Raw genomic sequence first — 922746 nt, forward strand, 5'->3', positions numbered from 1 at the left:
GGTTGGCAGCCGCGAATGCTTGCCAAGTGCCATGAATTATCATTTACATTTTTTTGACATTTGCATAGCCTTGCGCCGCTTCCGCATTCAACGCGGTTTCGCACACAAGTTTGCGCGGCTTCCTACAGCCTGCATTCGAGTCTTCGCCCGGGGGGGGCAGACCGCCTTGTGTGGGTTCCTGAGGTCATGCCATGAATCATTTTCCGTTGCGCAGTGTTGCGCTGTGCATCTCTTTGTCCATTGCCGGCCTGGCGCAGGCTGCTCCGATTGCGCTGAATCTGCCCGCGCAGCCCTTGGGCGAAGCGCTGAACCAGTTGGGTCAGGCCAGCGGCCTGCAAGTGGTGTTCGAACCAGCGGCGATTGCCGGCAAGACGGCACCTTCGGTCACCGGCCGGATGGAACCCGCATTGGCACTGCAACGCCTGCTGGCCGGCAGCGGCCTGGTCGGTACGGTGCAGGGCGACGTGGTCAGCGTCACCGCGCCCGCTACAGCGTCCACTGGCGGCGCGGTGGAACTGGGCGCGACGGCCGTCTCGGCCGCCAGCAGTTCCATAGCCGGCACGGCCACTACCGAACACTCCGGCTCCTACACCACCGGCAGCATGAGCACCTCGACCGGGCTGCCGCTGTCGATCCGCGAAACCCCGCAGTCGGTCAGCGTCATCACGCGCCAGCGCATGGACGACCAGGGCATGAACGACCTCAACGATGTGGTCAAGTACGCGCCCGGCATCACCTTGCGCAAGTTTGGCGGCGACCGCCAGGCGTTCCAGGCGCGCGGGTTCAACATCGACAACATCATGTACGACGGCCTGCCGACCAGCATCGGCCAGTTCACCCTGGACACCATCGCCGGTGCCGACCTGGCTTTGTACGACAGGGTTGAAGTGGTGCGCGGCGCCACCGGCTTGATGACCGGTGCCGGCAGCCCGTCGGCAACCCTGAACCTGGTGCGCAAGCGTCCTACCGCTACCCCTCAGGTCAGCATCACCACCAGCGCCGGTACCTGGGACCGCTACCGCACGCAAGTGGATGCGTCGAACCGGCTCAACGAATCCGGCACCCTGCGTGGCCGGGTGGTGGCCGCCTACGAAGATGACAACAGCTACATCGACGAGCGTGAAAAGCAGCGCCAGACCTTCTACGGCGTATTCGAAGCGGACCTGAGCGAGGCGACTACCCTGACCCTCGGGGCTTCCAAGCAGCGCGATGATGCCACCTCTGACTGGGGCAGCCTGCCGTCAGGCCCGAATGGCGAAGACCTGCATCTGTCGCGCTCCACCTTCCTGAGCAATGACTGGGCCTACTGGGATCGGGACAACGTCAGCGTGTTCACCGACGTCACCCACCGCTTCGACAACGGCTGGACCGCCAAGGCTGCGGCCGCGAAGATATGGGCCGAGTCCAACACCTTTTCCAGCTATCTGACGGCGCCCCGCAATGGTGTGTACGGGCAGGCCACAGGCGCCTACGACACCACCGACGTGCAGACCAACGTGGATGCCTCGCTCGCTGGCCCGTTCCAGTTGTTCGGGCGCGAGCATCAGTTGACCCTCGGCGCGAGCCGTCGCCAGGAAAAGTTCGACCAGACCGGTGGCTACTGGAACGACTCCACGCCCATCGATATCTACAACTTCGATCCGGGTGTCATTGCCAAGCCTTCGCGCACTCGCAGCGACTATCGGCTCTACGAGAGCAAGAACACGGCAACCGAAAAGGGTGTCTACGCCGCCGCGCGTTTCAACCCGCTGGACCCGCTGCATATCATCGTCGGCAGCCGGGTCAGCTGGTATGACTACGACAACCGCTCGGGCACGGGTGATTACAAAGTGACCCAGGAAGTCACGCCCTACGCCGGCATCATCTATGACCTGAACGATACCTACTCGGTCTACGCCAGCTACACCGAAATCTTCAAGCCGCAGACGCAGCAGGATGTCGGCGGCACGGTGCTGGACCCGATGACCGGTGAAAGCTATGAGATCGGCATCAAGGGCGAGTACTTCGATGGCGGACTGAATGCGTCCGTGGCCATGTTCGACATGACCCAGCAAAACCGCGCCTACGCCATTCCTGATCAACCGGCCAGCTGCCGGGCCACCAACCGCACCTGCTACGAGGCTGCGGGCGAGGTACGCAGCCGTGGCCTGGATACCGAAATCAGTGGCGCCTTCACGCCCAACTGGCAGTTCTCGGCCGCCTATACCCTGGTGCTCAGCCAGTACGTGAAAGACCGTACCTACGAGAAAGGCAATCTGTTCGCGCCCAACCAGCCCAAGCATCTGTTCAAGGCCGCAACTACTTACCAATTCGAAGGTGCCTTGGACAGGTTGCGTATCGGTGCCGACGTGCTGGCGCAGAGCGCAACCTACGGCCGTGTCGGAACCGGTCATGCGGAGCAGGATTCCTACGCGGTACTGGGCTTGATGGCCGGCTATCGCTTCGACGAACACTGGGACGCCCGCGTCAACTTCAACAACGTGCTGGACGAGAAGTACTGGCAGGGTATTCCTACCGCGACCGGCAGTGGCACCTACGGCGACCCGCGCAACCTGATGTTCTCGCTGAAATGGTCGCTGTGATCCAGTGACCGAGAGGGCGGGCGTGCAATGCGCCCGCCCGTCGATCATCACAGGCATTCGTAGCAGATGCCCATACGTGTCAAGGCCGAAAGGGCGTGTACAGCTGGAATTGTGCCAATTCGCGCAACCCTGTATTCACCTTGAAACGGACGCTGTAAGGTCTGGCATGGGCCAGCTGTGAAGAGAGGCCCCTATCGGCACTGCCATAGGCGCGTTGTGGTGAACTGTCCACGGAGCACTTTTGAAAACACTCCTCATCATCGGCATCGGCGCTGGTCATCCCGAGCACGTCACGGTGCAGGCGGCGCGTGCCTTGGCACGGGTCGATGTGTTCTTCCTGATGGACAAGGGCGATCACAAGGGCAAGCTCAATGCCCTGCGCAAAGAGATCCTCGAGCGTCATGCAACGCCTGGGGCGTATCGGGTGGTCGAGGTGCGGCAGCCCGAGCGTCCGGCCGGGCCGGACTATCGGACGTCGGTGGATACCCTGAATGCGCGCAAGCAGGCGGCCTTCGAGCGGCTGCTCGATGATCAAGTGGCGGACGGGGAGTGCGCGGGCGTTCTGGTGTGGGGCGATCCGTCGCTGTACGACAGCACGCTGCGCATTGTCGAGGCGATCGCTGCCAACGGCGCGCGAGCGGTGCACTATGAGGTGTTTCCCGGGGTGACCAGTATTCAGGCACTGACCGCAGCGCACCGCATTACCCTGAACAGCATCGCGGGTGCCGTGCAGATCACGACCGGTCGACGCCTGGCGGCGGGGATGCCCGAGGGCGTCGACACGGTGGTGGTCATGCTCGATGCACAGGACAGCTTCAAGGCGCTGGTCGGCCAGGATCTGGATATCTATTGGGGAGCTTACGTCGGTACGGCCGATGAAGTGCTGCTGTCGGGAAGGCTGGACGACGTGGCGCAGACCATTGCCGATGCGCGGCAGCAGGCGCGTAGCCAGCATGGCTGGATCATGGACAGTTATCTGCTCAGGCGGCGTGTCTGAAGTTGCGCAGGGTTGCCGGACGCGGCTTGCGCCGCTGCTACAGGGGCTGTCTGGTGTTTTGCGGAGCTGCCGGACGCGGCTCGCGCCGCTGCTACAGGGGCTGTCTGGTGTTTTGCGGGGTTGCCAACGCGGCTTGTCGGTCTTGCGCGCGCGGATTTCGCGTTGCGCAGGCTTGTATTACGTAAACGCCAACGTCACCATCAGGGCACCCTGCGTTCCGCTGTGAGCCGATATGCCGACCCAGCCTCCCGAACATTTTCGCGCCCCCTCCGTACCTGAGGAGACACCCGCCCAAGATGCCGCCGAGCGCCTGCAGCTGGCTCTGGATACCGGGGCCATCGTCGGTACCTGGGTATGGGATGTTGCGGCCGACCACTTCAGTGCCGACGAACGCTTCGCCCGCACCTTCGGTCTGTCCGGCAAGGTCTGTGCCCAGGGCCTGCCGCTGGAGCAAGCGATGGCCAGCGTCCATCCGCAGGATCGCCCGCGGGTCGAAGCGGCCGTGTTCGAGACCCTCGGCAACGGCGGTCACTACCGTTGCGAGTATCGCGTGCTGCAGAGCGACGGCAGCTATCGCTGGATCGAAGCCAACGGCCACGTCGAATTCGACGAGGCGGGGCGTCCGCACCGTTTTCCCGGCGTGCTGCTGGACATCCAGCAACGCCGCAGCGCCGAGGCCGAGCGCGATCGCATGACCCACCTGCTGCGCACCTTCACCGCCGCGGTGCCCGGTGTGGTGTACGCCAAGGATCGCCAGGGCCGGATGCTGGTTGCCAATCGCGGCACCACCGAACTCATCGGCAAACCGCCCGAGCAATACATCGGCCGCACCGATATGGAGTTCCTGGAAGACAAGGTCCAGGCACGGGTGATCATGGAAACCGACCGGCGCATCATGGAAGGTCGGCACACCCAGGAGGTGGAAGAGGAGGTACGCCAGGCCGACGGCACCGCCGCGACCTGGCTGTCGCTGAAGACGCCTCTGCTCGACGAGGACGGCGAAGTCATTGGCCTGATCGGCTCCTCCATCGACGTCACCGCGCGCAAGAAGGCCGAGGCTGCGGTGCGCGAGCTCAATCAGACCCTGGAAGAGCGCGTGCGCATCGCCATTGCCGAGCGGGAAAAAGCCGAGGCAGCGTTGCACCAGGCGCAGAAGATGGAAGCCGTGGGCCAGCTTACCGGGGGTATCGCCCACGACTTCAACAACCTGCTGGCGGGCCTGTCCGGCAGCCTCGAATTGATGCACATGCGCTTGAAACAGGGCCGTACCGCTGACCTCGAACGCTACCTGGACGTAGCGCAGGGGGCGGTCAAGCGCGCCGCGTCACTGACTCATCGCCTGCTGGCGTTCTCCCGTCGGCAGACCCTGGCTCCGGTGCCCACCGACGTCAACGCGCTGATCCACGGCCTGGAAGAACTGGTGCGACGTTCGGTCGGACCCTCCATCGAACTGAGTGTGCGCCATACCCAGGGTCTGTGGACGGCGCTGATCGACCCGACCCAGCTGGAAAACGCCTTGCTCAACCTGTGTATCAATGCCCGCGATGCCATGCCCGGTGGTGGGCGGATCACCATCGAAACCGCCAATCAGTGGCTGCCTCACAGCGATGCATTCAATCACGAGGTACAGGCCGGCGAGTACCTGGTGGTTCACGTGACCGATAACGGTTCGGGGATGAGCGAGGAGGTCATGGCCAAGGTGTTCGAGCCGTTCTTCACCACCAAACCGGTGGGCGAGGGCACCGGCCTGGGTCTGTCGATGATCTACGGGTTTGCCAGGCAGTCCGGCGGACTGGTGAAGATCCAGTCACGGCCGGGGCTTGGCACGACGGTCAGCCTGTACCTGCCCAGGCATTGTGCCGGTATCGAGACAGAAGCGGTGGTGCCCAGTCAGGCGCCCATCGACCTGGGTGGCAGCGGGGAAACCGTGCTGGTGGTGGACGACGAAGCCTCGGTGCGCGGTTCCGTAGCCGAGCTGCTGGAAAGCCTGGGCTATGTGGTCCTGCAGGCCGGCGACAGCGCCCAGGGTCGAGACCTGCTGCAATCGGCTGCGCGCATCGACCTGCTGGTCACGGACGTAGGCTTGCCCGGCGGGCTCAATGGCCGGCAGATGGCCGAGCTGGGGCGCTCGGCCCGGCCAGGCTTGCCGGTGCTGTACATTACCGGCTACGCGCAGAACCTGGCGTTGGATCAGTGTCATCTGCAGCCCTGCACCGAGGTGCTGACCAAGCCGTTCGCCCTGGAGGCGCTGAGCGAGCGCGTGTGCATGCTTATCACGCAACGGCAGCCATGAAACCTGTTCTGCGGCCATGAAAAAGCCCCGCCATGGCGGGGCTGCTCACAACCAGCGGGCTCATCGAGTCAACCTGGCGTTCAGGATCGCGTCGCGCACCAGCGGCCGGCAGGCTTCGACGAAGGCGATCAACTGGCTGGCCGGGATTGTGCCCAATGCACTGACAGGGGTATGGCGGATGGTGTTATATTCCTGCGCTGACATGGCGGATACCTCTCAAGGGTTTCATTCGATGTGTCACCCGAGCCGCCGGGACTCTCACCTCCCGGTGGCTCTCCTTTACTTGGTTCGCCGGGCACGTGAAATTGTTCAATCTTTAAGATGGCCAGTCGCCGTACGGTATGTTAGGCCCTTCCCCTGCTCTATTCGGTAATCACTCCCTCGCGAACACCATGGCCTTGAGGCCGCTGGCTGGATCTATGTCGGCAAACTCAGGTGGGTTGTCCAGGCGCCGCTGCAGGCGCAGCTGCGGTGCTTCGCGGCGCAGCTCGTCGACGAGAAATTCAGGGCCCAGCGCCGGGTCGTTCATGCACGCCAGCACCACGCCCGATTCGCTGAGCAGTTCCGGCAGGCGGCGCAGTACCCGCTGGTAATCCTTGGTCAGCAGGAAGCTGCCTTTCTGGAACGACGGCGGGTCGATGATCACCATGTCGTAAGGGCCGTCCTTGCCGACCCGGCCCCAGGACTTGAACAGATCGTGGCCCAGAAAGCTGACCTTGCCCAGGTCGTGGCCATTGAGGTGGTGGTTCTCGCGTCCCCGGGTGAGGGCGGCGCGAGACATGTCGAGGTTGACCACATGGGCTGCGCCGCCAGCGATGGCGGCCACCGAGAAACCGCAGGTGTAGGCGAACAGGTTGAGCACACGTCGACCCTGGGCGTTTTCGCGTACCCAGTCGCGACCGTGGCGCATGTCGAGAAACAAGCCGTTGTTCTGTTTACGCCCCAGGTCGATGCGGTACTGCAGGCCGTTCTCGACCAGGATCACCTGCTCTTGCGCTTCTCCGATCAGCCAGTGCACGTCGCTGCCGGGCAGGTAGCGATGCTGCAGGGCCAGACCGCGCGCACCGCTGGCGGCCCACGCCGGTTGCTGCGCCAGTCGGGCAAGCAGCTGTTGCAAGCCTGCCAGCTGTTCGGCAAGCGGCTCCTTGAACAGCGACACCAGCACGATGCCCTGCAGCCAGTCCACGGTCAGTTGCTCCAGCCCCGGCCAGCGCCGACCGCGGCCGTGAAGCAACCGGCGAGTTTCCAGCGGCGGCTGGGCGAGGGCTTGCAGCAGGTGTTGGTGCAAGGTGGCGAGGGCGTCGGCGTTCATGGCAAGGATCACGGCTTCGAAGGGCCGGCATTCTACGTCAGCTCAGGTATTTTTCGAACCAGCCCAGCGTGCGCTCCCAGGCCAGGTCGGCGGCGGCCTTGTCATAGCGTGGGGTCGAATCGTTGTGGAAGCCATGGTTGGCGCCGGGATAGATGTACGCCTCGTAGGTTTTGCCTGCCGCCTTGAGCGCTGCCTCGTACGCGGGCCATCCTTCGTTGATGCGCGTGTCCAGTTCGCCGAAATGCAGCAGCAGCGGCGCCTTTATCTTCGCTACATCCTTGGAATCGGCCTGACGGCCATAGAACGGCACCGCGCACGCCAGCTCGGGATAGGCCACCGCCGCCGCATTGGACACACCGCCGCCATAGCAGAAACCGGTCATGCCGACCTTGCCCGTGGCACCCTCGTGCGCCATCAGCCAGGGGATCGCAGCGAAGAAATCATTCATCAGTTTGGTCGGGTCGACCTTCTCCTGCAGCGCCCGACCCTTGTCGTCGTTGCCCGGATAGCCGCCGACCGAGGTCAGGCCATCCGGGGCCAGGGCCATGTAGCCGGCCTTGGCGACCCGCCGTGCGACGTCTTCGATATAAGGGTTGAGTCCGCGGTTCTCATGCACCACCACCACGCCTGGCACCTTGCCGGTGGCCTGGGCCGGCCGCACCAGGTAGCCACGCACCTGGCCATGGCCATTGGGCGAGGGGTAGGTGACGTATTCGGCCACGATCTGTGGATCGGTGAATTCCACCTGCTGGGCCAATGCATAGTTCGGGCTCAGGCTGGCCAGCAATGCGCCTGCCGTCAGCCCCCCAAAGGTGAACAGCGCCGCGCGGTCGAGGAACTCGCGGCGGTTGATCTTGCCATGGGCATAGAAGTCGTACAGTTCCAGCAACTCGGGGGAAAAATCCTTGGCACTGAGGCGATCCATCGGGCACTCCTATCGGAAGACACCAAGCGGTGAGGGTTGCACTCATTAAAGCAGCGTTTCGCACCCTGGCCAGCGCTTCGCGCGTCAGCGGCGATGCAGCAGGTTCCAGTGGTCCGCGACCTGGCCCATGGTCTTGGCTTCGCCACTTTTGAGCCAGGCCATGAAGGGGCGGTCGAAATGAAAGTTCGGGCCGCATGCCTCGGTCAGGAAACGCCGCACGTTCTGAGTGTTGCGATAGCCTCTGTCCAGGGGGGTGTAACGGGTGATGGGAGCACTGTGCCAGTCGAAGTTCATGAATCGCTATCCTTCGCGAAAAGATCATTGAGTATAGGGGAGGGGGCGAGCCGCGCCTGCACGCTGACGTCGTGCACGCCATCATGCACAGGGCACTTTTCCTGTGCCGCGTTTTGCCTCAGAGTCTGTGAATCGCCAATAGTGCCAAACGTCGACGGAAGGATGATGAGCGAAGATCAGTGGAGCCAACGCATGCAAGACAACGGCTGGCTGTGGAACCCTGCCCAGACTGGCGCGCAGGCGCCGTGCCTGATCCTTGCGCACGGTGCCGGCGCGCCGATGGACAGTGCCTTCATGAACAGCATGGCCGAGCGGCTGGCCGCTGGCGGGGTCAGCGTGGTGCGCTTCGAGTTTCCCTACATGGCCCAGCGCCGCAGCGGCGGCAGCAAGCGTCCACCCAGTCCGCAGGCAAGCCTGCTGGAAAGCTGGCGACAGGCCTATGCCCTGGTGCGACCGCTGGTGACGGGAACCCTGGCCGTGGGGGGCAAATCGATGGGCGGACGGATGGCCAGCCTGCTGGCGGACGAACTGGGTGCCGATGCACTGGTGTGCCTGGGGTATCCCTTCTACGCGGCCGGCAAGCCGGAAAAGCCGCGAGTCGAACACCTGGCCGACCTGCGCACGCCAACCCTGATCATCCAGGGCGAGCGCGATGCGTTGGGCAACTGCGAGACAGTGGCAGGCTATGAGTTGTCGGAGCAAGTCGAGCTGTACTGGCTCAGCGCCGCCGATCATGACCTCAAACCCTTGAAGTCATCCGGGTTCAGCCACGACCAGCATCTGCAGACCGCGGCTGACCGGATCGTGGCCTTCCTGTCCTGACACGCCTGGCCGACAGGCAGCCAGCCACGCAGGCTTGGCCGCCACGGCGAGGGTCGCTCAGCGGTTGAAGCGCTCCACCAGCGAGTACTGGCTGTTGGCGGTCTTGGTCAACTCTTCACTGAGCAGTGCCGAGTTCTGCGCCTGTTCGCTGGTTTCATCGGCCAGGTGCGAGATGGTGGTGATGTTGCGGCTGATCTCCTCGGCCACTGCACTTTGCTCTTCAGTGGCTGCGGCGATCTGGGTGGTCATGTCGGTGATGTTGGCGACCGCCTCGCTGATGCCGATCAACGCTTTGTCGGCTTCCAGCACGCGGGCCACGCCTTCCTCGGCCTGACGGTGGCCGGCATCCATGGTCTGCACGGCATTGTTGGCGGTCTGCTGCAGCTTGGCGATGAGCCCATGGATCTGCCCGGTCGACTCGCTGGTGCGTTGTGCCAGCTGACGCACCTCGTCGGCGACCACGGCGAAGCCGCGGCCCATTTCGCCGGCGCGTGCCGCTTCGATGGCTGCGTTGAGCGCCAGCAGGTTGGTCTGGTCGGCGATGCCTTTGATCACATCCACCACGCCGCCGATCTCGTCGCTGTCCTTGGCCAGCTGAGTCACGGTCTGCCCGGTTTCCCCGACGACCACCGACAAGCGCTGGATCGCCTCGCGGGTTTCGCCGGCGATGTCGCGCCCGCGGCTGGTCAGGCGGTTGGCCTCCTGGGTGGCGTCGGCAGTGCGCTGCACATGGCTGGCCACTTCCTGGGTAGTGGCCGCCATCTGGTTCACCGCAGCGGCTACCTGCTCGGTTTCCAGGCGCTGACGGTCCAGGCCCTGGGAGCTCTGGTGTGCAAGGGCGTCGGATTGCCGGGCTTGACCGGTCAGGTGCTCGGCGGTGTCCTGCAAACGGGTCAGGCAGGTCTTCAAGCGCGCTTCCTGGCTCAGAATGGCCATTTCCAGGCGCGCCTGGGCGCCCCGGCTGTCGGTGTACATCTGCGCGATGAGGGGGTCCGAGGTGGTCTGGTCCGCCAGATCGAGCAGGCGCTTCATCCCACGCTGCTGCCAGCTCAGGCCCATCAGGCCCAGCGGCAGCGACAGCCCGGCAGCCAGGGCGAACCCCCACGAGGTATCCAGCCAGGTGCCGATCATGAAACCAACCTGGCTGACCAGAATGAACGGTACCCAGTTCTGCAGCACCGGCATCCAGCGATCGCGGCCGGGTACCGCCGACCTGCCGTTGTTCAAGCGTTCGTAGAGCGACTGGGCACGGCGGATCTGCTCGGCCGTCGGCTTGATCCTGACCGATTCGTAACCCACCACCTGCTTGTTTTCCAGCACTGGGGTGACGTAGGCGTTGACCCAGTAGTAGTCGCCGTTCTCGCAACGGTTCTTGATGATGCCCATCCATGGCAGGCCCTGGCGCAGCGTCGCCCACATGTGCTCGAACACCGCCGAAGGCACGTCCGGGTGGCGCACGGTGTTGTGCGGCGCGCGAATCAGCTGCTCGCGGGTGAACCCGCTGATCTCCACGAAAGCATCATTGCAGTAGGTGATCATTCCTTGGGTGTCGGTCGTAGAAATCAGGCGCTGCTGGGCAGGAAAAGTCCGTTCGCGCTGAGTGATAGGCTGATTGTTACGCATGAGTGTCCATTCATTCCGTGGGGCTTTGACAGGTTCTCGGCCAGGTCGGGAAAAGATTGAATCGGATATCGGCGAAGGGAGGGGGAGGGGCTTGGAAAGTGATTGCTGAGCAGGCCCGGAAACCGCAGCCTGCTTACGGCAGGGAAGGGTCAAAGGGCCTGGATGACGGCGCTCATGTGAGCCTGCAGGTCGGCGATCGGGTCGTCGCTTTCCTCGGCCAGCACCAGCAGCTTGCTGCCTGCGGCAGTGATCACCGCCTTGACCGCTTCGGGCGGTTGGCGATGGTCGATGACCAGGGCTACGTCGTTGTCCTTGAGCGTCATGCTCAGGCTTTCCAGCTGCGCGGTGTCCCATTGTTCGTCGTTGAGCACCTGGGTGGCCACCGTGTCCAGATTGAGACCGGCTGCAAGGTAGGCGAAGCGATCACTGAGGCTGACCACGCTGACATTGTCCGCCTTTGCCAGGCGCGCCTCGCTGTCGGCGCTGAGCTTGAGCAGTTGCTGTTTGAGCGCGGCCAGGTTGGCGTCGATCCGTGGTTTGGCGGTGGGGGCCAGGCGTACCAGGTCGGCAGCCATGACATCGGCCATGCGCCCCATGTTGTTGCTCGACAGCCACGGCTGACTGTTCAGTCCGCCCACGCCCGGCTGTACCGCGATACCAGGCAGCACCCCGTCGACCGGGCGCGCCGCGTCGATCTCGACGATGCGAATGTTGCTGCGGCGCGCCAGCGGGTACAGGGAATCGTCCGGCCATAGCGAACGCAGCCCGATCACCGCATCGGCGGAGCCGGCCAGTCCGGCCAGGGCTTGTGCGCCGCGGCCGGTGAAATAGGCATTCTGCCGGGAGCCGGGCAGGTTGGCAGCGGCCGCGCGTTGCAGTTGCACGCCGCTGTCCTTGAGCAGCAGTTGGCCCAGGCCGTAGGTGATCGGCAGGCTGGCGAGGACTTTCACCGGCTCCGCCGCCTGGATCGCAGGTGCGAGCGCCGCACACAGGGCCAGGGCCGCTGTCAGTTTGCGCAGAGTAGGCATTTATCCGATGTTCCCTTTGAGGCTGGGCAAGGTGCCGCGGGCGATGGCGGCGAGAGCGAAGGCGATGCCTGCAACCAGGATGATGGCGGCCCCGGAAGGCACCGGCAGATCGAAGAGGATCGGCAACAGGATTCCGCACAGGGTGCTCACCGTGGCAATGATCACCGAGATCCAGAAGAAGCCCTTGAGCGACTGGCTCAGCAGCCGTGCCGCCGCTGCCGGAATCACCAGCAGCGCACCGACCAGGATCGCGCCGATGACCTTCACCGCTGCCACGGTGATCAGCGTCACCAGAATCACGAACAGGTAGTCCAGTGCTTTCACCGCCACCCCGCGCACTGCGGCCAGCTGCGGATTGAAGCTGGCCAGCATGATGCGGTTGTACAGCGGCAGGCTCAGGCTCAGGACCAGGGTACCGACCACTGCCAGTACCAGCAGATCGTTGCCGTTCACGGTCAGCACGGAGCCGAACAGCACGTTCTCGAGGATGTGCACGTTGATCTTGCCGGCCAGGGTCAACAGCAGGCTGGCACCCAGGGCCAGCGAGACCGACAGAAACACGCCGATCAGCGTGTCCGGCGCCAGGCCGGTGCGATTGCGCAGGTAATTGAGCACGATGCCGAACAACAGGCAGTAGCCGAACAGGCTGCCATAGGGCCCGGTATAGGGTTCGCCGAGCAAAATGCCGATGGCCACGCCGGTCAGCGCGGCATGCCCCACCGCTTCGGAAAAGAACGCAAAGCGCTTGACCACCACCAGCGTTCCCAGCCCACCCAGTACCGGACCGATCAGCAGCCCGGCGATCAAGGCGTTGACCACGAAACCGTAGGCCAGTGCAGCAGGCAGATAGCCGTCCGAGGCAAGGCCCTGGATGGCCAGGCGGAACTGTTCGTAGTCCATCAGGCGAGGCCTCCGGCGCGTGGATGGGTGGAGAACAGCGTCAACAGCCGGTCTGGCGTCAGTGCATCGGCTGGCTTGGCGTCGAACAGCACGCGTCGATTGAGCCCGGTGACGTGGTCGGCCAGACGCTTGACCGCTTCCAGGTCGTGCTCGATCCACATGACGGTAATGCCAGCCTGCTGCCAGTCCAGCAACAGCCGCTCGAACACCTGGATGCCGGCTTCGTCCAGCGCCGACATGGGCTCGTCGAGGATCAGCAGCTGCGGCGCCGGGATCAACCCCTGCGCCAGCAGCACGCGCTGGCGTTCACCGCCCGACAACGCGCCCATGCGGCGCTTGCGCTTGTCCTGCATGCCGACGCGCTCCAGCGCATCGCCAATGGCCCCGGCATAGCGTTTCGACAGGCCGAGAAAGGCGGGCCGACGCTGGCACATGGCAGCCATGAAATCGTCGACCGTCATCGGCAGGCCACGGTCGAATTCCAGTGCCTGCGGAACATAGCCAATCACTCCGGGGCTGCCTGGCCACTGCAAGCTCAACTGGCCACGATGGGGCATCTGCCCCAGCAGGGTCTTGATCAACGAGCTCTTGCCACCGCCATTGGGTCCGACCAGCGCGTGCACGCTGCCGCTGGCCACGCGAAAGGAGACCTGGTCGAGAATCAGCGTGCGGCCCAGCACCAGGCCCACTTCGGCGAACTCGATGGCGGGGCCGCTGCGGGCGAGGGCGAGGGGTTCGGCGGCCGTCATGCGCCAGCCTCCTGGATGGCCCGGACCACGGTGTCGAGGTTGCCGCCCATTTCCTTCTCGTACTTGTCGGCGCTGTACTCGCCATAGGAGATGTGCGAGAGGGGGTACATCTTCACTCCCGACTCTCGCTGGATGGTTTCGACATAGGTCGAAGGGAAATCCATTTCCGAGAAGATCACCTTGACGTCCAGTTCACGCAGCTGGTCGATGGTCTTCTTCAGCTGGCTGGGGCTGGGCTCGATGCCGTGCGCCGGCTCGACCACGGCGGTCACTTCCAGGCCGAACTCGCGCAGCAGGTAGTCGTAGGCCGCGTGTACCGTGGCCACCCGCAGCTCGGCGTTGGGCGCCTGGGTCAGCTTGGCCAGGGCGTCGGCGCGCAGGGTGCGCAGGCGCTTGCCGTAGGCCCGGGCATTGGCGGTGTAGAACTTGGCGTTGTCCGGGTCGAGCTTGCCCAGTTCGCGGGCGATGTTGTTGACCTGGGCGATAGAGGCACTGATGGACAGGAACGTGTGCGGATTGACCACTTTGCCGGCGCCACGCGCCATCGTCCCGGTGGCCGCCAGCAGGGGCACGTCGGCATTGGCCTCGATCACGTGGATATCGGGTTTCTCGCTGGCTTCGATCATGCGGTCGGCAAAATCGTCATGGCCGACGCCATTGAGCACGATCACGTCCAGGCTGCCGATGCGCTTGATGTCGTCGGCGCGTGGCTCGTAGGCATGGGGGTTGAACCCGGCCGGGATCAACGGCACCACTTCGGCCTTGTCGCCGACGATGTTCGCTACATAGCTGTAGTAGGGGTGCAGTGTGATGCCGATACGCAGCGGCTTGCCGTCGGCGGCCCAGGCGGTGCTGGCGAACAGGGTGCCCAGCACGGCAACGGACAGGAGTCGCAGCAACGGACGGCGGGCGATAGATCTGGGCATGAAGAATCCTGGTGAAGAGGGCGTATTCAATGGCGATGCTGGCGGGTGACACCGGTGTCGAACTGGGCGATGACCTGCTGCCAGCCGGTGTCGGCAAGCGACGTGTCGTCCAGCAGCGCCGGTGCACTGGCGGAGGGTGCGCGGTTGAGCCAGACATCGGCGTCCGCGCCGTTCATGCGCAGCAGGAACGAGCCCGCCACCTCTGGCGCCTGGCTCAGGCCCACGTAGGCACCCTGGACCATCTGCCAGGCGTGGCTGCCGCGGCTGACCGAGCTGGCGTCCTGGGCGAAGGGTGGGAAGCCCTCGCGGGCCAGTTGCTCGGGCGTGACCGGATCGGACTGTTCCTCGGCCAGCAGGCGGACCTCGTCGAGGGTCACTCGCAGGTCGGCGTAGATGCCCTGTTCGGCGGCGCTCAGGTCGCGTCGGGCGTCGAGCTGGTGGGACGGTACCGCGACGGCTTCGTGGCTGACCCCGTGCCAGGACACGACGCCGGCCGCCGCCAGCAGGATGAACAGGCACAGCAGGCCGACGTACAGGGTTTCATGGCCCGCACCGGCCGGGCGCACGATGTGCGTGACGGGCGTGCTCATGGTGCCTCGATGTCGGCTTGGTCGATTTCGACGACGTGGCCGGGGCCGGCATCGAACAGCACATAGAACTCGGCATCCGGACGCTTGAAGGTCACGGTCGAATCGCTGCCCAGCTTGCCGGGTACCAGGATGCTTTCGTCATAGCCGACCACGTCTAGGGTCACCCCCGGCGCGCCGCTGCCATCGGAAAATCCGCCGGTGCAGCGGATCTGCTGGTCGTCGATCTGCTTGCATTCGCACATCGGGTTGTGCGCCAGGGCCACGCCGCTGCAGGCGGCAGCGAGCAGCCCCAGTGCCAGGGCGGGCCAGCGGATGAATGAAACGCGGGTCATGGTCGGGTTCCTTGACGGTTCAGCCAGGCCACCGTCGCGGGTGATGCCTGGCTCAATGGAATGGAGGTCTGGTGCATCGAGCCGTCCCAGCCTTCCATGGTGATCCACAGCTGAGCATCGGCCTGGGTTTTGGCCGGCACTGGCAACCCGGCGAACATGCGGTAGCCACTGCCGAAGAAGATCACGCCTGCAGCCCTCAGGCTGCGTGGCTTGCCGATGCGCAGGTAGGTGGCCTTGACCTGGTCGATGCAGGTCTTGCACAGGGCCGCGTTGAAGTACTTGATGTCCTGGCCGCTTTCGGCGGTCGGGCCTTCGATGCGGCGTTCGGCCAAGGTCAGGCTCCACGGCCCGACGGCGATGTCGCCTACTGTCCGCTCGCCCAGGCCGCTGTCGCCGCGATCCATGGCGTTCTCGGCGAAATAGTGCGGCATGAAGCTCAGCGGGATGAACACCAGCAGCACGTTGATATGGAACCGCCACTTGCGCCAGAAACGCGACAGGGGCGAAGGCGTGGGGGCACTGAGGACTCGGCTCACAGGCTGCGCTCCGCGGTCTTGTGGGCAATCGGGTGCAGGCTGCCGACGGGCGTCTGCGCAGTTTCGTGGCGGGCGCCGCGCTTGAACGCCTGGGCAGTGGCCAAGGCGGTGCGCTTGCTCCAGATCATCAGGCCGCTGAGCACCATCATGCTCAGCAGCAGACCGAAGAAGGCCCAGATCAGCTTGATCCACAGCCCGCCGAAGTCACCGGTGTGCAGCGGCCGCATGGACTCGGTTACGAATTCCAGTGCATTGCGGTCGCCCAGCAGGTGCGAGCTGATCAACTGCCCGGTGTAGGGGTTGATACTGGCGGTCTGGAACATCAGCGGGTACCAACTGCGGCCACCCACTTCCATCGGGCTGTAGGCGTTGAGCGGCAGCGACACGTAGCTGGCATCAAGGCCCGGCACTTGCTGCTTGACCACGGCAATGGCCTGCTCGACCGGGATCATCGGTGCCGGCGTGCCGTCGGCCACCAGCGGCACGTCGGCTCGGGCAATCACCGAGGTGACCGGCGAGTAGCTGGAGATGCTGATCTGGTTGTCGTAGAGGATGGCGCGAATCAGGAACCACACGCCGGTAATGGCGATGACCGCGATGAACCAGATCGACCAGATACCGCTGAGGCGGTGGAAGTCACCCCAGAACACCCGTGCGCCCTGGTTCAGGCGCAGGGTGGGCTTGAGAAAGCCCTTCCAGAACTTCTTGTAGACCACCAGGCCGGTGATCAGGGACACCAGCAGCGGCAGGCCGAGGAACGACACCAGGTACCAGCCCCAGGAGAAGCCGTTGGTGAAGGGCACCAGCCACCAGCCGTGCAGGGCGCGGGTGAAGGCCGGGAAGTCGAACGCCGGACTGACGCCTTGCAGCACGCCGGTATAGGGGTTCACATAGACCGTTGGCGAGCGGCCGTCCGGGTAGGTGACACTGGCGTTGACGGCGAAGTAGTCGCCGTCGGGGTGAACGAGATTGCTGACTCGCAGCTCGGGATGATCGCGCTCGATGGAGGCCATCAGTTGGTCGTAGTTCAACGGCTGGGCGTCGTCGGACGGTTTGTTGGCACGCATTTCCGGATTGATCAGCCACATGATTTCGGTGCTCACCACGGCCAGGGTGCCGGTCACACATACGATCAGCACGAAAAACCAGATCGGCAGGGCCAACCAGCTGTGCACCAGGAACCAGATTTTCGAGCGGGATTTCTTGGACATGGGAAAACGTTCTCGATTCACGAAGCCGGTCGCCTGACGAGCAGGTCGCGGATCCAGTGAACAGGTGGCCACAGATTTGGAAGGCCGCTATTGCACTGGATAAACAAGAATGAGAACAAGAACCAAATGAATTACGGGTGCAATCATTTGAAACCTAATGTTTCAGAAAGCGCTGCAGGCCCCGTTGTGGTTGATACCCGCCGGTCAACGGGAGCAATCCCTTCGATCCCCCGTAGGAGCGGTCCGCGGCCGCGAACCAGACACCGCGGCATGTCAGATCATCCGCGGTGTTCTTTTCGCGGCCGCTGACCGCTCCTACAGATGCTTTACACCACCGGGTTCCCAATCAACTGGCGCAAGACGTAGTGCAGGATACCGCCGGAACGGAAATACTCCACTTCGTTGAGGGTGTCGATCCGGCACAGCAGTTCGACGGTTTCCTGCTGGCCGTTCTCACGGCGGATTCGCAGGTCCAGACGCATGTGCGGCTGCAGCCGGGCACCACTCAAACCGACGATGTCCAGGGTCTCGCGGCCGGTCAGGGCGAGGCTCTTGCGGCTCTGCCCGTCGGTGAACTGCAAGGGGAGCACGCCCATGCCCACCAGGTTGGAACGGTGGATACGCTCGAAACTCTCCGCCACCACGGCCTTGACGCCCAGTAGATTGGTCCCCTTGGCAGCCCAGTCGCGGCTCGAACCGGTGCCATACTCCTGGCCGGCAATGATCACCAGCGGTGTGCCGGCCTGCTGGTAGCGCATGGCCGCATCGTAGATCGGCAGCTTCTCGCCCGTAGGAATGAACAAGGTGTTGCCGCCTTCTTCACCCCCGAGCATTTCGTTGCGGATACGGATGTTGGCAAAGGTCCCGCGCATCATCACTTCGTGGTTGCCCCGGCGCGACCCGTAGGAGTTGAAATCACGCGGTTCCACGCCCTTGTCGCGCAGATAACGGCCCGCCGGACTGTCAGCCTTGATGTTGCCCGCAGGGGAGATGTGGTCAGTGGTGACCGAATCCCCCAGCAAGGCCAGAATGCTTGCGCCCTGCACGTCGGCGATCACGGGTGCGGGACCGGCGATATCCTCGAAAAACGGTGGATGCTGGATGTAGGTCGAATCGGCCTGCCAGACGTAGGTAGGCGCCTGCGACACTTCGATTGCCTGCCATTGCGCATCGCCGGCGAACACCTCGGCGTACTCCTTGTGGAACATCGCGGTGTCGACCTTGGCCACTGCGTCGGCAATCTCCTGCTGGGTGGGCCAGATGTCGCGCAGGTAGACCGGCTGGCCGTCACTGCCGGTGCCCAAGGGTTCACTGCTGATGTCGGTACGCACACTGCCGGCCAGGGCGTAGGCGACTACCAGTGGTGGTGAGGCCAACCAGTTGGTCTTCACCAGCGGGTGCACCCGGCCCTCGAAGTTGCGGTTGCCCGAGAGCACCGAAGCCACGGTCAGGTCCGCGCTCTGGATGGCTTGCTCGATAGGCTCGTCCAGCGGCCCCGAGTTGCCGATGCAGGTGGTGCAGCCATAACCGACCAGGGCGAAGCCCAGCGTGTCCAGATACTGGGTCAGGCCCGCAGCCCGATAGTAGTCGGTGACCACTTTGGAGCCGGGGGCCAGGGAAGTCTTGACCCACGGCTTGGTGGTCAGGCCTTTTTCGACCGCCTTCTTCGCCACCAGCCCGGCGGCCATCATCACGCTGGGGTTGGAGGTATTGGTGCACGAGGTGATGGCCGCAATGACCACTGCGCCGTGCTGCAGACTGTGCGTCTGGCCGCGCCAGGTATACGGCGTGCCCTCTGTCTGGTCGGCGTTGCCCACCGCCACGCCACCGCCGCCCTCGCTTTCCAGGCGGCCTTCTTCCTTGCTGGTCGGCTTGAGCTGCAGGCCGATGAAATCGTCGAACGCCGCGCTGACCTTGGGCAGTGCCACGCGATCCTGCGGGCGCTTCGGCCCGGCCAGGCTGGCCTCGACCTCACCCATGTCCAGCCCCAGGGTATCGCTGAATACCGGTTCCTGGCCGGGCAGGCGCCACATGCCCTGCGCCTTGCAATAGGCTTCGACCAATTGCACGGTGGCTTCCGGGCGTCCGGACAGGCGCAGGTAACCCAGGGTCACCTCATCCACCGGGAAGAAACCGCAGGTGGCACCGTACTCCGGCGCCATGTTGGCAATGGTCGCGCGGTCGGCCAGGGGCAGATCGGCCAGGCCATCACCGTAGAATTCGACGAACTTGCCCACGACGCCTTTCTTGCGCAGCATCTGCGTCACGGTCAGTACCAGGTCGGTGGCCGTGATGCCTTCCTTGAGCTTGCCGGTAAGCTTGAAGCCAATGACCTCGGGAATCAGCATCGACACCGGCTGGCCGAGCATGGCGGCTTCCGCTTCGATACCGCCGACGCCCCAGCCCAGTACCCCCAGGCCGTTGATCATGGTGGTGTGGGAGTCGGTACCCACCAGGGTGTCGGGAAAGGCGTAGGTGCGGCCGTCTTCTTCCTTGGTCCAGACGGTGCGGCCAAGGTATTCGAGGTTGACCTGGTGGCAGATGCCGGTGCCCGGCGGGACCACGCTGAAGTTGTCGAACGCGCTCTGACCCCAGCGCAGGAACGCATAGCGCTCGCCATTGCGCTCCATCTCGATGTCGACGTTTTCCTCGAATGCCTGCCCGGTGGCATAACGGTCGACCATCACCGAATGGTCGATCACCAGGTCCACCGGCGACAACGGATTGATTCGCTGCGGGTCACCGCCGGCCTTGGCCACGGCCGCGCGCATGGCGGCGAGGTCGACCACCGCCGGTACCCCGGTGAAATCCTGCATCAGCACCCGTGCCGGGCGGTATTGAATCTCGCGATCGGAGCGGCGCTCCTGCAGCCAATCGGCCAGGGCCTGGAGGTCGGCACCGGTCACGGTCTTGCCGTCTTCCCAGCGCAGCAGGTTCTCCAGCAGGACCTTGAGCGACATCGGCAGTTTCTGCAGGTCACCCAGGCTGTTGGCAGCATCGGGCAGGCTGAAGTAGTGATAGGACGTGCCCGCGACGTCGAGCGTCTTCAGGCTTTTCAGGCTATCGAGGGAGGACATGGATCAGCTCCTTTTCACGCCCGCACGGCACGGGCTGGATAAACAGGTTGTTTCAGTCAGGGACTTCCAGTGCATGCTCAGGGTTCCGATTTCCTTTATCATGCGCCGATTTGAGCCCCCCGGCGGTGAAAGTCCCTTTATGAATACGCTGTTTATGCATTGCCGCCCCGGCTTCGAAGGCGAGGTCTGCTCGGAGATCGCCGAACACGCCGCACGGCTGGGGGTTGCCGGGTATGCCAAGGCGAAGCCGCTGACCGCCTGCGCCGAATTCATCTGCCATGAACCGGCCGGTCCGGCGCGGTTGATGCGCGAGTTGCGTTTTAGTGACTTGATATTTCCACGGCAGTGGGCAAGGGGCGATTTCGTGCAGTTGCCCGAAACCGACCGCATCAGCGTGCTGCTCGACCACCTGGCGGCCTATCCAGTGTGCGGCAGCCTGTGGCTGGAAGTGCTCGACACCAACGATGGCAAGGAGCTGTCGAATTTCTGCAAGAAGTTCGAGGCGCCGCTGCGCAAGGCCTTGCTCGGTGCTGGCAGGCTAGTGGACGATCCTGCCTTGCCGCGCCTGTTGCTGACGTTCAAGAGTGGTCGCGAAGTCTTCCTGGGTGTGGCCGACGCGGGTAATTTCGCCATGTGGCCCATGGGCATTCCGCGGCTCAAGTTCCCCCGCGAAGCGCCCAGCCGCTCGACCCTGAAACTCGAAGAGGCATGGCATCACTTCATTCCCCGCGAGCAATGGGACGAACGCCTGCACGGCGACATGACCGGTGTCGACCTGGGCGCCGCACCTGGTGGCTGGACCTACCAGCTGGTACGCCGCGGCATGCTGGTTACCGCTATCGACAACGGGCCGATGGCGCAGAGCCTGATGGACACCGGATTGGTGACCCATCTGATGGCCGACGGCTTCACCTATCGGCCCAAGCAGACGGTGGACTGGATGGTCTGCGACATCGTCGAGAAGCCGGCGCGCAACGCCGCCTTGCTGGAAACCTGGCTGGGCGAGAACCTCTGCCGCGAAGCGGTGGTCAATCTGAAGCTGCCGATGAAGCAGCGCTATGCCGAAGTCCGGCGCTTGCTCGAGCGCATCGAAGAGGGTTTCAAGGCGCGCGGCATCAAGGTCCAGATCGGCTGCAAGCAGCTGTACCATGACCGCGAGGAAGTCACCTGCCACCTGCGTCGACTCGACGGCGGCCGGCGCTGATCGATCCGAGCGCTGCGGCCTGACGTCGCACGCTGCACTCGGACCGCGCGCTGGCGCTACACTGTTGGTTTCGAACGTGCGCCTGAATGCCCGCTTGACCTGGAGCTTTTCATGACCCAAACCTTGCCTGCCGACCGTACCCTGGATGCCACCGGCCTGAGCTGTCCGGAACCGGTGATGATGCTGCACCAGCATGTGCGCGACCTGCCTGCGGGCGGTCTGCTGAAAGTCATCGCCACTGACCCCTCGACCCGTCGCGACATTCCCAAGTTCTGTGTATTCCTGGGCCATGAGCTGGTTCAGCAGGACGAGGAGGGCGGTACCTACCTCTACTGGATCCGCAAGAAAAGCGACTGATCGCCTCACAGCGCCGGTCGTTCGGCGCACATACCCAGTTGCAGGCGAGCTGGGTATAATCGCCCCCTTTTTTCCAGGTGCCTGGCCATGTTGTCTGAAATTCATGCCTTTCTCGGCTGCCCTACGCCCGATGCCTGGGTCCAGGCCGCGCTGGCCGACCAGCACACCCTGCTGATCGACCACAAGAACTGCGAATTCAAGGCAGCCTCCACGGCCCTGAGCCTGATCGCCAAGTACTGCACCCACGCCGATCTGATCAACATGATGTCGCGCCTGGCCCGCGAGGAGTTGGTGCACCACGAGCAGGTCCTGCGCCTGATGAAGCGCCGCAAGATCGAACTGCAACCCCTGTCGGCGAGCCGTTATGCCTCGTCGCTGCGCAAGCAGGTGCGCAACCACGAGCCCGTCAAGCTGGTCGACACCCTGGTGGTTGGCGCTTTCATCGAAGCGCGCAGCTGCGAGCGTTTCGCGGCCCTGGTGCCGCATCTGGACGAAGAGCTGGGCACCTTCTACAACGGCCTGCTCATGAGCGAAGCGCGGCATTACCAGGGCTATCTTAAACTGGCGCATCAATACGGCGATGCCGCCGATATCGCCCAGACCGTCGACAGGGTTCGCGTGGCCGAAGCCGAACTGATCGAAACGCCCGACCCCGAATTTCGCTTCCACAGCGGTGTGCCGGCCTTCGCCTGACCGCTGCCGATGACGCGCTCCCAGGATCGCGTCCCGAGACTTCCCGCCCCTCGATAGCACAGCGGCGTGTATTGACAGGCCTTTCGCTGACGTTTACGTTAACGTAAAGCACCAGGAAGTCGATCGACGTGAGCGCGACCTACAGCATTTCCGACATAGCCCAGTTGTTGGACGTAACGCCCAGGACCCTGCGTTTCTATGAAGAGCAGGGCATGGTCACGCCGACGCGCCGTGGCCAGGAGCGGATCTATGCGCCGCGCGACCTGGTGGCGATGAAACTGATCCTGCGCGGCAAGCGCATCGGCTTCTCCCTGGCCGAATGCAAAGAGCTCATAGACATGTACGACCCGTCGGGCAACCGCAAGCAACTCGACCGTTTTCTGGAGAAGATCACCGAGCGCCGGGCGCAGTTGCAGCAGCAGATGCTGGACATCGAACAGATGCAGGTGGAGCTCGACACCGCTGAAGAACGCTGCCGCGCCGCGCTGCAGACTTGACCGGAGCGCGCCCGCGCGCGGTGCCCCCTGTAACGTTTCCTGCAAGATGATTGTGCTCAACAGCTTTCTCCCCAAAAAAAACAACAAGTGGGTGGCGAACATGATTTCAGTACCGGGACTGGATTTCTTCCTTGGCGAAGACATCGACATGCTGCGCGATTCCGTGGCCGCCTTCGTGGCGCGCGAGATCACCCCGCGTGCCGCCGAGGCCGATCGCAGCGACCAGTTTCCTGCCGACCTGTGGCGCAAGTTCGGTGACATGGGCCTGCTGGGCCTGACCGTGGCCGAAGAGTGGGGCGGGACGGGCATGGGCTACCTGGCGCACATGGTCGCCATGGAGGAAATCTCCCGCGGCTCCGGAGCCATCGGTTTGTCCTACGCCGCCCATTCCAACCTCTGCGTCAACCAGATCAACCGCAACGGCACTGCCGAACAGAAGGCCCGCTACCTGCCGAAGCTGATCAGCGGCGAACACATCGGTGCACTCGCCATGAGCGAGCCCAACGCTGGTTCCGACGTGGTTTCCATGCGCTTGCGCGCCGACCTCAAGGGCGACCGCTACGTGCTCAACGGCACCAAGATGTGGATCACCAACGGCCCGGACTGCGATGTGCTGGTGGTCTACGCCAAGACCGACATGGCGGCCGGCGCCAAGGGCATCACTGCGTTCATCCTGGAGAAAGGCGCGCCTGGCTTCAGCGTCGCGCAGAAACTCGACAAGCTGGGCATGCGCGGCTCGCACACCGGCGAGCTGGTGTTCCAGGACGTCGAAGTGCCGCTGCAGAACGTGCTGGGCCAGACGGGGCAGGGCGTCGGTGTGCTGATGAGTGGCCTGGACTACGAGCGCGCCGTGCTCAGCGGTGGCCCCCTGGGGTTGATGCAGGCGGCCATGGACCTGGTGTTGCCGTACGTCCACGATCGCCAGCAGTTCGGCCAGAGCATCGGCGAGTTCCAGCTCATCCAGGGCAAGCTGGCCGACATGTACACCACCCAGCAGGCATGCCGGGCTTACCTCTACGCCGTGGGCCGGCACCTCGATGCACTGGGCCAGGCACCCGTGCGCCAGGTGCGCAAGGACTGCGCCGGGGTCATTCTGTATGCCGCCGAAAAAGCCACCTGGCTGGCCGGTGAAGCCATCCAGATCCTGGGCGGCAATGGCTACATCAACGAATTTCCCGCCGGGCGGCTATGGCGTGACGCCAAGCTGTACGAGATCGGCGCAGGCACCAGCGAGATCCGTCGCATGCTGATCGGCCGCGAGCTGTTCGAGCAGACCCGCTGAGCCCGCAACCGCTGACGCGTCCCTCTGGTGCCGTATTCGCACAGGAAATGCCCATGGCCATTCTGCACACCCAGATCAACACCCGTTCCGCCGACTTCGCCGCCAATCGCGAAGCGATGCTGCGGCAGCTCGAAACGCTGCAGCAGTGCGCGGCGCAGATTCACCAGGGCGGTGGTGAAGCGGCGCAGGCGCGGCATGTCGCGCGCGGCAAGCTGCTGCCGCGGCAGCGTATCGACGTGCTGCTCGACCCAGGCTCGGCCTTCCTCGAAGTGGGCCTGCTGGCCGCCCATGAGGTGTATCCCGAACAGGTCGCCGCTGCCGGTTTGATCACCGGTATCGGACGGGTGTCCGGCGTCGAGTGCATGATCATCGCCAACGATGCCACGGTCAAAGGCGGCAGCTATTATCCGCTGACCGTGAAGAAGCATTTGCGCGCCCAGGAAATCGCCCAGCATAACCGCCTGCCCTGTTTGTACCTGGTCGACTCCGGGGGCGCCAACCTGCCGCGTCAGGACGAAGTGTTTCCAGACCGCGAGCACTTCGGGCGGATCTTCTTCAACCAGGCCAACATGAGCGCCCAGGGCATCGCCCAGATCGCCGTGGTGCTGGGCTCGTGCACGGCCGGGGGCGCCTATGTGCCGGCCATGAGTGACGAGACCATCATGGTTCGCGATCAGGCGACCATCTTTCTGGCCGGCCCGCCCCTGGTCAAGGCCGCCACCGGCGAGGTGGTCAGCGCGCAGGCCCTCGGCGGTGCCGACCTGCATTGCCGGCAGTCGGGGGTGGCGGATCACTACGCCGAAAACGACCAGCACGCACTGGCCATCGCCCGACGCTGCGTCGCCCATCTGAACGGACGCAAGCAGGGCTGGCTGGCCTGTGTCGAACCGCGGCCGCCACGCCATGCCGCAGACGAGATCTACGGCTTGGTCCCCACTGACCCCAAGCAGCCACTGCCGATCCACGAAATCATCGCGCGCATCGTCGACGACTCCGCCTTCGACGAGTTCAAGGCGCTGTTCGGGCCGACCCTGATCTGTGGTTTCGCGCATATCCATGGCTACCCGGTGGCCCTCCTGGCAAACAACGGCGTGCTGTTCGCCGAAGCCGCGCAGAAGGGCGCGCACTTCATCGAGCTGGCGTGCCAGCGTGGAATACCCCTGGTGTTCCTGCAGAACATCACCGGCTTCATGGTCGGCCAGAAATACGAGGCCGGCGGTATCGCCAAGCACGGCGCCAAGCTGGTCACGGCGGTGGCCTGCGCCAAGGTGCCCAAGTTCACCGTGATCATCGGTGCCAGCTACGGCGCGGGCAATTACGGGATGTGCGGGCGCGCCTACGATCCGCGCTTCCTGTGGATGTGGCCGAACGCCAAGATCGGCGTGATGGGCGCCCAGCAAGCGGCCGGCGTGCTGGTCCAGGTCAAGCAGGAGCAGGCCCAGCGCCAGGGTCAGGCGTTCAGCGACGAACAGGCCCGGCAACTGGCCGAGCCCATGGTGGCGCAGTACGAACAACAGGCCCACGCGTTCTATTCCTCGGCACGTCTGTGGGACGACGGCGTGATCGATCCTGCGCAAACCCGAACCGTACTGGCGCTGGGTTTATCGGCGGCGTTGAACGCGCCGCTGGTCGAAACCCGCTTCGGCGTCTTCCGCATGTAGCCCATGCACTTATCAGGAATCGGGGATCAGGGTATGCACGAATTCTCCACGATACAGCTGCACATCAGCGCCGAACACGTGGCCAGCGTCTGGCTCGATCGACCGGACAAGAACAACGCACTCAATGCGCTCATGCTGGAGGAGCTGCGCCAGGCCTTCGACCACATCAGCCAGCGGCCAGGGTTGCGCTTCATGTTCCTGCGTGGCCATGGGCAACACTTCAGCGCCGGTGCCGATCTGGCCTGGATGCAAGCCAGTGCCCGGCTGAGCTACGCGGAAAACCTCGCCGAGGCCACGCGTCTGAGCGAGCTGATGGAGCAGCTGCAGCGCCTGCCGCTGCCCACCGTCGCGGTGGTGCAGGGCGCCGCGTTCGCCGGGGCAATGGGCCTGGTCAGTTGCTGTGACATGGCCATCGGCGCCGACGACGCGCTGTTCAGTCTCAGTGAAGTGCGCCTGGGCCTGGCGCCGGCGGTGATCAGTCCCTACGTGGTCCAGGCCATCGGCTCGCGCGCCGCGCGCCGCTATGCGCTAAGCGCCGAGCGTTTCGATGCCGCGCGGGCCCGCGAACTGGGACTGCTCGACGAAGTGTATCCGCGCGCCGAGCTGGAACGGGCGGTACAGGCGTGGCAACGGCGTCTGCTGGGTAACGGTCCCGAAGCGATGCGCGCCTGCAAGGCGCTGCTGCTGGCTATCGGCGATGGCCAGGTCACGGCGCCACGCCAGGCCCAGGCGCAGGCCCTGATCGCCCGGCTGCGCACCGGCCCTGAGGGCCAGGAAGGCATGCAGGCTTTCTTCGACAAACGCGCGCCCGCCTGGGCAGAGGTAACCCCATGAAGCCACTCCCGCAGACCGTGGCAACGCTGCTGATTGCCAACCGTGGCGAGATCGCCTGCCGCATCATCCGCACCGCCAGGGCCATGGGCATCCGCAGCGTGGCCATCTACAGCGACGCCGACGCCGATGCCCGCCATGTGCACGAGGCCGATCTGGCCATCCCCCTGGGTGGCAGCAAACCCGCCGACAGCTACCTGCAGATCGACAAGGTGGTTGCCGCTGCCTTGGCCTGTGGCGCCGACGCGGTCCATCCCGGCTACGGCTTTCTTTCGGAAAACGCCGCCTTCGCCCGGCGCCTGACGCTCGAGGGCATCCTGTTCATCGGCCCGCCCGCCGAGGCCATCGAAGCCATGGGCAGCAAGTCGGCGGCCAAGGCCCTGATGGAACGCGCCGGAGTGCCGCTGGTGCCGGGATACCACGGCCAGGCCCAGGACCTGTCGACCTTCGCCGATGCGGCGCAGCGCATCGGCTACCCGGTGCTGCTCAAGGCCGCTGCCGGCGGTGGCGGCAAGGGTATGAAGGTGGCCGAGTCCGCCGCCGAACTGGCACCTGCCCTGGACTCGGCGCGGCGAGAGGCCGTGGCAGCCTTCGGGGACGGTCATATGCTGGTCGAGAAATACCTGGTGGCACCCCGGCACGTGGAGATCCAGGTCTTTGCCGACGCACAGGGGCATTGCCTCTATCTTCACGAGCGGGATTGCTCCATCCAGCGACGGCATCAGAAAGTACTGGAGGAAGCACCGGCACCGGGGCTCGATGCCTCCCTGCGCCAGGCCATGGGCGAAGCCGCGGTGCGCGCAGCCCAGGCGATTGGCTATGTGGGCGCAGGTACGGTGGAGTTCCTGCTGGATGGGGAAGGGCGTTTCTACTTCATGGAGATGAATACCCGCCTGCAGGTCGAGCATCCGGTGACCGAAGCGATCACCGGGCTGGACCTGGTGGCCTGGCAGATTCGCGTGGCGCGTGGTGAAACCCTGCCGCTGAGCCAGGCGCAGGTTCCCCTGTTCGGGCACGCCATCGAGGTGCGCCTGTATGCCGAAGATCCAGCAGGCGGGTTCCTGCCGGCCAGTGGGCAATTGGCACTGTATCGGGAACCGGCAGCCGGACCCGGGCGGCGAGTGGACAGCGCGGTGCGCGAAGGCGACGTGATTTCGCCATTCTATGATCCGATGATCGCCAAGCTCATTGCCTGGGGTGAAAATCGCGAAGAGGCCCGGCTGCGCCTGCTGGCGATGCTCGCCGAAACGGCGGTCGGCGGGATCAAGAGCAACCTGGCCCTGCTGCAGCGCATCCTTGCCACGCCTGCGTTCGCCGCGTCCCGAATCGACACCGGCTTCATCGAACGCCACGCCGACGCGCTGTTGCCTGCGCCACCGGCGCTGACCGAAGCGTTCTGGCACAGCGCCGCGCGTGCCTTCCTGCGTTCGGCCCCGCTTGTTGCCTGTGAACAAGACCCGCATTCACCTTGGAGCGCTGCCACTGGTTGGCGTCAACTCATGCCTGCGCAAGCCACGCTCGACCTGCGCTGTGGCGCCCAGAGCCGATTGTGCACGGTGGCTTTGAGCAACGCTTGCGCCGGCCCGGATGAAGCACGGCTGATCGGCCGCCGCGGCGACGTCGTCTACCTCCAGTGGCAAGGCGACCCCTACGAGGTCGCGCTGGTTGACTCCCTGGCGGCGGACAGCGGTGTCCATGCGTCCGACGGTTCGCTCGCTGCGCCCATGAACGGCAGCATCGTCCGTCTGTTGGTCAGTCCGGGCCAGCAGGTGGCGTTGGGCGATGGCTTGGTGGTGCTGGAGGCCATGAAGATGGAGCACACCGTGCGTGCCAACCGCGCCGGCGTGGTTCAGGCGCTGTGCTGCGAAGAGGGCGAGATGGTCAGCGAAGGCAGGGTGTTGATCGAGTTGCAGGAGGCCGAACATGCTGCCTGAACGGGTGCGGATCGTCGAGGTCGGGCCCCGTGACGGGTTGCAGAACGAGCAGGGCCGTGTACGCGTCGAAGACAAGGTAGCGCTGGTCGACGCGCTGGTCGCGGCGGGCTTGCAGCATGTCGAGGTCGGCAGTTTCGTCTCGCCGCGCTGGGTGCCGCAGATGGCCGACAGCGCGGCGGTCTTTTCCGCCATCCAGCGTTCGCCGGGGGTGACCTACGCGGCACTGACGCCGAACCTGCAAGGCTTCGAGGCCGCCATTCAAGCTGGTGCATCGGAGGTGGCGGTGTTCGCCGCGGCGTCTGAATCCTTCTCCCAGCGCAACATCAACTGCTCCATCGCACAGAGTCTGCAGCGCTTCGAACCGGTTCTGGCGGCCGCCGCCCAGCACGGTATCAAGGTGCGTGGCTACGTGTCATGCGTGCTCGGGTGTCCGTACGAAGGCCAGATCGCTGCGATGCAGGTGCGCGACGTGGCCAGCGCCATGCTGCAGATGGGCTGCTACGAGATTTCCCTGGGCGACACCCTCGGCGTCGGTACGCCTGGGGCTGCGCGACAACTGATCGAAGTGGTCGCACAGCGCGTGCCGCGGGCGCATCTGGCCGGACACTTTCACGATACGTATGGCCAGGCCGTGGCGAACATCTACGCCTGCCTGCTGGAAGGCCTGCAGGTGTTCGACAGCTCGGTGGCGGGGCTGGGCGGTTGCCCCTACGCGCCGGGCGCCAGCGGCAACGTCGCGACCGAGGACGTCCTCTACCTGCTGCACGGGCTGGGCATCGCTACCGGCGTGGATCTGGCGCAAGTCGTGCAGGCAGGGCAGTCGATCATGCTCGCGCTGGGCAGGCAGAGCGCATCGCGCGTAGCGCGCGCCCACGCCGGCGCAGCGGTACCCCGTTAGCGAATCGCGCCCACAAAAAAGGCCATCCGAAGATGGCCTTTTTCAGTGGTACATCAAGCTGCCGAATTGATCGGCTTCTCTGGGTACCAGGCGTCCAGCAACGGGCTGACTTCGACGCGGGTCAGTTCGCTGCGACCCTTGAGCCAGGCTTCGACGATAGCGCGGTGCTCTTCGGTGACGGAACCACGCTTGGCCAGGCAAACCAGACCGAAGTCGTCGCCGCCAACGTAGTCGAGGCCGTTGGCGTCCATTGCTTCGGTCAGGAACGCATCGAGGAATGCGTCGATCTGCTCGTCAGCCAAATCCTCCTTGAAGTCCAGGTTCAATTCGAAACCCGATTCCTGGAATTCGTCGACGCACAGTTTTTTGCGCAGACGACGGGAGCGGTTAGTGGCCATGAAACAATCCTCTTAGGTAATATCGCGGCGCAGTCTACCAGTTAAGCCAGGCGCCTGCCTGATTCAGTGACAAATGACTTGCCCTGCACCTACTCGCCCAGCCCGGCCAGTGCCAGGCGCAACTGCGTCTGCAATTCCAGCAACGCCAGGTGCAAGGCCTCACGTCCCGGACGCAGATCGTCCCATGGGTGGCTTGCTTCCAGCGCCAGGCACGCTTCATAGACCGCGTGCGCCTGGACGATGCGAGCGGCGCCATTGATCTTGTGAGCAATCTCCACCACGCCCTGGTGGTCGTCGTCGGCAATGGCAAGCAGTCGCTGGCTATCCTCCGTGCAACTGCGCAGTACTTCCTCGAGCAGTCGCCGCGTGAGCACGCTGTTGCCGCCGGTCAAGACGTTGAGTGGGTCGATGATGTTCATGTGTGCAATCACACCAGCGCGTTGCGCTTGGCCATTTCGATAAGTTCAACCAATGAGTTCGCCTGAAGTTTCTGCATCAGGCGTTTCTTGTAGGTACTGACTGTCTTGTTGCTGAGAAACATGCCTGTGGCAATTTCCTTGTTGCTGCGGCCCTGCGCAAACAACTGCAAGACCATCAACTCGCGGTCGTTGATGGTCTTGAACAGTTCGAGTTCCTGAAGTTGGCCTTCATCTTCTCGTGACGGAATCAACGCTTGGCTGGGAAAGTAGTTGTAACCAGAGAACACTGCGCGGACGGCACTGATCAACTCGCTCAGGGCCTCCTGCTTGCAGACGAAACCGGCGGCGCCCGACTGCATGCAGCGTATGGCGAACAGGGCCGGGGCCTGAGCGGTCAGTACCAGGATCTTGTAGGGGACGTTCATGCCATGGAAGCGGGTCAGTACTTCGAGCCCGTCGAGCTTGGGAATGCTGATGTCGAGAATCAGCAAGTCAGGCTGGCACTCGCGCACCATCTGCATGGCATCCACCCCGTTGTCGCTTTCGCCTACGACGCAGTAGCCTTCGTTTTCCAGAAGCATTCTGACGGCGAGCCGAATGACAGGGTGATCATCGATGATGAATACATTACGCATGCAGCCTCTCCTGAACGATCCAGTAAAAGCGCGCACCTTAGCCCAGTTGCTTCGAAGGGCATACGAATGGACTCGGGAAAGAGTGATTCTAGGAAACTTCCTACAGATATAAACGTAACGGAATACAAAGATAGTTTGATTCCAAAGAGTCAACTATCGTTTGTATTCGTTTATTTCCACGCTACAGACTAGAACGAGTTCGAGCGTCCGGTCATTTCGCCGGCCATTTCTGCGGCATAACTGTCGGTCATGCCTGCGATGAAATCGATCATGCGCAGGAACGACTTGTGCAGCGGCCAGTCCGGCTGCGGCGCGTTGTGCCCCAGCAGATCGAGAATGCGCTGGTGCTTGAACGACAACCTGCCTGTGGTGTGCTGCTCCAGCGCCGCCCCGCAGAACGCATTGAGCAGCACTTCGAGGGTGGTGTAGGCGCCGATCTCGTGCAGGGTCTTGCGCTTGTCCTGGAAAATCTTCTTGCGCGCCATGTCCTTGGCGTCGAGCACGCAGCGCTTGGCCGGACCGTGCATGTGCTCGACCAGATCGCCGCTCAGCTGGCCGGCCAGCAGCGCCTGCTGCTGTTCGACGAACGCGCGCGCGGCAGCGTTGGTCAGGTGCTCGATGGCCTTGCCGCGCAGGATCGCCAGCTTGCGCCGCCGCGAGTCCAGTGGGCCGAGCTGGCGATAGGTGTCCGGGATGTCATCGCCTACCAGGTCGAGCAACAGTGCCTCGACTTCGGCGTAGTCGAGCAGCTCCATTTCCAGGCCGTCTTCCAGGTCGATCAGGCCATAGCAGATGTCGTCTGCGGCCTCCATCAGGTACACCAGCGGATGCCGGGCCCAACGCTGCTCTTCGAGCAATGGCAGACCCAGCTTGCCGGCGATCTGTTCGAGCAGCGGCAGTTCGCTCTGGTAGCAGCCGAACTTGTGCTTCTTGTAGCCCAATGCATCGGCGTGGCGCGCCGTCCACGGGTATTTGAGGTAAGTGCCCAGAGTTGCGTAGGTCAGCCGGGTGCCCCCGTCGAACTGGTGATACTCGAGCTGGGTGAGCACCCTGAAGCCTTGGGCATTGCCTTCGAAATTGAGGAAGTCGTCACGCTCCACTTCGCTCATTGCGTCGAGCCAGCCACGCCCGGCTGCCTGGCGGAACCAGTGGCGAATGGCGTCTTCACCGGAATGCCCGAAGGGCGGATTGCCGATGTCGTGCGCCAGGCAGGCCGACTGCACGACCATGCCCAGGTCGCTGGGCTCGCACCATTGCGGCAGCTGGTCGCGCAGGGTTTCGCCCACGCGCATGCCCAGGGAGCGGCCCACGCAACTGACTTCCAGCGAATGGGTCAGGCGCGTATGGATGTGGTCGTTGCTCGACACCGGGTGAACCTGGGTCTTGCGCCCCAGCCGGCGGAAGGCGCCGGAAAAGATGATGCGGTCGTGATCCTTGTGGAACGGGCTGCGGCCCAGTTCTTCCGGGCTGTGCAGGGGCTTGCCCAAGCGTTCGCGTGTAAGCAGTGTGTGCCAATCCAAGGCGATTCCTCCGGGACCCGATCGAGCCTGCAGTGTCGGCCTGCGTGGGCTGGCTGGCAAGGCTGGCATCGGGCCTTGAACGTATTGAGCAGGTAGGTGAAGCAGGAATGTCGGGCAAAAAAAAGCAACCCGGATACGTTTACGACCGCACCCGGGTTGCTCTTTCAGCCAAGCCTAGCGTCTGCGCGAAGAGCCCTGCATGGCCAGCTTGATCACCGGCAACAGCAACGTGCCGACCTTGGCCAGCCGCGAAAGACGGCCCGGACCACGCACCGGCGCGACTACCGGCGCACGAGCGCTGTTACCAGCCCCGCGTCCGGTCAGGAAACCCATCAGGGTGACGCCTGCTATGCCCCACAGCGAGGCATGCTTGATACCCATGCCGGTCTGCACCGATTGACCCAACCCGCGCAGGCGGGTGAGCGGATTGACCAATTGCCGCGACTCGTGCCGCAACTCCTGGCGATGCATTTCCATGCGCAGGCGAATCAACGACTTGCGCATGTCGCGCCGTGACTGGGCGCTGGTAGGTTCGTTTCGGCTCATGGCAGCAGGCGCTCCCGGTCATTGGCCAGTTCTTCCAGTGTCCCACTGAATGGCGAGGATTCATCGAACACAGCCGCCTTGAGGCGGAATGCGCAGAAAATACCTGCCAGTACGTAGAACACCGCCAGGCCGACCATGCCGGCCATGCGGTAGTTGTCCCACAGCAGAATCAGAATGAGCCCGGACAACGCCACCAGTGCCAGCAAGGCGAAGACCAGGGCCAGGCCTGCGAACAGCAACAGGCTGACGGTTCGAGATTTCTGCTCCTGCAACTCGATGCCGAACAGTTCGACATGACTGCGAAGCAGGCCGAGCATGGCAGCACCCAGGCGCCGAGAGGTGGAGCCGGTGCTGTTATCTGTGGTATCCGAGTCGAGGAGGGACATATCAGTGCCTTGTGGCCAGCAGGCCCAGAAGGAAGCCTACGCCTGCGGCGATGCCGACGGACTGCCATGGGTTTTCCTGAACGTAGCCTTCGGCTGCGACTACGGCCTCCTGGCTGCGCTCGGCTGCGGTTTCTTTGGTCTGCTGCAGCGATTCGCGAGCCTTCAGCAGGCTCTCGTTGATCTGCGCGCGCAGTTCTTCGGCCTGGGTGCCGGCGATGCTGGCGGTGTGTTCGAGAAGTTTCTCGGTGTCACGGACCAGGGTCTGAAAATCGGCTTTGAGAACTTCTTGGGCTGCTTTGGTGCTCGGGGTGGCCATGTTGATCTCCATATGGGTGGCGTCTGGATATTTCGAGTGAGGGTGATCCCGAAGGTTCAGTGCCATTGCGCGGCATAATCCTTTGTATAGCCCATTATCGACATGTCGGGGCAATTGACGGGTCTCGGACGGCTGCCTTATGCTGTATAAAGATACAGTATATGGATAATCACTCGCCCATGCTCAACGTCGAACAACTCAAGTACAGCGTCAACCGCATGGCCCCGGACGTGGTTCGCGAAGCCGTGCTGGAACTGCGTCTCGACGGCCTGGTTACCGAAGGCAAGACCCCGTTTAGCAAGCTGCACTTCAACACCTGCTTTGCCGAGGTCGAGGCGCTGTTCCAGCGTGCCGGCTATCACCGACCGCTGGATGTGGTCGGCTACAAGGGCCTGCTGTACGCCTTGTACGACCCAACTCGCTGGGAAGCGGTCGAGGTGCTGCGTTGGCTCAAGGAATTCACCGAGGCAGCCGAGGCTGTCCACGCGCGATGACAGCCGTAACGCCGTGGGCGATACTCGCGGCCTGAAACCATCGTGGATCTAGGCATGTCTGCACCCAAATTCGACCCTGCTGCGCATCAGGCCAGCACCCTGTGCCTGCCACCCGGCAAATGGGCAACCGTGCTGGATTGCCTGTGCGAACATTTTCCGGCCATCGATCGCGCTCAGTGGCTGAGCCGCATGGCCAGGGACCGGGTGCTGGACGCCGACGGCGTACCCATCGGACCTGCCCATGCCTACCGCCAGGGCCTGCGCATCCACTACTTTCGCGAAGTGCCGAACGAACGGCCGATCGCTGCACAGGAGCAGGTGTTGCACGTCGACGAGCATCTGGTGGTGGCCGACAAGCCACACTTCCTGCCGGTGACACCGACCGGCGAGTACGTCGAACACACCTTGCTGCGGCGGCTCATCCGCCGTCTCGACAACCCGCACCTGGTGCCGCTGCACCGCATTGACCGGCATACGGCAGGTCTGGTGCTGTTCTCGGCCAATCCGCAGACGCGCAGTGCCTATCAGCAGCTGTTTCCCACTCGACAGATCGAAAAGCGCTACGAGGCCATCGCGCCCGCACTGCCCGACCTGGCTTTTCCGTGGGTGCACCGCAGCCGCCTGGAGCATGGCGAGCCGTTTTTTCGCATGCGCGAAGTGCCGGGGCCGAGCAACAGTGAAACTCGCCTGGAGGTCGCCGAAAAAGGCGAACACGTGTGGCGCTACGTGCTCAACCCGGTCACCGGCAAGACTCATCAGCTGCGCGTCCACATGACCGCGCTGGGGGCCAGCATCTGCAACGATCCGTTCTACCCGCAGCTGAGCAATACCGAGGTGGACGACTATGCCCGGCCGTTGAAGCTGCTGGCACGCTCGCTGCAGTTCCACGACCCGCTCGACGGTCGCCTGCGCAATTTCGAGACACAACTGAAGCTGACGTTCTAGAACGACAAAGCCCGCCAGAGGGCGGGCTTTGTCTTGCAACACTTAAACTCTGTTTGATCAGAGTTCCTTGACGGTACGTACCTGGTCTTTATTGACACGGGTAGTCTTGCCGTCCAGCTGCTCGAACTCGTAGAAGCCAGCGTCTTCGTCGTAGGAGGGCGTGTCCACCGCCTGGATTTCACGACCGTCGTTCAGGGTGATCACGGTAGGCGATGCGCAACCGGCAAGCGATGCCAGGCCCAGCGCGAGCATGAAAGCGGGAAGGATCCGGTGAGTCATTGTGTTTCTCCACAAAACAAAAAAGGGTGCTGGCGTATACGGGAATAAGACGCTGCTTGCGCCAGCAAAGTTCCGTTGGTCCGACCGGTGCAGTCTAGCGTTTGCCGACCTGCTCAGCGACCCAGCAGTTGAGGCGTATTGAAATTGGCCAGGCGCGGATCGTTCTCGGCACATTGCAGCGGCTGGGCGTTGAGTGCCAGCAAGACCTTGCGCGGGCTCCGTTCGCCGGCATCCCAGGCTTGTCGCACGAGCGGTTGATGCACCTTGCCAACGATGCACAGCAACGGTTCCCAGAACTCACCCTGACGCACCATCAGCGGCTGGGTTGGATGAGTTTGCTGCGCATGGCGCATGGCGTCGAGCAGGGCCTCGTCCACGCCCGGCACATCGCAGGGCAATACCAGCAGCAGCGGGTGTCGAGCGGCGGCCAGGCCGGCCAGAATGCCCGCCAGCGGTCCGGGAAAGTCGCTGCTGTCGTCGTGCACCAAGCGGTCAGCGAAGGCTGCGTATCGCGGATAATTGCGGTTGCACGAAATGATCAGGTCATCGGTCACGGGTCGCACGCGTTGCTGCAGGTGCTCGATCAAGGGCCGGCCATGCCAGTCGATCAGGCCCTTGTCGCGGCCGCCCATGCGTTGTCCGCGGCCGCCTGCCAGCAGCAGGACAGAGCAGGGGGGCAAGGTGTCGGCAGGGTTCATTCGGGGCCTCGGACAGTGGCTGTGGGGCTGTGATATAACACCGTCCATCCCGCCAAACAACCGGACCCAGCCAATGAAAGCCAAGGCAGATGTACCCTTTGTGCCGCTCAATATTGCAGTGTTGACTGTCAGCGACACCCGCAGCGTGGAAACCGATACCTCTGGCCAATTGTTCGTCGATCGCCTGAGCGCGGCGGGCCACGGCCTTTATGCCCGCGTGCTGCTCAAGGACGACCTGTACAAGATCCGTGCACAGGTTGCGCAGTGGATCGCCGATGACCAATGCCAAGTGGTGCTGATTACCGGCGGCACCGGCTTCACCGGCCGTGACAGTACGCCGGAAGCCGTGGCCTGCCTGCTGGACAAGCAAGTCGATGGCTTCGGCGAGCTGTTCCGGCAGATCTCCGTCGCCGACATCGGCACCTCGACCGTGCAGTCGCGTGCGCTCGCCGGGCTCGCCAACGGCACCCTGGTGTGCTGCCTGCCCGGTTCGACCAACGCCTGCCGTACCGGCTGGGACGGCATTCTCGCCGAGCAGTTGGACGTGCGTCACCGGCCGTGCAATTTCGTCGTGCACCTCAAGCAGGCCGAGCCCTGCGTCAGCCGTGGCTGAGTTGCCGGCGGCGCAGCCGCTGCTTCCGGTAGAACAGGCACTGGCGCAACTGCTGGCCATGGCCGATGGCACGCCGGTGCGCGAGCGCGAAAGGGTCGCCCTGGCCCAAGGCGTCGGTCGCGTGCTGGCCACTGACCTGATCGCCACGCTCGACCTGCCGCCCTGGCCCAACAGTGCCATGGACGGCTACGCGCTGCGCCGCGAAGACTGGCAGGGCGAGCCGTTGCGGGTCAGCCAGCGCGTGTTCGCGGGCGCCGTGCCCGCGCCCCTGGAACCCGGCACGTGCGCACGCATCTTTACCGGCGCGCCGCTGCCCGAAGGCGCCGACTGCGTGGAAATGCAGGAGAACGTGCAAATCGTGGACGACCAGCGGGTGAGCTTCGGCCAGCCCTTGAGGGTCGGCCAGAATATCCGTCCCCAGGGCCAGGAAACCCGCATCGGCGAACGCCTGCTCGAAGCTGGCAGCCGCTTGGGTGCGATCGAACTGGGCCTGTTGGCCTCCATGGGGCATGCGCACATCGACGTGGTCCGTCGGCCACGGGTGGCGGTGCTGTCCACGGGAGATGAATTGGTCGAGCCAGGTCAGCCGCTGGGGCCAGGGCAGATCTACAACAGCAATCGTCAGGTGCTGTGCAGTGCCTTGAGTGGTTTGGGCTGTGAGGTGGTGGATGCCGGGATTCTGCCCGACGATCTGCAGCAGACACGCCAGCGCCTGGCGGCTCTGGGTGATGTGGACCTGATTCTGTCCACGGGGGGTGTCTCGGTGGGTGAAGCCGATTTTCTCGGCATCGCCTTGCGTGAGGAAGGGCAGTTGGCCCTCTGGAAACTGGCGATCAAACCCGGCAAGCCACTGACGTTCGGCCACTTCCGTGGCGTACCGGTCATCGGCCTGCCGGGCAATCCGGCATCGACACTGGTCACTTTCACCCTGCTGGCACGGCCTTACCTGCTGCGTCGGCTGGGTGTTCGCGACGTTGCGCCGCTGAGCTTCCAGGTGCCAGCCGGGTTTGCCTGGCCGCGCGCCGGTACCCGTCGCGAGTACCTGCGCGGGCGTATCGAGCAGGGCCGGGCTGTGATCTACCCCAACCAGAGCTCCGGCGTGCTGCTCAGCGCGGCCTGGGCCCATGGGTTGGTGGAAATACGCGAAGGCTGCACATTGAATGAAGGCGAACTGGTCGCCTTCATTCCGTTCAGCGAGCTTTTTTAAGCGTTGCTCTTGGTCGCTTCGACGGCCGCCGGTGCGCGGCCGTAGATGTCGGTGAAGCGCACGATATCGTCTTCGCCCAGGTATTCACCGCTCTGCACTTCGATCATGACCAGGTCGATCACCCCGGAGTTGACCAAGCGGTGCACGTGGCCCTGCTTGATGAAGGTCGACTCGTTGGTGTCGAGCAAAAACTCGTTGTCACCGTTGGTGACTCGGGCCATGCCGCTGACCACGATCCAATGCTCGCTGCGGTGGTGGTGCATCTGCAGCGACAGGGTGCCGCCGGGCTTGACCACGATGCGCTTGATCTTGAAGCGCTTGCCTTCCTCGAGGATGGTGTACGTGCCCCATGGCCGAGTGACCGTGCGGTGCAGGCGGAAGGCATCGTGGCCCTGGCGCTTGAGCTGCTGGGCGAGGAACTTGACGTCCTGGGTGCGGCTGCCGTCGGCGATCAGCAGTGCGTCGGGCGTATCGATCACCACCAGGTTGTCGAGGCCGACGGCGCCGACCAGGCGGCGTGGCGAGTCGATGTAGCAGTTGCTCACGTCATGCAGCACGGTTTCGCCGTTGCACTGGTTGCCCTGTGCGTCGGCTGGAGTCAGCTCGCGCACCGCCTGCCACGAACCGATGTCGCTCCACCCCATCTGGCAGGGAATGACCGCCACCTTGTCGGAGCGTTCGAGCAGCGCGTAGTCGATGGAAATGTCCGGCGCCAGGGCGAAGGTGCTGCTGTCCAGCTCGACCTGCAGCTCGCGGTTGCCCTGCTTGCTGTGGCTGACCTGCAGGCAGGTGGTGGCCGCCAGCAGCACGTCCGGTGCGTGCTTTTCCAGTTCGCGCAGAAGCACGTCCACGCGCATGCAGAACATGCCGGCGTTCCACAGGTAGTCGCCGCTGTCCAGGTAGGCTTGGGCGGTGGCCTGGTCCGGCTTTTCCCGGAAGTGCGCGACTTGATAGCTGCCATCGCCCAGGTCGGCGCCGCGCTCGATGTAGCCGAAACCGGTTTCCGCCGTTTGCGGCACCAGGCCGAACGTCACCAGCCAACCCTCGTCGGCTTTCTTGCGTGCTGCACTGACCGCGGCCTGGAAGGCGTCGATGTCGCGGATGAGGTGATCGGCCGGCAGTACCAGCAATTGCGCCGACGCGCCGTAGTGTTTGGCGGCATGCAAGGCGGCGCTGGCGATGGCTGGCGCAGTGTTGCGGCCCGCAGGTTCGAGAATGAAGTCGAGCAGGGCATCGCGGTCGTTCAATTGGCGGTAGTCGTCCAGCGTGCGGAAGAACACCTCACGGTTGGTCACCGTCAGCACCCGCTCCACGCCTGGCAATTGCGAGGCACGGGTGAAGGTTTTCTGCAGCAGGCTTTCGCCGTCCGGCAGGCGCATGAACGGCTTGGGCATGGCTTCGCGCGATACGGGCCACAGGCGGGTGCCGGAGCCGCCGGCGATGATGCAGGGAATCAGAGTCGTCATAGGTCGAGCCTCGAGTTGAAGGTGGCGGACGGCACCTGCGAAGGCAAGCGCACACGTCCAGCCGGGCTGGATGCATGAAAAGGTCGATGAAGAAGGGCAGGGCGCAGGATTCGGCGATTCGACAATGCTACCGCCCGCCTGGAGACGGGCTGGACGTGCAGGAATCGGGAGGTAACGGCGACTTCGATAGTGGCCAGTTGCTTCGCAGTAAAGCCTAAACGAGAACGGTTGGCGAGTGGTAAATGTACGAATGGTTAAAAACTTTTCGTCGGGGCTTTTTTTCCTGCGGCTGTGGTCACATCAGGCACAGTTCCACTTACTGGCCACCGGAGACATGCAGCATGAGCGAGCGCAAGGCAATTCTGATATTGCACGGCAAACAAGCTTCCAACGAAGACGTCCGCAGCGCGGTGGAGCATCACCGGGAGCAAGGCAACGCGCTGGACGTGCGTCTGACCTGGGAAGGCGGCGACGCCCAGCGTCTGGTCGATGAGGCACTGCGAGCCGGCTACACCCAGATCATCGCCGGCGGTGGCGACGGCACCCTGCGCGATGTGGCCGAAGCGATGGCGCTGGCCAAGACCGACGCCAGCCTGGCGTTGATGCCCCTGGGCACAGCCAACGATTTCGCGCGTGCCGCCGGCGTTCCCCTCGAACCCGAACACGCATTGGCGCTGCTTGCCCGCGAGCCTCAGGCCATCGATCTGGGTGAAGTGGGCGGGCAGGTGTTTCTCAATATGGCAACCGGTGGTTTCGGCAGTCAGGTCACGGCCAATACCTCCGAAGACTTGAAGAAGGTGCTCGGTGGCGCCGCCTACCTGTTCACCGGGCTGTCGCGGTTCAGCGAATTGCGCGCTGCCTCCGCTTCGCTCAGCGGCCCGGACTTCCATTGGGAAGGCGATCTGCTGGCGCTGGGCATCGGCAATGGACGCCAAGCCGGCGGTGGCCACGAATTGTGCCCCGAAGCCGTGGTCGACGACGGACTGCTGGAGATCAGCATTCTGCCGGCACCGACCGAAGTGGTCGGCACCTTGAAAAGCCTGCTCGGCGGCGGCGGACTGGAAACACTGTTCGTGCGTGCGCGGCTGCCGTGGGTTGAAATCAACAGCAAGGAAAACCTCGACATCAACCTCGATGGCGAGCCATTGCGGGGTGAAAACCTGCGCTTCAGCACCATGCCCAAGGCATTGAAAGTTCATTTGCCCGCGGGGTCGCCGCTGCTGAGCCATGGACAACTGACTTAACAGCGCCGACGGCAGTCAAGATATTCGCGCCAGCGCCGATAGCCCGGTACCTCTTCTTTCACTTGGGCTTTGGAGTTTTACATGGCCGGCATTCTTGACTCGGTTGACCAACGTACGCAGCTGGTGGGTGAAAACCGTCTGGAGCTGCTCATGTTTCGCCTGGCCGGCAGGCAACTGTTCGCGATCAACGTGTTCAAGGTCCAGGAAGTCCTGCAGTTGCCCAAGCTGACGCTGATGCCGCAGCGCCATCCGTATGTCTGCGGTGTGATCAACCTGCGCGGGCAGACCCTGCCAGTGATCGACCTGTCCCAGGCCATCGGCATGCGCCCGCTGGTGCCGGGGCCGAGCAGTACCATCATCGTCACCGAATACAACCGCTCGATCCAGGCCTTCCTGGTCGGTGGTGTCGACCGCATCGTCAACATGAACTGGGAAGCCATCCTGCCGCCTCCGGCCAGTGCCGGGCGCCAGCACTATCTGACCGCAATCAGCCGGGTCGACGAGCAACTGGTCGAGATCATCGACGTGGAAAAGGTGCTCGCCGAAATCGTCCCCTACAACGCCCGCGTTTCCCGCGACAAGCTCGACGACCCCTTGCTGGCGCGCGCTCGTGGCCGGGAAGTGCTGCTGGTGGATGACTCGACGGTGGCACTGGCTCAGCTGCGCGATACCTTGTCGCAGCTGGACATCAAGATGCACGTGGCCAGCGATGGCCTCAAGGCGTTGAACAAGCTCAAGGCGTGGGCCGACACCGGCGAGCGCATGACCGACAAACTGCTGATGGTCTTCACCGACGCCGAGATGCCGGAAATGGACGGCTACCGGCTTACCACCGAGATCCGCAACGATCCGCGACTGCGCGACCTCTACGTGGTGCTGCACACCTCGTTGTCGGGCAGCTTCAACGAGTCGATGGTGAAAAAGGTCGGCTGTGACAACTTCCTGTCCAAGTTCCAGCCCGACAAACTGGTCGACGTGGTTCGCCAGCGCCTGGAGCTGGATCAACGCTGACAGGCCCTCGTTATTCTCCTGCCGGTTCCGCTAGACTGGGTTTTTCTCTGTCCTGAGGAGCCGGGCCATGTCGAGCCTTGCCGCGCTGTACCGTTACCCGCTCAAATCGGCCATTGGCCAGTCGCTGCAGCAGTCGCCTGTGGATGGCCTGGGGCTGCTCGGCGATCGGCGCTGGATGCTGGTCGACGCCCAGAGCGGTCGGTTCCTCAGCCAGCGCGCAGACCCTCGCCTGGGGCAGTTGGGTACGCAAGTCGGTGAAGACGCAGGCCTGCGCCTGAGCGCAAGCGGATACCCCGAGCTGAACGTCGCGGTCCCGGAGTCAGGCGAACTGCGCGGAGTCACGCTGTGGAACGACAGCTTCCGCGTGCCCGACGCCGGCGAGGAAGCAGCGCGCTGGGTCAGTGATTTCGTCGGTAAGCCGACTCGGCTGGTGTACGTGCCCGCCGAGCGCGCCCGTACCGTCAGCGCCGGTTACGGCGAGGGCGGCGACAAGGTGGCTTTTGCCGATGGCTTTCCACTGTTGTTGATCGGTCAGGGCTCGCTGGACGACCTGTCCGCACGGGTCGGACGGACGCTGGAGATGGCGCGGTTTCGGCCCAATCTGGTCATCCAGGACAGCGCCGCCTTCGCCGAGGATGGCTGGAAGCGCATTCGCATCGGTGGCCTGGACTTTCGTGTGCTCAAGCCCTGCGCGCGCTGCATTCTGACCACGCTCGACCCGCACACCGGCGAGCGCAGCGCCGATCGCGAGCCCCTGGCAACCCTCAAGCGCTACCGCCAGCAGGACGGCCACGCCATGTTCGGCCAGAATCTGGTATGCGATGGCGCCGGCGTGCTGGAAGTGGGCATGCCGATCACCGTGCTCGAGTGACAGGCCGGCAGCCGGCGGGCTGCCAGGCTCGGCTCACTGGTCGTCGAAGAAGCGTTCGTGCCAGTCCACCACCGGCTGCGGCGCGTTGAGCTTCTCGCCATAGATGACCGCGTAGGACAGCACGTTCTGCACGTACTGGCGGGTTTCATCGAATGGAATGGACTCCACCCAGACATCGAAGCTCAGGTGATTCGCGCCTCTGAGCCACTGCCGTACGCGCCCGGGGCCCGCGTTGTAGGCGGCCGAGGCCAGTACCCGGTTACCGTTGAACTGGCTGTGTACCTGGCTCAGGTATGCAGCACCGAGCTGGATGTTGGTGTCGGGATCGAGTACCTGCTGGGGCGACGACAGCGGGATGCTGAACTTGCGCGAGGTTTCCTTGGCGGTGCCCGGCATCAACTGCATCAATCCCATGGCGCCGGCGCCGGAACGGGCGTCGTCCATGAAGGCGCTTTCCTGACGGGTGATGGCGAACACCCAGCTGGTGTGCAGGCCTCGCACATTGGCTTCGCGAATCAGGGTGTCGCGGTGGGCCATCGGGAAGCGGATGTCCAGGTCGTCCCAGTACTGCGCCTGGCTGATCGTGCGAATGGCCGGAAAGTACCAGCGCATGTCGTAGGCCAGCTTGGCCTGGGCGACCATCTCGTCGCGGTCGAAATGGCGGCTGACGTGATACCACTCGCGTCGCGCATCGACGATCTGGCCACGTGCGTAGAGCTCGAGCGAACGACGTACACCGGCGGTGTTGCGCACCTTGTTGACCAGCGCCTGGCTCATCACCAGCGGCTTGTTGTTGAGCGAGTAGGGCGCCTGGATGCGGTCGGCCGCCAGAAAGCCGTAGAAGTCGCGCTCCTTGGCCACCGCCTTGTACAGCGAAGGCACCTTGGCACTCTGCGGCTGGGCCAGCTCCAGGCTGCGCGCCTGCCAGTACTGCCAGCGGTTGGTCTTGGCCAGGTCCTTGGGCAGGCGGGTGGTCAGGTCGTAGGCGTCCTGCCAGCGGCCCAGGCGCAGCAGCAGGCGCAGGCGCCATTCGGTCACGGTGTCGTCGCGCAGCTCCGGATCGTAGCGAGTCATCAGCTCCAGCGCCCGCGGATCGTAGCGCCGCGCCAGGGTCAGGCCGATCTCGCGGGCGATGGCAACCTTCTCCTCGGCCGAGAAACGCATGTTGCTGGCATAGCTGTCGAGCATGCGCATGGCTTTTTCCGGGTCCTGACGGGCCAGGCGGCGCAGCCCCAGCCCGACCACGTCGGACATGGCTTCGTCGACCGGCATGAAACGCGCCGGTTGGTCGAGCAGTTCGGGTTTCTGCGCGACATCCAGCAGCAGTCGACCCTGGCTCGACAGGCTGGTCAGGCTTTGCACCAGGCTGGTGGCCAACGGGTAGTTGCGCTCCTGGGCCGCCAGCTTGGCGCGCTGCCAGCGCTTGTTCTCGGTCAGCTGGCCTTCGCTGGCCCAGCGCTGGAACAGCCCGTCGCAGGCCGTGGGCAGCGATTTGCCGGTGAGCCACAGTTTGTCGGCATTGGCATAGCCTTCGGCGCGCAGCTGGCTGTTGCTCAGCTGGTACTGGCCGTACAGGCAGTCGAGCTCCTTGAAGTTGAGCTTGGGGTCGTAGTATTTGACGAACGGCGCCCACTCGCCGCGCTCGGCCAGCTGTCGCAGCCAGCGCAGTTTCATCCAGTTGGCCTGGGGCAGGTCGCCGTGCTTGGCGAGAAAGCCTTCGATCTCGGCGTTGCTGGCGCTGCGCAGGCGCGGGGTGAGCTCGTCGTAGGCCAGGTAGGCCTCCAGCGGGTAGTCCTGAAGCTCGGCGGCGTAGCGCATGTACGGGCCGCTGTCGCCCTTGGCCAGGGCGCGCTTGGCCTCGTCGTAGTATTGACGCTGCGTGGCCAGGTCGGCGGCCTGGACGTTGGCGACACTGGATGCGGAGAGGATGAGGCAGGACAACAAGCTGAACAGGCGACTGCGCATGAGACTTCCAGGCAGAAAAGACGTGACAAGTGTCGGCAGTGCCAGCACTAAAGAAGTGAGCCTAGCTTAGCCTCTAGGGCAGGCGCGATGAAAGCGTTCAGGATCATTCATTTTATTGCCGCCTTCGGTCTGCCAGGGCAAAAGTCGGTTAGAATGCGCGCCCGGTTTTTGGAGAAGCTCATGACCCTGCTCAAATTCAGCGATGTGTCCCTTGCATTCGGCGCGATGCCGTTGTTGGACAAGGTGTCCTGGCAGATCGCCCGTGGTGAGCGGGTGTGCATCATCGGCCGCAACGGCACTGGCAAATCCAGCATGCTGAAGCTGGTCAAGGGCGTGCAGAAACCCGACGACGGCGCCGTCTGGCGTGCGCCGGGGCTGAAGATCGGCGAGCTGCCGCAGGAACTGCCGGTGGCCGACGACCGGACTGTGTTCGACGTGGTTGCCGAGGGCCTGGACGGGGTCGGCGCGCTGCTGGCCGAGTACCATCACCTGAGCCAGAACATCGTCACCGACGAAGACCTGAACAAGCTCATGCACGTCCAGCAGGATCTCGAAGCCCGTGACGGCTGGCGCTTGCAGCAACTGGTCGACAGCACCCTGAGCCGCCTGCAGCTGCCTGCCGACAAGACCTTGAAGCAGTTGTCCGGTGGCTGGCGCCGCCGCGTCCTGCTGGCCCAGGCGCTGGTGTCCGAACCTGACCTGCTGCTGCTCGACGAACCGACCAACCACCTGGACATCGGCGCGATCGCCTGGCTCGAAGAAGCCCTCAAGGATTTCCAGGGGGCGGTGCTGTTCATTACCCACGACCGTTCATTCCTGCAGAATCTGGCCACGCGCATTCTCGAGCTCGATCGCGGCGGCCTGATCGACTGGAACGGCGACTACGCCAGCTTCCTGGTGCACAAGGAGGCCATGCTGTCGGCCGAGGAAACCGCCAACGCGCTGTTCGACAAGCGCCTGGCCCAGGAAGAAGTGTGGATCCGCCAGGGCATCAAGGCCCGACGCACCCGCAACGAAGGCCGCGTGCGTGCGCTCAAGGCATTGCGTGTGGAGCGTGGCGAACGCCGCGAGCGCACCGGCAAGGCCAACATCCAGCTCGATACCGCCGACAAGTCCGGCAAGCAGGTGATGGTCCTTGACAACGTCAGCTTCGCCCATCCGGGTGGGCCGATGCTGATCAAGGATTTCTCCATGGTCCTACAACGCGAGGACCGTATCGGCCTGCTGGGGGCGAACGGTACCGGCAAGACCACGCTGCTCAAGCTGATGCTCGACAACCTGCAGCCCACCAACGGTTCGGTCGACGTCGGCACGCGCCTCGACGTCGCCTACTTCGACCAGTTGCGCCACCAGCTCGACCTGGAAAAGACCGTCATCGACAACGTTGCCGAGGGCCGCGATTTCATCGACATCGACGGTCAGAGCCGCCACGTGCTGAGCTACCTGGGCGACTTCCTGTTCAGCCCCCAGCGTGCACGCACGCCGGTCAAGGCCCTGTCGGGCGGTGAGCGTGCGCGCCTGTTGCTGGCCAAGCTGTTCAGCAAGCCGGCCAACCTGCTGGTGCTGGACGAACCGACCAACGACCTCGACGTCGAGACCCTCGAACTGCTCGAAGAAGTGCTGTCCGCTTTCAAGGGTACCGTGTTGATGGTCAGCCACGACCGGGCCTTCCTCGACAACGTGGTCACCAGCACGCTGGTGTTCGAAGGCGAGGGCAAGGTTCGCGAATACGTCGGAGGCTACCAGGACTGGATCCGCCAGGGCGGCTCGCCCAAGCTGCTCGGCGTGACCGAGAACAAGTCAGGCAAGGCCGAGCTCAACAGCGCCGTGGTCAAGACCGCAGAGCCTGCACCTGTGGAAGCACCGGCGCCCGCCAAGAAGAAGCTCAGCTACAAGCTGCAGCGCGAGCTGGAAGCCCTGCCGGGCCAGATCGAAGCCAAGGAGCAGGAAATCGCTGCGCTGGAAGCCGAGATGGCCGATGCCGGGTTCTATCAGCGGCCTGCCGCGCAGACGGCGGAAGTGATGGCCAAGCTGGAAGCCTCGCAGGCCGAGCTGGAAGTCATGGTCGAGCGCTGGGCCGAACTCGACGCCTGAACCTCGAGCTGACCACTCACCCCGAACCGGCATGAATGCCTGGTCCGGGGTGACGCACGTCACTCGGCGCGCTTGACCAGGCGCACCGCCAAAACGTCGCACGGCGCTCCGTGCAACACGTCGTTGGCCGTCGAACCAAGCAGCAATGCCAGGCCATGACGGCCATGACTGCCGACCACCACCAGGTCGCATTCCGATTTCTTCGCCAGGTTGTGAATCTCCTGACGCGGCTGGCCGTAGGTCAGGTGGCAATCGCCGACGACCAGGTCCGGGTACTTGACCTTCAGCGTTTCCAGGCGCTCCTTGGCCTGATCGAACTGCTGCTGCTGCAACTGCGAGAGGTCCATCGGCACGTCCCCGCCGAAAGCCATGGCCATGGGTTCGACGATGTGCACCAGCGAGAGCTTGGCGCCGTTGCTGACCGCCAGCTCCCGGGCCCGCTTGATGACCGGGTCACACTCCTCGGTGAGGTCGACGGCGACCAGAATGTGTTGGTAGGGCATAAGAAGCACTCCTGACGATTGCGATAGCTTGAGTATGGACTGTTTGGGCGGGGCGCGACATGAACAACCCTCGCCGATCTATTTGAAACGCTTAGCGGGTGTACTCTTTATGACGGTGTGGATAGTCGTGTCAATCCTTGCGCTGATTCTCAGCCCCATGGTATGGCTGCGGCCGTCGCGCAGCCAGAGCGGCCGCATGGCCGTGCGCCTGCAGGCGCGGCGGATGGGCCTGGCCATGCAGCTGGCTCCCCAGCAGTGGCCGCACTGGCTCAGCGTCGAGCCACCCGACCCCTGTGCGCAATACCATCGGCCACGCCGCAAGGGCAGGGTCGACAGCTGGAGCTACTGGCAGACCGAGCCGGGGGTCTGGTGCAACCAGTGGCGCGAAGCCTGTATCGATCCGCTGCTGCTGCCTCACCTGGCCACGTTGCCCGCCGACGTCTACAAGCTCGAAGCCGGGCCGCAGATGCTCGCCCTGTACTGGGGCGAGAAGGGTAACGAAAAGGTGCTTCAGGATATTGCAAAGGTCCTGCAAGCACTGGCTTGATCGTTGTCTCGAGCTATCGTCATATGCCTGCGGCAGGCTGTCGCAGGTGCGCGTTTCTGCGCATTCCAGAAATGACCGCAAAGTCGCGTTTTCTCGCGGCTGGCGCGGCATTTGACAATCGCCCGCAATTCCGTGAATGTACACGCAGCCCAATCAAACGGGCGTATGAATCGAGCGTTTTTCAGTCACGCTCCAGCACTATCCCGACTACCGCGCTGACGGGTATGCCTGGCTACAGAGAGCGGCGGCCATGTATCGCCCCCTTTTATCCAGCGTCAGGCGTGTACTGTTCAGCTTCCATATCGTGGAGATCAGTGGATGATTTACGAAGGTAAAGCCATCACGGTGAAGGCTCTTGAAAGCGGCATCGTCGAACTGCGGTTCGACCTCAAGGGCGAGTCCGTCAACAAATTCAACCGGCTCACGCTCGAAGAGCTGCGCGAAGCGATCGCGGCAATCAAGGCCGACGCTTCGGTCAAGGGCGTGATCGTCGCCAGTGGCAAGGACGTCTTCATCGTCGGTGCGGACATCACCGAATTCGTCGAGAATTTCAAGTTGCCCGAAGCCGAGCTGGTCGCGGGCAACCTGCAGGCCAATCGCATCTTCAGCGACTTCGAGGACCTCGAAGTGCCGACGGTCGCCGCCATCAACGGCATCGCCCTGGGCGGCGGCCTGGAAATGTGCCTGGCTGCCGACTACCGGGTCATGTCCAGCGAAGCGAAGATCGGCCTGCCCGAGGTCAAGCTGGGCATCTACCCAGGTTTCGGCGGCACGGTGCGCCTGCCGCGCATCATCGGCGCCGACAATGCCATCGAGTGGATTGCGTCGGGCAAGGAAAACGGCGCCGACGATGCGCTCAAGGTGGGTGCGGTCGATGCCGTCGTGGCGCCGGACAAGCTCGAAGCTGCTGCTTTAGACCTGGTCAAGCGCGCCATCAGCGGCGAATTCGACTACAAGGCCAAGCGCCAGCCCAAGTTGGTCAAGCTCAGGCTCAACGCCATCGAACAGATGATGGCGTTCGAAACCGCCAAGGGCTTCGTCGCCGGCCAGGCCGGGCCCAACTATCCGGCGCCGGTCGAGGCCATCAAGACCATCCAGAAAGCAGCCAGTTTCGGTCGCGAGAAAGCCCTCGAAATCGAAGCCGCCGGCTTCGCCAAGATGGCCAAGACCTCGGCCGCGCAAAGCCTCATCGGCCTGTTCCTCAACGATCAGGAACTCAAGCGCAAGGCCCGTGGCTACGACAAGGTGGCCCGCGATGTGAGTCAGGCGGCCGTGCTGGGCGCTGGCATCATGGGCGGTGGCATCGCCTATCAGTCGGCGCTCAAGGGCACGCCGATCCTGATGAAGGACATCAACGAGAAGGGCATCGAACAGGGCCTGGCCGAGGCGTCCAAGCTGCTCGGCGCGCGCGTCGAAAAAGGTCGCCTGACCCCGGCGAAGATGGCCGAAGCGCTCAACGACATTCGTCCGACGCTGTCTTACGGCGATTTCGGCCATGTCGACATCGTCGTCGAAGCGGTAGTGGAAAACCCCAAGGTCAAGCAGGCAGTGCTGGCCGAGGTCGAGGCGCAGGTCAAGGACGACACCATCCTGGCGTCCAACACCTCGACCATTTCCATCAACCTGCTGGCGCAGGCACTCAAGCGTCCGGAAAACTTCGTCGGCATGCACTTCTTCAACCCGGTGCACATGATGCCGCTGGTCGAAGTGATCCGTGGCGAGAAGTCCAGTGAGGTTGCCGTGGCGACCACCGTTGCCTATGCCCGCAAGATGGGCAAGAACCCCATCGTGGTCAACGATTGCCCCGGCTTTTTGGTGAACCGCGTGCTGTTCCCGTACTTCGGCGGTTTCGCCCGGCTGGTCAGCGCCGGTGTCGATTTCGTGCGCATCGACAAGGTCATGGAGAAATTCGGCTGGCCCATGGGCCCGGCCTACCTGATGGACGTGGTCGGCATCGACACCGGCCATCATGGCCGTGATGTGATGGCCGAAGGCTTCCCGGATCGCATGAAAGACGAGCGTCGCTCCGCCATCGACGCGCTGTACGAGGCCAACCGCCTGGGGCAGAAGAACGGCAAGGGCTTTTATGCCTACGAAACCGACAAGCGCGGCAAGCCGAAGAAGGTGGCCGATCCTGCGGCGCTGGACGTGCTCAAGCCGGTGATCTACGAACAGCGCGAGGTCTCCGACGAAGACATCGTCAACTGGATGATGATCCCGCTGTGCCTGGAAACCGTACGCTGCCTGGAAGACGGCATCGTCGAAACCGCAGCCGAGGCCGACATGGGCCTGGTCTATGGCATCGGTTTCCCCCCGTTCCGCGGCGGTGCGCTGCGCTACATCGATTCGCTGGGCGTGGCCGAATTCGTCGAGCTGGCCGACCGCTACGCCGAACTGGGTCCGCTGTACCAGCCTACGCAGAAGCTTCGTGAAATGGCGCGTGCTGGCCAGACCTTCTTCGGGCAAGCGGCCAACGTACAGAACAAGGGTGAATGACTGATGAGCTTGAATCCTAGAGACGTGGTGATCGTCGACTTCGGTCGCACCCCCATGGGCCGCTCCAAAGGCGGCATGCACCGCAACACGCGCGCCGAGGACATGTCGGCGCACCTGATCAGCAAGCTGCTGGAGCGCAATGCCAAGGTCGATCCGGCCGAAGTCGAGGACGTGATCTGGGGCTGCGTCAACCAGACCCTGGAACAGGGCTGGAACATCGCCCGCATGGCTTCGCTGATGACGCAGATCCCGCACACTGCGGCCGGCCAGACCGTCAGCCGGTTGTGCGGCTCGTCCATGAGCGCGCTGCACACGGCCGCCCAGGCGATCATGACCGGCAACGGCGACGTGTTCGTGGTCGGCGGCGTCGAGCACATGGGCCATGTCGGCATGATGCACGGCGTGGATCCGAACCCGCACATGTCGCTGTACGCCGCGAAAGCCTCGGGCATGATGGGGCTTACCGCCGAGATGCTCGGTAAAATGCACGGCATCACTCGCGAACAGCAGGATGCCTTCGGCGTGCGCTCGCACCAGTTGGCTCACCAGGCCACGGTCCAGGGCAAGTTCAAGGACGAGATCATCCCGATGCAGGGTTGCGACGAAAATGGCTTCATCAAGGTCTTCGACTACGATGAAACCATTCGTCCCGACACCACCCTGGAAAGCCTCGCCGCGCTCAAGCCTGCCTTCAACCCCAAGGGCGGCACGGTCACGGCCGGTACCTCGTCGCAGATCACCGACGGTGCCTCGTGCATGATCGTGATGTCGGCGCAGCGCGCCCAGGACCTGGGCATCACGCCATTGGCGGTAATCCGCTCCATGGCAGTGGCCGGCGTCGACCCCGCGATCATGGGCTACGGGCCGGTTCCGGCCACTCAGAAAGCGCTCAAGCGCGCAGGTCTGGGCATTGCCGACATCGACTTCATCGAACTCAACGAAGCCTTCGCCGCACAGGCCCTGCCTGTGCTGAAGGATCTGAAAGTGCTCGACAAGATGAACGAGAAGGTTAACCTGCATGGCGGCGCGATCGCCTTGGGGCATCCTTTTGGCTGTTCAGGCGCACGAATTTCCGGCACCTTGCTCAATGTCATGAAGCAGAATGGCGGCACTTTCGGCCTGTCCACCATGTGTGTAGGCCTGGGGCAGGGCATCACCACGGTCTTCGAGCGCGTCTAGTCCTGACGAGCGAGTCGAACGAACCGGGGCCCAGTGTCCCGGTTTTGTTTTTTCCCGGTTCATTCGAAAAAGTATTTCAAGCGAGGCGCAACATGCATATACAACCAGGGCTCTATCGTCATTACAAAGGCCCCGAGTATCGTGTCTACGGCGTCGCGCGCAGTTCCGAGGACGAACAGGAAGTGGTGTTCTACCAGGCGCTGTACGGTGAATTCGGCCTCTGGGTGCGCCCGCTGAGCATGTTCCTGGAGTCGGTCGAGGTTGACGGCGAGAGCGTCCCGCGCTTTGCTTTGGTGAAGGCCGAACCCAGCCTGTTTTCCGTTCAGCAGGCGCCGACCGCTTGAACCTCGGCGCTTGACCTCACGTTCTCACCACTATATATAGCGGGGCCTCGCAAGGCGCCGCATGCCTTTCATTTCAAGTATTCAGGAATTTTCCGATCCATGGGCAAATCGCTGGTCATTGTGGAATCCCCGGCTAAGGCCAAGACCATCAACAAGTATCTGGGTGACCAGTACGTGGTGAAGTCGAGTATCGGCCATATCCGAGACTTGCCCACCAGCGGTTCGGCGAGCGCCAGCAAGGAGCCGGCCGCCAAGCGCGGCAAGGCTGCGGCTGCCGACGCGCCGGCCCTGTCGCCCAAGGAAAAGGCCCGCAAGCAGTTGGTGGCACGCATGGGTGTGGATCCGGACCAGGGCTGGAAGGCCAAGTACGAGATCCTTCCCGGCAAGGAAAAGGTCATCGAGGAACTGCGCCGGCTGGCCAAGGACGCCGACACCATCTATCTGGCGACGGACTTGGACCGCGAGGGGGAAGCCATTGCCTGGCACCTGCGCGAAGCCATCGGTGGCGATGACAGCCGCTACAAGCGTGTGGTGTTCAACGAGATCACCAAGAAGGCCATCCAGGAAGCTTTCTCTCGCCCCGGCGAGCTGGACATCGACCGTGTCAACGCCCAGCAGGCGCGGCGTTTCCTCGACCGCGTGGTTGGCTACATGGTGTCGCCGCTGCTCTGGCAGAAGATCGCCCGCGGGTTGTCCGCTGGTCGCGTGCAGTCTGTCGCGGTGAAGCTGGTGGTCGAGCGTGAGCGTGAAATCCGCGCGTTCAATCCCGAGGAATACTGGGAAGTGCACGCCGACCTGGCGTCGGCCAAGGCCGCCAAGGTGCGTTTCGAAGTGGCTCGCGAGAACGGCGAAGCCTTCAAGCCCCTGAACGAAGCCCAGGCCATGGCCGCGCTGGCCAAGCTCAAGGATGCCAGCTACAGCATCGTCAAGCGCGAAGACAAGCCGACCAGCAGCAAGCCGTCGGCCCCGTTCATTACTTCCACGCTGCAGCAGGCCGCGAGCAACCGCCTGGGCTACGGCGTGAAGAAGACCATGATGATGGCGCAGCGTTTGTACGAGGCCGGCTACATTACCTATATGCGTACCGACTCGACCAATCTGTCGGTCGACGCCGTGGAGATGGCCCGCGCCTATATCGAGAACGAGTTCGGCAAGAAGTACCTGCCGGAAGCACCGATGGTGTACGGCAGCAAGCAGGGCGCCCAGGAAGCGCACGAAGCCATTCGCCCATCGGACGTGAACACTCATCCGAGCAAGCTGAACGGCATGGAACGCGATGCCGAGCGCCTCTACGAATTGATCTGGCGCCAGTTCCTCGCCTGCCAGATGCCGCCTGCCCAGTACCTGTCGACCACCGTCACGGTGGCAGCGGGTGATTTCGAGCTGCGCGCCAAGGGTCGTATCCTCAAGTTCGACGGCTACACTCGCGTGCTGCCGCAGATGAGCAAGCCGGGCGACGACGACGTGCTGCCGGAAATGAACCAGGGTGAGCAGCTCAAGTTGCTGCAGCTGGACCCTACCCAGCACTTCACCAAGCCGCCTGCGCGCTATTCCGAAGCGAGCCTGGTCAAGGAGATGGAAAAACGCGGCATCGGTCGTCCGTCGACCTACGCGGCGATCATCTCGACCATCCAGGACCGTGGCTACGTGGCGCTGCACAACCGTCGCTTCTACTCGGAAAAGATGGGCGACATCGTCACCGAGCGGCTGTCCGAAAGCTTCTCCAACCTCATGGACTACGGCTTTACCGCCGGCATGGAAGAGAACCTCGATGACGTGGCGCACGGCGAGCGCGACTGGAAGAACGTTCTTGACGAGTTCTACGGTGATTTCAAGGGCAAGCTGGACGTTGCGGGTGCGGCCGACAGCGGCATGCGCGCCAACCTGCCGACCCTGACCAACATCGCCTGCCGCGAATGCGGTCGGCCGATGATGATCCGCACCGCATCCACCGGGGTGTTCCTGGGCTGTTCGGGCTATGCGCTGCCACCCAAGGAGCGCTGCAAGGCCACCATCAACCTGATTCCAGGTGATGAGATAGCGGCCGACGACGAGGGCGAGTCCGAGTCGCAGATTCTGCGCGGCAAGCATCGCTGCCCGGTCTGTGCGACCGCCATGGACGCGTATCTGCTGGATGAGAAGCGCAAGCTGCACATCTGCGGGAACAACCCCGACTGCCCGGGCTACGAGATCGAAGAGGGCAACTACCGCATCAAGGGCTACGAAGGGCCGAGCCTGGAGTGCGACAAGTGCGGCAGCGAGATGCAGTTGAAAACCGGCCGTTTCGGCAAGTTCTTCGGCTGCACCAATCCGGAGTGCAAGAACACCCGCAAGCTGCTCAAGAGTGGCGAGGCGGCGCCGCCCAAGATGGACGCGGTGAAGATGCCCGAGCTCAAGTGCGAGAAGGTCAACGACACCTACGTGCTGCGCGATGGCGCATCGGGTCTGTTCCTGGCAGCCAGCCAGTTTCCGAAGAACCGCGAAACCCGTGCCCCGCTGGTGCTGGAGATCATCCCGCACAAGGATGAGATCGATCCCAAGTACAGCTTCCTGTTCGACGCGCCGATCAAGGACCCGGACGGCCGTCCGACCGTGATCCGCTACAGCCGCAAGACCAAGGAGCAGTACGTGCAGAGCGAGGTCGAGGGCAAGCCGACCGGTTGGAAGGCTTTCTACGACGGCAAGACGTGGAAGGTCGAAGACAAGCGCTGAAGCGCCGGCAGCACCAAGGCCGCACCGTCCCCAGGACAGTGCGGCCTTTTCATTTGTGGCTTGCACTGGCTGGGCAGGTTCCCGACACTGTTGCAGTCGAGTGTTCACTGCGGAGATCGCCAGCATGGCCTATGAGCTCTATACCCGTACCAACCAGAAAATCTATTTCGCCGGGCTGGCGCTGGAAGCCATGGGCAAGGCCGAACTGGGCCAGGCCATCAATGCGCAGGCTCAGCTGCAGGCGCAGCGCGAATCCGCGCTGTTCCACCTCTACGGTGCATTGTTGGGGCTGTGTCACGAGATCGCTGGTTATTACCGCCTGCCTCAGGCCGGCACTGCCCGTGCGGAAAACCTGCTGACCCCGCAAGCGCTCGACGGCACGTCCATTCCCGAGCTGGCGGAGTTGGTGGAGCTGGCCCAGCATTCGCATACCTGGCTGGCGCAACTGCTTGCGGCGCACAGCGCGCTGTTCGTGCCGCCCAAGGCGCCCAAAAAGCCCAAAGGCGATGTGACTCAGCCACTCATCCAGGCAGTCAATCTGGATGAAGTCGAAGAGCAGGAACTCAGCCGCGAGGTGCTCGAAAGCTGGCGTCAGCAGCTCAAGGGCCTGACCGTTCGTTTCCGCGAAGGGCTGAGTGAGTGCTGATTTGCACTGGCACTGCTACAATGCCCGCCTTTCGTGGAGAACATGTCCTTATGCCAACGTCCTTTCTTGAGATTGTCGAGCTGCCTGACGGCCGCATCGAGTTGCGTCGTGCCGAGGACGAAGGTTCGCTGGTGACGCTGAATTTTTCCGAAGATGCCAAGGCATTCCTGCAGGGCCAGCACGTGGAAGTGGCCAAGGCCATGCTCAGTGTCGGTGTGCAGATGGCCGGCAAGCTGGTGGAAGGCGAAATCGACAAGGACGACGGGCCGCACGTCCTGCACTGATCCTGCCACGCAGCGAGCGCCTTGCGCTGGCCTTGGCGGGCAGTATCGTTTGACCGCAGGTATCACCCCAAACGGATGTTCAGGCTCTGTGCGCTGCCCTGGCGCGCCGCTGCCATCAATTGCTGCCTCGCCACGGAGGGCAGTGGGTTGAGCCAGCTCACCACGGTATGGCTGCGCCCCAGGCGCAGCGCTTCGCACGCCAACTGCTGGGCGCTTTGCATACCGCGCGGCTGCAGCAGCAATATGCGTTCGCGATTGAGCCCTGCATCGCGCAGCCAGGCCTGCGTCAGGCTTGCCGGCGGAGCGATCAGCGTCAACCAGCGCGCGTCCTGCTCTTCGCTCAATTCCCGCAGCATGGGTGCCAGCAGGTTCAGGCAGTTCCCCGCGGCACCACGCAGAGACATCTCGCTGAATACATCCGGATCGGCGACAGTCCAGGGCGATTCTACGGCCTCCTTGAACAGCGGCGTTACCGGTGCAGCCATGAATGCTTCGAACAGCGACATTTGTGCTTGTTGGGGTGACAGGGGAAACTGCATGATGCCTCCTTATCGACGAATGACGCCGACGCTCAGACCTTCAATGACCAGATCCTGATCCTTGAGGTCGACTTCAATGGGTGCGAAGTCGGGGTTTTCCGCAACCAGGAAAACCTTGTTGCCTTCGCGCTGGAACCGTTTCACGGTGACTTCGTCGCCGATGCGCGCCACCACGATCTGCCCGTTGCGGACTTCGCGGCAGGTGTGCACGGCCAGCAGGTCACCGTCGAGAATGCCGACGTCACGCATGCTCATGCCCTGTACGCGCAGGAGGTAGTCGGCGCGAGGATGGAAGAAGCCCGGGTTGATCTTGCAGGACTCTTCGATGTGTTCCTGCGCCAGAATCGGCGCACCTGCAGCAACGCGCCCGACGACTGGCAGGCTGGCGTCGTCGTTGCGGGCTTCGGAGCCGGGGATGCGGATGCCGCGCGAGGCGCCCGGGGTCATTTCGATGGCGCCTTTTCGCGCCAGTGCCTTGAGGTGTTCCTCGGCCGCGTTGGGTGACTTGAACCCCAGTTCCTGAGCAATTTCCGCACGGGTAGGTGGAAAGCCATTGTCGTCAAGGCAGCGCTTGATGAAGGCCAGAATTTCAGCTTGGCGTGGCGTCAATTTCAACATGTCGATGGCTCTGTCTTTTTGTACAGTGACTGGGATTATATACAGTAGATGGCCCTTGGCAATACCGTTTTCCGGGCGCGTCGCCTGCCGAAGTTCGCATGCTGCGCTAAGGCGATGAATTTGTATGCTTTAATACGTGACCCACGGCCACAAAAAGGCCGTATGGACTTGACAGTTACGCACTTTGAAACGTATGTTTCAAACAAGTGTTTGTCAGGCGGAGTTGCCATGGCCCAGTCGGAAACCGTTGAACGCATCCTCGATGCCGCAGAACAGCTTTTTGCGGAAAAAGGCTTCGCGGAAACCTCGCTGCGCCTGATCACCAGCAAAGCCGGGGTCAACCTGGCGGCAGTGAACTACCACTTCGGTTCGAAGAAAGCGCTCATCCAGGCGGTATTCTCCAGATTTCTCGGACCCTTCTGCGCCAGCCTCGACCGTGAGCTGGAGCGGCGGCAAGCCAGCGCGATGCCCAAGGCCAGCCTGGAAGAGCTGCTGGAAATTCTGGTAGAGCAGGCACTCGTCGTTCAACCGCGCAGCGGTAACGACCTTTCCATCTTCATGCGCCTGCTCGGCCTGGCCTTCAGCCAGAGCCAGGGCCACTTGCGCCGTTACCTGGAAGACATGTACGGCAAGGTCTTTCGCCGGTACATGCTGCTGGTCAACGAAGCCGCACCACGCATTCCCCCTCTGGAACTGTTCTGGCGCGTGCATTTCATGCTGGGTGCTGCGGCGTTCAGCATGTCCGGGATCAAGGCGCTGCGTGCCATTGCGGAAACCGACTTCGGCGTCGATACCTCGATCGAGCAGGTGATGCGCTTGATGGTGCCGTTTCTTGCCGCAGGCATGCGCGCGCAGAGCGCGGTAACCGACCAGGCCATGGCCGCCGCTCAACTGCGGCCACGCAGCAAGAGCACCCCGGCTGCTGCCAAGGCCTGACGTGTGCCGGGTCGCCCTCCAGCTCCCTCTCTACAAGGAAAATCCATGAGCGCTCGTCTGCAAGGCTCCCTGATGGTCGACGTCGCCGGTACCTGGCTCAGCGCAGAGGACCGCCATCTGCTGCGCCAGCCCGAAGTGGCCGGGTTGATCATTTTCGCGCGCAACATCGAGCATCCGCGTCAGGTACGCGAGTTGACCGCCGCCATCCGCGCGGTGCGGCCCGACCTGATCCTGGCGGTGGACCAGGAGGGTGGACGCGTGCAACGGCTACGCCAGGGCTTCGTGCGTCTGCCGGCCATGCGCGAGCTGGCCTACCACGCGGATGCGGCCGTCCTGGCCGAGCACTGCGGCTGGTTGATGGCCGCCGAAGTACTGGCGGCTGGGCTGGACCTCAGTTTTGCGCCGGTGCTGGACCTGGATCACGGGCACAGCGCCGTGGTCGGCACCCGCGCGTTCGAAGGCGATCCCGAGCGGGCCACGCTGCTGGCGGGCGCGTTCATCCGTGGCATGAATGCGGCAGGCATGGCGGCATGCGGCAAGCATTTTCCCGGTCACGGCTGGGCGGAGGCCGATTCTCATGTAGCAATTCCCACCGACGAGCGCAGCCTCGAGCAGATTCGCGCCTGCGATCTGGTGCCATTCGCGCGGCTGGCGGGCAAGCTGGCGGCGGTCATGCCGGCCCATGTCATCTACCCCCAGGTAGACAGCAACCCAGCCGGCTTTTCGCGCCGTTGGCTGCAGGACATATTGCGCGGCGAGCTGGGCTTCGAAGGGGTGATCTTCAGCGACGACTTGTCGATGGCCGGCGCCCATGTGGTCGGCGACGCCGCCAGCCGTATCGAGGCGGCCCTTGGCGCTGGTTGCGACATGGGCCTGGTGTGCAACGACCGCGCGGCGGCCGAGCTGGCCTTGAGCGCGGCGCAGCGCATGGGCGTGCAGCCCTCGCCACGCATCGCCGCCATGCGCGGGCGGAGCCACGCCGACGTCGAGTACCGCCGGCATCCGCGTTGGCAGCAGGCGACAGCGGCATTGCGCAGCGCCGGCCTGATCGACTGAGGCCTGATCGACTGAGGGTTGCGGTCAGCGGGTCAGCAGGCGCACTGGCTGGCCCGAATGCCAGGCCAGTATGTCTTCGATCATCTGGCTGAAGAACAGCCGATAGTTGTTGCCGCTGACATAGCCGATGTGCGGCGTTGCCAGCACATTGGGCAGGGTCCGGAACGGATGGTCCAGCGCCAGGGGCTCCTGATCGAACACGTCCAGCCCCGCGCCGCCCAGGTGGCCATCACGCAGGGACTGAATCAACGCTGCTTCGTCGACGATCGGGCCGCGCGACGTGTTGACCAACCGCGCGCCCGGCTTCATCCACCCCAGCGCCTGGGCATCGACCAGCCCCCGGCTGCGTTCGCTCAGCACCAGGTGCACGCTGAGCACATCGGCCTGCTCGAACAGTTGCTGCTTGCTCACGTATTCGACGCCCACCTGCGCGGCACGCTCGGGTGTCAGGTTCTGACTCCAGGCAATCACGCGCATGCCGAACGCCTGACCGAAGCGCGCCACCTTTTCACCGATACTGCCCAGGCCCAGCAGGCCCAATGTGCTGCCGTGCAGATCGCCACCCAGGCCAATCTGCCAACCGCCAGCGCGCAGCGAGTTGGCTTCGCCGAGCAGATCACGGGTCAGTGCCATCAGCAGCGCCCACGTCAGTTCCGGCGCAGCATGCTTGTAGCTGTCCGTGCCGGCCACCTGAATGCCCAGGCGGTCTGCGGCCTGCAGGTCGATGGCTGCGTTGCGCATGCCCCCGGTCACCAGTAGCTTGAGCTGCGGCAGTCGTTCCAGCAGGCCGGCGTCGAACAGCGTGCGTTCACGCATCACGCAGATGATGGCGTAGGGCGCAAGGCGCTCGGCCAGCACTGCGCTTTCGCCGGGGTAATCGTGGATGAAATCGAGCTCGCCTACGGCTTGCAGCGGGGTCCAGTCGACCACGCTTTCAGCCACCGATTGCCAGTCGTCGATGACGGCTATTCGCATGGGGGTTGCCTCTTGTCACAGCGGTTTCTGGGGAGTGTCCAGCCAATCGAGCAGGGCCTTGTGGAAGCGCGCCGGCTCCTCCATTTGCGGTGCATGGCCAAGCCCGGCAAATTCCACCAGGGTGCTGTGAGGAATCAGCTGGTTGGCCTGCTTGCCCAGCACGGTGTATTTGCCCAGCGTGGCCTTGACCTGGGGTGGCGCGATGTCGCTGCCGATCGCCGTGGTGTCGGCGTCGCCGATCAGCAGCAGGGTCGGCACCTGCAGGTCCTTGAACTCGTAGACCACCGGCTGGGTGAAGATCATGTCGTAGATCAACGCCGAATTCCATGCCACCAAGGTATGCCCCGGGCCCTTGTTCAACCCCGCGAGCATGTCTACCCAACGGTCGTATTCGGGCTTCCAGCGACCGCCGTAATAGGTGCTGCGCTCGTAGTTGCGGATGCCTTCGGCGGTGACCTTGGTCTCGCGTTCGAACCACTGGTCGACGCTGCGATAGGGCACGCCCATGGCTTTCCAGTCTTCCAGGCCGATGGGATTGACCATGGCCAGGCGCTCGGTGTCTTCGGGGAACATCAGGGCGTAGCGAGTTGCGAGCATGCCGCCGGTGGAATGACCCATGATCACCGCTTCCTTGACCCCGATGCGGGTCAGCAGGTCATGGGTATTGTTCGCCAACTGCTGGAAGCTGTATTGATAGTGCTCAGGCTTGCTCGAGGTGCAGAAGCCGATCTGGTCGGGCGCCACCACGCGGTACCCGGCATCGCTGAGCGCCTTGATCGAGCTTTCCCAGGTGGCACCGCAGAAATTCTTGCCATGCATCAGGACCACGGTGCGGCCGTTGGCCTTGCCGTTGGCAGCGACGTCCATATAACCCATCTGCAGGCTTTTGCCCTGGGACTCGAAGGCGTAATGTTGCAGCGTGTACGGATAATCGAAGCCCTGCAGTTCGGGACCATAGGTGGGCGATGAATCGGCGGCCAGCAGTGGCTGGGCAAAGATGCCGGCGAGCGCCAGCGTGGACAGGCGAAGCATGGGGGACCTCCTGGAGTGGGCTGTGAAGTGACGTGGACACGCCGGCACAGGGTGTCGCAGGTCTGTACCGTAGCATCCATTGGAGGTTTGCACGCCCAGGTGGTGCCGAGCTGCAGCGAAAGAATGTCCGCTATCAGGTTTCAGAATGCTACAAACACGACGCGATCCTGGGCAGTTCGCCGCCCAGAGATCGATACAACAATAATCAGCGGGGCAGAAAATGCCTCTATCTGGAGACAATGCCATGGCTTTTGAAACCATCCTCTTGGAAACACGCGGCCGCGTAGGCTTGATCACGCTCAATCGACCGCAGGCGTTGAATGCCCTCAACGCGCAGTTGATCGACGAATTGAACCAGGCCCTCGATCGCTTGGAAAGCGATCGCGAGATCGGCTGCATCGTCCTTACCGGATCTGCCAAGGCGTTTGCCGCCGGCGCCGACATCAAGGAAATGGCGGAGCTGCGCTACCCGCAGATCTACCTCGACGATCTGTTCCACGAGAGCGACCGGGTCGCCAATCGGCGCAAGCCGATGATCGCTGCCGTGGCCGGCTTTGCCCTGGGCGGGGGTTGCGAGCTGGCGTTGATGTGCGATTTCATCCTTGCCGCCGACAATGCCAAGTTCGGTCAGCCGGAGATCAAGCTCGGCGTGCTGCCGGGCATGGGCGGCACCCAGCGTCTGACCCATGCGGTGGGCAAGGCCAAGGCCATGGAGCTGTGCCTGACCGGCCGCTTGATGGGCGCCGAGGAAGCGGAGCGGGCAGGGCTGGTTGCCCGTATCGTGGCCGCCGACCGACTGCTCGACGAGGCGCTGGAAGTTGCGCAGCAGATCGCAGCCAAGTCGCTACCGATCGCCATGATGGTCAAGGAGAGCGTCAACCGCGCTTTCGAAGTGAGCCTGTCCGAAGGCGTGCGCTTCGAGCGGCGGGTGTTCCACGCGGCGTTTGCCAGTGAAGATCAGAAAGAAGGCATGGCGGCGTTCATCGCCAAGCGCGAGCCGCAGTTCAAGGGTCATTGAGCAAAAAGGGGGACTGGTCGTCGACCAGCCCCCCTCGATGGCAGGTGTTGCATGCGGCACTACAACAGATAGTTGCGCAGCTCGCGCGCGATCAACATGCGCTGGATTTCGCTCGAGCCTTCGTAGATCTGGGTGATGCGTGCATCGCGGTAATACTTTTCCACGGGGTAATCTTCGAGATAACCGTAGCCCCCGTGCACCTGTACGGCGCTGGAGCAGACCCGTTCGGCCATTTCCGAGGCGAACAGCTTTGCCTGCGAAGCTTCGGACAGGCAGGGCAGACCGGCACTGCGCAGGCGTGCGGCGTGCAGCACCAGCAGGCGTGCAGCGTTGACCTGCACCTGCATGTCGGCCAGCAGGTTGGCCACGCTCTGGTGTTCGATGATCGGCTTGCCGAACTGCACGCGTTCACGGGCGTAACCCAGCGCCGCTTCGAAGGCGGCCCGTGCGATCCCAAGCGCCTGGGCAGCGATGCCGATGCGGCCGCCTTCGAGGTTGGACAGGGCGATGTTCAAGCCCTTGCCGCGTTCGCCGAGCAGATTGGCGGCCGGCACGCGACACTGGCTCAAGGTGATTGCGCAGGTGTCGGAGGCACGGATGCCGAGCTTGTGCTCGCTGCGGTCGACGCTGAAACCTGGGGTGTCGGTGGGCACCAGGAAGGCCGACAGGCCTTTCTTGCCCAGCTCCGGGTCGGTGACCGCAAACACGATGGCCAGCTTGGCCCGTCGCCCATTGGTGACGAACTGCTTGGCGCCGTCGATCACCCAATGTTCGCCGTCGAGCACGGCGCGGGTGCGCAGGTTGTTGGCTTCGGAACCGGCCTGGGGCTCGGTGAGGCAGAAACAGCCAATGACCTCGCCGCTGGCCAGCCCGGCCAGCCAGGTGTCCTGCTGCGCCGGGCTGCCGTAGTTGAGCAGCGGGCCGCAGCCTACGGAGTTGTGCACGCTCATCAATGCACCCAGCGCGCCGTCGGCAGCGGAGATCTCTTCGACGGCCAGGGCGTAGGCGACATAATCGGTGTAGCTGCCACCCCATTGTTCGGGCACCACCATGCCCAACAGGCCAAGGGCACCCATCTGCGCCACGAGGGTATCGTCGATCCAGCCTGCCTGTTCCCAGGCACGGGCATGGGGCGCCACTTCGGCGCGGGCAAAGTCGCGCGCCATGTCGCGGATCATGATCTGTTCTTCGCTCAGTTCCAGGTCTTGCATGGCAGACTCCGGCCTCAGAGGCCTTGGAAGAATGGCTCGACGCGTGCGCGGGTAAGCCGGTCTAGCGTCGGTGGGTTCCAACGCGGGTTCTTGTCTTTGTCGATCAGTAAAGCACGCACGCCCTCGATCAGGTCACCCTGTTCGAACCACTGGCGGTTGAGATGCAGCTCCAGGGCAAAGCATTCCTCGAGGGAGCAGTGGCGACCGCGGCGCAGCAGCTCCAGGGTGACCGCCATGGCCAGCGGTGAGCGGGTGCGCATCAGCCGCGCGGTGTTCTGTGCCCACGCCTGGCTGTCGGCGACGTTCACGTGTTCCAGCTGTTCGACCAGGCTGGTCAGGTCGTCCTGGCCGAAAAAGTGGTCGATGGCCGGCCGCAAGCGGTGCAGCGGGGCATCCGCGAGCGTTTGCACACCAAGGCGGGCAAGCACACCCTGCAGGTCCTTGAGGGCGTTGTCGCTCCATTGCAGTCTGTCCAGGCGCTCGTCCAGCAGGCCCAGGCGGTCGCTTTCCAGGTACCAGTCGGCCAAGCCGCAGTAGAGTGCATCGGCCGCCTCGATCTGGATGCCGGTAACCCCCAGGTAAGTGCCGATTTCGCCGGGGATACGGCTCAGGAAGTAGCTGGCGCCGACATCGGGAAAATAGCCGATGGCCACTTCGGGCATGCCCAGTTTGCTGCGTTCGGTGACTACCCGCAGCTCGGCTGCCTGCGCCAGGCCCATGCCACCGCCCAGGGTATAGCCGTCCAGCAGCGCCATGACTGGCTTGCGGTACAGATGCAGGCATTGGTCCAGCGCATATTCTTCATTGAAGAACACTTCGCGCAGGGCGTCCTGGTTGAGATGGCTGTGGTAAAGGCTGCGGATGTCGCCACCGGCGCAGAAGCCACGGTCGCCCGCGCCGCGCATTACAACGGCATGGATGTGCGGGTCCAGCGCCCAGGCATCCAGGTAGCCGCGCAGGGTACGGATCATGTCGAGGGTGAGTGCATTCAGACCGGCTGGCCGGTTGAGGGTCAAGTGACCGATATGGTTGCGGACTTCGCCGAGTACCTGATCGTCGAGCCCCAGGGAAGAGCGCTGGGGCGGGGGAAAGACCTGAGCTGTCATCGCTGAATCCCTGCTTGTTATTGATTTCCTGAGATAAATAAGCGGACCAGGCGATCGTGACAGGCAAGTTTGCAGCTTTCAATGCAGATTAATGCAGGCGTTGCCTGCAAATTTGCACGGGTTGTACGCGCTGGTCGGCATTCAGTAGACCGACCCGCAGTGGTGGGGTTCGTTGTTGTTTCGGTGCCAGATGCGTTGAGGCCGGACGCGGCTTGCGCCGCTGCTACAAGGGGTCGTGGTATTCCTGTAGCAGCGGCGCGAGCCGCGTCGGCGATCAATGCGGTGGATCAGGCCACCGCTTCGATGACTTTGCCTTGCTTCTCGTAGAGGAAGCTGAGCACCGCCAGGCGGTACTGGTTGTACCTCGGGTCGTCGGCCAGGGCCAGTCGGCTGCGCGGGCGCGGCAGGTCGATGGTGAGGATTTCGCCGATGGTCGCCGCCGGGCCGTTGGTCATCATCACGATGCGATCGGAGAGCAGCACTGCCTCGTCGACATCGTGGGTGATCATCATCACGGTATTGTGCAGCTCGCTCTGGATGCGCATCACCTCGTCCTGCAAATGGGCGCGGGTCAACGCGTCCAGCGCGCCGAACGGCTCGTCGAGCAACAGCACCTTGGGCTGCATCGCCAGCGCGCGGGCGATGCCGACGCGCTGCTTCATGCCGCCGGATATCTCGCTCGGACGCTTGTGCAGGGCGTGGGTCATGTTGACCATTTCCAGGTTGTGCAGGGTCCAGGCGTGGCGTTCGCTTTTGCTCTTGCTGCGTTTGAAGACCTTGTCCACCCCCAGCGCGACGTTTTCATAGACGGTCAGCCAGGGCAGCAGCGAGTGGTTCTGGAACACCAGGCTGCGATCGGGCCCCGGCTGGCGCACTTCCTTGCCGTCGAGGATCACCGCGCCATTGCTCGACTCGATGAGCCCGGCGACGATGTTCAGCACCGTCGACTTGCCGCAGCCTGAATGGCCGATGATGGAGATGTACTCACCGCGCGCGACGTTGAGGTTGATGCCGCGCAGCACCTGGCTGGTAACGCCATCGCGCTCGAAGTGCTTGTCGACGTTTTCGATACTCAAGTAATGGCTCATGTTGCCTCCTCAGCTTTGCGAAGTGCCGCGGGTGACCAGGCGTCCGACCATCGCCACCAGGCGGTCGAGGCAGAAGCCGACCACCCCCACGTAGGCCAGGGCGAGGATGATGTCGCTGATGCGCGAAGCGTTCCAGGCGTCCCAGATGAAGAAGCCGATGCCGACGCCGCCGATCAGCATCTCGGCAGCGATGATCGCCAGCCACGACAGGCCGACGCCAATGCGCAGGCCGGAAAAGATGTAGGGCGCGGCCGCCGGCAGCATGATCTTGCTGAAGTATTCCGCGCCATTGAGGCGCAGCACCTTGGCCACGTTGCGGTAGTCCTCGGGGATGTTGCGCACGCCGACCGAGGTGTTGATGATGATCGGCCAGATGGCGGTGATGAAGATCACGAAGATCGCCGAAGGGTAGCTGTCCTTGAAACCGGCCAGCGACAGCGGCAGCCAGGCCAGGGGTGGCACGGTGCGCAGGATCTGGAACAGCGGATCGAGCCCGCGCATCGCCCAGGTCGACTGCCCCACCAGCACGCCCAGGCTGATCCCCACCACCACGGCCAGGGCGTAGCCATAGGCGACCCGCGACAGGCTCGCCAGCAACTGCCAGGCCATGCCCTTGTCATTGCCGCCGTTGTCGTAGAACGGATCGACGATCAGTTCCCAGGTGTCGGTGATCACCTGGGTAGGCGGCGGCAGCGCAGCGCCCTTGCCACTGCAGACCAATTGCCAGACCAGCAACAGCAGGGCACCGATCACCACCGGCGGCAGACACTGCTGAAGCACGAAGCGACGGGTGTTCTTCAGCAAGCCCGCCAGTACCGGCGGCTTGACCTGAGCCTTGGCAACCGCTTGCGCGGCGCTGTGCAGCTTCTTCACTTCAGCATTCATGATGACCTCCGGTACGTGCGGGAAACATCAGGCCAGGGCCTTGATGGACAGGCTGTCGAGATAGGCCTGCGGGTTCTGTGGATCGAAGGTCTTGCCGTCGAAGAAGGTTTCGATGCCGCGCGAGTCGGAATCGGGAATCTGCGCCGCTGGCACGTTCAGTTCCGCAGCGGCCAGGCGCCACAGGTCGGAGCGATTGACCTTGGCGACCAAGGCCTGGCTGTCGAAGTCCTTGGGCAGGTAGCCCCAGCGCTTGTTCTCGGTGAGGAACCACAGGTCGTGGCTCTTGAATGGGTAGGAGGCGAAGTCGTCCCAGTAGCGCATGATGTGTGGACTGTCGTTGACCACCTTGCCGTTGCCGTAATCGAAGTTGCCTTTCATGCGCTCGGTGATGTCGGCGACAGGCGCGTTGATCCAGCGCCGCTTGGCGCAGATCTGCGCGACTTCTTCCTTGTTCTGTGGCTGCTCGCAGAACATCTGCGCCTCCATCACCGCCTTGAGCAGTGCTTTGGTCGCGTTGGGGTTCTTGTCGACGTAGTCGGCGCGCAGGGCCAGGGCTTTCTCCGGGTGCTTGTTCCAGATCTCGCCGGTGGTGTTGGCGGTGTAGCCGATCTTCTGGTTGATGAGCTGGGCGTTCCACGGCTCGCAGACACAGAAGCTGTCCATGCTGCCGACCTTCATGTTGGCAACCATCTGCGGCGGCGGCACGACGATGGTCGACAGGTCCTTGTTCGGGTCGATCCCGCCTGCGGCCAGCCAGTAGCGCAACCACAGGTCGTGGGTGCCGCCGGGGAAGGTCATCGCCGCGTTGACGGCCTTGCCGCTGGCACGCTTGCTGGCCAGCGCGGCCTTGAACGGCGCGGAATCCAGGCCCAGTGCCAGGTCTGCGTGTTCGTTGCCCACCGAGATGCACTGGCCGGCCAGGTTCAGCCGCGCGACGATGTACATCGGCACCGGCTGGTTGTTGGGGGTGACCTTGCCGGCCGCGATCAGGTAGGGCATGGGGGTGAGAATGTGTGCGCCGTCGATGCCATTGGCGGCCGCGCCCAGCACCAGGTTGTCCCGCGTGGTACCCCAGGAGGACTGCTTGAGCACTTCCACTCCGGTCATGCCATGCTTGGCGAAAAAGCCTTTCTCGTCGGCGACGAACAGCGGCGCGGCGTCGGTCAGGGCGATGAAGCCCAGCTTGGCCGTGGTGGTTTCCAGGCCGTCGCTGCCCGCCGCCCACACCGCCGAAGACAGCCCCGGTGGCAGCAGGCCGAGGGCGGCGCCGGCACCGGCGACGGTCAACGACTGCTTGAGAAAGTGCCGACGCTTGGCGTCGTGTGCGCTTTCCGGGTGTCCTTTGAAAGGCTTGTCATCCATCGCTGATTCCCCTGCTGGTGGCGGCCAAAAAAATGCAAAAAAAACGGTGTTCACCCGTTCCTGGCAGTGCTGCCGGGAACGCGTGGACACCGTTGTCCAGGATTCGAAATGTCGACCGCAGGTGGCTGCGGTCCTGCAGGTCTCAAAGCAGATTGCGTGCCAAGGCGGCTGCAGCCACGTGCTGTGGCTGTTTGTCAGCGATCGGCCGCGCCGCCGTGCACGGATGCGGAGCATGCCGCCCTTGGGATGTGCAAATAGGGCGCAAGGTCGGCCTCAACCCTTGCCGGCCACGGCCAGTACGTTCTGCGCCATGTCGACCATGCGCAGCCCGCGCGACATCGCCGATTGCCGCAGTCGGGTGTAGGCCTCGCTCTCGCTCAACGCGTATTCGTTCATCAGCAACTGCTTGGCGCGCTCCACCAACTTGCGTTCGTTGAGCGCCTGGCGTGCTTCGTCCAGCTGCAGGTTGGCGTCCTGCAGGCGGTGGGTCTGGGCCTGCAGCAGATCCAGCAACGAGCGGCCCATCTGCGGGCCGTGGCCGTCGGGCGCCGGGCTGTCGAGATCGCTGGCCTGCACGCTGAACAGGCGGGCATCGCCACAGCCCATGGTTTCCAGGCTGGCCAGGCGTTGCAGCAGCACGCGGTGGTTGTCCAGGTCGGCATTGGCCAGCTTGATGCTGCTCTGGCAGCTGGCGAGCAGTTGTTCGGCCAGGTGTGTCTCTACCTCGTGCATCTGGTCGATGCGCTGGCTGTGCAGCTCGAACCACAGCTGCGACAGGCCGGGGTCCACGGGGTGTTGTGCCGAGGTGCGCATACCCACTTCGCGCAGGCGTAGCAATTGTGCGGTGATCTCGCTGTGCTGCAGGTCGGCCCAGCGCTGCCCGGCCACTGGGTCGGCGAACTCGCCGAAGGTCTGGAAGCAGCGCTGCTGGCTTTGCGTCAGGTGCAGGATGCGCTCCTGCACACCGGCATCGAAGAAGCCTGCCGAGAAGCCCGCCACGCCGGTGGCGCGTTCCTGGCCGGCCAGCTCCTTGCCCTGCATGAAATTGAACAGCGCCACCAGCACTCGGGTGATACTCGGATCAATGGCGGTGTCGGCCGCTTCGAACACCACGGCCATGAGCCCACCCACCAGGCGGGTCAGGGCCGCCGTGGCGACGCTGGGGCTCAGCAGACGTTCGCGGATGCGACGGCGCAGGCCGGGCAGTTCGTCGAAGCCGTGCAGCACGTAGGCCACACGATTGAACAGGCGGGCACGGTCGGCAGCGCTGGCCGCGTTCAGGTCCATGGCCTGCAACCGCTGCAGCACGTCCTGTTCAAGTGCCCGCGCCTGTTCCGTATGCAGGTCGAGTTGGCTGCGGTAGGTTTCGACCTGGCTGCCCAGGTAGACATTGGTGTAGCCCCGCTCGCGCTGCAGCGCGTGGACCAGGCGGCTGATCAAGGTCACCAGTTCGCAGGTGTCGGCAAGTCCGCGCAGACCTTCCAGCTCGCTGCGGCGGGCGGCCAGCATGAAGCGCAGGGCAGGGGGCATGGGGCGGTCTGGCAGGGCGCGGTCGGGCATGGCGGGCTCGCAACTTCGATGATGGACAGCCCGACTGCATGCAAGTCCCGGTCCGATCCCCGTTGGCCGCTTGTACGCCGCTGCGTATGCCGGCAGCCGCGTAACTGCTATAACGCCCCAGCCAAACAATAAAAAAGGAGTTCACGATGTCCCCCATTCGTCTCGGCGTGGTCGGCTACGGCAAGATCGCCCAGGATCAGCATGTGCCCGCCCTGCGCGACAACCCGGCCTTCGAGCTGGCCGCAGTGGCCACGCTGGGGGCACCTTGCCCCGGTGTCGCGCACTTCGGCAGCCTGCGCGAGCTGCTCGATAACGGCCCGGACATCCAGGCGCTGGCCTTCTGCACGCCGCCCCAGGGCCGTTATGCACAAGTGCGTGAAGCCCTGCAGGCCGGCAAGCATGTGCTGGTGGAAAAACCACCCTGCGCCAGCCTCGGTGAGGCCATGGCATTGGTCGAACTGGCCGCCGAGAAGGGCGTGACGTGCCTGTTCGCCTGGCACTCACGCTTCGCCGCAGGCGTCGAGGCCGCGCGGGCCTGGCTGGTGGGCAAGCAGCTGCAGGCGGTCACGGTCCAGTGGAAGGAAGACGTGCGCAAGTGGCACCCGGGCCAGCAGTGGATCTGGCAGGCCGGGGGGCTGGGTGTGTTCGATCCGGGTATCAACGCCCTGTCGATCATCAGCCACGTGTTGCCCGAACCGCTGTTCGTCACCCACGCCAGCCTGCGCTTTCCCGGCAACCGGCAGGCGCCGATTGCGGCCGACCTGACCATGAGTGACGCCACCGGCCTGACGGTCAGCGCCGCGTTCGACTGGGACCACGGCCACGACGAACTCTGGCAGATCGAGGTGCGCTGCGCCGAAGGCTGCCTGCGCCTGACCCATGGCGGTGCACACCTGCTGATCGACGACGTGCCACAGACGCTCGCCACGACAGGCGAATACCCATTGCTCTACCACTACTTCGCGCAGTTGATCGAGGCCGGTCGAAGCGATACCGACTTGCAGCCTCTGCGCCTGGTGGCCGATGGGTTCCTGCTGGGGCAGCGCGAAACGGTCGCCGATTTCCTCGACTGAACCTGCATTCAGCGGCGCTGGGAGGGAGGGCTGGGCAGCGGTGCGAGCAGGGCGTCGATATCGTCGCCCTGCAGGCGCCAGTCGCTGCCTTCGCGGGCATCGAGAACGCCCGCCGCCAGGGCCGACTTTTCCTGCTGCAGGCGCTGGATCTTTTCCTCTACCGTGCCACGGGTGATCAGCTTGTAGACGAACACCGGTTTCTCCTGGCCGATACGGTAGGCGCGGTCGGTGGCCTGGTGCTCGGCTGCGGGGTTCCACCACGGGTCATAGTGAATGACCGTGTCCGCCGCCGTCAGATTCAGGCCCACCCCGCCGGCCTTGAGGCTGATCAGGAAGATCTGCAGCTTGCCGTCCTGGAAGTCCTTGACCGGGGCCCGGCGGTCGCGGGTGGTGCCGGTGAGCAGCGCATAGGGCACGCCGCGCTTGTGCAGCTCCTGTTCGATCAGGCCCAGCATCGAGGTGAACTGGGAAAACAGCAGAATGCGTCGACCGTTGCCCAGCAGTTCGTCGAGCAGTTGCAGCAGACTGGTCAGCTTGCCCGAGCTGTGCCCTGGTGCAGGCGGGGCAACACTGTTGACCAGACGCAGGTCGCAGCAGACCTGGCGCAGCTTGAGCAACGCTTCGAGAATGATGATCTGGCTGCGTGCCAGGCCCTTGCGGTCGATCTCGGCCCGGACCTTCTTGTCCATGGCCAGGCGTACCGTCTCGTACACGTCGCGCTGTGCGTCATTGAGTTCGACCCAGTGGACGATCTCGCTTTTGGCCGGCAGCTCGGTGGCCACCTGCTCCTTGGTCCGACGCAACAGAAACGGCTTGATGCGCGCGTTCAGATGCTGCAAGCGTGCCTCGTCGCCCTGCCTTTCGATCGGCACGCGGTAGTTGCGGCTGAACTGTTTGCTGTCGCCGAGCCAGCCGGGCATGAGGAAATGGAACAGCGACCACAGTTCGCCCAGATGGTTTTCCAGGGGCGTGCCGCTCAGGCACAGGCGTTGCCGCGCGTTGAGCTGGCGCGCCGTCTGCGCGGCCTTGCTGCCAGGGGTCTTGATGTACTGGGCTTCGTCGAGGACCAATACGTGCAGCGGCACCCGCTCGAGCACCTCGATGTCCTTGGGCAGCAGGGCATAGGTGGTCAGCAATACGTCGTAGTCGGCCAGATGGGCGAAGTGTTTCTTGCGCGCGGCACCGTGCAGCGCGAGGACCTTGAGGGTCGGCGCGAAGCGGGCAGCCTCGTCCTGCCAGTTGGGCACCAGGCTGGTGGGCATCACCACCATGGCCGGGCGATCCAGGCGCCCCGCCTGTTTCTCGATCAGCAGGTGGGCGAGGGTCTGCAGGGTCTTGCCCAGGCCCATGTCGTCGGCCAGGATGCCGCCCACTTCCAGCTGCCGCAAGGCCTGCATCCAACTCACGCCCTCCAGCTGGTAGGGGCGCAAGGTTGCATTCAGGCCCTCGGGCGCTGCCACCGGGCAATGGCGAATGTCACGCAGCCGTTCGGCGAAATGGCGTACCTGCTCGCCGCCTTGCCAGTCCAGGGACAATGCCTGCAGCCCTTCCAGGCGCGTGGCATCGGCTGTAGCCAGGCGGATCGAGGTTTCCCCAGGCTCGCGCAGGTAGAAGTCGCCCAGGGTGGCCAGCACCGGCTTCAGCCGCCCATAGGGCAGGGCGACCTGCAGGGTTCGCTGGAAGCCGAGGTGGGAGGTGTGGATGGGCACCAGAATCTGCTCGTCGTCGCGCCGTCGCGCCAGGTGCGCCGAGTTGAGCAACTCAGGGTGGCTGCGCAGCAGGTTGAGCAGGATCGGCAGCAGGCTCAACGGCTCGCCGTCGACCACGATGCCCAGCTCCAGATCGAACCAGTCGCGTTCCGGCCCTTCTTCGATTGCGGCGTACCAGCGCTCTACCGGCGTCAGGTCGAACGCGAAATCCTCGGCGTATTCGATTTCCCAGCCTTGCTCGCGCAACCCCGGCAGTTCGTTGAGGATGAAACGCAGCCAGGCGGCATCGCTGGGCAGCTCGAAGATTTCGCCGGCGCTTTCGGGCAGAGCCTTGCTCTGACGGGTGGCGAGTTTGAAACCGATGCCCTGCAGCTGCTCGCGCAAGGCCCGCTCGGCGGCCGGCTGGCGCTGGATCCGAGCGCTCTGGTTGTTCCACTGGCGTGCCACGGCAGTAGGCCGCGGGCCGCTGACATACTCGCCCGCGTAGCCGTAGGCCAGCGCTGCGCGGTGCTGCACGTAGCGCTGCATCTTGCCGTTGCGCGGTTCGAAAGCGCTGAACTCGACACTGCCCAGCCACAACCGAGGGCGCGGTTGCAGGGTATCGATCAAGCGCTCATCGGGCATATCAACCGGCTTTCGGCGTGAGGCGTTCGAACAGCGCCTCGATGACGTTGAAACGCTCCTCGGCGCGCTCCATCGGCACCATGAACTTGAACAGCGTGGCGCCTTCGAACTTGTAGCGCTTGGGCTGGCTCTGGATCAGCTTGATCAGGGTCAGCGGATCGACCGGCGTGCTGGCGCCGAACTCGATACGTCCACCCTGCGGGCCGCCATCGACCTTGGTGATGCCCAGTTGCTCGGCCTGAAGCTTGAGCAGGGTCAGGCGCACCAGGTTCTTGGTCGGCTCCGGCAGCAGGCCGAAGCGGTCGATCATCTCCACCTGCAGGTCCTTGAGGCCGTCCTCGTCCACCGCCGAGGCGATGCGCTTGTAGAGAATCAGGCGGGCGTGCACGTCGGGCAGGTAGTCCGCGGGAATCAGTGCCGGCAGACGCAGGTTGATTTCCGGCCCGCCACCCAGCGGCTGGTCGAGGTTGGGCTGCTCGCCCTTGCGGATCGACTTCACCGCGCGTTCGAGCATTTCCATGTACAGGGTAAAGCCGACTGCCTGGATCTGCCCGCTCTGGCCTTCGCCGAGGAGCTCGCCCGCACCGCGGATCTCCAGGTCGTTGGTAGCCAGAACGAAACCCGCCCCCAGGTCCTGGGTATTGGCGATGGCTTCCAGGCGCTTTTCGGCGTCCGGGGTGATCTGCTGGCGCGGCGGAGTCAGCAGGTAGGCGTAGGCCTGGTGGTGACTGCGCCCCACACGGCCGCGCAGCTGGTGCAGCTGGGCCAGGCCGAACTTGTCGGCACGCTCGATGATGATGGTGTTGGCGCTGGGCACGTCGATGCCGGTCTCGATGATGGTCGAGGCAATCAGTACGTTGAAGCGCTTGTGGTAGAAGTCGCTCATCACCTGTTCGAGCTCGCGCTCGCGCATCTGTCCGTGGCCGATGCCGATGCGTGCCTCGGGCACCAGTTCGGCGAGGTCGGCGGCGCATTTCTCGATGGTCTTCACATCGTTGTGCAGGTAGTACACCTGGCCACCGCGCAACAGCTCGCGCAGCAGTGCTTCCTTCACGGTGCTCTTGTTCTGCTCCATGACGAAGGTGCGCACCGACAGCCGCCGTGCCGGCGGCGTGGCGATGATCGACAGGTCACGCATGCCGGCCACGGCCATGTTCAGGGTGCGCGGGATCGGCGTGGCAGTCAGGGTCAGGATGTCGACTTCGCTGCGCAGCGCCTTGAGCGCTTCTTTCTGGCGCACCCCGAAGCGGTGCTCCTCGTCGATGATCACCAGGCCCAGGTTCTTGATCTTGACGTCGTCCTGGAGCAGCTTGTGGGTACCGATGACGATGTCGATCTTGCCCTCGGCCAGTTGCGCCACCGCGCTGTTGACCTCTTTGGTCGACTTGAAGCGGCTCATCACCTCGACGCTGACCGGCCAGTCGGCGAAGCGGTCACGGAAGCTGTTGTAGTGCTGCTGGGCGAGCAGCGTGGTCGGCACCAGAATGGCCACCTGGCGACCACCGTGCACGGCGATGAACGCGGCGCGCATGGCCACTTCGGTCTTGCCGAAGCCGACGTCGCCGCACACCAGGCGGTCCATCGGCTTGGGCGCCAGCATGTCGTGGCGCACCGCGTCGATGGCCGATTGCTGGTCCGGGGTTTCCTCGAAGGCGAAGCCGGCACTGAACGTGGCGTAGTCCAGCGCCGGGTCGGCGAAGGCATAGCCTTTGCGGGCAGCACGGCGCGCATAGATGTCGAGCAACTCGGCGGCCACGTCGCGGACCTGCTCGGCCGCCTTGCGCTTGGCCTTCTGCCAGGTTTCCGAACCGAGCCGGTGCAGCGGCGCCAGTGCATCGTCGCTACCGGTGTAGCGGGCGATCAGGTGCAGGTTGGCCACCGGCACGTACAGCTTGGCGTTCTCGGCGTAGGCCAGGGTCAGGAACTCGGCAACCTGATTGTCGATCTCCAGCGTCGCCAGGCCCAGGTAGCGGCCCACGCCGTGGTCGATGTGCACCACCGGCGCGCCTTCACGCAATTCGGTGAGGTTCTTGATGACGTTGTCGTTGGCGGCGTCGGCACGCTTGTCGCGGCGCCGCCGCTGCATGACACGCTGGCCGAACAGCGGGCTTTCGGCGATCAGGGCCAGGGCCGGGTCGAGAATCTGCAGGCCCTCGTCCAGTGGCGCGATGGTGATCGCCAGGCGCTCATTGCCCTGGGCGAACTCTTCCCAGCCGTCCACGGTCCTCGGGCGGACCTTGAGCCGCTCGAGCAACTCCAGGAGCACTTCGCGGCGGCCAGCCGATTCGGCGGTGAACAGTACCCGCCCGGGGAACTGGTCGAGGAATCCGGCCAGCGCGGCGAGGGGCTGGCTGGCCTTGGCCTCGATGGCCAGGTCCGGCAGTTTGGCTGCAGCAAAGCGCTCGCGGCCCGGCCCCGGTTCCAGATCGTCCTGGCTGACGATCACCCGCGGCCAGGTCTTCAGTTGCGCAAAGCAGTCTTCCACCGGCATGAACAGCTCTGCGGGCGGCAGCAGGGGCCGCGCGGGATCGACCCGGCGCTCTTCATAGCGGTTGCGCACATCGCTCCAGAAATGCTCGGCGGCCTGTTCGATGCCGGGCAGCGAAAACACCTGGGTGTCCTGGGGCAGGTAGTCGAACAGGGTCGAGGTTTCTTCGAAGAACAGCGGCAGGTAGTACTCGATGCCAGCAGGCGTGATGCCGCTGCTCAGGTCCTGGAAGATCGGGCAGCGCCGGAAGTCGACGTCGAAGCGTTCGCGAAAGCGCGCCTTGAAGCGGGTTACCGCCTCCTTCTGCAAGGGGAACTCACGTGCCGGCAGCAGGCGGATCGATTCGACCTTGTCGATGGAACGCTGGGTCTCCGGATCGAAGGTGCGCAGGGTCTCGATCTCGTCGTCGAACAGGTCGATCCGGTAGGGCAGTTTGCTGCCCATGGGGAACAGGTCGATCAGGGCGCCGCGCACGGCGAACTCGCCGTGTTCATAGACGGTGTCGACATAGCGATAGCCGCTGGCTTCCAGGCGCGTGCGCATCTGCTCCACATCCAGACGCTGGCCAACATCCAGCACCAGGCTGCTGCCGAGCAGAAACTGGGTCGGTGCCAGCCTGTGTAGGGCAGTGGTGATGGGCACTACCAAAACCCCGTGTGCCAGCTCGGGCAGGCGGTAGAGGGCGGCGATGCGCTGGGAGATGATGTCCTGGTGCGGCGAGAACAGGTCGTAGGGCAGGGTTTCCCAGTCGGGGAAGTGCAGCACCGGCAACTGCGGGGCGAAAAAGCGCAGTTCCTGTTCCAGCCGATCGGCGCTCTGGCTGTCGGCGGTCAGCAGCAGGGTGAAGCGCTTGGCAGCGTTGGCCGCTTCGGCGATCGCCAGGCTCAGGGCGGCCCCGGGCAGGTTGCCCCAGGCATGTTTGCCTGCCGAGGCAGGGAGTTGCGGAAGGCGCAGAACAGGCACGGGAGGTTGAGCTCCAAGCGTTGCGGCGGAAAACCGGGATTGTACCGGGGCGGCGGGGGGCTGTCAGGTGCTGTGATGGGGTTGTGCCATTGTGCGGCTTCTACAAGCAGACCCTGGAGGATCCGGGCATTGATTTTCTTGTTCGAACGCGGAGGAATCGGCCCGCCGAGGGCGCGCCATGGTCCCTCGCCATAAAACCGCCGGGTGTCACCTACCTCATTGGTACACCTCGGTTTTTTTGACGGCCCGATTCGCCAAACTTCACGACGCCGATAAGCGCGGATTGCTCCGGCCGCGCGGCGAAGTCATAATGTAGCCCGTTTTCTCAGCCCCTACATGTGGAAGGTTACCGTGACTCAGAAGCCCGACCAGTGTCTTGGTGAATGGATCGATCGTGAAGCACTCGCCGAAGCGATGATTCCGTTGATCGGCCAGCTCTACCGCAATAACAACGTAGTCACCTCCATCTACGGCCGCAGTCTGATCAACCGTTCGGTGATCGAACTGCTCAAGGCGCATCGCTTCGCTCGCCACCGCCAGTCCGATTCCTCGGAGCTGTCGGTGCACGAGACGTTCCCGCTGATCAAGGCGATGAGCGAACTCAAGCTGGGCGCCGCCTCCGTCGATCTGGGCAAACTCGCGGTCAAGTTCAAGGAAAGCGGGAGCGGGCGCACTGCCGAACAGTTCGTGCGTGAAGAACTGGCAGACGTGGTCGGCAAGCAGAACGAAGGCGAGCGTACCGGTACCGACGTGGTGCTGTACGGTTTTGGCCGCATCGGTCGCCTCCTGGCGCGCATCCTGGTGGAGAAGGCAGGTGCCGGCGATGGCCTGCGTCTGCGGGCGATCGTCGTGCGCAAGGGCGCCGACAACGATCTGGTCAAGCGCGCCAGCCTGCTGCGTCGCGACTCGGTGCACGGTTCGTTCGACGGCATCATCCATGTCGACGAAGCCAACAGCACCCTGACGGTCAACGGCAACCTGATCCAGGTCATCTACGCCAAGAACCCCAGCGAAGTCGACTACACCCAGTACGGCATCAAGAATGCTCTGCTGGTCGACAACACCGGCGTCTGGCGCGATGCCGACGGCCTCGGCCAGCACCTGGCCTGCCCCGGCATCGACCGAGTGGTGCTGACCGCACCGGGCAAGGGCAAGCTGAAGAACATCGTGCACGGCATCAACCACGGCCAGATCACCGCAGACGACAAGATCGTTTCGGCGGCGTCCTGCACCACCAATGCCATCGTGCCGGTGCTCAAGGCGGTCAACGACAAGTTCGGCATCATCAACGGCCACGTCGAAACCGTTCACTCGTACACCAACGACCAGAACCTCATCGACAACTTCCACAAGGGCGACCGTCGCGGCCGTTCCGCGGCGTTGAACATGGTCATCACCGAGACCGGCGCCGCCACCGCTGCCGCCAAGGCACTGCCTGAACTGGCTGGCAAGCTGACCGGCAACGCGATCCGCGTGCCGACGCCGAACGTCTCCATGGCCATCCTCAACCTGAACCTGGAAAAGGCCAGTACTCGCGAAGAAATGAACGAGTACCTGCGTTACATGGCGCTGCATTCGGACCTGTCCCGGCAGATCGACTTCGTCAACTCGCAGGAAGTGGTATCGACCGACTTCGTCGGCTCGCGCTACGCCGGTGTGGTCGATGCCGAAGCCACCATCTGCAACGACAACCGCGTCGTGTTGTACGTCTGGTACGACAACGAGTTCGGCTACAGCTGCCAGGTCGTGCGCGTGATGGAAGACATGGCGGGCGTCAACCCTCCAGCTTTCCCTCACTGAGCCTGACCGCTGAATGAAAACGCCCCGACTGGTTCGGGGCGTTTTTGTGTGTGGGTGTCAGTCAGGACCCCGTCACGGGCAGAGCCCGCGTACTTTTGTGGGAGCGGGTCTCTGCCCGCGAAGGCCGCGCCACCGTTTCACGCCTGCGCTGCCAACGCAGTACGCTGCGCATGGCGGTCGCCACGAAACAGCACCAAAGTCGCCACCAACCCCAACACCGCCGCGCCACTGAGCCAGATGCCTGGTGCCGCCTTGTTGTCCAGGGCATGAATCAGGTAGGTGCAGGCGACCGGGGTGAACCCGCCAAACGTCGCCGTGGCCAGGCTGTAGGCCAGAGAAAACCCGGTGGTGCGCACGTCCAGCGGCATGATCTCGGTCAACGCCACAACCATGGCACCGTTGTACGAGCCATACAGGAACGACAGCCACAACTCGACCGTCAGCAGACGCGCGAAGCTGGGGTCAGCCACCAGCCATGACAAGGTCGGATAGGCCGTCAGAATCGCCAGCACCGTGGCCGCAAGCAGCAACGGTTTGCGCCCGATCCGGTCCGACAGCGCGCCCATGATCGGCAACCAGATGAAGTTGGAAATGCCCACCGCCATGGTCACCAGCAACGCATCCATGTCCGACAGGTGCAGCTCGTTCTTGCCGAACGTCGGCGTGTAGGCAGTAATCAGGTAGAACGACACGGTGGTCATCACGACCAGCGCCATGCCCGCCAGCACCAGACGGAAATTCTGCGCCACCGAGTGCACCACCTGCTTGAGGGTTGGGCGGTGGGTGCGAGCCTCGAACTCCGGCGTCTCCTCCAGCGAACGGCGGATGAAAAAGATCACGGGTACGATCATGCAACCCACCAGGAACGGCACCCGCCAGCCCCATTCGCCCATCTGTCGTGCATCCAGGAAGTGGTTGAGCAATACCCCCAGCAGGCCGGCGAAGACCACGGCGACCTGCTGACTGGCAGACTGCCAACTGACGAAAAAGCCCTTGCGCCCTGGTGTGGCGATTTCCGCCAGATACACCGACACCCCGCCCAGTTCGACGCCTGCGGAAAAGCCCTGCAGCAGCCGGCCGAGCAACACCAGTAAAGGCGCCGCAACGCCCAGGGTCGCATAGCCCGGCACGCAGGCAATCAACACCGTGCCCATGGCCATCAACGCCAGGGTCACGATCAGCCCTTTGCGGCGCCCGTGCCGATCGATGTAGGCACCCAGAAAGATTGCCCCTAGCGGGCGCATGAGAAACCCGGCACCGAAGGTGGCCAGCGATAGCATCAGTGAAGCGAAGGCGCTGTCGGTCGGAAAGAAAGTCTTGGCGATTGCCGTGGCATAGAAGCCATAGACCATGAAATCGAACATTTCGAGAAAATTGCCGCTGACAACGCGAAAGATCGCCTTGCCTTTACCCACCTCAGACGTCATGGCCGTGCTCACTCTACTTGATCTTGTTGATGACCCCTGGGTTCGAACACCTGGCCGATCGGGCACAGCTGTCCAACTCCGGGAACATATCTTGTAACAATATGTTCCAGATCAACCTCAGGTAAAGTGAATTCGTTCGCTAGCTAAGTTTTTCCAGCCACATTGCCGCGTGAGTAATCCGAGCGCCGAGCCTGCTCAGGCAGGGCGCCAGCTCACCGCGTGAATGCCGAATTTCTCGGCCGAGGGCTGGCTGGTCTTGGTCACATGCTCGCGGCCGAATCGACCGATGCGGCCAACGCCAGCATCGCAGCTCGCCCAATGCCAGGCTTCGCTGTTGTCCATTTTCTCGGCTCTGATGACGAAGGATTTGGGATCGCCGTGAAGGGTATAGTCGATGACGAACAGTTTCGCGTTGTTCATGGGGCCGAGGTTCTTCCTTGTGATGAGCGGCGTGATGTGCGTCGGAGTATGGCCCGCCAGAAAAATTCCGTTGGATTGGCGCGCCCGCGCCAATCCGCAGATTGCCTGGTAGCTCGCTCAGCTCAGCTCAGCCCAGGCCGGCCTGGCGGGCCAGCGCGGTTGCCAGGCTCGGAGCCAGCGGCAAGGTCGGCAACAAAGTTGCCTGGTAGGCATGGTAGAGATCAGGCTTGCCCGGCCAGATGGTCCCTGCCGGTCGATTGCGAGCGTCGAGTTCGTGATGCCAGCTGCCGTGCTCGCGGTCGATCAGGTAGAGGTCGATGTAGTCCCAGAACTCTCGATACCAGCGCTCGTAAGCGGCATCCGCGGTGCGCTGGTGCAACGCCGCGGCGGCGGCCACTGCCTCGGCCAGCGTCCAATGCAGGCGCTGCGCGACCACTGGACGGTGCTGCCAGTCGATGGTGTAGACGATTCCCGGCTGCCCGTCCACAGCCCAGCCCAGGTCGCAGGCTGCGGCGAACAGACGCTGGGCGTCGTCGGCCAGCCAGCTCGGGTTGGTCAGGCCGATGCGGTGCCTGGCGGCCTCCAGGTGCAGGAGCAATCGCGCCCACTCGAATGCGTGCCCTGGGGTTTGCCCGTATGGGCGAAATTCGTCGGCGGGGCGCTCGTGGTTGTAGTCCGCCAGGGGTTGCCAGCAGGCGTCGAAATGTTCGACCGGCAGGTAGCTGGCCGCAGCCGCGTGGTGGTGAATCAGCCGTTCACTGATTGCCAGCGCGCGATCCAGCCATTTGTCGTCGTTGCAGACGTCGGCCAGCGCCAGGCACGCTTCCACGCCGTGCATGTTGCTGTTGCCACCGCGGTAGCTTTCCGGATCGCTCCAGTCCTGGGCGAAGGACTCCAGGAATGCCTGCTCCTCCTCGCACCAGAAGCGTCGTTCCAGCACATCGACCGCATCCGCCAGCAACGCTGTCGCGCCGGGCCGTCCGGCGGCAACCGCCGAGCTCGCCGCCAGGGCAACGAAGGCATGCAGGTAGGCTTGCTTGCGCTCTGCAGCCACGGGTTTCTCGCTGGCATGCCAGCCGCCATTTCGTGCATCACGCAGTGGGCCCTGCAGCGTGCGAATGCCGTGGTCGACCATGGCTGCGCTGCCCGGGATCCCCTGGAGGCAGGCGAGGGCGAAGCTGTGGGTCATGCGCGCGGTCTGAATGGTCAATGCGCCGCTGGACAGCAGCGGTCGGCCACGGTGGTCGAGGTCGGCGAAACCGTTCTCGATCCGCGCGGCCTTGGCAAATTCCAGCAATCGCTGCCCCTGCAGGGCCAGCCAGTGCCGGTGGGCGGGAAGGGTCAACCAGCTGTTTGCAGCGGGAGTAAGGGGCTCCATCTGTACCAATGCCTCGCTAGGGGATGCAGGAGGCATCCAGCATAGCGGCCAGTGTTCCGTCGCGGGGAGCACTGACCCGTACAGTCATGCTTGTGGCCGATTCGACCTATTCATAGGCGTCATCTTGATCATCTTCGTCGTCAAGCGGCACGGGGGCATTGCTCGTGCCCGATCCGGGGTCTTCGTTGCCTGGATCGTTGATGAAAGGCACGCCGTTCGGGCCTTTCTCTTCAGTACCTTCGGTTTCCGGTGTCATGGTCATTCTCCTGTAGAAGAAATACGTCGCGACCTGCACGGGTCGCCTCAGACGTTGGACGCTCGGGCACGCACGACGTTCATGCTGACCATGGCCACCACCGCAACCAAGGCAACCAGCACGCTGAAAAACTCCGCCGAATGATGCAGGCCGAACTGTGGAATGCTCACGCCGACCGCAATCACCGGCACCGACATGGACAGGTAGTAGACGATGAACAGCGCCGAGGTCACCCCGGCTTTCTGGCCGGCCGGCGCGGCGTTGGCCACCGCGCCCATGCCGGCGCGGAAGGTCAGGCCCTGGCCGATGCCGCTCAAGGCGCCGCCCAGTACCAATAGCCACAGCTGCGCGCTGGCGATACTCATGCCCAAACAGGCCACGCCCACGATCAGCACGCTGCAACCGATGCTCATCTGTGCACTGTCGCGGATCCGCCGAACCCAGGCCTGGCCGACGACCGAGCCCGCGAACAGCACGAAGATCACCGCGCCGATCACGACCCCGCCGTCGTGACCCATGACCTGACGCATGATCGACGGTACCAGCGAGGTGAACAGCCCCGTCACGCTGAAACCGGCGAGGCCGGCAATGGCCGCAGGAATGAACGGCCCGCGCACCGCCGCTGGCAGGCTGGGACGCTGGAAGGCAAGCCGCGGCTTGGCCGGGCGTTGGACGGTTTCACCGACAGACAGAATGGCTGCGGTAGCCGCCAACAGCAGCACCAGGTGGACGACGAACGCCAGGTGTACCGGCCACGGCAGGAATTGCGAAGTCAGCCCGGCCAGCAATGGCCCGAGGCCCAGGCCCAGCATGTTGGCCGCGGTGGCGACCAGGGTGGCATTGCCCTGCCAGCGCTTGGGCGCCGCCTCGATCACCGCCACCGTGCCGGTACCGGTCATGATGCCGGCCGAGAACCCCGAGATCAGCCGACCGACCAGCAGCCCGCCGATGGAGTCGGTGCAGAGGAAGATCAGCGCACTGAGCGCGCCCATGGCCAGGCCGGCCAGCAGCATCGGTCGCCGGCCCAGTTGATCGGACCAGCTGCCGACCGCCAGCAACGCAAAGATCACGCCGGCGGCATAGATGGCGAAAATCAAGGTCACCCAGGTTGGACCGAAACCCAGGTGTTGTTGATACAAGGCATACAGCGGCGTTGGCAGAGTGGTGCCGATCATGGTGATCAGAAACGCCAGGGCGATCAGCCAGAAGCGAGTCCGGGCACGCCGGTCGTTGCAGGTGTCGTCGGTGACGCCAGGGTCTTGCGCAGGTGTTCGAGTCATCGGTTTCAGCCAGATCGGAGAAGGCAGTCGGAGTACCCGTCGGTTGCATTTGGCCGGACGCCCGTCAGCAGCGGCGGTCGGCCATGCATCACGGGTGCTTGAAGTGCGCGCCACGGCGCAGCCGGATCGGCCCTTCGGCTTCAGTGTCCGGGTCGAGCCGCACATCGCCTTGAGTCACGTCGATGATGCGAGCGGCGGCCAGGGCCCTGGCCACCCGGCGAACCTCGGGCATCAGCGCGCGCCACTGCGGTTCATCCTGCTCCAGCGAGCGAGCCACTTCGGAGGGGCAGATCGAAGCGCCGGGAGCGCGCTGTTCCAGCAGTTGCAGGACGCGGCTGGCGATGACGTCGTCGGGATGGGTCATGGAGGGCGTTCGTCCTTGCAGGCAACATGGCGAATATGAAAACAACTTCAGCCATGTTACCTGCAACGTCTCGCACTGGACATATCGACCCGTTGCCGGCTCAGGCGCTGGCGGCCTCGTCCGGAGTGAATTCCTTCTCCATGTGCCGTTCGATCTGCTCCAGCGACTTGCCCCGGGTTTCCGGCACGCAAGTCATCACGAAGATCAGCGACATGACGTTGATCACCGCGAACAACATGAAGGTATAAGGGCCGAAGCCGGCCAGGGCGATCGGGAACATGAACGCCACCGACGCATTGCACAGCCACTGGAAGCACACCGCCGTGCCGGTCATCAGGCCACGCAGGTGCGAGGGAAACAGCTCGGACATCAGCAGCCAGTAGACCGGAGCGATGAAGGTCTGCATGAACAGCAGGAACATCAGGATGCAGGCCAGTGCCAGGTAGCTCTGCAACAGCGAGGCGGGCAGCATGGTCAGCACGCAGCAGAGCAGCACCTGCGCGAGGATCACGAAGAACAGGCCGGTCATCAGCATCGGCCGACGGCCGTGACGCCCGACCAGCCAGATGCCGATCAGGGTGGCGATCACCGAAGCCACGCCGTTGCCGATGGTGGCGGTGAGTGCCGCGTTGGTACCCAGCCCGGTGGACTTGAGGATGACCGGCGTGAAATACATGAACGCATTCACCCCCGTCAGCTGAGCCACGAAGCCCAGCCCCATGCCCACCAGCAGCAGGCGGCGCAGCCAGGGCTCGGCCCAGATCGAGGACCAACTGACATCGGCGCGCTGCTCTTCGTTCTGGGCAATGATTTCCTTCATTTCCTTGTCGACCTGCTTCTTGCTCGAACGCAGCCTTTCCAGCACTTCGCGTGCCTCGTCCATGCGGCCCTTGCTGGCGAGCCAGCGCGGTGAGGTGGGCACGAAGTGCATGCCGATCCACAGCAGGGCAGCCGGAATCACCGCGATGGCGAGCATCCAGCGCCATACATCGGGGGTGTGGGCAAAATGCGCGAGCAGGGCGTTGGAGACATAGGCCACCAACTGCCCGGTGACGATCATCAACTCATTCTGGCTGACCAGCCGCGCCCGCTTGTTGGGGCCGGCGATTTCGGCAATGAACATCGGCACGATCGCCGATGCCCCACCGACTGCCAACCCCAGCACGAAGCGAGTGGCGATCATGATCGCCACCGTCGGCGCGAGGGCGGAACCCAGGGCGCCGATCATGAACAGGATGGCCAGGCCTTTGAGCGCCGTCAGGCGTCCGTATTTGTCAGCCAGATGGCCGGCGAACAATGAGCCGAAGGCGGCACCCAGAATCAGCGAGGAAGCCACCAGGCCCTCGGTGAACGGAGTGAGGCCCAGGCCACCTTGGTCCGGCCCCTGGGTCATGAAGGGCAGGGCGCCGGAAATCACCCCCGTGTCGTAGCCGAAGGCCAGCGCGCCCATGGTGGCGATGATCGCCACACGCACCACTATCTGGCCGGGAGAGGTGCGTGTGGCGTCATTTTCCTCGCCTGCAGGTGAAGTGTCGGGTGTTGTGGTGTTGGAACTGGACAAGGCTCATTCCTTTCATTGCGCGCAGGCAATGCGTCGTGATGCGCCACGCAGGATCGCGCACGAAAGGGGCAAGGCAGGTATCAGCGTTCGGTGTTGCGGTGCCGGCCCGGGAAGGGAACACTCCCTAAGGCCGTCGGCTCCAGCGGATATTATGATTATGTCGAACTGCTTGAATGTTGAAGTCTTCGGGCCGCATTCGATCATGCTGCCGAAGACACTGCCTGTGCGCTTTTCGCGACCATCTGCCGGTATGGCGCTGGGCTGTGAGTCTTATGAACGAAGTGGTTACAAAAAGTTTTGTATCGTTTGAAATTAAATGATGTCGGCGTGCGCCGCCCAGGCACGGCAGCGGCGCTCTGCTAGCATAGAGGCTTGAATCCCAGGAGAAACCCGTGAGCCGCAAGAATCTGAACCGCACCCCCGAGCAAGTTGCCTTGGCCCGCCGCGCAGGGGCGCTTGCCGCTGACGTACTGCGGATGATTGCACCGCACGTACAGGCCGGCGTCACCACCCAGTACCTGGACGAGTTGTGCAATGCCTACATCGTGAACGAATTGAAAGTAATCCCGGCCAACGTTGGCTATCACGGGTTTACCAAGACGGTGTGCATTTCGGTGAACGAAGTGGTTTGCCACGGTGTGCCCAGCAACGAAGTGGTGCTGGCCGACGGCGACATCGTCAACATCGATGTGGCCGTCATAAAAGACGGCTGGTTCGGCGACACCAGCCGCATGTACTACGTCGGTGAGCCGAGCGCGCTGGCAAAGCGACTGGTGGACACCACCCACGAGGCGATGCTGGCCGGTATCGAAGTGGTCAAGCCGGGAGCGACGTTGGGCGATATCGGCCACGCCATCCAGAGCGTGGCGCACCGCGAAGGGTTCAGCGTTGTACGCGAATACTGCGGGCATGGCATCGGGCAGATCTACCACGACGATCCGCAAGTGTTGCACTACGGCCGCAAGGGCGAGGGGATGCGTTTGAGCCAGGGCATGATTTTCACCATCGAGCCGATGATCAACGCCGGCAAGGCTGGAACCCGCCAGTTGGCCGATGGCTGGACCGTGGTGACCCGCGATCGGTCGTTGTCCGCGCAATGGGAGCATATGGTGGCAGTGACTGCCGATGGCTACGAAATCCTCACGCTGTAACGCGCGAGCGGCGGCTTTTGCGCCTAGGCCGGATCCAGCGGCACCAATTCGCGCACGCGTGCTACCACTTCGTTGATGTCGAAGGGCTTGTCGTATACGGCGTTGAAAAGTTCGGGCGTTGCCCGGCCGACATTGCCTTGGGCGCCACTCATCAAAAGAATGGGCACAGACTCGAACGAAGCGTGACTACGGATCTTCTGCGCCAGTTCGAGGCCGTTCATCCCAGGCATCATGAAGTCGGTAATGACCAATGCCGGACGCTCGCGATCGAGGATCTCAAGCGCACGCTTGCCATTACCGGCCTTGACGGCCATATAGCCTTCGTCTTCCAACGCGTAACCAAGAATGTCGGCGATGAGATACTCATCGTCGACGATCAGGATAGTGGGCATGTCAGTTCGACCCCGGCAACATCACGGATTCGAAATCGTGGAGGCACTACCCGATAACACTGCCTCTGCATTTGTGAACGCCTTTCTCAGGTCGATTCCATGACCATGGATGACCAGCTCCAATAGCGACGGATCATAATAACTGTCTCTGATTTTAAGAATGGAAAGCAGGCGTTTTAGTTCAGACTCATGTTCGACGAATCGCGTCAGCAGGATGTTGTCGACGATGCTGGAGAGGTCTGGCGCCGGCGAGGTGATCTCCGGACCGAACAGGCCGCGAACCTCCCACGTGGCGAACACCGTGACGCCACGGGCGCGCAGCTCGCTCATCAGGGTACTGAAGAACTCGGTCAGGCGTACGGTGCTGGTCGCCGTGCGGGCCATGCCGCCCAGGCTGTCGATGAGCAGTCGCTTGATGCCATGGACCTCGACATGGCGCAGCAGCCTTGCCCCCAGACCGTCGAGCAGCCCTTCGGTGGTTGGCTGCCAACACACGTGCAAAGCGCCGCTGGCTTGCAGCGCCTCGAAATCATGGCCAAGCGATCGCGCCTTGACCTGCAGGCGGCGCTCGGACTCGTACATGCCAAACAGCATGCCCGGCTGTTCGGGCGTGGACGCCGACAGGAAGCTGATTCCCATGCTGGTCTTGCCGATGCCCGACGGGCCCATTACCAGCGTCACCGAGGAACGCGGCAGACCGCCGCCAATCAGGTTGTCAAGCGCCGGAATGCCGCTGGGTATGCGGGTAAGATCGGTGGGGTCAGGGCACGAGGGGTGGCTGTACAGGCTTTCCAGGCGCGGGTACACCACCAGCCCATCGTCGGTGATCTCGCATTCGTGCAACCCTGACAGCGCGCCGCTGCCACGGGTCTTGCGCAGTTGGATGCGGCGCACCGAACGGGTGTTGAACAGCTCCTCGCCCAGTTCGATCACGCCATCGACCATGGTGTGCTCTGGGCTGCCGTCGTCCAGTCGCGAGCTGGTCAGGAACAGCACCGTACACCCGGCGAACGCCGCATGGCCCTGCAGCTCGGAGATGAATTTCTTGGTGTCGATCTGCGAGTCGGCCTTGGAGCGGGCATTGAGCACGCCATCAACGATCAATACCGTCGCTTTCTGCCGACTGATCTCGCGGCGCAGCAGCTTGACCACTTCGTCCAGGCCTTCGTTTTCCAGGGTGTCGAATGCGCTGACGAACTGGATCTCGTTGCCGATTTTCGAGGCATCGAAAAAGCTCAGCGTGGACAGGTACTGGAACAGCCGCTCATGGGATTCCGCAAGCAGGGTGGCGACCAGTACGCGGCCACCCTGGCTCACGTGATTGAAGCCCAACTGGTTGGCCAGGATGGTCTTGCCCGAACCCGGACGGCCCTGCACGATGTATGACGCACCGGCCACCAGCCCACCCTTGAGCAACAAATCGAGCCCTTCAATCCCGCTTGCGAGGCGCTTTAGCTGTTCCAATATCCGATCTGCCTGTATGGGTTGTACGCGATCGGCCATGTCTGCACGACGGTGACCGATCCATCAAATGCTGGGGATTCTATACCTTTTTGACCGAGCCAGTGCATCCAAACCCATGCCCCTGTAGCAGCGGCTTGCGCCAACGGTATGGCAGGTGTTCGCACTCCCTGTAGCAGCGGCGCAAGCCGCGTCCAGCAGCACCGCGGAGCCCCTGATCCACCTCAACCACCGCTAGACGGATTTCCGCCGACGTTCGTAATGTTCCAGCAACGGCTGGGTGCTGATGCCATGCACCAGAATGCTCAAGGCCACCACCGACAACGTCAGGCTGATACACACCTGCTCGACCGACTCCGGCAGTTCGTGGGCCAGTGCGTAGCACAGGTAGTAGATGGAGCCGATCCCGCGGATGCCGAACCAGCCCAGCAATGCTCGCTGATGGCCATCGAGCAGGCGGCGGCTGACCAGCAGCCATACGCTCAGCGGGCGAATCACGCAGAACAGTGCCGCCGCCAGGCCGACCGCACGCCAGTCCCAGTAGGCAGAAAGCGTTGCCCCCAGAATGGTGATCAGCAGCACTTCCATGGACCGTTCCACCAGATTGCCGAACACCAGGATGTCACCCATCATCACCCCAGCGGCCAATTGCCCGTCCTCCAGATCCTTGGGATGGGTGACGGTACCTTCCTCGGGCGCCAGGTCGCGGTGCCCCACGACCGGCTTGGCCAGATGCTCCGAAGGAACCTCGGATCTCGACGTACGCACTTCTGCCTGACGCAGGCCCAGGCCGGCCGCGAACACTGCGAGAAATCCGAAAGCGCCCAGGGATGCGGCGCCAAAGTACGACAGGGCAATCAGCGCCAACGCCAGAAAGTCGTTGGGCGAGTTGGTACTGTCGGCATTGCGCACACGCAGGTAGATCATCAGGTGACCGATGGCCCGGCCCATCCCGTAACCGACCAAGAGCCCGACCGGCACGCCCCACAGCAGATTCTCCAAGGCCCACTGGCCCAGCCAGTGGCTGTCCAGGCTGCCATGGTGCAGCATCAGCAGGCTGAGGATCACGAAGGGAAAGGCCGTACCGTCGTTGAGCCCGGCCTCACCCGACAGCCCGAAGCGCACACGGTCGAAGTCCTGCGCGCTATTCACCTGGACCATGGATGCCAGCACCGGATCGGTCGGCGCCAGCATGGCCCCCAGCAAGGTACTCACGCCCCAGGATAAGCCCAGGCCGTAGTGCGCCACCAGGCACACGCCCAGAATCGACACCAGCATGACCGGACCCGACAGCATATAGGCCGCTCGCCACGCGCTGCGCCCCAGGCCAAGTCGCAGCTTGATCCCGGTGCTGAACAGCGAGAACAGCACGGCAGCCTCCGCCAGGCGCTCGAGCCACGAGGCGGTGTCCTTGAAATCGGTGGTGAACAGACCCAGCCCCATGGGACCGATGGCCACGCCGAATGCCAGGCACACCGCAGAGGTCGTCACCGGCAGCCAGCGCAAGTAGGACGCCGTCAGCGCCAGCATCAACAGCAGGACGCCAAGAACGGCCATCCACAAAATAAAGCTCATCAGGCCTCGCCGGGCTTGCGCCCCTGAAATGGCTACAAAATGTAACCGCTTCAGATGTGACTGCCTGGCAGAGCGTTAGTTGAGTGGCAAAACGTCGCGGCCAGTGGCTACTGGCACAGGCGGCGAGCTGGCGTTATGGATTGCCCGAGATACCATAGCTCTGCTTGACGCGGTCCATGATCCCCGAGCGATTCGACGCATTGACTGTCTTCATCTGCCCCATGAGGTTTTCACCGGTCTTGCTCGCAAGCAGATCCTCATGAGTCTTGGCAATCTCTCCAAGCTCCTCCGCGCCATGCACCACACCGGTCACGGTCCACGCCGTCGACAACACCTTGAGTCCGAACTTCGCTACTGGATGCGGCACCACCGCAGCAGCGCCGTCCAGGCCTGCCTTGACCGTAGCGCCGAACGACAGGCCGGTGATCAGCTTGTCTTGCGTCAGCTCCTGCAGGTCGTGCAGTGACGCTTGCAGTTCCTCGGCCTTGGTTTCGGACAAGGTTGCCAGCTCGGCGGTGCCTTGCACGGCTTTCTGGGTATTCTTGATAGTGGCCTTGATGCTGTGCGCAACGCCGTTCACCGCATCCGTGGCAATAGCCCCCGCCAGAGGTGCCTTGTTGATCTGCGAGAGGTCGCCGGTCTGGCTGAACTCGACCACGGTGCCAACGCTTTCAGCGCCCTTGAGCACTGCACCGACGCCCGGCACTTGCCCATGCGCGAGGTGATCTGCCGTCTGCGCACGGCCCTTGGCGCTGTTCAGAATCTGCTGCCCCGGGCTGAATTGGTCCTTCATGCGCTGAACCTTGCCCATGGCGTTGTCCGCACGCTGGTCGCCCATCGAGGTGCTTGGCGGAGCAGCAGCTGGCTGTGCTGGCGCTTGCGACTGACGTTCGTGGTACTTGTACGCCTCGTAGCCGATACCCGCTGCGCCGACGCCGCCTTTGAACAAGGCACGCATCATCCGGCCATCGTCATCCACTGCAGACGACGGTGAGTTGCGCACCATGGCATACAGATTGAGCCCATCCACCGTCCCCGCCGGATCGGCGCTCAGCCAGCGTCCGGCCCAGGGCTGATAGTAGCGGTAGCCATAGTAGTAGAGCCCGGTGTCGTCGCGTTCCTTGCCCGAGTAACGGACGGTCTTGTAGCTCGCTTCGACTTGGTGGCGGCAGGCCCAGACCGAGGTGGCGCCGAACGGAAAGAATTCCTCGCGGCTGATGACTTGACCGTCGCCGTCGAGTTCCAGGCCATGACTGCCCAGCAGGTCGGTGTAGCTGTAGCGCAACTGATCGTTGGCCAGGCCCTCGGGACTGCCGTCTGGCCAGTGCAACAGGCGAATATGTTCGGCTACCTTGAGGCAATGCAGGGTCTGGCCGTCATGCTGGCGCAATTCCAGCCCCGGCAGGTAGCAAGTGCTTCCCTGCGCGTGGGTCTTGCGCAGTCGCTGGTGCTGCTGGCCGTAGAGGTAGTGCTCGGTGCCGGCCCCGGCGCGCGTCACGCTGGCCAGCTGCATGCGACTATTCCAGGCGACAGATTGGGAGCCGTCCAGCCCGCGTTGTTGCCCGGCGGCATCGAACTGGCGGTCGACCAGTGCCGGGTCATCGCACACGCTGCTCAACACGGCCCGGTTGGTGCACGCCGAGGTCGTCAGTCTGACCGTGTAGCCGGAATCGGTGGCTGGCACGGTGTGCCGAATGCTCTGCAGGTTGCCGGCCTCGTCGTACGCGTAGCGACGCTGGTACAGCGCATGGGCGTGGGTATCGATAGGGAGTGCAGATGGCAGGCTGCTGCTCATCTGGCCGAGTGCAGCCATCTGCCGGCCGCTGGCCAGGATCAACTGCGACAGCGAGTCGTAACAGTAGTCTTGCTGCGGATCGATTTTCTGATTGCGCCAGAAGCGTGTCTGCTCCGCTTGGTTGCGCACCTGAGTCACCCGACCGGTCGGGTCATAGCGGTAGCGCAGGTCCTGCAAGGTCTGGCGGTCGCTGGCGCGCTGGGTACGCATGCCGACCAGGCGTTGGGTGTCGGCTGCATAGGAATGGGTGATGACGACACCGTTGGCGTGCCGCTCGACTTCTTTCTGCCCCCCGGCTGTGTAGGTCACGTCCAGCACCACCGGCGTCTCCAAGCCGCCATTGCGAGTGACCCAACTGGCCCGGTACTGCCCGCAACGGTCATGGCCATGGCGTTGCCGATGGCCCCTGGCATCCTCGCTGGCGATGATTGCGCCGCAGGCATCGAAGCTCACCGTACTGGTCAGGCCTTGCGGTTCCAGGCACCGCGCCTCGCCTTGGGCATCGTCCTGCGCCCAGTCGCATTCGGTGTGGCCAGCTAGCAGTTGCAGGGTCTCGCCGGCAATTGCGCCGAGTAGGCTGCGCGCTTGCACGACGTGTCTGCCAGCGCTGTCGAAACGCGTCTGGCAGTGCCCGGCCAGGTTGAACGCTTTGGCCTCTGCGTCAACGCCCGCCCATTGCCAGCGCTCGGCGGTGCGAAAGGCGCCTTGGGCAGAGCGCTCCCGGATCGACAGCAGCCGGCCCGGCAGTGCCGCAGGTTCGTAGCAGCGCGTCTGCTCGACACCGTTCGCCAGCCATGTCATCGCCTCGCGGCCACACGCGTCGTACAGCGTTTGCGTGTTGCCGGCATCGACACTGCGGGTGTACAGGCATCGACCGCTCAAGCTGCGCACCTGTACCAGGTTGGCGGCCACTTCGGGACGCTTGGCCTGGGCCGCGTGAAGGCGCGGATCGATACTGCTGATCAATTGCCCGCTGGCGTCATGGCCGTAGCGGGTGATGCGGGCCTGCGCAGGACCCGCTTGGTCGCGGTGGTAGGCAATCTCGCGCAGCACCCGCGCCCGGCCGTCGAAGCAGCGCAGGGCAGGGGTTGCAGCATGGATGGTGTGAGCAGCACGTCAGTCATGGCAGTACCGATAAACAGGAATCAGGGATAGGCTTCCCGTTGTTGTAACCTGCCGTGTTTCGGCCCGCCTCGAGTGGGCGCTGTGATGACCCGTGCTACAGCCCTCGGCACCGATTGACAATTCTCCGATCCCTGACCATAGTTCCTGTCACGCAAACGTTTGCGGGTTTCCGCAAGCTGCGCTCGATAACAATCATAAGATCGGAGTAAACCCATGAAGCTGCCCTTCGCCGGACGCCTGCTCGCTGTCTCCCTGATGGCTGCCATCGGCGCCATCGCCCCGTTGCAATCCTCTTTCGCCGATACCCAGAAGCCCAAGGTCGCGCTGGTCATGAAGTCCCTGGCCAACGAATTCTTCCTGACCATGGAAGACGGCGCCAAAAGCTACCAGAAAGAGCACGCTGCCGATTTCGACCTGGTGTCCAACGGCATCAAGGACGAGTCCGACACTGCCAATCAGATCCGTATCGTCGAGCAGATGATCGTCGCCAAGGTCGACGCGCTGGTCATTGCCCCGGCGGACTCCAAGGCACTGGTACCCATCATCAAGAAAGCCATGGATGCAGGCATCAAGGTCGTCAATATCGACAACCAGCTCGATGCCGGGGTGCTTAAGAGCAAAGGCATCCAGGTGCCGTTCGTGGGCCCCGACAACCGCAAGGGCGCCAAGCTGGTGGGTGACTACCTGGCTACGCGCCTGAGCGCCGGCGACCAGGTCGGCATCATCGAAGGCGTACCGACCACCACCAACGCGCAGATGCGCACCGCCGGTTTCAAGGACGCCATGCAAGCGGCGCAGATGAACATCGTCTCGGTGCAGTCGGGTAACTGGGAAATCGACAAGGGCAATGCCGTCGCTTCGGCCATGCTCAACGAGTACCCGGACCTCAAGGCGCTGCTGGCCGGCAACGACAGCATGGCGCTGGGTGCAGTGTCTGCAGTGCGCGCCGCCGGCAAGGCGGGCAAGGTCCAGGTGGTCGGCTACGACAACATCAATGCCATCAAGCCGATGCTGAAAGACGGCCGCATACTGGCCACGGCCGACCAGTTCGCCGCCCGCCAGGCAGTGTTCGGCATCCAGAACGCCTTGGCCCTGGTCAAGGGCGACAAGCTCGACGTCGACGCCAACGGTGTCATCCAGACCCCGGTCGAGCTCGTCACCAAGCCTTGATGCAGTGCACCTCGCGGCAGGTCTGGCCAGTGCCGGCCTGTCGCCTGCAGGTGTGCCTGGAGAAACCTATGACATCCAACGTTGTGCTGTCGGTAAGTGGCATCGGCAAGACCTATGCCCAGCCGGTGCTGTGGGACATCGACCTTGAGTTGCACCGCGGCGAAGTGCTGGCCTTGACCGGCGAGAACGGCGCGGGCAAAAGCACGCTGTCGAAGATAATCGGTGGCCTGGAAGCACCCACCACCGGCCAGATGCAGTTCCAGGGCCAGCCATGGCTGCCGGGCAGTCGCACTGCAGCCGAGCGCGGCGGGGTGCGCATGGTCATGCAGGAACTCAACCTGTTGCCTACCCTGACCGTCGCGGAAAACCTGTTCCTCCATGATCTGCCCAGCCGTGCTGGCTGGATCGACCGTCGCCGCCTGCGCGAACAGGCCCGCCAGGCCATGGCGCAGGTGGGCCTGGATGCCATCGACCCGGACACCCTGGTCAGCGACCTTGGCATCGGCCATCAGCAGATGGTCGAAATCGCCCGCAACCTGATCGGCGACTGTCAGGTGCTGGTGCTCGACGAACCTACCGCCATGCTCACCGCACGCGAGGTCGACATGCTGTTCGCGCAGATCCTGCGGCTGCGCGAACGCGGGGTGTCGATCATCTACATTTCCCACCGGCTGGAAGAACTGGCGCAGGTCGCGCAACGCATCGCCGTGCTGCGCGACGGACGCCTGGTGTGCGTCGAACCGATGGCGCGCTACGACAGCGAACAGCTGGTGAACCTCATGGTCGGGCGCGAACTGGGCGAGCGTATCGACCTGGGCGAGCGACGCATCGGCGCGCCGATGTTCAAGGTGCAGGGCATGACCCGTGGCGACAAGGTCAAGGACGTGTCCTTCGAGGTGCGCCAGGGTGAAATTTTCGGTATTTCCGGATTGATCGGGGCTGGGCGTACCGAGCTGCTGCGGCTGATCTTCGGCGCCGATGCCAGCGATGCCGGTACCGTCGCGATCGGTCAACCACCCAAACCGGTGAGCATTCGCAGCCCGGCCGACGCCGTTGCTCATGGTATCGCCCTGATCACCGAAGACCGCAAGGGCGAAGGCCTGCTGCTGTCGCAGTCGATCAGCGCCAATATCGCCCTGGGCAACATGCCGGCCATTTCCGCGGCCGGTATCGTCGACAACAAGGCCGAGCGAGGCCTGGCCCAGCGCCAGATCGAGGCCATGCGCATCCGCAGTTCCAGCCCGGCGCAGACGGTGGCCGAGCTTTCCGGCGGCAATCAGCAGAAGGTGGTGATCGGCCGCTGGCTGGAGCGTGACTGCAACGTGCTGCTGTTCGACGAGCCCACCCGTGGCATCGACGTGGGCGCCAAATTCGACATCTATGCCCTGCTGGGCGAGCTCACCCGTCAGGGCAAGGCACTGGTGGTGGTGTCCAGCGACCTGCGCGAGCTGATGCTGATCTGCGATCGTATCGCGGTGCTCTCGGCCGGCCGCCTGATCGACACCTTCGAGCGCGAACACTGGAGCCAGGATGAACTGCTGGCAGCCGCGTTCGCCGGTTATCAAAAACGCGATGCGCTGCTGGCCGAGCCTGCAGCAAGGACCCCTGCATGAAAACTTCGACACTGCCCAAAGACACTCCCGGCGCAAAAACCGGCGGCACTTACCTGGGCCTCGGCACCTATCTGGGTCTGGCTGGCGCATTGCTGGCCATGATCGTCCTGTTCTCCCTGCTCAGCAGCCATTTCCTTTCGTACAGCACGTTCAGCACCATCGCCAACCAGATCCCCGACCTCATGGTGCTGGCCGTCGGCATGACCTTCGTGCTGATCATCGGCGGCATCGACCTGTCGGTGGGTTCGGTGCTGGCGCTGGCGGCCTCGGCGGTCAGTGTGGCGATCCTCGGCTGGGGCTGGAGCGTATTGCCCGCAGCCCTGCTCGGCATGGGTTGCGCAGCGCTCGCCGGCACCATCACCGGCTCGATCACCGTGGCCTGGCGGATTCCTTCGTTCATCGTCTCCCTGGGTGTGCTGGAAATGGCCCGCGGGGTTGCCTACCAGATGACCGATTCGCGCACCGCCTATATCGGCGATGCTTTCGCCTGGCTGTCCGACCCGGTAGCGTTCGGCATAGCGCCCTCGTTCCTGATCGCCCTCGGCGTCATCGCCATTGCCCACCTGACCCTGACTCGCACCGTGTTTGGCCGCTACCTGATCGGCATCGGTACCAACGAAGAAGCCGTGCGCCTGGCCGGCATCAACCCCAAGCCCTACAAGGTGCTGGTGTTCTCCCTCATGGGCCTGCTGGCAGGCGTGGCCGCGTTGTTCCAGATATCCCGGCTGGAGGCGGCCGACCCGAATGCCGGTGCTGGCCTGGAACTGCAGGTGATCGCCGCCGTGGTGATCGGCGGCACCAGCCTGATGGGCGGGCGCGGCTCGGTCATCAGCACCTTCTTTGGCGTGCTGATCATTTCCGTGCTGGCGGCCGGCCTGGCGCAGATCGGCGCAACCGAGCCGACCAAGCGCATCATCACCGGCGCGGTGATCGTCATCGCCGTGGTGCTCGACACCTATCGCAGCCAACGCGCACGCAAGCGGGGCTAGCATGGCGACCATCAAGGACGTGGCGGCGCGAGCCGGTATCTCCTACACCACCGTCTCGCACGTCGTGAACAACAGCCGGCCGGTCAGCGCGCACGTGCGGCGCAAGGTCGAGTCGGCGATCGCCGAGCTCAACTACGTTCCCAGTGCGGTGGCGCGCTCCTTGAAAGCGCGCAGCACAGCGACCATCGGCTTGTTGGTGCCCAACAGCGTCAACCCGTATTTCGCCGAGCTGGCGCGTGGTATCGAAGACTGCTGCGAGCGCAACGGCTACTGCGTGATCCTCTGCAACTGCGACGACGACCCGCAGAAGCAGCGCAACTACCTGCGCGTGCTGCTGGAGAAGCGCGTCGACGGTATTGTATTCGCCTCGGTGGGTGGCGATGCCGCGCTGACCGACATGCTCGCGGCGGTGCGCACGCCCATGGTCATCGTCGACCGCGGCCTGCAGCAGGTGGCAGCCGACCTGGTGTGCATCGATCACGAACAGGGTGGCTACCTGGCCACCCGGCATCTGCTCGAACTGGGCCATCACGCCATCGCCTGCATCAGTGGCCCGCAACATACCCATGTGGCGCAGCTGCGCCTGGACGGCTATCGTCGTGCGCTCGCCGAGTACGCCGTGCAACCCGCGCCCGAGCATGTCCTGCACAGCGATTTCACCAGTCCGGGTGGCTACCGTGCAGCGGTCGAGCTGCTCGCGGGGCCGGTGCCCACGGCGATCTTTGCGGCCAACGACATGATCGGCCTGGGCGTGCTGCGCGCGGCCGCCGAGCGTGGCGTCCGGGTACCCGAACAGCTGTCGGTCATCGGGTTCGACGATATCCAGCTCAGTCGCTATGTGTACCCGGCCCTGACCACCGTCGGCCAGCGCATCGGCGAATTGGGTGAAGTGGCTGCCGAGCGGCTTCTGGCGCGCATCGCCGGAGCGGCCGGTGCGGCTGCGACGCAACACGTCATCGCGCCACAGATCGTGGTGCGCGAGTCCACGGCGCGATACGCCGGTCTTTCCCATGAATTGCGCTGAGAGTGGTAGATGATGCAAGCAAACGTATTGGTAATAGGCAGTCTGAACATGGACCTGGTGGCGCAGGCCGAGCGTTTGCCGCAGGCGGGAGAAACCCTGCTGGGCCAGTCCTTCGCGACCGTGCCGGGCGGCAAGGGCGCCAACCAGGCGGTCGCTGCCGCGCGGCTGGGCGGGCAGGTGGCGATGATCGGCTGCGTCGGCGCCGACGCCTATGGCCAGGCGCTGCGCCAGGCGTTGGCCGATGAAGGCATCGACTGCCAGGGCGTACGGGTGGCTGAAGCGGTAGCGACCGGGATCGCGATGATCGTGGTCGATGCCAACAGCCAGAATGCGATCGTCATCGTGGCGGGCGGCAATGGCCAGCTCGAATGCGCCGACATCGAGCGTTTCGACCGCCTGCTGCTGGCCGCCGATGTGGTGGTGTGCCAGCTGGAAATTCCTCATGCGGTGGTGGCTTTCGCCTTGCAGCGCGCTCACCAGGCTGGCAAGACGGTCATTCTCAACCCGGCGCCGGTCAGCGGGCCGTTACCGCAGCAATGGCTGGGCTGGGTCGATTATTTGATCCCCAACGAAACCGAAACTCAGGCGCTCACCGGCCTGAGCGTCAGCTCGGTGGCCGAGGCCGAGCAGGCGGCCAGTGTTCTGCGCCAGGCCGGCGCCGGCAAGGTGCTCATCACCCTGGGTGAGCAGGGCCTGCTGTTTGCCGACGGCGCGCAGCCCCGGCATTATCCTGGACGCAAGGTGCAGGCGGTGGATACCACGGCGGCTGGCGATACGTTCGTCGGTGGCTTTGCCGCGGCGCTGGCCAGAGGCCTGGACGAGTCACAGGCCATTGCGTTCGGCCAGGCCGCCGCTGCACTGTCGGTCACCCGCGCCGGCGCCCAGCCTTCCATCCCGACCCTGGCGCAAGTGGAGCAGGTTGCATCGTGAAAAAGACCGCCTTGTTGAACATATCGCTTTCGCAACTGGTTGCGTCCCTGGGCCATGGCGATATCGTCGTGATCGGCGATGCCGGTTTGCCGGTACCACCGGGCGTGCCCTTGATCGATCTGGCCTTGACGCCAGGCATTCCCAGCTTCATCAGCACGCTGGACGTGCTGCTCAGCGAAATGCAGGTGGAAAGCCACGTGATCGCCGAGGAGATGCTGCAGGTGCTGCCGCCGGCGTTGGCGCGAATCCAGCAGTTGCACGAGCAGGGCGCCCTCGGTGTGCGCCAGTCGGTCAGCCATGCGCGGTTCAAGGAGCTGTCGCGGAACGCTCGCGCCATCGTGCGCACTGGCGAATGCCAGCCCTACAGCAATATCGCCCTGTTGGCGGGCGTCACTTTCTAGACTTACCACTGAGCACAAGGAGTGCAACATGCAACGTTCCCTGCTGACCCTGCTTCGAGGATTTTCATTGATGGCCCTGCTGACCAGCGCTGCCGCCACGGCGGCCGACAAGATCGATCTGATCATCGACACCGACCCCGGCGCCGACGATGTCGTCGCCTTGCTGCTGGCCCTGGCTTCGCCCGAGGAGATCAACGTCCGCGCCCTCACGACCGTGGCCGGCAACGTGCGCCTCGACAAGACCTCGCGAAACGCACGCCTGGCCCGTGAGTGGGCGGGTCGCGAAGATGTGCCGGTCTATGCCGGTGCCCCCAAGCCGCTGGTCCGCGAGCCGATCTATGCCGCCAACGTGCATGGCGAGGAGGGCGTGCCTGGTATCGCCGTGCATGAGCCGAGCAAAGGGCTGGCCCAGGGCAACGCGGTGCAGTATTTGATCGACACCCTGAGCAATGCCGAACCCCACAGCATCACCCTGGCAATGTTGGGGCCACAGACCAACCTGGCGCTGGCACTGATCCAGGCGCCCGGCATCACCCAGGGCATCAAGGAAGTGATCGTCATGGGGGGCGCGCACTTCAATGGCGGCAATATCACCCCGGTGGCCGAGTTCAACCTGTTCGCAGACCCTCACGCCGCCCAGGTGGTACTGGCCAGCGGCGTCAAGCTCACCTACGTGCCACTGGATGTCACCCACAAGGTTCTGACCAGCCCGGCGCGCCTGCAGCAGTTGGCTACCTTGCAAAACAAAGCCGGGCCGCGGGTGGTGGATATTCTGCAGGCGTACGTCAAGGCCGACATGGAGCACTACGGGCTGCCCGGCGGCCCGGTTCACGATGCCAGCGTGATTGCCTATCTGCTGGCGCCAGAGCTGTTCAGCGGGCGCAAGGTCAACCTGACCATCGACAGCCGGGAAGGCCCGAGCTTCGGCCAGACCGTGGCCGACTGGTACGGTACGCTCGAGCAGCCGGCCAACGTGTTCTGGGTGAACGAGGGAAATGCACAGGGCTTTTTCGATCTGCTGACCCAACGCCTGCAGCGTCTGCCCTGACCGGCCGAAGCGCCGGTGCATCACGGGCTATGGCGTGGGCACGTTCTTCAAGGGATGCGCCACGGTATTGCCCGTCGCTGCCACGTGTTCGTGGGCGTAACGCTCGAACACCTGCATGACGAAGCTGCGCGCCGCATCGGTGCCCAATGCCTTGACCAGCACGTCGACGCCGATGATCGCCAGCTCCTCGGGCGTACCGGGGCTGAAGGAGCTCTGGCCCTGAGGCCACTGGACCTTGATGTCCGCCTTGATTGATACGTTTGCCATGTTGCTCTCGCCAACGGTCACGAGCGAACGACGTTCGCTCCACGTGGCCAAGTAAAGCATTTTCGCCAGCGCTTTACACCGGCCCTTGGGCAGATGGCAGGGCGCGTGTCAAACTTTGGTCAAATCTTCGCCATGGAGGCTCATGTGCACATCGATCTCAAGCAAAACGATTCACTCACCCTGGATGCGGTCCGTGCGCTGATCGCCTCGGGCAATCCGGCCATCCACACCCAGCTGCGCGTGACCCGCGAAGGCATCGCCTTCCTCTCCACCGAGGCGGTCGGCGGCACGGATATCCAGGGCCTGTGCTTCCGTCTGGAAACCTGGGCCGCCGGATCCGGTTACGTTGGCGCTGCTGCGGCATCCGACGCTACCTGGGTGAAGCAGATCCACACGGCCCTGCAGACACACTGGCCCATGCCCCTATCCGACTACATTGACTTGTACTGATCCGCAGACACACATCCAGTGACGATTTCTCTGACACCGCGTAACGATGCGCTCGGGCAGACTAGGCCAATGTGCAACCAAATCGGCCAGAGGCGGTCGCACAACCTTACCTACCAGAAAAACCCACTGAAAAGAGGAGGCTGCATGCCTTTCCCGCGCAAGACCTTGTTGATCCTGATGGCAGCCCTGGCTGTAGCTGGCTGTTCTACATCCGGAACCTCGACCGGACAGTCTGCCGCTGCCGCCCCTGCATTCGATGGGCGCTGCAACGCCGACGGCGCACGCTACACCGTTGGCAAGCCGGTTTCCGCAGACCTGCTCGAGCAGGCGAGGGTCAAGGCAGGCGCACAGGTCGCCCGCGTCCTGCGCCCGCACGACATGGTGACCCTGGAATACCGTTCCGACCGTCTCAACCTCAACGCCGATGACAGCGGCCAGATCACCCGTGTCAACTGTGGCTGAGTAATCGTCGCACTCGACACGAATCGCAGGCGAAAAAAAACCCGTCACATGGACGGGTTTTTTTCAGTTGCCGAGATTACTCTGGGCGAACTTGAGCAGCTTGCATGCCCTTTTGGCCTTTCTCAGCCACGAACGAAACGGTCTGGCCTTCTTTCAGGCTTTTGAAACCGTCGGATTCGATAGCTTTGAAGTGTACGAACAGGTCGTCACCGCCACCTGAAGGAGTGATGAAGCCGAAGCCTTTCTCATCGTTGAACCATTTTACGGTGCCGGTCTGGCGATTAGACATGGTGAATCTCCAAGAAACATAATATTCAGTAGTGCTGTGCTGCTCAGGCCAACTGGGCACACGGGGCCTATCATAGTCCAAAACCTGGACTGTGAACCCCCTTTGATTGGCGCAAGAACCAAAGTTGTCGCAAATTGGCCTGTCCAAAACTGCTAAGCCCCTTATTTCATTGAGGTTTGCAGCTGAAAAATGTTTTAAAAAAAAACCGCATCAAGTCGCACTTGATTCGATTGACCGCAGCCGTCGACCCCCAGTAGCGCCATTGGCGTCTCTCGGGGCCGTCCTGCGATGCTGCTGAAAGCGCTACTGGTTATTGCAAACCAGCACTTCCTTCATCAGCTTCTGGCGCAGCGCCATTGGCGGTTCGACCTGCTTGTTGGTGAGCTGGTCGATCTCGGCCTTGCTGAATTTCTCCTCGATCACTTTCGCGCCACAGCTGCAGTGTGCCTGCGCCTTGGCGGCGTCCACGCCTTGCTGCACGGCTGCGGCCTGGCACTGCGCGGTATATTCGGCCTTGGCATCGGCGGACAGCGCGGCAGCCTGGGCCGCGAATGGAAGCACCAGGGCCAGGCAGGCACTCAGGGGAAGAAGTCGTTTGAGACCCATAATGAATAGCTCCTTGTTCTCAGGCGGTTTTGACTCATGTCATCTGAGGGGTGAAGAGGGCAGCAAGTTCAGCGACGGGCCCAGTTGCCGTATCGTGCATATGACGCAGCAAGTCGACGCATCTTCTGTGCTAGGATGTTCGGCCCTGCGTTCGGCGCTGCCTTGAGTAGGCGCCGAGGCGCGGGATTCACCTTTTTCGATTGCTCCAGTCACTCTGGTTCGTGCTCCGGTCGGCCGCAAGGCTCCTGCCAATGTAAGGCGGGCATACCGGGCGAATCGCGTACTGGCTCATCCCAACCCATGTGACCTTTGGTAGGGGTCACCACTAGGAGAGGAGGCGCCATGCCCACCATTACTCTTCCCGACGGCAGTCAGCGTTCGTTCGATCACCCGGTTTCCGTCGCCGAGGTCGCCGCGTCCATCGGCGCCGGTCTGGCCAAGGCCACCGTTGCCGGCAAGGTCAACGGCCAGCTGGTCGATGCCTGTGACCTGATCACCGCCGACGCCACCTTGCAGATCATCACGCCAAAGGACGAAGAGGGGCTGGAGATCATCCGTCACTCCTGCGCCCACCTCGTCGGCCATGCGGTCAAGCAGCTGTACCCCACTGCGCGCATGGTGATCGGTCCGGTCATCGAAGAAGGCTTCTACTACGACATCGCCTACGAGCGGCCTTTCACGCCAGACGACATGGCGGCGATCGAGCAGCGCATGCAGCAGCTGATCGACACCGAATACGACGTGGTCAAGAAGGTCACGCCGCGTGCCGAAGTCATCGACGTGTTCACCGCTCGCGGTGAGGACTACAAGCTGCGTCTGGTCGAAGACATGCCGGATGAGCAGGCCATGGGCCTGTACTATCACGAAGAATACGTCGACATGTGCCGTGGTCCGCACGTGCCGAACACGCGTTTCCTGAAATCCTTCAAGCTCACCAAGCTGTCGGGCGCCTACTGGCGCGGCGATGCCAAGAACGAGCAGCTGCAGCGCGTCTACGGCACCGCGTGGGCCGACAAGAAGCAGCTGGCGGCCTACGTCAAGCGCATCGAGGAAGCCGAGAAGCGCGATCACCGCAAGATCGGCAAGCGCCTGGGCCTGTTCCATCTCCAGGAAGAAGCTCCGGGCATGGTCTTCTGGCACCCCAACGGCTGGACCGTGTACCAGGTGCTCGAGCAGTACATGCGCAAGATCCAGCAGCAGAACGGCTACCTGGAAATCAAGACGCCCCAGGTGGTCGACCGCAGCCTCTGGGAGAAATCAGGGCACTGGGCCAACTACGCCGAGAACATGTTCACCACGGAGTCGGAAAACCGCGACTACGCGATCAAGCCGATGAACTGCCCGTGCCATGTGCAGGTGTTCAACCAGGGTTTGAAAAGCTACCGCGAGTTGCCGCTGCGCCTGGCCGAGTTCGGTGCCTGCCACCGCAACGAGCCTTCGGGCGCGCTGCACGGCATCATGCGCGTGCGAGGCTTCGTGCAGGACGATGCGCACATCTTCTGCACCGAAGAGCAGATGCAGTCCGAATCCGCAGCCTTCATCAAGCTGACCATGGACGTCTACGCCGACTTCGGCTTCAAGGACATCCAGCTCAAGCTGTCGACGCGCCCTGAAAAGCGTGTCGGTTCCGACGAGCTGTGGGATCGCGCCGAGTCAGCCCTGGCTGCGGCACTCGACGCGGCCGGGCTTCCCTACGACCTGCAGCCGGGCGAGGGCGCCTTCTACGGCCCCAAGATCGAATTCTCGTTGAAGGATTGTCTGGGTCGCGTTTGGCAATGCGGTACACTGCAGCTCGATTTCAACCTGCCGATCCGCCTGGGCGCCGAATACGTCACCGAAGACAACGGTCGCAAGCATCCCGTGATGCTGCACCGGGCGATCCTGGGTTCGTTCGAGCGATTCGTCGGGATCCTGATCGAGCACTACGAGGGCGCATTCCCGGCCTGGCTGGCGCCGACACAGGCAGTGGTGATGAATATCACTGATAAACAAGCCGATTTTGTACAGCTTGTCGAAAAAAATCTGACGGAAAGCGGGTTTCGTGCCAAGTCCGACTTGAGAAATGAAAAGATCGGCTTTAAAATCCGTGAGCATACTTTGCTCAAGGTTCCTTATCTCCTGGTCATCGGGGACAAGGAAGTTGAAACGCAAACTGTCGCTGTGCGTACCCGTGAAGGCGCTGACCTGGGCTCCATGCCCATCGCGCAATTTACCGAGTACCTTGCACAAGCGGTTTCCCGGCGTGGTCGCCCAGATTCGGAGTAATTATTATTAAGCGTGAAATGAGACAAGATAAACGAGCTGCACCGAAAGCCCCGATCAACGAGAATATCTCGGCACGCGAGGTTCGGTTAATTGGCGCTGACGGCGAGCAGATTGGCATCGTCTCTATCGATGAAGCGCTTCGTATCGCTGAAGAATCGAAGCTGGATCTGGTGGAAATCTCCGCTGACGCCATCCCGCCCGTATGCCGGGTGATGGACTACGGCAAATCGATCTTCGAGAAGAAGAAGCAGGTTGCCGCAGCGAAGAAGAACCAGAAACAGATTCAGGTTAAAGAAATCAAGTTTCGTCCAGGGACGGAAGAAGGGGATTACCAGGTAAAACTCCGCAACCTGGTACGTTTCCTGAGTGATGGGGACAGGGCCAAGGTATCCTTGCGATTCCGCGGCCGTGAGATGGCGCATCAGGAGCTGGGTATGGAGCTGTTGAAGCGGGTCGAAGGTGACCTGCTCGAATACGGTTCCGTCGAACAGCATCCGAAGATGGAAGGACGCCAGCTGATCATGGTCATCGCCCCCAAGAAAAAGAAGTAACCACCAGGGCACGGCAGGCCTTGCGGTTATGTTTATCAATTGAATGTGGAGTACCCGAACATGCCAAAGATGAAAACCAAAAGTGGTGCAGCTAAGCGGTTCTTGAAAACCGCTAACGGCATCAAGCACAAGCACGCTTTCAAGAGCCACATCCTGACCAAAATGTCGACCAAGCGTAAGCGTCAACTGCGCGGTAGCAGCTTGCTGCATCCGTCTGACGTGGCAAAAGTCGAGCGCATGCTGCGCCTTCGTTAATTTCGGTCAAAGATAGAGGACTAACTCATGGCTCGTGTTAAGCGTGGCGTCATTGCCCGTAAGCGTCACAAGAAAATTCTGAAACTGGCTAAAGGCTACTACGGCGCTCGTTCGCGCGTATTCCGTGTTGCCAAGCAAGCGGTAATCAAGGCAGGCCAATACGCCTACCGTGACCGTCGTCAGAAAAAACGTCAGTTCCGCGCCCTGTGGATCGCTCGTATCAACGCCGGTGCTCGTGTAAACGGTCTGTCCTACAGCCGTTTCATCGCTGGCCTGAAGAAAGCGTCCATCGAGATCGACCGTAAGGTTCTGGCTGATCTGGCAGTGAACGAAAAAGCGGCGTTTGCTGCGATTGTCGAGAAAGCTAAAGCCTCGCTGGCCTAAGTACCCCGACAATCACTCCAGCCTGCCGTCGGCGGGCTTGGGTGTTAAACGTCATGAATAGGGGAAGAGCCTTCAAGCTCTTCCCCTATTTCGTATCTGGAGTCTGTACATGGAAAACCTGGATGCGCTGGTCTCTCAAGCTTTGGAGGCCGTGCAACACGCTGAAGACATCAATGCCCTGGAGCAGATCCGGGTTCAATTCCTTGGCAAGAAAGGCGAACTGACCCAGGTGATGAAGACCTTGGGCAACATGCCTGCAGATGAGCGGCCCAAGGTGGGCGCGCTGATCAACGAAGCCAAGGAACGTGTCACAGATGTCCTCAATGCGCGCAAGACGGCATTCGAAGAAGCCGAACTGAGCGCCAAGCTCGCCGCCGAGCAGATCGACGTCACCTTGCCTGGCCGTGGCCAGACCACTGGCGGCCTGCATCCGGTTACCCGGACGCTGGAGCGTATCGAGCAGTTTTTCACCCACATAGGCTACGGCATCGCCGAAGGCCCCGAGGTGGAAGACGACTACCACAACTTCGAAGCGCTCAACATCCCAGGCCATCACCCGGCCCGTGCGATGCATGACACCTTCTATTTCAATGCCAACATGTTGCTGCGTACCCACACCTCACCGGTGCAGGCGCGGACCATGGAGTCGCAAAAGCCGCCGATTCGGGTCGTCTGCCCGGGACGGGTCTATCGCTGCGACTCGGATATCACCCACTCGCCGATGTTTCATCAGGTCGAGGGGTTGCTGATCGACCGCGACATCAATTTCGCGGACCTGAAAGGCACCATCGAGGAATTCCTGCGGGTGTTCTTCGAAAAAGAGCTGGCAGTACGCTTCCGGCCCTCGTTCTTCCCCTTCACCGAGCCTTCGGCTGAAGTCGATATCCAATGCGTGATGTGCAGCGGCAAGGGCTGCCGGGTCTGCAAGCAGACCGGCTGGCTGGAAGTGCTGGGCTGCGGCATGGTGCACCCGAACGTGCTGCGCATGTCGGGTATCGACCCCGAAGAGTTCCAGGGTTTTGCTTTCGGCATGGGCGCAGAACGTCTGGCCATGCTGCGTTACGGCGTCAACGACTTGCGCCTGTTCTTCGACAACGACTTGCGGTTCCTCGCGCAATTTCGCTAGCCGTAACGAATCTTTCAGGAGAGCAGGATGAAATTCAGTGAACAATGGCTGCGCGGCTGGGTAAGCCCGCAGGCCTCGCGAGACGAGCTGGTTGCACGTCTGTCGATGGCAGGTCTGGAAGTGGACAGTGTGACCCTGGCCGCAGGTGAGTTCAGCGGCGTGGTGGTGGGTGAAGTGCTTGCCACGGAGCAACACCCGGACGCCGACAAACTGCGTGTGTGTCAGGTCAGCGATGGCAGCGAAACCTTTCAGGTGGTTTGCGGTGCGCCAAACGTGCGCCCCGGCCTGAAGATTCCGTTCGCCAAGATCGGCGCCCAGTTGCCGGGCGATTTCAAGATCAAGAAAGCCAAGCTGCGCGGCGTCGAGTCCAACGGCATGCTCTGCTCGCAGTCCGAGCTGCAGGTCGGCGAGGGCAACGACGGCCTGATGGAGCTGCCGGCCGATGCCCCTGCGGGTGAGGATTTCCGGGTTTACCTGGGCTTGGACGATGCCAGCATCGAGGTCGACCTGACGCCCAACCGCGGCGACTGCCTGTCGCTGGCGGGCCTGGCGCGGGAAGTGGGCGCGCTGTATGCAGCCCCAGTGACCCGTCCGGTCATCGCTGCGGTAGCCCCGGTCAGCGAAGACGTGCTGCCAGTGGAGGTGTTGGCGCCTGCCGCCTGTCCGCGCTTCCTCGGCCGAGTGGTGCGCAACGTCGACCTGTCCAGGGCCACTCCGTTATGGATGGTCGAGCGTCTGCGTCGCAGCGAAGTGCGCAGCATCGATGCCGCGGTAGACATCACCAACTACGTGATGATCGAGCTGGGCCAGCCGATGCATGCCTACGACCTTGCCGAAATCGACGGCGGCATCCGCGTGCGCATGGCCGAGGAGGGCGAGAAGATCACCCTGCTCGACGGTCAGGAAGTAGCACTGCGCGGCGACACGCTGGTCATTGCCGACCACGCGCGCCTGCTGGGTATCGCTGGCGTGATGGGTGGCGAGAACAGCGGCGTGACCGCCAAGACCCGCGACGTGTTCCTCGAGGCGGCGTTTTTCGAACCGATCTCGGTGGCCGGCAAGGCCCGCTCGTACGGGCTGCATACCGATGCGTCGCACCGTTTCGAGCGCGGCGTCGATTCGAATCTGGCTCGTGAAGCCATGGAGCGTGCGACCGCACTGTTGCTGGAAATCGCCGGCGGCGAACCGGGTCCGATCGTCGAACAGGTCAGCCAGGAGCATCTTCCGCAGATTGCGCCGATCACCTTGCGAGCCGATCGGGTCAGCCAGATGCTGGGCCTGGAAATGGGCGCCAGCGAAATTGAAGGGTTGCTGACCGGCTTGGGCCTGGGTGTCACGGCCGGCGGGGAAGGGCAGTGGTCCGTGGAGGTGCCGAGCCATCGCTTCGATATCAGCCTGGAAGTCGATCTGATCGAAGAGCTGGCACGGCTCTATGGCTACAACCGCCTGCCCGTGCGCTACCCGCAAGCGCGGCTGGCGCCACAGGCCGCCCCGGAGGCACGTTCCGACTTGCCGGCCCTGCGCCGCCTGTTGGTTGCACGTGGTTACCAGGAGGCTATCACCTACAGCTTCATCGATCCCAAGCTGTTCGAACTGTTCAGCCCCGGCGTCGAGCCGCTGCTGCTGGCCAACCCGATCTCGGCCGACATGGCAGCCATGCGCTCGTCGCTGTGGCCGGGTCTGGTCAAGGCCCTGCAGCACAACCTCAATCGCCAACAGGATCGCGTGCGCCTGTTCGAGAGCGGCCTGCGTTTCGTCGGTCAGCTCGAGGGCTTGAAGCAGGAGCCCATGCTGGCGGGCGTGGTGTGCGGTAGCCGCTTGCCCGAAGGCTGGGCGCAGGGTCGCGAGACGGTGGACTTTTTCGACGTCAAGGCCGACGTGGAAGCTGTGCTCGGCTTCGCCGGTGCGCTGGATGCCTTCACCTTCGTCCCGGGCCAGCATCCCGCCTTGCATCCTGGCCAGACCGCCCGGATCGACCGCGATGGTCAGTTGGTGGGTTATCTGGGCGCATTGCACCCGGAACTGGTGAAGTCGTTGGGTCTGGACCGCGCCGTCTTCGTCTTCGAGCTGGTGCTTGCAGAAGTGTCCGAAGGTCGTCTGCCGAAATTCCAGGAGCTGTCGCGCTTCCCCGAAGTGCGCCGCGACCTGGCGCTGCTGGCGGACCGGGACGTTGCCGCCAGCGCAGTGCTCGCGGTCATTCGCGAGAATGCAGGGGAATGGCTCACGGACCTCAGGCTGTTTGACGTCTACCAGGGTAAAGGCATTGATCCTCATAGAAAAAGCCTGGCTGTTGGCTTGACCTGGCAGCATCCATCGCGCACTCTTAATGACGATGAGGTGAATGCCACGACTCAAACAATCCTCACCTCGCTCGAACAAAGGTTGAACGCCACGTTAAGGAAGTAGCGCATGGGGGCTTTGACGAAAGCTGAAATGGCGGAACGTCTTTATGAAGAGTTGGGCCTGAACAAACGAGAGGCCAAGGAATTGGTCGAGCTTTTCTTCGAAGAAATCAGGCACGCTCTTGAAGACAACGAGCAGGTCAAATTGTCCGGTTTCGGCAATTTCGACCTTCGGGACAAACGCCAGCGGCCTGGCCGCAATCCGAAAACCGGTGAAGAAATCCCGATCACGGCTCGCCGCGTGGTCACCTTTCGTCCAGGGCAGAAGTTGAAAGCCCGAGTTGAGGCCTATGCTGGAACCAAGTCATAACGACGAACTCCCGCCCATTCCCGGCAAGCGCTACTTCACCATTGGTGAAGTCAGCGACTTGTGTGCCGTCAAGCCACATGTGCTGCGGTATTGGGAGCAGGAGTTTCCTCAGCTCAACCCCGTGAAGCGTCGCGGAAACCGTCGGTATTACCAGCGCCAGGATGTGCTGATGATTCGCCAGATCCGCGCGCTGCTGTATGACCAGGGCTTCACCATCGGCGGCGCGCGTCTGCGCCTGTCCGGCGACGAGGCCAAGGATGACACTACGCAGTACAAGCAACTGATCCGCCAGACGATTTCCGAGCTCGAAGATGTGCTGAGTGTCCTCAAGAAGTGAATTTCTGGAAAAGAATACTTCCATAATTCAAATGCTTAAGGTATATTCCTCGACGTTCTCAGAGGTTCTGGAACAGCTTTACGCTCGGTCGGGGCGTAGCGCAGCCCGGTAGCGCACTTGCATGGGGTGCAAGGGGTCGAGTGTTCGAATCACTCCGTCCCGACCATTTATTCCTGAGTAAAATCAGACAAGAAAGCCACTTCTCGAAAGTGGCTTTTTTTTGTCTGCATTTTCACACGAGCCGTTATATCGAGGGCAGCCCCAACGGCAGGGCTGCTGGTTGTGCTTGATTCATATAACGCGCATGAGCTTGCGGATGTCGGTTGGTCCGGTGATCAGGAAATCAGATGCCGCCACGAACGACAGGAAGTGCGGCGAAGCCATGTGCTCGTCCAGTGCAGCTTGGCTTGCCCACCCTTCATAGAAAACGAAAACGCCTGGAAGGTCTGGGTCGATATGCAGCGCATATTGCAGGCAACCCGACTCTTCTACCGAAGCACGGACCAGTTGCGTCAATGCTTCGAGCAACTCGGCTTCCTTACCGGGTTCAGCATTCACGGTCGCGATGATGTGGATGGGCGCGACTAAGGGTTCGGGGTGGTTCATGGTTTGGCTCTCAATCGTGAACTGGGCATGGATTCAGGTGGGTTATGTATTTTAGCGTTCGATGATGACTTTGCCGATTGCTTCGCCCGACTCCAGCCGCGCATGTGCGGCGCTGGCCCCGGCAACCGAGAATTCATGACGCTCGTCGATAAGCGTTTTTACCAAGCCTCTATCGACCAGGATCGCCAGTCTTTCGAGGATATTGCCATGGTGCTTGCGGCCTTCGTTGTGGATGATCGAGATGGCCATGAAGACGAAATCGAGCCGCAATGCCTTGAAGTGCATCTCGCTCAGGTCATACGTGTCGTAACCGATGAGCGATACAACGTGGCCTTTGCGTTTGGCGGCGATGAAGGAATGTTGCAGAACATCGCCTCCCAATGTGTCGAACACCGTGTCGAAGCCGTCGCCTTGGGTGATGCGCTGGACATAGTCCTGCGTGGATTCATTACGGTAGAAAATGATGCTGTCGGCGCCAAGACCCCGTGCAATCACTGCTTTGGCTTCTGTTGAAATGGTTGTTGCAACCTGGGCACCCATGACTTTGGCGAGCTGAATGCCAATATGTCCGACGCCGCCGGTCCCGCCGTGCACCAGCACGTGGTCCCCGGGCTTTATCGACGCTCTGTCGATCAACGCTTCCCAGGCTGTTATGCCTATCAACGGCAGGCTCGCTGCATCACCGAACGACAGCGAGCGAGGTTTGATCGCAAGCATGTCGGCGTCAGCTTCCAACTGATCTGCCAGCGCACCTGGAATGCCAACGATGCCGCCGAACGCGCCGTAGACTTCGTCTCCAGGTTTGAAGCGAGTCACTCCGTCACCAACAGAGCTCACGACGCCCGCAACGTCGATATGCAGAACCGCGGGAAAGGTCAGCCCTTGAGTGCCTTCGCTACCACGACGAATCTTTGTGTCCACGGGGTTCACGCTGGTTGCGCGTACATCTATGACCACATGGCCTGGCCGCGCGAAGGGCGCTGGCACGTTGATCTCCATGAACGAATTGCAGTCACCGTGGTGACTGATGGCAATCGCTTTCACTGTAATGCCTCCACATCTTATGTTCAGTCGTAAGTGAGGCGTGTCGGCCGCTCACTCATGCACGCGAGTTCAACCATCGCCTTCCGAGGAGAGGTGCGTTTGCCTGGCTGCAGGATTAAATATTCTGGGCTTTATGCGAGCGCAGTGTTTGCAGGGTTCGGCCGACATTTTGCCTAAATCAATCGACTTATCCTGTTATTCACTGCGGTTGTCACCGGCGGCCATGGCCGTAAGGATGAGCAATTGGATTGGGCAAAAAACGGCGCTGAAAAGGCAAACCAAAACACCAAGGGCCGCAGATACTCTTGCTCATGATACTGCCGGTCAGTGAGCTCGGCAGCCCTGGGTCATCCTGGAGAGCACGCATGGCAGACCGACTGAACCTTCATCTTTCCTTCAACGGTGGACGCATCGAGCTTGATCTCGACCCCCGAACCACGTTGCTCGATGCGCTGCGTGAGCACACGCTGCTGACAGGCACCAAAAAAGGGTGTGACCAGGGGCAATGCGGTGCCTGCACCGTGCATGTCGATGGGCTGCGCGTGTTGAGTTGCCTGACGTTGGCAGCCCAGGTCGAGAGCCGCGAGGTGACCACCATTGAAGGGTTGACTCAGCCAGACGGAACGTTGCACGCCGTGCAGGCCGCCTTTGTCGAGTTCGATGCGTTCCAGTGCGGCTATTGCACGCCAGGGCAGATCATGTCAGCGGTGGCGTGCATACGCGAGGGTCACACGGGCAGCGATGAGGATATTCGCGAGTATATGAGCGGCAATCTCTGCCGCTGTGGCGCTTACCCACACATCGTTACCGCCGTGCGCACTGCGGCGGCGCGTCTGCAGGGGAGCAAGGTATGAAGGCATTCGACTACGTTCGCGCCACCGATGTGGCGCATGCTCGCCAGCAAGCAGGTCAGCCTGATACCCGGTTCCTGGCCGGCGGTACCACCTTGCTGGACCTGATGAAGTGCTCTGTGGAACGTCCGTCGCGGCTGGTTGATGTCACCCACTTGCAAGGCTTGAGTGAAATCGACGTGGCCTCCGGGCAGATCGATATCGGCGCCCTGGCGAAGATGAGCCAAGTCGCCGCCGACGTCCGTATCCAGCAGCACGCACCTGTGATCAGCGAGGCGCTCTGGCGAGCGGCGTCGCCGCAGCTGCGTAATATGGCATCGATTGGCGGCAACCTCATGCAGCGCACCCGCTGCACCTATTTCCGCGACCCCACCGCTTATCCCCAGTGCAACAAGCGGGCACCGGGCTCAGGTTGCGCGGCACTGGAAGGTATCAATCGCAACCATGCGGTGCTGGGCACCAGCCCCGACTGCATTGCTATTTATCCCGGTGATTTGGCGATCGCGCTGGTCGCGTTCGACGCCACTATTCTCATCGCTGGGGCTACGCAACGTCAGGTGCTGGCCGATGACTTCTATCGACTGCCCGGCACGCGCCCGGATATCGAGCACGATCTCGCACCGGGTGAAATGATCGTGGGGATACAGATTCCGCAATCGGCATCGCTCGAGCGGTCGCACTATCTCAAGGTACGTGACCGAGCCTCTTACGAATTTGCCGCTGCCAGCGCTGCGGTGGGTATCGAACTCGAAAAAGATGGTCGTACGCTCAAGGCTGTTCGCATCGCAATGGGCGGAGTGGGCACCAAGCCGTGGCGTGCGCGTGCGGTGGAGCAGGCGCTGGTCGGGAAGGTATTCGACGAAGACGTCATTCGCAAGGCCTCGACGCTGGCCGTCGAAGGTGCCCAGGCACGCGAACACAACGGCTTCAAAATCACGCTTGCCCCTCGGGTAGTGGCGCGAGCATTGATGACCGTCGGAGGTCTGGCATGAACGATGTTTTCAATCCCAAACTGCAGCGGCGTACGTTATTGAAAACCGCTGCCGCTGGCTCCGCAGTAGCCTACGCGGGTCTGGCATTCAACCCGTTGACCGGTGAGGCCGCGCCTTTGGTTGCAAAGGACCTCAATGGCTCCGTCGGCGAGCGAGCGGTGCGCCAGGATGGCGGGCTGAAAGTCAGCGGTCAGGCGCGTTACGCGATAGAACACGCAATCGAGGGGATGCTCTACGGTGTTGCCGTGCAGTCAACAATACCCGCTGGCCGCATCACAGCCATTGATACGCAAGCCGCCAGTAATGCGCCGGGCGTGGTTGCCATCTACACGCATCTGAATCCGCTGGCGATCAACCCGGCAACGCCGTTCATCAAAGGTGGCGCTGCCACCGAAAACTTCACGCCCTTGCAGGATGACGTCGTGCGCTGGAACGGCCAGCACATCGCGTTGGTAGTCGCGCAGACTTTCGAGCAGGCCACCGAAGCGGCCAATCTGGTGAAAGTCAGTTACGCCGCGACCCCGGCCATCATCGATCCCGATGACAGCCGCGCTAAAGCACAACCTATCGACGATCTCCAGGCGAGATGGGGCGATGCACCGGCGGCCCTGGCCTCGGCGGCGGTCAGGGTCGAGGGTGTCTATACCACGCCGCGTGAATACAACGTCCCCATGGAGCCCCATGCGTGTATTGCCCACTGGCAGAACGAGAAGCTGACTGTGTACGAATCCAGCCAATGGGTGGGTGGCGCGCGCAACGTGATCGCCCAGTGGATGGGACTGGAGATGGGCAGCGTGCGAGTCGTCTCGCCCTTCGTCGGCGGCGGTTTCGGCTGCAAGGTCGCTCCCCATCCCCATGTCGCCATGGCGTGCTCGGCCGCCAGGTTGCTCGGCCGGCCACTGAAGGTTGCACTGACTCGGGCGCAGACGTTCACCAGCTACGGCGGGCGCCCGCGCACTGGGCAGCGACTAGCGCTGGGGGCAACTCGAGAAGGTATGTTGTTGTCGGTCGTGCATGACGGCTGGAATGAGACGGCCATCGATGACACTCATCTGGAGCCTTCCACCTCGGTGACCGCGTTGATGTATGCAACGCCCAACATGCTCGCCCGCCACAGCATTATCCCGGTCAACACCGTTAATCCTGGCTGGATGCGCGCTCCGGGCGAGAACATCAGTACCTATGCGCTTGAAACCGCCATGGATGAGCTGGCGGTCAAGCTCGATCTGGATCCCATTGAGCTCCGGCTCCGCAACTGGGCAGCGCAGGACCCAAAGGCTAATATTCCCTGGACCAGCCGACGGCTGCGCGAAGCCTACGCCGCAGGGGCCAACGCATTCGGTTGGAGTGAGCGCAATCCCAAGCCTCGCTCGATGCGCCAAGGCCGTGAACTGATTGGTTGGGGTATGGCGGCAGGCACCTATCCAGTATGGCGGACGCCTGGAGAAGCCAAGATCGTCATCCATCGAGACGGGCGTATCGAAGTGCTCAGCGCGGGCACCGATCTGGGCACGGGCACCTACACCATCCTCGCACAGACCGCTGCCGAGGTACTCGACGTGCCTACACGCTCGGTCAAGGTCAGCCTGGGTGATACCGACTTGCCACGTGCGCCGATCGCGGGGGGCTCGCAACTTGCCAATAACCTCACCGGTGCTGTCTACGCAGCGGCGAAACTGGCCCGCAGCGAGCTGATCAGGGTAGCGACCAGGGATCCGAAATCGCCGCTGCATGGCATGGTCGCCGCGAACCTGGTTTTCAAGAATGGGCGTATCAAACCTTCACAGAGACCGGGGGAGGGCATCAGCTTCGGCGATTTGCTGGCAGCGTTGGGCAAGGAGCGCTTCGAAATTTCCGCTGATACATTCAAGGCGGGTGCCACGGAGGCAGACCGCCACGCGGCAGCCCATGGCTTCAGCCAGATGCAGTTGCCCACTACCGGGGGGGTATCGGCGCACAGCTGGGGCGCACACTTCGTTGAGGTGCGGGTCGACGAGGACTTCGGCACGATCAGGGTCAAGCGCATGGTGGCGGCGTTCGACAGCGGGCGAGTCTATAACCCCAAACTCGCGGAAAGCCAATGGATGGGCGGCATGATCATGGGTATTGGCCAGGCGCTTTTCGAGGAGGGCCATATCGATCGCCGTGACGGTCGTGTCGTCAATGCCAGTTTTGCCGATTACGTTGTACCGGTAAACGCTGACGTGCCTGAGATCATCACCATCGATGTCGGCTTGCCCGACCTGCAAGCCAGCGCACTGGGCGGCAAAGCGGTCGGCGAGCTCGGGATTGTGGGGGTGGCCGCAGCCATTGGTAATTCGGTTTATCACGCGACGGGAAAACGCATACGCGATCTACCGTTCACCCTGGACAAGCTGTTGGCCTGACGTTCGCCCGAGGCCGAGTTGTAACCAGTAGGCATTGCCTTGGAACAGGCAACTTTATGACTGGAAACGGCAAATCCAAACGCATGTGCCCCGACATAATTCTTCCTTTTTCTCACCCTGCGATGCGGCTGCCGAGCCCATCAAGAGGGGGAAGAGGGGAGGGTTAACGTGGCGACAGATAAGGTGCATTTTGCGTGCAATGGCTGCGGTGCCTGCTGCAAGCAAAGATTGATCCCCCTGACGCTGGAGGAGGCTCGACAGTGGCTTGAGCGTGGCGGCCACGTGGCGGTCATGCTCGAAGCGTTTGCGGCTGAAGAACATCCAGTGAATCCGGCTCAGTACGCTCACAATGTTGTTCGTGGTGCGCAGGTTGATTGCGGTTCGAGCACGGTATACGTGATCGCCATTTTCGCTGGTAACGCGCTGACACAGTGCCCGAATCTGAAGCCAGATAATCTTTGCGGTATCTACGAACAGCGACCTTTGGTTTGCCGGATCTATCCTGCGGAAATTTCTCCGTTCATCAAGATGAATCCTGCGGACAAGATCTGCCCCCCAGAGGTGTGGGGGATCGGTGAGCTTATTCATTCCGATGGCGGTCCGACGGGTGTTCTGCCAAGGCTGATCGAGCAATCTCGGACGGCAGATCGGCACGATGCTGACGTCAAGATTGCTATTTGTGAATTCATGGGCATGATCACGGCGGCTTGGAAAGACAATGCCTTGGCGATCTATCTGCCTGATCGCGAACAGTTGCTGACCGCGATGCGCGAAGCCGCCGCTGACGCCGCATTACCTGGCGCGAGTAAATGGACCCTGCGAGTCGATGATCCTTCACTGCGTCGGGTAATTGCCGACCAAGGCTTTGCTTTTGATTCCGGCGGCGACAGGGGCTTCATTTTCTATCCGCTTTAATTACGTTGATCGCTGAATCAGGCAGCAGGATAGACCGAAATATTCAGTAATACATGGCTACATGGGTTTTCCGTTAGCTCCAAATCGTCAGATCATGCAAGTAGTCGCTCTGATCAGGCACTTCTGGGTTAGGGGAGATCTGCATACTGGTCTCACTCCCATCTGCGTCAGTGGCCCCCCTATGAGCTCCCTGAGTGATTTGGCTGCATCGGCTCCATTCGTGCAATCAGTAGACTTTATCGTTCCGTCGGACTGTTTGTCGGGGCTGGTTGGCGCGCTCGCTGAGCGCATAGAGCTTCATAGCCGCGCTTATCCAGGTTTTCTGGCGGGGTGTCTGCATTTCAGCGGTCAAGCGGGGCACCAGGTCGGGGAGGTGCAGATGCAGCTCAAGTGGAACTCCACTGCTGACGCCCAGTTGGCGCTGCAGTCGCCACGTGCAAATGAGCCGGATCTATTTCAGATCGCGCTCAAGCACCGCACCAGGAGCATCGTCTTCAGAACGTATCAGCTGGCAGCAGAGGTGAGGTTTCCGGCCACGCGCTAACGCACCACCGCTCGCGCGATGCCCATGTCGGTATCCGGAGCTCGCAAGCGTCCATCATGTTTAGTTAACAGGAGTTTGATCATGAACAAGTCGCTAGCCAAAACAAGCGTCGCAGTCGTTTTTCTGGCTGTGCTTGGATGTGCACCCAATGCGTTTGCGGCGGAGCCCGTCACGCGCTTGCAGCAGGCGGCCGGTCAACCTGCGCCGGGTGTTCAGCATCCGGCCTGGAAGGCGGACGAGTTGCAACGGATCATCAAGGCAGACGACCTCAAGGTATCACCGTTTCGGGAGGATGGCGTAACGTACGGGACCCCCACCTGGATCTGGTGCGTAGAAGTCGACGGCAAACTCTATGTGCGTGCCTATTCCGGAACATCATCGTCTTGGTACAACGCGGCGGTGAGGGAAAAAGCAGGGCGCATCATTGCCGTAGGCATGACGCGTGAGGTGACGTTTGCCCCAGAGCAAGGCTCTGTCAATCAGAGAATCGATGAGGCCTACTCGCAGAAATACAGTAGCAGCCCTTATCTGCAAGGCATCATCGGTGAGCAGGCACGGAGCGCAACCGTGGTGATTACGCCCAAGGCACAATGAAATGGCGTCCGGTTCATTGCCGCCGTTGAACAAAAAAGCCCTGATACCCGCGGTATCAGGGCTTTTCGTTGGCATTCAGGCCGACCAGTTCTGCAGCCAGAAAGCATAGGGCGTGGGCAGCACCGCTTCGGGCTTGTCTATCCCCAGTTCCTGAGCGGCGTGGAACACCCAGTGGGGATTGGCCAATAGCGTACGGGCAAAGAACACCAAGTCCAGTTTGTCCTCACGGACGAAAGCGTCGGCCTCTTTCGGGTCTGTAATCATCCAGCTCGTCGCAACCGGCAGCCCTGTTTCCAGTCGCACGCGTTCAGCGAACGGGACCATGAAGTTAGGGCCCCAAGGTACTGGGTCATTGGCGCTGGTGAGGGCCAGGCCTACGTCGACCAGGTCCAGCCCGGCTTCTTTTGCCCACTTCAATAGCTGCAGGGATTCGGAGAAAGACCGGTTGGTGTTTTCGCCGAACTCGGTCACGCCCAGGCGCATGGTCAGTGGCAGATGCTCCGGCCATACTTCCCGCACTGCCTCCAGGGTCTCCAGAAGGAACCGGGCACGGTTTTCCAATGAACCGCCGTATTGATCTTCGCGGACGTTAGATTGTGGCGACAAAAATGTTTGCCCGAGAAATCCGTGCGCGAAATGAAGCTCAAGCCACTCGAAGCCAGCTTGTAGAGCACGGCTGGCGGCGTCAACGAAGTCCTGTTGGGTTATCAGAATTTGCTCTGCGGTCATTTCGACCGGCACATAGTCCGATCCAGGCACATAGGGCAAAGGGCTTGGGCCAACAGGTGTCCAGGCGCGTGGGTCGGACCGTTCCAGAGGCGCACCGCCTTCCCATGGCGGCGTGCAGCCTGCTTTGCGACCAGCATGCCCGATCTGTATGCCAGGGACGCTGCCGGCGGCCTTGATGGACGCGGCCACGGCTGCGAAACCTGCCACGTGCTCGCTGCTCCACAAACCCGCATCGCCCGGCGTGATTCGACCTTCGGGGGCGACGGCGGTGGCTTCGACGATTACCAGCCCGGCACCCCCGCGTGCCAGCATGGTGTAGTGGGCTTGGTGCCATTCATTGAGTATTCCATCCTGCGCCTGGTACTGGCACATGGGCGAGGCGACGATACGGTTACGCAGCGTGATGCCTTTGACGGCGAGAGGATCAAAAAGAGAGGCCATGACTGAGGCTCCAGAAAAGTGGTAGCCCACGTTAAAAGCAAACGTGGAACCAGGGTTGCCCTATCCATGGTCATGATTGCCTAAAATGATTTTTTACCGCCTCAGGGATGCTCTGCGCGTGCTGTTCCCTTCAAGCAATGCAGTACGAGTCATCAGTATGGGCAATCATCGGCTTTGATCCGGCAACCCTCGCCAGCGCTGCGAGTGGACACTGAGGGTGGGATCTGACGCCGTCAGCGCGATTGCTCGCGGCTACTTCAGGTTGTCCTCGAAAACCGGCGCCCCCTCGTCGCATGAATAGCGATGGCGGCGGCCTCAATGGAGCAGGATCACATGAACTATCGAACGCTGGGTCATTCCGGACTGTCCGTATCCAGCCTCATTCTGGGCACCATGGGTTTTGGTACAGAAACAAATGAGAAAGAGGCATTTGCCATACTGGATGCGTATCTCGATGCCGGTGGCAATACCCTGGATACGTCCGACGTCTATGGTAAAGGTGCTTCCGAAGAGCTGATCGGTCGATGGAGAAAGAGCCGGACCGGCGATATTGCCGACCGCACGATCATTGCCACCAAGGTTCGCTTCGGCAACGGGCCGGATGCCAACGATGTTGGATTGTCACGCCGCCACCTGCAGCGTTCACTCGACAAATCACTCGCCCGACTGGGTACGCAAAGCATCGATCTGTACCAGCTGCATGGCTGGGATCCACTTACACCTGTCGAGGAAACCTTGTCTTTTCTGGATGCAGCCCTCCGCGCAGGCAAGATCCATTACGTGGGCGTATCCAACTTCACCGGTTGGCAACTACAGCTTTTCATCTCCACCGCCAAAGCCATGGGCGTGCCCGTACCTGTGACGATGCAGCAGCAGTACAGCCTGGCCTACCGTGAACTCGAATACGAGATCATTCCGGCCGCCATCCACAACGACGTGGGCCTGCTTCCTTGGTCGCCATTGGCCGCAGGATTCTTGACGGGCAAATACGTACGCCATAGTGAATCCGGGGCTGGCGGCCGGCTGACTTCCGATAACCCCATGAATCAGCATATAGCCAGGCATCTGCATGTGAGCGAGCAGAAGTGGGCGACTCTCGAAGTGGTCAAGGACATCGCCCGACAACTCGGCGCTACACCCAGCCAGGTGGCGCTCAGCTGGCTGGGCTATCAGCCTTCGGTGACCGCCCCCGTCATCGGTGCACGCACGATCGAGCAGTTGCAGGACAACCTCGGGGCAGTGGATGTCGTGCTCGATGCCGCAGCACTGCAATGCCTCGGCGACGCCAGCGCTCCAACCCCCGATGATTACCCGTATGGGCGTTTTGGCATGCTGCAGCGTGAGCGCTATGTCGACTCAAGCGAGCAGGCGTTGCGCGAACTGTAAGGCCGCAGGAGTAGCAGAAGTCCGTGCCGGAGAAGATAAGCCGGCGCGGACATGGCGGGCTTACTGCACCCGCATGCGCTTGATATCGCGCTGCGGCGGATGACCGAACAGGCGGCTGTATTCGCGGCTGAACTGTGAAGAGCTTTCATAACCTACCAAACCACCGGCACTGCTGGCGTCGATGTTCTCGCTGTACATCAAGTGGCGCGCAGCCTGCAGACGTAACTGCTTCTGATACTGCAACGGGCTCATTCCCGTGACGGTGCGAAAGTGCTGACGAAACGTGGACGGGCTCATGTGGGCTGTTGCAGCCAAGTCATCCATGCGCAGTGCCTGGGTGTAATGAAGCTTGAGCCAGGCCACTGCCTTGGCGATATTCTGGCTCGGCGACCCAGCGCTGACAACATGCAGAATGTGCGGACCATGGGCACCATTCATCAGTCTGATGATGATTTCTTCCTTGATCAGCGGGGCCAGGGACTTGAGCAGCTCGGGTTGATCGAACAGTGCTATCAAACGCTCTAGTGCCTCCAGAACACCACTGTCCAGTTCATTCACGGACAAGGGCTTGAACGCCTCGTCCTTGAGCCGCTGTGACAACTGAAGCCGCTCGGCAATTTCCACGACCAAAGCGTTCTCGAAAGTCAACATCATGCCCAGAAAAGGCTGTGCAACGCTTGCCTGGATGACATTGGAAATCACCGGCATATCGATGCTGGTGACCATCGACTGCCCGGGCGAATAAGTCATCAGTTCATCACCGACGATCACCTGCTTGCGCCCTTGCACGGTCAGGCCGATGCCAAGGCCGTAGATGCAGTGCAATGGCATGGTCAGTTTGTGACGGCGGTGCAGTGTCAGGCCGGCTACGGGCGTTTCGTGATCACCGTCGCTGCGTGCCCATCGGCTCAAGGCCTGGGCCAGCCTGCGGGTATCGTTGGCCACGAGCGGGGCGGCATTGCCGGAAGAACTGTTGCGCGGGTTGACCGCATCGCTACTGTGTTCAAGGCGAGCCACAAGCTCTTCCTCCATGCTTCGTCTGGAAAGATGCGCAAGAAAGCGCCAGGGCGCCCCAGCCAGTGTAGGTGTTTCAAAAGCGTCTTGGGGATCAGGCCAGAGGTGCGCTTGCAGGCTGTGCACGCTGCTCGATCGGCTTTCACCGAAGGTCAGTATCGCAGACGCAATCGGCGGGTAAATTGCCTGAATAAACGACTTTGTTGCCTATTCCAAGGGTAGGTAGAAAGAGCAAAGCCATAGGTAGCAAGGTGTTACGAAGCTCAAACCGTGCGCCGGTAGGTAGCATGCGCGGCCTTGCAGCTCGACACTCTAAGCATCTGTGAGTGCACAGTAGCTATTGAGCGGTGAAACCATCGTCCTCTGAAAGACCAGTACCAACGACAAAGCTGGATGCAGGGCTGCACAGCCGCAATACAGTAGCCGCCAATTCTTCGGATTGACCCTGCGGAGATGATGGGCGCGCATGTTTAGAAAGCTGTGATTACCTTTCAGGATCGCCGCCAAAGCGCATGGGTGAGCTGATTCAACGCTGGCCAAAACCGTCTCGATAGAGCGATGGCGCAAGCCCGACTGCCTTGCGAAAGGCCACCCTGAAGCTTTCCACCGAGGCGAATCCGCATCGCTCGGCGATTTGCTCGGTATTGAGAACTGTGCTCTCAAGCAGCGAGCGAGCCTGAGTCATGCGTGCATGTTGCAGCCAGCCTTTGGGTGTCATGCCCGTTGCCTCACTGAAGCGACGCAGGAACGTTCGGTCGCTCATCAATGCTTTGGCGGCCATCTCGGGAATTGTCAGCGATTCGCTCAGATGCTCGCGCGCCCAGTCCAGAACCGGGGCCAGATCATGCCTGGATGCCCTGGCGACCGGAGCGGGAATGAACTGAGCCTGGCCTCCGGAACGCAGCGGCGCCATGACCAGGCGTCTGGCTACCGTATTCGAGGTATGGGCGCCGAAGTCCCGCTCGACCAGATGCAGGCAAGCGTCAATACCGGCAGCACTGCCTGCTGAGGTGATGACCTGCCCGCTGTCGACGTAGAGTACGGCTGAATCCACTTCTATGGCCGGGAAACGGGTTGCAAGCTCGTCGCAGTAGCGCCAATGAGTCGTCGCGCGCTTCCCGTCAAGGAGCCCGGCAGCTGCCAGCACGAAAACGCCGGAGCAGATAGACAACAGCCGCGCTCCGAGTGCATGCGCCTTGCAAAGTGCATCCAGCAACGCGTGGGGTGGAGGTTCATCGCGATTTCGCCATCCGGGGATGATGATAGTGCCCGCCTCGCCAAGCGCTTCATGGCCCGCGTCTGCGGTAACTGCAATGCCGCCCAGCGCGCGCATTGGGCCTTGGTCTACCGCGACTACGCAGTGTCGATACCAGGCGAAGTCGAACTCCGGCCGTGGGAGCGCGAAGATCTCGATGGCAATGCCGAATTCAAACGTACAAAGCCCGTCGTAAGCCAAAATGGCTACCAAACCAGGAAACTCATTCATTTGGCGGAAAATTCCCACTGGCTGTCGAGTTGGCCACTGTAGCGCACTCATCGAAGCGCCTAAAGTGACCAAACTCAATTCTGCGAGGAACGACGATGACCAGCTTGATCAGCCAAATCCCACCCGCCAGTGCCGACGAAGTCGTTGCCCATTTCAGTAACCGCTTGCGCTTTGAAACCGACTGTTCCGACGTCCACTACAGCCAGCAGAACGGCCAGGTCGACTACGTATTGGTTGATGTGCGCGGTACCGCTGCCTTCGCCAATGGCCACGTTCCAGGCGCCGTCAATCTACCTACAAAAACCATCACCACCGAGCGCCTGGCCGAGTTTCCTGCCGATAGCCTGTTTGTCGTCTACTGTGCCGGCCCTCACTGTAACGGTGTGCACCGGGCAGCTGCACGAATAGCTCAGCTCGGTTATGCGGTGAAGGAAATGATCGGTGGTGTCACCGGCTGGCTCGATGAAGGCCTTAGCCTCTCGAATACCGACATTGTGCAGAGCACCTCCACTTCGATCTCTTGCGCGTGCTGACCTCAGGCTCGGCAGTTCGCGCAGCCGCTGCGACCGATGTCCCTGTACTGATCGAACTGATGCGCGCTTTGGCAGCATTCGAAGACTACCTGGATGATTTCAGAGTGGATGAGCAAAGCCTGCTGGCGCGCGCCTTTGGGCGCGAGGTGGTCGGCGAACTTCGCCACTATCACCGGATGAGTGTGTCATCCATCCTCATCTGATCGCCAGGTCAGTACCTTCCGGGTTCGCGGCAATGATTGCCCGGTTCGACGAGCTCGCAGCATCGCGCTTGGTTTAGCCTCGAGGTCGCAAGAAATAGGCAATAACCCGCGCGGATCGGGCAACTTTGGAAAGTCGCTCCAACACATACTGAATCGGGTATTCGCAGCCCACCTCATCGCTCGGGTTTCTGCAAACACAGTGGACCGTAAGCCCCATGAACAACCTTGACCTCCAAGTAGTCCAGCAAGGGCAGCAGTGGCTTGAACAGGGGCAGTGCGTGTGGCTTTGCACTGTTCTTTCTACGTTTGGCTCTGCGCCACGGGGGCCAGGGGCAATGCTGGTTGCGCTGGCCAGTGGAAGTTTTTGCGGGTCCCTTTCAGGCGGTTGTGTCGAGGACGACTTCCTCGAGCGTCTTGCGCGTGACGAGTTCGGGCCCGACAACCAAATCGTTCGATATGGCGAAGGAGGTCTGGCGCCTTCAATGGAGCTGCCGTGTGGAGGCGTCCTTGACGTACTCGTTGAGCAGTTCGGCCCCGGCTGTCAGTCACTCGAGCACTTTTCCTCGATGTTGCACGCGCTGCAAGGCCAGCAACGGATCATCCGTAACGTTTCTCTGGTCAGCGACGACCGTGCACTCGACACCTCTTCTGCGCAGGGTCAAACCGTCGAAGTATTCGACCAGCAGGTCGCCATTCGCATTGGCGCAGCGCGGCGGCTATTGATAGCGGGGCTGTCGCCTGTGGCAGAATTTTGCGCAAGTTTCGCCGTGTCATTGGGCTATGAAGTCATTGTCTGTGATCCGCGCACCGAGCTGCTCCACAGGTTTCACGTGGAAGGGGTGAAAGTCATCGAGCAACTACCCGCGGTCTTCATCGCCAAGGGTGGCTGCCACGCGGGCACCGCCGTTGTCGCGCTCACCCACGACCCACGCCTGGATGATCTGACGTTACTTGAAGCGGTGCGAACGCCCGCGTTCTACATCGGCGCCATGGGCTCACGACGTACCAGCGAAAAGCGCCTTGAACGCGTTCGCCGCATCGGCGCTCTGGACGATCGGGCAATTAGCCGTATCAGCGCACCGGTAGGCTTGAGCCTGGGAAGCAAGACACCGGCGGAGATTGCCCTGGCTGTAATGGCTGACATCGTTCGTGTGAGTAATGGCATCTCCCGGGACTCGCTCTGAGCCATTATCCCTGCCGTGCAGCGACTGGTGATCCCCAAGCTTTTGCAGGCGAGTGGGTCAGGAATTTTCAGCGGCGCAACAGGAGCGCCATGGAAGGTCATAATGGAGCGCTTGAGCCTGCGCGTGTCTGAAGCCCGCCCTTGGCGGGCATCTGGATTCATTTCAAGCAACCAGGCGCTGTACCGCTGCAATCGCATCTCCATGCTCCAGCTCTGCCTTGCGTAACTCGTACGCTGTTTGCAGGTTGAGCCAGAACTCTGCAGTGGTATCCAGGCAGACGGCCAAGCGCAAGGCCATGTCAGCCGATACGCCACCACGCTCAAGCAGAATGTTATTCACGGTCGGCGTAGATACGCCTAAAGCACGGGCCAGAGCAGCGGCACTGAAGCCCATTTCGTGCTGGAAATCCTCGCGAAGAATCTCGCCGGGATGTATGGGACGCATGCCATTCTTGAACATGATGCACCTCAGTGATAGTCGACAATCTCAACGTGTTCAGGGCCGTTCTGGGTCCATATGAAGCATACCCGCCACTGCATGTTATGCTGGCCGGCTCTGTCACCTTCCAAGGTGTGAAGCCGGTTTCCGGGCGGTGAGCGCAAGTCTCGAAGCTCTTTCGCAGCATGCAGTGCGGCCAGTTTACGCTCCGCGACTGACTTGATGTCTGCCCAGCGCCTTGTCCTGCCGGTGGTGAAAAGTGCTTCCGTATCGGCGCATGCAAAGCTTCGAATCATGGATTGAACGCTTAACGTTATTCGTTAAGAGCGAGCATACGCCTTTCAACGCCGTATTCAACTCATTGTTGAACAGGGTGTCCGGCAATCATTCGAGCAACTATTTCGAGATGGGTTTCGGCGATACTTTCTAGCGAGGTGGCGATGAAACAGCTCCGCTCATGCTCACTGAGGCCATTACCTAACCACGACAAACGCTCTCAAAACCTGTTCAAAGGAATCTTCAGGCTGCACAACCCACTTTCATCGGCAGGGGGCAGATTGCCGGCGCGGATATTCACTTGGATCGCCGGCAGCAACAGCGCCGGGACCGACAGGCTGACATCGCGGGCTGTGCGCATGCGTACGAACGATTCAAGATCGGACGCGTCACCGACATGAATGTTGTTCGCGCGCTGCTCGGCAACGGTGGTGATCCAGGACGCTTCCCTGTCGGCAGGAGGATAGTCGTGGCACATGAACAGTGTGGTCTGGGGGGGTAGGCTCAGCAGCCGTTTGATCGAGCCATACATCTGTACGGCGTCCCCGCCGGGGAAATCGCATCGGGCAGTGCCGACATCCGGCATGAACAGCGTATCGCCGACGAAGACCTGTGTATCCCCAACTCGATAGGCGACGTCCGCAGGCGTATGGCCAGGCACGTGCAGAACCTGCACCGGTATGTTGCCGACGTGGAAGATCTCATCCGCTTCGAACAGCGTGTCGAACTGAGAGCCATCCAGCAGGAAGTCGGGTTCGAGGTTGTAGATATCCCGAAACGCGCCCTGCACGACGGTGATCTGCGCACCGATGCCGATCTTGCCGCCTCGCTTGGCTTTGAGGTAAGCGCTGGCCGAGAGGTGATCGGCATGAGCGTGTGTTTCCAGTAGCCACTGCACCTGCAACCCATGGCTGTCCACGAAGGCGACGATGCGGTCCGCGCTATCGGTGCGGATCCGCCCGGCTTTGGCATCGTAATCCAGCACCGGATCCACGATTGCACATGCCCCCCCTGACGCTTCGAAAATGACATAGCTCACCGTCGAGGTGGCGGTGTCGTAGAAACCTTCTATCTGAGCCGTCATCGGGCAACCTCTTCGATTCACGTCATTACACTATATTGAAACATATACTATTCAATCGTAGACTGTCGACCGGTCAACCATCGGGGCTTTCCATGACTGCTCAATTGTCCACCGAAGAAATCGGTCTGTTGCGCGATTCCGCGTCCAAGGCGTGTGCCTTGCTCAAGGCCTTGGCGAACGAAGACCGTCTGTTGCTGCTGTGCCAATTGACCCAGGGCGAGCGAAACGTAGGGGAATTGGAGGCACTGTCCGGGATCAGGCAGCCGACGCTGTCGCAGCAGTTGGGTGTGCTGCGCGACGAAGGAATGGTCAACACCCGCAGAATGGGCAAGTACATCTACTACTCGTTGGCCAGCTTCGAGGTGGTTTCGCTGATGCAGACCTTGTCGGGACTTTACTGTGGCCAGGCGCTGAAGAAGTAAGCCTCTGCATGACCCGTTGCTCGTCGCTGCGCCATCGCACCTCGCGTGGCTCGGCCGGGGCGCGTTGTTGGAACTCTCACACGGTGGCTATGCCCGGGGTTTGTAATGGAGCAAGTGATAAAGCGAATAGACGCATCGTTCTCGGTGGCGGGCCAACTCGATCCGCAGGATGTGCCTGAGGTGCGAGCTCAAGGGTTCGCCAGCCTGATCTGCAATCGCCCTGACGATGAAGGTGGGGCTGAGCAACCCAGCCACCAGGCCATGCAACGAGCGGCTGTCGCGTCGGGGCTGGAGTTCCGATATCTACCCGTAGCGAGCTCCGGTGCTACGCCAGCACAGGCTCAAGCGCTGAACGCGCTTCTGGAGCAGTTGCCCAAGCCGGTGCTTGCCTACTGCCGCACCGGCAATCGGTCCGCCAAGCTGTACGAGGCGGCAACCAAAGGCAGCCCCCCGACCCAGCAGTACGATGTAGTGGTCATGGGCGCAGGCTCTGCCGGTATCACCGTTGCGGCCGGTCTGCTCAAGCGAGATTCGTCTTTACGCGTTGCGATCGTCGAACCTGGCACCGAACATTACTATCAGCCCGCCTGGACGCTCGTGGGCGGGGGCGCTTACCCCATCGATGCCACCGTCCGCCCCATGCAAAGCGTCATTCCTCAAGGCGCATGCTGGATCAAGGCGTCGGTGTCGGCCTTCGCCCCAGACCGCAAGCTGGTGTTGCTCAGCGACGGCAGCGAGCTGGCCTACCAGCAACTCATCGTCTGCCCGGGTCTGCAACTGGCCTGGGAAGAAATCCAAGGGCTTGAAGACACCCTCGGCAAGCATGGCGTGACGTCGAACTACCGCCACGACCTGGCCCCCTATACCTGGGAACTGGTGCGCTCGCTGCGCAGCGGGAAGGTCTTGTTCAGCCAGCCTCCCATGCCGATCAAATGCGCGGGCGCGCCGCAGAAGGCGATGTACCTGTCCTGTGATCACTGGCGCAAGGAGGGCGTGCTGCAGTCGATTTCGGTCGAGTTCAACCTGGCAGCTCCCGTGCTGTTCGGGGTTGCCACGTTCGTCGCCCCGCTGATGAAGTATGTCGAAGCCTACGGCGCGAAACTCGCCTTCCAGTCCAATCTGGTCAGGGTCGATGGCCCGAGCAAGACCGCATGGTTCGATGTGACAGACGCGGCCGGAAACGTGACGCGCGTGGAAAAACGCTTCGATGTACTGCACGTCGTGCCACCGCAGCAAGCGCCGGATGTGATCCGCCGCAGCGAGCTCGCCGACAAGGCTGGATGGTTGGCGGTCGATCCAGCCACGTTGCAGCACCCGCGCTACCCTGAAATATTTGCCCTGGGGGATGTCTGCGGCACTAGTAACGCCAAAACCGCAGCGGCTGCGCGCAAGCAGGCGGTGGTGGTCGCAGACAACCTCATCGCACTGCGCAAAGGCCTGGAACCGCCTCGCCGTTATGACGGTTACGGTTCGTGTCCGCTCACGGTCGAAAACGGCAAGGTCATATTGGCCGAGTTCGGCTATGGCGGAAAATTGCTGCCAACGTTCCCAATGGACCCGACCATCGCGCGTAGGTCGGCGTGGTTCCTAAAGGCACGATTGCTACCGTGGTTCTATTGGAATGGCATGCTCAAAGGGCGTGAGTGGCTCACCGACTGCTCTTCGAAGTGATCGGATGCTGACATTCATATTGGGGGCCTGTGTCGGTCTGGTGTTGGGGCTCACCGGAGCAGGTGGTGGCATTCTGGCGATTCCGGCGCTGACCCTGGGTCTGGGTTGGTCGGTGACGCAGGCCACGCCCGTCGCGTTGCTCGCGGTTGGCAGTGCTGCCTTGATCGGCGCGATGCAGGGGTTGCGCCAGGGCCTGGTACGCTACAAGGCAGCAGCCACCATGGCTGCCGCCGGATGGATGGCAGCTCCTCTGGGGATTCACGTGGCCGCGCGCGTACCCGGTACAGCATTGACGACAGTGTTTGCGCTGGTCATGTTGGTTGTAGCGTGTCGAATGTACCTGCAGTCCAGACGCGACGACGAGGCCCAGGGCGCGCTGCAGCGCAACTGTATGCTCGACCCTGCAACGGGCAAACTCGATTGGAATGCCCGCTGCCTGGCGACGCTGGCTTCGATTGGCGCGGGTTCGGGGTTCCTGACCGGCTTGCTGGGGGTTGGAGGAGGTTTTTTCATCGTTCCCGCCTTTCGAAGGTTTAGCGACGTGCGTATGCATGGCGTGGTGGCTACATCGTTGATGGTCGTCGCATTGGTCTCGCTGGGTACCCTTGGCCATATGTTCAGCCAGGGGGTTACGTTGTCTTCGACGGGCACCTTGTTCACCGTTTCGGCGCTTGCCGGGATGGTCGCTGGTCGGGTCGCGGTCCCAAACTTGCCCGCGCGCCTTTTGCAGCAGATGTTCTGCGTGCTGTGCGTTGCCGTGAGCCTGATCATGCTTGGCAAAGTTTTCAGCAGTGTGGGTTGATGGGCGGCCGTCCACTGCGGTACGCGCATCGGCACCAGCGCTGCGCGTTCTATTAAGCAGGCAAGAGGGATGGCAGCCCGGCCAGTCTGCTTTGCTTGCTGCTTTCACTCCCGTACCAGGCTCAACGCCGCCCGTGCAAATTCAGCCGGCGCCTCCTGCGGCACGTTATGCCCCACCCCTTCCAGGATCGAGCGACGAACCGGCCCGGTGAATCGACGTAGAGCCTGCCGCTCTTCTTGAACAGGTGTAACTCCATCGCTGGCTCCAGCCAGTATGACCGTGGGCACGGATATGCAGGGCTGATCCGCCAGCTTGCGCTGGATAGCCGCATACTGCGGATCGCCATCGACCAGTCCAAAGCGGTGCCGATACGAATGTGTAACCACGTCGACGAAGTCCGGGTTCTGGAACGATTGCGCCGTTGCTGCAAACGTCTGGTCGGTGAATTCCCAGGCTGGCGACCAGAGTTTCCATAACAGCTTGCAGAACGCGTCACGATTGGCTTGCAGCCCTGCGTAACCACGGGCGCCATGCAGGTAGTACTGGTACCACAAGCGTTGCTCTGCCTCCGGTTCGGTGGGGTTTGCCGAATGGGCGATGTCCTGAATGTTGTAGCCAGGCTCGCAGCTGATCAATCCAGAGACGCGCCCAGGCCACAGGGCTGATACCACGCAGGCTGCACGGCCCCCCCAGTCGTAGCCAGCGAGCACGGCTTGAGGAATGTTCAACGCATCCATCAGCGCCAGCAGGTCGGCGCCGAGCGCGGCCTGCTCTCCGGAGCGGGGGGTGTCGGCGGAGATGAACCGGGTCCCGCCGTAGCCACGCAGGTAGGGAATGATGCAGCGACACCCGGCGGCCGTGATCAGATCGGCCACGCTGTCGTAGGTATGGATGTCATAGGGGAATCCGTGCAGCAGCACGACTGTCGGACCGTCGGCCGGGCCAATGTCCCGATACGCGACGTTGAGCACGCCTGCTTGAATCTGTTTCACGGTCGCATTCTCTTGCGGGTAATGGGGGTATGACAACAATGGCAACTGCACGTCACCGCCGACGGTGATTACCACAGCGCCTTCTGGGTAAGTACTTGCCGAGTGTCATCCCGATAGCCGAGCAATACGTTGTAATCGTCCAGCACTGTGTCCTGCACCGTCTCGATGCCCAACACTGCAGCGACCTCGGGCAGGTTGGCCAGAGCGGCGTTCATGGCTGTTCTGATCAGTGCGGGCTCTGGCCCGTGGAGGCTGGTGACATACGGCAATGTCGGCGCATTGGCCGTACGTTCCACGACCCGCACGCCGGCGACTTCATTCGGGGCATGGCGAGCCAGATAGGCAAAGGTCACGCTGTCGATGGCCGCCAGGTCGGCGATGCCTGTGGCGACGTGGGCAATGCTCTGGCGATGACTGCCAGTCGCTTGAACGCTTTTGAAGAACCGACCCTCCCGCACATGGGGGATCAGCGCATGGCGTAGCAGGTTCATGCCACTGTTGGAGTCGAGGCTGTTGTAGGCGCCCCGGCAATCGAAGAATTCGGCGAGGGTCTGCCGTGGGTCATCGAGGCGAGCGATCAGCAGGCTGCAATGTTGTCCGGCCTGTGCCTCGGGTAGCGCGAAATGAGGTCGGCCGACGATACGGACCCGATGCTTGAGTTCGGTGATCAAAGGCAAGCCGCAGGTCTGCGCCAGCAACAGTCGTGGATGCAGCCACAGCTCCGCGAGTGAACCCGGCCAGGGCTTGGGGCGGTCGGTGCCCAGCAACTGCAGGGTTTCCTCCAGCCAGCGCTGGTACGCCTCACCGATTACGGCGGGCGTGGGATACATGGGCAGTGCAGCGATTACATCGGCGCTCATGGCTGGGTGCCTCGACCTAGAGGATGCAGAGGACTGTCGACGGGGGACACGGCATAACGCCGAAACAGCTCGCTGTAGCCATTGACCAAAAAATGTCCGCTGCGTTGCAGCCAGTCCGCGCGGCGCTCGCGGTACACGCGGGGCAGGTAGTACCAAGGCAGCCCCGGCAGGTCGTGGTGCACCAGGTGCAGGTTGAGGTTGAGGAACAGCCAGCGCCACGGCCAGCCCGCCTCGTTGAGCACCGAGCGCTGCTCGGGTGCCTCGGCAGGGCGATGTTCGTAGTAGGAACGAACCATGGACAGCGCCAGCGCCAGAATGCTCGCCAGCAGGTAATCGAAGACAGCCACGCCTTGGGCGCTGATGAACCCGAACAGCGTCAGCACGCAGAGCAGATGAGCACCCCACATCAGCCACGCTTGCGCCTCGCCGCGGACCAGGCGGCCGCACTGCTCGTGAATCAAACCGGCAAGCGCCAGGGCCGGGCCTACGCAGAGACGGCCCAGCAGGGTCTTGTTCAGCCAGTGCAGCGTCCGGCCGGGCCCCGCGCTGCCTGACCAGGCCCGGGCATCGAGGTATCGGCTTTCCGGGTCGTGGCGCGGCAGCGTGATCGTCTCGTCGCGGTGATGGGCCAGATGGCTGTCGCGGTACAGCGTGTAGGGGTACCAGATGGCCAGCGGGGCATAGCCCAGGACCTTGTTGACGCTGCGCCAGCGGGTAGGGTGGCCATGCAGAAGCTCATGCTGCAGCGACATCCACAAGGTAAGCAGCGGCACCAGCAGCAATACGGTGAGCGGTCGCCCGATGGCCGAACCGAATTCGATCAGCGCCCACCAGGCGCCATAGGTGCAGAGCAGCAGCAGCCAGGTTGGCCAGTCGCTGCGCGCGGTCCAGGTATTCTGCAGTTTCAGGATCGATTGGCGGTGACGGGAATCGAGATAATTGGGCATAAGGACGACACGAATGCTGATCGGTATGTCGTCGACACTAGCATTGGTGCTTATGCCTGGATAATCACTAAACGGTTTCAGTAAATTCCTGAATGGAATAAGAGGCTTGTATACTGGACTTTGTGGGATACGAGGCTTTTCGAGCTACGCCGCCTTGGCCATCCTGGACGCGGCCCCTTTTAGATCTTGAATGGACAAGGCCAGAGCGCCCGCCTGGTTTTCAACGAGCAAGACATCATCTATGAGATGGTCGATGTTTCTGCTGCGCAGAAACAGGGCGTGGCCGCGGAGCATTTGGTAGATCATTTCCAACTGACGTGCCGCGTCATGGACGTCTTCCTGCATTTCCGTAATGTGGGTGGTGGGCATGCGGTGCTCCGAGGGCTCTATCTTGGTGTAGGCGTCCTGGCCACGGGATGAGCGTTGTTTCATTTGAGTGTGATCAGTCTATCGGCCATGGCCCGCGTAGCTTAAATAGTCTTTTCCGATAGAGGCTATAGGCCATCATGTTGCTGGATGGGATCGGATACGCCAGCATCGAAGAACAGGGCCTTGCATGGCCGGCTGTTTTGCTAAAAGAGGACTTTCCGATGAGCGACGTCAGATACCGCCGCCTGGGCCGCCATGGCCTGCAGGTTTCCGAAATCACCCTGGGTACGATGATGTTCGGCGGCCAGACCGACGACGCCACCGCCAAGCGTATCGTCGACGATGCCTTGGAGCAGGGCATCAATGCCATCGACACGGCGAACAACTACAACGACGGCGCTTCGGAAATCGCGGTGGGCAAGCTGATCGCCGGCCAGCGCTCGCGCTGGGTGCTGTCGAGCAAGTTCGTCAACCCCAACCCCGGTGTGCAAGGGCCGAATGGGCGCGGGGCTTCGCGCCACAGCGTGATCGAGTCGGTGGAAGGCAGTCTGCGCCGCTTGCAGACCGATTACCTCGACCTGTACTACGTGCACCGTGAAGACCCTTTCACGCCGGTGGAAGAGACCGTGCGCGCCTTGGCCGATCTGATTCGCGCCGGCAAGATCCGCGGCTACGGGCTGTCGAACCACAGCAGTTGGAAGCTTGCCGAATTCTGCCGGGTGGCAGACCTGCTGGGGGTCGAGCGGCCGACCGTGAGCCAGCCACTGTACAACCTGGCCAATCGGCAGATCGAAGCCGAGCATCTGCCGGCAGCCGAGCATTATGGCATCGGCGTGGTGTCCTACAGCCCGCTGGCGCGAGGCGTGCTGACCGCCAAATACGACCCCGGTGCCGAACCGGGTGTCGACACGCGGGCGGGGCGCAGCGACCCGCGCCTGCAGCAGACCGAGTGGCGCCCAGAGTCGCTGAACCTGGCGCAACGCATCAAGGATCACGCCCAGGCCCGCGGCATCACCTCGGGGCAGTTCGCGCTGGCCTGGGTGCTCAACAACCAATTGATCAGCTCGGCCATCGCCGGGCCTCGCACCGAACAGCAATGGCGCGACTATGTGCCGGCGTTGCAGTACCGGTTCACCGCAGAGGACGAGGCGTTCATCGACGCCCTGGTGGTGGCGGGCCATAGCTCGACGCCTGGCTACACCGACCCGAGCTACCCGGTGACCGGGCGTCGGGTTCAGTTCTGAGCTGCGGCGCAGACCGTCAACGGGGCATGGACGGCGGCGGCGATGGTGCTCCCTGCCTGTGGGCGGCCATATAGATAGCCCTGGGCATAGTGGCAACCATTTTCCGCCAGCCATTTCGGCAGGTAGGGCAGGTGGAAGTCCTCGATGCCTTCGGCCGTGACCTTCATTTTCAGGCTGCGTGCCATCCCCAGGATGGCTTCCACCATGGGCAGGTGGTCAATGCTGCCGGCCTCGAAGAAGGACCGGTCTATCTTGATCTTGTCGATGGACAGCCGCGTCAGATGGTACAGGCCCGAATAGCCGATGCCGAAGTCGTCCAGCGCCACGCTGATGCCGTAGGCGTGCAGCTTGCTCAGGTTCCGCTGGGCGGCGTCGAGGTTGCCCACCAGCGCTTCTTCCGTGATCTCCACTTCGAAGCGCTCGTAGGGGAAGCGTTCATGCCTGAGTTGCTCGGCCAGGCGATCGGGGAACAGCTCGTCGGTGATCATGGTGGCGCTGACATTGAGCGACAGGTGCAGTGTGTCGTCCCAGAAGCTGGCCGCCCTGCAGGCCTGCTTGACCAGTGAGCGGGTCATGGCCGGAATCAGGCCAAGGCGCTCCAGTATCGGGATGAAGTCGGTAGGCATGCCGGTGCTGCCGTCGGGCCGGGCCCAGCGTGCGAGCACCTCGAAGCCTACGATCGTCTGCGACGGAAGGGTGACGATGGGTTGGAAGAACGGCACGATTTCCTCGCGCTCCACCGCGTGCCTGAGGGCTTGGTCGAGGTCGGCTTGGGCCCGCAGCTGCCGCTCGTATTCATTGTCGTAGAAATTGAACATGGAGCGGCCAGCGTTCTTTCCCCGGTACATCGCCGTATCGGCGCAGTGCAGCAGTGCGGACGCCTCGGTGGCATCGATCCAGGAACGCGATATGCCAATGGTCGCGCCCAGCCGCACGGGGGTGGAGGGTTCGACAAAGGCCTCGCTGACCCGCTGGATGGTGGTTGCGGCAATGTCGCTCAACTCGCGCGCATCCCTGTAGTCCAGAAACAGCAGGCAGAATTCATCCCCACCCAGTCGGGCGGCGGTGCCACCGTGCAAGCGTGCGATGTGCTTGAGCCGGTCGGCCACCTCGACCAGCACGCTGTCTCCGCCAGAGTGGCCATGCTGGTCGTTTATGGCTTTGAAGTGGTCCAGGTCGATCAGCATGATCGATACGCAACGGTGCTGTGCAAGCCGTTCGCACAGCAGGTCCATGAAGCCGCGACGGTTGATCAAGGCGCTGAGGGAGTCGTACTTGGCCAGGGTTTCGGTTTGAAACTGGATCCGCTGCAGACGCCGGTAGCTGAGTTGAGTACTGGTGACCATGCGCTTGAGCACGATGGTCGGCACGATCAGCGAAATCATCGAGAACCCCGAAGATGTCAGCACGAAACGCCAGCGTTCGGCATCTTCGAAGTCACCGTCGTAGGGCAGGTTCAGCCAGTGCATCACATAGGCTTCGAGGTGGAACTCCCACAGGATGGAGAGCCCCACGATCGTGAGCAGCGTCAGCGATAGAAGCATCGGCAAGCGGCATGGATTACGGCGGTTGAGGTCGTTCATGGGTGGCATCGCAAGGTCTTGCGGATAGAGTGATGTCAGACAGCCATCATCTCATAAGCGTTCATACCGCTGATCGTATGGCAGGTGCATTTGGTCGCCACGACAGAAGGTAGGCCCAAGTGGCCACACGGCCTGCGAACACTATTCAAGCTTCCTGCGGCGATGCCGATAGCGGGTTCATACCGCCCACGACGCTAAGGAAAGTGCCGAACCCGGGGCTTTTTTTGGTGGACCTGACAGGATACCTGTATGACGTGGCTTCGCGATGCAAAGTTATCTTCCAAACTGATTGCGGCCTTCGGGTTGTGTGCGTTCATTACCCTCGGCGTCGGCATGCTGGGTAGCCGCGGCGTCAGTCAGCTGTCGGACAGCCTCAAAGGGGTGTTCTCGAACAACCTGGTGTCGGTTGCCAAGACGGCCGAAGCCAAGAGCAAGGCCATCGCCCAGCTCAAGGACCTGTACGCCCTGATAGCCGCCCATGCGGAAAACGATTCGCAGGCCGTCAAGGACTCGATTCGCCAGAGCATGAACACCAACCTGGCTGACAGCGAGAAGGCTTTTGCGGCGTACCGCAAGACGCCACTGGCCGACGACGAGCGTGCCGCCGGCGACAAGATGGAGCGTGACTGGCCGCTGTATCAGGCGCAGCTGCAGAAAGTGCTGTCGGTGCTGGACGCCGGTGACGTTTCGGCTGCGCGCTCGCTCATGTCGGGCGAGATCCAGCCGGCCTATCGCACCGTCATGGACGAGCTGACCGTGATGGTCGAGTCGAACAACCGGCAGATCCAGGAAGGCGCGCGTGATGCCGACGAGCAGGAGCGGGCGGCGATCACCGTGCTCTACATCGGCATCGCGCTGGCCTTTCTGGCAGCACTGGCACTGGGGCTGTTCATGAGCCGCCTGATCAGCAGGCCCATCGCTACCGCGGTGGCCAGCGCGAAATTGATTGCCAAGGGTGATCTGACCCACAGCATCGGCAGCTCGGCCCGTGACGAAACCGGACAGCTGCTCGCCGCACTCGGCGAAATGCAGGAAGGTCTGAAGGCGACCATTCACCAGATTGCCGACGCCTCGAACCAGCTCGCGTCGGCAGCCGAAGAGTTGAACGCGGTCACTGAAGACGGCAGCCGTGGGCTACTGCGTCAGAACGACGAGATTCAACAGGCGGCCACGGCCGTCACCGAGATGACGTCGGCCGTGGAAGAGGTCGCGCGCAACGCCATTTCCACCTCGGAAGCCTCGAAGACCGCCAGCAGCCAGGCCACCGATGGCCTGACGCAGGCGCGCAATGCTGTAGAAGCGGTGAACAATGCCACCGTCGAAATCCAGTCCTCGACCACCATCGTGGAAGACCTGGCGGTTCAGGTGCGCGATATCGGCAAGGTGCTTGACGTGATTCGCGGTATCGCCGAACAGACCAATCTGTTGGCCCTCAACGCGGCCATCGAAGCGGCCCGCGCCGGCGAACAGGGGCGTGGGTTCGCGGTGGTTGCCGATGAGGTCAGGGCACTGGCGGCACGTACCCAGTCGTCCACGGGCGAGATCGAAAGCATGATCGGTGCAGTGCGTTCGCGGGCAGACCAGGCAGTCGCTGCCATGGGCAAGAGCCAGGGGCTGGTGGGGGACACTCAGGTATTGGCCAAGGCCACCGGCGATGCGCTGCAATCCATCGCCACCGGGATCGCACAGATCAACGACCGCAACCTGGTCATCGCCAGCGCCTGTGAAGAGCAGGCCCACGTGGCCCGTGAGGTCGACCGGAATCTGATCAACATCCAGGATCTATCGACGCAGACGGCCGCAGGCGCTCACCAGACCAGCGCATCGACCCAAGATCTGTCGCGCCTGGCCATCTCGTTCAACGATCTGGTGGGTCGCTTCCGTCTCTGAATTCGTCTGCGAAGTAGTAAAAAATCGTACAACCGATTCAGCAAACGCTCACGATAGTCCGTACAATTGAGATGGGACGCATTCGCGTCTTCTATCCAGTACGGAGTTACACGCGTGGTCAAGTCGTTGAATCGGGCCCATTCCTGGGTGCTGTTGTGCTCAGTCCTGCCTTGCCTGGCCATGGCGGCCACCGAGCTGCCATCCAGTGTCATCCAGGCTACCGGCGAAGGTGAGGGCGATGACGGCTACGCCCGCGTGCGCGGCGAAACCGCCAGCAAGAGCGCCACGCAGAACCGTGATGAAGCGCAGACCATCAATTCGGTGACGGCACGCACGCTGGACGACTACCAGGTCAAGGATTTGAACGACGCGATGCGCTTCGTCAGCGGTGTCACCCAGACCAACACCCTGGGCGGCACCAAGGATGCGCTGATCAAGCGCGGCTTTGGCAGCAACGACGACAACTCGATCCTGCGCGACGGCATCCGCTCGGCCATCGGTCGCAACCTGGGGGCGACCACCGATCATGTTGAAGTGCTCAAAGGGCCGGCCTCGCTGATGTATGGCGCGCTCGAACCGGGCGGGGTCATCAACGTTGTCAGCAAGCAGCCGCAGTTCACCCGCAGCACCACCCTTGGCGCATCCGGCTTCAGCGAGGGTGGCGGTTCGCTGTCGCTGGACACCACCGGCCCGCTGGGCGATACCGATCTGGCCTACCGGCTGGTGGCCGAGCGCAGCCACGAGGATTACTGGCGCAACTATGGGACCGACGAGCACACCCTGATCGCTCCGTCGATTGCCTGGGTCGGTGAGCGGGCCAGTGCTTCGCTGGCCTATACCTACAACGACTACGCCAGCCCGTTCGACCGTGGCACCGTGTTCGTCGCTGGGCGACCCGCCGACATCAGCTACCGCGACCGCCTCGACGAGCGCTGGGCCAAGACCGTGGGCATCAGCCAGAGCACCACAGCGAAGTTCGAATACCAGCTGGGGGACGCCTGGCGCAGTCGCCTGACCTACGGTTGGACCCAGGATCGCTACAGCCTGGCCATCGCTCAACCCAACACGCTCACCGGCAACACGCTTCGGCGCATCGCCAATGGCGGTCACTACGATTACGAAAGCCGCTACACCGCGCTGGACCTGATCGGCGACCAGCAGCTGTTCGGCCAGCGGCATGAAATCGTGGTGGGCCTGGACAACGAGTCGCTGGACAAATACCGCGGCAAGACCTACCGCAACGCCAATACCGCCGCCGGCAATATCGACATCCGCAACCCGGTCTATGGCCGTCTGGCCGAGCCGGTCACGGTCAGCGCGGCGCAGAGCAATGCCGAGAACAACCTGGTCACCACATCCCTGTACTTCAAGGATAACTGGCACCTGAACGATCGCTGGATCCTGGTGTTCGGTGGGCGGCAGGCGCATTGGGACCAATACAGCGATCAGGGCCTGGGCCGCTCGTATGCGCCCGGTGCCGATTCCAACGGCGACGAGTTCATTCCGTTCGGCGGGATCGTCTACCAGCCCAGCGAAACGGTGGCGCTGTATGCCAACTACAGCCGCTCGTTCGTGCCCAACGATGCCGACGATGCGGGCAACAGCTTCAAGCCCACCGAGGGTCGCAGCTACGAAGCCGGGGTCAAGTACACGCCAACCGCTGCGCTGAACGTGAACCTGGCGGTGTATGACATCGAGAAGAAGAACCTGGTCAACAGCGTGCTGCAGAGCAATGGCGACAGCCTCGACGAGGCGGTCGGCAAGGCGCGCTCGCGCGGTGTCGAGCTGGATGTCACCGGTCGGATAGCCGAGAACTGGAGTGTGATCGGCACTTATGCCTACAGCCACACCGAAGTGCTGAAGAACGCCGAAGCGCCCGAGCAGGAGGGCAATCGGCTGCCCAACGCGCCGATGCACACGGCCAGCCTGTACCTGACCCATCACCTGGCCATGCCCGCGCAGACCGGTCAGTGGCATTTGGGCGCCGGCGCGCGCTACGTGGGCGAGCGGCCGGGCGACAGCGCCAACAGCTTCTGGATGGACAGCTACACCCTGGCCGACGCTTTCGTGCGCTGGGACCTGCCCACCCAGGGTTACGAAACGCGCCTGCAGCTGAACATCGACAACCTGTTCAACAAGCAGTATTACCCAGCCACCACCGGCAGCAGCACACTGCAGGTGGAAGAGGGCGCGTTGCGCACGGCGCGTCTGACGGCAACCGTGAAGTTCTGAGACGCGAATGCGCCTGCGGCCTCAAAGCAGCCACAGGGCGGCGATCAGGGCCGGCGGCATGACCACGGCGCCAAGCTTGAGGAACGTCCAGGCGCTGATTTCGACCCCTTCGCGGCGCACCGCGATCAACCACAGCAAGGTCGCCAGGGAGCCGGTGACCGAGAGGTTGGGGCCCAGGTCGACGCCGACCACCAGCGCGCCGGTGACAGTGGGCGGCAGGTGCGCCAGCTCGTTGATGGATCCGCTGAGCAGGCCCACCGGCAGGTTGTTGCCGATGTTGCAGGCCAGCGCCACCAGGCCTCCTGCCCACCAGTGCGCCTGGGCCGGCGCGTGCCTGGCGGCCTGTTCCAGCCAGTTGGCAAGCTGACCGGTCACGCCGGTCTGGCCAATGCCTTCCACCAGCACGAACAGCCCCGCTACCAGCGGCAGCACGCCCCAGGCCACGCCTTTGCACACCGGCCAGGGATTGCTTCTCTGGTACAGGTGGACGACGGCGAGGGTGATGACAGAGGCGAGGAACGTCGGCAGGCCCAGCGCTTCGTCCAGGGCCGATACGGTCAACAGCAGCACGGCCGTGACAGCCAGCCCGCAGGCGGTCAGCCGAGCACCTGCGCTCAGGTGGGGCAGTTGTTCGACAAGTTCCAGACGCTGCTGCAGATGGCGACGCTGGGTCAGGCGCAAAACCAGATAGGTCATGGCGATGGCCGCCAGGGACGGCAGGCTGAACATGGCCAGCCAATCGAGCAGCGGCGGCATGTGCTTGCCGAATATCACCAGATTGGCCGGGTTGGAAATCGGCAGGACGAAACTGGCAGCGTTGGCAATGAACGCGCAGACGAACAGATACGGCAACGGGTTGACGCGTGCTGCCCGGGTGGCCGCGTACACGGCCGGGGTCAGCACCACGGCCGTGGCATCGTTGGACAGGAAAACAGTCACCACGGTGCCGACCACGAACACCAGATCGAACAGCCGTTGCGCACTGCCGCGGGCCTGGCGGGCAGCGACGGTCGCCAGCCAATCGAACAACCCTTCACGGCGGGCCAGTTCGGCCAGCAGCATCATGCCCACCAGAAACAGGTAGACATCGATACCTTTAAGTACCGCTGCCAGTGCCGAAGACCAGGCGATCAAACCGCCAGCGACCAGACCGATCGCTGCCGCCAGCGCCCAGAAGTATTCGGGGATGCGCAATGGCCTGGTGATGATGCCCAACGTCGCGAGGAGGCTGACGCCCCAGATGATCAAGCTGGCGTGGGGCAAGGCGTGGCTTCCTGTTCAGTGGTGCGGCGCAGGGTTTCCGGCATGGCAGTGAGCAGCAGGACGAAGGCCACCGCGGCGACCCCGGCCAGGGTCAGGAAGGCTGCGCTGTAGCCGGCCTCCTGCACGACCAGGCCGGCCAGGCCATTGCTCAGCGCAGCGCCCAGGCCGAACGCCGTGGTCAGGGCGCCCAGGCTGACGTTGAAACGCCCGGTACCGTGGGTGAGGTCTTTGACCACCAGCGGAAACAGTGCACCGAACAGGCCGGCGCCGATGCCGTCGAGCAGTTGCACGCCCACCAGCCAGTACGGATCGTTGGAAAACGTATAGAGCACGCCGCGAATCGGCAGGATCAGGAAGCCGGCCAGCAGCAGGGGCTTGCGCCCCCATTGATCGGCGCGCGCACCCACCAGCAGGGCCGCAGGCACCATCACCAGTTGCGCGGCGACGATACAGGCCGAGGTCAATGGGGTGGCCATGCTCAGGTCGATCTGCGAAAGCTTCTGGCTCACCAGCGGCAGCATCGCCGCGTTGGCCAGGTGGAACAACGCACAACACACCGCGAACACCAGCAGCGCACGGTTGCCCAGCAGCACCTTGAAGCCGGAGGGCTGTTCGTGACCGTCCTTGTGGTGTGCCTCCAGCCCGCGGGCGACGTCGTGGTCGATGGCATCGGCCTTCACGCAGCTCACTGCCAGTACGCTGGCCAAGGCCATGGCGGCCATCAGGTAGAACACCGCGACCGGTCCGAACAGGTAGGCAAACCCGCCCGCCAGCAGGGCGGCGAAGGCGTTGCCGGCATGATTGTAGGTTTCGTTGCGACCGGTACGCCGGGTGAAGGCCTTGGGCCCGGTGATGCCCAGGGAGATGGCGGCGATGGCCGGAGCGAACACCGAGCCGGCGATGGCGCCAAGCGCCTGGGTAGCGGCCACCAGGCCGAACGAAGTAATGAAAGGCAGTACCACGCAACTGGCGGTGACCAGCAGGGCGGCAACCACCACCACCGCACGTTTGTGCCGGGTCTTGTCGATCAGGGCGCCGGCGGGTGTCTGCGTGAGCAGCGCGGCCAGCCCGGCAAGGGTCATCACCAGGCCGATACTGCCGGGGTCCCATTTGTGCACCGCCAGCAGGTAGATTGCCAGATAGGGTCCGAGCCCGTCACGGACATCGGCCAGGAAGAAATTCAGGCCGTCGAGAGACAGCGCGTTACGCCGCGAAGTGGCAGATGTGGCCAAGGCAGTGGTCTCGAATGAGGGCAGGCAGGTACAGAACTGAGTCGGCGGATCGAGCGTAAGTTCCGGGCTCTGCCGCGCAATCGAATGAAGATTTTGCTAGCGGGTTTTGGGCCTGAGAAATATCGCCAGAAAGGCAGGCAGGGCAAAGGCGAAAAGGGCACCGGTGACACCCATGGCGCCCATGGCTGCACCGAACAACGGCGCGCCGGCCGTCTGCCCGAGTGCCAGACACAGGAACGGAAAACCCAGGCCCAGGTCGGGTCGATCCGGCAGCAGTGCAGTACCCTGGATCAGGTACGCACCCGAGGACATGATGTAGGCCGCGCCGAACAGGCCCATGGCGACGAAGCCATAGGCGATGCTGAACTCGCTAGCGGCCAGGGTCAGGATCGCTGTGACGATGGCCAACAGCGAGCCGCCATGGATGACGGCCGTACCGAAGCGGTCGATCAGCACGCCGGTGGCAGCGCCGCTGACCCCGGCTGCCCCCAGCACGATCCAGGCCCAGGCAATGCCGCTGTCGCTGACCCCGAACGCGCCGCGCAATATGTCGGCGCCGAAGGTCCAGATGGCGGTGCTCGACAGGCCCATGGCGAAAGCACTCAGGCAGAGCAGGGCCAGCCCCGGTCGGCCAAGCAGTTTCAGGGACATGCCAGCGCCGGTTTCACTGCCACCACCCTGCGGCAGGGCCCGCCACAGCCAGACGGTGATCGCTGCGCCGATCAGGGCGAACACGGCATACAGCTCACGCCAGGCGTTCACAGTCATGGCCGCAGCGGCACCTGAGAAGACGATGCCGGCAGCCGTGCCGGCGTTGATCGCCGCATTCGCCTTCGCGCGGCCGGCAGCGTTGAACCGAGCGGCGACTGCACTCGCCAACGGTGGCGAGGTCAGTCCGGTGCTCAGCCCGGCAAGCGCCACTCCGGCGCCCAGCATCCACCCCGATGAAGCGGTCACTATGCAGGTCATTCCAGCCGTGGCGGCCAGACCCGCGAGTACGGCAAGGGTGCGAGGAGTGAGCGTGCCGTTGCATACGAACGTCAGGACGATGCCGGCGCAGTAGGCCGCGAACGCGCCGCTGCCGATCCAGCCTGCCGCCGTGGCGTCCAGCGACAGCTCCACGCGCATCTGCGGCAACAGCAGGCCATAGGCGAAACGCGCCAACCCGTACGACAGCGCGGTGAGGGCAAATGCGGCGGCGACCAGGTTGCGACCGGAGTTCATGATGCCCGGACCTTTTTTGCGTGAATCGCGAGGGTCAGCGCCGCCTGCCTGACCTTATAGATGGCAGCCACGCCAGCCACACTGGCGGCAGCCATGGCACCGTCGAACAACCGCTGGAATTTCTGAGTTCTTGTCCATCAGGCGACTGTAAAGCGATGGTGTTGAGTGTCAACTCAATGATACAACTCACAGCGGAATTAGTTTGATAGCGTTTAGCTATCATTGCTTCGCGAAATGCCAATTGGCTTCCTTGCCAGCAGCGCCGTAACGTCCGCCGCTTCGGCGCGACTCGACCTCCGGTTCGCGCGTCTTTTCCGTCCTCATCGGGCGAACTTTCGAGCCTGCCATGAAAAAACCTCTGTCTCTGGCCACGCGCATAGCCCTGAGCTTCGCGGCCATTCTCGCCTTGTTGGTGATGATCACCGCCATCGGCATCCAGCGCGTTGCCTTCATCGATTCCACGTTGAGTGACGTGAGCGAGAACGCGGCAAAGATCCAGCGTTACGCCATCAATTTTCGTGGCAGTGTGCACAACCGTGCCATCGCCATCCGTGACGCAGTGTTGGTGGACAATGATCGCGACCTGGAGAAACACCTGGCGCAGGTGGCCTCGCTGGAAAAAGACTATGTCGATTCGGCGGCGCCGATGGAGCAGCTGTTCCAGAGCGCTGGCGTAACAGGCGAGGAGCGTCAGTTGCTGGCGGCCATCAAGGGCATCGAGCGGCAGACCCTGGAGTCCACCCGCACGCTCATCGAGCTGCGTCGGGGCGGTGATGTCCAAGGTGCCCAGGCTTTGCTGCTGCGCCAGACTTCGGCTGACTACAACGAATGGCTCAAGCGTATCAACGCGCTGATCGACTACGAGGAGGCCGCGATCAAGGCCAAGCTGGGTGATGTGCAGGCCACTGCCAGCCAGTTCAGCACGCTGATGCTGGTGGCCACCGGTATCGCGCTGCTGCTGAGCATCGTGCTGTCGATCGTGATCATTCGCTTCGTCAAGTCGACGCTGGGCGCCGAGCCGGCCGACGTGGCCCTGGCAATCGAGCAACTTGCCGCGGGCAACCTGAACCAGACCATCGTGACCGATTACCCCGGTAGCGTGATGGGGGTATTGCAAACCGCCTTGGGCCATTTGCGCGAGACCATCGAGCAGGTGCGTACGGCGGCGCGGGAAGTCACTCACTCTTCGGCGCAGCTGTCGGCGACCTCCACCGCCAACGACGCGCATATTCGCCTGCAGACCCGTGAGGCCGAACAGGTAACCACCGCCATCACGCAGATGGCGGCGACCGTGGGCGAAGTCTCCGGGTACGCTGCCCAGGCTGCGGATGCGTCGCGCCTGGCGGATATCGAAGTGGAAAGCGGCAATCGGCTGGTGGCCAGCACCACGCAGGCTATCGAGCAGTTGGCGCTCACCTTGGAGCAGACCACGGACACCGTCGACCAGGTGTCGCGCCACAGCGAAAAGATCGAATCGGTCATCGACGTGATCAACTCGATTGCCGCGCAGACCAACCTGCTGGCGCTCAATGCCGCCATAGAGGCCGCCCGCGCCGGCGAGCACGGCCGTGGCTTTGCCGTGGTCGCCGACGAAGTGCGCTCGCTGGCCAATCGCACCCAGCAGTCGACCGAAGAAATCCGCGAGATGATCAGCACCTTGCAATCGGGCACCGAGGCGGCCGCGCAGACTATGCGCAACAGCTGCGAACTGGTGGGGCAGACCGTCACCCAGACGCGCAGTGCGCAGGAGGCCCTGGCCAAGATCAGCGAGCAGGTGGGTGCGATCAACCTGATGAACGCGCAGATCGCCAGCGCGTCCGTGCAGCAGAGCGCAGTTGCCGACGACGTCTCGCAGAACATCACGCGCATCCATGGCTCGACGGTGCAGTCAGCGACCGGCTCGCAGCAGGTCGCGACCGCCAGCACCGAGCTGGCTCGCCTGGCGGACCGGCTTTCGCAGAAGGTGGCCTTCTTCGGCGCTGTCTAGGGAGACGAAGGGCAGTGGTGCTCTTGGGGCAAAGCTGTATACAGTTCCCGGAAAGGCTGCCGATACAGGGATGCAGCCTTGTCTTGAGTGCCTCCCTTTGCGACTGACCATCGGGCAATGAATACCGTGATGACCCACTTCGCTCCACCTTTCCCGGACAACGAGCGCGAGCGCGTTCGCCGCGTAGCCGAGCTCTGCTACCGCGACGCGGTCGACGACGAGGTGCTGGATCGGATCGTGGCGCTGGCCGCTGAAGTCTTCGGCACGCCGATAGCGCTCATTTCCATTCTCGAAGAACAGCAACAGTGGTTTCGGGCGAAGGTCGGCATCACCGTTTCATCCACGCCGCGGGATGTGTCCTTCTGCGGTCACACCATTCTGGTCGAAGACTTCTTCGAAGTGCCGGACACCCACCGCGACCCCCGCTTTCGACACAACGTGCTGGTCACCGGACCGCCGGGCATACGCTACTACGCCGGGGTACCGCTGCTGACCGATGACGGTCACGCCCTGGGCAGTCTGTGCGTCATCGACAAGCAACCGCGTGCGCCGATGTCAGCCGGCCAGCGGGAAAGCCTGCGGCACCTGGCGCAGTTGGTGGTGCACCGGCTGCACGACCTGCGCGCCGACTCGTTCATCGACCGGCCCACCCGCCTGATGAACCGTATTCGTCTGGAAGACGACATCCATCGGCATCTGAGCGCTAGGGAAGAGCCGTTGCTGGTCGCGGTCGATTTCCTCTCGCCCAGTTTCGTCAACGATATCGTCAAGGCGCTGGGCTATTCGTTTTCCCAACGTCTGGTCAGCGAAATCAGCCGTCGGGTGGCGGGCTTGATCGGCCACGACTGCGTGCTGTACCGGATCGGTCTCACCCGTTTCGCATTCATCAAGCCGCGTGACGAATGCCTGGCGACCTTGTACGCGAGGTTTTCCACGGCCTTCTCCACGCCGGTCGAGCATGACGGGATTCCCATTCGCACGCAGATCGGCATGGGTGCGCTGGAGCTGGACTGCCATACGATCAACGACCGTGACTGGGTGCGTCTGGTGGTCAGTGCCGCCGATTACGCGCGTGACCGCGGCATCGGCTGGGCCAGGTACCAGGCGGAACTGGACATCGCCCAGCAGCGTGCCTTCGTGCTGCTCAGTTCATTGTCGTACGCCCTGGAGGAGTCCGAGCAACTGGGCCTGGTGTTCCAGCCGCGCATCGACTTCGCCAGCGGACGCTGCTGCGCGGTCGAGGCGCTGTTGCGTTGGACCCACCCGACCCTGGGGCCGATAGGACCGGACGAATTCATCCCGCTGGCGGAGAAGACCGACCTGATCCGGCTGTTGAGCGTGTGGGTGGTCGAGGCGGCCATCAAGCAGACGAGGCACTGGCGCGATGCGGGCTACGACTTCAAGGTCGCGATCAATATCAGCCCCTGCGATCTCGAGGGGCCGGCCTTCACCGACCGGCTGATCCAGACCCTGGAACGCTATGGCGTCGAGGCTGCGACCCTGGAGATCGAGTTCACCGAAGGCGCGTTGATCAAGAACCCCGCCGAATGCCGGAACCAGCTGACACGCCTGCGTGCGCTGGGCATCGAGATATCCATTGACGACTTCGGTACCGGCTACAGTAACTGGACCTACCTGCGCGAACTGCCTGCCACGTCGGTAAAGCTCGACCGTTCGCTGCTCAAGGACATCGAGAGCCAGGAAAAGGATCGTCGCCTGGTCACCACCCTCATTGATCTGGCGCAGCGTCTGGGCTACAAGGTGGTTGCCGAAGGCATCGAGAACCAGGCCAGTTTCGACGCGGTGAAAGGCTGGGGTTGCAACGAGGGGCAGGGTTACTTCATTGCTCCGCCGATGGCCAGCGAACGACTGATCGAGTGGATCGAGCGCGAAGGCGGTGCCGCTGCCGTCGCACAGCCCCCACGCGAAGTGTCTTGCTGAGGCCTGAGATCATACCCAGCCGAGGAACCTGAATGCCTTTCCCGAGTGCAAGCCAAGCGTTCATCCAGGGCATCCGTGCACTGCTGCCGTTGACCCCTGGGGTGATTCCGTTCGGCCTGGTCACTGGGGTGATGGCGGTCGAGCTGGGTCTGTCGCCAGGCACCAGTATCGGCATGACGTTGCTCTTCTACTCGGGTTCAGCGCAGATGGTCGCCTTGCAGCTGCTGCACGTCGGTGTCCTGCCCGTGGCGATCGTCGCTACGGCATTGATCATCAACCTGCGCTTCATCATGTACAGCGCGTCTCTGGCGCCGCATTTTCACGGCCTGCCGCGGCGCTGGACCTGGCCGCTGTGCTACCTGCTGTCGGACCAGGCCTACGCGCTGTGCACGCTGAAGTTCGACAGCGGCGAACTGGGCCACCATGCTCACCATTACTACGCTGGCACCGCAGTGGGCATGTGGCTGGCGTGGCAAGTGTCGGTACTGGCAGGCGTGTACCTGGGGGCGAGCATCCCGCAGAGCTGGTCATTGAGCTTCGCCATACCCTTGTCCTTCCTGGCGCTGCTGGTGCCTGGCATCCGCAGTCCGGCGACCTTGGGCGCGGCCGTGGTAGGCGGGGTGCTCGCCGTGCTGGCGGTGAACCTGCCTTACAACCTTGGACTGGTGATCGCTGCGGTGGGTGGCATCGCTGCGGGCCTCGCCATCGAAACCTGGCGCGACCGGGTGGCCTCGCGCGCTGGCGCCGACCCCGAGGAGCGAGCCTCGTGAGCGACCTGGGCCTGTGGGCGCTGTTCGTTGCCGTAGGCGTGGGAACCTTCGCCATGCGTCTGTGCTTCGTCGAGCTGCACGGCCGCTGGCGCATGCCCGAGCTGCTCAGTCGCGCCTTGCGCTACGTGCCAGCCAGCGTCCTCGCCGCGCTGGTACTGCCGGCGGTGATCTACCCGAGCGGACAGGGTGCACCGGTGCTGGACAATCCGCAGATTCCGGCGGCGATCGCCGCCGCGGTGGTGGCCTGGAAGTTCAAGAGCACGGTGCTGACCCTGGCCGTCGGAATGGCCGTGCTCTGGGGATTGAAGGCCCTGGCGAGCTAGTGGATTGCACGCCGCGCGCGCTTGCCGAATGCACCGTTCTTCGCAAAGGCGCCCATCGCGACCCACGAGTGCGCCATTAAGTGGCAGAATCTGCGCCACTTGATTCCGATGGAGACCCCCATGCTTCGTGCATTCGAACGAAGGCTCGACCCTTTCCCACCCGATGAAGTACCGCCGCCACCCGATGGCCTGGCCCGTTTTCTCTGGGCCTGCACGCGCGGTGCGCGCGGCTATATCCTGGCATTTGCGGTGCTCAGCGCTGCGGTGTCGGTCTATGAAGCCTGGCTGTTTTCCTTTCTTGGCCAGGTCGTCGACCTGCTCACCACCTGGCAGCAGGGCGGCGATGCCGCTGCCCAGGAAAGCCGCGTGTTGTGGGGCATGGGCCTGGTCATGGTGGGCAGCATTGCCCTGGTCGCCTTGCGCACCATGGTCCAGCACCAGATTCTGGCGATCAACCTGCCGCTCAGGCTGCGTTGGGACTTCCACCGGCTGATGCTGCGGCAAAGCCTGTCGTTCTTCTCCGACGAGTTTTCCGGCCGGGTCACCACCAAGGTGATGCAGACCGCCCTGGCCGTGCGCGACGTGCTGTTCACGCTGATCGAGATCCTGCCGGGCATCGGCGTGTATTTCATCGCCATCATCGCTCTGGCCGGTGGTTTCGCACCCAAGCTGATGCTGCCGTTCGTGGCCTGGCTGGTGCTGTTCGGCCTGGCGATGCTGTATTTCGTGCCGCGCCTGGGCAAGGTCGGGCAAGAGCAGGCCCACGCGCGTTCGTCGATGACCGGACGCATCTCCGATGCCTATACCAACATCGCCACGGTCAAGCTGTTCTCCCACTCCAACCGCGAGGCGCACTTCGCCCGCGCGGCCATGGAAGACTTCAAGAACACCGGCTTCCGCCAGATGCGTCTGGTCAGCCAGTTCGAGATCGTCAACCAGGCACTGGTGGTCGGCCTGCTGATGGCGGCCGGTGGCTACGCGCTGTGGCTGTGGCACCTGGGCGAGATCGGGACCGGCGCCGTCGCGGCGATCACTGCCATGGCGCTGCGTATCAACGGCATGTCGCACTGGATCATGTGGCAGATGACCTCGTTGTTCGAGAACATCGGCACGCTGCAGGATGGCATGGGCACGCTGACCCGCGGGGCGAAGGTGCAGGACGCGCCCGACGCAGGTGCCCTGACTACTTCCGGCGGGGCGGTGACGTTCGACAACGTGAGCTTCAACTACAACGGCGAACGCCAGGTGCTCGACGGTTTGAGCCTGGACATCCGTCCGGGCGAGAAGATCGGCCTGGTCGGGCGCTCGGGTGCGGGCAAGTCGACGCTGATCAACCTGCTGCTGCGCTTCTACGACGTCGACAGCGGCGAGATCCGCATCGATGGGCAGAACATCGCCCATGTGACACAGGACAGTCTGCGCAGCGCGATCGGCATGGTGACCCAGGACACCTCGCTGTTGCACCGCTCCATTCGCGACAACATCGCCTATGGGCGTCCCGATGCCACCGATGAACAGGTGCGCAGTGCGGCCGCCAGCGCCCAGGCCGATGAGTTCATCAGCCAGCTGAGCGACCGCCAGGGCCACAGTGGCTACGACACCCTGGTGGGCGAGCGGGGCATCAAGCTGTCCGGCGGCCAGCGCCAACGCGTGGCGATTGCGCGGGTGATGCTCAAGAACGCGCCGATCCTGTTGCTCGACGAGGCCACCAGCGCGCTGGACTCGGAAGTCGAAGTGGCCATCCAGGAAAGCCTCGATCACATGATGCAGGGCAAGACCGTGATCGCCATTGCCCACCGCCTGTCGACCATCGCCGCCATGGACCGGCTCATCGTCATGGACCAGGGGCGCATTCTCGAACAGGGCACCCATGCCCAGCTGCTGGCGAAAAACGGTATCTATGCACGCCTCTGGCAGCACCAGAGCGGCGGTTTCCTCGGCGAGGACCAGCAACTGACCGAGGGCGTCAATCAGGACTGAGTGGCGCGCCATGTCTCCTGCGCCGCGTCGCAGATCATCCTTTTTTCAATAGATATCGAGGCTGCCCCATGACTGCTCTTAGCGGAATCCGTGTCATCGAGATCGGAACCCTCATCGCTGCGCCGTTCGCTGCGCGCATGATGGGCGAGTTCGGTGCCGAGGTGATCAAGATCGAAACCCTGGGGCAGGGCGACCCCCTTCGCAAGTGGCGAAAACTCCACGAAGGCACTTCGTTGTGGTGGTACCTGCAATCGCGCAACAAGAAATCCCTGGCGCTGAACCTCAAGTCCGCCGAAGGCATCGAGATCGTCAAGCAACTGGCCGAAAGCGCCGACGTACTGATCGAGAACCTGCGTCCCGGCGCCTTGGAGAAACTCGGCCTGGGCTGGGACGTCTTGCATGCGCTGAACCCGAAGCTGACGCTGGTGCGCATCTCCGGCTATGGCCAGTCCGGCCCTTACCGCGACCGGCCAGGTTTCGGCGCGATCGGCGAGGCCATGGGCGGCATTCGCTACACCACCGGCCACCCGGACTCACCGCCGGCACGGGTGGGGGTCAGCCTGGGTGATTCGCTGGCGTCCATGCATGCGGTGATGGGCGCGCTGATGTCGTTGCTGCGGGTCAAGACCGGTCAGGGTGACGGTCAGGTGGTCGATGTCTCCCTGGCCGAAAGCGTCTTCAACGTGATGGAAAGCCTGGTGCCCGAGTATGCCATGCTCGGTCATGTGCGCGAGCGCAGCGGCGGCGCTTTGCCCGGTATCGCCCCATCCAATACCTATCCCACTGCCGATGGCGGTTATGTGGTGATCGCGGGCAACAGCGATCCCATTTTCAAGCGCCTGATGAACGCCATCGGTCGAGCCGATCTGGGCGACGACCCGGCGTTCGCTCACAACGACGGCCGAGCTGCGCAGAGCGACCTGCTCGATGGCGCCATCAGTGCCTGGAGCGCCCAGCGCCCTATTGAGGATGTGTTGCAGGCACTGGAAAGCGCCGAGGTGCCTGCCGGGCGCATCTACTCGGTTGCCGATATCGTCGCCGACCCGCACTACCAGGCCCGCGGCATGATTCTCGATGCGCAGCTGCCCGGTGGCGTGGCAACGAAAATGCCCGGCATCGTGCCCAAGCTCTCCGCCACGCCGGGTGTGGTCAATTGGCAGGGGCCGAGCCTGGGACAGCACACCCAGGCCGTGCTGACCGAGCTGGGCCTGAGCGAGAGCGCTATCCAGCGCCTGAAGGATGAGGGGATCGTGCAGTGATCAACGACTACTCGCAACGTCTCATCGTTCAGGAAGTGGCGCCCCGTGATGGTCTGCAGATCGAGCCGATCTGGGTTGCCACCGCAGACAAGATTGCCTTGATCGACCAGCTTTCGCTGGCAGGCTTCAGCCGCATCGAGGCCGGTTCCTTCGTTTCGCCCAAGGCCATTCCAGCCCTGCGCGATGGCGAACAGGTGTTCCATGGCATCGCCCGCCAGCCGGGTGTGACCTACGTGGCGCTGATTCCCAATCTCAAGGGGGCGCAGCGCGCGCTCGTCGCCAAGGCGGATGAACTCAACCTGGTGTTGTCGGCCAGCCAGAGCCACAACCGCGCCAACATGCGCATGACCCGTGAACAATCCCTGGCAGGCTTCACCGAAGTGCTCGAGCTGGCCCGCAGTACGTCGGTCAGCCTCAATGGCACCATCGCCACGACCTTCGGCTGCCCGTTCGAAGGCGCCATCGATGAACGCGTGGTGATGGACCTGATCGATGCCTATCAGCGGCTCGGCATGCAGGGCGTGACCCTGGCCGACACCACGGGCATGGCCAACCCGCGCCAGGTCTACGCATTGGTCCGGCGGGTGCTGGAACAGTTGCCCGCCGAAGCGCTGACCCTGCATTTCCACAATACCCGCGGGCTGGGATTAAGCAACGTCCTGGCTGCCTACGAAGCCGGTGCGCGGCGCTTCGATGCGTCGCTCGGGGGGTTGGGCGGATGCCCGTTCGCGCCGGGCGCCTCGGGCAACATCTGCACCGAAGACCTGGTCAACCTGTGTGAGGAGATGGGCATTCCCACCGGCATCGATCTGCCCCGTCTGCTCGACCTTTCCCGCACCTTGCCAGCGCTGCTGGGGCATGAAATGCCGGGGCAGGTGGCGAAGGCGGGGCGCAACGCAGACCTTCATCCGCTGCCGCCGGGACTTGGCTGAGCAGCACCGCAGCATCGTCGTTCGTTACCCAGACAACAACAAAAGAGCACCCCGCTCAGGGACCGCGATCGAATGTGGGAGCGGTCCGTGGCCGCGAAAGGCGCACCGCGTTGCATCAGGCATACCGAGGCGCGCTCTTCGCGGCCGATGACCGCTCCTACAAGGGAAACGCGATCGTGAACAACCGCGGTTTCGACGTGGCCCTGGTGATCATCTTCGGTCTGCTGGGGTATCTGTTTCGCAAGGCCAAGTGCGAGCCCGGGCCGCTGTTGCTCGGCTTCGTACTGGGGCCGTTGCTGGAGACCAACCTGCGCCGCGCGCTGTTGATCTCTCAGGGTGACCCTGTCGTGTTGATCGAGCGCCCCATCAGTGCCGTGCTCTTCGCCGCGTCCGCCATTCTGCTGGTGATGATGGTGCTGCCAGCGTTTCGCAAGAAGCGCGAAGAGGCCTTTCAGGACGAAGAGGTCTGAAGCGCTGAGGGGCCGCCGAGCGTCGACCGAGCACGCTTCAGCCGTTGAGATGGCGGCAGATGTGCTTAACGACGCAGGCCTCGACAGCGCCTTCGCTGGTGTCCTGGGCGAACGCTGCATAACTGGCGCAGACGTCACCCAGGCAGCCTCGGTACACCGCGACGACGCTGCCGGGCCCGCAGCCGGTATGCCCTGCCAACACCACACCGCCGTCCACCGGACCGCGCATCAGCCCCAATGCATAGCCCGGTGCCCTCCAGGGTCTGCCGGCAATCGGGCCGCCCAGGGTGTGCGTTTCCTGCATCGCCTGCAGCAAGTCGCCAGGCAGCAGGTGTTCGCTGAACAGACGGTCAAGCAACAGCACGGCCTGTGACAGCGGGCCGATCAGCAAGCCGTGATACACCCAGCCTGGGTCGTAGGTGGCGAGGCCGGTGCAGGCTTGCTGCAGATCGGCTCGAGCGGTGGCGAAACGCACGTTGGCGATGCCCAATGGCAACAGCACGCGCGCGTGCACTGCATCGGCCAGCGGCAGGTCGGTAGTGCGTTCGATCAGCCTGGCCACCATCAGGTAGCCGACGTTGGAATAACGCCAGCCCGCGCCAGGGCTGTAGCGAAGCCGATCGGCCTGCAAGCGCTGCAGCATCTCTTGTGCCGACCAGGCCGGCTCATGGTTGGCGACGGCGGTATGGTATTCGGCCAGCTCGGCATAGTCTGCCAATCCCGCCTCATGGCGCAGCAGCTGGCGCAACGTGTAGTCGTTGCCCGTCAACGGCTCGTCCAGGTCCAGCCTCCCGTCACGGACCAGGGTCAGCGCGGTGGCGGCAAGCACCGTTTTGGTGAAGCTCCACCACGGCAGCATCGGCTCGGGGTGCTCTGCCAGCAGCAAGGGCTGGCCGTTGAGGACTGCGGAAATCAGCATGCTGGGCTCTTGGGCGAATGAGTGGGCGGATGCAGGCTTCGCGACTGGCGCATTGCCTGCGCCCGTCCTATGGTAGACCAGACCCGACCGCACTGTGCCTACCCATTTTCGATGTCATGCGGCCCTGCAGATCGCCAGCAAGCTCCGTCTGCTGATCGGCTGCAACGGAACAATGAATGCATGCACGGGAGATTCAGCATTGAAAAAATACTGGACGCGCTATCTGGATCTGCTCGACAACGACTTGAACACCCGAATTTTCGACAGCTTCAAGAACATGGTGCTGTGCGCGCTGTTGTTCGCAGCAGGCACGAACGCGGTGCAGACTGACCACCGCGTCTTCTTGAGTCTCACTGCGTTGAATCTGGCAGGGTGGGGGATCATTGCAGTGTCTGCCGCACTGATGGTCCTGAACATGAGCGACGGTATCCGGCGGCTGGGCAAGCTGCGCTATCACCTCGTCCTGCAGATCCTGATCGTCGTGATCTATCTGGTCATCTCCGAACGTGTTGTGGAAATCGTGTGGAGTTTTCGAGCGACTTAGCTTTGCGGCGGCAGCTTCGCTATCACCTTGATCTCGAAATCGAACCCATACAACCAGGTAACGCCCACGCAGGTGATGTTGGGGAAGGGGTCTTGTCCCCAGTATTCGGGCACCACTTCCCAGATGGTCTCGAACCTGGACTGCGGATCGACGATGAAGACCGTGACGTCCACCACGTCATCGAACGTGCAGTCGGCCGCCTGCAGTACCGCATTGAGGTTCTGGAATGCCAGGCGCACCTGGTCGCGCAGGTCGGGCTCGGGCGAGCCGTCCTCGCGGCTGCCGACCTGGCCAGACACGAACAGCAGGCCATTGCTGCGAACGGCGGGGGAGTAGCGGTTGCGCTCATAAAGCGCCTGGCGGCCGGCTGGAAAAACGACGTCACGCTGGGTCATGGGATTGCCTCCTGGGGCGGGCCGGGTGACCCGTCATCTATCGTGCAGCCACAGTAGAGGCTTGCCAGGGCTGCATAAACGGGCAAGTCTGACCAGGACTGTTTGGGTTTTCCAAACAATGACCAGTCAAAACGAGGTTCCAATGGACCGTTTCGATGCCATGCAGGCCTTCGCGCGAGTGGTGGAGACGGGTAGCTTCACCCGCGCGGCGCAGACCTTGCACATGAGCAAGACCACCGTGACCCAGTTGGTGCAGCAGCTCGAAGCGCGCCTGAGGGTGAAGCTGCTGAACCGCACCACGCGCAGGGTCAACGTCACCGCCGACGGTGCCGTATACTATGAGCGAGCGATACGCCTGCTGGCCGATCTGGACGATGCCGAAACCGGCCTTTCCAGTGCCGCGATCGCGCCGCGCGGCAGGCTGCGGGTAGACGTACCGAGCCCGTTCGCCAGCCATGTGCTGATGCCGGCCATGCCCGACTTTCATCGGCGCTATCCGGATATCCAGATCGACATGGGCGTCAGCGACCGCATGGTCGATATCATCGGCGAGAATGTCGACTGCGTTGTGCGTGGCGGTGAACTGACCGATCAATCGCTGATGGCGCGTCGCTTGGGCGACCTGCAGTTGGGGGTCTATGCCTCACCCGGCTACCTGCAGCGACTCGGCACGCCGCAACATCCCAGCGAGCTCGACGCCACGCAGCACCGCGTGATCGGCTTCCTCTGGGCGCGCACGGGCCGGGCGTTGGCCTACACGCTGCGCCGCGACAATCAAGGCGTCACCGTACGTGGCCAGCCGGTGCTTTCGGTCGACGACGGCAACGCCTACCTGGCAGCCGGTCTGGCTGGCATGGGTGTGCTGTGGCTACCCGAATACATGGCCAGGGCGCCGCTGGCCCGCGGCGAGCTCGTGCCTCTGTTTCAGGAGTGGCAGCTGGACACCATGCCCATGTACATCGCCTATCCACCCAACCGGCACATCAGTTTGAAGTTGCGGGTATTCATCGATTGGGTGGTGGAGTTGTTGCCATTCGAGGGGCCTGCACAGGGGCGCTGACCTGGCGCGCTCAGCCGATGATCACCGTACCCAACGCGATCACCGTACACGCCAGCACCTTGCGCACGGTCAGGCTCTCACCGAGGAAAAAATAACCGATCAAGGCTGCAAACAGCACGCTGGTTTCACGCAGCGCCGAGACCATGCCCATCGGAGCGTCGGTCATGGCATAAATGACGATACCGTAGGCCAGCAGCGAGACCAGCCCACCGGCGGCTGCAGTTGCCATTCCAGAGCGCCAGGCGAACAGGCTGCGCGCGCCACGACGTGCGATGTACACCGCTGGCATCAGCACACCCCACAATGCACACATCCAGACGGTATAGGCCATGGGCGCGCCGGACAGGCGTGCGCCGATGCCATCGGTGACGCTGTAGGCCGCGATGAAGGCGCCTGTGCCCAAGGCGTAGGGCAGGCTAGGCACAGCGAGTTTGCCCTTGCTGAACGCCAGCAGGATGATCCCGCCCGAGACCAGAAAAATGCCCAACAGGGCACTGGCCTGGATCTGTTCCCCGGCGAACAGTGCTGCGCCGACGGTGATCAGAATCGGCGATGAGCCGCGTGCTACCGGATAGGTCTGGCCAAGATCGCCCACCCGGTAGCTGCGCACCAGGAACAGGTTGTAGCCAACGTGCAGCACGCCCGACAGCACCGCATACGGCCAACTCGCCTGGGCTGGCGCGACCATGAACAAAGCCAGGGTGATGCAGGTGACCGCCACGGCCAGGCACATGACGGTCATGGACCACAGGCGGTCTTGGCCGCCGCGCAACAGCGCGTTCCAGCCGGCATGCAGCAGGGCGGCGAACAGTACGAGGGAGATGATGGAGATAGGCATGCGCCATGTTAGGCCGCCCATCAGTGGATGTAACAGAGAAGTCTGCTCATTGCGTCATGAGCAAAACCTCATGGGGTATCACGATCGTAGGCCAGTTGTGCTTGCGTTGACTGCTAGCTCAACCATTGCCGGAATGAAACCACGTGGGGTTGGGTTTCGATACCTTTCGGGCAGACGAAGTAGTACGCCACCGGCGAGGGGAATGGCACCTCGAAGAGCCTGACGAGGCTGCCATCGGCGATCTGTGACTCGACGTGGCCGCTGCGAACCAGAGCAATGCCTTGTCCCAGCAGGGCAGCGTCAACGGTCATGTTGGTGTCTGCGAACCGGACATTTTCCTTGAGCATGGAAATGCTCAGGCCGACGTGCTGGAACCACACTTCCCACCGTGGTACCAGATCGTTTCCGTCACGGGTCAGCAGCGGGTAGCGCAGCAGCTCGCCAGGGTGCTGCGGCAGCCCGAAGCGCGCGAGCAAGGCAGGGCTGGCGACGGGGAAGATATGTTCGCGGAACAGAAACTCGGAGTAAAGGCCGGGGTAGTTACCGGTGCCTAGGCGGATCGCAACGTCAGGGTCGGTGCCGGAGAACTTGATTGCCGTATCGGTGGTGTCCAGCGTCACCAATATGTCCGGGTGCTGCTGGGCCAGACTCGGCAATCGCGGCAGCAGCCACTTCAGTGCGTAGGAGTAGGTGGTGCTGACCTTGAGCCGCACTCTTCCCTTATGCTCCCTCAGTTCGGCGAGCATCGCCTCCAGGTCCGCGAAAAAACCACGGACGATGGGCGCCAGAGCCGCTCCGGCGGGTGTCAGGGTGAGCGACTTGCCCCGTTCGAACAGCTTCAACCCCCACAGATCCTCCAAGTGCCTGAGCTGATGGCTGACGGCGCTTTGGGTTACATGCAGTTCTTCGGAGGCCGAGGTGAAGGTGGCATGCCGCGTTGCCACTTCGAAGGCGCGCAGGCTGGCGGTTGGTGGCAGGTCTTTCATGGCAGGCTCATGACTGATGCACAGGTGGGCAATATGAGTGAATGCTCATGATAGGCGTCTGGCGGAAACGCATCAATGCACGTCAGAGTGAGCTGGGCAGAAAAGTTGCAAGCGAGGCTGTCAGTAAAATATTCAGCCCGTGACGTACAGGCGAACATCCATGGTTAAAGTATGAACCCACTCTTTCTCCATAATGACGACAAAACACATCTTCTGGTTGTTGGGGCAGCCTTCAGTCCATGTATTGATATTTTTGAGCTTCCAGCCGTCCTTGCTGTACTTATTTAGGTATCCCATTAATTCAGACAGCGGTAATAGATAAGTTGAGTACTCTATCCCTGCTGCTAGAGAAGTGTTCAACAGCAGCCAAGCGCCAATGAGCCAGGTTTTACGCCACGCCAATGATTTCACTTGATTGATCCTTTTGGTCCGGGCTTCCGGATAGCGGCCACTTAATTGGGGGTTCGACTAGTCCGTGTCAACCCTCAAGAGAGACAGGGCATTATCGAAGTCGTAGGGTGTTGACCGTCTCGTACGAAGCCTCTTGTGCTCAATAGACCAACGGCAACTTCTTGCAGGCATCGGAAAGCCAGAGTTCCAGCGGTGGGCTGGTGAGCGTTGATTTCGCGAGCTCGGCGCTAAGTTTGATGGGGCATCCTTTCGATATAAAGAATGCTTCGGTGGAAGCCACCAACGATAAAGCAGCTTGTTCATCCTCGGGCTTGAAATACTTCACCAGAGATCTGTAGTTGCCTTCAAGTCGCTCGGCGCCGGGGGCCGAGTAGTGTTGTGCAGCCAACGCTGTCCGCAAGTCGTTGATCACTGACCTGCTCAAGTCACCTTGGAATTGGATATAGACCAGATGACGTTTCAGCAGGGCCGGGTTTGCTGCTTTAACCTGCGTAGTCAGTACCGCCAAGCTGTCTCTGAGCTCGGTGGCGGCCTTGCTGGCATCGGCTTCTTCCTTTCTAGCCTTGTCTCGCAGTTGGATTGCGGTGGCGACTTCTTTCGTTGCTGCCGCTATGGAAGCTTCGGCGATCTCGGCTTGCTTGGTGGCCTGGGCGGATTTGATTTCGGAAAGCTCCACCTGGTTTTGCGCCACAAGCAAACTGCCAACCGCCGTGATGACTCCCCCAACGCCCAAAACGATCACCCCGCACATCTTGGCCGCTTCAGACCAATAGGCACCTTTGTTCCTCCTTGGAGCGGCTGCGGTTTCGTCTTCGAGCTTTTTTCTTTCAGCCTTGAACTTGTCTGTCTCGGCGCGCAATCTTTCGATCTGGGCAACTTTCAAGTCGGAGTCTTCGCGTTCAGGCGGGGCTGTCATGATGGTCTCCTCACGTGGTCGATAGCCCTTGTAACCGGCGGGGCTATGGTCGTGTAGGGCTGCACGAACACCGCTGTAGAACCAGTGGTTTTTCAACCGGTGCCGACTGTTGTCAAACTCCGCTATCCGGATAGGGAAACGCGGCAGGTTTGCTCAACTCGGGATCGAAGTGAGTGCGCAGCGCAGCGTCGGTCACTGCATAACCCCAGTTGATCAAGCGCTCCTGGAGTTCGTCGTCCATGCGTTTCAAGCGCGTCGCTGTGGTGGCCAGCTCCTGAGTTCTATGCAGCGGGCAGCTGAGGTTGAGCGCGCGATGGGTATAGGAGGCGTAGTCAGTACCGATCCCCCAATAAGCGCCTGAGCGCTTGCCAGCGTCATCGGGTTTTGCCTGGTAACTCGCTATCAGCGTGCGTTTGCGCAGGCTGCGTACCTGATTGTCGACCAGGTCGAGCACCCGGTAGGCATGGCGTGGCCAATCACGTTTGGGTTCTTCTTCGGGTTTGATCTTGGCGCCGGCATCGCTGACAAGCACCGTCCGATACCGTTTCCACACGGTCTCGAGCGCCAGGTTGTCGTATATGCCACCGTCCGCCAATGCAACGACCGAAGTAAACGGAGGCCGTTGCAGGTCCTCGCCCGAGTCGATTTTGAAGGAGGCTGGATGCAGTTCGATCGACATGGGCGAAAGGATGGGGGGGAATGCAGAAGACGCCGCCACCGCGCGCGCGACTGAAAAATCGGGGTTTTCGATACGGCCCACGCGGTAGTCTCCCATATAGGGTTTGGAAAACCGCCACAGCGCACCGGACTGCAGGTTGGTGGCATTGAAAATGAAGCGCGGCGCGTTCGGCAAATCGCGCAGCTTGGCACCTTTGAACAGGTGCTCGTCGTACGCGTCGGCCACGCGATCCGCGATGCTTCCGGGAAGCAGAATGCCCCCTATGAGGGCCTCGGCATCGAGTGTTCGCCGCGCCAACGCACGTATCGGGGTGACGACGAGCGTGTCAAACGGCTCAGTTGCGCCATTGAAGGGTAGATGTTTCCATGCAAGCGCCAGCACCGCATTCGTGATCGACCCTCCCGAGACACTCGAGATACGCTCGACCGAGAAGAGCAATCCGGCTTCATACAGCCGCCATAGACTGCCGACGTGAAACAGCATGGCGCGGTAGCCGCCGCCGGACAGGCACAGGCCCATGCCTGGCAGGAGTGGGCGAGACACAGACTCAGGTTGCCCAGTCATCTCGACGCTCAGAGGCTCGACATGGGTGGCCGCTGCCTCGCCCACATCGGCGTGATCGGTGATGATGTCGAAGGTCGCATCGCCGTCGACTGCCATTGGCTGGTTTTCCAGCTCGAGAACGGCAGGGTGTTGGGCATTGGTCAATTTGCCAGCGCTGTCGAACGTTGCAGCCATCAGGTAGTTGACTTCCAACCTGGTATAGGCCGGGTCCCAATGGGTATTTTCTGGGACGTGACAATGCCCGAAATGCCCACCCTCGGCCCAGTTCATGGTACTGCGCAAATGGCCGCCCGGGTCTTTGCCATCCCGCGAAGGCTTGGGCGGCCCGGCTGGCCAGACTAATGGCACAGCGTGGATCTGCTCAAGCCAGCGGCACAGGCGAGCAAGGTTTTTCAGCGCGGCTTTGTTTTTGGCCTTGCCGGCGAATCCAACCAACTCGATCTGCAGAGCTCGGTCGCGATTGGTCTGAGCCCCGCCGAGAGCATTGCGCAGCGAGCGGGCCGCGGTGTCGGTATCGATATGCTGGTAGACCTTGCTGGCGTCCACCGTGAAGTGCGGATCGGAACGATTGTTCTTGAAGGCCGCGAAAGCGCCGTCCGCGCTACCACCTTCCGTGGTGTGATGGACGATCTTGAAGACCCCGCCCGTGTAACTTCCGCTCGAACCGCTGATCGGGTGTTGTTCCGCAAATGGACATATGGCCATGATTCATCTCCCGTCAGACAGCGTCCAGTTCAACACCGGCGATGTATTTTTCGCGATAGGCATTCATCTTTGCAGCGAGTGGAGGCTGCAATGCCTTCAAGGCGTTGCCGTCGATGGAGAGGACGCCCTCGCTGCGCCGTAGCGACATCTCTCCGCTTTGTAGTTTGAAGAACAGAATTTGAGTCAGCTGGGTGTCGGTCTCGAGTACAAAGGCCATGGCCCGGGCCATGAGGCCTTGTTCTTCGTCCGCATAGACATAGGTGAACTGGAAGCGACTCACACTTTCATGGTGGCGCTGACTGTTGAAAAGGGTGATGAACGGGGTATCTGCCGACATCTTCTGCAACCCCTTGAGCACTGCGAGGACCGCCACGGCTGCGCCGGTAATCGGGCTCAGGAAGGAGGTGATCACCCCGATCATCGCTTCGTGAACATCCAGGGCGTCTGCCGTGTAAGAGAGCTCAGCCGTTTCCTTTTGCCGTATCAGCCAACCTATTTTCACCAGCGTGCCAAAATAGGCATCGAAAAACGCGAGTGGATTGGGATCGTTACCGATTGATTTGGCAGCAGCGAGTTGGGCGAAGAGAGACGAATCCGTGAGCGCCTGGCGTGCACCGGCATCTACGCCTGTTTTGAACGACATGATGTTGGAACCCACAACCAGTGACTGCGCCTTGGCTGTTTCGAGCGCCGGTACACCCATCCCGGCGGTGACACTGAACATCTCGGGCTTGGCGGGCAAGCCGGTCGTAGTGATGAATTGCTTGGCCTGCTGAAGATCGAAAACCATTGGGCTCACCTGTCGGATCAGAGGACGGTGTATTCGATATAGAGGTTGGTGGCGTTCAAGGCGGTGTTGAGCTGTGCGGAACGGGCGCTCAGAACGTCGTCGTTGCGAAACGTCCGGCCCTTGGTCGCGGCTACGAGGGCGTCAAGTGTTTTGCGGGCCGGCATGCGCCAACCGTTGATTCCCTGTTGGCTGGCAAAGGCCTCATCTGTTGATATGAACGCAATCAAATCTGGATGCGTCATGAGGTCCACGCCTCGTTCCTTCAGCGAGGCATTGTGACTGCCGTGGTGCGCAACTTTAAGGAAACGCACCTGACCGAGAATCTTCGTGGCTGTCAACTTCCGTTCGCCGTCTATGTAGGTTTGATCGTGCCATGACAACCAGTTACCAACCTGTGCATCGCCCGGAAACAGCATGAAGGTCTGGTCGGGAAGTTCGAACGCCAGCACCAGGCTCGTGTTGTTGGTATCTGAATCCAGCTTCATGGCCAGTGGACCGGCCGCGCCAAGCCAATCGGCGTCGATGCTGCGTCGAGATTGATCGCGACCATCACTGGCTGTGTCGGTGTAATAGCGCTCGTCCAGCCAGCGCAGCACTTCCTCATCTGCACTGACCTCGCCGCCCGCTGCGGTCTTGGACGCGCCGCGCACGTTATCTGGCTTGATGCGTTGGAATTGGCTGCTGAATGGCAGGTCATCGTCGGTGTCGAGGGCTTCACCCTCGACCAGTCGAAACAGCAGATCTTCCAGTGCCGTGTTGTCCAGATAGGTTTCCTTGCCCAGACCCGATGAAGGTTTGTCTTGTTTGAGCCGATCCAGCCTGCGCGGTGGGCCGAGCACAAAAGCCTTCAATAGTCCTGGCGCTTCGATTACCTGACCGGGTGAAAGGAATGCAGTCTGCAGCGCACAGGCCTTGAGTTCCTGCATGATGTCTTGGCTTTTGAGCCGTTTGCGCTTGCCTGAAGCAACCGCGAAAGGCGCCTGGGTAGCTGGCGCAGAGACGGATGCAAGTGGACCCAGGAACGCGTCAAGGCCTGCCAGCGCAACCTGCCTGTCGGCGGCGAACGGGGAAAGCGCAGGGGTGTCAGGTGCGTTTTGCATGAGTTCGGACAGCGCTGCAAGCGACACGCTGCGTCTGTCGCGATCAAGGCGCAGTTGCCTGGCGGTCGCATCGTCGTCGTCCTCGGTCCAGGCCATCCAGAGCTTATGGATGACAAGACCGTCAGAGATAATGTCCCTTGCCTGCGAAAAACCCGAGATGTGATCCCAGTGTTCATGGGTAATCACCAGCAAATCCAGCATTCCTTTCTTAGTTACCTTGCCGTGTTCGTCGATCACGCCACCGGTAGTTTCGACGATATCGCGAGCGATCTGGCGCATACGGATGTCAGCCTGCGCACTGCCGGTGAGGATGCCGAAGTCGATCAGAATGTGTGCGGGCGGATGATCGGCATCGAGCACGCGGATGAGAAAGCAGTCACCCAGGTACCCGCTGTAAGGGCTACCTGGTACGCCCAGAGCTCGGTACATACGGACGATGATCTGAAGTTTGGCTGTCTCCAAACCGGTGTTTTTCACGACATTCATTCCAGGCTCCTGTGCAGCAAGGCAAAGGGTTCGGGAGTTTCACTCACCCGGAAGCCCATTGCCTGCCCTGATGTTTTGCCGATGCGAAAATCACGTTGAGCGGCCAGGCGGCGGTTGTCGCAGACATCTTTTCTGATGATGCGAATCAGCTTGCCGTCGCGCAGGTCGATATGAAGGGTCGCGCCTCCGCGGAACCAGAAGTCAGGTTCACGGGACAACACACTCGAATCGCCGTGATCTGCTTTGTCTTGATCTGCAGGATCGTCGTAGCCGCGCCGCTTTTGGGTCATCTGGATGATGAGTTGATGCGTTTCCTGCCCATCCGGGCCTGCTCGCCGGGCAATACGCGCGGAGTGCACCTCCAGCCTGGGCACCTTTGGAAGCTCGCCCGCCGCATTGGGTTTGCCGGTCCACAGCGTAGGGATATCGACTACCGGAACCTTGCGAAGTGGATCATCGAAGGCAAGCAGACGCATGCCCACCAGCTTTTCCCAACCCTCGTCATACGGGCTGTCTTTTTTGAACCATTCGTAGATGCGTGCCTGGTTGCGTTGGATGACACCGACCGCGGTTTCCCGCAGGTTACGCCGGCCGCCTCCGGAGGTTCCGTGTACATGGTTGGAGCCCCAAGGCTGAAGCGAGACGGAAAGCTCGAGGGAAGCCAGCAGATGGGAAAAGACATTGCTGAGCCCGTCTTCGGCATCCGCAGCCGTCTTACCGAACTCAGGTGTTTCAGCAAGATCGGGGGCATCCCACAACAGGCTGTCAGGCGCCATAGAGATGCACCCGGGCACTGTAATCCCGCGCTTTCTGAAGGCTTCTACAAAAGCAATGCGATAGCGCATCGGATCGTTGCCGACCAGATCCGTGTCGGCCGTGATGATGGCTCGCAGGTACTCACCAAAGTGCAGATCGACTGGCGGGGTGTAGTCCAGTCCTCGGACACACATGCGAAGCACTTGATCCGCAGCTTTTCCGGCTTCGCGGGCCAGGCGGTCAACCAGTTCCCCAGAGAAATAGTCTTGATTGGAGACCGCGCTGGCTCGCGCCAGACGGAAGAGGTCGGCTGTTCGACGCTCGTAGATTGTGACGAAGGCATCGAAGATCGCCGCAACCAGAAAGCCTCCACGCGCATGAGCCTCGGACGTGTTGGATAGCGTCTTGGGCAAAGATTCTTCGCTGCCGCGTTCGCCGTCGGTCGTTGCGTTGGCCGTCGCTGGAACGGGCGGTTCCAGATACTGCAGCGCATAGCGCAATGCGCCCCGACGGCCGGTGGCATGTCCGAACTGCAAAGCGAGGCCGTTCAACAAACCAGGCTCGCGCAACGAGCCCCTGCTCTGCATCAGCTGATGACGGACCACATTGGTCAGGCTGAAGTGCTGCAGCAATGCAACGATATCGGCGAACGCCTCATGAAACGCGAGTGAATCGAAGTTGGACGCTTCGATGGAGCGTTGCTGCATCCCGTGAAGAATCGCATGAGTCGTTTCATGGGCAACGATGTCCTGCGAGAGGCAGGTGAAGACCCAGCTACTGAAAGCGGTTTTGCCTTCGACATGCTTGAAATAGCCGAACAATAGCGCGCGTTTGGTGGGGCTATAGTAAGCATTCCGTTCCCGCAGGGCATGGGGATAAATCCGTAGTCGCCTTGTGAAGTTTCGATCAAGCGAGAACTTGGGGGCGTCTCGGTCTCCGGCCCAAAGTACCACCCGCCCCAGAGCTCGCTCGAAGTTACGCACAGTACGCATGGCCACTGCGAACACCATCTGCTGATGGAATTGGGGGTTCCCCTCGGAGGGCGAAAATCCATCCTGAGCCAAAAGAGACGGGGCGTTCAGATCGACCGGCGCATAAAATAGATCCGAACTTGGATCGTAATCGATCACTTCGAGATAGTCGTTGGTCGGGCCAGGTTCCAACTTGTCTTCCCAACGCGTCTCCCAAGGAAGTTCGATGACGGTATCGTTGATAATGGCAGTGTCGAGTTCGACTGAAGATTGTGGATCGAAAGCGTACACTCGCAGTCGACGCACGGAGGGTTGGGGAATGATATGAGTGAGCCGCCGCATACCCGTCATTGTTTTTATCCTTGAGCACTGTAACGACCCGAGCGTGTTCGAACCCAAACTGCAGGCGTCGACGTTTCTTGTATCGCGTGTGATAAGAGTGATTCGCGAGCATGCCTAGTGGATCCCGCTCCCCAGTGCTTAGCCACTGGGTACGGCACGACGGCCAATAGACAAGGATCCCGCCGCCGACCTTCGTTCAAGGGAGGCACAGCGATGCAGGAAAGATTATTTGGAAGGAATGCTGCGTAATGATGCCGACTGAGCGGCTAAAGCTCGCACCCAACAAGTTCCCACCTCGATGGGACAAGTTTCGCGTGGAGTCGCAGACTGCTTGAGCGTTTCATGCGAAGTCTGAATCTGAGTACTAGTCATAGTTGAGATGTGCGCCATCGTCCAGCGCCATCTGCCACTCGACGACAGAAGGTCTTCATCAAGCGCGGTGCCAAACACCTCAATAAGGGCGTAACCTGCCAGCTAGCCCCAGCTTGTGTGAAAGCGAGGTTGGCCATCATCCCCAACCCGAACCGTCCAACGAGATCGCTCCCATGCCGCCAAGACGCTTCGCCGCTCACGACATGGACTTCGATCTTGGCCCCGATGCCGCAGCCAATTGGTCTGACGTCATGCTCGAGCACCACGGCCTGTACTGCCGGTTCGACGACTCACGCGTGCAGGCTTCCACATCGAAAAGTTGGACATTGGGTCACATAGGCCTGACCCAGGCCGACCTGGCGTGCGTCGTGCTGGCGCCGGTGGGTGAGGAGCAATCCTCGTGGCAGGGCGATTGGCTGTACTTGAAGCTGATGACGCAAGGGCATGTCGACATCGAGGAAGCCGGGCAGCAGCACCGATTCGATGCCGGGAGCATGTTTTTCATCGATCCCGAACGGTCTTTTCAAGAGTCTTTCACTGAACGCGCCCAGATGACGGTGCTGCGTATTCCCAAGAGCAATCTGCGCGAACGCGGGCTCAGGCATTCCCTGCCCAGGCCGGTGATTACCGATTCGAGCTCGGCCGACACGCGCGCCGCCCGCGCCCTCATTCACTGCATCGCACAGCAACAAGTAGCGCCCAGTCCTGTGATTCGCGATCTGATGGGTCGACAACTGCTGGAGTTGATCGACGCGTTATTGGGTGCTCCGGGGGACAAGGCTACTTCGCGCAGTGCGGAAGTCGTACTGCTGCGGGCCCGCCGCTACATCCACACAAGCCTGGCGCACACCGGGCTGGACACTTCGGCGATCGCCGCCGCCGCGCACGTATCGGTCAAGCACCTGCAACACGTGTTCAGAAGCCAGGGCACTACCGTCATGGGCCATGTCTGGCACGTTCGGCTGCAACAAGCGCAGCGCCTGCTGAGCGCCAGTCAGACGCTCACCCCCAGCGCTCAGGAAGTCGCCTGGCAATGCGGATTCGCGACCGCCGCCCATTTCAGCCGGGCCTATCGCGCCGAATTCGGCATTTGCCCCTCGCAGGTCCGAGCCAATACTCGCTGAACGCTTTTACCTTCGGCCTGCACTCTTCAAACGCATTGAAAAGCGCCTTCCGGACAAGCAGCAAGCGCCTCTCGGGTAACGGGTCGGGGTTCTTCGCGCCCTAGAATCGGTCGTGTCTTCGTAGACGGATTGTTTCCCCGGCGGCTGTGCCAGCGCCCTTGGTCGTACACCTGCACCTCCTTGCAATGGCTGGCAATGTCGTTCGTTGTCACCCGCCTGAGGTGGTGTTCAAAGGCACCTACATGAACAGCTATACAAGCGCTATGCACAACGCAGATTTCTCGCGTCGTGTCGAACACAATCAACGTCAACTAAAGGCCCGGCTGGCCGACGCTTATGACTACATCGTCTGTGGCTCGGGTACGTCCGGATCTGTGGTTGCCCGCCGCCTGGCCGAGAACCTCGACGTCAGAGTGTTGCTGATCGAGGCCGGCGGCACGGACGAGGTGCCCAGTGTCATCGATGCCAGCCAGTGGTTCGTCAACCTGGGCGGTGAGCGCGACTGGCAGTTTCAGGCACAACCTAACCCCCATCTCCACGACCGTGCCATTCCACTGTCCATGGGCAAGGTGCTCGGCGGGGGCGCGTCGATCAACGTCATGGTCTGGTCGCGCGGTCACAGCAGCGACTGGGACTATTTTGCCAGGGAGGCTGACGATCCAGCCTGGAACTACGCTTCAGCCTTGGCAACCTTTCGACGTATCGAAGACTGGCAAGGCGCACCGGATCCGCTGCGGCGCGGCACGGGAGGGCCGGTTTTCGTCCAGCCTGCGCCAGACCCCAATCCGGTTGCACCGGCCATGCTGCGCGCCGCCGCATCGCTTGGCCTGCCGGTCTACGACGATCAGAACGGCGCAATGATGGAAGGACCTGGAGGCGCCGCGTTGGCCAACCTGTGCCTTGAAGACGGCCGCCGTCGTTCGATCTTTCGCAGCTATGTGTACCCCTTGATGGCCCAGCCCAACCTGACCGTGCTGACGCATACTCATGTGCTGCGGGTGTTGCTGGACGGCAAGCGGGCGGTGGGGGTGGAGGTGCTTCACGAGGGCAAAGTCATCAGGTTGGGGGCTCGACACGAGGTCGTGCTGTCTCTGGGCGCCATCAATACGCCCAAGGTCCTGATGCTCTCCGGAATCGGCGACACGCGGCAGTTGAACGCGCAGGGTATCGATGTGGTTCAGGACCTTCCAGGTGTCGGTCAGAACTATCAGGACCACATCATGGTTTCCGGGTGCATCTGGGAGTATGAGCGACCCCAGCCACCGCGCAACAACGCCGGCGAGTCGACGTTCTTCTGGAAAAGCGATCCATCCCTGGATGTCCCCGACATCCAGACCTTTCTCGCGCAAATCCCCATAGCCACGCCCGAGGCTCAGGCCATGTTCCAGCCACCTGCTGCTGCGTGGTCGCTGCTACCGGGCCTGGTGCGGCCCAAAAGCCGGGGCTCGATCACCCTGGCGAGTCCCAATCCAATGGATGCCCCGCTCATCGACAGTGGCGCGCTGTCGGATCCTGAAGACTTGCAGGCCCTTGTGCGGGCAGTCGAGTTTTGTCGCGAGCTCGGCAACAGTTCGGCAATGGCACCGTTTGTACGGCGCGAAGTCATGCCGGGGGCCATGAGCCGCAAGGCGCTGGAGTCATTCGTGCGCAATACGGCCTCGACCGTCTGGCACCAGTCGTGTACGGCCAAGATGGGCAGGGATGCCATGTCCGTAGTGGATTCACAGTTGCGGGTCTACGGCATCAGCGGCCTGAGGGTGGCAGACGCCTCGATCATGCCGCGGGTGACCACGGGAAACACCATGGCGCCTTGCGTGATCATCGGAGAACGCTTGGGCAGTTTGCTGACCCAGACCGTGGAAGCTGAGGGTGAAACGGCAAACGTTCGACCCACAGGTCGAGCGTTTGCCGTTCAGAGGGAGAGAGCCGTCGATTGACGACCGTCTGTATCCCGCCGAGGCAGCACTTCAGTCCGGTGAGTGATTCAGACGGTGACGTGCAGGCGAACCTCGACATTGCCGCGCGTGGCGTTGGAGTACGGGCACACCTGGTGGGCGGCTTCGACCAGCGCCTGGGCATCGGCCTGTTCGAGACCCGGCAGGTTGATGTTCAGGTCGATGTCCAGGCCGAAACCGCCGGGAATCTGGCCGATGCCCACCTGGGCAGTGATCGAGGTGTCGGCTGGGATGCTGCGTTTGTTCTGGCCGGCGACGAATTTCAGAGCACCGATGAAGCAGGCCGAGTAGCCGGCAGCGAACAGTTGCTCGGGGTTGGTGGCTTCACCGCCGGCGCCGCCCAGTTCTTTCGGCGTGGCCAGCGCCACGTCGAGAATCTTGTCGCTGGAAACGGCACGGCCATCACGGCCGCCGGTGGCAGTTGCAGTAGCGGTGTAGAGAACGTTCATGGCTTTTTTCCGTTGATGGCTGGAGGAGGTGCCGTCAGCCATGTATTCGCACGCTGACTGGCTGGGTTTAATCTATCGCGCTAATATTTAGTGCGCAAGATATATTTCGTGATGATGTAGTTTGCGTTGTGACGCTGGCTTCCAGGTGCCATGCCCGAAACTTGGCATGTCGCCGTTCAGTCGGATTTCCGTTCGCCAGGCTCGTCAGCGATAACGCCGCACTCACGGCCAATGCTCGCATTCAGGCTATCCCACAGCGCCATTATCTGATCGACCGCGGTGTCCAGCCTGGCAGCCGGCACACCGTCGCGCGCCAGGGTCGACAAGCCAAGCATGAAACTGTCGAACGTGGTGGCGAGCACCTCGGGGACCACCGTCTTCGTTAGTTCGCCAGTGCTGACGGCTCGCTCGACACACGCCACCAGACCGGCCCGGTTCACGTTTCTCGTACGCGCCAATGGCTCGGATATCGCCTTGCTTTCCTCGGAACATGCGCTCATGAGGCCCAACGCGACCAGGCACCCTCTGGGATGACCGGGCTCGCATTGCATTTTCGCCGAGCGGCGCAGGGTGAGCTCGATCGCCTTGCGCGGCGGAAGGGTCGTATCGAACAGGCTTTCGGTGACTCGACCATGGGTGTCGAGATAACGCTCGATCACCTCATGGAACAGCGCCTGCTTGGAGCCAAAAGCGGCGTAGAAACTGGGCGCACTGATGCCGCCCCCGATTCTGGCCTTGAGCTGGCTCAGCGAGGTGGCGTCGTAGCCATGCTCCCAGAACAGATGCATCGCTTGGGTGATTGCGACATCACGGTCGAACGTACGCGGGCGTCCCATCTGTGCCATGTCGAGTCTCCTTCTGCAAGACTTGAATACTAACCGATACATAAGTCGTTGACCACTTGACGCTATCGCCTTACATTTATACCGATCAGTATATAAATCGAAGGGGACAGGCATGACTACACATGAGCGACACAGCGAAAAGCTTCCGCTTGGCGCATTGCTGGCTTTGGCGATGACCGGTTTCATCTGCATCGTCACCGAGACATTGCCGGCCGGATTGCTGCCGCAGATCAGCAGCGGCCTGGACGTCTCGCCATCACTGGCAGGGCAGATGGTCACCGTCTATGCATTGGGTTCGCTGCTGGCGGCCATTCCGCTGACCATCGCCACCCAAAGCTGGCGACGCAGAACGGTGCTGTTGATGACGATCGTAGGGTTTCTGTTGTTCAACTCCATCACTGCATGGTCTTCCAACTATGAGCTGACCCTGGTGGCCAGATTTTTCGCGGGCGTCTCCGCGGGGCTGGCCTGGAGTTTGATCGCTGGCTACGCTCGACGCATGGTGGTACCGCGACTGCAGGGCCGTGCGCTGGCGGTGGCGATGATCGGAACGCCGATTGCCTTGTCGCTGGGCGTGCCACTGGGGACCTGGCTGGGCGGTTTCATGGGTTGGCGTATGGCCTTCGGATTGATGTCTGGAATGACCTTGGTATTGATCGTCTGGGTGCTGATAAAAGTGCCCGACTACCCGGGGCATTCGTCCTCGCAGCGGATGGCGTTGCGCGAGGTCTTTTCCACACCGGGCGTGCGACCGGTGCTGGGCGTGGTGTTCACCTGGATGCTGGCGCACAACATTCTCTATACCTATGTCGCACCTTTCGTTTCCAAGGCCGGGCTGGCGAATGACGTGGATCTGGTCCTGCTGGCCTTTGGTGTGGCAGCGCTGGTGGGCATCTGGGTCACGGGACGGCTGGTCGAAGATCATCTACGAAGAACAGTCCTGGTCAGTTTGGCCACCTTTGCGGCGGTCGCGGTCTTTCTCGGCGTGTTCTCGGCGTCGGCGTTGGCCATCTATGTCGGCGTTGCGATCTGGGGCCTGACCTTCGGTGGTGCCGCGACGCTGTTGCAAACAGCGCTGGCCGACTCGGCAGGCAGAGGCGCAGACGTCGCGCTGTCGATGAATGTCGTGGTGTGGAACAGTGCGATAGCGGGCGGCGGGTTACTGGGTGGCGTGTTGCTGGGCCACTGGGGCGTGAGTTGCTTTCCCTGGGTGTTGCTGGTGCTGGTATTGATCAGTCTGGGCATCGCCGCGCAGGCTCGGGTGCATGGCTTCGTTGGAGGAACCAGGGCGTCTGGCCAGATGGTCAGTGGTCACTGATGCACGGGCTGGGCGAGCAGGGGGCGCCGCGCCTGGAACGCCCCCGTGACTCGGCCCTTCGAGCTCAGGGCTTCAAGGCAGCGCTGACGGACTGTGCAATCGGTGTCGTGGGGCGTCCCAACAGTTGGCTCAACTGCCGGCTGCCGTCGTACAGATCGCCCTTGGCTGCTGCTGCATCCGAGTTAGCCAGCATTACCGCCAATTCATCGGGTAATCCAATGCTGACGAGGGCCTCTTTGTACTGCGCCTGCGGCAAGTCGTTATAGGCAACCGCCTTACCCGATTGCTGCGCCACTTCTGCGGCCAACTCAGTCAAGGTGTAGCTGTCGTCGCCGGCCAGTTCGTAGATCTTGCCGGCCTGGCCGTCTTGGGTCAGCACACTCGCGGCGGCCTCGGCGTAGTCCGCCCGAGCCGCCGAGGAGATTCGACCTTGCTTTGCGCTGCCCAGGATCGCGCCATGCTCGACAGCCGATGCGACGCTGGCGGTGTAGTTCTCGTTGTACCAGCCATTTCGCAAAAGCACATGGCTCAAACCGGATTCGGCCAGTGCCTGTTCAGTATCGCGATGCTCCGCTGCCAATCCCAATGTCGATGTGTCTGCGTGCAGCAAGCTGGTGTAGGCCAACAATGCCACGCCTTCTGCCTGCGCGGCGGCGATAACGGCGCGGTGTTGTGCACGGCGCTGTCCCACCTCGCTGGAGGAGATCAGCAACAGGCGGTCAACACCTTTCAACGCGCTGGCCAGGGTTTCAGGCTTGTTGTAATCCGCCGCTCGGATCTCGATGCCTTTGGCGCGCAGATCGGCTGCCTTTGCCGGGTCGCGTACCAGCGCGATCAGCTCGGCAGGATCGATGGTTTTCAGCAGCGCGTCGAGAACCAGACGGCCCAGTTGGCCATTTGCACCGGTGATAGCAATCATGAAAGCACCTTCGTCCGAGTTTGAGAACGTCCGATGCTAGAATATAAGCTTACGAAAAGTAAGTACGTACATAAAGGTAAGTGCAATGGTTGATCTCGAATCCGCTTCCCATACGTTCTCCGAGAAAGTCCGCCGCGGTGAAGTGCTGCAAGCCGACTGCCCGTCTCGGGAAATCCTCCAGCACATGACCAGTCGATGGGGCGTTCTGGTGATGGTGGTCTTGCTGGAAGGTACGCATCGATTCAGCGAACTGCGGCGCAAGATCGGCGGCGTCAGCGAAAAGATGCTCGCCCATACGCTGCAACGGCTGGAAGGGGATGGACTGGTGCTGCGCGTGGCCCGGCCAGTGGTGCCACCGTATGTCGAGTACAGCCTGACACCACTGGGGGCGGCGGCGGCTGCGAAACTGGAGATCGTCGTTGATTGGATCGAGGACAACCTGTCTGCAATCCTGGCATTCAGAAGGGCGCACGAACCGGGTGATGAAGGCCAGGCATGACTTCGGGCAGGCCCTATGAGCCCTGGGTGTCGACCTCAAGCTCGGTCAGCAAGCCTGACATCGCCTCTCTGAGTCGTTCCTCATTGCGCCGGTAGTAGGTCCACTTGCCAACCTTGCTGGCCTCGACGAACCCTTGGTCGAGCAAGGCCTTGAGGCAGATCGAGGTGGCCGGCTGCGAGAGGCCGGCTTTGTCCTGGATCAGGCTGGCACAGACGCCATGCACGCTGAAATCGTACAGCTGGCTGTAGCCTTCGAACGAGCGATGCGGGTCCTTGAGCCAGGTCAGAACGGCCCGTCGCGTGGGGCTGGATAGAACCTTGAGTGCCTCGTTCAATGCCGTCATTTCGCTGCCTGACCCTTTTGACCGGCGGGATTTATCCCACCGAGGAGTGGCTATTTTAGGGCGTCGCGAAGGGATAGTCGACGTAACCTGTCTCACCGCCGCCGTAAAGAGTGGCGTAGTCGACGGGATTGAGCGGCAGGCCCCGTTCGAATCGCTTCGGCAGATCGGGGTTGGCGATGAACGTGCGGCCGAAACCGAACAGGTCGCCATGGCCGTTGGCAAGCACGCGCTCGGCCTTTTCCTGGGTGTAGCAACCCGAGTACATGATCGGCCGGGTGAACGTCTCGCGCAGCGCCTTGCGAAACGACTCGGGCAGTTCCGGGGCGTTGTCCCAGTCGGCCTCGGCAATGGACAGGTAACCGATACCCAGCTCATTCAACATGGCCGCTGCCTGGATGTAGGTAGCCTGCGGGTCGCTTTCTACCAGGCCCAGGTAGACGCGTTCCTCAGCGGTTGTCTCGAACAGCGGCGCAAAACGTACGCCGACACGCTCGCTGCCGAACACCGAGATCACCGCTTCGGTCACCTCGCGCAAGAAGCGCAGGCGATTGTCCAGCGAACCTCCGTATTCGTCGGTGCGAAGGTTGGTGTGTTCCGAGATGAACTGATTGAGCAGATAGCCATTGGCTGAATGCAGTTCGACGCCGTCGAACCCCGCTTCCCTGGCGTTGACTGCCGCGACGCGATACAACTCGACCAGCGCCTGGACCTCCGCAGTTTCCAGGGCCCTGGGCATGCTCGGATCGGCCAGCGCACCGGCGTCAGGACCGGTTTCGATGAAGACCTTCACGGCCGTTGCGCGAATGGCGGAGGGGGCGACGGGGGGCTGGTTGTCAGGTTGCAGGCTGTCATGAGACACGCGCCCGACATGCCAGAGCTGACAGAAAATCACTCCGCCTTGTTCATGGACGGCGCGGGTGACCTGCTGCCAGCCAGCGATCTGTTCCTGGCTGTAGATGCCTGGCGTCCAGGCATAGCCCTGGCCACGCGGCTCTATCTGGGTGCCCTCGGTGATCATGAACCCGGCGCTGGCGCGTTGCCGGTAATAGTCGCTCATCAAGGCATTGGGCACGTCCCCGGGCTGGGTACTTCTGGACCGCGTGAGCGGGGGCAGGGCAATCCGGTTCTTGAGGGTCAGGCCACCGAGTGTGAGGGAGGTGAACAGGCTGGAGTCGATCATTTCAGTTCCGTAGGACAACGAGAGTAACTTCACATTAACACATTCGAATGCGTTTATGTGATGCGTATCGATATCCATGAGAAGCACGCGCTAGCTCGCCTTGGATGCAACCCCAGGCACCTGCGCGCGCGTGACCAGCGCGATACCGACACACACCAGCACCAGGGCTGCCAGGTTCTTCCATTCGAAAATGCTCTCGCCGAGGAACATCGCCGACAGCCCGGCCCCGAACACCGGCACCAGGAATGCGAACACACTGACCCTGCCGACGGGGTTGTATTTGAGGAGCAGGCTCCACAGCGTGAACGCCACCGCTGACAGCAGGGCCAGGTAGATGAGTAGCAGGGTCGACGTGGCTGTCATGTGACCCAGGGTTCCGCCGGTCGCGTACCCGCCCACAAGCAATGCCAGGCCACCAACGGCCAGCTGCCAACCCGTCATCACCATGGCATCCATACGGTGGGAGACATATTTGCCATAGATGGACGCCGCCGACAGCACGAAAGCGGCGATCACGATGAAGCCCTCCCCGTGCACGGACGGCAAGGCATCGAGCGGACCCGCGCCGGCGTTCACCGTCAATACACCGGCAAATCCGAGCAGGCAGCCCACGCTCTTGCGCGTGGACAGTTTGTCGTTGTGGTAGACGAAGTGCGCCAGCAGCACGCTGAAGAAGGTGGTGGTGGCATTCAGAATCGACGCGCGGACGCCCGTCGTGTAGGCCAGGCCAATGTAGAAGAACACGTATTGCAGCCCCGTTTGCACCAGACCCAGCAGGGCCACCTGGCCAAATGTGCGTGGGCTCAGGCGCAAGACAGGCTTGCCCATCATGACCGCCAGCAGCAACAGGCACAGGCCGGCCAGGAGGAAACGATAACCTGCGAAAATCAGCTTGGATGGCACGTCGTTCGGGGCAATCTGCAGCAACTCGTAGCCGTTCTTGATCGCCGGGTAAGAGCTGCCCCAAAGGGCACAACACAGGGTAGCCAAAAGCAATACGGTTCTGGGGTCGGAAAGAAACTGCGACACGGGACGCGTGGCGGATGCGTTCATGGGTGGCTCGTCAAAGGATAGAAGGAAGGGCGTCGCCGCACATGCCTGTCTGTGCGGCTGGGGAGGGTTTGGCTACTGGGGAGCCTGTAGCGAGACCAGCCCGATTGCTACGAGGTGAACGTCGTCCCACGCGTGTTCACGAACAGCGAGTAGATCGAATGACTGCTGGCCATGAACAGTCGGTTGCCTTCCCGTCCGCCAAAGCACAGGTTTGCGCAGCGTTCTGGCAGCGAAATGTGTCCGATCGCCTTGCCTTGGGGGTTGAACACGCGCACGCCGTCCAGTTTTTCCAGGTCGGCCTTGGGATCGCCATTGCCGCCCCAGCCGCACCACAGGTTGCCTTCTTCATCACATTCGATTCCGTCGATGGCGGCGTAGTCGAGCCCCTCGATATGCTTGCGGCGCTCGCCAAGGGTGCCGTCGTCCTTGACCGCAATGGCCCAGACCAGGCGGTTGGGTTTGGCCCGGCCTTCGACGACGTACAGGGTTTTTTCATCGGGGGAGAAGCACAGGCCGTTGGGGCCATCGAGGTTGTCGATGACCCGAGTGACCTTGCCACTGTCGCCGTCGATGCGGTAAACGCCATGGGGTTGAACCGGCGTGACCTTGTGGCCTTCGTAGTTGTTGTGGGTCTGAAAGGGCGGGTCGGTGAACCAGATCGAGCCGTCGCTTCTACAGACGATATCGTTGGGCGAGTTGAAGGGCTTGCCATCGTAGCTGTCGGCCAGCACGGTGAGCGTTCCGTTGTATTCGGTGCGCGTGACCCGGCGACCCTCGGCAGTGGTGGTCGACCCTTCGCAGACCAGCAAACGCCCTTGGCGATCGCGACACATGCCATTGGAAAAGTTGGCGTGCTCGCGGTACACCGAGAAGCCCTCGGTGACTTCGTCCCAGCGCATGATGCGATTATTGGGAATGTCACTGACCAGCAAGTAGCGGCCATCGCCCACCCAGACCGGGCCTTCTGCCCACCGCATACCGGTGGCGAGCTTTTCCACGCTGGCGTTGAACACACGCAACGCCATGAAGCTATCGTCGAGGGCGTGAACCAACGGGTCGGGGTAGCGCGAGCTCAGTGGTTCGGCGGCATCCGACAGTTGGGGCAGGGCGGCGGCGCCCATTGTCGCCAGCGAGGCAGAGACGGCGAGGGACTTATGCAGGAAGCTGCGGCGGGTGTTGCCTTGAGCAGGGCGTTCAGGCAAGGCGGACAAGGTTGAGTCCATGTAGCGATCTCCGTGATCTTGTTTTTTTTGGAGATGCAGTAATACCGCGTGATAAGACATCGTACAAGTACGGATGGACTATGCCGGTAGTGCGCCGGTGCAGCCTCGCCTCATATCCGATGTTGAGCGAGCGAGAAATCCACGAATACCCGCACCCTGCAGCATCAATCCACCCGATACCGCAACGCCTCGACCAGCAACGCAAACGCCGGCGACGCTTGCCTGCGGCTTGGGTAATACAAGTGGTACCCCGGGTGCCAGGGGCACCAGTCTTCGAGTACGACCTGCAGTTGCCCGCTGGCAATGTAGGGCGCAGCCATGTCGTCTGGAACGAAGCTCAAGCCGAACCCGTCCAGGGCGGCGTCGAGCAGTTGGTACGCGCCGTTGTAGATGACCTGTCCAGACACCCGCACGTTGAGGGTTTCATCGTCCTTTTCGAACTCCCACGCATACAGTCCGCCGTGAGTGGGCAGGCGCAGGTTGTTGCACAGATGGTTGGGCAGGCAGCGCGGTGTGACCGGGCGCTCGCGTCCGGCGAAGTAGGCCGGTGAACCCACCACGAGCATGCGCATGTCGGGACCGATGCGCGTGGCGATCATGCCATCGGCGACAGCCTCGCCCAGTCTCACGCCGGCGTCGAAGCCCTGGGCCGCGATGTCGACGAAGTTGTAGTCGCAACAGACTTCGATGGAGATGTCGGGGTACTTGGGCAGAAAGGTTTTCAGCACTGGGCGCAGAACCAGCTCCAGGGCATGGTCCACGGCATTGATGCGGATGTTGCCGGCGGGACGGTCGCGCAGTTCGCTGAGTGCCGCCAGCGCAACTTCGATATCGGCGAAACTGGGGCCAACCGTGCTGATCAATCGCTGGCCAGCCTCGGTGGGGGATACGCTGCGGGTCGTGCGCGTCAGCAGTCGCAAGCCCAGGCGCGCTTCCAGGGCTCGCACTGTGTGGCTGAGCGCAGACTGCGAAACGCCAAGCTTGCCGGCGGCCTTGGTAAAGCTGCGCTCCTTGGCAACCGCGAGGAAGGCAAGAAGATCGTTGGCATTGTCGCGAAGCATTCATGAGTCCAGTTCATTTATCCATGCTGATTATAGTGGCTAATCAGACGGACATCTAACGGGTAGATTGGAGTTCTTCGGCAAAGCACAGGAAGATTCTTGGTGAAATCACTCGCAGCCGCCGCGCTCTCATTGTCCTTGTTAACGTTTGAAAGCAAAGGAGCCCAGCCCATGAATGGCACTCACTCCCTCAATGTCACCGTAACGCCCGCAGGCTCGCAGCCGTCCGCGGTCGGGCCCGCCGAGTACTTTACCGGCAAGGTTCGGGTCGATGCCCCATTCAAAGGCACCGACGGCGCTCGCATCGGCGGCGCCACGGTCACTTTCGAGCCCGGCGCGCGTACCGCCTGGCACACCCATCCGCTGGGCCAGACGCTGATCGTCACCGCAGGCGCCGGCTACGTGCAGCAGGAGGGCCAGGCCCGCCTGCTGATTCGCCCCGGTGATACCGTGTGGATTCCTCCCCAGGTCAAACACTGGCACGGCGCGCGGCCCGATACTGGCATGAGCCATATCGCCATTGCCGAGGCACTGGACGGCAAGGTGGTGGATTGGCTGGAGCAGGTCAGCGATGCGGAGTACGGCCAGGCGCAGTGAGGCCAATGTCCAGCGTGCATTGGCAACAATCGCCCGTGCACCGAACGGCTGCTGACTGCAAACCCGACTTGCTATAAAATCGATGCCAAAGTGCCATGCCGTTCGACGCTCAGTCGACCACCGGACAGCGGCACGTCTTTGCTCTGACAGGGCACATCGATAGCAAAGGCGGGGAGCCTTGGTATGCCGCTCAGTCGCCAGGAGTTGGGGAGAAGTTTCGCGCGCCGTATCTACGGGCCGCGCTCGATAGGGTGCCTGCTCAGTGCGCTCTTCATCGGTGCAGTGTTGCTGGATCAGCCCGGCACGCCCACGTGGGTATGGGCAGCGATGTTGGCCAACCTCGTGGCCTGGCCAACCGGTGCGTACCTGCTCGCACGCAATGCCTCGGATCCCTTCGCTGCCGAACAGCGCAACCTCATGCTGGACGCCCTGTTCGCCGGCGGCTGGGCAGGGCTGATGGCGTTCAACCTGCTGCCGTCGGTGCTGCTGCTTGCCATGGTCGCCATGAACGCGATGGCCGCAGGCGGTTGGCGCCTGTTACGGGCCAGCGTTGCGCTGCAGGTTGTGGGTGTGCTTATGGCGCTGAGCCTGAATAGGTTCGAGTTGTCGATGGCGACCACGGCGCTGCAGCAACTGGCCTGTCTGCCGATGCTGATCATCTACCCGCTGATCGTGGCCCGCGCCAGCTACGGCGTTTCGGTGCAACTGGCAGTGCACAAGAAGGCCTTCAAGCTCATCAGTAAACTGGACGGCATGACCCGCCTGCTCCATCACGCTTCGTGGAGGGAAAAGCTGGACGAAATCTTTCCTCGCTGCAGGAGGGGCGAGGTGACGGCGATGCTGGCCTTGATAGACATCGATAACTTCAAGCGCATCAACGATGAGCACGGTCATCTGGTGGGCGATGCCATCATCGGCCGCCTGGCCAACCTGCTGCGTTCAGGGCTGGGGACCTCTGCAGTACCGGGACGCTACGGCGGCGACGAGTTCTGTTTGCTGCTGTTCGATGTCAGCGTCGCGGAAGCGACCCGGCAGTTGGACGATATTCGCCAACGATTCGCCGACTGGGCTGACCTGACCGTGCCCGTAGAAGTGACCCTGAGCATTGGCCTGGTGCCTTACTCCCATGAATATGCCAGCGAACGTGATTGGATAAAGGCCACGGACGAAGCACTGTACCGGGCCAAGCGCAGTGGCAAGAATCGGCTTTGTGTGCAGCCGTGGCCGGCCAGCGTTGAGGGCTGATGGCTGCTGCGGGGTCGTACCTACTCGGCCCCCACCGCAAACTCGGGAAGCACATACTCCTGCAGCTCCGCGATCACTTCCAGCGCCGGGCGACGTGTTGGCTTGAGGTTCAAGGCAACATGGTTGACGCCGGCATCGCGTTGGCGCGCGAAGAAGGCCTTGAGGGCATGACGGCCGCCGCGCAGCACTCGACCGGTCTGCAACGGTGCGTTGGCATCGGTATCCAGGTCGAACATCGCGCCATAGCCGAACGGTACGAAACCACGCGACGCGGTCACTTCACGCCAGTGCGGCACCACCTCCGACATACGCTGGGCATCGCCATGCCAGATCCAGGCGTCGACGTGTTCGCCCAGCCACTCCAGGCTCTGGCCGGCACGGCCAATGGCGATGATGGGGATGCGTGACGCCGCAGGCTTGGGCACCAGGTCGATGTCGCCGCGCAGATGGCCGAAGTGTTCGGTTTTCAAACGCGGGAAGGATACCGAGGTCAGGGTCTTGATCAAGGCCACCGCTTCGCGATAGCGCTCCACGCGCGTGGCGAAGTCGACCCCGAAGGCGGGGTACTCGGTGGGCCGGTCACCGGACGCCATGCCGGCCAGAAAACGGCCGCCCAACAGTTGGTCGGCGGTGGTGATCTGCTTGGCGGTGATGACCGGCTCGCGCAGGGGCGTGACGAACCCGGCCGTGCCGATTGCGATCCGTTGAGTGAGCGCGGCCAGCCAGCCGGCGTACACCAGCGGGTCCAGCACCTGGCCGGTGTCGCCGAACGACGGGTCGTAGAAGGGTACATCGCGCAGCCACAAGGCTGCAGCGTCACTGCGATCCAGGCTTTGCACGATCTCGGCCTGGTCCGACAGGCCTGGAAAGGGGCTGTCGGGGTAGCCACTGGCCGGGGAAATGAAACCAATGGTCAATTGACCCTGTTGGAAGGTGCGGCTGAACGCGTCGTGGCCAGCCAGATCGTGTAGAGGTTTTTCCGGATTCATAGTGCCTGCCCAAGATCCAAGAGATATCACCAGTTTAACGCCAGGGTGGATGCCTTTTTCGGACCTTTCGGATGGACTGTGATGAATTACTTTCCCCAATCTAGGGTGGAAATCGACCCAGGATGCAATGATGCCAGAAAGACATTACCCAGCCTAAAAAGTTCAAAACCTTTACATAAATAAAAATATGTACAACTTTTTGTAAAGTTATTGGGGTTTCTACCGATAGGGACGTTTGACCGCAGAATGATTGCGATCAGCCTCATGGGCCACGCAGAGCTCAGGCGTCCGAGAAATGGACCGTTCTCACCCCAAGACCCATTACGAACCTTCCCATTTCGGGCTGTGAGAACCTCATGAACATCCTTGCTCCTGCCGTAGCACTGGCCAACCGATTACGCTTTCCGACGAAGTTTGCGGTACTGGCAATCATCGTTCTGATCCCCCTGGCGCTGCTGGGCACCCGTTTCATCGTTCAAATCAACGAAAGCCTTGCGGTCATCCGTTCGGAGCAGGCAGGCCAGCGTTACCTGCTGGACGTCACGCCCATCCTGCGCTTGTCCATGATGCAGCGCGCCCTGAGCAATCGCCTGCTCAGCGGTGATTCGACTGCGCAAGCCGATGTACTGGCCAACCAGGCGAAGCTGGAGGATGCATTTTCGAAACTGGCCGCCACTGACCGCCAGTTCAACGAGCCGCTGGAAACCGGTGACCGCGTCCAGGATCTGCACGCAGCAGCCACGCGGTTGATGGCGCAGGCCAAGCCGGGCGCCGACCAGAGCGGCGTGTTCGACGCGTGGAACGACCAACTCACCGAGACGTTGAATTTTGTCTACTACGTGTCGGCCACGTCGGGGATGGTGCTGGATGAGGATTACGCATCGCTGTTCATGATCGACCAGAGCACCTTGCGCCTGCCCCGCCAGATCAACATCGTCGGGCAACTGCGTGGGCTCGCCAGCGGCCTGCGTGAAGGGCAGGTGTTGAGCCCGGCTACGCGCGGCGTGATCAAGTCGATGCTCAAGAACGAACTGCTGATCCACAAGGAACTGCAGCAAAGCCTGGCCTTGCTGCGTCGCCGTGAGCCTGCGCTCGCCGATCGGATCCAGGCACCCATCAGCAGCGCTTTCGCAAGCCTTGAGGGCTTCCGTGCGGACCTCGAGGCAGTGACGTCCTCTACCAGCGATACACTGGGCAACGTGCAGAACGTACCCGCCAAGGGCAATGCAGTGGTGGCTGAGTTGTACAAGGCCCAGGACACTTTGCAGGAGGAGTTGCTGAACCGGCTGGAGCATCGTGTCGAGGAAAAGAATGCTCAGCGCCAGTTCATCATTGGCATGTTCGCGCTCGTCGGCCTGCTGCTGGTCTACGTGTTCTGCGGCATCTACAGCGCCATGCGCCGTACCATTCAGGATGTCCTGTTGGCCACCCAGCTCATTGCCCAGGGCGACCTGAGCACGCGCGTCCAGGTCCGCGGCAAGGATGAAATGGCCGACGTGGGCAACAGCCTGAACCATATGGTGCAGGCCTTCAGTGGCTCGCTGGCTCAGGTCGAGCGCAGCTCGCAGTCGGTGTCCGATGCCGCCACGCGCATGGGTGTATCCATCGACCGCGCCAAACGCTCGATGAATACCCAGCAAAGCGAAACCGAGCAGGTGGCCACGGCCATCAACGAAATGACCACCAGCGTTGCCGACGTCGCGCAGAACACCGAAGGTGCCGCCCACGCCGCCGAACAGGCCAGCCAGTCGTCCCATGCCGGGCTGGCGCAGATGCACGAAACCAAGGTCACCATCGAGGCCCTGGCCGACGAAGTGGAGCGCAGCGCGCAGAAGGTCTCGGCGCTTGCCCAGCACAGCCAGCAGATCGGCGGGGTCATCGAAGTGATCCGCAACATTGCCGACCAGACCAACCTGCTGGCCTTGAACGCGGCCATCGAAGCCGCCCGCGCGGGTGAGCAGGGCCGCGGCTTCGCGGTGGTCGCCGACGAAGTGAGGACCCTGGCATCGCGTACGCAAAACTCCACCGAAGAGATCCGCCGGATCATTCAGGAACTGCAATTGGCTACCGCTGCTGCCGTCGAGCAGATGAAGGCTGGAAAGCAGCGCGCCCAGGAATGCCTGCAGTCCGCCGATGCGGCCTCGACCAGCCTGGATGCCATCAGCGATGGCGTCGAGCAGATCGTCGGCATGAACACCCAGATCGCCAGCGCGGCCGTTCAGCAGCACGCCGTGTCGGAGGACATCAACCGCAACGTGACCGAGATTCGCAATGGCAGCCTGGCGTTGATGGAAGGTATCGAAGACAACGCCGTGACTGCAGAAGAGCTATCACTGCTTGCAACCGAGCTGCGCACCGTGGTGGCGCGGTTCAAGCTATAGGAAGGCGCGCCGGGGAGCGCCGATCAGTGCCCAGGGGCAGATCGGCGCGCTGTGGTCTATCGGCGCTGACGGTCGCAGCGCTACAGGGATGCAGCCAGCTTGGTGGCCGCATCCAGAGCGGCATTAAAGCTGGCCTCGGCCGTTGCGGCATCGCCCAGCGTCGCTTCCGACTCCACCGTGTCGATGGCTGGAATGCCCACCATCCGTGCCCAGGTCCTGAGGAATGCAACCTGATGGTCGTAATCCTCGGTGGGATAGTCCTCGCCCAGCACCACCCCGCGGGTGGCTAGCACCACCACCTTCTTGCCCTTGAGCAGGCCGCACATGCCCTGTTCATCGAAATCGAACAGCACGCCGCGCTGTGACACCGAGTCGATCAGGTGCTTGAGACGGTAGGGCACACCGAAATTCCACATCGGCACACTGAAGACAATCACATCGGCGCGATGGAAGCGCTCGCCCAACGCGTGGATCTGTTTCCACACGGCTGCCTGTTCGGGAGTCATTTCCACGCCTTCGAGGTCGGCGTACTTGGCATTCAACGCAGGACCGTCGAAAGGCAGCAGATCGGTGGTCCACACATCCAGCACGTCGACGGTGGCGTCAGGCTGATGCGAAGCGACGGTTTCGAGGTAGCGTGCGGCCAGTTTCAGCGAGGCGGAACGCTCGCCACGCGGAGAGCTGGCAATGTGAAGAATATGCATACAGGGGTTTCCTATGTGGCGCAGCTGCGCGGGGTTTCGATTTAGTCCTGTGCGCGAGCGCCGATGTTCAATTCTGCAAAGCGTACCTTCGGCAGTGCTCCAGGTACCCTTGCTCATGACTGCCCACCAGATGAACCACGCTGGACCACAGCCAGGACGGCGCGTCCAGCGTGTTCGAGCGATTGGTCTGTAGCTCGCGCATCCAGTCAGCCCTGGTCGAAAGGTCCATCTGCCGTGCGTGAGCAGCACCCACGACCCTGGCCAGGTAACTCGCCGCGCGCATGGCTTCGGTTTCGCTCAACTGGTCGAGCTCAAGCTTCATGTCCTGGGGCAGCAGTTCACGAATGAAGAAGCCATGGTCGAGCATCCGCGTGGCCAGCATCCGATTGCCTAGGCCCGGAGACAGATGCCGGGCGCCTTCGACCACGCGCCGGCCGTTATCGCGCGGCATGCCTACGCGAACCGTGCGCGGTGCTGCGGCAGCGACCGCTTCCTTGACGTCCAGGAGACACAGTTCCTGGTCATCGTCGTCGCCCACGCCGAGCAGCACGGCATAGCGCTTGAGGCCCAGGGAGCTGCAACCCTTGACCCAATAAGCCGAATCCAGCAACTCGACACTGTCACTCCCCGAGCGGCCCTTGAGGGACGTGACCAGGGCATGGATCTCGTCGGTGGCGCACAAGGTCTTGATGGCGCTGCGCTCGGTTTTGGAGAGCGCCCAGAAATGCTTGCCCAACGGAATCGTCGGACGCATGTCTTCGATGCGTTCCTGCGCCAGATGCTTCCACGTACGCTGCACAGCGCTGCGCATGCCAGCCTTGACCTGCGCGGGACGCTGCGGCTGTTCTTCCTGGTTGTTCTCGAAGGCTTGCTCGTAGCCCACCATCATCTCTTCGAGCATGCGCGCGGTGGCCACGCCGGGCAGGTCCGAGCCGCGAGCGGCGGTCGCCAGCGACAAGCCGAGCCGGACCAGGTCGTGGACAGGGTTGCCGATCACCGTCTGGTCCAGGTCGCGGATATGGATGTCGATGCGACCCTTCAAATCGCCGGTCGGCCCGAGGTTGCCGGCGTGACAGTCGCCACAGATCCACACCGGCGGCCCACTGGGCAAGCGCCGACCGGACTGGGACTGCAGCCATTCATAGAATTGCACGGTGCTGCCGCGCACATAGGCATGCGCGGATCGGGCCATCTTCAAATTGCGCAGTTGCTCGAGGGGTTCCAGGCGTGCGGCAGGACGGGGCGTTTTCATGGAATAGTCTTTGGGGGAAAGACTATGGAGTGGTTATCCGAGGTGCATGTTTCAAAATGTTTCTAGTTTTTTATCCGGGCAAAAACACGACGAGAAGTGCATATGGCTTTGGCAGGCGCTGAACTGTTCGATGCCGGCAGGTAGCGGGCCACCGGCGCAGATGGGTGCAGGGTTCATCCAATACACGTGGGCTTGGGTTCCTCGATGAATACATCTGGCTTGGTATGGAAGCGCTGTGCTAGCGCATAGGCCATCTTGTGGCTGATGGGGCGCGTCCCGGCCAGCACCTTGGACACCACATGCTTATCGCCAATTTCGGGCAAATCCGAACCGGTAAGCCCCAGCATCTCCATGAAGTCACGCAACAGCTGCACGGCAGTGCTGGTGGGTTTCAAATGGGCGTTGATGGCCTCGAACTGCTGCGAATCACGCTCGTAATTAAGAAGCGCATCCTCGAGCTCGACCAGTACCTGCTCTTCATACTTGTTCAGGGTATGGCCATCAGTCAGCTCGTCGAGCAGCGCAGACGCACGCGCGTATTCGGCGGGGCTATGGATGCCGCCAACGAACGACTCACGTAGCTGCTCAACCAATACTTGAAGGCTTTCCAAGGCAGCACGGATGCTTTGAGGATCTTGAAGTACGGTGGTCATGGTTTCGCCCCTTGGTTGTTTCTGGCATACCAGTTATTTGCAGCGTCATATTCAGCATGGGTATAGATGTGTTTGACGTACAGCTTTTGCCGCTTGTAATTGACGCCTGCGATCAATCTCAATTTGTTGCCGCCGATATCGATCACAACCCACCCCACCTGTGCCCGGGGCTTGAGTAGATCCAACCGGCTCCCAAACAGGTCTGCCAGATCGTTGTAACAGCTGGGTTCCAATGCACACAGAATTCGATAGCAGGCTTTGAGGGCAGTGGCGCAGGTAGGGTGCCTACGGCATGCGTCGTCAAATCGATCCTTCTTCAGAACATCCATATGTCTTCCTGGCGTTTATCATCATGATACGCCAGTTGTCATTTTTGGCAACTTCAAGCTGGCCGTAGCAGTGATGTGCGAGCTAGGGCCCCAAGCATTTGCATGTCAGCCATCAATTCTATGACGAGCCAAGTCGGAACTGCTCTCAACGCGGCCCGGACCGTGGCCGCTTTTGCCCAGCACTGTTCGCTTCGGGAACTGCACAACTGCCGTTCCTGCAGCGAGCACTGCCGTCCGGGTGGGGCAGCCAGGCCAGATGCGGACGCCAGCGGCAGAACAGCCGATAGCCAACGTTGAACAGCGGCCTGGCCCACCGCCAGGACAACGGCGCGGCCCAGAGGCCAAGGCCTGCGGCGCGCCAGCTCCAGAGTGTCGCGTCCAGGCCGGTGACCCATGTTCCATCGCTGAACCGGGCATGAAGCAACGATTCCATGTGCGCCCGGGTGAAGCCCAAGGATTGAGCGTCGAACGCCGGATCGCTGATATCGGTGAAATGCAGGCGTTCGGGCAAGGCACGCGCCCTCAGAACCTTGATTTCGTGGGCGCAGAGGGGGCAGTCACCGTCGAAGTAGAGGGTCAGCGGCCACTTTATGCTGTCGTGCATCGATGAGTGTCCTGGGTGGGTGTGCGAATGAAATGTCTGAAATCGAGCGAGGTGTGCTTGATTGGAATAGACACCCGGTTCTCCCTTTCACTCGTTTTTTTTCGTTAGCGCGCAGATTGTTTCGCGCAAAAGCGCGTTCGATCAGCGCCCAAGCGCCTTGCCCCACCCCTGATCCCTGGCATGCCGCCAATCGCGGTCTTCCTTGCTGTCGATGCCGACATGCCGTTGGAAGTCGGCGACGGCGCTGGCTTGGCATTGCCGGAAGCCGTCGTCCCAGCCGGTGGCGTATTGACGATCCGAAAGGTAGACAGGCACGTTCTTGCGAAATTCGCCCAAGGCTTGCGCGGCGTGCCGACCACTGCCGCAGCCGTCCTCGAAGCCGCTGGCGAAGGGGGCAGGGTAGCCCTCGGCCAATAGCCGCTCCCGGGTCGTTTGGCAGGCGCTCAACACTACTGCCGATAAGGCTAGGCTCAGCAGCACCCCAGTTCGTCTACCAGGTCTCCACAGGGCGTTCATCGCCGGTACCCGTCGGGCACCAGGGCCGCAGTCGACACAGGTGAAGGCTGTGTCGAGGGGCGGTAGAGAATCCAGCGATAACACAGCACGCAAATGACCCAATCGATCAGCAGCGTCCAGATGTTGTGCGAAAGGAAGTGCGCACCTTGCGCCATTCGCCCCAGCGAAAAGACCGATCCCAGCATCAGCGCCACCGCCAGTGCGATTCGCGCAGTGCGTGGGCGACGATCGCGGCAGAAAAAGAACAGGGCGAGCAACGAGAAGCCGCTCGACGCATGGCCGCCGGGCCAGCACAGACCAGGCTTTTCCGTTGCGGCGCGGGGGCTGAGCAACGGTGTATAGGTTTCCTGGCCGCCGAACTCTTTCAGGCTCCAGGGGCAATGCACGGCTGTCAGCACTTTGAGCGGCGTCACCACCGACGTAGTCAGCGCCATCGCCAGCACCACATACCCCAGTGGTCGACGCCATTGGCGCAGGCGCGTGGCCCACAGACTCGCCACGAAACCTGCAAGTGCAAGTACGGCAAAGGCGATCACCGCCTGCTTGGCGCGATCATGCAGAATGTTTTCCAGCCAGTAGCTCTGGCGTCCGATGAAGCCAACCCCCGGCACGTAGAAGATCTGCGCCAGGGCGAAGTCGAAGGCGGGTGGATACAGCCACAGCATCGTTGCCATCAGCACGAGCGGAATGCCCAGCGCCAATCGAAAGTCAAAATGCCGGGACGCAGCGACAGGTAATGCGATAGCCATGACAGGCTCCGATCCAATGATGAAGAACAGGTGAAAGTTACGTGGGGAAGTAACGACGGCGGCCTGTCATCAATGATCCATCGGCCGCTTGCGTTACGAGCGACGATAAGTTTGCGCCGTTCAGAACGAAGTGAACGAACTGTGAAAAATACGTGGAAAGTAGTGCTCGCCTCGGCTGCAGGAAGCGATCGCATTGCTGTGTTCCAGCGCATGCCTTGAAACGGACTCGCGACGAGCTTTTCCTCGCGAATCTTTCACGAAAATTTGAATTATCCGCGTCTAGAGTCCGCGCCATCGACAACCGTAGCACGGCGCACGGCTCGCTTCTTTGCCCGACGGCAGACTCCCATGTTCAAACTCAAACCTGTACGCCCGGAAACCGCGACGGTGCTTGCCAGTGTCTTTCTGCTGGTGGTATTCAATGTGCCCCTCTGGCAGCATCTGGCTGCAATTACCGGGGAGGGGGGCGCTGGAACACAACTTGCCCTTGCTTTTGCCATCATGCTGTTGGGCGTGTTCAATATCGTCCTGACGATAGTGGCGTTTCCAATCATATTCAAACCGGTATTGACGGTGCTGTTTCTTACCAGTGCTAGTGTCACCTACTTCATGAGTCACTACGGTGTGCTCATGGACGTTGGCATGCTTCGCAATCTGGTGGAAACCAATATCACCGAAGTACAAGGCTTGTTGTCTCCGATGCTCTGGGTCTATGTTTTGCTGTTGGGCGTATTGCCGTCGGTGCTGTTGTGGAAAACGCCCATCGCCTACCGCAAAGTGCATCGCCAGTTGGTCAGCAAGGCACTGGTCGGCGCGGGCTCTGCGGCGGTCATTGCCGTGGTCGCGCTGGTGGACTATCAGGGGCTGTCGTCACTGTTGCGCAATCATCACGAGTTGCGCCTGATGGTGGTGCCGAGCAATTACATTGGTGCCTCGATCGCCTATGTACGCGAACAAGTGTCCACGGCACGACAGCCATTCCGGGCCATCGGCGAAGACGCCGTGCGAGCCGTCAACGTGGCCAGCAATGCGCCCAAGTCACTGACGGTACTGGTGGTAGGGGAAAGTGCGCGCGCCGAGAACTTCGGCATCCTGGGTTACGAGCGCGAGACCACGCCGCAACTTGCTCAGGAACAAGGGCTGGTGGCCTTTACCGACATGCACTCCTGCGGCACCGAAACGGCTGTCTCTGTGCCATGCATGTTCTCCAACATGGGCCGCAAGCAGTACAAGGCGGACATTGCGAAAAACCAGGAAGGCTTGCTGGACGTGCTCAAACGCGCGGGGCTGGATGTGGTGTGGTGGGACAACCAGTCTGGCTGCAAGGGGACGTGCGACCGGGTCACTTTTCTGGACGTCAGCCATGACAGAGATCCCGCATTGTGCGCGGACAACGAGTGCGGGGACGAAATTCTGCTGCAAGGTCTGCAGGCCTTCATTGACCATTTGAGCAAAGATACCGTTCTGGTATTGCACCAGATGGGCAGCCACGGGCCCGAATATTTCAAGCGTTACCCCAAGGCGTTCGAGAAATTCACGCCGGTGTGCAAGAGCAATGCGCTGGATGCGTGCAGCAGAGAGAGTATCGTCAACGGCTATGACAACACCTTGCTGTACACCGATCACGTGCTGGCTCGGCTCATCGATGTACTGCGCAGCAACCAGGATCATCTGGCCACCGCAATGATCTATCTGTCGGATCATGGCGAGTCGCTGGGCGAGTACAACCTGTTCCTGCATGGCACGCCTTACATGCTTGCCCCCGATCAGCAGAAACACGTGCCGCTGCTGGTATGGCTTTCCGAAAGTTATCAGCGCGCGCTCACGGTCGACAGCCGCTGTCTGCAGCAGACGCGTCATGAACCGCTGAGCCAGGACAATCTGTTTCACTCGGTGCTAGGCTTGCTGCATGTGCAGACCCGTGTCTACGACACCGGGTTGGATATGTTCGCCAGTTGCAGGGGGATCAACGGGCATGCGGCTGACGCGGCGAAACAACTGGCGGCCGGCCGCTGAGCGGGTGACCTTTTCCGTTGTTCCGCCTGACATCACAAAGAGGGTTCCATGCGCATACTGGTTATCGAAGATCACGCCGATATCCTCGCCAACATCTCCGAGTATTTCACGCTCAAGGGCTGTGAAGTTACCGGGGCGCTGGATGGCGTCACTGGGCTGCACCTGGCGATGACCGGCAACTTCGACGCCATCATTCTGGATGTGATGCTGCCCGGCATGGACGGCAATCGGGTCTGCCACAAGCTGCGCTCGGTCTCCAGGCAGAACACGCCCATCCTGATGCTCACTGCACGTGACGAATTGGAAGACCGCTTGACCGGCTTCAGCGTCGGTGCCGACGACTACATCATCAAGCCCTTCGCGTTGTCCGAACTGTTTGCTCGCGTGGAGACGGTGAGTCGACGATCGACAGGCGTTCGGAAGAACGTGCTCCAGGTCTATGACCTGACCTTCGACCTGGATTCGCTTGAGGTGAAGCGGGCGGGCAGGCTGCTCAAACTCAACCCCACCACCCTCGTGCTGCTGGAGCTGCTGATGCGCAAAAGCCCCGCGATAGTGAAGCGTCGCGAGTTCGAACTGGCACTGTGGGGCCAGGAAACGCACGACTCCGACAGCCTGCGAACGGGCATCTACATGTTGCGCAGAACCATCGACAAAACCTTCGATGTACCCCTGCTGCACACCGTGCACAGCATGGGCTACAAGCTTCAGGCGCCGATCGAACGGCACTGACCCCGGCCTAGGCCTCGCGGCTCCAGGCTCAGGCGAGTTCTAGCGCCTTCAGCATCTGCACCAGGCGCTCTTTGGACTGCCGGTCGAGCCCCTTTAGGGGAAGAGGCAGGCAATTGGCTGCTGCCTGGCCCATGATCTCGGCTGCGGCAGCGATGACCCGGACACTGCCATATTCACGGAACATTGCCCACAGCGGTTCAAGCCCTGCCGACAGTTCGACGGCGCGGCCCGAGTGTGCACCCTCCGTTGCCTCGATGAGCGCCAGCGCAGTTCGCGGAAACAGTCCGCCCAGCACGGAGTACCACAGCTCGCACCCTGCATTGAGGCCGGTCACTGCAAAGGCATCGCCACTGATGCCTATACTGACGTGGGCAGGGATGCTCGCCCGCAGGCGCGCCACCCGGGCCGAGGCTTGCGCTGGATCCAGGTTCATGCCGGGGATCTTGATCGAGGCGACATTCGGCAGAGCTGCAATGCGCCCGTGCAGCTCGTCCGTGAACTCGAAGTGCGTGGTGCCGGGGTTGTCGTAGACCACCAACGGCACCGAAACGTGGTGGGCGAGGGTTTCGTAGAACTCGAATACTTCATCGGCACCAAGCTTCTGGTAACTCACCGGTGGCAGCAACAGCGCGCAGGCCCCAGCGGCCTGCGCATCATCCGCCAGCAGCAGCACATCTCGCGTGGCGACCGAGCCGATCCCGACGATAACGGGCACCTCACCGGCCACGCTGACGGCAAGCCGCGTCGCGAGGCGTCGTTCTTCCCGGTTCAGGTACGCGTAGCTTCCCGTCGAGCCCAGAACGCCGATGGAATCGACCTTTGCCGACGACAGGTTTTCAATCAACCCGGCGAAGGCCGTTTCGTCGACGACACCGTCACGCAGCGGGGTCAAAGGGAATGCGCTCAAACCTGTGAACATGAAAGAACTCCTCATTTTCGGACGGAATACGTGGGTTTGCATCGGCGACCGGCGTTGCTATAGGGTACCTGAGTACATTGCCAGCGACGCAACAGAGTGGGGCCCCTTCATGTCGTTCGATATTCACCATCTGCTTCTGGTGTTCGTCACCTACATTGTCGGCGCAGCCAGCCCGGGGCCCAGCAACATGCGAATCATGAGCGTCGCGATGCACCAAGGCAGACGCCCCGCGTTGGTGCTGGCCGCAGGCGTCATCAGTGGTTCGTTCTTCTGGGGTTCAATGGCTGCTACGGGTGTCTCGGCAGTGCTCGTGCAATACGCCGGCGCGCTGTTCATTCTGAAGATGGCAGGCGGCGCCTATCTGCTTTTTCTGGCCAGCAAGGCCTGCCGTTCCGCGCTGACGTCCAATCAACGCTTTGCCGATGAGTTGGCATCTTCACCGAAGGCATCCTGGCCAAGTCTGTATCGTCGGGGCTTGCTGATGCACCTTACCAATCCGAAAGCCCTGCTGAGCTGGATCGCTACGATGACCCTGGGCTTGGGCCCAGGCGCGACGAGCTCGACCGTGGCGATCATCCTGGCGGGTTGCGCCATACTTAGCGTGACCATTTTTGGCGGTTATGCACTGGTCTTCTCTACGGCCCCAATGGTGCGTGCCTATGGAAAGGCGCGCCGTTGGATCGAGGGCACCTTGGCGATGGTCTTTGCCGCAGCCGGCTTGAAACTCCTGTTCGCCAGGCCGTGATCCGCTGCAGGCCCTGATCGCGCTCGTTTCGCTATCGTCGTGAGCCATATCCGATAGCTGCCGACCTGCCCCATGCTCAAGATTCCTGCCGGCGGGCCGATGATGGTTGTCATCAACCCCCGATCGCAATGGAATCCTGCATGATCATCCGACGCCTCAATCTCGCCCCTCGGGCGATCGCTTTCTTCTCGGCCGTAGTCGCGGTCGTGATCCTTCTGGGCAGTATCTCCATCGTTCAGATGAACAAGCTCTACCAGGCCGAGCAGGACGTGGAAACCAACTGGATGCTCGGCATTCGCGATGCGGGTCAGATGAACAGCGGACTGCTCAGGTTGCGGCTCGAAAGCATGCGCGGTGCCACCACCACCGATGCCGCGCTTCGTGAACAGACGATTGCTGCGTTTCCGGGCTATCGCCGTACTTTTCAGGAAACCATCAAGCACTACGAGAGCACCGTTGCGAGCGACGATGACCGTAAACTTTACGAATCCATACGCTCAGATGCGGCAACGTATGACCAAGTGCTGGGTCAGCTGGAACCTATGCTGCGTGCTGCCGACACCACTGCGGCAACTGCCTTGATCAACACGGCCATTCGTCCGTTGACCAATGCCCTCGAAGGCAAGGTCAACCAGCTCATGGCGCTGAACGACCGCGGTGCCACGGATGCCGGCGATGCGGCGCTGGCGACGTTCGAGTCGGGACGCAACTGGGTCATCGGGCTGATGGCTGCGGCCGTGCTGGCTACCATCCTGCTCGCTGCGCTATTGATCCGCAGCATCACCCAGCCGATCAAGGAGGCCGTGCAGATTGCCCAGCGCATCGCGCGCAAGGACCTGACCGAAACGATCGTCGTGGTCGGGCAGGACGAGGCCGCCAGCATGCTCACCGCGTTGGCCCAGATGCAGGCCAACCTGCGCCAGACCATCGCGCACATTTCCGACAGTTCCAGCCAGTTGGCTGCCGCCTCGGAAGAGATGAGCGCCGTGACCGAGGAATCCAGCCGCGGTCTGACGCGCCAGAACGACGAGGTCAATCAGGCTGCCAGCGCCGTCACCCAGATGAGCTCGGCCGTCGATGAGGTGGCACGCAATGCGGCAGAGGCCGCCGACGCGTCGGCAACCACCCAGTCCCTGGCCAGGGATGGGCTGGGCAAGGTCGAGCAGACCCTCACCGCCATTCAGGCACTGGCCACCAACGTGGGCAGCACCAGCACCCAGGTCAAGCAGCTGTCGTCACGGGCGCGGGAGATCAATACGGTGGTCGAGGTGATTCGCGCCATCGCCGAACAGACCAACCTGCTGGCATTGAACGCGGCCATCGAAGCGGCCCGCGCCGGAGAGCAGGGTCGAGGCTTTGCCGTGGTGGCGGATGAAGTGCGCGCCCTGGCTCACCGCACGCAGCAGTCGACCCAGGAAATCGAAAAGATGATCGGCTCCATGCAGACCGATTCGGTGCAGGCTGTGCAAGCCATGGAGCAGAGTCAGCAGATGGCCAGCGATTCGTCGGCCGTGGCGCAGCACGCCAGCGCATCGCTCAGTCAGATATCGGCATCGATCAACCTCATCAGCGAACGCAATACCGTAATCGCCACCGCAGCCGAGGAGCAGGCACAGGTGGCACGGGAAATCGATCGCAACATCACCAGCATCCGCGACCTTTCGATCCAGAGCGCAGCCGGCGCCACGCAAACGGCCACCGCCAGCGGAGAAGTGTCGAGGCTGGCGGTCGGGCTGACCGCATTGGTCGGGGCGTTCGCGATCTGACCGTGGCCGAGTGGGAGCGGCGAAACCGTAGCGTCAGCGATTGTTGCGCAGAATCGAGAAGTTCAGCGCCGCGGCCACGCAGAGCCAGGCCAGGTAGGGGAACAGGATCAGCCCGGTGATGACGTCCAGGCGCATTGCCAGGGCAACCATGGCGGCGGTCACCAGCCACAAGATCACGATGATCACCATCCCGGCGAGCAGGCGATGGGCGCCGAAGAATACCGGCGTCCACAGGGTATTCAGGGCGATCTGCGCGGCCCACAGCGCCAGTACCGTCTCGCTGCCCGGCAGTTGGGTCAGCCGATAGCCCGCCCACGCCAGCAGCAGGTAGATGACCGTCCAGGCCACGGGAAACGCCCAGTTGGGCGGGGTGAAACGCGGCTTGACCAGCGAGGCGTACCATTCGCCGGGCTTGAAGATGACACCGGTGCTGGCTGCGGCGGCGCAGGCCAGCAGAAAGATGAAGAAAACCATGATGAGTCCTTGTGCAGGGGCAGGGGGGCGCTGCAATAGCGAGATGTGCTATCAAGCTGACGCCTGAACCACGGAAAAGTTTGCGCGAGCGTGCAGCGCGTTCAGCCTTCCTCCCGCTGTCCTGCCTGGCCAACCGCAGCGCTCAGGTGACCAATGGGACGTAGCGGCACCAATCGAATCCCAGCTGAAATTGTGCAAGGCAGCCCTGATCATTGTGGTAGGTTTCGATGATTCCCTGCTGCCAAGCTGTTCAATCGACCCTGCGCTTCAGTCCGGAGAATCACCATGTCCCAGAGCAACGTTTCCAAGGCACCACGACAGACCCTGACCGAACAAGTCCTGCAGGCCAAGGCCACGCACAATCTGACCTGGGCGGCGCTGTCCGAAGGGACCGGCCTGAGTACGGTGTATGTGACGGCCGCACTGCTGGGCCAACACCCGCTGCCGCAGGCGGTTGCCGAAGTGGTGGCCGAGCGTCTGGGCCTCGACGCGCAAGCGGTCGTTCAGTTGCAGACCATACCGTTGCGCGGCAACGCCGAAGACGTGTCCAACGACCCGACCATCTATCGCTTTCACGAAATGGTCCAGGTCTACGGCACTACCTTGAAGGCTCTGGTGCATGAGCAATTCGGCGACGGCATCATCAGTGCGATCAACTTCAAACTCGACATCAAGAAAGTCGAAGATCCCGAAGGCGGATCGCGTGCTGTGATCACCCTGGACGGCAAGTTCCTGCCCTACAAGCCTTTCTAGGATCCTCGCCATGAACCAGGAAAACCGCCCACCGTTGCCACCTTTCACCGTCGAAACCGCCATTCGGAAAGTGCGTGGTGCCGAAGATGGCTGGAACACCCGGGACGCCGCCAAAGTGGCGCTGGCCTATACCCACGACACCTACTGGCGCAACCGCAGCGAGTTCATCGAAGGTCGAGCCCAGGCCCAGGCGTTTCTCGAGCGCAAGTGGCGCAAGGAGTTGGACTACCGCCTGATCAAGGAGCTGTGGGCCTTCGCCGACAACCGCATTGCCGTGCGTTACGCCTACGAGTGGCATGACGATTCGGGCAACTGGTTTCGCTCCTACGGCAACGAGAACTGGGAGTTCGCCGCCAACGGACTCATGCACCGGCGCTTCGCCTGCATCAACGACCTGCCGATTGCCGAGTCCGAACGCAAGTACCACTGGCCCTTGGGGCGGCGCCCCGACGATCACCCAGGGTTGAGTGATCTGGGGCTTTGAGGGCGCGCTGACGGCCATCGTCAGCGCAAGTGCTCAGGCCAGTTTGCCGCGCGACACGCCCGTTTGTTCCGAGGCCGCCACGCGGGCGGCGGCTTCGGCATCGACCGTGCGCAACGACTTGCCACGGGTTTCACGGGTCAGGCTGACGGCGACGATGGAGATTACCGCAGCCCCGACCAGGTACCAGGCGATGGGCGTGGAGCTGTTGTATTTGTTCAGCAGAGTGATGGCGATCAGCGGCGCCAGCGAGCCGGCGAAGATCGGCGCCACCTGATAACACAGCGACAGCGCTGTGTAGCGCACATGGGTCGGGAACATCTCGGCCATGAGTGCCGAGTAGGGCGCATAGGTCATGGATTCGATGGCCAGGCCCAGAGTGATGGCCGCCATGATCAGCCAGTTGTTGCCGGTGTCCATCATCGGGAAGCCGACGAAACCCCAGAACGCCGTCAGTACCGCGCCGGTCAGGTACACCGGTTTGCGGCCGACCAGGTCGGAGAGGTAGCCCATCAGCGGAATCATGAAGAAGTGCAGGAAGTGCGCGCCGAACATCAGCAGCAGAATCTGCGAGGTGTCCTTGTGAACCACCAGCTTGAGGTAGGTGATGGAAAAGGTCACCACCGTGTAATACAGAATGTTCTCGGCAAACCGCGCGCCGATTCCCACCAACACTGAACGCCAGTGATGGCGAAGTACTTCGACCACACCTAGCTGTTCGGATTGAATCGATGCCTGGCGCGCCTGGGCTTCCTTGAAGATAGGCGCATCGTCGACGCTGCTGCGGATCCAGTAGCCGATCAGCACCACAATGGCCGACAGCCAGAACGCCACGCGCCAGCCCCAGGCCAGGAACTGCTCCTCGGAAAGCCCGGTGGACAGCCCCAGCAAGGCGACGGTAGCGATCAGGTTGCCCGCCGGCACGCCCGCTTGTGGCCAGCTGGCCCAGAAGCCGCGACGGTTGTCTGGGCAGTGCTCGGACACCAGCAGGATGGCACCGCCCCATTCGCCGCCGAACGCGAAGCCCTGGATCAGCCGCAACAGCACCAGCAGCACGGGCGCAGCGTAGCCGATGGTGGCGAAACCTGGCAGGCAGCCCATCAGGAAGGTGGTGATGCCCACCACTATCAGGCTCAGTTGCAGCAGGCGCTTGCGGCCGAACTTGTCGCCGTAGTGGCCGAACACCAACCCGCCCAGTGGTCGGGCCAGAAAGCCCACTGCGTAGAGCGCGAAGGCAGCAATGATGCCGTCGATGGGGCTATCGGTCTGGCGAAAGAACAGCTGGCCGAACACCAGCGCTGAGGCCGTTCCGTACAGGAAGAATTCGTACCATTCGGCGACGGTTCCGGCCATGGCGGCCGCCACGACGCGTTTGAGTCCCGCTGGGGTGGTCGCGTTGGAAGAAGTGGACATGATCAGGCTTCCTGGAGTGGCAATGACAGTTACCCGGGCCTGGCGGATGCGCCTGGCCCGGTCGTGATTCAAAGACCGACGTCGGGCAGGATGGGGCGGTTGGCCAGGGCCTTGGCCATGATGCGTTCGACGAACAGACGGTCTTCATCCGGCAGGGCCAGGCGCGGTGGGCGAGTGAGGGCGCTGCCGCGGCCCATGATCGCTTCGCACAGCTTGATGCACTGCACCAGGTCCGCACGGGCGTCCAGGTGGAGGATCGGCATCAGCCACCGGTAGATTTCCATGGCTTCGGCAAAGCGTCCGGCCTTGGCCAGGCGGAAGATGGTTTCGCCTTCCTGTGGGAAAACGTTGGACATGCCCGACACCCAGCCTTCGGCGCCCACTGCGATGCTTTCCAGGACGACGTCGTCGAGGCCGGCGAACAGCACGAAGCGGTCGCCCACTTCGTTGCGCACGTCGATGAAACGCCGGGTATCGCCGGAGGAGTCCTTGAAACACACCACGTTGTCGCAGTCGGCCAGGGAGATGAGGATCTCGGCGGTGACATCGTTCTTGTAGATGGGCGGGTTGTTGTAGACCATCAACGGCACGTCGGCGTGCTTGGCCACGTAACGGAAGTGCTCGGCGGTCTCGAAAGGCTTGGAACCGTAGACCAGTGCCGGCATCAGCATGACGCCGTCCACCCCGGCCTTGCGTACGGCATTGGCGGTTTTCGCGGCAGCGACACTGGTGAATTCCGCCACGCCGCAGATGACCGGTACGCGCCCACCGGAGGCGTCGACGGCCACTTCGGTGACAGCGATCTTCTCTTCTGCGGTCAACGAGGTGTTTTCACCTACCGAGCCGCAGACCACCAGGCCTGACACGCCGTCGCGAATCACATTGGAAATCACCTGATGAGTCTTTTCCAGGTTGATGGAAAAGTCATCGTTGAATTGAGTGGTAACAGCCGGGAATACGCCACTCCAGTTGATGCGCTTGCTCATTCGATTTGCTCCGCTGATTAATGGTATTTCGTATACGCTTTGATTCGTACGTTGTTTGCAAAGGGTGATGCGGTTCCAGCCATGTTGTCGCGAGTAGGCGATGTGCCCGCTCGTGTATCGGTAGCGCCTATTTGACCGACTTCAGGAACGCGGCCGTTTCCGGCTGCAAGGGGTTGCCGATGACCTGGTCCGGGCTGCCGATCTCATGCACCAGGCCGTTGCGGAAAAACGCCACGCGATCGGACACATCGCGGGCGAAACGAATCTCGTGGGTCACCAGCACCATGGTCATGCCGTCTTCGGCGAGCATGCGCATGGTGTCGAGCACTTCGCCCACCAGTTGCGGATCGAGCGCCGAGGTGGCTTCGTCGAACAGCATGTAGTCCGGTGACATGGCCAGCGCTCGGGCAATCGCCATGCGCTGCTGCTGGCCGCCCGAGAGCTTGCCGGGAAAGGTATTGAATTTGTCGCTCAGGCCGACATGGGTCAACTGCTGCACGGCCAGCGCCTCGGCCTGCTCCTTGCTCTTGCCCAGTACCTTGCGTGGCGCCAGCATGACGTTTTCCAGCACGGTGAGGTGGGGAAAGGCATTCCATTGCTGGAACACGATGCCGATTCGCTGGCGCAGCTGGTTGAGGTTGGTGCTGCTGCCGTGGACCTCGACCCCGTCGACTCGAATACTGCCTTTCTGGATCGGCTCCAGGCCGTTGATGCACATCAGCAAGGTGGATTTTCCCGAACCCGAGCCGCCGATGATCGACACCACCTCGCCCTTGCTCACCGTCAGGCTGACGCCCTTGATGACCTCCAGTTCGCCGAAGGATTTGTGTACGTTGTCGATCTCAATCATTTTCCTGCCACCTTCTTTCCAGACGAGCGCCCAGGCGAGCGACCACCAGGCTCATGACGTAGTAGATGAGCCCGGCGATGCACAGCACCAGCAGCGGCTCCTGTATGCGCGTGACGATGGTCTGCGACGCGCGCAGCAGTTCGACGATACCGATCCACATCACCAGCGCGGTGTCCTTCATGACGCCAAGCACCAGGTTGAGCCAGCCGGGGAAGGCGATCCGGGTGGCCATCGGCAGGACGATGTAGCGCAGGTCTTGCCAATAGCTCAGGCCGAGCGAGCGGCTGGCCCGGCGCACCGAAGGCGACACGGCAAGCACCCCGCTGCGGACGATCTCGGTGAAGTACGCCGCGGCGTAGACGCCCAGCACGATGCAGCCGACGCTGAACGCGCTGATATTCAATCCGACGATGCTCTTGAGCGAATTGAGCAGCACGAACTGGATCAGCAACGGCACGCTGCGGAACACGTCCAGCACCCACGCGAGTGGCAGGCTGGCGCGCGGCGCGAGGGCCCGCAGCAGGCCGCACAGCAAACCGCCGAAGGAGCCCGCCAGGATTGCCCAGAATGTCAGTTGCAGGGTGACCCAGGCGCCATTGAGCATGTACAGGAGGTCTGTCGCGGTGAGGCTGGTGGAAAACATGCGCCGCTCCTCAGTAGCGAAACAGACGCCAGCTCAACAGCCGGGCGAGGCCGACGATCAGCTTGGCGATCAGGTAATAGAGCACCGCGGCCATCGCGAAATATTCGAAGGTGCGGAAGGTCTTCACGTTGTAGTCCTGGGTGACCCCGGTCAGGTCGTCGTTGAGCCCGACTACCACGCCCAGGGACGTCATCAGCACCGCCCACACCATCTGGTTGCTCAGCGGGTAGAACACCACGCGCAACAGTTGCGGAACGATGATCATGCGGTAGGCCTGGAAGGCACTCATGCCCAGCGAGCGCGCGGCGCGCATCTGCGTGTCCGGCACCGCTTTGAGACCGCCGCGGAAATTTTCCGCCAGGTAGCCGGCGTTGTTGAAGGTGATGCCGGCCAGCAGTGCCAGCCATGAGCTGACGTGCAGGCCCAGCGAGCCGAGGCCGAAGTACAGGATGTAGATCTGGAACAGCGACGGGGTATTGCGCGCAATCGACACCCAGCCGTCGCCGACGCCGCGCAGCGCCCGGCCGCGGAACGTCCGTTCGGAGCCTGCACGCATCACGGTCAGAAGCAGGGCGATGAGCACACCGAAAATCATCGACAGCGCCGCGGTTTCGAACGTCACCCACGCGCCTTGCAGCATGTCGGGCAGGGCGCGCCACGCAGCCCGCCATTGGAAGGTGTAGTCAAACATGCTCCGCGCCCTCCGCTGCACAGGTGGCCAGCCAGGCGGGCGGTCGAGCGCTGGTGGCGCCGCTGCACGCGCTGTCGACACAGGTGCCGAGGCTGGCGAAATGAACGCTGCGCCCGACCAGGCCGGGCGCGTAGTGGGCGTACTTGCCCGAGTTGGTCATCAGGCTGCGCACACCCACGGGAATGACCGGTTCGCCCAGCATGCACCAGCAGGTATCGGTGACCAGCGTGGCGCCGAAGGCTTCGAGCACGGCCACATGACCCGCTGCCCGTGCCTGTTCCAGCACCGCTCTACCGCAGGTGATGGCCAGTACCACGTCCGGGTGTCGGCGCAGGCCGCAGCAGAGCTCGGCCAGGCGGGCGAATTCGGTCAGGGAGAAGTGCGGGTTGCCCAGGGATACCATCCTGACCTGGTTGTCCCGCGCGCTGTTGAGCTCCATCCAGCTGGCGTACAGGTCTTGCAGGGAAATCGAGACGCGCGGCAGCGTATCCGGTGAGTCACTCGAGTGGGCCGGGTTCAGGGCTTCCGGAGTGACGCCGGCGATATGAAACATCGGTGCAGCGCTGGTGGTGGCGAACGCGGCGCCGAATGCCTTGAGCTCGTCCAGGCTGGGGCTGAGGTGCTGCAGACCGCTGATCAATGGAATGCGGCTGCCGCACAGGGTCCCGACGTGATAGCCGAGCAGCGGGTAGAAGCTGTCATCCAGTTCTTTCAACACCGGTACGTCGATCAGCAGTTGGGCCCGACGTTGCTCCTGGAGATGACAGCCGATCAGCGGCGCACGGCCAGTCAATGCAATGCAGATGTCCAGGTAGTCCGGGTACTTCAGCGTGCGCGCGCCGAGCACGCTGTTGGCGTAGACCACAGCGTTGGACTCGGCCCACACCACCTGCTCGCCAAGGGCTGGTGCGCTGTCGAGCAGATAGGGCGCGCAGGTGAAACTTGTGCGCGCACCCATGGCCATGTACGCATCGCCCAACGCGCTGGCAGGCTCGCCGAGCGCCGGATCGATACCCAGTTCCCGCCAGCGGCGCTGGTCCACCGAGATGGCGTTCAGGGTAGTGGGCACCCGCACCCGTGCGCCCCATTGCACCAGTTGTTCGGCGAAACGCAGGCTGGCGGGGCCGGTGTAGATGCAGCCGTCGATGTGCGCCTGAGTGATATCGACCAGTTCCCGCGCGCCCTGTAGACGGGCCATGCGCAGGACGATCTGCATCGCCACCTGCGCCGCCTTGCCGTGGCTGCCTGCGAGCAACTCATGGTCACGGCTGTCGAGTGCAAAGCCGTCATCGAACGGCTCCGGCTGGCCGACGCCTGGCTGCGGCTGCCAGTCGTCCGCCGGCACCTGGCTGTATAGACCGAGCGTTGCCCCATCCAACCGAGCCCATGCCACGCCGCGCAGCGTATCGAAGGCTTCCTGGCCGATGCACAGCACCGGCAGCGAGCGGGCGAAGAAGTGCTGTGCCACCAGCACGCCCAAGCTGAGGATTTCATCGGCTTCGGCCAGTACCAGCGCTGCCGGCGCGTGGCCGTTGCTGATCAGTTCCATCATGACGCTGCTGCCCGTGCAGGACCCGCGACTGCCGGGAATCGCCAGGACCCGGCCCGCCACCCGCTGACCACTGAGCGGATGATGGCGGTCGATCACCTCGCCACTGCTGGGGTCGACCCCGCCCCAGAAACTCAGGCCGGTGTCGGCAAACAACAGGGCGCCTTGTGCGCTGCCGTCTATCAGGCTGCGTCCACCGACGCTGCGTGGCATGGTCGTCACCTCAGTAGTAGACGTTGGGTACGGTGAGGTTGGCGGGCGCAATGTCGGTGCCGACCCATTTGACGAACAACTCGTTGTAGCGACCGCTGCGCACCTGCTGGTTGACGAACAGGTTGAGGTAGTTGAGCAGACCGTATTCGGTGCGCTTGGCGCCCAGGGAAACGTAGTCGATCACGTAGGGCGCATTGCCGGCGACCTTGAGGTTCTTGTATTTGCCGGATTTCAGAGTGGCGGCGGCCACGGTATTGGTGACCACGGTGGCCTGGATATGGCCTTGGGCGACGGCCAGAATAGTGTCGTTCTGCGACTGATACGCGCGGAAGCTGCCGCTGCCCCAGCCCTTCACGTCCTTTTCCAGCGCGATGGCCTCGTAGGTGCCGCTGGTGTTGCCCACTGCCTTGCCCTTGAGGTCGTCGAAGCTGTTGACGCCGGTGTCGTCGCGGGTCAGCACGACCATCTGGAAGGCGAAGTAGGGCACGCTGAGGCCGACGGTCTTGGCCCGTTCCAGGGTGTCGGAGGTGGAGGCCACGATTACGTCGGCACGGCCCGAGATGAGTGCCGGAATCCGGTCTGGAAACGGCGTCTCGATGACTTCGGCATCGACGCCCAACACCTTCGCCAGGTCGTTGCAGTAGTCGACGTCGAACCCCGCAGGCTTGTTGGCGCTGTCGCGCATGCCCATGGGCGGGAAGTCCAGGGTCACCGCACAGCGCAGCTTGCCGGAACCAATGATGTCGTCCAGCTTGTCGGCCTGGGCGGTCGCCATGAAAGTAGTACTGAGCACAGCGGTTAGGGCTACGGCGAAGGCGGGAGTTTTCATGGAGGCCTCGGAGTTGGGTGAGCACTGGAACTGCCATTGAGAATTTCGTATACGATATTTCAAATGCAACAGGCGTGCCTGTTTTCGTTCGTGCTCGCGCTGTCGTCGTAAGCCCCTGAATCAGGGCGTATTCATCATGGATCGGCGAGGGTGGAAGAGTCGGGTATGACGCCGTGGGGTGTTACATAAGGGAGCACCGCCCCAATGATTGCCCGCTAACGGAACATCAGCGATGGCTTTCGCGGTACAGGCTTGGCGAAAGGTGCGTCAGCGCGCGGAACTGCCGGCTGAACGCACTGTGGTCGGTGTAGCCACAGCGCAGGGCGACATCGGTGATGGGCAGGTCTTCGTCGCGCAGCAGACGTGAGGCCTCCTCGAGGCGGGCCTTGTGAATCAGCTGGCGCGGGGTCAGGTGGAAGATCCGCTTGCAGTGACGCTCCAGTTGCGCAACCGACAGCCCGGCAATGGCGGTCAGCTCCGCGAGGCTGATCGGACGATGAAAATGGGTGCGGATGTGCGCGTCGACCGCCGCCAGTTTCGCGAAGGCCGGGTGGCTCGACTGAGGCAACTGCAGGTCGCGGGAAATGCCGGCCAGGCCGATGATCCGACCCTGTTCATCGTGCAAGGCGATCTTGTGGGTCAGGCACCACACGGGCTGGTTGCCATAATAGAGGTGCAGCTCCAGCTGATTGGCCAATTCGCGGCCGCTGCCAAGGACCTTGCGGTCCTGTTCGGTGTACAGCGTGCCAAAGCGTGCCGGGAACACTTGCTCGGCGGTCAAGCCCAGCAGTTGCTGACTGGTCTTGAAGCCGCAACGCTTGGCCAGGGTGGCATTGACGAAGGCATAGCGGGCGGCGTCGTCCTTGATGAAAAACACCACGTCGGCCAAGGCGTCGAGCAAGGGGGCCAGGGGTTGCAGGCTGCCCAGCAGGTTCGGTAGTTGGCACGGGCTGGCGCTGAGGAATGCGGCGAGCATGGGGTCGAGGTCCGGAAGTGACTCCTGCAGGATAGTGCTGCCGGGCTGCTGCGCAAAGCCCGGACACTGTGTTTAGCAGGGCGGGGTTCAGGAGGGCGGGTGGCCGTCGAGGCGCAGCAGGGTCTCGATCCGTGCCGGGCTGAAGGGCGGTCGGGGTGCCGAGGGTTGCCAGCCGAACAGGTGCGCGGTGGCGGCGCCGCATACCCGCCCCTGGCAAGCGCCCATGCCGCAGCGGGTGGCGAGTTTGGCCTCGCGCCAATCGCAATGGGCGGCAAGCGCTGCAAACGGCACGTCTTCGCAGCGGCAGACCAGGGTGTCCGGCGCGCACAGGGCAGCGAGCGCAGGATCGAGGGCAAATGCCCGGTTCAGCACGGCGGCGAAGCCTTGCCAACGGGCCCGCTGCGGCCAAAGCCGCTGCGCCGCCGCCTGGTCGCCAGCGGCGGCGTGTCCGGCGATGCTGCCTTCCACCGAGGCCAGCTCGCTGCCGCCGAAGCCGGTGCATTCGCCTGCGGCAAAATGGTCCGCCAGGCTGCTCGCCTGCCAGGCATCGACGGCGATGGCCCGGTCCTGCAGCGCACAGCCCAAGGCCTCGCCCAGCTGCGTGTTGGGCACCAGGCCGAAGCCGCAGGCCAGCCGGTCACAGGGCAGTTCCCTGATTCGGCCCTGCTGCATCAGTCGTACGCCTTCCAGGCGGTCGTCACCCAGAGCGGCCAGCACATGGCTGCTGGTGCGATAGGCGGGCGAAAACAGTTGCAACGACTGCAGCCATTTATGTGGCCAGCGTGGCAGCTGCGTGGCAAATCCTGCCACGGCGCGGGTGCTGGCCTGCTCGGCGATGCGCAGGATCCGTGCGCCGTTCTTCGTTGCACTGTGCGCGCTGGCCAGCAGCAGCGGGCCGCTGCCGGCAACCACCACGCGTTCGCCCGCAACGGGCAGGCCGCCCTTGATCAACGCTTGCAGGCCACCGGCACCGGTCACGCCAGGCAGCGTCCAGCCGGGGAAGGGCAGCAGCAACTCGCGGGCACCGGTGCACAGAATCAGCTTTGCATAGCCGATGATCCAGCCGCGCTGGTCGTTCTCCACCAGTAACTGATGGGGCGCAGGCCGGGCGATCACTCGAGTGGAACCTTGGATCTGCACGTTGGCACACGCCTGCAGGCGCTCGCGCAGCCGTGTGGCCTGGGTGGGCAGCGAGGCCTGCGGGCCATCGCGCCAGATCTGCCCGCCGGGCAACGGATTGTCGTCCAGCAACACGATGCGCAGGCCGCTGGGTGCCGCTGCCAGCGCCGCATGGATGCCTGCCGGCCCGGCACCGATGATGAGAATATCGACGTGCTCGATCATGGCAGGCTCCGTACCTGCATGCCGTCGCGGCAGGATGTCTGGCACGCCAGGCGCCGCGCGCCGTCGATGGTCACACGGCATTCCTGGCAGATACCCATGCCGCACAGCGGCGCGCGCCGTTGGCCGCTGACCGAGGTGCGCGTGCAGCCATCACCGGCCATCGCGAGTGCCGCAGCGACGCTGGTGCCGACCGCCACCTGCAGCGTGCGTCCATCGACCGTCAACTCAAGCATGGCTGGACCCTCCAAGAAAACGTTGCGGCAGGTAGGGCGTTGCCGCCAGCGGCAGTGATTCGTCGAACAGTTGCGCCACCAGCAAATCGGCGGTCGCCGGCGCAGTGGTCACCCCCAGGCCTTCATGACCCACCGCCAGCCACAGGCCCGGACGCTGGGGATGCTCGCCCACCAGGGGCAAGCCATCCGGGCTGGCGGCGCGAAAACCGGTCCAGGCACGAATCACATTCAGCGTGTTCAGCGCAGGCACGTACTCTGCCGCGCGCCGGAGCATCTTGGCGAGCATCCAGCCTTCGACGTCGGGATCCGTGGTGTTGAATTGCCGCGAGGCGCCGATGAACAGTTGTCCGGTCGGGCGCGGCTGGATGTTGCAGGCCGTGGACGGCCCACTGGCGTTGTGGGCGCTGGTGACATAGCCCAGTTCCACCAGCGTGTGAGTGATCTGCGCGGGGTAGCGGTCGGTGATCGCCAGATGGCCTTTCTTGGCCTGGATCGGCAGCTCGGGGCACAGCTCGGTGGCCTGGATGCCGTTGGCTAACAGCACCATGCCAGCACTGAGCCATTGGCCGTCGGCCAGACGCACACGGTTGCCGTCTACCTCGGTGACCGTGGCGCGTTGCTGGCGGATCAACGGATGATCAAGCATCCACTGTGCAGCCGCCGGCGCATACACAATGCCGTCCCCCTTGATCAACAGACCACCCTCCAGCCCTTCGCGAAGCAACGGTTCGCGCTCGCGCAGGGCGTTGCCAGCGAGGATTTCGCAGGCCTCGCCATGCTCGCGCAACACCGCGAACTTGTGCTCGGCAACGGCCATTTCCTCATCGTTGGCGGCCAGCCACAGGGTGCCGTTGCTGCGGTAGGCGCAACCGTTGGGCAACGACCCGGCGATGTCGCGCCAGCGCTGCAGCGAATATTGACTCAAGGCCAGTTCGGCCGCGTTGTCGTCGAGCACCAGCAGGTGGCCCATGCCGGCGGCCGTGGCACCGGGCGTGCCGGCGTCCAGCACCCGTACGCTCAGCCCGCGCTTGGCCAGGGCCTGGGCGCAGGCAGCGCCGACGATGCCTGCGCCGATGACGATGGCGTCGGCCACGGCCGTGGGGTTCACAAGCGGATACCCCAGGCGAAGGGGTCGTCGGCCTGCAGGATCAGTGTGGCTTCGGCGCTGATGTAGGCCCGGCCGCGAATGGTCGGCACAACGGGCCCGTCGCTGCCGTGTTCCATGGCTTCATATGAACCCTCGAACTCGCTGCCGATGACGCTGGCTTGACGCCAGATCTGCCCGGGCTGCAGTTTGCCGTCGGCGGCCAGGCACGCCAGCTTGGCGCTGGTCCCGGTTCCGCAAGGCGAGCGATCGTAGGCTTTGCCGGGGCACAGCACGAAGTTGCGGCTGTCGGCCCGTTGGTCTTCGGCGAACAACTCGATGTGGTCGATCAGCCCGCCGTCCTCGCCGCGTATGCCTTGGTCCTCCAGCGCGTGCTGCACGGCGACGGTGTAGGCCGTCAGGGCGTCGAGGTTGTCACCGCTGACCGCCAGGCCATGCTCGGCGACCAGGAAAAACCAGTTGCCGCCCCAGGCGATGTCGCCGGTGACCGAACCGATGCCCGGCACCTGCACGGCGACGTCCTTGCGGTAACGATAGGCCGGCACATTGCGCACGCTCACCGAACCGTCCTCGTGCAGCGTGGCCTGGACGGTGCCGACCGGCGTCTCGACGGCGTGCACGCCCGGCCCGATTCGGCCCAGGTGGGCCAGCGAGGCGATCAAGCCGATGGTGCCGTGGCCGCACATGCCCAGGTAGCCGGTGTTATTGAAGAAGATCACTCCGGCGCAGGCGTTCGGGTCTACCGGCGTGCACAGCAGTGCGCCTACCAGCACATCGCTGCCCCGCGGCTCCAGTACACAGGCGGCGCGCCAGGCATCATGCCGCTCGGCGAGCAATTGCTTGCGCTCGGCCATGCTGCCGGTGCCCAGCTCGGGAAAACCGTCGATCACCAGGCGGGTGGGTTCACCACCGGTGTGCGAGTCGATCACTTGGATGCGGGTCATGGGGCCACTCGTCGGGTCGGTTAAGTGACCCTTAGAATGGCGCAGATAGCCCACTGCGGCTTGAGCTATTTAGCCCGTGACAATGACGAATTCGGCACAGTGCCAGGGTTCAGCGGGCGCTTGGCAGATGCTCGAACAGGGTCTGGCAGACGCCGGCGATGTGTTCGTCGAGCAGGCGCACGGCCAGCTCCACGTTGCGCTCGCGGCAGGCCTGGAGAATCTCCCGGTGTTCGTGGTCGGCGCGATCCTTGCCGGCCGACAGGCTCATCTGCATGCGCAGGTAACGCTCCAGCTTGTCGTTGACCGAACGAATCATCCCCACCAGGAACGGCCGTTGCGCGGGCTCGTAGAGGCAGGCGTGCAGCGCCCAGTTCAACTCGGCCCAGCGGCCCACGTCGGTTTCACCGATGAACTCGCGGCAGATGCTCTCGGCGCGGGTAAAAGTGGCCTCGGTCATGTTCGGAATGGCCAGGCGCAGCACCTTGTCTTCGAGCAGCATGCGCACTTCGAACATCTGCGCCAGCTCCGACTCCGACAGGCGCGTGACCATCGCCCCGCGATTGCGCTGGAACATGACCAGACCCTCGGCTTCGAGGCGCTTGAGCGCTTCGCGAACGGGGATCTTGCTGACATTGAACTGGCGGGCGATGTCGTCCTGACGGATCGGTTCGTCCTCGGCAAAATGCCCGGCAACGATCGCGTCGCGCAGGTGCCGGGTGATGATCTCCGAGGTCGAGGGAGAATTGCCGAGGTCCGGCGCGTTGAGTTTGGTCTGGGCCACGGTGCTGGGTCATTCGAGGGATTGAGTGCATATGGTATACAGTTTTGTGGCGGCCGGAACCGGCTTTGATCCGGCTAAGGCATCCGGCGTTGCCGCTGATGACGCCGTCGCAGCTTCATCAGCACCCCTGTCAGCAGCGCGCCGCAACCCAGCGCTACCGCTTCCACGCTTGCGCGCTGCCAGTCGCCGGCGGCAGCGTAGCGCCACAGGTTCTGCCCCGTGGTCCAGTGATTGAGCAGCGGCAGGCACAGGCACAGCAGCGCCCCCAAGCCGAGCTGTTCGGCCCATGCGAGGTTGCGCGGCCGACACAATGCGTGCAGCAGGGTCGCCAGCCAGATCAGCAGGAAACAGCGTATTTCCCAGTTGGCCCGATCCTGCAGCTGCAGTGGCAGCAGCCGGTTGGCATAGAAGTAGGCACAGCACGCCAGGCCAATGCCCGCACTGCACGCCACGTTGAGCGCTTCGACACAGTGATAGAAGCGTTGGGTGGCAGCACCGAATTCGTGCTGCCCCTTGATCCGCCGCTTGATCGAGAACAGCAGCGTGCCGGCGACCATCATCAGCGTGCCCAGCAGGCCGCTGGCGAAGTACACCCACCTCAATGCCCAACTGCCGAAATCGGCAAAATGCAGGGAACGCATCACGCCTTCGATGCGTGCGCCCATGGACACGCTGTCCGGGTCAGGCAGCCTGACTTGCAGCACGTCGCCACTGGCCGCGTCGAACAGCACGCTGGCCTGGGGCGTGAACAGATGGGACGACGGCTGACCGGGGTCGGCACGACCGATGACGCGTACGCTGGCGCTCGCGCTACCGGGCTTGTCCACCAACAGCATCTGCGCTGGCTGCCCGGTCAGTCCGCGGGCCTGTTCAAGCAGTTGCTCCCACGCAGGAGCCCGGGTGTCGAGCGGCGCAGTGTTGCGCACAGCCGGAGCCTGTGGCGCCAGGTCGGCGCTGAAGCGTGCATGGGCACCGTCATTCGAGCCGTACACGGCGTGCACCGGCCACGGCATGTAGCTGCTGGCGAAGATGCACAGGCCTGTGTAGGCGATCATCAACTGGAACGGCAAGGTCAGCACGGCCGCGGCGTTGTGTGCATCGAGCCAGGCACGCGGCCCGCGGCCTGGTCGGAAGGTGAAGAAGTCGGCGAAGATGCGTCGGTGAATCACGACCCCCGATACCAGTGCAACCAGAAAACCGACGGTCAGCGCGCCGACGATCCAGAAGCCCAGCACCGGCAGTTGCAGCATGTAGTGGAACGACATGAAATGCCGGCCGCCTTCGGTCTTGCGCAGTGCTTGCGACATCACCGGTGTACCACTCGTAGGGTCGAGAGCGATCTGCCGGGTGCCGCTTGCGTCGCGCCACAGCAGGTGCACGGCCTCGCCCGCATAGGTCGGCAGCTGCACCCGCCACAGCCGCGCACCGGCGCCGTGTGTAGCCAGGTAGCGCTGCGCTTGCCAGGCAGCAGAACTTTGATCCAGCGGCTCCCCGGCGTCGAGCGGGGCGATCGGCTGCGCCTCCATCCAGCGGGTGATGGGTTCGCGGAACACGCTCAACGAGCCGGTCAGGAAGATCACGCACAGCAGCCAGCCGCAGACCAGGCCGCACCAGGTGTGCAGCCAGCCCAGGGAGCGGCGCAGGGAGCCGTTCAGCGCACTGATCCCGAGGTCGACGCGATCAGAAATCGCCTCGCAGGGTCAGCATGTAGCTGCGTGGCTCGCCGAACACGTTCGAACGGTCGACCGCTACCGCAGTGGTGTAGTAACGCTTGTCGAACAGGTTCTCGGCGTTGAGCTGCACCTTCCAGTGCTCGTCCAGCTTCCAGGCCACGCGCGCATCCCAGATCGCATACCCCTGACTGCCAAAGTCCAGCCCGGTGGTCGACGAGGCCTTGTAGTAGGACTGCGCCGACACGCCACCCCCGACGGTCAGCCGGTCCCAGGCACCGGGCGGGTTGTAGCTGGTCTGCAGGCGCAGCATGTGCTTGGGCGTCTCGTAGGCCACCTCGACGTCTTCGGTATTGTTGCGCAGCAGGTTGAAGGTGTAGCCACCGAACACCTGCCAGCCTGGCAGGATCTCGCCGCTGGCTTCCAGGTCGACGCCCTTGCTGCGCTTGATGGTGCCGTTGACGTAGCAGGTGCCCTCGGAGTCGTTGCTGGTGCAGTTGGTATTGGCCAGGTCGACCAGAGCGACGTTGGTCTGCTTGATGTAGAACAGCGCCATCGACAGGTTCAGGCGGTCATCGAACAGCGCGCCCTTGATGCCGGTTTCGTAGTTGTCGCCTTCGGAGGGTGAAAGCGGCGTACCGCTGGTATCGACGTAGTTGCCTTGGGCGTTGAAGATTTCCGCATAGCTGGCATACCACGCCCAGTCGTCGCTGATGTCGTAGATCACACCAGCGTAGGGGGTGACCTTGCGTGTCACCTTGGACTCGTAGGGCAGGGCGGCGCCGCGCTTGATGTCGTAGGTGTAGTCGTACCAGCTGGTGCGACCACCCAGTACCAGGCTCAGCGGTTCGCTCAGGCGCAGCCGTGAGTTGGCGTACAGGCCCGCGCGCTCCTCGGTCATGTCGATATCGGTGCTCCATGCCGGCCTGGCAGGCTTGGCGATGGCATGGTGGTCGACATTGAAGATGTTCAGTGGCCGATTGCCCAGGCTGGCGGTGGCCTGCTGAGTGTTGGCTTCCTGGCGCGACCAGGTGCCGCCCACGGTGACGTCATGGGTCAGGCCGAAGGCATCGAAATTGCCGCTGACATGGCTGTCCACCCCGGTGCTGGTGACCTTGTCCTGGCGAAACAGTGCGGCCTGAAACACCGAACCGGTATTGGTCACCGGGCTGATGGTGCGTCGCGCATAGGCAATCTGTTGATCGAAGCTGCCTTCGGAAACGGTCACCGAGGTGGTGCTCGACCAGCGTTCGTTGAAGCGGTGCTCGATTTCCGCGAACGCTTCGCTCATCTCGCTCTGGTGACGGTTCCAATCCTGCACCAGCGAAGTGGAGCGGGAGATGTCCAGAGCGTTGCCGTTGCTGTAGCGCGGCAGGCCGTATATCGAATAGCCGTTAATGACGTTTTCCTGGTGGCGCAGGCTCAGGCTCACGGTGGTGTCCGGGTCGATATCGGCTTCGACGATGCCATACACCAGCGGCGTGCGGGTGTTGCGTTCATCGAGGTAGGAACCGTTGTCTTCGTAGGCCGTGACCAGTCGGCCGCGCACGCTGCCGGTTTCGTTGAGCTTGCCGCTGGCGTCCAGGTCCATGCGGTAGCGGTCCCAGGAACCGGCGCTGGCCTGTACCGTCAGTCGCGGTTCGGCGGTCGGCCGCTTGCGCACCAGGTTCACCGCGCCGCCGGGCTCGCCTGCGCCCACCAGCAGGCCCGCCGCGCCGCGCAGCACTTCGACCCGGTCGTAGATGGCAGTGTCGGGCTTCATCCACCCGGTGATCTGATAGCCCTGGCCAGGCACACCGTCCACCAGAAAGCTTTCCGCCAGCAGCGAGAAACCGCGGGAGGTGTACACATGCCCGCCGAAGTTTCGGTACTGGAACGTGATGCCCGGGGTTTGTTCCAGCACCTTGTCCAGACTGGTGAGCTTCTTGTCGTCCATCAGCTGCCGGGTCACCACGCTGACGGTCTGCGGGGTGTCCTTGAGGCTCAGGTTGAGTTTCGCGGCGGTGCTGCTGCTACCAGTCGTATACGAGCCCGTGCCGTCGGTGCTGCTGCCCAGCTCGTTCATGGCATTGACGGTGGTGGCGCCCAGAGCTATGGCGGGATCGTCGCGCGCGGGCAGCTTCTGCAGCACCAGGGTGCGTGCATCGAGCATCTGCCAGCCGAAGCCGCTGCCGCGCAGCAGCGTCTGCAGGGCCTGGTCGAGGGTGTATCGGCCTTTCAGGGCCGGTGCGCGCAGGTTGGCCACATCCGAGGAGTTGAAGATCAGGCGCACGTTGGCCTGGTCTGCCAGTTGGGTCAGCGCCTGATCCAGCGACTGCTCTGCCGATTGCAGGTTCAGGACGGTGGTCGGTTCTGCCCCCTGTGCCGAAGGCGCAAGCAGTGGCAGGCCCGCCGTCATGGCCAGCATCAATGCCAGGCTCAGGGTGCGACCGGTAGCGGGAGTGAACGAAGGAAAACGTGCCTGCATCTGAAAACGTCCGTAAGCCAATGGAGGCGGAATGCCCGAGAATCTTGCTTCTCACTCCAACGACGAACGAGGTGACCCGACCTTGCCATCCAGATTGAAAATATTTTCATTATCATCTGCCAATCTGATGATAACCGTTCTCAAGTGGGATAGGATGCGCGCCTCGATCGCCTGGGCCGTGCGCATGTCCGTGTCACCCAACTCCAACCCTTTGCTGATGGTCTTTCAGGAGCACTATGCCGACCTGTTGGCCTTTCTGGCGCGGCGCTTGGGGAATGTGGAAAAGGCTGCCGACGTGGCGCAGGACACCTACGTGCGCCTGGCTGGCCTGGCCGACACGGCGCAGATCCTCGAACCCCGCGCTTTCGTCTTCCGCGTGGCCGGCAACCTGGCCATCGACCGCCTGCGCCAGGAACGGCGCTATTGCGCGCTGCAGGTCGATGAGCCCGACGAGGAACCCTGTGATCCCATGGCCTCGCCGGAACGCTCCTTTCTTGCCGCCGAAGCCATCGAGCAACTCGACAAGGCCCTGCAGCGCTTGCCCAGCAATGCCCGTCTGGCGTTGCTGCTCAGTCGCCTCGAAGGCCTTACCCACGCAGAGATCGCCACACGCCTCGGGGTGTCGGAAAGCTCGGTGGGCAAGTACATGGTGCACGCCATGCGTCATTGTCGCGATTGGCTTCGTCAGTCGGAGTGCCCTTAGAATGCACGGTACTGACGTCTATGCGGCAACGACCGCGAGCCCATTATCATGACCGAGCCCACCCATCCGAGTGCTTCTGCCGTCGACCTGGAGGACCAGGCCATCGAGCAGTGGGTGCACCTGACATCGGGCCGAGCCAGCGAGGCGGATCGCAGCGCCTTTGCCCGCTGGCGCGGACAGAGCGCGGACCACGAGGCAGCGGCACGCCTGGCCGAGCGGATCTGGCAGGCACTTCCCCAGACTTGCGCCGCGCAGCGCTTCGTTGTGCCCGCCAAGGTCACGCGCAGGCCGCTGCGCTGGGCGGCGCTGGCAGCCGGGGTGGGCGCCCTGGCCCTGACCGGGTTGAGCGAGCCGGCCAGGGTGTATTTCGCCGACTATGCCACGGCGGTCGGCGAGCGACGGGCGCTGACCCTCGAAGATGGCAGCCAGGTGTGGTTGAACAGCGGCTCGGCTTTATCGGTTCGCTATTCCTCGTCGCGGCGCGAGATCAGCCTGATCAAGGGCGAAGCGCTGTTCCAGGTGAGCAAGGACGCCTCGCGTCCTTTCGTGGTGCAGGCGTCGGGCGGCAGCGTACAGGCCGTGGGCACCCGCTTCGATGTCGATCGGCAGGGTGAACAGGTTCGTGTCGGGGTGACGGAGGGTGAGGTGAAGGTTTCGTCTGGCGGGGCGGTGGTTCCCCTGAGGGCCGCCCAGCGTCTTGAATACGTTGCGGGAACGGCGCCGTCGCCGACCGGCGCTCTGGACCTGGGCAGCGCGTCGGCCTGGCAACGCGGCAAGTTGATCTTCAACCGCCAGCCGTTGGCCGAGGTGTTCGCGGACATTGAACGCTATCTGCCTGGCTCGCTGGTGATCGCGGGCAGCCTGCCGACCACGGCAGTGAGTGGCGTATTCAACCTCGATGACATTCCCGGCATGCTCGACATGCTCGCCCGCACCCAGCCGGTGAGGATCTATCGAATGCCCTGGTTGACCGTAGTGGTGGTGAATCAGACGCGCGCATGAGCCTGGCATAAAGCCTTGGCCGTCGAGGCAAGTGAGGTTTGGCGGGGGAACAGGGCTATCGAGGGGTGGGACGCTAGGGCGCAAGGCCCTAGCAGACAACGGATATCACTTTTTCTTCTTCGCAGGCTTTTCTGCTTTTTCGACCTTGTCAGACTTCTTGGCCTTTTCAGGCTTGCTGTCGGCTTTCTTGGCAGTTTTCTTCGGCTCGGCGTCTTTCTTCTTGTCTTTCTTGTCCTTGTCGGAGGACTTCGAAAGCGCTGAGGCTGCGGCGGATTTCTTTTCCGGTGACGACTTTTTGTCCTTCATTTCCTTGCTGGCTTTCGAAGCATCGCTTTTGGTTTTCTTCTCGTCTTTAGCCACGTTGACCACCTCTGGGGAAAGTGCCGATATTGACACAGTGCCTGTGGGAATATTCACAAGCTGATCATTAGGCGAACGGCTGGAAAAGCAGTTCAACTTTTTTTGCGAAGCGCGCTGCTGCGCCGACGACCTGCCGGCAGCGGTCGGCGCAGTCGGGCTCAGGCGGGTTGAGCCACCACGTTGTTGCTGACATTGCGGCCCAACACCAACACCGTGGCGAACCCTGCGCCAACCAGTGCCGTGGCCAGGCTCAACAGCACCGAGCTGCCCAACCGATCGACGATCTGCCCGCCGAAGAACGACCCCAGGGCAATGATCACCTGAAACAGCGCAACGAACAGGGGCATGCCGCGCTCCACATCCTTGGGCGCGACCACGAACATCCAGATGCTGGCGCAGGCCGGGAAAGCCCCGAAAGCGAAGCCCCACAGGGCTATCAGCATGGCGGCCCCGGTGATACCAGTGGCGAAATGGGGGAACAGGGCGGTGCTGGTGCCGATCATCAGGGCCACCAGCAACAGCGTATTGCGCACGCTGCGATTGGCGGCGAAGCCGGCGAATACATTGCCCAGCACGCCGGCCATGCCGTAGAGCAGCAACAGCGAGCCGATGGTGGACCCATCGAAGCCGGCGCTCTGCTTGAAGAACGGTGCCACGTAGGTGTACGCGGCGAAGTGCGCCAGGCCGATCAGCAATACGGCGATCAAGCCGACCCGCGCCTGTGCATTGGTGAACAGGGCAGGCAGGTCCCTGACCCGAATGGCCCGGTCCGGGTACAGCGGCGGCAGCAGGAAGATCTGCGCCAGCAGTACCGGCACGCCCACCAGCGCGGTGACCAGGAAGGTCATGCGCCAGCCCATCAGGCCACTGAGCCAGGTGCCTACGGGCACGCCCAGTACCGTGGCCAGGGTCACGCCCATCATGATGATCGACGTTGCCTTGGCCACGCCGACGCCCTTGGGCGCCAGTCGACCGCTCAAGGCGATGGCCGTGGCCCAGAAGCCGCCGATGCTGACGCCCAGCAACACGCGGCCGATCAGCAGGACGTTGAAATCGCTGGCGAAGGCCACGATGGTGTTGGCGATGATCATTATCAGCGTCAGGCCGGTCAGCAGGTAGCGACGGTCCATCGCACCGATGCCCACCGACAGCAAGGGCGCAGCAAGCGCAGCCATGATCCCTGGCAGGGTGACCATCAGGCCGGCGCGACCGGCACTGATGCCCAGGTCGCTGGCAACATCGTTGAGCACACCCACGGGCAGAAATTCGCTGGTCACCAGGGCGAAGGCGCCGACGGCGACCGAGAGGATCGCCAGCCACTGTTGCTTGACGCTTTGCGGGGTACGTTCGGAAAGGCCGGGGGCGGCCGAGTGAGGGGTGGGCATGGGCATCGGTTCCAAAGGGGCGTGGCGCCTGCGGGCAGGCGTGAAGAGCGGGGGAATTGGCGGCGATTATAGGGGAGGGTTGCCGCAGCCTGGGAGGCGCGGCGCTTGATAGTGATCATCAGTGAGATCAATGCGCCGCTCCCCCTTGTGGGAGCGGGTCTCTGCCCGCGAAGGGCGCGCCGCGGTCGGCCAGATGCACCGCAGCGCCTTTTCGCGGCCACGGACCGCTCCTACGATGGGTTGGTGTATTTCTTCCCCTGTAGGAGCGGTCATCGACCGCGAAGGGCGCACTGCGGTCTGCCTGATTCACCGCAGCGTCCTTTTCGCGGCCACGGACCGCTCCTACGATGGGTTGGCGTATTTCTCCCCCGTAGGAGCGGTCATCGGCCGCGAAGGGTGCACTGCGGTCTGCCTGATTCACCGCAGCGTCCTTTTCGCGGGCAGAGCCCGCTCAGGGGATTGGGTGGGCAGACGGCTAGCGGCCCTCCCAGCGCCGGAACAATGCACTGGCGTTGACGCCGCCGAAGCCGAAGCCGTTGGACAGGGCGTAGGTTATCGCTGTCTTGCGTGCAGTCGGACCGACCAGATCGAGCCCGGCTGCCGCCTCGTCCGGCGTATGCAGGTTCAGCGTCGGCGGTGCAATTTGATCGCGCAAGGCCAACACGGTAAAGATGGCCTCGATCCCACCAGCGGCGCCCAGCAGGTGGCCGGTGGCCGACTTGGTCGAGGTGATGGCAAGGCCGGCCCGAGTGCCGAACAAGGCGCGAATGGCCGCCAGTTCCCCCTTGTCGCCGACTGGCGTGGACGTCGCGTGGGCATTGATGTGCTGCACATCCTGGGCGTCGATGCCGCCCTGGCGCAGGGCCTGTTCCATGGCTCGGCGGGCTCCGCTGCCATCTTCCGGGCCGGCCGTCAGGTGGTAGGCGTCGGCACTGGTGCCATACCCAACCAGTTCCGCCAGCGGCGTTGCGCCTCGGGCCAATGCGTGTTCGAGCGATTCGACCACCAGCAGGCCCGCACCCTCGGACATCACGAACCCGTCGCGATCCTGGTCGAACGGCCGCGATGCCTCGCTCGGCCGGTCGTTGAAACCCGTGGACAGCGCACGCGCGGCCGCGAAACAGCCCAGGGTGACGCGGTCGATGGCCGCCTCGGTTCCGCCACAGATGGCAATGTCGGCTTCACCGCTGCGGATCAGCCGTGCGGCATCGCCGATCGCCTGCACGCCCGCGGCGCACGCGGTGACCGGAGCACCCAGGGGGCCTTTGAATCCATTGCTGATGGACACGTGCCCGGCCGCCATGTTGGCCAGGAACGATGGCGCCGTGAACGGTGACAACCGTCGAGGTCCGCGCTCGTCGGTCGTGCGCACGGCCCCGGCGAGCGCGCCGAAGCCGCCGACGCCCGAGCCGATGACGGTTGCCGTGCGCTGCTGCTGGGCTTCGCTGGTGGGGTGCCATCTGGCCTGGGACAGCGCCTCATGCGCGGCGACCAGGGCGAACTCGATGAAGCGGTCCATCTTCTTGCGCTCCTTGGCCGGTATCAGCGCCTGCGCATCGTAGCCTGCCACCGGGTCGGCCTCCAGCGTGGGAACCTGTCCGGCCACGGCGACCCCGGTACCTTCACCGATGTGCGCAGGCAAAGGGCTGATGCCCGAAGCGCCCGCCAACAGCCGCCGCCAGACCTCGTAGACGCCGCATCCCAGCGGCGTCACCAGCCCGGTACCGGTGACGACGATACGTTTCTGACCCTGTCGATTGTTCATGGGTGTTTCTCCAAGCCTGTCATTGAATGACGTGTTGAACGGGTATCCGGACGAATGCGGAACCAGATGGAATACATCGCGGGGAGGAATATCAGGGTCATGACCGTCCCGCCGAACGTGCCCCCTATGAGGGTGTAGGCCAAGGTGCCCCAGAACACCGAATGGGTCAGTGGAATGAACGCCAGGATCGCCGCCAGCGCCGTCAGCAGCACCGGCCGGGCGCGCTGCACGGTGGCTTCGACCACGGCGTGGAAGGGCTCCAGGCCGTTCTTCTCATTGAGGTCGATCTGCCCGATCAGAATCAGCGTGTTGCGCATCAGAATGCCAGACAGCGCGATCAGCCCGACCAGGGCATTGATGCCGAACGGCTGGTTGAACAGCAGCAGTGTAGGCACCACGCCGATCAGCCCCAAGGGGGCGGTGAGGAACACCATGGTCATGGCTGACATCGAGCGGGTCTGCAGGATGATGATCAGCAGGGTGATGGCGATCATGATCGGAAACAGCGGCGCCAGTGCCGCGGTGGCCTTGGCCGATTCTTCGATGGAGCCTGCCTGTTCGATGCGGTAGCCGTCGGGAAGCGTGGCGATGATCGGTTGCAGGGCTTTCGTCAGTTGGCTGGAGACATCCGGGGGCTGCAGGTGTTCGGCAATGTCGCCGCGTACGGTCAGGGTAGGCACCCGATCGCGGCGGCGCAGAAGCGGATCTTCCATGCGGACCTCGACAGCACCTATCTGTGACAGCGGGATGCGCTGGCCATTGCCGCCGACGAGAGTGAAGCCGCCGATTTTCGCCGGGTCGAGGCGGATCTCCCCAGCAGCCCGGCCCACCATCTGCACCGAACGAATGTCCTCGCGCACGGCGGTGATCGGTACCCCGGACAACAGGAACTGCAGCTGCTCGGCAACCATAGCGGAACTCAGGCCCATAGCCTGCAGGCGATCCTGATCGAGGACGAAATGCAACGTCGGCACCCGCGGCCCCCAGTCGAGGTTGACGGTGCGCATCATCGTGCTGCCCTGCATGACCGTCTGCACCCTGCCGGCGATTTCACGCAGCACTTGCGGATCCGGCCCCATGACGCGGTAGGCCACCGGGTAGGGCGAGTAGGGCCCGAACACCAGTTGGGTCACCCGCACCCGCGCTTCGGGGGCCAGGCCCCGAGCCACGGCCTCGCGGATCTTCAGCTTGAGGGCCTCGCGCGCCGCCTGGCTGTCGGCCAGCACGACGATCTTGGCGAACGAAGGGTCCGGCAGTTCGGGCGCCATCGCCAGATAGAACCGCGGCGGGCCCTGGCCGATGTAGGCAGTCACGACCTTTGCCGCGTCCTGCTGGCGCAGCCAGGCCTCGATCTTGGCGGTGGCTGCGCTGGTCTGCTCGATGGCCGTGCCATAGGGCATCTGCACTTCGATCAGCACTTCCGGCCGATCCGAGGTGGGGAAGAACTGCTTCTTGACCTGTGCCATACCCACGATCGCCAGGGCGAAAGACAGGAGCACCAAGCCTGCCACCGGCCATTTCCAGCGAATGACCTGGCTTAGGAACCGGCGAAAACGGTTGTAGTGAGGGGTGTCGTAGATCGCTGCATGACCGCCTTCGACGGCCTTGATCGCCGGCAGCAGCTTCACCCCCAGATAGGGGGTGAACACCACTGCCACTACCCAGGATGCGATCAGCGCGATGCCGACGATCCAGAACATGTTGCTGGTGTACTCGCCGGCCGTGGACTGGGCGAAGCCGTTGGGCATGAAGCCGACGGCGGTCACCAGGGTGCCGGCCAGCATGGGCGCCGCGGTGTGGCTCCAGGCATAGGCCGACGCCTCGATGCGGTCGTAGCCTTCCTCCATTTTCACCACCATCATCTCGATGGCGATGATTGCGTCGTCCACCAGCAGCCCCAGTGCCAGGATCAGCGAGCCCAGGGTGATGCGGTCGAAATGCTTGCCGGTGGCTTCCATGACCACGAACACGATCGCCAGGGTCAGCGGCACCGCCGCCGCAACCACCACGCCGACGCGCCAGCCCATGCTCACGAAGCACACCACCATGACCACCAGCAGGGCGACGAAGAACTTGATCATGAACTCGTTCACTGCCGAACCGATGTTCACCGACTGATCGGTGACCTGCGCGAAGGTCATGCCCAAGGGCATCCCGGAGCTGATCCGCGCCGTCTCGCCGGCCAGCGCCTTGCCCAGCTCCAGACCGTTCCAGCCATCACGCATGACCACGCCAAGAAGCAGCGCCGGTTCACCCTGATGGCGCACCATGAACGTGGCCGGGTCTTCGTAGCCGCGCGCAACCGTGGCCACATCGCCCAGCTTGAGCGTGCGCCCGCTGGCGATCACCGGTGTGTCGCGAATGGCATCCAGGCTGTCGAAGGCACCGTCGAGTCGCACCACCACCTGGGGGCCTTGGGTTTCCATGGCGCCTGCGGCGGTCAGCCTGTTCTGTCCGTTCAGGCTGGCGAAGATGTCCTGCGGCGAAACGCCCAGTGTCGCCAGGCGCTCATGGGAAAAGGACACGAAGATCCGCTCGGACTGCTCGCCAATGATATTGACCTTCTTCACCCCGGGTACGTGCAGCAGGCGCTGACGCAGTGATTCGGCTTCACGCACCAGCAGGCGTTGCGGCTCGCCTTGCGCCTTGAGCGCGAACAGGGCGAAGGTGACGTCGGCGAACTCATCGTTGACCATGGGGCCGACCACCCCGGCCGGCAGGCTACTGGCCGCATCGCTGAGTTTTTTGCGTGCCTGGTAGAACTCGTCCTCGACCTGAGCAGGCGGGGTCTTGTCCTGCAGAAACAGGAGGGTGAAGGCCAGGCCCGGTCGGGTGTAGGTTTCGCTGCGCTCGTACCATTTCAACTCCTGCAGACGCTTCTCCAGAGGCTCGGCCACCAGGTCCTGCATCTGCTGCGCGGTCGCGCCGGGCCAGGCCGTGACCACGGTCATCTGCTTTACCGTGAACGGCGGATCCTCGGCGCGGCCCAGCTTGAAGAACGACAGGGTGCCGACGATGGCGATCAGGAAAATCAGGAACAGCGTCACCGACCGCTCGCGCACGGCGAGGGCGGACAGGTTGAAGCGACTGCCGCTCATGGCTGAGACCCGGCCTGGACGCGCAGATCCTGCGGCGCCAGCAGCACTTCCTCGCCCTCATGAAGCAGGTGCGGGCCCAGGGCAACCAACCGCTCACCTGGAAGCACGCCGCGCACCGTGGCTGTGTCATCTCCCAGGCCGACGACCTGGATTGCCCGCCATGCGATCACCGCCGGCGTGCCCGCGACGATCCACACACCTGGCCCGTTGCCTGGGTCGTGAATGGCGGCCATGGGCACGCCCAGGGCGTCGGCTAGCGAAGGCGTCGGGGCAATGGCAAGGGTCACGGTCGAGCCCAGCGGCGCATTGGCCTGTTCGCCGGTCAGCACATAGCGCGCTTCGAAGGTGCGGGTGAGCGGGTCGGCAGCGTCGGCCAGCTGTCGCAGCGTGGCGCTGACGCTGTTGCCGGAACTGCCGAACAGCCTGGCCTGGGCGGTGCTGCCCGGCGCCGGCCGCAGGGTTTCGGGCAGTTGCACGACCGCTTCGCGCAGGCCTGCCTTGGCCAGCTTCACCACAGGTTGTCCGGCGCTCACGACCTGGCCTGGTTCGGCCAGGGTGGCCACGACCACACCGTCGGAATCCGCGGTCAGGGTAGCGTAGCTCGCTTCGTTGCGGCCCACGGCTGCCTGCGCCTGCAGTGCTACCAGATCGGCTCGGGCAGTGTCGGCCGCTGACTTGAAGCGGTCGTAGTTGGCAGCGGAAATGGCGCCGCTGGCAACCAGTTGGCGATTGCGCCGCTCATCGTTCGCAGTCTGCGTGGCCAGCGCCTGGGCGGCGGCCACGGCTTGCTCGCGGGCGTTGGACTGCAGTGCCAGGTCGGCGGGGTCGAGTCGCATCAACCGCTGTCCGCGGCTGACCGACTGGCCAGCATCGACGAAACGCTCCACGACCTTGCCCCCCACTCGAAAGCCCAGGTCGCTTTGCACGCGCGCTGCCACCACCCCGGTAAACGCGCGGTCGACATCCGTTGCATGGCCGGCCTCGATCACCCTTACCAAAGGTGGCTGTGTGCGCGGGTCGACAGTGCTGGGCTGGCCGTCGCAGGCGGTCAGAAACACAGGCAGCAGGCAAATGCCGAGCACTGGAGCGCTAAGCCGAGACATGGGATTCCTTACGCAAGCGGGTTGAAGGAATCCGATTCTGATACTAGTGACCAAATCAGTCAATGGTCACATATCAGGGTGCCAGGCTCCTCAGTATCAAGGCGGGCAGTTGCGCGGCGGCGAGCGAGGCGCTCTCGAGGTTGTATTGCAGCTGCACTGGACTGATGTAGGGCCGCATCACCAGAAAGATCCCATGGCTCGCTTCGTCCAAAGGTGTCTGATGTTCGAACTCGCCGGTTTCTCTGCCTTCGCGCAGGATCTGCTCGATCAGCCCATGCAGGCGTTGGCCGTGTGCCGCCGCCGAGGGCCAGTTGTCCCGCGCCGCGACAGCGGCGATGTCGTAGAGCTTGCGATCATGGAAAAACAGCTCGCTGCCGGCTTCCACCACGGCCTTGAACAGACGCGTCAGCTTGTCGGACGGGCTGCTGGCTGCGCCCATGGCCTGGTCGACCACGGCCATGATCATGGCCAGCCGGCTGGCGCAGATCATTTCGCCGATGGCCTGCTTGGATTCGAAGAACTTGTAGATGTAGGCCTTGGAAAAGCCGATGGCCTTGGCAAGGTCCGATACCGTGGTCTTGTCATAGCCGTAATGGCCGAAGTGGGCCATGGCGGCCTCGACGATCTGATCGCGAACGCTGTGATCGGTTGGGCCCCGGGAGGGGAAAGCGAGGGGCTGGCGGGTCATGGCGGTTGTAGGGCTCGGTAGACTGGGATCTACAGAGAGTGACTGTAACCGCGTCTGGTCACAAGTTCATTTGCGACGCGTCGAGCCTGCGAACGGCCGCTCCCACCCAACGAGCAGCGCCCTCGTAGGCGCGGCCGGTGGCCGCGAAAAGGCCCTGGGCCGGCACGTTGACCTGCGCCCAGGGAAGCGACTGCCGACGGGCCGGCCTGGTTCTAGAAGTCTACGCTGGCCGACAGCTCATAAGTGCGCGGAGCGCCCAGCCCCAGGCTCTGAGTGAGCGGCATCCCCCAGTAATCCTTGTCGGTCAGGTTGCGCACGTTGGCACGCAACGTCACGGGTTTGTTGGAGACGTGCGTGGTGTAACGCGCACCGGCATCGAAGAGGGTGTAGCCGGGGACGGACAGGCTGTTGTCGGCGTTGATGTATTGCTCGGAAACCGCCGTGGCATTGGCGGTCAGCGTCAGGCCTTCAAGCAGGGGGGTGTCCCATTCCATGCCGAGCTTGCCCTGCAGTTTGGGATAACCGGTGGCCTTCTTGCCGTCCGTGGCGCCACCGGCGCTCTTGGTCACTTCCGGGTCGACGTAGGCGACACCGCCCATCAGCCGCACATCCATCATCGGCGAGCCGAAGAAACCCCACTCCACGCCGCGGTTGCGCTGTTCACCGCCGAACGAATAGATATTGGTGGCCGGGTCGGTGTAGGCATTCGGGCGCTTGATCTCGAACACCGCCAGGGTGTGGGTGAAGGTGCCCAGGTCGAGCTTGAGGCCGACTTCCTTCTGCTTGGACTTGAACGGCGCGAACACATCACCGGCGTTGGCGGCGCTCGCAGGCGCCGAGGCACCCTTGCTCAGGCCCTCGATGTAGTTGGCATACAGCGACAGGTTGTCGGTGAGCTTGAACAGGATGGCGCCTGCAGGGGAGGTGGCATGGGTATCGTAATTGGGTCGGTTGCGCGCGCCGGTGACGACGCTGAACGTATCGGTGACCACTTCCTGACGGCGTACACCCGCAGTGACCTGCAGACGATTGTCGAACATCGACAGGGTGTCGGCTATGCCGTAGCTCTTCAGGTCGTTTTCGGTGTGCGAAACCGGCGGCCAGGACTCGGGCGATTTTGCTCCCCAGACAGGGTGGTAGATGTTGGTGGTCACGATTGAATTGGGGACCGCACGAAGACCGAAGTTTTTTTCCTTGTCACTGTATTGGGTAGCGTTCACCGACCACTGGTGATTGATGCCGAACGTATCGAAATGACCACGCAGGCCGACCTCGGCCGAGGTTTTCTCGATTTCGGTTTTCAGCAGCCCCATGGTCGTTCTGAAATCACCCGCCGCATTGATCACGGCCGAGGATATGGCTCCGCTGTACTGGTAATGGGTTTTGCTGGTGCCCACCGCACCGTAGGCCATCACGGCGTCGCTGAGGTCGTACTCGCCGCGCAGGATGACGCCTTTGTCCTTGGTTTCGACGTAGGCCCAGTCAGGGTTGAGCAGCGTTCCCGCTTTCGGCGGCTTGGGAATGCCGACGCCGGCAGCCAGGCCAATGCCGCGGTTCTGACCGTTGACACGATCGTCGGCGTCGAAGAGGTCGACGGACAGCCGGGCGTGCTCGCCGCGCCAGTCCAGCGCCAGCGACGACAGCACGTTGCGCGACGACTGGTCATCGGTGGCGGTGTCGCCGTCACGGTAGACACCGTTGAAGCGCACACCGAATTGGTTGCCCTCGCCGAAGCGTCGACCGATGTCCAGATGCCCACCGAACTGTGCATCCGATTGGTAGGTGCCGGTCAGACGCGTCAGCGGGGTATCGCCAGCGCGTTTTGGAATCAAGTTGACGATGCCGCCCACCGAGCCGCCGGGTGGCATGCCATTGAGCAGCGCCGAGGGGCCCTTGAGCACTTCGATACGCTCGTACATTTCCGGCGATGCCCGGTAGAAAGGCGCCATGCCGTAGAGGCCGTCGACGGTCATGTCGCTGACGCTCACGCCGAAACCGCGGATCGAATAGTTCTCGCCGTAGGTGCCCTTGATACCATTGTTGAACACCGACGGGTCGGTGGCGGCGATCACGTCGGTGATGTCCTTGGCCTGCCTGTCCCGAATGTATTTGTCGGTGTAGCTGATGGTGCTGAAGGGCGTCTCCATGATGTCTTTGTTGCCGAGCAGGCCGACCCGCCCACCGGTTGCCACTTGTCCGCCGGCGTACTCGGGCATCAGGGTGCCAAGCGTGTCCTGGGTGCCTTCGATTGTGGTCTCGGACAGCACCAGGCTGCCTTTGTCGGGCGCTGTGCGAGCTTTCTCAGCCTGCTCCTGCGTCTCGGCGAGGGCGCCCATCGCAACGCCGCTCAGGCCAAACAGCAAAGCCATGTGCACGGCGGTGCAGGTACGGCTCAGGGCGAATGTCGGTGCTGTCGAGACTGGATTCGCGGGTCGCGGGTGACGGTGTGGCAACATGCTGGATTCCTTTCGGTTCGGTAATGAGTGAAGGCTCACTAGGGTTCCGAAACAAAACGAAATGTCCTCAATGGAAAATATTAGCATTCGATAATAATTCTCGTCGCCGTGAGCGACCGTTGCCAAGCAGCCACATTTGCCGCTTCGGATCAGTGTGCGTAGCCCTCCATCACCTCATCAGCCATGCGTGAAAGACACGTCACGCTGGCGGTGCACAGGTACCAGGTGCGGGCGTCGACGAAGATCACCCGGCCCTGGGTCCAAGCCTTGGTCTTGCGCAGCAGGGGGTTGTCCAGGCTGTCCAGGTTCAGCGCCGGGCGTCGTTCCATGACGGCGGTGCGGTCGATGACATAGAGGATGTCCGGGTCGGCCTGCTGAATGAACTCGTTGGAGATCGGCTGGCCGTGCAGCCCGGCTTCGATGTCGCTGCTGGCGGGCTTCACGCCCAAAGTGTCGAAAATGAAGCCGTAGCGCGATTTCACGCCGTATGAGGTGAAGGCGCCATTGTTGTGCAGCACGATCAGCGCTTTCTCGGGACGCCCCTCGGTGACCTTGCGCGTCTGCTCGACCTTGGCATCCATCAGCGCGACCTTTTCCTCGGCCAATGCCGGTTTGTTCAGGATGCGGCCAAGCAGGGTCAGGTGACGCTTTGCGGTTTCGATGAAATTGCCCTGTTTGTTGGTCAGGTCGATGTCGTCGTAGACCGTCGGTGCGATCTGGCTGAGCTCGTCATAGCTGCGCGCCTGCAACGGCGAGATCAGGATCAGGTCGGGCTTGAGCGCGTGCAGGCGCTCGAGGTTGGGTTCGATGGTGGTACCGACATCGGCGATGTTCGGGTCGTCGCGGTACTTGAGCAGAAAGTCGGCGACATAGTCCTTGGCGATGCCCACCACCGGCGCGCCGAGTTGGTCGAGGCTGTCCAGTTCGCTCATGTCGAAGGCCACGACACGTTGCGGCAGCTTGTCGATAGTGGTCGTACCCAGGGCATGCTTCACGGTGATCGGCGTGTAGGCGGTGGTGGCAGGCGCGGCTTGCACGGCAGCGGGTGGGGTGACCCCGGCCGTGGGTTGGTCGCAGCCGTAGAGCGTGCTGATGGCCAATGCCAGCAGGCCACCGGCGACCTTGTGGTGTGGGGTGTTCATATCGGTTGCCTTGATGTCGAGGGGGTTGAAATAGTTGCAGACGAACCCGCGTTCGCTGCGCAGGATTTCGAAATCCAGTTCGTAGAGATCGCGCAGGCATGCTTTGTTGACCACCTGCGCGACCGGGCCCTGGCTGTGCACGGTGCCGTTCTTCATGGCAACGATGTGGTCGGAATAATTGGCGGCAAAATTGATGTCGTGCACGACCAGGATTACCGTGCGCCCCTGTTCGTCGCACAGCCTGCGCAGGGCGCCCATGATCATCACGGCGTGTTTCATGTCGAGGTTGTTGAGCGGCTCGTCCAGCAGCAGATAGTCGGTCTGCTGGGCGATGGTCATGGCCAGGAACGCCAGCTGCCGTTGACCACCGCTCAGTTCGTCGATGTAGCAGCTGCGCAGTGCCTGCAGGGACAGAAAACCGATGGCCTGGTCGATTGCCGCGTGGTCGGCGTCGGTGAGGTTGCCCTGGCTGTAGGGGAAGCGACCGAAGGCGACCAGTTCTTCGACCGTCAGGCGCAGGCTGAATGATTGGGTCTGGCGCAGGGTAGCGACTTGCCTTGCGTAATCGCGCACGGCAATGCGGGCGCTGTCGCGGCCGTTCAGGGTCAAGGTGCCCTGCGACGGCTTCTGCAGGCGGGCAATGAGCATCAGCAGGGTGGTCTTGCCAGCGCCGTTGGGACCTATCAACGAGGTCACCTTGCCGGACGGAAACCGCACGCTGACGTCGTTCAGCACCGGGGTGCTGCCGTAGGATTTGTGCACGTGGCTGAGGGCGATCATGGGCTGCCTCGGGTGCGGATCATCAGCGTGAGGAAGTACACGCCACACACCAGGTTGATGAGAATGCTGACGGAGGTGTTGTAGTTGAACAGCTGCTCGACCAGGTACTGGGCAACGATGAACACGCCGATGGCGACACCGCAGGCGGTCGGCAGGGTGGCGTGGTGGCGCGCGGTGCGGGCCAGGGCGTAGCTGATGTTGGCGACGATCACCCCCATGAAGGCGGTGGGGCCTACCAGGCTGGTGGACACGGCCACCAGCACGGCGATCAGTGCCAGTTGCAGGCGCACGCTGGGTGCGTAGTCGACGCCCAGCGAGACGGCCTGGTCGCGGCCCAGCGCCAGTACATCGAGTACCGGCAAGGTACGGTGCACCAGCAGGCATGCGCCGACGACCAGCACGCCGCCGTAGATCACCTGGTCCAGCCGAGCCCAGTTGAACGAGGCATAGCTGAAGCCCTGCAGGATCGAGAACTCGCCTGGACTGATCTTCAACTGGATGAACTGGGTGAAGGTAGCCATCACCATGCTCAACACCAGCCCCAGCAGCAACAGCAGGTAGACGTTGCTGCGCCCATCGCGGAACAGCCAATGGTGGATCAGCCACGAATAGCCGAGCATCAGCACGATCGACAGCAGCGCGTTGCCGCCCCGGCCGAGCAGTACCAGGCTGTGCGTGCCCAGGCAGAGGATCAACAGGGCCTGGAACAGCAGGTAGATGGACTCGTAACCCATGACCGCCGGAGTCAGGATGCGGTTGCCGACGATCGTCTGGAACATCACCGAGGAGTAGCCGATGCAGACACCGGCGATGACCATGGCGGCCAGACGAATCAGGCGTCGCGGGATCACGTAGGCGAAATCCATTCCCGAGCCCAGCAGCACGAAAGCCACAGCCAATGCCAGTACCGAGAGCCAGAGTCCGTAGCGGGTCGTGTTCGGGCTCATGTGTACTTTCTCAGGAGCACGATCAGGAACACCACGCCGCCGATGCTGCCTGCGGTCAAGCCGATCGGCACCTCGAAGGGGTAGATCAGCAGGCGCCCGATGATGTCGCAGACCAGCAGCAGCGCCGCCCCGCACAGCGCCACGATAGGCAGCGTGCGCTGCAGGTTTTCGCCGCGGTAGAGCGCCACCAGGTTGGGCACCACCAGGCCCACGAAAGGTATCGCCCCCACGGTGATCACCGTCGCCGATACGCACACGGCCACCAGCATCAGGCCCACGGCGGCGTTGGCGGCGTAATTCACCCCCAGGCTGCTGGCCATGCCTTCGCCCATGCCCAGAATGGTGAAGCGCTGGGCGAACAGGTAGGTGAGCAGCACGATCGGCAGAATCAGATAGATGATTTCGTAGTTGCCCTGCACGATCTTGGAAAAGTCGCCGAGCATCCAGCCCTGCATGCTCTGCAGAAGGTTGTGGCGATAGGCGTGGAATTCGGCGAGTGCGCTGAGCACGCTGCCGTACATCAGGCCGACCACGGGTACCAGCACCACGCTCTTGAACTGGATGCGGCGAATGATCGCCACGAAGAGCACGCTGGCAAGAAAGCAGAAGCCCAGGGCGAACAGCATTCTGACCGTGCTGCTCGAGGCCGGAGCAACGGTCAGCGCGACCAGGATTCCCAGCTTGGCTGCATCGAGGCCGCCGCAGGTGGCCGGCTCGACGAAGCGGTTGCGCACGATCTGCTGCAGGATCACCCCGCACATGGCCAGCCCGGCACCGGTCAACACCAGTGCCGCGAGGCGCGGCAGACGGCTGGCGGTGAGGGTCAGCCAGGCATCGCCGGAGAAATTCCACAGCTCGCTCCAGGACACCTCCTTGACCCCCAGCGTCAAGGACAGCCCGCACAGCAGCAGGAATGCAACCGGCCAGCTCGCCGCCCTCACGTAGCCTCCTCGTCCGCCGCTGCCGCGGCCAGCCGCCAACCCTTGGCGGCGCGCCGCTGTGCCAGGAAGCGCGCGTAGGGTCCGGCCTGGCGGCTGAGCTGGGCATGGCTGCCCCGTTCGGCGATGCGCCCACTCTCCAGCACCACGATCTGGTCGGCCATTTCCACCGTCGACAGCTGGTGCGCGATCACCACCAGCGTGCGCTTGCCGCGCAACCGGGCCAGGGTTTGCGCGATGGCTGCCTGGTTTTCGGCATCGAGGGCCGAGGTGGCTTCGTCGATCAGCAGGATCGGCGCATCCTTGAGCAGTGCCCGGGCAATCGCGATGCGCTGGCGCTCGCCGCCGGAAAGCCGTGCGCCGCCTTCGCCGACCTGGGTGTCGAGCCCGTGCGGCAAACGTGCGACGATCTCCAGCACGCCGGCCTGCTCGGCAGCCTGCAGGATCTGCTCGCGACTGGCATCGGCCCTGCCGACGCCGATATTGGCGGCGATGCTGCTCTGGAACAGGTAGGCGTCCTGGAATATCTGACTGGTCTGCGCCGCCAGCCAGGCGCTGGACAGCTGCCGAACGTCCACACCGCCGATCTGTACGCTGCCCTGGCCAACGTCGAAGAAGCGCGCGATCAATCGCACCAGAGTGGTCTTGCCCGATCCTGAGGCGCCGACCACGGCGGTCATGCTTCCCGCCGCGATGTGCAGGTTGATCCCCTGCAGGATCGGCGCCTGGTCGGCGGCGTAGCCGAAGCTCACGTCGTCGAACGCCACGCTGTTGTCGGCAGGCTCCGCCGCTGTCTGCGGCATCGGCAGCGGCTGCACGGCGAACAGCTCATCGACCACGGCCAGTTGTCCGCGCGCGCCGCGCAATACTTCGCTGTAGCTGGCGACCTCCAGCAGCGGGTCGATGAACCGACTGGCCAGCACCAGCGCCACCACCAGCGCTGCCATCGAAGCGGGTGTCGTGCTGCCGCCAGACGAGTGCAACGCCCACCCGGCAGCTGCCAGCAGTGCTGCGAAGCTGGCCTGGACGGCCCAGCTGTTGAGTACCACCGACATGGCCGAGACGTGAATCAGGCGCCGGGCCGACTGCTGCTGGCCGGCAATCGCCTGCTGCACAAACCGTGCGCCACCGTCTTCGCCGTTGAATGCGCGCAGGACCGACTGGGCCTGGGCGAACTCCACCATGCGCCGACTGGCTCGGGCGCTGCTGGCATGGAATCGGGCGTCGCTGCGTTGCCCCATCCGGGCCGTCAGGGTGAACACGGCAAGCAACAGCGGCAGGGTCACCAAGGCGATCAGGGCCATCTGCAGATTCAACCAGAACAGTCCGGCCACCACTGCCAGTGGGGTGATGACGCTGGTGATCAGGGGCGTCAGGACGTGGGCGGGCAGTTGCGCCAGGGCCATCATGCCTTGGGTCGAGACATGGCTCAGACGAGCGGTGTTGTCTGGGTCGAACCAGCCGACCGGCAGTCGCGCGACGTGCTCGCTCAAGCGATGGCGGCCGGTTTGCAGCACGGCCATGCCAAAGCGTACGCCGGCTTTCTCGACCACCCGACGCAGCGCCCAGCACAACCCTGCGCCGACCAGCATCGGGACCAGCCCGCGCGTGGCGGCCGTGATGTCGTGGCCCAGCAACCCGGTGAGCACGGGTATCACGGCGACGATGGTCAGCCCGTTGAGCAGCCCGTACAGCAGGGTCAGCCCCAGGTAGCGATAGAGCACGTCGGCGTCGTTGCCCAGCAGCCGCAGGAAAGTGTTCAGCATGGGCCGTGCTCCGCAAGCTCGGTGTTCGGGTAGTCGCCCGCTTGCCACAGCCGGGCGTACCGGCCGCCAGTGGCGAGCAATTGCGCGTGGGTGCCTTGCTCCTGAATGCTGCCGTGGTCGATCAGGATGATGTGGTCGGCGTGCATCACCGTATCCAGACGGTGGGCGATCACCAGCACGGTGCGGCCTTGGGCGAAGCGTGAAAGGGCCTGCTGGATGTGCACCTCGTTCTCGGCGTCGGCGGCGGCGGTGGCTTCGTCGAGGACCAGCACGGCCGGGTCGAGCAGCATGGCGCGGGCAATGCTGACTCGCTGCAGTTCGCCTCCGGACAGTTGCGCGTCTTCGCCCACCACCGAATCGTAGCCACGGGGCAGGGCGATGATCCGCTCGTGCACGTTGGCCAGGCGCGCTGCCTGCTCGATCTCGTCGAGGCTGGCCGAGGCGCGGCCCAGGGCGATGTTGTCGCGCAGGCTGGCGTGGATCAGGCGCACGTCCTGCAGTACGAAGCCGATATGCCGATACAACTGCGTGCTGTCGATCTGGCGCAGATCGACGCCGCCCAGGGTGATGCGCCCGGTATCCGGGTCGAAGAAGCGCAACAACAGGCGCGCCAGGGTCGACTTGCCAGCGCCGGACGGCCCCACTACGGCCGTGACCGTGCCGGGCCTGAGGGTCAGATCGATGTTGCTCAACACCGGCGTTTCGCCGTCGTAGCTGTAGCTCAGGTTCTGCACCTGCAGTTCGGTTCGTGCCGGCAGGTCGATGGCTGCAGCCGTTGGCCTGGCCAGTTCCGGGGTGGCCAGCAATTGCTGAATGCGCAGGGCCGCGCCCGTTGCGTTGTGCAGGTCATGGGTGATGTAGCTGAGCAGCAGCAAGGGCGCACACAGGGTGGGCGCCACCAGGACGAAGGGCAGCAGGTCGATGGCTTCGATCCAGCCCAGCCAGGTGAACAGCGTGCCGAACGCCAGCACGATGCCGAGCACCACCACCGGGGTGATCAGCGCATGGGCATTGGCCATGGCACTGACCAGGGGGCGGGCGAAATCCTCGAACGCCAGCGCGAAGCCGTCCACGGCCTCACGGTAGTTGGCCTGGGCCTTGCCCTCGATACCGAAGGACTTGACCACGGTGATGCCGTTGACGAACTCGACCACGGCGTTGTTGATGCGCGCCATCCCGGCGCCGAACGCCTGCATGTTGGCGCTGCTTGCCCGGGTCGCCCTGGAAACGAACAGGAAAAACAGCGGAAAGGGCAGCAGCGAGATGACCGCCATGCGCCAGTCCGTGGCGAACAGGTACACCGTGGCGAACGACACCGCCCCCAGCGACCGACCGACCGTGGTGTAGAAATGTGCGGTCAGGCTGTGCAGGGTATCGACGTCATCCTGCATCGCCTGCTTGACCTCGCCCGAGGCCCGCGCGGTGAACCAGCCCAACGGCACCTTGCCCAGCCTGCGGGTAATGGCCAGGCGCAGGTGTGAGGTGATCTGGTTGTCGAGCAGATGGGCGAGCATTTCGCCCAGCGAGACCAGGATCATGCCCAGCATCAGGCAGGCCAGGCTGCCAGCGATGACGGGCCACACGTGCGCAGTCGACTCCAGCGCCCAGACACCGCCGTCGGCAGGGTCCAGCGCCAGGCCGGCGAGGTAGGCGATTGCGGCCAGTGGCAGCAAGGTCAGGGCGGTACCCAGGCCGGCGAGGATGGCCGCCACGATCAAGCGGCCACGAATGGGCCTGAGCAGCTGGGATATCGCGCCTTCGGCGACAGGGGGGTCGGTAGCGGGTGCGGCGGTCATTGAATCTCCGTAAAGAGGGCAGGGCCCTCGGCAAGGTGTGCAGGCTCGGCACAGGTCGTGGATGCACGGTGCTTACCGTGTATTACGAGCGACGGCGAATATTCCTCAATGGCTGCAGCGATCGCTGGCGAAGGGCTGGCAGGCGCGCATGGCGCTGGCGATGTACTTCTCCACGGACGACACCGACACATTGATCTGACTGGCGATTTCGCGATGGCCCATTCCGCTCAGGCGATGCAGGAGCAGGGCCTGGCGGGCCTTGGCCGGCTGCTGGTTGATGACGGCGTCGACCTGGGTCAGTGCTTCGAACGCCAGGGCGCGACTCTCTTCCGATGGCCCCAGTGGCACGTCCTGTTGCCTCAGGCGTTCCAGGTGCCCGGCTTCCAGGCTGCGACGACGGTAGAGGTCGATGAGCATGCCCTTGGCGATCTGCGTGAGGTAGCAGCGACAGTGCTCGGGCGCTGGCACGGCGCCCTTGCGGATGAGGTTGAGGTAGATGTCGTGCGCCAGGTCTGCGGCGTCCGTCGAGTTGCCCAGCTTGCGTCGCAAAAGGCCGCTGAGCCAGCCGTGATGATCTTTGTAGAGCCGCTCCACTTGTTGTCTGAGCGCGAACGATCCGTTGTCCACGATGCCTTTCCCCACCCCATGTCGACGCTGCGATTTTGACGAATGCTAATAAGTATGATTATCATTTGCACGATACGGTGTTTGTTTCGCGAGTGCAAACGCACCGCTCTTCCTCATCGTCTTGCCGCGTTCATGCATCGGCCGCGGCCTTGTTTTTCCTGCCAACCAAGGTGCTTATTTCCATGATGGAAACCCGTCCCGACAACGTATTGCAGACGCCGCTTACGCCCCATGAAGAGCAGGCGTGGCTGCTCCAGCAGCAGTATCCCGAGCAGATCCGCAAGCATTTCTGCGCCTGGTCGCTGGGCTGCGCATTCGATACCCAGCGCCTGGAGTCCGCCCTGAGGGCGGTCATCGATGCACTGCCGGCGCTCAATGCCCGTTATCTGTTCGACGATGAAGGCGAGTTGCGCAAGGTCACGGCCGAGGATTGGCAAGCCTGTGTCGCCGTGCTGCACGTCGATACTCAGGCGCAGGCAGGCGACCTGCTGCTGGCCCGTCAGGCGTCGCCCTGGGACGCCGAAACCCAGGCGCCGCTCGCTGCCCTGGTGATCCAGACCGGGCAGGGCGTGATCCTCGGGTTCGTGCTGCATGAGGTGCTGGACCAGACCTGTCGCGAAGACGACCTGTATCGACTGGTCATGGATGCCTACGACGGTCGTCCCGTGGGCGTGCCGCACCTGCCGTGGCTGATGCGCCAGGCCACCGACAGCCCACCGCTGGCCTCGCCATCGGCCGACCCTCAGGTGGCGACCGATGCCGACGCCATGGGCGCGCTGATCCTCGGCGAGTTCCGCAACACGCTGGCGGAGCCGGGCATGACGCTGGAAGACGACTTCTTCGAATTTGGTGGCCATTCCCTGCTGGCGACGCGAATCATCGGCAAACTTGCAGACAGCCACGGCGTGGAGGTGGACTTCAACGACTTCTTCAGCGCGTCCACGGCGGGCGCGCTGGCACAACGGGCACGTCGTCGCGAACAGCGTGCATTGGCCGCTGCAGTGGCCTCGTCGACACCTGTGCGAACCGCCCCTTTCGCACCGGCGCAGGCGTCGCTCGGGCGTGCGTACGCCGCCTTCGATTTCGGCACGATCTTCAACCTGCCGTTCGCCGTGGCGTTTCGCGAACCGGTCGACGAGGCCGTTTTCGAGCAGGCCTTCCACGATCTGGTCGAGCGCCATGCCAGCCTGCGCACGACCTTTCATTTCGATGAAGGCGAACCCTACCAGCGGCAGGTACCTCTCGAGCGGTTGAGCCAGTACCGCTGGTTCTGGTCCAGCCAGCACAGCGAGGGTGCCAGCCTGGCCAGCGAAGCGGGGCATGTTTTCGACCTGTCCCGCGAGCTGCCGATGCGCGTGCGCTTCCTGCGTGACGGGCAACAGGCGGGGCAAACGCTTTCGCTGCTGGTCCACCACATGGCCATCGACGAGTGGTCGCTCAACGTGATGATGCAGGACCTGAGCCAGGCTTACGCCGCGCGCGCCGCCGACCGGGTGCCGGTCTGGCACGAGCCGGCGCCGGCCTTTCACGAGTACGCCACGCGCGCTCGAATCGCCGGCATCGACCCACGGCACCTGGCCTACTGGACCGACATGCTGGGCGATGCCACGCGCGGCCTGCAGTTGCCTGACCAAGCCGGTGCGGCCGGCGCGCGGGCGAGCGAATCCGGCATCCAGGCACAATGGTTCGAGATCACCCCGAGCCAGGCGCTGACCGATGGCCTGCAGCGGTTTGCCAGGCACAACAATGCTTCCCTGTTCGGCGTGCTGTACACCGCCATTGCCTTGGCCTTGCACAAGGTCGGCGGCCTCGAGGAACTGGTGATCGGTACCTCGGCTTCCGGACGCACCGATCCGGCCTACTACAACACGGTCGGCTACTTCACCACCATGGTCGCCCATCGCGTGCGCTTCGATGCGCAGCAGGCACTGGGGTCTATGGTCGAGACAGTCAGCAGCCTGATCAATGATTCCATGGCCTACGCCGACGTGCCGCTGGAGCAGATCCAGCAGGCATTGGGAATGACGCCTGCGGACGGCCTGCTGTTCGACGTCTACATTCAGATCCACGCCAACAACGCCTTGAATGGCGCGCTGCGTGGGGCCGACGGCGAAGCGATCCGCTATCGGCAGGTCGACCCGGAAAAGAGCCAGTCGATGTTCGGCATGCAGTTCGAAATCATGGAAAACATGTTTGAGGGCCAGCGCTCGTTGCGACTGGTCGTCACCTATCAAACCGCGCGCTACAGCGCCATGCAGATGGACCGGGTCAGCCGCGCGATCGAGCAGGTGTTGACCGCGTTCACGGACAGGGAAGGAGCAAAAGCTTCGGTGGGGCAGTTGAGCATTTAGCGCGACCCCCTGTGGGAGCGGGTCTCTGCCCGCGAAGGGCGCACCGCGGTATGACTGTTCCACCGTGGCGTACTTTTCGCGGGCAGAGCCCGCTCCCACAGGGGATTGGCGCATCCTTCCCCCCTTGTGGGAGCGGGTCTCTGCCCGCGAAGGGCGCATCGCGGTCTGCCTGATTCACCGCGGCGGCCTTTTCGCGGGCAGAGCCCGCTCCCACAAGGGGGCGCGATGGCGCGGTTCAGTCCTGATGCATGCCGTAGCGCTGGAACGACGAGCGTTTCGGCAGTCGGTAGCGAGCACGCCCCAGCAGCTGGTTGACGATGGTGGCGTTGCGCGTCGGGGCGATGCCCAGGTCGGGTGAGCCGACGCCGTGCTGAAAGATTTCCGCGTTCTGGATGAAGATCTTGCCGGCGCCGTCGTCACGGCGGCGCGCGGTGAAATCCGCCTGCACCACGCAGTCACCATAGCTGTCGGTGTCCAGCAGTGTGTCCTTGAGCCGTTCGAACCACTGCGGCCAGGTGTGCCGGTAGCCCGTCGCCGCAACGATGGCGTCCGCTTCGATCGTGCCGGTCTGGTCCAGCTCACGGTGCCGGTAGGCGATACGCAGCGCGCCGTGAACATCCTCCACACGCTGCACCTCGCAGTTCGACAGCAAGGTCAGCCCTGGGTCACGCCCGCCGATGGAGCGCTCGTAGATCAGGTCGTACAAGGCGCCGATGGTCGAAAAACTGATGCCCTTGTACAGCAGCCCTTGCCCGGCAACGACTTCGCGCCGTCGCTCGGGCGCCAGACTATGGAAGTAGTCCATATAGGCAGGGGTGAAGCATTCCTGGCCCAGCTTGGAGTACTCCATCGGATGAAAGCCCGGCGAGCGCGTGATCCAGCGGATCGAGGCGCCTGCCGCGACCCGCGCCGGCGTCAGTTCGCTGAACAGTGCCAGCACGCATTCCGCTGCACTTTGCCCGGAACCGATGACGGTAACCTGACGGCACTCGGCCAGCTCCGCCTGGCGTTTGCCGAACTGCGCCGAGTGCATGATCGGCGCAGTGCTCCTGACCTGTGCCCACTGGGGCAGCAGGGGCTGGGTGCCGATGCCTACGGCCAGGTGTCGGCTGCGGTAATGACGCTTGAATCCCGAGATCGACTGGCTCTGGATCAGGAAGCGCTGGGTGTCGGCGTCATAAGTCACCTCGCAGACTTCCTCGTCAAAACGGCAGGCACCCAGGCGCTGCGCTGCCCAGCGGCAGTAGTGGTCGTATTCCAGCCGAGGTACCTGGAAGTTGTCGTAGTAATAGAACGCGTGCAGCCGATCGTGGTGATGCAGGTAATTGAGGTAGCTCAACGGGTGGGTTGGATCGGCCATGGTCACCAGGTCCGCCAGAAAGGGCACCTGCAAGGTGGTGCCGGGAAGGAGCAGGCCCTCGTGCCAGCGAAACTCGCTTTTGCGTTCCAGGAACAGATGACTCACCTCGGGGTGGCCATCGAGCAGCGCGGCCAGGCCCAGATTGAACGGGCCGATGCCTATGCCCGCAATGTCTATCGTCGTTACATCCGTCATCCCGTCTCTCCATGAGCATTGTCGGGTGGGCGCGACGCCGTTGCAGGGCGCCGCATTCGATTCAGTCGGTCAGCGTGGCTGCGCCCTTGGCGAGCAGGCACTGTACGTCGTGAGCGTTGCGGCACTGCAGCAGTTGGCCGGGCGACAACGTCACTGCGAAACGCTCGCGTAGCCCGGCCGCAATGGCTTTCAGGTGCTGTGGTCGCAAGCCCAGGCTAATGAAGTGGGTGGTAACGTCGTCGGCATGCTGCGCCGGGCGGCCCAACACGCTCAGGTAGACCTGCAGCACGGACAGCGCCAGCGTGTCGGCAGCCGGCGACGACTCGGTGGCCGGTACGGCGAGCAGCGCGCGTGCCTGCCGGCGGTCGACCTTGCCGTTCTGCGACAGCGGCAGCTGGTTGACGGCCAGCAGGCGCGTTGGCAGGTGCGAAGGCTGCAGGTGTTCGCGGGCGTAATTGCGCACTTGGACGACGCTGACTGGCGGCATGCCGGCAGCGCTCACGTACAGCACGCCGAGGTTGGTTTCGCCCTGGCTGGAGTCCTGGTAATCCACTACCAGCACCTGGCACAGCGCAGGATGGTTGCTCAGGACCTTCTCGACATCGGGCAGCGAGACGCGCACGCCGCGCACTTTCACATAGCCGTTGACCCGGCTGTCGAAGATCAGCGTGCCATCACTGCGGTAGCGTCCGCGGTCACCGCTGCGGAAGGCCCTGATCGGGTGGCCCTGTTCATCGCCGACCGTGATGAAATCGGTCTGCGCGTATTCGCCGCCTTCCAGATAACCGAGCGCCAGGTTCACGCCCGCGGTATGGATACGCCCCACAACGCCCGGCGGGCAATGCCGGCCGTGGTCATCGAGCAGCAGATAACGGTTGCCCGGCAACGGCTCGCCGTAGGGAATCAGCGTGCGGTCTTCGTTGCCGATCTCGTGCCAGATGCTCCAGATGGTGGTTTCGGTGGGCCCGCCCAGGGAGATCAGGCGGGCGTGCGGCAGGCATTCGCGCAACTGGGCGATCACCACCGGCTTGATGTAGTCGCCACCCTGGGCGATCAGGCGCAGGCTGCGCAGGTCATGCTCGCCGCGACCGGCCAGGAGCATTTCCACGATCGCTGGTACCGAACACCAGAGGCTGACCCGATGCTCGGCGATCAACTGGTTCCAACGCACCGCGTCCTTGTCCTCGTTCACCGCCGGCAGCACCAGCGTGGCTCCGGCGCTGAGGCTGCCGAAGACGTCGAACAGCGACATGTCGTGGTGCAGCGGCGTCACTGACATGAGCACGTCGTTCTGGCTGACTTGCCACCGCGCCAGCGTGCTGCCGATGACGTTGGCGGTCGCGCGGTTGTTCAGCACCACGCATTTGGGTTGGCCCGTGGTCCCCGAGGTGTACAGATAATAGGCGGGTGCTTCACTCAGGGAAAAATCGGGCAACGACACGGGGAAGGGTGCGTGCCTGGCGAGCAAATCGGCCATGATGACCATCGGCTGTTCAACGGGTTCGAGATCGGCCAGCACGACCAGATCAGGTTGGCAGTTGTCCAGCAGGTAGCGGCGGCGTTGCTCGGGTGCTTGAGCATCGATGGGCACCCAGATCACACCCGTCAGCGCGCAGGCCAGAGTCAGCATCGTGTGCTCCGGGCTGCGCGGCAGACAGATCGCCACCACGTGACCGCGCGTGAGGCCTCGGGCCTGCAAGGCGGCGATCACCCGTGCCACGCCGTCGCCCAGTTCGGCGTAGCTCAGCCGCCGGGATCCGCAGATGAGTGCAGTGCGGGTGTTGTCGGCATCGAAAACCTGCTCGGCGATGTGGGCCAGGAAAGGTGCCTGGCAGGCATCGCGCTCGGGGCTGTTGCGGCGATAGTGGGCGGTGTCGAGCAGCGGCGCCGTTTCCAGGGTGAAGCTGTCGTGGGCGGCGATCTGGCTGACGGCGTCGTCCAGCATGCGCAGAATGTCGCTGACTTGCGCCGAATCCATCACCTCGTGCGCATAGTCGATATCGACCCGCAGCGAGCCTTGGGCGTCGGTCGACAGGCGAATGTCCATGGCCACCTGCGGCGTCTGGGTCAGCCCGCCGTGCAGGCCCATGGCGCTGTCGGCTGGCGTCACCGGCCACGACAGGCCGCTGGTGATCACCACCGGCAACACCGGCCCCGGGCCGTGGCGCTCGAACAGCAAACGAGTCAGGTCGACACCGGAAAACGCCAGGTGCTGCAGTCCCTCCAGCACATCCACCTGCAGCGCCTTGGCACGTTCGGTGAACGGGCGCCGATCGGCAATCCAGTTGATGGCGATAAAGCTCGAGTGGTTGGCCAGGTCGGCGCTGCGGGTTGGCGCGACCGGCAGGGCGACGCACAGATCGCCCTCGTCGAGCCAGTGCGAGAGCACTTCCAGCACCACCGCCATCAGTGCGGAATTCTTGAACAGGCGCTGTTGTGCGGCCCGTCGGCTCAGCGCTGCAAAGCGCGATTGGGGCACCTGCAGACTCTGCCGTTGGTAGCGAGACGGACCAGCCTGGGCAAGCGGTCGTTTCCACGGCAGGCAGGGCGGCCCGCTGACTGCCGCGAGCTTCCCGCGCCAGTAGGCCATGTCTCCCTTGCGTTGCTCGCTCGCGGCCGGCGCTGGCAGCGGGGCCGCTGCTGCCGAGGGCTGCTCGGGCGTGCCGGTGAACAACTCCACCAGCAACGCTGCGATGGAGTGGCCGTCCACAATCAGGGCGTCCATGCGCACGAACACGACGTGCTGGTCCTGGGCCAGTTCGAACAGCGTGACGTTCCACGGCGCCGCGTGCAGGCCGAATACGGCATGTGCGTAAGCTTCGCGGCGCTCTTCCACCTCGCGCAGGCCATCGCTCAGGGGCAAGTGGCGCAGGTCGATTTCATCCAGATGGGGCTCGGCCACATCGCTGACGTACTGCACGCAGCGCTGGGCATCGATGTGGGTACGCAGGCTCGGGTGGCGCCGGACCATGTCGGCCAGGCGGGCACGCAGCACGGCTGTGTCGATGTGCCCGCGGTATTCGCGAAATTCCTGCATGGCCACGCCGCCCAGCGGCATGTGCGCGCCGCGCCCCAGCAGGTAGGCCTGCTGCAAAGCGTTCAACGGGCGTCGGGCCGGCGACGACGACAGGGGTTGATCCAGGCGGGTCGGATCGGCGGCAACCGCTTGCACCCGCGCGACGAAGCGCTCGAACAGAGGGGACACCCAGGCCAGCGGCAGGGCATCGACACGGATGTCCCAGTTGATCGAAAGCCCTTGGTCGATGTGAGCGACCTGAACGTCCAGGGCCACCTGCGGACCTTGGGAAATCACCCAGTTCATCGGGCCGAACGCCCGCCGCACACGTTCGGAAAACAGCTCGCCCTGGCTGCGCTCCAACGCAGCGGTGAAGACTACCGGCGCCAGTTGCGCCGAGCCCGTATGCCGCGACAGGTCGCGCATCAGGTCGACGCCGGAATAGGCGCAGTGCTCCAGGGCCTGGATCAGGCTGTCACCCAGCTGTCGGCACAGAGTCGCGGGACTGCTGGCGTCGGCCATCTCCACGTAGACGATCAGCACGTTGGCGAATTCGCCGATGATGCCCTGCACCTGGGGCTGCACCGGCGCGCGCCAGAAGCTGGGGACATTGAGGCGAAAGCGTGGATCGCCGGTGCGCTCGCCCAGCACCGACGCGAACAGCCCCAGCATCAGGCTGGACAGGGTCAGTCGGCGCTCCCGCGCCAGCTTCTGCAGGGCTTGGTAGTGCCCGGCGTCGAGCCAGGTATGCAGGCGCTGGCTGTGCGGCTGCGCTGCGCTTGATTCGAGCAGGGGCAGGGTTGGGGCGGGCGCGATGTGGTCCAGGCGCTGGCGCCACCAGTGGCGATCGCGGTCGCGGGCAGCCTTCACCGCAGGGTCTGCCCGCAAGGTGTCCAGCCACTGGAAAAACGTCGGCGGCGTCGAAGCCGGCTGCTCGGGTGCTTCGTAGCCCGCGGCAAGGTCTTCCATCAGCGTGGGAAAACTGGACGGGTCGATGGCGATCATGTCGCTGTCGACGTGCAGGCGGAAGCGATTCTCGGGCAGCAGGCTGACGCCCACGCGCAGCCCGCCGACGTCTACCAGATCCAGCTGCTGATGGGTCCAGGCTTCGCGTTTGCGCTGTAGCGCCTGTTGCAATTGCACGGCCGGCAGATCGCTCAAGTCGTCGACTTCAAGCGCCGGCCCGCGCGCCGTTGGCGGGGTGTGTTGCAAGCCCTCGGGGCTGACCCGCAGGCGCAGCATGGGGTGACGGCTACAGGCATCTTGCAGCGCCGAGCGCAGGCGTTCGAGGTCGATTCCTGCGCCATCGAACTCGGCGTACAGGTGAGCTGACACGCTCCCCAAGGCCGCATGAGCAGTACGCCCGATCCAGCAGGCGGCTTGCATCGAAGTTAACTCTCGCATGGCTCACTCGTCTCACATGATTGACAACGTTCCGTTTATGTCGTCACCATTAGAAACAATAATCATTCACATTCGCAATTAAAACTTACATTCCAAAGCAGGGAGGCGACACCTCAGATGAGATCAGCCATCGTCAGGGCGACTGCGCCGCAAGACGTGCAACACGTTGTGCAAGATGACAATTTTTCGTTCATGTCGGGTCAGCGCGAGTTGCGTGCCCGCGGGCTGGCACAGCGCATCGAGACTCCAGCGGTGGGCGGGCAGGACGCGCAGGGTCGTTTCCAGCAAGCCATCCAGCGCGCTTTCGAGCAGGCGCGAAAGGCCGGGCAGGCCGTGCCGATGGTGGTCGGTGCGATTCCTTTCGACCCGTCCGAAGCGTCGTGCCTCTACGTTCCGGAGCAGGCGCAGTGGCACGATTTGGAGCCGGGCGGGGCGGGTACGCCGAGCCCCATGCCGTCGTTGCTGGAGCAGCGCAACCTGCCCGACCAGCACGCGTTCATGCGCTCGGTCGAGCACGCCGTGGCCAACTTCGGCTACAGCGACGTGCGCAAGGCGGTGCTGTCGGTGCAGCGCGAACTGGTCTTCAGCCAGGCCATCGACGTGAATGCCCTGGCCCATAACCTGCGGGTGCAGAACCCGAGCGGTTATCACTTTCGCGTGCCCATGGCCGACGGCGCCACCCTGCTGGGCGTGAGCCCCGAGTTGCTGGTGCGCAAGCACGGCGCCTCGTTCGTTTCCAATCCGCTGGCCGGTTCGGCCAAGCGACTGACCGATGCCGACGCCGATCGACGCAATGCCCAGTGGTTGTCCGAATCGGACAAGGACCACTACGAGCATGGCTTCGTCACCGCAGACATCGCCGCGCGGGTCAGCGAGCTGTGCACGCGGCTGGACGTACCGCCGCGGCCTTCGCTGATCAGCACCCCGACCCTCTGGCACCTGTCGACGCGCATCGAAGGCACCCTTGCCGACCCCTCGGTGTCGGCCCTGCAACTGGCCTGTCGCCTGCATCCCACGCCTGCCGTGTGCGGTTTTCCCACCGAATTGGCGCGGCGTCTGATTCGTTTCGTCGAACCCACCGAGCGCGGCCTGTTCACCGGCATGGTCGGCTGGTGCGACGCCCAGGGCAACGGCGAATGGGTCGTGACCATTCGCTGCGGCACGGTTTCAGGCCCGCGGGTCAGGCTGTTCGCCGGCGCCGGCATCGTCGAAGCCTCGCAACCGGCGGCGGAATGGGCCGAGGTCCAGACCAAGCTGCGCACCATGCTCCAGGCGTGCGGACTGCACGCGTGATTTCCCCTTCCTCATGACGAGTGAAACCATGACTATCGAATTCACCCGCTGGCCACAGGACCGTGCCCAGGCCTACCGCGACCTTGGCTACTGGCTCGACCGGCCACTGACGCGGATCCTCGAAGAGCGCTGCCAGACACAACCCGACGCACCGGCAATCATCTGCGGCGAGCGCAGCTTCACCTACGCCGACCTCGACCGCCTCTCGTCCAACCTGGCCTCGCGCCTGGCTGCGCGCGGCCTGAGCCGCGGCGATGCGGCGCTGGTCCAGCTGCCCAACATTGCCGAGTTCTACATTGTATTGTTTGCCTTGTTCAAGGCCGGCATCGTGCCGCTCAACGCGTTGTTCAGCCACCGCAAGCTGGAGCTGGGGGCGTACGTCAAGCAGCTGTCGCCGCAATTGTTGATTGCCTCGCGCGAGCACGAAGTGTTCCGCGATGACAGCTATGAAAGCCTGTTCGAACAAGCGACGGCCCAGCCTCGGGTCGCTCTGTTTCTGGCCGATTCGCGCAACCAGCACAGCCTCGCCCAATGGCTCGAGACGCCGGCCACCGAGCAGGTCGCCTACGCGCCCACAGCCGCCGATGAAGTGGCCCTGTTCCAGTTGTCCGGGGGCAGCACCGGCACGCCCAAATTGATCCCGCGCACCCACAACGACTACCACTACAACGCGCGCGCCTGCGCCGAAGTCTGCGCCCTTACGACACAGACACGCTTTCTGTGTGCCCTGCCGGCCGCACACAATTTCCTGCTCAGCTCGCCAGGCGCGCTGGGCGTGTTCTATGCCGGTGGCTGCGTGATCATGGCGGACAACCCCGAGCCGGCCGCGTGCTTCGCGCTCATCCAGCGGAACACGGTCAACACCGTGGCCCTGGTGCCCAGTGCCGTGGCCCTGTGGCTGCAGGCCGCGCCTCAGCACCGCCCGCAGCTGCAATCGCTGCGCTACCTGCAAGTGGGCGGCGCGGTGTTCGCCGACTCGTTGGCGCGCCAGGTGCCGACGGTGCTGGGCTGCCAGTTGCAGCAGGTATTCGGCATGGCCGAAGGGTTGATCAACTACACCCGCCTGGACGACAGCGACGAGCAGGTGTTCACCACCCAGGGGCGTCCGGTCAGCCTCGGCGATGAAATCCGGATCGTCGACGAGCAGGGCGCCGAGGTGCCCACCGGCGAGACGGGAATGCTCGCCACCCGAGGCCCGTATACCTTCTGCGGCTATTACAACAGCCCGGAGCAGAACGCCCAGGCGTTCGACGAACAGGGCTATTACTATTCCGGCGACCTGGTGCAGCGCCTGCCCAGCGGTGATCTGCGCGTGGTCGGCCGTATCAAGGATCAGGTCAACCGTGGTGGCGAGAAGATCGCTTCCGAAGAGATCGAAAACCTCATCGTGCTGCACCCGGACGTGACCCACGCCGGGCTGGTGGCAATGCCGGACCAGGCCTTGGGCGAGAAGAGCTGCGCGTTCGTGGTCAGCCGCGATCCGACGCTCAAGGCGCCCGCGCTGCGCCGTCACCTGCTGGCGCTGGGTATCGCCGAATACAAGTTGCCCGATCGCATTCGGATGATCCCGAGCATGCCGTTGACGGCCGTGGGCAAGATCGACAAGAAGCGGCTGCGCCAACTGCTGGCGGTGGAAGACAACCGCACCTGGCTGCAGACACGTCTGCTGCAGCTGATCGAGGACGGTGACGCCCTCGACCCTCAGGAAAACCTGATTTTCTACGGGCTGGATTCCCTCCAGGTGATGCGCCTGGCGGCCGAGCTCAAGGAGCGCGGCGTGGCCGTGAGCTTCGAGGAACTGGCCACCGAACCGACCCTGGCCAACTGGTGGGCGCTGGTCGAGAGCCGCCAGAAAGCTGCCTGATTCAAACGGCGAGCCGTGCCGGTGCAGTGCGGCTCGCCTGGTCATTCCAGAAAGGATCCACGATGACATTGTCTACTGCCGACACCGCCCGACTCGATGATTTCTGGCGACACTGCCTGGAGCATCAGTTCTTCAATATTGGCTACCCGGAAAATGCCGATTTCGACTACAGCACGCTGGAGCGCTTCCTGCGCTTTTCGATCAACAATTGCGGCGACTGGGGTGAGCACAGCAACTACGTGCTCAATTCCTTCGACTTCGAAAAGGACGTCATGGCGTACTTCGCCGATCTGTTCGATATTCGCCGTGAGGACAGCTGGGGCTATGTCACCAACGGCGGCACCGAAGGCAACATGTTCGGTTGCTACCTGGCACGGGAGCTGTTTCCCGATGGCACCTTGTACTATTCGCGGGACACCCACTATTCGGTGGCCAAGATCGTCAAGCTGCTGCGCATCAAATGCCGCGCCGTGGACGCGCTGCCCAATGGCGAGATCGACTATGACGACTTGCTGGCGAAGATCGCAGCGGACGGGGAAAGGCACCCGATCATCTTCGCCAACATCGGCACGACCATGCGCGGCGCCGTCGACGACATCGCCATCATCCAGGCACGCCTGCAACAGGCCGGTATTGCGCGGCGCGACTACTACCTGCACGCCGATGCCGCCCTGAGCGGGATGATTCTGCCGTTCGTGGATACGCCGCAGCCGTTCACCTTTGCCGCGGGCATCGATTCCATCTGCGTATCCGGGCACAAGATGATCGGCTCGCCGATTCCCTGCGGCATCGTTGTGGCCAAACGCAGGAACGTCGACCGCATCTCAGTGGAGGTGGACTACATTTCGGCGAGCGACAAGACCATCAGCGGCTCGCGCAACGGCCACACGCCGATGATCATGTGGGCGGCGCTGCGCACCCATTCCCCAGCCCAGTGGCGCCGTCGGGTGGCGCACAGCCTGAAGAGTGCCCAATACGCGGTCAATCGGTTGCGTGCCGGCGGCATCGACGCGTGGCGCAACCCGAACTCCATCACTGTGGTGTTTCCCTGCCCGTCGCCGGGGATTGCCCGCAAGTACGGCCTGGCCACCTCGGGCGATACCGCGCACCTGATCACCACGCCGCATCACCGCGACACCCGGGTCATCGATGCGTTGATCGACGAGGTGATCGCCGAGGCGCGTCCGGAGGCCTGGCGCGCCACCTTGCAGCGAAGCTGGCACGCGAACACCCAACTGCCGCCACGCAGCACGTCCTGGGGCGGCGGAGCCAGGCTCGACGGGCGGTGATGACCGGCTCATGGCGTGACACGTTGCCCATTCCACCTGAAGAACGAGGGAGACCATCTTGAATCAGCCACCCACACCCCAGGACTGTGCCAACCTGGAAGACATCCGTTGCGGTATCGACTGGCACGACCGGCAGATCTTCGACGCCCTGGTGCAGCGTTTGCAGTACGTCAAGGCCGCAGCGCAATTCAAACCCAGCGAGGAGTCGATCCCGGCACCCGAGCGAGTTGCTGCCATGCTCGAACAGCGCCTGGAATGGGCCGCTTTGGCCGGCTTCGACCCGGCGTTCACCGAGGCACTGTTCGAACGGATCATCCACTGGAATATCCAGCAGCAGATCGGCCACTGGCGCACGACCCGAGCGCCCAACGCCTGATCCACCGCGGCGTTCTTTTCGCGGGCAGAGCCCGCTCCCACAAGGGGGGCGGGGTTCGATGTTCTGTGGGAGCGGGCTCTGCCCGCGAAGGGCGCACTGCGGTAGGCCTGATCCACCGCAGCGTTCTTTTCGCGGGCAGAGCTCGCTCCCACAAGGGAGGCGCGGTTCGATGTTCTGTGGGAGCGGGCTCTGCCCGCGAAGAAGGCGCTGCGGTCCGACTGATGTTCTATGGCAGCACGATGTATTCGTTGCGCTGTTGAATGCCTTGGTGGGGCCCCTCGACCAGGTGCACGTAACGACCGCCGACCTGGTCGATCGGCACGCAATCGTCCACGTCCAAGACGGCGTCGGTGTGAGGCTGGCGCCAGTCTTCGAGGCACTGGCGACGGGCGCTGCTCTTTGCATCGCGCGCCGTGTGCGCCACCACCAGCAGGTAGTGGTGTGCTTCGCCGAACGACTGCGCCTCGTAGCCACCAAGATTGATCACATACAGCCGCGGCATGCCGGCGCCAGGCGCCAGCGGGCTGAACTCGACCTTCCACTGTTCGACACCGTCCACCGCCATCCAGGCATCGATGTGCAAACCTTTCTGACTGCCGAACCAGTCTGCCCTCAGCTGCGGATAAGTCGCTTCGAGCGAATCGGCAACGGCGCAGGCGATATCGTGCACTTCGATGCGTGCCTTGGGGTGCTTGCCGCCAAGCAGAACGACGTAGAGCATGGGTCCGGGTCCTCGAGTGGGGTGCTGGTACGACAGCATCCTGCCACTCATTGCTCAACGCCGTCTCGCTGAATGGGGCAGTCGGCACCGCCCCCTCAACGAACGTTCTTGTCGAGGAATTCGCGGATCACCGGAATGATCTCCCGGCCATGGGTTTCCAGGGCGAAGTGGCCGGTGTCGTAGAAGCGAATGTCCGCCTGGGGCAGGTCGCGCTTCCAGGCCTGCGCGCCGGCTGGAAGGAAGAACGGGTCATGCTCGCCCCACACGGCCAGCAGGGGCGGCTGGTACTGGCGGAAGTAGTCCTGAAAGGTGGGGTACATCGCCACGTTGGAGGCGTAATCCAGCACCAGGTCCAGCTGGATGTCGGCATTGCCGGGCCGCGAGATCTGCAGGCCTTCCAGGGTGTAGCCGTCCGGCGAAACCGCGCTTGGGTCGCTGACCCCGTCCAGGTACTGCCATTTGATCGAAGCCGGTGTCGGAAAATCCCGCAAGGCATCGCGGTGCTCTTGGGTAGGCTCGCGCCAGTAGGTCTGGATGGGTGCCCAACCAGCGCCCAAACCTTCCTCATAGGCGTTGCCGTTCTGCGAGATGATCGCACTCACGCGCTCGGGGTGCGCCACGGCCAGGCGCCAACCCACTGGAGCACCGTAGTCGTGGACCATCAGCGCGTAGCGGTCCAGCTCGAGCTGTTCGGTGAACTGGCCGATGGTCTGCGCCAGTTGGCTGAAGGTATAGGCGTAGTCGCCCCGGGCGGGCGCTTCGGTGAAGCCGAATGCAGGCAGATCCGGCGCGATCACATGGTAGCGGTCGGCCAGTTGCGGAATCAGGTCGCGAAACATGAACGAAGACGCGGCAAAGCCATGCAGCAGCAACACCGTGGGCGCGCCCGGATCGCCGGCTTCTCGGTAGAACACGTTGACATCGCCGACCTGCTCGTAACGGTAGTGCACCGTGCGGTCGGCATGGGCGTTCGGCGCGGTGCTGGTCAGCAGCGAAGCGGCAAGCGCGGCTGCGGATTTCGAAATGGTCATGACGGCTCCTGATGTAACCCTTGATTGGTGTGTTTGAAGGTTACAGAGCATTCTGGTAACCTGTCAAACTAATTTTATGGGTTACAGAACGTCATGAATCTTACCGCCATCGCTCCTGACACGTTGTTCGTGGCCGACAACCTGGCTCTGGATTTCATCAATACCCAATACGGCGTGGGCGATCAGCAGCACGATTGCCTGCGCGACGACGAGGACGTACTGAAGTGGCTCGACGCTGCTGGCCTGCCTGCGCGGCATGACCAGGCGGACACTGCTCGCGGACTATTGACCCAGGCTCTTGCGCTGCGCGCGTGTGCCAAAGGACTGGTGAACGCCGCGATGACCGGGGAAGAAGCCGACCCTGAAGTGGTCAACCAGATTCTCGAGGCCGGGCGCCCTGTCAGCGGCTTGCAGTGGAATGGCGCGGCACCGGCGTTTCGCATCGCGGTGCAGCCCAGGGATGCTGGTTCGGCAAGCCTGCTGTGGCCGGTGGCCGACGCTCTGGCCAGACTGGTCACGGGGGACACATTCGAGTTCGTTCGGCAATGCGAAGCCCATGACTGCGTGCTGTTCTTTCACGACCTGAGCAAGTCGCATCGACGCCGCTGGTGCAGCATGGCGACCTGTGGCAATCGCATGAAAGTGGCGGCGTTTAGGTCCAGGAAGAAGCCCGAATAGACTTGTTTCAGCCGCTTCCCGGCGCCGGGAAATGCAGCGCAAAGCGGATGCGTCCGGGCTGCGGCTGGGTCACGCTGGCCTCGCCGGCATGCAGCTGCATGATCGCCGCGACAATGGCCAGTCCCAGGCCATTGGAGTCCGAATTATGCTGGCGCGAAGCGTCGCCTCGGTAGAAACGATCGAACAGGCTGGCCAGCGCCGAAGGCTCCAGGGCAGGGCCCTGATTCTCTACCACGATCACGCATTGCCCTTCTGTCGACTCTACGCTGATCAGGGCATCGCTGTGCGGGTCGGCGTAGCGGATCGCGTTGGCCACCAGGTTGCTCAACGCCCGTCGCAACAGAAGCGGGTCGGCGTGCAGGGTGGCGTCACCGGCAATCAGCAGGCGGATCTTGCGTTCTTCGGCGAGCCCTTCGAAATAGTCGGTGACGCGCTCCAGTTCATCGTGCACCTGCAGCGGCTGGCGCTGCACCACGGCCTGGGCGTCGTCGGCGCGCGCCAGGAACAGGATGCTTTCGACGATCCGGGAAATACGCTCCAGCTCCTCCAGATTCGACGCCAGCAGTGCCTGGTATTCGTCCGCACTGCGGCCTTGGCGCAGGGCGACCTGGCAGTGCCCCATCAACGAGCCCACCGGCGTGCGGATCTCGTGGGCGAGGTCTGCGGAAAATTGGTTGAGCCGCTGGTAGCCCTCGGCCAGGCGATCGAGCATGGCATTGTAGGCTTCGCTCAACTGCTGCAGTTCGACCGGCGTGTTGTCGCTGCTCATGCGGCTGTGCAGGCGTGCCGGGGAGATGTCGGTGGCGTGCGCTGCCATCTCGCGCAGCGGCCGCAAGCCGCGGCGCAGCAGCACGAAGCCGAGCAGCGCGGTGAGCAGGAACGCCATGCCCACGGCCAGGTAGATCCGTTGGCGGAACTCGCTGAGCATGGCCATTTCCTTGACCATGATGTGCGCGGCCGTCAGTTTCACTTCGCGGCCGCCGGAGGTGGTCAATACGCTCGCCGCCCGCAACGGTATGCCCGAAGGTGCCATTCCCGTGCGCAGGTCGGCGCTGCCGGGAGTTGCATCTTGGGCGACCGCAGGCAAAGAGGGCAGGGTCGCGTGCAGTGGGTTGACCTGAATCACCGGTGGCTGGCCGGTCTCGGCAATGACGAAGATGTCGTCTTCGCTGCCAAGCATGTTCTGGAAGATCTGCGGGCTGCTCGACAGCTTGTCCAGGGTCAGGTCGTAGTGCAGCAGTTTGCGAAAGTGGTCGAGCCGCCCGAGCACGGCGTTGTCGCTGCGCTGCAGCACCGAAGCTTTCATCGATTCGTACAGGTACCAGCCGGCGCCGGCCACGGTGAGCATGGCCACCAGAGAGAAGGCCAGGGTCGAGCGCAGGGTCAGGGAAGGTTGGCGTCGGCTTCGCATGCCCGCACCTCGCAGACGTAACCAATGCCGCGCACGGTGTGGATGAGCTTGACTGGGTAGGGCTGGTCGACCTTGCTGCGCAGGCGCTTGACCGCAACGTCGACTACATTGGTATCGCTGTCGAAATTCATGTCCCATACCTCCGAGGCGATCTGGGTGCGCGAGAGCACGTCGCCCTCGCGCCGCAGCAGCAGGTGCAGCAGGGCGAACTCCTTGTTGGTCAGGGTGATCACTTCCTGTTGCCGCGTCACCCGGCGCCGCAGCAGGTCCAGTTCGAGGTCGGCGAGGTGGAAGCGATCGGCTTCACGGGCGCCGCCGCGGCGCAGGATGGTGCGGATGCGCAACAGCAGTTCGGTGAACGAAAAGGGCTTTACCAAGTAGTCGTCGGCGCCCAGCTCCAGGCCCCGAATGCGGTCTTGCAACTGGTCGCGGGCGGTCAGGAACAGCACCGGTACATTCTGCCGCGCGCGCAGCACCTCCATGATCTGGAAGCCGTCGATGCCGGGCAGCATGACGTCGAGCACCAGCAGGTCGTAGGGGTTTTCCAGGGCCAGGTGCAAGCCATCGGCGCCGTGCTGCGCCCAGTCGACGTTGTAGCCGGATTCGCCGAGGCCCTTTTTCAGGTACTCGCCGGTCTTGGTGTCGTCTTCGATCAAGAGGATGTGCATCGATCAGGCTCGCTCGGGCGTTCGCGGTTGCCGTTGAGGGTTCGTGGCGGGTGGGTTCGCACAGCGCAGTCTAACCAAGCGGCGCGGCGCTGTCGGTTACATTACCGTCATTGAGGCGCATGCCGCGCGAATGACAGAAATGTCATCGAGCGGTCATGCGCGCGTGCGGGTTGGTGGCCGAGGATGGGTGCACACCTACCGCAAGGAGTCGTACCGATGAAGATCAAAACTGCCCTGTCGACCACTCTCGGCACATTGCTGCTCAGTGCCGCCGTATTGGCCTCGGCTGCAGACATGCCAGTGGTCAAGCCGATGCGTGGCACGGTCGATGGCCTGGACAACAACACCTTGTCTTTCACCACTCGCAGCGGCGCGCACCAGACCATCGGCCTGACCGACAAGACCGGCATCCGCCTGGTGTCCAAGGCCAACATCGACTCGATCAAAGCTGACAGCTTCATCGGCTCGGCGGCTACTCCCCAGGCAGATGGCACGCTGAAAGCGCTGGAAGTGACCGTGTTCGAGCCTAGCCTGAAGGGCAGCGGGGAAGGGCACTACGGTTGGGAGAACGCCGACGGTACCACCGGCACCATGACCAATGGCACGGTCGGCAAGCTGGCCCAGGCCAATGGTCGGACCTTGACCGTGAACTACAAGGGCGGCGAGAAGCAGGTCGTCGTGCCTGAAGATGTGCCGATTGCCTATGTCGAAGCCGGCAAGTCGGAGCAGCTGGTGAAAGGCGCCAAGGTCGTCGTGTTCCCTGCCGAAGACGGCAAGACCGCCCGTGGCGTGGCAGTAGGCAAGGATGGCTTCCAGCCACCGATGTAACCTTTGTCATACCCCCGTGGCCGCGCTCCCACAGGTGGCAGGCGCACCCTTTTCCTTGTGGGAGCGGGTCTCTGCCCGCGAAGGGCGCGCCGCGGTATGGCTGATCCACCGCGGCGCCCTTTTCGCGGGCAGAGCCCGCTCCCACAGGGGTAGGTGCATCCTCTTACTTGTGGGGGCGGTCATTGGCGTGTGTTTCTTTGACATGGGAGGGCCATTCCATGGCCGTGCGTCGCATACATTCACTGACGGTACGCCTCACCCACTGGATCAATGCCTTCGGCATGACCTGCATGTTCATGAGTGGCTGGGGTATCTACAACGCCTCTCCATTGTTTGCGTTCCGTTTTCCGCCCTCGTTCACTCTGGGTGGTTGGCTGGGTGGCGCGATAGCTTGGCATTTCGCGGTGATGTGGCTGTTGGTGATCAATGGCCTCGTCTACGTCCTCTACGGATTGATCAGCCGCCACTTCAAGCGCGATTTGCTGCCGATCACTTCCCGCGCGGTCAAACGCGACCTGCGCGATGCTCTGCGTTTGCGGCTGATCCATGAAAAGGGCGTCTACAACGCGGTGCAGCGCCTCATGTATTGGCTGGTACTGGCGGCCGGGGTGCTGATTCTGGTATCCGGGGTAGCCATCTGGAAGCCCATCCAGTTCCAGGAGCTGGTAGCACTGCTGGGCGGCTACGATTTCGCCCGCTACGTCCATTTCGCCGCGATGTCTGCCATCGGCGCCTTTACAGTGGTGCACCTGGCCCTGGTGCTGCTGGTGCCCAAGACGCTGCCGTCGATGATCACCGGCGGGGTAAGGCCTTCGACTACCGGGAAGACCGATCATGAATGAACCCAAATCCCGCCGGGTCGCTCCGATAATCCTGGAACCGGCCCAGCGCAGCCAGCTCGAAAGCCTGCAGCGGCGACATTTCCTGCGCGGCGGCCTCACCGTCGGCGCCATGGCGATGCTCAGCGGCTGCAATCTGCAGGACGGTGATCAGGTCGACAAGGTGCTCTGGGCCATGTCGCGCTGGAACGATCGAGTGCAAGCCTGGCTGTTCAACGGCCAGCGTCTGGCGCCTACCTACAGCAAGGCGCAGATGACCCAACCGTTCCCGTTCAACGCGTTCTACAGCGAGGATGACATCCCCGATATCGACGTATCGAGCTACGCCCTGGCAGTATCCGGCCTGGTGCGCGACAAGGCGGCCTGGACACTTGAAGGTCTGCGCAAGCTGCCCCAGCAGACGGACATCACCCGGTTGATCTGCGTCGAAGGCTGGAGCGCCATTGGCCAGTGGGGCGGGGTGCCGTTGAAAACCTTCCTCGAGCACATTGGCGCCGATATCACGGCCAAATTTGTCGGATTCAAGTGCGCCGACCGCTACTACTCCAGCCTGGACATGCCCACCGCCCTGCACCCGCAGACGCTCCTGGCCCTGGACTATGGCGAGGTTGCACTGCCGCCTGAATATGGCTACCCATTGCGGGTTCGCGTGCCGACCAAGCTGGGCTTCAAGAACCCCAAGCACATCGTCGAGATCTTCGTCAGCAACGATTATCCCGGCGGCTATTGGGAAGACCAGGGCTACAACTGGTTCAGCGGCATCTAGCCGCGCGCGACGCGGCTCGCGCCGCTGCTGCAGGGGTTCAGCGGCATCTGGAAGCGCGCATCCCCCTGTAGCAGCGGCGCAAGCCGCGTCGGCGGTAAATGCGGCCCCCCTGACACAGCGCAGTAAACCCGGACGCGGCTCGCGCCGCTGCTACAGGTGGTTCAGCGGCATATAGAGTCGCGCACCCCCCTGTAGCAGCGACGCAAGCCGCGTCGGCGGTGGATGCGTTCAGCCTGACACACCGCAGTGAACCCGGACGCGGCTCGCGCCGCTGCTACAGGGGTTCAGCGGCATCTGGAGGCGCGCGCCCCCCTGTAGCAGCGGCGCAAGCCGCGTCGGCGGTAAATGCGGTCCCCCTGATACACCGCAGTGAACCCGGACGCGGCTTGCGCCGCTGCTACAGGGCTTTGCAAAACCATCGCAAGGTCAGGTTCTGGTGACGGTGAGGACCACGGCGGCGATTCGTTCGGCCTGGCGATACCCGGGGGTTTCCAGCTCTTCGCCGAATACGTCCGGGTCTACCTCTTCGTAGGTCCATTGAAACCCTGGTACGTCCACCAGTGGTTGCACCTGACTCAGAAACAAGTCGACGCCGGCCACCGACGGCGCGCCGGTGTACAGCAGCAGACTGCCGCCGGGCGCCAATCGACCCAACGCCTCGCTGGCGATGCGCACCGACAAGGCCGACCCCAGTTCGCCGCCGCCGTCGCGATACGCCCGTGCCTGGGGATCCTGCATGTACGGAGGGTTGGCAACGATCAGATCGAAATCCCCGCGGGTGCCCTGCAGCACGTCGCTGTGCCAGGCCGCTACATTGGCTACGCCCGCCAGTGCCGCATTGACTGCAGTGAAACGCAACGCCGCAGGATTGATATCCACTGCCTGAACCTGCGCTTCGCGGCGCGCCAGGGCAATCAGAATCGCCCCTGCGCCGCTGCCGCAACCGATATCGACCGCGCTGCGGATCGGCTGCCGGGACTCGTGCAGGTGCTTCTCGATGGCCCGTGCAAAACGATAGGTATCGGGCCCAAAGAAAACCGAATCGTGGGCGACGGTCGGATAGGCCGAGTGAACGAACAACTGCCCGCCCAGGCTGGACCAGCGCACCTCGCTGCGCAGCAGCCCCGACTGCTCGCTGACGATGGCATTTTCCAGCAATGCCGCCGTCTCCACTTCGGGCAACAGATTGGATTCGAACGGGCGACTCCAGCCGAACACATCGCGCAGGTCACGGGCGATCGCGTTGTCAGGCCGCTCGTTGTTGCGCTGATGGGTCAGCGGCGTCACCGTCACAAAGCGGTAGCCATCTGCTTGCAAACGGCGACCCAGCTGGAGCAGCACCTGATCCAGTTCCGCAGCCTCGACGGTTGGGCACGCGTTCACCTGGTTCATGTCAGAGCCTCGTACCTCAATATTCATGGCTCAGCGCTCCCTCGCTCAGTCGCCGAGTGAATGCCCGGGTTGCTTCCAACCCCTCGGGCGATGCGTGCAGCGATGGCGACATCTTGCGAATCAGTGCCTGGGTCGGTTCCGCAGGCCGGGCTGTGCCGGTCGCAATGGCCACCGCGGGTGCGCGCCGGCGAAAGCGTGCCCTGAACGGATTGCTGGCGCCGGACTGATCGTCCAGCCAATCGCCGGCGATCCAGTCCTTGAGCAGCTGCCGTTCGTAACCGTTGAACACGCCGAACATGGGCGCGCCCGGCCCATCGAGCATCTGCCAGAAACGGCTGGCCTCGGGGTCCTGGTGTCGCTGGATCCAGCCCTTGTTTTCCAGCGCGGTCAGAAAATCGCCGCACTGGCCCGGCTTGGCCAGCCACTCGTTGACGGTCCTGCCTTCGAGGCGGCAGTAGTCTGAATGCATGTACTGGCCAAAGCCGCGCTTGCGCTCCAGCATCTGCACCACCTCATGGTCCAGATCGAAGCCCTCGATCATTGCGGCAGAGCCGATACCCAAGTCGTTGAGGTTGTAGCCTGCCCGCAGCCTCTGCAGAAACGCAGCGTTGTCCGCACCGCCCGGCAGCAGATCGAGAACAGCCGCTACCGCCTTGTGTGCATGCCCGGTGCCAGCGTTGTCGATGGTCACGTGCAAGGTGAAATAGTAAGGGTCGATGCCCAGCTCGTTCAGTTCGAACGCAGTGATCAGCAGGTGCAGCGGCAGTTGCTCGTAGCCCAGGTTGTAGCCGATCACCTCGGGCAGGAAGTCCTCGCTGGCCTGGCCCAAGGCCAACTGAATGGCGCCTTGCAGGTACAGCTCGTCGGCCAGGTCGTGGGTCGCCAGGCAGTCGTGCTCGGCCAACAGCGCGCGGTACAGCGTGACGTGGTTGAGCGAGGGATCACCGTCGCCCAACTCTTCGAGGTAGGTGCGGATCAGGCCGTGATAGCGCCAGTCCGCCGCATGCTTGACGGTGCCGAACAACCACGCGCCATCGACCAGCTTGCTCGGTGCCACCTGTTGCAGAAAATACAGGGCGTGGGCTTTGTTGCTGAAAAACCGTCGGGGCGCCCCGGCGTGGCGCAGGGCAAGATACTCGGAATACTGGCGACCCACCGCCGCGGCGTTGTCGGCCACCCACTGCAACAGCTGCGCAGGGTTCGAGGGCATCGGGCAGGGCAGCTCGGCCGCCAGCGCCAGTTGTTCTTCGAGAAACTGCTTCGCCAGCCCTGGCTCGGTGGCGTCGGGCTGGTCGAGTAGCGACCGGTAGAGCGGCAGGGCAGTACGCTCGGGCCTGGCCCCTGAATGCGGATGGCCAGTGGATTCAAGCGGGATCATGACAGCACCCATCGTGTTTTTGGTGTCTGGTTTCGAGTGAGCCCGCCTGCAGAAATTCACCTGGACCGACGAACGCCCCTGCCGATCACGCCGCTTGGCTGTGGGTGTGCCCATGGCGATGCAGCGCCACCCAGATCACTACACTGAGAACCCCGATCAAGGTCGCTGCCGATCCCAGCACCAGGTTGTGCGAAGTGCTGAACGCGGCTTGGCCAGCGGCGACCAGCTCGGCAGCCTGCGGGCCACCCAGCACCTTCGCCGCGCTCATGGTTTCACCGATCGAATGCCGGGCGGTCTCCGCGATTGCCGGGGGTAGCCCTTCAGGCAGCTGGATAGAGCGGGTGTAGCCGCTGCCCAGGACGATACCGAACCCGGTGATGCCCAGCCCTGTGCCCAGGTCATAGCTGGTGGCTTCGAGCGCGCCGGCCGAGCCGGCCTTGTGCGGCGGCGTACTGCTCATGATCGCTACCGACGATGCCGTCAGGCCAATGCTCAGGGACAGACCCAGCATCACCAGCAGGCCGATCACGGCCCATCCGCTGTGGTGCAGGTCAGCCATGGCCAGCCCTGCCAGGCTGGCGCTGGCAGCAGCCAGCGACAGACTGCCCACCCAGCGCAGGCCAATGGCACGCAACAGCAGACCCGCCAAGGGCCCGCCGACCGCCGAGGCGATCATCAACGGCAAGAGGAACATGCCGGCCTGGAGCGGTGTCTGGCCGAGCACGAATTGCAGCTCCTGGGCCAGCATCAATTCCACCCCGGCCAGGGCGCCCATCACCACCAACGCCATGACCACGCCTGCGCTGATCGCCGGTGAGCGGAACAGGCTGAGGTCGAGCATGGGGCGTGCGGCGTGCAATTGCTTGTGCCCGAACCAGCCCAGCATGGTCAGGCCGATCAGTGCCGAGGCGCTGGTGACGAACACGGAGCTGCCGGGCTTGAACCCGGACTTGAGCGCATAGACAGTGGCCATGATACCCAGCATCAGGATCAATGCCTGGCCGATGGTCCAGTTGCCGTCGCCGGTGATGGAGGTGCGCGGCACATGCTTGAGCACCAGCGGCATCACCACCAGCATCACCGGCACATTGACCAGAAACACCGCACCCCACCAGAAATGCTCGAGCAGGGCACCGCCCACCAATGGCCCGATGGCCGCACCTGCCGAGCCGGTGGCACCCCAGACGCCCAGCGCCAGGGCGCGCTCGCGCTCGTCGTCGAAGGTTTGGCGGATGATCGCCAACGTGCAGGGAATGATCATCGCCGAGCCGAAGGCCATGAACGCCCGAGCGCCGATCAGTGTCGCCACGCTGGGCGAGAACGCCGCAAGCACCGAGCCGAGGCTGAAGATGCACAACCCGGTGATCAACAGCTGGCGATGGCCGATCCGATCGGCGAGGGTACCCATGGGGATCAGCAGGCTGGCCATGATCAACGGGTAGATATCGATGATCCACAGCACTTCGGTGCCAGTGGCCTGCAGCGCCAGGGTCAGCGAGGGGACCGCCACGTGCAGGATGGTCACGTCCAGCACCACGGGCAGAAACACCATCATGACCGCGACCAGTACCCACCAGCGTTTTGCAGATTGAGACGACGACACGGGACTTCCTTGAATTATCGAACGGGCCGCAGGTGCAGCGGCCCGGCACGCGCTGATACCATCACGCCATTGTTCCTGAAGCAAGCTGAGGCACGCGGCACACCATGACGGCAAAGCAACCGGGCAGCAAGGGACGCAGTACCCGCGGTATCACCTTGGTGGATGTCGCGCGTCTGGCCGGTGTGGCGCCGATGACCGTCTCGCGTTATCTGAACGCGCCGGATGCGGTGCGCGAGGAAACCCGGCTGAAGATTCAGCAGGCCATCGTCCAGACCGGCTACGTGCAGAACCGCCTGGCCAGCTCCCTGGCGAGCAATCGCAGCCGCCTGGTCGCCGTGGTTCTGCCGATGGTCACCAACCCGCTGTTCTCCGACACCTTCCAGGCGATCAACGAACGCCTGATGCAGGCAGGCTACCAGGTGCTGCTCGGCGTTTCCGGTTATCAGAGCGAACAGGAGCAGCATCTGCTCGACGTCATCCTCAGTCGACGCCCCGACGGCATCATCCTCACCGGCACCCTGCACACCCAGGCCAGTCGCGCGCGCTTGCGTGCCGCGGCTGTACCCGTGGTGGAGACCTGGGACCTGACCGACGACCCCATCGACATGCTGGTGGGCTTTTCCCATGAACGCGTGGGCAGCGAGGTCGCGCAACGCCTGCTGCGACTGGGCTACCGTCGATTTGCCCTGCTGGCGGTGGACGATCCGCGTGGATTGCGCCGTGCCCAGAGTCTGCTCGATGCTCTCACCCAAGCCGGCATCGGCGATGTTCAGCAGCAGATCTTCGCCGGCTTGCCGACCCTGGAGCAGGGGCGACGCGGGCTCGCTGCGCTGCTTGAGAACGATTGGCCAACCCCGCAGACGCCACCCTTGATGGTGGTCTGTACCTCCGACACCCTCGCTCATGGCGTGCTCACCGAAGCGGCTGCGCGTGGCTTGCCGGTGCCCGAGCGACTGGGTGTGATGGGCTTTGGCGACATGAACTTCGCCAGCCATACCTTTCCGGCCTTGTCCACGGTGCGCATTGACGGTGCGCAATTGGGTGCCTGTGCGGCTGACCTGTTGCTGCGCCGTCTGCAGCAGCCCGAGCAGGTTGCCGAGATCGTCGATATCGGCTTCTCCCTCATCGAGCGACAGAGCACTCGCGCCGTGTTCTGATTCAGCACCGCTGGAAGTCTTCTGCGTCTGCCGAAGCGACCGAAACCGATTTGAAGGAGTGGTTTCAGTAACGTACCCACGGTGCCTGGCTTTGGCACAGCGCTGCGCCCGCAAGTCAAGGCCCGTGCCGATGCACTGATCGATGAGACCCGTTGAGTCGGTTTACTGGCGTTTGTGCCTTCGCCAACGGTCAGGGTTCTGGCGGTACGGCCGCAAACCTGTTTCGCGTGCGTTGCACAGTGTTCCGTGGCCGATAGGTGCAGCCCTCGGCCACCGGGGGCTGTAGCGTGTCGGTCGTCGGGCGGTGGGCAATTTCGCCAATGAACCGTCGCTTTGCGCTGGCGATCTGCCATACACTGTCGCCATGAGCTTCATTGACGCCAATAAAATTGACGAATTGGGCCTGCAGATATTTGGCGCCATCAATCCAGTTTGCATAAGCAACTGATTTATAAGTACTTTCTAAAAAAATACAGCCCTGATAATTTATTTACATGCGGGTGATAGCACTCGGCTTGCACTGCCGGACTTCTGCCACCTAGTATCACCTCGCCTTACCGATGCCGCCCCAGAGTCGGCACTGACAAACAGCGACCTGTGGGTCGCACGAGATCGCCAATGCCTGGGTCACTCCGATTCGTTTCAGCGCCTTTGAGGACTAAACGAGAGGTGTACCTGTTTTTTTTGCTCCGATGCTGCGTTTAAACGACGTCCGGACTGAACCTTGTCGCAATAGCTTGTCCAAGGTCAGCTTCGCAGGATGTGCCGTTGGCGTTGCACCGGTCGTTGTTGCTTACCAAAGACTCTGGAGATTTGCATGAAAGCGATTGTCACCGGTGTAACCGGCCAGGATGGAGCGTATCTGACGCAGCTGTTGCTGGAGAAAGGCTACACCGTCTACGGTACCTACCGCCGCACCAGTTCGGTGAATTTCTGGCGCCTGGAAGAGCTGGGTGTCGCTGGCCACGCCAACCTGCACCTGGTCGAGTACGACCTGACGGACCTGTCGGCCAGCATTCGCCTGCTGCAGAACACCGAAGCCACCGAGGTCTACAACCTTGCGGCACAGAGTTTCGTCGGCGTGTCGTTCGACCAGCCGTTGACTACCGCCGAGATCACCGGAGTAGGGGTGGTCAACCTGCTCGAAGCGATCCGCATCGTCAATCCGAAGATCCGCTTCTACCAGGCGTCCACCTCGGAGATGTTCGGCAAAGTGCAGGCGATCCCGCAGATCGAAAGCACGCCGTTCTATCCGCGCAGCCCGTACGGTGTCGCCAAGCTCTACGCCCACTGGATGACCATCAATTATCGCGAGTCCTACGGACTGTTCGCCACCAGCGGCATCCTTTTCAACCACGAGTCGCCACTGCGCGGCCGTGAGTTCGTGACCCGCAAGATCACCGACAGCGTGGCCAAGATCAAGCTCGGCAAGCTCGACGTGCTCGAACTGGGCAACCTCGACGCCAAGCGCGATTGGGGTTTCGCCAAGGAATACGTGGAAGGCATGTGGCGCATGCTGCAGGCCGACGAACCCGACACCTTCGTGCTGGCGACCAACCGTACCGAAACCGTGCGCGATTTCGTCAGCATGGCGTTCAAGGCTGTGGACATCAGCCTGGACTGGTCGGGCAAGGATGATGCGGAATGCGGCACCTGCCGCGCGACCGGCAAGGTGCTGGTCAAGGTCAACCCGATGTTTCACCGTCCGGCCGAAGTCGATCTGTTGATCGGTGATCCGGCCAAGGCGCGCGAGATACTGGGCTGGCAGCCGCAGACCAGTCTCGAGGAGCTTTGCCGAATGATGGTCGAGGCAGATCTGCGACGCAACGAAATCGGCTTTTCTTTCTAGGCGCCCTTGGCGTCTACCCCGAATCACGGCAGTGGGAATGGATATGAATAAACAACAGTGGATGGCATGCCTGGCGCTGGCGCCTTGGCCCTTGAGCGCTTGGGCGTTGGAACCGGCAAAGGTCGAGCTTGGTCCCGTGAACTTCACTCCGACTTTGGAGATAAGCGAACGCTACGACGATAACTTTCGTGCAGTGGATCGCGATGAGGATGCGTCGTGGATCACCTCGGTCAAGCCGACCCTGTTGTTTACCCGCGAAACCCGCAACACCGGCTACAAGTTCCAGTATTCGGCCGACAGCCAGACCTACCTGGACCACGCCGACGCCAGTCACATCGACCACGATGCCGAGCTGAGCGGCGTGTGGGCCTTCGATTCGCGCAATCGTCTGGACGCCATTCTCGATTACAAGCGTGGTGAAGAAACCGTCGATTCCGCCGACGAGCGCGAAAACGACAAGTACACCCGTCAGGGCGGTCGCCTGAAGTACACCTTCGGCGCACTCAGCGCCATGAACCAGATCGAACTGGGCGGTGGCTATCGTCAGCAGCGCTATCGCAATGCCGACGGCATCAACGATGACAAGGAATACGACGCTACCAGCGTCAGCGGTACCTGGTTCCATCGCCTGGGCGGCAGCACCCGCGCCCTGGTCGAGCTGAACCATGTCGACTACGACTACCTGGACTTCGATCGTCGCAACAGCAAGGGCAACCGCGTGCTGTTCGGTATCGACCGCGATGTCACCGCCAAGCTCAGCGGTACCGCCCGCCTGGGTTACGAGCGCAAGGATTTCGAAAGCTCGCAGAGCAACGACTACGGCAGCGGCACCTGGGAAGTGGGCATGGACTACAAACCACGCACCTATTCCACCATCTCGGTGAACATGCGCCGCGCCTTCGACGAAGGTGACGACGGTGCCAACACCGTGCACGTGACCAGCAGCCGCCTGGGCTGGCGCCACAGCTGGTCGTCGTTCTTCGCCACCGACGTCAACTATCGCTATGCAGATCGCGAGTACCTGGGCACGGGCGGTCGCGACGACAAGCAGAACGCCGCCGGCGCCGAGATCATCTACACCGCCAGCCGCTGGGCCGAGGTTGGCCTGGGCTACAGCCGCGTGGACAACAACTCGAACGTGAACAGCGAAGACTACGTTCGCAACATCTACCTGCTCAGCCTCAAGCTGTCCCTGTGAACTCAACCCAAAGGGGAGAAGCCACCATGTTCAAGCATGCATTGATTGTCGTACTGGCACTGTTCAGCCTGGGAGCCCAGGCCGATGCCTACAAACTCGCTTCGGGCGATGTCATCCGGGTGTCCGTACTGGGTGAACCCGATCTGACCAACGAGGAAGTCCACCTCAACGATTCCGGTACCTTTTCCTACCCCTTTCTCGGCAACGTGAAAGCCCTGGGCAAGACCACCGACGAGATCGAACGCGTCATTACCAAAGGTCTGAGCGGTGATTACCTCAAAGATCCGAAAGTGACCGTGAGCGTGGTCGAATACCGCCCCTTCTACATTGGCGGCGAAGTCAAGGCACCGGGTGGGTATCCCTACAAGCCGGGCCTGACCATGGACCGTGCCATCGCGCTGGCCGGCGGCCTGACCGAGCGTGCTTCGGTCAACCGCATCAACATCAATCGCGGCGGCAGTGCCAAAGCGGCCCAGTTGGCAACACCGGTAGAACCGGGCGACACCATCACCATTGACCAGGGGTTCTTCTGACATGAGCCAGATTGCCGTAAGAAACAGCCAGGGCGTTGCTCCCTGGCAGGCTGTGCCCGCGTCAGAAGAACGCGATGCGCTGGATTCGCGCAAACTGTGGCGCACGCTGTGGCGTCGCCGCGGCATGATCCTCGGCGTTTTCGCGGTAGGCACCGCCGCCGCCGTGATCTACGCGCTGAACATGACCCCGACCTATCGCTCCGTCGCCACTCTGGTCATCGAGCCCAGCGGTAACCAGGTCATCACGTTCCAGCAGACGCCGGACCGTCCCGATCCCAACAGCGATTACCTGCAGACCCAGATGGGCCTGATCCAGAGTCGCGAAGTGGCCGAGCGCGCCGTGCGCGAGCTCGACCTGTCGCACCACGAGGAACTGGACCCACGGCAGAAGCAGTCGCGCCTGGCCAAGATCAAGGCCCAGCTGTCCAACTGGCATGCCGACTGGTTCCCGCAGAGCTGGCATCAGGAGCTCAACTACACCGAGCAGCAGGCGTTCAACAGCGCCGTGATGGAACTGCGTCAGCGCACCAGCGTGACCGTCGTGGGCAAGAGCCACCTGGTCAGCATCGGCGTGACCATGGCCGATGCCGAAACCGGCGCGGCCACCGCCAACGCCTTGGCCCAGGGTTACCTGGCCAGCCGGCAGAACTCGCAGCAGCAGGAATCGCTGACCGCCAGCCGCTGGATGAACACCCGCATGGTCGAGCTGCGCACCCAGCTGCAGCAGGCTGAAAGCAAGTTGCAGGCTTATCGCGATGGCCAGGGCCTGGTCGATGTCGGCGGCGTGGCTACCATCACTGCCAACGAACTGGCTCGTACCAGCGACCGTCTGGTCGACGCACGCCGCGAACGTGCCGATGCCCAGAGCCAGTACCGTCAGGTGCAGGGTCTGTTGGCCCGCGGTGGCAACCTGGACCTGTCCAGCGTGCCTGCGGTCATCAACAACCCGGTGATCCAGCAGTTCCAGGCCGTGGCCGCTACTGCCCAGGCGCGGGTCGACGAATACAGCCAGCGCTACGGCGACAAGCATCCGCAGATGGTTGCCGCACGCTCCGAACTGCAAGCCGCCCAGGCCAGCCTGCGCAGCCAGGTCAGCCAGGTCGTCGCCGGTCTGCAGCACAACTACCAGTTGGCGCAGGACAACGAGAACTCGTTGCGCTCCTCGTTCAACACCAACAAGCAGGAAATCCAGGACATCTCCCGCAAGGAGTTCGCCCTGCGTGAACTGCAGCGCGATGTCGACAGCAACCGTGACGTGTACAACACGTTCATGACCAAGCTGCGCGAAACCATGGCGACTGCCGACCTGGTCTCGGGCAACGCCCGCGTGGTCGACCCTGCCATTGCACCGCTGTTCCCGACCACGCCGCGCAAGGCCATTCTGGTAGTGCTGGCCGCGCTGCTGTCGCTGATCGCCGGTTGCGCCATTGCCCTGCTGCGTGAAGCCTTGAACAACAGCTTCAAGAACAGCGCCGACGTCGAGCGTGCCCTGCAGCTGCCGGTACTGAGCGTGGTGCCGTTGCTCAAGCGCCGCAACCGTTCGCGCATCCACCGCCAGTTCGAGCGCAACGACGACGCGGCATTCGCCGAAGCCGTACGTACCCTGCGCACCGGCGTGATGCTCAACGACGACGATGTACGTCGCAAGACCCTGGTCCTGACCTCGACCACTCCGGGCGAAGGCAAGACCACCCTGGCGATCAACCTGGCCGGTGCCATGGCCCGCGTCGAACGCGTGCTGTTGGTGGAAGCCGACCTGCGCCGTCCGAAAGTGGCCACCAACCTGGGCCTGGACGCTCAGCACATCGGCCTGGCCGAGTTACTGGCGGGCAAGGCGGGCGTCGATGACTGCCTGCAGACCATCGGTAGCCTGGACGTGATCTGCGCTGGTGAAATGCCGTACAACCCTCAGGAACTGCTGGCCAGCACGCGCATGCAGACCTTCCTGGAGTGGGCACGCCACCGCTACGACCGCGTGATTCTGGACACCCCGGCCAGCCAGTCGGTGAGTGACGCAGCACTGCTGTGCGGCATGGCCGATTCGGTGATCTACGTGATCAAGTCCGAAGCCACCAGCATGCCGCTCGTGCGCAAGAGCATCGGTCAGCTGTTGCAGACCGGCGCGCCTATCACCGGTGTGGTCCTCAACCAGGTGTCGCGTCCCGAACCCGGTCAGCGTCGCGACCACTACTATGACTACCTGCCGGCAGCCCCGGCCCAGTAAACCTTTCCGACCTTGCAGCCGCGCCGCTCTCCCTTCGGGGTGAGCCGTGCGCACGGCTGGTCGCGTTACGGAAAATGCCCAACCACGCCGCACTTGTCTGCAGAGGATACATCTATGATTGCGCCTCGCTTGCACCCGATGGTAAATCGTCGGGGCCTGACGTTCTGGACCATGTGGCTCGCGGGTGCCACGCTGGCATGCGCGCTGACATTCAGTGTCCTGTACGCACACTTCAACGAATTCCCGCCCCAGTATCGGGTCCTGATGATGATCGGGGTTCTTGCTTCGGTCCCCGTCTACAGTTTCCTGCACGTTTACCACAAGCGCTTGAACTACCTGAGCGGCCTGTTGCGCCTGCTCGGCGGCTGGCTGACCCTGGTCGCGGCCCTGGCCGTGGTCATCTGGCTCAGTGGCAGCCCGCAGACGCTGGCGCCCGGCATGGCCGTCAAGCTGATCGCCTACGGTTTCCTGGCCCAGGCGGCAACCTTCATCCCGCTGCGCTTCCTGCTCAACCGCCACAACCAGCGTCTGAAGAACGAGCGCAAGGCCGTGATCATCGGCGCCGGTGAACTGGCCGGCAAGCTGGCGCGCCAGCTCAAGCCGCGGGTACCGGTGCTGGGCGTGATCGCGCCGGACGCCGAAGTCGATGCCGACTGGGTACCGGTGCCGGGCGTGCCGCACCTGGGCGGTTTCGACGAACTGCGCGACATCGTTCAGCGCGAGCAAGTGCGTCGGGTGTACATCGCCCTGCCACTGGATCGCATGGTGCAGATCGAATCGATCTATGTCGACCTGCTCGACCTGGCGGTGGACGTGGTCTGGGTGCCGGACTTCGGCAGCATGATGCTGCTCAACCAGTCGATCTCGCAGATCGAGCAGTTCCCGGCCATCTACCTCAACGAAACCCCGCTGAGCTCGCACCCTGCTGCGGCCATGGCCAAGGACCTGATCGACCGCAGCCTGGCGCTGCTGGCGATCATCGCCCTGGCACCGGTACTGATCAGCTGCGCCGTGGCGGTCAAGCTGTCCTCGCCAGGCCCGGTGTTCTTCCGCCAGGGTCGCGACGGCTGCAACGGCACCGTGATTCACGTCTACAAGTTCCGTTCGATGCGCATGCACGACGATCAGGAAGTGAAGCAGGCCACCCGCAACGATTCGCGCGTGACCCGCGTCGGTGCGTTCCTGCGTCGCTCTTCGCTCGACGAGCTGCCACAGCTGATCAACGTGCTGCGCGGCGAAATGGCTCTGGTCGGCCCGCGTCCCCACGCCATCGCCCACAACCATTACTACTGCGACAAATTGATGGCCTACATGGCACGTCATCGCATCAAGCCAGGCATCACCGGCCTGGCCCAGGTCAGCGGCTTCCGTGGCGAAACCGATACCCTGGACAAGATGCAGGGGCGCCTGGAGCGTGACCTGGCCTACATCAATCACTGGTCGTTGTGGCTGGACATCAAGATCCTGATCAAGACCCCGTTCACCCTGTTCTCACGGAACATCTATTGAGCCTGGAGGCTGGGATGGAACACGACTTGAGCCAGGGGCCGACACCGGCCCCCGGCCTCATTCAGCAGTTGCGCCAGAACCGCATGGTGCGGAATCTGGCGACTGCGCTCGGCGGCTCGGCCGGCGCGCAGCTGATCAACCTCGCGCTGATCCCGGTGATCATGCGTATCTACGGCCCCGAAGCGTTCGGGGTGGTGGGTACCTTCCTCAGCCTGACGATCATTCTGATCCCGGCCTGCAGCCTGACCTGGTCGATGGCCATCGTCCTGCCGCAGACCCACCGCGACGCCAGCGGACTGGCCAAGCTGGCGACCGTGGTCGCCTTGCTGGTTTCCATACTGGTTGCCGGCGTGCTGTTGTGGTGGGGGCCGATGTTGGCCGAGCGCTGGAACCTGTCACTGCTCACCCCGTACCTGATGCTGCTACCGCTGGTGATGTTCAGCTCGGCGGTGCTCGAAGTGCTGCAGCAGTGGCTCTATCGCCATGGGCGCTATCGCCTGACCGCCCGAGCCGCCACCAGCCATGCGCTGGTCTACAATGGCATGCGCAGTGTCGGCGGCCTGTTCAACAACAGCGCAACCATGCTGGTGGTCACCAGTGCTCTGTACTACGTGGTGCACAGCCTGCTGATCCTGATCGGCATGGCCATGAGCAAGCCGGCCCCGGCCGAGGTTGCCGAAACCGACGAGGCGCCGCGCAAGACCCTGCGCCAACTGGCCAGCGAATACCGCGACTTCCCACTTTTCCGTGCCCCGCAGGTGTTGATCAACGCCTTGTCGGTGCACATGCCCACACTGGTACTGGCCTCGCTGTTCGGCGCCATACCGGCCGGCTATTTCGCCCTGTGCCTGCAAGTGCTGGCAATGCCCAGCAACTTCATCGGCAAGGCCATGGGCAGCGTCTTCTACCCGCGCATCGCCGCCGCCGTCCATGCGCGTGAAGCGGTGGTCGGCCTGCTGCTCAAGGGCGTCGGCGCGATGACGGCGATCGGCTCGGCGGGTTTCCTGATCCTGGTCATTGCCGGGCCCTGGCTGTTCACCGTGGCCTTCGGTGCCCAGTGGCACGAAGCGGGCGAATACGCGCGCTGGCTGGCCCTGGCGGAATTGGCCCGGTTCGCGGCGATGCCGTGCGAAGTAGCCATCCCGGCCTTGCGCCTGCAGGCCTACTTCCTGGGCTTCGAAGTCTTCGCGACTTCGCTGCGCTTCGGCGCGGTGGCCCTGGGCGCCTTCTGGGGCGGCTCGGCCCTGGCGGTGGTGATGGCCATCGCGGCGGCAAATATTTTCATCTATCTGGCGATGCTGTCGATCGTCGTATTCAAGGCGCGTGCCTGGCAGAACCGCCAGCGTGGCACTCTACAGGAGGCTGAAGCATGACCAGATCCAATAATGACGTATGCGCGATCATCCTCAACTGGAATGGCGCCGATACCACCATCGACTGCATCCGTGCTCTGGACGCGCACTGCCGCGTTCCGGTCGTGGTGATCGACAACGATTCCAAGGACGACAGCGTGTCGCGCCTGCAGCAGTTTCTCAACGATTCGACCGGCCCGGACGTACGGGTGATCGACGAGCGCGCCGCCGGCAGCTATGACACGCCCCATGAGCGCGTCTTGATCGTCAACGAAGGCAACCACGGCTACGCCGGCGGCAACAACGTGGGCATCGACTACGCGATACGCGCAGGCTATCGCTACATCTGGCTGCTCAACAACGATGTGACCGTCGAGGCCGGTGCGCTGGAAGCGCTGCGCGATACCCTGGAGCAGTCGCCCAAATGCGGCTTCTCGGCTTCCGTGCTGGTGTATTCGGACCGGCCACAGGTGGTCCAGTGCGTGGGTGGCGGAATGCTCTTCCCCTGGCTGGGCAAGACCAAGCTGATGGGCAAGAACCTGGATCGCACGCAACTGGCCACAGCCGGGCTGCCCGAGCCCGACTACCTGATGGGCGCCAGCCTGATGGTGCGTCGCGAGGTGATCGAAGAGGTCGGCATGATGGACCACCGCTACTTCATGTATTCCGAAGAAGTGGACTGGGAACGTCGCGCCGCCGCCGTGGGCTGGCATGGTCGTGTCGCTCTGAACAGCTTCGCTCGCCATGGCGACAGCGGCAGCACCCGTGGCCGCAGCCACATGTTCCACTTCTACCGCAACCGCGCGGCCATCATGTACAACAAGCGCTTTCATTCGACCGCGTGCACCTTCGTCTCGGCGATCGCGCTGGGCGCGATCACCGTGCTGCAGAACCGCGGCAGTGCCAAGAACATCAAGTTCGGCATCAAGGGCATCACCGAGGGCTTGGCGTTCAAATGGCGCTGAGTGATCTATCGTCCACGAGGTAACGGACATGCTCCAGGCTTTGTTCAATCCGCGCACGTTGCTGTGCCTGCTGGTGGTGGTCAACTCCGGCTTCGTTTTCCTGACCGACAACAAGCTGGCGGGGCTGCCGTACCTGCGTGAGCTGTACCTGGCCGGTGTGGTGGGCGCAGCGGTGTTGTTGCTGGCCATGTGGCAACGCCCGTGGCAGTCACGGGCCAGTATGTGGATCCTGTTCATGGGCGTGGCCCTGCCGGTGATGTCCGCACTGTTCTCCTGGTATCACTTCGAGCAGCCGCTGTTCTACGGCCTGCTCGAAGAGCGCCGTAACTTCCTCTACCTGCTGTTCTTTCCGGCCTTGTACCTGATGTTGAAGGCGCAACCGACCCAGGAGCAGCTCGAGCGCTATTTCCTGATCGGTGGCCTGGCGTGCGTTGCGGTAGGCTTTCTCTACTACTTCAAGATCGTCCCGGAAAACGCCGCCGTGGCGTTCAACGTCGACGAGAAGGACTACGGCCTCAACCCGTTGCGGCCGGATCGCTTCAGCATTGGCGGGTCGTATGTGTCGCTGTGCGCGATGATGCTGATGTACCGCCTGCGCCGTCGTATCGAATTGGTCCCGGTGCTGTTGCTCGGCCTGTTCGCCGCCTACCTGTGGCTGGTTCTGCAGACGCGTAACACGATGCTGGTGTGGACCCTGGCGGCGCTGTGGATCTTCCGTGCGCACCTGCATGTGCTGGTCAAGCTGGGCCTGGCAATGATCGTGGTGGGCGGAATCGCCTACATGGTGATGCCGGCGCCGTTCGAAGCGCAGTACGAGCGACTGATGGCCCTGGTGCAGGAAGCGACCGAGCCGGGTGGGGTGCGTGCCGATACCACGGCGATCATTCTGCGTGACACCGCGGCGAACTGGTACGTAGGGATGGGGGCGTTGTCGCTGCAGTGGCAGGGCGGGTTCTCGCGCCTGTACAGCTCGTACTTCTACCTGTCGGACGTGGGCTTGCTGGGCGTGCTGTATCGCTACGGCTTCATCATGCCGCTGATCATTCTGGTGTACTTCGTCGGATTCTGGAGAATCAGCCGTCAGTGCCGCAACAAAGGCGACCTGCTGGCTGCCTTCGTCCTGGACATGTGCTTCAACCTGATCAATCTGTTCCTGTCGCCGGCCATGATGTACGACGGCAACATCGCAGCGCTCGCGGTTGCGGCATTCGTCTATTACGGTCAGGTGAGGGTGCCGGCATCGCAACCGGCCGATCGTCCACTGGAACGACCGGCCGGCCCTGTGGGCCTGGCGATCAGGTCGGGCCGATAGCCTTGCACTTCGGCTCTTTCAGGTACCTGCCCATGACCGACCATTGAGGACGGGCCTTGCCGTTGATCGGCTCGACCGCCATGAAGTAGCCACCCCAGTAAGGGCCGCTCGACCAGTAGGTGAGCGGCATGCACTGCAGGGCCAGGTACTTGTGCAGCCGCTCGGCCGCGTCCAGCCAGCGGGGGTCATTGTCAGGGACGCCGAACTCGCCGATGTGGCCTTTCTTGCCGTTGCGCTTGAGCCACTCGACGAAGGGCTTGGCTCGGTTTACCCCGATATCCGGATCCCATTTGCCGGAAATTCGATTCTTGTAGTTACCACTGCCGTCTGGATCGATGTAGATATGCGCGGAAAAGATCAGCTTGTTCGACGGGTCCTTGAGTTTGAGCAGCTCGTCGTTATAGTGCGGCCAGCGTTCGGCACTGGCCCACGAGCGGCCCTCGACGTAGATCGGACGAGTCTTGTCGATGCTGCGTATGGCGTCGATGCCAGCCTGCGCCGCAGTCGGCCAGATGGCGTCGGATTCGTCGTGCGGCTCGTTCATCAGGTCGTAGCCGGCCAGCGCACTGTAGGGGCTCCAGCGGCGGGCCATCTGAGTCATGAGGTTCTTGTAGTGAGCCACGGTGACTTCCCTGGTGCCGATGATCTTGCCGCGGTAGCGCCCGTAGTTGTGCACGTCGAGGATCACTTGCATGTTCGCCTGTGCAGCCTGCACCAGCATCTTGTCGATCAACTTGGCATAGGTGGGGTCGAATGCCCCACCCAGCGTGGGTTGCAGGCGCTCCCACTTGAGCGGAAAACGCACGCTTTGAATGCCGCGACGCTTCCAGTTGGCAAAGAAACCTTCGCGCGGAAAGAAATAATGCGTACCTTCCACGCCCGGAAACGCATTCTCGGAGAACTCTGCCCCCGATACGTTGATCTGAACCATCGGCACATCCGCGAATGCGGCGCCAGAGCCCAGCACCAGCGCCATCGACATCGCCGCACTTAACAGTGCACGACGAGGACGAGACGGGTGGAGTTGAGGCACGAAAGGTACTGCGCGCCCGGAATCTGCACGTGAATACAACCTTTTGCTGTTCATTGGCTCAGCCTATGGATGGAAACCAGTCAATTACCATGCTTCAGACGAATAAGCCGAATCGTCCAAGCTCCCGCAGCCTTTCTATGGCGCTGCATTAACGCATTCTAGAACTGATAGGACGGCCTGGATGAAAGTTTTTGGAATAGATTTCTACAAAGGTGACCAAACGCACTTGATCCGTGCCATCAAGGGCGACGTGAACAAGCCGTTTGGCTACGTGGTTACCGCCAACGTGAACCACGTTGTGCTGCTTGAAAACGACTCGGTTTTCCGCAATGCCTATGACGCGGCGGCCTACCGGGTCTGCGACAGCCGCGTACTGATGCCCGTGCTGCGCAAGTTCGACGCCGGTGTGCCCGAAGCCATCCCAGGCAGCACCCTGACCGTGTCGGTGATGGATGAAGCCCAGCGTGAAGGCTGGACCGTGACGGTCGTCGGCTCGACCACCGATGTGCTGCAGGTGCTGGCCCAGCGCTACCCGGCGGTCACGTTCCTGCACTACAACCCGCCGATGGGCTTCATCGACAACCCTGCAGAAGTGGAGGCCACCCTGCAGTTCGTCGAACAGCATCGGGCGCAGCTGGTGATCATGTCGGTCGGTTCGCCGCGCCAGGAACTGCTGTGCAAGATGATCGCCGACCGCGGCCTGGCCTACGGCGTAGGCTTGTGCACGGGCGCAGCGCTGAACTTCCTGTCGGGCAAGGTGCAACGCGCGCCGATGTGGGTGCAGAAGCTGTCACTGGAGTGGCTGCACCGCATTCTCAGCGAGCCGCGTCGCCTGGCCGGGCGTTATTGGCACGACGGACGGCGTATCGTGCCGATCATTGCGCGGCAGTATTCCCAGCAGCGCCAGAAGCCCTGAAAATCACAAAGCCACCCTAGGGTGGCTTTGTCGTTGTGCATTCCGGGGTTTTGCCTACGGCGGGCGCTCAGCGCTTGCCCATGGAGCGACGCGTGCCGTTCGGCGCGCGGCCTGGGGTCTTGTCGTGGTTGGACTTGCCGGCGCCGGGGTAGCGAGCCGCTTCCTTGGCTGCGAAAGCACCGGGCTTGAACGGGAAGGTGAACGCCGGGACCGCTGCCTGGCTGTCGAGCTCGGCGTCCTGGACGAGCGGATCGGCATCGGGATGTTGACTGACAGGCATGGTGACTCCGGGGCAAGCGCGTTGAAAGGGAGAGGCAGTATACCCGAGCCTCCCTTGCAGCGCTTGGTGCCACTCACACGGCCCTGGCCGGTGTCAGACCGGGCAAGCCGTATGGCCGTTGTCCAGACCCTGCTTGACGTTGCGCGAGAGCAGGCTGGCCTTGCCGTCGTGCCAGGTCAGGGTCAGCACGTAGAGTGAGTCGAAATCGCCGGATTCCCAGTCGTCGGTGATGTTCATTTTCTGGCCCACGGCGCGGCCGGCCACTTCGTTGATCAGTTCCGGTAGGTAGCCATGCGACCAGGCGGTGTAGATGACGGCATTGTGGTACTTGTCGCGCATCAGTTCCTTGGCCAGGTCTTGGGTGTCGTTGGCGCCGTATTCGATGTTCACCGGCAGGCCGAGCTTGATGGCGCTGGGGCTGATGGTCATGAGCGGGCGCAGGTAGCTGTAGGATTCGTCGTTCTCGCCTTCCTCGACGTGCCGGCCAGGGTCGGCGGCGAACACGAAATCGGCATTGCCGAACCGTTGTGGCAGCACCTCGGCCAGATTCAGCGCGCGGTTGAGGCCCTGACAGTTGAGCTGGCCGAGGCCACCTGCGGGTTTCTCGGCGTGGCGCAGGAACACCAGGGTCTGCGTGCCATCCACTGGAGCCGCACGGCTGTCGCTGATTTCGAAGGCCAGGAAGGAACAGGTACCGGCCAACAGCATGGCGGGCAATGCGTAGTAGTAGCGTTTCAACTGCCGGGCACAGTTGCTCAAAGTTTTCATAGGATGGGTCTTGAACTCTCTTTGGGTTAGCTGACACACCCGTCCAATGCGTGCTGCGAGCAGCCGCCTGGGTCTCCCTGTCTTTGTTTTTCCTGCCTGTTATCCTGTGGCAGGGGCGACTCTCTGAGTGTCATGTTGCCTTTAGGTTCGGCACTTGTGCCAATCAAGATAGTGGCATTTTGTTTCAAATTGACGACGTCTCGCCTGTGCGCAGGCCTGCGCCCAGAGCACGGGTCAAGGCTTGGCGGGTATCGAACAACGCCTGGCGAAACACCTCATGCTGCGCCTCGACCCGCCATACCGGACCTACCAGCGCCAGGGCGTACTGACCTTGCGAGGTCTGCAGGGCCACGGCCACGGCACCAACGCCCATCATGTGCTCATTGGCGTCGCAGGCATAGTCCCGCGCGCGGACCTCAGCCAATTGTTCAAGCAATTGCGGCAGGTCTGGCGTGCTGGGCGTCAGCGGCTCGAGCACCGGGCCGAGCAGTTGCACGACGGCTTCGTCGCTCATCTTGGCCAGCAATGCCTTGCCCCCCGAGGTCGCGTAGACGCTGAGGAAACTCCCGGAGGAGGGCGCCACACGCAGCGGCTGCGGCGACACCACCGAGTGCAGCAGCATCAGGTGGGTGCCGTTGCGGTTGACCAGCACCGAGGTTTCTCCGGTGCGCTCGGTCAGTGCCTCCATATAGGGGCGGACCTGCTGGATGATGTCGACATGGCTGTTGGAGGCCAGGCGCATCAATGCCGGGCCCAGGCACACGCCGCCCGCGCCGTGCACCTTGAGCAGCTCTTCGTGGGCCAGGGCGTCGACCAGCCGCTGCACCGTGGAGCGGGGTAGCTCGATGCGCTTGGCGATTGCGCCCAGGCTCAAGCCGTCGGGTTCGCTTTCGAGGCAGCGCAGGATAGCCGCTGCCCGGGAAATGACTTGAATACCGTTGCGATCGTTGTCGCTGCTCATGGAATTTGCCTTTTGTATCGCTGTTCGGTACAGTGTATCGCAATAGTGACCCAGCCAACAGGTTACCGAGCCAATAGGTTACCGAGCCAATAGGTTACCGAGCCAACAGTCAGTCTGTCGTTGGTTGCCGCCAGCAGGATTTCTTCGTGTCCCCACCTTCACCCCCAGCCCCGACCCCTTTCGGCGGGCGCCTGGCACTCGGCCTGATCGGCGTATTGATCGCCGCGCTGACGTCCGGCATCAATGACCGTGTCACCGACATTACCCTGGCCGACCTGCTGGGCATCTACGGTTTCGGCCACGATGAAGGCAGTTGGGTCAGTTCCGCCTATGCTGCCGCCGAGGTCTCGGCGATGCTGCTGGCGCCCTGGCTGGCGGTAACGTTTTCGCTGCGCCGCTTCGCCATCGTGGTCACCGTGGCCTTCGCCGGTTTCGGCGCACTGTGCCCGTTCGCGCCCAACCTGGAGAGTCTGCTGGTTTTGCGCGTGCTTCAGGGCCTTGCCGGAGGGGCGCTGCCGCCGCTGCTGATGACCGCCGCGCTGCGTTTTCTGCCTTGGCACATCAAGTTGTACGGGCTGTCGGCCTATGCGCTTACCGCCACCTTCGGGCCGAACCTGGCGATGCCGCTTGCCGCGCTGTGGACCGAGGGCGGTGACTGGCGCATGGTGTTCTGGCAGATCATTCCAGCGTGCCTCATCGGCGCCGCCTGCATTGCCTACGGCCTGCCCCAGGATCCCTTGCGCCTGGAGCGCTTCAAGCAGGCCGACTGGCGCGGTGCCTTGCTCGGGACCGCGGGCATCAGCATGCTGATCATCGGCCTGACCCAGGGCGAACGGCTCGACTGGCTCGACTCGCCGTTGATCGCCTTGTTGTTGATCGGCGCCGGCGTCTGCCTGCCGCTGTTTCTGCTCAACGAGTGGTTCCACCCGCTGCCACTGTTCAAGCTGCAGTTGCTGGGCCGGCGCAACTTCGCCTTTGGCATCACCACGTTGTGCCTGTTCCTGTTCGTCGGCATGGCCGGCAGCGCGATTCCGGCAGGCTACCTGACCCACATCCAGGGCTACCGGCCGCTGCAGACCATGCCCACCGCGCTGTGCATCGCCTTGCCGCAGCTGCTCGTCGCGCCACTGGTGGCGTTCGTCATCAACCGCAACTGGGTGGATTCGCGCTATGTGATGGCGGCCGGTTTCGGCCTGCTGACCCTGGCCCTGCTCGGCGGCTCGCAGATCACCGGCGAGTGGATCCGCGACGACTTCTATCTGTTGCAGGCTTTGCACACGTTTGGCCAACCGATGGTGGTGGTGCCGTTGCTGATGATCGCCACCGGCGTGATTCATCCGCTGGAGGGCCCGTTCGCCTCGTCCATGGTCAATACCCTGCGCGGGCTGTCTTCGGTGGTGGCCGGCGTGGTGCTGGAGAATTTCGTCACCGCCCGCGAGCACCTGCACTCCAACACCTTGCTCGACCAGCTCGGCAACAGCTACCAGAGTCTGATGCCGCTCTACGGCGAACCGGCCGCCGAGATGGCCGGTCGCGTGCGCGCGCAAGCGTTCGTGCTCAGCTACGGCGACGCGTTCCTCGCGCTGCTGGCCTTCATCGCCGTGCTTCTGGTGGTGTTGGTAACCGTGCCCAAACGCGCCTATCCACCGCAACCCCCGGTACCGTCATGAAATCCGTTATGAACAACCGAACCGCTGTATCCCTCATCGGCGCCGCCATCCTCGTCTGCGCGGCCTATGGCCTTTATCACGTGCTGCACAGCGATGGTGTGCAGCGCACCGACGATGCCTACATCCGCGCCGACTCGGTGCTGGTGGCGCCACGGGTAGCCGGGGTGGTCACCGAGGTGCTGGTGCAGGACAACCAATCGGTCCAGGCCGGGCAGTTGCTCGCGCGTCTGGACGAGCGCGACTACGCGGCATCGGTCGCGGCCGCCCACGCCAATGTCAGTGCCGCACAGGCACAGGTGAAGAATCTGCGCGCCAGCATCGAGCGTCAGGCGGCCGTGATCGACCAGGCCAGCGCCGCGACCCGTGCCACTGCCGCTTCGCTGAAGTTTGCCCAGGCCAACGCCCAGCGTTACCGCAACCTGTCCCAGGCCGGCGCCGGCACCCAGGAAGAGCGGCAGAAGGCCGAGGCCGAACTGCAGGGCTGGGAAGCCTCGCGTGACCGCGATGCGGCCTCGCGGGTCGCGGCCCAGCGTACCCTGGACGTGCTCAAGGCCGAACTGGAAGTGGCCGAGGCAGCAGTGGACAAGGACCGCTCCGCGTTGCAGCAGGCCGAGCTGAACCTGTCGTACACGCAGATTCTGGCACCCGCCGATGGCATGATCGGCCAGCGTTCGGTGCGTGTAGGCGCCTACGTCGCGCCCGGCCGACCCCTGCTGGCCCTGGTGCCGCTGCACCAGGCGTTCGTGGTCGCCAACTTCCGCGAAACCCAGTTGGCGCACATGCACGCCAGGCAGCGTGTGGACATTCGTGTCGACAGCATTCCCGACCAGGTTTTCCGCGGCCATATCGACAGCGTGGCACCGGCCACCGGCCTGTCGTTCGCGCCGATCAGCCCGGACAACGCTACCGGCAACTTCACCAAGGTGGTGCAGCGCATCCCGGTCAAGGTGGTGTTCGAGGCCGACCAACCGCACCTTGACCGTCTGCGGGTGGGCCTGTCGGTGGTCGCGTCGGTCGATACCACCCAGGAGCCCTGAAATGAAACGTGCATTGCTGGTTCTAGCCTTGAGCAGCCTGGGCGCCTGCAGCGTCGGCCCGGACTTCCAGCGTCCTCGGGCAGCGTTGCCAACCCAGTGGCAGGACAGCGCCGGGACGCGCGCCGACGCGGCGCTTGACGCCGCCTGGTGGCAGCAGCTGGGCGACCCGCAACTGACCGCGCTGGTCACCCGTGCGGCCAAAGCCAACCTGGACATCCGCTCGGCGAGCAACCGCGTGCAGCAGAGCCAGGCCCTGCGCCAGGTCAGCGGCAGCCAGCAATTGCCCGGGCTTAGCGCGCGTGGCGGCTACCAGCGCGAGCGCAACAGTGGCGAGGGGTTGAACGATCCGTCCGGCCAGAACGGCCGGGCGCCTTTCGAACTGTGGAGCGGGGCGCTCGACGCCAGCTGGGAAGTGGACCTGTGGGGCCATGTCCAGCGCAGCGTGGAGATGGCCGAGGCCGACGTCCAGTTCAGCCAGGCCGAGCGCGATGCGGTCGGCTTGAGTATCGCGGCGCGCACCGCCACCGACTACATCCGCCTGCGTGGCGTGCAGGCACGCCTGGCGGTGGCGCGGCAGAACCTGGACATCGCCCGGCAAAGCCAGCGCCTGACGCAGACCCGGTACGACAACGGCGTCACCACCAACCTGGACACCGCCAACGCCGCCGCACTGGTGGCAACCATCGAAGCCTCGCTGCCGATGCTGCAGGCGCAACAGGACCGCTTGATCAACGCCCTGAGCTACTTGCTGGCGGAGCCGCCCCGGGCTCTGGCCGACGAACTGCGCACCCCGCAGGCCATTCCCAACCCCGCCCCGGACGTGCCCATGGGGGTGCCCTCGGAGCTGGCGCGGCGGCGGCCCGACATCCAGCGCAGCGAAGCCGCCCTGCATCGCGCCACGGCAGCCATCGGCGTGGCCAAGGCGGATTTCTATCCGCGGGTCAGCCTGGGCGCCAGCTTCGGTTTTCAGGCGCTGGCCGGCTCGGACCTGGGCGGCTGGGATTCGCGCAGCTGGTCGTTCGGCCCCAGCCTTTACCTGCCGATCTTCCAGGGCGGGCGACTGACCGGCACCCTCGAGCTGCGCGAGCACCAGCAGCAGCAAGCGGCGCTGGACTACCAACGGGTGGTGCTGGCGGCCTGGCACGAGGTCGACGATGCCATGAGCGACTATGCCGCCGAACAGCAGCACCACTCGGCGTTGGGCGAGGCAGTGCGGCAGAACACCGTGGCCCTGGGCACTGCCCGCGACCGCTACAACCAGGGCGCCACCGACTTCATCAACGTACTGGGTGTACAGCGCGCGCTGCTGGCCACGCAAACCCAGCTGGTCGACAGCGCCACCGCGGCGGCGATCGACCGTGTGCGTCTGTATCGGGCCCTTGGCGGAGGATGGCCGAAAGACGCCTGAAGAAGCCGCGATGTGCCCGGCCAGCCGTGCTAGGGTAAGGTCTGTCAGCCAACAGGAGCCTGCCCATGCCCGACCTCGCCCCGTTCACGCTCAGCAACCCGCCCGGCCTTTTCGACCCGGCGCCCTATGGCTACTCCCATGTGGCCGAGGTCGCCGCTGGCAGCAAGTTGCTGTTCATCGCAGGCCAGGGCGGTGAAAGCCTGGACAGCAGCATCTCCCCGGACTTCCAGCTGCAGGCCGGGCAGGCCCTGGCCAACCTGCGCACCGCACTGGCCTCGGTCGGTGCCGATTATTGCCATGTCGCCAAGCTGACCGTGCTGGTGGTCGATCACGACCACGAGCGCCTGGCCATCTGGAGCGACACCCTGCGCGAGGCGTGGGGTGGCGAAATGACCCCTGCCTGCACGTTGATCCCGGTGCCGCGCCTGGCCCTGGACGGCATGCTCATCGAAGTCGATGCGGTCGCGGTGGTGCCGCAATGAGCGAGTTGATCAGCGCCCTGCGCGGCATCGTCGGCGCCACCCACGTGCTGACCGAGTCGGCCGAGACCGAACGCTTCCGCCAGGGCTTCCGCTTCGGCAGCGGCAACGCACTGGCCGTGGTCCGCCCCGGCTCGCTGCTGGAGCAGTGGCAGGTGGTCAAGGCCTGCGTGGCGGCCGATGTGATCGTCATCATGCAGGCGGCCAACACCGGCCTGACCGGAGGTTCCACCCCCGACGGCGGTTACGACCGTGAAGTGGTGATCATCAGCACCTTGCGTATGCGCACGGTGCACGTGATCGAGGAGGGCCGTCAGGTCATCTGCTTCCCCGGCTCGACCCTCGATCAGCTGGAGAAGGTCCTCAAACCCTTGGGCCGCGAGCCCCATTCGGTGATCGGTTCCTCGTGCATCGGCGCGTCGGTGTTCGGCGGCGTCTGCAACAATTCAGGTGGCTCGCTGGTGCGTCGCGGACCGGCCTACACGCAGATGGCGGTGTACGCCCAGCTCGGCGCCGATGGCACCTTGCAACTGGTCAACCACCTGGGCGTCGAACTGGGCGATACGCCCGAGCAGATCCTCGGCAACCTGGACGCCCAGCGCTACACCGCCACCGATATCAAGGCCGATGCCGGGCTGGGCTCCGACCATGGCTACGCCGCCTATGTGCGCGAAGTCGACGCGCCCACGCCCGCACGGTTCAATGCCGACCACCAGCGCCTGTACGAGGCCAGCGGCAGTGCCGGCAAGCTGGCGGTGTTCGCCGTACGCCTGGACACCTTCGCCGCCGAGCGCGACACCGCGGTGTTCTACATCGGCAGCAACGACACCGCCGACCTCACCCAGATTCGCCGGCACATGCTCGAACGGTTCGACGAGCTGCCGATTGCCGGCGAGTACATGCATCGCGACGCCTACGACGTGGCTGCCGAGTACGGCAAGGACACCTTCCTGATGATCCATCACCTGGGCACGCAGCGCCTGCCCAGGATGTTTGCCCTCAAGAGCCGCGCCGACACCTTTCTCAAGCGTTTTCCCTGGCTGCGCGCCAACCTCGCCGACCGGGTCCTGCAGGTCGCCGCGCGCTGCTTCCCCGATCACCTGCCACCACGCATCCGCGATTTCCGGCAGCGTTACGAGCATTACCTGATGCTCAAGGTGTCAGCCGGCTCGGTGGCACCGACCCAGAAGCTGCTCGAAGGATTGTTCGCCGGGCGCGAGGGAGACTTCTTCCGCTGTACCGCAGAGGAGGGCAGCAAGGCCTTCCTGCATCGGTTTGCCGCTGCCGGTGCGGCGGTTCGCTATCGCGCGGTGCATGACCGCGAGGTAGAGGACATCGTGGCCCTGGACATCGCCCTGGCGCGCAACGATCGGCAGTGGTTCGAGACGCTGCCCGACGACATCGAGCAGCAGATGATCGTCAAGCTGTACTACGGGCATTTCTTCTGCCACGTGTTCCATCAGGACTACATCCTGCGCAAGGGCAGTGATTGCCTGGCGGTGGAGCATCGCATGTGGGCACTGCTCGACGAGCGCGGCGCCGAGTACCCCGCAGAGCACAACGTCGGCCATCTGTACCCGGCCAAGCCGGCGCTAAAGGCGTTCTACCAGCAGCTGGACCCTTGCAACGCGTTCAACCCGGGTGTCGGCCAGACCTCCAAATGTCGCCACTGGCAGGAGTGAAGTAGGAGCGGTTCGCTGATGCGGTACACCTGCCGGACCGCAGCGTACCCTTCGCGGGTAGAACCCGCTCCCACAGGTCACCACAGTCTCTTGTTCACAAGGTCACCGCTATTTCTTGTGGGAGCGGGCTCTGCCCGCGAATGGCTCGACGCGGTACACCTGCCTGACCGCAGCGTACCCTTCGCGGGTAGAACCCGCTCCCACAGGTCACCACAGTCTGTTGTTCACAAGGTCACCGCTATTTCTTGTGGGAGCGGGCTCTGCCCGCGAATGGCTCGACGCGGTACACCTGCCTGACCGCAGCGTACCCTTCGCGGGTAGAACCCGCTCCCACAGGCCACCACAGTCTCTCGTTCACAGGGTCACCACCGATTCAGTCCGGCAGCCATTCCTGCAGGGTCAACTCGACGGTGATGAACGACAGGTTGCGGCCGCGCTCCAGCCGTCCGGCGAAGATGTTGCCGTCGGCGTCCGCAACCACCGCCTGCAGGCGACTCTCGCCGATGACGATCTCGCCACTGATGCTCAGAATCTCCACTCCCGGTCCCGGCACGTTCAGGGTCTTCATGCCGTGTCGGCCCAGATAGCCCAGCTGTGCATCGATCAGGCTGCCCAGCCCGCCACGAATCACGGCCAGTGCAATCCCGTGGCTGGCGCACAGCGCCTCGGCGCTTTCAACGATGTCTTCGTTGGGTTTGAGCCGGGCGACCACGAGTCGGCCCAGGCGGCCGGTCTGGATGCTGGAAGCGGACAGGTCGGGTTCGAGTACGGCGCTGGCGTTCATGAGGCCTCCTGGTCGATCGGGTGCAAGAGATTGAAGTGGGTTTCGGCATCGGGCTGTGCCTGATAGGCGACCTGATCGAACAGGCACAGGCGGATCACCAGGTTTTCGCTGCCCACAATCAGTTTGTCGAGCACCAGATGGCCACCGTGCTGCTGCCCGTCGCGGTCCAGGAACCCGGCGTGGCAATGCAGCAACGGCATGTTCTGCGCATCGCGGCCGACGGTGATGGCGCCGCTGATGAACGTGATGTAGCCGTCCAGTACCACCGGCGCACCGTAGTCGTAGGGGCGCTCGGCCTTGTCGGTGACCACCATGCGGTGGTAGCTCAGGTGCGCCGCGCCGCCACAGAGAATGCGCCCCACCGCGCTGCCGTAGCGGCGCCCGCGCAGGGCTGCCAGCAAGCCTTCGGCGACGTTGCACGCCAGGGGCAACACGATACGCAACTCTTCACCCTGGGCCACGCTGCGGTCCAGGCGCCGCGGCTGCTGCGCCGGCCCGCCGTGGACGAACACCCGTACGCCGTCGCGCTGTTCGAAATGGGGGTTCATCAGGCTACCTCCTCGCGTTCCTGCAGCAGTGCGCGGATCTGCTTCTTGACGATCTTGCCGTAGCCGGACTTGGGCATGTCGTCCCAACGCACGAAGTGCTTGGGCCATTTGTAGCGAGCCAGGCGCGGCTCCAGATGGGCCAGCAACTGCTCGTCACTGACCGGGCCGGTGGTGACGATCACCGCGCAGCCGCATTCGCCCCATTTCGCGTCCGGCATGCCCAGCACGGCCACTTCGTTGACAGCAGGGTGGGTCAGCAGGGCTTCCTCGACCTCGCGCGGGTAAACGTTGGAACCGCCGGAAATGTACATGTCCGAGGCCCGGCCGGTGATGAACAGATAGCCGTGCTCGTCGACGTGGCCCAGGTCGCCGGTGTGGAACCAGCCGTGCTTGAAGCAGCTGGCATTGGCCTCCGGGTTGTTGTAGTAGCCGCTGAACACCGCCGGGCCGCGCACGCAGATCTCGCCGTCCTCGCCGGTCGCCAGTTCCTGGCCCGACTCGTCGAGAATCGCCACTTGCATGCCAGTGCGCGGATAGCCGCAACTGCCGACCTTGGCGGCCGGGGAATCCTCGGCATCGTGGCAATCGGCGGGCAGCACGGTGATGTTGCCGGTGACTTCGCCCAGCCCGTAATACTGCACCAGCACCTTGCCCAGCTTGCGCAGGGCGTGACATTGGTCGGCGCGGTACATCGGCGCGCCGGCATAGATCACCTGGCGCAGGCTGCTATGGTCGTAGCGGTCGACGGCGGGGTCTTCGGTAAGCATCTTGACGATGGTCGGCACGGTGAACAGGTTGTCGACCCGGTGCTCCTGCACCAGGCGCCAGGCTTCGTCGCAGTCCAGTCGATCGCCGGCCGGCAACACGCAGGCGGCGCCGCGTGCGACGTTGACCAGCGCATGGATGCCGGCGCCATGGGACAACGGCGCCAGCACCAGGGAGCGCGAGTGCTGGGTCAGGCTGGGCATCAGGTCGGCGATGTGGTTGTTGATGACGAAGGCCATCTGCCCGTGGGTGAGCACCCCGGCCTTGGGGTGGCCGGTGGTGCCCGAGGTGTAGAAGAACCACAACGGGTCATGGTAGTTGACGTCGGCGGGGCGGAAAGCGCTGGCGTGCGGCGCGCCTTCGTCCAGCAACTGCCCGTAGCTGAGTTCGCCTTCGCGGGGTTCGCCAAGGGCGATCACATGCACCAGGGCCGGCGACTCGGCGCGCACGGCATCCACGTAGTGAGCCAGGCCGTCGTCGTAGAACATGGCCACCGCGCCGCTGGAACTGCCCAGATAGGCAGCCTCGGGCGGGGTGATGCGCACGTTGGTCGGTACCCATACCGCGCCCAGGCGGAACGCCACCCAGGCGCTCTCGAACAGCGGCAGGTTGTTGCGCGAATGCACCAGCAACTTGTCGCCCTTGCCCAGCCCGCGTGCGCGCAGTGCGGCGGCGACGCTGTCGACCCGCTGCGAAATGCTGCGCCAGGTGTGCACCTGGTCACCGCGGATGAACCCCGGTGCATCCGGGTAGCGGCGGGCAATCTGGTTGAGCAGTTCGCCCAGGTTCATCACATTGTCGATGCCGGTCATTGCACGCGCTCCAGAATGCTCACGTAGTTGGTCACCGCGGCGCCGCCCATGTTGAACACGCCGGCGCGGTCGGCCTTGGCCAATTGCATGTCGCCGGCCTGGCCGCTGAGCTGCATGGCCGCCATCACGTGCATCGACACGCCGGTGGCGCCTATCGGGTGGCCCTTGGACTTGAGCCCGCCGGAAGGGTTGATCGGCAGCCGGCCGTCCTTGCGGCTGATGCCCTCGGCAATCACCCGTGCGCCCTGGCCGCGTTCGGCCAGGCCCATGGCTTCGTATTCGAGCAGTTCGGCAATGGTGAAGCAGTCGTGGGTTTCCACCAGCGACAGGTCGGCCAGGCTCAGGCCAGAGGTGCCCAGCGCTTGCTGCCAGGCGCGCGCCGCGCCTTCGAAGAAAGTCGGGTCGCGGCGCGACAGCGGCAGGTAGTCATTGACCTGCACTGCCGCGCGGAAACTCACCGCCTGGCCACGGCCGGGCGCATGGTCGTCGCGACTGATGACCAGGGCGGCGGCGCCGTCGGTGATCAGCGAGCAGTCGGTGCGCTTGAGTGGCCCGGCCACGAACGGGTTCTTTGCCGACGGCTCGCGGCAGAATTCATAGCCCAGGTCGCGACGCATGTGTGCATAGGGGTTCAACGCGCCGTTGGCGTGGTTCTTCGCGGCGATCAGCGCCAGCGCGTCCGACTGGTCGCCGTAGCGGTCGAAGTAGGTCTGGGCGATGGTGCCGAACACCCCGGCGAAGCCACCCTCGATCTGTGCTTCCTCCTTGGCGTAGCAGCATTTGAGCAGGATCTTGCCGACTTCCTCGGTGGGCAGCGTGTTCATTTTCTCGAAGCCCACCACCAGCGCGTGGCGCGACTGGCCTGAGAGCACTGCCTGCAACGCCGAATGGATCGCCGCCGAGCCAGTGGAGCAGGCGTTCTCCACGCGCACCGAAGGGGTGAAGCGCAGGGCCGGGATGTGGTTGGCGAGCAGGGCGGAGGGGAAATCCTGATAGAGAAAGCCGGCGTTGAAATGGCCGACGTGGACCGAATCGATCTGTTCGGCGTCCAGCCCGGCATGCTCGAGCGCGGCCACGGCCGCATCGGCCATCATCTGCTCGGGGTCGAGCTGGTCGAATTTGCCGAAGGGGGAGTGGTACCAACCGCTGATGACTGGCGAACCCATGAGGTCTTTCCTCGAATGAAATCTGGATTGATGTTGTTTGCCAAGGTCGATAGCAAGAGCGGTGCCAAGGGCTTGAAACGCCGGCCCGTGGCGGGCTGGCTGTTACCGTGGCGAGGTGTCGTGTCGCCACAGGTGTCGCTTCGTTCGCGGCAGGCGACACCTGCGGGAGACACCTGTTACATCGGGCTGTACGGCGCTTTAGGCGTGAAACGTGCGGATACATTCGAGTCGGTACAGTTTTGTTCAAGAAAAACAGGGGCTTGCTTGCCGGCGGGCGCCCTTGGATACGCTTTTTGCGCCGACGGGGCAGGGGTGGCACCCGATTTGCTTTCTCACCCTGCATCCCCAGCGCCAGCCACGGCAGCCCGGTCATCAAACCGGTCAATAAAAACAAGAAGGTCAGGAGAGCTACATGAGTGATTTCTCGCGCCGCAGTTTCATCAAGACCGCCACCCTCGCATCGGCGGCGGTCGCAGCCACTGGCCTGGGCTTGTACAGCTCGAAAAGCCAGGCGGCGGACTTCAAGCTCAAGTTCGCCAACAACCTGCCCATGATTCACCCGATGAACGTCCGGGCGCGGGAAATGGCCAAGGCGATCAAGGAAGAGACCGACGGCGCGGTGCAGATCCAGGTGTTCCCCAGCAGCCAGTTGGGCAGCGACACCGACACCCTGGCCCAGGTGCGCTCCGGCGCGGTGGACATGTTCGCCCTGTCTCCGGTGATCCTCGGCACCCTGGTGCCTTCGGTACAGATCAGCGCCGTGGGCTTTGCCTTCAAGGACTACGATCAGGTCTGGAGTGCGATGGACGGCGAGCTCGGTGCCCATGTCCGCGGCGAGATCGCCAAGACCGAGACGCTGTTCGCCTTCGACAAGATCTGGGACAACGGCTTCCGCGTCACCACCACCAGCACCCGTCCGGTGCTCAAGCCCGAAGACCTGGTCGGCATGAAGCTGCGCGTGCCGCCCAGCCCGATCATCATGTCGATCTTCAAGGCGTTCGATGCGGCGCCCACCAGCATCAACTTCGCCGAAGTGTATTCGGCCCTGCAGACCCGCATCGTCGAGGGTCAGGAAAACCCGCTGACCCTGGTGTCGTCGGCCAAGCTCTATGAAGTGCAGAAGTATTGCTCGCTGACCAACCACGTGTGGGACGGCTTCTGGATGCTCGGCAACAGCAAGTCGTTCGCCCGCCTGCCGGCGGACATGCAGGCCGTGGTGCGCAAGCACGTCGATGCCGCGGTGATGAGCCAGCGCGCCGACCTGGCGGCCTTGCAGGGCAGCATCCGCGACACCCTCAAGGAAAAGGGCCTGGAGCTGGCCGACACCGAGCCGCAGGCGTTCCGCGAGAAGCTGCGCAGCGCCAACTACTACGCCGACTGGCACGAGAAGTTCGGTGAAGCGGCCTGGGCCATCCTCGAAAAATACTCCGGGAAGCTGGCATGATGAGCGCCGAGGCGATGCCGGTCGAAAACGCTGCCATGCCCCTGCCGGCCCGGGCGCTCATCTGCCTCAACCGCGGCGCCATGCGCGTGGTCGAGGTGCTTGCCGTAGCCTTGATGCTGGTCGAGACCTGTGTACTGCTGGCCGGCGTGGTCTCGCGCTACGTGTTTCACAACCCGCTGGTGTGGACCGATGAGCTGGCCTCGTCGTTGTTCATCTGGCTGGCGATGTTCGGCGCCGTGCTGGCCCTGGATCGGGGCGAGCACATGCGCATGTCAGCGCTGGTGAACAAGCTGCCACCGGCCTGGCGTGGTTTCAGCGAAACCCTGTCGGCGCTGATCGTGGTGCTGTTCGTGGCCATGATCATCACCCCGGCGATGGTCCACTCCCACGAGCAGATGGCGATCACCACCCCGGCGCTGGGCATCCCCGACGGGGTGCGCGCGGCAGCCTTGCCGGTCGGCGCCATGCTCATGCTGCTGGCAGCGGTGTCACGCATGGCGCGCTACTCCACGCTGCGCCAGTTCGTCGCCGGCGTCGCCGTGGTCGCGGTAGTCGGCGGCACGCTTTGGCTGTCCCAGCCGCTGCTGGCGGAGATCGGCAACTACAACCTGGTGGTGTTCTTCCTGGTGCTGCTGGGTGCCTGCGTGTTCGGTGGCATCCCGATCGCGTTCGCCTTTGGCACCGCGACCATGGCCTATCTGGCGCTGGCCACCCATGCACCTTTGTCCATCGTGGTCGGGCGCATGGACGAGGGCATGTCGCACATGGTCCTGCTCGCCGTGCCGCTGTTCGTTCTGCTGGGGGTGGTGTTGCAGCTGTCGGGCATGGCCCGCACCCTGATCGATTTCATGGCCTCGCTGCTGGGCCATGTGCGCGGTGGCCTGCAATACGTGCTGCTCGGCGCGATGTTCCTGGTGTCGGGAATCTCCGGCTCCAAGGTGGCCGACATGGCCGCGGTGGCGCCGGCGCTGTTCCCGGAAATGAAGAAGCGCGGCTCCGAGCCGGAAGAACTGGCCGCCTTGCTGGCCGCCACCGGCGCCATGACCGAGACCATTCCGCCCAGCCTGGTGCTGATCACCATCGGTGCGGTGTGCAGTGTCTCGATCACCGCGTTGTTCATCGGCGGGCTGATGCCGGCGGTGGTGGCCACCGTGGTCATCGCCATCGTCTGCTGGTGGCGTTCGCGCAAGGAAGCCATGCCCACCGTCAAGCGCGCACCGATGTCGGTGGTCGCCAAGACGTTCATGATCGCCTTGCCGGCCCTGGCGTTGCCGCTGCTGATCCGCGTGGCCGTGCTCGAAGGGGCGGCGACCGCCACCGAGGTGTCGACCATCGGTGTGGCCTACGTGGTGCTGGTGGGGCTGGTGATGCACCTGTTCATGCGCCACATCGAGTTCCGCAAGGTCTATCCGATGATGATCGAGGCTGCGGCACTGTCCGGGGCAATCCTTTTGATCATCGGCATGGCTTCGGCCATGGCCTGGGCACTGACCCAGTCGGGGTTCTCGGCCAACCTGGTCGACCTGATCAGCGAGATACCGGGCGGGGCGATCGGCTTCATGTTCGTCACCATCGTCACTTTCCTCATCCTGGGCAGCGTGCTCGAAGGCATTCCGGCCATCGTGCTGTTCGGCCCCTTGATGTTCCCGTTGGCCGAAATGCTCGGCATCCACCCGGTGCACTACGCCATGGTGGTGATCCTGGCCATGGGTATCGGCCTGTTCGCGCCGCCGTTGGGGGTGGGTTTCTACGCTGCCTGTGCCATCAGCAAGACGTCGTCCGACCACGTCATCCGGCGTGTCTGGGGGTACTTGGCGGCACTGGTGGTGGCCTTGGTCATCGTTGCCTGTTTCCCGTGGATTTCCATCGGTTTCCTTTAAGAGAGTCCTGGTCATGAGCCAAGCAGTCAGACAGCTTTCAAGCAACATTGGCGTGAAGAGCATGGGCGCAGGTCGGGTAGCCTTCATCACCGGCGCGGCCATGGGCATTGGCGCGGCAATCGCCCAGCGCCTGGGCGAGGACGGCCACCGCGTAGTGGTCGCCGACATCAACCGCGGCGCCGCCGAGGAAATGGTCGCCGGCCTGCGCGCGCAGGGGATCGATGCCGAGGCGGCGATGATCGACATCGGTGATGCCGCGTCGATCGCCGAGGTGTTCGCGTGCCTCCCGCGCTGCGACGTGCTGGTGAACAACGCTGGCATCGCCAGGACGCAAGCCTTCCTGGACTGCGACCTCGCCGATTGGCAGCGGGTACTCAACATCAATGTGACCGGCGCACTGTTGTGCGGTCAGCACGCGGCACGCTTGATGAAGGCGCAGGGCTGGGGGCGGATCATCAACGTCGCCTCCATCAGCGGCATGCGCGCGAGCGCGGGGCGCACCGCGTACGGCACGTCGAAGGCAGCGGTCATTGGCCTCACCCGGCAAATGGCGATCGAGCTGGCCGAGTACGGGATCACTGTCAACGGCATCGCGCCGGGGCCGGTGGACACGCCGCTGACCCAACGCCTGCACTCGAGTGCCACCCGCGAGTCCTACGCCCGCGCCGTGCCCATGCGTCGTTACGGCACGCCCGCGGAAATGGCCGGCGCGGTGGCCTTCCTGGCATCCGACGATGCTTCCTACATCAGCGGACACGTGATCCCGGTGGACGGCGGCTACATGGCCTCCGGCATCCTCGAAATCTGACTGCCAGGTAAAAGTACCGGGCGGTGTGTCAGGCATACCGTGTCAACCCTTCGCGGCCGCTGACCGCTCCTACACAGGCCCTGCACAATCGCAAGGCCCCACTGTGGGAGCGGGCTCTGCCCGCGAAAGGGGCGCCGCGATACCTCAGGTGTTCACTGATCTTGCAGCGTCGCCTCTTCCCCGGCGCGCATGGCGCTTTCCACGAACGTGGCGATGCAGGGGTTGTGGTTGTCGGCCTTCCATACCGCGACCACTTCGATCACCGGCGGTGCCACCAGCGGCCGAAAGGTGGTGGTGGTCAAGCGCATGTTGCGCATCGAGCGCGGAACGATGGCGATGCCCAGCCCTTCACCCACCAGATTGACGATGGTCTGCTGCATGTTGATTTCCAGCCCCACGTTCGGCGTTACGCCATGCTGCAGGCAATAGTTGACGATCATGTCATGCAGGGCCGGGGCAATGCGTCGCGGCACGATGATGAAAGTCTCTGCAGCCAGATCACGCGGATCGATCAACGGCTGCTCCAGCAACCGATGCCCAGGCGGTAGCACCACCGTCATCTCCTCGCGGTAGATCGTCACCGTTTCCAACCCACTGCAATCCTGCGGGCGGTACATGATCGCCACATCCTTGTGGCCGCTGCTGATGTCCTGGGCCAGGTCCATGGGCAGTGTTTCGGTGAGCTTCAGATTCACCTGCGGATACTGCGCCGCGTAACGCCGAGTGATCGCGGGCGTCACGCTGTAGGCCGTCGACATCATGAACCCCACCGACAATTCCCCGGCCGCCCCGCGAGCCGCCGCCAGCGCATTGCGCTTGGCCTGCTCGAACGCCGCAAATACCGTTCCGGTGTCCAGATAGAAACGCTGGCCGGCATCGGTCAACTCCACCTGCCGCCGCGAGCGGTCGAACAGCTTTACCCCCAACTCGTCTTCCAGCAAGGCGATCTGCCGCGACAACGGCGGTTGGGAGATGTGCAGCCGCTCGGCCGCGCGGCCGAAGTGCAGGGTTTCGGCCAGCGCACGAAAGTACTGTAAATGCCTGAGCTCGATCATTGATGCTCGCAAAGGTATCAGTGGGTACCCGATTATGGATTGGAAAACATAACTCCGCCTGCCGTATTGTGAAATGGCCACAGCGTCGAGGCTTGCGTCACGAGCGCCAGACCTCGAGATAGTCACAAGCTATAGAACAATAAAAGGTGACGCCGATGTCTTCTGTATGCGAACACACCGCACGTGCTTCGACTTCTTCGCCCGCACTTTCTTCGCCCGCCGCGTGCGATTCCGATATTGCCAACGACAGCGATCCGCAGGTCCGCCAGGCCTTTCGTCGCGCCCTGCGCCTGATGGAGCGTGGCATTGCCGTGCTCATCCAGGGCGAAACCGGCACCGGCAAGGAAGTGCTGGCCCGCGCCTTGCACGCCCACAGCCAACGCCATCGGGCGCAGTGCGTGGCGCTCAATTGCGCCTCTATTCCACAAAGCCTGATCGAAAGCGAACTGTTCGGCTACTCGCGCGGCGCCTTCTCCGGCGCGTTGCCCTGCGGCAAGAAAGGCAAGGTCCAGCAGGCCGACGGCGGCACCCTGTTCCTCGATGAGATCGGCGACATGCCGTTCGAACAGCAGACGCGCCTGCTACGGGTGATCGCCGAACGCGAAGTCACACCCTTGGGCGCCGAGCGCAGCGTCAAGGTCGACTTCGCCCTGATCTGCGCGACTCACCAGAACCTCACTGGCCTGGTGCAACAAGGCACGTTTCGCGAAGACCTGTTCTATCGCATCGCCACCGGTGTGGTGCAATTGCCGCCGCTGCGCGAGCGCACCGACCGCGCCGAACTGGTCTGCCGCATGGTGGCCAGCGAATTGCCCGGCTGCGACCCTCGGCAACTCATCGCCTCGGATGTCTGGCCACTGCTGCTCAATCATCCCTGGCCAGGCAACCTGCGGCAGATGCGTGCGGTGATTCGCTACGCCTGTGCCGTGATGGAAGGTACCCGCATCCAGCGCGCCGACCTGCCGGTGGACTTCATCGCCCAGGGCAGTGCGCCCGCCGTGTCGCCTGCCAACGTTACGCCGATCCGTCGTCCGGTCGTTCTGGCCGCACCGGTGGACGAGCGTGCCGACGTGCTCGATGTGCTCAACGCCTGCCGCTGGAACATGTCGGCGGCGGCGCGTGCCCTGGGCATCTGTCGGCCATCGCTGTACCGCGTCCTGCGCCGCCTGGGCATCCCGCCGCTCAAGGACCAACTGGCCCAAGGCGCCTACCTGCCAGCCTGACGCCGCCTCTGTATTGCCTGATCTTCAACCAAGGGAACAACAATAATGAATGCCCCTATCAGTCTTGCCATCACCGGCCAGGTGGCGGTGGTGACCGGTGCCGCGCGCGGTATCGGCCTTGCCATCGCCCAGGCGCTGGGTCAATGCGGTGCTCGGGTGGCAATTGCCGACCTCGACGGCGCGGCCGCGCGAGCCGCTGCCGGGCAGTTGTGCGAACTGGGCATCGACGCTATCGGTGTGGCGGTGGATGTGTCCGACGAAGCCCAGGTGCAAGCGATGGTCGACAGCGTCGAGCAGGCGCTGGGCGGCGTCGACATCCTGGTCAACAATGCCGGGATCGTCTCCACCGGACCGCTGCTGGAAGTCAGCGCCGCCGAATGGAACCGGGTCATGGCCATCGACCTCACCAGCGTGTTCTTCTGCGCCAAGGCCGTGTTGCCGGGCATGATGGCCCGGCGCGCCGGACGCATCATCAATATCGCTTCGGTAGCCGGCAAACGCGGTGGCGGCCTGCTGGGCAACAGCTGCTATGCAGCGGCGAAGGGAGGAGTGATCGCCCTGACCAAGGGCCTGGCCCGTGAAGCCGGGCCGTTCAATATCACCGCCAATGCCATCACGCCGGCGCTGACCGACACCGACATGACTCGAGCCCTGAGCCCCGAGGCGCGCGCCAAAGTGCTCGCCGACATGCCGCTCGGACGTGCTGGCTCGCCACGTGACATCGCTGCAGCGGTGTGCTTCCTGGCCAGTGGCGCGGCCAGCTTCGTCACCGGCGAGATCATGGACGTCGACGGCGGCTACATGCGCGACTAGCTCTGCACCCCGGCCGGTATCAAGGCCAGGATCAGCGACACCGTGACCAGCGACAACAGGGTCGAGACCAGGATCGCCCGCGACATGGTGTCGGCCTCACGGCCATACAGCGCAGCCAGCATGAACGGCCCGTTGCCGATGGGCAGGGCGCTCACCAGCAGTGCCGCCCAGGCCCACATCGCCGGTATGTCGAACACCCAGAACGCCAACCAGGCGGTCAGCGCCGGCTGCACCAGCAGCTTCATCGCCACCAGCATGGCCAAGGTCTTGCCATCGGCCTTGTGCGATTTTTCCGCCGCCAGGAACAGACCGATCGACACCAGCGCACAGGGTCCGGCCGCCGCGCCGAGAAACTGGAACAGCTGGCGCACGCCCACCGGCAGCACCAGCCCGCTGTAGGCGACCAGCGAACCCAGCACCGGGGCGACCATGATCGGATTGCGCAGCAGCGATTTGCCGACTTTGAGCAGGGTGCGCCCGAGGCGTTTCTCGGTTTGCTGGAAAGTCTCGATCATGATGATGGCGACCGCGAACAGCAGGCAGGCGGTCATCACCGCGCCGATCACCGCCGGGGCGATGCCGGGGTCGCCGAACGTCAGCAGGCACAGCGGGATGCCGAGAAACCCGGAGTTCGGATAACCCGCCCCGAGGGCATCGATGGTGGCATCGAGAAAGTGCGCACGGGCCCGCACGCGCAGCCACAGCGTCAACAGAAATACGATGCCCATGCCCAGGCCGAAAACCACCACATAGCCCATGTCCAGCCCGTGCAGTGTGCCCAGCCGCGCCATGGCCTCGAATAACAGGGCCGGCAAGCCGAGGTAGATCACGAAACGGTTGAGCTCGATCGAGGCATTGGGCCCCAGGACGTTGCGCCGACGGCAGACGAAACCTACCAGAATCAACCCGAACACTGGAAAGGCGACGTTGAAGATTGCGAGCATCGGGTGCTGTGTCCTGTGGACTGTTGGAAGCCCCAGTGTAGCAGCGTCGCCACCCGTGGCACGGCAAGTTGCGCCGGGTCGGCGCAATTGTCCACACCCCAACTCTCGACGCGGACCTACCGTTGGGCAACTCGTCGTTTTTTACTTGAATGCAGGGGGGAGCTGCATCTACACTGATGGCACTATCACATTAGGAGGCGATAGTGTGTCATGACAGCCAATAACCTGATGGACCTGGTTGCGCTGAAGCCGTTGTCTGCCACCGAGGCAGGCTGTGTGGATCGCGTGTTGCGCGCCATGCGCACGCACTTGGGCATGGATGTAGCGTTCGTTTCTCATTTCCGCCAGACCGACCGCGTGTTCACCCACGTCGACGCGGCGGCGTTGATACCCCTGAGCCCCGGCGATGTGCTGGAGATGAGCGCCGGCTACTGTCGCGGCGTGGTCAGCGGCGAACTGCCCGGGCTTATCCGCGATACCGGTCAATTGCCGGCTGCGATGGCCATACCGCAGACCCCCGGCCTGCCAATCGGTGCGCACATGAGCGTGCCCATTCATTTGAGTGATGGACGCCTGTACGGGACGTTCTGCTGCTTCAGTCACGCACCGGATCCGGGGTTGACCGAACGCGACCTGAAGATGATGAAGGTGTTCGCCGAGCTGATTGCCGAGCGCCTGGAGTCCGACCTGCAAATGGTCCGCGATCATGACGACAAGGCGCTGCGCGTGCTGGACGTGATCCAGTCGCAGCAGCCACGCGTGGTCTATCAACCGATCTACGACCTGCACACCATGCACGTGGCAGGCTGGGAATGCCTGTCGCGCTTCAACGGCCAACCGGCGCGCACCCCGGACGTCTGGTTCAAGGAGGCCGCCGAAGTCGGTTTGGGCAAGGAACTGGAATGCCTGGCCATTGCTGTGGCCCTGGCCGGTCTGGCGCGGCTGGCGCCGGGCACCTACCTGAGCATCAACTGCTCACCCGAGCTGGTGCTCAGCGGACGATTGCTGGGTCTGTTCAAGAACTACCCGGCCGAGCGCCTGGTGCTGGAGATCACCGAGCATGCGGTGGTGCAGGACTATGCGTCGTTGCAAGTGGCCCTGCAGCCGCTGCGGCTGCGGGGTGTGCGCGTAGCCATCGACGATGCCGGCGCCGGCTATGCCAGCATGCGGCACATCCTGCAGGTGCGTCCGGACATCATCAAGCTCGACATGAGCCTGACCCGTGGCATCGACCAGGATTTCCAGCGACGCGCCATGGCGTCGGCGTTGATCGCGTTCGCCCGCGAGACGGGGAGTGTGATCGTTGCCGAAGGCGTGGAAACAGAAGCCGAGTTGGCGCAACTCAAGCGCCTGGGCGCCGCCAACGCCCAAGGCTTCCTCCTCGGCCGCCCGCAACCGTTGTAGCAGCGGCGCAAGCCGCGTCGGCGACACATGCGGTGGGTCAGGATAAACGCGATGCCCCCTGACGCGGCTCGCGCCGCTGCTACGGCGATCGCGTGATCCGCGTCCGGGGGTATGTGGGTCGAAATGCGTTGAACCCTTAGAAAACCACACCCTGGCTGCGCAGGTAATCATCGTACGTGCCGCTGAAATCGATCACGCCATCGGCGCTCAGCTCGATGATGCGGGTGGCCAGCGACGACACGAACTCGCGGTCATGGCTGACGAAAACCAGCGTGCCCGGATAGTTCTCCAGCGCCAGGTTCAGTGCCTCGATCGACTCCATGTCCAGGTGGTTGGTCGGTTCGTCCATGAGCAGCACGTTGGGCTTCTGCAAGGTCAGCTTGCCGAACAGCATGCGGCCCTGTTCACCACCGGAAATCACCTTCACCGACTTGAGAATCTCGTCGTTGGAGAACAGCATCCGGCCCAGGGTGCCACGTACCATCTGCTCGCCCTGGGTCCACTGGCCCATCCAGTCGAACAGGTTCATGTCGTCTTCGAAGTCGTGTGCGTGGTCCTGGGCGTAATAGCCCAGCTCGGCGCTCTCGGTCCACTTCACCGCGCCCGCGTCCGGGGTCAGCTCGCCGACCAGGGTGCGCAGCAGGGTGGTCTTGCCGATCCCGTTCGGGCCGATGATCGCTACACGCTCGCCCGCTTCGACCACGAAGCTGAAGTTCTCGAACAGTGGCTTGCCGTCGAAGCCCTTGGACATCCGCTCGACGGTGACCGCCTGGCGGTGCAGCTTCTTGTTCTGCTCGAAGCGAATGAACGGGCTGACGCGGCTCGAGGGCTTGACCTCGGCCAGCTGGATCTTGTCGATCTGCTTGGCCCGCGAGGTGGCCTGCTTGGCCTTGGAGGCGTTCGCCGAGAAGCGCGAAACGAAGGTCTGCAGCTCGGCGATCTGGGCTTTCTTCTTGGCGTTGTCCGACAGCAACTGCTCGCGCGACTGGGTCGCAGCGGTCATGTATTCGTCGTAGTTGCCGGGGAACAGGCGCAACTCACCGTAGTCCAGGTCGGCCATGTGGGTGCAGACGCTGTTGAGGAAGTGCCGGTCGTGGGAAATGATGATCATGGTGCTGTTACGCGCCGTGAGAATGTTTTCCAGCCAGCGAATGGTGTTGATGTCCAGGTGGTTGGTCGGCTCGTCGAGCAGCAACACTTCCGGATCCGAGAACAACGCCTGCGCCAGCAGCACCCGCAGCTTCCAGCCCGGCGCCACTTCGGTCATCGGGCCAAAATGCTGTTCCAGTGGAATGCCCAGGCCCAGCAACAGCTCGCCGGCACGGGACTCGGCGGTGTAGCCGTCCATTTCGGCGAACTCGGTTTCCAGCTCGGCGACGGCCATGCCGTCTTCCTCGCTCATTTCCGGCAGCGAGTAGATGCGATCACGCTCGGCCTTGACCTTCCACAGCTCCTCGTGGCCCATGATGACCGTGTCGATCACCGTGAAGTGCTCGTAGGCGAACTGGTCCTGGCGCAGCTTGCCCAGGCGCACGTTCGGCTCGAGCATGACCTGCCCGCCCGACGGCTCCAGATCGCCGCCCAGGATCTTCATGAACGTCGACTTGCCACAGCCGTTGGCGCCGATCAGGCCGTAGCGGTTGCCGTTGCCGAATTTCACGGAAACGTTCTCGAACAGCGGCTTGGCGCCAAACTGCATGGTGATGTTAGCGGTGGAGATCAAGGAGCTTACCTATCAATAACTGGGGGAGCGATGGTTTCGGTGGCCGAACTGCTGGGCGATACGCGGGGAATTCAAACCGGACATTGTGCGTATTGTCGCATAGGTATGGCAGCAGTTGTACGGCGCCCGACAGTCAATTCCCCCAGCAACTGCATCCTCACTTGAGCACCAACAACCGATACACCCCCCCATCGCTTTCGATCCCATGGGTGTCATGGGTAAACCCCGGGAATGACCGGTCGAAGCTCTCCAGGGCTCGCAGGTAGGCCAGCAGCGGACCGTCGGCAGCGCCGGCGTTTTCCCCAGGCATCAGCAACGGGATGCCGGGCGGGTAGGGCACGATGCCTGTGGCCGCGATGCGCCCGGCTGCATTTTCCAGAGTGACCTGCTCCACCTCGTTCCTGACCAGCTTTTCGTAGGCTTCCACCGGGCTGAATTCCGCCTTGGGCAGCGTGCCAAAGGCCGCGGCCATGGCTGCAGTGGTGCGGGTTTCCTTCATTGCCGCGAAAATTTCTTCGGCCAGATCGCGCAGGCCCATGCCGCTGTAGCGCTGCTGGGTGGCAGCAAGCAGGTCGGGCAGGCACAGCTCGAGCTCCAGATTGGCATCGTAATCACGCTTGAAGTCCAGCAGCGCATTCACCAAGGTGCCCCACTTGCCTTTGGTGATACCGATGGAGAACAGGAAGAGCAGGGTGAAGTCGGTGGTCTTCTCGACCACGATGCCCTGCCGGCCCAGATACGCGCTGATCACACACGCCGGTATGCCGAAGTCCAGAAGCTCGCCGTCGTCGCCCATGCCGGGGCTCAGGATCGACACCTTGATTGGGTCGAGCATGCAGTAGCCGTCTTCGATGTCGCCGAAACCGTGCCAGACTTCGTTGGGGTGCAGGACCCAGCAGTCGGGGTCGGATTTGAGCTTGATCGGGTCGACTTCATGGAACGCGATGGCGGCACCGCCGACCGCTATCGACGGCGGCTGCCAGCAGGACACGAACCAGTCGCCGTTGGCGAGCATGTCGGCGTGCATTCGCGAGATCACCTGGCGAAAGGAGATGGCTTCCTCGATGGATTCGTTGGTCAGGATCTGCCCGCTGGGCGCCTCCATCATGGCCGAGCTGACGTCGCACGACGCCATGATCGCGTAGTTGGGCGAGGTCGAGGCGTGCATCATGTACGACTCGTTGAAGCGTCCGTGGGGGATCGGATTGCGCCCGTTGCGCACGTGGATCATCGACGCCTGGGACAGTGCTGCGAGCAACTTGTGGGTCGACTGCGTGGCGAACACCGTGGGCTTGGACGCGTCGTGATCGTCGGGGCTGCCGTGCATCGCGAAGCGGTCCTTGTACAACGGATTGAACCGCGCATAGCCGTACCAGGCCTCGTCGAAGTGCAGGCGGTCGACGCTTTGCCCGAGCAATTCCTCCACGCGCGTCACGTTATAGGTCAGGCCGTCGTAGGTGGAATTGGTGACGATGGCGTGCACCGGCGTAGGGTCGATGTGACTCTTGACCAGCGGGTTGCCTGCAATCGCCGCGCGCACCCCGTCGGCACTCAAGGTCTGCGGCAGGATCGGACCGATGATGCCGAAGCGATTGCGCGTCGGCACCAGGTAGGTCGGAATCGCCCCCGACAGCGTCATCGCGTGCTCGGCAGACTTGTGACAGTTGCGGTCGCACAGCGCGATCTGGTCGCGGGTGACGCTGGCCATGAGGATCACCCGGTTGGACATCGACGAGCCATTGGTGACGTAGTAGGTGCGATGCGCGCCGAACACCTTGGCCGCGTAGCGCTCGCCCTGGCCGATGGGCCCGCTGTGGTCGAGCAGGGAGCCCAGCTCGCCCACCGAGATGGACAGGTCGGAACGCAACAGGTTTTCCCCGAAGAACTCGTAGAACGCCCGGCCCGCCGTGCTCTTCAGAAACGCCGTGCCGCCGGCATGCCCCGGCGTATGCCAGGAGTATTCATAGCTGCGGGCAAACTTGAGCAGCGCGCCGAACATCGGCGGCAACACCGCCTGCCGATAGCGCTCGATGGCGGCCATGATCCGCCCGCTGAGGAAGCGGCTGGTGTCTTCGGGCAGCCAGATGAAATCATCGGCGTGCTGCATGACGATCAGCGGCACGTTGGCGGCAGTGCTGCGATCACTGATCAGGAACACCGGAACTCGGGTATTGCGTTCGCGCAGTGCGATCAGCAGGTCGATGCACTGCTGGTGGTCATCGCTTTCGTCCATTTCCCAGCTGAGCAGCACGCACTGGATCGCCGGATCGGTACTCAGGATCGATCGGGCATCGGCCAGGCTCTCCGAAGTGATCACGCTGATCGAGCGCTCTTCCACATCGGCGATGAGCTGGATCAGCGCCCTGCCGAATACCGTGCGTTTGTCGGGCTGGTTGCTGACCAGCAGCGCCAGCATCCCCAGCAGGTTTCTATGTTCCGTCATGGTTGTGCCTCCAGTGCAGGGCTGTTCAATGTCGAGTTGGGCAGACCGTTCACGGGAATCGGCTCGCCGACGATGTGCTGCGCCGCGACGGTTTGGGTCGGAGCGCTGTTGTTGACCGCTTCCAGGCGTATCAAGCGGTTGTTGACGAAGCCGAACAGCGTATAGCCGACGATGGTCGCCACACCGCCAAGCATCAGCGCCTGGGCGCCCGAGCTATACAGCGCCAGGTAGCTGTAGGCCGCCGCGATCCAGGCGACGATGTTGGTTACCAGGGCTTTGTTGGCCGGTACGTTGGACACTTTCTGCAAGGTCATCAGGGTGGCCATCGACAGGATGTAGGGCACCAGGTTGGTGACCACCGCCAGGTTCACCAGGGTATCGAACTGCTTGGCCAGGTCGGGGCTGATGGTCAGCAGGGCCAGGGCCGTCTGGATTGCCAGCAGGACCAGCATGCTGATGATCGGCACACCGTGCTGGTTGACTTTGGCGAAGATCGGCAAGAAGTAACCGGTGTCGGCAGAACTCTTGAACACCTGTGCGACCGTGAACTGCCAGCCCAGCAGCGAGCCGATGCAGGCCAGGACCATCAGGCCCATGACCAGATTGCCGATCATCGGCGTGAACATCGTGGCGAACACCAGGCCGAACGGTGCGGTAGAGGACACCAGCTCGGCATTGCCGACGATGCCCGCGATGACGTTGGTGGAGACGATGTAGATCACCGCCGCGCCCAGGGTCCCCCCCAGCACGGCGATAGGCACGTTCTTTTCCGGGTTTTCCACGGCATCGCCGTTGGCGCAGGCCGACTCCAGGCCCAGGAACGCCCACAGCGTGATTGCCACCGAGGCACCGGCCGCTTCGTACCAGGGCATGTCGTGGGGGTTCCAGCCCGCCGCATAAGTGCTGCTGTCGAACCAGAACCAGCCGACCGTCGATACCAATACGACCGGGGCAATCACGCCCCACACCGTGATCGCACCGATCTTGCCGGTAATGTTGGCCCCGCCGAAATTGGCGAAGGTGGTGATCCACAGCAGCGCAATGGTCGCCAGGCCCACTTGCAGCGAATCGAGTTTGATACCGAACAACGTCTGGATATAACCAACCGCCGTGATGCTGATCGCCACGTTGGCGATCAACAGTGACAGTCCATACGTGTAGTTGGTGATGTAGTTGCCCGACTTGCCGAACGTATATTCCGCATAGCCACCCATGCCGCCGGTCTTGCGGCTGAGCATGCCACACCGGGCGAAGGCATAGGCCAGGGCCAGCGAGCCGGTGGCCGTGATCAGCCAGGAGAGAATCGAGATGCCGCCGACTTCGGCGAGTTTGGTGGGTAACAGAACGATGCCGGACCCCAGCATGTTGACGGCTGTCAGCATGGTCAGCTGACTTACACTCATCTTCTTCATGACGGCCACTCCATTGCCAGGATCATCAGCGAGGCCTTTAGCTATAGCAAAGAATCGACAGAAGACAAGGCGACGCGTGGTTGGTCGAAGTCAGGATGCCGCTCGTCAAGCCGACGGCACTTCCAGCGCGGTTGCCGTCTCCCACTATCAGGCGCGGATGAACCGTGCCACGAAAGGAGACATATCATGGTCCAAGACAACAACCACCCGGATAACCCCTATCAAGGGCCGGCCGAGCCCGGCAGCGGGGAAGAGGGTTACCCTGATATTCACGAGAAGGACGAGAAGCACGACGAGCACGACGATGACCATGAAGGCTCGCCGGGCAACAAGGCGGTAGATGAACCAGGCCGCAACTCGCCTGTCGATGAAGACGAAGAACATTCCCTCGGCAACAGCCTTTAAGCCATACGTTTGACCACCAGGCACACCTGCACCCTGCCGAGTGCGGGGTGCTCTTGCGTAGCGTGATTCGTCAGCTCTCTTTCAGCCCGTTGAGCTGCATGTATTCGTCCCACGGCATGCCCGCCATTTCGGCCACTTCCTTGTGCACTTCCAGACGCTGGGTTTCGAACTCCTGCGGTGTAGCTGCGGTGAGTTGCAGGGTCAATTCCCAGGCAAACATGCCTTGCGCATCGGCGAATTCCTCGAACGCCTCGTGCAGGCGCTCCGCACGATATTCCGTGACGCTGACCCCGGCTGCACGTGCGGCCAGCGGGTTGAGAGTGTCCAGTTCGGTTTGCAGCTCGGGACGCGCTTCGAGAAAGCGGTCCAGGGCGGCCTGGTGACGCGAATCGGGTTCTGCCATGGGGCCTTCGATGGGTAATGAGAGAGCAGGGATTGTGCAGGCACGGATGCAGGCAGGCAATGCCGCTGATGCGCGCTTTTGTGACGAGGTGCACGCAACGCTTTGGAACGAGCCCTGCAGCGAGGGCACTAAGGCCTATCTTCATTCATCACCGCGGGACCTTGCGATGGCCTATGTGTTGTTGCTGTTGGCAGGCGCCGTATTGGCGACTTCGGCCGCTTTGTGGCCGCAATTGTACGGCGTGTACGGCGCACCTCGGCGTTCCCGCCTGGGCGCCTGGGTGCTGGGTCATTTCGAGGTGCTTGGCGCTTTCGTTCTGTTCCTCATGGCCATGCATCTTTGTCAGTGATGGGTCGGTGATGCCGGCATCACGTGGCAGTGATACATTCGCGGTTTATTTCGAATGGAAACGACGATGCGGATCATCGCAGCAGCACTGGGCTTGTGTGTACTTACCGGTTGCACGGGCCTGAACATGAAACAGGCGCGCAGCGGAGCGCCTGTGCAAACCATGAGCTCGGAAAAAACCGCGCAGAAAATAGCCCAGTGCGTTCAGTTCAGCTGGCAGGACGAAGCCATGTTCGGTGTCATGACCGATGCCTCTTCGGAGGCCAGCGAGGGCGGGTACACGGTGTTCACACCTGCGGCGACCTATTTCGCCGACATCCGCCCGCGCGGCGCCGGCAGTCTGGTCAGCTTCTATGCCCGCGAGCAGGGCGAGGTGGGCACACGTCGCCTGGCTTCGCTGGCCACCTGCCTCTGAGCGCAAGGCCTTGCGCTGCAAAGCAATCTGCACCTCGGCGCTGCGACGGCGTCATATGCGCTGAGCCCCATGTGCTTTCAGCGAGGATGATATGGCACCCAGCAGTTCGACGCAGATTCCCGACCCTTTGGATCGTCCCAACGATCCGATCGAACCCGAGCCGTTTGCCGAGGGCAAGCCTGCCGAAGACCCACGTCCCGGCGACGAGAATCTTTCGCCCGTACCGATGGACCGCGATCGGGAGATGGATCCGCGTGAGGTCCGCACCCAGACCGGTGAGGCTGACATGAGCCCTGACGATTCCGCCTGAAGCTACCAACTGATGCGCACCCCCAGGCTGCCTTGCAGGCTTTCCTGGGGTTGTGCGTCCAGGCTGCGGGCGTAGTCGGCATTGAGGTACAGGCTGACATCGCTGCTCAATCGGGCTGCGATGCCCAACCCGAGCTGAGCCTGCGTGCTGCGATGCTGGGTGCGCAAGGTGTCGCTGTCATCGAACGTCACTGCGTCTTCGCCCTGGAAGGTGTGCCACAGGTTGGCCCGTACGTAGGGCTCGACCGGGGTACCGCTGACACGGTACTCGCCCTTCAAGCGCGCGCCCAATCTGGCGCGCCAATAGTCTTCGCTGTCGAAGTCCACTTTCGATACCGGGTCGCGAGCCGTGTCCAGCGTGACCCTCTGGCCGATCAGTTGCGCCTGCGGCTCCAGTGTCCAGTCCCCGGATAAAGCAATCGGATAGCCGCCTTCCACGGAGAGGGTGATGCCGTGTCCATCGAGATCCAGGCTATAGCCGCGTTCGGAGCGGCTGCGTCCGGTGAACCGGGTGCCCATGGCCACCACGTCCACGTAGCCGCCGGCCGGGCCCACCAGGGTCCAATAGGCACCTAGATTGTCGGCGCGCAGGCGGATGTCGCCCGAGGCGGTGTCGTCGAACCCCAGGGCGAAGCCACGCACCTGGCCGTCCACACGTGAATGCCCAGCGAACAGTCCTGCATGCTGGCGATAGCCGCCGTCGCCGAGGGTGGCGAACAAGTCGTGACCGACCTGGTAGCCGCGGGTGTTGCCTTTGAGGCTTGGCGCTGCGGCCCCGGCCCATTTCTGCCGCCCGTGGCTGCCGAATGTGCGTGCCCAGCCCGCCGCCAGGGCGCCGCGCTCACCAAGCAGGCTTTGTTCGCCCTGCCGCTCGTGGAAGCTGCCCAGGCTGTCCAGCGCCAGCAAGGCGGCAACCGGGGGTACGACGCTGTAGGCCGGCACCTCGATCCGATAGAGCACGATACGCTGGCCCGGAGTGGCCTGCGGCAAGGTCGGCGTGCCGACCGCAGCAACGGGTGCCTGGGCGGCTGGAGCGGGTTGCGTTGGTGTTGGTTCGGCCACAGGTGTTTCCGGCTGCACGGGCGCCGGCGGCACGAATGGCTCGACCGGGGTCTCCTCGGGCAGTTCGGCGTCAGGCGGTGTTACCGATGGCGGCTCATCGACCGGGGGTTGCGTCACCGGAGGTTGGACAACGGGCGGCTCGATGATCGGTGGTTCGGCTATCGGAGGTTCGACCACCGGGGGCGCGATGATCGGCGGTTCGACCACAGGCGGTGTCACCGGCGGCGCTGCCACCACGGAAGACCGCAGGAACCAGCTGTTCTCGCTGCCTGCGGTCACGCCGCCCTTGAACAGGTAATACTGATAGGCCCCGACCGACAAGTCTTGCGCCAGGTTGAAAGCGCCGTCAGTGCTGGTCGCGCCCTGCGTGGCCTCGACCACGGCAATGCCGTTGGCAAGGGTCAGCGCGCCCTGGCCGTCGAGGTTGTCCACCGTGATCGCCGTGCTGCCGCTGACGGTGCCGCGCGCCACGATCAGCCGGTCGGCAGGCGCGTCGTCACCACCCAGCACGCTCTGCAAGCGCAAACGCGCGTCATTGCCCACATAGTTGCCAATCACGGTCAGCCGGTCACTCGCGTCGGCGCCACTGCGAGTCAGATCGATCAGGCCGGCGTTGTTCAGGGTCACCGTTTGCCCGGCGACTATCGGCCCGACCCAGCCCTGGGTGGCGCCCAGTGTACTGGTGCGGTCAAGGTTGAGCAGACCGCTGTCCAGCGGCGTCGAGTCATCGGCCAGGCTCAGCCGGTCGGGCAGGTCCAGCACCGAGCCGTTGTTCAGGTTGATGGTTTCCCAGTAGCTGTAGCGCGCGCCGCCGGTAGTGCGGCTGTTGTCCAGGGTCAGGGTATCGACTCCGGCATCACCGTAGACCAGGCTGGGGGAGGCCAGTTGTGTCTCGCCCAGGTTGCTCAGCAGAGCCGTATCGTTGCCTGGGCCCAGGCTGATGGCGCCGTGGATCAGGCCCGCGTCGCGCCAGATGAAACGGTCGTCGCCAAAGCTGAGCAAGACGTTGCCGCCGATATCACCACCGCTCACCGTCACCTGGTCGGTGCCGCCACTGACGCTGATGTTGCCGCCGATGCTGCCTGCGGAAACGGCGATGGTGTCATTGCCGAAGCCGGCAACCAGGTTGCCATTGATGCGCCCGCCGGACAGCTCGAACAGGTTGTTGTCGAGCTTCATGTCGACCCGGCCGATGGTGCCGCCGCTCATCCGCGCGATGTCGCCGTCCTCGAAGGCGCCGACGATAGTGCCGTCGGTCATGAGAAAGGTATCCAGCCCGTCACCTTGCCCCAGAGCCTGGATCTGCCCGCCGCGCATGATGAAGTTGTCGATGCCGCTGCCCTGGTTAACCGTACCGCTGACGGTACCGCCAACGACTTCGAGCGTATCGGCGCCATCGCCTTGGGTCAGGGACAACAGGCGCCCGGCGCTGATGAACACGGTATCGGCACCCGCGCCGGTGTTCAGTGCGCCGCCCACAGTGCCCGAGCGCATCAACACGCTGTCCTGGCCAGGGCCGAACTCGACCGCGCCGGTGATGGTGCCCGTGCCGTCGGCGGGCAGGGTAAGGCTGTTGTTGCCCAGCAGGTCGGAAAGCCCCGGCGCCGTTCCGCTGTCGCACACGTAGGCGTCATTGCCGACGCCGGGACTGAAGATGCAATCGGACCGGGCGTATTCGCACGGTACGGCCAGTGCAGTCAGTAGACTGGTGCGTATCAACAACTCGTTGGTATTCATTGGCAACTCCCGCAGCCACGCGCGCGGATTAAACAAGGCGCGGTGGGCGATCAGGTGGTCAATGCAGACTTGCAATGCAACGAGTGTAGTCGAGTGGTTTTTAAAGTTGGTATTAAAAGCAGCTTTATATCAAGTTATTCAATAACGGTATTGATGAAAATATCTATTCATCAATACCGTTGGCGGCGAGCGGATTGTTACTGTCTATTGATATTCAAGACGCCTTGCGCGGGCTGCGACGTGCAGGCGTTTTTTTCGTCGCGGATTTTTCCTTGGCGGGCTTGGCTTTCGAGGTGGCGGGCGATTTGCCCGCGAGGCTGCGCTTCAGCAGCTCGGTCAGGTCGATGACATCGGCAGTCTTGCGCGACTCCTGGCCGGCCTCGGTTTCCACGTCTTCGATCTCGCCCTTGTTGGCCTTTTTCTCCACCAGCGCCATGATCTTCTGCTCGAACTTGTCGACATACTCTTCAGGCTGCCAGTCGCCACTCATGTCTTCGACCAAGCGTTTGGCCATGTCCAGTTCCTTCTTGGTCAGTTCGGGTTTCTTCACCTCTTTGCCCAGCTCGAGTATGTCCAGGTCGCGAACTTCCGAAGGCCAGCGCAACTTGACCATCACCAGCGCGCCGTCCAATGGCATCAGTGCCGCCAAGTACTGGCGGGTGTGCAATACCACCAATGCAAGTGCAACTTTCTTGGTACTGATCAGCGTTTCGCGCAACAGCGCGTAGACTTTCTCGCCACGTCGGTCAGGCGCCAGGAAGTAGGGTGTGTCGATGTTGGGCAGGGGAATCTGGTTGCGGTCGACGAAGGAGAAAATATCGATGGTCTGGGTTGAAACAGGGTGAGCGGCGCGGATCTCGTCTTCACTCAGCACCACGTAGCGGCCTTTTTCGTACTGCACGCCTTTTACGATGTTTTCCTTGTCCATCTCCTTGCCGGTTTTCTTGTTGATACGCTTGTAGCCGACCGGGTCCATGCTGCGTTTGTCCAGCCAGTCGAAGTCGACGCCCTGGGAGGCAGTGGCCGATACCAGCGCTACGGGAATATGAACCAGCCCGAAGCTGATCGCGCCTTTCCAGATTGCTCGTGCCATGGTGAAGGGTGCTCCTGCGCGGTGTGTTTGCAGGTGACCTTGCAGCCGCTCGCTAAGTTTCAATGCGCTGAATGCTGTGCAATTTGCAACGCTGTTGCACCTGGATATTGCACAATGCACGATACGGTTAGGCGCTTTAGTGGGTAAGTGTTTGATTTGTATGGCGAGTGCATGGCGGGGCATGGGGCATGGAACGTGCACTGTATTCGGGCAAGCCCGATCTCAGGGATAAGACCAAGAATGGAGTGTCACCATGTTGTCCACCCTTGAACTGCGCAATATCATTGAAAGCAGTTTTCTGCCGCAACGCTGCCAATGTACCCAAGCCCATGACCGTTCGCTGACCGTGCGCGTGTTCGACCGTACTTCGCACAAGGTAGATTACATGCTCAGCGGCATTCGCACCGAGCAGTTGACCAGCAGCCGAGCGATTTCGAACCTGATCGCCGGCATGCGCACCGACCTCAAATTGCAACACCAAAGGCCCAAGGCGGTTGGCGAGTATCTCTGACCCTGCCTGCGCCACCGCCCGACGCCGCTACAGGCACTGCATTCCCCTGTAGCAGCGGCGCAAGCCGCGTCCGGCCTCACCGCGTTCATCTAGATATACCGCAACACTCGCCGACGCGGCTCGCGCCGCTGCTACAGGTATTGCATTCCCCTGTAGCAGCGGCGCAAGCCGCGTCCGGCCTCACCGTCAATCGCGATAGAAAACCTGCACAAGGTGATAACCGAACTTGCTTTTCACCGGTCCGTGCACCGTACGCAGCGGTTTCTTGAAAATGATCTGGTCGATGGCGCCGACCATCTGCCCCGGTCGCACTTCACCCAGGTCACCGCCGCGCTTGCCTGACGGGCAGGTCGAATACTTCTTGGCCAGCACATCGAACGCTTCACCTTTGGCGATCCGCAAGCGCAGTGCTTCCGCCTCTTCGGCGGTCTTGACCAGAATGTGCCTTGCTTGTGCCTTCATTGCCCGATGCTCGCTGGAAAAAGCCGCTGATTATGCCGCAAATCACGCCAGGTTAATCATGTCGCGGATCTTGCTGCCCAGGCGTTCGATGGAAAACGGCTTGGTGATCATGTCCATGCCTTCGGCGAGAAAACCGTAGCGCTCGGCCGCCTTCTCGGCATAGCCGGTGATGAACAGCACCTTCAGGCCTGGCCGCTGCTGCCGCGCGATCTCCGCCAACTGCCGGCCATTGAGCCCTGGCAGGCCCACGTCGGTCACCAGCAGGTCGATGTCCAGGCCTGCGTCGAGCAAGGCTAGCGCCGCACTGGCCTCGCCGGCGGAATGGGCGGCATAGCCCAGCTCGTCGAGCACGTCGAGCACCAGCATCCGCACCGCCGGATCGTCCTCCACCACCAGCACGCTTTCTCCTTCGCGGGCCATCGGCGCCACCGCTGGAGTGCGCGGCTCGGCAGGGTCGTCGGATGCTTCGCTGTGCCGCGGCAGGTAGAGACGCACACAGGTGCCCTCACCGGGTCGGCTCTGCAGTGTGACCTGGCCGCCCGACTGCTGGGCGAAGCCATAGATCATCGACAACCCCAGCCCAGTACCCTGGCCGATGGGTTTGGTGGTGAAGAAGGGATCGAATGCCTTGGCCAGCACCGGGGCACTCATGCCGCTGCCGTTGTCGCTGACCCGGAACATCACATAGGCACCCGGCTTCACCGGCTCCAGCGTAGCGCCTTCGGGTGTTGCATCGAGCTCGCAGTTGGCGGTTTCGATGGTCAGCACGCCGCTGTCGGGCATCGCGTCGCGGGCATTGATCACCAGATTGAGCAGGGCGTTCTCCAACTGGCTGGCATCGGTATTCACCGGCCAGACGTCGGGCGCCAGTTGCAGCTGCAGTTGCAGATGTTCGCCGAGCGTGCGGCTGAACAGCTCTTCGAGCGAATGCACCAGCGCGTTGGGCGCCAGGCGCTTGCGGTCCAGCGACTGCCGTCGCGAAAACGCCAGCAAGCGATGGGTCAGACCGGCGGCGCGATGGGCCGAACTGACCGCCGCCTCGCTGAAGCGCTTGATTTCGCTGCTGCGCCCGGCGTCGATGTAGCGCTGCATCAGGTCGAGGCTACCGATGATGCCGGTGAGCATGTTGTTGAAGTCGTGGGCGATGCCACCGGTCAACTGCCCCAGCGCTTCCATCTTCTGCGCGTGGCGCAACGCCTCTTCGGCGCGTTCGCGCTCCTGCATTTCGTTCTGCAGGCGCAGGTTGACCTCGGCCAGGGCCTGGGTCCGTTCGCTGACGCGGGTTTCCAGATGCTCGTTGAGCTCGCGCAGCGCCTGCTCCACCTGACGCCGATTCTGCACGTCTTCGGTCATGCCGAACCATTGCCGGATCACGCCGTCGGCATCCAGCTGAGGCAGCGCCCTAGCGTGCATCCAGTGGTAGCTGCCGTCGGCCATGCGCAAACGGTACTCGGCATCGTAGGGACGGCCAGTGCTCACCGCCAGATGCCAGGCGTCGAGGGTTGGCAGGTGATCGTCCGGATGCACCAGCTGCGCCCAATCGTCGTCCGGTCGCAGGCTGCGCATGCCGGTCAGCTGTCGCCAGCGCTCGGTCTGGCTTTCGCCGTCGGTGCGACCATTGGCATCGGCGGTCCAGTGCACCGCCGGGGACAACTCGATGGCCATGCGGAAATGCGCCTCGCTGTCGCGCAGCTCCTGCTCGGTGCGTTTGCCCACCGCGCTCACTTCACGGCGCTCGTTGGCCTCGATGGCCGTGACCAGAATGCCGGCGACGCGCTCGTTTTCGTCGCGAATCGGGCTGTAGGTGAGGTCCAGCCAGACCCGCGCCGAATGCCCTTCGCGCGGCAGATTGAAGCCCTTCTCGGTGAAGGCACGCACTTCGCCGCGCATCACCGCGGCGTAGATGGGATCGGAAAACGGCTTGAGCTCGGGCCAGATGCGGTCCACCGGCTGGCCCAGGGCGCGGGGGTGGTTGCTGCCCACCAGCAAGGCAAAGGCGTCGTTGTACAGCTGGCACAGTTGCGTGCCCCACAGCAGCAGCATCGGCATGGGCGAGTGGGTGACGATGTCCACGGCCGTGCGCAAGCTCTGTGGCCAGGCATCGGGGCCGGGCAGGGGGCTGTCGGTCCAGTCCATGCTGGCGATCAATGTCGCGACCTTGCCGCCCACAGGTGAGGCATTCATTGCGTTATCCTTTGATTTACCGCGGCTGCTTATCCAGCCAAGCTATAGCGTACTTTCTATCGACCGCCTTTACAGGACCCCAAGCCTATGGAAATCCAGGCATTGCTCAAGCTCCTGGCCAGTCAGGACGGCTCCGACCTCTACCTGTCCACTGGCGCGCCACCCTGCGCCAAGTTCAACGGCGTGCTCAAGCCGCTCAGCGCCGAAGCCTTGAAACCAGGCGACATTGCCGCGATCGCGGCCAGTATCATGGACGCCGAGCAGCGTATCGACTTCGAGCGTGAGCTGGAAATGAATCTGGCGTTGTCGATCCACGGGGTAGGACGCTTTCGCGTCAATATCTTCAAGCAGCGCAACGAAGTGTCCATTGTCGCACGCAACATCAAGCTCGACATTCCCAGCTTCGAAGACCTCAAGCTGCCGCGCAAGCTGCTCGACGTGATCATGGAAAAGCGCGGCCTGGTGCTGTTCGTCGGCGCGACCGGTTCCGGCAAGTCGACGTCGCTGGCCGCATTGATCGACTACCGCAACCGCAACAGCAGCGGGCACATCATCACCATCGAGGACCCGGTGGAGTTCATCCACCGGCACAAGAAGTCGATCATCAACCAGCGTGAAGTGGGGGTCGACACGCGCAGCTTCCAGGCCGCCCTGAAAAACACCCTGCGCCAGGCGCCGGACGTGATCCTGATCGGCGAGATCCGCGACCGCGAAACCATGGAACACGCACTGGCATTCGCCGACACCGGCCACCTGGCGATTTCCACCTTGCACGCCAACAACGCCAACCAGGCGCTGGACCGCATCATCAATTTCTTCCCCGAAGACCGCCGCCCGCAGTTGCTCAACGATCTGGGCAACAACCTGCAGGCGTTCGTCTCGCAGCGGCTGGTACGCACCACCGACGGCAAGCGCCGCGCCGCGGTCGAGGTGATGCTGGGCACGCCGACGATTCGCGACTTCATTCACCGCAACGAGTTTTCCGAGCTCAAGGGCATCATGGAGAAATCGGTGAACCTGGGCATGCAGACGTTCGACCATGCTTTGTACGAGCTGGCCATCGAGGGGGCGATCAGCGAGGAAGAAGCGTTAAAGAATGCCGATTCGGTGAACAACCTGCGCCTGCGCTTGAAGCTGCATGGCGAGGAGGGCGTGCAGCACACCTCGGCGCCCGCCCCGCCCACGCCTGCATCCGACCGCAAAAGCGCAGATTGGGGCCTGGTGAGCGACGACCCCGAAAGCCAGCAGTGAGAGCTTCGCGGGCAGAGCCCGCTCCCACAGAGACCCGACTCTCCTGATGTGGGAGCGGGCTCTGCCCGCGAAGCAGACGCTGCGGTGCGTCAGATGGTATGCAGGCAGGACCTACTCCCACAGAGACCCGCCCCCCTCATGTGGGAGCGGGCTCTGCCCGCGAAGCAGACGCTGCGGTGCGACAAATGATACGCGGAGCACTTTTCGCGGCCACTGACCGCTCCTACGCCGAACGATCAATCAACGCATCAAAGATGAATCTCAACCGCCAACGGCAAATGGTCCGACAGGTGCGTCCACGGCTTGTTGCCCAGAATGATCGGCCCGTGGCTGGTGGCGTTGCGCACATAGATCCGGTCCAGGCGCAGCAGCGGAAAGCGCGCCGGGTAGGTCTTGGCCAACTGCCCGTTGTGCCGCTCGAATGCCTCGTGCAGATCCTTGCGCTTGGCCAGCGTCGCATTGCCGCGCAACTGCCAATCGTTGAAATCGCCGGCAATGATCACCGGCGCATCCTCGGGCAGTGAATCGAGCAGTTGGCACAACAGCGCCAATTGCTGTTGCCGGTGGCTTTCCAGCAGCGACAAATGCACGCAGATCGCATGCACCTCGTCGTGCCCCGGTACCTGCAACACGCAATGCAGCAAGCCGCGGCGCTCGGGCCCGGTGATCGAGATGTCGAGGTTGCTGTAGCGCAGGATCGGGTACTTGGACAGCACCGCGTTGCCATGGTGGCCGTCCGGGTACACCGCGTTGCGCCCGTAGGCGAAATCGCTCCACATGCTGTCGGCGAGAAACTCGTACTGTGACATCTGCGGCCAGTTGGAGAACTTCGACGCATGGCCGTCGTGGCCGCCCAGCACTTCCTGCAGGAACACCAGGTCGGCGCTGGTGCTGCGCACCGCCTCACGCAATTCGGGCAGGATGAAACGGCGGTTGAATGCGGTAAAACCCTTGTGTGTATTCACCGTCAGCACCCGCAGGCGATGCACTTCACGGGTCGGGTCCGGCGCTTGCGGGCCGAGCGGTTCGCTGGGGGGAGCGATGGTCACAGAAGCTCCTTGCACATGGTAGTGTCCTTACTCCGACTTTGCCGGCACGGGGCGGTTCCCCGCGTCATTGCGCCAGCCAGCCACCGTCGATGTTCCACGCCGCGCCGCGCACCTGGCTGCCGGCCTCGCTGCACAGAAACATCACCAGTTCGCCCAGATGCTCGGGCGTGACGAATTCCAGCGAGGGCTGTTTTTCCGCAAGCAGTTCGCGCTGGGCGTCGGCCGGGTCACCACCCTTGGCTGCACGATCATCGATCTGCTTCTGCACCAGCGGAGTCAGCACGAAGCCGGGGCAGATGGCGTTGCAGGTGATCTGCGTGGTCGCGGTTTCCAGGCCGACCACCTTGGTCAGGCCGATCACGCCATGCTTGGCGGCGACGTAGGCGGCCTTGCCGACCGAGCCGACCTGGCCGTGCACCGAAGCGATATTGACGATCCGCCCCCAACCTTTTTCGCGCATGCCCGGCAGCGCCAGCCGAGTGCCGTGAAACACCGATGAAAGGTTGATCGCGATGATCGCATCCCAGCGCTCCACGGGAAATGCCTCGACCGCCGCCACGTGCTGGATGCCGGCGTTGTTGACCAGGATATCGACACCGCCGAACGTCGCTTGCACGTACCCGAACAGCTCGGCCAACTGCGTCGGGTCACTCACGTCGGCACCGTGGTGGGCGACCTGGGTGCCATGCCGGCGCACTTCCGCGAGGGCCGCCGCCGGATCGCCGAAACCGTTGAGCACCACGTTGGCGCCGTGGCGGGCCAGCACCGAGGCAATGCCCAGGCCGATGCCGCTGGTGGAGCCGGTAACCAAAGCCGTCTTGCCGTCGAGTGCCATATGCATTGCCTCTGGGGTTGTCCTGCAATCTATACCACGCTACACCAGCGCCGCCTGCAGCAATTCCTGGGTGTAGGGATGCCGAGGGTCGGTGAACAGTCGGTCGGTAGGGCCGTGCTCCACCACCTGGCCGTCCTTGACCACGATCACATCATGGGCCAGCGCCCGCACCACCGCCAGGTCATGGCTGATGAACAGGTAGGTCAGGCCGTGGCGCTCCTGCAACTGGCGCAGCAGTTGCACCACCTGCTTCTGCACCGTGCGGTCGAGGGCCGAGGTCGGCTCGTCCAGCAGAATCAGCGCCGGGCGCAGCACCAGTGCCCGCGCGATGGCGATACGCTGGCGCTGGCCACCGGAAAATTCGTGGGGGTAGCGGTGCCGTGCCGCGGGGTCCAGGCCTACTTCGCGCAGCACCTGGATGACCTGCTCGTCGCACGCCCGGGCGTTGGCACCGCTGTGCACTTCCAGACCTTCACTGATGATCTGCGCCACCGACATGCGCGGGCTGAGGCTGCCGAAGGGGTCCTGGAAGACCACCTGCATCTGCTTGCGCCACGGTCGCATCTGCTTCTGATCCAGGCCATCGAGTGCCTGGCCCTGGAAGCGAATGCCGCCTTGGGAATCGAGCAGGCGCAGGATCGCCTGGCCGAGCGTCGACTTGCCCGAGCCGGACTCGCCGACGATGCCCAGGGTCTTGCCCTGCTGCACGCTCAGGCTGATGCCGTCCACTGCCTTGACGAACTCGCGCGGCTTGCGAAACAGGCCGCCGTCCAACGGGTACCAGACCTTCAGGCCGTCCACCTGCAACAGTTCCGGCCGGGTTTCCTCGGACAGCACCGCGCCGGCCGGTTCAGCATCCAGCAACAGTTGGCTGTAGGGGTGCTGCGGTGCGCTGAACAGTTGCTCGCAAGCGGCCTGCTCGACGATTTCGCCGGCACGCATCACGCAGACGTGCTGGGCAATGCTGCGCACCAGGTTGAGGTCGTGGCTGATCAACAGCAGCGACATGCCCAGGCGCTTCTGCAGTGACTGCAGCAACAGCAGGATGCGCCGTTGCACCGTCACGTCGAGGGCGGTGGTGGGTTCGTCGGCGATCAACAGCTGTGGCTCGCAGGCCAATGCCATGGCGATCATCACGCGCTGGCGCTGGCCACCGGACAACTGGTGCGGGTAGGCCTTGAGGCGTTTGCGCGGGTTCTGGATGCCGACCATCTCGAGCAATTCCAGGATGCGTGCCTCGGCCTGCTTGCCGCCCATGCCCTTGTGCACCAGCAGGGTTTCACCGATCTGCTTGTGCACGGTGTGCAAGGGATTGAGCGAGGTCATGGGCTCCTGGAAAATCATCGCGATGCGGTCACCGCGCATGCGGCGCAGGGTCGCTGCATCGGCGCCCATCAGTTCCTGCCCCTGGTAGCGCACGCTGCCGCTGCTGGTGCAAGCGGTGTTGGGCAACAGTTGCAGGATGGAATGGGCAGTCACCGACTTGCCCGAACCCGATTCCCCGACCAGGGCCACGCACTGGCCGACGGGGATGTCGAAGCTCACGTCCTTGACGACCGCCTGGCCATTGAACGCCACGCTCAGGTCGCGGATTTCGATGAGGTTTTCAGCGGTCATGGGCAGGTGCCTTGGGGGGTGACAGGGAGGGCCTCTTCGCGGGCAGAGGGCTCGGCCGCCCGCCCCGCTCCCACAAATTCGGCTTCCAACAGGTCCTTGTGGGAGCGGGCTTTGCCCGCGAAGAGGCCCGCAAACCCACCGCAAAACCCGCCCTCAAGCACGCGGATCGAACGCATCGCGCAGCCCCTCTCCAATGAACACCAGCAGCGACAGTATCAGCGCCAGCGTGAAAAACGCGGTAAACCCCAACCAGGGTGCCTGCAGGTTCTGCTTGCCCTGGGCAATCAATTCCCCCAGCGAAGCGCTGCCGGCCGGCATGCCGAAACCGAGGAAATCCAACGCCGTCAGCGTGGAAATCGCCCCGGTCAGAATGAACGGCAGAAAGCTCAGGGTCGCGTTCATGGCGTTGGGCAGAATGTGCCGCAGAATGATCTTGCGGTCCGACAGCCCCAGCGCTCGCGCTGCCTTGACGTATTCCAGATTGCGCCCGCGCAGGAACTCGGCGCGCACCACGTCCACCAGCGCCAACCAGGAAAACAGCGCCATGATCCCCAGCAACCACCAGAAATTGGGTTCGACGAAGCCCGACAGGATGATCAGCAGGTAAAGCACCGGCAGCCCCGACCAGACCTCCAGCAGACGCTGGCCGAACAGGTCCACCCAACCGCCGTAGTAGCCCTGCAGAGCACCGGCGCCGATGCCGATCAGCGAGCTGATCAAGGTCAATGCCAGGGCAAACAGGATCGACACCCGCGCGCCGAAGATGACCCGCGCCAGCACATCGCGCGACTGGTCGTCGGTGCCCAGCCAGTTGGTGGTCGACGGCGGGCTGGGCGCCGGTTGGGTCAGGTCGTAGTTGGGCGTGTCGGCGCTGAACGGAATCGGCGGAAACAGCATCCAGCCGCCGCGCCCCTCGATCAGCTGGCGCACATAGTCGCTGCGGTAGTCCGCCTGGAACGGCAGCTGGCCGCCGAATTCCTGCTCGGTATGGCGCTTGAACACCGGGAAATACAGCTCGCCGTCGTACTTGAGCACCAGCGGTTTGTCATTGGCGACCAGTTCGCCGCCCAGCGTCAGGGCGAACAGGGCCAGGAACAGCCACAGCGACCACCAGCCGCGGCGGTTCTGCTTGAAGCGGTCCAGGCGACGACGGGCCAGGGGCGACAGGCGCATCAGGCATTCCTCGCGCTGAAGTCGATGCGTGGATCGACCAGGGTGTAGCACAGGTCGCCGATCAGTTTGATCAGCAGCCCCAGCAGGGTAAAGATGAACAGCGAGCCGAACACCACCGGATAATCCCGCGCCACGGCGGCCTCATAGCTCAGGCGACCGAGCCCGTCGAGCGAGAAGATCACCTCGATCAGCAACGAACCGGCGAAGAACACGCTGATGAACGCCTGGGGCAGGCCGGCCACCACCAGCAGCATGGCGTTGCGGAACACGTGGCCGTACAGCACCCGTTGCTCGCTCAGGCCCTTGGCCCGCGCCGTCACCACGTATTGCCGGGTGACCTCGTTGAGGAAGGAATTCTTGGTAAGAATGGTCAAGGTGGCGAAACCACCGATCACCAGCGAGGTGACCGGCAGCACCAGGTGCCAGAAGTAGTCGGCGACCTTGCCCAGCAGGCTGAGCTCGGCGAAATTGTCCGAGACCAACCCGCGCACCGGAAACCAGTTCAACGAAGTGCCTCCGGCGAACACCACGATCAGCAGCATGGCGAACAGGAACGCCGGCATGGCATAGCCGATGATGATCAGGCTGCTGCTCCAGATGTCGAAGCGGCTGCCATGGTGCACCGCCTTGCGGATGCCCAGCGGGATCGACACCAGGTAGGTGATCAAGGTGGCCCAGAAGCCCAGCGAGAGGGTCACCGGCATCTTGTCCAGGATCAGGTCGGTGACCTTGGCGCCGCGAAAGAAGCTGCTGCCGAAATCCAGCACCGCGTAGCTCTTGATCATCAGGCACAGGCGCTCGTGGGCCGGTTTGTCGAAACCGTACTGGCGCTCGATGTCCTTGATCAGTTTCGGGTCCAGGCCACGGCTGGCCCGCGAGCCGCCCTGCAGCGTGTCGCCGCCGCCACCGGTGACGCTGGCGCCGCCCACGCCCTGCAGGCGCGCGATGGCCTGCTCGACCGGGCCGCCCGGCGCGGCCTGGACGATGGCGAAATTGACCAGCAGGATCGCCAGCAAGGTCGGCACGATCAGCAGCAGGCGACGTAGCGTGTAACCCAGCATCAGTGAGTCTTCCCTGTCAGGCGGTCGCGCATCTGTTCGGTGGTCAGCGCCGTCGGGCTGACCTCCCACCAGGTTTCGATGGCCGGGTCATTGGGCGCTGGCGAGGCGGGCATGCCGAAGCGGTTCCACCACACCGTGGAGGTGCCCGGCGGGTAATAGTTGGGCACCCAGTAGTAGTTCCACTGCAGCACCCGGTCGAGGGCGTGCGCGTAGTCGCGCATCTGCGGTTGCGTGCTGGCCGCGCCGAGGCCATTGATCAGCTGGTCCACGGCCGGGTCCTTGAGCACCATCAGGTTGTTCGAGCCGGGGTCGGTGGCCACGCTCGAGCCGAAGAAGTTGTACAGCTCGATGCCCGGCGTCGGGGTCACCGGGTAGCCGCTGATGATCATGTCGTAGTCGCGCGCCATCAAGCGGTTGACGTACTGCGAGGAATCGATGCGACGAATCTCCATGGTGATGCCGATCTGCGCCAGGTTGCGTTTCCAAGGCAGCAGCAAGCGCTCCAGACCGTTCTGGGTATTGAGAAAGGTGAAGCTCAGCGGCTGGCCTTCGGCGTTCACCAGACGGTCGCCGTCGGCGTGCCAGCCGGCCAGCTGCAGCAGGCGCAAGGCTTGCAACTGCTTGTCGCGGATCAAGCCCGAGCCGTCGCTGACGGGCGCATGAAAGACTTTGCTGAACACTTCATCCGGCACCTGGCCACGCAGTTTTTCCAGAATCTGCAATTCGCCGTCGCTGGGCAATTCACGGGCGGCCAGCGGGCTGTTGGAGAAGAAGCTCTGCTGCCGGATGTACATGCCGCGCATCATCTGCCGGTTGCTCCATTCGAAGTCCCAGAGCATGGCCAGAGCCTGGCGCACGCGGCGGTCCTGGAACACCGGTCGCTGCAGATTGAAAATGAAGCCCTGGGCCGATTGCAGGCCCTGCTTGGCCAGGTGCGCGCGTTGCAGGCGGCCATCGTCGAGCGCCGGTCCGTTGTAGCCGATGGTATAGGCAGTGGCGGAGAACTCGCGGTTGTAGTCATAGCCGCCGCCACGCAGTACCTGGCGGGCGACGTCGGTGTCGCCGAAGTACTCGATGCTGAAGCGGTCGAAGTTGTACATGCCGCGTGCTTCGGGCAGGTCCTTGCCCCACCAGTCGGGGTTGCGCTGGAAGGTGATGCTGCGGCCGTTGTCGATCTTGTCGATACGGTACGGGCCGCTGCCCAGCGGTGCCTCGAAGCCGCCGCCGTTGGCGAAGTCGCGGGTTTTCCACCAGTGTTCGGGCAGCACCGGCAGTGTCGCCAGGTCCAGCGGCAGGGTGCGGCTTTCGGCGTTCTTGAAGTTGAAACGCACCTGGCGCGGGCCCTCGACCTGCACGTCCGCGACATTGGCGAACTGCGTGCGGTAGCCCAGGCTGCCTTCGCGCATCAGCAGTTCGAAGGTGTAGCGCACGTCCTGCGCGGTGATCGGCTGGCCGTCGGCGAACACCGCCTTGGGGTTGAGGTAGAAGCGCAGCCACAGGCCGTCCTCACCGCGCTCCATGCGCTCGGCCACCAGCCCGTACACGGTGTACGGCTCGTCCAGCGAGCGCACCGCCAGAGGGGCGTAGAGCAGGCCGTCGACCTGGCTGACGCCAATGCCCTTGTCGATGTACGGCAGAATGTGGTCGTACTGGCCGATCTCCACCGCCGAGCGACGCAGGCTGCCGCCCTTGGGCGCATCGGGATTCACATAGTCGAAATGCTGGAAGTCGGCAGGGTAGCGGGGCGCTTCGCCGTAGACGGTCAATGCGTGCTGCGGCGCAGCCTGGGCATTGCTCGCGGTGGTGAACAGGGCACAAAGAACGAATGAGAGGAAAGCTGCGCGCATTGTCTGCCTGATTCGAAGAGCGAAGGGTGCAGCCTAACATCATGGCCCGGTGGCATTGCAAATGCAGAACGGCCCGCGATAGACGGGCCGTTCGGGTGTAACGCAGACCGCGGACTGATCAGTCCTGACGGCTGGTGACTTCCAGCAGGTGGTAACCGAACTGGGTCTTCACCGGGCCCTGCACGACGTTGATCGGCGCGCTGAACACGACGGTGTCGAATTCCTTGACCATCTGGCCTGGGCCGAACGAACCCAGGTCGCCACCTTGGCGGCTGGAGGGGCAGGTGGAGTTGGCCTTGGCGATCTCTGCGAAATCGGCGCCGCCTTCGATCTGGGACTTGAGGTCGTTGCACTTGGCTTCGTCGGCGACCAGGATGTGGCGGGCAGTGGCTTTAGCCATGGTGATTCTCCTTTCTGAAAAAGTGGGCAGGGTACCCGATTGAGGGGGCATTTTCCTGCAAAAGTTCCATGTGAATGTCCGCAGCGATCAGTCGCGGCTGTGCACCCGGCGCCCTGCGGCGTAGGTCTGCAGCACCGCGCGGTCGTCGCCCAGGGTCATCAGCACGAACAGCACTTCCTCGAAGGTCTTGGCCTGGCCGATGCGATAGCTCAGCAGCGGCGTGGCGTGGTAGTCGAGCACCACGAAGTCGGCGTCGGTGCCTGGTTGCAGCGTGCCGATGCGGTCTTCCAGGCGCAGTGCGCGGGCGCCGCCCAGGGTCGCCAGGTACAGCGACTTGAACGGGTTGAGCTTTTCACCCTGCAACTGCATGACCTTGTACGCCTCGTTCAGGGTCTGCAGCAGCGAGAAGCTGGTACCGCCGCCGACGTCGGTGCCCAGGCCGACATTGACCTTGAAACGCTCGGCCTGAGGCAGGTTGAACAGGCCGCTGCCCAGGAACAGGTTCGAGGTGGGGCAGAAGGCGATGGCCGAGCCGGTCTCGGCCAGGCGCTGGCATTCCTCGTCGCACAGGTGCACGCCGTGGGCCAGCACCGAGCGCTCGCCGAGCAGTTGGTAATGGTCGTACACATCCAGGTAGTTGCGCCGCTCGGGGAACAGCGCCTTGACCCACTCGATTTCCTTGAGGTTCTCGCTGATGTGGGTCTGCAGATAGACGTCCGGGTATTCGCGCAGCAATTGCCCGGCCAGGGTCAACTGCGCCTCGCTGCTGGTCGGCGCGAAGCGTGGCGTCACCGCGTAGTGCAGGCGGCCCTTGCCGTGCCAGCGCTCGATCAGCGCCTTGCTCTGGGCATAGCTGCTCTGGGCGGTGTCGGTCAGGTAGTCCGGGGCGTTGCGGTCCATCATCACCTTGCCGGCGATCAGCCGCAGGTCCAGGGCCTCGGCGGCTTCGAACAGGGCGTCGACCGATTCGGGGTGAACGCTGCCGAACACCAGCGCGGTGGTGGTGCCGTTGCGCAGCAGTTCCTTGAGGAAGATATCCGCCACTTGGTCGGCATGGGCCTTGTCGCTGAACTGGCCTTCGCACGGGAAGGTGTACTCGTTCAGCCAGTCCAGCAGTTGCTCGCCATAGGAACCGACCATGCCGGTCTGTGGAAAATGAATGTGGGTGTCGATGAAACCGGGGGTGATCAAGGCATCCGGGTAATGAGTGAGCTCGATGGTGGCCGGCAGGGTCGGCAGCACCTCGTCGGCCGCGCCCAGCGCCAGGATGCGACCGTCCTCCACCACCAGCACGCCATCGGCGAAGTATTGGTAGGAGGCCTGGACACCGACCAGGGCAGGGTCGTCGAGGCTGTGCAGGATCGCGGCGCGATAGGCTTTGCGGGTAAGGCTCATGGTGCATCTCTCAAGGTAACGGGGCTGCGGCGCGAGCGCGGCAGCAGTTGGGCGACCTCCGGCGAGCTGGCTGTCCCCGGCTCGGCGCGGGCGCCAAAGTGCGCATTGTAGGTGGCGATGATCTCGGCGGCGATGGAAACGGCGATTTCCATCGGCAGCTTGCCTTTCACTGCCGCCAGGCCCATGGGGCAGCGCATGCGCTGCACTACACTGGGCGCGATGCCGCGGTCGCGCAGGCGATGCTCGAAGCGGGCGCGCTTGGTGGCCGAGCCGATCAGGCCGAACCAGGTGAAATCGTTGCGTTCGAGAATGGCCCGGGTCAACTCCAGATCGAGCGAGTGGTCGTGGGTCATGACGATGCAGTAGCTGCCCGCCGGCAGGCTCGCCACTTCATCCACCGGCTCGTCGGTGATCACCTGGCAGACCCCATCGGGCAGGCTCGGCGGGAACTCGTCGGCCCGCGAATCGACCCAACGCACCCGGCACGGCAGGCTCGCCAGCAGGGGCACCAGCGCGCGGCCGACGTGGCCAGCGCCGAACACCACCACTTGGGCCTGCGCCTGCAGCATGGGCTCGAACAGCAGCACCGTGCCACCGCCGCAGCATTGGCCCAGGCTGGCGCCCAGGCTGAAGCGTTCCAGGCGCGTGGCGCGGGTGCCTTCGGCGAGCATCTGTCGAGCGATGTGCAGGCACTTGTACTCCAGATGACCGCCGCCGATGGTGTCGTACAGGGCGGTGGCACTGACCACCATCTTGGCCCCGGCGTTGCGCGGCGTAGAGCCCTTTTCTTCGATGATGGTCACCAGCACGCAGGCTTCACCGCGGGCCTGATGCTCGGCCAGCGCGCCGATCCAGTCAGTCATGGGCAGTGCTCCCCTCGGTCGCCTTGCGCATCTGCTCGCAGCCCCAGAGCACCCGTTCCGGGGTGGCGGGGGCGTCGATGTTCGGTTGCAGGCGGTAATCACCCAGGCTCGCCACGGCGTCCTTGATCGCGCACCAGGCGGCGATGCCCAGCATGAACGGCGGCTCGCCCACGGCCTTGGAATGGAACACCGTGTCTTCCGGGTTCTTGCGGTTCTCAACCAGGTGCACGCGCAGATCCTGTGGCATGTCGGCCACCGCCGGAATCTTGTACGAGGCCGGCCCGCTGGTCAGCAGCTTGCCTTGGTCGCTCCACACCAGTTCCTCGCACGTCAGCCAGCCCACTCCTTGCAGGAAGCCGCCTTCCACCTGGCCGAGGTCGATGGCCGGGTTCAACGAGGCGCCGACGTCATGCAGGATATCGGTGCGCAACAGCTTGTACTCGCCGGTCAGGGTGTCGATCAGCACTTCGCAGCACGCCGCGCCGTAGGCGAAATAGTAGAACGGTCGGCCACGCGCCAGGCTGCGGTCGTAGTGGATCTTCGGCGTCTTGTAATAACCGGTGCTGGACAGCGACACCTGGCCCATCCACGCCTGCTGCACCAGGCTCTGGAACGTCAGCAACTGGTCCCGTACGCGCACGTGGCCGTTGCTGAACGCCACGTCTTCTTCACTGACCCGATAATGCCGGGCGGCGAACTCCACCAGCCGCTGCTTGAGGATCAGCGCGGCGTTCTGCGCCGCCTTGCCGTTCAGGTCGGCGCCACTGGAAGCCGCGGTGGGGGAGGTGTTGGGCACCTTGTCGGTATTGGTCGCGGTGATCTGGATGCGGCCGATATCGACCTGGAACACCTCGGCCACCACCTGCGCGACCTTGACGTTCAAGCCCTGGCCCATTTCGGTGCCGCCGTGGTTCAGGTGAATGCTGCCGTCGGTGTAGATATGGATCAGCGCCCCGGCCTGGTTGAGGAAGCTGGCGGTGAACGAGATACCGAACTTCACCGGCGTCAGTGCCAGGCCTTTCTTCAATATCGGGCTGTCGGCGTTGAACGCGCGGATCGCCTCGCGGCGCGGGCCATAGTCGCAGCTGGCTTCGAGCTCGGCGGTGATCTCTTCGAGCAGGTTGTGCTCCACCGTCTGATAGTAGTGGGTGACGTTGCGCTCGGTCTTGCCGTAGTAGTTGGCCTTGCGAACCGCCAGCGGGTCGAGGGCCAGATGGCGGGCGATGCGGTCCATCACTTCCTCGATGGCGACCATGCCCTGGGGGCCGCCGAAGCCACGGTAGGCGGTGTTCGACGCGGTGTGGGTCTTGCAGCGGTGGCCATTGATGGTGGCGTCGCCCAGGTAATAGGCGTTGTCGGCATGGAACATCGCCCGGTCGACGATGGATGCCGACAGGTCAGGGGAGTAGCCGCAGTTGCCGGCCAAGTCCAAGTTGATACCGTGCAGGCGCCCGCTGTCGTCGAAACCGACGTCGTACTCGATGTAGAAGGGGTGGCGCTTGCCGGTCATGAGCATGTCCTCGACCCGCGGCAGGCGCATCTTGGTCGGCTGCCCGGTCAGGTGCGCCACCACCGCGCACAGACAGGCCGGGCTGGCCGCCTGGGTTTCCTTGCCGCCGAAGCCGCCACCCATGCGGCGCATGTCCACCACCACCTGGCTCATCGACACGCCCAGCACTTCGGCCACCAGCTTCTGCACCTCGGTGGGGTTCTGCGTCGAGCAGTAGACGATCATGCCGCCGTCCTCGGTGGGCATCACCGAGCTGATCTGCGTCTCCAGGTAGAAATGCTCCTGGCCACCGATGTGCAGGCTGCCCTGCAGGCGATGGGTGGCGCTGGCCAGAGCGGTCGCCGAATCACCGCGCTGGTGGGTGTGGCTGTCGAGCACGAAATGCTTCTGCCGCAGCGCCTCGACCACGTCCAGCACCGGCGGCAGATCTTCGTACTCGATCACGGCGGCCATCGCCCCGCGGCGGGCGCTGTCGAGGTCGCGCGCCGCCACGGCCAGCACCGGCTGGCCAACGAACTCGACCTTGTCGATCGCCAGCAGCGGGTCGCCCGGCAGCAGCGGGCCGATGTCCTTGAGGCCGGGAATGTCCTCGTGGGTGATCGCCAGGCGCACGCCGGGAATGGTGTAGCAGGCCGACGTGTCGATGCGCACGATGCGCGCGTGGGCACGGTCGGAAAGCCGGGCGTACACGTGCAGCTGGTTGGGGAATTCCAGGCGGTCGTCGATGTACACCGCCTCACCGGTGACGTGCTTGTCGGCGCTGTCGTGCTTGACGCCCCGGCCAACGCCGGTGGTCAGGCCCTGGGCGAACAGTTCAGCCATGCGTGCCTGGCTGTCGGGCGCTGGATGCTCAGACATGGGCGCTCACCCGCGTTTGAATGTGTGGCGACTGCAGCTCGAGGAAACACTTGCGCAGCAGGTTCTGTGCGGTCAGCAGGCGGTACTGCTTGCTCGCGCGAAAATCCGACAGCGGTGTGAAGTCCTCGGCCAGGGCGGCGCAGGCGGCCTCGACGCTGGCCTTGTTCCAGGGCTTGCCGAGCAGTGCCGATTCGCAGGCCGCAGCGCGTTTGGGAATTGCCGCCATGCCGCCAAAGGCGGCGCGCACCTCGTGCACCACACCGTCTTCGATCAACAGGTCGAACGCGGCGCAAACCGCGGAAATGTCATCGTTCAGGCGTTTCGACACCTTGTAGGCGCGGAAAGCCCGGCGCGGGTCGGCGCGGGGCACGATGACCTTCTCGATGAACTCGCCGTCTTCGCGAGCGGTGATGCGGTAGTCGATGAAATAGTCCTGCAGGGGCAGGGTGCGGCTGCGCGAGCCTTTGCGCAGTACCACCTGTGCGCCCAGGGCCAGCAGCAGCGGCGGGGTATCACCGATCGGCGACGCATTGCCGATGTTCCCGCCCAGGGTGGCCTGGTTGCGGATCTGCAACGAGGCGAAGCGGTGCAGCAGGTGGCCGAAATCCGCGTACTCGTGCGCCAGTGCCTGATAGCAGTCGGTCAGCGGCGTGGCCGCGCCGATCTCGAGGCGGTCGTCGAACGTCTCGATGCGCTTCATCTCGGCTACGTGGCCCACGTAGATCATCACCGGCAGCACCCGGTGCGCCTGGGTGACCTCCAGCGCCAGGTCGGTGCCGCCGGCCAGCAGTCGTGCTTCGGGCTGCTCGCTGTACAGCTCGGCCAGATCGGCCACGGTCAAGGGCACCAGGCAGCGGTTGTTGCCGCCGTGGAGTTCGTCGGTGTGCGCCGGTGCAATGGTTTTCAGCCTGGCGATGGTCTGCGCCTGTTGGCTGTCGAACTGATCGGGCAGTGCAGGTCCGCCGCAGGCCTGGGCCGCGGCGTCGAGAATCGGCCGGTAGCCGGTGCAGCGGCACAGGTTGCCGGCCAGTGCTTCGCAGGCCTGCTCGCGGCTGGCCTGGGGTTGGTTCTTCTGCAGGGCAAACAGCGACATGACGAAACCCGGGGTGCAGAACCCGCACTGCGAGCCATGGCAATCGACCATGGCCTGCTGCACGCTGTGCAGACGGCCCTGATGCTTGAGGTCCTCGACACTGAGCAGCTGCTTGCCGTGCAGGCTGGCGACGAAGGTCAGGCAGGCGTTGCTGCTGCGATAGCGTATATGCGTCTGCGCACCGTCTTCCACCAGTTCGCCGATCACTACCGTGCACGCACCGCAATCGCCGCTGGCGCACCCCTCTTTGGTGCCTGGCCGCGCCAGATCGGTGCGCAGGTAGTCGAGCACGGTCAGATTCGGGTCCAGGGCATGCTCGGTATGCAGCTGTTGATTCAAGAGAAACTGGATCACGGATGGCCTCACGACACCTGATTCTTGGGTCTGCCTTGAGCAGAATCTATGCGGCGGCCGGGAAGGGGTCAACGATTAGCTGACCTGCGGGTCAGGAAGTTTCGCGAACCCGTTGCCTGCACCCCGGCAGTCCTGCTTTTGCCAAGCCACATCCGTGCCAACTGCCGCCTTTGCCGTTCAATTGGAGTACACTGCGCCGCATGCTTTGATCACAGCTTGCCGATTACCGATTGTCGAAGGAAACCCATGACGTTCAAGGCGCCGGACAGCCTCGCCGAGCAAATTGCCCATCATCTGGCCGAGCGCATCATCAGCGGTGAGCTCAAGCCGGCCGAGCGCATTCAGGAACTCAAGGTCACCCAGGCGCTGAACGTCAGCCGCGGCTCGGTGCGCGAAGCCCTGTTGATTCTCGAGCGCCGCCACCTGGTCGAGATCCTGCCGCGGCGCGGCGCCCAGGTCAGCGAACTCACCGAGCACAAGGTGCGCAGCCTCTGTGCCCTGATGGGCGAGATGTACATCATGCTCGGCGACGCCGTGGCCCAGCGCTGGCAGACCGAGGCCGACCTCGCACCGTTCCTGGTCATCCAGCAACGCCTGCAGACCAGCTACGAGCGCCAGGACATCAACGCCTTCGTCGAGGACAGCTTCAACGTCATGCGCGCCGCCTATCCGTTCGCCAACAACCCGTACCTGCAGGAAACCATCGAGAACCTCCAGCCGGCCATGAACCGCACCTATTACCTGGCGCTGGAGCAGCGCAAGGCCTCGATGAGCGAATACCTGGCCTTGTTCGGGCGGCTGCTGCAGGCGGTTTCCGCGCGCGATCCGCAGCTCATCCGCAAGGTCCTCGGCGAATACTGCCAGCGCAGCTGCGAACTGGTGCTCAGCGCCCTGGCGGCGCGCTGAGCATGCGCCTCAAGTGTATTCGCCTGGCCGGGTTCAAGTCGTTCGTCGACCCGACCACAGTCAACTTCCCCAGCAACATGGCTGCCGTGGTCGGGCCCAACGGTTGCGGCAAGTCCAACATCATCGACGCCGTGCGCTGGGTCATGGGCGAGAGCTCGGCGAAGAACCTGCGCGGCGAGTCGATGACCGACGTCATCTTCAACGGCTCCACCAGCCGCAAGCCGGTCAGCCAGGCCAGCATCGAGCTGGTGTTCGACAACAGCGACAGCACGCTGGTGGGCGAGTACGCGGCCTACGCGGAAATCTCGATCCGGCGCAAGGTCACCCGCGAAAGCCAGAACACCTATTACCTGAACGGCACCAAGTGTCGGCGCCGCGACATCACCGACATCTTTCTCGGCACCGGCCTGGGCCCGCGCAGCTACTCGATCATCGAGCAGGGCATGATCTCCAAGCTGATCGAGGCCAAGCCCGAAGACCTGCGCAACTTCATCGAGGAAGCCGCCGGCATCTCCAAGTACAAGGAGCGCCGCCGCGAGACCGAAAGTCGCCTTCGCCGTACCCACGAGAACCTGGCGCGCCTGACCGACCTGCGCGAAGAGCTGGAACGCCAGCTCGAACGCCTGCACCGCCAGGCCCAGGCGGCCGAGAAATACCAGCAGTACAAAGCCGAGGAACGCCAGCTCAAGGCGCAGCTGTCGGCCTTGCGCTGGCAAACCCTGAACGAGCAGGTGGGCCAGCGCGAAGCGGTCATCGCCGATCAGGAGGTGGCCTTCGAAGCGCTGGTGGCAGAACAGCGCAACGCCGATGCGGGCATCGAGCGCCTGCGCGATGGCCATCACGAGCTGTCCGAACGCTTCAATACCGTGCAGGCGCGCTTCTATTCCGTGGGCGGTGACATCGCCCGGGTCGAGCAGAACATCCAGCACGGCCAGCAGCGCCTGCGCCAACTGCAGGACGATTTCAAGGAAGCCGAACGCGCTCGCCTGGAAACCGAATCGCACCTGGGCCACGACCAGACCCTGCTGGCGACCCTGGGCGAAGAGCTGGACATGCTCGAGCCCGAGCAGGCAATCAGCAGTGCCGCCGCCGAAGAAGCGGCGGCGGCGCTGGAAGAAGCGGAAACCCGCATGCACGGTTGGCAGGAGCAGTGGGACCGGTTCAACACTGACTCGGCCGAGCCACGGCGCCTGGCCGAAGTTCAGCAGGCGCGCATCGCCCAGCTCGAACTCTCGATGCAGCGCCTGGCCGAGCGGCAGCGGCGCCACAGCGAAGAGCGCGAACTGCTGGCGGCCGACCCTGAAGACGCGGCCATTCTCGAACTGGCCGAACAGCTGGCCAGCAGCGAAATGCTCATCGAAGAGTGGACCGCCGAGGAACGGCAACAGGCCGAACAGCTGGACGCTACCCGTCAGCAACTGCAACAGGCGACCCAGGCCCAGCAACAGGCCCAGGGCGAGCTGCAGCGGCTCAATGGCCGCCTGGCTTCCCTCGAGGCTTTGCAGCAGGCCGCGCTGGATCCGGGCACGGGCACCGCGCAGTGGCTGGATCAACAGGGGCTGGCCGGCCATCCGCGCCTGGCCGAAGGGCTGCGCGTCGAGCCTGGCTGGGAGCTGGCGGTGGAAACCGTGTTGGGCGCCGATCTCCAGGCAGTGCTGGTCGATGATCTGCAAGGCCTCGACCTGGCCGGCTTCGATCAGGGCGAACTGCGCCTGATCAGTGCGGCTGCGGGCGCCGTAGGCTTGCCAGACAGTCTGCTGCACAAGGTTCACAGCCAGGTCGACCTGAGCCCCTGGCTCGCGGGGGTGCGAACGGTCGCCGACCTCGACACCGCGCTGGCCCAGCGCAGCCAATTGGCCGCCGGCGAGAGCCTGGTCAGCCAGGACGGCTATTGGCTGGGTCGGCACTTTCTGCGCGTCAGCCGTGGCAACGACGCCAGCCGCGGGGTTCTGGCCCGCGGGCAGGAGCTGCAGGCCCTGCAGTTGGACGTCGAGTCCCGCGAAGCAGGCTTGGCGCAATTGCAGGAACAGCTTGCGGCCTGCCGTGAACGGCAGGATGCCCAGGAACAGCTGCGCGAACAGCTGCGCCGCCGCATCCAGAATGAAAACCGTCAGCAGGGCGAGCTCAAGGCCACGCTCTCGGCGAGCCGGGCCAGGGCCGAGCAGCTGGCGCTGCGTCGTCGGCGCCTCGACGAAGAACTCGGCGAACTGGCCGAACAGCGCGCCCTGGAACACGAGCAGCTCGGTGAGTCGCGCCTGCAGTTGCAGGACGCGCTCGACGCCATGGCCACCGACACCGAACAGCGCGAACAGCTCATGGCGCAGCGCGACAGCCTGCGCGAAGGCCTGGAGCGCATTCGCCAGGACGCCCGCCAGCACAAGGATCGCGCGCATCAGTTGGCGGTTCGCCTGGGCTCGCTGCGCGCCCAGCACGACTCCACTGGCCAGGCGCTGGAACGCCTGCAATTGCAGGCCGAGCGTTTGGGCGAGAAACGCGAACAATTGAGTCTGAACCTGGAGGAGGGCGAGGCCCCGCTCGAAGAACTGCGCCTGGACCTCGAAGGCCTGCTCGAACAGCGCATGGCCGTCGACGAAGAAATGCGTCACGCGCGGCTGGCACTGGACGATGCCGATCGCGAGCTGCGCGAGGTCGAAAAACGTCGCACCCAGGCCGAGCAGCAGAGCCAGCTGTTGCGCGGCCAGCTGGAACAGCACCGCCTGGAGTGGCAGGGGCTCAGCGTGCGGCGCAAGACCCTGCAGGAGCAGCTGCAGGCCGACGGCTACGACCTGCACGGCGTGCTCGCCACCCTCGACGTGTTGGCCAGCGAGCAGGAGGCCGAGGAAGAACTGCAGCGTATCGACGGGCGCATCCAGCGCCTGGGCGCGATCAACCTCGCGGCCATCGACGAATACCAGCAGCAATCCGAGCGCAAGCGCTATCTTGATGCGCAAAACGCCGATCTGGCCGAAGCGCTGGACACCCTGGAAAACGTCATTCGCAAGATCGACAAGGAAACCCGCAGCCGCTTCAAGGACACCTTTGACCAGATCAATGCCGGTTTGCAGGCACTTTTTCCAAAAGTTTTCGGTGGTGGCAGTGCTTATCTGGAACTGACGGGCGAAGATTTACTCGATACAGGGGTGACGATCATGGCGCGCCCGCCCGGCAAGAAGAACAGCACCATTCATTTGCTCTCCGGTGGAGAGAAAGCCTTGACCGCACTGGCCCTGGTTTTCGCTATCTTCAAACTGAATCCGGCGCCGTTCTGCATGCTCGACGAAGTCGATGCACCGTTGGACGACGCCAACGTTGGTCGTTACGCGCGGTTGGTGAAAGAGATGTCGCAGACGGTGCAGTTCATCTATATCACCCACAACAAAATCGCCATGGAGATGGCCGATCAGTTGATGGGGGTGACCATGCACGAACCCGGTTGCTCGCGACTGGTGGCCGTGGACGTGGAAGAGGCATTGGCCATGGTCGAGGCCTGAAAAACCCTTATCATGGCGTTAAAATCGAGCCAAATGCGACAGACGGTGTAAAGTTGTTTCTGGTCGTGCTAGTTTTACCAAAGTCTTGTTTACGCGTGGGAAAACGCCTGTCAGAACATACAGTTGGCGCCACGTCTTAAAGAGGGTTCACACCCTTTATTTTTCAGCATTTTTATAGAGGCACGGGATTACATGGAAATCGGTCTGCGCGAGTGGCTGATCCTCATCGGCATCATTGTCATTGCCGGTATTCTTTTCGACGGCTGGCGCCGGATGCGTGGCGGCAAGGGCAAGCTCAAGTTTCGCCTGGATCGCAACATCAACAACCTTCCCGAGGAAGACACGGGCGCCGAAGTGCTCGGTCCGCCTCGCGTACTCGATGCTCATAAAGAGCCGCAACTGGATGAGCATGACCTGCCGTCCATGAGCGCCCAGCGCGACGGCGGCAACCAGCGTGCCAAGCGCGAGCCGTCGGCCGACCACGCTGATCTCAACCTGGCCGTGGAGCCGGACGAGATCAAGGAGCCCCGCGAGGCCCGGCCGACCAAGCCTGCACGCGAGCCCAAGCCGGCCAAACCGCAGCCTGCGATGAAAGCGGCGCGTGACGCCCACGACGATTTCGCCAGCGAGGGCAAGGGGTTTTCCAGCAGCGGTGCCCCGGCCGTGGAGAAAGACCTGCCACCGGTTGAGGAGGTGCTGGTGATCAGCGTCATCTCGCGCAGCGAGAGCGGCTTCCGCGGCCCTGCGCTGCTGCAGAACATCCTGGAAAGCGGCCTGCGCTTCGGCGAAATGGACATTTTCCATCGTCACGAAAGCATGGCCGGCAATGGCGAAGTGCTGTTCTCCATGGCCAATGCGGTCAAGCCGGGCATCTTCGATCTGGACGATATCGACCATTTCAGCACCCGTGCCGTGAGCTTCTTCCTCGGTCTGCCAGGCCCGCGTCATCCCAAGCAGGCCTTCGACGTGATGGTGGCTGCGGCGCGCAAGCTGGCCCATGAACTAGACGGCGAGTTGAAGGACGACCAGCGCAGCGTATTGACCGCGCAGACCATCGAGCACTACCGCCAGCGCATCGTCGAATTCGAACGCCGCGCCATGACTCACAAGCGGTAAGTCCGATACTGCCGCAGCCTGCTCCTCTGTGGTGACAGGCTCTGGCCCCTTTCTGTGGGAGCCGGCCAGTGGGAACAGGCCCTGCTTCCTGTGTGGGAGCGGGCTCTGCCCGCGAAGGCATCACCGCGGACTTGCCGGTTCCCCCGGCTTTCCCTGTGAACAGCGCCTGCAAAGGCCCCACCGCCAAACCCGGATCCAACCCAAGAGCAGCCCAGGCTGCTCTTTTGCTTCAAGCGAGAACCGATCATGACCGACGCCACCCGTATCCTCGAACTGCGTGCCGAACTTGACCAGCACAATTACCGTTACCACGTGCTCGACGAACCCAGCATCCCCGACGCCGAATACGACCGTCTGTTCCATGAACTGAAAGCGCTCGAAGCCGCCCACCCCGAGCTGGTCACCCCCGACTCGCCCACGCAGCGCGTTGGCAACGCTGCATTGACCGCGTTCTCCCAGGTGCGCCACGAGATCCCCATGCTCAGCCTGGGCAACGCCTTCGAAGAAGTCGACCTGCGTGAATTCGACCGCCGCGTCACCGAAGGCCTCGACCTGCCCACCGGTGATCTGTTCGGCAGCGGCGCGGCCATCCACTACAGCTGCGAACCCAAGCTCGACGGCCTGGCTGTCTCCCTGCTGTATCAGGACGGCGCCCTGGTTCGCGGCGCCACCCGCGGCGATGGCACCACCGGCGAAGACATCAGTGTCAACGTGCGCACCATCCGCAACATCCCGCTCAAGCTGCACGGCAGTGGCTGGCCACCGGTGCTGGAAGTGCGCGGCGAGGTTTACATGTCCAAGGCCGGCTTCGAGCGGCTCAACGCCAGCCAGATGGAAGTCGGCGGCAAGACCTTCGCCAACCCGCGCAACGCTGCGGCCGGCAGCCTGCGTCAGCTCGACTCGAAGATCACCGCCAGCCGTCCCCTGGAGTTCTGCTGCTACGGCATCGGCCAAGTTACCGAAGACATCGCCACCACCCACACCGGCAACCTCGAACAGCTCAAGAAATGGGGCATGCCGATCAGTCGCGAACTCAAGGTCGCGGAAAACATCGAGCAGTGCCTGGAGTACTACCACGACATCGGCGCCCGCCGAACCCAGCTGCCCTATGAAATCGACGGTGTGGTGTTCAAGGTCAACAGCGTGGCCTCTCAGCGCGAGCTGGGCTTTCGCGCGCGCGAGCCGCGTTGGGCGATTGCCCATAAATTCCCCGCCATGGAAGAGCTCACCGAACTGCTCGACGTGGAATTTCAGGTGGGCCGCACCGGCGCCGTTACACCCGTGGCGCGGCTCAAGCCGGTCAAGGTGGCAGGGGTCACGGTGGCCAACGCTACCCTGCACAACATGGACGAAGTGGCGCGCCTGGGCCTGATGATCGGCGATACCGTGATCATCCGTCGCGCCGGTGACGTCATTCCCCAGGTCATGCAGGTGGTGGTCGAGCGTCGGCCGGACAACGCCCGTGCGGTTCAGGTGCCGGAAACCTGCCCGGTGTGCGGCTCCCATGTCGAGCGCACCCAGCTGGTCAAGCGCAGCAAGGGCAAGCAGACGGTCAGCGAAGGCGCGGTCTATCGCTGTGTCGGGCGGTTGGCCTGTGGTGCGCAACTCAAGCAGGCGATCATACATTTCGTCTCGCGGCGAGCGATGGACATCGACGGGCTCGGTGAAAAGAGCGTCGAGCAGTTGGTCGACGAAGGCCTGGTCAGTTCGCCCGCCGACCTCTACACGCTGCAGTTCGACGACGTGGTCAAGCTGGACGGCTTCGCCGAGGTGTCCAGCAACAACCTGCTCAAGGCCATCGCCGACAGCAAGCAGCCGAGCCTGGCACGCTTCATCTATGCCTTGGGCATCCCCGACGTGGGCGAGGAAACGGCCAAGGTGTTGGCACGCTCGCTGGGCTCGTTGCAGCGCGTCAGCGAAGCGCTGCCGCAGGTGCTGACTTATCTGCCGGACGTCGGCCTGGAAGTGGCCTTCGAGATCCACAGCTTCTTCGAAGACCCGCACAACCGCAGCGTCATCCAGCAATTGCTCGAGCGCGGCCTGCAGTTGCAGGAGGAGGGCGATGTACACCCCGAGTACGCCGCCAGCACCACCCTGGCCGGCATGATCGCCAAGCTGGAGATCAATTCGGTAGGGCCGACTGGCGCCGAGAAGCTGGTGGCCAAGCTGGGCAGCCTGGACCAGATCATCGCCGCCGACGGCATCGACCTGCGCCAGGCGCTCAACGCCCGGCAGGCGGAGGCGGTGCGCGAGTACTTCAAGGAGCCGCGCAACGCCGAGACGGCCAAGGCCGTGGAAGCGCAGTTGCAAGCCTTCGGCATGCACTGGGCGAGCGAGAAAAAAGTCGTCGAAGGCCTGCCCCTGGCGGGGCAGACGTGGGTACTGACCGGCTCGCTGGAGCAGATGAGCCGCGACGAAGCCAAGCAGAGGCTCGAAGCCCTTGGGGCCAAGGTCTCCGGCTCGGTTTCCGCCAAGACCCACACCGTGGTGGCAGGCCCCGGCGCCGGCTCCAAATTGGCCAAGGCCAGCGAACTGGGCATCAAGGTCCTCGACGAAGAGCAGTTCCTGAAGTTTCTTGACAATATGTAACATCATGACATGACGTATCGGGGCTCACCCCCAACCCCTGCGTCAACCCCAGCGACCAGGCCGATGGCCTCAGTGGAGCTCATTATGCCGCCCCCCTGTGGGAGCGGGCTCTGCCCGCGAAGAGGCCCGCACATTCACTGCCTCATCCGAAATGTGCACCGCTCATTCAGACGCCTTCGCGGGCAGAGCCCGCTCCCACAATGTTCTGCGACACTACGATCCAAGGTATCACCCACGATCCCCTGTGGGAGCGGGCTCTGCCCGCGAAGAGGCCCGCCCATCCAGACGCCTTCGCGGGCAGAGCCCGCTCCCACAATGGCCTGCAACACTACGATCCAAGGCATCACCCATGATCCCCTGTGGGAGCGGGCTCTGCCCGCGAAGAGGCCCGCACATTCACCGCCCCATCCGAAATGTGCACCGCCCATCCAGACGCCTTCGCGGGCAAAGCCCGCTCCCACAATGGCCTGCAACACTGCGATCCAAGGCATCACCCACGATCCCCTTGTGGGAGCGGGCTCTGCCCGCGAAGAGGCCCGCACATTCACCGCCTCATCCGAAATGTACGCCGCCCATCCAGACGCCTTCGCGGGCAGAGCCCGCTCCCACAATGTTCTGCGACATCCCCCCAACGCGGCTCGCGCCGCTGCTACACGGACCTGCTTCAACCTCCCATCCGCATTTCCACCCAACCTCCACCGCAAATGAAACCTTTGCCACACCGGCAAGCTCTAGTCATGGCAGGCCACCGGAGATCGCCATGTATCGTTTTTTCGAACAACTCAGCACCCGAATCACCGCCCCATTCGCCAAACCGGAAAACCGTCACAGCAAGGTATGGGAATGCACCTGCGGACAGTCGATCTTCTTCCGCAACAGCCAGTGCCTGGCATGCAATGCCTTGCTCGGTTTCTGGCCGGCCAAGAATGTCTTGTCCACTCTCGACGCAGGTCCCGAAGCAGGCAGCTGGCGCCTGCATGCCGCCCCCGACGCAGGCCTGTTCCGCCGCTGCGCCAACCTCGATACCCCCGCAGCCTGCAACTGGCTGGTACCGGCAGAGAAGGGGCCCGCAGCCCTGTGCACCGCCTGCAACCTGAACCGGACCATCCCCGACCTGAGCATTCCGGAAAACCCCGAACACTGGCGCAAGGTTGAAACAGCCAAGCGCCGTCTGATCGCGCAACTGATCAACCTCGGCCTGCCGGTCATCGCCAAGACCGAAGACGAAGCCACCGGCCTGGCGTTCGACTTCATCGGCACCGACCTCAATGGCAACGCGCCCACCACTGGCCACGCCAATGGCCTGGTTACCCTGGATATCAAGGAAGCCGACGACGCCCACCGGGAAAAGGTCCGCGTGCAGATGCGCGAACCGTACCGCACGCTGCTCGGACACTTCCGGCACGAAGTAGGGCACTACTACTGGGACCGGCTGATCGCCGACACTCACTGGGTGGCCGACTACCGCCGCCTGTTCGGCGATGAAAGCCAAAGCTACGCCGACGCGCTGCAGCGCCATTACGACCAGGGTGCCCCGGCCGATTGGCAACAGAACTTCGTCAGTGCCTACGCCACCATGCACCCATGGGAAGACTGGGCGGAAACCTGGGCTCACTACCTGCACATGATGGACGCGGTGGACACCGCGTTGGGCTTCGGCATGAGCGCCAAGGAAATGGACCTCGACTATACGCCGTTCCCCCTGGCCACCCTGTATGACCCGGACCACACCAGCGGCCCGGCATTCCTCGCGTTCGTGAACGCCTGGATCGAACTGGCCGGCATGCTCAACGAGCTCTCACGCGCCATGGGTCAGCCCGACTTCTACCCCTTCGTGCTGCCACCGGCCGTGATCGCCAAGCTGCACTTCATCCACGTCGTCGTCCAGGAAGCCGGCGGTCGCGCCGATGACGTCCTGCAGGTGTGACACGCCGGCCGATGCCCGCACCCCCCTGTAGGAGCGGGCTCTGCCCGCGAAGAGGCCCGCACATTTACCGCCTCATCCGAAATGTGCACCGCCCATTCAAACGCCTTCGCGGGCAGAGCCCGCTCCCACAAGTTCCTGCAGCGCCACAATCCCAGGCCTACCCACGAACCCCTGTGGGAGCGGGCTCTGCCCGCGAATAGGCCCGCACATTCACCGCCTCATCCGAAATGTGCACCGCCCATCAAGACGCCTTCGCGGGCAGAGCCTGCTCCCACGAAGGCGGGGTAGCGCTGCTGCAAAGAGAGCTGCTGTCTCTAGAGCGCAAGCACGAACCTGCGCTCATAACCAATCCGTCCACGGTACGCTTCACCGCGATCCACCCATCCCAGCGCCTTGTACAACCCAATGCCCGCCACATTGTCAGCATCCACCGACAACTCCAGCTGTTGCACCCCAGGCCACGCACCCCGCGCTGCATCAGGCAGGCCTTCCAGACAAGCCCGCCCCAGCCCACGGCCCTGCATGCGCCGATCCACCTGCAATGCATGCAAGGTCGCCGCCTGCGGATGCGCCCATTCCGGCACGAATCGTCCATGCTTGAGCAGCAGAAATCCTTTCGGCACCTCATCCACCAGCAGCGCGAAACCTTGGATCTCACCATCGGTGCAGCCCAGCAAGGTATACAGCGCCATGTCCACATCCCCGGAATACTGCTTCTGCTCCGGGCGAATTTCGATATCCATCAATTGCTGCAGCTGTGTAGGCGACAAGTCGGGGTAGGGCGTCAGAACATTCATCGCAAGCACCAGGCAGGGGACATGTCGCGACGTTACCAATTCACATTACGGCTGTCGCTTGTCTTGCGCGCAAGCAATCCGCACCTATGCTGTCCCGTACAAAGCAGCCCACGCCAAGTCCCTGACAGCTCTACAAATTTTATCTCGCGCAACGGGTTGTAACTTCTGTCAGGACCGGTACAATGGCCCCCGCTCGCTACCAAGCGAGTGTCGTTATGGTGACCCTGCCGGTCCCCCCGCAACGATTACCCGTGAACCTGGTCAGATCCGGAAGGAAGCAGCCACAGCGGGAACATTGTGTGCCGGGGTGTGGCTGGTAGGGTTGCCACCTCTTTCAGAATTCGTCTTCGCACGGATTCATCGCATCACCCATCCCAAACCGATACCCAGGCGAAAACTCGCCATCGCTGATCTTTGCCGATGTTTTTTCAGGCGAACTCAGCAATAGCGCAGGGCACGGATGCAATTTCGGGCCTGCTCCATTAGCATTGGCGCTCTTCCGCTTTCATGTCGCGACGGTTTTCGATGAGTTATCAGGTTCTTGCACGTAAATGGCGTCCGCGCTCGTTCCGCGAAATGGTCGGCCAGACCCATGTGCTCAAGGCATTGATCAATGCGCTGGACAACCAGCGGCTGCATCACGCCTACCTGTTTACTGGCACTCGGGGCGTGGGCAAGACCACCATCGCGCGGATCATCGCCAAGTGCCTCAACTGCGAGACGGGCATCACGTCAACGCCGTGCGGTGAATGCTCGGTCTGCCGCGAGATCGACGAGGGTCGCTTCGTCGATCTGATCGAGATCGATGCCGCCAGCCGTACCAAGGTCGAAGACACCCGCGAGCTGCTCGACAACGTGCAGTACGCACCCAGCCGTGGGCGCTTCAAGGTTTACCTGATCGACGAAGTGCACATGCTGTCCACGCACTCGTTCAACGCGTTGCTGAAGACGCTGGAAGAGCCGCCGCCCTACGTCAAATTCATTCTGGCCACCACCGATCCGCAGAAGTTGCCGGCGACCATTCTGTCGCGCTGCCTGCAGTTCTCTTTGAAGAACATGACGCCGGAGCGGGTGGTCGAGCACTTGAGCCATGTGCTGGGTGTCGAGAACGTACCCTTCGAGGACGACGCGCTGTGGTTGCTTGGCCGCGCCGCCGATGGCTCCATGCGCGACGCCATGAGCCTGACCGACCAGGCCATTGCCTTTGGCGAAGGCAAGGTGCTGGCAGCCGATGTTCGGGCGATGCTGGGTACGCTGGACCACGGCCAGGTTTACGGCGTGTTGGAGGCATTGCTCGAAGGTGACGCCCGCGGTGTGCTCGAGGCCGTGCGCCATCTGGCGGAGCAGGGGCCGGACTGGAATGGCGTGCTGGCTGAAATTCTCAACGTGCTGCACCGCGTGGCCATCGCCCAGGCGCTGCCCGAGGCGGTAGACAATGGCCAGGGTGATCGCGAACGGGTGCTGGCGCTGGCACAGGCGCTGCCGGCCGAAGATGTGCAGTTCTATTATCAGATGGGCTTGATCGGCCGTCGCGACCTGCCACTGGCCCCGGAGCTGCGTGGCGGTTTCGAGATGGTGCTGCTGCGCATGCTCGCGTTCCGCCCCGCAGGCAGCAGCGACGGGCCCAGTCAACCGCTAAAGACAGTGGGGATCAGCGCGGCCACAGTTGATTCCACCCACTCCGTGGCAGCTCCAACCCCCGTAGGAGCGGTCAGCGGCCGCGAAGGCCCTGTTGCGGATGCCCAGGCAGACCGCGTCACGCCGTTCGCGGCCACGGACCGCTCCTACGAGATGCCCGCACCCTCGAACCCCCCGTAGGAGCGGTCAGCGGCCGCGAAGGCCCTGTTGCGGATACCCAGACAGACCGCGACGCGCCGTTCGCGGCCACGGACCGCTCCGACGAGATGCCCGCGCCCTCGAATCCCCCCGTAGGAGCGGTCAGCGGCCGCGAAGGCCCTGTTGCGGATACCCAGACAGACCGCGACGCGCCGTTCGCGGCCACGGACCGCTCCTACGAGATGCCCGCGCCCTCGAATCCCCCCGTAGGAGCGGTCACCGGCCGCGAAGTATCCCCCGCGCATTCCCAGACAGCCCCCGATCCCGTTATCGATCTGCCCTGGAACGATCCGGTCGCGCCCGCAACTGCGCCCACCCAGGAACCGATCCTGGACGTCGTCGCCGAGCAGCCCGCATTGACTCCAATGCCGGCGCCCACGCCTGCCAGTGCCGTGCCGGACGCCCCGGAAACCCAGACAGCCCCGCCTGCCGACGATGCCGAGCCCGCCGATTACACACCAGCCGGCATGGACCGCGACGACGAGCCGCCGCTGGACGAAGATTACTACGCCCCGGAAACCGACGGCGCCGCCTACAGCTACCTCGACGAGCTGGCCAGTGAAACCGTCCACCACACGCCTGTCGAAGCCGAGCCCGAAGTGCTGCCCGCCGCGCAGCCAGCGAGCGGGCTGGCTTTGCAATGGCTCGAGCTGTTTCCGAAACTGCCGATCTCGGGGATGACTGGCAGCATCGCCGCCAACTGTACCCTGATCGCCGTGGAGGGCGACGACTGGCTGCTGCACCTGGACCCGGCGCACAGCGCGCTGTTCAACAGCACCCAGCAGCGGCGCCTGAACGATGCGCTGAACCAGTATCATCAGCGCACGCTCAACCTGACCATCGAGCTGATCCGCCCGGAACAGGAAACCCCGGCGCAGGCCGCCGCGCGCTGGCGTGCGAATCGCCAGGCCGATGCCGAACAGTCGATTCAACAAGACCCGTACGTTCAACAAATGCTGCAACAGTTCGGTGCCATCATTCGCGACGATACGATTGAACCAGTCGAGGCGGTGGCCGGCCCAACGCGTTAAGTGCTCTTACCCAAGCCCGCGCAGGACGCCTTCGGCACTGCGCGGTCATACCCATTGACCTTTGAGGTGAACCCCATGATGAAAGGTGGCATGGCCGGCCTGATGAAGCAGGCCCAGCAGATGCAGGAAAAAATGGCCGAGATGCAGGAAGAGTTGGCCAAGGCGGAAGTGACCGGCCAATCGGGCGCAGGCCTGGTGAGCGTGGTAATGACCGGTCGTCACGACGTCAAGCGCGTGAGCCTGGACGACAGCCTGATGCAGGAAGACAAGGACGTGCTCGAGGATCTGATTGCCGCCGCCGTCAACGACGCCGTGCGCAAGATCGAAGCCAACAGCAAGGACAAGATGTCCGGCATGACCTCGGGGATGCAACTGCCGCCCGGCTTCAAGATGCCGTTCTGACCCAAAAATGCCAGGCCCCAAGCCTGGCATTTTTGTATCTGAGTGACCCAGATCCCCAAATCCCCAAGAGTGCAATTGCACATGTGTGTAAGTGTGCAAGTCTCAAGTGTTTGAGTCTCCAAGCATCCCCTGTGGGAGCGGGCTCTGCCCGCGAAAGCCACGCCGCGGTCTGTCTGGCACACCGCAGTGCGCCCTTCGCGGGCAGAGCCCGCTCCCACAAGTTTGCCGCGTCCCCCCTCTCAGGCAGCACCCAGTTGAACATCCCGCCACCCGATGCTGTCCTTTTCCTATAGCCACTTGCTGAAGGAATACCCCGCAATGTCCCAAGACCTGACCCTCAACCAGCGCTTCGTTCTCGCTTCCCGTCCAACCGGGGCGCCGACGCCGGAGAATTTCCGTCTGGAGCGCGAAGCCTTGCCGGATCTTGAAGACGGGCAAGTCCTGCTGCGCACCCTATACCTGTCCCTGGACCCCTACATGCGCGGCCGCATGAGCGACGCACCGTCCTACGCCGCACCGGTCGAAATCGACGAGGTCATGACCGGCGGCACCGTCAGCCGCGTAGAAACTTCCAAGCACCCCAAGTTCCGCGAAGGTGATCTGGTCGTCGGCATGACCGGCTGGCAGACCCACTGCATCTCCGACGGCAGCAATCTCACGCCGCTGCCCGCCGGCATCCCCAGCCCCTCCATGGCACTCGGCGTTCTGGGCATGCCCGGCATGACCGCCTACATGGGCCTGACCCACATTGGCCAGCCCAAGGAAGGCGAAACCCTGGTCGTCGCAGCTGCCTCCGGCGCAGTCGGATCGGTAGTGGGGCAGGTGGGCAAGATCAAAGGCCTCAAAGTCGTCGGCATTGCCGGCGGGCCGGAAAAATGCCGCTACGTCGTTGAAGAACTGGGCTTCGATGCCTGTGTCGACCACAAAAGCGAAACCTTCGCCGACGACCTGGCCAAAGCCTGCGACCAGGGCATCGACATCTACTTCGAAAACGTTGGCGGCAAAGTCTTTGACGCCGTCATGCCGTTGCTCAATGCTCGCGCGCGCATTCCGGTGTGCGGCCTGATCGCCGGCTACAACGCCACCGACCTGCCAGAGGGTCCGGACCGCTTCGCGCTGTTACCGCGCACCTTGCTCACCAAGCGCATCCGCATGCAGGGCTTCATCGTGTTCGACGACTTTGGCGATCGCCATGCAGAATTCTTCTCTGCCATGGTGCCGTGGGTTCGTGACGGCAAGATCAAGTTCCGCGAGGACGTGGTCGACGGTCTGGAGCGAGCGCCGGAGGCGTTCATCGGCCTGCTGCAAGGGCATAACTTCGGCAAGCTGGTGGTCAAGGTTTCCGACGCCTGAGCATTTGACGTGACCCGGAGGCGCGGGTATAAACCGCGTCTCGTCGTTACGTCAGGCCGCCTTCCATGAGCTTCAGCCCACTGATTCGTCAACTGATCGACAGCCTGCGCACCTTGCCCGGCGTTGGCCAGAAATCCGCCCAGCGCATGGCCCTGCAGCTGCTCGAACGCGACCGCAGCGGCGGCAGTCGCCTGGCCCAGGCGTTGAGCCAGGCCATGGAAGGCGTAGGCCATTGCCGCCAGTGCCGCACCCTCACCGAAGAAGAACTTTGCCCGCAATGCGGTGATCCACGTCGCGACGATACCCTGCTGTGCGTGGTGGAAGGGCCGATGGACGTCTATGCTGTTGAGCAGACCGGCTACCGCGGCCGCTATTTCGTGCTCAAGGGGCACCTGTCGCCCCTCGATGGTCTGGGCCCGGAGGCGATCGGTATCCCGCAACTGATGAGCCGTATAGACGAGCAGGGCACCTTCGCCGAAGTCATTCTGGCCACCAACCCGACTGTCGAAGGCGAAGCCACTGCTCATTACATCGCCCAGCTGTTGGCGAAGAAAGGCCTGGTGGCATCACGCATCGCCCACGGTGTGCCCTTGGGTGGCGAGTTGGAACTGGTCGACGGCGGCACCTTGGCCCATTCCTTCGCCGGCCGCAGACCCATCACCCTCTAACCAACCCACACCCTGTAGCAGCGGCGCAAGCCGCGTCGGCGGCACACGCGGTGGGTCGGAAGAATCACGGTGCTGCCGGACGCGGCTCGCGCCGCTGCTACAGAAAACATGCGAACCTGCGCCATACACCCCTGTAGCAGCGGCGCAAGCCGCGTCGGCGGCACACGCGGTGGGTCGGAACAATCGCGGTGCTGCCGGACGCGGCTCGCGCCGCTGCTGCAGAAAACATGCGAACCTGTGCTACGTCTCCACACCTCCATTTCCAGGGCCGACCATGCACCGTCTAGCGTTCAAGCAAGTCGATGTCTTCACCACCCAGCGCTTCAAGGGCAATCCGCTGGCGGTCATCCTGCAGGCCGAAAGCCTGACGCGCGAACAGATGCAAGAAATCGCCCACTGGAACAACCTCTCCGAAACCACCTTCGTGCTGCCCGCCACTCGCCCTGAAGCGGACTACCGCGTACGCATCTTTACCCCGAACTCCGAGCTACCCTTCGCCGGCCACGCCACCCTCGGCAGCGCCCACGCCCTGATGGAAGCCGGCCTGATCGAGCCGCGCAACGGCCGTCTGGTGCAGGAGTGTGCATTGGGCCTGATCGACCTCGATGTGGCCCGCCAGCCCGATGGCTCGCAGCTGATCACCTTCGAATTGCCGCCCGCAACGATCCAGCCAGTCAACGACAGCGATCATCGCGAGCTGCAGGCCGTGCTGGGGGTAAGCGTGGTGCGCGACCGCAGGCCGTGCTTCGTGACCGTTGGCCCACGCTGGCTGGTGGTGCAACTGCGCGACGCACAAACCGTGCTGGCGGTCATCCCTGACCTGGCGCGCATGGCCATCAACGACCACCGCACCAGCACCACCGGCGTGGTGATCTTCGGCCCGCACCCCGAAGGCAGCAACGAGCACATAGAAGTCCGCACTTTCGCGCCCACTTGCGGCATCACAGAAGATGCAGCCTGCGGCAGCGGCGGCGGGGCGGTCGCCGCGTTCATTCGTGCCACCGGGCAGACCGCCTCGCTGGGCTCCCAGCTGCGAGTCGCCCAGGGCGCTGCGTTGGGTCGCGCTGGCAAGATGCAGCTGTCGATCACCGATCAGTCGATCAAGGTCACTGGTGCCTCTGTGACCTGCCTCGACGGCTTCCTCAATCCCTAGGCTTCCCCAGGGCAGCGGTCAGCGACCCACCACCTCGATGCCGCCATCGTTGTGTTGCCGATACAGCGTATAGGGCAGCATCAGCGTGTCGAGGATTGCCGAGACGCCGATGTCCAGCGCGACGAAACTCATCTGCGGTCCGCTGCGCGAGTGGCCGGGCTTGGGCGCCTGGCCATGCAGCAGGCAGAAGTCATAGACCACGCCGCTGTACACCCGAGGCACAGCACCGCAGAACGACTCGGCTTCCTTCAAGTTGTCGCTGGTCACCACATCATCGCGAAACACCGTATTGATCGTGCCGCAACCCGTCAGCAGTCCCGCGACAACCACGCCTATCAACGCTTTCATTCCGGCCACTCCTTGTGTGAGATCGGCACTATAACCGTTTCCATCAGCTGGTTTCGCCAGGGCCGTGTTGCGCCTTTCGTCAGATGAAGGGAACTGTCATTTACGAAAAGGCGAAATACGTTGTCCATTGCCTCGCAAATCGAACAGGCCCGGTATCCATACGCCAGATATGAAAGATCAGTTACCTCTCGTAACAACTTTTTTGGCAGTGTGTTCAACCGGTGTTACAAACCTCGCTGTCGGCCCGTATGTGCCGTGGGGACAGGCCTTGGGTGGTTTGGTATCATCCGGCCTTTGAAAATCATGCATGCGTCAGACGCGCCCTGAATCGATCCAGCGCGTCTCATTTTTAACTTGATGGTGTTGTTTAACGTGAAAATCCTCGTAACCGGTGGTGCAGGCTTCATTGGCTCGGCAGTCATTCGCCATATCCTGGCAAATACCGACGACGCCGTGGTCAATGTCGACAAATTGACCTACGCCGGTAATCTGGATTCGCTCATGGGCAGCGAGCGCACGCCGCGCTACGCCTTCGAGCACGTCGACATCTGCGACCGCGCGCAAATGGATCGAGTGTTCGCCGAGCACCGGCCGGATCTGGTCATGCACCTGGCTGCCGAATCCCATGTCGATCGCTCGATCACCGGGCCTGCCGCGTTCGTCGAAACCAACGTGATCGGTACCTACACCTTGCTCGAAGCCGCGCGCCAACACTGGTCGCAACTCGACGCCGAGGCCCAGGCCGCCTTCCGCTTCCACCACATCTCCACCGATGAAGTGTATGGCGACCTCGAAGGCCCGGAAGACCTCTTCACCGAAACCACGCCTTACCAGCCCAGCTCGCCGTATTCCGCGAGCAAGGCCAGCTCCGATCACCTGGTCCGCGCCTGGCAGCGCACCTACGGGCTGCCGACGTTGATCACCAACTGTTCGAACAACTATGGGCCGTGCCATTTCCCGGAAAAACTCATTCCGTTGATCATCCTCAATGCCCTGGAAGGCAAGGCTTTACCCATTTATGGCAAAGGTAATCAAATTCGCGACTGGCTGTATGTCGAAGACCATGCACGTGCGCTGTATCAAGTGGTGACTGAAGGTGAGGTAGGGGAGACCTACAATATCGGCGGCCACAACGAGAAACAGAACATCGAAGTCGTGCACACGGTCTGCGCCTTGCTCGACGAGCTTTGCCCGCAGTCACCCCATCGTCCTCATGCGCATTTGATCACCCACGTACAAGATCGCCCCGGCCATGACGTTCGCTACGCCATCGACGCCAGCAAGATCCAGCGCGAGCTGGGCTGGACGCCGGTAGAAACGTTCGAGTCCGGTATTCGCAAGACCGTGCAGTGGTATCTGGATAATCCCGAATGGGTCAACCGCGTGAAGAGCGGCGCCTACCAGCAATGGATCGATACGAATTATCAAGGGCGTGAACTGTGAAAATATTGCTCCTGGGCAAGAACGGTCAGGTGGGTTGGGAGCTGCAGCGTGCCTTGGCGCCGTTGGGCAAGGTAGTCGCACTGGGCAGGAACATCGATGAAGCCGGTCTCTGCGGAGACCTGGCATCGCTTCAAGGGCTGGCCGAAACGGTGCGGCGCATCGCGCCGAACGTTATCGTCAACGCTGCCGCCTATACCGCCGTGGACAAGGCCGAGAGCGAAAAGGACACCGCCGACCTGATCAATCACCGGGCCAGCGCCGTGCTCGCCCGTGAAGCGCTCGATCTGGACGCCTGGCTGGTGCACTACTCCACCGACTACGTGTTCGATGGCAAGGGCGAGAAGCCCTGGCAGGAGAGCGACACCACGGTCCCCGTCAACTACTACGGCGCGAGCAAGCTGGCCGGCGAAGAAGCCATTCGCAAGTCCGGCTGCAAGCACCTGATTTTCCGCACCAGCTGGGTCTACGCAGCGCGTGGCAACAATTTTGCCAAGACCATGCTGCGTCTGGCCAAGGACCGCAAGAGCCTGAGCGTCATCAGCGATCAGATCGGCGCACCCACCGGCGCCGAGCTGCTGGCCGACGTCGTCGCCCATGCCATTCCCATGGCCGTGGCGAACCCTGACCTGGCCGGTACCTACCACCTCGCCGCTACGGGCGAAACGTCCTGGCACGCCTTTGCCAAGCTGGTCATCGAAAACGCCCGCCGCCAAGGCACCAAGCTGGCCGTGGAAACCATTGAAGCCATCCCCACCAGCGCCTACCCGACACCCGCCCTGCGCCCGCTGAATTCGCGCCTGGACACCACCAAACTGACCGAGCGTTTCGGCCTGACGCTGCCGCATTGGGAAGTGGGCGTGAAGCGAATGCTGGCCGAGATCAGCACCAAGCAATGATCGCTGAACTACTGGGCCAGGCCGGGTGTCCAAGCGCGAACGATTTGCGCTTGGCCCCGGGTTTCCTGATATTCTAGCCGCCACTTCCTTGACTCATCAGCAGCGAGCGGCTTCAGGGTTTGACGTATATGTTGTCTGCGGCGCAGGGAGCCGCCAGATCTTCGATGCGCAGCGGTGGTTTCCACCCCATGTACAGCTGGTCTACAGATCGATTTTCACAGTGCCGCTACACCGGCAAACAAAGGATCCAATACGCATGAACCTGATCCCCGTTATTCTTTCCGGCGGCGTTGGCAGCCGGTTGTGGCCCGTTTCGCGCGAGGCCCATCCCAAGCCATTCATGGCACTGCCTGACGGCCAGAACCTGATCCAGAAGACCTTCCTGCGCGCCTCCAAGCTCGAAGGCGTGTCCGAAGTGCTGACCGTCACCAACCGCGAGCTGCTGTTCAAGACCGAAGACGAATACCGCACCGTCAACAAGACCGGCCACGCCCAGGGCTTCATCCTCGAGCCGTTCGGCCGCAACACCGCCGCCGCCGTCGCCATGGCCGCGCTGCAGCTCAATGACTCCCACGGTCCCGATGCCCACATGCTGGTGCTGGCGGCCGACCACCTGATCCAGAACGAAGCCGCGTTCTCCGCCGCCGTCGCCAAAGCGGTCAAGCTGTCGGCAGAAGGCTGGCTGGTCACGTTCGGCATTCAGCCGCAGTACCCTGAAACCGGCTTTGGCTACATCGAGGCCGGCGTCGGCACCGGCCTGGAAGGCACCTTGAAAGTCGCCCGCTTCGTCGAGAAGCCAGACCTGGAAACCGCCAAGGGCTACGTTGCCGCGGGCAACTACTTCTGGAACTCGGGCATGTTCTGCTTCCAGGTCCGCAGCGTCCTCGAAGAGCTGAAGAAACACGCGCCGGACGTTCTTGCCGCCGCCGTTGCCGTCAAGGAAGCCTCGCGCCTGACCGAAGCACCGAACTACCGCTGCCTGGCACTGGACGCCGACGCGTTCGCCCAGGTCCCGGATATTTCGGTCGACTACGCCCTGATGGAGCGCTCGGACAAAGTCGCCACCGTGCCGTGCGACATCGGCTGGAGCGACATCGGTTCGTGGAACGCCGTCAGTGAACTGACCGGCGCCGACGAAAACGGCAACCGTTTCGAAGGCGAAGTGCTCTCTCACAATGCGCGCAACAACTTCGTCCACAGCGAAGACCGCCTGACCGCACTGGTTGGCGTCGAAGACCTGCTGGTCATCGACACCCCGGATGCCTTGATGATCAGCCACAAGGATCACGGCCAGGACGTCAAGCACATCGTCGGCCAGCTCAAGGCCAGCGGCCACCACCTGCACAAGCTGCACCGCACCGTGCACCGTCCGTGGGGCACCTACACCACCCTGGAAGAGGGTGAGCGCTTCAAGATCAAGCGCATCGTGGTCAAGCCCCAGGCGTCGCTGTCGCTGCAGATGCACCATCACCGCAGCGAACACTGGATCGTGGTCAGCGGCATGGCCGTGGTGGTCAACGACGACCGCGAGCTGATGCTCAACACCAACGAGTCGACGTTCATTCGTGCCGGCCACCAGCATCGCCTGAAGAACCCGGGCGTGATCGACCTGGTGCTGATCGAAGTGCAAAGCGGCGACTACCTCGGCGAGGACGACATCGTCCGTTTCGAAGACGTCTACGGCCGCGTTGACAAGGCCTGACCGATAAACCCCGCTTCGGCCTCTGCGCGTGCCTCCAATGCATGCGCAGGGGCCGAACTGCGCTGGTCGTTCGTCAGCGACCGTCCAATCTACCGACGTTCGCGCTCATCGCGCGTCGGCCACATAGAGCGAGCGATTGCCATGTATCCCCCTCTCCAGACCCGTTGCTTCAAGGCCTACGACATTCGTGGCCAAGTCCCTGCCGACCTCAATGACGACATCGCCTACCGTATCGGTCGCGCGCTGGTGTCCGAACTGCACGGCAAAGCCTATGTCGTCGGGCGCGACATGCGCCTGGAAAGCCCAGGCCTGGCCGCCGCCCTCATCAAGGGCCTGACCGAGGCCGGCGCCGACGTGCTCGACCTGGGCCTGTGCGGCACCGAAGAAGTCTACTTCGCCACCAGCCACCTCAAGGCCGATGGCGGCATCATGATCACTGCCAGCCATAACCCCAAGGGTTACAACGGCATGAAGCTGGTACGCGAGCACTCCAAGCCGATCAGCGGCGACACCGGCCTCGACGCCATTCGTGCCCGCGTTGAAGCCGGCAACTTCGACGACAAGGCCGCCACCGCTGGCCACGTGCGCGAAGTGTTCGACAAGAGCGCCTACATCGAGCACCTGCTCACCTACATCGACGTCAAGTCGCTCAAGCCCCTCAAGGTGCTGGCCGACCCCGGCAACGGCGCCGTCGGCCCGACCATCGAACTGCTCAAAGCCAAGCTGCCGCTGGAGCTGATCGTCATCAACGGCGAGCCAGACGGCAACTTCCCTAACGGCGTGCCCAACCCGCTGCTCCCGGAAAACCGCGAGCTGACCCGCAAGGCCTTGCTGGAAAACGGCGCCGACATGGGTATCGCCTGGGACGGCGACTTCGACCGCTGCTTCTTCTTCGACGACAAAGGCCGCTTCATCGAGGGCTACTACCTGGTCGGCCTGCTGGCTGAAATGCTGCTGAAGAAGCACCCCGGCAGCAAGATCATCCACGACCCGCGCCTGACCTGGAACACCATCGAACAGGTCGAAGCCGCCGGTGGCGTCGCCATCCAGAGCAAGACCGGCCACGCCTTCATCAAGGAGCGCATGCGCGCCGAAGACGCCGTCTACGGCGGCGAGATGAGCGCACACCACTATTTCCGCGACTTCGCCTACTGCGACAGCGGCAATATTCCGTGGCTGCTGGTGGCCGAGCTGATGAGCGTCACCGGCAAGACCCTGGCCCAACTGGTGGACGAACGCATCCAGGCGTTCCCGTGCAGCGGCGAGATCAACTACGAAGTCGCCGACGTCAAAGGCTCGATCGAGAAGATCCTCGCGTTCTACACCGCACAGAACCCCAACGTCGACCGCACCGACGGCATCAGCGTCGAGTTCGCCGACTGGCGCTTCAGCCTGCGAGGTTCGAACACCGAACCACTGCTGCGCCTGAACGTGGAAAGCCGCGGCAGTGAAGAATTGGTGGCTCAGCGTGTCGCTGAGATAGAGCGTCTGATCAAAGGATAATTATGTTTGGCATGTTGAGAGGGCTTTGGGAATACCGGAGCTTCGTGATCAGTTCGATCAAGAACGAGTTCATCGCCCGTTTCGCCCGAAGCCGTCTGGGCGGCCTCTGGATGATCATCCATCCATTGGCACAAGTTGCCATCTATGCGCTTATCTTGTCTAACGTCCTGGCAGCGAAGCTGCCGGGCATAGACAACAAGTATGCCTACGCGCTGTACCTGATGGCTGGAATGCTCGCCTGGAACTTGTTTGCAGAAATCGTTTCCAGGTGTCTGACCATTTTCATCGAGAACGGAAACCTGATGAAGAAGATGCGCTTCCCGCGTATCGCTTTGCCAGTCATCGTTGTCGGCTCCTGCCTCCTGAACAACCTGCTGCTGTTTGCAGCCGTGCTTGCAGTATTCGCCATTCTTGGCCATGCGCCCACGATGCAGATGTTCTGGTTGATCCCCATGACGCTGTCGGTCGTTGCGCTCGGCGTAGGCATTGGCCTGGTACTGGGAGTGCTGAACGTGTTCCTGCGCGACATTGGACAGGTGGTCCCCATCGTCCTGCAGATCCTGTTCTGGTTCACTCCTATCGTGTATTCGGTGAATATCATTCCCGAAGCGATGCGCGGTGCGTTGGTCTACAACCCGATGTATCCGGTGGTGACTTCCTATCAGAACATACTGGTTTATGGCACATCGCCGGATATGCAGCATATCTGGTCTGCGTTCGGACTTGCTCTGGGATTGATGCTGCTCGGACTGTTTCTCTTCCGCCGGGCATCGGCTGAAATGGTGGACGCACTATGAGCCTGCTTACCGTCAATAACCTTGGGAAAGCGTACAGGTCGTATCGTACTGAATGGCAGCGCATCGCCAGATGGTTCTTCCTTCCAGTAGCCCCAAGCGAAGAGCACTGGGTGCTCAAGCATGTGAGCTTCGATATTCAGCCGGGTGAAGCGATCGGGATTGTTGGTCAGAACGGCGCGGGGAAATCGACGCTGCTCAAGATGATCACTGGCACCCTTCAGCCCTCCGAAGGCAGCATCCAGGTCAATGGCCGTATTGCGGCCATTCTCGAGCTGGGCATGGGCTTCAACCCTGAACTCAGTGGCCGCCAGAACGTTTATCACGCGGCTGGCCTGATGGGGTTCAGTGGCGAGCAGATGGACACCGTCATCGACGATATCGAGGCATTCGCGGAAATCGGCGAGTACTTTGATGAATCGGTTCGCACGTATTCCAGCGGCATGCAGATGCGTGTGGCGTTCGCAGTAGCGACCGCTTTCCGTCCGGAAATTCTCATCGTCGACGAAGCTTTGTCGGTCGGCGACAGTTATTTCCAGCACAAGAGCTTTGATCGCATTCGCGAATTCCAGCAGCAGGGCACCACGCTGCTGATCGTTTCCCATGACCGTGGCGCGATCCAGGGCTTGTGCAATCGAGCCATTCTGCTTGAGTCGGGTACGGTCATCAAAGACGGTCCGCCTGAAGAAGTTATGGACTTCTACAACGCGATCATCGCCGAAAAAGAAAACTCCACGGTCAAGGTAGTTACCCTGGACAGCGGTGCGGTGCAGACCCGCTCCGGTTCCGCCGAGGCCAGTATCAAGAGCGTCAGCCTCGCCGATGCAAGTGGCGCAGCCGTCGAGTACGTACCTGTCGGCGAGCCCGTCACCTTGCGAATTCAGGTCGACGTCAATGTCGCCATCCCCGAACTGGTGGTGGGCTACATGATCAAGGATCGCCTCGGCCAAGAGGTCTACGGGACCAATACCCACCATTTGGGCTGCAAACTGGCCGCGCAGCAAGCTGGCGATGCTTTGGAGTACCGATTCGCCTTCGACGCCAACCTTGGCGTGGGTTCTTACTCAGTAGCCGTTGCATTGCACACTACCGACAGTCATATGGCGCATAACTACGAGTGGCGAGATCACGCTCTGGTCTTCAACGTCGTCAACGTCAATCGGCCACCTTTCGTGGGTGTTTCGTGGCTGCCGCCTGTGGTGGAGTACGTCAAGTGAGTGGAAATTTCTACCGTGCATTCGAGGATCGCCATCGAGGTACGCGGGAACTGATCAGTCAGCGTCTTATGGTATATCTACCCTTCATCACACCACTTCTGGAAGGTAACGGTTCCCGCCGTGCTGCCGACCTTGGGTGCGGTAGAGGAGAGTGGCTGGAGATTCTGATCGGCTGTGGTTTCGAGGCGAACGGCATTGATCTCGATGACGGGATGTTGGAAGCATGCCGAGAGCGCGGGCTGCCGGCGCAGCGCAACGATGCATTGAGCTATCTGGCGACCGTCGAAGACAACAGCCTGGCAATTGTCAGCGGCTTTCACATTGCCGAGCACATTCCTTTTCCAGACCTGCAGACACTCGTAGCCGAAGCGCTCCGAGTTCTGATCCCGGGTGGTGTGCTGATACTGGAGACACCGAACGCGGAAAATATCGCAGTGGGTACCAACGGCTTCTATCTGGATCCTACGCACGAGCGGCCGATTCCCCACCTGCTATTGAGTTTTCTCACTGATCACACCGGTTTCTCACGCTCCAAGCTTCTGCGCCTGCAAGAGCCTGATCAGCTCAAAGATCCCGATCAACCTGTGGACCTGCTGGCGGTCCTGTCTGCGGTGAGTCCCGACTACGCCATCGTTGCGCAAAAGCAGGCTGCGCCGGAGAGGCTTCAAGCCTTCGACGAAGCGTTCGACAAGCGTTTTGGCCTTGCACTCGATGAGTTGGCTCAACGCTACGACCATGCTCGCCACAACAGTATTGAAGAGCTGCGCACCCAGTCCGACGCCCAGGCAAAGAACGGCGTCTGGTTGGAAAACCTGATCGCTCAGGTTGCTGATCGCACGCTTGAACTCGAGATCAAAGCCCACAAACTCGACGTGCTGACCGAGCAACTGAATGGAAGAGTGCATGAGCAATTGCAGGAAATGCACGGCCAGTTGCATGAAACTGCGTTGCAGTTGGTCAGGGTCGAAGCGCAGTCCAAGGAAGCTGAACTGACTGCACGCCTGGAGCTCCAGCGAGTCCAGGCCGATGTGACTTACAGTGCCGTTGAGGCGCGCTCCAAAGAAATGGAAGTGTTCTTCAACGAAGCCGAAGCTCGTGCCGCCGGGCTACAGCGTCAGCTGGATGAGTCGCTGGGAAATGCCCACCTCTGGTACACCCGTGCCGTTGCTTACGAAGCGCATCAACGCGCCATGTTGACTAGCACTTCATGGCGTCTTACAGCACCCCTGCGTTTTTGCGCACGAGCTGCTGGGGGCGTTTTGAAGTCACCTCGGCAAACGGTCAAATGGTGCATCCGTGGCGTGGCCAATCGCGCTGTTCGGTTCGTACTGGCGCGCCCGCGTCTTAGCATGAAGCTGAACCGCGCACTGAAAAAATTTCCGCGACTGCATACGCGCCTGAGCAATCTAGCTCGCAATCGTACCGCCAACCAGCCCTACGCTGCCGGCACGACTCCCATGTCGGATTTCAATGCGTCCATGCAGGGTGACACCGCTTCAGGTTCGCAACGGCAGACTCAGCGCGCCCATGCCATCTACCAAGCGTTGGAAAGCGCGGCTAATTCGAAGGTTGAGAAGTAATGCGTATTGTTATTGACCTGCAGGGCGCCCAGGCTGAGAACCGCAAGCGTGGTATTGGTCGTTACTGCCTGTCGTTGACCCGTGCAATCGCTGCGCAGGGCAAACACGAAGTTATCGTGGTATTGAACGACGCTTTCGGCGAAAGCATTGACGAGCTTCGTCGAATCTTGGCTGACGTAGTTGCTCCGCAGAACATCAGGGTGTGGCACTCCCCTGGTGAAGTGGGGCAAATCAACGTCGAAAATGAAAAGCGTCGCCGTGCTGCCGAACTGGTCCGCGAAGCCTTTCTGGAAAGCCTGAATCCGTCCATCGTCCTGGTTTGCAGCTTGTTCGAAGGCCTTGTGGACAACGTGGTTACCAGCGTTGGAATGCTCAGTTCCAACGTACCTACGGCAGTGGTGCTGTATGACCTGATCCCACTGATCAATCGCGAACCGTATCTGGAAAACCCGCTCGTCGAACGCTGGTATGAAAACAAGATCGGACATTTGCGAAGCGCCAGCGCGGTTCTCGCCATATCGGAATCCTCTCGTAGCGAAGGCTTGAAATATCTTTCATTGCCTGCCACCAAAGTTACCAATATTTCCACTGCCGCCGACGCACCCTTTCAGCGCGTGTCAATCTCGGATGCCGAGCGCAGTGAGTTGTTTGACAAGTATGGATTGACCAGGCCGTTTTTGATGTACACCGGTGGGATCGACCATCGCAAAAATATTGAAGGCTTGATTGCCGCCTTTGCGGGCCTTGCCAAGAACATCAGAGATGACCATCAGCTCGCAATCGTGTGCTCGGTGCAGCCCCACGACAAGGCAAGACTGCTGGAGCTGGCAAAGAAGTCTGGGCTGAAAAATGGCGATCTGGTGCTCACAGGCTTTGTGTCGGAAGAAGATCTGGTCGCACTGTATAATCTGTGCCATGCCTTCGTTTTTCCGTCCTGGCACGAAGGGTTCGGTCTGCCGGCGCTGGAAGCGATGCATTGTGGTTGCGCCGTCATCGGTGCCAACACTTCCAGTGTTCCTGAGGTAATTGGGCTTGAAACTGCACTGTTCGATCCGCGCGATCAGCAGGCATTCACGGCGAAGCTGGAGCAGGTCCTCACCGATGAAGATTTCCGCAGCAAACTGCAGGCTCATGCGCTGACGCAAGCCGCGAAATTTTCCTGGGAGAAGTCCGCGGCCATTGCCGTGGAAGCGCTTGAGCGAGCAGTAGCCGACCACCTGACGACCCACGAAGGTGCTAACTATCCTGTACGCCGGCCTCGATTGGCCTACGTGTCTCCGTTACCGCCCGAGCGCAGTGGTATCAGCGACTACAGTGCAGAACTGCTGCCTGAACTGGCTCGTCATTACCACATCGATGTCATCGTGGCGCAATCCGCGATCTCCGATCCGTGGGTCAATGCGAATTGCCAGATTCGCTCCGTCGAATGGTTCGAGCACAACCACCGCGTATACGACAGGGTCCTCTACCACTTCGGTAACTCGAGCTTCCATCAGCACATGTTCGAGCTGATCAAGCGGATTCCGGGCGCCATTGTGCTGCACGATTTCTTCCTTTCCGGCATCGTCGCGCACTTGGAGTTTCACGGCATCGTGCCCGGTTTCTGGGTCAACGAGCTCTACGTTGCACACGGCTACAAGGCAGTCCAGGCGCGATTCACCGTGGAGCAGAAAGCAGAGGTAGTCTGGGCTTATCCGTGCAATCTCAGTGTGCTACGTGACGCGATCGGAGTGATTGTTCACTCCGAACATTCGCGTCGCTTGGCCACGGACTGGTACGGCCAGGGTGACCAGGACAAATGGAGCTATGTGCCACTGCTTCGTGTGCCCGATCACAGCGTATCGGCCGACAAGGCCGCCGCGCGTCGCGCGTTGGGACTTGAAGGCTACGACCTCGTCGTCTGCAGCTTCGGTTTGCTGGGCCCCAGCAAGCTTAACGACCGGCTTCTGGACGCTTGGCTCGCCTCCCCGATGGCCGCTGACCCCAAATGCACTTTGATATTCGTGGGCGAAAACGAAACCGGCGAGTACGGTGCGCAGATCTTCAAGCGAATCAAGAATCAGAACGGCGGTGAGCGTGTCAAGATCACTGGCTGGACTGATAACAAGACCTTCAAGTCGTATCTGGTGGCGGCGGATGTGGGAGTCCAATTGCGGACATTCTCTCGGGGCGAAACGTCCGCCACTGTTCTGGACTGCATGAATCATGGCCTGGCAACGATAGCCAATGCCAATGGAGGCATGGCTGATCTGCCAGAGCAATGCGTGGTGAAGCTGCAGGACAACTTCGAGGTGGCCGAGCTTACAGAGGCGCTCGTAGGTCTATGGCGCGATCCAGAACGACGCTCGTTGTTGTCGCAGAAGGGCAGGGCCGAGGTGCATACCAACCATTCCCCGCGTTACTGTGCAGATAAATACGTTCGAGCGATCGAGCACTTCTATGCGGATAACGCCAGCTCTATGCCTTCCTTGATCCGGGCATTGGAAGAATACGACGCACAGCCCCAGAATGCTCAAGATCGTGCTTCGCTTGCCAACAGCATCGATCGATCACTGCTACCCAAGTTCTATCAAAAGCAGTTGTTCGTGGACATTTCCGAACTGTGCCAGCGAGATGCCCGCAGCGGCATCCAGCGCGTGGTACGCAGCATCGTGCTGCACTGGCTGCTCAATCCGCCGCAGGGCTATCGCGTCGAGCCGGTCTATGCCACGACCGACGCACCGGGCTACTTCTACGCCCGACGCTTCACATTGGGCTTTTTGGGCTGTCCGATGGACGCTTTGGTGGATGAACCTGTCACCTACGGTCCTGGCGACACATTCATCGGTCTGGACTTCCAGCCGAGCGTGGTGCCGACCCAGCTACGCCAGCTAACCGACATGCATCGAGCCGGCGTCGAGATTCAGTTCGTGATCTACGACATGCTGCTGCTTGGACTGCCTGATTGTTTTCCGGCGCACGGGGCGGCGCTGCTGACCGATTGGTTGAAGGTGGTAAGCCGGTTCGATGGCATCCTCAGCATCTCCCAAGCTGTACAGAGCGAGCTCTCTCGGTGGCTTCAGGAAAATACACCGGCTGCAGGTCATAGGCCTCGTCTTGACTGGTTCCACTTGGGGGCCGATATCCTGGAATCTGCTCCCTCGGCGGGATTGACGAACGATATGTCCGTTACCTTGAGCAAACTCAAGCAGTCGCCATCGTTTTTGATGGTAGGCACGCTGGAACCTCGCAAGGGCCATGCCCAAGTACTTGAAGCATTCGAAATGCTTTGGGGAGCGGGCGAGCGTGTCAACCTGGTGATCATCGGCAAGCAAGGTTGGATGGTCGAAAGCCTGATCGATCGATTGCAGTCGCATCCTCAACGTGGCGAACAGCTGTTCTGGATTGAAGGAGCGAGCGACGAGTGTTTGGAAGCGATTTACGGAGTATCGACCTGTCTGATCGCCGGCTCTAAAGGGGAGGGGTTCGGCCTACCACTGATCGAGGCTGCCCAGCATAGGCTGCCAATCATAGCTCGTGACATTCCGGTATTCCGCGAGGTTGCTGGCGAACATGTTCACTACTTCAAAGGTGATACGGCGAAGGCCTTGAGTGAGGCCGTAGTGGAATGGCTCGGGCTGTACCGGGTAGGAAACCACCCACGCTCGGATGCGATGCCCTGGATGACTTGGAGCCAAAGCGCGGATGCGCTTTGGGCAGCCATGCAGCCAGTCTTGCGCGAGAAAGCCAAGGTTGCAGGGGGCGCGTAATTCTTATACCGTGTGCCGCATTTCATGTTTGAAAAATGCGGCCAACGGCCCCGGACTTATTCCCATCAAGGCGGCAGTCACCAGTGATTCCACGACTCATCGAAATCCTCAGCGGTATTGGCTACAAAATCGTTAGAGGGCTTTTACCGCTCACGCTGATATCGTTTCTTATCGTTGGTTCATTGGGCCTTGTAGTGCACATGTCGGTGCTTAAGACGCTGATGTATTTTGTCACTGACAACTTTCGATATGCAAATGCCTGTTCGATGGCGGTTGCCGCTACGTTTAACTATCTGATGAATAATCGTGCGACTTACAGCGATGTGAGTCTTTCCGGCAAGCGTATTGTGATCGGTTACATGCTCTATCTCTCCATCGCATCAGCGGGGCTTGGGTTGAGTCTGCTTATCTCCGGAGAAGTTTACGACCGCACGATGATGCCCATGGTATCAGCATTCTGTGGCATTGTAGTCGGCTCCCTGTGGAACTACTTCATGTCGTACAACTTTGTCTGGAAGCTTCTTTCAGTCAAGGACCGACCTGTCAAAATCTGAATAAGCGTCTAATCATGAAAAAACTAGTATTCTTTGCCACCTATAATGAAGCTGGCAACGTTGCTTCAATGATCGAGCGTATCGAACTTGCAGCGCCCGATGCCGATATTCTTGTCGTAGACGATAATAGTAAAGACGGCACGCTGGATATCCTCGCAGGTCTGGCTCGTCCTAATCTCAAAGTTATCGTGCGTCCAGGCAAGCTAGGGCTGGGTACTGCCCACTTGCTGGCCTGGAAATACGCGATCTTTCACCAGTACGATGTTCTCGTCACTATGGACGGCGATCATTCCCATGATCCTGCAGACATCCCCAAGCTGATCGATGGTCTGCAAGACAACGTCGATATGGTGATCGGCTCGCGTTACGCCAAGGGCGGTATCTGCGACTACACCGGCTACCGCTTGCGCGTCAGTCAGGCAGCCAACAAGGCAGCACGCCTGCTGCTCGGCATCAAGCTGACCGAGTTCACAACCTCCTATCGCGCCTTCCGTGTTTCGCGCCTGAGCGCCATCGATTTCGACACCCTGGTAGTGGGTGGGTATTCATTCTTCTTGGCTGTCGTGGTGCAGGCACATTTGCACGGGCTGCGTCTGGGCGAAAGGCCCATCCACTTCCACGAGCGCAATGCCGGCGTTTCGAAGATCCCCCCGCTGGAAATCTTCCGAGGCATGTTCAACCTGCTGCGTCTTACCGCTATCTGCCATCTGGTGAAGCCTGCGCACGATATCAGTAATGACCAGCTGCACTGCGATCACTGCGGCTGTGATTTTTCGAAGATGTTCGTCGATGAGAAGAAAACGTCGACCAAGACTGTTGAAGAGATATGCCTGAACTGTGGCGCCAAAACCGCCCGGGGGACCGTATGACAGGAGTTGTAACCGCTCATGATGAGCAAGGTAACCGCAGCGCCATTATCTTCCTGGTCTTCACTGCTTTGCTGGCCGGGCTGCTGTTTCCGCTGACGGGTTCGCTGGCAGGGACCCAGGACGGCGATGGCGTCCTGACAGCGTTGATCTCGACACAGCAATTGACTTGGTACTTCTGGGGTCAGGACCGCCTTCTCAATATCTTTCCGGCCATTGCTGCCCCCATCCAAGATGTGGAATGGAATCTTCACTTTCAGATTTTCCTGCGTAGCCTTTGTGCCTATCTAGCGCCGTTGGGTGTGCTGGTATTCATTCAACGCAATCCCCGCGTCCTCGCGGCCGCTGTAGCTATCACCAACATCATCCTCATCGTATCGATGAGCCAATACGCTCAGTTCAACGTCTACGTACAGCACAACACCTTCGGTATTTCGCTGGTGCTGTTTGCCGTGTCGTACCTTGTGTTCTGGTCATCGTTGCCAGCGGCGGCTCGATGGGTTCTGATTCTGCTGATCTGTAGCGTTGCGTACGCCACCAACTATGCACTGCTGATGTATTCGATCCCTGCCATCATCGGCTTCGGCATGCTGCGTCTTCCCGAGTGGCGCCGCTTCGCATCCTTTTTTGCCATCAACTGTGTAGCGGTACTGATCGCCAAGTACCATGCGCAAGCTTTTGGCGATCCGTCTACCGCATTTGGCTTGAACTTCACCCTTGAAGCCTATCCGCACGCGTTTGCCGTTTTGGCGGAGAACCTGAACCTCCCTGTACTCAGCGTCTGCGCAGTCATCGCTATCGTGTGCTTCGTGTCTAACAGGCAGAAACCTGTCCTCGAGTTCCTCGGGGTCGCACTGCTCGCGGTCGCGATGTTCATACTGCTGTGTGGTACGCAGTGGCTGCAAACCAATGCTTACAACATTCGCTACTACATCACGTGCGGCATCCTGCTGACTTCGCTGATGGGCTACGCCATTGCCGTCCATCTGGTAGAAAGAAAGCGCCCGGTGGGGTTCCTGTGCATTGCAGGCCTCGTAGCATGCTTGTTCATACCGCTGGGCGGCTTCAAATCCGATTATGACGAGCTGGTGAATCCCCGCTGGCGTCAGGACTCCAAAGAAATAGCCAAGGTTGCTCATGAAACGCAGGCACGTTTCGTGATTGGCGGCTTCTGGGACGTCTGGCCTACCGTGTTCGAAGCCGAAGAGCTGCGTGATGGTGAGCCGCAAATGGTCTATGGTGGCGCGTTTCGTGGCCACGCGTTGACCGAAGAAATCCTGGAATCGCTTCGTAAAGAGCCTGGGCAAAATGCGCTGTGCTTCCTCCCCGAGGTACAGGCATGCCTGGATGAGCTGAAGAGCAATCTGCGGACTGCGCCTGAAGTCAGTTTCTCAGGTAGCCCAGCAACTGCTGTGAGCGTCGCTGGTAAGCAAATGATTGAGTTCAAGGTCAGTGTGAACTGACCGCGATAGAAGGCGGGCTGGAGGTGACTCCAGCACGCTTTCCAAACATGGATCTGAAGTCTTCACTTCCCACGTTCTTACGCCACGATGTAGCGCTAAGTCGACTGCTCCGCCTCAAGGTTCACCGCTGCTTTCTTCTTCCGCAGCGTCTTGCGAAGCTTGATAGCAGGCAGCTCGATAGCGTGAAACGTCACCCAGGCACACGCAATCGATATCGCTATCATCAGGCCGAGCTCGAAGGTGGTAGGCGTTATCACGTCGAATTCACGTGCGATCCAGATCACCAGGAAGTGGTTTAGGAACACCCCATAGCTGATATCGCCGAGCAAATGATCCAGCTTGTTCGACGGTATAGCACTCAACAACCTGATGCACGGTGCCGCCACGCAAAGCCCAAGCAAAACTTCGCGGTTCCAGCCTAGCCATGTCTGCGGGTTTGTGATGGTGTAGCCGAAGCCCACGACTGCAGCCACCCACACGCCCCAGAACAGGCGGGTGTCTAACCTGCTAGGTTTGTATAACAAGCTGCCCATCAGGAACATGAAGAGGGTACCGGGCAGCAGGCGGTAGCCAAACCAGTCGGTATTCACATAGCCCACATAAGCGACCAGAAAAAATCCTAGAGAAAGTCCAAAGGCTATCTTTCTGAACCTGTAGATCAGGAGAAAGGGAATGGTTAAGTAGAAGCACACCTCGAGCCCAAGCGACCACGCGGGCGGGTTTATCACCTGGTCGCTCATGAACGGGAGCATGTAGAAATTAGCGGGCGCAATCGCCACGTTTAGCAAGAACGATTCTGGATCGATAGCTTTGATCCAAGGCTGCGGGGTGGCGATCGTGAAAAAATACAACGTGAACAGCAGCAGGTAGAACAGATACTGAGGCTGTAGGCGCATGGCTCGGTCGAGATAAAAGGCTGGCACCAGGTTTATGGCTTTGTAGTGCTTCTCGATCAGGATGGTCATTACGAAGCCTGACAGCATCAAGAACGAAATCACCGCCACAACACCAAAATTCATGCCGAAATAGGTACGCTGGGTGTGGGAGATCAGGACTGAGATTGCCAGGAGTAGGCGGAAGGTTCCCATTGGGTAAACGGTGCTCAGAGAAATTAGTAGGCGCGGTATAGCCGTTTAGCTCATGCGACTTAGCTTTGCAGTCCGGCTGTGGTGAATATTATACCTGATGGTAATTGTCAAATCATGGATTTCCATGGCCTGCGTGACTGTCGTTCAAGCAGCGTATAAATTAATTAAATTCTGTTATGCGGCAACTTTCTCAACTGCATAGGCGATACGTCAGCGCTCGATAATCCCGCTTGGTCAAAAAATAGATAAACGTTTAGCTATGAATTGGAAGTTCGCCGTTCCAAGCCAAAAAGGCTTCGTAATCTTTAGCCGAGGATGCTGTAGGCAAACGCTCGATTGCATGGCTCAACCACGCATAGCGCTATTAGCCATTACCTTTGGCAGCATGGGTCAAGCTGAACAGTTTGGCGGTCGTCGCCGTTTGCAGTGCTGTGCGTGAAGAAACGCCCGAATAGGTCAATTAGCGATGCAAAGGCGTTCATCAACCAGCCACACCGGATGAAGCCCAGCGGAAATTGCGTCAGCAAGATTGGTTCAGTCCAACCTCTAGCGCGACTGCCTCAAGCCCAGTCAGCATGACCAATCAGTTGAATGAACCCGGCATCACCTTTGGTTAGTGCAATAGACTCTTCCGCGTTGGCAATATTGAATGCAACCTGTCCACGACTTGTGCCGCTGTCCAAAGAGTGGACCCAATAGGCCAGGCCGTCAGCGTCGCTGCCCCTATCCAGCACCTTGTTATAGAGCTGTCCGACAAAAGCTGCGTTGGTACCATCGGGCAGGCTTTTGGAAAATTCGGCGGATTTTACAAAAGCACTCGCAACTTGGATACCGGTTTCGCCTTTGGCGCCCTGGGACAGCCAGTACGTCATACCTTCGGTATCGGGATTACGACCTAGAATGGTATACAGACGACCAATGCTTGCCTGCGCTGCGTCGAGAATGAACAGCTCGCGATCTGCGAAATCGAGCACGTTGAAGCTATCAAGATTGAACTGCGCAGTAGCTCCCGAGGACCGGCTGACTGAGAGCGTGTCGGTATCGAGTGCGCTGATTGTGTAGGCGGATGCAACATCGTTGAAAATGAAGGTGTCGATACCAGAGTTGCCGACTAGCTGGGACACCCCATTGCTATCAAGCCTGACTTCCTGCTCACTAATCTGATCGTCGCCAACTGTGCCAGTGGCCAAGCCTTTGCCCACCACCATATCCAGATTGTTCCACGCGTTATGAGACACGAGCTTTATAAATCCCGTCTCGCCTTGCGACAGGTCACGGCTCTCGCGCGAATTCAGGAAGCTATCAATGACCAGTGTTCGACTCAAACCATCCTGCTGCAGCGTGCTCCAATACGCCACACCTGAATCATCGCCTGTGCGATGCAGAAGGGTCTGGTAGAGGTCAAGCACAAAGTCTCGATCATCAAGCCCGCTGTAGCGCTCTACCACTTCAGCAGAATTCAGAAAGGCATCGCGAATCTCTGCCTGCGAACTGCCCATCGCCTGTTGCGTCAACCAGTGACTTAAGCCCTGGTAATCAGGCGTGCGACCGAAGAGTGTATAGAGCCTGGCAACGTCAGCCTGACTCTCGGTGAGCGCGATGTGATGAAGCTCCGAGCCGAAGCTTAACGAGACAGTGGCGTTACTGTCGGCATTGAAAGTCCCGTATCGGCTACGAAAAGCCATCAGCACTTCGTCAAGAGTGGCGGTTTGCTCCATAAAAGCCAGCTTTTCGATGCTTGAAAGCGTGTCGACGTCGGACGTTTGCGCATCGTGAACGCTGAGGGTGCCTTGGCTTAAAAGCTCGGCTTTGTAGGTTGCAAAGTATCTGGCGCCTTCTTCGGCATACATCGCTGTGTCCGTGCCGCTACCACCATTGAGCATGTCCGAGCCAGTCCCACCCATTAGCCGATCGTTGCCATCGCCGCCTTGGAGTTGGTCATTGCCCGCGCCCGCATCAAGAAAATTACCTATTGCATTGCCGATCAGCGTATCTCCGCCTGCACCCGTGACGGCATTCTCGATGACCGTCCCGCGTGCGATTGCAATATTCGATAGACCGCCATATACGCTGGAAAAAGCTTCGCTTCTCAAATCGACTGTCTGGGCGCCGACATAGGTGCTCACGTTGATCGTGTCGTTGCCACCCGAATCATAGATCGTGGCTACCCGGCCGAGCATGAAGTCGGTTCCGGTTGTGGCGCCAGCCGTGTCGAAACGGTAAGTATCATCACCCGTGCGGGTGACGGCGGTGCCGTACAGCGACTGGATGGCTACTATATCTGCCAGCATGGGGGTAACGACGTAGCCGAAAGAAGCGTTGGAATAGGTATTCTCGTCCTGACTGAAGTAGGACATCACCGAATACTTCCAGCTGTCCTCTTGGTAAAACGCATTGTTGGGAAAAGCCGCGCTGCCGTTGTAATTGCCCGCATGGCCCAACCCCAGCGCGTGGCCGATTTCATGAATGTAGGTTTGCACATAATACGAACCGTACTTCACCCAATCGGAAGCGATGTTGACGCTGCTGTTCGAAATGATGCTGCCTGCATAGTTGGAGCTGGAGTAGGCACCGCTTTTGTTTTCGCTAAAATTGATCGCGCCGGCGGCGGCGGTTTCCACAAATTTGATGCCACTGACGTTTGTCCAGGTTTGCAGCGCATACTTAGCAACAACCTGCGCCGTTGAGCTCAACCTGGCTAGGTTGACGGTGAGTGAGCCACCAGCGTGCACGTCAAAATGGTGCTGGGAGCCGCCAGTGGCGTCGTGCCAAAAGCCATCGGTCAGGTAGCTGGCTTGCTGGTCCAGCGTCAGATGCTGAAGCTGGGCTTGGCTGGTGGCTGTCCGCTGGCTCACATCCTGGCTGGTCGATCCTCGGGCCCAGAGTTGAGTAAGTGCATCGCACATCGAACACATGTAAAACTCCGGGGCGAGGCACGCCTGGCCAGATCAATGACGTAACAATCGGGTGTGGATCGGTGATAGGTTCGAGCCGCTGAGCCAGTGTTGAAAGTTAGCGTCATGACCTTCATGCAGATTTGACCCGCGTCCGTCTCGACGATGGTTCTGTGCTCAGCGAATGTAAGTCAGTGCACGATCGGACACCCTTGATGCCCATTCCTGAGGACGTTATCGACATGCTGGCTGGAGACTGAAGGCGTTTTTTCGGGAGCCGACGAAATACATTTGGACTGCATAGGAAGAATTGTGCTGACTGGTGGAGTGTGATCGCACGCGCGTGACGTTTTGTCTAGCGCCGGGGTCACCCGACCGTGCAACTTGCCACAGTCCTACGCAGCGAAGGACAGTCTGAACCTCACCTTGGAGGTAGAGCGCTTTGCCCGCCAACCCGTTCAGATTGTAAGCGCTTCATAAACCTCACCGATCTTAATATGGCTGGCGCGACCAGCTAGGCGATGGGGGTGAGCAGTTCCACGGCAGCAAGGCTTCGTAATCTTCAACCGATGTCGCCTTTGGCAGGCGCTCGAGTGCGTGGCGCAGCCACACATAGGGCTCTTGGCCGTTGGCTTTGGCAGCCTCGACCAGGCTGTAAAGTTGAGCACTGGCCGTCGCGCGCTTAGGAGTGTTGCTAAACAGCCAATTCTTTCTTCAGATCACGAAGGGACGGGTCGCGCGTTCAGCGGCGTTGTTGTCGAGCGGCAGTTAGCCTTCCCCGACGTATAGCGTAAGCTTGCTCCAGTTACTTGCAAGGTAACTAATGGCTTTGCCCAGGGCATTCTGAACTGTGACTTGTGGCTGCGTCTTTTCGATCTAGCTTTTTAACTGAGCCAGTATCGGTACGCCTTGTTCGTGACGACCGATCTTACGTTCAGCGTCGCCGCAAACATTTAGATCGCGGTCGATACCGTAAAGCTTGTTGATCAGATTCAGCGCGATATCTGCGCGCTCCGTTTTACCATTAGGCTGCACTTTCTGGGCTTCAACGAATTTGCGACGCGCATGAGCCCAGCATCCTAAATGCTCAACTCCAGCTTGGTCGCCCAGTGCGTTGTAACCGGCATAATCATCGGTCAGGACGTAGCCACGATAGCCATCCGCATCGGGACGATTGCAAATTGTTCGCTTATTTTCCCGCCAATGGCGTGTCTGCGGCAACCGCAGGCGCAGGTCAGTTCATGCTCGGGCAGCTCGCGGATAACTTCGATGCGCGGCAGATCCGCAGGCAGTGGCTTGCGCTTGCCACGGCGCTTGGCGGGTGCTACGACCTCTTCTTCAACTTTCTGGTACCCCAGTTCAACCTCGTGTTCCGGTTCTTTGAACAGCGCCATCTGGGGAGCCGCCAGGTCGATCGACTACTCCAATTTTCAACCGAACAGCCGCTGCCTGAGAAGTGTAACTTGTTCTTCGAGCAAGCCCATCCTAGATTGCATCTTTGCAAGCTTCTGCTTGAGCAATTCAGGATCATCAGGGAGGTGGTCGGGCACGAAATTTATGCCATGGATTACACCGAATCAGGCGACGAATCGCGGAGTCAAAACCTGATGAGGATGGTTACGCCAGAGGTCAAAACGATCGAGTAGCCAATTGAGTTCCTGCACAGTCAGGACAATTGCTTCGTCCGTGACATCGGGCGATGTTTTGAAACGCTCTGACTCCAAGCGCTTGAGCCAAAGGCAGAAGCCGTTACGTTCCCCAGTACAAGATCTTCACGCGATTGCGCAGCTTGTTGAGGAAAATAAAAAGCGCTAGGTCAAATACCGCGACATTGATATCTAACTCGACCCTCGTAGCTAGGCCATCAATGTATTTTCGGAAGCCGACGGGCTTGGAGTAGAGATACACTTTTCGACTTTGGCGTCGGGTCGCATCATAGCGGATGAGGTCTTGAGAGAATCGGGAGCACAGCATCCCGCATCACCTGAGCACTTTGTATGTGGGGTTCATAGAGCGCTTACGGTAGACCGCTACAATGTGCGACTTTTTGGCGTGTAAGGCGATAAATAGCCGGCCTTTCAAGGCCGGCTAAAGGTGTTTAAAGTGCAGCGACAGAAAGGCTGTCTATGTGCTGGACTGTGTATATGTTATGCCAAATACGGTTGTAAATGGGTATTTATTTCTTCTTTGCATAGACTCTTATATGCCAACAGGCTCAATATTCGATAATTATTCAAGCAAGATCTGAGGTTGAAAGGAATTTAGATTCCACTGCTTTGCGAACTAGATTCTTAGTGTTTCTGGATACGGCCTTACCTTGCATCTCAAATCTTTTAAAGGTCTTTATAAACATCTCTTTTTGGCCGGAAAGGAATAATCCTTCTAAATACTTATCATCAAGATCAATCTCGATAACATTGTTATCCGCAAATTTCGAGTAAAGCTCAAAAAGGCTGTCCAGTCTACCAGTCTCTATGCAATGAGCTACGAAAGCCATAACTGTCATTCGTGCTTTTGCTTTATCAATATTGAGACCCGACTTTTTTCGCCATTGTATGACTTCGATGGATTTATCAAAAAGCTTAGATGCTGTACCATGACGTCCCCGGCTTTGAGAGTTTAAAGCAGCGTACATCCATGTAATGCCCGACTCCGCACGTACCTTTCTATATATTTGCAGTAATGAAGGGTAGGAAGTGTGCGCCTCTATGAGCGCTAGGATGAATTTTGAAAGTATCCCCGATTCATTAAGAACTGCGAACACCTCGTGCCCTGAAAACGGCAGGTGTATAGACTTGGCATGCCTTATGTGATCAAGTATGATTTGCGCGTGCGAATTGTCCTGTGCGTGGTATCTGTCGTAAAGAATTGCCGTGTTGAGAGGAAAGGATTTTTCATATAACCAGTCATCCGAAATATGGTCAATTCTTTCCCAGAATTGCGAGAAGCGTTTATCAAACTCGGATTTAACGCCGCTTAATGCGGCTTGCGGTGAAATGGATATGACGCTTGATGCTTCGAGATAGTTTGCGTACTTCAATACACCATAGCCGCCCATGCTCACGCCATAGAGGACGATCTTGTCGAACCTAGCAGTGTAGGTCTTCAATATTTTTATTGCGCTTTCAATATATTCGTATTGATACCAGTGATTCCATTTAGGGATAACGTAAATGGCACTTATTTCGTTGGATTCGAAAAATTTCACGCCGAACCCGTCATCCTTTCCCATATTTCTGTTTTCATCTATGAGAGGGGAGAATGAGATGACAAGCGTTTTATTATTGTGATAGCTACTAGAGAGCACCACGTGCTCATCATTGTAATATAGTTCCATTCAGCTTTTCTCTACAGAATGTATATTCAAAGTCCTACAAGACCAATCGGTCACGCCTGACTATGGTCAATCGACTAGAGTCTTAGTACTTTGAGTTTCCGGTTTGCTGTAGGTTCCATTTGCTTTTGTGGAAGGCGCTACGTCTTCTATCTCCCCGACGACCCATCTCTTGCCTAAGCTATTATTTTCGATGCTTTTTTTCTTGATAATGCAGATCGAGTTACTGAAAGACACTGAGTGGATCTGTGCCAACTCATCATCACCTAATTTTATGGCTGCATCGAACGGCGCAAGAAGATCTTGCCTCGAACCGGGTATACCCCAATGCTCAAAATTAACTATGTCAACCAGCTTTTTCAAGAAAGCCATAGCTGAGGTGTTCGCAGTTAAACCGCCTTCAAATCTCGACCAATAGCTACAATGCAGATCTTCAATAACGTAGGTGCCATTATCGGCCAGCAAGGGAAATAGAGTGGCAAATGTATGGACGATGTCGGAGCTGACGTGTGAGCCATCATCAATGACTATATCAAATGTAGAAGCATGTTTACGGATCGCCCAAAGGGTTTCAGCAGCGTTGATATCTCCAGGGACGAACCGTATAGCACCATTGCTAAAAGCGATATCGGCGCACAAGGGATTTATGTCACATCCTACTATGCTATCCGCCATGCTAAAATACTTCGCCCAAATCTCGAGTGATCCTCCATTTTGAACGCCAATCTCCAGCATGTTTATGCGTTGTTTACTGTAAGAACTAAACAAGTCATCATATTTTGTTAGATATGACTCCCATTTATCAGAGACCAGTCCTTTATGGTTGCTGTACAAGTCTTTTAATTTATTAAATTTTTGCATATAAGTCTCGAATTTTATAGGTATACGCAGTTTATATTCACTGCTTGGCTATATTTCTCCTCTGAGTCAGTGCTTAGAGGAGAAGTCGAGCAGAATTCTAGGAGTATAAAAAGATCCGTTGAGACATATTGGTGGGTGCCGGGGTCTCAATAGCGCTCAGTATTTGACGATCAAAGCTTTCACAGTCGAAAGGCTTTAACTTTCCAGTAATGGGGGCAGTGAACTCCAGTTTCAAGATTTCTTCGGGCGATTGAAAAGTCGTCGCATGAGTCATCGAATCTGAGACTGCCGATAAACCCTCGCACCAAAAAACTGCAGTAGGGACCTTATGCAGCTCAAAATCAAGCAAGCAGGTCGATATTGTCGTAATGCCTGCTGCCGCGTGTTCGATAACGTCTTCAGTAGTGTCCATCGAGTGAAAATAAATATCCTTGTCGTGGCCATACCTGAAAATATTAGGTGGTTTCGCGCCCAGCATATTATTAAGAAGATTCATTTGGCTCAGCTCGGCTGAATGGTGACACCATATGAATAGTTCGGAAGGCCTTGATCGCGCATATTCAAAAATTGACTGAGCGAGTACCCGCTGCTCATCGAATCCATACATGTACCAATTCGTATTGGTAGTGATGACGGTATAGATAGGCACTTCAATATCATTGATTTTTCGTATGCGTTCTTCCCGGTGTCTCGGGTAGCCTACTGAATCATTATCAAACCAGCTGATTTGAAAGTTAGCAAATGTTGGTACTGGATAGCCAGCCCCGTGTGTATTGGATGCCGTGTTTACAAATTGAGAGTCATCGCTGAAATTGAAGCCCCACTGATATAGCCCATGAGGGACCTCTATTATCGGAAGGCCGCATGCAATGCAAGCCTTTATGATGGCGGAGAATTTTTCATTCAAAACGGGGCTAATGTGCCCTACAGTAGTTATAACTGCGCTAAAGATGCTAGTGAGCATAATGACAGACTTATAGTCTGAGGTCATTTTTACGTTGGCCGGTAAAATATAATCCGTTTGAAAACTATATTCCTTGTGGACGTTATTTATATATATCAAAAACTCAAACTTTGATTTTAACGCTGAAAATACTGCTAATTCAGCTTGTGAAAGATTGTTAGTGACAAAGAGAATCTTTTGTGGTGAGGAGTGAGCAGCTGGAGTAGAGGCTTTAATTAACATATGCATTAATCCTGAACCGTAAACTTTTGTAGGACGTCCGATCTTGCCGTGAGCGCCACGTTTTTAAGAACAGTAGGATTCTTGATGATGTACTTTATCTGTTCGTACCAATCTGATTGGCTTGTGCATAACCATCCGTTCTCGCCGTTAACTATCACATCTCTGAATTCAGCCAGTGGACTCGCTATGATCGGGACAGCCTGCGATCCACATTCGATATACTTTATATTTGATTTGGCATTGTTGAATATGGTGTCTTCTAATGGCGCTAATGCAAGATCATGCTGCGCAATAACATCATACATTTCTTTAAGGGAAACTCTTGGGATCACCTTGATGTAGTCGTTATATAGGGCTAAGGGGCCAGGGTTGCCACCAGTGTTTCCGAGATATGTTATTTCGAATTCATTTGGGAATTCTTGCGCGAGCTTGACCAAGGTACCATGCACTATGGAATAGTCTTTCTTATGTGTTGCAGTACCAGACAGATAAAGCAGTTTTATCCGACGCTTGCCGAGCGTCGATAACCTATCCCACGATATATCTTCGCGAGCAACCATAGAGGTCATAATTCTATTTTTCACTATTTTTATAGGTTTGCCGAGATTTGCCAGACCTTTTGCAATTTGTGGAGTGCTGCAATGAAAAGCATCTGCGTATAAAAGAAACGCGGATTTATTTATTAAGCTTTTCCGAGCGGCTTCAACACTCGTTCCGTCTGAAGAGCGAACATGGCCCAAATATTCAGCGTGCTCGGGAAGCAATAGGTCGTCGTAGTCAAGTGTCACCTTGACTCCAATATTTTTCGCTAACTCTATAAGGTAAAAGGCTGTCTCAGTTCGTTCTGGTCTAGAGAAAATAATTTCTTTACAGTTGAATACAGCCCTTACTAGCTTAAGAATTTCTGTTTTTCCACTGTAGACTAGATTCTTTTTGTAGTCTAAAGACTGAAATAGGCAGCGGTAAATAAAAGAGCCATCGCGAAGCTCTGCGCTTGATAAGAATAACGTTGTTTCACTGGTTATATTAAATGTTTTATTATGGTTTAATAAGCCAGGTCGGCAGAGTTCCCGCGATTCAGCATGGCCGTAGGTAAAATAGTGCTCTGCCGCGTGCATTCCACTGGATGCTATATCCTTGTATTTCTCAGTGTACTTATCTTCGCTGATCACGCATTTGTATAGGAATTCAGGATCAATGTCTGGCCGTTCACGCAGAAGTTGATTCAGGAATCGTTGGTTTGGATTAGTGTCTGCGCGTATGGTGATCGGCGGGGTTGATATCTGCTGGTTATTTTGGGCATTTGGAGCTGTTGATAGGTGCTTTATGTCTGAAACAAATACCGGCGATGCTTCAATTCTAGTAGCGCTCGATGACATCTGTGTAGCGCTTTTCTTGTGTTTCTTGGTAGATTTCATGTGGTTGTTTGCCCAGAATGAATCAGTGTTTATTTCAAGATCCGACATGCATGCGGTATGATCCAGTGCATACATGCGCCATGGTATATATTGCACACATTGATGTTAGTGAGTATTTAAGTTAGTGTTAGATAACGTTGGTGGCGCCGTCAGTAATAAGTTTTTATTAACACCCATTGAATTTCTACTCCTGGCGGATTGCGCGAGTGGAGGAAGTGCCAAGCCGTTATAAGGGCCTGTCAGATAGTCATTGCTCAAGCCTGGGTGATAGGTACGGTCTGCAGCAAAGCTATAGCTCCATCGGTAGGCAAATAAAGACTGTTCCCGATCCGCTCTGTTCCGCTTCGAAGCTGTATTGTCTTTCCCCCGACTAGCCGATTCGGCGTGTATTAGCTTTGCATCGGCAGCCCATATCAACTTAAATCCAGAAGCGACTAGTCGTATGCATAGATCCACGTCGTTGAATGCAATCGGATAGGCAGTTTCATTCATTCCACCATGCTCGAGATATATCGAATTTTTTATCAGCAAGCATGCGCCTGTTACGGCCATTCGTTGGTGGGTTAACTGGTTAAGCCCTAGATACCCACCATCGTTATCCAAGCTTTTATTCCCGGCGTGAGCCGCAAGGCTATTGGTGCCGAGAACGACTCCACCATGTTGGACCATCCCATTAGGCCATAAAAGTTTGGCTCCCACAGCGCCGACTCCGTCTCGGGCCAGCTGGCTTACCATTTCTTTTAGCCAATCCTTTGAGAGAATTTCGATGTCGTTGTTAAGTAGGCAAATCAAATCGCCTGAGGCAATTTCAGCCGCTCTATTATTAACTGCTGGATAGTTAAATGGGTATGGGTGATCTAGTACGATCACGTTCCGTTCCTTCAGTTCAGACAGATAAAGCAATGTATCCGGCTCACTGGAGTCATTATCAACGATAATGACTTCCATATTTGGATAGTCAGTCTCAGTTAATACCCCCTCAACGCAAGTCCGCAGTAACTTTAGCTGATCGCGAGTTGGAATGATAATCGACACCCGAGGTAATATCCGTGGTAAGGGCCACCTTGCCCTGAGCAGCCCAGGGAAACCGACTACCGGCTCGACGCCCGCTCCCACTGCTAGCAAGTCGACCATCCATGCCATTGCAGCCTCGCGGGCCTCGCAACGTGACGCATCGGCTGGCGTAGTAGGGCGGCTGGAGTGTCGGTGGTAGATCACCTTGGGTAAATGAACGACGGTCAGCTTAGTGTTTTCTGTATCTAGAGCCACAGCAGCGAGCATCGTATACCAGTTAACTGCCAAGCTATCTGTACGCTGGACTCTCTTGACGGCCTGCTCAAGTGTCGAGGTAGCGAAAATCGCACCCGGCGAAAAGACATCTGCTCCTATGAACAGATCAATATCCCATACTGGCTTCAGCCATGGAGAAGATCGTTCTCCATTCGGCCCATCGCAGTCACAATCCGCGAATGCCCAAGCTGTATCGTTGTCCAGCAACGGAATCAAGTGGTCTAGTGCATGAGGCGCCAGTCGGTCCCCGGAGAATAAGGGCACGATACTGTCGCAGTTTTTTTCAAAAAGGCGTCGCAGACCCGGGATTACATTCGAGGAACCCACAACTTCGATGAACGCAGCGGGATATCGTTGTTGGCTGATGCTCAGCTGCGAGACTGCATCCATCTGCACGTCACCATCGCTGATAATCAGCACACCACAGGTTGATTTCAGTCCTGTTAGGAGAGGTCCAGGCTTCTGAAAAACCTCATACCACTCAGCATAGTGATGAAAGCCGGCACTTTTCGGCAGGAGCAGTTCCTGATGGCGTGCGACGTTGGCAAGCAAATCTACTTGCGTTCTATCACCGATGCTCGCGGCATTGTTGCGCAGAAGAGCCTCTATACCCTCTGGCCAGCAGCACAACGTCAGCGGGCTACCCGACAACGGCTCGCCTAGATCATTGTGTACGTCGAGGGAGTGCACCTGGCCATCGGCGAGCGCCCAAGGTAGATCGAGTTCGAATCCGTGCTTGCGGCTGGCTTTGTAGGTCAGGGCGTGATGCAGGCGGTCAGCTACAACCGTGGCGACGATATCCGTCCCTTTTCTGACGGTAACGGTCACTGTGCGGTTGGGGTCGTTAGCATCGAAGGCCCATCCACTTACTTTCAATCCTCCGGTGTGCCATACCTGCGATGCTATGGGTGCCGGTTCGGAAGGCGGGGGGGCAGGCAGCTGAATCGTCCCGTCCAGCCACTCCTCATGATTAGCAACCCGGGCCGAAATAATCTTGGCGCCCGCCAGCCAGCTTTCACGAAGCTGTACGGCGAATCCATTGAAGTCATCGCCGGCCGGTGCGCCTGGGTGGAATTCACTGGCCTTTGCAAATGCGACACTGTTGCCGTCGATGTAGATCTCGACCACGAGGCGCATGTCAGGTTTGGCCGGATCCAGTGCCCATCCTTGGAGCACATCCCCATACAGTCCGCTGATCTGTCCGCAAGTCAGGCCGATGGTAGTTAGATCATTCATAATTCTGTCAGGCTCGATGCCTTTTTCCTTGATGTATCCGTATGCGCAGAGGCATGGGAATTGGCTTCGCTGAAACTGTCTTGATACAGCTGGTGCAACGGCAACTCATACAGTGCAGCCATCCGCTGGCAATGAGCATCGACAGCCCGGCTCGTGTCCAGACTGACCAGTTGCTCATAGCCACTCAACGCTGCGCATTGCGCGTGGGTCAGTCCGTCGAGAATGACCATGTCGCGCACTGTGCCAGTGGTTCGTAGTGATCTTGCAGCGGGGGTATCGCCTTCGATGCAGGGGGCATTCCCACTGGCGTTTTTTGGAAGTTTTCGTGCGAGATCGAGCCACTTGTGCAGTAAGTCCGGTCTCGACAGATCGTCAGCAATGATCGCGCGCTGGTCCATGATCTGTGGGATGCAGCCCGCTGACTCAATCGGCGGCACGGCTTGCTCGGAGATGTCCAGGCTCAATGCTGTAAACAGCTGCTGCAATTCTCCAGGTATGCGCACATGGCCCGACGTCAGTAACTGGTCTGCACCGTTGGCGATAAGGAGTGCAAGGGTATCGCGCAGCTTCTCCGTGTCTCTGGGCAGCGTGTAGTCGATCGCCGTTGTCAGGGGGTAAGTTGCCGCAGAGAGGGTGGCTACTATGCCTGCATCACCCTGGCGGTAGCCGAGGGTGAGGGGCAGGTCGTCATCGGATCCAGGCTGGAGATAGAGAGGTATGGAAGCGCCAGCACGTTTAACTTCGCTTTTCAGCCACTTCAACAGGTTGTCCAAACGGGCACCTTGCAACACGTTACGTGCGGGCCGTAGCGGGTCCCGTTTGCAGAAAGCCTCATAATCGGCTTCGGCGGTAGGGAAACGCATGCGCAAAATGGCGTTGTTGTAGGCCACTCGTAGCATTTTTTCCTCTTTGAAAGAAACGCCCCCTTTATGGGCCACAAATACATGAGTCGCCCCCATATGTCGCCACCCAGACCGGCGAGCACGCAAGCACCAGTCAGTTTCTTCGCCGTAGCCTCGGCTCAGGTGCACCTCGTCCAGGTAACCCACTGCATCCAGGGCAGCACGCTTGATATACAGGCAAAAACCGCACCCGGTTTCCAGTTCCACAGCCGGACTGGCGATGTCGCTTGCCAGTCGGTCCAGCCCGGCCTGTTCCTCGGCGGTCGGCATGGGTGAACTCACCCGGCTCACTGGAAAGCTCATCAGTTCGCCGTTGTTGGTGAATGGCGTCACCGAGGCTATATCGTCGGCACCATAGGCGGTATCTCGCAGGCGATCCAGCCAGTTGCCGTGCACACGTGTATCGGCGTTCAGCCAGACGACATCCTGGCGAGGACTGAGTGCCATAGCGCGGTTCATTGTGCGTATGAAGCCCAGGTTCACCGGCTGCTGTATCAGCGTGATCTTGCCCTTGCTTGCCAATACCTTGAGCGCCTTGCGCAAAGCGGGTAACGGCGTCGCATCGTCCAGCACCACAAGCCGGTGGGGTGTATCGTTGAGTTTACGCGCGGCGATGGCGCTGTTGATGCACTCCAGGGTTTCTTCAAGGCCGTCGTAGACAGGGATCAGAACGTCGACCGGGTGTGGTCTACCCACATCGACGACGGCCGCTGGCGGGACGAACGTAGGCATGGCCGACACTGGGCTGCCCAGAAGGGGAAGGCCCGTCCCAAACCTCACGGTAACTGCCTGCGTGGGATTTGGCACCTTGATGCGTATTCCGCCGTGGGTAGCGGGCAGGCCTGCGGCTGTAAGCAGGGGGTGCGCGACGTTGGCCAAGACCGACATGGTATTCGTGTTGGCTTCCAGCTCGATCGCAACTGGTACGTGTACATTGCGCAAGTCGACGGCCCAGCCTTGAATTTCCTTTTCCTCGGGCAGATAGCGCACCACGCCGATCGTGCTCGGTGAGTCGGTTTGGGCAGCAAGTATCTTGAGTACGAAACTCAGCTCGTTGGGAGCTGTGATATCCGGCAAGTGAGCAAGAATCATGCGGCGAAGTTCAGCAGGGCTCGCCGACTGACTACGGGCCTGCCACAGGATCATGCGTAGGGAGGGATCGTTTGGAAGCTTTTGCCATATGGCAGACAAGTAGCGGGTGGCCAGTTCGGGCTGACCTTGCGCGAGCATACTGCGGCCGAGCAGCGCGTGGACGTCCGCACGATCAGGAAGAGCGTGAGCGGCATTGCTCAAATAAATAAAGGCCAGCTTGGGGTCATCGGGCAGGGCGTCGATACCTTTCCAGATCAGCGCTTCTGGGCGATATTCGGGCGTCTGCAGCGCAAGCTCGAGCATTGAGGCTGCAAGTTCGTGCTCTTGCGCTTCGCGATGACGATGAAAAATGTCCATGAGCGTTTCTCGCCCACGGTCGAGGTTTATGGACATGGCTGGCGGATTCACTAGAAAAAATAAAAAGAGGGGCGACCCTAAAGTCGCCCCTTTTTCGAATGACACCCGCCTTGCGGCGGATGACATTCAGCTTGCTACGACTGGGTTGATTAGACCTGGCCGTGGATCACGATCACGTTGTCGATGTTTTCGGCCGCTTCTGGCGAACCGACGATAGCGACAGCGACTTCGGCCTGGGTGACGCCCTGAGCCAGGGAGTCGACCCAGAATGCCTTGCCTTCAGTATCGGCAGGACGATCCAGTGCATTGCTGTACAGAGTGTCGATGAAGTCAGCGTTGACTTTAGTAGCAGCCTCAGCCGAGTTCACGATGCTCTGAGCGATGTCACCACGGCTTGCGCCGTTGAACAGCGCGGTTACCCACGAGTTCAGGCCTTCAGCATCCGAATCACGACCCAGTGCCGACTGATACAGGCTTTCAACGTATTCGCTGTTGCTCTGATCAACGGTGATCGCGTCTGGCGACAGGGCGAAAGTAGTGGCTACGTCGGCACGCGAAGCGCCGCTTGCCAATACATTCGACCAGTACTCAACATCGGTCGCTTCAGGAGCAGTACGCTCCAGCAGGTTCTGATACAGGCTGGTGACGAAAGCTTCGCTTGCATCGGCCTTGAACTCGAAGGAGTCCAGGAACGATTGAGCGATGCTACCGGTCGCTACGCCCTGATCAGCTGCGCCAGCCCAGACTTTAGCGCCTGCTGCGTCAGCATCGCGGCCCAGAATGCCTTGGTACAGGCGCAGAGCTGCGGCCTGATCTTCGGAAGTAGCCAGAGCAATCGACTCTTCGTTGTCGAAAGCCAGGAACTCAGCGTTGGTGATGGATGCGGTCTGTGCACCGGTGCCATCAACGTTGAAGTTGTTGCCTGCAACGAAATCGTAAGCGGCACGCGAACCCTGCAGTGTTACTACGTCATAGCCTTCGCCAGCATTTACGACGTCAGAGGTACCAGCCAAGAAGATCTGGTCGTCGCCAGCGCCGGAGATGATCACATTGTTGCCAGCGCCACCGTAAATGGTGTCGTTGCCAGCGGCAGTGATGATCACGTCGTCGCCTTCACGGCCATCAACGTAGACATTCTGGTCGCCAGTGAAGATCAGGGTGTCGTTGCCGTCGCCGGAAGTAACGATCAGGTCTGGAGTGGATTCAGTAGCTGCGGTGGCAGCGACTTCGCCTTCTGCCAGAGCAGCGAAGGTAGCAACAGGAGCTGGGGTATCGAACGATACGACCAGATTTGCTTCGCTATCGAAGATGAATGCTTGAGCTGCAGAGAGCTCGGCAGGAATAGCCAAAGCAACGTTATCACCAGCGGCGCCGGCGATTTCAGCCGTAACCAGCTGAGCGGTAGTCCCGACTGGCGAAACTGGAGCGGACAAGCCGTCCCACGAAGCAACGCTTACAGTTGCAGCAGTGTCCAGTGCCAGCAGGGTGCTGATGGCAGCGGCAGTGGTGGAGGACAACAGAGTAGGGTTGTTGGCCAGCGAACCTTTCAGTTCGGTCGCGGAGTAAGGCTGGTCGTATTGCATGTGTGATTCCTGTTACTTCAGGCCATCTGGCCTGTGCTGCTAGTTTTCTGCTTCAATGCAGAGTTTTCCCACGGAGACTTATAGCGGGGGGCGTTCATCTTCGTGACGGGATCTATTGAGAGATGCAGCGCCACCAGAGGCTCAGTGCCTGTGGGGCCATACATCATCTGATTGGCAACGACGAGCTGCGGCGATGAGCCGGAAAACACGATGTGGCCAGAAAGTTCGTACAAGCAGCGGTTTGGCCCTACCAGGCTGAACCCTGCAGAAATGAGGGGTGAGGCTTTGCCACGAGTGCCACTGAAGGTTCCGGCCGCGACATTTGGGCTAGGGCCTGATCCGGCAACCGTCGAGGTGTAGACGAGGTCTACACCTTCAGGCTTGTTGTCCCATATGACACAGAAGCCCTCCAGACGCTTTGTGCCGTCATGCTCGCCAACCCATCCTTTCGTTGACTCGACATCGCCTGCACCTTGCAGGTGTGCAATGAGCCGTAAGGTTGCGGGAGCGATTTCGGCTGTCAGTGCCGGACTGGGTTCAGGGGTGGCCACGACGGCAAAATTGCGCATGATGGCAGGAGAAGTATCGATACGATCAATGCGCAGATCAACAGGGTCGATTTCGGCTTCAAACATGTGGTATTCGGTGATCAGGACAGTGGCTACGCCACTTTTTACGCGAGCCACTATGGTGTCGCCCAGATGCGTAAGCATGTTCTTGCTAACGCCTTCGGCAGGGAAGAAATCAATTGACCCTTTACCCAATGGCGCTTGCTGTAGCGAGATGCAGACTGGCTTGTCCGCTGGTGGCTGAGACGCGTACCGGAATATATACATTCCAGGCTCAAGCAGTGTTACCCGCGAGCTGATTTTCAGGCCATCAAGTGCATGCGAAGGCAGTGACATGAATTTCCATTTCCTGTTGGCTTGAACACACTGTGCCATCTAAAAACGGCAAACCTGTAACAAATGGCTGGGCCAGTGGTGGCCTTCCTTCCGGCGAGAATGATTGAGCTAGACGGGGGACCCTGTCAATCGCTGATTGTAAAATTCTTTACACGATGTCTAAAACGTTGACCTGAATCAGGTTTTCCTAGTTGTTGCAGTGTGTTACAGCTCAGGTTGAGTCAGATGAAGATTATACCCTGCTACGGAATGATGTTTTGATAAAGCTATGAAAATCAGAGGCTTACGGTAACTAAAAATCTTATGATATAACCTATGACAATTTTTAGTCGTTAAAGTAGTAGCTTTGAGCCAGTATCTAGCGCGCTGAGTTGTTGAGTGTCTGCCTGGTGAGCAGCCATAGGCGCTTTCATAGTCTGAGCGCCGCCGGCATGCGTGCACCTAAAGCCCTTTCCGCAATTGGGTTGATGGCAATTGTATGCTTGCTGAACAAAATATTAGGAAAATTCCTATATTCGCTAGTGATCCTTTTCCATATGCTTTTGAAGTTTCCGGCCGCTGAGGGCTTTGTGCCTTGTCGCACTAACGATCACACCCTAGTCCGGAGCGCGGGTGGTACACTGCGAATCGTTCTCGCCTTTTTTCAAGTACGGATATTATGAGTCGTTCACCAGATAACAACTTGCAGACGGCCCTCAAGGCCTGCAAAAGCAGCTTCATTTCTGTCGGTGTGTTCAGCTTTTTCGTCAACGCGCTGATGCTGGTTCCAACGTTCTACATGATTCAGATATCCGGTCGGGTCGTGCCGTCCAGCAGCAGTTCCACACTGATCATGCTGACGCTCATTCTCACGCTGTTGATGATCACGCTGGGGGCGCTCGAGTGGGTTCGCTCGCGGATGATGGTTCGGATCAGCAATCGGTTGGATGTGCTGCTCAGCAGGGACGTCTACCGTGCCAGCTTCAAACGTGCACTCACCAGTGGCGGTATGGATGCAACGGCGCAGTCGCTGAACGACCTGACGGCCCTGCGGCAATTCATGACCGGCCCTGGGCTTTTTGCCTTCTTCGACGCCCCCTGGTTTCCGATCTACACCGCCGTTATGTTCCTTTTCCACCCGTGGTTCGGCTGGATGACGGTGGCGTGCGGGGTAGTGCTGGTGGTGCTGGCATTCCTCAATCACCGTTTCACTACACAGGCCTTGGCCGACGCCAATCAACAAAGCGTCAAGTCCAATGTCGCCACCACCAAGAACCTGCGAAACGCCGAAGTCATCGAGTCCATGGGCATGCTCGAGACGCTGATGAACCGCTGGGCGGTGCGTCAGCGGCGAATACTGCTGTTGCAGTCCAATGCCAGTGACAAGGGCGGCGCGGTCACCTCCATTTCCAAGACGTTCCGTATGTGGTCGCAGTCGATCATGCTGGCGATGGGGGCTTATCTGGTGATCATTCATGAGATCAACCCTGGCCTGTTGATGGCTGGTTCCATTTTGCTCGGGCGCGCGCTGGCGCCGATTGACCAGATGATCGGCAGCTGGAAGGGCTTCGTCGCCGCCAAGGTTCAGTACGCGCGCTTGAACGAGGTGCTGGACAAGCTCAATGCCGAGCCGGAACGCATGGCCTTGCCAGCGCCACAGGGCCATATTCAGGTCGAGAATCTGGTGGTAGCGCCGCCCGGCGCCAAAGCCCCGGTGATACGCAACATCAGTTTCGTGGCGCCGGCGGGTTCCATCGTCGGCATCGTTGGGCCGAGCGCCGCAGGCAAGTCGACCTTGGTGCGAGCGTTGATGGGCATCTGGCCGCCACAGCATGGCGTGGTTCGTCTCGATGGCGCCGATATCAGTACCTGGGACAAACACGAGCTGGGCCCGTATGTCGGCTATCTACCCCAGGATATCGAGCTGTTCGAAGGCACCATCAGCGACAACATCGCGCGTTTCGAAAAGGTCGATGCCGAGAAAGTCGTGCTGGCCGCGCAGATCGCCGGCGTGCACGAGATGATTCTGATGCTGCCCGACGGTTACGACACCATCATTGGCAGCGATGGAGTGAACCTGTCGGGTGGCCAGCGTCAGCGGGTGGGCCTGGCGCGCGCGCTGTATGGCAGCCCCAAGCTGATCGTGCTCGATGAGCCCAATTCCAACCTCGACGAGGTGGGTGAAAGAGCCCTGGGCGTGGCGTTGCAGAAGGTCAAGGAAACCGGTGCGACGGTATTCATCGTTTCGCATCGACCCAACATCCTGTCTCGGCTGGACCACATTCTGGTGATGTCGGCAGGAACGATTTCGATGTACGGCCCGCGCGACAAGGTGATCGCCGAGTTGGCGGCGCAACAGGGCAAAGCCCAACCGCGCGTTGCCCAGCCAACCCAGGGTGCGCCTGCCGCCCCGGCTGCGGCGAATCCTGCGACCGCACCAGCCGCTCCCGCTGCGCCGCAGCCCCCCGTGGGCCCGGCCAACACCCAATCGAACGGCGTGTGAAAGGATTTCATCGATGACCAGTAAAGCCATTACCACCTTCGACCACAATTTCGATGACATGCCTATCTCCGATCGCGGCATCCGCCGTATCGGTTTCACCATCATTTTCGTAACCTTCGGAATATTCGGTACCTGGGCTGCCGTTGCGCCGCTGAGCAATGCCGTGCATGGCAGCGGCATCGTTACCGTGCAGAGCTATCGCAAGACCGTCCAGCATCTGGAAGGCGGCATCATCAAGGAACTCAATGCGCGCGACGGCGACATGGTCAAGCAGGGCGATCCCCTGATTGTGCTCGACGAAGCACAGCTCAGCGCAGAATACGAGTCCACCCGTAACCAACTGATCGTGGCCCGCTACAAAGAGGCGAGGCTCCGTGCCGAGCGCGATGGGCTGCAGTCTGTTCCGCCGGTGCAGATGGTTGGTACTGACTCGGACCGTGCCATGGAGGCATTGGCGGGTGAGCAGCAGGTGTTCAAGGCTCGACATGACTCGCGCCTTGGCGAAATCTCCGTGCAGCGCGAGCGTATCAGTCAGCTGAAGCAGCAGATCCTCGGTCTGCAAGGCATGATCAGAACGAAGCAAGGCTTGGAAAAGTCCTACAGCGGCGAGATCGTACAGCTTAAGGATTTGCTGTCTCAAGGTTTCGTCGATAATCAACGCTTGCTGGAGCAGGAGCGCAAGCTCGACATGCTCAAGACCGAAGTGGCCGACCATCAGTCGAACATCATCAAGACCCAACTGCAGATCAGCGAGACTGAGCTGTCGATCGTGCAGTTGAACAAGCAATTCAACTCGGACGTGGCCAACGAGCTATCTGATGTGCAGGCTCAGGTATTCGATCTTCAGGAAAAGGAAGCAGCGCTTAACGACCGTTTGTCGCGTGTTGTCATTCGTGCCCCGGAAAGCGGCATGGTCCTGGATATGAAGGTGCATACCGTGGGGGGCGTGGTCAGCGCCGCCACCCCATTGCTGGACATAGTGCCGGCAGCGGCCGAACTGATTGTCGAGGCTCATGTCGCCCCGGCCGACATCGACAGGCTGGAGCTTGGCAAACGCGCGGACATTCGCTTCAGCGCGTTCAACAATGCGACCACGCCAGTAATCGAAGGCGAGGTCACGCGAATATCTGCAGATGCCTTGAAAGACGAACGCTCCGGTGATGCCTACTACCTGGTCCGCGTGAAAGTGTCCGACGATGGCATGAAGAAGCTTGGCGATCGCAAACTGCAGCCAGGCATGCCTGCCGAGGTCTTGATCAACGCAGGTGACCGTACAATGCTTGAATACCTGCTCAAGCCGGCCCGTAACATGTTCGCCAAGTCGATGATCGAGGAATGACTGTGTCGCGTTTGTTACCTGGTGTGATGTTGAGCATGTTGGCGTTGCAAGCCGTTGGCGCCGAACCGCTGGTTCCCAACGATGTTCCGCCCAAGCCAGCGGTGTCGGCTTCGACCTACGCACTGGACCTGGCCGGGCTGTACCGTGAGGCGCGCCTGGAAGATCCGCGCGTGCTGGCAGCGTATGCCCGGGCGCGGTCCGCGTCCGAGCAGCAGCGCGAAGCTCTGGGCGGCTTGCTGCCGCAGTTGTCGGCGCAGAGCAATTTCAACCGAATTCTGCGCAAGGACGACGCCGCGCGGGAAATCTACGACAACAAGAGCTATTCCCTGAGCCTGACTCAATACCTCTACAACAAGACCGCTTGGGAAGGTTGGCAGAAGGCCAAGAGCGTTACGGCGCAGAAAGGCGCCCAGGCCGAAGATTCCCACGCCGAGGCCACGGTGGATCTGGCCAAGCGATACTTCATCGCGTTGGCCGCCGATGACGAACTGGAGCTGGTGCAGGCCGAGAGGCGGGCTACGCAGAAGAACCTTGATCGGATCAACATGCTCTACGAGCGGCAGATGGCCAAGATCACTGATCAGCTCGACCTCAAGGCGCGGGTCGATGCCCTGGCGGCGCAGGAAGTGGATGCGCGCAACCAGGTGCAGGTCAGTCGTGAGGCGTTGTCCGAGATCGTCGGTCGGCGAATCGACGAGCGGTTGAGCCGGGTCCGCAACGATGTGGCCTTGCAGGCGCCGACTGCGCCGCTTGCCAATTTCGTGTCCCAGGCCATGGATGCTAATCCTTTGCTCAAGGCCTACCAGAGTGGCGCCGAAGCGGCCGATGCGGCGGTGCGCGAAGGCAAGGGCGGGCACTATCCGCAACTGAGTGTGAGCCTGAGTGCTCAGCAAAGTGACGTGGGCTACGACAATACCTTGACGCCTCGCAGCGACAGCTACGTGGCGACGCTGGGGGTGCGGGTACCGATCTACAGCGGCGGTTCCACGTCGGCGCGGGTTCGGGGTTTGTACGATGACCAACTGGCTGCCGAGCAGGAACTCGAAGGTGTGCGTCGGCAGGTGGTCAAGGAAACGACCACTTCCTACCTGACCGCCCAGGCCAGTGTGGAGAAGATGCGCGCGAACAAGAACGCGTTGTCTTCGGCGCAACAGTCGAGCGTGGCCGCGCAGAAGGCGTTTGCCTATGGCGTGGTGAACGCGGTGGACGTGTTGACCAGTGTGCAGAACGAGTTCAAGGCGCGCAGGGATTTGTTGAGGTCGCAGTACGACTTCATTACCAACCTGTTCATGTTGAATCGTTGGAGTGGCAAGTTGAACCAAGAGAGTGTCGACAGTGTCAACGTCTGGCTCAGCCCCGAGCCGGAACAAGGTTTGCCTGGTGGTGATGTTGCCAAGGTGAAAACCAAACCCTGATTGATGCTGTATCGCCGATGTAACAACTCTGTAGAAACTGTGTAGAGCCCTCTGTGGGAGCCTATGTGGGAGCGGTCAGTGGCTGCGAAAGAAACACCGCGGTGTATCGGTTAATCCGTGGTGTTCTTTTCGCGGCCACTGACCGCTCCCACGGGGTGTGCGGCGTGTGCAGCGTGACGGCGGGGGAATGGTGCCGGTGTTGGAGGCTGGGCTGAGCTGGCGGGGATATGTATACTCCGCGCTTTGTTAAGTCGAGCGCCGGTGCTTTGCGCGGCCGCAAGCGTTGTTCGGTTTCTCTTTCGCTGCCTTGTCGGCACTAAATGGAGTTGGTTAATTCGCATGAAAGCTATTGTCACTGGTATCACTGGTCAAGATGGCGCCTATCTGGCGGAACTGCTGCTGGAAAAGGGCTACACCGTATACGGCACCTACCGCCGTACCAGCTCCGTCAACTTCTGGCGTATCGAAGAGCTGGGTATCCAGAACAACCCTAACCTGCACTTGGTCGAGTACGACTTGACCGACCTGTCTGCCAGCATCCGTTTGCTGCAGACCACCGAAGCCACCGAGGTCTACAACCTCGCTGCGCAGAGCTTCGTCGGTGTTTCGTTCGAGCAGCCGCTGACCACCGCCGAAATCACTGGCCTGGGCGCTGTCAACCTGTTGGAAGCCATCCGCATCGTCAATCCGAAGGCGCGCTTCTACCAGGCTTCGACTTCCGAGATGTTCGGCAAGGTGCAGGCCATTCCTCAGATCGAGGAAACCCCGTTCTACCCGCGCAGCCCCTACGGTGTGGCCAAGCTGTACGCCCACTGGATGACCATCAACTACCGCGAGTCGTACGGCATCTTCGCCACCAGCGGCATCCTGTTCAACCACGAGTCGCCTCTGCGCGGCCGTGAGTTCGTGACCCGCAAGATCACCGACACCGTCGCCAAGATCAAGCTGGGCCTGCAGGAAACCCTGGAGCTGGGCAACATCGACGCCAAGCGCGATTGGGGTTTCGCCAAGGAATACGTCGAAGGTATGTGGCGCATGCTGCAGGCCGACGAGCCGGACACCTTCGTGTTGGCCACCAACCGTACCGAAACCGTGCGTGACTTCGTCACCATGGCCTTCAAGGCCGTGGACATCGAGATCAAGTGGCAGGGCGAAGCTGAATCCGAGCAGGGCCTGTGTGCCAAGACTGGCAAGGTGCTGGTTTCGGTCAATCCGAAGTTCTACCGCCCAACCGAAGTTGACCTGCTGATCGGCAACCCGGCCAAGGCCAAGGCCGTATTGGGCTGGGAACCGAAGACCTCGCTGGAAGAGCTGTGCCGGATGATGGTCGAGGCTGACCTGCGCCGCAACGAGAAAGGGTTTTCCTTCTGATGGCTAATGTCGGCAAACGCGCATTGATCACTGGTATCCAGGGTTTCACCGGCCGCTACATGACCGCCGAGTTGCAGGCCCATGGGTATGAAGTCATCGGCTTGGGCAGTCAGCCGTCGGAGGAGCCAGGTTACTACCAGGCCGATCTGAACGATGCGCCCAGGCTCAGCGCGTTGCTGGCAGAGCTGCAGCCCGATTACGTGGTTCACCTCGCCGCACTGGCGTTCGTGGGCCATGGCGTGGCTGATGCGTTCTATCAGGTCAACCTGATCGGTACGCGCAACCTGCTCGAAGCGGTCGCCGCTTCGGGCAAGGCGCCTGAATGTGTATTGCTGGCCAGTAGCGCCAATGTGTACGGCAATGCATCCGAAGGCATGCTGGACGAAGGCACGGCCCCCGCGCCGGCCAACGATTACGCCGTCAGCAAGCTGGCCATGGAATACATGGCCAGCTTGTGGCAAAACCGCTTGCCCATTGTCGTCACCCGGCCGTTCAACTACACCGGGGTGGGGCAGGCGGACAATTTTCTGTTGCCCAAGATCGTCTCGCACTTCCGCCGCAAGGCCGACGTGATCGAGTTGGGCAACCTCGACGTGTGGCGCGATTTCAGCGACGTACGCGCGCTGGTCGCGGCTTACCGTGGGCTGTTGGAAAACAAGCCCTTGGGGCAGACCGTCAATGTCAGCTCGGGTGTCACCCATTCGCTGCGTGAAGTGATCGAGTTGTGCGAAAGCATCACCGGCCATTCCATCCGTGTGGAAGTGAACCCCGCATTCGTGCGCGCCAATGAAGTGAAGACGCTGTGCGGTGACAATACCCGTCTGCGTTCGCTGGTGGGCGACTGGCAGACCCCGCCGTTACGCGACACCCTGCAATGGATGTTGGCTGCCCAATAAATGAAGGTCGTCCTTTCCGTCGAGCCTGTGCGCTTTCCGCTGACGGGCATTGGACGTTATACCTATGAGCTGGCGCGACGCCTGCAGAGCAGTCCGGAAATAACCGACCTGCAGTTCTTTGCCGGGCGCAGCTTCTTGCCGGCGCTGCCGAGTGCTGCGGACGCGTCCGGCAGCGGCTACAGCCTCAAGCGGGCAGTGCAGAAAAACTTTCTGGCCATCGAGGCCTATCGTCTGCTGATGCCATTGCTCAAGGCGCGTGCCCTGAAAGGGCATGGCGATTATCTGTATCACAGCCCCAATTATTACCTGCCGCCGTTCAAGGGGCCGCGCATTGCGACCTTTCACGACCTGTCGCCGTTTACCTGGTCCCAGTGTCACGCGCCGCAGCTGGCGCGCTACCTGCAGAAAGAGCTGCGGCTGACCTTGAAGCGTGCGGACCGCCTGATCACCGATTCCGAATTTACCCGGCGCGAACTGGCCGAGTATTTCGATTGGCCGCTCGAGCGGATCGATACCGTGCCGCTGGCCAGTTCGCCGGAGTTTCATCCGCGCAGCGCGGCGCAAACCGCTGAAGTGCTCGGGCGCTACGGGTTGAGCCACGAAGGCTACAGCCTGTTCGCCGGCACCATCGAGCCGCGCAAGAACATCGAGACACTGCTCACGGCCTACGAAACGCTGCCGCTGGCCACGCGCCAACGCTGGCCGTTAATCCTGGCCGGCTACCGAGGCTGGCAGAACGAGGCGATCTTTGCGCGCATCGAGTCGGCGCAGCGCCAGGGCTGGGCGCGCTATCTGGGCTTCGTGCCGGCCGAGGACTTGCCGGTGCTGTTCGCGGGCGCGCGGTTGTTTGCCTTTCCGTCGTTGTACGAGGGGTTTGGCCTGCCGGTGCTGGAGTCGATGAGTTCGGGCGTGCCGGTGGTCTGTGCCAATAACTCGTCCCTGTTGGAAGTGGCGGGCGAGGCGGCGCTGATGTGCGAGGCGATGGATATCGAAACCCTGGCGCAGCACATGGCCAAGGCGCTGGAAGACGACCCATGGCGCGCCGAGGCTCGGCAACGTGGTCTGGCCCACGCCGACGGATTCTCCTGGGACCGTTGTGCGGCGCAGACGTTGATATCCTATCGCCGCACGTTGGAAACCCGATGATCAAGGTGCTGCACTTCTTCAAGACGTACTTTCCCGATTCCATGGGCGGTATCGAGCAGGTCATCTTTCAGCTTGCAGAGGGATGTGCCGCGGGCGGTGTGCAATCCGAAGTGTTGTACCTCAGCGAGCGCGGCGCGGCGCGTGGCGAACGGGTAGGGCACCATGTGGCCCACCGTGCCAAGCTCGATTTGCACGTGGCCTCGACCGGGTTTTCCTGGTCGGCGCTGGGCGATTTCAAGGAGTTGGCCAGCCAGGCGGATCTGATTCACTACCACTTTCCGTGGCCGTTCATGGACCTGGTGCATTTTGCCAGCCGCACCGGCAAGCCGTCGGTGGTCAGTTATCACTCCGACATCATCAAGCAGAAGACCCTGCTCAAGTTGTATCAGCCGTTGATGAATCGCTTCCTCGGGTCCATGGACCGCATCGTCGTGTCTTCACCCGACTACGCGGCCAGCAGCCCGGTGCTGCAGCGCTTCACTGAAAAGTTGTCAGTCATCCCGTTCGGCCTCGATCCCGCTACATACTCCACGCCGTCTGCCGAGCGCCTGGCGCATTGGCAGGCGCGCTTTCCCGGCAAGTTCTTTCTTTTCGTCGGTGCGCTGCGCTACTACAAGGGTCTGAACTACCTGCTCGATGCTGCCAAGGCGACCGGCTTACCGGTGGTGATTCTTGGGGGTGGCCATTTGGAAGCTGAGCTCAAGGCCTATGCCCAGCAGCTTGAAGTGAGCAACGTGCATTTTCTCGGCGGCTTGCCGGATGAAGACAAGGCGGCGCTGCTGACCCTGTGCCACGCCTTCGTGTTTCCGTCGCACCTGCGTTCCGAGTCGTTCGGCATTTCGCTGCTTGAAGGCGCCATGTATGGCAAACCGATGATTTCGTGCGACATCGGCAGCGGCATGAGCTACATCAACCTGGCCGGTGAAACCGGACTCGTTATCCCGCCGCGTGATCCCCAGGCGCTGGCGGCGGCCATGCAGACACTGTGGAACGATGAAGCCCTGGCCAGTGCCATGGGCGCCGCCGCGGCGCGTCGCTTCCAGCAGGTGTTTACCGCGCAGGGAATGGCGGACAGTTATGTGCAGTTGTATCACGACGTATTGCAGCGTTAATCCATTCGACCAAGGTGCTCGCCCATGATCTCGAAAGCTGTTTTGGTAACTGGCGCGTCGGGTTTTGTCGGTGCCGCTGTCGCGGCTCGGCTGGTGCGGCTGGGCTGCCCGATCACCCGCGCCGCCGTGCGCCGCGCCTACACAAAACTGCCCATTGGGGTGGAAGGCTGCGTGGTGCCCACGCTGGCCGCCGACACCGACTGGACCAGCGCGCTCGCCGGCATTGACAGTGTGGTGCACGCCGCTGCGCGTGTGCACGTGATGCGCGAGTCGCACGCCGATCCCTTGGCCGAATTTCGCCGGGTGAATGTCGAAGGCACGCTGAACCTTGCCCGCCAAGCGGCGCAGGCCGGGGTGCGGCGCTTTGTTTTCATCAGTTCGATCAAGGTCAATGGCGAAGCCACCGAGCCGGGGCAGCCGTTTCGTGCCGACGACGAGCCGTCTCCGCGGGATGCCTACGGCATTTCCAAGCTGGAAGCGGAAGTGGGCTTGCGAGCATTGGCAGCAGGCACTGGCATGGAGGTGGTGATCATTCGCCCGGTGCTGGTGTACGGGCCAGGCGTGCGCGCGAATTTCCAGACGCTGCTGCGTCTGGTGAGCAGTGGTGTGCCGCTGCCTTTGGGCAAGACCAGCAACCGTCGCAGCCTGGTGGCGCTGGACAATCTGGCGGATCTGGTGTGCACCTGCCTGGAACATCCGGCTGCGTCGAATCAAACCTTTCTGGTCAGTGATGGCGAGCCGGTGTCCACTGCGAACCTGGTGCGCGCCATGGCTGCGGCGATGGGCAAGCAGCCGCGGCTGCTCGATGTGCCGTTGCCGTGGATGAGCCGCGTGGCCAATGCCTTGGGGCAGGGTGCAGTGACGCAACGGCTGTTTGATTCCCTGGAAGTCGACATCGACAAGAATCGCCAATTGCTGGGCTGGCAGCCGCCCACCTCCATGGCCGACGCGTTAGCCGCCACGGCGCGGCCCTACGTGGCAGCGCGCCGTCGATGAGCTTGCTGGTATGGCTGCTGGTCGTGCTGGTGCTTGCCTATGGGCTGACCTTCGCTTTGCGTCGCTATGCGCTGGCGCGCAGCCTGATGGACGTGCCCAACGCGCGCAGTTCCCACACGGTGCCGACCCCGCGCGGCGGTGGCGTGGCGATCGTACTGGTGTTTCTGGCCGCCATCAGCGGGCTGGCGCTTTGGGGAATGCTCGAAAGCCATGTTTGGCTGGCCCTGTTCGGCAGTGGGGCGCTGGTGGCCGTGGTGGGTTTTCTCGATGATCACAATCACATCGCTGCACGTTGGCGCCTGCTCGGGCATTTCACAGCGGGCGGCTGGGCCCTGCTGTGCCTGGGTGGCATGCCTGGCGTGATCGGTGCGGTCGACGGGCTTGCCGCGTTGTGGTGGGTATTCGGCCTGTTGTACCTGGTGTGGATGCTCAACCTCTACAACTTCATGGACGGCATTGACGGTATCGCCAGTGTCGAGGCCATCTGCGTGTGCGCCGGGGCCTGTTTGATCTATGCGCTTGGCGGGCATGCGCAGTTGATGTGGCTGCCGGCCGTGCTGGCGGCGGCGGTGTCGGGCTTTCTGCTGTGGAACTGGCCGCCGGCGAAGATCTTCATGGGCGATGCGGGCAGCGGTTTTCTTGGGCTGGTGCTGGCGGTGCTGTCGGTTCAGGCAGCGTGGACCGAGCCGGCTTACTTCTGGGGGTGGGTGATCCTTCTGGGTGTGTTCATCGTCGACGCCACGTTCACCTTGCTGCGGCGTTTGCTGCGCGGTGACAAGGTGTATCAGGCTCATCGAAGCCACGCCTATCAGTACGCCTCGCGGGTCTACGGGCGTCATCTGCCGGTGACCCTGGCGACGGCGTCGATCACGCTGGGCTGGCTGTTACCCTGGGCCATTGCCGTGACGGTTTTCGGTCTGAGCCCCGTTCTAGGCACCTTTATTGCGTACATCCCTTTGTTGTGGCTGGCTTTTCGTTATCATGCGGGGGAATTGGAACGCGCATGAAATTGCGTTCGCGCACTGGTGCAATCGGCTGATCGCACTTAAGGTTACGTAGTTGCTACAACCGACCGTCACGGTCTGGGGCCATTCGGGTCGAATACTGATGGATAGAATACGTACACGCTTGCTGGGTTTGCCACGTCGCCAGAAGCGCATGCTGCAAGTGGTCGCGGACATCGTGCTGGTCTGGGTCGCCCTGTGGATGGCCTTTCTGGTGCGCCTGGGCATCGAGGACATGTACAACCCGATCCGCGAGCACGAATGGTTGTTCGTGGCCGCGCCGTTCGTGGCCATACCGCTGTTCATTCGTTTCGGCATGTATCGCGCGGTGATGCGCTACTTCGGCAACGATGCACTGGTGGCCATCGTCAAGGCGGTCAGCCTGTCGGCGCTGATCCTGGCGGTGGTGGTGTATTGGTACAGCAACCACCAGACGGTGGTGCCGCGCTCGATCATCTTCAATTATTGGTGGATCAGCCTGGTCATCATCGGCGGCCTGCGCCTGGCCATGCGCCAATACTTCATGGGCGACTGGTTCAACGCCGTGCACAACGTGCCGTTCGCCGGGCGTGACGACCGTTTGACCAAGGTGGCGGTGTACGGCGCCGGTGTTGCAGGCAACCAACTGGTTGCCGCACTGCGCATGGGCCGGGTGATGCGTCCGGTGGCGTTCATCGACGACGACCCGAGCATATCCGACCGGGTGATTGCCGGTATTCAGGTGTTCAAGCCCAAGCATATCCAGCGCATGATCGATCTGACCGGCGCCGAGGAGCTGTTGCTGGCGTTGCCGTCGACGTCGCGCTCGCGGCGTCGCGAAATTCTCAGTTTCCTCGAAGGCTTTCCGCTGCACGTGCGCAGTGTGCCCAACTTCACCGCGCTGGCCAGTGGTGAGGTGAAGGTCGACGACATCCAGGAAGTGGACATTGCCGACCTGCTCGGTCGCGATTCGGTGCCTGCGCAGGATGACTTGCTGGAACACTGCATTGCTGGCAAGTCGGTGCTGGTGACCGGGGCAGGGGGATCGATCGGCTCCGAGCTGTGCCGGCAGATTCTTGGCCTTGAGCCGGCGCTGCTGATTCTGCTGGATCATGGCGAATTCAATCTGTACACCATCAGCGGCGAGCTGGAGCAGCGTGCTGCCCGTGAAGGGTTGCACGTACAGATGCTGCCGACCCTGGGCACGGTGCGCGACCAGGCCAAGCTGCTCGAGGTGATGACCACCTGGAAGGTGGACACGGTGTACCACGCGGCGGCCTACAAGCATGTGCCGATGGTGGAACACAACATTGCCGAGGGTGTACGCAACAACGTGCTGGGTACGCTGAACTGCGCCCAGGCGGCGTTGCAGGCGGGGGTGGCCAACTTCGTGTTGATTTCCACCGACAAGGCGGTGCGGCCTACCAACGTGATGGGCAGCACCAAGCGCTTGGCGGAGATGACCCTGCAGGCGCTGAGCCGTGAAGTGGCGCCGGTGTTGTTCGGCGACCCGGCCAACGTCGCGCGGGTGAACAAGACACGCTTCACCATGGTGCGCTTCGGCAATGTGCTCGGCTCGTCGGGGTCGGTGATTCCGTTGTTTCACAAGCAGATCAAGTCGGGCGGGCCGGTGACGGTGACCCATCCGAACATCACCCGCTATTTCATGACCATTCCCGAGGCCGCGCAGTTGGTGATCCAGGCCGGGTCGATGGGGCGTGGTGGTGAGGTGTTCGTGCTGGACATGGGCGAGCCGGTGAAGATCATCGACCTGGCACAGAAGATGATTCACTTGTCGGGCTTGAGCATTCGGTCCGAGCAGAATCCCCAAGGGGATATCGGCATCGAGTTCACTGGGCTGCGGCCGGGTGAGAAGCTGTATGAGGAATTGCTGATCGGCAACAACGTGGTGGCTACCCGTCATCCGATGATCATGAGCGCCCATGAGGATCATTTGCCATGGGAAGCCCTCAAGGGCGAGCTGACCGGTTTGCTGCGGGCACTGGATGACACGGATTTCGACCGGGTCCGCGAGATATTGCAGGAAGCCGTGAGCGGCTACGCGCCCGAAGGCGAGATCGTCGATTGGCTGCACATCCAACAGCACCGCGGCACCCCCGACTGATCCGGCGTCTTGCAAACCCGCCCCCCCGTAGGAGCGGCCAGTGGCCGCGAAGGCCGCCCCGCATTTCGCCTGACCCACCGCGCGGACCTTTTCGCGGCCAATGACCGCTCCTACGGTGGGGGCCATGGATTGGTCGACAATCGGGTACGGATCGCCCATCATGCAGCGCTGCCGATATCAGGCCGTACATACCCGAATTAGTCGTTGCCCATAAAATGACCGACATACTTTCCGAACCTGCCGTTCGAGCCGACGTAGCGGATTTGCCCCTCGTTTCGATCGTGGCGCCGTGCTACAACGCTGAAAATTTCCTCGAAGAGGCGTTGGCCAGCATCTTCGCCCAGGACTATCCGAATTTCGAAGTGATCATCGTCGACGACGGTTCCAGTGACCGCAGCATCGAGATGCTCACCGCGCTGCAGGCGACCTACGACTTCCAGTTGCTGCGGCAAACCAACCAGGGTGTCAGCGCCGCGCTGAATTTCGGCCTGCAGCACGCCCGCGGCAAATACGTATCCACGCCGGATCTGGACGACATCATGCTCGCCCACTCTCTGCGCGTACGTGTCGATTACCTGGAGCAGAACCCTGAAGTCGGCGCGGTAGGTGCATTGATCACCTACATGGACACCCAGGGCAACGCCCTCAAGGACCAGACGCACACGCGCATCCGCCGCATGGATTTCGCCGACATCCTCGCCAATGCCCGGGTCTGCGGCGCGCCAGTGTCGTTGTACCGCATGGACGTGCTGCGCAAGGCCAAGTTCTACGACCCGGCGATCAAGGTCCAGGATTTCCAGATCACCCTGCGCATTGCCGAACAGGGCGTCGAGATCCATATGCTGCCGGTGATCGTGACCCGCTACCGGCGCCATCCGCACAACCTTTCGCGCCGCTACAAGACCTTGTTCGAAGCCGACATGCGCGCCATCGAGCCCTATCGCGGGCACCCCGGCTATGAGCGCGGCCGCGCCAAACTGGTCAACAAGGCGTTGAAATACGCGGTGGTGGAAGACAAGAAGGATGCGCTGCGACTGCTGCGCTCCATCCCGCTCAAGCTATGGGATCGCACCACGCTTCGCCGTCTCAAGCGTCTGGTGCTGCATTGGTAAGTAAGGAAGTGCGTCGATGAAGTGGTGGGACCGGTTGAAGAAAAGGAAGGTTCGCAAGCACCTCGGGCAGTTCGAGAAGCTGTTTCGCGGGCCCGAGCGAATCCGCATGCGCTACCCCCAGTATGCAATCGGGGTGGGCACCTACGGCATTCCCGACGTGCAGGAGTTCGGTGACGACACCACCTTGAAGGTCGGCAACTACACCTCGATCGCCGAGGGGGTGAAGATTCTGCTCGGGGGTGGCCATCGCACCGATTGGGTGTCGTGCTTTCCGTTTCCGTTGATCATCGACGAGGTCAAGGACGTGCCGGGCGCAGCGCCCACCAAAGGCGACGTAGTGATCGGCAGCGACTGCTGGCTGTGCGCTAATGTGTTGATTCTGTCCGGTGTGACGGTTGGCCATGGTGCAGTGGTTGCAGCCGGCGCGGTGGTGACCAAGGACATACCGCCCTATGCCGTGGTGGGGGGCAACCCGTGTCGGTTCATCAAATGGCGTTTCGAAGAACGCGTACGGGACGCCTTGCTGGCGTCGGCGTGGTGGGACTGGCCTGTTGCCGAAGTCAAAGCCGTGGCTCATCTGCTGTGCAGCGACGACCTCGAGGCGTTTCTGGCCTATGCCCGCAACCGCCAGCCAACAACCGTGGCTGGATGAAGTAGTTGGAAGCGTCATGCGCTTGCCAGCGTTGCAAGCAAGGCCTCACATCCATTGAGGTCATGCATTGTTACAATGCGAATGGCCCTGGCGATTGGCTCGGCCGCTCGTCGTACCTAGAGTGCCTACCTTCGCGTAGACACGGCATCACTTTTTCAGAGCAGCGAATATGAACACGTCCACCTCCGACAATCGAAAGCAGCCCTTGGTGTCGGTGATCATCGCCTCGTACAACCATGCGCCGTATATCGAGGCCTCGATCGGCAGCGTGCTGGCGCAGACCTACGCCAACATCGAGTTGCTGGTGGTGGACGATGGTTCGACCGATGGCAGCGTCGAGCTGCTGCGCAAACTCAGTGCCGAGCATGGTTTCGATCTGCGCGTGCAGGAGAACAAGGGGCTGTCGCGGACGCTGAACGAGTCGGTGGCACGTTGCCAGGGCAGCCTGGTGGTGCCGTTCGGGTCGGATGACGTGATGTTCGCCCATCGTATCGCCACTCAGGTGGCGTACATGGAAGGCAAGCCCGAGGTGGGTATCTGCTCGGCCAATACCGAGATCATCGATGCGACCGGCAAGGTGATGTGCGAGCGTGAACAGCGCAAGCGCAATGAGCCGTTCCGCCGGCTGGATTTCGACGACATGTTCATGGACCGCAAGCCGGGGCCGACCGCCGCTACGCTGATGTTCCGTCGCGAGGCGCTGGAGAAGGTGGGTGGGTTCGATCCGGAGATTCGCCTTGAGGATGTCTATATCGAGTTGGCAGTGACCCGCGCGGGTTATTTCATCGATGTACTGGGTGAGCCTCTGGCGCAGTACCGCAAGCATGCGACCAACACCTACAAGAATGGCCGCTTCATGGTCGAGAACGTGCTCAAGACCTACGCCGTGTACCGCGAGCACCCGGCGTACGAGCAGGTGCGCTGGCGTTTTCTCAATTCGATGTTCTTGAAGTATGCGCGCAAGGACAAGGGCCTGAGCAGAGAGCTGCTGGGCATGATTCCGCTCAGGGCCTGGAACAGGAAGACCCTGCGCGGCATGCTCCGTATGGTATTCAGCTGAAATCCGCGTAGCCTTTTTCGCGGCCGATGACCGCTCCTACGGGGCGTCGGATTCTCCGTAGGAGCGGTCCGTGGCCGCGAAAGGCGCACTGCGTTGCATCAGACAATCCGTAATGTCACTCAAACGGCCTTGGCAGGGCGGCTGAGGCGGTTGCCCCAGTGGCATAGCCATTGCGCGTACACCAGCGCCATCGGAATCCAGATCAGGAACCAGTGCTCCTTGGGGCGAGACATGAAGGCGCTGCCTTCGGTCAGCCCCGACGCAAACCCGAACACCAGCCAGGTTGCGGCCAACACCACCTGCGGTTCGCGGCGATTCATCCAGCAGAAGCGCATGGCCAGACCATACAGCACCATCCACAGGCTGAGCCCTGCAACGCCGCCGATGTACAGCACGCCCAGTTCGATATTATGCGGGTCGGCCAAGGTGTACGGCAGGCCAGGTATGACGATGGTCATCTCCGAATCGTAGCCGCGCCCCAACCACGGGTTCTCGCCGATCTGACGCAGTGACTCCATCCAGATTTCCGGCCGGTACGACGCCCCGCGCGAGGTCAGCACATCGGGCATTACCACGTACAGCGCTGCGATCCCCAGCAGTGCAATGGCAATTGCCAGCCCGCCGCGTTTCTTGTTTCCCGCCGCCATCAGCCACAGCAATGCCGCCGCCATGCCGATGATCGGCGTCCGCGAACCCGTGGCGATCAAGGTTACGCCCAGTACCGCCAGGCACCCCAGCGCCAACGGATTCCACGGATTGCGTCCGATGTACCAGGTGGCCAGCCAGACACTGGCAAAGGCGCCGAACACATGGGCGCTGAGCAGAGGGTTGTAGAGCGCGCCATACCCATCCAGACGGCTGCCCAGGGACGCGCCTTGCACGCCATAGAAATAGATCAACGACAAACCCGCCGCTGCCGTGGCGATCACTGCCGCTGCACGGGTGAGTTGCGCCAGTCGCGCGGGCACCTTCAGCGCGATCAGGCCAGCCGAGAGCAGCACCATGGCGATGTAGAGCGGCCGCTTGAACAGCGAGCCGAAGTCTTCGCCGTCTGCGGCCCAACTGACACTCAGCAGGATGTAGGCGCTGAAGGCCACGAAGGCAAGGAACATCGGGTTGCGCACCAGCGCCTTGAACGGACCCGGCTGCAATGCCAGGGCGAGCAGGGTGGGCACCGCCAGGAAGATGTAGAACAGCTTGTGATACAGAGAGCGATCCCATGCCCAGAACATGCCGGTCATGATGACCAACCAGCCGATGGGGAGCACATAGGCGTTCAGCACGTGCACCGTACGCTCGCGCACGGAAGTACTCTGGGATTGCATGAGAGGTTGTCTGTCCATAGGCCTTGGCAGTGAAGTGTTTGGGGGCGGGTGGATTGTACGTGGATGTGACTTTGCATCAACACAGAAGGTCCGAACGCCGAAAAATCCTACGGGCTGGTGCAGCGCACATAGCTACTTACACATGCCTTCGATCCGTCAGGCGCCCGCGCAGCCCGGGGCAGGGCCAGTGCGACACGTCGTGCAACAGGGTGGCACTGGAACATCTGCGATGCGGGGCTAGGGTTGGCAGGCGGCTCGGGAATGCCGCACTTCTCATTCAAGTCATGGAGCATAAGCAATGCGCAAGATCCTCCTTCCTGCACTGGCGCTGGCATTCTTCGCCAGCACCGCGGTGCCCATTCTAAGCTCGCCAGTTATGGCCGCGCCTGCCGCCTCGGTATCGGTTGCCCATCCGGGACTGCCGGGCAGGGTCAACCTCAATACGGCCGACGCTGAAACCCTCAAGAAGGAACTCTCCGGGGTCGGCCTGACCAAGGCGACCGCCATCGTCAAGCACCGACAGACCTACGGGCCATTCGACTCGGTGGAAGAACTGCTGGAGGTTACGGGTATCGGCAAGGCCTTGCTGGATCGCAACCGCGACAAGCTGGTCGTCAATTGACGATCGGTCGCAGGCTCAGCTGGAGCTGACCAGACGCAGTTTGAACCGGTCGGGAATCACCGCCTCGACGATATCGGCAGCCCGCTGGGTGCCGCCCATCAGGTGGATGGCATCGGCCAGGTTCTCCAGGTCGGGCCATTGGTTCTCCAGCAGATGACGCATGTGTTCCGCCAACTCCCGGCTGCTGCAATGCCGGCTGGCGTGCACGCCGGAACCGCTGTAGGCCACCCGCGCCGCAACGCCTGGCTGGTCGGCGGCGATGGGCAAGGCCAGGATCGGCGTTTCTGCCACGACGGCTTCGAGCACGATGTCGAGGTCGCCGTGGGTCACCAGCACGTCGGCATACTGCAACAGCATGGGCTGGTCGGCAAAATCCGTGACCCAGGTTGCGCCGTGCCGCAGCAGTTGATCGCTTTGCCGATGACTCAGCCCACCGCAATGCATGACCAGCAGTTGGGCATCGAGCAACTTGCAGGCCTGGGCAATGCGTTTGAACAGGCTCATGCGGTTGCCATGGAGCCGGCCCAAGGTTGCGAAGACGAAAGGCCGAGCATTGTCCAACGTGTAGGGCAGGTGGTTGGTCTCATCGGACACCCGGCGCAGGGGGCCGACCTCATGAAACCATGGCGGCAGGTTGGGCCGCGGAAAATCGAACTCCAGCACCGTTTGGCTGATTTGCGCGAGCGGCGACAGGCATTGATGCAGGCCCTCGCGGACGCTCAGCCCAAGTGCGACGGACTGACGGGCAATGGCTTTGCGCAATGGCTTCATGACCCAGTCATGCCGGCGCTCGGCGCGCGCATACCGCTCGATGGCGTCTTCGCCGCGCTCGTACGGGTAGGGCAATACGGCCAACGGTACGGTTATGTCCTCGCGGTTGACCGGCAATGCGCAGGCGACGGACACGAACGGCAGGCCAAGCGACTCTGCCACCAGCCCGCCCGCTGCTTCCATCTGGTCGCACAGCACGGCGTCGATGCGTTCTTCGCGCAGAGCGTTGGGCAACTCTTCACAGAGCATCTGCGTGACTTGCGCCATATCGGCGTAGGTACGCCGCTGGCCGAGCAAAGTGTCGAAATTGGCTGCCAGTGCAAGGCTTTTTGCCAGGCTTCCGGCAGGAAAGCGTTCCTGGCCGACGCTGCGGAATTTGACCCTGTTGCAATGCAATAGATGACGTGCGTCGGGTTGGTGGAAGAACGTGACGCTGTGTCCGCGGTCGATCAGCTCCATTGCCAGGTTTTCAAGCGGTTGAAAGTGGCTCGGCAGGGGTGGAGCGATGATGGCAAAGCGGATCATTGTCGACTCCCGCGCGTTCAGGTGAACACAATGCGTCAGGTCCTCTCTCAACGGCAAGCGGGGCCTGCCGTACGCTGATGCAGCTAGCGTGAATTAGGGGAGGGTTCGAAGCTATGAGCGCAGGTACTTGCCGCTCGTTCCGTGTTGTCACCGGAAATGTATCTGGAAACGGCGCTAACCGTCGGAAATATGCTGGGTAAACTTTAAGTAATAAAGAATTAAAGCATTACAAAACATCAGCTTGCAGACAATCTCAAATGTAGTTTGTGATTTATCGTCAAACGCTCGACGTTTTCCGTTTCGAACTGTCGTTTGGGAGAGTAAGCTTGCCGGCGGGCCACCCCCTGGGGGTGATGATCATTGGAAGCCGCGGGTTGAATTGCACCCGCTGTAGTGGCTTGGCGAGGCGGGTAAGGGATCGTCCTGCGCCGACGCCTGGGAAGTGGATGATGGCTGACAAGAGATTGCGGATTCTGATTGCCGACGAGTTGGACCAGCAGGCGGTGCAGATCGAACGAACGCTCAACAACCTGGGCTATTTCAGAGTGGTGCCGGTGGGTTCGCTCGACGAACTGCTGACCATGGTGCAAAGCGCTTACGAGCCTTTCGATCTGTTGATTGCCAACACTGACATGGCTGTGCGGTCGGGTGTCGATCTGCCGCGGTTCTGCAAGAACAGTGAGCACGTTCGCCATGCTTTGCTGTATGAAAGCCAGAAGCGGATCGAAACCGAACTGGCCGACCCTGGCGGTGAGCGGTTGAGCACCAGCGTCACGCAGCTGCCGGACCGCGACGCGCTGCAGACCTTCATGGCCATTGTCGAATCGCCCAAGGCGCCGCCGGAGCATCGCGTTCGCGTGATCGGCGATGGCATCCGAGCACGCAAGTCCCTCAGCTCACCGCCGCTGTAGGAGCGGTCGTCGGCCGCGAACCGGGCATTGCGGTGTATCAGCCAGTCTGCGGCGCTCCTTTCGCGGCCGATGACCGCTCCTACGGGATAGGCACCTCATAGCGCCTGCCACGCCTGACGGTTTTTGCTATCCTGCGCGCCTTTGACAGGCGCGAGGATACGCGCCGTCGGCCACCAGCGGACTTGCCCATGCCTGCCGATAGCTCTGCCCAGCCATTGCTGCTCAACCGCAGCGACCACAAGACCCTCGGTCTGGCGGCCCTCGGTGGCGCGCTGGAAATCTACGATTTCATCATCTTCGTATTCTTCGCCCTGACCCTCAGCCAGCTGTTCTTCCCGCCGCAGATGCCCGAGTGGCTGCGCCTGTTGCAGAGCTTCGGTATCTTCGTGACCGGCTATCTGGCCCGCCCGTTGGGCGGCATCCTGATGGCGCATTTCGCCGATCGTCTGGGGCGCAAGCGTGTGTTCAGCCTGAGCATCCTGATGATGGCGGTGCCCTGCCTGCTGATCGGCATGATGCCCACCTATGCGCAGATCGGTTACTTCGCGCCGCTGCTGCTGCTGGCCCTGCGCATTCTGCAGGGCGCTGCCGTGGGGGGCGAGGTGCCCAGCGCCTGGGTGTTCGTGGCCGAGCACGTGCCGCTGAGAAGACGCGGCTATGCCTTGGGGTTTCTCCAAGCGGGGCTGACCTTTGGCTATCTGCTCGGCGCATTGACTGCCACCGTGCTGGCGCGGGTGTACACCCCTCAGGAAATCCTCGATTGGGCGTGGCGTTTGCCCTTCCTGCTGGGCGGCGTATTCGGCGTGGTCGGTGTGTGGCTGCGGCGGCTGCTCAGCGAAACACCGGTATTTCTGGCCATGCGCGCGCGCAGTGAGCAGGTCAGCGAATTCTCCCTGCGTACCGTGCTGCGTGAACACCGCGCCTCGTTGATCCCGGCGGTGTTGCTGACGTGTGTGCTGACTTCGGCGGTGGTGGTGCTGGTGGTGATCACGCCGACGGTGATGCAGCAGCGCTTTGGCCTGGATGCGCGGCACACCTTTGCGCTGAGTAGCCTGGGTATCGTCTTCCTCAACATTGGCTGCGTATTGGCTGGCCTGCTGGTCGATCGCATCGGCGCCTGGCGTGCGCTGGTCCTTTATAGCGTGCTGCTGCCGCTGGGCATCACCGCGCTCTATGCCAGCCTGGTTGCCGGGGTCGGCAGTCTTGCCGTGGCCTATGCGCTGGCCGGTCTGGGGTGTGGAGTGGTGGGTGTGGTGCCGTCGCTGATGGTCGGCCTGTTTCCCGCCAAGGTGCGTGTATCGGGCATTTCGTTTACCTACAACATCGCGTATGCGCTGTGGGCGAGTACCACGCCGCTGCTGCTGATCGCCTTGATGCCGTGGAGCCCGTGGGTCTGTGTGGGCTATTGCGTGGTGATGGGTGCGGTCGGTGTCGGCACCGCCTGGCTCTTCGGCAGACGCCGACCTCTTCAGGCCTACGCCTGACCTCAAACAAACCGGCCACCAGGCCGGTTTTTTTATGCCTCGATCTCGGTTCCCATGTGGGAGCGGGATCTGCCCGCGAATGAGGCGCTGCGGTCTGACAGATACACGGCGGGGCATTCTTCGCGGGCAGAGCCCGCTCCCACAGGAGTGATGTAAATAATCCCTATATATGGGATTGATAATTATATATTGAGATTATCGTTCAAATGGATTTATAGTCGGCCATCACACACCGCCACTCACTACCAAAAACAAACAAGGTGAAGCGATGCAGCCGCAAATCGTTGCACTCGATTGGGGAACCAGTTCCCTGCGAGCTTATCTGCTCGGCCCTGATGGCCACGTACTCGACCAGCGTTCGCTGGATCGGGGCATCATGCAGTTGTCCAACACCCCCCGTAGCATTTGCGGCGAACAGACCAGCGATGGTTTCGAGCTGACCTTCGATGAAGCCTGCGGCGACTGGCTCGATGCTTTTCCTGACGTTGCCGTGATCGCCTGTGGCATGGTCGGCAGCGCCCAGGGTTGGCACGAGGTGCCGTATTGCCAGAGCCCGGCGCAGGCCGCCGATGTCGCCGCCGGCATGGCTCGCGTGCGTACCCTCAGGGGTATCTATGTGCATCTGGTGCCCGGCGTGCTGCAACGTTCGGCACTGCCCAACGTCATGCGCGGCGAGGAAACCCAGATCTTCGGCCTGCTGCAGTCGTTGCCTTCGGGCGAGCGCGACCAGACCTTGCTGATCGGCCTGCCTGGCAGCCATTCGAAGTGGGCGAGGGTGGTCGAGCAGCGCATCGAGCATTTCGACACCTTCATGACCGGCGAGCTGTTCGCCGCAGCCAGTGCCCACACCATTCTCGGCCGCACGCAGAAGCGCAGTGCGTCGTTCGACGGCGCGGCGTTCGAGCGCGGTGTAGCCGTGGCGATGTCGCGCGAGGGCAGCATCGGCGTGCTGTCGACCATGTTCAGCGCGCGCAGCCTTGGCCTCACCGGCCAATTGGCGAGCAGTGAACAAGCGGACTATCTGTCTGGCCTGATGATTGGCCACGAGCTGCGCGCCCTGGCCGAAATGCTGCGTCAGCGCAGCGGGCAGGAATCGCTGCCGGCTGTGGTCCTGATCGGCAGCAGTGCGTTGTGCCAGCGCTATCGGCAGGCATTGGCCTTGTGTGGCTTCAACAGCGTCAGCCTGGCCGAACAGGCCACCGAACGCGGTCTCTGGAGCCTGGCGCTGGCCGCCGGGCTCGTCGCTCAACAGTTCCAAGAGGTTTGACATGCTCAAGCAAGCAATGGCCCAGAACGGGCTGATCGCCATTTTGCGCGGCCTGCGCCCCGAAGAGTCGGTGACCATCGGCGAGGTGCTGTACAGCGCCGGGTTTCGCATCATCGAGGTGCCGCTCAACTCTCCGCAGCCTTTCGACAGCATTCGGCTGTTGCGCAACAGTTTGCCTGCCGATTGCCTGATCGGTGCCGGAACGGTGCTGTCGGCCGAGCAGGTACTTCAGGTCAAGGCGGCGGGAGGGCAACTGATCGTCATGCCGCACAGCGATCCTGCAGTGCTCAAGGCGGCCAAGGAGGCCGAGATGTTCCTGGCGCCGGGCGTGCTGACGCCGACCGAAGCGTTCGCCGCGCTGGCTGCCGGTGCCGACGTGTTGAAACTGTTCCCGGCCGAGTCACTGACGCCGGCCGTGGTCAAGGCCCTGTTGGCGGTGCTGCCCAAAGGGACGGCGCTGGTACCGGTGGGAGGCATCAGCCCGGACAACATGCAGCCGTTTCTCGACGCCGGCGTTGCCGGGTTTGGCCTGGGTTCGGGCCTGTTCAAGCCAGGCATGACGGTGCAACAGGTGGCGGATAACGCGAAGGCGTACGTCCAGGCCTGGCAGTCATTGAAAGGTTGACACGCTGTGCGCCCCTGTAGGAGCGGTCATCGGCCGCGAAGGGGCACAGCACAGTGACTGATCCACCGCGTCGCCCGGTTCGCGGCCACGGACCGCTCCTACGAAATCCATACGGGCGGCAACGGCAACATTTACAGACGCTCGAGCGTCCATCGAACAAGAGAGACAACAGATGAAAATCACCAAACTCACGACCTTCATCGTTCCACCGCGCTGGTGCTTCCTCAAGGTCGAGACCGACGAGGGTGTGGTTGGCTGGGGCGAGCCCGTGGTCGAAGGCCGCGCGCACACCGTGGCTGCCGCAGTTGACGAATTGTCCGATTACCTGATCGGCAAGGACCCACGCAATATCGAAGACATCTGGACCGTGCTGTACCGCGGCGGTTTCTACCGTGGCGGCGCCATCCACATGAGCGCCCTGGCCGGTATCGATCAGGCGCTGTGGGATATCAAGGGCAAGGCCCTGGGCGTTTCGGTCAGCGACCTGCTTGGCGGGCAGGTACGCGATCGGATCCGGGTGTACTCGTGGATCGGCGGCGACCGCCCGGCCGACACGGCGCGCGCGGCGAGCGAGGCGGTGGCCCGTGGTTTCACTGCGGTGAAGATGAACGGTACCGAAGAACTGCAGTTTCTCGACACGTTCGACAAGGTCGATCGCGCCCTGGCCAGCGTTGCGGCGGTGCGTGATGCGGTAGGGCCGAACGTGGGCATTGGCGTCGACTTCCATGGCCGGGTGCACAAGCCCATGGCCAAGGTGCTGATGAAGGAGCTGGACCAGTTCAAGCTGATGTTCATCGAAGAGCCGGTGTTGAGCGAGAACTACGAAGCGCTCAAGGAGCTGGCGCCGTTGACCAGTACGCCGATCGCACTCGGTGAGCGTTTGTACTCGCGTTGGGACTTCAAGCGGATTCTCAGTGAAGGCTATGTGGACATCATCCAGCCCGATGCCTCGCATGCCGGGGGCATCACCGAGACCCGCAAGATCGCCAACATGGCCGAAGCCTATGACGTAGCGCTGGCCTTGCATTGCCCGTTGGGACCGATCGCGCTGGCGGCGTGCCTGCAGCTGGATGCGGTTTGCTACAACGCCTTCATCCAGGAGCAGAGCCTGGGCATCCACTACAACGAAAGCAACGATCTGCTCGACTATGTCACCCACCCCGAGGTGTTCGATTACGACAATGGGTTCGTGAAGATTCCGAACGGGCCGGGGCTGGGGATCGAGATCAACGAGGAGTACGTGCGGGAGCGCGCAGAGATCGGCCATCGCTGGCGCAACCCGATCTGGCGCCATGCCGACGGCAGCTTCGCCGAGTGGTGATCCACCGCTGATACCGCGGCGCGGCCTTCGCGGGTAGAAAGCTCGCCGCCCACCCCGCTCCCACACGGGCGGCGAGATTTCTACTCGCGAAGGCGTCCGGCCTGTCGCCGCATCACCCCTCTACAAATACAATAAGAGGCACCCCATGCATACCCAATCCACTACCGCCGCGCCGGCGCTGGCGACGCCCAGCCGCAAGCGCTTTTTCATCATGGTGCTGTTGTTCATCACCGTGGTGATCAACTACCTGGACCGCAGCAACCTGTCCATCGCCGCACCGGCGCTGACCAGCGACCTGGGCATCGATCCGGTGCACGTCGGCCTGATTTTCTCGGCATTCGGCTGGACCTACGCCGCCATGCAGATCCCCGGCGGCTGGCTGGTCGACCGCGTTCCGCCACGCATCCTCTACAGCGTGGCCCTGGCGTTGTGGTCCATTGCCACCGTCATGCTCGGCTTTGCCGGCAGTTTCATCGCCCTGTTCGTGCTGCGCATGGCCGTGGGCGCGCTGGAAGCGCCGGCGTATCCGATCAACAGCCGCGTGGTGACGACCTGGTTCCCCGAGCGCGAACGTGCCACCGCCATCGGCTTCTACACCTCGGGCCAATTCGTCGGCCTGGCCTTCCTCACCCCGGTACTGGCCTGGCTGCAGCACGAATTCGGCTGGCACATGGTGTTCGTCAGCACCGGTCTGGTGGGCATTGTCTGGGCAGTGATCTGGTACGCGGTGTATCGCGAGCCGCGCGATTTCAAAGGCGCCAACGCGGCCGAAATCCAGCTCATCAGCGACGGCGGCGGCTTGGTCGACATGCAGAAATCGGCGCGCCAGGCCAAGGCCGGTTTCAGCTGGACCGACCTGGGCATCGTGTTGAGCAAGCGCAAACTCTGGGGTATCTACCTGGGCCAGTATTGCCTCAACTCGACCTTGTGGTTCTTCCTGACCTGGTTCCCGACTTACCTGGTGAAATACCGCGGCATGGATTTCATCAAATCGGGCATGCTCGCCTCGCTGCCGTTCCTGGCCGCTTTTGTCGGCGTGCTGTGCTCGGGGTTCTTTTCCGACTGGCTGATCCGTCGCGGTGCCAGCATCGGCCTGGCGCGCAAGCTGCCGATCATCGGCGGCCTGCTGATCTCGACGTGCATCATCGGCGCCAACTACGTCGATTCGACCCCGCTGGTCATCGCTTGCCTGGCGCTGGCCTTTTTCGGCAACGGCCTGGCGTCGATCACCTGGTCGCTGGTTTCGACCCTGGCCCCTGCGCGGTTACTGGGGCTGACGGGCGGGGTGTTCAACTTCATCGGCAACCTGTCGGCGATCACCACACCGATCGCCATCGGCTTCCTGGCGACCGGCGACTCGTTCGCGCCCGCGATCACTTACATTGCGGTCACGGCGCTGGTCGGGGCGTTGTCCTACATTCTGCTGGTGGGCAAGGTCGAGCGGATCGAGCTTTGACCCGATTGCGAGCAGGCGAACATAATGCGCCTGCTTTTACCTGACGCGAAGGTTGACCATGCAGGACGACATGCCCCCCGCCGCACCGACCGGCACCCAGACCCTGCTCCGCGGGCTGGCAGTGATCCAGGCCGTGGCCGGCGGCGCCCGTGATCTGAAAGAGATCGCACGGCGCATCGGCACCACGCGCAGCACCACCCACCGGCTGGTCAGTTGCCTGGTGGACGAGCGCTACTTGCGGGTGCTGCCCCAGGCGGGCTATCTGCTCGGGCCGCGGCTGATCGAGCTGGGCTTCCAGGCACGGGACGAAGTGCCACTGGTGATGTTGGCCAGCCCTTGGCTGGATGAACTGTCGGCGCGAACCGGCGATACCATTCACCTGGCGATTCGCGACGGCGACGAGGTGCTGTACCTGCACAAGACCCCAGGGCGCAATGGCCCGGAGATGCGTTCGCGGGTAGGTCATCGCATGCCGCTGGCGCGCACCGGCATCGGCAAGGCGCTGATGCTCGACGCCGAGGCGGCCGAATGGCAGAGGCTGTTCGAACGGGGGGAGGCCGTTGCGGCGGAATCCGCCCTGTGGCCCGACCACCCGCAACTCACCTGGCCCCAGTTCCAGGCCCGTATGCAAACCTATGTGACGGGTCGCTATGCGTTCGACCTGGAAGACAACGAACCGTCGATTCGCTGCGTGGCTGCACCCATCCGCGATGCCAGCGGACAAATCGTGGCCGCGATCAGTGTCGCCAGTACGCTGCCTTACATGCCTGTGGAGAAGATGGAATCCCTGGTTCCTGTGGTCCAGAAAGCCGCCCACGCCATCTCCAGCGAGCTTGGTGCCAAACCCTTGCCTCGAGCACGAGCTTAACGGCACCCGGCCATCACACCACGTCCCTGTAGCAGCGGCGCAAGCCGCGTCTGGTCACACTGCGGTCGTGCAAGTACACCGCATATATTTCAGACGCGGCTTGTGCTGCTAACGACTTGGTTCTGCGCCGCTCGATGACCAGACCAGCTGGTCTTCAGCCGCATACCCAAAAGGTGCATCAGGCTTGGTGTCGTCGATTGAAATGACAGGAATAGCCTTGCCGGTCATCTCGAAGATCAACAGCTGCTCGTGTTGAGCACCCCAGCGCCCCGTCAGATAATGGTCCGATTGCTTGGCCCGTTTGTGATACCACAAAGCTTCTATCGGATCATTGGCTGGATTCTCGGCATCCCAGTTTTCCGGTGACGCATTCACTATCAACTCATTCCATTCCTCCGGCTCCCGCTGCGTGTGCCACAGGTTTTGCGCTTTTACAGCTTCCATGAACGGAGCGGGGGAGTGCGTGCTGAACGAGCAATAGGGAAATATATAAGTCGTTTTCTCCATCCATTGTGCAGCGGTGGTGACGCCAAGGGCGGCACAGTTGCTGTTGTCAACATCAGACTGAGGCTGCTCGATCACGCCACAGCCATTGTCGGCATTGGAATTGGAATAGCCGTTTATAGGAAATATGCAACGTGTGCTGTAGGCGACTTCGTCTGCGGCATTAAGCAGGATTCCGAATCCCATGGTCTGATAAGCCCAGATCGACGTTGCTGCACTGGTTATGTCCTGTCTTATATAGGTCATCGGCAGGATGTCTTTCAACGCGGAGGTACCCGCCGGAACCCATGTCGGTACGGTGCCGCCATGCTCGTTGCTCCGCAGCACAATGCCTGAGCACCGGTATGCCGCCTTGCTTTCACAGTCCGGTACCACGTGATTGAACCGGGCATTCAGCTTGGCTGCCAGCTCCTCTCCGGTCCCCGTCTTTGAAGGCACATTGGCTTTTGGGTTCGGGTTTGCCGACGTTTTATGTTGAGATGCCGCACGGGTTTTCAGCGCATCCGCCATGAAAGTCGATACTTCTGCGGCAAGGGATGAAATCTTCTTTTCATCCATAGGCATTTCGTCGATTGCCTTTCGCCATTCTTGTACCCACCTGGCTTTCAACTCGGCAGGCGCATCGACGTTGGAAATCCAATTGATGGAGGATGAATTAAAAGTTGGCGTTTCAGGCTCTACTGCCTGGGCGGATGAATGACCCAGTACCATCAAGGTCATGAAAATTACAGTACGTTTCATCTTCGTTGTCCTTAAGTTTTCACGAAGGAAAGTCCCTTCCAGATAACTTTAGATGGTCTACTGTGCTTTTCTATTGACTGGAAAATATTTCCATGTTGGCTGGGATATTATTTACATTGTTCCGGTAGTCGAGTAGTTCTTTTCATGACTGCTCATTGCAAAGATGGGTGGTGAAAGCCGAATGATCTACAGTGGTGCTGGCCGCAGGGGCAGATTGTGATTGATCAGGAAGAGGGCGGTGTCAGCAGACGCGGCTTGCGCCGCTGCTACAGAATGCATGGGTGTGGGAGTGGGCCTTGCGGGCAGAGCCCGCTCCCACAAAAACAGCCGCTGCAGAAAAAGGTTCCTGACAAAAACGGCGCCCACGAAAAAGGGCCCTTGGAAGGGCCCTTATCACCAGCAGACGGCTCAGTTCAGGCCGAGTTTGCCGCGCAGGGTGGAGAGGTCTTCGGCGAGGGTGTTGACCGGGCCGATCAGTGCCTTGCGGTCGTTTTCCTTGACCTTGTCGTAGGTTTGGAAGCCGCCATCGGCAGTGCGGTACTTGGCCAGGATTTTGTCGACGGTGGCGAAGTTCTTGTCTACCTTGGCTGCGAACGCCTTGTCCTGGCCTTCGATCTGCGGACGGAACAGGTCGACGATCTTCTTCGCACCGTCGATGTTGCCCTGGAAATCATACAGGTCGGTATGGCTGTAACGGTCTTCCTCACCGGACACCTTGGTCGCGGCCACCTCTTCGAGCAGTGCGGCGGCACCGCCGACCACTTTCTCCGGCGGGAAGGTCAGCTCGGCGATACGGTTCTGCAAGTCCTTCACATCCTTGAGCAGACCGTCGGCCAATGCATCCAGGCCCTTGGTGGTATTTTCCGAGTACAGGCTGTATTCCAGGCGGTGAAAACCGGTGAAATCTTCCGCCTTCACACCGGCTTCGTGGTCATCGACACGCGAATCGATCGACGCATCCAGGTCGCTGAACAGCTCGGCGATCGGCTCGATGGCCTCGTAGTGCACGCGGGTCGGCGCATACAGCTTCTTGGCGGTGGCCAGGTCGCCTTTCTTGATCGCGTCGGTGAACCTGGCGGTTTCCACGGCCAGTTGATCGACCTTCTCGGTCACGTAGATCTTGTAGTCCGAAACCGGCCCTACCAGATCCAACGGCGACTGGGTCGCGGCAGAGGCCGACAGCGGAGCGTTGAACAGGCCAAGGGTCAGCAGCAGAGCGAGTGGCGTCTTTGTCATGAGTGGTTCCCCGGTTGTATCAAGTGGTCATGCAGTGGTGGTGAGGTTCTTGCTCGCAGCGAGCAGGCTGCGGCCGATGAAATCCTGGGCGCTGGTCACTCCTGGCAGGGTGAAGAAATAACCGCCGCCCACGGGCTTGAGATATTCCTCCAGCGGTTCGCCGTTGAGGCGGGTCTGCACGGTGATAAAACCTTTTTCCAGATCCGCCTGGTAGCAGATGAACAGCAAGCCCATGTCCAGCTGGCCGTTCTTGTTCACCCCGTTCGAATAATTGAAGGGTCGACGCAGGATGAGGTTCTGCTGCGACTCCGGGGTGCGCGGATTGGCCAGGCGAATGTGCGCGTCCAGCTTGGTCAGCTTGCCTTCGGGATCTTTGCCGTAGTCCGGCACGTCACTTTCGAGCCGGCCGTCCATGGGCGCACCGGTGGTTTTCACCCGGCCAAAGATATTCTCCTGCTCTTGCAGCGGCGTGCGGTCCCAGCGTTCGACAAAGTTGCGGATGATGCGCACCGCCTGATAACTGCCATGCTCGGCCCAGGCTGGCTCGTCGCTGCCAGGCTGTACCCATACCAGCGCATCCATCAGCCGGGTGTCGTTGGAGTCCGGGTTGGCCGAGCCGTCACGAAAGCCGAGGAAGTTGCGCGCGCTCTGTTCAGGCTCGCCAGGTTTGGCAGGCGCCTGCGGCGGCACCGTACCTTCCTGTTTCCAGCGCACGAAAAGCAGGTCGGGCAGGTTCTTGACGATGTCGCGCAGGGCGTGGATGTTGCTGTCCGGGGTATTGGCACAGAACTGCAGGGTCAGGTCACCGTGGCATTGATCCGCTTCCAACGCATCGTTGGGGAAACCGACCATCCGCGACAGGCGTTTGGGCTTGGCATCGGCGAGGCCGAAGCGCTCGTCGAACAATGACTCGCCCACCGACACGGTGATGGTCAGGTTGTCTGGCACCACCACCGGGCCAAGGATGCCCGAATCCACCGGCGGCAGCTTGGGGTCGACCTGCGCCACGGGGCCGCCAGTCATCAGGAAGCGGATGCGCTCGTCCAGGGTGCGGAACAGGCGCTCCAGGTCTTCGCGATCACTGGCCAGTACATCGAATGCCACCAGCATGCCTGCGGCTGGCCGCGGTGTGACGATCCCGGTCTGGTGCACGCCCTGGTAGTCATGGCGGTCCTGAGTCTTTTCGCTTTTTGGCGCTTCGGTGACCTTGGCGGCGGGGGCGGCCATCGCCGGGCAGCTCAGGCCGGCACCGGCCAGGGCCGCACCGGCGGCGCCCAGGCCCAGCAGCACGCGACGGCGCTGGGCGTCGATGGTCGGATTCGGATTGTCGGTGTTGCTCATGATCGTTTATCTCGTCGCTGTTTCATTCACTTCAACGTCTGTCGCACCGCAGGTACCGCCGACGCGGCTCGCGCCGCTGCTACAGAGATCGCGCTGTCAATGCGGCTTGTCGTAATCCCTTGTAGCAGCGGTGCAAGCCGCGTCCGGGTTCAGCGCGGTCAGCCAGTTACACTGCAGGTACCGCCGACGCGGCTTGCGCCGCTGCTACAGAGAGCGCACTGCCAATGCGGCTTGTCGTAATCGCTGTAGCAGCGGTGCAAGCCGCGTCCGGGTTCAGCCCGGTCAGCCAGTTACACCGCAGGTGCCGCCGACGCGGCTACAGGGTGGAGAGGCCCAACGCAGGGTCAATGCCGTCGAGGGCATCGGCCAGGGCCTTGGCCTGGGCAGCGATCTGCTGGCGTTGCTCGGCGCTGACCGTCTCGTAGCTCTGATAGCCGTCGCCGCTGCGCAGACTCGCCAACTGCATGGCCAACTCATCCGCCGCCTCGTCGATACGCGGCAGCAGCTCGGCCGCGGACTTCGTCAACAGTGGACGCAGCAGGTCGACCACCTTGCGCGCACCCTCCAGATTGGCCGCGAAGCCATTCAGGTCGGTGTGGCTGTAGCGCTCCTCTTCACCCTGGCTACGAATGTCCGCCAACCCGTGCAGGTTGCGCGCAACGATGCTCACCAGTTGTTCGGGAGGCAATGGCTGCGCCAGCAGCTGGCGCCTCAGTTCAGTGACATCGCTGGCCAGTTTCTGCGCCACCGGCACCAGACCCTCCACGCTGTTCTGCTGGAACAGGCCGTACTCCAAGCGGTGGAAACCACCGAAAGCCGTATCCTGTTCGCGCTTCTCGTAGTAGTCGGCGCGGGCATTGATGGCATTGTCCAGTTCGGCCAGGCGTTGCGCGGCGGGCGCGATACGTTGATAGGCGGCTCGTGCCGGGGCGTACAAGCTGCGTGCCTGCGCCAGATCACCGGCGACAATGGCCTGGTTCAAGGCGTCCACGGCGCGAATCAGGGCGCTGCCCTGGGTTGCCAGGTACACCCGGTATTCCGATAGAGGGCCGACGAAGGCCACCATCGACGGCCGCGCCTTGGCTGCAGCATCGGACTCGGCCGTAGGCGTGACCTTCAAGGTGCCGCGCGGATTGCTGAGCAGGCCGCAGGTGATCTGATAATCCCCCGGCTGCAGGTTGGCGTTGATCACCTGGCTCAGGCCGGGTGCGATGTTCTCGCGTTCTTCGACCACCAGCACGCCATCGAGGATTTCCCATTCCACCGCCCGCTCGGAGCGGTTGACGATGCGAAAGCTGTTGCGCCCCGCGGCCACGGTGAGCGCGGCCGGCTCGCAGTTGTGCGGATGGATGTTCACCACGATCTCGTTCTGGGCGCTGGCCTGACGTTTGCTCGAAGCGACTTGCGACGCGTAGTAGAACAGGCCGCCGGCGGCGATCATCACGACCACCGACGCGGCGAGCGCCACACGCATCAGGCGCGGCGGGGCGCCATTGACTGGGTTGGACATGGAAGCCTTACTGATGAGTGGCGGGGGAGGAGTTGACCTGCGCCGGCGCGGCATGGGGCATGAAGAACGCCACCAGGGCCACCACCAGATAGATCAGGTATGCACCCAGGGTGCTGATCGTCGGTGCGTCCTGATAGCCGAACATGCCGGCCAGTACCGATCCGATCGGACCGTCCATGGGCAGGGTGGCGCTGATGTCGAAGACCACGCTCTGCAAGCTGTTCCAGACCCCTGCTTCATGCAGGGCCATGACCGAGTTGGCGAGAATGCCCGCCGCGACCACCAGAATGAACAAGCCGGTCCAGCGAAAGAACAGCGACAGGTTCAGGCGCATGCTGCCCGAATAGATGGCAAAGCCGATGGCCACTGCCAGCAGCAGGCCGAGCAGGGCGCCGATGGGCGCACCGGGACCTTCGCTCTGCTGGAACACGGCGAGCAGGAAAAATACGGTTTCCAGGCCTTCGCGGGCGACTGCGAAGAACACCATGGCGATCAGCGCGGCGACCTGGTGGCGAGAGCCAGTCAGGGCTTGGTCCAGGGCTGCCTGCAGCGAGTGCTTCACCGAGCGGGCGACCTTGCGCATCCAGAACACCATGGAGGTGAGGATGACCACGGCCACCAGGCCGATGAGCGCTTCGAACAATTCCTGTTGCTTCTGCGGGAATTCCGCGCTCATCAACTCAAGGCCGCCGCCCACCAGCAGGGCCAGGGCCGCTGCGAGGAAGACGCCGATCCAGACCGCTGGCATCCATTGACCGCGACCAGTCTGTTTCAGGTAGCTGGCGATGATGCCAACGATGAGCGCGGCTTCAATCCCTTCGCGCAGCATGATCAAGAATGGAACCAGCACTTAGCACCGTTCAACGAGTAATTAGGATGCTAACTTGTAACATAATGATACTCATTATTAAACAGGGTGCTTGATCTTTGCGCCGAATGGAAGCTGAACAAATCTTCAGGAAGAAGGCGGCGTGAACACCTCCTGCCCCAGGCGGAAAACCAGCAGTGTGACTGAATCGGCATTGGCCAGAATCAGCTTCGAACGCACCTCGGGGTCGGTCCGGAAGGCCACGCGGGCATCGGCAAGGTGGGTCTTGCCTGTCAATTGCAGGACCGTTTTGCGCTGACGCCCGTCGCTGGGACGAAAATCGCGTCGACCACTGGAACCCGGGCGAGTGAACAGTTTTGCAACCGGCGTACTCAAGGACAACCCTTCCTGGCGAATCTTGAGCAAGCTGCGCGCATACACCTGCGCCTGCCCATACATGCCGCCCAGGTCATCATAATGCTGGTGCAGCGGCAGAAAGGTGTCGAGGTAGGCCAGGTCCACGGTCTTGAGCACCTGATGGCTGAGCTCGTGCAGCAGCGATGCGGCCTGATGGTGCGCGTACAACTGCGCCTGGGTGCGTTCATGACTGGAATACATCATGGTCTCGATCGGCAGATCGAAGAATTTTTCCGTCAGGAATATGCGTTGCTGCGGATCGCCCTCCCAGACAAAGGCGTGGTTGCCCTCGTGGCCCTCCTCATTGAGCCCGTCCCAATAGCGGGGCGAGGAGTGTGGGTCCAGTGCATCGCTGGTCAGTGCGTCGAGCAACTGCACACAGCTGCTGCGCAGACGTTGCAGCATGGCCGGCGTGACGTCCACTTCGAACACGTCGGTCAGAATCTCCAGGGTCTGTGCCGGCAGCGGTACGTGGGGGGATTTCTGGTTGAGATTTTGCAGCGCATTGCGCAGGCAATCGACCGCATGGGCATGGGCGCGCACGATCATCTGGTGATGACGAGGGTAGCGCTGGCGGATCTGATCGGTACCTTCGGCCAAGGTGATGAATACGTCGGGAATGTTGATGTCGGTGATCCAGGTGTCGTAGTTGTCCATCAACGAATACCCGGCCCCCATCCGCGCGATCTCGAGATCGGCGTGCCACTTCTGCTGGCCATCCAGGGTGATGGTTGGCCCTTCACGTCCTTTGCTGACGATGTACCAACCTTGCTCGGCGCGGTTGACCTCCATCACCCGGCCATCGACCACGGCATAGCGGTGCGCGAGGTCGGCGGTTTCATACATGTTGAGCAAGGCGTCGTAGTGGAGCCTGTTCAATGCCACATCGTTGGCTTCCAATGCGGCCAGTGCCGCACTCAGGCCGCCGAAGCGCCGGCCTGCCACCAGCGCCCTGGGTGCGTGTTCGGCATTTTCGGCGGCCTGGATCTCGCGCTTGAAATGCTCGGCGCCACGGCGCGCGCCGACCACCGAAGCCAGGGCGGCAATGAAGTCGGCCAGGGCCTCACCCCAGCGCCTGCGTCCCATCGCCTTGACCGAATCGTTGAGCAGCTGTTGCGACTGATAGAGCGCCACCAGGGACCCGACGACGCTGGGCAGAATCATCGCACCTTGCTCGATGCCCAGTTTCACGATGTGACAGAAAGCATTCCAGCTCGCTTCTCCCGAGGACATGGTCTGCTGGCGAGCCAGCAGTTGGATGAGCTGGAGATTGTCTTCGAACAGATAGTACAGAGCGTTGCCCTGTTCTGGTTGATCGAGCAGGACGATGGCTGGCGGTTTGCCCAGTCGCTGACCGTCGTTGACTTCGGTGGTCCAGGGGATATGGGGCTCGGTGAACCCCGAGTGCTCATAGCGTGAATGAACGTCTTCAGGCAGTCGGCTCAGGATCTGTGCCTGAAGCGCGGTGTTGGTTTTGATCTGCTCCAGCAGCTGCGCGCGCGATGCGTACTCGCGAATGGTCTCCGACTCGCCATAGCAGGTGTAGAGCACGACCGGCCCACGGTCGGGTTGCACCGGCGCAATCAGGTACATGCCACAGGCAATATCGGCTTTCATGCCCACGTCCGGGATCAAGCCCAGCGGCCCGAGGGTGATCCGCTGACCGTTCAAGGGCTCGCGAGCGACACCGTCTGGCATCTCTACCACCTGGGCGATCATGTCGGTCGCCGTCGTACTGATCTTGCCCTGCATCTCCCGTTCGAGTGCGTTGCGCACCATCTGCGCCGGCAATGCCTTGACGAACAGCAAACGGCGCAAGGGGTAGTCTCCGGACTGCCTGGACAGCTTGGCGGCCAGCAGCTTGCGGTACTCGCCACCCACATCCGCATCCTTGACCACCTCGCGCACCTGGTGCGTCGTCGGTACATCCATGATCAACGAGGGCGGGTCGAGGCTGATGTGCATCTCGCTCGACACCGACCCGGAGAATTGGCTGATCGCCCATTCGGTCAGGGTTTTGGTCCGGCTGACGAGCGTACCGGTACCGAGCATGCCGCCAATGCTAACCCCGCCGCCGCTGGTGTCGGTCAGCTTGATCACGACCCGATCAGGATCACTGGGGCCTTCTGGCCAGACCTTGGCCATGGAGGCGCGCAGACGGTCTCGCGAGAAATCGTCGATGAAGGGGATCTGCGCCAGATAATTGCTTTTCCTGTTGGCGGTTGCCAGGCAGCGTCCGAGAATGTCGGCGTAGCGGGCGAGTTGGCTGGCGCTCGCGCGCTGGATCCAGGGGGGCAGCAGCTCGGCAAGCTGCACGTTCGCCGCATCGACGGCCAGACGGTCCAGGCCAACGGTGAGCATGTTGTCGGCGCGGCTGTAGTCTGCATTGCGCTGGAACAGCGTGGCGGAAAACCCGCATTGGACGGCCAGCGCCATGTTGACGCCCAGACCGGTCAGTTGACGATGGCTTTCCAGCGCATCGAGCTCGGTAATGAAATCGCCGGTCAGCGCACGGGTTTCCACGTGAATGCCGGAGACGGGAGCGGCCTGGAAGTGTTCCAGGACTGTCGCGATCAAGGCCGGATCCAGGCCGTTGAGCCAGCGGGTACGGGCGTGCGGATGACGGGCCGAAGCCGCCACGGTTTTCTTCAGTTGCTGCAGCGAGTCGAAGGCGAACAGCCCGTGGTCGCCGGACCACATCAATACCGGGCTTGCAGGCTTTGAATGGCAGTGCAGCACGAACATGTCGGCCAGCGGGATGGTGTTCGTTTCTGAAGGCACCCGCAAATAGATGGCATGCACGTCGGTGTCGGCAGCATTGCGCAAACGGGCCGTGGGATAGTCGAGTGCAGTGGCGAGCAGTTGCAGCAGTGTCTCGTCGATGCTGCCCTCACGCCGGGCGACGGCCAGGCTGGTGCGCAGGCCGAGTTCACGCAATGCCCGCCGTTGACCTGGCAAGTCATAGGCACCCAGGCAAGGTGGTTGCGGTGCGGACATCTGCCGGCGCACCAGGCCGCGGTAGGTTTTCGTCAGTGCCGGACTGCAGGCCAGCACGAGTTGTTCTATATGCTCGACGTCTGGCCAGTTGAGCTCGATGCCTGCCAGGTTCAGCACTCGATCCGCCGAGGTCAGTGGCGCGATGATGGCGCCGCTGGTCCGCTCCAGAAAGTAGTCGACCAGCCCGATAGCCGCCAACTCCGGTGCTCCATCAATGTGGAGACGCAACTCGTCGGCCGGTAGCGGTGACTGCATCGCCAGCAGGCCGGGTGCGAACAACAGGCGCACACCGTCTTTGACCGGGGAGACGCAGTGCATGGTCGATCGCTGCCAGCTGCGCAGGGTCTCGATCTGCAGCAGCCAGTTGCTCTTGGCCTGATTCGTGGAAGGCTCGACTGCCTGCAGGGCCAAGGCGGTGATCGGCCGCTCGCCACTGAGCCAGTGCAGCCGAGGGTGTGCCAGCTTGCGCAGATCCAACGCTTCGGCCACCGCCAGCAGCGGAGAAGGGCGCAGGGCTGACGTGTTGCCGAACACCTCCTGCACCCGGCGCCGTTGCAAGTCGATCAAGCCGTCGGCCAGGGTCTGGAACGCTTGCCCGGTCAGCGCCAGGCGCTGGGGTACAGGCCGAATCATCGCGTTGAACAATGCTCGATCGCCTTTGATCAGCCGCAGGCTGTCGCTCGCCCCGGCGACCAGCCCTTGCAGGTAGTCACCCAGCGCCTGCAGGTCGGCACAATGCGACAGACCCTGGTCCGTGCTGAAGATGTAGTAGCCGAGGCTGGCCTGGTCGGCGTCGCTGATGATCAGCGTGCCTGGCCAGGCCACGGGCTCGTCGTTCAGCGCCTGGTCGGCGTTGAACCGAAGGGTTTCCAGGCGCAAACCGGCAGGCGCTGGCGATGTCGCCACCGATTTCAGCAGCTCCAGTTGCGCGTTGCTCGCATGCAGATGGCTTTGCGCCTCCAGCACTGCACTCAGGTAGGCAGTCTGCAGGCTCCGACCCAGGCCATCGCGCAGGCTGCCGCGCTCGTTGTCGGGGTTGGCGCGCCAGAAGTCGGCCAGCGCAGCGCTGTAGTTTTTCGCCAATCGTGAGTTGGTGGCCATCAGCGTACTGCGGTAGCAAAGCGCATCGGCGTCACTCAACGTCTGTCCATAGACGCCGAGGAAACGATGTTCGCAGTCGGGTTGCGATGAGTCGGCGAGCAGGTCCAGAGCGGTGTCGAGCAGGCGCTGCACGTTGACCACTGCCTGGGTCTGGCGGTCGAGACGATGCACTTTGTGACTGCGCGGGATGATCGGGTCGCTGGCAGGCATCGCAGTGCGCAGCGCTGCGGTGAGGTCGCGGTCGAGGATATCGCCGAGCAGCGGCAACTGATGCCAGGTACGGTCGATCGCTTTCAGGCGCCGCGCTTGCGCCAGAATGATCGCTTTCATCCAGCGCTTGAACGGTGATTGGGTCACTGACACCCATTTCGGCTCGCGCGTGCTGGTCGGCCGAGCCCCGGCTTCGGCCTGCAACCGCGCCAACAGGGCATCGCGCAGGGCGGCGCTGCTGGTGAACGGCAGGATGCCTGTGAGTGGCGAGTAATAGTAGGCCGCCGCAAGGTCCGGATCGGTGCGCGTGATGCGCAGTCCGCAGAACACGCCGGGATCGGCATTGCCCAGCAGGCAGACCTGCATGTCCGGCGCAATGGTGGGGCGATCTGGCAGGCCCCGCAGCCAGTCGTATTCGATGACACTCAGTTGTTCGCTTTCAAATGCCTGGGTGAGGTGGCGGGACATGCACTGGGCAAGTTGACGCGAGTGAAACCAGGGGAGGGTATTGGCCATGATGCGCTCCATCGAAGGAACAGGCGGCAGGTGCCGGCCTGAGAGCGGTCAAGGCTAGGGCGATGCAGGCGTACCATGGCTGTACATATGTGGCGAGGGGAGACATACGGATGAGGCTTGAGACGCACCTGCCCCGAGGCGTGGTCGGGGCAGGTGGGGTGGTGCGGTGAAGCGCAGGTCTGGACCGGGAACAATCAGACCGGGAACAGTTCGCTCAGCTTCATGGCCAGCATCATGTCGCCTTCGGCGCGCAGCTTGCCGCCCATGAACGCCTGCATGCCATCGGTTTCGCCGCTGACGATGCCTTTGAGGGTTTCGCTGTCCATGACCAGGGTCACGTTGGCGTCCGGGTTTTCGCCTTCCTGCAGCTCGCATGTACCGTCTTTCACCAGCAGGGCGTACTGCTTGTCTTCGTCGGTGATGTTGAATCCGAATACCAGGTCCAGGCCTTTGGCGGCCTCTGGATTGAACTTGGCTTTCATGGCGTGTACGGCGTCGGCTACGGAGGTCATGGTGCGGTCCTTTTGTTGGAGGTGTGCAATGATCGCGAGGGCCTGGGCGGCCTGGCTCGATAGGGCAGTGAAAGTCCTGCGAGGTTAGGGGGGTATCGGCGCCTGTCAACGGATAATCATACGTGCGTTTGAATGGCTCGTTTGATGCCAAGCGTTTCCCGGCTGGCCCAAGGCTTTGCCCCCCGGTATGCTGGGCTCATTCCATCGTCCCCCTGGCTTGGCGGGCGTCATGCATGTAAGGAGTCACCGTGGAGTTTTTCGCCGATTACGCCGGGTTTCTGATCCGCACCGTCACCCTGGTCGTTGCCATCCTGGTGGTGTTGGCCGCCATCGCGTCGCTGCGCGCCAAGGGCCGGCGCAAACCGGCCGGCCAGTTGCAGGTCAGCAAGCTCAATGACTTCTACAAGGGCCTGCGCGAACGGCTCGAGGCCGGTCTGTTCGACAAGGACAAGCTCAAGGCCTTGCGCAAGGAACAGGCGAAGAACGAGAAGAAAGCCAAGAAGAAAAAGCCCGACAGCAAGCACCGGGTCTTCGTCCTGGACTTCGATGGCGACATCAAGGCTTCCGCCACCGAAAACCTGCGTCATGAAATCACCGCACTGCTGACCCTGGCCACCCCCAACGACGAGGTCGTGCTGCGCCTGGAAAGCGGCGGCGGCATGGTCCACAGCTACGGCCTGGCGTCCTCGCAACTGGCGCGCATCCGCCAGGCCGGTGTGCCGTTGACCGTGTGCATCGACAAGGTTGCCGCCAGCGGCGGCTACATGATGGCCTGCATCGGCGAGAAGATCATCAGCGCGCCGTTCGCCATCCTCGGGTCCATCGGCGTGGTCGCGCAGTTGCCCAACGTCAACAAGCTGTTGAAGAAGCACGATATCGATTTCGAAGTGCTCACCGCCGGCGAGTACAAGCGCACCTTGACCGTGTTCGGCGAGAATACCGAGAAGGGCCGGGAGAAATTCCAGGAAGACCTCGACGTCACCCACAAGCTGTTCAAGAGTTTCGTCGCCCACTATCGCCCGCAGTTGTCGATCGACGATGTGGCGACCGGCGAGGTCTGGCTCGGCGTGGCGGCGCTCGACAAGCAGCTGGTCGACGAGCTCAAGACCAGCGACGAATACCTGGCCGAACGCGCCAGGCAAGCCGAGGTGTTCCATCTTCATTACGCCAAGGCCAAGAGCCTGCAGGAGCGCGTAGGGCTGGCAGCCAGCGGCTCGGTCGAGCACCTGGCCGGCAAGGCCTGGGAGAAGCTCAGCCAGCAGCGTTTCTGGTAACGTCCAGCGTTATGTAACACCGGGCGCTTCGGGCGCCTTGCTCCACTAGGCCATCTGCGGCATGTCGCCGTGGATTACCCGGATTGGAGCTTGCTCTTGGTTACCCCAGCACCCGCGCTGCATGTCAGCGACACCCCCGCCCATTACCCTGTCATCGCCAAGCATGTCCCGGACTGGTTGCGAAAGGCCGAGCCAGTGGCCATTCGCGCCTACGAGAAAGCCTTGCGCCAGAACCGCGCGAGCCAGGCGACTGCGCAGTATCTGGCGAAAGATTTCGTCGGTCCGGCCGAGTTCGTCGGCTCCCGTCTGCAATCGGCGTTCGACGCTGCCTTCGGTGCAGCGGGCGCTGTCGATGTCACTCGCGCCGAATGGGTCGAATTCGACCGTGGCTCGGCGATTCTCGGCCGACCGCTCAGTGTGCGGCGGCGTACGTTGCTGGAAGCGGCCATGGCCAATTTCAGTGAAGACGAAGCCAGCCCCGGCCACTTCACCGGCGGCACGCTGCTGCTGCAACCCGATGCCCTGCAATTGCGGCTCGAAGAGCACGGCCTGCGCTGGAGCTACGGTTGGCACTATCAGGCCAAGGACACGATCGCGGTACAACCTCACCAGTTCGCCCGGCTGTGCCGCGACCTGGATCTGGGCCGTGCCTACCAGCAACGCTTCGATGAGGTGTTCAAGCCCACGGCGCTCAGAAGCCAATGGGTCACGGGTGCATTTCGCGCCAATATACGCAGCGAACTGGCCGTGCAGGCGCAGCAGGCGTTGCTGCGCGGCCAGCTCGATGCGCAAGCCTGCAGCGTGGTGCAGCAGCTGCTGGCAGATACGCCGGGTGAGGTGAAGTGGCAGGGTCAGCCAGTGATATTGTGCGATCTGCGCGGTTTGGTCACTTGGGTGCACAGCGGCACGACGTTGCACGGTGTGGTGTCCATCCAGACCAGCACGCAATCCAGTGCACCGTGCATCGTCTATATGCCTGGTGCTGGCGATGGTGCCTTCAAGCAGTACCCCAGCTTCGACGCGTTCAGTGCCGACCTGCGTGCGAAGTTGCGTGACGGTGCCTTCCAGGGCTGGTTTGCGGGGTTCGTGGCCGAGCCCGACCGCCGCGAGTTCTTTCTCAGGCTGAACAACACGTTGCGTCCGCAACGTGTCGAGTGGGGCATTGCACAGGGTCCACTGGATGATCCGGACGCCGATATCGGTCTGCGCCGCACCACCAGTGCCCAGGCTTTGGTGCCGCTGCTGCACGAGGCCATGCTGGCCAAACGCGCGGCGGATGCGCGCTACTTCGTTGTACCGACTGCCGAGATCGACGCCGCCGAGCGGCAGGCGCGCTGGATGCACTACCTGCAGCAGGGCGTGACGCTGCTCAATGTTGCCGCTTTGTCGGTGCCGGCCCTCGGTGCGTTGATGGCCGCCGTCGGCACCGTTCAACTGCTTGGCGAGCTGTTCGTCGGCATGGACGACTGGACCCACGGACAGACCGAAGAAGCGGCAGCTCATTTTTTCGCCGTCGCGGTCAATCTCGCTGTGGTGGGCGCCACGGTCGCAGGCGGCGCGGCCCTGGCGCGGTCGCCGTTCGTGGCCGGCATGCTGCCGGTCGTCGACCGCGCCGGACGCACCCGCCTGTGGCCGACCACCCTGGAAGCGTTCGCAGCCCGCGAGCAGCTTCCGCAGACGCTGGTGCCCGATGCGCAGTGGCAATACGTGCACGGGGGCAGCCACTACATCAAGCACGATGGACTGTTCTACCGACAAAGCTTCGAGGCCAGTAGCGCAAGGTGGTACATCGAACATCCTGCGGCCGACGTCGAGTATCGCCTGGCCTTGACCCACAACGGTGAAGGCGCCTGGCGCGTGGCCCACGAAGATCCAGGGCAATGGACTGCCGTGCAGGCGCTGCGTCGATTCGGCCCTGCGCTGGACGGGCTGGATGATGCCGCGCTGCAACGGGTGCGCCAGGTCAGCGGAATCAGCGGGCGTCAGTTGCGCGATCTGCATCGTCGCGGCGGCAAGCTCCCGGCGCTGGTCAAGGCGTGCGCCGATGACCTGCGCGCCGAACGGGCCGTGCTGGCGCTTCCCGCGAGTGAGCGTACGGCCGCTCTGGCGCGTTTGCGCGAAGCAGCACCAGCGATACCTGTCGGGCATCCGGCGGCCGCCTTGCTTCGCGATTTTCCCCGCCTGCCGCAGGTGGTTGCCGAAGAGATAGCGGCCGGCGCCAACGACCGCGAACGGGCACAGCTGATTGCCGCTGCCCGCGTTCCGCTGCGCTTGGCCACCCAGGCACGCTGGAGCCTGTGGGAGGCGCAGCTCAATCGAGCCATCCTCGGCCTCACTGGCGCCGGCGATGCACGCACCGCCAGGCTGCGCCAGGGCCTGACGGCGGCCATGAGCGAGCAACAACAGCGCACTGTTTCGCCGCAGAAACTCTTGGCCCTGGCAGCCGGGGATCGCCTGCGGGCCGCCCGGCTCATTGGCCAGCGCCGGCCCAAGGCCTTCACGGCGCCCGAGCGCATCGCGGGGCACCGCTGGGGTTATCGTCTCAGCGGTCGTGGTGGCAGCCAGGACGAACTGGCGCAACCTGTGCGTCCCCTCAGCGCCGCTCGCCAGCAGGCACGCTTCGACGAAGGGCGGCGGCTGGATGCCTCCCTGGCCCACTGGGCCCAGGAAAGCACCACCACGCCAGGTGCCGATGGGCAACCCGTTGCGGTCGCCAGCGCAGATCGCGAGCTGGCGCGGCAGCGCATCATGGCTTCCTGGCGCGGCGAGGCACCCCTGGCCGAGGACGGTGCCGGTGAAATGTCGCAAGTGCTCGATCTCTCGGAGTTGCGCATTGGTGCGCTGCCGGTGCTGGAAGGCGACTTTTCCCGGGTTCGCTACCTGTCGCTGGAACAGTGCGGCCTGACCGAGCTGACGCCCGGGTTTCTGGAAATGTTCACCCAACTGGAACACCTGGAGTTGCAAAGCAATTACCTGACGCGGATCCCGCCCGGTGTCACGGCGCTGAACGAACTGCAGATGATCGCGCTCGACGACAACCGCCTGCAGGCCTCGCCAACGATGTTCGATGAGGTGGCCACACTGCCTGGCCTGCACGCACTGGTGCTGCGCGACAACCCCATGCAGATTCCCCCGACCGCCGTGCAGCGCCTGGCCAGCCTGTCCTCGTTGCGCTACCTGGCCCTGGACAACACCGATGGCCAGGCGATGGCCGAGCACCTGCCCATTCTTGCCAGGCTGCCCAACCTGGAAAGCCTGTGGGTGGGCCGCAACGGCATGACCCTGACGCCCCGGGCCATGCAGGCGCTGGGCAGCCTGCAAACGCTGGACTACCTGGACCTGTCGGGGAATCCGGTGGGCCCGCACCTGGACCTGAGCCTGCTACAGGGCATAGGCGGGCTGCGGCTGCGCGACTGTCAGCTGCAGCAGTGGCCTGTTGGCTTGACCGGCCTGATGGACCGTCAACCGCTGCGCCTGCGCTGGGTCGAGCTGGACGACAACCCCATCGTCGAGGTGCCCGAGCTGCACACGCTGGCGTTCTTCCGAGGCGAGCCACAAGTGCCACGCCCTCTGGGTCTTTCTTTCGCCCACTTGAGCGCCGTTGCAGTTAGCCGCCTGCAGGCTGTGGGCGTGGTCTTCGACTACCTGCAGATACTGGCGCAAGCGGCCGACGGCGAGGCTGCGGCGCGACTGGCCAGGCTGCGTGCGATGCCGGGCAGCCGGCGCTTCATGCAGCTGCTGGGCAGGCTCAGCGATACCGCAGACTACCGTCTGGTCCCCGCCAACCTGGCCGAGCGGGCCTGGAAAGTGATCGACGCGGCAGCTGCGTCGAGCTCGCTGCGCGAGCAATTGTTCGCCATCGCCCAGCGCCCGGACACTTGCGGTGATCAGGTGATGGCGCTGTTTGCCGACCTGGAACAACAACAGATGTACGTCCGCGCAGCCGACCCCGCGCTCGATGGGCCGCAACGCAGTGCTCAGCTGCTTGGGTTGTCGCGCAGCCTGTACCGCCTGGATCGCGTCGACAGCCTGGCCCGCGCCGATGTGCGGGCGCGCGCGGCGGCCCGCGATATCGACGCGGACGAAATGGAAGAGGTCGAGGTGCTGCTGGCCTATCGGATTGGCCTGGCCACGCGGCTGGGTCTGTTGAACCAGCCCCATGGCATGCTGTTCGGGGCCATCGAACCGGTGACGTTGGCCCAGCTCGATGCGGTGGCCGGCCAGGTGCTGCAAGAGGAGAGCGATGCAGCCCTGTTGGAGTGGCACATGAGCCAGGACTACTGGCTCGATTACCTGCGACGCGAGCACCGGGCTCGCCTGGACGCCGCCCAGGCACCGTGGCAGGTGCGCCTGGCGCAGCTGCAGGCGCGTGACTATGACGACGGTTTTGACCAGGAGCTGGTCAGCTTGCAGGTGGAGCGCCAGGCCGCGGAAATGACAGTCCTGCGTGCGCTGACGCAGGAGGCCATGACGCAATAGGCAAGCCCCGGCGGCTGTGGTGCATGGCTACCGCAGCCGCCCTTGTCGGCTCTGTTTTGCTGGGCGTTCTTCGAAACCAGGAAAGCCAAGCATGTCCAGCACCGAGATTCCCCTTCCAGGTCGCCATGATGCGTTCATTCGTGAGCGCACCCCCGCATGGGCCGCCGCCATCGGCACGACGCAGATGAACCAGTTGCAGCAAGCGCTGGTGTCCGAGCAATTCAGCTCGACCGGCCCACTGCCTTGGTTCGCCCGCGCTTCGAGCGAGTATCGTGACGCTTTGATATCAGCCCAGGCCGAGCGCCAGCGTTGCCGCTCGAAGCTGAGCCTGGCCCTGGCCGGGTTTCGCAGCGTGGTCGCGTTCGCCGAACCGATCCTCGCCGAGGCCATGCGTATGCGCTTCGGCGCAACCTTGGATGTCCATGCCACGGACTTCATCCGTATCCAGACGCGCGAGCACCTGCTGGGTCTGGATAACGACCATGTGCCTCAAGCCGAACCCCTGATCATGGCAGCGCTGGGCAACTTCGTGGCAGACCCGGATTTTCATCCGCGCACCACGCTGGCACCCTCGGGCAGCGTGAAAAAGAGCGGTCCGTTCCCGCTCGGGCCGTTCACCAGCCGCTTTGAATACCGCATCGACAACCCGCTGCCGATCGACGCCGGACAGTTCGCCACCCTGGTCCGCCAGTTGGACCTGGGGCGTCTGTACCAGGCGCACTTGAGCGAGGTGTTCGAAGCCACCGCCACCCGTGCCCAGGTCGCTGCCGCAGTCAATGCGACCCGCAGGGCCCAGCTGCGGGTGCTGGCCCATGTCGCGCGGATGAAGGGGGACATCGACGAGCAGGGCTTCAAGGTGGTCGAAAGTGTGGTCGCCGGCCGCGTCGAGCGCTGGGGTACCGGCACGGTACAGTTCTCTCGGCTGAGCCTGCTCGGGTCGGCGCTGCACGATGTGCTGGTGATCGGGCCGGCGCGCGGAGTGGGCCAGGCGACTGCGCCCATGCCTTGTCTGGTATGGATGCCGGGCGATGCTCGGGCACCCCTGAAGCAATACGCATCGACGGCCGAGTTCATCCAGGCGCTGGCTGTGGAGCTACTCAAGCCCGACTCCGTTCGCCGGTTGCTTGCGCGGGTGGCGCAGACCGAACGCGCCGAGTTCCAGGCGCGCCTGCAACGTCGGCTCTGGCGCACCGAGGACGGTGACAACGGGCGCAAGATCGCCGTGGTCAATGCGCGGCCCAAGCTGGATATCGTCGAGGTGTCGGTGCGCGGCGAGCTGTTTGCCCATCTGCATGAGCGCCATGTGGCCTGGCTCAAGGCCGAAGCCAGGTGCCTGGCGGTGCCTACCGATCGGATCGACGCCGATCAGCGTCAGGCGCGCTGGAGCGGTTGGCTGGAGGAGGGGGTGTCGCTGTTGAACCTGGCCGCACTGTGCATCCCGGCGCTGGGCGAGGTGATGGTGCCGGTGATCGCGCAACAGCTGGTCGGTGAGGTCTACCACGGCATCGAGGCCTGGGAGGATGGCCGCACGGACGAAGCGTTCGGACACTTCAAGGGCATCGTCGGCAACCTGGCACTGGCCGTCGTTGCCCACGGCGTGGCCGCCGATTTCGGCACGACCTATCGCGCGGACGGCGTGGTCGACGAGATGCAGCAGGTGCGGCTGGCCGACGGTCGCCAACGCCTGCTGCACCCGGATCTGCAGGGCTACCGGGCAGTCGATTTGCCTGTCGCTATCGCGGCCGACGACCAAGGCGTCTACCGCCACCTGGGCAAGACCTTCATCCGGCTCGACGATCACTTTTTCGAGGTGCAACTCACTGCCGATCAGGCTCGGGGCCATGTGATTCATCCCACAGGCTCGACGGCCTATCGCCCCAGCGTCCAGCACAATGGCGCAGGCGCCTGGCAGCACTCTCTGGAGCAGCCGTTGCAATGGCGCGGCGCCGGGTTGATGCGCCGCTTCGGTCCCATGACCGAGCGCATCGGCGACGACGACCTGCTGACCCTGGCCGAGATCCATGGCGTACCCCTGGACCGGTTGCGTCGCCTGCACGTCGACCAGGAGCCACTGCCGGCGGCCCTGCACGAGGGTGTCATTCGCTACCGGGCCCATCAGGACCTGGCCGCGCGCATGGGGCCCAGCGGCCAGGGTATGCTCGATGAGCAGGGCAAGCAGCTGTTGGCCTCGCTGATCGAGCGCCAGCAGCCTGCTGCCAGCCGCGAGGCTGGAATACTGCGTCGCGATTTTCCGGGCCTGCCGGTGCGAATCGCCAATGAGATCGGCGCGTCGGTCAGCGCTGCCGAGCGTACGCGTATCCTCGAAGCTGGACGGCTGCCGCTGCGTGTGGCCGAGCAGGCGCGCGCGCGGTTGGCGCGGTGGCGTTCGAGCCAGGCCTGCAGCGCGCTGATCCTCGACAGCGGTGGCTCTGCGGACCGCGACAAGGTGGTGATCGGCCTGTTGCCCAGCCTGCCGGGATGGACGGGCCGGGTGCGCCTGGAGTTGCGCGACGGCGGCCAGGCCGGCGACGTCACCGCGGCAGCGGGCCTCGGAGTCGATACCGAGCTCAAGTACATCGTGGCCAGTGAGGGCCGCTACCGCGCCTATGACCAGCGCGACCAGGAACTGGGCGGGTGGATGGATCTGTACAGCGCCATCTGCCGCGCCTTGCCCGACGCCGAACGCAGCGCCCTGGACCTCAATCCCAGCGCAGGGGAGGCACTGCGCCAGCGCTTGAGTGGCCTGGTTCGCGCCGACCGCAGCCGCGTGTCGCGACTGCTCGGGCAACGTCAGGTACAGCCTTGGTTCAAATCACCGGAACGCCATTCGCAGGGCATCGGCTACGCGCTCAGCGGGCGTGGCCAACCAGGCTGGAGGCAGAACCGCCGGTTGCGGCACCTGTATTCGGGTTTGTCGCAAGCCAGTCTGCAGGTGCTGCGTGAATCGATGGTACGGCCCGATGAGTCGTTCGAGATGGCCTTGCAGCGCCTGGAGCAGGAATTTCAGGTATTGCGCCGGGAACTCAAGGATTGGCGCCGGCGCGCGCCGGTGGACGTGAACAGGGACAACGCTGCTCGCGATATCATCAGCGCCTGGCGCAGGGAAACCACGATTCTGGACCTTGGCGGGCAGCGCCTGGGTGATCTGCCATTGCTGGTGGCCGACCTCAGCCATGTGCGGCACTTGCGCATGAGCGCCATGGGGTTGCAAGGCGATCCCTCGTTCTTCCTGTCGGTGTTTCCCAATCTGTTCAGCCTGAACCTGTCGAACAACCGGCTGACAGCCATTCCGGGGCAGGTGCGCTCGATGGCCAGGCTGATGACCCTGGACTTCGACGAAAACCTGCTGGCTCCCGCGCCACAGATGTTCGATGCATTGATCAGCCACCCCACCCAGACCGCGCTGCGCTACCTCAGCTTGCGACGCAGCTTCGCGATCCGCCTGGCCGAGGGCAGCGTCGTCGATAACCCTCTGCCGGCTGAAGCACTGCAGGCGCTCGGGCAAATTCCGCATCTGCGCGAGCTGGATCTGTCGAGCAATGCGCTGACCCTCGACGATGCCGCCTGTACCGCCCTGGGGCAATTGCGGGAACTGGAAACCTTACGCCTGCAGCGCAACCATATTCGCTTGAGCGAGGCACGACGCATGGCGCTGGCTGGCTTGTCTGGCCTGCAGACCCTGGATCTGAACGGCAACCCGCTGCTGCTGCCGCCGACGCTCGACAGACTGCTGTCGTTGCGCTATCTGGGGTTGAGCGGGACTGGCATCGGCACCTGGCCGCCGGGGCTGACGCAGGTCTTCAATCGCGTGCCTCAGGTGATCAGAATTGCCAACCTCAGCGGCAACGAGATCGTCCGCGTGCCGGTGTTGGAAAACAGCGCCATGGCGCAGATCAACCTGAACCTGGCCAACCACGGCCGTCCGGTGCTCAATCTGGACAACAACCCCTTGTCGGAACCCAGCTATCAGCGCCTGAGTCGGGCCGGTGTGTTCCCGCGTCGACGCTGGATGGGCGGTGCTGGCGCAGCAGGCCGCCCGGTGGTCGACCAGCGCTGGCTGGAAGGCTGCGAAGCGGGCCTTGCGCAGCGCATCGCGGCGGATCGCAGCAGTGAGGGGGCGGCGGCTTTCTATCGGGTAATGGATCAAGTCTCGCGCACGGCGGGCTACGCCAGACACTCCCTGGCCTACAAGCAGCGCATGTGGGCGATCATGGAGGCACTGGTGCCGCCGGTGCAGGGGGCGCTGGTGATGGGCTGGGTGTGGTGGACCTGCGTCAGCAGCTGTTCGATCAGGCGACCTTGACCGAGAACACCTGCGGCGATGGCATCAGCGTGGTGATAGACGCCTTCGAAACCCGGGTCCTGGCCTGGCAGGCGGCGTCCAGCGCCATCGATGGTGGGGCGGCGATGTTCAAGCCGTTGCTGGCCTTGAGTCGCCAGTTGTACAAGGCGGCGTTGGTGGACGAATACGCCGTGGGCATCGCCCAGGCGCGCCTGCAACGGCGCGAGGCCTTGCTGGCTGGCGATCCTGCGCCGGCGTTGTTGCCGTTCGACGATATCACCGAGGCGGAACTGCAGGCCGCCGTGCCGGACGAGGTGGAGATTCGCTTGCGCTTGCGCGGGTTGGCGCAGTCACGCCTGGGGCTGCGCGCGCAACCCGAGATGCTCTACACCGAGCAGATCGCTTCGGCCACTGTCGAGCATGTGGTACGCGCCGTGCTGGAGCGCGCTACCGACAGCGGATTGACCGACTGGCTGGTGGATCAGCCTTTCTGGCAGCTGTACCTGCGCAAGGTGTACCCGGAGCGTATGTCAGCGCTTGCGGACTTCTGGGCCGAGGTGATCAACCATTTCGAAGAAGCCCTGGATGCCAACGCTGCATTCACCACAGAGCTATCCGGGCTGCCGCCGTTGCTTGAGCAGCTGAAAACCTTGGCGCCCGGCGTGGTATGGCAGGGCGAGCAGGGGGAGGCGGCGAAAGTGGTGCTGACCGAACAAGCCACGCTGGATCTCTACGGGGCCATCGATCAGGCCCGTCGAAAGGCGCTGGACGCGCTCCATCGAGCGCTGACCCGGGCAGCGTTGGTCGGTTCTTAGGAGGGATCGAGCGGCGGCGTGCAAGTTTGTGACCGCCGCGCCAGCAGTGGCGCGGCGGCTACGGCCTGCAACCAGGGTTCAGCGGCGACGGAACAGCGGCAGCGGTTCGTCGGTGGCCGCCTGGTAGCTCACGGAGAAATCCTTGAGGCTTTCCAGGGCTTCGTACGGGTCTTTGTCGGCGCGCAAGGCGAAGGCATCGAACCCGCAGCGGTGCAGGTAGAACAATTGGTCGCGGAGCACGTCGCCAATGGCGCGTAGTTCGCCCTTGAAGCCATAGCGATCGCGCAGCAGGCGCGCATTGGAGTAGTTGCGGCCGTCAGTGAAGGCCGGGAAGTTCAGGGCGATGACCTGGAACTCGTTGGCCTGTTCACCGATTTCCTCGGCTTCTTCGTCGCTGTCCAGCCAGACGCCCAGCCCACCGTCCCGAGCCTTGAGCGCCGGACCGTGCTCGCGCCACAGCGAGAGGGGCACGATCAGGTCGTCACAGTTGCTGATGCCGTCGAACGAGGTGTCCTTGGGCAGCAGGTGCCAGGTTTCGTCGACGACTTCGTTGTTCTTAATGATTCGCTGCATAGACGCGCTCCTTGAAGGGGTCGATGCCGATCCGCTGGTAGGTATCGATGAAACGCTCGTCTTCGGTGCGTTTTTCCACGTACACGTCGATCAGCTTGGAGATGACATCCGGCATGGCGTCCTGGGCGAACGAAGGGCCGAGGATCTTGCCCAGGCTGGCGTCGCGGCTGGCGCTGCCACCCAGGGACACCTGGTAGAACTCCTCACCTTTCTTGTCCACGCCAAGGATGCCGATGTGGCCGACGTGGTGGTGACCGCAGGCGTTCATGCAACCGGAAATATTGAGGTCCAGTTCGCCGATGTCGAACAGGTAGTCCAGGTCGTCGAAACGGCGCTGGATGGATTCGGCGATCGGAATCGACTTGGCGTTGGCCAGGGAGCAGAAATCACCGCCCGGGCAGCAGATGATGTCAGTCAGCAGGCCGATGTTCGGGGTGGCGAAACCGCCTTCGCGCAACTCGTTCCAGAGGCTGAACAGCTGCGCCTGTTCGACGTCGGCCAGAATGATGTTCTGCTCGTGAGAGGTGCGCAGCTGGCCGAAGCTGTACTTGTCGGCCAGATCGGCGACGGCGTCGAGTTGCTTGTCGGTCAGGTCGCCGGGTGCGACGCCGGTGGGCTTGAGCGACAGGGTCACGGCCACATAGCCCGGCTTTTTGTGGGCCAGGGTATTGCGCGAGCGCCAGCGGGCGAAACCCGGATGCTCGGCATCCAGTTGCGCCAGGTCGGCGGCGAAGTCGGGCAGGGCCTTGTACTCCGGGTCGACGAAGTGCTTGGCCACGCGGTGCAGTTCGGCCTCGGTCAGTGTGGTGCTGCCGCCGCGCAAGTGCTGCATCTCGGCATCGACTTTCTGGGCGAACACTTCCGGCGTCAGGGCCTTGACCAGAATCTTGATCCGAGCCTTGTACTTGTTGTCGCGACGGCCATAGCGGTTGTAGACGCGCAGGATGGCATCGAGGTAGCTGAGCAGGTCCTGCCAAGGCAGGAACTCGTTGATGAACGCGCCCACTACCGGCGTCCGGCCCAGGCCGCCACCGACCAGTACGCGGAAGCCCAGCTCGCCAGCGTCGTTGTGCACCGGCTCCAGGCCAATGTCATGCACTTCGATGGCGGCGCGGTCGGTGCTTGCACCATTCACGGCAATCTTGAACTTGCGCGGCAGGTAGGCGAATTCCGGGTGGAACGTGGTCCACTGGCGAACGATCTCGCACCACGGGCGCGGGTCGATCACTTCATCGGCGGCCACGCCGGCGAACTGGTCGGTGGTGACGTTGCGCAGGCAGTTACCGCTGGTCTGGATCGCATGCATCTGCACGGTGGCCAGTTCGGCCAGGATGTCGGGAATATCTTCCACGGCCGGCCAGTTGAACTGCACGTTCTGTCGCGTGCTGATGTGCGCGTAGCCCTTGTCGAAGTCGCGAGCGATCTTGGCCATCATGCGCGTCTGCCGCGATGTCAGCTGGCCATAGGGCACGGCGACGCGCAGCATCGGGGCAAAACGCTGGATGTAGAGGCCGTTCTGCAGGCGTAGCGGGCGAAACTCTTCTTCGCTCAGTTCGCCAGCCAGGTAGCGGCGGGTCTGATCTCGGAACTGCTTGACGCGGTCCTCGATGATCCGTTGATCGTACTCGTCATAAACGTACATGGTGATCCTGTTCTCAGGCTGTCTTGTCGCATCATCAGAAAAGCACGCGCACGGTCGCGGGCTCTCGACAGAGCCGACGGAAGATAACAGTTTGTAAATAGACGTAAAAGTGATGTTTGAGTATATGCACAGAACCAGAATGCATATGCCCCGAGGTACCTGTCACCCCTATAGGAGCGGTCATCGCCCGCGAAGGCCGTACCGCGGAGTGCCTGCGGAACCAGGGTGACCTTTTCGCGGGCAGAGCCCGCTCCCACAGAATTCGCGATCACCTTGTGGGAGCGGGCTCTGCCCGCGAAGGGCGCGCCGCGGATTGGACTCAGAGGGCCTTGCTGACGTGAATGTCGCTGATGCTCGCCGCAGCGTCGCCGTGCAAGGCGACCAGGGCAGCCTGGGCCTCTTCCAGCGAGCCGGTGGCCAGGTGGGCGAAGTCCCAGCGGCGTTGGCCGTCGAGGTTGTAGCGGATCACATACTTGATCATGGGCGCCCCTGTATCAGGTGAATTTCGAAGCCGTGCGGCGCACGATCTTGATCTTGTGGGTGAAGCTGCTCTTGCGCGCCACACTGGACAGCTTGGTGCCCGCAGTGTCGATGGTGATGTTCCAGAAGCCTGTGCTCGGCGCGCTGATCTTGGCCGGGAAGGTATCGAACGCGCCGCCGTGGTAGGTGTGTCGTCCACCGTTCTTGAAGCTGCGGAAATTGGCATCGCTCATCAGGCGGATGTTGCAGAGCTGGGAGCACTCGATGACGACCAGGTCATCTTCATTGAGGTGCTCGCGCTGGTGAACGAATTTCATGGGCTCTCCACTGTTGCCGGTGCGCGAGTTACAGGTGCGCGCAAAAGCGCAACGATATCATGCGCGCCGCGGCACGGATAAATTCTACCGATGCATGGAGCAAATTCATGACCTTGCGGTCACAGGGTATTTAATGACGGAGATGCATCATGAAGTGGGCCTGGTTGACGGCAGTGGTATTGCTCGGTGGTTGTGCCACCGTGACGGACATCGAGAAAAGCCCAGAGACCATGAGCGTGATTTCCGGCAAGACCCCCAAGGAGTATTCCACCTGCGTGGTCGCCCAGCTGAGCGACAGTCGCGGGCCCTCCGTGATCGAGCAGAAGCATGACGGCTATCGGATCATCGTTCCGCAGAAACTCTCCAAGGATCCAGCCGCCGTGCTGATCGTCGACGATCGTTCCGGCGGCAGCAGCATCAAGGTGCACGAACGTCTGTCGAACGTGCCGCTGCGACCGGCTGATGTGCGTCAGGCGGCCGAGAAATGCATTTCCGGCTGAGCCGTCTCTACTTGCACACCACCACCAGGCTGCGGGTCTGGTAGTTGCCCAGGTCGGCATCTGCCAGCCCGACCTCGCCGGTACGCCGCGGTACACCTTGCGTGGCGACCGTCTGATAGCCGGCAGGGCACTCCAGGCGGGCTTGTTCGTCGCACTTGTCCCAGGACATGGCTTGACCCGAGCAATCGATGTTCAAGCCTTGTTGGCCGTTCTTGAGAATGGTGGGCGAAGTGCTTGCGCAGGCCGAAACGGCAAGCACGGCAAGGGAGGCCAGGGTGGTGCGCAGGAGGGTGCTCATGGGGCGGGATTCTTCAGGTAGACAAGGGGGCCGCTATGCGGTGGCGCAATGCTATACACTGCCAGGCGGCAAGGGTAGTTGTGCAAGGAAATTTTCCGTTGCTCGACCGGTGTAGCAATATTTACCTTGCAGTGGAACTATCTGCATCAGGATTTCTCTATCAACCAATCGGTTGGCCAGCGGCAGGCATTGTTAGGTAGTCGACGCCTGAACCCGACTGTGCCGTAACTCGTCAGCATTGCTCTTCTGTAAGGACTCACATGATCAAGAAATGCTTGTTTCCAGCGGCCGGCTACGGTACTCGCTTCCTGCCTGCGACCAAAGCAATGCCCAAGGAAATGCTGCCGATCGTCAACAAGCCGCTGATCCAGTACGGCGTCGAAGAGGCTCTGGAAGCTGGCCTGAGCCAGATTTCCATCGTCACCGGGCGCGGCAAGCGCGCGATCGAAGACCACTTCGACATCAGCTACGAGCTGGAAACCCAGATCAAGGGCACCGAAAAGGAAAAGTACCTGGTCGGCATTCGCAAGCTGATCGACCAGTGCACCTTCTCCTACACCCGCCAGGTGCAGATGAAAGGCCTGGGCCACGCCATTCTCAGCGGTCGCCCGCTGATCGGCGACGAAGCGTTCGCCGTCGTGCTGGCGGACGATATGTGCGTGAATCTGGACGGCGACGGTGTGCTGCAGCAGATGGTCAAGCTGTACAACCAGTTCCGCTGCTCGATCGTGGCCATTCAGGAAGTCGACCCGCAGGAAACCCACAAGTACGGTGTGATCGCCGGCGACATGATCCGTGAAGATATATTTCGCGTGACCAGCATGGTTGAAAAGCCAAAGCCTGAAGATGCGCCGTCGAACCTGGCCATCATCGGCCGCTACATCCTGACACCGGACATCTTCGACCTCATCGAACAGACCGAGCCAGGCAAGAGTGGCGAGATCCAGATCACCGATGCCCTGATGAAGCAGGCGCAGAACGGTTGCGTGCTGGCCTACAAGTTCAAGGGCGAGCGTTTCGACTGCGGCGGCGCCGAAGGCTACATCGACGCCACCAACTTCTGCTTCGAAAATTTCTACAAGACCGGCAAAGCGTTCATCTGACGCCCAATCGGTTAGCATGATCGACGCCGCTGCCCTCTGGACAGCGGCGTTCTTGTTTATGGCTACGGCTCGCGTGCGGGCCGTGCAGGTGCCAGGAGAGCAACATGAGCTATGACTTCGATTTATTCGTGATTGGCGCCGGTTCCGGCGGCGTGCGCGCGGCGCGCTTCGCCGCAGGGTTCGGCGCGAAAGTGGCAGTGGCTGAAAGCCGCTACCTGGGCGGCACCTGCGTCAATGTCGGCTGCGTGCCGAAGAAGTTGCTGGTGTATGGCGCCCACTTCGCCGACGACTTCGACCACGCCAGCGGTTTTGGCTGGAGCCTGGAGAAGCCTTCGTTCGATTGGCCAACCTTGATTGCCAACAAGAACAAGGAGATCGAACGGCTCAACGGCATCTATCGCAACCTGCTGATCAACAGCGGCGTGAAACTGCTGGAAGGTCATGCACGTCTGGTGGACGCGCACACGGTCGAAGTGGATGGCCAGCGCTTCAGCGCCGAGCACATCCTGATTGCCACCGGTGGCTGGCCGCAGATTCCCGATGTGCCGGGTCGTGAGCATGCCATCACCTCGAACGAGGCGTTTTTCCTCGAGCAACTGCCCAAGCGCGTCATCGTGGTTGGTGGCGGTTACATCGCCGTCGAATTCGCCGGGATCTTCAATGGCCTTGGCAGCGAAACCACCTTGCTCTACCGCGGCGAGATGTTCCTGCGTGGCTTCGACGGTGCGGTGCGCAAGCACTTGAGCGAAGAGCTGACCAAGCGCGGCATGAACCTGCAGTTCAATTCCGATATTGCCCGCATCGACAAGCTCGACGACGGCAGCCTCAAGGTCACGCTCAAGGACGGTCGCGAGCTGGCGGCGGACTGCGTGTTCTATGCGACCGGGCGCCGGCCGATGCTGGATAACCTGGGGTTGGAAAATACCGGCGTGCAGTTGGACGACAAGGGGTTCATCCAGGTCGACGAGCAGTTCCAGACCACAGAGCCCTCGATCCTGGCGCTGGGCGATGTTATTGGCCGTGTGCAACTGACCCCGGTAGCGTTGGCCGAGGGCATGGCCGTGGCGCGTCGCCTGTTCAAGCCTGAGCAGTATCGCCCGGTGGACTACAAGCACATCCCCACTGCAGTGTTCAGCCTGCCGAACATCGGCACCGTGGGCTTGACCGAGGAAGAGGCGCGCGAGCAGGGGCATTCGGTCCAGATCTTCGAGAGCCGTTTCCGACCCATGCAACTGAGCCTGACCCATAGCCAGGAGCGCACCCTGATGAAGCTGGTGGTCGATGCCGACACCGACAAGGTGCTGGGTTGCCACATGGTTGGCCCTGATGCCGGCGAGATCGTCCAGGGCCTGGCGATTGCGCTCAAGGCGGGCGCGACCAAGCAGGTCTTCGACGAAACCATCGGCGTGCATCCCACCGCTGCCGAGGAATTCGTCACCATGCGCACTCCAGTGGACGCCTGAGCCTGCGGCCTGCCGGTCAGTCCGGCAGGCCGACCACGGCAGCGTATTCCTGCAGTGCGGCGTCATGGCTGATACCCAGTTTTTCCATGGCGCAGCGCTTTTGCCGGCTGATGGTTTTTTCGCTGCGCTGCAGACGTGCAGCGACGTCGCGTCCGCTCATGCCGCCCACCAGTAACCTCAGCACTTCCAGCTCGCGCGCCGACAGGCGTTCATGGGCGCCCCGGTGTTCCACTTCATATTCGGCCAGGCGTCGGGTGAAGCGTGCACTGAGGTAGTGGTTGCCGCGCATCAGGCTGTGGGCCGCCGTGCTCAGATGGCTCAGGCACTCCTGCTTGTCATAGAGCCCTCGGGCGCCGCTGTCGAGGATAGCCCGCAGCACCATGGGATTGTCCAGCGTGGTCAGCACCAACACCGGCAGGCGCGGGTAGCGCAGACGCACCTGGCGCAGCAGCGCCAGGCCGTCGCCACCCTCGAGCTGAGGCATGCGGTAGTCGGTGATCAGCAGATCGCAGGCATGCTGCTGCAGCGATTCGAGCACTCGGTTGGCGTTTTCGGCCTCGCCGACCACGCTGAAACGCGCGCGCGGGGCGCGCTCCAGCGCAATGCGCAGCCCAAGTCGAACGGCCGAGTGGTCGTCGGCCACAATGGTTTTGATAGTCACCTGGTTGATCTCATCTGCGGAAGCGGGCCTCATGCTATCCGCCGGGTCACAGGCATGGCTGTAGGGAGTGCGTGGGTGCGACTGTGCGAAAAGTCGACAAAAAGCAGTGTCATTGCCCTGTGTTCATATTTCTTCTTTATTATGGGTAGCTTCGATAGGCAAAACCAATCGACAGCATCCAGTTTGCCAATGAGCTATCGGTCAAGCATGTGTCTAGGATGCTGCCTATCGAATTCAAACATGATTTCAACCCCCTGAAGGAGAGTCACCGATGCCGATCATCAACAGCCAAGTCAAGCCATTCAACGCTACCGCTTACCACAATGGCGCTTTCGTGCCGGTCAGCGACGCCGATCTGAAAGGCAAGTGGTCTGTCGTATTCTTCTACCCAGCCGACTTCACCTTCGTTTGCCCAACCGAACTGGGCGACCTGGCCGACAACTACGAAGCCTTCAAGCAACTGGGCGTGGAAATCTATGGTGTGTCGACCGACACCCACTTCACCCACAAAGCCTGGCACGACACCTCGGACACCATCGGCAAGATCCAGTACCCGCTGATCGGTGACCCGACGCACACCATTTCGAAGAACTTCGACGTGCTGATCGAGGCCGACGGCATCGCTGACCGTGGCACTTTCGTGATCAACCCGGAAGGCCAGATCAAGATCGTCGAGCTGAACGACGGCGGTGTAGGCCGTGATGCATCCGAACTGCTGCGCAAGGTCAAAGCGGCCCAGTACGTCGCTGCTCACCCAGGCGAAGTCTGCCCAGCCAAGTGGAAAGAAGGCGAGGCCACCCTGGCTCCGTCGCTGGACCTGGTTGGCAAGATCTAAGCAGCTTCCCAGGCTGTCTCCTGCGGGTCACTCCCCGCAGGACTGCATCACCCCTGTAGGAGCGGTCATCGGCCGCGAAAATCCGCCGCGTTTTGCTTGTAAGAACGCAGCGCCTGATTCGCGCCCAGCGACCGCTCCTACGGTTGTCAACTTCTCCAAAAGCATCATCGCTCACTCGGGGTCGATTACCCCGGCGGGCAACTGTCGTCTTCGAAACATTCAAAACGGAAATCGCCCTCATGTTGGACGCCAATCTTAAAGCGCAGTTGAAAGCCTATCTGGAACGGGTCACCCAACCGATCGAGATCGTCGCGTCCCTTGATGACGGCGCGAAATCCGAGGAATTGCTCGGTCTGCTGCGCGACATCGACGCGCTGTCGGACAAGATCACGCTGCTCGACAATGGCAACGATGCACGCAAGCCATCGTTCTCCATCAACCGTCCCGGCGCGGACATCGGCCTGCGTTTCGCCGGTATCCCCATGGGTCACGAATTCACCTCGCTGGTACTGGCGTTGCTGCAGGTTGGCGGCCACCCTTCCAAGGCCAGTGCCGAGGTCATCGAACAGATCGCTGCGTTGAAGGGCGAGTTTCTGTTCGAAAGCTATTTTTCCCTGTCATGCCAGAACTGCCCGGACGTGGTCCAGGCGCTGAACCTGATGGCGGTGCTCAACCCCAACATTCGTCACGTGGCCATCGACGGCGCGCTGTTCCAGGCTGAAGTGGAAGAGCGGCAGGTCATGGCCGTGCCGAGCGTCTACCTCAACGGCAAGAACTTCGGTCAGGGCCGCATGGGCCTCGAAGAGATTCTGGCGAAGATCGACACCAGCGCCACCGATCGCCAGGCGGAAAAACTCAACGCCAAGCAGGCGTTCGACATGCTGGTGATCGGCGGCGGGCCTGCCGGTGCGGCAGCTGCCATCTACGCTGCCCGCAAAGGTATCCGTACCGGTGTTGCCGCCGAACGATTCGGCGGCCAGGTGCTGGACACCATGGCCATCGAGAACTTCATTTCCGTGCAGGAAACCGAAGGTCCGAAATTGGCCGTGGCGCTTGAAGAGCACGTCAAGCAGTACGAAGTGGACATCATGAACCTGCAGCGTGCCGAGAAACTGATCCCTGGCAAGGACGGTGCGCCCCATGAAGTGATCTTTGCCAGCGGTGCGTCACTCAAAGCCAAGACGCTGATTCTGGCGACCGGTGCGCGCTGGCGTGAAATGAACGTGCCGGGTGAGCAGGAATACCGCAACCGCGGCGTGGCCTACTGCCCGCACTGCGACGGTCCGCTGTTCAAGGGCAAGCGCGTGGCGGTGATCGGTGGTGGCAACTCCGGTGTGGAAGCCGCCATCGACCTGGCCGGTATCGTTGCCCATGTCACGCTGATCGAGTTCGACACCCAGCTGCGTGCCGACGCCGTGCTGCAGCGCAAGCTGCACAGCCTGCCCAACGTCAAGGTGATCACCAGTGCCCTGACCACCGAAGTGACCGGTGACGGCCAGCGTGTCAACGGCCTGCGCTACAAGGATCGGCAGAGCAGCGAGCATCACGAAATCGCTCTGGAAGGTATCTTCGTGCAGATCGGCCTGCTGCCCAACACCGACTGGCTCAAAGGCACCATCGAGCTGTCGAACCGCGGCGAGATCATGGTCGATGCACGCGGCGAGACCGATCTGCCGGGCATTTTCGCTGCCGGTGACGTGACCACCGTGCCGTTCAAGCAGATCGTGATCGCGGTCGGCGAGGGCGCCAAGGCTTCGCTGGCAGCCTTCGATCACCTGATCCGCACTTCTGCGCCTGCCTGATCGGGCAATTGACGCGGCTTGCGCCGCTGCTACAGGGTTAACCCTTGACCGACGCGGCTTGCGCCGCTGCTACGGGGTGACGCTTGACTGACGCGGCTTGCGCCGCTGCTACGGGGTGACACCTGTAGCAGCGGCGCAAGCCGCGTCGCTTTTGACAATATCAAACCCTCTGCTTCAACTTCTGCTGCGCACCCAATCTTCCAGACAAACTTCAAGTAACTAAAGAAGTTGCCGTCCCCACTGTTGCGTCATTTACGTTTCTGCGAAGTTGCACTATCGTGTGCAAGCAAACGTGGCATCTGCAAGAGAGCCCGGCTCGAAAAAGGGCAGGGCGCCATCAGGTTCTGTCCGGAGTAGAGACATTGTCAAGACTCGCTGAATACCGTGCCGCCGAAAAGGCATTGCAAGAACAACTCGCCCAGCTCGAAACAATGAAGAACGACGCGGGGTTGAAGAAAGAAATCGAGTTCGAGAAAAAGCTCCTGGGTTTGATGAAAACCTATGAAAAGGGCCTGCGCGACATCGTCGCCATTCTCGATCCGCAAACTGCCTCCGCCAGGGCGCCAGCCCCTGCGCCCAAGCAGCAACGGCGGGCGCGGGTGGTCAAGGTGTACGAGAACCCGCACACCGGCGAGCGCATCGAAACCAAGGGTGGCAATCACCACGGCCTCAAAGCCTGGAAACAGGAGCATGGCGTCAGCACCGTAGACGGCTGGTTGCTTCGCTGAGTGAATTCGATGAAAAACGCTGAGTGAGTGCTCAGGTTTTCACATCCTTTTCACAGCCACTGTTCCATTATGAAATCCGCTGATGGAACAGCGCCCCAAATGCCCGCTTCGGCGGGCTTCTTATTGCCTGAAATTCAAGATTATCTTCCGCGTTACACTCTCCGCGTCTCATTGTCGCGCATTCAAAGCGTCGTCGCGTTTGGCATCGTCCATTGCGTTCCGTATCATGACTCGCAGCTACTGCCCATTCATTCAAGGGAGCTTTCATGAGCCTCGATCATTTGAACAGTGTGCCCGGTGTAACCGCGCAACCTGAAGCCGCCACATCCCAGTTTGTCTTCAACCACACCATGTTGCGGGTCAAGAACATCGAGCGGTCGCTGGACTTCTATACCCGGGTATTGGGTTTCAGCCTGGTGGAGAAGCGGGACTTTGCCGAGGCCCAGTTCAGCCTGTATTTCCTGGCACTGGTGGACAAGTCGACGATTCCTGCGGATGACAAGGCGCGCACCACCTGGATGAAGTCGATCCCCGGGGTTCTCGAGTTGACCCACAACCACGGCACCGAGAACGATGCGGACTTTGCCTACCACGATGGCAACAGCGACCCACGCGGTTTCGGTCATATCTGTGTATCGGTGCCGGATATCCACGCCGCCTGTGAGCGTTTCGAAACCCTGGGCGTGGACTTCCAGAAGCGTCTGACCGATGGCCGCATGAAGAGCATCGCTTTCATCAAGGATCCGGACGGCTACTGGGTCGAAATCATCCAGCCCGACCTGTAACCCTGCATCCCCGGTAGCAGCGGCGCAAGCCGCGTCCGGGCGCTGCGGTGTGTCGGGTTACACGGGGATATGCTGGCGGTAACGCTGGTAGGCGCCGTGATAGGCCGAGACGTTGGCGGGGATGGGTTGGGTGCGACTGGTTTCATCCAGGCGCACGCAGCGTTCGCATAACAGGGCCAAGCCTTGTGGATCCTGGCCGGCGCACCACGCCGCCTGGATTGCCGCGCCCAATGCCGCGGCCTCCGGCTGCTCGGTGCAGACCACCGGGGCGTCCATGATGTCCGCTACTATCTGCCGCCACACCGGGCTCTTCGAGCCGCCCCCGATCAGCCGTATCACGCGGGTTTGCAGGCCGCCTGCGCGCAGCAGGTCCAGGCCATAGCGCAGGCCGAAGGTGGTGCCTTCCACCGCCGCGCGGCACAGGTTTGCCGCGCTCAGGTTGTCACTGGTTAGCCCCAGCACCGAGCCGGTGGCGTGAGGCAGCGCGGGTACCCGTTCGCCATTGAGGAACGGCAGCATCACGATACCTGCGGCGCCAATCGGTGCCTGCGCCACGGCCTTGTTGAAACCGCTGATGTCCAACTGCAGCAACTCGCGCACGGCCGTAGTCACATTGGTCAGGTTCATGGTGCAGATCAGCGGCAACCACCCTCCCGACGACGAACAGAACGTCGCCACCGCCGGTTCGTCCAGCACGGTAGGCTGGTCGCTGCAGGCGTACACCGTGCCGGAAGACCCCAAGCTCATGGTGATGACTCCAGGGTGGGTGTTATCGGTGCCGATGGCGCCCATCATGTTGTCGCCGCCGCCGCTGGCGACCACAGCCAACGGATTGATACCCAGGCGTGCGGCAATTCCCGGACGAATCGTGCCCACTGGCTGATGCGACTCGATCAGCGGCGGCACTGCCGCTTCCAGCCGCCCGCTGGGGTCGATCTGGCGCAGCAGGGCAAAGTCCCACTGGCGCTCGCGCACGTTGAAGTAACCGGTGCCCGAAGCGTCACCGTATTCGGCGCGCGCCAGCCCGGTCAGCCAGAAGTTCAGGTAGTCGTGGGGCAACAGCACGTGGGCGATGCGCTCGAATATCTGCGGATGATGCTCGCGGGTCCAGAGCAGCTTCGACACGGTATACCCCGGCGCAATGACCAGCCCCAGGCGGTCGAGCGAGCCCTGGTCACCACCCAGCTCGGCCAGCAGGCGCTCGTTCTGCGGCGTGCTCTCGGTGTCGCACCAGAGCTTGGCCGGGCGCAGCGGTTGCCCGTCTGCGTCCAGCAACACCAGGCCATGCTGCTGGCCGGACACACCGACGCCCAGAATCTGCTGGCCATCGATACCGGCCTGGGCCACCGCCTGCGCGGTGGCCTGTTCGAACGCGGTCAGCCAGTCACTGGTGTGCTGCTCGCGCCGTCCGTTTTCGCCGCTGATCATATGATGAGCGGCCGAGCCCTGGCCCAGTACCTGACCGCTGTCAGCGTCGAGGATCAGCGCCTTGGTGCCTTGGGTGCCGCAGTCGATCCCGAGAAACATGGCCGCTTACTCCTCGCCGTCCAGCAGCTGCTTCAAGGTGGCATGCACACCCTGGGTACGCAGGCTGTGGAGATTGCGTTCGAAGGCCGCGACGAACTCCGCCGAGCGTGGGATCTGCGTGCCGAAGATTTCCTCGACCCCCAGCAGCCGTTGGGTAAGCAATGCCTGGTCGGCCACCAATGCCTGGCAGAACTCGGCGCGTGGATCTGGAATGGTGTAGTGCGTGCCGTTCTCGTCGACGCCGCCCAGATAAAGCGCCCAGGCCGCTACCACCAGCGCCGCACGCTCGGTGCCCTGCCGATCGGCGATCAGGCGGTTGATGGTCGGCACGGTGAACTTGGGAAACTTCGAGGAGCCGTCCGAACACACGCGTTCCAACTGGTCGGCGATGGCCTGGTTGGAGAAGCGCTCGATCAGCGTGTCCTTGTAGCCTTCCAGGTCGATGCCAGGCACGGAAGCCAGTTGTGGCGTGACGTCGAGGTCCATGTAGGCGCGGATGTAGCGCACGAACAGCGGATCGTTCATGGTCTCGTGAACGAAGCGGTAACCTTTCAGGAAGCCCAGGTAGGTCAGGGCCAGGTGGCTGCCGTTGAGCAGTTTGATCTTCATCTCTTCATAGGGCGTGACATCGTCGGTGAACTGCACGCCGACCTTTTCCCAGGCGGGCCGGCCGGCCCCGAACTTGTCCTCTACCACCCATTGCACGAACGGCTCGCAGACAACCGGCCAGCTGTCCTCGACGCCATGCCGTTCGCGCAGTTGGGCGCGATGGGCCTCGCTGGTCATCGGCGTGATGCGGTCGACCATGGCATTGGGGAACTGCACATGGCTGGCGATCCAGTCGTGCAGCGTCGGGTCCTGCAGCGCCGCGAACGCCAGCAACGCCTTGCGCGCGACTGCGCCGTTATGGGGCAGGTTGTCACAGGACATCACGGTGAAGGCGTCGATGCCGGCGTCGCGCCGTCGTTGCAAGGCCGCGCAGAGAAAGCCGAAGACGGTGGTGGGCGTCAGCGGGTGAGCCAGGTCGTGCTGGATCTGCGGCAAGTGAGCCATGAACTCGCCATTGCTGTCGTCGATGCAATAGCCCCCTTCGGTGATGGTCAGTGAAACGATGCGCACCGCGGGCTCGGCCAGCTTGACGATCAGGGCCTCGGCGCTCTCTTCGGCCAGGAGCATGTCGGTGATCGCGCCGATCACCCGCACTTCGGTGTCCGGCGTGTCGCCCAGTTCCACCAGGGTGTAGTAGAAATCCTGCTCGGCCAGGGCGTCGCGGACCTTGCGGTCTTCGCTGCGCAAGCCGGCGCCGCAGATAGCCCACTGCCGGGCTTCGCCCTGGTTCATCAGGGCATCGGTGTAGAACGCCTGGTGCGCGCGGTGGAACCCACCGACGCCGATGTGGACGATGCCGTGCGCGAGTGTCGTCGGGTCGTAGGCGGGCAACTGGATGTGCTCGGCGAGCTGATGCAGATTCTGTCGATTGAGTTTCATGTTCGGTCCTGTATCAGGCAGCGGCCTGCAGCGGTTTGGCCACGGCAATGCCCTGGGCATCGAAAAGGTGGCAGTACTCGGCGTCCAGCAGCAGGTTCAGGCGTTCGCCGTACTGACTGCGCAGATCGCCGCGGATTCGCAGGGTCAGCGGTTCCTGCGAGTCGGTGACGACGTGGCAGAAGGTATCGCTGCCCAGTCGCTCGCTGACATCGGCGGTCACCGCCAGCTGGCATTGTCCCGGCTGCGCCAGGTCGAGGTGCTCGGGGCGAATGCCCAGGGTCACCGCATCGCCGACTTTCAGCGTCTGGCTGACGCGGGGCAGGTAGATCCGAGTACCGGCGTCGAGGGCAACTTCGCAGCCCTGGCCATCGACCCGGCTGAGCGTGCCTTTGAGGAAACCCATCTTCGGCGTCCCGAGAAAACCGGCGACGAACAGGTTGGCCGGATGATGGTACAGCTCCAGAGGCGCCCCTACCTGTTCGACGCGGCCGCCGTTGAGCACCACCACCTTGTCGGCCAGGGTCATGGCTTCGACCTGGTCATGGGTGACGTAGATCATGGTGGCCTGCAGTTCCTTGTGCAGGCGCGAGAGTTCCAGGCGGGTCTGCACGCGCAGGGCTGCGTCGAGGTTGGACAGTGGCTCGTCGAACAGGAAGATCTTGGGGTGACGGACGATGGCGCGCCCGATCGCCACGCGCTGGCGCTGTCCGCCCGACAACTGCTTGGGCTTGCGGTCGAGCAGGGCGCCCAGTTCGAGAATGCGCGCAGCTTCCGCTACCTTGCTCTCGACTTCCGCTTTGGGCTTGCCGGCCAGGTCCAGTGCGAACGACAGGTTCTTGCGCACCGTCATGTGCGGATACAGGGCGTAGGTCTGGAACACCATGGCCAGGTCGCGCTTGGCCGGGGTCACTTCGGTGATGTCGCGACCGTCCAGCTCGATGGTGCCACTGCTGACTTCCTCGAGCCCGGCGATCAAACGCAGCAGCGTCGACTTGCCGCAGCCTGACGGGCCGACGAACACCACGAACTCGCGGTCGTGCACTTCCAGGTCGATGCCCTTGATGATCTGCAGGCCTTCGAAGCCCTTTTTCAGGTTTTTTATTTTCAGAGTGGCCATGGGAGTGATCCTTTGGAAAGAGGTGTTGTACGGGCGGGCGTCTTCGCGGGTAGAACCCGCTCCCACAAGGGTGCGCCGCGCCATCGTGCATGGGTCATTTGACCGCGCCGAAGGACAGGCCGCGCACCAGCTGCTTCTGGCTGATCCAGCCGAAGATCAGAATCGGCGCGCAGGCCAGGGTCGAAACGGCTGACAACTTGGCCCAGAACAAGCCTTCCGGGCTTGAGTACGAGGCGATCAGGGCGGTCAACGGCGCGGCGCCGGAGCTGGTCAGGTTCAACGACCAGAAGGCTTCGTTCCAGCACAGGATCAACGACAGCAGCACGGTCGAGGCCAGGCCACCCTTGCTGATCGGCAACAGCACCCGAAGCATTTCCTGGCCCAGCGTGGCACCGTCCAGGCGTGCCGCTTCGAGGATTTCCCGGGGGATGTCCTTGAAGTAGGTGTACACCATCCAGACCACGATCGGCAGGTTGATCAGGGTGTAGATGACGATCAGGGCAATGCGTGAATCCAGCAGGCCGGCACCCTTGGCCAGCAGGTAGATGGGCATCAGCACACCCACCGGCGGCAGCATCTTGGTGGAGAGCATCCACAGCAAGGTCTGCTTGGTGCGCTTGGTTTCATAGAACGCCATCGAGTAGGCGGCCGGCACTGCAATCAACATGCACAGGGCGGTGGCACTGAAGGAAATCAGCACCGAGTTCCAGGCGAAGTGCAGGTAGTCGCTGCGCTCCTGAATGTGCAGGTAGTTTTCCAGGGTCGGCGTGAAGATGAACTGCGGCGGTGTGGCGAAGGCATCGATCTCGCTCTTGAAGCTGGTCAGCACCATCCAGAAGATCGGGAAGAACACCAGGATCGCCACGGCCCAGGCCAGGCAGCCCAGGACCAGGCTTTGCAGGCGACGCGATTGTTGAAGTGTCATGGTGCAGGCCCTCAATTCTTGTCGGTGAGGTTTTTGCCGATCATCCGCACCAGGATGATGGCGGCGATGTTGGCGATGACCACGGCGATCAAGCCACCGGCGGAGGCCATGCCCACGTCGAACTGCACCAGCGCCTGGTTGTAGATCAGGTAGGCAAGGTTGGTGGAGGCGAAACCCGGACCACCGTTGGTAGTGGTGAAGATTTCCGCGAACACCGAGAGCAGGAAGATCGTTTCGATCATCACCACCACGGCGATGGGCCGCGCCAGATGCGGCAGCGTCAGGTGCCAGAAGATCGCCAGGGCGCCGGCGCCGTCAAGCCGCGCGGCCTCTTTCTGTTCCTGGTCCAGCGACTGCATGGCGGTCATCAGCAGCAGGATGGCGAACGGCAGCCATTGCCAACTGACGATGACGATGATCGAGAACAGCGGGTAATGGGCGAGCCAGTCGACCGGTTCGGCACCGAAGAATTTCCACACCGCAGCGAGGATCCCCGACACCGGATGGAAAATCAGGTTCTTGAAGATCAGCGCGCCAACCGTGGGCATGATGAAGAACGGCGAGATGAGCATCACTCGCACGATACCTCGGCCCAGGAACTCGCTGGCTTCCAGCAGGGCTGCGATCAGTACGCCGAAGACCACGCTGATCAACAGCACGCTGCCCACCAGCAGCAAGGTATTGGTGGCGCCCGGCATGAAGCCGGCGTCGGTGAGGAAGAAGCTGAAATTCTCCAGCCCGACGAATTCGTTCTCGCCGGGGTACAGCAGGTTGTAGCGGATCAGCGAGAAGTAGACGGTCATGCCCAGTGGCACGATCATCCATAGCAGCAGCAAGGCCACCGACGGCGTGACCAGAAACCAGCCGGGGTTGGACAAGCGGCGCTTGCCCGTCACCTCAGCGGCGTCGGGCTGGGGCTTGGCAGTCGTAGTATTCATGAGTGCGCACCTGGTGAGCAGGGCTGCCCGCCACGGTCGGCGGGCAGCAGGGCGGACGTGTTACTGCTTGGGGTAGCCGGCGCGCTTCATGGCGCGTTCGGTCGCCGTCTGCGCAACCACCAACGCCTGGTCCGCGGTGGTCTGCCCGGTCAGCGCGGCAGCGAATGCCTTGCCGACTTCAGTACCGATGGCCTGGAACTCGGGAATGGTCACCAGTTGGATGCCAACGTAGGGCTTGGCATCGGTCTGCTTGGGATCGGCGACCTTCAGCGATTCGAGCGTGATGTGGGCGAACGGCGCCGCCTTCAGGTACTCGTCGGTATAGGTCGACTTGCGCGTGCCAGGCGGCACATTGGCCACGCCGTCGGTCTTGGCGACCAGCGCTGCATATTCCTTGGACGTTGCCCAGGCCGAAAACTGCTGCGCGGCCTGCTGGTTCTTCGAGCTGGCTGGGATGGCCAGGGCCCAGGAGTACAGCCAGGCCGAGCCCTTGTCGGTGGTTTCATGAGGGGCGAAGGTGAAGCCGACACTGTCGGCGACCTTGCTTTGGGTCTTGTCCATGGTGAACGAGCCGGCGACGCTGGCGTCGACCCAGATGGCGCACTTGCCACTGTTGAACAGCGCCAGGTTCTCGTTGAAGCCATTGCTCGAAGCGCCTGGAGGGCCGGACTTCTTCATGTTGTCGACGTAGAAGTTCAGCGCTTTCTTCCAGGCTTCGCTGTCGAACTGTGGCTTCCACTGGCTATCGAACCAGCTGCCGCCGAAGCTGTTGGCCACGGTAGTGATCAACGCCATGTTCTCGCCCCAGCCGGCCTTGCCGCGCAGGCACAGGCCGTATTGGTCCTTGCTCTTGTCGGTGAGCTTTCCGGCGAATTCGGCGATCTGGGTCCAGGTGGGTTTTTCCGGCATCTCGAGACCGGCCGCCTTGAACAGGTCGGTGCGGTAGTAGGTCATGGAGCTTTCAGCGTAGAACGGCAGGGCGTACAGCTGGCCCTTGACCGACAGGCCATCGCGCACCGAAGGGAAGACATCGTCTATGTCGTAGCTGGCGGGCAGGTCCTTCATCGGTGACAGCCAACCCTTGGCGCCCCACAGCGAGGCTTCGTACATGCCGATGGTCAACACGTCGAACTGGCCGCCCTGGGTAGCGATATCGGTGGTCAGGCGCTGGCGCAGCACGTTTTCTTCCAGCACCACCCAATTGAGCTTGATGTCGGGATGCTCGGACTCGAAAGTCTTGGCCAGGCGCTGCATGCGAATCATGTCGCTGTTGTTGACGGTGGCGATGGTCAGGGTGGTGCCGGCATGGCTGTAGCCACTGACGGCCAGTGCGCCACACAGACCGCTGGCAACGAGCAGGCGTTTGTAGTCTATGGTCATCTCGCATTCCTCTTCGGCACGCGGGGGGCGGCCTTGGTTATTATTCTTGTGTCTTCGTAGAGGTGAAGCACTGCCTGTGATTACAGACCCCCGCAGGCATTCTGACAAATCCCTGAGTACACCCACGCTGATACTTATTTGCACTGAGCCGGCTGGCGCAGCTACGCGCCAGAGGCGTGCGCAGCGTCGTTGTGAGGTTTCGTACAGGTTTCAGGAGCTCGACCGCTGCACGGCCAGGCGACGATAGTGCGACGGCGTCATGCCCTTGAGCTGCTGGAAGCGGCGGTTGAAGTTGGAAATATTGTTGAAGCCGGACTCGAAGCACACGTCCGTCACCGGCCGATCGCCGTCAGCCAGCAGCTCGCAGGACTTGCTGATGCGCAGGCGATTGACGAACTCGACGAAACAGCGGCCGGTGGCCTGTTTGAACACCCGGGAAAAATAGGTCGGTTTCATGCCCAGGTAGGCGGCGACTTCTTCCAGAGACAGCTCGCGCGCATAGTGGGTAAAAATGTAGTCGACTGCGCGGTTGGTGCGCTCCACCGCGTGCTCGTCGGCGTCCTGGGCCGCGGCGGTGCCCGAGAGCAACTGGTAGTCCTCGCAGGCCGCCAGCGATTCCATGAGTATCAGGAAGTGTCCGAGGCGGCTGATACCCTGGCTGTCGGCGATGCGCTGCATCGAGGCACCGGCCTGGGCGATGGTCCGGGCACAGCGGAACTCGATGCCGTAACGGGCTCGTTCGAGCAGCGGCGCAAGACTTTTGAGTTCGCTGAATACCTGGTGGCCATGGTCGAACAGCTCGTCGGTGAAATTGACCAGCATGTCGCGCTTGCTCACCGACTCGTCGTTCTGCAGCTGGCTGATCCAGTTGTGCGGCAGATTGGGCCCGGTGAGAAACAGGCTGCCCGGATTGAAGTTGCCGATGTAGTCGCCGACGAACACTTTGCCGGAGGTGGCGACCAGCAGGTGCAGTTCGTATTCCTTGTGGAAATGCCAGCGCACCAGCGGGCACGGGAAACCATGCTGGCGATAGATGATCGAGCGACCGTCGTGGTCGTCCATCAACTCGTAGGAAGGGTCGGTTATTCGCGTTGCTCGAGTCATGCCGTGGCTGCTTTTGGAGTTGTGCCGATCGGAAATGCGCACCCAAGCATAGCGGTGGACGGGCCTGTGCGTCCAAGGCTGAAACGTCCGGCGTCGAGAAGCCCGGCGTTGAAGCGGCCCTCGCTCAGCGGGCGTCGTCGTTCTTGCGCGGCGTGTTCGAGCGCGGCAGGCCCGGCAAGGAGGGGGGCAGGCTGCCGCGGTCCGGCTCCCAGTCGGGAAGCGATGGCCGGCCCTCGTTCGCTGCCGGTTTGAGCAGCTGTACTTGAGCCAGCAGCGCTTCCATGGCGGCCATCAACCCGACCTTGGAATTGGGCAGCACGGGGTGGTGAGGTGGGATGAACAGGCTCAGGGTCGACACCTGCACCAGCGGCGATGCCGGGCAGTCGGTCACACTGAGCACACAGGCTTCGCGGGACTTGGCGTATTCGGCCAGGCGAATGGTGTCGCGGGTGTAGGCGGGCAGGGCGATGGCCAGCAGGGTGTCGTTGCGGGTGATGCCGGACAGTCGATAGGCCGACCCTTCAAGACCGCCGTCCAGGGTCACGCAGTGCGCGCCGGCGCAGAACGGGCTGAGCCCCGCGGCTGCCATGGCGGCGATGTGAAAGCTGTTGCCGAAACCGACCACGAACACATTCTGCGAGCGGGCCAGGCGCAGGGCCATCTCCTCGAAGGTCTGGTTGTCGTTCATGCGGGTGACGTTGTCCAGATGGTGCTTGCTGAGGCTGATCTGCTGTTCCAGATCGAACCCCGTCTCCGGTGCCTGCTTGAGCCGGCCTTCGATGACGTCGGCCGCAGACACCACGGCCAGCAGGTTTTCCATCAGGGCAAAGCGCAGGCCGGTGAAACCGTTGAGACCGATCGCATTGGCCAGGCGGTTGACGGCCGCGGTGGAGGTGCCGGTGGCGCCGGCCAGTTCTTCTATGTTGAGCGTTGCGCTGCGGTAGGGGTTGGCTTGCAGGAAGGTGGAGACTTTCTTCAGCGCGGGCCGCAGCTCTTCGTGCTTGCCACGCAATGCGCGCATCAGCTCGGAATCGTACACTTTGGTACTGTCGATAGGCGCCATCGTCGTTCGTCCTGAATGGGCAATAGGAACTACCTTGGACACCAGAGATTAGTTCGCGGGCCACAAAGTGCCAGCGGCCGCTTAGACCGATTGGTTCTTGGATTGGATCCATTGCGAGAAGTATTTCGTGCTCTTGTGCAGATGATGCCGGAGCATGCTGCCGGTGAAGTTTGCCCGGCGATGCTGCGCTAGGCTCTGGCTCAACTGTTGCAGACGCAGGATCAGGGCTTGAGCGTGTGGCTCGGTCGCATACTGGGCGCCCAGATGCTCATGGCACTGTTCATGGGCGGCTTGCCATTGATCCGCGTTTTCGTACAGCTCGACCGCCGCCTGCGCCAGCTCGTCTGCGCTGCGGCCTATCCGGCCCGGCCAGCGCTCGCCGGTACGCATGCCTTCGGCGCCCGTCGGGGTGGTGACGCTGGGCGTACCGCAGAGCATGGCATCGAGCAACTTGCCCTTGATGCCCGCGCCGAAACGCAGTGGCGCCAGCGCCACCCGTGCCTGACCCACCACCTGCAACGCATCCACTGCCCAACCCTTGACCAGGAAACCTTGGGCAGGGTTGTGCAGGGCCGTGGCCTTGGGCGGTGTGTAGGCGCCGTGCACGTGCAATTGCGCGCGCGGCAACTGCTTGCGAATGCGTGGCCAGACCTGCTGCTTGAGCCACAGCACGGCGTCCCAGTTGGGCGCGTGGCGAAAATTGCCGATGCAGACGAAGTGGGCTCTCTGCTCGAAGGTCAGTGCTGCGGTGGCTGGCGGCTCGACCATCAGTGGACAATCATGCAGCAGGCTGGCTGGCACGCCGAAGCGTTCGGTCAGCAGTTGCGTCTCGAACGGCGAGATCATCAAGCTCAAGTCGCAACGAAAGATGGCTGCCACTTCACGCTGGGTGATATCGGCGTCGCTCATGTGCGCGTAGAGCATGTCCGGTGCTTCGGCGAACAATGCCGAGAAGTCGTTTTCGTCGTCACTTGCGTGCAGGCGCTGCTTGAGCAAACCCTGACGCGCGTCGCGCAGGCTCTGCAGGTCGCAGGTTTCCAGCACACGCACGGCCTGCGGGCAGTGCTGCTCTACCCGCCAACCGAATTGCTCTTCCATCATGAAGCGATCGAACAGGACCATGTCCGGCTGCAACTCAGCCACGAAGCGGTCGAAACTGTCGTCATTGAGCTCGATGGCTCGTTCGGCGATGCCCAGCGCTGCGAGGTCGGCCTTGTGCTCGCCGACCCTGGCGGGGCTGGCGAAGGTCACGTGCCAGCCCTGGGTCGTGAAGCACTGCAGCAACTGCATCATGTGCCCGCCGGCCGCGGAAGAGGTGGGCTCGGGCCAGACATAGCCAATGACCAGGACGCGCTGAAAAGACATGGGGCAGACTCGGGGGCAAAAACCGGGCGCGCATTAGGCCATGATTACGCGCCGGGGTGTAGCGGTAGGCGCGGCTTCAGGCCGCCAGCATGCTCTTGACCTTGTCGCGCAACTGGTCGATGGAGAACGGCTTGCCGATCATGGCCATGCCCGCCGGAACGTCCAGCGCTTCGGCGTAGCCGCTGGCGAACAGCACCGGCAGTTCGGGACGCAAGGCGCGCGCCTCGACGGCCAACTCCTTGCCGTCCATGCCGGGCAGGCCCATGTCGGTCATCATCAGGTCGATGGTCTTGGCCGAATCGTTGAGGAAGGTCAGCGCCTGAGGACCGTCCTCGGCTTCCAGTACCTTGAACTCGAATTCCTCCAGCACGTCCACGATCAGCATGCGGACGATCGCATCGTCTTCGACGACAAGAATGGTTTTGGCGGTATCGGACATCGTTCGGATCCTGGTCGGCAAGGGGCGCAGACGGCGCCGAGCCGTCATGTCGCAGATAACGTTACGCCCCGAGGGCAACGAGCACCCGGGAAGCAGGGCGCCAATCATAAAGCATGGGTCGGGGTCAGGCCATGCTTGTGGAGGCATTAAACGAGACCATTCCCACGTTTAGATGTGAAAATTCTTACGAAGCATGAGGAAAAAACCTAACAAATTGACTGAATTGCGGCAAAATCCCCGACCTCGAATACAGGATCCGGGCCCAAGGACATGAACAAACCCTCTTCGATCGACGAGCAGAGCTTCCGTCGCCTGCTCAGTCGCAACGTTGGCTTGCCGCTGGGCGTGGGCGTGCTCAGCGTGGCCGTGTTCATTGCGATCATCGTTTACCTGCTGTCGGTGATCGACTGGGTCGAGCACACCGACCGGGTCATCAACAACGCCAACGAAGCGACCAAGCTGTCGATCGACATGGAAACCGGGATGCGGGGGTACCTGCTCTCGGGTGCCGAGGGCTACCTGGACCCCTATGAGCTGGCCAAGCCGCGCCTGGCCGCCGAGTTGCCAGCCTTGCAGGCGTTGGTGGCCGACAACCCGCGCCAAGTCGATCGCCTGACCCGCATCATGGCGCTGCAGAAGGACTGGCTCTCCTACGGCGAGGAGCTGATTTCGCTCAAGCGCGCCACCGGCGACTATTCCAGCGTGGTCCAGACCGGCCGCGGCAAGCGCCTGACCGACGCAATCCGCAAGGAATACGAAGGCTTCATTGCCATGGAGCAGCAACTGCGGGTGGAGCGCAGCGAAAACGTGTCGCGCACCATCTGGGCATCGGTCAGCCTTTATGTACTGTTCGTTCTGGTGGTCAGCGCCTTGCTGGCGTATTTCGGCCGACGCGACATGACCGAACTGTCGACCTCCTATGGCGGCAACCTGGCTGCCCTGCAAAAGGGTGCCAAGCGCCTGCAGGACCAGGCCTGGCTGCGCACCGGCCAGACTCAGCTGGCCGAACAGTTGCTGGGCCAGCAGACCCTGCAGATGCTGGGCCGCAACATGCTGCAGTTCTTCGCCCAGTACCTGGGGTCGGTGGTCGCGGCGGTGTACATCCGCGAAGAGCACGGCAACCTGCGCCGTATCGCCTCGTACGGGTTCTCCCGCGAGCGTGAGGTGACGGACCAGTTGCTGATCAATGGCGAGGGTATTGCCGGCCAGGCCGTGCAGCGCAACCGGGTCATCCGCCTGGACGACGTGCCGGCCGATTACCTGCGCTTGAGCTCAGGCCTGGGCGAGGGCGCAGCCCGCAGCGTGCTGGTCATCCCGACCAGCGACAACGACCAGATCAACGCCGTGGTCGAGTTGGGTTTCCTGCGCCCCTTGACCGACCGCGACCTGGAAATCGTCGAACTGCTGGCCGACAACATCGGCACCGCCATCGAAGCGGCCCGCTACCGTCAGCGCCTGCAGGAAGTGCTCGCCGAAACCCAGCAGCTCAACGAAGAGCTGCAGGTGCAGCAGGAAGAGCTGAAAACCGCCAACGAAGAGCTTGAAGAACAGTCGCGGGTGCTCAAGGAGTCCCAGGCTTACCTGGAAACCCAGCAGGCGGAACTGGAGCAGACCAACGAGCAGTTGGCCGAACGCACCGATGCACTGGGCCAGCAGCGCGATGCGCTGGATCGCAAGAACCTGGAGCTCAACCAGGCCCAGGTACAGCTCGAGGAGCGTGCCGACGAGCTGCAGCGTTCGAGCCGCTACAAGTCTGAATTCCTCGCCAACATGTCCCATGAGTTGCGCACGCCACTCAACAGCTCGTTGATCCTGGCCAAGCTGCTGGCGGAAAACCCTCAGGAAAACCTGACCAGCGACCAGGTCAAATTCGCCGAGTCGATCTACTCCGCGGGCAACGATCTGCTCAACCTGATCAACGACATCCTCGACATCTCCAAGGTCGAGGCGGGCAAGCTCGACCTGCGACCGGAGAACAGCAGCGTGCCGCGGCTGGTCGACAGCTTGCGCATGACCTTCGAGCCGCTGGCCGGGCAGAAGCACCTGGAACTGTCGGTGCAGATCCTTCCCGACGCACCCGCGATGTTGTACACCGATCGCCAGCGAGTTGAGCAGATTCTCAAGAACCTGCTGGCCAACGCGCTGAAGTTCACCGAGCAGGGCAGTGTCGAACTGTTGGTGTCCGGCCACGCCAACCAGGGCATCGCCTTCCAGATTCGCGACACCGGCATCGGTATCGCCGTCGACCAGCAGCAGGCCATCTTCGAGGCCTTCCGCCAGGCGGACGGCACCACCAACCGCCGCTACGGCGGCACCGGCCTGGGCCTGTCGATTTCTCGCGACCTGGCCAACATGCTCGGCGGCTACATCACCGTCAGCAGCGAGTTGGGCAAGGGCAGCACCTTTACCCTGGTATTGCCGCAACGCTACGAAGAAATCATCGAGGCACCGCGGCATGCGCCGCAGCCCATGGTGATCGCTGCGCAGCCGGTGTCCAACACCCCGGCCGTGCTCGAAGCGCCGCTGACTGTGGCGCGCTTTGCCGACGACCGCGATAAAGGCCCGTTCACCAAGCGCTGCATACTGGTGGTCGAGGATGAGCCGAACTTCGCGCGTATCCTCTACGACCTGGCGCATGAGCTGGACTACCACTGTCTGGTGGCCCACGCCGCCGATGAGGGCTTCGACCTGGCGGCGACCTTCGTGCCCGATGCGATCCTGCTCGACATGCGCCTGCCCGATCATTCCGGCCTGACCGTGCTGCAGCGCCTCAAGGAACTGGCCACCACGCGGCACATTCCCGTGCACGTGATTTCGGTCGAGGACCGGGTCGAGGCGGCCATGCACATGGGCGCAATCGGCTATGCGGTCAAGCCGACCACCCGCGACGAACTCAAGGAAGTCTTCGGCCGCCTGGAAGCCAAGCTGACGCAAAAGCTCAAGCGCATTCTGCTGGTGGAAGACGATGATCTGCAGCGCGAGAGCATTTCCCTGCTGATCGGCGACGACGACATCGAGATCACTGCCGTGGGCTTTGCCCAGGAGGCGCTCGACCTGCTGCGCGACAACGTCTACGACTGCATGATCATCGACCTCAAGCTGCCCGACATGCTCGGCGGCGACCTGCTCAAGCGCATGTCCAACGAGGAGATCCGTGCGTTCCCGCCGGTCATCGTCTACACCGGGCGCAACCTCACCCGCGACGAAGAAGCCGAGCTGCTCAAGTACTCCCGTTCGATCATCATCAAGGGCGCGCGCTCGCCCGAGCGGCTGCTCGACGAAGTGACGCTGTTCCTGCACAAAGTCGAATCGCAGTTGTCCCATGAGCGGCAAAAGATGTTGAAAACCGCCCGCAGTCGCGACAAGGTCTTCGAGGGCCGCAAGATCCTCGTGGTGGACGACGACGTGCGCAATATCTTTGCCCTGACCAGTGCCCTGGAGCACAAGGGCGCCATCGTTGAAGTAGGCCGTAACGGCCGAGAGGCAATCGACAAGTTGAATCAGGTCGAGGACATCGATCTGGTGTTGATGGATGTGATGATGCCCGAGATGGATGGCTACGAGGCCACCCGCGAGATCCGCAAGGACCCGCGCTGGCGCAAGCTGCCGATCATCGCGGTCACTGCCAAGGCCATGAAAGACGATCAGGAACGCTGCCTGCAGGCCGGTTCCAACGACTACCTGGCCAAGCCCATCGACCTGGATCGTCTGTTCTCGCTGATCCGCGTGTGGTTGCCGCAACTGGAGCGCATGTAGTGAGTGATTCCCTGGCCGGCAAGCCCTCCCAGCCGGCTGCCGAGCGCAATATCGATATCGAGATCCGTTTGCTGATCGAGGCGATCTACCTCACCTACAGCTACGATTTCCGCGATTACTCGGGCGCGTCGGTGAAGCGTCGCATCCTGCACGCGCTGCGCCAGATGGAGTGCAGCAGCGTCTCGTCGCTGCAGGCTCGGGTGCTGCACGAGCCTACGGCGTTCATGGAGCTGCTGCAGTACCTGACGATTCCGGTAAGCGAGATGTTCCGTGACCCCGAGCACTTCCTGGCGCTGCGCCGTGAGGTGGTGCCGCTGCTCAAGACCTATCCATCGCTCAAGGTCTGGATCGCCGGGTGCAGCACCGGCGAAGAGGTCTACTCCATGGCCATTCTGCTGCGCGAGGAAGGTCTGCTCGACCGCACCATCATCTATGCCACCGATATCAACCCGACCTCCCTGGAAAAGGCCAAGCAAGGCATCTACTCCATGGAGAGCGTGCGCGCCTATACCCAGAGCTACCAGCGCGCCGGTGGCACCCGCTCGTTCGCCGACTACTACACCGCGGCCTATGGCAACGCCATCTTCGACAGCAGCCTGCGCGAGAACGTGACCTTCGCCGACCACAGCCTGGCCACCGACAGCGTGTTCTCCGAGACCCAGCTGGTGTCCTGCCGCAATGTGCTCATCTATTTCAACAAAGGCCTGCAGGACCGCGCCTTCGGGCTGTTCCACGAATCCCTGAGCCATCGCGGCTTTCTCATGCTCGGCAGCAAGGAAACCCTGGATTTCTCGGCCTACAGTTCGCGCTTCGAAACCCTGACGCGCCCCGAACGGATCTATCGCAAGTCATGAGTCGTTTCCGAGCGGTGGTGGTGGGCGCATCGGCCGGTGGCGTCGAGGCACTGCTGGGGGTGTACGGGCAGTTGCCGATGGATTTCAAGCTGCCGGTGCTGACCGTGCTGCACCTGCCGGACGAGCGTCACAGCCAGTTGGCGGAAGTGTTCGAAAGGCGTTTGAACCGGCCGGTGCGCCAGGCACGTGACAAGGAGCCCATCGAACCCGGTATGTTCTACTTTGCCGGCCCCAGTTATCACCTGTCGGTCGAGCGCGATTTCAGCCTGTCGTTGAGCCAGGAGGAGCGGGTGCACTATTCGCGTCCAGCCATAGACTTTCTCTTCGATTCGGCCGCCGATGCCTATGGCAGCGGGTTGATCGGGGTATTGTTGACGGGGGCCAACGAAGACGGCGCGCGAGGTCTGGCCAGCATCAAACACAAAGGTGGCTTGACCATCGTCCAGGACCCCGCCGAGGCGCGGGTCGCGGTCATGCCGCAGGCGGCCATCCGTCTGCAGGCGCCTGATCACATTCTTTCACTCCACGGCATTGGCTGTCTGCTTGCCGAGCTGGAACGAAGCACATGCTAAGCAACGTCCAAGCAAAACTGTTGATCGTCGATGACCTGCCGGAGAACCTGTTGGCCCTGGAGGCGTTGATTGCCAGCCCCGGCCGTGAGGTGCACAAGGCACTCTCGGCCGACGAAGCTTTGTCGCTGCTGTTGCAGCACGAATTCGCCATGGCCATTCTCGATGTGCAGATGCCGGGCATGAACGGCTTCGAGCTGGCCGAGCTCATGCGCAGCACCGAGAAGACCAAGAACATTCCGATCGTGTTCGTCAGCGCCGCCGGGCGCGAGCTCAACTATGCCTTCAAGGGCTACGAAAGCGGCGCCGTGGATTTCCTCCACAAGCCGCTGGACATGCAGGCGGTGAAGAGCAAGGTCAGCGTGTTCGTCGACCTGTACCGCCAGCGCAAGACCCTCAAGGAACAGCTCGATGCGCTGGAGCGCTCGCGTCAGGAACAGGAGGTGCTGCTCAAGCGCCTGCAAGTGACCCAGAGCGAACTGGAGCATGCCGTGCGCATGCGCGACGACTTCATGTCGATCGTTTCCCACGAAGTGCGCACTCCGCTCAATGGGCTGATCCTGGAAACGCAACTGCGCAAACTGCACCTGGCGCGCGATAACGCCGATGCCTTCACCCTCGACAAGATGCGCGCCATGGTCGAACGCGACGAGCGCCAGATCAAGAGCCTGATCCGCTTGATCGAGGACATGCTCGATGTATCGCGCATCCGCACCGGCAAGCTGTCCATCCGTCCTGCCCAGTTCGACCTGGCGCAACTGGTGCGCAATCTGGTCGACAGTTTTGCGCCTCAGGTGGCTGCCGCCGACTGCACCATCAGCCTGCGTGCGGATGAGCCGGTGCTGGGCATCTGGGACGAGTTCCGCATCGAGCAAGTGGTCAGCAACCTGATCTCCAATGCCTTGCGCTATGGTGGCAAGGGGCCGGTGGAGGTCACGGTGTACGGGCACAACGGCTGGGCGCGTGTGGAAGTGCGGGACCACGGCATCGGTATCAGCAAGGAAAACCAGCTGCGCATCTTTCAGCAATTCGAGCGGGTGTCGGGCAGCAACGTGGTAGCGGGACTGGGCCTGGGCCTGTTCATTTCCGAGCAGATCGTGGCGGCCCACGGCGGGCGCATCGAAGTGGACAGCGCCCTGGGCGACGGCGCGACGTTCCGGGTCAGCCTGCCGCTTTAGGAATAACCGCACTCACACGCAACCTCTGTCGCAGGTCATGGTCGTAATGGCAGCAAAACATATAAGTACATAGGCTTCCCCATGAGTGAAGATGCACAAGATGTCGTTCTCATCGTAGAGGACGAACCGTTGATATTGATGGTCCTGGCAGACTACTTGTCCGGCCTGGGCTATCGCGTCCTGAAAGCCGAGAATGGCGAGCAGGCACTGGAAATTCTGTCGACCAAGCCGCACCTGGACCTGATGGTCACCGACTATCGTCTGCCCGGTGGCATTTCCGGGGTGAAGATCGCCGAGCCCGCCGTGTTGCTGCGGCCGGACCTGAAGGTGATATTCATCAGTGGCTATCCGGCGGAAATCCTCGAAACCAACAGCCCGATCGCGCGCAAGGCACCGATCCTGGCCAAGCCGTTCGACCTGGATACGCTGCACGAGCAGATCCAGGAACTGCTGGCCTGAACGAGCAGGGCGCCTGGCCTGAAGGTCAGGTGCCCTGTTTGTTTGCAGGCATTTTGTTTGCAGGCATTCGCCGTCTGCTTCAGGGGGTTGGCAATGCGGCCCCTTTGGGCCAGAGCAACCACACCTGACCTTCCTGCTTCATGTTGCCGGCCAGCTCGCCGGCTTCTGCTCCCGTCCCCCAGAACAGATCGGCACGCACTTCGCCGGCAATGGCGCCACCGGTGTCTTGCGCGGCCACTGGGCGAACGACCGGGGTGCCGTCGGGGCGCGTGGTCGAGAGCCATAACAGGCTACCCAACGGGATCACCTTGCGATCGATCGCCACGCTGTAGCCTGCTGTAAGGGGCACGTTGAGCGAGCCACGCGGCCCTTCGTTGCTGTCCGGTCGCAGGCTGAAGAACACGTAGCTCGGATTGCTGGCGAGCAGTTCCGGCACGCGCTGGGGGTTGGCCACGGCCCAGTCACGGATGCGGCCCATGCTCACCTCTTCTTTCTTCAGCAGGCCCTGGTCCACCAGCCAGCGGCCGACCGGGCGGTAGGGGTGGCCGTTCTGGTCAGCGTAGCCGACGCGCAGTTGCCGACCGTTATCCAGCTGCAGGCGCCCCGAACCTTGAATCTGCAGGAACTGCAGGTCCATGGGGTCGCGCATCCACGCCACCACGGGCGCGTTGTCGATGCCCTGACGCTGGATGGTGGCCGCGTCATCATAGGGACGCAGCACCTGGCCGTCGAGCCGCCCGCGCAGGCGCTTGCCTTTGAGTTCGGGGTAAAGGCTGTCCAACTGCACGCTGATCATGTCTGCCGGTACGCCGTAGACAGGTACCGGATGCCCTGCGTCGGCCTTGAGGCTGCCGGGATAGACAGGCTCATAGTAGCCAGTGATCAGGCCGTGTTCGCCTTTTTCCGCAGAGCGCAGGCCGTAGACCTGCAGTTGTGCCTGGAGGAAGGTGCGGATCGCGGTGGGAGCAGTGTCCACCGCTTGCGCCGAGGCGCAGGTGGCGCCCCAGATCGCATCCTTGGCCAGCCGCTGGCAAGCCGAGCGCCAGGCAGTGAAGCCGGCCTGCAGGTCGCTGTCGCTGACCTTGGGCAAATCATCCCAGGTGGCCGGTGCGTAGGTGGCGACGGGTTGTGTGGGTGGCACGGGCTTGTTGTCGTTGTCGCAGGCGGACAACAGCGCCAGCGCCGGCACGACGCCGATGAGCAGGCGTCGCCAGGGGAAACGGAAATGGGTCACGCAACGCATCCTGATAGCGATAAGAGGCGGCTACTTTGGATAAACCCACCCCCAACGTCAAATCCATGCGGCGAACAGGTATGCAGCGGTGGCCGCCGACGCGGCTCGCGCCGCTGCTACAGAACGACACCATCCCCTGTAGCAGCGGTGCAAGCCGCGTCCGGCTTGACGCGGTTGTACAGGCATACTGTGTTGCCGCCGACGCGGCTTGCGCTGCTGCTACAGAATGACACCATCCCCTGTAGCAGCGGCGCGAGCCGCGTCCGGCTTGATGCGGTTGTTCACCTGCGTCAGCAATAGCTGGCAATCCGACGTACCTGGCCCTGTCCCTGGCCCAGGGTCCACTCGCGATTGAGGGTCTGGAACACATCGTTGACGAACTGCCGATCGGCCGCCGCTTTCTTGCCGACATAGCCCTTGCCGCGGCGGTAGATCGGCATGCGCGCGCGCAGTTCGGGGTGGCTGCGCTCGAAATCCTCGCCGTCGGCGTCATTGGCCAGGGCGTCGATATGTACATCGCCCCGCTGGCAGACCCAAAGAATATGGTCGTCGAGGCTGTCACGGCCGGCTGCCAGAATGCGGGCGAGCTGGTCAACGGTGGGCTGCTGGTTCAGGTTCATGTGTATGCTCCTTGAGCTCTGTGTGATCTGTCAGGTTGTGGTCCCCAACACGGGTCGGCAGGTACGCTTCACGTGTTGTCCGTCTAGGTCAGTACTGGCTCGAGCTCGATGTGTAGTGCTTGAAACCATCACTACATGAAAGCCATGGCGTTCAGGTTGCACCTACCCGCGGGGTACGCGGATCACATCGGAGTGACTCGATGGCTCATCGAGCAGGGCTGGTTTCGCCTCTGCTCTGTTCCCGATCAGGGAGACGGCCTTATCATGCAAGTCGCAACGAGTCGCGTCAATGGATATGTAGTGCTTTTTTGTCAGCACTACATATTTTATTTATGACCTGCAAGTCACGCATTCCGGCCTGCTTCGCCGCACATGGATCCTGTCGCGCGGTGTTTGCAATCCGCAGCTCAGCGCCTTGCCCTTGCTCAGGCCCATGAAAGCCCCGGCAAGGCTTGATTGTTCGAGCGTCTCCCATAATCATGCTCGGCCCGAGCGCAGAAGGTGCGTCCTGTGCAAGTACCCAGTGGAGCCGTATGGAGTTCAAGCAGAGTCTGAGTCGACGGATCGTCATCGTGTTTGCCTTGATGAGCGCTTTCGTCGCCGGCGTATTCGCTGTGGGCATCGTGGCCACCGTGCATCTGGTGGAGCGCAAGCTGACGACCATGAGTTTGAGCGGCAACATGCATCGCCTGCTGTTGGTCGACAATGCGGACGATTGGCGCCACCGACCCGAGAAAGACGAGCTGTTCTACATCGAGGGTGGCAACGGCGACCTGAGCATGCCCAACGAGCTCAAGACCCTGCCGATCGGTTTCCAGAAGCTCACGCTCGGGCCGCGCACCTACTACGCCATGGTCGCCCGCGTCGACAATCGCCAGTACGTATTGCTGCGTGACCAGGAGGGGATGGAGCAGCGTGCCAATGTGCTGTTCATCGTGGTAGGCGCTGGCTTTCTGCTGAGCATCGCCCTGGCGATCATGCTGGGCGGACTCCTGGCCCGCCGGGTGATGGCGCCGGTCGTGCGTCTGGCCCGGCAGGTGCGCCATCGCGACAAGATGCTCGGCCTGGCTCCGCCGCTGTCGCCCGATTACACCGACGATGAAGTCGGCGAACTGGCGCGCTCCTTCGATGAAACGCTGAGCAAGCTGCGCGCGGCGCTCAATCGCGAGCAGATGTTCACCAGCGATGTGAGCCACGAATTGCGCACGCCGCTGATGATTCTCGCCAGTTCCTGCGACCTGCTGCTGACCACCGAGCTGGATGAGCGCTCGCACCGTCAAGTGGCGCGGATTGCACGGGCCACCGACGGCATGAGCCAACTGGTCGAAACGTTCCTGTTGCTGGCACGCGACCGCGATGCGGCCAGCCATGGCAATCCTTCTGCCACCTTGCGCCGGACCGCCGACGAACTGGTCGAGATCTGGGGGCGCCAGATAGAGGCCAAGGGCCTTGAATTCATCTATGTGGCCGACAACCATTCGAGCGAGGTCTACAACCATGCATTCCTGCATTCGGTAATGGGCAACCTGCTGCGCAACGCATGGCACTACACCGACACCGGGTTCGTGCGCCTGACCCTGACCGAAACCGGGTTCCACGTGGAGGACAGCGGTATCGGCATTCCAGAGGAAAAGCGCAACGCCATGTTTCAGCCATTCGTGCGCGGGGACGAGCAGCGCGGCGAGGGCCTGGGCCTGGGCTTGTCCCTGGTGCAGCGCATCTGTGTCAACCAGGGCTGGCACGTGAGCCTGAGCAGTCGCGAGCCCCATGGGTGTTTTTTTGCCGTGCAACTGGGCGACGCCTAGCGCCGGAACACGCTCGAGCCGTGCGCCCAGTCACAGTCTTTTTGTGAACCTTGCCACCTTTTTGTGGTCTTTCAGCTGGCGGCTTGAACCGACGGCATGCCGGGCAATAGGCCCAGGAGGGGCTTTTCATCGCCTCTCTTCGCAAGTAGTAGCCACCCGTAGCGGTAGTAGCGACAGGCACGACCGGTGCAGGCCCAGCCCGCGGGGCATTGTTGCCCCCCCTTTCGAATGGTCCGTTCATCGGGGCCTTTTTTCTTATTCATGTGAAGATCGCCATGCCCTCATCTCAACGTCTTTCTACCGTATTCAGCCGCACCCGCCTGGTTGCCACCGGCCTGTTCACCGGGCTGTTGTTCACTGTCGGCCCTGCGCATGGCGAAGAAGCACCCGACACCAGCCGCTGGGTCAGCGACAACCTCAGTACCTTCGTGCGCAGCGGCCCGACCGATGGCTATCGCATCGTCGGCAGCTTGAAGTCCGGTCAGAAAGTCGAATTGCTTTCCACTCAGGGTGACTACAGCCAGGTGCGCGGCGAGGGTGGTTCCAGTGTCTGGATCCCCAGCAGCGACCTGCAACCCACCCCCGGCCCTGCCGAACACGTTCCGCTGCTGACGCAGCAGGTGGCCGATCTGAGCGGCAAGCTGCAGTCCATCGATGACAGCTGGAAGAACCGAGTCCAGGGCATGCAGGAAACCCTGGATGCGCGCAAGAAGCTGATCGACGAGCTGGAAGCGCGCAGCAAGGCGCTGAACGCCGAGCTCAGCGATGCCCAGTCCGAATTGCGCAGCACCCAGGCGAAGTTGGGTGATGAAAACAAGCACGTCATGATGAGCTACATGGTCTATGGCGGCAGCATTGCCGGTGCTGGTTTGCTGGCCGGGCTGATCCTGCCGATGATGACGCGTGGTCGCAAGCGTAACGATCGCTGGTTCTGAGGGCGGCGCCTACAGGTTGCGCTGAACCCGCCCGGCCGCTCGATGATCTATGGTGTTGCACTCCTTATCGCCACACAGAGAGAGCCTTGCCATGAATACCAGTGATCTACTTGAACAACTGCTGCGCGGTCGCAGCGGACAATCCTCGGCCGGCCAGCCTGGCGCTGCCAAAGGGCAGGGCGGACTGGGCGGTTTGCTGGGCGGACTGCTCGGTGGCGGTCGCGGCGCATCGGGCGGCGCCGGGCTGGGTGGGCTCGGCGGTTTGCTGGGTGGCATGCTGGGCGGAAGCGGGGGCAGTCGTTCCGGTTCGAGCAAGTACACTGCCATGGCGTCGTTGGCAATGATGGCTTACAAGGCCTATCAGACCTGGCAGCAACAGCAGGCAGCCGCACCCCAGCAAGCGTTGCGCACAATCGATCAGCTGTCCGAGTCCGAAGTTGAAGGCCACAGCCATGCGATTTTGCGCGCGTTGATTGCCGCGGCCAAGGCCGATGGCCGGGTGGATGCACAAGAGGAAGCCGCGATTCGCGCCGAATTGACCGAGCATGCCGAGGATGCGCAGTTGCAGCAGTGGCTGGACGCAGAATTGGCGCGGCCGCTGGACGCGCAAGAGCTGGCCAGTGCCGCGGATGGCCCAGCGATGGCAGCAGAGATGTACCTCGCCAGCGTGATGCTCATGGGTCAGCAGGATGCCGGCGAGCGGGCCTGGCTCGACCAACTGGCAGCCGCCCTGAACCTGGCCCCGGAACTTCGCGCCCAGCTCGATCAGCAGGCCAAGACGCAATAACCCCCACCTCAAAAGCCGTACGGCGATGCTGCAGGCCAACCCCATGCACCGCCGACGCGGCTCGCGCCGCTGCTACAAAAACCACACCCCCAGCGCCCTGCAACCCCTGTAGCAGCGGCGCAAGCCGCGTCCACCAGCCCCGCAACCCAGCAGACGCACGCAACCCCTGTAGCAGCGGCGCAAGCCGCGTCCGCCAGCCCCGCACCCCAGCAGACGTACGCACCCCTGTAGCAGCGGTGCAAGCCGCGTCCGGGTGCGGCGCCAATTCCCGTACGGTCGTTACAAGGGCCCCAATTCCAACCAGATCGGGGCATGGTCCGAAGGTTTTTCCATGGCGCGCAGGTCGTAGTCGATACCGGCGGCCCGAACCTGCGGCAGCAGCCCGCGGGATGCCAAAATCACATCGATGCGCAGGCCGCGCTTGGGCTGGTCTTCGAAGCCGCGGCTGCGATAATCGAACCAGCTGAACCGGTCGGCCACTTCCGGGTGCAGATGGCGGAAGCTATCGACTAAGCCCCAGTCCTGCAACCGTTGCATCCATTCGCGTTCTTCGGGCAAGAAGCTGCACTTGCCCGTCTTCAGCCAACGCTTGGCGTTGTCCGCCCCGATACCAATGTCGCAATCCTGGGGCGAAATGTTCACATCGCCCATCACGATCAATGGCTGATCGTTGCTGAATCCGCTTTCCAGCAAGCTCTGCAGGTCGCTGTAGAAGCGTCGTTTGGCGGGAAACTTGGTCGGGTGATCCCGGCTTTCACCTTGCGGGAAGTAGCCGTTCATCACCGTGACGACCTGGCCTTGGGCATCGGCGAATGTGCCACGGATGAAGCGGCGTTGAGCGTCGTCTTCGTCACCGGCGAAGCCTTTGTCGATACTCAGCGGCGCGGCGCGAGAAAGCAGCGCAACCCCGTAGTGCCCTTTCTGCCCATGAAAGTGCACGTGATAGCCCAGCGCCTCGACCTCGGCCTGCGGAAACTGCTCGTCCGACACCTTGGTTTCCTGCAGCCCGATCACATCGGGCTGGTGCTTGTCGATCAAGGCCGCCAGCTGATGCGGGCGGGCGCGCAAGCCGTTGATGTTGAACGAGACGATTTTCATGGTCGCGGATCCTGGCAAATGCGCGATGCTAACGGAGTGTGGCGCGAGCGACCAGCGCGGCGGCGTGCAATCCAGCGTGATTTGCCTGCCCCGGGCACGGAACCCCTGCCGCCGCGCATCGTCCATTGACTACTCGTTGCACTCGCCAAGGACAGACCTCCATGCTCCAGACCTCGACCACCGCTGCAGAAGTACGTCAGCTCGATGGTGGTTACGCTCGGGAAACCCGTGCGCTGCTCTATCAGACCTACCTGCTGGACCCGACCTTTGCCTACCTGTTCGAAGCCGATCGTCCTGGGTTCGAACGCCGCGTGCGTTCCACGGTGCGGCAACTGGTCAATCAGCACTTCCTCCAGGACCTACCGGCGCTGGGCCTGTTCTTCGATGACCGTCTGGCCGGCGTTGCGCTGGTAGCGCCGCCCCAGCGTCGCCTGGGCATTACCGAAAGCTGGGCCTGGCAATGGCGGATGATGCTGGGCACCGGCGTGGAAGGTACTCGCCGTTATCTTGAGTACCATCACGCCGTGCAGCATTGCCTGCCTTCGGACGCGGTGCATGTGCTGCCGCTGATGGGGCTGCATCCCGATTACCAGGGCCCTGAACTGGCCGAGCAACTGCTGACGGCGGTACACAACTGGTGCGCCCAGGACCCGACGTCCGAAGGCGTGGTGTTGGACACCGGCAATCCGCGCTATCTGGCGTTCTTCGAACGGCAGGGCTATACCCAGATCGGCGAGGTGGCACTGGGCCCGGTGGTCGAGCACGTGTTCTTCCATCCCAGCCCTGAAACGGTCCGCAGTTCTGAAACAGTCGGTTACGCACAAGGCTGAACTCCAGTCATCCACGACGCCTGGCAGGGTCCAAATCGACGTACAGGTCGTGATAGCATTCGCCTATGAACTATTCAGGACGATTGGCCGGCAGCCTGGCGCTACTGGTTGCATGTATGGCGGCTCAGGCCCAAAGCGTACTCGATGTGCGCATCAACCCTGCCAATGCGGCGCTCAAGAGCAATGTCGAAGGCTATATCGGCAGCCTGGGCGATCGTGACGGCGAGGCACTGTTGCGCTTCAGTCGCGGGGCCGAGGAGCAGGCGCAGAAAGCGGCGCAGGCGTTGGGCTATTACCAGGCGCGAGTGAGCAGCGAAGTACAGCCGGGAGAAAATCCCCGCCTGCTGCTGCACATTGAGCCGGGAGAGCCTATACATCTGCGCAACGTCACCGTACGTGTCGAAGGTCCGGCGGCGCAATTGAAGGCCTTCCGCGTTCCGCACAGTCGCGAGCTGGCTCCTGGCGCGGTGCTCAACCACGGTCAGTACGAGAATGCCAAGCAGCTGATACAGAACCAGGCCTCGCGCTATGGATTCTTCAGTGGCACCTTCAGCAAGCAGCGCCTGGCCGTCGACCCACGGGCAGGCCTGGCCGACATCGAACTGGTGTACAACAGCGGTCCGCGGTTCAAGCTGGGCAAGGTCAGTTTCCAGGGCGACACGCCTTTCGACGATGAACTGCTGCAGCGCATGGTGCCCTTCAAGGAAGACACCGCCTACGATTCCGAACTGATTGCCGAGCTGAACCAGGCGCTGCAATCGAGTGGCTATTTCGAAGGCGTGCGGGTCGACGCGGCGCCGACGGCAGCCACCGAGCGGGTCATTCCCGTGGACGTGCAACTGACCACGCGCAAGCCCCGGACCATGGGGTTGGGCCTGGGTTATTCGACCGATGTGGGGCCGCGCGGCAAAGCCAACTGGACCCGCCACTGGGTCAATCCCCAGGGCCACAGCTATGGTGCGGAAATGGAGCTTTCCGCGCCTCGGCAGAACGTCGGGCTCTGGTATGACATCCCCCTTGATCCACCCCTCACCGACAAACTGCGCTGGGCTGGTGGCTACCAATACGAAGAGCTGGCCGACACCGACAGCCTGAGCAAACTGCTGACATTCGGCCCGGAATGGCACAGCAAGCTACCCAGCGGCTGGCAGCGAGTCATCTCGCTGAAGTGGCAACGCGAAGAATACCGGTTGGGCGACGACACCGGCCTGAGTACCCTGTTGATGCCAGGCATCAGCTACACCTACCTCAAGAGCGACAACAAGGTCGACCCGCACAATGGCTACCGTGTGCAGTTCGATGCGCAAGTGGCCAAGGAAGGGCTGATGTCGGACACCAACCTGTTGCATGGCAACGTAATGCTCAAGGGCTTGACCACCGTGGCGCAGAATCACCGCTTGCTTGGCCGGGTGCAGTTGGGCGGCAACGCCACCAACGGATACAAATCCGTTCCGCCTTCGCTGCGCTTCTTCGCCGGTGGCGATCAGAGCGTGCGTGGCTACGATTACCAGACCCTGTCTCCGGAAAACTCCGATGGCGACCGCATCGGCGGACGCTATATGGTGGCCGGCAGCGTGGAATACCAGTACTCGATCGCCGAGAAATGGCGCCTGGCGACCTTTATCGACAAGGGCAACTCGTTCAACGACCTCAAGTTCGCCGACCTCAAGACGGGCATCGGCGTGGGCGTACGCTGGGTCTCCCCGGTAGGCCCGATTCGTCTCGATCTGGCCCACGCCATGGATGACGACGGTGGCGTGCGCCTGCACTTTTCCATGGGGCCGGAACTATGAAGCCCGCAGTGAAACGAGGTCTGCTGATCTCCTTAGGCGCGGTCGCAGCCTTGCTGCTGACCTTGATCGTGGCCGTGTCGCTGGTATTGGGCACGCAAGCCGGCAGCCGCTGGGCGCTGGCTCGCGTGCCCGGACTGACCCTGGAAAACTTCAGTGGCAGGCTGGGCGGGCATTGGCAGGCCGACAGGCTGGTATGGCAGCAGCAGGCGACCCGAGTCGAGGTGCAGGCGCTTGAGCTGGCCTGGTCACCCGCTTGCCTGTGGCGCATGACCCTGTGCATCGACACCTTGCACACCGGCGCCATTCTTGCGCAGTTGCCTGCCAGCGAAGAGCCTGCCGGCAGCGGTCCGATCGTACTGCCCGATCTGCAATTGCCCGTCGCTATAGAGCTTGGCGATGTGCGTATCTCTAGCCTGGAGCTGGACGGCGTGCAACAGCTGAGCGGTCTGGAGCTGGCGGCGCACTGGACCGCCGACGGCCTCAAGATCGACCGAGCCCACCTGCAGCGCGATGAACTGGTGCTGGATGTGCACGGCACTCTGCGTCCTGGCGGTCAATGGCCGCTCGATCTCGACGCCCAGGTGCAACTGCCCGCAGTGGACGACAAGCCCTGGCAGGTCACCCTCAACGCCACGGGCGATCTGCTGGACACACTGACCCTGGACGGGGAGAGCAGCGGCTACCTGCCCGCGCTGATCACCGGCACGGTGCAGCCGCTGGCCGAGCATTTGCCTGCGCAGTTGCGCATTCAGAGCGAGGCGTTCAAACCCAGCGCCGGGCTGCCCGACACCCTGGCTTTCAATCAGCTGGAACTCCTCGCCAAGGGTGACCTGCAGGCTGGCTATGCCATCGATGGCCGGGCCAGTCTGCCGGCCGAGCAGTTGCCAATGACCCTGTTGCTTGGCGCGCGGGTGGATGCCAAGGGTGCCGTGGTGCAGGCGTTGGACATCTCGTCCAGCGCGCAACAGCACCTGCGGCTGTCTGGCTCTCTGGATTGGCAACAGGCCCTGGCGGCGAAGGCCAAGATCGACTGGCTGGACTTCCCCTGGCACCGCCTGTACCCGGTCATTGCCGAGCCAGCCGTGAAGGTGCGGCGTTTCAACGGCGAGATCGATTACAGCGACGGCAAGTATCTGGGCAACCTGAAAGGTGCCTTCGATGGCCCGGCCGGTGCATTCACCCTGGTAACGCCGTTCAGCGGCGACCTGCAGCAGGTCTTCCTCCCCCAGCTGGAACTGGTGGCCGGGCAGGGCAAGGCGGCAGGGCACTTGAACGTGAAGTTTGCCGACGGCATCGCCTGGGACACGGCACTGGCCTTGAGCGCCATCGATCCGGCCTACTGGGTCGCGCAGATGCCCGGCAGCCTTGCCGGTCCTTTGCGCAGTACGGGTGAATTCAAGAACGAACGACTCAGCCTCGATGCCGACCTGGACCTCAAGGGCCGCTTGCGCGGGCAACCGGCCGTGCTCCAGGCCAAGGCCCAAGGCGCGGGCGAACGCTGGACGCTGGGCAACCTCGACGTTCGCCTGGGTGATAACCGCATCAAGGGTCAAGGCAGCCTGCAGCAGCGAGTCGAGGGTCGGCTGGACATCGACCTGGCCCGCCTGGGGCAGTTGTGGCCCGGGCTGCAGGGTCGGTTGAAAGGTCAGATGGATGCCGCAGGTACCCTGCAGGCACCCCAAGGCAAGCTCAAGCTGGTGGGCCAACAGTTGGCAATGGACAGCAACCGTCTGCAGAACCTGACCCTGGACGCCGGCCTCGATGGGGCCCAGCGCGGCACGCTGGATTTGACCGCTGCAGGCATTCGCGCAGGTGCAACCGACCTGGGCACCTTGAGCGCCAAGGCCTCGGGCGATATCAAGCGACAGCAAGCGCAACTGGCTCTCAAGGGGCCTCAGCTGGCCCTGGCGACCAGTCTGGACGGTACGCTGGACAAAGGCTTCACCGCACAAAGCAGCTGGCGCGGGCGACTGGCCAGCGGTTCGGTGCAGGCCGGTGGCCAGGACTGGCGTCTGCAGGCGCCAGCGCGCCTGGAATACCTGGCTGGCGGGCAGGTCAACTTCGGTGCCCATTGTTGGCGATCAGGACAGGCCAGCCTGTGTGGCGAAGACCAGCGCCTGGCGCCCGAGCCGCGCCTGCGCTACCACCTCAAGCAGTTCCCGCTGGACAGCCTGGCCCAGTGGTTGCCGAAGGATTTCGCCTGGCAGGGCCTGCTCAATGCCGACGTGGCGGTGGATGTGCCCGCCAGCGGTCCGGCCGGTGAGATCACGGTCGATGCCGGCAACGGCACCTTGCGGGTGCGCAACGACCAGCAGTGGGTCGACTTCCCCTATCAAACCCTGCGTCTGACCAGCCGTCTGAACCCGAAGCGAATCGATACCGAGCTCAATTTTCGCGGGGATCGCCTGGGGCAATTGCAGGTGATTGCGCAGATCGATCCGATCCCGGAGAGCAAGCTTGTCACCGGCAGTTTCCGCCTGGCCGGGCTTGACCTTTCCATCGCTCGGCCCTTCGTGCCCATGGTCGAAACCCTCAAGGGGCAGCTCGATGGCAGCGGACAGATCACAGGTTCTCTGATGGCACCGCAGGTCAACGGCAACGTCCGTCTCAGCGGTGGCGAAATAGCCGGCCCGGAACTGCCGACCACCCTTGAAGACCTGCAGTTGCAGGCGCAGATCGCCGGTGAAAGCGTGCGTTTGCAGGGCAGTTGGAAAAGCGGCAAGACCGGCCAAGGGTCGCTGGGCGGCACCGTCGCCTGGGCCGATGCCCTCGATGTAGACGTGCAGCTCAAGGGCTCGCGGCTGCCGATCAATGTCGAACCCTATGCAACCCTGGAAGCGGCGCCCGACCTGCGCATCCAGATGAATGGCGAGCGTCTCGCCGTGGTCGGCAAGGTGTTCATTCCCAAGGGTGCCATCGTGGTTCGGCAATTGCCGCCGTCCACCGTGAAGCTATCCGATGACGTGGTCATCGTCGGCAACCAGACCGAGCAGGGCAAGACGCCGTTGCCCATGGCGATTGATATCGATGTGGAAGTGGGCCAGGAAAAACTCACGTTCAACGGCTTCGGCCTGAGCGCCAACCTGGCAGGCCATGTTCATATCGGCGACAACCTGGACACCCGGGGTGAACTGGCCCTCAATGACGGGCGCTACAACGCCTATGGCCAACGTCTGACCATACGCCGCGCGCGCTTGCTGTTTGCCGGGCCAATCAGTCAGCCGTACCTGGACATCGAGGCGATCCGCACCACCGGTGATGTGATCGCCGGGATCCGCTTGACCGGCAATGCCGAGCAACCCACCAGCGAAGTGTTCTCGGAACCGACCATGAGCCAGGAACAGGCGCTCTCCTACCTGGTGTTGGGCCGCCCGTTGGGCAACAGCGGCGAGGACAACAACATGCTTGCCCAGGCAGCGCTCGGGCTGGGTTTGATGGGCAGCTCGGGGGTGACCAGCAAACTGGCCACCGACCTGGGTATCGAAGATTTCCAGCTCGACACCCAAGGCAGCGGCGATGCCACCAGTGTGGTCGCAAGCGGCAACATTTCCGAGAAGCTCAGCCTGCGCTATGGCGTAGGTGTGTTCGAGCCGGCCAATACCATCGCTTTGCGCTACCTGTTGAGCAAGCGTTTGTATCTGGAAGTGGCCAGCGGCGTCGCCAGCTCGCTGGATCTGTTCTACAAACGCGACTTCTGATGGCTACCCCGGGCCCACCAATCGGGCCTGGGGGAAGGCTCAAAGGGCCAGGGTTCGGCGGATATTGCCGATCTGCCGCTGGCTCAGGCCGTACTTGTGTGCCAGTACGCTGCGAGATGTGCCGTTGCGCGTCTCGTGGTGGATCTGCTGGTTGCGCCATTGGCGCAGGAAATGATCGGCCTTGGGAATTTCCAGGGCCATGCCGGCGAAGCGCTGGATCAACGCCACTACCGTTGCGGCTTCCAGATGTTCCGCCAGAGCGGTGCGTTGCGGGTGTTTGGGGATGTAGCGCGGGCGTCCGCCGTAGAGCTGGGTCAGGCGGTAGGCCTGTTCGACACCGATGCATTCGATCAATACCTGCAGCGAATGGGGAAGTTGCTCGACGTCGATCTGCTGGAGCTGTTGGGTGTTCATGGTGACTTCCTTGTGGCAGCACTTGGCCAATCCGGCCGGAGGTCATTCTTGTCCAGGCGCCCCTGAGGCTCTAGGAGTCAAGAGGTCTCTGGCTGTGGGCAGGTTCCGGCAACTGCGTGGGAAATCCATACCGTCATTGGCATGACATTGGCCGTGGCGATGTGCTCGAACACTGTGCCTCGGTCGTCGCTGGCGATGTAACATGGCATGCAAACAGATACATCCCGGCAACAGAATCCGGGCCAACACGACTGTCAGGACCTCTACATGACTCAAGCTCAACGTATCAAATATTCCTTGCTGATTGCCCTGGTGGTATTGCTGATCATGCTCGGGCTGTCCTATCTGCAGACTCAAGGCGTGATCACCGAAAAACTCTTTCAGTACATTGCCATGGGTATCGCCGTACTGGTGGTGGTGATCAACGGTGTGCTGCGTCGCAAGGTCAAGCGACCGTAAGCGGGCGGCCTTTGAACTAATTTTTCGAGGTGACGCTCCAAGACAGTGCAGCACAAACCAATCACTGTTATGGAGTGCCCCATGTTCAAGAAGACTTTGACTGCCGTCGTTGCAACTTCCGCCCTGATGACCGCTGGCCTGGCGCTGGCCGACAAGCCCGGCGCTGGTTGGATCACCATCGAGAAAGCCATCGAGACCGCCAAGTCCAAGGGTTACACGGAAGTGTGGAAAATCGAAGCTGACGACAACGGCTACTGGGAAGGTGAGGGCAAGAAAGCCGACGGCGTAGCCTACGAGTTCCGTATCGACGGCCAGTCGGGCAACGTGCTGCGCGATCAGAAGGACTGATGCCCGCGGGCTTGTCCTGAGGCGGGTGGGTGTGGCGTACTAGGGCCTCGTTCCGTTGACGCCAGGAAATGCCCGATGCCTGCTAGCGACCCCGCCGTTCAATCGCTGTCCTTCGAAGATCTGACGCACTTGCTGCGTCAGATCTTCTTGCGTCATGGCACCTCTGCCGAGGTGGCCGACATTCTTGCTCACAACTGTGCAACTGCCCAACGAGACGGGGCCCACAGCCACGGCACATTCCGCATTCCCGGTTACCTTTCCACCCTGGCCAGCGGCTGGGTGGACGGCAAGGCGCGTCCGCAGGTCGAAGACGTTGCCAGTGGTTATGTGGCAGTGGATGCCGCCGGTGGCTTTGCCCAGCCAGCACTCGCCGCGGCGCGTGGGCTGCTGGTGAGCAAGGCGCGCGAGGCAGGTATCGCCGTGCTGGCCATCCGCAATTCCCATCACTTTGCCGCGCTCTGGCCGGATGTCGAACCGTTCGCCGCCGAAGGCCTGGTGGCCCTGAGCGTGGTCAACAGCATGACCTGCGTCGTTCCCCATGGAGGCACCAAACCGCTGTTTGGCACCAATCCGATCGCCTTCGCAGCGCCGTGCGCAGGCAAGGATCCGCTGGTCTTCGACATGGCAACCAGCGCACTGGCCCACGGTGATGTACAGATCGCGGCGCGGGCCGGGCATCCCGTGCCTGTCGGTGCCGGTGTCGACAAGCACGGGCAGCCGACGACCGACCCGGCGGCAATTCTCGATGGCGGGGCGCTGCTGCCGTTTGGTGGCCACAAAGGCTCGGCGTTGTCGATGATGGTGGAGCTGCTTTCAGCGGCCCTCACCGGTGGAAATTTTTCCTTCGAGTTCGATTGGACACGTCATCCTGGTGCGCAGACGCCCTGGACCGGGCAGTTGATCATCGTCATCGACCCTGACAAGCGTGCTGGCCAGAACTTTGCCGAACGTAGCCGCGAGCTGGTCGAGCGCATGCATGAAGCCGGGCAATCGCGCCTCTCGGGCGACAGGCGCTATCGCCAGCGCGCGATGGCAAGGACTCAGGGCATTCCGATGCCTGTCGAAGAGTTGGAAAGATTGCGGGCTTTGGCTGGAGAATGATGCAGGAAGGGCCGCTGCGATCGACGGCCCGGAACAACGATGCGAGAACACGGGTGAAATCTGTGGGTGCAGTGCGGACTGATCAGTCGCGACGGCCCAGCAGCAGACCCAGCAACAGGCCGCAGGTTGCCGAAGCAGCAACGGTCTGCCAAGGATGGCCACCGATGTAGGTTTGCGTGGCTTCGACCACTGGCTTGGCGCGCTCGCGCAGTCCGGCCAGGGAGTACGAAACGTGCTCCAGCTTGGAATTGACTTGCGCGCGCAGGCTATTGGCGTCATCACCCACCAGGGAGGCGCCGTCCCTGAGCATTTTTTCCGATTCTTCGATCAACGCCAGCAGCTCGCTGAAAACTTGATCCTTGATTTGATCCTCGGCCGATTCAGCACTTGATCTACGGGCCATTTCACTCACTCCTGGTGTTTATTTAAGGCAGTGCAAGATTGAGTCCCGGCGCCCTGGAAAGTTGCATGCAGGGCTCAGGCGCAGCGTTTGCTCCTACAGGTTTTCATGTCCAGACGTGTAAGATGTCGCCTGTTTTTTCTGCTGGCAGGTACTCGCAATGAGCTTCAATCTCGCTAATCGTTCGCTGGCCGAGCGCGCCATGATCGAGGATGAAAAGGCCCGTCTCTACGAGCTGTGGCAAGCCAACCTGGGCAAGGCCAAGGCCGATGCTGCCCGACTCATCGGGGAAAAGGCCAAACGCAAGGGGCGTTGGGCCGAGTGGGTACGCGCCGAGCTGGACGGCATGTCTCCCCCTGAATACGCCAACATGGTGCGTGCCGAAGTGAACAAGCTGATGGCCGCGGCACGCTGAGCCAGGGGCTGTCGGATTCGGCGGCACAAGCGCCGGGTTTCAATAGCCCGCTGCAGCCGGCAGGCTCAACGTACCGCTGTCGCTGAAGCGCACCGTTCCGAACAGTCCGCCGGCAAGCTTGCCATGCAATCGGTAGGGCATGCCGTTCAGGCTCTGGGCGGGATTGAGGCCCACGGCCTGGCGCAACGCCGTAAACGCAGACACGCTCACAGGCACGGCCAGCACTTCCTCCGAATAACGTTCGATACGACCGTGCTGGCTGCTGACGCCACTGGCCAACGGCTGGCCGTTGACGTCCAGGTTCACCGCTATGCCGTCGTAGTCGATGGCGGTTTCGTTGGGGTTCTGCAGCCGCAGCTTGATGGCGAAGCGCAGCTCCAGCTCTTGCGCAGGCAAGGGCTCGATGCCCACCACACTGATGGAAACCGGATCCCTGGAGGGCAACAGCGAACATCCCGCTATGCCGGCCAGAAGTGCCAGGGTCAAGCAACTGCGCAATAAGCGAAACATGAGTGGGTAACTCCCGGACCGAGCACGTCGCTCCCTCAGTGCGACCATGAGTGTGGCTCTGGGTTCGCCATTCCGCGGGATGAGCGAACCAGGATATGCCTGGCAGAGGTTTGGACTGGCTTGATGTGTGCAGATGTTTCAAGGAAATGGCGTTCCTGTGGGCCCAGCCCTGCGCCGCCTGGGAAGTGCGGGCATCGGTGCGTTGGATCGGGGCAGTCAATCGCGGCAAGCCCCAGACTGGCGCAGCGGTTCGATCATCGAGAGTAGGGCTGCTTTCACTTTCGAGGCGTCAAGTAGCCACTTGGCGCCTATGGTTACCCTTCAGGAACGTTCCTATGCGCACATCCGTCTCCGAGGGCACACCCCATGACCGTTTCGAAACTCAAACCTACGCTGGGCACGCTGCACCTTTGGGGTATCGCCGTTGGCCTGGTGATCTCCGGTGAATACTTTGGCTGGAGCTATGGCTGGGGCAGTGCCGGCACCCTGGGTTTCCTCTGCACCACGCTGATGGTCGCTGTGATGTACACCTGCTTCATCTTCAGCTTCACCGAACTGACCACGGCCATTCCCAATGCGGGTGGTCCATTTGCCTACAGCCTGCGCGCATTCGGCCCTGCAGGCGGCATGATTGCCGGGCTGGCGACCCTGATCGAATTCGTCTTCGCCCCGCCGGCCATCGCCATGGCCATCGGCGCCTACCTCAACGTGCAGTTTCCCGGGCTCGATCCCAAATGGGCGGCGGTCGGTGCCTATGCCGTGTTCATGAGCCTCAACATTGTCGGCGTGAGCATTGCGGCCACCTTCGAACTGGTGGTGACCATCCTGGCGGTGTTCGAATTGCTGGTGTTCATGGGCGTGGTGGCGCCGGCGTTCAGTTTCAGCAACTTCGCCCTGGGCGGTTGGGCCGGGTCCGACACGTTCAGCCTCGGTGCATTGAGCGGGATGTTCGCGGCGATTCCTTTCGCCATCTGGTTCTTCCTGGCCATCGAAGGTGCGGCCATGGCCGCCGAGGAAGCCAAGGACCCCAAACGCACCATTCCCCGGGCCTACATCGCCGGGATCCTGACCCTGGTCACCTTGGCCATCAGCGTGATGATCTTCGCCGGCGGCGTCGGCGACTGGCGCTCCCTGGCGAACATCAACGACCCGCTGCCGCAAGCCATGAAAGGCGTGGTGGGCGAGAACTCCAACTGGATGCACATGCTGGTATGGATCGGCCTGTTCGGGCTGGTCGCCAGCTTTCACGGAATCATCCTGGGCTATTCACGGCAGTTCTTCGCGCTGGCACGGGCGGGTTTCCTGCCCAAGGGCCTGGCCAAGCTATCGCGCTTCCACACCCCGCACCGCGCCATCCTCGCCGGTGGGGTGGTGGGCATCGCGGCGATCTTCAGCGATGGGCTGGTCAACCTGCAGGGGCTGAGCCTGACCGCGGCAATGATCACCATGGCTGTGTTCGGTGCCATCGTCATGTACATCATGAGCATGCTCAGCCTGTTCAAGCTGCGCCACAGCGAACCTCAGCTCGAGCGTTCCTTCCGCGCGCCCGGCTATCCGCTGGTGCCGGCCATTGCGCTGGTGCTGGCGCTGGTGTGTCTGGTGGCGATGGTGTGGTTCAATGCGATGATCTGCGGGATCTTCATCGGTCTGATGTGCCTCGGCTGGCTGTTCTGCGTATTCGTGCGCAGCCGCGGCGACAGCCACCCCGCAATGGCCAGCGAGTGAGGAGGGCAGCATGAGTTTCGTGCACAGCATCGCCGGGCAGACCTGGCGCTTCGACAGTCTCCGGCAGTTGATGGCCAAGGCCAGTCCGGCACGCTCGGGGGACTACCTGGCCGAAATCGCTGCCGGCAGCGACGCCGAGCGGGCGGCGGCGCAGATGGCCCTGGCGGACGTGCCGCTCACGCGTTTTCTGCACGAGGCGCTGATCCCCTATGAAAAGGATGAAGTCACCCGCCTGATCGTCGATACCCACGATGCCCAGGCCTTTGCTGCGGTCAGCCATCTGACCGTGGGCGGCTTTCGTGACTGGCTGCTCGGCGACGAGGCCAACGAAGCCAGCCTGCGGGCCCTGGCGCCCGGCATCACGCCGGAGATGGCCGCTGCCGTGTCAAAGATCATGCGTGTGCAGGACCTGGTCCTGGTGGCGCAGAAGATTCGCGTGGTCACGCGCTTTCGCAACACGGTAGGGCTGCGTGGGCGGATGTCGACCCGGCTGCAGCCGAACCATCCCACGGACGATCCGGCCGGTATCGCTGCCAGTGTTCTGGATGGCCTGCTGTATGGCAACGGTGATGCCATGATCGGCATCAATCCGGCCAGCGATAGCCTCAGCGCCATCAGCGAGCTGCTGAAGATGCTCGACGGCGTGATCCAGCATTACGGCATACCGACCCAATCCTGTGTGCTGACCCATGTGACCTCTTCGATAGCCGCCATCGAGCGCGGCGTGCCGCTGGATCTGGTGTTCCAGTCCATCGCCGGCACCGAAGCGGCCAACAGCAGCTTCGGTGTCAGCCTGGCGGTGTTGCAGGAAGGCCATGAAGCAGGCCTGAGCCTGAAGCGCGGCACCCAGGGCAACAGCCTGATGTACTTCGAAACCGGGCAGGGCAGTGCGTTGTCCGCCAACGCCCACCATGGGGTCGACCAGCAGACCTGCGAGGCGCGGGCCTATGCGGTAGCACGGCGGTTCGACCCATTCCTGGTCAATACCGTGGTCGGCTTCATCGGCCCTGAATACCTGTACAACGGCAAGCAGATCATCCGCGCAGGGCTCGAGGACCATTTCTGCGGCAAGCTGATGGGTGTGCCCATGGGTTGCGACATCTGCTACACCAACCATGCCGAGGCCGACCAGGATGACATGGACATGCTGCTGACCCTGCTGGGCGTGGCCGGTATCAATTTCATCATGGGCATTCCGGGGTCGGACGACGTCATGCTCAATTACCAGACCACCTCTTTTCACGATGCCTTGTATGCGCGCAAGACCCTGGGCCTGCGGCCGGCACCGGAGTTCGAAGATTGGCTGGCGCGCATGGACATTCTGCAACAGCAGGACGGCCAGCTGCGCCTGGGTACGGGTGTTCCGCCGTTGTTCGGCAGGGCCCTGGCCCGTCTGGGTTGACGGCCAAGGTTTGGCTAACGCTATCCATCTGCTCGAAGGTGAGCCATGAACGACAACACTCCCACCCGAGGCGACCCCTGGAGCGCGCTGCGTGCACTGACACCGGCGCGCATAGCCCTGGGCCGGGCCGGCACCAGCTTGCCCAGCAGCGCACAGCTGGACTTCCAGTACGCCCATGCGCAAGCCCGCGATGCCGTGCACCTGCCGTTCGACAAGGCAGCGCTCGCCGAGGCTTGTCCCGGTAGTTTGAGCCTGCACAGCGCGGCGACTGACCGGCATGTCTATCTGCAGCGTCCTGACCTGGGTCGTCGCCTGGACGAGGCTTCGCTGCAGCAGTTGCTCACTCACGCCGGCGAGAGTTCGGCAGGGTTCGACCTGGCGGTGGTGATCGCCGACGGTCTTTCTGCACTGGCTGTGCACCGGCATGCGCTGCCCATGCTGCAACGCATCGAGCAGATCGCGGGGGACGAGGGCTGGAGCCTGGCGCCGATATGCCTGGTCGAGCAAGGACGGGTGGCCGTGGCCGACGAGGTCGCGCAGGCACTGGGCGCGCGCATGGTGGTACTGCTGATCGGTGAGCGGCCGGGCCTGAGTTCGCCCGACAGCCTCGGGCTGTATTTCACCTATGCACCGCGAGTGGGGTTGAACGATGCCGCGCGCAACTGCATTTCCAATGTTCGCCAGCAGGGCCTGAGCTACGCCACCGCTGCGCACAAGTTGCAGTACCTTATGCGCGAGGCCCGGCAACGCAAGCTGTCGGGCGTCCACCTCAAGGATGAAGCGTTGGTACCCGAAATCGAAAACGACGCCCCGCAGCGACCGGGGAATTTCTTGCTCGACAACCTGTTGTAGCAGCGGCGCAAGCCGCGTCGGCGGTATCCGCTGAGCATCTGGCCCAACGCGGTAAGCCCAGACGCGGCTTGCGCCGCTGCTACAGGGGATGGCGAGCCGCATCGGCGGTTTCGCGGTTACAGGGAATTGCGCATCTTTTCGATATGAATCCAGAGGTTTTCATCCTCGAAGGATTCGATCACCAGGTTAGCCCCGGCGGACCGCAGGGTCTGCGCCGATTGGCTGGTCGATAGCGCCACGGTGAACAGCCCAGCCGCAACCGCAGCAGTTACCCCAGGTACCGAATCTTCGAAGGCAATGCCTGCCTCGGCGCGTGCGCCCAAGCGTTGCAGGCCGGTCAGGTAGGGCAGGGGATCGGGTTTTGCGCGTGCCAGCTCTTCGGCAACCACCACTGTCGGCAGGCGCTCGGCCAGACCCAGGGCATCGAGCATGTGTTCGGCATTGGCACGCGGTGCGTTGGTCACTACCACCATGCCCAGTTGCGCCTGCTCGGCATAGTCGAGCAAACGCAACAGCCCGGCAATCGGCGCAAGTTGCGGTGCAAGTTCGCGAAAGCGCGCTTCCTTGCGATCGGCGAACGCTTCGTGCTCCGCCACCGAGCGCTCTGGAAACAGGTACTGGCACATGTCGGCATTGGCCCGGCCGCTGGCATGCAACTGGAACTCTTCATGGGTGAATTCGCGACCTTCCTCGGCCAGCAATTGCTGCACGGCGAGAAGGTGCAAGGCGTCGGTTTCAGTCAGTGTGCCATCGAGGTCGAACAGCAGGGCTTCGAGCATGAATCGTCCATTCCATCCCAGGGTTTGCCGCAGTGTAGCAGTGTCGGATGGCAGTTCCGATGCTCGCGGACCGGCTATCGGGCAGATGACGCTTGGCAAGTATTTAGGGTGATGTTATTTTGCCATCAATTGAATTGCCCTCTCTCAAATTGCCCGGTCTCTCGCAGGAAGCTCGAGCCTGACATCTGCAGGAAAGTGTCATGTCCGATCCCGTTCATGCTTCTGCCCAGGCTCTAGTGTCCTGTGACCGGCTGACCCTGTTACCCGACCGGCGACAATTTCTCACCGACCTTGGCCATCTGTTGCTGCAGCATCCGGGAGCGTCCCGCCACCTGGTGCTGATCGATGCCGTGGATACCGCCTGGGCCCATGACATGACGCTGGCCCTTGGCATGGTCCCATTCGAGAACCTGTTGTGCTGCATAGCCCGTCGGCTGCTGCGCCTGCGCGCGGGGCAGGGCCCGGTCTACCACATCGGCCGCAAGCGTTTCGCCTTCGTGCTGGACGCCGAGCAAGCCGATGTCGGCGGCTATCTCGACATGCTGGTGCACGCCTTGCGCTGTCCCACGCAGATAGAAGGCATGCCGGTTAGACCCACCGTGCGCGCTGGCGTCACGCCATTTCTGATCAGCTTCGAAGCGGTCCGCGATGCACTGCGCAAAGCCATGTACGCGGCCGAACTGGCGTTGCTCGGCGGTCAGGCGTGGGCGTGGTACGACCCCGTGCGCGATAACGCCTATCGCAGGTCCTTCCGGCTGGCGTCCGATGTGACCCAGGCGCTGCGCGACGGGCAGCTGCGATTGGTGTTCCAGCCACGCTTCGCCTTGCCCGAGGGTGATCAGGTCAGTGCCGAAGCATTGCTGCGCTGGGAGCATCCACGGCTTGGGCCGGTTTCGCCCGCCGAGTTCATTCCGGTGCTGGAAAAGAGTGCGTTGATCCATAGTGTGACGCGCTGGGTCATCGACGCAGCCTTGGCCAAGCTGGCCCAGTGGCCTGCAACGGTGCTGACCAAACTGTCGCTGAATCTTTCCGCGCTGGATTTCGACGGCCACGACATCAATCAGGTCATCAGCGCGGCCTGTCGCACCTACGGCATCCACCCCGAGCGCCTCGAGGTCGAGATTACCGAAGGCGAGTGGCTGCGTTCCAACCCACTGGTGCTGACACAGCTGGCCGCCATCCGCGAATTGGGCGTGGATGTAGCGATCGATGATTTCGGCACCGGCTACAGCAATTTCTCCTACCTGCACGAAATACCCGCCAACGTGGTGAAACTCGACAAGTCGATGATCACCGGCATGGAGCATAGCCCGCGGCATCAACTGATCGTGCAGACGGTGCTGGAACTGGCGCGCAAGCTGGGCTACCGCACCGTGGCCGAAGGTGTCGAGACCTTCAAGTGCATGCAGATGATCCGCGCCCTGGGCTGTGATGAAGCCCAGGGCTACTTTTTCGCCCGGCCCATGCCGGAACAGGAATTTCTCGGTTGGAGCGGCGCATCGCGCTTTCCATTGCGCAAATTACTGGTGGCAACGCCGGCCTGATCGGTACCGTTGGCACCCTTGGTGGCGAGAACTGAAAATAGACGCTTTACTGTTCATGCATACAGTAGTAAAAATGCAGCCATGAACAGATCACTCCCACTCACCTATTTTCATTCCCCCAGCAACCTGGCCTCGAGGGCAGGGCAGTGATGGGCGCCGTGGTCAGCCTGGAAGGCCTGATCGACCAACGCCGCATCTGGCGCGGACGTCAGGAAACCGCTCCCAGCGGCTTGCAGCCCACCGGGCATGCTGCCCTCGATGCCGTGCTCCCCAACGGTGGGTGGCCTCCGGCGGCACTCAGTGAAATCCTGCTTACCGCCAACGGCAGTGGCGAATTGCAGTTGCTCTGGCCGACCCTGGCGCGCTTGAGCCAGGCGGGCGAACGAATCGTATTGATAGCACCGCCGTTCATTCCCTATCCCCATGCCTGGATGGCGGCGGGTGTCCGTTTGCAGCATCTTTGCGTGCTCAAGGCCCAAGGCAAGGACACCTTGTGGGCTGCCGAGCAATGCCTGCGTTCCGGCAGCTGCGCAGCGGTACTCTGCTGGCCGCAGAACCCTGATGACAAGGCCATGCGACGCCTGCAGGTGGCGGCAGAAACCGGCGAGACCCTGGGCTTTGCCTTGCGCGAACAGCGGGCGGCGCTCAACCCGTCACCGGCAGCGCTGCGGCTGTCGCTGCATGCGCCTGCAGGGCAGGTGCAGGTACTCAAATGTCGCGGCGGGATACCGCCCGCGATGCCCGTCACCTTCGTCAGTTACGTTTGAGATTGCCATGCTGTGGGCCTGCATTCTGCTGCCGCAACTGGCGCTCGACGCCGTGCTGCGCCAACGCGAAGACCCACAGCAACCGCTTGCCCTGGTCACCGGCCCGCTGCAGCGACGCTTGCTGCAAGCAGTCAATCCGGCGGCACGTGAACTGGGCCTGAAACCGGGGCAGTCACTCACCGCCGCCTACATGCTCAGCCGTGATTTCGCCACCGCACCCTACGACCCAGCACAGATCGAACACTGGCAGCGTTTCCTGGCTGCGTGGGCCTATCGGTTCAGCTCCCAGGTCAGCGTGCATTACCCCCGGGTCCTGTTGCTCGAAGTGCAGTCGACCCTTGGGCTGTTCGGGCCATGGCCGCAGTTCGAGGCGCGGTTGCGCAGCGAACTCGATGCCCTGGGCTTCCGCCATCGCATCACCTTGGCCCCCAACCCGGCTGCGGCACGCATGCTGGCCAACGCCTATGACGGTCTCAGCGTTGAGGATCAATCGACACTGGCCGATGTTCTCCAGCGCCTGCCGGTGGAGCGGGTCGGGCTCGCCGCCGCCGATGCCGTCGCGCTCAAGCGCATGGGTATGCGCCATCTGGGCCAGGTGTTGGCGCTGCCCAGGGCGCAACTTGCCAGGCGCTTTTCGGCCCAGGTGCTCAGTCATCTGGACACCCTGCTCGGGTACCGGCCCCTGGCCCTGGAATTCTTCATTCCTGCCGATGTATTCGACCAACACATCGAACTCAACTTCGATGTGGAATCCCATCAGGCGCTGCTGTTTCCCCTGCGGCGCCTGATCAACGACCTGGCGGTGTATCTGGCCGGGCGGGATGTTGGGGTGCAGCGTTTCACCCTGCATCTCAAGCATGCCGAGGGCGAGGACACCCTGGTCGAAGTCGGCTTGCTCGCTGCCGAGCGCGACGCCGCGCTGTTGTTCGAACTGGCCCGCGGGCGCTTCGAGCATCTGCAGGTGCCCCGGCCTGTGCAGGTGGTACGGTTGAGCGCGCTCGATCTGCCGCGCTTCGTACCTGCCTGCAAGGAGCTGTTCGACCAGCGACCGCAACAGACCCAGCCCTGGGAGCAGTTGCGCGAACGCCTGCGAGCACGCCTCGGCGACGATGCTTTGCAGGATCTGCGCGCCCACGCGGACCATCGCCCCGAGCGGGCCTGGCGCAACGATGGTGCTTGGGTGCCGGCCTCTCCAGACCTGGGCGCAGCCCGTCCAGGCTGGTTGCTCGAACAGGCCGAGCCTTTGCCCGCGCAGGGCCTGCGTGTGCTGGCGGGACCTGAGCGCATTGAATCCGGGTGGTGGGACGGTGGCGATGTGCGCCGCGACTACTATCTGGTCGAAACTTCGGCAGGGCGACGGGGCTGGGCCTACCGCGCAGTGGGCGATGACCCTCAGTTGCTGTTGCAGGGTTGGTTCGCATGAGCCAGGGCTACGCCGAGCTGCATTGCCTTTCCAACTTCAGCTTCCAGCGCGGCGCGTCCAGCGCCCAGGAACTGTTCGCCAAGGCTGCGGCGCTGGGCTATCGAGCGTTGGCGATCACCGATGAATGCACCATGGCCGGTATCGTGCGCGCCTGGCAGGCTGCCCAGGCCCATTCGATGACGTTGATCGTCGGCAGTGAAATGCGCATCGAACAAGGCCCCAAGCTGGTGCTGCTGGCGCAGAATCTCCAGGGCTACCAGGCCCTGTGCCGCTTGATCACCCTGGCTCGACGGCGCGCGAACAAGGGCCAGTACCGGTTGCTGCGTGATGACCTCGACGAGGTCGAACGCGACGGCTTGCTGGCATTGTGGATAGCCGATGAACCCCACGATCTCGCCCACGGCCATTGGCTCAAGGGGCGTTTTGCCGAGCGCCTGTGGGTGGCCGTGCAGTTGCACCGCGGCGCCAATGACCAGAGGCGCCTGCAGAATCTGCTGTGCCTGGCCAAGACCCTGGGCCTGCCGGCCGTGGCCTGCGGCGACGTGCACATGCATGCCCGCGGCAGGCGTGCCCTGCAGGACACCATCACTGCCATACGCCATCACGTGCCGGTGGCCGAAGCGGGGCATGTGCTGTTCGCCAACGGCGAACGCCATCTGCGCGGGCTGTCTCAACTGGCCGACATCTACCCCGTCGCGCTGCTGCAGGAAACCTTGAATATAGCCCGGCGTTGCAGCTTCGACCTCGGCCAACTGCGCTATCAATATCCGTGCGAGCTGGTGCCGCGTGGCTACGACGCCGGTGCCTGGCTGCGCCACCTGAGTGCCCAGGGCGCGCGCTGGCGCTGGCCGTCTGGAGTGGACCCCGAGGTGCAGGCGTTGCTCGACAAGGAACTGCAACTGATCATCGAGCTGGGCTATGAAAGCTATTTCCTGACCGTCCACGACATCGTCCGTTTCGCCCGCGAGCGGCACATTCTCTGCCAGGGACGCGGCTCGGCCGCCAACTCGGTGGTGTGTTTCGCCCTGGGCATCACCGAGCTCGACCCGCGTGAAACACACATGCTGTTCGAGCGCTTCATCTCCAAGGAACGCAACGAGCCACCGGACATCGATGTGGATTTCGAACACGAGCGGCGCGAGGAAGTCCTGCAATACGTGTTCCGTCGCTACGGTCGCGAGCGTGCCGCCCTGACCGCTGTCGCCAGCAGCTATCGAGGGGCGGGCGCGGTGCGTGATGTGGCACGGGCATTGGGCCTGCCAGCAGATCAGATCACCGCCCTGGCCGATTGCTTCGGGCGCTGGAGCGACCACCTGCCACCACTCGAGCGGTTGGTGGAGGCCGGATTCGAAACCCAGAGCCCGGTGCTCAAGCGGGTGATGGCGCTGACCGAGCAGCTGATCGGTTTCCCCCGTCACCTGTCCCAGCATCCGGGGGGCTTCGTCATTTCCGAACACCCGTTGCACACTCTGGTTCCGGTCGAGAACGCCGCCATGGCCGAGCGCACGGTGATCCAGTGGGACAAGGATGACCTGGACGCCGTGGGCCTGTTGAAAGTCGACATTCTGGCTCTGGGCATGCTCAGCGCGATCCGCCGCTGTTTCGATCTGGTACGCGGCTACCGTGGCCGCGAACTGACCCTTTCGACCTTGCCCAAGGAGTGCCCGCAGACTTACGCCATGATCAGCCGCGCCGATACCATCGGCGTGTTCCAGATCGAATCCCGGGCGCAGATGGCAATGCTTCCGCGCCTCAAACCCAGGACGTTCTACGATCTGGTGATCGAAGTCGCCATCGTCCGGCCGGGGCCGATCGTCGGTGACATGGTTCATCCGTATCTGCGCCGGCGCAACGGCGAGGAAGCCGTGAGCTATCCCTCCGAAGCCCTGAAGAAAGTCTTCGAACGCACGCTGGGTGTGCCGCTGTTTCAGGAACAAGTGATGGAGCTGGCGATCGTCGCCGCTGGCTATACGCCAGGGGAGGCCGACCAGTTGCGCCGTTCGATGGCCGCCTGGAAGCGCCACGGCGGGTTGGAACCGCATCAGCTCCGCCTCACCGAAGGCATGCTCAAGAACGGCTATACCCGTGAGTTCGCCGAACGCATCTTCGAGCAGATCAAGGGCTTCGGCAGCTACGGTTTTCCCGAGTCCCATGCGGCCAGTTTCGCCTTGTTGACCTACGCCAGTTGCTGGCTCAAATGTCATGAGCCGGCAGCCTTTGCCTGCGCCCTGATCAACAGTTGGCCCATGGGCTTCTACAGTCCCGACCAGATCCTCCAGGATGCACGTCGCCATCATCTGCAGATCTTCGCCGTGGACGTGTGCCACAGCGACTGGGACTGCAGCCTGCAGCCCGGCGAAGGTGGGCAACCGGCCATACGCTTGGGGTTGCGGATGGTCAAGGGCCTGCGCGAAGAGGCCGGTCGCGCCGTGCAGCAGGCTCGCCTTGGCGGCCCGTTCCGCGACGTCACCGACCTGGCCCGGCGCTGTGCGCTGGACAACCGCAGCCTGGAACAGCTGGCCGATGCCAATGCCTTGCTCGGCCTGGTGGGGCATCGCCATCAGGCCCGCTGGGATGTCGCCAGCGTCGAGCAACAGTTGCCGCTGTTCGCCGAAGTGCCCGGCCTGCGCGAAGAGCCCGTGGCCTTGCCGGTCCCCAGTGTCGGCGAAGACCTCTACGCCGACTATGCCAGCCTGGGCACAACCCTCGGTCCGCATCCGTTGGCCATGCTGCGCGAGCGTCTGCAAGCATTGCGCTGCCGCAGTTCTCATGACCTGCAAAGCCTGGCCCACGGCCGTCCGGTGACCGTGGCCGGGCTGGTGACGGGCCGGCAACGGCCGTCGACCGCCAGCGGGGTGACCTTCGTCACCCTGGAAGACGAATTCGGCATGATCAACGTGGTGGTCTGGCGGGATCTGGCCGAGCGCCAGCGGCGGGTGCTGGTGGGTTCGCAGATGATGCAGGTCAAGGGCCGGTTCGAGCACAAGGACGGCGTGCGCCACGTCATCGCCGGGCATATGGCCGATGTCAGCGCCATGCTCCATGGGCTGGATGTACGCAGCCGCGATTTCCACTAGCCAGGCTGCGCGGGCCAGGCAAATGCAGTATTGTTGTGTCCATTCGTAAAAGCCTGTGCTGTTCAGGCGATCGCCAAAGGGTAGAGGGTGTCATGGGTCACGAAAGCATCAACTGGGACAAATTGGGTTTCGACTACATCAAGACCGATCTGCGCTACCTGTCGCATTGGCGCGACGGTGAATGGGATCAGGGCAACCTGACCGAAGACAATGTGCTGCACATCAGTGAAGGCTCGACCGCGCTTCATTATGGGCAGCAGTGCTTCGAGGGCCTCAAGGCCTACCGTTGCAAGGATGGTTCGATCAATCTGTTTCGCCCCGACCAGAACGCCCTGCGCATGCAGCGCAGCTGTGGTCGCCTGTTGATGCCACAAGTGCCCACCGACGTGTTCATCGACGCCTGCCGCCAGGTGGTCGCCGCCAACGAGCGCTTCATTCCGCCCTATGGTTCAGGCGGCGCCCTCTACCTGCGTCCGTTCGTGATCGGCGTGGGCGACAACATCGGCGTGCGTACAGCGCCCGAGTTCATTTTCTCGATTTTCTGCATCCCGGTTGGCCCCTACTTCAAAGGTGGCATGAAGCCGCACAATTTCGTCATTTCCGGCTACGACCGCGCCGCGCCCAACGGTACCGGTGCCGCCAAGGTGGGTGGCAACTACGCTGCCAGCCTGATGCCGGGTTCCAATGCGAAGAAGGCCAACTTTGCCGATTGCATCTACCTGGACCCCCAGACCCACACCAAGATCGAAGAAGTGGGTTCGGCGAACTTTTTCGCGATCACCCGCAACGACGAATTCGTGACCCCGAAATCGCCATCGGTGCTGCCTGGCATCACTCGTCTGTCGTTGATCGAACTGGCGCAATCGCGCCTGGGCTTGAAAGTGATCGAAGGTGATGTGCTGATCGATCAGCTCGACCAGTTCAAGGAGGCCGGCGCTTGCGGCACCGCGGCAGTGATTACCCCGATCGGGGGAATCGAATACCAGGACAAGCTGCACGTGTTCTTCAGCCAGGAAGAAGTGGGCCCATTCACCCAACGCCTCTACAAGGAGTTGACCGGTATCCAGTCCGGAGACGTGGAAGCTCCACAGGGTTGGATCGTCAAGGTCTGATCTTCAGGGCAGGCCGGCACTTGGCGGCCTGCTTGCCCTGCATCCCGTAGCCGCTCGTTCGAGCGGCATCTTCATCAGTGTCGAGCATCGCGCGTCGACTCTGCATGCCTCAGGTCAAACCTTGCGATTTCAGCTCGCCAGCTGCGTCTGAAAAGAAATGCGTTGGAACTGCGTGCGCGCATTTTCCATGGCCTGTACTTCTCGTCGCTTGTCTGCCCGTATCAGCCCCACGAAAACGAAGGTCCCGAGTACGGACAGTGCGCACCAGCCCAGCAGAAAGGTAATCATGGGTCTCTCCTGTTGATCGCCCGCGCAGGGATGATCCCCTGCCAATTGCTGTATCGGCCTGATGGCACAATGCTTTATACCGTTCATCGGATCAGGTCAGCGTGGCGCCTTCAGGGAAATCCTCGACGGATGCAACGATAACCCTCCGTCGTACTCATACTGTAGGACACTTTTCGAGGGCAAGTAACGATGACGACGCCGGACAAGGATTACATCCAGTGGCTGGTCGACCAGTCCATGCTGCATACCGCCAAACAGCGCGCCAAGCTGTATGCCGGACAAGCGCGGCTGTGGCAACGACCCTACGCCCAGGCCAGGCCTCGGGACGCATCAGCCATTGCTTCGGTCTGGTTCACAGCCTACCCGGCTTCCATCGTTACACGCGAAGAGGGCTCGGTACTGCAGGCCCTTGGCGATGAAACCTTGTGGCATGCGTTGTCCGAGATCGGCATCCAGGGTATTCACAACGGCCCGCTGAAACTGTCCGGCGGTCTGCGTGGACGTGATCGCACCCCCAGCGTCGACGGCAACTTCGACCGCATGAGCTTCGACATCGACCCCGAGCTGGGTACCGAAGCCGACATGATCCAGCTCAGCCGCATGGCTGCGGCGCACAATGCTGTGGTCATCGACGACGCGATCCCTTCGCACACCGGCAAGGGCGCGGATTTCCGCCTGGCCGAAATGGCCCACGCGGATTATCCAGGCCTCTACCACATGGTCGAGATCAAGGAAGAAGACTGGGGGCTGTTGCCTGAAGTGCCGGCCGGTCGCGACGCGATCAACTTGACCCCGGAAGTCTGCGACATTCTCAAGGACAAGCACTACATCGTTGGCCAACTGCAACGTGTGATCTTCTTCGAACCCGGCGTCAAGGAAACCGACTGGAGTGCGACTCCAGTGGTGGTTGGCGTGGACGGCAAGGCGCGACGCTGGGTCTACCTGCACTACTTCAAGGAAGGCCAGCCATCGCTGAACTGGCTGGACCCGACCTTCGCCGCCCAGCAGATGATCATCGGTGATGCCCTGCATTCCATCGACGTCATGGGTGCGCGCATCCTGCGTCTGGACGCCAACGGTTTCCTCGGCGTCGAGCGTCGTGCCGAAGGCCCGGCCTGGTCGGAAAGCCACCCGTTGTCGGTGAACGGCAACCAGCTGTTGGGTGGCGCCATTCGCAAGGCCGGTGGTTTCAGCTTCCAGGAACTGAACCTCACCATTGACGACATCGCCTCGATGTCCCATGGCGGCGCGGACCTGTCCTATGACTTCATCACTCGGCCGGCCTATCAACACGCGTTGCTGCTGGGCAATACCGAGTTCCTGCGCCTCATGCTGCGTCAGGTTCACGCATTCGGTATCGACCCGGCCTCGTTGATCCACGCCTTGCAGAACCACGACGAGCTGACCCTCGAACTGGTGCACTTCTGGACGCTGCACGCCCACGACACCTATCTGTACCAGGGGCAGACTTTCCCCGGCAACATTCTGCGCGAGCACATCCGCGAGGAAATGTACGAGCGCCTGGCCGGCGAGCATGCACCCTACAACCTGAAATTCGTCACCAATGGGGTGTCCTGCACCACCGCCAGTATCATCACGGCGGCACTGGGCATCCGCGATCTGGAGGCGATCACCGATCAGGACATCAAGCAGATCCAGCATATTCACCTGTTGCTGGTCATGTACAACGCCATGCAACCCGGCGTTTTCGCGCTGTCGGGATGGGATCTGGTCGGCGCGCTGACTTTGCCAGCCGATCAGGTCGCGCACTTGATGGAAGACGGTGACACGCGCTGGATCCACCGCGGCGCCTACGACCTGGTAGGGCTCGATCCCGAGGCTGAATTTTCCGCGGGCAACATGCCGCGTCCGAAGACGCTTTACGGCAACCTGGTAGACCAGTTGCAGCGCCCGGACAGCTTCGCTTCGCAGTTGAAGAAGATTCTGGCGGTACGGCGTGCGTATGACATCGCCGCCAGCAAGCAAATTCTGATTCCGGATGTTCAGCACCCGGGCCTGTTGCTGATGGTGCACGAATTGCCTGCCGGCAAGGGTACCCAGATCACCGCCTTGAACTTCAGCAATGAACCGATCGTGGAGACGTTGCATCTGCCGGGTATCGCTGCGGGACCTGTGGTGGACATCATCAACGAGCGGGTCGAGGGTGATTTGACCGAAGCCGGTGAATTCACAATTACCCTGGATCCGTACGAGGGTCTGGCTCTGCGTGTGGTGAGTGCCTCGCCCATCTGACCGGTTGCAGGCCTTGGTGTTTGATACGCGCCAGGGCCTGCAAAGCCAGATCGCAGAAAGCACTGAGGGGAGCCTAGGCTCCCCTCAAGGGTTTGTTGCATGCTCTTTTTTATTATTGAGGGGCGACCTGTTGTTGTATTTGTCAGCCGTGGCCCTTGCCGCTTGTTGTGCGACCCCCAGGCGGGGTCAAGAGCAAACGTATTTTTTTGAGCGCTGATCTGCTTTTATCGTCGATCCAACCAGTGGGTAGCTACTGAACGTAGTTTTGTTGTTCTCTACCTGGCTGCGGGGCTAGCCCCTGAAAAGCATTTCCTCTCCAAAAAAATCTGTTAGCTACGCCTCTGTCGCGTTTGTTCTTGTTATGTCAGAGTCGTTTCATCTTGTTCTTATTGGTTTATCGCGTTGTTGTTATTGTTGTACGTATGACATAGCAGGGTGCGTGCCAACTTTAACAAATCGTTTTAAATCAATAACTTGAATTTACTGAGAATGCTGCGTGCGGCAGAGTGACGCAGATCTGTTCCCTTGTTACCCGTATTCGTTCCCGCGTAGGCATCACCGGTAACACTTTGTGTCTGCCGTCGGCATCAATCACGGTGCCCCGAGCTATGGGTTAACCCAGACTTCCACTCGACGGTTCTTGATCCGCCCTTCATCGACCGCGTTGGTCGCCACCGGCAGTTGCGCGCCAAAGCCCTGGATATCGCGGAAGAGCACGTCCGCCCTGGCCAGTTCACGGCGAACCGCCATGGCGCGTAGCCGGGACAGCAACACCGCGCGGGCGGAATCGTCCTTGGCATCACCGAACCCCACCAGTGTGGTCTTGTTCTGCAGCAGGTGATGGCTGCGCAGGTAATCCTGCACCCTCACCACATCGGCCATTGCCTTGTTATCCAACGTGGCGCTGCCTTCGGCAAAGCGGAAACTCACCGACAGACGCCGGCCCTCACGGGCCAATTGCTGGTACAGCATGGGCATGTCGGGCGAGGCGGGGACACTCATGGCTTGCACCGTTTGCGCCACGAAGCCTTGCTGGGCAACGACTGCCTGTCCCGGTTCGCTCTGCGCGAAAGCAATCAATGCGTCGGCCCATGGCGAGGGGCGCATTGGTGGGCTGTACAGGTACAGCCGGCGGCTCAGGGGATAGTCCTGGGTTGCAATCAGGCTGACCGTAGGCGCCATGAACTGGCTGTCGCCATCTGCGATGGCCAGCGCGCGGGCACCACGTATCGAGGCCAGGCCGATGAAGCCAATGGCGTATCGATCGGCGCTGACCCGATCCGACAGCTGCTCGCTGGACTCCAGCCTGACCGCATGGGCCGTCAGGCGCCCGGCATGTGGGGTCAGTACCTGGTCGCGAAACGTCTCCCATGTGCCCGAGCGGTCATCGCGGGCCAGCACATGGATCGGGCCACGGCCACCTAGTACGTTCCAGTCGTTGATTTCGCCGCTGAATACCTGGGCAAGCTGGCGAGTGGTCAGCTGCCGCAGGGGGTTGTCGGGATGGACGATCACGGCCACGCCGTCGATGCCGATCACGTGTTCGGCGCCGAAGCTGCTCAGGTCGCCCAGGGGTGCCAGTCGGCTGCGCTCTTGGTCACTGATGGGCCTGGAGGAGGCGGCCAGATCCGCTTGCCCGGCCAACAGGCTGTCGAAGCCTGTGCTGGAGCCGTGGGCGCCGACTTCGAAACGCAACGCCGTACCGTTCGGCTCATGGGCGGTGACAAGCAGTTCGCCCGTGGAAGGATCGAGCGTCTGGACAGGGGCCAGGCCTCGGCTTTCGAGCAGGCCGCGTATGAGAGCCGGAACCAGCTCCGTACCCATGGTGTTGGAGCCCTGGATGCGCAAGGTGGCCGAATCGGCGAGCGCGCCCGTACTCAGGCTTATGCCCAGGCTCAGGATGCACAGAATGAGAAGCAGACGGCGCATGGCGGCTCACCAGGTCGGGAAGCCTCGCAGATTAAGACAGTGATGTTGCAGGGGGATGACGGTGCATTTCAGGTGGATCACCTAGAACCTATCGCGGCCAATGACCGCTCCTACAGCGATTCGCGATGCCCCTGTGGGAGCGGTCATCGGCCGCGAAGGGCACGAAGCCGTCTTCGCTTGAAACTCAAACCTTGCGCTTGATCGAGATCGACGACGCCGCGCTGATCACCAGGTCGGCATAGCGTTTGCTGTCGCGTTCCGGTACCCAGCGCGAGCGGGATACCGCAAGGTTCACCGCCCCGATGCCCCGGCCATTGCCATCGACGATGGCCGCCGCCGTCGACACGTCGCCATAGAAAAACTGGTCTTCGGTATGCGCATAGCGGCGCTGGCGAATCTGCTCGATGCTGGCCCAGATCTGCTCTCGGTCGGTGATGGTCGCCGGCGTGTGCTGGACGAACTGGCTGCGGTCGAAGATAGCGTTCACTTCGTCGTCGCTGTAGGTCGCCAGCAGCGCCTGGCCCGGCGCGGTGCACCAGGCCGGCAGGCGAGTGCCGATGATGACGCTGGCGTTGAACACGTGTCGGCTGACGATCCGCTGCACATAGACGATGTCGGTGCCGTCGAGCACCGTCAGGTTGGTTGCCTCTTCGGTGTCCGCGCTCAACTGCTGCAGGTAGGGCGCGGCACGGGTCACCAGTTCGCTGGACGTCAGGTAGTGGTAGGTGAAGTCCAGCAGCCGCGGCGACAGCTCGTACTTCTTGCTGCTGTCCTTGTTCAGGTAGCCCAGGGTTGCCAGCGTATGAGTGAAGCGCTGCGCGGCGCTGAGGTCCATGCCGGTCAGCCCGGCGATGTCGGACAGCGATAACTGACGCTGGCTGCCGTCGAAGGCCATGAGCACTTTCATGGCCTTGTCGACGGACTGCACGTACAGCGAGGAGGCCGTTGGGTCGGCAGGAGGTTTCTTCGGGGTACTGGCCATGAACGCAACACATTGGTGAAAAAACCGATTATCCGGCAGTTACCCGGCACTTTCTATCGCTATTCACTAAACCGTTACCGCACAGGCCGCTCGCGGCCCATCGTTCAACCGCGACTGTCCCAGGCTTGGGTGACATCCTTGGGCAACAGGTGCTTCTTGATACGCTCACTGGGCGTCAGCTCGAACTGCTCCACTTGTTGGTAGTAGCGTGGTAACTGGTAGGAGGCGCAGCGCAGCGCGGCCCACTCGAGCATGGCCTGCCACTGCGCAGCAGTGCCGGCCTCCAGTTGTACGAACAGCAGAATCTCCTGCTCGCCCACCGCCGATTCGACGCCCAGCGCCGCGCAGGCTTTCACCGCAGGGTGGGCGCTGAACACCCGCTCCACTTCCCAGGCCGAAACGTTCTCGCCACGCACACGCATGCTGTCGGTGCGACGTCCGACGAAGAACAAGTCGCCCTCGGCATCCATGCGTGCCATGTCACCGGTGAACAGCCGGCCATCGCGCAGGGCGCTGGCGGTGGCTTCTGGGTTGTCCAGATAGCCGGGCAGGAAAACGCCCTCGACTTCACTGGATAGCACGATTTCCCCCAGTTGCCCCACTTCGACCGGCGTACCGTCGCTATCCAGCAGTTCTACGCTCAGCCAGGGCAAGGCGCGGCCGATCGAGCCTGGCTTGCCGGTACGGTTCAAGGTGGCGAAGCTGGAGCACTCGGTCATGCCGTAGCACTCGCGCAGCGGACAACCGAAACGTTGCTCGATCGCTGCCCAATTGGTCAGGCTCACACCCGCACCCCAAAGGGTCCGCAGGCTATGCCGCACAGGCCACTGCTCGGCGGGCTGCTGCATGAGGATATCGATGATGCCGCCCAGGTAATGCAACTGGGTCGCCTGCACTTGCACGCACTGCGCCCAGAACTTGCTGGCGGAAAAGCGCTGCACCACGTTCAGGCTGACTTCGGCCAGAAACGGCATCAGCAGCATCTGCGCGCCACCGATATGGCACAGCGGCTCCCACAACAGCAGGCGGTCACCTGCTTTGACGTCGGCCACCTGCAGAACCGCCTCGCTGGCAATGCGCATCATGCGGTGGGTGAACACCACACCCTTGGGCGCGCCGGTGGTGCCGGAGGTGTAGATCACGCAGAGCGTGGCATCGGCCGCGCTGTCCTCGAGCCGCAGCTTCGCTGCCGGGTAGGCCAGGGCCTGCTCGTGCAGCACGTCGATGCCGACACAGTCGAGCTGGGCGGCAGCGCTGTCCGCCAGGCGTTCGGCAAACTCGGCGTCGCCGACCACCAGGTCCGGACGAGCGTGCTCGAAGGGGTAGTCCAGGCCAGGGCCGCGCAACTTGGTGTTGATCGGAATCCACACCAGGCCGCTGAGGATCAGCGCGTAGATCAACACGATCTGGTCGTCGCTGTTGCCCAGCATGACGGCTACCCGTTGTCCGGCGCGCAGGCCGCGTTCGGCCAGGACCTGCTGCAAGGCGGCGACCCGTTGGTGCAACTCCAGGGTAGCGAGCGATCGGCCCTCGAAGGTGACGCGCACGGCGTGGTCGTCGATCAGCAGGCCGGCATGGATCAGCGGCGCGGTGGTGAGCTGATCGTGGCTGATGCGATGCGGGAAGAAGCGAGTGTATGGATGCATCGTTCAGAGCCCTTGACGTTTGGAAGTGGAGCGCCGCGATACCCATTGGGCGATGACGGCAAACAACACGATGAACACCAGCAACGTGGTGGAAACCGCAGCCAGGGTGGGGGTGAGCGCCAGCTGGATGCTGTCCCACATCTGCTTGGGCAGCGTGGTATTGATGCCACCGCTGACGAAAATGGCGATGGTCAGGTCGTCGAACGAGGTGATGAAGGCCAGCAGAAACGCGGAGACCAGGCTCGCCGACATGAGCGGCAGGGTCACGGTGCGCAGTCGCGTGAACGCACCGGCGCCGAGAATCCGCGCGGCATCGTCGAGGCGCCAGTCATACTGCTTGAACGCCGCCGACAGGGTGACCACCACGTAGGGCAGGGCCAGTACCGTGTGGCCCAGCACCAGGCCGATGTCCTTGCCCGCCAGGCCGAGCCTGGAAAACAGGTACAACAGGCCCAGGGCAATCACGATGCGCGGCACGATCAGCGGGGCGATGAACAACGCGAACAGGCCTTTGCGCCACCCCGCGCTTACCCGGGTCAAGGCCAGGGTCGCACCGAAGCCCAACACCAGCGCCAGCAGCGCGGTGGCCACACCGACGCCCAGCGAGCGGAACAGGGCGGCCTGCCACACCGCGGAAGTGAAGAATTCCTCGAACCACTTCAAGCTGAACAGCTTGGGCGGGAAGGCAATGAACGGGCTGCTGGTGAATGCCAGCGGAACGACCACCAGCACGGGCAGGATCAGCAGCATGACCAGCAGCACGCTGTAACCGGTCAGCAAGGCGCCATCGCCACTGCGCCGCGGCGCCTTGCCCCGGCCCGAAAAACAGTGCCCCAGCCAGATCAGAATCTGCAGGCCCATTCCGGACTGACGTTCCTTGGGCGCCTCGCCGCCGAGCGACGACAGCCCGGCGATGCGGTCGTAGATCACGAACACCACCAGCGAGCAGGCCAACAGCACCACCGAAAGAGCGCCGGCAAAGTTCATGTCGAACAGGTCGAGCACCGAGGAAATCACCAGCTGCGCCACCATCATTTCCCGTGGCGAACCCAGCAGCGCAGGGACGATGAAGAAACCCAGGCTGGTAATGAACACCAGCAGACCCGCCGCGGCGATGCCGGGGGCCGAGAGCGGCAGGAAAATGCTGAAGAAGCTCATCGAACCGCTGGCGCCCAGTGTCTGTGCGGCCGGCGCGAGGCGCTGGTCGATGCTGCGCATGATCGGCAGCAGGGTAATCACCGCCAGCGGCAGCATCGAGTGGACCATGCCGATCAGCACCCCCGAAAGTGCGGGCACCAGGCCGGACGGGTTGTCCAGCACGTCGGCGGCAAGCGTGGTCAGCAGGCCTTTGCGTGACAGCAGCAGCATCCAGGCATAGGTCTTGACCAGGTAGCTGGTCCAGAACGGCAGCATGATCCACAGCAGCCAACGTTCGCGACCCATGGGCGAGAGCCGAGTGAGCAAGTAGGCCACTGGGTACGCGAGCAGCACCGACAGCACGGCCGTCAGCGCCGAGATCCAGAAGGTAATGCCCAGAACGCGGGCGTACACCGGGGTCGAGGCGATCCGTTCGAAATTGCCCAGGCTCAGCTCGCCGCTGGCGTTCTGGAAACTGCCCATGAGCATTTCCGCCACCGGCAGCAGAAAGAACAGTGCCAGGAAAAGCAGGGCGGGGATGGCCGGAATCAGGCCTTTGCGCCAGTTCATGAGGTGGCCTGCGCGGGCAGCAGGGTGGCCCGTGTGGGATTCCAGGCGATGCCAACCGGATCGCCGACGCGCGGACTGAGCTCGCGGGAACAGCGCACACTGAAGCGGTTGCCCGAAGGCAGCCGGACCAGAGCACGGGTGTCGCTGCCCAGGAATACGCATTCATCGACGATGCCCTGCAGCAAGCCGGCAGTGGGTTCGGTCAGGCGCGCGGCTTCGGGCCGGATGAGCAGGAACGCTTCCGTCCCGGCACTCGGCGCCTGGTGCCCGGCGCAGCCAGCCAGATCCAGCCGTTGGCCTTCGACCTGTAGGTGGCCGCTGCCGTCGCGCTGGCCTTGGAGCAGATTGGAGTGGCCGATGAACTCGGCGGCGAAGCGTGTTGCCGGGCGATCGTAGAGTTCTTCTGGCGTGGCCAGTTGTTCGATGCGCGCGCGGTTCATCAGGCAGATGCGATCGGACAGGGTCAGCGCCTCTTCCTGGTCGTGGGTGACATAGATGAACGTAGCCCCCAGTTCCTTGTGCATGCGGCGGATTTCCAGCTGCATGTGCTCGCGCAGGTTCTTGTCCAGGGCGCCCAGCGGCTCGTCGAGCAGGATGATTGAAGGACGGTAGGCGAAGCAGCGGGCCAGGGCGATCCGTTGTTGCTGGCCACCGGACAGTTCGTTCGGGTAGCGATGGGCGAAATCCTCCATGCGCACCATGCCCAAAGCGTCGTCGACCGCCTGGTTGACCTCGGCCTTGGGGTATTTGCGCATGCGCAGCCCGTACGCCACGTTGTCGCGCACGCTCATGTGCGGGAACAATGCATAGCTCTGGAATACCAGGCCGATGCCACGCTTTCCTGGAGCGATGTGGGTCGCGTCCTGGCCATCGATCAGCAATTGCCCGCTGTCCGGTGGAACCAACCCGGAGATCATCTGCAGCAGGGTGGTCTTGCCTGAGCCCGAAGGCCCGAGCAGGGTCAGGAACTCGCCTTCGCGCACCTGGATATCGGTGGGTTGCAGGGCGACGAACTGACCATAGGTCTTGCCCAGGCCACGGGTTTCAAGTTTCACGCTCATGCATCGACTCCCTTACGACAAGATCCAGGCGTTGAACCGCTCGGTCACGGCGGTGCGGTTCTCTGCCCACCAGGCAGGGCTCGGCAGACGCATGTTTTTCAGGTTCTGCGGGGCGGTCGGCAGCAGCGCCGCACGCTCTGCCGGAATGAACTCGAAGGATTTGCGATTGGTCGGGCCGTAGGCCAGGGTGTCGGTGAAGTCGGCCTGGCGCTTGGCGTCGGCGCAGAAACGCACGAACTGTTTGGCCATGTCGGCGTGCGGGGTGCCCTTGGGGATGGCCCAGCCTTCGATCGAATAGAGCCCCTGGTTCCAGACGATCTGCACCGGTGCGCCGTTGTCGATGGCGGCCTGGGCGCGGCCGTTCCAGGCCGAGATCATGTCGACTTCGCCGCTCTGGATGGCTTGCATGGCTTGCGCGCCCGAGGTCCACCACAGGTCGATGTGCGGTTTGATCTTGTCCAGGCTCTTGAAGGCGCGGTCGACGTCCATCGGGTACAGCTCGTCGAGGCTGACGCCGTCCGCCAGCAGGGCCTGTTCCAGTGTGTCCAGCGGGCTGCGGCGCAGGCAGCGGCGGCCGGGAAATTTCTCGACGTTCCAGAAATCTGCCCAGCTCTGCGGGCCGTTGCCGTCCTTGAAGGTGTCGGTGCGGTAGGCGAGCACCGTGGAGTACACGTCGACACCGAGGAAGTTGGCGGTGATGGCTTCGGGAAGCAGGTCAGGGTATTCGCTCGCCGACAACCCGATCGGTTCGAGAAAGCCCTGGGCTTCGAGGTAGGGGATGTCGGCGGAAATGGTCAGGGTGGTGACGTCCCACACGTAGTTGCGGGTTTTTACCATGGCCGAGAACTGCGCCACCGGCTGGGACTCACGCGCCACGCTGATGACTTTGATGCCGGTGGCTTTTTCGAAGGGGTCGTAGAAAGCCTTGCGGTAGGCCACGGTGTAGGGACCGCCGGGGTCGGAGACGATGATCTGTTTATCGGCGGCGCGGACCACGCTGGGCAGGCCGCAGACCAGTGCGACCGTGGCGCCGGCCTTGAGCAACCGACGGCGTCCGGGGTTGGAAGGTGTGTGCATGACAGTCTCCTACAGAAAACGAATGGATCGTTGGGTAGTCAGGACGTCGGCAGTCAAAGCATTGCAAGAGCCGGGGTAGGTACATGGCCGCCGCCGTGCGTGGTGCGATGAAATCATTTCCCGCGAGAGCGGGCTCAGTGGGAGCGGGTCTCTGCCCGCGAAAAGGGCTCCGCGGTATATCAGTGACTCCGCGTTGCTGCCTTCGCGGTCAGGGCCGCGCTCCCACAATCAACTCACTTTCACAAGGCAGGGCTTTATTTGGCGCGGGCCTTGAAGAAGGCTTCCATCATTCGCTGTGGCTCGCCGGAGTCGTATGCCTCCTTCTGCAGGCGACGGCCGGCTGCAATGCAGTCCTTGAAGCCAGGCTCGCTCATTTCGCGGAAGCGCTGCTTGTCCAGGCGCATGGCGATCGGGGGCTTGGCGGCCAGTTCTTCGGCGATTTCCAGGGCCTTGCTCATCACTTGATCGGCTGGCACCAAATGGTGGATCAAGCCGATCTGCTTGCATTCATCGGCGTCCATCAAACGGCCGGTCAGCGTCAGCTCGATGGTGCGCGACATGCCCAGCATGCTGTTCATGATCCACGGACCGGTAGTGCTGGGGATGCCGGAGTTGATTTCCGGCTGGCCCATGCGCACGCCTGGGTGGCCTACGCGGATGTCGCCCAGCAGTGCGACCTGAAACGCGGAACCAGCAGCTGTGCCATTGAGGGCGATGATCAGTGGTTTGGACAGGCCGCGCAGGGTGGCGTAGTAGCGCTCCCACTCGCCGACCCATTCAACGGCGCGGTCCCCGTCGAAATCGTGGGCTTCGGAAAGATCCTGGCCTGCCGAAAAAGCGCGGTCGCCAGCGCCGGTCATGATCACGGCCTTGATTTCCGGGTCGGCGTTGTAGCCGTTCAAGGCTTCGATGATTTCGTTACGCATCGGCGTGGTCCAGGCATTCAGCACTGCCGGACGATTGAGGGTGATGACAGCGACAGGCCCTTTGATTTCTAGCACGATGTCTGACATGTTTATCTCAATGCGATAGTTGATGTGGAATAACGATAGAATTATCTCGCAGGATGCGCAACAGGTTTGTTTGGAAATCTTGGGCTTGAGTAAACGGCTGAAAGATTCGCGGCGGGGTGTCAGGTATTGCGCGGGGGTGGTTTCGCGGCCGATGACCGCTCCTACAGGGTTCAAATCGTAGGAGCGGTCCGTGGCCGCGAAGGGCGCGGCGGGGGTATCAGGTAATACGCGGTGGGAGTTTCACGGCCGATGACCGCTCCCACCGTACGGGGGCGGGTCAGGTGACGACGCGGTAGCACGGCACGTAGGCTGCGCCACCTGGCAGTTTCATGCGGTTCTGCTCGACGAACGCCTGCAGCAGTTTGTCCAGCGGTTCCATGATCGCGGCATCACCGCGAATCTGGTACGGACCATGCTCTTCGATCAGACGAATGCCCTTGTCCTTCACGTTGCCCGCCACGATCCCGGAAAACGCCCGACGCAGGTTCGCCGCCAGTTGATGCGGGGGCAGGGCGTGGCTGAGTTCAAGATTGGCCATGTTGGCGTGGGTCGGGTCGAACGGCCGCTGGAAGCTTTCCTCGATCTTCAACAGCCAGTTGAAGTGGAAGGCGTCGTTGCGCTCGCGGCGGAACAGCTTCACCTGCTTCAACGATTCGGTCATCTCCCGCGCCACGTCGGCCGGGTTGTCGATGATGATCTGGTAATGCTGTCGAGCCGCTTCGCCCAGGGTCGCCACGACAAACTGGTCCAGCTGCTGCAGGTACGCCTGCGCACTCTTGGGGCCGGTCAGGATCACCGGAAACGGCAAGCCCTGGTTGTCCGGATGCATCAGAATGCCCAGCAGGTACAGGAACTCTTCGGCAGTGCCTGCGCCGCCAGGGAAAATGATGATCCCATGACCCACCCGCACGAACGCTTCCAGACGCTTTTCGATATCCGGAAGAATGACCAGCTCGTTGACGATCGGGTTCGGCGCTTCCGCCGCGATGATGCCCGGCTCGGTCAAGCCCAGGTAACGCCCGCCGCTCATGCGCTGCTTGGCATGGGCAATGGTGGCGCCTTTCATCGGCCCTTTCATCACTCCAGGGCCGCAACCGGTACAGATGTCCAGCCGGCGCAGACCCAGTTCATGGCCGACTTTCTTGGTGTACTTGTACTCGTCCGAATTGATCGAGTGTCCACCCCAGCACACCACCATTTTCGGCTCGAGGCCGGCACGCAGGGTGCGGGCGTTGCGCAATAGATGAAAGACGTAGTCGGTGATGCCCTGGGAATCGCTCAGGTCGATGCGCTGGCTGTCCAGCTCGCTTTCGGTATAGACAATGTCGCGCAGTGCGCTGAAGAGCATCTCGCGGGTGCTGGCGATCATCTCGCCATCGACGAAGGCGTCCGCCGGGGCGTTCAGCAGCTCAAGGCGCACGCCACGGTCCTGCTGATGGATACGCACTTCGAAATCCCGATAGGCGTCGAGGATGGTCTTGGCGTTGTCGACATGGGCGCCGGTATTGAGAATGGCCAGGGCGCACTGGCGAAACAGGGTATAGGTGCTGCCTGAACCGGCGGCACTGAGTTGCTGCACTTCACGCTGGGAGAGGGTTTCCAGGCTGCCCTTGGGGCTCACCGACGCATTGATCACATTTCTTGGGGCCATTCTATATTCCCTTAACGCAACGTAGCGCGGCCACATGGGCCGCGCCATCCGGATAATGAGCGACTTCACCGGCGCCAGGCTGTCTGGCCCGGGCGCTGGGTCTGCTGGTCCTGCGGGTGAAAAACCGGTTCCGCCCCAATCTTGGGGCAGTTGGACACCGGCTTCATCTTACTCCGCGGTGCCGCGCGGCGGTCAACGTCCGTCGCCACAAAAACTTCAATGCAGTGAATCGCTTGGCAGCGCACCGGGTTACCTGTGACACTTACGTCGACCGAGTCGTGAACCTTACACCCACACGCCCGGTCGATAGCTGCGGCCCATTCATTTACTTGTGCCGCTTTCGGGTCAATGCTGTGGATACCTGCCAGCGGTTGTCATGGCCCGTCTACTTCCTGGAGAACACCCCGTGATACTGATCAGACCCTCGGCCACGCTCAAAGCATGGGGCGCCCACGGCTTCACCGCCACAGGCGTGGTGCTGGCCTTTCTTGCCACACTGGCGCTGTTCGACGGCCAGCCGAAAATCTGCCTGCTGTGGCTGGGCCTGGCGCTGGTGGTCGACGGCGTCGACGGTGCACTGGCACGCAAGCTCAACACCCAGTCGTTGCTGCCACACTTCGACGGCTCGACACTCGACCTGGTCATCGATTACCTGACGTACGTGTTCATTCCGGCACTGTTCATCTATCGCTACATTCCACTGCCCGAATTCACCTTGCTGATCACCGTCAGCATCATTCTGGTGTCGTCGTTGTTCTGTTTCTGCAACGTCAACATGAAGAGCAAGGACAACTACTTCGTCGGCTTTCCCGCGGCCTGGAACGTAGTGGCGCTGTGCATGTACATCATCTCGCCGTCGCCGTGGATCGCGCTGCTCACCGTTGTCGGGCTGGCGCTGCTGACCGTCACCAAGATGAAGTTCCTGCACCCGTTCCGGGTTCGCCGTTTCATGGCGGTCAACATCGCAGTGACGTCGATCTGGTTGCTGTGCACCTTCGTGCTGATCCTCAACCACCCTGCCAGCAACCCGGTGGCCATGGGTCTGTGGAGCTTGATGTCGGCGTACTTCCTGGGTGTGTGCTTCTGGCGCACGGCGGTCGAATGGATCGGCCGCACGCGCACCTAGCAGCCGATCAAGCAGCAGCCGGTCAAGCGCCCGGCAGGTTCAACATCTCGATCCACAATGCGCCTTTGCCAGAAGGCGCTTCTGCCGTACGGGTCAGCGCACCCGCTGCGCCCACGGCATAGCTGCCTACCTTGTCGGCCTTTTCCCCGGTCACCAGCAACCAGCGTCCACTGGGCGAGAAGGCGATGTTGCGCGGCTGCTTCTCCTGCAGCGGGTAGTTGCCCTGGAAGCTCAGCGTGCCGCTGGCGGGATCGGCCTTGAACGCCGAGACCGAACTGGTGGTGCGTTCAGTGATGTAGATCAGCTGACCGTCAGGCGATACGCGAATGTCCGCAGCCCAGATACGTGGCGTCGGATCATCCTTGAGGTCGTTGTTGCCGGCATTGCGAATCTCGCCATGCACCAGGTTCAGCGACTTGGGCACGCCTTCGACATGGGCGACCTTGGTCAGGGCACCGGTCTGCGCGTCGATGGAAAAGCTGTCGACCGTACCGCTCAGCTCGCCCACTACGTAGAGAAACTTGCCGCCTGGCGCGAACGCGATATGCCGGGGGCCGCTGCCGGCGGTGACCGAGGCATGGCCGTTACCGATGGGTTCCAGGGTGCCGCTGCTGTCGTCCAGCGTGAATTGCAACACCTGGTCCACGCCCAGATTGCCTGCGTAGACGAAACGGTTGCTGGGGTCGCTACGCACGGAGTGGGCGTAGGGGCCGGTCGGGTAGACCTTGATGTCTTCGCCGGGACGGTGCTCGGCATCTATGGGTTGTACGGTCAGCACATTGCCGCCATAGGAAGCACCCATCAGGTAGCGGCCGGTACGGTCGGTGCTCAGGTAGGCCAGGCTGGCTGCCAGCGGGGCTTCGGCGGCGGCGTCCAGTTGGCCGCTGGCCGGGTCGATGCGATAGGCCATGACGCGGAACGGCTTGACCCGAAGGGCGGCGTACAAGGTCGAACCATCGGGGCTCAGGGCCATGGGATTGACCTGGTCGCCCGCGTGAGTCTGGTGCACCAGCGTCAGCGATCCGGTGTCTTCGTCCAGGCGGTACTGGGAAATCATGCCGTCCTCGGGGCTCGAGATATAGGCGAAGGTACTGGCCTGGGCCAGGCCGCCGGCGCAGCCGATGGCGGCGGCAAGAAGCAGATGTTTACGCATGGAAGAACCTCGGCTTTGTTGTTGTAGTCAGTCATCCTATGAGTGCGTGGTGACGAAGTAAAGCGTCCCGGCTGGGTACGCTGGGCCGATGGCCAGCGTGCCCAGTCAGGCGCTGCCTACAGGGTGTAGTGGACCAGATGCGGTGCCAATGGGATGCGCGCGACACCTTCATCCAGCACCAGTGGCTTACCGTCCAGCAGGCAGCCACGACCACCGTCGTCGCTGCGCTCCACACTGATGTGCACGTGCCCGCCGGGTACGCGAACCTGCACGCTGAACCCTGCCCACCGGGCCGCGACACCAGGGTCGAGCAGCAGCCATTGTCCCTCGCGGCGCACACCGAGAATGCCCTCGATGCCGGCGCGGTACATCCAGCTGGCCGAGCCGGTGTACCAGGTCCAACCGCCACGCCCGACATGGGGCGCAACCGAATAGACATCCGCGGCGATCACGTATGGCTCGACCTTGTAGCGTTGCACGCTGGCGGCGTCCAACGCATGGTTGATGGGGTTGAGCAGGTCGATCAACGCCAGTGCCTCATCACCGCGGTGCTGCCTGGCGAAGGCCAGGATTGCCCACATGGCCGCATGGCTGTATTGCCCGCCGTTTTCGCGCAGGCCGGGTGGGTACGCCATCAAGTAGCCGGGATCGTGCGGCGAGTGCTCGAACGGCGGAGTGAACAGCAGCGCGATGCCGTCTGCCGGTCGCACCAGATGCTCATTGACTGCGCTCATGGCCTGCTGGGCTCGTTCGGGCTGCGCGGCGCCGGACAGCACGGCCCAGCTCTGGGCGATCGAGTCGATGCGACATTCCGGATTGCCGTCGGCGCCCAGCCACGTGCCATCGTCGAACGTTGCGCGGCGATACCACTTGCCATCCCACGCGTGGGTTTCCAGCGCGGTCTGCAACTGCAGGTAGGCTTGCTGCCAGCGCTGTGCTCGCGGGCAGTCGCGCCGGGCGGCCAAGGGGATGAAGCGCTCCAGGCTGGCCAGCAGCATCCAGCCCAGCCAGACACTCTGGCCGCGACCCTGTTCACCCACCCGGTTCATGCCATCGTTCCAGTCGCCGCTGCCGATCAGCGGCAGACCCATGTCGCCCATCTGCTCCAGGCTGCAGTCCAGCGCCAGGGCGCAGTGCTCGTACAGGGAAGCGGATGACGCAGCGGTTTGCGGCAGGAAGAAGCGATCGGTTTCGCCGCTAGCCAGGGGTTCGCCTTCAAGGAAGGCGACAGGGGCGTCGAGCACCCCTTCGTCGCCACTGCTGCGAACGTACTCGGCGGTGCAATAAGCCAACCAGGCCCGGTCGTCGCTGATGCGGGTGCGCACCCCCTGACCGGAATGAGGCAGCCACCAGTGCTGCAGGTCTCCTTCGACGAACTGCCGACCTGCAGCGCGCAGCAGATGTTCGCGGGTCAGGTGCGGTGCTGCCAGGCTCAAGGCCAAGCCATCCTGCAACTGATCGCGCAAGCCGTAGGCGCCACTGGCCTGGTAGAACGCCGAGCGTGCCCACAGGCGGCAGACGATGGTCTGGTACAGCAACCAGCCGTTGAGCATGATGTCCAGCGCCCGGTCCGGGGTGCGCACCTGCACGGCTTCGAGCCTGTCGGCCCAGCTGTCGCGCACGCGTTGCAGCACACCGTCCAGATGTTCGTGGCGGTACTTGAGCACCAGACGCTGGGCTTGCTCCAGCGACGGCGCCTGGCCGACCAGCCATACCAGTTCGATCTGCTGCCCGGCTGCCAACAGCACTTCATGCTGCTGGGCGGCACAGGGATCGAGCCCGGCGGCGCTGGCGCCGGCCAACGGCGCCGAGGAGGCGAGCGCAGCCGGGGCGGCGTAGCTGCCGTGACGGCCAAGAAACTCGGTGCGGTCGGCCGTCCAGTGGCCGATACCACCGGCCAGGTCGGAAAATGCCACGCGTCCGGCAAAGGCGATGGCGCACGGGTTGCGTGCCAGCAGGGCCCCGGTACGAGCATCCACTTCGCTGATAAGCCCCGCGGCGGTGGCCGCGCGCGAGGTACCCAGCACCCATTCCAGGTAGCTGAACACACTGAGCCGGCGCGGTTTGTCGCTGAGGTTGCGCACGCTCAGACGGCTGATCTTGACGGCGTCCTCCAGTGGCACGTATTGCAGCAGACCCATGTGCAACTGGTTGGCGCTGTGCTCGAAGCGGCTGTAGCCGAACCCGTGCCGCGCACTGTAGCGCCCTTCGTCACGCACGGGCCATGCACAGGGCCCGGTGATGACGCCATTGGCGTTGTCGCGTACGTACAGGGCCTCGCCGCTGGCGTCGCCCACCGGGTCGTTGCCCCAAGGAGTGAGCTGGTTCTCCCGGCTGTTCAGCGCCCACGTGTACCCGGCGCCCTGGGTCGAGACCTGGAAGCCGAAGTTCTGATTGGCGATGACGTTCAGCCAGGGTGCCGGGGTACACGCGCCCCGGTCGAGTAGGGTGACGTACTCGCGGCCTTCATCGGCGAAACCGCCCAGGCCGTTGAAACACTCCAGCACTTCCTCGGCCGCCTCGGGGGCGCCGGCAGTAGCGGCAGCGCTCGTCGCCCGTTGCGGCCACTGCGCTTTGCGATCAGGTACGCCCTGGCTCGGACGCAGGCCGATCTGCGCATTGATGCATCCGCTGTGGGCGCGCAGCACCAGGCGCGCGGTGGCCAGCAACAGGCTGCGCGCATCGCCCGGCAACAGGTCGGCCCGCAGCGTGTACACCGTACCGCGGCTCAATACCGCGCTGGGTCCGGGTCGCGATTGACTGCTGCGCACTGCGGTTTCCACGGCAATCTGCAGGTCCTGCTGATAGCTGGCGTCACGCTCGTTGAGGATCACCAGGTCAGCGCTCAGGCGCTTCATTCGCCAGTATTCGTGGGCCAGCAGCAGTTCACGCACTTGCGGCAGATCTTCGATGTCGTCGATCTGCAGCAGTACGATGGGCAGGTCACCCGAGATGCCCAATGGCCACAGGCCGGCCTGGCTGCCTGCACCGCGCAGGATACTCAGCGCCGGTGCGCGCCATCGTGCGTCGGCGTACAACAGGGACGCGCTCAAGCGCTGGAAGTCGGCTGCCGCCTCGGCGTCGATATCCAGATGGCGCAGTTGCACCTGTGCCTGGGTCCAGGCCAGGGTCTTGGCGCGCTCGTAGGCGCTGTGCTCATGGTGCTTGTCGATCAGGCCCAGCAGCGCTTCGCGGCTGTCGGCCACCACGGTCCAGAAGGCGATGTCCACGCTCTGGCCTGGAGCAATGCTGAGGCAGTGACGCAGGGCGAACAGCGGGTCGAGCACCGTGCCGACGCTGTTGGACAGTGTTGCGCCGGACTTCAGGGCGCTGGCCTGGAGCAAGGTGTGCTCGCGGCCGAGAAAGGCGGCGCGGTCACTTTCGTACTGCACCGGGCCGTCCAGTGGCGTGTCGAGTACTGCGAAGTGAGCGGCCCAGACCTGCGGCTCCTCGCTGCCGCGCGGCCGCCGGGTAGCCACCAACGCGGCATATTCGGGCAGGTACTCGGTGACCACGAACAGCTTGGCAAAGGCCGGGTGAGCGCTGTCGGCCGAAGCGGCGCCCAGTACCAGTTCGCTGTAGGTGGTCAGTTCCACGGAGCGGGTCCGCTCGCTGCGATTGGTCAAGGTGAGTGAGCGCACTTCGCTGTCGTCCTCGCCCGACACCAGCACGGTCAATGTGCTGGTCAAACCGTCGCGGTGGCTGATGAACTGGGCATGGTCCTCGGCGAACGTGACCTCGCCCAGGCAACCGTGCGCACGGGTGTCGGCAGCGGACCACAGGGTGTCCCGATCCAGATCACGCACGAACACGAACGAGCCCCACGGGTCCAGTACCGGATCTTCGCGCCAGCGCGTCACGGCCAGATCGCGCCAGCGACTGTAGCCAGTCCCGAGACCGGTCAACATCACGCAATAGCGCCCGTTGGAGAGCAGATGAGTGATCGGCGCTGCCACCGGCAGGCCATCGAGGGCGCGCTGGGTACGACCTTCCAGCGTCTCTGCGGCGACGTTATGGCCGTGTTCGGCAGCTGCTTGCAGGGCTGCGACATTGGCGGGCATGCGCTCTTGCAACAACAGCTCGCTGGCCTGGATCATCGGTTCGCGGTGAAAGCGCTCGCGCATGGCACCGTCGAGCAGCACGTTGGCGATGGCCACCACTGTCATGCCCTGGTGGTGAGCCATGTAGTTGCACACGATTGCCTGCGAAGTGTCCTCGGGCAAGCGTGTCGGGGTGTAGTCGACCGCTTCGTAGAAACCGTACTGGCCGAGCGCGCCCAACGCGCGCAGGGTGGCGAAATTGGCCCAGGCGCCGGGAGCGTCGACCATCGCGGCCAATGCCGTGGCATAGGGTGCGATGACCTGGTCGTCGGCCAGCCCGCGCTTGAGCCCGAGGCCGGGCACGCCGAAGTTGGAGTATTGATAGGTGAATTCCAGATCGCGCGCATTGTAGGCCGATTCGGAAATCCCCCACGGGATGCCCAGCGACTTGCCGTAGGCCTGTTGACGCTCCACCACCAGGCGTTGTGTCTGGGTCAGCAGGCTGCCGGCGGGGGCGCGCATCACCAGGGACGGCATCAGGTACTCGAACATCGACCCGGACCAGGAGATCAGGGCCGAGCCATTGCCCAACGGTGTGGCACTGCGGCCCAGGCGGAACCAGTGCCGCGTGGCGACATCGCCCTTGGCGATGGCGAACAGGCTGGCCAGGCGTGCCTCGGAAGCCAGCATGTCATAGCAGTTGCTGTCCAGCTGCTGCTCGGCGACGCGGTAGCCGATCGACAGCAACTGCCGCTTGCGGTTGAGCAGAAAGCCGAACTCCATGTCCATGGCCATGCGCCGCGCGTTATCGGCCAACGCTCGCAGGCGCGCCGAGGTGTCGCCGTGCAGTTGGCGGTCATCGAGGTGAGCCGCGAACGCCTGTTTCAAGGCTGGCAGCCAGACGCCATTCCCAGGGCCGTCCGGGATTTCCCCCAACAGCCTGGCGACTGCCTGTCGACCGAGGTCGAACGGGGTCTGCAGGTGCGCCTGTATCTGGGTCAGCGGCTGGCTGCGCCCTTGTTCTTCAATGACCAGCAGGAGGGTGTCGTGCAGCCCGGAGGAGGGGTCCAGCGGACCTTGCTCGGCCCACTGTTCACAGGCATTGGCCAATGCGATCAAATGCCCGGCCAGATTGCCGCTGTCGACCGCCGACACGTACACCGGCGGCAGCGGGCGCAGATCCTGGGTGTCGTACCAGTTGTAGAAATGCCCGCGAAAGCGTTCCAGCGTCTGCATCACCGCCAGGCTCGCCTCCAGGCGCAGCAAGGTCTGGCGGGTGCCGGCCCAGCCGAAGTCCCGCGCACTGGCGGCCGCCAGCAGGTACAGGCCCATGTTGGTCGGTGAGGTGCGGTGGGCAACCACCGGGTGGGGCTGCTCCTGGAAATTGTCGGGCGGCAGGTGGTTGTCACCGGCCGTCACGAAGGTTTCGAAGTAGCGCCAGGTGCGTCGGGCAATCAGCCGCAGGTCCTGTGCCTGCGTGGCGTTCACGGGCGCGCAGGGGGTGATCGAACTGCTGCGGCTGACCCATTGTGCGATGAATGGGGCCGTCAGCCACAGCAGGGCAAACGGCACGATCAGCGCGGCATTGCCAGGCGCCTTGGCCAGTGCGACGGCGCAACCGGCCAAGGCCAGCAGCAGTCCCGGCGCCATGCGTCGAGCATGTGCGCCAAGGCCCGGGCGCGGCGCTGCGCCGGCCTGGGCGGCAGTGGTCCATTCCAGCAGCAGGCGCTTGCTGTGAAAGACCCGGTACACACTGCGGAAGATGGCATCGAGCATCGACCAGGCCTGGTCGGGCAACCACGCCAGGTCGAGCACGAACTGCCAACTGGCCAGGCGCAGGTCATGGGTCAGGCGCTGGCCATGGCTGCGCCAGAGTACCGCCGGGCGCTTGCGCGGCGCGGCCAGGAGCAGTGCCAACACGGCAGGCAGGGCGCTGCAGGCAAGCACGGCCAAAGTTGCGATCCAGGCCGCCGGCCCAGGCAGGCACCAGGCGACCAGCAGGGCGCCCAAAGTGGCCGGCGCCACCAGCGAACGACGCAGGTTGTCGATGATTTTCCAGCGACCAAGTGCCGGCAGTTGCGCTTTCAACAGCCATGGCAGCAACTGCCAGTCGCCTCTTGTCCAGCGGTGCTGCCGACGCATCGCAACGTCGACCCGCGCCGGAAAGGCTTCGACCACTTCGATCTCGCTGACCAGCCCGGCGCGCGCGTGAATCCCTTCGAACAAGTCATGGCTGAGCATGCTGTCGTCAGGTACACGGCCGTCCAGGGCGGCCTCGAAGGCATCCACATCGTAGATGCCCTTGCCCGTGTAGGACCCCTCGCCGAACAGGTCCTGATAGACGTCCGATACCGCTGCGGCATAGGGGTCCACCCCGCCTGGGCTGGAGAACACCCGCTGGTACAGGGAACCTTCGGCGTCGAGCGGCAGGCTCGGCGTGACCCGTGGCTGGAGGATGCCGTAGCCGGTGACTACGTTGCGTCCGTCGCGACTCAGCCGCGGTCGGTTGAGCGGGTGCGCCAACTTGCCCACCAGCCTCTGCGCGGCGTCGCGGGGCAGACGTGTGTCGGCGTCCAGGGTGATCACCAGCCGCACGTCTGCCGGCACGGTCTGCTCACCGAAACTGGTGTGCGCATCGCCGCGCAGCAGTCGGTTGAGCTCGTGCAGTTTGCCGCGCTTGCGCTCCCAGCCCATCCAGCATCCCTGTGCCGGGTTGTAGCGGCGCTCGCGGTGCAGCAGCATGAATCGCGCGCCGGCCTCGCCCGGACCGTGCCGCCGATTGAGTGTGGCCACGGCCGCATGGCCGGCCTCGAGCAGGGTCCGATCGTCGTCCCTGTGCTGTTCAGCGGCGTCACCGCCATCGACCAGCAAGGCAAAATACAGCTCGCCACAGTTGCCCGATAGGTAGTGCACTTCCAGTTGCCCGATGTCTTCCAGCAGATCTGCCTCGCTGCCCAGCAGCGTGGGCACAGCGACCAGGCTGCGCCATGGGCTGGGCACGCCTTCGAGCATGTCCAGCCCCGGCAGGGCGATGGCGCCGAAGGATCGTGTCACCGCGCGGTTCAGCAGGGCGCTGGCCAGCTGTGAGGCGGGCAGCGCGCCCAGCACCACCAAGGCCGTCAGCCACAGGGCCGGCGCGGCGGTCAGCAGTGCCACCAGGATGGCCAGCAGCCCGGCGGTCAGTGCCAGCAGCAGGCCGACATAGCCGCCAACGCCCAACTGCCGTTGCCAGCGCAGCCAGCGCAAGCCGACCGATGGATGGAAATCTATCGCCGCTTCCAGCAGGGGTCGGCCTTCGGCGATCAGTACGTGGCCCGGATCGGCTTCGCGTTCCTGCTCGGGCCTGGCACTGGTCAACTGCAGGGCCTGCTCGGCAATCTGCAGTTCGGAAAAGGTGGAGCCGCGTGCCAACTGTTCGATGGCACTGCGGTAGAGATTGCGTGTGGTGAAATCCATGGCGGCGAAACGGCTGCCCGCACGCAGCCTGGCGTCCACCAGGCTGACGTCTTCGAACCATTGCGCCCAGTCCAGTGACGAAATCTGCCGCAGGCTGGTGATCACGTTGCGCACACTGAGGTTGGAGGCACCCTGGCGCTGCTGGGCGTGACTGACGGCCTGGCCGACGCTGCTGTTCTGTTCGTGCAGGCGTTGTGCAAGCCAGGCCAGGGCCGGGGTGGTGATCGGGTCCTTGTCGCGCAGGCGCTTGGCCAATTGCGCGGCGAACAGTTCCGACAACGGCTCGGCGCTGCGGCTGCGGATGTCGTCGTCCAGCGCACTTTGCGCACAGCCGGCAGCGAACAGGCGGTCGGCCAGGGCTTCGGCATCCAGGCGGGCGAGGTCAGCGGCGGTGATCTGATCGGTCAGCCGTCGCAGATTTTCGATCAGCACGATCCGCAGGGTGATCGCCACCGCCCACAACTCGCCGATGGTCAGCGGCTGGACCTTTTGATAGGCGTCGATGAAGCGCTGCAGCGTCGCTGGATCGAAGAAGCTGTCGGTATGCGCGACGAACGCCCACGCCAGGCCGAACACCCTTGGGTAGCCGGCGAAGGGCCCGCTCGCCAGCTTGGGCAACTGGCGGTAGTAGCCTGCGGGCAGGTCCTCGCGGACACCGCGTACGTGCTCTTCGACCAGAGGGTAGTTGTCCAGCAGCCACTGGGCGGCGGGCACCACGGCGATTCCATCGGCCACCGCCGCTGCGCTGGCCCGGTAGGCCACCAGCAGCACCTGAGCGTTGTCCTTGAGGCGACGTTGCAACGACAACACCCGTGGCGGCCGGGCGCTCACGGTCTGCGCAGCAGCCAGGCTCTGGGCATGCTGTTCGAGGCGTTCGATACCGAACAGTTCTTCACGTACGGGGGCGGTGGCAAGCCAGGGATCGCTGCGCAGGGCAGCCCGGAAGGGGGTATTCAGAAACGCGTTCATGGCGGTTGTCCGTTACCCGAAGGGGCCATGCAGCATGGCACATCCAAGGATGTGCCATTGGACAGTTCGCCGTCGTTGCGGAGAAAAGCGGGTTACAGGCTGGAACGCAGGGGGATTTCTTCGCGCATGACCTGGTGGCCTTCTTCGGGGTTGCCGATCATTTCATCGTGGGCATTGCCCTGCACCAGAAACAGCTTGATATCGGCGACACCGGACAGCACCTTGCGCGCTTCCTCGACCGAGGCCACGTGCAGGGTCGCACCCTTGGCATCGGCCACCGGCTGCGACACGCCTTCCAGGATGGCGTGCAACACGTACGATCCACCTTCCATGGACACCAGGTTCACTTCGCTGACCTCGCCATTGTTGACGTGACTACTCAATTTATCGATGTTCATGCACGACCTCGAAACGGCGTGATGGACCGGAATGGCCATCGCTCTTGCCTCATGCAAGGTTTGAGGCGGCCCACACCAGCGGAGTTCAATCCAGTGGCGGTGTGCTGCCCATGGCGGCAACCCAGGTCAGATCTTCCAGCGCCCGGCGGTCTTGGCCAGCAGTTGCTGCAGTCCATCGAGGTTGTTGACCAACTGCAGGGTCAACAGGCGATAGCCGATCAGCTCACCGGGCACCACATTGGGCGCGTCGGCATCGACGCTGGCATAGTTGCGCTCGAGCCGCTCGGTGGCACCGTCGCGCAGCGCGCGGGCCATGCCCACCAGTTGTCGACGAATATGCCGGTGTTCACCGCTCAGGCACTGCTGCAATTGCGCCATGGCATTGCGGTCGGTGCCGCTGGGGCGCAGGTTGGCGAGGATTTCCAGGGTGCTCAGGCACATGCGGAAGTGGCCCTGGATCGCGTCCAGCTCGGTCATGGAAATCTTCACTTCCTTGGACACCGACGGCAGCAGCGAGCGCAACTGGACCATGTTCGCGTTGAGCTTGGACATCAGCTTCAAGTGCTCGTCGGCCGACACCGGCTGGCCGCTGACGATGCGGCTGTGGATGGTCGCGCAGCCGCGCAGTCCGGTGGCCAGGTTGTAGCGCCACGAATACACCGCATACAGCGGCAGGGCGAATGAGAACGCCAGCGCCAGGGCGATACCGATGAGAATGTCCACGGTGCGCCACAGGCCATCGGTGATCGGGTTATCGCCATGGCCGGCGACGATGAACAAGGTGATGGCCGAGAGCAGCGCGGTATAGCCGCCCTTGCCGATGGCGTGGTAGGCGAAGAAGCCGCACGCCACCGACATCAGCAGGTAGGTCACGATGGGCATTTCGAAGTAATTCTGCTGGGCCACCACCGCCAGCCCGAGCGCGGCACCGATGAGCGTGCCGTAGGCACGTTCGACCGATTTCTTGCCGATGTTGCCGTGATGCTGCAGGCCGCCAATGACGATCAGCAGGGTGACCGAGGCCCATTCGCCGTGGGGCAGGCTGAAACCGCTGGTCAGCAGGATGGACACCAGCAGGGCGGCGACGATGCGCGCCGCGTGGATCAGGCGGGCATGCCGGTAACGGCGGTAGGGATCGAGCAATGGCCGCAGGACGCGACGCAACCAGACGGGTAGGGCGATAGATTTGAATGCATTCATCCGTTAAATGACCATGGGTGCCTGGAATAAGTCCGCCACGCAGTTGTCGACTTTGGGCTGGAACCTAAATTGTGTCATGGCCGCGGCCATATATCTCGTTCAAGGAATGCTTTCGTCGATGCCTGCCTTTTCCCGCCTCAAGACTTTTCTGGGCCAGGCCCGGCGCGCCCTGCAGTTGGTGTGGGCGACCTCGCCCGGCCTGTTGCTGGGGCTGGTGCTGGCCACACTGGCTGCGGGCATTCTGCCGGCACTGGCCGCCTGGCTGGGCCAGCGCATCGTCGATGCGGTGGTGGCTGCCATGCAGATGCACCAGCAAACCGGTGCGGCGCCCCTGTGGCCAGTGCTGCGCTACGTGCTGATGGAAGCCGGCGTGCTGGCATTGCTGGCCGCGGCGCAGCGCGGCCTGTCTGTGCAGCAGGCGCTGCTGCGGGTGCAACTGGGGCAGAAGGTCAATACGCTGATTCTGGAGAAAGCCCAGACCCTGTCGCTCATGCAATTCGAGGATTCGGAGTTCTACGACAAACTGGTACGGGTGCGCCGCGAAGCGTCCACGCGACCGCTGGCGTTGGTGAGCAAGTCGCTGGGGCTGGTGCAGAATCTGATCTCGCTGGTCAGCTTCGGCGTCTTGCTGGTGCATTTTTCGCCCTGGGCATTGGCGATTCTGGTGGTCGGCGCGTTGCCGGTGTTCTTCGCCGAAGCGCACTTTTCCGGGGATGCCTTCCGCCTGTTCAGTCGTCGCGCACCGGAGACGCGTCGGCAGAACTACATCGAAACGTTGCTTTCCCACGAAGGCTATATCAAGGAAGTGAAGCTGTTCGGTTTTGCGCCGTTGTTGCTGCAGCGCTACCGCGACACCTTCACCAAACTGTACAGCGAGGACCGCCGGCTGACCTTGCGCCGTGACGGCTGGGGCTTCGTGCTGGGGCTGCTGGGTACGGCGGCGTTCTACCTGGCCTACGCTTGGATCGTCATCGATACGGTGAACGGCCATATCACCCTGGGCCAGATGACCATGTACCTGGTGTTGTTCAAGCAGGGCCAGAGTGCGGTGAGCAGCAGCCTCACGGCGATCGGCGGCTTGTATGAGGACGGCCTCTACCTGGCTGACCTGTATGACTACCTGGCCTACCCGGTGCAGCCTGCGCAAGGCGATATCACCCAGGGCGTGAAGCCCGGCGATGGCCTGCGCTGCGAAGGGCTGGGTTTCAGCTATCCCGGCGCGAGCCGCGCGACGTTGCAAGGCATCGACCTGCATCTGGTACCTGGCAAGAGCCTGGCGCTGGTGGGCGAAAACGGGTCGGGCAAGACCACCTTGATCAAGCTGCTGACGCGTCTGTACCGTCCGGACCAGGGGCGCATCCTGCTCGACGGCAGCGACCTGCAGGAATGGCAGGAAGACGCGCTGCGTCAGCGTATCGGCGTGATTTTCCAGGATTTCATCCGCTATCAGTTCAGTGTCGGGGAAAACCTGGGGGTCGGTGATACGCGCGCGTTCGACGACACGCAGCGCTGGCGCGAGGCAGCGGTGCAGGGCACGGCCGAGCCGTTCATCGAAGGTCTGGAGCACGGCTATGCCACGCAGTTGGGACGCTGGTTCGCGGGCGGCCAGGAGCTGTCCGGCGGGCAATGGCAGAAGTTGGCCCTGTCCCGCGCCTACATGCGCCGCGATGCCGACATCCTGATACTCGATGAGCCCACCGCAGCGCTGGATGCCAGCGCGGAAGCGGCAGTGTTCGAGCATTTTCGCGAGTACGCCCAGGGCCGCATGACGCTGCTGATTTCCCATCGCTTTTCAAGCGTGCGCAACGCCGATCATATCGTGGTGCTGGAACAGGGCAGGGTGCTGGAGCGCGGCGATCATGAACAATTGATGGCCCAGCGCGGACGCTACGCGCAACTGTTCGACCTGCAGGCGCGGGGTTATCGCTGACAGGCCTACCGCATAACGCCCTTCGCGGCCGATGACCGCTCCTACAGGGGAAGCGCAATCCCTTGTAGGAGCGGTCTGCGGCCGCGAAAGGTGCGCTGCGGTTTTACCGGTTCACCGCGTGCCATTCTTCGCGGGCAGAGCCCGCTCCCACAGGGGGGGCTGTGATTCGTAGGCGAGAGCGGCCGTCTATGGCTTGATCCCATGATGCGAGTAGCCCGATGCAAGCGCTTTTGGTTGAGATACTGGATGCCGTCCGCCCCCTGATCGGACAAGGCAAGGTTGCCGATTACATCCCGGCACTGGCCGATGTGCCTGCCGCGCAGCTGGGCATTGCCGTCTACGGCAACGACGGCGAGGTGTTCAGCGCAGGCGATGCGCACACGCCGTTTTCCATTCAGAGCATCTCCAAGGTGTTCAGTCTGGTCCAGGCGATTGGCCACTCGGGCGAAGACATCTGGCAGCGCCTGGGTCACGAACCCTCCGGACAGCCCTTCAATTCCCTGGTGCAGCTGGAGTTCGAGCGCGGTCGGCCGCGTAACCCGTTCATCAATGCCGGTGCGCTGGTGATCTGCGACATCAACCAGTCGCGCTTTGCCGCACCGGCGCTGTCCATGCGTGACCTGGCCCGACGGCTGTCGGGCAACCCCCAGGTGATCGTCGACGGTCGGGTGGCGGAGTCGGAGTACCAGCACCGCGCGCGCAACGCTGCCATGGCCTACCTGATGAAGTCGTTCGACAATTTTCACAACGATGTCGAAGCCGTGCTGCGCAGCTATTTCAGCCACTGCGCACTGCGCATGGACTGCGTCGACCTGGCTCGCGCGTTCTGCTTTCTGGCCAATGATGGCTACTGCAAGCACAGTGGCGAGCAGGTGTTGAGTCGGCGCCAGACCCAGCAGGTCAACTCGATCATGGCCACCAGCGGTTTGTATGACGAGGCCGGCAACTTTGCCTACCGCGTCGGCTTGCCTGGCAAGAGTGGCGTGGGTGGCGGCATCGTCGCAGTGGTACCGGGGCAGTTCACCGTCTGCGTCTGGTCGCCGGAGCTCAATCCTGCCGGAAATTCCCTGGCCGGCATGGCGGCCCTCGAGCTGCTCAGCGAACGGATCGGCTGGTCGGTCTTCTAGAACTGCGTGGAGTCACGGCACATCCATAGGAGCGATCATCGGCCGCGATTAAACAAAATGTGACAGGTTGCGGTGCCCAAGTGTGGCGTTGGCCTTTAAACTGCGGCCCTCTCCAGAGGGCACAATGGCATGAACGATTTTCCGACCCGCCGTCGAGTACTCGCCGGCATGGGCATCCTCGGTCTCGGCGCGCTGGCCGGATGTGGCGACAGCAACAAGCTGTCGTTCAAGCACGGCAAAGACTTGAGCAACGAGATCCTCGGCCGCACGTTCCGGCTGAAGGATCCGCAGGGCAACGAGAAGACCCTGTCCAGCTTCCGCGGCATGATGCCCATGGTCTTCTTCGGCTTCACCCAGTGCCCGGCCGTCTGCCCGACCACCCTGGCGCGGGCGGTCCAGGCCAAGAAGCTGATGGGCCGTGATGGCGACCGCCTGCAGGTGATCTTCATCACCCTGGACCCCGAGCGCGACACCCCCGAAGTGCTCGACGCCTACGTCAAGCTTTTCGACCCCACCTTCGTGGCCTTGCGCGGCACTCTGGAACAAACCGCCGATGTCGCCAAGGAGTTCAAGGTGTTCTACGAAAAGGTCCCGATCGGCGACACCTACACCATCTCCCACACCTCGACCAGTTACGTCTTCGACTCCCGCGGCGTGCTGCGCCTGGGGTTGTCCCATTCCCTCACCGCACAAGAGTGCGCCGAGGATCTGCTCACCGTAATGGAAGTCTGCTGATGAAACCCGTTGCCAAGAAGAACACCGTCCGTCAACTCGCCACGCTCCTGGCAGCCCTGAGCCTGACCGGCTACGCCATGGCCCAGACCACGGTCGAAGATGCCTGGGCGCGCGCCACTGTGCCAGGGCAACCCGCTACAGGTGCGTTCATGATCCTCACAGCGGACTCCGACAGCACCCTGATCAGCGTCCAGTCACCCGTCGCCAAAGACACGCAAATCCACCAGTCGACCATGAACGGCGATGTCATGAGCATGCTCCCGGTCGACGAAGTCAGCCTGCCTGCGGGCGAGCCCGTGGTATTCGATGCCAATGGCTATCACGTGATGCTGATGGGTTTGATAACGCAGGTGAAGGAGGGCGACGCAGTGCCATTGACCTTGAAGATCAAGAACGCACAGGGGGAGGAGGAAACTGTGGAAGTCGAAGCCGTGGCCAGGGCACTGAATGCCCCCGACCACGCTCATGCTCACTGATGCAATGACGCGGGGCTGATGCCAGCGTCAAACACCCACCATAGGCATTACTTGCCGACGGTCTGACCCAGGAACCAGGCGCGTTCTTCGGCCTGGTCGATCCACTCTTCTAACAGGCTGGTAGTGGACAGGTCGTTGGCTTCGTCGGTGACGCCGTGGGTGGTACGCATGTAGGCAGCCAGCGACTGGTTGTCGTCATGCAGCTCGGTCAGCATGTCTTCTGGCGACAGGTCAGCCACTTCGCTGCTGGCCAGGCGCTTGAGTTGCACCATCTGCTCCAGCGAACGTACGGTCGGCTCGCCGATCTTGCGGGCGCGCTCGGCAATCACGTCGGTGATGGCGTAGATCTGGGTCGCTTGCTCTTCCAGCAGCAAATGATAGTCGCGGAAGTGCGAACCTTTCATGTGCCAGTGGTAATTTTTGGTCTTGATGTACAGCGCGAACACGTCAGACAGCAATACTGCCAGTTCCTGACCGACCTGGGCCTGGTTCTGCAAGCTGGCGCCTTCGCCTTTCTCGGCCTTGGCCTTCACGGACGATACGGTCTTGAGTTCCTGTTTCACATTGGCAACGGCCATTTGAAATCTCCTGGTACGGGTTTGCGGGATTGGGTCTGTAACCACTATGGAAATCGACCGCAGGCAAACCGGTATTGCTCAGAGATATTTTCTATCCAGCCGATGAAGTGTCGCTATGACCCTTCGTTTCACGACTCCAAAGCGCCTTTATCGGGAAAACTCAAGGTGAAGCTGGTTACGCCTTCAGCGCTGTGGACACTGACGCTGCCGGCCACCAGAACCATGATCGACTGCACGATTGCCAGGCCCAGGCCACCCGAGTCTCCCGGTTCCGTGCGCGACGGGTCGACGCGGAAAAAACGATCGAACAATCGCGCCAGATGCTCGGGTGCAATGGTGTCGCCTTCGTTACGCACCGTCAGACCAACGAACCCAGCCTCGTCGTGGCGGCTGAGCAGCACCGTGGTGCCGGGGCGGGCATGGCGGACCGCGTTGGCGAGCAAGTTGCCCAGAGCCCGCTGCAGCAATTGCAGGTCGGTCTGCAGGGTGCCGTGCAGCGCGTGCTGCAGGGCGGCGCCGCGCTCGTCGGCGAGCAGCTGGAAGTAGTCACAGAGTTCTTCGCCCAGGTGGGTGAGGTCAATGGCCTGCAAGTGCACCGGCCGCTGCCCGTGGTCGGCACGTGCCAGAAACAGCAGGTTTTCCACCATGCGGTTCAGCCGCTCGTACTCTTCGATGTTAGAGCCGAGCAGTTCCCGGTATTCGTCCACGCTACGAGGCTGGTTGAGTGCCTGGCCGGTGCTGCCCAACAGGTTATGCAGCGGCGTGCGGATTTCATGGGCGAGGTCTGCGGAGAACTGCGACAGCCGTTCGAAGCCCTGTTCGAGCCGTACCAGCATGCCGTTGAGCGCCTGGATCGGCGCCTGCAGCTCCACCGGCGCGGCGGTATCGGCCAGTCGCCGGTGCAGATTGCGCAGATCGATCAACGCCAGCGCGTCGGCCATTTCGCGCAACGGCGTCAGGGCGCGACGCACCAGCAACAGGCCGATCACCCAGGCCAGCAGCGCCCCGGCAGCCACTGCCAGGTACAGGCGCAGTCGGTAGCTGGCCAGGATCGCCTCGCGCTCGTGCAGGCGTTTGCCGACCATCACCGTCAAGGCTTCGCCGGCCGGGCCGACAGCGTCGCCGGCCAGCAACGAGGCGCCGTGGTCCAGGCGAATGTCGGCCCGGCTCGGCCGCCGAGCCAGGCCGATGCGTGGTGGATCGCCCAAGGTTTCGCCGTGGGGGTTGATCTCGAACACCACACTGCCATCGGCGCGACGCACGCGCAGCACGCTTTCCTGATTGCCGAGCATGTTCTGATACAGCTGCGGACGCTGCTGCAGTGCGCCCAGGCTGTCGCTGTCGTGCAGCAGGGTACGCACCTGCTCGAGCCGTCCGAGCAGCGCGATGTCGTCGCGGTAGGCGATCTCGGCCGCCAGCGAACGGTAGAGAAACACCGCGACGACGCTCATCACCAGTGAGCAGACCACCGCCACGGCCAGCGCCAGGCGCCAGGCCAGGGAGTGACGGCGTTCACTCATCCAGGTGCTCCAGCCGGTAGCCCACGCCGCGCACGGTGTGAATCAGCTTGGGCATGAACGGGTCGTCGACTTTGGCCCGCAAGCGTCGGACCGCCACTTCCACCATGTTGGTGTCGCTGTCGAAATTCAGGTTCCACACCTGAGAGGCGATCAGCGTGCGCGACAGCGCCTCGCCGGGCCGGCCGATCAGCATGTGCAGCAGGGCGAATTCCTTGTTGGTCAGGTTGATGCGCTGTCCACCGCGGCTGACCCGGCGGCGCAGTACGTCCACCTCCAGGTCTGCCACCTGATAATGCTCGACCTCGCGCACCGCGCCCCGGCGCAGCAGCGTTCGCACGCGTGCCAGCAGTTCGGCGAAGGCGAACGGCTTCACCAGGTAGTCGTCGGCGCCCAGCTCCAGCCCACGCACACGGTCTTCGATGGCGTCCTTGGCGGTCAGGAACAGCACCGGTGTCGCGCCTTGCTGACGAATCAGCTTGAGCAACTGCCAGCCGTTCAGGCCGGGCAGCATGACGTCCAGGATCACCAGGTCATAGGGCTGCTGCTCGATCAGGTAGCGCCCATCCAGCCCATTGAGCGCCACGTCCACGGCAAAGCCGGACTCACCCAGGCCCTTGGCGAGAAAATTCGCCGTTTTCGCTTCGTCTTCAACCAGCAACACACGCATCGTTCAGCTCCTGTACCCGCGCATAGGCTAGGCCCCCGGCGGCCGATTGCCTATTACAAAGTTGTAATCGCTGCGACGGGGTTCTGTCGTGACCGGGTTGCTAAGGTGCCAGCCACTGATCACGGAGATGCTCGATGAAAGCCCTTTGCATGACATTCACCCTGGCTTGTCTGCTCGCCACCCAGGCCCACGCCGCCCTGGCCCAGCACCCTGACCTGGACCTGGCGACCGCGCAGCGGCTGGCCAATGGCAGCGGCTGCATGGCCGCCGTGGCGGTGCTGGACCGTGGTGGCAACGTCATCGTCCAGCAACGCGGCGACGGCGTTGGCCCGCACAACACCGAGGCCGCGCGGTTGAAAGCCTACACCGCGCTGTCGACCAAGACGCCGACGCGGCTGTTCGCCGAGCGTGCCCGCAACAACCCCGAAGCCGCCAATCTGACCTCGCTGGGGCAATTGCTGCTGCTGGGCGGCGGCGTGCCGGTCTACGAAGGCAAGCAGTTGGTCGGTGCGATCGGCATCGCCGGTGCCGGCGGCGCCGAGCAGGACGAAGCCTGCGCAATCAAGGCCACCGAATCCGTCGGTCTGGCCATTCATTCTTGAAGGAGCAATACACCATGTTGAAGAAAATTGTCCTGGCCGCCAGCCTGGCCTCCCTGTCCAGCCTCGCGATGGCCGCCAACCCCCTGAGCGTGCACGTACTGAACCTGGAAACGGGTGTGCCTTCGGCCGGTATCGAAGTGACCCTGGAGCAGCATTCGGGTAACCAGTGGCAACCGTTGGGGCAGGGTGTGACCAACGAGCAAGGCCGGATCGCCGGCCTCTACCCGGAACAGCGCACTTTTGCGCCGGGTGAATACCGGGTGGTGTTCAAGACCGGCGACTACTACCGCAAGGTCGGGCATGAAACCTTCTTCCCGGAAATCCCGGTGATTTTCGAGGTGAAGAACACCGAGCAGCACTATCACATTCCCTTGCTGCTCAGCCCCTACGGCTTCAGCACCTATCGCGGGTCGTAGTCGCAAGCCCCTGCCGTCATCCTTTCACGGTCTGCGGAAAACTATTGCCCTGTACGTGCGGTCTGTTGCACCAGAGCGGGCGTCGCAGGGCAGGGCGCCGGCACATTGCGCAGGATGATGGCGGGTATCAATAGATGAAGCAGCTTGATCTGCAGGTCATACAGCAGGCCCGAACCTGGCTCGGCCAGGGCCGGGGCGTATGGCTGTGCACGGTATTGTCGACCTACGGTTCGGCCCCACGCGGGCCGGGGGCGATGCTGGTCGCGCTGGACAATGGCGAACATTGCGGATCGCTGTCCGGTGGTTGTGTGGAAGACGACTTTCTGGAGCGTGTCGCTGCCGGTTATTTCACACCGGTCAATCAGGTCGTGCGCTACGGCGACGGCGGCCTGGCGCCGACCATGGCGCTGCCTTGCGGCGGCGTTCTCGACGTGTTGGTCGAATACCTCGCGCCTGATGCAGCCACGCTGGAGCATCTGGCGCACATCGAACAGGCTTTCGCCGGCGGCCAACTGTTGGCGCGGCAGGTGGTGCCTGGCAGCGATCGGCGCAGCATCCGCGCAGGGCACATGGGCGATGCACGGGTGCGGGTCAGCGACGAAGAAATTTGCATTCGCATCGGCGCGGTACAGCGCCTGATCCTCGCCGGCCTGTCGCCGGTCGCCGAATTCTGCGCGGGGTTCGCCCTGACCCTTGGCTATGAAGTGATCCTCTGTGAGCCGCGTCCCGAAGTGCTGGCTCGTTTCGACCTGCCCGGCGTGCACGTGCACGAAGTCTTGCCTGCGGTGTTCATCGCCGACGGCGGCTGTCATTCGGCGACCGCCGTGGTGGCGTTGACCCACGACCCTCGACTCGATGACCTGACCCTGCTCGAGGCGGTGCGCACACCGGCTTTCTATATCGGTGCAATGGGCTCGATGCGCACCAGCGAAAAGCGCTTCGAGCGTCTCGAGCGCATCGGTGGGCTGGACGCGACCACCCAGCAGCGTATCCACGCACCGATCGGCCTGAACCTGGGCAGCAAGACGCCCGCCGAGATTGCCTTGGCCGTCATGGCGGATATCCTGCGCGTGGCCAACGGAATCGACCGGCAGCGTCTATGATCGCCTGGCAGATGCCTGAAAGCCCTTGAGCCGCAGGGCGTTGGCCAGTACGAACAGCGATGAAAAGGCCATGGCTCCCGCCGCGACCTGCGGCGACAGGGTCAGCCCGCTGACCGGGTACAGCAGCCCCGCCGCCACTGGGATCAGGGCCGCGTTGTAGGCGAAGGCCCAGAACAGGTTCTGGCGGATGTTGTTCAGGGTTGCCGTAGACAAGGCGATGGCCGTGGCCACCGCGCCGAGGTTGTCCGACATCAGCACCACATCCGCGGCTTCGATGGCGATGTCCGTGCCACTGCCCACTGCAATGCCGACGTCGGCCTGGGCCAGCGCCGGTGCATCGTTGATGCCGTCACCCACGTAGACCGTGAGGCCATACTCGCGCTGCAACGCCTGGACGGCGGCCACCTTGCCTTCTGGCAGAACCTGCGCCACCACCTGATCGATACCCAACTGGGTGGCGATGGCCTGGGCGGTTCGGCGGTCGTCCCCGGATATCATCGCCACTTTCAGGCCGAGCCGGTGCAAGGTCTGGATAGCCGCCGGGGTAGTCGACTTGAGCGGATCTGCCACGGCGATCATCGCGGCCAGTTGGCCGTCCACCGCCGCATACAAGGGGCTCTTGCCCTGTTCGGCCAGCGTCTGTGCAGCGCTGGCGAACGGGCTCGTGTCCACGCCGAGTTGCGTCATGTAGCGTTCTGCACCGATGGCCACGTCCTGCGCGCCGACCGTTGCGCGCACGCCATGGCCGGTGTGCGCCTGAAAATCCCGAGCCTGGGGCCAGTCGAGCCGAGCGTCCTGCGCCGCTGTCACAATGGCCCGTGCCAACGGGTGTTCGGACAACGCTTCCACGGCTGCGAGCAAAGGCAATAGCTGCTCGCGGGTGAAGTGGGGCAGCAGTTGCAGGTCGGTCACCCGCGGTTGGCCTTCGGTGAGCGTGCCGGTCTTGTCCAGTGCCACGACTCGCGCGCGGCTCAGTTGCTGCAATGCTTCGCCCTTGCGCAACAGAATGCCCAACTCGGCGCCACGGCCGGTGCCGACCATGATCGAGGTGGGCGTGGCCAAGCCCATCGCACACGGACAGGCGATGATCAGCACGGCCACCGCGTGCACCAGGGCCATGCCCAGGGCTGGCGTCGGGCCAAGCCAGTACCAACCGATGAACGTGGCCAGCGCCAGCACCATCACCACCGGCACGAACCACAATGTCACCCGGTCCACCAGCGCCTGGATCGGCAACTTGCTGCCTTGGGCCCGTTCGACCATGGCGACGATCCGCGCCAGCATGCTGGCGCTGCCCAAGGCGGTGGCTCGAAGCTGCAACGTGCCGTTCTGGTTGAGGGTACCGCCGACCACTTGGTCGCCGGGATGCTTGCGCACCGGCATGGGCTCGCCGGTGAGCATCGACTCGTCGACGAAGCTGTCGCCGGCGAGTACCGCGCCGTCCACGGCAACCCGCTCGCCGGGGCGAACCTGCACCACGTCGCCCTGTATCAGCTGCTCCAGCGGGATTTCGATGAAGCCCGCCTGGCGTTGCACATAGGCAGTCTGTGGCTGGAGCCTGAGCAGGCGCTTGATGGCTTGGGACGTGCGGCCCCTGGCGCGTGCTTCGAGCGTGCGGCCCAGCAGGATCAGGCAGATGATCACGCACACCGCTTCGTAATACACGGTGGCCGTAGCGCTGGGTAGCAGCTGCGGGGCGAACGTGGACACCAGGGAAAAACCGTAGGCGGCGAGGGTGCCCACCGCCACCAGCGAATTCATGTCTGGCGCGCCGCGCAGCAGCGCCACGGTGCCTTTGAGGTAGAAGCGCCTGGCACAGGTGATCAGCACCAACGTGGTCAGGGCGAATTGCAGCAGCCAGTTATCCTGCTGGCTCAGGTGCAGTTGGATCCAGGCGTGGAAGCCCGGTATCAGGTGCGCACCCATTTCCACTATCACCACGGGCAGCGAGAGCGCCACCGACCAACCTAGGTCGCGCCGCAGGCGCGCGGCGTCTTGCTGGCTTTCCTGATTGGCCTGGGCCATGGCGTCTGGAGTGTGCTCAAGCGGCCTGGCGCTGTAGCCGGCCTTGTCGACGGCGGCGATCAGGGCCTGGGCGTCCACGCCGCGGCCTTCCACGCGAGCGCGCTCGGTGGCCAGGTTGACCGCCGCTGCCGTCACACCTGGCACCTTGAGCAAGGTGCGCTCGACCCGACCCACGCACGACGCGCAGGTCATGCCGTGGATACCCAGCTCGACGACACCTTCGTTTGCTGCCATGACGTTTTCCTCCTTCCGTCCCATGCCTGGACTGTGACCCTTGCCACCATGGGAAGGTCAAGCCCGCACTCCCATGTGGGAGCGGGCTCTGCCCGCGAAGGCCACACCGCGTTCCACCAGGCACACCGCGCCAGGCCCTTCGCGGCCGATGACCGCTCCTACGCGTGACGGCAGTCGCGCGGAGGCGGTGAAAATGGCAGCATGGGCGCACAAGAACTGGAGAACTGCCATGAAGATCGTCATCGCCCCTGACTCATTCAAAGACAGCCTGAGCGCCGCCGACGTTGCTTCAGCCATCGCCCGGGGCCTGCGCCAGGCCCTGCCCGAGGCGCAGCTCGTCGAGCGGCCGATGGCCGATGGCGGCGAAGGCACCATGCAAGCCATCATGGCGGCTTGCCAGGGCGAGCTGCGCAGCCTCGTCGTCGACGGCCCTTTGGGCGCAGCCACTCAGGCCCATTGGGGCTGGCTGCCCGACGAGCGCACCGCCGTCATCGAAATGGCCGAAGCCAGCGGGCTGCAACTGCTCCAGCGCCAGCAACGCGATGCCTGCAACAGCAGCACCTATGGCACTGGCCAATTGATCGCTGCAGCCGTGGAGGCCGGCGCACGACGCATCATCCTCGCCATCGGCGGCAGTGCCACCAACGATGCCGGCACTGGCATGCTCTGCGCGCTCGGTCTGCGCCTGACCGATTCTCAGGGCAGTGAACTGCCCCGTGGCGGCCTGGCGCTGGCACAAGTAGCCAAGGTCGACGCCAGCGGCCTCGACCCACGTCTGGCCGATGTGCAGTTCGAAGTCGCCGCAGACGTCGACAACCCGCTGTGCGGTCCCCACGGCGCCTCGCACATTTTCGGCCCGCAGAAGGGCGCTACACCCGAACAGGTGCTGGCGCTGGACAAGGCTTTGGACCACTTCGCCGATCACTGCGTAGCGGTGCTGGGCCAGGACTGCCGTGACGCGCCTGGTTGCGGCGCAGCAGGCGGCATGGGCTTCGCGGCCAAGGCCTTTCTTGGTGCCTCGTTCCGCCCAGGGGTCGAAGTGGTAGCGCAACTGGTGGGCCTGGCCGATGCCGTCATCGGCGCCGACCTGGTGATCACCGGCGAAGGGCGCTTCGATGCCCAGACCCTGCGCGGCAAGACGCCCTTCGGCGTGGCCCGCGTTGCGCGCGCTGCGGGTGTCCCGGTGGTGGTGCTGGCCGGCACACTGGGCGAAGGCTATCAGGACCTGTACGCCCATGGCATCGATGCCGCGTTCTCCATTGCGTCCGGTCCGATGACCCTGGAGCAGGCGTGCGCCGAAGCCAGTGCGCTGCTCAGCGATCGCGCCCGCGACATCGCCCTGCTTTGGCAGCTGCGCGGTTAGGACGCAAGTGCGCCGTGGGTCAATCGCGCTCGCGCATGAAGAAGCCCGCCACGTACTTGCGGAAGGTCTCCAGGCTCTTGAAGTCGGCCAGGCGCTTGAAGGTTTCGGAACTGGGCTCCGGACCCAGCGGCTCTTTCATCAGCGAAACCGAGAGGACCCGGTCCAGGTCCGAGCTGAGCACCAGTTCGTCCATCACCATGGCGCCGATCACCGGTCGGCGCATCATGACCTTGACGCCTTTGCTGGCCATCCAGTCGATCAGCGACACCAGCATCTTCAACGCCTCGCGTTCCTCGTCGCGGAACACCGGGAACAGATGCCCGCGGGTCAGCACCGGCACCGTCGCCACATGCACCATTTCATAGAATTGGCTGCCGGCGGTTGCCGGTGAATACAGCGCCAGGGCCAGCAGCGGCCCACTGCTGCGCGCGCCACCCCACAACAGATGATGGCCCTGGAAGTCGAAGCCGGCGGTGCTGCGCTCGGTCATCACCTTGCGCCCGACTACGTCGGACACGCAGTCGAGCAGCAGCCCATAGCGACGCTGCCCAATGAAGGCGGTGGAATCCTTCAGGCGTGCCTTGAGCATCATCATGTGCTTCATGTCGATGCGGGTTTCCAGATAATTGCTCGCCGGCACCCTGTCGATCAGCGGGTAGCGTGTGGCCACTTCGCGCAGGTCGGCGAACTGGCGGGTCAGATCCTTCTTCAGGTGCGTGGCGTACACATTGAGCCCAGAGGCTTCGATGAGCGTCAGCAGCAGTGAGAGCAACCGGTGCTGCTCCCGTCGCTGACTTGCTATCACGGCGGTGCCGGGCGTACCGGGCATGGCCGGGGCGCGGAAATCGGCAATCAGCTTCAGCGGCATATCGGGGGGCAACCAGGCGGCCGGCAGTGGCCCTTCATCCTCGCGCCCAGGCGTACTGTCACGCTCGTCATGGATGAAGGGGCAACCCTCGGCATGCTCGGCCGTGCCGGGGTTGTTCTTCAAAAACAGCGTGCCGGTACTGCTGTTGAGCGTCACGTTCATCACCGGCAGCGTACCGGGCCGGCAATCGCACGCCAGCCACTGGCCCTGGGTGCGGACCTTCATGAGCCACTGGTTGGCCTGCAGGAGCTTCGGGCCTTCACTGCGGCCTTCGACGAATTCGGTGACCAACTGCTGTTCGGCAGGGGTCAGGGCGCGAACTGGCGCGCCGGTCTTTTCGATGATTCTCATGACGCTGCAAACGCCCCTTCAATGAACGGATCCAGGCCAGGCTGGCCTTCATGGGACAACGTTTGCGCAGCATGTATCCATTGCTGGTGCCGCGCCCGCGCCCACTGCCAGGGCATGATCGCCCCAGCTGTGTCGGCCGCATGAACGAATGCACTAACGGCTTGCCGCGCACTCGAACGACCGCTACCGTTGTAGCCTCAGCCCACCGACAGGAGCCATGACATGGCAAGCACGCAAGCGAGCATCGACATTCCGGCATCGGCCGATCAGGTCTGGAATCTGGTGGCCGGGTTCAACTCCCTGGCCGACTGGCTGCCCATGATCCAGCACAGCGAAGCCCAGGAAAACGGCCGGCTGCGGCACCTGACCACGGTGGACGGTACCGTCATCGTCGAGCGTCTTGAGACTTACGACAACGCCGCGCGCACCTACAGCTATTCCATCATCGAAGGTCCCTTTCCGGTGAGCGATTACCTGGCGACGCTCAAGGTCATCGAGGTGGACGCCGTCAACAGCCGAGTGGAGTGGGGCGGTCGCTTCAACCCGGTCGGCATGAGTGACGCCGAGGCGGTGGAAATTTTCGACGGTGTCTATCAAGGTGGCCTGCAGGCGCTGCGCGGTAACTTCTGATCGAACCGGCCGGGTAAGGGCGGACGGGTCAGGCACCGACGCGGATGCTAGAATGGCGGGCGTCTACCCTGGCACTCAAGGATTCCCCGGTTTGTCTGATCTGCAGAACCCTCTGTTGCAATATCTCGCGCGGCTGATGCCGTCCAGCCGCACGACCATGCAATACGTATTGCAGGATGCCGCGGACCGGCTGGGCTTCGAGGACGTCGACATTCGCGAGGTGCCCTGGCACCGTCTCGAACCCGGGCACGTTACCTCGCTGGTGGCCGCCCTGCGCGAAGATGGCTACGCCCCCAACACCACCTCGCTTTACGTCAACGCCGTGCGCGGGGTCATGAACGAGGCGTGGCGGCTGAGCCTGATCGACCAGGATCACCTGCTCAAGATTCGCTCGGTCAAGCCCATGCAGGGCACCCGCCTGGGCAACGGCCGCAACCTCAAGCGCAGCCTGATCCGCGACCTGATGGAGGTCTGCGCCAACGATCCGCGGCCGCAGGGCCTGCGCGACGCCGCCGTCATCGCCATCCTGTATGGTTCTGGCATGCGCAAGTCGGAATCGGTCAACCTCGACCTGGCCCAGGTCGACTTCAGCGAGCGCAGCCTGCGCGTGACCGGCAAGGGCAACAAGGAGTTGATCAAGTACGCGCCGGGCTGGGCTTTTGCCCATCTGCAAACCTGGCTGGCGTTTCGCCGCAGCCAGCTTCCCGCAGGCCAGGCCGATGACGACTTTCTTTTCAATCGCATCCGCCGCGGCGCGCACATCACCCGCGAGCGTATCACCAAGCACGCCATCTACTACATCGCCCGACAACGCGGCACCCAGGTCGGCGTGAAGATCATGCCCCATGATTTCCGCCGTTCGTTCATCACCCGAGTGATCGAAGAGCACGACCTTTCGATTGCCCAGAAGCTGGCGCACCACACCAATATCCAGACCACTGCGGCCTACGATATGCGCGACGACAACGAGCGTCGCCGCGCCGTGGACCGCTTCGATCTTTGAGCCTGCAGGCCCTTGTCGCAGGCTCGGGCCAGCTCAGTGACGAGCCACTGGCCCGGCTGGCAAAAACCAGTTCAGCAGCAGCGCGCAGATACCGCCAGTGGCTACACCCGACTCCAGCACATTGCGCAATGCGCCCGGCATGTGCGCGAGGAACTCCGGCACCTGAGCCACACCCAGGCCGAGGGCGAGCGATACGGCGATGATCAGCAGCGCCCGACGATCGAGGTCGACGCTGGCAAGGATATTGATGCCCGATGCGGCCACCGCGCCGAACATCACCATGGCAGCTCCACCCAGTACCGGTTCGGGCACCGCCTGGATCACCCCGGCAACCGTCGGGAACAGACCGAGCAGAACCAGCATCCCGGCGATCCACACGCCGATGTGGCGGCTGGCGATGCCGGTGAGCTGAATGACCCCGTTGTTCTGCGCGAAGATGGAGCTGGGGAAGGTATTGAAGACACCGGCCAGCAGCGAGTTGGTCCCGTTGACCAGCACGCCGCCCTTGATGCGCTGCATCCACAGCGGGCCCTCTACGGGCTGGCGCGACACCTTGCTGGTCGCCGTCACGTCACCGATCGCTTCCAGGGACGTCACCAGGTAGATCACCAGCATTGGAATGAACAACGCCCAGGAGAAACCGAGGCCGAAGTGCAGCGGTACGGGCACCTGAAATACCGCGGCCTGGTGCATGCCGGTGAAATCCAGTCGGCCCAGGTAACCGGCCAGCGCGTAGCCCATGGCCAGAGCGATGACGATGGCGGCGCTGCGCATCCAGGTCACCGGAATGCGATTGAGCACCACGATGATCGCCAGTACCAGGCCGGAGAGCATGAGGTTTTCGCCGTTGGCGAACGTGCCATTGGCCATGGCGCCGAAGCCGCCGCCCATGCTGATCAGACCGACCTTGATCAGGGTCAGGCCGATCATCAGTACGACGATACCGGTGACCAGCGGGGTGATCAGCCGTTTGACGAAGGGCAGGAGTCGCGAAATACCGATTTCCACGAACGACCCTGCGATGACCACGCCGAAGATCGCCGCCATCACAGCTTCCACCGGTGTGCCCTGTTGCACCATCAGCGCACCCCCGGCAATCAGCGGTCCGACGAAGTTGAAACTGGTGCCCTGCACGATCAGCAGACCCGCGCCGAACGGGCCGATGCGCCGGCACTGGACGAAGGTAGCAATGCCGGAAATGACCAGCGACATGGAAACGATCATGTTGGTGTCACGGGCGCTGACGCCCAGTGCCTGGCAGATCAGCAGGCCGGGCGTGACGATCGGTACGATGATCGCAAGCAGGTGCTGCAGCGCGGCAAGCATGCCCAGCAGTGGGCGAGGGCGGTCTTCCAGGCCCAGGATCAATTCGTCGCTGGGTGGCTGTGGGGTGCTCATGGCAAGGGCTCCTGAGAAAGAGCGCGAAGGCTCCGGCAAAAAGAGCGCGATGGCTCAATCGAAAGGAGCGCGATTCTACGGCGCGGCGCCCATGGGGCAAACCGGTTTTTGCTGAGGATACCCGAACCAGGGGCAAGAAAAAGCCCGCACGAGGCGGGCTTCGACAGGGCAACGGTGAATCAGTCGTCGCGACCCATGATGCCGAACAGCTGCAGCAGGCTCACGAACAGGTTGTAGATCGACACGTACAGGCTGATGGTCGCCATGATGTAGTTGCGTTCGCCACCATGGATGATCGCGCTGGTCTGGAACAGGATGCACACCGACGAGAACAGCACGAAACCGGCGCTGATCGCCAACTGCAGACCGGCGATCTGGAAGAAGAAGCTCGCCAGCACCGCGCCCAGCAGCACGAAGAAGCCTGCGGTAATGAAGCCGCCCAGGAAGCTCATGTCCTTGCGAGTGATGAGCACATAGGCCGACAGGCCGCCGAACACCAGCGCCGTCATGGCGAAGGCCGAGCTGACCACTTCGGCGCCGCCCTGCATGCCCAGGTAACGGTTGAGGATCGGGCCGAGCAGGAAGCCCATGAAGCCGGTCAGGGCGAAGGTGGACACCAGGCCCCAGGCCGAATCACGCAGCTTGTTGGTCAGGAAGAACAGCCCGTAGAAGCCGATCAGCACGACGAAGATGTTCGGGTAGCCGACGCGCATCTGCTGCGCGACGTAGGCCATCACGCCACTGAAAGCCAGGGTGAGTGCCAGCAAGCCGTAGGTGTTGCGCAGGACGCGGCTAACTTCTAGCTGCTGCACCTGCGAGCCTTGATTAACTGCATAATCCTGTTCGCGCATGGCGAGACTCCTTTGATTGAACACGTCTGAAACGTTCAGATGCAAAGATCATATCAGACCCTTGCCTAGCCGCTCTATCCAGAGTTTGACAGCGTGTTTCATTCCGGTATTATGGCGCCCGCAAAGCAACCAGCAAGACATTCGGGAAATTGGCAGAGTGGTTGAATGCACCGGTCTTGAAAACCGGCGAACGTTAATAGCGTTCCCAGGGTTCGAATCCCTGGTTTCCCGCCAAACATCGAAAAGCCCCGCATTGGCGGGGCTTTTTCGTTTTCGCCGTTGCAGAAGTGCCATGTCGCGAAACCCACTCGTGCAGGTGTCCTGATTGTTGCGTTACAGCAAGAAAAAGATATCGAGGTTGATCAGGAAAGGCGTCGTCTACGTGACGGTCATGGGGGTGATGGGAAATTCCGGGAGGATCTTCGATCACCTTTCGGTTTGGCAGCCGTGGCGCATGGCGAAACAGATGCTTGGCTATGTATTGATGCATTGAGGTATCGATGCATTGAGCCGCTGGGCGTTTCAGTGCGGTGTCAATCGCCCGCGCAGCGCCGAAACCCCGGCGCGCAGCGCATGGCCGCGGCAGGTCAGCACCACCAGCGAGGCGGCTGCCGCTACGGCCATGTCTTTCTGGGCATCCCAGAAATCGCCCTGGGCACCGACGAAGGCCGAGTCGCCACCGCCCACGTACGCGGCGCCTGCCCACTCCATCAGTTCATAGAGCATCGAGGTCGACAGCACCAGCGACCAGGCAATCAATGATGCCCACGCACCCTTGAGCTGGCATTTCTCACTGACGATTTCCCGCAAGGGCAGGCTGAGCAGCAGGCCGTAGGCCAGGTGCACGAAACGATCATATTGATTGCGCTCCCAGCCCAGCGCTGCATTCACGTCCACCCCGCTGATCAGGTACAACGCTTCGTTGTAGGGAACCTGGGGGTAGGTGAAGTGCGTGCCCACCTGATGCAGGCATAGAAAGATGATCACCATCACCCACGCGCGTCGGCTCCACTGGAAATGGTCACGGGTGAACCACACGGCCACGGCGCCCACCAGCACCAGGATGTTTTCGATCAGCCAGGTCTGGCGGTCCAGCGGCTGCCAGCCCGAGGCGATCACCGCCAGCAGCAACACCCAGTGCCAGTAGCCTATGCTTGTCCTTCGAGTTGCCATTGTCACGCTCCTCGCCAAGTCCTCTGCTGCAGTTGATCACCATGCCCTACATTAATTCGTTCAGGCTTGCAGCGCTGGCTGATCGACAGCCCGGTCCGGGTCGTCGGGCCTCTGGAGGGGAGAAAGTGAATTGCAAATTGGAATGAACATTTGCCGAACTACCACCCGTCGTATCTATCTGCAACCAACGCGCGATAGATAGGTCAAGAGACTTACAGCCGCCGGATGCCGGCATCTCCTCGACAGGTATCGTCCATGATCGGAATCATTGTCCCAGCTCATAATGAAGAAGCAGTGGTCGCTCAATGCATCGAGTCGTTGCTGATTGCCGGTGAGCATCCTGGACTGTCGGGCGAAGAGGTCAAGGTGGTTATCGTGCTGGACGAATGTTCCGACGGTACCCAGCAAGTGGTCAACCGCTACCCCGTACAGAGCGTGGCCGTGGCGCACTGCAACGTCGGTCGTACGCGCGCCGCGGGTGCTCAACTGTTGTTGGATCAAGGCGCCCGCTGGTTGGCGTTCACCGATGCCGATACCCTCGTGCCGCCCACCTGGCTGGTCGATCAGCTGCGCTTTCGCACCGACGCGGTTTGCGGCACGGTGCGCGTGGATGACTGGTCGCTGCATGCCGAGGAAGTTCGCAGCCGTTACGACGCCCTGTATACCCCGGTGGAAGGTCACAAGCATGTCCACGGCGCCAACATGGGGGTCAGTGCCCAGGCCTACCGCCGGGTTGGCGGGTTCAAGCCGCTCAAGGCCCACGAGGACGTGCACCTGGTGGCCGACCTGAAAGAGGTCGGGGCGTCGATCACCTGGACTTCGATCAACTGCGTGACGACCAGCGCCCGGCTGGATTGTCGCTGCCGTGAAGGCTTCGGCGACTACCTGCGCTCGCTGTCGATCGGTGCTCCGCTGGAAGCCGTTGGTTGAGCGTGCCCGAGCGTCCGAATTTGCCAACATGAACACTGAAAATAAGATCGGAACTATTTCCAACCGGCAACGCCCTAAGTTCAGGCAGCAAGTACGAAGCTTCCGGCTTACATACTTCAAGTACTGTCACTAAAACGATGATCAAAGTGAGGCTCAACATGAAAAGCGAACAAATCGAAGGCGTAGCAGAAAAGATCGCCGGCAAGGCTCAAGGTGTAGTGGGCAAACTGGTCGGTGACCATTCCCTGCAGGCAGAAGGCGCAGGTCGTGAAGCGGCTGGCCAACTGACCAAGACCTACGGCGACGCGCTGAACAATGTGTCTGCCTTCGTCAAGGAAAAGCCAGGTGCCTCGTTGGCCATTGGCGCTGCCATTTTCGTACTGGTAAGCCGTTTCCTGCGTCGCTGATTCTGCTGCGCTTAAAGTGTCTTCCCAACCGTTCGATTCCTGGCCTTCAGCCAATTGAACGGTAGGGAAGTGCAGCAACCCCCCCGCACTTCCTCTAACCCTTCAACCTCCCCAACCCAGCGAACGACGAATGACGTCTCTGTAAGGCGTTTCTAGTTGCTGCGGCAGTTGTTCAATGTATTCCCGCGCATGTATTCGCACTTCACCCGTCAAGTTTTGCAGATAGTCGAGAACATCGTCGATGGTGGGTATCCGTGCCTCTATACCCGCGAATCGCGGCGGCAAAGCGGTCCAGATGACTGCATCCAGTTCTCGCTCACGAGCCCATTGGGCGAGGACCCCGGTGGACCGGTCGCTGCAGATGAAACTGCCGATGCCATCATCGCGCGAATGGGGTATCTGTTCACGTTCGCGCAGTGCCTGGCAGGCGTCGTCGAGCGAGGTGGTGTCCAGCAACGCCCAGAGAGATGGCACAGCAGGTGCATTCAGGCAGATCGCCGTGGCCAGCTCGCCGCCGTCGCCGACCCTGCAAAGCTCGACGGGTAATGCAGGGCCGTCGGTGTGCCAGGGGCTGCAGACCGGTAAAGCCCCCGGCTTCCATACCAGCGATCCCCAGGCCAGGCAGGCTATGTTCATCATCGTTTTCCGTTTGAGCAGTCATTGCCTGCAAGTGCAGGTGTCAACTCAGGCCTGCCGACAGCTGCACAAGTTCAGCGCCATCGCCCCAGTGGACGCTTCGGGCGCCGGTGCTCGGCATTCAGCCCAGCAGAGGTTTGGCCAATTCACGCAGCCGCTGCTTGTCTTCATCCAGGGTAAGCGCGCTGTCGGCGCGTTTCAGCAGTCGAGTCGCGTGCAGCCGGCACTGGGCGGCGAAGGTTTGCGGGCTGATGTCGTTCAGGCTGATCAGCGCCTTGATCATGCGAATGTCGACTTCCACCAGCCCGGCGCCGTCGCGCGCCACGAAGGTGAAGAAGTCGTCGAACAGATCGGCCACCTGCAAGCCGCGAACGTGCACTCGGCGGCAGTGTGGATCGATCTCGCGGGATGTCGAATCGGTAGTGCTGTGTACATGCCAGGCGGTGAAGCACCTGACTCCGCGGCCAATCACGTCGATCACCGTGCCCGAGTCGTTGGTGGCCGGCGACAGGGCGCGCGAAGCGATCTCCGCGAGAACCGAAATGCCGAAACGTGGGTCCTGTTCGAAGGTACGGCGCAGGCCGATCGTGACAGCCGCGCGGATTTCCGCGGCGAGGTCTGCCTGGGCCTTCGCCTGGCCGTCGCTGTCCGCGGTAAACCAGGCCAGATCTGCGCCGAGGTGAAGGAAAGCGCCTGGCAGTACGCTCAGGTAGATCTGCAGCGCGTGCTTCTCGGCCAGCGCGCCAAGGGCGGCGACATCGATGTGCTGCACGTAGCCGGTGTCCTCGCTGCGCACGGTTGCTGCCGTTGGCGGAGTCATCAGATCGAGCGGGTAGGGCGCCGCGCCCATGTACGGCCAGCGCGCGCGGTTTTCCAGGGATTGCAGCGCTGCGGCTTCGACCCGGTCGATGGTTTCGCCGACCCGGCCCAGCTTGGACAGGTGGTCGATCCAACGCAGCAGCGTATAGACGATCAGGATGATCATGACGATGGTCACCGCGAACAGCACCACCCGCCCTTGAGCGCCGTAGGCCCCGGTGCTCAGGGCAATGATCCCGACCAGGCTGAACAGGAACGAGCCGATGAACGTTGCCAGTGCGTTCTGGGTCGTGGCGTCTTCCATCACCAGTGAGGTGGCACGTGGCGTTACGCCGCTGCTGGCGGCGCCATAGGCACTGACCATGGTGCTCAGCGAGAAGGTCGTGACCGCAAGCATGCTCGACGCGATGATCGCGAGGATCTTGTCGACCGAATCGGCACCGATCCGCGTCGGCAGGTCGGCGGGCACGAAGTCCTTGAAGACGATGGCAATCAGCGCCGTGGCGATGCCCGTCAGGGAGAACAGGCTTGCGCGGAACCACAAGCGTTTGGTCATCTGACCCAGGGCCCAGCGCCAGCGAGCGATCATCGTGTATTCCTCGGGATTGTCAGTCGGACCGCCAGCAGCCATGCGAGCGCGGCTGCACATTGAGTGCCTGGAGCTGACGAAAGTTTCATGCCACCGTAGCAGCGGTCATCGGCCGCGAAAGGAGCGACGCGATGTATCGGCCATGACGACAGCGGCCTGGTCGATTGCACGGAACCCCGGATCGGTCTGCAGGCTCACAGTGTAGAGACCCCATTGAAAGGAACCGATCATGGCCGATGACAAGCAACCACCCGCCGAGGACAGCGAGGACCAGACGCCCGCCCATTCCACCCCGGAAGAAAAGGAACGGCTGAAGGATTTCAACAAGGATGGCATCCCGCCAGGCGTCGCCTGATGCTGGAGCAGCGCTATTGCGCCGATGGCCCACATTCAAGACCGGAGGATTTATGAGCAACGAGACCAAGCCCGATAACGACCTGGGGTTCGACCCGGACTCTCCCGACCTTGCCGACCCGCAGGTCGATCCGATCGGGCCCGCCGAGAAGCCCGAAGGCGACACGTCGGAAAAAACCGGTGACGCAGATAAATATCCGCCCTATGGCACCAAGGACTGAGTCTGGTAGCCTTGTGCAGGCAGCCCTCGGTGCCTGCCTGCCGCACCACGCTGAAAGCGTGAGCGCGCCGCCCTGCCGAGTGGCCGTACTCACGCTGCGACACGTCTCCAGCCATGACATCGCCAGGAGAAGCTCTAGATGATTCCCACCACTGAAATGCGCCGCATCGTCGAAGCCAGCTTCGCGCCCCTCAAATGCCACTGCACGTTGAATCCGGGGGGCACCATGACGGTCGAGGTGTCCGACCCGGCCAGTGGTCAGGTCGACCTGTTGATGGTAGGTGTCGATACCCAGCCGTTGTCCAGCAGTCGGGCGATTGCCGAACTGGTGGTGCAGCTGCGTGCCGAGCTCAAGGGCAACCAGGAATGGTTCTGCCGCCATGCCCCGCGCGGCGCTAGCCGGTCGTGATCAGGCTGGTTTGTTCTGGCGCTCGGGCAAGGCCTGCTCGTTGTTCTCGATGGTCCACAGCGGTCTGAACAGCCGTGTCCACAAGGCGACGATCACCAGCGTACTGACAGCGCCGAACAACGCTGCTGGCACCGTGCCCAGCGCCGTCGCGCTGACCCCCGCACGGAATTCACCCAGTTCGTTCGACGAGCCGATGAACAGCATGTTCACCGCGCTGACACGCCCGCGCATATCGTCGGGCGTGGCGAACTGGATCAGCGAAGAGCGGATGTACACGCTGATCATGTCTGCTGCCCCAGCGACGAGAAGCGCCGCGCACGACACCCAGAACCACGTGGACAAGGCGAACACCAGGTTGGCCACGCCGAACACTGCCACCGCGAGGAACATGCGCTGGCCCATCCGCGCGTTGAGCGGACGGATGCTCAGATAAAAGCCCATGCCCAGCTCGCCCAGCGCGATGGCGCTGCGCAGCAGGCCCAGCCCGGCGGGGCCGACATGGAGAATCTCCGCAGCATAGATCGGCAACAGGGCGACCACGCCACCGAGCAGCACCGCGAACAGGTCCAGCGATATCGCACCGAGGATGATCGGCCGCGAGGTGATGAAGCGGATGCCAGCGGTGAAGCGACTCACTGCTGTGGTCTGATCATCCACCGGCCGCACGATGCGCACGCTGGGTACCCACTGCAGCAGCAGCACACCCAGGGCGAAGCCCAGCAGGCAGATGCCGAACGTCCAGCCACCGATGGCGGCATACAGCAGCCCGCCCAGCAGGGGGCCGGCAATTACCGCCACTTTCATGATCATGCTGTTGGTGGCGATGGCCTGGGCCAGGTGCTCGCGCGCAACGATCTGCGGCAGCAGGCTTTGCACGGCGGGCCCGGTGAACGCTCGGGTACAGCCGAACACGAACAATGCGACGTAGTAGGGCCAGGTGTCGACGGTTTCACTCAGGGCCAGCCACAGCAGCGCGGCGGAGGAGAGCACCGACACGCTCCAGCTGATCTGCAGGATGCGCCGCCGGTCGAAGCGATCCAGCAGATCCCCGGCTGGCAGCAGCAACAGCACCATGGGGATGAACTGGGCCAGGCCGACGTAGGCCAGAGTCAATGGATGGCGGGTCATGTCGTACATGTGCCAGGCGACAACGATGGCCTGGATCTGCATGGCGAACATGGCCGCGAGACGCACCATGAGGAAGGCACGGAAGCCGGGCTGGGAGAATATGGCGGTGGAGTTGCGTTTCAAGGTCGACGTTCTTGTGCCAGTCAATGGGTCACGCGATCAGCGCATACGTATCAAGATGTTAACGAAGACCGAGTGTACGTGATCAAGTGTCAGGTGCGCATCCGCTTGCGCACCGTTGAGTGCCTGCGGCACGTTTCATGTGTCGATAATGACTATTGACGAACGCAATAGTGGCGCCTCGGTTCGGCTGGTATCTTTGATTTCGAAGATTGAATACGAGGCCAGGCGCTGATTCTTCCCCGCATAGCGACTGGCCCAGTGCTCTGCTTCAACTCTCTTTGGTTAGATTTTCAGCCACCTCACGTCAGTGCGGTGGCTTTTTTTTGCCCACGATTCCTGCCCGATATCCGTAGGAGCGGTTTGTGGCCGCGAAACGGGCGCTGCGGTCGGTCAGGCCGAATCACTGCGCCGAGAAGGCAAACACCGTGGTGTGGGTGTAGGTCTGGCCAGGATCGAGGCGGGTGCTGGCGAACGTGGGCTGGTTGGGGGCATCGGGGAAGTGCTGGGTTTCCAGGGTGAAGGCGCCCCAGTGCGGATACACCTTGCCACCCTTGCCGCGAACGGTGCCGTCGAGGAAGTTGCTGGTGTAGAACTGCACGCCCGGCTCGGTGGTGTACAGCGTCAAGGTGCGCCCCGACACCGGGTCGGTCACCTTGGCGGCCTCGCGTTTCAAGTCGCCTGCGCTGTCGAGTACCCAGTTGAAATCGAAGCCGCCTTGTTTCGGCTCGGCGAACGCCAGCTGCTCATGCTTGGCGCCGATGTGCTTGCCAATGGCGGTAGGGGCGAGGAAATCCATCAGCGTGCCTTTCACCGGTGCCAACTCGCCGGTCGGGATCAACTTCGCCGTCACCGGCGTGTAGCGGCTCGCATGCAAGGTGGCCACCTGCTTCAACACATCGCCACTGCCGGCACCGGCCAGATTGAAATAGCTGTGGTTGGTCAGGTTGAGCACGGTGGGTTTGTCGGTGGTGGCCTTGTACTGCACGCGCAGTTCGTTGCGTTCGTTCAGGCTGTAGGTGACCTGGGTCGCCAGGGTCCCGGGAAAGCCCATCTCGCCATCGGGTGAGCGATAGGTGAAGGTGGCCGCGACCTGGTCGGCATCCTGCGTGGCCTCTACGGCCCAGACGTGTTTGTCGAACCCTCGGGTGCCGCCGTGCAGGGCATTGCTCTTGTCATTGAGCGGTACCGAATAGGTCTGCCCGTCCAGGTTGAACTTGCCCCCGGCCAGGCGGTTGCCGAAGCGGCCGATAGTGGCGCCGAAATACACGGTGGGATTGGCCTGGTAGCCCTGAATGTCATCGAAGCCCAGTACCACATCCGCAACCTCGCCTTTCTTGTCCGGCACTTGCAGCGCCTGCAAGGTCGCGCCGTAGGTGATGATGCTGGCTTTCATACCGTGGCTGTTGCTCAGGGTGATCTTTTCCAGCGGCGTGCCATCGGGCAGCGCGCCGAAGCTTTCGCGGGTCGAAGTCAAGCCTGCCGCATGGGCAGAGATGGAAGCAGTCATGAGGGTCAATCCAATGGCGCTGAGCAGTTTTTGATAAATAGGCATGTAAGGCGTTCCGTAGTTTTTTATAGGAAATGGCTGGATCCCGGGGTTGGACAACCGGACTCCGGCGGTGGCTGCACTGGCAGGTATAGCTGAAATTCGACGTCCGTAAAAATAAATGGTAATACTATTTGCCAGATCACTCGTGGTGTCATTTCTGACAGGATCTACGACACGCCGCTGTGGATGGCGCAAGCGTGACGTTACGTTACAAATGCCCATCCTGTTATATGGTATGACTATTCGCTGATGTTGCTGGACGCTGTAGCTATTCAATAAAAATAAGGAGTTAGCTATGTTGAGTCGTCACGGGATCCGTTCCCTGTGCTGTGCCGCCCTGACCGCCGCGATGTTCGCAGGCTCATCGGCTTCCTGGGCTGAAGAGGTCAAGATCGGTTTTCTGGTCAAGCAGGCTGAAGAGCCCTGGTTCCAGACCGAGTGGGCCTTTGCCGAGAAGGCCGGCAAGGACAAAGGCTTCAAGGTCATCAAGATCGCTGTGCCCGACGGCGAGAAAACCCTTTCGGCCATCGACAGCCTGGCCGCCAATGGGGTCAAGGGCTTCGTCATCTGCCCTCCTGACGTTGCGCTAGGCCCGGCCATCGTGGCCAAGGCCAAACTCAACGACATGAAAGTAATGGCCGTCGACGATCGCTTCGTCGATGCCAAGGGCAACTTCATGGAGGACGTGCCGTACCTGGGCATGGCCGCCTTCGAAGTCGGCGAGAAGCAGGGCATGGCCATGGCCGGAGAAGCCAAGAAGCGTGGCTGGGACTGGAAAGACACCTACGCCATCATCAATACCTACAACGAGCTGGACACCGGCAAGAAGCGCACCGACGGCTCGGTCAAGGCGCTGAAGGCTGCGGGCCTGCCGACCGAGCACATTCTGTTCGCCGCGCAGAAGACCCTCGACGTACCCGGCAGCATGGACGCTACTAACTCCACGCTGGTCAAGCTGCCGTCAGGCGCCAAGAATCTGATCATCGGCGGCATGAACGACAACACCGTGCTGGGTGGCGTGCGCGCCACCGAAAGTGCGGGGTTCGCCGCAGCCAACGTGATCGGCATCGGCATCAACGGCACCGATGCCATCGGCGAGCTGAAGAAAGCCAACAGCGGCTTCTTCGGCTCCATGCTGCCCAGCCCCCATACCGAGGGCTACAACACGGCAAGCATGATGTTCGAGTGGGTCACCACCGGCAAGGAGCCGCCCAAGTACACCGCCATGGACGACGTGACCCTGATCACCCGCGAGAACTTCAAGCAGGAACTGGAAAAGATCGGTTTGTGGAACTGATCCGACCCATGGCCTCTGCCCCGGCAGAGGCCGATTCTTCACGGCGTGCCGTGATGCCTGCTCTGGAGTTGTATCCATGCGTGTAGAGTCATTGCGTTTCAACGGTATCGGCAAGAATTTTCCGGGCGTGCGCGCACTGTCGGACATCAGCTTCGAAGTTCGCCCGGGCAGCGTGCACGCCCTGATGGGCGAAAACGGTGCCGGCAAGTCCACCTTGTTGAAGATCCTGGGCGGTGCCTACCAGCCCAGCACGGGCAGCCTGCAGATTGGCAGCCAGAGCCTGGTGTTCAAGTCCGCCGCCGAGAGCATCGGCAGCGGCGTTGCAGTGATTCATCAGGAGCTGCACCTGGTGCCGGAAATGAGCGTGGCGGAAAACCTGCTGCTGGGCCACATGCCAGCGCGTTTCGGCCTGATCGATCGCAGCGCCATGCTGCGCCGTGCCGGCGAGCTGCTCGCCGGTCTGGCCGACGAGATCGATCCACGCCAGCGCTTGGGCAGTCTGTCCCTGGGCCAGCGGCAGTTGGTCGAGATTGCCAAGGCGATGTCGCGCAATGCCCATGTGATCGCCTTCGACGAGCCGACCAGCAGCTTGTCGGCACGGGAAATCGACCGGCTGATGACGATCATTGCCAAGCTGCGCGACGAGGGCAGGGTGGTCCTCTATGTCTCCCACCGCATGGAGGAGATATTCCGCATCTGCGACGCCGTCACGGTGTTCAAGGATGGCCGCTACGTGCGCACTTTCGACGACATGGCCGAGTTGACCCACGACCAGTTGGTGACCTGCATGGTCGGCCGCGATATCCAGGACATCTACAACTACCGTCCTCGCCCTCATCAGGGCCAGGCACTGCGCGTCGAGGGCTTGCTGGGGCCGGGTCTGCACGAGCCGGTCAGTTTCAGCGTCGCCAAGGGTGAAGTGCTGGGCTTCTTCGGCCTGGTGGGCGCAGGCCGCACCGAGCTGTTGCGCCTGCTGTCCGGATTGGCCGCCAGCAAGGCAGGCAGCCTCACCCTCGATGGGCGTTCGCTGACCCTGGCCAACCCGCGCGACGCCATCGCCGCTGGCATTCTATTGTGCCCCGAGGATCGCAAGAAGGAAGGCATCGTGCCCCTGGCCAGTGTGGCCGAAAACATCAACATCGGCGCCCGCGACCGCCATCTCACCCTGGGCTGCCTGGTGCAGGGCCCGTGGGAAAAGGAGAACGCCGCGCGCCAGATCAAGGCGCTGAACATCAAGACCCCGTCCGCCGAGCAGCCGATCATGTACCTCTCCGGCGGCAACCAGCAGAAGGCCATCCTCGGTCGCTGGCTGTCGATGCCGATGAAGGTCCTGTTGCTCGACGAACCCACACGCGGCATCGACATCGGTGCCAAGGCCGAGATCTACCAGATCATTCACGGCCTGGCCGCCGATGGTATCGCGGTGATCGTGGTGTCCAGCGACCTGATGGAAGTGATCGGCATCAGCGATCGAATCCTGGTCATGAGTGAAGGTGCGTTGACCGGCGAAGTGCTGCGCGAGCAGGCGCAGGAATCCAGGTTGCTGCAATTGGCACTGCCGCGCACTCGCGGCTGAACAATAACAACAGAGGTGCTTATGTCTACGCAAAACACGCTGCCGGCCCCCCGCCAGGGTCTCAACCTGCGTCGCTTTCTGGACGAGTGGGTGATGCTGCTCGCCGCGCTGGCGATCTTCGTGCTGTGCACGATGTTCATCGACAACTTCCTCTCGCCATTGAACATGCGCGGGCTGGGCCTGGCCATTTCGACCACCGGCATTGCGGCCTGCACAATGCTCTACTGCCTGGCGTCCGGGCATTTCGACCTGTCCGTTGGTTCGGTGATTGCATGCGCCGGGGTCATTGCGGCGGTGGTGATGCGCGACACCGAAAGCGTGCTGCTGGGCGTGGGCGCGGCCTTGCTGATGGGGCTGGTGGTTGGCTTGATCAACGGCATTGTCATCGCCAAGTTGCGCATCAATGCCTTGATCGCGACCCTGGCGACGATGCAGATCGTGCGCGGCCTGGCCTATATCTTTTCCAACGGCAAGGCCGTCGGGGTCATGCAGGAGGACTTCTTCATCTTCGGCAATGGCCAGTTGATGGGCGTGCCGGTGCCGATCCTGATCACCATTGTCTGCTTCATCTTCTTCGGTTGGTTGCTCAACTACACCACCTATGGACGCAACACCATGGCCATCGGTGGCAACCAGGAAGCGGCGCTGCTGGCGGGTGTGCACGTGGATCGCACCAAGATCATCATCTTTGCCGTGCACGGTGTGATCGGTGCGCTGGCCGGTGTGGTACTGGCGTCGCGGATGACCTCGGGCCAGCCGATGATCGGCCAGGGCTTCGAATTGACGGTGATCTCGGCGTGTGTGCTGGGCGGGGTGTCGCTGGCCGGGGGCATTGGCATGATTCGCCACGTGATCGCCGGCGTGCTGATTCTGGCGATCATCGAGAACGCGATGAACCTGAAGAATATCGACACGTTCTATCAGTACGTGATTCGCGGGACGATTCTGCTGATCGCGGTGATCATCGATCGCTTGAAGCGGCGCTGATCGGCGGGGCGCCCTTCGCGGGCAGAGACCCGCTCCCACAGAGTGAAATGAACTGTACTCGTGTGGGAGCGGGTCTCTGCCCGCGAATGATTCACTATGGTGGATCAGAAAGGTTGCGGCCGCCTTTCGCGGACTGGCTCAGACCACCATCGACAACAGCAGGATGAAGATCAGGCCGACAACGGACAGGATGGTTTCCATCACGGTCCAGGTCTTCAGGGTTTCGGTCACGGTCATGTTGAAGTACTGCTTGACCAGCCAGAAACCCGCGTCGTTGACGTGGGACAGGATCACCGAGCCGGCGCCGGTGGCCAGCACCAGCAGCTCACGGTTGACGCCGGGCATCATGCCGATGACCGGGGCGACGATACCGGCACCGGTGATGGTCGCGACCGTTGCCGAGCCTGTGGCAACGCGAATCACCGCAGCCACCAGCCACGCCAGCAGAATCGGATTGACCTCGGCCTGCACGGCCATCTGGCCGATGATGTTGCCCACACCGGTATCCACCAGCATCTGCTTGAAACCACCGCCAGCGCCGACGATCAGCACGATGGCCGCAGTCGGGGCCAGGCTCTGGTCCAGCAGCTTCATGATCTTCGAACGATCGAAACCGCGCGCCACACCAAAGGTGTAGAAGGCCAGCAACAGGGCCGCGAGCAGCGCGGTGATCGGGTGGCCGATGAAGTCCATCCACTGGCGGAACAGGTTCTCTGCCGGCAAGGCCACGTCGGCGAAGGTCTTGAGCATCATCAGGAACACGGGCAGCAGGATGGTGATCAGGGTCACCGCGAAGCTGGGCAGGTTCTGGTTGTCCGACTCCTTGGCAATCTGGTCCATCAGCTCCTTGGAAGGGTTGCCCGGAATGTACTTGGAGATGAACGAGCCGAAGATCGGGCCGGCGATCATCGCAGTGGGCAGGCCGACGATCAGGCCGTAGAGAATGGTCTTGCCGATATCGGCGTTGAAGATGCCGATCGCCAGCAACGGACCCGGATGCGGCGGCACCAGGCCGTGGACCACCGAAAGACCGGCAAGCAGCGGGATGCCGATCTTCACCAGCGACACGCCGGAACGGCGGGCGACGATGAACACCAGCGGGATCAGCAGCACGAAGCCGATCTCGAAGAACAGCGGGATGCCCACCAGAAATGCGGAGAACATCATTGCCCAGTGGATGCGCTTGACCCCGAACTTGCGGATCAGGGTTTGCGCGATCTGGTCGGCGCCGCCCGAATCGGCCATCAGTTTGCCGAGCATGGTGCCCAGCGCAAGGATGATGCCGACGAATCCAAGCACTCCGCCAAAGCCGTCCTGGAAGGACTTCATGACCTTGACCACCGGCAAACCGGACGTCAGGCCGAGGAAGATCGCTGCAATGGTGAGTGCGACGAAAGGGTGGACCTTGAACTGTGTGATGAGCACGATCAGACCAATGATGGTGACCAGTGCATCGAGCAGCAAGTAAGTGTCGTGAGCTAAGCCAAACATAAAGGTTTGCCTCGTGTTGTCGTTGTTGTGGGCGCAACGGTTGTGGTTGGGGACATCAGACACTGCTGCGCGGGATGCTCAGACAGCGCTGTCTTCGAGTGCCGATCAAGCCAGCGTGGAAGCGCCGTGCTCGACCAGCCAGTGTTCCACCTGCTGCGCCAGGTCCACGATGGGAGTGGTGGCGTCCAGGTCCAGGGTCAGGGGTTCGCCGGTCGGCGGTTCCAGTGCAGCGAACTGGCTGTCGATGAGGCTGGCCGGCATGAAGTGGCCGGGCCGATGGGCGACGCGGTTGGCGGCTTCTTCGCGGGTCAATGCGAGAAACACGAAGCCCAGGCCAGGCACGGCGTCGCGCAGGGTCTTGCGATACTTGAGCTTGAGCGCCGAGCAGGTCAATACGGGGCGTTGTCCGGACTCGATGCAGGCACGCATTTCCTCGCCCAGACGCACCAGCCAACCGGCGCGGTCGTTGTCGTCGAGGGGGTGGCCGGCGCTCATCTTGGCGATGTTGGCTTCGGGATGAAAGCTGTCGCCTTCGATCAGGCGGCCGCCGCTGCGGCCAACGATGGCGGCACCGACGCTGCTCTTGCCGCAGCCGGATACTCCCATCACCACCAAAGCGTTCAGAGGGGCATTCATCAAGTCACTCCTGCTGGGGCCGGCCGTTCGTGGATACGGCGCCCTCATCTTATTGATCTTGTCAAAGCAGTCTGGTGCAGCCTGCGGTAATAGCAAGGCACAAATCATTATTGCTCTGGATTCGAGACAGCGCTACCTTACCTCAACTCTTTTTCATTGCAAGTAGATAACAACAAGAATCATGGCGCGAATCGGTTCACGCGCAACTGGCCTGCCCACCCTGGCCGAAGTTGCCAAACTTTCAGGTGTTTCCCCCATTACGGCTTCACGCGCATTGCGCGGGGTGTCGACGGTCGCTCCACAATTGGCCACCAAGGTGCTGGAGGCCGCGCAGACCCTGGGCTATGTGGTCAACCCGGCGGCACGCGCGCTGGCCTCGGCGCAGAGCCAGTCGGTGGTGGTGCTCATTCCCTCGCTGTCCAACCATTTGTTCATCGACACGCTGGAAGCCATCCATGAAGTGATGCGCCCGCGCGGGCTGGAAGTACTGATCGGTAACTACCACTACGATGTCGACGAAGAAGAAAACCTCATTCGCAACTACCTGGCCTACAAGCCGGGCGGCATCCTGCTGACGGGCATGAGCCGCACCGAGCGTGCGCATGCCATGTTGCACAACAGTGGTGTGCCGTGCGTGCACATGATGGAGTTGGGCGCCAGCGGCGGGCGTGCCTGTGTCGGCTTTTCCCAGGAGCAGGCCGGAAGCGTGGCGGCGCAGCATCTGCTGGACGCCGGGCGCCGACGCCTGGGCTATGTGGCCGCGCAGCTCGACCCACGTGTGATGCAGCGCGCCGAAGGATTCAGGGCGGCGCTGGAGAGGGCGGGGGTGCATGATCCCCAACTCGAGGTGCTGTGCCCGCAGCCTTCGTCGATCGGCTTGGGCGGCGAGTTGTTCGCTGACCTGATGCAGCGTCATCCAGATGTCGACGGAGTGTTCTTCTGCAATGACGACCTGGCCCAGGGCGCCATCTACGAGGCCCAGCGCTTGGGCATCGCCATTCCGGGACGAGTGGGCATGGTGGGCTTCAACGATCTGCCGGGTTCGGCGCATCTGGTACCGCGCCTGACCTCGATCCGTACCCCGCGCGCCGAGATCGGCCGCAAGGCCGCGCAGATGTTACTGGACAGCATGGCTGGCAAGAGTGACAGCGCCCAGGCAATCGACCTCGGCTTCGAGCTGGTCGTACGCGAAACCTGACCGGGCGTCCCTGATGCCTGCGGTGATGCCGGACGCGGCTTGCGCCGCTGCTACAGGGGATCGCGGTGCCTCTGTAGCAGCGGCGCGAGCCGCGTCGGGGTTCAGCGCGTTACTCGTTCCTGGCCAGGGCTGTAGTTGAACAGGCGTTTGTATTCCCGGCTGAACTGCGAGGTGCTCTGGTAACCCACGCGCAACGCCACCTGGTTGACGTTCATTCCATCCGCGACCAGCAGCGCGCGCGCCTTGAGCAGGCGCAGGCGCTTGATGTACTGCACGGGCGAGGCCAGCGTATTGCGCTTGAAATGCTCGTGAAACGTCGAAGCACTCATGTTCGCCCGTCGCGCCAGGTCGTCGACTTGCAGCGGCTGCTCGTAATGCGCGTGCAGCCAGGACAGCGCGCCGGCGATACGTGCGAATTGCCCTTGCTGTTCGACCAGCGCGCGCAGCACATGCCCATTGGGACCGCGCAGTGCGGTGTAAAGCACCTCGCGCAACCGTGCCTGCGCCATGGCCAGGCGCTCCTGGGGATCGTGCAGGCACTGCAGCAGCCGTTCCACCGCGCCGCGCATGGCGTCGTCCAGCGCTACGGCAGTCATCGACTCGGTGGTCTGTGCCTGGCTCGGGCCGGGCTCCATGGCCAGCACCAGTTCACCCAACAGCGTTCGATCGATCGGGATAGAGACGCCGAGCAGGGGCAACTGCTCGCTGGCGAAGGTCTCGCACTCGAACGGCACCGGCAGTGCCTGTATCAGGTAGTGGCCCGCACCGTATTCCAGGGTGCGCTCGCCCAGGTACGCCAGTTTGCTGCCCTGGGCGATCACCATCAGGCTCGGTTCGTAGATCTGCGCGGTCCGCGCGACGTGGCTGCGGCACGAAACCACGCGCAGGCCGTCGATGGCCGTCGGGATCCAGTCATCGGCAATGGCCAGCGGGCGAATCAGCTGCACCAGGCGGGCGTTGGCGTCGAGGTGTTTGGTCAGGCTCATGGGATACCACGGATCAGGCATGAAATCAGTCGTGGATGATCGCACGTTCGGGCCCCGTTTGCGGGGTGCTCGGAGGAATGGGCATTCATTGCGCAGGATCGGACATGGCCGCAGGCGCGCGGGAAAGCCACAATCCAAGCCTGATCATTTTTCATTTCGAGAGGTTTACCATGTCCAAGGCACTCGGCTACGCCGCGCTTTCGCCCACCACGCCCCTGGCGCCCTTGAGCTTCGAACGTCGCGCCTTGCGCCCTGACGATGTCAGCATCGAAATCCAGTATTGCGGCGTCTGCCACTCTGACTTGCACCAGGCCCGCAACGACTGGGGCATTGCGGTGTACCCACTGGTACCGGGCCACGAAATCGTTGGCCGCGTGGTTGCCGTCGGTTCCCAGGTGCAGAAGTACGCCGTGGGCGACCGTGTCGGCGTGGGCTGCATGGTCGACTCGTGCCAGCATTGCGATGCCTGCCACGCGGACCTGGAGCAGTACTGCCTGGAAGGCCCGACCATGACCTACGCTACGCCTGATCGCGTCGATGGCAGCAACACCATGGGCGGTTATTCCGACAGCATCGTGGTCAGCGAGAATTTCGTGGTGCGCATTCCCGACGGCCTCGACCCGGCCAACGCCGCGCCGATCCTGTGCGCCGGGATCACCACCTATTCGCCGCTGAAGCATTACGGCGTCAAGCCGGGTGACAAGGTCGGCATTCTGGGCATGGGTGGCCTGGGCCACATGGGCATCAAGTTCGCCAAGGCGCTGGGCGCCGAAGTGACGCTGTTCACCCGTTCGGCGAGCAAGGCTGCCGAGGGCCGTCGCCAAGGTGCGGACCATGTGATCGTATCGACCGATGCCGAGCAGATGAAGGCCGCCGCCGAGACCTTCGACTTCCTGCTCGACACCATTCCGGTGCCGCACGACCTGAACCCCTACCTGGAAACCCTGCGTTTCGACGGTGTGCACATTCTGGTCGGGCTGATCCAGCCGGTAGATCCCGCTCTGCATGCGGCCAACCTGGTGCTCAAGCGCCGCGTTCTGGCCGGTTCGTTGATCGGTGGTATCAAGGAAACCCAGGAAGTCCTGGATTTCTGCGCCGAGCACGACATCACCTGCGATATCGAGATGCTGGACATCAAGAACATCAACGAGGCGTTCGAGCGCATGCACGCCGGTGACGTGAAGTACCGCTTCGTGATCGACATGGCCACCCTCAAGGCCTGATACGGCAGGTTAGAACCTGTGTAGGAGCGGCCTAAGGCCGCGAACCGGGCGCTGCGGTGTGTCAGTCAATCCGCGGTGTGCTTTTCGCGGCCGCCGACCGCTCCTACGGATGCGAGGTCACCTGTAGGAGCGGCCTGAGGCCGCGAACCGGGCGCTGCGGTGTGTCGGTCAATCCGCGGTGTGCTTTTCGCGGCCGCTGACCGCTCCTACGGATACGAGGTCACCTGTAGGAGCGGCCTGAGGCCGCGAACCGGGCGCTGCGGTGTGTCAGTCAATCCGCGGTGTGCTTTTCGCGGCCGCTGACCGCTCCTACGGGTACGCGGTTACCTGTAGGAGCGGTCCATGGCCGCGAACCGGGCGCTGCGGTATCGCGCTGCTACTTTATGCAACCATTCCTGCGCGCCAGCCTCAAAGCTGCAATCCGTGCCAGGAACATCCCCGATGTCTTCATCTTCCGCCCGCCCGTTGCGCATCGGTGTGCTGACGCACATCAAACACCCCATTCGCCAACCGTTCGCCGGCGGCTTGGAAGCGTTCACCCACGATGTGACATCCGGGCTGATGCAACGCGGCCATGACGTCACGCTGTTCGCCAGCTCGTCCAGCGATCCGGCGCTCAACATTGTCCCGGTGTGGGATGACACCACCTACAAAGACGGTCGACGGGCCTGCCTGAGCTCCGAGTACATCGAGGAGCATCACGCCTACCTCAAAGCGATGCAGAACATCGACGACCGCCGCTTCGACGTCATCTTCAACAACAGCCTGCACTATGTGCCTGCGACCATGGCCTCGATGATTCGCACGCCGATGCTGACGGTGCTGCACACCCCACCTTTCTTCGAATTGATCAACGCCTACAGCGGCGAGCGCCGCGCCGGGCACTTCGCGACCATCTCCGAAGCCAACGCGCGGCAGTGGAAAGACGTCATTCCCGAGTGCCATATCATCCCCAACGGCATCGACCTGCAGCTATGGTCGCCGCGCGCGGCACCGCTCGAGCATGCCATCTGGTTCGGGCGGCTGGTGCCGGACAAAGGCGCGCACCTGGCCATGGACGCCGCGAAACTGGCCGGCGTACCGCTGCGCCTGGCCGGTCAGGCGGTCGACCCGCGTTACTTCAAGGAGCAGATCCAGCCGCGCTTGAATGACCAGTGCCAGTACCTTGGCCACTTGGGCCGTGACGAACTGGCCATCGAGCTGGCCAGCGCGTCCGCCGCCTTGGTCACCCCGTGCTGGGAAGAGCCCTTCGGCCTGGTCGTGGCAGAAGCCCTGGCCTGCGGCACACCGGTAGCGGCCTTCGCCCGTGGCGCGGTGGGCGATCTGCTGACCGACGCAACCGGTGCGCTGGCCGCAGGCGGCGACGTCGAAGGCTTGGCACACGCTTTGCGCCTGGCCCGGCGCAAGTCACGCCTGGCCTGCCGCCTGCACGCCGAGAGCCAATGGAGCCACGAGGTCATGCTCGACCGCTACGACGCGCTGTTGCGGCAAGTGGCCGACGCCGGTGCCTGAGCGGGCGCAGGTCGGCTACTACGTGCATCACCACGGCTCCGGCCATGGCATGCGCGCCCTGGCCATCGCCCGGCACATGGACTGCGACGTCACGTTGATCGGCTCGCGGTTGCCCGACGCCGACTACCCCTCGACGATCAAGGCCCTGCAGTTGCCCGGCGACACTGCGCCCGGCATGCATGTGGAGAGCTTTCCCGCGCTGCATTACGCGCCCTTGGCCGTGGACGGGCTGCGCGAACGCATGGGGCTTCTGGCCGACTGGATGCGTAGCGCCTGGCCGTGTCTGCTGGTGGTCGATGTATCCGTGGAAGTGGCGATGCTGGCGCGCCTGTTCGGCGTACCGTGCGTGTACATGCGCCAGCACGGCGAACGTACCGACCCGGCCCATCTGCAGGCCTATGCATCGGCCTCGCGCTTGCTGGCGCCATACCCGGCCTCGATGGAGTGCAGCCAGATGCCCGACTGGGTGCTGGCCAAGACCGACCACTGCGGTTGGGTGTCCCGCTACAGCCAGCAAAGCAGCGCTCACGTGGCGCCTGAGCATGGCGCGGTGCTGGTGATCACCGGGCAGGGTGGCACGGCCTTCACCGTCGATTCACTGATTGCCATTGCCAGACGCTGCCCCGAAGATCGATTTCGTGTAGCCGGACCGCTGCCCGCCAGTGACCTGCCGCTGCCGGGAAACCTGACGCTGCTGGGGCACCTGGCCGACCCCTTGCCGGAACTGCTGCGTGCCGAGATCGTGGTAGGCAGTGCCGGGGACAATGTGGTCGCCGAGGTCGCGCATCTGGGCGGGCGTTTGATCGCCATTGCCGAGCAGCGCCCGTTCGATGAGCAACGCCTGCAGGCGTTGCAGCTTGAAAGGTTGGGCGTTGCACTGGGTGTGCTCGGTGTGCCGGCTGCAGATCAGTGGCCAGCTCTACTGCACAGGGCTCGGCACCTGCCCGGTCGCCGCGGCTGGCAGGCATTGCTCAACGACAATGCCGCAGCCGACGCCGCTCGGATCGTTGTGGATACACTGCACGGTCATTTTGGATCGAGCTGATGGAGAGCTGGCGCGCTCAGCCTGCCTTGAGCGCCAGCGGCGGAATGAACGCCTCGAGCTCGGCTTCCACCGCCTCGATGATGCGCTCGACGTCCGCGGCATTCATGACCGTTGCACAAGGCAGCCCGGCGATGGCCAGCAGGGTTTCGCCGCTGCTGCGGTCGAACAGCCTGGCCACCATGCTGCTGGGCGCATCCATATTGCCCTCGAAGCCCATGGGGTGAAAGTGCCAGCGCATGACCTGGCAAGCGTTCGGAAATGTCATCTTGTTCATCGCGCCCACCTGTTGCAGCCGCACGTGGCAGGGCAGGCCATCGGAATGGATAGCCTGTGGAGTATTAAAAGTAGCACCACCTGGATGACAGCTGTGCGCTTTGCCACGAATACCGGGCGATTTCATGAAGTTTCATGATCTGCGTCAGTTTTTGCAGGACGCAAGCCCCGTGGCGTCCGCTTTGCCGACCACCGCATCGCAGCCTCCGGGCTTGAGCATGATGGTCAGCAGCGCCGAGAGCAGCAGCGCCCCGCTCATCAACAGGTAGGAAGCGCCCGGGTTGCCGGTGCTGGCGTTCAGATAGCCAACCAGGTAGGACCCGGCGAACGAGCCCAGGGCGCCCATACTGTTGATCAGCGCCATGGCACCACCGGCCACGTTGGCGGGAAGGATCTCCGGCACGATGGCAAAGAACGGACCATAGGGGGCGTACATGCACGCTCCGGCGATCACCAGCAGTGCATAGGACCACCAGAAGTGCTCGCTGCCCAGCGCGTACGAACCGTAGAACGCCAACGCCGCCAGCAGCAGCGGTGGCCAGACGAAGCGCTTGCGCCGTTGCATACGGTCGGAAAACCAGCTCACCACCAGCATGCCGATCACCGCCGCCAGGTAGGGCAGGGAAGACAGCCAGCCAGCCTCGATCATGTCCATCTGCGCGCCCTGCTTGAGAATCGACGGCAGCCACAGCACGAAGCCGTACACGCCCACGCTCCACAGGAAGAACTGCAACGACAGGGTGATGACCTTGCCCGAACGGAAGGCTTCGGCGTAGTTCTTCACCGGCTTCATGCCCACCTGCTCGGCGGCCAGGGCCTGTTGCAGGTCGTCTTTTTCCTGCTGGCTGAGCCACTTCGCCTGGGCGGGTCGATCATCGGCCAGGCGCCACCAGATGAATGCCCAGATGACGGCGGGCAACCCTTCGATGATGAACATCCAGCGCCAGCTGTAATGCTGGATCAGGTAGCCGGACACCACCGACATCCACAGCATCGTCACCGGGTTGCCCAGTATCAGGAAGGTGTTGGCCCGCGAGCGTTCCGCGCGGGTGAACCAATGGCACAGGTACACCAGCATCGCGGGCATGACCACGGCTTCGACGACGCCGAGCATGAAGCGGATCACGATCAGCCAGTAGGCGCTGGAGACGACACCGGTCAAGGTCGCCAGGCTGCCCCAGAGGATCAGGCTGACGAAGATCAACTGCTTGACACTGTGCTTCTGCGCATAGATCGCGCCGGGGACCTGGAAGAAGAAGTAACCCAGGAAGAACAGGGCGCCGAGCAGCGAGGACAGCCCCGGCGTTATGTTCAGGTCGGCGGCCATGCCCGAGGCCGCGGCGAAACCGTAGTTGGCCCGGTCCAGGTAGGCCAGGCTGTAGGTGATGAAGACGATCGGCATGATGTACCACCAGCGACGGCTGGCGAGTTTCGCGGTGTGTCTGTGCATGGTCTGACTCCTGAGCATTTTGTAATTGTCGCAACAGGTAGGGCGTTTTGATTCATGGGTGTAGGGCGCAATGTTTTGCGGGTGTCTTTTTTGCGTGCGTCAGTGGCTTTCGTCCTCGATCAGCGCGGCGCGCGTCGGCAGGCCTTCCATGTCGCCCGGGCTCTGTACAGCCAGGCTGCCGATCCAGTTGCCGCGGCCGGCGGCCTGGGCCAGGTCGCGGCCTTCGAGCAGGGCACTGATGACGCCCACGGCGAAGCCGTCACCCGCGCCGACCGTATCCACCACCTTGGCCACGGGGCGGCTGGCTACATAGCCTTGTTGCTCGGCGCTGCAATAGAACGCGCCGTCCGCGCCCAACTTGATCACCACCGCCTGCACACCCTGGTCGAGATAGAAACGGGCTATGTCTTCGCAGCGTTCGTGTCCAGTCAGCAACTGCCCTTCGGCCAGGCCCGGCAATACCCAGTCGGCCAGCGCGGCGAAGCTGTTTATCTGCTCGACCATGTGCGCCTGGCTGGGCCACAGCGACGGGCGCAGGTTGGGGTCGAACGAGACGCTCCGGCCTGCCGAACGCATGGCGGTCATCAAACCGCGGGTCAACGCATTCATGCTCGGCGACAGCGCCGGGGCGATGCCGGTGGCATGCAGGTGACGGGCATCGAGCAGACGTGCAGGCACATCGCCAATGCCCATATGGCTGGCCGCCGATCCGCAGCGAAAGTATTCGACCGTGGGGTCGCGGCCATCGTCCTGCAGCGATTTGAACTGGAACCCGGTGGGGTGCTGTGAATCCACGCCGACATGGCTGCAATCCAGCCCTTCGCGTTGCAACGCGGCGACGATGAAGCGACCGAGCGAATCGTTGCCCACTCGGCTCAGCCAGGCGACGTTGAAGCCCAGCCGCGACAGGCCGATGGCGACGTTGTTGTCGGCACCGGCAATGCGTTTGCGGAAGCGCTCGACTTCGGCCAGTTCGCCGGTCTGCTCGGCGACGAACATGGCCATGGTTTCGCCGAAGCTCAGCACATCGAACTCAGCCATGGGCCACCTCCTGCGCGGCCTGGCCGAGGCGGGTGAGGGTGGCCACCTGTGCCTTGGCGACAGCCAGCAGGTCGCTGCCCTGCAACGGGTACTCGATGGCCCGCACCAGGCCTGGGGCCATGTGCCCGAGCAGGCGCGCCCACTGATGCAGGTCGGTCAGCTCGGGCGGCGTGGCGACCAGCTTGCCGGCCGTGGTGCGTTGTACGGCCTTGCAGTGAATGTATTCGACGAAACGGCCCAGCTGCTGCGCAGCGCTCGAAACCGACTGTTGCTGCCATTGCCAGTTGCCGATGTCGAAGGTCATGCCCACCGGCACGCCTTGCCCGGCTGTCGCAGTGAAGAAGTCGACCAGCGGCTCGATCCGCCCACCGTGGGCAGTCTGGTCGTTCTCGATCAGCAGGCGCACGGGTTGATCGCGCAACTGATCATGCAGCAGGTGCAAGTCGCTGGCAGTGGAGTGAAAACCCAGCGAGACCTTGAGCCAGATCGCGCCGCACGCAGCCGCGCGAGCGAGCGCCAGTTGCAGCTGCGGATTGGGCGCGGCCTGGCCGGGCTGCCACAGTTCGAGCGGCGAGGAATAGACGCAGGCGAGTTCTTGCGCGGCGATGGCACTGCGCAGGGAAGGCGCATCGAAGTCATCGAACAGCTCCTCGCGCAGTTCGATATGGCTGGCGCCGGTCTGGGCAACCAGCTCTGCCAGGTTGGCCTGGCCCTGTGTACGAACATGGTCCGCGCCGAAGCTGGAAAGGCTGATGGAGACGGGATAGGGATGCATTGTTATTGTCCTCTGAAACCGGTTTCAGTTTTAAGCATGGGTACAGCGCACGCCGCAGCGCTTTTTCAGCGGAGCGGGGTGGAACCTCGAACGATCAGGTCAGGAGTGAAGTGGAACGTCTGGGCTGGACCTCGCGCACCCTGCAGCCGCCGCAACAGGCATTCCAAGGCTTGCACGCCGATGGCATGGGTGGGTTGGGCGAGGGCGGTAATACCGTTGCCTACCAGTGGGTACCAGTCGAGATCGTCGAGCGCGATCAGCCCCACGTTTTCGCATGCCTGGTTGCCCAACTCCCGCAGGGCCAGCGTGCAGGCCAGTGCCGCCACGCCATTGGCGCAGAACAAGGCCTTGGGCCCGACGTCGGCGCCGGCAAGGAACGTGCGCAGTTGCTCGCCGAGGCCGGCACCGGTGTAGAACACCGTGCCGCCGGTGCGTTGCGCGAAGGCCTCGATGCGTTCGGTACGAGAACTGGTGCCATCAACCGCCTCACTGACCAGCGCAAGCTGGCGATAGCCGCGCTGGTGGAGGTGGTCGACGGCCATGTCGACGGCCATCCGGTTGTCCAGCCCGACAAGGTCGCTGGGCAGGTCGGCCACCTTGCGGTCGACCAGCACCATGGGCAGTTCCCGTTGCAGTTCGCGCAGCTCATCCAGGTGGTGGCCGAGGGTGTTCACGATCACGCCTTCGACGTTGTAGGCACGCATGGCCTGCAACTGCTGGCGTTCCTGTTCCGGGTCGCGGTCGGTGTTGCAGACCACCAGGCTGTAGCCATGGCGACGGCAGGCGGTTTCCACGCCATGCATGACGGCCACCGAGTAGGGGTTGCGGATATCGGCCATGAGCATGCCGATCAGGCGCGTACGGCCGCGCTTGAGGCCGCGGGCCATCTGATTGGGGCGATAGCCGAGGTCGTCGATGGCGCGGGCGATGCGTGTGGCGATGACGTCGGACAGCAGACCGCGATCCTCACCGATGAAGCGCGAGACACTGGCCTTGGATACACCTGCGCGCTCGGCTACGTCGAGCATGGTCACGCGAGGGCGCACAGGAACGGAAAGACGGGTCACGGCCTGAGTCCTTTTATGGATGTTATGGGCAGGCGATCAGTGGTTGAAACCGGTTTCAGGAAACACCAAATCGAAGTGGCCGTCAACGGGGGAAGATGGATTTTTGCGTAGGCGATCGGGGCACGAGGGTGGTGCATTTCACGGCTGGAACCGCAGCGCGGCCTCCGCGGGCAGAGCTCGCTCCCACAGGGGATCGGGCTACTCCTGTGTGAGCGGGCTCTGCCCGCGAATCGGGCGACGCGGGTCAGCCAGCGGCGACGACGGTGATTTCCACCAGCAGATCGGGCGCGGCCAGGCGGGATTCCACGGTAGCGCGCGCCGGGGCGTGGCCTTCGGGTGCCCAGGCGTCCCACACTTCGTTCATTCCGGCGAAATTGGCCTGGATGTCCGACAGCCACACTTGGGCGGTGACGATACGCGTCTTGTCCAGGCCAGCCTGCTCCAGGAAGCTGTCGATCTTGGCCAGCACCTGGGCAGTCTGGCCCTTGATGTCCAGGCTACGGTCGGTGGCGGTCTGCCCGCCGAGGAACGTGAAGCCGTTGCACTGAACGACACGGCTCATGCGTTGGTTGGTTTCGATGCGCTTGATGTCCAGCATGGTGTATTTCCTCACGAGTGGATAAGGGATGTTGCAGGTTGTTCGAGCGTCGTCGCCGATTGCGCGAAACGCCCTATGGAAAAGGGGTCGAGACTGATCGGCGAGGGCTCGCCGAGAATCTGCTGGGCCAGGCGCTGACCGGTCCCGGGACCCATCTGGAAACCACTGCCGCAGAAACCGAAGGAATAGCTCAGCTTGTCCGTCTTGCAGCTGGCGCCGATCACTGGAATGTCATCGGCGGTAAACGCCTCGACACCGGCCCAGACCCGATTCACACCCAGGTTGCGCAAATGGGGAAACAGGTCGGTTACCGTACGCGCGCTGGTGCTCAGGCGGTCCATTTGAACCTCGCCATGGCGCGCGGCGAACTCCACCGAGCCCACCAGCTTGCCGCCGATCACCACGGTGCCGTTGGCGAACTGTTTGAATGACAGCGCCCGGCCCGTAGCGCCCAGCACCGGTGCACAGAATGGGGCGACCCGGTGAGTGACCATCAGCATCAAGCCCTGCGGATGCACCGGCACCGGCTCGCCGACCTGTGCCGCCAGTTGCGCCGCCCAGGCCCCTGCGGTGACAACCAGGTGCTCCGCTTGATGCACGCCCGACCGCGTCTCGACCCGCCAATGAGTGGCGCTGCGCTCGATGCGCAGTGCCGGCGTCTGCTCCAGGACCCGTACTCCCAGCCGCTGCGCAGCCAGGCGAAACGCGGTAACGGTGTGGTACGGCACGGCATAGCCGTCGCCGCCGACCCAGATACCACCCACCACATGGGGTGCCACCGTAGGTACCAATTCGAGCACCTGCTGCCGATCGATCAAAACTTCATGGGTGAAGCCCAAGGCATGCAACTGCTCCACACGGCGCTGGCATTCCTGCAGTTCAGCGTCGTTCTCGGCCAGTTTCAGCTGGCCGCTGGCGACGAAGCCACCGTCCTCGCCGAGCACGTCCTGCAAGCCATGCCAAAGCGTTCGCGAAGCGAGGGCCAAGGGGATTTCCGCCACATGGCGGCCCAGGGTGCGCACGCCACCGGCGTTCACCCCGGAAGCATGGCGACCGCAATACTCGGCCTCCAGCACGGTCACCCGGACGCCGGCGCGAGCCAGGTGCAGGGCGGTGCTGAGGCCGTGGATGCCGCCGCCGATCACCAGTACATCAGCGCCCGAGCGCAGGCGCTCAGTCACCGGCCAGCTCCCCGAGTGTGATGGGCTTGATCGGCGGACGAATCCGGTAGTAACCGACGTCGCCTGCGGGCACCTGGCGCGCATCGGCGATCACTTCGGTGACGGTCAGGCCGCACAGGCGTCCCTGGCAGGGCCCCATGCCGCACCGGCCGAACGACTTCGCCTGGTTCGGACCGGCGCAGCCCATGGCGACGAACTGGCGCAACTGGCCGGCGGTGACTTCCTCGCAGCGGCAGACAATGACGTCGTCAGCCGGGATCCGATGCTCGTCGCGGGGCCGGTACAGCGCGTCGAGAAACGGTCTGATGCGCAAATTGTCGCTCAACGCCCGGCGCAGCTCGACGCCACGCCGATCGCGCTGCGGAGCGCCCAGCGCGCCCAGCCGAGCGGCGATGCCCAGGGCGGCCAGCCGGCCCTGCAGTGCCGCCGCCTGTGCACCGCCGATACCGCCTCCGTCACCGGCGACAAACACCCCTGGCACGTCCAGTTCGCCCCAGCTGTCCCTGAGCGGGATGAAGCACAGCTGCTGCGGATCCCAGGCGTGGGTCGCACGCAGCGACTGGCTGAATTGAATATTGGGTACCACCCCCTGGTGCAGCAGCACGCAACGACTGGCGATGCGCTGCGCCTTGCCGTTGGCGGTGAAGCTCAGCGCCTGGGCCGAATCGGTACCCTCGATCGCCAGCTGCGAGGCGCCGGTGAAATGGGCGATGCGCGCCTGGCGCAGACTGCGCATCAGCTCCAGGCCCTTGCGCAGGTAAGGCCAGGCACGCAGGGCCGAGACCAGATGACGCCGCGCGCGCCAGTAGTCGTCGCGGTGCGTGGTATCGACCAAGGCCTTGATCGGCACTCCGGCACGCAAATACTGCCAGCCCAGCAGGTACAGCAAAGGTCCGCAACCGGCCAGCACCACCGGCTCGGTGGGTACTGCGCCAGCGCTCTTGAGCAGGATCTGCGCCGCGCCCGCAGTCATCACTCCCGGAAGGGTCCAGCCACGGATGGGGAAGGGCCGCTCCATGGCGCCGGTGGCCAGCAGGACCGCGCGGGCCTGCAAAGTGTGCATGCGCCCACCCTGCAGATAGCTGACCTGATGATCACGACCCACCTGCCACACTGCAGCTTCCTTGATGTGCCGCACCGGAGTGTCCTCCAGGGCTCTGGCGAGCACGTTGCCGTGGGCATAGTCCGGTCCCAGCAGGTCGCGCCGGCTCAGCGGCGCCAGGGTGATACCGCGATAGATCTGCCCGCCAGGGCTGCCTTGCTCGTCCAGCAAGACCACGGCGAGGCCCAGCCCGGCCAGCTCGGTGGCACCGGCCATGCCTGCCGGGCCGGCGCCCACGACGACGACGTCGACGGATTCGGGGTTCATGGCTGCACCTCCAGGACGCTGACCGAGGGAACCTCGAACTGCAAATCGCGAGCGCCTTCCTGGGAGCGCACCTGCATGCCGTCGACCACATCGATCAGGCAACTCTGCCGATTGGGCACGCCATCAATGCTGACCAGGCATTCGAAACACACGCCCATCATGCAGTAGGGCGCGCGCGGCGATTCGCTCACCGGCGTGGCCCGGAAGCGCTCGATTCCGGACATCAACAACGCCGCCGCCACGCTGATGCCTGGCGGTACGCTCAACGCCTCGCCGTTGAAGCTGAAGGTCACACTGCGGCTGCTGCGGGTTTCGCCGGCCACCGACTGGAACAGCGGGGCGCGGCTGGGGGCTTCAATGGGCATGGGCAAGCACCTTGTCGCTGAGAAAACGTTCGCCGTTGAACACGGCCAATTCGTTGGGCTGCGCCGCCCCCATCACCCAGGGCGCAATGCGCAGGGCGTGGGCGGCGGCCAGGGTTACACCGCTGTGGCAGGTGATGACGAAGGCCCCGGGGTGGGTCGACGACTGCTGGTAGATCGGGAAACCGTCCGGGCTCATTACCCGCAAGGCACCCCAGGCACGGATCAGGCGCACATCGCGCAGCAGCGGAAAGGTCGCTACGCCACGCTGGGCGATCGCCGAGAGCACACCGGTGGAGGTACTGTCGTCGAAGCCGACTTCTTCCATCGAATCGCCCAGTTGCACCGTGCCTTCGTCGGTCTGGCGGACATTGATGGTGGGATAGTCGAGAAACGGCTGGACCCGCTCGCTGACCAGTACCTGCCCGCGGTTGGGTGCGACCGGTGCATGCAGCCCGACCTGCGCGGCCAGCCCGGGGTTGCCCAGGCCGGCTGCGAGTACCACGCGCGGCGCACAGTAGGCCTGCTCCCCGGCCCGGATGCGGAAGTCGCCGGCACTGCCCTCGATGCGCTGGATGTGCTGGCCGCCTGCGAAACGCGCGCCATGGCGTTGCGCGGACGCATGCAGGGCGCGCAGTAGCTTCAGCGGGTTCACATGGCCGTCCTGGGGGGTATAACTGGCGCCGATCACGGCCTTGCCGATCAGCGGCAGGCGCGCCTTGAGTTCGCCGGCATCGAGCATCTCGAAGGGGTAGTCACCGACCGCCGCCTGCAATTGGCGCAGGCGCGCCTCGCGCTCCAGCAGTTCCTCGTCGCTGAAGCACATGTGAAAGCCACCCGGCTGCTTGAGGCTGACATCCACGCCACTGTCGGCCAGCAGCGTATCGCGCAGGTCGGCCCAGCGTTGCGCCGAAGAACGTGTCCAACGCGCATAGTCGGGCAGGTTGTAGCCTTTGCCCTGAACCCAGACCAGGCCGAAATTGCCACGCGAGGCGCGGAACGCATCGTCGCCCTGGTCAAGCACCACGGTGTCGGCGCCGTTGCGCGCCAGGCCGTAGGCCACCGCCGTACCCACCAGCCCGCCACCGACGACGATCACGTCGGCCTTGATCGCTGCCGTCGAGCGCTTCATTTGCCCTCTCCTATGAGCACGCGGTCCAGGCCTACCAGGCGATCCAGCACCAGCATCAAGATCAACGTGCCAACGATCAGCACCGTAGAGACCGCCGTGATCAACGGGTCGATGGTCTGGGAAATCTGGTTGTACATGGCCACTGGCAATGTCGTGGTGCCGGGCGTGGCCACGAACACGGTCATGGTCAGCTCATCGAAACTCTGGATGAAAGCCAGCATCCAGCCGCCGACCACGCCAGTGCGGATGCGCGGCAGGATGACCCGGTGGAACGCCGTCCAGCGTTTGGCGCCCAGCGACAGCGCGGCCTGCTCGATGTCTTTCTCCAGGCCGATGGTGGAGGCCAGGGTCAGGCGCAATGCATAGGGCAGCACAACGATCACGTGAGTCAGGCACAGCGCCCAGAACGAGCCGCCAATCTGCGCGATGGAGAAGAAACGCAGGAAGGCGATCCCCAGCACCACGGAAGGAATCATCAGCGGCGAGAGCAGAAAGCCGGTCAATGTGCCGCGGCCGGGGAAGTCGTAGCGGCTGATGGCCAAGGCCGCCGGGATGGCCAGCAGCGTGGCGATGGTGGCCGACGCCAGGCCCAGCTTGATCGACAGCATGAACGCGTCGAGCATTTCCTGATTGTCCAGCAGGGCCCTGAACCAGCGCAGCGACAAGCCATTGGTGGGCAGTGACAGATACCCCTTGTCGGTGAACGCCATCGCCATCACCACCAGCAGCGGCGCGACGATGAAGCCGATGAACAGGGTATGGAACAGCAGCGAGAAAAAACCGTTCTTGTGCATGGCGGCCTACTCGAAGACTTGCTTGAAGCGGCGCTCGGCCAGCTTGCTGCAACCCAGAATGATGATCAGATTGGCCACCAGCAGGAGCATGGCGATCGCCGCGCCCAGGGGCCAGTTGAGGGTGCCGAGGAATTCGTCGTAGGCCGCAGTGGCGACCACCTTAAGCCGGCGTCCGCCGATGATTGCCGGGGTGGCGAAGGCCGAGGCGGCGAGGGCGAAGACGATGATCGAGCCGGAAAGAATGCCCGGCATGATCTGCGGCACGATGATGCGCCGGAACACCGTCAGTCGCGACGCGCCCAGGGACAGGCCGGCCCACTCCACCTGCAGGTCCAGTCGCTGCAGGGTGGCCCACACCGCGATCACCATGAAGGGCACCAGCACATGGGTCAGGGCAATGATCACGCCCACTTGGGTGAACAGGATCTTTACCGGTTCGTCGGTGATGCCCAGGCCCTGCAGGGCATCGTTGATCAAGCCGTTGTTGCCCAACAGAATCGCCCAGCCGAGGGTCCGCACCACCACTGAAATCAACAGCGGGCCAAGCACCACCAGCAGGAAGGTCGAGCGCCAACGTGGCGCCATGCGCGCAATGATGATGGTTTCCGGGACGCCGAGCAGTACGCACAGCACCGTCACTGCCAGTGCCATTGAGCCGGTTCGCAGGAAAATCTCGTGGAAATAGTCGTCCTTGAACACCTCGATGTAGTTGCCCAGGCTGTACACCGGCAGCACGCCTTCGGTGTCGCTGAACAGGTTGAGCGACAACAGCGCGGTCAGCAGCAACGGTGCCAGCAGCAGGGCGATGAATACCAGCAGTGCCGGGCCGCTGAGCAGCCAAGGCGCCGCGCCTACGTGTTCGGCGTCATACCTGGCCATGGGCAGCCTCCCGGTCGAGCAGGCGCAGGTCGTCGTCCGACCAGTCCAGGCCGACTTCGTTGCCCTCGGCGGGCGGTACATGCCCCAGATTCGGCTGGGTCAGGTGGACCAGGCCAAAGTGGCTGTCCACGGCAAGCAACCACAGGTTGCCGAGGAACACCCGCAGGGCGATCCGACCGTTGATGCGGCCCAGGCCAGGTTCGGTCAGGCGGATTTTCTCGGGGCGGATGTACACGTTGACGTCCTGACCCAGGGAGCGGTCCTCGTGGGGCACATGCAGCAAGGTATCGCGCACCTGCACGTGGCAGCAGCGCTCGTTGCGCAGCTGCACGGCACCGGCGAAGGCGTTGGTCTTGCCCAGAAACGCCGAGGCGAAGGGCGAATGGGGTCGTTCGTAGGCTTCGAATGGTGTATCGATCTGCACGATGCGCCCGCGCTGCATGACTGCGATGCGGTCGCTCATGGTCATCGCTTCGACCTGATCGTGGGTGACCAGAATGGTCGTGATACCCAGTTCGCGCTGGATGGCGCGCAGCTCGATGTGCATTTCCTCGCGCAGCTTGGCATCCAGGTTCGACATGGGTTCGTCGAGCAGCAACAGGTTGGGGCGGATGGCCAGGGCGCGGGCAATCGCCACCCGCTGGCGCTGCCCGCCGGAAAGCGCCTTGGGATAACGCTCGCCAAGGCCGCCAAGACGGACCAGGTCCAGCGCCTCGACCACGCGCTTGGCACGTTCGGCCTTGGCCACGCCGCGCATCTCCAGGCCGAAGCTGATGTTCTGCGCCACCGTCATGTGCGGGAACAGCGCGTAGCTCTGAAAAACGATGCCAAGGCCGCGATCTTCCGGGCGTACGTGAGTGATGTCCCGACCGTCGAGCACGATCCGGCCTTCGGTGGGTTGCACGAACCCGGCGATCGACTGCAAGGTGGTGGTCTTGCCGCACCCGGAAGGGCCGAGCAGGGCGACGAACTCGCCGTGCTGTACCTCCAGGCTCAGGCCGTCGATGGCTTTGAACGTACCGTAGTTCTTGACGAGGCCTTCCAGTGTCAAAAATGCCATGGCTTTGCCACGCAGGCATGCGCCTGCGGCTCCAGGAAAAGGTCGGGAAAGTTCGGACGGGCGCGCGGATCAGCGCTCGACGGTACGGTTCCAGCGTGTGGTCCACTCACTGCGCTGCTGGTTGATGGTCTCCCAGTCGACTTTGATCAGGGCACTGACTTTGTCCGGGCCATAGGGCATGCGCGCGGCGATCTCGGGGCTCAGCTCGACGGTCTTGTTGACCGGCGCAAAACCGTTCTCGTGGGCCTGGATGGTTTGCACTTCGGGCGACAGCACGTACTGGATGAACGTCTGTGACAGTTCCGGCTGGGCATTGGGTGTCACCCCGCAGGCGGCCAGTTGCAAGGCCACACCACCTTCCTTCGGGTAGATGAACTTGAGCGGGAAACCGGTACCCTGCAAGGCCACGGCGCGACCGCTGCCGTAGACCGCCATGACCACGTCGCCGTTCTGCATCATGCCGTCCATTTCACCGGGCGCCGACACCCAGGCCAGCACGTTCGGACCAATCTCGTCCTTGAGCGCCTTGAAGCCGGGGTCGATGTTCTTCTCGCTGCCGCCGCGCAGGCGAGCCATCTCCACCAGTGTGTGCAGGCCGTAGGTGTTGGTCACCGGGGGCATGCCGAGCAGTTGCTTGTAGCGTGGGTCGGCCAGGTCTTCCCAGGAGTCGGGGGCGTCCCAGCCGCGCTTCTTGAAGGCTTCTTCGTTGTAGCCGATTCCGGTAGCCACCATGCCGATACCGGTAGCCTGCGGGCTGAGGCGAGCCAGCGGGTAGAGGTCCTTGTACACCGGCGCATCGCTGAGGTCACCGCACAGGCCCTGCTGGAGCGCCTGGTACATGGGCCCGTCGTCCATCATGGCGACGTTGATCTGCTGGCGGCCCTTCTGCGCCTGCAGCTTGGCCAGGGTTTCAGTGGAGTTGCCGGCAACGTAGACCACTTTGACGTCGTGCAGCTTCTCGAAGGCGGGAATGATCTTGCTCTTGTACATCTGCTCGGTAGAGCCGCCGACACCGGCAACGTAGAGGGTTGGGGCGGCATGGGCGCAGGCGCCGCTCAGAGCGGCGAAAGCGAGGGCGACGCGCAGGGAAGTGAGGCGAAAGGACGGTTGTTGGCTATTCACAGACTATCTCCGAAGTGCAGGGGGCAGATCGAACAATGCGTCGGTCGCTCCGGCGAACCGGGGCCACGCATGCGCTGTGCATGCTCCCGGCCATGGGCGGCGCCGGGTAACGCATCTTGGTGTGCGCTATGTGTATGTGCTGCTGGACTTGAGTATTGCGAGCGTGACGGTATATGGTCAAATACGGATATCGGGCCTAGTCATGCATATTTGATATGGAGGCGTCAGTGAACCTGAGGCAGATCGAAGCGTTCCGCAGTGTGATGCGCATGGGCTCGATGACCGCAGCGGCCGATGTCCTGTACACCTCGCAACCCAACGTCAGTCGACTGATCGCTCAACTCGAGCTGAGCACCGGGCTGACCTTGTTCAAGCGCGCCGGGGTACGGCTGATCCCGACACAGGAGGGTCGCGCGTTCTTTCAGGAGGTGGAGCGCGCATTCGTCGGGCTCGACAGCCTCAAGCATTCGGCGAAGAACATTCGCAACCTGGGCACCGGGCGCCTGCGTGTTGCGGCTGTGCCGTCGACGGGCATGAGCGTGATTCCCGAGGTGCTCAAGACGTTCACGTCGACCCGTCCGGAGCTGACCGTATCGCTGCACGTGAACTCGTCGCCCACCGTTGAACAGTGGGTGAAATCGCAGTTCTGCGACATTGGCATCGTGGTGCATCCGGGCGATGTGGCGAACCATCAGGTCGAGTTGCTGGCCGAGATGGCCGCAGTCTGCGTGTTGCCGGCGGCGCATCCCCTGGCTGAGCACCAGAGCATTACCTTCGCGGACCTGCAGGGGCAGCCTTTCGTGTCGCTGTGCCACGGAGACGGCACGCGGGCGCTGGTCGACGGGCTGTTCGAACAGGCCGGTGTGGAGCGAATCATGGCCCTGGAAGCGCAATACAGCGCGATCAATTGCGAAATGGTTGCGCACGGCATGGGCATAACCCTGGCTCATCCGCTGGTGGCCAGGGATTACCTGCACCGCCAGATCGTGGTTCGACCCTTCCGCCCGGATATTCCCTTGCCGACTTACGTGATCTGGCCCCATGCGCAGAACCGCACCCTGTTGGCCGAGGATTTCATCGACACCCTCAAAGCCCATTACCAGCACCTGACCAAATCCCCGTAGCCCACCTGCAGGTCCGCGGTTATCTGTGGGAGCGGGCTCTGCCCGCGAATCGCGCCGCAGTGCATCAGGCACTCCGCGGTGTCCCTTTCGCGGCCGATGACCGCTCCTACAGGGTGCTAGATCACCTGGTCGGCGAGTGGAATAGCGTGGGCCATGTCTTCGGCGCGGGCCTGGGCCTTGTGCAGGGTGACCGGGATCGACTTGGCGGCGGGCACCTTGCTCTTGCTCGCGTAATGCCACAAGGGCACCAATGCATTGCATTCGGGGTAGTAGGCGCCCGCGCAATTGATCGGGATATCGTAGGCGATGATCTGCATCGGCCCCACCTCGCGGCGCACCTGCGGCTCGATGGCGGTACGAATCGTGACCCAGTCGCCCGGATTGAAACCCAGCCGGACGATGTCGTTGTGGTTCAGGAAGATCACGCTGCGCGTGCCCTTGACCCCGCGAAAACGGTCCTCGTAGCCATACACCGTGGTGTTGAACTGATCGTTGCTGCGCAGCGTCATCAGTTGCAGCACATCGCGCTGTCCGGCGTTCTGCGAGACGTCGTCGTCCTCGTCAAGCGTCTTGGCGGTGACGAACTGCGCCTTGCCCGTGGGTGTGGTCCAGTGGCGCTCGCAGGCGCCCAGCGGCCGGTGGAAACCACCGGGCTCCCACATTCGCGTCTCCATGTCATGGAAGATCTCCGGATAGGTCTGGGCGATGGCCTCCCGCACGCGGGCATAATCCTGGCGCCACAGCTCCCAGGGAATCTGCTCGTTGCCGCTCAGCGTCGCCTGGGCCAGGCCGGCGATGATCGCCAACTCCGCGCGCAAGTGCTCGCTGGCAGGCTCGGCGCGGCCTTCCCAGGCGCGGATGCAGCCGGTGCTGTCTTCGGTGGTGTAGACCTGGCGGCGGCCGTCCTGCACATCGCGCTCGATGCGCCCCAGGCACGGCAGCAGCCAGCCGTGCTGGCCGGGGAACAGGTGGGTGCGATTAAGCTTGGTTGCGATCTGCACATTGAGGGCCAGGCCCGACCATGCCGGCTCCATCCGATCGGTGTCCGGTACTGCGCGCAGGAAATTGCCGCCAAGGCCGATGAAGCCCTTCACCTTGCCGGCCACGATACCCTCGCAGGCATCCACCGTGGCCATGCCCTTTTGCTTCGGTACCTTGATGCCGAACAGCGACTCGATCTTGTCCACCGGCACCTTGGCCGGATCCTCGGTGATGCCCACCGTGCGTTGCCCCTGCACGTTGGAGTGCCCGCGCACGGGGCAGATGCCAGCGCCCGGCTTGCCGATGTTGCCGCGCAACAGCAGCAGGTTGACCAGCATCTGCACGTTCTGGACGCCATGGCGATGCTGGGTCAGCCCCATGCCATAGATGATCATCACCCGGTTGCTGCGGGCATACACGGTGGCAGCGGCCTCCAGCGCCGCGCGATCCAGGCCGCTGCGCTGTTCCAGCGCGGCCCATTCGTGCTGGTCCACCTGGGCCAGGAAGTCATCGACCCCCTCGGTGTGCTCGGCGATGAAATCATGGTCGATCACCGCCGGCCGGCCGTCGGCATGCGCCGCGCGGTCCATCGCCAGCAGGGCCTTGGCGATGCCCATTACCGCCGCCGTGTCACCACCGATAGCTACCTGGTGGTATTGCGTACTGATCACCGTGGAGTCCGGGCCCAGCATTTCCACCGGCGATTGCGGATTGACGAAACGTTCCAGACCGCGCTCGCGCAGCGGGTTGAAGCTGATGATCGGCACCTGGCGCTTGCGCGCCTCCTGCAGTGGATGAAGCATGCGCGGGCTGTTGCTGCCCACGTTCTGACCGAAGAAAAAGATGCAGTCGGTCAGCTCGAAATCCTTCAGGTTCACCGTCCCTACGGGCACCCCGATGCTTTCCTGCAGGCCCACCGACGTGCTTTCGTGGCACATGTTCGAGCTGTCCGGCAGGTTGTTGGTGCCATAGGCGCGAGCCAGCAATTGGTACATGAACGAAGTTTCCAGCGAGGCACGTCCCGAGGCGTAGAACACCACACTGTCCGGTTCCAGCCCGCGCAGTTGCTCGCCGATGCCCTGGTAGGCTTCCTCCCACGTGGTGGTCACATAACGATCACTGGGCGCGTCGTAGCGCATCGGATGAGTCAGGCGCCCGTTGCGCTCGAGCTCGTAGTCGCTCCAGGTGCGCAGCTCGCTGAGGCTATGCTTGGCAAACAGCTCGGGACCGGTGCGCAGCGCGGTCAGCTCCCAAGCGGTCGCTTTGGCGCCGTTCTCGCAGAATTCCAGGGCGTGAGGATTGCCTGGCTTTGCCCAGGCACAGCTGACGCAGGCGAACCCGTCGGGCTTGTTTTGCCGCAACAGCGCGGCAGGGCCCTTGCCCAGGGCTTGCTGGCGCCAAAGGATATTCATCACCGAAAACGCCGATCCCCAGCCTCCGGAAGAAGAGGTGTAGGGTTGATAGCGCGCTTTGGGGTGAATGATCTGCATGGTCTGGATCCTCGGATGCGGATGCCTCGGTGCATGAGGCCTGCATTTACGACGGCCCGTAATCGGCAAAGGTTCGAAGAGCTTTACGCGGCGCTGCCTGCAGGCTGTTCTCGCGCACTTCATCCGGCACGGCCCCTCGGTCAGCGCTGGCGCCGCAGCGGCGATTGCGCTAAAACCCATGGCACCCTTTGGCAAAGGCGTCTATTTTGAATGCAAAATACAAAAAGCAAGGGAGAGACAGCATGACCAGCTCCGCCAAACGCCCGATCAAGGTCCCGTTCACCGGCCCGGCACTGCTTGCCACGCCGTTGCTGAACAAGGGCACCGCTTTCACCGCGCAAGAGCGCGACACCTTGCATTTGCAAGGCTTGCTGCCCCAGCAGATCGAGACCATCGACCAGCAATGCGCGCGGGCCTATCACCAGTTCCAGGCATGCTCGACCGACCTCGAGCGCCACGTGCTGCTGCGCTCGATCCAGGACTCCAACGAAACCCTGTTCTACCGCCTGGTCGACGACCACATCGACGAGATGCTGCCGATCATCTATACCCCCACGGTCGGCAAGGCGTGCCAGGAATTCTCGCGCATCTACCGCAGCCATCGCGGCTTGTTCATCAGCATCGACGATGTCGAGCGCATGGACGAAATCCTCAACAACGTGACCAAGGACAACGTCAAGGTCATCGTCGTCAGTGACTGCGAGCGAATCCTCGGCCTGGGCGACCAGGGCGTGGGCGGCATGGGCATCCCCATCGGCAAGTTGTCGCTGTACACCGCCTGCGGTGGCATCAGCCCGGCCTACACCCTGCCGGTGGTGCTCGATGTGGGTACCAACAACCCCGAGCGACTTGCCGACCCGCTGTATTTCGGGCGTCGCGAAGAGCGTGTGCGCGGTGAACGCTACGAAGCTTTCGTGCAGGCGTTCGTCGAGGGCGTGCAGCGGCGCTGGCCGGAGGCTATCCTGCAGTTCGAGGATTTCGCCCTGAGCAATGCCATGCCACTGCTCGAGCGGTTCCGTGACCAGCTGTGCTGCTTCAACGACGATATCCAGGGCACCGCCGCCGTCACTGTGGGCACCTTGCTGGCCGCGTGCAAGGTCAAGGGCCAGAAGCTTTCCGAGCAGACCGTGGCATTCGTCGGCGCCGGTTCCGCCGGGTGCGGCATCGCCGAGCAGATCATCACTGCCATGCAGCTGGAAGGGCTGAGCGACAAGCAGGCGCGCAGCCGTGTCTATCTGCTCAACAGCAAGGGCCTGCTGACCGACCGCCAGCCCGACCTGTACGATTTCCAGCAACGCTTGGCCCACGACAGCCAGACGCTGGCCTCCTGGTCGTTCGCCGGGCAGTGGCCGACCCTATTGGAAGTCGTGGCCAACGCCAGGCCAAGCGTGCTGATCGGCGTTTCCGGCAAAGCCGGCCTGTTCACCGAGGAAGTGGTGAAAACCCTGTATCAGCATTGCCCGGCGCCGATCGTCATGCCGCTGTCCAACCCCACCTCGCAGATCGAAGCCCACCCCAAGGACATCCTGCAGTGGACCGAAGGCAACGCGCTGGTGGCCACCGGCAGTCCGTTCCTGCCGATCGAAGTGCTGGGCCGTACCTTCCCGATCGCGCAGTGCAACAACTCCTACATCTTCCCCGGTGTGGGACTGGGTGCCATTGCCAGCCGGGCCACGCGCGTTACCGACGGCATGCTCATGGCCTCGGCACAGGCGCTGGCCGACAGCGCGGCAGCGGGGCAGATGCTGCCACCGTTGCGCGACGTGCAGGCGGTCAGCAAACGCATTGCCCTGGCGGTAGGCCTGGCAGCGCAGAAGGACGGCGTGGCTGCACCGATGGATGAGGCCGCGTTGCGCGAGGCAATCGACGTACATTTCTGGAAACCGGAATACCGCGCCTACGAACGCCAGCCTCTGTAGCGCGCCGGGGGCTCAGGCCAGGTTGTGGCTCTTCATCCAGCCCAGCCCGGCCTCGGTTCCATTCAGCGGTTTGTACTCGCACCCCACCCAGCCCTGGTAGCCGATCCGGTCCAGGTGCTGGAACAGGAAACGGAAATTGATTTCCCCGGTGCCCGGTTCGTGGCGGCCGGGGTTGTCCGCCAGCTGCACGTGGCCGATAGCCTGCAGGTGCGACTGCAACGTGCGCGCCAGATCACCCTCCATCACCTGCATATGATAGATGTCGTACTGCAGAAACAGATTGTCGTGGCCCACCTGTTCGCGAATCGCCAATGCTTGCTGTGTGCCGTTCAGGTAGAAGCCGGGCATGTCGCGGGTGTTGATCATCTCCATCACCAGGCGAATGCCATGACTCGCCAGCGCTTCGCTGGCGTAGCGCAGGTTGTCGACGAGGGTCCGTTGCGCCAGTTGCGGGTCGTCGCCGGGCGGGGCGATACCGGCCAGGCAGTTGATCCGGGTATTGCCCAGCACCTTGGCATACTCGATGGCCGTGGCCACGCCGGCGCGAAACTCCTCGCGGCGGTCCGGCAGGCAGGCGATCCCGCGCTCACCGCTATCCCAATCGCCGGGTGGCAGGTTGAACAACACTTGGGTCAGGCCGTGCTGCTGCAGTCGCGCCTTGATCTCGGCGCTGTCGAAGTCGTAGGGAAAAAGGAATTCCACACCCCTGAACCCGGCCTTGGCGGCGTGGGCGAAGCGTTGCAGGAATTGATGTTCGGTGAACAGCATCGAAAGGTTGGCACACAAACGAGGCATGGCAGGCTTCTCCAGGCAGGAGGCGTGGCGACGGGCGCGTGACACAGGCCGGCCCGCCGCCTCACCGGTCCAGGTTATCGTACTCCTTGCTCAGGATTGTTTCGCGCCTGATGTCAATGCGCCAACAGTCACTTGGGCACCGCGACAGCCACCGGCGTGGCGGCTGCGGGAAGCTCGTAGACGAAGCGGTTCTGTGGGCGCATGCGGAACGACAGCACCACGCCAATGGCCAGCAGCACGATGCTGACCATGAACGGCAGCTGCCAGTTGCCGAACTTGTCGATCAGCAGTCCGGCGGCCACCGGGCTGATGATCGCGGCCATGGCCGATCCGGTGTTCATCATGCCACTGGCGGTACCGCAATGGTCCGGGGCGATGTCCATGGGAATCGCCCACATCGGCCCGATGGTCATCTCCGAGAAGAAGAACGCGATGGCCAGGCAAGCCAGCGAGACGTACATGTCGTGGGTGAACATCAGTGGCAGCAGGGCTACCAGGGTCAACGACAGGCAGATCGCAACCATCAGGCTGCGCGCCCGGTTGAGGTTGCCGGTGCGTTTGTAGATGCGGTCGCTGACGATGCCGCCCAGGGTGTCGCCAACCACGCCGCCGAAGAACACGGTCGAGGCGAATATAGCGGTGCTTTTCAGGTCCAGGCCCATGTTCATGAAGTACATGGGAACCCAGCTCAGCAGCAGCCACAGGGTCCAGCCATAGCAGAAGTAGACGATGGTGACCGGGGCCATGCGCCGGAACAGTCGTCCCCAAGGCAGCTTGATGGTGTTCTTGGGCTTGGGCGCAGGCAGGGCGTCCAGCTCCTGCTGGGTGATGCGCGGGTGATCCTTGGGTTGTTCGGTGAACACCAGCGCCCACAGCGCGACCCAGACGAAACTGATACCAGCGCAGACATAGAACGACTCGCGCCAGCCGTAGGCCGCCATTACCGCGACCATCGCAGCCGGCGCCAGCGCGTTGCCCAGGCGGGCGAAGGCGTGGGTGATGCCTTGGGCGAAGCCGCGGTTCTCCTTGCCGACCCAGCGCGACATGGCCGCAGTGGCAGCGGGGAAGGTGGCGCCTTCGCCCAACCCCAGCAACACCCGCGCCACGATCAGGGAAACGAAGCCGCCAGCCATGCCGGTGAGCACCGTGGCGCTGGCCCAGATCAGCCCGCACACCACCAGGGTGCGCTTGGCGCCGAAACGGTCGCTGACCCAGCCGCCGATGATCTGGAACACCAGGTAGGGGTAGGCGAAGGCCGAGAAGACGATGCCGATCTCGGTCTTGGTGAGGTTGAATTCCTTGCCGAAACCGACCGCAGCGGTACTGACGTTGACCCGGTCCAGGTACGTGATGAAATACATGGCGCACAGCATGACCAGCACCATGGTAGTGGGGCGCAGATATAACCGCTTCATGTTCTATCTCCAGTTTCTTATTGTTTACGCCCGCAGGCGTTGATTCGGGATAGTCAGTCGCATCGGGCGCAGCCAGGGGCAGCGCCGGTGATTCACTCGCGGCGCAGGGGCACGTGCTGCCCGCCCAGGTAATCCATGGCGGCGAGCACGCCGCTGGCGTCCAGTTTGACCCCGGCCATCTGCAAGCCCATTTCGCAACCACTCAGGGTGGCCATCAAGGTCAGGTCGTTGCAGTCGCCCAAGTGGCCGATGCGGAACATGCGCCCCTTGAGCTTGCCCAGGCCGGTGCCCAGCGACATGTCGAAGCGCTCGTAGATGGTCTTGCGCACCTGGTCGGCGTCGACGCCTTCGGGCGTCATCACACCCGTGAGTACCGGGCTGTAGACACTGGGATCGGCGCACTGGATGGGCAGGCCCCAGGCCTGCACGGCGGTACGGCAGGCCTGGGCCAGGCGTTGGTGGCGGGCGAAGACATTGTCCAGGCCTTCGCCGAGAATCATGTCCAGTGCCTCGGAAAGGCCATAGAGCAGGTTGGTATTGGGCGTGTAGGGCCAGTAGCCGGTCTTGTTCATCTCGATGATGTCATCCCAAGCCCAGAAGCTGCGCGGCAGGCCACCGCGCTGGCTGGCTTCGATGGCCTTGGGCGAGAGCGCGTTGAAGCTTATGCCGGGAGGCAGCATGAGGCCTTTCTGCGAGCCGGAGATGGTCACGTCCACGCCCCATTCGTCATGGCGATAATCAGCCGAGGCGAGCCCGGAGATGGTGTCCACCAGCAACAGGGCAGGGTGCCCGGCGGCATCGATGGCCCGTCGTACGGCAGGAATGTCGGAAGTCACTCCGGTGCTGGTTTCGTTGTGCACCACGCACACCGCCTTGATCCGGTGCTCGCTGTCCTGTTCCAGGCGCGCCTGGATCATGTCTGCACGCACGCCGCCGCGCCAGCCTTCGATGCCTGGCAGGCCGATGAATTCGGGCTTGAGCCCCAGGCTGATGGCCATCTTCTGCCAGAGGCTGGCGAAATGGCCTGTTTCGAACATCAGCACCTCGTCGCCCGCGCTCAACGTGTTGCACAGTGCCGCTTCCCACGCACCGGTGCCTGAAGCGGGGTAGATGATCACCGGGTGGCGGGTCTTGAAGATCTGCTGAATGCCTTCGAGCACCTTGAGGCCCAGTTCACCGAACTCGGGACCGCGGTGATCGATGGTCGGGTAACTCATGGCGCGCAGGATACGATCGGGTACCGGGCTGGGGCCCGGGATCTGCAGAAAATGACGGCCGGCAGGATGAAAGTCGAGCTTGAGCATGGGTCAACCCTTTGTTGTTGTATTTTGAATGCAAAATTACATTAGCAGTTGGGGGCGCTGTGTCAAACCACTCAATTGCGCTAATATCCGCCTAGATTCGCGCTTTTTAGAATAAGAAAAGCTCGCGTTAACCCATCGCTACAAGGAGTTTGCATGCAGTCTTCGTCAATGGCCGCCCCGGCCACGCCCGCGCTGCAATTGCCACGTCTCGAACGGCAGCGTCTGCACGACACCGTGGTAGAGCACTTGCGTGGGTTCATCACCGAGGGGGTGCTGCCGCCCGGTACCAAGCTGAACGAGCGCGAGTTGTGTGAGACGTTGGGTATTTCACGCACGCCTCTGCGCGAGGCGCTGAAGGTGCTGGCCGGGGAAGGCCTGATCGAAATCAACCCCAACCGCGGAGCCAGCGTCGCGCGCATGAGCGAATTGGAAATTCGCGAGGCATTCGAGCTGATGAGTGGCCTGGAAGCCTTTGCCGGAGAGCTGGCGTGCGAGCGCATCACCGAAGCGGAGCTGCAGCAGATCAAGGCTTTGCACAATGCCATGGTGGTGAGCAAGAGCCAGCATGACCTAGTGGGTTACTATCAGCGCAACCGCGCCATCCACGACCTGATCAACCTGGCGTCACGCAACTCGGCGCTGCGCCAGATGTACCTCACGGTGAACCGCCGCCTGCAGGCGCTGCGGTTCCTGTCCAACCAGCAGGCACCCAAGTGGGATCGCGCCCTGCACGACCATGAACAGATGATCGAAGCCCTTCAGGCCCGCGACGGCAAGCGCCTGAGCGCGATCCTGCGCCAGCATTTGCTGGAAAAGCGCGACGCCATCATGCTGCTGGTACAAACCACCCGGCCCTGATCTGCGCTGCACGCTTCGCAGTCACTGACCGTTCACACGGATACAGGGTCGGGTTCTGGATTCGCCTGCTTGGGTCAGCGCAAGCTCAGCGGGATGTTCAGATCCCTGATGCGCTGGGCGGTATCGGCACCGACCGTGCCGGCCACGAACGCCGACTCGCGGGTCGTGCCGTTTTTACTGGGCGCTTGCACGTCCAGGGCTGCCAGTGGCAAACCCGTCGGGGCTTGCCAGCTCGACCGTCGCGGCGGAATGTAGCCATGGTAATGTCTGCGTATCGCATCGCTGTCCAACACCGGCGTGTCTTTGAACGATGCCAGGCTGCCGGCAATCGTCAAGCGACCCGCTGCGTTGACCGAAGCGGCATGGGTGGCCAATCGCACCGCCGAGATGTCTATATCGCCGCCCGCTTTCATGGCGAAGCCGTTATGCACACGGTCCGTCACGGGCGTACGAGCATTACCGTCGGTTGACACGAAATGATACTCAGGCAGATCGTTGTCCAACCATATCGCCCGGTTGCGCGGTCCCGCAGGCTCCAGGCTGGCGGTAAGCTGGATATCGCTGGCCTGCAGCTTGATGTCGCCCTTGCTGTCCAGCTCCGAGCCAGCCACGTCGAGCATCGCGCCTGCAGTGACTTGCACGGTGCCACCGGCCAGCGTGCTGCGCGCCCGTGATTCCTTGAAGCCCGTACGGTTCCAGGTGCCTTGCGATGCACCGGCCATTGGGCTCCAATGCGACCCACTGAGGGTGAAGCCTTCCGTTTCGCCGATGCCGCTTATCCAGACGTTGTCCTGGGCGTCGAGGGTCAGGGCAGTGCCTGCCAACAGGTGGGAGCCCGCGATGGAAATGTCACCGTCTCTGAAGGTCGACCGACGCGCGCGCAGTGCCAGTGTGCCGCTGGCTGCCAGCACGCTGGGGCTGATAGCTGTAGACGTGCGATCGAAGCCACGCGCTGCCTGTGCGGCGCTCGGACGCGCACCTTCGATATGCATGCGCGCGCTGGAACCCTCGATGGCGATGTTGCCCTGGCTGTGCAGACCCACACTTGCTGCCGAGAGCGCGCTGCCGCTGATGGAGATGTCCGTGCCCCGGATCGACAGCTCGCCGTCGAGGGCATTCAGCTGCGTTGGCAACTGATACGCATGGGTGCGCGCGGCCTCATGGGCGCGGGTCTCGGTCAAGGTCACGCGCCGCACGTCGGCACCTTGGCTCGAGGTGCTGCGCAGATCCAGTCCAGCGATCTCCGTGGCCCCCGACCCGCCGATGTGCAGCGAATGGCTCGCATCGATTCTTGCACCCACCAGCCTGGCGCTGGGGAGTGTGACCGAGCCGCCGCTGATATGGCTGGTGTTGGCTCGCTCGACGTAGGTAGAGGCGTTGTCTTCAGGGCTTTCGGACGAAGCGAGCCGAACACTGCGCGCGTGTGTGTCCACCTTCGCCCCGACCTCGACGCCTCCGTGCACCGTGTAGATCCCGACGTGCTCCGGTCCAGCGATACGGCTGGCCGCGATTTCGATGCCGTTGACCCCGTCCAGGCGCACCCGCCCCTGAGCGATCAGGCTATTGCCCACATGCCGCAGCGTGCGTTCGGTGATGTGAGCGTCGGATTCCCCCTGCGCCAGGGTGAACCAGTGATCCTCGGCAAGCGCCGGTCGCTGTGTTTCGGTCTGGTGAGCGAGGGCGTCCAGCTTCAGGCGCGCACCTGAACGTGCGTCGATGTGTCGACCCGTGACCGCCAGCGACGTCAGCGTCAAGTCACTTGCGGCTGACAGGCTCACGTCCTCGTCACCCGCGTCGAGCGTGGCCTGGGCGGGCTCGCCGTTCTGGCGGGCGGTGGAACTGATCGCCAGCGCCCCGGCCGACGCGATCTGGATACCTTGGGCGGCGTGCATGCCAGTGATGCCCATGTTCACGCCGGCACCGGCCTGAGTGCTGATGACCTTGATGCGCCGGGCGTGCATGGCGCCCAGCAGGTTGGCGTCGACCGCCGTCTGCTTCGGTGCAGTGTCGGTGCTGGCCAGCGTTCGCGCATCGACCTGCTGGCGACCCATCAACAAGCTCAAATCACCACCCGCCGTCATGTCGCCGCTGACCATCACGCTGGGCGCGATCAATTGCACGGAGCCGGCGCCAACGTTCACCCCAGCTTGGCCGACCACCAGGCGCTGCTGCGAATCACGCGTGTCGTAGCGCGCGATCGCGCCGTCTGCCAGCACCGCTGTGCCCACCACGTAAGTCGCCGTGTCGGCTTGACCCAGGGCCAGGCGGGCGCCATTGAGCTCGATGCCATTGGGGTTGCTCAACACGTAGTCGGCGGCCTGGCCGAAGATGACTTGCTCGCCGTCGATACGGGAGCCGCGCGTGCCCACCACTTCGTTGAGAATGGTGCGAGCGGCGACATCGACCAACTGCGGGTTGGCCGCAACCGTGATATCACGCCCGCCAACACTGGTTTGTCCCGCAGACAGGCTGTTGTTCAATACCACACCGGCCGCGCCAACGTTGTAGTCCTGCCAACGGTTGTGGGAAAGACCCTGGGCATTGGGTGCAACGATGGCAATCACCGGTGCGGGCGTTTGGCTGTCGACCAACGCGGTGCCCATAGGGCCATCGATTGCCACCAATCCATCGGCCATGGCAGGTTCGAGGGCCGTCAGCAGGGCCATGGAGATGGCCATGCCGAGCGTGTGTCGGGTCAAGGAAGGGGTGCTGCAGGCTGCTGGTTGCACGTGGATGCTCCTCTCGGGGGCTGGGAAACATGGGCAAGCGGCGGGAAGAATCCGCCGTCGGCCACTCTAGAGAGGAGGGGGTCCGGTAATGAGTGCAGGAAGGATCCTTGTGCTGTAGGACGTGTCTGTCAGATACAACGTCAGCGGCCGACGGTGCCAGTTGGCTCGGGACCGGCACCGAGCAGGGTCCAGCCCGTCAGCCGAGATTGAACTCCACCCGCTCCGGTACCCGATTCATCAATACCCGGCCGCCGCGAATCGACACCCGCGCCTTGGCCTGTTGGCGCACCGCTTCATAGTCGCTCTCGGCGCCCAGGATCACCATGTTGGCCGGGCGGCCCACGGCGATGCCATAGCGTTCGCCCAGGTTCAGCGCGCGGGCGCTGTTGTCGGTGACCAGGTCGAGCGAGCGCTGCAGGTCTTCGAAGCCCATCATGTGACAGATGTGCAGGCCCGCATCCAGGACCCGCAGGATATTGCCGTTGCCCAGCGGGTACCACGGGTCCTTGATGGAGTCCTGGCCGAAGCAGACATTCATGCCCGCCCGATCCAGCTCGGCTACGCGGGTCACGCCGCGGCGCTTGGGAAAGGTATCGAAACGCCCCTGCAGGTGAATGCTTTCGGTCGGGCAGGACACGAAGCTGATCTCCGACTGTTTGAGCAGGCGGAACAGCTTCGAGCAATAGGCGTTGTCGTACGAGCCCATCGCCGTGGTGTGGCTGGCCGTGACCCGGCTGCCCATGCCACGCACGCGAGCTTGTTCGGCGAGTACTTCGAGAAACCGTGAATGCGGATCATCGGTCTCGTCGCAATGCACGTCCACCAGGCAACCGGTGCGCTCGGCCAGGTCCATGAGGAAGCTGATCGAGCTGACGCCCTGCTCTCGAGTGTTCTCGAAGTGCGGAATTCCGCCCACCACGTTGGCCCCCATGGCAACTGCGCGCTCCATCAGTTGGCGGCCATCGGGGTAGGACTCGATACCTTCCTGGGGAAACGCCACGATCTGCAGATCGATCAGGTGGCGCGCTTCTTCGCGCACTTCGAGCATGGCCTTGAGCGCGCCCAGGGTCGGGTCGGTCACATCGATGTGCGTGCGTACGTGCTGGATGCCGTGTTCGGCGAGCATGCCGATGGTGGTCAGGGCGCGCTGCTTGGTGTCTTCGTGGGTGATGCTCGCCTTGCGTTGGCCCCAGCGTTCGATGCCTTCGAACAGGGTGCCGCTCATGTTCCATTGCGGATCACCGGCCGTGAGGGTGGCATCCAGGTGAATGTGCGGCTCGACCAGCGGCGCTATCAACAATTGCCCCTGTGCGTCGATGTCATCCCCATGAGCCTGGACCCTGTTGGTTTGTGCCTGGACCGCCGCTATGCGGGCACCGCTGCAGGTGACGGTGTGGAGGCCTTCGGTCTTGCGCAACCTGGCGTTGATGATCTTCATGGGGGCACCCTTTGTGTGAAAGCCGATGACCAATGTTGCCATAGTTGTCCGCAAGCCCCCGGAAAAACCTCGGGGCAATGTGCGGCCGCGGGTCAGGCCGGCGCGGTGAACAGCTCGCGGCGTGCACCTTCGGTGATGGCCACGATGCCAGGGTGCTTGACCTTGCGCTCTACCGAAATCACGTAGAAAGACTCGGTGACGGCTTCGGTCTGCCCGATCAGCCGCACTTGGTACTGGGTCATGATTTCATCGGCAATCACACTGGGCGCGATGAAGATGCCGCTGCCCGACTGTCCGAAGGCCTGCATCAGTGCACTGTCGTCGAACTCGCCGACCACCCGCGGCAGCAGCCCTTGATCGCCGAACCAGCGCATCAGCCGGCTGCGCAGCACGCTCTCCTGGCCGGGAATCAGCAGCGGTGCACCGTGCAGGCACTGCGGAAAATCGCCGCCATGGCGTGCGGCCAGCTGCTCGGTAGCGAAGAAGCTGATGCCGCATTCGCCCAACTTCTGGCTGTAGCCCTTGATGTCCAGGTGTGATGGCATCGGACTGTCGGAGATGACCATGTCCAGACGCTGGATCGCCAGATCGGCCAGCAGCCGCTCCAGCTTGTCTTCCCGGCAGGTGATGCGCAGGGGTTCGCTCAGTTCCATGGTCGGTGCAATCAGCCGATAGACGATCGACTTGGGCACCACGTCGGCCACGCCTACCCGAAAAGGAATCTGTTCCTCATCGGGTTGGGTCCGCAGCACCGCCTCCAGTTCTCCGCCAATCTGGAACATGCGTTCGGCGTAGGGCAGGGCCTGGCGACCCGCCTCGGTGAGCTCAAGATGCCTGCCAACACGCCGAAACAATTTCACACAGAACGTTTCTTCAAGCAGGCTGATCTGACCGCTAATGGTTTGTGCGGTGAGGTTGAGTTGCTCACTGGCACGCACGATGCTCCCGGTGCGCGCAACGACCCAGAAATAGTGAAGCTGACGATAATTGAGCACGGCGACCTACACTTCGTAAAAACCGAAGTGTAACTGGTAAAAATACGAATTTTCCAGAGGTGTCCGTGTCTCTAGAATGCCTCGCTAGCAAAGAGCCAGTAGTTGGGGCTTGCTAGCGTGCGCGGCACCAGCCGAGCCTCTCCAGACATTCAGCGAACCGTGATAAGGGCAGGAACGATACATGGAATACCTACTGGAACTGGCTTCAAGCCCCACCGCCTGGGTGGCATTGGTGACCCTGGTGATCATGGAAGTCGTGCTGGGCATCGACAACCTGATATTCATCTCGATTCTGACCAACAAGCTGCCCAAGGAAATTCAGGCCAAGGCACGCCGTATCGGTATCAGCATGGCGCTGATCCTGCGCCTGGGCCTGCTGAGTACCGTGGCGTACATCGTGCAACTGACCGAGCCGGTTTTCTCCGTGCTGGATCACTGGTTCTCGTGGAAGGACGTCATCCTGATCGCCGGTGGCTTGTTCCTGCTGTGGAAAGCGACCAAGGAGATCCACCACACCGTGGATCCGGTCGATCAGGAAGAGGCGAAGATCGGCGACAAGGTAAGCATGAGCTTCGCCTCGGCGATCGGTCAGATCCTGGTGCTGGACCTGGTGTTCTCCATCGACAGCATCATCACCGCCGTGGGCATGACCGAGCACTTGCCGATCATGATCATCGCCGTGGTCAGCGCCGTCATCGTGATGCTGGTGGCCGCAGAGCCTCTGGCCAAGTTCATCAACGACAACCCTACGGTGGTCATGCTGGCCCTGGGCTTCTTGATAATGATCGGCATGACGCTGATCGCGGAAGGCTTCGGTGCACACGTGCCTAAAGGCTATATCTACGCAGCGATGGCGTTCTCGGCGACGATCGAGGGCTTGAACATGTGGTCGCGCAGGTCCAAGCAGCGCAAGCTGGCGGCCAATCGCGAAGCGTAAAGGCGGCAGACAAAGCGAGGGGGCATGGATGCCCCCTTTTTTTCGCCTTTGATTTTAGGCTGGCTTGACGTTCCGGATGGACGGGTCAGACGTGCTGAGGAGTCCCGGTGCGACGGGGTGCGGCCGGCGCAGAGCGCTTGGCTGCCCGAGGCTGCGGCTGCGCGTGCTGGTGGCGGCGAGCGATTCGCAGCACCCCCCAGAGCATGGCGGCCGCTACGGCCATCCAGCCGGCAATCAGGCTGAAGATTATCATTGCAAGGCTCATCACTACCTCCATTGCTTTCGCGTCTTCTAGGTCACGTAATAGATGACCTTGAGGGTTTGCGGGCGTTTCAACCTATTGACGAAAGGTCATTTGCGTGCATCGGCCGGGCCTGTGCGGCCGTCCATTGTTCAGCCGCTATACCGCTGGCTGCGGGAAATCTATGATGGCTGTTCCGGCGTCACAGTGTGTGTCGCCACGGAGCAAGGGAATACGATGCAGCCCAGATCTAACGTCGTGGCCGGTCTACTGCTGGCGTGCAGCCTGGTAGCAGGCCTGGCCGGTTGCGCAAGCAACAACGGCCCGGCACTGCCTGGCCTGGCGGACCGAGTGGAGCTCAACGGCGTACCGTTCTATCGGGGCAACGCCAATCAGAGTGGCTCGATGGTGCTGGCCAGCATGCTCTCGCAACAAGGCATTACCATTACACCTGGGTTGCTGGATCCGGCGCTGAAACTGCCCGGTGAAACCGATCGCCTGCAGCAGAACATCACGCAGGTAGCCCGCGAGTATGGCTTGCTGGTGTATGCGCTCGATCCGCAGCTCAACGCGTTGCTGACTCAAGTGGCGGCGGGTAACCCGGTGTTGCTGCGCTACAGCGAGGGCTCGGCGTTCTGGTCGCAACCGCGGTATGCCTTGTTGGTGGGCTATGACCGATTCAAACGGCACGTTTTGCTGCGCTCGGGGATGAACCGACGTCTGACGATGGATTTCGACAGCTTCGATTCGGCGTGGAAGAGCGCCGGTGCCTGGGCCATTCTGGTTCAGCAACCCAACCAGTTGCCGGCCAAGGTCGACCGCCAGCGCTGGCTGGACGCCGCTGGCGAAACCGCCGCAGCCGGCCAGGAACCCGCCGCAGCCCGCGCCCGCAAAGCGCTCGGCCCCTGAACGCTTCCGCCGTAGGAGCGGTCATCGGCCGCGAAAGGGGTTGTCGAGGTGTATCAGGTAAAGCGCCTATACCGCCGACGCGGCTTGCGCCGCTGCTACAGGGGATCGCGTTGCCTGTAGCAGCGGCGCGAGCCGCGTCGGCGGTGCACACGTTGCGCCTGACCCGCCACAGCGCCCCCGGACGCGGCTTGCGCCGCTGTTACAGGGGATCGCGGTGCCTGTAGCAGCGGCGCGAGCCGCGTCGGCGGTGTGCGCGTTCTGCCTGACCCACCACAGCGCGCCCGGACGCGGCTTGCGCCGCTGCTACGGGGGATTGCGGTGCCTGTAGCAGCGGCGCGAGCCGCGTCGGCGGTACACGCGTTCTGCCTGATCCACCACAGCAAGCCGCGTCCGGGGACGCCGCAGGGTTTCAGGCTGCTCGCGCTCCGATCAAAACCCCAGGCGATCGCGCAGGCTGTAATACCAGGCGCCCAGTTGGGTCAGCGGCGCGCCGAAGGTGCGGCCGCCAGGGAAAGGGTAATGGGGCAGATCGGCGAAAGCGTCGAAACGCTCAGCCTGGCCGCTGAGCGCCTCGGCGAGCACCTTGCCCGCCAGATGGGTGTAGGTCACCCCATGCCCGCTGCAACCCTGGGAATAATAGATGTTGTCGCCCAGGCGGCCCATCTGCGGCAGCCTCGACAAGGTCAGCAGGAAGTTGCCCGTCCAGGCGTAGTCGATCTTTACCTGCGCCAACTGCGGGAACGCCTTGAGCATCTTCGGTCGGATGATCGCCTCGATATTGGCGGGATCCCGCGCGCCATACACCACTCCACCGCCGAAAATCAGGCGCTTGTCGGCCGTCAGGCGGTAGTAATCGAGCAGATAGTTGCAGTCTTCCACACAGTAGTCCTGCGGCAGCAGGCTGCGCGCCAGCGCCTCGCCCAAGGGCTCCGTGGCGATCACCTGAGTGCCGCAGGGCATGGACTTGGCCGCCAGTTCCGGTACCAGCTCGCCCAGGTACGCATTGCCGGCAACGATCACGAATTTTGCCCGCACCCGGCCCTGAGCTGTGTGCACGACAGGATTGGCGCCACGCTCGATACGCAGCGCCGGGGACTGTTCATGGATGCGCCCGCCCAGCGATTCGACCGCTGCCGCCTCCCCCAGCGCCAGGTTCAAAGGATGGATATGCCCGCCACTGACATCCAGCAGACCACCCATGTATTGATCGCAATCGACGACCTGGCGGATGCGCGTCTGGTCCATCAGCTCCAGCTGGGTGTGCCCATAACGCTCCCACAGGCGCTGTTGACCCTCCAGGTGCTTCATTTGTTTGAGCGTCAGTGCAGCGAATACGCCACCGTTCTTCAAGTCGCAATTGATGCCGTAGCGAGTGACCCGATCACGAATGATCCGCGCGCCCTCGAAAGCCATGTCGCCGAGCAACCGCGCCTGTTCGGCACCGACGCTGCGTTCGATCACATCCAGATCCCGGCTGTAGCTGTTGACGATCTGCCCACCGTTGCGCCCCGAAGCACCGAAGCCGACCTTGGCCGCCTCCAGTACGCAGACGCTGAAACCGCGCTCGAGCAGGAACAGCGCACTGGACAGCCCGGTGTAGCCTGCGCCAATGATGCACACGTCCGTTTCGATATCATCCTGGAGGGCAGGGCGAGACGGCGCTGCATTGGCAGATGCGGCGTAGAAGGACGGGGGGTATTGCATGCTGGACATCCGGCAACCTCGGCTCGATGGGATTTCGCCTGTGCCCGGATGCTAACGCAGTTGCCCTTGCCTCACCAGCATGCCGAATTCACCCGCGCCAAAAATAATTCCGCATTTCATAGGGTTAGCGCGCAGAAAGGAGTTGACAGGCAACCCCGAATCCGTAGAATGCCGCCTCACAGCAGGCACGTAGCTCAGTTGGTTAGAGCACCACCTTGACATGGTGGGGGTCGTTGGTTCGAGTCCAATCGCGCCTACCAAACAAAATCCGCTCTGCTGGGCGGTCTGGAAGGGCTCACCGAAAGGTGGGCCCTTTTTGCGTTCATTGGGTGATGTGTTCGAGCCTTTCGATAAGGGTGGCCAGTTCCGCACTGCGCCGTTCAAGGTCAGCCAGCACCTGGTGAACCTCCGCACCTGCGCCGGGCCGCTGCAGGCAGCGTCGCACGTCGGCCAAGGCACCAGCGTATGCCTGCTGATGCTGATGAAGGCGCATCAAATGCAAAGCCAATAGATCGTGATCGAACATCGCGGCCACCTCGCTACGGGTTGCTGCAGTCTATCAATGCCGCCCGCCCGATCGCGCAGATTCAGTTCAATGGTCGCCACTGTACGTCACGCAGCCCGCGGCGTTCGACATGCCTTCTGAGTTGCGCCGCATGTTCTGCCGCGTTGGTGCCGCCATAGACCAGCCCGATGCCCGAGTGCAGCGCGGCGTAGTACAACGCATCGGCATCGCTCATGTGGGTATCGCGCTGCTGAAAGCGCCTGGCCTCACCGTTGAGGACGTAGCGAATCTCGTAGTCCGTGAACCGGCTTGTCATAGTTTACTCCCGTGTTACCGGGCATCAGACATGCAGGCCATTGGCCAGTTCCGTGGTGATGGCAAAAAACTACTATTGATCGCTTGCGTGAAGGGTCGCCAAGGCAAGCTTCATGTCACCCTGGCGAATCGCAGGACCGATGCCCAATGCTCAGCTGGGTTCGGTGGACGCATCGGCGCCGTCGATGTCCAGATCGTCCGGGCCTGCTTCGGGCTCGTCTGCATCGGCGTCGTTCAGCGCGGCGCCATCGCCGTGCACCTCATCGTCGAGAGGTGATTCTCCGGCCTGGCCGATAAGCGGGATGGGATCGAGATCGATAGTCATGGCATGCCTCGCAAGTTGACGTGGGTGTCATGCTTTCGAGAGACGATGGGCAAGCAGGGTTCGATTCAGCTTGAGACCGTCGGTCATGTCACAGTTCGACGGCGTTGAATTCGCAATAGTCTTCCCAGCTCAGCCCGAGCGCGTCTGCCACTTCCTGGTGAACCTCGAGGCGCATCGCCTTGAGTTCTTCCGGGCTTTGCGCAATCAATTGCAGCGCCAGCTCCCACGGTTCCAGGCCCTGGGCCTGCGCCTCGTCCTCGAAGGCCCACTGCACCTGTTCGGCCTGCTCGCGGCTGTCCAGCACCTGAATCTCCTCGCGCAACTCGGGGTGGGCGTCGAGGAATATCGCCAGTGCGGCTGAGTTGCGGTCTTCTTTGGCGATCATGTCGGGGCCCTGCTGGCTATTCGAAAAGGTAAGGCTTGCATGATGCCACGACGTTGCCGCGGCGTCAGCGGCGGTCGACGCTAGAACGGGCGCCGGCCGGGTGGATAGTGATAAAATCGGCGCCTCGAATTCTGGAGGTAGGCGTGTGCGCAAGTTGATGATGGTGATGGCAATGCTGACGTTGGCCGGTTGCGGTACCGCGTTCGAAAAAGCCCATGAGGCGGTGTCGCAGCTGTTGGAGAACCCCAAGACGGCGCGCTTCACCAATGTTCGCACCACCGATCAAGGCAACTACTGTGGCCAGGTGAAGGGCAAGAATGCCCAGGGCGTCTACGGGCCCTACCGCAGCTACGCGGCCGTCCCCCATGGCGACCGGTTCGAAGTGGTCATCGACAACGATGGCAACGACCCTCGCGTGCGCGAAGTGTGCGGCAGCGCCGAGGAATTGCTGGCGCCCGTCGATGTAGCCGAACAGCCAGGGCAGCGTTGGGAGGTGCGTATCGTTTCGGGTCGCAACATGGGCTCGGTGACTGACATGGCGGCGCGTCTGGTGGAAAACGGCTTCGTTGCCAGCTTCGTCCAGCGCGACGGCCAGACCCTGGTCTACCTCGGGCCGTTCGACAGCCGGGCCGAAGCGGACAAGGAGCGCGCTCGCCTCATGGGCTCGCGCGGTATCGAATCGGTGGTGATGCCGTTCAGCGAGGCCGACAAGCCCTGAAGCGCGGTTGCACGCCAGGGCTCTCTGGCTTCAGCCGCAGGCCTTGAGGTCTACCGGCCCGACGAAGGCGTTGCCGTGGCCCATCACGCACGCCACCTGCTGGTTGCGCTGGCGCTCCCAGACCTGCACCGGGTAGGTCTTGTCCCAGGCCTGGTACAGCTGGGTGTCCTGGCGCGACAGGCGCAATCCGTACTGCTTGCTCATGTACATATAGGTGCGCGCGATCATCCCGCGGATCGAAGGCCGTGGCATGACCTTCTTGGTCTTGAAGTCGACCTGGGTCAGGCATGAACCGTACTGCCCGCGTTGTTCGGGCAGCCAGCCGAAGCTGAAGTTGCTGCGGTCGCCATTCACCTCGCCAATGCTCGGCACCAGGTTGTGCAGATCGGCTTCGGCGGTCTGGTAGACCTTGTCGTTGCGGGTGCAGTTCTTGCGCCCGCCGTTCTGCCAGCATTGGCGCTGGTGGCCGATCTGCCAGGCCGGCACGATATGTTCCCACTCGATGCGCGCAGCGCGGTTGGCGTTCTTGCGCGGTACATAGCCGCACGCCGCAAGGTTGACCCGATTGCCGGTGTACTTGCAGCCGCAGTAGAACTCGGTGGACTGCGGAGCGTACAGCTTCCAGGCGACTTTCTTGGCTTCGCTGAACGTGCGTGGGGCATCGGCATACGCGGTAAAGCTGAACAACATCAAGCTGATGAAAAAACTGCGGACCATCATCGAATCAATCTTCCTTCGGCACGACCCAGAAAATCTGCACGCCACCGTCGTCGCGGTGGGCGAGGGTGACGTTGTCGTTCTCGGCGATTTCCTCGAGCATTTGTGCCCAATCGTCCTCGCTTTCGTGCTCGAGGCGGAATATGAGGGCGGCGCGAGACTTCTGCGCGGTGGGCGAATTGATGATCTTCTGGACGCGCACGCCAAGACGCTCATAGGCGCTCGGCGCGGCAGGGGTGGCAGTGGTCACGACAGAATTCCTTATTGGCTGTACGTGCGTACAGTATTTGACTGTAAGACGTTTCGCAATAGCGCCGGGTCAATAGCGGGTTTCTGACAGCCAATCCTGTTGTTTTCTTCACGGCGTTTAAAAAAAACTTCAAGCGGATCAGAGACATCCGACGAGACTCCACCAGCTGAAAGTCCCGACAGCGATATCGTTATGCGATAACGATATTTAAAATTCTATTCTTATAGCTCTACAGTCTGGCTATCCCCTCGTACTCAATAGCCAGAGTCGGAGCACAACATGGCCGCCGTCCTTCCTGAAACCTCACGTCAAGCATTCGAAGTTCGCCCGCTGGCCGGCCATGTCGGTGCCGAAATCGTCGGCCTGGACCTGCGCCTGGCGTTGAGTGACGAAGACTTCATCCGCATTCACCGCGCCCATCTCGACCATCATGTCGTGGTGTTTCGCGATCAGCGCATCACCCCTGAGCAACAGATCGACTTCAGCCGTCGTTTCGGTGTGCTGCAAATCCATGTGCTCAAGCAGTTCCTGCTGGCGGGGCACCCGGAGATCCTCATCGTTTCCAACATTGTCGAGAACGGCCAGCCGGTCGGGCTGGGTGACGCCGGCAAATACTGGCATTCGGACCTGTCCTATAAAGAACTGCCGAGCCTGGGCTCCATGCTGCATGCGCAGGAATTACCCAGCGAAGGCGGTGACACCTTGTTCGCCGACATGCACAGGGCTTGGGACACTCTTCCCACAGCACTGCGCCAGGCCGTTGAGGGCAAGCACGCCGTGCATTCCTATACCGCGCGCTACAGCGAGGGCAAGAACGCCGCCAACTGGCGACCGACCCTGAGTGCCGAACAGCTGGCCCAGGTGGTCACCGTGACCCATCCGGTGGTTCGCACCCATCCAGAGAACGGGCGCAAGGCTTTGTTCGTCAGCGAAGGCTTCACCACGCACATCGTGGGCCTGCCCGAAGATGAAAGCCGCGACCTGTTGCAACAGCTCTATGCCCACAGCGTGCGCGATGAGCATGTGTACCGTCATCAGTGGCAGCCACACGACATGGTGTTCTGGGACAACCGCTCGTTGGTACACCTCGCGGCCGGCTGTCCGGACCACCTGCGGCGCAAGTTGTACCGCACCACCATCCAGGGCGATGCGCCGTTTTGATAGGGAGTCTTGCATGAACGCTGCACTGCCAGGCCACACGGCCAGCGCTGATATCGCAGGTGTACCCGGGCAACGGCCGACTGCCGAGACCCTGCTGCAGGTGGACAACGTCAGCCTCGAATACCGCACCTCCGAACGGGTGGTGCGCGCAACGCATCAGGTCAGCTTCGAAGTGGACCGTGCCGATCGCTTCGTCCTGCTGGGTCCCTCCGGGTGCGGTAAATCCACGCTGCTCAAAGCCGTGGCAGGCTTCATCAAGCCCAGCGAAGGGCAGATTCGCCTCGCCGGTGAGCGCATAGAAGAGCCAGGCCCGGACCGTATCGTGGTGTTCCAGGAGTTCGATCAACTGCCCGCCTGGAAAACCGTGATCGAGAACGTGATGTTCCCGCTGCTGGCGTCGCGCACCTTGAAACGCGCCGAAGCCAACGAGCGCGCCCGTCACTACCTGGAGAAGGTCGGCCTCAGTGCTTTCGCCGATGCCTACCCGCATACGTTGTCTGGCGGCATGAAGGCGCGGGTCGCCATCGCTCGCGCGCTGGCCATGCAGCCGAAGATCCTGCTGATGGACGAACCGTTCGCGGCGCTCGACGCACTGACGCGGCGCAAGATGCAGGAAGAACTGCTGGAACTATGGCAGGAAGTGCGCTTCACCTTGCTCTTCGTCACCCACTCCATCGAAGAAGCATTGGTGGTGGGCAACCGCATTTTGCTGCTGTCGCCGCACCCGGGGCGGGTGCGGGCGGAAATCAACAGCCACCAGTTCGACCTGAGCAGCCTGGGCGGCGTCGATTTCCAGGCCAGTGCCCAGCGCATCCATCGCCTGCTGTTCGACGAGGGCGAAGCGCCTGAGCTGGACCGCCCGCTGGATTTCCAGCGCCTGCGCATCGCCTACTGACCTCGCCGAATTCGGAGCAACGACATGAGCCTTTCCCCACCCGTGCGCCAGGAGTATGAAGTCACTCTGGAGCCGTTCACTCAAGCCGAACTGGTGCGCGATATTTCCTGGCCGCAGCGTATCTGGCAACAGGCCTGGGTGCGCAAGGGCGTGATCCTGCTGGCCCTCGCGGTAATCTGGGAACTGGCCGCCCGTTGGCAGAACAACGACCTGCTGCTGCCCAGCTTCATGCAGACCGCCCATGCCTTCATCGACGGAGTGGCCAGTGGCGAGCTGTTGGGCAAGGTATGGATTTCGCTGACGGTACTGATCAAGGGCTACCTGATCGGCATCGTCCTGGCCTTTGGCCTGACCACGCTGGCAGTGTCGACCCAGTTGGGGCGTGACTTGCTCAGCACCTTGACGGCGATGTTCAACCCGCTACCGGCCATCGCTTTGCTGCCGTTGTCACTGCTGTGGTTCGGCCTGGGCGAGAACAGCCTGATTTTCGTGCTGGTGCATTCAGTGCTGTGGGCGCTGGCGCTGAACACCTACGCCGGCTTTCTCGGCGTCTCGGAAACCCAGCGCATGGCGGGCCGCAACTACGGCCTGAGAGGGCTGCGATTCGTCTGGTACATCCTCATTCCGGCCGCGCTGCCGTCGATCCTGGCAGGCCTGAAGATCGGCTGGGCGTTCGCCTGGCGCACCTTGATCGCCGCAGAGCTGGTGTTCGGCGCCTCGTCGGGCAAGGGTGGCCTGGGCTGGTACATCTTCCAGAATCGCAACGAGCTGTACACCGACAAGGTGTTCGCCGGCCTGGCTGCGGTGATCCTGATCGGCCTGCTGGTGGAAAACCTGCTGTTCAACACGTTCGAACGCCTCACCATCAAGCGCTGGGGCATGCAGCGCTGAGTCCATTTCCTCTAGTCCAGAGACTTCATCATGGTATTTGCAAGCAAGCTATCCCTGGCCTGCGGCCTGGCCGGCGCACTGCTGGCCAGCGGCGCCAGCGCCGAAGGCAAGATCAGCATCGCCCAGCAGTTCGGCATCGGCTACCTGATCCTCGATGTCGTGCGTGACCAGCAGCTGATCGAGAAACACGGCAAGCAGCAAGGCGTGGACATCGAAGTGGACTGGAACAGCATTTCCGGAGCCACCGCGATGAACGAGGCATTGCTCGCCGGTGCGTTGGATGTGGTGTCGGCCGGCGTGCCGCCGATGCTCACCGTCTGGGACCGCACCAAGGGTCGGCAGAACGTCAAGGCCATCGCGTCGCTGGGCTCGATGCCCAACTACCTGCTCAGTAACAATCCTGACGTCAAGACCTTGCAGGACTTCACCGACAAGGACCGCATCGCGGTACCCGCCGCAGGGGTTGGTTTCCAGTCGCGCACTTTGCAGTTGGAGACGGCCAAACTCTATGGCGACAAGGAATTCAAGAAATTCGATAACATTTCGGTGAGCATTCCCCACCCGGACGCCACCTCGGCGCTGATGGCCGGCGGTTCGGAAATCAGCGCGCATTTCTCCAGCCCGCCGTTCCAGTACCAGGCCCTGGAAAACCCCAAGGTGCACAAGGTGCTCAGCAGCTACGACATCCTCGGCGGCCCGGCCACCTTCAATGTGCTGTACACCACGCAGAAATTCCACGACGACAACCCAAAGACCTACAAGGCGTTCTACGACGCTTTGGTGGAGGCCGCGCAGATCGTCAAGGCCGACAAGGTCGCCGCAGCCAAGACCTATATTCGCGTGGAGAAATCGACCTTGAGCGAGGCGTTCGTGGAAAAGATCGTCCAGGACCCGGAGATCGACTTCACGGTGGTGCCGCAACGCACCTTCATATATGCCGAACGGCTGCATGAGCTAGGTGTGCTGAAGAACAAGGCAGACAGCTGGAAAGACTACTTCTTCGAAGAAGCCCACGGCGGCGCCGGTAGCTGATCCGCCCGCTCCATCACCATCGACGCACACCTCGGCACCGACGTTCACGCACCCTGTGAACGTCGGTGCCGAGTTTTTTTTGCGGCGGGTAATTCAGGCCGGGGTCGGGGCGGGCAGGCCGAGGGCAGGGTAGTACTGGGCGAAACGCACGTTGTCATGCTGGTCGACCAGCTTCTTCAGGCGCTCGTTGAATGCCCGGCCCACGCCGTACTGACCGCCGGACACAGTGCGGAATTGCGAGGTCAGGACGATGCCATTGAGGTCCATCTTGTCCACCCCGAACACCTGCAACGGACCCTGCAGGTTGTGCTTGAGCATCACGTCCTCGACGATGGATTGCCCCGCCTGCTTGATCAGGTCCAGGGCGGTGTCGATGTCGCTGTCGTAGGTGAACTGCACCGAGAAGAACGCGTAGGCGAATTGCCGGGATTGATTGGTGACTGCCTTGATCTGCCCGAACGGCACCGAATGCACGAAGCCCTTGCCGTCGCGCAGGCGCAGGGTGCGGATGGTCAGGCTCTCCACCGTGCCGGCGTGGCCGGAGTCGAGTACCACCCAGTCGCCGATGGCGATGGTGTCTTCGATGAGGATGAACAGGCCGGTGATCACATCCTGCACCAGCTGCTGCGAACCAAAGCCGATGGCCAGGCCGACTACCCCGGCACCGGCCAGAAGCGGCGCGACGTTGATGCCCAGGTTGGCCATGGTGGTGATGGTGCAGATCACTAGCAGGATGATTTTGATGGCGTTGCGCAGCATCGGCAGGATGGTCAGCACCCGCGTGCTCGGCTGGCGCGAGGCGCGTTTGCCGACCGACGGCTTCAGTGCCTCCTGGATGGCTGTGTCCAGGACCACCCACAACAGCCAGGTGACCAGCAGGATCAAGCCGATGCTGCTCAGCGAATCGCTGATCGCCCGGCCCATTCTGTTGCTGGCGGCGAATTCGAGCATCGACACGCCCCAGATGCGTCCCAGCAGTTCGATGAAGGCGATGGCCATGACGATGCGCACCACGGCGTGGCCCAGGTTGCGCAGCAGCTCTTTATAGGGCCGCAGGCGGGGTGCGGCAGTGGCGGCAGCGGCGGGTTTGAACAGGTGTTGCATGACAGTGCTGAGGAACACCGTAGCGATCAGCAGCACGGTGGTGAGCAGGGCGTTCTGCAAGGCTTTCTGGCTTTCCTCGCCGGCGCCGATCAGATGCACCGCCGAGACCAGAATCATCAGCAGGATGGGCAGGTACCACAGCGCCGAAAACAGCCGCAGCGACTCTTGCACTCCGCGGTGCTGCAGGCGCTGCGCCAGTGGCCGATTGCGGATCAGATGGGCCACCGGCCGACGCATGCGCACCACCAGCACCGCGAAGGACAAGGTGGCGAACAGGCCCGCGACCACCGCCAGGCTGGCGGTGAAGTTGGTGCCCAGCTGGCGGGCGATCTGCGGGCTGGTGAGGGCGTCGCTCAGGGCTGCCAGAAAGCCGATCATGAACAGCGGGCGCGGCGCGTAGCGACGCAGCACCGTAACCGCAGCCCGCTTGTGACCGCTGTCGAACAACGTGATCACGCACATGATCACCGAGGTGGAGAAAATGCCGCTGCTGGTGGCGTAGGCCAGCGACATGCCTATGGCTCTGGCGATGGATGCGTCCAGCGAGTGACTGGCATACAGCGTCACTGGCAGGGCAATGATAGCCGGCAAGGTGAACGGCAGGATGTAGCCCAACAGGTTGTGCAGGCGCGGACGCTCGCGGACGAAACGACGGTGGCCGCTGCGGGCAACGATGAAGCGCCCGAGAAAATGCGCGAGCAGAAACGCTGCCATCCAACACACCGACAGCAGAATGAAATCCGTTGCCAGGTCGAGCGCCGAGTGGGAGTGTCGATTGATCAGCTTATCGACCTCGCTGGCGGCGCGGTCGGTGCGCAGGCGCCAGGTGTCGAGCAGATGTTCGTCGAGATCGAGCTTCTTCTGCACGTCGTCGATGCCGGTACTGATGGCACCCAGCAAGCCGCCTTGCACCAGCGGTGCTGGTTCTTCGACAGGCGCATCGGCCGCCGGGGCTTCAGCGGCCTGCAGGGTGGAAGTCAGCAGCAGGAACAGCAGGGGGAGGAGGATTTTCGCCGGGGAACTGAACACAATGCGGGTCGCTCTATTGATCGGTACACCAGTCGTTGAGTGAATTTTTACCGGCAAGTTCGCCGATCCACGGCATTTGTCGCGATTGTTCTTCTTGCATTCAAGGTAGTCGCCTGTCGCTCGAGCGGTGCGCGCGGCTGCATGAAACTCTTTATCCAAGGCTTTGATCATGTCGTCGAGCAGCACCTTCGCCACCGCCACGCCGGGTCGGCAAGAGCAGTTTTCCACCCGTATCGCTTTCTTCATCGCCGGCTTCGCCATGGCCGCCTGGGCGCCGCTGGTGCCGCTGGCCAAGGCGCGGGCGCAGCTCAGCGACGGCAGCCTGGGCCTGCTGCTGCTTGGGCTGGGCGCAGGTTCCATCCTGGCCATGCCATTGGCGGGTTATTTCTGCGCGCGCTGGGGCTGCCGACGCGTCATCGTCGGTGCAGCCTTGCTCATCTGCCTGACGTTGCCGCTGCTGGCCAGCGTGGCGACCCTGCCGCTGTTGATTGCCGCAATCCTGGTGTTCGGCGCCGGAATGGGCGCCATCGATTGCGCCATGAACATCCAGGCGGTGCTGGTCGAGAAGGCCAGTGGCCGGCCGATGATGTCCGGCTTCCACGGTTTGTTCAGTGTGGGTGGCATCCTCGGAGCGGGCGGCATGACCGCTTTGCTTGCGCTCGGCCTGACGCCGCTGCTGGCGGTGGCCTGCGTGGTAGCGCTGACCCTTGTCGCGGTATTCAAGGCGGCGCCGCATCTGCTGCCCTATGGCAATGAAAGCGATGGCCCGCTGTTCGCCGTGCCACGTGGGATCGTGCTGTTCCTCGGGGCGCTGTGTTTCATCGTCTTTCTCACCGAGGGGGCCATGCTCGACTGGAGTGCTGTATTCCTGGTTTCCGAGCGCGACATGCAACCTGCCTATGCAGGGCTTGGCTACGCTGCCTTCGCCACGACCATGACCATCGGCCGCCTGACCGGCGATGCCATCGTCTCGCGTTTCGGTGGCGCCCGGGTCACGTTGTACGGTGGGCTCTGCGCGGCAATCGGTCTGGCCTTGTCGCTGGCCGTTCCGGCGTGGCCGGCGGCGTTGCTGGGCTATGCCTTGATCGGCGCAGGCTGCTCGAACATCGTCCCGGTGCTGTTCACCGCGGTCGGGCGCCAGACCACCATGCCGCAGAGCGCCGCCATTCCTGCCATGACGTCCCTGGGGTATGCGGGCATCCTGGTAGGCCCGGCTTTCATCGGCTTCGTGGCCCACGCCAGCAGCCTGTCGATTGCCCTGGGCGTGTTGATCGTGCTGCTCCTGTTCGTCGCGGCCAGCGGGCGCTACCTGCGAAACTGAACGGCCCGTGCAGGGTCTACGCTGAACGTTCATCAACCGCTCATTGATCGCCACTCGATACGGAGTTCAGCCATGCAACTGCACGGATCCTGTCACTGCGGTGCCGTCACTTTCAGCCTGCACAGCGCCCATCCTTACCCTTATCAGCGGTGCTACTGTTCGATCTGCCGCAAGACCCAGGGTGGCGGCGGTTACGCCATCAACCTGGGCGCAGAGGCGGCCAGTCTCAATGTGCAGGGTCGTAGTCATATCACCGTCTACCATGCCAGGTTGCCCGACGAGAACGGCAGCGGCACTCACCCCAGTACTGCCGAGCGGCATTTCTGCCATCTGTGCGGCAGCGCCTTGTGGTTGTTCGATCCGGCCTGGCCGGAGCTGGTGCATCCATTCGCCAGTGCCATCGACAGCGAGTTGCCGGTGCCGCCCGAACACACCCACCTGCTGCTCGATTCCAAGGCGAGCTGGGTCGAGGTGCAGTCCGGCAAGCACGATCGGCAGTTTCAACAGTACCCGGACGAGTCGCTTGCGCAGTGGCACGAGAGGCTCGGCCTGACCCAACCTTGAGTGGTGCAGGTCGATATTTGAAACATGGTGAATCACCTCGACGAGCTCGCCGGGCCATGCCGCGGCGAACGTCAGGGACAATTCATCCTCAAATCCCTGAATCCACTGTGATCGAGGGCGAGATACCCATGAAGTTGTCCCTACTGGCGTTCCTGATGTTTGGCACGATGCTGTCTCATTCGGCGATGGCCCACGTGTCGATCACCACCGAGCAACCGCGTCAGCCAATCACCGTAGCCGCCAACGATACGTCCAATCCCTACAACAGCCCCACTCGACGGATCAATCCGAACAGCCGCCAGGGCACTACCGCGCCCAATCCGCAACTGCGCCAGCCGACGCCGCGCACCGACAATCCGCGACCGCCGACGCTTGAAAACCGCGGCATCGGCAACGGCGAGAACCTGCGCCGCCCGGCCAACGGCACCCAACAACCCCGCACCGCCCCTGGCACGCGTTGATCACTCCATTCTTGCTGAAGGATAAGCCCATGCTGCAGAAAACCCTTTTGGCCTCGGCTTGCGCCGGCCTTGCGCTGTACGGACTGGCCGCTTCGGCGGCAACGGTGACCACTTACCCGAGCGAACTGGGCCAGATCACCGTGACAACCGTGGCCGAAGGCCTCAAATACCCTTGGGGTTTGGCCTTCCTGCCGGACAACAAGGGCATGCTGGTCACTGAAAAACCGGGTGATCTGCGCGTGGTCAGCGCCGAGGGCAAAATCTCTTCACCCATCAGCGGTGTACCGCAGGTATGGGCGAAGAATCAAGGCGGGTTGCTCGACGTGGTGCTGTCACCCGACTTCAAGGCCGACCGCATGGTCTACCTGTCGTATGCCGAACAGGGCCAGGATGGCAAGGGCGGCACCGCCGTGGGTCGTGGACGGTTGTCCGAAGACCTGACTCATCTGGAAAACTTCACCACGATTTTCCGCCAGGAGCCGAAGCTGTCGGTCGGCAATCACTTCGGTTCCCGTCTGGTCTTCGACCGCGACGGCTACCTGTTCATCGCCCTGGGCGAGAACAACGAGCGTGCCACCTCTCAGGACCTGGACAAGCTGCAGGGCAAGGTCGTGCGCATCTTCGCCGACGGCAAGGTGCCCAAGGACAACCCGTTCGTGGGGCAGAAGGGCGTGCGTCCGGAAATCTGGTCATTCGGGCATCGTAACCAGCAAGGCGCTGCGCTGAACCCGTGGACCGGCACCCTCTGGACCCATGAGCACGGCGCCCGTGGCGGTGACGAGCTGAACATCATCGAGCGCGGCGCCAATTACGGATGGCCGCTCTACACCCACGGGATCAATTACTCCGGGGAACCGATTCCCGAGGCCCGCGGCAAGACCGGGCCGGGCATCACCGATCCGTACCATGTGTGGGAAAAGTCACCGGCCATCAGCGGCATGGCGTTCTATGACAACGACAAGTTCAAGCGCTGGAACCACAATCTGTTCATCGGTGCGTTAGCCTCCGAAGACCTGATTCGCCTGCAGTTCGAGGGTGACAAGGTGGTTCACGAGGAACGTCTGCTGGGTGAACGCGGCGAGCGGATCCGCGACGTGCGCCAAGGCCCGGATGGCTATCTGTATGTGTTGACCGATGACGACGACGGGGAATTGCTCAAGATCGGTCTTGAATGAATCTGCACGTTTCATCGTTTATCTGAAACCTCTCGTTCATCTTCGAGTCGATTGCTGGTCAATGGCCAGCATGGTCTCGACGATTTCGTCTCTTCAAGAGGTTCAGCATGATCGGCGTCATCATTCCTGTGCAAAACGAGCACGCCAGTCTCGACCGATGCCTGCGCTCGGTCATGTTGGCTGCCGAGCACGGCACGCTGTGTACCGAACTGGTACGCATCGTCGTGGTGCTCGACGCCTGCAGCGACAGGTCGCGCGATATCGCCCAGCGCTATCCGGTACGGCTGATCGATACCAATGCCGCCAACAAGGTAGCGGCGAGGGCCGCAGGCGCCGCACACCTGGTACAGGCGGGCGCACGATGGCTGGCCTGGACGGAAGCGGATGTGCGGGTGCCTGATGACTGGCTGGCCGCGCAACTGGCCTACGGGGTCGACGCTGTGTGCGGGCGGGTGGATGCCGAGCCGGGTGCCAGCCGCTTCGTCCAGGGTCGGCGGCGGCGCTCGGTGACCATGGATGAACGGCGCTCGAACGTGCATATGGCCAATCTCGGTATGAGCACCCTGGCCTACACGGATGCCGGAGGGCTGAATGCGAACTTGGGTCATGACGAACGGCATCTGATCGAACAGGTGGAGGCCCGCGGCCGGCGCATTGCCTGGAGCGGATCGGTGCGCGTCAGCCGGTGTGCACCGGCGGGCAGCGGTTACGGCGAGCCGGCGCGGTTGCCGGGGTTGTGCAAGGTGAGTGGGTTCTGACGAGGTGAACGTGACATGGTGAGTGTGATCACACTGGTGCATGGCCGCGAGCGACAGCTGGACAATGTCATCCGTGGACTGGAGCAGGGCAACCTGATGCCCGAGGCGTTCTGGGTGGTGTTCATGAATCAGCCGGCGCGTGATTTGCACAGCGAGTGCTTTCCTATCCACTGCCTCGTGGTCGACGATGCTTCTCATGGCTTGCCGCTGGCGAAAGCGCGCAATGCCGTGCGCCAATGCGGGGGCGAGCATTGGGTGTTCCTCGACGTGGACTGCATCCCGAGCCAAAGCCTGCTGTCCGATTACGCTGCCGCGCTGCGCGAAAGGCCTGAAGCCCTGCACCTGGGCGAGGTCCGTTACTTGCCCAGTACCGCCCGGATGGAAGACTGGACTCAAGCCACGTTGATGCGCGACGGCGTTGCCCATCCGCTCAGCCAATACCGCGGGAAGCCGGGTTCGCTGCTTGCGCATCACCTGTTCTGGTCGCTGAATTTCGCTTGCACCCGTGAGGTATTCGAACGCATCGGTGGCTTTGACGAGGGGTACCTGGGCTACGGCGCCGAAGACACCGATTTCGCGTTCAGCGCGCGTCACCAAGGCGTCGAGCTACGAGTGGCAGCGGCCCTGGCCTTCCATCAATACCACCCGACCTGGCGTCCGCCGCTCAACCATTTTTCGGCGATCGTGGCCAATGCTCAGCGCTTTCACCAGCGCTGGGCGCAATGGCCGATGGAGGGGTGGCTCGGCGAATTTGCCGAACTGGGCCTGGTGAGCTGGACGTCTGACTCGCTGGAGATCCTGCGTTATCCCACTGATGCCGAGGTCGATGCTTGCCTGGACAAGGCCGGCTCGGGGTTCTAAAAGCCTGGTCAGATCCGGCAATGATTGTGCGCTTGCCTAGGGGCCATCTGTTTTCTACGGTGACGGCTTTTCGGTGGACAGGGAATGTCGGCGTGCAGGAAAGCCTATGTATTGCGCAAGGGGCGCTTCAGCGAGGTAGGCTGGGTTTACTCGATCACCTGTGTGACGGCTGATCGGGCTGCCGTTTTTTCCTGCTTGCAAACCGCCCGGGCGCTGGTTGCTCAGTTGCGCGCCCTGCATGACGCAGGGGACGTAGAGTCGTTGGCGTGGGTGGTGATGCCGGATCATCTGCACTGGTTGTTTCAATTGCGAAAAGGCGATTTGGCTACGATCGTTTGCCGGATGAAAGCGCGCAGCAGCCTGGCCATCAATCGCCGCAACGGCGCCTGTGGTCGACTCTGGCAGAAAGGGTATTACGACCGTGCCCTGCGCCGCGAAGAGGATCTCAGAAGCGCAGCGCGCTACATCATCATGAACCCGGTCCGCGCCGGGTTGGTTCAGAAGGTTGGCGATTATCCTTTGTGGGACGCGATATGGCTGTGATCAGCGATCGCGTGCACCGCCGACGCGGCTCGCGCCGCTGCTACAGGCACCGAGAACCCCTGTAGCAGCGGCGCAAGCCGCGTCCGGGAGCGCTGTGGTGGGTCAGGCAGAACGCGGGCACCAGCGACGCGGCTTGCACCGCTGCTACAAATCACTCGCCTGTAGCAGCGGCGCAAGCCGCGTCCGGGGGTGGTGTGGTGGGTCAGGAGGAATGCGTAGACCTCCGACGCGGCTTGCGCCGCTGCTACAAATCACTCGCCTGTAGCAGCGGCGCAGGCCGCGTCCGGGGGTGGTGTGGTGGGTCAGAAGGAATGCGTAGACCGCCGACGCGGCTCGCGCCGCTGCTACAAATCACTCGCCTGTAGCAGCGGCGCAAGCCGCGTCCGGGCGCGCTGTAGTGGGTCAGGCAGAACGTATAAACCGCCGACGCGGCTTGCGCCGCTGCTACAAATCACTCGCCTGTAGCAGCGGCGCAAGCCGCGTCCGGGGGGGGTGTGGTGGGTCAGGCAGAACGCGTGTACCACCGACGCAGCTTGCGCCGCTGCTACGGGGGATCGCGTTCGAGGAGGTGGGTGATGCGGCCGACCAGGTCGCCCATGCGGAAGGGCTTGATGACCATGTCCATGCCTTCAGCGAGGAAGGTCTGCAGGTCCAAGGCGTTTTCCGCGTAGCCGGTCATGAACAGCACCGGCAGTTCGGGACGCAAGGCGCGAGCAGCGTCGGCGAGAACGCGGCCGTTCATTTGCGGCAGGCCGACGTCGGTCAACAGCAGCTGGATCGACGGGTCATCGCGCACGATATCCAATGCATCCAGCGCACTTTCTACCTCGGTGCAGCGGTACCCTGCGTCGATCAGCGCCTCGACCACGAACATCCGTACCGACGCCATGTCTTCCACCACCAGCAAGTGCTCACCGTTACCGCGGTTCTCCAACTGCACCGGCTCGCTGGGCTGCGGTAGCAGCGCCAGGCCAGCCGGCAGCATCAGGGTCACCTCGGTGCCGTGGCCAAGCAGGCTGCGGATCCGTACGTCGCCACCGGACTGCCGGGCAAATCCGTAGATCGTCGACAGACCCAACCCCGTACCCTTGCCAACGGCCTTGGTGGTGAAGAACGGGTCGAAGACCTTGTCGATGATGCTGTGATCGATCCCGGTACCGTCGTCACGTACCGACAGCACCACGTAGTCGCCATCGGCCAGGCGCGTGTCGCCCCGCGAATAGGCGGCGAAGGTCGACAGACGGATGTTGCCGCCTTCGGGCAGCGCGTCGCGGGCATTGATCACCAGGTTGAGCACCGCATTCTCGAATTGGATCGGATCGACCATGGCGATGGCTGCGCTGTCGGTCAGGTCCAGGCTCAGGGTGATCCGTTCACCGATGGTGCGGCGCAACAGGTCTTCCAGCGAATGCACATGCTGGTTGATCGCGATCGGCCGCGTATCGAGCGGCTGCTGGCGGGCGAAGGCCAGCATGCGATGGGTGAGGGCGGCCGCATTGGTTGCCGACTGCAGCGCCGCATCGGCGTAGCGTGACACGGCTTTGTCGACGCTGCCGGTGGCACCTTGCACACCGGCGGGCTCGACCCGCTTCTTGATCAGCTCCAGCGCCGTGATGATGCCGGTCAGCAGGTTGTTGAAGTCATGCGCAATACCCCCGGTAAGCTTGCCCAGGGCGTCCATTTTCTGCACTTGCAACAGTTGCGTCTCGGTGCGCGCGCGCTCGGCCACTTCCTGCGCCAGCAATGTCTGTGCGTCGGCCAACTGGATCTGCTGCTGACGCTCGCGCTGCCGGTGCTCGGTCACGTCCTCGATGAACACCAGGCTGTGCCCGGGCGCGCGATAGGGCGAGACCTGCCATTCGGTTTCACGCAGTTGATCGTCGACTCTGATGGTCAGGTTGCCACGCCAGCGTTCGCCTTTGCTCAAGCGCACCTGCAGGTCGTCCAGCACGCTTTCCTGCCCGGCCGCCAGTTGCGCTTGCAGGCTGGTGAGGGACACCGGGGTAGGCAGCAGTTGCGAGAACGCATGATTGCACTCGATCACCTGCAGCTGCTCGTCGATCACCGCGATGGGCGCGGCGATGTTGGCGAAAATCTCGCGAAAGCGTGCCTCGCTTTCGCGCAGCGCGTTCTCGGTGTCACGCACGCGCAGCAGAGTGCGCAGGGTGGCCAACAGCACGTCGGCGTCCACTGGATGGATGAGGTACGCATCGGCTCCGGCTTCCAGACCCGTGATGATGTCGCCGGTCTGAATGGACGCCGCCGACACATGGATGATCGGCAGCAGGGCGGTGGCCGGCTTGGCGCGCAGCAGTCGGACGATGTCGAAGCCGCTCATGTCCGGCAGGTTGACGTCGAGAATCAACGCGTCCAGTTGCTCGCTGGCGATCAGCGCCAAGCCATCGCCGCCGGTGCCGGCTTCCAGAATGACGATGCCGTGGCGTTCCAATCGGCGCCGCAGCGCGTAGCGAGTGGCGCTGTTGTCGTCGACGATGAGTACCCGCACTTCAGGTGTCATGGCCAGGCTCCGGCGCAATGGCCAACGGAATGATCACAAAGAATGTCGAGCCCACCCCCGGGCTGCTTTGCACGCCAACCGTGCCGCCCAGCAACTCGGCGAAGCGCTTGCACAGCGACAGGCCCAAGCCGGTGCCACGCAGGCGTTTCTGCACCGGCGAATCGATCTGGGCAAAGTCCTCGAACAACGTACCGTGCAGCTCGGCGGGAATGCCGATACCGGTATCGCTCACGGCGAAGCGGATCTGCGATGGCGATTCGAGCCTGGCCGACACCCGCACCTCACCTGCGAGGGTGAACTTCAACGAGTTGGAAATGAAGTTGCGCAGGATCTGCGCGAGTTTCTTGTCATCTGTATAGAGGCGTGGCAAGCCAACAGGCTCTTCGAATATGAGGTCCACGGCGCTGGCATTGACGATCGGCCGGAACATGCCGCGCAACGCCGAGAACAGATCGAACATGTCGAACCATGCCGGCGATATGCTGATCCGACCTGCCTCGATCTTGGCCAGGTCGAGCAGGTCGTCGACCATGTCGCTGAGTTCCTGGGCGGCGTGAGTGATGAAACTCACCTGCTTCTGCTGCTCCGGCGCCAAGGGGCCGTCCAGTTCATCGGCAAGCAGGCCGGTAATGCTCAGGATCGAGCCCAGCGGGGTGCGGAATTCGTGGCTCATGTAGGACAGGAAGCGGCTCTTGAGGTCCGAAGCCTGACGCAGTTCCTCAGCCTGGCCGTCAAGTTCGCCATACAGTGCCAGCACGCCCTGGTTGGTTTCATCCAGTTCGTCACGCAAGGCCTGGGCCTCGGCACGCAGTTGGGCGATCAATGCCGCACTGGCCTCGGCATCCAGATCGAGGGGTTCAGACATGGGGTGGCTCCAGAGCGATGACCAATACGGTGATGTCGTCGCGGCCGCGACAGAAGTCGCGGTACAGCACCGACGCAATGATGGCGGGGTGAAGGTGGACCAGACCCGGGTAGTCGGCCATGTTCCAGCGCGACTGCAACCCGTCGCTGTACAGAACGAGCAACTGCTCGTTCGCCTCGTCGAACGTGAAGGCTTGCGCGCGACGGAACTGTCCGCCGACGATGCCCGGATGGGACGCCAGTCCGCGGCTCTTGCCCGGCGATAGCAGCGTGGCCCCGATGTTGCCGATGCCGGCGAAACGCAGTTGCCCGGCGTGGTATTCGAACTGGGCAACGGCCACTGCGCCACCGCGTGTGCCGTTCATGGCCTGGTGCATGTCGTCGAGCACATGTTCGGGCCGTGCGAACGGTGCCTGAGCGAACGCCTGGCAACCTGCGCGTGCGGCCTTTTCGGCCTCTTCGCCATGACCGAGACCATCGACCACCACGGCGCTGATACCCTCGCCGGCGAACGTTACCTGCCAGGCATCGCCACACGCCGGGTCGTCGTGCAGCGAGCGCTGGGTCACGCCCAGGCGCAGGTCGGCGAGCTTGTCGCGCTTGCGGTACAGGCGTGCCAGCACCACTGAACCGCGGGCGTCGCTGTACGCATCGAACACTTCCGATTGCCGCGCCAGCGCGCCGAGGCCGATGCCTTGAGTGCCGCGCGTGGAATAGCCATCGGCCATGCACTCGTGCAGCTCGAAACCAGTCCCGCAATCCACTGCCAGCAGTTCCACACCCGGTGAAGTTGGATGGGGCAGGGCACGCAGGTGCAGCTCGCCGTGGCCGGCATGCTTGAGGATATTGCTGGCCAGCTCGGTGGCCAGCAGCGCGACGCGGCCGCAGTCGGTTTCGTCCAGGCCCTGCGCCTGCGCCATCTTCTGCGCGGCACGACGGGCTTCGCCGACCTGGCTGGGGTCCTGCAGTGCGATCACCTGGGTGATGACACTGCGCAAGGTCAGGTCCATCGAGTGATCGTCACGCGGGTGCCCTGGCCAGGCGCGGTGTCCAATTCGAATTCCTCGACCAGGCGACGTGCACCGGTCAGGCCCAGGCCAAGCCCGTTGCCCGAGGTCCAGCCGTCGGTCAGCGCCAGCTTCAGATCGGGAATGCCCGGGCCTTCGTCGCGAAACGTCAGGCGCAGGCCCTTGCGCACACCGTCGTCGAGAATCTGCCAGTCCATGTCGCCGCCACCGCCATAGACCACGGTGTTGCGCGCCAGCTCGCTGACCGCCGTCACCAGTTTGGTCAGGTCGATCAGGCGCATGCCGCAGTCCTGGGCCAGCTTGCGCGCGGTCTGGCGGGCCAGCACCACGTCCTGTTCGAGGCGCACCGGTTGACTGCCGCTGCTCTCGACGTTCATGAGCCGTTCACCCGTGCCTGCAGCAGGCGCATGCCGCGCTCCACGTTCAGCGCGGTGCTCACGCCCGGCAGGTTCATGCCCAGCTCGACCAGCGTGATCGCCACGGCGGGCTGCATGCCGACCAGCACGGTTTCGGCGTCCATGATCCGCGACAGGCCGGAGATGGTGCCGATCATCCGGCCAATGAACGAATCGACCATGTCCAGCGCGGAGATATCGATCAACACACCTCGGGCCGAAGTCTTGCTGATCTTTTCCGACAGGTCATCCTGCAGCGCCAGCGCCAGTTGATCGTGCATGTCGACCTGGATGGTCACCAGCAGGTACGCGCCCATCTGCAATATAGGGATGCGTTCCATGGGCTCAAACCGCCTTGCTGACGGTCAGGTTCAGGCGGCGCAGGGCCAGGGCCAGGGCGTCTGCCAGATTGGCCTTGGTGACCACGCCTTGCAGGTCCAGGCCCAGATGGACGATGGTCTGCGCGATCTGCGGGCGAACACCACTGATGATGCAATCGGCACCCATCAGGCGAATGGCGGTGACTGTCTTGAGCAGATGCTGGGCCACCAGGGTGTCGACCGTCGGCACCCCGGTGATATCAATGATGGCTATTTCCGAGCCGGTGTCGACGATGCGCTGCAACAGCGATTCCATCACCACCTGGGTACGCTGCGAGTCCAGCGTGCCGATCATCGGCAGGGCCAGTACGCCTTCCCACAGCTTGACGACGGGCGTGGAGAGTTCGAGCAGTTCTTCCTGCTGACGCTTGATGACCATCTCGCGGGACTTCTGGAAAGTGCGGATGGTGTGCATGCCCAGCCCGTCGAGCAGGTCCGAGACCAGCAGCACCTGCTCGGCAAGCTCGGCCGGATGGCTGGCGTACGCTGCCTGCAGCACGGCGAACAGCGGGCGCTTGAGGGCAAAGATGAAGTGCGCGGTCTGGTGCGAGTCGTGGCCCAGCAGCGCGCGGCTGTGGGACAGTTTCTCCAGTACCTGACGGACATCGGCCCATTGGCTGCCGGCGATGTTGTGGGTCTGACTGGTTTCCAGGGCGATGATCAACTGGCTGAGCAGCTCGCTGCTCTGCTGCCGAAGGTCGGCTTCCTTGATGTTGCGCGTCGCTCCGCTGGCTTCAAGGCCTGCGAGCCACTGCTCGACAATGGCATTTTGCTGGGATTTGAAAGCGTCAACGGTTTGCGTGTTCAGCGCGGCCATGCAAGAACTCCTGGTACAGAGATGGGGCGAGATAGCGTAATGATGGCCGATTATCTGCTAAACGCCGAATCCCGTCGATGGCCAAAAGCGCACGGCATCCGGCCGCCATCGACTCGGAGCGCAGCGCTTGAATCGGCTAGCTGGCGAGGAGGGTCATGACCGGCTCCGGCAGCGGCGGCAAGCCATGAGCCGCACGCGCCTTGTCGCACGCCGGGTTATGTTCGCCGTGTTCCCAGGAAGCGTCGAACTCGCGGCAGGTACTGGAGCGCTTGGCATACATCGTACAACCGATTCCGACTTTGCCCACCTCGCCGGCGAGGGCAACGCAGCGCGTGGGCTTGGCGTCGGTGCCGAGCATCGCCACCCGATTGTGGGTGACCTGAATGACCTGCTCGTCAGGCACCAGGCCGCCCGCAGACTGACATTCGCCCCAATAGAAGGACACACGGAAATGCGCGCAGCAGGCGCCGCACTCAAGGCAGGGATTGGCTTTGGACATGTTGGCTCGGGAGGGGGGGCAACAGCGTTATTGGGGACCGCGACCACGCCGCCATTCTAGGCCTGCCGTAGCGGTTGGGAAGGGGGGTTCAATGTATATTTCAAGGGCGCCGCACCGACCGCGAACACCTCGAAAGGCGGCATGTTCGCGCTGTCATCACACAACTTGCTGATATATGATCGGTTTTCCTTTTCCAGCCATGATCGCGCCGCCATGAGCAACGACATCGTCACCGCCGACATCACGCGTCGCAGGCCGGGCAACCTGGCCCAGAGCCTGGTGGACGATGTCTGCAGGATGATCAGCCAGGGTGTGGTCAAGCCCGGAGACAAGCTGCCCACCGAACTCGAATTGATGGCGGTGGGCGGTGTGAGCCGGGCTACCGTGCGCGAGGCACTGTCCCGCCTGCAGGTGTCGGGCATCGTCGAAACCCGTCGCGGCATCGGCACCTTCGTTCTCAACGTCCCGGGTTCGACCGTATCGCGCCTGGACCCGGCTACCATCGTTACTTTGCAGGACGTCATCGCCATTCTCGATGTGCGCATCAGTTTCGAGATCGAAGCGGCGGGGTTGGCGGCACTGCGGCGCAGCGACGACCAGTTGGCGTGTATCGAAGACGCGCTGAAGCGCTTCGAACAGGCGTCCGACACCAGCGGGTCCATCGTCTCCGACTTCCAGTTCCACCTGCAGATCGCCCAGGCTTCCAACAACCGCTATTTCGCCGACATCATCACGCATTTCGGCACCAGCATGTTTCCCCGTGCACGCCTGGACACCGTGGCCATCGCACGTCTGGACCGCCAGCAGAAACACGAACGGCTGGTCCGCGAACATGCGCACATCTTCGAAGCGGTCGCCCGCTGTGACTATGACGCCGCCCGCGCCGCGATGCGCATCCATCTGGCCAACAGCCGGGCGCGCGTGGTCAAGGCGCACGAAGATCTGTCCATCTGACCCTCCAAGTCAGCGCCTGCAACGTAGTACGATGACTTCCCGCCCACATCGCTACATCTTTGGAAATAATTCATCTCCGAGGTATGGATATAATCAGCGTTGTACGATAACGTAACTGCAGTACCGGCACAGACCGGTGTCCCCTAATAATTCCAACGTCCAGGGTGCTGCAACCATGATTATCCACGTGATGTCTTCCCGCTGTTGTCCGACTTCCTCCGTCCTACAGGGCCATGGCTTGCAGCCCGGCTGAGTCAGCGACACCTGAAATACCCGGCTTCATACCCTCTACCCGCATAAAAATAACTCGTGGGAGTACCTTCGCATGCCAGCGACGAAGAAGACGCATGTGCGCTACATGATCCTGTTCCTGTTGTTCGTGGTGACAACACTGAACTACGCGGATCGCGCCACCATTTCCATCGCCGGTGCCAGTCTGCAGAAAGACCTGGGCATCGACGCCGTCACCCTCGGCTATATCTTCTCCGCTTTCGGTTGGGCTTACGTCCTGCTGCAGATCCCCGGTGGCTGGTTGCTCGACCGCTTCGGCTCGAAGAAGGTGTACGCCTGGAGCATTTTCCTTTGGTCGCTGTTCACGGTAATGCAGGGGTTCGTCGGCTACCTGCCGATGGCCAACGCGGTGATCGCGCTGTTCATGCTGCGCTTTCTGGTCGGCGCAGCCGAAGCCCCGTCGTTTCCCGGTAACGCACGCATCGTTGCGGCCTGGTTCCCGACCGCCGAGCGCGGCACGGCGTCGGCGATCTTCAACTCGGCGCAGTACTTCGCCACGGTGCTGTTCGCTCCGCTGATGGGCTGGATCGTGCACTCCTGGGGCTGGGAGCATGTCTTCGTGGTCATGGGCGGCCTGGGCATCCTCTTTTCGGGCGTATGGCTCAAGTACATCCACAATCCCAAGGAACACCCAAGCGTCAGCGCCGAAGAGCTGGAGTTCATCGAGCAGAACGGCGGGCTGGTGGACATGGACCAGGCCAAGGGCGGCAAGTCCAAGCCGAAGTGGAACTACATTCGCCAACTGCTGACCACGCGCATGATGCTTGGTGTGTACCTGGGGCAGTTCTGCATCAACGGCATCACCTACTTCTTCCTTACCTGGTTTCCGGTGTACCTGGTTCAGGAACGCGGCATGACCATCCTCAAGGCAGGCTTCATTGCCTCGCTGCCGGCCATCTGCGGCTTCATCGGTGGCGTGTTGGGCGGGGTCATCTCGGACAGCCTGCTGCGTCGCGGCCATTCCCTCACCTTCGCGCGAAAGACGCCGATCGTCTGCGGCTTGATGCTGTCGACCACCATGGTGATCTGCAACTATGTGCAGGCCGAATGGATGGTGGTGGCGTTCATGGCCCTGGCGTTCTTCGGCAAGGGCGTGGGTGCGCTGGGCTGGGCCGTGGTGTCCGACACTTCGCCCAAGCAGATCGCCGGGATCAGCGGCGGCTTGTTCAACATGTTCGGTAACGTGGCGTCCATCACCACGCCGATCGTGATCGGCTACATCATCAGTGCCACCGGCTCGTTCAAGTACGCGCTGGTCTACGTCGGTGCCAATGCCCTGGTAGCGGTGTTCAGCTACCTGGTGATCGTCGGCCCGATCAAGCGCGTGGTACTGCGCGAAGAGAACGGCGACCCGGTCGTCGACGATGCACCGCAGCTCAATGCCGCTCGTCCCTGAAGCGTCTGCAGCCAACGACAAGACCGCGGCCGGCACTGCCGGTACGCGGCTCTGGATTCAGCCTGAATTGATTGGAAGGGCCAAGCCATGCAATTGATCGAACATTCCGATTCTCCCCGCTACGTGCGTCTGCACGCAGACGATAACGTCGTGGTCGTGGTCAACGATCAGGGCGTGGCCGAAGGCAGTCGTTTTCCCGATGGCCTGACGGTCATCGAAGGTGTGCCGCAGAGCCACAAGGTTGCCACCGTCGACATCGCCGAAGGCGGCGCTGTGGTGCGTTACGGCCAGATCATCGGCTACGCACTGGAGCCGATCCGTCAAGGCAGTTGGGTCAAGGAAAGCCAACTGGCCATGCCTTCGGCGCCGCCGTTGGACAGCCTGCCGATGTCCGACGCGGTACCGCCGGCGCTGCCGCCGCTGGAGGGCTTCACCTTCCAGGGCTATCGCAATGCGGACGGTACCGTGGGTACGCGCAATATTCTGGGGATCACCACCACGGTGCAGTGCGTGACCGGAGTGCTGGACCATGCGGTGAAGCGCATTCGCGAAGAGCTGCTGCCCAAGTACCCCCACGTCGACGACGTGGTGGCGCTGACCCACAGCTACGGCTGCGGCGTGGCCATCAATGCGCGCGATGCCTACATTCCGATTCGCACCGTACGCAACCTGGCGCGCAACCCGAACCTGGGTGGCGAAGCCTTGGTGATCGGCCTGGGTTGCGAAAAGTTGCAGGCCGGGCAGGTTATGCACGAGGACGATCCCTCGGTAGACCTGAGCGAGCCGTGGCTATACCGCCTGCAGGACTCCGGGCATGGCTTCGGTGAAATGGTCGAGCAGATCATGGCGCTGGCCGAGACGCGGCTGGCCAAGCTGGACCGTCGGCGTCGCGAAACGGTGCCCGCCAGCGAGCTGATCCTGGGCATGCAGTGTGGCGGTAGCGATGCGTTTTCCGGGATCACCGCCAACCCGGCGTTGGGCTTCGCCTCCGACCTGCTGGTTCGCGCCGGGGCCACGGTGATGTTCTCCGAGGTCACCGAGGTGCGCGATGCCATCTACATGCTCACCTCGCGGGCCGAAACCCACGAAGTGGCGACCCAGCTCGTGCGCGAGATGGACTGGTACGACAATTATCTGGAACGCGGTGCGGCGGACCGCAGTGCCAACACCACACCGGGGAACAAGAAAGGCGGTTTGTCCAACATCGTCGAGAAGTCGCTGGGCTCGATCGTCAAGTCGGGCAGCAGCGCCATCAACGGTGTGCTCGGTCCGGGCGAACGGGTCAACCGCAAAGGCCTGATCTACTGCGCCACGCCTGCCAGCGACTTCGTTTGCGGCACGCTGCAATTGGCCGCGGGGATGAACCTGCACGTGTTCACCACGGGGCGCGGCACTCCCTACGGCCTGGCGATGACGCCGGTGGTGAAAGTGTCCACCCGCACCGAGCTGGCCGAGCGCTGGCCCGACCTCATCGATATCGACGCCGGGCGCATTGCCACCGGGCGGGTGACCATCGAGGAGCTGGGCTGGGAGCTTTTCCATTACTACCTGGCCGTGGCCAGCGGTGAACAACAGACGTGGGCCGAGCGCTATCGCCTGCATAACGACATCACCTTGTTCAACCCCGCGCCGATCACCTGATCAGGCGTCCCGAAGGGCAGCAGGCAACCTGCTGCCGGTCGGTTCGACAAAAGAAGCGTCAAAAAAGGGAATCAAATAGCTACCTCCAGTGTCGAAGTGCCACTAAACTGTCATTCTTCGTTTCGGTACCTACACTAGAGGTTTTTGCATGAAGCTCAGTCCGTTTGCGGGCAAACCTGCTCCAGCCCAGCTGCTGATCGACATCCCGCGTCTGGTCACGGCCTATTACACCGGCCAGCCGGATGCAAGCGAGCCCACTCAGCGTGTGGCGTTCGGGACCTCGGGGCACCGCGGCAGCTCGTTCGACTTGAGCTTCAACGAGGCACATGTGCTGGCGATCAGCCAGGCGATCTGCCTGTACCGCAGCAGCAAGGGGATCGACGGCCCACTGTTCGTCGGCATCGACACCCACGCGCTGTCGACCCCGGCAGGCGCCAGCGCCCTTGAAGTGTTCGCCGCCAATGGCGTGCAGGTGATGTTGTCCAAGGACGACGAATACACCCCGACACCGGCGGTCTCCCACGCGATCATCTGCTACAACCGTGAGCGCAGCAGCGGCCTGGCGGACGGTGTGGTCATCACGCCGTCGCACAACCCGCCGCAAAGCGGTGGTTTCAAGTACAACCCACCCAATGGCGGCCCGGCCGACGGAGACGTGACCAAGTGGATCGAGGCCAAGGCCAACGAGCTGCTTGCCGATGACCTGCGTGGCGTCAAGCGCATGCCTCACGAGCAGGCGCTGAAGGCTGCCACGACTCACCGGCACGACTACATCGGTCACTACGTGGCCGACCTGGTCAACGTGATCGACTTCGACGTCATCCGCAAGGCCGGCCTGCGCTTGGGTGTGGATCCGCTGGGTGGGGCAGGTGTGCGCTACTGGTCGGCCATTGCCGAGCACTATCAGCTCGACCTGCAGGTGGTGAACACCGAAGTCGATGCCACCTTCCGCTTCATGTGCGTGGACTGGGACGGCCAGATTCGCATGGACCCATCGTCCAGCTACGCCATGCAGGGGCTGATCGGCCTGAAGGACCGCTTCGACGTGGCCTTTGCCTGCGATCCCGATCACGACCGTCATGGCATCGTCACCCCGACGGGCGGGTTGCTGGCACCCAACAACTACCTGGCGGTGGCCATCGACTATCTGTTCCAGAACCGTCCGCAGTGGCGCACCGACGCGGCCGTGGGCAAGACCGTGGTCAGCAGCGGCATGATCGACCGCGTCACCGCGCGCCTGGGGCGTCGTCTGCATGAAGTGCCGGTGGGCTTCAAGTATTTCGCCGACGGTCTGTTCGATGGCTCGCTGGGGTTCGGCGGTGAAGAGAGCGCCGGTGCGTCGTTCCTGCGCATGGATGGCAGTGTCTGGACCACCGACAAGGACGGGTTGATCCCGGCCCTGTTGGCCGCTGAAATGACCGCACGTACGGGGCGCGATCCGAGCCAGGCGTATGAGGCACTGACGCAGAGCCTGGGCGAGCCGTTCTCTACGCGCGTCGAGGCCAAGGCCAACCCGCAGCAGAAGGCGGCCTTGAGCAAGCTGTCGCCCGAGCAGGTGAAGTCCACGGAATTGGCCGGTGAGCCGATCGAGCAGATTCTCAGCCATGCGCCAGGCAATGGGCAGGCCATCGGTGGCTTGAAAGTCATCACGGCCAACGGCTGGTTCGCCGCGCGTCCCTCTGGCACCGAAGACATCTACAAGATCTACGCCGAAAGCTTCATCGACGAGGCGCATCTGCAGCGTCTGGTAGCCGAAGCGCAGGTGCTGGTGGATTCCGCCATCGGTTGATCCTGCGTAGCGGCGAATTGTGCCGTATCAGGCGCCGCACAGGCCGCCGACGCGGCTTGCACCGCTGCTACGGAGGGTGTGCAGCGTTTGAAGGTGGGATCTTTGGTATATTGCGGTCCTCGCGATATGCCCAGGAGTTTTCGTGTCATCGCAACCTACCGACAAAGACCGTCAAGCCCCAGGCCTGATCGCCCGGGGCTGGCGTTGGCTGCGCTCGCAGCAGCGTGACGCCTGGTTTCACACGCCGCTCACGGAAGCTACCGCGCCGGCCCCGCCTGGCGAACCACCTCCCGAGTCACAGTCGAAACGGCCGCCCCGCGCGCCGAAAAAATCCGTCACCTCACAAGCGCCACAGCCGTTGCTGTTCGCGCCCTGGCAGCTCGAGCTGACGCCAGCGCTGAAGAAAACCATCAAGGCTGACGTCGCTGCCCGCCTGCCCGAACACGCCCAGCCCAGCCCTGCGCAGTGGAAAATGATCTTCAGCACGACACCCGCCACGTGCGTGGTGGCTGGTGCAGGTGCAGGTAAATCCACATCGTTGGTACTGCGCGTGCTGGTGCTTCACCACTACATGGGCTTCGAACTCGACAGCCTGAGCGTGGTGACCTTCACCCGGGAATCACGTCGAGACTTTATCAAGAAGTTGTGCCAAGTCTTTGATATGTGGGAAGTACCTTACGTATTCGAGAAAGTACGTGAAGTGGTCAGAACCTATCATTCCCTGGTTCTGCCGCTGATTCACGCGCTGCCTGGTCTGGCTGAAGTGCGCGCTTTCGAAAACCTCGGAGCGGCCGCAACAGGTAGCGAGGAAGCCAATCCGTTCCAACTGCGGCTCAACGACACCCAGCGTCAGTTGATGAACGAATGCTATCGCAGCCTCATGAGTAGCGATCCTTCGTTCAGTGGTCGCATCGGCAGCTTGCGCGCGAGCGCAGCCCAACTGCGCAAGCTGGACCCGCAGGATGCCGATGTGCAGAAGCGGCTCAAAGCCCTCAGCCTGGCCAGCGCTCGCGACGCCGAACTGTGTGACTTGATCGAAGAACACTGGCGTGCGCAGGATGCCTGGCCTATAAAGGGGATCAAGATAGATCGACAAGCCATTGATATAAAAGGTTTTACCTTTCATACGCATGGCTACATTGCACGCTTGAACACTTGGGTCGTGCTAGGGTTCGAACCCGGTACCGATGCCCAACTCACCCGGCCCACGGCCAAGATCCCAATCTGGGGCGAATGGGCAGTCAAGCGCACCCTGTTTCAAGCTTTCTGTGATAAGCCACTGATATGGCTGGATAATCCTTCCGATGCCAAGAAGGCTTTGGCAGCCTTGAACAGCAAAGGGTTGACCGGGCCCGGGTTCGAATACCAGTTGCCCGGCGAACTTGCCCCGGCGCCGCTGCTGGACTGTTTCGTGGCTGCCGCGACCTTCATCGAGAACCTCGGAGTGCAGGTCGTCGACGCCATCGACAGGATGAGCTGGAACGCCGAAGACTCCGAAGCGGACTTTTTCGCGGCCTTGCGCTTGTTCTGGCCGGCACTCGAAGCGCATCTGCAAAACCAGACGCCGCCAGTCATGCTGTTCAATCGCATGTTCGCCTTGCTTGGCGAAGGGCCAGGCTCGCGGGTCAGCGAACTGCCTGACGACGCACTGCGCCCCATGTCCCATCTGCTCGTCGATGAATTCCAGGACATTTCCGCACAGATCGTGGGCTGGTTGAGGGCCAGTCTTGCGGAAATCCTGCGCCGCAGCACCGCGTTGGCCGGTGAGCGAGCCGCGCAGCACAGCTCGCTGATGTGCGTTGGCGACGACTGGCAGTCGATCTATGGCTGGCGCGGCAGTAACCCAAGCTACTTCATGCAGTTCAACCGCACCTTCAGCGCTCACAAGCACACGCGTGTACTGCTGATCGACAACTACCGTAGCCATCAGGCGATCATCGACGCCGCCGAGCATATCGTGGCGTCGGCACCGGCCATACCCGGCAAGAAGGCCCTGGCCCGTCGTGTATTCGATCGCGAGCCATCGCCTGTGACCCTCTTGAGTCGAGACCTTGCCGATCTGGCACGGCGCGCCGCCGAGCATCACGCTGCAGGCGACTCGATTCTGGTGCTCTATCGTCGCAACAGTGACCGCCAGGCTTTGGCCGAGCATATCCAGGGCCTGCTGCAGGCAGATCAAGCGTTGCCAGCCGAGCAGCGTCGTTTGCGCCAGCTCACGTTCCACAGCGCCAAGGGTCTGCAGGCCGACGCGGTATTTCTGCTGGGCGATTGCCAGTATGCCAGTCGCTCGCCCTACAAGAACCAGGTCTATGCCCTGGCGGGCTTGGCTCAGGCGGGGCAGGTGGACGGCTACGACAGTGCCCAGCACGAGGAAGCGCTGCGCCTGGCCTATGTCGGGATCACCCGGGCCATCCACAGCTGCTATTGGTATGTGGAAACCGCTGCCAAACCAGGCGCCCGCGCCTCGGATCGAGTGGACGCCAGAATGCCGTGCTTCAACGACGTGCGGACCAAGCCCAAGCGCTGATTCAGGCCTGGGACATCTCCCGCACCTTGGCCGTGAGCACATCGAACGCGAACGGCTTGGTGATCATCTGCATGCCGTCATCGAGAAAACCGGCGCGCACTTCGGCGTGCTGGGCATAGCCGGTGATGAACAGCACCTTGAGTCCCGGCCGCAGATGGCGCGCGACTTCGGCCAGTTGCCGACCGTTCATGCCGGGCAGGCCGACGTCGCTGATCAGCAGGTCGATGCGCTGCCCGGACGCCAGGATCGGCTGCGCGGCGCTGGCATCGGCTGCCTCCAGATAGCAGTAACCCAATTCGCGCAGGACTTCGCACACCAGGCTGCGCACGGCATGGTCATCCTCGACGATCAAAACCGTTTCGCCATTGGTGGCCATCGGCGATTCGATCACCGGCGCAGTGGCCTGGGGCAGTTGCGAGGCATAGCAGCGCGGCAGGTAGAGCTGCACCGTGGTGCCCTGGCCGGGGGTGCTTTGGATCGCCACGTGGCCCCGCGACTGCTTGCTGAACCCGTAGATCATCGACAGGCCCAGGCCAGTGCCCTGGCCAATGGGCTTGGTGGTGAAGAATGGATCGAATGCGCGATTGATCACGGCCTGGTCCATCCCCGACCCGGTGTCGCTCACACTGAGCAGGATGTAGTCGCCCGGTGCCAGGTTCTGGTGCGCACTGGTAAAGCTTTCATCGAGGTGCCGGTTGGCCGTTTCGACGATCACTTCGCCACGCCCTGGCATGGCATCGCGGGCATTGATCACCAGGTTGAGCAGGGCACTTTCCAGTTGATGGGGGTCCGCCTCGGCTATCCACAGTTCAGGATCCAGGTGCATGCGCAGCGCAATGCTTTCATTGAGGCTGCGGTGCAGCAGTTCTTCCATCGACTGCACCAGTCCGTTCACCTGGACTGGCTTGGAATCCAGTGACTGGCGGCGGGAAAACGCCAGCAGGCGGTGAGTGAGAGATGCAGCGCGGTTGGCCGAGCTGATACCCATGTCGATCAGCTTGGGCAGGTCGTCGAGCTGGTTGCGGCTCAGGCGTCGGCGCATCAGCTCCAGGCTGCCGATGATGCCGGTGAGCATGTTGTTGAAGTCGTGGGCGATACCGCCGGTCAACTGGCCCACCGCTTCCATTTTCTGCGCCTGGCGCAGGGCCTCTTCGTTGATCCGTACCTGGGCCGTGCGTTCCTCGACCTGCTGTTCCAGATTGCCGTTGAGTTCACGCAACTGTTGTTCGGCGGCTTTCTGTTCGGTGATATCGGTGGTAACCCCGACCAGTGCCTGGATGCGTCCCTGCCTGTCGGGAATGGCGCGGGCGCGCATGTCCACCCAATGCACTGAACCGTCAGACCAGCTGTTGCGGAACTGCAAGGCGAAGTCGGCGCCCAGCTGCAGGCTGTTGATCAGCGCCTCCTGCATCATGGCCTGATCGCCCGGATGCACGCACAGCAGCCAGTCTGAGTAGTCGAAACGGGTGCTGGGCTCGATGCCGTAGTGGGTGCGGGTCCGGTCCGAGCAGTTCAACTGCAGCGGGTTGCAGGTCAGCTCCCAGGCTCCCAGGCGCCCGGCACTCATGGCGTGCTGCAAACGCTGTTCACTTTCGCTCAGGTCCAGCAGACGGTCACGCGCTTCATATTGACGGCGCCGACCCCGAATGGCCGTCTTGGCCAGGCTGATCAAGGTCAGCGGGTGAAACGGGCGTTCCACGAACGTGACGTTGCCCAGGCGCGCAGCGAGCAGCATGGACTGCGCCTGGTCGGCCGCGCGTTGATGGGTCATCAGCACGATCGGCAAGTCGGACCAGGCCGGCTGCTGGCTCAGGTACACCAGCAACGGCTGCATCCTGGCTTCGGACAGCGCTTCGTTGGCGACAATGCAGACACCTGCGCCTTCGCGCTGCAAGTGCGTACAGAGATCGTCGACGTCGGCCACGGCGATGCCTTGAATACCTGCCTGTCCGAGAATCTGCAGGGCCACCTGGCTGTCGCGTCCCATGGGGGCAAGCACCAGCACTCGTTCCGATGTGGGTATCGACATCTTCACTGATCATCTGCTTCAAGCAGGGGACGGGCTTCGCCGACGTAGGTCGGGACACCGCGCAACACCCCCTGGAAAGCGCTCAGTGGCTCACCGACCTTCATGCCCTGGCTGCTGATCTTGTATTCGCGAATGGTGTTCTCGTGGCCGCCAAAGCGCTTCTTGATCACCGACACCGCACGCCGCACGTTGCCCAGCGCCTCGAAGTAGCGCAGGAGAATGACGGTGTCGGCCAGGTAGGTGATGTCCACTGGCGCCTTCATGTCGCCGACCAGCCCCTGTTGGGCCACGGTCATGAAGGTCGAGGCGCCCAGGCGGTTGAGGTACAGCAGCAGCTCATGGATGTGCAGCACGGGTGTGCTTTCGCCCATCATCGCGGCGTGGTAGCCATTGATGCTGTCGATCACCACTGTCTTGATGTCGTGCAGGATGACGCTGGTGCGGACCATGTGGGCAAATTCGCCCGGCGACTGTTCAGCGGCGTCCACCTGCTGGATGACCATCTTGCCACTACGCTGATAGGCTTCCAGATCGATGCCCAGGTTTTTCATGCGCTCGAACAGCAAGCTGAGCTCTTCGTCGAAGATGAACAGCGCGACTTTTTCGCCACGGGCCACGGCCGCAGCGGCGAAAACCATGGAAATGAGCGATTTGCCGGTACCCGCGGGGCCGATGATCAAAGTGCTCGAACCGTTCTCGACGCCGCCGCCCAGAAGGGCGTCCAGCTCCGGGATGCCCGAAGTCAGTTGGGTACGCTCGTAGCGGGCGCGATGTTCGGCCGCAACCAAGCGCGGATAGACGTGAATCCCGTCGGCCTGAATGGTGAAGTCGTGATAACCGCCGCGGTATTTCTGCCCGCGGTACTTCATGATGCGCAGGCGCCGGCGCTCGGCGCCGTAGTCCGGCGCGGTTTCTTCCAGGCGAATCACGCCGTGGGCGATGCTGTGCAGGGTCTTGTCCAGTGGCTCGCTGGTCATGTCGTCGAGCAGCAGGACGGTCGCATTGAAACGCGCAAAATAGTGCTTGATGGCGAGAATCTGCCGCCGATAGCGCAGCGAGCCCTGAGCCAGCAGACGTACCTCGGACAAACTGTCCAATACCACCCGTGAAGGCTTGACCCGTTCGACTTCGTCGAAGATCTGCCGGGTCGCTTCGCCCAGTTCGAGGTCGCTGCTGTAAAGCAGGCTTTGCTGCTGTTGCAGGTCGAGCACCAATTCCGGCGGCGTCAGCTCGAACACGGTGACCCGCTCGTCCAGTTCCCAGCCGTGGGAGCGAGCACCTTCGCGCAGTTCCTTGGTGGTTTCGGACAAAGTGATGTAGAGACAGGTTTCGTTCTGCGCAACGCCTTCGAGCAGGAACTGCAGGGCTACCGTCGTCTTGCCCGCACCCGGTTGACCCTCGAGCAGAAAGATATGGCAGCGGGTCAGACCTCCACCAAGAATGTCGTCCAGCCCGGCGATACCGGTGGCTGCTTTGGCCGTCGTCAAAAAGGTGTCCTCGGGTAGCGGAAGGGGCTGCAGTGCAGAACGCGACGCAGCTTGATACTGGACACCGGGCCGTGGGCGGGGTTCCGAGCTCATTCAGACAAAAACGGGCGAGGGTGGCCCTGGAAAAGCCGCGACTTCACAACCCCTGCTGCAGGCTGGGATCGTCGGCGTTCTGCTGCTCGAGTTCGGCCAGCAGCACCTGCACGTTCTGCAACTGACCGGTTTCTTTCCAGTACTGGATCAGCAACACCCGTGCGCGGCGGTTGGCCGGGTCACGGCGCAGGATCTCTTCGAGCTGCTTCTGCGCCGCTTCGACCTGCTGCAGGTCGTGCAGGTTGGTGGCCAGTACATAGCGGTAGTCAGTGTTGTCCGGTGCCAGCTCCACCGCACGAGCGAGGGCGAGCAGGGCGTATTCATCCTCGTCATGGGCCATCAGCCACAAGCCCAATTGCTGCTGCAACAGGGCCGATTGGGGATGCACCAGCAACTGTTCGGCCAGCAGGCGCCGCGCCTGGTCACTTTTGCCCTGGTGCTCGTACAGCTCGACCTGCATGGCAATGGCTTCCAGGTCATCGGGCTCGAGCAGGCGATAGCGGGCCAGCGCCTGCTCGGCCTGAACATGCGCGCTCTCGTGCAAGTACAACCGGGCCAGCGCCAGTTGGGCGGCAGCGCTGTCGGTCTGGCCCTGCAGGGCAGCAATCCAGGCGTTCACCACCTTGTCCAGGTGGCCGAAATACAGGCCCAGTTCATCGGCTGGCAAGCCGAGCAACCCCCGCGCGGCGTGGAAGCGGATCGACTCGTCACGGTCTTCCAGCAAGGGCCCCAGCAGTACGCTGCGCTGGCTCTCGGGGACCAGGCCGATGACTGCATCGATTGCCGCATGGCGCACGTCGGCAAGCTCGCTCTGCAAGTCGGCAGTGGCGAGTTTGAGGGCTTGAGGACTGGGGTAGTTGGGCAGTTCGGCGTACAGCGCAGCGCGCCGCTCGGCGCTGAGGTCGGTGCGGGCCAACTGCTGATAAAGCACTCGTGCGGCGCCCGGCTGACCATGGCGAGCCTGGCTCAGGGCTTTGCCGTAGCCCTGCTGCGGCGCTGCCGGAACCGTATGGGCCGCAGGGCGCCAGGCGTACCAGAGCGCTATCAGCAGCAGTGCCACGAGCAGCAGGGTCAGCGGAAGGCGAACGCGTTTGAACATGCGGGTATCCGAAAGGGCGCAGGCTTGGCCGGGGCATTCAGCTTGGGTCACTGCCGGGGTGCAGTCAAATCATGGCAGCGACGAGCATTGGCAAGCCCCCCGCGGGTGAGGTTTACTAGCGCCCAATCTTCGTCGTTTCTTCGTCGTTTCTACGCTCCCCGCCAAGGCCACCGCATGACCCGCTACACGAGCCGCGATTGGCTGCCCCATGAAAAGCCGAACTTGCCGGGCTCTCCCTCGACGCCTCTGCATTCGACGCGCAAGCGCCTGGCGTTTGGTGTCGTCGGCCTGATGGTGGCACTGACCGGCGGCCTCGGCAACTCGCTGGTGGTGGCGAACCTGCAATTCCTGCAGGGCGCGCTCGGCGCCACGGCGGCGGAGATGGCCTGGCTGCCTGCGGCCTACGTGATGACCAATGTGTCGATGAACCTGCTGCTGGTGAAATTCCGCCAGCAGTTCGGTCTGCGCACGTTCACCGAACTGTTTCTGATGCTGTATGCGCTGGTCACCTTTGGCCATCTGTTCGTCAACGACCTGGGCTCGGCGATTGCCGTGCGCGCCGCCCACGGCATGGTCGGGGCGGCGCTGAGTTCCCTGGGTCTGTACTACATGATCCAGGCGTTTCCTGCCAAGTGGCGTCTCAAGGCCCTGGTGCTGGGCCTGGGCACCTCGCAGCTGGCCTTGCCACTGGCGCGGGTGTTTTCCGAAGACCTGCTGCAGATCGCCGAATGGCGTGGCCTGTACCTGTTCGAACTGGGCATGGCGCTGCTGACCCTGGGTTGCGTGTTCCTGCTCAAACTGCCGCCGGGCGACCGCTTCAAGACTTTCGAACCGCTGGATTTTCTCATTTTCGCGATTCTTGCATCCGGCATTGCGCTGCTCTGCGCGGTGCTGTCCCTGGGCCGGATCGACTGGTGGCTGGAGGCACCCTGGATAGGCTGGGCCTCGGCTGGGGCCATCGTGCTGATCCTCGGTGGCCTGGCGGTGGAGCACAATCGCAGCAACCCGATGTTGATGACCCGCTGGCTGGGCAGCGGTGTCGCCATCCGCCTGGCCCTGGCGGTGATCCTGACGCGCATGGTGCTGTCGGAGCAGTCCACCGGCGCGGTCGGTCTGTTGCAAGCGTTGAACATGGGCCAGGAGCAGATGCGCACCCTTTATTGCGTGATGCTCTTCGGCGCGGTGGCGGGGCTGGCCGTGAGTGCCTGGACCATCAACCCCGAGCATCTGTTCATGCCACTGATCATTGCCCTGGCGCTGATGGCGGTGGGTTCGGCCATGGACAGTTTCTCCAGCAACCTGACGCGTCCGGCCAATATGTACGTCAGCCAGTTCCTGCTGGGCTTCGGTGGCACGTTTTTCCTGGGCCCGACCATGGTGCTGGGCATGCGCCACGTGTTGACCAACCCGCGCAACCTGGTCAGCTTCTCGGTGCTGTTCGGTATCTGCAACAATTTGGGCGGGTTGATCGGCGCCGCGTTGCTGGGCACGTTCCAGATCGTCCGCGAGAAATACCATTCGAGCATGATCGTCGAGCACCTGACCCTCATGGACCCGCTGGTCCAGGCGCGGGTCAGCAATGCCGCCGCCAGCTACCTGGCGCACATCGCCGACCCGGCCCTGCGGGCCACTTTGGGCACCCGTGCGCTGGCGACGGCCGCCACGCGCGAGGCGAACGTCATGGCCTACAACGATGTCTTCATGCTGATCTGCATCATTGCCGTATTGACCATGCTGTGGATCTTCGTCCGCAGCCTGTGGCTGATGAGCACCACCCGGGCGGTGACCACCGCCGCGACACCTACCGTATCCACCAGCGGCGCCAGCACTTCATGACCGAACCGACGTCCACGACCACCAATGCCATCGCCGCCACGCCCGAAGGCCAGACCCCACCGCCCAATCCAGCGGCCACCGAACCCCGTTCGCGGCGGGTGCGGGTACTATCCAGTCTGATTTTCGCCAGCATCGCGTTGGTGGGGGTGGCGATCGTGCTGTACGCCTGGCAACTGCCTCCGTTCAGCAGCCACATCGAAAGTACCGAAAATGCCCTGGTGCGTGGCCAAGTGACGATCATCGGGCCGCAACTGGCAGGCTATGTGTTCGAAGTGCCGGTACAGGACTTCCAGTTCGTCAAGGCAGGCGACCTGCTGGTACGCCTGGACGACCGTATCTACCGCCAGCGCCTGAACCAGGCGCTGGCGCAGGTCCAGGTGCAGAAGACCGCCTTGGCCAACAACCTGCAACAGCGCCGCAGTGCCGAAGCCACCATTACCCAGCGCCAGGCGGCGGTGGCGGACAGCGAAGCGCAGGCGCGCAAGGGCGCCGCCGATCTGGGGCGCAACCAGAACCTGATCAGCGACGGCTCGGTGTCGCGCCGCGAGCTCGATGTGACCCGCGCTGCCAACGCCCAGGCGCTGGCCTCGGTGGCACAGGCCAAGGCTGCGCTGGCCATTGCCCGCGAAGACCTGCAGACGGTGATCGTCAACCGTGACTCGCTGGCCGCCAACGTCGCCAACGCCGAAGCCGCGGTAGAGCTGGCACGCATCGATCTGGACAATACGCGCATCCTGGCGCCGCGCGACGGCCAGCTGGGGCAGGTCGGCGTGCGCCTGGGGGCCTATGTGAATTCCGGTGCGCAACTGATGGCGCTGGTTCCCGACACGCTGTGGGTCATGGCCAACATGAAGGAAACCCAGATGGCCGATGTGCGCATCGGCCAACCGGTGAGCTTCACCGTCGATGCCCTCGACCACCTGCGCCTGCGCGGCCATGTACAGCGCATCTCACCGGCCACCGGCTCGGAGTTCAGCCTGTTGCAGGCCGACAATGCCACCGGCAACTTCGTCAAGATCGCGCAGCGCATTCCGGTGCGCATCACCGTGGACCCGGACCAGGACGGGGCCCATCGGCTGCGCCCCGGCATGTCGGTGGTGGTCAGCATAGACACGGGCTATGTGGTCGAGCAGGACCGTACCGACCGGCCCCGCGACGGCGCCCCCTAGGCAGGCAATCGGGGTGTCCACAGCGCGTTGCGCGGGCTAAACCATTTGATCTTTGCCGACGGGTCGCCTACCGTCTGCGCCGCTTGTCTTCGCCCAGAGCAGGAAGCCGGTTCGAATCCGGCGCGGTCGCGCCACTGTGATCGACATGTTGCATGTCGTCAGCCAGACCTTGCTTGGGGATTTCTTCGATCTGTTGGACGCGCCATCCAAGGAGTTGCAATGAATCTTCCTGCCGTATTCGTCCGCGCCAGCGTCGCTGCCGTCGGTCTCTTCGCCGCCGTCGCCAGTCACGCCGCCACCCACTATCCACTGACGCTGCCCAACTGCGGCGCGCCCTTGACCATTCAGGCCGCGCCGCAGCGGGCCGTCAGCCTGGGCCAGGCCAGCACCGAGATTCTTCTGTCGCTGGGCCTGGCGCCACGCATGGTGGGCACCGGGGTCTGGTTCGGTCCGCTGCCCGAGCCTCTGCGCGCGGCCAATGCCCAGGTGCCACGCCTGGCCGACAACGCCCCCAGCTTCGAGGCGGTGGCCAATACCGCACCTGACATCGTGGTGGCGCAGTACACCTACCACGTCGGACCCAACGGCGAAGTCGCCAAGCCCGAGCAACTGGCCAGCCTTGGCATCCCTTCCTATGTGTCGCCCAGTGACTGCGACGGCAAGGAAGTCACCGCCACCTCCAATGCCGACGGCAGCCGCAGCCAGGTGTTTTCCATGGCACTGGTGGACAAGGAAATCCGCGAGCTGGCGAGCATCTTCGATGTCGAGCCGGCCGGCGAGCGCCTGACTGACCAGTTGCACGCACGCATCCAGAAAGCCAGCGAGCGCGCCGGCAGCGCCGGGCACGCACCCCTGTCGGTGGTGTACTGGTTTTCCAGCACGCGCCTGGAAGGCGACCCCTGGGTGGCCGGCAAGAGCGGCGCACCCGGCTATATCAACCGTCTGCTGGGCCTGCGCAACATCGTCGACAGTGACGAGGAATGGCCTGGGGTGAGCTGGGAAAGCATCGCTGCGAGCAATCCCGATGTCATTGTCGTCGCGCGCATGCAGCGGCGTCTGTACCCGGCCGACGATGTCGAGAAAAAGCTGGCGTTCCTGCGCAGCGACCCGGTGACCCGTGAGCTGGATGCCGTGCGCAATGGCCGCATCATCGTGGTCGATGCGCAGTCGTTGAACCCTTCCATGGATGTCGTGCGCGCGGTGGAAGACATTGCTGCCGGCCTCGAGCGTACACGGGCCAAACCTTGATCCAGCGCCTGGCGCGTGAAGATGGCTGGGTCTGGCGCCTCCTGTTGGCGCTGCTCGCCCTGGCGACGTTGAGCGTGTCGATCGCCCTGGCGGTGTCGGTGGGGGAAATGGGCATTGCCCTGGCCACGGTCGGCAAGGCGCTGCTCAATGGCGTGGGCCTGGCCGACTACCCGGTGCCGAGGATCATCCAGGGCATCATTTGGGAATACCGCCTGAGTCGCGCGCTGGTTGCCGCCTGTTGTGGCGCCGGCCTGGCGATCTGCGGCGCGGTGTTGCAGGCGCTGCTGCGCAACGTGCTGGCCGAACCCTACGTGCTGGGCATCTCCGCAGGCGCCTCGACCGGCGCGGTGGTGGTGATGCTGCTCGGGCTGGGCGGCGGCGTGATCGGCATTTCCATGGGCGCGTTTCTCGGTGCGGCCCTGGCGTTCGGCCTGGTGCTGCTGCTGGCTGCCGGCACTCGCAGCGGCCCGGCGCAGGTGATCCTCGCCGGTGTCGCCGGATCGCAACTGTTCAATGCGCTGACGGCCTATATCGTCTCGACCTCGGCCAATGCCGAGCAGGCACGCAGTGTGATGTTCTGGCTGCTCGGCAGCCTGGGCGGGGTGCGTTGGCCCGACGTAGGCCTGGCCGCGGTGGTGGTCGGGGCGGGCCTGGTGCTGTGCCTGTACTTCGCGCGGGCGCTGGATGCCTTCGTGTTCGGCGAAGACGCTGCCGCCACCCTTGGCGTGCCTGTGGTCGCGGTGCGGCTGGTGTTGTTCGCGACCACCGCGCTGATCACTGCGACCATGGTCAGCATCGTCGGCGCAGTGGGTTTCGTCGGTTTGGTGGTGCCCCACATTGCGCGCTTTCTGGTGGGGCCCAGCCACGTCCGGCTGTTGCTCGCCTCGGTGCTGATCGGCGCCAATTTCATGGTGCTGGCCGATATCGTCGCGCGCATCATCGTGCCCGGCCAGGTGTTGCCCATCGGGGTGGTCACGGCCCTGGTCGGCGCCCCGGCGTTTGCCTTGATCCTCTACCGCGCGAGGCGTCGAGCATGAGCCTGCAACTGCACCAGGTCAGCTGGAAAGCGGGTGGGCTGCTGATTCTCGACGACGTCAGCCTGGCCATCACGCCCGGCAGCATGGTCGGCCTGATCGGCCCCAATGGCTCGGGCAAGTCGTCGCTGCTGCGCCTGCTGGCCGGGCTCGGGCGTCCCAGCCAGGGGCAGGTCACACTCGACGATCAGCCCATGGCGGACGTATCGCGGCGAGCGGTCGCACGGCAGGTGGCGATGGTGGAACAACACGCCAGCACCGAGGTGGACATTCGCGTACAGGAGGTGGTGCGCCTGGGGCGCACGCCGCACCGCTCGCCGTTCGCACCGTGGCTGCGCGAAGACGACCTGGCGATTGCCCAGGCCCTGGCCCAGGTCAACCTGAGCGGCCATGCGCAGCGGCGCTGGCACACCTTGTCCGGCGGCGAACGGCAACGGGTGCAGATCGCTCGCGCCCTGGCCCAGCAGCCCAGCGAATTGCTGCTCGACGAGCCCACCAACCACCTCGACATCCAGCACCAGCTGGAATTGCTGCAACTGATTCAGAACCTGCCGTTGACCTGCGTGATGGCGATTCATGATCTGAACCTGGCGGCGATGTTCTGCGACGTGCTGGTCGTGCTCAAGGGCGGCCGTCTGGTTGCCAGCGGTGCGCCGGCGCTGGTCTTGACCGAGCGGCTGATCGCCGAGGTCTATGGCGTTCACGCCGAGGTTAGCCTGGCCGGCGGCCGCCCCCATGTGCGCTATCGGGTCTGAGCCGTATCACTGACACGTCCCGTGCCCTGTGGTAGCCTTGCGCGTTCGAGGTTCTCTGCCCAGCAGAGCTAAGACGGGAACGCGGTCCAAGCCGCGGCTGCCCCCGCAACTGTAAGCGATGAAGGCTGCGCCAAGGCCACTGCGAACGCTCGCGGGAAGGCGCCGCAGCCTGGGCCAGAATGGCCGGCATCGCGAGCCAGGAGACCTGCCTCGACTGTTCTTTCCTATTCAACCGGGCGGGGTGATCCGGTGACGAATGCTGGCGCCTGCCGTTGCGGCGCTCGTCTCGTGCCCTGCCGCGCAATCAGGGCGACCCGATGAAAACGCTGTCCAAACTACCCGTCACCATCGTCACCGGCTTTCTCGGCTCGGGCAAGACCACCTTGCTGCGCCATATGCTCGACAACGCGCAGGGCCGCCGCATCGCCGTGATCGTCAACGAATTCGGCGAGCTGGGCATCGACGGCGAGATCCTCAAGCAGTGCACCATCGGCTGTACCGAAGAAGAAGCCAATGGCCGGGTCTACGAGCTGGCCAACGGCTGCCTGTGCTGCACCGTGCAGGAAGAGTTCTTCCCGGTCATGCGCGAGCTGGTGGCACGGCGCGCCGACCTCGATCACATCCTCATCGAAACCAGCGGCCTGGCCTTGCCCAAGCCGCTGGTCCAGGCCTTCCAATGGCCGGAAATCCGCAGCGCCTGCACGGTCGATGCGGTCATCACCGTGGTCGACAGCCCGGCCGTGGCGGCGGGTACCTTCGCAGCCTTCCCCGAGCAGGTCGATGCCCAGCGCAAGCTCGATCCCAACCTGGACCATGAATCGCCGCTGCACGAGCTGTTCGCCGACCAGTTGGCCAGCGCCGACCTGGTCATTCTGAACAAGGCCGACCTGATCGACGCAGATGCCCTGGCTGCGGTGCGCGCCGAGGTCGCCGAGGAACTGCCGGCGGCAGTGAAGGTGGTCGAGGCCAGCAGTGGCCGTTTGCCGCTGGCGGTACTGCTGGGCCTGGGCGCAGAGTCCGAGCAACACATCGACGGCCGCAAGACCCACCACGACCACCATGAAGGCGACGACCACGACGACCACGATCACGACGCCTTCGATTCAATCTCCATCGAGCTGCCGCAGGCCGAAGAAGCCAAGCTGCTGCAGGCGCTCAACGCTGCCGTGGTCCAACACGGCATTCTGCGCGTCAAGGGCTTCGCGGCCATTCCGGGCAAGCCGATGCGCCTGCTGATCCAGGGCGTGGGCACGCGTTTCGACAAGCACTTCGATCGTGCCTGGGGCGCAGACGAAGCGCGCAGCACGCGCCTGGTGCTGATCGGTCAGGAACTGGATGCAGCGTCGCTGCAAGCGCAACTGCGCGCCGCGCTGGAAGCCTGACCGATGCACCTGCTGAGGACCCAACCCGGCGGCTTCGTGCCGGACGACAGCATCGCCGACCTCGGCCAGACGCCCGCCGAACTGGTCATCCTCTGCAGCGGCGATTCGCACCTGGCCTTGCTGGCCGAGGCCAGCGAGCGTCTGCCGGCCGACTACCCGAGCCTGCGCCTGGCCAACCCCATGCAGGTGCAGAATCATTCTTCGGTCGACCTCTACGTCGACCAGGTGCTGCGCCACGCCAAGGTCATTCTGATTTCCCTGCACGGCGGCATCGGCTATTGGCGCTACGGTGTCGAGCAGTTGATGCAGCTGGCCGAGCGGGGCGTGCAGGTCATCCTGGTGCCAGGCTGCGATCGTCCCGATCCCGAATTGGCCGAGCTTTGTACGGTGCCTGCAGAGCAAGCCGACCGCCTGTGGCAGTACCTGCGCCAGGGCGGCATGGAAAACGCACGCAACCTGTTCGGCTACCTCGGCAATACCTGGTTCGGACGTACCGAACCGTGCGAAGCGCCTCAGACGCTGCCGCGCACCGTCATCTACCATCCGACGCAACCGACCGCCGACCTGGCCTACTGGCAGACGCAGTGGCAAGCGCAATGGCCTGTGGTGCCGTTGCTGTTCTATCGCTCGCACCTGCAGGCGGCCAACACCGGTTTCGTCGACACCTTCTGTGCCAGGCTGCAGGCGGCCGGGCTCAATCCGCTGCCGATCGCCGTGGCCAGCCTCAAGGAAGCTGCATGCCTGGCGCAGGTGCAGGACTGGATGGACGAGGCGGGTGCCGCGATCATTCTCAACACCACCGGCTTTGCCCAGTCCAGCCCGGAAGCACCGCACCTGCGGCCGTTTCGCCGTGACATTCCGGTGATCCAGGCCATCTGCGCGCAGGACAACCAGGCATTGTGGCAGGCGAGCGAGCAGGGTCTGGGCGCGCGCGACCTGGCCATGCACATTGCCTTGCCGGAGCTGGACGGGCGCATCATCAGCCGGGCCATCAGCTTCAAGGACCTGGCCTGGCACAACGAGCGCAGCCAGAGCGATGTGGTGTGCTACACGGCGCATGTCGAGCGCATGGATTTCGTCGCCGAACTGGCGCGCAAATGGGCCGCTTTGGCGCGTCTGCCCAATGCCGACAAGCGTGTCGCCCTGGTGCTGGCGAACTATCCGACCCGCGATGGCCGAATCGGCAACGGCGTCGGCCTCGACACTCCGGCTGCGGCGCTGAACATCCTGCGCGCGATGCAGCAGCAGGGCTATCCGGTGGCCGATCTACCCGACAGCGGTACGGCGCTGATTCACCTGCTGCTCGGCGGCGTGACCAACGATCTGGAGCAACTGGACCTGCGCCCCTGTGCCCAGAGCATGGCGCTGGACGACTACCTCGCCGCCTTCGCCTTGCTGCCGGCGGCCAATCAAGCCGCCGTGCGCGAGCGCTGGGGCGAGCCAGGTGCCGACCCCATGTGCCGTAACGGCCGCATGATGATCGCCGGTCTGCGCATGGGCCTGACCTTCGTCGGCATCCAGCCGGCGCGCGGTTACCAGGTGGACGTCACCGCGGTCTACCACGACCCTGATCTGGTGCCGCCCCATGGTTACCTGGCGTTCTATTTCTGGCTGCGCCACACCTACGGCGCCGATGCGCTGATCCACGTGGGCAAGCACGGCAACCTGGAATGGCTGCCGGGCAAGGGCGTCGGGCTGTCCGAGCAGTGCTGGCCCGATGCGGTACTGGGGCCGATGCCGAATATCTACCCGTTCATCGTCAACGATCCGGGTGAGGGCGCCCAGGCCAAGCGGCGCACCCAGGCGGTGATCATCGACCACCTGATGCCGCCGCTGACCCGCGCCGAGACCTACGGGCCGCTGCGCGATCTGGAACTGTTGGCCGACGAGTACTACGACGCGCAGATGCTCGACCCGCGCCGCGCCCAGGCCCTGGAAAAGGACATTCTGGCGCTGGTGCGCGAAACGCGCATCGATCACGAGCTGCAGATGGCCGAGGGTGCCGAAGCGGCGGTGTGGCTGCCGCGCCTGGACACCTACCTGTGCGACTTGAAGGAGTCGCAGATACGCGATGGGCTGCACGTGTTCGGCGAGTCGCCCCAGGGTCGCCTGCGTGCCGATACCCTGCTGGCACTGCTGCGCATTCCTCGGGGCGACGGCCGCGGCGCCCAGGCCAGTGTGCTGCGAGCATTGGCCAAGGCTTTCGAGCTGGGTTTCGATCCGCTCGACTGCGACCTCGGCGCACCTTGGGACGGACCACGACCGACGGCCCTGGCCGCGATCAGCGAGGAGCCTTGGCGCAGTGCCGGCGACAGCCGCGAACGGCTCGAACTGTATGCCGCCCAGCTGATCGAGCAGGCCTTGAACGGTCCGCTGGAACTGGGCGAAGGCTGGAGCGACGTGCAACTCATCCTGGGCCACCTGTGCGACACCGTGGCACCGCGTCTGGATGCCTGCGGACCCGCGGAAATGCACGGCCTGCTCAGCGCATTGTCGGGCCGTTTCGTGCCCGCCGGGCCGAGCGGGGCACCCAGCCGCGGGCGCCTCGACGTGTTGCCCACCGGGCGCAACTTCTTTTCCGTGGACGTGCGCAACCTGCCGACCACCACTGCCTGGCGCATCGGCTTCGCCTCCGCCAACCTGATTCTCGAGCGGCACCTGCAGGACCATGGCGATCACCTGCGCCAGCTGGGCCTGTCGGTCTGGGGCACGGCGACCATGCGTACCGGCGGCGACGACATCGCCCAGGCCATGGCGCTGATGGGTGTGCGCCCGGTGTGGGCCACCGGCAGCCAGCGGGTGGACGATTTCGAGATTCTGCCATTGAGCCTGCTCGATCGCCCGCGGGTGGACGTGACCCTGCGGGTGTCCGGGTTCTTTCGTGATGCCTTCGCCAACCTGTTGCGCCTGTTCGATGCGGCCGTGCAGGCCGTGGCGGCGCTCGACGAGCCCGACGATCTCAACCCGCTGGCAGCCAAGGTCCGTGCCGAACAGGCGCAACTGCTGGCCGAGGGCGTACCTGCCGAGCAGGCCGCCCGCGAGGCGGGCTGGCGTATCTTCGGCGCCAAGCCCGGTGCCTATGGCGCCGGGGTGCAAGGGGCCATAGACGGCCGTCTGTGGCAGACCCGCGAAGACCTGGCCGAGGCCTACCTGAACTGGGGCGCCTATGCCTATGGTGCGGACGACGAGGGGACCGCCGCGCGCGCACCTTTCGCCCGCCGCCTGGGGCAGGTCCAGGCCGTGCTGCAGAACCAGGACAACCGTGAGCACGACCTGCTCGATTCCAACGATTACTACCAGTTCCAGGGCGGTATGCTGGCCGCTGCGGAAACCCTGGGCGGGCAGAAGACCGCCAGTTACCACGGCGACCACAGCCAGCCAGACGTGCCGCGCGTGCGTACCCTGAAAGAAGAGCTCAACCGCGTGGTGCGCGCCCGCGCGGCCAATCCGAAGTGGATCGAAGGGGTCAAGCGGCACGGCTACAAGGGCGCGTTCGAACTGGCCGCGACGGTCGACAACCTGTTTGCCTTCGATGCGACCACGCACCTGATCGACGATCACCAGTACGCGTTGCTCACCGACGCCTACCTGCTGGATCCTTCCACCCGCAGTTTTCTGCAGGAGCACAATCCGGCGGCGCTGCGCGACATGGCCGAACGTCTGCTCGAGGCTCAGCAGCGAGGCCTGTGGGCTGAACCGGGCGACTACCGACAAGCCGTGGAAGACCTGCTGCTGGATACCGAAGAAGATGCCTGAAGAGATCCCTGCAATGACCGACACCCTGCACTTTCCCCTGGCCGCCGTGGTCGCCGCCGATTCGCTGAAACTGGCGTTGTGTCTGGCCGCTATCGATCCGCGCATCGGTGGCGTGTTGATCGAAGGGCCACGGGGCATGGCCAAGAGCACCCTTGCGCGCGGGCTGGCCGATCTGCTCGCCGGTGGCCAGTTGGTGACCTTGCCGCTGGGTGCCAGCGAGGACCGCCTGGTCGGCACGCTCGACCTGGAAGCGGCGCTGGGCGAAGGGCGGGCACGCTTCTCGCCAGGCGTGCTGGCCAAGGCCGACGGTGGCGTGCTGTACGTGGATGAGGTGAACCTGCTCGCCGATCACCTGGTCGACCTGTTGCTCGACGTCGCTGCCAGCGGCGTCAACCGCATCGAGCGCGATGGCATCTCCCACGCCCATCCGGCGCGCTTCGTGCTCATCGGTACGATGAACCCCGAGGAAGGCGAGTTGCGTCCGCAGCTGCTCGACCGCTTCGGCTTCAACGTTGCCCTGGATGGCCAGCCCGCGCCGGCCGAACGCAGCCAGATCATTCGCCGCCGTCTGGCATTCGACAGCGACCCCCAGGCGTTCTGCGCGCAGTGGGCTGCCGCGCAGGCGGCGCTGCGGCTGCGTTGCCAACAGGCGCGGGAGCGTCTCGAGTCGATTCCGCTGAGCGACCAGGCGCTTGAATCGATCACCACCCGTTGCTTCGCCGAAGGCGTGGACGGCCTGCGCGCCGACCTGGTCTGGCTGCGCGCGGCGCGCGCCCATGCGGCCTGGCGCGGCGGCGACGCTATCCTCGACGAAGACGTTGACGCGGTTGCCGAGTTCGCCCTGCGCCATCGCCGCCAGGCTAGCCGGCCGCCAGAGTCCAGCGCAACACCGCCACCGCCGCCCGCTGCCAGCGCTGCGCAACCCTCCGACCCCGGTCAAGGCCAGTGGGGCGACATGCCGGCGCAGGCCGTTCCGGTGGGCGAACGGCGCACGGTGCCGAGCTGGCCAAAAAAGCCCTGAGCATCCGTCCGCGCCCGGCGGATGCTCGGCCCGGCAAGGGCAACCTCGAACAAGGGCGGCAAGGCGCGGCGCGCGCGGCATCGGCCGGCAAGGTCGACTGGCCGGCTACCCTGCTGCAGGGGCGGCCGCGTCAACGTGACGACCTGCGTTGGCAACAGCGTCGCAATGCCGCCCAGCAGCTATGGCTGATAGTGGTGGACGCGTCGGCTTCGACCCGCCGACATGGCGCCCTGGCCGAGGCCAAGGGCGTGCTGGCCCAGGTCTTCGACGACGCCTACCGGCAACGCGCCCGGTTGGCGCTGCTCACCGCCAGCGGCACCGGGCCGGCCTGGCAATGCCACGGTTTGAAGGCTTCGGCGGCGTTGCAGCCCTGGCTGGCCGAGCTGGGCGCAGGCGGCGGCACGCCACTGCTGGCAGCACTGGACCAGGCTCGCGAATGGCTGCAACAGCGCGCACGCCAGCACCCCCAGGAAGCACAACGCTGCCTGGTGTTCACCGACGGGCGTCTGAAGTCACTGGAAGGCGCGTTACCAATGGCCTGTCCGGCATTGCTGGTGGACATGGAGAAGGGCCCGATCCGGCTGGGTCGCGCCCGCGCTCTGGCCGCGGCGCTGAACGCCGAGTACCAGCATCTGGACGACTTGCCGCGGCGGTAGCCTCAGGCCGCCCGTGGATTGCAGAGCGCCTTGCTCCACACCGGATTGTCGCAACGCGGGCAGGGCAGCGCCTGCTGGTGAACCAGGGTTTCCAGGTGGCCGCAATACTCGCAGGCATACAGGTCCTCGCGATCGGCCGTGGTCAGCGACTTCCGATGCTCGGGCGGGAGGATCGACAGTCCCGGCTTTACATCCTCGCGTTCGTGGAAGTACAGGCTGACGTCACCATTCACCTCGAGGATACCCAGCCGCACCTGGCCCAGGTGCTCGACGCCGCGAAGGCGCAGTTCCATCAGGAACTCGGCGTGAGTGATGTTGCCGCTCTGCAGCGCCTTGAGCTCGAACACACCGTCGCGAATGATCAGAAACGGCTTGCCCTCCAACCATTCGCCGAAGCGGCCGCTGCGCTCGGTCAAAAAGGTGGTGAGGCGATACAAGATGATCATCGCCAGGAACACCACCAGTACGGGCAATACGGGTACGTCCTCGTAGAAGGTCACATCGCCAGCCGCCGAGCCCAGGGTCAGGATCACCACCAGCTCGAACAGCGACAGCTGGCGCACCCCGCGCCGTCCGGCGATCTTCAGAAACAGGAAGACCACCACATAGGCCATGAGCGTACGCGCGACCACCTCGCCCAGAAACCCCGTGTTGACATCACCCAGCAGCACACGGTGCCAATCGAACGCGTTCATGCTCATCCTTGCCGATAGCGAAAAGCGGCGATTGTACACCGGCGTCGCGCGGGCTCCGCGAGACGTATCGCTGACGCGCCAATGTCGCGCGACGACGATCAATGACCAGCCCGAAGCGGCTAAACGTCAATTTTCCGTTACCGTTTTGGCACAACTTGCAAGCCGCTGTTTTTGATGTATTTTCCCGAACACGTCCCAGCAAGGAAAGGCCATGCCTGTGAATTCGAACGCCTACCCCTGCGAGCCTTGCGGACTGTTGGGCGATAGTCAGCCCATGCGCGACTTGTACAAGCTCATCAACAAGTTCTCGACCACCGATTCCCCGGTCTTGATCCGGGGTGAAGCGGGTACCGGCAAGCAGTTGATCGCCCGCGCACTGCACCAGCAGTCTGCGCGCCGACTGCAGCCCTTCATCGTCTTCGACTGCCAGGCCCGTGCCCACCGCCCGGGCCAGACGCCACTCTTCGCGCCTGGCTGTGGCGAGACCAATGTGCACCCGTTGTCCGGCAGCGTGCTGCAGGCCGCACATCGCGGTACCTTGCTGCTCGAGCAGGTACATGGCTTGCCGCTGGACATCCAGGAGCAACTGCTGCGGTTTCTGCAGCGCAAGGGCTCAGGCGAGGTGGACGTGCGCGTGGTGGCCACCAGCGACAGCGACCTGGCAGGCGCCATGCGCAAGGGGCAGCTGCGTGAAGATCTCTACTACCGGCTCAACGTGCTGGAGATCGTCGCGGTACCGTTGCGCGAACGCTACGGCGACCTGGCCATGCTGGCCAATCATTTCGCCCAACGCTACAGCCGCGAGAACGGTCGGCGCCATCGCCCGTTCAGCCAGGAGGCACTGATCGCCATGGGCGAGCATGACTGGCCGGGCAATGTCCGTGAGTTGTCCACCCGGGTTCGCCAGGCCCAGGCACTGGCCCACGGCAACCAGATCGAAGCCGGGGACCTGGGGCTGGGCACCGAGACCCTGGTCGCCGCGCCTTTGGGGACGCTGCAGGATTACAAGCACCGCGCCGAGCGTCAGGCGCTGGGCGACGTGCTGCTGCGCCATGGCGGCAACCTGAGCACGGCGGCCAGGGTGCTTGGCGTGTCACGCCCGACGCTGTATCGCCTGCTGCACAAACACCACATGCGCTGACGCACGCTAGGGTTGATCCAGAACATGCCGAATGCTCGCCAGCACCTGTGTTTCACGCGCTCGCCAATCTCCGCTGATGACGGTGCAGGGCAGCGCGTGGGCCAGCAGCCAGGCCCGGCTCTGGGCAAAGAAGGCCTGGCGCTGGGACAGCTCGGGTTGACAGCGCTGGCCATCGGCAGTCCATTCCACGCCCTCTGGCGAGAGCAGCAAGTGCGCGTCGTAGTGCCGTTGCAGCAGCGCCGTTTCCAGCCACGCCGGGCAGTTGCCGAACAAGGTCTCACTCCAGAGCATATTGCTCAGCAAGTGGGTGTCGAGCACCAGCAACGCCGGTTGCGCGCGGCGGGCGGCATCTTCCCAGGCCAATTGGCCGCGGGCGATGGCGTCGATGTCGGCGTAGCAGGTGTCACGCTGTTCGCGGTCGATGAAGTGGCGCACGTATTCGCCCACTACCACCGCACCCAGTTGCACGCGCATGCGTTCGGCCAGCCAGCTCTTGCCCGACGATTCGGGCCCGCACAGCACCACGACCTTCATGCGGCCACCGCCACGCTCTTGCGCCACTGGTGCCAGCCGTGAATCGCCAGCAGCAGGAACAGTGCGTACAACCCTGCCGTCAGGTACAGCGCCTGATGCACGAACAAGCCGACGAAAATCGCATCGAGGACGATCCACAGCGGCCAGCACTGCTCGCGCTTGGTGGCCATCCACCACTGTGCGACCAGGCTGAAGCCGGTCAGCAGGGCGTCCAGCCACGGCTGGCTGGCGTCGCTCCAGGTGGCCATCGCCGCTCCCAGCGCAAGCCCTGCGACCAGGCCGATGAGCAAACCGCCGAGCAGCGGCGCTGGTGCCAGGCGCGTGACCGGTCGACCATTGGCCGTCGCCGCACCACGGGTCCAGTGCCACCACCCGTACACCTGCACGCCCGCGTACACCACTTGCAACAGCATGTTGGAGTACAGCTTGTAGTCATAAAACACATACGAATAGATCAGTACCATGACCAGGCCGATCGGCCAGCACAGCCAATTCTGCTTGACGGTCAACCACACCGCGATCACGCCCAGCGTGGCGGCGAACAATTCCAAAGGCGACATGGACAATCCCTGGCAGGTGCATGCAATGCATCGAAGGCCGGGATTGTAACCTGCGCCACACTCGTGGCGCGCGTTGCGTGCCGTGGACCTGCCGTAAAGATGAAACTTCAACTCAATCAACGCTCGACGGCGCCGGCATGCGGATTTGCACGACCTGCTCTGATAGCATCGCGGGGCCCGACGGCAATGAGTTCTATTAAACAGACAGGACCGCGCCAGGCGCGCGTCCAATTGGGGGAATGATGGATTTTTGGACCGCCATGCAGGCGTTGATTCTGGGCATCGTGGAAGGCTTGACCGAGTTCCTGCCTATTTCCAGCACGGGCCATCAGATCATCGTGGCCGACCTGATCGGCTTCGGAGGCGAGCGGGCGATGGCCTTCAATATCATCATCCAGCTGGGTGCGATACTGGCCGTGGTGTGGGAGTTCCGCCGCAAGATCCTCGAAGTCGTCACCGGCTTGCCGACCCAGCGCAATGCGCAGCGCTTCACCATCAACCTGCTGATCGGCTTTCTGCCTGCAGTGGTGCTGGGGGTGATATTCGCCGACAAGATCCACGAATACCTGTTCAACCCCATCACCGTGGCCGTGGCGCTGGTGCTTGGCGGCTTCGTCATGCTCTGGGCCGAGAAGCGCGAACATGCCGTGCGGGTTCACCACGTCGACGACATGCACTGGAGCGATGCGCTCAAGGTCGGCTTTGCCCAATGCCTGGCGATGATTCCCGGCACTTCGCGCTCGGGCTCGACCATCATCGGCGGCCTGCTGTTCGGTCTGTCGCGCAAGACGGCCACCGAGTTCTCGTTTTTCCTGGCCATGCCGACCATGGTCGGCGCCGCGGTGTACTCCGGCTACAAGTTTCACCATCTGTTTCAGCCAGCGGACTTCCCGGTGTTTGCCCTGGGCTTCGTGGTCTCGTTCATCTTCGCGATGATCGCAGTGCGCGGCCTGCTCAAGTTCATCGCCACCCATAGCTACGCGGTGTTCGCCTGGTACCGCATTGCCTTCGGCCTGATCATCCTGGCCACCTGGCAGTTCGGCTGGATCGACTGGTCCAGTGCGCAAGGCTGAAACGGCGCCCAGCCGGGCGCCGTCACCGCTGCGCGGAGGGCAACAGCGTCCCGTGCGATTCCTGGCGCTGAAACTTACGGCCTTCATCCTGCTGTGCCTGTTGCCGTTCCTGGGCGTATTGCGCCTGGCACTGGCCGGGCACCCGGCGCTGCTGGCAGTCTATGCCCTGATGAGTCTGCTTGCGGCCGGGTTGTACTGGCATGACAAGCGCCGCGCCACGGTGCAGGGCCAGCGCATTCCGGAAAGACTGCTGCACGGCGTCGAGCTGCTCGGCGGCTGGCCGGGTGCGCTGCTCGCCCAGCAACTGTTCCGGCACAAGACGCGCAAGGTGTCCTATCAACTGGTGTTCTGGCTGATCGTCGCGCTTCACCAGGCGTTCTGGTTCGATCAGGTCATTTTTGCCGGACAGCACCTGGGTATCACGTTCTGACGCCCGGCTCTGCACTTGCAGGCTCAATGCGCGTGACGACTGCCGGTGGGGTCCTGGATCTGGATGACGCGACCCTTGCTCCAGGCGTCGGCGCCTGGGTCTATCGCCGGCGCGGAGATATCGGCGCGGGCCGCTTTCTTGCTGTCGCTGTCGACACCGAAGCGTTTGTCGCGCTCGCGCACCAGCGCCGGATCGATCTGACCATCAGCGGTGAAACCCATCATCAGTTGCGGTACGCCCAGGGGCAGCTGCTTGTCCAGATCGGTGTGCCAGGTATGCCAGGTCTTGCCGTAGGTGTTCACCAGTTTTTCCATCAGGGCATGTTCGGCCGGCGCGGGAATGCCCGGCGCTATCAGTTGGCCAGACTTCACTTCGTGGACGTGGCTGTGCCACAACGCTTTCTCGGCCGTGGGCAGTTTGGCGAAGAGCCCGGCGCTGATGATGTATTCGACGCCCATCAGTTTTGCATCCTTGACGTTACCGTCATAAATGACGCACTGAATCACTTCTTCATTGAGGATGGCGCAATAGTGATGGGCTTCCATCTGCGCGCCGGGGTGTCCATTGTAGAAATGAAAGCCATCCAGGTAGGCGTTCAACTCATCGATGGGTGGGCGCGACTGCAGCGCGTTGGCGCCAGCGTCCAGGGTCTTGGTCAGCGCTGTGGCCGGTACGCCAGGCGCGTCCACCTTGGATGCGCTGTTATTGCCGGCGCAGCCCGCGATGGCGAGGGCGGCAAGGCACGTCAACGAGGTGCGCGTGGCAAGGGCCTTTCGAGTGTTCATGCTGGAGTCCTTTTCATGGGGGCGAAGCGCAGCCAAGGCTTTGTGAGCGATGGCCGGCAACACTTCAGGGGCACCTTCATAGAGCCGGACCACGGACGAGGGTTCAGCCGAGCAGACTCTGGTTGCGGTCAGTGGAGGGTTTTCAGCCGCGCCTGCGTAATATTTCACGGAACCGGCGTGTGACTTGGCCCATCCTATGCTGTGTCAGAACCTACCCCCGAGGTTTTGCCAAGGAAGAGCGCCGCGATGGTCCGTCGTTGTGCAGTATTGGTTTTTCTGCTGCTGTTGAGCCTGTTTTCGGTGCAGGCTCAAGCGCTTCCCCATGCCCGCTGGAACGTGGGTTATCACCTGCTGACCTTCAACGACCCGCTCGACGACCAGCCCATGCAAGCCTATGCCTTCTACCCCACCCAGGGACGTACGCATCCGGCCCGCTTGGGCGGCTACAGCATCGACGCGCAGCAGGATGCCCCGATCGCCATCGGTCGCTTCCCGCTGCTGATGCTGTCCCACGGCAACACCGGCACCCCCTTGGCCTTGCACGATCTGATCACTGCACTGACGCGCAAGGGCTTCGTGGTGGTGGCGGTGGTCCATCCGGGTGACAACGCCCAGGATCACAGCCGTTTGGGCAAGCTCAGCAATCTGTACGGGCGGCCACTGCAGATCTCCCAGGCGATCAGCGCAGCGTTGGGCGATTCGATGTTGTCGCCTTTCGTCAATGCCAACGCGGTTGGGGTGATCGGCTATTCCGCAGGTGGCGAGACGGCATTGATCCTCTCCGGCGCGCGCCCCGACCTGCAGCGCTTGCGCAAGTACTGCGAAGAGCGGCCCTACGACGCCGATGCCTGCCAGACCCGTGGTGAACTGGAAGCCGACCGCGACGACCTGAACCCCGAAGCCGACCCACGGGTACGCGCGCTGTTGTTGATGGCGCCGTTGAGCCTGATGTTCGGTCGCCAGACCCTGGCTGAAGTCCATTTGCCAACCCTGATCTACAGCGGCGATAACGATCAACTGGTGGCCATCGACAAGAATGCCGAGGCGCTGGCGCGCAAGCTGCCGGGAAACACGGACTATCGACTGCTTCCCGGCGCCGGTCACTTTGTTTTCATGGCGCCATGCACGGACGAGCAACGCGACTCCTCGCCGGCCCTGTGTACCGATGCCGACGGCGTGGACCGTGAAGGTATCCACCGCGACCTGATCCACGAAGCCGGCAAGTTCTTCACGCACACCCTGGGTCGGCCTTCACGCGCGGGCCTGCAGACCGCCGATCACTGATCCTGGCGCGACAGCCACGCAGTGAGCCCCAGTGCCGCGAGGGACAGCCCGGCGGCCAGAGCGAAAATCGATCCATAGCCGAACCCGGCCGCTACTGCGCCCATCACCGGTCCGGCAATCGCCAGGGCCAGATCGAAGAACACCGCGAAGGCGCTCAAGCCTGCACCGCGGCTGGTGCCCGGTACCTTGTGGATGGCCAGCACCCCCAGCGCAGGATAGACCAGCGACAACCCCAAGCCGGCCAGCGCTGCACCCGCGAGCGTGAAGGTCGGCGAGGGCGCCAGCCAGAGCAGGCTCAACCCGACCACCTCCGTGGCGATACAGGCCATGGCCACCGTCGAGCCTCCTAGGTGATTGATGCTGTTGATGAACACCAGGCGCGCCGCAATGAAGCTGATGCCGAAGGCGGTCAGGCACCAGGCCGCGCCTTCCCAGCCGCGCTCCACGTAGTAGAGGGTGATGAACGTGGTGAGGGTGCCGTAGCCGATCGACGCCAGCATCAGGCTCATCCCGTGCGGTGCGACCCGGCCGAAGGCTGCCCAGAACGGCATGCGTTCGCCACGCACCACGGGCGCGGCAGGCGTATCGTGGATCATCCACAGCGCCAGCGCGCTCAATAGCATCAGGGCGATGCCCAAGGTCCAGAAGCCGGCGAACCCCACCATCAGCACGCCCAGCGGCGCGCCAATGGCGATTGCGCCATAGGAGGCGATGCCATTCCAGGAAATCACCTTGGCCATGTGCTCGGCGCCGACGCGGCTGATGCCCCAGCTGCTGGTGCCCACGCCGATTGCACCCTGGGACAGTCCGAGCACCACACGCCCGGCGATCAACACCCCCAGGCTCCACTGCGGCACGCTGTGCAGGAACACGGATACGAAGGTCAGCGCGCCGCTGATACCGATACCGATCAAGCCGTAGACGATGGTACGTTTGGTGCCCAGGGCATCGGCCATACGCCCGGCACTCGGGCGGCTGAGCAGGGTGGCCAGGTACTGCGCGCCGATCACCACGCCAGCCGCTACGGCGCTGAAGCCCAGCTCATCGTGAACGTAACCCGGCAACACGGCAATCGGCAGCCCGATGGAGATGAAGGCAATGAAGGTGTAGAAGACGATGGAGATGATTTGCAGGTTGATGGACGACGAAGGGGTAGGGTGGGCAGACTCGGTCATGGGCTCGTTCGCAGGCGTGCGCTTGAGGTCCCCTCGGACAGGGAACGTTGGTTAAAGCAAAGCAGGCTATCGATTATTTGCAACTCTTCGACACAACGCGACGCTGCTACAACCACAACGCAAGCCGCGTCATCGCAGATGGCGCGGCTTGCACGAATCCCTGTAGCAGCGGCGCAAGCCGCGTCCGGGTTCGCCGCGTTGCGTCAGGCACACCGCCTCGTCGGTGGCGCGGCTTGCACGAATCCCTGTAGCAGCGGCGCAAGCCGCGTCCGGGTTCGCCGCGTTGCGTCAGGCACACCGCACTGGCCGGTGACGCGGCTTGCGTCGCTGCTACAGGGGCTGTTCCAGCAACGCAACGGTTTTCTCGTCGGGCTCACCATTGAAGAACCGGTTGAGCAGTTGCTGGAAGCACACCTGCTCAGGTGCGACGCTGGCAAACAAGGTCATGCATGAACGCAGTTTCATATCATCGGGACTGCCGAACATGGCTGTCACGCTCTTGCCCGAATGCTCGAGCACGGTCCGTGTGCACTCCAGAAGCCGAGCGCCCAGTAACGGATCGTGCAGATAGGCCACTGCTTCGGCAGCGCCACTGATCGCGTAGAAACGCGCCGTCTCGCTCCGCCCCAGGCCGGCCAGTTGGGGAAAGACGAACCACATCCAGTGAGTGCGCTTGCGGCCGCTGCGCAATTCTTCGAGGACATCGGAGTACACCACGCGTTGGGCGTCGATGAAGCGGTTCAGATCGAAGGTGTCGTTCATGGCCGGTTGGTTCCAAGTTGCCTGCGTGCAGTTGTGGCCACTCCGGGATCGTGAAGTTCCTTCAGCTGCGTATCAGGCTTGTGTACAAATGCCCGTTCTCTCGCTGGATGACGGTGTCGCCGTATAAGTTGCAAGGGGCCGCTCCGGCTCCATTGCAGCCTATGGGAGAACGAGTTTGAGTTTATCAGTTCATAGCAACACGCCCTCAGTCGTAGCGGTCGACAGTCGAGGACTGAAACTGCGCGATGTTGCCTATCATCGCCATCCGGACACGCCCGGTTCCACAGACAAGCGCATCACCCGATACCAACAAGGTTCTGGTGGTTTCATGGAAGCTGAAGCAGACCCGCGTCTGCATGCGGCAGGGTTGGCCAATTTCATCTACGTGCGCAGCCTCAGCGGCAAGGCATTGCGCACGCACAGTACCGATGCCGGGATCAGCCTGGCCCTGGAGGATGTCGCCGGGCGGCCCAGCATGATGCTGACCCATATCAGGCGGACTGAGGCGGGCGGACTGGATCTGCGCAATGTCGTCAGTCGGACTTGGCAGTATGAAGGTCAGGGCTTGCCTGGCCGTCCCTTGAGCGTGACGCAGAAAGTGGGTACGACCCCAGCCCAGGTGACGGAACGCTTCGTGTATGCAAGCACTACGGACGCTGAAAAGGCACTCAACCAGGCCGGCAAGGCGATCATGCACTTCGACTCCGCCGGGCTGGAGCGCACTGACGCATTCTCGGTGCCCGGGCCGGCGACCTCAGTCACGAGGAGGCTGCTGAAGGAAAGCGCTGATCCGGATAAGACTGCCGATTGGCAGGGTGACAGCGTGCTAGCCTGGAACGACTTGCTCTCCAACGTTGCTTACACCACGTTGCGGGAGATGGATCCGACGGGCATCGCATTCGCAACGACCGACGCGTGCGGCAACCTGCATCGCGTGGAGTACAACCTCACCGGGCAACTGGCACGCAGTTGGCTAACCTGGCAGGGCTGTGCAGCAGAAACCATCCTGGAGCAGGTGACCTATTATGCAACGGGTCAGAAGCACTCCGAAAAGCACGATAACGGCGTAGTCGTGAACTACGAATACGAGCAGGGGAGTCAGCGTCTGAGCCGAATCAGCACCCTGCGCCCGGCGGGACACATGGCAGGCGCGAAATCATTGCAAGATTTGCGCTATACATATGACGGCGTGGGCAATGTCATCAGTGTCATCAACGATGCACAGGCAACGCGTTACTGGCGCAATCAGAAAGTGCTGCCCCTCAACACTTACCGCTATGACAGTCTGTATCAGCTGGTCACTGCGTCCGGACGCGAAATGGCCATTGGCAGGCACCCGGCCCGTATGCGAAAAGCCCTGGCCATACCGTCACCCGACCTTTCGGCCTATACCCTCTACAGCCGCGATTACAGCTACGATACGGCCGGCAATTTGATCCGCATGCGTCACAGCTCTCCGGCGAGCCAAAATAATTACACCACGGCGATCACAATCAGTGATGCCAGCAATCGAGGGGCAGTGAGCACGCTGGCTGCGCATGCCTCGCAGGTCGAAGCCTTGTTCGACGCGGCTGGTCGGCAGCTCCTGCTCCACCCCGGACAAGCGCTGACATGGACGCCGCGTGGCGAATTGGCCCGAGTGGCACCTGTCACCGGCGAAGTTGACGGCTGCCTTCGTGAAACCTACCGCTACGACCACGACGGTCAACGTGTCACCAAGGTCAGTCTGTCCAAGCACACCGACGGTGCCCACGAGCAGCAGGTGGTGTACCTGCCGGGCGTGGAACTTCGAACTTCGACGATTGATGAGCACGTCAGGGAGTGTCTACAGGTCGTCACCCTGGAAACGGCCGGTCGGACCCGTGTCCGAGGTATGTGCTGGGCATCTGGCATTCCTGAAGGACTGGACAATCATACATTGCGCTATGGCTACGACAACCTGACAGGCAGCAGTGGGCTGGAAGTCGATGGCTGCGGCAACGTGATTGGCGATGAAGAATATTATCCTTATGGCGGAACTGCGCTATGGACAACGCGCAGCCAGACGGAAGCCAGTTACAAAGTGATCAGGTATTCCGGCAAGGAGCGTGATGCCACAGGACTTTACTATTATGGCCATCGCTACTACCAGCCATGGGTTGGCCGTTGGTTGAGCGCAGACCCGGCAGGGACCGTGGATGGGTTGAATCTGTATCGGATGGTGAAAAACAACCCTGTGACGCTCAAGGATGACGATGGACGTGAAGCCACCGAAGCCAGTGGAATAGCCGATGGGATAGCCGATGGTACGGCGCTCGCCGATGCGTTCAAGCCGGGAGACATCGTCTATGGCCTGGATGCGCCCCGCAGAGAGGCCGTTTCGGCGCTGGTGGCCGCTGGATTCAAGCAGAAGGAAGCGATCAAGCCGCCGACCAGGAACGTGCTTGCAGCTTTGCGGCAGTCGTTTCGCAAGCCCAGCGTCAAGAGCAATACCCTTATCCAGAACGATATCACCAATGCCGTCTGGGACGCTGGCAAGCCTTTGGAATACGCCGACGACCGAACCATCGGTAAACAATTGAACGACGCTGGAAGGGCTATCCAGTTCAAGTCGTTTCTTTCGACGCACAACAAATATGACGTGGTGAAGCAGGAGGATGCGCGACTTTTGGCGAGCCAACCCGGCAATGCCATGAAACTGGGTGTTCCATTGTGGAAAAAGACCAGTAAGGCGGGACTTGAATTCCAACTGTTGGTCCGGCAGAAACCTTTGCATTTCATCGCCGATACCATTGGCGACAACATCGGTGCAGTCGTGTCCAAGCAGGGGCATGGGGCAAGTATCACGTCCAGCGAACTACGCTGGCTGTACCGGCACAAGGACCTTCCCGAAGTTCGCGCCAACCTGTTCTTTTACAAGGAGGGTAAAAAAGTGTCCCACGACTCTATCTTCGGGAACGCCGACTGGGCCAACTATCGCCCGAAGAAAACCTATGGAAGGCGGCTAGGGGCCGGTGCAGCCGCCCGCTAGACCCTACTTGTGAAAAGGCCATCGTTGGGCTTTACTGGAACCAGCGTCCTACAAAAATCACAAGAGACGAAGCTGATGAGCAATTCCGTGAAGATTCGCAAAAGCGACAGCCATGTCGATGCCTGGGCCATAGGCTTCATGATCGTTGTGATCGTGGCGACGGCGGTGTACTGGTTCAGTCGCGGCTGAACCCGTACCCGCCACGGAATCTGCGTTAGTTGTCATAACCCAGGTTCGGCGCCAGCCAGCGTTCGCTGACTGCCAGCTCCTGTTGCTTGCGTTCGGTGTAGGCCTGCACCTGATCGCGATCGACCTTGCCCACGGCAAAGTACTGCGCCTGTGGGTGGGCGAAGTACCAGCCGCTGACCGCAGCCGCGGGGAACATCGCGTAGTGTTCGGTCAAGGTCACGCCGCTTTGCCCGTTGTCATCGAGCAGGTCGAACAGTGTGCCTTTCTCGGTATGGTCCGGGCACGCGGGGTAGCCAGGGGCAGGGCGGATGCCTTTGTACTGCTCCTTGATCAACGCCTCGTTGTCGAGAGTCTCCTCGGGGTCGTAGCCCCAATGCTCCTTGCGCACCTGCTGGTGCAACCACTCGGCGCAGGCCTCGGCCAGGCGGTCGGCCAAGGCCTTGACCATGATCGAGTTGTAGTCGTCGCCGTTGTCCTGATAGGCCTTGGCGACTTCTTCGGCGCCGATGCCAGCGGTGGTGATGAAGCCGCCCACGTAGTCGGTCACGCCACTGTCCTTGGGTGCGACGAAGTCGGCCAGGGAAAAGTTCGGCTTGCCATCGGTCTTGATGGTCTGTTGGCGCAGGTGATGCAGGCGCGCCAGCGGCTGGCCATCGTCGCCATACACTTCGATATCGTCGTGTTCCACCTGGTTGGCGGGCCAGAAACCGAACACTGCGCGGGCGCGGATGAGTTTCTCGTCGATCAGCTTGCGCAGCATCACCTTCGCGTCCTCGAACAACGCGGTGGCCGCTTCACCCACCACCTCGTCGGTGAGAATGCGTGGGTACTTGCCGGCCAGGTCCCAGGATATGAAGAACGGTGTCCAGTCGATGTACTCGGCCAGTACGTTGAGGTCGATGTCATCCAGTACCCTGGCGCCGGTAAAGGTCGGCTGCACGGGGTGGTAGGTACTCCAGTCGAAGGTGGCCTTGGCCGCGATGGCGCTGGCATAGCTCAAGCGCTCGGTGCGGGCACTGCGGTTGGCGGTACGCTCGCGAACCTCGATGTATTCCAGGCGAGTCTTCTCGACGAACGCCGGCTTGAGTTCCTTGGACAGCAACTGGGTGGCAACCCCCACCGCCCGCGAGGCGTCGGTCACATAGATGACCGCGTCGTTGCTGTACTTGGGCTCGATCTTCACCGCCGTGTGCGCCTTGGAGGTGGTGGCCCCACCGATCATCAGCGGCAGGTGGAAGTCCTGACGCTGCATTTCCCGGGCAACGTGAACCATCTCGTCGAGCGAAGGCGTGATCAGGCCGGACAGGCCGATGATGTCGCACTTCTGCTCGCGCGCGACCTGCAGGATCTTGTCGGCGGGCACCATGACGCCCAGGTCGACGATGTCGTAGCCATTGCAGCCCAGCACCACGCCAACGATGTTCTTGCCGATATCGTGGACGTCGCCTTTCACCGTGGCCATCAGGATCTTGCCCTTGGCTTCGGGCTTGTCGCCTTTCTCCAGCTCGATGAACGGAATCAGGTGGGCCACGGCCTGCTTCATCACGCGCGCCGACTTGACCACCTGGGGCAGGAACATCTTGCCCGAGCCGAACAGGTCGCCAACGATGTTCATGCCCGACATCAACGGGCCTTCGATGACCTCGATCGGGCGCTTGAACGACTGTCGCGACTCCTCGGTGTCTTCGACGATGTGCGTGGTGATGCCCTTGACCAACGCGTGTTCCAGACGCTGGTTGACCGGCCAGCCGCGCCATTCTTCGGTCTCGGCTTCCTTGACGCTGCCGTCGCCCTTGAACTTGTCGGCGATGGCAAGCAGGGCGTCGGTGCCTTCCGGAGTACGGTTGAGCACCACGTCCTCGACGCGGTCACGCAGCTCGGCCGGAATCTGGTCATAGATTTCCAGCTGGCCGGCGTTGACGATACCCATGGTCAGGCCGTTACGGATGGCATGCAGCAAGAACACCGAATGGATCGCCTCGCGCACCGGATTGTTGCCACGGAACGAGAACGACACGTTCGACACGCCGCCGCTGGTCAATGCATGGGGTAACTCGTCGCGGATGTAGGCGCAGGCATTGATGAAGTCGACGGCATAGTTGTTGTGTTCTTCGATGCCGGTGGCCACGGCAAAGATGTTCGGGTCGAAGATGATGTCTTCCGGGGGGAAGCCGACCTGGTCGACCAGAATGTCGTAGGAGCGCTTGCAGATTTCCTTCTTGCGCGCCTCGGTGTCGGCCTGGCCAGCCTCGTCGAAGGCCATGACCACCACCGCCGCGCCGTAGCGCTTGCACAGCTTGGCGTGATGGATGAAGGCCTCCACGCCTTCCTTCATGCTGATCGAGTTGACGATGCCCTTGCCCTGGATGCACTTGAGCCCGGCTTCGATCACTTCCCACTTGGAGGAGTCGATCATGATCGGCACCCGCGAGATGTCCGGCTCGCCAGCGATCAGGTTGAGGAAGGTGACCATCGCCTTCTGCGAGTCGAGCATGCCCTCGTCCATGTTGATGTCGATCACCTGCGCGCCGGCTTCCACCTGCTGCAGGGCGACTTCCAGGGCCTCGGTGTAGTTGTCCTCGCGGATCAGCCGGGCGAAGCGCGCGGAGCCGGTGATGTTGGTGCGCTCGCCGACGTTGACGAACAACGACTGGCGGTCGATGGTGAACGGCTCCAGACCCGACAACCGGCAGGCTTTGGGAATGTCCGGGATCGCCCGCGGCGCATAGCCGGCCACTGCCTTGGCGATGGCTTCGATATGCCCCGGCGTGGTACCGCAGCAGCCACCGACGATGTTGAGAAAGCCGCTCTGGGCAAACTCTTCGATGATCTTCGCGGTTTCCGAAGGCAGCTCGTCGTATTCGCCAAAGGCGTTCGGCAAGCCGGCGTTGGGGTGCGCCGAAACGTAGGTGCCGGCCTTGTTCGACAGCTCTTCCAGGTAGGGGCGCAGCTCGCTGGCACCCAGCGCGCAGTTCAGGCCTACCGAGATCGGCCTGGCATGGCTTACCGAGTTCCAGAAGGCCTCGGTGGTCTGCCCGGACAGGGTGCGGCCGGACGCATCGGTGATGGTCCCGGAAATCATGATCGGCAATTCGAAGCCCAGTTCCTCGTACACCCCCTGCACGGCGAAGATCGCCGCCTTGGCGTTGAGGGTGTCGAAGATGGTCTCGATCAGGATCAGGTCGGCGCCGCCCTCGATCAGGCCTTTGGTGGCTTCGGTGTAGTTTTCCACCAGCTCGTCGAAGGTGACGTTGCGGTAGCCGGGGTTGTTGACATCGGGGGACAGCGAGCAGGTGCGGCTGGTCGGGCCCAGCACGCCGGCAACGAAGCGCGGTTTGTCCGGGGTTTCCAGGGTCTTGGCGTCGGCGACGCGCCGGGCCACCCGCGCACCTTCAACGTTGAGCTCGTACACCAGCGACTCCATGCCATAGTCGGCCTGGGACACCTGGGTGGCATTGAAGGTGTTGGTTTCCAGAATGTCGGAGCCCGCGTCCAGGTAGGCCTTCTCGATGGCGGCGATCACATCCGGGCGGCTGAGCAGCAACAGGTCGTTATTGCCCTTGACGTCGCTTGGCCAATCGGCAAAGCGCTCACCCCGATAATCCTCTTCTTCGAGCTTGTAGCTCTGGATCATCGTGCCCATGCCGCCGTCGAGAATCAGGATGCGCTCTTTGAGGGCTTGCTGGAGGGCTTGAAGGCGAGCACTGCGGTCGGACATGGGAACCACTCTTTCAGAAAATTCGGACACTGTGACAGGTGGCGGATGATAGCAAACCTGTGCGCTATTTGATCATCACAAGGATTACCATGAATTTCACTCATGTTGAGACCGCCGGGCTCGTGCCTTTTTAATCCCTTGCACGAAACCCCGAAAGAGGCTTGCAGCCGGTCAGTCATTGACGCGTGTCGCGACCTTTTCGAGATTTTTGCAGTCCCACCCCTCGGAATGCCCTGAAAAGGGGCGCGAATTCTCGTTTCAAAAGGCGGTACGCATGCTGATTTCGCTTCAAGCTTTAAGGGCCCTGGCCGCCTGGATCGTAGTCTGCCATCACTTCATGCAGATTTTCTTCGACTTCCATGCCGCAGGCCCCATCGGTCAGTTCTTCACTGACCGAGGCGCGGTGGGCGTCGATATCTTTTTCGTCATCAGTGGGTTGGTCATCTACCTGTCGACCCAGGACAAGCAGATGCCCGCGGGGCGCTTCCTGCTCAACCGTGTCATTCGCATCGTACCGGCCTATTGGCTGTACACCGCCTTGATGGGGCTGATGCTGGTCAGCCTGGGCCAATGGCTGCCCCATGCCGCGATCGACCTGCCGCACTTCATCCTCTCGCTGCTGTTCATTCCTTCGGAAAATCCCGGTGGTTACGGCCTGTACCCGACGCTGAACGTGGGCTGGACACTCAACTACGAGATGTTCTTCTACCTGCTGTTCTCGCTGGTGTTCACCGTGCCGCAGCGTTACCGCCCGCTGATCGTCGCCGCCGCGCTGGTCGCGGTCAGCGAAGTACTTGGCCGCTATGGGGTGGTCAGCCGCTTCTATCAGAACAACATCATCTACGAGTTCCTGCTGGGCATCGGCATCGGCATGCTCTATCGCCGCGGCTGGATCGCCCAGGGCTTGTGGCTACCCCTGGCCGTGATCATCGTGTCGGCGGTGCTGATCTATCACCTGGATTCCAGCGACCGGCTGCTGCACTGGGGCTTGCCCAGCGCCTTGATCGTCCTGGCCTGCGTGGCCATGGAGCCGCACTTCCGTGGCAGCCGCCTGCTCAAGACCCTGGGCGACTGTTCGTATTCGGTGTACCTGGTGCACGTGCTGGTGCTCTACGCCGGTTGGCTGGCCAGCGTCCACTGGCATCTGAACCCATACTGGGTGTTTGCGTTCTGCGTGCCCACCATCGCCCTGGTGTCGTGGGCCAGCTACGTGTGGATCGAAAAGCGTCTGTACCAACGGGTCAAGCACTGGACCGACGCTCGCCTGGATTCGACCTCAATGGCCCGTACGGGGTGATTCCCGACCAAAACAGTCAGGCTTTGTCAGCGTCGCCGGATTCGCGTAAACTGCTGGCAAGTCTGTGAGGAACCACTATGAGCGCTATAACGATTACCGACGCTGCGCACGATTACCTGGCCGATCTGCTGAGCAAGCAGAACACCCCCGGAATCGGCATTCGCGTGTTCATCACCCAGCCAGGCACCCAGTACGCAGAGACGTGCATTGCCTACTGCAAGCCGGGTGAAGAAAAGCCGGAAGACACCGCCCTGGGCTTGAAAAGCTTCACCGCCTGGATCGACGCCGTCAGCGAAGCCTTCCTCGACGACGCCGTGGTCGACTACGCCACCGACCGCATGGGCGGGCAGCTCACCATCAAGGCGCCCAACGCCAAGGTGCCGATGGTCAACGCCGACAGCCCCGTCAACGAGCGCATCAACTACTATCTGCAAACCGAGATCAACCCCGGCCTGGCCAGCCACGGCGGGCAGGTCAGCCTGATCGACGTGGTCGAAGACGGCATTGCCGTGCTGCAGTTCGGCGGTGGTTGCCAGGGTTGTGGCCAGGCCGACGTCACCCTCAAGGACGGTATCGAGCGCACCCTGCTCGAGCGCATCCCGGAGCTCAAGGGCGTTCGCGATGTCACCGACCACACCCAGAAGGAAAACGCCTACTACTAGGTAGGCAAGCTAGGTAGGCAAGCTGCCCCGCGCCAGGAAGCGAGGCCCGCACTCGATTCGCTGCGCCCAAGCAGCGCGGTGCGGGCGGCTACTGGCCGAAGCGCTGTGCGTATCCCTGCGGACTCACCCCAAGCACCTTCTGAAAACTGCGCCGCAGGTTTTCCGCATGGCCATAGCCGCACAGGCGCGCCACGCTCTGCAACGACAATTGCCCGCCCTGAATCATCGCCCGGGCCGCTTCCAGGCGGACCCGCTCGATATGCCGCGCCGGCGTGATATTCAGTTCGGCGAAGAAAACCCGGTACAACGTCCGCGGCGTCATGTTGGCCTTGTGTGCCAGCGCTTCCAGGGACAGATCGGCGCTCAGGTTCAGTGCGATCCATTCCAGCAACTCGGTCAGCCTCGACGTCGTTCCGTTGCAGCGCGCCAGGTGTGGACTGAATTGCGTCTGTCCACCCGAACGCTTGAGAAACAGCACCAGGCGGCGGGCGACGGCAAGGGCCAGGGGTCGGCCCAGGTCGGCCTCGATCAACGCCAGCGCCAGGTCGATCCCGGCGGTGACGCCTGCCGAGGTGAAAATGTGGCTGTGCCCGTCCTTGTCCGAGGGGTCGTAGGTGTGCAGCCGATCGCCTTGCACCTGCACATTGGCAAAGGCCTGCAAGGCCTCGACATCGTCCCAGTGAGTGGTGGCGATCAAGCCGTCCAGCAAGCCCGCGCTGGCAAGCATCAGCGCTCCCGAGCACACCGAACCCAAGCGTCGGACCGTGGGCGCGGCCTCGCGCAACCAGGAGAGCAGGGCAGTGTTCGCGCACTGTTCGGCATCGCTGCTGCCGCCGGGCAGCAGCACCGTATCCAGGGTGCTGCAGTCCACCGACAGCCAGCTGGCGTCGGCATGCAATTTCAACCCGGCGGAGGTCGCCACGGCGCCCGCTGCCTCCCCCAGCAGCTGCAATTGGTAGAGTGGCGCCAGGCCCTGGCGGGCCAGCTCGACGTTGGCCGAGGCGAACACCTGCATCGGGCCGGTCACATCCAGGCTCATCACCCCGGGATAGATCAGGCAAGCGATCACTTTGGTGGAATCAGCCATGCAGTCCATGTCGTTCAAGAACGGTACAGGTGGGCATGGCCCGCACGGTACAGCGCCGAGTCGGCGAAACTGTCCGTGTGCAGCACGTGCCCCACGAGAATCAGCGCACTACGCCGGAAGTCCTTGGCTGCGACCTTGAGCTGGATATCCCCCAAGGTGCCCAGCACGAAGTCCTGATCCGGCCAGCTGGCCTTGTGAATCACGGCAACCGGGCAATCCGCGCCATAGCTGGGCAGCAGTTCGGCGACGATTCGATCCAGATTCTTCACTCCCAGGTGAATGGCCAACGTCGCGCCGTGCCGGGCCAGGCTGCCCAAGCTTTCACCCGGCGGCATCGGCGACTTGTCGCCATAGCGGGTGAGAATCACCGTCTGCGCCACATCGGGCAGGGTCAGCTCCACGCCCAGCAGCGCTGCGCAAGCGGCCGTAGCGGTCACGCCAGGAATGATCTGGTAGTCGATGCCATGTTCACGCAGGCAGCGAATCTGCTCACCGATCGCGCCATACAGGCCGGGATCGCCGCTGTGCACCCGCGCCACGTCTTCGCCCCGGTCATGAGCTTGGCGCATCAGCTCGATGATCTGTTGCAGGTGCAGCTCGGCGCTGTTGTGCACCTGGTGCGCGGTGTGCCCTTCGAGCACCGCGTCGGGCACCAGCGAGCCGGCATAGATGATCACTGGGCAACGCCGGATCAGGCGCTGGCCCTTGACGGTGATCAGCTCCGGATCGCCCGGTCCGGCGCCGATGAAATAAACGGTCATGGGGATTCCTGACAGGCGGAGGGGTGAATGATATTCAAGTTCGCGCCACAGTGCAGCCGGTCCGATCCCGCGTACCGGCTATGGCAAGGGTAGCCATAGTCGTTTGCCGCCGGTTGACACGCAGTATCGACGCAGACGCCGTGCAGTGCTCGGCCATGGCCAGGGCGGCGCTTTCAGCAACACCCTGGCAACCAGTCGCTGCGAATGAGCGCGCGGAACGATGGCTGAGTCGATCCTCAAAGGGCGCCAGCGCCTGCGCGCTGTAGGTGGCGAAAGGCAAACCAAGGCGTTCGGCCAGCAGTAGCAGCCCTGGCTCGTGTGCCTTGAGGTCGATGCTGGCCAGCCCCTGCACATCCGCCCAGTCAAGCCGGTGTTCGAGCAGGGTTTGTTCCAGCAGTTCGTGCAGCGCCTGCGCGCTGCAGCCCCGGCGACACCCGAACCCTACCCACAGCGCCGTCATCGGATTCAGCCACGGGCTCGGCGAAACAACCAGGTACTGATCAGGCCCAGGGCCAGCCAGAACACCGCATTGGTTACCAGTGAAGCAATCACGAACTGCTGTTCCAGCGCTTCGGGCGCCAGGCTCGCATGCTGTTCGGGTTGGGGCGCGCCAATGAGGTGCGGTACCAGCACGATGGCCAGGCCCAGCGCCTTGAGCAGCATGCCGCGGCCGAACACCAGCAACGCCAGGCCCGCAGCTGTCGACGCCGCCGTGCCGATCCACCAGGTTTGCCGCAATGCCAGGTCTGCCGCCTGCGTGCCGGGCAGTTCCGGCGGCAGGCCCAGGTTCGGCGCCAGGCAGAACACCGCGAATCCACCCAACCCCCACAACAGTCCCTGGGCATTGCGACCAGGTGCCCGCAGCGTATAGAGCGCGACCAGCATCAGGGCGAAGCCGACGGCCACTACCAGATTGCCCCCGGCCGTGGACAGCACGCGCTGCCAGCCGTTTTCTGGTTCCCAGGCCTCGGCGTGCTCGTGCGTGGCGCCTGCGGCATCGGCATGCTCATGCTGCAAGGCAGGTGTTTCATAGCTTTCACCCTCAAGGATCAGCGGGGCGACCCAGAGGGCTTGCAGAAGCGTCAGCAACAGTGCGGCCAGCAGCCCGCTGAACCCGGCGGTACGTACGATGTGCCTGATCATCTCGGTATTCCTCAATGGCACGGAAAGGCGGCGCTGTGCCGGGTGTCGTGAGCGGCGTTGTGCACGGCTTCGATATGCGAGAAACCGGCGAAGCCGACCAGGCAGCAGCCCAGCAGGAACGTACCAGTCGCCAGCGCAATGCGCTGGGCGAGGGTGGCGGTATGCGTTTGGGCGTGTTCAGGGCTGGTTGAGACGGTGCTGGACATGGCGTTCCCTCTGGTGGTCCCGACGGTGGCGGCTCCACGGTATGTGGTTCCGACAATCGGGCACGCGCACGCAGAAAGCCTGGCGCAGGCGCGCCATGCTCGCAACAGCGCCCGCCCACCGCGGGTTTGTCGATCACAGACAGTCTGGGCCGGTCTCCGGGCTTGCGAGGGGCGGTATGAGCCAGCCTTGAAAGCGTCGCCTTCCCACACCCATGACAGGCGCAGTGGATCTGACACTTCTCTCGCTTACCGTTGCGGGGGCAGCACCGGACTTGCGCCAGCATCCAATCGAAGCTGGCACTCACCGGTTTCCCGTTTCACCCTGTGAAGGGCACCCAAACGAAGCGCCTAGCAAATCATGTCGACGCGGGGCCGTCAATCCGCGCCCATGCCAGCGAGCGCCGGCGCCTGTAGAATGCTGCCGCGGTCCGCACTTTCACATTCGACAAGGAGTTCCCCATGCCCGAAGAAGGCAACATGCTACAAGCCGCCGTGGTGTTCCTGCTGGCCGCGGTGATTGCCGTGCCGTTGGCCAAACGCCTGCAATTGGGCGCGGTGCTGGGCTATCTGTTCGCCGGGGTGGTCATCGGCCCGCAAGTGCTGGGCTGGGTCGGCGACCCACAGAGCGTCAGCCACATCTCGGAACTGGGGGTAGTCCTGCTGCTGTTCATCATTGGCCTGGAGCTGTCGCCCAAGCGGCTGTGGGTCATGCGCAAGGCGGTGTTCGGGGTTGGCCTGGCACAGGTGCTGCTGACCGCAGTGGTGATCGGCGCGGTGGCATTGCTCGGCTTCGGCCAGCCGTTGAACAGCGCTGTGGTGCTGGGTCTGGGCCTGGCCTTGTCGTCCACCGCATTCGGCCTGCAAAGCCTGGCCGAACGCAAGGAACTCAACGCTCCCCACGGCCGCCTGGCCTTCGCCATCCTGCTGTTCCAGGACATCGCCGCGATCCCACTGATCGCCATGGTGCCGCTGCTGGCCGGCAGTGGCAGCGATGCAGGCGAGGGCAGTACGCTGGATCACAGCCTGCGGGTGCTGGGCAGCATCGCTGTGGTGGTGGTCGGCGGGCGCTATCTGTTGCGTCCGGTGTTTCGCATCGTCGCCCGCACTGGCCTGCAGGAGGTGTCCACCGCTACAGCCTTGCTGGTGGTGATCGGCACCGCCTGGCTGATGGAGCTGGCCGGTGTTTCCATGGCCCTGGGCGCCTTTCTCGCTGGCTTGCTGCTGGCCGATTCGGAATACCGGCACGAGCTGGAGTCGCAGATCGAGCCGTTCAAGGGGCTGCTGCTGGGGCTGTTCTTCATCAGTGTCGGCATGGGCGCCAATCTGGGCCTGCTGCTCGAAAACCCGGCACTGGTGCTGGGGCTGACGCTGCTGTTGATCGGCATCAAGCTGCCATTGCTGGTGTTGATCGGGCGTCTGGCCGGCGGCTTGGGCCGGCTCAGTGCCGTACGCCTGGGTATCGTGCTGGCCGCCGGCGGCGAGTTCGCCTTCGTGGTGTTCAAGATAGGCCGCGAGCAGGGCCTGTTCGACGCGCGCCTGTACGACACCTTGCTGCTGACCATCACCCTGTCGATGGCGCTCACGCCATTGCTGTTGCTGCTGTGCGCACGCCTGCTGCGGGTCAAGACCCCGCCGGTGGAAGTGCCGGACGCCTACCGCGAGATCGAAAGCGACGCGCCGCGCGTGGTGATTGCCGGCATGGGCCGGATGGGGCAGATCGTTGCGCGGATCCTGCGCGCGCAGAAGATCAGCTTCGTAGCCCTGGACACCTCGGTGGAGTCCATCGAGTTCTCGCGCAGCTTCGGCCACCTGCCGGTGTTCTATGGCGACCCGCTGCGGCCGGAGATCCTGCGCGCGGCCAAGGTCGAGCAGGCCGAGTATTTCGTCATCGCCACCGACGATCCGGAAATCAACATCAAGACCGCCGAACTGGTCAACCGCCTGTACCCGCACGTGAAAATCATCGCCCGCGCGCGCAACCGCCAGCACGTGCACCGACTGGTCGACCATGGCGCCCAGGCGGTTCGCGAAACCTACTACTCGAGCCTGGAAATCACCCGCCGAACGCTGGTCGGCCTGGGCTTGAGCCAATCCCAGGCCGATGCGCGTATCAGCCGCTTCAAGCGCCATGACGAACAGGTGCTGCAGGCCCAGCATGCGATCTACGACGATGAAGCCAAGGTCATGCAGACCGCCCAGGAAGCGCGCGCCGAGCTGGCCCGACTGTTCGAATCCGATCGCCAGGACGAGAAGGCGGCCGCCAAGGGCGCGCCGCGGCGCTGAGAATCAAACCGGCGGCTGGCGGGCGACGTCGGCCGGCCCGTCCTCGTTGGCCGGATGCGGCGTGCGGGTCGACATTTCGGCGCGCAGCTGCGGCAGGCACTCGGGGTAGCGGTTGTTTACGAAAGTGATCAGCCGCTCGCGCACATGGCAGCGCGCGTCCCAGTTGCGCGAGGAATCCAGCGAGCTGAGCAGGATGCGCAACTGCATCGCCTTGTCGCTGGTATCGGTAACCTGCAGGACCACCACACGGCCGTCCCACAGGTGCGGAATTTCCTCGCACAGACGCTTGGTCTCGACGCGCAGCGCTTCCAGCGGCACCGAGTAGTCGACCCAGAGAAACACCGAGCCGATGATGCTGGACGTACTGCGGGTCCAGTTCTGGAACGGCTTCTCAATGAAGTACTGCAGAGGCACGACCATGCGCCGCTCATCCCAGATCTTCACCACCACGTAGGTGCCGGTGATCTCTTCGATACGCCCCCATTCGCCCTCGACGATGACCACGTCGTCGATGCGGATCGGCTGCGAAATGGCGATCTGCAGCCCGGCGATGAGGTTGCCCAGCACCGGTTTGGCAGCGAAGCCGGCAGCCAGTCCCGCAAGACCTGCGGACGCCAGCAGGCTGGTGCCGATCTGGCGCACCGCTGGAAACGTCATCAGGATCAGGGCGATGCCGAAAATCAGCACCAGCACGTTGAGGCACTGCACCAGCACCCGCACCTGGGTCTGGATGCGCCGGGCGGCAAGGTTGTCCTCGATGTCCAGCGGGTGTTTGAGGGTCATGGTGGTAGCCACGGCCTTGACACAGCGCAGGCCGAGCCAGGTCAGGCAGGCGGTGACCAGCATGCCGTTGAGGTGGCGCACGGTATTGATCATCAGCAGGTCGTCGGGCGCCGAGGTCCACACCGCCTGCAAGGCCATCAACGGCATCAGCCACAGGGTCGGCTGCTCGGCACGGGCGACCAGTTGCTGCGCCAGTAGGAAGGACTTGGAGACGCGTCGCAGGATGATCAGGCCGACCCAACGGATCAGCAGAATGACGCATACGGCCAGCGCGGCGGCGATCAGCGTACTGAGCCAGGGCATCGGCACGCGGGCCAGCAAGGAATCGGGAAGGGCGTATTCCATGGGTCGGGTGCTCGCTTGAGGCATGAACTGGAGTCGACCGGCAAAGCTCGACACGGTTCCCCGTCATCCGCAGCCGATCAGTCTGCCAAGCGGGTTTCACGCGAGGGCGAGTGGCCAAAATAGCCGCTGTAGCACTTGCTGAAATGGCTCACAGAGACGAAGCCGCAGGCAATCGCCACGTCCATGATCGACAGCGTCGAATGCTGCAACAGACGGCGCGCTTCGGTGACCCGCAGTTCCATATAGTAACGGTGCGGCGAAGTGCCAAGCTGGTCCTGGAACAGCCGGTCGATCTGGCGCCGCGAGCGGCCGACGAACTCGGCCAGTTGGTCCAGCGACAGCGGTTCCTCCAGATTGCTCTCCATCAGGTCGATGATGTTGCGCAGCGGCTGGCTGAGCTTGCCGGTCGCCTGGCCACCGGTGCGCTTGAAGCGCAGCCCTTCGAAGGCAAGAATGTGTTCCACCCCATTGGCCAGCGTCTCGCCGCGCTGCTGGCGGATCATCTCCATCATCATGCCGAAACCGCCGTTGGGGCTGGCGGCGGTGGCGCGGTCGCGGTCGATGACCTGGCTGGCGGGGGTGACGGTGATCTGCGGGCTGAGTTCTGCCAGCGAAGCGCGGTTCTCCGGATGCACCGCGCAGCGATAGCCATCGAGCAGGCCTGCCTGGCCGAGAAACCAGGCGCCGTTCCACAACCCGCCCAGGGCAATGCCGCGACGGGCGCAGTCCGCCAGTATTCGACTGAGCAGCAGGGAAGGCCGCAGCGGCGTGCGAAAGCCGCCACAGATGATCAACAGGTCCACTTCGTCGTGCATGCCTGGCATCAGTGGCGCATCCGGCTGCAGCAGTATGCCCAGATCACTGATCACCTGGCCGGGCGCCAGCCCATAGGAGCGAATGGCGTAGGCCGCCGGGCTGATCAGATTGGCAGTGACCAAGGTGTCCAGGCTGGCAGTGAAGGCGGCCAGGGAAAAATGCTCCAGCAGCACGAAACCCACGCGCAGGCTTGCCTGGTCGGTGTTGCGCAGGCGTCCGTTGGCCGAGGCAAGGTACAGCAGGTTCTTGCTTTGCCCGGCACCGCTGAAAATCCGTTGCGTCATTGCTGCCTGCTCCCTGGATTGCCGCTGATCACAGCGGATATTAGCGTAGTGCTGCGGCCACGGGTCTGCGAGACTGACGGCCCTTTTGCCGTGGAGGAAGCCCCATGCCCTACCTGCGCCACGCCCACTGCCTGCTGCTGTGCTGGCTGATCGGCACACCGGTGTGGGCCGACGACAGCGTGATCGTCTGGCCCGCCGACTGGGACGTGCAGATCCTGCCCGACTCGGCCGATGCGCAGGGCCAGCCCAGCGGCAGCCGCCAGCGTGCCACCAAGACCGATGCCAATGGCGATCCGTTGATGATCGTCGAGATGACCCGTGGCGCGCTAGCCCAGGACCATGCGGTCAACCTGGAAGCGGTTTTGCTGGAGATGCGCAAGGCCATCCAGATCAACTTTTCCCGCTCCGGCTACCAGAGCGTGTGCACCAAGGTCAAAGCGACCCGGCTGGGCAACCTGCCAGCTGCGCAGACCACCTGCAAGGTCACCCGCAACGGAACACTCGCCATTACCCAGACCCTGGTCGCAGCGGTACAGCCCGGCATGGCCTACGGGTTCAGCTATGCAGGTTCTGCCGTGGGTTATCCGCAACTGGAGGCCGAGGTCATGGGCATACGCCAGGCACTGCGATTTGCCGAGCCCGAATAGCGAGGCGGGCCAGGTTGATGCTGCATATTCTTTGAAGGCATATAAAAAGCATTATTCATTCTTTTTAAATATCCGGTTGTAGGTGCAATCTCTACCTCACGCACTGCGGTGCGACCGAATGTCTAACGAGGATGACTGCATGACCATCAAAGCGATCAACGTACGCAACCAGTTCAAGGGCACCGTCAAGGAAATCATCGAAGGGCCGGTCGTCTCGGAAATCGACGTGCAGACCCCGGCCGGTATCGTCACCTCGGTGATCACCACGCGTTCGGTGCACGAGCTGGAATTGCAGATCGGCAGCGAAGTCATCGCTTTCGTGAAATCGACTGAAGTGTCCATCGCTAAACTGTAACAAACGCCTCGCATACTGATCACGCATTCACGTCTTATACCGTGGTGTCTTGTCAAGTTTGAAGCCGGAAAGATCTTGAGGGTCGTGCTCTTGCAGGGGAGCACGACCCTTTTTTTTGTCTGCGCCAGGGATGGCTCAAGTCAGCGGCGTAGGCGCCAGGGTGCCGAGCAAAGCCACTGCAGCCACGGCGCCCAGCCCGCACGCCCATTCGAGGGTGACAGTACGCTTGAACCCATGGATGTCCAGCGGGCCCCGGGCCAATTGACGCCGGTGCCACAGGGCCAGGCCAAGCATGGCCAACACCAGCGCCAGCTTGATCGCCAGTACTGTGGCGAACCCGGATTGGCCAGGCAGCGGGAGGAACGTCCCGGTCAGCGCCCGGGTGTTGATGAGTCCGGTTATCAACATCCCGGCCACCAGCACACACCCCACGCCACTGAAGCGACCGAGCACCACGCGCAAGTCTTGGTCGCCCGGTCGAGCCAGTACGAACATCAGCAACATCAGACCGCCCAGCCAGGCACCGACGCACAGCAGGTGGATCAACTGATTGATCACCAGCCAGGTGCCAGCGGCGCCTTCGAGCATGGCTGCGTGGCCTACCGGCGCGAGCGTTGCCAGCGCCAGTGCACTCAAGGGCCTGGCCACTACTTGCAGTTTCGGATGGGGAAGGCGCAGACACACCAGGACCGCCACGCAGGCAAACAGATGCAGCGTCCAGACCTTGCCGAAGAAGGTTTCCGCCAGCACCCGTCGAACCAGCGCCATGTCCAGCGAGCCGCCCAGCTCATAAGCCACGGCGAACAGCCAGGCCACGCCGCTGATCAGGGCCAGTGCAGCCAGCAGGCACACCAACGGATCGATCAGGTTACGCAACCGACCCACCTGGCTGGGGTGCACGAGCAGCAACGGGCGAAACATGCACGCACCGAACACCAGCATCAGGCTGGTGAAATGCAGGAAACGCAGAGCGATCAATACACTCATGGTCACGGACTCACGGTGAAGCTGTATTCACCCGCACTTTTGTGGGTATCCACCGACACGACCTGCCAGTGCACCGTGTACTGACCCGCTGCCAGGGGCGCGGCAGGTTTGATCACAAGGGTCTTGGCATCTCCCGCAGCACTGGCCAAGGGCTGCAAGGCTACCGCGTCGCCGTCCGCCGCAGTCACGCTCACCTGGCTGAAACCCAGTTCAATGGCTTCGGAAAAACCCAGGCTCAATTGCGCCGGGGCAACGACGGTGGTATCCGCGGCGGGCACAGGGTGGGTCAGATGGGCGTGTGCCATGGCCAGGGGCGATACGAGAACGAGCAGGGCGGCGCTGAGCAACTTGCGAGCAGACATGGCAATGGCCTTGAACACTGAAAAAGGCCGCCAATAAAGCATGATCCTGCGCGCCGGGCAACGTCGTCGACCGGTCATGTGGTTGCAGCTCGGCGGCACCAGCCGGGCTGAACTCCCTGCGCGAGCTCAAGCCTAAGCAGCATGACTCTCTGACCAGGAGGCCTCCATGGCCAGCAAGAAAGTAGCCGACATCGTGATCCAGACCCTGCAGCAGGCCGGGGTTCGCAACTGCTACGGCATCGTCGGCGACACGCTCAACCACGTCACCGACGCGATCAAGCGCAGCGAGATCGAATGGGTCCACGTGCGCCATGAAGAAGCTGCGGCATTCGCCGCGGGCGCCGAGTCGTTCATCAGCGGTCGACTGACGGCCTGCGCCGGTTCCTGCGGCCCCGGTGGCCTGCATTTCATCAACGGTATCTTCGAAGCCCAGCGCAACAAGGCGTCCATGGTGCTGATTGCCAGCCAGATCGTGACCAGCGAGCTGGGCATGGACTTTCCCCAGGAAGTGGACTTCAAGGCCATCTACGGCAGTTGCACGGTGTTCTGCGAACAGGTGTACACGCCGGAGCAGGCGCGCCGAGTGACTACCCTGGCCGCGCAAACCGCCTTGAACGAAGGGGGAGTGGCGGTGATCATCCTGCCATCGGACATCAGTGCTGCGGAGGTCAAGAATGACCGCCCGTTCAGCGTTCACCAGCCTCGTCCGGTACTGCAACCCAGCCCCGACGAACTGGCCGAGATCGCCGCCATTCTTGCCGAAGGCAAGAAGATCGCGATCTACGCCGGGGTCGGCTGTGAAGGTGCCCACGACGAGCTGATCGAGCTGGCTCACCGACTCAAGGCGCCCATTGCCCACACCTCACGGGCCAAGGACTTCGTCGAATACGACAACCCATACAACATGGGCATGACCGGCGTGTTCGGGGTCGAATCCGGCTACCACGCGATGATGGAGTGCGACACCTTGCTGCTGCTGGGCGCCGACTTCGCCTGGGGCCAGTTCTACCCGCAGAATGCGCGGATCGTTCAGGTCGACCGCAAAGGCGCTCACTTGGGTCGTCGCCACCCGATCGAACTGGGGGTGGTGGGCGACGTCCTGCCGACCTTGCAGGCGTTGTTGCCACTGCTGGCCGAGCGTAGCGAACACAGCTTCCTGGAAGACTGCCTGAAGGTGCGGCAGAAAACCTTGAAGACCCTGGCCCATGACCAGCGCCATACCGACGGGCATCTGATTCACCCGCAGTACCTGACCCACCTGTTGGACAAACACGCCAGCGAAGACGCGCTGTTCACCGCCGACGGTGGCTCACCCATGGTCTGGGTGCTGCGTCACATCAACACCAACGGTCAGCGCCGTACGCTCACCAGCCTGCGCCACGGCACCATGGCCAATGCCATGCCCCAGGCACTGGGCCTGCAGAAAGCCTACCCGCAACGCCAGGTCATTTCGCTGTCGGGCGACGGTGGCTTGGCCATGCTGCTGGGTGATCTGCTCACAGCCGTTCAGGAAAAGCTGCCGATCAAGGTGGTAGTGTTCAACAACAGTTCATTGAACTTCGTCCAGATCGAACAGAAGGTTGAAGGCTTGCTGGATAACTTCACCGACCTGCACAACCCGGACTTCGCCAAATTGGCTGAAGTCATGGGCTTCTACGGTGAGCAGGTGTCCGATGGCGCCAGCCTCGAAGCGGCGGTGCAGCGCTTCCTGAACCATCCTGGCCCGGCGCTGCTGGATGTAAAGGTCAATCCCGAAGAACTGGTGATGCCACCGAAGATCGAGTTCTCGCAGGTGTCCAATATGGCCCTGTATTCGGCCAAGGCCATGCTCAGCGGTCGCGCCGACGATGTGGCGCACATGCTGGTCGACAACTTCATCAAGTAGACGCTCGCGAGCGAGTGTGACCAGGCCGCCCAGTCAGACTCGGCGGCCTATTTGTTTTCCTTGCTCTCTTTATGGATCAGGTACATGACGTAACCGAACGAACCCAGGGTCGCGGTTATGATGGTCAACATGATCACACCGTCCATGACACACCTCCAGAAAATGAAATTTCGTTCAGGTGATTATGAGCGTTGGAGGCAAGTAAAAACAGATTCAGAAAGCGGTAAAAAAACCGGATCAGATGGACGTCTTGCCGCCGAGCAGTTTGCCGAAGTGGGCAATGGCCAGCTTGTAGCCGTGGGTACCGAAGCCGGCAATGACGCCCACTGCTACCTTCGATACGAATGATTGATGGCGAAATTCCTCGCGCCGATGAACGTTGGAAATATGCACTTCCAGCACTGGCACTTCGCAGGCAATCAGGGCGTCATGAATGGCGATCGAGGTATGGGTCCAGGCACCCGGGTTGATGACGATGCCGGCAACGCGCTGGCGGGCCTGATGGATCCAGTCGATCATCTGTCCTTCATGATTGGTCTGGCGGCATTCGACCGCAAAGCCCAGTTCCTGTCCGCTCTGCACGGCCATGGCTTCGACATCGGCCAGGGTTTCATGGCCGTAGACCGCAGGTTCGCGCAAACCCAGCATGTTGAGATTGGGGCCGTTGAGTATGAGGATGATCTGGGACATGAGGCTTCCTGGTCAGATGGGATCGAGCCGTGCGGGCAAGGCGCCGCGCTGGGGCGATGGGACCGGAAGAATACCGAAAAAGACGCTGTATGTGAGGGATGTGAAAACGGGTGGCATGTCCTGATGCGGTTGTACGCACCTTCTGACACCCACCCGCCTTCGATTTCGGTAACGCTGTCGGCAGGGGCACCTGGTGCCCGTCTGCCTCAGAATCAGTTACCGCTGCTACCGCCTGCGCCGCTGCCTGCACCTTTGCCCGAGCTTGCGCCGTTACCGGAACCCGAACCCATCGAGCCACTGTTGGCGCCGCTGCTGTTGCCGGTGCCGTTGCTGAATGTGCCCTGGCCGTTCGGGGTACCCGACGTGGTGCTGCCGCTGCTGCTGTTGGCATCGTTTGCGCGACCGTTGCCCATCTGGTTGCCAGTGCGGGTGTCGGTGCTGGTGCTTGGAGTCGAAGGGGTGGGTTCCTTGCCTGGAGGCACCGAACCGGCCAACGCATACATACTGGTGGCAGACAGCAGGCCAACAAGGGCAAAGCGAGTGATCGTGCGAGTGACCATGGTATTTCTCCGTTATAGGAATCGGTACGAAGATTTGGGCATCGGATTGCCATCGTCGGTGCCCTGAAGCCGACGAACGGTAGTTTGGAGATTTTCTGATGCTCCCAGGGCGGGTTATGGCTACGAACCCTTCATCGTGGGACGTTAGTCACTGCGCGGCGCCCTTTTCGCGGCCGCGGACCGCTCCTACGGGACACTCATGCCGTAAGAGCGGTCTGTGGCCGCGAAAAGAACGACGCGGTTACCAGGCCTTCGATTTCACCAGAATGGCGCGGGGGCCTGCAGGGCGGCGGCGATCACGGCAATGGCCTGGTCGACATCCTCCTGGGTGCTGTAGCGGCCCAGACTCACTCGCAAGCTGTTCACAGCCTGAGCCTGGCTCAAGCCCAGTGCCAGCAACACGTGGGATGCCGTGGCACTTGCCGAATTGCAGGCGGAGGTCGACGACACCGCGATACGGCCAGCAACGGCCTGCATTGAAAAAGACGGGCTGGCGATGCAGACGTTCAAGGTATGGGGAATCCGCTGCTCCGCGCAGCCATGGAGCGTTACACCGGTCAACGCCAGCAACCCTTCGCGCAAGCCCTGGGCCAGTTGCGCGATGTGCGCGTTATCGGCGTGCATCTGCGCCGAGGCCTGGGCAAATGCCGCACCCATGCCAACGATCTGGTGGGTGGGCAAGGTGCCCGAGCGCAGGCCCTGCTCATGGCCACCGCCATGCATCTGGGCGCGCAACGAAGGTCGCGCTCGCGGTCCGACGTACAGGGCGCCGATGCCCTTGGGGCCGTAAAGCTTGTGCGCCGACAGGGACAGCAGGTCGATGGCCATGCCGGACAAATCGATGTCGACCTTGCCGGCCGCCTGGGCGGCGTCCACATGGAGCAGTGCGCCGTGGTCCTTCACCAGCTGCGCGACTCGGGCGATATCGGTCAGGGTGCCCAGTTCGTTGTTGACCCACATCAGCGACACCACCCGGGTATTGGCTCGCAGCGCTCGAGCAACGGCCTCCGGTTGGATGAGGCCGTTGGCGTCCGGAGTGAGCCAGGTGACTTCGCAGCCAGCGGCGTGTTGCTCGCGCACGGTGTCGATGACGGCCTTGTGCTCCAGCACGCTGGTGACGATATGGTCACCCGGACGGGTGCAGCCCTTGATCGCCAGGTTGTTCGACTCGGTCGCGCCTGAAGTCCAGACGATGTCTTCGGCGGGAGCATTGAGCAGTTCCGCCACTTGCCGCCTGGCCAATTCGACGGCTTGGCGTGCCTGCTGGCCGTAGGCGTGGGCACTCGATGCAGGGTTGCCGAACAGCGCATCGCGCCCCATGCAGGCGAGCATGGCTTTGACCACGTGATCGTCGATGGGCGTGGTGGCGGCGTAATCCAGGTATACGGGGAGGGTGGGCATGGCGTGTCGACCAGGTCTGATTCAGTGCTGCCTATGTTAGCCATGCATGGAGGGAAAAAAATTGACTTCTAGGCTAGCCCAACCTGCTTTAGAGCAAAGAATTTGCCTGGAGTGGTCATAAAAGAGAATAACATTGCATCCATGCTCACCCCTATCAATCACTCAAGCAGGCCTGACCCACCGTGGACAAGTTCGACATGGCAATCCTCGAGATACTCCAGGCCGATTGCACTCGCCCGCTGGCAGACATTGCCGAGCAGATTGGTCTGGGTGGTACCGCCTGCTGGCGCCGCATACAGAAGATGGAACAGCAGGGCGTGATCACCCAGCGGGTCGCACTGCTCGATGCCAGTGCGTTGAATGTGGCCGTGACGGTGTTCGCCGAGCTGCGCACGCAGCGACATAATGCCCAGTGGCTGGCTGACTTCCACACCGTTATCGGCGAACTGCCCGAGGTCGTGGAATGCTATCGAATGGCAGGGGATACGGACTACATGCTGCGCATCGTGGTGCCTGATATCGCCGGGTACGACGCTGTGTACAAGCGGCTGATCCAGGTAGAGGGGATCACCGACATCAGCTCGACCTTTGCCATGGAGCGCATCAAGTCGACCACGGTGTTGCCCTTGCTCTACGCCAGACGCACCTAGCGCGTAGCGCCTGGCAGACCGCGGCGCCTGGTTCGCGGCCGGTGACCGCTCCTACCTGTAGGAGCGGTCACCGGCTGCGATGAAACAACGCGTTATTACCGGCCCAGACATCCTGGAATACCCGGACTAGAGCGCAAATCTCACTTCTTGACCGAAGACTTGTCGATCATTTCCACGATGGTGCCGTTCGGGATGTTCACGCGTACGTACTTGTCTTTGATCTCGACCCACTGTTCATTCTCTTCAGGCTGCGCCAGGCCGTGCTTGGCCGGGTCGATCGCCAGTTCCTTGCGCTTGTAGGAATCCGGCACCTTGTCGCCTTCCTTGATTTCGTGCATGCCATTGCCCGGACGATCCAGGGTCACGCTTTCTTCCTTGGTGTCGGTCTGGGCTGCGAAGGCAGGCACACTCAGCGCGCACAGGGCAGCAAGAGCGAGGCGGGGCAGCAGCTTGGAAGTGGTCATGATAATTATCCTTGATGGTCGAATAAGGCTCTGGTTCAGCCAAAATGTCAGCGTTGACATGCTATTGACCGGCGCCGGAGCCGATGTTTCCGCAGAAGTTTCAACATCCGGTTGCGACATCCTTGTCTTGGCCCGGAGCTAGTCGTCGCTCTTGATCAGGTCCGCCGCCTTGCTCCCCAGCAGCGACCCGGCCTGGAAGTAACCCATCACCGTCGCCACGCTGCGGTGCTCGGTCATCGCCATCACGTCTCCCAACGGCACGCCCTGGCGACCGGCCTCGGTGACGAAGCCCGAGCGCAAGCTGTGTGCCGCCCAATCCCCCTCCAGGCCTGCGAGTTGGGCCCGCCGCTTGACGATGCGGGCCACCTGGTCGCCGCCAAGCCCCTGGCTGGCCACCTTGTCGCCACGGTACAGACGTCGGAACAGCGGACCTGTAGTCGCTGGCGCGGCGGCCAGCCACGCGGCCAGCGCATGGGCGGCAGGGCCGCGCAACGGTTTCTCGCGCCGTGCGCCGGCTGTATCGGTCTTGGTAGCGCCCAGGCTATAGACCCAAGTGTCTACATCCAGCCGACGCACGTCGCCTACCTGCAGCGCGACCACTTCGGAGCGGCGTCTGCCGCCGCCACTCCAGGCCAGCAGGAGCAGGGCGCGGTCACGTATGCCGCGCACGCCGTCTGTGCAGGTGGCCAGCATGGCCTGCAGGGGCTCCAAGGCCATGGCGGTTTTCTTGCGTACGGTCACGCCCTGACGTACCTGGGCCTTCTGCGCGCTGCGCAGCAGCGTTTTCAGCGCAGGCATATCGGTCGGGCTATCCCAGCCCTTGACCCGGTGCCACTTGCCCAGCACCGCCAGCCGATGCTGAACGGTGCTATAGGCCAGCGGGCCCAGGCGGGACTTGGCCCGGCCATCGACCAGTGCGTGGTCGATGGCAACCGGCAGCAGGTGACTCCAGCTGCCGTCCTCGACGGGTCGCGCCAGATGATCGAGGACGAACTGAATCGCCACGGCCGCAGGCAACGGCGCATCTCCCAACACATGTCCATAGCGCAACTTCAACCACGCTGACCAATAACCCAGTGCGCTGCGATAGCTGCGGACCGTGTTGGCAGCGGTTCCTGCTGCGATGAACGCTTGAGCCGCGTGTGCAGTGTTTTCTGCCAGAAAGTGCAGATCCAGGGGCTGGGTTTCGATTAGCGCAACATCAAATGTATTTTTCATTACGTTCAACGTATTATATTTTAGGAATTCGTTATTTAGAGTCGGATAATCTTTCATTATCATACCTAATCCAGTGGAGTGTGTGGCATGGCAGTGGGCGTACCGGAAACCGACGTATTTGCCGCAGCGGACGCCGTGCTGGCCCGCGGCGAGCGGCCGACCGTAGAGCGCGTGCGCCTCGAGCTGGGCCGGGGTAGCCCGGCGCGAGTAGGCGCGTTGCTCGATCAGTGGTGGGAGCAACTGGCGCAACGGCTGCGGGGCGAGACCCGCCTGCCGGGGCTGCCTGCCGAGGTGGCGCAGGCATTCGTGGCCGTCTGGCAACAGGCAAGCGTGCTCGCCCAAGGGGTGGTCGAACACTCGGTCGCGGCCCAGCGCGAAGTATTGGCGGCCGAATACGAGCGGGTTGCAGGGGTGGAAGAACAGGCCCGCCGCGATATCGCACTGGCCCGGCGGCAGGTGAGCGAGGCTGAAACGGCCCGGGAAAACGCCGCAACCCGGCTGGCCGACCTGGACAAGCTGTTGGCGCAGCGTCAGGTGCAGATCGAAGACTTGCAGCAGCAGCGTGTCGAACTGCAAGGCGCGCGAAGCGAGCTGCAAGCCGATGTTGCGGCCTTGCAACAGGCCTTGCGCGATCAGCGGCAGCAGGCCGAGCACAATCGCCTGGCCCAGGAGGCCTACGTGCGCGGCGTCGAGGAGCGCTCGCACCGTGAGGTCGACCGCGCCCGTGAAGACCTGAAAGCGCGCCAGCTCGAAGCTCGCGAGCAACAGAAACAGCTCGAAGCCTTGCAAAAGCGTCTGGAGGAAACCCGCAGCGCGCTCGGTGACGCGCAACTTCAAGCAGCCGCCAGGGAAGCACGGTCGGCGCTGGCCGCCGAGCAGGGGCAACACGCGCTGCAGCAGCTCGAAACCCAGCTGCGAAGTGCCCGCGAGGCGCAGGAGGCGGCGTTGCAGGCCGCCACCGCGCAGCAAGCGCGCGCCGACATCCTGGAACAACAGCTGATCCAGCAACACGCGCTCAAGCCAAGGCGCAGCAGAGTCAGGAAACCTGATCCGGCCCCTGGTGGCTAAACCGCTCACTCAGCCTGAGCGCTGACAACATTGTCGCGAAGCCGTCCGCGGATCACTATCGAGCGGTGCCCTTGAGGTCGCAACGAGCCCAGATCAACAAGATCCCATAACAACAAGCAGGGACATGTGATGCGCGATTATTCCAGTACCGCCCAGGCTTTCGATTACCTGGACACCGCCGCGCAGGATCTGCACGGCACCCTCGATCAGCTCAACGCCTGCGTCGAATGCTGCGATCGCCACCTCGGCCAGCAGGCGGTTGCCCTGTATTGCGAGTCGCAGCACGGCGTTGCCACGCAGTACACCTTCGAACAACTGCAGGCCCATGCAGCGCAGTTTGGCAACTTTCTGCGCAACCAGGGCGTCAAGCCCGGGGATCGCATTGCCGGGCTGATGCCTCGCACCGTCGAATTGCTGATCGCCATCCTGGGTACCTGGCGCATCGGCGCCGTCTACCAGCCCTTGTTCACCGCCTTCGGCCCCAAGGCCATCGAACAGCGCCTGCAGTGCTCGCAGGCGCGCTGGGTCGTCACCGACCTGCACAATCGGCCCAAGCTCGATGAGGTCGAATGCCGTCCCGGTGTGTTGACCGTGGGCTGCGCTTCGCCAACTGCGGATGAACAGGATTTCTGGACCGCCCTCAAGCAGCAGAGCGAGGAGTGCCCGCCGACGCTGCTCGATGGCAACGCGCCGTTCATGCTGATGTGCACCTCGGGTACCACCGGCCCGGCCAAACCCCTGGAAGTGCCGCTGCGGGCGCTGCTGGCCTTCAAGGGTTACCTGCGCGACGCCGTGCAATTGCGCGCCGAAGATCGCTTCTGGAACCTGGCCGATCCGGGCTGGGCCTACGGGCTTTACTATGCGGTCGCCGGTCCGCTGGCTTTGGGGCATGCCACGCTGTTCTACGACGGCGGCTTCACCGTGGACAGCACCTGCCGGGTGATCGACAAGTACGCGATCACCAACCTCGCCGGGTCGCCCACCGCGTACCGCATGCTGATTGCGGCCGGCGAACGTTTCGCGGCCGGTGTGCGCGGCCGTCTGCGCATCGCCAGCAGTGCCGGAGAGCCGCTCAATCCGCAGGTGATCCGCTGGTTCGCCGAGCAGCTGGGTGTGGTGGTCCATGACCACTATGGCCAGACCGAGTTGGGCATGGTTCTGTGCAACCATCACGGTCTCGACCATCCCGTTCGCGAGGGCTCTGCCGGCTTTGCCGTGCCCGGCCATCGCATCGTGGTGCTCGACGCTCGGTTGCAGGAGCTGGAAGCCGGACAACCGGGCGTGCTCGCCGTGGATCGCGAACGCTCGCCGCTGTGCTGGTTCGGCGGCTACCTGGGCATGCCGACCAAGGCGTTCAAAGGCAAGTATTACCTGAGCGGTGACACGGTAGAGCTCAATGCGGACGGCAGCATCAGTTTCGTTGGCCGCAATGACGATGTCATCACCACTTCAGGCTATCGGGTGGGGCCGTTCGACGTGGAAAGCGCGTTGATCGAACACCCTGCCGTGGTCGAGGCCGCCGTCGTCGGCAAACCGGATGCCGAGCGTACCGAAGTGATCAAGGCGTTCGTGGTGTTGCAGGCGGGTTTCGAAGCCGGCCCCGAGTTGGCCGAGACCCTGCGCTTGCACGTCCGCCAACGGCTGGCGGCCCATGCCTATCCGCGGGACATCGAATTCGTCGAGCAGCTGCCGAAAACGCCGAGTGGCAAATTGCAGCGCTTCATCCTGCGCAACCAGGAAATCGCCAAGCAGCAGGCGCCCAGCGCCTGACAGGGAGACAGCTTCATGCACATTCAAGACAAGGTTTTCATGGTCAGCGGCGCCGCCTCCGGCCTGGGCGCCGCCACCGCACGGATGCTTGCCCGGGCTGGCGCCCGTTTGCTGCTGGTCGACCTCAACGCCGAGGCGCTGCAGGCCCAAGCGAGCGAGCTGGAGGCGGCCTTTGCAGTGGCCGACATAACCCAGGCCGACGCCGCCCAGGCGGCCGTGGACATGGCCCTGCACAGCTTTGGCGAACTGCACGGCCTGGTCAATTGCGCCGGCGTGGTCGCCGGCGAGAAGATCCTCGGCAAGCAGGGCGCTCATTCGCTGGAGGGCTTCAGTCGCATCATCAACATCAACCTGATCGGTACCTTCAACCTGCTGCGCCTGGCCGCCGAGGCCATTGCCAAGAGCACTGCAAACGCCGAGGGCGAACGCGGGGTGATCATCAACACCGCCTCGGTGGCTGCCTTCGATGGGCAGGTCGGCCAGGCAGCCTATGCCGCTTCCAAGGGCGCGGTGGCGAGCATGACCTTGCCGGCGGCGCGCGAGCTGGCCCGCTATGGCATTCGCGTGATGACCATCGCGCCAGGCATTTTCGAGACGCCGATGATGGCCGGCATGAGCGACGACGTGCGCGCCGCGCTGAGCGCCGACGTGCCGTTTCCGCCGCGCCTGGGCAAGCCGGACGAATACGCGGCACTGGTGTGCCACATCATAGAAAACAGCATGCTCAACGGCGAGGTGATCCGTCTCGACGGCGCGCTGCGCATGGCGGCCAAGTGAGCCGGGGCAGGGCAGATCAAGGGAGAACACCCATGCATGAAGATCCGATCGTCATCGTCAGTGCCGTACGCACGCCCATGGGCGGGTTCCAGGGCGATTTGCGCAGCTTGACCGCACCGCAATTGGGCGCCGCCGCCATTGCCGCCGCCGTCGAGCGTGCCGGTGTCGATGCCAGTGCCGTCGACCAGGTGCTGTTCGGCTGCGTGCTGCCGGCCGGGCTCGGCCAGGCACCGGCGCGGCAGGCGGCACTCGGTGCCGGGCTGTCCCACGCTACCACCTGCACCACCTTGAACAAGATGTGCGGGTCGGGCATGCAGGCCATGATCATGGGGCATGACGCATTGTTGGCGGGCAGTGCCCGCGTGGTAGTGGCCGGTGGCATGGAAAGCATGTCCAACGCGCCGTATCTGCTGGACCGCGCGCGCGACGGCTATCGCATGGGGCATGGCCGGGTACTCGACCACATGTTCCTCGATGGCCTGGAAGATGCCTACGAACCCGGACGACTGATGGGCACCTTCGCCGAAGACTGCGCCCAGGCCCACGGTTTCAGTCGTCAGGTGCAGGATGAATTCGCCCTGGCTTCGTTGACACGCGCGCGCCAGGCCATCGCCGATGGCAGCTTCGCTTCGCAGATCGTGCCGGTGAAGGTGATGCGCAACAAACAGCCGCTGCTGATCAGCGACGACGAGCAACCGCCCAAGGCCAATCCGGAGAAGATCGCCTCGCTCAGGCCTGCGTTTCGCGAGGGCGGCACGGTAACGGCGGCCAATTCCAGCTCCATTTCCGATGGCGCCGCCGCGCTGCTGCTGATGCGTCGCAGCCAGGCGCAGGTACGTGGCCTCGAACCGCTGGCGATCATCCACGGGCACGCGGCCTTCGCCGACGCCCCGCACCTGTTTCCGGTCGCGCCCATCGGCGCCATCCGCAAGCTGGTGGACAGCACCGGGTGGACGTTGGACGAGGTCGACCTGTTCGAGATCAACGAGGCCTTCGCCGTGGTCACCCTGGCCGCCATGCAGGCGCTGGAATTGCCGGCGCACAAAGTCAACGTCAATGGCGGCGCCTGCGCACTCGGTCACCCCATCGGTGCATCGGGTGCCCGTATCGTCGTCACGCTGCTGGCGGCACTGCGCCAGCGCAACCTGCGGCGCGGCATCGCCGCGATCTGTATTGGCGGCGGTGAAGCAACGGCCATTGCCGTCGAATGCGTCTACTAGGCAGGTCTTTGGTCAGGATGCTTGCTCGGCGCCAACGGATGGATTAGAACTGACGGCCGCAAGGGTAGGGCAATGAGTGCCCTACAGGCCGTTCGGTCCGTTTCGCCCAGAAGCGGTTAGCGAGGATGAGTGAACCTGACCCGAAACCCGCTCGACGCTCCATCGCTGCGCGATACGATCTCGATTCACCTGGTGCGTGAAGCCGTGCGTGACTGTCATCTGCCCCTGCAGCCGTTGCTGCAGTCGGCAGGTATCGACCCCACGCTGCTGGGCAATGACCAGGCTCGGATCCCGGTGCACAGCTACGCTCGGCTCTGGCGACAACTGGCCAGGGCGCTCGACGACGAATTCTTCGGCATGGACGCGCGGCCCTTGCGGCGTGGCAGCTTCGCTTTTCTGTGCCGAGCCTGCATGCATCAGCCCACGGTAGGCGCCGCGCTGCAGCGCGCCCTGGAGTTCCTCGCACTGATGCTGGCCGCCTACGATGGGCGTCTGGCGACCCAGCAGTCGCTGGCCGAGATCGTCATCCACGAACGCAGCGCCGAACCCAAACGTGCGTTTTCCTGCTTCACCTATTGGATGATCGTGCATGGCATCGCCTGCTGGCTGGCGGGACGGCGCATTCCGATTCTGGCCATGGAACTGCGCGGGCCGGCGCCTCGGTACGTGGGCGATTATCAGGTGATGTTCTCGCCCAACCTGCGCTTCGAACGACCCCGCACCCGGCTCATCTTCGCCGCCGAGCACCTGGACATTCCCGTGCGGCGCAGTGCGACCGAGTTGAGGCGTTTTCTTGCCCGTGCCCCGGCCAACATCCTGGTGCGCTACCGCGATCCGGACAGCCTCGGCTGGCGCATCCGCCAGAGGCTGCGCAATCTGCCGGCCGCAGAGTTTCCAGCCATCGAGACCATGGCCAGCCAGTGCGGCGCTTCGGTGGCCACGCTGCGTCGGCGCCTGGCCGAGGAGGGTGCTGGCTACCAGGCGCTCAAGGACAGCGTGCGCCGGGAACGCGCGGTGCTCTGGCTGGCCGAGCCGCAAGCGACCTTCGAAGACATCGCCGAGCGCCTGGGCTTCGCCGACGCCAGTTCCTTCTACAAAGCGTTTCGCAAGTGGACCGGCGCAAGCCCCGGCCACTATCGCAGCCTCATCCTCGATGGGGTTGGCCCAGACGGCGCCTAGCCAGGCCGTACCAGTGACGTGGAAAACGCCACCGGAGCGGCGAATCGTTCGCGCTTTACTGCGTTTGTCAGGGCCTGCCCGCCAAATCTGCCGGATCTACCATCGAATCAATGCAAAGCGCAGGGTGCTCGCCAGCGTTTTGCGCGCCCATAATGAAAACACAACAACAAAGGTGTCCATGCCATGTTCAAGGACCACATCGTCAAGCCCCGCGCCACCGACAACCTGACGTTCATGGGTACCGTGGCTGCCGTCACCTTCGCCGTCACGCTGTTCGCCGGCCTCGGCGAGAGCGGCCTCGGCCGTCTGATGGCGCCGATCCTGCTGGACCTGCACGCACCGCTGGCCCGTGACCTGGCCGTGGCAGTCACCTTCACCTTGACGCTGGTGCTGAACCTGTTCGTGTTGGGACGGTTCCCCTTGCGGGCGCAGATCATCACGGTGTGGTGCGAGCTGTTGCTGATGTTCCTGCTGTTCTTCGACACCTTCGACCTTTCCTACGCGTTCATCGCCACCAAAGTCGGTTTCATGATTACCCAAGGGGTATTCACGACGGTTTACGTGTCTGCAATTTCCATTGCCATCGCGTTCGTACTCGCTTTGCTGGGCGCCACCGCGCGCCTGTCGTCCAACGGTTTCGCCATCGCGATCGCCAGCTTCTACACCTCGTTCTTCCGTGGGGTGCCGCTGCTGATCCAGATCTACCTCATCTACCTGGGCATCCCGCAGCTGGGCTATGTGGTCGGTGCCGTGCCGGCCGGCATCCTGGCGCTGTCGCTGTGCTACGGCGCGTACATGACCGAAATCTTCCGCGCCGGCATCAGCAGCATTCCGCGCGGGCAATGGGAGGCGTCCAGGGCCATTGGCCTGTCGCCACTGCAAACCATGTTGCGGGTGATTCTGCCGCAGTCCATGCGCCTGATCATCCCGCCCACCGGCAACCAGTTCATCTCCATGCTCAAGGACAGCTCGCTGGTGTCGGTGATCGGCGTCTGGGAGTTGATGTTTCTGGCACGCACCCAGGGCCGCGCGGAGTTTCGCCATCTGGAGATGCTGATCACCGCCGCGGTGCTGTACTGGTTGCTGTCGATCGTTCTGGAAACGGTCCAGGCCCGCCTGGAAAAACACTTCAACCGCGCCCACCGCTGAGCCGTCCAGGAGCTTGAGATGAATCGATCGAACGTTGCCCACGATCTTCCCCAGCAAGCCGGTGTTCGTGTGCGCAAGCTGAACAAATGGTATGGCGAGTTCCACGTGCTCAAGGATATCGACCTGCATATTGCCAGCGGCGAGATCGTGGTCATCTGCGGGCCCTCGGGCTCGGGCAAGTCGACGCTGATCCGCTGCCTGAACCTGCTGGAAGACTTTCAGCAGGGCGAGGTGATCATCGGCGACACCCCGCTCACCCGCAGTGCCGCCTGCGTGGCCGGCATACGCCGCCAGGTCGGCATGGTCTTTCAGCAATTCAACCTGTTTCCGCACCTGACCGTGCTCGACAACCTGATGCTGGGGCCGCGGCTGGTCAGCCGACTGAGCGATGCCGACGCCCGTGCCCTGGCCCATGAATACCTGGAACGGGTGCGCATCGGCAACCAGGCCGACAAATACCCGGGCCAGTTGTCCGGTGGCCAGCAACAGCGCGTGGCCATTGCCCGGGCGCTGTGCATGCGCCCGCGCATCATGCTTTTCGACGAACCCACCTCGGCGCTGGATCCGGAGATGGTCAAGGAGGTGCTCGACGTAATGGGCGAACTGGCCCAGGACGGCATCACCATGCTCTGTGTGACCCATGAAATGGGCTTCGCACGCCGCGTGGCCGACCGGATCATCTTCATGGACCAGGGTTGCATCATCGAAGAGGCCAAACCGCAGGATTTCTTCGATAACCCAAGACACGAACGTGCGCGCGAGTTCCTTTCGCAGATTCTCAGCCACTGAGCGCGCGAGCTGCGCGCCGGAACCGGTCACGGATTCACCCATGCTGCACACGCCACAAGAACGATAACCGCGTACCGCTGCTCTCTGGAGGTTCACCATGACGTCGCTGACCCGCTTGTTCACCGCCGCCGCACTGGCCGGCGTCTTCACGGCCGGAGCCGGGGTTGCCTGGGCAGGCACCACCCTGGACCGCATCAACTCGACCAAGGTCATGAAAGTGGCCACGGCGGCCAACTGGCCACCGCAATCGTTCCTGGGGCCGGACAATGCCCTGCAGGGCTTCGACATCGACGTGGCCACCGAGATCGGCAAGCGCCTGGGCAGCAAGGTGGCGTTCGTCACGCCCGAGTACGGCATCATCACCGCCGGGCGCTGGTCGAACCGCTGGGACATTTCGGTAGGGTCGATGACCCCGACCCGTGAGCGGGGCAGGGTGCTCGACTTCCCTGCGGTCTACTACTACACCCCGTACGTGTTCGCCGTGCACAAGGCCGCCGCCGGCACCAAGACCGCCGACCTCAACGGCAAGATCATCGGCGTCGAGGCCGGCACCACGTCCGAGGACTACATCAACCGCCGGCTGACCATCGATGCGGCCGACGTGCCGTCCTTCACCTACGACGTCGAGCCTGGCGAGGTAAAAACCTATGGCGACAGCATGGGACCGCTGGACGACCTGCGCATGGGCAACGGGGTGCGCCTCAACGCTACCTTGTCCGCACTGCCGACCATCAGTGCCGCCATCAAGAATGGCTACCCGATCGTCCAGGTCGAGGGCAAGCCGGCCTATTACGAACCCCTGGCCATCGCCGTCGACAAGGGCGACGACGCCTTCAACGGTGCGCTGACCAAGATCGTCGATGAGATGAAAGCCGACGGCACCCTCAAGCAGCTTTCCGAAAAATGGTACGGCGCCGACCTCACCAAGGTGCAGTGACCTGCCGGCGTGCCGTGTGCCGGGAGCACACGGCACGCACCCGCCCGATGAAGGATGACGGACCTCATGTTCAGCTATATCGACAACTATTACACCGCGACCATGCGCGAGGCACCCGTGCGGCCGCCGCTCGCCGGCAAGGTCTGCGTCGATGTGTGCATCGTCGGCGGCGGCCTGGCAGGGCTGAGCACCGCCTGGGAGTTGGTGTCGCGCGGCAAGTCCGTGGTGGTGCTGGAGGCGGCGAGGGTGGCCTGGGGCGCTTCCGGGCGCAACGGCGGGTTCGTCTTGCAAGGCTGGTCCGAAGGCCTCTCGGCCATCGAGCAGCGCTGCGGCAAGGACACGGCTGCCGACCTGTTCAAGCTGTCCCTGGAAGGCGTGGACAGCGTGCGCGAGACCATTGAGCGGCATTCACTGCCGGGTTGTGCACCCAGCCGGGGCAAGCTGAGCGTCAGCCGCTTCGACAACGCGGATAGCCTCCAGCGATTCAGCGAGCGCATGGACCGCGATTTCGGCTTCACCCTGGATTACCTCGACCGCGACACCCTGCGCACCCTGCTTGATACCGATCGCTACCACCAGGGGCTGCGCGACACCCATGGTTTCCATTTCCACCCACTGAACTATTGCCTGGGCCTGGCCGATCTGATCGAGCAAAAAGGGGGCGTGATCCATGAGCAGTGCGCCATGCTTCAGGTCGACAGCCGAGCTGGGCGCTCCCAGGTGTCAACGGCCCACGGCAGCGTCGATTGCGTGGATGTGGTGTACTGCTGCGGCGGCTACGGCGGCCCGGAATTCGGCAAGTTGCACCGTGCCTTCCTGCCCATCGCCACCTACGTAGTGCTCACCGAACGGCTGGGCGCACGCCTGCAGCAGGCAGTACGTACCACTGAAGCCGTCGGCGATTCTCGGCGAGCCTCGGATTACTACCGTATCGTGGATGGCGATCGGCTGCTGTGGGGCGGCCACATCACCACCCACAACCTGCAAGACGAGCAGCGTCTGGCGCAACTGCTCAGCGCCGATATCCTCGATGTCTATCCACAGCTGCAAGGCTTGAAAATCGACAAGGCCTGGTCTGGATTGATGGGCTACGCGAGGCACAAAATGCCCCACATCGGCCCTTTGGGCCCCGGACTGTGGTCCTGCGCATCGTTCGGCGGGCACGGCATGAACACCGCGCCGGCCGGGGGAAGGGTGATTGCCGAGGCCATCTGCGGCGAATCGGACCGCTACCGCTTGTTCGACCGCTACGGGCTGCAGTGGAACGGGGGCCCATTCGGCCCCCCGGCGGCGCAATTGGTGTATACCGGGTTGAAGATCATGGACAAGTTCCAGGAACGAAACGCCGGCGCAGGGCCGCGCTAACTCTTTTACAGGCAAGGTCGACACGGCATGGACGCACACCCACCCGGCACATTGTTCAACCTCACCGAGAACGACCGGCAACTGCTGGCGTTGCTGCAAGCCAACGCCCGCGAGCCGACCGCTTCACTGGCGCGCAAGCTCGGAGTGTCGCGCTCCTCGGTGCAGGAGCGTATCCAGCGGCTGGAGAAGGCCGGCGTCATCACCGGCTACAGCGTGCGCATCGACCACGACCGGATACAGCCCACCATCAACTGCTTCACCATGACCTCCTGCACCAACAAGAGCTACACCGACGTCATGACCACCTTGCGCAAGATCGAGGCAGTGCAGGCTGTGTACGCGGTGTCCGGGGAGTCGGACTTCATCATTCACCTGGCCACCGGGACGCTGGGCGAACTCAACGCCGAGCTGACCCGGATCAACATGATCAAAGGCGTGGCGCACACGGCGTCGCACATCGTGATGGAGACCAAGTTCAGTCGGAAGCTGAGCGTGTAGGAAAGTGGATGCCCGGTGAATGATTCACCGGGCAGGGTGCCTAGAGGTTGATCGGGTACTGGGTGATGAACCTGACGTCGTCAAGGTCGCCGCTGAACGAGTTGCGGTAGGTGGCCTGTCGCACCCGGAAGGTAAGGTCTTTCAGCGGACCGCTTTGCACTGTGTAAGCCGCCTCCAGGTCGCGCTCCCATTCACTTTGACCGCTCGCGCCGTTGGCGAGGATGATGTTGTCGCCGCGCAGGTAACGTGCGAGTTGAGTACTGTCTTCGATAGTTTGAGCTTCACCGCCGCGGCGGCGCGCGAGATGAGGGCACGGCTCGTTGGGGAAACGCGTCTGGTTCTACTCGACCACCGCCTGTGCGACCTTAATCTTCGCTTTGCAGCGTCGTCTATGATAGTGATTGACGAAATCAACCTCGGTATTGGTGCGATACATGCCCGAGAAATCCACCATCCGGACGTGTCAATCAATGCGCATGATGCTCACCTCAGCGCTGTATAACGCCCTTGGCTGCTGGGCAATGCTGGCATTTCTAGGCTTTGCAGGGTTTGCCAACGCCGATAGTCCACGAAGTGGATCTACAACGCCTAACCTGGCCCCTACGAATGCTCTGCCCATCGCGCTGACGGACATTCTTGAACGGGCCGACGAAGATCAACAACGCGTGGACAGTGTAAAGCGACTACTCGCCGCGCCGGATCCAGTCGATTACTTGGGCGCCCAGCTCGACAACATTGCATTTCCGGTCACGGCGAAGCAGCAGACGGCCCATAGCGTCGTGTTCGGTGAGCTGCCAGCCATGCGCATCCAAAGCCTGGCCAGGCACTGGGAGTTCGACGTCCGCCGCCTGGAACGGTGGAACGCACAAGCGCGCAGAGCGTTCAGCCCTTACTCCGACAGCGCCCTGCAGTTGGCTCAGCGCCGCGCCGTGTGGGCCTCGACGCAAGAGGCGAGCGTGCTCGACGGGCTACCTGTGGTTGTGTCCGCGCGCATCGACAGCATGCTGGCACAGATTGATGCGAGCCAAGCGGCCCTGGGCGGAGAGCTTTCCCGGCAGTTTGCGCTGATGCAGCGCGCAAGCGAGCTTAATGCCAGTATCGAAGCAGGGACTCGCGAGGTGGCTTCGGCCCTGGATGACCTTGACCGTCGGCTGCTTCGTATAGATGTGGCCCCGCTTTGGCGGGGTCTGGGGTCGAGCATGGGTCAAGCGTCGACCTGGGACGCCATGTGGCGGGGACTCGAGATAGAAGGGCAGTTCGCTCGCGACTACAATTCGGCAGGCACCCGTAACCAGCTGGCGCTCACTTTGATTCAACTACTGCTGCTACCCCTGATTCTATGGTTGGTGGTGCGCAGCCGACGCACAAGACAGCAACAGGCAGAACCGGAAAAACCGACGCGTGCCCTGCGCCGTCCTTTCTCGGCCTGGCTGCTGCTGTGCATGCTGGCCGTACTGGTGCTGGAGCCGGATGCTCCGCTCCTGGTCCAGGAGGTCGCTCTGCTGGTGGCGCTGGTACCTGTACTGCGTTTGCTACCCAGTGGAGCGTTACGTGCACTTGGCGTGTGGCCCTACATTGCAATTGCCATGTATGGGCTTGATCGCCTCGGTATCCTGGCAGTCGACAATGGCGGGGTTTACCGGCTCTACCTTCTGGCGATGGACAGCCTGGCCCTGGTACTGACCCTCTGGCTACTGTGCCGCGCGATGCCTGCCCTCAAGCGTCCTGACAATCGGCTGCAGCGAATCATGCGTCCGGTCGGATGGGTCGCTACAGCCCTATTGTCTGTAGCGCTAGTCGCGAACATCGTGGGCAATACCTCTTTGGCCGAGGCGCTGACCAGTGGCGTAACCGATAGTGGCTACATGGCGCTGTTGCTCTATGCAGGCATTGGCGCCTGCGTGGGGCTGTTCCAGGCGTTGCTGGGACAGCCGGAAATTGCCAATCGAAACTTCGTCCGGCATCAGGAAAAGGCCTTGCAATCGGGCTTCACTCGTCTGCTGATGTTCGGCGCCGTCATCGGCTGGCTTCTTTACAGTATGGATCGCTTTCGCGTTTTACGGCCGCTCTATAGCGCGACTCACGCAGTCATGGAGTTTGGGATCGATGTCGGCGAGGTGTCGATAAACATAGGCCATCTGCTGGTGTTCGTTTTCTCGGCCTGGATCGCTTTCTGGACGGCCCGCACGGTCAGGCGTCTGCTCCGCGCCGAGCTGCCCAACCATGGCAGCTTGCCGCGGGGTGTAGGTAACAGCATCGCGTCGCTCAGTTATTACGGCGTTCTGCTAATAGGCTTGCTGGTTGCACTTTCAGCGGCTGGGTTCAAAGTCAGTCAGCTGACACTCATATTCGGCGCGCTCGGCGTGGGCATAGGGTTCGGGCTGCAGAATGTGGTGAACAATTTCGTCTCTGGCCTGGTATTGATGTTCGAGCGGCCGATACAACCTGGCGATCTGGTCGATGCTGCTGGGACTTCAGGCACCGTGCGCGAGATAGGCTTGCGCGCGACCATCCTGCGCACATCGGATGGCGCCGACGTGGTGGTACCCAACGGCTTGTTGCTCAATGGCAACCTCACCAACTGGACCCTGTTCGACAGAAGTCGACGTATCGAAATCCCCATAGGCGTGGCCTACGGCGCAGACCCTGGCAAAGTGATCGCCTTACTGAACGCCGTCTTGGAAGAAACACCAGGTCTGGCCGAGCAGCCTGCCCCTGTCGTGGTATTGGTTGGGTACGGGGAGGGCGCCTTGAACTTCACGGTCAGTGCATGGACTCAGGATCTGAGCAGTTGGGCAAGGCTGCGTGGTGAGATACTGAGCCGTGTGCTGGCCACGCTTGAGCAGGCCGGGATCTCGGTGCCCTGCAAGCGGGTCGATGTGAATCTGCTAGAGATGGGAAAACAAACCACGCTAACCTCATCGTCTTGAACGGCCACAATGGGCAGGGATGCCGAGTCCGCTGGACGAACGTGCAGCGCGGGCTGTGTCCGTTGCGCGGCGCTGGTGTACTGATTAACGTAAGCACTCTCTGACTGCCGGATAGAACGCACTGGACTAACTAAACTAAATGACTATTTAGTAGAGTTAGCGTATTTTAGCTGATTTTAGCATCATGATAGGGTGCTTTCTACGCAGTAACACTATGAGTCGGGTTTATTCATGTCGCTAACGCCGACTGGCTGATCCACGCCAAGCCGCTAGCATTAAGGCGGTTAGCCATCCAAGCGGCAGAATCAGAAAACCGCCCAGTATCTCGGCGTCAAATTCCCCCAGGCCTGACCAGCACTGTCGGTCAAGGGTTGTTTGCGTTGTATGGAACGAACACTCCACAGCGTTCGTGCAGCTGGCTGATCAACGCATAGGGCTCGTGTTGTGAGCGATTGCGCATGGCTTTGGCTCATCCGGTTCAGGTGTCTGATAACGCATCCTGTAGCCTGGCGGCCATCGCTGGACGAAGCTGAACAGACGGTGCGTGGTATGGAGGCCTGAATGTCCTGGCGGACAGGCGATGATCCCAGATCGCGCATGCCAAGCTGGTTGATTACCAAGCAAGGCACGGATTGATCTGCAGCTACGTATTGTGAATGTGGGCAAGAACGCTTGCACAGGTGACAAGCCTTTAGGCAACCATGAGGGTTCAGTCGAACAGCGTCTAGTGAACGTAGCGTCCGCAAGCCAAGGAATGGGCGTAGCTGGACTGCACGAATGGCGGGTTCATGGCAAAGGCCGATCCCTGGCTTGCAGAGCCAACCCTGCTGTGGAGATTACAGGATGCTGCATTGCGCATAATGTATATTATGTTAAATTACGTGTTTGTCTTAAGCTGCACTCAACTGTCCAACGTCACATCGGCGGACTTCGCCTTATCCTGGCTTAGCGCCAACCGCCAGCTGTTGCCGACCGGCAGCAGCTTTGGCGTACAAATCGTAAGCAGACATCGAAGCGAGAGCTCCACTTTCTACGCGAATGCGCTTAGGGATTAACGGTATCGCTGTCCGCTGCGTAATCGACACTGACCTTTAACCAGCTACTTTTTCCCGTGCCTTGAAATAAAGTCAGCCTCATCCATGCGGTTGGCAAACATGCTAACCGCTTCCACGGCATCACTTGCACCGTCCCGGATCTGGACAATCACTTGCCCAGCTTGATCAGCTAGGGTAACGCCTCGGTTGGCACCCTCTTGAGTGGCGTTCATGCTCGCAACTGCCTCACGTGTCTCCGCGAGAATCTTGCCAATCATCTCTGCGATTTCCTTGGTGGAGCCGCTAGTACGTCCGGCGAGCTGCCTTACCTCATCGGCCACGACTGCAAATCCCCGCCCTTGATCGCCCGCCCGAGCCGCTTCTATAGCAGCATTTAGCGCTAGAAGGTTAGTCTGATCAGCAATACCGCGAATAGTATTAACGATCGCCGTGATCTGCTCCGAGCGATCCCCCAGTTGCCCTACTAATCTAGCGGAAGAGCCAATGTTTTCCGCAATCTGGCGCATCTCTCGCGCAGTTTCCTGGATCACAAGCGTGCCCTGCTCAGCGACCTTTTCGGTCTCGGCTGAAATGTGATAGGCTTTTGAAGCCCCATGCGCGTCCGCTTCTTGCGTCTCTACCTTTGACGTAATGTCGCTCGCGAATTTGACAACTTTATAGACTTTGCCATCCGTATCGAAAACAGGATTGTAGGTCGCTTCTAACCAAACGACGTGGCCATTTTTGCCAATTCTTTTGAACTGACCGCCCACAAATTCCCCTCGGTTTAGCTTACGCCAAAACTCGGCGTATTCGGCACTGTTGACCAGAGATGGCTCACAGAAAGCTCTATGATGTTTGCCGCTAATATCTGCCAACGAATAGTTCATGACTTGCAGAAAATTACCATTGGCTACCAACACCTGCCCGGATGGGTCAAATTCACAAATTGCCATGGCGCGATCCACTGCGTTGAGCTTGCTGCGGGTTTCATTTTCCAGAAGGACTTTTTGAGTAACATCCAAAGCGTATTTGACTACTTTGACAACACGGCCTTGGGCGTCGGTCACAGGATTGTAACTTGCCTCGAGCCATACGCTTCTGCCCGACTTGTCAATACGCACGAAAGTGCCGGATATAAATTTACCTGCACGCAGAGACGCCCAGAGGTCTGCGTACTCAGTGCTACTTAGCATTTCCGAATCGCAGAAATCACGATGTTTTTTACCCGTCAGTTCCTCTGCGTGGTACCCCATAATGGTGAGAAATTTATCGTTAGCGCGGATAATTTTTCCGTCTGGCTCCAGCTCGACAACAGCCATCGACTTTTCCAACGCGCCCATCAATCCTTTGAGTTCCGCTACTTCGGCCTTCATGGCTGCCAGTTCAGTTCTATCTTTACGTCCGAACATAACGTGCCTCTTTTTGGTTCATAGGAAACTCGTTGTTGTGAAGGTATCGGCTTAACACATTAAAGCTGGAGCGACTACTCGCCTGGTCAGACGAACGGTGCGTTATAAGCCGGTAGTCATATTTATCGATTGGCTACGAAATCGCGACAGATTTTGCGAAATGGCTAGCCTCGCCACGCCTTGTGGTGATATTAAATCTATCTCGAATCGACAACGTGCTAGTGTTTGGGCACCTTGCTCAGCATATATTGGATATCCAGCTGCAGTGCGCTACGTTCTTGAAAACTTAACGTGACTGGAACTGCTTTATTCCATCGGACGTCACGAATCCCATAGCGACTTGCGATGTGTTCAAGAGAGGTCAGATCTACGACTACGCCGACATGTACGCCATGCCGTACCAAAACACTCAGCCATGCCCTTTCCAACCACATCGAATCCCGACTGACTATTAATAGCTTCTTGGTTTCAAACAACATGTAGTGTACTTCGTAGATTGCGTCCAATCGAGCTGGCTCCTCTTGAGTACCTACTCCGAACAACATGCGTGATGCCATATCTTCCAGCCTTCAGCTCATCCGATAGCATTTTCTTATCGTGCTCGCTGTTTATCAGAACTCTACGCCCGAATTAAACGCTGCCATCGCAAAGCGCGCTCTTCATCCATCACATCGCATTCGACGAGAATTACTGTCTCGCGGGCATCGAAATTGATAGCTAGCCGATATAAGCTTAATCTCTGCAGTTACCGAAAATACTCACTACAGCTTTAATTTTGACTTGAACATCAATACATTTGCTTTAGCTTTCGGCACCTTTATTGAGCTGCAATGAACGCCCTCTGCAAAAAGATTAATCTTTATACCCTTGAAGATACGTCTATATTTCTCTAATTCAAGCTTCGCAGCGGCCTCTTGAAAATCGCTCTCCTCACCCGCTCTATTGAGCAAAACGCTGAGCATCGTCTCGGTGGATACAGCTATGCAGATCAGACCATTTATAAATTCTAGAAGTTTGCACCTAAGTAAAACTAAGTTTTCTATGTTGAGGTCTACGAGGACGGAATAGGAGGCACTGTCTGCCCGGTAAATATCCGCGGGTATTTTGTGCACAGGGGCCGGCCTACCTATATTCTGCTTAAGAGCCCCCGCGAGATCATGAGTAGCCGCATCCAAAATGAGGTTGTACCGAGCGGCAATTGCTTGTAACGATTCTAGATCCTCAACACACTGTTTTAGCATTGGGGTGCTTAGCTTTCCCATGGAGTCTCCGCTTTTGAGATGCCTACTCGGGGTTGGGTTCTTACCAGAACGTGACCCTATCTGTTAACAGACTGCAACCCGGAGGAGCAGCCTCTACACTGTTAGGCTATTAAACTAGCCATCCGCGGATAACTAGGCGCACGTTTGCAATATTAGCCATTGCGCTATAGACGCCGACGTCACAGCTACCGGTATTGAACACGCTTGCCCACTTGCTGTATCCGACTGACTAATCAGCACAACCATTGCCGATAGCGGGTACTTTGCCCGATAAGCGCTAGAAGATGCAAGGAACCAAAAGAAACATTTTTGGGTCAAGTTTCAAAGCCACGTAATGGGCCCTATACTGTATGCTAGCTCACAATCAAATATTAATCCTGACCCCGAACGATTTCTCAAGACTATGAATAGAAATGACGTGATGAGTTACGTGGATGATGTCAGGTGTAAAATTGTGAGCGGCGACATTAATAAAGCCATCTTTATGCATTTCGATCTAATGATGACCACCTATCAGCAAAAACCCTTGTTTTATAAGCACATCTTAAAACACGATAGATTTATGGTTGTCGTGACTTTGCTAAGCTTTAGCTTCAAGAACCCGAAGATGCCGCTTTCAAGGGTCAAAGAATTCTGCCGAGATCGTGATTATATGTCGGCCAACAGTCTAGACTCTTTGTTCTCACTGTTTGAGATTACCGGCTTCATGGACGTGATTGCAGACGAGGAAGATGGACGACAGCGACTGTATAGGCCTACAGCAGCAGCGTTAAGCACGGCGAAGAATTTAATCAACGCTTACACGAAGCCGTCCGAGGGGATGATACCCAACGAAGATAGACTCAATCGAGTAACGTTGCCGCATGACCTCGTACCGTATTATTACAAAGGTTTTTCTAAAGTACTTGATGCCAATATAATGCTCGGTCATCAACGAACTGATGAGATATGGATTATGAACAAGGACGGCGGCCATTTACCAATGCTCGCCCTATATGTCGACAACCTAAGGAATTCCTGTTCAAAAACAGATCAAAAAGTTGCGACCTACAGCGATCTGTCTTCTCGACTTGGAGTATCACACACCCACATTATAAGAATAATAAAGGAAGGCGAATCCCGTGGATATTTCAAATGCAATAAACACCAAGTCCAGCTGCAACCTGAGTTTACAGAATTAGTGCACAGAGTGATGGCGAGCCATTTCGCGATCGCAAGGGTCAGCCTAGAATTAGGCATAGCGTGCTCGGATAGCTCAATCTAATATACTGCGGACCATCGAGCACTTTGCCAGCGCCTCTATGTTGCACCCTCCTCGCTGATCGCAAAAAAAAGGCTCAGGACTGCTGCCAACTGCTGTATCACTGAAAGGTAAATCGATGGGTGTCGTGCAAGGTTCGCTTCAGGAGAGCTATGCCAAATCCGAGTGGGCGCCGTCCGGGACAATCGTCCACTCCTACCAGACTCAGGATCAGGTGTTCATGGATTTGATATCAGATCGTCTGGATGGATCTTTCCAGGCCTCCGTGCAGGGTGACTCGGCCTGTTGCAGAGAGACCAAGGGAAGGACTTTGCTTTTGCGGGCGAACCCATCACCGATAAGAGCATCATTGGCAACGATGTGGCGATCGGTATCCGCAAGAATGACACGGCCCTGCGCGACAAGATAAACGCGGCGATCGTCGCGCTGCGTCAGTCGAGCGAGTACGACCGCATCTCGAAAAAATACTTCGCCTACGATGTATACGGTAAGTAAGGCCATGACAGCATTCGCACCCACCGACGGGGATTTCAAAGCCAGCGAATTGGGCAACGCCGCCCGGCACTTTTTCCTTGAACACGGCGCGCTGTGTATTCGCGGCGCATTGACCATGGAACAGGTTGATCAATTGAAATCCGGCATCGGTCAGAACCTCGCGCACCACAGCCCTTGGGCCAAAGTGGCGAGCAGTACCGATGATCCTGGCTGGTTTTTCGGGGACTTTTGCAACTGGCGGGACAACGACCAGTACCGCAGCGTGATACATGAGTCAGTCTTGCCTGCTATTGCCCAGCACTTACTTGGCAGTAAGCAGATTCGGCTTTATCACAATCACCTATTGGTCACGGAACCCAATACTCGGCAACGCACCCCCTGGCACCAGGATCAGCCGTACTACAACATCACGGTCGGTGAGACGATCAGCTTCTGGATTCCGGTCGATCCCGTTGCACAGGCCTCGACGCTTGAGTTTGTGGCTGGTTCCCATAAAGGGCCTTGGCTGATGCCGCGATCCTTCATGGACAACCAGGCCAAGTGGTTCGCCAAGGGCACGCTTACCGATCTTCCAAACGTAGAGGATCACCGTGAAGACTTCCCGATTCTTGGCTGGGCGCTACAGCCGGGCGATCTGGTGTGCTTCAACATGCTCACGCTGCACGCTTCTGCCGGCGTGGCGGGTAATCAGCGACGTCGTGCGTTTTCAGTGCGCATGCTCGGTGACGATGTGCGTCATGCACCACGGCCATGGATCACTTCGCCCGAATTTCCTGGGCTGAAAGAGCGCCTGCCGAAGGCGCCGTTATGGACGACCCTCTTTTCCCTGTGATTTACCCGAATCAAGCGGCGCAGGATCGGTAGGTTCAAAGCTTGCACTCGACGTCGATTGCTTAGATCCACCGGTATAATCCGCGTCGAAATGCAGGCCGGGGCGTACCTATTCAGATACCAAGCGATTGCAATCATTGCCAACCACGGGACTCGATTCCCTTAAGTGATTAAACGACAAGCGAGGATTGGGATTCGTTTGCTCTGGAACGATATTTATGGGCGTGTCGGGCTTGATACTGGCTCCAAAGCTATCTGTGCTCTGGGTATTGCCCGGCCGGATCCGAGTGGGCTTGTCGATGTTGATTTTTCTGACGCTACTCATGATTCGGGGGCGCTATCGCCAGTGTCCCTTGACCTGCAGAAGTCAGCCGAAAGCCCCGGTCGCGAACGGAAGCAGTCGGCCCAAAGAACACATCAAAAGGGTTTGGATCAATTGCTGGAGGTTGTCGATCACCAATGAGAAAATTGCAACCAATACTGGATTTGACCGCAGAATCCCCTAAACCTTGTAGCGTAGAGCATTGACCACCAGTGCAAAGGCTGGCAAAGACTGCCTCCGGCTCGGGTAGTAAAGGTGATATCCGGGAAAAGTTGGCGACCAGTCTTCAAGAACACGAATCAATCGACCATCCTCGACATATGCCTGGACAAGATCCTCCGGTGCATATGCCAACCCGTATCCTTGCAGAGCGGCGGCCATTATCTGGGGTGAGTTGCTAAAGATCATCTGGCCAGACACCTGAACATTCAGCGCCTTGCCGGCCTTGGAAAACTCCCAGGCATACAAACCACCATGGGTGGGCAAACGCAGGTTCGCGCAGTTATGGGTTGTCAGATCTTGGGGAATCTGTGGTTTTGCACGATGAGCAAAGTAACTTGGCGCTCCCACCACAGCCATCCGCAAGTCAGGGGAAATCCTGACTGCAATCATGTCCTTCGCCACTTGATCGCCTATACGGACTCCCGCGTCGAAGCGTTCAGCTACGATATCGATTAACCTGTAGCCGATGTTGATCTCTAGAGTCAGATCGGGATACTCCGGCAGCAACCTAGAGAGTTTCGGCCAGAGAATGCTAGATGCCGCATGGTCAGGCGAGGTGATCCGGATAGTTCCGGCCGGTTTATCACGCAGCTCTCCTAACGCGGCAATTTCGGCTTCTATCCCCTCGTAGTAGGGCACAAGGCTCACAAGCAATCGCTCGCCGGCTTCGGTCGGCGACGCGCCGCGTGTGGTTCGAGCCAGCAAGCGAATACCAAGACGTTCCTCAAGACTGCGGATGCTATGGCTAATAGCTGATTGGGACACACCCAAATGGGCCGCGGCTCTGGTAAAGCTGCGCTCGCGCGCAACGGTGATGAACACCGCAAGGCTGTTGAAATCGTTCTGTGGCATTATGAATTGACCTCATACCGGTTATCGCAGTATGCCACTTCTTTAATGGGTGAGATGTTTATAAAGTCGCTGCATCCCCAATAACCAAACAATTTGTGGGTTGGTTTCCAACACCCATAAAAGGAGATGGATGATGCATAAGCGCAAAATCGGCAGCAACGGCCTCGAAGTGTCCGCCATTGGCCTGGGCTGTATGGGCCTGACATTCGGTTATGGCGCCGCCACTGACAAAGCGGACGCAATCAAGCTCATCCGGGCGGCCTTTGAGCGTGGGGTCACCCACTTCGATTCGGCAGAAGCCTATGGGCAAGTCAACGAAGAAATGGTTGGGGAAGCCGTTCAACCATTTCGCGAGCAGATCGTCATCGCGACAAAATTCGGTTTTAAGGACGGCAGCCCCGCCGCAGGGCTGGACAGTCGACCTGAGCGCATCCGCCAAGTGGCGGAAGAATCACTCAAGCGCCTGAAGACCGACTGCATTGACCTGTTTTACCAACATCGCGTCGATCCAAACGTGCCTATGGAAGATGTTGCCGGGGCCGTGCGCGACCTCATCACCGAAGGCAAGGTCAAATACTTTGGCATGTGTGAAGCCGGCGTAGATGCTATCCGTCGCGCCCATGCGGTGCAGCCGCTGTCGGCACTTCAAAGTGAGTATTCGATGTTCACCCGTGAGCCTGAACAGGTAATTATGCCAACCCTCGAAGCGCTCGGGATTGGCTTCATTCCCTTCAGTCCATTGGGCAAAGGTTTTTTGACTGGGAAAATTAATGCTGGCACGACCTTTTCCAACGGTGACGTCCGGAACAATCTGCCTCGTTTTGCTGACGGTGCCCGCGAAGCCAACCACCATCTCGTCACCCTGATCGATGAAATCGCCCAACGCAAGCAAGCCACCCCCGCCCAGATTGCACTGGCCTGGCTGCTGGCACAAAAGCCGTGGATTGCGCCTATCCCAGGTACAACCAAGCTGCATCGCCTTGAAGAGAACGTAGGCGGAGCAACCGTGGAATTGACCGTAGATGACCTTCGCGAACTTGGTGAGGTTCTGGCCAAGGTGCCTGTACAAGGTGAGCGTTACACCGCGCAGATGATGAAAACCATCAACCGCTAATCGTTCCTCAGCGCCTGACGGTGTTTCTTAGGGAGCACCGTCACACCCTCGTTTCCCACTATCCACCTGCACGAGCGAGCGATCACTATGAAGTCAGACGAAGCTAACTTCGCCGTACCGGCATTTGCGCGCTACACCCAGGAGGTGCTTCTGGAAGAGATATGGCAGCGCCCGCAACTGCTGCCCCGGGATCGCAGCATCGTGACCGTTGCCGCGTTGATTGCGCGCCATCAGCCAGCCGAAATGGTTCGCCAATTCAACTTGGCGTTGGAAAATGGCGTTACGCCCGCCGAATTGGGTGAAGTCATCACTCATTTGGCATTCTATTCAGGCTGGGGCAATGCGACATTGGCGGCATCCATCGCGAAAGAGGTTTTTGAGACTCGCGGTATCGCACCAACCGCATTGGCGGATGTAAAGGGCGACCTGCTCCCAGTTGATGAAGCCTTTGAAGAGATGCGCGTGGCGGCGGTAGAACAGATGATCGGTCCTGCATTTGACGCGCTCGCAGGCTATACAACTTCGGTACTGTTCCATGACCTGTGGCTGCGCCCGGGACTGACTCCCCGTGACCGCAGCCTGGTCACGGTCGCGGCTCTGGTTGCAGTGGGGCAAGCCGCTCAAATCCCTTTCCATGTGAACAAAGCCATGGATAACGGTCTGACCCAAATTCAGGCTGCCGAAATCATTACGCATCTGGCCTTCTACGCCGGTTGGCCGAACGCAATGTCGGCGGCGGACATCGCCAAAGGAATATTCGAAAAGCGCTCCGATTGAATCACTTGGCAAATCTGGCGCTGTATTTCGAATGGCCGGACGTGAATCGGTCATTTCGCGCCAGCCCAGGGTTCGGCGAAATCCAGGGTAAAAAACATCCAAAACACCAAATCCGAAGAGCGGCACATCATCTGCGAGCTTCGCTGCGATGATTGCAACACCGAGCAGGTTAAGCCTTGATCCTGCAATGTGTTGAGCCGGCAAGAGCGGAACCCGGTTGACTCTGGAGGATTTCAGATCAACCACGAAGTAACTGACCTAATTGACGCGCAGCGCTTTTGGCCTGCACCCGTGTGAGCGCTGCAAACCCCAATAGAAAAGCGGGTTCAAGCTTGATGTGGTAACACGACTGGCCAAGGGGTTGCAGCCAGTCCCAGTTCCTCGGCCCCTTTGATAAGTGCACTGTCGTCCTGATCGCCCGAGGGCCAAAGAATCAGGTGGAATCCCGCATGTTCGCCACTGATGCGATAGCGGCCAGGGGCTTCAGCCATAAGCGTATCAAGCAAAATATCACGTAAAACCTGATACTCCAGGCGTGCGCGGCGCAGGTGTCGCAGGAAGGCAGGGCCGCGCATGAACTCTGCCAGACCGAGTTGCTCCGAAATGCCCACACTGCGTCCCACGGCGTGCCACAGCGCAAGGATCTTACGATGCAACTCAGGTGGCGCCAACAAATAGCCCAGCCTTAAGTTGGAAAACAACGCCTGATTGAAGCTGCCGCAATAAACAACGCGTTGCATTGAGTCGATCGACTTCAGGGCTGGCAGCGGAGCGCTGTGGTAGTTGTACTCACTGTCGTAGTCGTCCTCGATGATCCACGCATTCCGATGCTGAGCCCAATCCAGCAACTCCAGGCGCCGGGTGGCTGACATGATGACGCCCAAGGGCGACTGATGGGCAGGCGTTACATAAGCCAGCCGGCATCCAGTCAAATTGGAGAGACCGCCCAGATCAAGCCCTTCCTCATCAACGGGCACATGCAAAAGTTCTGCACCTGCCTGTTCGAAGATGCGATGAACCGCAGCGTATCCTGGATCCTCGACACAGACCTGATCACCCGGCTTCAGTACGCAGCGAGCAACCAGATCGATGCCGTGGCGAATGCCATTGGTGATCAGTATTTGCTCTGCATGACAGTCGATGCCTCGGTGAGTACGCAAATAGCGGGCTATCTGCTCACGCAGTGCCAGCGCGCCTTGCGGTTCAGCACTACACATCTGCTCCGGCTTCAATCCAGCCATCGCCCGCTGTAGATGGAATGCCCACTCAGCGGGCACGATCAGATGCGGATTGGCCAAGCGTGCAACGAAAGGCACGCTGACCTGCGCCCGATGCTCTGTGCCGGGTGGCAATAGCGGCGTTGCAGTTTCAGCGGACGGGGTGGTGCGGACGGCGCGAGAGTCGGTGACAGCTTTTAGGTAACTGTCAGGAATGACAGCGCTGACCCGGCTGCCTGAGCCGACCTGGCGGACAATGTAACCTTCAAGCTGCAAGCGCTCGAAGACGTTCTCCAGCGTACCCCGGGCAATCCCCCAGCGCTCACCGAGCATTCGGGTCGAGGGCAATCGGTCACCCGCCTGTACGAGCCCATTTAGAATCGCATCCCGTATTGCCAGATATGCCCTCTCCTGCTTCGTGCCCGTTGCCTCACCCGCTGGCAGAGGGAGCTCCATGGCCAGCGTCACCCTACCCTTGCTCATAATGGTTCATACCACTTTCAGTTATGTGGCCCTATTGATCAGACCATTTGCGGCCTAGTCTACCTGCATCTCTTCACTGAATTGCACGCTAGGTTTTCCATGTCACTCACCGACTATTTACTTTTTGCACTTATCGCTGCTGTCCAAGTGGGCTCACCGGGGCCCTCAACTATTTTTCTCATCAACAACGCGCTCATCCACGGCCCTGCCCGCGCGGTGCTGATACTGACTGGAGACCTGGTGGCTATCGCAGTACTGGCGACTTGCTCACTGCTGGGGGTTGACGCCTTATTGATGGCCAACCCTGGCGTGTTCACGGCAATAAAGCTCGCTGGCGCGGCCTACCTGGTGTGGCTAGGTATTCAGCAGTTTCGTTTGAGCCGCAAAGGTCAACGCAATAAAACCCAGCCGTTGGTTCCTGAACGCATCTCGGCTCTATGGGGTAAGTCATTCGTGGTCGGCATCAGCAATCCCAAGGCACTACTGTTCTTCTCGTCGTTGTTGCCACAGTTTGTGGGTAACCCGCAGGACGCCAATATCGGCTCGCTGTTAAGCTTGATCGGGCTCTTTGTTCTGATCAAATTCGTGGTGTCCGGAAGTTATGCGTTAACCGCAAAAAAGATGGCGGACCGATTGGCCAAACCCGGCGCGGCGAGCTGGGGCAAGCGGATCACCGGTTGTGTATTGATGGTTTTTGGAATGGTGATGGGCCTCAATGCGTTCGAGTGAGCGGCTGGCATTCCGGGTTTTATGATCTCCAGCATTAGGTAAATAGCGGAGCCTCGACATCGTTTCTAAGACTCTGTCAGCGTATCAAGCGCACACCCCCTCCCTGAAAGAAGAGACCCTAATGATCCGGCTAGCCGACACAAAAGATGAGCCTGCTATCAGAAAATGCGCTGAAGAAGCCTACGCTCGCTATATTTCTGAGATCGGCTGCAAGCCCGCGCCGATGACTGCCGACTATGCAGCCCAAATCGCGGCCGGCATCGTGTACGTGGCGACGGGTGAAGACACAGCCCTGCAGGGCTTCGCGGTGTTCTACGCAAAGGACGGTTATGTCCTTCTGGAAAACGTCGCCGTCCTGCCAACTGCCGCTGGACGAGGAGTGGGTAAATCACTGATCAGCTTTTGTGAAAACGCTGGAAGGCAGCTCGGTATAAGTGCAGTGCGTCTTTACACCAATGAGAAGATGACCGACAACCTCTCCATTTATCCAAGGCTTGGGTATGTTCAAGTCGCGCTGCGCACCGAGCACGGCTTCAAGCGCGTGTACTTTGAAAAAAATCTTGATTGATGCAGCGTGACGTCGGGTTACGTTTGTTCAACGGCAGACTGGATAGCGCTGACCATCGATCATACGGGTCTATTCGCGAAGTAGCGGTCAGGGCATCACGTGGACAGCCCTCTTCCGAAGAATCTGCAGCATTGATCTGACCGGCCGAACGATTAGGTTTGACACATTTGCTAACTGGCAGCAGGAAGGCTACATGATTACCTATCGCCATCCCATATTCGGGCCTTGTTGTTCATGCACAACGGCTTGTGAAGATTGGCTGTACTCAATTTAAACCTGAATGCAGCAGTCTTGTTAAGCGCGATCAAAGTGTTACTCACGGCTGATCTACCTGCGTGGTGCCAAGATTTCCGTGGCCGGTTGACCCGGTTTAGAAGATGTTAATAGTCAGCCTGTGATCTCTCGTATCCCCTCGCCTGCGCAGGCCAATGAAGCGGACTTTCGGCGCCTGGAGTTTCTTCAGCAGGTAGCGTTCGGCACCACCCGACGCGGCACGGCCACCTCCCTTTGGGTGTGCTCGTTAGCATGCCAGCGGCCATGGTGTCGGCCGAATTGAGCAGCAGGCACCACGCTGACGGCCAACCGCGGTCGGCTGGCAGCAAGGCTGTTCATCGATTCGACGAGCATATCGTCAGGGTTCTCCAACTTATTTGGCAGCACTAAAGCTTACGAGCATGCCGCGTTTGTATGCTGACACAACGGTGTCAGCAGGCCACATGTACATTAACGCACTAAATCCCCAAGGCAAATCAAAGATGCTTACAGCCCTTCCACAGCTAAACTGGATCGCCGTTGCGATCGCAAGTGTCGCCCATTTAATATTGGGCGGCATTTGGTACACCGTTATTTTTCGTCGTCGCTACGCTAGCGTAATGGGGTTGGACGAATGGCCTTCCAAAGCGCCAGCCCGCTTCATCGCTGGCCCCTTCCTTTGTAGCCTTATAAGCATTATCACCACAGCAATCTTGCTGCAGTGCCTCGGTATCGACAGTCAAAGTGATGCGTTGTTTTTGGGCGCACTCGTTGGGATCGGTTATCTAGGCACAACGACTACCAACATTGCGATCAATCCGTTGTTTCCTCACCCTTATGCTTATGCAATTCTCACCGTGCCGATGTTCCTTATTGGAAGCATAATTTCGAGTTCAATTCTTGTAGCCATGCGGTGAAACTTATGCGGCGAGCCGATCGTCTCTTCGAGATTATTCAAATTCTTCGCCAGTCGAACGTGCCACTCACGGCAGACTCAATCGCTACAGAATTGGAAATCGGAAAGCGGACGATCTACCGGGACATCGCCGTGCTCATGGCTAGACGCGTGCCAATTCGCGGCGAGGCCGGGATCGGCTATGTCCTCGACCGAGGCTTCCACCTACCACCGCTGATGCTCAATGTTGACGAAGTGGAGGCGCTTACACTCGGGGCCCAATGGGTGATTGCTAATGGCGACAGAGATTTGTCCCGTGCTGCTCTCTCCGTCTTAGCAAAGGTAGCAGCCGTGATGCCGCACGATTTGAAGTGTTTAGTCGATGACCCTGCTGTCGTCACACTGCCCCGACACGAAGCATGCCGCAGCAATCTGGATTTTCGAAAGCTTAGACGCTGGTGCCGCGAAAGCCGCAAGATCGCTATCCGTTACCAGGATAAAAGCGGCGTCGAGACGCGCCGTACACTTTGGCCGTTCATGATGGGCTATGTCACGGGATGCCATGTCGTGATCGCATGGTGTGAATTGCGTGAGGACTTCCGTGTATTTCGTGAAGATCGTATTAAGCTCGTGGAGTTTTTTGAGGAGCAATTCCCGGCCAGCGCGGCCGTCTTACGTAGACGGTGGATGCAGCGTCAAGCGAATCGCTTGAAGGGCGAATCAACGTAAGCGCTCTACTGACGTGGCAATCTGGTGGAGTACCTTGCTCGTAATGGTCACCATGTCCAACAGACTCACGATTTGCCGAGTGGGTTGAAGGGCGCTGATGTGGTTTATGCCACTCGTATCCAGAAAGAGCGGTTTGCCGAGGAGGAGACGCTGGAGGGCTACAGCGCCGACTTCCAGATCAACCTTGCCCTAGTCAATGCCGTCTGCGGTGCCCACACGCTGATCATGCACCCTCTACCCCGCGACTCGCGCCCGGGCGCCAATGACCTGAGTGTCGATCTAAACTTTGACTCGCGGCTGGCGATTTTCAAGCAGACCGATAACGGGATCGCTGTACGTATGGCGATCTTCGCAACGTTGTTAGGGGTTCAGGATCAGCTGCAGCATTCGTTGCGCGAGGTGGGATGGCGGGTGCCGGTGTACTTGGGGCCGGAGGAATAGGTGCCTTATCGGGATCAATGACTGGCGAGCGATTCGAGGGTTGCCGTTGATAAGAAGGGGCGCGCGTCACTTCAGTAAAGCGTTTAGTCATCGGCCGCCGCTTGTTGGCCATTCTGCTAGGTTCGCGTATATCTAAGTCTGGCCGACTTCAGGCTTTCGGCGGTCTATCTGCGGGGGGGGGGGCGCCGTAACCATATACCCTGAATCGGATACGCCGCGAATCAAATACGTCAGGCGGATGCCTGCCTAATGTGCAAGGTGTGTGGGCTTGGCAGCTTAAGATGATAATGCCACACAGATTCTTCATGGTTGGGAAACCGGTGGAGTAGCCATCCCGGTGCCATTTACTTCACCCGGGATCCCATGGGTGCCTCCTGAGGTCTTCGCGGTTCAATAGCTCAGCTAACCCGGCTCTGTCACGGCTGCCGTGGTGTTTCAAGGTTTCTCTTACCTGTAGGATTTATCTAAGCAGGTGAGTGACCACCATGCTCCTTTCCATGCCGTACCAAGTCCAATCCCTGGAATGTTCTGCCGATAATCCTCAATCGCTTGAAAGAACCCTCCGCCGTTACGGCGACCCTGCCGGGTCTCCTACTCTTGGGCGAAAAGCTGTGGCTGAAGGCTACAGGCCTACAAGGGCGACTTGCGCCCGAGACCGCTTCAAGTCTCAGCATTGCGCTCATACAAGTAGAAGCAGATCGCCCGCAAACCCCGACACATCTACCGCAAATTCAATTCAGCCCAAGCATCATCAGCAGAGAATCGGCCTATCGAGACCAAACTGTCGAAGCCCCGCGCGATTACTGCCGCAGCCCTCTAAATACCGTTGTGGCGGATCCCTCCTACCCTGAAGAGCCTCCAGGAATGATGGCGGAGCCAAGGATGGGGCAGTGCAAGGCATTCGACCTGCTGGCGTCTGTGCTTCGGCTATGGCTCCAGCACCATATCAGCTGCTATCTCAATGTTATGGCAGACTTTGAAAGTTATCTGGATGCAAACAGACGCAGCGGCCTCCGGGAATGTTCTGCCAGCGCCTGACTTGGCCATCGCTTGGCTTGCACGGCACGGTCAACTAGGCGGTATAGAGGTCAGAAGTCGGCGCTGGGGCAGCAAGGTGGCCTCAATCACCGTAACGCAGCGCATCGACGAGCAAGCTGAAAGCCTGAGTGGGTTGGCGCCGACTTGGGTAGTACAAGTGATAGCCAGAAAATGGCGGGCACCAGTCGTCCAAAACACGAATCAAGACCCCGTTTTCTATGTCCGATCTCACCTGCTCTTCCGTAAGGTACGCGAGGCCTTGACCTGATCGGGCCGCCATTAAAATGAGAGAGGCAGAACCAAAAACAAGCTGACCGTCAACGTTGACGTTGACGGCTCTGTCCTCCTTCTCGAACTCCCAGGCATAAAGCCCGCCATGCGTGGGCAGTCGCAGATTGATGCAATTGTGCAACGTCAAGTCGGAGGGCGCCTGAGGCTGCCCGTACTTTTCTAAGTACGAAGGAGCGCCGACTACTGCCATGCGCATGTCGGGCCCTATCTCCATGAACGATTCAGGCCAAACCATCATCCGCAGTGGAACCAAGCCATCCGTAAAGGGCCCTGACACTTGGTTCACTGGCTCGGTGCGCATCGACAACATGTTCCAGGCAGCGGCACCTGGTCGCGCGACTGGCGCTATCGTTACGTTTGAGCCATCCGCACGTACCTTATGGCACTCACATCCGGCAGGTCAAACGCTCGTCGTATTGACAGGTGTCGGATGGACGCAATGCGAAGGAGGCCCCCGAACCGAGATTCGAGCGGGTGATGTCGTCTCCTGTGCATGCGGAAAACGCCACTGGCATGGTGCTGCTGAAACGACCGCGATGTCGCACTTCGCCGTCACCGAAACGATTGAGGGTAAAAACACTGACTGGATGGAGCCGGTAACTGACGAGCAGTACCTCAGCGGTGCGCTGATGACGGAATGACCCACACCCGGGCAATAGGTGCTCAGTTTTTATAGTCCCATTGACGTTAATGTCTTGGCGAAAGCGACACCCCACTAGCTCGATTCTACAGATCGAGAGAGAGTGCCTCTCCGAAGCGGGCGGGCGGGGACTGCTAAGGACGCGTTCGGAAGGCTCGAAACTGGCCTTCCGATTTAATTAGTGTTTTGAATTTCTGAAAATGCGGCCAGCACCGATGCCCCAGGCTCCTCAGAAAAATTGGGTGACCACTTCGCGGCCAAGCTGATGATCGATGTGGGTACAGCCCCCGCCAGCTCCATCTGGCGCAACACGGCAGACTCCGTACGCGAGGAGGCGCTACCAATGACGTCCACTGGGATATGCACCGTGTATCCCACATCAATAGCGCCCAATGCTGACTCCAACACAGCGACCTCGCTCGCAAATCCGCAAATGATGAGCGTATTGCGCTTATTGTTGGCCAAGTTCGCAACCATCGCCTTGTCAGTGAAGCTTGGAGCGAGCAGGCGCTGGGAAGTGTTATGCGCATTCGAGTAGGCCCGCAGCTCCGGTATGAGTTCGCCGGGCTTCCCTTTAACGGGAACAAGCGAAAAAGTCATCGGAATGTGCAGCAGCTGTGCGATTTTTGCCAGGACGCCCGCGTTGGTTCGCAGGGCCGTTGGCGCGACTGACCGGCTTCCTTGCGTCAGTGCGTCTTGCAGATCAACAAAGAGGATTTGCACCTCCTCAATCCAGCCTCAAACCGGCTCATTGATGGACTGGTTTGACCAGTCGCCCCCAATGCGCTGGTGTTCTTAAGGTTATTGGGCTGGGCCATTGCGCGACTTGAGAAACCCGGTATCAAGGAAGCACCGAGCAATGCAGCGGTTATCTTGAGCAGCGATCGCCTTTCGCTGAGCTGGCCACCGAGGGCCTCTTTAGATCGATCAATATTGTTGCTGTGTGCATCACTCATCTACCAGACTCCGCACTGCCGGCTGCAACTTCAGCCGGGGTTTAGGTAAGTATTTGCCTGCGCTGCCAATTGAGCGTGTGGCTCACTCAGTTCATGTAGCGCAGGGTTCGCGCATCATCGAGGTAGTGCGTAGGCCACCACGTAATCCCCCTTTGAAGTCGTGGCGGAGTTTCCGCCCGCGCTGATAACCACAAATTGCCTGCCGCTTTTCGGAGAGATGTAAGTCATCGGCGTTGCTTCCGCGCCAACAGGCAGGCGCCCTTTCCACAACTCCTTGCCGGTGCGCACGTCAAACGCGCGGATATAAAAGTCTTGCGACGCTGCAATGAACACCAGACCTGTAGAGGTTGTTATCGGCCCTCCACGTGTGGGCATGCCGATAGGCATGGGCAAGTGTGTGGCGATCCCCAGAGGACCAGTGTCTTCAGTTGTTCCTAGCGGCGTTGACCAAGCGACTTTGCGCGTTGCCAAATCGATAGCGCTGATTGTCCCATAGGGTGGCTCCTGGCAAGGAATACCCAAGGGCGACAGGAAACGCCCCATCTCGATACCCCAGGGCGTGCCTGCCTGCGGAGCGTTACCCTCGTGGCCACCATTTTTTACGCTTGCTTCGTCGTAGGCTTTGCGGGGGATCATGCGATTCCAGATGGCAACCCGGGTGTCATTCACAATCAGATAGCCGAGGTTCTCAGCGATTGAAACCGAACCCCAATTCATACCACCCAGCCAGCTCGGGTATTGAATCGTCAGGCGCTCACTGGGCGGCGTGAATTCGCCCTCATAGCGTGCTTTGCGAAACTCGATTCGGCAGATGAGTTGGTCTATCGGTGTGAGGCCCCACATACGCTTTTCGCTAAGCGGTTCAGTGCCGATTGTGGGCATGCCTACTGAATAAGGCTGGGTCGGTGAACTGCGATCATCCGCAACAGCTCCCTGAGGCACAGGCCGCTCTTCAACGTTGGCGATCGGATTACCGGTTCGCCGGTCAAGCATGAAGATCTGCCCGCGCTTGGTCGTCTGGATCAACGCCGGCACCATAGCTCCGTGGCCGTCCGGAACATCATAAAGGGCTGGCTGGGAGGGCACGTCATAGTCCCATAGATCGTGATGCACGGTCTGAAAGTGCCAGCGCTCACGGCCTGTAGCGATGTCAAGTGCGACGATGGACGACGAATACTGGTCATCAGCGGGAGATCTATGGCCGCCCCAGAAATCAGGCGTCGCATTCCCCGTTGGCAGATAGATCAACCCCAACTCATCGTCAAAAGCCGGTATCGACCACACGTTCGGTGTACCTGGCGTATAGCTCTGCCCCTCTGGAGGCTTGCGGGTAATTGCGGGGTTACCCAAGTCCCATGCCCAGACCAACGCACCGGAACGAACATCGAAGGCACGCACGACACCGGACGGCTCCCCCGTTTTCTGGTTGTCCCACACAAGCCCACCGACCACGACCAAGTCTCGGACAACGGTGGGTGCTGCAGTCGGAAAATAGAGTTCCTTGTCCGGGCTCCCCATGCCAATCCGCAAGCTGACGCTGCCATTGTCACCAAAACCTTTACAGGTCTCACCCGTCTGAGCGTCCACCGCGATCAAGCGGGCATCCACCGTTGTAGCTATGATCCGACGCGCGCAAGCCGCCACAGGTACTTGGGTGTCCGTCGTTGCTACATCAGCGGTGTCCTCGGAATAACCCACGCCACGACAGCGTGGGTACACGTTGTTGGCCTCAACCCTGGGGTCATGGCGCCAGATCTCCTTCCCCGTCTCATCGTCTAGGGCAAATAATTGGCTGGACTGAGTGCAGCCGTAAAGCATGCCGTTGACGTGCAGTGGTGTCACGACATGGGCTTCTTTAACCCCCTTAGGGATCTCGCCCGTTCGGTATGTCCAGGCAACCTTGAGGTCAGCTACGTTCAGCGGGTTGAGCGTATCCAAAACAGCGTGCCGGGTGCCGGAAGGTGTACGCCCAAAGTGCCGCCAGTCGGCGGCAGGTTCGACTGTGCCAACCGCTTTACCGGGGACTGGACTCGGCGCAGCGTCAGCAGTCTGAATAGGCTGCGGCTGCAGTGCTGCATAGAATGTTCCCGCGAGCGCGGCAGCAACAACAAACGCGCCAGCGTATGAAAGCCTGGCCACCAAAGGCGTGCCGCCAGAAAGTAGCTTTGGGGTGCCTAGCAGTATCAGGAAAGCCAAGGCAGCCAGCGCCATCAACCTTGAAAACAAAGGCCAAAATGCGAAACCCACGTCCCATACCGACCACGCTATAGACGCAATGAACAGGGCAAGATAAAGCAACGATCCTGACAGACGCCCACGTAAAAGAAGTCCCCCGGATGCGGTCATGCCCAAGCCTGCCACCGCAAAGTACCAGGAGCCCCCCAAGGTAATCAGATAGATTCCAGCGATGAGCATGAACAACCCTGGTAGCAAGGTAATTACGCCCAGTGCGATAAGCAGCGCACGGGGTGTCCTGGACAGCTTCATTTCTGGCATAGATCATTTCCTTGATATTGTGGTGAGCGTTGGCACTCGTGGCATTGACTGGCTACAAGCGGGCGTGGCGAAGCTCGGAGGTCAACGCATGATGAAACCGCCGTCCACAGAAATGGATTGCCCTGTCACATAGCTGAGCGAACGCGTTGGCAGTTGCCCAACCAATTCCAGAGGCTGCACCTGTGACCAGTGCAACTTGGTTTTCAAATGAAAAACTCATCGAAGATCCTCAACTTTAAAGGTGATCAGATACAGGACGTGCCCACAGCACGCAGGCTGCGGCGAGTAGACAGCCAAAGCCACAAATGCCCACGACCGAGCCCATGGGCCAGGGAGTGCCATCGGCAAACCTCGCCACCAGTGCTGAGCCCAAAATACCGGCTCCGTACTGCATAGCGCCGGCGAGTGCTGATGCAGTGCCAGAAAACTGGGGAAGGCAGTTCAATGCTCCCGTGATGGCGTTGGCGAGAACAAAGCCTGTGGCGGTGACGAACACGAAACAGCCACAGATGAGCAGCGGCAGTCCGCCCCAATCAGCCCAGGTGGTGAATGCGATCAAGGCTCCGGCACTGGCCGAGATGACCCCGCCCACAAACAGCACTGCGTCGGCGTCATAGCGATTGAGCAATCGAGCATTGAGTTGATTGGTGACCATAAGCCCAATGATGCCGGCGCCGAACAGCACGCCGTACCACTGCGGATCAACATGGTGGTAAGCGATGTACGCAAAGGGCGAGCCCGCGATGTAGGCGAAAGTACCCGCGTAGAAAAACCCGCCAGTGGCAACGTAGGCCAGAAACCTGGGCGTGCGCAGCAGCAATCCATAACGCTGGATGATGGTTTGTAGCGAAGTGTGGCTGCGCCGGGTGGCTGGTAAGGTTTCGGGTAAAAGTACCAGACTAGCTAGCGTGGCCACCCCCAGCACTACCAGGGTCCAGAAGATGGCTTGCCAGGAGAACGAATGCAAAATCTGCCCGCCAACCGTAGGGCCCGCCAGTGGTGCGACCGCCATGATGGTCATCAAGGTGGACATTTTCTGGCCGGCTTGCCGGCCTTCATAAAGGTCACGCACCATGGCCCGTGCGAGAACCACATTGGCACAGGCCCCTAATGCTTGCACCACACGCCAGACGACCAGGGTGGTGCCATCACTGGCCAGCGCACAGCCGGCGGATCCCGCGATGAAGAGCAAGCAGCCAAGCGCGACAGGCAGCCTTCGGCCATAGCGGTCACTGAACGGCCCCCAGAACAGTTGCCCTGCGCTGAACCCAGCCAGGTAGCCGCTCACGGTCAGCGCCATCGTGCCGCCGTCTGTGTTTAAAGAGGTCGCCATAATTGGCATTGCTGGCAAATAGAGGTCGGTAGAAATCGACGCGAAGGCCAACAAGGCACTGAGGATCAACAGAATCCGGATGCCGTGCTGCGGTTCGTGCCCCGTTTGCGTTTCTCCAGAACGAGGCTCAGCCAATGCTATTTCTCTCACCGCGCGTTGCCTTCAGGAAAAATTCGAAGAGTCGCAGCTCGCGAGCGCTCGCTGATCATAGGAGCCAGATAGCTGCTGGCGCTGTACTTGGCTCGGTAGGCGTCGTCGATGGGATCATTGACGTCACCGCTAACCGGTTCAAACCTGACGTCGATCGTCTTGCCGGCTGTGATAATCCTACCGGCCCTTTGTTTAAGTGCAGCCTGGTACCAACGGGACTGAACGCCGTTGTAAGCACGCACATAGAGGTCACCTCCCACCTCAATGCACCATATAAATGTCGGCGTACCGTAGTTCACCATGTCCTGTCGAAATACCGAGATATGTAAATCGTCTGCTTTGACGATACTGCCAAGCTCGCGCTGATCCCACCTCATGGGTGCCTCCTTTTGCTGCGATGTGCTGACCACATCCGCGCTTGCGGCGTCAGTGCTGAGGCCACTGCAGATAAACAACGAGCTCAATGCCATGCCTGGAAGTAGTCGAGTGCTCATATTTGATTCCTCCTCAGCGACGGTTGCGGTGGCTGACATACGTATAAAATTCGAGTGTGCTAAAACTAATCACTGAGTCAGCCCTTGAATACCGGGCGTAAGTGGGATGCTCTACTGAGCAGCACTCATTAATGTTAGGAGAGCCGGGGTAGAGCGACCGCCCGGATAACTTTCGGACTGCTGAGCTCGGCTCACTGGATCATGTTGGTTTTGGTGGTAGTACAGAAGGCAATGCTGATCTAGCTTGTGCGCTTGAACGCCCACTAGCAGGAGCTTGTCTATGAGAGGATTTATCAAGACGTCTTCGTTGGCCGTAGTGATGTGTACCGCCATCTCTGCTCATAGCGCCGAGATTCCAAACGATCAGGTAATGGCCGTCACCCGAAATGGTGAACAACCTTCGATGATGGCCGTCACCCGAAATGGTGAACAACCTTCGATGATGGGAGCGCCAGCCAACTTTGTTGGAAACGCGCGCATCGACCCTCTCTTTCCGGCACGCGCACCCTCGACTGTCTCGGCAGGCGCAGTCATTTTCCAGCCCGGAGCACGAGCAGCCTGGCATACCCACCCCAAAGGCCAAACCTTGATAGTCACGGCGGGTACCGGCTGGGTACAACAGGTAGGCGGAGAGAAGATCGTTATCAAACCAGGCGACGTCATCTGGACACCGCCCGGCGTCAAACATTGGCATGGGGCTACCGCGATTACAGGGATGACTCATATGGCCATCCAGGAAGCTGTCGACGGGAAAAACGTCGAGTGGATGGAACTGGTCAGCGAAGCGCAGTACGAGGCTTCCCGATGAGCTGGGCAAAAGCAGGCGTCGCCTGCCTGACCCTATTACTGGTCGCGTGCTCGACCAAAGACCCCATGTCCGCACATCGCTCTCCGGAAGTGCCGACTCTTGAGGACATGCGTGCAGTATCTCCCGCGCTGGCTCATAACACTGAGATCACCCTCCTGGGTGAGGTGTGGAAACGCCCGGGCTTATCGCCCCGCGATCGCAGCCTAACCACACTGGCGGTGCTGATTTCCAAGCAGCAAACGGTCGAGTTGGCGTATCACCTGAATCTGGCACTGGACAACGGCGTCAAGCCTTCGGAGATTTCCGAAGTCATCAACCACCTGGCGTTCTATACCGGTTGGGGCAACGCAACCGCTACGATTCTTGTCACCAAAGAGGTATTCACCCGGCGCGGGATCACGCCGGATCAATTGCCGCCTGCCTCACCTCCCCTACTCGCTATCGACCAGGCTTCCGAAAAGGTTCGTACGGCGTATGTCGATAAGAATGTAGGGCCTGTGTCTGCGGGTCTTGTTCATTACACCAGCGCTTCTCTGTTCCACGACTTGTGGTTGCGCCCAGGCCTGGCCCCACGTGATCGAAGCCTCGTCACCGTAAGCGCCCTGATCGCCACGGGACAAGTCGCTCAGCTGGCCGCTCATCTCAATCGCGCGATGGATAACGGACTGACGCAGGCTCAAGCCTCGGAAATGTTGACTCAGTTGGCCTTCTACGCCGGGTGGCCCAACGTGTTCACCGCCGTGCCGGTAGTGCATGAGGTGTTCACGAGCCGACAAAAACCTCAGATGCAAAGGGATGGGTAAAGATAGCTGGTCGGGGCTTGCGAACGTGGGCCGCCGTAAAATGATACTGGAAGGCGGAGCGTTGTAGCGGCGCCTTTTTGTAGCCTACGGCAGATTTAGTCCTGCAGTGTCTGCCACGCAAAAGCAGTCATGTGGCTTTAGTATTACTTCCTTCCCCAGCGGCCGCGTTGAACACGAGTGGCTGCTCACGCGGCGCCTGGGTTAGGAGTGAGTTATTGGGCTGGGACTCCCTCAATCAAGTAAACATCTGTGTTAGCTGATCGCTGGCGGATTTTCCTGAGTTCGGTGTACTCCGCAGAGTTGTACCAAGCCTGGGCCTTTTCGATGCTTTCAAATTCGATAACAACGCGTCGCCGCTTCGGCGCTACACCCTCAAGCGAAATAGTCTTGCCGCCACGCACGACGAAGTGCCCGCCATAGGGTTTGAAGGTGGCTTCAACCCCTGCGCTGTAAGGCTTCATACCTTCTGGATTGGTAATTTCAAACTCGCCGACATAGTAGGCCGGGGCATGTGCGTACGAAGCCTCAGACGCCATTACCTGAAAACTATTCATTGAGACAAACGCAAGACCCGCTGCTGCAAGCGCCATCACTCTTAAACTCTTCATCACATTTCCCCCATTTGAAAAAACTTGGCTCTGCGCACGACTCCCTAATGACCCGTCAGTTCGAACAGATCTATCATCGACCCGGCTGAATGCTGAGTTAAACCGGGAAGGTCTCGATCAACTCTTTAGACAGGATCATCGACTGAGTCGTTTTCACGTATTCTTGAAAATGCGGTGAAGCAATATGGCTTTGATATGCCGCTCCATCCGATTAGATTGCAAAGAAATGGAGCCTATTCGGGTGTCCTTTTTCTGCAACTGAGTAGAGAGTCAGCACACCCAGTTTAAGACGGACGGAGTCGGCCATTTCCTCTTTGACGGCAACTTGACAAGCCGCCAGTTGAGAAGGATCGATGACAAGCTGCGCAATACGCACAATTTGCTCAGAAGGTAGTGCGGCAACCGCTGATCCCACCCAAACACCACTAAAAAAACATGGCCTTGAGGATTGATATTCGCATTTATACTTCTCTGATGAAGGACTGCGAAGCCTTGCCTCAGCCATCGCTCACGATTGTCCCTGATTAAACCAGATAACCGTTAGGAGTGGTCAAGCCGCGGCCGGCAGCTGTATTCAATCCCCGATACCTTAATACCCGCCAATTCAGGGCCTTTGTGGACATTACTGAGCGCTACTCATGGATTCATTCTTAAAATCGCAGTTATCAGCTGGAACGCAGTGCCATAGGCTCTAGTCATGAAAATACGGCACTGCGTGCCGTCATTGCCCTCACATCAGACGTGCGCCGGTAAGTCATCAGTAACTGATACCCGCTTATGCCACACACATTGCGATCGGAGACGTTCATGAACCCCGAAAATCCCACCGCATCCGGAGCGGGAATAGAGATGTCCCGCCGACAAGTGCTCATTGGCACCGCAGGCACTGCGGTCACTGCGGTTTTGGCAAAGGTCGATCACGCCCAAGCGACCGCCAATATCAAATCGACAGCGCAAACTCCGCCAGTCAGTCATGTGACGTTTACCCTCAACGGGCGGCGAGTTGCCCTGGATGTCGACAACCGCACCACGCTTCTGGACGCCCTTCGAGAAAGGCTGCATCTGACGGGCAGCAAGAAAGGCTGTGACCACGGCCAGTGCGGCGCCTGTACGGTGATCGTTGAGGGTCGACGAATCAACGCGTGCCTGACACTTGCGGTCATGCACGAAGGCGACAGCATCACCACCATTGAAGGCCTCGGTACCCCGGACAACCTGCACCCACTGCAAGCAGCGTTCATCAAGCATGACGGATACCAGTGCGGGTACTGCACGCCTGGCCAGATCTGCTCGGCAGTCGCGATGCTTGAAGAAATAAAAGCCGGCATACCCAGTCACGTCAGCGGTGATCTGATTGCCAAGAGCCAAGTCAGCGCCGTCGAAATCCGGGAGCGCATGAGTGGGAATATCTGCCGTTGCGGTGCGTACTCCAACATCGTCGACGCCATCCAGGAATCAGCAGGAGGCGAGGCATGAAGTCCTTCACGTACGAACGCGCCGCATCTATGCAGCAAGCGGTTAACGCTTGCGTAAGCCACGAGGGAGCCCGATTCATCGCCGGTGGTACCAATTTGCTCGATCTGATGAAACTGGAGATCGAGACCCCGCAGCATCTGATTGATGTAAACGGATTGGCGCTCGACAAAATCACCGCGACGAACGAAGGCGGGCTAAGGATTGGCGCCATGGTGCGCAACACTGATCTGGCGGCTGCGCCACAGGTGCGTCGAGACTATGCCGTCCTCTCCAGGGCGCTGCTTGCCGGCGCGTCAGGACAATTGCGCAACAAAGCCACGACGGCAGGCAATCTGTTACAGCGCACCCGGTGTGCGTACTTCTACGACACTAATCAGCCCTGCAACAAGCGTCGCCCGGGAACTGGCTGCTCTGCAATGGGCGGTGCCAGTCGGCAACAAGCGGTCATAGGTGTCAGCGATGCCTGCATTGCCAGCCATCCCAGCGACATGGCGGTGGCGATGCGAGCATTGGGCGCCAAGGTAGAAACACTCAATTCAGACGGTCACGTCAGAACGATTGAGATCGACCACCTCTACAGTGCCCCAGGGAGCACCCCTCATATCGAAAACGTCCTTGGGCCAGGCGAGCTGATTACCGCTGTGACCTTGCCCAAGCCTGTTGGCGGCGAGCACATCTACTACAAGGTTCGTGACCGTGCGTCTTATGCGTTTGCGCTGGTTTCAGTCGCTGCGATCGTGCTGCCCGATGGGACGGGGCAACTAGCCCTTGGGGGTGTCTCATACAAGCCCTGGCGAAGTGAAGCGGCCGACGCTTTTCTGCCTGACGGCGCTAAAGCCGTAGCAACACACTTGCTGGCTGGCGCTAATCCAACTACCCAAAACGCTTTCAAAATCAAACTGGCGGAACGGACGATCGGTCTGGCTTTGTCCAGTTCGTCTTCTTCACAACGGCCTCGCACGGCTGCGGTCGATTGACCAGGAGTATGCCTAATGAAGTTTGATACGCCCGCGAGCACAAACCCGATAGATCAGATGAAGGTGATCGGTCAGCCAAAGGATCGTGTTGAGGGCAAACTGAAGACGACCGGCACAGCCACCTATGCTTACGAACAACGAGCCGCACTAAGCCCTCCCGCCTACGGCTATGTTGTCGGCTCGGCAATCGGCAAAGGTCGGATATCGTCTATCGATTCAAGCGAGGCACGGCAAGCCAGCGGTGTCATCGCCATCGTCACCCACGAAAATGCAGGTCAATTGGACAGGGGTGAATTTTACGTTGATCGGGCACTTGCCGGGCCGAAAGTCGATCACTATCACCAAGCCGTAGCAATCGTCGTGGCAGAGACGTTCGAACAAGCCAGGGCGGCTTCGGCATTGCTGAGGGTCTACTACGTCAGAGAAACTGGCGCCTACGACCTCTCAGCACAGCGAGCGTCTGCCACTACGCCAGCGGCGGGCGCGTTTGGCCCTCCCCCACACACTGAGATCGGGGATTTTGAAGGCGCATTTACGCAGGCCGCAGTGACACTCGACGGCCATTACACCACTCCGGATCATGCGCACGCGATGATGGAACCTCACGCTACCATTGCTCAATGGCAGGGTGACAAACTGACGCTTTGGACGTCGATCCAACAGATGAATTGGGGCGTCAGAGACCTGGCTAAAACACTGGGGATTCCCAAAGGGAACATTCACCTCATTTCGCCCTACATCGGCGGCGGCTTTGGCGGCAAAGGTACTATCTTGTGCGACGCGGTATTGGCATCTCTTGCCTCGAAAGAGGCTGGACGCCCGGTGAAGGTCGCACTTCCCCGACCGCTTATGTTCAACAACCTGACCCATAGGCCTGCGACGATTCAAAGAATCAGGCTCGGTGCCAACTCCGACGGCAAGCTCACTGCCGTTGGTCATGAGAGCTGGTCGGGCAATCTGCGAGGTGGGCGCACTGAAGCCGCCACCGCATCGACCCGAACATTGTATGCGGGTGCTAACCGCATGACCCGCCTCTATCTTTCCCAACTCGACCTTGCTGAAGGGAGCGCCATGCGTGCGCCCGGTGAAGCGCCGGGCATGATGGCTCTGGAGATTGCCATGGACGAGATGGCAGAGAAACTGGGGATGGATCCCGTAAGATTTCGTGTTATCAACGACACCCAAGTAGATCCCGAGCAGCCGGATCGCCGGTTCTCTCAACGCCAGTTAGTAGAGTGCCTGAATAAGGGGGCTGATCATTTCGGCTGGGCGCGACGTAACACCCATCCGGCCAAAGAACTCCGTGACGGATGGTGGGTTGGCTTGGGAATGGCCTCCGCGATCCGAGGTGCACCTACGACAAAGTCCGCTGCTCGAGTCCGGCTTGACCGCGAAGGCATAGTCACCGTCGAAACTGACATGACCGACATCGGCACCGGCTCTTACACGATTATTGCCCAGACTGCTGCGGAAATGATGGGCGTGGATATGGACAAGGTAAACGTAAACTTGGGCGACTCGCACTTCCCGGAATCATCCGGTTCGGGCGGTCAATGGGGCGCTGCCTCATCTACGGCAGGCGTCTACGCTGCTTGTGTGAAGCTCAGGGAAGCCGTTTCGATGAAGCTGGGCCTTGATCCGACCCTCACCGAATTTGTCGCTGGCCACGTTCGTCAAGGGTCGATAAGTCTGCCATTGACCACTGCGACAAAGAACGGCGAGCTGGTGTCCGAAGACTTCATGGAGTTTGGCGACCTCGCCAAGGAGTACGCTCAGCAAACTTTTGGCGCCCATTTCGTTGAGGTTGGAGTAAATGCTGCCACTGGCGAGATCCGTATTCGTCGTCAACTGGCAGTGTGCGCAGCGGGCAGGATACTCAATCCAAAAACGGCACGAAGTCAGATCATCGGGGGAATGACCATGGGCGCCGGTGCTGCGCTCATGGAGGAAATGGTCGTGGATCATCGCCTAGGTTTTTTTGTTAATCACGATCTGGCCAGCTATGAAGTGCCGGTACATGCCGACATCCCCCATCAGGAGGTTATTTTCCTGGATGAGGTTGATCCCTATGCCACGCCGTTGAAGGCTAAAGGCGTCGGCGAGCTAGGTATTTCTGGCGCCGCTGCGGCGATTGCCAACGCTATCTATAACGCGACCGGCATTAGAGTCCGTGACTATCCCATTACGCTCGATAAGCTGATTGACCACTTGCCGGAAGTCGGCTGACCTTAACGCTTTACCATCGGAGTCATCAATGCAGCTGAGCCGCACGAACCTGGCAGATATCATTTATTTCCTTGCCATCGCTCGGCACCAGAGCTTCAGGAAAGCTGGGCTGGACGTGGGGATCAGCGCGTCTGCGCTAAGCCATGCCATGAAAGGGCTAGAGACACGGTTGGGCGTTCGACTGCTTAACCGCACAACACGAAGCGTGACGCTTACGGCAGCTGGCGAAGAGCTGCAGGGCCTCATCAGCGCGCCGGTAAATGATATCGGTCAGGCGCTGGAGGCCCTGAACCGGCTGCGCGACGAGCCTGCCGGACGCATCAGACTAAACGTCTTGAGCGACGGCGCGAAACTCATCCTCGGCCCGGTCCTCCCAGTCTTCGTTGATCGCTATCCGGATATAGAGGTTGACCTCACCGTCACGAATCGAATGGTAGATGTCATTGGTGACGGCCATGATGCGGGGATACGTTACGGCGGGACGGTGCCCGAAGACATGATCGCCCAGCGACTCTCTCCCGATGTCGCTTGGGCCGTCGTTGGCGCGCCGGATTACCTGCAGCGTTTCGGAATTCCGATGCATCCGGACGACCTGCACCATCATCGGTGTCTGCGTGTGCGCCTGGGCAATGCACGCATCTACCACTGGCAGTTCTCGAAAGGCGGTCAGCAGATGGAGATAGATGTGCCGGGGCCCATCACTATTGATGAGGGTCGCGTCGGTGTGGCGATGGCTATGCGCGGCGTAGGCTTGATGTACGTCCCGCAGAAGGTAGTCGAGCGGCAGATTGCGGAAGGATCTCTGCAGCGGGTCCTTGTGGATTGGACTCACTATGACCCAGGCTTTCACATTTACTACTCAAGTTTCAGACAGATACCTGTTGGTCTGCGCCTGCTCATTGACCTCATACGTGAGCTTGAGCCGATGGGGCCACTCCCCTAGCCGCTACTCGTTGATCCATAGAGGATAAGTCGTGCTTGATACTCGACGAAAGCTCTTGGAGGTCACTGACTGCTTGTACCGACTCTTAAGCTATACAGGGATCTACTTCTCCACAAAATGACTGACACAGGTTGGGCAAAGCATTGATTCAGGAGCATCCAGAAGAACGGCGGCCTGCTCAATCCCAAGAAGGCGCTGTTGGTCAGATCCATACTTTTTACCTGGCCTATAGAATCGACCAAATTGCCCTTGTGCCTACCGATGACTTGCTTTAGCTTAGCTCGTGTGATGGCTACGGGCCATGCCTCTTCGGCATGACACCGGGTAGCAATACTTACAACGCCCTGGACTACCCATGAAAAGATTTGTCGTACTCGACAGTTTCCGCGGCCTCTGCGCGGTTGCCGTCGTGCTGTTCCACACTTACGTGGTGCAAAGCATTGCCGAACTCGAGTTTTTCAAGAACGCCTTCCTGCTTGTGGAGTTCTTTTTTATCCTCAGTGGTTTTGTCTTGTTTCACACCTATGGCCAGCGTTTGAACAACGCGACCGATTATAAAAATTTCTTCATCAGTCGTACGGCTCGCCTGTATCCCCTGCACCTGACCATGTTGGGCGTTTACCTGGTGCTGGAAATGGGTCGCTCGCTGGCTGAGAGGAAGGGCTTCAGTTTCAACGAACCGGCGTTCAGCGGCGCCACGTCGATGGACGAATTTCTGCCCAACCTGCTCCTGCTGCAATCCTGGCTGAACAGCGCCATGACCGGCTCGTTCAATTACCCCTCCTGGAGTATCAGCATCGAGTACTACCTGTACTTGATATTTGGCGTCATGGCAGTGCTGGCGCGCACCAGCAAGGTCAAGGTCTTCGCAATGGTGTCTCTGGCGGCCTTCATCACCTTGTGGAATGGTGAATCCTGGCTGAAGCTGGAAATCTTCCGCGGCGCTTCGTGCTTCTTCGCCGGTGCATGCCTGTACGTGCTCTACGATCGCATCAAGGACCTGGACCTGGACGCCGTGGACTTCAATCTGCTGGAGATTGCCCTGGTGCTGGGCAGCTATCGTCTGCTGGTGTCGAACATCGATCACAAGGGCGTGTATGCCAGCCTGCTGTTCTGTGTCTTGATTCTGGTATTTGCGTTCGAGCGCGGCGTGATCTCGCGACTGCTGCACCAGCGCTTCTTCCTCTGGCTGGGCGCCCTGTCGTTCTCCATCTACTTGACCCACGCCGCCATTCTGTTTGTTTTCAAGAGCGCCGTGATCGTGCTGTCGAAAGTGCTGCACACCGACCTGACAGAGACCCTGCAGGGCCATGACATGCCCAACATGGTCAAGTACATCTCGACCCACAGCATATGGCTCGACAACGGCATCGTCGTCTTGCAGTTGGCGGCGGTACTGCTGGTCTCGACATTGACCTACAAGTATGTCGAGATGCCGGGCGTGCAATTGGGCAAGCGACTCACTCGCCGCAAAGGCGCAACACCTGGCCCTACCCTGCAAGGCACCGTGCAGTAACTTTGCAAGCAGCCTCACGCCATCCCTTTGGGGTGGCGTGTTGCAGCCCGCGGTCGCTCTTGACGCCATGAGGAGCATCGATGCAACTGGAATGGCTGGAAGACTTCATCGAACTGGCGCGCACTCGCAGCCTGTCGCGGGCCGCCGAGATACGCTGTGTGACCCATCCCGCTTTCGGTCGACGCATCCGTGCTTTGGAAGATTGGGTTGGCGTCCCCCTGATCGAACGCAAACAGCCATTGTCCCTCACCCCCGCCGGCCTATTGTTTCTGGACGCGGCGAGCCAATCGATGGAGCTGCTGCTGGCAGCCCGTGCGCAGTTCCAGACCATCGGTCTCAACCGTGACCAGCCACTGCGCATCGCCACCGGACGCACCCTGGCACGTGTGTTTTTTCCCGACTGGTACCAGTCGCTGCACCAGCGCTTCGGCGCGTTCCCCGTATCACTGGTTACCGGCGGCGCCCAAGAAGCCATCCTCAAGCTGACCGCCGGCGAGGTCGACTTGCAACTCATCTACTCCAGCCCCCTGACGCGAATTCTGGTGGACGCCGAACGCTTTGATTCCAAGGTGCTCGCGCAGGAACAACTTGTACCGGTAAGCGCTCCCGATGAGAGCGGCCAGCCGCGATTCGCCATCGGTCCGGACAGCGACGACTCCAGCATCGCATGGTTGGGCTTGTCGCCCTCGTTGTCACTGCGTGGCGTGCTGGCTCAGCACCTGGCCAAGCTGCCGCAGCGCCTGGCACTGCGCATGATCTACCAAGCCGACTCCTATGAGGCGATTCTAGAAATGGCCAAGCGCGGTTCCGGGCTCGCCTGGCTGCCTGGCATGGTGGTCAAGGATGCATTGACTGCTGGCGAGCTGGTGCTCGCGGGGGGCAGCGAACTGCACATCCCGTTCGACGTTTCGTTGCATCGACTGCGCGCCAATCGAAGCGAACAGGTGATGCGCATCTGGGAAGGCCTGGATCCGGTTTGAGTCGCCCATTGCGCGCACTGTTACGGCGCATTAACAAAAAACACCGGCCCTGAGGCAAGTCTGTCACATCCGCGATTACGAGCCCGTGCCGGATAGGCTCGGGCTTGTGCCCAATCAGCAATTGTCCGCGACGCAACGTTGATTCACCTTGGTCTCGGGCCAGGTAGCCACGAAGGCGCAGACCTTCCACCGCTGCCCGGTCGTTTTCACCCATAACAATGATTGCCATCGTGTCCACCAACTGCCTGTGCCCGGTGGACGGATCAATAATCGTGAAACGAACCCGGAAACCACCCATGAGTACAGCCTCGACCACTCTGCACGCGACCCCGGCCACTACCCGGCGCGGGCCATGGAAAGAGATCATTGCCGCCAGCTTCGGCAACGCCCTGGAATTCTATGACCTGCTGATCTACGGCTACTTCGCCGTGGTGATCGGCAAACTGTTCTTCCCGTCCGACAACGAGACCACCTCCCTGCTGCTCGCGGTGGGCTCGTTCGGCATCTCGTTCCTAATGCGTCCACTGGGCGCCATCGTGCTGGGGTCCTACGCCGACCGCGCGGGGCGCAAAGCATCGTTGACGATGTCGATCCTGATCATGCTGATTGGCACCGCCATGATCACCTTTACCCCCTCCTACCAACAGATAGGTGTCGCCGCGCCGTTGCTGATCATCGTCGCGCGCATGCTTCAAGGCTTTTCCACCGGCGGAGAGTTCGGCGCCGCCACAGCTTTCATGGTCGAGCATGCCGACCCCAGCCGCCGAGGCTTCTTCGCCAGTTGGCAGTTGGCGACTCAAGGTCTTGCCACCGTGCTGGCGGCGGGCGTCAGTGCTCTGCTCAGCTACCTGCTCAGCGATGTGCAGTTGAACGACTGGGGCTGGCGCGTGGCATTCGGGGTCGGCTTGTTGATCGGCCCAGTCGGCTTCTACATTCGGAGCCAGATCGACGAAACCCCTGATTTTCAGAAAGTCGCCGCCAAGGGCGAAGCCAAGACCCCGCTGCGCGACGTACTGGTCAAGGGCCGTACCAGCCTTTTGCTGTCCATTGGCGTGGTGGCTGGCGCAACGGCGTTCAACTACGTACACAAGCTGTATATGCCCACCTACGCCCTGAAACAACTGCAGATTACTGCCACCTCCTCCTATCTGGGCGCGCTGGTCACTGGTGTGATGTTGATGTTCATGGCGCCGGTGTTCGGCAGCCTGTCGGACCGCTTTGGTCGCTTCCGCGTGCTCACTCTGGCGCTGTTGATCACCGGACTGTCGTCCTATCCGATGTTCGTCTGGCTGAATCTGTACCCCAGCGTCACGACCCTGCTGATGGTGCAAGCAGTGGTGGGGATCTTGATCGCCGCCTGCCTGGGGCCGATCCCGGCGATGCTCGCCGACATTTTCCCAACCAGCATCCGCGGCACCGGACTCGCGCTGAGCTACAACTTTTCCGTGACCCTGTTCGGTGGTTTCGCTCCGCTGATCGTGACGTGGATGATCGACGTTACCGGCAGCAAACTCGCGCCCAGCTTCTATGTGGTGGCCACCTCGCTGGTCAGCGTGATTGCGGTGATCGTTCTGGGTAGACGCATGCGTAATCATCGCCCCACCTGAGCCGTGTGCTTGCAAAAACTCAATACCCTGACATCCACGCTGCCCTTTACTGCCAAAACACCTTTTGTCCGCAGGAGACCTGCATGAAGACCTTGGAACAAGTACGCGCTACCCTGACCCCCTACCCCATCGAGGTGGAATTTCCCGACATTCGCTCATGGCAGGAAGGGAACTGCGGCGTCGATTACGTGCATTCTTTCGACAGCGGCCTGGCCGGCCCTCACGTCATGGTGATGGCGTTGACCCACGGCAACGAGGTCAGCGGCGCGATTGCCTTGGATAGGTTGCTCAAGGATGAAGTGCGCCCGGTGCGCGGTCGCCTGACACTGGCGTTTGGCAACGTCGCCGCCTATCACGCCTTCGACCCGGATGACATCGACGCCACTCGCTATCTCGATGAGGACATGAACCGGGTTTGGTTGCCGAGCAAACTCGATGGACCAGAGGACTCGATCGAACTGCGCCGGGCACGGGAACTACGCCCCATCGTCGATACGGTGGACCTGCTGCTGGATATCCATTCCATGCACGAGGAAGCGCCGCCGATCATGATGTGTGGCGCCCAGACCAAAGGGATGGATTTCGCCGCCACACTGGGTGTTCCGCGAACCGTGGCCGCCGATGCCGGCCACCCAAATGGCCGCCGCCTGCGCGACTACCAGGATTTCGCAGACCCGTTGAGCCAGAAAAATGCCTTGCTGATCGAGACCGGGCAGCACTTCTCCCAACGTAGCTGTGAGGTAGCCATGGACGTAACGGCTCGCTTTCTTGTGACGACGGGGGTGGTGGAGCCAGCAGACATGGCTAACTACATCAGCACGAGTGCGCCGCAAGCCCAGCGCTTCTTGCAGGTTACCGAACCGGTGGTGGCCCGAAGCATGGAGTTCGCTTTCGTCGAGGACTTTCGTGGGTTGGAGTTGATTGGCGAGGCTGGGAGTGTGCTGGCTTGGGATGGCGACCAAGCAGTGGTCACGCCATACGATGATTGTGTGCTGGTGCAACCGTCGCTACGGCATTTGGGCAATGGCGTGACGGTGGTGAGGTTGGCACGTGTGGTCGAGCGGTAGTGGGATCACACGCTCCCTTCCCGCACCGACCCAAGGACCCTGTTGATCGCGGAAACCACCTGCATCGTCGCCTGTTCGAGGCTGCCGTCATTACGGCAGCAAACCCAGCCATGATCTGCAATCGCCCGTTCGAACGCCTGGGTACAAGCGACATGTTCTTGCAAGGTATGGATCACCGTACTGCTGAGTCCGCGCCTTCGTGCTGCTGCCCTCGCCCATGAAATATCCGGGTCTGTAACAACCCCGACATGCAGGTCCGGCACTCGCACGTTTCGATCGATGTTCAGCTGCAGAATGTCTGCGAATGGGACCATCCGGCGAAATGCGGCCTCCGATGGGTACCAGCGATCGATCAGGATGATGCTGTCGCGTGGCTGCCGGGTCAGCACGTGCTGCGAGATCCAGGCCCGGCTCTGGGCAAAGCGCTCACAGATCTCCCACTCCAAGTCCTGACGGGGACTTCTCGCAAGTTGGTTGACCAGGACCATCGTTTCACCCCTGAAGGGATCGCTCTTGCGCTCGCATAACCGGATCACTTTTTTGTCGTCGGCCCTCAATAGTTTAGTTACGGCCTCCAACAACGTGGTTTTACCGGTGCCCTTGGGCCCGTCGAGAGAAACGAATAATGGAAGATTCATTGTTCACGTAACGATTGATATACGGTTCATTTGCTCTCAGATGTCACTGCCCATCATGCCGGGGTGAGTGTCGAAGTCATACTGTTGAATGACTGTTGCTCCGTAAACAGTTGGAAAATATATATCTGAATCAGAGCAGTCTATTCCATTGTGATCGTTGCGATGGCTTTTATAGTGCGATTCAATCTAAGGACGCTGCACTTCGACGCTCGTTTGTCTGGTTGAAAACCCTGAATGGCAAGCTGCGTTCGAATGCGTTCTTCGCGATTGCTCGGTCGTGGGTTTGTGACTGAGTGTCCACTACAACACAGCCATCATTTGGCGCTCTGGTGAATACGATGGCAAAACACATTCAAATCCTCGACGGCGGCATGGGCCGAGAGCTGTCGCGAAACGGCGCACCGTTTCGTCAACCCGAGTGGTCTGCGCTGGCGCTGATCGAAGCCCCGGAATATGTGCGCCAGGCGCATGACGCGTTCATCGCTGCCGGTGCGCAGGTCATTTCCACCAACAGCTATGCCGTGGTGCCCTTCCATATCGGCGAGGCGCGGTTCGAGAACGACGGCATCGCTTTGGCGCAGCTGGCGGGCACCCTCGCCCGTGCCGCTGCCGATGCCAGTCCTCACGCCGTTCGCGTCGCCGGGTCGCTGCCTCCCCCGCTTGGCTCGTACCGCCCGGATCTGTTCGAGCCGGTGCAGGCTGGCAAGGTCCTGCGGGTGCTGATCGACGCGCTGAGCGAGCATGTCGATCTATGGCTGGCAGAGACGCAAAGCTCCATTGCGGAAGTCAGGCTGGTGGCCGAGTTATTGAAAGACGACCCGCGACCACGCTGGTTTTCCTTCACGCTGGATGACGCGCTGGACGCCCAGGGCAAGGCTCGCCTGCGATCTGGCGAAAGCATCACCGACGCCGTGTTGGCGGCAGTCGAACTGGGCGCGGCTTCCGTGCTGTTCAACTGCAGCCCGCCGGAAGTCATGAGCGCTGCCTTGCTCGAGGCTGGCGCACACAGCAGTTTACCGCTCGGCATCTATGCCAATGCCTTCGAACCGTCGGACCATAAACGGGGTGCCAACGTCGGCATCAGCGCACTGCGCCGCGACACCCAGCCGGACAATTACCTGCGCTGGGCGCGTGAGTGGGTCGATCAGGGTGCCAGTATCGTCGGCGGTTGCTGTGGCATCGGTCCGGAACACATTCGCGCACTGTCGACCGCCCTCGCCGGCTCCGACTTCGTACCCGTTGCCCAGGATGCCCTGCATGTTTGATCGTCGCTCGTTCATCAAGGGTACCGGAGCGGCCGCGATGACAGCGGCCATGACCTCCGCCTGGCCGTTGGCCAATGCCTTCGCGCAGGAGCCACAGGCCCCCAGAAAAGGCGGCCACCTGACAATCGGCCTGGACAACGCGTCGACCACAGACCGCCTGGATCCGGCCTTCTGGTTCGAAAGCTGGATGTATTTCACCGGCAGTCAGCTGTTCAATGCTTTGGTGGAAGTCGACGATAGCGGAGCAATCGTGCCTTCACTCGCCGAATCCTGGTCCAGCGATGACGGTGGCCGCAAGTGGGTCCTGAACATCCGCAAAGGCGTGCATTTTCATGATGGACGCGCCTTGAGTGCAAAGGACGTGGTCTGGTCGCTCAACCACCACCGCAACGAGAAGTCGTCCTCCCCGGTCAAGGTCTATCTGGACCCGGTCACGAGCTTGAGAGCCACTGCGGATCACGAGGTCACTGTCACGCTGGCGGAGCCGAACGTCGAGTTCATCGCCTTGCTGTCAGCGGTGCATTTCGTGATCACGGCCGAAAACGAGGCCTTCGAAAAAGCCATCGGCACCGGCGCTTTCATTCTGGAAAGCTTCCAGCCGGGCGTGCGCATGCTGGTCAAGCGCAACCCCAACCACTGGAACCCTTCACGGGGCCATGTCGACTCCGTCGAAACCCTGGCCATGAATGACTCGACAGCCCGGGTCGCGGCGCTGGTCAGTGGTTCCGTGCAGATCATCAATCGGGTCAATCCGCGCATAGTCGGGCGCATCGAAAAGCTGCCCTCGATTCAGCTGGTGCGGGACAAGGACAGTCAGATATTCACCCTGCCCGGCCTGGCCCACGTGGCGCCGTTCGATTCCCTCGATGGGCGTCTGGCACTGAAATACGCGATAGACCGGCAACAGTTGATCGACACGGTCCTGGGCGGGTATGGCTCGCTGGGCAACGACAATCCAGTCTTCCCATCGAACCGGTACTTCGCGCAGGATATTCCCCAGCGACCTTACGACCCTGATCTGGCGCGCTTCCACTGGCAAAAAGCAGGGTTCGCAGGCCCGCTCACGCTCTTCGCGGCAGACGCGGGCTTTCCAGGGGCGGTGGATGCGGCTCAGCTGTATCAACAGTCGGCGCAAAAGGCTGGCATTCCCCTGGGCATCGAACGGGTGCCAAACGACGCATTCTGGACCGATACCTGGCTGAAAAAGCCGTTCTGCACCTCCAATTGGGGGGCACGCCCCACTGCAGATGCATTGCTGTCCATGGTGTTCACCAGCCAGGCCCCCTGGAACGAATCCGCTTGGCGCGTCCCGGCTTTCGATCAGTTGGTGAAAGCGGCGCGTGGCGAAACCGATGAAGACAAACGCCGGCAGATCTACCACGACATCCAGGTGATGCTGGTCGAGCAGAGCAGTGAAATCATCCCGCTGTACGCCGATGCGCTGGCAGCCACGCGCAAGAACGTCAAGGGTTTCACGTCGGTGCCTGGGGTGCCGCTCAGTGGCAACCGAGCCGCCGAGAAAGTCTGGCTGGAAGGATAAAGTCGATGTCGGTGACACTTTCGGTTATCGCTCGCGCGGGGGGGCAAGGCGCGCTGGCAAGCATGATTGCGCGGCGCCTGGCGGTCGGCATGGTCATGCTGCTGGCGACTTCGCTGTTGATTTTCATCGGCCTGAACCTGCTACCGGGCGATACGGCAACCGCAATTCTGGGTCAGTCCGCAACCCCTGCGGCGATCCAGGCCCTGAAGCTGCAACTGGGCCTGGATCAGCCGGCCGGCTGGCGTTATGTGCAGTGGCTGGGTGGGGTGCTGCAAGGTGAGTTCGGCGTCAGCCTGAGCTCTCGGGAAACCATCTCTACGGCCCTCTTGGAACGGCTGCAAAACACCCTGTTCCTGGCAGGCATCACCGCGTTGGTCGCGGTACCGCTGGCGCTGATCATGGGGTTCGTTTCGGTACGTTTCCATGGCGGCTGGGTCGATGGCCTGTTGAGCCTGGCAAGTCGCACCACAGTGGCCTTGCCCGAATTTTTTTCCGGCTACCTGCTGATCTTCATCTTTTCGATGACCCTCGCGTGGTTGCCCAGCAACAGCAGCGTGCAGGCAGGGATGCCGTTCTCGGACCGATTGACAGCCATCGCACTTCCCATGGCCACGCTGGTACTCGCCGTGCTGGGCCACATGAGCAACATGACCCGAGCGGCGCTGCTCAATGCCCAGCGCAGCAGCTACGTCGATACCGCCGTGCTCAAGGGGCTTTCACCCATGCGGGTTTTGTGGCGGCACGTCTTGCCCAATGCCTGGGGCCCGATCATCAACGTCATCGTGTTGAACATGGCCTACCTGATGGTGGGCGTGGTGATCGTGGAAAACGTTTTCGTCTATCCCGGCCTGGGCCAGTACCTGGTCGACAGCATCGGCAAACGGGACGTGCCCGTGGTCCAGGGTTGCGCGCTGGTGCTGGCAGCCATCTACATCCTGCTGAATCTGTTCGCCGACGTGATCGCTTTGTTGACCAACCCCCGTCTACGCCACGGAAAATAATTCATGCCCGCACCGAAAATCGTTCACCTGCCCGGCATCGTCGGTCTGGTTCTGTTCGTGGCCGTCGCCCTTTTCGCGCCCTGGCTGGCTCCCCATGCTCCCGACCAGGTGATTGGCGCAGCCTGGGATGTCCCGTCGGCGCTGGCGCCTCTGGGCACCGACAATCTGGGCCGCGACCTGCTGTCGCGGCTGATCTGGGGCACGCGCACGTCGCTGTCGGTGACCGCCGCCGCAGCTCTGGTGGCGTTCGTCGGGGGAACGACGCTGGGCTTCATCGCTGGAGCTGCCGGGGGCTGGATCGACCAACTGATCTCGCGTATCAACGACGTGCTGATGGCGATACCGACGTTGATACTGGCGCTGGTGATTCTGGCAACGCTGCCCAAGACCCTGGCTGTGATCATTCTGGTGCTCGGGCTGCTGGAGGCCACTCGCATTCTGCGCGTGGCGCGTGCCTTGGCGGCGGATATTGCCGCCATGGAGTTCATCGACGTGGCGCGCATGCGCGGAGAAAGCATGGCCTGGATTCTGCTGCGGGAAATTCTGCCCAATGCCCTGCCCATCCTGATCGCGGAATTCGCCCTGCGCTTCGTTTTCATTCTGCTGTTTCTGTCCGCGTTGTCTTTCCTCGGGCTGGGCATTCAGCCCCCTACGGCAGACTGGGGCGGATTGGCCCGGGATAACAAGGACGGCGTGTTGTTCGGTGTGTGGGCCGCGTTGATACCGGGTGCAGCGATTGCCGTGTTGGCGCTGTGCATCAATGCGCTGGCCGATTGGCTGCTGAACGGCAACACACGCCAGTGGGGAGCGCGCAACCATGACTGATTCGACCCACGCCTCTGCACCTCCACTGTTGTGCGTCGACCAGTTACGAATTGCCGCCAGAGGCGAGCCTGGGCAGATGCTGGTCGATAACCTGTCCTTCACGCTCAATGCCGGAGAAGTGCTGGGTCTGATCGGCGAGTCCGGAGCGGGGAAATCCACTGTCGGCCAGGCGATCCTGGGTCATCTGCGTGAAGGCATGACGCTTGCCGACGGGCGAGTCCTGTTCCATGGGCAGGACCTGCTGCGCCTTGCCGAACCTGGCTTGCGACGGATACGCGGCAGGCGCATCGCGTACGTCGCACAATCGGCTGGATCGGCCTTCAACCCGGCTCTGACCATCGGTGCCCAGGTGATCGAAGCTGCGCAGTTGCACGGGCCCATGGATGCGGCCACGGCCAAGGCGCGGGCACTGCAGCTGTTCACCGAGTTCAGTCTGCCGGAGCCTGAAACGTTCTACACACGTTACCCGCATCAGGTGTCGGGCGGGCAGCTGCAGCGCGCGATGATCGCCATGGCGCTGTGCAGTTCGCCCGAGCTGATCGTCTTCGACGAGCCGACGACCGCACTGGATGTCGTCACGCAACTGGGCATTCTTCAGGCCATTGCGCAGGTCATCCGCCGGGCAGGTGTAGCCGCCATCTACATCAGCCACGACCTGGCCGTGGTTGCACAACTGGCCGACCGCATCATGGTGTTGCGTCATGGCCAATGCGTGGAGCACGGGACGACGCAGCAGATTCTGCAAAGGCCGACGCAGCGCTACACCCGGGATCTGCTCGATGCCGGATGCACTTCTCGCGGTCCAGGCGTTGTTCCATCGGTGCAGAAAGAACTGCTGACCATCCGCTCACTGAGCGCCAGGTATCACCATCGGCCGGTATTGGACGACGTTTCCCTGCGTCTGTGGCAAGGCTGCACGCTGGCGCTCATCGGCGAATCAGGATCAGGTAAGTCGACCTTGGGTAGAGCCATTTGCGGATTGCTCGCGGACGTTGGCGGGTCGATGACGCTGAACGGCAAGGCGCTGCCGTTGACGCTCGGCCAGCGTGCCCACCAGCACCTGCAGCAGGTCCAGCTGGTCCATCAGATTCCCGATAGTGCGCTCAATCCCAGACTGTCGATCGGCGATCAGCTCGATCGCGCCGTGCAGAAATTTACCGGGTCAAGCCGACAGCTGCGGCAACAACGGGTGATCGCATTGCTGGGCCAGGTGGGCCTGCCTGCAGACATCGCAAAGCGACTGCCGCACACGCTTTCCGGGGGGCAGAAACAGCGCGTATGCATTGCACGCGCGCTGGCTGCCGAGCCTGCACTGATCATTTGTGATGAACCCACTTCGGCGCTGGATCCGCTGGTTGCCCAGGAGATTCTGGCGTTGCTGCGGCATCTGCAAGCCGAAACGGGCGTGTCGTACCTGTTCATCACCCACGACCTGCACGTCGCCAAGCAGATTGCCCATGAGGTGGCGGTGTTGCGCAACGGCCGTATCGTTCACCGAGGACCCACTGCTGAAGCGCTCAGCGCACCGTTTGATGACTACACACAGAGCCTTGTCGAATCGGTACCGCAAATGCGGCAAGACTGGTTGGCGCAGATGACCGGTTGATAGCGCGTCGTTTTTCCCAGAGTGCGCCAGGTGTTCAGCTGGGCCTGGCTTTGAACGTCAACGCAAAGCCCAGCAACACCACCCCGGCGAAGCCCGCCGGGAACAGCCAGATACTTTTCCAGTCATGTTGCATGCCCGTTGCATAGTGATCGGTCACCTGCCCCGCTACCCAGAAGCCAATCAACATGCCCAACCCATAGGTGGCCAGGGTGATCAGGCCCTGTGCCGAGCTGCGGAAGCGTTCAGGCGTCTTGGCGTCGGTGTAGATCTGCCCGCAGACGAAAAAGAAGTCGTAGCAGACACCATGCAGCGCGATGCCGATCAGCAGCATGGCGACTTCTTCCCCGCCGCTGCCATAGGCGAACAGCACGTAGCGCAGCACCCAGGCGAACATGCCGACCAGCAGCGCGATCTTGATGCCGAAGCGGGCAATGAACAGCGGCAGCAGGAGCATGAACAGCACTTCGGACACTTGCCCGATGGCCATCTTCGCGGTGGGATTGGCGATGCCGATCTCGGCCAGGAACGGGTTGGCGTTCTGGTAGTAGAAAGCCAGTGGTATGCAGATCAGGATCGAGGCCAGGAAGAAGATCAGGTAGCTGCGGTCCTTCAGAAGCCCCAAAGCATCCAGGCCCAGCACTTGACTCAGTCCCTTGCGCTCGCTGGTGGCCTGCAAAGGTGCCGTGCTGGGCAGGGTGAAGCTGTAAAGCCCCAGGAGCAGCGAAGCGACGGCCGACATCAGGAAAGTATTACGCAGTGCGCCACCGGCGATACCTTGAGCAGAATCCCAGGCGAAAACCATACTGATCACCACGCCGGCGACGATCCAGCCGATGGTGCCCCATACCCGGATGCGGGAAAACTCACGAGCCGGTTCTTTCATCTGGCGGAAGGCAACCGAGTTCACCAGGGCCAGGGTCGGCATGTAGGCCACCATGTAGGCCAGGACATAGGGATAGAACGCGGCGAAATCCGCTGCTCGATAGAGTTGATACAACAGCACCGCGCCCAGCAGGTGCAGCACGGCAAGGATGCGTTCGGCGTTGAACCAGCGGTCGGCGATCAGACCGATGACGAAGGGCGCAATGATCGCTCCCCAGGATTGCGTCGAGAATGCCAGCCCGATCTGGCTGCCGCTGGCGCCCAGGCCCGTCGCCAGGAATGTTCCCAGGGTGACGAACCAGCCACCCCAGATGAAGAACTGCAGGAACATCATCACGCTCAGTCGGGCGTTCATCGTTTTCATTGCGCTCACCGTTTTATTGTTATGGCAGGTGTCGGTCGAAAGCTTGGGCGGTTCAGTCTTCGAGCAAACCCAGTAATCTTCGGTTGGATTGCACGTCGGCGGACACGCCGGCGAAATCATCGAAAGCGCGTTGCGTGCGCTTGATCATGTGTCGCTCGATGAAGGCAGCACCCTCACCTGCGCCTTGCGCCGAATCCTTCAGGCAGCATTCCCACTCGAGCACGGCCCAACCGTTGAAGCCGTACTGGGTCAACTTGCTGAAGATCGATTTGAAGTCCACCTGGCCGTCACCCAGCGAGCGGAAGCGGCCCGGCCGATCGACCCAGTCCTGGTAGCCGCCGTACACGCCGGAACGGGCATCGGGACGGAATTCGGCGTCCTTGACGTGGAACATGCGGATGCGCGCGTGGTAACGGTCAATGAAACCCAGGTAGTCCATCTGCTGCAGCAGCAAATGGCTGGGGTCGTAGAGAATGGCGGCGCGGGGGTGGTGGTCGACTGCCTGCAGGAAGCGCTCGAACGAGGCGCCGTCGTGCAGATCCTCACCGGGGTGAATCTCGTAGCACAGATCGACACCGGCCTCTTCGAAACAATCGAGAATCGGCAGCCAGCGCCTGGCCAGCTCGGCAAAACCCTGCTCGACCAGACCATTGGGCCGCTGCGGCCACGGGTAGACATAGGGCCAGAGCAAGGCGCCGGAAAAGGTCGCGTGGGCGGTCAGGCCCAGGCGTTGGCTGGCTTGTGCGGCAAGCTTGAGCTGGTCGATGGCCCACTCGGTGCGGGCTTGTGGAGCATTACGCAAATGCACCGGCGCAAACTCGTCGAACACCGCGTCGAAGGCAGGATGCACGGCGACCAGTTGACCCTGCAGGTGGGTCGACAGCTCGCTGATCTGCACGCCGGCTTTGGCGCAGACCGCATTGAGCTCGTCGCAGTACGCCTGGCTTTGCGCTGCACGCTCCAGGTCGATGTAGCGGGTGCCTAGCGTGGGCAGTTGGATCGACTTGTAACCTTGTGACGCAGCCCAGCCAGCGATGTTGGCCAGGTTGTCGAAGGGCGCTTCGGGCGACATGAACTGCGCCAGGAATATACCTGGGCCACGCAGCCCCGTTTCGGCAGGAAGATTCATTGTGCAGTACTCCGTGAGGAAGAGGGACAGATCAGTTCGGTCCACTTGGCGTCGCCGCGGTGGTTGATGAGTGCGGCTTCGATGAAGGCCATCCCGCGCAGGCCGATGTCCATGCCGGGTACGCCCGGCACCTGGTTGCCGGCCACACCCGCCTGGATGGCGTCGGCAAGATCCACGTACAGATTGGCCATCGCCTCCAGGTAACCTTCGGGATGCCCTGCGGGCAAACGCATCCGGCGTGTGGCGGCGGCACTGAGCCAGGGTTGCCCAAGACCTGAGCGCAGGATGCGCATGGGTTGGTCCAGCGAACGGTGGATCAGGCTGGACGGTTCTTCCTGCCGCCATTCCAGCCCGCCTAACTCGCCATAGACGCGAATCTTCAACGGATTCTCTTCGCCGGCGCAGACCTGGCTGGCGATCAGAACTCCGCTGGCCCCGCCGCTCATCTTGATCAGCACACTGACGTCGTCGTCCAGTTGGCGACCTTCGACATGGGAGCCGAGCATGGCGCTGAGGCAGTACACCTGCTGGTCGGCAACGAATTCAGCCAAACTGAACGCATGCGTACCGATGTCGCCGATGCAGCCGCCAATGCCGGATTGTTCCGGGTCGTCGCGCCAGTCGGCCTGCTTGTTGCCCTGGCTGGCGATGTCCTGGCTGAGCCAGCCTTGCGGGTATTCGACGATGACTTTACGCACGGCACCGATGAGGCCATTGCGCACCAGCTCGCGGGCTTCCCAGGCCATGGGGTAACCGAGGTATACGTGGGCAAGGCCATAGAGTCGGTCACTGCCGAGCAAGGTCTGGTCCAGCGCCTGCAGCTCGGCCAGGTTCAAAGCGGCGGGCTTTTCGCTGAACACATGGAAGCCTGACTGGATCGCGCGCTGTGCGACGGGCGCATGCAGATGATTGGGCGTGACGTTGACCAGCAACTGCATGCGCTGGTCTTCGGGGAGGCGCGCTTCGGCCTCGATCATCTCCCGCCAGTCGCCATAGACACGCTGTGGCGCGAGCCCCAAAGCGTTTCCAGTGCGCTGATTGTTGAGCGGATCGCGACTGAAAGCGCCGCACACCAGATCGAATCGCCCATCCAGCGCCGCCGCCTGCCGATGTGCCCGGGCAATGAACGACCCTTCCCCCCCACCGACGAAACCCATTCTGGTTTTTTGCATGACATCCAGCCTCTAGATTCTTATCGGCTCAGCACTGGTCAGATCAGCAATCAATGACCTGGCGATGTAACCGGTTACATTCGTTCAAGGAATCTAGGCGCCAGCGCGTCCCCTGTCAAACACCATCGGGCGGATCATCGCGGTACCGGAGGCAGCGGCAAACTGAGGTAAGCTTTGCGTCGGGATTACCGGGGACGAGGTAGGCGTGTCGAATATTCGTGAAGTGGCGCGGCTGGCCGGCGTTTCGGTGGCTACGGTATCGCGGGCGCTGAAGTCGCCCGAACGGGTACTGCTCGCAACGCGCGAGCGGGTCAATGCTGCAGTGGAACAGGCCGGTTACCGGCCAAACCTGATGGCCGTGCAGTTCCGTTCGCGACGCACGTTCAACCTGGTCATCCTCGTGCCGCATATTGCTAACAGTTTTTTTGCTCGTGTCATCAGCGGCGCGCAGAAAGCTGCCCAGTCGGCGGGCTATCGCGTATTGCTGTGCGACACGTTGGGCTGCGAAGCGACCGAGCGCGAATATGCCGACCTGGTGCACGCCCATCAAGCCGACGGCGTCCTGCAGCTGCGCGCCTACGATCCATTCGCGTCGACTACCGACGCAGCCGACCTGCCCCCTATCGTCAACGCCTGCGAAATACTTGAGGGGGGCCGTCATCTCACCGTCAGTCTGGATAACCATGGCGCTGCGCGAGCGGTCACAGAACACCTGCTTGCCCTGGGCCACCGACGTGTGGGTTTGATCAACGGGCCTGCCACCAGCCCGTTGACCCGTGATCGGCGTGCGGGCTACGAGGCAGCCTTGCGTGCAGCGGGCATCACACCCGATGCCAAGTTGATTTGCCCAGGGGATTTCAGCCTGAAAGCAGGCTATAACGGAGCACTGCAGTTGCTCGGCATGCCCGAGCGTCCTACTGCATTGTTCTGTGAAAGCGATGAGATGGCCATTGGCGCATTGAAGCGCATCAAGGAAATGGGCCTGCGAGTTCCCCAGGACGTTTCCCTGGCCGGCTTCGACGACATCGAACTGGCTGCCTATTGCGACCCGCCGCTGACGACCATCGCTCAGCCAGCCGAGTGCTTCGGCCAGCACGCGGTGGACATGCTGATCAGTTTGATCGAGAAACGCCCTCTTGAAGTGCGGCACGTGACGCTGCCCCACAGCCTGGTCGTTCGGCAGAGCACCGCTGGCGTGCCCAACGGTGATATCGCTATCGGGTGACAGGCACGGGCTTTGAAATATCAACCACCGGAAACCGGCCTCTTCTGCCGCCTGCAACGTTCCGAACAATAGCGGACCTCGTCCCAACAGCGCGCCCATTTCTTGCGCCAGGTGAACGCAAGCCCACAGGTGACGCAGTGCTTTACCGGTAACTCACTTTTCTTCAAGACCCTCTCCATGGCAACGTTCACGGACTAACTGGGTAGCCAACCGACAGATCTGTATAAAGATACAGTGCTCAGCTAGAATAGCGCACCTGCCCATTATCCGGACATACGCATGGATCTTCATCTCAGCCAGACCAGCGCAGCTATCGCTCTGGTCAACAGGCTTCAGGCCGAATTGACCGACTTGGGCGAAGTATTGCGAACTGCAGCAGACCACGTACGTGTCGATGCCATGTTTGGTCTGGATTTCAGGCCCGAGGATGCGGTGCGCAACGAACCCATAGAAGTGCGTGTACTGGAAGGTGACGAGGCAATACAGGCGGCGTTCGAGGCGTTGACCAGTATCTGGGTCAAAGTGGGTCAGCACCCGCGGGAAACATTGCGTGTGCCTGGTGCTATCGCCCTGCCCCGCACTGCCATCGACAAGATCCTGCAGACCAATGCGACGCGTGTCGAACTGGGCAAGTTGATCGGTGCCATCGACAAAACCAACGACCGCCGCAACGTGTGGAACCGCTTCAAAGGCAGCGGAAATGGCATCGTGCCCAAGCAAGCCCTGCGTCTGACCAACGTGCTCACTGCGCCGTCGAACATCAACTTTTATTGGGATGACACCGGTTCGTCCGGCGCCCGCAAGATGGCCGGTGATCTGCTGCAAGAGTGGCACGAGCTACTCGATCAATATCATGACAAACAGGCAACGGTGCACCACTCCTCGGAAGCCGCTGCCGAGAATGCTCTCGTCTACGGCATCGACATGCTGGGCAAGCTGGACCCGCAGGAACAGGTCGCCATTCGCCGCTTGGTTCAGCCTCATATCCGGGCACGAGTCAGGAACGGCGACTCGAAGGTCAAACCCATCATCGCGCCAGTGCCCTTCGTGTATGAAACGGGTATCGCACCGCCCAAGATAAAGCGGCTCCCGAGTTACGAACCCAAAGTAGTGATCCGCAAGAACACCCGCTTGGCGTTGCTGGAGGAAGAGCCTTATGTGGAGGCAATGAATCTCTATCGTTATAAGGATAGGCATCGGGTTTATGGACCTCTGCAAAAAAAGTCAGCTGAAGAGGGCTAGGGAGTTGATGCTTGAAGCCAGCTAGCAAGGAAGGCTGACGCCGTGCTGTCTATTAATAACATCATGATAGGGTAAAGATGTTCACTTAACCCCTTCCCTCTCGACCTGGCCACATTGAATTAAAACCTGCGCCTGGCACCCTGCCCCACTTGGTGATCACTGGGTTGGTAATACGGAAATGAAAGCAACTCGTAGCGGGGCCTCGTCATGATGTTATTGTTTATGGCTAAAGGCATCCTGGTGAACGCAGCAAAGCAGCTTGGTGCTCGTTACTGATCACCTTTGCGGAAGGTTCACGGAGGAAAGCATGTGCGACGACGTGTCATGATGTTATCTATAGTTTTCCAATTAATTCAGCGAGGTTGCCGGCCCCTTCTGCATCGCCTATAAAGCTGTTTTCCACTTTGATCAGGCTCTTCAAGTGTCCGCCGCCGCCCTCTCCGCACGCGAAACTTGCCAACTGCTTCGTGACATTGCGCTAGGTATTCGCACCTTGCACCGTATCGACGAAACGGATTGGGCCGATGCCTACGACACAGCGATGACTGTCGGCACCGACGGCTGGATCATCACCTTCCACAACCATGAAAACGGTCGCTTTCTTTGCGACCGTTGTGAAAGCCCGGACGGCCGCACCTACCTTTTCGACTCATCCCAGCACTTCGGTACCGACCCTATCGAGCTTCTGAGTACCTGGGAGCACACCAGGGTGGCGGAAATACTGGCGACTGTTTAAAGCAAGCTTTCGATGGCGGCAACTGTCAATGCGAATCGTTTGCGGATAGAATCCGCTGCCATTTCGCTAGCTTCCCCTGCCTGGAACGATGAACCCATGCGTCGCACGTTACTTTCGCTGTGTCTGCTGCAAGCTGCCCCGGTGTCTGCCTGGTCCTCCGAACCCGTTGAAGCCAGCGGAAACCTTCAGCTCGAAGCGGTGAACATCGAGGCCAACAGTGACTATGAGCGCGCGGACGGTCCGGTCACGGGTTACAAAGCCACCCGCTCGATGAGTGCGACGCGCACCGACACGGCCCTGCACGAGACGCCTCAGTCGATCAGCGTAGTGCCCCGTGACGTATTGGAAGACACCGCCTCCACTCGCTTGCAGGACGCGCTGGATTACGCAGGGGGCGTCGGCCGCGCCAACAACTTCGGTGGTCAGGGCCTGACCACTTTCACCGTGCGCGGCTTTACCACCGGCGAGTTCTACCGCAACGGTTTTCCAATCAATCGCGGCTACCCCAATGCGCCGGACGCCAATACAGTGGAACGCCTGGAAGTGATCCGCGGCCCGGCGACGAGCCTGTATGGCCGCGGTGATCCGGGCGGCACTTTCAACGTCGTCAGCAAGCAACCGCTGGCCGAGCGCAAGGTGACGATTGGCAGCCAGCTGAACGATCAGGGCATGCACCGCGCCACGCTGGATGCCGGCGGGCCGCTCAGCGAGGATGGGCGCCTGGCCTATCGGCTGAACGTGTTGGGCGAAGGCGGCGAGAGCTTTCGTGACCATGTGGAAACCGAACGCTACGACATCGCGCCCGTGCTCAGCTGGCAAGCCAGCGACGCTACCAAAATCGTCTTCGAAGGCGATTTCATGCGCAACAACCATCCGCTCGATCGCGGCCTGACTCGCTACGCCACCCAGCGGGGCAGCGCTTCGCGCGACACCAATGTTTGGGAGCAAGGCCGTGACAACCTGCTGCACAACGACAACGACATGGCCCAACTCAGGTTCGAGCACCGCCTCGATGACGACTGGACCCTGGCCGGCGGGATGCAGTGGCTTGACGGCAGCCTCAAGGGCAATGCGGTCGAGGCCAACGCAGCCCCGCTGGATGGACGTACCCTGCAGCGCAACTTCAACTACCGCAAACTGGAGTGGACCGACCGCGACTATCAGCTGAATCTCACCGGCCATTTCGATACCGCAGGGTTTTCCCACACCTTGCTGGCCGGCGTGGAGTATGAAGACTACGACTACCGCTCGATCATCCAGCGCTCGTCGGCTGCAGCGGGCACCTACCCCATCGACCTCTACAACCCGGTGCTGGGCCAGCCACGCCCAGCCCTCACCCGCACCACCACCCACGACACGGAAAACCTGAAAACCTTAGCCGCGTTCATTCAAGACCAGGTCGCCTTGACCGAGCGCTTCAAAGTGCTCGCAGGCGTGCGTCTGGAACGCTTCGAACAGGACTACGACAACCGCTTGCCAGGCTCTGTGGACTGGAACGCCGCGCAGACCTCGGCAACACCACGGCTGGGTTTGATCTACGACCTCACCGATACACTGGCGCTGTACGCCAACACCGCGCGGTCGTTCAAACCCAACAGCGGCGCGAGCCGCGATGGCAGCGGGTTTGACCCGGAAGAAGGTAAATCTTACGAGCTGGGCATGAAGTGGGAAGCCCTCGATCAGCAGCTGAGCATCGACGGCGCCGTCTACCACATCGTCAAGGAAAACGTGCTCACCCGTGATCCGGTCGACCCGACCTACAGCGTCGCGGCCGGCGAAGTCACCAGCCGTAGCCTGGACATCACCATCGCCGGCAACCTCACGCCGCAATGGCGGATGATCGGTGGCTACGCCTACGTCGATGCGCGGGTGACCGACGACAACAACCTGCCCAACGGCACCCGCCTTGCCAACATTCCGCGCAACAGCTTCAGCCTGCTCAACACCTACGAGTTCCAGGACGGCGCAGCCAAAGGACTTGGCCTGGGCGTGGGCTTGAAATACATCGACGACCGCGCCGGACAGACCGCAGCCCAGACCTACACCATGGAGCGCTACAGCGTGGTCGATCTGCTGAGTTTCTATCAGGTGAACCCTCACGTACGCCTGAACCTGGAACTGCAGAATGTGTTCAACAAGGGCTACGACGAAGGCGCGTTCAACACGTACGCGTATCCTGGCGCACCGCGTACGGTTCAGGCGGGCGTGGCGTATACGTTCTGACCAAGAGCGATGACTGCCCAGGGAGAGCTTTTCAGCTCATCCAATTGCCGCCATCGACATTATAGGTCTGAGCCACGACGTAGTCGCTTTCGTCGCTTGCCAGAAAGAGCGCCATGCCCACCAGGTCCTCGGCCGTGCCCATGCGACCGAAGGGGACTTCCTGGCTGACCAGACGCTTTTTCTCGCCCAGTGGGCGACTTTCGTACTTGGCGAACAACGCGTCGACGCCATCCCAGTGTTCACCCTCGACCACCCCCGGGGCGATGGCATTGACGTTGATCCGCTCCTTGATGAGATTGAGCCCGGCGGACTGGGTCAGGCTGATCACAGCCGCCTTGGTCGCACAGTACACACCCACAAGAGCCTCACCTCGCCGTCCTGCCTGACTGGCCATGTTGATGATCTTGCCCCCGTGCCCCTGGCCGATCATCTGCCTCGCGGCCGCCTGCAGGGTAAACAGCGTTCCCCCGACGTTGATCGCAAACAGCCTGTCGTAGCTCGCCCGGGTGATTTCGGTGATGGGCGCCAGGTCGAATAGCGCCGCGTTGTTGACGAGAATGTCCAGCTTGCCCGCGCGTGTCACCACACTGGCGATCGCTCGGTCGATGGAAGCTTGTTGGGTGACGTCCATTTCCACCGCGTAAGCCTGGGGGCCGAGTTCGATAGCCGTTGCCTGGGCTCGGTCCAGATCAATGTCGGCGATCGCGACAATGGCACCTTCACGTATGTACGCTTGCGCGAACGAGCGACCAATGCCTCGCGCAGAGCCAGTGATCAGTGCACTTTTACCGTTTAGTCGGTTCATCGAGTCAACCTTAGAGTTCGTGGAAACAAGGGCTTCACGGCTTGGGATAACCGGCTCGCTTCATGTCGCGCTCGGTCGTTGACTGAGCGGACGCCAAGGCCTGATCCACGGACATCTGTCCGGTGAGCGCGGCGGAGAACAGCTTGCCGACCGATGTACCGATCGACTGGAACTCGGGAATTACCACATACTGAATGCCCACGTACGGAACGGGCTGGGCGGAAGGCTGCGAAGGATCGGCATGCTGCATCATCTGCAAGGTGACCTGAGCAAACGGCGCCGCTGCCAGGTAGGCGTCGCTGTAGGTCGACATGCGAGTGCCCGGCGGAACGTTGGTGATACCGTCCTTGTCGGTGACCAGCTGGATGTACTGTTTGGACGTCGCCCAGGTGACGAACGCCTTCGCCGCGTCCTTGTGCCGAGAGGTGGCGGGAATCGCCAGCGACCAAGCGTACAACCACGATGAGCCCTTGTCGGTCACCTCAGTGGGCGCCGCAGCGAAACCAACACTGTCCACTACCCTGCTCTGCGCTTTGTCGGTGGTGAAGGAACCGGCCACGCTGGCGTCGACCCAGATCGCGCACTTGCCGCTGTTGAACAACGCCAACGTCTCGTTGAAACCATTGCTCGAAGCGCCGGGCGGCCCGTACTTCTTCAGCGTTTCGACATAGAACGTAGCAGCCGCCTTCCACTCGGGACTGTCGAATTGAGGCTGCCATTGCTCGTTGAACCAACGCGCACCGAAGGCATTGGCCATGGTACTGAGCAAGGCCATATTCTCGCCCCAGCCAGCCTTGCCGCGCAGGCACATACCGTATTGGCCCTTGGATGCATCGGTCAACCTGGCCGCGAAACCGCCTAGCTGTGACCAGGTTGGCGCTGGCGGCATGGTCAGCCCGGCGGCCTTGAACAGGTCGGTCCGGTAGTAGGTGACCGTACTTTCGCCGTAGAACGGCAACGCGTACAGCGTGCCGTTCACCGAGAGGCCTTGGCGGACGGCGGGAAAGATGTCGTCTACGTCGTAGTCGGCTGGCAGATCCTTCATCGGTTCCAACCAGTTTTTTGCGCCCCACAGTGGCGTCTCGTAAGTACCGATCGTGAGCACGTCGAACTGGCCACCCTGCGTCGCGATATCGGTCGTCAAGCGTTGCCGCAACACGTTCTCCTCGAGCACGACCCAGTTAAGCGTGATGTCGGGGTGCTGTTGTTCGAAGAACTTGGACAGCCGCTGCATGCGGATCATGTCACCGTTGTTGACGGTGGCAATGGTCAACGTCTCAGCGGCCTGTCCGGCGACGGCGAATGAAACACTCGCGGACAGGATCAACGCATTGGTAATCTTCATGAAGTTCTCCGCGTCCAGCCGGTTCGACCGGAGCCGTTGTTATTGTTCTGGTGCGCCGAGCCGTTGGATCAGCGACAGGTCGAGTAAAGCAGCTGCCCGATCTGTACTCAAACGAACGGCGAATGGGTGATCGGTACTTTTTTGATCTTTTGCACCGTTGGGTTTCGAGGCAAAAAAGTATCGGAACGCTGTCATTGACGGGCTACCGATGGAGCGGGATTTCAGAGTATGGTTGAACCCGTCGACCTGCAGAATCATGAAAAAAACAACGATAAAAGGGGCACTCGATGCCTGATGACCGCGCCACTGTGTTCGAGTACCGTCAGCCAGATCTGGAAGTGATCCTGGCACGACCAGACCAGACCTTTCGCTGGTACGAGCATGACTACCCCTATTCCCTGGCACGCTGGAACCATCATCCCGAGTTCGAAATTCATTTGATCCGGCAAGGCAGCGGCAAGCTGGTGGCAGGTGATTACATCGGCCCCTTCGGACCCGGTCACGTCGCACTGATCGGCCCCGGTTTGCCCCACGACTGGATGGGCGATCTGGCAACGGGTGAACGGTTGGTCGCTCGCGACGTCGTACTGCAGTTCGACGGCACCACGCTGCTGGAGTGTCGTAGTGTGTGGCCCGAACTGGCGGAGCTCAAAGGCCTGTTCGACCGAGCTCAGCGCGGAATCGAGTTTCACGCGGCGACAGCGGTCGAGGCAGCGGTCCTGCTGGAACGTATAGGGCAAGCGAATGGCCTCAGGCGCCTGACGCTGTTCCTGCAGCTCATCGATACCTTGGCAAACGCGCCGGCCAGTGAATTCCGCGTTCTGGCCAGCGCCTGTTATTCCCCGTCCCTCGACGAATACAGCACACAGCGTATCAATCAGGCGTTCGACTACCTCACCCGGCAACTGACTGCCGAGGTACGCATGTCGGTGATCGCCGCGCAGCTGGGCATGAGCGAGGCGGGTTTCTCGCGTTTTTTCAAACGCATGACCGGCCATGGTTTCATCGACCTTATGCGCAAGCTGCGGGTCCAGCGAGCCTGCAGGCTGCTCGCCCAGACCCAGCGATCGGTGGCCGATATCTGCTTCGAAGTCGGCTACGAGAACTTGTCCAACTTCAACCGGCACTTTCGCCACGAGATGCAGCAGACGCCCAGCGAGTATCGACGTCTTACAGCCGTCTGACCCATACAGGAGCAAGAATCGACATGCAGTTACCTTCAGTGGTGGTGTTCGGTGAAGCACTCACCGATCTGGTCCAGACCACGCCCGGTCGCTGGCAAGGCTATCCAGGCGGCGCGCCGTGGAACGTGGCGCGGGCGATGAGCCGATTGGGGGTATCGACGGCGTTCGCGGGGTCGATCAGTACCGATTCGCTGGGCGATGAGCTGTACCGACAGTCCGAAGCTGCCGGGCTGGACCTGCGTTACCTGCAGCGCGTCGAGGCCGATCCACTGGTGGCGATCGTGCCTTCCAGCCACCCTCCCCGCTATTTTTTCGCCGGTGAGGCCGATCTGCATTTCGATGTGCTGCTGTTGCCCTCGGGGTGGCTGGCGGCTGCGCAATTGTGTCATTTCAGCTGCATCAGCCTGGCCCGACAACCGCTGGGTGACAGGCTGGTCGAGGTCGCTCGGCAGGTGAAGCAGCACGGCAAGCTGATCAGCTATGACCCCAACTGGCGCAACCTGATGGATGCTCGATACCGCGAGGTGACGTTCCCCGCGATGGTCGCACTGGCGGACATCATCAAGCTGTCGGATGAGGATCTGCGGCAGATCTATCCTGGCTTGAGCGAAGAGCAGGCCCTGCAGCAGTTGCGCGAGATGAATGAAGGGGCACAGGTTCTGTTTACCCGCGGCGCCGAGGGCATGGTGCTGTTTACGCTAGACAGCAAGGTCGAACAGGCGGCAATCGCCGTGGAGGTAGCCGACACCGTTGGCGCCGGCGACGCGAGCATGGCCGGCTGGCTGGCGTCGAGCCTGCTGGGTATCGAAGCCCCCCAGGCACGGCTGGCGTTTGCTGCGGCCTGTGCCTCGGTGTCCTGTGCCAATGCCGGAGCCTATGCGCCCAGCCGCGCAGAAGTTGAGCAACTGCTGTCGCGTTGAAGAGGTGTGTCAGGTAAACCTTGCTGCACCCTTCGCGGCCACGGGCCGCTCCTACAGGAGGGCGGCGTGGTGTGTCAGGGTAATTGGGGTGCGCCCTTCGCGGTCCATGACCGCTCCTACAAGGAGGCATGCCCACAGGGGACATGCGCGGTGTGCATGTAGGAGCGGTCTGTGGCCGCGAAAAGGCCGGCGCGGTATATCAGGCTGAAGGCGCTGGAAGGTATTCGGATATCTCGACGAGGTTCAGGTCTGGATCGCGGACGTACACCGAGCGAATGGGGCCGGCGGCACCAGTGCGCTTGACCGGCCCTTCGAGGATGGGCCACGGATGACCCTCAAGCCGTTCGATCACCTGCTCCAGGCTGCAACTGGCGATGAAACACAGGTCCAGTGCACCGGGCACAGGCAAGTGCGCCTTGGGCTCGAACTCATGCCCACGCACATGCACGTTGATTTTCTGATGGCCGAAGACAAACGCCACGCGCCCTTCCCCAAAGGTTTCCAGTCGCATGCCCAGCACGTCGATGTAGAAACCCTTGCAGGCCTCCAGATCGATGGTAGTGAGGACGATGTGGTCAAGGTGATCGATCATCTAGGGCTCTTTTCATTTACGGTACCTGACTCAACGATCCAGCGCATCGCGCTACGCTGGCCCGCGATTGGTCAATCATGCCGAACGCGTCGAACCCGTGCAAAGTCAGTGCGCAGGTTACATCCCTGCACTTGATGTCTACCAATAGACCATCGCCCGCCACAGCCGTTTAATCGACGTTCACCGTCGGCGCGGTGAACGTCCATGGGCAGCCTCAACCGATTGGCAATTGACCGGTGACGATGGCCGTGACCAAGAAGATCCCGAACATCGGCAACGACCACTTGAAGAACTCCTTCTGGTATTCGCCGAAGGTCATTTCGGTGCGGTTCATCAGCAGGAACAGCCAGGCCACCGTAGGGCTGGCGTAGCGCAGCGCCTGGCCCATGAACGAGGCGACGCCGATTTCAGTGGGCGTGATGCCGAAGCTGTAGGCAATGGGCGCGACCACCGGCAGGATACCGAAGTAATAAGCGTCCACCGGCAACGCATAGCAGGCCAGCGCGCCGAGGAACGCAAAGATCAGCGCCGTGTGGCTGCCCATCGACTCGGGAATCAGGCTGGCCATGTGCTCGGCCACCGCAGCGGCCATCCCGCTGCCGTTGAAGATCCCAAGAAAGCACCCTGCCGCCAGAATGATCGACGCCACCGCCACCGCATCGCCGCCATTGGCAGTGATCCGCTCACGCTGTTCCACCGCGGTGTAGTTGACGGTCAGCGCCAGCGCCGTGCCCAGCATGAACACCACCGCGCCACTGGCCCAGCCGGCGATCAGGATCACCAGCATGCCCACCGTCAGCGCCAGGTTGAAGAGAAACAGCTTGGGCCGCTTGAGCTCTTTGTCGTGGTCTTCGATGACCGTGACCATGTCGGCAATCTGTTGCGGGGTAACGATGACTTTCTCGCCAGCGACGAAGCCCAGGCGCTTGCGCTCCTTGATGCCCATCAGGTACGCCATGCCGAACACATAGATGAACGACACTCCGAGAATCGGCAGGATCGCCACGAACAGCGTGTTCACCTCAAGGTTGAGCACCGCGGCTGCGCGCGCCAGCGGCCCGCCCCACGGCAGGCAATTGCCCAGCCCGCAAGGCAGGATGATCAGCATGGCCAGGTTGGACAGCTTCATGCCCATCTGTTTGTACAAGGGCAGAAAGGCGGTGGTGATGATCAGGATGGTGGTGGTGCCGTCGCCATCCAGGGTCACTACCGACGAGGTGAACGCGGTCACCAGAATGATCTTCAGCGGGTCGCCGTTGGCCTTGCGGATCAGGTAGGTACACAACGGATCGAACAGCCCCACGTTCATCATCAGGCTGAAGTACAGCACCGCGAAAAGAATCATCACCGTGGGGTTCACGGTCCCCAGGGAGATCTTGCCGTCCGCTCCCTGGGAATAGAACAGGCCTTCCTTGATCCACTTGATGATCATGTCCAGCGGCACGCCGCTGAGCAGGCAGACCAGCACGCCGACCGCCAGCGAAACCACGATCAGGCCGGTAAAGGGCGAAAGTTTTTGCTTGATCACCAGCAGCAGGAACGAGATGATCAACGTATAGCCCAGAATGGTCAGCATCCGAACGTCTCCACATATTATTTTTATCGAGAGAGGCAGCGTCTGTTGCGCAGGCTCGGTCTTGGCCACCGAGCCTGCGGGGCCCTACTGGCCCTGCAGCAACCGGGTGACCCAGTCAGGGGCCAGCTCCGGCAGTGGCTCGCCGTTGTCGCGGCAGCGGACGTACTGGTCGATCACCTCGCGACGCTGTTCTTCATAGATGCCTTTCTTTTCCGACGCTTCCAGCACTTCCAGCAGCCGCGCGCGCGGTACCACGGTGACACCGTCGTAGTCACCGAACACCAGGTCACCGGCGGCCACCTCCACACCGGCGCAGGTAACAGTGGTGTTGATCTTGCCTGGCCCCTGCTTGCCGGGGCTGCGCTGCATGAAACCCTTGGCATACACGGGAATGTCGAGCTCGGTCAGCGGCAGCTTGTCACGCACGCAACCATCGATGACCAGCCCGGCAAGGCCAACGGCCTGCGCCGCCCCCGCCATCAGATCACCGATGTACGCACGCCCGGGATAACCCTTGCCAGCGACTACCAGAACATAGCCAGGCTGCCCTTGGTACACCGCCACGTGGATCGGAAAGTTGTCGCCATCTTCGGTGTCCACGGTGTAGGCGGTGCCGAGCATGACCTTGCGGTCGTCCAGCGGCATCAGATCGGCGTCCATGGCGCCGTTGCGGGCAATGCCGAGCTTGGCCATGCCATCGCACAGCTGTGCGGGGCTGAGCTTGCGGAATCGGTCGAGCAGGTCCTGGGGAATCAGCTCGGGCAGGGGCAGGTAGTGTTCGGTATTCATGGCGTCTTCCTCAGGAATGTTTGACCAGCTGGCGAATGGCGTCGCGGTAACCGAGATCGCTGCCATCGGCGCCCAGCAGGGTTTGCCAGTCGGTGGCGGCGAGCTTTTCCAGCTGCTGGTGGCTGGCCCTGGACATGATGGCGTCGACCCCGGCGTCTTCGAGGGTGGTGACCACGTCGTCCATCTCGGCGCTGCGCCGTTTGGCGTGGATCAGCGTGCGCGCAGTGAAGGTATTGGCCAGTTGCTCGACGGTCTTGCCGTTGAGCGATTCGCCGAGGGAATCGACCAGCGTGTCGAGCACTCCGAACTTCTCCCCTGCCTGGAAGGCTTCGAGCAGCAGTTGCGGCAGGCCTTTCATCACCACGCTTTTCAGCATCTTGATCGCCGACGCGGCGCCGGCCTCGGCGTCCAGCACGGTCAGTTGCATGCCATAGGGAGTGAACGCGTCGGCGAACGCACGTGCACCCTCGCCGGCCAGCAGCATGGGTACGCGATGGTTGTTGCCAGGCACCGTGCCCATCACTGCAGCGTCGCAGAAGGTCACGCCGGGGGCCTTGGGCAGCGCGGCGATGGCTTGCTTGACGGTGGGCGCGGCCGAGTTCATGTCGACATAGGTCTGCCCGGCCACCAGCAGCGGCAACACGCGCTCGGCCACGGCCAGTGCGCTGCTGGCACTGGTCAGGCAGGCCACGAAACGGGCGCCCTGGCAGGCGCTTTCCAGCGAATCGAAGAGTGTGACGCGAGTGTGCTCGGCGCGCTGGCGGATCGTCGCGCCGCGCTGGGGGTCATCTGCCTGGGCATCGAAGGCGCCAATCTGCAGATCGCCCTGAGTGCGCAAGCCGGTGGCAAGGTGGTAGGCCGCTTCGCCAAACCCGATGAAAAGCAGTTCCATCAGCGTGTTCCTTGTTCGTATTGTTATTGATGGGGCTGGAGCAAGGCCTGTGCCAATTTCTGAGGAGAGCCCTTTTACACAGTGCAATCAATGACTTGCAGAAACAAAGCGCGAACACTATTTAGCCATCGGATTGCAAATTCATTGCATTTCATTGCAAAACCTTTCATCAGCCTTTAGCGTGCAATGACTACGCTCCAACAACTGCCCATCCACCAGGAGCGATTCCATGCTCGGCAAACTGGCCGTCATCTCTCCTTCCACGACCCTCACCGCGGTGATGAATCAGGTGCTGGAGAAACGTGGACTGCGCGTGGCCGTGATGGAAGCCGCGCAGCATCAGGCGGTACTGATGGCGCAACGGGCGATCGACGAAGGTGCCAGCGTCCTGATCAGCCGTGGCAAGACCGCCAGCGTGCTGCGCGAGCACTTTCAGGTACCGATCGTGGAGGTGCGCCACACGTTCTTCGACTGCATCAATGCCTACCACAAAGCCTTGGTGGTGTCGGACCGCATCGCCTTCCTGGCCACCTCCGACGGCTATGCCGCGATCCTTGCGAAGGCAAGCCCGTTCATGCCAGCGGTGACCATCTGCCCGATCGACCCGTTCGGCAGCGCGCAAAGCACCGAGGCGCAACTCGACCGCCTGCAGGCGCAGGGTATCGAGGTGGCTATCGGCGGCCTGTCCCTGGAGCAGGCCGTCAAAGCTCGCGGCCTGCACTACATCATGTCCGACGCCGATGCCGACGCCGCCTTCGATGCCATCGACGAAGCCCTGCACCTGTTGCGCATCGAGCAGGAACGACTGCACAAGCGTCTTGAGCTGCAGGGCCGCTACGAAATGATCCGGTCGATCCTCGACTGTGTCTCCGAAGGCATCTTCAGCATCGACAGCCACGGCGTGATCACCAACATGAACAGCGTCGCCACCCACTACCTGGGCAGCGTGCGTTGTGGCGACAATGTGGCCGGCCTGCTGGCGCAGGACTACTTCGGCCGCGTGCTGGGCAAGGCCGAAGCGGTGCGCGGTGCCTTGATCAACCTGGGGCGCCTGTCACTGACCCTGAGCATCGCGCCCATCACCTTGGGCGACCAGGTGATCGGCGCCGTCGCGACCCTGCAGAAGCAGACCGAAATCAAGGCCATCGAGCAGAAGATGCGCCGTCAGCTAGCGCGCCAGCACGTCGCCGAGAATACCTTCGCGTCGATCATCGGCAGCAGCCCGGCACTGGCCAAGGCCAAGCGCCTGGCGCAGACCTTCGCCGCAGTGGACAGCACGGTGATGATCGAAGGCGAAACCGGCACCGGCAAGGAGTTGTTCGCCCAGGGTATCCACAACGCCTCGAAGCGACGCCATGGCCCGTTCGTGGCGATCAACTGCGCGGCGTTCGCCCCCGGCGTGCTGGAGAGCGAACTGTTCGGCTACGTGAAGGGGGCGTTCACCGGTGCCTTGGCCGAGGGCAAGGCCGGCGTGTTCGAGTTGGCCCACACCGGGACGATCTTTCTCGACGAGATCAGCGAAACCTCGGCGGAAATCCAGCTCAAGCTGCTGCGCACGCTGCAGGAGCGCAAGGTGGTGCGTATCGGCGACGACAAGGTCACGCCCGTGGACATTCGCATCATTACGGCCAGCAACAAGCGCTTGCCGCAGTTGGTGGCACAGGGGCTGTTCCGCGAGGATTTCTTCTACCGCATCTGCGTACTCAAGCTGCAGCTGCCTGCCCTGCGCGAACGGCGCCAGGACATTCCCGAACTGGTAGCCCATTTGCTGGCCAGCTTCGGCATGCCAGCCGCCGTTCCTGGAGCAGCCCTGCTGGCGCGCCTTAGCGAGCATGAGTGGCCAGGCAACATTCGTCAGCTGGGCAACATCGTCGAGCGCCTGGCGGTGATGGGCCAGGGCCGCGAAATGACCGGAGCGTGGGTGGAAGAAGCGCTGGAAGACCTGCCCTCGCCCGCCCAGTCCCTGCCTCAAGCGCCGCCAATGCTGAACCGCAGCGAACGGCAGGTCCTGCTCGAGGCGTTGCACAGCGTGCGGGGCAACCGCGAACAGGCCGCCCGCTTGTTGCAGATCAGTACCACCACGCTGTGGCGGCGGATGAAGAAGTACCAGGACCTGGACCCGGATGCATTCGCGGTGACCCGTCTGTGCGGGTCCCAGGATGCATCTGCCTAGCGCCAGGTTGCGGCGGTGGAATAGCTCAGGAGTAGGCTTGGGAAACCTGCCCAACCGGCTGTTTGTGGCGCAGCGTCTGCTGTCGCGCCAGCTGCGCCTGGACCGTGGCGACCGCCTCGAGCACGCGGTGCGTCCAGCTCTGGTCATCCGGGCGCACCACGACCACGCGAAAACCATGCTCGTGGCCTTCGCTCTGCACACCCTCGGAGTCGTCGACGTGCAGATCGATGTCGAAGGCCGGCGGAAACTTCGACGGCGAGAGGCTCATGCCATGGCTGGCCAGGGCGCGGCTATGGACTTCGCTGTTGACCACGCCGTCCACGCGGATACCGTGCAGCAACAGCCAGCGCTTGATATAGGCCGGTGTGCGCCCGGAAGAGGTATACACCCAGATGCTGCAGCCCTGACGACGCAGTTCCCGCGTCAGCGAGCGGGTACCGATGCGCAGCGGCTCGCCCAGCCAGCGGTGCACGAAGCCCGGCAGCCAGCTCTGTTCGGCTTCGCTGTGATGGGGCAGGCAGGCCAGGGTGTCGTCGATGTCGAACGAGATACGCACGCGCGGACGGTTGAACGGATTCATCGGATTGAGACCTGTGATCGCTTGCCACATCGGATTGGGCGACGTTTGGGTTGAAGCGCTGCGGTCGCATCCGTCAGCGCGGTGTGTCTGATTCATCGGCCTCTGCCCTCGTGCATGGCCAGCTGCTTGTGGCTGAGGAAGAACTTCTTCGGGTCCGGTGCCTGCTCTTCGAGGAAGGCGGCGTATTTCTTCTTGATCTTGGGCAATTCGTAGAGCGCCTTGACGCCATGCTTGGCGGAGTTGCGGATCACCGACGAAGGGTTGAAATAACCCTGCGCATTATCCAACGACAGCACGAAAGGCGGAAGCCCGGCGCGGATCAGCAGATAGCTGACGATCAGCGAACCGGTGCGATTGTTGCCTTCGATGAACAGCTGCGGCTTGCTGAGGATGCGCACGTAGACGCCGGCGGCGCGCTTCCACACCGACTCGCTGCGGTACGTGCAGTACCAGTTGTACAGATCCTTGATGCCACCTTCGGTGTTGTTGAAGAAATGCTCTTCGGTGGCGGCCAGATGCTGGGCAAACTCCACACGCCGCGCCGGATCACGCCCGCACAGCACGGTGGCATTGATTTCCAGCATCAGGTTCACCTGTTGCAGGTCGAACAGGTCAACCCCTGCTGCCACGTATTCGTCGACCAGGGCATAGCCGGCCAGGACGTTCTCCACCACTTCGTCCGTCAACGGATCACGCTGCTCGGTGAAGTGCTCGCTGAGCTCGGCAAAGCGGCCCTGCACTTCGCGCAGGGCTCCTTCGATGGCGGGCAGATCAAGACGACGCGTTGCAGACATGAATGTTCCTGGACTCGATGGGTGAAACGGCATCCTGCCGTTGTCTAGCTGAACTTGCCGCTGATGTAGTCGCCAGTCATCTGTTCGCGCGGGTTCTCGAAGATCTGCGCGGTCGGGCCCATCTCCACCAGGTAACCGGTGCGGGTCCCTTGGGAAATGTCCACCGAAAAGAACGCGGTGGTGTCGGCGACGCGTATTGCCTGCTGCATGTTATGGGTTACCAGCGCGATGGTGTAGTCCTTCTTGAGCTCCACCATCAGCTCTTCGACGCGGCGCGTGGCGATCGGATCGAGGGCAGAGCAAGGTTCGTCGAGCAGCAGCACTTCAGGCTCCGTGGCAATCGCGCGGGCGATGCACAGGCGTTGCTGCTGGCCGCCGGACAGCGACAGGCCGCTGACCTTGAGCTTGTCCTTGACCTCGTCCCACAGCGCCGCGCCCTGCAGCGCATGCTTGACCCGATCACCCAGGTCGCCCTTGTAGCGGTTCAGACGCAGGCCGAAGGCGACGTTGTCGAAAATGCTCATGGAAAACGGGTTGGGCTGCTGGAAGACCATGCCGATGTAACGGCGCACCACCACCGGATCCACGCCCTTGCCATACACGTCCTGGCCTAGGAAATGCACGTGGCCTTCGAAACGGAAGCCCTTCACCAGGTCGTTCATGCGGTTCAGGCTGCGCAGCACGGTGCTCTTGCCACAACCCGAGGGACCGATGAAGCCGGTGATCTTGTTCTTCTCGATCGGTACGTGGCTGTCGCGCACGGCCATGAAGTTGCCGTAGAAAATCTTGTCGAGCTTGCAGTCCATGACCACAGGTGCCTGGGTCGCGAACGGGACGGCTTTTTGCACGGATAGTACACTCACAATATAGGTGCTCCCATTCTCAGAACTTGGGCTTGCCGAAAACACGACTGACAATGTTCACAAACAGCACGATCATCACCAACACGAGGGAGGCCGCCCAGGCGAGCTCCAACTGGTTGTCGAAGGGCATGCCGGAAAAGTTGTAGATCAGCACGGCCAGCGACGCGGTGGGGTTCATCACCGCCAGGTTGCCTTCGTGGTAGATCCAGTAGTTGCTGAACAGCGCGGTGAACAACAGCGGAGCGGTTTCGCCCGCAGCCCGTGCCACGGCGAGCATGACCCCGGTGAGGATCGCCGGCATGCCGGTGGGCAGGATGATCTTCCAGATCACCTGCGAGCGCGTGCAACCCATGCCATAGGCGGCGTCCTTCATCACCTTGGGCACCATCTTCATGGACTCCTCGGCGGTCAGCACCACGATCGGCAGCATCAGCACGGCCAGGGCCACCCCGCCCGCAGGCGCGGAATAGGTACCGGTAGTCATCACCACCAGCGCATAGGCGAACACCCCGGCCAGAATCGACGGCAGGCCGGTGAGCATCTTCGCCGCGAACCGCGCGGCGTTGGCCAGTTTGCTGTCGGGCCCAAGCTCGGCGAGGAACACCGCCGCCATGATGCCGACAGGTACCGCGATCGCCGCCGCGATACCGACCATCACGAAGGTGCCGGCCATGGCGTTGCCGAAGCCGCCGCCGGTTTCGAAACCGGTCGGTGGCAGCTCGGTGAACACTTCCAGGCTCAGGCGCGCGCCGCCACGGGTGATCAACATGTACAGCACCGACAGCAGGGGCACGCTGGCGATCAGCGCGCCGCTCCAGACCAGTGTGGTCAATACCAGGCTGCGCAGGGCGCGGCCTTCGAACTTGCGCTGCAGGCTGGGCAACGCGGCGGTAGGCGTACTCAGGCTTGTCATTATTTGCTACCCCGTTGCGCGTAGACCATGAGCATGGAGCCGATGAGGTTGACGATCAGGGTGATCAGCATCAACACCAGTGCCGCATACATCAGCACTTCGATCTCGCTGGGCCCGGCCTCCGGGAAGTTCAGTGCCAACAGCGCTGCCAGGGTGTTGGCCGGAGCGAACAGCGACAGCGAGATGTTGTTGGCGTTGCCCACCAGCATGGCCAGGGCCATGGTTTCACCCAGGGCTCGACCCAGGCCCAGTACCAGCGAACCGAAGATACCGGTTGCCGCCGAGGGCACCATGACCTTCAGGATCGCTTCCCAGTGGGTAGTACCCATGCCGTAGGCGGCTTGCTTGGTTTTCATCGGCACGGCGGTCAGGGCGTCCTGGGACACCGCAGCGATGGTCGGCAGAATCATGATGGCCAGCACCAGCGCAGCTGGCAGCAGCCCGGGCCCGCTCAGTGATGTGCCGAAAAAGGGAATCCAGCTCAGTTCGGTGTGCAGCCAGGTGGTCAGCGGGCGAATCGCCGGGATGACTACATAGATGCCCCACAGGCCGTAGACGACGCTTGGAATGGCCGCGAGCAGTTCGACGATTGTGCGGAATACCGCCGCCAGCTTGGCAGGCAGGAAATCCTGGGTCAGGAAGATCGCCATGCTGATGCCGAAGAAACCGGCGATGACCAGGGCGATCAAGGCGCTGTACAGCGTGCCCCAGATGGCCGGGAGAATGCCGTACTTGCCTTGGTTGACATCCCACACGGTGCCGAACAGCACGTCGAAGCCGTGTTTTTCCATGCCGGGCAGTGCCTTGCGCCCTACTTCGAATACCAGGGCAAATACCACGGCCAGAATCAGCACCACACCGACGCGCGCAAGCGCACGGAACGTGCGATCGACCAGAAAGTCCTTCGTCGAAGGCGGCTGGCAGGCTGAGTCCGGGTTATCCGGTACAACGAAAGGGCTGTTCATTGATTAATTCCGGGGTGTGGAAGTAGACCTCGCCCGACCCGGCAGCGAAGCCAGGACGGGAGAGGTCTCGCGCATGTCACTGGATATTGGCGCTGGCTTTGCGAACCTGCTCCACAACCGACGGCGGCAGCGGGATGTAGCCCATCGAATCGGCGATCTTCTGGCCTTCGGTCAGGCTGTACTCGATCATGTCGCGCATGGCCTTGGCCTTGGCCGGATCTTCGTTCTGCTTGCGGAAGATCATCCAAGTGTAGGTGGTGATCGGGTAGGACTTCTCACCTTCTGGATCCGGCAGCCAGGCCACCAGGTTTTCCGGCATCTTCACCGCGGCCAGGGCCTCGGCACCGCTTTCGGCATTCGGCACTACGTACTTGCCGGCCTTGTTCTGCAGTTCGGCGAAGTCGACCTTGGCCAGTTTGGCGAAGCCATACTCGATGTAGCCGATCGCGCCAGGGGTCTGGCGAACGGTGGCGGTCACGCCGTCGTTCTTGGGCGACTTGATGAACTTGTCACTGGCAGGCCAGTTGACGGTGTTGCCCTCGCCCAGGGTCTGCTTGAACGCCGGGTTGATGGTTGCCAGGTGCTTGGTGAACACTGCGGTGGTGCCACTGGAGTCGGCGCGCACGACCACGGTGATGGGCATGTCGGTGAGTTTCAGATCCGGGTTGGCAGCGACGATCTGCGGATCGTTCCACTTGGTGATCTTGCCCAGGAAGATGTTGGAGTAGACTTCACGCGGCAGTTTCAGGCCCTTGGGGCTGCCCGGCAGGTTGTAGGCCAGGACGATTTCGCCCGCGGTCATCGGCAGCAGTTGCGCGCCTTCGGCCACCTTGGCGATGTCTTCATCTTTCATGGCCGAGTCGCTGGCAGCGAAATCGACGGTCTTGTTCAAAAAGTCCTGTACGCCCGCACCGCTCCCCTTGGACTGGTAGTCAACGGTAACGCCAGCGGTTTTCTTGCTGAAGTCCTTGAACCAGGTGAGGTAGATCGGGGCCGGAAAGCTGGCGCCGGAGCCGGTCAACCGGACGCTTTCGGCAGCGAAGGCCATGGAGCTGGCGCTGAGCGAAACGGCAACGGCGAGCGCGGCAGACTTCATCAAACTTTTCATCTAAGGAACTCACTGAGATAAAGGGCAACGGAACTGTGCACAGCTTTTGTTACGGTTTGATGAATCCGACGACCGGCAGTGACTCTTTCGCGGACGACGCGTGCGTAAATCTCATCGAGTTGTTGTAACCTCGCCCGGCGCCAGCGCAGGCGATGCCTGTTGCCATGGCTCAGGCCTTCATCATTTTTACGCCTGGTTGCTCGCCGGAGCTGGCAACCGCTCAAAGAGAATCCGAACATGCGGCATTCCATGATCAACCGTTGGTGCATGGGCTTGCTGGCCCTGTGCCTGTGGGCCACCCTGCCCGCCCATGCCGAGCCCGCCCCTGCACCGCCGGCCAATACCGCCAGCGCCCCGGTCGAAGTGCTGGCCACACCCGCACAGCTCAGCGACCAGCTCGACCAGATTCGCCAGAAGGTCTCGACTGCCGCCAACGACGACCTGCTTGCCAGCCTGCGCCAGGCAGCGCTGCAGGTGCAGCGTCAGGCCGATGCGTTGCTGGCTCGCCAGGGCGTGGACATGGGGCATCTGGATGACCAGCTCAACGTACTTGGCGCAGCGCAACCGGAGGAGCCGCAGACCCTGACGGCCCAGCGCCGCACGCTGACCAACCAGAAGAAGGCGTTGACCACCGACCAGGCCGATACCACGGCGTTGAGTACCTCGGCCGGTGACCTGGCGATCCAGATCCTCAACCTGCGGCGCAACCTGCTGGACACCCAGATCAGCACCCGGTCCGCCAGCCCCTTGAGCTCCGCGTTCTGGTCCAGCCTGATCCAGCCCACCGATGACGACGTCAGAAAGCTGGGCAGCCTCTGGCAGGACGTCTCTCAAGTCTTCGACAGCGCCCTGGCACCCGGCTCGCGCGGCACGTTCATCACGATCGTGCTGGGCGCCCTGCTGATATGGGTGGTGGCCAGACGGCTGATCGAGCGACTGCTGGTGCGCGCCATGATTCGCTGGTTCCCCGAAGGTCGGTTGCGCCGCAGTACGCTGGCCATGGCCACCGGGCTGACCACGGTGCTGACCATCAGCGCAGCGACCTCGCTGCTGCAGTGGGGCATCGTCAGCCATTCGCAACCCAGCGCCAATGTGTTGAACCTGATCGAACAGGTGCAGACGCTGATCCTGTTCTGCGCCTTCATCGTCGGCATGGGCCGCGCCCTGCTGATGCTGCCCAACCCGTCCTGGCGCCTGCCCAACATTCCCGACCCGATCGCCAGCGCCATTGGCAACCTGCCAGCCGTGCTCGCCCTGGCCTTGATGTTCACCGGCACCTTCGAACGGATCAACAGCGTGATCGCCAGCAGCCTGGCACTGTCGGTTGCGGTCAACGGCCTGACTGCGCTGCTGGTGGCGTCGATCTTCGTCTACGGCCTGGTGCGTGTGCGCCAGACCCGTCGCCGCTTCGCCCTCGAGCGCACCGCAGGCTTCGTCGGCCTGATCCCGTTCATCCTCTCGGTGTGGATCGGCATCATCGTGCTCGGGCTGCTGAGCGGCTACCTGACGCTGGCCTACGTGCTGACCGTCAAGCTGCTGTGGATCAGCCTGGTCACCTCGACCGCGTACCTGCTGACGGTGTTCTTCGTTGACATCTGCGAAACCCTGCTCTCGCCCAAGCAGTCCGGCGGCCAGGCCCTGGGGGCCATGCTCGGCTTGTCGCCACGGCATCAGGCCCAGGCCAGCACCCTGCTGGCCGGCGTGGGCCGAACCTTGCTGCTGTGCGTTGCGCTGATTCTGGCCTTCATGCCGTCGGGGTCGAACCCCAGCGAACTGCTGGCCAGCTTCGCCCGGCTGGACGTGGGCAGCAAATCCCTCGGCGCCTTCAACATCGTGCCGGGCGATATCCTGATTGCCGTGCTGTTGCTGGTCGGCGGCCTGTTCAGTATCCGCGTCCTGAAGAACTGGCTGGGGGATCGGCTACTGCCGGAAACCAACATGGACGCCGGCATGCGCGCCTCGCTGGTGACTCTGGTCGGCTACATCGGCTTCGTGCTGTTGGGCATCGCAGTGCTGTCGACGCTGCGCATCAGCCTGACCAACCTGACCTGGGTGGTCAGCGCGCTGTCGGTCGGTATCGGCTTTGGCCTGCAGGCAATCGTGCAGAACTTCATCTCCGGATTGATCCTGCTCACCGAGCGGCCGGTCAAGGTCGGCGACTGGGTCAGCCTGGCTGGCGTGGAGGGGGATATCCGCCGCATCAACGTGCGCGCCACGGAAATCCAGATGGGCGACCGCTCGACGGTGATCGTGCCGAATTCGCAGTTCATTACCCAGAACGTGCGCAACGTGACCATGGGCAACGCGCTGGGCGTGGTGGGCATCACCCTTACCCTGCCGCTGGACACCGACGTGCTGAAGATCCGCGAGCTGTTGATGACTGCCTATGCCGAGCACGAAGCGGTCCTGGCCGAGCCGGCTCCGTCGGTCACCTTCAAGGACCTGACCAGCGCCGGCCTGCTGATCAGCGTCAGCGGCTTCGTCAACAGCCCGCGTTCGGTGGGAACCGCGCGCAGTGACCTGCTGTTCACCATCCTCGACCGCCTGCGCACCATGGGCGTAGCGCTTTCGGCGCCACAGAGCATGCTGCTGATCAACGAAAAAGGCGAAGCCAGCCCGGCGCCGGAGAATGGCTCGATCAACTGATTGTCACCCGGTAGTGGACAGTGAAACGCTGTCCACCCGATTTATCATCCCTCAGGTCGAAGCTAGTCTAGCCTCAGTTCCAACACACCCCCAGCGAACCGAGAGGACCCGACCATGACCCACACGACCTACAACCGCCTGAACAAAGACGATGCCGTAGTTCTGCTCGTCGACCATCAAACCGGCCTGATTTCGCTGGTGCAGGACTTCACGCCGAACGAGTTCAAGAACAACGTTCTGGCCCTGGCCGACCTGGCCAAGTTCTTCGAGCTGCCGACCATCCTCACCACCAGCTTCGAACAGGGCCCGAACGGACCCCTGGTGCCAGAGCTCAAGGAAATGTTCCCGGACGCGCCCTACATTGCGCGGCCGGGCCAGATCAACGCCTGGGACAACGAAGACTTCGTGGCCGCCATCAAGGCCACCGGCCGCCGGCAGATCATCATCGCAGGCGTGGTCACCGACGTTTGCGTCGCATTCCCGACCCTGTCGGCGCTGGCCGAGGGCTTCGAGGTGTTCGTCGTCACCGATGCGTCCGGCACCTTCAACCACACCGTGCAGCAGGCTTCCTGGGCACGGATGTCGGCAGCGGGCGCACAGCTGATGAACTGGTTCTCGGTGGCCTGCGAGCTGCATCGCGACTGGCGCAACGACATCGAAGGCTTGGGCAACCTGCTGTCCCAGCGCATTCCCAACTATCGCAACCTGATGAACAGCTACTCGGCCCTGGCCAACAAGTAAGGCAAAAAAAGCTCCTCCTCGGCATAGGGCCAAGGAGGAGCGTTCGTGCATCCGGGGTTCGGGTTTTCAGCTCGAATGCTGTACGAACAACGCGCTTACATCCGACGTCAGCTGGTTGGTGGCGCCCAGGTAATCGATCAATTCTGCGGCACGGCTACCACGCAGGCCTGCGGTGGTGATCTTGCCGTCGTGCACGTACGTGTACACCCCGGATACCGCGAACGCCTTGAGCTGGGCAATATGCCGAGCCTGCTCGGCCTGCGATTGCTGGAACTCGTCACTCTGGTAAAACCGTCGACGCGCCAGCGGGCTGGCGAAGGCGATCTCCAGCACGGCCAGCTGTGCCCGCACCGGTGTCGCCTTATGCGCCACATCCGGGGCCGGTGGGTGCATGCCATCGTTCTCGAAGGGCGCACACAGGTGCAGGCGCACCTTGAGCACCGCAGCGCTGGCTGCCAGCAGCGGGCCCAGCTTGTCGCGCAGGTACTGATGCAGGCTTTCCAGGGTGCCACGCGGGCTCAGGTGCAGGTGAATGCGATCGGCCTGATCCAGGCCATTCATGACTTCGTCGCCGGTGCGGTTGACCAGATTGATCGAGCCTTCGGGCAGATCATAGGCAAGGGTTTCCTCGAACATGTTCTGTTCGTCGCTGAACAACAACGAGCTGGCGTCCTGGAACTGCTTCTGGTCAGCCACAGACAGGAAACCGATCTCTACCCCGCCGTCGAGCTCGTAGTCGCTGATTTCCTGGATACCTTCGGCCAGCGGCCACAGATGGGCATCCTGCTCGCGGGAAAGATGGTGCTGGATGTACAGGCCCAATCCCGGCAGCCGTGCGCACAGCGGACCATGCACGTCGCGCCAGTAGTGGGCGAATATGTCGTGCGGTACCCGTGGTCGACGTTTGACGGTGGTGTAGCTGTTGATTTGGATCATGGGGCACCCGTGGGATTGGAAACAGTGTCTGTTCAGAGCCCGGTGACGCAGCACGGGTTCAACCTGACTGGTTGCAATGACGGGCGAACGGTACGCCGCTAGGGATTGGAAATCCGGTTGACGCTGGTGATCCCGCCGTTCCAGATCATTTCGTAGTGCCCCGCCTGAATGATCGAGGCAACAGGCCTGGGCGTCATCAATGCCCAGCAATGGTTGCCCGGCGAGCGTACAGAATGGTAGAGCAAGCCCGTGGCGCCCAGTTGCCGAACGTGCGCACCCAGCGCATTGGCGGCGCTGTAGTCGTCCGGGGCATAGACCGGGTCTTGCAACGACAGCCCGGTGGCATCGCGGCAAGCGGCATCATTGAAAGCGCAGACCAGGCTGCGGAAGACGAAACGCTCGTAGTTCAAGCCGCTCACCTTTGCCCAGTAGCGGTTTTGATGGTGGTGCACTTCGGCAATCGCCGTCTCCACCGTATCGGCCAGGTACAGCACCCCATAGCTGCCATCACTGAAGCGCGAGCCATCGGCATTCACATGGGTGAACGGCGCCGTGGCGTAGGAACAACCCACGATGCCGAACGGAATCTGATCCAGGGGGATCAGCTGCAATGCGCCGACCTCGTTCTGCAGCCTGGGATTGGTCAGCGCCTGGAGCCGATAGAGCATGTCGAACTCATCGGCATCGGCGACATCGTCGAACAGCGCGATGGGCGGAAACCGCGAATTCACCAGGCGATAAGCCTGCACGGCAGCACCGGCCACGGTAGGCAATCGAGCGGCCGTCACCATTGCGCGCCACGCAAGGCGTCCACTCGACGAAAGGTTTCGTAGAGTGAGATGAAGTCGCCCTGGGCCATCACCTCGAGCGGTTTGCGGCCGTTGAAGAAAGCGTTGGCGTTCTCCATGTTGGCAAAGCCATAAACGTTTTCCGGGTTATCGAAGATCGTGCGCAAGGCCGCGTGAATGTTCAGAACGAAGCTGATGCGATGCATCTGGTCCATGTCCAGGCTCACCGACCATTGGGAATCGCCCTGCCGGCCACGGCTATAGGTGCTGCGCGAGATGCGCAGGATCTTGCAGGCCTGCTCGCCCGACGCATTCCATTTGTCCAGAATGCGCAAGGCGGTGCGCAGACCCGCCACGCATTGGTCGCGGGTGAACTCGGCGGTTTGCAGCGAGGCAGTCATGGTCAGGCCCTTTTTCTGATCTACAGAGCAGATATTAGCACTTATAGGTCTGTAGAATCAATCTTCGCACTCCATGTCCGGATATAAGCTCATGGCGATGGCAGCTTGTCGATGTCATCCAGTGCCCGGTAGACCTCATCCACCCCGTGCTGCCAGGCTTCGCGCGGCAGCGGCCACGCTTCCAGGCGCTGCTGCAGGTGCTCTGCGGCATCGGCCAGCATCAGCGCGCCCGCCATGCGCGCGGCCCCCTCCATGCGATGGGCCAGGCCGATGGCCGCCTGCAGGCGCTGCTCCTGCAAGGCCTGGGTCAGCTCGCGCAAATCGTCTCGACAGGTCGTTACCAGAAGCTGCTCGAGCGTTCGCCGGGTCGCTGCATCTAGTGCTGGCGCAAGCGGCGCCACCGATCGCTCGGCGACCCGCAGGAATTGGCCGCAGACCCGTGCCAGCTCCGACAGCTGCAAGGGCTTGAGCAACACATCGTTCATGCCGCTGGCATAGCAGCGCTGCACGTGCTCGGGATCACTGGCGGCGGAAATGGCGACGATGGGAAGGTGCCCGTAGCCGCCGGGTATCTGCCGGATCTTGCGGGCCAGGGCGTAGCCATCGAGGTCCGGCAGCTGGCAATCAAGCAATACCAGACCCAAATCGTCATGCGCACTGAGGGTGCCCAGGGCCTGCGTACCACTCCCGACCACTTCGCAGCGATAGCCCAGCAATTCCAGTTGCTGGGCGATGACACGTTGATTAAGCACATGGTCTTCGACCACCAGTACCGTCTTGCGCAGCGCCACCAACGTGTCCACCGCAGCGGCAGGCAGCGCCGTTGCCAGTGTCGGCGACAGCGCTTGCAGCGTCACCGGCAACCGGCAGCTGATTACGGTGCCGCAGCCCACTTCGCTGCGCAGGGCGATGCTGCCACCCATGAGTTGGATCAGCTCGCGGCAGATGGCCAGACCCAAGCCGCTGCCCCCGTAGCGCTCGGTCGTGCTGCCATTGGCCTGGGTGAATGCTTCGAACACAGCGTTGTGGCGATCCGGCGCGATGCCGACACCACTGTCGCTGACGCGAATCTCCAGCCACCCGCCTGCGCCACTGGCCGTGGGGCGGCATTCGAGGGCCAGGCTGACCTGGCCATGGTGGGTGAACTTGACCGCATTGGAGAGCAGGTTGGTGAGAATCTGCCGCACGCGCAGGCGATCGACTCCGAGCAGCGTGTGATCGAACCCCAGCGCGCGGTAATCCAGGCGCAGGCCTTTACGCTCGGCTTCCAGGCGGTACAGCTCGGCGACGCTGCGGCCCAACGCGGCCAGGTCGGTGGGCTGCAGGTGCAGACGTACCGCGCCGGCGTCCAGGCGCGTGATCTCCAGAATGTCGTCGAGCAGCTCCAGCAGATTCACGGCCGAATCGTTGGCCAGGCCAACCCACTCTTGTTCACGGGCACCCAGATGGCTGCGGGACAACAGTTCGATGGCCGACAGCACCGCATTCATTGGCGTGCGAATCTCGTGGCCGAGCATGGCCAAAAAGCGCGCCATGCGCCGTTCGCTGCGTTGCGCGCGGCGTTGCGCCACGCGGGCGCGGCGGGCCAGCGTGGCGAGCAGCAACAACAGCCCAAGTCCCACGACGATTTCCAGCCAGTAATACTGCGCCAGGGTCTGCCAGGTGGGTGCGCCGAAATCGGTCTGCGCCAACCAACGGTCATAGATGTCATCGGTGGCCTTGGAGGTGAGGCTGTCCAGCGCCTTGTCGACGATGGCGCGCAACAGCGGCTCGCTGGGTGTCACGCCCATGGCCAGCACCACCGGCATGTCGGCCACCACGCCGGCCAGGTGCAGGCGACCGGCATATTTGCGGCGCAACACCGGTTGCAGCACGGCGTCCAGACCGATTGCCACGTCGGCGCGTTGTTCGGCCACCGCGGCCAGGGCCTGTTCGGCATCACCGAGCAACAGCAGGCGAACATCGGGATGGTGCTGGCGAAGGTAGTGTTCATAGCCACCACCGCCTTTCACCGCCACGGTCTGCCCTGCCAGGCGGCCGGCAGTGAACAGCATGGGCTTGCCGGCGCGGGTGATCGCCACCGTCGCGCCAAAGAAATACGGCTGGCTCAACAACAACTGGCTGCGTGGCTGTGCGTCGAGCAAACGCTCGGACACTGCCGAAGCCAGCATCAGTCGGCCGCTGGCCAGGCCCTGCTGCGTCGCCTGCCAGTCGGGACTGGGCACGCGGACCAGACGCAGGCCGGTGGTGCGCTGGATATGATCGATGTAGTCACGGGTCAGCCCCTGATGCTGGCCATTTTCCACGTACTCGATGGGCCAGTAGGGATCCACCGCATACTCCACCACCGGGTGGTCACGGATCCAGCCGCGCTCGGCCTCGGTCAACGCCAGCGTTCGAGCGTCGAGCGAAGCGCTGTAGCACAGCGCGATCAGGGGAACGACCCAAGCCTTCATGATGCAGCTGTCCGTGGGGTGCGTACGGGCAGACTATCAGGGCCGTGAGGTGACAGGTTTTTAACGTTTCAGCGGTATTTGAACGATTATTTTCAGCGTTCGAGCCCCCTTCCAACAACCGGCGGCGACTACTACTGGCGCTGCACCACCGCCACCTCGGCAACCGGCGCCAGGCGCGCCGCAAGGTCGACGGACAGCGCCTGAGCCGCGCTCCAGCGCAAGTGAATGGCATCGACGAAGGCGGTCTCGCTGACCTGGTATTCGGTATCGGCGTTCCACAACTGCGCGCCACTGCGATCCAGGGTCTGGCGCAGGGCACTGTCGAACGCGGCCAGCAGGCGACCGTCGCCATCGTGTTCGGCCTTCCACTGCGGATGCAGCGGAGTCGCCACCACGGTCAATGGCCGCCCTTCGCGCTTGAGACGCTGGGCCAGGCTGTCGAGCGCGGCGAAGCAGGTCGGGTCGAGCGCGTCGGGCTGGCCGTACAGCAGCGCGCGAGAATTGCGGGTGTCCAGCGGGCCGTCGCCGTAACGGTTGAACACCAACGGGTCGAACTCGACCTGCCCGGCGCGCTGGGCCTTGACCGTGCGTGCGTTGCGCAGCAGCGAGCCGGGGGTGAAGTAGCGCATGTAGGGCAGCCAGGCCGAGCCCTGTCCGTACACATAGGCATCGGCGTCGCGGCGGTCGAACACGGCCGCGGCAACCGTGCTGCAACCCGCGAAGTCCAGTGGGTCGACGATCATCAGCACTTGCTCGACGGTGGTTTCGCGGTCCAGCAGCCAGTTGGCGACGTACACCGCCTGGTTGGCGCGCAGTCCGCAGAACGCACCATTGAGTGGCCGCACCCCAGGGGCCTTGTCGGCGACCGTCTGGCCGTCGAAGTGCCGCCACGCGACCGACGAACCCACCACCAGCAGGTTCGGCGCCTGCGCCGGGTGCTCACGCATGAACGAGAGCTTTTCGTCCGCACACAGGCTGTTGGAAAACGCCGGCGGCGGCAGGTTGCCGGTGGCGCGCAGCCCCAGAATCAAGCCGGCGAAAAGCGCCAGACTGCCGAACAGCCCGACACCCATCCAGATCAGGTAGGCAGGGCCCATCGCGGCGCCCGCAGGCGGCGATGCGTGTGGCTGTGCGGTCGTTTGCATCGGTCAACTCCCGGAAAGTTTGCTTTCGATCAACTGAGTGAATTGGCCGACGTTGCGCAACGACTCCAGTTCCGCGGTGCGGAACTTGATGCCGAAGCGCTGCTCGGCGGCGACGATCAGCATCACGTGCATCTGGCTGTCCCAGCCCTCGACCTGATCGGCCGTGGTGTCGCTGCTCAGCACCAAGCCTTCGTCGTCGAACAGGTCACGGAACAGGTCGGTCAGTTCGTGCAACACGGTAGTGGTTTCAGTCATGGCGGATCTCGATGTGATGGTTGAACGTGGAAGACGCGTTCAGTGGGTAACGCCACAGCGTGGCCGGCGAACTGGCATCGGGGTTCGGCGCATGGACGAAGCCCAGCTGCGGATAATGTTCGGCGACCATCGCATTGCGCTCGCTGGGGCGGTATTCGCCGATCAACGCGCTGTAGCCGGCGGTAGCGGCGTGTTGGGCAAGTACCTGCAGGGCCGCCTGTTCGGCCTGGCGGCCCAGCACACGGCAGCTCATCAGCCAGGTGTCGATGAACAGCTCGTCGTCGGCACAAGTGGTGTCGGGACGCGCCAGCACCACGCTGATCAGGCCGTTGTCGCCGAACTTGTCGGTCAGGCGCAGGCTCAAGGCGACCGCGCCGGGGGTGTCTGCCAGCTGTTGCACCTGCACCTCGCTGTAGCGCCGCGTGCTGAGGTTGAACTGGTTTGTCTTGTTGATCAGCTGCGTCGCCCGCGCCAGCTCCGCAGTGCCTATGGGCCGCGCCTGCATGACCATTTCCAGGCCCTTGAGGTAACCGGCCATGTCAGTGGCCTGACCCAGCGCCGCCTGGCGTTCACCGTTGGCCCGGTAGGTCTGGACACGGGCGCTGTCGTCGGCAGTGAAGGCAATGGCCTCGAAGTAACCCGCGGCAGCCACCCGTGCCGGGTAGTCGGCGACGTCATCGGGCAGTTCCGGGACCGCCACCTGGGGCAATTCGCGGCGCACGATGTCGCGCTCGGCAGGGTTGTCGTCGACGAACACCAGGCTGTCCAGGCCTATGTTCAATTGCTCGGCGATGCGCCGCAGGTTGCTCGCCTTGTCTTCCCAGTTGGCCACGAAGGCGGCGATGTCGCTGCGCTTCAACGCCATTTCCGGATGATCGAACGCCGCCTCGGCTACCTGCATGTCGTTCTTGCTGCACACCGCCAGGATCACACCGCGGCGCGCCAGCTGCGCCGCGTACTGCTGGAAAGCGAGGAAGGCTTCACCGGTGGCACTGCCCTGCCCCAGGTACAGGCCGTCGACCCCGTCGTCACCCACCACGCCGCCCCACAGGGTGTTGTCCAGGTCCAGCACCAGGCACTTGCGCGAGCGACCCACCACCGCGGCAGCGATGCGCGCCAGTTGGTCGCCGTACAAGGGTGCCCAGATCGGACTTACCAGTTGCTTGGCCTGATGCCAGCGGACCGGGTTGGCCAGGCCGTCGCCGTACTGGCCACCGGCGGCACTCCAGGCCAGGTCCATGAGCAACACGCCGTCTTCGCGGGCGGCACGACGGATCTCGTTGTTCAGCCGTTCGAGCAAGGCGCGCGGCGAGCCTGGCACCAGCGCGTCGAAGTGCCCAAACAGCGCCGGGGTCGCGGGCACCAGGGTTTGCTGGATGACCTGTGCAGCGTAGCGAGCACGGGCCTGGCGCCAGAGCAGGCGCAGTTCTTCAACCCGCGCCTGCACGGCGTTTTCGGCCTCTTCGGCACTGGCATGCAGGGCGCAACTGGGTGGCGAATCCATGGCGTCGAGGGCGAGCAGAATGACCTGCGGGGCAAAAGCCTTCAGCGCGGGATCATCACCGAGCAACGCCTGGCGATACTGGCCATAGGGCGCCAGGTACACCGACACGCCGACCTGACGCTGCAGCGCGGCGACGCGGATACCCGGCAGCAAATGGTCCACGGTATGCGACGCCAGCACGGCCATGCGCAACGCGGTGAAGCCCGGTACGCTTTGTTCACCTTCACCAACGAGCAGTTCGATGCCCTGCTGCGCAAGGCGATCCAGGCGCAGCGTCTGGGTGAAGTCGCGACGGTAGGCGGCCAGCCTCGCCGTTTCATACAGACGCGCCAGAGGATCGCTCAGCGACTTGGCGTGGGAAATCGCCGCACCCAGGTCGGAGTGTTGGGCAAGCCAGGCTAACTGTTCCATGGTCGGCACCTTGTGATTGATCAGAACGGGGTGATTGATCAGAACTGGAAGTAAAGGAATTCGCTGGGGGCAACCGAGAACGCCGTGGCCAGCGCGAAGAAGCCCAGCACGCCGATGCCCACGCCAACGGTGGCGCTGGGTTGCCAGGCACTGGCCGGCACTCGGCGCTGCAACCAGTGAAGCTCCGGCTTGGCGTTGAGGGCGGTGCGCAAATGGCCCATCCATTGCTGGATGTTCGGCAGCGTCCAGACGAACGCCAGCAAGGCGGCGATCATGATCAGACTGCGCAGGTGGTTGGCCGCCAGTTGTGCCGGCAGCTCGCTCAAACCGAGCATGCCGCCCAGTACCGCCAGGGCACTGGCCAGGGTCGGCGCGCGGAAGAACACCATGGCCACCACCACGCAGGTGAAGGTCAGCAGCACGGCCGGTATCCGGTGCATCCAGCGATCACTGTCCACGGCCCAGCCCCGGCGAGCCTTCCAGGCGCGCCAGCCGTGCGCCACCACCAGGTAGAAGCCGTGCACCAGGCCAAACGCCACGAACTGCCAGCCCGCGCCGTGCCACACGCCGGAAATGAACATGGTCAGCACGGTCGGATAGGCCACCACCATGCAGAACGTACCCAGGCTCATCTTGCCGCGCTTGGGCATCGGCAATCCTGCCGCCATGCGTCGACGGGCGATGCGCAGCACGATCGGGTTGTAGATGTAGCTGGTAAGAAAGCGGGTCAGGGTCATGTGCCAGCGCGACCAGTAGTCGATGACATTGCGTGCCTTGAACGGGCTGTTGAAGTTGGCCGGCAGGCTGATGCCAAACAGCAGCCCCAGGCCGATGGCCATGTCGGTGTAACCGGAAAAGTCGAAGTAGATCTGCAGGGTGTAGCTCAACGCTCCAATCCAGGCCTCGTGCAGGGCGGGTACGGTTCCGTCTGCCGCCATGGCGAATACCGGAGCGGCCTTCTCGCCAATGGGGTCGGCCATGATGACTTTCTTGAACAGGCCCATCAGAAAGATACTGGCGCCAATGGACAGGTTGACCAGCTGCAGACGGCAGTTGTCGCCATCGCGAAACTGCTCGAGCATTTCCCGGTGGTGAGTGATGGGGCCGGCAATCAGATGCGGAAAGAACGTGATGAACAGGCAGTAGTTGACGAAGTCATGTTCAACCACTTCGCCGTCATGGGTGTCGACCAGGTAGGCAATCTGCTGGAAGGTGAAGAACGAGATGGCCAGCGGCAGAGTGATGTTCTGCAGTGTCCAGCCCAGACCAAACGCTTCGTTGATGTTGCCGAACAGAAAACCGGTGTATTTGAAATACAGCAACAACGCCAGGTTGGCGCTGACACCCATGATCAACAGTGCTTTGGAACGCATACGCAGTAGTTGCCCGGCCAGCACGTAGTTGAAGGCGATGCTGCCCAGCAACAAAGGGACGTTGGCGGGGTTCCACCAGCCGTAGAACACCAGCGACGCCAAGGTCAGCCATATGGCAGCCAGGCGCTGACGTCCCGTTCCGGCAAGCAGAAAGAACCCCAGCAAGACCACCGGCAGAAATCCGGCGATGAATACCATCGAGTTGAACAACATCGGTAATACCCCACGCGTGGCGCGACATTGAAAAGTCTTTCGGAACAAACGGTCGTCCAGATGCGCACACGGCCAGACGCCCCACGCACATGTCCGGCCGGTGGCAGATTCATGAAACGGGGCAGTAGGAAAACGGTACTTTTAACGGGGCACGAAGAAAGTTCACTGCCCCTGACGAACGGAAAGAAGAATGTCGCAAACTTATGCGCTGCGCAAGTCCTCCAATAAGAAGATAGTTCTTATCGCAAGCCGCCCTGTTAAAGCCGTTGAAATACAGCCAATTAGTTTTTTGACGCGCCTGATTTGGCGCACGGATTCTTGACAGATGGCCACGACAGAACATTGACTACTATATAAATCAATGACTTACGCGAAACACAAGGCAAATGTAAAATTTTTGTCAAAAATCATGATTCGCTGCATTGACTTACATGCCAGCACCACCTTAAATTCGCTTCAACGCCCATGAAACCTCGTTCCAGAGACTTTCCGAAGGCAAGAAGAGCGTCTAGCCGGTTCCGGTGAAAGCGCCATTCAAATAAATGAAACACCACGCCCACTGCGTTGCATGGACCGGCGGTAGCTTTAACTTCTGATTGACGGATTCAGATTGACGGATCCGGATTGACAGAGTTGAACTCGAAATGGAATGGGGCACAGAAATGTCGAGCACAAGTACAGAACATGCAGAGTTTTCGCCTCGCTTGAAACTCGTTTCAATGCGCTCCGCTGCAGCACGCGGAAAAAAGCATTAACCAACGGGCGGTGCAAACCCCCTCCTCTTTTCAAGCGAAGGCATCCACATGGTCGATACTCGGCAACAACACTCGACAATCCTCATTGATGGCTACTCCTACCTGGAAGTGTTCTCGGGTGCGGAAAAAAGCCCCAAAGAGGGGACGACCATCGTTACCGTGACCTACGGCGATCGCCTGGGTTACCTCGAGCAATTGGTCGGCGATGCCTTGAGCTTTGCAGAAATCGACGAAGTGCTGATCGTCAGCAACGCTGCAACCGCCCCGGTGGACCAGCTCGCCGAACGCTGGCCGGGACGCGTGCGGGTCATACAGCTGGCGGAAAACAGCGGCTCGGCCAACGGTTACGCAGTGGGCATCGAAGCCGCGCTGGCCAATGGCGCCGAGTACATCTGGATGATGGACGACGACAACACGCCAACGCCGGCTGCAGTCGAGCTGCTGCACGCAGAGCTCAAACGCCTGGAAGGCTTGCACGGCAGCAGCCAGGTCGCCGTGCTGGGCTTCCGCCCCGGCCAGCAGGAGGACATCGCCCAGGGCGTGCCACTGCGTTTCGCCACGCAGCGGCCTTCGAGCTACTTCGGTTTCCACGTTGCGCAGATCCCTTACAAACTGTGGCGCCGTCGCCCCTGGGGCAAGCGTCGCAGCAAACCGGCGGCCATGCTCAGCCTGCCCTTCGCGCCTTATGGCGGCATGCTCGGCCATCGCAGCCTGTACGAAAGCATCGGCGTGCCGCGCCGCGAGTTGGTCCTGTACGTGGACGACACCGAATACACCCGGCGTATCACTGCCAACGGGGGGCACCTCTATCTGCTCACCGATGCGGTCATCGACGAGCTGGAGGATTCCTGGAACAACAAGGCCAACACTCGCAACATCTATGAATCGTTCCTGCTGGGCAACTCGGATTTTCGCGCCTACTACTCGGCGCGCAACCAGGCCTGGTTCGACAAGCACGTGTGGCTGGCATCACCGTTGATGTACCGCCTGAACCGCAAGATCTTCAATTCGCTGCTGACTTACTTCGCTCGTCGCCGCAATGCCCAGGATCGCCTGGCGCTGCTGCAGCGAGCCATTCACGACGGCGAGAACTCGAAGCTGGGCATGAGTTCGACGTTCCCGCTGCGCTGATGACGTTTTACCCGGATTTTGCTTTGCCCTGATGGACCTGCACACCCCAGGCGCCGTCCCTGACCAAGGATCGCGGACGGCCTGCTGTGCCTAGCTGTTTCCTGCTGTTCAACTTTTCGAGAGTGCGCCCCATGGACAAAACGACTGTTACCAGAATCGGTGTTAGCGGTACCGGCATGATTGCACGCGCGCTGGTTCTGCTTCTGGCCAAACATTACAAGGACGTACAGGTGACGCGGGTCCTGACCCGTCGCCCGGTGCGTGAGCTGGCGAATTTTCCGTTGGACGGCGTACTCACCAACTCGCTCGACGACCTGATCGACCACAGTGACCTGATCATCGAATGCAGCGGCGATGTGTGCCACGGCACCGTGGTCATCGAGCGCGCTTTCAGTGCCGGTCTGCGGGTCATCACCGTCAACGCCGAGCTGCAGGTGACGACCGGTTCGTACCTGGCAGGCAAGGGTTTCATCACCGAAGCCGAAGGCGATCAGCCCGGCTCGCTGGCAGCCCTGCGTGAAGAGGCCATCATGATGGGCTTCGAACCGCTGGTGTACGGCAACATGAAGGGTTACCTGAACCACAACCCCAGCCACGAGGACATGGCCTACTGGTCGTCGCGTCAGGGCATCAGCATCGAGCAGACCACCTCGTTCACCGATGGCACCAAGGTGCAGATCGAACAGGCGCTGGTGGCCAACGGTTTCGGCGCGACCATTACCCGTCAGGGCATGGAAGGCCTGCCTTCGACCAACCTCGACGAAAGCTCGGCCATACTGGGCGCCCTTGCCGACAGCCTGGGCCAGTCGATCGTCGACTACGTGATTCCCAGCGGCTACGCTGCCGGCGGTGTGTTCCTGGTCGGTCGCCATGACCGCGTGCAAAGCCAGGCGCTGCAGTACCTGAAACTGGGTGCGGGCCCCTACTACGCCCTGCTGCGCCCTTTCCACCTGTGTTCGCTGGAGGTCGGCAAGACACTGCGCCGCGTACTCAACGGCGGTGGCATCCTGCTGAACAACTCGACCAACCCCACCGTTGGCGTCGCAGCCATCGCCAAGCATGCCATGCCGGCGGGCGAGCTGATCAGCCGCGGCATCGGCGGGTTCCAGCTGCGCGGCGAGAGCGTGATCATCGACCGTCACGAGGACCACGTACCGATCGGCCTGATGAGCCACGCGGTCATGAAGCGCGCCGTCGAGCCGGGCCAGATGATCACCTTCGACGACGTCGATCTGCAGCCCAGCCGCGCGCTGGACATCGTTCTGCAACAACGCAGGGGCACACGCATCCTGGTCGAGGACCTGTCCCTGGTCACCGGCCGCTCTGCTGCACAGCCGCTGTTCACCGGCGCCGAAGCCGTCCTGGGCTGACACGCGCCCCGCTGCAACCACAAGAACCCGCCTCGGCGGGTTTTTGCGTTTCCGGGCCTGCCGAAACACCACCGCTGACTCGGCATGAATCATTGCGAAAGCGGCTCATAAGCGCATGATTCATGCAATTCCGCCGACGCCGTTCACCGTTTTCGGCATGATTTTGCCTGCGCCGCGCCGTAGCATTGGTTTCAAGGGGCCTGGATTTCGAGCGGTCGGCAAACGCCGACTAGACTCAACCCCAACGCTGCACCCACAACAACAAGATCAAGGGTAGTGACGACGTGAACGACTATCTTCCCCTCAGGCTGCATGTGCCTGAACCCAGCGGCCGTCCCGGCTGCAAGACCGACTTCTCCTATCTGCAGCTGAGCGCCGCAGGCGCTGTGCGCAAGCCCGCCGTCGATGTCGACCCGCAAGCCACCGCCGACCTGGCCGCAAGCCTGGTGCGGGTGCTCGACGAGGACGGCCAGGCGCAGGGGCCGTGGGCCGAAGACATTCCCGAACAGGTGCTGCACGACGGCCTGCGCGCCATGCTCACCACGCGCATCTACGACACGCGGATGGTGACCGCCCAGCGCCAGAAGAAAATGTCTTTCTATATACAGAGCCTGGGCGAAGAAGCCATTGGCAGCGCCCATGCGCTGGCACTGCGCGCCGACGACATGTGCTTTCCCACCTACCGCCAGCAGAGCATCCTGATGGCGCGCAAGCTGCCGCTGGTGGACATGATCTGCCAGCTGTTCTCCAACGAAAAAGACCCGCTCAAGGGTCGCCAGTTGCCGGTCATGTACTCGTACAAAAACGAAGGGTTCTTCAGCATATCCGGCAACCTGGCCACCCAGTTCGTCCAGGCGGTAGGTTGGGCCATGGCCTCGGCCATCCAGGGCGACACGCGCATCGCGTCGGCGTGGATCGGCGACGGCTCTACCGCCGAGGCCGACTTCCATACCGCCTTGACGTTCGCCCACGTCTACCGCGCGCCGGTCATTCTCAACGTGGTCAACAACCAGTGGGCGATCTCGTCGTTCCAGGGTATCGCTGGCGGTGAAGCCACGACCTTCGCCGGGCGCGGCGTGGGCTGTGGCATAGCCTCGCTGCGGGTGGACGGCAACGATTTCCTCGCGGTATTCGCCGCCTCGCGCTGGGCCGCAGAACGCGCTCGGCGCAACCACGGGCCGACCTTGATCGAATGGGTCACCTACCGCTCCGGCCCCCACTCCACCTCAGACGACCCTTCCAAATACCGCCCTGCCGACGATGGCCAGCACTTTCCGCTGGGCGATCCGATTGCCCGCCTCAAGCAGCATTTGATCGTTACCGGTGTCTGGAGCGAAGAGCGCCACGCCGCCCTGGAAAGCGAGATCGAGGCACAGGTCATTGCAGCGCTGAAGGCGGCCGAACAATTTGGCACGCTGGTCAGTGGTCGGGTCGCAAGCGCCGCGACCATTTTCGAAGACGTGTACAAGGACATGCCCGAGCATCTGCGTCGGCAACGTCAGCAGATGGGAGCCTGACATCATGAATATGCCTACAGAAACACCGGTCGAGAAAGCAAACAGCACGGCCATCATGAGCATGGTCCAGGCCATCCGTTCGGCCATGGACGTCATGCTCGAGCGCGACCCCAACGTGGTCGCCTTCGGCCAGGACATCGGCTATTTCGGCGGGGTGTTCCGCTGCACCGAAGGGCTGCAAGCCAAGTACGGGCGCTCGCGAGTGTTCGACACGCCGATTTCCGAGAGCGGCATCGTCGGCATCGCGGTCGGCATGGGCGCCTATGGCCTGCGCCCGGTGGCCGAGATCCAGTTCGCCGACTACGTCTACCCCGCCTACGACCAACTGGCATCGGAGGCCGCGCGCCTGCGCTTTCGCTCGGCCGGGCAGTTCAGCGCGCCGATGACCGTACGCATGCCCTGCGGCGGCGGCATCTACGGCGGCCAGACGCACAGCCAGAGCCCGGAAGCGATCTTCACCCAGGTCTGCGGTCTGCGCACCGTCATGCCCTCCAACCCCTACGACGCCAAAGGGCTGCTGATCGCCGCGATCGAGAACGACGATCCGGTGATTTTCCTGGAGCCCAAGCGGCTCTACAACGGACCCTTCGACGGTCATCACGACCGGCCCGTGACGCCGTGGTCCAAGCACGCCGCCAGCGCGGTACCCGAGGGCTACTACAGCGTGCCACTGGACAGCGCCGCCATCGTGCGGCCGGGCAGCGAAGTCACGGTGCTGACCTACGGCACCACCGTCTACGTGGCGGTCACCGCCGCCGAGGAGACCGGGATCGACGCCGAGGTGATCGACCTGCGCAGCCTGTGGCCGCTGGACCTGGACACCATCGTCGCTTCGGTGCAGAAAACCGGACGCTGCGTGGTGGTCCACGAAGCCACCCGCACCTGCGGCTTCGGCGCCGAGCTGGTGGCGCTGGTGCAGGAACATTGCTTCCACCACCTGGAGGCGCCCATCGAACGCGTCACCGGCTGGGACACGCCGTACCCGCACGCCCAGGAATGGGCCTATTTCCCAGGCCCTGCGCGTGTCGGCGCTGCCTTGCAACGTGTGATGGAGGTCTGAATGGGCACGCATGTAATCCGTATGCCGGACATCGGCGAAGGCATCGCCCAGGTCGAGCTGGTGGAATGGTTCGTCAAGGTCGGCGACACCGTCAGTGAAGACCAGGTATTGGCCGATGTGATGACCGACAAGGCGACCGTGGAAATTCCCAGCTCGGTGGCCGGCACCGTGGTCGCCCTGGGGGGCGTGCCGGGTGAAGTCATGGCGGTAGGGGCCGAGTTGATCCGCATCGAGGTCCAGGGCACCGGCAATCATCACGAGGCCCAGACCCCGGTAGCCGTGGACGCAAGCGACGACGCCGAAGTGGCGGTTGCGCCTGTACCGGCCAGCGCGCCGACGAACGCCGTACCGGTGGCCAGGGCCGCTTGCAACAAGCCCACCGCCGAAGCGACCTCGCGGCCTTTGGCCTCGCCGGCCGTGCGCCAGCGCGCGCGCGACGAAGGCATCGACCTGGCCGGCCTGCGCGGCACCGGCCCTGCCGGGCGCATTCGGCATGCAGACCTGGACGCATTCCTGAGTGGCAGCCGCACCGCGCCACAGGCGACAACCGGCACGCCGCGAATCGACGAGGAACGCATCCCCGTCATCGGCCTGCGCCGCAAGATCGCCCAGCGCATGCAGGAAGCCACGCGGCAGGTGGCGCATTTCAGCTATGTCGAGGAGATCGACGTTACTGCGCTGCTGTCGCTGCGCGCCGACCTCAACACGCAGTTCGGTGAGAGCCGCGGCAAGCTGACCCTGCTGCCGCTGTTGATCCGGGCATTGGTCGTGGCGTTGCGCGAGTTCCCGCAGATCAACGCGCACTACGACGATCAACAGCAGGTCATCACTCGCCACGGTGCCGTGCACATGGGCATTGCCACGCAAAGCGACAACGGTTTGATGGTGCCGGTGCTGCGCCATGCCGAAGCTGCAGACCTGTGGTTCACGGCAGGGGAAATCAACCGCCTGGCCCATGCCGCGCGCAGTGGCAAGGCGGCGCGCAACGAGCTGTCCGGCTCGACCATCACCCTGACCAGCCTGGGTGCCCTGGGCGGCATCGCCTCGACACCCGTGATCAACCGGCCTGAAGTGGCCATCGTCGGCGTCAACCGCGTGGTGGAACGGCCCATGGTGGTCAATGGCCAGATCGCGATCCGACAGATGATGAACCTCTCCAGCTCCTTCGATCACCGCGTGGTCGACGGCATGGACGCGGCGCGCTTCATCCAGGCGGTCAAACGCCTGCTGGAGCAGCCGGCGATGCTCTTCGTCTAGCGCTGCTGGCGTGAACTATGCCGGGTAGCGGCGGGTCGACATCCCCATCGACTCACCGCTATCAGGAGCAACCTCCCATGCCACATGCACCACTGATCACCCTCAACGACGGCGTGCAGATTCCACAACTGGGTCTGGGCGTCTGGCAGCTCGATGACGATCAGGCCTACGCGTCGAGCGTGGCCGCCCTCAAGGCCGGCTACCGCCACATCGACACCGCCATGATCTACGGCAACGAGGCCGGCGTCGGCCGCGCCGTGGCCGAAAGCGGACTGGCACGCGACGAGATCTTCATCACCACCAAACTGTGGAACACCGACCAGGGCTACGACAGCACCCTGCGCGCGTTCGACGCGAGCATGGCCAAGCTTGGCCTGGAGCAGCTCGACCTGTACCTCATCCACTGGGCGCTGCCCAAGAAGGCCGCCTACCGCGACACCTGGAAAGCTTTCGTACGGCTCCAGGAAGAAGGCCGCGTGCGCTCTATCGGCGTGTCCAACTTTCATCCAGAGCACCTGCAGCACATCATTGCCGATACCGGGGTGACGCCGTCGGTCAACCAGATCGAACTGCACCCCGATTTCGCCCAGATCGAGTTGGTCGAATTCTGCAAGGGCCTGAACATCGTGACCGAGTCGTGGAGCCCACTGGGCCAGGGCGGCGCCCTGCTCTCCCAGCCGGTGCTGTCGCAGATCGCCGAGAAGCATGGCAAGAGCGCTGCCCAGGTGATCCTGCGCTGGCATGTCCAGAACCAGCACGTGGTCATTCCGCGCTCGAGCAACCCGGAGCGCATTGCGCAGAACCTCGACGTGTTCGATTTCGTGCTCGACGAGCAGGACATGCAGGCCATCGCCCACATCCCGCAGACCGGGCGGCTTGGCCCCAACCCCGACACCTTCGACATGGGCGCGTGACACGGGCGCTCGACAGACACACCCCGCAACACCTGTTAAACTGATCGTCTCCCAAAACAACGCTAGACACACCCCACGGCTGCCAAGCCGCGGGGTGTTTGTGCTGATAGGTATTGCATGTCCTTGACCGATATACGCCGTAACGTACTGGCTGGCCTGACGTCCTCTTTCGCGCTGGTGCCCGAGTGCATCGCCTTTGCCCTGGTGGCCCAGGTCAACCCATTGATGGGTTTATATGGCGCCTTCATCATCTGTACTCTCACCGCGTTGCTGGGCGGCCGACCGGCGATGATTTCCGGCGCTGCCGGGTCGATGGCCGTGGTCATCGTGGCGCTGGTGGTACAGCACGGCGTGCAGTACCTGTTGGCCACCGTCGTGCTCAGCGGCCTGATCATGGCGATTTTCGGCGTGCTGCGGCTCGGCAAGCTGGTGCGCATGGTGCCTCACCCGGTCATGCTGGGCTTCGTCAACGGGCTGGCGATCGTCATTGCGATGTCGCAGCTCGAACACTTCAAGACCCACGACGGCCAATGGCTGCCGTTCGGTGAGCTGGGCATCATGACCGGGCTGGTGGTGCTGACCATGGCCGTGGTCTACCTGCTGCCGCGCCTGACCAAGGCCGTACCCGGCGCGCTGGTGGCGATCATCGGCGTCAGTCTGCTGGTGCAATGGCTGCACTTGCCCACGCGCACCCTGGCCGACATGGCGACCATCGCCGGCGGCCTGCCCAGCTTCGAGTGGCCCAGCATCCCGCTGGACCTGGCGACGCTGAAAATCATTGCCCCCTATGCCCTGCTGATGGCCATGGTCGGATTGCTGGAAACCTTGCTGACCTTCAACCTCACCGACGAGATCACCGAGACCCGTGGCCAGCCCAACCGCGAATGCGTGGCGCTGGGCGTGGCCAACATCACTTCGGGCCTGTTCGGCGGCATGGGGGGGTGCGCAATGATCGGGCAGACCGTGATCAACCTGAGTTCGGGGGGCCGCGGGCGGCTGTCCGGGATCGTCAGCGGGGTGATGATCCTGCTGTTCATTCTGTTCCTGTCACCGCTGATCGAGCGCATCCCGCTGGCCGCACTGGCCGGGGTGATGTTCGTGGTCGCGCAGCAGACCTTTGCCTGGGGTTCGGTGCGGGTGCTGGGCAAGGTGCCCGCCAACGATGCCGTGGTGATCATTGCGGTGACCATCATCACCGTGTTCACCGACCTCGCCACTGCCGTGCTGTGCGGCATCCTGATCGCGGCGCTGGCCTTCGCCTGGCAGCACTCGCGCGACATGCGCAGCGATGTCCACGACAGCGACGAGGCACGCGTCTACACCCCGCATGGCACATTGTTCTTCGCCTCGACCACGCATTTCCAGGCACTGTTCGACCCGCAGAACGACCCGGACCAGGTCTACATCGACTGCCGTCATCTGCACCTGGTGGATCATTCGGCCATCGCCACCATGGAGAATCTCGCCGCCCGCTACAGCAAGTTCGGCAAGCAGCTCCAGCTGCGCCAGCTGTCCTCGCGCAACCAGCGCCTGCTGGAAAAGGCTCACGCCGCCGTGACCATCGGCTGAGTTCATCTGCGCCGTTCAAGCGGGGTACCTCTGTGCGGCTTTCCTACAAGGCTCGATCCTTGAGCCATGAGAGTCGCCGGGCGAGGATGGGTCCAGTGCCGCTGGTTGCGGCTCCAGACCCGAGGCGAGGTGCCAAGTGCTTGAACAATACGGATCGTGCCATTGCGACGGGTCACCGGCCCCGGGGGACGCGTCATGAACCAGGACACTCTGGTCGCTGGCGCCGCCGCGGCATCGGGCCTGGCACTGGGTGCGTCAGCTTCCTGGCCAGCCTTCGATAACCTGCTGGGCGCGGCACTGGGCGCCTGCCTGGTGATCAGCCGACAACAAGGCGCGAGCTGCACGCGCAAATTGACCAACTTACTGCTATCTGCCGGCGTCGGTCTGCTGTTCGCGCCAATGGTGCACGATCAGGTACCGCAACTTACCGGGGGCATTGCCGCTTTCGGCTGCGCACTGCTGGTGATTCCGCTGAGCGTGAAGTTGCGAGACTGGGTTCGGGGGCTGGACATCGAGGACATTCTGCGCCGTTTCAGAGGTTCCTGAGCCCGTCAGTTCGAGCGCCGCAGGCTGGCAACTTCCCGTTCCAGCTCACGCAGCCGTTTGCGCTCGAGCGCAACCTGGTGAACATGCTCCAGGTCCTGGGCACACAGCCCTTGCAGGGTGGCCAGCACCGCAACCACCGCATCGTCGGCGAGCAGCGTCTGTGGTTCGAGCAGCATGGCACCGCGGCCCAACAGCAACCAGTCGAGGGAAATGCCGTCGGTGCGCGCCAGGTCCATGCACAACGCGTACGGAATGCTGCAGCGAGCGCGCCAGCTGGCCAGGGTTTGCGGGCTGATGCTCAGGGCCTTGGCCAGCGCTGCGTCGTTGGAAGCCGCCAACAGATGCTTGAGCCGATTCAGCACTTCGGTTGTTTCAGAGGTACACACGTTGGGAACTTCCGCTTGACCCACTCAATTTGAGTATATTAATTTATTCGAATTGCATATTAATATTAACCCTAGTTCATAAATCAAGGATATCCAAGATGCAGCCCTACAACTTACATACATCATAACGAAATTTCCTACATGGCGTGGCTACTCAGACTCACTGTATTTAGCCGCCCGTTGTGCAAAGGCAAGACGCAGGTAGCGCCAGCAGTTCACTCAAGGAAGACTTACTTAAAATTTTGTAGTTGATCCCGGTGTCTCAGTGGTACGAGCACGGCGCGGGTCATAAGGTTTGAAGAATGAGCACTTACAAGATGGTTTGCCCTCACTGCAAGAACAGAATGCGCATCCGCACCAGCGAGGGCACCCATGTGTTCCTGCGCGTGGCGTACCTGCAGTGTACGAACGAGATCTGTGGCTGGTCGGTGCGGGCGGAGTTCGAGATGACCCATGAGTTGTCGCCCAGCGGGGTGGCGAACCCTGATATTCATTTGCCCAGCGCGCCCATCGCCCTGCGTCGCGCGGCGAGCAAACCGGCCGAGACGGCTGGCGCCGCCTGACCGTCTGCCTGCGCCGGGCACCCGATCAGGGCGGCCGGCGCCGGTGCAAACAAGCAAACAAGCAACCATCGGCATGCCCGCGTTGCGCGGGCAGCTTTCGGATGTGTATCAGCCTACCGGCGTCAGCACTTTGCGCTCGTCGTGAAAATAACCCTGAATATTGCTCCACACCAGGTCGCCCATGGCCTGGCGTGTCTCGTGAGTGCCGCTGGCCAGGTGTGGCAGCAGGACGACGTTGTGCAGGTCGATGAGCGCCTGGGGCACATTGGGCTCGTCTTCATAGACATCCAGGCCGGCGCCTGCAATCCGACCCTCGCGCAGCGCCTCGATCAGCGCCGGTTGGTCGACCACGCTGCCGCGGGCGATATTGACCAGGAACCCCTTGCTGCCCAACAGACCGATGCGCTTGGCATCGATCAGGCCTTCGGTGGACTTGCCACCGGGCACCGCCAGCACCAGCACGTCACAGTCGGCGATCATCGTATCCAGGTCGGCGTAATACTGGTAGGCGACACCGGCCTTGGGTTTGCGATTGTGGTAGAGCACCTGCATGTCGAACGCCGCGGCGCGCCTGGCGATGGACTCGCCGATGTTGCCCAGGCCGACGATGCCGATCTTCTTGCCGCCGATCTTGCTGGCGAGCGGAAACTTGCCTTGGGTCCACTTGCCCGCGCGCACGAAGCGGTCGGCCTCGCTGTAGCGGCGCATCACATCCAGGGTCAGGGCCATGGCCGTATCGGCAACGCAATCATCCAGCACCGCCGGGGTGTTGGTGACCACGATGCCGCGGTCACGGGCGGCATCGACGGCGATCGAATCGTAGCCGACACCGAAGCTGAAGATGGCCTCGAGCTTGGGCAGGCGGGCGATCACTTCGCTGCTGGCGCCCAGGGCACCTGAGGTGACGATCGCCTTGATTCGCTCGCCGTGCTGCGCCAGCCAGGCGTCCTGATCGGGCAATTCCCAAAAGCGGGTCGCGTCGAAGTGGGTTTCCACGGCCTCCTGCAGGCTGGGCAGCAGCGCGCCAATGATCAAGACGGGAACGTCGCGGGTCGATGGCTGTGTCATGAAACCTCCTGTTTGCATCGTTGAAATTGTTATGGAAGCCAAGCGTGGCGCAACGACGCCACGCAGCCCGTATGATAAACGACCAAGGTCATCGTACAACCTGCTCCAAGGTGATTACAACCACACAGGCCTGCATCGCAGACAGCGGTTGTATGCTGAGCGTAACCCACTAGACTGCACCTACCTGCCGATCAAGAAGCCCCTGATGCCAGACGACGCACAGTATCGACCCGCCCTGAAGTCCGACAGTTCGGCCCAGCGCATGGCTATCCTCTTCGTGGCGCTGGTGGTCGTCTCGCTGATCGTGCTGGATGTATGGCAGACCCTCACCGCGCGCGCGCAGGCCATGCATGTCAGCGAGATCACCACCTCCAACCTGGCCCGCTCGCTGGCCCAGCATGCCGAAGACACCATCAAGCAATCGGACACGGTACTGCTGGGCCTGATCGAGCGCATCCAGGTCGACGGCACGGCGCCTGCCGAAGTGCAGCGTCTGCGCAACCTGATGCAGGGCTGGACGCGCTCGATGGAGCAGTTGCAGGGGCTGTTCATCTATGACAGCCAAGGGCGCTGGGTGGCCAGCTCCAATCTCGCGGATCCGCCAGGCATCAACAACGCCGACCGGGAATACTTCCGCTTTCACCGGGATAATCCCGACCCCGGGGTGCATGTCGGGCCGGTCATTCGCAGTCGTTCCACCAACGCCTTGGTGATTCCTGTCTCCAGGCGCCTGAGCAGTGCCGACGGCAAGTTTGCCGGCGTGGTGCTGGCTACCTTGAAAGTGGAATATTTCAACCAGTTCTACGCCGGCTTCGACCTGGACGAGCGCGGGGTCATCGCCCTGCTGCTCAACGACGGCACCATTTTGCTGCGCCGCCCGTTCGATGAGAACGTGATCGGCAGCAGCATGGCCAAGGGCAGGATCTTCAGCGAGATGTTGCCGCAATCCAGCCATGGCACGCTGATGCAGCGCTCGCTGGTGGACGATGTCGAGCGGATGTACAGCTACCAGGCGCTGCGCAATTACCCGCTGGTGCTGGAAACCGCCGAATCCAAGGCGTCACTGCTGGCCAACTGGTACGAGAACCTGCTGCGTTCTGCAGTCTTCGTGCTGGTGGTCGGGATAGCCTTGGGTCTGTGCGCGATGACACTGATCCGGCAGATTCGCCATGGCCTGCGCACCGAGGCGGAACTGCGCAATGCCCACGCCGCGCTGCAGAAGCTGGCGATGCAGGACGGCTTGACTGGCCTGGCCAACCGCCGCCAGCTGGACGCGGCGCTGCCCGACGAGATCGGTCGGGCGCGACGCAACGCCCGTCCACTGGGCGTGATCATGCTCGACATCGACCATTTCAAGCGCTTCAACGACCTCTATGGACATCCCGCAGGGGATGAGTGCATCAAGGCCGTGGGCCAGGCGGTGCTGAGCTGTGTAGGCCGTTCGGGAGACTTGGTGGTGCGCTACGGCGGCGAGGAAATTCTGGTGCTGCTGCCCGAGAGTGACGAGGCCGGTGCCTGGCAGGTCGCCGAAAAGGTGCTGCTGGCGGTGCGCGCGCTGGCGATTGCCCATGCGGGCAGCGACCTGGGAATCGTAACCATCAGCGCCGGTGTTCACGTGTGGCGCAACAGCGACCCGGACGTACGCGCGCAGAGCCTCGTGGAAGCGGCGGATCAGGCGCTTTACCGGGCCAAGAGCTCGGGCCGCAACCGGGTCTATCCGCTACAACCGCTGGTGGTCTAGCGCAAGGCCGCTTCAGAGCATCTGCTGGTTGGCGGCCATGGACTCGATGACCATGCTTTTCTGATCTTCGGACAGCGCGTCCCAGATATGCACCTTGGCGTAAAAGCCCAGGCTGCCGAGGATATAGAAGCTGAGCACAGCGATGGTCAGCAGCGTCAACCACGACCAACGGCCACCCTCCTCGGCTTCTTCATAGGTCGAGTAGGCGTTTTCGATGCGCTGATCGCGCATGGAGGCCAGGCTGGTGGTGACGCGTTTGTAGCAATAGGACAGCAACAGCAGAAACAGGCGCAACATGGAAAAAAGGCCTCGGTGGGTGGCGATGTGTGAGCGGCAGCCTGGAAAAAGGCGCGCTGGAAACGCAAAAAGCCCGTCTTGGACGGGCTTTTTTTATGGGTAGCGTGCTGTCGACCGGTCAGGCCCCGACGCTTGGGATGAATTTTAGGCAGCTGCTTGGGCGCTGTAAACCGCGCGGAGGCGCAGATGTATGACAACCAAGCCCGCTCGTCTGCGCAATCGCGCGGCCCAGAGCGGTGCGCGCCGGCACTGCGGCACGCTGTCACACCGGCTGACATCGCAGGTGTTGGGCCCGGCAATACGCATTTACCGCCGACGCGGCTTGCGCCGCTGCTACAGAGATTGCGGGGAGCTTGGTCCGGCTGCGTCGCACATATCGCCGACGCGGCTTGCGCCGCTGCTACGGGGATCGCGGTGGGGCTGTTCGGGCTCAGCCACACCGCACAACCGGCGATACGGCTGTGTACCCGTGTAGCAGCGGCGCGAGCCGCGTCCGGATGCTCCGCGCAGCCGCTGATTCCCCGCGCGGCGCTTCTTGCTAGGCTTTTTGCAAAGGCAGCCTTTATCATGGCCACAGTTCCACACCAGAGCCGACCATGAAGTTTGCCATCGCTGTCTATTCGCCCGCCCACTCGCCGGCCTCGCGGCGCGCGCTGCTATTCGCCCAAGCGGTCTTGGCTCAAGGCCATCAACTGCTGAGGGTGTTCTTCTACCAGGACGGCGTGCACACGGCTTCCAGCAACATCGTCACCGCCCAGGATGAAACCGACACGGCGGCGCAGTGGCGCGCTTTCGTCGTCGAACATCAGATAGACGCGGTGGTGTGCATCGCCGCGGCCCTGCGGCGCGGCGTGCTCGACGAAGAAGAAGCACGTCGCTACCAGCGCACGGCCGCCAACCTGAGCCAACCCTGGCAGCTGTCCGGGCTGGGGCAATTGCACGAAGCCGCCCAGCAGGCCGATCGGCTCGTCAGCTTCGGGGGACATTGACATGGCCAAGTCCATGCTGATCATCAGCCGCCAAGCCCCCTGGGCAGGCCCCGCCGCGCGCGAGGCGCTGGACATCGCCCTGGCCGGCGGTGCCTACGACCTGCCGCTGGCCATGCTGTTTCTCGACGACGGTGTCTACCAGCTGCTGGATGACCAGGCGCCGGATGCCGTGCAACAAAAGAATCTTGCGGCCAACCTGCAGGCGCTGCCGCTGTTCGGTGTCGAGGAGGTGTTCGTCTGCAGCGCCAGCCTCGCCCAACGTGGCCTGGCCCAATCAGGGCTGGCCCTGCCCGCGCAGGCACTTGCAGATGCGCAATTGCGCGAGCTGCTGGCGCGCTTCGACCTTGTGGTGACCTTGTAATGAGTACTCTTCACGTATTGTCACACTCGCCGTTCAGCGACCAGCGCCTGCACAGTTGCCTGCGTCTGCTGGGCGACGACGACGCCATTCTGCTCAGCGGCGATGCGGTCTACGCCCTGGCGCCCGGCAGCGAGCCCTGGGCAGCGCTGGCGAGCGCCGGCGTCGCCGTCTTTGCCCTGGCCGAAGATGCGCAGGCACGCGCTTTGCCGAACAACCCCGGGGTCGAGCTGCTCGATTACCCGGCGTTCGTCGAGCTGACGCTGGCCTATGAAAAGGTCAATAGCTGGCTATGACGACACTCATCGTCGACGGGCGCAGCATCGCGCTGGATCAGGACGGCTACCTGCAGTCGCTCGCCGACTGGAGTCCGCAAGTCGCCCAGGCGCTGGCCGGCGCCGAGGATCTGCAACTGACCCCTGACCACTGGCAGATCATCGAGCTGCTGCGCCGCTTCCATGCCCAGTACCAGCTTTCGCCTGCCACCCGGCCGCTGATCAAGTACGTCGCGCAGCAACTGGGCGCTGACAAGGGCAACAGTCTGCACCTCAATCGCCTGTTCAATGGCACTCCTGCCAAACTCGCTGCCAAGCTGGCGGGCCTGCCCAAACCGACCAATTGCATATGACCGACTACCCTGCACTGATGCTGGAAACCCCCGAAGAGCACCCGTTCGCCCAATTTGTGCGAGCCCTGGGCAAGGGTAAGCGCGGCGCACGCAATCTCACTGGTGAGGAAGCCCGCGAGGCCATGGGCATGCTGCTCGATGGGCAGGTGGAAGACGCACAGCTGGGTGCCTTCCTCATGCTGCTGCGGCACAAGGAAGAAAGCCCCGAGGAACTCGCCGGTTTCACCCTCGCCCTGCGCGAACGCCTGCAGGCGCCGGCGCTGGCGGTCGATCTGGACTGGCCGACCTACGCTGGCAAGAAGCGCCACTTGCCGTGGTACCTGCTGGCTGCGAAATGCTTGGGCGGCAGCGGCCGGCGCATATTCATGCACGGCGCGGGCGCCCACACCGCCGGGCGGCTGTACAGCGAACAACTGCTCGGCACCTTGAACATCGCGCTGTGTCGGGACTGGGATGCCGTCGGCCAGGCGCTCGACCAGCACGGCCTGGCGTTTTCCCCGTTGATGGACTGGGCAGCGCCACTGCAACGCATGATCGACCTGCGCAACACCTTGGGCCTGCGCTCGCCCATTCATTCGCTGGCGCGGATTCTCAACCCGCTCGGGGCACGCTGTGGCCTGCAGAGCATCTTCCACCCTGGCTACCAGGCAGTGCATCGCGATGCCAGCGGCCTGCTCGGCGACACGGCGATCGTGGTCAAGGGCGACGGTGGCGAAATCGAGATCAACCCGGACAGCGCCAGCCATCTCTATGGCACCGGCGACCACCTGCCTTGGGATGAGGAATGGCCCGCCCTGGCCGCCCAGCGCCACGTGAAGCCGCCGACTCTCGAAGCCGGCCACCTGGTTGAGTTCTGGCAGGGTGAGCGCCAGGACAGCTACGGCGAAATGGCCTTGATCTCCACCATGGCCCTGGCCCTGCGAGGGCTGGGCAGCTCCCGCGAGCAGGCCTTCGACGAAGCCCGCGCGCTATGGGCGGCACGCGACCTGGCGGCGTGTACGAAGTCCTTGTAACGGCACCGGCGTGATGTCAGACCTACCGCACATGCCGCCGACGCGGCTCGCGCCGCTGCTACAGGGTTCATGCCGCCGCGACGGCGCCCCCCCTGCCCGGAATACCCATGTAGCAGCGGCGCAAGCCGCGTCGGCGGTACATACGGTGTGCCCGGAATACCTGTGTAGCAGCGGCGCAACCGCGTCAGCGGTACACGCGCTGTGCCCGGAATACCCATGTAGCAGCGGCGCAAGCCGCGTCGGCGGCACACCCGGTATGGGCCGCTGCGGCGGAGCAGCGTGATACAGTTCGCCGATACGCACTCGGGAGACGACCATGGGTTTGCTGATCGAAGGACGCTGGCACGACCAGTGGTACGAAAGCAGCGAGGACGGCGCGTTTCAGCGCGAAACCTCGCAGCGCCGCCATTGGGTCACCGCCGACGGACAACCCGGCCCCAGTGGCCAGGGCGGCTTCAAGGCCGAAGCCGGTCGCTACCATCTGTACGTCTCGCTGGCGTGCCCGTGGGCCCATCGCACCCTGATCGTGCGCAAGCTCAAGGCCCTGGAAACGCTGATCGACGTATCGGTGGTGAGCTGGCACATGGGCGAGCACGGCTGGACGTTCGACAGCCAGACAGGCTCGAGCGGTGATCACCTCGAGCCTTTGCGCTACCTGCACGAACGCTACACCCGCGACGATCCGCGCTACACCGGCCGAGTCACGGTGCCGGTGCTGTGGGACAAGCAGCAGAGCCGTATCGTCAGCAACGAGTCGGCCGAGATCATTCGCATGTTCAACAGCGCCTTCGATGCCCTCACCGGCAATCGCCTGGACCTCTATCCCGAGTCGCTGCGCCCAGCCATAGACCGCGTCAACGACGCGGTTTACCCGAATGTGAACAACGGCGTCTATCGCGCCGGCTTTGCCACTTCGCAGCAGGCTTACGCCAGTGCGTTCGACGATGTATTCGCCGAACTCGACCGCCTCGAAGCCACGCTGGACACCCAGCGCTACCTGACCGGGGAGTCCCTGACCGAAGCCGACTGGCGCCTGTTCACCAGCCTGATCCGCTTCGACGCGGTGTACCACGGACACTTCAAGTGCAACCTGCGGCGCATCGCCGATTACCCGAACCTGTCGAACTGGCTGCGCGAGCTGTACCAATGGCCGGGCATCGCCCAGACGGTGGACTTCGAACACATCAAAGGCCACTACTACACCAGTCATCCGACCATCAACCCGACCGGTATCGTGCCCAAGGGGCCCGCGCAGGATTTCAACGCTGCGCATGACCGTGAGCGCCTTCACGGCCGGGGTATCTGGCAACACGGCGAGGGGTGAGCCCGGTGCAGTCCTCACTGTTCGATGAGCCACAACAACCCAGTCGTCGCGAATCCCTGGGCGAGCAGACCTTCGTCCTGCGTGGCTTCGCCCTGCCCTGGCTGGACGACATCCTGCCGGCCTTGCGCGAAGTGCTCAAGGCAGCCCCGTTTCGGCGCATGGAAACGCCCGGTGGGCACACCATGTCGGTGGCGTTGAGCAACTGCGGGCAGTTCGGTTGGAGCACGGATGCGCGAGGATATCGCTACGTCAGCGACGATCCTCTCACCGGCCGCCCGTGGCCGGTGCTGCCCGAGGTGCTGCGCACGCTGGCTCGGGAAGCAGCGGCAGCGGCCGGTTTCGATGATTTCATACCCGATGCCTGCCTGCTCAACCGCTACGTGCCGGGCGCCAGGATGTCCCTGCACCAGGACCGCGATGAGCGTGACTACGGCGCGCCCATCGTTTCGGTTTCACTGGGCCTCGCGGCGATGTTCCAGCTCGGCGGCCTGCAGCGCAGCGACCGTCCGCTGCGCGTGCCCCTGCTGCACGGCGATGTAATGGTATGGGGCGGTGTCGACCGTCTGCGCTTTCACGGCGTGCTGCCGCTCAAGGAAGGCGTGCACCCGGTGATGGGCCCACAACGGATCAACTTCACCCTGCGCAAGGCTGGCTGAGCGCAAGCAGCGGAGTGTCAGCGCCCGCAGCAACGGCTAACATGGCTGCTTCGACGATCCACGGAATCGCGCCATGCTCACCCCTACCGCTCACCACAGCCAACTGGTTGCCGCCGCCTGCCGCCAGATCGAGGCCAGCGACGCTCCGCCCGAGTTGAGCGCGCTGGCCGAACGGGCCGGCTTGAGCCCATGGCACTTCCACCGGGTGTTCAAGGCCGTGACCGGGCTGACGCCGCGCAGCTACGCCAGTGCCCGACGGGCGCAGAAGGTCCGCGAGCAGCTTCAGCAGGGCAAATCCGTCACCGAAACCCTGTACGCCAGCGGCTTCAATTCATCCGGGCGGTTCTACGAGGCCGCCAACGGCATGCTCGGCATGACCCCGGCGGCCTTCCGCCAAGGGGGCAGCAAGGCTTCGATCCATTTCGCCCTTGCCCAATGCAGCCTTGGCGCGGTGCTGGTGGCCTGCAGCGAGCGCGGTGTGTGCGCGATCCTGCTGGGTGACGAGCCGCAAGCCTTGCTCGATGATCTGCAACGGCGCTTTCCCAAGGCAGCACTGATAGGCGCCGACTCCGACTTCGAAGCGATCGTGGCCAAGGTGCTGGGCTTCATCGAGGCACCGAGGGCGGGTCTGGACTTGCCCCTGGACATTCGCGGCACGGCTTTCCAGCAACGGGTATGGCAAGCGCTGGGCAAGATCGAACCGGGCACTACCGCCAGCTACGCGCAGGTTGCGGCCAGCATCGGCGCGCCGAGCGCGGTACGTGCGGTGGCCGGGGCCTGCGCGGCGAACGCCCTGGCCGTGGCGGTGCCCTGTCATCGAGTGGTACGCACCGACGGTGGGCTTTCCGGATACCGCTGGGGTATCGAGCGCAAGCGCGAACTGCTCGAGCGCGAGCGTCGGCCTGACACGCCTTGACGTCGATCTCGTCAGTGGACTTCTCGCAGGCTGCAGACACCAGCGTGCAGGACTGGCAAAGCGCTATATATTTTGCTATATGACGGTAGTCTTTTTTCCCACAGAGCGCCGTCCAATGAAGTTCACCACCCGCCTGCTTGCCCTCGGCGCCGCCATGGCCCTCAACAGTGCGTACGCCGATGAGGTACAGGTGGCTGTCGCCGCCAATTTCACCGCCCCCATACAGGCCATCGCCAAAGCCTTCGAGGCCGACACCGGGCACAAGCTCGTCGCCGCCTATGGCTCGACCGGCCAGTTCTATACCCAGATCAAGAACGGCGCGCCGTTCGAAGTGTTCCTGGCCGCCGACGACAGCACCCCGGCAAAACTGGAAAGCGAGCAGGAAACCGTTCCGGGCTCACGCTTTACCTACGCCACCGGCACCCTGGCGCTGTGGTCGGCCAAGCCTGGCTACGTCGACGCCGAAGGCGCCGTGCTCAAGGGCAACAGCTATCAGCACCTGTCCATCGCCAACCCCAAGGCTGCACCCTACGGGCTGGCGGCGACCCAGGTGTTGGCGAAGATGAACCTGACCCAGGCCACCCAGCCCAAACTGGTCGAAGGCCAGAACATCACCCAGGCCTTCCAGTTCGTCTCGACCGGCAATGCCGAGCTGGGTTTCGTGGCACTGTCGCAGATCTACAAGGATGGCAAAGTCGAGCAAGGATCGGCCTGGATCGTCCCGGCGGCCTTGCATGATCCGATCAAGCAGGACGCGGTGATTCTCAACAAAGGTCGTGACAGCGAAGCCGCCAAGGCGCTCATGCAATACCTGAAAGGCCCGGCAGCTGCGGCCATCATCAAGTCGTACGGCTACCAGATCTGATGCCGCTGGACGCCAGCGACCTGGGTGCGATCTGGCTGACGGTGAAGCTGGCCAGCCTGACCACGGTGATTCTGCTGCTGGTCGGTACGCCCGTTGCCTGGTGGCTGGCGCGCACCGCGTCGCCCTGGCGCGGTGCTGTCGGCGCAGTGGTCGCCCTGCCCCTGGTATTGCCGCCGACGGTCATCGGCTTCTACCTGTTGCTGCTGCTGGGCCCGCACGGTTTCATCGGCCAGGCAACGCAAGCGCTGGGTCTGGGCTCGGTGGTGTTCAGCTTCACCGGGTTGGTGATCGGTTCGGTGATCTACTCCATGCCTTTCGTGGTCCAGCCTTTGCAGAACGCTTTCAAGGCCATTGGCAAGCGACCTCTGGAAGTGGCCGCGACCTTGCGTGCAAGCCCTTGGGATTGTTTCTTCACCGTGGTGCTGCCGCAGGCCAAGCCTGGTTTCGTCACGGCCAGCATTCTGGGCTTTGCCCATACCGTGGGTGAATTCGGCGTGGTACTGATGATCGGCGGCAACATACCGGACAAGACGCGGGTGGTGTCGGTGCAGATCTTCGACCATGTCGAAGCCATGGAATACGCCCAGGCGCACTGGCTGGCCGGCGCCATGCTGGTGTTTTCCTTCGCCGTGCTGCTGTTGCTGCACCGCGGCCGTCAATCGCGCTCGGCGTGGAGTTGATGGAATGATCCGTGCCCGTATCGACATGACCTATGGCGCGTTTTCGCTGGACGTCGACCTGCAACTGCCCGGACGTGGTGTCAGCGCGCTGTTCGGTGACTCCGGATCCGGCAAGACCACCTGCCTGCGCTGCCTGGCCGGGTTGGTGAAAGCGCCCGATGCCTGCATCGAAGTCAATGGCGAGGTCTGGCAGGACAGCGCCAGGGGAATTTTCCTGGCGCCGCACAAACGTGCGCTCGGCTATGTATTCCAGGAAGCCAGCCTGTTCGAGCACCTGTCGGTGCGCGGCAATCTTGAATACGGCTGGCGGCGGATCAAGCCTGGTCAACGCAAGGTCGCGCTCGATCAGGCGTGCGACCTGCTTGGCATAGAACATCTGCTGGAACGCCAGCCGGCCAACCTGTCCGGCGGCGAACGGCAGCGCGTCGGCATCGCCCGCGCGCTGCTGACCAGCCCCGGGCTGCTGCTGATGGACGAGCCGCTGGCGGCGCTGGACAGCCGCCGCAAGGCCGAGATCCTGCCCTATCTGGAACGTTTGCATGACGAACTGGACATTCCCGTGGTGTACGTCAGCCATGCCCAGGATGAGGTCGCGCGACTGGCCGACCATCTGGTGGTACTGCAGCACGGCCGCGTGCTGGGCAGCGGGCCGCTGGGGCCGACGCTGGAGCGCCTCGATCTGCCCATGGCGCGCGAAGCCGACGCCGGTGTGGTAGTGCAGGCCACGGTCCGCGGCTACGATCCGGTCTATCAGCTGCTGTCCCTGCAACTGCCGGGGGCCGTCGAACCGTTGCGCGTCGCCCATACCCCTCGGGCGGTTGGCGACCGCTTGCGGGTCAAGATCCAGGCCCGTGACGTCAGCCTCAGCCTGAGCCCGGACGACGCCAGCAGCATCCTCAATCGTTTCGCCGTCACCGTCGAGCAGGTGTCGACAGCGCACAATCCGGCCCACGTGCAGCTGAGTCTGCGCGCCGGCGAGACAGTGATCCTGGCGCGAATCACCCGTTATTCGGCGGATCAGTTAGGGGTGGTGGCGGGCCTGCAGGCGTGGGCGCAGATCAAGGCCGTGGCGGTATTGGCCTGAGCACTGCAGCGCCGCTGCTACAGACCGCGATCCCCTGTAGCAGCGGCGCTAGCCGCGTCATCGGCGCACGCAACCCACCTGACACCCCGCAGCGCACCCGGACGCGGCTTGCGCCGCTGCTACAGACCGCGATCCCCTGTAGCAGCGGCGCGAGCCGCGTCATCGGCGCACGCAACCCACCTGACACTCCGCAGCGCACCCGGACGCGGCTTGCGCCGCTGCTACGGACCGCGATCCCCTGTAGCAGCGGCGCTAGCCGCGTCATCTGCGCATGCGATCCACCTGACACTCCGCAGCGCACCCGGACGCGGCTTGCGCCGCTGCTACAGGTCTTGCGCACGCGGACGGGGCTACTCCCGGCGTATCGGTTGCAGCGTTTTCGGTTGCCGGAGACGTTCGCGCAGAGCGTCGGCGCTCAGCGGCTTGGCGAAGTAATCGCCCTGTCCGCGCAGGCAGCCAAGGTCGAACAGCAGCAGGTGATGCACCGCACTCTGCACCCCGGCCACCGTCAGTTCGATACCCAGGGTGCGCGCGGCGACCGACATGTGCTGCACCACCGCCAAATGGCGCGACTGGTGCGGGGCTTCCAGCAGAAAGGGTGACGCCAGACGCAGCTGGTTGATCGGCCACTGACACAGGCGCTGCAGCGAGGCACCGCCGAAACCGAACCCCTGCATGCCCAGGTCACAGCCCATCAACCGCACGCGCAACAGGGTTTCCAGGTATTCCGCCTTGGGCCGGGCCAGGCCGACATGGCTGAGCTCCAGTGCCACGCGGTGCTTGCCGGTCAGGTGCCCACGCAATATGCCCAGCAACTCGTTCATCAGCGGCTGGTGACCGAGCTGTTCGAGCCGCATACCCAGGCTCAGGCCCACCTGCAATCCGGCTTGGGCAAGCTGCTGCTGCACCTCGACCGCCTGCTCGGCCATGTACAGCAGCAACGCATTGCCCAGCCCGGCCCGCTCTACCGCCGGGCAGAACTGCGGCATGGCCAGCAGGCCGTGGCGTGGATGCTGCCAGCTCAGTTGCGCGTCGACGCTGCGGATGCGTCCGTCGGCCACCGTGCAGCGCGGCAGGAAGCACACCTCGAACTGCCCGCCAGCGATCGCCGCCTGCACCTCCACGCGCCCGATCCGCACCTTTGCAGGCGCTGGCACCAGCGCGCCGCGAGGCGTGTTCAAGGCCTCGAAGAATCGCTGCAAGCGGTTGAAGTCCAACGGGCTGCCAGCGTCGACCAGGTACTCCAGGCCGAGCATCGATACCCACTGGTACAGCCCGGTGCGCACTTCCGGCTCGATCCCGCCGCCGATCAGCACGGCGCGCACACGCTTGCGGGTAACCGCTTCCTGGATGATGCGCAATGCACCCACGCCCAGTACGTCGACGTTGCACACCAGCACATCGATGGGCTGGTGCTCGCGCAGCAACTGCAGCGCCTGCTCGCTGGTCTGCGCCTGGTACACGCACGAGCAACCCAACTGGCTGAGCATCTGCACCGCGATCGCACGCTGGAACCCATGACTTTCGACGAGTAACACCGTTGGCTTGATGTCTGACACGATCACTTCCCCTGTTTCTTCATGCCTATGTTCAACTCCGTGCAATGACCGGGATGCAGGCAATTTCCCAATACGCATCGGAAAATTCCTACGGTTTGCCGGATGTGCCGTGCCGTGCCAGGTAGTCATCGAGGCCAACCATGGCCGCTGCCAGATCGTCGACGCCACGCCGCATCCGCTCAACCGAAGAGCTTGCCGTGCAGGCCTGTTCCAAGGCTTCGCAGGCCGCCAGCAGGCGTCGCGCCCGAACGATGCGGGCCCCGCCCTTGATCCGGTGCACCAGGTCGGCGACTTCGCCGGTCTGGTAGGGCTGAGACAGCGAATGCAGGCGCTTGAGGTCCTGCAGGTTGCTCTCGGCCAGATCATCGAGCAGGCGCAGCAACAGGCTGGCATCGCCGCCGGTGAGCTGATCGAGACTGCCCAGGTCGACGTCGTCTTCCGGCGCACCGAGCATGCGGCGGGCGCGGTGCGGGTCCAGGTGCAGTGCCAGGGTTTCCAGGCTCAACGGTTTGAACAAGCAGTCATCCATGCCTTGCTGCAGGCAACGGCGGCGCTCGCTGATCTGGGCATTCGCCGTACAACCGAGGAACAGGCACGGTTCCTGATGCTTGCGCCGTTCGTGCTCACGCACCGCCTTGACCAACTGATAGCCATTGATGCCGGGCATGTTGCAGTCGCTGATGACCACGTCGTAGGCGCCGCGCAACCAGGCGCGCAACCCGGCGGCACCGTGCTCGGCTACCGTTACGCGGTGGCCGAGAAAAGTCAGTTGGCGCTCCAGCAGCACCCGATTGGCGGGGTAGTCGTCGACCACCAGCACCTGCAACGCCGGCAGGTCAATGCGCGCAGGCTCGCGAGCGGCCGACGGCGGTGCGTTCGCGCCAGGCACCGCGTCGAACTGCAGCTGCACCCGCGTGCCGCAGCCAAGCACACTGTGCAATTCCAGCCTGCCACCCATCAGGTCGGCCAGGCTGCGGCAGATACTCAAGCCCAGACCGGCACCGACGCGGCTGCCGCCGCCACCGGCGGCCTGTCGATAAGGCGCGCCCAAGCGCAACAGGTCGGCCTGGGCAATGCCCTGCCCGCTGTCCTCCACACTCAGTTCGACCCGCGCGCCGTGCGCCTGCGGCCAGACCCCGAGCACCACCGAGACCTGCCCCTCGCGGGTGAACTTGATGGCATTGCTCAGCAGGTTGGCGATGATCTGCTTGAACCGCACCGGGTCGACGCTGAGCCAGGTGTCGGGGGCACCGAGCGCCTCCAGCTTGAGCCGCAGGTATTTCTCCCGCGCCTGGGCCTGGAACAGCCCCACGGTTTCACCGGCCAGTTGCCCCAACTGGCACGGCGCCGGCAGCAGTTCCAGGCGACCTGCCTCGATGCGCGTGACATCGAGGATATCCCCGATCAACGCCAGCAGACCGTTGGCCGACTGCGAGGCAACCTCCAGCGCCGGCTTGTCGAGCATGCCCTGCTCGGCTTTCTTCAGGGCCAGTTCGAGCATGCCCAGCACGGCGTTCATCGGCGTGCGGATTTCATGGCTCATGGTTGCCAGGAAGGTGGTCTTGGCCTGGTTGGCCGCTTCGGCCTGCGCCTGGGCGTCTCGGTACGCCTCGCACAGGCGCTGGCGCTCGGTGATGTCGACCCACCCGGCGATCAGACCCTGGATTCGTCCGTCGCCGCCGCGGTACGGCAGCATCCAGTGGTGAATGATCAGCACCTCGCCCGACGGCAAGGTCAGCGTGCGATCCTCGACCACTGGCTCGCCGTGCTCCATGGCTTGCAGATAAGCGTCCTGGGCCAACTGGGCGTGCCGTTCTTCGAGCAGGCCATAGCCGGTCAGCGGCTTGTTCAGGATCGCCTCGCGGGTCACACCCAGGGCTTGCAGGTAACTGGTGTTGCAGTTGATCAGGCGTGCCTGGCGATCTCGGATGTAGATCGGATGGGGTGTGCCGTCGATCATTACCCGCATGAACTCCAGCTGTGTGGTCAGGGCCCGTTCGGCATCGACCCGCTGGCGGATCAGACGCTTGAGGTAGCTGACCCAGCCCAGTGCCAGCAGCAACAATAGCGAGGCGGCGGCGAACCCCTGGATGATGGCCCCGCGGTAACGTTGCCAAAGGCCATCGGCGACGATCATCTCGGTGCGCCAATGGCGCGTCAGCTCGCTCATGTGTGGCGGCGGAATGTCCTGCAGGGCGCTGTCGAGGATCGACTGCAACACCTGGGCCCGGGGCGAGACGGCGAACGCGAAATGTACCGGCGCCACCGGTAGCGCCGCGCTGACGCGCAGCCGACCACGGTACTGCCGCGCGATCATGTAGCGCGCCGCGATCAATGGCAGCACCGCCGCGTCGGCCTGACCGCGGTCGAGCATGGCCAGGGCCTCGGCGGAGCTTGCCGCGCGCAGGCGGTCGATCGAGGGGTAGTGTTCCTGCAGCCACTCATGCAGCAGGCTGCCCTCCACCAGCACCACCCGCTTGCCCGCCGATTGCTCCAACGAAACCGGCTCGCGCCCGCCCTCGCGCGTGACCAGCACCGGGGAGCTGCTCAGGTAGCCGCGGCTGAACGCCAGGCGAGTCTGGCGCTCCGGGCTGGGAATCATCGCGGCGATCAGATCGGCCTCGCCGCGCTCGATCATTTCGCTCATGCGCGTGAGCGAGGTGCTTTCGATCACCTCGATGGCGAGCCCGGTGCGCCGCGCGATCTGGTGCAGCACGTCGGCGGCCACGCCGGCGAAGCGGCCCTGATCGTCACGGTAGCTGACCGGCACGAAGCGCGGATCCATCAGCACCCGCAGTTCGGTACGCCCGGCCAGCCATTGGCGCTGCGTGGCGGTCAGGGGCATTGCGGCCGGTTCCGCCACGCGCGGGCGCTCGACGCTCCAGCGCCGGGCGATGGCCGCCCGGGCCTCGTCGGGCACCACCGCCAGGGCCTTGTCGAGCAGCCGCAGCAGACGCGCATCGCGTGGGTTCACGGCGAAGCCGAAAGCATTGCCGCCAATGCCCTCGGCCGATTGCAGGCGCAGGCCGGGCAGCTGGCTGCCGTCGGCCTGGTGGAACACCGCCAGCGCGCCACCGACGAACAGATCGGCCTGCTGATAGGCCACCGCTGCCAGGGCGTTCGAGGGTGTCGGATGCAATTGCAGCTGGGCCTCCGGAAAGCGTTCGCGGACCTCGCTCGCCGCGACGTGATCGCGCACCAGGGCAACGCGCAGCGGCGCGGTCGCGTCGAGCGACTGGCCGGGTCGCATGGCGAGCACGGGCCGATCCTGTATGTAGGCGTCGGAAAGCAGCAGGCCGTGGCGCAATGCTTCACGGCGGCTGGTGGTGCCCAACACTTGCACCTCGCCCGCTTCGAGCGCGGCAAGCGCAAGCTCGCGGGAAGGATAGGCCTGCACCTCGACATCCAGTTCGAGCAGCCGAGCCACCAGCGCCAGGTAGTCGGCGCTGATTCCCTCATAGCTGCCGCCATTGGCGGAAAGGTCGAAAGGGCCGTAGTCCGGACGGCTCACGGCGACGCGCAAAACGCGTCGTGCGCGCAGCCACTGTCGGTCGCGGTCGGCCAGTTGCATGTGCAACCGCTCGAACCAGGCCGGCTCGGGCTGCGAGCGTCCGTGCAACGGCAGCAGCTGGGCATGGGCGAGTGCTGTGCCGGCCAGCCACACCAGCACCCAGCGAGTGCTGCGGCCGACCCACGCGATCAGGCTCATCACACCAGGAAGTTACGTTTGGCGAGCTCGGCCAGTTCCACCAGCGAGCTCATCTGCAGCTTGTCCATCAGGCGGAACTTGTAGGTGCTCACGGTCTTGTTGCTCAGCAGCATCAATTCGCCGATGGCCTTGTTGCTCAGCCCGCGAGCCAGGTGCTGGAGGATGGTCAGCTCGCGATTGGTCAGACGCGCAATGCATTCGGTTTCGCTGCCCAGCCCGTCACTGCTGCGCACCGAGCTGAAAGCCACGACCGGAAAATAGGTGAACCCGGAGCCGATGGCCGTCACCGCCTTGCGCAGCTCGTTGAGGTCATCACGCTTGGACACATAGCCCATGGCGCCCAGCTTCATGCAGCGCAGGGAGAAGTGCTCGGCGGCCTGGGAAGTGAGAATGACGATCCGGCTGCTGGTTCCCAGCTCCTTGATTCTGGCGATGACTTCCATGCCGTCCAGCCCGGGAAGGGAAATATCCAGGACGATCAGGTCGGGGTGGTGAGTCTTTGCCATCAGGACTCCGTCGACACCGTCCTGGGCCTCCGCCACCACGCTGAAGCGTTCCTGTTTGAGCAAGAGTTTGACGCTCGATCGAATGAACGGGTGATCATCGATTATCAGTGCTGTACGCATGTCTTTCTCCTGAGTGCGTGAGCGCGGGACGGCGCTTGCATGCCCGGCGCGGGCTTCCTTTGCAGCGTTCTGCATCGACTCTGTTGGTTCTGGATCAGGAGACAGCTGTCAAGCGCAGACGAGGCCATCTACCGTAGGAGTGTTCCGTAAATTCAGGCCGAAGTCGGTCGTCAAATTCTGAATTAGCGATGGGAAGGTTCCGGGATACCTGAAGGAAATTTTCCCGCACACCGTAGGATGTCCGTGCCCGTGTCGCCCTCCTTGTTCGGCGGCGGCAGTATTGCCGCGCCGGGGTGACATTGAAGTCGGACATTTCCCAAGCTTTCGGCGAAATCTCCTACGGAGCCGACCGTTTCGGCACGGGGCTCAGATCAATTCGTGACGCCTGGCCAGGTCCGTCATCTCCATCACCGAGTTGAGCCGCAGCTTGCGCATCATGCGCATCTTGTAGGTGCTGACGGTCTTGTGGCTGAGCAGCATGGTGTGGGCGATGTCCTGATTGCACAGGCCTTTGGCCAGGTTCACCAGCACCAGAATCTCGCGGTCGGTGAGGCTGGAGATTCGTGCCGCCTCGGCGCTGTCGCTGTCCGCGCGGCCCAGGGACACGTCGGTGCAGTCCGGAAAATAGGTGTATCCCGATTGCACCGCGGCGATTGCCTTGCGCAGCTGGTCGAGCGCATCGGATTTGGAGACGAAAGCGGTCGCACCGGCTTTCATGCTGCGCATCGAGTAGTAGCCCGGAGGCATGGAGGTGAGCACGATGATCTTGCCGGGCGAGGTCGATTCCCTCATGCGCCTGAGCACATCGAAGCCGTCGAGGCCGGGCATCGACAGGTCGAGGATGACCAGGTCCGGCCGCTCGTCGCGATACAACCGCACCGCTTCGGTGCTGTTGCCGCTTTCGATGACCTGGTACTGCAGCTCCTGGGCCAGCAGCGTCCTGACACTGGCGCGAATAAACGGATGGTCATCCACGATCAATGCCTTGCGCATGTAACACCTCCTTGGAGTGGGTGAGTGTTGTATAGCGCATCGGCCAGTGGCACAAATTCGGACTTTTCCGTTTGCGATGTAGGCAGATGCTCCAGTGTGCGCAGGGCGTTTCCGACTGTGTGTACCCTACCCTTCACTGATCACCTTTCGCCGCGCCTGACCTTCGATCAGCTCGAAGCTGTAGGTGCGCCCCGGTTGCTTGTCGAAACGCCTTTCCAGGCCGGGCAGTACGTGATGCAGGGTGGCGGTTGCACAGCTTTTGCCGCTGCGATCGCAGTCGTTGAAGTGGTCCATCACGATGGTGGCGTTGCCGTCGTTGCGCACCTGGAGGCTGCCGGGGGTTTCACGGATATCGGTGGCGTAGCGGGTGTCCTGCGGCTGTACGAAGAGCAACGCACCGTAACCGGAAAGCACCTGCACGCCGGCTCGCAGCGACTCGCGATACTGCTGCGCCTGCTGGTCGGTCATGGCGAAGTCGTCGTTGCCGGTGGGCATCACTGGCATGAAGCGCACGCGAAAGTAGCGTTCCTGCTGGCGCTCGCCACGGTGCAGCAAGCGCACGCTTTGCATGCCGTTGGCCGGCACGATCAACCGCGCCGGGCTGGCGATCAAGGGCCGTTCGGCCACGGGCAAGCCTTCCAGGGATCGCTCCAGATCGGGCTGGCCAGGGCGATGAATGATTTCAACCACTTCGACCTTGACGAATGCGGTGGCATCGCCGCCGTTGCGCACGCGCTTGACCAAGGTACTGCGCGGGCCTTCCAGATAGTCGTAGAAGGCACCGATATTGAGCTCGGGGCCGGCGAGCACGGCGCTACTGGCCATCATCAGGGCCAATGCCCCCAGGGTCTTGTGCATGGGTTGGATCTCCTTGTTTACAGTTGTGCATCGAAGACAATCCGCACCCAGCCTTCATAACGAGCTCCGGCGCGCTGCATCATCTGCGCGACGTAAGGCTGCACCACCTGGTAATGCAGCATGCCCGGGCGATTGAGCAGCGGTGCCTGAGCGTCGAACTCCAGGGCGTTCACCGCCTCCACCGGCAGCGCAACTCGCCGCGCCGGTGCGCCGTTGTGCTCGGCGCCGCTGGGCAGAGACAGAGCGACCTCCACGGGCACCCGGTGGTCGTCGCCGGGGTTGCGGATCGCACACTGGTCAGCCATGGGAAATTCACACAGGGTATGCACCTTGAACGGGCCCGCCGACCACAGTCGCAGGGGGTGGTCGCGGTACAGGCGCGGTGGCGTCCGCGAGCCGCCGCTCCAGTTCAACCAGCCGCCCTGCGGTTCGAGCACGGCCAGCTCGGAACCGGGCGGGGTTTCCACGATGAAGGGGTGCTGCACGTCGAGCTGGAACTTGACGGTGAGGGTGTCGTCGTTGAGTTCGGTCACCTGGTTGCCCAGGTCGATCTGCCCGCCGTTGCCCACGGTGAAGGTGACTTCACCGGTGTAGCGGCCATTCTTCATTCTGAATGGCGAAGGGGTTTGAAGGGTATAGAGGATGCCGAACTCGGTGACCATACTGCTGCGCAAGTCTCCGGGACTGCCTTGGTGACTGCTCGAATAGCAACCGGCGCCGCTGGTGGTGCTGCGCAGCCGCCAGAGCGCAGCCGCCCAGGTGATATCCGATGCCACGGCGTTGAGGGCGCAAGTGCCATTGTGCGGGGTGGTGTTGGGAGGGCCGTCTGGTGAGGTCCGTGTGAAGTGGCTATGGCGGGTCGTGGTGAACACCACATCATGCGTATCGCCTGCCTCACTGCGCACCTGTACCGTCACCGGCGCAGGCATACGAATATAGAACTGGTCGCGGACGTCGGGCGCCGAATGCTCGGTGCCCTTGCGATACGTGATAGGCAAATTAGCCGATGCGCTTGAGAGACACATCCCAGGAAATCGCGAGCAGAAACGCGCAACCGGTGTGGTGGTCCTGAAGCCCTGCTGTGTAGCGTCGTAGACAGCAGAAAGCACAACGTCGGCAGCCCACGCAGGTGCAGCCAGAACCATCAGGGCCCAGGCCAGCAGGGCACGTGACCGATGTTTTGCGACAATGCCGTTCATCCGGCCTCTCCTGTCGGTTTCGGTGTCGTCAGGGCGGCAACGCCCTCGGCGACGCATGCAAGATCACCCAGCAGCAGCACATCCTGCTCGCGCTTGCTGGTGTGGGTGTCGAGGGTCAGCAGGCAGCGCTGGACGCCGCCCTGGCGGATCTCCAGGGTCGGATTGCTCTCGCTCATTTCCAGTGCGAAGAAGCCATCGGCTTCGGTCACGCTGCGGCTGGCATGGTTGATCACCTGCGCCCCTTTCAGTGCCCTGCCCTCGTGGTCGACGACCCGACCCAGTACGGTGACGGTACGCACCACCTTCAACTGGCGGTACTGCACCGCGCCTTTGTTGAGGTGGTAGTCCAGGGTCGGCGGCTGGATGTCGGCCGCCAGGTGGTCCTGCTTGTCGAAGCCCAGCTGCACGTGACCAGCGCGATAGGCACCCACCGGCAGCACGTTGCGCCCGGGACGCAGCAGCGCAGCGCCGCCCAGGTGGTCATCGGCACGCAGCTCGAGCCCGGGGACGTCCGACTCCAGGTCGACGATCAGGCTGGCGTCGTGGGGCATGACTTCACCACTGAACGCAGCCTTGCCATCACCCAGCGCCAAGGTGCTTTCAATGTTCAGGCCCGAAGACAATTGGCCGTTGTAGGAAGAACTGAGCGCAAACGCATCGCCGTACATGGCGCTGTTCTGGAACCCCGCGTTGACCCCCAGCCCGGTGCCGTAGCGGTCGGCATTGAGGGTCCCGCCCAAGGTACGCAGCGTGCCTTGCCCCATGTCCTGCTGGTAGCTGAGCGAGGCATTGCGATCGCGTTCGCCGTCGCGCCCGGTGCGGGTGCCCAGGCTGGCAGACAAGCGCTTGCCCGGCCCACCCAGCGCCATGCTGAGCGTGAGGTTGATACCGCGGTTGCGCTGGTCGTCGGTGCTGGCGGTGCCGGGACGGTCGAACAGCGAAACTCGCCAGTTGGCGTCGGTGCCCATGAACTGGCCATAACGTGCCCAGCCCAGGTCCAGTGCATTGCCGGCTTCAATCCCGTCGGTTCGGCTGAGCCGGGCGGTGAGCGTGCTGTTGCGGGTGAGCCGATGGCTGACCGACAGCGAGGTCTGGGTGGTGAGCCGAGCGGGCTCGCGGCGGTCCACGTAGTAGCTGTCGCCGCGTTCGCGCTGGGGGTGCAGCCAGGCACGGTTGTGGTTGAGCACCACATTGCCCGAGCCATGGCTCCACACGCCCTGCAGGTCGTAGCCATTGCCGCGACGGTCGGTGCGGTACAGGTTGCCATACAGCTTGAGGCGGTCCAGGGCATCCCAGTCCAGTGACGTTCCCACTTGCGTCTGCGTATCGACCTGCTGCGCCGAAAGCCCCACGATTGCCCGGGGATGCATCAGGTAGTTGGTCATCACGCCGGCAGCCAGCCCGCCGTTCGGGTCTTGCTCCCAGTTACTGAACAGCGTGCTCTGCCGACCCACGTAGGCGTTGTAGCGCCAGCGCTGTTCCGGGTTGCGCCAGGCACTGGGCTTGTACACGAACTCGTTGCTGCGCGACGTCACCTGGCCGTCCTCCAGCAAGCGCACTTCCACCGCATAGATGCCACCGGGCAATACCCGTGTGTCCAGGGTCTGCAAGCCCGGCTGCACCGCCTGGGTGTTGATCAGCTGGCCATTGCGGTAGATCTCGACCGTACCGGGCCGGCTGGGCGTGACATAGATGGGCGTGGTACTGGTTGTGCCATTGTCGATGTACAGCGTGTCGCTGCTGCCGAGCATGACCCCCAATGCAGTTTGCGCCGTGCTGCCCATCAACCGAGGCTGGCGTATCAGGCCTTGGGCGACCGGGTCGAAATACCCCAGGCGCAGGAAACGATCGCGCTCGATGCGTTCGGCATAGAGCTGGTCCACGCGATGGCGCAGGCCATGAAAATTGGTCTTGTCCATCTGCAGGTTGGCCTGGGTGCTCCAGTCGCCGACACTGCCCACCCCTTGCACGGCGTAGCGGCCAACGGTTTCATCGCCTGCCTGGCTGAGGTTGAGCTGGTTGCGCAGGATCAGCCCGTGCTCGGCCTGCTCGGGCAAGGCATGGTAGCGCTGGACATCGGTGGTCTGCTCGACGGCGCGCGTCAGCAACGAGAGCTGCGAGTTGACCAGGCTGTAATGCACGGCCACCAAGCCATCGGTGCACTGTGTCGTGCAGCTGCCCAGACTCACGCCCTCGCTCAACCGTTGTGCCCAGCGTTGCCGTACCACCGGGGTCTCCCGGCTTTCGCTGGTGTCGGTGTACTCGAGCCACTGCAGCGTGTCGTCACGGCCGAGCACCACCAGCGCCTCGCCCAGCAGGCGGCCGTCCAGATCGACACGCACTGCCAGCGGGACATCGAAGAAATGCTCGGCGAAATCTGCCGGCAGGCCCTGGGCCTGGCCGAGGATCCCCAGGGCAGGCGGCGTGTTGGCGGCGTGCGCCGGCACGGGTCCGAGCAGCAGGCAGCCCGCGCCCAGCGCCACACCGATGGCGTTGGCCAATGAGGTAGTCTTGAACATGCAGGTCTTTTCGTGAACGCGCTTCGCGGCCCAGCACGGGTGGATGGCCAGGAAGCGCGTGGGTGGTGGGGTCTATGCTGGGTCAGGGCGCAACGACTGGACCGGGTTCGAACATCATGTTCACCTCACCCTGGTAGTTGCCTGCGTTCGGTGCGGTACCGGCCGCCAGTGCCGAGGCGATCTGGAAGTCCACCACGGCGCCGTTGCCGGCCTGGGCATCGGCCTGGGTGACCACCAGCTGCGCAGTGGTGTGGTTCAGGCTCTTGCCGCCTACCGACACGGTGAGGGGGATCTGGTCGGCACCGCTGACGATCACCGCCGGGCGCATCAGTTTGGCGCTGATACCGCCGGCGGCGGTGTTCTTGGCCTGCAGCTGCTTGCGGATCGGTGCGAAGGTCTTGGTGAACGAGTTGTAGGCCATGTCCTGTGGGTCGTTCATCCAGTTGCCGCCGATGGGCTCGACGAAGAAGGCAGCGGTGGGAACCGTTGCGGTCACCGTGACCTGCTTTTCGATTTGATCGGCAGCCCACACCGGGCTGGCCAGACAACAAGCCAATGGGAACGCGGCGTAGATTTTCTTCATGGGGACTTCTCCAGCTTGGGCATAGGGACGATGGATCGAATTGGCCGCAGCGTTCACGGCTGAGCGGCGCTCAACTCGATGGGCGACATTGTCCCGAAGCCTCGCTGGCTTGGCTGTCAGACAGGTCTGACCGATGAAGTGACGAGTCTGACAATACGGGCGATCTGTCTGACTGCACGGCGAAAGATTCCTACTGTCTACAAGGCTAAGTACCTTCACTGAGCCGAGCCATGCCTGACATCGAAGACGACCTTCAGACCGTTGTACTCCCGCCAGACCTGCATTACGTGGACGACAACCAGCCAGGGTTGCGCCGCAAGACCCTGCGCGGCAAATTCGCCTACTTCGATGCCAGCGGCGAGCGCATCACCGATGCCGACGAGATCAAGCGCATCAATGCACTGGTGATTCCACCGGCCTATACCGATGTGTGGATCTGCGCCGACCCCCAAGGCCATTTGCAGGCCACCGGGCGCGATGCCCGCGGCCGCAAGCAGTACCGCTATCACCCGCGCTGGCGCGAGGTGCGCGACGAAGACAAGTATTCGCGCATGATCGAGTTCGGCAAGATGCTGCCCAAGGTGCGCCGGCAGCTGGAAGCACATCTGGCTGCGCCGGGCCTGGACCGCAACAAGGTCATGGCCGCGGTCGTCTCGCTGCTCGACAACACGCTGATTCGGGTTGGCAACAGCCAGTACGCCCGGGACAACAAGTCCTATGGACTGACCACGCTGCGCAACAAGCACGTGGAGGTCAAGGGGCATACCATCGCGTTCCAGTTTCGCGGCAAAAGTGGCGTCGAACACGCCGTGACGGTGAAGGACCGTCGGCTGGCCACCATCGTCAAACGCTGCATGGAGCTGCCTGGGCAGAACCTGTTCCAGTACCTGGACGAGCATGGTGAACGCCACAGCGTCAGCTCTCATGACGTGAACGCCTATCTGCACCAGATCACCGGCGCGCATTTCACCGCCAAGGATTACCGCACTTGGGCCGGCAGCGCGCTGGCGCTGGCCATGCTGCGCGAGCTGCACTGGCAGCCCGAACCCGATGCCAAGCAGCACATCGTCGACATGGTCAAGGCCGTGGCCAGGCAACTGGGCAATACCCCTACGGTGTGCCGCAAGTGCTACATCCACCCCAAGGTGCTGGAGCACTTCGTCATGGGCGAGCTGGCCAAGTTGCCCAAGCCGCGTCAGCGCAAGGGGCTGCGCCTGGAAGAAGTGGCCCTGGCCACGTTCCTGGAGCGGCTGGTGGCTGCGGCCTGAGCGAGCGCTGCAACGACCACCGGAATTGTGCGTGGCCACTGCGGTCGGTTATAGCAACGCTCATACATTCCAAGGCTTTTCATGAAACCTACCGCTCCCAGCGGCTACGTCCAAGTGCGCGGCGCGCGCGAACACAACCTCAAGAACGTCGACGTCGATATTCCCCGCGATGCCCTGGTGGTGTTCACCGGGGTGTCGGGCTCGGGCAAGTCGTCTCTCGCCTTCGGCACCCTGTACGCCGAAGCCCAGCGGCGCTATTTCGAATCGGTGGCGCCCTACGCCCGGCGCTTGATCGATCAGGTCGGGGTGCCCGATGTCGACAGCATCGAGGGGCTGCCGCCGGCCGTGGCTTTGCAGCAGCAGCGCGGCACGCCGAGCACACGCTCGTCGGTGGGCAGCGTCACCACCCTGGGCAGCCTGGTACGGATGCTCTATTCGCGGGCCGGCGCCTATCCGCCTGGCCAGGCCATGCTCTACGCCGAAGATTTTTCGGCCAACACGCCACAGGGGGCATGCCCGCATTGCCATGGCCTGGGCCGGGTGTACGAGGTCACCGAAAAAACCATGGTGCCCGACGACAGCTTGACCATTCGCCAGCGCGCGGTCGCGTCCTGGCCGCCAGCCTGGCAGGGCCAGAACCAGCGCGACATCCTCGTGACCCTGGGCTACGACGTCGACGTGCCGTGGCGTGACCTGCCGAAAAAGCAGCGCGACTGGATTCTCTTCACCGAGGAAACGCCGACGGTGCCGGTGTACGGCGGAATGACCCCGGCGCAGACCCGCGACGCGCTCAAGCGCAAGCTGGAGCCCAGCTACCAGGGCACCTTCACCGGCGCACGACGCTATGTGCTGCACACCTTCACCCACTCGCAAAGCGCGCTGATGAAGAAGCGCGTCAGTCAATTCATGATCGGTGCCGCGTGCGAAGTCTGCGCAGGCAAGCGGCTCAAGCCGGAAGCACTGAGCGTGACCTTTGCCGGGCTGGACATTGGTGAGTTCTCGCGACTGCCGCTCACCCAGCTGGCGCAGAAACTCAAACCGGTGGCCGAGGGCAAGCAAGTCGGCAAGAAGCTCAGTGAAGAAAAGCGCCTGGCCGCCGAACAGCTTGCGCAGAACCTGCTGGGTCGCCTGAACACCCTCATCGACCTTGGCCTGGGCTACCTGGCGCTGGAGCGCAGTACGCCCACCTTGTCCTCGGGCGAGCTGCAGCGCTTGCGCCTGGCCACCCAGCTGGGCTCGCAGCTATTCGGCGTGGTCTATGTGCTGGACGAACCGACCGCCGGCCTGCACCCGGCCGATGGCGAATCGTTGCACGCCGCCCTGCAGGGGCTGAAAGCGGCAGGCAATTCATTGTTCGTGGTTGAACATGACCTGGACACCATGAGCCGCGCCGACTGGGTGGTGGATGTCGGGCCACTGGCGGGCGAGCAAGGCGGCCAGGTGCTGTACAGCGGACCGCCCAAAGGGCTGGCCCAGGTCGACGCGTCGCAGACCCGTGCCTACCTGTACGGCAGCGCCGTGCCGCTGCCGCGCCCGCGTCGGCCTACCGCAAGCTGGCTGAAGCTGGCCGACGTCAGCCGCAACAATCTGCACAAAGTCGCTGCCGACTTTCCCCTGCAGTGCTTCACGGCCGTCACCGGGATTTCCGGCTCGGGCAAATCGAGCCTGGTCAGCCAGGTGCTGCTGGAACTGGTGGGCGAGCATCTGGGCCAGGCTCGCGAAGATGTCGAGGACGTGCTCGAAGACGCCGTACCGCAGACCGAATCGGGGTATATCGTCGAAGGCATGCACAGCATCAAGCGCTTGGTGCAGGTCGACCAGAAGCCTATCGGTCGCACGCCGCGGTCGAACCTGGCCACCTACACCGGGCTGTTCGACGCCGTGCGCAAGCTGTTCGCGGCCACCCCCGATGCGCAGCGGCACGGTTTCGATGCCGGGCAGTTTTCTTTCAACGTGGCCAAGGGGCGCTGCCCCGAGTGTGAAGGCGAAGGCTTCGTCAGCGTCGAGCTGCTGTTCATGCCCAGCGTGTTCAGCCCCTGCCCGACCTGCCATGGCGCGCGCTACAGCCCCAAGACCCTGGCGGTGAAATGGCAAGGCCGCAATATCGCCGACGTGTTGCAGCTCACGGTGCATCAGGCGTGCGAGGTGTTCGCCGAGCAGCAGGCAGTGCTGCGTCCACTGACCGTGCTGCGTGACATCGGCCTGGGTTACCTGCGCCTGGGCCAACCGGCCACCGAGCTTTCCGGCGGTGAAGCACAGCGCATCAAACTGGCTACCGAGCTGCAGCGCAACCAGCGGGGCGCCACGCTTTACGTGCTCGATGAGCCGACCACGGGGTTGCACCCCAGCGACGTCGACCGGCTGATGCAGCAACTCAATCATCTGGTGGATGCCGGCAACAGCGTGATCGTGGTGGAGCACGACATGCGCGTGGTAGCGCAGGCGGACTGGGTGATCGACATCGGCCCGAAGGCCGGTGACCAAGGCGGTAAAGTCGTGGCCGCCGGACGCCCGGAAGACGTGGCCAAGGTCAGCGCCAGCCGCACTGCAACCTATCTGCAAAGCGCACTGGCGGAACCTGTATAGCGGCTGTCCACTGAGCACACATAGCGGCAGCCCCAGCGCGCGGGGCTGCCCAGGGTTGCTTCAACCGACCGGCTTGCTCTGGCCTTCGTCGGACGGGCTGCGGGCCTTTTCGCCCTGTTGGTTGGCGCGCTTGTGTTGCTCACCCACCTTGCCGGCATTTTCCGGCTTGTGGTCGAGGTCTTCACGCTTGGATTCTTTGTCCACGGTGTCTCTCCTGGCAGGGGCTGGACGGCTCATCGAGCCGGTACTTGATTTAGGCAGCTGCCTTCGGCATTCGTGCCCAAACGTTTCTGCGCTGAACTCCCGCACCGCATCGCCAGTCAGCATTGAAACGCCATTATTGGAGGATCATCCCGGATGCAGATTTCATTGGACAAACAGGTTGCCCTGGTCACCGGCGCCAGCTCCGGCCTGGGCGCCGCTGCCGCCAAGGCACTGGCCGCCGCCGGGGCCGCTGTGGTCGTCAACTACAATTCCCACGCCGAGCCCGCCGAACGCCTGGTTGCAGAGATCCGCGAGGGGGGTGGCAAAGCCATTGCGGTGGGCGCGGACGTGTCGAAGGAAGACGACGTCGAGCGACTCTTCGCCGCCACCATCGACACCTACGGCGCACTGGATATTCTGGTCGCCAATTCGGGCCTGCAGCGCGATGCTGCCACGGTCGACATGACCCTGGCCGACTGGAACAAGGTGATCGAGGTCAACCTCACCGGCCAATTCCTCTGTGCCCGCGCTGCCCTGCGACAGTTCCAGAAACAGGGCCCGCGCTCCTGGCTGTCGCGGGCGGCCGGCAAGATCATCCACATGAGCTCGGTGCACCAGTTGATTCCCTGGGCCGGCCATGTCAACTACGCCGCCTCCAAGGGCGGCATCGATCTGCTGATGCGCAGCATCGCCCAGGAAGTCGGCGAGCAGCGCATTCGCGTCAACTCGATCGCCCCTGGCGCGATTCGCACCGCCATCAACGAAGAAAACACCCAAGGCGACGCCGAGAAGAAGCTGCTCGAACTGATTCCCTACGGCCGTGTCGGCGAGGTCGACGACGTCGCCAACGCGGTCGTCTGGCTGGCATCCGATCTGAGTGACTACGTGCACGGCACCACGCTGTTCATCGACGGTGGCATGAGCTTGTATCCGGGGTTCCGAAACAATGGCTGAAGACGTCTGCAGCACCCTGCAAAGCCCGATCGAGGCCCACGGCATCATCGGCGACATGCGCAGCGCCGCGCTGGTCGCGGACAACGGCAGTATCGACTTCTGCTGCTGGCCGGAATTCGACAGCCCTTCCATTTTCACGGCCCTGCTGGACTGCGATCGCGCAGGTGTGTTCGAACTCGCCCCGGACCTGCCCGGCGCGCGTCGCCAACAGATCTACCTGCCCGACAGCAACGTGTTGCAAACCCGCTGGATCGACCAGGACGCAGTGGTCGAGGTCACCGACCTGATGCCGGTCGCCGCAGAGGCCGACGCCCTGCCCCGGCTGATACGTCGGGTAGAAGTACGCAACGGCACTGCCACCATCCGCTTGCGCTGCCGGGTTCGGCACGACTACAGCCGCGCCGATACCCAGGCCCACGCCAGCGGCGAGGACGTCTGCTTCAGCGCCGAAGGCCGGCCCACCTTGCGGCTGTCGGCAACCCAGGCTTTGCGCATCGAGGCGCACAGCGCCATCGCCGTGTTCGAACTCAAGGAAGGCGAATGCGCCGAATTCATCCTCGGCGGCGCCGAAGACCCGATGGTGCGTGCCGGTGAAGGCCAGGCATGCCTGGACGAAACCCTGGCATTCTGGCGCAACTGGATCGGCCATTCGAACTACAAGGGTCGCTGGCGCGAGATGGTCGATCGCTCCGCACTGGCCTTGAAACTGCTGACATCACGTCGACACGGCGGGATCATCGCCGCCGCGACGTTCGGTCTTCCCGAAGCGCCCGGTGGCGTGCGCAACTGGGACTATCGGTATACCTGGATCCGCGATGCATCGTTCACCGTGTACGCCTTCATGCGCCTGGGTTTCACCACCGAGGCCAACGACTACATGCGCTGGGTGCGCGACCGTGTCGGCGAATGCTGCGACGAGCCTGCCCGGTTGGGCGTGGTGTACGGCCTGGACGGACGCGAAGAGCTGCCCGAATCCGAGCTCGATCACTTGGGCGGGCACGGCGGTGCCAGGCCCGTGCTGGTCGGCAACGGTGCACATGACCAGGTTCAGCTGGACATCTACGGCGAACTGCTGGATGCGGTGTACCTGGCCAACAAGTATGGCGAGGCGATTTCTCACCAGGGCTGGAAGCACGTCACCCACATCGTCGACAAGGTGTGCAGCAGCTGGCATCAAAAGGACGTCGGTATCTGGGAGATGCGCAACCCGCCCGAGCATTACCTGCATTCACGCCTGATGTGCTGGGTTGCCCTCGATCGCGCCCTGCGTCTGGCCGAGAAACGCTCGCTGCCAGCGCCATTCGAGCGCTGGGACAGGGAACGCCAGGCGATCCACGACGACATCTGGACCAATTTCTGGAACGCCGATGCTGGGCATTTCGTACAGAAGCTGGGCAGCGTCGAGCTCGACGGTTCCATGCTGTTGATGCCACTGGTGCGTTTCGTGGGTGCCAGCGACCCGCAATGGCTGAGCACACTCGAGGCAATCGAGCGCACGCTGGTGCGTGACGGCATGGTCTACCGCTACCGCCAGGATGATGGCCTGCCCGGCGACGAAGGTGCGTTCACCGCCTGCTCGTTCTGGTATGTGGAGTGCCTGGCACGGGCTGGCCAGGTGGAAAAGGCGCATCTGGAGTTCGAGCAGTTGTTGCGCTATGCCAACCCGCTGGGGCTGTTCGCCGAGGAGTTCGATCGGCATGGCCATCACCTGGGCAATACCCCCCAAGGGTTGAGCCATCTGGCTCTGATCAGCGCCGCCAGCTTTCTTGACAGGAAGCTGAGTGGCCAGCGTACCCAGTGGCAACCCTAGGGTTTCGTTTTAGCGATGGTGGCAAGAGTGCCACTATCGCCCCGATAAACCAAACGTAATGCCAATCTGCTAGGCGCCTGTACAGAACCACGCCATACTGGCGCCTAGTGCCACTCGTTGTGCCATGACTGCCGCGTATCCACAAACAGGGCGCTTCGAGGGAATTAAATTTGTCACGTTGCGTCCGTATTCAGGTAGCAATCGACACCCTACAAACACCGGATAAATTCTAAGCAAAGGAATCAAGGAGCCGTTCATGCTGATACTCACCCGCAAGGTAGGCGAAAGCATCGTCATTCATGACGACATCAAGATCACTATCCTTGGCGTGAAAGGGATGCAGGTGCGAATCGGCATCGATGCGCCGAAGGATGTACAGGTACATCGCGAAGAGATCTTCAAGCGTATCCAGGCAGGCAGCCCTGCACCGGAAAAGGAAAATGGCCAGGCCTGATCGGCCGATTGCCGCGGTCCTTCGAACGCCGCCATGCAGCTGGCCTTGGCCAGACTGCACAGCGGCGCGAAGTCACCGCTGACAACGTCAGACAGGCGTTGCCTGGTGATGATTGTCGTCCGGAGCCCCTGCCCCACCGCCTGCATGACGCTTCGCCTTGTCCGTGGCGAACGCCAGGGCGTCCTTGGCACATGTCAATCCATCACGGATTTCGGTCTGTTCCTTGATCACCCGGCCATCCACGCCGTAAGTACCGAAGAACACCGAGATTTTGTCTTCACCGATCTTGCGTGCGCGCACCACGATACGGCAGCCGTTCTTGAGGGTTTCCTCATGGCGAACTTGCTCGTCCAGATAATTCGCTGACGAGTCTTCCCATTCCATGAACTGCTTGGTGGTTTCCAATTCTACGTCTGTCATATGCCTACCTCTTGTGGGTAATCAAGGCGATGCCTTATATAACCGACCCTCTACAAGCGCCGTGGTTCAGTACAACCCAGCGGTAGGAAATCTCGCCGACGACAAATGCGCATCGAAGGGAATTATTCCCACACGGCATACGTCACTAATCAGAGATGCCAGGAACGAAATCCCTCGAGCGCAAGGATTCCATCATGCTGATATTGACGCGCAACACCGACGAAAGCATCGTTATCGAAGACGATATTCGTATCACCATCATCGACGTCAAGGGCGGTCAGGTCCGCCTGGGCATAGATGCGCCACGGGACGTGGCGGTGCATCGTCAGGAAATCTACGAACGCATCAAGGCCGGCGTACCCATGGTGCCCAAGGCAACTGGCCGCTGAGTCGGCCGGCAGCCGTTGCTAGGCACGGAAGGCAGCGCTGATCTTGCTCGCCAGGTCCTGTTCGCGAAAGGGTTTCTGTACCAAAGGATAGTGCTCGGAATCGAGGCCCTCGAGCTCGGCATAACCGGTCACGAACACGATCGGCAATCGTGGGTGACGGCGACGAATCATGTGCGCCAGCTCCCCGCCATTGGTGCCAGGCATGGCGAAGTCGGTCAGCACCAGGTCGACACTGGGGTCCAACTTGTTCAGCGCCTGCTCGGCACTGTCGGCCTCGATCACGCTGTAGCCAAGGCTCTGCAACATGGTCGCCGTCACCTCGCGCACGCCATGGTCGTCGTCGACCAGCAGGATGGTCCGTCGCTCGCCTTCGTTCTGAGCGACTGCGATATAGGCAGGCTCGTCTGCGTGCGCCACAAGCTGATCCGGAACGCCCGGCAAGTAGACCTTCACCGTGGTGCCGTAGCCCGGCGAGGTCATGATCGCCACGCCCCCACCCGACTGTTTGGCAAAGCCGAACACCTGAGCCAGACCCAAGCCTGACCCCTTGCCCACTTCCTTGGTGGTAAAGAACGGCTCGAAGGCCTTGGCCACCACCTGCTGGCTCATGCCAGTACCCGAATCCTGGATCGACAGCACCACGTAGTTGCCGGGCTCCGGGTCTTCCGGACGCTGCGCCGCCATGCTCACCGTTTCGTTGGCCGTGGACAGGCGCAAGGTGCCGCCACCGGGCATGGCATCGCGGGAGTTGATCGCTAGGTTGAGAATGATCATCTCGGTCTGGGTCGGATCCACCAATGCATTCCACAGGTCGGGCGCTGTGTCGGTTTCGATCCAGATGCTGCCACCCAGAGTGCGCTGCAACAGCTCGATCATGCCTTCCACGGTACCGTTGAGGTTCACCGCCACCGGCTCGAGGCGCTGGCGGCGGGAGAAGGACAGCAACTGACCGGTGAGCTTGGCACCGCGTTCGCCCGCCTCCTTGATGTTCTGCAGGCGGCCCTGAATGCGTTCGGTCCTGCCTTTCTCGAAATCGCGCGCAATGAAGGTGGTACTGGCCAGGATCACCGTCAGCAGGTTGTTGAAGTCGTGCGCCACACCCGCCGTCAGCTGGCCGACCGCTTCCAGGCGCTGCAGCTGGTGCAGCGTGGCCTCGATGCGTTGGCGCTCGTCGATCTGCTCGCGCAGCTGATGGTTGGCACCGGCCAGCTCATCCAGCACTTCACGCTCACCGGTGATGTCGCGCACGGCGGTGTACATCAGCCCCTCGTCCGGAACGATGGTCCAGGACAACCAACGGTAGTTTCCGTCGGCGTGGCGCATGCGGTTGACGAAGCGGGTCGAGACATTGCCGTTGGCGATGTTCTCGGTCTCGCGGCGGGTCGCGGCAAGATCGTCGGGATGAATGATCTCCCACAGCTGGATACTGCCCAGTTGCTCACGGGTCCAGCCCAGTGTGGATTCCCAGGCAGGGTTGAGCGACACCGGCGACATGTCGAAGCGCATCACGCCCAGCAACTCGCGGGACAGCTCCCAGGTGCGGTCGCGCTCACGAGTGCGCTTGACCACCCGCTCACCGAGCATCTCGTTGAGCTGCTCGAGGGCCTGGGTGGCTTGCTTCTGCTCGGTGATGTCCTGAATGACGCCGGTGAAACGCACGCACGCACCCTCTTCGAAGAAGGCCTGCCCGTGGCTGGCAATCCAGCGCAGGGTACCGCTGGCCAGACGCACGCGATACTCGATGTGAAACAACCGCCCATCGTCGACCGTCAGGGCCGCAGTCATGCGTTCCTGAACCACGGGCAGATCTTCGTCGTGGCAGTAGTCGAGAAACAGCGCCAGGTTGACTTCGGTAGCGGGGTCAAGCTCGTACAGTGCCCGGCAGCGTTCGTCCCAGAGCAACGTATCGCTGCGCGGCGCATAGTCCCAGACCCCCATGCGCGCCGCGTTGGTGGCGATGTGCGCACGTACTTCGGCATGCTGCAGGGAACGTTCCGCGTCGCGCCGACGATGACGCTCGTGAACTTCGTCCATGGCGCGCTGGATGGCGCGGGGCAACAGGCTCAGGTTCTGTTTGAGCACATAGTCGATGGCGCCCTGGCGCATCATCTCGACCGCATGCTCTTCGCCGTAGACCCCGGACAGGAAGATGAACGGCGTCATCGGCGCCAGGCGCTGCGCTGCCTGCAGCACCAAAGGGCCGGATGAGCCTGGGAGCATGTAGTCACACAGAATCAGGTCGAACGCACCGTCCGCCAGCGCGTGCTCCACACCCTGATGATTGAACACCAGGGTCGACTCGACGGCCACGCCCGCGCGCTCAAGGGTCATCAGCGCCAGTTCGGCATCGAGGGGGCTGTCTTCCACGAACAGCAGTTGCAAAGGCTTGGGCGGCATAGAGATCCGAATACGTAGCTGGAGTGTGGCGCGCTTAGCGCCGTCCGTGCGCCATTGGGTGGGGCACGCTGGGTGTGGTTGGTCTCGACCGTCACACAGCGCGAGCAGGACTCAAGAGCCGGGACGACGAACGATTCGCGACGAGCCGGGTGGCGGCTCGTTCAAGACCGCCCAGAAAATACCCAGGTCGGAGATGGCAGACACGAATTCCTTGAATTCGACCGGCTTGACCACGTAAGCGTTCACTCCAAGTGAGTAAGCCCGTTCAAGATCCGGTTCTTCCCTGGATGAGGTCAGCATGACCGTGGGAATACTGCGCAACTGTTCGGTTTCGCGGACCACCTTGAGCACTTCCAGCCCGTCGACCTTTGGCAGCTTGAGATCCAGCAGCAGCACCGCCGGGTTGCCCGCGTCACGCGCCGCATGACTGCCACGGCGCAGCAGATAGTCGAGCGCTTCGGCACCGTCACGCATGACGATGACTTCGTTCGCCAGTTGGCTGCGCTCCAGCGCCACCAGTGTCAGCTCCAGGTCTTTGGGATTGTCCTCGACCAGAAGAATAGGTTTGAGCATCGCTTACCTCGGTAGATTCGTGCCGGCGGAATGTGTACGTCGCGGCAACGCCATGTAGAAAGTGGCGCCCTGATCCAGGGCGCCTTCGGCCCACACCCGGCCGTCGTGTCGTTCGATGATGCGGCGCACACTGGCCAGGCCAATGCCGGTGCCTTCGAACTCTTCCATGCGGTGCAGGCGCTGGAACACCCCGAACAGCTTGCCGGCGTAGGCCATGTCGAAGCCCACGCCATTGTCACGCACGAAAATGATCGTCTCGGCGTCCTGCTGGTAGGCGCCGACTTCGATCACCGCATGCTCGCGGGTGCGGCTGTACTTGATGGCATTGGACAACAGGTTGCGCAGCGCCAGGTGCACGAACGCGGCGTCGGCCACCAGGCGCGGCAGTGCCGCCACCTGCCATTGCAGATCGCGACCTTCGTAATCGGGCTGCATCTCCAGGCGGATGGACTCGACCAGCGCGTTGAGGTCGACGTCGGTGAAACGCAGGGCCGAACGGCCCATCTGGGAAAAGCTCAGCAGGTTGTCGACCAGGGTGCCGGCAAACCGCGCCGACTCGCCGATGTGTTCGAGAAAACGCAAGCCTCGCTCGGACAGCTTGGGGCCTTCGAAATCGGCCAGCAATTCGGCGTAGCCGGCAATGTGGCGCAACGGTGCACGCAGATCATGGGACACGCTGTACGAGAACGCCTCGAGCTCCTTGTTGGATTTCTTCAGTTCACCCGCCAACTGCGCCAGTTCCTCGGCCTTGCGCAGGACGATGCCCAGCACGGCGGTGCGCAGTTCGTGTACGCCTTCGATCTCGAGTGCGTCCCAGGGGCCTGAGAAGCCGCTGACTTCCTGCTTCCAGCTATCGAAGCTGGCGCGTGGATTGAGCACACCGGCACTGTCCAGGCTTTTTTCTGCCCGCCCTGCCCAAGTCACCGTGTGCGATTGCTCCGGCTTGAACCAGATCAAATAGTGGGAATGAATCTCGGAAATCGCCACGGCCAGCACACCGCCGCAGTAACGCGCCAGTTCGGGCAGCTCGGGCAGGTCCCGACCGACGTTGTCGCTGTGAAATATTTCCTGCCCGCCGCGCTCGGCCAGCCACACTGCCAGCGCATCGACCAGCGCCTGCGGAGGTGTGTCACCCAGCAACTCGCAGCGAGCCTCGGCGATGATCGCCGCACCGCTGGCGCGGACGAAGCCCAGAAAGGTCTCGGGCAACGTCAGCAGGCCGGCACGCACGCTGTCGCTGTCGGCCATGGCGGAGAGCAACTGGACGATCTGCCGACGCAGTTCGAGCATGCGCTCGTTCTGCGCATGGACGGCTTTGGTTTCGATCTGCAGCGACAGGACGCTGCCCAGCAGCTCACAGGCGGTACGGGTCTGAAAACCGACCGCATGAGGCTGGTCGTGGTGACAGGAGATCAGACCCCAGAGCCGACCGTCGACCACGATGGAAATCGACATCGACGCCATCGTCTGCATGTTGCGCATGTACTGCACGTGCACGGGTGAAACGCTGCGCAGTGCTGCATGACTGAGGTCCAACGGCTCGCCGGTCAGGGGGTTGTTGGCCGGCATCAGCGGCGATGCCTGGTAGTTGGCATCTTCGATCACCCGGATGCGGTTGATGCAGTACAGCTCCCTGGCCTGACGCGGAATATCGGACGCCGGGAAGCATAGCCCCAGGTAGCTGGGGTAGCCCTCGTCCCGTGCCTCGGCCAGCACGGTGCCGTTGCCCGTCTCGTCGAAACTGTAGGCCTTGACCCGACCGAAGCCGGTCACGCGCTTCACCTCGACCACCGAGCGCTCGCACAACTCGAGAATGTCCTGGGCGTTGTGCAACTGGCCAATGAACGTCCGCACCATTGGGTACAAGGCGCCATAGGCATGGGCCTCATCGGCAGCGGGCTCGAACTCGGCGACGATCACCCCGTCGACGCGGTGCACCATCATCGCCGTGGCAATCTGGCGACGGCTGCCCTGGGCGAAGCGCACATCGGCGAAATGAAATGGCTGCTGTTCTTCCCCGGACCAGGCGGCCAGGCGCGCCGACAGTGCCGCACCTCGCTCGATCAGGTCGGCGACCGGCGTTTCCAGCAGGTGCGCAGGCTCGAGCTGCAGCCAATGGCGGACGTTGTCGCTGACCTGCAGCACACGCTGGGCGGCGGCGTCGAGCACCAGCATGAAACCCTGCGGCTGGATGCTGCCCGGCGTACGTATGGGCTCGCTCGCGCACTGCTCGATGGCAGCGGCGAGCAGGACCGAAGTCTCGCGTGATGTCACAGTGGATCTCCTGGCGGCCTATCAGCGCGGTGCTGCAAGCCATTGCATGGTCGCCAACCGTGGCATGTGAAAAACTTACAATCGGCTACCACCTTAGCAAATTAGGACGCGCCATGTAGGCTTTACGTTCATTAATGGCAAATTGATTTTAGCCACTGCGGGTGCATGTTTTGCAGGCCGCGCCATCGAACCATTAGCGCATGACATTTCTCAGCCTAATCAGTATGATGCGCGACTATGCGAGGTTGGCGAAATTGGTAGACGCATCAGACTTAAAATCTGACGACCTTTGGTTGTGCGGGTTCGATTCCCGCACCTCGCACCATCTCGATTTCTCCCCCCTCTTCCCAATCTTCGGGAACTCCTGCCCTCTCAGCTTGCCGACTTCCTATACGCCACGCATTTCGCCTGGTGACACAAGGAGGCCCGACCCATGCCTGATGCTCAGGGAAAAATTCGTTACGCCGTGGTTGCCGGTGGCTGGATTTCGCAAGGTGCGTTCATGCCCGGTGTGGACCAGACCCGCAATTCGGTGATGACTGCACTGGTGACCGGCGACCCGATCAAGGCCGATGAACTGGCTGCGATGTATGACCTCAAGAGCTACAGCTACGAGCAGTTTCCCGAACTGCTGGCGTCGGGCGAGATCGATGCGATTTACCTGGCCACGCCCAACTTCCGTCATCGCGAATTCGCAGTCCCGGCGCTCGAAGCCGGTATCCATGTGCTGCTGGAAAAGCCCATGGCTGCCAGCGAGGAAGACTGCTTGGCAATCAATGCGGCTGCCGAGCGTGGCAACGCCAAGCTGATGATCGCCTACCGTCTGCATTGCGAGCCGGGCACCGTGGACATGGTCCAGCGCGTGCGCCGCGGCGATATCGGTGAGCCACGGCTGTTTACCGCCACCTTCACGCAACATACCGATGCCGAGAACCACCGGATGAAAAGCGGCTTCTGGGCCGGCCCGGCGGCGGACATGGGGCCCTACCCGCTCAATGCCGTGCGCAACCTGTTCGGCGGCGAGCCGCTGGAAGTGCATGCCGTTGGTGCGCAAACACCCGGACGGCCGATCAACACGCCAGACACCGTCAGTGTGACTCTGCGGTTCTCCGAGCAGCGTCAGGCTACGTTCACCGTCAGCTACAGCCTGCCGGCAACCGAGCGGTTCCAGCTGATCGGCAGCAAGGGGGAGTTCGAGGCGTCGCCTTGCTTCGGTTTCGGTGAAGGCGTCGCCATTGCCTACCGCGCGATCATCGACGGCGAAACGCAGGCCCATACCTTCCCGGTGGTCGATCAGTTCGGCGGCGAGACGGAGTACTTCTCTCAGTGCATTCTCGAAGATCGCCAGCCTGAAGCGGATGGCGATGAAGGTTGGCGTGACGTGCGGGTGCTGGCCGCCATCGAGCGCTCGCTGCAGACCGGCGAGATCCAGAAGCTCGAGCCGCTGGCTCCGCGTCAGGGCATCCAAGCCGATCAGGCGCGATTGCTGACCCTGGCCAAGGTGCCGCCGTACGTCAATACCACTGAACCCAACGACTGAGCAGTGCACCGATCTGCCTGAATGACCGCAGCGCCTGCTTCGCGGCCGACGACCGCTCCTACGAAGATTGGGGTTCCCCAGTAGGAGCGGTCCGTGGCCGCGAAACGGTGGCTGCGGTCTGTGGGCTGTACCGGGTCCTCTTTTCACAGCCGATAACCGCCCGAAAAGAGGAACCACAATCCCTGTAGGAGCGGTCCGTGGCCGCGAAGGGCGCGCGGCGGTGTGGCGGGTGCACTACGGGTTCAGCAGCGGCTCAGCAGGGTCGTTGCCAGGCGTTTGGCCTGCGCCGCGACGTCGGTCACAGCGGTACTCTCCCACCACATCCCCCGCAACGGCGGGCCCATGGCGAACAGTCGCTCGGCGACCAGCCCTTGGGCGTCCACGACAGCACCATCGACGTCAGCCTCTATGCCCAGGGCCAAGGGTCCCGGCCGGATCAAGCCACGCGCCAGAAGCTGGCGCGGCAACGGCTTGTCGACCCGCCGCCAGTCATATTCGATACCACTGGAATTGATCAACGCATCCCCGTGCAGCTGCACCGAGGCAGATTCGCCCCGGCGGCGAATGGTCAGGGTCGTGCCGTCGGCGCGCTGATAGCTGGCCGCCTGAAGGGTCAGCCGTCCCTCGCGTATCAGCCTCTGCACCAGCGCGTCGCTGGGCGGCGGTGACCGATGGTGGTGGCTCTCCCACCAGGGCCGTACATGGCGTACGAACTGGCGCTTCTGGCGCTCGCTGGCTTGGCTCCACAGCCGCGCTATATGCACGCGCACGGTGTCCAGCGGCGCCTGCCAGTCGACGCCTTGCTGCAGCGCCTGGCGGCATTGCTTGCGTACCTCGGCCATGAGCTGGCGCGGGCTGCGCACATCGTCGGCCGCCGCCAGGAAATCCGGCCAGCTCGGCGGCTGGCGACGAACATGAGGCCACAGACCGTGCCGCGAAATCACCGTGATCGGCCCGCGATGGCCGGCCTGGTCGAGCGAAACCACGGCATCGACCATGGTCAGTCCCGAGCCGATGATCAACACCCGGGCCTGACGGTCAAGGCCACGCATGGCCTGCACGTCCCACGGGTCGACCGCCCCAGCGTTCAGCCCACCCGGCGCCTTCAAGGCGGTGCGCGCGGCGGGAAACATGCCCGTGGCCAGCACCGCCTGCCGCCCGTACCACACCTGGCCGTTGTCCAGGGTGATCTCGACCTGCTCGGCATGGGTCTGCAGATCGATCGCCTGCGCGCGCACATGCTCTGCCGTGGCCCCGTACCGGGCACCCGCTGCACGTGCCTCGGCCAGGCGTTGCTGGGCATAGAGCCCGAAGATGCCGCGCGGCGGGAACAGCTCCGCCACCGGCAGCGACTGCTCGGCCGACTGCGGCCACCCGCCGGCGTCGATGAACCGGGTGAGCCACTCGGTCAGGTCGTCGGCGTTGTCGGGGTCGACGCTCATGCGCGCCGCGTTGCCATTGAGGGTGTGCCCCAACTCGGTGGCACTGTAAGCCTCACCTCGGCCGAGCTCGGGGCGCGGCTCGATGATGACGATCCGCCGTGCGTGAGGTTGCCTGAGCAACTGCACCGCCAGCAGGGTCCCGCTCAAGCCGCCACCGATGATCACTACATCGGCGTGCCTGGATACAACATCGGTCATGGGTAATTTCTCAAGGACGATGGCGCCGATCATACGTCATGCAAGGCACCCGGCCGCTGTGACGCCGCCACGATGCCCCGGCAAGCGGCCAGATCGAGATCGTGCAGCGCTGCGGGCCGGGCAAAGTAATAGCCCTGGGCCTGGGAAGCACCCATCTCGCGCAACAACTGCAGGGTGGCAAGGTCCTCCACCCCTTCGGCGACGACCGTCAGCCCGAGCGATTCGGCCATGCGCACGATGGCACGGACGATCGCCCGGCTGCGCGCGCTGCTGGTCAATTCGAGAATGAACGACTTGTCGATCTTCAACCCGTTGAATTGGTATTGGTGAACGTAGCTGAGCGATGAAAAACCGGCTCCGAAATCATCGAGCACCACGCTCATGCCGTGCTCGGCCAGCTGCTGCATGGTCCGCTGCGCCATGGCCGGCTCGGCCACCAGCGCGCCCTCGGTGAGTTCCAGGCAGATTCGCGAAGCCGCTACGTGATGCCGCGCGAGCACGGCCAGCACTTCGTCGGCGAACCCGCTGCGGGTGATGCTGTAGCTGGAGCAGTTCACGTGCACCGGCGGCCAGTCTGCGTGCGCCGGCTGGGCGAGAATCTCCGCTACGCAGGTCAGCATGTAGAGGTCGAGGCGGCCGATCAGCCGCAGGCCTTCGAGCGCGGGCAGGAAATGCCCGGGGGCGATGATGCGCCCGTCCGGCTGGTGCCAGCGGATCAAGGCCTCCAGCGCCCGCACCTCGCCGGTCTGTACATCGACGATGGGCTGGAAATAGGGCAGCAGTTCGTCGCTGCGCTTGAGCGCATTGCGCAACGCCCCCTCCTGCTCGACCTGGTCGGAGACTTCGCGGCGCAACGCCTGGTTGAACACTGCATAGCTGTCGCGACCGGCATTCTTGACCCGGTACATCGCCTTGTCGGCGTCACGCAGCAAGTCGGCCGTCTCGCTGTGGAACTGGCTGTCGGCGCCGACGATGCCGATGCTGCACGAGGAAAACACCTCGTGGGCATTGATGAAAAAGGGCCGATCGAACGCCACCAGAATGCGCTCGGCAATTTCCACGGCAGCTTCCAGGTTCGAATCCGGCGCCAGCACGGCGAACTCGTCGCCACCCAGGCGGGCCAGCAGGTCATCTTCACGCAGGCAACTGCGCAGGCGCGCACCGGCTTCCCTGAGCAACTGGTCGCCGAAGTGATGACCAAAACTGTCGTTGACCATCTTGAAACGGTCCAGGTCGATGAACATCACCACCAGTTCACGGCCATCGGAGCAGTATTGGTCCCAGGCCTGGGCCAGACGCTGCTGCAGGTGAATGCGATTGGGCAGCCCGGTCAGTGCGTCGTGGGCGTTTTCGTACTGCAGTTTGGCGTTGGCATGGTCAAGCTCGCGCGTTCGACTCTGCACCCGCGCTTCCAGCCGCAGGTTGGCTTCGTAGATGGCTTCGGCAGCGCTGCGGCGCGACAGCGCGGTGTCGATGTGGCGCGAGACGAAGGTCAGCAGGTCCTGGTCGCGCAGGGTGTAGTGCACGTCACTGGCGTAGCTCTGCACCACCAGTACGCCGCGCACGCGATCATCGTCGAACAGCGGAACACCGAGCCAGGATTGCGAGCGGACCAGCTCGCGGCTGTCTTCGATTTCACCCTGGATCATCAGACGCGTCGCGGCGTCGAAGTCGATCAGGCAGGCACAGCGCTGGCGAATCACGTACTCGGTCAGGCCACGCCGCCCCCGGCGCGGCTGCGGGCGGCCAGTGAGCTGCTCATCGACATAGTAAGGAAAGCTGACTTCGCCGCTTTCGCCGTCGAAGATCGCGATGTAGAAGTTGCGTGCATACAGGAGGTCGCCGACGATCACGTGCAGGCTGTGATAGAGGCCGTCGATTTCGCCTGGCTTGCTCGACAGCTCGGCAATCTGGAACAGCGCGACCTGCAGGTGCTCTGCGCGCTTGCGCTCGGAGACTTCCAGACGCAGCGCGGCATTGAGCTGGGACAATTCCTGGGTACGCCGCGACACCGTTTCTTCCAGGTCGGCACGATGCAGAATCCGATCCAGAGCCATGGCAACGTGCCGGGCGACCACCAGAAACAGGGCACGGTCTTCCGCGCTGTAGGCCCGTTCGACGTCGTAGACCTGCATGGCGATCATGCCGAACACTTCATCGCGGGCGTTCTTGAGCGGCGAACCCATCCAGAATTCGGGGATGTGCCCCACGCAGTGGAAACGCCCCTGCCGCCCTGCCAGGGCGATACCCTTGGCGTCGATCAGCAGGGGCTGGCCGCTGGTCAGTACCTGGCCGGTCAGCGACAGATGTTCGGGGGTCAGGTACTCGTAGTTTTCCGCTTCCAGCGCTTCGACGTCGATGACGTCCACGTAGTAGGGGTAGGTGATCTTGCCGCTTTGCGCATCGTAGAGCGCCAGGTAGAAGTTCTCTGCATCGATCAGGCTCGCCAGGAGCTTGTGTACACCCACCAGGAAAATCCCGCGGTCGCGGGTCGAGCTGGCCAGGTAGGTGATTTCGTAAAGTACGCGTTGAGTGATCTGCGCGCGGGCCAGAGCGTCGGTCTGCACCTGGCGACCGATGGCAGCGGCCAGGTCGGCGAGGGCCCCGTCGTGGGTGACGTGCACAGGGGCCATCAGCCAGCCGAGTACCCCTTCGCCCTGCCCGGTCGGCCACAGCTGGAGGCTGCAGCTTTCGCAGAAACGCTGCAGTTCGTGGTTGGCCAGCACCAGGGGCCAGTGTCGCTGCAGGTCGCCCTGGCCTTCGAGATGCAGCTGTTCGCCCGCCCGGTACCACGCCCACGCAGTGCTGTGGGGCCATTCACGGGCCTGCTGCAGAATCGCTTCCAGCGATGCTGCCTCGAGCATGGGCGTAGAGCCCTTGCCGAACTCGGCAAAGGTCGGGGAATCGGAACTCATAGACGCTCCATGCCAGAAAACCAACGGCGTACATCTTCGAGCCTATGGCCATCTAATGGCAAGCCCCACGAACGGCCCTGACGTTTACGGCAAACCTTTGTGTCGCAAACCCCTTGTCCCGCCACCAGCGACACAGCATCGACGCTCTGCTGGAGGATCTGCAGGAGCGGCCTGTGGCCGCGAACCAGGCGCCGCGGTGTGGCAGGTACACGGCGGCGATTCTTTCGCGGCCGATGACCGCTCCTACCGGAGGGGTAAATGCAATCTCTGTAGGAGCGGCCTGTGGCCGCGAACCAGGCGCCGCGGTGTGGCAGGTACACGGCGGCGATTCTTTCGTGGCCGATGACCGCTCCTACCGGAGGGGGTCGGGTTTACAGGCCGCCGCCGACGTCCAGCAGGGCGCCGGTGGTGTAGCTGGCCCGATCGCTCACCAACCACATGATCGCCTGGGCAATCTCATCCGGCTGGCCACCGCGGCCCATGGGCACGGCGCCTTCCTTGCGCGTAACCCGGCCCGGTTCGCCGCACAGGGCATGGAAATCGGTGAAGATCATTCCGGGACGAACCGCATTGACCCGTATGCCCTCGCCGGCCACCTCCTTGGCCAAGCCGATGGTGAAGCTATCGATAGCCCCCTTGGACGCCGCGTAGTCGATGTACTCGTCCGCGGAACCCAGCCGAGCGGCAATCGACGACACGTTGACGATCACCCCACCCTGGCCGCCATGCCGCCGCGACATCCGCCCTACCGCATGCTTGGCGCACAGCATGGGGCCCACTACGTTGGTCGTCATCAGCCCGAGCAGGCGCTGCTCGGACATCTCGTCCAACCGCGCCCTGGGGCCGTTGGTGGCCGCGTTGTTGACCAGCGCAGTGACCCGGCCCAACTCGGCATCCACCTGGCTGAACAAACGGAACACGCCATCTTCGCGGCTGACGTCGGCACGCACCGCGATGGCCTGCACGCCCAGCGCCCGCACTTGCTGCAGCACATCCCCGGCCGCTGCGTCGTCACTGCGATAGTTGATGCACACACGATAGCCCTGGCTTGCCGCAAGCAGCGCGGTCGCAGCGCCGATACCTCGGCTGCCACCTGTGATGACAATGACTTTTTCCATGAAATACGTAGCCTCCAAAGACGGATTCAGGCGCGGCTGGCGCTCTTGACCTGCCTGGCCGCCTGAATGTCGTGCATGAAACGCTCGGCCGGAAGCGGATGGCCAAGCAGATAGCCCTGCAGGGAATCACAGCCCAGGCGGGTCAGGAACTGCTGTTGATTGCTGGTTTCGACCCCTTCGGCCACGATCCGCAGGCCCAGCGCCCGACCTAGCGCGACGATCGCCGACACGATGGCGGCATCGTCGCTGTCCTGCTCCAGGTCACGGACGAAACCGCGGTCGATCTTCAACTCGTTGGCCGGCAGCCGCTTGAGGTACATGAGGCTGGAATAACCCGTGCCGAAATCGTCGATGGACAGATCGACACCCATGTCCGAAAGCTGCTGCAGCACGTTCATGCTGGCGTCGGCGTCGCTCATCGCCGTGGTTTCGGTGATTTCCAGGGTCAGGTTGGCCGCGTCGAGCCCGTGCCGATCCAGGGTGCTGGCCACCCCGCGGACCAGGCCGGCATGGCCGAACTGCAGGGCGGAAAGATTGACCGCGATGCGCCAGTGCCCGAAGCCCTGGTCGACCCACTCGCGCATCTGCCGACAGGCCTCGTCGAGCACCCAGCTGCCAATGTCGATGATCAGCCCGGTTTTCTCCGCAAGGTCGATGAAGGCGGCAGGCGCCAGCAGGCCCATTCGCGGGTGCTGCCAACGCAGCAGCGCTTCGGCGCCGATCGGCTCGCCGCTGCGGGCACCGAACTTGGGCTGGTAGAACAGACGCAACTGCTGCTCGGTGACTGCCATGCGCAGTTCCTGCAGCAGCTGCAGTTGCTTGCGGGCATTGGTGTTCATCGAGCTTTCGAAAAAGCTGTAGCCGTTCTTGCCGATGCTCTTGGCGTGGTACATGGCCGCGTCGGCATTCATCAGCAACTCGTTCTGATCGACGCCGTTGCCTGGGTACAGGGCAATACCGATGCTCGCTGAAATCTGCAATGTGTGCCCTGCCACCTCGAAAGACTGACCGATAAGATGCACCTGCTGCGCGGCGATACCCTTGGCATAGGCCGGCTCTTCCAGGCTCACGAGCAGGACGAACTCGTCGCCGCCGATCCGCGCCAGGGTGTCCTGACCATGCAGACCGCCGCGCAGACGCGAGCCCACGGCACGCAGCAACTGGTCGCCCATGTGATGGCCGAAGGCGTCGTTGACGGGCTTGAAGCCATCCAGATCGATGAACATCACCGCCAGGTAGCCGCCGACGGCATCGACCTGGCTGATCGCCTGGCCAATGCGGTCGGCCAGCAGTATGCGGTTGGGCAGTCCGGTCAGGTTGTCGTGCAGGGCCAGTTGCGTCAGTTCCTGGTTGGCCAGGGTCAGGGAGTTGGCCAGCGCCGAGGTACGTGACTCCATGCGCGCATCCAGTACCGACGTCAACAGGGTCATGCCCAGCACCGCCAGGGTGGTCACCAGCACCAGGTAGTCGAGGCCGTCGCCGGTCAAGCCGTTCAGGGCCCCGCCGCAGACGCTGCCCGCCGGGAATTCGGCGGCAGCCATGCCGGTGTAGTGCATGCCGACGATGGCGATGCCCATTACCACCGAGGCTCCGGCACGGGCCACGCGTACATTGGGGCGGTTGCGGCGCAGGCGGAAGGCAATCCACAACGCGGCACCGGAAGCCCCTGCGGCAATCGCCAGCGACGCAACGAACAGCACAGGGTCGTAGACGATGCCTGGCTGCATCTGCAGCGCCGCCATGCCGGTGTAATGCATGCTGCTGATACCGGCGCCCATGATCAGCGCGCCGACGGCCAGTTGCGGCCCCGGCAGCTGCGGCTGGCTGACCAGCCACAGGGCAAAGCCGGAACTGAGCACGGCAATGAGCAACGAAGCCGCCGTGAGACTGAGGTCGTAGCCCAACTGGATCGGCAGTTCGAAAGCGAGCATGCCGATGAAATGCATCGACCACACGCCGATGCCCATGGCCAGCGCCCCGCCGCTCATCCACAGGTACACAGCCCGGCCCTGCGCCGTGGCAATACGCCCGACCAGATCAAGCGCGGTGTACGACGCCAGAATGGCAACACACAGCGATACGACGACAAGAGCGGAAGAATAAGTACCAATTAGCATCGATATCTCGACAAGGCCGTGCGGGGTTTCAAAGGGTGACGTCACTCTGCGCAGCCATCCTGTAGCAGCGGCGCAAGCCGCGTCACGAACGCCATGGTGAATCCGACGAAAGGCGCCCAGCGTTGACGCAGCTTGCGCCGCTGCCAGGGACGTGCGCGTGACAAACCCGCTATTGTGCCGGTTCCTGCCAGCCGCCGCCCAGCGCCGCGATCAACTGCACGCTGGCGACCAGCCGACTCTGCATCAGCGTCAATACGCTGCGTTCGTTGCTCAACGCCGTGGCCTGCACGTTGACCACATCAAGATAGCCAATAAGGCCGGCTTTGTATTGGTTGGATGTCAGTCGCAACGATTCCCGCGCCGCCTGCAGCGCCTCGTTGCGCACCGAGGCTTCCTCGTCGAAGACTTTCAACTGGCTCATGTAGTCTTCCACTTCGCGAAAGCCATCGAGCACCGTCTGCCGATACTGCGCGACGGTCTGGTCATAGGCCGCCTCGCTGCGGTCCACTTCGGCCGCCCGCTGCCCACCGTCGAACAGGGTCATCGCCAACTGCGGGCCGACCGACCAGAAGCGATTGGGCAACGATACCCAGTTGCTGAAACTGCTGCTGCTGTAGCCGCCCGCCAGACTCAGGGTCAGGTCGGGAAAATAGGCCGTCTTGGCCACGCCTATTTCGGCATTGGCGGCCATCACCGAGCGCTCGGCGGCGGCGATGTCGGGACGGCGCTCAAGCAGTTGCGACGGTAGCGCCAGGGGAATGGCCGGCAACGACGGAATGTCGGTACTGCCGGCCAGGCTGAATTCCGAAGGTGCCATGCCGATCAGCACCGCGATCGCGTTCTCCAACTGCGCCCGCTGCCAGACCAGATCGATCAGGTCGGCCTGGGTCGATTTCAGCTGGGTTTGCGCGAGGAACACCGCATCCTTGCCGGAAATGCCCGCGCGGTACTGATTCTGGGTCAGGTCGAGGGAGCGCTGATACGCCTGGACGGTCGCTTCGAGCAAGCGCTTCTGCTCATCGATCACGCGCAACTGCAGGTAGTTCTGTACCAGCTCCGACTGCAGGCTCAGGCGCATCGCCCCCAGATCCGCCAGGCTCGCCTGGGCGCTGGCGCGGTCGGCTTCCAGCCCGCGGCGCAGTTTGCCCCAGATGTCGGCTTCCCAGCTCACGCCCAACTGCGTGTTGTAGGTGTCGCGGATACCACTGCTGGATTGGCTCAGGCTCGAACCGCTGCTGCCGGTGCCCTGGCTGGAGCGGGTCTTGCCGGCGCTCAGATCGACGGTGGGAAACAGCGCGCCGCGGGTGCTGCGGACCAGCGCCTGGGCCTGCCGGTATTGCGCTTCGTACTGGGCAACGGTCTGGTTGGAACGGTTGAGCCTGACCACCAGCGCATCGAGTTGGCGATCACCGTACAGTTCCCACCAGGCGCCACGCGCCAGGGCATCGCTGGGATTGGCCTGGCGCCAGCCATCGGCCTGTTTGAATGCCACCGGCGTGGCGATGGTCGGGCGCTGGTAGTCCGGGCCCAGGGTGCAGGCACCCAGCATCAGGCTGCACAGCGCCACACTGGCAAGGCGCGAGACGCGCGGAAAAACGGAATCGGTCATAGCGGAGTGTCCAGAGCGGCATCGGTACGCACGCCGCGCCACGTGTTGAAGCGGTGGCGCAGGCGGTCCAGATAGAGGTAGACCACCGGAGTGGTGTAAAGCGTGAGGATCTGGCTGAACACCAGGCCGCCGATGATGGTCAGGCCCAGCGGCCGGCGCATCTCGGCACCGGCGGCGGTGCTGAACATCAATGGCAGTGCGCCGAGAATGGCCGCCATGGTCGTCATCAGGATGGGGCGCAGGCGCAGCAGGCACGCGCGGCGGATCGACTCGGCCGGGCCCAGCCCTTCGTTGCGCTCGAGCTGCAGCGCCAGGTCGATCATCATGATGGCGTTCTTCTTCACCACGCCGATCAACAGGAACAGGCCCAGCAGCGAGATCAGGCTGAACTGGCCACCGGTGAGGTAGATGCTCAAAAGCGCGCCCACCCCCGCCGAGGGCAAGGTCGACAAGATGGTCAGCGGATGGATGTAGCTTTCGTACAGAATGCCGAGCACCAGATAGACCGCGACCAGCGCGCCGAGAATCATGAACGGCTGGCTCTTCTGCGCCGCCGCGAAGGCATCGCCGGTGCCGGCGACCTTGACGATGATGTCTTCGGGCAGGCCGACTCGCACCAGCGCCCGCTCGATCAACGGCGTGGCGACGTCGAGGGTCACCCCGTTGACCAGGTCGAAGGAGATGCTTTCCGAGGCGAACTGCCCTTCATGGCTGACGCTGTCATCGGCCAGGCTGTTTTCGTAGTGGGCGATGCTCGACAGAGGTACGCGCTTGTTGTCCATGGTGATCACCTGCACCTGCTCCAGGGTGATCGGGTCCTGGGCGTACCTGGGGTTGATTTCCATCACCACCTTGTACTGGTTGAGGCTGTCGTAGATGGTGGAAATCTGCCGCTGGCTGTAGGCGTTGTTGAGCACCGAGGTCACAGTACTCATGTCGATGCCCAGGCGCTTGGCCTTGTCGCGGTCGACGATCAGCGTCACCTGCGCGGCGCCACGCCCTTCGCGCGCATCGATGGCGGTCAGTTCCGGCAGTGCGCGGAAGGCCGCGACGATTTTCGGGTACCAGGTGCGCAAGGCCGACAGATCACCGCTCTGGATGATGTACGAATACTGCGAGGTGCTCTGCTCGCGTGCGCCGCCGAACTGCAGGTCCTGGTCGGCCATCAGCATCAGGCGGCCGCCGGGCACCTTGGGCAGTTCCTTGCGCAGCCGTTCGATGACCTGCTGCGCGTTGATCTTGCGCACTTCGATCGGCTTAAGGCGAACCAGAATGGTCGCGTTGTTGCTGCCGTTGTTGCCGCCAATGAAACCGGCCACGCTGTCGACCGCAGGGTCGGCGAGCAGCGCGCGGCGATAGGTTTCCATCTTCGGCTGCATGACCGAGAACGACAGGCCGTCGTCGCCACGCACGAAGCCGATCAATTGGCCGGTATCCTGTTGCGGCATGAAGGTCTTGGGCACCACCACGTAAAGTGCCACGTTGCCGACGATGGTCAGCAACAGGCTGAGCAGGGTCAGCCGACGATGACGCAAGACCCAGCCAAGGCTGCGGTCGTAGCCGGCGACCATGCGCTGATTGATGCGGTTGCTCAGGCGCTGCAAGCGGTTGTCGTGCTCGGGCCGATGCGGCTTCAACCAGCGCGCGCAAAGCATCGGGGTCAGGGTCAGGGAAACGAACAGCGAAACCACGATGGCCACGGCCAGGGTGATGGAGAATTCGCGGAACAGGCTCTCGATGATGCCACCGATGAACAGGATCGAGAGGAACACCGCCACCAGCGAGACGTTCATCGACAGCAGGGTGAAGCCCACTTCCTGCGTGCCCAGGTAGGCGGCGCGCAGCGGCGGCACGCCGTCGTCGATGTGCCGGGAAATGTTCTCGAGCACCACGATGGCGTCATCCACCACCAGCCCGGTCGCCAGGATCAGCGCCATCAACGACAGGTTGTTCAGCGAGAAACCCCACAGGTACATGATCGCGAACGTGCCAACCAGCGACACCGGAACGGCCAGGGTGGGAATCAGCGAGGCGCGGAAATTGCCCAGGAACAGGAACACCACCAACACCACCAGCACCACGGCGATGAGCAGGGTCATCTCGGCCTCGTGCAGGGTGGCGGTGATCACCGGCGAGCGGTCCATGGCGATGTTCAACTCGACACTTTCGGGCAACAGCGCTTCCAGGGCCGGCAGCTGTTCCTTGATCTGGCTGACGGTCTGGATGATGTTGGCGCCAGCCTGACGGTTGATCACCAGCAGCACGGCCGAGTTGTCGTTGTAGAAGCCGCTGTTGTAGCGATCTTCCACACCGTCGGTAACCTTGGCCACATCGCTCAGGCGCAGCACCGAGCCGTCCTGGTAGCGAATGATCAATGGCTTGTAGTCGTCGGCCTTGTCCAACTGGTCGTTGGCCTGCACCTGCCACTGGCGCTCGCCGTCCTCGACGAAACCGATGGGCCTGCGCACGTTGGTGCCGTCGATGGCCGTGCGCACGTCATCGAGCGAGACGTTGTACTGGTTGAGCAACTGCGGTTCGAGCTCGATGCGCACTGCGGGCAGCGAGCTGCCGCCGATCTGCACCTCCCCTACCCCGGGCACCTGGGACAGGCTCTGCGACAGGATGGTCGAGGCCAGGTCATAGAGCTTGCCCTTCTCCAGCACATTGGAGGTCAGCGACAGGACTATGACCGGGGCTTGCGAGGGGTTGATCTTCTTGTAGGTGGGCATGCTGCGCATGCCGCTGGGCAACAGGTTGCGCGAAGCGTTGATCGCCGCCTGCACTTCACGGGCCGCGCCGTTGATGTCGCGGTCGAGGTCGAACTGCAGAATGACCCGCGTCGAGCCCTGGCTTGAGCGGCTGCTCATGGTGGTCACGCCCGGAATCGCCCCGAACGAGCGTTCCAGGGGCGTGGCCACGGTCGAGGCCATGACCTCGGGGCTGGCACCGGACAGGTTGGCGGAAACCACGATCACCGGAAAGTCCATGCTGGGCAGCGGCGACACTGGCAGCAGGCTGAAGCTGACCCCGCCGAGCAGCATGATCGCCACGCTCATCAGGAAGGTCGCCACCGGGCGGCGGATGAAAGGTCCGGACAGGTTCATGATTCAGCCTGTTCCACGGCGGCCGGCTGGCGTCCCCAGCGCCGTCCCAGGCGGTCGAAGTACAGGTAGATGACCGGGGTGGTGAACAGGGTCAGCACCTGGCTCACCAACAGCCCGCCGACCATCACCAGACCCAGCGGCTGACGCAGTTCCGCACCCGAGCCACTGGCGAGCATCAGCGGTACCGCGCCGAACAGCGCGGCCATGGTGGTCATCAGGATCGGCCGGAAACGCAGCAGCGCGGCCTGGTAGATTGCGGTTTCCGGGTCCAGACCCTGATTGCGTTCGGCCTCCAGGGCGAAGTCGATCATCATGATCGCGTTTTTCTTGACGATGCCGATCAGCAGGATGATGCCGATGATGGCGATCATGCCCAGGTCGTTGCCGCTGATGAGCAATGCCAGCAGGGCCCCCACCGCCGCCGAGGGCAGCGTCGACAGAATGGTGATGGGGTGGATGTAGCTCTCGTAGAGCACACCCAGCACGATGTACATGGTGACGATGGCCGCCAGCACCAGCAGCAAGGTGCTCTGCAGCGACGCCTGGAAGGCCTCCGCCGCACCCTGGAACTGGGTCTGCACACCCAACGGCATGCCGATGTCGCGCTGCACCTGTTCAATCACGTCGACCGCCTTGCCCAGGGCCACGCCCTCGGCCAGATTGAACGACATCATCACCGCCGGAAACTGACCGATGTGCGCGATCGCCAGTTGCGCCTGGCGCTGTTCGATGTGCGCCAGGCTCGACAGGCGCACCTGGGTGCCGCTGGTCGCCGTGGTGTCGCTGTCGGCGGTCTGGTTGGTGGTACCGGTGCCGTTGACACTGGCCTTGACGTAGATCTGCTCCAGCGCCTGCGGTCCCAGTGTGCTGGCATCGGTGGCCTGCAGCACCACGCGGTATTGGCTGGACTGGGTATAGATGGTGGAAATCTGCCGTTGACCGAAGGCGTCGTACAGCGCGTCGGTGATATCGGCGACGTCCACTCCGACCCGCTTGGCAGCATCGCGGTCGATCACCAGGTACACCTGCAGGCCTTTGTCCTGCAGGTCGCTGGCGACATCGGTGAGCTCGGGTCGCTGCTTCAGGGCGTCCACCAGGCGTGCGCTCCAGGTGGCGAGCAGGTCGGCATCCGGAGACGACAGGCTGAACTGGTACTGGGTGCGGCTGACCCGGTCTTCGATGGTCAGGTCCTGCACGGGTTGCATGAACAGGCGCATGCCCAGCAGCTTGTCGACCTCCGGCTGCAGGCGCGCAATGATCTGGCTGGCCGTGAGGTCGCGCTCGCCGTGGGGCTTGAGGTTGATCAGCAGCCGGCCACTGTTGAGCGTGGCGTTGTCGCCGTCCACGCCGATGTACGAAGACAGGCTGGAGACGGCTGGATCCTGCAGGATGATCTTGGCCAGGGCTTGCTGCCGCTCGCTCATGGCCTTGAAAGAAATGGATTGCGGGGCCTCGGAAATGCCCTGGATGACCCCGGTGTCCTGCACCGGGAAAAAACCCTTGGGGACCACCAGGTACAGCAGCACCGTCAGGCCCAGGGTGGCAACCGCCACCAGCAGGGTCAGCGGCTGGTGGCGCAGCACCCAGCGCAGACCGCCGGCGTAGCGCGCGATCAGCCAGTCGATCCAGGCGCCGCTGGCCTTGTAGAAGCGGCCCTGCTCCTCTTCCTTCGGCTCGCGCTTGAGCAGGCGCGCGCACATCATCGGCGTCAGGGTCAGCGAGACCACCAGGGAAATGAGGATGGCTACCGCCAGGGTAATGGCGAACTCGCGGAACAAGCGCCCGACCACGTCGGCCATGAACAGCAGCGGGATCAGCACCGCGATCAACGAGAACGTCAGCGACAGCAGGGTGAAGCTGATCTGCCGCGCGCCCTTGAGCGCGGCCTGCATCGGTGTTTCGCCTTCTTCGATGTGGCGCGAGATGTTTTCCAGCATGACGATGGCGTCGTCGACCACGAAGCCGGTGGCCACGGTCAGCGCCATCAGGGTCAGGTTGTTGATCGAGAACCCGGCCAGGTACATCACGCCGAAGGTGCCCACCAGCGACAGCGGCACGGCGATGGACGGAATCAGGGTGGCGCTGAATCGACGCAGGAACAGGAAGGTGACCATCACCACCAGGGCAATGGCGATGAGCAGTTCGTGCTGCACGTCGGTGACCGAGGCGCGGATGGTCTGGGTGCGGTCGGTCAGCACCGTGACGTCGAGCCCGGCCGGCATGGTGTCGGTGATGGTCGGCAGCAGTGCCTTGATCCGGTCGACCACGTCGATGACGTTGGCGCCCGGCTGACGCTGGATGTTGAGCAGTACCGCCTGGTTCTGATTGGCCCAGGCAGCCAGCCGCTCGTTCTCGGCGCCGTCGACGATCTGCGCGACGTCACGCAGGCGCAGCGGCCCACCATTGTTGTACGCCAGGATCAGATTGGCGTATTCCTCGGGGGAGCGCAGCTGGTCGTTGGCGTCGAGCATCGACACCCGCGTGGGCCCGTCGAAGTTGCCCTTGGGCTGGTTGACGTTGGAGGCGCCGATCAGGGTGCGCACGTCGGACAGGTTCAGGCCGTTGGCCGCCAGGGCTTCAGGGTTGACCTTGATGCGCACCGCCTGGCGCTGCCCTCCAGCGATGCTGACCATGCCCACGCCGCTGATCTGAGCGATCTTCTGCGCCATGCGGGTGTCGACCAGATCGTTGAGCTTGGGCAGCGGCATGGTCTTGGAGCTGATGGCTATGGTCAGCACCGGGGTGTCGGCCGGGTTGACCTTGTTGTACACCGGCGGCGCGGGCAGATCGGACGGCAACAGGTTGCTCGCCGCATTGATCGCCGCCTGCACCTGCTGCTCGGCGACGTCCATGTTGATTTCCAGGCTGAAGCGCAGGGTCAGCACCGACGCGCCGCCCGAGCTGGTCGAGGCCATCTGGGTCAGGCCGGGCATCTGCCCGAACTGGCGTTCGAGGGGGGCGGTGACCGCACTGGTCATCACCTGCGGGCTGGCGCCGGGATAGAGCGTCATGACCCGAATCGTCGGGTAGTCGACCTGCGGCAGCGCCGACACCGGCAGCAAACGATAGGCGAGCACGCCCGCCAGGACGATGGCGAGCATGGTCAGCGTCGTTGCGACAGGCCGCAGGATGAACAGCCGCGAGATATTCATGCGCCGGTCTTGCCCGTCGTTCCAGGCACAGCGGCCCCGTCCTGCCCCTGCAGGTGTTGCCCAGGCGAGGTCGGCACCTTGGCGCTGTCATCGACCACTTCGACACGGCTGCCGTCGCGCAGGCGGTCGGTGCCTTCGAGCACCACCCGGTCGCCTTGCGCCAGGCCCTGTTCCACTACGGTATTGCTGCCGTCGGTCGCGCCCACCTTGAGCTGGCGGATCTTGACCTTGTCGTTGCCATCCATGGCGTAGACGAAGGTACCGTCGACGCCATACTGAACGGCCGCCGAGGGCACCAGCACCACGCCCTTGAGGGTATCGGACAGCAGCCGCACGTTGACGAACTGGTTGGGGAACAGGGCTTCGTCCTGGTTCTCGAAGCGCGCCTTGAACTTCAGCGTGCCGGTGGTGGTGTCGATCTGGTTGTCCAGGCTGCCAAGCACACCGGTGGCCTGTTTGCGCGTGTCGCCTCGGTCCCAGGCCTCAACTGCCAGTTTCGCGCCGCTGCGATAGCGCGCCAGCACCGGGGTGAGCTGGCTTTCAGGCAAGGTGAAGGCCACCGTGATCGGCTGCACCTGAGTGATCACCACCAGCGCATTGGTGTCGTTGGCGGCCACCAGGTTGCCGATGTCCAACTGGCGCAAGCCCAGACGGCCGGCAATGGGCGCGCGGATGCGGGTGAAGTCGAGGTTGAGCTTGGCGTCGTTGACCGCAGCCTGGTTGGTCTGGATGGTGCCCTGGTATTGGCCCACCAGTGCCTGCTGGGTATCCAGGGTCTGGCGGGCGATGCTGTCTTCGGCGAACAGGCCCTTGTAACGCTGCAGGTCGATCTGCGCGTTCTTCAGCTGTGCCTGGTTCTGCGCCAGCGTGCCCTGGGCTTGCTGCAGGGCGATTTCATAGCTGCGCGGGTCGATTTCGGCCAGCAGGTCCCCGGCCTTGACTCGCTGCCCTTCCTGGAAGTTGACCTTGATCAATTCGCCTGCGACACGGCTGCGCACATTCACGGTATTGGTCGCCGTCACCGTACCCAGGGCCTTGTAATACACCGGGAAGTCGCCGGTGATCACCTCGGCAACACGCACCGGGGTGGGCTCGGCAGAGCCGCCGAAGCCGGGCCGCGCGGCACCTGCATTGCGCCCGGCGGCGGGCGCCGAGGCCGCGTCGTTCTGGGAATTCTTGGTGGCTGGCCAGAACCACCAGCACAACACGGCGACAACCACCACCATCAACAGGCCGAACAGCCAGCGACGCGATTTACGGGGACCTGGGGACTGCATTGAATGATCGACCATTGTGCGGGTGGGCTTCTACTTTGAGGAGGCTGAACGATAAGGAGTCGGGATGCATAAGCAAAGCGCCTTTACGGGCAATTTACCTTGGCAGGGAATAACACGCCCTGTAGCAGCGGCGCGAGCCGCGTCGTGGCTTACGCGCAAGCATCAGACACATCGCAGTGCTGCCGGACGCGGCTTGCGCCGCTGCTACAGGAGCGCGGTGTCGCCGGACGCGGCTTGCGCCGCTGCTACAGGAGCGCGGTGTTGCCGGACGCGGCTTGCGCCGCTGCTACGGGAGCGCAGTGCTGGCCGACGCGGCTTGCGCCGCTGCTACAGGAGCGCAGTGCTGGCCGACGCGGCTTGCGCCGCTGCTACAGAAACATCGCAATCCTTGTAGCAGCGGCGCGAGCCGCGTCCGGGGTCACTGCGGGCTGTCAGATACTGCGACGGATCACTTCAGGACAGCGAGGGCGGCCTCGTAATTGGGCTCTTGGCCGATTTCGGGGACCAGCTCGCTGTGCAGCACCTTGTCGTTCTCGTCGAGTACCACGACTGCACGCGCGGTCAGCCCCTTCAGGGCGCCTTCGGCGATGTCGACGCCGTAAGCGTGATGGAAATCATGGGCGCGAAAAGTCGACAGGTTCTGGACGTTTTCCAGGCCTTCGGCGCCGCAGAAACGGGCCTGGGCGAACGGCAGATCGGCGGAGATGCAGAGGATGGCCGTATTGGCCACGTCGTTGGCCTGGGCATTGAACTTGCGCACGGAAGTGGCGCAAGTCGGGGTATCGATGCTTGGGAAAATGTTCAGCACCTTGCGCTTGCCGGCCAGGCTTTGCAGCGACACCTCGGCCAGGCCACCGCCGACCAAGGTGAACGCCGGCGCCTGGGCACCGACCTGGGGAAGCTCGCCACTGACGTTGATCGCGTTGCCTTTGTGCGTCACTTGAGCCATGAGCCTTGTCCTTTTTCGGGATTGAGAAAGGGCAAAGTTAACCATGAAAAGTGACGCACGGCCTATGCGTAGATTGAAAATAAGTGTTCCGGCCACACAGACGCCCTGGCACTGTTGAAACGAGGCTCAACCGGCTCTGGCACGGGCATGGACAGTGGTGGCAGGTTGCGGCTTTTCCAGTTCCAGAACGAGCCGTGCCCGTTCGACAGCGGTGACCACTCGTTGAAAGGGAATATCCGCCTTGAAGAGCTCGACCTCATCGGTCTGCTCGTTCAACAGCTTGATACACAGCGATTCATCGTCGATCACTGTGCACACGCATTTGCGTGGCAAAAACGCCAGTTCGACAATATTGCGCAGCTCCAGCGCGCTGAGTCCGGGGGGAAGCATGGTCTATCTCCTGTAGAGCCTGTGATCGGCGTCCTACCCGCGGCGGACTAGGCCTCGGGACTACAGAACAGTTTCGTTCCAAGAGATATATACCTGCGCTCGAACAGGTGCAACGAGAGTTTGCGGCTCAGCGAAAAATCAGCGCAACCCACTGAAATCAATAAAAATAAAATACTTGTACAGAAATTTCAAAGAAGCGTTTCAGCACCGTGAAAGCCCTACAATGCTTGCAGTCGGCGGCGTCGCGCTGCTCAGTCGCGCGGCTTTGGAATCAGCCCCTGAAGCTGCTGGGCGAAGAAATCGGCATCCAGCACATTGGACTCCGCTTCCTTGGTGCCACGTTCCTTGCGCCAGTACCAGGCACCATCCGCCGAGTCCTTGACGATGGAAATGCTGCCGTGACGATCCGAAGTCAGACCCGCGACGGCTATCACCATCGCCCCACCCTGCCCCATCACCTGCGGCACCAGTTCGACCCGGCGCTGGGCGAGAATGATTGCCAGTGATTCACTGATGAAAGGCGAGTGCTCGCTGGGGTAATTGCTGCTGGTGGCGACCCAGGGAGAACGTTCGATCGCCAGCAGTTGCCGATCGGTAAGGGGCGCCAGCCAGGTTTCGATTTGACCGAACAGTGCCTGGATGCTGGCTTGCCAGTGCTGGCACTGGTCCTTGAACGCCTGCTGCAGGCGTTGCTGGGCTGCGGCGTGTTCCTTGAGCATGTCAGCCAGTTGCTGTACTTCGTCCATCGCGACCACCTCGGTGCGCGCCCGCCCTGGGCATGCCGCAAATCGGCGGCCGCAGGTCGGGCATCGAGGGTCAGTGTAACAGGCTTGCTCAGGCGCTCAGCGAATAGACCAGCGCCGAAATCGCCACCAGGCCTACCAGCGTCACGAATACGTTGGACACGTGCCCGGCGTACTTGCGCATGGCCGGCACACGCCGGATCGCGTACATCGGCATGAGGAACAGCAGCGCGGCAATGACCGGCCCGCCGAAGCTTTCGATCATGCGCACGATGTTCGGATTGAGCGTGGCGACGAGCCAGCAGACCAACAACATGAACAGTGCGGTGAAACGATCCAGGGCCTTGGCATTGGGCCGACGGCCGGATTTCAGAACCAGGCCCTTGATGCCTTCGCTGGCACCGATGTAGTGGCCCAGGAACGATTTGGCGATGGCCACGATCGCAATCAGCGGTGCGGCGAACGCTATCACCGGATTGCTGAAGTGGTTGGCCAGGTAGGACAGGATCGACAGGTTCTGCGCCTTGGCTTCGGCAAGCTGCTCAGGCGACAGGGTCAGCACGCAACTGAACACGAAGAACAGCACCAGCACCACCATCAAGCCATGGGCGCGCGCCAGGATCTGGCTGCTGCGCTGGTCGGCGTGCTCGCCGTAGCGACGCTTCTGGTCCACGGCGAAGGCCGAGATGATCGGCGAATGGTTGAAGGAAAACACCATCACCGGGATCGCCAGCCACAGGGTATGGATCAGCGCACCGGGTGCGGGCAGGTCCCCGGCGGTCGCCAGGATGCCACCATTCCAGTGCGGAATCAGGTACAGCGCGAGCAACACCAGCGCGACGATGAACGGATAGACCATCAGGCTCATCGCCTTGACGATGAACTGTTCGCCGCAGCGCACCACGATCAACAGACCGAGAATCAGTACCAGCGCCAGCACCGCCCGTGGCGGCGTATCCATGTGCAACTGATGCTCCATGAAACTGCCGACGGTGTTGGTCAGGCCCACGCTGTAGATCAGCAGGATCGGAAAGATGGCGAAGAAGTACAGCAGCGTTATCAACGCCCCTGCCTTGAGGCCAAAGTGCTCCTCCACGACATCGGTGATGTCCGTGCCGGCGCGGCCGGAAAGCACGAAGCGGGTCAGGCCCTGATGCGCGTAGTAGGTCATCGGGAAAGCCAGCACGGCAAGAATGACCAGCGGCCAGAAACCACCAAGGCCGGCGTTGATCGGCAGGAACAAGGTGCCGGCGCCGATCGCAGTGCCGAACAGGCCGAGCATCCAGGTGGTGTCGTGGCGGCTCCAGGGGGTCAGGGCGGCGGGCGCCTGGGCGTAGCGTGGGTCGAGGCTGTTGGCTTGCTCGTTCATCCGGTCGAATCTCCGCTTGCCTGTGTTCAACTGATGGCCGGAAGCGGGAAAAACGTGCAGCTGGCAGCGCCCCGGCCTTGAAAAGGGGCGTGATTGTCCAAGATTGTGCAAGGAAAGCAAAGGGTTACTCGAGCAACGGTCCGTCGGTGCACGGCCATCTGGCGCGACAACGGCGCGTTTACGTAGACGTTGCCAGCCATTTCTCCGGTACTAGGCTCTGCACCAGCCAGGTCGCGGTGGTGTCCGCGGGCATGGGTCTGGCGAAGTAATAGCCCTGAACATAGCGACAACCCAGCAATGCCAGCGCCTGCGCCTCCTCGCGGGTTTCTACTCCTTCGAAGATGCAATCCAGGTCCATGTCCTGGGTCAAGGCCAGCAGCGATTTGACGATCTTGTAGCTGGCCGGTTTCTCGTGCAGGCGGGCGACGAAACTGCGGTCCACCTTGAGCTTGGTCAGGGCCAGCGCGTGTAGATGGCTCAGGCTCGAATAGCCGGTACCGAAGTCGTCGAGCGAAATACCGCAGCCCAGGGCCCGCAGGGATGCGATCGCTTCCTGAACCAGATCCAGATCCTGCAGGGTCGCCGTTTCGGTGATTTCCAGGTCGACTCGGCTGGGGTCGAACGGGCCGTTGGCCAGGAGTTTGACGATGGCCTGCACGGCTTCGGGGGAGCCGCAGTCGTGGGCCGACAGGTTGAAGGACAAACGGATCGGCGCCGGCCAGGTGCATGCACCCTGCAGGGCCTTGGCCAACAGTGGCAGGGTCAGACGATTGATCATGCCGCTGCGCTCGGCGACCGGAATGAACTGGCCGGGCGGCACTGGCCCCAGCTCCACGCTCTGCCACCGAGCCAAGGCTTCGAACGCCACGGTGGCGCCGGTCTGCAACTCGACGATGGGCTGGAAGGCGACGCTGAACTCGCGATCCAGATCGGCACGACGCAGCGCCTGCTCGGTGAGGATCGCGCTCTGCAACTGCTTCCTGTGCAGCGCCGAGAACAGCGACATGTGACCGACGACATGGCGCTTGCTGTGGTACAGCGCGTAGTCGGCGTACTCGAACAGCTCGTGCGCATCGGTGGCAAGGTCCGGGAAGGTCGCCAAACCCATCGAAGCACCGACCTGGATTGGCACATCGACCAACAGGTAGGGCTTGCCCAGTTCGATGCAGATGCGTTCGGCAAAGGCTGCAATCTGCGCGTTGTCGCCGCAATCGGGCAGGATCAAGGCAAACTCGTCGCCACCCAGACGCGCAACGTGAACGCCGTCCGGCAGCAGCGCAGCAAGGCGCGTGCCGACCTCGGCCAACAGGCGGTCGCCGACACTGTGCCCGTACAGGTCGTTGACCGGCTTGAATCCGTCAAGATCGAGAATGCCCACGCCCAGTCTGTGCCCCTGCTCCCCTGCCTGGGCCAGACAGGTGTCCAGGCAGTTGAAGAACCAGCGGCGATTGGGTAGCCCGGTCAGGCTGTCCTTGTTGGCCAGCAGGAAGTTCTCGTCGCTCAGCGCTTCGCTGTGCGCCTGGGCGTTCACCAGGCCGGTGAAGTTGCGGTAGTTGTTCTGCAACACCACCAGCATGATGCCCGTGACCAGCATCACGTTGACGCTGGTGGCGATGAACGTCGGGTTATCGGTGGAGGCGAAAAAGGCAATGAAGGCCACGTTGACCACGGCGGCCGTCATCAGGGCGGCGGAGCGCAGGTGCATCAGGCAGAAAATGCAGCCGATCACCGTGATGGCCATGTAGAACGCCACATGGGCCTTGGCGTAGCTGTCGCCATAGGGAAACAGGGCCAGCGCCCACACAGTGAAACCGATGGCTACCACGCAACAGATGCGGTTGGTCCGTGCCAGCGCCTGGGCGACTTCGACATCGTCTGGCTGGTGCTGCCAACCGCGGCGCCAGGCCAGCGCTCGTACCAGGCTGATGAGGGTCAGTACCAGCGGTATGTGCACGGTCATCCACACGGGCGAGCTGGCCATGTGGGTGAAGGCCAGCGCCCAGCTGTTGATGAGCAGGATGAAGTACATCAGGGGAATCTGCCTGGCCAGGGCCTGGTACTGGGCCGCCAGCAGACGCGAATTGCCTTGAGGTACGCTGCACAACCGTTTGATCAGCGCGAACAGGCCGGTGCAGGTGAAGCGTCTGGTCGTAGACATCATGTCCGAACGTATGGGTGTAATCAGAAGTTGTCGGCCGAACTCAGCTTTACTGTAGCCAACCGTGGGTCATCAAGGCAGTTTATTTGCGAGCGTCCGAATGTTCTGCTGAGGCTGCATCCGCTTTGTCACCCAGGTACCAGCCCACCACTCCCCACAGCGCTGCGCAGGCAGCGCCCACCAGGGCGATCAGCAGCACGCCGTGTCCGAGCAGGTCGAGCAGGCTCTTCACCCAGCCACTGAAGGCATCGCCGCCGCGGTAGACCACCGTGTCGATGAAGTTCTTCGCCTTGTATTTGGTTTCGGCGTCCAATGGGGCGAAGAGCATTTCGCGACCGGGACGTACGAAGGCGTATTCGCCGATGCGGCGCACGATCATCAGCCCAGCCAGCATGGCGAAAGTGGGTGCCAGCGCCAGGCCGACGAAGCCCAGGCAGACCAGCGCCGGCACCAGCGCCAGCAAGGTCTTCACTCCCAGCCGTTGCGCCAGCCGGCCGGTGATGAACAACTGCGCGATGAGCGCACCGGCCTGGACCACGAAATCGATGATGCCGAATACCCGCACCTGTTCCTCGCGACCGGGGAACCGTTCGGCGACCAGACGGGCCTGTTCGAAATACAGAAAGGTGCTGACCGTGGCCAACAGCACGACGAAGGCGCAAATGCCCAGCAGGTAGCGCGATTGCAGCACACGCGTCAGCCCACTGAACGGGTTGCCGGCCACCGGCTTGCGCGGGCTTTCGGCGTGCGCGGCACCCGGCCGCCCTGCCCCGTGCTCGGCACGCCAGCTCATCAATCGGTGTTTCAGCAAGATCGCGACGCCAAGCAATGCTGCCGCCAGTATCGACAGCCCGCTGGCGCCGATGGCGCCGACCAGCAGCGCGCTCGTGGCCGGCCCCGCCAGGCCGCCGACGCTGGCTCCGGCGGCGATGAACGCGAACAGGCGCTTGGCCTGGGCGCCATCGAACACATCGGCCATCAGGCTCCATGCCACCGAGATGACGAACAGGTTGTAGACCGAGATCCATACGTAGAAGATTCGCGCCAGCCAGATGCCCTGCTCGGCAGCAGCGAAGGCGGCGGCGAACAGCAACAGGTTGCCGCCGAAGAATCCGTATACCCAATCGATGTAGTGAAGCCTGGGCACCCTGGAGTTGAGCCAGCCGAACAGCGGCACGGCCACCAGCATCGCGACGAAGGTGGCCGTGAACAACCATTGCAGGTTTTCCACACCGCCCTGGATGCCCATGGATTCGCGGATCGGCCGCAGCATGAAGTAGCCGCAGAACAGGCAGAAAAACAACGCGAACGCGGCCAGCGCTGCCCGTCCTTCATCGGCTCGGGCATTGATCGCCTGACGCAGACGCGCGCTGACGCTGATCATGGCTTGCGCACCTCAGGCGAATTCGGCGGCGATGCGTTGCAACTGGCCGGCATCGGGCAGGCGGCCCTGGCCGGCCAACAGGTTGTCGAGGACATAGCGCGGCTGCGAGGTGGCTGGAATCACCGTGGTGACCGCAGGGTTGGCCAGCACGAACTTGAGCATCAACTGGGCCCATGAACTGGCATCCAGCTCGGCCGCAGCCCACTCGGGAAGAGCGCGGCCTTTGACCTTGGCGAACAGCCGGCCAGCTTCGAACGTGCGGTTGATCAAGGTGGCTATGCCGTGATCGGCGCAGTACGGCAACAGGGTACGCTCGGCGTTGCGCGCGCCTATCGAGTAGTTGACCTGGACGAAATCGACCGGCTCTTTCTTCAGCACGGCCAGCAGCTCGTCGTGAGCCGATTCCACGTAATGCGTCACGCCTATGTAGCGAATACGGCCTTGGGCCTTGAGTTCACGCAGCAACGCCAACTGGGTACGGGTGTCCTGCAGGTTATGGACCTGGATGAGGTCGATCCTGTCGGTCTGCAGCGCCTTGAAGCTGGCTTCGATCTGGCGCATGCCGGCCTCGCGACCGGTCGCAGATACCTTGCTTGCGAGAAACACCTTGTCGCGCGCGCCGGCCTGGTTCACCAGGTCGCCGGTCACCTGCTCGGCGCGACCATAGCTGGGCGCCGTGTCGATCACCCTGGCGCCACCGTCGACGAAGGCCCTGAGCACATCGCGCAGCGGCGCCATGTCTGCCGAAGCGGGGTCGACGTTGAATGTCTGCGAGGTACCCAGGCCGATAGCCGGAAGCTGTTCCCCGGAGGCGGGAATCTTGCGCTGCAACAAGGGTTGTGCGGCGAATGCGAGGGGTGACATGAGCGAGCCCCAGCTGGCGGCTGCGCTCAACATGGCAGTGTACTGAACGAATTGGCGGCGGGTCGGCATGGAGTAGCCCCTCAGGGTTTTCACGCGAGTCGGGAAGACATTTCCCACGAAGATGGCAGACCCCAGTATGGCCAAGCACACAGGACTCGGGGCGCCATCCATGACAAATGAAACATCAGGACAACAAATTTTCGACCGCGCGATTGCATTACAGCAGGCCCAAACGACACGCCCCCGGGCAATGTAATTGCGCCGGGGGCGTTTTTTGTCATGCAACTGCTGGATGAATCAGTGCATGAACAGCGCGATCAAGATGATGATCGGGATAGGCACACCGAGGAAAAACAAGAGAATCGAGCGCATGGCAGTACTCCTTGATCAGCGAATCGAAGTGGGTGCGTGAGTGCGGGTGCGGTCGCGTTCATGCCAGACCACGGCATCCCGGCTGCGGCCACCGAAGGTCGCCGCGAAGCTGGCGAAGAACGCGCCGCAGAGCAAGGCGACGAACGTCCATAGCGCCGTGGCGGCAGCAACCTTCTTGGCGGTATCGGCGGCCTGGCGGGCGGCCATTTCAGCGTCTTCGACCGACTTCAACGCCTGACCGTAGACCTGATCGACGCGCTGCTCGGCCTGAGCCTGGGTCAAGTTGGTACGCTGGCTGACCAGTTGCGCCAGGTAGGCGCGGTCTTCACCGGCGAGCTGACCGTCGTTGCTCACCGTCCGGGCGAAGATGCGGGTCACTACGGCATGGGCCGCGTCGTCGCTGACCGCTACCGGGCGGTTGTCGCGAAACAGCATGTCGACGAAGTAGCCATACGGGTCGCTGGCGTTGTCATTCGCGGAATTGCCCGCTGCCACGGCGGCACCGGAGGCAACGCTGGCGCCGGCCTGCACGCCGCCACCGATCGCACTGCCGACCGAACCCAACACCAGCATTGCAGTGACCAGCGAGGCCACCGCCCACGCCAGGAAGCCGTGCGCGGTATCGCGGAAGTACACCTCGTCGCCGTGCATGTTGGCCCACTTCACCCGCAGGCGGCCGGCAATATAGCCGCCCATTCCGGAGGCGACGATTTGCGTGAACGTCAGCCAGATTACCGTGGAGACGCCGAGCGTAGTGGCGCTCACACCCTTGTCGGCCCAAGGCGATATGGCCGAAAAGCCAAGACCGAAGCCGAGCACCACCAGGATCATGGACAAGGCGGCGGCACCCGCTGCGCCGGCGAAGATCGCGGCCCAGGAAACACCAGAGTGATTGGAACTGTCCGTCGAAGCGGATAGCGCGGCAGCAGGAGGAAGGTGGTCGGCAGGGGTCATCATTATTGTCGTGCTCCTAGCAGGTTCAACGTGTGTGATCGCTCACGAAATGCTTGCGGGAAGAACACTGCACCACACGTGCCACGCGGGATAAAAATAATAGCTTTTGAAATCATCAGTTTAGGTAACTAACCTAAACGTGAACTCATGCAATTTGCCCGAACCGTCAACGCTTGACCGGGCTTTCTGCATTGTTCTGTAACGCAAACGAGCTTGACTACTGACGAGTGGTATTTTTCTGCTCCGCAGGATAGAACTCACCTTCCATGTTCTGCTTGTCCAGCGCAGTACGCAGCCTGGCCTCGACTGCCGCAACGGCAGGGTTGTCGCAAATGTCAGCGACGACCAGCCACAGCCGCTGCAGGTTCTGCTCGTGAGTGCCCTCACTGAGCATTTCGTGGCTGACAACGGGCCTTCCACGCCAGAAACACAGGGTGTCGACCTCGCTTTCTGCACTGAACGTACACGCCGGGCCCGCTAACCAGATTTCACTGACGGTGCGCAGATTGGTTTGTTCTATATCGTGTTGCTGGATTCTAAGTCGCATTGCATTACCCATTGCGCAGGAACGATACGGCTTGGAACCCACCGCACATGCCCAAGTTCTACCGGGAATGCCATTGTCGAGAATGCCCCTGTCGGGCCAGACCCTGCTCGTTGAAAGGAGATGGAACATGAAAAACCTGATCACAGCCCTGGCGCTGGGCGCGTCGCTGGCCCATGCCAGCGACGGCAACCCGCTGGTTGCCGAACGCTGGCAGAGTCGTCCACTGATCGTCATTGCGCCTGATGCACGCGATGCCACCCTGGTCGACCTGCGCACCGCGCTGGCCAAGCCGGTCAACCGCGAGGCGTTCGTCGAACGTGAAATGGTGCTCTACGAAATCGTCGGCGGCCGGGCCAGCCGCAATGGCCAGCCGTTGAGCAATGAGGCCAGCGCGGCGCTGCTCAAGGCGCTCAGGCACCCGGCCGATGCCCAGGCCAGGGTCTTGCTGGTGGGCAAGGACGGCGGCATCAAGGTCGACCAGCCGGGGCCCGTCGATCCGCAGGCTTTGTTCAGCACCATCGACCGCATGCCGATGCGCCAGGGCGAGTGAATCGACGATTCAGATGCCTTCGCGGGCGATGTCCATGGCGAAGTAAGTGAAGATCAGGTCGGCGCCGGCGCGCTTGATCGCGCCCAGGCTCTCGCGGACGATACGCTGCTCGTCCACCGCGCCTGCCTGGCCGGCAAACTTGATCATCGCGTATTCGCCACTGACCTGGTACGCAGCCAGCGGCAGGCGCGACGCCTCGCGGATATCGCGAATGATGTCGAGGTAGGCCCCTGCAGGCTTGACCATCAAGGCGTCCGCGCCCTCCTGCTCGTCGAGCAGCGATTCGCGCACGGCTTCGCGACGGTTCATGGGGTTCATCTGGTAGGTCTTGCGATCACCCTTGAGGGCCGTGCCACCGGCTTCGCGGAACGGGCCGTAGAACGACGACGCGAATTTGGTCGAATAGGCCATGATCGACGTGTCGAAGAAACCGGCTTCGTCCAGCGCAGCACGGATCGCCTGCACCTGGCCGTCCATGGCCGCCGACGGTGAAATGAAATCGGAACCGGCGCGCGCCGCAACCACGGCCTGCTTGCCAAGGTTGATCAGGGTCGCGTCGTTGTCGACATGATCACCGTGCAGAACCCCGCAATGGCCATGGGAGGTGTACTCGCAGAAACAGGTGTCGGCCATGACCACCATCTCTGGAACCGTGTCCTTGCAGATACGGGCAATGCGCGCCACCAGGCCGTCTTCGTTCCAGGTGTCGCTGCCATCGGCGTCTAGGTGGTGGGATACACCGAACGTCATCACCGATTTGATGCCGGCACGCGCGTAGCGCTCGATCTCGCCCGCAAGCTTCGACTCGGGAATGCGCATGACTCCCGGCATGCTGTTGATGGGCACGAAGTCGTCGATCTCTTCTTCGACGAAAATCGGCAGCACCAGGTCGCCAAGATTGAATTCGGCTTCCTGGAACAGGTCGCGGAAAGAAGCGTTGCGGCGCAGGCGGCGCGGCCTGGCGGAAGGAAACTGGCTGGGCATCATGGATTCCACTGATAAGGGCGTACGGCATCGAACGGGCAAGCTTAGGCCGGGAGACGGGCGCCGGGCAAACCGGATTTCGATAAAGCTGAGTTGCACGGCAGGTAACAATTGGTTGAAGTGCAGAGCACGGCCTTGCAACGCAACTTACCCGGCCGCTCAAGGGTCAACCCTGACGACATCTTCACCGCGATTTCCTCGCGAACTCAATGTGGGATCGAATCAATATGACAAATCAGATTTCCAATCCAGCCAGTTCCACCGCGACCGACCAGCTGTGCATCAATACCCTGCGCACGCTGGCCATGGATGCCGTGCAGAAAGCCAATTCCGGGCATCCCGGCACACCCATGGCCCTGGCGCCGGTGGGCTATACCCTGTGGAGCCGCTTCCTGCGCTACCACCCCGAGCATCCCGACTGGCCCAACCGCGACCGTTTCGTGCTCTCCGCCGGCCATGCTTCCATGCTGCTCTACGGCCTGCTGCATCTGGCGGGCGTCGAAGAAATCGACGCGCACGGGACCAAGACCGGCCAGCCTGCCGTCAGCCTGGACGACATCAAGCAGTTTCGCCAGATGGACTCCAAGACTCCCGGGCATCCCGAATACCGTTTCACTACCGGTGTCGAGACCACCACCGGGCCGCTGGGCCAAGGTTGCGCCAACAGCGTTGGCATGGCCATGGCTCAGCACTGGCTTGCGTCGCGCTTCAACCGCGACGACCTGAAGCTGTTCGATTACAACGTCTACGCGATCTGCGGCGACGGCGACATGATGGAAGGCGTCAGCAGCGAGGCCGCGTCGATGGCCGGCCATTTGAAGCTGGCCAACCTGTGCTGGATCTACGACAACAACACGATCAGCATCGAAGGCCACACCGAACTGGCGTTCAGCGAAGACGTGCTGACCCGGTTCAAGGGCTACGGCTGGAACATCTTGCACGTTACCGACGCCAACGATACCGAAGCGTTGGCCAAAGCCTTCGAGCAGTTCACCCAGAACCGCGACGCGCCGACCTTGATCATGGTCGACAGCGTGATCGGCTACGGCGCGCCGAACAAACAGAACACCGCCGCTGCCCACGGTGAAGCGCTGGGTGACGATGAAATCAAGCTGGCCAAGAAAGCCTACGGCTGGGATGAGAACAGCAGCTTTTCGGTGCCTGACAGCGTGGCTCATCATCTGCGTGACACCTTGCTGAGCAGCCATGGTGAACGCCATGCGCAGTGGGAACGGCAGTTGCAGACACTGGCAGAACGCGAACCCGACCTGGCCGAGGAACTGCGGCGCATGCGCGCTGGGGAAATGCCCGAAGGTTGGCAGGCCGAACTGGAAGCCTTCGACACCGACGCCAAGGGTGTGGCGACGCGTGCCGCGGGCGGCAAGGTGCTGAACGCGTTCGCCAAGAAGATTCCCTGGTTGCTGGGCGGCTCGGCCGATCTGTCGCCGTCGACCAAGACCAACCTGACGTTCGACGGTGCCGGCAGTTTTTCGGCAACCCAGCCTGGGGGCCGCAATCTGCACTTCGGCATCCGCGAGCACGCCATGGGCGCGATCGCCAATGGCCTGGCGCTGTGCTACATCCGTCCGTACACCTCGACCTTTCTGGTGTTCAGCGACTACATGAAACCGCCGATTCGCCTGGCGGCGATCATGGAGTTGCCGGTGGTGTTCGTCTTTACCCACGATTCCATCGGTGTCGGTGAAGACGGCCCTACCCATCAGCCCATCGAGCACCTGACCCAGCTACGTGCCACCCCAGGGCTGCTGACGTTGCGCCCAGGCGATGCCAACGAAACCACCCAGGCTTGGAAGATTGCCTTGGCGCAGACTGATCGGCCGTCGTGCATCGTGTTGTCGCGTCAGCCTATGGCGACCCTGGATCGCGAGCGCTTCGGCAGTGCCGAGGGTGTCGCCCGTGGCGGCTATGTGTTGGCCGACAGCGAGGATCCGCAGGTGATTCTGATCGCCACTGGCAGTGAAGTGGGCCTTGCCGTGCAGGCCTATGAGCAGTTGCATGAGCAAGGTATCGCGGCGCGTGTGGTCAGCCTGCCGTGCTGGGAGCTGTTCGAGGAGCAGGATGCGCAGTACCGCGAGCAGGTGCTGCCGGCTGCGGTGACTGCGCGCGTGGCCATCGAGCAGGCCGGACCGCTGGGTTGGGATCGCTACGTGGGTGCCACCGGTGCGAAGGTGGTGATGAACAGCTTCGGGGCCTCGGCGCCGATCGAGAAGTTGCAGGCCAAGTTCGGGTTCACCGTGGACAATGTGGTGAAGCTGGCGAAAGAGCAGATCGGCTAGCCCCATTTCGGCGGCGCGGTCTGACACCCTGTAGGAGCGGTCCGCGGCCGCGAAATGAGCGGCGCGGTGAGTCTGGAACTCCGCGGCGTTGCTTTCGCGGCCGCTGACCGCTCCTACGGTATCAGGCTCCTGTGTAGGAGCGGTCTTTGGCCGCGAAACGGGCGGCGCGGTGAGTCTGGAACTCCGCGGCGTTGCTTTCGCGGCCGCTGACCGCTCCTACGGTATCAGGCTTCTGTGTAGGAGCGCTCTTTGGCCGCGAAACGGGCGGCGCCGTCCATCGGCGGCTCCGCGGCGTCCCATTCGCGGCCAAAGACCGCTCCTACGGATGCATGCAGCGCCGCGCACCGGCTAGAATGGCTGCATTCGCCTGCGCCTTTCGCATGCACCCTGCCGTGAAGCCGACCCCATGTCTTTCGATCTTCTGTCCAATCTCAGCGTCACGCCGAGCATCCTGCTCATTCTCGTGCTGGTCGCATTCGTGGCCGGGTTCATCGACGCCATCGCTGGCGGTGGTGGCCTGCTCACCACGCCGGCCCTGCTCACTGCAGGCTTGCCACCGCACCTGGTGCTGGGCACCAACAAGCTCAGCTCGACCTTTGGCGCCGCGACTGCAAGCTATACCTTCTACAAACGCAAGCTGTTCCATCCGCGGCAATGGAAGAATGCCCTGCTGGGCACCCTGGTCGGCGGATTTCTCGGTGCAGGTGCGGCGCACTACATGCCCGCCGAATGGCTGAACCGGATGCTGCCGGTGATCGTCTTCGCCTGCGGCCTGTACCTGCTGTTCGGCGGCACACCCAAGGCGCCGCTGGACAGCCACGCGCCGATCAAGCGCAAATGGCAATTGCCCCAAGGCTTGACGCTGGGCTTCTACGACGGCGTGGCAGGCCCCGGCACCGGGGCCTTCTGGACCGTCAGCACGATGCTGCTGTACCCACTGGACCTGGTCCGCGCCAGCGGCGTGGCGCGCAGCATGAACTTCGTCAGCAACATCGCCGCACTCACGGTGTTCATCATCAGCGGTCAGGTCGACTGGCTGATCGGCCTGAGCATGGGCCTGGCAGTGACGGTGGGGGCGTTCTTCGGCGCACGCACGGCGATCGGCGGCGGCGCCAAGTTCATCCGCCCGGTGTTCATTACCATCGTGCTGGCCCTGACCGTGCGGCTAGCCTGGCAGCACTGGTTCGGGCAGGCCTGAGCGGCGCGCCACATACAGGTCGATGAGGTGTCGGGCAATCGAGCGCCCGGCCGGCAGGGCCGGCAATGCATCAATGCGAAACCACTGGGCGTCCTCGATTTCGTCGAGCTGGGGCACGATCTCGCCGGCGGCGTATTCGGCATGGAAACCCAGCATCATCGAATGCGGAAACGGCCAGCATTGGCTGCCGATGTACTGGATGTTGCGTACGCTCACCTGCACCTCTTCCATCACCTCACGGCGCAGGCAGTCTTCGGCAGACTCGCCCGGCTCGGCAAAGCCGGCCAACGTGCTGTAAACACCCGGCACGAACCGTGGAGAGCGAGCCAGCAAGACTTCATCGCCGCGGGTGACCAGTACGATCATGCTCGGCGAGATCCGCGGATAGCTGCGCAACTCGCAGCGCGCGCAATGCATCGCACGTTCACCTGGCACCTGCAATGTCGGGCCGCCGCAACTGCCGCAAAACCGATGCTCACGCGCCCAGGTGCCGATCTGCGCGGCATAGCCGAGCATGCGGTAGACCTGGAAATCGCCTTCGAGCATGAACTGCCGCAGGCCCTGCCAGTGGCAGCCGTCCGGTGCGTCCGGGCTGCGCAGCTCCAGAAGGTAAACCGGCCGGCCGTCGAAATGCCCGATGCCGTGTTCGGTCAGGACATCGATGGGTCGCTGCCTGAGCCAGTCACGCTCGAACAGTACGCCTTGGGCGTTGCAGAGAAATCCCTGGCTGCTGCGAGCCACGGCCCAGCCACCGGGTTGTGCGGTATCGAGCACCGCTGTGGTCCAGCGTTCACTCATCGAATCGAATCCTCGTCTTGCCGCCGCGCGATCATTCCACGCGCGCGCCCACGGCGGCGGCAGCGCGGGCCTGGGCCGGGTTCTGCGCGCGGTACAGGTTGAGCGCGGTATTGATGATGCCCAACTGGCTGAACGCCTGGGGAAAATTCCCCAGCATGCGTCCCGCCTGTGGGTCGTACTGCTCGGCCAGCAGGCCAACGTCGTTGCACAGACCGGCCAGGCGCTCGAACAGCCGTTCGGCGTCGGCCATGCGGCCTTGCAGCACATAGACATCGGCCAGCCAGAAAGAGCACACCAGAAAAGTCCCTTCGCCAGGGTCCAGGCCATCGACCCCGTGGGCGGTGTCGTAACGCAGCAGCAGACCGTCGCGCATCAACGTGCTCTCGATACGTGCCACGGTCGCCACCACCCGCGGATCGTCCGGCGGCAGGAAACCGGTCAAGGCAATCTGCAGCAGGCTGGCATCGGTATGGGTCGAGCCATAGGCCTGAACGAAATGCCCCAGCTGCGCATCGATGCCCCGGCTGCAGACCTGGGCATGGATGCGGTCGGCGACGGCGCGGTAACGCGCGGCCTGCTCCCGTCCCTCCTCTGTGGGCTCGGCGAGGTTCGCCGCACGGTCGAAAGCTACCCAGGCCATGACCTTGGAGTGGGTGAAGTGCTGCGGGGCACCGCGAATCTCCCAGATTCCCTCGTCCGGCTGCTCCCAGATGCTCTCCAGGTACGGCAGTATGACGCGGAAAATCGCGGCGCCACGCGGGTGTCGCGGTAGCCCGGCGCGGATGGCCTGGCTCATGGCGTCGGCCACTTCGCCATAGACATCCAGCTGCCGCTGGGTCGCGGCGCCGTTGCCGATGCGCACCGGCGCCGAACCCTCGTAGCCCGCCAGCCATGGCAGGGTCTGCTCGGGCAATCGGCGCTCGCCGGCCAGGCCGTACATGATCTGCATCTGCTCGGGGTTGCCGGCAACCGAACGCATCAACCACTTGCGCCAGGCAGCGGCTTCTTCGTAGTAGCCCAGGTTCATGAAGGCCAGCAAGGTCATGGTGGCATCGCGCAGCCAGCAGTAACGATAATCCCAGTTGCGCTCGCCGCCCAACTGCTCGGGCAGCGAGGTGGTGACCGCAGCGACGATGCCGCCCGTGGGGGCATAGGTCATGGCCTTGAGGGTCAACAGCGAGCGCTTGACCAGCGGCGTCCATGCCCCCACGTCGGGGCAGCGCTCGGCGAACTCATGCCAGTAGCGCTCGGTTTCGGCCAGGCAGCGGTCGGCATCCACGGCCGGTTGCAGCGGCAGGTGCGAGGCCTGGAAACTCAGCCGATAGCACAGCCGCTCGCCGGCGGCGACCGTGAAGCGGCTGCCGGTGCGGTGGTCCACCGCGTGCAGGTCGGACGCGCTGCGCAACACCAGCATGTCGGGGCCGGCCACCGCAGTGAGGGTCCGGGGATGGGCCTGCTCGACCCAGGGCACGCTGCTGCCGTAGTCGAAGCGCATGACCAGCTCCATGTCGAAAGCGACCTTCCCGCTCAGGCCGACCACCGTGCGCACTACGCAGTCCTGGTCACCCACCGGCATCCAGTCGACGAGCATGGCGCTGCCGTGCTCGGTATGGAACACCGTCTCCAGGATCATCGTGCTGTCGCGGTAGCGGCGCTCGGTAGCGGTCAAGGCATCGCTGGGGCAGATACGCCAGCGGCCGTTTTCGCTGTCACCCAGCAGGGCCGAGAAACAGGCAGGGGAATCGAAACGAGGAAAGCACAACCAATCCAGCGAACCCGACTTGTCAACCAGAGCAGCGGTACGGCAGTTGCCCAACAGGGCATAGTCTTCGATCAGTGCCGGCATGGAACCCTCATGACCACGGGCGCGGACCGGAAGTCGGTGCCACGCCGGAAAACTGTATCAACGTCGAGCGCGGGGCAATATCAGCTCATGAATGGCTTGCGCCACGCCGTCTGCCGCATTGCTGGCGGTCACTGCATCGGCCTGGTCGCGCACCGCCTGCTCGCCCTGGCCCATGGCCACGGAAAAACCGGCCCGCTTGAACATGGCCACATCGTTGGCGCCGTCACCCAATACGGCGGTGTTGGCCAGGTCGATGCTCAAACCGGCAGCCAAGGTTGCCAGGGCTTCGCCTTTGTTGGCCAACACCGCGGTGATGTCCAGATAATACTGCTGCGAGCGTGCCGCAATCGCCTTGCCGCTCAGCGGCCCCTGCAGCTGCCGTTCCAGATCGATCAGCAGTTGGAAGTCGCTGGAGGTGGCGACCATCTTGTGCACGCGGTCCTGATAGGGCGTGAAATCGTCGACGATCAACGGCTCGTAGCCCAGAGCGTGCAGCTCCTTGGGAAAATAGTGAGCGTCGCGGTCGCGTGCCAGCCACTGGTCGTCGGCGAACACCCAGACGTCCAGCCGGTGCTCGGCAAACAACGCCAGGCAAATATCGACCGCCGCGCGCTCCACCCAGTGGGATTGCAGCTCACTGCCGTCGGGATTGACCAGTACGCCACCGTTGAATGCAGCGGTCGGCAGGTCGATTCCCAAGGTCTGGATCTGTTGGCGCATGGCCCGCGGCGGGCGGCTGCTCGCCAGGGTAAACCGCACCCCTGCCTCGCGCAGCTGCGCCACCGCCTCGATAACCGCTGGGCTCAGGCTGTGATCGGGCATCAGCAGGGTGCCGTCCATGTCGCTGAGGACGAACTGGATGAGGTGTTCCGAAGCCGCACTCATCCCAGTCGATGCCAGTGGTGGCCATCGCGTGCCAACAACTCGTCGGCCGCCTCCGGACCGTCTTCGCCCGCCGCGTAGGTGGCAATGCTGCCGCCCTCGCGCCAGGCGTCGAGGAACGGCTGCACGGCGCGCCAACCATTTTCGATGTTGTCGGCGCGCTGGAACAGGGTCTGGTCGCCGATGAGGCAGTCGTAGATCAACGTCTCGTAGCCCGTGGACGGCTGCATCTGGAAGAAGTCCTTGTAGGCGAAGCCCAGCTTGACGTTCTCCAGCTCCATTGCCGGGCCGGGGCGTTTGGCCTGCAGGTCGAACCACATGCCCTCGTCTGGCTGGATCTGGATCTTCAGGTAGTTGGACTTGAGCCGGTCTACTTCGGTGTCGCGGAACTGCGCGTAGGGCGCCGGCTTGAAGCAGATGGCGATCTCGGTGTCGCGCACGCTCATGCGCTTGCCGGTGCGCAGATAAAACGGCACACCGACCCAGCGCCAGTTGTCGACCATGACCTTGAGCGCCACGTAGGTTTCGGTGCTGCTCTGCGGGTCGACCTTGGGCTCCTCGCGATAGCCGGGCTTGTCGCCCTGCCCCGCGGTGTACTGGCCACGGACCGAATTCTTCAAGGCATCGGCCTTGGACCAGGGGCGAATGGCGCCGATCACCTTGGCCTTCTCGCCGCGGACCGCGTCGGCGCCGAAGGCCGCCGGGGGCTCCATGGCAATCATCGCCAACAGCTGGAACAGGTGATTGGGGACCATGTCGCGCAACGCGCCGGTCTGGTCGTAGAAATTGCCACGGGTTTCAACCCCGACCGTTTCGGCGGCAGTGATCTGCACGTGGTCGATGTAGTGGTTGTTCCAGAACGCTTCGAAAATACCGTTGGAGAAACGGCTGACCAGAATGTTCTGCACCGTCTCCTTGCCCAGGTAATGATCGATGCGATAGATCTGCTTCTCGCTCATCACGCTCAACAGGCAGGCGTTGAGCGCTTCGGCGGACGCCAGGTCGTGACCGAAGGGTTTTTCGATCACCACCCGGCGAAAGGCGTCAGGCTGCTCCTTGAGCAACCCGCTGCTGCCCAGTCGCTGCGCCACTTCACTGAAGAAGCGCGGCGAGGTGGCCAGGTAGAACATGGCATTGCCGGTACCGTTGACTTCGATGCGCTCGGCAATCGCCTGGTAGGTGGCGTCGTCGAGGAAGTCGCCGGAAATGTAGCTGATGCGCTTGCGCAGCTTGGCCCAGAGCGCCGGATCCAGCACTTTGTCCGGCTCGTCGATGCCCTTGGCGCGCGCCTGTTCGATGATGAAGGCTTCGAGCTTGGCGGCGAAGTCCGCGTCGCTCACCTCGTTGTGATCGACCCCGACAATGTGCAGGCCGTTGTCCAGCAGTCCATCCCGGCTCAAATTGTACAAGGCCGGCATCAGCAAGCGTTTGACAAGGTCGCCATGGGCGCCGAACAGAAACAGGGTTGACGGTGGAGCGGCATCTACTTTCGAGGTCGCTCTACTCATTTGGGAACCTCGACGTGACCGCCGAAGCCGAAGCGCATCGCCGAGAGGATCTTGTCACCGTAGGTCGCGTCCTGACGCGAGCGGAAGCGCGCGAACAAGGCGCTGGACAACACCGGTACCGGCACGGCCTGTTCGACCGCCGCGTCGATGGTCCAGCGGCCTTCACCACTGTCCGACACCACGCCGGAATATTGGCTCAGCTGCTGATCGCTGGCCAGGGCATCGGCCGTCAGGTCGAGCAACCACGACGACACCACGCTGCCGCGACGCCAGACTTCGGCGATGTCGGCCAGGTTGAGGTCGAAACGCTGATCTTCCGGCAGCTCGCTGCTGGACTTGGTCTTGAGGATATCGAAGCCCTCGGCGAAGGCCTGCATCATGCCGTACTCGATGCCATTGTGGATCATCTTGACGAAATGCCCGGAACCGGCCGGACCTGCATGGATGTAGCCACGCTCGGCACGATCGTCCGAACTGTTGCGATCACGGGTACGCGGGATGTCGCCCATGCCCGGCGCCAGGCAGTCGAACAGTGGGTCGAGACGTTCGAAGATGTCCGGCTCGCCGCCGATCATCATGCAATAGCCGCGGTCCAGGCCCCACACGCCGCCAGAGGTGCCGACGTCGACGTAGTGCAACTGGCGTGCCGCCAGTTCGCGTGCGCGGCGGATGTCATCCTTGTAGAAGGTGTTGCCCCCGTCGATGATCACGTCGCCCGGCTCGAGCAGATCGCCCAGCTGGGCGATGGTCGCCTCGGTCGGAGCGCCGGCGGGCAGCATGACCCAGACCGCGCGCGGCGTGTCCATCTTGCTCACCAGATCGGCTAGATCGGCGGCCCCGATGGCGCCCTCACCGGCCAGGCCATGCACTGAATCCTGATTGCGATCGAAGACCACCGTTTGATGACCCGCGCGCATCAACCTTCTGGCGATGTTGCCGCCCATGCGGCCCAGCCCAATGATTCCCAGTTGCATGCGAGAGCTCCACTCTATGTTGCTTGAAGAAGATATTTCTTGAACGGTGTTGTCCTGAAAGCCTGTACGGGTATTGCCCGATCGAGCTTCCAAGTTAGTCCCGGACGATACCGGTAAGTTTCCGAGTATACCTTTGGTCGATTGCGACGCTGGGCAAAACTTGGCTTTTTTTGTCGATTTCATCAACGTTCATACCTGGGATCCGACACAAATCGCAACGGTTTGCGAGGCAGGCATGGACGACCGCGCAAAAGCGCTTTCGGCGCACAGCCAAAGTGCGCTGGAAGCCCTCTGGCAGAGGCCTGTAGTACGAGTGTGCCAATAATTATCGGCCGTCAGTCGCGCGCCTGGCCCAAAAAAATGGCGGATCTCCTACACTCAGGCCACAGGCGATGTATCGCTTGGAAATCCGATGCAAAAAACTCGAAACTTTTTGCAAATCAGACAGGTCAGGATAGGGAGCAGGTTATTTGATGTTTCTTGTCCGCCAAGCCTGCCATCCCGTGAATCATTGCAGCCTGCGGCAGGAACGCCGTTGCCTGCGGCGCCTGTGCGTGTGTAAGCGGGAAGCGCTAATCGATCAGCGCTTTTTTTAGAGTCAGGATCTGCCATACAAGTACGTAATGCACGGGAGAGAACAATGATCAGTGCCGCTGTCGAAAACCACGGAGAGCGTTTCAACAGGCAAGCGGCGGAACCCGCCCACTTGCAGGTTCCCACGCCTACCAGCAAAGCACTGCAGACGCCGTCTGGCGCCCACAAACAAAAAGTTCTTTTCGTGACATCGGAAATTGCCGACCTGGTCAAGACCGGCGGCCTGGGTGACGTGTCGGCGGCGCTGCCACGCGCCATGAGTCAGGTACATGACGTTCGCGTACTGATTCCCGGCTACCCGCAAGTGCTCAACAGCGACAACCCGATTCACGTGGTCGGCGAACTCAGCGGCCATGCCGCCCTGCCACCGTGCAAGATCGGCCGCATGGACATGCCCGACGGGCTGGTCATCTACGTGTTGCTCTGCCCAGAACTGTATGAGCGCGACGGCACCCCCTACGGCGCCAACAACGGCCGCGACTGGCCGGACAACCATATCCGCTTCGCCCGCCTGGGCCTGGCAGCCGCCGACATCGCCGCAGGCCAGGGCATGGTGCACTGGAAGCCTGACCTGGTGCACGCCCACGATTGGCCTGCCGGCCTGGCGCCTGCCTACATGCACTGGCGCGGTCTGCGTACGCCTACCCTGTTCACCATCCACAACCTGGCCTACCAGGGTGTGTTCAGCCGTGGCTGCTGCCCGGAGCTGGGCGTTCCCAACCATGCGATGCAGCAGGACGGCATGGAGTTTTTCGGCAAGCTGTCGTTTCTCAAGGCCGGCATGGCCTACGCGAACCACATCACCACGGTGAGCGCGACCTATGCCGAAGAGATCACCACACCCGAATTCGGTTGCGGCCTGGAAGGCTTCCTCAGCAGCAAGGCGCAGCAAGGCAAACTCAGCGGCATTCCCAACGGCATCGACGCCAGCTGGGAGTCGGCCACCGACCCGCACCTGGTCTGCCCGTTCAGCCTGAACGACTGGGAAGGCAAGGCAGTCAATGCGGCCCACGTGCGCAAGCTGTTCGAAATCGAAGAATCTGATGGCCCCCTGTTCGCCGTGGTGTCCCGCCTGGTCTACCAGAAAGGCCTGGACCTTACCGAAGGCGTGACACAGTTCATCGTCGAAAACGGCGGCCAGGTGATCATCATCGGCCGCGGCGAGCCCGAGGAAGAGCAGGCCATGCGCGAGCTCGCCCTGCGCTTCCCGGGTCGCGTGGGTGTACGCATCGGCTTCAACGAAACCGATGCGCGACGCATGTTCGCCGGCAGCGACTTCCTGCTGATGCCGTCACGCTACGAGCCCTGCGGCCTGAGCCAGATGTATGCACAACGCTTCGGCTCGCTGCCCGTGGCGCGCAACACCGGCGGCCTGGCCGACACCATCGAGGACGGGGTAACCGGTTTTCTGTTCGGCGAGTCGACCATCCAAAGCTACAAGGCCGCCCTGGCGCGCGCCTTCTATGTCTTCGGCAAGCCTGAACTGTTGAATGCCATGCGCTGCCGCGCGATGACCCAGCCTTTCAACTGGAGCGAGGCGGTGGAGCCTTACGCCGAGCTTTATCAGGCGCTGGTTCATGGCAGCAAGACTTCTGCGAATCATAAATAACGGCGATCAATCAATAAATGGAAGAGGTTTCATCGATGCCTTCACGGAAAACTGAAACCTGGTCCCACGGTGCAGTAATGCAGGACTCCGGGCTCACTCACTTTGCATTGTGGGCACCGGACGCTTTCTCGGTCGGGCTGCAGATCGCCGACGGCGAATCGTTGCCCATGCTCGCCGGCAACGACGGCTGGTTCACTTTGGAACACAAGTGCGCGGCCGGTACCGCCTACCGTTTCGATATCGATGGCGAGATGGCAGTGCCTGACCCGGCGTCCCGCGCCCAGCAGGGCGACGTGCATTCAGCCAGCCTTGTAGTCGACCCGCTGGCCTACAGTTGGCAGAACACCAGCTGGCTGGGCCGGCCATGGTCCCAGGCGGTCATCTATGAACTGCACGTGGGTGCGCTGGGCGGCTACGCCGGTGTCGAGTCCCACCTGGCACGCCTTGCAGCCCTGGGCGTCACCGCGATCGAGTTGATGCCCATCGCCGAATTCCCCGGCGAACGCAATTGGGGGTACGACGGCGTCCTGCCGTATGCCCCGGAAGCCTCCTACGGCACACCCGAACAGCTCAAGCATTTGATCGATTGCGCACACGGCCATGGCCTGATGGTGATCCTCGATGTGGTCTACAACCACTTCGGCCCCGATGGCAATTACCTCGGCCGCTACGCCAAGGGCTTCTTCCGCCACGACAAGAAAACCCCGTGGGGCGATGCCATCGACTTCCGCCGCGATGAGGTAAGAAGTTTCTTCATCGATAACGCGGCCATGTGGCTGCTCGAATACCGTTTCGACGGCCTGCGCTTCGACGCCGTGCATGCCATTCAGGACCCGACCTTCCTGCAAGAGATGGCCACCACCCTGCGCGAGCAGGTCGGCGCTGATCGACACGTCTGGCTGATGCTGGAGAACGAGCACAACCAGGCTCATCTGCTCGAGCAAGGTTACGACGCGCAGTGGAACGACGACGGTCATAACGTGCTGCATGCACTGCTGACTGGCGAAGACGAGGCGTACTACGCCGACTTCAGCGAACAGTCGACCGAAAAACTGGCGCGGTGCCTGAGTCAGGGTTTCATCTATCAGGGCGATACCAACCAGAAGGGCGAATCGCGTGGCGAACCCAGCGGTCATCTGCCGCCCACTGCCTTCGTGCTGTTTCTGCAGAACCACGACCAGATCGGCAACCGCGCCATGGGTGAGCGCCTGAGTCTGCTGTGCAGCGAACCGGCCCTGCGCGCCGCCACTGCCTTGCTGTTGCTGTCGCCGATGATTCCCATGCTGTTCATGGGCGACGAGTGGGCCGCCGACGAGCCGTTCCTGTTTTTCACCGATCACCACGGCGAATTGGCCGAAGCGGTCCGCGAGGGGCGTCGCGCCGAGTTTGCCGCGTTCGACGCCTTCGCCAACGAAGCAACCCGGGCGAAGATTCCCGATCCGAACGCTGCCAGCACGTTCGAAGCGTCGCGGCCGGACTTCGCCGAATTCCAGTTCCGCCAGGACGGGGCCTGGGTGCAGTTGTATCGCCAGTTGCTGGCCTTGCGCCGCGACGAGATCGTGCCGCGGCTCGATGGTGCCCAGTCACTGGGTGCGCAGGTATTGGCCGACAAGGCGGTGACGGCAAAATGGCGAATGGGCGATGGCAGCGTGTTGCGCATCGATCTGAACCTGAGCGAGGCGACCGTGCCGGCCCATCTGCAGACCGAACACCTGCTGTTCGACAGCCGGCCCCAGAACGACACCACCACCGTACTGACCCAAGGACTGCCCGCCTTTACCGCTCTGGTCAGCTTGATTCCGGCGGGTGACTCGGAGACAGCGGTATGACCGAACAACGCCAACTCCACGATCTTGCCGAGCGCGCCGGCATCGCCGTCGACTGGACCGATGCCAATGGCAAGCCGCAGACGGTTGCCGACGGTGTCCTGCGCAAGGTGCTGCGTGGCCTGGGCCACCCTGCCGATTCAGTGCAAGAGGTCGAGCAAAGCCTGGACGAGTTGCGCAAGACGGCACAGTCGCATCGCCTGCCCCCACTGTTGACGGTCGAACACGGCCAGCCGCTCGATCTTGCGCGGTTCTTCGAGCCGGGTACGGCCTGCGAAGTCAAGCTGGAAGACGGCAGTACGCTGTCGCTGAGCCTGGACAAAAACGGCGCCCTGCCCGGCCTGTTGCCCGTCGGTTATCAGGACGTGCACATCGCGCAGCAGCATTTCACCCTGGCTGTAGCGCCACCACGCTGCTTCAGCGTCGCCGACGCCTATGGCCAGGACACGGCCCACGCCTGGGGGCTGGGTGTTCAGTTGTACGCAGTGCGCCGCAGCGGTGATGGCGGCTTCGGCGATACCCAAGCCCTGGAAACGCTGGTGCGCAGTGCCGGCGAGCGCGGTGCCGATGCCTTGGCGATCAGCCCCATGCACGCCATGAGCAGCAGCGACAACACGCGCTACAGCCCCTACTCGCCTTCGAGCCGGCTGTTTCTCAACAGCCTGTACGCGGCACCTGCCGCGGTGCTCGGTGAAGACGCCGTGCGCACCGCTATCGAAACTTCCGGGTTGGGCGATACCCTGCACGCGCTGGAAGCGTTGCCTTTGGTGGACTGGCCAGCTGCCGCCGGGGCCAAGCAGCGCTTGCTGCGTGCGCTCTATGACAGCTTCTGCCAGAACGAACACCCCCTCAATGCGGATTTCAACGCGTTCCGCCACACCGGTGGCGAAGCGCTGGAGAATCACTGCCGCTACGAGGCTTTGCAGGCTGACTTCAAGGCTCGCGGTGAAAGCCTGGACTGGCGCCAGTGGCCCCAGCAGTGGCATGACCCGCGCGGCACGGCCGTAGCCGAGTTCGCTGCAGCCCACGGCGATGAGATCGCTTTCCATGCATTCTGCCAATGGCTGATCGACCGCTGCCTGGCCAAGGTGCAGCAAGCGGCGCGCAGCAGCGGCATGAAGATCGGTCTGATCGCCGACCTTGCCGTGGGTGCCGACGGCGCCGGTAGCCAGGCCTGGAGCCGTCAGGACGAGTTGCTCGCCGACCTGACCGTGGGCGCGCCGCCTGACATTCTGAATCGCTCGGGGCAAAGCTGGGGCATCTCGGCATTCTCGCCCGAGGGTCTGCAGCGCAATGGCTTCCGCGCATTCATCGAGATGCTGCGGGCCAATTTCGCCCACGCCGGTGGCCTGCGCATCGATCACATCATGGGCCTGCAGCGCCTGTGGCTGATTCCGGCCGACGCCAAGCCCGGCGAAGGTGCCTACCTGCAGTTTCCCATCGACGACATGCTGCGCCTGCTTGCACTCGAATCCCACCGTCACCAGGCCGTGGTGCTGGGCGAAGACCTCGGCACGGTGCCCGATGGCTTGCGTGAGAAGCTGGCAGCCCGGCAGATGCTGGGGATGCGCGTGCTGCTGTTCGAACAGAACGACGGCGTGTTCATCGAGAATCAAGCGTGGCCAGACAACGCCCTGGCCACCTCGACCACCCACGACCTGCCGACCCTCAACGGTTGGTGGCGCGGGCGTGACATCGATTGGAACCGCGACCTGGAACTGATCGACGAGCCGACCGAGAAACACTGGCGCGAGACCCGCGAACACGAGCGTCGCGCTTTGCGCCAGGTGCTTGCACACGAACTGCAGCAGAGCCAGGTGGAGGGCGTGGACGACATCGATGCGATGATCGACGCCAGTACCCGCTTCCTTGGCCAGACCCCTGCTCCGCTGGTATTGCTGCCGATCGACGATGCCTTGGGTATCGAGGAACAGGCCAACCTGCCGGGCACCATAGACAGTCATCCCAATTGGCGCCGCCGCTACAGCGCCCATGCCCAGAATCTTCTCGACGATGAAGACGCTGCCAGACGCCTAGAGCTGCTGGCCTGCGCCCGCCAACAAGCCAGTGAGCGTTACCGATGAAAAAAATGACGGCCAGCGTTCGGCTGCAGTTGCACAAGGATTTCACCCTGGATGATGCCGCTCGCCTGGTGCCGTATTTTTCCCGGCTCGGCATCAGCCATGTGTACGCGTCTCCCATTCTCAAGGCCCGCCCCGGCTCGATGCACGGCTACGACGTCGTCGACCCGACCCAGGTCAACCCCGAACTGGGTGGCCAGCCCGCGCTGGAGCGGCTGATCGCAGCGCTGCGCGAGCAGGACATGGGTTTCATCCTCGACATCGTGTCCAATCACATGGCCGTGGGGGGTGCGCACAACCCGTGGTGGCTCGACCTGCTCGAGTGGGGGCGTCGCAGCCCGTATTCGGAGTTCTTCGACATTCAGTGGCACTCGCCCGACCCATTGCTCGAAGGCCAGTTGCTGTTGCCCTTTCTGGGCAGCGACTACGGCGCGGCCCTGCAGGGCGGTGAACTGGTGCTCAAGTTCGACGCCGAGCAAGGCAGCTTTTTCGTAGAGCACTATGAGCATCGCTTTCCGATCTGTCCGATCGACTACCCGCACATCCTGGCGGCGTCGGGCAATGCACCGGTCAGCGAGTTGGGCGCGCGCTTCGCCAATCTGCATGGCAGCGACGACGCGTACGGCGAGGCTCGCGCGCTGCAAGCCGACCTGGCGACCCGTGTCGCCAGCGGCGGCCTGAACGATGGCATTAAAGCCTCCCTGGCCCAGTTCGATGCCACCAGCGACGAAGGCTTCAACCGCCTGCACGAGCTGCTGGAGCGACAGTCGTATCGACTGGCCAGCTGGCGCACCGCTGGTGACGACATCAACTGGCGGCGCTTCTTCGACGTCAACGAGTTGGGTGGCCTGCGTGTCGAGCGGCCGGCGGTGTTCGAAGCGACCCATGCGAAGATCTTCGAACTGATCGGCGCAGGCCTGGTGGACGGCTTGCGTATCGACCATATCGACGGCCTGGCCGACCCGCGTGGCTACTCGCGTAAACTGCGACGTCGGGTCAACGCCCTGTTGCAGCAGCGCCCGGAGTCTGCGCGCATCGATCACGTACCGATCTACGTCGAGAAGATTCTGGGTGCAGGCGAAACACTGCACCGTGACTGGCAGGTCGATGGCACCACCGGCTACGAGTTCATGAACCAGGTGTCGTTGCTGCAGCATGATCCTGACGGCGAGCAGCCACTGGGCGAGCTGTGGAGCCGAGTCAGTGGCCGCCCCAGCGAGTTCATCGAAGAAGCCCACGTTGCTCGCAACCTGGTACTCAACGGTTCCCTCGCCGGCGATTTCGAGTCCGTGGCCCAGGCCTTGCTGCAAGTGGCCCGCGGCGACTTGATGAGCCGCGACCTGACCCTGGGCGCCATCCGCCGAGCGCTGCAAGAGCTGATCGTGCACTTCCCGGTGTACCGTACCTATATCAACCCGTGCGGACGCCCGGCTGAAGACGAAGCTTTCTTCCAGAAGGCTATGGACGGCGCACGCGGTACGTTGGGCGAAGCCGACTGGCCGGTACTCGATTACCTGCAGCGCTGGCTGGGTGGCGAACGCTGGCGCGCGCTGCCCATCGGGCGTCGACGCAAGCTGATTCGCCACGCCTGCGTGCGCTTCCAGCAACTGACGTCGCCGGCGGCGGCCAAGGCTGTCGAGGACACTGCATTCTACCGCTCCGCCGTATTGCTTTCGCGCAACGACGTCGGTTTCGAGACCGAACTGTTCGCCGGCACCCCGGAAGCGTTCGACCAGGCCTGTCAGCAGCGCCTCGAGCATTTCCCGGACAATCTGCTGGCCACTGCCACCCACGACCACAAGCGTGGCGAAGACACCCGTACGCGCCTGGCCGTGCTCAGCGAGCGCGCACCCTGGTACGTCGAGCAAGTGCAGCAATGGCTGGAGCTGGCTGCGCCCCTGCGCAGTGCCTTCGGCGAGAGCCATGCACCGAGTGGTGGCGACGAGCTGATGCTTTACCAGGCACTGCTGGGCAGCTGGCCGCTGGACTTGCGCAGTGACGACGTCGAAGGCCTGACCGCCTACGCCGAGCGCCTGTACCAATGGCAGCAGAAGGCGTTGCGCGAAGCCAAGCTGATCAGCAGCTGGAGTGCGCCAAACGAAGCCTACGAAACCGCCTGCCGCGACTTTCTCGAGCAATTGCTGCTAAGCGACAAGGGTCGCCCGCTGCGCGATGCCATTGCCGCCGCCAGTCGCACCATTGCGCCCAGCGGCGCGCTGGACAGCCTGGTGCAAACCCTGCTGCGCATGACCGTGCCAGGCATCCCCGATCTGTATCAGGGCGCCGAGTACTGGGATTTCAGCCTGGTCGATCCGGACAATCGTCGTCCGGTGGATTACCCCGCACGCGAACATTCGCTCGACGCCCGCCCTGCGGTCAGCGAATTGCTGCAAGACTGGCACGATGGTCGCATCAAGCAGGCCATGATCCAGCGCACGCTTCAGGCTCGTGCCGCACACCCGGCGCTATTCCGGGACGGCAGCTACCAGAAGCTCGACGTCCAGGGTGTGCATGCCGATCGCATTCACGCGTTCGCTCGCGTACTGGACGGCACGACGGCCATAGTGATCGTGCCCCGTCTGGCCAGCGGCCTGTTGGCCGATGCCCAGACGCCTTTGATCGATGCCAGCGCTTGGGGCGACACCCGTGTCGTTTTGCCATCGGTGCAATCCGGGGCTACATTGAAGGGACTTTTCTCCGACCACGCAGTCACAGCAGAGAAGGAATTGTTGGTGAGCACTGCGCTGAAAGAGTTTCCCGTCAATCTCTTCCTACAAAGTGAGCTGTAATAAGGAGCGTTGAAATGAGTGCCGACGATAAACGAGTCCGCGAATTCGCCTATCAGATCTGGGAATCCGAAGGTCAGCCCGAAGGGCAGGACGAGCGCCATTGGGAGATGGCACGCAAACTGGCCGAGGCTGAGGCGCTAGCGCCTTCCAAGCCGGCCAAGGGCAAAGCTGCGGCCAAGCCCAAGGCGGCCGCTCAGCCCAAGCCCAAGCCAGCTGGCGAGGGTCCTGCTGCCAAACCCAAGGCCCCGGGCAAGGCTGCTGAGCCAGCCGATGCAGCAGCGGATCCCGCCGCCAAGGCCGACGGTGCTGGCAAGCCACCGGCACCGAAGAAGCCGCGTCCACCGAAAAAGCCCGCTGCAAAGTGATACCCGCCCGCGTACTGCCGCTACCTGGCACGCGGGCACATCTTCCGTCGGTCCAGCCCCAGGGCTGGATGGCTGCAGTTACCGAACTTCACGTGCCCGTCACCCGGACGGCACGTTCACCGACCCGTTGCCTGCCTCAGCACCTCCCGACTCTGAAGACACCGATGATGCTATGACTTCTGCCTGCGCCGTATGCGTGCAAACCAAGAGCAAGGATCGACCATGAGTCCGCAAAAGAAAGCTGCACCCGCGCCAGAACCGACCGAACCGTCGCGTATTCGCGAAGGCCTGCCCTTCCCGCTTGGCGCCACCTGGACCGGTTTGGGTGTGAACTTCGCACTGTTTTCCGCCAATGCCACCAAGGTCGAACTTTGCATCTTCGATGCCAGTGGCGAAGAGGAAATCGAGCGCATCGAGTTGCCCGAGTACACCGACGAGATCTACCACGGCTACTTGCCCGACGCCCACCCAGGGCTGATCTACGGCTACCGTGTGCATGGCCCTTACGACCCCGAGAACGGCCACCGTTTCAACCCCAACAAGCTGCTGATCGACCCCTACGCCAAGCAGCTGGTAGGCGAACTCAAGTGGTCCGAGGCCCTGTTCGGCTATACCATCGGCCATCCCGATGGTGACCTCAGTTTCGATGAACGCGACAGCGCTCCGTTCGTGCCGAAGAGCAAAGTCATCGACCCGGCCTACACCTGGGGCCGCGACCATCGCGTCAGTGTGCCGTGGGACAAGACCATCTTCTACGAGGCCCATGTGCGCGGCCTGACCATGCAGCACCCTGCCGTGCCTGAGTCCCTGCGCGGGACCTTCGCCGGCCTCGCCGTGCCGGAAGTGGTCGACCACCTGAAGAACCTGGGGGTGACGTCGATCGAGTTGCTGCCGATCCATGGCTTCGTCAACGACCAGCACCTGTTGCAGAAAGGCCTCAACAACTACTGGGGCTACAACAGCATTGCGTTCTTCGCGCCGCATTCGCGCTACATCGCCAGCGGCAAGATAGCCGAGTTCAAGGAGATGATCGCGCACCTGCACGACGCCGGCCTGGAAGTCATTCTCGACGTGGTCTACAACCACACCGCCGAAGGCAACGAGCAAGGGCCGACGCTGTCGATGCGCGGCATCGACAACGCCTCCTACTATCGCTTGATGCCCGAGAACAAGCGCTATTACATCAACGACTCAGGCACCGGCAACACGCTGGACCTGAGCCATCCCTGCGTGTTGCAGATGGTCACCGACTCGCTGCGCTACTGGGCCTCGGAAATGCACGTCGACGGTTTCCGCTTCGACCTGGCAACCATCCTCGGCCGCTACCACGACGGCTTCTCGGAACGGCACAGCTTCCTCGTCGCCTGTCGCCAGGACCCGGTGCTGCGCTCGGTGAAGCTCATCGCCGAGCCGTGGGACTGTGGCCCCGGTGGCTATCAGGTGGGCGGCTTCGCGCCGGGTTGGGCCGAATGGAACGATCGCTTCCGCGACACCGTACGGGCGTTCTGGAAAGGTGACGACGGCCAGCTTGCCGACTTCGCCGCGCGCATGACCGGCTCGGGCGACATGTTCAACCAGCGCGGTCGTCGGCCCTATTCTTCGGTCAACTTCATCACTGCGCACGATGGCTTCACCCTGCGCGACCTGGTGTCGTACAACGACAAGCACAACGAAGACAACGACGAAGACAACCAGGACGGCACCAGTAACAACGTCTCCTGGAACCACGGTGTCGAAGGCCCCAGTGACGATCCGGAAATCATCGAACTGCGCCTGCGCCAGATGCGCAACTTCTTTACCACCCTGTTGTTCTCCCAAGGTACGCCGATGATCGTCGCCGGCGACGAGTTCTCGCGCACGCAGGGTGGCAACAACAATGCCTACTGCCAGGACAGCGAGATCGGCTGGGTCAACTGGGAGCTCGACGAAGACGGCAAGAGCCTGCTGCGTTTCGTCAAACGCCTGATCAAGCTGCGCAACAGCTACCCGATCCTGCGCCGCAATCGCTTTCTGGTCGGCGAGTACAACGAAGCCATCGGCGTCAAGGACGTGACCTGGCTTGACCCGCTGGGCAACGAGATGACCGCCGAGCAATGGGAAGACGCCCATGGCCGCTGCCTGGGGATGATGCTCGATGGCCGCGCGCAGCCCAGTGGCATTCGCAAACCGGGCGCCGATGCGACCCTGCTGCTGATCGTCAATGCTCACCATGACGTCGTCAACTTCACCCTTCCCGAAGTACCGGAAGGTGAATACTGGAATTGTCGCATCGACACCAACCGCCCGGACCTGGGTGAGCATGAGCGTCTGGAATTCGGCAGCGAATTCCAGGTGACCGGTCGCTCGATGCTGATGTTCGAACTGCACCGGGATGTCGAAGAATGAAACCGACCCTGACCGAGGCTCTGACCTGGCCGGCGCAGGGTTACGCCGACACTGCAGCGCTGGGCAAGGAACTGCGGCGGCTGTGCGCCTCGGGCCTGGACAGCCTGCCGCTGCCCGCCGGTGGCGACACTTTGCAGCGCTGGCAGTGCCTGGCGGCCGTGGCCGGGCATGATCTGGGCCTGTGCAAACTGTACGAAGGCCACACTGACGCGTTGGCCATCATGCAGGAACTGGGCGCCGATCCCGCGCCCGAGGGCTCGATCTGGGGCACTTGGGCCTCGGAGCCGCCCCAGGCACGGGTGATGGTTCGCCACGAAGGTGACCGCGTGCTGCTCAGCGGCCGCAAGGCCTGGTGTTCGGGCGCCAGCGTCGTCACCCATGGCCTGCTTACGGCCTGGGATGACGATGGCCAGCAACAACTGGTCGCGGTGCCGATGGACCAAGCCAACCTGTGCGTCACCGACGACGGCTGGAACGCCGTGGGCATGGCCAACACCGGCAGCGTCGAGATCCTGCTGGAAAACGCCGAGGGCTGGTGCGTCGGAACCGCAGGAAGCTACCTCAACCGCCCCGGTTTCTGGCTGGGCGGCATCGGCATCGCCGCGTGCTGGTTCGGTGCCGCCCGTGAGCTTGGGCGCTATCTGGCCCAGCACTGCCATGCCCGGCCCGAACCTCATGCACTGGCGCACCTGGGCGCAGTGGACCGGGCATTGGCGGCCTGCATTGCCGTCCTGCGCCAGGCCGCCATTGCTGCCGACCTGCAGCCCGATGGCCATTTCGAGCATTCGGCGCGACTGTGCCGCGCGGTGGCTGAACAGACCGCCGACACCGTCATCAGCCATGTCGGCCGCGCCCTGGGCGCGGGGCCGTACTGCAAGGATCCTCATTTCGCCCGGTTGATCGCCGATCTGCCGGTATACCTGCGACAGAGCCATGCCGAGCGCGACCTCGCTGCGCTGGGCCAGTTGCTCGGCGCCCCCACGACGCGGACCTGGAGTTTATGAAAGAAAACCCTATCGTAGGCCAGGGCACGCCCCTGCAGGCCTGGCGCGGCTCGCGGCACTTGGCCGAACTGCCATTGATCGACGCCCAGACCCTGGTACCGGCCGGCTCGCGGGCGGTGATCATCGCCCCGCATCCGGACGATGAAGTGCTCGGTTGTGGTGGGCTTTTGCAATTGCTGGCAGGGCTGGAACGGCAGATCCTGATCATCTCCGTCACCGACGGCAGCGCCAGCCATCCGGGCTCGCAGACGTGGCCCGCCGAACGCCTCAGCGCCGTGCGGCCGCAGGAGAGCGCCGAGGCGCTGCACCGGTTGGGCTTGCCGTTGCACAGCCTGCAATGGATTCGCGGAGGCTTTGCCGACAGCGGTGTGGCGCACGAGGAGCAACGCCTGACCGAGTTCATTCAGCGCTACCTCAAGCCCACCGATGTGGTGTTCAGCACCTGGTGCAACGATGGCCACACCGACCATGAGGCGGTAGGCCGTGCGGGCGCAACGGCGGCCGCGGCTGCTGGCGCGAGCCATCATGAACTGCCGGTCTGGACCTGGCACTGGGCGCAGCCCGAAGACGATCGGATCCCATGGCCGCGCGCGCGCAAGCTGCCGCTGGACAAGGTGATGGTGGCGCGCAAGAGCCATGCGGTGCATGCCTTCGCCAGTCAGCTGGAAGGCGACCCACAGATAGGCCTGGCGCCTGTGCTGCCCCCCTACGTTCTGGAGCGGTTGCTGCAGCCGTTCGAGGTGGTGTTTCTATGAGCGGACAAAGCGTCGACAACCAGTATTTCGACAAGCTCTACGAGGGCAACGACGACCCCTGGGCCATGCGTCATCGCTGGTACGAGCGGCGCAAGCGGGCATTGCTGCTCGGTTGCCTGCCGCAGGAGCGCTATGGCGCGATCTTCGAGCCCGGTTGTGCCAACGGCGAGACCAGCCTGGCACTGGCCACGCGCTGCGACGCCCTGCTCAGCTGCGACATGAACACCCGCGCGGTGGGCCTGACCCAGGCGCGCCTGAGCGACATCGCCCACGCCCAAGCGCGACAGGCTGCCCTGCCCGCCGACTGGCCAGGCGAACGCTTCGACCTCATCGTCCTCAATGAACTGGGTTACTACCTGAGTCGCACCGACCTCAGCCAGGTCATCGAGAAAGCTCGTGCTTGCTTGAACCCCGGAGGCCAAGTGGTTGCTTGTCACTGGCTGGCGAGCATCGAGGGTGCGCCGCAGACGGCCACGCAGGTCCACGAACAGCTGCACGCGGAATTGGGCATGCACCGGCTGGTGGAACACAGGGAGGGTGATTTTCTACTGGAACTGTGGAGCTGCGAGTCGACGACCGTCGCCCAGCACGAGGGATTGCGCTGACCCTTGGAACACGCAGACTTGATACTCAGTCGAAAAAAAGGGGCTCCGTTAAGGAGCCCCTTTTCATTACCGTCAGCCCTGGATATCGGCCCGCGTAGGACGCAGGATCAATACACCCAGCGGTGGCAGGTTGAGGCTGATGGCGTGAGGTTGGCCATGGCTGCCCTCCTCTTCGGCGAAGACCTTGCCGCCGTTGCCGTAGTTGGAGCCAGCGTACTGCTCGGCGTCGCTGTTGAGCAGCTCTTCCCACTCGCCACCGAAGGGCACGCCTACACGGTAGGCCTCGCGCGGAACCGGCGTGAAGTTGGCCACCACCAGCACCGGCTCGTTATTGGCACTCCAGCGCAGCCAGGCAAAGACGCTGTTGGTGGCGTCGTCGCCGATCAACCACTGGAAGCCCTCGGGCTGGCAGTCCTGCTGGTGCAGTGCCGGTACTTCGCGGTACAGCCTGTTGAGGTCGGCGATCAGCTGCTGAACACCCTTGTGTTCGGAGTACTCGGTGAGGTACCAATCCAGCTGATGATCGTGGTTCCACTCCCGCCACTGGCCGAACTCGCAACCCATGAACAACAGCTTCTTGCCCGGATGAGTCCACATGAAGCTCAGGTAGGCACGCAGGTTGGCAAACTTCTGCCAGCGGTCACCGGGCATCTTGTCGATCAGCGAGTGTTTGCCATGCACGACCTCATCATGGGAAATCGGCAGCACGAAATGTTCTGAATAGGCATAGACCAAACCAAAACTGAGCTGCCCGTGATGATGCGGCCTGTGGACCGGATCGTTCTGGACGTAGTTGAGCGTGTCATGCATCCAGCCCATGTTCCACTTGTAGTCGAAGCCCAGGCCGCCTTCCTGTGTGGGCTGAGTCACGCCCGGCCATGCGGTGGACTCTTCGGCTATCACCATGGCCCCGGGTGCTTCCTGTTTCACCACGTCATTGAGGTGACGCAGGAACGCGATGGTTTCCAGGTTCTCCCGGCCGCCGTACTCGTTGGGCACCCATTCCCCTGCCTTGCGCGAATAGTCGCGGTACAGCATCGACGCCACGGCATCGACACGCAGGCCGTCGATATGGAACTGCTTGAGCCAGTGAACCGCGGAGGCAATCATGAAGCCATGCACTTCAGTGCGGCCCAGGTTGTAGATCAGCGTGTTCCAGTCTTGATGGAAACCTTCCAGCGGGTTGTCGTATTCGTACAGCGCAGTGCCGTCGAAACGCGCCAGGCCATGCTCGTCGGTGGGGAAATGCGCCGGGACCCAGTCCAGGATCACACCGATTTCAGCTTTGTGGCAGGCATTGACGAACGCCGCGAAGTCTTCCGGCGTGCCATAGCGGGCCGACGGCGCGAACTGCGACAGCGGTTGATAACCCCACGAACCGCCGAAGGGGTGCTCCATGATCGGCAGCAGCTCGATGTGGGTGAAGCCCATCTTCTGCACGTACGGAATCAGGCGCTCGGCCAGTTCATGCCAGTTGTAGGGACGAACCACCTCGCCTGCTTCGTCGAGCTCGCACATCCATGAACCGGCGTGCAGTTCGTAGATCGACTGTGGTGCACCCAGCGCGTGGCGCTCGGCGCGGATATCCAGCCAAGCGTTGTCGTCCCAGGCGAACTGCATCGGCTTGGCCACCCGCGAGGCGGTGGACGGCGGCAACTCGGTGCACAGGGCAATCGGGTCGGCCTTGAGCGGCAGAATGCCGTGCTGGCCAAGAATCTCGTATTTATACGGTTCGCCAGGCTGCAGGCCGGGGATGAACAACTCCCAGACGCCGGCCGGGAAGCGTTGGCGCATTGGATGACGGCGACCGTCCCAGACGTTGAAGTCACCGACCACCGAAACCCGTTTGGCGTTCGGTGCCCAGACGGCGAAGCGCACGCCCTGCACGCCTTCGATTTCGATGAACTGGGCGCCGAAGACGCTGCCCAGGTTGCGATGCTTGCCCTCTGCAAACAGGTAGATGTCCATGTCGCCGAGCAGATTGCCGTAGCTGTACGGGTCTTCGCTGACCTGCACCCCCCCGGCCCACTGCACGCGCAGCAGGTAGGGTTGGCTTTGCTCGATATGGCCGGTGAACAGCCCGGGCACGTCGCCCTGGTCGAGGGTCGTCAGTGGATGCCCCCCGTCCTTGGCCAATACCTGCACGCTCAGGGCCGTCGGCAGGTAGGCACGGATGTAGCTGCCTGTGCCGCCATCGCTATGGGCACCCAGAACCGAGAACGGATCGGAATGGTCGGCACGGATCAGCGCCTCGATATCGGCTTTTGCCGGCAACGCGCCGGAATCGCGCTTGCCATGTTCGCTGTGCGCACTCATTGCTTATTCTCCCTCGTACTCAAGAGCCCGAACAGTCCGTGCAAGGGCACGGCCAACCAGCTCGGGCGATTCTCCGCTTCATAAGCGATCTCGTAGGCAGCCTTTTCCAGGCTGAACAAATCCAGTGCCGCGCGCGCGCCGTCCGGGTCCTGCCATTGATGTGGCACGGCCTTGGTCGCCAGGTCGTAGGCGCCGATGAACGCATGGCGGGCCTCGGCCAGGTAGCGCTGGGCCACGCGCTGGCGCGCCGATGCTGCTTCCTCGGAGGCATCGGTGCTTTGTACATTGCGGATCGCCATGGCCGCAGCGTAGTCGAACGAACGCAATACGCCTCCTACATCCTTGTAAGGACTGTATTTGGCGCGGCGCTCTTCGAGTGGCCGTGCAGGCTCGCCCTCGAAGTCGATCAGGTAGGCATCACCCTGCACCACCAGCATCTGGCCCAGGTGCAGGTCACCATGGACCCGCATGATCAGACCGCCAGTGGCCTGCGCGCTGAGGCGCTCGACCTGGGCCAGCAACTCTTCGCGTCGGCCCAGCAGCTCGGCCACCAAAGCCTGGTCCTGCTCGGCAAATTCGGCGCGGCGCTGCTCGAGCAGGCCAAGCGCCCGCTCGACCTGGCTGGCGATGCTTGTAGCCCAGCCTTGGGCATCTTTCTGGTTGCTCACCCGGGCGAGGAAATCGGCCTGGGCGCCGGACGCCGCCAGGGCGACGTGCATCTCGCCCAGGCGCTGGCCGAGCATGCCGGCAAAGTCTGCCAGCTCGCCCAGTGCGTCGTAGCGCTGGCCTTGTTCGGAATGGGCGAAGGCCATCTCGTCGCGAATCGCGCGCTCGAGGTTGTTCTGGGTCCATTCCCAGGCGTCGCCCTGATTGTTCAGGTAACCCTGGGCAATCATCAGCAAGTGCGGTGTTCCGCTGGCATCCACACGGCTGACGGACCCCATCAGCGGCGAGATGTTGGCGTAGCCCGCGGCGGTCAGGTAGGCACCCATTTCCAGCTCTGGATGGATGCCACCGCTGACGCGGCGAATCATCTTCAGCACCAGGCTGCCGCCAACCACGACCGAGCTGTTGGACTGCTCGGCCGACAGGTAGCGGATCACCGAAGTCTGGTCGAGATTCAGGGCCGTCAGATGCTCGGTGGCCTGGAAGCGGATCTCGCCTTCGCCGGTCGCCAGCGTCTTCTCGACCTGAAGCCCTTCGATCACCGAGTGGATGAAGTTTTCCAGGACGAAGGCGTCGGTGATCAGGCCGACTTCACGGCCGCGACGAACGCGCGACAGCGCCAGTTGCAAGGGCAGCGGCGAACCGCTGTGCTCCTCGGGAATGAAGCCGAACGGAAACTGGTAGCGGCTGGTCTGGCCACCGGCAGTGACCTCCAGCTCACTGAACAGCACCGGGCTTTGCGGCGTGCCGAAGCGCACGCCGTAGGCGATGCGCAGATTGTCGATGGCCACGTCCTTGCCGCCGAACCAGCGTCGCTTGGGCAGGTACTGCAGCAGAGAGGTGTTTTCCAGAGTGCTGCGCGACGGCTCGTCGAGCAACTCCTCCATCCGTTGTTTCAAAACCAGGGTCTGGAAGTCAGGCATGCTTTGGGCCGGTTCGACGTGCCAACTCGGCATCTGGGTTTCGCTGGCCAGCAGGAACCAATAGAAGCCGTAGGGTGGCAAGGTCAGCAGAAAATTCAGCTGACCGATGGGTGGGAAGGCGCTGCCGCCGAGCATCTCTACCGGCACCATGCCGGCGTACGGGGACAGATCCAATTCAGCCGCTTGGGCGGCACGCGAGACGTTGGCTACGCACAACACGATCTCGGTCTTGCCATCGCTGCCGGTGTATTCACGCACGTAGGCCAGGATGCGGCGGTTGGTCGGCGTGAGCATGGTCAGGGTACCGCGGCCGAACGCTTTCTGCTGACGGCGCACGGCGAGCATGCGCCGGGTCCAGTTCAGCAGCGAGTGCGGGTCGTTGGCCTGGGTCTCGACGTTGACCGACTGGTAGCCATAGAGCGGATCCATGATCGGCGGCAGCACCAGGCTGGCCGGGTCGGCGCGCGAGAAGCCGCCGTTTCGGTCGATCGACCACTGCATGGGCGTGCGCACACCGTCGCGGTCACCCAGGTAGATATTGTCGCCCATGCCGATTTCGTCACCGTAATACAGGGTCGGTGTGCCGGGCATGGACAGCAGCAGGCTGTTGAGCAATTCGACCCGGCGGCGATCACGTTCGAGCAGCGGCGCCAGGCGACGACGAATTCCGAGGTTGATCCGCGCGCGGCTGTCGGCCGCGTAGTAGTTCCACAGGTAATCGCGCTCACGGTCGGTGACCATTTCCAGGGTCAGTTCATCGTGGTTGCGCAGGAAGATCGCCCATTGGCAGTTGGCTGGAATGGCAGGCGTCTGGCGCAGAATGTCGGTGACCGGAAAGCGGTCTTCCTGCGCCAGTGCCATGTACATGCGTGGCATCAACGGGAAATGGAACGCCATGTGGCACTCGTCGCCGTTGTCGCCGTGAGCATCGCCGAAGTACAGCTGGGTGTCCTCTGGCCACTGGTTGGCCTCGGCCAGCAGCATGCGGTCCGGGTAATTGGCATCGATCTCGGCACGGATCTGCTTGAGCACCTGGTGGGTCTCGGGCAGGTTTTCGTTGTTGGTGCCGTCGCGCTCGATCAGGTACGGGATGGCATCCAGGCGCAGGCCGTCGATGCCCATGTCCAGCCAGTAGCGCATGACGTCAATGACTGCTTTCATCACTTGCGGGTTGTCGAAATTCAAATCCGGCTGGTGCGAATAGAAACGGTGCCAGAAGTATTGGCCTGCGACGGGGTCCCAGGTCCAGTTGGACTTCTCGGTATCGAGAAAGATGATCCGCGTGCCGTCGTATTTCTCGTCGCTGTCGGACCACACATAGAAATCGCGAGCCTTGGAGCCCTTCTTGGCCTTGCGCGCGCGCTGAAACCAGGGGTGCTGGTCGGAAGTGTGGTTGATAACCAGCTCGGTGATCACACGCAAGCCGCGCTTGTGCGCCTCGCTGATGAAACGTCGCACATCGGCCAACGTGCCGTAGTCCGAGTGCACCGCCTTGTACTCGGCGATGTCGTAGCCGTCGTCGCGACGCGGCGACGGGTAGAACGGCAGCAGCCAAATGGTATTGACGCCCAGATCGGCGATGTAATCGAGTTTGGCGATCAACCCCGGAAAGTCACCGATGCCGTCGTTGTCGGAGTCGAAGAACGACTTGACGTGGACCTGATAGATAACCGCATCCTTGTACCAGAGCGGATCATCGATGAACGCTTGCGACCGAGGCTTTTTCGCCATTGTGGATTCCCTGTAGTGAGCAGCGTGTCTGGAGCGGCTGGACATCGCCTGGAGCAGCGTAAGACACCGAGTGCGGCGTACGACGTGGCGCTTGCCTACGGCTGTACGCGTGTGATCCTCCAGATGCCGAATGGTTGATAGGCAGGGTCGATCCGCATGAACTGATTCTTGCCGTGCCACGTCCAGCGATGCCCGGTCATCAGGTCTTCGCCGTTGGTGGCCGCATCGTCGTCCAGGCCCAACTCCCACAGCGGCAGCTCGAAATGGGCTTCCTGGACGTTGTGTGGATCGAGGCTCACGGCGACCAGCACATAGTTGCTGCGGTCAGCGGTCCGCTTGCCGAAATACAGGACGTTATCGTTGTAGCACTGAAAGAACTCGACGCCCAGATGTGTTTGCAGCGCCGGGTTCTGACGGCGAATCCGGTTGAGCTGGGCGATCTCGGCAATGATGTTGCCGGGGGCGGTGAAGTCACGCGGGCGGATCTCGTACTTCTCCGAGTCCAGGTATTCTTCCTTGCCAGGGATGGGCGCCGATTCACACAGTTCGAAACCCGAATACATGCCCCACAGACCGGAGCCCATGGTCGCCAGCGCGGCGCGGATGAGGAACCCGGCGCGGCCGTTGTCATGCAGGAAGAACGGGTTGATGTCCGGCGTGTTGACGAAGAAGTTCGGCCGGTAGCAGTGCGCCCACGGTGCCTGGTTGAGCTGGGTGAAATAGGTGGTCAGCTCCGGCTTGGTATTGCGCCAGGTGAAGTAGGTGTAGCTCTGCGAGTAACCGACCTTGCCCAGGCGCGCCATCATGGCTGGCTTGGTGAACGCCTCTGCAAGGAACATCACGCTGGGGTCCTTGCTGCGGATATCGGCGATCAGCCATTGCCAGAATGGCAGCGGCTTGGTGTGCGGGTTGTCGACGCGAAAGATCTTCACGCCTTCCTCGACCCAGCCCCACACCACGTCGCGCAGCTCGGTCCACAGGCCCGGCACTGCGTCGGCAGCGTAGAAGTCGACGTTGACGATGTCCTGGTATTTCTTCGGCGGGTTTTCCGCATAGCGGATGGTGCCGTCCGGGCGCCAGCTGAACCAGCCCGGGTGCTCTTTGAGCCACAGGTGGTCCTGGGAGCACTGGATGGCGAAGTCCAGCGCGATTTCCAGACCGTGCTCGGCCGCCGCGGCCACCAGCCTGCGGAAGTCTTCACGCGTGCCCAGCTGCGGGTGAATGGCCTCGTGCCCACCCTCGGCGCTGCCGATGGCATAAGGGCTGCCTGGATCGTCCGGGCCGGCGGTCAGGGAGTTGTTCGGGCCCTTGCGGTGAGCGCGTCCGATTGGATGGATCGGCGGGAAGTACAGCACGTCGAAGTTCATGTCGCGAATCATCGGCAGACGGCTGTGCACGTCATTGAAGGTGCCATGACGAGCTTTGTCATCGGTGATCGAGCGCGGAAACAACTCGTACCAGCTGGCGAACTGCGCGAGTTCGCGTTCTACGTCCAGGGCATATTCGACACTGGAGCAGAGGAACGCGCGCGAGTCCGCCAGGGACATCAGGGCCTGGGTGTCACGCTGCAACAGCAGCGCGACCTTGGCGTCCTGATCCAGCCCCTGCAATTCGTCGTGCAACTGGCGCAGTTGGCGTGCCAGGGTATCCTGGCTGCGGCTGGCGGCCTGCTCGAGGTGCACGCGGCCTTCTTCAAGTTCCAGGTCGATGGTCACGCCAGCTGCGTACTTCTTTTCCAGTTCGTAGCGGTAGCTGGCGAACTGGTCGATCCAGGCGTCGATGCAATAGGCATGGGTGCCGACGCTGTCGACGACCAGCTCGGCTTCCCAGCTGTCGTTGCCCAGCTCGCGCATGGCAGTGCTGTGCCAGGTGTCGGTGCCCGCCTCGTGCCAGCGCAGGACCACGGCCAGCTTGTCGTGACCGTCGGCGTAGACCTTGGTGCTGACCGTGACCGTCTGGCCGACGATGGCCTTGACGGCGAATTGACCACCGTCAATGACAGGCTGCGTGTCTTCGATCACGATCCGAGGCAGCAGCAGCGCCTGGGACAGGCTCAGCACGTGGTCTGGCGTCTGTTCGTAGGTCGCGTTCTGGTCCGCTTGGAAAGTCTGATCAGCCGTCATCGAGCCTCGCTCCTGTGCGTCACCTGGACGCTGTTGTGCTTGTGCAAGCGGTGAAGTGAACCGGGTTTGTCTTTCGCTTAGGTTCGGAGCCAAGCCTCGAGGGAAAGTTCATATGCTTTTACACGTTGCAACGCGCTTGGACGGACCGAAATCGTTGTAAACGATGTCTACCACAGGCATATGTCCATTACCTACCAGAGGCCGCCCCATGAACCTTCCTCTTCCGCCTGAATCAACGGATCCGAACATCGACGAACCTCCCCTGCCGGACGTGCCACCCACGGTGCCTCAAGACGATCCGGACGGTGTCCCGGTGCAACCGACCGTGCCACCCACCCCGATTGGCGACCCTCCCATCGACCCTGCGCCGATCCAGGCCTGAACCCGGCACGCATCACCGGCAAGCCATGTGCGCATGGCCTGCCGGCTGTGCGCACCGCTGTGGCATAGTGCGGCCCTCGCCCATGGACCCAGGCCGGTCATGAAACGCTACGAGCAGTTTGCCCACCACATCGCCGAGCTCATTCGCACCGGCGTGCTGAAGCCCGACGAGCGCGTGCCCTCCGTGCGGCATGCCAGCCAGACTCAGGGTGTCAGCCCCTCTACCGTGTTCCAGGCCTATTACCTGCTCGAGCGACGCGGAATGATCCGCGCCCGGCCGCGTTCCGGGTACTTCGTCAATGCGCTGGCCGAACGATCGCTGGAGGAGCCCTCGGCGACCTCGCAGGTGTTGGCCGAGTCGACCGATGTCGACGTCAGTGAGCTGGTGTTTTCCATCCTCGATTCGATCAAGGATCCGAACACGGTGCCACTGGGGTCTGCCTTTCCCAGCCCTGACCTGTTTCCATTGCCGCGCCTGGCGCGCTCGCTGGCCAGTACCAGCCGAGCCATGCACCCGCGCGAAACGGTCACCGATCTGTCGCCGGGCAGCCCCGAGCTGCGCCGGCAGATCGCCTTGCGCTACAACATCGCCGGCATCAACCTGCCGGTCGATGAGTTGCTGATCACCAACGGCGCACTGGAAGCCTTGAACCTGTGCCTGCAGGCGGTGACCGAGCCGGGCGACATGGTGGCGATCGAGGCACCGGCGTTCTATGCCTGCCTGCAAGTGCTGGAAAGGCTCAAGCTCAAGGCGGTTGAAATTCCCACCCATCCGCGCGACGGGCTGGACGTGGATGCCTTGGCGAAGGCCCTGCAGCGCCTGCCGATCAAGGCGTGCTGGTGCATGCCGACGTTCCAGAATCCGATCGGTGCAAGCATGCCAGAGGCGCGCAAGCGTCAACTGGTAGCGCTGCTGCATGAACATCAGGTGCCCTTGATCGAAGATGACGTGTACGCCGAGTTGTACTTCGGCCAACACGCGCCGCGTCCGGCCAAGGCCTATGACAGCGATGGCTGGGTACTGCATTGCGGATCGTTCGCCAAAAGCCTGGCACCCGGGTACAGGATCGGCTGGGTCGCTGCCGGACGCTTTGCGCAGAAAGTCGAGCGCCTGAAGATCATGACCTCGATCTGCGCTTCGGTGCCGGGTCAGGCGGCCATTGCCGACTACCTTCAACACGGCGGCTATGATCGACACCTGCATCGGTTGCGCGGTGCACTGCAGGGCCAGCAGCACGCAATGATGGCAGCCATCGCACGCTATTTTCCCCAAGACACCCGGGTGAGTCGTCCCGAGGGCGGGTACTTCCTGTGGCTCGAATTGCCGACGAGAGTCGATTCGCTGCAGTTGTTTCGCCTGGCGTTGGCGCAAGGCATCAGCATCGCGCCGGGCCCGATCTTTTCCGCCAGCGGCCGATTCGGCAACTGCATTCGTTTGAACTACGGCTCGCCGATGGGCAAGGTTCAGCTGGCGGCGATACAGACGCTGGGCAATCTGGTCCGCGAGTTGGCCTGAGCCGCACGCGCAAGCAGCTGCAGCAAATGACACACCGTGCATTGAACGACGTACTGCGGCGCCTTCTTCGCGGCCGCTGACCGCTCCTACGGGGGATTCGGGTTCTTGGCCGACCGGGGGATGCGGTGGAACCGGGAACCTGTAGCAGCGGCGCAAGCCGCGTCCGGGAGCGCTGCGCACTGGCGTGGATCAAAAATCAAATGTGTGCGATCAGCGGCTACAATAGCAAGCAAGCTAGGCAACGATCACGCCCGCGGGCAACCCGTTCCATGCGCCTGCGCAGCGCTCTATTCCGGCACTGTCGGTTGAAACCCGAACCCACTTGGGGCAGTCTTGCGTGCAGCCCGGCCCATGGACCGCTTCAACCCTGGCATGCAGCCGTATTGACACCCATTCGGCACCACTGCTAAACATTAACTACCCAGTTAGTTTTGCCTCACTCCAGCGCACGCAGCGTCGCCTGCACCGGGGTGAAAACGAAGCCAACGGTTCCAATGCTTCATAATAAAAACAACGGAGACACAGCATGGCGCATGCTCAGTCAGAATCGCACGGCTCGCAGCAAACCAAGAAGGCCACCGCCAGCGGTTGGGTCGGTTCCGCTCTGGAATACTACGACTTCTTCATCTATGCCCAGGCCGCGGCGTTGATCTTTCCGCAAATCTTCTTTCCCAACACCGACCCCAAGGTCGCCATCGTCGCCTCCCTGGCCACCTACGGCGTAGGCTACGTTGCACGCCCCATCGGCGCGTTCTTCCTCGGCCACTGGGGCGATACCCGCGGCCGCAAGAACGTATTGCTGTTGTGCATGTTCCTGATGGGCTTCGCCACCATGGCCGTCGGCCTGCTGCCGACCTACAGCCAGGTCGGCCTCTGGGCACCGGCCATGCTGGTGGTACTGCGCCTGATCCAGGGCTTCGCGGTCGCAGGGGAGATATCCGGAGCCAGTTCCATGGTCCTGGAACACGCGCCGTTCGGACGGCGAGGTTTCTACGCCAGTTTCACCTTGCAGGGCGTGCAGGCCGGACAAATCTTCGCCGCAGCGATTTTCCTGCCGTTGGCCTATTTCATGCCGGACGAAGCGTTCAACTCGTGGGGCTGGCGTATTCCGTTCCTGCTCAGTGCCGTGGTGCTGATCGCCGGCTACATCATTCGCCGCGAGGTCAGTGAAACCCCAGCCTTCGAAACTCAGGAAGCGCGGGCCACCATCACCAAGTCGCCGGTACTGGAGGCTTTCAAGCACAGCTGGCGGAACATGGGTCTGGTCATGTGCATGGCGCTGATGAACGTGATCCCGGTGGTCGCGACCATCTTCGGCGCCGCGTACGCGGTGCAACCGGCCTACGGCATCGGTTTCGCGAAGAGCGTGTACCTGTGGATCCCGGTGATCGGCAACATCGTGGCGGTGTGCGTGATCCCGTTCGTGGGTAACCTCTCGGACCGGATCGGTCGCCGTCCGATGATCATCGGTGGCGCACTGAGCTCCGGCATCCTGTCGTTCTTCTACCTGTATGCGATCAGCGTGCATAACGTACCGCTGGCCATCGGCATGTCGATCCTGATGTGGGGCGTGTTCTACCAGGGCTACAACGCGGTGTTTCCAAGTTTCTACCCTGAGCTTTTCGAAACCCGCTACCGGGTCTCGGCCATGGCCATTTCGCAGAATGTCGGCACGCTGATCACCGCCATGCTTCCGGTGCTGTTCGCCGCGATGGCTCCACCGGGCTCCGCCAACATCCCCATGGTAGTGGGTTCACTGGCCTTGGGTGTGTGCTGCATCGCAGCGTTGGCAGCGTTCTGTGCCAAGGAGACCTATCGCATCCCGTTGAACGAGCTGGGCAAGCCAGGCGCCGCTGCAGTGGACCCGCAGGCGTATGAGCGCAGTCGCCAGGAGGCTTTCAGTTCGGTGCGCTGATCTACCCCCGCATCACCCGAAGGCCCCTGCACATGCAGGGGCCTTTTTCGTTCTAACCGCCCGGATTGGTGTACTGCGCATACACCGCGAACACACCCAGCAACAGCCACAGCACACTGAACAGGAACGGCGATCTCATGGAGAACAGCAACGCTCCGCGCCAGCGCTTTTCACTCGACTCGCGCTCGCTGAACAGCGGCGACTCGTCATAGGCCGCGCCCATCGCCGGCTCGCTGTCCAACAACTGGCTCTGCTTGAAATGCCAATGGTCGATGATGTCGTAGGCCGAGCGGATGCCCGGCCAGGCATGCAGCGAGCTGACCAGGCCGAACAGCGCCAGCAGCGGCGGCACGACCAGGGTGAACAGCTTGCCCCACTCCGGGTTCAGGTTGGCCATGGACGAGGCATAGGCAATGACCAGGAAAGACTGTGCGGACAGATAGGCGTCGGTGCGGTTGGAAAGAATGGAGGTTTCGTACTGGATCTCCTTGCGGTAGAAGTCCAGGCGATCCTTGGGGCTGCCGAACATCAGCACATCGGCTGCCGCGTCGGCTTTGGCAGGCGTCTGAATGTCATCGACGATGATCTGCGACATGGCTGCATTCCTTTTGCGGTAAGGCTCATCGGAAAGCCTGCGGCGCCATTGGTTCAGCGTAACCGACCGGCGGGGACGGTCACTGACAGCGTAAAAATGTGAAATATCCCCTTACACCTTTTTGCAACTTGTCAGGTCATATGACATCCTAACTCATGATTGAATGACCCCCTGATCCATCCACAAAAACAACAAAGGGAATTCACCCAATGACGAGTACCCACTCGCTCGAAAAAAAGGCGGCCGCTCCCACGACTCGCATGGGCCGCCTTGCCAAGATCATCGGACCGGGCATTATCGCCGTGCTGTCATGGCTGGGCGCCGGTGACTTGATCACCTCCTCCGTGGCGGGCGCCAACTACGGCTATGCCATGATGTGGGTGCTGGCAGTATCGCTACTGCTCAGATTCCTCATCGTCAACATCATTGCCCGCTTCCAGCTGTGCAACAACCAGGGCATGACCATCCTGCAGGGTTATGCACAACTGCACCCATTCTTCGCCTGGTTCATGCTGGGCTACGCATTGATCATGGGCCACTTGACCAACGCCTACATGATCAAGGGCGCTGGCGAAGCATTGGCCACCCTGCTGCACATCAATCAACCCCTGCTGGCATCCTTTGCCGTGGTCCTGGGTGTGTGGCTGCTGGTGGGGCGCAACATCTATTCGCTGATCGAAGGCGTGATGAAAGGTCTGCTGGCCTTGATGACCCTGGCGTTCATGGCCTTGGCGATCATGTCCAAACCGGACGTGGGCGGCATCCTGGCCGGGACCATCGGCTTCAGCATTCCACCGGATGAAGGCGTGCATGGCGCGCTGCTGGTCGCGGTATCGGTCATCGGTGCGGTGGCCGGCTCGATCGCCAACTTCGTCCACCCCTACGTAATGCGCCAGAAAGGCTGGGTAGGCCCTGAACACAAGCGCATCCAGCGTAACGACCTGCTGTTCGCGGTGTTCGTCGGCATCATCATCAACCTGGCCATCTGGGTGGTGGGTGCGGAAATCCTGCGTCCCAACGGTATCGAAGTGAAGACCCTGGACGACCTGGGCTCGGCACTGCAGATGTTCTTCGGCACCGGCGGCTGGCTGATCTTCTTCGTCGGCGTGTTCGCCACGCTGTTCGCCAGCATCGCTGGCAAGACCACTGCCTTCCCGATGCTGATCACCGATGCCTTCCAGCACATCCGTCCGGAGCGTCGCGAGAAGTACGGCAAGGAGTTCCATCATGACCCGATGCACAAATGGTTCATGCTGTTCATCCTGGTTACGCCGCTGGTGTGGTCGCTGCCAGGCATGCCCGACTTCGTGACCCTGACCATTGGCGTGAATGCGCTGAACATCATTGGCCTGCCAGTGATTTCCCTTGGCCTGCTGATCATGTCCAACCAGAAGAAGCTGCTCGGTAAATATCGCAACAACTGGTTCGAAAACATCGCGCTGGGCTTCGCCACCATTCTCGCCGTATGGGTCGCGTTCCAGCTGGGCATGCAATTGCTCGCTTGATCGCCCCTTCCCCCTGTGAGCGGCCGACGGCCGCCCCCACCAAGTTTGCCCGCATGCCGTTCGTCGGCATGCGGGCACCTCCTGGCCTCCCTCATAGCCCAATGCATGAAGCATTCACGAACAAGGAGAGCTCCATGAAAAGCCAGAAATACATCACCACAGCGTTGCTCGCAGGCTTGTTGGCTGCTGCAGCCGTACCGGCCATGGCCGACAACAGCACCGGTCCGACCAACCCAGCCGCCAAGGGCACCGTACCTTCAGCGGTAGGCGTGCCGGCGGGGACCGATAGCGGTATGACCAATCGTAATACCGACGGCACTGCCGCGCCGCGAAACGGCACCAGCACCGACATCAAGCCGCAGAACACCGGCAACCCCGAAGGCAGTTCGATGGGCGGCGCGGTGACCAAGCCTGGTTCGGGCACCATGGACGGTGGCGACGGCACCGGGTCCGAAGGCGGCAAGCGCTGATCGGCCACGCATCCAGCCACCTCGGGAGAACACCATGAGCGAACACACACCTGCACCGAATACGGTCGAGCGTGATACCGACGATTCGCAGAACAACCGCCCCAACGACCCGGCACTCGACCCCAAGCCTGACGATGCCGGGGATCCAACCACCCCTGAAGGCAATCGCTTCAGTCCCGATTTCAAATCGGACCCTGAAGTCGACCCCGGCAGTGCGGACGACGAAGAAACCGACGCCGATATCGACACAGCAGGCGGCTGACCCACGCCGCCACCTCGGCTGACCGTTCGCTCAGCGGCTGATACGGCTGCGCTCGTTGCGCACGTCGAATATCAGCTGCCGAGCGACCTCCGAACTGATCAGACCCTGCTCCCTGAAACCCTCGACCTTGCCAATGATCTGCACCGCTGCCTGATCCAGGTCCCTGGACGCTGCGGTATGCAGGTTGCGTATTTCCTGGGAAATGATCCGACTGACCTGTTCACCCTGGTCCGGACCCCCGCCCGCGCCGTTATCAAGCATTTCAAGATCTCCCTTCATCGGTTCACGATGGGTGGGCGTCCAGCCCATACCCCATTCAACCTAGATGTGTACCCCGAGCGCTGGCTACTTCGCAATAGCCACTACGCAAACAATCGCTCGGCGGGAGCATTTTCCCGATCAACGTCGCGCGCAGATCACGCCTGTCTCAGGGTGCAACGGGAGGCACATAGGCCAAGGTCGTGCCCAGCGCCCAAAGCAGGAACAGCACCAGGGGCGCATGCACCAGCAGCTGTACGAACGAGAAACCGATCAAGTCACGCGCCTTCAAGCCCAGCACGCCGAGCAGAGGCAGCATATAGAACGGATTGATCAGATTCGGCAAGGCTTCGGCAGCGTTGTAGATCTGCACGGCCCAGCCCAGGTGATATTGCAGCTCGTTGGCCACCTGCATGACGTAGGGCGCCTCGATGATCCACTTGCCCCCGCCCGACGGAATGAAGAACCCGAGCACTGCCGAATAGACGCCCATCAACAGCGCATAGGTATCGTGCGAGGCTATCTGCACGAAGAAAGTGGAGATGTGGTGGGCCAGGGTCTGTGCATCGCCACCCTTGACCGTGGTCATGATCGCGGCGATCGAGCCGTACAGGGGAAACTGGATCAGCACACCGGTGGTGGTCGGCACTGCACGCGCCACTGCATCGAGAAAGCTGCGCGGACGCCAATGCAGCAGCAGGCCCAGCATGATGAACAGGAAATTGTAGGTATTGAGCCCGGAGATGGCGGTGATCGCCGGCTTGGTGGAAAACTCGTGGAACAGCCACCCCGCGGCCAGCAATACCAGAAAGATGGTGATCACCGGGCTGTATTCCAGCCATTCGCCAGGTCGACTGCGCTTGTTCAGGGGCGGCAGACTGAAAGCCGGGTCGATGCCACAGGCCTCGGCGTCCCGGGCAGAGTTGGGGCCCGGGGCCGTGGCGTAGGCCACCACCAACGAAACCAGCACCAGTGCCAGCAGCAATACACCCGACTGCCAGAGGAAAATCGTCTGGGTGAACGGAATCACACCGGTGATCGACAGAATCGACGGTGGCAGGCTGGCGGGGTTGGCCTGCAACTGCGCCGCCGACGACGACAACCCGAGCGCCCATACCGCCCCCAACCCCAGGTAGGCCGCCGCACCGGCCGCACGGTAGTCCATGCGCAGGTCGGTCCGTCGGGCCAATGCCCGCACCAGCAGCCCGCCGAATACCAGCGACAGCCCCCAGTTGAGCAACGACGCCACCATCGATATCAGCGCCACCCAGGCCACGGCCGAGCGGCCATTGCGAGGGATGCGCGCGAGGCGATCGATCAGCTTCACCGCAGGTGGCGAACTGGCGACCACGTAGCCACCAATCACCACGAAGGCCATCTGCATGGTGAACGGGATCAGGCTCCAGAACCCGTCGCCAAAGGCTGTTGCCGTTGCGGTCGGCGTGCCGCCGATGGCCAGTGCTCCCAGTGCCACCAGCAACACCGCAACGGCGGCGAATACGTAGGAATCAGGGAACCAGCGCTCGGCCCAGCTCGAACAGCGCAGGGCGAAGCGAGCGTAGCGGCTCTCTTCAAGTTGTGCAGACATGGTGGTGTTTCCCTTGTTCTTATAGGTATGAGATCGGCTGAAGCCAGGGGTGGAACGTAATCAGAAACTCATTTCAACGACGTCGTCGGCGATGATCAGCTTGCCGGCCGTCTTCGACTTGATCTCATCGATACTGACACCGGGCGCACGCTCCTTGAGAATGAACGCGCCGTTTTCGATCTCCAGGTAGGCCAGGTCCGTGAGTACCTTGCGAATACACCCGGCACCGGTCAGCGGCAGCGTGCACAACGGCAGCAGCTTCGACTCGCCATCCTTGGAGGCATGGGTCATGGTGACGATGATGTTCTCTGCGCCGGCCACCAGGTCCATCGCCCCCCCCATACCCTTGACCAGCTTGCCGGGGATCATCCACGAGGCGATGTTGCCCTGTACGTCCACTTCGAAAGCACCGAGCACGGTGAGGTCGACATGGCCGCCGCGGATCATCGCAAACGACTGCGCAGAGTCGAAGATGGACGCGCCGGCGCGTGCCGTCACGGTCTGTTTGCCGGCGTTGATCATGTCGGCGTCGACGGTAGCCTCGGTGGGAAATTCGCCCATGCCCAGCAGACCGTTTTCCGACTGCAGCATGACGTCGATGCCGGCCGGCACGTAGTTGGCCACCAGGGTAGGTATGCCGATCCCCAGGTTCACGTAGAAACCGTCTTGCAGTTCGCGCGCCACGCGCTGGGCCATCTGTTCGCGAGTAAGTGCCATTTGGAATACCTCTTGTGTAGCAGAGCAGATGGGAGCAATCAGGCCTTGAGGGTGCGCTTTTCGATGCGCTTCTCGAAGGTGCCCTGGATCACTCGGTCGACGTAGATGCCTGGTGTGTGGATGTGCTCGGGCAGGAGCACGCCGGGTTCGACGATTTCTTCGACCTCGACCACGGTGATGCGCCCGGCGCTTGCCGCCAGCGGGTTGAAGTTCTGGGCGGTGTGACGATAGATGACGTTGCCGAAATGGTCGGCCTTCCAGCCCTTGACGATGGCGAAGTCGCCGGTGATGGCCTGCTCCAGAATGTATTGGCGGCCATTGAATTCACGTATTTCCTTGCCTTGCGCTATCGGTGTGCCGTAGCCGGTAGCCGTGAAGAACGCGGGGATGCCAGCGCCGCCTGCGCGCATCTTTTCCGCCAGGGTGCCTTGAGGGGTGAGTTCGACTTCCAGCTCGCCATCGAGCAATTGCCGCTCGAACAGGGCGTTTTCGCCGACATAAGAGGCGATCATCTTGCGAATCTGCCGGTCTTCGAGCAGCACGCCAAGGCCAAAGCCGTCGACGCCGCAGTTGTTGGACACCACCGTAAGGTCGCGGACACCCAGTCGCTTGATTTCGGCAATGAGGTTTTCCGGAATGCCACACAGGCCGAACCCACCGGCCAGTACGGTCATGCCATCACGCAGGCCTTCGAGTGCCTGGGCATAGGTTGCCACTCGTTTATCGAGTCCAGCCATGATTGTTCGCCTTGTTTTGTTTGTTATGGCGCCGTCACGTCGGCAACGGCAAGCGTGACGGTATCTTCTCCCCACGATGGTAATTTGTTAATTTTGTTTTTCTTGGGGATTGATTGGTTTTGCAAATAGATGAACGTCAAACAACTGCGCGCTTTTCTCGCCGTCGCCCAAGCCCTGAGCTTCGCCCAGGCTGGTGAAAAACTGCATCTCTCGCAGCCCGCCCTGAGCTTGACGATAAAAGGGCTGGAAGAAGACCTGGGCGGCGCGCTGCTGATCCGCACCACGCGCAGCGTCAGCCTGACGCCGGAAGGCGAGGTGCTGGTGCCTCTGGCCCGCCGCTTGCTGGCGGACTGGGACAATACCGAAGAGCTGCTGCGCCAGCACTTCACCCTGCAGTTGGGCAAAGTGTCCATCGCGGCCATGCCGTCGTTCGCCGGCAACCTGCTGCCGGCAGCACTGCGGATCTTTCGCGACCGGCACCCGAGGGTCAATGTTGCCGTGCATGATGTGATCAACGAGCACGTGGTGGAGATGGTCCGCCATCGCAGGGTCGAGCTGGGCATAGGCTTCGAGCCGGAAAGCACCTCGTCGCTGGTGTTCACCCCCTTCTACACCGATCGGTTCGTGGCGGTGGTGGCGGCCGATTCACCGCTGGCCGAGCAACCGATGCTCACCTGGGAGACCCTGCTCGCTCATGATTTCATTGCCCTGCAGCGCCCTTCTGCGGTTCGCCTGCTGCTGGAAAGCGCCATCAGCGAGCAGCACGGCAAGCTTGCGGTGGCATTCGAGAGCCACCAGTTGAGCACCATCGGCCGCATGGTTGCCCACGGCCTGGGGGTGAGCGCGGTGCCGGCATTGTGCATCGAACAGATGCACGAACTGGGTGCGCGCTGTGTGCCGTTGCACTCACCGCGCATCGAACGCCGCATCGGCCTGATGCGCCTGCCCGATCACAAGCTGTCGGCCGCCGCGCACGCGTTGATGGAGGTACTGCTGGAGCACACTGCCCCGCGCCGGCTGGGTTGAACCGCAGCTTCATCGCACTGCCCAACTTCTGTAGCAGCGGCGCAAGCCGCGTCGACCGACGCTGCGGTGCATCCGGCCCACCGCGTTGCAGCCTGACGCGGCTCGCGCCGCTGCTACAGGAGCGGGCCTGACGGGGCTTGGGCCGCCGTGACACAGGGGCGGCACCTATAAGAAGTTATCAACCACGGAGCATTGCGATGAACAGCATCAGCCTGGCCGGCAGGCCGGTCGCGAGAATCGGCCAGGGCACTTGGCGCATGGGTGAAGACCCTGCCCGTGCGCAACAGGAAATCGCCGCGCTGCAGCAAGGTATCGACCTAGGCATGACCCTGCTCGACACCGCTGAAATGTACGGCGAAGGCGGCGCCGAAAAAATCGTCGGGCAAGCCATCCAAGGGCGTCGTGACGAAGTCATGCTGGTCAGCAAGGTCTACCCGCACAACGCCAGCAGCCAGGGCGTGATCAAGGCGTGCGAGCGCAGCCTGCAGCGTCTGAACACCGAGCGCATCGACCTGTATCTGCTGCACTGGCGCGGCCAGTATCCCCTGAGCGAAACGGTGGAAGCGTTCGAGCGGCTGCAGGCCCAGGGCAAGATCGGCCGTTGGGGCGTGTCGAATTTCGATGTCGATGACATGACCGAGCTGGACGACGCCGGATGCGCGACCAACCAGGTGCTGTACAACCTGGAAGAGCGCGGCATTGAATTCGACCTGTTGCCGTGGTGCGCGAAGCAGGCGATGCCATTGATGGCGTATTGTCCGATTGCCCAGGGCGGTCGCCTGCTGGACCAACCCGCCTTGCGCCAGGTAGCCGAGCGTCACGGCATCACGCCGGCCCAGGCATGCCTGGCCTGGGTCGTGCGCCACGACAACGTGATCGCGATCCCCAAGGCTTCCACGCCCGAGCACGTAAGGCTGAATGCGGCGGCCTTGCAGGTGAAGCTCGACGAAGCAGATCTAGCCTCGCTGGATGCCGCTTACCCACCACCCCTGCGCAAGCAGCGCCTCAACATGGTTTGAACGCAGCAATCCGAGGCCGCAACGCGGCGTAGAGCGCTGACGGATCAATCGTCGAGCGGCTGCGGCGCCTTGCTCGGCTTGGCCGCCTTGCCCGGCTTGCTGGCGGGCTCCTGTGCAGCAGGCACTGCCGCTGCGGGCGCACTGGCGTCCTTTTCCGCTGCCGGCAACTGGTCAATGGTGCTGAACAGCTGTGAAGGCTCGACGTAACCCGCCTGTTCGAGCTTTTTCTCGCCATCCTTGCCCAACAGCACGAACTTCTGGCTGGACCCGGCACCCAGTTTCAAGTCGCGGATCAGCGACATGGTGGCCTGTGGGTCGAGATCCTTGCCGTCACGCTGGCCGATGGTATTGATCACGGTGTACAGGACCATGCCGCGCTGTTTGAAGCCGTCGCGGTTGGCGGGTTCTTCCAGCGCCTTGCGCAGCTTCAGCAGGTTGGGATCCACCGAGCTGGGAGCAATGACCACCAGCGGCCGGGCCCTCCCGCGGTCCTGGGCCAGAGGGCTGTCGCCATCGGCGGCCAGCAAGGGCGCCGCGAACGCGAACAGTGTGGCGAGGGTCAGCGACCGGATCATCATGCTGCATCTCCTTGACGTATCGATGGCCTCATCATTGCAGAGATTTCGCCTCGGTGCGACCCGTGCCCAGGCGGCTGAACAGGCTGCTGCCGAACACGTTGATCAACAGCCCGACCATGACCAGCGCTCCACCCCACCACTGCAGGGCACCCAGGCGCTCGCCCAGGATCCAGGCCGAAGAACTCAAGCCCACCACCGGCACCAGCAATGAAAACGGCGCTACCTTGCCGGCCGGATAGCGCGACAACAGCTTGCTCCACAAGCTGTAGCCAAGCACCGTAGCCACGGCAGCCAGATAGACCAGGCTACCGATGGATTTCCAGCCGATGCCCAACAGCGATTGCTGGATCAGTGCCGGACCTTCCAGCCACAGCGACAAGGCGAAGAACGGCAAGGGCGGAATCAATGCGCCCCAGATCACCAGCGCGACCAGGTCGATATTGCCGAAGCGGCGGGTGATGACATTGCCCATCGCCCACATCGACGCTGCGCACAGGGTCAGCAATACCGCCATCAACGGCGTGGCCTGATCGCTTTCCAGGCCGATCATCGCCAGCCCTCCGGCCGCTACCAGCAAGCCCACCACGCTGGCGGCGCGCAGGCGCTCGCCAATGAACAGCGCAGCGAAGAACAAGGTGAAGAAGGCCTGGGATTGCAGCACCAGCGAGGCCAGGCCGGCGGGCATGCCATTGGCCATGGCCTCGAACAGAAACGCGAACTGGCCCAGGGAAATGGTCGCGCCATAGGCAATCAGCCAGCGCAGTGGCAGGTTCGGCCGGCGGATGAAGAACACCGCGGGAATCGCCACCAGGGTGAAGCGCAGGCCGCCCAGCAGCATCGGCGGCAAGCCATCGAGACCGTAGCGAATCACCACGAAATTCAAACCCCAGACAACGATCACGACCAGGGCCAACATCAGGTCTCTAGGTGCCACGGTACCTCCACAGGTTCAGGTCAGTCCGTACGGATAAGCTTGGCCATTCTTGCCCATCGCGCACCTTGGCGGGAACCTGTTTCAAAACTTTTCTGAAGCTGGCCACGTTGCGAGTGTTCGGCACCCCTTCTCGCTTGAGCTAGAGTGGGAGCACAGTGCCCTATGAGGAATCGAACGATGCGTGTGTTCTGGATGATGCTGGCCGCGGCAAGCCTGTCGGGTTGTACCTCGTTTCGCGCTGATTCGGAGCACCTGAAAGCCGTGCCGGCCGAACGGCTGTCGGCCTGGCAACAAACGCTGTCGCCATCGAGCGAGCTGGTGGTGGACCGTGATATCGGCATGCTGGGCGGCGGCTGCTACGTGGCACTGCTGATCGACCGTGAACCCGCCGCGCTGCTGGCCGTGGGTGAAGTGGCGACCTTCCACCTGCCGCCGGGCGAACACATCGTTGGCATCACCACCGACAGACAGGGTGGCCTGCTGTGCAGCAAAGGCCGCCTGAATCGCGAACTGCGCCTGCAGGCCCAGCCCGGCGAGCGCCAGCACCTGCGTATCGTCAGCGAAGCCAAGAGCGGCTTCGGCATCGTGCTGGATCCGCGCTGAGTTCGGCGCGACCTTCTTGCCCAACCCTGCCTACGTCATCAGGAGTCGTCATGCCCAGCAACGAGAACAGCCGCAACGAGCACCACCAGCCTGTAGGTCATGCCGTCCCCGAGTGGAGCGCCCGCACGCGGCCGGCCCACGACATCATCGAGGGGCGCTATTGCCGGCTTGAACCCCTGAACGCTGCGGCCCACGCCGAAGACCTGTTCAGTGGCTATTGCCAACAGACCGATGGCAGCGACTGGACCTACCTGCCGGTCGGCCCGTTTGCCGACCTGGACAGCTACCGCAGTCACCTGCAACACGCGGCAGCCAGCCAGGATCCGCAACACTGGGCCGTGATCGACCTGCGCACCCAGCGCGCGGTGGGCACCCTGGCCTTGATGCGCATGGACCCGGCCAATGGCGTCATCGAGGTCGGCCATGTGACGTTCTCGCCGCTGATGAAACGCACCCCGCTGTCGACCGAAGCCCAGTACCTATTGATGCGCCGGGTGTTCGACGAACTGGGTTACCGCCGCTACGAGTGGAAATGCGACGCCCTCAACGAGCCCTCGCGCAAGGCCGCGGCACGGCTGGGCTTCAGCTTCGAAGGCATCTTCCGCCAAGCGCTGGTGTACAAGGGTCGCAACCGCGATACGGCCTGGTTTTCCATCATCGACAGCGAATGGCCGGCGCTGCGCGCAGCCTTCGGGCGGTGGCTGGCGACGGATAACTTCGATGCTGCCGGCCAGCAGCTGACGGCGTTGGCCGCCGGCCGCCAGCAACATTGAGAAACACGGCTATTCTTGCGATTGGCGAAGCCATTCGCTTTTTTGCTCCCCATCCGCAGAAGAAGAGAGCCACCTCTTGAAACTCGAACCCTTGCCCAAGTCGCTGATCGCCATTGCGTTCGCGCTGGTGCCCGCCTGTACGTTCGCCGCTTCTCCCGCCCCCGTCGCTGCCGAGAACGGCATGGTGGTCACCGCACAGCAACTGGCCACCCACATTGGCGTGGATGTGCTCAAGGACGGCGGCAATGCCGTCGATGCCGCCGTGGCCGTAGGCTATGCCCTGGCCGTGGTCTACCCGGCTGCGGGCAACATCGGCGGCGGTGGCTTCATGACCCTGCAGATGGCCGATGGCCGCAAGACCTTCCTCGACTTCCGCGAGAAGGCACCGCTGGCCGCCATCGCCGACATGTACCTGGACAAGGCCGGCAATGTCATCGAGGGCCTGAGCACCGACGGCCACTTGTCGGTAGGCATACCCGGCACGGTGTCGGGCATGGAGCTGGCGTTGCAGAAGTACGGCACCTTCAAACGCGCCGATCTGCTGGCGCCGGCCATCAAGCTGGCAGACGAAGGTTTCACCCTGGCCCAGGGCGATGTCGACCTGTTGGAAACCGCCACCGAGGACTTCCGCAAGGACAGCCAGGATTCGGCAAAGATATTCCTTAAGCAGGGCCAGCCGTTCAAGGCCGGCGAGAAGCTGGTGCAGAAGGACTTGGCGCGGACCCTGCGGGAAATCTCCGACAAGGGTAACGCCGGGTTCTACCAAGGCTGGGTGGCCAAGGCCATCGTCGATTCGAGCCAGGCGGGCAAGGGCATCATCACCCAGGCCGACCTCGACAAGTACAAGACCCGCGAACTGGACCCGATCGAGTGCGACTACCGTGGCTACCATGTGGTGTCCGCGCCACCGCCCAGTTCCGGCGGCGTGGTCATCTGCCAGATCATGAACATCCTCCAGGGCTACCCGATGGCCGAGCTGGGCTATGGCTCGGCGCAGGGCATGCACTACCAGATCGAAGCCATGCGCCACGCCTACGTGGACCGCAACAGCTACCTGGGCGACCCGGATTTCGTCAAGAACCCCATCGCGCACCTGCTCGACGCCAACTACGCGACCAAGCTGCGCGACAGCATCGCACCGAACAAGGCCGGCGTTTCCGCCGAGATCAAGCCGGGTGTGGCCCCCCATGAGGGCAGCAACACCACCCATTACTCCATCGTCGACAAATGGGGCAACGCGGTGTCGGTGACCTACACCCTCAACGGCTGGTTCGGCGCGCGGGTCATGGCCAGCGGTACCGGCATCCTGCTCAACGACGAAATGGACGACTTCACCTCCAAGGTCGGCGTGGCCAACATGTACGGGCTGGTCCAGGGCGAGGCCAACGCCATCGCGCCGTACAAGACGCCGCTGTCCTCCATGAGCCCGACCATCGTCACCAAGGACGGCAAGCCAGTCATGGTGCTTGGCACGCCCGGCGGCAGCAGGATCATCACCGCCACCCTGCTGACCATGCTCAACGTGATCGACTACGGCATGGACATCCAGCAGGCGGTCAATGCACCGCGCTTCCACCAGCAGTGGATGCCCGACGTCACCAACCTGGAAACCTTCGCCATCAGCCCCGACACACGCAAGATTCTCGAAAGCTGGGGGCACAAGTTCGGTGAGCCCCAGGACGCCAACCACCTGGCCGCGATCCTGGTAGGCGCGCCGGCCCTGGGCGCCAAACCGGTGGCCAACAACCGTTTCTACGGCGCCAACGATCCCCGCCGCAACACTGGTCTTGCCGCAGGCTACTGAGCCGGCAAACGCAAAGGCAGGCCTGCAATCGGGCCTGCCCGCCCGCCGCACCGAAGAAGAATCCGCCTGAACTTTCCATTTTCCTCCGCGCTCAGATTTCCTGATCGCCTGGCGTGCCAGGCACCCACTGAGCCGAGGAAGACCTTCATGAGTACCCAACTGCAAGGCAAGAAAGTCCTGTTCATCACTGCCAACACCGGCATCGAACGCGATGAACTGCTCAAGCCTCTCGAAGCGCTGCGCGAAGCAGGCGCCACCGTGACCCACGCTTCGAGCGAAGGCGGCACCGTGCAGACCTTCCAGCAGGACACCGAGAAAGACCGTACCGTTGAATCCGACGGCAAGATCCAGGGCCTGAACGCCAGCGACTTCGACGCCCTGGTGATTCCCGGCGGCACCGTAAATGCCGACACCCTGCGCCAGGACACCGATGCCCAGCAACTGGTCAAGGCATTCGCCGATGCCGGCAAGGTCGTGGCCGCCATCTGCCATGGTCCATGGCTGCTGATCAATGCCGGCGTGATCCCTGGCAAAACCCTGACCTCGTACCCCAGCGTCAGCCTCGACCTGACCAACGCCGGTGCCGCTGGCTGGGTGGATCAAGAGGTCAAGCAGTGCGGGGCCAACGGCTGGACCCTGATCACCTCGCGCAACCCCAAGGACATCCCGGCCTTCAATGACGCCATCATCAAGGCCCTCGGCACTGCCTGAGCCGCCTTTCAACCCACAGACCAGGGAGACCAGATGCCTTCTTTATTCGACCCGATCCAGGTCGGCGCGCAGAAGCTGCCCCATCGCATCCTGATGGCGCCGTTGACCCGCGGCCGTGCAACCCGCAATCACGTACCCACCGATCTGATGATCGAGTACTACACCCAGCGCGCGAGCGCCGGGCTGATCATCACCGAAGCCACCGGCATCACTCAGGAAGGCCTGGGCTGGCCCTACGCGCCCGGCATCTGGAGCGACGAGCAGGTCGAGGGCTGGAAGAAGATCACTGCTGCGGTGCATGAGGCCGGTGGCCGCATCGACCTGCAACTGTGGCACATGGGCCGCATCGTTCATCCCAGCTTCCTGGGAGGCGCGCAGCCGGTTTCCTCGTCAGCGACCACTGCGCCAGGTCAGACCCACACCTACGATGGCAAGCAGCCCTATGTGCAGGCGCGTCCGTTGGGCATCCACGAAATTCCACGGTTGCTGGACGACTACGAGCATGCCGCGAAGAACGCCATGCGTGCCGGCTTCGATGGCGTGCAGATCCATGCGGCCAATGGTTATTTGATCGATCAGTTCCTGCGCGACAACAGCAACTTCCGTGACGATGCCTACGGCGGTTCGGTAGAAAACCGCATCCGCCTGCTGACAGAGGTCACACAGCGGGTTGTCGACACCATCGGTGCCGAACGTACCGGTGTGCGCCTGTCGCCCAATGGTGATTCGCAAGGGGTCAACGACAGCGATCCGGAAACCCTGTTCTCCGCTGCTGCCGCTGCGTTGGACACGATCGGCATCGCCTACTTGGAACTGCGTGAGCCACCGCTCGACGGTACCTTCGGCAAGGCCGACCGCCCGCCCGTGCATCCGGTCATCCGCAAGGCCTTCAGCCGCACACTGGTGCTCAACTCCGACTACACCCATGAGAAAGCGCAGGCCGCGCTGGACGCAGGTGAAGCAGACGCCATCGCTTTCGGCCGACCGTTCCTGGCCAACCCTGACCTGCCCCATCGGTTCGCCGAAGGCTTGCCGCTGAACAAGGACGTGATGGAAACCTGGTACAGCCAGGGGCCCGAAGGCTATGTGGACTACCCCACAGCCGAGTGAGCGCAGCACGGTATCGGGGGCAGTGCCCCCGGTCACTTCCGCAGATTGTCGACACTTGGGTTGCGACGTATTGACTAGCCGCTTGAACAGGGCTATTTTTTTGTCACTACCTGCCAAGGTGTCGACAATATGTCTGCCACGTCTGTTTCATTGCACGTCCTGCCCAACAACGACGCGCCGCACGTTTCCAGTGTTGCGGGTGAAACCGAGACGCTTTCGGAAAACGTCTTCCGGCGTATCCAGGCGGCCATCGTCAACGGCGAAATAGCCCCTGGCAGCAAGATTTCCGAGCCCGAACTGGCACGCACCTACGGCATCAGCCGCGGTCCCCTGCGTGAAGCCATCCACCGCCTCGAGGGCCAACGCCTGCTGGTGCGCATTCCGCACGTCGGTGCGCGGGTGGTATCGCTCAACCACGCCGAACTCATCGAACTCTACGAAATCCGCGAATCGCTTGAAGGCATGGCCTGCCGGCTGGCCGCCACGCGCATGAGCCAGGTGCAGATCGACGAACTGCGCGAGGTGCTGGCCACCCATGAGCGCGATGCCGCGTTCCAGGCCGGCGTCGGCTACTACCAACAGGAAGGCGACTTCGACTTCCACTACCGGATCATCCAGGGCAGCGGCAACAGCACGCTGGTGCAGATGCTGTGCGACGACCTCTACCAGTTGGTGCGCATGTACCGGATCCAGTTCTCGGCCACGCCCAACCGCCCCCATCAGGCTTTTGCCGAACACCACCGTATTCTCGACGCCATCGCCGAGCGCGATGGCGAATTGGCCGAGTTGCTCATGCGTAGGCACATCGCCGCGTCCAAGCGCAACATCGAGCGCCATTACCTGGAACCCAACCACAACAACACCCCAGGAGCCCAACCATGAATCAGCCGTCCAGCCCCGGCCAACGTTTCCGCCAGGCACTCGCCGAAGAGTCACCCCTGCAGGTGGTCGGCACCATCAACGCCAACCACGCACTGCTCGCGCAGCGGGCCGGCTTCAAGGCCATCTACCTCTCCGGAGGCGGCGTCGCGGCGGGTTCGCTGGGCCTGCCCGACCTGGGCATTACCGGCCTGGACGATGTGCTGACCGACGTGCGCCGCATCACTGACGTCTGCGAGCTGCCGTTGCTGGTCGATGTCGACACCGGTTTCGGCTCGTCGGCGTTCAACGTTGCGCGCACCGTCAAGTCGATGATCAAGTTCGGCGCGGCGGCCATGCACATCGAGGACCAGGTGGGCGCCAAACGCTGCGGCCATCGGCCAAACAAGGAAATCGTCTCACAGCAGGAAATGGTCGATCGTATCAAGGCAGCCGTGGATGCCCGCACCGACGACAGCTTCGTGATCATGGCGCGCACCGACGCCCTGGCGGTGGAAGGACTGGAGTCCGCCCTGGACCGCGCCGCCGCCTGCATCGAGGCGGGTGCGGACATGATCTTTCCCGAAGCCATCACCGAATTGCAGATGTACCAGCTGTTCGCCAGCCGGGTGAAGGCGCCGATTCTGGCCAACATCACCGAGTTCGGCGCCACCCCGCTGTTCACCACCGAGCAACTGGGTGGCGTTGGCGTGGGCCTGGTGCTTTACCCACTGTCTGCGTTCCGCGCCATGAACAAAGCGGCCGAGAACGTCTACACCGCGATACGCCGCGACGGCACTCAGCAGAATGTCATCGACACCATGCAGACTCGCATGGAGCTGTACGAGGCAATCGATTACCACGACTTCGAGCGCAAGCTGGACGCACTGTTTGCGCAGAAAAAATGATCACTGCATTCCAATAACAAATCCAAGATCGGAGAAAACCCATGGCCGAAGCAAAAGTACTCAGTGGCGCTGGCCTGCGTGGCCAAGTGGCCGGACAGACCGCCCTGTCGACCGTCGGCATGCCCGGTGCCGGGCTGACCTATCGTGGCTATGACGTGCGCGAACTGGCCGAACATGCCCTGTTCGAGGAAGTCGCCTACCTGCTGCTGCATGGCGAGCTGCCCACGCCTGCCGAACTGGCTGCCTACCAGGGGAAGCTGCGCAGCCTGCGCGACCTGCCGCAGCCGTTGAAGGAAGTGCTCGAACGCATTCCGTCGAGCACCCATCCGATGGACGTGATGCGCACCGGCTGTTCGTTCCTCGGCACGCTGGAGCCTGAGCGCAACTTCGGCCAGCAGGAACACGTGAGCGACCGCCTGCTGGCGGCGTTCCCGGCGATGATGTGCTACTGGTACCGCTACAGCCACCATGGCGTGCGTATCAACTGCAGCAGCGACGAAGAGACGTTCGCCGGGCACTTCCTGTACCTGCTGCATGGCAAATCGCCGAGTGAATTGCACAGCAAGGTGATGGACGTATCGCTGATTCTCTACGCCGAGCACGAATTCAACGCCTCGACCTTCACCGCCCGCGTCTGCGCATCGACCCTGTCGGACATGTATTCATGCGTGACCGCCGCCATCGGCTCGTTGCGCGGCCCGCTGCACGGCGGCGCCAACGAGGCGGCGATGGCGATGATCCAGAAGTTCGCTTCGCCCGAGGAGGCGGTGCGCGGCACCTTGGCCATGCTGGAGCGCAAGGACAAGATCATGGGTTTCGGCCATGCCGTGTACAAGGACAACGATCCGCGCAACGAGGTGATCAAGGGCTGGGCCAAGAAGCTGAGCGAAGAAGCCGGCGACAAGGTGCTCTACCCGGTGTCCGAGGCCATCGACAAGACCATGTGGGAACAGAAGAAGCTGTTTCCCAACGCCGACTTCTACCATGCCTCGGCCTACCACTTCATGGGCATCGCCACCGAACTGTTCACACCTATCTTCGTTTGCTCGCGGGTGACGGGCTGGGCGGCGCACGTATTCGAGCAGCGCGCGAACAACCGGATCATCCGGCCCAGCGCGGAGTATGTCGGCGTGGAACAGCGCGCATTCGTGCCCCTGGATCGTCGCTGACCTGGCGGGCCTCTTCGCGGGTAGATGGCTCGCCGCCCGCCCCGCTCCCACAATCCTCCGAATCTGGAGCTGGGTTTTATGTGGGAGCGGGCTCTGCCCGCGAAGGCCGCCCCGCCGAACTTTTGCCATGCCTGACCATGCCGTGCACCGTGAGCCAACCTGATGAACACACAACACCGCAAGTCCCTGCCGAACTCGCCACTGGACTATTACGACGCCCGAGAAGCCGTCGAAGCCCTCCAGCCCGGCGCCTACGCCACCCTGCCCTACACCTCCCGCGTACTCGCCGAAAACCTGGTGCGACGCTGCGACCCCACCACCCTCGACGCCTCGTTGCGCCAGCTGATCGAGCGCAAGCGCGACCTGGACTTCCCCTGGTACCCGGCGCGCGTGGTGTGCCATGACATCCTCGGCCAGACCGCGCTGGTCGACCTCGCCGGCCTGCGCGACGCGATTGCCTCCCAGGGCGGTGACCCGGCGCTGGTCAACCCGGTGGTGCCGACCCAATTGATCGTCGATCACTCGCTGGCGGTAGAAAGCGCCGGCTTCGACCCCCAGGCGTTCGAGAAGAACCGCGCCATCGAAGACCGTCGCAACGAAGACCGCTTCCATTTCATCGATTGGACGCGCAAGGCCTTCAAGAACGTCGATGTCATTCCACCGGGTAACGGCATCATGCACCAGATCAATCTGGAGAAGATGTCGCCGGTCATTCAGGTTCGTGAAGGTGTCGCTTTCCCCGACACCTGTGTTGGTACCGACAGCCACACGCCCCATGTCGACGCGCTGGGGGTGGTTGCCATCGGTGTCGGCGGCCTGGAAGCCGAAAGCGTCATGCTCGGTCGCGCCTCGTGGATGCGCCTGCCCGAGATCGTCGGCGTCGAACTGACCGGGCAGCTGCAACCCGGCATCACCGCCACCGACATGGTGCTGGCCCTGACCCAATACCTGCGCCAGCAGAAAGTCGTCGGTGCCTACCTGGAATTCTTCGGCGAAGGCGCGCGCGAGCTGACTCTGGGCGACCGCGCCACCATCTCCAACATGGCCCCGGAATACGGCGCCACGGCGGCGATGTTCGCCATCGACCAGCAGACCATCGACTACCTGCGTCTGACCGGCCGAGAGGAGCAGCAAGTGCAGTTGGTCGAAGACTACGCGCGCCTTACCGGCCTGTGGGCCGACAGCCTGGACGCCGCCGTCTATGAACGCGACCTGAGCTTCGATCTGTCGGGCGTGGTGCGCAACATGGCCGGCCCGAGCAACCCCCACGCGCGGGTGGCGACCAGCGACCTGGCCGCCCAAGGCATCGCCGGCCCCTGGACCGACGTGCCAGGGCAGATGCCGGACGGCGCGGTGATCATCGCCGCCATCACCAGCTGCACCAACACCAGCAACCCGCGCAACGTGATCGCCGCCGGCCTCTTGGCGCGCAACGCCAACCGCCTGGGCCTGACCCGCAAGCCTTGGGTGAAGTCATCCCTGGCACCGGGCTCGAAAACCGTGGCGCTGTACCTGGACGAAGCCGGCCTGACCGAGGAACTGGAAACCCTGGGCTTCGGCATCGTGGCGTTCGCCTGCACCACCTGCAATGGCATGTCCGGCGCGCTCGATCCGGTGATTCAGCAAGAGATCATCGAACGCGACCTGTATGCCACGGCGGTGCTCTCGGGCAACCGCAACTTCGACGGGCGCATCCACCCGTATGCCCGGCAGGCCTTCCTCGCCTCACCGCCTTTGGTAGTCGCCTATGCCATCGCCGGCACCATCCGCTTCGACATCGAAAAAGACGTGCTCGGGTTCGACCTGCAGGGTCAGCCCATTCGGCTCAAGGACATCTGGCCCAGCGACGAAGAAGTCAACGCCGTGGTCAAGTCGTCGGTGAAACCGGAGCAGTTCCGCCAGGTGTACATCCCCATGTTCGCCATTCACGAGGACACCGGGCCGAAGGTCGCGCCCCTCTACGACTGGCGCCCGGCGAGCACCTACATCCGTCGTCCGCCCTACTGGGAAGGCGCCCTGGCCGGCGAGCGCACGCTCAAGGGCATGCGCCCTCTGGCCGTGCTGCCGGACAACATCACCACCGATCACCTGTCGCCGTCCAACGCGATCATGCTCGACAGCGCTGCGGGCGAATACCTGGCCAAAATGGGTCTGCCCGAAGAAGACTTCAACTCCTACGCCACCCACCGCGGCGACCACCTGACTGCCCAGCGCGCGACGTTCGCCAACCCCAAGCTGTTCAATGAAATGGTGGTGGAAAACGGCAAGGTTCGCCAAGGTTCGCTGACCCGCCTGGAACCCGAAGGCCAGGTGATGCGCATGTGGGAAGCGATCGAAACCTACATGCTGCGCAAGCAGCCGCTGATCATCATTGCCGGGGCCGATTACGGCCAGGGTTCCTCGCGCGACTGGGCGGCCAAAGGCGTACGCCTGGCCGGGGTCGAGGCAATTGCCGCCGAGGGCTTCGAGCGCATCCACCGGACCAATCTGGTGGGCATGGGTGTGCTGCCGCTGCAGTTCGCTGCCGGCACCGACCGCAAGACCCTGGGTATCGACGGCACCGAGGTGTTCGACGTGATCGGCCAACTGACACCCCAGGCGCAGGTGACGCTGATCATCGAACGGCGCAATGGCGAGCGCCTGGAAGTGCCGGTGACCTGCCGACTGGACACTGCCGAAGAGGTCTCGATCTACGAAGCCGGTGGTGTGCTGCAGCGCTTCGCCCAGGATTTCCTGCAGGCCACCGCGCCTGCTCCCCATGCCGCCGGCGCTCACTGAGGACAGCTCCATGACGCAGATTCGCATTCCCGCCACCTACATGCGCGGCGGCACCAGCAAAGGCGTGTTCTTCAACCTCGCCGACCTGCCCGAGCCGGCGCGCCAGCCAGGGCCGCTGCGTGACGCCCTGCTGCTGCGGGTGATCGGCAGCCCGGACCCGTACGCCAAGCAGATCGACGGCATGGGCGGTGCCACCTCGAGCACCAGCAAGACGGTGATCGTCAGCCCGAGCAGCCAGCCGGGGCATGACGTCGACTATCTGTTCGGCCAGGTGTCCATCGACAGCGCGTTCGTCGACTGGAGCGGCAACTGCGGCAACCTGTCCGCCGCCGTCGGCCCCTTTGCCATCAGTACTGGCCTGCTCGATCCTTCCCGCGTCCCCCACGACGGCATCGCCACGGTTCGCGTGTGGCAGGCCAATATCGGCAAGACGATCATCGCCCATGTGCCCATGAGCGGCGGTATGGTGCAGGAAACCGGTGATTTCGAACTCGACGGCGTGACGTTCCCGGCCGCCGAGGTGCAACTGGAGTTCATCGATCCGGCTGCCGAGGCCGAGGGCGCGGCGGGGGCGATGTTTCCCACCGGCAACCTTATCGACGTGCTGGACGTGCCGAACGTGGGTCGTTTCGAGGCGACCCTGATCAACGCGGGCATTCCAACCATCTTCATCGACGCCGCCGCCCTGGGCTACAACGGCTGCGAACTGCAGGAGGCGATCAACGGCGATCCACAGGCCCTCGCTCGCTTCGAAACCATCCGCGCCCATGGCGCGCTGCGCATGGGCCTGATCAGTCGCCTGGAGGATGCAAAGACCCGCCAGCACACGCCGAAGGTCGCTTTCGTCGCGCCACCGGCCGACTACCTCGCGTCCAGCGGCAAACCCGTTGCCGCGGCCGATATCGACCTGACCGTACGCGCCATGTCGATGGGCAAGCTGCACCACGCGATGATGGGCACTGCGGCGGTGGCCATCGGTACCGCCGCGGCCATCCCCGGCACCGTGGTCAACCGCGCGGCCGGGGGTGGCGTGCGCAGTACGGTGTGTTTCGGCCATCCCTCGGGCACCTTGCGTGTCGGCGCCCAGGCCAACGAAGTCGCGGGCCAGTGGCAAGTGACCAAGGCGATCATGAGCCGCAGCGCGCGAGTCCTGATGGAAGGCTGGGTACGAGTGCCCGCGCAGACCCTGGCCTAGCTACGCGCGTCCGGCCTTCAGCCCGGCAGTGCTTGCTGCCGGTAGCGCAGCCACACCGCACCGCCCTCCTGCACTTCGGCACTGTCCAGGGCCAGGTAAGTCGGCTGCTGCCATTGCCCGGCGTCGATCTCGAACGACGCCGGGTGCTCGCCGCAGCCGTCTACCAAAGGCAGCAGCAGGACACTGATTTCATCAACCAGCCCTGCGTTCACGAAGGAGCCACTGACGTGCGGTCCGCCTTCGACGACCAGGCGCTTGATGCCCAATTCACGGCCGAGAATGTCCAGCACTCGACTCAAGTCTAGGGTGTCCTGGCCGCCAAAAATGTAGGACACCTGGATCGACTGCAGATAGGCCAGGTAGTCGTCGCTGACGCCTTCGGTCAGTACTTCGACGATGTGCGAGTCCAGCGCCGTGTTGGATTTCCAACCGACCTTGCCCTTCGGGTCGATGGAAATGGCATAGGCGCTCGCCGCGCGATCGGCAAAATACGGGGTACGCGCAATCGGCCCGGTGGCCAGGCCGGACGGATAACCCTCGTCGTGGGCGATCTCCTGCATGGTCACCCGGCCACAGGCCCAGGCATCGAACTCGAACTGTTTGGCCAACTGCTCGTACAGCTCACCTGCGGCGTTCTTGAACGGCCGCGCCCAACCGTCGGTCAGCGCATGACCATCGACGGAAGACATCATGTGGCAGATTACATAGGGCTTCATTGGCGGCTCCAAGGCGTTCGGTATGTCTATCACCGACCGGCGCCCCTGGCCGTTGGTTCAGCTTGAAGCGGCGCAGCTCATGTGCGTCGTCTGCCAGATTGGATCGGACTCGACGTCGAGCACCTCGAACCCTTGTTTCTGCCAGAAGGCGATGGCTCCGGACAGGAACGGGTGAGTGTGCAGGTACAGGGTTCGCACACCTGCCGCACGCGCCTGCGCCAGCAGCGCTGCATACAGCGCCTTGGCCACGCCGGCGCCACGACAGCTGGGCGAAACGAACAACCGGACGACCTCGACGGTGGCTTCGAGCGGTAGCTGCAGCTGATTGAAGCGCTGGTCGTAGGGCAGGTAACCGATGCTGCCTACGATCTGACCCGCCTGCCAGGCCAGCAGAAAACAGCCTTGGGCGGAGCCCAGGTAAACCTCGGCAAAGTGCGCCAGGTCATCCGGCACTTGCGTGGCATCCAGCTGCGGAAAGATCGAGGCCCGCGCAGCCATGACGTAATCCAGGGTTGCAGCGACCTGATCCGATTGCACCGGGCGAATGTCTATCGCGTTCATGGAATCTGCTCCGCACATGAGATAACCCGCGCCGGTATGAGGGGCTCAGAAAGCAAGCTTGAAACCGATCAGCAGCAGCATCACCGCCAGGCAAGGCCGCAGGATGTCGTCCGACACGCGCCCGGACAGATGGCTGCCCAGCCAGATGCCCGGCAGCGAGCCAAGCAGCAAATGGCCAAGCAACGACCAGTCCATGTTGCCCATACTGGCGTGGCCCATGCCCGCCACCAGGGTCAGGGGTACGGCGTGGGCGATCTCGGTGCCGACCAGGCGCCGCGTCGCCAGGAACGGATACAGCAGGAACAGCGCCACGGTGCCCAGCGCACCGGCGCCGATGGACGTGAGCGAAACCATCACACCAAGGACCACGCCGGTGATCACCGTCAGACCGTTGAGGGTGCTGGCACTGAGGTTGTAGCGGTCGCCGGCATGGCGACTGGCGAAGGCCTGCAGGCGCTTCTTGAAGAGGATGGCGAACGCGGTCAGGAACAGCACCGCAGCCAATGCCTGCTTGATCACCGCGCCCATGGCCTGCGGTTCGGCATCCAGGCTTTTCAGATACCAGAGCACCAGCGCCGCTGCGGGCACGCTGCCCAGCGCCAGCCAGCCGGTGATCTTCCAGTCGATGTTCTTGTTGCGCCCATGCACCCAGACGCCACTGGCCTTGGTGATGGCGGCGTACAACAGGTCGGTGCCGACGGCCGTGGCCGGATTGATGCCGAACCACAGCAGGATGGGCGTCATCAGCGAGCCGCCGCCCACACCCGTCATGCCGACGATGAAACCGACCACCAGCCCGGCCACGGTGAAACCCCAGGTACCTACGTCCATTCTTACGTCCTACACATCAGATTCAGCATCGCGGGAGCGGTAGCCGGGCGGCAGGATAACAATTTCTGATATAGCCAATTATAACTATGCAGCATTAGCTTATAACCATCATCCGATCACGCAAGGCAAGCCTGCACTTCATGACTGTCAACCTGAGCGCGACAGTCCTGCGCTGCAGGGACGATTTATCCCGGCGCGGCGAACGCATAATCTCTACCCATCGCACAGCACCTTCAACGCTGCGCCCCCACCAGAATCGGGAGAACACCATGCTCGCACTTCGCAAAGCTTCGGACCGCGGTCTCGCCAATCATGGCTGGTTGCAATCCTTCCATACCTTTTCCTTCGGCCACTACCGCAACCCACAGGAGCAGGGCTTCTCCGACCTGTTGGTGATCAACGACGACCGGGTCAGCGCCGGCAAGGGTTTCGGTCAGCACCCGCACCGCGACATGGAGATCTTCTCCTACGTGCTGCAAGGCGCGCTGGCGCACAAGGACACCTTGGGCACCGGCTCGGTCATTCGCCCAGGGGACGTGCAGTTGATGAGTGCTGGCCACGGCGTGGCCCACAGCGAGTTCAACCACAGCGATGTCGACCCCGTGCATTTCCTGCAGATCTGGATCGTACCCGAGCAAGCAGGCGCCGAGCCTCGCTACCAGCAGGAACACTTCTCGCCCGAGCAGAAACGTGGCCGCCTGCAACTGATCATCTCGCCCGATGGCGCGCAAGGCTCGCTTGAAGTGCGCCAGGATGCGCGGGTCTACGCCGGCCTGTTCGACGGCGCGGAACAGGCCACGCTGACGCTGGCGGACAACCGCTACGCCTATGTGCACGTCGCCACGGGCAGCGTCGAACTCAACGGCCAGCGTCTGAATGAAGGGGATGGCGTGCGCCTGCGCGAGGAAACCGTGCTGCAGTTGACCAACGGGGTCGACGCCGAGGTGCTGGTATTCGACCTGCGCCCCAACGAGTTGCCGCAGATGCCATGATCGGGCAGTGCACCGGGGGCCGATCAATCCTGTCGATGACCGCATTGAAAAAAGCGATTGGCTTGACCCCGGTGTGGCGCGTACCTTCAGGATCTGCATTTTTTTGCAACGCCTGCATGGCGTTGGCAGTCGAAATGGTCATGCCCTTTACTGGTACCCCCGATGCACACCCCTGAGCGCACCCTGCACGATGGCTTCGCCCGCAAAGTCGATTACCTGAGGTTGTCGGTCACCGATCGCTGCGATTTTCGCTGCGTGTACTGCATGGCCGAAGACATGACGTTTCTGCCGCGCCAGCAGATCCTCAGCCTCGAGGAACTCGAGCAGGTGGCCGCAAGCTTCGTCGCCCTGGGCACACGCAAGATCCGTCTGACCGGGGGTGAACCCTTGGTGCGCTCGGGCATCGTCGACCTGTGCCGACGCATCGCCGCCCTGCCCGGCCTGCAGGAACTGTGCATGACCACCAACGGCTCGCGCCTGGAAGCCCTGGCCCAGCCGTTGTTCGACGCCGGCGTCAAGCGGCTGAACATCAGCCTGGACAGCCTCGATCCAGCACGTTTTCGCGAACTCACCCGTACCGGCGACCTGAACAAGGTGATCGCCGGCATCGATGCGGCCAATGCCGCCGGATTCCGCCATACCAAGCTCAACTGCGTGGTCATGCAGGGTCGCAACGACGACGAAGTCGTCGACCTGGTGAGCTTTGCCATCGACCGCGGCCTGGACATCTCCTTCATCGAGGAAATGCCCCTGGGAGCCATCAGCGAGCACAGCCGCGCCGAAGCGTTCTACTCGAGTGATCAAGTACGCGCGCGCATCGCCGAGCGTTACGAGCTGCTGCCCTCCGCCGATTCCACCCAAGGCCCATCGCGCTACTGGCGCATCCCTCAGGCGCCGGGCACGCGCATCGGTTTCATTTCCCCGCACAGCCACAACTTCTGTGCGACCTGCAACCGCGTGCGCCTGACAGTCGAAGGCCGTCTGCTGCTGTGCCTGGGCAACGAGCATTCGGCAGACTTGAAAAGCGTGCTGCGCGAGCACCCCGGCCAACCCGAGCTGCTCGAGCAGGCGATCATTCAGGCCATGCAGCTCAAGCCGTGGAGCCACAACTTTCGCCTCGACGATGACGTGCAGGTAGTGCGCTTCATGAACATGACTGGCGGCTGAGTGCGGGCGCTGGTCTGTGGCATTGTTCTGCTTTTCTTATAAACCCGTTTGAAAATGCAACTTATCAAATCAGTGCACAGGGCCGACAATCACTCTGTGCCGTCGCTGTGTGTCCGGTACGTTGAGCGGTGCCATCCGCTTCCTACAAGAACAAGGCCACCGGCCGCCCTACCGAGGACTCCTTCATGCAAGACGTCGTTATCGTTGCCGCCACACGCACCGCCGTCGGCAGTTTCCAGGGCTCGCTGGCGAGCGTTCCCGCCGTCGAGCTGGGCGCTGCGGTGATTCGCCGACTGATCGCACAGACCGGTCTAGATCCTGCACAGGTCGACGAGGTCATTCTTGGGCAGGTGCTTACCGCAGGCGCCGGGCAAAACCCCGCGCGCCAGGCGGCGATGTTTGCCGGCCTGCCCAGCGCCGTACCCGCCATGACGTTGAACAAGGTCTGCGGTTCAGGGCTCAAGGCCGTGCACCTGGCCGCCCAGGCCATCCGCTGCGGCGACGCCGAGGTGATCATCGCCGGCGGCATGGAAAACATGAGCCTGGCGCCCTACCTGCTGCCAGCCGCACGCACCGGTCTGCGCATGGGCAATGCCGCGCTGGTCGACAGCATGATCAAGGACGGCCTGTGGGATGTCTTCAACGACTATCACATGGGCATTACCGCAGAAAACCTGGCCGAACAGTACGGCATCAGCCGCGAAGCCCAGGATGCCTTCGCTGCGCAGTCCCAGCAAAAGGCCGTGGCGGCCATCGAAGCCGGTCGTTTCGTCCATGAAATCACCCCCATTGCCGTGCCCCAGCGCAAAGGCGAGCCCGTGCAGTTCGCTGTAGACGAGCAGCCACGTGCCGACACCACGGCGCAAAGCCTGGGCAAGCTCAAGCCGGCCTTCAAAGCCGACGGCAGCGTCACCGCTGGCAATGCCTCGTCGCTCAACGATGGCGCTGCGGCCGTGCTACTGATGAGTGCGACCAAGGCCCAGGCACTGGGCCTGCCGGTGCTGGCGCGCATTGCCGCCTATGCCAATGCCGGCGTGGATCCGGCGGTGATGGGCATCGCTCCGGTGTCGGCCACTCGCCGCTGCCTGGAGAAGGCCGGCTGGAGCCTCGAGCAACTGGACCTGATCGAAGCCAACGAAGCCTTCGCGGCGCAGGCGCTGTCGGTTGGCCAAGTGCTGGGCTGGGACGCCGACAAGGTCAACGTCAACGGCGGCGCCATTGCCCTGGGTCACCCGATAGGGGCTTCCGGCTGCCGGGTACTGGTCACCTTGCTGCACGAGATGCTGCGTCGCGATGCCAGCAAGGGGCTGGCCACCCTGTGCATTGGCGGTGGGCAAGGTGTAGCCCTGGCTCTGGCGCGAGACTGATCCGGCAGCAGGCAACACGCACTGGCCAGCGTGTGGTGAATGGATGGAGACTGGCACGCTCAGCTTCGGTGTAGTTCGACCTACCTAAAACCCGTAGGTCAAACTCACCTCGGCAACACTGTCACTGTAATTTCGGCCACCGAATCGATGGCCAACTGCCCCGCTCAGGCCAAGTCGAGAAGTTACCTCACCCTCCACACCCAGCTTTATTTCTCCGACATCCCGATACCCATCCTGGGAGATTTTCACACGATCCATATTGACACTATATACCTTGTCACTGTGAATCCATCCCGCCTCTACGTAGGGCTTGATCTCAGTCCCTGCTGATGAGCCGCGATCTATATTTTTCAGAAATGCTCTCACTGCCAAATGAGTGGAAATACCGCTCTCATTACCAAATCTCACCACGGTTCCATTCCGCTCAATGTGATCTTCAGCTTTTATGCTGGACCAAGCCAATTTCACCTTGGGCTGAATATAAAATGAAAAACCGCGAAACTTGGAAACTTCCATCACACGGCCAACTTCTACCGAAGCAACGGGACCACGAGACTTGTACTGCTCGCCACTTAGACCCTCACCTTTTACCGAATTATCGAACCAACTGTACTGAAATACACCGTCGATATAAGCACCGATTTCATCTACGGCATCTTCGTACCAAGTACTATAAACGCCTATTGAGTAGCCTGAAACTCGCCCTTTTGAGTCGTATGAATTAAGTTTATATGCAGTGTCGTTGGTGCCGCTGCCATAACCTGCCAATGCGCCTACTCGCCACCCTCCTCCTTTCCCTGTCGCTCCTGATGCGATATCACTACCTATCATCACAGCCTGACGGTCGGAGTGAGTACTCAGCTGACCGCTGATATCTACGCCCTGGGCATACCCCCTGATAGTTTTCATCCACAAACGCGTTGTCTTTTGCTCGCCACTCAGTGGATCAGTATAATCTCGCGAGCTGCGCCGATCCTCCAACCTGATTTCAAACAAAGCATTTGCCATCGCGAGATTTGCAGAGTAAGACCCCGCCTCAGGCCGAATAGTTTGCGACTGAGGTATTTCTGGCACCTCAGAAGTTCCACTGTCCAAATACCAATTCCCACTATTGGCGCCTTCCCCCCTTACGAGACGATAATCATAAGCCCCGGCTACGATTCGGCCGGCCTGCTCGAACTGAGCTAAAGAATTGCCCTGGACGGTGATAAGTTCTATCCCGTTCAGTGTCGAGGCACCTGATCCGCCCAAATTATTGACGCTAACTTTTGTAAGACCAGAAGTGTCCCCCAAGACTACCAAGCGATCCGTCACGGATTCATCGCCATTTAGCACTGAGTTGAAAATCAACAATCCATTGCCTCCTGTATAATCCCCATCAATTGTGAGTACCGCACCAGCACGCGGCCCTTGCAACGAAACAACACCACTATTGCTCAACCCTCCCAACGTTTGACCGTATCCATTGAGCGATAAGGCCCCGCCTTCAAATACAGTGTAATCAGAGTTCTTACTGAAGACATTCATACCTCCTGCCTCAAGCACTCCACCCACTAATTTAGTCAACCCACTGTATGTGCTCTCACCGGTCAATATCGTTCGGCCATTTGCAATCAACGCTGAACCGCCTTCTTTAATAGCCGATGCAAACTCATAATCCGATGCAGTGTGGTTAAAAACAATACTGCCATCGCCGGCACCGAGCCAAACGCCCTCGGTTGAGTTCAGCGAACCCGCTTCGGCCGGAGCGTCAGTGTTTGAAGAACCTATGTAAAGCACTCCGCTTGAACCAGCGGCATCTGCCAAAACCAGCTTATTGGTGTTTAGCTCACCTTTATTCTGAAGCGTGAGCATGCCACTGCCACCTTTACCCACAACCGTAACTTCAGCCGCATTCACGGACGAGCCGCCCCCCGAAACAAGTAACTCCCCAGCCGAGTTGCTTGCTCTACCGAGCGTTATAGAGCCTACACCTGCCCCCACAACATTTATAACGCTCCCTCCAGTGACGCTTACGCTACCCTGCGAAAAGTCTTCCCCACCGACATCTAGCGTGTTCTCGACAGATAGAGAGCTGCCATTACTTACCACTACGCTACCGATCGAATTCCCTTCTACTCCGACCTCGAGCGACTCACCTACAGAAACACGCGCCGCGCTATCTACAACCAGGAGGCCTTTACCATTGACCCCCACTTTGGTGTCTCCTGTACTATTCCAGCGAGAACCTGATCCGAAAACAACCACCACTCCCTCAGAACCGGCGTCAACACCCAGCTGACCAGATCCAGCTCCCACTGAATGACTTGTCACTTTTGCGCCGTTTGTAATATTCACTCGTCCGTACCCATACGTACCGACATTCAACCCATTCCCGATAGTCGGACTAAAGGGAATATTAAAATTCAACGGATCAGGGCCATTGACAGATAGAGCAATAACATCCTGCGGCATCACAAACATCCACGCCAGCCCAGAGCATTGTAGAATTTTGTTTTTTATAGCCATTTCAACCGCCCACCAATATTTAAAACCGACGAAATTCAGCACTCACTGGCATCCTGTATTCCATACATGACACGCACGCAAAATGACGCATTTATTTTTCAACAACTTTAATCGTCGCAAGGCGGAGAAAAATAGAGGAAATTTCCCATGCTTCGCCAATGTAATGCAAAGTTACATTTTTGGAGCAGATGGGAGCTTGCGTGCGTTGCCTTTGCGCATTTTCTTACTTGCCGTCGAAGCTTTCTCAAATACGCTTGGCATGCTGTACAATTGGCATACTACGGTTGATTCGGTTGAAAAAATCGAGATCTCAGACTGGAAGACGTCAAGCTTAGCCGTCTCTTCGGAACCTGTTCACCACATTGCGTGGCCTCTGGTTCCGCGTTGATCGTTGCAGCTTGGCCAATAGGTTGATTAGAGGAAGTTCCCCCATGACCCGCATGCTGTTCGCTTCGCTGTGCATCACCGGCGCGCTGTTGTCGGCCGCATCGCCTGTCACGCTTGCCATCGAGGTATTCCGCCCGCCCGGCGACGCCACCGAGCTGGTTTCCCTGGGCAAGGGCGACCGTGTTCCGGCAGCCTATGCCCAACCCGATTCAGCTTTCATCGGGTGGAAATCCTCGGGGCTCAAGCAACCCGACCCGGACAGCCAGTGGGTGCAGATCGGCGACAACTTCGTACTGGTCCGACGCAGCAACGCGGTGATTCAGGACATCCAGCCCATTCCCAAGTAACGGCTGTCGCCTGTCAGCGACAGCCGGCGCCGGTCTGTGCTCGTCAGCGATACTGCGCGCCGTCGAACCAGGCGAGCTTCTCGCGCAGCACCACCACTTCGCCAACGATGACCAGGGTAGGTGCATGCACCTCATGCTCGGCGACCATTCGCGGCAGGTCCGCCAGGGTGCCGGTGAACACCCGCTGGTTTACCGTGGTGCCCTGCTGGATCAACGCCGCCGGTGTATCCGCGCCGCGACCGTGGCGAATCAGCTGTTCGCAGATGATCGGCAGGCCGATCAGGCCCATGTAGAACACCAGCGTTTGCCCTGGGGACACCAGATCGTGCCACGGCAGATCACTGGTGTTGTTCTTCAAGTGCCCGGTGACGAAACGCACAGATTGCGCATAGTCGCGGTGGGTCAGGGGAATGCCGGCATACGCCGCACAGCCGCTGGCTGCAGTGATGCCCGGTACCACCTGGAATGGGATGCCGTGGGCCGCCAATTCCTCGATCTCTTCGCCGCCCCGGCCGAATATGAACGGATCGCCGCCCTTGAGACGCAGCACGCGCTTGCCCTGCTTGGCCAAGGCCACCAGTTGCTGGTTGATCTGGTCTTGCGGCAAGGCATGCTCGGCGCGACGCTTGCCGACATACACACGTTCGGCGTCGCGACGACACAGGTCGAGGATCGCCGGCGCGACGAGGCGGTCGTAGAGCACCACATCGGCCTGCTGCATCAAGCGCAGGGCGCGGAAGGTCAGCAAGTCCGGGTCACCGGGGCCAGCGCCCACCAGATAGACCTCACCGGGGGCATGGGGCGGTGCACCGTCGACCTTCGCCTGGAGCATGCGTTCGGCCTCGGCGCCCCGCCCGGCCAACTGGCGATCGGCGATCGGGCCCTGGAACACTTCCTCCCAGAACGCACGGCGCTGGGTGACATCCGGGTACAGCGCCTTGACCTTCTGCCGAAAGCGCGCCGCCAGGCCGGCCAGCTCGCCATAGGTGGATGGAATCCAGGTTTCCAGCTTGGCACGGATCAGCCGCGCCAGGACCGGTGCGTCGCCTCCACTGGACACTGCCACCACCAAGGGTGAGCGGTCGACGATGGCCGGAAAGATCACCGTACACAGTGCTGGCGCATCGACCACGTTGACCGGCACACAGCGCGCGCGGGCATCGGCCGACACCTGGGCGTTGAGCGGTTCGTCATCGGTGGCGGCGATCACCAGCACGCAGCCGTCCAGATCGCTGCTCAGGTAACCCCTGTCGAGCATCTGCCCGCCGCTGCCGCGCACCAGATCGGCAAGCTGCGGGTCGATGCTCGGAGCGACCACGCGCAACACCGCGCCAGCCTCGGCCAGCAGGCGCGATTTGCGCAGGGCGATCTCGCCCCCGCCTACCACCAGCACCTGGCTGTCGCGCAATTTGTGGAACAGCGGCAGAAACTCCATTTAGCCGATGACCTCGAGGCCGCCCATATAGGGCTTGAGTACTTCGGGCACGCGGATGCTGCCGTCGGCCTGCTGGTAGTTCTCCAGCACGGCCACCAAGGTGCGACCGACTGCCAGGCCCGAACCGTTCAAGGTATGAACCAGCTCGGGTTTGCCTGTTTCAGGGTTACGGAAGCGGGCCTGCATGCGCCGCGCCTGGAAATCCCCAGTGTTGGAACACGAGGAAATCTCGCGGTACTTGTCCTGGCTCGGCACCCAGACTTCCAGGTCGTAGGTTTTCACCGCGCTGAAGCCCATGTCGCCGGTGCACAAGGCCAGTACGCGGTACGGCAGCTCCAGCGCCTGCAGGATGCGCTCGGCGTTGGCAGTCAGGCTTTCGAGGGCTTCCATGGATTTCGACGGTTCGACCACCTGGACCATCTCTACCTTGTCGAACTGGTGCTGACGGATCATGCCGCGGGTATCGCGGCCCGACGCGCCGGCTTCGCTGCGGAAGCACGGCGTGTGGGCGACGAACTTGAGTGGCAGCAGCTTGGCATCGAGGATTTCGCCGGCCACGATGTTGGTCAGCGAGACTTCGGCCGTGGGGATCAGGTACAGATCGGCTTCACCTTCACGGCTGATCTTGAACAGGTCTTCCTCGAACTTGGGCAACTGACCGGTGCCCTGCAAGGCCGGGGCCTGCACCAGGTACGGGGTGTAGGCTTCTTCGTAGCCGTGTTCGCTGACGTGCAGGTTGATCATGAACTGCGCCAGTGCGCGATGCAGGCGCGCAATCGGCCCACGCATGATGGCAAAACGTGCACCGGACAGCTTGGCAGCCGTCTCGAAATCCAGGCCACCCGACTTGCCACCGAGGGCAACGTGGTCCTGCACCGGAAAATCGAAGGTGGTCGGCGTTCCCCAGCGGCGGACCTCGACGTTGCCGTCTTCGTCCTCGCCGATCGGCACCGATTCGTGGGGCAGGTTGGGAATGCCCAGGGCAATACCGTCGAGCTCGCCCTGCAGCTGTTCCAGCTCCGCCTTGCCGCGCCCCAGCTCCTCGGCGATGGACTCGACCTGCGCTTTCAGCGCGTCGACATCGCCGCCGCTTTTCATCACCTGGCCAATGGACTTGGACAGCGCATTGCGCTCGGCCTGCAGTTGTTCGGTGCGGGTCTGCACGGTCTTGCGCTGGGCTTCCAGCGCCTCGAGGCGCGCCACATCCAGGACATAGCCACGGCTGGCAAGGCGATCCGCTACGTCCTGAAGCTGGCTACGTAACAGTTTGGAATCGAGCATGTCGGTCTCTCGTTTATCAGTATTGGTCAGATTTTAGTCAGTGCCAGGCCGGCCCAGGTGGCCAGCAGGCCGCCGAATACGCTCACAGCGCAGTAGCCCATGGCAACCAGCCCCTGGCCGCTTTCGAGCAGGCGCACGGTGTCCAGCGAAAATGACGAGAAGGTGGTCAGGCCACCCACGAACCCCACCATCAATCCCGAACGGATCTCGACCGGAATGTCCGGGCGAATCATGAACAGCCCATACAGGTAGCCAATGATCAGGCAACCGATGATATTGACGGCCAGCGTACCGGTATAGAACAGACGTGGCCAGTTCGCATTGATGTAGGTCGCGGTGAACAGGCGCAGCAGTGTGCCGACCACCCCACCCAGGGATACCGCGACAATGGTCGGGATCACGCCTTTCTCCGTCGCCGCGGACTGCTGTCGTCCAGACTGGCGAGGTGCTTGAGCTTTTCGCCTATCTTCAATTCCAGGCCGCGCGGCACGGGGCGATAGTAGTGGCGTGGGCTCAATTGCTCGGGGAAGTAGTCTTCGCCGGCTGCATAGGCGTCGGGCTCATCGTGGGCATAGCGGTACTCGTCGCCGTAGCCCAGCTGCTTCATCAGTTTGGTCGGGGCGTTGCGCAAATGCAGTGGCACTTCCAGCGAGCCATGTTCGGCCGCCTCGCGCATCGCCGCCTTGAAGCCCATGTACACGGCATTGCTCTTGGGTGCACACGCCAGGTAAACGATGGCCTGGGCCACCGCCAGCTCGCCTTCGGGGCTGCCCAGGCGCTCCTGCACATCCCACGCCGACAGGCACAGCGGCAGCGCCCGCGGATCGGCATTGCCGATGTCTTCGCTGGCCATGCGCACCACCCGCCGCGCCAGATAGAGCGGGTCGCAACCACCGTCGAGCATGCGTGCGAACCAGTACAGCGACGCATCCGGATCGGAGCCGCGCACCGATTTGTGCAAGGCCGATATCTGGTCGTAGAACGCCTCGCCGCCCTTGTCGAAGCGTCGGCGGGTATCGCCGAGCAGGCTCTGCAACAGCTCGACGCCTATTTCCTCGCCGTCCTCGGCAAGGTCGGAGGCATTCTCCAGCAGGTTGAGGATCCTGCGTCCGTCACCGTCGGCAGCGGCCATGAGCATGGCAAAGGCCTCGTCGCCCAGGCGCAGTCGGCGCTTGCCCAGGCCGCGTTCCTCGTTCAGCGCACGGTCGACCAGACGCCGCAGCGCCGCCTCGTCGAGGCTCTTGAGCACATACACGCGGGCTCGCGAGAGCAAGGCGTTGTTGAGCTCGAACGAAGGGTTTTCGGTGGTGGCGCCGATGAAGATCAGCGTACCGTCTTCCACGTAGGGCAAAAACGCATCCTGCTGGGACTTGTTGAAACGGTGCACTTCATCGACGAACAGAATCGTGCGACGGCCATACTGGCCCGCCTGCTGCTTGGCCACCTCGACCGCCTGGCGAATCTCCTTGACCCCGGCGAGTACCGCCGACACGGTTTCGAAGTGAGCATCGGACACCTTCGCCAGCAGCCGTGCCAGGGTGGTCTTGCCCACGCCCGGTGGCCCCCAGAAGATCATCGAGTGCAGGGCGCCCTGCTCCAGTGCCTCGCGCAGCGGCTTGCCGCGGGCGAGCAGATGCTCCTGGCCGACGTATTCGTCCAGGTTGCTGGCGCGCAGACGCGCGGCCAGCGGCTGGGCAATGGGATCACTGCGAAACAGGTCCATGGGGCGACAATCGACCTCGAATTATTCTTGGATCACGTCCGCGCCTTTGGGGATGTCGAACTTGAATTTGTTCGCGGCGATCGGCTCGTTGGCCCGGACGTTCATGAACAGGATATTGGTGCGCTGGCCCACGCTGTCGATCAGTTGCATGTCGTTGATCACACCCTTGCGGAACGACAGGCGCAACGAATCGAACAAGGTGTCGCGGGTCTTGGGCTTGAGCACGAAATCGATCACGTCGCCGGCTTCCTTGGCACTGATGTCGAAGCTCTGGCTGATCTTCGACACGTCACCGGACAACAGCAGCGCCGGGGTCTGGGTCAGGCGCTGGTCGAGGGTCTTGATGGTGACCTGCTCCAGGTCCGGGTCCCACAGCGAAACCTTCTTGCCGTCGGAGACCATCAACTGCTCCTGCGGCGCGTCAGTGTGCCAGTTGAACAGGCCAGGCCGCTGCAGGGCCATTTGCCCGGCGGTCTCCTGCAACTGGGTACCGCTGCCGTCCAGGGTCAGCTGGGAAAAGCGCGCGGTCAACGTCTGGGATTTCTCCAGCAATTGCGTCAAGCGCGCCACGTCCTTCTGGTCGGCGTGTACCGACAGGCTGGCCAGGGCCAGGGCAGAAACCAACAGCATGCGAATCAAGCGCATGGGAATCCTCGTTCTAGGGTAAGGCGCGAGCGTTGCATCAGTCGCGCATCGGGCCCGGCGCGATCACTTCGCGCGAGCCATTGGTGTTCATCGGCGTGACCACACCGGCCATTTCCATGGACTCGATCATGCGCGCCGCGCGGTTGTAGCCGATCTTGAGCTTGCGCTGTACCGCCGAGATGGACGCACGACGGCTTTCCAGCACGAAGTTCACCGCCTCGTCGTAGAGCGCGTCGCTTTCGCTGTCGTCGCCATCGCCGCCGCCACTGCTGCCCTCGAAGCCACTGCCGGCTTCCTCGACGCCGGCCAGAATGTCTTCGTTGTAGTCGGGCACACCACGCTGCTTCCACGCCTCGACCACGCGATGCACCTCTTCGTCGGAAACGAAGGCGCCGTGCACGCGAATCGGCAGGCTGGTGCCCGGCGGCATGTAGAGCATGTCACCGTGACCCAGCAGTTGTTCGGCACCGCCCTGGTCGATGATGGTACGCGAGTCGATCTTGCTCGATACCTGGAACGCCATGCGCGTGGGGATGTTGGCCTTGATCAGGCCGGTGATGACGTCCACCGAAGGTCGCTGGGTGGCGAGGATCAGGTGGATACCGGCGGCACGGGCCTTCTGCGCGATACGCGCGATGAGCTCTTCGACCTTCTTGCCGACGATCATCATCATGTCGGCGAATTCGTCCACGACCACCACGATGGTCGGCAGGGTCTTGAGCAGCGGCGCCTCGTCGTGAATGCTTTCGCGCTTGTAAAGCGGGTCGCTCAGGGGCGTCCCGGCCTCTTCGGCGTCCTTGATCTTGCGGTTGAAGCCTGCCAGGTTGCGCACGCCCATGGCCGCCATCAGCTTGTAGCGACGCTCCATCTCGGCAACGCTCCAACGCAACGCGTTAGCGGCATCCTTCATGTCGGTGACCACGGGGCAAAGCAGGTGCGGAATCCCCTCGTAGATGGACAATTCGAGCATCTTCGGGTCGATCATGATCAGCTTGGCGTCTTCCGGGCCCGACTTGAACAGGATCGACAGAATCATCGCGTTGACCCCCACCGACTTGCCGGAACCAGTGGTACCGGCAACCAGCAGGTGAGGCATCTTGGCCAGGTCGGTGATCACCGGTTTGCCGCCAATATCGTGGCCTAGCGCCATGGTCACAGGCGACTTGGCCTCGTCGTACTGGGGTGAGGACAGCACTTCGGAGAAACGCACGATCTGCCGGTCTTCGTTCGGAATCTCGATACCGACGGTGGTCTTGCCGGGAATGACTTCGACCACACGGACACTGAGCACCGCCAGCGAACGCGCCAGGTCTTTGGCCAGGTTGGAGATGCGGCTGACCTTGACGCCGGCCGCCGGCTGGATCTCGTAACGGGTAATCACCGGGCCGGGGTGAATGGAATCGACGGTTACTTCCACGCCGAATTCCTTGAGTTTCACCTCCAGTAACTGGCCTACCGCCGCCAGCGACTCTGGCGAATAGTTGACCTTCTTCTCTTCGGCGGGATCGAGAATGGAAATCGGCGGCAAGGTGCCCTGCACGGCGCTGTCGACGAACAACGCCGCCTGCTTCTCCTTCTGCACCCGCGCGCTTTGCTCAGGCGGCTTGCCGTTCGGCGCACCCTGGGTGCTTTCCTCACTCAACGGCTTGATCGGGACCGCAGGCCGCAGGGGCTGAATGGCCGCGACCGGCGCCGCCATTGCAGCCGGCGCGATGGGTGCTACCGGACGGCTCTGCAGGGTCGGTTCCACCGGCGCAGGCCGCACCGGCCTGGGCTTGGCGACATCGCGCGGCTCGCTGACCCTGGGCGCAGCGTAGGCCGGTTCGTCCACTTCCCGCAGTTGGGCAACCAGTTGCTTGCGTTCGGCACGTGCCGCCCACCAGCGGCTGGCCGAGCCCTGCATCAGCTCGAGCAGATCGAGGGTGATCTTGCCGGTCATGTCCATGACCTTGAACCAGGACAGGTCGGTGAACACGGTCAGGCCGAACAGAAACAGTGCGATGAACAACAGGGTGCTGCCCTGGATGTTCAAGGCGTTGAGCGCCAGGTTGCCCAGGCTTTGGCCCAGCGCGCCGCCGGCGGACGCCGGCAGGCTGCCGGCGGAATGGAAATGGATATGAGCCAGGGCCGCGCCGGAGAGAATCAGGAACACCAGCCCGATGAGGCGCCAGGAAAACAGCCAGCCACTCCACTGCCAGGGTTCGTGGCGCTGACGGAAGATCTGCCAGGTCTTGACCGCCAGCAGCAGGGGAAAGATATAGGCGAAATAGCCCAGCACCATGAACAGAATATCGGCGGCGAACGCACCGGCACGGCCGGCCGCGTTCTGCACCTGGTCCATGTTGCTGCTGGTGTGGCTCCAGCCGGGATCGGTCTGATCGTAGGTCAACAACGCCATCCACAGATAAAGGCACAGCGCGCCCATGGCGATCAGTGCGCCTTCCTTGAGGCGATAATGCATTTGCTGGCGCCAGACGGGCACCGATGCGGGAGCGGATGAGGCAGTGGATTTCTTCAAAACGCTTGATTTCCTGCGCCTGTCGAAGCGCGCAACTGATGGATGACAAAAATACAGCAAATGGCCACTATCGGTGGACAACAGGCCCTGCAAAGATCGCATTGTACGGCTTTGTCGGCAATTCGCGCATCTGCAATATAAGCGTCGCTTGCCGTGCGCCATTCAGCTTCGGATCAGGCGACGCACGAAATGTGATTCAGCGGTGCTTTGTGTTTGCCGACAAGGCCTTACGAGCCAATCTTGAAGAACAGTGACATGGGACTGCAATTGCCTGAAAAAGTTACATGAAAGCTCGGTCGCTCTGGCTGCCCGGCCTTGCTGCCATGCATTGGCGTGCCGTCCGGATCGTGGCAGGATGAACTCACTGCCCCCGGTACCACCCTCCCCTGCCGTAGCGAACAATCATGCTGACGTGGCTCAAACGAAACGAACTGGTCTTTCCTCCCCTGAGCAAGGCGATGCGCGAGCCCAATGGGCTGCTGGCAGCCGGTGGCGACCTCAGCCCCGAGCGGCTGGTGCAGGCCTACCGGCACGGCTGCTTCCCCTGGTTCGAGGACGGCCAGCCGATTCTCTGGTGGTCGCCGGATCCGCGTACCGTGCTGATGCCCGCCGAACTGCATGTGTCACGCAGCCTGCGCAAGGTACTGCGCCAGCAACGCTTCACGGTAACCTTCGACCAGGACTTTCCCGCTGTCATCGCCGCCTGCGCAGGGCCGCGCGATTACACCGACGGCACTTGGATAACGGGCGACATGCAACGCGCCTACCTCACCCTGCACGAGCAAGGGCACGCGCACTCGGTCGAGGTGTGGGACGGCGAGACGCTTGTAGGTGGGCTCTATGGCCTGGCCATGGGCCAACTGTTCTTCGGCGAATCCATGTTCAGCCGCACCGACAACGCCTCCAAGGTTGGCTTCGTGACCTTGGTCGAGCATCTGCAGCAGGCCGGTTTCGTGCTGATCGACTGCCAGATGCCCACCGAGCACTTGCACAGCCTGGGCGCACGAAGCATCGCCCGAGATCAGTTCGCCGATTATCTGAACCAATACCTCGACCAACCCAATAGCGCGACATGGCAGCGCTAGGCGAGTTCTCCGGCACTGGCTTACACTTGATGCAATGGTTTCATTCCGAGGGTTCATCATGACTGAGTTGGCGCGCCTGAAGTTCTATGCCACTCAACCCCATTCGTGCAGCTACCTGCCCGACGAGCAAGCCACGACCTTGTTTCTCGATCCGAGCCAGCCGATGGACGTCCACGTCTACGCCGACCTCTCGGAAATGGGTTTCCGCCGCAGCGGTGACCACCTCTACCGGCCGCACTGCCAGCGTTGCAACGCGTGCGTGCCGGCACGCATTCCCACGGCAGGCTTCACCCCCTCGCGCCAGCAGAAACGCATCGTCAAGCGCAATCACGACGTCCAGGTGACGAGTGCCACTCCCCGCTTCAGCGAAGAGTATTTCGACCTCTACCAGCGCTACATCGAGCAGCGCCACGCCGATGGCGACATGTTTCCGCCCAGCCGTGATCAGTTTTCGACGTTTCTGGTCCGAGACCTGCCCTTTTCGCGCTTCTACGAATTTCGCCTGGACGGCCGGCTGCTGGCGGTGGCCGTGACCGACCTGCTGCCCAACGGGCTGTCTGCCGTGTATACCTTCTACGAGCCGACCGAAGAGCGGCGCAGCCTGGGCCGTCTGGCGATCCTGTGGCAGATCGAGGAAGCACGGCGATTGAACCTGGATGCGGTCTATCTGGGCTACTGGATCAAGAACTGCCAGAAGATGAATTACAAGACCCAATATCGACCCATCGAGCTGCTTATCAACCAGAGATGGGTAACACTTAACTGAACCCCTTGGCTTGAGCCCCCTTTTTCGGGCACAATGCACGCCGCTTTTGCCTGGCGCAGTTGCACCGGGCCATCAACTGGATACCGAGGGTTTTACTGCATGTCGAAAGAAGACAGCTTCGAAATGGAAGGCACTGTCGTCGACACCCTGCCCAACACCATGTTTCGCGTGGAGTTGGAAAACGGGCACGTCGTAACCGCGCATATCTCCGGCAAGATGCGCAAGAACTACATTCGTATTCTGACCGGTGACAAGGTGCGTGTTGAACTGACGCCCTATGATTTGAGCAAAGGGCGCATCACCTACCGCGCTCGCTGAACCGAGACACATGAAAACGCCCGGCATTGCCGGGCGTTTTTGCTTGCGTGGGATTTGGACAGCAAAAGCTACGCGGCTTGCGCCGCTGCTGCAGGGAGATTCACACAACCCCTGTAGCAGCGGCGCAAGCCGCGTCGAGCCGTTATGCCATCTCAGCCGTGGTCTCGAAATCAAAGGTCAGCTCGCCGTCCTTGATGTCGATGTGCACGACCCCGCCATGCTCGGCCAACTCGCCGAACAGGATCTCTTCCGCCAACGGCCGCTTGATCTTGTCCTGAATCAAGCGCGCCATGGGACGCGCGCCCATCTGCACATCGTAGCCACTTGCCGCCAGCCAGCCGCGCGCGGCATCGGTGACTTCAAGCTGCACACGCTTGTCTTCCAGCTGCGCCTGCAATTCGGTGAGGAACTTGTCGACCACGCTCTTGATGACTTCGTGGCTGAGGCGACCGAACTGGATGATGGTGTCCAGGCGGTTGCGGAATTCCGGCGTGAAGCTTTTCTTGATCACTTCCATGGCGTCGGATGAGTGGTCCTGATGGGTAAACCCGATCGAGGCCCGCGCAGCGGTTTCGGCACCAGCGTTGGTGGTCATGATGAGAATCACGTTGCGGAAATCCGCCTTGCGTCCGTTGTTGTCGGTCAGGGTGCCGTGATCCATGACCTGCAGCAGCAGGTTGAAGACCTCGGGGTGAGCCTTTTCGATTTCATCGAGCAGCAGTACGCAATGCGGCTGCTTGGTGATGGCTTCGGTCAACAGACCGCCCTGGTCGAACCCGACATAACCCGGTGGCGCACCGATCAGACGCGATACGGTGTGACGCTCCATGTACTCGGACATGTCGAAACGCACCAGCTCCACGCCGAGGGCCTTGGCCAGCTGGCGCGCAGCCTCGGTCTTGCCGACACCGGTAGGGCCGGCGAAGAGGAACGAGCCCACGGGCTTGTCCGGCGCCTTCAACCCGGCGCGCGACAACTTGATGGCCGTGGCCAGCGAGTCGATGGCAGCGTCCTGGCCAAATACAGTCAACTTGAGATCACGCTCCAGGTTACGCAGCAGCTCCTTGTCGGAACTGGTTACGTGCTTCGGCGGAATCCGCGCGATCTTGGCCACGATGTCTTCGACCTGAGGCACTTCGATACGCTTGACTCGATTGGCTTCAGGCTGCAGGCGCTGGTAGGCACCTGCCTCGTCGATGACGTCGATGGCCTTGTCGGGCATGTGTCGGTCATTGATGTAGCGCGACGCCAGCTCGGCGGCCGCACGCAGGGCCTCGTCACTGTATTCGATGTTGTGGTGCTGCTCGAACCGCCCCTTGAGGCCACGCAGGATGCCGATGGTGTCTTCCACCGAAGGCTCGGACACGTCGACCTTCTGGAAACGACGTGCCAGGGCGCGGTCTTTCTCGAAGATGCCACGGAATTCCTGGAAGGTGGTCGAACCGATGCAGCGGATATCACCGGAGGAGAGCAGCGGCTTTAGCAGGTTGGACGCATCCATCACCCCGCCCGACGCAGCACCCGCACCGATGATGGTGTGGATCTCGTCAATGAACAGGATCGCCTGCGGACGCTTCTTCAGCTCGCCGAGCAATGCCTTGAAGCGCTTCTCGAAATCGCCGCGGTACTTGGTACCGGCCAGCAGCGCGCCCAGGTCGAGGGAATACACGACACTGTTCGCCAGCAGATCAGGCACCTGGCTATCGACGATGCGCTTGGCCAGGCCTTCGGCAATCGCCGTCTTGCCCACGCCTGCTTCGCCTACCAGCAACGGGTTGTTCTTGCGGCGACGAGCGAGAATCTGCGCGACGCGCTCGACTTCGCTCTCGCGACCGACCAGTGGATCAATGCGACCCTGGCGAGCCAGCTCGTTGAGGTTGCTGGCATAGGCATCCAGCGGGTTGCTCGACGAAGAGGTATCACCGCCTTCTTCGTCCTGCATTTCCTGCTCGCCTTCGGAGCTGTCACCGTGACCAGGGACCTTGGAAATACCGTGCGCGATGTAGTTGACCACATCAATGCGCGCCACGCTCTGCTGCTTGAGCAGGAACACGGCCTGGCTTTCCTGCTCGCTGAAGATCGCCACCAGCACGTTGGCCCCGGTGACTTCTCGCTTGCCCGAACTTTGTACATGGAACACGGCACGCTGCAGCACACGCTGGAAGCCCAGCGTCGGCTGGGTTTCACGATCCTCGTCATGCACGGGGATCAACGGCGTGGTGGAGTCGATGAACTCCTGCAGGTCGTGTTTGAGTTTTTCGAGATTGGCGCCGCACGCGCGCAATACGGTGGCGGCTGCCTCGTTGTCCAATAGCGCCAGAAGAAGGTGTTCCACGGTCATGAACTCATGACGCTTGGAGCGCGCTTCCTTGAAGGCAAGATTGAGCGTGACTTCGAGCTCGCGGTTTAACATAGCTTCACCTCATACCCAAGTGGTCGGCGTTAACCGTCCTTCTCGATTTCACAGAGTAGCGGATGCTGGCTTTCCCTGGCGTACTGGTTGACCTGCATGGCCTTGGTTTCGGCGATGTCTCGGGTAAACAATCCGCATACTGCCCGTCCTTCTGTATGGACGGCCAGCATGACCTTGGTCGCCAGCTCACGATTCAGATTGAAGAAAACCTCGAGGATCTCGACGACGAAATCCATCGGGGTGTAGTCGTCGTTGAACAGAACCACCTTATACATCGGTGGGGCCTGCAATGCAGGCTTGGATTCCTGGACGGCAATGCCTGCCGAATCGTCCTCGTGCGACTGCGGGCGGTCTTGATTGAAGGTTAGTCGAATCTGACTGAATGCATGCATGGAAAGAAGATTCATCGTTGAGCGAATAGAAGTGGTGGGTTGACCTTGTGACCGAATTTTGACTCGGTCGCCGCATGACCTTGACTATCGGCAAAACGGTGTTACAAACAGTAGAACCCACATTGGGGAAGAAAGGTCCGCGCAGTCAACCAAATTTTTTCAATCGGTTGTGTTGCGCACGAAGTGGATGATACTCCAGAGCTGGAGTCCTTTGCAGAGGGATATGGGTATGCGCAGTGGTAAAGTCAAGTGGTTCAACAATGCCAAGGGCTACGGCTTCATTATCGAAGACGGTCAGACCGAGGATCTTTTCGCCCATTTCTCCGCCATCGCCATGGATGGCTACAAGACGCTGAAGGCTGGCCAGGCCGTTTCCTTCGAGATCTCACAGGGACCCAAGGGGCTGCACGCCGTGGCCATCAAGACGGTAGAGGCCGAAGTCACGCAAGCAAGCGCTGCGACGACCAAAGAAGAGGCAAGGGAGTCCGCGAACGCATGATCGCGGCGCAGGAACAGTGATCGCGAGCAAGCGTTCCTCGGGCGCATGCTGTGCAACGTGAGCGCTTGCTCGCCGTCATTGCTGCGAATGTGCACCCGGACAGGCCATCCACACGGATGGCCTGTTTCGTTTCCGGCAGTTGCCGACCCGCCCAGCTTTGTGCCCCCTACACAGTATTCATCGCCGCGACCAGTGGTATACTGCCGCAGTGACCGCAGGGTCACCTTGGTCGGACCGGTCCGCCCGCGTGCACCGCCCATGCGAGTCGCGAGAGGGCCGTTGTTGCCGGTCGACCGCTTGACGCTCTACTGATGCATCCCACATCACCGCGACCAATGCTCGATTTTTCGCCTCATTGATGACAACGAGCGAAAGCGCCTATCCTGCGCATCTCGAGATTCTGTGCACGCTCAGCAAAGAAGAGAGTTAATTCGATTATGCCCACCCGCTCAAAGATCATCTACACCTTCACCGACGAAGCGCCAGCCCTGGCCACCTATTCGCTGTTGCCGATCATCGAAGCCTTCACCGCTTCTTCGGACATCGCCGTCGAGACCCGCGACATCTCCCTGGCGGCGCGCATCCTTTCAAGCTTTCCCGAGCGTCTGCAGGCCGGCAAACCCGTGCCGGACGATCTCGCCGAGCTGGGCACCCTGGCCACCACGCCTGAAGCCAACATCATCAAGCTGCCGAACATCAGCGCTTCGGTACCGCAACTGAAGGCGGCGATCAAAGAGCTGCAGGACCAAGGCTTCGACCTGCCCGACTACCCAGACAGCGCCGAGTCGGATGCCGACAAGGACACCCGCGCCCGCTACGACAAGGTCAAGGGCAGCGCCGTGAACCCGGTACTGCGTGAAGGCAACTCCGACCGCCGTGCACCACTGTCGGTCAAGAACTATGCGCGCAAGCACCCGCACAAGATGGGCGCCTGGGCCGCCGACTCGAAGTCCCACGTTGCGCACATGAGCAGCGGCGATTTCTACGGCAGCGAGAAAAGTGCCCTGATCGAAGCCGACGGCAGCGTCAAGATCGAGCTGGTCGGCAGCGACGGCAGCACCACCGTATTGAAGGAAAAGACCAAGGTCCTGGCTGGCGAGATCATCGACTGCGCCGCGCTGAGCAAAAAAGCCCTGCGCGCCTTCGTGGCCGCCGAGATCGAGGACGCCAAGAAACAGGGCGTGCTGTTCTCCGTTCACCTCAAAGCCACCATGATGAAGGTCTCCGATCCGATCATGTTCGGCCAGATCGTTGCCGAGTTCTATCAGGAGGCGCTGGACAAGCACGCCGACGTGCTGGAGCAGGTAGGTTTCAACCTGAACAACGGCATCGGTGACCTGTACTCGCGCATCAAGTCGCTGCGCGCCGAGCAGCAGGCGCAGATCGAAGCCGACGTCCAGGCCGTCTATGCCACGCGCCCCGCCCTGGCCATGGTCAACTCCGACAAGGGCATCACCAACCTGCACGTGCCCAGCGACGTCATCGTCGATGCCTCGATGCCGGCCATGATCCGCGACTCGGGCAAGATGTGGAACACCGAAGGTGTGCTGCAGGATACCAAGGCACTGATCCCGGATCGCTGCTACGCCAGCATCTACCAGGCCGCCATCGAAGACTGCAAGAAGCACGGTGCATTCGATCCGACCACCATGGGCAGCGTGCCCAACGTGGGCCTGATGGCGCAGAAAGCCGAAGAATACGGTTCCCACGACAAGACCTTCCAGATTGCCGCCGACGGCGTGGTCCGCGTCAGCGACAGCAATGGTCGCGTGCTCATGGAGCAGAAGGTGGAGACTGGTGACGTGTTCCGCATGTGCCAGACCAAGGACGCGCCGATCCAGGACTGGGTCAAGCTCGCCGTCAACCGCGCCCGTGCCAGCAGCACCCCTGCCGTGTTCTGGCTCGACCCGGCACGCGCCCACGACGCGGTGATGATCGACAAGGTGCAGAAATACCTGAAAGACCACGACACCAATGGCCTGGACATCCAGATCATGTCGCCGGTCGACGCCATGGCTTTCTCGCTCAAGCGCATTCGTGCCGGGCAAGACACCATTTCCGTGACCGGCAACGTGCTGCGCGACTACCTGACCGACCTGTTCCCGATCATGGAACTGGGCACCAGCGCCAAGATGCTTTCGATCGTGCCGCTGATGAATGGCGGCGGCCTGTTCGAAACCGGCGCTGGCGGTTCGGCGCCCAAGCACGTGCAGCAACTGGTCGAAGAAAACTTCCTGCGCTGGGATTCCCTGGGTGAGTTCCTGGCCCTGGCCGCTTCGCTGGAGCACCTGGGCAGCACCTACGACAACCCCAAGGCGCTGGTACTGGCGGCGACCCTGGACAAGGCCACCGGCCAATTCCTCGACAACAACAAGTCGCCATCGCGCAAGGTCGGCAACATTGACAACCGCGGCAGCCACTTCTACCTGGCACTGTACTGGGCCCAGGCCCTGGCCGAGCAGAAAGAGGACGCTGCCTTGCAGGCACAGTTCGCGCCGCTGGCCAAGACCCTGGCCGAGAACGAGGCGAAGATCGTCGCCGAGCTCAACGCCGTGCAAGGCAAGCCAGTGGACATCGGCGGCTACTACCATGCCGATGCCGAACTGACCCGCAAGGCCATGCGCCCCAGCGAAACCCTGAACGCCGCGATCGCTTCGCTGGTGTAAGGTTTGAACCGGTAACACCCCCAGCCCTGGCCCTGTGCCGGGGCTGACTTTTTCAGCGCAGGCGATCTCCCGTAGGAGCGCTCATCGGCCCCGAAAGGAGCAACGCGAATTGTCTGATGCACCGCGGTGCCCAGTTCGCGGCCACGGACCGCTCCTACGGAAGATCGCATGCACCCGCAGGAGCAGTCATCGGCTGCGAAAAGGGCAACGCGAATCGACCGATGCACTGCGGCGCCTGGTTCGCGGCCACGGACCGCTCCTACGAGGGGTCCATCAATGGGAGATTCCATCATGACCTGGCAACCGCATATCACTGTCGCCACTATCATCGAGGACAGCGGGCGTTTTCTGTTCGTCGAGGAAATGAAAGGCGGACGTTTGGTGCTCAACCAGCCTGCCGGCCATCTCGAGCCTGACGAAAACCTCATGCAAGCCGCCCTGCGCGAGACCCTCGAAGAAACTGCCTGGGACGTCGAGCTGACCGGCGTGGTCGGCATCTACCTGTACACGGCGCCCAGCAACGGCGTGACCTACCAGCGCATCTGCTTCAGTGCACGCCCCCTGCACCTCAACCCCGAGCTCGAACTGGATCTGGACATCAGCGGCACCACCTGGCTGACCCGCGACGAGCTGGCCGCACAGGGCCATCGACTGCGCAGCGAGCTGGTCATGCAATGCCTGGACGACTACCTGAACGGACCGCTGCACAGCCTGGAGCTGATTCGCACCTGAGCGTTTTCCGACGCACCCTGTTAGAATCGCGTCCTTTTCAGAGGCCCCATCGAATCCCTATGCGTGAGCCAGCTCCCCGCCACTGCGCAAAACAGCGCGTCATCGTCGGCATGTCCGGCGGCGTCGACTCGTCCGTGTCCGCCCTTCTGCTGATGGAGCAGGGCTACCACGTGGAAGGCCTGTTCATGAAGAACTGGGAGGAAGACGACGGAACTGACTACTGCACGGCGCGCGAGGACCTGGCGGATGCCCAGGCCGTTTGCGACAAGCTGGGCATCAAGCTGCACACCGCCAACTTCGCGGCTGAATACTGGGACAACGTCTTCGAGCACTTCCTCGAGGAGTACAAGGCCGGCCGTACGCCAAACCCGGACATCCTGTGCAACCGCGAGATCAAGTTCAAGGCGTTCCTGGACTACGCACTGATGCTGGGCGCCGACCTGATTGCCACCGGCCACTACGTGCGTCGCCGCGACAGCGACGGGCAGACGCAACTGCTCAAGGGCCTGGACCCGAACAAGGACCAGAGCTACTTCCTGCACGCCGTCGGCGGTGAGCAGATCGCCCGCACGCTGTTTCCCGTGGGCGAACTGGAAAAGCCCGAAGTGCGCGCCATCGCGGAAATGCACGGCCTGGCGACCGCTAAGAAAAAGGATTCCACCGGCATCTGCTTCATCGGCGAACGCCGCTTCAGCGACTTTCTCAAGCAGTACCTGCCAGCGCAGCCAGGCGAGATCAAGACCACCAGCGGCGAGGTCATCGGCCGTCACCACGGCTTGATGTACCACACCATCGGCCAGCGCCAGGGGCTGGGTATCGGCGGCCTCAAGGACGCCGGTGACGACCCGTGGTACGTGCTGGCCAAGGACCTGGTCGCCAACGAATTGATCGTGGGCCAGGGCAACGAGCACCCGCTGCTGTTTTCCGGCGCCCTGCTCGCTTCGGAAATCTACTGGGTGAACCCGGTGGACCTGGCCGAGCCGCGCCGCCTGACAGCCAAGGTCCGCTATCGTCAAAGCGACCAGGCATGCACCCTGGAACGCACTGCCGAGGGCTATCGCGCGGTATTCGACGAGCCGCAACGGGCTGTCACCCCAGGTCAGTCGGTGGTGTTCTACGACGGCGAAATCTGCCTGGGTGGCGGCGTCATCGAAGTCGCCGAGCCCTGGAGCCAGCCATGAACAACTTGCAGGAACAATTGGTAGCCCTGGGCGCGGTGTTCCAGGCGGCGGTGCTGGTCGACCGTATCGCCAAGACCGGTTCCGCCGCCGAGGCTGACGTCGCCTGCCTGCTGGGCAGCCTGCTGGTGGTCGATCCGCAGAACACGCTTGAAGTGTTCGGCGGCGACGACAGCCATCTGCGCGAAGGTTATGGCGCGCTGTCCAGCGCGCTGGAGCGAGACCCCGGCAGCCTGCAGCGCGAGCCGCTGCGCTACGCGCTGTCGATGCTGGGCCTGGAGCGGCAGTTGGCCAAGCGCGGCGAGATGCTGGAGATCATCGGCAAACGCATTCCGCAGATCCAGAACCAGGTCGAGCACTTCGGCCAGGGTCATGAAAACGTTATCGCCGCCACTGGTGCGCTGTACCAGGACACCCTGAGCACGCTGCGCCAACGCATCCAGGTGCATGGCGATACGCGCCACCTGCAGCAGCCCAACAACGCCTCCAAGATTCGTGCCCTGCTGCTGGCCGGCATCCGTGCCGCACGCCTGTGGCGACAATTGGGCGGGCATCGCTGGCAGCTGGTGATCAGCCGCCGCAAGTTGTTGCGAGAGCTGTACCCCCTGATGCGCGGATGAACGACCGGAGGGTTGGCCCGGGCCGCCCAACCGGCTTTTTTCATGTATAATTCGCGCCCTTTTCAAAGCCCGACTGTCCGAGAATACCCATGCAGCTTTCTTCGCTCACTGCGGTTTCCCCTGTAGACGGCCGCTACGCCGGCAAAACCCAGGCCCTTCGCACCATTTTCAGCGAGTACGGCCTGATTCGCTTCCGCGCCCTGGTAGAGGTGCGCTGGTTGCAGCGCCTGGCCGCGCACCCGCAAATCGCCGAAGTACCGGCTTTCTCGGCAGAGGCCAATGCCGTACTGGATGTGCTTGCCAGTGATTTCGCCCTGGAGCACGCCGAACGCGTCAAGGAAATCGAGCGCACCACCAACCACGACGTCAAGGCCATCGAGTACCTGCTCAAGGAGCAGGCGGCCAAGCTGCCGGAACTGGCCAAGGTCAGCGAGTTCATCCATTTCGCCTGTACCAGCGAGGACATCAACAACCTGTCCCACGCGCTGATGCTGCGCGAAGGCCGCGACGATGTGATGCTGCCGCTGATGCGCCAGATCGCCGGGTCGATCCGCGAGCTGGCCCATCGCTTCGCCGACGTGCCGATGCTGTCGCGCACCCATGGCCAGCCGGCTTCGCCGACGACCCTGGGCAAGGAGCTGGCGAACGTGGTGTACCGCCTGGAGCGGCAGATCGCGCAGGTGGCAGCCGTGCCCCTGCTGGGCAAGATCAACGGCGCGGTAGGCAACTACAACGCGCACCTGTCGGCCTACCCGCAGATCGACTGGGAAGCCAATGCCCGCGCCTTCATCGAAGACGAACTGGGCCTGGGCTTCAATCCCTACACCACGCAGATCGAGCCGCATGACTACATTGCCGAGCTGTTCGACGCGATCGCCCGCTTCAACACCATCCTCATCGATTTCGATCGTGATATCTGGGGCTACATCTCCCTGGGCTATTTCAAGCAGCGCACCATCGCTGGCGAAATCGGTTCCTCGACGATGCCGCACAAGGTCAATCCGATCGACTTCGAGAACTCCGAAGGCAACCTGGGTATCGCCAACGCGCTGTTCCAGCACCTGGCCAGCAAGCTGCCGATCTCGCGCTGGCAGCGCGATTTGACCGACTCCACCGTGCTGCGCAACCTCGGTGTCGGTTTCGCCCACAGCGTGATCGCCTACGAAGCAAGTCTCAAGGGAATCAGCAAGTTAGAGATCAATACTCAGAAAATAGCTGAAGATCTGGACGCTTGCTGGGAAGTGCTGGCCGAGCCCATCCAGACGGTCATGCGCCGTTACGACATCGAGAACCCGTACGAGAAGCTCAAGGAGTTGACCCGCGGCAAGGGCATCGGCCCACAAGCTCTGCAGACCTTCATCGACGGGCTGGACATGCCTGAAGAAGCCAAGGCCGAACTCAAGCAACTGACCCCGGCGAATTACATAGGCAATGCAGCAGCGCAGGCCAAGCGCGTCTGACATTCGCTACCGACGCTTTGACGCCCGGCCTCGCCGGGCGTTTTTATTCCAGTTATAAAAGCAATACTATTCAGCAGGTTACACATGAAAGCTAATACCCCACTTCAAATACTGGGCGGCCTGACTGCCGCTGAATTCCTGCGCGACTACTGGCAGAAGAAACCCCTGCTGGTACGTCAGGCCTTCACCGACTTCGAAAACCCGCTGAGCGCCGACGAGCTGGCTGGCCTGGCGCTCGAGGAAGAAGTCGAGTCGCGGATCGTCATCGAGCACGGCGCCCAGCCATGGGAAATGCGCCGCGGCCCCTTCGCCGAAGATGAATTCAGCAAGCTGCCGGAAACCGAGTGGACCCTGCTGGTCCAGGCCGTGGACCAGTTCGTCCCGGAAGTTGCCGAGCTGCTGGAGCACTTCCGCTTTCTGCCGAGCTGGCGCATCGATGACGTCATGATCAGCTTTGCCGCGCCGGGCGGCGGTGTGGGTCCGCACTTCGACAACTACGACGTGTTTCTGCTGCAGGGCCTGGGCAAGCGCAACTGGAAGGTCGGGCAGATGTGCGATTCGCAGAGCCCGCTGCTCGATCATCCGGATCTGCGCATCCTGGCCGACTTCCAGCAGAGCGAAGAGTGGACCCTGGAGCCCGGCGACATGCTCTATCTGCCGCCGCGCCTGGCCCATTGCGGCGTTGCCGTGGACGATTGCATGACCTATTCGGTCGGTTTCCGTGCACCGAGCGCTGCCGAAGTGCTGACTCACTTCACCGACTTCCTCAGCCAGTTCCTGCCGGACGAAGAGCGCTACAGCGACGCCGATGCCGTGCCTGCGGCCGACCCGCACCAGATCCAGCACGACGCCCTGGATCGGCTCAAGCGCCTGCTGGCCGAGCACATGAGCGACGAGCGCCTGTTGCTGACCTGGTTTGGCCAGTTCATGACCGAGCCGCGCTATCCGGAGCTGGTCGCCGGCGAAGACATGGCCGAGGCCGATCTGCTTGCCGAACTGGAACAGGGTGCGCTGCTGGTGCGTAACCCGAGCGCCCGCCTGGCCTGGTCGGAAGTCGACGCAGACCTGTTGCTGTTCGCCAGTGGCCAAAGCCGCTTGTTGCCCGGCGAACTGCGCGATCTGTTGAAGCTGATCTGCGCGGCCGACGCCTTGCACATCGACAACCTGGGCCCCTGGATGCACGACGAACAGGGTCGCGCGCTGCTCTGCGAGCTGGTGAAGCAAGGGAGCCTGGGGTTCGCCATCGATGAATAGCATTGGCGTGCGCGTGGCTGACTGGCACAAGGACAATCGCGATATCCGGCGCATTCGCGAGGCGGTGTTCATCGCCGAGCAGGCGATTCCGGCCGAGCTGGAATGGGACGAGGACGATCTGAGCGCGGTGCATTTCCTGGCCGTCGAAGGCGACTATGCGGTGGGCACTGCCCGCCTGCTCGCCGACGGTGAAATCGGCCGGGTGTCCGTGCTCAAGGACTGGCGCGGCCTGAGGGTGGGCGACAAGTTGCTGCAAGCGGTCATCGCCCATGCCAATGCACTGGGCCTGCACGAGCAGAAACTCAGCGCTCAGGTGCATGCCACGGCGTTCTACGAACACCATGGCTTTCGCGTCGTCAGCGGTGAGTTTCTCGAAGCCGGCCTGCCCCATGTGGACATGGTTCGCAGTCCAAGCTGACCACGTGTGAGCGTGACCGTCGGCCGCGAAAGCGGCGACGTGGTTCGGCTGATATGCTGCATCCTGTACATTCAGCGCGCATGCCATACTTGTCCGCACATCCAATGCGGAGATCACGGACATGCCGCTGCACCTTCTGCTCGCCAGCCTGCTGTTGTGCCTGATGCCAAGTGCCCAGGCGGCCACCCAGGTCATGCCCCTTCACTATCGCACCAGTGCCGATATCCTGCCCATCGCCCAACAACTGGTGGGACGAGACGGCAGCGTCGCAGCCTACGGCAACCAACTGGTGGTCAACGCCGAGCCCGACAAGCTCGACGAGCTCACGGCACTGCTCGAGCAATTGGACAAGCCGGCGCGACGCCTGCTGATCAGCGTCGACACCAGCGACAGCAACACCGCCAACCAGCGCGGCTATCGCGTCAACGGCGGTGGCACCACGCGCATCATCCAGTACGGCACCGACAACCGCAGCGGCGGAGTGCAGCAGGTTCAGGCCAGCGAAGGCAGCCCGGCACTCATCCAGATCGGCCAAAGCGTACCCCTGACCACTGCAGGCACCGACGCCTACGGTCGCCTGCAAGCGCAGACCGAGTACCGCGATGTCACCCAGGGTTTCTACGTGACAGCCAGCCTGACCGGCGATGTAGTGCACCTCAACATCGCTACAAACAACGACCGACTGAGCCAGGAAAGGGCCGACGTGGTTAACGTGCAAAGTACGCAATCGACCCTCAGCGGCCGGCTCGGCGAGTGGATCACGGTTGCCGGCATGAACGAGCATTCGAGCATCAACCAACAGGGCATCGCCCGGCAATACAGCACCCAGGGGCGTAACGACACTACCGTTCGAGTCAAGGTCGACACCCTTGACTGAGCCTGAGTCGCGACAGCGCTGCCCCTGTCGCGAATCGGCGACCGCCGCCTCGAAAACTGACTCTACAGTCGCGGAATCGGCAAATATGTAGTGCTTTATAATTTTCACTACAAAACGTTTGACGTGCAGAAAATCCATGGGGCATGATGGCCTCGCCCTCACCGGTCTGCGTCTCTGCCAACCAGGCAAGCGCGGCGCACGGTCAGGGCCGACCGGCAGTTCGGCACAAGCAGCGCCTGGCGCAGCAACCCCATCATCGAACCTATGCACGAGGTTTATCTCCATGGCACTGACACGCGAACAACAAGAAGCGGCCCTTGCAAAAGACTGGTCCGAAAATCCGCGCTGGAAAGGTGTGACGCGCAACTACTCGCCCGCCGATGTGGTGCGCCTGCGCGGCTCGGTCCAACCCGAACACACGCTGGCCCGCCTGGGCGCAGAAAAACTGTGGGACCTGGTGACCCAGGGCGCCAAGCCTTCATTCCGCCCCGACAAGGATTTCGTCAACTGCATGGGCGCACTTACCGGCGGCCAAGCCGTGCAGCAGGTCAAGGCCGGCATCCAGGCCATCTACCTGTCCGGCTGGCAGGTTGCAGCAGACAACAACTCGGCCGAATCGATGTACCCCGACCAGTCGCTGTACCCGGTGGACTCGGTGCCGACCGTAGTCAAGCGCATCAACAACTCGTTCCGACGTGCCGACCAGATCCAATGGAAGGCTGGCAAGAATCCGGGCGACCAAGGCTATATCGACTACTTCGCGCCAATCGTGGCCGATGCCGAAGCCGGCTTCGGCGGCGTGCTCAATGCCTATGAACTGATGAAGAACATGATCGAAGCGGGCGCCGCCGGCGTTCACTTCGAGGACCAGTTGGCCTCGGTGAAGAAATGCGGGCACATGGGCGGCAAGGTATTGGTGCCGACCCAGGAAGCCGTTCAGAAACTCACCGCTGCGCGCCTGGCCGCCGATGTCGCTGGTGTGCCGACGATCATCCTGGCGCGCACCGATGCGAACGCAGCGGACCTGCTGACGTCGGACTGCGACCCTTACGACCAGCCGTTCGTGACCGGCACCCGCACACCCGAAGGCTTCTACAAGGTACGTGCCGGTCTCGATCAGGCAATCGCCCGCGGCCTGGCCTACGCGCCCTATGCCGATCTCATCTGGTGCGAAACCGCCAAGCCGGACCTTGATGAGGCGCGCCGCTTCGCCGAAGCCATAAAGCGCGAGTACCCGGACCAGCTGCTTTCCTACAACTGCTCCCCTTCCTTCAACTGGAAGAAGAACCTGGACGACGCGACCATCGCCAAATTCCAGCGCGAGCTGTCGGCGATGGGCTACAAGCATCAGTTCATCACCCTCGCCGGGATCCACAACATGTGGCATGGCATGTTCAGCCTGGCGCACGACTACGCGCGCAACGACATGACGGCCTATGTGAAGCTGCAGGAGCAGGAATTCGCCGATGCCGAAAAGGGCTACACCTTCGTCGCTCACCAACAGGAGGTGGGTACCGGGTACTTCGACGACATGACCACCGTGATCCAGGGCGGCGCCTCGTCGGTCACCGCCCTGACCGGCTCGACCGAGGAAGAGCAGTTCCACTGATCCCACAGGCAAGCTGCTCTCGCGAGGGAGCAGCGTCTGTGGGGCTAGGTAACTGTGGGAGCGGGCTCTGCCCGCGAAGAATTCGGTGCGGTGTACCCGCCAGACCGCAGCATGGCCTTCGCGGGTAGAACCCGCTCCCACAGGGTCATCGTCGCTTCCACAGGGATGGGTGTTGAATCCAAAGCCGCCGCATGCAGTTGCCGGCGGCTTTTTTATGCGTTCGATTGATCCAGCGCAATGCCGGCAACCGAATAAGCGGGTAAAACAGTGCGCACAGTTAATTGAGCCAACTTGCACGGTCAATCCAAGACGCTAAATGATATTAGTTATCATTAAGATATTCACGTACTCACGGTAAAAGCTTGGCCTGCTTGATATTTTCGTGTTTCACCCACCTAAATCCTCTCAGTGAGCTACATTGAATAAGCCTATGTGCGTAATGATACGAATTAATTTGCGATCCGAAATTTACTTGCCCGGCTTTTACCCATAAAATCATCGCGATTGATTCTGCTGCGACATATCGTCACTGCGACACTTCATTCAACCCAGAGGCCCCGGCCCCTGCCAAGGAAACCAGCATGCCCGATTCGACAGGACTCATCGCCCACAACTGGGGCTTTGCCATCTTCCTTCTCGGTGTTGCCGGTCTGTGTGCGTTCATGCTCGGGCTCTCCAGCCTGCTGGGCAGCAAAGCCTTCGGACGCAGCAAGAACGAACCTTTCGAATCCGGCATGCTGCCGGTCGGCAGCGCCCGCCTGCGCCTTTCCGCCAAATTCTATCTGGTCGCGATGCTGTTCGTGATCTTCGATATCGAAGCCCTTTTTCTCTTTGCCTGGTCTGTGTCCGTCCGCGAAAGCGGCTGGACCGGATTCGTCGAAGCTCTCGTTTTCATAGCAATTCTGTTGGCAGGTCTTGTCTACCTGTTCCGAGTGGGCGCCCTTGACTGGGCACCGGAAGCTCGTCGCAAGCGGCAGGCGAAGCTGAAACAATGAGGCTTTGGCAATGCAATACAATCTCACCCGGATCGACCCCGATGCTCCCAACGAGCAGTATCCCATCGGCACCAGGGAAACTGTTTCCGACCCCCTAGAAGATCAGGTTCACAAGAACATCTTCATGGGCAAACTCGAAGACGTCCTCAGCGGCGCGGTCAACTGGGGTCGCAAGAACTCCCTGTGGCCGTACAACTTCGGTCTTTCGTGCTGCTACGTGGAAATGACCACGGCCTTCACGGCACCCCATGACATCGCCCGCTTCGGCGCCGAAGTCATTCGGGCCTCGCCGCGTCAGGCCGACTTCATGGTCATCGCCGGCACCTGCTTCATCAAGATGGCGCCGATCATCCAGCGCCTCTACGAGCAGATGCTCGAGCCCAAGTGGGTCATCTCCATGGGTTCGTGCGCCAACTCCGGTGGCATGTACGACATCTACTCGGTGGTCCAGGGGGTCGACAAGTTCCTCCCCGTGGACGTCTACGTGCCTGGCTGCCCGCCGCGCCCTGAAGCATTCCTGCAAGGCCTGATGCTGTTGCAGGAGTCGATTGGCCAGGAGCGTCGCCCGTTGTCCTGGGTCGTCGGTGATCAAGGCGTCTACCGCGCCGAGATGCCGTCGCAGAAGGAACAGCGCCGCGAACAGCGTATTGCGGTAACCCACCTGCGCAGCCCCGACGAAGTCTGATCCAGCGTTTGTCACGCCTGCCGATGCAGGCCGAGAACCCCTGGCTTCACACCGTAGTTGACCGATAGCGACCGAGACCATGACAACAGCGGACACCGCTCTGTATATCCCGCCCTACAAGGCTGACGACCAAGATGTGGTCGTCGAACTGAACCAGCGCTTTGGCCCCGAGGCGTTCCTCGCCCAGGAAACCCGTACCGGCATGCCGGTGCTGTGGGTGGCCCGTGCCAAGCTGGT

General features: G+C 62.5%; 788 protein-coding genes, 4 tRNA genes, 1 other RNA gene, 6 pseudogenes and 3 riboswitches (1 of these 802 running past the window's edge). Of the genes and pseudogenes, 402 read left to right on the top strand and 397 right to left on the bottom strand.

All coding sequences use genetic code 11. The features are described from left to right. Nucleotides 1-191: 191 nt before the first annotated feature. The 3 genes from ONG87_RS07595 (at nt 192) to ONG87_RS07605 (ending at nt 5872) form a co-directional block, all read left to right on the top strand. Complete coding sequence (locus ONG87_RS07595; RefSeq protein WP_264382558.1) at nt 192-2582, top strand: TonB-dependent siderophore receptor; 2391 nt, start codon at nt 192-194, stop codon at nt 2580-2582. Nucleotides 2583-2823: 241 nt separating this feature from the next. Further along, nucleotides 2824-3579, top strand: coding sequence for a precorrin-6A synthase (deacetylating) (gene cobF / locus ONG87_RS07600; RefSeq protein WP_264382559.1), 756 nt, complete (start codon nt 2824-2826; stop codon nt 3577-3579). A gap of 232 nt (nt 3580-3811) precedes the next feature. After that, nucleotides 3812-5872: a PAS domain-containing sensor histidine kinase gene (locus tag ONG87_RS07605; RefSeq protein WP_264382560.1), complete on the top strand. Its 2061-nt coding sequence runs from the start codon at nt 3812-3814 to the stop codon at nt 5870-5872. A gap of 60 nt (nt 5873-5932) precedes the next feature. On the opposite strand, the gene ONG87_RS07610 is transcribed toward ONG87_RS07605, so the two are convergent. From ONG87_RS07610 to ONG87_RS07625, 4 genes are all read right to left on the bottom strand, one after another. Further along, nucleotides 5933-6076 (bottom strand): hypothetical protein, encoded by a 144-nt coding sequence (locus tag ONG87_RS07610; RefSeq protein ID WP_163007599.1) that lies wholly within the window; start codon nt 6074-6076, stop codon nt 5933-5935. Between the two features lie 169 nt (nt 6077-6245). After that, nucleotides 6246-7184 carry a class I SAM-dependent methyltransferase gene (locus ONG87_RS07615; protein ID WP_264382561.1) on the bottom strand — a complete coding sequence of 313 codons (939 nt, stop codon included), beginning with the start codon at nt 7182-7184 and terminating at the stop codon, nt 6246-6248. 37 nt (nt 7185-7221) lie between these two features. Next, nucleotides 7222-8109: a YghX family hydrolase gene (gene yghX, locus ONG87_RS07620; RefSeq protein WP_264382562.1), complete on the bottom strand. Its 888-nt coding sequence runs from the start codon at nt 8107-8109 to the stop codon at nt 7222-7224. 84 nt (nt 8110-8193) lie between these two features. Further along, nucleotides 8194-8403, bottom strand: a complete 210-nt coding sequence (locus ONG87_RS07625) for a DUF6434 domain-containing protein (protein WP_122478872.1) — start codon at nt 8401-8403, stop codon at nt 8194-8196. Between the two features lie 165 nt (nt 8404-8568). On the opposite strand from ONG87_RS07625, the gene ONG87_RS07630 reads away from it, so the two are divergent. Further along, on the top strand, nt 8569-9225 hold the full coding sequence (locus ONG87_RS07630) for an alpha/beta family hydrolase (RefSeq protein WP_244652173.1): 657 nt from the start codon (nt 8569-8571) through the stop codon (nt 9223-9225). Nucleotides 9226-9282: 57 nt separating this feature from the next. On the opposite strand, the gene ONG87_RS07635 is transcribed toward ONG87_RS07630, so the two are convergent. The 10 genes from ONG87_RS07635 to acnA all read right to left on the bottom strand — a co-directional run bounded on the left by ONG87_RS07635 (nt 9283) and on the right by acnA (nt 20197). Then, nucleotides 9283-10848, bottom strand: coding sequence for a PAS domain-containing methyl-accepting chemotaxis protein (locus ONG87_RS07635; RefSeq protein WP_264382563.1), 1566 nt, complete (start codon nt 10846-10848; stop codon nt 9283-9285). 149 nt (nt 10849-10997) lie between these two features. Then, nucleotides 10998-11876, bottom strand: a complete 879-nt coding sequence (locus ONG87_RS07640) for a zinc ABC transporter substrate-binding protein (RefSeq protein WP_122800523.1) — start codon at nt 11874-11876, stop codon at nt 10998-11000. Then, nucleotides 11877-12779, bottom strand: coding sequence for a metal ABC transporter permease (locus ONG87_RS07645; RefSeq protein WP_192047585.1), 903 nt, complete (start codon nt 12777-12779; stop codon nt 11877-11879). It abuts the gene before it with no gap. Then, nucleotides 12776-13525: a metal ABC transporter ATP-binding protein gene (locus ONG87_RS07650; RefSeq protein ID WP_264382564.1), complete on the bottom strand. Its 750-nt coding sequence runs from the start codon at nt 13523-13525 to the stop codon at nt 12776-12778. The genes ONG87_RS07645 and ONG87_RS07650 overlap by 4 nt, the downstream gene beginning before the upstream one ends. Further along, entirely contained in the window at nt 13522-14451 is a 930-nt protein-coding gene (locus ONG87_RS07655) for a metal ABC transporter substrate-binding protein (RefSeq protein ID WP_122478859.1), read from the bottom strand. Before ONG87_RS07655 ends, ONG87_RS07650 begins: the two co-directional genes overlap by 4 nt. 26 nt (nt 14452-14477) lie before the next feature. Further along, on the bottom strand, nt 14478-15041 hold the full coding sequence (locus tag ONG87_RS07660; RefSeq protein ID WP_192176138.1) for a DUF6162 family protein: 564 nt from the start codon (nt 15039-15041) through the stop codon (nt 14478-14480). After that, nucleotides 15038-15373, bottom strand: a complete 336-nt coding sequence (locus ONG87_RS07665) for a hypothetical protein (RefSeq protein WP_122478856.1) — start codon at nt 15371-15373, stop codon at nt 15038-15040. The genes ONG87_RS07660 and ONG87_RS07665 overlap by 4 nt, the downstream gene beginning before the upstream one ends. Next, nucleotides 15370-15909 carry a thiamine pyrophosphate-binding protein gene (locus ONG87_RS07670; RefSeq protein WP_122478854.1) on the bottom strand — a complete coding sequence of 180 codons (540 nt, stop codon included), beginning with the start codon at nt 15907-15909 and terminating at the stop codon, nt 15370-15372. The genes ONG87_RS07665 and ONG87_RS07670 overlap by 4 nt, the downstream gene beginning before the upstream one ends. Further along, nucleotides 15906-17120: a PepSY domain-containing protein gene (locus ONG87_RS07675; RefSeq protein WP_264382565.1), complete on the bottom strand. Its 1215-nt coding sequence runs from the start codon at nt 17118-17120 to the stop codon at nt 15906-15908. Before ONG87_RS07675 ends, ONG87_RS07670 begins: the two co-directional genes overlap by 4 nt. Before the next feature lie 326 nt (nt 17121-17446). Continuing rightward, nucleotides 17447-20197, bottom strand: coding sequence for an aconitate hydratase AcnA (gene acnA / locus ONG87_RS07680; protein WP_264382566.1), 2751 nt, complete (start codon nt 20195-20197; stop codon nt 17447-17449). Between the two features lie 139 nt (nt 20198-20336). Here acnA and rlmM point away from each other — a divergent pair, with 139 nt between their 5' ends. From rlmM to ONG87_RS07725, 9 genes are all read left to right on the top strand, one after another. After that, on the top strand, nt 20337-21401 hold the full coding sequence (gene rlmM / locus ONG87_RS07685) for a 23S rRNA (cytidine(2498)-2'-O)-methyltransferase RlmM (protein WP_264382567.1): 1065 nt from the start codon (nt 20337-20339) through the stop codon (nt 21399-21401). A 111-nt stretch (nt 21402-21512) separates the two neighbouring features. Next, on the top strand, nt 21513-21758 hold the full coding sequence (gene tusA, locus ONG87_RS07690; RefSeq protein ID WP_122478845.1) for a sulfurtransferase TusA: 246 nt from the start codon (nt 21513-21515) through the stop codon (nt 21756-21758). 87 nt (nt 21759-21845) lie between these two features. Continuing rightward, nucleotides 21846-22451: a tRNA-(ms[2]io[6]A)-hydroxylase gene (locus ONG87_RS07695; RefSeq protein WP_122478844.1), complete on the top strand. Its 606-nt coding sequence runs from the start codon at nt 21846-21848 to the stop codon at nt 22449-22451. A gap of 128 nt (nt 22452-22579) precedes the next feature. Beyond that, a complete protein-coding gene (locus ONG87_RS07700; RefSeq protein WP_122478842.1) occupies nt 22580-22948 on the top strand; it encodes a MerR family DNA-binding transcriptional regulator in 369 nt (122 codons plus the stop codon). 103 nt (nt 22949-23051) lie between these two features. Next, nucleotides 23052-24230, top strand: coding sequence for an isovaleryl-CoA dehydrogenase (locus ONG87_RS07705; protein ID WP_264382838.1), 1179 nt, complete (start codon nt 23052-23054; stop codon nt 24228-24230). 53 nt (nt 24231-24283) lie between these two features. Then, nucleotides 24284-25891 (top strand): carboxyl transferase domain-containing protein, encoded by a 1608-nt coding sequence (locus ONG87_RS07710; protein WP_264382568.1) that lies wholly within the window; start codon nt 24284-24286, stop codon nt 25889-25891. Between the two features lie 33 nt (nt 25892-25924). Further along, nucleotides 25925-26725 (top strand): enoyl-CoA hydratase-related protein, encoded by an 801-nt coding sequence (locus ONG87_RS07715; RefSeq protein WP_264382569.1) that lies wholly within the window; start codon nt 25925-25927, stop codon nt 26723-26725. After that, entirely contained in the window at nt 26722-28656 is a 1935-nt protein-coding gene (locus ONG87_RS07720; RefSeq protein ID WP_264382570.1) for an acetyl/propionyl/methylcrotonyl-CoA carboxylase subunit alpha, read from the top strand. Before ONG87_RS07715 ends, ONG87_RS07720 begins: the two co-directional genes overlap by 4 nt. After that, nucleotides 28646-29554 (top strand): hydroxymethylglutaryl-CoA lyase, encoded by a 909-nt coding sequence (locus ONG87_RS07725; RefSeq protein ID WP_264382571.1) that lies wholly within the window; start codon nt 28646-28648, stop codon nt 29552-29554. Before ONG87_RS07720 ends, ONG87_RS07725 begins: the two co-directional genes overlap by 11 nt. Nucleotides 29555-29607: 53 nt before the next feature. Here the strand turns inward: ONG87_RS07725 and ONG87_RS07730 are convergent, their stop codons facing one another. From ONG87_RS07730 to ONG87_RS07760, 7 genes are all read right to left on the bottom strand, one after another. Continuing rightward, nucleotides 29608-29952 carry a YggL family protein gene (locus tag ONG87_RS07730; RefSeq protein ID WP_264382572.1) on the bottom strand — a complete coding sequence of 115 codons (345 nt, stop codon included), beginning with the start codon at nt 29950-29952 and terminating at the stop codon, nt 29608-29610. An 89-nt stretch (nt 29953-30041) separates the two neighbouring features. Further along, nucleotides 30042-30371, bottom strand: a complete 330-nt coding sequence (locus ONG87_RS07735) for an Hpt domain-containing protein (protein WP_192103640.1) — start codon at nt 30369-30371, stop codon at nt 30042-30044. 8 nt (nt 30372-30379) lie between these two features. Further along, nucleotides 30380-31006 (bottom strand): response regulator transcription factor, encoded by a 627-nt coding sequence (locus ONG87_RS07740; protein ID WP_122478828.1) that lies wholly within the window; start codon nt 31004-31006, stop codon nt 30380-30382. 188 nt (nt 31007-31194) lie between these two features. Then, nucleotides 31195-32526, bottom strand: a complete 1332-nt coding sequence (locus ONG87_RS07745; protein ID WP_122478826.1) for a deoxyguanosinetriphosphate triphosphohydrolase — start codon at nt 32524-32526, stop codon at nt 31195-31197. A 174-nt stretch (nt 32527-32700) separates the two neighbouring features. Next, nucleotides 32701-33072, bottom strand: a complete 372-nt coding sequence (locus ONG87_RS07750) for a hypothetical protein (protein WP_122478824.1) — start codon at nt 33070-33072, stop codon at nt 32701-32703. Next, nucleotides 33069-33458: a phage holin family protein gene (locus ONG87_RS07755; RefSeq protein WP_049859111.1), complete on the bottom strand. Its 390-nt coding sequence runs from the start codon at nt 33456-33458 to the stop codon at nt 33069-33071. The genes ONG87_RS07750 and ONG87_RS07755 overlap by 4 nt, the downstream gene beginning before the upstream one ends. Before the next feature lies 1 nt (nt 33459). Then, the gene (locus tag ONG87_RS07760; RefSeq protein ID WP_122478822.1) at nt 33460-33774 is read right to left on the bottom strand and encodes a YqjD family protein; all 315 of its coding nucleotides are present in this window, start codon (nt 33772-33774) and stop codon (nt 33460-33462) included. 179 nt (nt 33775-33953) lie between these two features. On the opposite strand from ONG87_RS07760, the gene ONG87_RS07765 reads away from it, so the two are divergent. Next, nucleotides 33954-34268, top strand: coding sequence for a transcriptional regulator (locus ONG87_RS07765; protein WP_122478820.1), 315 nt, complete (start codon nt 33954-33956; stop codon nt 34266-34268). 54 nt (nt 34269-34322) lie between these two features. Beyond that, nucleotides 34323-35213, top strand: coding sequence for a pseudouridine synthase (locus tag ONG87_RS07770; RefSeq protein WP_122478818.1), 891 nt, complete (start codon nt 34323-34325; stop codon nt 35211-35213). Nucleotides 35214-35270: 57 nt separating this feature from the next. Here the strand turns inward: ONG87_RS07770 and ONG87_RS07775 are convergent, their stop codons facing one another. Beyond that, nucleotides 35271-35492, bottom strand: coding sequence for a YgdI/YgdR family lipoprotein (locus ONG87_RS07775; RefSeq protein ID WP_043188230.1), 222 nt, complete (start codon nt 35490-35492; stop codon nt 35271-35273). Nucleotides 35493-35605: 113 nt separating this feature from the next. Continuing rightward, on the bottom strand, nt 35606-36190 hold the full coding sequence (mobA, locus tag ONG87_RS07780) for a molybdenum cofactor guanylyltransferase MobA (RefSeq protein ID WP_122478817.1): 585 nt from the start codon (nt 36188-36190) through the stop codon (nt 35606-35608). 73 nt (nt 36191-36263) lie between these two features. Here mobA and moaB point away from each other — a divergent pair, with 73 nt between their 5' ends. Both moaB and glp read left to right on the top strand, forming a co-directional pair. After that, the gene (moaB, locus tag ONG87_RS07785; protein ID WP_122478815.1) at nt 36264-36803 is read left to right on the top strand and encodes a molybdenum cofactor biosynthesis protein B; all 540 of its coding nucleotides are present in this window, start codon (nt 36264-36266) and stop codon (nt 36801-36803) included. A gap of 58 nt (nt 36804-36861) precedes the next feature. Next, nucleotides 36862-38010 (top strand): gephyrin-like molybdotransferase Glp, encoded by a 1149-nt coding sequence (glp, locus tag ONG87_RS07790; protein WP_264382839.1) that lies wholly within the window; start codon nt 36862-36864, stop codon nt 38008-38010. On the opposite strand, the gene ONG87_RS07795 is transcribed toward glp, so the two are convergent. Further along, nucleotides 38007-39476: a mannose-1-phosphate guanylyltransferase/mannose-6-phosphate isomerase gene (locus tag ONG87_RS07795; RefSeq protein ID WP_122478811.1), complete on the bottom strand. Its 1470-nt coding sequence runs from the start codon at nt 39474-39476 to the stop codon at nt 38007-38009. The two genes, glp and ONG87_RS07795, sit on opposite strands and share 4 nt — an antisense overlap. A gap of 341 nt (nt 39477-39817) precedes the next feature. Between ONG87_RS07795 and yegS the strand changes: the two genes are divergently transcribed. The 3 genes from yegS to ONG87_RS07810 all read left to right on the top strand — a co-directional run bounded on the left by yegS (nt 39818) and on the right by ONG87_RS07810 (nt 42602). After that, complete coding sequence (gene yegS / locus ONG87_RS07800) at nt 39818-40720, top strand: lipid kinase YegS (protein WP_264382573.1); 903 nt, start codon at nt 39818-39820, stop codon at nt 40718-40720. A gap of 81 nt (nt 40721-40801) precedes the next feature. Further along, nucleotides 40802-41731 (top strand): chemotaxis protein CheV, encoded by a 930-nt coding sequence (locus ONG87_RS07805; RefSeq protein WP_122478808.1) that lies wholly within the window; start codon nt 40802-40804, stop codon nt 41729-41731. A 67-nt stretch (nt 41732-41798) separates the two neighbouring features. Beyond that, nucleotides 41799-42602: an MOSC domain-containing protein gene (locus ONG87_RS07810; RefSeq protein ID WP_264382574.1), complete on the top strand. Its 804-nt coding sequence runs from the start codon at nt 41799-41801 to the stop codon at nt 42600-42602. Between the two features lie 33 nt (nt 42603-42635). Here ONG87_RS07810 and ONG87_RS07815 read toward each other — a convergent pair whose 3' ends face one another. Continuing rightward, on the bottom strand, nt 42636-44567 hold the full coding sequence (locus tag ONG87_RS07815) for a transglycosylase SLT domain-containing protein (RefSeq protein ID WP_264382575.1): 1932 nt from the start codon (nt 44565-44567) through the stop codon (nt 42636-42638). Between the two features lie 180 nt (nt 44568-44747). Between ONG87_RS07815 and ONG87_RS07820 the strand changes: the two genes are divergently transcribed. Beyond that, the gene (locus ONG87_RS07820; RefSeq protein WP_264382576.1) at nt 44748-46661 is read left to right on the top strand and encodes an ATP-binding cassette domain-containing protein; all 1914 of its coding nucleotides are present in this window, start codon (nt 44748-44750) and stop codon (nt 46659-46661) included. Nucleotides 46662-46720: 59 nt separating this feature from the next. Here the strand turns inward: ONG87_RS07820 and ONG87_RS07825 are convergent, their stop codons facing one another. Further along, entirely contained in the window at nt 46721-47164 is a 444-nt protein-coding gene (locus tag ONG87_RS07825; RefSeq protein WP_043188257.1) for a universal stress protein, read from the bottom strand. A 109-nt stretch (nt 47165-47273) separates the two neighbouring features. On the opposite strand from ONG87_RS07825, the gene ONG87_RS07830 reads away from it, so the two are divergent. From ONG87_RS07830 to ONG87_RS07860, 7 genes are all read left to right on the top strand, one after another. Next, on the top strand, nt 47274-47711 hold the full coding sequence (locus ONG87_RS07830; protein ID WP_264382577.1) for a hypothetical protein: 438 nt from the start codon (nt 47274-47276) through the stop codon (nt 47709-47711). A 318-nt stretch (nt 47712-48029) separates the two neighbouring features. Beyond that, entirely contained in the window at nt 48030-50207 is a 2178-nt protein-coding gene (fadB, locus tag ONG87_RS07835) for a fatty acid oxidation complex subunit alpha FadB (RefSeq protein WP_264382578.1), read from the top strand. Nucleotides 50208-50210: 3 nt separating this feature from the next. After that, on the top strand, nt 50211-51386 hold the full coding sequence (gene fadA, locus ONG87_RS07840) for an acetyl-CoA C-acyltransferase FadA (RefSeq protein ID WP_043188265.1): 1176 nt from the start codon (nt 50211-50213) through the stop codon (nt 51384-51386). A 92-nt stretch (nt 51387-51478) separates the two neighbouring features. After that, nucleotides 51479-51730, top strand: coding sequence for a DUF1653 domain-containing protein (locus tag ONG87_RS07845; RefSeq protein ID WP_264382579.1), 252 nt, complete (start codon nt 51479-51481; stop codon nt 51728-51730). Nucleotides 51731-51829: 99 nt separating this feature from the next. Further along, entirely contained in the window at nt 51830-54442 is a 2613-nt protein-coding gene (gene topA, locus ONG87_RS07850; RefSeq protein WP_264382580.1) for a type I DNA topoisomerase, read from the top strand. 124 nt (nt 54443-54566) lie between these two features. Further along, nucleotides 54567-55088, top strand: coding sequence for a DUF6586 family protein (locus tag ONG87_RS07855; protein WP_122479691.1), 522 nt, complete (start codon nt 54567-54569; stop codon nt 55086-55088). A gap of 50 nt (nt 55089-55138) precedes the next feature. Further along, on the top strand, nt 55139-55372 hold the full coding sequence (locus ONG87_RS07860; protein WP_163007598.1) for a hypothetical protein: 234 nt from the start codon (nt 55139-55141) through the stop codon (nt 55370-55372). A 62-nt stretch (nt 55373-55434) separates the two neighbouring features. On the opposite strand, the gene sulA is transcribed toward ONG87_RS07860, so the two are convergent. Beyond that, nucleotides 55435-55911 (bottom strand): SOS-induced cell division inhibitor SulA, encoded by a 477-nt coding sequence (gene sulA, locus ONG87_RS07865; RefSeq protein ID WP_122478790.1) that lies wholly within the window; start codon nt 55909-55911, stop codon nt 55435-55437. A 9-nt stretch (nt 55912-55920) separates the two neighbouring features. Further along, nucleotides 55921-56529 carry a transcriptional repressor LexA gene (gene lexA, locus ONG87_RS07870; protein WP_043188277.1) on the bottom strand — a complete coding sequence of 203 codons (609 nt, stop codon included), beginning with the start codon at nt 56527-56529 and terminating at the stop codon, nt 55921-55923. Between the two features lie 228 nt (nt 56530-56757). On the opposite strand from lexA, the gene ONG87_RS07875 reads away from it, so the two are divergent. After that, nucleotides 56758-57465 (top strand): TetR/AcrR family transcriptional regulator, encoded by a 708-nt coding sequence (locus ONG87_RS07875; RefSeq protein WP_122800541.1) that lies wholly within the window; start codon nt 56758-56760, stop codon nt 57463-57465. A gap of 45 nt (nt 57466-57510) precedes the next feature. Continuing rightward, on the top strand, nt 57511-58521 hold the full coding sequence (nagZ, locus tag ONG87_RS07880) for a beta-N-acetylhexosaminidase (RefSeq protein ID WP_192176151.1): 1011 nt from the start codon (nt 57511-57513) through the stop codon (nt 58519-58521). A gap of 24 nt (nt 58522-58545) precedes the next feature. Here nagZ and ONG87_RS07885 read toward each other — a convergent pair whose 3' ends face one another. Beyond that, nucleotides 58546-59496, bottom strand: a complete 951-nt coding sequence (locus tag ONG87_RS07885; RefSeq protein ID WP_264382581.1) for a D-2-hydroxyacid dehydrogenase family protein — start codon at nt 59494-59496, stop codon at nt 58546-58548. A 15-nt stretch (nt 59497-59511) separates the two neighbouring features. Next, nucleotides 59512-60528 carry an alpha/beta fold hydrolase gene (locus tag ONG87_RS07890; protein ID WP_264382582.1) on the bottom strand — a complete coding sequence of 339 codons (1017 nt, stop codon included), beginning with the start codon at nt 60526-60528 and terminating at the stop codon, nt 59512-59514. A gap of 244 nt (nt 60529-60772) precedes the next feature. On the opposite strand from ONG87_RS07890, the gene ONG87_RS07895 reads away from it, so the two are divergent. Next, nucleotides 60773-61546, top strand: coding sequence for an enoyl-CoA hydratase (locus ONG87_RS07895; protein WP_122712961.1), 774 nt, complete (start codon nt 60773-60775; stop codon nt 61544-61546). 59 nt (nt 61547-61605) lie between these two features. Here ONG87_RS07895 and ONG87_RS07900 read toward each other — a convergent pair whose 3' ends face one another. The 6 genes from ONG87_RS07900 to ONG87_RS07925 form a co-directional block, all read right to left on the bottom strand. After that, nucleotides 61606-62757 carry an acyl-CoA dehydrogenase family protein gene (locus ONG87_RS07900; protein WP_264382583.1) on the bottom strand — a complete coding sequence of 384 codons (1152 nt, stop codon included), beginning with the start codon at nt 62755-62757 and terminating at the stop codon, nt 61606-61608. A gap of 14 nt (nt 62758-62771) precedes the next feature. After that, nucleotides 62772-63863 carry an enoyl-CoA hydratase/isomerase family protein gene (locus ONG87_RS07905; protein ID WP_264382584.1) on the bottom strand — a complete coding sequence of 364 codons (1092 nt, stop codon included), beginning with the start codon at nt 63861-63863 and terminating at the stop codon, nt 62772-62774. 287 nt (nt 63864-64150) lie between these two features. Continuing rightward, a complete protein-coding gene (locus ONG87_RS07910) occupies nt 64151-64951 on the bottom strand; it encodes an ABC transporter ATP-binding protein (RefSeq protein ID WP_122712958.1) in 801 nt (266 codons plus the stop codon). Between the two features lie 9 nt (nt 64952-64960). Continuing rightward, nucleotides 64961-65836: a nitrate ABC transporter permease gene (gene ntrB / locus ONG87_RS07915; RefSeq protein ID WP_122478773.1), complete on the bottom strand. Its 876-nt coding sequence runs from the start codon at nt 65834-65836 to the stop codon at nt 64961-64963. 27 nt (nt 65837-65863) lie between these two features. Next, complete coding sequence (locus ONG87_RS07920) at nt 65864-67198, bottom strand: CmpA/NrtA family ABC transporter substrate-binding protein (protein WP_122478772.1); 1335 nt, start codon at nt 67196-67198, stop codon at nt 65864-65866. A 273-nt stretch (nt 67199-67471) separates the two neighbouring features. Then, entirely contained in the window at nt 67472-68728 is a 1257-nt protein-coding gene (locus ONG87_RS07925) for a nitrate regulatory protein (protein WP_185793701.1), read from the bottom strand. A gap of 176 nt (nt 68729-68904) precedes the next feature. Between ONG87_RS07925 and ONG87_RS07930 the strand changes: the two genes are divergently transcribed. After that, nucleotides 68905-69831, top strand: a complete 927-nt coding sequence (locus tag ONG87_RS07930) for a Gfo/Idh/MocA family protein (RefSeq protein ID WP_264382585.1) — start codon at nt 68905-68907, stop codon at nt 69829-69831. Between the two features lie 8 nt (nt 69832-69839). Here the strand turns inward: ONG87_RS07930 and ONG87_RS07935 are convergent, their stop codons facing one another. Both ONG87_RS07935 and mfd read right to left on the bottom strand, forming a co-directional pair. Beyond that, on the bottom strand, nt 69840-72164 hold the full coding sequence (locus ONG87_RS07935) for a DEAD/DEAH box helicase (protein WP_264382586.1): 2325 nt from the start codon (nt 72162-72164) through the stop codon (nt 69840-69842). A gap of 1 nt (nt 72165) precedes the next feature. After that, nucleotides 72166-75615, bottom strand: coding sequence for a transcription-repair coupling factor (gene mfd / locus ONG87_RS07940; protein WP_264382587.1), 3450 nt, complete (start codon nt 75613-75615; stop codon nt 72166-72168). Nucleotides 75616-75951: 336 nt separating this feature from the next. Between mfd and ONG87_RS07945 the strand changes: the two genes are divergently transcribed. Beyond that, nucleotides 75952-77415, top strand: coding sequence for a glyceraldehyde-3-phosphate dehydrogenase (locus tag ONG87_RS07945; RefSeq protein ID WP_192103611.1), 1464 nt, complete (start codon nt 75952-75954; stop codon nt 77413-77415). 137 nt (nt 77416-77552) lie between these two features. Here the strand turns inward: ONG87_RS07945 and ONG87_RS07950 are convergent, their stop codons facing one another. The 7 genes from ONG87_RS07950 to ONG87_RS07980 all read right to left on the bottom strand — a co-directional run bounded on the left by ONG87_RS07950 (nt 77553) and on the right by ONG87_RS07980 (nt 83990). Then, nucleotides 77553-78842: an MFS transporter gene (locus tag ONG87_RS07950; RefSeq protein WP_185793698.1), complete on the bottom strand. Its 1290-nt coding sequence runs from the start codon at nt 78840-78842 to the stop codon at nt 77553-77555. 195 nt (nt 78843-79037) lie between these two features. Continuing rightward, on the bottom strand, nt 79038-79262 hold the full coding sequence (locus tag ONG87_RS07955; RefSeq protein WP_185793697.1) for a DUF6555 family protein: 225 nt from the start codon (nt 79260-79262) through the stop codon (nt 79038-79040). 127 nt (nt 79263-79389) lie between these two features. After that, nucleotides 79390-80640 carry an AGE family epimerase/isomerase gene (locus ONG87_RS07960; protein WP_264382588.1) on the bottom strand — a complete coding sequence of 417 codons (1251 nt, stop codon included), beginning with the start codon at nt 80638-80640 and terminating at the stop codon, nt 79390-79392. A gap of 106 nt (nt 80641-80746) precedes the next feature. Continuing rightward, nucleotides 80747-80896, bottom strand: coding sequence for a hypothetical protein (locus ONG87_RS07965; protein ID WP_192176160.1), 150 nt, complete (start codon nt 80894-80896; stop codon nt 80747-80749). Between the two features lie 47 nt (nt 80897-80943). Continuing rightward, nucleotides 80944-82176, bottom strand: coding sequence for an MFS transporter (locus ONG87_RS07970; RefSeq protein ID WP_122478756.1), 1233 nt, complete (start codon nt 82174-82176; stop codon nt 80944-80946). Between the two features lie 88 nt (nt 82177-82264). Next, nucleotides 82265-82540: a DUF3253 domain-containing protein gene (locus ONG87_RS07975; protein ID WP_122478754.1), complete on the bottom strand. Its 276-nt coding sequence runs from the start codon at nt 82538-82540 to the stop codon at nt 82265-82267. 100 nt (nt 82541-82640) lie between these two features. Beyond that, the gene (locus ONG87_RS07980; protein ID WP_264382840.1) at nt 82641-83990 is read right to left on the bottom strand and encodes a sugar porter family MFS transporter; all 1350 of its coding nucleotides are present in this window, start codon (nt 83988-83990) and stop codon (nt 82641-82643) included. A 503-nt stretch (nt 83991-84493) separates the two neighbouring features. On the opposite strand from ONG87_RS07980, the gene map reads away from it, so the two are divergent. After that, entirely contained in the window at nt 84494-85252 is a 759-nt protein-coding gene (gene map, locus ONG87_RS07985) for a type I methionyl aminopeptidase (protein ID WP_192057383.1), read from the top strand. Between the two features lie 23 nt (nt 85253-85275). Here the strand turns inward: map and ONG87_RS07990 are convergent, their stop codons facing one another. The 4 genes from ONG87_RS07990 to ONG87_RS08005 all read right to left on the bottom strand — a co-directional run bounded on the left by ONG87_RS07990 (nt 85276) and on the right by ONG87_RS08005 (nt 91528). Then, nucleotides 85276-85644 carry a PleD family two-component system response regulator gene (locus ONG87_RS07990; RefSeq protein WP_122478751.1) on the bottom strand — a complete coding sequence of 123 codons (369 nt, stop codon included), beginning with the start codon at nt 85642-85644 and terminating at the stop codon, nt 85276-85278. Between the two features lie 21 nt (nt 85645-85665). Continuing rightward, nucleotides 85666-87111 (bottom strand): ATPase domain-containing protein, encoded by a 1446-nt coding sequence (locus tag ONG87_RS07995; RefSeq protein WP_163007616.1) that lies wholly within the window; start codon nt 87109-87111, stop codon nt 85666-85668. 228 nt (nt 87112-87339) lie between these two features. Further along, a complete protein-coding gene (locus ONG87_RS08000; RefSeq protein WP_185793694.1) occupies nt 87340-88680 on the bottom strand; it encodes a sodium:proton antiporter in 1341 nt (446 codons plus the stop codon). A 133-nt stretch (nt 88681-88813) separates the two neighbouring features. Next, entirely contained in the window at nt 88814-91528 is a 2715-nt protein-coding gene (locus ONG87_RS08005) for an RHS repeat domain-containing protein (protein WP_264382589.1), read from the bottom strand. Between the two features lie 285 nt (nt 91529-91813). On the opposite strand from ONG87_RS08005, the gene ONG87_RS08010 reads away from it, so the two are divergent. The 7 genes from ONG87_RS08010 (at nt 91814) to ONG87_RS08040 (ending at nt 98775) form a co-directional block, all read left to right on the top strand. After that, nucleotides 91814-92770: a sugar ABC transporter substrate-binding protein gene (locus tag ONG87_RS08010; protein ID WP_122478742.1), complete on the top strand. Its 957-nt coding sequence runs from the start codon at nt 91814-91816 to the stop codon at nt 92768-92770. A 68-nt stretch (nt 92771-92838) separates the two neighbouring features. Next, nucleotides 92839-94383 carry a sugar ABC transporter ATP-binding protein gene (locus tag ONG87_RS08015; protein ID WP_192054195.1) on the top strand — a complete coding sequence of 515 codons (1545 nt, stop codon included), beginning with the start codon at nt 92839-92841 and terminating at the stop codon, nt 94381-94383. After that, nucleotides 94380-95372 (top strand): ABC transporter permease, encoded by a 993-nt coding sequence (locus ONG87_RS08020; RefSeq protein WP_185793690.1) that lies wholly within the window; start codon nt 94380-94382, stop codon nt 95370-95372. The genes ONG87_RS08015 and ONG87_RS08020 overlap by 4 nt, the downstream gene beginning before the upstream one ends. Nucleotide 95373: 1 nt before the next feature. Next, on the top strand, nt 95374-96396 hold the full coding sequence (locus ONG87_RS08025; protein WP_264382590.1) for a LacI family DNA-binding transcriptional regulator: 1023 nt from the start codon (nt 95374-95376) through the stop codon (nt 96394-96396). A 12-nt stretch (nt 96397-96408) separates the two neighbouring features. Beyond that, nucleotides 96409-97326, top strand: a complete 918-nt coding sequence (rbsK, locus tag ONG87_RS08030) for a ribokinase (RefSeq protein WP_185794182.1) — start codon at nt 96409-96411, stop codon at nt 97324-97326. Next, on the top strand, nt 97323-97727 hold the full coding sequence (gene rbsD, locus ONG87_RS08035) for a D-ribose pyranase (RefSeq protein WP_122478734.1): 405 nt from the start codon (nt 97323-97325) through the stop codon (nt 97725-97727). Before rbsK ends, rbsD begins: the two co-directional genes overlap by 4 nt. Nucleotides 97728-97755: 28 nt before the next feature. Next, nucleotides 97756-98775 (top strand): nucleoside hydrolase, encoded by a 1020-nt coding sequence (locus ONG87_RS08040; RefSeq protein WP_264382591.1) that lies wholly within the window; start codon nt 97756-97758, stop codon nt 98773-98775. 27 nt (nt 98776-98802) lie between these two features. Here ONG87_RS08040 and ONG87_RS08045 read toward each other — a convergent pair whose 3' ends face one another. Continuing rightward, nucleotides 98803-99042: a hypothetical protein gene (locus tag ONG87_RS08045; protein ID WP_122479686.1), complete on the bottom strand. Its 240-nt coding sequence runs from the start codon at nt 99040-99042 to the stop codon at nt 98803-98805. A 144-nt stretch (nt 99043-99186) separates the two neighbouring features. On the opposite strand from ONG87_RS08045, the gene ONG87_RS08050 reads away from it, so the two are divergent. Both ONG87_RS08050 and ONG87_RS08055 read left to right on the top strand, forming a co-directional pair. Then, nucleotides 99187-99492 carry a hypothetical protein gene (locus ONG87_RS08050; RefSeq protein ID WP_264382592.1) on the top strand — a complete coding sequence of 102 codons (306 nt, stop codon included), beginning with the start codon at nt 99187-99189 and terminating at the stop codon, nt 99490-99492. Between the two features lie 144 nt (nt 99493-99636). After that, entirely contained in the window at nt 99637-99954 is a 318-nt protein-coding gene (locus ONG87_RS08055) for an I78 family peptidase inhibitor (protein WP_264382593.1), read from the top strand. A 76-nt stretch (nt 99955-100030) separates the two neighbouring features. On the opposite strand, the gene ONG87_RS08060 is transcribed toward ONG87_RS08055, so the two are convergent. Beyond that, nucleotides 100031-100243 (bottom strand): cold-shock protein, encoded by a 213-nt coding sequence (locus ONG87_RS08060; protein WP_122478726.1) that lies wholly within the window; start codon nt 100241-100243, stop codon nt 100031-100033. A 303-nt stretch (nt 100244-100546) separates the two neighbouring features. After that, nucleotides 100547-100849 (bottom strand): hypothetical protein, encoded by a 303-nt coding sequence (locus ONG87_RS08065; RefSeq protein WP_122478725.1) that lies wholly within the window; start codon nt 100847-100849, stop codon nt 100547-100549. A 342-nt stretch (nt 100850-101191) separates the two neighbouring features. On the opposite strand from ONG87_RS08065, the gene thrS reads away from it, so the two are divergent. The 9 genes from thrS to ONG87_RS08110 all read left to right on the top strand — a co-directional run bounded on the left by thrS (nt 101192) and on the right by ONG87_RS08110 (nt 108645). Then, entirely contained in the window at nt 101192-103114 is a 1923-nt protein-coding gene (gene thrS / locus ONG87_RS08070) for a threonine--tRNA ligase (RefSeq protein WP_122478723.1), read from the top strand. After that, entirely contained in the window at nt 103114-103665 is a 552-nt protein-coding gene (gene infC / locus ONG87_RS08075; protein WP_172979313.1) for a translation initiation factor IF-3, read from the top strand. The genes thrS and infC overlap by 1 nt, the downstream gene beginning before the upstream one ends. A 60-nt stretch (nt 103666-103725) precedes the next feature. Further along, complete coding sequence (gene rpmI / locus ONG87_RS08080) at nt 103726-103920, top strand: 50S ribosomal protein L35 (RefSeq protein ID WP_002553160.1); 195 nt, start codon at nt 103726-103728, stop codon at nt 103918-103920. Between the two features lie 27 nt (nt 103921-103947). Next, complete coding sequence (gene rplT, locus ONG87_RS08085) at nt 103948-104304, top strand: 50S ribosomal protein L20 (RefSeq protein WP_043188388.1); 357 nt, start codon at nt 103948-103950, stop codon at nt 104302-104304. A gap of 109 nt (nt 104305-104413) precedes the next feature. Continuing rightward, complete coding sequence (pheS, locus tag ONG87_RS08090) at nt 104414-105430, top strand: phenylalanine--tRNA ligase subunit alpha (protein WP_192057378.1); 1017 nt, start codon at nt 104414-104416, stop codon at nt 105428-105430. A 27-nt stretch (nt 105431-105457) separates the two neighbouring features. After that, the gene (pheT, locus tag ONG87_RS08095) at nt 105458-107836 is read left to right on the top strand and encodes a phenylalanine--tRNA ligase subunit beta (protein ID WP_264382594.1); all 2379 of its coding nucleotides are present in this window, start codon (nt 105458-105460) and stop codon (nt 107834-107836) included. Between the two features lie 3 nt (nt 107837-107839). Beyond that, nucleotides 107840-108142 carry an integration host factor subunit alpha gene (ihfA, locus tag ONG87_RS08100; RefSeq protein WP_002553164.1) on the top strand — a complete coding sequence of 101 codons (303 nt, stop codon included), beginning with the start codon at nt 107840-107842 and terminating at the stop codon, nt 108140-108142. Beyond that, complete coding sequence (locus ONG87_RS08105; protein WP_043188397.1) at nt 108123-108479, top strand: MerR family transcriptional regulator; 357 nt, start codon at nt 108123-108125, stop codon at nt 108477-108479. Before ihfA ends, ONG87_RS08105 begins: the two co-directional genes overlap by 20 nt. A gap of 89 nt (nt 108480-108568) precedes the next feature. Next, nucleotides 108569-108645 (top strand) — tRNA-Pro (locus ONG87_RS08110). 125 nt (nt 108646-108770) lie between these two features. Here the strand turns inward: ONG87_RS08110 and ONG87_RS08115 are convergent. Beyond that, a complete protein-coding gene (locus tag ONG87_RS08115) occupies nt 108771-109085 on the bottom strand; it encodes a putative quinol monooxygenase (RefSeq protein WP_264382595.1) in 315 nt (104 codons plus the stop codon). Between the two features lie 51 nt (nt 109086-109136). Then, nucleotides 109137-110129: a zinc-binding dehydrogenase gene (locus tag ONG87_RS08120; protein WP_264382596.1), complete on the bottom strand. Its 993-nt coding sequence runs from the start codon at nt 110127-110129 to the stop codon at nt 109137-109139. Nucleotides 110130-110494: 365 nt separating this feature from the next. Here ONG87_RS08120 and ONG87_RS08125 point away from each other — a divergent pair, with 365 nt between their 5' ends. The 6 genes from ONG87_RS08125 (at nt 110495) to ONG87_RS08150 (ending at nt 116412) form a co-directional block, all read left to right on the top strand. Further along, nucleotides 110495-110983 (top strand): (2Fe-2S)-binding protein, encoded by a 489-nt coding sequence (locus tag ONG87_RS08125; RefSeq protein ID WP_122478715.1) that lies wholly within the window; start codon nt 110495-110497, stop codon nt 110981-110983. Next, nucleotides 110980-111972 (top strand): xanthine dehydrogenase family protein subunit M, encoded by a 993-nt coding sequence (locus tag ONG87_RS08130; RefSeq protein WP_264382597.1) that lies wholly within the window; start codon nt 110980-110982, stop codon nt 111970-111972. The genes ONG87_RS08125 and ONG87_RS08130 overlap by 4 nt, the downstream gene beginning before the upstream one ends. Next, on the top strand, nt 111969-114359 hold the full coding sequence (locus tag ONG87_RS08135) for a xanthine dehydrogenase family protein molybdopterin-binding subunit (protein ID WP_264382598.1): 2391 nt from the start codon (nt 111969-111971) through the stop codon (nt 114357-114359). Before ONG87_RS08130 ends, ONG87_RS08135 begins: the two co-directional genes overlap by 4 nt. 168 nt (nt 114360-114527) lie before the next feature. Continuing rightward, the gene (locus ONG87_RS08140; RefSeq protein WP_264382599.1) at nt 114528-115274 is read left to right on the top strand and encodes a YkgJ family cysteine cluster protein; all 747 of its coding nucleotides are present in this window, start codon (nt 114528-114530) and stop codon (nt 115272-115274) included. A 181-nt stretch (nt 115275-115455) separates the two neighbouring features. Beyond that, nucleotides 115456-115818: a hypothetical protein gene (locus ONG87_RS08145; protein ID WP_264382600.1), complete on the top strand. Its 363-nt coding sequence runs from the start codon at nt 115456-115458 to the stop codon at nt 115816-115818. A gap of 81 nt (nt 115819-115899) precedes the next feature. After that, nucleotides 115900-116412 (top strand): DUF2255 family protein, encoded by a 513-nt coding sequence (locus tag ONG87_RS08150; RefSeq protein WP_264382601.1) that lies wholly within the window; start codon nt 115900-115902, stop codon nt 116410-116412. 75 nt (nt 116413-116487) lie between these two features. On the opposite strand, the gene ONG87_RS08155 is transcribed toward ONG87_RS08150, so the two are convergent. Further along, a complete protein-coding gene (locus ONG87_RS08155; RefSeq protein WP_122478707.1) occupies nt 116488-117582 on the bottom strand; it encodes an NADH:flavin oxidoreductase/NADH oxidase in 1095 nt (364 codons plus the stop codon). 333 nt (nt 117583-117915) lie between these two features. Between ONG87_RS08155 and ONG87_RS08160 the strand changes: the two genes are divergently transcribed. Continuing rightward, entirely contained in the window at nt 117916-118968 is a 1053-nt protein-coding gene (locus tag ONG87_RS08160) for an aldo/keto reductase (protein ID WP_264382602.1), read from the top strand. Between the two features lie 60 nt (nt 118969-119028). Here the strand turns inward: ONG87_RS08160 and ONG87_RS08165 are convergent, their stop codons facing one another. Together ONG87_RS08165 and ftrA are read right to left on the bottom strand one after the other, a co-directional pair. Beyond that, nucleotides 119029-119913 carry an AraC family transcriptional regulator gene (locus ONG87_RS08165; protein ID WP_240998817.1) on the bottom strand — a complete coding sequence of 295 codons (885 nt, stop codon included), beginning with the start codon at nt 119911-119913 and terminating at the stop codon, nt 119029-119031. A gap of 595 nt (nt 119914-120508) precedes the next feature. Next, nucleotides 120509-121468 (bottom strand): transcriptional regulator FtrA, encoded by a 960-nt coding sequence (gene ftrA / locus ONG87_RS08170; protein WP_264382603.1) that lies wholly within the window; start codon nt 121466-121468, stop codon nt 120509-120511. Between the two features lie 95 nt (nt 121469-121563). On the opposite strand from ftrA, the gene ONG87_RS08175 reads away from it, so the two are divergent. The 3 genes from ONG87_RS08175 (at nt 121564) to ONG87_RS08185 (ending at nt 123388) form a co-directional block, all read left to right on the top strand. Next, nucleotides 121564-122001 (top strand): rhodanese-like domain-containing protein, encoded by a 438-nt coding sequence (locus ONG87_RS08175; protein WP_264382604.1) that lies wholly within the window; start codon nt 121564-121566, stop codon nt 121999-122001. Next, a complete protein-coding gene (locus ONG87_RS08180) occupies nt 121989-122204 on the top strand; it encodes a hypothetical protein (RefSeq protein WP_192054211.1) in 216 nt (71 codons plus the stop codon). Before ONG87_RS08175 ends, ONG87_RS08180 begins: the two co-directional genes overlap by 13 nt. Nucleotides 122205-122419: 215 nt before the next feature. Continuing rightward, entirely contained in the window at nt 122420-123388 is a 969-nt protein-coding gene (locus ONG87_RS08185) for an XdhC family protein (RefSeq protein ID WP_122478698.1), read from the top strand. Nucleotides 123389-123550: 162 nt separating this feature from the next. Here ONG87_RS08185 and ONG87_RS08190 read toward each other — a convergent pair whose 3' ends face one another. From ONG87_RS08190 to ONG87_RS08200, 3 genes are all read right to left on the bottom strand, one after another. Further along, nucleotides 123551-123847, bottom strand: coding sequence for a HigA family addiction module antitoxin (locus tag ONG87_RS08190; RefSeq protein WP_122478697.1), 297 nt, complete (start codon nt 123845-123847; stop codon nt 123551-123553). 8 nt (nt 123848-123855) lie between these two features. Continuing rightward, on the bottom strand, nt 123856-124122 hold the full coding sequence (locus ONG87_RS08195; protein WP_264382605.1) for a type II toxin-antitoxin system RelE/ParE family toxin: 267 nt from the start codon (nt 124120-124122) through the stop codon (nt 123856-123858). A 200-nt stretch (nt 124123-124322) separates the two neighbouring features. Next, nucleotides 124323-125186: an MBL fold metallo-hydrolase gene (locus ONG87_RS08200; RefSeq protein ID WP_122478693.1), complete on the bottom strand. Its 864-nt coding sequence runs from the start codon at nt 125184-125186 to the stop codon at nt 124323-124325. 92 nt (nt 125187-125278) lie between these two features. Between ONG87_RS08200 and ONG87_RS08205 the strand changes: the two genes are divergently transcribed. The 3 genes from ONG87_RS08205 to ONG87_RS08215 all read left to right on the top strand — a co-directional run bounded on the left by ONG87_RS08205 (nt 125279) and on the right by ONG87_RS08215 (nt 128081). Continuing rightward, the gene (locus ONG87_RS08205) at nt 125279-125608 is read left to right on the top strand and encodes a helix-turn-helix transcriptional regulator (RefSeq protein WP_122478691.1); all 330 of its coding nucleotides are present in this window, start codon (nt 125279-125281) and stop codon (nt 125606-125608) included. Nucleotides 125609-125713: 105 nt separating this feature from the next. Then, a complete protein-coding gene (locus ONG87_RS08210; protein ID WP_264382606.1) occupies nt 125714-127279 on the top strand; it encodes a bifunctional protein tyrosine phosphatase family protein/NAD(P)/FAD-dependent oxidoreductase in 1566 nt (521 codons plus the stop codon). A 4-nt stretch (nt 127280-127283) separates the two neighbouring features. Next, entirely contained in the window at nt 127284-128081 is a 798-nt protein-coding gene (locus ONG87_RS08215; RefSeq protein WP_264382841.1) for a sulfite exporter TauE/SafE family protein, read from the top strand. A 104-nt stretch (nt 128082-128185) separates the two neighbouring features. Here the strand turns inward: ONG87_RS08215 and ONG87_RS08220 are convergent, their stop codons facing one another. The 4 genes from ONG87_RS08220 to ONG87_RS08235 all read right to left on the bottom strand — a co-directional run bounded on the left by ONG87_RS08220 (nt 128186) and on the right by ONG87_RS08235 (nt 131249). Next, nucleotides 128186-129073 carry an alpha/beta fold hydrolase gene (locus ONG87_RS08220; protein WP_264382607.1) on the bottom strand — a complete coding sequence of 296 codons (888 nt, stop codon included), beginning with the start codon at nt 129071-129073 and terminating at the stop codon, nt 128186-128188. A gap of 68 nt (nt 129074-129141) precedes the next feature. After that, on the bottom strand, nt 129142-129933 hold the full coding sequence (locus ONG87_RS08225) for a phosphate/phosphite/phosphonate ABC transporter substrate-binding protein (protein WP_264382608.1): 792 nt from the start codon (nt 129931-129933) through the stop codon (nt 129142-129144). After that, on the bottom strand, nt 129930-130880 hold the full coding sequence (locus ONG87_RS08230) for a fatty acid desaturase (protein ID WP_264382609.1): 951 nt from the start codon (nt 130878-130880) through the stop codon (nt 129930-129932). The genes ONG87_RS08225 and ONG87_RS08230 overlap by 4 nt, the downstream gene beginning before the upstream one ends. Nucleotides 130881-131024: 144 nt before the next feature. Beyond that, nucleotides 131025-131249: a hypothetical protein gene (locus tag ONG87_RS08235; protein WP_122712920.1), complete on the bottom strand. Its 225-nt coding sequence runs from the start codon at nt 131247-131249 to the stop codon at nt 131025-131027. 221 nt (nt 131250-131470) lie between these two features. Between ONG87_RS08235 and ONG87_RS08240 the strand changes: the two genes are divergently transcribed. Further along, complete coding sequence (locus ONG87_RS08240) at nt 131471-132493, top strand: aldo/keto reductase (protein WP_264382610.1); 1023 nt, start codon at nt 131471-131473, stop codon at nt 132491-132493. Here the strand turns inward: ONG87_RS08240 and ONG87_RS08245 are convergent. Further along, nucleotides 132484-134076: a bifunctional diguanylate cyclase/phosphodiesterase gene (locus ONG87_RS08245; protein WP_264382611.1), complete on the bottom strand. Its 1593-nt coding sequence runs from the start codon at nt 134074-134076 to the stop codon at nt 132484-132486. The genes ONG87_RS08240 and ONG87_RS08245 overlap by 10 nt on opposite strands. A gap of 249 nt (nt 134077-134325) precedes the next feature. On the opposite strand from ONG87_RS08245, the gene ONG87_RS08250 reads away from it, so the two are divergent. Next, entirely contained in the window at nt 134326-135966 is a 1641-nt protein-coding gene (locus tag ONG87_RS08250) for a methyl-accepting chemotaxis protein (RefSeq protein ID WP_264382612.1), read from the top strand. Nucleotides 135967-136146: 180 nt separating this feature from the next. Further along, nucleotides 136147-138198 carry a TonB-dependent siderophore receptor gene (locus tag ONG87_RS08255; protein ID WP_264382842.1) on the top strand — a complete coding sequence of 684 codons (2052 nt, stop codon included), beginning with the start codon at nt 136147-136149 and terminating at the stop codon, nt 138196-138198. 21 nt (nt 138199-138219) lie between these two features. Here the strand turns inward: ONG87_RS08255 and ONG87_RS08260 are convergent, their stop codons facing one another. From ONG87_RS08260 to ONG87_RS08270, 3 genes are all read right to left on the bottom strand, one after another. Next, nucleotides 138220-139461 carry an arsenic transporter gene (locus ONG87_RS08260; protein WP_264382613.1) on the bottom strand — a complete coding sequence of 414 codons (1242 nt, stop codon included), beginning with the start codon at nt 139459-139461 and terminating at the stop codon, nt 138220-138222. Next, nucleotides 139443-140693, bottom strand: coding sequence for an MFS transporter (locus ONG87_RS08265; protein WP_264382614.1), 1251 nt, complete (start codon nt 140691-140693; stop codon nt 139443-139445). The genes ONG87_RS08260 and ONG87_RS08265 overlap by 19 nt, the downstream gene beginning before the upstream one ends. A 96-nt stretch (nt 140694-140789) precedes the next feature. Next, nucleotides 140790-141917, bottom strand: coding sequence for an MFS transporter (locus ONG87_RS08270; RefSeq protein ID WP_264382615.1), 1128 nt, complete (start codon nt 141915-141917; stop codon nt 140790-140792). 346 nt (nt 141918-142263) lie between these two features. Between ONG87_RS08270 and ONG87_RS08275 the strand changes: the two genes are divergently transcribed. The 8 genes from ONG87_RS08275 to ONG87_RS08310 all read left to right on the top strand — a co-directional run bounded on the left by ONG87_RS08275 (nt 142264) and on the right by ONG87_RS08310 (nt 151579). Then, on the top strand, nt 142264-143904 hold the full coding sequence (locus ONG87_RS08275) for a methyl-accepting chemotaxis protein (RefSeq protein ID WP_264382616.1): 1641 nt from the start codon (nt 142264-142266) through the stop codon (nt 143902-143904). Between the two features lie 129 nt (nt 143905-144033). Beyond that, the gene (locus ONG87_RS08280; RefSeq protein WP_264382617.1) at nt 144034-145845 is read left to right on the top strand and encodes a bifunctional diguanylate cyclase/phosphodiesterase; all 1812 of its coding nucleotides are present in this window, start codon (nt 144034-144036) and stop codon (nt 145843-145845) included. A gap of 32 nt (nt 145846-145877) precedes the next feature. Further along, complete coding sequence (locus tag ONG87_RS08285) at nt 145878-146615, top strand: AzlC family ABC transporter permease (protein ID WP_122478670.1); 738 nt, start codon at nt 145878-145880, stop codon at nt 146613-146615. Then, nucleotides 146612-146938 (top strand): AzlD domain-containing protein, encoded by a 327-nt coding sequence (locus ONG87_RS08290; protein WP_264382618.1) that lies wholly within the window; start codon nt 146612-146614, stop codon nt 146936-146938. Before ONG87_RS08285 ends, ONG87_RS08290 begins: the two co-directional genes overlap by 4 nt. A 120-nt stretch (nt 146939-147058) precedes the next feature. Beyond that, nucleotides 147059-148918: an ABC transporter ATP-binding protein gene (locus ONG87_RS08295; RefSeq protein WP_122478667.1), complete on the top strand. Its 1860-nt coding sequence runs from the start codon at nt 147059-147061 to the stop codon at nt 148916-148918. Nucleotides 148919-148986: 68 nt separating this feature from the next. Beyond that, nucleotides 148987-150177 carry a CaiB/BaiF CoA-transferase family protein gene (locus ONG87_RS08300; RefSeq protein WP_185793652.1) on the top strand — a complete coding sequence of 397 codons (1191 nt, stop codon included), beginning with the start codon at nt 148987-148989 and terminating at the stop codon, nt 150175-150177. Beyond that, nucleotides 150174-151109 carry a hydroxymethylglutaryl-CoA lyase gene (locus ONG87_RS08305; protein ID WP_122478664.1) on the top strand — a complete coding sequence of 312 codons (936 nt, stop codon included), beginning with the start codon at nt 150174-150176 and terminating at the stop codon, nt 151107-151109. The genes ONG87_RS08300 and ONG87_RS08305 overlap by 4 nt, the downstream gene beginning before the upstream one ends. Nucleotides 151110-151285: 176 nt before the next feature. Next, the gene (locus ONG87_RS08310; protein ID WP_205930061.1) at nt 151286-151579 is read left to right on the top strand and encodes a hypothetical protein; all 294 of its coding nucleotides are present in this window, start codon (nt 151286-151288) and stop codon (nt 151577-151579) included. A gap of 37 nt (nt 151580-151616) precedes the next feature. On the opposite strand, the gene ONG87_RS08315 is transcribed toward ONG87_RS08310, so the two are convergent. Beyond that, a complete protein-coding gene (locus ONG87_RS08315; protein ID WP_264382619.1) occupies nt 151617-152498 on the bottom strand; it encodes a serine hydrolase in 882 nt (293 codons plus the stop codon). A 199-nt stretch (nt 152499-152697) separates the two neighbouring features. Here ONG87_RS08315 and ONG87_RS08320 point away from each other — a divergent pair, with 199 nt between their 5' ends. Next, entirely contained in the window at nt 152698-153042 is a 345-nt protein-coding gene (locus ONG87_RS08320) for a hypothetical protein (protein WP_192047568.1), read from the top strand. On the opposite strand, the gene ONG87_RS08325 is transcribed toward ONG87_RS08320, so the two are convergent. Beyond that, complete coding sequence (locus ONG87_RS08325) at nt 153039-153437, bottom strand: RidA family protein (RefSeq protein WP_264382620.1); 399 nt, start codon at nt 153435-153437, stop codon at nt 153039-153041. The genes ONG87_RS08320 and ONG87_RS08325 overlap by 4 nt on opposite strands. A gap of 142 nt (nt 153438-153579) precedes the next feature. Here ONG87_RS08325 and ONG87_RS08330 point away from each other — a divergent pair, with 142 nt between their 5' ends. After that, nucleotides 153580-154497, top strand: coding sequence for a LysR family transcriptional regulator (locus ONG87_RS08330; protein WP_264382621.1), 918 nt, complete (start codon nt 153580-153582; stop codon nt 154495-154497). Nucleotides 154498-154507: 10 nt separating this feature from the next. On the opposite strand, the gene ONG87_RS08335 is transcribed toward ONG87_RS08330, so the two are convergent. The 8 genes from ONG87_RS08335 to ONG87_RS08370 all read right to left on the bottom strand — a co-directional run bounded on the left by ONG87_RS08335 (nt 154508) and on the right by ONG87_RS08370 (nt 163990). Further along, complete coding sequence (locus ONG87_RS08335; protein ID WP_122479680.1) at nt 154508-155335, bottom strand: EamA family transporter; 828 nt, start codon at nt 155333-155335, stop codon at nt 154508-154510. A 113-nt stretch (nt 155336-155448) separates the two neighbouring features. Further along, complete coding sequence (locus ONG87_RS08340; protein WP_264382622.1) at nt 155449-156321, bottom strand: LysR substrate-binding domain-containing protein; 873 nt, start codon at nt 156319-156321, stop codon at nt 155449-155451. 132 nt (nt 156322-156453) lie between these two features. Then, the gene (locus tag ONG87_RS08345; protein WP_264382623.1) at nt 156454-156732 is read right to left on the bottom strand and encodes a DUF4177 domain-containing protein; all 279 of its coding nucleotides are present in this window, start codon (nt 156730-156732) and stop codon (nt 156454-156456) included. A 139-nt stretch (nt 156733-156871) separates the two neighbouring features. Beyond that, nucleotides 156872-157648 (bottom strand): hypothetical protein, encoded by a 777-nt coding sequence (locus tag ONG87_RS08350; RefSeq protein WP_264382624.1) that lies wholly within the window; start codon nt 157646-157648, stop codon nt 156872-156874. Between the two features lie 112 nt (nt 157649-157760). Next, on the bottom strand, nt 157761-159596 hold the full coding sequence (locus ONG87_RS08355) for a patatin-like phospholipase family protein (RefSeq protein ID WP_264382625.1): 1836 nt from the start codon (nt 159594-159596) through the stop codon (nt 157761-157763). A gap of 13 nt (nt 159597-159609) precedes the next feature. Beyond that, nucleotides 159610-160386, bottom strand: coding sequence for a hypothetical protein (locus tag ONG87_RS08360; RefSeq protein ID WP_185793621.1), 777 nt, complete (start codon nt 160384-160386; stop codon nt 159610-159612). 17 nt (nt 160387-160403) lie between these two features. Further along, on the bottom strand, nt 160404-161972 hold the full coding sequence (locus ONG87_RS08365; protein WP_264382626.1) for an MBL fold metallo-hydrolase: 1569 nt from the start codon (nt 161970-161972) through the stop codon (nt 160404-160406). Further along, nucleotides 161969-163990: a hypothetical protein gene (locus ONG87_RS08370; protein ID WP_264382627.1), complete on the bottom strand. Its 2022-nt coding sequence runs from the start codon at nt 163988-163990 to the stop codon at nt 161969-161971. The genes ONG87_RS08365 and ONG87_RS08370 overlap by 4 nt, the downstream gene beginning before the upstream one ends. 596 nt (nt 163991-164586) lie before the next feature. Here ONG87_RS08370 and ONG87_RS08375 point away from each other — a divergent pair. Then, nucleotides 164587-165537 (top strand): AraC family transcriptional regulator, encoded by a 951-nt coding sequence (locus ONG87_RS08375; protein ID WP_264382628.1) that lies wholly within the window; start codon nt 164587-164589, stop codon nt 165535-165537. 242 nt (nt 165538-165779) lie between these two features. Further along, the gene (locus tag ONG87_RS08380) at nt 165780-167474 is read left to right on the top strand and encodes a GMC family oxidoreductase (RefSeq protein WP_264382629.1); all 1695 of its coding nucleotides are present in this window, start codon (nt 165780-165782) and stop codon (nt 167472-167474) included. 47 nt (nt 167475-167521) lie between these two features. Here ONG87_RS08380 and ONG87_RS08385 read toward each other — a convergent pair whose 3' ends face one another. Both ONG87_RS08385 and ONG87_RS08390 read right to left on the bottom strand, forming a co-directional pair. Further along, a complete protein-coding gene (locus ONG87_RS08385; RefSeq protein ID WP_264382630.1) occupies nt 167522-167941 on the bottom strand; it encodes an organic hydroperoxide resistance protein in 420 nt (139 codons plus the stop codon). A gap of 176 nt (nt 167942-168117) precedes the next feature. Continuing rightward, complete coding sequence (locus tag ONG87_RS08390) at nt 168118-168786, bottom strand: TetR/AcrR family transcriptional regulator (RefSeq protein WP_122478648.1); 669 nt, start codon at nt 168784-168786, stop codon at nt 168118-168120. 112 nt (nt 168787-168898) lie between these two features. Between ONG87_RS08390 and ONG87_RS08395 the strand changes: the two genes are divergently transcribed. After that, a complete protein-coding gene (locus ONG87_RS08395; protein ID WP_264382631.1) occupies nt 168899-170104 on the top strand; it encodes an MFS transporter in 1206 nt (401 codons plus the stop codon). 64 nt (nt 170105-170168) lie between these two features. Here ONG87_RS08395 and ONG87_RS08400 read toward each other — a convergent pair whose 3' ends face one another. Further along, on the bottom strand, nt 170169-171023 hold the full coding sequence (locus ONG87_RS08400; RefSeq protein WP_264382632.1) for an SDR family oxidoreductase: 855 nt from the start codon (nt 171021-171023) through the stop codon (nt 170169-170171). Nucleotides 171024-171108: 85 nt separating this feature from the next. On the opposite strand from ONG87_RS08400, the gene ONG87_RS08405 reads away from it, so the two are divergent. Beyond that, the gene (locus ONG87_RS08405; protein WP_192136601.1) at nt 171109-171522 is read left to right on the top strand and encodes a helix-turn-helix domain-containing protein; all 414 of its coding nucleotides are present in this window, start codon (nt 171109-171111) and stop codon (nt 171520-171522) included. A gap of 13 nt (nt 171523-171535) precedes the next feature. On the opposite strand, the gene ONG87_RS08410 is transcribed toward ONG87_RS08405, so the two are convergent. The 5 genes from ONG87_RS08410 to ONG87_RS08430 form a co-directional block, all read right to left on the bottom strand. Further along, nucleotides 171536-171865: a helix-turn-helix transcriptional regulator gene (locus tag ONG87_RS08410; RefSeq protein ID WP_122478642.1), complete on the bottom strand. Its 330-nt coding sequence runs from the start codon at nt 171863-171865 to the stop codon at nt 171536-171538. Between the two features lie 55 nt (nt 171866-171920). Further along, nucleotides 171921-173045 carry an alkene reductase gene (locus tag ONG87_RS08415; protein WP_264382633.1) on the bottom strand — a complete coding sequence of 375 codons (1125 nt, stop codon included), beginning with the start codon at nt 173043-173045 and terminating at the stop codon, nt 171921-171923. A 90-nt stretch (nt 173046-173135) separates the two neighbouring features. Beyond that, on the bottom strand, nt 173136-174098 hold the full coding sequence (locus ONG87_RS08420) for a DMT family transporter (protein WP_264382634.1): 963 nt from the start codon (nt 174096-174098) through the stop codon (nt 173136-173138). A gap of 107 nt (nt 174099-174205) precedes the next feature. Continuing rightward, the gene (locus ONG87_RS08425; RefSeq protein ID WP_122478637.1) at nt 174206-175321 is read right to left on the bottom strand and encodes an SMP-30/gluconolactonase/LRE family protein; all 1116 of its coding nucleotides are present in this window, start codon (nt 175319-175321) and stop codon (nt 174206-174208) included. Between the two features lie 164 nt (nt 175322-175485). Then, nucleotides 175486-176382, bottom strand: coding sequence for a LysR family transcriptional regulator (locus tag ONG87_RS08430; protein WP_264382635.1), 897 nt, complete (start codon nt 176380-176382; stop codon nt 175486-175488). 171 nt (nt 176383-176553) lie between these two features. On the opposite strand from ONG87_RS08430, the gene ONG87_RS08435 reads away from it, so the two are divergent. Beyond that, nucleotides 176554-176979 (top strand): cupin domain-containing protein, encoded by a 426-nt coding sequence (locus ONG87_RS08435; protein ID WP_264382636.1) that lies wholly within the window; start codon nt 176554-176556, stop codon nt 176977-176979. 183 nt (nt 176980-177162) lie between these two features. Next, complete coding sequence (locus tag ONG87_RS08440; protein ID WP_264382637.1) at nt 177163-178224, top strand: diguanylate cyclase; 1062 nt, start codon at nt 177163-177165, stop codon at nt 178222-178224. Between the two features lie 20 nt (nt 178225-178244). Here the strand turns inward: ONG87_RS08440 and ONG87_RS08445 are convergent, their stop codons facing one another. Next, nucleotides 178245-179213, bottom strand: coding sequence for an LLM class oxidoreductase (locus tag ONG87_RS08445; protein WP_122478631.1), 969 nt, complete (start codon nt 179211-179213; stop codon nt 178245-178247). A 356-nt stretch (nt 179214-179569) separates the two neighbouring features. Here ONG87_RS08445 and ONG87_RS08450 point away from each other — a divergent pair, with 356 nt between their 5' ends. Then, nucleotides 179570-181594: a methyl-accepting chemotaxis protein gene (locus ONG87_RS08450; RefSeq protein ID WP_264382638.1), complete on the top strand. Its 2025-nt coding sequence runs from the start codon at nt 179570-179572 to the stop codon at nt 181592-181594. 80 nt (nt 181595-181674) lie between these two features. Here the strand turns inward: ONG87_RS08450 and ONG87_RS08455 are convergent, their stop codons facing one another. The 7 genes from ONG87_RS08455 to ONG87_RS08485 all read right to left on the bottom strand — a co-directional run bounded on the left by ONG87_RS08455 (nt 181675) and on the right by ONG87_RS08485 (nt 186401). Next, nucleotides 181675-182298 (bottom strand): FMN-dependent NADH-azoreductase, encoded by a 624-nt coding sequence (locus ONG87_RS08455; protein ID WP_122478628.1) that lies wholly within the window; start codon nt 182296-182298, stop codon nt 181675-181677. A 67-nt stretch (nt 182299-182365) separates the two neighbouring features. Next, on the bottom strand, nt 182366-183550 hold the full coding sequence (locus tag ONG87_RS08460; RefSeq protein ID WP_264382639.1) for a DUF2252 domain-containing protein: 1185 nt from the start codon (nt 183548-183550) through the stop codon (nt 182366-182368). A 173-nt stretch (nt 183551-183723) separates the two neighbouring features. Continuing rightward, a complete protein-coding gene (locus ONG87_RS08465; RefSeq protein ID WP_264382640.1) occupies nt 183724-184203 on the bottom strand; it encodes a type II toxin-antitoxin system HigA family antitoxin in 480 nt (159 codons plus the stop codon). Then, a complete protein-coding gene (locus tag ONG87_RS08470; protein ID WP_264382641.1) occupies nt 184200-184532 on the bottom strand; it encodes a type II toxin-antitoxin system HigB family toxin in 333 nt (110 codons plus the stop codon). The genes ONG87_RS08465 and ONG87_RS08470 overlap by 4 nt, the downstream gene beginning before the upstream one ends. A gap of 145 nt (nt 184533-184677) precedes the next feature. Continuing rightward, the gene (locus ONG87_RS08475) at nt 184678-185136 is read right to left on the bottom strand and encodes a thiol-disulfide oxidoreductase DCC family protein (RefSeq protein WP_264382642.1); all 459 of its coding nucleotides are present in this window, start codon (nt 185134-185136) and stop codon (nt 184678-184680) included. A gap of 141 nt (nt 185137-185277) precedes the next feature. Further along, a complete protein-coding gene (locus tag ONG87_RS08480; RefSeq protein WP_264382643.1) occupies nt 185278-185652 on the bottom strand; it encodes a hypothetical protein in 375 nt (124 codons plus the stop codon). After that, nucleotides 185649-186401, bottom strand: a complete 753-nt coding sequence (locus ONG87_RS08485) for a phosphatase PAP2 family protein (RefSeq protein ID WP_264382644.1) — start codon at nt 186399-186401, stop codon at nt 185649-185651. Before ONG87_RS08485 ends, ONG87_RS08480 begins: the two co-directional genes overlap by 4 nt. 348 nt (nt 186402-186749) lie before the next feature. Here ONG87_RS08485 and ONG87_RS08490 point away from each other — a divergent pair, with 348 nt between their 5' ends. Next, a complete protein-coding gene (locus tag ONG87_RS08490; protein WP_264382645.1) occupies nt 186750-188417 on the top strand; it encodes a phosphoethanolamine transferase in 1668 nt (555 codons plus the stop codon). A 48-nt stretch (nt 188418-188465) separates the two neighbouring features. Then, nucleotides 188466-189149, top strand: a complete 684-nt coding sequence (locus ONG87_RS08495) for a response regulator transcription factor (protein ID WP_264382646.1) — start codon at nt 188466-188468, stop codon at nt 189147-189149. Between the two features lie 28 nt (nt 189150-189177). On the opposite strand, the gene ONG87_RS08500 is transcribed toward ONG87_RS08495, so the two are convergent. Continuing rightward, nucleotides 189178-190068 carry a dihydrodipicolinate synthase family protein gene (locus ONG87_RS08500; RefSeq protein WP_264382647.1) on the bottom strand — a complete coding sequence of 297 codons (891 nt, stop codon included), beginning with the start codon at nt 190066-190068 and terminating at the stop codon, nt 189178-189180. A gap of 109 nt (nt 190069-190177) precedes the next feature. Between ONG87_RS08500 and ONG87_RS08505 the strand changes: the two genes are divergently transcribed. Next, complete coding sequence (locus tag ONG87_RS08505; RefSeq protein WP_122478612.1) at nt 190178-190813, top strand: LysE family translocator; 636 nt, start codon at nt 190178-190180, stop codon at nt 190811-190813. A 140-nt stretch (nt 190814-190953) separates the two neighbouring features. Next, the gene (locus ONG87_RS08510) at nt 190954-192579 is read left to right on the top strand and encodes a methyl-accepting chemotaxis protein (protein ID WP_264382648.1); all 1626 of its coding nucleotides are present in this window, start codon (nt 190954-190956) and stop codon (nt 192577-192579) included. Between the two features lie 33 nt (nt 192580-192612). On the opposite strand, the gene ONG87_RS08515 is transcribed toward ONG87_RS08510, so the two are convergent. Then, on the bottom strand, nt 192613-193053 hold the full coding sequence (locus tag ONG87_RS08515; RefSeq protein WP_122478609.1) for a TspO/MBR family protein: 441 nt from the start codon (nt 193051-193053) through the stop codon (nt 192613-192615). 285 nt (nt 193054-193338) lie between these two features. Between ONG87_RS08515 and cynS the strand changes: the two genes are divergently transcribed. Then, complete coding sequence (gene cynS, locus ONG87_RS08520) at nt 193339-193806, top strand: cyanase (protein WP_122712872.1); 468 nt, start codon at nt 193339-193341, stop codon at nt 193804-193806. A gap of 10 nt (nt 193807-193816) precedes the next feature. Continuing rightward, entirely contained in the window at nt 193817-194290 is a 474-nt protein-coding gene (locus tag ONG87_RS08525) for a nuclear transport factor 2 family protein (protein ID WP_264382649.1), read from the top strand. A 33-nt stretch (nt 194291-194323) separates the two neighbouring features. Here the strand turns inward: ONG87_RS08525 and abaF are convergent, their stop codons facing one another. The 15 genes from abaF to ONG87_RS08600 form a co-directional block, all read right to left on the bottom strand. Beyond that, nucleotides 194324-195700: a fosfomycin efflux MFS transporter AbaF gene (gene abaF, locus ONG87_RS08530; protein ID WP_264382650.1), complete on the bottom strand. Its 1377-nt coding sequence runs from the start codon at nt 195698-195700 to the stop codon at nt 194324-194326. Nucleotides 195701-195768: 68 nt separating this feature from the next. Then, nucleotides 195769-196686, bottom strand: a complete 918-nt coding sequence (locus ONG87_RS08535) for a dihydrodipicolinate synthase family protein (RefSeq protein ID WP_264382651.1) — start codon at nt 196684-196686, stop codon at nt 195769-195771. Between the two features lie 127 nt (nt 196687-196813). Further along, a complete protein-coding gene (locus ONG87_RS08540; protein WP_122478600.1) occupies nt 196814-197536 on the bottom strand; it encodes an amino acid ABC transporter ATP-binding protein in 723 nt (240 codons plus the stop codon). Then, the gene (locus ONG87_RS08545) at nt 197529-198179 is read right to left on the bottom strand and encodes an amino acid ABC transporter permease (protein ID WP_264382652.1); all 651 of its coding nucleotides are present in this window, start codon (nt 198177-198179) and stop codon (nt 197529-197531) included. Before ONG87_RS08545 ends, ONG87_RS08540 begins: the two co-directional genes overlap by 8 nt. Nucleotides 198180-198189: 10 nt before the next feature. Then, nucleotides 198190-198870, bottom strand: a complete 681-nt coding sequence (locus ONG87_RS08550) for an amino acid ABC transporter permease (protein WP_122478596.1) — start codon at nt 198868-198870, stop codon at nt 198190-198192. Beyond that, nucleotides 198863-200632 (bottom strand): aconitase family protein, encoded by a 1770-nt coding sequence (locus ONG87_RS08555; RefSeq protein ID WP_264382653.1) that lies wholly within the window; start codon nt 200630-200632, stop codon nt 198863-198865. Before ONG87_RS08555 ends, ONG87_RS08550 begins: the two co-directional genes overlap by 8 nt. Nucleotides 200633-200642: 10 nt before the next feature. Beyond that, nucleotides 200643-201461 carry a transporter substrate-binding domain-containing protein gene (locus ONG87_RS08560; RefSeq protein ID WP_192102228.1) on the bottom strand — a complete coding sequence of 273 codons (819 nt, stop codon included), beginning with the start codon at nt 201459-201461 and terminating at the stop codon, nt 200643-200645. 226 nt (nt 201462-201687) lie between these two features. Then, nucleotides 201688-202437, bottom strand: coding sequence for an AraC family transcriptional regulator (locus tag ONG87_RS08565; RefSeq protein ID WP_122478590.1), 750 nt, complete (start codon nt 202435-202437; stop codon nt 201688-201690). Nucleotides 202438-202524: 87 nt separating this feature from the next. Then, on the bottom strand, nt 202525-203781 hold the full coding sequence (locus ONG87_RS08570; RefSeq protein ID WP_264382654.1) for an FAD/NAD(P)-binding oxidoreductase: 1257 nt from the start codon (nt 203779-203781) through the stop codon (nt 202525-202527). Continuing rightward, nucleotides 203778-204014: a (2Fe-2S)-binding protein gene (locus ONG87_RS08575; protein ID WP_192047320.1), complete on the bottom strand. Its 237-nt coding sequence runs from the start codon at nt 204012-204014 to the stop codon at nt 203778-203780. Before ONG87_RS08575 ends, ONG87_RS08570 begins: the two co-directional genes overlap by 4 nt. Beyond that, entirely contained in the window at nt 204007-205122 is a 1116-nt protein-coding gene (locus ONG87_RS08580) for an FAD-binding oxidoreductase (protein ID WP_264382655.1), read from the bottom strand. The genes ONG87_RS08575 and ONG87_RS08580 overlap by 8 nt, the downstream gene beginning before the upstream one ends. After that, on the bottom strand, nt 205119-206063 hold the full coding sequence (locus tag ONG87_RS08585; protein WP_264382656.1) for a 4-hydroxyproline epimerase: 945 nt from the start codon (nt 206061-206063) through the stop codon (nt 205119-205121). Before ONG87_RS08585 ends, ONG87_RS08580 begins: the two co-directional genes overlap by 4 nt. Before the next feature lie 109 nt (nt 206064-206172). Continuing rightward, nucleotides 206173-206844, bottom strand: a complete 672-nt coding sequence (locus ONG87_RS08590; protein WP_122478581.1) for a GntR family transcriptional regulator — start codon at nt 206842-206844, stop codon at nt 206173-206175. Nucleotides 206845-206918: 74 nt separating this feature from the next. Then, nucleotides 206919-208424, bottom strand: coding sequence for a PepSY domain-containing protein (locus ONG87_RS08595; protein ID WP_264382657.1), 1506 nt, complete (start codon nt 208422-208424; stop codon nt 206919-206921). A gap of 100 nt (nt 208425-208524) precedes the next feature. Continuing rightward, nucleotides 208525-210981: a TonB-dependent receptor gene (locus ONG87_RS08600; RefSeq protein ID WP_264382658.1), complete on the bottom strand. Its 2457-nt coding sequence runs from the start codon at nt 210979-210981 to the stop codon at nt 208525-208527. A 154-nt stretch (nt 210982-211135) separates the two neighbouring features. Here ONG87_RS08600 and ONG87_RS08605 point away from each other — a divergent pair, with 154 nt between their 5' ends. Continuing rightward, a complete protein-coding gene (locus ONG87_RS08605) occupies nt 211136-211684 on the top strand; it encodes a sigma-70 family RNA polymerase sigma factor (protein WP_244646842.1) in 549 nt (182 codons plus the stop codon). Between the two features lie 48 nt (nt 211685-211732). Continuing rightward, nucleotides 211733-212686 (top strand): FecR family protein, encoded by a 954-nt coding sequence (locus ONG87_RS08610; RefSeq protein ID WP_122478577.1) that lies wholly within the window; start codon nt 211733-211735, stop codon nt 212684-212686. Between the two features lie 105 nt (nt 212687-212791). On the opposite strand, the gene ONG87_RS08615 is transcribed toward ONG87_RS08610, so the two are convergent. The 14 genes and pseudogenes from ONG87_RS08615 to ONG87_RS08680 form a co-directional block, all read right to left on the bottom strand. Further along, nucleotides 212792-213055 carry a hypothetical protein gene (locus tag ONG87_RS08615; RefSeq protein WP_163007615.1) on the bottom strand — a complete coding sequence of 88 codons (264 nt, stop codon included), beginning with the start codon at nt 213053-213055 and terminating at the stop codon, nt 212792-212794. Nucleotides 213056-213204: 149 nt separating this feature from the next. After that, nucleotides 213205-214431, bottom strand: coding sequence for an MFS transporter (locus ONG87_RS08620; protein WP_122478575.1), 1227 nt, complete (start codon nt 214429-214431; stop codon nt 213205-213207). 475 nt (nt 214432-214906) lie between these two features. Next, nucleotides 214907-216196: a beta-ketoacyl-ACP synthase II gene (gene fabF, locus ONG87_RS08625; protein ID WP_264382659.1), complete on the bottom strand. Its 1290-nt coding sequence runs from the start codon at nt 216194-216196 to the stop codon at nt 214907-214909. Next, nucleotides 216193-219294: an efflux RND transporter permease subunit gene (locus ONG87_RS08630; RefSeq protein ID WP_264382660.1), complete on the bottom strand. Its 3102-nt coding sequence runs from the start codon at nt 219292-219294 to the stop codon at nt 216193-216195. The genes fabF and ONG87_RS08630 overlap by 4 nt, the downstream gene beginning before the upstream one ends. Beyond that, nucleotides 219291-220397: an efflux RND transporter periplasmic adaptor subunit gene (locus ONG87_RS08635; protein ID WP_264382661.1), complete on the bottom strand. Its 1107-nt coding sequence runs from the start codon at nt 220395-220397 to the stop codon at nt 219291-219293. Before ONG87_RS08635 ends, ONG87_RS08630 begins: the two co-directional genes overlap by 4 nt. A gap of 73 nt (nt 220398-220470) precedes the next feature. Beyond that, on the bottom strand, nt 220471-221085 hold the full coding sequence (locus ONG87_RS08640) for a TetR/AcrR family transcriptional regulator (protein ID WP_192102219.1): 615 nt from the start codon (nt 221083-221085) through the stop codon (nt 220471-220473). 212 nt (nt 221086-221297) lie between these two features. Beyond that, nucleotides 221298-223541, bottom strand: coding sequence for a TonB-dependent siderophore receptor (locus ONG87_RS08645; protein WP_264382662.1), 2244 nt, complete (start codon nt 223539-223541; stop codon nt 221298-221300). Between the two features lie 149 nt (nt 223542-223690). Further along, nucleotides 223691-224683 carry a siderophore ABC transporter substrate-binding protein gene (locus ONG87_RS08650; protein WP_122478563.1) on the bottom strand — a complete coding sequence of 331 codons (993 nt, stop codon included), beginning with the start codon at nt 224681-224683 and terminating at the stop codon, nt 223691-223693. 21 nt (nt 224684-224704) lie between these two features. Then, nucleotides 224705-225463: pseudogene (locus ONG87_RS08655) on the bottom strand (ABC transporter ATP-binding protein); the annotation flags it as partial. Then, nucleotides 225460-226410 (bottom strand): iron chelate uptake ABC transporter family permease subunit, encoded by a 951-nt coding sequence (locus tag ONG87_RS08660; protein ID WP_264382663.1) that lies wholly within the window; start codon nt 226408-226410, stop codon nt 225460-225462. The pseudogene ONG87_RS08655 and the gene ONG87_RS08660, both read right to left, overlap by 4 nt. Next, nucleotides 226407-227351: an ABC transporter permease gene (locus ONG87_RS08665; protein WP_264382664.1), complete on the bottom strand. Its 945-nt coding sequence runs from the start codon at nt 227349-227351 to the stop codon at nt 226407-226409. The genes ONG87_RS08660 and ONG87_RS08665 overlap by 4 nt, the downstream gene beginning before the upstream one ends. Continuing rightward, entirely contained in the window at nt 227348-229114 is a 1767-nt protein-coding gene (locus tag ONG87_RS08670; protein ID WP_264382665.1) for an ABC transporter ATP-binding protein, read from the bottom strand. Before ONG87_RS08670 ends, ONG87_RS08665 begins: the two co-directional genes overlap by 4 nt. After that, nucleotides 229108-230910: an ABC transporter ATP-binding protein gene (locus tag ONG87_RS08675; RefSeq protein WP_264382666.1), complete on the bottom strand. Its 1803-nt coding sequence runs from the start codon at nt 230908-230910 to the stop codon at nt 229108-229110. Before ONG87_RS08675 ends, ONG87_RS08670 begins: the two co-directional genes overlap by 7 nt. A 105-nt stretch (nt 230911-231015) precedes the next feature. Then, the gene (locus tag ONG87_RS08680; RefSeq protein WP_192054377.1) at nt 231016-231537 is read right to left on the bottom strand and encodes a sigma-70 family RNA polymerase sigma factor; all 522 of its coding nucleotides are present in this window, start codon (nt 231535-231537) and stop codon (nt 231016-231018) included. A gap of 182 nt (nt 231538-231719) precedes the next feature. Here ONG87_RS08680 and ONG87_RS08685 point away from each other — a divergent pair, with 182 nt between their 5' ends. Next, nucleotides 231720-233888 carry a condensation domain-containing protein gene (locus ONG87_RS08685; RefSeq protein WP_264382667.1) on the top strand — a complete coding sequence of 723 codons (2169 nt, stop codon included), beginning with the start codon at nt 231720-231722 and terminating at the stop codon, nt 233886-233888. A gap of 235 nt (nt 233889-234123) precedes the next feature. Here the strand turns inward: ONG87_RS08685 and basC are convergent, their stop codons facing one another. Both basC and ONG87_RS08695 read right to left on the bottom strand, forming a co-directional pair. Continuing rightward, nucleotides 234124-235443, bottom strand: a complete 1320-nt coding sequence (gene basC / locus ONG87_RS08690) for a putative histamine N-monooxygenase (RefSeq protein ID WP_264382668.1) — start codon at nt 235441-235443, stop codon at nt 234124-234126. 61 nt (nt 235444-235504) lie between these two features. Continuing rightward, on the bottom strand, nt 235505-239863 hold the full coding sequence (locus tag ONG87_RS08695) for an amino acid adenylation domain-containing protein (RefSeq protein WP_264382669.1): 4359 nt from the start codon (nt 239861-239863) through the stop codon (nt 235505-235507). A gap of 117 nt (nt 239864-239980) precedes the next feature. Here ONG87_RS08695 and ONG87_RS08700 point away from each other — a divergent pair, with 117 nt between their 5' ends. The 4 genes from ONG87_RS08700 (at nt 239981) to ONG87_RS08715 (ending at nt 244685) form a co-directional block, all read left to right on the top strand. Then, entirely contained in the window at nt 239981-241156 is a 1176-nt protein-coding gene (locus ONG87_RS08700) for an isochorismate synthase MenF (protein WP_192054382.1), read from the top strand. Nucleotides 241157-241184: 28 nt separating this feature from the next. Beyond that, complete coding sequence (locus tag ONG87_RS08705) at nt 241185-243020, top strand: (2,3-dihydroxybenzoyl)adenylate synthase (RefSeq protein WP_264382670.1); 1836 nt, start codon at nt 241185-241187, stop codon at nt 243018-243020. Between the two features lie 62 nt (nt 243021-243082). Continuing rightward, complete coding sequence (locus ONG87_RS08710) at nt 243083-244309, top strand: histidine decarboxylase (protein ID WP_264382671.1); 1227 nt, start codon at nt 243083-243085, stop codon at nt 244307-244309. A gap of 55 nt (nt 244310-244364) precedes the next feature. Then, entirely contained in the window at nt 244365-244685 is a 321-nt protein-coding gene (locus ONG87_RS08715) for an isochorismate lyase (protein WP_264382844.1), read from the top strand. 226 nt (nt 244686-244911) lie between these two features. On the opposite strand, the gene ONG87_RS08720 is transcribed toward ONG87_RS08715, so the two are convergent. Together ONG87_RS08720 and ONG87_RS08725 are read right to left on the bottom strand one after the other, a co-directional pair. Beyond that, the gene (locus ONG87_RS08720) at nt 244912-245406 is read right to left on the bottom strand and encodes a DUF1543 domain-containing protein (protein ID WP_264382672.1); all 495 of its coding nucleotides are present in this window, start codon (nt 245404-245406) and stop codon (nt 244912-244914) included. Between the two features lie 95 nt (nt 245407-245501). After that, on the bottom strand, nt 245502-246437 hold the full coding sequence (locus ONG87_RS08725; RefSeq protein WP_264382673.1) for an alpha/beta fold hydrolase: 936 nt from the start codon (nt 246435-246437) through the stop codon (nt 245502-245504). Between the two features lie 93 nt (nt 246438-246530). Between ONG87_RS08725 and ONG87_RS08730 the strand changes: the two genes are divergently transcribed. Then, nucleotides 246531-247115 (top strand): ABATE domain-containing protein, encoded by a 585-nt coding sequence (locus tag ONG87_RS08730; RefSeq protein ID WP_122478533.1) that lies wholly within the window; start codon nt 246531-246533, stop codon nt 247113-247115. Between the two features lie 7 nt (nt 247116-247122). Here the strand turns inward: ONG87_RS08730 and ONG87_RS08735 are convergent, their stop codons facing one another. After that, complete coding sequence (locus ONG87_RS08735; protein WP_264382674.1) at nt 247123-248526, bottom strand: heavy metal sensor histidine kinase; 1404 nt, start codon at nt 248524-248526, stop codon at nt 247123-247125. Next, nucleotides 248499-249194 (bottom strand): heavy metal response regulator transcription factor, encoded by a 696-nt coding sequence (locus tag ONG87_RS08740; RefSeq protein WP_122478529.1) that lies wholly within the window; start codon nt 249192-249194, stop codon nt 248499-248501. Before ONG87_RS08740 ends, ONG87_RS08735 begins: the two co-directional genes overlap by 28 nt. A 222-nt stretch (nt 249195-249416) precedes the next feature. Here ONG87_RS08740 and ONG87_RS08745 point away from each other — a divergent pair, with 222 nt between their 5' ends. The 3 genes from ONG87_RS08745 to ONG87_RS08755 all read left to right on the top strand — a co-directional run bounded on the left by ONG87_RS08745 (nt 249417) and on the right by ONG87_RS08755 (nt 251627). Beyond that, complete coding sequence (locus ONG87_RS08745) at nt 249417-250022, top strand: hypothetical protein (RefSeq protein ID WP_122479675.1); 606 nt, start codon at nt 249417-249419, stop codon at nt 250020-250022. 218 nt (nt 250023-250240) lie between these two features. Beyond that, nucleotides 250241-250864 carry a cytochrome b/b6 domain-containing protein gene (locus ONG87_RS08750; protein WP_264382675.1) on the top strand — a complete coding sequence of 208 codons (624 nt, stop codon included), beginning with the start codon at nt 250241-250243 and terminating at the stop codon, nt 250862-250864. After that, on the top strand, nt 250857-251627 hold the full coding sequence (locus ONG87_RS08755) for a molybdopterin-dependent oxidoreductase (RefSeq protein WP_264382676.1): 771 nt from the start codon (nt 250857-250859) through the stop codon (nt 251625-251627). The genes ONG87_RS08750 and ONG87_RS08755 overlap by 8 nt, the downstream gene beginning before the upstream one ends. A gap of 426 nt (nt 251628-252053) precedes the next feature. On the opposite strand, the gene ONG87_RS08760 is transcribed toward ONG87_RS08755, so the two are convergent. From ONG87_RS08760 to ONG87_RS08770, 3 genes are all read right to left on the bottom strand, one after another. Further along, nucleotides 252054-253019 carry a class I SAM-dependent methyltransferase gene (locus ONG87_RS08760; protein WP_264382677.1) on the bottom strand — a complete coding sequence of 322 codons (966 nt, stop codon included), beginning with the start codon at nt 253017-253019 and terminating at the stop codon, nt 252054-252056. Nucleotides 253020-253035: 16 nt separating this feature from the next. After that, nucleotides 253036-254397, bottom strand: a complete 1362-nt coding sequence (locus tag ONG87_RS08765; protein ID WP_264382678.1) for an iron-containing redox enzyme family protein — start codon at nt 254395-254397, stop codon at nt 253036-253038. 85 nt (nt 254398-254482) lie between these two features. Beyond that, nucleotides 254483-256000, bottom strand: coding sequence for an MFS transporter (locus ONG87_RS08770; protein ID WP_367400465.1), 1518 nt, complete (start codon nt 255998-256000; stop codon nt 254483-254485). Between the two features lie 104 nt (nt 256001-256104). On the opposite strand from ONG87_RS08770, the gene ONG87_RS08775 reads away from it, so the two are divergent. The 9 genes from ONG87_RS08775 (at nt 256105) to ONG87_RS08815 (ending at nt 268099) form a co-directional block, all read left to right on the top strand. Continuing rightward, nucleotides 256105-257157: a LacI family DNA-binding transcriptional regulator gene (locus ONG87_RS08775; protein ID WP_192057306.1), complete on the top strand. Its 1053-nt coding sequence runs from the start codon at nt 256105-256107 to the stop codon at nt 257155-257157. Between the two features lie 817 nt (nt 257158-257974). Then, nucleotides 257975-259006, top strand: a complete 1032-nt coding sequence (gene gmd, locus ONG87_RS08780) for a GDP-mannose 4,6-dehydratase (RefSeq protein ID WP_122478519.1) — start codon at nt 257975-257977, stop codon at nt 259004-259006. 43 nt (nt 259007-259049) lie between these two features. Further along, nucleotides 259050-260204: an outer membrane beta-barrel protein gene (locus tag ONG87_RS08785; protein ID WP_122479672.1), complete on the top strand. Its 1155-nt coding sequence runs from the start codon at nt 259050-259052 to the stop codon at nt 260202-260204. 26 nt (nt 260205-260230) lie between these two features. Continuing rightward, complete coding sequence (locus tag ONG87_RS08790) at nt 260231-260737, top strand: polysaccharide biosynthesis/export family protein (protein WP_122478517.1); 507 nt, start codon at nt 260231-260233, stop codon at nt 260735-260737. Between the two features lies 1 nt (nt 260738). Next, nucleotides 260739-262961 (top strand): polysaccharide biosynthesis tyrosine autokinase, encoded by a 2223-nt coding sequence (locus tag ONG87_RS08795; RefSeq protein WP_122478515.1) that lies wholly within the window; start codon nt 260739-260741, stop codon nt 262959-262961. A gap of 114 nt (nt 262962-263075) precedes the next feature. After that, the gene (locus ONG87_RS08800; protein ID WP_122478513.1) at nt 263076-264470 is read left to right on the top strand and encodes an undecaprenyl-phosphate glucose phosphotransferase; all 1395 of its coding nucleotides are present in this window, start codon (nt 263076-263078) and stop codon (nt 264468-264470) included. A gap of 14 nt (nt 264471-264484) precedes the next feature. Further along, nucleotides 264485-265843, top strand: a complete 1359-nt coding sequence (locus tag ONG87_RS08805) for a lipopolysaccharide biosynthesis protein (protein WP_185793558.1) — start codon at nt 264485-264487, stop codon at nt 265841-265843. Next, a complete protein-coding gene (locus ONG87_RS08810) occupies nt 265840-266787 on the top strand; it encodes a glycosyltransferase family 2 protein (RefSeq protein WP_122478509.1) in 948 nt (315 codons plus the stop codon). The genes ONG87_RS08805 and ONG87_RS08810 overlap by 4 nt, the downstream gene beginning before the upstream one ends. Nucleotides 266788-266815: 28 nt before the next feature. Then, nucleotides 266816-268099 carry a hypothetical protein gene (locus ONG87_RS08815; protein WP_122478508.1) on the top strand — a complete coding sequence of 428 codons (1284 nt, stop codon included), beginning with the start codon at nt 266816-266818 and terminating at the stop codon, nt 268097-268099. Here ONG87_RS08815 and ONG87_RS08820 read toward each other — a convergent pair. Then, entirely contained in the window at nt 268083-269030 is a 948-nt protein-coding gene (locus ONG87_RS08820) for a glycoside hydrolase family 5 protein (protein WP_264382679.1), read from the bottom strand. The genes ONG87_RS08815 and ONG87_RS08820 overlap by 17 nt on opposite strands. Nucleotides 269031-269313: 283 nt before the next feature. Between ONG87_RS08820 and ONG87_RS08825 the strand changes: the two genes are divergently transcribed. Beyond that, the gene (locus ONG87_RS08825; RefSeq protein ID WP_264382680.1) at nt 269314-270048 is read left to right on the top strand and encodes a WecB/TagA/CpsF family glycosyltransferase; all 735 of its coding nucleotides are present in this window, start codon (nt 269314-269316) and stop codon (nt 270046-270048) included. A 67-nt stretch (nt 270049-270115) separates the two neighbouring features. Here ONG87_RS08825 and ONG87_RS08830 read toward each other — a convergent pair whose 3' ends face one another. The 3 genes from ONG87_RS08830 to ONG87_RS08840 all read right to left on the bottom strand — a co-directional run bounded on the left by ONG87_RS08830 (nt 270116) and on the right by ONG87_RS08840 (nt 272057). Next, the gene (locus ONG87_RS08830) at nt 270116-270328 is read right to left on the bottom strand and encodes a hypothetical protein (RefSeq protein ID WP_185793556.1); all 213 of its coding nucleotides are present in this window, start codon (nt 270326-270328) and stop codon (nt 270116-270118) included. Nucleotides 270329-270421: 93 nt separating this feature from the next. After that, the gene (locus tag ONG87_RS08835) at nt 270422-271096 is read right to left on the bottom strand and encodes a histidine phosphatase family protein (protein ID WP_122478499.1); all 675 of its coding nucleotides are present in this window, start codon (nt 271094-271096) and stop codon (nt 270422-270424) included. Nucleotides 271097-271280: 184 nt separating this feature from the next. Beyond that, on the bottom strand, nt 271281-272057 hold the full coding sequence (locus ONG87_RS08840) for an IclR family transcriptional regulator (RefSeq protein WP_192057303.1): 777 nt from the start codon (nt 272055-272057) through the stop codon (nt 271281-271283). Between the two features lie 146 nt (nt 272058-272203). Between ONG87_RS08840 and ONG87_RS08845 the strand changes: the two genes are divergently transcribed. The 5 genes from ONG87_RS08845 (at nt 272204) to dld (ending at nt 278333) form a co-directional block, all read left to right on the top strand. Continuing rightward, nucleotides 272204-273727: an MFS transporter gene (locus tag ONG87_RS08845; protein WP_264382681.1), complete on the top strand. Its 1524-nt coding sequence runs from the start codon at nt 272204-272206 to the stop codon at nt 273725-273727. Between the two features lie 8 nt (nt 273728-273735). Further along, entirely contained in the window at nt 273736-274764 is a 1029-nt protein-coding gene (locus ONG87_RS08850; protein ID WP_244646840.1) for an HlyD family secretion protein, read from the top strand. Between the two features lies 1 nt (nt 274765). Then, nucleotides 274766-276172, top strand: a complete 1407-nt coding sequence (locus ONG87_RS08855; RefSeq protein ID WP_264382682.1) for an efflux transporter outer membrane subunit — start codon at nt 274766-274768, stop codon at nt 276170-276172. 65 nt (nt 276173-276237) lie between these two features. Beyond that, nucleotides 276238-276654 carry a RidA family protein gene (locus ONG87_RS08860; RefSeq protein ID WP_192054413.1) on the top strand — a complete coding sequence of 139 codons (417 nt, stop codon included), beginning with the start codon at nt 276238-276240 and terminating at the stop codon, nt 276652-276654. Further along, entirely contained in the window at nt 276651-278333 is a 1683-nt protein-coding gene (dld, locus tag ONG87_RS08865; protein ID WP_264382683.1) for a D-lactate dehydrogenase, read from the top strand. Before ONG87_RS08860 ends, dld begins: the two co-directional genes overlap by 4 nt. A 373-nt stretch (nt 278334-278706) precedes the next feature. On the opposite strand, the gene ONG87_RS08870 is transcribed toward dld, so the two are convergent. The 4 genes from ONG87_RS08870 to ONG87_RS08885 are packed head-to-tail and all read right to left on the bottom strand — an operon-like array spanning nt 278707 to nt 282408. Continuing rightward, nucleotides 278707-279117 carry a PPC domain-containing DNA-binding protein gene (locus ONG87_RS08870; RefSeq protein WP_122714218.1) on the bottom strand — a complete coding sequence of 137 codons (411 nt, stop codon included), beginning with the start codon at nt 279115-279117 and terminating at the stop codon, nt 278707-278709. Continuing rightward, nucleotides 279114-279665, bottom strand: a complete 552-nt coding sequence (locus ONG87_RS08875; protein ID WP_122478483.1) for a hypothetical protein — start codon at nt 279663-279665, stop codon at nt 279114-279116. The genes ONG87_RS08870 and ONG87_RS08875 overlap by 4 nt, the downstream gene beginning before the upstream one ends. Continuing rightward, nucleotides 279665-281242 (bottom strand): acyl-CoA synthetase, encoded by a 1578-nt coding sequence (locus ONG87_RS08880; RefSeq protein WP_197975689.1) that lies wholly within the window; start codon nt 281240-281242, stop codon nt 279665-279667. The genes ONG87_RS08875 and ONG87_RS08880 overlap by 1 nt, the downstream gene beginning before the upstream one ends. After that, nucleotides 281239-282408 carry an acetyl-CoA acetyltransferase gene (locus tag ONG87_RS08885; RefSeq protein WP_264382684.1) on the bottom strand — a complete coding sequence of 390 codons (1170 nt, stop codon included), beginning with the start codon at nt 282406-282408 and terminating at the stop codon, nt 281239-281241. The genes ONG87_RS08880 and ONG87_RS08885 overlap by 4 nt, the downstream gene beginning before the upstream one ends. Before the next feature lie 412 nt (nt 282409-282820). Here ONG87_RS08885 and ONG87_RS08890 point away from each other — a divergent pair, with 412 nt between their 5' ends. Genes ONG87_RS08890 through ONG87_RS08900 form a run of 3 tightly spaced genes read left to right on the top strand, consistent with a single transcriptional unit; the run spans nt 282821 to nt 286540 of the window. Continuing rightward, nucleotides 282821-283852: a TRAP transporter substrate-binding protein gene (locus ONG87_RS08890; RefSeq protein WP_122478479.1), complete on the top strand. Its 1032-nt coding sequence runs from the start codon at nt 282821-282823 to the stop codon at nt 283850-283852. After that, nucleotides 283849-285732 carry a TRAP transporter large permease subunit gene (locus ONG87_RS08895; RefSeq protein ID WP_197975690.1) on the top strand — a complete coding sequence of 628 codons (1884 nt, stop codon included), beginning with the start codon at nt 283849-283851 and terminating at the stop codon, nt 285730-285732. Before ONG87_RS08890 ends, ONG87_RS08895 begins: the two co-directional genes overlap by 4 nt. Nucleotides 285733-285745: 13 nt before the next feature. Next, nucleotides 285746-286540 carry an SDR family NAD(P)-dependent oxidoreductase gene (locus tag ONG87_RS08900; RefSeq protein WP_244646838.1) on the top strand — a complete coding sequence of 265 codons (795 nt, stop codon included), beginning with the start codon at nt 285746-285748 and terminating at the stop codon, nt 286538-286540. Between the two features lie 152 nt (nt 286541-286692). Here ONG87_RS08900 and ONG87_RS08905 read toward each other — a convergent pair whose 3' ends face one another. Further along, nucleotides 286693-287595 carry a LysR family transcriptional regulator gene (locus ONG87_RS08905; RefSeq protein WP_122714213.1) on the bottom strand — a complete coding sequence of 301 codons (903 nt, stop codon included), beginning with the start codon at nt 287593-287595 and terminating at the stop codon, nt 286693-286695. Between the two features lie 155 nt (nt 287596-287750). Here ONG87_RS08905 and ONG87_RS08910 point away from each other — a divergent pair, with 155 nt between their 5' ends. After that, nucleotides 287751-288818 (top strand): sigma-54-dependent Fis family transcriptional regulator, encoded by a 1068-nt coding sequence (locus tag ONG87_RS08910; RefSeq protein WP_264382685.1) that lies wholly within the window; start codon nt 287751-287753, stop codon nt 288816-288818. 45 nt (nt 288819-288863) lie between these two features. After that, nucleotides 288864-289631: an SDR family NAD(P)-dependent oxidoreductase gene (locus ONG87_RS08915; RefSeq protein ID WP_122714211.1), complete on the top strand. Its 768-nt coding sequence runs from the start codon at nt 288864-288866 to the stop codon at nt 289629-289631. Here the strand turns inward: ONG87_RS08915 and ONG87_RS08920 are convergent. Further along, the gene (locus ONG87_RS08920) at nt 289628-290575 is read right to left on the bottom strand and encodes an AEC family transporter (protein WP_264382686.1); all 948 of its coding nucleotides are present in this window, start codon (nt 290573-290575) and stop codon (nt 289628-289630) included. The two genes, ONG87_RS08915 and ONG87_RS08920, sit on opposite strands and share 4 nt — an antisense overlap. Nucleotides 290576-290785: 210 nt before the next feature. On the opposite strand from ONG87_RS08920, the gene ONG87_RS08925 reads away from it, so the two are divergent. Continuing rightward, nucleotides 290786-291979, top strand: coding sequence for an EAL domain-containing protein (locus tag ONG87_RS08925; RefSeq protein WP_192136645.1), 1194 nt, complete (start codon nt 290786-290788; stop codon nt 291977-291979). Between the two features lie 136 nt (nt 291980-292115). Here ONG87_RS08925 and ONG87_RS08930 read toward each other — a convergent pair whose 3' ends face one another. The 3 genes from ONG87_RS08930 to potE all read right to left on the bottom strand — a co-directional run bounded on the left by ONG87_RS08930 (nt 292116) and on the right by potE (nt 297566). Then, nucleotides 292116-293702, bottom strand: coding sequence for an ABC-F family ATPase (locus ONG87_RS08930; protein ID WP_122478465.1), 1587 nt, complete (start codon nt 293700-293702; stop codon nt 292116-292118). A 157-nt stretch (nt 293703-293859) separates the two neighbouring features. Continuing rightward, nucleotides 293860-296145: an Orn/Lys/Arg decarboxylase N-terminal domain-containing protein gene (locus ONG87_RS08935; RefSeq protein WP_264382687.1), complete on the bottom strand. Its 2286-nt coding sequence runs from the start codon at nt 296143-296145 to the stop codon at nt 293860-293862. After that, entirely contained in the window at nt 296142-297566 is a 1425-nt protein-coding gene (gene potE / locus ONG87_RS08940; RefSeq protein ID WP_264382688.1) for a putrescine-ornithine antiporter, read from the bottom strand. The genes ONG87_RS08935 and potE overlap by 4 nt, the downstream gene beginning before the upstream one ends. A 177-nt stretch (nt 297567-297743) precedes the next feature. Between potE and ONG87_RS08945 the strand changes: the two genes are divergently transcribed. Beyond that, nucleotides 297744-297962, top strand: a complete 219-nt coding sequence (locus ONG87_RS08945; protein ID WP_122478457.1) for a hypothetical protein — start codon at nt 297744-297746, stop codon at nt 297960-297962. Nucleotides 297963-298032: 70 nt separating this feature from the next. Here the strand turns inward: ONG87_RS08945 and ONG87_RS08950 are convergent, their stop codons facing one another. Beyond that, nucleotides 298033-298365 (bottom strand): DUF6388 family protein, encoded by a 333-nt coding sequence (locus ONG87_RS08950; RefSeq protein ID WP_122478456.1) that lies wholly within the window; start codon nt 298363-298365, stop codon nt 298033-298035. 10 nt (nt 298366-298375) lie between these two features. On the opposite strand from ONG87_RS08950, the gene ONG87_RS08955 reads away from it, so the two are divergent. The 3 genes from ONG87_RS08955 to ONG87_RS08965 all read left to right on the top strand — a co-directional run bounded on the left by ONG87_RS08955 (nt 298376) and on the right by ONG87_RS08965 (nt 299438). Then, the gene (locus ONG87_RS08955) at nt 298376-298714 is read left to right on the top strand and encodes a hypothetical protein (protein ID WP_192102139.1); all 339 of its coding nucleotides are present in this window, start codon (nt 298376-298378) and stop codon (nt 298712-298714) included. A gap of 66 nt (nt 298715-298780) precedes the next feature. Next, entirely contained in the window at nt 298781-299128 is a 348-nt protein-coding gene (locus ONG87_RS08960; protein ID WP_264382689.1) for a hypothetical protein, read from the top strand. Nucleotides 299129-299219: 91 nt separating this feature from the next. Further along, on the top strand, nt 299220-299438 hold the full coding sequence (locus ONG87_RS08965; RefSeq protein ID WP_122478450.1) for a hypothetical protein: 219 nt from the start codon (nt 299220-299222) through the stop codon (nt 299436-299438). 2 nt (nt 299439-299440) lie between these two features. On the opposite strand, the gene ONG87_RS08970 is transcribed toward ONG87_RS08965, so the two are convergent. Continuing rightward, nucleotides 299441-302236 (bottom strand): autotransporter outer membrane beta-barrel domain-containing protein, encoded by a 2796-nt coding sequence (locus tag ONG87_RS08970; RefSeq protein WP_264382690.1) that lies wholly within the window; start codon nt 302234-302236, stop codon nt 299441-299443. A 214-nt stretch (nt 302237-302450) separates the two neighbouring features. Beyond that, the gene (locus ONG87_RS08975; protein WP_122478446.1) at nt 302451-303329 is read right to left on the bottom strand and encodes a Ku protein; all 879 of its coding nucleotides are present in this window, start codon (nt 303327-303329) and stop codon (nt 302451-302453) included. 253 nt (nt 303330-303582) lie between these two features. On the opposite strand from ONG87_RS08975, the gene ONG87_RS08980 reads away from it, so the two are divergent. Further along, nucleotides 303583-303840, top strand: coding sequence for a DUF1652 domain-containing protein (locus tag ONG87_RS08980; protein WP_122714198.1), 258 nt, complete (start codon nt 303583-303585; stop codon nt 303838-303840). Between the two features lie 186 nt (nt 303841-304026). On the opposite strand, the gene ONG87_RS08985 is transcribed toward ONG87_RS08980, so the two are convergent. Both ONG87_RS08985 and ONG87_RS08990 read right to left on the bottom strand, forming a co-directional pair. Further along, a complete protein-coding gene (locus ONG87_RS08985; protein ID WP_043189034.1) occupies nt 304027-304302 on the bottom strand; it encodes a peptidylprolyl isomerase in 276 nt (91 codons plus the stop codon). A gap of 42 nt (nt 304303-304344) precedes the next feature. Then, on the bottom strand, nt 304345-306486 hold the full coding sequence (locus ONG87_RS08990) for an ATP-binding protein (RefSeq protein ID WP_264382691.1): 2142 nt from the start codon (nt 306484-306486) through the stop codon (nt 304345-304347). Nucleotides 306487-306573: 87 nt separating this feature from the next. On the opposite strand from ONG87_RS08990, the gene ONG87_RS08995 reads away from it, so the two are divergent. Beyond that, complete coding sequence (locus ONG87_RS08995) at nt 306574-307737, top strand: PilT/PilU family type 4a pilus ATPase (protein WP_122478440.1); 1164 nt, start codon at nt 306574-306576, stop codon at nt 307735-307737. 248 nt (nt 307738-307985) lie between these two features. Here ONG87_RS08995 and ONG87_RS09000 read toward each other — a convergent pair whose 3' ends face one another. The 11 genes from ONG87_RS09000 to xdhA all read right to left on the bottom strand — a co-directional run bounded on the left by ONG87_RS09000 (nt 307986) and on the right by xdhA (nt 321792). Beyond that, nucleotides 307986-308786, bottom strand: a complete 801-nt coding sequence (locus ONG87_RS09000; protein ID WP_264382692.1) for an endonuclease/exonuclease/phosphatase family protein — start codon at nt 308784-308786, stop codon at nt 307986-307988. A gap of 64 nt (nt 308787-308850) precedes the next feature. Further along, nucleotides 308851-309621, bottom strand: a complete 771-nt coding sequence (gene hbdH / locus ONG87_RS09005) for a 3-hydroxybutyrate dehydrogenase (protein WP_264382846.1) — start codon at nt 309619-309621, stop codon at nt 308851-308853. 39 nt (nt 309622-309660) lie between these two features. Next, entirely contained in the window at nt 309661-311238 is a 1578-nt protein-coding gene (locus ONG87_RS09010; RefSeq protein WP_264382693.1) for an ABC transporter ATP-binding protein, read from the bottom strand. A 153-nt stretch (nt 311239-311391) separates the two neighbouring features. Then, the gene (locus tag ONG87_RS09015) at nt 311392-312414 is read right to left on the bottom strand and encodes an ABC transporter permease (RefSeq protein ID WP_122479667.1); all 1023 of its coding nucleotides are present in this window, start codon (nt 312412-312414) and stop codon (nt 311392-311394) included. Further along, nucleotides 312411-313472 (bottom strand): microcin C ABC transporter permease YejB, encoded by a 1062-nt coding sequence (locus ONG87_RS09020; RefSeq protein WP_264382694.1) that lies wholly within the window; start codon nt 313470-313472, stop codon nt 312411-312413. Before ONG87_RS09020 ends, ONG87_RS09015 begins: the two co-directional genes overlap by 4 nt. Continuing rightward, nucleotides 313472-315319, bottom strand: a complete 1848-nt coding sequence (locus ONG87_RS09025; protein ID WP_264382695.1) for an extracellular solute-binding protein — start codon at nt 315317-315319, stop codon at nt 313472-313474. The genes ONG87_RS09020 and ONG87_RS09025 overlap by 1 nt, the downstream gene beginning before the upstream one ends. A gap of 118 nt (nt 315320-315437) precedes the next feature. Continuing rightward, a complete protein-coding gene (locus ONG87_RS09030; protein ID WP_122795683.1) occupies nt 315438-315719 on the bottom strand; it encodes a peptidylprolyl isomerase in 282 nt (93 codons plus the stop codon). An 87-nt stretch (nt 315720-315806) separates the two neighbouring features. Further along, the gene (gene guaD, locus ONG87_RS09035; protein WP_264382696.1) at nt 315807-317114 is read right to left on the bottom strand and encodes a guanine deaminase; all 1308 of its coding nucleotides are present in this window, start codon (nt 317112-317114) and stop codon (nt 315807-315809) included. Further along, nucleotides 317111-317977, bottom strand: coding sequence for a xanthine dehydrogenase accessory protein XdhC (gene xdhC, locus ONG87_RS09040; protein ID WP_264382697.1), 867 nt, complete (start codon nt 317975-317977; stop codon nt 317111-317113). The genes guaD and xdhC overlap by 4 nt, the downstream gene beginning before the upstream one ends. After that, nucleotides 317970-320345: a xanthine dehydrogenase molybdopterin binding subunit gene (gene xdhB, locus ONG87_RS09045; RefSeq protein WP_192057226.1), complete on the bottom strand. Its 2376-nt coding sequence runs from the start codon at nt 320343-320345 to the stop codon at nt 317970-317972. Before xdhB ends, xdhC begins: the two co-directional genes overlap by 8 nt. Continuing rightward, the gene (gene xdhA, locus ONG87_RS09050; RefSeq protein WP_264382698.1) at nt 320338-321792 is read right to left on the bottom strand and encodes a xanthine dehydrogenase small subunit; all 1455 of its coding nucleotides are present in this window, start codon (nt 321790-321792) and stop codon (nt 320338-320340) included. Before xdhA ends, xdhB begins: the two co-directional genes overlap by 8 nt. 246 nt (nt 321793-322038) lie before the next feature. Between xdhA and ONG87_RS09055 the strand changes: the two genes are divergently transcribed. The 5 genes from ONG87_RS09055 to ONG87_RS09075 all read left to right on the top strand — a co-directional run bounded on the left by ONG87_RS09055 (nt 322039) and on the right by ONG87_RS09075 (nt 331821). Beyond that, a complete protein-coding gene (locus tag ONG87_RS09055) occupies nt 322039-322698 on the top strand; it encodes a GntR family transcriptional regulator (RefSeq protein ID WP_122795688.1) in 660 nt (219 codons plus the stop codon). Between the two features lie 2 nt (nt 322699-322700). Then, the gene (smc, locus tag ONG87_RS09060) at nt 322701-326189 is read left to right on the top strand and encodes a chromosome segregation protein SMC (RefSeq protein ID WP_264382699.1); all 3489 of its coding nucleotides are present in this window, start codon (nt 322701-322703) and stop codon (nt 326187-326189) included. 192 nt (nt 326190-326381) lie between these two features. Continuing rightward, nucleotides 326382-327305 carry a cell division protein ZipA gene (gene zipA, locus ONG87_RS09065; protein WP_122478420.1) on the top strand — a complete coding sequence of 308 codons (924 nt, stop codon included), beginning with the start codon at nt 326382-326384 and terminating at the stop codon, nt 327303-327305. Between the two features lie 246 nt (nt 327306-327551). Then, complete coding sequence (ligA, locus tag ONG87_RS09070) at nt 327552-329894, top strand: NAD-dependent DNA ligase LigA (RefSeq protein WP_264382700.1); 2343 nt, start codon at nt 327552-327554, stop codon at nt 329892-329894. A 760-nt stretch (nt 329895-330654) separates the two neighbouring features. Next, nucleotides 330655-331821 carry a putative zinc-binding metallopeptidase gene (locus ONG87_RS09075; protein WP_122478416.1) on the top strand — a complete coding sequence of 389 codons (1167 nt, stop codon included), beginning with the start codon at nt 330655-330657 and terminating at the stop codon, nt 331819-331821. Between the two features lie 314 nt (nt 331822-332135). Here ONG87_RS09075 and ONG87_RS09080 read toward each other — a convergent pair whose 3' ends face one another. Next, complete coding sequence (locus ONG87_RS09080) at nt 332136-332618, bottom strand: GNAT family N-acetyltransferase (protein WP_192054468.1); 483 nt, start codon at nt 332616-332618, stop codon at nt 332136-332138. 225 nt (nt 332619-332843) lie between these two features. On the opposite strand from ONG87_RS09080, the gene ffs reads away from it, so the two are divergent. The 6 genes and pseudogenes from ffs (at nt 332844) to ONG87_RS09110 (ending at nt 339061) form a co-directional block, all read left to right on the top strand. Next, nucleotides 332844-332940: signal recognition particle sRNA small type (gene ffs, locus ONG87_RS09085), an RNA gene on the top strand. Between the two features lie 203 nt (nt 332941-333143). Further along, nucleotides 333144-335485: pseudogene (gene dnaX, locus ONG87_RS09090) on the top strand (DNA polymerase III subunit gamma/tau). Nucleotides 335486-335560: 75 nt separating this feature from the next. Further along, complete coding sequence (locus tag ONG87_RS09095) at nt 335561-335887, top strand: YbaB/EbfC family nucleoid-associated protein (protein ID WP_122478410.1); 327 nt, start codon at nt 335561-335563, stop codon at nt 335885-335887. 318 nt (nt 335888-336205) lie between these two features. Continuing rightward, entirely contained in the window at nt 336206-337240 is a 1035-nt protein-coding gene (locus tag ONG87_RS09100; protein WP_122800126.1) for an NADP-dependent oxidoreductase, read from the top strand. Between the two features lie 65 nt (nt 337241-337305). Continuing rightward, the gene (gene recR / locus ONG87_RS09105; RefSeq protein WP_185793511.1) at nt 337306-337908 is read left to right on the top strand and encodes a recombination mediator RecR; all 603 of its coding nucleotides are present in this window, start codon (nt 337306-337308) and stop codon (nt 337906-337908) included. 274 nt (nt 337909-338182) lie between these two features. Further along, on the top strand, nt 338183-339061 hold the full coding sequence (locus ONG87_RS09110) for a PhzF family phenazine biosynthesis protein (protein ID WP_264382701.1): 879 nt from the start codon (nt 338183-338185) through the stop codon (nt 339059-339061). Between the two features lie 18 nt (nt 339062-339079). On the opposite strand, the gene ONG87_RS09115 is transcribed toward ONG87_RS09110, so the two are convergent. Further along, nucleotides 339080-339409, bottom strand: a complete 330-nt coding sequence (locus ONG87_RS09115; protein WP_192056177.1) for a YceK/YidQ family lipoprotein — start codon at nt 339407-339409, stop codon at nt 339080-339082. Between the two features lie 372 nt (nt 339410-339781). Here ONG87_RS09115 and rfbB point away from each other — a divergent pair, with 372 nt between their 5' ends. From rfbB to ONG87_RS09170, 11 genes are all read left to right on the top strand, one after another. Next, nucleotides 339782-340852 (top strand): dTDP-glucose 4,6-dehydratase, encoded by a 1071-nt coding sequence (rfbB, locus tag ONG87_RS09120; RefSeq protein WP_264382702.1) that lies wholly within the window; start codon nt 339782-339784, stop codon nt 340850-340852. Further along, entirely contained in the window at nt 340849-341748 is a 900-nt protein-coding gene (gene rfbD / locus ONG87_RS09125; protein WP_264382703.1) for a dTDP-4-dehydrorhamnose reductase, read from the top strand. The genes rfbB and rfbD overlap by 4 nt, the downstream gene beginning before the upstream one ends. A 256-nt stretch (nt 341749-342004) precedes the next feature. Continuing rightward, nucleotides 342005-343450 carry a mannose-1-phosphate guanylyltransferase/mannose-6-phosphate isomerase gene (locus ONG87_RS09130; protein ID WP_122478398.1) on the top strand — a complete coding sequence of 482 codons (1446 nt, stop codon included), beginning with the start codon at nt 342005-342007 and terminating at the stop codon, nt 343448-343450. Between the two features lie 141 nt (nt 343451-343591). Further along, on the top strand, nt 343592-344953 hold the full coding sequence (locus tag ONG87_RS09135) for a phosphomannomutase (protein WP_192136699.1): 1362 nt from the start codon (nt 343592-343594) through the stop codon (nt 344951-344953). Between the two features lie 2 nt (nt 344954-344955). After that, the gene (locus ONG87_RS09140; protein ID WP_264382704.1) at nt 344956-345750 is read left to right on the top strand and encodes an ABC transporter permease; all 795 of its coding nucleotides are present in this window, start codon (nt 344956-344958) and stop codon (nt 345748-345750) included. Continuing rightward, a complete protein-coding gene (locus ONG87_RS09145) occupies nt 345747-346964 on the top strand; it encodes an ABC transporter ATP-binding protein (RefSeq protein ID WP_264382705.1) in 1218 nt (405 codons plus the stop codon). Before ONG87_RS09140 ends, ONG87_RS09145 begins: the two co-directional genes overlap by 4 nt. Further along, nucleotides 346961-348544, top strand: coding sequence for a bifunctional 2-polyprenyl-6-hydroxyphenol methylase/3-demethylubiquinol 3-O-methyltransferase UbiG (locus tag ONG87_RS09150; RefSeq protein WP_264382706.1), 1584 nt, complete (start codon nt 346961-346963; stop codon nt 348542-348544). The genes ONG87_RS09145 and ONG87_RS09150 overlap by 4 nt, the downstream gene beginning before the upstream one ends. Next, a complete protein-coding gene (locus tag ONG87_RS09155) occupies nt 348544-352293 on the top strand; it encodes a glycosyltransferase (RefSeq protein ID WP_264382707.1) in 3750 nt (1249 codons plus the stop codon). The genes ONG87_RS09150 and ONG87_RS09155 overlap by 1 nt, the downstream gene beginning before the upstream one ends. Nucleotides 352294-352376: 83 nt before the next feature. Then, on the top strand, nt 352377-352847 hold the full coding sequence (locus ONG87_RS09160; protein WP_264382708.1) for a GtrA family protein: 471 nt from the start codon (nt 352377-352379) through the stop codon (nt 352845-352847). Nucleotides 352848-352861: 14 nt separating this feature from the next. After that, entirely contained in the window at nt 352862-353716 is an 855-nt protein-coding gene (locus tag ONG87_RS09165; protein WP_264382709.1) for a polyprenol monophosphomannose synthase, read from the top strand. Next, the gene (locus tag ONG87_RS09170; RefSeq protein ID WP_264382710.1) at nt 353674-355176 is read left to right on the top strand and encodes a hypothetical protein; all 1503 of its coding nucleotides are present in this window, start codon (nt 353674-353676) and stop codon (nt 355174-355176) included. Before ONG87_RS09165 ends, ONG87_RS09170 begins: the two co-directional genes overlap by 43 nt. A gap of 95 nt (nt 355177-355271) precedes the next feature. On the opposite strand, the gene ONG87_RS09175 is transcribed toward ONG87_RS09170, so the two are convergent. From ONG87_RS09175 to ONG87_RS09235, 13 genes and pseudogenes are all read right to left on the bottom strand, one after another. Next, the gene (locus ONG87_RS09175) at nt 355272-356264 is read right to left on the bottom strand and encodes an acyltransferase (protein WP_264382711.1); all 993 of its coding nucleotides are present in this window, start codon (nt 356262-356264) and stop codon (nt 355272-355274) included. Nucleotides 356265-356824: 560 nt separating this feature from the next. Beyond that, on the bottom strand, nt 356825-359179 hold the full coding sequence (locus ONG87_RS09185) for a DUF4214 domain-containing protein (protein WP_264382712.1): 2355 nt from the start codon (nt 359177-359179) through the stop codon (nt 356825-356827). A 471-nt stretch (nt 359180-359650) separates the two neighbouring features. Continuing rightward, a pseudogene (locus tag ONG87_RS09190) lies at nt 359651-360717 on the bottom strand (IS66 family transposase). Between the two features lie 18 nt (nt 360718-360735). Next, nucleotides 360736-360882 carry a hypothetical protein gene (locus ONG87_RS21135; protein WP_367400468.1) on the bottom strand — a complete coding sequence of 49 codons (147 nt, stop codon included), beginning with the start codon at nt 360880-360882 and terminating at the stop codon, nt 360736-360738. Nucleotides 360883-360907: 25 nt separating this feature from the next. Continuing rightward, on the bottom strand, nt 360908-361132 hold the full coding sequence (gene tnpB, locus ONG87_RS09195; protein WP_264382713.1) for an IS66 family insertion sequence element accessory protein TnpB: 225 nt from the start codon (nt 361130-361132) through the stop codon (nt 360908-360910). Nucleotides 361133-361391: 259 nt separating this feature from the next. Further along, a complete protein-coding gene (locus ONG87_RS09200) occupies nt 361392-362495 on the bottom strand; it encodes a hypothetical protein (RefSeq protein WP_264382714.1) in 1104 nt (367 codons plus the stop codon). A 66-nt stretch (nt 362496-362561) separates the two neighbouring features. Next, the gene (locus ONG87_RS09205; protein ID WP_264382715.1) at nt 362562-363353 is read right to left on the bottom strand and encodes a class I SAM-dependent methyltransferase; all 792 of its coding nucleotides are present in this window, start codon (nt 363351-363353) and stop codon (nt 362562-362564) included. A 97-nt stretch (nt 363354-363450) separates the two neighbouring features. Next, nucleotides 363451-364539 carry a hypothetical protein gene (locus ONG87_RS09210; RefSeq protein ID WP_264382716.1) on the bottom strand — a complete coding sequence of 363 codons (1089 nt, stop codon included), beginning with the start codon at nt 364537-364539 and terminating at the stop codon, nt 363451-363453. 5 nt (nt 364540-364544) lie between these two features. Continuing rightward, nucleotides 364545-366005: a glycosyltransferase gene (locus ONG87_RS09215; protein WP_264382717.1), complete on the bottom strand. Its 1461-nt coding sequence runs from the start codon at nt 366003-366005 to the stop codon at nt 364545-364547. A 57-nt stretch (nt 366006-366062) separates the two neighbouring features. Beyond that, on the bottom strand, nt 366063-368384 hold the full coding sequence (locus ONG87_RS09220) for a glycosyltransferase (protein ID WP_264382718.1): 2322 nt from the start codon (nt 368382-368384) through the stop codon (nt 366063-366065). 95 nt (nt 368385-368479) lie between these two features. Further along, complete coding sequence (locus ONG87_RS09225; RefSeq protein ID WP_264382719.1) at nt 368480-370834, bottom strand: glycosyltransferase; 2355 nt, start codon at nt 370832-370834, stop codon at nt 368480-368482. A gap of 149 nt (nt 370835-370983) precedes the next feature. Further along, nucleotides 370984-372417, bottom strand: a complete 1434-nt coding sequence (locus tag ONG87_RS09230; RefSeq protein ID WP_264382720.1) for a DUF4214 domain-containing protein — start codon at nt 372415-372417, stop codon at nt 370984-370986. Between the two features lie 17 nt (nt 372418-372434). Beyond that, a complete protein-coding gene (locus ONG87_RS09235) occupies nt 372435-373253 on the bottom strand; it encodes a hypothetical protein (protein WP_264382847.1) in 819 nt (272 codons plus the stop codon). A 727-nt stretch (nt 373254-373980) separates the two neighbouring features. On the opposite strand from ONG87_RS09235, the gene ONG87_RS09240 reads away from it, so the two are divergent. From ONG87_RS09240 to ONG87_RS09300, 13 genes are all read left to right on the top strand, one after another. After that, on the top strand, nt 373981-375804 hold the full coding sequence (locus ONG87_RS09240) for a type I secretion system permease/ATPase (RefSeq protein ID WP_264382721.1): 1824 nt from the start codon (nt 373981-373983) through the stop codon (nt 375802-375804). Between the two features lie 13 nt (nt 375805-375817). Further along, nucleotides 375818-377143 (top strand): HlyD family type I secretion periplasmic adaptor subunit, encoded by a 1326-nt coding sequence (locus tag ONG87_RS09245; protein WP_264382722.1) that lies wholly within the window; start codon nt 375818-375820, stop codon nt 377141-377143. Then, nucleotides 377140-378558 (top strand): TolC family outer membrane protein, encoded by a 1419-nt coding sequence (locus ONG87_RS09250; RefSeq protein ID WP_264382723.1) that lies wholly within the window; start codon nt 377140-377142, stop codon nt 378556-378558. Before ONG87_RS09245 ends, ONG87_RS09250 begins: the two co-directional genes overlap by 4 nt. Before the next feature lie 339 nt (nt 378559-378897). Beyond that, entirely contained in the window at nt 378898-379929 is a 1032-nt protein-coding gene (gmd, locus tag ONG87_RS09255) for a GDP-mannose 4,6-dehydratase (RefSeq protein ID WP_122714154.1), read from the top strand. Further along, nucleotides 379929-380825: a GDP-mannose 4,6-dehydratase gene (locus ONG87_RS09260; protein ID WP_264382724.1), complete on the top strand. Its 897-nt coding sequence runs from the start codon at nt 379929-379931 to the stop codon at nt 380823-380825. Before gmd (ONG87_RS09255) ends, ONG87_RS09260 begins: the two co-directional genes overlap by 1 nt. Next, on the top strand, nt 380826-381971 hold the full coding sequence (locus tag ONG87_RS09265; protein ID WP_264382725.1) for a glycosyltransferase family 1 protein: 1146 nt from the start codon (nt 380826-380828) through the stop codon (nt 381969-381971). Beyond that, complete coding sequence (locus ONG87_RS09270) at nt 381968-383083, top strand: glycosyltransferase family 4 protein (RefSeq protein WP_301335543.1); 1116 nt, start codon at nt 381968-381970, stop codon at nt 383081-383083. Before ONG87_RS09265 ends, ONG87_RS09270 begins: the two co-directional genes overlap by 4 nt. A 24-nt stretch (nt 383084-383107) precedes the next feature. Next, nucleotides 383108-384079 carry an SDR family oxidoreductase gene (locus ONG87_RS09275; protein ID WP_264382726.1) on the top strand — a complete coding sequence of 324 codons (972 nt, stop codon included), beginning with the start codon at nt 383108-383110 and terminating at the stop codon, nt 384077-384079. After that, nucleotides 384076-385086 carry a glycosyltransferase family 4 protein gene (locus ONG87_RS09280; protein ID WP_264382727.1) on the top strand — a complete coding sequence of 337 codons (1011 nt, stop codon included), beginning with the start codon at nt 384076-384078 and terminating at the stop codon, nt 385084-385086. Before ONG87_RS09275 ends, ONG87_RS09280 begins: the two co-directional genes overlap by 4 nt. Before the next feature lie 100 nt (nt 385087-385186). Continuing rightward, nucleotides 385187-387187: a nucleoside-diphosphate sugar epimerase/dehydratase gene (locus ONG87_RS09285; protein ID WP_264382728.1), complete on the top strand. Its 2001-nt coding sequence runs from the start codon at nt 385187-385189 to the stop codon at nt 387185-387187. 215 nt (nt 387188-387402) lie between these two features. Continuing rightward, nucleotides 387403-388299 carry a glycosyltransferase family 2 protein gene (locus ONG87_RS09290; RefSeq protein WP_264382729.1) on the top strand — a complete coding sequence of 299 codons (897 nt, stop codon included), beginning with the start codon at nt 387403-387405 and terminating at the stop codon, nt 388297-388299. 16 nt (nt 388300-388315) lie between these two features. Beyond that, entirely contained in the window at nt 388316-388951 is a 636-nt protein-coding gene (locus tag ONG87_RS09295) for a CatB-related O-acetyltransferase (protein ID WP_264382730.1), read from the top strand. Between the two features lie 169 nt (nt 388952-389120). Further along, complete coding sequence (locus ONG87_RS09300; protein ID WP_122478340.1) at nt 389121-390011, top strand: glycosyltransferase; 891 nt, start codon at nt 389121-389123, stop codon at nt 390009-390011. A gap of 119 nt (nt 390012-390130) precedes the next feature. On the opposite strand, the gene ONG87_RS09305 is transcribed toward ONG87_RS09300, so the two are convergent. Next, nucleotides 390131-391336 carry an O-antigen ligase gene (locus ONG87_RS09305; protein ID WP_192047217.1) on the bottom strand — a complete coding sequence of 402 codons (1206 nt, stop codon included), beginning with the start codon at nt 391334-391336 and terminating at the stop codon, nt 390131-390133. Nucleotides 391337-391634: 298 nt separating this feature from the next. Here ONG87_RS09305 and ONG87_RS09310 point away from each other — a divergent pair, with 298 nt between their 5' ends. Next, nucleotides 391635-391958 carry a helix-hairpin-helix domain-containing protein gene (locus ONG87_RS09310; RefSeq protein WP_122478336.1) on the top strand — a complete coding sequence of 108 codons (324 nt, stop codon included), beginning with the start codon at nt 391635-391637 and terminating at the stop codon, nt 391956-391958. 15 nt (nt 391959-391973) lie between these two features. On the opposite strand, the gene ONG87_RS09315 is transcribed toward ONG87_RS09310, so the two are convergent. Beyond that, nucleotides 391974-393254: a glycosyltransferase gene (locus ONG87_RS09315; protein ID WP_264382731.1), complete on the bottom strand. Its 1281-nt coding sequence runs from the start codon at nt 393252-393254 to the stop codon at nt 391974-391976. 449 nt (nt 393255-393703) lie between these two features. On the opposite strand from ONG87_RS09315, the gene ONG87_RS09320 reads away from it, so the two are divergent. The 7 genes from ONG87_RS09320 to ONG87_RS09350 all read left to right on the top strand — a co-directional run bounded on the left by ONG87_RS09320 (nt 393704) and on the right by ONG87_RS09350 (nt 401186). Further along, on the top strand, nt 393704-394165 hold the full coding sequence (locus ONG87_RS09320; RefSeq protein WP_122478332.1) for a histidine kinase: 462 nt from the start codon (nt 393704-393706) through the stop codon (nt 394163-394165). Between the two features lie 188 nt (nt 394166-394353). Continuing rightward, entirely contained in the window at nt 394354-395649 is a 1296-nt protein-coding gene (locus ONG87_RS09325) for an MFS transporter (RefSeq protein ID WP_264382732.1), read from the top strand. Between the two features lie 268 nt (nt 395650-395917). Further along, nucleotides 395918-396916: a 2-dehydro-3-deoxygalactonokinase gene (locus tag ONG87_RS09330; RefSeq protein ID WP_264382733.1), complete on the top strand. Its 999-nt coding sequence runs from the start codon at nt 395918-395920 to the stop codon at nt 396914-396916. Nucleotide 396917: 1 nt separating this feature from the next. After that, the gene (locus ONG87_RS09335) at nt 396918-397541 is read left to right on the top strand and encodes a 2-dehydro-3-deoxy-6-phosphogalactonate aldolase (RefSeq protein WP_264382734.1); all 624 of its coding nucleotides are present in this window, start codon (nt 396918-396920) and stop codon (nt 397539-397541) included. A 172-nt stretch (nt 397542-397713) separates the two neighbouring features. Beyond that, a complete protein-coding gene (gene dgoD / locus ONG87_RS09340) occupies nt 397714-398862 on the top strand; it encodes a galactonate dehydratase (RefSeq protein WP_122478323.1) in 1149 nt (382 codons plus the stop codon). 145 nt (nt 398863-399007) lie between these two features. Continuing rightward, complete coding sequence (locus ONG87_RS09345; protein WP_122478321.1) at nt 399008-400318, top strand: MFS transporter; 1311 nt, start codon at nt 399008-399010, stop codon at nt 400316-400318. 58 nt (nt 400319-400376) lie between these two features. Next, on the top strand, nt 400377-401186 hold the full coding sequence (locus ONG87_RS09350; protein WP_264382735.1) for an IclR family transcriptional regulator: 810 nt from the start codon (nt 400377-400379) through the stop codon (nt 401184-401186). Between the two features lie 108 nt (nt 401187-401294). On the opposite strand, the gene ONG87_RS09355 is transcribed toward ONG87_RS09350, so the two are convergent. The 7 genes from ONG87_RS09355 to ONG87_RS09385 form a co-directional block, all read right to left on the bottom strand. Then, the gene (locus ONG87_RS09355) at nt 401295-402431 is read right to left on the bottom strand and encodes a hypothetical protein (protein ID WP_264382736.1); all 1137 of its coding nucleotides are present in this window, start codon (nt 402429-402431) and stop codon (nt 401295-401297) included. 408 nt (nt 402432-402839) lie between these two features. Beyond that, nucleotides 402840-403667, bottom strand: a complete 828-nt coding sequence (gene efeO / locus ONG87_RS09360) for an iron uptake system protein EfeO (RefSeq protein WP_264382737.1) — start codon at nt 403665-403667, stop codon at nt 402840-402842. A 27-nt stretch (nt 403668-403694) separates the two neighbouring features. Further along, the gene (gene efeB / locus ONG87_RS09365) at nt 403695-405008 is read right to left on the bottom strand and encodes an iron uptake transporter deferrochelatase/peroxidase subunit (protein WP_264382738.1); all 1314 of its coding nucleotides are present in this window, start codon (nt 405006-405008) and stop codon (nt 403695-403697) included. Between the two features lie 316 nt (nt 405009-405324). After that, nucleotides 405325-406518, bottom strand: coding sequence for an iron uptake system protein EfeO (gene efeO, locus ONG87_RS09370; protein WP_264382739.1), 1194 nt, complete (start codon nt 406516-406518; stop codon nt 405325-405327). Nucleotides 406519-406525: 7 nt separating this feature from the next. Then, nucleotides 406526-407368 (bottom strand): iron uptake transporter permease EfeU, encoded by an 843-nt coding sequence (gene efeU, locus ONG87_RS09375; protein WP_122476866.1) that lies wholly within the window; start codon nt 407366-407368, stop codon nt 406526-406528. 105 nt (nt 407369-407473) lie between these two features. Continuing rightward, complete coding sequence (locus ONG87_RS09380) at nt 407474-412567, bottom strand: DUF6543 domain-containing protein (RefSeq protein WP_264382740.1); 5094 nt, start codon at nt 412565-412567, stop codon at nt 407474-407476. A 194-nt stretch (nt 412568-412761) separates the two neighbouring features. Then, nucleotides 412762-413079, bottom strand: a complete 318-nt coding sequence (locus ONG87_RS09385; RefSeq protein ID WP_185793470.1) for an SCP2 sterol-binding domain-containing protein — start codon at nt 413077-413079, stop codon at nt 412762-412764. Nucleotides 413080-413327: 248 nt separating this feature from the next. Between ONG87_RS09385 and sohB the strand changes: the two genes are divergently transcribed. The 4 genes from sohB (at nt 413328) to ONG87_RS09405 (ending at nt 423929) form a co-directional block, all read left to right on the top strand. Then, nucleotides 413328-414353, top strand: coding sequence for a protease SohB (gene sohB, locus ONG87_RS09390; RefSeq protein WP_122476871.1), 1026 nt, complete (start codon nt 413328-413330; stop codon nt 414351-414353). A gap of 96 nt (nt 414354-414449) precedes the next feature. Continuing rightward, on the top strand, nt 414450-418832 hold the full coding sequence (locus tag ONG87_RS09395; protein WP_264382741.1) for an NEL-type E3 ubiquitin ligase domain-containing protein: 4383 nt from the start codon (nt 414450-414452) through the stop codon (nt 418830-418832). Between the two features lie 91 nt (nt 418833-418923). Further along, nucleotides 418924-423135 carry a DUF6543 domain-containing protein gene (locus ONG87_RS09400; RefSeq protein ID WP_264382742.1) on the top strand — a complete coding sequence of 1404 codons (4212 nt, stop codon included), beginning with the start codon at nt 418924-418926 and terminating at the stop codon, nt 423133-423135. Next, on the top strand, nt 423096-423929 hold the full coding sequence (locus ONG87_RS09405; protein ID WP_264382743.1) for an NEL domain-containing protein: 834 nt from the start codon (nt 423096-423098) through the stop codon (nt 423927-423929). The genes ONG87_RS09400 and ONG87_RS09405 overlap by 40 nt, the downstream gene beginning before the upstream one ends. A gap of 78 nt (nt 423930-424007) precedes the next feature. On the opposite strand, the gene ONG87_RS09410 is transcribed toward ONG87_RS09405, so the two are convergent. The 4 genes from ONG87_RS09410 to ONG87_RS09425 all read right to left on the bottom strand — a co-directional run bounded on the left by ONG87_RS09410 (nt 424008) and on the right by ONG87_RS09425 (nt 426941). Beyond that, nucleotides 424008-424502: a DUF934 domain-containing protein gene (locus tag ONG87_RS09410; RefSeq protein ID WP_122476876.1), complete on the bottom strand. Its 495-nt coding sequence runs from the start codon at nt 424500-424502 to the stop codon at nt 424008-424010. Beyond that, nucleotides 424486-426144: a nitrite/sulfite reductase gene (locus ONG87_RS09415; RefSeq protein WP_122476878.1), complete on the bottom strand. Its 1659-nt coding sequence runs from the start codon at nt 426142-426144 to the stop codon at nt 424486-424488. The genes ONG87_RS09410 and ONG87_RS09415 overlap by 17 nt, the downstream gene beginning before the upstream one ends. 319 nt (nt 426145-426463) lie before the next feature. Then, nucleotides 426464-426625, bottom strand: a complete 162-nt coding sequence (locus ONG87_RS09420; protein ID WP_185793466.1) for a hypothetical protein — start codon at nt 426623-426625, stop codon at nt 426464-426466. A gap of 13 nt (nt 426626-426638) precedes the next feature. Further along, nucleotides 426639-426941 (bottom strand): DUF1883 domain-containing protein, encoded by a 303-nt coding sequence (locus ONG87_RS09425; RefSeq protein WP_122476881.1) that lies wholly within the window; start codon nt 426939-426941, stop codon nt 426639-426641. 149 nt (nt 426942-427090) lie between these two features. Here ONG87_RS09425 and ONG87_RS09430 point away from each other — a divergent pair, with 149 nt between their 5' ends. Then, a complete protein-coding gene (locus tag ONG87_RS09430) occupies nt 427091-427441 on the top strand; it encodes a hypothetical protein (RefSeq protein WP_122476883.1) in 351 nt (116 codons plus the stop codon). A 7-nt stretch (nt 427442-427448) separates the two neighbouring features. Here the strand turns inward: ONG87_RS09430 and ONG87_RS09435 are convergent, their stop codons facing one another. Further along, nucleotides 427449-427739: a hypothetical protein gene (locus tag ONG87_RS09435; protein ID WP_240998717.1), complete on the bottom strand. Its 291-nt coding sequence runs from the start codon at nt 427737-427739 to the stop codon at nt 427449-427451. 260 nt (nt 427740-427999) lie between these two features. Here ONG87_RS09435 and galU point away from each other — a divergent pair, with 260 nt between their 5' ends. Then, nucleotides 428000-428842: a UTP--glucose-1-phosphate uridylyltransferase GalU gene (gene galU, locus ONG87_RS09440; RefSeq protein ID WP_122476885.1), complete on the top strand. Its 843-nt coding sequence runs from the start codon at nt 428000-428002 to the stop codon at nt 428840-428842. A 104-nt stretch (nt 428843-428946) separates the two neighbouring features. Then, nucleotides 428947-430305, top strand: a complete 1359-nt coding sequence (gorA, locus tag ONG87_RS09445) for a glutathione-disulfide reductase (protein WP_264382744.1) — start codon at nt 428947-428949, stop codon at nt 430303-430305. 16 nt (nt 430306-430321) lie between these two features. On the opposite strand, the gene ONG87_RS09450 is transcribed toward gorA, so the two are convergent. Continuing rightward, entirely contained in the window at nt 430322-430966 is a 645-nt protein-coding gene (locus ONG87_RS09450) for a response regulator (RefSeq protein ID WP_163007478.1), read from the bottom strand. Nucleotides 430967-431237: 271 nt separating this feature from the next. Between ONG87_RS09450 and ahpC the strand changes: the two genes are divergently transcribed. The 4 genes from ahpC (at nt 431238) to gloA (ending at nt 435116) form a co-directional block, all read left to right on the top strand. Next, nucleotides 431238-431801, top strand: a complete 564-nt coding sequence (gene ahpC / locus ONG87_RS09455) for an alkyl hydroperoxide reductase subunit C (protein ID WP_122476891.1) — start codon at nt 431238-431240, stop codon at nt 431799-431801. A gap of 239 nt (nt 431802-432040) precedes the next feature. After that, on the top strand, nt 432041-433603 hold the full coding sequence (ahpF, locus tag ONG87_RS09460) for an alkyl hydroperoxide reductase subunit F (protein WP_122476892.1): 1563 nt from the start codon (nt 432041-432043) through the stop codon (nt 433601-433603). Nucleotides 433604-433965: 362 nt separating this feature from the next. Continuing rightward, nucleotides 433966-434331 carry a histone-like nucleoid-structuring protein, MvaT/MvaU family gene (locus tag ONG87_RS09465; RefSeq protein WP_122476894.1) on the top strand — a complete coding sequence of 122 codons (366 nt, stop codon included), beginning with the start codon at nt 433966-433968 and terminating at the stop codon, nt 434329-434331. 266 nt (nt 434332-434597) lie between these two features. Continuing rightward, complete coding sequence (gene gloA, locus ONG87_RS09470) at nt 434598-435116, top strand: lactoylglutathione lyase (protein WP_264382745.1); 519 nt, start codon at nt 434598-434600, stop codon at nt 435114-435116. Between the two features lie 57 nt (nt 435117-435173). Here the strand turns inward: gloA and xylB are convergent, their stop codons facing one another. From xylB to ONG87_RS09520, 10 genes are all read right to left on the bottom strand, one after another. Next, on the bottom strand, nt 435174-436643 hold the full coding sequence (gene xylB / locus ONG87_RS09475; protein WP_264382746.1) for a xylulokinase: 1470 nt from the start codon (nt 436641-436643) through the stop codon (nt 435174-435176). A gap of 6 nt (nt 436644-436649) precedes the next feature. After that, complete coding sequence (locus tag ONG87_RS09480; RefSeq protein ID WP_264382747.1) at nt 436650-438131, bottom strand: mannitol dehydrogenase family protein; 1482 nt, start codon at nt 438129-438131, stop codon at nt 436650-436652. Nucleotides 438132-438144: 13 nt separating this feature from the next. Further along, complete coding sequence (locus ONG87_RS09485) at nt 438145-439248, bottom strand: ABC transporter ATP-binding protein (protein WP_122476901.1); 1104 nt, start codon at nt 439246-439248, stop codon at nt 438145-438147. Between the two features lie 94 nt (nt 439249-439342). Continuing rightward, entirely contained in the window at nt 439343-440173 is an 831-nt protein-coding gene (locus ONG87_RS09490) for a carbohydrate ABC transporter permease (RefSeq protein ID WP_122476903.1), read from the bottom strand. Nucleotides 440174-440184: 11 nt separating this feature from the next. Continuing rightward, nucleotides 440185-441111, bottom strand: a complete 927-nt coding sequence (locus tag ONG87_RS09495) for a carbohydrate ABC transporter permease (protein WP_122476905.1) — start codon at nt 441109-441111, stop codon at nt 440185-440187. Nucleotides 441112-441171: 60 nt separating this feature from the next. Next, entirely contained in the window at nt 441172-442491 is a 1320-nt protein-coding gene (locus tag ONG87_RS09500) for a sugar ABC transporter substrate-binding protein (protein WP_264382748.1), read from the bottom strand. Nucleotides 442492-442701: 210 nt separating this feature from the next. Next, nucleotides 442702-443595 carry an AraC family transcriptional regulator gene (locus ONG87_RS09505; RefSeq protein ID WP_122476909.1) on the bottom strand — a complete coding sequence of 298 codons (894 nt, stop codon included), beginning with the start codon at nt 443593-443595 and terminating at the stop codon, nt 442702-442704. A gap of 124 nt (nt 443596-443719) precedes the next feature. Next, entirely contained in the window at nt 443720-444658 is a 939-nt protein-coding gene (locus ONG87_RS09510) for a MurR/RpiR family transcriptional regulator (RefSeq protein ID WP_122476911.1), read from the bottom strand. 81 nt (nt 444659-444739) lie between these two features. Next, complete coding sequence (locus tag ONG87_RS09515; protein WP_264382749.1) at nt 444740-446023, bottom strand: glycosyltransferase; 1284 nt, start codon at nt 446021-446023, stop codon at nt 444740-444742. Between the two features lie 76 nt (nt 446024-446099). Next, on the bottom strand, nt 446100-446462 hold the full coding sequence (locus ONG87_RS09520) for a response regulator (protein ID WP_122476914.1): 363 nt from the start codon (nt 446460-446462) through the stop codon (nt 446100-446102). 270 nt (nt 446463-446732) lie between these two features. Here ONG87_RS09520 and ONG87_RS09525 point away from each other — a divergent pair, with 270 nt between their 5' ends. The 5 genes from ONG87_RS09525 (at nt 446733) to ONG87_RS09545 (ending at nt 453278) form a co-directional block, all read left to right on the top strand. Then, complete coding sequence (locus ONG87_RS09525) at nt 446733-450218, top strand: response regulator (RefSeq protein WP_192102082.1); 3486 nt, start codon at nt 446733-446735, stop codon at nt 450216-450218. Next, nucleotides 450218-451072 carry a protein-glutamate O-methyltransferase CheR gene (locus ONG87_RS09530; protein ID WP_240998718.1) on the top strand — a complete coding sequence of 285 codons (855 nt, stop codon included), beginning with the start codon at nt 450218-450220 and terminating at the stop codon, nt 451070-451072. Before ONG87_RS09525 ends, ONG87_RS09530 begins: the two co-directional genes overlap by 1 nt. After that, on the top strand, nt 451069-451644 hold the full coding sequence (locus ONG87_RS09535; RefSeq protein WP_264382750.1) for a chemotaxis protein CheB: 576 nt from the start codon (nt 451069-451071) through the stop codon (nt 451642-451644). Before ONG87_RS09530 ends, ONG87_RS09535 begins: the two co-directional genes overlap by 4 nt. Then, on the top strand, nt 451638-452819 hold the full coding sequence (locus tag ONG87_RS09540; RefSeq protein WP_122476919.1) for a hybrid sensor histidine kinase/response regulator: 1182 nt from the start codon (nt 451638-451640) through the stop codon (nt 452817-452819). The genes ONG87_RS09535 and ONG87_RS09540 overlap by 7 nt, the downstream gene beginning before the upstream one ends. 81 nt (nt 452820-452900) lie before the next feature. Beyond that, nucleotides 452901-453278 (top strand): response regulator, encoded by a 378-nt coding sequence (locus ONG87_RS09545; protein ID WP_122476920.1) that lies wholly within the window; start codon nt 452901-452903, stop codon nt 453276-453278. Between the two features lie 79 nt (nt 453279-453357). Here the strand turns inward: ONG87_RS09545 and ONG87_RS09550 are convergent, their stop codons facing one another. Both ONG87_RS09550 and ONG87_RS09555 read right to left on the bottom strand, forming a co-directional pair. Continuing rightward, nucleotides 453358-454458, bottom strand: a complete 1101-nt coding sequence (locus ONG87_RS09550; RefSeq protein WP_244646913.1) for a murein transglycosylase A — start codon at nt 454456-454458, stop codon at nt 453358-453360. Between the two features lie 344 nt (nt 454459-454802). Further along, entirely contained in the window at nt 454803-455132 is a 330-nt protein-coding gene (locus ONG87_RS09555) for a hypothetical protein (protein ID WP_122476924.1), read from the bottom strand. Between the two features lie 533 nt (nt 455133-455665). Between ONG87_RS09555 and ONG87_RS09560 the strand changes: the two genes are divergently transcribed. The 3 genes from ONG87_RS09560 (at nt 455666) to ONG87_RS09570 (ending at nt 458659) form a co-directional block, all read left to right on the top strand. After that, nucleotides 455666-456937 (top strand): HAMP domain-containing sensor histidine kinase, encoded by a 1272-nt coding sequence (locus ONG87_RS09560; protein ID WP_264382751.1) that lies wholly within the window; start codon nt 455666-455668, stop codon nt 456935-456937. A 275-nt stretch (nt 456938-457212) separates the two neighbouring features. Beyond that, entirely contained in the window at nt 457213-457872 is a 660-nt protein-coding gene (locus ONG87_RS09565; protein ID WP_122476930.1) for a TIGR04211 family SH3 domain-containing protein, read from the top strand. A gap of 91 nt (nt 457873-457963) precedes the next feature. Continuing rightward, a complete protein-coding gene (locus tag ONG87_RS09570; RefSeq protein WP_192102080.1) occupies nt 457964-458659 on the top strand; it encodes a DUF533 domain-containing protein in 696 nt (231 codons plus the stop codon). Between the two features lie 279 nt (nt 458660-458938). Here the strand turns inward: ONG87_RS09570 and xthA are convergent, their stop codons facing one another. Then, the gene (gene xthA, locus ONG87_RS09575; protein WP_192056255.1) at nt 458939-459757 is read right to left on the bottom strand and encodes an exodeoxyribonuclease III; all 819 of its coding nucleotides are present in this window, start codon (nt 459755-459757) and stop codon (nt 458939-458941) included. A gap of 161 nt (nt 459758-459918) precedes the next feature. On the opposite strand from xthA, the gene ONG87_RS09580 reads away from it, so the two are divergent. The 3 genes from ONG87_RS09580 to ONG87_RS09590 all read left to right on the top strand — a co-directional run bounded on the left by ONG87_RS09580 (nt 459919) and on the right by ONG87_RS09590 (nt 466078). After that, entirely contained in the window at nt 459919-460587 is a 669-nt protein-coding gene (locus tag ONG87_RS09580; protein ID WP_122476934.1) for a GNAT family N-acetyltransferase, read from the top strand. A gap of 65 nt (nt 460588-460652) precedes the next feature. Beyond that, nucleotides 460653-462380, top strand: coding sequence for an autotransporter assembly complex family protein (locus ONG87_RS09585; RefSeq protein ID WP_122476936.1), 1728 nt, complete (start codon nt 460653-460655; stop codon nt 462378-462380). An 8-nt stretch (nt 462381-462388) separates the two neighbouring features. Next, nucleotides 462389-466078, top strand: coding sequence for a translocation/assembly module TamB domain-containing protein (locus ONG87_RS09590; protein ID WP_264382752.1), 3690 nt, complete (start codon nt 462389-462391; stop codon nt 466076-466078). Nucleotides 466079-466117: 39 nt separating this feature from the next. On the opposite strand, the gene ONG87_RS09595 is transcribed toward ONG87_RS09590, so the two are convergent. Next, nucleotides 466118-466492 (bottom strand): Mor transcription activator family protein, encoded by a 375-nt coding sequence (locus ONG87_RS09595; protein WP_122476937.1) that lies wholly within the window; start codon nt 466490-466492, stop codon nt 466118-466120. A 267-nt stretch (nt 466493-466759) separates the two neighbouring features. Here ONG87_RS09595 and ONG87_RS09600 point away from each other — a divergent pair, with 267 nt between their 5' ends. From ONG87_RS09600 to ONG87_RS09610, 3 genes are all read left to right on the top strand, one after another. Continuing rightward, nucleotides 466760-466951, top strand: a complete 192-nt coding sequence (locus tag ONG87_RS09600; RefSeq protein WP_185793444.1) for a hypothetical protein — start codon at nt 466760-466762, stop codon at nt 466949-466951. 81 nt (nt 466952-467032) lie between these two features. After that, on the top strand, nt 467033-467299 hold the full coding sequence (locus ONG87_RS09605; protein ID WP_122476941.1) for a PepSY domain-containing protein: 267 nt from the start codon (nt 467033-467035) through the stop codon (nt 467297-467299). A gap of 75 nt (nt 467300-467374) precedes the next feature. Further along, on the top strand, nt 467375-468400 hold the full coding sequence (locus tag ONG87_RS09610) for an Ldh family oxidoreductase (RefSeq protein WP_264382753.1): 1026 nt from the start codon (nt 467375-467377) through the stop codon (nt 468398-468400). Between the two features lie 82 nt (nt 468401-468482). Here the strand turns inward: ONG87_RS09610 and ONG87_RS09615 are convergent, their stop codons facing one another. Continuing rightward, entirely contained in the window at nt 468483-468803 is a 321-nt protein-coding gene (locus ONG87_RS09615; RefSeq protein ID WP_122476944.1) for a YqjD family protein, read from the bottom strand. A 157-nt stretch (nt 468804-468960) separates the two neighbouring features. Here ONG87_RS09615 and ONG87_RS09620 point away from each other — a divergent pair, with 157 nt between their 5' ends. Next, entirely contained in the window at nt 468961-469215 is a 255-nt protein-coding gene (locus ONG87_RS09620; RefSeq protein WP_122476946.1) for a hypothetical protein, read from the top strand. Nucleotides 469216-469254: 39 nt separating this feature from the next. Here ONG87_RS09620 and ONG87_RS09625 read toward each other — a convergent pair whose 3' ends face one another. Then, complete coding sequence (locus tag ONG87_RS09625) at nt 469255-469725, bottom strand: LEA type 2 family protein (protein ID WP_122476948.1); 471 nt, start codon at nt 469723-469725, stop codon at nt 469255-469257. Between the two features lie 366 nt (nt 469726-470091). Between ONG87_RS09625 and eat the strand changes: the two genes are divergently transcribed. Genes eat through eutC form a run of 3 tightly spaced genes read left to right on the top strand, consistent with a single transcriptional unit; the run spans nt 470092 to nt 473704 of the window. Then, nucleotides 470092-471450, top strand: a complete 1359-nt coding sequence (eat, locus tag ONG87_RS09630; RefSeq protein WP_264382754.1) for an ethanolamine permease — start codon at nt 470092-470094, stop codon at nt 471448-471450. 10 nt (nt 471451-471460) lie between these two features. Then, complete coding sequence (locus ONG87_RS09635; RefSeq protein ID WP_264382755.1) at nt 471461-472852, top strand: ethanolamine ammonia-lyase subunit EutB; 1392 nt, start codon at nt 471461-471463, stop codon at nt 472850-472852. Between the two features lie 45 nt (nt 472853-472897). After that, complete coding sequence (eutC, locus tag ONG87_RS09640) at nt 472898-473704, top strand: ethanolamine ammonia-lyase subunit EutC (RefSeq protein ID WP_264382756.1); 807 nt, start codon at nt 472898-472900, stop codon at nt 473702-473704. Nucleotides 473705-473820: 116 nt separating this feature from the next. Here eutC and ONG87_RS09645 read toward each other — a convergent pair whose 3' ends face one another. After that, nucleotides 473821-474483 carry an HAD family phosphatase gene (locus ONG87_RS09645; RefSeq protein WP_122476955.1) on the bottom strand — a complete coding sequence of 221 codons (663 nt, stop codon included), beginning with the start codon at nt 474481-474483 and terminating at the stop codon, nt 473821-473823. Between the two features lie 200 nt (nt 474484-474683). Between ONG87_RS09645 and ONG87_RS09650 the strand changes: the two genes are divergently transcribed. The 5 genes from ONG87_RS09650 (at nt 474684) to ONG87_RS09670 (ending at nt 482406) form a co-directional block, all read left to right on the top strand. Then, nucleotides 474684-476027, top strand: a complete 1344-nt coding sequence (locus ONG87_RS09650) for a bifunctional diguanylate cyclase/phosphodiesterase (RefSeq protein WP_264382757.1) — start codon at nt 474684-474686, stop codon at nt 476025-476027. A 149-nt stretch (nt 476028-476176) separates the two neighbouring features. Beyond that, nucleotides 476177-476794 (top strand): translesion DNA synthesis-associated protein ImuA, encoded by a 618-nt coding sequence (imuA, locus tag ONG87_RS09655; protein ID WP_264382758.1) that lies wholly within the window; start codon nt 476177-476179, stop codon nt 476792-476794. Between the two features lie 7 nt (nt 476795-476801). Next, on the top strand, nt 476802-478217 hold the full coding sequence (locus tag ONG87_RS09660) for a DNA polymerase Y family protein (RefSeq protein WP_264382759.1): 1416 nt from the start codon (nt 476802-476804) through the stop codon (nt 478215-478217). After that, nucleotides 478214-481294, top strand: coding sequence for an error-prone DNA polymerase (locus ONG87_RS09665; protein WP_264382760.1), 3081 nt, complete (start codon nt 478214-478216; stop codon nt 481292-481294). Before ONG87_RS09660 ends, ONG87_RS09665 begins: the two co-directional genes overlap by 4 nt. A gap of 92 nt (nt 481295-481386) precedes the next feature. Next, nucleotides 481387-482406: a branched-chain amino acid aminotransferase gene (locus tag ONG87_RS09670; RefSeq protein ID WP_122476961.1), complete on the top strand. Its 1020-nt coding sequence runs from the start codon at nt 481387-481389 to the stop codon at nt 482404-482406. Nucleotides 482407-482535: 129 nt separating this feature from the next. Here the strand turns inward: ONG87_RS09670 and ONG87_RS09675 are convergent, their stop codons facing one another. Next, on the bottom strand, nt 482536-482694 hold the full coding sequence (locus tag ONG87_RS09675) for a hypothetical protein (RefSeq protein WP_163007479.1): 159 nt from the start codon (nt 482692-482694) through the stop codon (nt 482536-482538). 189 nt (nt 482695-482883) lie between these two features. Here ONG87_RS09675 and treS (ONG87_RS09680) point away from each other — a divergent pair, with 189 nt between their 5' ends. Beyond that, entirely contained in the window at nt 482884-484947 is a 2064-nt protein-coding gene (gene treS / locus ONG87_RS09680) for a maltose alpha-D-glucosyltransferase (RefSeq protein WP_185793433.1), read from the top strand. A gap of 606 nt (nt 484948-485553) precedes the next feature. Here treS (ONG87_RS09680) and ONG87_RS09685 read toward each other — a convergent pair. The 8 genes from ONG87_RS09685 to ppnN all read right to left on the bottom strand — a co-directional run bounded on the left by ONG87_RS09685 (nt 485554) and on the right by ppnN (nt 496013). Continuing rightward, nucleotides 485554-486876 carry a substrate-binding domain-containing protein gene (locus ONG87_RS09685; RefSeq protein WP_264382761.1) on the bottom strand — a complete coding sequence of 441 codons (1323 nt, stop codon included), beginning with the start codon at nt 486874-486876 and terminating at the stop codon, nt 485554-485556. 184 nt (nt 486877-487060) lie between these two features. Beyond that, on the bottom strand, nt 487061-487858 hold the full coding sequence (locus tag ONG87_RS09690; protein ID WP_197975699.1) for an IclR family transcriptional regulator: 798 nt from the start codon (nt 487856-487858) through the stop codon (nt 487061-487063). Between the two features lie 104 nt (nt 487859-487962). Then, complete coding sequence (locus tag ONG87_RS09695) at nt 487963-489504, bottom strand: AMP-binding protein (RefSeq protein WP_264382762.1); 1542 nt, start codon at nt 489502-489504, stop codon at nt 487963-487965. A 3-nt stretch (nt 489505-489507) separates the two neighbouring features. Beyond that, complete coding sequence (locus tag ONG87_RS09700; protein ID WP_192047159.1) at nt 489508-491211, bottom strand: ABC transporter permease subunit; 1704 nt, start codon at nt 491209-491211, stop codon at nt 489508-489510. After that, nucleotides 491208-492272, bottom strand: coding sequence for an ABC transporter ATP-binding protein (locus ONG87_RS09705; RefSeq protein WP_264382763.1), 1065 nt, complete (start codon nt 492270-492272; stop codon nt 491208-491210). The genes ONG87_RS09700 and ONG87_RS09705 overlap by 4 nt, the downstream gene beginning before the upstream one ends. Before the next feature lie 12 nt (nt 492273-492284). Next, nucleotides 492285-493349 carry an ABC transporter substrate-binding protein gene (locus ONG87_RS09710; RefSeq protein WP_122476971.1) on the bottom strand — a complete coding sequence of 355 codons (1065 nt, stop codon included), beginning with the start codon at nt 493347-493349 and terminating at the stop codon, nt 492285-492287. Nucleotides 493350-493603: 254 nt separating this feature from the next. Continuing rightward, nucleotides 493604-494362 (bottom strand): enoyl-CoA hydratase/isomerase family protein, encoded by a 759-nt coding sequence (locus tag ONG87_RS09715; protein WP_192057155.1) that lies wholly within the window; start codon nt 494360-494362, stop codon nt 493604-493606. Between the two features lie 277 nt (nt 494363-494639). After that, nucleotides 494640-496013, bottom strand: a complete 1374-nt coding sequence (gene ppnN / locus ONG87_RS09720; protein WP_122476974.1) for a nucleotide 5'-monophosphate nucleosidase PpnN — start codon at nt 496011-496013, stop codon at nt 494640-494642. 406 nt (nt 496014-496419) lie between these two features. Between ppnN and pcsA the strand changes: the two genes are divergently transcribed. Beyond that, nucleotides 496420-497139, top strand: coding sequence for a phosphatidylcholine synthase (pcsA, locus tag ONG87_RS09725; protein ID WP_240998720.1), 720 nt, complete (start codon nt 496420-496422; stop codon nt 497137-497139). A gap of 22 nt (nt 497140-497161) precedes the next feature. On the opposite strand, the gene ONG87_RS09730 is transcribed toward pcsA, so the two are convergent. The 4 genes from ONG87_RS09730 to ONG87_RS09745 form a co-directional block, all read right to left on the bottom strand. Further along, nucleotides 497162-498292, bottom strand: coding sequence for a lactonase family protein (locus ONG87_RS09730; protein WP_264382764.1), 1131 nt, complete (start codon nt 498290-498292; stop codon nt 497162-497164). Between the two features lie 116 nt (nt 498293-498408). Beyond that, entirely contained in the window at nt 498409-506757 is an 8349-nt protein-coding gene (locus ONG87_RS09735; RefSeq protein WP_264382765.1) for a glucoamylase family protein, read from the bottom strand. A gap of 92 nt (nt 506758-506849) precedes the next feature. Next, complete coding sequence (locus ONG87_RS09740) at nt 506850-507155, bottom strand: DUF6482 family protein (RefSeq protein WP_122477040.1); 306 nt, start codon at nt 507153-507155, stop codon at nt 506850-506852. Between the two features lie 126 nt (nt 507156-507281). Next, the gene (locus ONG87_RS09745; RefSeq protein ID WP_192056286.1) at nt 507282-508355 is read right to left on the bottom strand and encodes an FUSC family protein; all 1074 of its coding nucleotides are present in this window, start codon (nt 508353-508355) and stop codon (nt 507282-507284) included. A gap of 118 nt (nt 508356-508473) precedes the next feature. Here ONG87_RS09745 and ONG87_RS09750 point away from each other — a divergent pair, with 118 nt between their 5' ends. The 4 genes from ONG87_RS09750 (at nt 508474) to ONG87_RS09765 (ending at nt 512623) form a co-directional block, all read left to right on the top strand. Then, entirely contained in the window at nt 508474-510285 is a 1812-nt protein-coding gene (locus ONG87_RS09750; RefSeq protein ID WP_122476983.1) for an ABC transporter ATP-binding protein, read from the top strand. 218 nt (nt 510286-510503) lie between these two features. After that, a complete protein-coding gene (gene glsB, locus ONG87_RS09755) occupies nt 510504-511412 on the top strand; it encodes a glutaminase B (protein ID WP_122476984.1) in 909 nt (302 codons plus the stop codon). 129 nt (nt 511413-511541) lie between these two features. Beyond that, a complete protein-coding gene (locus ONG87_RS09760) occupies nt 511542-512147 on the top strand; it encodes an SCO family protein (protein WP_122476986.1) in 606 nt (201 codons plus the stop codon). Next, nucleotides 512147-512623, top strand: coding sequence for a copper chaperone PCu(A)C (locus ONG87_RS09765; protein ID WP_264382766.1), 477 nt, complete (start codon nt 512147-512149; stop codon nt 512621-512623). The genes ONG87_RS09760 and ONG87_RS09765 overlap by 1 nt, the downstream gene beginning before the upstream one ends. Nucleotides 512624-512670: 47 nt before the next feature. Here ONG87_RS09765 and ONG87_RS09770 read toward each other — a convergent pair whose 3' ends face one another. The 3 genes from ONG87_RS09770 to ONG87_RS09780 form a co-directional block, all read right to left on the bottom strand. Then, nucleotides 512671-513201, bottom strand: a complete 531-nt coding sequence (locus ONG87_RS09770) for a Dps family protein (RefSeq protein ID WP_122476990.1) — start codon at nt 513199-513201, stop codon at nt 512671-512673. A 128-nt stretch (nt 513202-513329) separates the two neighbouring features. After that, nucleotides 513330-514721: a heavy metal sensor histidine kinase gene (locus ONG87_RS09775; RefSeq protein WP_264382767.1), complete on the bottom strand. Its 1392-nt coding sequence runs from the start codon at nt 514719-514721 to the stop codon at nt 513330-513332. Further along, the gene (locus ONG87_RS09780; protein ID WP_122476993.1) at nt 514714-515388 is read right to left on the bottom strand and encodes a heavy metal response regulator transcription factor; all 675 of its coding nucleotides are present in this window, start codon (nt 515386-515388) and stop codon (nt 514714-514716) included. The genes ONG87_RS09775 and ONG87_RS09780 overlap by 8 nt, the downstream gene beginning before the upstream one ends. A 149-nt stretch (nt 515389-515537) precedes the next feature. Between ONG87_RS09780 and ONG87_RS09785 the strand changes: the two genes are divergently transcribed. The 3 genes from ONG87_RS09785 (at nt 515538) to ONG87_RS09795 (ending at nt 517509) form a co-directional block, all read left to right on the top strand. Continuing rightward, a complete protein-coding gene (locus tag ONG87_RS09785) occupies nt 515538-515990 on the top strand; it encodes a heme-binding protein (protein ID WP_244646906.1) in 453 nt (150 codons plus the stop codon). Nucleotides 515991-516004: 14 nt separating this feature from the next. After that, entirely contained in the window at nt 516005-516406 is a 402-nt protein-coding gene (gene uraH, locus ONG87_RS09790) for a hydroxyisourate hydrolase (protein WP_122476996.1), read from the top strand. 134 nt (nt 516407-516540) lie between these two features. Beyond that, nucleotides 516541-517509, top strand: coding sequence for an XdhC family protein (locus ONG87_RS09795; protein WP_192102056.1), 969 nt, complete (start codon nt 516541-516543; stop codon nt 517507-517509). Here the strand turns inward: ONG87_RS09795 and ONG87_RS09800 are convergent. Continuing rightward, entirely contained in the window at nt 517504-519768 is a 2265-nt protein-coding gene (locus ONG87_RS09800; protein WP_264382768.1) for a heavy metal translocating P-type ATPase, read from the bottom strand. The genes ONG87_RS09795 and ONG87_RS09800 overlap by 6 nt on opposite strands. A 229-nt stretch (nt 519769-519997) precedes the next feature. Here ONG87_RS09800 and ONG87_RS09805 point away from each other — a divergent pair, with 229 nt between their 5' ends. Next, nucleotides 519998-521131, top strand: coding sequence for a glycerate kinase (locus ONG87_RS09805; RefSeq protein ID WP_264382769.1), 1134 nt, complete (start codon nt 519998-520000; stop codon nt 521129-521131). A gap of 19 nt (nt 521132-521150) precedes the next feature. Here the strand turns inward: ONG87_RS09805 and ONG87_RS09810 are convergent, their stop codons facing one another. Then, on the bottom strand, nt 521151-522350 hold the full coding sequence (locus ONG87_RS09810) for a hypothetical protein (protein WP_264382770.1): 1200 nt from the start codon (nt 522348-522350) through the stop codon (nt 521151-521153). A 222-nt stretch (nt 522351-522572) separates the two neighbouring features. On the opposite strand from ONG87_RS09810, the gene ONG87_RS09815 reads away from it, so the two are divergent. After that, a complete protein-coding gene (locus tag ONG87_RS09815) occupies nt 522573-522980 on the top strand; it encodes an SRPBCC family protein (RefSeq protein WP_264382771.1) in 408 nt (135 codons plus the stop codon). Between the two features lie 52 nt (nt 522981-523032). Then, complete coding sequence (xerC, locus tag ONG87_RS09820) at nt 523033-523983, top strand: tyrosine recombinase XerC (RefSeq protein WP_264382772.1); 951 nt, start codon at nt 523033-523035, stop codon at nt 523981-523983. 33 nt (nt 523984-524016) lie between these two features. Here xerC and ONG87_RS09825 read toward each other — a convergent pair whose 3' ends face one another. Both ONG87_RS09825 and ONG87_RS09830 read right to left on the bottom strand, forming a co-directional pair. Beyond that, the gene (locus ONG87_RS09825; RefSeq protein WP_264382773.1) at nt 524017-525381 is read right to left on the bottom strand and encodes a nucleobase:cation symporter-2 family protein; all 1365 of its coding nucleotides are present in this window, start codon (nt 525379-525381) and stop codon (nt 524017-524019) included. Nucleotides 525382-525560: 179 nt separating this feature from the next. Beyond that, nucleotides 525561-526232, bottom strand: a complete 672-nt coding sequence (locus ONG87_RS09830) for a Bax inhibitor-1/YccA family protein (RefSeq protein WP_043189407.1) — start codon at nt 526230-526232, stop codon at nt 525561-525563. Nucleotides 526233-526375: 143 nt separating this feature from the next. Here ONG87_RS09830 and ONG87_RS09835 point away from each other — a divergent pair. Then, nucleotides 526376-526466 (top strand) — tRNA-Ser (locus tag ONG87_RS09835). A gap of 288 nt (nt 526467-526754) precedes the next feature. On the opposite strand, the gene ONG87_RS09840 is transcribed toward ONG87_RS09835, so the two are convergent. After that, nucleotides 526755-527405, bottom strand: a complete 651-nt coding sequence (locus tag ONG87_RS09840) for a DUF2238 domain-containing protein (protein WP_122477010.1) — start codon at nt 527403-527405, stop codon at nt 526755-526757. Nucleotides 527406-527660: 255 nt separating this feature from the next. Here ONG87_RS09840 and ONG87_RS09845 point away from each other — a divergent pair, with 255 nt between their 5' ends. Beyond that, the gene (locus ONG87_RS09845; RefSeq protein WP_122477011.1) at nt 527661-528335 is read left to right on the top strand and encodes a glycosyltransferase family 2 protein; all 675 of its coding nucleotides are present in this window, start codon (nt 527661-527663) and stop codon (nt 528333-528335) included. A 158-nt stretch (nt 528336-528493) separates the two neighbouring features. Continuing rightward, complete coding sequence (locus tag ONG87_RS09850) at nt 528494-528742, top strand: CsbD family protein (protein WP_122477013.1); 249 nt, start codon at nt 528494-528496, stop codon at nt 528740-528742. 102 nt (nt 528743-528844) lie between these two features. Here the strand turns inward: ONG87_RS09850 and ONG87_RS09855 are convergent, their stop codons facing one another. Further along, the gene (locus tag ONG87_RS09855; protein WP_264382774.1) at nt 528845-529381 is read right to left on the bottom strand and encodes a hypothetical protein; all 537 of its coding nucleotides are present in this window, start codon (nt 529379-529381) and stop codon (nt 528845-528847) included. Nucleotides 529382-529499: 118 nt separating this feature from the next. After that, a complete protein-coding gene (locus tag ONG87_RS09860; RefSeq protein WP_264382775.1) occupies nt 529500-530786 on the bottom strand; it encodes a DUF2254 domain-containing protein in 1287 nt (428 codons plus the stop codon). A gap of 229 nt (nt 530787-531015) precedes the next feature. Between ONG87_RS09860 and ONG87_RS09865 the strand changes: the two genes are divergently transcribed. From ONG87_RS09865 to ONG87_RS09875, 3 genes are all read left to right on the top strand, one after another. Continuing rightward, nucleotides 531016-531141 (top strand): hypothetical protein, encoded by a 126-nt coding sequence (locus ONG87_RS09865; RefSeq protein ID WP_264382776.1) that lies wholly within the window; start codon nt 531016-531018, stop codon nt 531139-531141. Between the two features lie 52 nt (nt 531142-531193). Further along, nucleotides 531194-531361 (top strand): DUF6021 family protein, encoded by a 168-nt coding sequence (locus ONG87_RS09870; protein WP_264382777.1) that lies wholly within the window; start codon nt 531194-531196, stop codon nt 531359-531361. 138 nt (nt 531362-531499) lie between these two features. After that, nucleotides 531500-531769, top strand: a complete 270-nt coding sequence (locus ONG87_RS09875; RefSeq protein ID WP_264382778.1) for a DUF1652 domain-containing protein — start codon at nt 531500-531502, stop codon at nt 531767-531769. Here the strand turns inward: ONG87_RS09875 and ONG87_RS09880 are convergent, their stop codons facing one another. Together ONG87_RS09880 and ONG87_RS09885 are read right to left on the bottom strand one after the other, a co-directional pair. Further along, the gene (locus ONG87_RS09880) at nt 531770-532966 is read right to left on the bottom strand and encodes an MFS transporter (protein ID WP_264382849.1); all 1197 of its coding nucleotides are present in this window, start codon (nt 532964-532966) and stop codon (nt 531770-531772) included. A gap of 454 nt (nt 532967-533420) precedes the next feature. After that, nucleotides 533421-534572, bottom strand: a complete 1152-nt coding sequence (locus tag ONG87_RS09885) for an aldose epimerase family protein (RefSeq protein ID WP_264382779.1) — start codon at nt 534570-534572, stop codon at nt 533421-533423. A 292-nt stretch (nt 534573-534864) separates the two neighbouring features. On the opposite strand from ONG87_RS09885, the gene ONG87_RS09890 reads away from it, so the two are divergent. The 3 genes from ONG87_RS09890 (at nt 534865) to araH (ending at nt 538429) form a co-directional block, all read left to right on the top strand. Then, the gene (locus ONG87_RS09890; RefSeq protein ID WP_122477021.1) at nt 534865-535866 is read left to right on the top strand and encodes a substrate-binding domain-containing protein; all 1002 of its coding nucleotides are present in this window, start codon (nt 534865-534867) and stop codon (nt 535864-535866) included. Between the two features lie 76 nt (nt 535867-535942). Further along, nucleotides 535943-537442: an L-arabinose ABC transporter ATP-binding protein AraG gene (gene araG, locus ONG87_RS09895; RefSeq protein WP_122477023.1), complete on the top strand. Its 1500-nt coding sequence runs from the start codon at nt 535943-535945 to the stop codon at nt 537440-537442. A gap of 21 nt (nt 537443-537463) precedes the next feature. Next, complete coding sequence (gene araH / locus ONG87_RS09900) at nt 537464-538429, top strand: L-arabinose ABC transporter permease AraH (protein WP_122477025.1); 966 nt, start codon at nt 537464-537466, stop codon at nt 538427-538429. A gap of 138 nt (nt 538430-538567) precedes the next feature. Here the strand turns inward: araH and ONG87_RS09905 are convergent, their stop codons facing one another. Together ONG87_RS09905 and ONG87_RS09910 are read right to left on the bottom strand one after the other, a co-directional pair. Beyond that, on the bottom strand, nt 538568-539920 hold the full coding sequence (locus ONG87_RS09905) for a GntP family permease (RefSeq protein ID WP_122477027.1): 1353 nt from the start codon (nt 539918-539920) through the stop codon (nt 538568-538570). Between the two features lie 105 nt (nt 539921-540025). Then, nucleotides 540026-540556, bottom strand: a complete 531-nt coding sequence (locus ONG87_RS09910; protein ID WP_122477029.1) for a gluconokinase — start codon at nt 540554-540556, stop codon at nt 540026-540028. A 181-nt stretch (nt 540557-540737) separates the two neighbouring features. Here ONG87_RS09910 and ONG87_RS09915 point away from each other — a divergent pair, with 181 nt between their 5' ends. Beyond that, nucleotides 540738-541754 (top strand): LacI family DNA-binding transcriptional regulator, encoded by a 1017-nt coding sequence (locus ONG87_RS09915; RefSeq protein ID WP_192136766.1) that lies wholly within the window; start codon nt 540738-540740, stop codon nt 541752-541754. A gap of 101 nt (nt 541755-541855) precedes the next feature. Here ONG87_RS09915 and ONG87_RS09920 read toward each other — a convergent pair whose 3' ends face one another. After that, on the bottom strand, nt 541856-542740 hold the full coding sequence (locus ONG87_RS09920) for an AraC family transcriptional regulator (protein ID WP_264382850.1): 885 nt from the start codon (nt 542738-542740) through the stop codon (nt 541856-541858). Nucleotides 542741-542910: 170 nt separating this feature from the next. On the opposite strand from ONG87_RS09920, the gene ONG87_RS09925 reads away from it, so the two are divergent. The 3 genes from ONG87_RS09925 to ONG87_RS09935 all read left to right on the top strand — a co-directional run bounded on the left by ONG87_RS09925 (nt 542911) and on the right by ONG87_RS09935 (nt 546520). Continuing rightward, complete coding sequence (locus ONG87_RS09925) at nt 542911-543963, top strand: NAD(P)-dependent alcohol dehydrogenase (protein ID WP_185793405.1); 1053 nt, start codon at nt 542911-542913, stop codon at nt 543961-543963. Nucleotides 543964-544404: 441 nt separating this feature from the next. Next, nucleotides 544405-545475, top strand: a complete 1071-nt coding sequence (locus ONG87_RS09930; protein ID WP_264382780.1) for a glycosyltransferase family 4 protein — start codon at nt 544405-544407, stop codon at nt 545473-545475. Then, nucleotides 545468-546520 carry a hypothetical protein gene (locus tag ONG87_RS09935; RefSeq protein WP_264382781.1) on the top strand — a complete coding sequence of 351 codons (1053 nt, stop codon included), beginning with the start codon at nt 545468-545470 and terminating at the stop codon, nt 546518-546520. Before ONG87_RS09930 ends, ONG87_RS09935 begins: the two co-directional genes overlap by 8 nt. A 16-nt stretch (nt 546521-546536) precedes the next feature. On the opposite strand, the gene ONG87_RS09940 is transcribed toward ONG87_RS09935, so the two are convergent. The 14 genes from ONG87_RS09940 to ONG87_RS10005 form a co-directional block, all read right to left on the bottom strand. Beyond that, nucleotides 546537-546812, bottom strand: a complete 276-nt coding sequence (locus ONG87_RS09940) for a DUF1652 domain-containing protein (RefSeq protein ID WP_122478290.1) — start codon at nt 546810-546812, stop codon at nt 546537-546539. A gap of 126 nt (nt 546813-546938) precedes the next feature. Then, the gene (locus ONG87_RS09945; RefSeq protein ID WP_264382782.1) at nt 546939-548243 is read right to left on the bottom strand and encodes an MFS transporter; all 1305 of its coding nucleotides are present in this window, start codon (nt 548241-548243) and stop codon (nt 546939-546941) included. A 99-nt stretch (nt 548244-548342) separates the two neighbouring features. Further along, nucleotides 548343-549284 carry a sugar kinase gene (locus ONG87_RS09950; protein ID WP_264382783.1) on the bottom strand — a complete coding sequence of 314 codons (942 nt, stop codon included), beginning with the start codon at nt 549282-549284 and terminating at the stop codon, nt 548343-548345. Continuing rightward, a complete protein-coding gene (locus ONG87_RS09955) occupies nt 549277-550059 on the bottom strand; it encodes a sugar phosphate isomerase/epimerase (RefSeq protein WP_264382784.1) in 783 nt (260 codons plus the stop codon). Before ONG87_RS09955 ends, ONG87_RS09950 begins: the two co-directional genes overlap by 8 nt. A 65-nt stretch (nt 550060-550124) precedes the next feature. Further along, complete coding sequence (locus ONG87_RS09960; protein ID WP_264382851.1) at nt 550125-551087, bottom strand: LacI family DNA-binding transcriptional regulator; 963 nt, start codon at nt 551085-551087, stop codon at nt 550125-550127. A gap of 283 nt (nt 551088-551370) precedes the next feature. Then, nucleotides 551371-551724, bottom strand: coding sequence for a RidA family protein (locus ONG87_RS09965; protein ID WP_049859546.1), 354 nt, complete (start codon nt 551722-551724; stop codon nt 551371-551373). A gap of 11 nt (nt 551725-551735) precedes the next feature. Continuing rightward, nucleotides 551736-552905: an FAD-binding oxidoreductase gene (locus tag ONG87_RS09970; RefSeq protein WP_301335544.1), complete on the bottom strand. Its 1170-nt coding sequence runs from the start codon at nt 552903-552905 to the stop codon at nt 551736-551738. Beyond that, nucleotides 552898-554274 carry an NAD(P)/FAD-dependent oxidoreductase gene (locus ONG87_RS09975; RefSeq protein ID WP_122478219.1) on the bottom strand — a complete coding sequence of 459 codons (1377 nt, stop codon included), beginning with the start codon at nt 554272-554274 and terminating at the stop codon, nt 552898-552900. The genes ONG87_RS09970 and ONG87_RS09975 overlap by 8 nt, the downstream gene beginning before the upstream one ends. Beyond that, nucleotides 554271-554639: a (2Fe-2S)-binding protein gene (locus ONG87_RS09980; protein WP_122478217.1), complete on the bottom strand. Its 369-nt coding sequence runs from the start codon at nt 554637-554639 to the stop codon at nt 554271-554273. Before ONG87_RS09980 ends, ONG87_RS09975 begins: the two co-directional genes overlap by 4 nt. Further along, nucleotides 554629-555768, bottom strand: a complete 1140-nt coding sequence (locus tag ONG87_RS09985) for an FAD-binding oxidoreductase (RefSeq protein WP_122478215.1) — start codon at nt 555766-555768, stop codon at nt 554629-554631. Before ONG87_RS09985 ends, ONG87_RS09980 begins: the two co-directional genes overlap by 11 nt. Continuing rightward, nucleotides 555765-556562, bottom strand: a complete 798-nt coding sequence (locus tag ONG87_RS09990; RefSeq protein WP_122478214.1) for an ABC transporter permease — start codon at nt 556560-556562, stop codon at nt 555765-555767. Before ONG87_RS09990 ends, ONG87_RS09985 begins: the two co-directional genes overlap by 4 nt. A gap of 6 nt (nt 556563-556568) precedes the next feature. Then, complete coding sequence (locus ONG87_RS09995; protein WP_122478212.1) at nt 556569-557441, bottom strand: ABC transporter permease; 873 nt, start codon at nt 557439-557441, stop codon at nt 556569-556571. Next, nucleotides 557428-558501, bottom strand: coding sequence for an ABC transporter ATP-binding protein (locus ONG87_RS10000; RefSeq protein ID WP_122478211.1), 1074 nt, complete (start codon nt 558499-558501; stop codon nt 557428-557430). Before ONG87_RS10000 ends, ONG87_RS09995 begins: the two co-directional genes overlap by 14 nt. Before the next feature lie 69 nt (nt 558502-558570). Then, nucleotides 558571-559623 carry an ABC transporter substrate-binding protein gene (locus ONG87_RS10005; protein ID WP_122478209.1) on the bottom strand — a complete coding sequence of 351 codons (1053 nt, stop codon included), beginning with the start codon at nt 559621-559623 and terminating at the stop codon, nt 558571-558573. Between the two features lie 227 nt (nt 559624-559850). Here ONG87_RS10005 and ONG87_RS10010 point away from each other — a divergent pair, with 227 nt between their 5' ends. Beyond that, on the top strand, nt 559851-560747 hold the full coding sequence (locus ONG87_RS10010; protein ID WP_122478207.1) for a LysR substrate-binding domain-containing protein: 897 nt from the start codon (nt 559851-559853) through the stop codon (nt 560745-560747). Nucleotides 560748-560863: 116 nt separating this feature from the next. Here ONG87_RS10010 and ONG87_RS10015 read toward each other — a convergent pair whose 3' ends face one another. Beyond that, complete coding sequence (locus tag ONG87_RS10015; protein ID WP_264382785.1) at nt 560864-563218, bottom strand: FdhF/YdeP family oxidoreductase; 2355 nt, start codon at nt 563216-563218, stop codon at nt 560864-560866. A 242-nt stretch (nt 563219-563460) separates the two neighbouring features. Between ONG87_RS10015 and ONG87_RS10020 the strand changes: the two genes are divergently transcribed. Continuing rightward, on the top strand, nt 563461-565137 hold the full coding sequence (locus ONG87_RS10020) for an NAD-dependent malic enzyme (protein ID WP_192136775.1): 1677 nt from the start codon (nt 563461-563463) through the stop codon (nt 565135-565137). A 12-nt stretch (nt 565138-565149) separates the two neighbouring features. Here the strand turns inward: ONG87_RS10020 and hyi are convergent, their stop codons facing one another. The 3 genes from hyi to ONG87_RS10035 form a co-directional block, all read right to left on the bottom strand. Continuing rightward, complete coding sequence (hyi, locus tag ONG87_RS10025) at nt 565150-565932, bottom strand: hydroxypyruvate isomerase (protein ID WP_264382786.1); 783 nt, start codon at nt 565930-565932, stop codon at nt 565150-565152. A 128-nt stretch (nt 565933-566060) separates the two neighbouring features. Continuing rightward, nucleotides 566061-567347 (bottom strand): MFS transporter, encoded by a 1287-nt coding sequence (locus ONG87_RS10030; RefSeq protein ID WP_122478199.1) that lies wholly within the window; start codon nt 567345-567347, stop codon nt 566061-566063. A gap of 92 nt (nt 567348-567439) precedes the next feature. Beyond that, nucleotides 567440-568651 carry an alanine--glyoxylate aminotransferase family protein gene (locus tag ONG87_RS10035; protein ID WP_122478197.1) on the bottom strand — a complete coding sequence of 404 codons (1212 nt, stop codon included), beginning with the start codon at nt 568649-568651 and terminating at the stop codon, nt 567440-567442. Between the two features lie 153 nt (nt 568652-568804). On the opposite strand from ONG87_RS10035, the gene ONG87_RS10040 reads away from it, so the two are divergent. Then, complete coding sequence (locus ONG87_RS10040) at nt 568805-569509, top strand: GntR family transcriptional regulator (protein WP_122478196.1); 705 nt, start codon at nt 568805-568807, stop codon at nt 569507-569509. A gap of 74 nt (nt 569510-569583) precedes the next feature. On the opposite strand, the gene ONG87_RS10045 is transcribed toward ONG87_RS10040, so the two are convergent. From ONG87_RS10045 to nhaR, 3 genes are all read right to left on the bottom strand, one after another. Then, complete coding sequence (locus ONG87_RS10045) at nt 569584-572238, bottom strand: filamentous hemagglutinin N-terminal domain-containing protein (RefSeq protein WP_264382787.1); 2655 nt, start codon at nt 572236-572238, stop codon at nt 569584-569586. 196 nt (nt 572239-572434) lie between these two features. Beyond that, a complete protein-coding gene (gene codA, locus ONG87_RS10050) occupies nt 572435-573676 on the bottom strand; it encodes a cytosine deaminase (RefSeq protein ID WP_264382788.1) in 1242 nt (413 codons plus the stop codon). 92 nt (nt 573677-573768) lie between these two features. Further along, the gene (gene nhaR, locus ONG87_RS10055; protein ID WP_122478191.1) at nt 573769-574671 is read right to left on the bottom strand and encodes a transcriptional activator NhaR; all 903 of its coding nucleotides are present in this window, start codon (nt 574669-574671) and stop codon (nt 573769-573771) included. Between the two features lie 181 nt (nt 574672-574852). Between nhaR and ONG87_RS10060 the strand changes: the two genes are divergently transcribed. Continuing rightward, nucleotides 574853-575608, top strand: a complete 756-nt coding sequence (locus ONG87_RS10060; protein WP_122478189.1) for a TerC family protein — start codon at nt 574853-574855, stop codon at nt 575606-575608. A gap of 85 nt (nt 575609-575693) precedes the next feature. Here ONG87_RS10060 and ONG87_RS10065 read toward each other — a convergent pair whose 3' ends face one another. Further along, entirely contained in the window at nt 575694-575873 is a 180-nt protein-coding gene (locus ONG87_RS10065; protein ID WP_122478187.1) for a hypothetical protein, read from the bottom strand. Nucleotides 575874-576086: 213 nt separating this feature from the next. On the opposite strand from ONG87_RS10065, the gene ONG87_RS10070 reads away from it, so the two are divergent. Continuing rightward, entirely contained in the window at nt 576087-576758 is a 672-nt protein-coding gene (locus ONG87_RS10070) for a peptidase C39 family protein (protein ID WP_122478186.1), read from the top strand. A gap of 429 nt (nt 576759-577187) precedes the next feature. Here the strand turns inward: ONG87_RS10070 and ONG87_RS10075 are convergent, their stop codons facing one another. Then, nucleotides 577188-578471 carry an FAD-binding oxidoreductase gene (locus ONG87_RS10075; RefSeq protein ID WP_122478184.1) on the bottom strand — a complete coding sequence of 428 codons (1284 nt, stop codon included), beginning with the start codon at nt 578469-578471 and terminating at the stop codon, nt 577188-577190. Between the two features lie 174 nt (nt 578472-578645). On the opposite strand from ONG87_RS10075, the gene ONG87_RS10080 reads away from it, so the two are divergent. Next, nucleotides 578646-578722: transfer RNA gene (locus ONG87_RS10080), tRNA-Val, on the top strand. 62 nt (nt 578723-578784) lie between these two features. Here the strand turns inward: ONG87_RS10080 and ONG87_RS10085 are convergent. From ONG87_RS10085 to ONG87_RS10100, 4 genes are all read right to left on the bottom strand, one after another. After that, complete coding sequence (locus ONG87_RS10085) at nt 578785-578988, bottom strand: hypothetical protein (RefSeq protein WP_185793383.1); 204 nt, start codon at nt 578986-578988, stop codon at nt 578785-578787. A gap of 61 nt (nt 578989-579049) precedes the next feature. Further along, entirely contained in the window at nt 579050-579283 is a 234-nt protein-coding gene (locus tag ONG87_RS10090) for a DUF6555 family protein (RefSeq protein ID WP_122478181.1), read from the bottom strand. 150 nt (nt 579284-579433) lie between these two features. After that, nucleotides 579434-579607 carry a hypothetical protein gene (locus ONG87_RS10095; protein WP_163007565.1) on the bottom strand — a complete coding sequence of 58 codons (174 nt, stop codon included), beginning with the start codon at nt 579605-579607 and terminating at the stop codon, nt 579434-579436. A gap of 88 nt (nt 579608-579695) precedes the next feature. Then, the gene (locus tag ONG87_RS10100; protein WP_122478179.1) at nt 579696-579992 is read right to left on the bottom strand and encodes a DUF6388 family protein; all 297 of its coding nucleotides are present in this window, start codon (nt 579990-579992) and stop codon (nt 579696-579698) included. 145 nt (nt 579993-580137) lie between these two features. On the opposite strand from ONG87_RS10100, the gene ONG87_RS10105 reads away from it, so the two are divergent. Beyond that, a complete protein-coding gene (locus tag ONG87_RS10105; protein WP_185793380.1) occupies nt 580138-580710 on the top strand; it encodes an SPOR domain-containing protein in 573 nt (190 codons plus the stop codon). A gap of 30 nt (nt 580711-580740) precedes the next feature. Here the strand turns inward: ONG87_RS10105 and ONG87_RS10110 are convergent, their stop codons facing one another. Further along, nucleotides 580741-581430, bottom strand: coding sequence for an endonuclease I family protein (locus ONG87_RS10110; RefSeq protein ID WP_264382789.1), 690 nt, complete (start codon nt 581428-581430; stop codon nt 580741-580743). Nucleotides 581431-581434: 4 nt separating this feature from the next. Beyond that, entirely contained in the window at nt 581435-581677 is a 243-nt protein-coding gene (locus ONG87_RS10115; protein WP_122478175.1) for a DUF1654 domain-containing protein, read from the bottom strand. Between the two features lie 279 nt (nt 581678-581956). Between ONG87_RS10115 and ONG87_RS10120 the strand changes: the two genes are divergently transcribed. Genes ONG87_RS10120 through ONG87_RS10135 form a run of 4 tightly spaced genes read left to right on the top strand, consistent with a single transcriptional unit; the run spans nt 581957 to nt 585656 of the window. Then, nucleotides 581957-582838, top strand: coding sequence for a TauD/TfdA family dioxygenase (locus tag ONG87_RS10120; protein WP_264382790.1), 882 nt, complete (start codon nt 581957-581959; stop codon nt 582836-582838). A gap of 13 nt (nt 582839-582851) precedes the next feature. Continuing rightward, complete coding sequence (locus ONG87_RS10125) at nt 582852-583733, top strand: ABC transporter ATP-binding protein (protein WP_122478172.1); 882 nt, start codon at nt 582852-582854, stop codon at nt 583731-583733. 24 nt (nt 583734-583757) lie between these two features. Beyond that, nucleotides 583758-584624 (top strand): ABC transporter permease, encoded by an 867-nt coding sequence (locus ONG87_RS10130; RefSeq protein ID WP_122478170.1) that lies wholly within the window; start codon nt 583758-583760, stop codon nt 584622-584624. A gap of 30 nt (nt 584625-584654) precedes the next feature. Then, nucleotides 584655-585656 (top strand): ABC transporter substrate-binding protein, encoded by a 1002-nt coding sequence (locus ONG87_RS10135; RefSeq protein ID WP_122478169.1) that lies wholly within the window; start codon nt 584655-584657, stop codon nt 585654-585656. Nucleotides 585657-585749: 93 nt separating this feature from the next. Here ONG87_RS10135 and ONG87_RS10140 read toward each other — a convergent pair whose 3' ends face one another. Next, nucleotides 585750-587747: a mechanosensitive ion channel family protein gene (locus ONG87_RS10140; RefSeq protein WP_240998788.1), complete on the bottom strand. Its 1998-nt coding sequence runs from the start codon at nt 587745-587747 to the stop codon at nt 585750-585752. Between the two features lie 211 nt (nt 587748-587958). On the opposite strand from ONG87_RS10140, the gene ONG87_RS10145 reads away from it, so the two are divergent. The 7 genes from ONG87_RS10145 (at nt 587959) to ONG87_RS10175 (ending at nt 593472) form a co-directional block, all read left to right on the top strand. Beyond that, nucleotides 587959-589110, top strand: coding sequence for an MFS transporter (locus ONG87_RS10145; RefSeq protein WP_122478165.1), 1152 nt, complete (start codon nt 587959-587961; stop codon nt 589108-589110). A gap of 72 nt (nt 589111-589182) precedes the next feature. Further along, nucleotides 589183-589674, top strand: a complete 492-nt coding sequence (locus ONG87_RS10150) for a GFA family protein (RefSeq protein WP_122478164.1) — start codon at nt 589183-589185, stop codon at nt 589672-589674. 185 nt (nt 589675-589859) lie between these two features. Further along, nucleotides 589860-590135, top strand: a complete 276-nt coding sequence (locus tag ONG87_RS10155) for a hypothetical protein (protein WP_122478285.1) — start codon at nt 589860-589862, stop codon at nt 590133-590135. Nucleotides 590136-590164: 29 nt separating this feature from the next. Next, the gene (locus ONG87_RS10160) at nt 590165-591310 is read left to right on the top strand and encodes a PQQ-dependent sugar dehydrogenase (protein ID WP_122478163.1); all 1146 of its coding nucleotides are present in this window, start codon (nt 590165-590167) and stop codon (nt 591308-591310) included. A gap of 107 nt (nt 591311-591417) precedes the next feature. Further along, complete coding sequence (locus ONG87_RS10165; protein ID WP_122478161.1) at nt 591418-592068, top strand: glycosyltransferase; 651 nt, start codon at nt 591418-591420, stop codon at nt 592066-592068. A gap of 15 nt (nt 592069-592083) precedes the next feature. Next, on the top strand, nt 592084-592929 hold the full coding sequence (locus ONG87_RS10170) for a glycosyltransferase family 2 protein (RefSeq protein ID WP_197979547.1): 846 nt from the start codon (nt 592084-592086) through the stop codon (nt 592927-592929). An 84-nt stretch (nt 592930-593013) separates the two neighbouring features. After that, entirely contained in the window at nt 593014-593472 is a 459-nt protein-coding gene (locus ONG87_RS10175) for a transposase (protein ID WP_264382791.1), read from the top strand. Nucleotides 593473-594016: 544 nt separating this feature from the next. Here the strand turns inward: ONG87_RS10175 and ONG87_RS10180 are convergent. The 7 genes from ONG87_RS10180 to ONG87_RS10210 all read right to left on the bottom strand — a co-directional run bounded on the left by ONG87_RS10180 (nt 594017) and on the right by ONG87_RS10210 (nt 599973). Continuing rightward, nucleotides 594017-595990: a response regulator gene (locus tag ONG87_RS10180; RefSeq protein WP_264382792.1), complete on the bottom strand. Its 1974-nt coding sequence runs from the start codon at nt 595988-595990 to the stop codon at nt 594017-594019. Beyond that, the gene (locus tag ONG87_RS10185) at nt 595980-596855 is read right to left on the bottom strand and encodes a sensor histidine kinase KdpD (protein WP_122478158.1); all 876 of its coding nucleotides are present in this window, start codon (nt 596853-596855) and stop codon (nt 595980-595982) included. Before ONG87_RS10185 ends, ONG87_RS10180 begins: the two co-directional genes overlap by 11 nt. Continuing rightward, nucleotides 596848-597864 carry an ATP-binding protein gene (locus tag ONG87_RS10190; RefSeq protein ID WP_264382793.1) on the bottom strand — a complete coding sequence of 339 codons (1017 nt, stop codon included), beginning with the start codon at nt 597862-597864 and terminating at the stop codon, nt 596848-596850. The genes ONG87_RS10185 and ONG87_RS10190 overlap by 8 nt, the downstream gene beginning before the upstream one ends. Continuing rightward, nucleotides 597855-598259, bottom strand: a complete 405-nt coding sequence (locus ONG87_RS10195; RefSeq protein ID WP_049859585.1) for an anti-sigma regulatory factor — start codon at nt 598257-598259, stop codon at nt 597855-597857. The genes ONG87_RS10190 and ONG87_RS10195 overlap by 10 nt, the downstream gene beginning before the upstream one ends. Further along, nucleotides 598256-598618 carry an STAS domain-containing protein gene (locus tag ONG87_RS10200; protein ID WP_122478154.1) on the bottom strand — a complete coding sequence of 121 codons (363 nt, stop codon included), beginning with the start codon at nt 598616-598618 and terminating at the stop codon, nt 598256-598258. The genes ONG87_RS10195 and ONG87_RS10200 overlap by 4 nt, the downstream gene beginning before the upstream one ends. A 4-nt stretch (nt 598619-598622) precedes the next feature. Further along, nucleotides 598623-599474, bottom strand: a complete 852-nt coding sequence (locus ONG87_RS10205) for an STAS domain-containing protein (RefSeq protein WP_192056088.1) — start codon at nt 599472-599474, stop codon at nt 598623-598625. A gap of 136 nt (nt 599475-599610) precedes the next feature. Continuing rightward, nucleotides 599611-599973, bottom strand: coding sequence for a YkgJ family cysteine cluster protein (locus ONG87_RS10210; protein WP_122478151.1), 363 nt, complete (start codon nt 599971-599973; stop codon nt 599611-599613). Between the two features lie 213 nt (nt 599974-600186). On the opposite strand from ONG87_RS10210, the gene ONG87_RS10215 reads away from it, so the two are divergent. From ONG87_RS10215 to ONG87_RS10235, 5 genes are all read left to right on the top strand, one after another. Further along, a complete protein-coding gene (locus ONG87_RS10215) occupies nt 600187-600927 on the top strand; it encodes a FadR/GntR family transcriptional regulator (protein WP_122478282.1) in 741 nt (246 codons plus the stop codon). Nucleotides 600928-601252: 325 nt separating this feature from the next. Beyond that, nucleotides 601253-602614, top strand: a complete 1362-nt coding sequence (locus ONG87_RS10220) for an MFS transporter (RefSeq protein ID WP_122478149.1) — start codon at nt 601253-601255, stop codon at nt 602612-602614. Nucleotides 602615-602701: 87 nt separating this feature from the next. Beyond that, nucleotides 602702-604255: a galactarate dehydratase gene (gene garD / locus ONG87_RS10225; RefSeq protein WP_264382794.1), complete on the top strand. Its 1554-nt coding sequence runs from the start codon at nt 602702-602704 to the stop codon at nt 604253-604255. Between the two features lie 148 nt (nt 604256-604403). Further along, nucleotides 604404-606044, top strand: coding sequence for a phosphoglucomutase (alpha-D-glucose-1,6-bisphosphate-dependent) (pgm, locus tag ONG87_RS10230; RefSeq protein WP_122478146.1), 1641 nt, complete (start codon nt 604404-604406; stop codon nt 606042-606044). A gap of 142 nt (nt 606045-606186) precedes the next feature. Continuing rightward, complete coding sequence (locus ONG87_RS10235; protein ID WP_264382795.1) at nt 606187-608571, top strand: UvrD-helicase domain-containing protein; 2385 nt, start codon at nt 606187-606189, stop codon at nt 608569-608571. Between the two features lies 1 nt (nt 608572). Here the strand turns inward: ONG87_RS10235 and ONG87_RS10240 are convergent, their stop codons facing one another. The 3 genes from ONG87_RS10240 to ONG87_RS10250 all read right to left on the bottom strand — a co-directional run bounded on the left by ONG87_RS10240 (nt 608573) and on the right by ONG87_RS10250 (nt 613279). Then, on the bottom strand, nt 608573-610600 hold the full coding sequence (locus tag ONG87_RS10240) for a response regulator (RefSeq protein WP_264382796.1): 2028 nt from the start codon (nt 610598-610600) through the stop codon (nt 608573-608575). Nucleotides 610601-610602: 2 nt separating this feature from the next. Further along, nucleotides 610603-612087, bottom strand: a complete 1485-nt coding sequence (locus tag ONG87_RS10245; RefSeq protein WP_240998775.1) for an ATPase domain-containing protein — start codon at nt 612085-612087, stop codon at nt 610603-610605. Between the two features lie 136 nt (nt 612088-612223). After that, nucleotides 612224-613279, bottom strand: coding sequence for a tetratricopeptide repeat protein (locus ONG87_RS10250; protein ID WP_264382797.1), 1056 nt, complete (start codon nt 613277-613279; stop codon nt 612224-612226). Nucleotides 613280-613453: 174 nt separating this feature from the next. Between ONG87_RS10250 and ONG87_RS10255 the strand changes: the two genes are divergently transcribed. From ONG87_RS10255 to ONG87_RS10295, 9 genes are all read left to right on the top strand, one after another. Further along, complete coding sequence (locus ONG87_RS10255; RefSeq protein WP_264382798.1) at nt 613454-615115, top strand: MFS transporter; 1662 nt, start codon at nt 613454-613456, stop codon at nt 615113-615115. Next, the gene (locus tag ONG87_RS10260; protein ID WP_185793362.1) at nt 615112-616284 is read left to right on the top strand and encodes an HlyD family secretion protein; all 1173 of its coding nucleotides are present in this window, start codon (nt 615112-615114) and stop codon (nt 616282-616284) included. Before ONG87_RS10255 ends, ONG87_RS10260 begins: the two co-directional genes overlap by 4 nt. A gap of 101 nt (nt 616285-616385) precedes the next feature. Continuing rightward, nucleotides 616386-616452: riboswitch (cobalamin riboswitch) on the top strand. Nucleotides 616453-616503: 51 nt separating this feature from the next. Beyond that, entirely contained in the window at nt 616504-617532 is a 1029-nt protein-coding gene (locus tag ONG87_RS10265; protein ID WP_264382799.1) for an ABC transporter substrate-binding protein, read from the top strand. Next, complete coding sequence (locus tag ONG87_RS10270; protein ID WP_122478133.1) at nt 617529-618569, top strand: iron ABC transporter permease; 1041 nt, start codon at nt 617529-617531, stop codon at nt 618567-618569. Before ONG87_RS10265 ends, ONG87_RS10270 begins: the two co-directional genes overlap by 4 nt. Then, complete coding sequence (locus ONG87_RS10275; RefSeq protein WP_122478131.1) at nt 618566-619321, top strand: ABC transporter ATP-binding protein; 756 nt, start codon at nt 618566-618568, stop codon at nt 619319-619321. Before ONG87_RS10270 ends, ONG87_RS10275 begins: the two co-directional genes overlap by 4 nt. Nucleotides 619322-619352: 31 nt before the next feature. Beyond that, nucleotides 619353-619549, top strand: a riboswitch (cobalamin riboswitch). 89 nt (nt 619550-619638) lie between these two features. Further along, nucleotides 619639-620703, top strand: a complete 1065-nt coding sequence (gene cobW, locus ONG87_RS10280) for a cobalamin biosynthesis protein CobW (protein WP_185793360.1) — start codon at nt 619639-619641, stop codon at nt 620701-620703. A gap of 3 nt (nt 620704-620706) precedes the next feature. Further along, on the top strand, nt 620707-624459 hold the full coding sequence (gene cobN / locus ONG87_RS10285) for a cobaltochelatase subunit CobN (RefSeq protein WP_264382800.1): 3753 nt from the start codon (nt 620707-620709) through the stop codon (nt 624457-624459). Between the two features lie 13 nt (nt 624460-624472). Next, complete coding sequence (locus tag ONG87_RS10290) at nt 624473-625480, top strand: ATP-binding protein (protein ID WP_122478279.1); 1008 nt, start codon at nt 624473-624475, stop codon at nt 625478-625480. Further along, nucleotides 625405-626136, top strand: coding sequence for a VWA domain-containing protein (locus tag ONG87_RS10295; RefSeq protein ID WP_264382801.1), 732 nt, complete (start codon nt 625405-625407; stop codon nt 626134-626136). The genes ONG87_RS10290 and ONG87_RS10295 overlap by 76 nt, the downstream gene beginning before the upstream one ends. Before the next feature lie 2 nt (nt 626137-626138). On the opposite strand, the gene ONG87_RS10300 is transcribed toward ONG87_RS10295, so the two are convergent. Further along, a complete protein-coding gene (locus tag ONG87_RS10300) occupies nt 626139-626831 on the bottom strand; it encodes a DUF421 domain-containing protein (protein WP_264382802.1) in 693 nt (230 codons plus the stop codon). 211 nt (nt 626832-627042) lie between these two features. Here ONG87_RS10300 and ONG87_RS10305 point away from each other — a divergent pair, with 211 nt between their 5' ends. Continuing rightward, a complete protein-coding gene (locus ONG87_RS10305; protein ID WP_192056073.1) occupies nt 627043-627972 on the top strand; it encodes a sigma 54-interacting transcriptional regulator in 930 nt (309 codons plus the stop codon). A 6-nt stretch (nt 627973-627978) separates the two neighbouring features. Here ONG87_RS10305 and ONG87_RS10310 read toward each other — a convergent pair whose 3' ends face one another. Both ONG87_RS10310 and pnuC read right to left on the bottom strand, forming a co-directional pair. Beyond that, nucleotides 627979-628506, bottom strand: a complete 528-nt coding sequence (locus ONG87_RS10310) for an AAA family ATPase (protein ID WP_192056071.1) — start codon at nt 628504-628506, stop codon at nt 627979-627981. Next, a complete protein-coding gene (pnuC, locus tag ONG87_RS10315; RefSeq protein ID WP_185793355.1) occupies nt 628503-629066 on the bottom strand; it encodes a nicotinamide riboside transporter PnuC in 564 nt (187 codons plus the stop codon). Before pnuC ends, ONG87_RS10310 begins: the two co-directional genes overlap by 4 nt. A gap of 242 nt (nt 629067-629308) precedes the next feature. Here pnuC and ONG87_RS10320 point away from each other — a divergent pair, with 242 nt between their 5' ends. After that, a complete protein-coding gene (locus ONG87_RS10320) occupies nt 629309-630139 on the top strand; it encodes an undecaprenyl-diphosphate phosphatase (protein WP_122478277.1) in 831 nt (276 codons plus the stop codon). A gap of 52 nt (nt 630140-630191) precedes the next feature. Continuing rightward, on the top strand, nt 630192-630569 hold the full coding sequence (locus ONG87_RS10325) for a DUF1294 domain-containing protein (protein WP_122478275.1): 378 nt from the start codon (nt 630192-630194) through the stop codon (nt 630567-630569). Nucleotides 630570-630592: 23 nt separating this feature from the next. On the opposite strand, the gene ONG87_RS10330 is transcribed toward ONG87_RS10325, so the two are convergent. After that, nucleotides 630593-631354, bottom strand: a complete 762-nt coding sequence (locus ONG87_RS10330; RefSeq protein ID WP_122478120.1) for an OBAP family protein — start codon at nt 631352-631354, stop codon at nt 630593-630595. Nucleotides 631355-631600: 246 nt separating this feature from the next. Between ONG87_RS10330 and ONG87_RS10335 the strand changes: the two genes are divergently transcribed. Further along, nucleotides 631601-632638, top strand: coding sequence for a dienelactone hydrolase (locus ONG87_RS10335; RefSeq protein ID WP_192057094.1), 1038 nt, complete (start codon nt 631601-631603; stop codon nt 632636-632638). On the opposite strand, the gene ONG87_RS10340 is transcribed toward ONG87_RS10335, so the two are convergent. Together ONG87_RS10340 and ONG87_RS10345 are read right to left on the bottom strand one after the other, a co-directional pair. Then, nucleotides 632632-633813 carry an MFS transporter gene (locus ONG87_RS10340; RefSeq protein ID WP_122478117.1) on the bottom strand — a complete coding sequence of 394 codons (1182 nt, stop codon included), beginning with the start codon at nt 633811-633813 and terminating at the stop codon, nt 632632-632634. The two genes, ONG87_RS10335 and ONG87_RS10340, sit on opposite strands and share 7 nt — an antisense overlap. Before the next feature lie 330 nt (nt 633814-634143). Continuing rightward, nucleotides 634144-634575 carry a DUF1810 domain-containing protein gene (locus ONG87_RS10345; protein WP_122478115.1) on the bottom strand — a complete coding sequence of 144 codons (432 nt, stop codon included), beginning with the start codon at nt 634573-634575 and terminating at the stop codon, nt 634144-634146. Nucleotides 634576-634750: 175 nt separating this feature from the next. Here ONG87_RS10345 and ONG87_RS10350 point away from each other — a divergent pair, with 175 nt between their 5' ends. Then, on the top strand, nt 634751-637585 hold the full coding sequence (locus tag ONG87_RS10350) for an RHS repeat-associated core domain-containing protein (RefSeq protein WP_264382803.1): 2835 nt from the start codon (nt 634751-634753) through the stop codon (nt 637583-637585). 214 nt (nt 637586-637799) lie between these two features. Here the strand turns inward: ONG87_RS10350 and metH are convergent, their stop codons facing one another. Then, on the bottom strand, nt 637800-641492 hold the full coding sequence (metH, locus tag ONG87_RS10355) for a methionine synthase (protein ID WP_264382804.1): 3693 nt from the start codon (nt 641490-641492) through the stop codon (nt 637800-637802). A gap of 274 nt (nt 641493-641766) precedes the next feature. Between metH and ONG87_RS10360 the strand changes: the two genes are divergently transcribed. After that, on the top strand, nt 641767-642789 hold the full coding sequence (locus ONG87_RS10360) for an acyltransferase (protein WP_185793344.1): 1023 nt from the start codon (nt 641767-641769) through the stop codon (nt 642787-642789). A 77-nt stretch (nt 642790-642866) separates the two neighbouring features. Then, nucleotides 642867-643451, top strand: a complete 585-nt coding sequence (nfuA, locus tag ONG87_RS10365; RefSeq protein ID WP_049859622.1) for a Fe-S biogenesis protein NfuA — start codon at nt 642867-642869, stop codon at nt 643449-643451. Between the two features lie 88 nt (nt 643452-643539). On the opposite strand, the gene ONG87_RS10370 is transcribed toward nfuA, so the two are convergent. The 5 genes from ONG87_RS10370 to ONG87_RS10390 are packed head-to-tail and all read right to left on the bottom strand — an operon-like array spanning nt 643540 to nt 646648. Beyond that, nucleotides 643540-644538: a GlxA family transcriptional regulator gene (locus tag ONG87_RS10370; RefSeq protein WP_264382805.1), complete on the bottom strand. Its 999-nt coding sequence runs from the start codon at nt 644536-644538 to the stop codon at nt 643540-643542. Nucleotides 644539-644552: 14 nt separating this feature from the next. Beyond that, on the bottom strand, nt 644553-645299 hold the full coding sequence (gene cobM, locus ONG87_RS10375) for a precorrin-4 C(11)-methyltransferase (protein WP_264382806.1): 747 nt from the start codon (nt 645297-645299) through the stop codon (nt 644553-644555). A 34-nt stretch (nt 645300-645333) separates the two neighbouring features. Beyond that, nucleotides 645334-645759, bottom strand: a complete 426-nt coding sequence (locus ONG87_RS10380; RefSeq protein WP_264382807.1) for a cobalamin biosynthesis protein — start codon at nt 645757-645759, stop codon at nt 645334-645336. A gap of 5 nt (nt 645760-645764) precedes the next feature. Beyond that, a complete protein-coding gene (locus ONG87_RS10385) occupies nt 645765-646442 on the bottom strand; it encodes a CbtA family protein (RefSeq protein ID WP_264382808.1) in 678 nt (225 codons plus the stop codon). Nucleotides 646443-646453: 11 nt separating this feature from the next. Beyond that, nucleotides 646454-646648 (bottom strand): CbtB-domain containing protein, encoded by a 195-nt coding sequence (locus ONG87_RS10390; RefSeq protein ID WP_122478101.1) that lies wholly within the window; start codon nt 646646-646648, stop codon nt 646454-646456. Between the two features lie 129 nt (nt 646649-646777). Continuing rightward, a riboswitch (cobalamin riboswitch) is annotated at nt 646778-647002 on the bottom strand. Nucleotides 647003-647107: 105 nt separating this feature from the next. Between ONG87_RS10390 and ONG87_RS10395 the strand changes: the two genes are divergently transcribed. Beyond that, nucleotides 647108-648931: a monovalent cation:proton antiporter-2 (CPA2) family protein gene (locus ONG87_RS10395; RefSeq protein ID WP_264381170.1), complete on the top strand. Its 1824-nt coding sequence runs from the start codon at nt 647108-647110 to the stop codon at nt 648929-648931. A gap of 3 nt (nt 648932-648934) precedes the next feature. Here ONG87_RS10395 and ONG87_RS10400 read toward each other — a convergent pair whose 3' ends face one another. Together ONG87_RS10400 and ONG87_RS10405 are read right to left on the bottom strand one after the other, a co-directional pair. Further along, complete coding sequence (locus ONG87_RS10400; protein WP_264381171.1) at nt 648935-650059, bottom strand: mechanosensitive ion channel family protein; 1125 nt, start codon at nt 650057-650059, stop codon at nt 648935-648937. 77 nt (nt 650060-650136) lie between these two features. After that, nucleotides 650137-651159 (bottom strand): GlxA family transcriptional regulator, encoded by a 1023-nt coding sequence (locus ONG87_RS10405; RefSeq protein WP_185793338.1) that lies wholly within the window; start codon nt 651157-651159, stop codon nt 650137-650139. A 104-nt stretch (nt 651160-651263) separates the two neighbouring features. Here ONG87_RS10405 and ONG87_RS10410 point away from each other — a divergent pair, with 104 nt between their 5' ends. Next, complete coding sequence (locus ONG87_RS10410) at nt 651264-651806, top strand: DUF4946 domain-containing protein (protein WP_122478094.1); 543 nt, start codon at nt 651264-651266, stop codon at nt 651804-651806. A 139-nt stretch (nt 651807-651945) separates the two neighbouring features. Then, on the top strand, nt 651946-652161 hold the full coding sequence (locus ONG87_RS10415; RefSeq protein ID WP_043189662.1) for a molybdopterin-binding protein: 216 nt from the start codon (nt 651946-651948) through the stop codon (nt 652159-652161). Between the two features lie 135 nt (nt 652162-652296). On the opposite strand, the gene copD is transcribed toward ONG87_RS10415, so the two are convergent. Both copD and copC read right to left on the bottom strand, forming a co-directional pair. After that, nucleotides 652297-653148: a copper homeostasis membrane protein CopD gene (gene copD, locus ONG87_RS10420; RefSeq protein ID WP_264381172.1), complete on the bottom strand. Its 852-nt coding sequence runs from the start codon at nt 653146-653148 to the stop codon at nt 652297-652299. Nucleotides 653149-653150: 2 nt separating this feature from the next. Continuing rightward, entirely contained in the window at nt 653151-653510 is a 360-nt protein-coding gene (copC, locus tag ONG87_RS10425) for a copper homeostasis periplasmic binding protein CopC (protein WP_122478272.1), read from the bottom strand. Between the two features lie 166 nt (nt 653511-653676). On the opposite strand from copC, the gene ONG87_RS10430 reads away from it, so the two are divergent. Further along, a complete protein-coding gene (locus ONG87_RS10430) occupies nt 653677-655395 on the top strand; it encodes a thiamine pyrophosphate-dependent enzyme (RefSeq protein WP_264381173.1) in 1719 nt (572 codons plus the stop codon). 237 nt (nt 655396-655632) lie between these two features. Here the strand turns inward: ONG87_RS10430 and aroQ are convergent, their stop codons facing one another. From aroQ to ONG87_RS10445, 3 genes are all read right to left on the bottom strand, one after another. Continuing rightward, nucleotides 655633-656085 (bottom strand): type II 3-dehydroquinate dehydratase, encoded by a 453-nt coding sequence (gene aroQ, locus ONG87_RS10435; protein ID WP_264381174.1) that lies wholly within the window; start codon nt 656083-656085, stop codon nt 655633-655635. 212 nt (nt 656086-656297) lie between these two features. Beyond that, nucleotides 656298-656645 carry a hypothetical protein gene (locus tag ONG87_RS10440; protein WP_192101998.1) on the bottom strand — a complete coding sequence of 116 codons (348 nt, stop codon included), beginning with the start codon at nt 656643-656645 and terminating at the stop codon, nt 656298-656300. Nucleotides 656646-656903: 258 nt separating this feature from the next. Further along, nucleotides 656904-658046: a cysteine desulfurase family protein gene (locus tag ONG87_RS10445; protein WP_185793334.1), complete on the bottom strand. Its 1143-nt coding sequence runs from the start codon at nt 658044-658046 to the stop codon at nt 656904-656906. Between the two features lie 182 nt (nt 658047-658228). On the opposite strand from ONG87_RS10445, the gene ONG87_RS10450 reads away from it, so the two are divergent. After that, entirely contained in the window at nt 658229-658696 is a 468-nt protein-coding gene (locus ONG87_RS10450) for an Lrp/AsnC family transcriptional regulator (RefSeq protein WP_264381175.1), read from the top strand. Between the two features lie 140 nt (nt 658697-658836). On the opposite strand, the gene ONG87_RS10455 is transcribed toward ONG87_RS10450, so the two are convergent. Together ONG87_RS10455 and ONG87_RS10460 are read right to left on the bottom strand one after the other, a co-directional pair. Beyond that, nucleotides 658837-659160 (bottom strand): RcnB family protein, encoded by a 324-nt coding sequence (locus ONG87_RS10455; RefSeq protein ID WP_163007563.1) that lies wholly within the window; start codon nt 659158-659160, stop codon nt 658837-658839. 138 nt (nt 659161-659298) lie between these two features. Then, nucleotides 659299-660387 (bottom strand): site-specific integrase, encoded by a 1089-nt coding sequence (locus ONG87_RS10460; RefSeq protein WP_264381176.1) that lies wholly within the window; start codon nt 660385-660387, stop codon nt 659299-659301. Between the two features lie 78 nt (nt 660388-660465). Between ONG87_RS10460 and ONG87_RS10465 the strand changes: the two genes are divergently transcribed. The 10 genes from ONG87_RS10465 to ONG87_RS10510 all read left to right on the top strand — a co-directional run bounded on the left by ONG87_RS10465 (nt 660466) and on the right by ONG87_RS10510 (nt 671130). Beyond that, nucleotides 660466-661446, top strand: a complete 981-nt coding sequence (locus ONG87_RS10465) for a DNA-binding protein (RefSeq protein ID WP_264381177.1) — start codon at nt 660466-660468, stop codon at nt 661444-661446. A 129-nt stretch (nt 661447-661575) separates the two neighbouring features. Further along, complete coding sequence (locus tag ONG87_RS10470; RefSeq protein ID WP_264381178.1) at nt 661576-663216, top strand: AMP-binding protein; 1641 nt, start codon at nt 661576-661578, stop codon at nt 663214-663216. Nucleotides 663217-663231: 15 nt separating this feature from the next. Next, nucleotides 663232-663993 carry an SDR family NAD(P)-dependent oxidoreductase gene (locus ONG87_RS10475; RefSeq protein ID WP_264381179.1) on the top strand — a complete coding sequence of 254 codons (762 nt, stop codon included), beginning with the start codon at nt 663232-663234 and terminating at the stop codon, nt 663991-663993. Between the two features lie 32 nt (nt 663994-664025). Further along, a complete protein-coding gene (locus ONG87_RS10480; RefSeq protein WP_264381180.1) occupies nt 664026-665213 on the top strand; it encodes an acetyl-CoA C-acyltransferase in 1188 nt (395 codons plus the stop codon). A 129-nt stretch (nt 665214-665342) separates the two neighbouring features. Beyond that, nucleotides 665343-666392 (top strand): AraC family transcriptional regulator, encoded by a 1050-nt coding sequence (locus ONG87_RS10485; protein WP_264381181.1) that lies wholly within the window; start codon nt 665343-665345, stop codon nt 666390-666392. 183 nt (nt 666393-666575) lie between these two features. Next, entirely contained in the window at nt 666576-667541 is a 966-nt protein-coding gene (locus ONG87_RS10490; protein WP_192136823.1) for an amino acid ABC transporter permease, read from the top strand. Nucleotides 667542-667559: 18 nt separating this feature from the next. Beyond that, nucleotides 667560-668330, top strand: coding sequence for an amino acid ABC transporter ATP-binding protein (locus ONG87_RS10495; RefSeq protein WP_122478071.1), 771 nt, complete (start codon nt 667560-667562; stop codon nt 668328-668330). Nucleotides 668331-668427: 97 nt separating this feature from the next. Continuing rightward, complete coding sequence (locus ONG87_RS10500) at nt 668428-669267, top strand: transporter substrate-binding domain-containing protein (protein WP_122715385.1); 840 nt, start codon at nt 668428-668430, stop codon at nt 669265-669267. Between the two features lie 66 nt (nt 669268-669333). After that, nucleotides 669334-670632 (top strand): FAD-binding oxidoreductase, encoded by a 1299-nt coding sequence (locus tag ONG87_RS10505; protein ID WP_185793325.1) that lies wholly within the window; start codon nt 669334-669336, stop codon nt 670630-670632. 27 nt (nt 670633-670659) lie between these two features. Beyond that, the gene (locus ONG87_RS10510; protein ID WP_122478066.1) at nt 670660-671130 is read left to right on the top strand and encodes an Lrp/AsnC family transcriptional regulator; all 471 of its coding nucleotides are present in this window, start codon (nt 670660-670662) and stop codon (nt 671128-671130) included. A 40-nt stretch (nt 671131-671170) separates the two neighbouring features. Here ONG87_RS10510 and ONG87_RS10515 read toward each other — a convergent pair whose 3' ends face one another. Next, nucleotides 671171-671401, bottom strand: coding sequence for an OprD family outer membrane porin (locus ONG87_RS10515; RefSeq protein WP_367400475.1), 231 nt, complete (start codon nt 671399-671401; stop codon nt 671171-671173). A 163-nt stretch (nt 671402-671564) separates the two neighbouring features. Here ONG87_RS10515 and ONG87_RS10520 point away from each other — a divergent pair, with 163 nt between their 5' ends. Further along, a complete protein-coding gene (locus ONG87_RS10520) occupies nt 671565-674060 on the top strand; it encodes a mechanosensitive ion channel family protein (RefSeq protein WP_264381182.1) in 2496 nt (831 codons plus the stop codon). Between the two features lie 1099 nt (nt 674061-675159). On the opposite strand, the gene ONG87_RS21115 is transcribed toward ONG87_RS10520, so the two are convergent. Further along, on the bottom strand, nt 675160-676506 hold the full coding sequence (locus tag ONG87_RS21115; RefSeq protein WP_122478061.1) for a PAS domain-containing methyl-accepting chemotaxis protein: 1347 nt from the start codon (nt 676504-676506) through the stop codon (nt 675160-675162). A 761-nt stretch (nt 676507-677267) separates the two neighbouring features. Next, the gene (locus tag ONG87_RS10535; RefSeq protein ID WP_122478058.1) at nt 677268-677768 is read right to left on the bottom strand and encodes a hypothetical protein; all 501 of its coding nucleotides are present in this window, start codon (nt 677766-677768) and stop codon (nt 677268-677270) included. Between the two features lie 454 nt (nt 677769-678222). Between ONG87_RS10535 and ONG87_RS10540 the strand changes: the two genes are divergently transcribed. From ONG87_RS10540 to ONG87_RS10555, 4 genes and pseudogenes are all read left to right on the top strand, one after another. Then, nucleotides 678223-679032 carry a hypothetical protein gene (locus ONG87_RS10540; protein WP_264381183.1) on the top strand — a complete coding sequence of 270 codons (810 nt, stop codon included), beginning with the start codon at nt 678223-678225 and terminating at the stop codon, nt 679030-679032. Nucleotides 679033-679147: 115 nt separating this feature from the next. Beyond that, a pseudogene (locus ONG87_RS10545) lies at nt 679148-679246 on the top strand (ABC transporter substrate-binding protein); the annotation flags it as partial. A gap of 68 nt (nt 679247-679314) precedes the next feature. Beyond that, on the top strand, nt 679315-679524 hold the full coding sequence (locus ONG87_RS10550; RefSeq protein ID WP_264381184.1) for a transporter substrate-binding domain-containing protein: 210 nt from the start codon (nt 679315-679317) through the stop codon (nt 679522-679524). Between the two features lie 4 nt (nt 679525-679528). Then, complete coding sequence (locus ONG87_RS10555; protein WP_264381185.1) at nt 679529-680356, top strand: phytanoyl-CoA dioxygenase family protein; 828 nt, start codon at nt 679529-679531, stop codon at nt 680354-680356. A 501-nt stretch (nt 680357-680857) separates the two neighbouring features. Here the strand turns inward: ONG87_RS10555 and ONG87_RS10560 are convergent. Next, entirely contained in the window at nt 680858-681751 is an 894-nt protein-coding gene (locus ONG87_RS10560) for a LysR family transcriptional regulator (protein ID WP_122478052.1), read from the bottom strand. A 133-nt stretch (nt 681752-681884) separates the two neighbouring features. On the opposite strand from ONG87_RS10560, the gene ONG87_RS10565 reads away from it, so the two are divergent. Beyond that, complete coding sequence (locus ONG87_RS10565; protein ID WP_122478051.1) at nt 681885-682865, top strand: aldo/keto reductase; 981 nt, start codon at nt 681885-681887, stop codon at nt 682863-682865. A gap of 87 nt (nt 682866-682952) precedes the next feature. After that, nucleotides 682953-683642, top strand: coding sequence for a carboxymuconolactone decarboxylase family protein (locus tag ONG87_RS10570; RefSeq protein ID WP_264381186.1), 690 nt, complete (start codon nt 682953-682955; stop codon nt 683640-683642). Between the two features lie 326 nt (nt 683643-683968). Here the strand turns inward: ONG87_RS10570 and ONG87_RS10575 are convergent, their stop codons facing one another. Beyond that, nucleotides 683969-685342, bottom strand: coding sequence for a PLP-dependent aminotransferase family protein (locus ONG87_RS10575; RefSeq protein WP_367400434.1), 1374 nt, complete (start codon nt 685340-685342; stop codon nt 683969-683971). Nucleotides 685343-685441: 99 nt separating this feature from the next. Between ONG87_RS10575 and ONG87_RS10580 the strand changes: the two genes are divergently transcribed. The 5 genes from ONG87_RS10580 to ONG87_RS10600 all read left to right on the top strand — a co-directional run bounded on the left by ONG87_RS10580 (nt 685442) and on the right by ONG87_RS10600 (nt 688956). After that, a complete protein-coding gene (locus ONG87_RS10580; RefSeq protein WP_122478045.1) occupies nt 685442-686071 on the top strand; it encodes a LysE family translocator in 630 nt (209 codons plus the stop codon). Between the two features lie 121 nt (nt 686072-686192). After that, the gene (locus ONG87_RS10585; RefSeq protein WP_122478043.1) at nt 686193-686639 is read left to right on the top strand and encodes a GNAT family N-acetyltransferase; all 447 of its coding nucleotides are present in this window, start codon (nt 686193-686195) and stop codon (nt 686637-686639) included. Between the two features lie 674 nt (nt 686640-687313). Then, the gene (locus ONG87_RS10590) at nt 687314-687808 is read left to right on the top strand and encodes a DUF1761 domain-containing protein (RefSeq protein ID WP_122478041.1); all 495 of its coding nucleotides are present in this window, start codon (nt 687314-687316) and stop codon (nt 687806-687808) included. 5 nt (nt 687809-687813) lie between these two features. Continuing rightward, nucleotides 687814-688515 (top strand): YafY family protein, encoded by a 702-nt coding sequence (locus ONG87_RS10595; protein ID WP_264381188.1) that lies wholly within the window; start codon nt 687814-687816, stop codon nt 688513-688515. A gap of 24 nt (nt 688516-688539) precedes the next feature. Further along, the gene (locus ONG87_RS10600) at nt 688540-688956 is read left to right on the top strand and encodes a hypothetical protein (RefSeq protein WP_240998770.1); all 417 of its coding nucleotides are present in this window, start codon (nt 688540-688542) and stop codon (nt 688954-688956) included. Between the two features lie 1120 nt (nt 688957-690076). Here ONG87_RS10600 and ONG87_RS10605 read toward each other — a convergent pair. Further along, nucleotides 690077-690499, bottom strand: a pseudogene (locus ONG87_RS10605) (LysR substrate-binding domain-containing protein); the annotation flags it as partial. Here ONG87_RS10605 and ONG87_RS10610 point away from each other — a divergent pair. Continuing rightward, nucleotides 690498-690926: a cupin domain-containing protein gene (locus ONG87_RS10610; RefSeq protein WP_122478269.1), complete on the top strand. Its 429-nt coding sequence runs from the start codon at nt 690498-690500 to the stop codon at nt 690924-690926. The pseudogene ONG87_RS10605 and the gene ONG87_RS10610 sit on opposite strands and share 2 nt — an antisense overlap. A 173-nt stretch (nt 690927-691099) precedes the next feature. Here the strand turns inward: ONG87_RS10610 and ONG87_RS10615 are convergent, their stop codons facing one another. From ONG87_RS10615 to ONG87_RS10635, 5 genes and pseudogenes are all read right to left on the bottom strand, one after another. Then, nucleotides 691100-691648 (bottom strand): isochorismatase family protein, encoded by a 549-nt coding sequence (locus tag ONG87_RS10615; protein WP_264381189.1) that lies wholly within the window; start codon nt 691646-691648, stop codon nt 691100-691102. 347 nt (nt 691649-691995) lie between these two features. After that, on the bottom strand, nt 691996-694377 hold the full coding sequence (locus ONG87_RS10620; protein ID WP_122478033.1) for a membrane-bound PQQ-dependent dehydrogenase, glucose/quinate/shikimate family: 2382 nt from the start codon (nt 694375-694377) through the stop codon (nt 691996-691998). Between the two features lie 136 nt (nt 694378-694513). After that, nucleotides 694514-694597: pseudogene (locus ONG87_RS10625) on the bottom strand (oxidoreductase); the annotation flags it as partial. Between the two features lie 15 nt (nt 694598-694612). Then, nucleotides 694613-695845: a multidrug effflux MFS transporter gene (locus tag ONG87_RS10630; protein ID WP_197976824.1), complete on the bottom strand. Its 1233-nt coding sequence runs from the start codon at nt 695843-695845 to the stop codon at nt 694613-694615. A gap of 11 nt (nt 695846-695856) precedes the next feature. Then, the gene (locus ONG87_RS10635) at nt 695857-696354 is read right to left on the bottom strand and encodes a DUF2255 family protein (RefSeq protein ID WP_264381190.1); all 498 of its coding nucleotides are present in this window, start codon (nt 696352-696354) and stop codon (nt 695857-695859) included. 370 nt (nt 696355-696724) lie between these two features. On the opposite strand from ONG87_RS10635, the gene ONG87_RS10640 reads away from it, so the two are divergent. After that, nucleotides 696725-697162, top strand: coding sequence for a cupin domain-containing protein (locus tag ONG87_RS10640; protein ID WP_264382853.1), 438 nt, complete (start codon nt 696725-696727; stop codon nt 697160-697162). Continuing rightward, complete coding sequence (locus ONG87_RS10645; RefSeq protein WP_264381191.1) at nt 697159-697965, top strand: carboxymuconolactone decarboxylase family protein; 807 nt, start codon at nt 697159-697161, stop codon at nt 697963-697965. Before ONG87_RS10640 ends, ONG87_RS10645 begins: the two co-directional genes overlap by 4 nt. A 212-nt stretch (nt 697966-698177) precedes the next feature. Here the strand turns inward: ONG87_RS10645 and ONG87_RS10650 are convergent, their stop codons facing one another. Next, the gene (locus ONG87_RS10650; RefSeq protein WP_192057070.1) at nt 698178-698573 is read right to left on the bottom strand and encodes a DUF1330 domain-containing protein; all 396 of its coding nucleotides are present in this window, start codon (nt 698571-698573) and stop codon (nt 698178-698180) included. Nucleotides 698574-699380: 807 nt separating this feature from the next. Here ONG87_RS10650 and paoA point away from each other — a divergent pair. From paoA to ONG87_RS10690, 8 genes are all read left to right on the top strand, one after another. Next, nucleotides 699381-700049: an aldehyde dehydrogenase iron-sulfur subunit PaoA gene (gene paoA, locus ONG87_RS10655; protein WP_185793322.1), complete on the top strand. Its 669-nt coding sequence runs from the start codon at nt 699381-699383 to the stop codon at nt 700047-700049. Beyond that, nucleotides 700046-701026, top strand: coding sequence for a xanthine dehydrogenase family protein subunit M (locus tag ONG87_RS10660; RefSeq protein ID WP_192137155.1), 981 nt, complete (start codon nt 700046-700048; stop codon nt 701024-701026). The genes paoA and ONG87_RS10660 overlap by 4 nt, the downstream gene beginning before the upstream one ends. Nucleotides 701027-701041: 15 nt before the next feature. Then, nucleotides 701042-703252: an aldehyde oxidoreductase molybdenum-binding subunit PaoC gene (paoC, locus tag ONG87_RS10665; RefSeq protein WP_264381192.1), complete on the top strand. Its 2211-nt coding sequence runs from the start codon at nt 701042-701044 to the stop codon at nt 703250-703252. Nucleotides 703253-703280: 28 nt separating this feature from the next. Beyond that, nucleotides 703281-704195 (top strand): LysR family transcriptional regulator, encoded by a 915-nt coding sequence (locus ONG87_RS10670; RefSeq protein ID WP_122478024.1) that lies wholly within the window; start codon nt 703281-703283, stop codon nt 704193-704195. Nucleotides 704196-704550: 355 nt separating this feature from the next. Next, nucleotides 704551-705711, top strand: coding sequence for an acyltransferase (locus tag ONG87_RS10675; protein ID WP_264381193.1), 1161 nt, complete (start codon nt 704551-704553; stop codon nt 705709-705711). An 80-nt stretch (nt 705712-705791) separates the two neighbouring features. Continuing rightward, on the top strand, nt 705792-706691 hold the full coding sequence (locus tag ONG87_RS10680) for a LysR family transcriptional regulator (protein ID WP_122478021.1): 900 nt from the start codon (nt 705792-705794) through the stop codon (nt 706689-706691). A gap of 296 nt (nt 706692-706987) precedes the next feature. Further along, a complete protein-coding gene (locus ONG87_RS10685) occupies nt 706988-708298 on the top strand; it encodes an MFS transporter (RefSeq protein ID WP_122478019.1) in 1311 nt (436 codons plus the stop codon). A gap of 83 nt (nt 708299-708381) precedes the next feature. After that, nucleotides 708382-709365, top strand: coding sequence for a M14 family metallopeptidase (locus ONG87_RS10690; protein ID WP_122478018.1), 984 nt, complete (start codon nt 708382-708384; stop codon nt 709363-709365). A 5-nt stretch (nt 709366-709370) separates the two neighbouring features. Here the strand turns inward: ONG87_RS10690 and ONG87_RS10695 are convergent, their stop codons facing one another. Further along, complete coding sequence (locus ONG87_RS10695; RefSeq protein WP_264381194.1) at nt 709371-710003, bottom strand: dTMP kinase; 633 nt, start codon at nt 710001-710003, stop codon at nt 709371-709373. Nucleotides 710004-710341: 338 nt separating this feature from the next. Here ONG87_RS10695 and ONG87_RS10700 point away from each other — a divergent pair, with 338 nt between their 5' ends. Genes ONG87_RS10700 through ONG87_RS10720 form a run of 5 tightly spaced genes read left to right on the top strand, consistent with a single transcriptional unit; the run spans nt 710342 to nt 716240 of the window. After that, nucleotides 710342-711268 carry a homocysteine S-methyltransferase family protein gene (locus tag ONG87_RS10700; protein WP_264381195.1) on the top strand — a complete coding sequence of 309 codons (927 nt, stop codon included), beginning with the start codon at nt 710342-710344 and terminating at the stop codon, nt 711266-711268. Next, nucleotides 711261-712808, top strand: a complete 1548-nt coding sequence (locus ONG87_RS10705; protein ID WP_264381196.1) for an ABC transporter substrate-binding protein — start codon at nt 711261-711263, stop codon at nt 712806-712808. Before ONG87_RS10700 ends, ONG87_RS10705 begins: the two co-directional genes overlap by 8 nt. Nucleotides 712809-712813: 5 nt before the next feature. Further along, nucleotides 712814-713809, top strand: coding sequence for an ABC transporter permease (locus tag ONG87_RS10710; RefSeq protein WP_192057062.1), 996 nt, complete (start codon nt 712814-712816; stop codon nt 713807-713809). A 3-nt stretch (nt 713810-713812) separates the two neighbouring features. Next, entirely contained in the window at nt 713813-714634 is an 822-nt protein-coding gene (locus ONG87_RS10715; RefSeq protein WP_264381197.1) for an ABC transporter permease, read from the top strand. Beyond that, nucleotides 714627-716240 carry an ABC transporter ATP-binding protein gene (locus ONG87_RS10720; RefSeq protein ID WP_264381198.1) on the top strand — a complete coding sequence of 538 codons (1614 nt, stop codon included), beginning with the start codon at nt 714627-714629 and terminating at the stop codon, nt 716238-716240. The genes ONG87_RS10715 and ONG87_RS10720 overlap by 8 nt, the downstream gene beginning before the upstream one ends. Nucleotides 716241-716274: 34 nt before the next feature. Here the strand turns inward: ONG87_RS10720 and ONG87_RS10725 are convergent, their stop codons facing one another. The 3 genes from ONG87_RS10725 to ONG87_RS10735 are packed head-to-tail and all read right to left on the bottom strand — an operon-like array spanning nt 716275 to nt 719787. Next, a complete protein-coding gene (locus ONG87_RS10725) occupies nt 716275-717486 on the bottom strand; it encodes a nucleoside permease (protein WP_192137165.1) in 1212 nt (403 codons plus the stop codon). A gap of 52 nt (nt 717487-717538) precedes the next feature. Next, nucleotides 717539-718615: a sugar phosphate isomerase/epimerase gene (locus ONG87_RS10730; RefSeq protein WP_264381199.1), complete on the bottom strand. Its 1077-nt coding sequence runs from the start codon at nt 718613-718615 to the stop codon at nt 717539-717541. Continuing rightward, entirely contained in the window at nt 718612-719787 is a 1176-nt protein-coding gene (locus tag ONG87_RS10735; protein WP_264381200.1) for a Gfo/Idh/MocA family protein, read from the bottom strand. The genes ONG87_RS10730 and ONG87_RS10735 overlap by 4 nt, the downstream gene beginning before the upstream one ends. A 205-nt stretch (nt 719788-719992) precedes the next feature. Between ONG87_RS10735 and ONG87_RS10740 the strand changes: the two genes are divergently transcribed. After that, nucleotides 719993-721012: a LacI family DNA-binding transcriptional regulator gene (locus ONG87_RS10740; protein WP_264381201.1), complete on the top strand. Its 1020-nt coding sequence runs from the start codon at nt 719993-719995 to the stop codon at nt 721010-721012. Between the two features lie 20 nt (nt 721013-721032). Here the strand turns inward: ONG87_RS10740 and ONG87_RS10745 are convergent, their stop codons facing one another. Further along, complete coding sequence (locus tag ONG87_RS10745) at nt 721033-721179, bottom strand: DUF2256 domain-containing protein (protein ID WP_264381202.1); 147 nt, start codon at nt 721177-721179, stop codon at nt 721033-721035. 112 nt (nt 721180-721291) lie between these two features. Between ONG87_RS10745 and ONG87_RS10750 the strand changes: the two genes are divergently transcribed. The 3 genes from ONG87_RS10750 to ONG87_RS10760 all read left to right on the top strand — a co-directional run bounded on the left by ONG87_RS10750 (nt 721292) and on the right by ONG87_RS10760 (nt 725213). Continuing rightward, entirely contained in the window at nt 721292-722254 is a 963-nt protein-coding gene (locus tag ONG87_RS10750) for a DNA replication terminus site-binding protein (RefSeq protein WP_264381203.1), read from the top strand. A 421-nt stretch (nt 722255-722675) separates the two neighbouring features. Continuing rightward, nucleotides 722676-722990 (top strand): hypothetical protein, encoded by a 315-nt coding sequence (locus ONG87_RS10755; protein ID WP_264381204.1) that lies wholly within the window; start codon nt 722676-722678, stop codon nt 722988-722990. Between the two features lie 96 nt (nt 722991-723086). Further along, complete coding sequence (locus ONG87_RS10760; RefSeq protein ID WP_264381205.1) at nt 723087-725213, top strand: TonB-dependent siderophore receptor; 2127 nt, start codon at nt 723087-723089, stop codon at nt 725211-725213. A gap of 31 nt (nt 725214-725244) precedes the next feature. Here ONG87_RS10760 and ONG87_RS10765 read toward each other — a convergent pair whose 3' ends face one another. Beyond that, complete coding sequence (locus ONG87_RS10765) at nt 725245-726018, bottom strand: L-iditol 2-dehydrogenase (protein WP_264381206.1); 774 nt, start codon at nt 726016-726018, stop codon at nt 725245-725247. 34 nt (nt 726019-726052) lie between these two features. Further along, a complete protein-coding gene (locus ONG87_RS10770; protein ID WP_122477992.1) occupies nt 726053-727363 on the bottom strand; it encodes a sugar ABC transporter substrate-binding protein in 1311 nt (436 codons plus the stop codon). A 287-nt stretch (nt 727364-727650) separates the two neighbouring features. Between ONG87_RS10770 and ONG87_RS10775 the strand changes: the two genes are divergently transcribed. Together ONG87_RS10775 and ONG87_RS10780 are read left to right on the top strand one after the other, a co-directional pair. Then, nucleotides 727651-728547, top strand: coding sequence for an AraC family transcriptional regulator (locus tag ONG87_RS10775; RefSeq protein WP_122477991.1), 897 nt, complete (start codon nt 727651-727653; stop codon nt 728545-728547). Between the two features lie 23 nt (nt 728548-728570). Further along, entirely contained in the window at nt 728571-729467 is an 897-nt protein-coding gene (locus ONG87_RS10780) for a carbohydrate kinase (RefSeq protein ID WP_264381207.1), read from the top strand. 199 nt (nt 729468-729666) lie between these two features. On the opposite strand, the gene ONG87_RS10785 is transcribed toward ONG87_RS10780, so the two are convergent. The 4 genes from ONG87_RS10785 to ONG87_RS10800 form a co-directional block, all read right to left on the bottom strand. Beyond that, the gene (locus tag ONG87_RS10785) at nt 729667-730059 is read right to left on the bottom strand and encodes a VOC family protein (RefSeq protein WP_264381208.1); all 393 of its coding nucleotides are present in this window, start codon (nt 730057-730059) and stop codon (nt 729667-729669) included. A 214-nt stretch (nt 730060-730273) separates the two neighbouring features. Continuing rightward, nucleotides 730274-731635 (bottom strand): CitMHS family transporter, encoded by a 1362-nt coding sequence (locus tag ONG87_RS10790; RefSeq protein ID WP_264381209.1) that lies wholly within the window; start codon nt 731633-731635, stop codon nt 730274-730276. An 84-nt stretch (nt 731636-731719) separates the two neighbouring features. Beyond that, nucleotides 731720-732424, bottom strand: a complete 705-nt coding sequence (locus tag ONG87_RS10795; protein WP_264381210.1) for an RraA family protein — start codon at nt 732422-732424, stop codon at nt 731720-731722. 10 nt (nt 732425-732434) lie between these two features. Beyond that, a complete protein-coding gene (locus ONG87_RS10800) occupies nt 732435-733316 on the bottom strand; it encodes a DUF1932 domain-containing protein (RefSeq protein WP_264381211.1) in 882 nt (293 codons plus the stop codon). A gap of 229 nt (nt 733317-733545) precedes the next feature. Between ONG87_RS10800 and ONG87_RS10805 the strand changes: the two genes are divergently transcribed. Continuing rightward, nucleotides 733546-735489 carry a sigma 54-interacting transcriptional regulator gene (locus ONG87_RS10805; RefSeq protein WP_264381212.1) on the top strand — a complete coding sequence of 648 codons (1944 nt, stop codon included), beginning with the start codon at nt 733546-733548 and terminating at the stop codon, nt 735487-735489. A gap of 25 nt (nt 735490-735514) precedes the next feature. Here ONG87_RS10805 and ONG87_RS10810 read toward each other — a convergent pair whose 3' ends face one another. The 6 genes from ONG87_RS10810 to pstS form a co-directional block, all read right to left on the bottom strand. Next, entirely contained in the window at nt 735515-736069 is a 555-nt protein-coding gene (locus ONG87_RS10810) for a hypothetical protein (protein WP_240998767.1), read from the bottom strand. A gap of 92 nt (nt 736070-736161) precedes the next feature. After that, complete coding sequence (locus ONG87_RS10815; protein WP_264381213.1) at nt 736162-736863, bottom strand: hypothetical protein; 702 nt, start codon at nt 736861-736863, stop codon at nt 736162-736164. 44 nt (nt 736864-736907) lie between these two features. Then, a complete protein-coding gene (gene pstB / locus ONG87_RS10820; protein WP_010210300.1) occupies nt 736908-737669 on the bottom strand; it encodes a phosphate ABC transporter ATP-binding protein PstB in 762 nt (253 codons plus the stop codon). A 76-nt stretch (nt 737670-737745) separates the two neighbouring features. Beyond that, nucleotides 737746-738639: a phosphate ABC transporter permease PstA gene (gene pstA, locus ONG87_RS10825; protein ID WP_122477974.1), complete on the bottom strand. Its 894-nt coding sequence runs from the start codon at nt 738637-738639 to the stop codon at nt 737746-737748. Beyond that, a complete protein-coding gene (gene pstC, locus ONG87_RS10830) occupies nt 738639-739604 on the bottom strand; it encodes a phosphate ABC transporter permease subunit PstC (protein ID WP_122477973.1) in 966 nt (321 codons plus the stop codon). The genes pstA and pstC overlap by 1 nt, the downstream gene beginning before the upstream one ends. 76 nt (nt 739605-739680) lie before the next feature. Then, nucleotides 739681-740712 (bottom strand): phosphate ABC transporter substrate-binding protein PstS, encoded by a 1032-nt coding sequence (gene pstS, locus ONG87_RS10835; RefSeq protein ID WP_122477972.1) that lies wholly within the window; start codon nt 740710-740712, stop codon nt 739681-739683. A 237-nt stretch (nt 740713-740949) separates the two neighbouring features. Between pstS and ONG87_RS10840 the strand changes: the two genes are divergently transcribed. Together ONG87_RS10840 and ycaC are read left to right on the top strand one after the other, a co-directional pair. Next, nucleotides 740950-743358: a DUF3772 domain-containing protein gene (locus ONG87_RS10840; RefSeq protein ID WP_264381214.1), complete on the top strand. Its 2409-nt coding sequence runs from the start codon at nt 740950-740952 to the stop codon at nt 743356-743358. Between the two features lie 114 nt (nt 743359-743472). Continuing rightward, complete coding sequence (gene ycaC, locus ONG87_RS10845; protein ID WP_122477968.1) at nt 743473-744099, top strand: isochorismate family cysteine hydrolase YcaC; 627 nt, start codon at nt 743473-743475, stop codon at nt 744097-744099. A gap of 66 nt (nt 744100-744165) precedes the next feature. Here ycaC and ONG87_RS10850 read toward each other — a convergent pair whose 3' ends face one another. The 8 genes from ONG87_RS10850 to ONG87_RS10885 form a co-directional block, all read right to left on the bottom strand. Continuing rightward, nucleotides 744166-745035: an EthD domain-containing protein gene (locus tag ONG87_RS10850; protein ID WP_264381215.1), complete on the bottom strand. Its 870-nt coding sequence runs from the start codon at nt 745033-745035 to the stop codon at nt 744166-744168. A 98-nt stretch (nt 745036-745133) separates the two neighbouring features. Further along, complete coding sequence (locus ONG87_RS10855; protein WP_264381216.1) at nt 745134-745826, bottom strand: RES family NAD+ phosphorylase; 693 nt, start codon at nt 745824-745826, stop codon at nt 745134-745136. Beyond that, complete coding sequence (locus ONG87_RS10860) at nt 745820-746224, bottom strand: antitoxin Xre-like helix-turn-helix domain-containing protein (RefSeq protein WP_264381217.1); 405 nt, start codon at nt 746222-746224, stop codon at nt 745820-745822. The genes ONG87_RS10855 and ONG87_RS10860 overlap by 7 nt, the downstream gene beginning before the upstream one ends. Nucleotides 746225-746313: 89 nt before the next feature. Next, nucleotides 746314-748680 (bottom strand): ATP-binding protein, encoded by a 2367-nt coding sequence (locus ONG87_RS10865; RefSeq protein WP_264381218.1) that lies wholly within the window; start codon nt 748678-748680, stop codon nt 746314-746316. Between the two features lie 131 nt (nt 748681-748811). Continuing rightward, nucleotides 748812-749825 carry a hypothetical protein gene (locus ONG87_RS10870; RefSeq protein WP_122477960.1) on the bottom strand — a complete coding sequence of 338 codons (1014 nt, stop codon included), beginning with the start codon at nt 749823-749825 and terminating at the stop codon, nt 748812-748814. A gap of 3 nt (nt 749826-749828) precedes the next feature. Further along, complete coding sequence (locus tag ONG87_RS10875; RefSeq protein ID WP_122477958.1) at nt 749829-750080, bottom strand: acyl carrier protein; 252 nt, start codon at nt 750078-750080, stop codon at nt 749829-749831. Beyond that, nucleotides 750073-751995: an HAD-IIIC family phosphatase gene (locus ONG87_RS10880; RefSeq protein ID WP_264381219.1), complete on the bottom strand. Its 1923-nt coding sequence runs from the start codon at nt 751993-751995 to the stop codon at nt 750073-750075. Before ONG87_RS10880 ends, ONG87_RS10875 begins: the two co-directional genes overlap by 8 nt. Before the next feature lie 38 nt (nt 751996-752033). Continuing rightward, on the bottom strand, nt 752034-753581 hold the full coding sequence (locus ONG87_RS10885) for an MBOAT family protein (RefSeq protein ID WP_264381220.1): 1548 nt from the start codon (nt 753579-753581) through the stop codon (nt 752034-752036). Between the two features lie 803 nt (nt 753582-754384). On the opposite strand from ONG87_RS10885, the gene ONG87_RS10890 reads away from it, so the two are divergent. From ONG87_RS10890 to ONG87_RS10925, 8 genes are all read left to right on the top strand, one after another. Further along, the gene (locus ONG87_RS10890) at nt 754385-755467 is read left to right on the top strand and encodes a glycosyltransferase (protein WP_264381221.1); all 1083 of its coding nucleotides are present in this window, start codon (nt 754385-754387) and stop codon (nt 755465-755467) included. Between the two features lie 176 nt (nt 755468-755643). Then, nucleotides 755644-756837: an NAD(P)-dependent oxidoreductase gene (locus ONG87_RS10895; RefSeq protein ID WP_244652385.1), complete on the top strand. Its 1194-nt coding sequence runs from the start codon at nt 755644-755646 to the stop codon at nt 756835-756837. Nucleotides 756838-757121: 284 nt separating this feature from the next. Further along, nucleotides 757122-758354, top strand: coding sequence for a 3-methyl-2-oxobutanoate dehydrogenase (2-methylpropanoyl-transferring) subunit alpha (locus tag ONG87_RS10900; protein WP_122477952.1), 1233 nt, complete (start codon nt 757122-757124; stop codon nt 758352-758354). A 10-nt stretch (nt 758355-758364) separates the two neighbouring features. Continuing rightward, a complete protein-coding gene (locus tag ONG87_RS10905) occupies nt 758365-759414 on the top strand; it encodes an alpha-ketoacid dehydrogenase subunit beta (RefSeq protein ID WP_122478262.1) in 1050 nt (349 codons plus the stop codon). Further along, nucleotides 759415-760671, top strand: coding sequence for a dihydrolipoamide acetyltransferase family protein (locus tag ONG87_RS10910; protein ID WP_264381222.1), 1257 nt, complete (start codon nt 759415-759417; stop codon nt 760669-760671). A gap of 77 nt (nt 760672-760748) precedes the next feature. Continuing rightward, nucleotides 760749-761585, top strand: coding sequence for an aldo/keto reductase (locus tag ONG87_RS10915; RefSeq protein ID WP_185793292.1), 837 nt, complete (start codon nt 760749-760751; stop codon nt 761583-761585). A 117-nt stretch (nt 761586-761702) separates the two neighbouring features. Next, nucleotides 761703-763154 (top strand): SulP family inorganic anion transporter, encoded by a 1452-nt coding sequence (locus tag ONG87_RS10920; protein ID WP_185793291.1) that lies wholly within the window; start codon nt 761703-761705, stop codon nt 763152-763154. 195 nt (nt 763155-763349) lie between these two features. Further along, complete coding sequence (locus ONG87_RS10925; RefSeq protein ID WP_122477944.1) at nt 763350-763700, top strand: putative holin; 351 nt, start codon at nt 763350-763352, stop codon at nt 763698-763700. A 5-nt stretch (nt 763701-763705) separates the two neighbouring features. Here ONG87_RS10925 and ONG87_RS10930 read toward each other — a convergent pair whose 3' ends face one another. Further along, nucleotides 763706-764086, bottom strand: coding sequence for a helix-turn-helix domain-containing protein (locus ONG87_RS10930; RefSeq protein ID WP_192057036.1), 381 nt, complete (start codon nt 764084-764086; stop codon nt 763706-763708). Between the two features lie 302 nt (nt 764087-764388). Between ONG87_RS10930 and ONG87_RS10935 the strand changes: the two genes are divergently transcribed. Continuing rightward, nucleotides 764389-764649 (top strand): ogr/Delta-like zinc finger family protein, encoded by a 261-nt coding sequence (locus ONG87_RS10935; protein ID WP_122477941.1) that lies wholly within the window; start codon nt 764389-764391, stop codon nt 764647-764649. Nucleotides 764650-764757: 108 nt separating this feature from the next. On the opposite strand, the gene ONG87_RS10940 is transcribed toward ONG87_RS10935, so the two are convergent. After that, nucleotides 764758-765717, bottom strand: coding sequence for a 2-hydroxyacid dehydrogenase (locus tag ONG87_RS10940; protein WP_264381223.1), 960 nt, complete (start codon nt 765715-765717; stop codon nt 764758-764760). A gap of 205 nt (nt 765718-765922) precedes the next feature. On the opposite strand from ONG87_RS10940, the gene ONG87_RS10945 reads away from it, so the two are divergent. Further along, nucleotides 765923-767458 carry a sensor domain-containing diguanylate cyclase gene (locus ONG87_RS10945; RefSeq protein WP_163007561.1) on the top strand — a complete coding sequence of 512 codons (1536 nt, stop codon included), beginning with the start codon at nt 765923-765925 and terminating at the stop codon, nt 767456-767458. 12 nt (nt 767459-767470) lie between these two features. Here the strand turns inward: ONG87_RS10945 and ONG87_RS10950 are convergent, their stop codons facing one another. Then, a complete protein-coding gene (locus ONG87_RS10950) occupies nt 767471-767755 on the bottom strand; it encodes a hypothetical protein (protein WP_192055960.1) in 285 nt (94 codons plus the stop codon). A 596-nt stretch (nt 767756-768351) separates the two neighbouring features. On the opposite strand from ONG87_RS10950, the gene tusD reads away from it, so the two are divergent. The 11 genes from tusD (at nt 768352) to modC (ending at nt 776268) form a co-directional block, all read left to right on the top strand. Continuing rightward, the gene (gene tusD / locus ONG87_RS10955) at nt 768352-768744 is read left to right on the top strand and encodes a sulfurtransferase complex subunit TusD (protein WP_122477934.1); all 393 of its coding nucleotides are present in this window, start codon (nt 768352-768354) and stop codon (nt 768742-768744) included. 1 nt (nt 768745) lies between these two features. Next, entirely contained in the window at nt 768746-769105 is a 360-nt protein-coding gene (gene tusC / locus ONG87_RS10960) for a sulfurtransferase complex subunit TusC (protein ID WP_122477932.1), read from the top strand. Then, the gene (gene tusB, locus ONG87_RS10965) at nt 769105-769398 is read left to right on the top strand and encodes a sulfurtransferase complex subunit TusB (protein ID WP_122477931.1); all 294 of its coding nucleotides are present in this window, start codon (nt 769105-769107) and stop codon (nt 769396-769398) included. The genes tusC and tusB overlap by 1 nt, the downstream gene beginning before the upstream one ends. Then, entirely contained in the window at nt 769395-769730 is a 336-nt protein-coding gene (locus ONG87_RS10970; protein WP_185793283.1) for a TusE/DsrC/DsvC family sulfur relay protein, read from the top strand. Before tusB ends, ONG87_RS10970 begins: the two co-directional genes overlap by 4 nt. Further along, a complete protein-coding gene (locus ONG87_RS10975; RefSeq protein ID WP_264381224.1) occupies nt 769727-770743 on the top strand; it encodes a glycosyl transferase family protein in 1017 nt (338 codons plus the stop codon). The genes ONG87_RS10970 and ONG87_RS10975 overlap by 4 nt, the downstream gene beginning before the upstream one ends. Before the next feature lie 316 nt (nt 770744-771059). Next, a complete protein-coding gene (locus tag ONG87_RS10980) occupies nt 771060-772067 on the top strand; it encodes a glutathione S-transferase family protein (RefSeq protein WP_192059570.1) in 1008 nt (335 codons plus the stop codon). Beyond that, entirely contained in the window at nt 772064-772723 is a 660-nt protein-coding gene (gene alkB / locus ONG87_RS10985) for a DNA oxidative demethylase AlkB (RefSeq protein WP_264381225.1), read from the top strand. Before ONG87_RS10980 ends, alkB begins: the two co-directional genes overlap by 4 nt. A 73-nt stretch (nt 772724-772796) precedes the next feature. Beyond that, the gene (ada, locus tag ONG87_RS10990; RefSeq protein ID WP_264381226.1) at nt 772797-773639 is read left to right on the top strand and encodes a bifunctional DNA-binding transcriptional regulator/O6-methylguanine-DNA methyltransferase Ada; all 843 of its coding nucleotides are present in this window, start codon (nt 772797-772799) and stop codon (nt 773637-773639) included. Nucleotides 773640-773754: 115 nt separating this feature from the next. After that, the gene (gene modA, locus ONG87_RS10995; protein WP_185793278.1) at nt 773755-774504 is read left to right on the top strand and encodes a molybdate ABC transporter substrate-binding protein; all 750 of its coding nucleotides are present in this window, start codon (nt 773755-773757) and stop codon (nt 774502-774504) included. Further along, nucleotides 774504-775184 (top strand): molybdate ABC transporter permease subunit, encoded by a 681-nt coding sequence (gene modB / locus ONG87_RS11000; RefSeq protein WP_264381227.1) that lies wholly within the window; start codon nt 774504-774506, stop codon nt 775182-775184. The genes modA and modB overlap by 1 nt, the downstream gene beginning before the upstream one ends. Before the next feature lie 4 nt (nt 775185-775188). Continuing rightward, a complete protein-coding gene (modC, locus tag ONG87_RS11005; protein ID WP_264381228.1) occupies nt 775189-776268 on the top strand; it encodes a molybdenum ABC transporter ATP-binding protein in 1080 nt (359 codons plus the stop codon). 350 nt (nt 776269-776618) lie between these two features. On the opposite strand, the gene ONG87_RS11010 is transcribed toward modC, so the two are convergent. The 8 genes from ONG87_RS11010 to ONG87_RS11045 all read right to left on the bottom strand — a co-directional run bounded on the left by ONG87_RS11010 (nt 776619) and on the right by ONG87_RS11045 (nt 788314). Next, nucleotides 776619-777827 carry an EAL domain-containing protein gene (locus ONG87_RS11010; RefSeq protein ID WP_264381229.1) on the bottom strand — a complete coding sequence of 403 codons (1209 nt, stop codon included), beginning with the start codon at nt 777825-777827 and terminating at the stop codon, nt 776619-776621. 88 nt (nt 777828-777915) lie between these two features. After that, the gene (locus ONG87_RS11015; protein ID WP_264381230.1) at nt 777916-781536 is read right to left on the bottom strand and encodes a transporter substrate-binding domain-containing protein; all 3621 of its coding nucleotides are present in this window, start codon (nt 781534-781536) and stop codon (nt 777916-777918) included. Further along, complete coding sequence (locus ONG87_RS11020) at nt 781536-782162, bottom strand: response regulator transcription factor (protein WP_122477914.1); 627 nt, start codon at nt 782160-782162, stop codon at nt 781536-781538. Before ONG87_RS11020 ends, ONG87_RS11015 begins: the two co-directional genes overlap by 1 nt. Before the next feature lie 366 nt (nt 782163-782528). Continuing rightward, entirely contained in the window at nt 782529-783155 is a 627-nt protein-coding gene (locus ONG87_RS11025; protein ID WP_122477913.1) for a response regulator transcription factor, read from the bottom strand. A gap of 126 nt (nt 783156-783281) precedes the next feature. Further along, on the bottom strand, nt 783282-784013 hold the full coding sequence (locus ONG87_RS11030; protein ID WP_122477911.1) for a molecular chaperone: 732 nt from the start codon (nt 784011-784013) through the stop codon (nt 783282-783284). Nucleotides 784014-784030: 17 nt separating this feature from the next. Next, nucleotides 784031-785011, bottom strand: coding sequence for a hypothetical protein (locus ONG87_RS11035; RefSeq protein WP_264381231.1), 981 nt, complete (start codon nt 785009-785011; stop codon nt 784031-784033). A gap of 197 nt (nt 785012-785208) precedes the next feature. Beyond that, nucleotides 785209-787731: a CS1-pili formation C-terminal domain-containing protein gene (locus tag ONG87_RS11040; protein WP_264381232.1), complete on the bottom strand. Its 2523-nt coding sequence runs from the start codon at nt 787729-787731 to the stop codon at nt 785209-785211. Between the two features lie 82 nt (nt 787732-787813). Continuing rightward, complete coding sequence (locus tag ONG87_RS11045) at nt 787814-788314, bottom strand: CS1 type fimbrial major subunit (RefSeq protein WP_122477908.1); 501 nt, start codon at nt 788312-788314, stop codon at nt 787814-787816. Between the two features lie 230 nt (nt 788315-788544). Here ONG87_RS11045 and ONG87_RS11050 point away from each other — a divergent pair, with 230 nt between their 5' ends. Both ONG87_RS11050 and ONG87_RS11055 read left to right on the top strand, forming a co-directional pair. Then, a complete protein-coding gene (locus ONG87_RS11050; protein ID WP_185793271.1) occupies nt 788545-789582 on the top strand; it encodes a DNA topoisomerase IB in 1038 nt (345 codons plus the stop codon). Nucleotides 789583-789663: 81 nt separating this feature from the next. Continuing rightward, a complete protein-coding gene (locus tag ONG87_RS11055; RefSeq protein WP_264381233.1) occupies nt 789664-792168 on the top strand; it encodes an excinuclease ABC subunit UvrA in 2505 nt (834 codons plus the stop codon). A gap of 60 nt (nt 792169-792228) precedes the next feature. Here ONG87_RS11055 and ONG87_RS11060 read toward each other — a convergent pair whose 3' ends face one another. Further along, on the bottom strand, nt 792229-792372 hold the full coding sequence (locus ONG87_RS11060; protein ID WP_163007541.1) for a hypothetical protein: 144 nt from the start codon (nt 792370-792372) through the stop codon (nt 792229-792231). Nucleotides 792373-792525: 153 nt separating this feature from the next. Between ONG87_RS11060 and ONG87_RS11065 the strand changes: the two genes are divergently transcribed. The 3 genes from ONG87_RS11065 (at nt 792526) to csrA (ONG87_RS11075) (ending at nt 795590) form a co-directional block, all read left to right on the top strand. Then, nucleotides 792526-793326 (top strand): glucose 1-dehydrogenase, encoded by an 801-nt coding sequence (locus tag ONG87_RS11065; protein ID WP_192049308.1) that lies wholly within the window; start codon nt 792526-792528, stop codon nt 793324-793326. Then, on the top strand, nt 793319-795136 hold the full coding sequence (locus ONG87_RS11070; protein WP_264381234.1) for a glycoside hydrolase family 15 protein: 1818 nt from the start codon (nt 793319-793321) through the stop codon (nt 795134-795136). Before ONG87_RS11065 ends, ONG87_RS11070 begins: the two co-directional genes overlap by 8 nt. 256 nt (nt 795137-795392) lie before the next feature. Then, complete coding sequence (csrA, locus tag ONG87_RS11075; protein ID WP_192137236.1) at nt 795393-795590, top strand: carbon storage regulator CsrA; 198 nt, start codon at nt 795393-795395, stop codon at nt 795588-795590. A gap of 87 nt (nt 795591-795677) precedes the next feature. Here the strand turns inward: csrA (ONG87_RS11075) and ONG87_RS11080 are convergent, their stop codons facing one another. Beyond that, nucleotides 795678-796010: a hypothetical protein gene (locus ONG87_RS11080; protein WP_122477898.1), complete on the bottom strand. Its 333-nt coding sequence runs from the start codon at nt 796008-796010 to the stop codon at nt 795678-795680. Nucleotides 796011-796204: 194 nt separating this feature from the next. Here ONG87_RS11080 and csrA (ONG87_RS11085) point away from each other — a divergent pair, with 194 nt between their 5' ends. Beyond that, nucleotides 796205-796399, top strand: a complete 195-nt coding sequence (gene csrA, locus ONG87_RS11085; protein WP_122477896.1) for a carbon storage regulator CsrA — start codon at nt 796205-796207, stop codon at nt 796397-796399. Between the two features lie 18 nt (nt 796400-796417). On the opposite strand, the gene ONG87_RS11090 is transcribed toward csrA (ONG87_RS11085), so the two are convergent. From ONG87_RS11090 to ONG87_RS11100, 3 genes are all read right to left on the bottom strand, one after another. Continuing rightward, nucleotides 796418-798796, bottom strand: coding sequence for a response regulator (locus ONG87_RS11090; RefSeq protein WP_264381235.1), 2379 nt, complete (start codon nt 798794-798796; stop codon nt 796418-796420). A 111-nt stretch (nt 798797-798907) separates the two neighbouring features. Next, nucleotides 798908-799369 carry a response regulator gene (locus tag ONG87_RS11095; RefSeq protein WP_122477893.1) on the bottom strand — a complete coding sequence of 154 codons (462 nt, stop codon included), beginning with the start codon at nt 799367-799369 and terminating at the stop codon, nt 798908-798910. A 3-nt stretch (nt 799370-799372) separates the two neighbouring features. Continuing rightward, on the bottom strand, nt 799373-801643 hold the full coding sequence (locus tag ONG87_RS11100) for an ATP-binding protein (RefSeq protein WP_264381236.1): 2271 nt from the start codon (nt 801641-801643) through the stop codon (nt 799373-799375). A 239-nt stretch (nt 801644-801882) separates the two neighbouring features. On the opposite strand from ONG87_RS11100, the gene ONG87_RS11105 reads away from it, so the two are divergent. Then, nucleotides 801883-801968: transfer RNA gene (locus ONG87_RS11105), tRNA-Leu, on the top strand. Between the two features lie 108 nt (nt 801969-802076). Further along, on the top strand, nt 802077-803183 hold the full coding sequence (locus ONG87_RS11110; protein ID WP_264381237.1) for a Gfo/Idh/MocA family protein: 1107 nt from the start codon (nt 802077-802079) through the stop codon (nt 803181-803183). Nucleotides 803184-803425: 242 nt separating this feature from the next. On the opposite strand, the gene ONG87_RS11115 is transcribed toward ONG87_RS11110, so the two are convergent. The 17 genes from ONG87_RS11115 to ONG87_RS11195 all read right to left on the bottom strand — a co-directional run bounded on the left by ONG87_RS11115 (nt 803426) and on the right by ONG87_RS11195 (nt 829845). Continuing rightward, entirely contained in the window at nt 803426-804823 is a 1398-nt protein-coding gene (locus tag ONG87_RS11115) for an FAD/NAD(P)-binding protein (RefSeq protein ID WP_264381238.1), read from the bottom strand. Nucleotides 804824-804852: 29 nt separating this feature from the next. Next, the gene (locus ONG87_RS11120; RefSeq protein ID WP_244646880.1) at nt 804853-807687 is read right to left on the bottom strand and encodes an EAL domain-containing protein; all 2835 of its coding nucleotides are present in this window, start codon (nt 807685-807687) and stop codon (nt 804853-804855) included. Between the two features lie 422 nt (nt 807688-808109). Beyond that, nucleotides 808110-808856, bottom strand: coding sequence for an SDR family oxidoreductase (locus ONG87_RS11125; protein ID WP_264381239.1), 747 nt, complete (start codon nt 808854-808856; stop codon nt 808110-808112). Between the two features lie 26 nt (nt 808857-808882). Continuing rightward, nucleotides 808883-810973, bottom strand: coding sequence for a bifunctional diguanylate cyclase/phosphodiesterase (locus ONG87_RS11130; RefSeq protein ID WP_122477884.1), 2091 nt, complete (start codon nt 810971-810973; stop codon nt 808883-808885). 169 nt (nt 810974-811142) lie between these two features. Continuing rightward, nucleotides 811143-812582, bottom strand: coding sequence for an efflux transporter outer membrane subunit (locus ONG87_RS11135; protein ID WP_264381240.1), 1440 nt, complete (start codon nt 812580-812582; stop codon nt 811143-811145). Beyond that, nucleotides 812579-815686, bottom strand: coding sequence for an efflux RND transporter permease subunit (locus tag ONG87_RS11140; RefSeq protein WP_264381241.1), 3108 nt, complete (start codon nt 815684-815686; stop codon nt 812579-812581). Before ONG87_RS11140 ends, ONG87_RS11135 begins: the two co-directional genes overlap by 4 nt. Next, complete coding sequence (locus ONG87_RS11145) at nt 815683-818838, bottom strand: MdtB/MuxB family multidrug efflux RND transporter permease subunit (RefSeq protein WP_185793259.1); 3156 nt, start codon at nt 818836-818838, stop codon at nt 815683-815685. The genes ONG87_RS11140 and ONG87_RS11145 overlap by 4 nt, the downstream gene beginning before the upstream one ends. After that, entirely contained in the window at nt 818835-820130 is a 1296-nt protein-coding gene (locus tag ONG87_RS11150) for an MdtA/MuxA family multidrug efflux RND transporter periplasmic adaptor subunit (protein WP_192059605.1), read from the bottom strand. The genes ONG87_RS11145 and ONG87_RS11150 overlap by 4 nt, the downstream gene beginning before the upstream one ends. Nucleotides 820131-820563: 433 nt before the next feature. Next, nucleotides 820564-821064 (bottom strand): thiol peroxidase, encoded by a 501-nt coding sequence (gene tpx / locus ONG87_RS11155; RefSeq protein WP_264381242.1) that lies wholly within the window; start codon nt 821062-821064, stop codon nt 820564-820566. A 126-nt stretch (nt 821065-821190) separates the two neighbouring features. Next, on the bottom strand, nt 821191-821454 hold the full coding sequence (locus ONG87_RS11160) for a DUF1652 domain-containing protein (RefSeq protein ID WP_264381243.1): 264 nt from the start codon (nt 821452-821454) through the stop codon (nt 821191-821193). A gap of 251 nt (nt 821455-821705) precedes the next feature. Beyond that, complete coding sequence (locus ONG87_RS11165; RefSeq protein ID WP_122477871.1) at nt 821706-822200, bottom strand: hypothetical protein; 495 nt, start codon at nt 822198-822200, stop codon at nt 821706-821708. Nucleotides 822201-822288: 88 nt separating this feature from the next. Beyond that, nucleotides 822289-823566 (bottom strand): serine/threonine transporter, encoded by a 1278-nt coding sequence (locus ONG87_RS11170; protein WP_122477870.1) that lies wholly within the window; start codon nt 823564-823566, stop codon nt 822289-822291. Nucleotides 823567-823744: 178 nt separating this feature from the next. Continuing rightward, nucleotides 823745-825724 carry a bifunctional diguanylate cyclase/phosphodiesterase gene (locus ONG87_RS11175; protein WP_192103529.1) on the bottom strand — a complete coding sequence of 660 codons (1980 nt, stop codon included), beginning with the start codon at nt 825722-825724 and terminating at the stop codon, nt 823745-823747. Nucleotides 825725-825806: 82 nt separating this feature from the next. Beyond that, on the bottom strand, nt 825807-827108 hold the full coding sequence (locus ONG87_RS11180) for an NTP/NDP exchange transporter (RefSeq protein ID WP_264381244.1): 1302 nt from the start codon (nt 827106-827108) through the stop codon (nt 825807-825809). Nucleotides 827109-827120: 12 nt separating this feature from the next. Continuing rightward, on the bottom strand, nt 827121-828041 hold the full coding sequence (locus ONG87_RS11185; RefSeq protein ID WP_122477867.1) for an aldo/keto reductase: 921 nt from the start codon (nt 828039-828041) through the stop codon (nt 827121-827123). 318 nt (nt 828042-828359) lie between these two features. Continuing rightward, nucleotides 828360-829301 (bottom strand): hypothetical protein, encoded by a 942-nt coding sequence (locus tag ONG87_RS11190; protein WP_264381245.1) that lies wholly within the window; start codon nt 829299-829301, stop codon nt 828360-828362. Between the two features lie 214 nt (nt 829302-829515). Then, entirely contained in the window at nt 829516-829845 is a 330-nt protein-coding gene (locus tag ONG87_RS11195) for a hypothetical protein (RefSeq protein WP_264381246.1), read from the bottom strand. Between the two features lie 127 nt (nt 829846-829972). On the opposite strand from ONG87_RS11195, the gene ONG87_RS11200 reads away from it, so the two are divergent. Continuing rightward, the gene (locus ONG87_RS11200; RefSeq protein WP_264381247.1) at nt 829973-830395 is read left to right on the top strand and encodes a DUF4174 domain-containing protein; all 423 of its coding nucleotides are present in this window, start codon (nt 829973-829975) and stop codon (nt 830393-830395) included. Between the two features lie 9 nt (nt 830396-830404). Here the strand turns inward: ONG87_RS11200 and hemB are convergent, their stop codons facing one another. Next, nucleotides 830405-831379: a porphobilinogen synthase gene (gene hemB / locus ONG87_RS11205; RefSeq protein WP_264381248.1), complete on the bottom strand. Its 975-nt coding sequence runs from the start codon at nt 831377-831379 to the stop codon at nt 830405-830407. A gap of 227 nt (nt 831380-831606) precedes the next feature. On the opposite strand from hemB, the gene tkt reads away from it, so the two are divergent. Both tkt and ONG87_RS11215 read left to right on the top strand, forming a co-directional pair. Then, the gene (tkt, locus tag ONG87_RS11210; RefSeq protein ID WP_264381249.1) at nt 831607-833676 is read left to right on the top strand and encodes a transketolase; all 2070 of its coding nucleotides are present in this window, start codon (nt 831607-831609) and stop codon (nt 833674-833676) included. Nucleotides 833677-834082: 406 nt separating this feature from the next. Continuing rightward, nucleotides 834083-834874 carry a TSUP family transporter gene (locus ONG87_RS11215; protein ID WP_192059626.1) on the top strand — a complete coding sequence of 264 codons (792 nt, stop codon included), beginning with the start codon at nt 834083-834085 and terminating at the stop codon, nt 834872-834874. Here the strand turns inward: ONG87_RS11215 and nudC are convergent. The 5 genes from nudC to gnd are packed head-to-tail and all read right to left on the bottom strand — an operon-like array spanning nt 834842 to nt 840882. Next, nucleotides 834842-835672, bottom strand: coding sequence for an NAD(+) diphosphatase (nudC, locus tag ONG87_RS11220; protein ID WP_264381250.1), 831 nt, complete (start codon nt 835670-835672; stop codon nt 834842-834844). The genes ONG87_RS11215 and nudC overlap by 33 nt on opposite strands. Before the next feature lie 31 nt (nt 835673-835703). After that, a complete protein-coding gene (locus tag ONG87_RS11225; protein ID WP_185793245.1) occupies nt 835704-837518 on the bottom strand; it encodes a glycoside hydrolase family 15 protein in 1815 nt (604 codons plus the stop codon). Nucleotides 837519-837575: 57 nt separating this feature from the next. Continuing rightward, nucleotides 837576-838403, bottom strand: a complete 828-nt coding sequence (locus ONG87_RS11230) for a Cof-type HAD-IIB family hydrolase (protein WP_264381251.1) — start codon at nt 838401-838403, stop codon at nt 837576-837578. Continuing rightward, complete coding sequence (gene zwf, locus ONG87_RS11235; protein ID WP_185793243.1) at nt 838400-839908, bottom strand: glucose-6-phosphate dehydrogenase; 1509 nt, start codon at nt 839906-839908, stop codon at nt 838400-838402. Before zwf ends, ONG87_RS11230 begins: the two co-directional genes overlap by 4 nt. Then, a complete protein-coding gene (gnd, locus tag ONG87_RS11240) occupies nt 839905-840882 on the bottom strand; it encodes a phosphogluconate dehydrogenase (NAD(+)-dependent, decarboxylating) (RefSeq protein ID WP_122477848.1) in 978 nt (325 codons plus the stop codon). Before gnd ends, zwf begins: the two co-directional genes overlap by 4 nt. Before the next feature lie 640 nt (nt 840883-841522). Between gnd and glgA the strand changes: the two genes are divergently transcribed. The 9 genes from glgA to ONG87_RS11285 all read left to right on the top strand — a co-directional run bounded on the left by glgA (nt 841523) and on the right by ONG87_RS11285 (nt 854895). Continuing rightward, nucleotides 841523-843085, top strand: a complete 1563-nt coding sequence (gene glgA, locus ONG87_RS11245; RefSeq protein ID WP_264381252.1) for a glycogen synthase GlgA — start codon at nt 841523-841525, stop codon at nt 843083-843085. A gap of 35 nt (nt 843086-843120) precedes the next feature. Then, a complete protein-coding gene (gene treZ / locus ONG87_RS11250; RefSeq protein ID WP_264381253.1) occupies nt 843121-844914 on the top strand; it encodes a malto-oligosyltrehalose trehalohydrolase in 1794 nt (597 codons plus the stop codon). Next, nucleotides 844911-846995 carry a 4-alpha-glucanotransferase gene (malQ, locus tag ONG87_RS11255; RefSeq protein ID WP_264381254.1) on the top strand — a complete coding sequence of 695 codons (2085 nt, stop codon included), beginning with the start codon at nt 844911-844913 and terminating at the stop codon, nt 846993-846995. The genes treZ and malQ overlap by 4 nt, the downstream gene beginning before the upstream one ends. Next, a complete protein-coding gene (locus ONG87_RS11260) occupies nt 846992-849781 on the top strand; it encodes a malto-oligosyltrehalose synthase (protein WP_264381255.1) in 2790 nt (929 codons plus the stop codon). The genes malQ and ONG87_RS11260 overlap by 4 nt, the downstream gene beginning before the upstream one ends. Nucleotides 849782-849795: 14 nt before the next feature. Continuing rightward, nucleotides 849796-850146, top strand: a complete 351-nt coding sequence (locus ONG87_RS11265) for a DUF2934 domain-containing protein (RefSeq protein ID WP_192055273.1) — start codon at nt 849796-849798, stop codon at nt 850144-850146. A gap of 222 nt (nt 850147-850368) precedes the next feature. Beyond that, complete coding sequence (gene glgX / locus ONG87_RS11270; protein ID WP_264381256.1) at nt 850369-852531, top strand: glycogen debranching protein GlgX; 2163 nt, start codon at nt 850369-850371, stop codon at nt 852529-852531. Beyond that, a complete protein-coding gene (locus tag ONG87_RS11275; protein WP_264381257.1) occupies nt 852528-853535 on the top strand; it encodes an acyl-CoA dehydrogenase family protein in 1008 nt (335 codons plus the stop codon). The genes glgX and ONG87_RS11275 overlap by 4 nt, the downstream gene beginning before the upstream one ends. Next, nucleotides 853532-854290, top strand: coding sequence for a PIG-L deacetylase family protein (locus ONG87_RS11280; RefSeq protein WP_264381258.1), 759 nt, complete (start codon nt 853532-853534; stop codon nt 854288-854290). Before ONG87_RS11275 ends, ONG87_RS11280 begins: the two co-directional genes overlap by 4 nt. Next, entirely contained in the window at nt 854287-854895 is a 609-nt protein-coding gene (locus tag ONG87_RS11285; protein WP_264381259.1) for a bifunctional 2-polyprenyl-6-hydroxyphenol methylase/3-demethylubiquinol 3-O-methyltransferase UbiG, read from the top strand. The genes ONG87_RS11280 and ONG87_RS11285 overlap by 4 nt, the downstream gene beginning before the upstream one ends. Before the next feature lie 72 nt (nt 854896-854967). On the opposite strand, the gene glgB is transcribed toward ONG87_RS11285, so the two are convergent. The 3 genes from glgB to ONG87_RS11300 form a co-directional block, all read right to left on the bottom strand. After that, the gene (glgB, locus tag ONG87_RS11290) at nt 854968-857211 is read right to left on the bottom strand and encodes a 1,4-alpha-glucan branching protein GlgB (RefSeq protein ID WP_264381260.1); all 2244 of its coding nucleotides are present in this window, start codon (nt 857209-857211) and stop codon (nt 854968-854970) included. Then, nucleotides 857208-860531 (bottom strand): maltose alpha-D-glucosyltransferase, encoded by a 3324-nt coding sequence (treS, locus tag ONG87_RS11295; RefSeq protein WP_264381261.1) that lies wholly within the window; start codon nt 860529-860531, stop codon nt 857208-857210. The genes glgB and treS (ONG87_RS11295) overlap by 4 nt, the downstream gene beginning before the upstream one ends. Before the next feature lie 95 nt (nt 860532-860626). Then, nucleotides 860627-862654 carry an alpha-1,4-glucan--maltose-1-phosphate maltosyltransferase gene (locus ONG87_RS11300; RefSeq protein ID WP_264381262.1) on the bottom strand — a complete coding sequence of 676 codons (2028 nt, stop codon included), beginning with the start codon at nt 862652-862654 and terminating at the stop codon, nt 860627-860629. A 208-nt stretch (nt 862655-862862) separates the two neighbouring features. Between ONG87_RS11300 and ONG87_RS11305 the strand changes: the two genes are divergently transcribed. From ONG87_RS11305 to ONG87_RS11315, 3 genes are all read left to right on the top strand, one after another. Next, entirely contained in the window at nt 862863-863036 is a 174-nt protein-coding gene (locus ONG87_RS11305; RefSeq protein ID WP_264381263.1) for a hypothetical protein, read from the top strand. A 99-nt stretch (nt 863037-863135) separates the two neighbouring features. After that, complete coding sequence (gene mapR / locus ONG87_RS11310) at nt 863136-864551, top strand: GntR family transcriptional regulator MpaR (protein ID WP_264381264.1); 1416 nt, start codon at nt 863136-863138, stop codon at nt 864549-864551. A 526-nt stretch (nt 864552-865077) separates the two neighbouring features. Next, nucleotides 865078-866466, top strand: coding sequence for an MFS transporter (locus ONG87_RS11315; protein ID WP_185793231.1), 1389 nt, complete (start codon nt 865078-865080; stop codon nt 866464-866466). 52 nt (nt 866467-866518) lie between these two features. Here the strand turns inward: ONG87_RS11315 and ONG87_RS11320 are convergent, their stop codons facing one another. Further along, the gene (locus tag ONG87_RS11320; protein WP_122478256.1) at nt 866519-866995 is read right to left on the bottom strand and encodes a hypothetical protein; all 477 of its coding nucleotides are present in this window, start codon (nt 866993-866995) and stop codon (nt 866519-866521) included. Nucleotides 866996-867270: 275 nt separating this feature from the next. Here ONG87_RS11320 and ONG87_RS11325 point away from each other — a divergent pair, with 275 nt between their 5' ends. The 3 genes from ONG87_RS11325 to ONG87_RS11335 all read left to right on the top strand — a co-directional run bounded on the left by ONG87_RS11325 (nt 867271) and on the right by ONG87_RS11335 (nt 869298). Next, nucleotides 867271-868566, top strand: a complete 1296-nt coding sequence (locus ONG87_RS11325; protein ID WP_122715514.1) for an Nramp family divalent metal transporter — start codon at nt 867271-867273, stop codon at nt 868564-868566. Nucleotides 868567-868700: 134 nt separating this feature from the next. Beyond that, nucleotides 868701-869036, top strand: a complete 336-nt coding sequence (locus ONG87_RS11330; RefSeq protein WP_122477822.1) for a hypothetical protein — start codon at nt 868701-868703, stop codon at nt 869034-869036. Nucleotides 869037-869070: 34 nt separating this feature from the next. Next, the gene (locus tag ONG87_RS11335; RefSeq protein WP_122477820.1) at nt 869071-869298 is read left to right on the top strand and encodes a hypothetical protein; all 228 of its coding nucleotides are present in this window, start codon (nt 869071-869073) and stop codon (nt 869296-869298) included. Nucleotides 869299-869328: 30 nt separating this feature from the next. Here ONG87_RS11335 and ONG87_RS11340 read toward each other — a convergent pair whose 3' ends face one another. The 4 genes from ONG87_RS11340 to ONG87_RS11355 all read right to left on the bottom strand — a co-directional run bounded on the left by ONG87_RS11340 (nt 869329) and on the right by ONG87_RS11355 (nt 872598). After that, nucleotides 869329-869559 carry a hypothetical protein gene (locus tag ONG87_RS11340; protein WP_163007557.1) on the bottom strand — a complete coding sequence of 77 codons (231 nt, stop codon included), beginning with the start codon at nt 869557-869559 and terminating at the stop codon, nt 869329-869331. Nucleotides 869560-869725: 166 nt separating this feature from the next. Next, nucleotides 869726-871144: a short-chain fatty acid transporter gene (locus ONG87_RS11345; RefSeq protein ID WP_264381265.1), complete on the bottom strand. Its 1419-nt coding sequence runs from the start codon at nt 871142-871144 to the stop codon at nt 869726-869728. 60 nt (nt 871145-871204) lie between these two features. Then, nucleotides 871205-871861: a 3-oxoacid CoA-transferase subunit B gene (locus ONG87_RS11350; protein ID WP_264381266.1), complete on the bottom strand. Its 657-nt coding sequence runs from the start codon at nt 871859-871861 to the stop codon at nt 871205-871207. Nucleotides 871862-871899: 38 nt separating this feature from the next. After that, nucleotides 871900-872598 (bottom strand): CoA transferase subunit A, encoded by a 699-nt coding sequence (locus ONG87_RS11355; RefSeq protein WP_122477814.1) that lies wholly within the window; start codon nt 872596-872598, stop codon nt 871900-871902. 129 nt (nt 872599-872727) lie between these two features. On the opposite strand from ONG87_RS11355, the gene ONG87_RS11360 reads away from it, so the two are divergent. After that, nucleotides 872728-873624: a LysR family transcriptional regulator gene (locus ONG87_RS11360; protein WP_264381267.1), complete on the top strand. Its 897-nt coding sequence runs from the start codon at nt 872728-872730 to the stop codon at nt 873622-873624. Between the two features lie 197 nt (nt 873625-873821). Then, nucleotides 873822-874643 (top strand): aldo/keto reductase, encoded by an 822-nt coding sequence (locus ONG87_RS11365; RefSeq protein ID WP_122477810.1) that lies wholly within the window; start codon nt 873822-873824, stop codon nt 874641-874643. 44 nt (nt 874644-874687) lie between these two features. Here the strand turns inward: ONG87_RS11365 and ONG87_RS11370 are convergent, their stop codons facing one another. Both ONG87_RS11370 and ONG87_RS11375 read right to left on the bottom strand, forming a co-directional pair. Next, nucleotides 874688-875221 carry a DUF4174 domain-containing protein gene (locus tag ONG87_RS11370; protein ID WP_122477809.1) on the bottom strand — a complete coding sequence of 178 codons (534 nt, stop codon included), beginning with the start codon at nt 875219-875221 and terminating at the stop codon, nt 874688-874690. Between the two features lie 31 nt (nt 875222-875252). Beyond that, nucleotides 875253-876155 (bottom strand): EamA family transporter, encoded by a 903-nt coding sequence (locus ONG87_RS11375; protein WP_122477807.1) that lies wholly within the window; start codon nt 876153-876155, stop codon nt 875253-875255. A gap of 177 nt (nt 876156-876332) precedes the next feature. Between ONG87_RS11375 and ONG87_RS11380 the strand changes: the two genes are divergently transcribed. The 10 genes from ONG87_RS11380 to prpF all read left to right on the top strand — a co-directional run bounded on the left by ONG87_RS11380 (nt 876333) and on the right by prpF (nt 888064). Then, nucleotides 876333-876758 carry a 3-isopropylmalate dehydratase gene (locus ONG87_RS11380; RefSeq protein WP_264381268.1) on the top strand — a complete coding sequence of 142 codons (426 nt, stop codon included), beginning with the start codon at nt 876333-876335 and terminating at the stop codon, nt 876756-876758. A 50-nt stretch (nt 876759-876808) separates the two neighbouring features. Continuing rightward, complete coding sequence (locus tag ONG87_RS11385; RefSeq protein ID WP_264381269.1) at nt 876809-877531, top strand: GNAT family N-acetyltransferase; 723 nt, start codon at nt 876809-876811, stop codon at nt 877529-877531. 76 nt (nt 877532-877607) lie between these two features. After that, complete coding sequence (gene ggt / locus ONG87_RS11390; protein WP_264381270.1) at nt 877608-879335, top strand: gamma-glutamyltransferase; 1728 nt, start codon at nt 877608-877610, stop codon at nt 879333-879335. 147 nt (nt 879336-879482) lie between these two features. Next, nucleotides 879483-880046 carry a type 1 glutamine amidotransferase domain-containing protein gene (locus tag ONG87_RS11395; RefSeq protein WP_192151657.1) on the top strand — a complete coding sequence of 188 codons (564 nt, stop codon included), beginning with the start codon at nt 879483-879485 and terminating at the stop codon, nt 880044-880046. A gap of 33 nt (nt 880047-880079) precedes the next feature. After that, nucleotides 880080-881156: an alkene reductase gene (locus tag ONG87_RS11400; RefSeq protein ID WP_264381271.1), complete on the top strand. Its 1077-nt coding sequence runs from the start codon at nt 880080-880082 to the stop codon at nt 881154-881156. 129 nt (nt 881157-881285) lie between these two features. Continuing rightward, entirely contained in the window at nt 881286-882038 is a 753-nt protein-coding gene (locus tag ONG87_RS11405; RefSeq protein WP_244646817.1) for a GntR family transcriptional regulator, read from the top strand. Next, on the top strand, nt 882035-882922 hold the full coding sequence (prpB, locus tag ONG87_RS11410) for a methylisocitrate lyase (RefSeq protein WP_122477799.1): 888 nt from the start codon (nt 882035-882037) through the stop codon (nt 882920-882922). Before ONG87_RS11405 ends, prpB begins: the two co-directional genes overlap by 4 nt. A 41-nt stretch (nt 882923-882963) precedes the next feature. Then, nucleotides 882964-884091 (top strand): 2-methylcitrate synthase, encoded by a 1128-nt coding sequence (gene prpC, locus ONG87_RS11415; RefSeq protein ID WP_264381272.1) that lies wholly within the window; start codon nt 882964-882966, stop codon nt 884089-884091. A 162-nt stretch (nt 884092-884253) separates the two neighbouring features. Beyond that, on the top strand, nt 884254-886869 hold the full coding sequence (acnD, locus tag ONG87_RS11420) for a Fe/S-dependent 2-methylisocitrate dehydratase AcnD (RefSeq protein WP_264381273.1): 2616 nt from the start codon (nt 884254-884256) through the stop codon (nt 886867-886869). Nucleotides 886870-886879: 10 nt separating this feature from the next. Further along, entirely contained in the window at nt 886880-888064 is a 1185-nt protein-coding gene (gene prpF / locus ONG87_RS11425; protein WP_192103469.1) for a 2-methylaconitate cis-trans isomerase PrpF, read from the top strand. Nucleotides 888065-888081: 17 nt separating this feature from the next. On the opposite strand, the gene ONG87_RS11430 is transcribed toward prpF, so the two are convergent. The 3 genes from ONG87_RS11430 to ONG87_RS11440 are packed head-to-tail and all read right to left on the bottom strand — an operon-like array spanning nt 888082 to nt 890172. After that, nucleotides 888082-888780, bottom strand: a complete 699-nt coding sequence (locus ONG87_RS11430) for a dihydrofolate reductase family protein (RefSeq protein ID WP_264381274.1) — start codon at nt 888778-888780, stop codon at nt 888082-888084. Nucleotides 888781-888837: 57 nt separating this feature from the next. Next, nucleotides 888838-889341, bottom strand: coding sequence for a GNAT family N-acetyltransferase (locus ONG87_RS11435; protein ID WP_264381275.1), 504 nt, complete (start codon nt 889339-889341; stop codon nt 888838-888840). A 45-nt stretch (nt 889342-889386) separates the two neighbouring features. Next, nucleotides 889387-890172, bottom strand: coding sequence for a sulfite exporter TauE/SafE family protein (locus ONG87_RS11440; RefSeq protein WP_122477789.1), 786 nt, complete (start codon nt 890170-890172; stop codon nt 889387-889389). Between the two features lie 269 nt (nt 890173-890441). Between ONG87_RS11440 and ONG87_RS11445 the strand changes: the two genes are divergently transcribed. The 3 genes from ONG87_RS11445 (at nt 890442) to ONG87_RS11455 (ending at nt 893698) form a co-directional block, all read left to right on the top strand. Then, complete coding sequence (locus ONG87_RS11445) at nt 890442-891164, top strand: pirin family protein (RefSeq protein WP_192055305.1); 723 nt, start codon at nt 890442-890444, stop codon at nt 891162-891164. A gap of 162 nt (nt 891165-891326) precedes the next feature. Continuing rightward, nucleotides 891327-892331: a GTP 3',8-cyclase MoaA gene (moaA, locus tag ONG87_RS11450; RefSeq protein ID WP_264381276.1), complete on the top strand. Its 1005-nt coding sequence runs from the start codon at nt 891327-891329 to the stop codon at nt 892329-892331. 185 nt (nt 892332-892516) lie between these two features. Continuing rightward, a complete protein-coding gene (locus tag ONG87_RS11455; RefSeq protein ID WP_264381277.1) occupies nt 892517-893698 on the top strand; it encodes an acetyl-CoA C-acetyltransferase in 1182 nt (393 codons plus the stop codon). An 84-nt stretch (nt 893699-893782) separates the two neighbouring features. Here ONG87_RS11455 and ONG87_RS11460 read toward each other — a convergent pair whose 3' ends face one another. Then, on the bottom strand, nt 893783-896248 hold the full coding sequence (locus ONG87_RS11460) for an autotransporter outer membrane beta-barrel domain-containing protein (protein ID WP_264381278.1): 2466 nt from the start codon (nt 896246-896248) through the stop codon (nt 893783-893785). Between the two features lie 40 nt (nt 896249-896288). Here ONG87_RS11460 and ONG87_RS11465 point away from each other — a divergent pair, with 40 nt between their 5' ends. Together ONG87_RS11465 and ONG87_RS11470 are read left to right on the top strand one after the other, a co-directional pair. Beyond that, nucleotides 896289-896594 (top strand): hypothetical protein, encoded by a 306-nt coding sequence (locus ONG87_RS11465; RefSeq protein ID WP_264381279.1) that lies wholly within the window; start codon nt 896289-896291, stop codon nt 896592-896594. Between the two features lie 43 nt (nt 896595-896637). Continuing rightward, nucleotides 896638-896940 carry an RcnB family protein gene (locus tag ONG87_RS11470; RefSeq protein ID WP_122477782.1) on the top strand — a complete coding sequence of 101 codons (303 nt, stop codon included), beginning with the start codon at nt 896638-896640 and terminating at the stop codon, nt 896938-896940. Nucleotides 896941-896983: 43 nt separating this feature from the next. Here the strand turns inward: ONG87_RS11470 and cysG are convergent, their stop codons facing one another. From cysG to ONG87_RS11500, 6 genes are read right to left on the bottom strand one after another with little or no spacing between them, the layout of a single operon-like run. After that, nucleotides 896984-898375 carry a siroheme synthase CysG gene (cysG, locus tag ONG87_RS11475; protein ID WP_264381280.1) on the bottom strand — a complete coding sequence of 464 codons (1392 nt, stop codon included), beginning with the start codon at nt 898373-898375 and terminating at the stop codon, nt 896984-896986. After that, nucleotides 898376-899656 (bottom strand): serine--tRNA ligase, encoded by a 1281-nt coding sequence (gene serS, locus ONG87_RS11480; RefSeq protein WP_185793212.1) that lies wholly within the window; start codon nt 899654-899656, stop codon nt 898376-898378. Between the two features lie 26 nt (nt 899657-899682). Then, nucleotides 899683-900057 carry a fluoride efflux transporter CrcB gene (gene crcB, locus ONG87_RS11485; RefSeq protein WP_122477777.1) on the bottom strand — a complete coding sequence of 125 codons (375 nt, stop codon included), beginning with the start codon at nt 900055-900057 and terminating at the stop codon, nt 899683-899685. Continuing rightward, on the bottom strand, nt 900054-901379 hold the full coding sequence (locus ONG87_RS11490; RefSeq protein WP_122477775.1) for a replication-associated recombination protein A: 1326 nt from the start codon (nt 901377-901379) through the stop codon (nt 900054-900056). The genes crcB and ONG87_RS11490 overlap by 4 nt, the downstream gene beginning before the upstream one ends. 21 nt (nt 901380-901400) lie before the next feature. Further along, complete coding sequence (gene lolA / locus ONG87_RS11495) at nt 901401-902024, bottom strand: outer membrane lipoprotein chaperone LolA (protein ID WP_122477774.1); 624 nt, start codon at nt 902022-902024, stop codon at nt 901401-901403. A 37-nt stretch (nt 902025-902061) separates the two neighbouring features. Next, entirely contained in the window at nt 902062-904542 is a 2481-nt protein-coding gene (locus ONG87_RS11500; RefSeq protein WP_244647974.1) for a DNA translocase FtsK, read from the bottom strand. Between the two features lie 404 nt (nt 904543-904946). Between ONG87_RS11500 and aat the strand changes: the two genes are divergently transcribed. The 3 genes from aat to infA all read left to right on the top strand — a co-directional run bounded on the left by aat (nt 904947) and on the right by infA (nt 906711). Next, nucleotides 904947-905627 carry a leucyl/phenylalanyl-tRNA--protein transferase gene (gene aat / locus ONG87_RS11505; RefSeq protein WP_264381281.1) on the top strand — a complete coding sequence of 227 codons (681 nt, stop codon included), beginning with the start codon at nt 904947-904949 and terminating at the stop codon, nt 905625-905627. 58 nt (nt 905628-905685) lie between these two features. Then, nucleotides 905686-906393 carry an arginyltransferase gene (locus ONG87_RS11510; protein ID WP_192055315.1) on the top strand — a complete coding sequence of 236 codons (708 nt, stop codon included), beginning with the start codon at nt 905686-905688 and terminating at the stop codon, nt 906391-906393. A gap of 99 nt (nt 906394-906492) precedes the next feature. Further along, entirely contained in the window at nt 906493-906711 is a 219-nt protein-coding gene (gene infA, locus ONG87_RS11515; RefSeq protein ID WP_002553999.1) for a translation initiation factor IF-1, read from the top strand. 142 nt (nt 906712-906853) lie between these two features. Here infA and clpA read toward each other — a convergent pair whose 3' ends face one another. After that, a complete protein-coding gene (gene clpA / locus ONG87_RS11520; RefSeq protein WP_122477768.1) occupies nt 906854-909124 on the bottom strand; it encodes an ATP-dependent Clp protease ATP-binding subunit ClpA in 2271 nt (756 codons plus the stop codon). Nucleotides 909125-909153: 29 nt separating this feature from the next. Beyond that, complete coding sequence (gene clpS / locus ONG87_RS11525; protein ID WP_043190060.1) at nt 909154-909516, bottom strand: ATP-dependent Clp protease adapter ClpS; 363 nt, start codon at nt 909514-909516, stop codon at nt 909154-909156. Nucleotides 909517-909739: 223 nt separating this feature from the next. On the opposite strand from clpS, the gene cspD reads away from it, so the two are divergent. The 13 genes from cspD to nuoC all read left to right on the top strand — a co-directional run. After that, nucleotides 909740-910015 (top strand): cold shock domain-containing protein CspD, encoded by a 276-nt coding sequence (cspD, locus tag ONG87_RS21120; protein WP_301335535.1) that lies wholly within the window; start codon nt 909740-909742, stop codon nt 910013-910015. A 437-nt stretch (nt 910016-910452) separates the two neighbouring features. Beyond that, a complete protein-coding gene (locus ONG87_RS11535) occupies nt 910453-912681 on the top strand; it encodes an NADP-dependent isocitrate dehydrogenase (RefSeq protein ID WP_264381282.1) in 2229 nt (742 codons plus the stop codon). Nucleotides 912682-912972: 291 nt separating this feature from the next. After that, entirely contained in the window at nt 912973-913413 is a 441-nt protein-coding gene (locus ONG87_RS11540; RefSeq protein WP_122477764.1) for an NUDIX hydrolase, read from the top strand. 59 nt (nt 913414-913472) lie between these two features. After that, on the top strand, nt 913473-914594 hold the full coding sequence (mnmA, locus tag ONG87_RS11545) for a tRNA 2-thiouridine(34) synthase MnmA (RefSeq protein WP_185793206.1): 1122 nt from the start codon (nt 913473-913475) through the stop codon (nt 914592-914594). Next, nucleotides 914591-915211 carry a high frequency lysogenization protein HflD gene (gene hflD, locus ONG87_RS11550; protein WP_122477760.1) on the top strand — a complete coding sequence of 207 codons (621 nt, stop codon included), beginning with the start codon at nt 914591-914593 and terminating at the stop codon, nt 915209-915211. Before mnmA ends, hflD begins: the two co-directional genes overlap by 4 nt. 89 nt (nt 915212-915300) lie before the next feature. Further along, on the top strand, nt 915301-916671 hold the full coding sequence (purB, locus tag ONG87_RS11555; RefSeq protein WP_122477758.1) for an adenylosuccinate lyase: 1371 nt from the start codon (nt 915301-915303) through the stop codon (nt 916669-916671). A gap of 84 nt (nt 916672-916755) precedes the next feature. Then, nucleotides 916756-917925, top strand: a complete 1170-nt coding sequence (locus ONG87_RS11560; protein WP_122477757.1) for a cupin domain-containing protein — start codon at nt 916756-916758, stop codon at nt 917923-917925. Continuing rightward, on the top strand, nt 917918-918343 hold the full coding sequence (locus ONG87_RS11565; RefSeq protein WP_185793205.1) for a GNAT family N-acetyltransferase: 426 nt from the start codon (nt 917918-917920) through the stop codon (nt 918341-918343). Before ONG87_RS11560 ends, ONG87_RS11565 begins: the two co-directional genes overlap by 8 nt. Before the next feature lie 121 nt (nt 918344-918464). Next, nucleotides 918465-919220 (top strand): secretin N-terminal domain-containing protein, encoded by a 756-nt coding sequence (locus ONG87_RS11570; RefSeq protein ID WP_122477753.1) that lies wholly within the window; start codon nt 918465-918467, stop codon nt 919218-919220. A gap of 283 nt (nt 919221-919503) precedes the next feature. Beyond that, nucleotides 919504-920829 carry an isocitrate lyase gene (aceA, locus tag ONG87_RS11575; protein ID WP_122477751.1) on the top strand — a complete coding sequence of 442 codons (1326 nt, stop codon included), beginning with the start codon at nt 919504-919506 and terminating at the stop codon, nt 920827-920829. A gap of 581 nt (nt 920830-921410) precedes the next feature. Further along, entirely contained in the window at nt 921411-921824 is a 414-nt protein-coding gene (locus ONG87_RS11580; RefSeq protein WP_043190089.1) for an NADH-quinone oxidoreductase subunit A, read from the top strand. A gap of 10 nt (nt 921825-921834) precedes the next feature. Next, nucleotides 921835-922509: an NADH-quinone oxidoreductase subunit B family protein gene (locus tag ONG87_RS11585; protein ID WP_122477749.1), complete on the top strand. Its 675-nt coding sequence runs from the start codon at nt 921835-921837 to the stop codon at nt 922507-922509. Between the two features lie 79 nt (nt 922510-922588). Beyond that, nucleotides 922589-922746 carry the beginning of an NADH-quinone oxidoreductase subunit C/D gene (gene nuoC / locus ONG87_RS11590; protein WP_264381283.1) on the top strand. The gene runs 1630 nt beyond the window's last position, so 158 of the gene's 1788 nt are visible here — the first part of the coding sequence; it begins with the start codon at nt 922589-922591; its stop codon lies off the right edge, out of view.

Source organism: Pseudomonas sp. MM227 (assembly GCF_947090715.1).
Taxonomy (GTDB): domain Bacteria; phylum Pseudomonadota; class Gammaproteobacteria; order Pseudomonadales; family Pseudomonadaceae; genus Aquipseudomonas; species Aquipseudomonas baltica.

What these genes read in the sequence shown, in the direction of transcription:
- ONG87_RS10480 (WP_264381180.1), top strand. Translation starts at nt 664,026, where the DNA reads ATGCATGAAGATCCGATCGTCATCGTCAGTGCCGTACGCACGCCCATG.
- ONG87_RS08000 (WP_185793694.1), bottom strand. Translation starts at nt 88,680, where the DNA reads ATGAGCTTTATTTTGTGGATGGCCGTTCTTGGCGTCCTGCTGTTGATG.
- ONG87_RS10695 (WP_264381194.1), bottom strand. Translation starts at nt 710,003, where the DNA reads ATGAATCTTCCATTATTCGTTTCTCTCGACGGGCCCAAGGGCACCGGT.
- ONG87_RS11430 (WP_264381274.1), bottom strand. Translation starts at nt 888,780, where the DNA reads ATGAAGCCCTATGTAATCTGCCACATGATGTCTTCCGTCGATGGTCAT.
- ONG87_RS07990 (WP_122478751.1), bottom strand. Translation starts at nt 85,644, where the DNA reads ATGCCCACTATCCTGATCGTCGACGATGAGTATCTCATCGCCGACATT.
- ONG87_RS08205 (WP_122478691.1), top strand. Translation starts at nt 125,279, where the DNA reads ATGACTGCTCAATTGTCCACCGAAGAAATCGGTCTGTTGCGCGATTCC.
- ONG87_RS08410 (WP_122478642.1), bottom strand. Translation starts at nt 171,865, where the DNA reads ATGACGGCATTGAACGAGGCACTCAAGGTTCTATCCAGCCCCACGCGA.
- ONG87_RS10275 (WP_122478131.1), top strand. Translation starts at nt 618,566, where the DNA reads ATGAGCCTGCAACTGCACCAGGTCAGCTGGAAAGCGGGTGGGCTGCTG.
- ONG87_RS11385 (WP_264381269.1), top strand. Translation starts at nt 876,809, where the DNA reads ATGCCCAGCAACGAGAACAGCCGCAACGAGCACCACCAGCCTGTAGGT.
- ONG87_RS07730 (WP_264382572.1), bottom strand. Translation starts at nt 29,952, where the DNA reads ATGGCCACTAACCGCTCCCGTCGTCTGCGCAAAAAACTGTGCGTCGAC.
- ONG87_RS07885 (WP_264382581.1), bottom strand. Translation starts at nt 59,496, where the DNA reads ATGCGAATAGCCGTCATCGACGACTGGCAATCGGTGGCTGAAAGCGTG.
- clpS (WP_043190060.1), bottom strand. Translation starts at nt 909,516, where the DNA reads ATGCATGCATTCAGTCAGATTCGACTAACCTTCAATCAAGACCGCCCG.
- ONG87_RS09355 (WP_264382736.1), bottom strand. Translation starts at nt 402,431, where the DNA reads ATGAAACGTACTGTAATTTTCATGACCTTGATGGTACTGGGTCATTCA.
- ONG87_RS08890 (WP_122478479.1), top strand. Translation starts at nt 282,821, where the DNA reads ATGAGTGATTTCTCGCGCCGCAGTTTCATCAAGACCGCCACCCTCGCA.
- ONG87_RS07695 (WP_122478844.1), top strand. Translation starts at nt 21,846, where the DNA reads ATGTTGTCTGAAATTCATGCCTTTCTCGGCTGCCCTACGCCCGATGCC.
- ONG87_RS09690 (WP_197975699.1), bottom strand. Translation starts at nt 487,858, where the DNA reads ATGGCCAGTACCCCGAAGAAACCTCCTGCCGACCCAACGGCCTCCTCG.
- ONG87_RS07610 (WP_163007599.1), bottom strand. Translation starts at nt 6,076, where the DNA reads ATGTCAGCGCAGGAATATAACACCATCCGCCATACCCCTGTCAGTGCA.
- ONG87_RS08225 (WP_264382608.1), bottom strand. Translation starts at nt 129,933, where the DNA reads ATGAGCGCCGATGTAATCGCTGCACTGCCCATGTATCCCACGCCCGCC.
- moaB (WP_122478815.1), top strand. Translation starts at nt 36,264, where the DNA reads ATGAAAGCCAAGGCAGATGTACCCTTTGTGCCGCTCAATATTGCAGTG.
- imuA (WP_264382758.1), top strand. Translation starts at nt 476,177, where the DNA reads ATGGGCGCCGTGGTCAGCCTGGAAGGCCTGATCGACCAACGCCGCATC.
- ONG87_RS09185 (WP_264382712.1), bottom strand. Translation starts at nt 359,179, where the DNA reads ATGTGTTCGATGTGCGATGCACTTACTCAACTCTGGGCCCGAGGATCG.
- ONG87_RS10215 (WP_122478282.1), top strand. Translation starts at nt 600,187, where the DNA reads ATGAGCAACGACATCGTCACCGCCGACATCACGCGTCGCAGGCCGGGC.
- ONG87_RS07660 (WP_192176138.1), bottom strand. Translation starts at nt 15,041, where the DNA reads ATGAGCACGCCCGTCACGCACATCGTGCGCCCGGCCGGTGCGGGCCAT.
- ONG87_RS09995 (WP_122478212.1), bottom strand. Translation starts at nt 557,441, where the DNA reads ATGGCCAGGTATGACGCCGAACACGTAGGCGCGGCGCCTTGGCTGCTC.
- ONG87_RS08790 (WP_122478517.1), top strand. Translation starts at nt 260,231, where the DNA reads ATGTTCAAGCATGCATTGATTGTCGTACTGGCACTGTTCAGCCTGGGA.
- ONG87_RS09490 (WP_122476903.1), bottom strand. Translation starts at nt 440,173, where the DNA reads ATGACACTTCAACAATCGCGTCGCCTGCAAAGCCTGGTCCTGGGCTGC.
- ONG87_RS09600 (WP_185793444.1), top strand. Translation starts at nt 466,760, where the DNA reads ATGACTCAAGCTCAACGTATCAAATATTCCTTGCTGATTGCCCTGGTG.
- ONG87_RS09950 (WP_264382783.1), bottom strand. Translation starts at nt 549,284, where the DNA reads ATGGCTGAGTTCGATGTGCTGAGCTTCGGCGAAACCATGGCCATGTTC.
- xerC (WP_264382772.1), top strand. Translation starts at nt 523,033, where the DNA reads ATGGCGGGCGTCTACCCTGGCACTCAAGGATTCCCCGGTTTGTCTGAT.
- metH (WP_264382804.1), bottom strand. Translation starts at nt 641,492, where the DNA reads ATGTCCGACCGCAGTGCTCGCCTTCAAGCCCTCCAGCAAGCCCTCAAA.
- ONG87_RS08955 (WP_192102139.1), top strand. Translation starts at nt 298,376, where the DNA reads ATGGGTAATGAGAGAGCAGGGATTGTGCAGGCACGGATGCAGGCAGGC.
- gorA (WP_264382744.1), top strand. Translation starts at nt 428,947, where the DNA reads ATGAGCTATGACTTCGATTTATTCGTGATTGGCGCCGGTTCCGGCGGC.
- ONG87_RS10310 (WP_192056071.1), bottom strand. Translation starts at nt 628,506, where the DNA reads ATGAAGGTCGTGGTGCTGTGCGGGCCCGAATCGTCGGGCAAGAGCTGG.
- ONG87_RS10200 (WP_122478154.1), bottom strand. Translation starts at nt 598,618, where the DNA reads ATGGAACGCATCCCTATATTGCAGATGGGCGCGTACCTGCTGGTGACC.
- ONG87_RS09685 (WP_264382761.1), bottom strand. Translation starts at nt 486,876, where the DNA reads ATGCGCCGTCTGCTTCTCATTCTGTGCATCCTGAGCCTGGGCATAAGC.
- ONG87_RS10725 (WP_192137165.1), bottom strand. Translation starts at nt 717,486, where the DNA reads ATGAAAACGATGAACGCCCGACTGAGCGTGATGATGTTCCTGCAGTTC.
- dld (WP_264382683.1), top strand. Translation starts at nt 276,651, where the DNA reads ATGAGCGAGTTGATCAGCGCCCTGCGCGGCATCGTCGGCGCCACCCAC.
- ONG87_RS08475 (WP_264382642.1), bottom strand. Translation starts at nt 185,136, where the DNA reads ATGCACGACAGCATAAAGTGGCCGCTGACCCTCTACTTCGACGGTGAC.
- ONG87_RS09960 (WP_264382851.1), bottom strand. Translation starts at nt 551,087, where the DNA reads ATGCTCGACGTAGCCGAGCGCGCAGGTGTATCCAAGGCCAGTGTCTCG.
- ONG87_RS10595 (WP_264381188.1), top strand. Translation starts at nt 687,814, where the DNA reads ATGCGGCGAGCCGATCGTCTCTTCGAGATTATTCAAATTCTTCGCCAG.
- ONG87_RS08760 (WP_264382677.1), bottom strand. Translation starts at nt 253,019, where the DNA reads ATGAACCAGGTGAACGCGTGCCCAACCGTCGAGGCTGCGGAACTGGAT.
- ONG87_RS10885 (WP_264381220.1), bottom strand. Translation starts at nt 753,581, where the DNA reads ATGTTGTTCAACTCGATGGTATTCATCGCCGGATTTCTGCCGGTGGTC.
- ONG87_RS09745 (WP_192056286.1), bottom strand. Translation starts at nt 508,355, where the DNA reads ATGAATGCATTCAAATCTATCGCCCTACCCGTCTGGTTGCGTCGCGTC.
- ONG87_RS09200 (WP_264382714.1), bottom strand. Translation starts at nt 362,495, where the DNA reads ATGGAACTATATTACAATGATGAGCACGTGGTGCTCTCTAGTAGCTAT.
- ONG87_RS08505 (WP_122478612.1), top strand. Translation starts at nt 190,178, where the DNA reads ATGTCGTTCGATATTCACCATCTGCTTCTGGTGTTCGTCACCTACATT.
- ONG87_RS09170 (WP_264382710.1), top strand. Translation starts at nt 353,674, where the DNA reads ATGCCTGAACTGTGGCGCCAAAACCGCCCGGGGGACCGTATGACAGGA.
- ONG87_RS07740 (WP_122478828.1), bottom strand. Translation starts at nt 31,006, where the DNA reads ATGCGTAATGTATTCATCATCGATGATCACCCTGTCATTCGGCTCGCC.
- ONG87_RS08555 (WP_264382653.1), bottom strand. Translation starts at nt 200,632, where the DNA reads ATGCCACGCAGCGTCGGTGGACGCAGCCTGATAGACGGCAGCGCACAA.
- ONG87_RS11195 (WP_264381246.1), bottom strand. Translation starts at nt 829,845, where the DNA reads ATGCGACTTAGAATCCAGCAACACGATATAGAACAAACCAATCTGCGC.
- ONG87_RS10510 (WP_122478066.1), top strand. Translation starts at nt 670,660, where the DNA reads ATGGACGCACACCCACCCGGCACATTGTTCAACCTCACCGAGAACGAC.
- ONG87_RS10680 (WP_122478021.1), top strand. Translation starts at nt 705,792, where the DNA reads ATGCAACTGGAATGGCTGGAAGACTTCATCGAACTGGCGCGCACTCGC.
- tusA (WP_122478845.1), top strand. Translation starts at nt 21,513, where the DNA reads ATGACCCAAACCTTGCCTGCCGACCGTACCCTGGATGCCACCGGCCTG.
- araH (WP_122477025.1), top strand. Translation starts at nt 537,464, where the DNA reads ATGTCTACGCAAAACACGCTGCCGGCCCCCCGCCAGGGTCTCAACCTG.
- ONG87_RS09780 (WP_122476993.1), bottom strand. Translation starts at nt 515,388, where the DNA reads ATGCGTGTGTTGCTGGTTGAAGACGAAGCGAAAACGGCGAATTTTCTC.
- ONG87_RS11275 (WP_264381257.1), top strand. Translation starts at nt 852,528, where the DNA reads ATGAAACCGACCCTGACCGAGGCTCTGACCTGGCCGGCGCAGGGTTAC.
- ONG87_RS10015 (WP_264382785.1), bottom strand. Translation starts at nt 563,218, where the DNA reads ATGCAGATCATTCACCCCAAAGCGCGCTATCAACCCTACACCTCTTCT.
- ONG87_RS07750 (WP_122478824.1), bottom strand. Translation starts at nt 33,072, where the DNA reads ATGAGCCGAAACGAACCTACCAGCGCCCAGTCACGGCGCGACATGCGC.
- ONG87_RS08525 (WP_264382649.1), top strand. Translation starts at nt 193,817, where the DNA reads ATGAACCAGGAAAACCGCCCACCGTTGCCACCTTTCACCGTCGAAACC.
- ONG87_RS11095 (WP_122477893.1), bottom strand. Translation starts at nt 799,369, where the DNA reads ATGCTCAAACCTATTCTTCTGGTCGAGGACAATCCCAAAGACCTGGAG.
- ftrA (WP_264382603.1), bottom strand. Translation starts at nt 121,468, where the DNA reads ATGAATGAGTTTCCTGGTTTGGTAGCCATTTTGGCTTACGACGGGCTT.
- basC (WP_264382668.1), bottom strand. Translation starts at nt 235,443, where the DNA reads ATGACGGATGTAACGACGATAGACATTGCGGGCATAGGCATCGGCCCG.
- ONG87_RS08730 (WP_122478533.1), top strand. Translation starts at nt 246,531, where the DNA reads ATGAATCTTACCGCCATCGCTCCTGACACGTTGTTCGTGGCCGACAAC.
- ONG87_RS09130 (WP_122478398.1), top strand. Translation starts at nt 342,005, where the DNA reads ATGAACCTGATCCCCGTTATTCTTTCCGGCGGCGTTGGCAGCCGGTTG.
- ONG87_RS09230 (WP_264382720.1), bottom strand. Translation starts at nt 372,417, where the DNA reads ATGCAATACGACCAGCCTTACTCCGCGACCGAACTGAAAGGTTCGCTG.
- copC (WP_122478272.1), bottom strand. Translation starts at nt 653,510, where the DNA reads ATGTCTGCTCGCAAGTTGCTCAGCGCCGCCCTGCTCGTTCTCGTATCG.
- ONG87_RS10120 (WP_264382790.1), top strand. Translation starts at nt 581,957, where the DNA reads ATGGCCGCCGTCCTTCCTGAAACCTCACGTCAAGCATTCGAAGTTCGC.
- ONG87_RS07930 (WP_264382585.1), top strand. Translation starts at nt 68,905, where the DNA reads ATGTCCCCCATTCGTCTCGGCGTGGTCGGCTACGGCAAGATCGCCCAG.
- ONG87_RS09980 (WP_122478217.1), bottom strand. Translation starts at nt 554,639, where the DNA reads ATGCCCATTGAAGCCCCCAGCCGCGCCCCGCTGTTCCAGTCGGTGGCC.
- ONG87_RS08815 (WP_122478508.1), top strand. Translation starts at nt 266,816, where the DNA reads ATGCTCCAGGCTTTGTTCAATCCGCGCACGTTGCTGTGCCTGCTGGTG.
- ONG87_RS09815 (WP_264382771.1), top strand. Translation starts at nt 522,573, where the DNA reads ATGGCAAGCACGCAAGCGAGCATCGACATTCCGGCATCGGCCGATCAG.
- ONG87_RS08355 (WP_264382625.1), bottom strand. Translation starts at nt 159,596, where the DNA reads ATGGCCATATGTCCATTTGCGGAACAACACCCGATCAGCGGTTCGAGC.
- ONG87_RS10925 (WP_122477944.1), top strand. Translation starts at nt 763,350, where the DNA reads ATGAACCAGGACACTCTGGTCGCTGGCGCCGCCGCGGCATCGGGCCTG.
- ONG87_RS11125 (WP_264381239.1), bottom strand. Translation starts at nt 808,856, where the DNA reads ATGGAAAAAGTCATTGTCATCACAGGTGGCAGCCGAGGTATCGGCGCT.
- gmd (WP_122478519.1), top strand. Translation starts at nt 257,975, where the DNA reads ATGAAAGCGATTGTCACCGGTGTAACCGGCCAGGATGGAGCGTATCTG.
- ONG87_RS11300 (WP_264381262.1), bottom strand. Translation starts at nt 862,654, where the DNA reads ATGACGGCTGATCAGACTTTCCAAGCGGACCAGAACGCGACCTACGAA.
- ONG87_RS07875 (WP_122800541.1), top strand. Translation starts at nt 56,758, where the DNA reads ATGGCCCAGTCGGAAACCGTTGAACGCATCCTCGATGCCGCAGAACAG.
- ONG87_RS07720 (WP_264382570.1), top strand. Translation starts at nt 26,722, where the DNA reads ATGAAGCCACTCCCGCAGACCGTGGCAACGCTGCTGATTGCCAACCGT.
- aceA (WP_122477751.1), top strand. Translation starts at nt 919,504, where the DNA reads ATGGCACTGACACGCGAACAACAAGAAGCGGCCCTTGCAAAAGACTGG.
- ONG87_RS08705 (WP_264382670.1), top strand. Translation starts at nt 241,185, where the DNA reads ATGACTATCGAATTCACCCGCTGGCCACAGGACCGTGCCCAGGCCTAC.
- acnA (WP_264382566.1), bottom strand. Translation starts at nt 20,197, where the DNA reads ATGTCCTCCCTCGATAGCCTGAAAAGCCTGAAGACGCTCGACGTCGCG.
- ONG87_RS08495 (WP_264382646.1), top strand. Translation starts at nt 188,466, where the DNA reads ATGCGCATACTGGTTATCGAAGATCACGCCGATATCCTCGCCAACATC.
- ONG87_RS10335 (WP_192057094.1), top strand. Translation starts at nt 631,601, where the DNA reads ATGGTCCGTCGTTGTGCAGTATTGGTTTTTCTGCTGCTGTTGAGCCTG.
- ONG87_RS08610 (WP_122478577.1), top strand. Translation starts at nt 211,733, where the DNA reads ATGACCGAGCCCACCCATCCGAGTGCTTCTGCCGTCGACCTGGAGGAC.
- malQ (WP_264381254.1), top strand. Translation starts at nt 844,911, where the DNA reads ATGACCGAACAACGCCAACTCCACGATCTTGCCGAGCGCGCCGGCATC.
- ONG87_RS09315 (WP_264382731.1), bottom strand. Translation starts at nt 393,254, where the DNA reads ATGATCCGCTTTGCCATCATCGCTCCACCCCTGCCGAGCCACTTTCAA.
- ONG87_RS10650 (WP_192057070.1), bottom strand. Translation starts at nt 698,573, where the DNA reads ATGAAGAGTTTAAGAGTGATGGCGCTTGCAGCAGCGGGTCTTGCGTTT.
- ONG87_RS08150 (WP_264382601.1), top strand. Translation starts at nt 115,900, where the DNA reads ATGAACAAGTCGCTAGCCAAAACAAGCGTCGCAGTCGTTTTTCTGGCT.
- ONG87_RS08380 (WP_264382629.1), top strand. Translation starts at nt 165,780, where the DNA reads ATGAACAGCTATACAAGCGCTATGCACAACGCAGATTTCTCGCGTCGT.
- ONG87_RS11175 (WP_192103529.1), bottom strand. Translation starts at nt 825,724, where the DNA reads ATGTCTACGACCAGACGCTTCACCTGCACCGGCCTGTTCGCGCTGATC.
- ONG87_RS07945 (WP_192103611.1), top strand. Translation starts at nt 75,952, where the DNA reads ATGTGGAAGGTTACCGTGACTCAGAAGCCCGACCAGTGTCTTGGTGAA.
- ONG87_RS08160 (WP_264382602.1), top strand. Translation starts at nt 117,916, where the DNA reads ATGAACTATCGAACGCTGGGTCATTCCGGACTGTCCGTATCCAGCCTC.
- ONG87_RS08650 (WP_122478563.1), bottom strand. Translation starts at nt 224,683, where the DNA reads ATGAACACCCCACACCACAAGGTCGCCGGTGGCCTGCTGGCATTGGCC.
- glgA (WP_264381252.1), top strand. Translation starts at nt 841,523, where the DNA reads ATGATCAGTGCCGCTGTCGAAAACCACGGAGAGCGTTTCAACAGGCAA.
- ONG87_RS08725 (WP_264382673.1), bottom strand. Translation starts at nt 246,437, where the DNA reads ATGACCATTTCGAAATCCGCAGCCGCGCTTGCCGCTTCGCTGCTGACC.
- ONG87_RS08190 (WP_122478697.1), bottom strand. Translation starts at nt 123,847, where the DNA reads ATGTTCAAGAATGGCATGCGTCCCATACATCCCGGCGAGATTCTTCGC.
- ONG87_RS08540 (WP_122478600.1), bottom strand. Translation starts at nt 197,536, where the DNA reads ATGATTGAGATCGACAACGTACACAAATCCTTCGGCGAACTGGAGGTC.
- ONG87_RS09615 (WP_122476944.1), bottom strand. Translation starts at nt 468,803, where the DNA reads ATGGCCCGTAGATCAAGTGCTGAATCGGCCGAGGATCAAATCAAGGAT.
- ONG87_RS11020 (WP_122477914.1), bottom strand. Translation starts at nt 782,162, where the DNA reads ATGCGTACAGCACTGATAATCGATGATCACCCGTTCATTCGATCGAGC.
- ONG87_RS07775 (WP_043188230.1), bottom strand. Translation starts at nt 35,492, where the DNA reads ATGACTCACCGGATCCTTCCCGCTTTCATGCTCGCGCTGGGCCTGGCA.
- ONG87_RS09250 (WP_264382723.1), top strand. Translation starts at nt 377,140, where the DNA reads ATGACTGTGTCGCGTTTGTTACCTGGTGTGATGTTGAGCATGTTGGCG.
- ONG87_RS07655 (WP_122478859.1), bottom strand. Translation starts at nt 14,451, where the DNA reads ATGCCCAGATCTATCGCCCGCCGTCCGTTGCTGCGACTCCTGTCCGTT.
- ONG87_RS11435 (WP_264381275.1), bottom strand. Translation starts at nt 889,341, where the DNA reads ATGAACGCGATAGACATTCGCCCGGTGCAATCGGATCAGGTCGCTGCA.
- ONG87_RS08255 (WP_264382842.1), top strand. Translation starts at nt 136,147, where the DNA reads ATGGCGGCCACCGAGCTGCCATCCAGTGTCATCCAGGCTACCGGCGAA.
- ONG87_RS10730 (WP_264381199.1), bottom strand. Translation starts at nt 718,615, where the DNA reads ATGAATCTTCCTGCCGAAACGGGGCTGCGTGGCCCAGGTATATTCCTG.
- ONG87_RS09805 (WP_264382769.1), top strand. Translation starts at nt 519,998, where the DNA reads ATGAAGATCGTCATCGCCCCTGACTCATTCAAAGACAGCCTGAGCGCC.
- ONG87_RS08970 (WP_264382690.1), bottom strand. Translation starts at nt 302,236, where the DNA reads ATGAATACCAACGAGTTGTTGATACGCACCAGTCTACTGACTGCACTG.
- mobA (WP_122478817.1), bottom strand. Translation starts at nt 36,190, where the DNA reads ATGAACCCTGCCGACACCTTGCCCCCCTGCTCTGTCCTGCTGCTGGCA.
- ONG87_RS09565 (WP_122476930.1), top strand. Translation starts at nt 457,213, where the DNA reads ATGCCCTCATCTCAACGTCTTTCTACCGTATTCAGCCGCACCCGCCTG.
- ONG87_RS08935 (WP_264382687.1), bottom strand. Translation starts at nt 296,145, where the DNA reads ATGACGGAACATAGAAACCTGCTGGGGATGCTGGCGCTGCTGGTCAGC.
- ONG87_RS09280 (WP_264382727.1), top strand. Translation starts at nt 384,076, where the DNA reads ATGAGCTTGCTGGTATGGCTGCTGGTCGTGCTGGTGCTTGCCTATGGG.
- ONG87_RS08980 (WP_122714198.1), top strand. Translation starts at nt 303,583, where the DNA reads ATGTTGTCCACCCTTGAACTGCGCAATATCATTGAAAGCAGTTTTCTG.
- pstB (WP_010210300.1), bottom strand. Translation starts at nt 737,669, where the DNA reads ATGGACTGCAAGCTCGACAAGATTTTCTACGGCAACTTCATGGCCGTG.
- ONG87_RS11185 (WP_122477867.1), bottom strand. Translation starts at nt 828,041, where the DNA reads ATGCCGACCCGCCGCCAATTCGTTCAGTACACTGCCATGTTGAGCGCA.
- ONG87_RS08810 (WP_122478509.1), top strand. Translation starts at nt 265,840, where the DNA reads ATGACCAGATCCAATAATGACGTATGCGCGATCATCCTCAACTGGAAT.
- ONG87_RS09290 (WP_264382729.1), top strand. Translation starts at nt 387,403, where the DNA reads ATGACCGACATACTTTCCGAACCTGCCGTTCGAGCCGACGTAGCGGAT.
- ONG87_RS10145 (WP_122478165.1), top strand. Translation starts at nt 587,959, where the DNA reads ATGTCGTCGAGCAGCACCTTCGCCACCGCCACGCCGGGTCGGCAAGAG.
- nfuA (WP_049859622.1), top strand. Translation starts at nt 642,867, where the DNA reads ATGAGCGCTATAACGATTACCGACGCTGCGCACGATTACCTGGCCGAT.
- ONG87_RS08250 (WP_264382612.1), top strand. Translation starts at nt 134,326, where the DNA reads ATGACGTGGCTTCGCGATGCAAAGTTATCTTCCAAACTGATTGCGGCC.
- ONG87_RS07960 (WP_264382588.1), bottom strand. Translation starts at nt 80,640, where the DNA reads ATGGAGCCCCTTACTCCCGCTGCAAACAGCTGGTTGACCCTTCCCGCC.
- ONG87_RS09540 (WP_122476919.1), top strand. Translation starts at nt 451,638, where the DNA reads ATGCTAAGCAACGTCCAAGCAAAACTGTTGATCGTCGATGACCTGCCG.
- ONG87_RS11190 (WP_264381245.1), bottom strand. Translation starts at nt 829,301, where the DNA reads ATGATGACCCCTGCCGACCACCTTCCTCCTGCTGCCGCGCTATCCGCT.
- ONG87_RS11110 (WP_264381237.1), top strand. Translation starts at nt 802,077, where the DNA reads ATGCCTGATGCTCAGGGAAAAATTCGTTACGCCGTGGTTGCCGGTGGC.
- ONG87_RS10895 (WP_244652385.1), top strand. Translation starts at nt 755,644, where the DNA reads ATGATTGCACGCGCGCTGGTTCTGCTTCTGGCCAAACATTACAAGGAC.
- ONG87_RS07980 (WP_264382840.1), bottom strand. Translation starts at nt 83,990, where the DNA reads ATGGGCGCGCTGGCCTTCGGCTACGACACGGGGGTGATTTCCGGCGCC.
- ONG87_RS09285 (WP_264382728.1), top strand. Translation starts at nt 385,187, where the DNA reads ATGGATAGAATACGTACACGCTTGCTGGGTTTGCCACGTCGCCAGAAG.
- ONG87_RS09770 (WP_122476990.1), bottom strand. Translation starts at nt 513,201, where the DNA reads ATGGCCGTTGCCAATGTGAAACAGGAACTCAAGACCGTATCGTCCGTG.
- ONG87_RS09795 (WP_192102056.1), top strand. Translation starts at nt 516,541, where the DNA reads ATGAAGCAGCTTGATCTGCAGGTCATACAGCAGGCCCGAACCTGGCTC.
- topA (WP_264382580.1), top strand. Translation starts at nt 51,830, where the DNA reads ATGGGCAAATCGCTGGTCATTGTGGAATCCCCGGCTAAGGCCAAGACC.
- ONG87_RS09055 (WP_122795688.1), top strand. Translation starts at nt 322,039, where the DNA reads ATGACGTTCAAGGCGCCGGACAGCCTCGCCGAGCAAATTGCCCATCAT.
- ONG87_RS08480 (WP_264382643.1), bottom strand. Translation starts at nt 185,652, where the DNA reads ATGAACGCCCTGTGGAGACCTGGTAGACGAACTGGGGTGCTGCTGAGC.
- ONG87_RS11445 (WP_192055305.1), top strand. Translation starts at nt 890,442, where the DNA reads ATGCTCGCACTTCGCAAAGCTTCGGACCGCGGTCTCGCCAATCATGGC.
- ONG87_RS09840 (WP_122477010.1), bottom strand. Translation starts at nt 527,405, where the DNA reads ATGGCAACTCGAAGGACAAGCATAGGCTACTGGCACTGGGTGTTGCTG.
- ONG87_RS07910 (WP_122712958.1), bottom strand. Translation starts at nt 64,951, where the DNA reads ATGAGCCATTACTTGAGTATCGAAAACGTCGACAAGCACTTCGAGCGC.
- ONG87_RS10850 (WP_264381215.1), bottom strand. Translation starts at nt 745,035, where the DNA reads ATGATCCAAATCAACAGCTACACCACCGTCAAACGTCGACCACGGGTA.
- ONG87_RS10035 (WP_122478197.1), bottom strand. Translation starts at nt 568,651, where the DNA reads ATGCTCAAGCTCGACTTTCATCCTGCCGGCCGTCATTTTCTGCAGATC.
- ONG87_RS08740 (WP_122478529.1), bottom strand. Translation starts at nt 249,194, where the DNA reads ATGCACATCCTCTTGATCGAAGACGACACCAAGACCGGCGAGTACCTG.
- ONG87_RS10085 (WP_185793383.1), bottom strand. Translation starts at nt 578,988, where the DNA reads ATGTTCGATCACGATCTATTGGCTTTGCATTTGATGCGCCTTCATCAG.
- ONG87_RS09760 (WP_122476986.1), top strand. Translation starts at nt 511,542, where the DNA reads ATGAACGATTTTCCGACCCGCCGTCGAGTACTCGCCGGCATGGGCATC.
- ONG87_RS08870 (WP_122714218.1), bottom strand. Translation starts at nt 279,117, where the DNA reads ATGAACGCCAGCGCCGTACTCGAACCCGACCTGTCCGCTTCCAGCATC.
- ONG87_RS11510 (WP_192055315.1), top strand. Translation starts at nt 905,686, where the DNA reads ATGACTGAGTTGGCGCGCCTGAAGTTCTATGCCACTCAACCCCATTCG.
- ONG87_RS10950 (WP_192055960.1), bottom strand. Translation starts at nt 767,755, where the DNA reads ATGTTGCGCCTGTTTCTGCTGTTGCTGTCCTATTGCTACAAACGCGTC.
- ONG87_RS08570 (WP_264382654.1), bottom strand. Translation starts at nt 203,781, where the DNA reads ATGATCGAGCACGTCGATATTCTCATCATCGGTGCCGGGCCGGCAGGC.
- cysG (WP_264381280.1), bottom strand. Translation starts at nt 898,375, where the DNA reads ATGGAGTTTCTGCCGCTGTTCCACAAATTGCGCGACAGCCAGGTGCTG.
- ONG87_RS08125 (WP_122478715.1), top strand. Translation starts at nt 110,495, where the DNA reads ATGGCAGACCGACTGAACCTTCATCTTTCCTTCAACGGTGGACGCATC.
- ONG87_RS08360 (WP_185793621.1), bottom strand. Translation starts at nt 160,386, where the DNA reads ATGGTTTTCGATCTTCAGCAGGCCAAGCAATTCATCACTACGACCGGC.
- glgB (WP_264381260.1), bottom strand. Translation starts at nt 857,211, where the DNA reads ATGAGTGCGCACAGCGAACATGGCAAGCGCGATTCCGGCGCGTTGCCG.
- ONG87_RS08765 (WP_264382678.1), bottom strand. Translation starts at nt 254,397, where the DNA reads ATGATCCCGCTTGAATCCACTGGCCATCCGCATTCAGGGGCCAGGCCC.
- ONG87_RS08420 (WP_264382634.1), bottom strand. Translation starts at nt 174,098, where the DNA reads ATGAACGCATCCGCCACGCGTCCCGTGTCGCAGTTTCTTTCCGACCCC.
- ONG87_RS07935 (WP_264382586.1), bottom strand. Translation starts at nt 72,164, where the DNA reads ATGCCCGATGAGCGCTTGATCGATACCCTGCAACCGCGCCCTCGGTTG.
- purB (WP_122477758.1), top strand. Translation starts at nt 915,301, where the DNA reads ATGCAGCTTTCTTCGCTCACTGCGGTTTCCCCTGTAGACGGCCGCTAC.
- ONG87_RS09210 (WP_264382716.1), bottom strand. Translation starts at nt 364,539, where the DNA reads ATGTTAATTAAAGCCTCTACTCCAGCTGCTCACTCCTCACCACAAAAG.
- ONG87_RS09260 (WP_264382724.1), top strand. Translation starts at nt 379,929, where the DNA reads ATGGCTAATGTCGGCAAACGCGCATTGATCACTGGTATCCAGGGTTTC.
- zwf (WP_185793243.1), bottom strand. Translation starts at nt 839,908, where the DNA reads ATGAGTAGAGCGACCTCGAAAGTAGATGCCGCTCCACCGTCAACCCTG.
- ONG87_RS08365 (WP_264382626.1), bottom strand. Translation starts at nt 161,972, where the DNA reads ATGAATGTCGTGAAAAACACCGGTTTGGAGACAGCCAAACTTCAGATC.
- ONG87_RS10575 (WP_367400434.1), bottom strand. Translation starts at nt 685,342, where the DNA reads ATGAGCAAGGGTAGGGTGACGCTGGCCATGGAGCTCCCTCTGCCAGCG.
- ONG87_RS08275 (WP_264382616.1), top strand. Translation starts at nt 142,264, where the DNA reads ATGAAAAAACCTCTGTCTCTGGCCACGCGCATAGCCCTGAGCTTCGCG.
- ONG87_RS07975 (WP_122478754.1), bottom strand. Translation starts at nt 82,540, where the DNA reads ATGACCCATCCCGACGACGTCATCGCCAGCCGCGTCCTGCAACTGCTG.
- paoA (WP_185793322.1), top strand. Translation starts at nt 699,381, where the DNA reads ATGAACCCCGAAAATCCCACCGCATCCGGAGCGGGAATAGAGATGTCC.
- ONG87_RS09955 (WP_264382784.1), bottom strand. Translation starts at nt 550,059, where the DNA reads ATGCATCCCTATCCCGTCTCCATCAGCCTTTCCAGCTTCGGCGCGGAC.
- ONG87_RS09535 (WP_264382750.1), top strand. Translation starts at nt 451,069, where the DNA reads ATGAGTCGTTTCCGAGCGGTGGTGGTGGGCGCATCGGCCGGTGGCGTC.
- efeO (WP_264382739.1), bottom strand. Translation starts at nt 406,518, where the DNA reads ATGTCCAACCCAGTCAATGGCGCCCCGCCGCGCCTGATGCGTGTGGCG.
- tusC (WP_122477932.1), top strand. Translation starts at nt 768,746, where the DNA reads ATGGCCAAGTCCATGCTGATCATCAGCCGCCAAGCCCCCTGGGCAGGC.
- gnd (WP_122477848.1), bottom strand. Translation starts at nt 840,882, where the DNA reads ATGCAACTGGGAATCATTGGGCTGGGCCGCATGGGCGGCAACATCGCC.
- ONG87_RS11335 (WP_122477820.1), top strand. Translation starts at nt 869,071, where the DNA reads ATGAGCGAACACACACCTGCACCGAATACGGTCGAGCGTGATACCGAC.
- ONG87_RS10265 (WP_264382799.1), top strand. Translation starts at nt 616,504, where the DNA reads ATGAATCTTCCTGCCGTATTCGTCCGCGCCAGCGTCGCTGCCGTCGGT.
- ONG87_RS09595 (WP_122476937.1), bottom strand. Translation starts at nt 466,492, where the DNA reads ATGAACACCCAACAGCTCCAGCAGATCGACGTCGAGCAACTTCCCCAT.
- ONG87_RS09990 (WP_122478214.1), bottom strand. Translation starts at nt 556,562, where the DNA reads ATGCACAAGAACGGTTTTTTCTCGCTGCTGTTCCATACCCTGTTCATC.
- ONG87_RS08460 (WP_264382639.1), bottom strand. Translation starts at nt 183,550, where the DNA reads ATGAAAACGCCCCGTCCTGCCGCACGCCTGGAACCCCTCGAGCAACTG.
- ONG87_RS10795 (WP_264381210.1), bottom strand. Translation starts at nt 732,424, where the DNA reads ATGAATACCGAACACTACCTGCCCCTGCCCGAGCTGATTCCCCAGGAC.
- ONG87_RS08200 (WP_122478693.1), bottom strand. Translation starts at nt 125,186, where the DNA reads ATGACGGCTCAGATAGAAGGTTTCTACGACACCGCCACCTCGACGGTG.
- nagZ (WP_192176151.1), top strand. Translation starts at nt 57,511, where the DNA reads ATGAGCGCTCGTCTGCAAGGCTCCCTGATGGTCGACGTCGCCGGTACC.
- ONG87_RS08400 (WP_264382632.1), bottom strand. Translation starts at nt 171,023, where the DNA reads ATGATTGCTATCACCGGTGCAAATGGCCAACTGGGCCGTCTGGTTCTC.
- ONG87_RS10430 (WP_264381173.1), top strand. Translation starts at nt 653,677, where the DNA reads ATGGCCAGCAAGAAAGTAGCCGACATCGTGATCCAGACCCTGCAGCAG.
- ONG87_RS10130 (WP_122478170.1), top strand. Translation starts at nt 583,758, where the DNA reads ATGAGCCTTTCCCCACCCGTGCGCCAGGAGTATGAAGTCACTCTGGAG.
- ONG87_RS11160 (WP_264381243.1), bottom strand. Translation starts at nt 821,454, where the DNA reads ATGCTTCCCCCCGGACTCAGCGCGCTGGAGCTGCGCAATATTGTCGAA.
- ONG87_RS09885 (WP_264382779.1), bottom strand. Translation starts at nt 534,572, where the DNA reads ATGCCTATTTATCAAAAACTGCTCAGCGCCATTGGATTGACCCTCATG.
- ONG87_RS09865 (WP_264382776.1), top strand. Translation starts at nt 531,016, where the DNA reads ATGGCCGATGACAAGCAACCACCCGCCGAGGACAGCGAGGACCAGACG.
- ONG87_RS10155 (WP_122478285.1), top strand. Translation starts at nt 589,860, where the DNA reads ATGGCCCACGTGTCGATCACCACCGAGCAACCGCGTCAGCCAATCACC.
- ONG87_RS08115 (WP_264382595.1), bottom strand. Translation starts at nt 109,085, where the DNA reads ATGAACCACCCCGAACCCTTAGTCGCGCCCATCCACATCATCGCGACC.
- ONG87_RS08635 (WP_264382661.1), bottom strand. Translation starts at nt 220,397, where the DNA reads ATGTCTCGGCTTAGCGCTCCAGTGCTCGGCATTTGCCTGCTGCCTGTG.
- ONG87_RS09110 (WP_264382701.1), top strand. Translation starts at nt 338,183, where the DNA reads ATGCACCGTCTAGCGTTCAAGCAAGTCGATGTCTTCACCACCCAGCGC.
- ONG87_RS10395 (WP_264381170.1), top strand. Translation starts at nt 647,108, where the DNA reads ATGCCCGAAGAAGGCAACATGCTACAAGCCGCCGTGGTGTTCCTGCTG.
- ONG87_RS08015 (WP_192054195.1), top strand. Translation starts at nt 92,839, where the DNA reads ATGACATCCAACGTTGTGCTGTCGGTAAGTGGCATCGGCAAGACCTAT.
- ONG87_RS09920 (WP_264382850.1), bottom strand. Translation starts at nt 542,740, where the DNA reads ATGAGCCTGACCAAACACCTCGACGCCAACGCCCGCCTGGTGCAGCTG.
- ONG87_RS08965 (WP_122478450.1), top strand. Translation starts at nt 299,220, where the DNA reads ATGGCACCCAGCAGTTCGACGCAGATTCCCGACCCTTTGGATCGTCCC.
- ONG87_RS09610 (WP_264382753.1), top strand. Translation starts at nt 467,375, where the DNA reads ATGCCTGCTAGCGACCCCGCCGTTCAATCGCTGTCCTTCGAAGATCTG.
- ONG87_RS08325 (WP_264382620.1), bottom strand. Translation starts at nt 153,437, where the DNA reads ATGACCCAGCGTGACGTCGTTTTTCCAGCCGGCCGCCAGGCGCTTTAT.
- ONG87_RS07805 (WP_122478808.1), top strand. Translation starts at nt 40,802, where the DNA reads ATGGCCGGCATTCTTGACTCGGTTGACCAACGTACGCAGCTGGTGGGT.
- ONG87_RS08175 (WP_264382604.1), top strand. Translation starts at nt 121,564, where the DNA reads ATGACCAGCTTGATCAGCCAAATCCCACCCGCCAGTGCCGACGAAGTC.
- glp (WP_264382839.1), top strand. Translation starts at nt 36,862, where the DNA reads ATGGCCGATGGCACGCCGGTGCGCGAGCGCGAAAGGGTCGCCCTGGCC.
- ONG87_RS09985 (WP_122478215.1), bottom strand. Translation starts at nt 555,768, where the DNA reads ATGAAGCGCTCGACGGCAGCGATCAAGGCCGACGTGATCGTCGTCGGT.
- ONG87_RS10205 (WP_192056088.1), bottom strand. Translation starts at nt 599,474, where the DNA reads ATGGCCGCGCTGAACACGCAAACCGTTGACGCTTTCAAATCCCAGCAA.
- ONG87_RS09380 (WP_264382740.1), bottom strand. Translation starts at nt 412,567, where the DNA reads ATGGCCAATACCCTCCCCTGGTTTCACTCGCGTCAACTTGCCCAGTGC.
- xthA (WP_192056255.1), bottom strand. Translation starts at nt 459,757, where the DNA reads ATGAAAATCGTCTCGTTCAACATCAACGGCTTGCGCGCCCGCCCGCAT.
- ONG87_RS10580 (WP_122478045.1), top strand. Translation starts at nt 685,442, where the DNA reads ATGTCACTCACCGACTATTTACTTTTTGCACTTATCGCTGCTGTCCAA.
- ONG87_RS09975 (WP_122478219.1), bottom strand. Translation starts at nt 554,274, where the DNA reads ATGAACCCCGAATCCGTCGACGTCGTCGTCGTGGGCGCCGGCCCGGCA.
- ONG87_RS10690 (WP_122478018.1), top strand. Translation starts at nt 708,382, where the DNA reads ATGAAGACCTTGGAACAAGTACGCGCTACCCTGACCCCCTACCCCATC.
- ONG87_RS07965 (WP_192176160.1), bottom strand. Translation starts at nt 80,896, where the DNA reads ATGACACCGGAAACCGAAGGTACTGAAGAGAAAGGCCCGAACGGCGTG.
- ONG87_RS08510 (WP_264382648.1), top strand. Translation starts at nt 190,954, where the DNA reads ATGATCATCCGACGCCTCAATCTCGCCCCTCGGGCGATCGCTTTCTTC.
- ONG87_RS10565 (WP_122478051.1), top strand. Translation starts at nt 681,885, where the DNA reads ATGCATAAGCGCAAAATCGGCAGCAACGGCCTCGAAGTGTCCGCCATT.
- modC (WP_264381228.1), top strand. Translation starts at nt 775,189, where the DNA reads ATGATCCGTGCCCGTATCGACATGACCTATGGCGCGTTTTCGCTGGAC.
- ONG87_RS09020 (WP_264382694.1), bottom strand. Translation starts at nt 313,472, where the DNA reads ATGCTGGGTTACACGCTACGTCGCCTGCTGCTGATCGTGCCGACCTTG.
- ONG87_RS08130 (WP_264382597.1), top strand. Translation starts at nt 110,980, where the DNA reads ATGAAGGCATTCGACTACGTTCGCGCCACCGATGTGGCGCATGCTCGC.
- ONG87_RS08975 (WP_122478446.1), bottom strand. Translation starts at nt 303,329, where the DNA reads ATGGCACGAGCAATCTGGAAAGGCGCGATCAGCTTCGGGCTGGTTCAT.
- ONG87_RS11490 (WP_122477775.1), bottom strand. Translation starts at nt 901,379, where the DNA reads ATGGACCTGTTTCGCAGTGATCCCATTGCCCAGCCGCTGGCCGCGCGT.
- cobW (WP_185793360.1), top strand. Translation starts at nt 619,639, where the DNA reads ATGAAAACGCTGTCCAAACTACCCGTCACCATCGTCACCGGCTTTCTC.
- ONG87_RS07715 (WP_264382569.1), top strand. Translation starts at nt 25,925, where the DNA reads ATGCACGAATTCTCCACGATACAGCTGCACATCAGCGCCGAACACGTG.
- hemB (WP_264381248.1), bottom strand. Translation starts at nt 831,379, where the DNA reads ATGCCCAGCCAGTTTCCTTCCGCCAGGCCGCGCCGCCTGCGCCGCAAC.
- ONG87_RS11365 (WP_122477810.1), top strand. Translation starts at nt 873,822, where the DNA reads ATGAACAGCATCAGCCTGGCCGGCAGGCCGGTCGCGAGAATCGGCCAG.
- ONG87_RS11025 (WP_122477913.1), bottom strand. Translation starts at nt 783,155, where the DNA reads ATGCGCAAGGCATTGATCGTGGATGACCATCCGTTTATTCGCGCCAGT.
- ONG87_RS11215 (WP_192059626.1), top strand. Translation starts at nt 834,083, where the DNA reads ATGTCTTTCGATCTTCTGTCCAATCTCAGCGTCACGCCGAGCATCCTG.
- ONG87_RS09695 (WP_264382762.1), bottom strand. Translation starts at nt 489,504, where the DNA reads ATGCATCCATACACTCGCTTCTTCCCGCATCGCATCAGCCACGATCAG.
- rlmM (WP_264382567.1), top strand. Translation starts at nt 20,337, where the DNA reads ATGAATACGCTGTTTATGCATTGCCGCCCCGGCTTCGAAGGCGAGGTC.
- ONG87_RS08905 (WP_122714213.1), bottom strand. Translation starts at nt 287,595, where the DNA reads ATGATCGAGCTCAGGCATTTACAGTACTTTCGTGCGCTGGCCGAAACC.
- ONG87_RS07770 (WP_122478818.1), top strand. Translation starts at nt 34,323, where the DNA reads ATGTCTGCACCCAAATTCGACCCTGCTGCGCATCAGGCCAGCACCCTG.
- ONG87_RS08405 (WP_192136601.1), top strand. Translation starts at nt 171,109, where the DNA reads ATGGTTGATCTCGAATCCGCTTCCCATACGTTCTCCGAGAAAGTCCGC.
- ONG87_RS09510 (WP_122476911.1), bottom strand. Translation starts at nt 444,658, where the DNA reads ATGGCGCCTATCGACAGTACCAAAGTGTACGATTCCGAGCTGATGCGC.
- ONG87_RS10150 (WP_122478164.1), top strand. Translation starts at nt 589,183, where the DNA reads ATGCAACTGCACGGATCCTGTCACTGCGGTGCCGTCACTTTCAGCCTG.
- ONG87_RS09495 (WP_122476905.1), bottom strand. Translation starts at nt 441,111, where the DNA reads ATGAATACTACGACTGCCAAGCCCCAGCCCGACGCCGCTGAGGTGACG.
- ONG87_RS08875 (WP_122478483.1), bottom strand. Translation starts at nt 279,665, where the DNA reads ATGAACCCCCATTTCGAACAGCGCGACGGCGTACGGGTGTTCGTCCAC.
- ONG87_RS10660 (WP_192137155.1), top strand. Translation starts at nt 700,046, where the DNA reads ATGAAGTCCTTCACGTACGAACGCGCCGCATCTATGCAGCAAGCGGTT.
- ONG87_RS08040 (WP_264382591.1), top strand. Translation starts at nt 97,756, where the DNA reads ATGCAACGTTCCCTGCTGACCCTGCTTCGAGGATTTTCATTGATGGCC.
- ONG87_RS09775 (WP_264382767.1), bottom strand. Translation starts at nt 514,721, where the DNA reads ATGAGTGAACGCCGTCACTCCCTGGCCTGGCGCCTGGCGCTGGCCGTG.
- ONG87_RS08565 (WP_122478590.1), bottom strand. Translation starts at nt 202,437, where the DNA reads ATGCTCGCCGCATTCCTCAGCGCCAGCCCGTGCCAACTACCGAACCTG.
- ONG87_RS08585 (WP_264382656.1), bottom strand. Translation starts at nt 206,063, where the DNA reads ATGACCCGCATCCAAGTGATCGACTCGCACACCGGTGGTGAACCCACC.
- mapR (WP_264381264.1), top strand. Translation starts at nt 863,136, where the DNA reads ATGAAACGCTACGAGCAGTTTGCCCACCACATCGCCGAGCTCATTCGC.
- ONG87_RS11120 (WP_244646880.1), bottom strand. Translation starts at nt 807,687, where the DNA reads ATGCTCGAGGCAGCATCGCTGGAAGCGATTCTGCAGCAGGCCCGTGAA.
- ONG87_RS11080 (WP_122477898.1), bottom strand. Translation starts at nt 796,010, where the DNA reads ATGACAGACGTAGAATTGGAAACCACCAAGCAGTTCATGGAATGGGAA.
- ihfA (WP_002553164.1), top strand. Translation starts at nt 107,840, where the DNA reads ATGGGGGCTTTGACGAAAGCTGAAATGGCGGAACGTCTTTATGAAGAG.
- ONG87_RS11400 (WP_264381271.1), top strand. Translation starts at nt 880,080, where the DNA reads ATGCCTTCTTTATTCGACCCGATCCAGGTCGGCGCGCAGAAGCTGCCC.
- ONG87_RS07630 (WP_244652173.1), top strand. Translation starts at nt 8,569, where the DNA reads ATGAGCGAAGATCAGTGGAGCCAACGCATGCAAGACAACGGCTGGCTG.
- ONG87_RS10715 (WP_264381197.1), top strand. Translation starts at nt 713,813, where the DNA reads ATGCCCGCACCGAAAATCGTTCACCTGCCCGGCATCGTCGGTCTGGTT.
- ONG87_RS09810 (WP_264382770.1), bottom strand. Translation starts at nt 522,350, where the DNA reads ATGAGAATCATCGAAAAGACCGGCGCGCCAGTTCGCGCCCTGACCCCT.
- ONG87_RS08675 (WP_264382666.1), bottom strand. Translation starts at nt 230,910, where the DNA reads ATGACCGCCGCACCCGCTACCGACCCCCCTGTCGCCGAAGGCGCGATA.
- ONG87_RS10165 (WP_122478161.1), top strand. Translation starts at nt 591,418, where the DNA reads ATGATCGGCGTCATCATTCCTGTGCAAAACGAGCACGCCAGTCTCGAC.
- ONG87_RS10195 (WP_049859585.1), bottom strand. Translation starts at nt 598,259, where the DNA reads ATGAACGTCGAGAGCAGCGGCAGTCAACCGGTGCGCCTCGAACAGGAC.
- ONG87_RS07855 (WP_122479691.1), top strand. Translation starts at nt 54,567, where the DNA reads ATGGCCTATGAGCTCTATACCCGTACCAACCAGAAAATCTATTTCGCC.
- ONG87_RS10720 (WP_264381198.1), top strand. Translation starts at nt 714,627, where the DNA reads ATGACTGATTCGACCCACGCCTCTGCACCTCCACTGTTGTGCGTCGAC.
- ONG87_RS11305 (WP_264381263.1), top strand. Translation starts at nt 862,863, where the DNA reads ATGAACCTTCCTCTTCCGCCTGAATCAACGGATCCGAACATCGACGAA.
- ONG87_RS10255 (WP_264382798.1), top strand. Translation starts at nt 613,454, where the DNA reads ATGACCCGCTACACGAGCCGCGATTGGCTGCCCCATGAAAAGCCGAAC.
- ONG87_RS08945 (WP_122478457.1), top strand. Translation starts at nt 297,744, where the DNA reads ATGGTCCAAGACAACAACCACCCGGATAACCCCTATCAAGGGCCGGCC.
- ONG87_RS08425 (WP_122478637.1), bottom strand. Translation starts at nt 175,321, where the DNA reads ATGGACTCAACCTTGTCCGCCTTGCCTGAACGCCCTGCTCAAGGCAAC.
- ONG87_RS10075 (WP_122478184.1), bottom strand. Translation starts at nt 578,471, where the DNA reads ATGTCCAGCATGCAATACCCCCCGTCCTTCTACGCCGCATCTGCCAAT.
- ONG87_RS10590 (WP_122478041.1), top strand. Translation starts at nt 687,314, where the DNA reads ATGCCGCGTTTGTATGCTGACACAACGGTGTCAGCAGGCCACATGTAC.
- ONG87_RS11145 (WP_185793259.1), bottom strand. Translation starts at nt 818,838, where the DNA reads ATGAATATCTCGCGGCTGTTCATCCTGCGGCCTGTCGCAACGACGCTG.
- ONG87_RS10490 (WP_192136823.1), top strand. Translation starts at nt 666,576, where the DNA reads ATGTTCAAGGACCACATCGTCAAGCCCCGCGCCACCGACAACCTGACG.
- ONG87_RS08470 (WP_264382641.1), bottom strand. Translation starts at nt 184,532, where the DNA reads ATGGATGTTCTGAAGAAGGATCGATTTGACGACGCATGCCGTAGGCAC.
- ONG87_RS08850 (WP_244646840.1), top strand. Translation starts at nt 273,736, where the DNA reads ATGAACAACCGAACCGCTGTATCCCTCATCGGCGCCGCCATCCTCGTC.
- ONG87_RS10470 (WP_264381178.1), top strand. Translation starts at nt 661,576, where the DNA reads ATGCGCGATTATTCCAGTACCGCCCAGGCTTTCGATTACCTGGACACC.
- fadA (WP_043188265.1), top strand. Translation starts at nt 50,211, where the DNA reads ATGAGCTTGAATCCTAGAGACGTGGTGATCGTCGACTTCGGTCGCACC.
- ONG87_RS08450 (WP_264382638.1), top strand. Translation starts at nt 179,570, where the DNA reads ATGAACATCCTTGCTCCTGCCGTAGCACTGGCCAACCGATTACGCTTT.
- ONG87_RS09910 (WP_122477029.1), bottom strand. Translation starts at nt 540,556, where the DNA reads ATGAATGCCCCTCTGAACGCTTTGGTGGTGATGGGAGTATCCGGCTGC.
- ONG87_RS07905 (WP_264382584.1), bottom strand. Translation starts at nt 63,863, where the DNA reads ATGACAGCTCAGGTCTTTCCCCCGCCCCAGCGCTCTTCCCTGGGGCTC.
- ONG87_RS10360 (WP_185793344.1), top strand. Translation starts at nt 641,767, where the DNA reads ATGCTGATTTCGCTTCAAGCTTTAAGGGCCCTGGCCGCCTGGATCGTA.
- ONG87_RS10160 (WP_122478163.1), top strand. Translation starts at nt 590,165, where the DNA reads ATGCTGCAGAAAACCCTTTTGGCCTCGGCTTGCGCCGGCCTTGCGCTG.
- ONG87_RS10400 (WP_264381171.1), bottom strand. Translation starts at nt 650,059, where the DNA reads ATGGAATACGCCCTTCCCGATTCCTTGCTGGCCCGCGTGCCGATGCCC.
- ONG87_RS07860 (WP_163007598.1), top strand. Translation starts at nt 55,139, where the DNA reads ATGCCAACGTCCTTTCTTGAGATTGTCGAGCTGCCTGACGGCCGCATC.
- ONG87_RS08490 (WP_264382645.1), top strand. Translation starts at nt 186,750, where the DNA reads ATGTTCAAACTCAAACCTGTACGCCCGGAAACCGCGACGGTGCTTGCC.
- ONG87_RS09515 (WP_264382749.1), bottom strand. Translation starts at nt 446,023, where the DNA reads ATGTCTTTTCAGCGCGTCCTGGTCATTGGCTATGTCTGGCCCGAGCCC.
- yegS (WP_264382573.1), top strand. Translation starts at nt 39,818, where the DNA reads ATGAGCGAGCGCAAGGCAATTCTGATATTGCACGGCAAACAAGCTTCC.
- ONG87_RS11345 (WP_264381265.1), bottom strand. Translation starts at nt 871,144, where the DNA reads ATGTCTGCACAACTTGAAGAGAGCCGCTACGCTCGCTTCGCCCTGCGC.
- ONG87_RS10250 (WP_264382797.1), bottom strand. Translation starts at nt 613,279, where the DNA reads ATGTTCAAACGCGTTCGCCTTCCGCTGACCCTGCTGCTCGTGGCACTG.
- infA (WP_002553999.1), top strand. Translation starts at nt 906,493, where the DNA reads ATGTCGAAAGAAGACAGCTTCGAAATGGAAGGCACTGTCGTCGACACC.
- ONG87_RS08700 (WP_192054382.1), top strand. Translation starts at nt 239,981, where the DNA reads ATGAGATCAGCCATCGTCAGGGCGACTGCGCCGCAAGACGTGCAACAC.
- csrA (WP_192137236.1), top strand. Translation starts at nt 795,393, where the DNA reads ATGCTGATACTCACCCGCAAGGTAGGCGAAAGCATCGTCATTCATGAC.
- ONG87_RS07970 (WP_122478756.1), bottom strand. Translation starts at nt 82,176, where the DNA reads ATGACTCGAACACCTGCGCAAGACCCTGGCGTCACCGACGACACCTGC.
- ONG87_RS09175 (WP_264382711.1), bottom strand. Translation starts at nt 356,264, where the DNA reads ATGGGAACCTTCCGCCTACTCCTGGCAATCTCAGTCCTGATCTCCCAC.
- ONG87_RS10185 (WP_122478158.1), bottom strand. Translation starts at nt 596,855, where the DNA reads ATGTCTGAACCCCTCGATCTGGATGCCGAGGCCAGTGCGGCATTGATC.
- fabF (WP_264382659.1), bottom strand. Translation starts at nt 216,196, where the DNA reads ATGAACAATCGACAGGGTCAGAAACGTATCGTCGTCACCGGTACCGGG.
- ONG87_RS08600 (WP_264382658.1), bottom strand. Translation starts at nt 210,981, where the DNA reads ATGCAGGCACGTTTTCCTTCGTTCACTCCCGCTACCGGTCGCACCCTG.
- ONG87_RS10370 (WP_264382805.1), bottom strand. Translation starts at nt 644,538, where the DNA reads ATGGCTGATTCCACCAAAGTGATCGCTTGCCTGATCTATCCCGGGGTG.
- ONG87_RS08840 (WP_192057303.1), bottom strand. Translation starts at nt 272,057, where the DNA reads ATGAGCAGCGACAACGATCGCAACGGTATTCAAGTCATTTCCCGGGCA.
- ONG87_RS09555 (WP_122476924.1), bottom strand. Translation starts at nt 455,132, where the DNA reads ATGAACCTGAACCAGCAGCCCACCGTTGACCAGCTCGCCCGCATTCTG.
- ONG87_RS08385 (WP_264382630.1), bottom strand. Translation starts at nt 167,941, where the DNA reads ATGAACGTTCTCTACACCGCTACTGCAACTGCCACCGGCGGCCGTGAT.
- ONG87_RS09855 (WP_264382774.1), bottom strand. Translation starts at nt 529,381, where the DNA reads ATGATGAACATAGCCTGCCTGGCCTGGGGATCGCTGGTATGGAAGCCG.
- ONG87_RS08825 (WP_264382680.1), top strand. Translation starts at nt 269,314, where the DNA reads ATGAAAGTTTTTGGAATAGATTTCTACAAAGGTGACCAAACGCACTTG.
- galU (WP_122476885.1), top strand. Translation starts at nt 428,000, where the DNA reads ATGATCAAGAAATGCTTGTTTCCAGCGGCCGGCTACGGTACTCGCTTC.
- ONG87_RS08860 (WP_192054413.1), top strand. Translation starts at nt 276,238, where the DNA reads ATGCCCGACCTCGCCCCGTTCACGCTCAGCAACCCGCCCGGCCTTTTC.
- ONG87_RS11380 (WP_264381268.1), top strand. Translation starts at nt 876,333, where the DNA reads ATGCGTGTGTTCTGGATGATGCTGGCCGCGGCAAGCCTGTCGGGTTGT.
- ONG87_RS08440 (WP_264382637.1), top strand. Translation starts at nt 177,163, where the DNA reads ATGCCGCTCAGTCGCCAGGAGTTGGGGAGAAGTTTCGCGCGCCGTATC.
- ONG87_RS08720 (WP_264382672.1), bottom strand. Translation starts at nt 245,406, where the DNA reads ATGCTCTACGTCGTTCTGCTTGGCGGCAAGCACCCCAAGGCACGCATC.
- ONG87_RS09735 (WP_264382765.1), bottom strand. Translation starts at nt 506,757, where the DNA reads ATGAACGCGTTTCTGAATACCCCCTTCCGGGCTGCCCTGCGCAGCGAT.
- ONG87_RS10260 (WP_185793362.1), top strand. Translation starts at nt 615,112, where the DNA reads ATGACCGAACCGACGTCCACGACCACCAATGCCATCGCCGCCACGCCC.
- eutC (WP_264382756.1), top strand. Translation starts at nt 472,898, where the DNA reads ATGAACGACAACACTCCCACCCGAGGCGACCCCTGGAGCGCGCTGCGT.
- ONG87_RS10210 (WP_122478151.1), bottom strand. Translation starts at nt 599,973, where the DNA reads ATGTCCAAAGCCAATCCCTGCCTTGAGTGCGGCGCCTGCTGCGCGCAT.
- mnmA (WP_185793206.1), top strand. Translation starts at nt 913,473, where the DNA reads ATGCGTGAGCCAGCTCCCCGCCACTGCGCAAAACAGCGCGTCATCGTC.
- ahpC (WP_122476891.1), top strand. Translation starts at nt 431,238, where the DNA reads ATGCCGATCATCAACAGCCAAGTCAAGCCATTCAACGCTACCGCTTAC.
- ONG87_RS10390 (WP_122478101.1), bottom strand. Translation starts at nt 646,648, where the DNA reads ATGTCCAGCACCGTCTCAACCAGCCCTGAACACGCCCAAACGCATACC.
- ONG87_RS09115 (WP_192056177.1), bottom strand. Translation starts at nt 339,409, where the DNA reads ATGAAAGCGTTGATAGGCGTGGTTGTCGCGGGACTGCTGACGGGTTGC.
- ONG87_RS10870 (WP_122477960.1), bottom strand. Translation starts at nt 749,825, where the DNA reads ATGCAAACGACCGCACAGCCACACGCATCGCCGCCTGCGGGCGCCGCG.
- ONG87_RS10970 (WP_185793283.1), top strand. Translation starts at nt 769,395, where the DNA reads ATGACGACACTCATCGTCGACGGGCGCAGCATCGCGCTGGATCAGGAC.
- ONG87_RS07755 (WP_049859111.1), bottom strand. Translation starts at nt 33,458, where the DNA reads ATGTCCCTCCTCGACTCGGATACCACAGATAACAGCACCGGCTCCACC.
- thrS (WP_122478723.1), top strand. Translation starts at nt 101,192, where the DNA reads ATGCCCACCATTACTCTTCCCGACGGCAGTCAGCGTTCGTTCGATCAC.
- ONG87_RS08545 (WP_264382652.1), bottom strand. Translation starts at nt 198,179, where the DNA reads ATGTTTTCCACCAGCCTCACCGCGACAGACCTCCTGTACATGCTCAAT.
- ONG87_RS09915 (WP_192136766.1), top strand. Translation starts at nt 540,738, where the DNA reads ATGGCGCGAATCGGTTCACGCGCAACTGGCCTGCCCACCCTGGCCGAA.
- ONG87_RS08500 (WP_264382647.1), bottom strand. Translation starts at nt 190,068, where the DNA reads ATGTTCACAGGTTTGAGCGCATTCCCTTTGACCCCGCTGCGTGACGGT.
- ONG87_RS10620 (WP_122478033.1), bottom strand. Translation starts at nt 694,377, where the DNA reads ATGCCAGAAATGAAGCTGTCCAGGACACCCCGTGCGCTGCTTATCGCA.
- ONG87_RS09620 (WP_122476946.1), top strand. Translation starts at nt 468,961, where the DNA reads ATGAGCTTCAATCTCGCTAATCGTTCGCTGGCCGAGCGCGCCATGATC.
- lexA (WP_043188277.1), bottom strand. Translation starts at nt 56,529, where the DNA reads ATGTTGAAATTGACGCCACGCCAAGCTGAAATTCTGGCCTTCATCAAG.
- ONG87_RS09320 (WP_122478332.1), top strand. Translation starts at nt 393,704, where the DNA reads ATGGCTGACAAGAGATTGCGGATTCTGATTGCCGACGAGTTGGACCAG.
- ONG87_RS07925 (WP_185793701.1), bottom strand. Translation starts at nt 68,728, where the DNA reads ATGCCCCCTGCCCTGCGCTTCATGCTGGCCGCCCGCCGCAGCGAGCTG.
- ONG87_RS10700 (WP_264381195.1), top strand. Translation starts at nt 710,342, where the DNA reads ATGGCAAAACACATTCAAATCCTCGACGGCGGCATGGGCCGAGAGCTG.
- ONG87_RS07825 (WP_043188257.1), bottom strand. Translation starts at nt 47,164, where the DNA reads ATGCCCTACCAACACATTCTGGTCGCCGTCGACCTCACCGAGGAGTGT.
- ONG87_RS09675 (WP_163007479.1), bottom strand. Translation starts at nt 482,694, where the DNA reads ATGATTACCTTTCTGCTGGGCTGGTGCGCACTGTCCGTACTCGGGACC.
- ONG87_RS11585 (WP_122477749.1), top strand. Translation starts at nt 921,835, where the DNA reads ATGCAATACAATCTCACCCGGATCGACCCCGATGCTCCCAACGAGCAG.
- araG (WP_122477023.1), top strand. Translation starts at nt 535,943, where the DNA reads ATGCGTGTAGAGTCATTGCGTTTCAACGGTATCGGCAAGAATTTTCCG.
- ONG87_RS11070 (WP_264381234.1), top strand. Translation starts at nt 793,319, where the DNA reads ATGGCTGAAGACGTCTGCAGCACCCTGCAAAGCCCGATCGAGGCCCAC.
- ONG87_RS08660 (WP_264382663.1), bottom strand. Translation starts at nt 226,410, where the DNA reads ATGAGCCCGAACACGACCCGCTACGGACTCTGGCTCTCGGTACTGGCA.
- ONG87_RS09300 (WP_122478340.1), top strand. Translation starts at nt 389,121, where the DNA reads ATGAACACGTCCACCTCCGACAATCGAAAGCAGCCCTTGGTGTCGGTG.
- ONG87_RS10805 (WP_264381212.1), top strand. Translation starts at nt 733,546, where the DNA reads ATGCTCGGCAAACTGGCCGTCATCTCTCCTTCCACGACCCTCACCGCG.
- ONG87_RS11370 (WP_122477809.1), bottom strand. Translation starts at nt 875,221, where the DNA reads ATGATGATCCGGTCGCTGACCCTCGCCACACTGTTCGCGTTCGCGGCG.
- ONG87_RS11225 (WP_185793245.1), bottom strand. Translation starts at nt 837,518, where the DNA reads ATGCCGGCACTGATCGAAGACTATGCCCTGTTGGGCAACTGCCGTACC.
- ONG87_RS09765 (WP_264382766.1), top strand. Translation starts at nt 512,147, where the DNA reads ATGAAACCCGTTGCCAAGAAGAACACCGTCCGTCAACTCGCCACGCTC.
- ONG87_RS09165 (WP_264382709.1), top strand. Translation starts at nt 352,862, where the DNA reads ATGAAAAAACTAGTATTCTTTGCCACCTATAATGAAGCTGGCAACGTT.
- ONG87_RS10760 (WP_264381205.1), top strand. Translation starts at nt 723,087, where the DNA reads ATGCGTCGCACGTTACTTTCGCTGTGTCTGCTGCAAGCTGCCCCGGTG.
- ONG87_RS09225 (WP_264382719.1), bottom strand. Translation starts at nt 370,834, where the DNA reads ATGGACATTTTTCATCGTCATCGCGAAGCGCAAGAGCACGAACTTGCA.
- treZ (WP_264381253.1), top strand. Translation starts at nt 843,121, where the DNA reads ATGCCTTCACGGAAAACTGAAACCTGGTCCCACGGTGCAGTAATGCAG.
- ONG87_RS08550 (WP_122478596.1), bottom strand. Translation starts at nt 198,870, where the DNA reads ATGTTTGACTACACCTTCCAATGGCGGGCTGCGTGGCGCGCCCTGCCC.
- ONG87_RS09870 (WP_264382777.1), top strand. Translation starts at nt 531,194, where the DNA reads ATGAGCAACGAGACCAAGCCCGATAACGACCTGGGGTTCGACCCGGAC.
- ONG87_RS08065 (WP_122478725.1), bottom strand. Translation starts at nt 100,849, where the DNA reads ATGGGTCTCAAACGACTTCTTCCCCTGAGTGCCTGCCTGGCCCTGGTG.
- ONG87_RS07665 (WP_122478856.1), bottom strand. Translation starts at nt 15,373, where the DNA reads ATGACCCGCGTTTCATTCATCCGCTGGCCCGCCCTGGCACTGGGGCTG.
- xdhC (WP_264382697.1), bottom strand. Translation starts at nt 317,977, where the DNA reads ATGACTGACTGGATCGGCGCGCTGGCCGAGCATCAGGCCCGCGGTGAA.
- ONG87_RS10440 (WP_192101998.1), bottom strand. Translation starts at nt 656,645, where the DNA reads ATGGTCACTCGCACGATCACTCGCTTTGCCCTTGTTGGCCTGCTGTCT.
- ONG87_RS08900 (WP_244646838.1), top strand. Translation starts at nt 285,746, where the DNA reads ATGAGCCAAGCAGTCAGACAGCTTTCAAGCAACATTGGCGTGAAGAGC.
- ONG87_RS09400 (WP_264382742.1), top strand. Translation starts at nt 418,924, where the DNA reads ATGTCCAGCACCGAGATTCCCCTTCCAGGTCGCCATGATGCGTTCATT.
- ONG87_RS10670 (WP_122478024.1), top strand. Translation starts at nt 703,281, where the DNA reads ATGCAGCTGAGCCGCACGAACCTGGCAGATATCATTTATTTCCTTGCC.
- ONG87_RS09010 (WP_264382693.1), bottom strand. Translation starts at nt 311,238, where the DNA reads ATGACCGCTGAAAACCTCATCGAAATCCGCGACCTGAGCGTGGCGTTC.
- ONG87_RS10585 (WP_122478043.1), top strand. Translation starts at nt 686,193, where the DNA reads ATGATCCGGCTAGCCGACACAAAAGATGAGCCTGCTATCAGAAAATGC.
- ONG87_RS09140 (WP_264382704.1), top strand. Translation starts at nt 344,956, where the DNA reads ATGTTTGGCATGTTGAGAGGGCTTTGGGAATACCGGAGCTTCGTGATC.
- ONG87_RS10030 (WP_122478199.1), bottom strand. Translation starts at nt 567,347, where the DNA reads ATGAAGCGGTTATATCTGCGCCCCACTACCATGGTGCTGGTCATGCTG.
- ONG87_RS09350 (WP_264382735.1), top strand. Translation starts at nt 400,377, where the DNA reads ATGCAGGACGACATGCCCCCCGCCGCACCGACCGGCACCCAGACCCTG.
- ONG87_RS08330 (WP_264382621.1), top strand. Translation starts at nt 153,580, where the DNA reads ATGGACCGTTTCGATGCCATGCAGGCCTTCGCGCGAGTGGTGGAGACG.
- ONG87_RS08485 (WP_264382644.1), bottom strand. Translation starts at nt 186,401, where the DNA reads ATGGCTATCGCATTACCTGTCGCTGCGTCCCGGCATTTTGACTTTCGA.
- ONG87_RS07640 (WP_122800523.1), bottom strand. Translation starts at nt 11,876, where the DNA reads ATGCCTACTCTGCGCAAACTGACAGCGGCCCTGGCCCTGTGTGCGGCG.
- ONG87_RS10710 (WP_192057062.1), top strand. Translation starts at nt 712,814, where the DNA reads ATGTCGGTGACACTTTCGGTTATCGCTCGCGCGGGGGGGCAAGGCGCG.
- ONG87_RS08195 (WP_264382605.1), bottom strand. Translation starts at nt 124,122, where the DNA reads ATGATTCGAAGCTTTGCATGCGCCGATACGGAAGCACTTTTCACCACC.
- ONG87_RS08885 (WP_264382684.1), bottom strand. Translation starts at nt 282,408, where the DNA reads ATGGGTTCGCCAGTCATCAGCGGTTGGTACCACTCCCCCTTCGGCAAA.
- ONG87_RS07650 (WP_264382564.1), bottom strand. Translation starts at nt 13,525, where the DNA reads ATGACGGCCGCCGAACCCCTCGCCCTCGCCCGCAGCGGCCCCGCCATC.
- ONG87_RS08895 (WP_197975690.1), top strand. Translation starts at nt 283,849, where the DNA reads ATGATGAGCGCCGAGGCGATGCCGGTCGAAAACGCTGCCATGCCCCTG.
- ONG87_RS08270 (WP_264382615.1), bottom strand. Translation starts at nt 141,917, where the DNA reads ATGAACTCCGGTCGCAACCTGGTCGCCGCCGCATTTGCCCTCACCGCG.
- sulA (WP_122478790.1), bottom strand. Translation starts at nt 55,911, where the DNA reads ATGCAGTTTCCCCTGTCACCCCAACAAGCACAAATGTCGCTGTTCGAA.
- pstA (WP_122477974.1), bottom strand. Translation starts at nt 738,639, where the DNA reads ATGACAAGCCTGAGTACGCCTACCGCCGCGTTGCCCAGCCTGCAGCGC.
- ONG87_RS09485 (WP_122476901.1), bottom strand. Translation starts at nt 439,248, where the DNA reads ATGGCCACTCTGAAAATAAAAAACCTGAAAAAGGGCTTCGAAGGCCTG.
- ONG87_RS07625 (WP_122478872.1), bottom strand. Translation starts at nt 8,403, where the DNA reads ATGAACTTCGACTGGCACAGTGCTCCCATCACCCGTTACACCCCCCTG.
- ONG87_RS08950 (WP_122478456.1), bottom strand. Translation starts at nt 298,365, where the DNA reads ATGGCAGAACCCGATTCGCGTCACCAGGCCGCCCTGGACCGCTTTCTC.
- ONG87_RS07635 (WP_264382563.1), bottom strand. Translation starts at nt 10,848, where the DNA reads ATGCGTAACAATCAGCCTATCACTCAGCGCGAACGGACTTTTCCTGCC.
- ONG87_RS10300 (WP_264382802.1), bottom strand. Translation starts at nt 626,831, where the DNA reads ATGAACGCGTTCGATTGGCACCGTGTGCTGCTGGGTGATGTCAACACG.
- ONG87_RS11560 (WP_122477757.1), top strand. Translation starts at nt 916,756, where the DNA reads ATGAAAGCTAATACCCCACTTCAAATACTGGGCGGCCTGACTGCCGCT.
- ONG87_RS08215 (WP_264382841.1), top strand. Translation starts at nt 127,284, where the DNA reads ATGCTGACATTCATATTGGGGGCCTGTGTCGGTCTGGTGTTGGGGCTC.
- ONG87_RS09325 (WP_264382732.1), top strand. Translation starts at nt 394,354, where the DNA reads ATGCCTGCCGATAGCTCTGCCCAGCCATTGCTGCTCAACCGCAGCGAC.
- ONG87_RS09710 (WP_122476971.1), bottom strand. Translation starts at nt 493,349, where the DNA reads ATGCACACACCTTCCAACCCCGGACGCCGTCGGTTGCTCAAGGCCGGC.
- ONG87_RS10635 (WP_264381190.1), bottom strand. Translation starts at nt 696,354, where the DNA reads ATGAGCACTCGACTACTTCCAGGCATGGCATTGAGCTCGTTGTTTATC.
- ONG87_RS07890 (WP_264382582.1), bottom strand. Translation starts at nt 60,528, where the DNA reads ATGCTTCGCCTGTCCACGCTGGCGCTCGCCGGCATCTTTGCCCAGCCA.
- ONG87_RS08315 (WP_264382619.1), bottom strand. Translation starts at nt 152,498, where the DNA reads ATGCTGATTTCCGCAGTCCTCAACGGCCAGCCCTTGCTGCTGGCAGAG.
- ONG87_RS11180 (WP_264381244.1), bottom strand. Translation starts at nt 827,108, where the DNA reads ATGATCAGCGTCAGCGCGCGTCTGCGTCAGGCGATCAATGCCCGAGCC.
- ONG87_RS07595 (WP_264382558.1), top strand. Translation starts at nt 192, where the DNA reads ATGAATCATTTTCCGTTGCGCAGTGTTGCGCTGTGCATCTCTTTGTCC.
- ONG87_RS10090 (WP_122478181.1), bottom strand. Translation starts at nt 579,283, where the DNA reads ATGACAAGCCGGTTCACGGACTACGAGATTCGCTACGTCCTCAACGGT.
- ONG87_RS10060 (WP_122478189.1), top strand. Translation starts at nt 574,853, where the DNA reads ATGGAATACCTACTGGAACTGGCTTCAAGCCCCACCGCCTGGGTGGCA.
- ONG87_RS09220 (WP_264382718.1), bottom strand. Translation starts at nt 368,384, where the DNA reads ATGCGCCTCGTGGTCGAGATCTACATCGACGGCAACAGTGTCGCATTT.
- glsB (WP_122476984.1), top strand. Translation starts at nt 510,504, where the DNA reads ATGCAAGCGCTTTTGGTTGAGATACTGGATGCCGTCCGCCCCCTGATC.
- glgX (WP_264381256.1), top strand. Translation starts at nt 850,369, where the DNA reads ATGAGTCCGCAAAAGAAAGCTGCACCCGCGCCAGAACCGACCGAACCG.
- tusD (WP_122477934.1), top strand. Translation starts at nt 768,352, where the DNA reads ATGAAGTTTGCCATCGCTGTCTATTCGCCCGCCCACTCGCCGGCCTCG.
- ONG87_RS07955 (WP_185793697.1), bottom strand. Translation starts at nt 79,262, where the DNA reads ATGAACAACGCGAAACTGTTCGTCATCGACTATACCCTTCACGGCGAT.
- rpmI (WP_002553160.1), top strand. Translation starts at nt 103,726, where the DNA reads ATGCCAAAGATGAAAACCAAAAGTGGTGCAGCTAAGCGGTTCTTGAAA.
- ONG87_RS08710 (WP_264382671.1), top strand. Translation starts at nt 243,083, where the DNA reads ATGACATTGTCTACTGCCGACACCGCCCGACTCGATGATTTCTGGCGA.
- nudC (WP_264381250.1), bottom strand. Translation starts at nt 835,672, where the DNA reads ATGAGTGAACGCTGGACCACAGCGGTGCTCGATACCGCACAACCCGGT.
- ONG87_RS09155 (WP_264382707.1), top strand. Translation starts at nt 348,544, where the DNA reads ATGCGTATTGTTATTGACCTGCAGGGCGCCCAGGCTGAGAACCGCAAG.
- ONG87_RS09650 (WP_264382757.1), top strand. Translation starts at nt 474,684, where the DNA reads ATGTCCGATCCCGTTCATGCTTCTGCCCAGGCTCTAGTGTCCTGTGAC.
- ONG87_RS08620 (WP_122478575.1), bottom strand. Translation starts at nt 214,431, where the DNA reads ATGCCCACCCCTCACTCGGCCGCCCCCGGCCTTTCCGAACGTACCCCG.
- ONG87_RS08990 (WP_264382691.1), bottom strand. Translation starts at nt 306,486, where the DNA reads ATGAATGCCTCACCTGTGGGCGGCAAGGTCGCGACATTGATCGCCAGC.
- hyi (WP_264382786.1), bottom strand. Translation starts at nt 565,932, where the DNA reads ATGCCTCGTTTGTGTGCCAACCTTTCGATGCTGTTCACCGAACATCAA.
- ONG87_RS08880 (WP_197975689.1), bottom strand. Translation starts at nt 281,242, where the DNA reads ATGACCGGCATCGACAATGTGATGAACCTGGGCGAACTGCTCAACCAG.
- ONG87_RS11340 (WP_163007557.1), bottom strand. Translation starts at nt 869,559, where the DNA reads ATGCTTGATAACGGCGCGGGCGGGGGTCCGGACCAGGGTGAACAGGTC.
- ONG87_RS11320 (WP_122478256.1), bottom strand. Translation starts at nt 866,995, where the DNA reads ATGTTCGGCAGCCCCAAGGATCGCCTGGACTTCTACCGCAAGGAGATC.
- ONG87_RS07765 (WP_122478820.1), top strand. Translation starts at nt 33,954, where the DNA reads ATGCTCAACGTCGAACAACTCAAGTACAGCGTCAACCGCATGGCCCCG.
- ONG87_RS08830 (WP_185793556.1), bottom strand. Translation starts at nt 270,328, where the DNA reads ATGCCTGTCAGTCAACATCCCGATGCCGATCCGCTCGTCCAGGACGCC.
- ppnN (WP_122476974.1), bottom strand. Translation starts at nt 496,013, where the DNA reads ATGGCCCCAAGAAATGTGATCAATGCGTCGGTGAGCCCCAAGGGCAGC.
- ONG87_RS09295 (WP_264382730.1), top strand. Translation starts at nt 388,316, where the DNA reads ATGAAGTGGTGGGACCGGTTGAAGAAAAGGAAGGTTCGCAAGCACCTC.
- ONG87_RS08640 (WP_192102219.1), bottom strand. Translation starts at nt 221,085, where the DNA reads ATGACCCGCCAGCCCCTCGCTTTCCCCTCCCGGGGCCCAACCGATCAC.
- ONG87_RS08835 (WP_122478499.1), bottom strand. Translation starts at nt 271,096, where the DNA reads ATGAAAACTTTGAGCAACTGTGCCCGGCAGTTGAAACGCTACTACTAC.
- modA (WP_185793278.1), top strand. Translation starts at nt 773,755, where the DNA reads ATGAAGTTCACCACCCGCCTGCTTGCCCTCGGCGCCGCCATGGCCCTC.
- xylB (WP_264382746.1), bottom strand. Translation starts at nt 436,643, where the DNA reads ATGTTTCTCGGGATCGACTGCGGCACCCAAGGCACCAAGGCGCTGATC.
- ONG87_RS08605 (WP_244646842.1), top strand. Translation starts at nt 211,136, where the DNA reads ATGCGCGCCTCGATCGCCTGGGCCGTGCGCATGTCCGTGTCACCCAAC.
- ONG87_RS07830 (WP_264382577.1), top strand. Translation starts at nt 47,274, where the DNA reads ATGACGGTGTGGATAGTCGTGTCAATCCTTGCGCTGATTCTCAGCCCC.
- ONG87_RS07950 (WP_185793698.1), bottom strand. Translation starts at nt 78,842, where the DNA reads ATGACGTCTGAGGTGGGTAAAGGCAAGGCGATCTTTCGCGTTGTCAGC.
- ONG87_RS09410 (WP_122476876.1), bottom strand. Translation starts at nt 424,502, where the DNA reads ATGCAGCGAATCATTAAGAACAACGAAGTCGTCGACGAAACCTGGCAC.
- ONG87_RS09890 (WP_122477021.1), top strand. Translation starts at nt 534,865, where the DNA reads ATGTTGAGTCGTCACGGGATCCGTTCCCTGTGCTGTGCCGCCCTGACC.
- ONG87_RS10380 (WP_264382807.1), bottom strand. Translation starts at nt 645,759, where the DNA reads ATGACGGCGCTGTGGGTAGGGTTCGGGTGTCGCCGGGGCTGCAGCGCG.
- ONG87_RS08300 (WP_185793652.1), top strand. Translation starts at nt 148,987, where the DNA reads ATGACTGCTCTTAGCGGAATCCGTGTCATCGAGATCGGAACCCTCATC.
- cobM (WP_264382806.1), bottom strand. Translation starts at nt 645,299, where the DNA reads ATGACCGTTTATTTCATCGGCGCCGGACCGGGCGATCCGGAGCTGATC.
- aroQ (WP_264381174.1), bottom strand. Translation starts at nt 656,085, where the DNA reads ATGTCCCAGATCATCCTCATACTCAACGGCCCCAATCTCAACATGCTG.
- ONG87_RS09415 (WP_122476878.1), bottom strand. Translation starts at nt 426,144, where the DNA reads ATGTACGTTTATGACGAGTACGATCAACGGATCATCGAGGACCGCGTC.
- ONG87_RS10110 (WP_264382789.1), bottom strand. Translation starts at nt 581,430, where the DNA reads ATGATGGTCCGCAGTTTTTTCATCAGCTTGATGTTGTTCAGCTTTACC.
- ligA (WP_264382700.1), top strand. Translation starts at nt 327,552, where the DNA reads ATGACCGACGCCACCCGTATCCTCGAACTGCGTGCCGAACTTGACCAG.
- ONG87_RS08060 (WP_122478726.1), bottom strand. Translation starts at nt 100,243, where the DNA reads ATGTCTAATCGCCAGACCGGCACCGTAAAATGGTTCAACGATGAGAAA.
- ONG87_RS09570 (WP_192102080.1), top strand. Translation starts at nt 457,964, where the DNA reads ATGAATACCAGTGATCTACTTGAACAACTGCTGCGCGGTCGCAGCGGA.
- rbsK (WP_185794182.1), top strand. Translation starts at nt 96,409, where the DNA reads ATGCAAGCAAACGTATTGGTAATAGGCAGTCTGAACATGGACCTGGTG.
- ONG87_RS11540 (WP_122477764.1), top strand. Translation starts at nt 912,973, where the DNA reads ATGACCTGGCAACCGCATATCACTGTCGCCACTATCATCGAGGACAGC.
- ONG87_RS09605 (WP_122476941.1), top strand. Translation starts at nt 467,033, where the DNA reads ATGTTCAAGAAGACTTTGACTGCCGTCGTTGCAACTTCCGCCCTGATG.
- ONG87_RS10920 (WP_185793291.1), top strand. Translation starts at nt 761,703, where the DNA reads ATGTCCTTGACCGATATACGCCGTAACGTACTGGCTGGCCTGACGTCC.
- ONG87_RS10330 (WP_122478120.1), bottom strand. Translation starts at nt 631,354, where the DNA reads ATGAACACTCGAAAGGCCCTTGCCACGCGCACCTCGTTGACGTGCCTT.
- ONG87_RS09240 (WP_264382721.1), top strand. Translation starts at nt 373,981, where the DNA reads ATGAGTCGTTCACCAGATAACAACTTGCAGACGGCCCTCAAGGCCTGC.
- ONG87_RS09080 (WP_192054468.1), bottom strand. Translation starts at nt 332,618, where the DNA reads ATGAATGTTCTGACGCCCTACCCCGACTTGTCGCCTACACAGCTGCAG.
- acnD (WP_264381273.1), top strand. Translation starts at nt 884,254, where the DNA reads ATGAACACACAACACCGCAAGTCCCTGCCGAACTCGCCACTGGACTAT.
- pgm (WP_122478146.1), top strand. Translation starts at nt 604,404, where the DNA reads ATGAAGCTCAGTCCGTTTGCGGGCAAACCTGCTCCAGCCCAGCTGCTG.
- ONG87_RS07815 (WP_264382575.1), bottom strand. Translation starts at nt 44,567, where the DNA reads ATGCGCAGTCGCCTGTTCAGCTTGTTGTCCTGCCTCATCCTCTCCGCA.
- dgoD (WP_122478323.1), top strand. Translation starts at nt 397,714, where the DNA reads ATGAAAATCACCAAACTCACGACCTTCATCGTTCCACCGCGCTGGTGC.
- pstC (WP_122477973.1), bottom strand. Translation starts at nt 739,604, where the DNA reads ATGAACAGCCCTTTCGTTGTACCGGATAACCCGGACTCAGCCTGCCAG.
- ONG87_RS11330 (WP_122477822.1), top strand. Translation starts at nt 868,701, where the DNA reads ATGAAAAGCCAGAAATACATCACCACAGCGTTGCTCGCAGGCTTGTTG.
- ONG87_RS09750 (WP_122476983.1), top strand. Translation starts at nt 508,474, where the DNA reads ATGCCTGCCTTTTCCCGCCTCAAGACTTTTCTGGGCCAGGCCCGGCGC.
- pnuC (WP_185793355.1), bottom strand. Translation starts at nt 629,066, where the DNA reads ATGTCGCCTTTGGAATTGTTCGCCGCCACGCTGGGCGTGATCGCGGTG.
- ahpF (WP_122476892.1), top strand. Translation starts at nt 432,041, where the DNA reads ATGTTGGACGCCAATCTTAAAGCGCAGTTGAAAGCCTATCTGGAACGG.
- ONG87_RS07845 (WP_264382579.1), top strand. Translation starts at nt 51,479, where the DNA reads ATGCATATACAACCAGGGCTCTATCGTCATTACAAAGGCCCCGAGTAT.
- pheT (WP_264382594.1), top strand. Translation starts at nt 105,458, where the DNA reads ATGAAATTCAGTGAACAATGGCTGCGCGGCTGGGTAAGCCCGCAGGCC.
- pheS (WP_192057378.1), top strand. Translation starts at nt 104,414, where the DNA reads ATGGAAAACCTGGATGCGCTGGTCTCTCAAGCTTTGGAGGCCGTGCAA.
- recR (WP_185793511.1), top strand. Translation starts at nt 337,306, where the DNA reads ATGAGCTTCAGCCCACTGATTCGTCAACTGATCGACAGCCTGCGCACC.
- ONG87_RS11325 (WP_122715514.1), top strand. Translation starts at nt 867,271, where the DNA reads ATGACGAGTACCCACTCGCTCGAAAAAAAGGCGGCCGCTCCCACGACT.
- ONG87_RS08820 (WP_264382679.1), bottom strand. Translation starts at nt 269,030, where the DNA reads ATGGTTCAGATCAACGTATCGGGGGCAGAGTTCTCCGAGAATGCGTTT.
- ONG87_RS10505 (WP_185793325.1), top strand. Translation starts at nt 669,334, where the DNA reads ATGTTCAGCTATATCGACAACTATTACACCGCGACCATGCGCGAGGCA.
- ONG87_RS10555 (WP_264381185.1), top strand. Translation starts at nt 679,529, where the DNA reads ATGACAGCATTCGCACCCACCGACGGGGATTTCAAAGCCAGCGAATTG.
- ONG87_RS09930 (WP_264382780.1), top strand. Translation starts at nt 544,405, where the DNA reads ATGTCTTCATCTTCCGCCCGCCCGTTGCGCATCGGTGTGCTGACGCAC.
- abaF (WP_264382650.1), bottom strand. Translation starts at nt 195,700, where the DNA reads ATGTCCACTTCTTCCAACGCGACCACCCCAGCGGGACTCAAACGCGTC.
- ONG87_RS08185 (WP_122478698.1), top strand. Translation starts at nt 122,420, where the DNA reads ATGAACAACCTTGACCTCCAAGTAGTCCAGCAAGGGCAGCAGTGGCTT.
- ONG87_RS09850 (WP_122477013.1), top strand. Translation starts at nt 528,494, where the DNA reads ATGAAAAGCGAACAAATCGAAGGCGTAGCAGAAAAGATCGCCGGCAAG.
- ONG87_RS09245 (WP_264382722.1), top strand. Translation starts at nt 375,818, where the DNA reads ATGACCAGTAAAGCCATTACCACCTTCGACCACAATTTCGATGACATG.
- ONG87_RS10610 (WP_122478269.1), top strand. Translation starts at nt 690,498, where the DNA reads ATGAACGATTCAGGCCAAACCATCATCCGCAGTGGAACCAAGCCATCC.
- ONG87_RS10940 (WP_264381223.1), bottom strand. Translation starts at nt 765,717, where the DNA reads ATGACACAGCCATCGACCCGCGACGTTCCCGTCTTGATCATTGGCGCG.
- ONG87_RS07820 (WP_264382576.1), top strand. Translation starts at nt 44,748, where the DNA reads ATGACCCTGCTCAAATTCAGCGATGTGTCCCTTGCATTCGGCGCGATG.
- ONG87_RS08375 (WP_264382628.1), top strand. Translation starts at nt 164,587, where the DNA reads ATGCCGCCAAGACGCTTCGCCGCTCACGACATGGACTTCGATCTTGGC.
- ONG87_RS07615 (WP_264382561.1), bottom strand. Translation starts at nt 7,184, where the DNA reads ATGAACGCCGACGCCCTCGCCACCTTGCACCAACACCTGCTGCAAGCC.
- ONG87_RS10815 (WP_264381213.1), bottom strand. Translation starts at nt 736,863, where the DNA reads ATGTCTGCAACGCGTCGTCTTGATCTGCCCGCCATCGAAGGAGCCCTG.
- prpB (WP_122477799.1), top strand. Translation starts at nt 882,035, where the DNA reads ATGAATCAGCCGTCCAGCCCCGGCCAACGTTTCCGCCAGGCACTCGCC.
- ONG87_RS09265 (WP_264382725.1), top strand. Translation starts at nt 380,826, where the DNA reads ATGAAGGTCGTCCTTTCCGTCGAGCCTGTGCGCTTTCCGCTGACGGGC.
- ONG87_RS10135 (WP_122478169.1), top strand. Translation starts at nt 584,655, where the DNA reads ATGGTATTTGCAAGCAAGCTATCCCTGGCCTGCGGCCTGGCCGGCGCA.
- ONG87_RS07675 (WP_264382565.1), bottom strand. Translation starts at nt 17,120, where the DNA reads ATGTCCAAGAAATCCCGCTCGAAAATCTGGTTCCTGGTGCACAGCTGG.
- ONG87_RS10170 (WP_197979547.1), top strand. Translation starts at nt 592,084, where the DNA reads ATGGTGAGTGTGATCACACTGGTGCATGGCCGCGAGCGACAGCTGGAC.
- ONG87_RS11040 (WP_264381232.1), bottom strand. Translation starts at nt 787,731, where the DNA reads ATGTTCAAGACTACCTCATTGGCCAACGCCATCGGTGTGGCGCTGGGC.
- ONG87_RS08795 (WP_122478515.1), top strand. Translation starts at nt 260,739, where the DNA reads ATGAGCCAGATTGCCGTAAGAAACAGCCAGGGCGTTGCTCCCTGGCAG.
- codA (WP_264382788.1), bottom strand. Translation starts at nt 573,676, where the DNA reads ATGAAGATCATCAACGCCAGGTTGCGCAAGACCGAAGGCCTCCACACC.
- ONG87_RS08465 (WP_264382640.1), bottom strand. Translation starts at nt 184,203, where the DNA reads ATGACCACCGTACTTCAAGATCCTCAAAGCATCCGTGCTGCCTTGGAA.
- ONG87_RS11440 (WP_122477789.1), bottom strand. Translation starts at nt 890,172, where the DNA reads ATGGACGTAGGTACCTGGGGTTTCACCGTGGCCGGGCTGGTGGTCGGT.
- ONG87_RS08395 (WP_264382631.1), top strand. Translation starts at nt 168,899, where the DNA reads ATGACTACACATGAGCGACACAGCGAAAAGCTTCCGCTTGGCGCATTG.
- ONG87_RS08135 (WP_264382598.1), top strand. Translation starts at nt 111,969, where the DNA reads ATGAACGATGTTTTCAATCCCAAACTGCAGCGGCGTACGTTATTGAAA.
- tkt (WP_264381249.1), top strand. Translation starts at nt 831,607, where the DNA reads ATGACAAATCAGATTTCCAATCCAGCCAGTTCCACCGCGACCGACCAG.
- ONG87_RS10865 (WP_264381218.1), bottom strand. Translation starts at nt 748,680, where the DNA reads ATGAAGGCTTGGGTCGTTCCCCTGATCGCGCTGTGCTACAGCGCTTCG.
- efeB (WP_264382738.1), bottom strand. Translation starts at nt 405,008, where the DNA reads ATGAGCAACACCGACAATCCGAATCCGACCATCGACGCCCAGCGCCGT.
- ONG87_RS09075 (WP_122478416.1), top strand. Translation starts at nt 330,655, where the DNA reads ATGTATCGTTTTTTCGAACAACTCAGCACCCGAATCACCGCCCCATTC.
- ONG87_RS10765 (WP_264381206.1), bottom strand. Translation starts at nt 726,018, where the DNA reads ATGAACCGACTAAACGGTAAAAGTGCACTGATCACTGGCTCTGCGCGA.
- copD (WP_264381172.1), bottom strand. Translation starts at nt 653,148, where the DNA reads ATGAGTGTATTGATCGCTCTGCGTTTCCTGCATTTCACCAGCCTGATG.
- ONG87_RS10095 (WP_163007565.1), bottom strand. Translation starts at nt 579,607, where the DNA reads ATGACTATCGATCTCGATCCCATCCCGCTTATCGGCCAGGCCGGAGAA.
- clpA (WP_122477768.1), bottom strand. Translation starts at nt 909,124, where the DNA reads ATGTTAAACCGCGAGCTCGAAGTCACGCTCAATCTTGCCTTCAAGGAA.
- ONG87_RS11055 (WP_264381233.1), top strand. Translation starts at nt 789,664, where the DNA reads ATGAAACCTACCGCTCCCAGCGGCTACGTCCAAGTGCGCGGCGCGCGC.
- ONG87_RS10975 (WP_264381224.1), top strand. Translation starts at nt 769,727, where the DNA reads ATGACCGACTACCCTGCACTGATGCTGGAAACCCCCGAAGAGCACCCG.
- smc (WP_264382699.1), top strand. Translation starts at nt 322,701, where the DNA reads ATGCGCCTCAAGTGTATTCGCCTGGCCGGGTTCAAGTCGTTCGTCGAC.
- ONG87_RS10220 (WP_122478149.1), top strand. Translation starts at nt 601,253, where the DNA reads ATGCCAGCGACGAAGAAGACGCATGTGCGCTACATGATCCTGTTCCTG.
- ONG87_RS09845 (WP_122477011.1), top strand. Translation starts at nt 527,661, where the DNA reads ATGATCGGAATCATTGTCCCAGCTCATAATGAAGAAGCAGTGGTCGCT.
- ONG87_RS09030 (WP_122795683.1), bottom strand. Translation starts at nt 315,719, where the DNA reads ATGGCTAAAGCCACTGCCCGCCACATCCTGGTCGCCGACGAAGCCAAG.
- ONG87_RS09800 (WP_264382768.1), bottom strand. Translation starts at nt 519,768, where the DNA reads ATGGCAGCAAACGAAGGTGTCGTCGAGCTGGGTATCCACGGCATGACC.
- ONG87_RS09525 (WP_192102082.1), top strand. Translation starts at nt 446,733, where the DNA reads ATGAACAAACCCTCTTCGATCGACGAGCAGAGCTTCCGTCGCCTGCTC.
- ONG87_RS09215 (WP_264382717.1), bottom strand. Translation starts at nt 366,005, where the DNA reads ATGTCGGATCTTGAAATAAACACTGATTCATTCTGGGCAAACAACCAC.
- ONG87_RS11050 (WP_185793271.1), top strand. Translation starts at nt 788,545, where the DNA reads ATGCCTGACATCGAAGACGACCTTCAGACCGTTGTACTCCCGCCAGAC.
- modB (WP_264381227.1), top strand. Translation starts at nt 774,504, where the DNA reads ATGCCGCTGGACGCCAGCGACCTGGGTGCGATCTGGCTGACGGTGAAG.
- ONG87_RS09275 (WP_264382726.1), top strand. Translation starts at nt 383,108, where the DNA reads ATGATCTCGAAAGCTGTTTTGGTAACTGGCGCGTCGGGTTTTGTCGGT.
- ONG87_RS10935 (WP_122477941.1), top strand. Translation starts at nt 764,389, where the DNA reads ATGAGCACTTACAAGATGGTTTGCCCTCACTGCAAGAACAGAATGCGC.
- ONG87_RS08390 (WP_122478648.1), bottom strand. Translation starts at nt 168,786, where the DNA reads ATGGCACAGATGGGACGCCCGCGTACGTTCGACCGTGATGTCGCAATC.
- paoC (WP_264381192.1), top strand. Translation starts at nt 701,042, where the DNA reads ATGAAGTTTGATACGCCCGCGAGCACAAACCCGATAGATCAGATGAAG.
- ONG87_RS08350 (WP_264382624.1), bottom strand. Translation starts at nt 157,648, where the DNA reads ATGACAGCCCCGCCTGAACGCGAAGACTCCGACTTGAAAGTTGCCCAG.
- hflD (WP_122477760.1), top strand. Translation starts at nt 914,591, where the DNA reads ATGAACAACTTGCAGGAACAATTGGTAGCCCTGGGCGCGGTGTTCCAG.
- ONG87_RS10800 (WP_264381211.1), bottom strand. Translation starts at nt 733,316, where the DNA reads ATGGAACTGCTTTTCATCGGGTTTGGCGAAGCGGCCTACCACCTTGCC.
- cynS (WP_122712872.1), top strand. Translation starts at nt 193,339, where the DNA reads ATGTCCCAGAGCAACGTTTCCAAGGCACCACGACAGACCCTGACCGAA.
- ONG87_RS11535 (WP_264381282.1), top strand. Translation starts at nt 910,453, where the DNA reads ATGCCCACCCGCTCAAAGATCATCTACACCTTCACCGACGAAGCGCCA.
- ONG87_RS11140 (WP_264381241.1), bottom strand. Translation starts at nt 815,686, where the DNA reads ATGAACCTGTCCGGACCTTTCATCCGCCGCCCGGTGGCGACCTTCCTG.
- ONG87_RS09560 (WP_264382751.1), top strand. Translation starts at nt 455,666, where the DNA reads ATGGAGTTCAAGCAGAGTCTGAGTCGACGGATCGTCATCGTGTTTGCC.
- ONG87_RS08670 (WP_264382665.1), bottom strand. Translation starts at nt 229,114, where the DNA reads ATGCTGAACACTTTCCTGCGGCTGCTGGGCAACGACGCCGACGTGCTC.
- ONG87_RS09905 (WP_122477027.1), bottom strand. Translation starts at nt 539,920, where the DNA reads ATGTTTGGCTTAGCTCACGACACTTACTTGCTGCTCGATGCACTGGTC.
- ONG87_RS09665 (WP_264382760.1), top strand. Translation starts at nt 478,214, where the DNA reads ATGAGCCAGGGCTACGCCGAGCTGCATTGCCTTTCCAACTTCAGCTTC.
- ONG87_RS10000 (WP_122478211.1), bottom strand. Translation starts at nt 558,501, where the DNA reads ATGGCATTTTTGACACTGGAAGGCCTCGTCAAGAACTACGGTACGTTC.
- ONG87_RS07895 (WP_122712961.1), top strand. Translation starts at nt 60,773, where the DNA reads ATGGCTTTTGAAACCATCCTCTTGGAAACACGCGGCCGCGTAGGCTTG.
- ONG87_RS09545 (WP_122476920.1), top strand. Translation starts at nt 452,901, where the DNA reads ATGAGTGAAGATGCACAAGATGTCGTTCTCATCGTAGAGGACGAACCG.
- ONG87_RS10685 (WP_122478019.1), top strand. Translation starts at nt 706,988, where the DNA reads ATGAGTACAGCCTCGACCACTCTGCACGCGACCCCGGCCACTACCCGG.
- efeO (WP_264382737.1), bottom strand. Translation starts at nt 403,667, where the DNA reads ATGACAAAGACGCCACTCGCTCTGCTGCTGACCCTTGGCCTGTTCAAC.
- ONG87_RS08750 (WP_264382675.1), top strand. Translation starts at nt 250,241, where the DNA reads ATGGCCGTGCGTCGCATACATTCACTGACGGTACGCCTCACCCACTGG.
- ONG87_RS08915 (WP_122714211.1), top strand. Translation starts at nt 288,864, where the DNA reads ATGAATGCCCCTATCAGTCTTGCCATCACCGGCCAGGTGGCGGTGGTG.
- ONG87_RS10945 (WP_163007561.1), top strand. Translation starts at nt 765,923, where the DNA reads ATGCCAGACGACGCACAGTATCGACCCGCCCTGAAGTCCGACAGTTCG.
- ONG87_RS09095 (WP_122478410.1), top strand. Translation starts at nt 335,561, where the DNA reads ATGATGAAAGGTGGCATGGCCGGCCTGATGAAGCAGGCCCAGCAGATG.
- ONG87_RS07605 (WP_264382560.1), top strand. Translation starts at nt 3,812, where the DNA reads ATGCCGACCCAGCCTCCCGAACATTTTCGCGCCCCCTCCGTACCTGAG.
- ONG87_RS08435 (WP_264382636.1), top strand. Translation starts at nt 176,554, where the DNA reads ATGAATGGCACTCACTCCCTCAATGTCACCGTAACGCCCGCAGGCTCG.
- ONG87_RS09270 (WP_301335543.1), top strand. Translation starts at nt 381,968, where the DNA reads ATGATCAAGGTGCTGCACTTCTTCAAGACGTACTTTCCCGATTCCATG.
- ONG87_RS10770 (WP_122477992.1), bottom strand. Translation starts at nt 727,363, where the DNA reads ATGAAGATTACCAATGCGTTGATCCTGTCCGCGAGTGTTTCATTCGCC.
- ONG87_RS08230 (WP_264382609.1), bottom strand. Translation starts at nt 130,880, where the DNA reads ATGCCCAATTATCTCGATTCCCGTCACCGCCAATCGATCCTGAAACTG.
- ONG87_RS10405 (WP_185793338.1), bottom strand. Translation starts at nt 651,159, where the DNA reads ATGACGCAACGGATTTTCAGCGGTGCCGGGCAAAGCAAGAACCTGCTG.
- ONG87_RS08695 (WP_264382669.1), bottom strand. Translation starts at nt 239,863, where the DNA reads ATGCGAGAGTTAACTTCGATGCAAGCCGCCTGCTGGATCGGGCGTACT.
- ONG87_RS10240 (WP_264382796.1), bottom strand. Translation starts at nt 610,600, where the DNA reads ATGTCGATACCCACATCGGAACGAGTGCTGGTGCTTGCCCCCATGGGA.
- ONG87_RS10640 (WP_264382853.1), top strand. Translation starts at nt 696,725, where the DNA reads ATGGCCGTCACCCGAAATGGTGAACAACCTTCGATGATGGCCGTCACC.
- ONG87_RS09235 (WP_264382847.1), bottom strand. Translation starts at nt 373,253, where the DNA reads ATGTATATATTCCGGTACGCGTCTCAGCCACCAGCGGACAAGCCAGTC.
- ONG87_RS09705 (WP_264382763.1), bottom strand. Translation starts at nt 492,272, where the DNA reads ATGAGCGTGAAACTTGAAACCCGTGGCCTGGGCAAGACCTATGGTCAG.
- ONG87_RS08295 (WP_122478667.1), top strand. Translation starts at nt 147,059, where the DNA reads ATGCTTCGTGCATTCGAACGAAGGCTCGACCCTTTCCCACCCGATGAA.
- ONG87_RS10410 (WP_122478094.1), top strand. Translation starts at nt 651,264, where the DNA reads ATGCCCTACCTGCGCCACGCCCACTGCCTGCTGCTGTGCTGGCTGATC.
- ONG87_RS11130 (WP_122477884.1), bottom strand. Translation starts at nt 810,973, where the DNA reads ATGCTAATTGGTACTTATTCTTCCGCTCTTGTCGTCGTATCGCTGTGT.
- ONG87_RS10905 (WP_122478262.1), top strand. Translation starts at nt 758,365, where the DNA reads ATGCCTACAGAAACACCGGTCGAGAAAGCAAACAGCACGGCCATCATG.
- eat (WP_264382754.1), top strand. Translation starts at nt 470,092, where the DNA reads ATGACCGTTTCGAAACTCAAACCTACGCTGGGCACGCTGCACCTTTGG.
- ONG87_RS09025 (WP_264382695.1), bottom strand. Translation starts at nt 315,319, where the DNA reads ATGCGCGCAGCTTTCCTCTCATTCGTTCTTTGTGCCCTGTTCACCACC.
- ONG87_RS08010 (WP_122478742.1), top strand. Translation starts at nt 91,814, where the DNA reads ATGAAGCTGCCCTTCGCCGGACGCCTGCTCGCTGTCTCCCTGATGGCT.
- ONG87_RS08630 (WP_264382660.1), bottom strand. Translation starts at nt 219,294, where the DNA reads ATGAGCGGCAGTCGCTTCAACCTGTCCGCCCTCGCCGTGCGCGAGCGG.
- ONG87_RS09480 (WP_264382747.1), bottom strand. Translation starts at nt 438,131, where the DNA reads ATGAAACTCAATCGACAGAATCTGCATCAGCTCGCCGAGCACATCCAG.
- ONG87_RS09145 (WP_264382705.1), top strand. Translation starts at nt 345,747, where the DNA reads ATGAGCCTGCTTACCGTCAATAACCTTGGGAAAGCGTACAGGTCGTAT.
- ONG87_RS10780 (WP_264381207.1), top strand. Translation starts at nt 728,571, where the DNA reads ATGCAGTTACCTTCAGTGGTGGTGTTCGGTGAAGCACTCACCGATCTG.
- ONG87_RS10705 (WP_264381196.1), top strand. Translation starts at nt 711,261, where the DNA reads ATGTTTGATCGTCGCTCGTTCATCAAGGGTACCGGAGCGGCCGCGATG.
- ONG87_RS08020 (WP_185793690.1), top strand. Translation starts at nt 94,380, where the DNA reads ATGAAAACTTCGACACTGCCCAAAGACACTCCCGGCGCAAAAACCGGC.
- ONG87_RS09625 (WP_122476948.1), bottom strand. Translation starts at nt 469,725, where the DNA reads ATGTTTCGCTTATTGCGCAGTTGCTTGACCCTGGCACTTCTGGCCGGC.
- ONG87_RS11315 (WP_185793231.1), top strand. Translation starts at nt 865,078, where the DNA reads ATGGCGCATGCTCAGTCAGAATCGCACGGCTCGCAGCAAACCAAGAAG.
- ONG87_RS09730 (WP_264382764.1), bottom strand. Translation starts at nt 498,292, where the DNA reads ATGCGTAAACATCTGCTTCTTGCCGCCGCCATCGGCTGCGCCGGCGGC.
- uraH (WP_122476996.1), top strand. Translation starts at nt 516,005, where the DNA reads ATGTTGAAGAAAATTGTCCTGGCCGCCAGCCTGGCCTCCCTGTCCAGC.
- ONG87_RS10890 (WP_264381221.1), top strand. Translation starts at nt 754,385, where the DNA reads ATGGTCGATACTCGGCAACAACACTCGACAATCCTCATTGATGGCTAC.
- ONG87_RS10560 (WP_122478052.1), bottom strand. Translation starts at nt 681,751, where the DNA reads ATGCCACAGAACGATTTCAACAGCCTTGCGGTGTTCATCACCGTTGCG.
- ONG87_RS09945 (WP_264382782.1), bottom strand. Translation starts at nt 548,243, where the DNA reads ATGCACAGACACACCGCGAAACTCGCCAGCCGTCGCTGGTGGTACATC.
- prpF (WP_192103469.1), top strand. Translation starts at nt 886,880, where the DNA reads ATGACGCAGATTCGCATTCCCGCCACCTACATGCGCGGCGGCACCAGC.
- ONG87_RS08995 (WP_122478440.1), top strand. Translation starts at nt 306,574, where the DNA reads ATGGAAATCCAGGCATTGCTCAAGCTCCTGGCCAGTCAGGACGGCTCC.
- ONG87_RS07795 (WP_122478811.1), bottom strand. Translation starts at nt 39,476, where the DNA reads ATGACGACTCTGATTCCCTGCATCATCGCCGGCGGCTCCGGCACCCGC.
- ONG87_RS09825 (WP_264382773.1), bottom strand. Translation starts at nt 525,381, where the DNA reads ATGAGCACCCCACAGCCACCCAGCGACGAATTGATCCTGGGCCTGGAA.
- ONG87_RS10180 (WP_264382792.1), bottom strand. Translation starts at nt 595,990, where the DNA reads ATGACACCTGAAGTGCGGGTACTCATCGTCGACGACAACAGCGCCACT.
- ONG87_RS11280 (WP_264381258.1), top strand. Translation starts at nt 853,532, where the DNA reads ATGAAAGAAAACCCTATCGTAGGCCAGGGCACGCCCCTGCAGGCCTGG.
- ONG87_RS10100 (WP_122478179.1), bottom strand. Translation starts at nt 579,992, where the DNA reads ATGATCGCCAAAGAAGACCGCAACTCAGCCGCACTGGCGATATTCCTC.
- ONG87_RS09385 (WP_185793470.1), bottom strand. Translation starts at nt 413,079, where the DNA reads ATGACCTCCGTAGCCGACGCCGTACACGCCATGAAAGCCAAGTTCAAT.
- ONG87_RS09205 (WP_264382715.1), bottom strand. Translation starts at nt 363,353, where the DNA reads ATGCAAAAATTTAATAAATTAAAAGACTTGTACAGCAACCATAAAGGA.
- ONG87_RS10070 (WP_122478186.1), top strand. Translation starts at nt 576,087, where the DNA reads ATGCAGCCCAGATCTAACGTCGTGGCCGGTCTACTGCTGGCGTGCAGC.
- ONG87_RS07900 (WP_264382583.1), bottom strand. Translation starts at nt 62,757, where the DNA reads ATGCAAGACCTGGAACTGAGCGAAGAACAGATCATGATCCGCGACATG.
- ONG87_RS10645 (WP_264381191.1), top strand. Translation starts at nt 697,159, where the DNA reads ATGAGCTGGGCAAAAGCAGGCGTCGCCTGCCTGACCCTATTACTGGTC.
- ONG87_RS09785 (WP_244646906.1), top strand. Translation starts at nt 515,538, where the DNA reads ATGACATTCACCCTGGCTTGTCTGCTCGCCACCCAGGCCCACGCCGCC.
- ONG87_RS10840 (WP_264381214.1), top strand. Translation starts at nt 740,950, where the DNA reads ATGCGGCATTCCATGATCAACCGTTGGTGCATGGGCTTGCTGGCCCTG.
- ONG87_RS11285 (WP_264381259.1), top strand. Translation starts at nt 854,287, where the DNA reads ATGAGCGGACAAAGCGTCGACAACCAGTATTTCGACAAGCTCTACGAG.
- ONG87_RS09310 (WP_122478336.1), top strand. Translation starts at nt 391,635, where the DNA reads ATGCGCAAGATCCTCCTTCCTGCACTGGCGCTGGCATTCTTCGCCAGC.
- ONG87_RS07920 (WP_122478772.1), bottom strand. Translation starts at nt 67,198, where the DNA reads ATGGATGACAAGCCTTTCAAAGGACACCCGGAAAGCGCACACGACGCC.
- ONG87_RS07725 (WP_264382571.1), top strand. Translation starts at nt 28,646, where the DNA reads ATGCTGCCTGAACGGGTGCGGATCGTCGAGGTCGGGCCCCGTGACGGG.
- ONG87_RS08025 (WP_264382590.1), top strand. Translation starts at nt 95,374, where the DNA reads ATGGCGACCATCAAGGACGTGGCGGCGCGAGCCGGTATCTCCTACACC.
- ONG87_RS09875 (WP_264382778.1), top strand. Translation starts at nt 531,500, where the DNA reads ATGATTCCCACCACTGAAATGCGCCGCATCGTCGAAGCCAGCTTCGCG.
- ONG87_RS10290 (WP_122478279.1), top strand. Translation starts at nt 624,473, where the DNA reads ATGACCGACACCCTGCACTTTCCCCTGGCCGCCGTGGTCGCCGCCGAT.
- serS (WP_185793212.1), bottom strand. Translation starts at nt 899,656, where the DNA reads ATGCTCGATTCCAAACTGTTACGTAGCCAGCTTCAGGACGTAGCGGAT.
- ONG87_RS07760 (WP_122478822.1), bottom strand. Translation starts at nt 33,774, where the DNA reads ATGGCCACCCCGAGCACCAAAGCAGCCCAAGAAGTTCTCAAAGCCGAT.
- moaA (WP_264381276.1), top strand. Translation starts at nt 891,327, where the DNA reads ATGCACACCCCTGAGCGCACCCTGCACGATGGCTTCGCCCGCAAAGTC.
- ONG87_RS10735 (WP_264381200.1), bottom strand. Translation starts at nt 719,787, where the DNA reads ATGCAAAAAACCAGAATGGGTTTCGTCGGTGGGGGGGAAGGGTCGTTC.
- ONG87_RS10340 (WP_122478117.1), bottom strand. Translation starts at nt 633,813, where the DNA reads ATGACCGAGTCTGCCCACCCTACCCCTTCGTCGTCCATCAACCTGCAA.
- ntrB (WP_122478773.1), bottom strand. Translation starts at nt 65,836, where the DNA reads ATGAATGCTGAAGTGAAGAAGCTGCACAGCGCCGCGCAAGCGGTTGCC.
- ONG87_RS09500 (WP_264382748.1), bottom strand. Translation starts at nt 442,491, where the DNA reads ATGACCATAGACTACAAACGCCTGCTCGTTGCCAGCGGTCTGTGTGGC.
- ONG87_RS10535 (WP_122478058.1), bottom strand. Translation starts at nt 677,768, where the DNA reads ATGGGAAAGCTAAGCACCCCAATGCTAAAACAGTGTGTTGAGGATCTA.
- ONG87_RS11395 (WP_192151657.1), top strand. Translation starts at nt 879,483, where the DNA reads ATGAGTACCCAACTGCAAGGCAAGAAAGTCCTGTTCATCACTGCCAAC.
- guaD (WP_264382696.1), bottom strand. Translation starts at nt 317,114, where the DNA reads ATGAGCCTTACCCGCAAAGCCTATCGCGCCGCGATCCTGCACAGCCTC.
- ONG87_RS11150 (WP_192059605.1), bottom strand. Translation starts at nt 820,130, where the DNA reads ATGGTCGATCATTCAATGCAGTCCCCAGGTCCCCGTAAATCGCGTCGC.
- ONG87_RS08755 (WP_264382676.1), top strand. Translation starts at nt 250,857, where the DNA reads ATGAATGAACCCAAATCCCGCCGGGTCGCTCCGATAATCCTGGAACCG.
- ONG87_RS11090 (WP_264381235.1), bottom strand. Translation starts at nt 798,796, where the DNA reads ATGCCGCCCAAGCCTTTGCAACTGCTGTTCGTGGAAGACAGCCCCCTC.
- ONG87_RS08535 (WP_264382651.1), bottom strand. Translation starts at nt 196,686, where the DNA reads ATGAGCAAGCGCATCAACTGGAGTGGCGTATTCCCGGCTGTTACCACT.
- ONG87_RS09100 (WP_122800126.1), top strand. Translation starts at nt 336,206, where the DNA reads ATGTCCCAAGACCTGACCCTCAACCAGCGCTTCGTTCTCGCTTCCCGT.
- ONG87_RS08055 (WP_264382593.1), top strand. Translation starts at nt 99,637, where the DNA reads ATGCCTTTCCCGCGCAAGACCTTGTTGATCCTGATGGCAGCCCTGGCT.
- ONG87_RS08960 (WP_264382689.1), top strand. Translation starts at nt 298,781, where the DNA reads ATGCGGATCATCGCAGCAGCACTGGGCTTGTGTGTACTTACCGGTTGC.
- ONG87_RS08785 (WP_122479672.1), top strand. Translation starts at nt 259,050, where the DNA reads ATGAATAAACAACAGTGGATGGCATGCCTGGCGCTGGCGCCTTGGCCC.
- ONG87_RS08415 (WP_264382633.1), bottom strand. Translation starts at nt 173,045, where the DNA reads ATGATCGACTCCAGCCTGTTCACCTCCCTCACACTCGGTGGCCTGACC.
- ONG87_RS10175 (WP_264382791.1), top strand. Translation starts at nt 593,014, where the DNA reads ATGTCGGCGTGCAGGAAAGCCTATGTATTGCGCAAGGGGCGCTTCAGC.
- ONG87_RS08280 (WP_264382617.1), top strand. Translation starts at nt 144,034, where the DNA reads ATGACCCACTTCGCTCCACCTTTCCCGGACAACGAGCGCGAGCGCGTT.
- ycaC (WP_122477968.1), top strand. Translation starts at nt 743,473, where the DNA reads ATGACCCACACGACCTACAACCGCCTGAACAAAGACGATGCCGTAGTT.
- ONG87_RS09345 (WP_122478321.1), top strand. Translation starts at nt 399,008, where the DNA reads ATGCATACCCAATCCACTACCGCCGCGCCGGCGCTGGCGACGCCCAGC.
- ONG87_RS09135 (WP_192136699.1), top strand. Translation starts at nt 343,592, where the DNA reads ATGTATCCCCCTCTCCAGACCCGTTGCTTCAAGGCCTACGACATTCGT.
- ONG87_RS10020 (WP_192136775.1), top strand. Translation starts at nt 563,461, where the DNA reads ATGACCAGCTCCGCCAAACGCCCGATCAAGGTCCCGTTCACCGGCCCG.
- ONG87_RS11260 (WP_264381255.1), top strand. Translation starts at nt 846,992, where the DNA reads ATGAAAAAAATGACGGCCAGCGTTCGGCTGCAGTTGCACAAGGATTTC.
- ONG87_RS08735 (WP_264382674.1), bottom strand. Translation starts at nt 248,526, where the DNA reads ATGCGAAGCCGACGCCAACCTTCCCTGACCCTGCGCTCGACCCTGGCC.
- ONG87_RS07710 (WP_264382568.1), top strand. Translation starts at nt 24,284, where the DNA reads ATGGCCATTCTGCACACCCAGATCAACACCCGTTCCGCCGACTTCGCC.
- ONG87_RS08430 (WP_264382635.1), bottom strand. Translation starts at nt 176,382, where the DNA reads ATGCTTCGCGACAATGCCAACGATCTTCTTGCCTTCCTCGCGGTTGCC.
- ONG87_RS08445 (WP_122478631.1), bottom strand. Translation starts at nt 179,213, where the DNA reads ATGAATCCGGAAAAACCTCTACACGATCTGGCTGGCCACGACGCGTTC.
- ONG87_RS11405 (WP_244646817.1), top strand. Translation starts at nt 881,286, where the DNA reads ATGTCTGCCACGTCTGTTTCATTGCACGTCCTGCCCAACAACGACGCG.
- ONG87_RS08145 (WP_264382600.1), top strand. Translation starts at nt 115,456, where the DNA reads ATGAGCTCCCTGAGTGATTTGGCTGCATCGGCTCCATTCGTGCAATCA.
- ONG87_RS09435 (WP_240998717.1), bottom strand. Translation starts at nt 427,739, where the DNA reads ATGAGCACCCTCCTGCGCACCACCCTGGCCTCCCTTGCCGTGCTTGCC.
- ONG87_RS08985 (WP_043189034.1), bottom strand. Translation starts at nt 304,302, where the DNA reads ATGAAGGCACAAGCAAGGCACATTCTGGTCAAGACCGCCGAAGAGGCG.
- ONG87_RS09430 (WP_122476883.1), top strand. Translation starts at nt 427,091, where the DNA reads ATGAAGTGGGCCTGGTTGACGGCAGTGGTATTGCTCGGTGGTTGTGCC.
- ONG87_RS10465 (WP_264381177.1), top strand. Translation starts at nt 660,466, where the DNA reads ATGGCAGTGGGCGTACCGGAAACCGACGTATTTGCCGCAGCGGACGCC.
- ONG87_RS10445 (WP_185793334.1), bottom strand. Translation starts at nt 658,046, where the DNA reads ATGCCCACCCTCCCCGTATACCTGGATTACGCCGCCACCACGCCCATC.
- prpC (WP_264381272.1), top strand. Translation starts at nt 882,964, where the DNA reads ATGGCCGAAGCAAAAGTACTCAGTGGCGCTGGCCTGCGTGGCCAAGTG.
- treS (WP_185793433.1), top strand. Translation starts at nt 482,884, where the DNA reads ATGACGACGCCGGACAAGGATTACATCCAGTGGCTGGTCGACCAGTCC.
- ONG87_RS08515 (WP_122478609.1), bottom strand. Translation starts at nt 193,053, where the DNA reads ATGGTTTTCTTCATCTTTCTGCTGGCCTGCGCCGCCGCAGCCAGCACC.
- ONG87_RS10860 (WP_264381217.1), bottom strand. Translation starts at nt 746,224, where the DNA reads ATGACTGCCTCGCTGCAAACCGCCGAGTTCACCCGCGACCAATGCGTG.
- ONG87_RS08340 (WP_264382622.1), bottom strand. Translation starts at nt 156,321, where the DNA reads ATGAAAGACCTGCCACCAACCGCCAGCCTGCGCGCCTTCGAAGTGGCA.
- ONG87_RS10385 (WP_264382808.1), bottom strand. Translation starts at nt 646,442, where the DNA reads ATGATCAGGCACATCGTACGTACCGCCGGGTTCAGCGGGCTGCTGGCC.
- ONG87_RS08920 (WP_264382686.1), bottom strand. Translation starts at nt 290,575, where the DNA reads ATGCTCGCAATCTTCAACGTCGCCTTTCCAGTGTTCGGGTTGATTCTG.
- ONG87_RS10320 (WP_122478277.1), top strand. Translation starts at nt 629,309, where the DNA reads ATGGATTTTTGGACCGCCATGCAGGCGTTGATTCTGGGCATCGTGGAA.
- ONG87_RS10790 (WP_264381209.1), bottom strand. Translation starts at nt 731,635, where the DNA reads ATGCTGACCATTCTGGGCTATACGTTGATCATCTCGTTCCTGCTGCTG.
- ONG87_RS09925 (WP_185793405.1), top strand. Translation starts at nt 542,911, where the DNA reads ATGTCCAAGGCACTCGGCTACGCCGCGCTTTCGCCCACCACGCCCCTG.
- ONG87_RS11580 (WP_043190089.1), top strand. Translation starts at nt 921,411, where the DNA reads ATGCCCGATTCGACAGGACTCATCGCCCACAACTGGGGCTTTGCCATC.
- ONG87_RS08105 (WP_043188397.1), top strand. Translation starts at nt 108,123, where the DNA reads ATGCTGGAACCAAGTCATAACGACGAACTCCCGCCCATTCCCGGCAAG.
- rplT (WP_043188388.1), top strand. Translation starts at nt 103,948, where the DNA reads ATGGCTCGTGTTAAGCGTGGCGTCATTGCCCGTAAGCGTCACAAGAAA.
- tnpB (WP_264382713.1), bottom strand. Translation starts at nt 361,132, where the DNA reads ATGCTGTGCTCCCGATTCTCTCAAGACCTCATCCGCTATGATGCGACC.
- tpx (WP_264381242.1), bottom strand. Translation starts at nt 821,064, where the DNA reads ATGGCTCAAGTGACGCACAAAGGCAACGCGATCAACGTCAGTGGCGAG.
- yghX (WP_264382562.1), bottom strand. Translation starts at nt 8,109, where the DNA reads ATGGATCGCCTCAGTGCCAAGGATTTTTCCCCCGAGTTGCTGGAACTG.
- ONG87_RS11470 (WP_122477782.1), top strand. Translation starts at nt 896,638, where the DNA reads ATGACCCGCATGCTGTTCGCTTCGCTGTGCATCACCGGCGCGCTGTTG.
- aat (WP_264381281.1), top strand. Translation starts at nt 904,947, where the DNA reads ATGCTGACGTGGCTCAAACGAAACGAACTGGTCTTTCCTCCCCTGAGC.
- ONG87_RS09585 (WP_122476936.1), top strand. Translation starts at nt 460,653, where the DNA reads ATGAACTATTCAGGACGATTGGCCGGCAGCCTGGCGCTACTGGTTGCA.
- ONG87_RS11135 (WP_264381240.1), bottom strand. Translation starts at nt 812,582, where the DNA reads ATGACCGATTCCGTTTTTCCGCGCGTCTCGCGCCTTGCCAGTGTGGCG.
- ONG87_RS08645 (WP_264382662.1), bottom strand. Translation starts at nt 223,541, where the DNA reads ATGTTGCCACACCGTCACCCGCGACCCGCGAATCCAGTCTCGACAGCA.
- gmd (WP_122714154.1), top strand. Translation starts at nt 378,898, where the DNA reads ATGAAAGCTATTGTCACTGGTATCACTGGTCAAGATGGCGCCTATCTG.
- ONG87_RS08910 (WP_264382685.1), top strand. Translation starts at nt 287,751, where the DNA reads ATGTCTTCTGTATGCGAACACACCGCACGTGCTTCGACTTCTTCGCCC.
- ONG87_RS07735 (WP_192103640.1), bottom strand. Translation starts at nt 30,371, where the DNA reads ATGAACATCATCGACCCACTCAACGTCTTGACCGGCGGCAACAGCGTG.
- ONG87_RS09740 (WP_122477040.1), bottom strand. Translation starts at nt 507,155, where the DNA reads ATGAACATCGATAAATTGAGTAGTCACGTCAACAATGGCGAGGTCAGC.
- ONG87_RS09700 (WP_192047159.1), bottom strand. Translation starts at nt 491,211, where the DNA reads ATGAACTGGCGCAAAGGCCTGATTCCGGCCATCCCCGCCCTGCTTTTC.
- ONG87_RS10495 (WP_122478071.1), top strand. Translation starts at nt 667,560, where the DNA reads ATGAATCGATCGAACGTTGCCCACGATCTTCCCCAGCAAGCCGGTGTT.
- csrA (WP_122477896.1), top strand. Translation starts at nt 796,205, where the DNA reads ATGCTGATATTGACGCGCAACACCGACGAAAGCATCGTTATCGAAGAC.
- xdhB (WP_192057226.1), bottom strand. Translation starts at nt 320,345, where the DNA reads ATGTCTGAGCATCCAGCGCCCGACAGCCAGGCACGCATGGCTGAACTG.
- ONG87_RS10775 (WP_122477991.1), top strand. Translation starts at nt 727,651, where the DNA reads ATGCCTGATGACCGCGCCACTGTGTTCGAGTACCGTCAGCCAGATCTG.
- ONG87_RS08335 (WP_122479680.1), bottom strand. Translation starts at nt 155,335, where the DNA reads ATGCCTATCTCCATCATCTCCCTCGTACTGTTCGCCGCCCTGCTGCAT.
- ONG87_RS08685 (WP_264382667.1), top strand. Translation starts at nt 231,720, where the DNA reads ATGATGGAAACCCGTCCCGACAACGTATTGCAGACGCCGCTTACGCCC.
- ONG87_RS10785 (WP_264381208.1), bottom strand. Translation starts at nt 730,059, where the DNA reads ATGATCGATCACCTTGACCACATCGTCCTCACTACCATCGATCTGGAG.
- ONG87_RS10415 (WP_043189662.1), top strand. Translation starts at nt 651,946, where the DNA reads ATGACCATCAAAGCGATCAACGTACGCAACCAGTTCAAGGGCACCGTC.
- ONG87_RS08560 (WP_192102228.1), bottom strand. Translation starts at nt 201,461, where the DNA reads ATGAAAACTCCCGCCTTCGCCGTAGCCCTAACCGCTGTGCTCAGTACT.
- ONG87_RS08855 (WP_264382682.1), top strand. Translation starts at nt 274,766, where the DNA reads ATGAAACGTGCATTGCTGGTTCTAGCCTTGAGCAGCCTGGGCGCCTGC.
- ONG87_RS09420 (WP_185793466.1), bottom strand. Translation starts at nt 426,625, where the DNA reads ATGATCAAGTATGTGATCCGCTACAACCTCGACGGCCAACGCCGCTGG.
- ONG87_RS11045 (WP_122477908.1), bottom strand. Translation starts at nt 788,314, where the DNA reads ATGAAGAAAATCTACGCCGCGTTCCCATTGGCTTGTTGTCTGGCCAGC.
- gloA (WP_264382745.1), top strand. Translation starts at nt 434,598, where the DNA reads ATGAGCCTCGATCATTTGAACAGTGTGCCCGGTGTAACCGCGCAACCT.
- ONG87_RS09965 (WP_049859546.1), bottom strand. Translation starts at nt 551,724, where the DNA reads ATGCTGGACATCAAGCGCATCGAAACCAACCAACGCATGAGCCGTGTC.
- ONG87_RS11065 (WP_192049308.1), top strand. Translation starts at nt 792,526, where the DNA reads ATGCAGATTTCATTGGACAAACAGGTTGCCCTGGTCACCGGCGCCAGC.
- ONG87_RS11265 (WP_192055273.1), top strand. Translation starts at nt 849,796, where the DNA reads ATGAGTGCCGACGATAAACGAGTCCGCGAATTCGCCTATCAGATCTGG.
- tusB (WP_122477931.1), top strand. Translation starts at nt 769,105, where the DNA reads ATGAGTACTCTTCACGTATTGTCACACTCGCCGTTCAGCGACCAGCGC.
- ONG87_RS10345 (WP_122478115.1), bottom strand. Translation starts at nt 634,575, where the DNA reads ATGAACGACACCTTCGATCTGAACCGCTTCATCGACGCCCAACGCGTG.
- ONG87_RS10910 (WP_264381222.1), top strand. Translation starts at nt 759,415, where the DNA reads ATGGGCACGCATGTAATCCGTATGCCGGACATCGGCGAAGGCATCGCC.
- ONG87_RS09715 (WP_192057155.1), bottom strand. Translation starts at nt 494,362, where the DNA reads ATGTCAGACATCGTGCTAGAAATCAAAGGGCCTGTCGCTGTCATCACC.
- ONG87_RS11350 (WP_264381266.1), bottom strand. Translation starts at nt 871,861, where the DNA reads ATGGCACTTACTCGCGAACAGATGGCCCAGCGCGTGGCGCGCGAACTG.
- ONG87_RS10040 (WP_122478196.1), top strand. Translation starts at nt 568,805, where the DNA reads ATGCAGTCTTCGTCAATGGCCGCCCCGGCCACGCCCGCGCTGCAATTG.
- ONG87_RS10855 (WP_264381216.1), bottom strand. Translation starts at nt 745,826, where the DNA reads ATGGTGACGGCCGCTCGATTGCCTACCGTGGCCGGTGCTGCCGTGCAG.
- ONG87_RS10065 (WP_122478187.1), bottom strand. Translation starts at nt 575,873, where the DNA reads ATGAGCCTTGCAATGATAATCTTCAGCCTGATTGCCGGCTGGATGGCC.
- ONG87_RS09580 (WP_122476934.1), top strand. Translation starts at nt 459,919, where the DNA reads ATGCTCCAGACCTCGACCACCGCTGCAGAAGTACGTCAGCTCGATGGT.
- ONG87_RS11115 (WP_264381238.1), bottom strand. Translation starts at nt 804,823, where the DNA reads ATGACCGATGTTGTATCCAGGCACGCCGATGTAGTGATCATCGGTGGC.
- ONG87_RS11570 (WP_122477753.1), top strand. Translation starts at nt 918,465, where the DNA reads ATGCCGCTGCACCTTCTGCTCGCCAGCCTGCTGTTGTGCCTGATGCCA.
- ONG87_RS10305 (WP_192056073.1), top strand. Translation starts at nt 627,043, where the DNA reads ATGCCTGTGAATTCGAACGCCTACCCCTGCGAGCCTTGCGGACTGTTG.
- ONG87_RS09520 (WP_122476914.1), bottom strand. Translation starts at nt 446,462, where the DNA reads ATGTCCGATACCGCCAAAACCATTCTTGTCGTCGAAGACGATGCGATC.
- ONG87_RS11465 (WP_264381279.1), top strand. Translation starts at nt 896,289, where the DNA reads ATGACGCATTTATTTTTCAACAACTTTAATCGTCGCAAGGCGGAGAAA.
- ONG87_RS08925 (WP_192136645.1), top strand. Translation starts at nt 290,786, where the DNA reads ATGACAGCCAATAACCTGATGGACCTGGTTGCGCTGAAGCCGTTGTCT.
- ONG87_RS07810 (WP_264382574.1), top strand. Translation starts at nt 41,799, where the DNA reads ATGTCGAGCCTTGCCGCGCTGTACCGTTACCCGCTCAAATCGGCCATT.
- ONG87_RS10455 (WP_163007563.1), bottom strand. Translation starts at nt 659,160, where the DNA reads ATGACCACTTCCAAGCTGCTGCCCCGCCTCGCTCTTGCTGCCCTGTGC.
- ONG87_RS10810 (WP_240998767.1), bottom strand. Translation starts at nt 736,069, where the DNA reads ATGAATCCGTTCAACCGTCCGCGCGTGCGTATCTCGTTCGACATCGAC.
- ONG87_RS09505 (WP_122476909.1), bottom strand. Translation starts at nt 443,595, where the DNA reads ATGACTCGAGCAACGCGAATAACCGACCCTTCCTACGAGTTGATGGAC.
- ONG87_RS11015 (WP_264381230.1), bottom strand. Translation starts at nt 781,536, where the DNA reads ATGAGCCTGATCGCGTGGGTCGGCCGCAGCACTCGCTGGGTGCTGGTG.
- ONG87_RS11170 (WP_122477870.1), bottom strand. Translation starts at nt 823,566, where the DNA reads ATGAACGAGCAAGCCAACAGCCTCGACCCACGCTACGCCCAGGCGCCC.
- ONG87_RS08775 (WP_192057306.1), top strand. Translation starts at nt 256,105, where the DNA reads ATGACGGCAAAGCAACCGGGCAGCAAGGGACGCAGTACCCGCGGTATC.
- ONG87_RS08155 (WP_122478707.1), bottom strand. Translation starts at nt 117,582, where the DNA reads ATGGCCTCTCTTTTTGATCCTCTCGCCGTCAAAGGCATCACGCTGCGT.
- pstS (WP_122477972.1), bottom strand. Translation starts at nt 740,712, where the DNA reads ATGAAAAGTTTGATGAAGTCTGCCGCGCTCGCCGTTGCCGTTTCGCTC.
- ONG87_RS11455 (WP_264381277.1), top strand. Translation starts at nt 892,517, where the DNA reads ATGCAAGACGTCGTTATCGTTGCCGCCACACGCACCGCCGTCGGCAGT.
- ONG87_RS11565 (WP_185793205.1), top strand. Translation starts at nt 917,918, where the DNA reads ATGAATAGCATTGGCGTGCGCGTGGCTGACTGGCACAAGGACAATCGC.
- ONG87_RS08455 (WP_122478628.1), bottom strand. Translation starts at nt 182,298, where the DNA reads ATGCATATTCTTCACATTGCCAGCTCTCCGCGTGGCGAGCGTTCCGCC.
- cspD (WP_301335535.1), top strand. Translation starts at nt 909,740, where the DNA reads ATGGGTATGCGCAGTGGTAAAGTCAAGTGGTTCAACAATGCCAAGGGC.
- ONG87_RS10880 (WP_264381219.1), bottom strand. Translation starts at nt 751,995, where the DNA reads ATGGAACAGTTAGCCTGGCTTGCCCAACACTCCGACCTGGGTGCGGCG.
- ONG87_RS08285 (WP_122478670.1), top strand. Translation starts at nt 145,878, where the DNA reads ATGCCTTTCCCGAGTGCAAGCCAAGCGTTCATCCAGGGCATCCGTGCA.
- ONG87_RS11230 (WP_264381251.1), bottom strand. Translation starts at nt 838,403, where the DNA reads ATGAGTGCGGCTTCGGAACACCTCATCCAGTTCGTCCTCAGCGACATG.
- ONG87_RS09330 (WP_264382733.1), top strand. Translation starts at nt 395,918, where the DNA reads ATGCAGCCGCAAATCGTTGCACTCGATTGGGGAACCAGTTCCCTGCGA.
- ONG87_RS10980 (WP_192059570.1), top strand. Translation starts at nt 771,060, where the DNA reads ATGGGTTTGCTGATCGAAGGACGCTGGCACGACCAGTGGTACGAAAGC.
- ONG87_RS08210 (WP_264382606.1), top strand. Translation starts at nt 125,714, where the DNA reads ATGGAGCAAGTGATAAAGCGAATAGACGCATCGTTCTCGGTGGCGGGC.
- ONG87_RS11030 (WP_122477911.1), bottom strand. Translation starts at nt 784,013, where the DNA reads ATGCACAAGACCCTGGGGGCATTGGCCCTGATGATGGCCAGTAGCGCC.
- ONG87_RS10190 (WP_264382793.1), bottom strand. Translation starts at nt 597,864, where the DNA reads ATGGACCTGACCTTGCGCAGTGTCATCACCCAGGTGATCGCACTGCAG.
- ONG87_RS10500 (WP_122715385.1), top strand. Translation starts at nt 668,428, where the DNA reads ATGACGTCGCTGACCCGCTTGTTCACCGCCGCCGCACTGGCCGGCGTC.
- ONG87_RS21115 (WP_122478061.1), bottom strand. Translation starts at nt 676,506, where the DNA reads ATGTTCGGACGTAAAGATAGAACTGAACTGGCAGCCATGAAGGCCGAA.
- ada (WP_264381226.1), top strand. Translation starts at nt 772,797, where the DNA reads ATGCTCACCCCTACCGCTCACCACAGCCAACTGGTTGCCGCCGCCTGC.
- fadB (WP_264382578.1), top strand. Translation starts at nt 48,030, where the DNA reads ATGATTTACGAAGGTAAAGCCATCACGGTGAAGGCTCTTGAAAGCGGC.
- cobN (WP_264382800.1), top strand. Translation starts at nt 620,707, where the DNA reads ATGCACCTGCTGAGGACCCAACCCGGCGGCTTCGTGCCGGACGACAGC.
- hbdH (WP_264382846.1), bottom strand. Translation starts at nt 309,621, where the DNA reads ATGGCACTCGACGGCAAGACGGCTTTGGTTACCGGCTCCACCAGCGGC.
- lolA (WP_122477774.1), bottom strand. Translation starts at nt 902,024, where the DNA reads ATGCGCTTGATTCGCATGCTGTTGGTTTCTGCCCTGGCCCTGGCCAGC.
- ONG87_RS10570 (WP_264381186.1), top strand. Translation starts at nt 682,953, where the DNA reads ATGAAGTCAGACGAAGCTAACTTCGCCGTACCGGCATTTGCGCGCTAC.
- ONG87_RS10915 (WP_185793292.1), top strand. Translation starts at nt 760,749, where the DNA reads ATGCCACATGCACCACTGATCACCCTCAACGACGGCGTGCAGATTCCA.
- ONG87_RS08805 (WP_185793558.1), top strand. Translation starts at nt 264,485, where the DNA reads ATGGAACACGACTTGAGCCAGGGGCCGACACCGGCCCCCGGCCTCATT.
- ONG87_RS08245 (WP_264382611.1), bottom strand. Translation starts at nt 134,076, where the DNA reads ATGAACGACCTCAACCGCCGTAATCCATGCCGCTTGCCGATGCTTCTA.
- ONG87_RS08800 (WP_122478513.1), top strand. Translation starts at nt 263,076, where the DNA reads ATGATTGCGCCTCGCTTGCACCCGATGGTAAATCGTCGGGGCCTGACG.
- garD (WP_264382794.1), top strand. Translation starts at nt 602,702, where the DNA reads ATGCAATTGATCGAACATTCCGATTCTCCCCGCTACGTGCGTCTGCAC.
- ONG87_RS09635 (WP_264382755.1), top strand. Translation starts at nt 471,461, where the DNA reads ATGAGTTTCGTGCACAGCATCGCCGGGCAGACCTGGCGCTTCGACAGT.
- ONG87_RS09670 (WP_122476961.1), top strand. Translation starts at nt 481,387, where the DNA reads ATGGGTCACGAAAGCATCAACTGGGACAAATTGGGTTTCGACTACATC.
- treS (WP_264381261.1), bottom strand. Translation starts at nt 860,531, where the DNA reads ATGGCGAAAAAGCCTCGGTCGCAAGCGTTCATCGATGATCCGCTCTGG.
- ONG87_RS09660 (WP_264382759.1), top strand. Translation starts at nt 476,802, where the DNA reads ATGCTGTGGGCCTGCATTCTGCTGCCGCAACTGGCGCTCGACGCCGTG.
- ONG87_RS09645 (WP_122476955.1), bottom strand. Translation starts at nt 474,483, where the DNA reads ATGCTCGAAGCCCTGCTGTTCGACCTCGATGGCACACTGACTGAAACC.
- ONG87_RS09880 (WP_264382849.1), bottom strand. Translation starts at nt 532,966, where the DNA reads ATGGTGCGTCTCGCGGCCATGTTCGCCATGCAGATCCAGGCCATCGTT.
- ONG87_RS10475 (WP_264381179.1), top strand. Translation starts at nt 663,232, where the DNA reads ATGCACATTCAAGACAAGGTTTTCATGGTCAGCGGCGCCGCCTCCGGC.
- ONG87_RS11165 (WP_122477871.1), bottom strand. Translation starts at nt 822,200, where the DNA reads ATGGACGAAGTACAGCAACTGGCTGACATGCTCAAGGAACACGCCGCA.
- ONG87_RS10875 (WP_122477958.1), bottom strand. Translation starts at nt 750,080, where the DNA reads ATGACTGAAACCACTACCGTGTTGCACGAACTGACCGACCTGTTCCGT.
- ONG87_RS08240 (WP_264382610.1), top strand. Translation starts at nt 131,471, where the DNA reads ATGAGCGACGTCAGATACCGCCGCCTGGGCCGCCATGGCCTGCAGGTT.
- ONG87_RS09425 (WP_122476881.1), bottom strand. Translation starts at nt 426,941, where the DNA reads ATGAAATTCGTTCACCAGCGCGAGCACCTCAATGAAGATGACCTGGTC.
- ONG87_RS08235 (WP_122712920.1), bottom strand. Translation starts at nt 131,249, where the DNA reads ATGCCCACCACCCACATTACGGAAATGCAGGAAGACGTCCATGACGCG.
- ONG87_RS11355 (WP_122477814.1), bottom strand. Translation starts at nt 872,598, where the DNA reads ATGGCTGGACTCGATAAACGAGTGGCAACCTATGCCCAGGCACTCGAA.
- ONG87_RS10750 (WP_264381203.1), top strand. Translation starts at nt 721,292, where the DNA reads ATGGATCTTCATCTCAGCCAGACCAGCGCAGCTATCGCTCTGGTCAAC.
- ONG87_RS10675 (WP_264381193.1), top strand. Translation starts at nt 704,551, where the DNA reads ATGAAAAGATTTGTCGTACTCGACAGTTTCCGCGGCCTCTGCGCGGTT.
- ONG87_RS08575 (WP_192047320.1), bottom strand. Translation starts at nt 204,014, where the DNA reads ATGCTTGAGTTGACGGTCGATGGACGCACGCTGCAGGTGGCGGTCGGC.
- ONG87_RS09860 (WP_264382775.1), bottom strand. Translation starts at nt 530,786, where the DNA reads ATGATCGCTCGCTGGCGCTGGGCCCTGGGTCAGATGACCAAACGCTTG.
- zipA (WP_122478420.1), top strand. Translation starts at nt 326,382, where the DNA reads ATGGAAATCGGTCTGCGCGAGTGGCTGATCCTCATCGGCATCATTGTC.
- ONG87_RS09335 (WP_264382734.1), top strand. Translation starts at nt 396,918, where the DNA reads ATGCTCAAGCAAGCAATGGCCCAGAACGGGCTGATCGCCATTTTGCGC.
- ONG87_RS09305 (WP_192047217.1), bottom strand. Translation starts at nt 391,336, where the DNA reads ATGCAATCCCAGAGTACTTCCGTGCGCGAGCGTACGGTGCACGTGCTG.
- ONG87_RS10520 (WP_264381182.1), top strand. Translation starts at nt 671,565, where the DNA reads ATGCCCGAGAAATCCACCATCCGGACGTGTCAATCAATGCGCATGATG.
- ONG87_RS11200 (WP_264381247.1), top strand. Translation starts at nt 829,973, where the DNA reads ATGAAAAACCTGATCACAGCCCTGGCGCTGGGCGCGTCGCTGGCCCAT.
- ONG87_RS10125 (WP_122478172.1), top strand. Translation starts at nt 582,852, where the DNA reads ATGAACGCTGCACTGCCAGGCCACACGGCCAGCGCTGATATCGCAGGT.
- ONG87_RS11360 (WP_264381267.1), top strand. Translation starts at nt 872,728, where the DNA reads ATGAACGTCAAACAACTGCGCGCTTTTCTCGCCGTCGCCCAAGCCCTG.
- ONG87_RS09830 (WP_043189407.1), bottom strand. Translation starts at nt 526,232, where the DNA reads ATGCGCGAACAGGATTATGCAGTTAATCAAGGCTCGCAGGTGCAGCAG.
- ONG87_RS08045 (WP_122479686.1), bottom strand. Translation starts at nt 99,042, where the DNA reads ATGGCAAACGTATCAATCAAGGCGGACATCAAGGTCCAGTGGCCTCAG.